At 52.6% G+C, this 914,769-nt stretch carries 854 protein-coding genes, 22 tRNA genes, 8 rRNA genes, 77 pseudogenes, 1 CRISPR repeat array, 12 riboswitches and 2 other annotated features (2 of these 976 only partly in view); of the genes and pseudogenes, 697 read left to right on the plus strand and 264 right to left on the minus strand.

Annotated elements, in window-relative coordinates:
* The 6 genes from QSJ10_RS01255 to tsaD all read left to right on the plus strand — a co-directional run.
* Window positions 1–1,458 (plus strand): 23S ribosomal RNA (locus QSJ10_RS01255) (it extends 1,470 nt beyond the left edge of the window).
* A 247-nt stretch (window positions 1,459–1,705) separates the two neighbouring features.
* A 5S ribosomal RNA gene (gene rrf, locus QSJ10_RS01260) occupies window positions 1,706–1,822 on the plus strand.
* A gap of 225 nt (window positions 1,823–2,047) precedes the next feature.
* Window positions 2,048–2,506 carry a tRNA (adenosine(37)-N6)-threonylcarbamoyltransferase complex ATPase subunit type 1 TsaE gene (gene tsaE, locus QSJ10_RS01265; protein ID WP_033010045.1) on the plus strand — a complete coding sequence of 153 codons (459 nt, stop codon included), beginning with the start codon at window positions 2,048–2,050 and terminating at the stop codon, window positions 2,504–2,506.
* Window positions 2,503–3,243 (plus strand): tRNA (adenosine(37)-N6)-threonylcarbamoyltransferase complex dimerization subunit type 1 TsaB, encoded by a 741-nt coding sequence (gene tsaB / locus QSJ10_RS01270; RefSeq protein WP_033016751.1) that lies wholly within the window; start codon window positions 2,503–2,505, stop codon window positions 3,241–3,243. Before tsaE ends, tsaB begins: the two co-directional genes overlap by 4 nt.
* On the plus strand, window positions 3,203–3,655 hold the full coding sequence (gene rimI, locus QSJ10_RS01275; protein ID WP_033010040.1) for a ribosomal protein S18-alanine N-acetyltransferase: 453 nt from the start codon (window positions 3,203–3,205) through the stop codon (window positions 3,653–3,655). Before tsaB ends, rimI begins: the two co-directional genes overlap by 41 nt.
* Window positions 3,652–4,665 (plus strand): tRNA (adenosine(37)-N6)-threonylcarbamoyltransferase complex transferase subunit TsaD, encoded by a 1,014-nt coding sequence (gene tsaD, locus QSJ10_RS01280; RefSeq protein WP_033016752.1) that lies wholly within the window; start codon window positions 3,652–3,654, stop codon window positions 4,663–4,665. The genes rimI and tsaD overlap by 4 nt, the downstream gene beginning before the upstream one ends.
* A gap of 704 nt (window positions 4,666–5,369) precedes the next feature.
* On the opposite strand, the gene abc-f is transcribed toward tsaD, so the two are convergent.
* Window positions 5,370–7,301: a ribosomal protection-like ABC-F family protein gene (abc-f, locus tag QSJ10_RS01285; protein WP_053532399.1), complete on the minus strand. Its 1,932-nt coding sequence runs from the start codon at window positions 7,299–7,301 to the stop codon at window positions 5,370–5,372.
* A 95-nt stretch (window positions 7,302–7,396) separates the two neighbouring features.
* Here abc-f and moaC point away from each other — a divergent pair, with 95 nt between their 5' ends.
* From moaC to tatC, 4 genes are read left to right on the plus strand one after another with little or no spacing between them, the layout of a single operon-like run.
* Window positions 7,397–7,885, plus strand: coding sequence for a cyclic pyranopterin monophosphate synthase MoaC (moaC, locus tag QSJ10_RS01290; RefSeq protein WP_033016803.1), 489 nt, complete (start codon window positions 7,397–7,399; stop codon window positions 7,883–7,885).
* 15 nt (window positions 7,886–7,900) lie between these two features.
* Window positions 7,901–8,542 (plus strand): redox-sensing transcriptional repressor Rex, encoded by a 642-nt coding sequence (locus QSJ10_RS01295; RefSeq protein ID WP_033016754.1) that lies wholly within the window; start codon window positions 7,901–7,903, stop codon window positions 8,540–8,542.
* A gap of 17 nt (window positions 8,543–8,559) precedes the next feature.
* The gene (gene tatA / locus QSJ10_RS01300; RefSeq protein ID WP_031406010.1) at window positions 8,560–8,712 is read left to right on the plus strand and encodes a twin-arginine translocase TatA/TatE family subunit; all 153 of its coding nucleotides are present in this window, start codon (window positions 8,560–8,562) and stop codon (window positions 8,710–8,712) included.
* Between the two features lie 20 nt (window positions 8,713–8,732).
* Window positions 8,733–9,482, plus strand: a complete 750-nt coding sequence (gene tatC / locus QSJ10_RS01305; RefSeq protein ID WP_033016804.1) for a twin-arginine translocase subunit TatC — start codon at window positions 8,733–8,735, stop codon at window positions 9,480–9,482.
* Between the two features lie 64 nt (window positions 9,483–9,546).
* On the opposite strand, the gene QSJ10_RS01310 is transcribed toward tatC, so the two are convergent.
* Both QSJ10_RS01310 and QSJ10_RS01315 read right to left on the minus strand, forming a co-directional pair.
* Window positions 9,547–9,726 (minus strand): YdiK family protein, encoded by a 180-nt coding sequence (locus QSJ10_RS01310; RefSeq protein ID WP_033010036.1) that lies wholly within the window; start codon window positions 9,724–9,726, stop codon window positions 9,547–9,549.
* The gene (locus tag QSJ10_RS01315) at window positions 9,723–10,457 is read right to left on the minus strand and encodes a CPBP family intramembrane glutamic endopeptidase (RefSeq protein ID WP_053532400.1); all 735 of its coding nucleotides are present in this window, start codon (window positions 10,455–10,457) and stop codon (window positions 9,723–9,725) included. The genes QSJ10_RS01310 and QSJ10_RS01315 overlap by 4 nt, the downstream gene beginning before the upstream one ends.
* A gap of 360 nt (window positions 10,458–10,817) precedes the next feature.
* On the opposite strand from QSJ10_RS01315, the gene groES reads away from it, so the two are divergent.
* Together groES and groL are read left to right on the plus strand one after the other, a co-directional pair.
* Entirely contained in the window at window positions 10,818–11,102 is a 285-nt protein-coding gene (gene groES, locus QSJ10_RS01320; RefSeq protein WP_033010033.1) for a co-chaperone GroES, read from the plus strand.
* Window positions 11,103–11,220: 118 nt separating this feature from the next.
* Window positions 11,221–12,837 (plus strand): chaperonin GroEL, encoded by a 1,617-nt coding sequence (gene groL, locus QSJ10_RS01325; protein ID WP_033016756.1) that lies wholly within the window; start codon window positions 11,221–11,223, stop codon window positions 12,835–12,837.
* Window positions 12,838–13,003: 166 nt separating this feature from the next.
* Here groL and QSJ10_RS01330 read toward each other — a convergent pair whose 3' ends face one another.
* On the minus strand, window positions 13,004–13,339 hold the full coding sequence (locus QSJ10_RS01330; protein WP_230581399.1) for a hypothetical protein: 336 nt from the start codon (window positions 13,337–13,339) through the stop codon (window positions 13,004–13,006).
* A 198-nt stretch (window positions 13,340–13,537) separates the two neighbouring features.
* Here QSJ10_RS01330 and fumC point away from each other — a divergent pair, with 198 nt between their 5' ends.
* A complete protein-coding gene (fumC, locus tag QSJ10_RS01335) occupies window positions 13,538–14,908 on the plus strand; it encodes a class II fumarate hydratase (protein ID WP_033016798.1) in 1,371 nt (456 codons plus the stop codon).
* Window positions 14,909–15,042: 134 nt separating this feature from the next.
* Here fumC and QSJ10_RS01340 read toward each other — a convergent pair whose 3' ends face one another.
* Window positions 15,043–15,780 carry an Nramp family divalent metal transporter gene (locus QSJ10_RS01340; protein ID WP_230847118.1) on the minus strand — a complete coding sequence of 246 codons (738 nt, stop codon included), beginning with the start codon at window positions 15,778–15,780 and terminating at the stop codon, window positions 15,043–15,045.
* A 94-nt stretch (window positions 15,781–15,874) separates the two neighbouring features.
* Between QSJ10_RS01340 and QSJ10_RS01345 the strand changes: the two genes are divergently transcribed.
* The 10 genes from QSJ10_RS01345 (at window position 15,875) to rrf (QSJ10_RS01390) (ending at window position 30,248) form a co-directional block, all read left to right on the plus strand.
* A complete protein-coding gene (locus tag QSJ10_RS01345; protein ID WP_053532401.1) occupies window positions 15,875–16,831 on the plus strand; it encodes an AAA family ATPase in 957 nt (318 codons plus the stop codon).
* A 4-nt stretch (window positions 16,832–16,835) separates the two neighbouring features.
* Window positions 16,836–18,011 (plus strand): DUF58 domain-containing protein, encoded by a 1,176-nt coding sequence (locus QSJ10_RS01350; protein ID WP_053532402.1) that lies wholly within the window; start codon window positions 16,836–16,838, stop codon window positions 18,009–18,011.
* Window positions 18,008–20,170: a DUF4129 domain-containing transglutaminase family protein gene (locus QSJ10_RS01355; RefSeq protein ID WP_053532403.1), complete on the plus strand. Its 2,163-nt coding sequence runs from the start codon at window positions 18,008–18,010 to the stop codon at window positions 20,168–20,170. Before QSJ10_RS01350 ends, QSJ10_RS01355 begins: the two co-directional genes overlap by 4 nt.
* A 467-nt stretch (window positions 20,171–20,637) precedes the next feature.
* Window positions 20,638–20,694: riboswitch (purine riboswitch) on the plus strand.
* 82 nt (window positions 20,695–20,776) lie between these two features.
* Window positions 20,777–22,309 (plus strand): glutamine-hydrolyzing GMP synthase, encoded by a 1,533-nt coding sequence (gene guaA, locus QSJ10_RS01360; RefSeq protein WP_053532828.1) that lies wholly within the window; start codon window positions 20,777–20,779, stop codon window positions 22,307–22,309.
* An 88-nt stretch (window positions 22,310–22,397) separates the two neighbouring features.
* Window positions 22,398–22,499: riboswitch (purine riboswitch) on the plus strand.
* 90 nt (window positions 22,500–22,589) lie between these two features.
* The gene (locus QSJ10_RS01365) at window positions 22,590–23,915 is read left to right on the plus strand and encodes an NCS2 family permease (RefSeq protein WP_033016801.1); all 1,326 of its coding nucleotides are present in this window, start codon (window positions 22,590–22,592) and stop codon (window positions 23,913–23,915) included.
* Between the two features lie 138 nt (window positions 23,916–24,053).
* Window positions 24,054–24,602, plus strand: coding sequence for a GNAT family N-acetyltransferase (locus tag QSJ10_RS01370; RefSeq protein WP_033016802.1), 549 nt, complete (start codon window positions 24,054–24,056; stop codon window positions 24,600–24,602).
* Window positions 24,603–25,099: 497 nt separating this feature from the next.
* Window positions 25,100–26,658 (plus strand): 16S ribosomal RNA (locus tag QSJ10_RS01375).
* Window positions 26,659–26,928: 270 nt separating this feature from the next.
* Entirely contained in the window at window positions 26,929–27,057 is a 129-nt protein-coding gene (locus QSJ10_RS01380) for a hypothetical protein (protein ID WP_268760403.1), read from the plus strand.
* Window positions 27,052–29,979 (plus strand): 23S ribosomal RNA (locus QSJ10_RS01385). Before QSJ10_RS01380 ends, QSJ10_RS01385 begins: the two co-directional genes overlap by 6 nt.
* Window positions 29,980–30,131: 152 nt before the next feature.
* Window positions 30,132–30,248, plus strand: a 5S ribosomal RNA gene (gene rrf, locus QSJ10_RS01390).
* Together the 16S, 23S and 5S rRNA genes form the textbook arrangement of a ribosomal RNA operon.
* 240 nt (window positions 30,249–30,488) lie before the next feature.
* Here rrf (QSJ10_RS01390) and QSJ10_RS01395 read toward each other — a convergent pair.
* Entirely contained in the window at window positions 30,489–30,932 is a 444-nt protein-coding gene (locus tag QSJ10_RS01395) for an Hsp20/alpha crystallin family protein (protein WP_033016686.1), read from the minus strand.
* Between the two features lie 147 nt (window positions 30,933–31,079).
* Window positions 31,080–31,181: riboswitch (purine riboswitch) on the plus strand.
* Window positions 31,182–31,294: 113 nt separating this feature from the next.
* On the opposite strand from QSJ10_RS01395, the gene purE reads away from it, so the two are divergent.
* The 12 genes from purE (at window position 31,295) to purD (ending at window position 44,100) form a co-directional block, all read left to right on the plus strand.
* Window positions 31,295–31,783 carry a 5-(carboxyamino)imidazole ribonucleotide mutase gene (gene purE / locus QSJ10_RS01400; protein WP_033009939.1) on the plus strand — a complete coding sequence of 163 codons (489 nt, stop codon included), beginning with the start codon at window positions 31,295–31,297 and terminating at the stop codon, window positions 31,781–31,783.
* Window positions 31,767–32,924: a 5-(carboxyamino)imidazole ribonucleotide synthase gene (gene purK, locus QSJ10_RS01405; protein ID WP_033016685.1), complete on the plus strand. Its 1,158-nt coding sequence runs from the start codon at window positions 31,767–31,769 to the stop codon at window positions 32,922–32,924. Before purE ends, purK begins: the two co-directional genes overlap by 17 nt.
* On the plus strand, window positions 32,921–34,216 hold the full coding sequence (purB, locus tag QSJ10_RS01410; RefSeq protein WP_033009942.1) for an adenylosuccinate lyase: 1,296 nt from the start codon (window positions 32,921–32,923) through the stop codon (window positions 34,214–34,216). The genes purK and purB overlap by 4 nt, the downstream gene beginning before the upstream one ends.
* Window positions 34,217–34,291: 75 nt before the next feature.
* The gene (gene purC / locus QSJ10_RS01415; RefSeq protein WP_053532546.1) at window positions 34,292–35,020 is read left to right on the plus strand and encodes a phosphoribosylaminoimidazolesuccinocarboxamide synthase; all 729 of its coding nucleotides are present in this window, start codon (window positions 34,292–34,294) and stop codon (window positions 35,018–35,020) included.
* Complete coding sequence (gene purS, locus QSJ10_RS01420) at window positions 35,008–35,262, plus strand: phosphoribosylformylglycinamidine synthase subunit PurS (RefSeq protein WP_049624734.1); 255 nt, start codon at window positions 35,008–35,010, stop codon at window positions 35,260–35,262. Before purC ends, purS begins: the two co-directional genes overlap by 13 nt.
* The gene (gene purQ, locus QSJ10_RS01425; protein WP_049626472.1) at window positions 35,259–35,945 is read left to right on the plus strand and encodes a phosphoribosylformylglycinamidine synthase subunit PurQ; all 687 of its coding nucleotides are present in this window, start codon (window positions 35,259–35,261) and stop codon (window positions 35,943–35,945) included. The genes purS and purQ overlap by 4 nt, the downstream gene beginning before the upstream one ends.
* A complete protein-coding gene (gene purL, locus QSJ10_RS01430) occupies window positions 35,929–38,157 on the plus strand; it encodes a phosphoribosylformylglycinamidine synthase subunit PurL (protein WP_053532547.1) in 2,229 nt (742 codons plus the stop codon). Before purQ ends, purL begins: the two co-directional genes overlap by 17 nt.
* Window positions 38,133–39,545 carry an amidophosphoribosyltransferase gene (gene purF, locus QSJ10_RS01435; protein WP_053532549.1) on the plus strand — a complete coding sequence of 471 codons (1,413 nt, stop codon included), beginning with the start codon at window positions 38,133–38,135 and terminating at the stop codon, window positions 39,543–39,545. The genes purL and purF overlap by 25 nt, the downstream gene beginning before the upstream one ends.
* Window positions 39,546–39,610: 65 nt before the next feature.
* The gene (purM, locus tag QSJ10_RS01440; RefSeq protein WP_033016678.1) at window positions 39,611–40,651 is read left to right on the plus strand and encodes a phosphoribosylformylglycinamidine cyclo-ligase; all 1,041 of its coding nucleotides are present in this window, start codon (window positions 39,611–39,613) and stop codon (window positions 40,649–40,651) included.
* Window positions 40,648–41,280 carry a phosphoribosylglycinamide formyltransferase gene (gene purN, locus QSJ10_RS01445; protein WP_049624731.1) on the plus strand — a complete coding sequence of 211 codons (633 nt, stop codon included), beginning with the start codon at window positions 40,648–40,650 and terminating at the stop codon, window positions 41,278–41,280. The genes purM and purN overlap by 4 nt, the downstream gene beginning before the upstream one ends.
* Window positions 41,243–42,781, plus strand: coding sequence for a bifunctional phosphoribosylaminoimidazolecarboxamide formyltransferase/IMP cyclohydrolase (gene purH / locus QSJ10_RS01450; protein WP_049626469.1), 1,539 nt, complete (start codon window positions 41,243–41,245; stop codon window positions 42,779–42,781). The genes purN and purH overlap by 38 nt, the downstream gene beginning before the upstream one ends.
* A gap of 26 nt (window positions 42,782–42,807) precedes the next feature.
* Window positions 42,808–44,100 carry a phosphoribosylamine--glycine ligase gene (purD, locus tag QSJ10_RS01455; protein WP_053532551.1) on the plus strand — a complete coding sequence of 431 codons (1,293 nt, stop codon included), beginning with the start codon at window positions 42,808–42,810 and terminating at the stop codon, window positions 44,098–44,100.
* Here purD and QSJ10_RS15515 read toward each other — a convergent pair.
* The gene (locus tag QSJ10_RS15515; RefSeq protein ID WP_325048220.1) at window positions 44,054–44,158 is read right to left on the minus strand and encodes an EYxxD motif small membrane protein; all 105 of its coding nucleotides are present in this window, start codon (window positions 44,156–44,158) and stop codon (window positions 44,054–44,056) included. The genes purD and QSJ10_RS15515 overlap by 47 nt on opposite strands.
* 294 nt (window positions 44,159–44,452) lie before the next feature.
* Window positions 44,453–44,698 carry a YgaP family membrane protein gene (locus QSJ10_RS01460; protein ID WP_033009953.1) on the minus strand — a complete coding sequence of 82 codons (246 nt, stop codon included), beginning with the start codon at window positions 44,696–44,698 and terminating at the stop codon, window positions 44,453–44,455.
* A gap of 94 nt (window positions 44,699–44,792) precedes the next feature.
* Here QSJ10_RS01460 and QSJ10_RS01465 point away from each other — a divergent pair, with 94 nt between their 5' ends.
* From QSJ10_RS01465 to QSJ10_RS01500, 8 genes are all read left to right on the plus strand, one after another.
* Window positions 44,793–46,010 carry an adenine deaminase C-terminal domain-containing protein gene (locus QSJ10_RS01465; protein ID WP_053532553.1) on the plus strand — a complete coding sequence of 406 codons (1,218 nt, stop codon included), beginning with the start codon at window positions 44,793–44,795 and terminating at the stop codon, window positions 46,008–46,010.
* A gap of 27 nt (window positions 46,011–46,037) precedes the next feature.
* Window positions 46,038–47,054 carry a DUF3048 domain-containing protein gene (locus tag QSJ10_RS01470; RefSeq protein ID WP_049624729.1) on the plus strand — a complete coding sequence of 339 codons (1,017 nt, stop codon included), beginning with the start codon at window positions 46,038–46,040 and terminating at the stop codon, window positions 47,052–47,054.
* A 102-nt stretch (window positions 47,055–47,156) separates the two neighbouring features.
* On the plus strand, window positions 47,157–47,483 hold the full coding sequence (locus QSJ10_RS01475) for a YerC/YecD family TrpR-related protein (RefSeq protein ID WP_033016672.1): 327 nt from the start codon (window positions 47,157–47,159) through the stop codon (window positions 47,481–47,483).
* A 99-nt stretch (window positions 47,484–47,582) separates the two neighbouring features.
* Entirely contained in the window at window positions 47,583–48,284 is a 702-nt protein-coding gene (gene pcrB, locus QSJ10_RS01480; protein ID WP_033009957.1) for a heptaprenylglyceryl phosphate synthase, read from the plus strand.
* 28 nt (window positions 48,285–48,312) lie between these two features.
* Complete coding sequence (gene pcrA / locus QSJ10_RS01485; protein WP_049624738.1) at window positions 48,313–50,487, plus strand: DNA helicase PcrA; 2,175 nt, start codon at window positions 48,313–48,315, stop codon at window positions 50,485–50,487.
* Between the two features lie 21 nt (window positions 50,488–50,508).
* Window positions 50,509–52,521 (plus strand): NAD-dependent DNA ligase LigA, encoded by a 2,013-nt coding sequence (gene ligA / locus QSJ10_RS01490; RefSeq protein ID WP_053532555.1) that lies wholly within the window; start codon window positions 50,509–50,511, stop codon window positions 52,519–52,521.
* Window positions 52,518–53,741, plus strand: coding sequence for a CamS family sex pheromone protein (locus QSJ10_RS01495; protein WP_053532557.1), 1,224 nt, complete (start codon window positions 52,518–52,520; stop codon window positions 53,739–53,741). The genes ligA and QSJ10_RS01495 overlap by 4 nt, the downstream gene beginning before the upstream one ends.
* A 240-nt stretch (window positions 53,742–53,981) precedes the next feature.
* Entirely contained in the window at window positions 53,982–54,539 is a 558-nt protein-coding gene (locus tag QSJ10_RS01500; protein WP_033016669.1) for an LOG family protein, read from the plus strand.
* A gap of 7 nt (window positions 54,540–54,546) precedes the next feature.
* Here QSJ10_RS01500 and QSJ10_RS01505 read toward each other — a convergent pair.
* The 3 genes and pseudogenes from QSJ10_RS01505 to QSJ10_RS01515 form a co-directional block, all read right to left on the minus strand.
* A pseudogene (locus QSJ10_RS01505) lies at window positions 54,547–54,777 on the minus strand (flavin monoamine oxidase family protein); the annotation flags it as partial.
* A 491-nt stretch (window positions 54,778–55,268) separates the two neighbouring features.
* Window positions 55,269–56,045 (minus strand): VOC family protein, encoded by a 777-nt coding sequence (locus QSJ10_RS01510; RefSeq protein WP_053532832.1) that lies wholly within the window; start codon window positions 56,043–56,045, stop codon window positions 55,269–55,271.
* A gap of 28 nt (window positions 56,046–56,073) precedes the next feature.
* A complete protein-coding gene (locus QSJ10_RS01515) occupies window positions 56,074–56,622 on the minus strand; it encodes a hypothetical protein (protein WP_049624726.1) in 549 nt (182 codons plus the stop codon).
* 621 nt (window positions 56,623–57,243) lie between these two features.
* Here QSJ10_RS01515 and gatC point away from each other — a divergent pair.
* The 8 genes from gatC to ccmA all read left to right on the plus strand — a co-directional run bounded on the left by gatC (window position 57,244) and on the right by ccmA (window position 65,730).
* On the plus strand, window positions 57,244–57,534 hold the full coding sequence (gene gatC / locus QSJ10_RS01520) for an Asp-tRNA(Asn)/Glu-tRNA(Gln) amidotransferase subunit GatC (protein ID WP_014194780.1): 291 nt from the start codon (window positions 57,244–57,246) through the stop codon (window positions 57,532–57,534).
* 12 nt (window positions 57,535–57,546) lie between these two features.
* Window positions 57,547–59,004, plus strand: a complete 1,458-nt coding sequence (gene gatA / locus QSJ10_RS01525) for an Asp-tRNA(Asn)/Glu-tRNA(Gln) amidotransferase subunit GatA (protein ID WP_033016665.1) — start codon at window positions 57,547–57,549, stop codon at window positions 59,002–59,004.
* Window positions 59,005–59,017: 13 nt separating this feature from the next.
* Entirely contained in the window at window positions 59,018–60,448 is a 1,431-nt protein-coding gene (gatB, locus tag QSJ10_RS01530; RefSeq protein WP_053532833.1) for an Asp-tRNA(Asn)/Glu-tRNA(Gln) amidotransferase subunit GatB, read from the plus strand.
* Window positions 60,449–60,622: 174 nt separating this feature from the next.
* The gene (locus QSJ10_RS01535) at window positions 60,623–61,927 is read left to right on the plus strand and encodes a homocysteine synthase (protein ID WP_053532834.1); all 1,305 of its coding nucleotides are present in this window, start codon (window positions 60,623–60,625) and stop codon (window positions 61,925–61,927) included.
* Window positions 61,928–62,760: 833 nt separating this feature from the next.
* Window positions 62,761–63,642, plus strand: coding sequence for an NADH dehydrogenase (locus QSJ10_RS01540; protein ID WP_049624722.1), 882 nt, complete (start codon window positions 62,761–62,763; stop codon window positions 63,640–63,642).
* The gene (locus tag QSJ10_RS01545) at window positions 63,626–64,366 is read left to right on the plus strand and encodes a hypothetical protein (protein WP_013144155.1); all 741 of its coding nucleotides are present in this window, start codon (window positions 63,626–63,628) and stop codon (window positions 64,364–64,366) included. Before QSJ10_RS01540 ends, QSJ10_RS01545 begins: the two co-directional genes overlap by 17 nt.
* Window positions 64,363–65,064 (plus strand): hypothetical protein, encoded by a 702-nt coding sequence (locus tag QSJ10_RS01550; RefSeq protein ID WP_053532835.1) that lies wholly within the window; start codon window positions 64,363–64,365, stop codon window positions 65,062–65,064. Before QSJ10_RS01545 ends, QSJ10_RS01550 begins: the two co-directional genes overlap by 4 nt.
* 12 nt (window positions 65,065–65,076) lie before the next feature.
* The gene (gene ccmA / locus QSJ10_RS01555; RefSeq protein ID WP_053532836.1) at window positions 65,077–65,730 is read left to right on the plus strand and encodes a heme ABC exporter ATP-binding protein CcmA; all 654 of its coding nucleotides are present in this window, start codon (window positions 65,077–65,079) and stop codon (window positions 65,728–65,730) included.
* Window positions 65,731–66,239: 509 nt separating this feature from the next.
* Here the strand turns inward: ccmA and QSJ10_RS01560 are convergent.
* The 3 genes and pseudogenes from QSJ10_RS01560 to QSJ10_RS01570 all read right to left on the minus strand — a co-directional run bounded on the left by QSJ10_RS01560 (window position 66,240) and on the right by QSJ10_RS01570 (window position 69,164).
* Window positions 66,240–67,283, minus strand: a pseudogene (locus QSJ10_RS01560) (IS630-like element ISBs2 family transposase).
* Between the two features lie 168 nt (window positions 67,284–67,451).
* On the minus strand, window positions 67,452–68,081 hold the full coding sequence (locus QSJ10_RS01565) for an ABC transporter permease (protein ID WP_033016655.1): 630 nt from the start codon (window positions 68,079–68,081) through the stop codon (window positions 67,452–67,454).
* Window positions 68,082–68,516: 435 nt separating this feature from the next.
* On the minus strand, window positions 68,517–69,164 hold the full coding sequence (locus QSJ10_RS01570) for a coiled-coil protein (protein ID WP_033016654.1): 648 nt from the start codon (window positions 69,162–69,164) through the stop codon (window positions 68,517–68,519).
* A gap of 145 nt (window positions 69,165–69,309) precedes the next feature.
* Between QSJ10_RS01570 and QSJ10_RS01575 the strand changes: the two genes are divergently transcribed.
* From QSJ10_RS01575 to QSJ10_RS01595, 5 genes and pseudogenes are all read left to right on the plus strand, one after another.
* Entirely contained in the window at window positions 69,310–70,800 is a 1,491-nt protein-coding gene (locus QSJ10_RS01575) for a TIGR02677 family protein (protein ID WP_033016653.1), read from the plus strand.
* Window positions 70,801–70,802: 2 nt separating this feature from the next.
* Window positions 70,803–71,999 carry a TIGR02678 family protein gene (locus QSJ10_RS01580; RefSeq protein WP_049624943.1) on the plus strand — a complete coding sequence of 399 codons (1,197 nt, stop codon included), beginning with the start codon at window positions 70,803–70,805 and terminating at the stop codon, window positions 71,997–71,999.
* Entirely contained in the window at window positions 71,959–76,080 is a 4,122-nt protein-coding gene (locus QSJ10_RS01585) for a TIGR02680 family protein (protein ID WP_033016651.1), read from the plus strand. Before QSJ10_RS01580 ends, QSJ10_RS01585 begins: the two co-directional genes overlap by 41 nt.
* Window positions 76,077–77,297, plus strand: a complete 1,221-nt coding sequence (locus tag QSJ10_RS01590; RefSeq protein ID WP_033016650.1) for a TIGR02679 family protein — start codon at window positions 76,077–76,079, stop codon at window positions 77,295–77,297. The genes QSJ10_RS01585 and QSJ10_RS01590 overlap by 4 nt, the downstream gene beginning before the upstream one ends.
* A gap of 49 nt (window positions 77,298–77,346) precedes the next feature.
* Window positions 77,347–77,730, plus strand: a pseudogene (locus tag QSJ10_RS01595) (RpnC/YadD family protein); the annotation flags it as partial.
* A 215-nt stretch (window positions 77,731–77,945) separates the two neighbouring features.
* Here QSJ10_RS01595 and QSJ10_RS01600 read toward each other — a convergent pair.
* The 3 genes from QSJ10_RS01600 to QSJ10_RS01610 form a co-directional block, all read right to left on the minus strand.
* Entirely contained in the window at window positions 77,946–79,133 is a 1,188-nt protein-coding gene (locus QSJ10_RS01600) for an IS701 family transposase (protein ID WP_289493444.1), read from the minus strand.
* 133 nt (window positions 79,134–79,266) lie between these two features.
* The gene (locus tag QSJ10_RS01605) at window positions 79,267–79,806 is read right to left on the minus strand and encodes an IS630 family transposase (RefSeq protein ID WP_033016649.1); all 540 of its coding nucleotides are present in this window, start codon (window positions 79,804–79,806) and stop codon (window positions 79,267–79,269) included.
* The gene (locus tag QSJ10_RS01610; RefSeq protein WP_289493445.1) at window positions 79,760–80,335 is read right to left on the minus strand and encodes a helix-turn-helix domain-containing protein; all 576 of its coding nucleotides are present in this window, start codon (window positions 80,333–80,335) and stop codon (window positions 79,760–79,762) included. Before QSJ10_RS01610 ends, QSJ10_RS01605 begins: the two co-directional genes overlap by 47 nt.
* A gap of 403 nt (window positions 80,336–80,738) precedes the next feature.
* On the opposite strand from QSJ10_RS01610, the gene cdr reads away from it, so the two are divergent.
* Window positions 80,739–82,427 (plus strand): CoA-disulfide reductase, encoded by a 1,689-nt coding sequence (cdr, locus tag QSJ10_RS01615; RefSeq protein ID WP_061567561.1) that lies wholly within the window; start codon window positions 80,739–80,741, stop codon window positions 82,425–82,427.
* Between the two features lie 202 nt (window positions 82,428–82,629).
* Here cdr and ybaK read toward each other — a convergent pair whose 3' ends face one another.
* From ybaK to cas9, 6 genes are all read right to left on the minus strand, one after another.
* A complete protein-coding gene (gene ybaK, locus QSJ10_RS01620; protein WP_012749287.1) occupies window positions 82,630–83,106 on the minus strand; it encodes a Cys-tRNA(Pro) deacylase in 477 nt (158 codons plus the stop codon).
* Between the two features lie 248 nt (window positions 83,107–83,354).
* The gene (locus QSJ10_RS01625) at window positions 83,355–83,894 is read right to left on the minus strand and encodes an IS630 family transposase (RefSeq protein WP_289493446.1); all 540 of its coding nucleotides are present in this window, start codon (window positions 83,892–83,894) and stop codon (window positions 83,355–83,357) included.
* Window positions 83,848–84,423 (minus strand): helix-turn-helix domain-containing protein, encoded by a 576-nt coding sequence (locus tag QSJ10_RS01630; protein ID WP_289493445.1) that lies wholly within the window; start codon window positions 84,421–84,423, stop codon window positions 83,848–83,850. Before QSJ10_RS01630 ends, QSJ10_RS01625 begins: the two co-directional genes overlap by 47 nt.
* A 126-nt stretch (window positions 84,424–84,549) precedes the next feature.
* A CRISPR array of direct repeats spans window positions 84,550–85,572; the repeat unit is 36 nt; unit sequence GTCATAGTTCCCCTGAGATTATCGCTGTGGTATAAT.
* A 100-nt stretch (window positions 85,573–85,672) separates the two neighbouring features.
* A complete protein-coding gene (gene cas2, locus QSJ10_RS01635) occupies window positions 85,673–85,981 on the minus strand; it encodes a CRISPR-associated endonuclease Cas2 (protein ID WP_033016933.1) in 309 nt (102 codons plus the stop codon).
* Window positions 85,982–85,985: 4 nt separating this feature from the next.
* On the minus strand, window positions 85,986–86,885 hold the full coding sequence (gene cas1, locus QSJ10_RS01640; protein ID WP_053532222.1) for a type II CRISPR-associated endonuclease Cas1: 900 nt from the start codon (window positions 86,883–86,885) through the stop codon (window positions 85,986–85,988).
* A complete protein-coding gene (gene cas9, locus QSJ10_RS01645) occupies window positions 86,815–90,078 on the minus strand; it encodes a type II CRISPR RNA-guided endonuclease Cas9 (protein WP_053532223.1) in 3,264 nt (1,087 codons plus the stop codon). Before cas9 ends, cas1 begins: the two co-directional genes overlap by 71 nt.
* Window positions 90,079–90,388: 310 nt before the next feature.
* Between cas9 and QSJ10_RS01650 the strand changes: the two are divergent.
* Together QSJ10_RS01650 and QSJ10_RS01655 are read left to right on the plus strand one after the other, a co-directional pair.
* Window positions 90,389–90,839: pseudogene (locus QSJ10_RS01650) on the plus strand (RpnC/YadD family protein); the annotation flags it as partial.
* A gap of 515 nt (window positions 90,840–91,354) precedes the next feature.
* Entirely contained in the window at window positions 91,355–92,401 is a 1,047-nt protein-coding gene (locus QSJ10_RS01655) for a DmpA family aminopeptidase (RefSeq protein ID WP_033016948.1), read from the plus strand.
* 60 nt (window positions 92,402–92,461) lie between these two features.
* Here the strand turns inward: QSJ10_RS01655 and QSJ10_RS01660 are convergent, their stop codons facing one another.
* From QSJ10_RS01660 to QSJ10_RS01670, 3 genes are all read right to left on the minus strand, one after another.
* Window positions 92,462–93,694: an MFS transporter gene (locus tag QSJ10_RS01660; RefSeq protein WP_033016937.1), complete on the minus strand. Its 1,233-nt coding sequence runs from the start codon at window positions 93,692–93,694 to the stop codon at window positions 92,462–92,464.
* Window positions 93,695–93,892: 198 nt separating this feature from the next.
* The gene (locus QSJ10_RS01665) at window positions 93,893–94,546 is read right to left on the minus strand and encodes a PspA/IM30 family protein (protein ID WP_053532224.1); all 654 of its coding nucleotides are present in this window, start codon (window positions 94,544–94,546) and stop codon (window positions 93,893–93,895) included.
* Window positions 94,506–95,030, minus strand: coding sequence for a hypothetical protein (locus QSJ10_RS01670; RefSeq protein ID WP_033016940.1), 525 nt, complete (start codon window positions 95,028–95,030; stop codon window positions 94,506–94,508). The genes QSJ10_RS01665 and QSJ10_RS01670 overlap by 41 nt, the downstream gene beginning before the upstream one ends.
* A gap of 179 nt (window positions 95,031–95,209) precedes the next feature.
* On the opposite strand from QSJ10_RS01670, the gene QSJ10_RS01675 reads away from it, so the two are divergent.
* On the plus strand, window positions 95,210–95,557 hold the full coding sequence (locus tag QSJ10_RS01675; RefSeq protein WP_053532225.1) for a hypothetical protein: 348 nt from the start codon (window positions 95,210–95,212) through the stop codon (window positions 95,555–95,557).
* A 198-nt stretch (window positions 95,558–95,755) separates the two neighbouring features.
* Here QSJ10_RS01675 and QSJ10_RS01680 read toward each other — a convergent pair whose 3' ends face one another.
* The 4 genes from QSJ10_RS01680 to QSJ10_RS01695 form a co-directional block, all read right to left on the minus strand.
* Window positions 95,756–98,065: a YhgE/Pip domain-containing protein gene (locus tag QSJ10_RS01680; protein ID WP_053532226.1), complete on the minus strand. Its 2,310-nt coding sequence runs from the start codon at window positions 98,063–98,065 to the stop codon at window positions 95,756–95,758.
* A 75-nt stretch (window positions 98,066–98,140) separates the two neighbouring features.
* Complete coding sequence (locus tag QSJ10_RS01685) at window positions 98,141–98,710, minus strand: TetR/AcrR family transcriptional regulator (protein ID WP_033016946.1); 570 nt, start codon at window positions 98,708–98,710, stop codon at window positions 98,141–98,143.
* A 170-nt stretch (window positions 98,711–98,880) separates the two neighbouring features.
* A complete protein-coding gene (locus tag QSJ10_RS01690) occupies window positions 98,881–100,254 on the minus strand; it encodes a sensor histidine kinase (RefSeq protein WP_033016947.1) in 1,374 nt (457 codons plus the stop codon).
* Window positions 100,244–100,906: a response regulator transcription factor gene (locus QSJ10_RS01695; RefSeq protein WP_033016949.1), complete on the minus strand. Its 663-nt coding sequence runs from the start codon at window positions 100,904–100,906 to the stop codon at window positions 100,244–100,246. The genes QSJ10_RS01690 and QSJ10_RS01695 overlap by 11 nt, the downstream gene beginning before the upstream one ends.
* Window positions 100,907–101,085: 179 nt before the next feature.
* On the opposite strand from QSJ10_RS01695, the gene QSJ10_RS01700 reads away from it, so the two are divergent.
* The 3 genes from QSJ10_RS01700 to QSJ10_RS01710 are packed head-to-tail and all read left to right on the plus strand — an operon-like array spanning window position 101,086 to window position 102,906.
* Window positions 101,086–101,511, plus strand: coding sequence for a PepSY-associated TM helix domain-containing protein (locus QSJ10_RS01700; RefSeq protein WP_014194821.1), 426 nt, complete (start codon window positions 101,086–101,088; stop codon window positions 101,509–101,511).
* 23 nt (window positions 101,512–101,534) lie between these two features.
* Window positions 101,535–101,720: a hypothetical protein gene (locus QSJ10_RS01705; RefSeq protein WP_033016953.1), complete on the plus strand. Its 186-nt coding sequence runs from the start codon at window positions 101,535–101,537 to the stop codon at window positions 101,718–101,720.
* Window positions 101,701–102,906 carry a S1C family serine protease gene (locus QSJ10_RS01710; protein WP_033016954.1) on the plus strand — a complete coding sequence of 402 codons (1,206 nt, stop codon included), beginning with the start codon at window positions 101,701–101,703 and terminating at the stop codon, window positions 102,904–102,906. The genes QSJ10_RS01705 and QSJ10_RS01710 overlap by 20 nt, the downstream gene beginning before the upstream one ends.
* Window positions 102,907–103,542: 636 nt before the next feature.
* Here the strand turns inward: QSJ10_RS01710 and QSJ10_RS01715 are convergent.
* Window positions 103,543–105,261 carry a M56 family metallopeptidase gene (locus QSJ10_RS01715; RefSeq protein WP_033016956.1) on the minus strand — a complete coding sequence of 573 codons (1,719 nt, stop codon included), beginning with the start codon at window positions 105,259–105,261 and terminating at the stop codon, window positions 103,543–103,545.
* 574 nt (window positions 105,262–105,835) lie between these two features.
* Between QSJ10_RS01715 and QSJ10_RS01720 the strand changes: the two genes are divergently transcribed.
* The 4 genes from QSJ10_RS01720 to QSJ10_RS01735 all read left to right on the plus strand — a co-directional run bounded on the left by QSJ10_RS01720 (window position 105,836) and on the right by QSJ10_RS01735 (window position 107,910).
* The gene (locus QSJ10_RS01720) at window positions 105,836–106,366 is read left to right on the plus strand and encodes a helix-turn-helix domain-containing protein (protein WP_289493447.1); all 531 of its coding nucleotides are present in this window, start codon (window positions 105,836–105,838) and stop codon (window positions 106,364–106,366) included.
* Window positions 106,363–106,587 (plus strand): transposase, encoded by a 225-nt coding sequence (locus tag QSJ10_RS01725; protein ID WP_049625057.1) that lies wholly within the window; start codon window positions 106,363–106,365, stop codon window positions 106,585–106,587. The genes QSJ10_RS01720 and QSJ10_RS01725 overlap by 4 nt, the downstream gene beginning before the upstream one ends.
* 352 nt (window positions 106,588–106,939) lie before the next feature.
* Window positions 106,940–107,455, plus strand: a complete 516-nt coding sequence (locus QSJ10_RS01730; RefSeq protein ID WP_235597706.1) for a hypothetical protein — start codon at window positions 106,940–106,942, stop codon at window positions 107,453–107,455.
* A gap of 125 nt (window positions 107,456–107,580) precedes the next feature.
* Window positions 107,581–107,910: an Mpo1-like protein gene (locus QSJ10_RS01735; RefSeq protein WP_033013901.1), complete on the plus strand. Its 330-nt coding sequence runs from the start codon at window positions 107,581–107,583 to the stop codon at window positions 107,908–107,910.
* A 100-nt stretch (window positions 107,911–108,010) separates the two neighbouring features.
* Here the strand turns inward: QSJ10_RS01735 and QSJ10_RS01740 are convergent.
* From QSJ10_RS01740 to QSJ10_RS01750, 3 genes and pseudogenes are all read right to left on the minus strand, one after another.
* Window positions 108,011–108,160: pseudogene (locus QSJ10_RS01740) on the minus strand (Rpn/YhgA-type helix-turn-helix domain-containing protein); the annotation flags it as partial.
* 142 nt (window positions 108,161–108,302) lie between these two features.
* Entirely contained in the window at window positions 108,303–109,439 is a 1,137-nt protein-coding gene (locus QSJ10_RS01745) for an IS110-like element ISGka2 family transposase (RefSeq protein ID WP_064213609.1), read from the minus strand.
* A gap of 480 nt (window positions 109,440–109,919) precedes the next feature.
* Window positions 109,920–110,666: pseudogene (locus QSJ10_RS01750) on the minus strand (Rpn family recombination-promoting nuclease/putative transposase); the annotation flags it as partial.
* Window positions 110,667–110,871: 205 nt separating this feature from the next.
* Here QSJ10_RS01750 and QSJ10_RS01755 point away from each other — a divergent pair.
* The 7 genes and pseudogenes from QSJ10_RS01755 to QSJ10_RS01785 all read left to right on the plus strand — a co-directional run bounded on the left by QSJ10_RS01755 (window position 110,872) and on the right by QSJ10_RS01785 (window position 118,212).
* Window positions 110,872–111,408, plus strand: a complete 537-nt coding sequence (locus QSJ10_RS01755) for an NfeD family membrane protein (RefSeq protein ID WP_033013903.1) — start codon at window positions 110,872–110,874, stop codon at window positions 111,406–111,408.
* A gap of 21 nt (window positions 111,409–111,429) precedes the next feature.
* Window positions 111,430–112,947 carry a flotillin lipid rafts scaffold protein FloT gene (floT, locus tag QSJ10_RS01760; protein WP_033013904.1) on the plus strand — a complete coding sequence of 506 codons (1,518 nt, stop codon included), beginning with the start codon at window positions 111,430–111,432 and terminating at the stop codon, window positions 112,945–112,947.
* Between the two features lie 149 nt (window positions 112,948–113,096).
* The gene (locus QSJ10_RS01765; protein ID WP_033013905.1) at window positions 113,097–114,017 is read left to right on the plus strand and encodes a diacylglycerol kinase; all 921 of its coding nucleotides are present in this window, start codon (window positions 113,097–113,099) and stop codon (window positions 114,015–114,017) included.
* A gap of 76 nt (window positions 114,018–114,093) precedes the next feature.
* A complete protein-coding gene (gene rlmD / locus QSJ10_RS01770) occupies window positions 114,094–115,467 on the plus strand; it encodes a 23S rRNA (uracil(1939)-C(5))-methyltransferase RlmD (RefSeq protein WP_053532768.1) in 1,374 nt (457 codons plus the stop codon).
* 442 nt (window positions 115,468–115,909) lie between these two features.
* Window positions 115,910–116,092: pseudogene (locus tag QSJ10_RS01775) on the plus strand (hypothetical protein); the annotation flags it as partial.
* Window positions 116,093–116,213: 121 nt separating this feature from the next.
* Entirely contained in the window at window positions 116,214–116,378 is a 165-nt protein-coding gene (locus QSJ10_RS01780) for a hypothetical protein (protein ID WP_162839619.1), read from the plus strand.
* Between the two features lie 364 nt (window positions 116,379–116,742).
* Entirely contained in the window at window positions 116,743–118,212 is a 1,470-nt protein-coding gene (locus QSJ10_RS01785; RefSeq protein WP_053532769.1) for an alanine/glycine:cation symporter family protein, read from the plus strand.
* A 155-nt stretch (window positions 118,213–118,367) separates the two neighbouring features.
* On the opposite strand, the pseudogene QSJ10_RS01790 reads toward QSJ10_RS01785, so the two are convergent.
* Window positions 118,368–118,738, minus strand: a pseudogene (locus tag QSJ10_RS01790) (ArsR/SmtB family transcription factor).
* A pseudogene (locus QSJ10_RS01795) lies at window positions 118,701–118,865 on the minus strand (SRPBCC domain-containing protein); the annotation flags it as partial. The pseudogenes QSJ10_RS01790 and QSJ10_RS01795, both read right to left, overlap by 38 nt.
* A gap of 107 nt (window positions 118,866–118,972) precedes the next feature.
* On the opposite strand from QSJ10_RS01795, the gene rlmD (QSJ10_RS01800) reads away from it, so the two are divergent.
* On the plus strand, window positions 118,973–120,361 hold the full coding sequence (gene rlmD / locus QSJ10_RS01800) for a 23S rRNA (uracil(1939)-C(5))-methyltransferase RlmD (protein WP_053532770.1): 1,389 nt from the start codon (window positions 118,973–118,975) through the stop codon (window positions 120,359–120,361).
* A gap of 58 nt (window positions 120,362–120,419) precedes the next feature.
* On the opposite strand, the gene sstT is transcribed toward rlmD (QSJ10_RS01800), so the two are convergent.
* Together sstT and QSJ10_RS01810 are read right to left on the minus strand one after the other, a co-directional pair.
* Window positions 120,420–121,682, minus strand: a complete 1,263-nt coding sequence (sstT, locus tag QSJ10_RS01805) for a serine/threonine transporter SstT (protein ID WP_033013911.1) — start codon at window positions 121,680–121,682, stop codon at window positions 120,420–120,422.
* Between the two features lie 423 nt (window positions 121,683–122,105).
* Entirely contained in the window at window positions 122,106–122,870 is a 765-nt protein-coding gene (locus QSJ10_RS01810; RefSeq protein WP_183084029.1) for a sporulation protein, read from the minus strand.
* Between the two features lie 163 nt (window positions 122,871–123,033).
* Here QSJ10_RS01810 and QSJ10_RS01815 point away from each other — a divergent pair, with 163 nt between their 5' ends.
* Window positions 123,034–123,483, plus strand: a complete 450-nt coding sequence (locus QSJ10_RS01815; protein ID WP_020754997.1) for a (deoxy)nucleoside triphosphate pyrophosphohydrolase — start codon at window positions 123,034–123,036, stop codon at window positions 123,481–123,483.
* A gap of 65 nt (window positions 123,484–123,548) precedes the next feature.
* Here QSJ10_RS01815 and QSJ10_RS01820 read toward each other — a convergent pair whose 3' ends face one another.
* Window positions 123,549–124,727, minus strand: coding sequence for a Gfo/Idh/MocA family protein (locus QSJ10_RS01820; protein ID WP_033013912.1), 1,179 nt, complete (start codon window positions 124,725–124,727; stop codon window positions 123,549–123,551).
* A gap of 292 nt (window positions 124,728–125,019) precedes the next feature.
* Here QSJ10_RS01820 and QSJ10_RS01825 point away from each other — a divergent pair, with 292 nt between their 5' ends.
* The 8 genes from QSJ10_RS01825 to QSJ10_RS01860 all read left to right on the plus strand — a co-directional run bounded on the left by QSJ10_RS01825 (window position 125,020) and on the right by QSJ10_RS01860 (window position 135,503).
* Complete coding sequence (locus tag QSJ10_RS01825; RefSeq protein ID WP_033013913.1) at window positions 125,020–126,063, plus strand: nucleotidyltransferase family protein; 1,044 nt, start codon at window positions 125,020–125,022, stop codon at window positions 126,061–126,063.
* A complete protein-coding gene (locus QSJ10_RS01830) occupies window positions 126,060–127,247 on the plus strand; it encodes a glycosyltransferase family 4 protein (RefSeq protein ID WP_033013914.1) in 1,188 nt (395 codons plus the stop codon). The genes QSJ10_RS01825 and QSJ10_RS01830 overlap by 4 nt, the downstream gene beginning before the upstream one ends.
* Window positions 127,228–128,343, plus strand: a complete 1,116-nt coding sequence (locus QSJ10_RS01835) for a hypothetical protein (protein ID WP_033013915.1) — start codon at window positions 127,228–127,230, stop codon at window positions 128,341–128,343. Before QSJ10_RS01830 ends, QSJ10_RS01835 begins: the two co-directional genes overlap by 20 nt.
* A complete protein-coding gene (locus QSJ10_RS01840; RefSeq protein WP_033013916.1) occupies window positions 128,294–129,703 on the plus strand; it encodes a phosphomannomutase/phosphoglucomutase in 1,410 nt (469 codons plus the stop codon). The genes QSJ10_RS01835 and QSJ10_RS01840 overlap by 50 nt, the downstream gene beginning before the upstream one ends.
* A gap of 404 nt (window positions 129,704–130,107) precedes the next feature.
* A complete protein-coding gene (locus QSJ10_RS01845) occupies window positions 130,108–130,521 on the plus strand; it encodes an RDD family protein (protein ID WP_033013917.1) in 414 nt (137 codons plus the stop codon).
* Window positions 130,522–130,761: 240 nt separating this feature from the next.
* Window positions 130,762–132,015: a methyl-accepting chemotaxis protein gene (locus QSJ10_RS01850; RefSeq protein ID WP_033013918.1), complete on the plus strand. Its 1,254-nt coding sequence runs from the start codon at window positions 130,762–130,764 to the stop codon at window positions 132,013–132,015.
* A gap of 135 nt (window positions 132,016–132,150) precedes the next feature.
* A riboswitch (TPP riboswitch) is annotated at window positions 132,151–132,264 on the plus strand.
* Between the two features lie 154 nt (window positions 132,265–132,418).
* The gene (thiC, locus tag QSJ10_RS01855; RefSeq protein WP_053532771.1) at window positions 132,419–134,119 is read left to right on the plus strand and encodes a phosphomethylpyrimidine synthase ThiC; all 1,701 of its coding nucleotides are present in this window, start codon (window positions 132,419–132,421) and stop codon (window positions 134,117–134,119) included.
* A 166-nt stretch (window positions 134,120–134,285) separates the two neighbouring features.
* Entirely contained in the window at window positions 134,286–135,503 is a 1,218-nt protein-coding gene (locus tag QSJ10_RS01860; RefSeq protein ID WP_033013921.1) for an RNA-guided endonuclease InsQ/TnpB family protein, read from the plus strand.
* Between the two features lie 636 nt (window positions 135,504–136,139).
* On the opposite strand, the gene QSJ10_RS01865 is transcribed toward QSJ10_RS01860, so the two are convergent.
* The 7 genes from QSJ10_RS01865 to QSJ10_RS01895 form a co-directional block, all read right to left on the minus strand.
* Window positions 136,140–136,625, minus strand: coding sequence for a (2Fe-2S)-binding protein (locus QSJ10_RS01865; protein ID WP_033013923.1), 486 nt, complete (start codon window positions 136,623–136,625; stop codon window positions 136,140–136,142).
* A gap of 21 nt (window positions 136,626–136,646) precedes the next feature.
* Complete coding sequence (locus tag QSJ10_RS01870; RefSeq protein WP_053532228.1) at window positions 136,647–137,486, minus strand: FAD binding domain-containing protein; 840 nt, start codon at window positions 137,484–137,486, stop codon at window positions 136,647–136,649.
* Window positions 137,473–139,800, minus strand: a complete 2,328-nt coding sequence (locus QSJ10_RS01875; protein ID WP_033013925.1) for a xanthine dehydrogenase family protein molybdopterin-binding subunit — start codon at window positions 139,798–139,800, stop codon at window positions 137,473–137,475. The genes QSJ10_RS01870 and QSJ10_RS01875 overlap by 14 nt, the downstream gene beginning before the upstream one ends.
* Window positions 139,787–140,425 carry a xanthine dehydrogenase accessory protein PucB gene (gene pucB / locus QSJ10_RS01880; protein WP_033013926.1) on the minus strand — a complete coding sequence of 213 codons (639 nt, stop codon included), beginning with the start codon at window positions 140,423–140,425 and terminating at the stop codon, window positions 139,787–139,789. The genes QSJ10_RS01875 and pucB overlap by 14 nt, the downstream gene beginning before the upstream one ends.
* Window positions 140,422–141,450, minus strand: a complete 1,029-nt coding sequence (locus tag QSJ10_RS01885; RefSeq protein ID WP_033013927.1) for an XdhC family protein — start codon at window positions 141,448–141,450, stop codon at window positions 140,422–140,424. Before QSJ10_RS01885 ends, pucB begins: the two co-directional genes overlap by 4 nt.
* A gap of 209 nt (window positions 141,451–141,659) precedes the next feature.
* Window positions 141,660–141,839, minus strand: coding sequence for a type II toxin-antitoxin system antitoxin (locus tag QSJ10_RS01890; RefSeq protein WP_015373907.1), 180 nt, complete (start codon window positions 141,837–141,839; stop codon window positions 141,660–141,662).
* Window positions 141,840–141,854: 15 nt separating this feature from the next.
* Window positions 141,855–142,700, minus strand: coding sequence for an SPFH domain-containing protein (locus QSJ10_RS01895; RefSeq protein WP_033013928.1), 846 nt, complete (start codon window positions 142,698–142,700; stop codon window positions 141,855–141,857).
* Between the two features lie 260 nt (window positions 142,701–142,960).
* Between QSJ10_RS01895 and hutP the strand changes: the two are divergent.
* From hutP to QSJ10_RS01910, 3 genes and pseudogenes are all read left to right on the plus strand, one after another.
* Window positions 142,961–143,408 (plus strand): annotated as a pseudogene (hutP, locus tag QSJ10_RS01900) (histidine utilization transcription antiterminator HutP).
* 549 nt (window positions 143,409–143,957) lie between these two features.
* Window positions 143,958–144,644, plus strand: coding sequence for a TerC family protein (locus QSJ10_RS01905; protein WP_033013946.1), 687 nt, complete (start codon window positions 143,958–143,960; stop codon window positions 144,642–144,644).
* A gap of 23 nt (window positions 144,645–144,667) precedes the next feature.
* Window positions 144,668–145,600, plus strand: a complete 933-nt coding sequence (locus tag QSJ10_RS01910; RefSeq protein ID WP_053532229.1) for a D-2-hydroxyacid dehydrogenase — start codon at window positions 144,668–144,670, stop codon at window positions 145,598–145,600.
* Between the two features lie 50 nt (window positions 145,601–145,650).
* Here the strand turns inward: QSJ10_RS01910 and QSJ10_RS01915 are convergent, their stop codons facing one another.
* A complete protein-coding gene (locus tag QSJ10_RS01915; protein WP_033013930.1) occupies window positions 145,651–146,373 on the minus strand; it encodes a LutC/YkgG family protein in 723 nt (240 codons plus the stop codon).
* Window positions 146,370–147,773 (minus strand): LutB/LldF family L-lactate oxidation iron-sulfur protein, encoded by a 1,404-nt coding sequence (locus QSJ10_RS01920; protein ID WP_412729474.1) that lies wholly within the window; start codon window positions 147,771–147,773, stop codon window positions 146,370–146,372. The genes QSJ10_RS01915 and QSJ10_RS01920 overlap by 4 nt, the downstream gene beginning before the upstream one ends.
* Between QSJ10_RS01920 and QSJ10_RS01925 the strand changes: the two are divergent.
* Window positions 147,718–148,056 (plus strand): annotated as a pseudogene (locus tag QSJ10_RS01925) ((Fe-S)-binding protein); the annotation flags it as partial. The gene QSJ10_RS01920 and the pseudogene QSJ10_RS01925 overlap by 56 nt on opposite strands.
* Before the next feature lie 113 nt (window positions 148,057–148,169).
* On the opposite strand, the pseudogene QSJ10_RS01930 reads toward QSJ10_RS01925, so the two are convergent.
* The 5 genes and pseudogenes from QSJ10_RS01930 to QSJ10_RS01950 form a co-directional block, all read right to left on the minus strand.
* Window positions 148,170–148,613: pseudogene (locus QSJ10_RS01930) on the minus strand (rod shape-determining protein); the annotation flags it as partial.
* 65 nt (window positions 148,614–148,678) lie between these two features.
* A complete protein-coding gene (locus QSJ10_RS01935) occupies window positions 148,679–149,884 on the minus strand; it encodes an RNA-guided endonuclease InsQ/TnpB family protein (protein WP_053532232.1) in 1,206 nt (401 codons plus the stop codon).
* A pseudogene (locus QSJ10_RS01940) lies at window positions 149,885–150,202 on the minus strand (recombinase family protein); the annotation flags it as partial.
* Window positions 150,191–150,682: pseudogene (locus QSJ10_RS01945) on the minus strand (rod shape-determining protein); the annotation flags it as partial. The pseudogenes QSJ10_RS01945 and QSJ10_RS01940, both read right to left, overlap by 12 nt.
* A gap of 329 nt (window positions 150,683–151,011) precedes the next feature.
* Window positions 151,012–151,464, minus strand: coding sequence for a C40 family peptidase (locus tag QSJ10_RS01950; protein WP_049626124.1), 453 nt, complete (start codon window positions 151,462–151,464; stop codon window positions 151,012–151,014).
* Window positions 151,465–151,881: 417 nt separating this feature from the next.
* Between QSJ10_RS01950 and QSJ10_RS01955 the strand changes: the two are divergent.
* The 4 genes and pseudogenes from QSJ10_RS01955 to QSJ10_RS01970 form a co-directional block, all read left to right on the plus strand.
* Window positions 151,882–152,112: pseudogene (locus QSJ10_RS01955) on the plus strand (EAL domain-containing protein); the annotation flags it as partial.
* Between the two features lies 1 nt (window position 152,113).
* Window positions 152,114–152,485: a DnaJ family domain-containing protein gene (locus QSJ10_RS01960; RefSeq protein ID WP_033013933.1), complete on the plus strand. Its 372-nt coding sequence runs from the start codon at window positions 152,114–152,116 to the stop codon at window positions 152,483–152,485.
* 203 nt (window positions 152,486–152,688) lie between these two features.
* Window positions 152,689–153,258 (plus strand): PX domain-containing protein, encoded by a 570-nt coding sequence (locus QSJ10_RS01965; RefSeq protein WP_033013934.1) that lies wholly within the window; start codon window positions 152,689–152,691, stop codon window positions 153,256–153,258.
* Window positions 153,259–153,409: 151 nt separating this feature from the next.
* Entirely contained in the window at window positions 153,410–154,051 is a 642-nt protein-coding gene (locus tag QSJ10_RS01970) for a precorrin-2 dehydrogenase/sirohydrochlorin ferrochelatase family protein (RefSeq protein ID WP_033013936.1), read from the plus strand.
* 160 nt (window positions 154,052–154,211) lie between these two features.
* Here QSJ10_RS01970 and bshB2 read toward each other — a convergent pair whose 3' ends face one another.
* Window positions 154,212–154,865: a bacillithiol biosynthesis deacetylase BshB2 gene (bshB2, locus tag QSJ10_RS01975; protein ID WP_033013937.1), complete on the minus strand. Its 654-nt coding sequence runs from the start codon at window positions 154,863–154,865 to the stop codon at window positions 154,212–154,214.
* Between the two features lie 13 nt (window positions 154,866–154,878).
* Window positions 154,879–155,226 (minus strand): YojF family protein, encoded by a 348-nt coding sequence (locus QSJ10_RS01980; protein WP_025949074.1) that lies wholly within the window; start codon window positions 155,224–155,226, stop codon window positions 154,879–154,881.
* A 196-nt stretch (window positions 155,227–155,422) separates the two neighbouring features.
* Here QSJ10_RS01980 and QSJ10_RS01985 point away from each other — a divergent pair, with 196 nt between their 5' ends.
* Complete coding sequence (locus tag QSJ10_RS01985) at window positions 155,423–156,208, plus strand: arginase family protein (RefSeq protein WP_033013938.1); 786 nt, start codon at window positions 155,423–155,425, stop codon at window positions 156,206–156,208.
* 83 nt (window positions 156,209–156,291) lie between these two features.
* Here the strand turns inward: QSJ10_RS01985 and QSJ10_RS01990 are convergent, their stop codons facing one another.
* From QSJ10_RS01990 to QSJ10_RS02025, 8 genes are all read right to left on the minus strand, one after another.
* The gene (locus QSJ10_RS01990; protein ID WP_033013948.1) at window positions 156,292–156,576 is read right to left on the minus strand and encodes an acylphosphatase; all 285 of its coding nucleotides are present in this window, start codon (window positions 156,574–156,576) and stop codon (window positions 156,292–156,294) included.
* 70 nt (window positions 156,577–156,646) lie between these two features.
* Entirely contained in the window at window positions 156,647–157,393 is a 747-nt protein-coding gene (locus tag QSJ10_RS01995; RefSeq protein ID WP_033009575.1) for a sirohydrochlorin chelatase, read from the minus strand.
* Window positions 157,394–157,403: 10 nt separating this feature from the next.
* Window positions 157,404–158,180 (minus strand): uroporphyrinogen-III C-methyltransferase, encoded by a 777-nt coding sequence (gene cobA / locus QSJ10_RS02000; RefSeq protein WP_033013949.1) that lies wholly within the window; start codon window positions 158,178–158,180, stop codon window positions 157,404–157,406.
* 152 nt (window positions 158,181–158,332) lie between these two features.
* Window positions 158,333–158,944, minus strand: a complete 612-nt coding sequence (gene cysC, locus QSJ10_RS02005) for an adenylyl-sulfate kinase (protein WP_033009577.1) — start codon at window positions 158,942–158,944, stop codon at window positions 158,333–158,335.
* A 12-nt stretch (window positions 158,945–158,956) separates the two neighbouring features.
* Complete coding sequence (sat, locus tag QSJ10_RS02010) at window positions 158,957–160,117, minus strand: sulfate adenylyltransferase (RefSeq protein ID WP_053532234.1); 1,161 nt, start codon at window positions 160,115–160,117, stop codon at window positions 158,957–158,959.
* Between the two features lie 31 nt (window positions 160,118–160,148).
* Window positions 160,149–161,222 (minus strand): sulfate permease, encoded by a 1,074-nt coding sequence (cysP, locus tag QSJ10_RS02015; protein WP_049624338.1) that lies wholly within the window; start codon window positions 161,220–161,222, stop codon window positions 160,149–160,151.
* A gap of 15 nt (window positions 161,223–161,237) precedes the next feature.
* The gene (locus QSJ10_RS02020; RefSeq protein ID WP_049624339.1) at window positions 161,238–161,945 is read right to left on the minus strand and encodes a phosphoadenylyl-sulfate reductase; all 708 of its coding nucleotides are present in this window, start codon (window positions 161,943–161,945) and stop codon (window positions 161,238–161,240) included.
* Window positions 161,946–162,067: 122 nt separating this feature from the next.
* Window positions 162,068–162,174: riboswitch (SAM riboswitch) on the minus strand.
* A gap of 127 nt (window positions 162,175–162,301) precedes the next feature.
* The gene (locus QSJ10_RS02025; RefSeq protein ID WP_049624340.1) at window positions 162,302–162,526 is read right to left on the minus strand and encodes a DUF1128 domain-containing protein; all 225 of its coding nucleotides are present in this window, start codon (window positions 162,524–162,526) and stop codon (window positions 162,302–162,304) included.
* Between the two features lie 203 nt (window positions 162,527–162,729).
* Between QSJ10_RS02025 and QSJ10_RS02030 the strand changes: the two genes are divergently transcribed.
* Together QSJ10_RS02030 and QSJ10_RS02035 are read left to right on the plus strand one after the other, a co-directional pair.
* The gene (locus tag QSJ10_RS02030) at window positions 162,730–163,218 is read left to right on the plus strand and encodes a low molecular weight protein-tyrosine-phosphatase (RefSeq protein WP_033009583.1); all 489 of its coding nucleotides are present in this window, start codon (window positions 162,730–162,732) and stop codon (window positions 163,216–163,218) included.
* 39 nt (window positions 163,219–163,257) lie between these two features.
* Window positions 163,258–164,079, plus strand: coding sequence for a YihY/virulence factor BrkB family protein (locus tag QSJ10_RS02035; RefSeq protein WP_375153655.1), 822 nt, complete (start codon window positions 163,258–163,260; stop codon window positions 164,077–164,079).
* A gap of 229 nt (window positions 164,080–164,308) precedes the next feature.
* Here QSJ10_RS02035 and QSJ10_RS02040 read toward each other — a convergent pair whose 3' ends face one another.
* Both QSJ10_RS02040 and QSJ10_RS02045 read right to left on the minus strand, forming a co-directional pair.
* Window positions 164,309–164,455: a BH0509 family protein gene (locus tag QSJ10_RS02040; RefSeq protein ID WP_049624342.1), complete on the minus strand. Its 147-nt coding sequence runs from the start codon at window positions 164,453–164,455 to the stop codon at window positions 164,309–164,311.
* Window positions 164,456–164,548: 93 nt separating this feature from the next.
* Complete coding sequence (locus QSJ10_RS02045; protein WP_049624346.1) at window positions 164,549–165,682, minus strand: MFS transporter; 1,134 nt, start codon at window positions 165,680–165,682, stop codon at window positions 164,549–164,551.
* A gap of 151 nt (window positions 165,683–165,833) precedes the next feature.
* On the opposite strand from QSJ10_RS02045, the gene cax reads away from it, so the two are divergent.
* Together cax and QSJ10_RS02055 are read left to right on the plus strand one after the other, a co-directional pair.
* Window positions 165,834–166,886 carry a calcium/proton exchanger gene (cax, locus tag QSJ10_RS02050; RefSeq protein ID WP_033013951.1) on the plus strand — a complete coding sequence of 351 codons (1,053 nt, stop codon included), beginning with the start codon at window positions 165,834–165,836 and terminating at the stop codon, window positions 166,884–166,886.
* A 141-nt stretch (window positions 166,887–167,027) separates the two neighbouring features.
* On the plus strand, window positions 167,028–167,816 hold the full coding sequence (locus tag QSJ10_RS02055) for a YfkD famly protein (protein WP_033013941.1): 789 nt from the start codon (window positions 167,028–167,030) through the stop codon (window positions 167,814–167,816).
* 91 nt (window positions 167,817–167,907) lie between these two features.
* Here QSJ10_RS02055 and yfkAB read toward each other — a convergent pair whose 3' ends face one another.
* A complete protein-coding gene (yfkAB, locus tag QSJ10_RS02060) occupies window positions 167,908–169,032 on the minus strand; it encodes a radical SAM/CxCxxxxC motif protein YfkAB (RefSeq protein WP_033013942.1) in 1,125 nt (374 codons plus the stop codon).
* Between the two features lie 230 nt (window positions 169,033–169,262).
* On the opposite strand from yfkAB, the gene QSJ10_RS02065 reads away from it, so the two are divergent.
* The 11 genes and pseudogenes from QSJ10_RS02065 to QSJ10_RS02115 all read left to right on the plus strand — a co-directional run.
* Complete coding sequence (locus tag QSJ10_RS02065; RefSeq protein ID WP_033013943.1) at window positions 169,263–170,810, plus strand: fumarate hydratase; 1,548 nt, start codon at window positions 169,263–169,265, stop codon at window positions 170,808–170,810.
* 142 nt (window positions 170,811–170,952) lie between these two features.
* Complete coding sequence (gene pdaA / locus QSJ10_RS02070; RefSeq protein WP_049625096.1) at window positions 170,953–171,744, plus strand: delta-lactam-biosynthetic de-N-acetylase; 792 nt, start codon at window positions 170,953–170,955, stop codon at window positions 171,742–171,744.
* 99 nt (window positions 171,745–171,843) lie between these two features.
* On the plus strand, window positions 171,844–172,710 hold the full coding sequence (locus tag QSJ10_RS02075) for a DNA-3-methyladenine glycosylase family protein (RefSeq protein ID WP_053532235.1): 867 nt from the start codon (window positions 171,844–171,846) through the stop codon (window positions 172,708–172,710).
* Window positions 172,707–174,110, plus strand: a complete 1,404-nt coding sequence (gene rlmD / locus QSJ10_RS02080) for a 23S rRNA (uracil(1939)-C(5))-methyltransferase RlmD (protein WP_033016690.1) — start codon at window positions 172,707–172,709, stop codon at window positions 174,108–174,110. The genes QSJ10_RS02075 and rlmD (QSJ10_RS02080) overlap by 4 nt, the downstream gene beginning before the upstream one ends.
* Before the next feature lie 77 nt (window positions 174,111–174,187).
* Window positions 174,188–174,448 (plus strand): annotated as a pseudogene (locus QSJ10_RS02085) (PAS domain-containing protein); the annotation flags it as partial.
* A gap of 221 nt (window positions 174,449–174,669) precedes the next feature.
* Entirely contained in the window at window positions 174,670–174,792 is a 123-nt protein-coding gene (locus tag QSJ10_RS02090; protein ID WP_230581391.1) for a diguanylate cyclase, read from the plus strand.
* Window positions 174,793–175,005: 213 nt separating this feature from the next.
* A complete protein-coding gene (locus QSJ10_RS02095; protein ID WP_049625092.1) occupies window positions 175,006–176,712 on the plus strand; it encodes an ABC-ATPase domain-containing protein in 1,707 nt (568 codons plus the stop codon).
* Window positions 176,713–176,870: 158 nt separating this feature from the next.
* Entirely contained in the window at window positions 176,871–177,239 is a 369-nt protein-coding gene (locus QSJ10_RS02100; RefSeq protein ID WP_033016693.1) for a Na-translocating system protein MpsC family protein, read from the plus strand.
* A 358-nt stretch (window positions 177,240–177,597) separates the two neighbouring features.
* Window positions 177,598–179,100, plus strand: coding sequence for an NADH dehydrogenase subunit 5 (locus QSJ10_RS02105; RefSeq protein ID WP_049625091.1), 1,503 nt, complete (start codon window positions 177,598–177,600; stop codon window positions 179,098–179,100).
* On the plus strand, window positions 179,093–181,717 hold the full coding sequence (locus QSJ10_RS02110; protein ID WP_053532236.1) for a DUF2309 domain-containing protein: 2,625 nt from the start codon (window positions 179,093–179,095) through the stop codon (window positions 181,715–181,717). Before QSJ10_RS02105 ends, QSJ10_RS02110 begins: the two co-directional genes overlap by 8 nt.
* 151 nt (window positions 181,718–181,868) lie before the next feature.
* Window positions 181,869–182,012, plus strand: a pseudogene (locus QSJ10_RS02115) (DUF3870 domain-containing protein); the annotation flags it as partial.
* Between the two features lie 44 nt (window positions 182,013–182,056).
* Here the strand turns inward: QSJ10_RS02115 and QSJ10_RS15520 are convergent.
* Window positions 182,057–182,359 (minus strand): annotated as a pseudogene (locus QSJ10_RS15520) (NTF2-like N-terminal transpeptidase domain-containing protein); the annotation flags it as partial.
* Window positions 182,360–182,451: 92 nt separating this feature from the next.
* On the opposite strand from QSJ10_RS15520, the gene QSJ10_RS02125 reads away from it, so the two are divergent.
* Window positions 182,452–183,282 (plus strand): glycosyltransferase family 8 protein, encoded by an 831-nt coding sequence (locus tag QSJ10_RS02125; protein ID WP_033016696.1) that lies wholly within the window; start codon window positions 182,452–182,454, stop codon window positions 183,280–183,282.
* 53 nt (window positions 183,283–183,335) lie between these two features.
* On the opposite strand, the gene QSJ10_RS02130 is transcribed toward QSJ10_RS02125, so the two are convergent.
* The 4 genes from QSJ10_RS02130 to QSJ10_RS02145 all read right to left on the minus strand — a co-directional run bounded on the left by QSJ10_RS02130 (window position 183,336) and on the right by QSJ10_RS02145 (window position 185,591).
* Entirely contained in the window at window positions 183,336–183,521 is a 186-nt protein-coding gene (locus QSJ10_RS02130) for a YfhD family protein (RefSeq protein WP_033009876.1), read from the minus strand.
* An 89-nt stretch (window positions 183,522–183,610) separates the two neighbouring features.
* Window positions 183,611–183,739, minus strand: coding sequence for a YfhE family protein (locus QSJ10_RS02135; RefSeq protein ID WP_080706560.1), 129 nt, complete (start codon window positions 183,737–183,739; stop codon window positions 183,611–183,613).
* 135 nt (window positions 183,740–183,874) lie between these two features.
* The gene (locus QSJ10_RS02140) at window positions 183,875–184,429 is read right to left on the minus strand and encodes a GNAT family N-acetyltransferase (RefSeq protein ID WP_053532237.1); all 555 of its coding nucleotides are present in this window, start codon (window positions 184,427–184,429) and stop codon (window positions 183,875–183,877) included.
* Between the two features lie 268 nt (window positions 184,430–184,697).
* On the minus strand, window positions 184,698–185,591 hold the full coding sequence (locus QSJ10_RS02145) for a TIGR01777 family oxidoreductase (protein WP_033016699.1): 894 nt from the start codon (window positions 185,589–185,591) through the stop codon (window positions 184,698–184,700).
* 93 nt (window positions 185,592–185,684) lie between these two features.
* Here QSJ10_RS02145 and recX point away from each other — a divergent pair, with 93 nt between their 5' ends.
* Window positions 185,685–186,512 (plus strand): recombination regulator RecX, encoded by an 828-nt coding sequence (gene recX, locus QSJ10_RS02150; RefSeq protein WP_033016700.1) that lies wholly within the window; start codon window positions 185,685–185,687, stop codon window positions 186,510–186,512.
* A gap of 2 nt (window positions 186,513–186,514) precedes the next feature.
* Entirely contained in the window at window positions 186,515–186,853 is a 339-nt protein-coding gene (locus QSJ10_RS02155; protein WP_033009882.1) for a YfhH family protein, read from the plus strand.
* Window positions 186,854–186,933: 80 nt separating this feature from the next.
* Here QSJ10_RS02155 and QSJ10_RS02160 read toward each other — a convergent pair whose 3' ends face one another.
* The 3 genes from QSJ10_RS02160 to QSJ10_RS02170 form a co-directional block, all read right to left on the minus strand.
* Complete coding sequence (locus QSJ10_RS02160) at window positions 186,934–187,095, minus strand: YpzG family protein (protein ID WP_080706561.1); 162 nt, start codon at window positions 187,093–187,095, stop codon at window positions 186,934–186,936.
* 71 nt (window positions 187,096–187,166) lie between these two features.
* Complete coding sequence (locus QSJ10_RS02165) at window positions 187,167–187,328, minus strand: small, acid-soluble spore protein K (RefSeq protein ID WP_033009883.1); 162 nt, start codon at window positions 187,326–187,328, stop codon at window positions 187,167–187,169.
* A 115-nt stretch (window positions 187,329–187,443) separates the two neighbouring features.
* Window positions 187,444–188,424, minus strand: a complete 981-nt coding sequence (locus QSJ10_RS02170; RefSeq protein WP_033016701.1) for a metal-dependent hydrolase — start codon at window positions 188,422–188,424, stop codon at window positions 187,444–187,446.
* Between the two features lie 155 nt (window positions 188,425–188,579).
* Between QSJ10_RS02170 and QSJ10_RS02175 the strand changes: the two are divergent.
* Together QSJ10_RS02175 and mutY are read left to right on the plus strand one after the other, a co-directional pair.
* A pseudogene (locus QSJ10_RS02175) lies at window positions 188,580–188,981 on the plus strand (MFS transporter); the annotation flags it as partial.
* A gap of 146 nt (window positions 188,982–189,127) precedes the next feature.
* A complete protein-coding gene (gene mutY, locus QSJ10_RS02180; RefSeq protein WP_049624104.1) occupies window positions 189,128–190,228 on the plus strand; it encodes an A/G-specific adenine glycosylase in 1,101 nt (366 codons plus the stop codon).
* Here the strand turns inward: mutY and yfhS are convergent.
* Window positions 190,225–190,449 (minus strand): mother cell protein YfhS, encoded by a 225-nt coding sequence (yfhS, locus tag QSJ10_RS02185; RefSeq protein WP_033016704.1) that lies wholly within the window; start codon window positions 190,447–190,449, stop codon window positions 190,225–190,227. The genes mutY and yfhS overlap by 4 nt on opposite strands.
* Before the next feature lie 59 nt (window positions 190,450–190,508).
* Here yfhS and fabL point away from each other — a divergent pair, with 59 nt between their 5' ends.
* The 5 genes and pseudogenes from fabL to QSJ10_RS02210 form a co-directional block, all read left to right on the plus strand.
* Window positions 190,509–191,258 (plus strand): enoyl-[acyl-carrier-protein] reductase FabL, encoded by a 750-nt coding sequence (gene fabL, locus QSJ10_RS02190; protein WP_033016705.1) that lies wholly within the window; start codon window positions 190,509–190,511, stop codon window positions 191,256–191,258.
* A 58-nt stretch (window positions 191,259–191,316) separates the two neighbouring features.
* A complete protein-coding gene (locus QSJ10_RS02195; protein ID WP_033016706.1) occupies window positions 191,317–191,508 on the plus strand; it encodes a gamma-type small acid-soluble spore protein in 192 nt (63 codons plus the stop codon).
* Between the two features lie 236 nt (window positions 191,509–191,744).
* Entirely contained in the window at window positions 191,745–191,948 is a 204-nt protein-coding gene (locus QSJ10_RS02200) for a YgaB family protein (protein WP_230581390.1), read from the plus strand.
* Between the two features lie 128 nt (window positions 191,949–192,076).
* The gene (gene ntdP, locus QSJ10_RS02205) at window positions 192,077–192,610 is read left to right on the plus strand and encodes a nucleoside tri-diphosphate phosphatase (protein WP_033016708.1); all 534 of its coding nucleotides are present in this window, start codon (window positions 192,077–192,079) and stop codon (window positions 192,608–192,610) included.
* A 155-nt stretch (window positions 192,611–192,765) separates the two neighbouring features.
* A pseudogene (locus QSJ10_RS02210) lies at window positions 192,766–192,912 on the plus strand (ABC transporter permease); the annotation flags it as partial.
* Window positions 192,913–192,925: 13 nt separating this feature from the next.
* Here the strand turns inward: QSJ10_RS02210 and QSJ10_RS02215 are convergent.
* From QSJ10_RS02215 to QSJ10_RS02225, 3 genes are all read right to left on the minus strand, one after another.
* Complete coding sequence (locus QSJ10_RS02215; RefSeq protein WP_033016709.1) at window positions 192,926–194,005, minus strand: FUSC family protein; 1,080 nt, start codon at window positions 194,003–194,005, stop codon at window positions 192,926–192,928.
* A gap of 169 nt (window positions 194,006–194,174) precedes the next feature.
* Entirely contained in the window at window positions 194,175–195,170 is a 996-nt protein-coding gene (locus tag QSJ10_RS02220; RefSeq protein WP_050488668.1) for a glutamate synthase, read from the minus strand.
* A gap of 252 nt (window positions 195,171–195,422) precedes the next feature.
* Complete coding sequence (locus QSJ10_RS02225; RefSeq protein WP_033016710.1) at window positions 195,423–196,709, minus strand: glutamate-1-semialdehyde 2,1-aminomutase; 1,287 nt, start codon at window positions 196,707–196,709, stop codon at window positions 195,423–195,425.
* A 173-nt stretch (window positions 196,710–196,882) separates the two neighbouring features.
* Here QSJ10_RS02225 and QSJ10_RS02230 point away from each other — a divergent pair, with 173 nt between their 5' ends.
* The 7 genes from QSJ10_RS02230 (at window position 196,883) to perR (ending at window position 202,461) form a co-directional block, all read left to right on the plus strand.
* Complete coding sequence (locus QSJ10_RS02230; RefSeq protein WP_053532238.1) at window positions 196,883–197,887, plus strand: ABC transporter ATP-binding protein; 1,005 nt, start codon at window positions 196,883–196,885, stop codon at window positions 197,885–197,887.
* Window positions 197,880–198,671 carry an ABC transporter permease gene (locus QSJ10_RS02235; protein WP_053532239.1) on the plus strand — a complete coding sequence of 264 codons (792 nt, stop codon included), beginning with the start codon at window positions 197,880–197,882 and terminating at the stop codon, window positions 198,669–198,671. Before QSJ10_RS02230 ends, QSJ10_RS02235 begins: the two co-directional genes overlap by 8 nt.
* 3 nt (window positions 198,672–198,674) lie before the next feature.
* Window positions 198,675–199,460 carry an ABC transporter permease gene (locus QSJ10_RS02240; protein ID WP_033016713.1) on the plus strand — a complete coding sequence of 262 codons (786 nt, stop codon included), beginning with the start codon at window positions 198,675–198,677 and terminating at the stop codon, window positions 199,458–199,460.
* A 148-nt stretch (window positions 199,461–199,608) separates the two neighbouring features.
* A complete protein-coding gene (locus QSJ10_RS02245; RefSeq protein WP_033016716.1) occupies window positions 199,609–200,562 on the plus strand; it encodes an L-lactate dehydrogenase in 954 nt (317 codons plus the stop codon).
* 164 nt (window positions 200,563–200,726) lie between these two features.
* Window positions 200,727–201,131 carry a potassium channel family protein gene (locus tag QSJ10_RS02250; RefSeq protein WP_033016717.1) on the plus strand — a complete coding sequence of 135 codons (405 nt, stop codon included), beginning with the start codon at window positions 200,727–200,729 and terminating at the stop codon, window positions 201,129–201,131.
* A 65-nt stretch (window positions 201,132–201,196) separates the two neighbouring features.
* Window positions 201,197–201,673, plus strand: a complete 477-nt coding sequence (gene bcp, locus QSJ10_RS02255) for a thioredoxin-dependent thiol peroxidase (RefSeq protein ID WP_033009906.1) — start codon at window positions 201,197–201,199, stop codon at window positions 201,671–201,673.
* 329 nt (window positions 201,674–202,002) lie between these two features.
* Window positions 202,003–202,461: a peroxide-responsive transcriptional repressor PerR gene (perR, locus tag QSJ10_RS02260; RefSeq protein WP_033016718.1), complete on the plus strand. Its 459-nt coding sequence runs from the start codon at window positions 202,003–202,005 to the stop codon at window positions 202,459–202,461.
* A 24-nt stretch (window positions 202,462–202,485) separates the two neighbouring features.
* On the opposite strand, the gene QSJ10_RS02265 is transcribed toward perR, so the two are convergent.
* Window positions 202,486–202,839 carry a YgzB family protein gene (locus QSJ10_RS02265; protein WP_033016719.1) on the minus strand — a complete coding sequence of 118 codons (354 nt, stop codon included), beginning with the start codon at window positions 202,837–202,839 and terminating at the stop codon, window positions 202,486–202,488.
* A gap of 375 nt (window positions 202,840–203,214) precedes the next feature.
* Here QSJ10_RS02265 and QSJ10_RS02270 point away from each other — a divergent pair, with 375 nt between their 5' ends.
* From QSJ10_RS02270 to QSJ10_RS02390, 25 genes are all read left to right on the plus strand, one after another.
* On the plus strand, window positions 203,215–204,078 hold the full coding sequence (locus QSJ10_RS02270) for a nucleotidyltransferase-like protein (RefSeq protein ID WP_033016721.1): 864 nt from the start codon (window positions 203,215–203,217) through the stop codon (window positions 204,076–204,078).
* A 571-nt stretch (window positions 204,079–204,649) separates the two neighbouring features.
* Window positions 204,650–206,208: ribosomal RNA gene (locus tag QSJ10_RS02275) — 16S ribosomal RNA — on the plus strand.
* Window positions 206,209–206,478: 270 nt separating this feature from the next.
* A 23S ribosomal RNA gene (locus QSJ10_RS02280) occupies window positions 206,479–209,406 on the plus strand.
* Between the two features lie 274 nt (window positions 209,407–209,680).
* Window positions 209,681–209,797: ribosomal RNA gene (rrf, locus tag QSJ10_RS02285) — 5S ribosomal RNA — on the plus strand.
* An 8-nt stretch (window positions 209,798–209,805) separates the two neighbouring features.
* Window positions 209,806–209,881 (plus strand) — tRNA-Val (locus QSJ10_RS02290).
* A gap of 27 nt (window positions 209,882–209,908) precedes the next feature.
* Window positions 209,909–209,985, plus strand: a tRNA-Met gene (locus QSJ10_RS02295).
* Between the two features lie 5 nt (window positions 209,986–209,990).
* A tRNA-Asp gene (locus QSJ10_RS02300) sits at window positions 209,991–210,066 on the plus strand.
* Between the two features lie 174 nt (window positions 210,067–210,240).
* Window positions 210,241–210,316 (plus strand) — tRNA-Phe (locus tag QSJ10_RS02305).
* Window positions 210,317–210,524: 208 nt separating this feature from the next.
* Window positions 210,525–210,597, plus strand: a tRNA-Thr gene (locus QSJ10_RS02310).
* A gap of 165 nt (window positions 210,598–210,762) precedes the next feature.
* Window positions 210,763–210,835, plus strand: a tRNA-Lys gene (locus QSJ10_RS02315).
* 7 nt (window positions 210,836–210,842) lie between these two features.
* A tRNA-Gly gene (locus tag QSJ10_RS02320) sits at window positions 210,843–210,917 on the plus strand.
* A 5-nt stretch (window positions 210,918–210,922) separates the two neighbouring features.
* Window positions 210,923–211,008, plus strand: a tRNA-Leu gene (locus QSJ10_RS02325).
* A gap of 3 nt (window positions 211,009–211,011) precedes the next feature.
* Window positions 211,012–211,085 (plus strand) — tRNA-Arg (locus QSJ10_RS02330).
* A gap of 6 nt (window positions 211,086–211,091) precedes the next feature.
* Window positions 211,092–211,165, plus strand: a tRNA-Pro gene (locus QSJ10_RS02335).
* Between the two features lie 8 nt (window positions 211,166–211,173).
* Window positions 211,174–211,246, plus strand: a tRNA-Ala gene (locus tag QSJ10_RS02340).
* Window positions 211,247–211,263: 17 nt separating this feature from the next.
* Window positions 211,264–211,340: transfer RNA gene (locus QSJ10_RS02345), tRNA-Met, on the plus strand.
* Between the two features lie 5 nt (window positions 211,341–211,345).
* Window positions 211,346–211,422, plus strand: a tRNA-Ile gene (locus QSJ10_RS02350).
* Window positions 211,423–211,444: 22 nt separating this feature from the next.
* Window positions 211,445–211,535 (plus strand) — tRNA-Ser (locus QSJ10_RS02355).
* Window positions 211,536–211,743: 208 nt separating this feature from the next.
* A tRNA-Thr gene (locus QSJ10_RS02360) sits at window positions 211,744–211,819 on the plus strand.
* Window positions 211,820–211,826: 7 nt separating this feature from the next.
* Window positions 211,827–211,899: transfer RNA gene (locus QSJ10_RS02365), tRNA-His, on the plus strand.
* 171 nt (window positions 211,900–212,070) lie between these two features.
* Window positions 212,071–212,141 (plus strand) — tRNA-Gly (locus tag QSJ10_RS02370).
* 6 nt (window positions 212,142–212,147) lie between these two features.
* A tRNA-Ile gene (locus tag QSJ10_RS02375) sits at window positions 212,148–212,221 on the plus strand.
* 203 nt (window positions 212,222–212,424) lie between these two features.
* Window positions 212,425–212,499 (plus strand) — tRNA-Asn (locus QSJ10_RS02380).
* 7 nt (window positions 212,500–212,506) lie between these two features.
* Window positions 212,507–212,599 (plus strand) — tRNA-Ser (locus tag QSJ10_RS02385).
* A 4-nt stretch (window positions 212,600–212,603) separates the two neighbouring features.
* Window positions 212,604–212,675, plus strand: a tRNA-Glu gene (locus QSJ10_RS02390).
* Between the two features lie 298 nt (window positions 212,676–212,973).
* Here QSJ10_RS02390 and QSJ10_RS02395 read toward each other — a convergent pair.
* Window positions 212,974–213,639, minus strand: a complete 666-nt coding sequence (locus QSJ10_RS02395) for a B3/B4 domain-containing protein (protein WP_033016385.1) — start codon at window positions 213,637–213,639, stop codon at window positions 212,974–212,976.
* A gap of 52 nt (window positions 213,640–213,691) precedes the next feature.
* Between QSJ10_RS02395 and queG the strand changes: the two genes are divergently transcribed.
* From queG to QSJ10_RS02430, 7 genes are all read left to right on the plus strand, one after another.
* Complete coding sequence (gene queG / locus QSJ10_RS02400) at window positions 213,692–214,834, plus strand: tRNA epoxyqueuosine(34) reductase QueG (protein WP_053532786.1); 1,143 nt, start codon at window positions 213,692–213,694, stop codon at window positions 214,832–214,834.
* Window positions 214,835–214,895: 61 nt separating this feature from the next.
* A complete protein-coding gene (locus QSJ10_RS02405; protein WP_053532788.1) occupies window positions 214,896–215,759 on the plus strand; it encodes an amidase domain-containing protein in 864 nt (287 codons plus the stop codon).
* 20 nt (window positions 215,760–215,779) lie between these two features.
* Window positions 215,780–216,253 (plus strand): tRNA (uridine(34)/cytosine(34)/5-carboxymethylaminomethyluridine(34)-2'-O)-methyltransferase TrmL, encoded by a 474-nt coding sequence (gene trmL, locus QSJ10_RS02410; protein ID WP_011229988.1) that lies wholly within the window; start codon window positions 215,780–215,782, stop codon window positions 216,251–216,253.
* A 326-nt stretch (window positions 216,254–216,579) separates the two neighbouring features.
* On the plus strand, window positions 216,580–218,475 hold the full coding sequence (locus QSJ10_RS02415) for a PrkA family serine protein kinase (protein ID WP_033016388.1): 1,896 nt from the start codon (window positions 216,580–216,582) through the stop codon (window positions 218,473–218,475).
* Between the two features lie 224 nt (window positions 218,476–218,699).
* Window positions 218,700–219,857: a sporulation protein YhbH gene (gene yhbH, locus QSJ10_RS02420; RefSeq protein WP_053532787.1), complete on the plus strand. Its 1,158-nt coding sequence runs from the start codon at window positions 218,700–218,702 to the stop codon at window positions 219,855–219,857.
* A gap of 472 nt (window positions 219,858–220,329) precedes the next feature.
* Window positions 220,330–220,860, plus strand: a complete 531-nt coding sequence (locus QSJ10_RS02425; RefSeq protein WP_287136211.1) for a helix-turn-helix domain-containing protein — start codon at window positions 220,330–220,332, stop codon at window positions 220,858–220,860.
* Window positions 220,857–221,396, plus strand: a complete 540-nt coding sequence (locus QSJ10_RS02430; RefSeq protein WP_287136210.1) for an IS630 family transposase — start codon at window positions 220,857–220,859, stop codon at window positions 221,394–221,396. The genes QSJ10_RS02425 and QSJ10_RS02430 overlap by 4 nt, the downstream gene beginning before the upstream one ends.
* Window positions 221,397–221,428: 32 nt before the next feature.
* Here the strand turns inward: QSJ10_RS02430 and QSJ10_RS02435 are convergent.
* A pseudogene (locus QSJ10_RS02435) lies at window positions 221,429–222,548 on the minus strand (IS4 family transposase); the annotation flags it as partial.
* A 104-nt stretch (window positions 222,549–222,652) separates the two neighbouring features.
* Between QSJ10_RS02435 and QSJ10_RS02440 the strand changes: the two are divergent.
* The 4 genes and pseudogenes from QSJ10_RS02440 to QSJ10_RS02455 form a co-directional block, all read left to right on the plus strand.
* Window positions 222,653–222,913: pseudogene (locus tag QSJ10_RS02440) on the plus strand (cation:dicarboxylate symporter family transporter); the annotation flags it as partial.
* 299 nt (window positions 222,914–223,212) lie between these two features.
* Window positions 223,213–223,827, plus strand: a complete 615-nt coding sequence (gene wrbA / locus QSJ10_RS02445; protein WP_033016569.1) for an NAD(P)H:quinone oxidoreductase — start codon at window positions 223,213–223,215, stop codon at window positions 223,825–223,827.
* Window positions 223,828–224,409: 582 nt separating this feature from the next.
* Entirely contained in the window at window positions 224,410–226,098 is a 1,689-nt protein-coding gene (locus tag QSJ10_RS02450; protein ID WP_061567168.1) for a glycoside hydrolase family 13 protein, read from the plus strand.
* Window positions 226,099–226,474: 376 nt separating this feature from the next.
* A complete protein-coding gene (locus QSJ10_RS02455) occupies window positions 226,475–226,840 on the plus strand; it encodes a hypothetical protein (protein WP_287136209.1) in 366 nt (121 codons plus the stop codon).
* A 50-nt stretch (window positions 226,841–226,890) separates the two neighbouring features.
* Here the strand turns inward: QSJ10_RS02455 and QSJ10_RS02460 are convergent, their stop codons facing one another.
* Complete coding sequence (locus tag QSJ10_RS02460; RefSeq protein ID WP_076611637.1) at window positions 226,891–228,339, minus strand: IS66-like element ISBst12 family transposase; 1,449 nt, start codon at window positions 228,337–228,339, stop codon at window positions 226,891–226,893.
* A 194-nt stretch (window positions 228,340–228,533) separates the two neighbouring features.
* Between QSJ10_RS02460 and QSJ10_RS02465 the strand changes: the two genes are divergently transcribed.
* From QSJ10_RS02465 to QSJ10_RS02480, 4 genes and pseudogenes are all read left to right on the plus strand, one after another.
* Window positions 228,534–228,884 carry an RNase A-like domain-containing protein gene (locus QSJ10_RS02465; protein WP_053532590.1) on the plus strand — a complete coding sequence of 117 codons (351 nt, stop codon included), beginning with the start codon at window positions 228,534–228,536 and terminating at the stop codon, window positions 228,882–228,884.
* A 41-nt stretch (window positions 228,885–228,925) separates the two neighbouring features.
* Window positions 228,926–229,219 carry a contact-dependent growth inhibition system immunity protein gene (locus QSJ10_RS02470; RefSeq protein ID WP_033016570.1) on the plus strand — a complete coding sequence of 98 codons (294 nt, stop codon included), beginning with the start codon at window positions 228,926–228,928 and terminating at the stop codon, window positions 229,217–229,219.
* 175 nt (window positions 229,220–229,394) lie between these two features.
* Window positions 229,395–230,572: pseudogene (locus QSJ10_RS02475) on the plus strand (IS701 family transposase).
* Window positions 230,573–230,735: 163 nt separating this feature from the next.
* A pseudogene (locus QSJ10_RS02480) lies at window positions 230,736–230,882 on the plus strand (sporulation protein YhbH); the annotation flags it as partial.
* A gap of 70 nt (window positions 230,883–230,952) precedes the next feature.
* On the opposite strand, the gene QSJ10_RS02485 reads toward QSJ10_RS02480, so the two are convergent.
* Both QSJ10_RS02485 and QSJ10_RS02490 read right to left on the minus strand, forming a co-directional pair.
* Entirely contained in the window at window positions 230,953–231,645 is a 693-nt protein-coding gene (locus QSJ10_RS02485; RefSeq protein ID WP_033016566.1) for a DUF8580 domain-containing lipoprotein, read from the minus strand.
* A gap of 284 nt (window positions 231,646–231,929) precedes the next feature.
* Window positions 231,930–232,610: a response regulator gene (locus tag QSJ10_RS02490; protein ID WP_053532592.1), complete on the minus strand. Its 681-nt coding sequence runs from the start codon at window positions 232,608–232,610 to the stop codon at window positions 231,930–231,932.
* 35 nt (window positions 232,611–232,645) lie between these two features.
* On the opposite strand from QSJ10_RS02490, the gene QSJ10_RS02495 reads away from it, so the two are divergent.
* From QSJ10_RS02495 to QSJ10_RS02515, 5 genes are all read left to right on the plus strand, one after another.
* The gene (locus QSJ10_RS02495) at window positions 232,646–232,813 is read left to right on the plus strand and encodes a hypothetical protein (protein WP_162489994.1); all 168 of its coding nucleotides are present in this window, start codon (window positions 232,646–232,648) and stop codon (window positions 232,811–232,813) included.
* Between the two features lie 279 nt (window positions 232,814–233,092).
* The gene (locus QSJ10_RS02500; RefSeq protein WP_053532595.1) at window positions 233,093–234,355 is read left to right on the plus strand and encodes a dicarboxylate/amino acid:cation symporter; all 1,263 of its coding nucleotides are present in this window, start codon (window positions 233,093–233,095) and stop codon (window positions 234,353–234,355) included.
* A 282-nt stretch (window positions 234,356–234,637) separates the two neighbouring features.
* Window positions 234,638–235,465, plus strand: coding sequence for an aldo/keto reductase (locus QSJ10_RS02505; protein WP_053532593.1), 828 nt, complete (start codon window positions 234,638–234,640; stop codon window positions 235,463–235,465).
* Between the two features lie 151 nt (window positions 235,466–235,616).
* Entirely contained in the window at window positions 235,617–236,309 is a 693-nt protein-coding gene (locus QSJ10_RS02510; RefSeq protein WP_033013900.1) for a zinc metallopeptidase, read from the plus strand.
* A gap of 111 nt (window positions 236,310–236,420) precedes the next feature.
* Window positions 236,421–237,761 carry a hemolysin family protein gene (locus QSJ10_RS02515; RefSeq protein WP_049625103.1) on the plus strand — a complete coding sequence of 447 codons (1,341 nt, stop codon included), beginning with the start codon at window positions 236,421–236,423 and terminating at the stop codon, window positions 237,759–237,761.
* A gap of 74 nt (window positions 237,762–237,835) precedes the next feature.
* Here QSJ10_RS02515 and QSJ10_RS02520 read toward each other — a convergent pair whose 3' ends face one another.
* Complete coding sequence (locus QSJ10_RS02520; RefSeq protein ID WP_033013887.1) at window positions 237,836–238,735, minus strand: RluA family pseudouridine synthase; 900 nt, start codon at window positions 238,733–238,735, stop codon at window positions 237,836–237,838.
* A gap of 137 nt (window positions 238,736–238,872) precedes the next feature.
* Here QSJ10_RS02520 and QSJ10_RS02525 point away from each other — a divergent pair, with 137 nt between their 5' ends.
* Entirely contained in the window at window positions 238,873–239,271 is a 399-nt protein-coding gene (locus QSJ10_RS02525; protein WP_033013886.1) for a YhcU family protein, read from the plus strand.
* Window positions 239,272–239,306: 35 nt separating this feature from the next.
* On the opposite strand, the gene QSJ10_RS02530 is transcribed toward QSJ10_RS02525, so the two are convergent.
* Together QSJ10_RS02530 and QSJ10_RS02535 are read right to left on the minus strand one after the other, a co-directional pair.
* Entirely contained in the window at window positions 239,307–239,783 is a 477-nt protein-coding gene (locus QSJ10_RS02530) for a thioredoxin family protein (protein WP_033013885.1), read from the minus strand.
* Window positions 239,780–240,217, minus strand: coding sequence for a disulfide oxidoreductase (locus tag QSJ10_RS02535; RefSeq protein ID WP_053532483.1), 438 nt, complete (start codon window positions 240,215–240,217; stop codon window positions 239,780–239,782). The genes QSJ10_RS02530 and QSJ10_RS02535 overlap by 4 nt, the downstream gene beginning before the upstream one ends.
* Window positions 240,218–240,398: 181 nt before the next feature.
* On the opposite strand from QSJ10_RS02535, the gene QSJ10_RS02540 reads away from it, so the two are divergent.
* Together QSJ10_RS02540 and QSJ10_RS02545 are read left to right on the plus strand one after the other, a co-directional pair.
* The gene (locus tag QSJ10_RS02540) at window positions 240,399–240,845 is read left to right on the plus strand and encodes a CBS domain-containing protein (protein WP_011230073.1); all 447 of its coding nucleotides are present in this window, start codon (window positions 240,399–240,401) and stop codon (window positions 240,843–240,845) included.
* Window positions 240,846–240,959: 114 nt separating this feature from the next.
* The gene (locus QSJ10_RS02545; RefSeq protein WP_033013883.1) at window positions 240,960–242,717 is read left to right on the plus strand and encodes a phospho-sugar mutase; all 1,758 of its coding nucleotides are present in this window, start codon (window positions 240,960–240,962) and stop codon (window positions 242,715–242,717) included.
* A gap of 47 nt (window positions 242,718–242,764) precedes the next feature.
* Here QSJ10_RS02545 and QSJ10_RS02550 read toward each other — a convergent pair whose 3' ends face one another.
* Window positions 242,765–243,022, minus strand: a complete 258-nt coding sequence (locus QSJ10_RS02550) for a YhdB family protein (RefSeq protein WP_013146280.1) — start codon at window positions 243,020–243,022, stop codon at window positions 242,765–242,767.
* 180 nt (window positions 243,023–243,202) lie between these two features.
* Between QSJ10_RS02550 and QSJ10_RS02555 the strand changes: the two genes are divergently transcribed.
* Window positions 243,203–243,451 carry a hypothetical protein gene (locus tag QSJ10_RS02555; protein ID WP_053532487.1) on the plus strand — a complete coding sequence of 83 codons (249 nt, stop codon included), beginning with the start codon at window positions 243,203–243,205 and terminating at the stop codon, window positions 243,449–243,451.
* 29 nt (window positions 243,452–243,480) lie between these two features.
* Here QSJ10_RS02555 and QSJ10_RS02560 read toward each other — a convergent pair whose 3' ends face one another.
* A complete protein-coding gene (locus QSJ10_RS02560; protein ID WP_033013898.1) occupies window positions 243,481–244,086 on the minus strand; it encodes a DedA family protein in 606 nt (201 codons plus the stop codon).
* A 161-nt stretch (window positions 244,087–244,247) separates the two neighbouring features.
* Between QSJ10_RS02560 and QSJ10_RS02565 the strand changes: the two genes are divergently transcribed.
* The 8 genes and pseudogenes from QSJ10_RS02565 to QSJ10_RS02595 all read left to right on the plus strand — a co-directional run bounded on the left by QSJ10_RS02565 (window position 244,248) and on the right by QSJ10_RS02595 (window position 250,372).
* Window positions 244,248–245,669 (plus strand): SpoVR family protein, encoded by a 1,422-nt coding sequence (locus tag QSJ10_RS02565; protein ID WP_033013882.1) that lies wholly within the window; start codon window positions 244,248–244,250, stop codon window positions 245,667–245,669.
* Window positions 245,670–245,956: 287 nt separating this feature from the next.
* A complete protein-coding gene (locus tag QSJ10_RS02570; RefSeq protein ID WP_049625100.1) occupies window positions 245,957–247,303 on the plus strand; it encodes a cytochrome ubiquinol oxidase subunit I in 1,347 nt (448 codons plus the stop codon).
* A complete protein-coding gene (locus QSJ10_RS02575) occupies window positions 247,300–248,328 on the plus strand; it encodes a cytochrome d ubiquinol oxidase subunit II (protein ID WP_049625099.1) in 1,029 nt (342 codons plus the stop codon). The genes QSJ10_RS02570 and QSJ10_RS02575 overlap by 4 nt, the downstream gene beginning before the upstream one ends.
* Window positions 248,328–248,429 (plus strand): cytochrome bd oxidase small subunit CydS family protein, encoded by a 102-nt coding sequence (cydS, locus tag QSJ10_RS15620; RefSeq protein ID WP_375153661.1) that lies wholly within the window; start codon window positions 248,328–248,330, stop codon window positions 248,427–248,429. Before QSJ10_RS02575 ends, cydS begins: the two co-directional genes overlap by 1 nt.
* Before the next feature lie 88 nt (window positions 248,430–248,517).
* Window positions 248,518–248,808, plus strand: coding sequence for a hypothetical protein (locus QSJ10_RS02580; RefSeq protein ID WP_033013879.1), 291 nt, complete (start codon window positions 248,518–248,520; stop codon window positions 248,806–248,808).
* Between the two features lie 12 nt (window positions 248,809–248,820).
* Window positions 248,821–249,060: pseudogene (locus QSJ10_RS02585) on the plus strand (DMT family transporter); the annotation flags it as partial.
* Between the two features lie 332 nt (window positions 249,061–249,392).
* Window positions 249,393–249,665, plus strand: a complete 273-nt coding sequence (locus tag QSJ10_RS02590; RefSeq protein ID WP_033013877.1) for a YkvA family protein — start codon at window positions 249,393–249,395, stop codon at window positions 249,663–249,665.
* 14 nt (window positions 249,666–249,679) lie between these two features.
* Window positions 249,680–250,372: a TerC family protein gene (locus QSJ10_RS02595; protein ID WP_033013876.1), complete on the plus strand. Its 693-nt coding sequence runs from the start codon at window positions 249,680–249,682 to the stop codon at window positions 250,370–250,372.
* 39 nt (window positions 250,373–250,411) lie between these two features.
* Here QSJ10_RS02595 and QSJ10_RS02600 read toward each other — a convergent pair whose 3' ends face one another.
* Entirely contained in the window at window positions 250,412–250,861 is a 450-nt protein-coding gene (locus QSJ10_RS02600; protein ID WP_014194961.1) for a hypothetical protein, read from the minus strand.
* A gap of 269 nt (window positions 250,862–251,130) precedes the next feature.
* Between QSJ10_RS02600 and QSJ10_RS02605 the strand changes: the two genes are divergently transcribed.
* From QSJ10_RS02605 to QSJ10_RS02620, 4 genes and pseudogenes are all read left to right on the plus strand, one after another.
* Window positions 251,131–253,206 carry a carbon starvation CstA family protein gene (locus QSJ10_RS02605; RefSeq protein WP_053532485.1) on the plus strand — a complete coding sequence of 692 codons (2,076 nt, stop codon included), beginning with the start codon at window positions 251,131–251,133 and terminating at the stop codon, window positions 253,204–253,206.
* A complete protein-coding gene (locus QSJ10_RS02610; protein WP_015374005.1) occupies window positions 253,199–253,402 on the plus strand; it encodes a YbdD/YjiX family protein in 204 nt (67 codons plus the stop codon). The genes QSJ10_RS02605 and QSJ10_RS02610 overlap by 8 nt, the downstream gene beginning before the upstream one ends.
* Window positions 253,403–253,518: 116 nt before the next feature.
* A pseudogene (locus tag QSJ10_RS02615) lies at window positions 253,519–253,949 on the plus strand (2-dehydropantoate 2-reductase N-terminal domain-containing protein); the annotation flags it as partial.
* 143 nt (window positions 253,950–254,092) lie between these two features.
* Window positions 254,093–254,962, plus strand: a complete 870-nt coding sequence (locus QSJ10_RS02620) for an IS982 family transposase (protein ID WP_287136201.1) — start codon at window positions 254,093–254,095, stop codon at window positions 254,960–254,962.
* A 53-nt stretch (window positions 254,963–255,015) separates the two neighbouring features.
* Here the strand turns inward: QSJ10_RS02620 and QSJ10_RS02625 are convergent, their stop codons facing one another.
* The 7 genes and pseudogenes from QSJ10_RS02625 to QSJ10_RS02655 all read right to left on the minus strand — a co-directional run bounded on the left by QSJ10_RS02625 (window position 255,016) and on the right by QSJ10_RS02655 (window position 262,667).
* Window positions 255,016–255,522 carry a PTS sugar transporter subunit IIA gene (locus QSJ10_RS02625; protein WP_049626649.1) on the minus strand — a complete coding sequence of 169 codons (507 nt, stop codon included), beginning with the start codon at window positions 255,520–255,522 and terminating at the stop codon, window positions 255,016–255,018.
* Between the two features lie 28 nt (window positions 255,523–255,550).
* Window positions 255,551–255,937: a hypothetical protein gene (locus QSJ10_RS02630; RefSeq protein WP_233434080.1), complete on the minus strand. Its 387-nt coding sequence runs from the start codon at window positions 255,935–255,937 to the stop codon at window positions 255,551–255,553.
* 124 nt (window positions 255,938–256,061) lie between these two features.
* The gene (locus tag QSJ10_RS02635) at window positions 256,062–256,844 is read right to left on the minus strand and encodes a MurR/RpiR family transcriptional regulator (protein WP_033013872.1); all 783 of its coding nucleotides are present in this window, start codon (window positions 256,842–256,844) and stop codon (window positions 256,062–256,064) included.
* A 106-nt stretch (window positions 256,845–256,950) separates the two neighbouring features.
* A pseudogene (locus tag QSJ10_RS02640) lies at window positions 256,951–257,599 on the minus strand (transposase).
* A gap of 455 nt (window positions 257,600–258,054) precedes the next feature.
* Window positions 258,055–259,335: an IS110 family RNA-guided transposase gene (locus tag QSJ10_RS02645; RefSeq protein ID WP_033013870.1), complete on the minus strand. Its 1,281-nt coding sequence runs from the start codon at window positions 259,333–259,335 to the stop codon at window positions 258,055–258,057.
* Window positions 259,336–259,572: 237 nt separating this feature from the next.
* Entirely contained in the window at window positions 259,573–260,901 is a 1,329-nt protein-coding gene (glvA, locus tag QSJ10_RS02650) for a maltose-6'-phosphate glucosidase (protein WP_053532421.1), read from the minus strand.
* Window positions 260,902–261,065: 164 nt separating this feature from the next.
* Complete coding sequence (locus tag QSJ10_RS02655) at window positions 261,066–262,667, minus strand: alpha-glucoside-specific PTS transporter subunit IIBC (RefSeq protein ID WP_033013869.1); 1,602 nt, start codon at window positions 262,665–262,667, stop codon at window positions 261,066–261,068.
* Window positions 262,668–262,865: 198 nt separating this feature from the next.
* On the opposite strand from QSJ10_RS02655, the pseudogene QSJ10_RS02660 reads away from it, so the two are divergent.
* The 4 genes and pseudogenes from QSJ10_RS02660 (at window position 262,866) to QSJ10_RS02675 (ending at window position 267,524) form a co-directional block, all read left to right on the plus strand.
* Window positions 262,866–263,727 (plus strand): annotated as a pseudogene (locus tag QSJ10_RS02660) (IS982 family transposase).
* A 125-nt stretch (window positions 263,728–263,852) separates the two neighbouring features.
* Entirely contained in the window at window positions 263,853–265,520 is a 1,668-nt protein-coding gene (locus tag QSJ10_RS02665) for a glycoside hydrolase family 13 protein (RefSeq protein ID WP_053532420.1), read from the plus strand.
* Window positions 265,521–265,562: 42 nt separating this feature from the next.
* Window positions 265,563–266,108, plus strand: a complete 546-nt coding sequence (locus tag QSJ10_RS02670) for a YfiT family bacillithiol transferase (RefSeq protein WP_033013895.1) — start codon at window positions 265,563–265,565, stop codon at window positions 266,106–266,108.
* A gap of 210 nt (window positions 266,109–266,318) precedes the next feature.
* A complete protein-coding gene (locus QSJ10_RS02675) occupies window positions 266,319–267,524 on the plus strand; it encodes an MFS transporter (protein WP_053532419.1) in 1,206 nt (401 codons plus the stop codon).
* Window positions 267,525–267,547: 23 nt separating this feature from the next.
* On the opposite strand, the gene QSJ10_RS02680 is transcribed toward QSJ10_RS02675, so the two are convergent.
* Window positions 267,548–268,732, minus strand: coding sequence for a class I SAM-dependent rRNA methyltransferase (locus QSJ10_RS02680; RefSeq protein ID WP_033013866.1), 1,185 nt, complete (start codon window positions 268,730–268,732; stop codon window positions 267,548–267,550).
* A 144-nt stretch (window positions 268,733–268,876) separates the two neighbouring features.
* Window positions 268,877–268,984, plus strand: a riboswitch (TPP riboswitch).
* A 102-nt stretch (window positions 268,985–269,086) separates the two neighbouring features.
* On the opposite strand from QSJ10_RS02680, the gene tenA reads away from it, so the two are divergent.
* The 10 genes from tenA (at window position 269,087) to QSJ10_RS02730 (ending at window position 278,131) form a co-directional block, all read left to right on the plus strand.
* Window positions 269,087–269,770, plus strand: coding sequence for a thiaminase II (gene tenA, locus QSJ10_RS02685; RefSeq protein WP_033013865.1), 684 nt, complete (start codon window positions 269,087–269,089; stop codon window positions 269,768–269,770).
* 30 nt (window positions 269,771–269,800) lie between these two features.
* Window positions 269,801–270,391 (plus strand): ECF transporter S component, encoded by a 591-nt coding sequence (locus QSJ10_RS02690; protein ID WP_033013864.1) that lies wholly within the window; start codon window positions 269,801–269,803, stop codon window positions 270,389–270,391.
* A 12-nt stretch (window positions 270,392–270,403) separates the two neighbouring features.
* Window positions 270,404–271,858: an ABC transporter ATP-binding protein gene (locus QSJ10_RS02695; protein ID WP_033013863.1), complete on the plus strand. Its 1,455-nt coding sequence runs from the start codon at window positions 270,404–270,406 to the stop codon at window positions 271,856–271,858.
* Window positions 271,855–272,637: an energy-coupling factor transporter transmembrane component T family protein gene (locus QSJ10_RS02700; RefSeq protein WP_033013862.1), complete on the plus strand. Its 783-nt coding sequence runs from the start codon at window positions 271,855–271,857 to the stop codon at window positions 272,635–272,637. Before QSJ10_RS02695 ends, QSJ10_RS02700 begins: the two co-directional genes overlap by 4 nt.
* A 20-nt stretch (window positions 272,638–272,657) precedes the next feature.
* Entirely contained in the window at window positions 272,658–273,281 is a 624-nt protein-coding gene (tenI, locus tag QSJ10_RS02705; protein ID WP_033013861.1) for a thiazole tautomerase TenI, read from the plus strand.
* Complete coding sequence (gene thiO / locus QSJ10_RS02710; protein WP_033013860.1) at window positions 273,265–274,401, plus strand: glycine oxidase ThiO; 1,137 nt, start codon at window positions 273,265–273,267, stop codon at window positions 274,399–274,401. Before tenI ends, thiO begins: the two co-directional genes overlap by 17 nt.
* Window positions 274,398–274,601: a sulfur carrier protein ThiS gene (thiS, locus tag QSJ10_RS02715; RefSeq protein WP_033011052.1), complete on the plus strand. Its 204-nt coding sequence runs from the start codon at window positions 274,398–274,400 to the stop codon at window positions 274,599–274,601. The genes thiO and thiS overlap by 4 nt, the downstream gene beginning before the upstream one ends.
* Before the next feature lies 1 nt (window position 274,602).
* A complete protein-coding gene (locus QSJ10_RS02720; protein WP_033013859.1) occupies window positions 274,603–275,370 on the plus strand; it encodes a thiazole synthase in 768 nt (255 codons plus the stop codon).
* Window positions 275,367–276,392 (plus strand): thiazole biosynthesis adenylyltransferase ThiF, encoded by a 1,026-nt coding sequence (locus QSJ10_RS02725; protein WP_033013858.1) that lies wholly within the window; start codon window positions 275,367–275,369, stop codon window positions 276,390–276,392. Before QSJ10_RS02720 ends, QSJ10_RS02725 begins: the two co-directional genes overlap by 4 nt.
* A 464-nt stretch (window positions 276,393–276,856) precedes the next feature.
* Window positions 276,857–278,131 (plus strand): hemolysin family protein, encoded by a 1,275-nt coding sequence (locus tag QSJ10_RS02730; RefSeq protein ID WP_053532418.1) that lies wholly within the window; start codon window positions 276,857–276,859, stop codon window positions 278,129–278,131.
* 87 nt (window positions 278,132–278,218) lie between these two features.
* On the opposite strand, the gene QSJ10_RS02735 is transcribed toward QSJ10_RS02730, so the two are convergent.
* A complete protein-coding gene (locus QSJ10_RS02735; RefSeq protein ID WP_011230133.1) occupies window positions 278,219–278,431 on the minus strand; it encodes an alpha/beta-type small acid-soluble spore protein in 213 nt (70 codons plus the stop codon).
* 289 nt (window positions 278,432–278,720) lie between these two features.
* On the opposite strand from QSJ10_RS02735, the gene QSJ10_RS02740 reads away from it, so the two are divergent.
* Window positions 278,721–278,963, plus strand: coding sequence for a hypothetical protein (locus tag QSJ10_RS02740; RefSeq protein ID WP_033013856.1), 243 nt, complete (start codon window positions 278,721–278,723; stop codon window positions 278,961–278,963).
* A gap of 54 nt (window positions 278,964–279,017) precedes the next feature.
* On the opposite strand, the gene QSJ10_RS02745 is transcribed toward QSJ10_RS02740, so the two are convergent.
* The 3 genes from QSJ10_RS02745 to QSJ10_RS02755 all read right to left on the minus strand — a co-directional run bounded on the left by QSJ10_RS02745 (window position 279,018) and on the right by QSJ10_RS02755 (window position 281,423).
* Window positions 279,018–280,130 (minus strand): ABC transporter ATP-binding protein, encoded by a 1,113-nt coding sequence (locus QSJ10_RS02745; RefSeq protein ID WP_033013855.1) that lies wholly within the window; start codon window positions 280,128–280,130, stop codon window positions 279,018–279,020.
* Between the two features lie 131 nt (window positions 280,131–280,261).
* Entirely contained in the window at window positions 280,262–281,152 is an 891-nt protein-coding gene (locus QSJ10_RS02750; protein WP_033011061.1) for a PucR family transcriptional regulator, read from the minus strand.
* An 82-nt stretch (window positions 281,153–281,234) separates the two neighbouring features.
* The gene (locus QSJ10_RS02755; RefSeq protein WP_033011064.1) at window positions 281,235–281,423 is read right to left on the minus strand and encodes a hypothetical protein; all 189 of its coding nucleotides are present in this window, start codon (window positions 281,421–281,423) and stop codon (window positions 281,235–281,237) included.
* A gap of 193 nt (window positions 281,424–281,616) precedes the next feature.
* Here QSJ10_RS02755 and QSJ10_RS02760 point away from each other — a divergent pair, with 193 nt between their 5' ends.
* Window positions 281,617–282,018 carry a hypothetical protein gene (locus QSJ10_RS02760; protein WP_033013854.1) on the plus strand — a complete coding sequence of 134 codons (402 nt, stop codon included), beginning with the start codon at window positions 281,617–281,619 and terminating at the stop codon, window positions 282,016–282,018.
* Here the strand turns inward: QSJ10_RS02760 and QSJ10_RS02765 are convergent.
* Genes QSJ10_RS02765 through QSJ10_RS02780 form a run of 4 tightly spaced genes read right to left on the minus strand, consistent with a single transcriptional unit; the run spans window position 281,978 to window position 286,634 of the window.
* Window positions 281,978–283,141 carry a YheC/YheD family endospore coat-associated protein gene (locus QSJ10_RS02765; protein ID WP_033013853.1) on the minus strand — a complete coding sequence of 388 codons (1,164 nt, stop codon included), beginning with the start codon at window positions 283,139–283,141 and terminating at the stop codon, window positions 281,978–281,980. The two genes, QSJ10_RS02760 and QSJ10_RS02765, sit on opposite strands and share 41 nt — an antisense overlap.
* Window positions 283,138–284,487: a YheC/YheD family endospore coat-associated protein gene (locus QSJ10_RS02770; protein ID WP_033013852.1), complete on the minus strand. Its 1,350-nt coding sequence runs from the start codon at window positions 284,485–284,487 to the stop codon at window positions 283,138–283,140. The genes QSJ10_RS02765 and QSJ10_RS02770 overlap by 4 nt, the downstream gene beginning before the upstream one ends.
* Window positions 284,484–285,551, minus strand: coding sequence for a YheC/YheD family endospore coat-associated protein (locus tag QSJ10_RS02775; RefSeq protein WP_053532417.1), 1,068 nt, complete (start codon window positions 285,549–285,551; stop codon window positions 284,484–284,486). Before QSJ10_RS02775 ends, QSJ10_RS02770 begins: the two co-directional genes overlap by 4 nt.
* Before the next feature lie 6 nt (window positions 285,552–285,557).
* Complete coding sequence (locus tag QSJ10_RS02780) at window positions 285,558–286,634, minus strand: YheC/YheD family endospore coat-associated protein (protein ID WP_033013850.1); 1,077 nt, start codon at window positions 286,632–286,634, stop codon at window positions 285,558–285,560.
* A 125-nt stretch (window positions 286,635–286,759) separates the two neighbouring features.
* Here QSJ10_RS02780 and QSJ10_RS02785 point away from each other — a divergent pair, with 125 nt between their 5' ends.
* The 4 genes from QSJ10_RS02785 to QSJ10_RS02800 all read left to right on the plus strand — a co-directional run bounded on the left by QSJ10_RS02785 (window position 286,760) and on the right by QSJ10_RS02800 (window position 291,047).
* Window positions 286,760–287,893, plus strand: coding sequence for a DUF445 domain-containing protein (locus tag QSJ10_RS02785; RefSeq protein WP_033013849.1), 1,134 nt, complete (start codon window positions 286,760–286,762; stop codon window positions 287,891–287,893).
* A 73-nt stretch (window positions 287,894–287,966) separates the two neighbouring features.
* Window positions 287,967–288,326 carry a YlbF/YmcA family competence regulator gene (locus QSJ10_RS02790; protein ID WP_033013848.1) on the plus strand — a complete coding sequence of 120 codons (360 nt, stop codon included), beginning with the start codon at window positions 287,967–287,969 and terminating at the stop codon, window positions 288,324–288,326.
* Between the two features lie 133 nt (window positions 288,327–288,459).
* Window positions 288,460–289,323 (plus strand): Cof-type HAD-IIB family hydrolase, encoded by an 864-nt coding sequence (locus tag QSJ10_RS02795; protein ID WP_033013847.1) that lies wholly within the window; start codon window positions 288,460–288,462, stop codon window positions 289,321–289,323.
* A 218-nt stretch (window positions 289,324–289,541) separates the two neighbouring features.
* Window positions 289,542–291,047, plus strand: coding sequence for a coproporphyrinogen III oxidase (locus tag QSJ10_RS02800; RefSeq protein WP_053532422.1), 1,506 nt, complete (start codon window positions 289,542–289,544; stop codon window positions 291,045–291,047).
* A gap of 37 nt (window positions 291,048–291,084) precedes the next feature.
* Here the strand turns inward: QSJ10_RS02800 and QSJ10_RS02805 are convergent, their stop codons facing one another.
* Window positions 291,085–291,270 carry a YhzD family protein gene (locus tag QSJ10_RS02805; protein WP_015374028.1) on the minus strand — a complete coding sequence of 62 codons (186 nt, stop codon included), beginning with the start codon at window positions 291,268–291,270 and terminating at the stop codon, window positions 291,085–291,087.
* Window positions 291,271–291,419: 149 nt separating this feature from the next.
* Between QSJ10_RS02805 and QSJ10_RS02810 the strand changes: the two genes are divergently transcribed.
* The 7 genes from QSJ10_RS02810 (at window position 291,420) to QSJ10_RS02840 (ending at window position 296,912) form a co-directional block, all read left to right on the plus strand.
* Window positions 291,420–292,319: an ABC transporter ATP-binding protein gene (locus QSJ10_RS02810; protein WP_033011573.1), complete on the plus strand. Its 900-nt coding sequence runs from the start codon at window positions 291,420–291,422 to the stop codon at window positions 292,317–292,319.
* Window positions 292,312–293,541 carry an ABC transporter permease gene (locus QSJ10_RS02815; protein ID WP_053532416.1) on the plus strand — a complete coding sequence of 410 codons (1,230 nt, stop codon included), beginning with the start codon at window positions 292,312–292,314 and terminating at the stop codon, window positions 293,539–293,541. Before QSJ10_RS02810 ends, QSJ10_RS02815 begins: the two co-directional genes overlap by 8 nt.
* Before the next feature lie 117 nt (window positions 293,542–293,658).
* A complete protein-coding gene (gene yhaM / locus QSJ10_RS02820) occupies window positions 293,659–294,636 on the plus strand; it encodes a 3'-5' exoribonuclease YhaM (protein WP_033013845.1) in 978 nt (325 codons plus the stop codon).
* Window positions 294,637–294,663: 27 nt separating this feature from the next.
* Window positions 294,664–294,792: a hypothetical protein gene (locus QSJ10_RS02825; RefSeq protein WP_033013844.1), complete on the plus strand. Its 129-nt coding sequence runs from the start codon at window positions 294,664–294,666 to the stop codon at window positions 294,790–294,792.
* A gap of 107 nt (window positions 294,793–294,899) precedes the next feature.
* The gene (locus tag QSJ10_RS02830) at window positions 294,900–295,088 is read left to right on the plus strand and encodes a sporulation YhaL family protein (protein ID WP_033011581.1); all 189 of its coding nucleotides are present in this window, start codon (window positions 294,900–294,902) and stop codon (window positions 295,086–295,088) included.
* A gap of 123 nt (window positions 295,089–295,211) precedes the next feature.
* Window positions 295,212–296,294, plus strand: a complete 1,083-nt coding sequence (serC, locus tag QSJ10_RS02835; protein ID WP_033013843.1) for a 3-phosphoserine/phosphohydroxythreonine transaminase — start codon at window positions 295,212–295,214, stop codon at window positions 296,292–296,294.
* Window positions 296,295–296,387: 93 nt separating this feature from the next.
* A complete protein-coding gene (locus QSJ10_RS02840; RefSeq protein ID WP_033013842.1) occupies window positions 296,388–296,912 on the plus strand; it encodes a tryptophan transporter in 525 nt (174 codons plus the stop codon).
* A gap of 111 nt (window positions 296,913–297,023) precedes the next feature.
* Here QSJ10_RS02840 and yhzF read toward each other — a convergent pair whose 3' ends face one another.
* Complete coding sequence (yhzF, locus tag QSJ10_RS02845; RefSeq protein WP_487139134.1) at window positions 297,024–297,278, minus strand: membrane protein YhzF; 255 nt, start codon at window positions 297,276–297,278, stop codon at window positions 297,024–297,026.
* A gap of 89 nt (window positions 297,279–297,367) precedes the next feature.
* On the opposite strand from yhzF, the gene QSJ10_RS02850 reads away from it, so the two are divergent.
* Window positions 297,368–297,973, plus strand: coding sequence for an HTH-type transcriptional regulator Hpr (locus QSJ10_RS02850; RefSeq protein WP_196242956.1), 606 nt, complete (start codon window positions 297,368–297,370; stop codon window positions 297,971–297,973).
* On the opposite strand, the gene QSJ10_RS02855 is transcribed toward QSJ10_RS02850, so the two are convergent.
* Window positions 297,966–298,307, minus strand: a complete 342-nt coding sequence (locus QSJ10_RS02855) for a YhaI family protein (RefSeq protein ID WP_033013839.1) — start codon at window positions 298,305–298,307, stop codon at window positions 297,966–297,968. The two genes, QSJ10_RS02850 and QSJ10_RS02855, sit on opposite strands and share 8 nt — an antisense overlap.
* A gap of 194 nt (window positions 298,308–298,501) precedes the next feature.
* Here QSJ10_RS02855 and QSJ10_RS02860 point away from each other — a divergent pair, with 194 nt between their 5' ends.
* The gene (locus tag QSJ10_RS02860; RefSeq protein WP_053532415.1) at window positions 298,502–298,681 is read left to right on the plus strand and encodes a hypothetical protein; all 180 of its coding nucleotides are present in this window, start codon (window positions 298,502–298,504) and stop codon (window positions 298,679–298,681) included.
* A 75-nt stretch (window positions 298,682–298,756) separates the two neighbouring features.
* Here QSJ10_RS02860 and QSJ10_RS02865 read toward each other — a convergent pair whose 3' ends face one another.
* Window positions 298,757–298,846, minus strand: coding sequence for a YjcZ family sporulation protein (locus tag QSJ10_RS02865; protein WP_021322511.1), 90 nt, complete (start codon window positions 298,844–298,846; stop codon window positions 298,757–298,759).
* Between the two features lie 254 nt (window positions 298,847–299,100).
* On the opposite strand from QSJ10_RS02865, the gene QSJ10_RS02870 reads away from it, so the two are divergent.
* Entirely contained in the window at window positions 299,101–299,946 is an 846-nt protein-coding gene (locus tag QSJ10_RS02870) for a peptidylprolyl isomerase (protein ID WP_049625036.1), read from the plus strand.
* A gap of 77 nt (window positions 299,947–300,023) precedes the next feature.
* Here the strand turns inward: QSJ10_RS02870 and QSJ10_RS02875 are convergent, their stop codons facing one another.
* A complete protein-coding gene (locus QSJ10_RS02875) occupies window positions 300,024–300,446 on the minus strand; it encodes an HIT family protein (RefSeq protein WP_033013836.1) in 423 nt (140 codons plus the stop codon).
* 477 nt (window positions 300,447–300,923) lie between these two features.
* Between QSJ10_RS02875 and QSJ10_RS02880 the strand changes: the two genes are divergently transcribed.
* The 7 genes and pseudogenes from QSJ10_RS02880 to QSJ10_RS02910 form a co-directional block, all read left to right on the plus strand.
* Entirely contained in the window at window positions 300,924–301,661 is a 738-nt protein-coding gene (locus tag QSJ10_RS02880) for an ABC transporter ATP-binding protein (protein WP_033013835.1), read from the plus strand.
* Complete coding sequence (locus QSJ10_RS02885) at window positions 301,658–302,872, plus strand: ABC transporter permease (RefSeq protein ID WP_033013834.1); 1,215 nt, start codon at window positions 301,658–301,660, stop codon at window positions 302,870–302,872. Before QSJ10_RS02880 ends, QSJ10_RS02885 begins: the two co-directional genes overlap by 4 nt.
* Before the next feature lie 203 nt (window positions 302,873–303,075).
* Entirely contained in the window at window positions 303,076–304,476 is a 1,401-nt protein-coding gene (locus tag QSJ10_RS02890) for a hypothetical protein (protein ID WP_053532414.1), read from the plus strand.
* A 189-nt stretch (window positions 304,477–304,665) separates the two neighbouring features.
* Entirely contained in the window at window positions 304,666–305,703 is a 1,038-nt protein-coding gene (hemE, locus tag QSJ10_RS02895) for a uroporphyrinogen decarboxylase (protein WP_033013832.1), read from the plus strand.
* Between the two features lie 15 nt (window positions 305,704–305,718).
* Window positions 305,719–306,666, plus strand: coding sequence for a ferrochelatase (gene hemH / locus QSJ10_RS02900; protein ID WP_049625039.1), 948 nt, complete (start codon window positions 305,719–305,721; stop codon window positions 306,664–306,666).
* Window positions 306,659–308,062 carry a protoporphyrinogen oxidase gene (hemY, locus tag QSJ10_RS02905; protein WP_033013830.1) on the plus strand — a complete coding sequence of 468 codons (1,404 nt, stop codon included), beginning with the start codon at window positions 306,659–306,661 and terminating at the stop codon, window positions 308,060–308,062. The genes hemH and hemY overlap by 8 nt, the downstream gene beginning before the upstream one ends.
* Before the next feature lie 226 nt (window positions 308,063–308,288).
* Window positions 308,289–308,423, plus strand: a pseudogene (locus QSJ10_RS02910) (TetR/AcrR family transcriptional regulator); the annotation flags it as partial.
* 143 nt (window positions 308,424–308,566) lie between these two features.
* Here QSJ10_RS02910 and QSJ10_RS02915 read toward each other — a convergent pair.
* Together QSJ10_RS02915 and QSJ10_RS02920 are read right to left on the minus strand one after the other, a co-directional pair.
* The gene (locus tag QSJ10_RS02915; protein WP_064213609.1) at window positions 308,567–309,703 is read right to left on the minus strand and encodes an IS110-like element ISGka2 family transposase; all 1,137 of its coding nucleotides are present in this window, start codon (window positions 309,701–309,703) and stop codon (window positions 308,567–308,569) included.
* A gap of 495 nt (window positions 309,704–310,198) precedes the next feature.
* Window positions 310,199–311,335: an IS110-like element ISGka2 family transposase gene (locus QSJ10_RS02920; protein ID WP_064213609.1), complete on the minus strand. Its 1,137-nt coding sequence runs from the start codon at window positions 311,333–311,335 to the stop codon at window positions 310,199–310,201.
* A gap of 258 nt (window positions 311,336–311,593) precedes the next feature.
* Between QSJ10_RS02920 and QSJ10_RS02925 the strand changes: the two genes are divergently transcribed.
* Window positions 311,594–311,812: a hypothetical protein gene (locus QSJ10_RS02925; protein ID WP_287136163.1), complete on the plus strand. Its 219-nt coding sequence runs from the start codon at window positions 311,594–311,596 to the stop codon at window positions 311,810–311,812.
* Here the strand turns inward: QSJ10_RS02925 and yhfH are convergent.
* Window positions 311,809–311,946 carry a protein YhfH gene (gene yhfH, locus QSJ10_RS02930; RefSeq protein ID WP_080706485.1) on the minus strand — a complete coding sequence of 46 codons (138 nt, stop codon included), beginning with the start codon at window positions 311,944–311,946 and terminating at the stop codon, window positions 311,809–311,811. The genes QSJ10_RS02925 and yhfH overlap by 4 nt on opposite strands.
* A 150-nt stretch (window positions 311,947–312,096) precedes the next feature.
* Here yhfH and QSJ10_RS02935 point away from each other — a divergent pair, with 150 nt between their 5' ends.
* The 3 genes and pseudogenes from QSJ10_RS02935 (at window position 312,097) to QSJ10_RS02945 (ending at window position 315,186) form a co-directional block, all read left to right on the plus strand.
* The gene (locus QSJ10_RS02935) at window positions 312,097–312,831 is read left to right on the plus strand and encodes an MBL fold metallo-hydrolase (protein WP_053532741.1); all 735 of its coding nucleotides are present in this window, start codon (window positions 312,097–312,099) and stop codon (window positions 312,829–312,831) included.
* A 139-nt stretch (window positions 312,832–312,970) separates the two neighbouring features.
* A pseudogene (locus tag QSJ10_RS02940) lies at window positions 312,971–314,369 on the plus strand (fatty acid--CoA ligase family protein); the annotation flags it as partial.
* Window positions 314,370–314,388: 19 nt separating this feature from the next.
* The gene (locus QSJ10_RS02945; RefSeq protein ID WP_033013827.1) at window positions 314,389–315,186 is read left to right on the plus strand and encodes an ABC transporter ATP-binding protein; all 798 of its coding nucleotides are present in this window, start codon (window positions 314,389–314,391) and stop codon (window positions 315,184–315,186) included.
* A 57-nt stretch (window positions 315,187–315,243) separates the two neighbouring features.
* Here the strand turns inward: QSJ10_RS02945 and dat are convergent, their stop codons facing one another.
* Window positions 315,244–316,104: a D-amino-acid transaminase gene (gene dat / locus QSJ10_RS02950; protein ID WP_049625044.1), complete on the minus strand. Its 861-nt coding sequence runs from the start codon at window positions 316,102–316,104 to the stop codon at window positions 315,244–315,246.
* Window positions 316,105–316,283: 179 nt separating this feature from the next.
* Here dat and QSJ10_RS15525 point away from each other — a divergent pair.
* Window positions 316,284–316,448: pseudogene (locus QSJ10_RS15525) on the plus strand (AzlC family ABC transporter permease); the annotation flags it as partial.
* A gap of 171 nt (window positions 316,449–316,619) precedes the next feature.
* Complete coding sequence (locus tag QSJ10_RS15530) at window positions 316,620–316,925, plus strand: AzlD domain-containing protein (protein WP_033011622.1); 306 nt, start codon at window positions 316,620–316,622, stop codon at window positions 316,923–316,925.
* Window positions 316,926–317,037: 112 nt separating this feature from the next.
* Here QSJ10_RS15530 and QSJ10_RS02960 read toward each other — a convergent pair whose 3' ends face one another.
* Window positions 317,038–317,628, minus strand: coding sequence for an SCO family protein (locus QSJ10_RS02960; RefSeq protein WP_033013825.1), 591 nt, complete (start codon window positions 317,626–317,628; stop codon window positions 317,038–317,040).
* A gap of 172 nt (window positions 317,629–317,800) precedes the next feature.
* On the opposite strand from QSJ10_RS02960, the pseudogene QSJ10_RS02965 reads away from it, so the two are divergent.
* The 9 genes and pseudogenes from QSJ10_RS02965 (at window position 317,801) to QSJ10_RS03005 (ending at window position 332,791) form a co-directional block, all read left to right on the plus strand.
* A pseudogene (locus tag QSJ10_RS02965) lies at window positions 317,801–318,638 on the plus strand (hypothetical protein).
* A 103-nt stretch (window positions 318,639–318,741) separates the two neighbouring features.
* Entirely contained in the window at window positions 318,742–318,936 is a 195-nt protein-coding gene (locus QSJ10_RS02970; protein ID WP_033011626.1) for a hypothetical protein, read from the plus strand.
* Between the two features lie 126 nt (window positions 318,937–319,062).
* Window positions 319,063–319,602 (plus strand): competence protein ComK, encoded by a 540-nt coding sequence (locus tag QSJ10_RS02975; RefSeq protein WP_033011628.1) that lies wholly within the window; start codon window positions 319,063–319,065, stop codon window positions 319,600–319,602.
* Window positions 319,603–319,702: 100 nt separating this feature from the next.
* On the plus strand, window positions 319,703–320,326 hold the full coding sequence (locus QSJ10_RS02980) for a TVP38/TMEM64 family protein (RefSeq protein ID WP_033013824.1): 624 nt from the start codon (window positions 319,703–319,705) through the stop codon (window positions 320,324–320,326).
* Between the two features lie 68 nt (window positions 320,327–320,394).
* Window positions 320,395–320,877 carry a signal peptidase I gene (gene lepB / locus QSJ10_RS02985; protein ID WP_230581313.1) on the plus strand — a complete coding sequence of 161 codons (483 nt, stop codon included), beginning with the start codon at window positions 320,395–320,397 and terminating at the stop codon, window positions 320,875–320,877.
* Between the two features lie 137 nt (window positions 320,878–321,014).
* The gene (addB, locus tag QSJ10_RS02990; RefSeq protein WP_287136165.1) at window positions 321,015–324,521 is read left to right on the plus strand and encodes a helicase-exonuclease AddAB subunit AddB; all 3,507 of its coding nucleotides are present in this window, start codon (window positions 321,015–321,017) and stop codon (window positions 324,519–324,521) included.
* Window positions 324,518–328,247: pseudogene (addA, locus tag QSJ10_RS02995) on the plus strand (helicase-exonuclease AddAB subunit AddA). Before addB ends, addA begins: the two are co-directional and overlap by 4 nt.
* Window positions 328,248–328,265: 18 nt before the next feature.
* Entirely contained in the window at window positions 328,266–329,450 is a 1,185-nt protein-coding gene (locus QSJ10_RS03000; protein ID WP_049624231.1) for an exonuclease SbcCD subunit D, read from the plus strand.
* Window positions 329,447–332,791 (plus strand): AAA family ATPase, encoded by a 3,345-nt coding sequence (locus QSJ10_RS03005; protein WP_053532745.1) that lies wholly within the window; start codon window positions 329,447–329,449, stop codon window positions 332,789–332,791. The genes QSJ10_RS03000 and QSJ10_RS03005 overlap by 4 nt, the downstream gene beginning before the upstream one ends.
* Before the next feature lie 116 nt (window positions 332,792–332,907).
* Here the strand turns inward: QSJ10_RS03005 and QSJ10_RS03010 are convergent, their stop codons facing one another.
* The 7 genes from QSJ10_RS03010 to QSJ10_RS03040 form a co-directional block, all read right to left on the minus strand.
* Window positions 332,908–333,129: a spore germination protein gene (locus QSJ10_RS03010; RefSeq protein WP_033011644.1), complete on the minus strand. Its 222-nt coding sequence runs from the start codon at window positions 333,127–333,129 to the stop codon at window positions 332,908–332,910.
* Window positions 333,130–333,484: 355 nt separating this feature from the next.
* Window positions 333,485–333,871: a spore germination protein GerPE gene (locus QSJ10_RS03015; RefSeq protein ID WP_033013818.1), complete on the minus strand. Its 387-nt coding sequence runs from the start codon at window positions 333,869–333,871 to the stop codon at window positions 333,485–333,487.
* Complete coding sequence (locus QSJ10_RS03020; RefSeq protein ID WP_033013817.1) at window positions 333,868–334,059, minus strand: spore germination protein GerPD; 192 nt, start codon at window positions 334,057–334,059, stop codon at window positions 333,868–333,870. Before QSJ10_RS03020 ends, QSJ10_RS03015 begins: the two co-directional genes overlap by 4 nt.
* Entirely contained in the window at window positions 334,056–334,658 is a 603-nt protein-coding gene (locus QSJ10_RS03025) for a spore germination protein GerPC (RefSeq protein WP_033011650.1), read from the minus strand. Before QSJ10_RS03025 ends, QSJ10_RS03020 begins: the two co-directional genes overlap by 4 nt.
* 83 nt (window positions 334,659–334,741) lie before the next feature.
* A complete protein-coding gene (locus QSJ10_RS03030; protein WP_033011652.1) occupies window positions 334,742–334,966 on the minus strand; it encodes a spore germination protein GerPB in 225 nt (74 codons plus the stop codon).
* 15 nt (window positions 334,967–334,981) lie between these two features.
* The gene (locus tag QSJ10_RS03035; RefSeq protein ID WP_033013816.1) at window positions 334,982–335,203 is read right to left on the minus strand and encodes a spore germination protein; all 222 of its coding nucleotides are present in this window, start codon (window positions 335,201–335,203) and stop codon (window positions 334,982–334,984) included.
* Window positions 335,204–335,273: 70 nt separating this feature from the next.
* The gene (locus QSJ10_RS03040) at window positions 335,274–335,498 is read right to left on the minus strand and encodes a spore germination protein (RefSeq protein ID WP_033011656.1); all 225 of its coding nucleotides are present in this window, start codon (window positions 335,496–335,498) and stop codon (window positions 335,274–335,276) included.
* A gap of 144 nt (window positions 335,499–335,642) precedes the next feature.
* On the opposite strand from QSJ10_RS03040, the gene QSJ10_RS03045 reads away from it, so the two are divergent.
* The 3 genes and pseudogenes from QSJ10_RS03045 (at window position 335,643) to QSJ10_RS03055 (ending at window position 338,472) form a co-directional block, all read left to right on the plus strand.
* On the plus strand, window positions 335,643–335,867 hold the full coding sequence (locus tag QSJ10_RS03045) for a spore germination protein (protein WP_033013815.1): 225 nt from the start codon (window positions 335,643–335,645) through the stop codon (window positions 335,865–335,867).
* A gap of 99 nt (window positions 335,868–335,966) precedes the next feature.
* Window positions 335,967–337,168: pseudogene (locus tag QSJ10_RS03050) on the plus strand (AMP-binding protein).
* 137 nt (window positions 337,169–337,305) lie between these two features.
* On the plus strand, window positions 337,306–338,472 hold the full coding sequence (locus QSJ10_RS03055; protein ID WP_033013814.1) for a DUF418 domain-containing protein: 1,167 nt from the start codon (window positions 337,306–337,308) through the stop codon (window positions 338,470–338,472).
* Between the two features lie 10 nt (window positions 338,473–338,482).
* Here the strand turns inward: QSJ10_RS03055 and QSJ10_RS03060 are convergent, their stop codons facing one another.
* A complete protein-coding gene (locus QSJ10_RS03060; protein ID WP_033013892.1) occupies window positions 338,483–338,653 on the minus strand; it encodes an aspartyl-phosphate phosphatase Spo0E family protein in 171 nt (56 codons plus the stop codon).
* Between the two features lie 312 nt (window positions 338,654–338,965).
* Here QSJ10_RS03060 and QSJ10_RS03065 point away from each other — a divergent pair, with 312 nt between their 5' ends.
* The 3 genes and pseudogenes from QSJ10_RS03065 (at window position 338,966) to QSJ10_RS03075 (ending at window position 339,828) form a co-directional block, all read left to right on the plus strand.
* A complete protein-coding gene (locus QSJ10_RS03065) occupies window positions 338,966–339,100 on the plus strand; it encodes a hypothetical protein (RefSeq protein WP_255350133.1) in 135 nt (44 codons plus the stop codon).
* Window positions 339,049–339,330: pseudogene (locus QSJ10_RS03070) on the plus strand (fumarylacetoacetate hydrolase family protein); the annotation flags it as partial. The gene QSJ10_RS03065 and the pseudogene QSJ10_RS03070, both read left to right, overlap by 52 nt.
* A gap of 144 nt (window positions 339,331–339,474) precedes the next feature.
* Complete coding sequence (locus tag QSJ10_RS03075; RefSeq protein WP_025950975.1) at window positions 339,475–339,828, plus strand: YisL family protein; 354 nt, start codon at window positions 339,475–339,477, stop codon at window positions 339,826–339,828.
* 39 nt (window positions 339,829–339,867) lie between these two features.
* On the opposite strand, the gene QSJ10_RS03080 is transcribed toward QSJ10_RS03075, so the two are convergent.
* A complete protein-coding gene (locus QSJ10_RS03080; protein ID WP_033013813.1) occupies window positions 339,868–340,416 on the minus strand; it encodes a DUF2777 domain-containing protein in 549 nt (182 codons plus the stop codon).
* A gap of 243 nt (window positions 340,417–340,659) precedes the next feature.
* On the opposite strand from QSJ10_RS03080, the gene asnB (QSJ10_RS03085) reads away from it, so the two are divergent.
* Entirely contained in the window at window positions 340,660–342,507 is a 1,848-nt protein-coding gene (gene asnB / locus QSJ10_RS03085; RefSeq protein ID WP_033013812.1) for an asparagine synthase (glutamine-hydrolyzing), read from the plus strand.
* 40 nt (window positions 342,508–342,547) lie between these two features.
* Here the strand turns inward: asnB (QSJ10_RS03085) and QSJ10_RS03090 are convergent, their stop codons facing one another.
* Window positions 342,548–343,900, minus strand: coding sequence for an MATE family efflux transporter (locus QSJ10_RS03090; RefSeq protein WP_033013811.1), 1,353 nt, complete (start codon window positions 343,898–343,900; stop codon window positions 342,548–342,550).
* 126 nt (window positions 343,901–344,026) lie between these two features.
* Between QSJ10_RS03090 and QSJ10_RS03095 the strand changes: the two genes are divergently transcribed.
* Window positions 344,027–344,887 (plus strand): helix-turn-helix transcriptional regulator, encoded by an 861-nt coding sequence (locus tag QSJ10_RS03095; protein WP_033013810.1) that lies wholly within the window; start codon window positions 344,027–344,029, stop codon window positions 344,885–344,887.
* 115 nt (window positions 344,888–345,002) lie between these two features.
* Here QSJ10_RS03095 and QSJ10_RS03100 read toward each other — a convergent pair whose 3' ends face one another.
* Complete coding sequence (locus tag QSJ10_RS03100; protein WP_033013809.1) at window positions 345,003–346,769, minus strand: alpha-glycosidase; 1,767 nt, start codon at window positions 346,767–346,769, stop codon at window positions 345,003–345,005.
* A 258-nt stretch (window positions 346,770–347,027) separates the two neighbouring features.
* Between QSJ10_RS03100 and QSJ10_RS03105 the strand changes: the two genes are divergently transcribed.
* From QSJ10_RS03105 to QSJ10_RS03140, 8 genes are all read left to right on the plus strand, one after another.
* The gene (locus tag QSJ10_RS03105; protein ID WP_033013808.1) at window positions 347,028–348,299 is read left to right on the plus strand and encodes a sugar ABC transporter substrate-binding protein; all 1,272 of its coding nucleotides are present in this window, start codon (window positions 347,028–347,030) and stop codon (window positions 348,297–348,299) included.
* A 69-nt stretch (window positions 348,300–348,368) separates the two neighbouring features.
* Window positions 348,369–349,649: a sugar ABC transporter permease gene (locus QSJ10_RS03110; protein WP_033013807.1), complete on the plus strand. Its 1,281-nt coding sequence runs from the start codon at window positions 348,369–348,371 to the stop codon at window positions 349,647–349,649.
* The gene (locus tag QSJ10_RS03115) at window positions 349,649–350,491 is read left to right on the plus strand and encodes a sugar ABC transporter permease (protein ID WP_033013806.1); all 843 of its coding nucleotides are present in this window, start codon (window positions 349,649–349,651) and stop codon (window positions 350,489–350,491) included. The genes QSJ10_RS03110 and QSJ10_RS03115 overlap by 1 nt, the downstream gene beginning before the upstream one ends.
* 72 nt (window positions 350,492–350,563) lie before the next feature.
* Complete coding sequence (locus QSJ10_RS03120) at window positions 350,564–352,099, plus strand: alpha-amylase family glycosyl hydrolase (RefSeq protein ID WP_033013805.1); 1,536 nt, start codon at window positions 350,564–350,566, stop codon at window positions 352,097–352,099.
* Between the two features lie 18 nt (window positions 352,100–352,117).
* Window positions 352,118–353,137 carry a LacI family DNA-binding transcriptional regulator gene (locus QSJ10_RS03125; RefSeq protein WP_053532441.1) on the plus strand — a complete coding sequence of 340 codons (1,020 nt, stop codon included), beginning with the start codon at window positions 352,118–352,120 and terminating at the stop codon, window positions 353,135–353,137.
* Entirely contained in the window at window positions 353,122–354,075 is a 954-nt protein-coding gene (locus tag QSJ10_RS03130) for an efflux RND transporter periplasmic adaptor subunit (protein WP_230847123.1), read from the plus strand. The genes QSJ10_RS03125 and QSJ10_RS03130 overlap by 16 nt, the downstream gene beginning before the upstream one ends.
* On the plus strand, window positions 354,072–354,278 hold the full coding sequence (locus QSJ10_RS03135) for an ATP-binding protein (RefSeq protein ID WP_033013803.1): 207 nt from the start codon (window positions 354,072–354,074) through the stop codon (window positions 354,276–354,278). The genes QSJ10_RS03130 and QSJ10_RS03135 overlap by 4 nt, the downstream gene beginning before the upstream one ends.
* 298 nt (window positions 354,279–354,576) lie before the next feature.
* On the plus strand, window positions 354,577–354,750 hold the full coding sequence (locus tag QSJ10_RS03140; protein WP_147432141.1) for an aromatic acid/H+ symport family MFS transporter: 174 nt from the start codon (window positions 354,577–354,579) through the stop codon (window positions 354,748–354,750).
* A 289-nt stretch (window positions 354,751–355,039) separates the two neighbouring features.
* Here the strand turns inward: QSJ10_RS03140 and QSJ10_RS03145 are convergent, their stop codons facing one another.
* The 6 genes from QSJ10_RS03145 to QSJ10_RS03170 form a co-directional block, all read right to left on the minus strand.
* Window positions 355,040–355,903 carry an SDR family oxidoreductase gene (locus QSJ10_RS03145; RefSeq protein ID WP_033013802.1) on the minus strand — a complete coding sequence of 288 codons (864 nt, stop codon included), beginning with the start codon at window positions 355,901–355,903 and terminating at the stop codon, window positions 355,040–355,042.
* 102 nt (window positions 355,904–356,005) lie between these two features.
* On the minus strand, window positions 356,006–356,398 hold the full coding sequence (locus tag QSJ10_RS03150) for a type II toxin-antitoxin system death-on-curing family toxin (RefSeq protein WP_033013801.1): 393 nt from the start codon (window positions 356,396–356,398) through the stop codon (window positions 356,006–356,008).
* 12 nt (window positions 356,399–356,410) lie between these two features.
* Window positions 356,411–356,683: an AbrB/MazE/SpoVT family DNA-binding domain-containing protein gene (locus QSJ10_RS03155; protein WP_033013800.1), complete on the minus strand. Its 273-nt coding sequence runs from the start codon at window positions 356,681–356,683 to the stop codon at window positions 356,411–356,413.
* A 149-nt stretch (window positions 356,684–356,832) separates the two neighbouring features.
* Complete coding sequence (metH, locus tag QSJ10_RS03160) at window positions 356,833–360,243, minus strand: methionine synthase (protein WP_053532440.1); 3,411 nt, start codon at window positions 360,241–360,243, stop codon at window positions 356,833–356,835.
* On the minus strand, window positions 360,236–362,083 hold the full coding sequence (locus QSJ10_RS03165) for a bifunctional homocysteine S-methyltransferase/methylenetetrahydrofolate reductase (RefSeq protein WP_033013798.1): 1,848 nt from the start codon (window positions 362,081–362,083) through the stop codon (window positions 360,236–360,238). The genes metH and QSJ10_RS03165 overlap by 8 nt, the downstream gene beginning before the upstream one ends.
* 71 nt (window positions 362,084–362,154) lie before the next feature.
* Window positions 362,155–362,257, minus strand: a riboswitch (SAM riboswitch).
* A 132-nt stretch (window positions 362,258–362,389) separates the two neighbouring features.
* Window positions 362,390–362,773, minus strand: a complete 384-nt coding sequence (locus tag QSJ10_RS03170) for a zinc ribbon domain-containing protein (protein WP_033013797.1) — start codon at window positions 362,771–362,773, stop codon at window positions 362,390–362,392.
* Window positions 362,774–363,074: 301 nt separating this feature from the next.
* Here QSJ10_RS03170 and QSJ10_RS03175 point away from each other — a divergent pair, with 301 nt between their 5' ends.
* The 9 genes from QSJ10_RS03175 to QSJ10_RS03215 all read left to right on the plus strand — a co-directional run bounded on the left by QSJ10_RS03175 (window position 363,075) and on the right by QSJ10_RS03215 (window position 370,453).
* A complete protein-coding gene (locus tag QSJ10_RS03175) occupies window positions 363,075–363,245 on the plus strand; it encodes a hypothetical protein (protein WP_015374078.1) in 171 nt (56 codons plus the stop codon).
* Window positions 363,246–363,308: 63 nt separating this feature from the next.
* Window positions 363,309–363,539, plus strand: coding sequence for an uberolysin/carnocyclin family circular bacteriocin (locus QSJ10_RS03180; RefSeq protein ID WP_033013796.1), 231 nt, complete (start codon window positions 363,309–363,311; stop codon window positions 363,537–363,539).
* Window positions 363,540–363,606: 67 nt separating this feature from the next.
* Window positions 363,607–365,226 carry a hypothetical protein gene (locus QSJ10_RS03185; RefSeq protein WP_033013795.1) on the plus strand — a complete coding sequence of 540 codons (1,620 nt, stop codon included), beginning with the start codon at window positions 363,607–363,609 and terminating at the stop codon, window positions 365,224–365,226.
* 13 nt (window positions 365,227–365,239) lie between these two features.
* Window positions 365,240–365,749, plus strand: a complete 510-nt coding sequence (locus tag QSJ10_RS03190) for a stage II sporulation protein M (RefSeq protein WP_011230224.1) — start codon at window positions 365,240–365,242, stop codon at window positions 365,747–365,749.
* A 189-nt stretch (window positions 365,750–365,938) separates the two neighbouring features.
* A complete protein-coding gene (locus QSJ10_RS03195; RefSeq protein WP_033013794.1) occupies window positions 365,939–366,589 on the plus strand; it encodes an ABC transporter ATP-binding protein in 651 nt (216 codons plus the stop codon).
* Window positions 366,590–366,711: 122 nt separating this feature from the next.
* The gene (locus tag QSJ10_RS03200; RefSeq protein WP_033013793.1) at window positions 366,712–367,773 is read left to right on the plus strand and encodes an ABC transporter ATP-binding protein; all 1,062 of its coding nucleotides are present in this window, start codon (window positions 366,712–366,714) and stop codon (window positions 367,771–367,773) included.
* Entirely contained in the window at window positions 367,770–368,579 is an 810-nt protein-coding gene (locus QSJ10_RS03205; RefSeq protein WP_053532439.1) for an ABC transporter permease, read from the plus strand. The genes QSJ10_RS03200 and QSJ10_RS03205 overlap by 4 nt, the downstream gene beginning before the upstream one ends.
* The gene (locus QSJ10_RS03210) at window positions 368,576–369,379 is read left to right on the plus strand and encodes an ABC transporter permease (RefSeq protein ID WP_033013791.1); all 804 of its coding nucleotides are present in this window, start codon (window positions 368,576–368,578) and stop codon (window positions 369,377–369,379) included. The genes QSJ10_RS03205 and QSJ10_RS03210 overlap by 4 nt, the downstream gene beginning before the upstream one ends.
* Window positions 369,380–370,453 carry an ABC transporter substrate-binding protein gene (locus QSJ10_RS03215; RefSeq protein WP_033013790.1) on the plus strand — a complete coding sequence of 358 codons (1,074 nt, stop codon included), beginning with the start codon at window positions 369,380–369,382 and terminating at the stop codon, window positions 370,451–370,453. It abuts the gene before it with no gap.
* 116 nt (window positions 370,454–370,569) lie between these two features.
* On the opposite strand, the gene QSJ10_RS03220 is transcribed toward QSJ10_RS03215, so the two are convergent.
* From QSJ10_RS03220 to QSJ10_RS03245, 6 genes are all read right to left on the minus strand, one after another.
* On the minus strand, window positions 370,570–371,061 hold the full coding sequence (locus tag QSJ10_RS03220; protein ID WP_033013789.1) for a YajQ family cyclic di-GMP-binding protein: 492 nt from the start codon (window positions 371,059–371,061) through the stop codon (window positions 370,570–370,572).
* Between the two features lie 203 nt (window positions 371,062–371,264).
* The gene (locus QSJ10_RS03225) at window positions 371,265–371,396 is read right to left on the minus strand and encodes a DUF3941 domain-containing protein (protein ID WP_008879040.1); all 132 of its coding nucleotides are present in this window, start codon (window positions 371,394–371,396) and stop codon (window positions 371,265–371,267) included.
* Between the two features lie 242 nt (window positions 371,397–371,638).
* Complete coding sequence (locus tag QSJ10_RS03230) at window positions 371,639–372,502, minus strand: DegV family protein (RefSeq protein WP_053532438.1); 864 nt, start codon at window positions 372,500–372,502, stop codon at window positions 371,639–371,641.
* Window positions 372,503–372,678: 176 nt separating this feature from the next.
* The gene (locus tag QSJ10_RS03235) at window positions 372,679–372,879 is read right to left on the minus strand and encodes a DUF3813 domain-containing protein (RefSeq protein WP_053532437.1); all 201 of its coding nucleotides are present in this window, start codon (window positions 372,877–372,879) and stop codon (window positions 372,679–372,681) included.
* A gap of 2 nt (window positions 372,880–372,881) precedes the next feature.
* A complete protein-coding gene (locus tag QSJ10_RS03240; protein WP_162839623.1) occupies window positions 372,882–373,034 on the minus strand; it encodes a hypothetical protein in 153 nt (50 codons plus the stop codon).
* Window positions 373,035–373,249: 215 nt separating this feature from the next.
* Window positions 373,250–374,056: a Cof-type HAD-IIB family hydrolase gene (locus tag QSJ10_RS03245; RefSeq protein WP_049624320.1), complete on the minus strand. Its 807-nt coding sequence runs from the start codon at window positions 374,054–374,056 to the stop codon at window positions 373,250–373,252.
* A gap of 116 nt (window positions 374,057–374,172) precedes the next feature.
* Here QSJ10_RS03245 and QSJ10_RS03250 point away from each other — a divergent pair, with 116 nt between their 5' ends.
* The 4 genes from QSJ10_RS03250 (at window position 374,173) to QSJ10_RS03265 (ending at window position 378,102) form a co-directional block, all read left to right on the plus strand.
* Window positions 374,173–374,940, plus strand: a complete 768-nt coding sequence (locus QSJ10_RS03250; protein ID WP_053532436.1) for an alpha/beta fold hydrolase — start codon at window positions 374,173–374,175, stop codon at window positions 374,938–374,940.
* 200 nt (window positions 374,941–375,140) lie between these two features.
* On the plus strand, window positions 375,141–375,512 hold the full coding sequence (locus QSJ10_RS03255; protein WP_033005425.1) for an ArsR/SmtB family transcription factor: 372 nt from the start codon (window positions 375,141–375,143) through the stop codon (window positions 375,510–375,512).
* Complete coding sequence (locus tag QSJ10_RS03260; RefSeq protein WP_080986189.1) at window positions 375,502–377,628, plus strand: heavy metal translocating P-type ATPase; 2,127 nt, start codon at window positions 375,502–375,504, stop codon at window positions 377,626–377,628. The genes QSJ10_RS03255 and QSJ10_RS03260 overlap by 11 nt, the downstream gene beginning before the upstream one ends.
* Window positions 377,629–377,850: 222 nt before the next feature.
* Window positions 377,851–378,102, plus strand: a complete 252-nt coding sequence (locus QSJ10_RS03265) for a hypothetical protein (RefSeq protein WP_049624322.1) — start codon at window positions 377,851–377,853, stop codon at window positions 378,100–378,102.
* 331 nt (window positions 378,103–378,433) lie between these two features.
* Here QSJ10_RS03265 and QSJ10_RS03275 read toward each other — a convergent pair whose 3' ends face one another.
* From QSJ10_RS03275 to QSJ10_RS03295, 5 genes are all read right to left on the minus strand, one after another.
* Window positions 378,434–378,736 carry a metal-sulfur cluster assembly factor gene (locus QSJ10_RS03275; protein WP_011230255.1) on the minus strand — a complete coding sequence of 101 codons (303 nt, stop codon included), beginning with the start codon at window positions 378,734–378,736 and terminating at the stop codon, window positions 378,434–378,436.
* Between the two features lie 22 nt (window positions 378,737–378,758).
* A complete protein-coding gene (locus QSJ10_RS03280; RefSeq protein WP_049624323.1) occupies window positions 378,759–380,009 on the minus strand; it encodes a membrane protein in 1,251 nt (416 codons plus the stop codon).
* Window positions 380,006–380,215, minus strand: coding sequence for a DUF2249 domain-containing protein (locus QSJ10_RS03285; protein ID WP_013146125.1), 210 nt, complete (start codon window positions 380,213–380,215; stop codon window positions 380,006–380,008). Before QSJ10_RS03285 ends, QSJ10_RS03280 begins: the two co-directional genes overlap by 4 nt.
* 3 nt (window positions 380,216–380,218) lie before the next feature.
* On the minus strand, window positions 380,219–380,452 hold the full coding sequence (locus tag QSJ10_RS03290; RefSeq protein WP_049626636.1) for a DUF2249 domain-containing protein: 234 nt from the start codon (window positions 380,450–380,452) through the stop codon (window positions 380,219–380,221).
* Window positions 380,453–380,688: 236 nt separating this feature from the next.
* Window positions 380,689–381,381, minus strand: coding sequence for a Crp/Fnr family transcriptional regulator (locus QSJ10_RS03295; protein ID WP_011230259.1), 693 nt, complete (start codon window positions 381,379–381,381; stop codon window positions 380,689–380,691).
* 232 nt (window positions 381,382–381,613) lie between these two features.
* Between QSJ10_RS03295 and QSJ10_RS03300 the strand changes: the two genes are divergently transcribed.
* Window positions 381,614–383,977 (plus strand): nitric-oxide reductase large subunit, encoded by a 2,364-nt coding sequence (locus QSJ10_RS03300; RefSeq protein WP_033013780.1) that lies wholly within the window; start codon window positions 381,614–381,616, stop codon window positions 383,975–383,977.
* 321 nt (window positions 383,978–384,298) lie between these two features.
* Here QSJ10_RS03300 and QSJ10_RS03305 read toward each other — a convergent pair whose 3' ends face one another.
* Both QSJ10_RS03305 and QSJ10_RS03310 read right to left on the minus strand, forming a co-directional pair.
* A complete protein-coding gene (locus QSJ10_RS03305) occupies window positions 384,299–384,838 on the minus strand; it encodes a hypothetical protein (protein ID WP_049625122.1) in 540 nt (179 codons plus the stop codon).
* 493 nt (window positions 384,839–385,331) lie between these two features.
* A complete protein-coding gene (locus QSJ10_RS03310) occupies window positions 385,332–385,499 on the minus strand; it encodes a hypothetical protein (RefSeq protein ID WP_011230263.1) in 168 nt (55 codons plus the stop codon).
* A gap of 129 nt (window positions 385,500–385,628) precedes the next feature.
* Between QSJ10_RS03310 and QSJ10_RS03315 the strand changes: the two genes are divergently transcribed.
* The 6 genes and pseudogenes from QSJ10_RS03315 to QSJ10_RS03340 all read left to right on the plus strand — a co-directional run bounded on the left by QSJ10_RS03315 (window position 385,629) and on the right by QSJ10_RS03340 (window position 390,895).
* A complete protein-coding gene (locus QSJ10_RS03315; RefSeq protein ID WP_033013778.1) occupies window positions 385,629–385,862 on the plus strand; it encodes a DUF2249 domain-containing protein in 234 nt (77 codons plus the stop codon).
* A 105-nt stretch (window positions 385,863–385,967) separates the two neighbouring features.
* Window positions 385,968–386,546: a molybdenum cofactor guanylyltransferase gene (locus QSJ10_RS03320; protein WP_033013777.1), complete on the plus strand. Its 579-nt coding sequence runs from the start codon at window positions 385,968–385,970 to the stop codon at window positions 386,544–386,546.
* Window positions 386,547–386,781: 235 nt separating this feature from the next.
* Complete coding sequence (locus tag QSJ10_RS03325; RefSeq protein ID WP_033013776.1) at window positions 386,782–387,900, plus strand: TIGR04053 family radical SAM/SPASM domain-containing protein; 1,119 nt, start codon at window positions 386,782–386,784, stop codon at window positions 387,898–387,900.
* Between the two features lie 208 nt (window positions 387,901–388,108).
* A pseudogene (locus QSJ10_RS03330) lies at window positions 388,109–388,697 on the plus strand (ABC transporter permease subunit); the annotation flags it as partial.
* A 288-nt stretch (window positions 388,698–388,985) separates the two neighbouring features.
* Window positions 388,986–390,161: pseudogene (locus QSJ10_RS03335) on the plus strand (MFS transporter).
* Between the two features lie 296 nt (window positions 390,162–390,457).
* Window positions 390,458–390,895 carry a hypothetical protein gene (locus QSJ10_RS03340; RefSeq protein ID WP_049625535.1) on the plus strand — a complete coding sequence of 146 codons (438 nt, stop codon included), beginning with the start codon at window positions 390,458–390,460 and terminating at the stop codon, window positions 390,893–390,895.
* Between the two features lie 14 nt (window positions 390,896–390,909).
* Here the strand turns inward: QSJ10_RS03340 and QSJ10_RS03345 are convergent, their stop codons facing one another.
* On the minus strand, window positions 390,910–391,608 hold the full coding sequence (locus QSJ10_RS03345; protein ID WP_289493448.1) for a Crp/Fnr family transcriptional regulator: 699 nt from the start codon (window positions 391,606–391,608) through the stop codon (window positions 390,910–390,912).
* A gap of 217 nt (window positions 391,609–391,825) precedes the next feature.
* Between QSJ10_RS03345 and modB (QSJ10_RS03350) the strand changes: the two genes are divergently transcribed.
* Both modB (QSJ10_RS03350) and moaA (QSJ10_RS03355) read left to right on the plus strand, forming a co-directional pair.
* On the plus strand, window positions 391,826–392,488 hold the full coding sequence (modB, locus tag QSJ10_RS03350) for a molybdate ABC transporter permease subunit (RefSeq protein WP_289493449.1): 663 nt from the start codon (window positions 391,826–391,828) through the stop codon (window positions 392,486–392,488).
* Between the two features lie 54 nt (window positions 392,489–392,542).
* Window positions 392,543–393,568, plus strand: coding sequence for a GTP 3',8-cyclase MoaA (gene moaA / locus QSJ10_RS03355; RefSeq protein ID WP_289493450.1), 1,026 nt, complete (start codon window positions 392,543–392,545; stop codon window positions 393,566–393,568).
* Window positions 393,569–393,669: 101 nt separating this feature from the next.
* On the opposite strand, the gene ric (QSJ10_RS03360) is transcribed toward moaA (QSJ10_RS03355), so the two are convergent.
* The gene (gene ric / locus QSJ10_RS03360) at window positions 393,670–394,377 is read right to left on the minus strand and encodes an iron-sulfur cluster repair di-iron protein (RefSeq protein WP_289493451.1); all 708 of its coding nucleotides are present in this window, start codon (window positions 394,375–394,377) and stop codon (window positions 393,670–393,672) included.
* A gap of 200 nt (window positions 394,378–394,577) precedes the next feature.
* Between ric (QSJ10_RS03360) and QSJ10_RS03365 the strand changes: the two genes are divergently transcribed.
* Window positions 394,578–394,814 carry a hypothetical protein gene (locus tag QSJ10_RS03365; protein WP_049626322.1) on the plus strand — a complete coding sequence of 79 codons (237 nt, stop codon included), beginning with the start codon at window positions 394,578–394,580 and terminating at the stop codon, window positions 394,812–394,814.
* Between the two features lie 242 nt (window positions 394,815–395,056).
* On the opposite strand, the pseudogene QSJ10_RS03370 reads toward QSJ10_RS03365, so the two are convergent.
* Both QSJ10_RS03370 and QSJ10_RS03375 read right to left on the minus strand, forming a co-directional pair.
* Window positions 395,057–395,395: pseudogene (locus tag QSJ10_RS03370) on the minus strand (transposase family protein); the annotation flags it as partial.
* 634 nt (window positions 395,396–396,029) lie between these two features.
* Window positions 396,030–397,466 carry a DDE-type integrase/transposase/recombinase gene (locus tag QSJ10_RS03375; RefSeq protein ID WP_053532790.1) on the minus strand — a complete coding sequence of 479 codons (1,437 nt, stop codon included), beginning with the start codon at window positions 397,464–397,466 and terminating at the stop codon, window positions 396,030–396,032.
* Between the two features lie 172 nt (window positions 397,467–397,638).
* Here QSJ10_RS03375 and QSJ10_RS03380 point away from each other — a divergent pair, with 172 nt between their 5' ends.
* From QSJ10_RS03380 to QSJ10_RS03390, 3 genes and pseudogenes are all read left to right on the plus strand, one after another.
* The gene (locus tag QSJ10_RS03380) at window positions 397,639–398,814 is read left to right on the plus strand and encodes an MFS transporter (protein ID WP_033017448.1); all 1,176 of its coding nucleotides are present in this window, start codon (window positions 397,639–397,641) and stop codon (window positions 398,812–398,814) included.
* Window positions 398,815–399,110: 296 nt separating this feature from the next.
* A pseudogene (locus QSJ10_RS03385) lies at window positions 399,111–400,176 on the plus strand (multicopper oxidase domain-containing protein).
* A gap of 339 nt (window positions 400,177–400,515) precedes the next feature.
* Window positions 400,516–401,181: pseudogene (locus QSJ10_RS03390) on the plus strand (transposase); the annotation flags it as partial.
* Between the two features lie 185 nt (window positions 401,182–401,366).
* Here QSJ10_RS03390 and QSJ10_RS03395 read toward each other — a convergent pair.
* Window positions 401,367–401,928, minus strand: a pseudogene (locus tag QSJ10_RS03395) (thiamine pyrophosphate-dependent enzyme); the annotation flags it as partial.
* A 190-nt stretch (window positions 401,929–402,118) separates the two neighbouring features.
* On the opposite strand from QSJ10_RS03395, the gene QSJ10_RS03400 reads away from it, so the two are divergent.
* The 5 genes from QSJ10_RS03400 to narI are packed head-to-tail and all read left to right on the plus strand — an operon-like array spanning window position 402,119 to window position 408,987.
* Complete coding sequence (locus QSJ10_RS03400; protein WP_033014853.1) at window positions 402,119–402,526, plus strand: hemerythrin domain-containing protein; 408 nt, start codon at window positions 402,119–402,121, stop codon at window positions 402,524–402,526.
* A 31-nt stretch (window positions 402,527–402,557) separates the two neighbouring features.
* Window positions 402,558–406,241, plus strand: a complete 3,684-nt coding sequence (locus QSJ10_RS03405; RefSeq protein WP_053532447.1) for a nitrate reductase subunit alpha — start codon at window positions 402,558–402,560, stop codon at window positions 406,239–406,241.
* Window positions 406,231–407,763 (plus strand): nitrate reductase subunit beta, encoded by a 1,533-nt coding sequence (gene narH, locus QSJ10_RS03410; protein WP_080985704.1) that lies wholly within the window; start codon window positions 406,231–406,233, stop codon window positions 407,761–407,763. Before QSJ10_RS03405 ends, narH begins: the two co-directional genes overlap by 11 nt.
* Complete coding sequence (gene narJ / locus QSJ10_RS03415) at window positions 407,738–408,298, plus strand: nitrate reductase molybdenum cofactor assembly chaperone (protein WP_033014856.1); 561 nt, start codon at window positions 407,738–407,740, stop codon at window positions 408,296–408,298. The genes narH and narJ overlap by 26 nt, the downstream gene beginning before the upstream one ends.
* Entirely contained in the window at window positions 408,295–408,987 is a 693-nt protein-coding gene (narI, locus tag QSJ10_RS03420; RefSeq protein ID WP_033014857.1) for a respiratory nitrate reductase subunit gamma, read from the plus strand. Before narJ ends, narI begins: the two co-directional genes overlap by 4 nt.
* Window positions 408,988–409,058: 71 nt before the next feature.
* Here the strand turns inward: narI and QSJ10_RS03425 are convergent, their stop codons facing one another.
* From QSJ10_RS03425 to QSJ10_RS03435, 3 genes and pseudogenes are all read right to left on the minus strand, one after another.
* Entirely contained in the window at window positions 409,059–409,757 is a 699-nt protein-coding gene (locus QSJ10_RS03425) for a Crp/Fnr family transcriptional regulator (protein WP_289493452.1), read from the minus strand.
* Window positions 409,758–410,118: 361 nt separating this feature from the next.
* Window positions 410,119–411,486: an ISLre2-like element ISGsp3 family transposase gene (locus QSJ10_RS03430; protein ID WP_353098802.1), complete on the minus strand. Its 1,368-nt coding sequence runs from the start codon at window positions 411,484–411,486 to the stop codon at window positions 410,119–410,121.
* 642 nt (window positions 411,487–412,128) lie between these two features.
* Window positions 412,129–412,677, minus strand: a pseudogene (locus QSJ10_RS03435) (transposase); the annotation flags it as partial.
* 93 nt (window positions 412,678–412,770) lie between these two features.
* On the opposite strand from QSJ10_RS03435, the gene QSJ10_RS03440 reads away from it, so the two are divergent.
* The 3 genes from QSJ10_RS03440 to QSJ10_RS03450 all read left to right on the plus strand — a co-directional run bounded on the left by QSJ10_RS03440 (window position 412,771) and on the right by QSJ10_RS03450 (window position 414,657).
* Window positions 412,771–413,301 carry a helix-turn-helix domain-containing protein gene (locus QSJ10_RS03440; RefSeq protein ID WP_289493453.1) on the plus strand — a complete coding sequence of 177 codons (531 nt, stop codon included), beginning with the start codon at window positions 412,771–412,773 and terminating at the stop codon, window positions 413,299–413,301.
* 20 nt (window positions 413,302–413,321) lie between these two features.
* A complete protein-coding gene (locus QSJ10_RS03445) occupies window positions 413,322–413,828 on the plus strand; it encodes an IS630 family transposase (RefSeq protein WP_259463377.1) in 507 nt (168 codons plus the stop codon).
* A gap of 412 nt (window positions 413,829–414,240) precedes the next feature.
* Window positions 414,241–414,657: a GRAM domain-containing protein gene (locus QSJ10_RS03450; protein ID WP_033013771.1), complete on the plus strand. Its 417-nt coding sequence runs from the start codon at window positions 414,241–414,243 to the stop codon at window positions 414,655–414,657.
* 550 nt (window positions 414,658–415,207) lie between these two features.
* Here the strand turns inward: QSJ10_RS03450 and QSJ10_RS03455 are convergent.
* The 5 genes from QSJ10_RS03455 to QSJ10_RS03475 are packed head-to-tail and all read right to left on the minus strand — an operon-like array spanning window position 415,208 to window position 418,389.
* Window positions 415,208–415,936 (minus strand): YwiC-like family protein, encoded by a 729-nt coding sequence (locus tag QSJ10_RS03455; RefSeq protein ID WP_033013772.1) that lies wholly within the window; start codon window positions 415,934–415,936, stop codon window positions 415,208–415,210.
* A gap of 5 nt (window positions 415,937–415,941) precedes the next feature.
* Window positions 415,942–416,172, minus strand: coding sequence for a molybdopterin converting factor subunit 1 (moaD, locus tag QSJ10_RS03460; RefSeq protein ID WP_011230277.1), 231 nt, complete (start codon window positions 416,170–416,172; stop codon window positions 415,942–415,944).
* Window positions 416,169–416,636 carry a molybdenum cofactor biosynthesis protein MoaE gene (locus tag QSJ10_RS03465; protein ID WP_033013773.1) on the minus strand — a complete coding sequence of 156 codons (468 nt, stop codon included), beginning with the start codon at window positions 416,634–416,636 and terminating at the stop codon, window positions 416,169–416,171. The genes moaD and QSJ10_RS03465 overlap by 4 nt, the downstream gene beginning before the upstream one ends.
* Window positions 416,633–417,133: a molybdopterin-guanine dinucleotide biosynthesis protein B gene (mobB, locus tag QSJ10_RS03470; RefSeq protein WP_033013774.1), complete on the minus strand. Its 501-nt coding sequence runs from the start codon at window positions 417,131–417,133 to the stop codon at window positions 416,633–416,635. The genes QSJ10_RS03465 and mobB overlap by 4 nt, the downstream gene beginning before the upstream one ends.
* Window positions 417,130–418,389, minus strand: coding sequence for a molybdopterin molybdotransferase MoeA (locus tag QSJ10_RS03475; protein ID WP_049625460.1), 1,260 nt, complete (start codon window positions 418,387–418,389; stop codon window positions 417,130–417,132). Before QSJ10_RS03475 ends, mobB begins: the two co-directional genes overlap by 4 nt.
* Before the next feature lie 412 nt (window positions 418,390–418,801).
* Between QSJ10_RS03475 and ric (QSJ10_RS03480) the strand changes: the two genes are divergently transcribed.
* Window positions 418,802–419,509, plus strand: coding sequence for an iron-sulfur cluster repair di-iron protein (gene ric / locus QSJ10_RS03480; protein ID WP_287136227.1), 708 nt, complete (start codon window positions 418,802–418,804; stop codon window positions 419,507–419,509).
* Window positions 419,510–419,610: 101 nt separating this feature from the next.
* Here ric (QSJ10_RS03480) and moaA (QSJ10_RS03485) read toward each other — a convergent pair whose 3' ends face one another.
* Both moaA (QSJ10_RS03485) and modB (QSJ10_RS03490) read right to left on the minus strand, forming a co-directional pair.
* Window positions 419,611–420,636, minus strand: a complete 1,026-nt coding sequence (gene moaA, locus QSJ10_RS03485; protein ID WP_289493454.1) for a GTP 3',8-cyclase MoaA — start codon at window positions 420,634–420,636, stop codon at window positions 419,611–419,613.
* Between the two features lie 54 nt (window positions 420,637–420,690).
* Entirely contained in the window at window positions 420,691–421,353 is a 663-nt protein-coding gene (gene modB, locus QSJ10_RS03490) for a molybdate ABC transporter permease subunit (RefSeq protein ID WP_287136247.1), read from the minus strand.
* A 210-nt stretch (window positions 421,354–421,563) separates the two neighbouring features.
* Here modB (QSJ10_RS03490) and QSJ10_RS03495 point away from each other — a divergent pair, with 210 nt between their 5' ends.
* From QSJ10_RS03495 to QSJ10_RS03510, 4 genes are all read left to right on the plus strand, one after another.
* Entirely contained in the window at window positions 421,564–422,931 is a 1,368-nt protein-coding gene (locus tag QSJ10_RS03495; protein ID WP_353098802.1) for an ISLre2-like element ISGsp3 family transposase, read from the plus strand.
* A gap of 1,069 nt (window positions 422,932–424,000) precedes the next feature.
* Entirely contained in the window at window positions 424,001–424,477 is a 477-nt protein-coding gene (locus tag QSJ10_RS03500) for a chemotaxis protein CheW (RefSeq protein ID WP_080706586.1), read from the plus strand.
* A 38-nt stretch (window positions 424,478–424,515) separates the two neighbouring features.
* Window positions 424,516–425,775 carry a methyl-accepting chemotaxis protein gene (locus QSJ10_RS03505; protein WP_033017498.1) on the plus strand — a complete coding sequence of 420 codons (1,260 nt, stop codon included), beginning with the start codon at window positions 424,516–424,518 and terminating at the stop codon, window positions 425,773–425,775.
* 330 nt (window positions 425,776–426,105) lie between these two features.
* Window positions 426,106–426,333 carry a hypothetical protein gene (locus QSJ10_RS03510; RefSeq protein WP_155266814.1) on the plus strand — a complete coding sequence of 76 codons (228 nt, stop codon included), beginning with the start codon at window positions 426,106–426,108 and terminating at the stop codon, window positions 426,331–426,333.
* A gap of 246 nt (window positions 426,334–426,579) precedes the next feature.
* On the opposite strand, the pseudogene QSJ10_RS03515 reads toward QSJ10_RS03510, so the two are convergent.
* Window positions 426,580–427,257 (minus strand): annotated as a pseudogene (locus tag QSJ10_RS03515) (IS1634 family transposase); the annotation flags it as partial.
* Between the two features lie 152 nt (window positions 427,258–427,409).
* Between QSJ10_RS03515 and QSJ10_RS03520 the strand changes: the two are divergent.
* The 3 genes from QSJ10_RS03520 to QSJ10_RS03530 all read left to right on the plus strand — a co-directional run bounded on the left by QSJ10_RS03520 (window position 427,410) and on the right by QSJ10_RS03530 (window position 430,154).
* A complete protein-coding gene (locus QSJ10_RS03520) occupies window positions 427,410–427,967 on the plus strand; it encodes a DUF6431 domain-containing protein (RefSeq protein WP_033017092.1) in 558 nt (185 codons plus the stop codon).
* 140 nt (window positions 427,968–428,107) lie between these two features.
* Complete coding sequence (locus QSJ10_RS03525) at window positions 428,108–429,361, plus strand: IS481 family transposase (RefSeq protein WP_289493456.1); 1,254 nt, start codon at window positions 428,108–428,110, stop codon at window positions 429,359–429,361.
* The gene (locus QSJ10_RS03530) at window positions 429,354–430,154 is read left to right on the plus strand and encodes an ExeA family protein (RefSeq protein WP_289492947.1); all 801 of its coding nucleotides are present in this window, start codon (window positions 429,354–429,356) and stop codon (window positions 430,152–430,154) included. The genes QSJ10_RS03525 and QSJ10_RS03530 overlap by 8 nt, the downstream gene beginning before the upstream one ends.
* A 203-nt stretch (window positions 430,155–430,357) precedes the next feature.
* Here QSJ10_RS03530 and QSJ10_RS03535 read toward each other — a convergent pair.
* Window positions 430,358–430,633, minus strand: a pseudogene (locus tag QSJ10_RS03535) (DUF4277 domain-containing protein); the annotation flags it as partial.
* 446 nt (window positions 430,634–431,079) lie between these two features.
* On the opposite strand from QSJ10_RS03535, the gene QSJ10_RS03540 reads away from it, so the two are divergent.
* Window positions 431,080–432,216 (plus strand): IS110-like element ISGka2 family transposase, encoded by a 1,137-nt coding sequence (locus QSJ10_RS03540; protein WP_064213609.1) that lies wholly within the window; start codon window positions 431,080–431,082, stop codon window positions 432,214–432,216.
* A 144-nt stretch (window positions 432,217–432,360) separates the two neighbouring features.
* Here QSJ10_RS03540 and QSJ10_RS03545 read toward each other — a convergent pair.
* A pseudogene (locus tag QSJ10_RS03545) lies at window positions 432,361–433,397 on the minus strand (ISL3 family transposase); the annotation flags it as partial.
* Between the two features lie 150 nt (window positions 433,398–433,547).
* Here QSJ10_RS03545 and QSJ10_RS03550 point away from each other — a divergent pair.
* Window positions 433,548–433,861: pseudogene (locus tag QSJ10_RS03550) on the plus strand (transposase); the annotation flags it as partial.
* 54 nt (window positions 433,862–433,915) lie between these two features.
* Here the strand turns inward: QSJ10_RS03550 and istB (QSJ10_RS03555) are convergent.
* Window positions 433,916–434,671 carry an IS21-like element IS5376 family helper ATPase IstB gene (gene istB / locus QSJ10_RS03555; RefSeq protein ID WP_047817696.1) on the minus strand — a complete coding sequence of 252 codons (756 nt, stop codon included), beginning with the start codon at window positions 434,669–434,671 and terminating at the stop codon, window positions 433,916–433,918.
* Window positions 434,668–435,870, minus strand: a complete 1,203-nt coding sequence (gene istA, locus QSJ10_RS03560; RefSeq protein ID WP_053532453.1) for an IS21-like element IS5376 family transposase — start codon at window positions 435,868–435,870, stop codon at window positions 434,668–434,670. The genes istB (QSJ10_RS03555) and istA (QSJ10_RS03560) overlap by 4 nt, the downstream gene beginning before the upstream one ends.
* A 106-nt stretch (window positions 435,871–435,976) precedes the next feature.
* Here istA (QSJ10_RS03560) and QSJ10_RS03565 point away from each other — a divergent pair.
* Both QSJ10_RS03565 and adhP read left to right on the plus strand, forming a co-directional pair.
* Window positions 435,977–436,813 (plus strand): annotated as a pseudogene (locus QSJ10_RS03565) (IS3 family transposase); the annotation flags it as partial.
* Window positions 436,814–437,217: 404 nt separating this feature from the next.
* Window positions 437,218–438,231 (plus strand): alcohol dehydrogenase AdhP, encoded by a 1,014-nt coding sequence (gene adhP / locus QSJ10_RS03570; protein WP_033015595.1) that lies wholly within the window; start codon window positions 437,218–437,220, stop codon window positions 438,229–438,231.
* 264 nt (window positions 438,232–438,495) lie between these two features.
* On the opposite strand, the gene QSJ10_RS03575 is transcribed toward adhP, so the two are convergent.
* Complete coding sequence (locus QSJ10_RS03575; RefSeq protein WP_053532538.1) at window positions 438,496–439,182, minus strand: Crp/Fnr family transcriptional regulator; 687 nt, start codon at window positions 439,180–439,182, stop codon at window positions 438,496–438,498.
* 324 nt (window positions 439,183–439,506) lie between these two features.
* Between QSJ10_RS03575 and argC the strand changes: the two genes are divergently transcribed.
* From argC to clpB, 9 genes are all read left to right on the plus strand, one after another.
* Window positions 439,507–440,541, plus strand: a complete 1,035-nt coding sequence (gene argC / locus QSJ10_RS03580) for an N-acetyl-gamma-glutamyl-phosphate reductase (RefSeq protein ID WP_033015599.1) — start codon at window positions 439,507–439,509, stop codon at window positions 440,539–440,541.
* A gap of 17 nt (window positions 440,542–440,558) precedes the next feature.
* Complete coding sequence (gene argJ, locus QSJ10_RS03585; protein ID WP_033015602.1) at window positions 440,559–441,791, plus strand: bifunctional ornithine acetyltransferase/N-acetylglutamate synthase; 1,233 nt, start codon at window positions 440,559–440,561, stop codon at window positions 441,789–441,791.
* A 12-nt stretch (window positions 441,792–441,803) separates the two neighbouring features.
* A complete protein-coding gene (argB, locus tag QSJ10_RS03590; RefSeq protein WP_049624661.1) occupies window positions 441,804–442,583 on the plus strand; it encodes an acetylglutamate kinase in 780 nt (259 codons plus the stop codon).
* 3 nt (window positions 442,584–442,586) lie between these two features.
* Window positions 442,587–443,747 (plus strand): acetylornithine transaminase, encoded by a 1,161-nt coding sequence (argD, locus tag QSJ10_RS03595; protein WP_049624660.1) that lies wholly within the window; start codon window positions 442,587–442,589, stop codon window positions 443,745–443,747.
* 88 nt (window positions 443,748–443,835) lie between these two features.
* Entirely contained in the window at window positions 443,836–444,900 is a 1,065-nt protein-coding gene (locus tag QSJ10_RS03600; protein WP_033015608.1) for a carbamoyl phosphate synthase small subunit, read from the plus strand.
* On the plus strand, window positions 444,893–448,021 hold the full coding sequence (carB, locus tag QSJ10_RS03605) for a carbamoyl-phosphate synthase (glutamine-hydrolyzing) large subunit (RefSeq protein ID WP_053532540.1): 3,129 nt from the start codon (window positions 444,893–444,895) through the stop codon (window positions 448,019–448,021). The genes QSJ10_RS03600 and carB (QSJ10_RS03605) overlap by 8 nt, the downstream gene beginning before the upstream one ends.
* Window positions 448,018–448,956, plus strand: coding sequence for an ornithine carbamoyltransferase (gene argF, locus QSJ10_RS03610; protein ID WP_053532542.1), 939 nt, complete (start codon window positions 448,018–448,020; stop codon window positions 448,954–448,956). The genes carB (QSJ10_RS03605) and argF overlap by 4 nt, the downstream gene beginning before the upstream one ends.
* Before the next feature lie 184 nt (window positions 448,957–449,140).
* Window positions 449,141–449,320 carry a YjzC family protein gene (locus QSJ10_RS03615; RefSeq protein WP_011230299.1) on the plus strand — a complete coding sequence of 60 codons (180 nt, stop codon included), beginning with the start codon at window positions 449,141–449,143 and terminating at the stop codon, window positions 449,318–449,320.
* 107 nt (window positions 449,321–449,427) lie between these two features.
* On the plus strand, window positions 449,428–452,016 hold the full coding sequence (gene clpB, locus QSJ10_RS03620; protein ID WP_053532544.1) for an ATP-dependent chaperone ClpB: 2,589 nt from the start codon (window positions 449,428–449,430) through the stop codon (window positions 452,014–452,016).
* A 468-nt stretch (window positions 452,017–452,484) separates the two neighbouring features.
* Here clpB and QSJ10_RS03625 read toward each other — a convergent pair whose 3' ends face one another.
* Window positions 452,485–452,673: a YjzD family protein gene (locus tag QSJ10_RS03625; protein WP_053532171.1), complete on the minus strand. Its 189-nt coding sequence runs from the start codon at window positions 452,671–452,673 to the stop codon at window positions 452,485–452,487.
* Between the two features lie 138 nt (window positions 452,674–452,811).
* On the opposite strand from QSJ10_RS03625, the gene QSJ10_RS03630 reads away from it, so the two are divergent.
* Window positions 452,812–453,552: an alpha/beta fold hydrolase gene (locus tag QSJ10_RS03630; protein ID WP_053532172.1), complete on the plus strand. Its 741-nt coding sequence runs from the start codon at window positions 452,812–452,814 to the stop codon at window positions 453,550–453,552.
* A gap of 165 nt (window positions 453,553–453,717) precedes the next feature.
* Here the strand turns inward: QSJ10_RS03630 and QSJ10_RS03635 are convergent, their stop codons facing one another.
* Window positions 453,718–453,969 (minus strand): hypothetical protein, encoded by a 252-nt coding sequence (locus QSJ10_RS03635; protein ID WP_033015622.1) that lies wholly within the window; start codon window positions 453,967–453,969, stop codon window positions 453,718–453,720.
* A gap of 258 nt (window positions 453,970–454,227) precedes the next feature.
* Between QSJ10_RS03635 and QSJ10_RS03640 the strand changes: the two genes are divergently transcribed.
* The 5 genes from QSJ10_RS03640 (at window position 454,228) to QSJ10_RS03660 (ending at window position 458,559) form a co-directional block, all read left to right on the plus strand.
* Window positions 454,228–455,160 (plus strand): beta-ketoacyl-ACP synthase III, encoded by a 933-nt coding sequence (locus QSJ10_RS03640; protein ID WP_033015623.1) that lies wholly within the window; start codon window positions 454,228–454,230, stop codon window positions 455,158–455,160.
* Window positions 455,161–455,203: 43 nt separating this feature from the next.
* Entirely contained in the window at window positions 455,204–456,442 is a 1,239-nt protein-coding gene (fabF, locus tag QSJ10_RS03645; protein ID WP_033015624.1) for a beta-ketoacyl-ACP synthase II, read from the plus strand.
* Window positions 456,443–456,586: 144 nt separating this feature from the next.
* Window positions 456,587–457,390 (plus strand): DUF2268 domain-containing putative Zn-dependent protease, encoded by an 804-nt coding sequence (locus QSJ10_RS03650; RefSeq protein WP_049624650.1) that lies wholly within the window; start codon window positions 456,587–456,589, stop codon window positions 457,388–457,390.
* Between the two features lie 136 nt (window positions 457,391–457,526).
* Entirely contained in the window at window positions 457,527–457,733 is a 207-nt protein-coding gene (locus QSJ10_RS03655) for a YuzI family membrane protein (RefSeq protein WP_033015628.1), read from the plus strand.
* 85 nt (window positions 457,734–457,818) lie between these two features.
* Window positions 457,819–458,559: a YjbA family protein gene (locus QSJ10_RS03660; protein ID WP_049624649.1), complete on the plus strand. Its 741-nt coding sequence runs from the start codon at window positions 457,819–457,821 to the stop codon at window positions 458,557–458,559.
* Between the two features lie 61 nt (window positions 458,560–458,620).
* Here the strand turns inward: QSJ10_RS03660 and trpS are convergent, their stop codons facing one another.
* Together trpS and QSJ10_RS03670 are read right to left on the minus strand one after the other, a co-directional pair.
* Complete coding sequence (gene trpS, locus QSJ10_RS03665) at window positions 458,621–459,607, minus strand: tryptophan--tRNA ligase (protein WP_033015631.1); 987 nt, start codon at window positions 459,605–459,607, stop codon at window positions 458,621–458,623.
* A gap of 50 nt (window positions 459,608–459,657) precedes the next feature.
* Window positions 459,658–459,891 (minus strand) — a binding site (T-box leader).
* A 50-nt stretch (window positions 459,892–459,941) separates the two neighbouring features.
* On the minus strand, window positions 459,942–460,316 hold the full coding sequence (locus QSJ10_RS03670) for a DUF3899 domain-containing protein (RefSeq protein ID WP_053532173.1): 375 nt from the start codon (window positions 460,314–460,316) through the stop codon (window positions 459,942–459,944).
* Between the two features lie 421 nt (window positions 460,317–460,737).
* On the opposite strand from QSJ10_RS03670, the gene QSJ10_RS03675 reads away from it, so the two are divergent.
* The 5 genes from QSJ10_RS03675 to QSJ10_RS03695 all read left to right on the plus strand — a co-directional run bounded on the left by QSJ10_RS03675 (window position 460,738) and on the right by QSJ10_RS03695 (window position 466,473).
* On the plus strand, window positions 460,738–462,390 hold the full coding sequence (locus QSJ10_RS03675) for a peptide ABC transporter substrate-binding protein (RefSeq protein ID WP_053532174.1): 1,653 nt from the start codon (window positions 460,738–460,740) through the stop codon (window positions 462,388–462,390).
* Between the two features lie 123 nt (window positions 462,391–462,513).
* Window positions 462,514–463,443: an oligopeptide ABC transporter permease gene (opp3b, locus tag QSJ10_RS03680; protein ID WP_011230313.1), complete on the plus strand. Its 930-nt coding sequence runs from the start codon at window positions 462,514–462,516 to the stop codon at window positions 463,441–463,443.
* The gene (gene opp3C / locus QSJ10_RS03685) at window positions 463,440–464,462 is read left to right on the plus strand and encodes an oligopeptide ABC transporter permease (RefSeq protein ID WP_033015639.1); all 1,023 of its coding nucleotides are present in this window, start codon (window positions 463,440–463,442) and stop codon (window positions 464,460–464,462) included. The genes opp3b and opp3C overlap by 4 nt, the downstream gene beginning before the upstream one ends.
* A gap of 21 nt (window positions 464,463–464,483) precedes the next feature.
* Window positions 464,484–465,545 carry an ABC transporter ATP-binding protein gene (locus QSJ10_RS03690; RefSeq protein ID WP_049624938.1) on the plus strand — a complete coding sequence of 354 codons (1,062 nt, stop codon included), beginning with the start codon at window positions 464,484–464,486 and terminating at the stop codon, window positions 465,543–465,545.
* Complete coding sequence (locus tag QSJ10_RS03695) at window positions 465,538–466,473, plus strand: ABC transporter ATP-binding protein (protein WP_033015644.1); 936 nt, start codon at window positions 465,538–465,540, stop codon at window positions 466,471–466,473. Before QSJ10_RS03690 ends, QSJ10_RS03695 begins: the two co-directional genes overlap by 8 nt.
* Before the next feature lie 87 nt (window positions 466,474–466,560).
* Here QSJ10_RS03695 and QSJ10_RS03700 read toward each other — a convergent pair whose 3' ends face one another.
* Window positions 466,561–466,743: a hypothetical protein gene (locus QSJ10_RS03700; RefSeq protein ID WP_011230317.1), complete on the minus strand. Its 183-nt coding sequence runs from the start codon at window positions 466,741–466,743 to the stop codon at window positions 466,561–466,563.
* 302 nt (window positions 466,744–467,045) lie between these two features.
* Here QSJ10_RS03700 and spxA point away from each other — a divergent pair, with 302 nt between their 5' ends.
* Window positions 467,046–467,444, plus strand: coding sequence for a transcriptional regulator SpxA (gene spxA / locus QSJ10_RS03705; protein ID WP_011230318.1), 399 nt, complete (start codon window positions 467,046–467,048; stop codon window positions 467,442–467,444).
* A 50-nt stretch (window positions 467,445–467,494) separates the two neighbouring features.
* On the opposite strand, the gene QSJ10_RS03710 is transcribed toward spxA, so the two are convergent.
* A complete protein-coding gene (locus tag QSJ10_RS03710) occupies window positions 467,495–468,154 on the minus strand; it encodes a TerC family protein (RefSeq protein ID WP_033015645.1) in 660 nt (219 codons plus the stop codon).
* 210 nt (window positions 468,155–468,364) lie between these two features.
* On the opposite strand from QSJ10_RS03710, the gene mecA reads away from it, so the two are divergent.
* The 4 genes from mecA to pepF all read left to right on the plus strand — a co-directional run bounded on the left by mecA (window position 468,365) and on the right by pepF (window position 473,991).
* On the plus strand, window positions 468,365–469,045 hold the full coding sequence (gene mecA / locus QSJ10_RS03715; protein ID WP_033015647.1) for an adaptor protein MecA: 681 nt from the start codon (window positions 468,365–468,367) through the stop codon (window positions 469,043–469,045).
* Between the two features lie 96 nt (window positions 469,046–469,141).
* Complete coding sequence (gene cls / locus QSJ10_RS03720) at window positions 469,142–470,650, plus strand: cardiolipin synthase (protein WP_049626046.1); 1,509 nt, start codon at window positions 469,142–469,144, stop codon at window positions 470,648–470,650.
* A 189-nt stretch (window positions 470,651–470,839) separates the two neighbouring features.
* Window positions 470,840–472,168, plus strand: coding sequence for a competence protein CoiA (locus QSJ10_RS03725; protein WP_033015650.1), 1,329 nt, complete (start codon window positions 470,840–470,842; stop codon window positions 472,166–472,168).
* Window positions 472,168–473,991, plus strand: a complete 1,824-nt coding sequence (pepF, locus tag QSJ10_RS03730) for an oligoendopeptidase F (protein ID WP_033015653.1) — start codon at window positions 472,168–472,170, stop codon at window positions 473,989–473,991. Before QSJ10_RS03725 ends, pepF begins: the two co-directional genes overlap by 1 nt.
* Window positions 473,992–474,004: 13 nt before the next feature.
* Here the strand turns inward: pepF and QSJ10_RS03735 are convergent, their stop codons facing one another.
* The 5 genes from QSJ10_RS03735 to QSJ10_RS03755 all read right to left on the minus strand — a co-directional run bounded on the left by QSJ10_RS03735 (window position 474,005) and on the right by QSJ10_RS03755 (window position 477,241).
* Window positions 474,005–474,202 (minus strand): hypothetical protein, encoded by a 198-nt coding sequence (locus QSJ10_RS03735; protein WP_011230324.1) that lies wholly within the window; start codon window positions 474,200–474,202, stop codon window positions 474,005–474,007.
* Between the two features lie 426 nt (window positions 474,203–474,628).
* Window positions 474,629–475,522 carry a ClpXP adapter protein SpxH gene (gene spxH, locus QSJ10_RS03740; protein ID WP_033015657.1) on the minus strand — a complete coding sequence of 298 codons (894 nt, stop codon included), beginning with the start codon at window positions 475,520–475,522 and terminating at the stop codon, window positions 474,629–474,631.
* Window positions 475,515–475,928, minus strand: a complete 414-nt coding sequence (locus QSJ10_RS03745) for a globin domain-containing protein (RefSeq protein WP_053532175.1) — start codon at window positions 475,926–475,928, stop codon at window positions 475,515–475,517. The genes spxH and QSJ10_RS03745 overlap by 8 nt, the downstream gene beginning before the upstream one ends.
* Window positions 475,929–476,030: 102 nt before the next feature.
* Complete coding sequence (locus QSJ10_RS03750) at window positions 476,031–476,654, minus strand: lytic transglycosylase domain-containing protein (RefSeq protein ID WP_053532176.1); 624 nt, start codon at window positions 476,652–476,654, stop codon at window positions 476,031–476,033.
* Window positions 476,651–477,241, minus strand: coding sequence for a CYTH domain-containing protein (locus QSJ10_RS03755; RefSeq protein ID WP_033015660.1), 591 nt, complete (start codon window positions 477,239–477,241; stop codon window positions 476,651–476,653). Before QSJ10_RS03755 ends, QSJ10_RS03750 begins: the two co-directional genes overlap by 4 nt.
* A 135-nt stretch (window positions 477,242–477,376) precedes the next feature.
* On the opposite strand from QSJ10_RS03755, the gene QSJ10_RS03760 reads away from it, so the two are divergent.
* The 4 genes from QSJ10_RS03760 to QSJ10_RS03775 all read left to right on the plus strand — a co-directional run bounded on the left by QSJ10_RS03760 (window position 477,377) and on the right by QSJ10_RS03775 (window position 480,420).
* Window positions 477,377–477,754 (plus strand): UPF0738 family protein, encoded by a 378-nt coding sequence (locus QSJ10_RS03760; RefSeq protein ID WP_053532177.1) that lies wholly within the window; start codon window positions 477,377–477,379, stop codon window positions 477,752–477,754.
* Between the two features lie 144 nt (window positions 477,755–477,898).
* Window positions 477,899–478,537, plus strand: coding sequence for a GTP diphosphokinase (gene yjbM, locus QSJ10_RS03765; protein WP_033010443.1), 639 nt, complete (start codon window positions 477,899–477,901; stop codon window positions 478,535–478,537).
* Window positions 478,534–479,349, plus strand: a complete 816-nt coding sequence (locus QSJ10_RS03770; RefSeq protein WP_033015662.1) for an NAD kinase — start codon at window positions 478,534–478,536, stop codon at window positions 479,347–479,349. Before yjbM ends, QSJ10_RS03770 begins: the two co-directional genes overlap by 4 nt.
* 156 nt (window positions 479,350–479,505) lie before the next feature.
* Entirely contained in the window at window positions 479,506–480,420 is a 915-nt protein-coding gene (locus tag QSJ10_RS03775) for an RluA family pseudouridine synthase (protein ID WP_033015664.1), read from the plus strand.
* 394 nt (window positions 480,421–480,814) lie between these two features.
* Here the strand turns inward: QSJ10_RS03775 and prpE are convergent, their stop codons facing one another.
* On the minus strand, window positions 480,815–481,552 hold the full coding sequence (gene prpE, locus QSJ10_RS03780) for a bis(5'-nucleosyl)-tetraphosphatase PrpE (protein WP_033015665.1): 738 nt from the start codon (window positions 481,550–481,552) through the stop codon (window positions 480,815–480,817).
* Window positions 481,553–481,759: 207 nt separating this feature from the next.
* A complete protein-coding gene (locus tag QSJ10_RS03785) occupies window positions 481,760–482,935 on the minus strand; it encodes an FtsW/RodA/SpoVE family cell cycle protein (RefSeq protein ID WP_033015667.1) in 1,176 nt (391 codons plus the stop codon).
* Window positions 482,936–483,133: 198 nt separating this feature from the next.
* Between QSJ10_RS03785 and fabI the strand changes: the two genes are divergently transcribed.
* Together fabI and QSJ10_RS03795 are read left to right on the plus strand one after the other, a co-directional pair.
* Window positions 483,134–483,910, plus strand: coding sequence for an enoyl-ACP reductase FabI (fabI, locus tag QSJ10_RS03790; RefSeq protein WP_033015669.1), 777 nt, complete (start codon window positions 483,134–483,136; stop codon window positions 483,908–483,910).
* 119 nt (window positions 483,911–484,029) lie between these two features.
* Window positions 484,030–484,440, plus strand: a complete 411-nt coding sequence (locus QSJ10_RS03795; RefSeq protein WP_049625207.1) for a CotO family spore coat protein — start codon at window positions 484,030–484,032, stop codon at window positions 484,438–484,440.
* Between the two features lie 124 nt (window positions 484,441–484,564).
* Here the strand turns inward: QSJ10_RS03795 and QSJ10_RS03800 are convergent.
* Together QSJ10_RS03800 and QSJ10_RS03805 are read right to left on the minus strand one after the other, a co-directional pair.
* Window positions 484,565–485,321: pseudogene (locus QSJ10_RS03800) on the minus strand (glycosyltransferase); the annotation flags it as partial.
* A gap of 756 nt (window positions 485,322–486,077) precedes the next feature.
* Entirely contained in the window at window positions 486,078–486,380 is a 303-nt protein-coding gene (locus tag QSJ10_RS03805; RefSeq protein WP_033015672.1) for a hypothetical protein, read from the minus strand.
* Between the two features lie 179 nt (window positions 486,381–486,559).
* Here QSJ10_RS03805 and QSJ10_RS03810 point away from each other — a divergent pair, with 179 nt between their 5' ends.
* Entirely contained in the window at window positions 486,560–486,910 is a 351-nt protein-coding gene (locus QSJ10_RS03810; protein ID WP_033015715.1) for a DUF1360 domain-containing protein, read from the plus strand.
* Window positions 486,911–487,383: 473 nt separating this feature from the next.
* Here QSJ10_RS03810 and QSJ10_RS03815 read toward each other — a convergent pair whose 3' ends face one another.
* Together QSJ10_RS03815 and QSJ10_RS03820 are read right to left on the minus strand one after the other, a co-directional pair.
* Window positions 487,384–488,151 (minus strand): tropomyosin, encoded by a 768-nt coding sequence (locus QSJ10_RS03815; protein WP_033015674.1) that lies wholly within the window; start codon window positions 488,149–488,151, stop codon window positions 487,384–487,386.
* A 102-nt stretch (window positions 488,152–488,253) separates the two neighbouring features.
* Window positions 488,254–488,970, minus strand: a complete 717-nt coding sequence (locus QSJ10_RS03820; protein WP_033015676.1) for a BMQ_0737 family morphogenetic spore coat protein — start codon at window positions 488,968–488,970, stop codon at window positions 488,254–488,256.
* 154 nt (window positions 488,971–489,124) lie between these two features.
* On the opposite strand from QSJ10_RS03820, the gene QSJ10_RS03825 reads away from it, so the two are divergent.
* The 11 genes and pseudogenes from QSJ10_RS03825 (at window position 489,125) to QSJ10_RS03875 (ending at window position 494,274) form a co-directional block, all read left to right on the plus strand.
* Window positions 489,125–489,454 carry a spore coat protein regulator protein YlbO gene (locus QSJ10_RS03825; RefSeq protein ID WP_053532179.1) on the plus strand — a complete coding sequence of 110 codons (330 nt, stop codon included), beginning with the start codon at window positions 489,125–489,127 and terminating at the stop codon, window positions 489,452–489,454.
* A gap of 274 nt (window positions 489,455–489,728) precedes the next feature.
* A complete protein-coding gene (locus QSJ10_RS03830; RefSeq protein ID WP_049624147.1) occupies window positions 489,729–489,959 on the plus strand; it encodes a hypothetical protein in 231 nt (76 codons plus the stop codon).
* Window positions 489,960–489,986: 27 nt separating this feature from the next.
* A pseudogene (locus tag QSJ10_RS03835) lies at window positions 489,987–490,189 on the plus strand (holin).
* A gap of 159 nt (window positions 490,190–490,348) precedes the next feature.
* The gene (locus QSJ10_RS03840) at window positions 490,349–490,555 is read left to right on the plus strand and encodes a DUF1657 domain-containing protein (protein WP_033015681.1); all 207 of its coding nucleotides are present in this window, start codon (window positions 490,349–490,351) and stop codon (window positions 490,553–490,555) included.
* 97 nt (window positions 490,556–490,652) lie between these two features.
* Window positions 490,653–491,129 (plus strand): YhcN/YlaJ family sporulation lipoprotein, encoded by a 477-nt coding sequence (locus QSJ10_RS03845; RefSeq protein WP_049624146.1) that lies wholly within the window; start codon window positions 490,653–490,655, stop codon window positions 491,127–491,129.
* Window positions 491,130–491,140: 11 nt separating this feature from the next.
* Window positions 491,141–491,620 carry a stage V sporulation protein AC gene (spoVAC, locus tag QSJ10_RS03850; RefSeq protein ID WP_049624145.1) on the plus strand — a complete coding sequence of 160 codons (480 nt, stop codon included), beginning with the start codon at window positions 491,141–491,143 and terminating at the stop codon, window positions 491,618–491,620.
* A complete protein-coding gene (spoVAD, locus tag QSJ10_RS03855; protein ID WP_049624144.1) occupies window positions 491,620–492,633 on the plus strand; it encodes a stage V sporulation protein AD in 1,014 nt (337 codons plus the stop codon). Before spoVAC ends, spoVAD begins: the two co-directional genes overlap by 1 nt.
* A 1-nt stretch (window position 492,634) precedes the next feature.
* The gene (spoVAE, locus tag QSJ10_RS03860; RefSeq protein ID WP_053532180.1) at window positions 492,635–492,991 is read left to right on the plus strand and encodes a stage V sporulation protein AE; all 357 of its coding nucleotides are present in this window, start codon (window positions 492,635–492,637) and stop codon (window positions 492,989–492,991) included.
* Window positions 492,992–493,003: 12 nt separating this feature from the next.
* On the plus strand, window positions 493,004–493,210 hold the full coding sequence (locus tag QSJ10_RS03865) for a DUF1657 domain-containing protein (RefSeq protein ID WP_011230357.1): 207 nt from the start codon (window positions 493,004–493,006) through the stop codon (window positions 493,208–493,210).
* A 12-nt stretch (window positions 493,211–493,222) separates the two neighbouring features.
* A complete protein-coding gene (locus QSJ10_RS03870; protein ID WP_053532181.1) occupies window positions 493,223–494,083 on the plus strand; it encodes a DUF421 domain-containing protein in 861 nt (286 codons plus the stop codon).
* 20 nt (window positions 494,084–494,103) lie between these two features.
* Window positions 494,104–494,274, plus strand: coding sequence for a hypothetical protein (locus QSJ10_RS03875; protein WP_162839649.1), 171 nt, complete (start codon window positions 494,104–494,106; stop codon window positions 494,272–494,274).
* 139 nt (window positions 494,275–494,413) lie between these two features.
* Here the strand turns inward: QSJ10_RS03875 and QSJ10_RS03880 are convergent, their stop codons facing one another.
* Window positions 494,414–494,734 (minus strand): thioredoxin family protein, encoded by a 321-nt coding sequence (locus QSJ10_RS03880; protein WP_053532182.1) that lies wholly within the window; start codon window positions 494,732–494,734, stop codon window positions 494,414–494,416.
* A gap of 128 nt (window positions 494,735–494,862) precedes the next feature.
* Here QSJ10_RS03880 and QSJ10_RS03885 point away from each other — a divergent pair, with 128 nt between their 5' ends.
* The 3 genes from QSJ10_RS03885 (at window position 494,863) to spoVIF (ending at window position 495,700) form a co-directional block, all read left to right on the plus strand.
* Window positions 494,863–495,099 carry a hypothetical protein gene (locus QSJ10_RS03885; protein ID WP_015374185.1) on the plus strand — a complete coding sequence of 79 codons (237 nt, stop codon included), beginning with the start codon at window positions 494,863–494,865 and terminating at the stop codon, window positions 495,097–495,099.
* Between the two features lie 79 nt (window positions 495,100–495,178).
* Window positions 495,179–495,316: a YjcZ family sporulation protein gene (locus QSJ10_RS03890; RefSeq protein ID WP_080985672.1), complete on the plus strand. Its 138-nt coding sequence runs from the start codon at window positions 495,179–495,181 to the stop codon at window positions 495,314–495,316.
* A gap of 126 nt (window positions 495,317–495,442) precedes the next feature.
* Complete coding sequence (gene spoVIF / locus QSJ10_RS03895; RefSeq protein ID WP_053532183.1) at window positions 495,443–495,700, plus strand: sporulation-specific transcription regulator SpoVIF; 258 nt, start codon at window positions 495,443–495,445, stop codon at window positions 495,698–495,700.
* Window positions 495,701–495,817: 117 nt separating this feature from the next.
* On the opposite strand, the gene QSJ10_RS03900 is transcribed toward spoVIF, so the two are convergent.
* The 3 genes from QSJ10_RS03900 to QSJ10_RS03910 are packed head-to-tail and all read right to left on the minus strand — an operon-like array spanning window position 495,818 to window position 497,540.
* The gene (locus tag QSJ10_RS03900; protein WP_033015695.1) at window positions 495,818–496,252 is read right to left on the minus strand and encodes a GNAT family N-acetyltransferase; all 435 of its coding nucleotides are present in this window, start codon (window positions 496,250–496,252) and stop codon (window positions 495,818–495,820) included.
* Window positions 496,249–496,773 carry a YjcG family protein gene (locus QSJ10_RS03905; protein WP_049624140.1) on the minus strand — a complete coding sequence of 175 codons (525 nt, stop codon included), beginning with the start codon at window positions 496,771–496,773 and terminating at the stop codon, window positions 496,249–496,251. The genes QSJ10_RS03900 and QSJ10_RS03905 overlap by 4 nt, the downstream gene beginning before the upstream one ends.
* A 38-nt stretch (window positions 496,774–496,811) precedes the next feature.
* The gene (locus QSJ10_RS03910) at window positions 496,812–497,540 is read right to left on the minus strand and encodes a GTNG_0744 family esterase (RefSeq protein WP_053532184.1); all 729 of its coding nucleotides are present in this window, start codon (window positions 497,538–497,540) and stop codon (window positions 496,812–496,814) included.
* A 192-nt stretch (window positions 497,541–497,732) separates the two neighbouring features.
* A riboswitch (SAM riboswitch) is annotated at window positions 497,733–497,843 on the plus strand.
* A gap of 199 nt (window positions 497,844–498,042) precedes the next feature.
* On the opposite strand from QSJ10_RS03910, the gene QSJ10_RS03915 reads away from it, so the two are divergent.
* Both QSJ10_RS03915 and metC read left to right on the plus strand, forming a co-directional pair.
* Window positions 498,043–499,146, plus strand: a complete 1,104-nt coding sequence (locus tag QSJ10_RS03915) for a methionine biosynthesis PLP-dependent protein (protein WP_053532185.1) — start codon at window positions 498,043–498,045, stop codon at window positions 499,144–499,146.
* 3 nt (window positions 499,147–499,149) lie between these two features.
* A complete protein-coding gene (gene metC / locus QSJ10_RS03920; RefSeq protein ID WP_053532186.1) occupies window positions 499,150–500,328 on the plus strand; it encodes a cystathionine beta-lyase in 1,179 nt (392 codons plus the stop codon).
* A gap of 38 nt (window positions 500,329–500,366) precedes the next feature.
* On the opposite strand, the pseudogene QSJ10_RS03925 reads toward metC, so the two are convergent.
* Window positions 500,367–501,371, minus strand: a pseudogene (locus QSJ10_RS03925) (HD-GYP domain-containing protein); the annotation flags it as partial.
* A 193-nt stretch (window positions 501,372–501,564) separates the two neighbouring features.
* Between QSJ10_RS03925 and QSJ10_RS03930 the strand changes: the two are divergent.
* Window positions 501,565–501,637: transfer RNA gene (locus tag QSJ10_RS03930), tRNA-Val, on the plus strand.
* A 112-nt stretch (window positions 501,638–501,749) separates the two neighbouring features.
* Here QSJ10_RS03930 and QSJ10_RS03935 read toward each other — a convergent pair.
* Window positions 501,750–502,904, minus strand: a complete 1,155-nt coding sequence (locus QSJ10_RS03935; RefSeq protein ID WP_053532187.1) for a site-specific integrase — start codon at window positions 502,902–502,904, stop codon at window positions 501,750–501,752.
* A 101-nt stretch (window positions 502,905–503,005) separates the two neighbouring features.
* Here QSJ10_RS03935 and istA (QSJ10_RS03940) point away from each other — a divergent pair, with 101 nt between their 5' ends.
* The gene (gene istA, locus QSJ10_RS03940) at window positions 503,006–504,208 is read left to right on the plus strand and encodes an IS21-like element IS5376 family transposase (RefSeq protein ID WP_053532453.1); all 1,203 of its coding nucleotides are present in this window, start codon (window positions 503,006–503,008) and stop codon (window positions 504,206–504,208) included.
* On the plus strand, window positions 504,205–504,960 hold the full coding sequence (gene istB / locus QSJ10_RS03945; protein WP_047817696.1) for an IS21-like element IS5376 family helper ATPase IstB: 756 nt from the start codon (window positions 504,205–504,207) through the stop codon (window positions 504,958–504,960). The genes istA (QSJ10_RS03940) and istB (QSJ10_RS03945) overlap by 4 nt, the downstream gene beginning before the upstream one ends.
* Before the next feature lie 68 nt (window positions 504,961–505,028).
* On the opposite strand, the gene QSJ10_RS03950 is transcribed toward istB (QSJ10_RS03945), so the two are convergent.
* The 3 genes from QSJ10_RS03950 to QSJ10_RS03960 form a co-directional block, all read right to left on the minus strand.
* On the minus strand, window positions 505,029–505,427 hold the full coding sequence (locus QSJ10_RS03950; protein WP_287136252.1) for a hypothetical protein: 399 nt from the start codon (window positions 505,425–505,427) through the stop codon (window positions 505,029–505,031).
* 771 nt (window positions 505,428–506,198) lie between these two features.
* A complete protein-coding gene (locus tag QSJ10_RS03955; protein WP_076611637.1) occupies window positions 506,199–507,647 on the minus strand; it encodes an IS66-like element ISBst12 family transposase in 1,449 nt (482 codons plus the stop codon).
* A 188-nt stretch (window positions 507,648–507,835) separates the two neighbouring features.
* Entirely contained in the window at window positions 507,836–508,714 is an 879-nt protein-coding gene (locus QSJ10_RS03960) for an IS982-like element ISGsp1 family transposase (RefSeq protein ID WP_047818946.1), read from the minus strand.
* 447 nt (window positions 508,715–509,161) lie between these two features.
* On the opposite strand from QSJ10_RS03960, the gene QSJ10_RS03965 reads away from it, so the two are divergent.
* Together QSJ10_RS03965 and QSJ10_RS03970 are read left to right on the plus strand one after the other, a co-directional pair.
* The gene (locus QSJ10_RS03965) at window positions 509,162–509,404 is read left to right on the plus strand and encodes a TIGR04104 family putative zinc finger protein (protein WP_434543313.1); all 243 of its coding nucleotides are present in this window, start codon (window positions 509,162–509,164) and stop codon (window positions 509,402–509,404) included.
* A 288-nt stretch (window positions 509,405–509,692) separates the two neighbouring features.
* A pseudogene (locus QSJ10_RS03970) lies at window positions 509,693–509,928 on the plus strand (transposase); the annotation flags it as partial.
* Between the two features lie 170 nt (window positions 509,929–510,098).
* Here QSJ10_RS03970 and QSJ10_RS03975 read toward each other — a convergent pair.
* The 4 genes from QSJ10_RS03975 to QSJ10_RS03990 all read right to left on the minus strand — a co-directional run bounded on the left by QSJ10_RS03975 (window position 510,099) and on the right by QSJ10_RS03990 (window position 513,281).
* On the minus strand, window positions 510,099–510,440 hold the full coding sequence (locus tag QSJ10_RS03975; RefSeq protein ID WP_108437850.1) for a hypothetical protein: 342 nt from the start codon (window positions 510,438–510,440) through the stop codon (window positions 510,099–510,101).
* Between the two features lie 58 nt (window positions 510,441–510,498).
* Window positions 510,499–510,720, minus strand: coding sequence for a transposase (locus QSJ10_RS15625; protein WP_062678809.1), 222 nt, complete (start codon window positions 510,718–510,720; stop codon window positions 510,499–510,501).
* Window positions 510,721–511,308: 588 nt separating this feature from the next.
* The gene (locus QSJ10_RS03985; RefSeq protein ID WP_011886990.1) at window positions 511,309–512,796 is read right to left on the minus strand and encodes a PH domain-containing protein; all 1,488 of its coding nucleotides are present in this window, start codon (window positions 512,794–512,796) and stop codon (window positions 511,309–511,311) included.
* Window positions 512,793–513,281 (minus strand): PH domain-containing protein, encoded by a 489-nt coding sequence (locus tag QSJ10_RS03990; protein ID WP_287136228.1) that lies wholly within the window; start codon window positions 513,279–513,281, stop codon window positions 512,793–512,795. Before QSJ10_RS03990 ends, QSJ10_RS03985 begins: the two co-directional genes overlap by 4 nt.
* A 377-nt stretch (window positions 513,282–513,658) precedes the next feature.
* Between QSJ10_RS03990 and QSJ10_RS15630 the strand changes: the two are divergent.
* A pseudogene (locus QSJ10_RS15630) lies at window positions 513,659–513,856 on the plus strand (IS1634 family transposase N-terminal domain-related protein); the annotation flags it as partial.
* Window positions 513,857–514,222: 366 nt separating this feature from the next.
* On the opposite strand, the gene QSJ10_RS03995 reads toward QSJ10_RS15630, so the two are convergent.
* Complete coding sequence (locus tag QSJ10_RS03995) at window positions 514,223–514,495, minus strand: DUF3986 family protein (RefSeq protein ID WP_033026638.1); 273 nt, start codon at window positions 514,493–514,495, stop codon at window positions 514,223–514,225.
* 221 nt (window positions 514,496–514,716) lie between these two features.
* On the opposite strand from QSJ10_RS03995, the pseudogene QSJ10_RS04000 reads away from it, so the two are divergent.
* From QSJ10_RS04000 to QSJ10_RS04010, 3 genes and pseudogenes are all read left to right on the plus strand, one after another.
* Window positions 514,717–515,593 (plus strand): annotated as a pseudogene (locus QSJ10_RS04000) (IS982 family transposase).
* A 662-nt stretch (window positions 515,594–516,255) separates the two neighbouring features.
* Window positions 516,256–516,528, plus strand: coding sequence for a hypothetical protein (locus QSJ10_RS04005; RefSeq protein ID WP_015863918.1), 273 nt, complete (start codon window positions 516,256–516,258; stop codon window positions 516,526–516,528).
* A gap of 122 nt (window positions 516,529–516,650) precedes the next feature.
* Window positions 516,651–517,303, plus strand: a pseudogene (locus QSJ10_RS04010) (IS5-like element ISGka1 family transposase); the annotation flags it as partial.
* Here the strand turns inward: QSJ10_RS04010 and QSJ10_RS04015 are convergent.
* Window positions 517,213–517,731, minus strand: coding sequence for a YncE family protein (locus QSJ10_RS04015; RefSeq protein ID WP_230847126.1), 519 nt, complete (start codon window positions 517,729–517,731; stop codon window positions 517,213–517,215). The pseudogene QSJ10_RS04010 and the gene QSJ10_RS04015 sit on opposite strands and share 91 nt — an antisense overlap.
* A gap of 50 nt (window positions 517,732–517,781) precedes the next feature.
* Here QSJ10_RS04015 and QSJ10_RS04020 point away from each other — a divergent pair.
* From QSJ10_RS04020 to copZ, 5 genes and pseudogenes are all read left to right on the plus strand, one after another.
* Window positions 517,782–518,222, plus strand: a pseudogene (locus QSJ10_RS04020) (F510_1955 family glycosylhydrolase); the annotation flags it as partial.
* Between the two features lie 109 nt (window positions 518,223–518,331).
* Window positions 518,332–519,060, plus strand: a complete 729-nt coding sequence (locus tag QSJ10_RS04025) for an urease accessory protein UreH domain-containing protein (RefSeq protein ID WP_021321436.1) — start codon at window positions 518,332–518,334, stop codon at window positions 519,058–519,060.
* A 379-nt stretch (window positions 519,061–519,439) separates the two neighbouring features.
* Entirely contained in the window at window positions 519,440–519,751 is a 312-nt protein-coding gene (locus QSJ10_RS04030) for a metal-sensing transcriptional repressor (protein WP_025948613.1), read from the plus strand.
* A 15-nt stretch (window positions 519,752–519,766) separates the two neighbouring features.
* Complete coding sequence (locus tag QSJ10_RS04035) at window positions 519,767–522,163, plus strand: heavy metal translocating P-type ATPase (RefSeq protein WP_053532457.1); 2,397 nt, start codon at window positions 519,767–519,769, stop codon at window positions 522,161–522,163.
* Window positions 522,164–522,184: 21 nt separating this feature from the next.
* A complete protein-coding gene (copZ, locus tag QSJ10_RS04040) occupies window positions 522,185–522,388 on the plus strand; it encodes a copper chaperone CopZ (RefSeq protein WP_033015735.1) in 204 nt (67 codons plus the stop codon).
* A gap of 195 nt (window positions 522,389–522,583) precedes the next feature.
* Here copZ and QSJ10_RS04045 read toward each other — a convergent pair whose 3' ends face one another.
* The 3 genes from QSJ10_RS04045 to QSJ10_RS04055 all read right to left on the minus strand — a co-directional run bounded on the left by QSJ10_RS04045 (window position 522,584) and on the right by QSJ10_RS04055 (window position 526,930).
* Window positions 522,584–524,161, minus strand: coding sequence for a multicopper oxidase family protein (locus QSJ10_RS04045; RefSeq protein ID WP_053532458.1), 1,578 nt, complete (start codon window positions 524,159–524,161; stop codon window positions 522,584–522,586).
* Between the two features lie 128 nt (window positions 524,162–524,289).
* Window positions 524,290–525,180, minus strand: coding sequence for a C39 family peptidase (locus QSJ10_RS04050; RefSeq protein ID WP_033012833.1), 891 nt, complete (start codon window positions 525,178–525,180; stop codon window positions 524,290–524,292).
* 301 nt (window positions 525,181–525,481) lie between these two features.
* Window positions 525,482–526,930 (minus strand): IS66-like element ISBst12 family transposase, encoded by a 1,449-nt coding sequence (locus QSJ10_RS04055; protein ID WP_076611637.1) that lies wholly within the window; start codon window positions 526,928–526,930, stop codon window positions 525,482–525,484.
* A gap of 158 nt (window positions 526,931–527,088) precedes the next feature.
* Between QSJ10_RS04055 and asnB (QSJ10_RS04060) the strand changes: the two are divergent.
* The 6 genes and pseudogenes from asnB (QSJ10_RS04060) to QSJ10_RS04085 all read left to right on the plus strand — a co-directional run bounded on the left by asnB (QSJ10_RS04060) (window position 527,089) and on the right by QSJ10_RS04085 (window position 533,968).
* Window positions 527,089–528,997, plus strand: a pseudogene (gene asnB, locus QSJ10_RS04060) (asparagine synthase (glutamine-hydrolyzing)).
* Window positions 528,998–529,198: 201 nt separating this feature from the next.
* Window positions 529,199–529,394, plus strand: a riboswitch (cobalamin riboswitch).
* A 130-nt stretch (window positions 529,395–529,524) separates the two neighbouring features.
* A complete protein-coding gene (locus QSJ10_RS04065) occupies window positions 529,525–531,807 on the plus strand; it encodes a ribonucleoside-diphosphate reductase subunit alpha (protein ID WP_196332696.1) in 2,283 nt (760 codons plus the stop codon).
* Window positions 531,808–531,881: 74 nt separating this feature from the next.
* Window positions 531,882–532,921, plus strand: a pseudogene (locus tag QSJ10_RS04070) (ribonucleotide-diphosphate reductase subunit beta).
* A gap of 200 nt (window positions 532,922–533,121) precedes the next feature.
* The gene (locus QSJ10_RS04075) at window positions 533,122–533,274 is read left to right on the plus strand and encodes a hypothetical protein (protein ID WP_023633957.1); all 153 of its coding nucleotides are present in this window, start codon (window positions 533,122–533,124) and stop codon (window positions 533,272–533,274) included.
* 31 nt (window positions 533,275–533,305) lie between these two features.
* Window positions 533,306–533,422 (plus strand): annotated as a pseudogene (locus QSJ10_RS04080) (gamma-glutamylcyclotransferase family protein); the annotation flags it as partial.
* Between the two features lie 60 nt (window positions 533,423–533,482).
* Window positions 533,483–533,968: a gamma-glutamylcyclotransferase family protein gene (locus tag QSJ10_RS04085; RefSeq protein WP_223813623.1), complete on the plus strand. Its 486-nt coding sequence runs from the start codon at window positions 533,483–533,485 to the stop codon at window positions 533,966–533,968.
* 284 nt (window positions 533,969–534,252) lie between these two features.
* Here QSJ10_RS04085 and QSJ10_RS04090 read toward each other — a convergent pair whose 3' ends face one another.
* On the minus strand, window positions 534,253–534,789 hold the full coding sequence (locus tag QSJ10_RS04090) for an HD domain-containing protein (RefSeq protein ID WP_013146000.1): 537 nt from the start codon (window positions 534,787–534,789) through the stop codon (window positions 534,253–534,255).
* A 129-nt stretch (window positions 534,790–534,918) separates the two neighbouring features.
* Window positions 534,919–535,272 (minus strand): 2Fe-2S iron-sulfur cluster-binding protein, encoded by a 354-nt coding sequence (locus tag QSJ10_RS04095; RefSeq protein ID WP_011230415.1) that lies wholly within the window; start codon window positions 535,270–535,272, stop codon window positions 534,919–534,921.
* 136 nt (window positions 535,273–535,408) lie between these two features.
* Here QSJ10_RS04095 and QSJ10_RS04100 point away from each other — a divergent pair, with 136 nt between their 5' ends.
* Complete coding sequence (locus QSJ10_RS04100; RefSeq protein ID WP_033015757.1) at window positions 535,409–535,873, plus strand: hypothetical protein; 465 nt, start codon at window positions 535,409–535,411, stop codon at window positions 535,871–535,873.
* 155 nt (window positions 535,874–536,028) lie between these two features.
* Here QSJ10_RS04100 and QSJ10_RS04105 read toward each other — a convergent pair whose 3' ends face one another.
* Both QSJ10_RS04105 and QSJ10_RS04110 read right to left on the minus strand, forming a co-directional pair.
* Entirely contained in the window at window positions 536,029–536,883 is an 855-nt protein-coding gene (locus QSJ10_RS04105) for a family 1 encapsulin nanocompartment shell protein (RefSeq protein WP_033015758.1), read from the minus strand.
* A 15-nt stretch (window positions 536,884–536,898) separates the two neighbouring features.
* Complete coding sequence (locus QSJ10_RS04110; RefSeq protein ID WP_230581350.1) at window positions 536,899–537,501, minus strand: IMEF encapsulin system ferritin-like cargo protein; 603 nt, start codon at window positions 537,499–537,501, stop codon at window positions 536,899–536,901.
* A gap of 228 nt (window positions 537,502–537,729) precedes the next feature.
* Between QSJ10_RS04110 and QSJ10_RS04115 the strand changes: the two are divergent.
* The 12 genes and pseudogenes from QSJ10_RS04115 to QSJ10_RS04170 form a co-directional block, all read left to right on the plus strand.
* Window positions 537,730–538,046 (plus strand): annotated as a pseudogene (locus QSJ10_RS04115) (zinc ribbon domain-containing protein); the annotation flags it as partial.
* Window positions 538,000–538,266, plus strand: a pseudogene (locus tag QSJ10_RS04120) (MFS transporter); the annotation flags it as partial. The pseudogenes QSJ10_RS04115 and QSJ10_RS04120, both read left to right, overlap by 47 nt.
* Before the next feature lie 39 nt (window positions 538,267–538,305).
* Window positions 538,306–539,289, plus strand: coding sequence for an ornithine cyclodeaminase family protein (locus tag QSJ10_RS04125; RefSeq protein WP_033015762.1), 984 nt, complete (start codon window positions 538,306–538,308; stop codon window positions 539,287–539,289).
* A gap of 251 nt (window positions 539,290–539,540) precedes the next feature.
* Window positions 539,541–540,455, plus strand: a complete 915-nt coding sequence (gene murB / locus QSJ10_RS04130) for a UDP-N-acetylmuramate dehydrogenase (RefSeq protein ID WP_015374224.1) — start codon at window positions 539,541–539,543, stop codon at window positions 540,453–540,455.
* Between the two features lie 94 nt (window positions 540,456–540,549).
* Window positions 540,550–540,660: pseudogene (locus tag QSJ10_RS04135) on the plus strand (diacylglycerol/lipid kinase family protein); the annotation flags it as partial.
* Between the two features lie 26 nt (window positions 540,661–540,686).
* Window positions 540,687–540,923, plus strand: coding sequence for a hypothetical protein (locus tag QSJ10_RS04140; protein ID WP_230847151.1), 237 nt, complete (start codon window positions 540,687–540,689; stop codon window positions 540,921–540,923).
* Between the two features lie 628 nt (window positions 540,924–541,551).
* Entirely contained in the window at window positions 541,552–542,295 is a 744-nt protein-coding gene (locus QSJ10_RS04145; RefSeq protein ID WP_033005157.1) for a threonine/serine exporter family protein, read from the plus strand.
* A 15-nt stretch (window positions 542,296–542,310) separates the two neighbouring features.
* Entirely contained in the window at window positions 542,311–542,736 is a 426-nt protein-coding gene (locus QSJ10_RS04150; protein WP_020754483.1) for a threonine/serine exporter family protein, read from the plus strand.
* Window positions 542,737–542,852: 116 nt separating this feature from the next.
* Window positions 542,853–544,013 (plus strand): M20 peptidase aminoacylase family protein, encoded by a 1,161-nt coding sequence (locus QSJ10_RS04155; RefSeq protein ID WP_033015763.1) that lies wholly within the window; start codon window positions 542,853–542,855, stop codon window positions 544,011–544,013.
* A complete protein-coding gene (locus tag QSJ10_RS04160; protein WP_033015765.1) occupies window positions 543,988–544,827 on the plus strand; it encodes a GNAT family N-acetyltransferase in 840 nt (279 codons plus the stop codon). The genes QSJ10_RS04155 and QSJ10_RS04160 overlap by 26 nt, the downstream gene beginning before the upstream one ends.
* Window positions 544,824–545,951 (plus strand): o-succinylbenzoate synthase, encoded by a 1,128-nt coding sequence (menC, locus tag QSJ10_RS04165; protein WP_033015768.1) that lies wholly within the window; start codon window positions 544,824–544,826, stop codon window positions 545,949–545,951. Before QSJ10_RS04160 ends, menC begins: the two co-directional genes overlap by 4 nt.
* A gap of 25 nt (window positions 545,952–545,976) precedes the next feature.
* On the plus strand, window positions 545,977–546,471 hold the full coding sequence (locus QSJ10_RS04170; protein ID WP_015374232.1) for a GNAT family N-acetyltransferase: 495 nt from the start codon (window positions 545,977–545,979) through the stop codon (window positions 546,469–546,471).
* 167 nt (window positions 546,472–546,638) lie between these two features.
* On the opposite strand, the pseudogene QSJ10_RS04175 reads toward QSJ10_RS04170, so the two are convergent.
* Together QSJ10_RS04175 and QSJ10_RS04180 are read right to left on the minus strand one after the other, a co-directional pair.
* Window positions 546,639–547,115, minus strand: a pseudogene (locus tag QSJ10_RS04175) (solute symporter family protein); the annotation flags it as partial.
* Entirely contained in the window at window positions 547,100–547,390 is a 291-nt protein-coding gene (locus tag QSJ10_RS04180) for a DUF485 domain-containing protein (protein WP_080997624.1), read from the minus strand. The gene QSJ10_RS04180 and the pseudogene QSJ10_RS04175, both read right to left, overlap by 16 nt.
* 349 nt (window positions 547,391–547,739) lie before the next feature.
* Here QSJ10_RS04180 and bcaP point away from each other — a divergent pair, with 349 nt between their 5' ends.
* Window positions 547,740–549,155 carry a branched-chain amino acid transporter BcaP gene (gene bcaP, locus QSJ10_RS04185; protein ID WP_053532250.1) on the plus strand — a complete coding sequence of 472 codons (1,416 nt, stop codon included), beginning with the start codon at window positions 547,740–547,742 and terminating at the stop codon, window positions 549,153–549,155.
* 332 nt (window positions 549,156–549,487) lie between these two features.
* Here the strand turns inward: bcaP and QSJ10_RS04190 are convergent, their stop codons facing one another.
* Window positions 549,488–549,688: an alpha/beta-type small acid-soluble spore protein gene (locus QSJ10_RS04190; protein ID WP_025948410.1), complete on the minus strand. Its 201-nt coding sequence runs from the start codon at window positions 549,686–549,688 to the stop codon at window positions 549,488–549,490.
* 229 nt (window positions 549,689–549,917) lie between these two features.
* Between QSJ10_RS04190 and QSJ10_RS04195 the strand changes: the two genes are divergently transcribed.
* From QSJ10_RS04195 to QSJ10_RS04215, 5 genes are all read left to right on the plus strand, one after another.
* Window positions 549,918–551,162: an MFS transporter gene (locus QSJ10_RS04195; protein ID WP_053532249.1), complete on the plus strand. Its 1,245-nt coding sequence runs from the start codon at window positions 549,918–549,920 to the stop codon at window positions 551,160–551,162.
* A gap of 76 nt (window positions 551,163–551,238) precedes the next feature.
* Window positions 551,239–551,499: a hypothetical protein gene (locus QSJ10_RS04200; protein WP_049624198.1), complete on the plus strand. Its 261-nt coding sequence runs from the start codon at window positions 551,239–551,241 to the stop codon at window positions 551,497–551,499.
* Between the two features lie 248 nt (window positions 551,500–551,747).
* Window positions 551,748–551,903 carry a hypothetical protein gene (locus tag QSJ10_RS04205; protein WP_162839643.1) on the plus strand — a complete coding sequence of 52 codons (156 nt, stop codon included), beginning with the start codon at window positions 551,748–551,750 and terminating at the stop codon, window positions 551,901–551,903.
* Complete coding sequence (gene ykzP / locus QSJ10_RS04210; protein WP_014195259.1) at window positions 551,903–552,067, plus strand: protein YkzP; 165 nt, start codon at window positions 551,903–551,905, stop codon at window positions 552,065–552,067. Before QSJ10_RS04205 ends, ykzP begins: the two co-directional genes overlap by 1 nt.
* Window positions 552,060–552,209: a hypothetical protein gene (locus QSJ10_RS04215; protein ID WP_196332684.1), complete on the plus strand. Its 150-nt coding sequence runs from the start codon at window positions 552,060–552,062 to the stop codon at window positions 552,207–552,209. Before ykzP ends, QSJ10_RS04215 begins: the two co-directional genes overlap by 8 nt.
* A gap of 56 nt (window positions 552,210–552,265) precedes the next feature.
* Here QSJ10_RS04215 and QSJ10_RS04220 read toward each other — a convergent pair whose 3' ends face one another.
* The gene (locus QSJ10_RS04220) at window positions 552,266–554,035 is read right to left on the minus strand and encodes a B12-binding domain-containing radical SAM protein (protein WP_053532248.1); all 1,770 of its coding nucleotides are present in this window, start codon (window positions 554,033–554,035) and stop codon (window positions 552,266–552,268) included.
* Window positions 554,036–554,256: 221 nt separating this feature from the next.
* On the opposite strand from QSJ10_RS04220, the gene QSJ10_RS04225 reads away from it, so the two are divergent.
* Together QSJ10_RS04225 and QSJ10_RS04230 are read left to right on the plus strand one after the other, a co-directional pair.
* Entirely contained in the window at window positions 554,257–556,473 is a 2,217-nt protein-coding gene (locus QSJ10_RS04225) for a PAS domain-containing sensor histidine kinase (protein ID WP_053532251.1), read from the plus strand.
* A complete protein-coding gene (locus QSJ10_RS04230; RefSeq protein WP_033015805.1) occupies window positions 556,463–556,966 on the plus strand; it encodes a methylated-DNA--[protein]-cysteine S-methyltransferase in 504 nt (167 codons plus the stop codon). Before QSJ10_RS04225 ends, QSJ10_RS04230 begins: the two co-directional genes overlap by 11 nt.
* A gap of 74 nt (window positions 556,967–557,040) precedes the next feature.
* Here the strand turns inward: QSJ10_RS04230 and QSJ10_RS04235 are convergent, their stop codons facing one another.
* The 6 genes from QSJ10_RS04235 to QSJ10_RS04260 form a co-directional block, all read right to left on the minus strand.
* The gene (locus QSJ10_RS04235) at window positions 557,041–558,054 is read right to left on the minus strand and encodes an ABC transporter permease (RefSeq protein ID WP_033015807.1); all 1,014 of its coding nucleotides are present in this window, start codon (window positions 558,052–558,054) and stop codon (window positions 557,041–557,043) included.
* Window positions 557,996–559,546 carry a sugar ABC transporter ATP-binding protein gene (locus tag QSJ10_RS04240; protein ID WP_033015808.1) on the minus strand — a complete coding sequence of 517 codons (1,551 nt, stop codon included), beginning with the start codon at window positions 559,544–559,546 and terminating at the stop codon, window positions 557,996–557,998. Before QSJ10_RS04240 ends, QSJ10_RS04235 begins: the two co-directional genes overlap by 59 nt.
* On the minus strand, window positions 559,543–560,706 hold the full coding sequence (locus QSJ10_RS04245) for a sugar ABC transporter substrate-binding protein (RefSeq protein ID WP_053532247.1): 1,164 nt from the start codon (window positions 560,704–560,706) through the stop codon (window positions 559,543–559,545). Before QSJ10_RS04245 ends, QSJ10_RS04240 begins: the two co-directional genes overlap by 4 nt.
* Entirely contained in the window at window positions 560,693–561,760 is a 1,068-nt protein-coding gene (mtnA, locus tag QSJ10_RS04250; protein ID WP_033015812.1) for an S-methyl-5-thioribose-1-phosphate isomerase, read from the minus strand. Before mtnA ends, QSJ10_RS04245 begins: the two co-directional genes overlap by 14 nt.
* Window positions 561,761–561,829: 69 nt before the next feature.
* Window positions 561,830–563,017, minus strand: a complete 1,188-nt coding sequence (gene mtnK / locus QSJ10_RS04255) for an S-methyl-5-thioribose kinase (RefSeq protein ID WP_033015813.1) — start codon at window positions 563,015–563,017, stop codon at window positions 561,830–561,832.
* Between the two features lie 85 nt (window positions 563,018–563,102).
* Window positions 563,103–563,271: riboswitch (SAM riboswitch) on the minus strand.
* Window positions 563,272–563,364: 93 nt separating this feature from the next.
* On the minus strand, window positions 563,365–564,180 hold the full coding sequence (locus QSJ10_RS04260; protein ID WP_033015815.1) for a carbon-nitrogen family hydrolase: 816 nt from the start codon (window positions 564,178–564,180) through the stop codon (window positions 563,365–563,367).
* A 96-nt stretch (window positions 564,181–564,276) separates the two neighbouring features.
* Between QSJ10_RS04260 and QSJ10_RS04265 the strand changes: the two genes are divergently transcribed.
* The 5 genes from QSJ10_RS04265 to QSJ10_RS04285 all read left to right on the plus strand — a co-directional run bounded on the left by QSJ10_RS04265 (window position 564,277) and on the right by QSJ10_RS04285 (window position 568,882).
* Window positions 564,277–565,455: a pyridoxal phosphate-dependent aminotransferase gene (locus QSJ10_RS04265; RefSeq protein WP_289493457.1), complete on the plus strand. Its 1,179-nt coding sequence runs from the start codon at window positions 564,277–564,279 to the stop codon at window positions 565,453–565,455.
* A 139-nt stretch (window positions 565,456–565,594) separates the two neighbouring features.
* Window positions 565,595–565,703: riboswitch (SAM riboswitch) on the plus strand.
* Window positions 565,704–565,780: 77 nt separating this feature from the next.
* Window positions 565,781–567,022: a 2,3-diketo-5-methylthiopentyl-1-phosphate enolase gene (mtnW, locus tag QSJ10_RS04270; RefSeq protein WP_033015834.1), complete on the plus strand. Its 1,242-nt coding sequence runs from the start codon at window positions 565,781–565,783 to the stop codon at window positions 567,020–567,022.
* Complete coding sequence (gene mtnX / locus QSJ10_RS04275) at window positions 567,019–567,681, plus strand: 2-hydroxy-3-keto-5-methylthiopentenyl-1-phosphate phosphatase (protein WP_015374251.1); 663 nt, start codon at window positions 567,019–567,021, stop codon at window positions 567,679–567,681. Before mtnW ends, mtnX begins: the two co-directional genes overlap by 4 nt.
* Complete coding sequence (locus QSJ10_RS04280) at window positions 567,678–568,310, plus strand: methylthioribulose 1-phosphate dehydratase (RefSeq protein ID WP_015374252.1); 633 nt, start codon at window positions 567,678–567,680, stop codon at window positions 568,308–568,310. The genes mtnX and QSJ10_RS04280 overlap by 4 nt, the downstream gene beginning before the upstream one ends.
* Before the next feature lie 29 nt (window positions 568,311–568,339).
* Window positions 568,340–568,882, plus strand: coding sequence for a 1,2-dihydroxy-3-keto-5-methylthiopentene dioxygenase (locus QSJ10_RS04285; protein ID WP_033015827.1), 543 nt, complete (start codon window positions 568,340–568,342; stop codon window positions 568,880–568,882).
* Window positions 568,883–568,970: 88 nt separating this feature from the next.
* Here QSJ10_RS04285 and QSJ10_RS04290 read toward each other — a convergent pair whose 3' ends face one another.
* On the minus strand, window positions 568,971–569,705 hold the full coding sequence (locus QSJ10_RS04290; protein WP_033015828.1) for a ZIP family metal transporter: 735 nt from the start codon (window positions 569,703–569,705) through the stop codon (window positions 568,971–568,973).
* Between the two features lie 216 nt (window positions 569,706–569,921).
* Between QSJ10_RS04290 and QSJ10_RS04295 the strand changes: the two genes are divergently transcribed.
* Together QSJ10_RS04295 and QSJ10_RS04300 are read left to right on the plus strand one after the other, a co-directional pair.
* Window positions 569,922–570,371, plus strand: coding sequence for a MarR family winged helix-turn-helix transcriptional regulator (locus QSJ10_RS04295; protein ID WP_033015830.1), 450 nt, complete (start codon window positions 569,922–569,924; stop codon window positions 570,369–570,371).
* An 89-nt stretch (window positions 570,372–570,460) separates the two neighbouring features.
* Window positions 570,461–571,027, plus strand: a complete 567-nt coding sequence (locus QSJ10_RS04300) for a phosphate propanoyltransferase (protein ID WP_033006192.1) — start codon at window positions 570,461–570,463, stop codon at window positions 571,025–571,027.
* Between the two features lie 61 nt (window positions 571,028–571,088).
* Here the strand turns inward: QSJ10_RS04300 and QSJ10_RS04305 are convergent, their stop codons facing one another.
* From QSJ10_RS04305 to QSJ10_RS04320, 4 genes are all read right to left on the minus strand, one after another.
* The gene (locus QSJ10_RS04305) at window positions 571,089–571,445 is read right to left on the minus strand and encodes a Rossmann-fold NAD(P)-binding domain-containing protein (protein WP_230581353.1); all 357 of its coding nucleotides are present in this window, start codon (window positions 571,443–571,445) and stop codon (window positions 571,089–571,091) included.
* Window positions 571,446–571,496: 51 nt separating this feature from the next.
* Window positions 571,497–571,637: a Rossmann-fold NAD(P)-binding domain-containing protein gene (locus tag QSJ10_RS04310; protein WP_230847097.1), complete on the minus strand. Its 141-nt coding sequence runs from the start codon at window positions 571,635–571,637 to the stop codon at window positions 571,497–571,499.
* Window positions 571,638–571,655: 18 nt separating this feature from the next.
* Window positions 571,656–573,677, minus strand: coding sequence for a S9 family peptidase (locus tag QSJ10_RS04315; RefSeq protein ID WP_053532245.1), 2,022 nt, complete (start codon window positions 573,675–573,677; stop codon window positions 571,656–571,658).
* Window positions 573,678–573,800: 123 nt separating this feature from the next.
* Window positions 573,801–575,225 (minus strand): amino acid permease, encoded by a 1,425-nt coding sequence (locus QSJ10_RS04320; RefSeq protein ID WP_053532244.1) that lies wholly within the window; start codon window positions 575,223–575,225, stop codon window positions 573,801–573,803.
* 75 nt (window positions 575,226–575,300) lie between these two features.
* A riboswitch (Lysine riboswitch) is annotated at window positions 575,301–575,481 on the minus strand.
* Between the two features lie 269 nt (window positions 575,482–575,750).
* Here QSJ10_RS04320 and QSJ10_RS04325 point away from each other — a divergent pair.
* The 5 genes from QSJ10_RS04325 (at window position 575,751) to QSJ10_RS04345 (ending at window position 580,729) form a co-directional block, all read left to right on the plus strand.
* The gene (locus QSJ10_RS04325) at window positions 575,751–577,445 is read left to right on the plus strand and encodes a M3 family oligoendopeptidase (RefSeq protein WP_033015851.1); all 1,695 of its coding nucleotides are present in this window, start codon (window positions 575,751–575,753) and stop codon (window positions 577,443–577,445) included.
* Between the two features lie 220 nt (window positions 577,446–577,665).
* On the plus strand, window positions 577,666–578,184 hold the full coding sequence (locus QSJ10_RS04330) for a GNAT family N-acetyltransferase (RefSeq protein ID WP_033015854.1): 519 nt from the start codon (window positions 577,666–577,668) through the stop codon (window positions 578,182–578,184).
* A gap of 129 nt (window positions 578,185–578,313) precedes the next feature.
* Window positions 578,314–579,042 (plus strand): ABC transporter ATP-binding protein, encoded by a 729-nt coding sequence (locus QSJ10_RS04335; RefSeq protein WP_033015856.1) that lies wholly within the window; start codon window positions 578,314–578,316, stop codon window positions 579,040–579,042.
* Window positions 579,039–580,064 carry an ABC transporter permease gene (locus tag QSJ10_RS04340; protein ID WP_033015858.1) on the plus strand — a complete coding sequence of 342 codons (1,026 nt, stop codon included), beginning with the start codon at window positions 579,039–579,041 and terminating at the stop codon, window positions 580,062–580,064. Before QSJ10_RS04335 ends, QSJ10_RS04340 begins: the two co-directional genes overlap by 4 nt.
* Before the next feature lie 11 nt (window positions 580,065–580,075).
* Window positions 580,076–580,729, plus strand: a complete 654-nt coding sequence (locus QSJ10_RS04345; RefSeq protein WP_033015860.1) for a TetR/AcrR family transcriptional regulator — start codon at window positions 580,076–580,078, stop codon at window positions 580,727–580,729.
* Between the two features lie 27 nt (window positions 580,730–580,756).
* Here QSJ10_RS04345 and hepT read toward each other — a convergent pair whose 3' ends face one another.
* The 3 genes from hepT to QSJ10_RS04360 all read right to left on the minus strand — a co-directional run bounded on the left by hepT (window position 580,757) and on the right by QSJ10_RS04360 (window position 584,000).
* Window positions 580,757–581,176, minus strand: coding sequence for a type VII toxin-antitoxin system HepT family RNase toxin (hepT, locus tag QSJ10_RS04350; RefSeq protein ID WP_014195290.1), 420 nt, complete (start codon window positions 581,174–581,176; stop codon window positions 580,757–580,759).
* Window positions 581,166–581,561 carry a type VII toxin-antitoxin system MntA family adenylyltransferase antitoxin gene (gene mntA, locus QSJ10_RS04355; protein ID WP_031212949.1) on the minus strand — a complete coding sequence of 132 codons (396 nt, stop codon included), beginning with the start codon at window positions 581,559–581,561 and terminating at the stop codon, window positions 581,166–581,168. Before mntA ends, hepT begins: the two co-directional genes overlap by 11 nt.
* 306 nt (window positions 581,562–581,867) lie before the next feature.
* The gene (locus QSJ10_RS04360; RefSeq protein ID WP_033015862.1) at window positions 581,868–584,000 is read right to left on the minus strand and encodes an ATP-dependent Clp protease ATP-binding subunit; all 2,133 of its coding nucleotides are present in this window, start codon (window positions 583,998–584,000) and stop codon (window positions 581,868–581,870) included.
* A gap of 267 nt (window positions 584,001–584,267) precedes the next feature.
* Between QSJ10_RS04360 and QSJ10_RS04365 the strand changes: the two genes are divergently transcribed.
* Complete coding sequence (locus QSJ10_RS04365) at window positions 584,268–585,014, plus strand: FixH family protein (protein WP_033015863.1); 747 nt, start codon at window positions 584,268–584,270, stop codon at window positions 585,012–585,014.
* A 159-nt stretch (window positions 585,015–585,173) separates the two neighbouring features.
* Complete coding sequence (locus QSJ10_RS04370; protein ID WP_049625071.1) at window positions 585,174–586,220, plus strand: YkvI family membrane protein; 1,047 nt, start codon at window positions 585,174–585,176, stop codon at window positions 586,218–586,220.
* Window positions 586,221–586,393: 173 nt separating this feature from the next.
* On the opposite strand, the gene QSJ10_RS04375 is transcribed toward QSJ10_RS04370, so the two are convergent.
* Window positions 586,394–586,597: a hypothetical protein gene (locus QSJ10_RS04375; RefSeq protein ID WP_033015868.1), complete on the minus strand. Its 204-nt coding sequence runs from the start codon at window positions 586,595–586,597 to the stop codon at window positions 586,394–586,396.
* 139 nt (window positions 586,598–586,736) lie between these two features.
* On the opposite strand from QSJ10_RS04375, the gene QSJ10_RS04380 reads away from it, so the two are divergent.
* The 8 genes from QSJ10_RS04380 to QSJ10_RS04415 all read left to right on the plus strand — a co-directional run bounded on the left by QSJ10_RS04380 (window position 586,737) and on the right by QSJ10_RS04415 (window position 593,786).
* Entirely contained in the window at window positions 586,737–588,251 is a 1,515-nt protein-coding gene (locus QSJ10_RS04380; protein ID WP_033015869.1) for a spore germination protein, read from the plus strand.
* Window positions 588,252–588,262: 11 nt separating this feature from the next.
* Entirely contained in the window at window positions 588,263–589,348 is a 1,086-nt protein-coding gene (locus tag QSJ10_RS04385; protein WP_053532243.1) for a Ger(x)C family spore germination protein, read from the plus strand.
* A gap of 26 nt (window positions 589,349–589,374) precedes the next feature.
* Complete coding sequence (locus tag QSJ10_RS04390; RefSeq protein WP_053532242.1) at window positions 589,375–590,487, plus strand: GerAB/ArcD/ProY family transporter; 1,113 nt, start codon at window positions 589,375–589,377, stop codon at window positions 590,485–590,487.
* A 172-nt stretch (window positions 590,488–590,659) separates the two neighbouring features.
* Window positions 590,660–591,331, plus strand: a complete 672-nt coding sequence (queC, locus tag QSJ10_RS04395; protein WP_053532241.1) for a 7-cyano-7-deazaguanine synthase QueC — start codon at window positions 590,660–590,662, stop codon at window positions 591,329–591,331.
* Window positions 591,328–591,765 carry a 6-carboxytetrahydropterin synthase QueD gene (gene queD / locus QSJ10_RS04400; protein ID WP_033015875.1) on the plus strand — a complete coding sequence of 146 codons (438 nt, stop codon included), beginning with the start codon at window positions 591,328–591,330 and terminating at the stop codon, window positions 591,763–591,765. The genes queC and queD overlap by 4 nt, the downstream gene beginning before the upstream one ends.
* On the plus strand, window positions 591,765–592,499 hold the full coding sequence (gene queE, locus QSJ10_RS04405; protein WP_033015876.1) for a 7-carboxy-7-deazaguanine synthase QueE: 735 nt from the start codon (window positions 591,765–591,767) through the stop codon (window positions 592,497–592,499). Before queD ends, queE begins: the two co-directional genes overlap by 1 nt.
* Window positions 592,500–592,551: 52 nt before the next feature.
* Window positions 592,552–593,049 (plus strand): preQ(1) synthase, encoded by a 498-nt coding sequence (gene queF, locus QSJ10_RS04410; RefSeq protein WP_025948364.1) that lies wholly within the window; start codon window positions 592,552–592,554, stop codon window positions 593,047–593,049.
* 53 nt (window positions 593,050–593,102) lie between these two features.
* Window positions 593,103–593,786 (plus strand): NAD(P)H-binding protein, encoded by a 684-nt coding sequence (locus tag QSJ10_RS04415; protein ID WP_033015878.1) that lies wholly within the window; start codon window positions 593,103–593,105, stop codon window positions 593,784–593,786.
* A 32-nt stretch (window positions 593,787–593,818) separates the two neighbouring features.
* Here the strand turns inward: QSJ10_RS04415 and QSJ10_RS04420 are convergent, their stop codons facing one another.
* The 3 genes from QSJ10_RS04420 to ykzS form a co-directional block, all read right to left on the minus strand.
* A complete protein-coding gene (locus QSJ10_RS04420; protein WP_033005507.1) occupies window positions 593,819–593,998 on the minus strand; it encodes a YkvS family protein in 180 nt (59 codons plus the stop codon).
* A 231-nt stretch (window positions 593,999–594,229) separates the two neighbouring features.
* Window positions 594,230–594,814 (minus strand): cell wall hydrolase, encoded by a 585-nt coding sequence (locus QSJ10_RS04425; protein WP_033015879.1) that lies wholly within the window; start codon window positions 594,812–594,814, stop codon window positions 594,230–594,232.
* Window positions 594,815–595,008: 194 nt separating this feature from the next.
* The gene (gene ykzS, locus QSJ10_RS04430) at window positions 595,009–595,203 is read right to left on the minus strand and encodes a protein YkzS (protein WP_033015881.1); all 195 of its coding nucleotides are present in this window, start codon (window positions 595,201–595,203) and stop codon (window positions 595,009–595,011) included.
* Window positions 595,204–595,374: 171 nt separating this feature from the next.
* Between ykzS and QSJ10_RS04435 the strand changes: the two genes are divergently transcribed.
* The 4 genes and pseudogenes from QSJ10_RS04435 to QSJ10_RS04450 all read left to right on the plus strand — a co-directional run.
* Complete coding sequence (locus QSJ10_RS04435; protein WP_053532240.1) at window positions 595,375–596,037, plus strand: hypothetical protein; 663 nt, start codon at window positions 595,375–595,377, stop codon at window positions 596,035–596,037.
* Window positions 596,038–596,290: 253 nt separating this feature from the next.
* Window positions 596,291–596,395: pseudogene (locus QSJ10_RS04440) on the plus strand (SDR family NAD(P)-dependent oxidoreductase); the annotation flags it as partial.
* Window positions 596,396–596,478: 83 nt separating this feature from the next.
* A complete protein-coding gene (locus QSJ10_RS04445) occupies window positions 596,479–596,724 on the plus strand; it encodes a YueH family protein (RefSeq protein WP_033010762.1) in 246 nt (81 codons plus the stop codon).
* A 292-nt stretch (window positions 596,725–597,016) separates the two neighbouring features.
* Window positions 597,017–597,328: pseudogene (locus QSJ10_RS04450) on the plus strand (ATP-binding protein); the annotation flags it as partial.
* Between the two features lie 57 nt (window positions 597,329–597,385).
* On the opposite strand, the gene QSJ10_RS04455 reads toward QSJ10_RS04450, so the two are convergent.
* On the minus strand, window positions 597,386–597,514 hold the full coding sequence (locus QSJ10_RS04455; RefSeq protein WP_255350130.1) for a hypothetical protein: 129 nt from the start codon (window positions 597,512–597,514) through the stop codon (window positions 597,386–597,388).
* 238 nt (window positions 597,515–597,752) lie between these two features.
* On the opposite strand from QSJ10_RS04455, the pseudogene QSJ10_RS15545 reads away from it, so the two are divergent.
* Window positions 597,753–598,943, plus strand: a pseudogene (locus QSJ10_RS15545) (ISL3 family transposase).
* Between the two features lie 266 nt (window positions 598,944–599,209).
* Here QSJ10_RS15545 and QSJ10_RS04470 read toward each other — a convergent pair.
* Window positions 599,210–600,343 carry an IS4-like element IS5377 family transposase gene (locus QSJ10_RS04470; RefSeq protein ID WP_086558357.1) on the minus strand — a complete coding sequence of 378 codons (1,134 nt, stop codon included), beginning with the start codon at window positions 600,341–600,343 and terminating at the stop codon, window positions 599,210–599,212.
* Window positions 600,344–600,548: 205 nt separating this feature from the next.
* Window positions 600,549–601,997, minus strand: coding sequence for an IS66-like element ISBst12 family transposase (locus QSJ10_RS04475; protein WP_076611637.1), 1,449 nt, complete (start codon window positions 601,995–601,997; stop codon window positions 600,549–600,551).
* Window positions 601,998–602,117: 120 nt separating this feature from the next.
* Between QSJ10_RS04475 and QSJ10_RS04480 the strand changes: the two genes are divergently transcribed.
* Both QSJ10_RS04480 and QSJ10_RS04485 read left to right on the plus strand, forming a co-directional pair.
* The gene (locus tag QSJ10_RS04480) at window positions 602,118–603,302 is read left to right on the plus strand and encodes an RNA-guided endonuclease InsQ/TnpB family protein (protein WP_033017188.1); all 1,185 of its coding nucleotides are present in this window, start codon (window positions 602,118–602,120) and stop codon (window positions 603,300–603,302) included.
* Window positions 603,303–603,662: 360 nt separating this feature from the next.
* Window positions 603,663–604,656, plus strand: a protein-coding gene (locus QSJ10_RS04485) for an IS630-like element ISBs2 family transposase (protein ID WP_289493458.1) whose coding sequence is annotated in 2 segments (ribosomal slippage) — window positions 603,663–604,166 and window positions 604,168–604,656 — 993 coding nt in all. Because the reading frame shifts where the segments join, the coding sequence is not laid out codon by codon here.
* A 60-nt stretch (window positions 604,657–604,716) separates the two neighbouring features.
* Here the strand turns inward: QSJ10_RS04485 and QSJ10_RS04490 are convergent.
* Entirely contained in the window at window positions 604,717–605,364 is a 648-nt protein-coding gene (locus QSJ10_RS04490; RefSeq protein WP_033017369.1) for an alpha/beta fold hydrolase, read from the minus strand.
* A 163-nt stretch (window positions 605,365–605,527) separates the two neighbouring features.
* On the opposite strand from QSJ10_RS04490, the gene glcT reads away from it, so the two are divergent.
* The 4 genes from glcT (at window position 605,528) to ptsP (ending at window position 610,758) form a co-directional block, all read left to right on the plus strand.
* Entirely contained in the window at window positions 605,528–606,385 is an 858-nt protein-coding gene (gene glcT, locus QSJ10_RS04495) for a glucose PTS transporter transcription antiterminator GlcT (RefSeq protein WP_033010766.1), read from the plus strand.
* Between the two features lie 232 nt (window positions 606,386–606,617).
* Window positions 606,618–608,642: a glucose-specific PTS transporter subunit IIBC gene (ptsG, locus tag QSJ10_RS04500; RefSeq protein ID WP_033017363.1), complete on the plus strand. Its 2,025-nt coding sequence runs from the start codon at window positions 606,618–606,620 to the stop codon at window positions 608,640–608,642.
* A gap of 113 nt (window positions 608,643–608,755) precedes the next feature.
* Window positions 608,756–609,022, plus strand: coding sequence for a phosphocarrier protein HPr (locus QSJ10_RS04505; protein WP_033017364.1), 267 nt, complete (start codon window positions 608,756–608,758; stop codon window positions 609,020–609,022).
* On the plus strand, window positions 609,022–610,758 hold the full coding sequence (ptsP, locus tag QSJ10_RS04510) for a phosphoenolpyruvate--protein phosphotransferase (protein WP_033017366.1): 1,737 nt from the start codon (window positions 609,022–609,024) through the stop codon (window positions 610,756–610,758). The genes QSJ10_RS04505 and ptsP overlap by 1 nt, the downstream gene beginning before the upstream one ends.
* Before the next feature lie 48 nt (window positions 610,759–610,806).
* On the opposite strand, the pseudogene yyaC reads toward ptsP, so the two are convergent.
* The 4 genes and pseudogenes from yyaC to QSJ10_RS04535 form a co-directional block, all read right to left on the minus strand.
* A pseudogene (gene yyaC / locus QSJ10_RS15550) lies at window positions 610,807–611,333 on the minus strand (spore protease YyaC).
* Window positions 611,334–611,413: 80 nt separating this feature from the next.
* Window positions 611,414–611,605, minus strand: a complete 192-nt coding sequence (locus tag QSJ10_RS04525) for a hypothetical protein (RefSeq protein ID WP_033017367.1) — start codon at window positions 611,603–611,605, stop codon at window positions 611,414–611,416.
* A gap of 1,071 nt (window positions 611,606–612,676) precedes the next feature.
* Window positions 612,677–613,462, minus strand: a complete 786-nt coding sequence (locus QSJ10_RS04530; protein ID WP_033017461.1) for a formate/nitrite transporter family protein — start codon at window positions 613,460–613,462, stop codon at window positions 612,677–612,679.
* 100 nt (window positions 613,463–613,562) lie between these two features.
* Window positions 613,563–614,774: an IS701 family transposase gene (locus QSJ10_RS04535; RefSeq protein WP_289493459.1), complete on the minus strand. Its 1,212-nt coding sequence runs from the start codon at window positions 614,772–614,774 to the stop codon at window positions 613,563–613,565.
* Between the two features lie 752 nt (window positions 614,775–615,526).
* On the opposite strand from QSJ10_RS04535, the gene QSJ10_RS04540 reads away from it, so the two are divergent.
* The 3 genes and pseudogenes from QSJ10_RS04540 to QSJ10_RS04550 all read left to right on the plus strand — a co-directional run bounded on the left by QSJ10_RS04540 (window position 615,527) and on the right by QSJ10_RS04550 (window position 619,203).
* Window positions 615,527–616,747: an IS110 family RNA-guided transposase gene (locus tag QSJ10_RS04540; protein ID WP_289493460.1), complete on the plus strand. Its 1,221-nt coding sequence runs from the start codon at window positions 615,527–615,529 to the stop codon at window positions 616,745–616,747.
* A gap of 246 nt (window positions 616,748–616,993) precedes the next feature.
* Window positions 616,994–618,160, plus strand: a complete 1,167-nt coding sequence (locus QSJ10_RS04545; RefSeq protein WP_055358127.1) for an IS256 family transposase — start codon at window positions 616,994–616,996, stop codon at window positions 618,158–618,160.
* Window positions 618,161–618,326: 166 nt separating this feature from the next.
* Window positions 618,327–619,203: pseudogene (locus tag QSJ10_RS04550) on the plus strand (IS982 family transposase).
* Between the two features lie 115 nt (window positions 619,204–619,318).
* On the opposite strand, the gene QSJ10_RS04555 reads toward QSJ10_RS04550, so the two are convergent.
* The gene (locus QSJ10_RS04555; RefSeq protein WP_014195319.1) at window positions 619,319–619,519 is read right to left on the minus strand and encodes a YbxH family protein; all 201 of its coding nucleotides are present in this window, start codon (window positions 619,517–619,519) and stop codon (window positions 619,319–619,321) included.
* Window positions 619,520–619,670: 151 nt separating this feature from the next.
* Between QSJ10_RS04555 and QSJ10_RS04560 the strand changes: the two genes are divergently transcribed.
* The 11 genes and pseudogenes from QSJ10_RS04560 (at window position 619,671) to QSJ10_RS04610 (ending at window position 632,725) form a co-directional block, all read left to right on the plus strand.
* Window positions 619,671–621,647, plus strand: a complete 1,977-nt coding sequence (locus QSJ10_RS04560) for a methyl-accepting chemotaxis protein (protein WP_064213556.1) — start codon at window positions 619,671–619,673, stop codon at window positions 621,645–621,647.
* 594 nt (window positions 621,648–622,241) lie between these two features.
* Window positions 622,242–625,094, plus strand: coding sequence for a 2-oxoglutarate dehydrogenase E1 component (locus tag QSJ10_RS04565; RefSeq protein ID WP_049625282.1), 2,853 nt, complete (start codon window positions 622,242–622,244; stop codon window positions 625,092–625,094).
* 31 nt (window positions 625,095–625,125) lie between these two features.
* Entirely contained in the window at window positions 625,126–626,394 is a 1,269-nt protein-coding gene (odhB, locus tag QSJ10_RS04570; RefSeq protein WP_049625286.1) for a 2-oxoglutarate dehydrogenase complex dihydrolipoyllysine-residue succinyltransferase, read from the plus strand.
* Window positions 626,395–626,651: 257 nt separating this feature from the next.
* Window positions 626,652–626,873: a hypothetical protein gene (locus tag QSJ10_RS04575; RefSeq protein ID WP_015374317.1), complete on the plus strand. Its 222-nt coding sequence runs from the start codon at window positions 626,652–626,654 to the stop codon at window positions 626,871–626,873.
* 103 nt (window positions 626,874–626,976) lie between these two features.
* Entirely contained in the window at window positions 626,977–627,762 is a 786-nt protein-coding gene (locus tag QSJ10_RS04580; protein WP_015374318.1) for an SDR family oxidoreductase, read from the plus strand.
* A 98-nt stretch (window positions 627,763–627,860) separates the two neighbouring features.
* Entirely contained in the window at window positions 627,861–628,727 is an 867-nt protein-coding gene (locus tag QSJ10_RS04585; RefSeq protein WP_033016253.1) for an NAD(P)-dependent oxidoreductase, read from the plus strand.
* A gap of 175 nt (window positions 628,728–628,902) precedes the next feature.
* Window positions 628,903–630,087, plus strand: a pseudogene (locus tag QSJ10_RS04590) (acyl-CoA dehydrogenase); the annotation flags it as partial.
* A 96-nt stretch (window positions 630,088–630,183) separates the two neighbouring features.
* Complete coding sequence (locus tag QSJ10_RS04595; protein ID WP_434543314.1) at window positions 630,184–630,399, plus strand: AMP-binding enzyme; 216 nt, start codon at window positions 630,184–630,186, stop codon at window positions 630,397–630,399.
* Between the two features lie 92 nt (window positions 630,400–630,491).
* Window positions 630,492–631,076 carry a TetR/AcrR family transcriptional regulator gene (locus QSJ10_RS04600; protein ID WP_033016252.1) on the plus strand — a complete coding sequence of 195 codons (585 nt, stop codon included), beginning with the start codon at window positions 630,492–630,494 and terminating at the stop codon, window positions 631,074–631,076.
* A 98-nt stretch (window positions 631,077–631,174) separates the two neighbouring features.
* On the plus strand, window positions 631,175–632,233 hold the full coding sequence (locus tag QSJ10_RS04605) for a phosphotransferase family protein (protein ID WP_053532148.1): 1,059 nt from the start codon (window positions 631,175–631,177) through the stop codon (window positions 632,231–632,233).
* Window positions 632,234–632,242: 9 nt separating this feature from the next.
* Window positions 632,243–632,725 (plus strand): 2-phosphosulfolactate phosphatase, encoded by a 483-nt coding sequence (locus QSJ10_RS04610; protein WP_080985687.1) that lies wholly within the window; start codon window positions 632,243–632,245, stop codon window positions 632,723–632,725.
* A gap of 236 nt (window positions 632,726–632,961) precedes the next feature.
* Here QSJ10_RS04610 and QSJ10_RS04615 read toward each other — a convergent pair whose 3' ends face one another.
* Together QSJ10_RS04615 and QSJ10_RS04620 are read right to left on the minus strand one after the other, a co-directional pair.
* Window positions 632,962–634,119, minus strand: coding sequence for an aminotransferase A (locus QSJ10_RS04615; protein WP_049624554.1), 1,158 nt, complete (start codon window positions 634,117–634,119; stop codon window positions 632,962–632,964).
* 153 nt (window positions 634,120–634,272) lie between these two features.
* A complete protein-coding gene (locus tag QSJ10_RS04620) occupies window positions 634,273–634,500 on the minus strand; it encodes an IDEAL domain-containing protein (protein ID WP_033016247.1) in 228 nt (75 codons plus the stop codon).
* Window positions 634,501–634,695: 195 nt separating this feature from the next.
* On the opposite strand from QSJ10_RS04620, the pseudogene corA reads away from it, so the two are divergent.
* The 7 genes and pseudogenes from corA to QSJ10_RS04655 all read left to right on the plus strand — a co-directional run bounded on the left by corA (window position 634,696) and on the right by QSJ10_RS04655 (window position 640,850).
* A pseudogene (corA, locus tag QSJ10_RS04625) lies at window positions 634,696–635,689 on the plus strand (magnesium/cobalt transporter CorA).
* Window positions 635,690–635,765: 76 nt separating this feature from the next.
* A complete protein-coding gene (locus tag QSJ10_RS04630) occupies window positions 635,766–636,416 on the plus strand; it encodes a glycoside hydrolase domain-containing protein (RefSeq protein WP_033016244.1) in 651 nt (216 codons plus the stop codon).
* A 134-nt stretch (window positions 636,417–636,550) separates the two neighbouring features.
* A pseudogene (locus QSJ10_RS04635) lies at window positions 636,551–636,670 on the plus strand (transposase); the annotation flags it as partial.
* Window positions 636,671–636,794: 124 nt separating this feature from the next.
* Complete coding sequence (locus tag QSJ10_RS04640) at window positions 636,795–638,216, plus strand: sensor domain-containing diguanylate cyclase (protein WP_230847088.1); 1,422 nt, start codon at window positions 636,795–636,797, stop codon at window positions 638,214–638,216.
* Between the two features lie 8 nt (window positions 638,217–638,224).
* Complete coding sequence (locus QSJ10_RS04645; RefSeq protein ID WP_230847087.1) at window positions 638,225–638,422, plus strand: response regulator transcription factor; 198 nt, start codon at window positions 638,225–638,227, stop codon at window positions 638,420–638,422.
* Window positions 638,419–639,444 carry a HEAT repeat domain-containing protein gene (locus QSJ10_RS04650; protein WP_053532146.1) on the plus strand — a complete coding sequence of 342 codons (1,026 nt, stop codon included), beginning with the start codon at window positions 638,419–638,421 and terminating at the stop codon, window positions 639,442–639,444. Before QSJ10_RS04645 ends, QSJ10_RS04650 begins: the two co-directional genes overlap by 4 nt.
* Window positions 639,441–640,850 carry a glycosyltransferase family 2 protein gene (locus QSJ10_RS04655; RefSeq protein WP_053532145.1) on the plus strand — a complete coding sequence of 470 codons (1,410 nt, stop codon included), beginning with the start codon at window positions 639,441–639,443 and terminating at the stop codon, window positions 640,848–640,850. Before QSJ10_RS04650 ends, QSJ10_RS04655 begins: the two co-directional genes overlap by 4 nt.
* A gap of 304 nt (window positions 640,851–641,154) precedes the next feature.
* On the opposite strand, the gene QSJ10_RS04660 is transcribed toward QSJ10_RS04655, so the two are convergent.
* Together QSJ10_RS04660 and QSJ10_RS04665 are read right to left on the minus strand one after the other, a co-directional pair.
* Window positions 641,155–641,589 carry a YkyB family protein gene (locus tag QSJ10_RS04660; protein ID WP_033016236.1) on the minus strand — a complete coding sequence of 145 codons (435 nt, stop codon included), beginning with the start codon at window positions 641,587–641,589 and terminating at the stop codon, window positions 641,155–641,157.
* Between the two features lie 68 nt (window positions 641,590–641,657).
* On the minus strand, window positions 641,658–642,527 hold the full coding sequence (locus tag QSJ10_RS04665) for a metallophosphoesterase (protein WP_033016235.1): 870 nt from the start codon (window positions 642,525–642,527) through the stop codon (window positions 641,658–641,660).
* Window positions 642,528–642,676: 149 nt separating this feature from the next.
* Here QSJ10_RS04665 and fadH point away from each other — a divergent pair.
* The 9 genes and pseudogenes from fadH (at window position 642,677) to QSJ10_RS04710 (ending at window position 649,137) form a co-directional block, all read left to right on the plus strand.
* Window positions 642,677–643,443: pseudogene (gene fadH, locus QSJ10_RS04670) on the plus strand (2,4-dienoyl-CoA reductase).
* 216 nt (window positions 643,444–643,659) lie between these two features.
* Window positions 643,660–644,876, plus strand: a pseudogene (locus tag QSJ10_RS04675) (EAL domain-containing protein).
* Window positions 644,877–644,924: 48 nt separating this feature from the next.
* The gene (locus QSJ10_RS04680; protein WP_053532144.1) at window positions 644,925–645,158 is read left to right on the plus strand and encodes a hypothetical protein; all 234 of its coding nucleotides are present in this window, start codon (window positions 644,925–644,927) and stop codon (window positions 645,156–645,158) included.
* 116 nt (window positions 645,159–645,274) lie between these two features.
* Window positions 645,275–645,472 (plus strand): antirepressor AbbA, encoded by a 198-nt coding sequence (gene abbA, locus QSJ10_RS04685; protein WP_053532143.1) that lies wholly within the window; start codon window positions 645,275–645,277, stop codon window positions 645,470–645,472.
* A gap of 103 nt (window positions 645,473–645,575) precedes the next feature.
* The gene (gene cbpB / locus QSJ10_RS04690) at window positions 645,576–646,034 is read left to right on the plus strand and encodes a cyclic-di-AMP-binding protein CbpB (RefSeq protein WP_053532142.1); all 459 of its coding nucleotides are present in this window, start codon (window positions 645,576–645,578) and stop codon (window positions 646,032–646,034) included.
* A 72-nt stretch (window positions 646,035–646,106) separates the two neighbouring features.
* The gene (gene dapD / locus QSJ10_RS04695) at window positions 646,107–646,817 is read left to right on the plus strand and encodes a 2,3,4,5-tetrahydropyridine-2,6-dicarboxylate N-acetyltransferase (RefSeq protein ID WP_033016226.1); all 711 of its coding nucleotides are present in this window, start codon (window positions 646,107–646,109) and stop codon (window positions 646,815–646,817) included.
* 57 nt (window positions 646,818–646,874) lie between these two features.
* Complete coding sequence (locus QSJ10_RS04700; protein WP_053532141.1) at window positions 646,875–648,008, plus strand: N-acetyldiaminopimelate deacetylase; 1,134 nt, start codon at window positions 646,875–646,877, stop codon at window positions 648,006–648,008.
* Window positions 648,009–648,062: 54 nt separating this feature from the next.
* Entirely contained in the window at window positions 648,063–648,305 is a 243-nt protein-coding gene (locus tag QSJ10_RS04705) for a YkuS family protein (protein WP_033016221.1), read from the plus strand.
* Window positions 648,306–648,474: 169 nt separating this feature from the next.
* Window positions 648,475–649,137 (plus strand): potassium channel family protein, encoded by a 663-nt coding sequence (locus QSJ10_RS04710; RefSeq protein WP_011230552.1) that lies wholly within the window; start codon window positions 648,475–648,477, stop codon window positions 649,135–649,137.
* Between the two features lie 71 nt (window positions 649,138–649,208).
* On the opposite strand, the gene rnjA is transcribed toward QSJ10_RS04710, so the two are convergent.
* From rnjA to QSJ10_RS04725, 3 genes are all read right to left on the minus strand, one after another.
* Entirely contained in the window at window positions 649,209–650,876 is a 1,668-nt protein-coding gene (gene rnjA, locus QSJ10_RS04715; protein WP_033016220.1) for a ribonuclease J1, read from the minus strand.
* A complete protein-coding gene (locus QSJ10_RS04720; RefSeq protein WP_033008480.1) occupies window positions 650,873–651,088 on the minus strand; it encodes a DNA-dependent RNA polymerase subunit epsilon in 216 nt (71 codons plus the stop codon). The genes rnjA and QSJ10_RS04720 overlap by 4 nt, the downstream gene beginning before the upstream one ends.
* A gap of 147 nt (window positions 651,089–651,235) precedes the next feature.
* Window positions 651,236–651,370, minus strand: a complete 135-nt coding sequence (locus QSJ10_RS04725; RefSeq protein WP_255350129.1) for a hypothetical protein — start codon at window positions 651,368–651,370, stop codon at window positions 651,236–651,238.
* Between the two features lie 183 nt (window positions 651,371–651,553).
* Here QSJ10_RS04725 and QSJ10_RS04730 point away from each other — a divergent pair, with 183 nt between their 5' ends.
* Complete coding sequence (locus QSJ10_RS04730; protein ID WP_033016218.1) at window positions 651,554–652,330, plus strand: Cof-type HAD-IIB family hydrolase; 777 nt, start codon at window positions 651,554–651,556, stop codon at window positions 652,328–652,330.
* Window positions 652,331–652,386: 56 nt separating this feature from the next.
* Here the strand turns inward: QSJ10_RS04730 and def (QSJ10_RS04735) are convergent, their stop codons facing one another.
* Entirely contained in the window at window positions 652,387–652,941 is a 555-nt protein-coding gene (gene def / locus QSJ10_RS04735; protein ID WP_033016217.1) for a peptide deformylase, read from the minus strand.
* 529 nt (window positions 652,942–653,470) lie between these two features.
* On the opposite strand from def (QSJ10_RS04735), the gene pdhA reads away from it, so the two are divergent.
* From pdhA to QSJ10_RS04760, 5 genes are all read left to right on the plus strand, one after another.
* The gene (pdhA, locus tag QSJ10_RS04740; RefSeq protein ID WP_033016215.1) at window positions 653,471–654,580 is read left to right on the plus strand and encodes a pyruvate dehydrogenase (acetyl-transferring) E1 component subunit alpha; all 1,110 of its coding nucleotides are present in this window, start codon (window positions 653,471–653,473) and stop codon (window positions 654,578–654,580) included.
* 3 nt (window positions 654,581–654,583) lie between these two features.
* Window positions 654,584–655,561, plus strand: a complete 978-nt coding sequence (gene pdhB / locus QSJ10_RS04745; protein ID WP_033016213.1) for a pyruvate dehydrogenase complex E1 component subunit beta — start codon at window positions 654,584–654,586, stop codon at window positions 655,559–655,561.
* A 73-nt stretch (window positions 655,562–655,634) separates the two neighbouring features.
* Window positions 655,635–656,921 (plus strand): dihydrolipoamide acetyltransferase family protein, encoded by a 1,287-nt coding sequence (locus QSJ10_RS04750; protein ID WP_033016211.1) that lies wholly within the window; start codon window positions 655,635–655,637, stop codon window positions 656,919–656,921.
* 4 nt (window positions 656,922–656,925) lie between these two features.
* Complete coding sequence (gene lpdA, locus QSJ10_RS04755; RefSeq protein WP_049624544.1) at window positions 656,926–658,338, plus strand: dihydrolipoyl dehydrogenase; 1,413 nt, start codon at window positions 656,926–656,928, stop codon at window positions 658,336–658,338.
* 134 nt (window positions 658,339–658,472) lie between these two features.
* Window positions 658,473–658,715, plus strand: coding sequence for a hypothetical protein (locus tag QSJ10_RS04760; RefSeq protein WP_033016256.1), 243 nt, complete (start codon window positions 658,473–658,475; stop codon window positions 658,713–658,715).
* A 65-nt stretch (window positions 658,716–658,780) separates the two neighbouring features.
* On the opposite strand, the gene QSJ10_RS04765 is transcribed toward QSJ10_RS04760, so the two are convergent.
* Window positions 658,781–659,182, minus strand: coding sequence for a DUF1885 family protein (locus QSJ10_RS04765; protein ID WP_230847086.1), 402 nt, complete (start codon window positions 659,180–659,182; stop codon window positions 658,781–658,783).
* Between the two features lie 180 nt (window positions 659,183–659,362).
* Between QSJ10_RS04765 and QSJ10_RS04770 the strand changes: the two genes are divergently transcribed.
* Complete coding sequence (locus tag QSJ10_RS04770; protein WP_033016209.1) at window positions 659,363–659,491, plus strand: GapA-binding peptide SR1P; 129 nt, start codon at window positions 659,363–659,365, stop codon at window positions 659,489–659,491.
* 111 nt (window positions 659,492–659,602) lie between these two features.
* Here QSJ10_RS04770 and QSJ10_RS04775 read toward each other — a convergent pair whose 3' ends face one another.
* Entirely contained in the window at window positions 659,603–661,075 is a 1,473-nt protein-coding gene (locus QSJ10_RS04775) for an aminotransferase class I/II-fold pyridoxal phosphate-dependent enzyme (protein WP_033016207.1), read from the minus strand.
* Between the two features lie 157 nt (window positions 661,076–661,232).
* Between QSJ10_RS04775 and QSJ10_RS04780 the strand changes: the two are divergent.
* The 4 genes and pseudogenes from QSJ10_RS04780 to QSJ10_RS04795 all read left to right on the plus strand — a co-directional run.
* Window positions 661,233–661,502: pseudogene (locus QSJ10_RS04780) on the plus strand (nitronate monooxygenase); the annotation flags it as partial.
* Between the two features lie 122 nt (window positions 661,503–661,624).
* Complete coding sequence (locus QSJ10_RS04785; RefSeq protein ID WP_033008499.1) at window positions 661,625–661,933, plus strand: UPF0223 family protein; 309 nt, start codon at window positions 661,625–661,627, stop codon at window positions 661,931–661,933.
* Between the two features lie 114 nt (window positions 661,934–662,047).
* Complete coding sequence (locus QSJ10_RS04790; RefSeq protein WP_020959194.1) at window positions 662,048–662,236, plus strand: YkzI domain-containing protein; 189 nt, start codon at window positions 662,048–662,050, stop codon at window positions 662,234–662,236.
* A gap of 100 nt (window positions 662,237–662,336) precedes the next feature.
* A complete protein-coding gene (locus QSJ10_RS04795) occupies window positions 662,337–663,131 on the plus strand; it encodes an inositol monophosphatase family protein (RefSeq protein WP_033016203.1) in 795 nt (264 codons plus the stop codon).
* 72 nt (window positions 663,132–663,203) lie between these two features.
* Here the strand turns inward: QSJ10_RS04795 and QSJ10_RS04800 are convergent, their stop codons facing one another.
* On the minus strand, window positions 663,204–663,377 hold the full coding sequence (locus QSJ10_RS04800; RefSeq protein ID WP_160315647.1) for a DUF5325 family protein: 174 nt from the start codon (window positions 663,375–663,377) through the stop codon (window positions 663,204–663,206).
* 155 nt (window positions 663,378–663,532) lie between these two features.
* Between QSJ10_RS04800 and typA the strand changes: the two genes are divergently transcribed.
* The 3 genes from typA to QSJ10_RS04815 all read left to right on the plus strand — a co-directional run bounded on the left by typA (window position 663,533) and on the right by QSJ10_RS04815 (window position 666,101).
* Window positions 663,533–665,377, plus strand: a complete 1,845-nt coding sequence (typA, locus tag QSJ10_RS04805; RefSeq protein WP_033016200.1) for a translational GTPase TypA — start codon at window positions 663,533–663,535, stop codon at window positions 665,375–665,377.
* A 134-nt stretch (window positions 665,378–665,511) separates the two neighbouring features.
* Window positions 665,512–665,820, plus strand: coding sequence for a YlaH-like family protein (locus QSJ10_RS04810; protein ID WP_033008502.1), 309 nt, complete (start codon window positions 665,512–665,514; stop codon window positions 665,818–665,820).
* Window positions 665,817–666,101, plus strand: a complete 285-nt coding sequence (locus tag QSJ10_RS04815) for a hypothetical protein (RefSeq protein ID WP_033008503.1) — start codon at window positions 665,817–665,819, stop codon at window positions 666,099–666,101. The genes QSJ10_RS04810 and QSJ10_RS04815 overlap by 4 nt, the downstream gene beginning before the upstream one ends.
* Before the next feature lie 57 nt (window positions 666,102–666,158).
* Here QSJ10_RS04815 and QSJ10_RS04820 read toward each other — a convergent pair whose 3' ends face one another.
* Window positions 666,159–666,359, minus strand: a complete 201-nt coding sequence (locus tag QSJ10_RS04820; RefSeq protein ID WP_033016199.1) for a YlaI family protein — start codon at window positions 666,357–666,359, stop codon at window positions 666,159–666,161.
* 215 nt (window positions 666,360–666,574) lie between these two features.
* On the minus strand, window positions 666,575–667,171 hold the full coding sequence (locus QSJ10_RS04825; RefSeq protein WP_033016198.1) for a YhcN/YlaJ family sporulation lipoprotein: 597 nt from the start codon (window positions 667,169–667,171) through the stop codon (window positions 666,575–666,577).
* Between the two features lie 134 nt (window positions 667,172–667,305).
* On the opposite strand from QSJ10_RS04825, the gene QSJ10_RS04830 reads away from it, so the two are divergent.
* A complete protein-coding gene (locus QSJ10_RS04830) occupies window positions 667,306–668,637 on the plus strand; it encodes a PhoH family protein (RefSeq protein ID WP_049624547.1) in 1,332 nt (443 codons plus the stop codon).
* 118 nt (window positions 668,638–668,755) lie between these two features.
* On the opposite strand, the gene QSJ10_RS04835 is transcribed toward QSJ10_RS04830, so the two are convergent.
* Window positions 668,756–669,262, minus strand: a complete 507-nt coding sequence (locus QSJ10_RS04835) for a hypothetical protein (RefSeq protein WP_049624548.1) — start codon at window positions 669,260–669,262, stop codon at window positions 668,756–668,758.
* Window positions 669,263–669,431: 169 nt separating this feature from the next.
* Between QSJ10_RS04835 and QSJ10_RS04840 the strand changes: the two genes are divergently transcribed.
* From QSJ10_RS04840 to pyc, 3 genes are all read left to right on the plus strand, one after another.
* Window positions 669,432–669,719 (plus strand): Fpa/YlaN family protein, encoded by a 288-nt coding sequence (locus tag QSJ10_RS04840; RefSeq protein WP_033008511.1) that lies wholly within the window; start codon window positions 669,432–669,434, stop codon window positions 669,717–669,719.
* 121 nt (window positions 669,720–669,840) lie between these two features.
* The gene (locus tag QSJ10_RS04845) at window positions 669,841–671,052 is read left to right on the plus strand and encodes an FtsW/RodA/SpoVE family cell cycle protein (RefSeq protein ID WP_033016195.1); all 1,212 of its coding nucleotides are present in this window, start codon (window positions 669,841–669,843) and stop codon (window positions 671,050–671,052) included.
* Between the two features lie 59 nt (window positions 671,053–671,111).
* Entirely contained in the window at window positions 671,112–674,555 is a 3,444-nt protein-coding gene (pyc, locus tag QSJ10_RS04850; RefSeq protein WP_053532139.1) for a pyruvate carboxylase, read from the plus strand.
* Between the two features lie 52 nt (window positions 674,556–674,607).
* Here the strand turns inward: pyc and QSJ10_RS04855 are convergent, their stop codons facing one another.
* Window positions 674,608–675,567 carry a COX15/CtaA family protein gene (locus QSJ10_RS04855; RefSeq protein ID WP_033016254.1) on the minus strand — a complete coding sequence of 320 codons (960 nt, stop codon included), beginning with the start codon at window positions 675,565–675,567 and terminating at the stop codon, window positions 674,608–674,610.
* 596 nt (window positions 675,568–676,163) lie between these two features.
* On the opposite strand from QSJ10_RS04855, the gene cyoE reads away from it, so the two are divergent.
* From cyoE to QSJ10_RS04895, 8 genes are all read left to right on the plus strand, one after another.
* A complete protein-coding gene (gene cyoE, locus QSJ10_RS04860) occupies window positions 676,164–677,093 on the plus strand; it encodes a heme o synthase (protein ID WP_033016191.1) in 930 nt (309 codons plus the stop codon).
* Window positions 677,094–677,176: 83 nt separating this feature from the next.
* Window positions 677,177–678,247: a cytochrome c oxidase subunit II gene (gene coxB, locus QSJ10_RS04865; protein WP_033016190.1), complete on the plus strand. Its 1,071-nt coding sequence runs from the start codon at window positions 677,177–677,179 to the stop codon at window positions 678,245–678,247.
* Window positions 678,248–678,269: 22 nt separating this feature from the next.
* A complete protein-coding gene (gene ctaD / locus QSJ10_RS04870; protein WP_033016189.1) occupies window positions 678,270–680,141 on the plus strand; it encodes a cytochrome c oxidase subunit I in 1,872 nt (623 codons plus the stop codon).
* A complete protein-coding gene (ctaE, locus tag QSJ10_RS04875) occupies window positions 680,141–680,761 on the plus strand; it encodes a cytochrome c oxidase subunit III (protein WP_033016188.1) in 621 nt (206 codons plus the stop codon). The genes ctaD and ctaE overlap by 1 nt, the downstream gene beginning before the upstream one ends.
* 4 nt (window positions 680,762–680,765) lie before the next feature.
* A complete protein-coding gene (gene ctaF / locus QSJ10_RS04880; protein ID WP_033016187.1) occupies window positions 680,766–681,098 on the plus strand; it encodes a cytochrome c oxidase subunit IVB in 333 nt (110 codons plus the stop codon).
* A gap of 101 nt (window positions 681,099–681,199) precedes the next feature.
* Window positions 681,200–682,102: a cytochrome c oxidase assembly factor CtaG gene (gene ctaG, locus QSJ10_RS04885; RefSeq protein WP_033016186.1), complete on the plus strand. Its 903-nt coding sequence runs from the start codon at window positions 681,200–681,202 to the stop codon at window positions 682,100–682,102.
* Between the two features lie 49 nt (window positions 682,103–682,151).
* Window positions 682,152–682,607, plus strand: a complete 456-nt coding sequence (locus QSJ10_RS04890; protein ID WP_033010275.1) for a DUF420 domain-containing protein — start codon at window positions 682,152–682,154, stop codon at window positions 682,605–682,607.
* A 76-nt stretch (window positions 682,608–682,683) separates the two neighbouring features.
* Window positions 682,684–682,977, plus strand: a complete 294-nt coding sequence (locus QSJ10_RS04895; RefSeq protein ID WP_033016185.1) for an Asp23/Gls24 family envelope stress response protein — start codon at window positions 682,684–682,686, stop codon at window positions 682,975–682,977.
* 36 nt (window positions 682,978–683,013) lie between these two features.
* Here QSJ10_RS04895 and QSJ10_RS04900 read toward each other — a convergent pair whose 3' ends face one another.
* Window positions 683,014–683,373 (minus strand): YugN family protein, encoded by a 360-nt coding sequence (locus QSJ10_RS04900; RefSeq protein WP_033016183.1) that lies wholly within the window; start codon window positions 683,371–683,373, stop codon window positions 683,014–683,016.
* Between the two features lie 175 nt (window positions 683,374–683,548).
* Between QSJ10_RS04900 and QSJ10_RS04905 the strand changes: the two genes are divergently transcribed.
* The 7 genes from QSJ10_RS04905 (at window position 683,549) to QSJ10_RS04935 (ending at window position 687,109) form a co-directional block, all read left to right on the plus strand.
* The gene (locus QSJ10_RS04905; RefSeq protein WP_033010272.1) at window positions 683,549–683,974 is read left to right on the plus strand and encodes a CBS domain-containing protein; all 426 of its coding nucleotides are present in this window, start codon (window positions 683,549–683,551) and stop codon (window positions 683,972–683,974) included.
* 125 nt (window positions 683,975–684,099) lie between these two features.
* The gene (locus QSJ10_RS04910) at window positions 684,100–685,107 is read left to right on the plus strand and encodes a CAP domain-containing protein (RefSeq protein WP_033016182.1); all 1,008 of its coding nucleotides are present in this window, start codon (window positions 684,100–684,102) and stop codon (window positions 685,105–685,107) included.
* Window positions 685,108–685,188: 81 nt separating this feature from the next.
* Window positions 685,189–685,572: a YlbD family protein gene (locus QSJ10_RS04915; protein ID WP_033010270.1), complete on the plus strand. Its 384-nt coding sequence runs from the start codon at window positions 685,189–685,191 to the stop codon at window positions 685,570–685,572.
* 12 nt (window positions 685,573–685,584) lie between these two features.
* The gene (locus tag QSJ10_RS04920; RefSeq protein WP_033010269.1) at window positions 685,585–685,818 is read left to right on the plus strand and encodes a YlbE-like family protein; all 234 of its coding nucleotides are present in this window, start codon (window positions 685,585–685,587) and stop codon (window positions 685,816–685,818) included.
* Window positions 685,819–685,858: 40 nt separating this feature from the next.
* Entirely contained in the window at window positions 685,859–686,230 is a 372-nt protein-coding gene (locus QSJ10_RS04925) for a hypothetical protein (protein WP_033010268.1), read from the plus strand.
* Window positions 686,231–686,375: 145 nt separating this feature from the next.
* On the plus strand, window positions 686,376–686,822 hold the full coding sequence (locus tag QSJ10_RS04930; protein WP_033010267.1) for a YlbF/YmcA family competence regulator: 447 nt from the start codon (window positions 686,376–686,378) through the stop codon (window positions 686,820–686,822).
* A gap of 17 nt (window positions 686,823–686,839) precedes the next feature.
* A complete protein-coding gene (locus tag QSJ10_RS04935; protein ID WP_033016181.1) occupies window positions 686,840–687,109 on the plus strand; it encodes a YlbG family protein in 270 nt (89 codons plus the stop codon).
* A gap of 37 nt (window positions 687,110–687,146) precedes the next feature.
* Here QSJ10_RS04935 and QSJ10_RS04940 read toward each other — a convergent pair whose 3' ends face one another.
* The gene (locus tag QSJ10_RS04940; protein ID WP_033010264.1) at window positions 687,147–687,536 is read right to left on the minus strand and encodes a DUF7147 family protein; all 390 of its coding nucleotides are present in this window, start codon (window positions 687,534–687,536) and stop codon (window positions 687,147–687,149) included.
* A gap of 358 nt (window positions 687,537–687,894) precedes the next feature.
* Between QSJ10_RS04940 and rsmD the strand changes: the two genes are divergently transcribed.
* Entirely contained in the window at window positions 687,895–688,503 is a 609-nt protein-coding gene (gene rsmD, locus QSJ10_RS04945; protein ID WP_033016180.1) for a 16S rRNA (guanine(966)-N(2))-methyltransferase RsmD, read from the plus strand.
* Complete coding sequence (gene coaD, locus QSJ10_RS04950) at window positions 688,469–688,963, plus strand: pantetheine-phosphate adenylyltransferase (RefSeq protein WP_033010262.1); 495 nt, start codon at window positions 688,469–688,471, stop codon at window positions 688,961–688,963. The genes rsmD and coaD overlap by 35 nt, the downstream gene beginning before the upstream one ends.
* Before the next feature lie 139 nt (window positions 688,964–689,102).
* Here coaD and ylbJ read toward each other — a convergent pair whose 3' ends face one another.
* Window positions 689,103–690,338 (minus strand): sporulation integral membrane protein YlbJ, encoded by a 1,236-nt coding sequence (gene ylbJ, locus QSJ10_RS04955; protein WP_033016179.1) that lies wholly within the window; start codon window positions 690,336–690,338, stop codon window positions 689,103–689,105.
* A gap of 132 nt (window positions 690,339–690,470) precedes the next feature.
* Here ylbJ and QSJ10_RS04960 point away from each other — a divergent pair, with 132 nt between their 5' ends.
* Both QSJ10_RS04960 and QSJ10_RS04965 read left to right on the plus strand, forming a co-directional pair.
* Entirely contained in the window at window positions 690,471–691,259 is a 789-nt protein-coding gene (locus tag QSJ10_RS04960; protein WP_049624348.1) for a patatin-like phospholipase family protein, read from the plus strand.
* Window positions 691,256–692,275, plus strand: a complete 1,020-nt coding sequence (locus QSJ10_RS04965; protein ID WP_033016176.1) for a SepM family pheromone-processing serine protease — start codon at window positions 691,256–691,258, stop codon at window positions 692,273–692,275. Before QSJ10_RS04960 ends, QSJ10_RS04965 begins: the two co-directional genes overlap by 4 nt.
* Here QSJ10_RS04965 and QSJ10_RS04970 read toward each other — a convergent pair.
* Window positions 692,248–693,468: a nucleotidyltransferase gene (locus QSJ10_RS04970; protein ID WP_033016174.1), complete on the minus strand. Its 1,221-nt coding sequence runs from the start codon at window positions 693,466–693,468 to the stop codon at window positions 692,248–692,250. The genes QSJ10_RS04965 and QSJ10_RS04970 overlap by 28 nt on opposite strands.
* Before the next feature lie 327 nt (window positions 693,469–693,795).
* On the opposite strand from QSJ10_RS04970, the gene QSJ10_RS04975 reads away from it, so the two are divergent.
* The 45 genes from QSJ10_RS04975 to pyrE all read left to right on the plus strand — a co-directional run bounded on the left by QSJ10_RS04975 (window position 693,796) and on the right by pyrE (window position 739,507).
* Window positions 693,796–694,344, plus strand: coding sequence for a YceD family protein (locus tag QSJ10_RS04975; protein WP_053532297.1), 549 nt, complete (start codon window positions 693,796–693,798; stop codon window positions 694,342–694,344).
* A 138-nt stretch (window positions 694,345–694,482) separates the two neighbouring features.
* Window positions 694,483–694,656: a 50S ribosomal protein L32 gene (gene rpmF, locus QSJ10_RS04980; RefSeq protein ID WP_011230605.1), complete on the plus strand. Its 174-nt coding sequence runs from the start codon at window positions 694,483–694,485 to the stop codon at window positions 694,654–694,656.
* Window positions 694,657–694,814: 158 nt separating this feature from the next.
* On the plus strand, window positions 694,815–695,570 hold the full coding sequence (locus tag QSJ10_RS04985; RefSeq protein ID WP_053532298.1) for an enoyl-CoA hydratase/isomerase family protein: 756 nt from the start codon (window positions 694,815–694,817) through the stop codon (window positions 695,568–695,570).
* Window positions 695,571–695,640: 70 nt separating this feature from the next.
* On the plus strand, window positions 695,641–696,216 hold the full coding sequence (locus tag QSJ10_RS04990) for an RsfA family transcriptional regulator (protein ID WP_049624349.1): 576 nt from the start codon (window positions 695,641–695,643) through the stop codon (window positions 696,214–696,216).
* 101 nt (window positions 696,217–696,317) lie between these two features.
* Complete coding sequence (locus tag QSJ10_RS04995) at window positions 696,318–697,208, plus strand: 2-dehydropantoate 2-reductase (protein WP_053532299.1); 891 nt, start codon at window positions 696,318–696,320, stop codon at window positions 697,206–697,208.
* The gene (locus QSJ10_RS05000) at window positions 697,201–697,587 is read left to right on the plus strand and encodes a DUF3397 domain-containing protein (RefSeq protein WP_053532300.1); all 387 of its coding nucleotides are present in this window, start codon (window positions 697,201–697,203) and stop codon (window positions 697,585–697,587) included. The genes QSJ10_RS04995 and QSJ10_RS05000 overlap by 8 nt, the downstream gene beginning before the upstream one ends.
* A 73-nt stretch (window positions 697,588–697,660) precedes the next feature.
* Window positions 697,661–699,289, plus strand: a complete 1,629-nt coding sequence (gene bshC / locus QSJ10_RS05005; RefSeq protein ID WP_033016166.1) for a bacillithiol biosynthesis cysteine-adding enzyme BshC — start codon at window positions 697,661–697,663, stop codon at window positions 699,287–699,289.
* A gap of 261 nt (window positions 699,290–699,550) precedes the next feature.
* Entirely contained in the window at window positions 699,551–700,492 is a 942-nt protein-coding gene (rsmH, locus tag QSJ10_RS05010; protein ID WP_033016164.1) for a 16S rRNA (cytosine(1402)-N(4))-methyltransferase RsmH, read from the plus strand.
* Window positions 700,493–700,526: 34 nt separating this feature from the next.
* A complete protein-coding gene (gene ftsL, locus QSJ10_RS05015; protein ID WP_049626392.1) occupies window positions 700,527–700,883 on the plus strand; it encodes a cell division protein FtsL in 357 nt (118 codons plus the stop codon).
* Window positions 700,884–700,889: 6 nt separating this feature from the next.
* Window positions 700,890–703,085, plus strand: coding sequence for a penicillin-binding protein (locus tag QSJ10_RS05020; RefSeq protein WP_053532301.1), 2,196 nt, complete (start codon window positions 700,890–700,892; stop codon window positions 703,083–703,085).
* Window positions 703,086–703,157: 72 nt separating this feature from the next.
* The gene (locus QSJ10_RS05025; protein WP_033016155.1) at window positions 703,158–705,092 is read left to right on the plus strand and encodes a stage V sporulation protein D; all 1,935 of its coding nucleotides are present in this window, start codon (window positions 703,158–703,160) and stop codon (window positions 705,090–705,092) included.
* Window positions 705,093–705,202: 110 nt separating this feature from the next.
* Window positions 705,203–706,672, plus strand: a complete 1,470-nt coding sequence (locus QSJ10_RS05030; RefSeq protein ID WP_033011329.1) for a UDP-N-acetylmuramoyl-L-alanyl-D-glutamate--2,6-diaminopimelate ligase — start codon at window positions 705,203–705,205, stop codon at window positions 706,670–706,672.
* The gene (locus tag QSJ10_RS05035) at window positions 706,669–707,130 is read left to right on the plus strand and encodes a hypothetical protein (protein WP_049626390.1); all 462 of its coding nucleotides are present in this window, start codon (window positions 706,669–706,671) and stop codon (window positions 707,128–707,130) included. Before QSJ10_RS05030 ends, QSJ10_RS05035 begins: the two co-directional genes overlap by 4 nt.
* Window positions 707,115–708,089, plus strand: a complete 975-nt coding sequence (mraY, locus tag QSJ10_RS05040; protein WP_033016152.1) for a phospho-N-acetylmuramoyl-pentapeptide-transferase — start codon at window positions 707,115–707,117, stop codon at window positions 708,087–708,089. The genes QSJ10_RS05035 and mraY overlap by 16 nt, the downstream gene beginning before the upstream one ends.
* Entirely contained in the window at window positions 708,090–709,445 is a 1,356-nt protein-coding gene (gene murD / locus QSJ10_RS05045; protein ID WP_033016151.1) for a UDP-N-acetylmuramoyl-L-alanine--D-glutamate ligase, read from the plus strand.
* A gap of 52 nt (window positions 709,446–709,497) precedes the next feature.
* Window positions 709,498–710,598: a stage V sporulation protein E gene (gene spoVE, locus QSJ10_RS05050; RefSeq protein WP_033016150.1), complete on the plus strand. Its 1,101-nt coding sequence runs from the start codon at window positions 709,498–709,500 to the stop codon at window positions 710,596–710,598.
* A 208-nt stretch (window positions 710,599–710,806) separates the two neighbouring features.
* Window positions 710,807–711,592 (plus strand): cell division protein DivIB, encoded by a 786-nt coding sequence (gene divIB, locus QSJ10_RS05055; RefSeq protein WP_033016149.1) that lies wholly within the window; start codon window positions 710,807–710,809, stop codon window positions 711,590–711,592.
* Complete coding sequence (locus QSJ10_RS05060; protein ID WP_049624354.1) at window positions 711,573–712,277, plus strand: DUF881 domain-containing protein; 705 nt, start codon at window positions 711,573–711,575, stop codon at window positions 712,275–712,277. The genes divIB and QSJ10_RS05060 overlap by 20 nt, the downstream gene beginning before the upstream one ends.
* Before the next feature lie 28 nt (window positions 712,278–712,305).
* Window positions 712,306–713,022: a DUF881 domain-containing protein gene (locus QSJ10_RS05065; protein ID WP_053532302.1), complete on the plus strand. Its 717-nt coding sequence runs from the start codon at window positions 712,306–712,308 to the stop codon at window positions 713,020–713,022.
* A 1-nt stretch (window position 713,023) separates the two neighbouring features.
* Window positions 713,024–713,386, plus strand: coding sequence for a small basic family protein (locus QSJ10_RS05070; protein ID WP_033011310.1), 363 nt, complete (start codon window positions 713,024–713,026; stop codon window positions 713,384–713,386).
* 191 nt (window positions 713,387–713,577) lie between these two features.
* Window positions 713,578–714,846 (plus strand): cell division protein FtsA, encoded by a 1,269-nt coding sequence (gene ftsA, locus QSJ10_RS05075; RefSeq protein ID WP_049624367.1) that lies wholly within the window; start codon window positions 713,578–713,580, stop codon window positions 714,844–714,846.
* 27 nt (window positions 714,847–714,873) lie between these two features.
* Window positions 714,874–716,007: a cell division protein FtsZ gene (gene ftsZ / locus QSJ10_RS05080; RefSeq protein ID WP_033011308.1), complete on the plus strand. Its 1,134-nt coding sequence runs from the start codon at window positions 714,874–714,876 to the stop codon at window positions 716,005–716,007.
* Between the two features lie 211 nt (window positions 716,008–716,218).
* Window positions 716,219–717,130, plus strand: coding sequence for a sigma-E processing peptidase SpoIIGA (gene spoIIGA / locus QSJ10_RS05085; protein WP_033016138.1), 912 nt, complete (start codon window positions 716,219–716,221; stop codon window positions 717,128–717,130).
* A 50-nt stretch (window positions 717,131–717,180) separates the two neighbouring features.
* Window positions 717,181–717,900, plus strand: coding sequence for an RNA polymerase sporulation sigma factor SigE (gene sigE / locus QSJ10_RS05090; protein ID WP_033011303.1), 720 nt, complete (start codon window positions 717,181–717,183; stop codon window positions 717,898–717,900).
* Between the two features lie 120 nt (window positions 717,901–718,020).
* The gene (gene sigG, locus QSJ10_RS05095) at window positions 718,021–718,800 is read left to right on the plus strand and encodes an RNA polymerase sporulation sigma factor SigG (RefSeq protein ID WP_033016141.1); all 780 of its coding nucleotides are present in this window, start codon (window positions 718,021–718,023) and stop codon (window positions 718,798–718,800) included.
* Window positions 718,801–718,895: 95 nt separating this feature from the next.
* Window positions 718,896–719,138: a YlmC/YmxH family sporulation protein gene (locus tag QSJ10_RS05100; RefSeq protein ID WP_033011301.1), complete on the plus strand. Its 243-nt coding sequence runs from the start codon at window positions 718,896–718,898 to the stop codon at window positions 719,136–719,138.
* Window positions 719,139–719,289: 151 nt separating this feature from the next.
* On the plus strand, window positions 719,290–720,114 hold the full coding sequence (gene pgeF, locus QSJ10_RS05105; RefSeq protein ID WP_033016140.1) for a peptidoglycan editing factor PgeF: 825 nt from the start codon (window positions 719,290–719,292) through the stop codon (window positions 720,112–720,114).
* Entirely contained in the window at window positions 720,111–720,785 is a 675-nt protein-coding gene (locus QSJ10_RS05110) for a YggS family pyridoxal phosphate-dependent enzyme (RefSeq protein ID WP_033011299.1), read from the plus strand. The genes pgeF and QSJ10_RS05110 overlap by 4 nt, the downstream gene beginning before the upstream one ends.
* A 12-nt stretch (window positions 720,786–720,797) precedes the next feature.
* On the plus strand, window positions 720,798–721,229 hold the full coding sequence (locus QSJ10_RS05115) for a cell division protein SepF (protein WP_033011296.1): 432 nt from the start codon (window positions 720,798–720,800) through the stop codon (window positions 721,227–721,229).
* Window positions 721,230–721,232: 3 nt separating this feature from the next.
* Complete coding sequence (locus tag QSJ10_RS05120; protein ID WP_033011295.1) at window positions 721,233–721,505, plus strand: YggT family protein; 273 nt, start codon at window positions 721,233–721,235, stop codon at window positions 721,503–721,505.
* Between the two features lie 101 nt (window positions 721,506–721,606).
* Window positions 721,607–722,380, plus strand: coding sequence for a YlmH family RNA-binding protein (locus tag QSJ10_RS05125; RefSeq protein ID WP_053532303.1), 774 nt, complete (start codon window positions 721,607–721,609; stop codon window positions 722,378–722,380).
* A 76-nt stretch (window positions 722,381–722,456) separates the two neighbouring features.
* On the plus strand, window positions 722,457–722,969 hold the full coding sequence (locus QSJ10_RS05130) for a DivIVA domain-containing protein (RefSeq protein ID WP_147432129.1): 513 nt from the start codon (window positions 722,457–722,459) through the stop codon (window positions 722,967–722,969).
* A gap of 97 nt (window positions 722,970–723,066) precedes the next feature.
* Window positions 723,067–723,287, plus strand: a binding site (T-box leader).
* Between the two features lie 52 nt (window positions 723,288–723,339).
* Window positions 723,340–726,114 carry an isoleucine--tRNA ligase gene (gene ileS, locus QSJ10_RS05135; protein WP_033016132.1) on the plus strand — a complete coding sequence of 925 codons (2,775 nt, stop codon included), beginning with the start codon at window positions 723,340–723,342 and terminating at the stop codon, window positions 726,112–726,114.
* A gap of 84 nt (window positions 726,115–726,198) precedes the next feature.
* Window positions 726,199–726,690 (plus strand): signal peptidase II, encoded by a 492-nt coding sequence (gene lspA, locus QSJ10_RS05140; RefSeq protein ID WP_080706535.1) that lies wholly within the window; start codon window positions 726,199–726,201, stop codon window positions 726,688–726,690.
* Entirely contained in the window at window positions 726,691–727,605 is a 915-nt protein-coding gene (locus QSJ10_RS05145) for an RluA family pseudouridine synthase (RefSeq protein ID WP_033016129.1), read from the plus strand. It abuts the gene before it with no gap.
* Between the two features lie 252 nt (window positions 727,606–727,857).
* Window positions 727,858–728,397 (plus strand): bifunctional pyr operon transcriptional regulator/uracil phosphoribosyltransferase PyrR, encoded by a 540-nt coding sequence (gene pyrR, locus QSJ10_RS05150; RefSeq protein ID WP_033016128.1) that lies wholly within the window; start codon window positions 727,858–727,860, stop codon window positions 728,395–728,397.
* Between the two features lie 157 nt (window positions 728,398–728,554).
* Window positions 728,555–729,856, plus strand: a complete 1,302-nt coding sequence (locus tag QSJ10_RS05155; RefSeq protein WP_033016127.1) for a solute carrier family 23 protein — start codon at window positions 728,555–728,557, stop codon at window positions 729,854–729,856.
* A 170-nt stretch (window positions 729,857–730,026) separates the two neighbouring features.
* Entirely contained in the window at window positions 730,027–730,953 is a 927-nt protein-coding gene (locus QSJ10_RS05160; protein WP_033016126.1) for an aspartate carbamoyltransferase catalytic subunit, read from the plus strand.
* Window positions 730,916–732,202: a dihydroorotase gene (pyrC, locus tag QSJ10_RS05165; protein ID WP_033016125.1), complete on the plus strand. Its 1,287-nt coding sequence runs from the start codon at window positions 730,916–730,918 to the stop codon at window positions 732,200–732,202. The genes QSJ10_RS05160 and pyrC overlap by 38 nt, the downstream gene beginning before the upstream one ends.
* Before the next feature lies 1 nt (window position 732,203).
* A complete protein-coding gene (locus tag QSJ10_RS05170; RefSeq protein WP_033016107.1) occupies window positions 732,204–733,298 on the plus strand; it encodes a carbamoyl phosphate synthase small subunit in 1,095 nt (364 codons plus the stop codon).
* The gene (carB, locus tag QSJ10_RS05175) at window positions 733,291–736,488 is read left to right on the plus strand and encodes a carbamoyl-phosphate synthase large subunit (protein ID WP_053532304.1); all 3,198 of its coding nucleotides are present in this window, start codon (window positions 733,291–733,293) and stop codon (window positions 736,486–736,488) included. Before QSJ10_RS05170 ends, carB (QSJ10_RS05175) begins: the two co-directional genes overlap by 8 nt.
* Window positions 736,485–737,258: a dihydroorotate dehydrogenase electron transfer subunit gene (locus tag QSJ10_RS05180; protein WP_049624358.1), complete on the plus strand. Its 774-nt coding sequence runs from the start codon at window positions 736,485–736,487 to the stop codon at window positions 737,256–737,258. The genes carB (QSJ10_RS05175) and QSJ10_RS05180 overlap by 4 nt, the downstream gene beginning before the upstream one ends.
* Window positions 737,255–738,196 carry a dihydroorotate dehydrogenase gene (locus QSJ10_RS05185; RefSeq protein WP_033016100.1) on the plus strand — a complete coding sequence of 314 codons (942 nt, stop codon included), beginning with the start codon at window positions 737,255–737,257 and terminating at the stop codon, window positions 738,194–738,196. Before QSJ10_RS05180 ends, QSJ10_RS05185 begins: the two co-directional genes overlap by 4 nt.
* Window positions 738,168–738,887, plus strand: a complete 720-nt coding sequence (gene pyrF, locus QSJ10_RS05190) for an orotidine-5'-phosphate decarboxylase (RefSeq protein ID WP_033016099.1) — start codon at window positions 738,168–738,170, stop codon at window positions 738,885–738,887. The genes QSJ10_RS05185 and pyrF overlap by 29 nt, the downstream gene beginning before the upstream one ends.
* The gene (gene pyrE, locus QSJ10_RS05195) at window positions 738,884–739,507 is read left to right on the plus strand and encodes an orotate phosphoribosyltransferase (RefSeq protein WP_033016098.1); all 624 of its coding nucleotides are present in this window, start codon (window positions 738,884–738,886) and stop codon (window positions 739,505–739,507) included. Before pyrF ends, pyrE begins: the two co-directional genes overlap by 4 nt.
* Before the next feature lie 413 nt (window positions 739,508–739,920).
* On the opposite strand, the gene QSJ10_RS05200 is transcribed toward pyrE, so the two are convergent.
* The 3 genes from QSJ10_RS05200 to QSJ10_RS05210 all read right to left on the minus strand — a co-directional run bounded on the left by QSJ10_RS05200 (window position 739,921) and on the right by QSJ10_RS05210 (window position 743,767).
* Complete coding sequence (locus QSJ10_RS05200; protein WP_287135549.1) at window positions 739,921–741,138, minus strand: RNA-guided endonuclease InsQ/TnpB family protein; 1,218 nt, start codon at window positions 741,136–741,138, stop codon at window positions 739,921–739,923.
* 80 nt (window positions 741,139–741,218) lie between these two features.
* On the minus strand, window positions 741,219–741,779 hold the full coding sequence (locus QSJ10_RS05205) for a Uma2 family endonuclease (RefSeq protein WP_033016078.1): 561 nt from the start codon (window positions 741,777–741,779) through the stop codon (window positions 741,219–741,221).
* Between the two features lie 248 nt (window positions 741,780–742,027).
* A complete protein-coding gene (locus tag QSJ10_RS05210; protein ID WP_053532423.1) occupies window positions 742,028–743,767 on the minus strand; it encodes an Rqc2 family fibronectin-binding protein in 1,740 nt (579 codons plus the stop codon).
* A gap of 314 nt (window positions 743,768–744,081) precedes the next feature.
* On the opposite strand from QSJ10_RS05210, the gene QSJ10_RS05215 reads away from it, so the two are divergent.
* The 17 genes from QSJ10_RS05215 to spoVM all read left to right on the plus strand — a co-directional run bounded on the left by QSJ10_RS05215 (window position 744,082) and on the right by spoVM (window position 761,624).
* On the plus strand, window positions 744,082–746,754 hold the full coding sequence (locus tag QSJ10_RS05215; RefSeq protein ID WP_033016076.1) for a cation-translocating P-type ATPase: 2,673 nt from the start codon (window positions 744,082–744,084) through the stop codon (window positions 746,752–746,754).
* An 88-nt stretch (window positions 746,755–746,842) separates the two neighbouring features.
* A complete protein-coding gene (locus tag QSJ10_RS05220) occupies window positions 746,843–747,718 on the plus strand; it encodes a YicC/YloC family endoribonuclease (RefSeq protein ID WP_053532424.1) in 876 nt (291 codons plus the stop codon).
* Window positions 747,719–747,774: 56 nt separating this feature from the next.
* The gene (gene remA, locus QSJ10_RS05225) at window positions 747,775–748,038 is read left to right on the plus strand and encodes an extracellular matrix/biofilm regulator RemA (RefSeq protein WP_033016074.1); all 264 of its coding nucleotides are present in this window, start codon (window positions 747,775–747,777) and stop codon (window positions 748,036–748,038) included.
* 11 nt (window positions 748,039–748,049) lie between these two features.
* Window positions 748,050–748,667 (plus strand): guanylate kinase, encoded by a 618-nt coding sequence (gmk, locus tag QSJ10_RS05230; RefSeq protein ID WP_080706534.1) that lies wholly within the window; start codon window positions 748,050–748,052, stop codon window positions 748,665–748,667.
* A 2-nt stretch (window positions 748,668–748,669) separates the two neighbouring features.
* The gene (rpoZ, locus tag QSJ10_RS05235; protein WP_011230668.1) at window positions 748,670–748,870 is read left to right on the plus strand and encodes a DNA-directed RNA polymerase subunit omega; all 201 of its coding nucleotides are present in this window, start codon (window positions 748,670–748,672) and stop codon (window positions 748,868–748,870) included.
* 49 nt (window positions 748,871–748,919) lie between these two features.
* Window positions 748,920–750,125 carry a bifunctional phosphopantothenoylcysteine decarboxylase/phosphopantothenate--cysteine ligase CoaBC gene (coaBC, locus tag QSJ10_RS05240; protein ID WP_053532425.1) on the plus strand — a complete coding sequence of 402 codons (1,206 nt, stop codon included), beginning with the start codon at window positions 748,920–748,922 and terminating at the stop codon, window positions 750,123–750,125.
* A complete protein-coding gene (priA, locus tag QSJ10_RS05245; protein WP_033016071.1) occupies window positions 750,122–752,527 on the plus strand; it encodes a primosomal protein N' in 2,406 nt (801 codons plus the stop codon). Before coaBC ends, priA begins: the two co-directional genes overlap by 4 nt.
* 17 nt (window positions 752,528–752,544) lie before the next feature.
* Window positions 752,545–753,018, plus strand: coding sequence for a peptide deformylase (def, locus tag QSJ10_RS05250; RefSeq protein ID WP_033016092.1), 474 nt, complete (start codon window positions 752,545–752,547; stop codon window positions 753,016–753,018).
* Between the two features lie 6 nt (window positions 753,019–753,024).
* Window positions 753,025–753,984 carry a methionyl-tRNA formyltransferase gene (gene fmt / locus QSJ10_RS05255; RefSeq protein WP_033016091.1) on the plus strand — a complete coding sequence of 320 codons (960 nt, stop codon included), beginning with the start codon at window positions 753,025–753,027 and terminating at the stop codon, window positions 753,982–753,984.
* A complete protein-coding gene (rsmB, locus tag QSJ10_RS05260; protein ID WP_033016065.1) occupies window positions 753,971–755,305 on the plus strand; it encodes a 16S rRNA (cytosine(967)-C(5))-methyltransferase RsmB in 1,335 nt (444 codons plus the stop codon). Before fmt ends, rsmB begins: the two co-directional genes overlap by 14 nt.
* A 5-nt stretch (window positions 755,306–755,310) precedes the next feature.
* Window positions 755,311–756,411, plus strand: coding sequence for a dual-specificity RNA methyltransferase RlmN (gene rlmN / locus QSJ10_RS05265; RefSeq protein WP_033011194.1), 1,101 nt, complete (start codon window positions 755,311–755,313; stop codon window positions 756,409–756,411).
* 5 nt (window positions 756,412–756,416) lie between these two features.
* Entirely contained in the window at window positions 756,417–757,166 is a 750-nt protein-coding gene (locus QSJ10_RS05270; RefSeq protein ID WP_033011190.1) for a Stp1/IreP family PP2C-type Ser/Thr phosphatase, read from the plus strand.
* A 5-nt stretch (window positions 757,167–757,171) separates the two neighbouring features.
* Window positions 757,172–759,148 carry a Stk1 family PASTA domain-containing Ser/Thr kinase gene (gene pknB / locus QSJ10_RS05275; protein ID WP_053532435.1) on the plus strand — a complete coding sequence of 659 codons (1,977 nt, stop codon included), beginning with the start codon at window positions 757,172–757,174 and terminating at the stop codon, window positions 759,146–759,148.
* A gap of 4 nt (window positions 759,149–759,152) precedes the next feature.
* The gene (rsgA, locus tag QSJ10_RS05280; protein ID WP_033016062.1) at window positions 759,153–760,034 is read left to right on the plus strand and encodes a ribosome small subunit-dependent GTPase A; all 882 of its coding nucleotides are present in this window, start codon (window positions 759,153–759,155) and stop codon (window positions 760,032–760,034) included.
* Window positions 760,035–760,037: 3 nt separating this feature from the next.
* Window positions 760,038–760,694: a ribulose-phosphate 3-epimerase gene (rpe, locus tag QSJ10_RS05285; RefSeq protein ID WP_053532426.1), complete on the plus strand. Its 657-nt coding sequence runs from the start codon at window positions 760,038–760,040 to the stop codon at window positions 760,692–760,694.
* 115 nt (window positions 760,695–760,809) lie between these two features.
* Window positions 760,810–761,460, plus strand: a complete 651-nt coding sequence (locus tag QSJ10_RS05290; protein ID WP_033011184.1) for a thiamine diphosphokinase — start codon at window positions 760,810–760,812, stop codon at window positions 761,458–761,460.
* 83 nt (window positions 761,461–761,543) lie between these two features.
* Entirely contained in the window at window positions 761,544–761,624 is an 81-nt protein-coding gene (spoVM, locus tag QSJ10_RS05295; protein WP_033011182.1) for a stage V sporulation protein SpoVM, read from the plus strand.
* 39 nt (window positions 761,625–761,663) lie between these two features.
* Here spoVM and rpmB read toward each other — a convergent pair whose 3' ends face one another.
* Entirely contained in the window at window positions 761,664–761,849 is a 186-nt protein-coding gene (gene rpmB / locus QSJ10_RS05300; RefSeq protein ID WP_033011180.1) for a 50S ribosomal protein L28, read from the minus strand.
* A 226-nt stretch (window positions 761,850–762,075) separates the two neighbouring features.
* Here rpmB and QSJ10_RS05305 point away from each other — a divergent pair, with 226 nt between their 5' ends.
* The 91 genes from QSJ10_RS05305 (at window position 762,076) to QSJ10_RS05755 (ending at window position 847,862) form a co-directional block, all read left to right on the plus strand.
* Window positions 762,076–762,438 carry an Asp23/Gls24 family envelope stress response protein gene (locus QSJ10_RS05305; protein WP_033011178.1) on the plus strand — a complete coding sequence of 121 codons (363 nt, stop codon included), beginning with the start codon at window positions 762,076–762,078 and terminating at the stop codon, window positions 762,436–762,438.
* Window positions 762,439–762,455: 17 nt separating this feature from the next.
* Window positions 762,456–764,126: a DAK2 domain-containing protein gene (locus tag QSJ10_RS05310; protein WP_033016058.1), complete on the plus strand. Its 1,671-nt coding sequence runs from the start codon at window positions 762,456–762,458 to the stop codon at window positions 764,124–764,126.
* Window positions 764,127–764,193: 67 nt separating this feature from the next.
* Entirely contained in the window at window positions 764,194–764,856 is a 663-nt protein-coding gene (gene sdaAB / locus QSJ10_RS05315) for an L-serine ammonia-lyase, iron-sulfur-dependent subunit beta (RefSeq protein ID WP_033011174.1), read from the plus strand.
* A 67-nt stretch (window positions 764,857–764,923) separates the two neighbouring features.
* Window positions 764,924–765,808, plus strand: a complete 885-nt coding sequence (sdaAA, locus tag QSJ10_RS05320) for an L-serine ammonia-lyase, iron-sulfur-dependent, subunit alpha (protein ID WP_033016053.1) — start codon at window positions 764,924–764,926, stop codon at window positions 765,806–765,808.
* Window positions 765,805–767,853 (plus strand): ATP-dependent DNA helicase RecG, encoded by a 2,049-nt coding sequence (gene recG, locus QSJ10_RS05325; RefSeq protein WP_033016052.1) that lies wholly within the window; start codon window positions 765,805–765,807, stop codon window positions 767,851–767,853. Before sdaAA ends, recG begins: the two co-directional genes overlap by 4 nt.
* A gap of 113 nt (window positions 767,854–767,966) precedes the next feature.
* On the plus strand, window positions 767,967–768,563 hold the full coding sequence (gene fapR / locus QSJ10_RS05330; protein ID WP_033011168.1) for a transcription factor FapR: 597 nt from the start codon (window positions 767,967–767,969) through the stop codon (window positions 768,561–768,563).
* On the plus strand, window positions 768,547–769,530 hold the full coding sequence (gene plsX, locus QSJ10_RS05335; protein WP_033016046.1) for a phosphate acyltransferase PlsX: 984 nt from the start codon (window positions 768,547–768,549) through the stop codon (window positions 769,528–769,530). Before fapR ends, plsX begins: the two co-directional genes overlap by 17 nt.
* A 20-nt stretch (window positions 769,531–769,550) precedes the next feature.
* Window positions 769,551–770,492, plus strand: coding sequence for an ACP S-malonyltransferase (fabD, locus tag QSJ10_RS05340; RefSeq protein ID WP_033016045.1), 942 nt, complete (start codon window positions 769,551–769,553; stop codon window positions 770,490–770,492).
* A gap of 7 nt (window positions 770,493–770,499) precedes the next feature.
* Window positions 770,500–771,243 (plus strand): 3-oxoacyl-[acyl-carrier-protein] reductase, encoded by a 744-nt coding sequence (fabG, locus tag QSJ10_RS05345; RefSeq protein ID WP_033011164.1) that lies wholly within the window; start codon window positions 770,500–770,502, stop codon window positions 771,241–771,243.
* Window positions 771,244–771,303: 60 nt separating this feature from the next.
* Window positions 771,304–771,537: an acyl carrier protein gene (gene acpP, locus QSJ10_RS05350; RefSeq protein ID WP_033016040.1), complete on the plus strand. Its 234-nt coding sequence runs from the start codon at window positions 771,304–771,306 to the stop codon at window positions 771,535–771,537.
* 181 nt (window positions 771,538–771,718) lie between these two features.
* Entirely contained in the window at window positions 771,719–772,459 is a 741-nt protein-coding gene (gene rnc / locus QSJ10_RS05355; protein WP_033016039.1) for a ribonuclease III, read from the plus strand.
* A gap of 141 nt (window positions 772,460–772,600) precedes the next feature.
* On the plus strand, window positions 772,601–776,164 hold the full coding sequence (gene smc / locus QSJ10_RS05360; protein ID WP_053532427.1) for a chromosome segregation protein SMC: 3,564 nt from the start codon (window positions 772,601–772,603) through the stop codon (window positions 776,162–776,164).
* A gap of 15 nt (window positions 776,165–776,179) precedes the next feature.
* Window positions 776,180–777,169: a signal recognition particle-docking protein FtsY gene (gene ftsY, locus QSJ10_RS05365; protein ID WP_033011157.1), complete on the plus strand. Its 990-nt coding sequence runs from the start codon at window positions 776,180–776,182 to the stop codon at window positions 777,167–777,169.
* Window positions 777,170–777,377: 208 nt separating this feature from the next.
* Window positions 777,378–777,710 (plus strand): putative DNA-binding protein, encoded by a 333-nt coding sequence (locus QSJ10_RS05370; protein ID WP_033011156.1) that lies wholly within the window; start codon window positions 777,378–777,380, stop codon window positions 777,708–777,710.
* Between the two features lie 18 nt (window positions 777,711–777,728).
* On the plus strand, window positions 777,729–779,069 hold the full coding sequence (gene ffh / locus QSJ10_RS05375; RefSeq protein WP_033011155.1) for a signal recognition particle protein: 1,341 nt from the start codon (window positions 777,729–777,731) through the stop codon (window positions 779,067–779,069).
* 94 nt (window positions 779,070–779,163) lie between these two features.
* Window positions 779,164–779,436 carry a 30S ribosomal protein S16 gene (rpsP, locus tag QSJ10_RS05380; RefSeq protein ID WP_033011154.1) on the plus strand — a complete coding sequence of 91 codons (273 nt, stop codon included), beginning with the start codon at window positions 779,164–779,166 and terminating at the stop codon, window positions 779,434–779,436.
* Between the two features lie 11 nt (window positions 779,437–779,447).
* Window positions 779,448–779,684: a KH domain-containing protein gene (locus QSJ10_RS05385; protein ID WP_033016030.1), complete on the plus strand. Its 237-nt coding sequence runs from the start codon at window positions 779,448–779,450 to the stop codon at window positions 779,682–779,684.
* Between the two features lie 46 nt (window positions 779,685–779,730).
* Window positions 779,731–780,117, plus strand: a complete 387-nt coding sequence (locus QSJ10_RS05390) for a YlqD family protein (protein WP_033011152.1) — start codon at window positions 779,731–779,733, stop codon at window positions 780,115–780,117.
* Between the two features lie 14 nt (window positions 780,118–780,131).
* The gene (gene rimM / locus QSJ10_RS05395; protein ID WP_033011151.1) at window positions 780,132–780,650 is read left to right on the plus strand and encodes a ribosome maturation factor RimM; all 519 of its coding nucleotides are present in this window, start codon (window positions 780,132–780,134) and stop codon (window positions 780,648–780,650) included.
* Entirely contained in the window at window positions 780,650–781,411 is a 762-nt protein-coding gene (gene trmD / locus QSJ10_RS05400) for a tRNA (guanosine(37)-N1)-methyltransferase TrmD (protein WP_162839645.1), read from the plus strand. The genes rimM and trmD overlap by 1 nt, the downstream gene beginning before the upstream one ends.
* A 135-nt stretch (window positions 781,412–781,546) precedes the next feature.
* Window positions 781,547–781,897, plus strand: coding sequence for a 50S ribosomal protein L19 (gene rplS, locus QSJ10_RS05405; protein ID WP_014195437.1), 351 nt, complete (start codon window positions 781,547–781,549; stop codon window positions 781,895–781,897).
* A gap of 119 nt (window positions 781,898–782,016) precedes the next feature.
* Complete coding sequence (gene lepB / locus QSJ10_RS05410) at window positions 782,017–782,568, plus strand: signal peptidase I (protein WP_033016029.1); 552 nt, start codon at window positions 782,017–782,019, stop codon at window positions 782,566–782,568.
* Window positions 782,569–782,580: 12 nt separating this feature from the next.
* Entirely contained in the window at window positions 782,581–783,447 is an 867-nt protein-coding gene (gene ylqF / locus QSJ10_RS05415) for a ribosome biogenesis GTPase YlqF (protein ID WP_033011146.1), read from the plus strand.
* Window positions 783,448–783,523: 76 nt separating this feature from the next.
* Window positions 783,524–784,303 carry a ribonuclease HII gene (rnhB, locus tag QSJ10_RS05420; protein WP_049624363.1) on the plus strand — a complete coding sequence of 260 codons (780 nt, stop codon included), beginning with the start codon at window positions 783,524–783,526 and terminating at the stop codon, window positions 784,301–784,303.
* A 48-nt stretch (window positions 784,304–784,351) separates the two neighbouring features.
* The gene (locus QSJ10_RS05425) at window positions 784,352–785,905 is read left to right on the plus strand and encodes a cytosolic protein (protein ID WP_053532428.1); all 1,554 of its coding nucleotides are present in this window, start codon (window positions 784,352–784,354) and stop codon (window positions 785,903–785,905) included.
* Window positions 785,902–786,192 carry an EscU/YscU/HrcU family type III secretion system export apparatus switch protein gene (locus QSJ10_RS05430; protein ID WP_033016017.1) on the plus strand — a complete coding sequence of 97 codons (291 nt, stop codon included), beginning with the start codon at window positions 785,902–785,904 and terminating at the stop codon, window positions 786,190–786,192. Before QSJ10_RS05425 ends, QSJ10_RS05430 begins: the two co-directional genes overlap by 4 nt.
* A gap of 115 nt (window positions 786,193–786,307) precedes the next feature.
* The gene (sucC, locus tag QSJ10_RS05435; RefSeq protein WP_020278184.1) at window positions 786,308–787,468 is read left to right on the plus strand and encodes an ADP-forming succinate--CoA ligase subunit beta; all 1,161 of its coding nucleotides are present in this window, start codon (window positions 786,308–786,310) and stop codon (window positions 787,466–787,468) included.
* Between the two features lie 17 nt (window positions 787,469–787,485).
* The gene (gene sucD, locus QSJ10_RS05440; RefSeq protein WP_015374401.1) at window positions 787,486–788,388 is read left to right on the plus strand and encodes a succinate--CoA ligase subunit alpha; all 903 of its coding nucleotides are present in this window, start codon (window positions 787,486–787,488) and stop codon (window positions 788,386–788,388) included.
* Window positions 788,389–788,451: 63 nt separating this feature from the next.
* The gene (gene dprA / locus QSJ10_RS05445) at window positions 788,452–789,333 is read left to right on the plus strand and encodes a DNA-processing protein DprA (RefSeq protein ID WP_033016016.1); all 882 of its coding nucleotides are present in this window, start codon (window positions 788,452–788,454) and stop codon (window positions 789,331–789,333) included.
* A gap of 78 nt (window positions 789,334–789,411) precedes the next feature.
* A complete protein-coding gene (topA, locus tag QSJ10_RS05450) occupies window positions 789,412–791,487 on the plus strand; it encodes a type I DNA topoisomerase (protein ID WP_033016014.1) in 2,076 nt (691 codons plus the stop codon).
* Between the two features lie 92 nt (window positions 791,488–791,579).
* On the plus strand, window positions 791,580–792,482 hold the full coding sequence (gene xerC, locus QSJ10_RS05455; RefSeq protein ID WP_033016013.1) for a tyrosine recombinase XerC: 903 nt from the start codon (window positions 791,580–791,582) through the stop codon (window positions 792,480–792,482).
* A gap of 24 nt (window positions 792,483–792,506) precedes the next feature.
* The gene (gene hslV / locus QSJ10_RS05460) at window positions 792,507–793,049 is read left to right on the plus strand and encodes an ATP-dependent protease subunit HslV (RefSeq protein WP_033016012.1); all 543 of its coding nucleotides are present in this window, start codon (window positions 792,507–792,509) and stop codon (window positions 793,047–793,049) included.
* Between the two features lie 17 nt (window positions 793,050–793,066).
* A complete protein-coding gene (hslU, locus tag QSJ10_RS05465; protein ID WP_033008184.1) occupies window positions 793,067–794,461 on the plus strand; it encodes an ATP-dependent protease ATPase subunit HslU in 1,395 nt (464 codons plus the stop codon).
* Window positions 794,462–794,477: 16 nt separating this feature from the next.
* Window positions 794,478–795,257: a GTP-sensing pleiotropic transcriptional regulator CodY gene (codY, locus tag QSJ10_RS05470; RefSeq protein WP_033016011.1), complete on the plus strand. Its 780-nt coding sequence runs from the start codon at window positions 794,478–794,480 to the stop codon at window positions 795,255–795,257.
* A 197-nt stretch (window positions 795,258–795,454) separates the two neighbouring features.
* The gene (flgB, locus tag QSJ10_RS05475) at window positions 795,455–795,844 is read left to right on the plus strand and encodes a flagellar basal body rod protein FlgB (protein ID WP_033016010.1); all 390 of its coding nucleotides are present in this window, start codon (window positions 795,455–795,457) and stop codon (window positions 795,842–795,844) included.
* 3 nt (window positions 795,845–795,847) lie between these two features.
* Window positions 795,848–796,300: a flagellar basal body rod protein FlgC gene (flgC, locus tag QSJ10_RS05480; RefSeq protein WP_049624594.1), complete on the plus strand. Its 453-nt coding sequence runs from the start codon at window positions 795,848–795,850 to the stop codon at window positions 796,298–796,300.
* Window positions 796,301–796,321: 21 nt separating this feature from the next.
* A complete protein-coding gene (fliE, locus tag QSJ10_RS05485; RefSeq protein ID WP_033016005.1) occupies window positions 796,322–796,618 on the plus strand; it encodes a flagellar hook-basal body complex protein FliE in 297 nt (98 codons plus the stop codon).
* Window positions 796,619–796,702: 84 nt separating this feature from the next.
* Complete coding sequence (fliF, locus tag QSJ10_RS05490; RefSeq protein ID WP_064213362.1) at window positions 796,703–798,295, plus strand: flagellar basal-body MS-ring/collar protein FliF; 1,593 nt, start codon at window positions 796,703–796,705, stop codon at window positions 798,293–798,295.
* Window positions 798,296–798,307: 12 nt separating this feature from the next.
* Entirely contained in the window at window positions 798,308–799,327 is a 1,020-nt protein-coding gene (gene fliG / locus QSJ10_RS05495; RefSeq protein ID WP_053532429.1) for a flagellar motor switch protein FliG, read from the plus strand.
* On the plus strand, window positions 799,311–800,090 hold the full coding sequence (fliH, locus tag QSJ10_RS05500) for a flagellar assembly protein FliH (protein ID WP_053532430.1): 780 nt from the start codon (window positions 799,311–799,313) through the stop codon (window positions 800,088–800,090). Before fliG ends, fliH begins: the two co-directional genes overlap by 17 nt.
* A 19-nt stretch (window positions 800,091–800,109) precedes the next feature.
* Window positions 800,110–801,375, plus strand: a complete 1,266-nt coding sequence (gene fliI / locus QSJ10_RS05505) for a flagellar protein export ATPase FliI (RefSeq protein WP_033016001.1) — start codon at window positions 800,110–800,112, stop codon at window positions 801,373–801,375.
* 38 nt (window positions 801,376–801,413) lie between these two features.
* Entirely contained in the window at window positions 801,414–801,860 is a 447-nt protein-coding gene (fliJ, locus tag QSJ10_RS05510; protein WP_033015998.1) for a flagellar export protein FliJ, read from the plus strand.
* Window positions 801,861–802,142 carry a hypothetical protein gene (locus QSJ10_RS05515; protein WP_230581359.1) on the plus strand — a complete coding sequence of 94 codons (282 nt, stop codon included), beginning with the start codon at window positions 801,861–801,863 and terminating at the stop codon, window positions 802,140–802,142.
* Window positions 802,143–802,163: 21 nt separating this feature from the next.
* On the plus strand, window positions 802,164–802,463 hold the full coding sequence (locus tag QSJ10_RS05520; protein ID WP_230581358.1) for a magnesium transporter MgtE N-terminal domain-containing protein: 300 nt from the start codon (window positions 802,164–802,166) through the stop codon (window positions 802,461–802,463).
* On the plus strand, window positions 802,460–803,572 hold the full coding sequence (locus tag QSJ10_RS05525) for a flagellar hook-length control protein FliK (RefSeq protein WP_033015991.1): 1,113 nt from the start codon (window positions 802,460–802,462) through the stop codon (window positions 803,570–803,572). The genes QSJ10_RS05520 and QSJ10_RS05525 overlap by 4 nt, the downstream gene beginning before the upstream one ends.
* 18 nt (window positions 803,573–803,590) lie before the next feature.
* Window positions 803,591–804,019, plus strand: a complete 429-nt coding sequence (gene flgD, locus QSJ10_RS05530; RefSeq protein WP_053532431.1) for a flagellar hook assembly protein FlgD — start codon at window positions 803,591–803,593, stop codon at window positions 804,017–804,019.
* 17 nt (window positions 804,020–804,036) lie between these two features.
* The gene (gene flgG, locus QSJ10_RS05535) at window positions 804,037–804,834 is read left to right on the plus strand and encodes a flagellar basal body rod protein FlgG (RefSeq protein WP_053532432.1); all 798 of its coding nucleotides are present in this window, start codon (window positions 804,037–804,039) and stop codon (window positions 804,832–804,834) included.
* Between the two features lie 50 nt (window positions 804,835–804,884).
* Window positions 804,885–805,109, plus strand: a complete 225-nt coding sequence (locus QSJ10_RS05540; protein ID WP_033016021.1) for a flagellar FlbD family protein — start codon at window positions 804,885–804,887, stop codon at window positions 805,107–805,109.
* A complete protein-coding gene (gene fliL, locus QSJ10_RS05545; protein ID WP_053532433.1) occupies window positions 805,096–805,524 on the plus strand; it encodes a flagellar basal body-associated protein FliL in 429 nt (142 codons plus the stop codon). Before QSJ10_RS05540 ends, fliL begins: the two co-directional genes overlap by 14 nt.
* 27 nt (window positions 805,525–805,551) lie before the next feature.
* Window positions 805,552–806,556, plus strand: a complete 1,005-nt coding sequence (gene fliM, locus QSJ10_RS05550; protein ID WP_053532434.1) for a flagellar motor switch protein FliM — start codon at window positions 805,552–805,554, stop codon at window positions 806,554–806,556.
* Entirely contained in the window at window positions 806,546–807,712 is a 1,167-nt protein-coding gene (gene fliY, locus QSJ10_RS05555) for a flagellar motor switch phosphatase FliY (RefSeq protein WP_287135506.1), read from the plus strand. Before fliM ends, fliY begins: the two co-directional genes overlap by 11 nt.
* Window positions 807,713–807,737: 25 nt before the next feature.
* A complete protein-coding gene (locus QSJ10_RS05560) occupies window positions 807,738–808,097 on the plus strand; it encodes a response regulator (RefSeq protein ID WP_033008120.1) in 360 nt (119 codons plus the stop codon).
* 24 nt (window positions 808,098–808,121) lie between these two features.
* On the plus strand, window positions 808,122–808,778 hold the full coding sequence (gene fliZ / locus QSJ10_RS05565; RefSeq protein WP_033015982.1) for a flagella biosynthesis regulatory protein FliZ: 657 nt from the start codon (window positions 808,122–808,124) through the stop codon (window positions 808,776–808,778).
* On the plus strand, window positions 808,771–809,439 hold the full coding sequence (gene fliP, locus QSJ10_RS05570; RefSeq protein ID WP_033008117.1) for a flagellar type III secretion system pore protein FliP: 669 nt from the start codon (window positions 808,771–808,773) through the stop codon (window positions 809,437–809,439). The genes fliZ and fliP overlap by 8 nt, the downstream gene beginning before the upstream one ends.
* 15 nt (window positions 809,440–809,454) lie before the next feature.
* Entirely contained in the window at window positions 809,455–809,724 is a 270-nt protein-coding gene (fliQ, locus tag QSJ10_RS05575; protein ID WP_033015981.1) for a flagellar biosynthesis protein FliQ, read from the plus strand.
* 6 nt (window positions 809,725–809,730) lie between these two features.
* On the plus strand, window positions 809,731–810,504 hold the full coding sequence (fliR, locus tag QSJ10_RS05580; RefSeq protein WP_053532326.1) for a flagellar biosynthetic protein FliR: 774 nt from the start codon (window positions 809,731–809,733) through the stop codon (window positions 810,502–810,504).
* A gap of 1 nt (window position 810,505) precedes the next feature.
* Entirely contained in the window at window positions 810,506–811,588 is a 1,083-nt protein-coding gene (gene flhB / locus QSJ10_RS05585) for a flagellar biosynthesis protein FlhB (protein ID WP_033015978.1), read from the plus strand.
* Window positions 811,589–811,606: 18 nt separating this feature from the next.
* On the plus strand, window positions 811,607–813,652 hold the full coding sequence (gene flhA / locus QSJ10_RS05590; RefSeq protein WP_033015976.1) for a flagellar biosynthesis protein FlhA: 2,046 nt from the start codon (window positions 811,607–811,609) through the stop codon (window positions 813,650–813,652).
* Complete coding sequence (gene flhF, locus QSJ10_RS05595) at window positions 813,649–814,761, plus strand: flagellar biosynthesis GTPase FlhF (RefSeq protein ID WP_033015974.1); 1,113 nt, start codon at window positions 813,649–813,651, stop codon at window positions 814,759–814,761. Before flhA ends, flhF begins: the two co-directional genes overlap by 4 nt.
* Window positions 814,755–815,627 (plus strand): MinD/ParA family protein, encoded by an 873-nt coding sequence (locus tag QSJ10_RS05600; protein WP_053532327.1) that lies wholly within the window; start codon window positions 814,755–814,757, stop codon window positions 815,625–815,627. Before flhF ends, QSJ10_RS05600 begins: the two co-directional genes overlap by 7 nt.
* Window positions 815,628–815,636: 9 nt before the next feature.
* Entirely contained in the window at window positions 815,637–816,683 is a 1,047-nt protein-coding gene (locus tag QSJ10_RS05605; protein WP_049624606.1) for a protein-glutamate methylesterase/protein-glutamine glutaminase, read from the plus strand.
* A 12-nt stretch (window positions 816,684–816,695) separates the two neighbouring features.
* On the plus strand, window positions 816,696–818,696 hold the full coding sequence (locus QSJ10_RS05610) for a chemotaxis protein CheA (RefSeq protein WP_049624607.1): 2,001 nt from the start codon (window positions 816,696–816,698) through the stop codon (window positions 818,694–818,696).
* A 108-nt stretch (window positions 818,697–818,804) separates the two neighbouring features.
* Entirely contained in the window at window positions 818,805–819,239 is a 435-nt protein-coding gene (locus QSJ10_RS05615; protein WP_053532328.1) for a chemotaxis protein CheW, read from the plus strand.
* 23 nt (window positions 819,240–819,262) lie between these two features.
* Window positions 819,263–819,892: a chemotaxis protein CheC gene (locus QSJ10_RS05620; protein ID WP_033016884.1), complete on the plus strand. Its 630-nt coding sequence runs from the start codon at window positions 819,263–819,265 to the stop codon at window positions 819,890–819,892.
* Window positions 819,892–820,389, plus strand: a complete 498-nt coding sequence (locus QSJ10_RS05625) for a chemotaxis protein CheD (RefSeq protein WP_033016882.1) — start codon at window positions 819,892–819,894, stop codon at window positions 820,387–820,389. The genes QSJ10_RS05620 and QSJ10_RS05625 overlap by 1 nt, the downstream gene beginning before the upstream one ends.
* 40 nt (window positions 820,390–820,429) lie before the next feature.
* Window positions 820,430–821,185: a FliA/WhiG family RNA polymerase sigma factor gene (locus QSJ10_RS05630; protein ID WP_047818146.1), complete on the plus strand. Its 756-nt coding sequence runs from the start codon at window positions 820,430–820,432 to the stop codon at window positions 821,183–821,185.
* A gap of 19 nt (window positions 821,186–821,204) precedes the next feature.
* Window positions 821,205–821,435, plus strand: a complete 231-nt coding sequence (locus tag QSJ10_RS05635) for a hypothetical protein (RefSeq protein WP_033016878.1) — start codon at window positions 821,205–821,207, stop codon at window positions 821,433–821,435.
* Window positions 821,436–821,444: 9 nt separating this feature from the next.
* Window positions 821,445–822,071: a hypothetical protein gene (locus tag QSJ10_RS05640; protein WP_033016877.1), complete on the plus strand. Its 627-nt coding sequence runs from the start codon at window positions 821,445–821,447 to the stop codon at window positions 822,069–822,071.
* 150 nt (window positions 822,072–822,221) lie between these two features.
* Window positions 822,222–822,929, plus strand: coding sequence for a 30S ribosomal protein S2 (gene rpsB / locus QSJ10_RS05645; protein WP_021322279.1), 708 nt, complete (start codon window positions 822,222–822,224; stop codon window positions 822,927–822,929).
* Window positions 822,930–823,087: 158 nt separating this feature from the next.
* Window positions 823,088–823,972, plus strand: a complete 885-nt coding sequence (gene tsf / locus QSJ10_RS05650) for a translation elongation factor Ts (RefSeq protein ID WP_033016875.1) — start codon at window positions 823,088–823,090, stop codon at window positions 823,970–823,972.
* Between the two features lie 68 nt (window positions 823,973–824,040).
* Window positions 824,041–824,763, plus strand: coding sequence for a UMP kinase (pyrH, locus tag QSJ10_RS05655; protein WP_033008098.1), 723 nt, complete (start codon window positions 824,041–824,043; stop codon window positions 824,761–824,763).
* 2 nt (window positions 824,764–824,765) lie between these two features.
* The gene (gene frr / locus QSJ10_RS05660) at window positions 824,766–825,323 is read left to right on the plus strand and encodes a ribosome recycling factor (protein ID WP_033008096.1); all 558 of its coding nucleotides are present in this window, start codon (window positions 824,766–824,768) and stop codon (window positions 825,321–825,323) included.
* 82 nt (window positions 825,324–825,405) lie between these two features.
* Window positions 825,406–826,179: an undecaprenyl pyrophosphate synthase gene (gene uppS / locus QSJ10_RS05665; RefSeq protein ID WP_033016874.1), complete on the plus strand. Its 774-nt coding sequence runs from the start codon at window positions 825,406–825,408 to the stop codon at window positions 826,177–826,179.
* The gene (locus tag QSJ10_RS05670; protein WP_033016872.1) at window positions 826,176–826,970 is read left to right on the plus strand and encodes a phosphatidate cytidylyltransferase; all 795 of its coding nucleotides are present in this window, start codon (window positions 826,176–826,178) and stop codon (window positions 826,968–826,970) included. The genes uppS and QSJ10_RS05670 overlap by 4 nt, the downstream gene beginning before the upstream one ends.
* A 20-nt stretch (window positions 826,971–826,990) precedes the next feature.
* Window positions 826,991–828,139 (plus strand): 1-deoxy-D-xylulose-5-phosphate reductoisomerase, encoded by a 1,149-nt coding sequence (gene dxr, locus QSJ10_RS05675; protein WP_047819265.1) that lies wholly within the window; start codon window positions 826,991–826,993, stop codon window positions 828,137–828,139.
* Window positions 828,140–828,141: 2 nt separating this feature from the next.
* Window positions 828,142–829,407: an RIP metalloprotease RseP gene (gene rseP / locus QSJ10_RS05680; protein ID WP_171697966.1), complete on the plus strand. Its 1,266-nt coding sequence runs from the start codon at window positions 828,142–828,144 to the stop codon at window positions 829,405–829,407.
* 24 nt (window positions 829,408–829,431) lie between these two features.
* Window positions 829,432–831,135, plus strand: coding sequence for a proline--tRNA ligase (locus QSJ10_RS05685; protein WP_053532329.1), 1,704 nt, complete (start codon window positions 829,432–829,434; stop codon window positions 831,133–831,135).
* 105 nt (window positions 831,136–831,240) lie between these two features.
* Window positions 831,241–835,545, plus strand: coding sequence for a PolC-type DNA polymerase III (locus QSJ10_RS05690; protein ID WP_033016851.1), 4,305 nt, complete (start codon window positions 831,241–831,243; stop codon window positions 835,543–835,545).
* A gap of 203 nt (window positions 835,546–835,748) precedes the next feature.
* Window positions 835,749–836,222 (plus strand): ribosome maturation factor RimP, encoded by a 474-nt coding sequence (gene rimP, locus QSJ10_RS05695; protein ID WP_033008087.1) that lies wholly within the window; start codon window positions 835,749–835,751, stop codon window positions 836,220–836,222.
* Between the two features lie 24 nt (window positions 836,223–836,246).
* Entirely contained in the window at window positions 836,247–837,398 is a 1,152-nt protein-coding gene (gene nusA / locus QSJ10_RS05700) for a transcription termination factor NusA (protein ID WP_053532330.1), read from the plus strand.
* Between the two features lie 12 nt (window positions 837,399–837,410).
* Window positions 837,411–837,695: an RNase P modulator RnpM gene (gene rnpM, locus QSJ10_RS05705; protein ID WP_033016843.1), complete on the plus strand. Its 285-nt coding sequence runs from the start codon at window positions 837,411–837,413 to the stop codon at window positions 837,693–837,695.
* The gene (locus QSJ10_RS05710; RefSeq protein ID WP_033008083.1) at window positions 837,692–838,009 is read left to right on the plus strand and encodes a YlxQ family RNA-binding protein; all 318 of its coding nucleotides are present in this window, start codon (window positions 837,692–837,694) and stop codon (window positions 838,007–838,009) included. Before rnpM ends, QSJ10_RS05710 begins: the two co-directional genes overlap by 4 nt.
* Window positions 838,010–838,013: 4 nt before the next feature.
* The gene (gene infB, locus QSJ10_RS05715; RefSeq protein WP_033016841.1) at window positions 838,014–840,239 is read left to right on the plus strand and encodes a translation initiation factor IF-2; all 2,226 of its coding nucleotides are present in this window, start codon (window positions 838,014–838,016) and stop codon (window positions 840,237–840,239) included.
* Window positions 840,236–840,514 carry a DUF503 domain-containing protein gene (locus QSJ10_RS05720; protein ID WP_033008081.1) on the plus strand — a complete coding sequence of 93 codons (279 nt, stop codon included), beginning with the start codon at window positions 840,236–840,238 and terminating at the stop codon, window positions 840,512–840,514. The genes infB and QSJ10_RS05720 overlap by 4 nt, the downstream gene beginning before the upstream one ends.
* 16 nt (window positions 840,515–840,530) lie before the next feature.
* The gene (rbfA, locus tag QSJ10_RS05725; RefSeq protein ID WP_033008079.1) at window positions 840,531–840,917 is read left to right on the plus strand and encodes a 30S ribosome-binding factor RbfA; all 387 of its coding nucleotides are present in this window, start codon (window positions 840,531–840,533) and stop codon (window positions 840,915–840,917) included.
* Window positions 840,918–840,972: 55 nt separating this feature from the next.
* Window positions 840,973–841,881 carry a tRNA pseudouridine(55) synthase TruB gene (truB, locus tag QSJ10_RS05730; protein ID WP_033016838.1) on the plus strand — a complete coding sequence of 303 codons (909 nt, stop codon included), beginning with the start codon at window positions 840,973–840,975 and terminating at the stop codon, window positions 841,879–841,881.
* Between the two features lie 35 nt (window positions 841,882–841,916).
* On the plus strand, window positions 841,917–842,903 hold the full coding sequence (ribF, locus tag QSJ10_RS05735) for a bifunctional riboflavin kinase/FAD synthetase (RefSeq protein ID WP_033016836.1): 987 nt from the start codon (window positions 841,917–841,919) through the stop codon (window positions 842,901–842,903).
* Window positions 842,904–842,990: 87 nt separating this feature from the next.
* A complete protein-coding gene (gene rpsO, locus QSJ10_RS05740) occupies window positions 842,991–843,260 on the plus strand; it encodes a 30S ribosomal protein S15 (RefSeq protein ID WP_033016867.1) in 270 nt (89 codons plus the stop codon).
* Between the two features lie 136 nt (window positions 843,261–843,396).
* The gene (pnp, locus tag QSJ10_RS05745; RefSeq protein WP_289493461.1) at window positions 843,397–845,556 is read left to right on the plus strand and encodes a polyribonucleotide nucleotidyltransferase; all 2,160 of its coding nucleotides are present in this window, start codon (window positions 843,397–843,399) and stop codon (window positions 845,554–845,556) included.
* A gap of 88 nt (window positions 845,557–845,644) precedes the next feature.
* Window positions 845,645–846,628, plus strand: a complete 984-nt coding sequence (locus QSJ10_RS05750) for a polysaccharide deacetylase family protein (protein WP_049624698.1) — start codon at window positions 845,645–845,647, stop codon at window positions 846,626–846,628.
* Complete coding sequence (locus QSJ10_RS05755) at window positions 846,615–847,862, plus strand: M16 family metallopeptidase (protein ID WP_033016833.1); 1,248 nt, start codon at window positions 846,615–846,617, stop codon at window positions 847,860–847,862. Before QSJ10_RS05750 ends, QSJ10_RS05755 begins: the two co-directional genes overlap by 14 nt.
* A 71-nt stretch (window positions 847,863–847,933) precedes the next feature.
* Here QSJ10_RS05755 and QSJ10_RS05760 read toward each other — a convergent pair whose 3' ends face one another.
* Window positions 847,934–848,176 (minus strand): YlmC/YmxH family sporulation protein, encoded by a 243-nt coding sequence (locus tag QSJ10_RS05760; RefSeq protein WP_033008066.1) that lies wholly within the window; start codon window positions 848,174–848,176, stop codon window positions 847,934–847,936.
* A 186-nt stretch (window positions 848,177–848,362) separates the two neighbouring features.
* On the opposite strand from QSJ10_RS05760, the gene dpaA reads away from it, so the two are divergent.
* The 36 genes and pseudogenes from dpaA (at window position 848,363) to QSJ10_RS05940 (ending at window position 891,570) form a co-directional block, all read left to right on the plus strand.
* Entirely contained in the window at window positions 848,363–849,268 is a 906-nt protein-coding gene (dpaA, locus tag QSJ10_RS05765) for a dipicolinic acid synthetase subunit A (RefSeq protein WP_049624699.1), read from the plus strand.
* On the plus strand, window positions 849,265–849,873 hold the full coding sequence (locus QSJ10_RS05770; protein WP_033016831.1) for a dipicolinate synthase subunit B: 609 nt from the start codon (window positions 849,265–849,267) through the stop codon (window positions 849,871–849,873). Before dpaA ends, QSJ10_RS05770 begins: the two co-directional genes overlap by 4 nt.
* A 120-nt stretch (window positions 849,874–849,993) precedes the next feature.
* Window positions 849,994–851,037, plus strand: coding sequence for an aspartate-semialdehyde dehydrogenase (gene asd, locus QSJ10_RS05775; protein WP_033008061.1), 1,044 nt, complete (start codon window positions 849,994–849,996; stop codon window positions 851,035–851,037).
* Between the two features lie 19 nt (window positions 851,038–851,056).
* Entirely contained in the window at window positions 851,057–852,286 is a 1,230-nt protein-coding gene (dapG, locus tag QSJ10_RS05780; RefSeq protein ID WP_053532331.1) for an aspartate kinase, read from the plus strand.
* Window positions 852,287–852,317: 31 nt separating this feature from the next.
* A complete protein-coding gene (dapA, locus tag QSJ10_RS05785; RefSeq protein ID WP_033008058.1) occupies window positions 852,318–853,187 on the plus strand; it encodes a 4-hydroxy-tetrahydrodipicolinate synthase in 870 nt (289 codons plus the stop codon).
* 178 nt (window positions 853,188–853,365) lie between these two features.
* Window positions 853,366–855,036 carry a ribonuclease J gene (locus QSJ10_RS05790; RefSeq protein WP_033016829.1) on the plus strand — a complete coding sequence of 557 codons (1,671 nt, stop codon included), beginning with the start codon at window positions 853,366–853,368 and terminating at the stop codon, window positions 855,034–855,036.
* A gap of 115 nt (window positions 855,037–855,151) precedes the next feature.
* A complete protein-coding gene (locus QSJ10_RS05795; RefSeq protein ID WP_033016828.1) occupies window positions 855,152–855,889 on the plus strand; it encodes a ClpP family protease in 738 nt (245 codons plus the stop codon).
* Window positions 855,886–856,110 (plus strand): YlzJ-like family protein, encoded by a 225-nt coding sequence (locus QSJ10_RS05800; protein WP_033008053.1) that lies wholly within the window; start codon window positions 855,886–855,888, stop codon window positions 856,108–856,110. Before QSJ10_RS05795 ends, QSJ10_RS05800 begins: the two co-directional genes overlap by 4 nt.
* Window positions 856,111–856,217: 107 nt before the next feature.
* Window positions 856,218–858,542 (plus strand): DNA translocase FtsK, encoded by a 2,325-nt coding sequence (locus tag QSJ10_RS05805; RefSeq protein WP_033016827.1) that lies wholly within the window; start codon window positions 856,218–856,220, stop codon window positions 858,540–858,542.
* 320 nt (window positions 858,543–858,862) lie between these two features.
* Window positions 858,863–859,595: pseudogene (locus tag QSJ10_RS05810) on the plus strand (GntR family transcriptional regulator).
* An 84-nt stretch (window positions 859,596–859,679) separates the two neighbouring features.
* A complete protein-coding gene (locus QSJ10_RS05815) occupies window positions 859,680–860,771 on the plus strand; it encodes a BMP family lipoprotein (protein ID WP_033016826.1) in 1,092 nt (363 codons plus the stop codon).
* Window positions 860,772–861,296: 525 nt separating this feature from the next.
* Window positions 861,297–862,823: an ABC transporter ATP-binding protein gene (locus tag QSJ10_RS05820; protein WP_049624702.1), complete on the plus strand. Its 1,527-nt coding sequence runs from the start codon at window positions 861,297–861,299 to the stop codon at window positions 862,821–862,823.
* Entirely contained in the window at window positions 862,823–863,869 is a 1,047-nt protein-coding gene (locus tag QSJ10_RS05825; protein WP_044741264.1) for an ABC transporter permease, read from the plus strand. Before QSJ10_RS05820 ends, QSJ10_RS05825 begins: the two co-directional genes overlap by 1 nt.
* Entirely contained in the window at window positions 863,870–864,829 is a 960-nt protein-coding gene (locus QSJ10_RS05830) for an ABC transporter permease (protein ID WP_049624703.1), read from the plus strand. It abuts the gene before it with no gap.
* A gap of 184 nt (window positions 864,830–865,013) precedes the next feature.
* Window positions 865,014–866,309: an EF-P 5-aminopentanol modification-associated protein YfmF gene (gene yfmF / locus QSJ10_RS05835; protein WP_053532332.1), complete on the plus strand. Its 1,296-nt coding sequence runs from the start codon at window positions 865,014–865,016 to the stop codon at window positions 866,307–866,309.
* The gene (gene yfmH / locus QSJ10_RS05840) at window positions 866,290–867,579 is read left to right on the plus strand and encodes an EF-P 5-aminopentanol modification-associated protein YfmH (protein WP_049624705.1); all 1,290 of its coding nucleotides are present in this window, start codon (window positions 866,290–866,292) and stop codon (window positions 867,577–867,579) included. The genes yfmF and yfmH overlap by 20 nt, the downstream gene beginning before the upstream one ends.
* Window positions 867,580–867,770: 191 nt before the next feature.
* The gene (gene ymfI, locus QSJ10_RS05845; protein WP_053532333.1) at window positions 867,771–868,487 is read left to right on the plus strand and encodes an elongation factor P 5-aminopentanone reductase; all 717 of its coding nucleotides are present in this window, start codon (window positions 867,771–867,773) and stop codon (window positions 868,485–868,487) included.
* Between the two features lie 67 nt (window positions 868,488–868,554).
* On the plus strand, window positions 868,555–868,803 hold the full coding sequence (locus QSJ10_RS05850) for a DUF3243 domain-containing protein (RefSeq protein WP_033016862.1): 249 nt from the start codon (window positions 868,555–868,557) through the stop codon (window positions 868,801–868,803).
* Window positions 868,804–868,931: 128 nt separating this feature from the next.
* A complete protein-coding gene (locus QSJ10_RS05855; protein ID WP_033012189.1) occupies window positions 868,932–869,723 on the plus strand; it encodes a DUF3388 domain-containing protein in 792 nt (263 codons plus the stop codon).
* 26 nt (window positions 869,724–869,749) lie between these two features.
* Window positions 869,750–870,643 carry a helix-turn-helix domain-containing protein gene (locus tag QSJ10_RS05860; protein WP_033016821.1) on the plus strand — a complete coding sequence of 298 codons (894 nt, stop codon included), beginning with the start codon at window positions 869,750–869,752 and terminating at the stop codon, window positions 870,641–870,643.
* Window positions 870,644–870,723: 80 nt separating this feature from the next.
* On the plus strand, window positions 870,724–871,302 hold the full coding sequence (gene pgsA / locus QSJ10_RS05865) for a CDP-diacylglycerol--glycerol-3-phosphate 3-phosphatidyltransferase (RefSeq protein WP_033016861.1): 579 nt from the start codon (window positions 870,724–870,726) through the stop codon (window positions 871,300–871,302).
* 27 nt (window positions 871,303–871,329) lie between these two features.
* Window positions 871,330–872,574 carry a competence/damage-inducible protein A gene (locus QSJ10_RS05870; RefSeq protein WP_053532334.1) on the plus strand — a complete coding sequence of 415 codons (1,245 nt, stop codon included), beginning with the start codon at window positions 871,330–871,332 and terminating at the stop codon, window positions 872,572–872,574.
* A 177-nt stretch (window positions 872,575–872,751) separates the two neighbouring features.
* A pseudogene (locus QSJ10_RS05875) lies at window positions 872,752–873,039 on the plus strand (recombinase RecA); the annotation flags it as partial.
* A 1,355-nt stretch (window positions 873,040–874,394) separates the two neighbouring features.
* Window positions 874,395–875,150: pseudogene (gene recA / locus QSJ10_RS05880) on the plus strand (recombinase RecA); the annotation flags it as partial.
* A 432-nt stretch (window positions 875,151–875,582) separates the two neighbouring features.
* A complete protein-coding gene (rny, locus tag QSJ10_RS05885) occupies window positions 875,583–877,139 on the plus strand; it encodes a ribonuclease Y (RefSeq protein WP_033012175.1) in 1,557 nt (518 codons plus the stop codon).
* Window positions 877,140–877,327: 188 nt separating this feature from the next.
* Complete coding sequence (locus QSJ10_RS05890) at window positions 877,328–878,122, plus strand: TIGR00282 family metallophosphoesterase (RefSeq protein ID WP_033017459.1); 795 nt, start codon at window positions 877,328–877,330, stop codon at window positions 878,120–878,122.
* A gap of 129 nt (window positions 878,123–878,251) precedes the next feature.
* Window positions 878,252–878,512, plus strand: coding sequence for a stage V sporulation protein SpoVS (gene spoVS, locus QSJ10_RS05895; protein WP_003251598.1), 261 nt, complete (start codon window positions 878,252–878,254; stop codon window positions 878,510–878,512).
* A gap of 93 nt (window positions 878,513–878,605) precedes the next feature.
* Entirely contained in the window at window positions 878,606–879,529 is a 924-nt protein-coding gene (locus QSJ10_RS05900) for a dipeptidase (RefSeq protein WP_033017458.1), read from the plus strand.
* A gap of 487 nt (window positions 879,530–880,016) precedes the next feature.
* Window positions 880,017–881,789, plus strand: a complete 1,773-nt coding sequence (locus QSJ10_RS05905) for a 2-oxoacid:acceptor oxidoreductase subunit alpha (RefSeq protein WP_053532780.1) — start codon at window positions 880,017–880,019, stop codon at window positions 881,787–881,789.
* Entirely contained in the window at window positions 881,756–882,622 is an 867-nt protein-coding gene (locus QSJ10_RS05910; protein WP_033017277.1) for a 2-oxoacid:ferredoxin oxidoreductase subunit beta, read from the plus strand. Before QSJ10_RS05905 ends, QSJ10_RS05910 begins: the two co-directional genes overlap by 34 nt.
* 225 nt (window positions 882,623–882,847) lie before the next feature.
* Window positions 882,848–884,419 carry a tRNA (N6-isopentenyl adenosine(37)-C2)-methylthiotransferase MiaB gene (gene miaB / locus QSJ10_RS05915; RefSeq protein WP_033017278.1) on the plus strand — a complete coding sequence of 524 codons (1,572 nt, stop codon included), beginning with the start codon at window positions 882,848–882,850 and terminating at the stop codon, window positions 884,417–884,419.
* A 1-nt stretch (window position 884,420) separates the two neighbouring features.
* The gene (locus QSJ10_RS05920) at window positions 884,421–884,852 is read left to right on the plus strand and encodes a YlbF/YmcA family competence regulator (RefSeq protein ID WP_033012165.1); all 432 of its coding nucleotides are present in this window, start codon (window positions 884,421–884,423) and stop codon (window positions 884,850–884,852) included.
* A 223-nt stretch (window positions 884,853–885,075) separates the two neighbouring features.
* Window positions 885,076–885,624: an outer spore coat protein CotE gene (locus QSJ10_RS05925; protein ID WP_015374452.1), complete on the plus strand. Its 549-nt coding sequence runs from the start codon at window positions 885,076–885,078 to the stop codon at window positions 885,622–885,624.
* A gap of 96 nt (window positions 885,625–885,720) precedes the next feature.
* Window positions 885,721–888,429 (plus strand): DNA mismatch repair protein MutS, encoded by a 2,709-nt coding sequence (gene mutS / locus QSJ10_RS05930; protein ID WP_053532779.1) that lies wholly within the window; start codon window positions 885,721–885,723, stop codon window positions 888,427–888,429.
* A 14-nt stretch (window positions 888,430–888,443) separates the two neighbouring features.
* Entirely contained in the window at window positions 888,444–890,336 is a 1,893-nt protein-coding gene (gene mutL, locus QSJ10_RS05935) for a DNA mismatch repair endonuclease MutL (RefSeq protein WP_033017280.1), read from the plus strand.
* 208 nt (window positions 890,337–890,544) lie between these two features.
* Window positions 890,545–891,570, plus strand: a complete 1,026-nt coding sequence (locus QSJ10_RS05940; RefSeq protein WP_053532778.1) for a C40 family peptidase — start codon at window positions 890,545–890,547, stop codon at window positions 891,568–891,570.
* A 227-nt stretch (window positions 891,571–891,797) separates the two neighbouring features.
* Here the strand turns inward: QSJ10_RS05940 and QSJ10_RS05945 are convergent, their stop codons facing one another.
* Window positions 891,798–893,318 (minus strand): glycine betaine uptake BCCT transporter, encoded by a 1,521-nt coding sequence (locus QSJ10_RS05945; RefSeq protein ID WP_053532777.1) that lies wholly within the window; start codon window positions 893,316–893,318, stop codon window positions 891,798–891,800.
* A gap of 193 nt (window positions 893,319–893,511) precedes the next feature.
* Here QSJ10_RS05945 and QSJ10_RS05950 point away from each other — a divergent pair, with 193 nt between their 5' ends.
* The 7 genes and pseudogenes from QSJ10_RS05950 (at window position 893,512) to QSJ10_RS05980 (ending at window position 900,727) form a co-directional block, all read left to right on the plus strand.
* Window positions 893,512–894,861 (plus strand): MDR family MFS transporter, encoded by a 1,350-nt coding sequence (locus QSJ10_RS05950; protein ID WP_053532776.1) that lies wholly within the window; start codon window positions 893,512–893,514, stop codon window positions 894,859–894,861.
* A 211-nt stretch (window positions 894,862–895,072) separates the two neighbouring features.
* Window positions 895,073–896,767, plus strand: a complete 1,695-nt coding sequence (locus tag QSJ10_RS05955; RefSeq protein WP_053532775.1) for a methyl-accepting chemotaxis protein — start codon at window positions 895,073–895,075, stop codon at window positions 896,765–896,767.
* A 193-nt stretch (window positions 896,768–896,960) separates the two neighbouring features.
* A complete protein-coding gene (gene miaA, locus QSJ10_RS05960; RefSeq protein WP_033017285.1) occupies window positions 896,961–897,908 on the plus strand; it encodes a tRNA (adenosine(37)-N6)-dimethylallyltransferase MiaA in 948 nt (315 codons plus the stop codon).
* 34 nt (window positions 897,909–897,942) lie between these two features.
* Window positions 897,943–898,170, plus strand: a complete 228-nt coding sequence (hfq, locus tag QSJ10_RS05965; protein ID WP_011230812.1) for an RNA chaperone Hfq — start codon at window positions 897,943–897,945, stop codon at window positions 898,168–898,170.
* A gap of 334 nt (window positions 898,171–898,504) precedes the next feature.
* Window positions 898,505–899,437 (plus strand): stage V sporulation protein K, encoded by a 933-nt coding sequence (spoVK, locus tag QSJ10_RS05970; protein WP_049624714.1) that lies wholly within the window; start codon window positions 898,505–898,507, stop codon window positions 899,435–899,437.
* 89 nt (window positions 899,438–899,526) lie between these two features.
* Window positions 899,527–899,703 (plus strand): annotated as a pseudogene (locus tag QSJ10_RS05975) (thiolase family protein); the annotation flags it as partial.
* 178 nt (window positions 899,704–899,881) lie between these two features.
* Window positions 899,882–900,727 (plus strand): DMT family transporter, encoded by an 846-nt coding sequence (locus tag QSJ10_RS05980; protein WP_053532772.1) that lies wholly within the window; start codon window positions 899,882–899,884, stop codon window positions 900,725–900,727.
* A 417-nt stretch (window positions 900,728–901,144) separates the two neighbouring features.
* Here the strand turns inward: QSJ10_RS05980 and QSJ10_RS05985 are convergent, their stop codons facing one another.
* Window positions 901,145–901,762 carry a trimeric intracellular cation channel family protein gene (locus QSJ10_RS05985; protein ID WP_033017292.1) on the minus strand — a complete coding sequence of 206 codons (618 nt, stop codon included), beginning with the start codon at window positions 901,760–901,762 and terminating at the stop codon, window positions 901,145–901,147.
* 160 nt (window positions 901,763–901,922) lie between these two features.
* On the opposite strand from QSJ10_RS05985, the gene hflX reads away from it, so the two are divergent.
* From hflX to glnA, 4 genes are all read left to right on the plus strand, one after another.
* Complete coding sequence (gene hflX / locus QSJ10_RS05990) at window positions 901,923–903,170, plus strand: GTPase HflX (protein WP_053532532.1); 1,248 nt, start codon at window positions 901,923–901,925, stop codon at window positions 903,168–903,170.
* 13 nt (window positions 903,171–903,183) lie between these two features.
* Window positions 903,184–904,455 carry a methionine gamma-lyase family protein gene (locus QSJ10_RS05995; protein ID WP_033017295.1) on the plus strand — a complete coding sequence of 424 codons (1,272 nt, stop codon included), beginning with the start codon at window positions 903,184–903,186 and terminating at the stop codon, window positions 904,453–904,455.
* 76 nt (window positions 904,456–904,531) lie between these two features.
* Window positions 904,532–904,933 carry a MerR family transcriptional regulator gene (locus QSJ10_RS06000; RefSeq protein WP_033017296.1) on the plus strand — a complete coding sequence of 134 codons (402 nt, stop codon included), beginning with the start codon at window positions 904,532–904,534 and terminating at the stop codon, window positions 904,931–904,933.
* A 39-nt stretch (window positions 904,934–904,972) separates the two neighbouring features.
* Window positions 904,973–906,307, plus strand: coding sequence for a type I glutamate--ammonia ligase (gene glnA / locus QSJ10_RS06005; protein ID WP_033017297.1), 1,335 nt, complete (start codon window positions 904,973–904,975; stop codon window positions 906,305–906,307).
* 63 nt (window positions 906,308–906,370) lie between these two features.
* Here glnA and lexA read toward each other — a convergent pair whose 3' ends face one another.
* Window positions 906,371–906,994 (minus strand): transcriptional repressor LexA, encoded by a 624-nt coding sequence (lexA, locus tag QSJ10_RS06010; protein ID WP_011230827.1) that lies wholly within the window; start codon window positions 906,992–906,994, stop codon window positions 906,371–906,373.
* A gap of 151 nt (window positions 906,995–907,145) precedes the next feature.
* On the opposite strand from lexA, the gene yneA reads away from it, so the two are divergent.
* The 8 genes from yneA to QSJ10_RS06050 form a co-directional block, all read left to right on the plus strand.
* Window positions 907,146–907,451 carry a cell division suppressor protein YneA gene (gene yneA, locus QSJ10_RS06015; RefSeq protein ID WP_033017298.1) on the plus strand — a complete coding sequence of 102 codons (306 nt, stop codon included), beginning with the start codon at window positions 907,146–907,148 and terminating at the stop codon, window positions 907,449–907,451.
* A 19-nt stretch (window positions 907,452–907,470) separates the two neighbouring features.
* Window positions 907,471–908,124, plus strand: coding sequence for a YneB family resolvase-like protein (locus tag QSJ10_RS06020; RefSeq protein WP_013145683.1), 654 nt, complete (start codon window positions 907,471–907,473; stop codon window positions 908,122–908,124).
* 129 nt (window positions 908,125–908,253) lie between these two features.
* Window positions 908,254–908,484, plus strand: coding sequence for a DUF896 domain-containing protein (locus tag QSJ10_RS06025; RefSeq protein WP_033017300.1), 231 nt, complete (start codon window positions 908,254–908,256; stop codon window positions 908,482–908,484).
* A gap of 100 nt (window positions 908,485–908,584) precedes the next feature.
* Complete coding sequence (gene tkt / locus QSJ10_RS06030) at window positions 908,585–910,591, plus strand: transketolase (protein ID WP_033017301.1); 2,007 nt, start codon at window positions 908,585–908,587, stop codon at window positions 910,589–910,591.
* A 245-nt stretch (window positions 910,592–910,836) separates the two neighbouring features.
* Window positions 910,837–911,274, plus strand: a complete 438-nt coding sequence (gene sirA, locus QSJ10_RS06035; protein ID WP_033017302.1) for a sporulation inhibitor of replication protein SirA — start codon at window positions 910,837–910,839, stop codon at window positions 911,272–911,274.
* A gap of 89 nt (window positions 911,275–911,363) precedes the next feature.
* Window positions 911,364–911,576, plus strand: coding sequence for a YneF family protein (locus QSJ10_RS06040; RefSeq protein WP_011230833.1), 213 nt, complete (start codon window positions 911,364–911,366; stop codon window positions 911,574–911,576).
* A 124-nt stretch (window positions 911,577–911,700) separates the two neighbouring features.
* A complete protein-coding gene (locus QSJ10_RS06045; RefSeq protein WP_053532530.1) occupies window positions 911,701–913,440 on the plus strand; it encodes an ABC transporter transmembrane domain-containing protein in 1,740 nt (579 codons plus the stop codon).
* Window positions 913,441–913,529: 89 nt separating this feature from the next.
* Window positions 913,530–914,769: the 5' portion of an ABC transporter ATP-binding protein gene (locus QSJ10_RS06050; protein WP_287135373.1), read on the plus strand. 581 nt of this gene lie beyond the right edge of the window; 1,240 of the gene's 1,821 nt are visible here — the first part of the coding sequence; it begins with the start codon at window positions 913,530–913,532; the stop codon falls past the right edge of the window.

The raw sequence follows: 914,769 nt of genomic DNA on the forward strand, positions 1-914,769 counted from the left end.
GGGGACGCAGGAGGATAGGGCGAGCAGGCGGCTGGAAGAGCCTGTCCAAGCCGCAAGGCTGATCCGTAGGCAAATCCGCGGATTGTAAGGCCAAGCGGTGATGGCGACGGAGTCATCCGGAAGTCCCCGATTTCACACTGCCAAGAAAAGCCTCTAGCGAGGGAAGAGGTGCCCGTACCGCAAACCGACACAGGTAGGCGAGGAGAGAATCCTAAGGCGCGCGGGAGAACTCTCGTTAAGGAACTCGGCAAAATGACCCCGTAACTTCGGGAGAAGGGGTGCTCGTTTGGGTGAAGAGCCCGAACGAGCCGCAGTGAAAAGGCCCAAGCGACTGTTTATCAAAAACACAGGTCTCTGCGAAGCCGAAAGGCGACGTATAGGGGCTGACACCTGCCCGGTGCTGGAAGGTTAAGGGGAGCGCTTAGCGGAAGCGAAGGTGCGAACCGAAGCCCCAGTAAACGGCGGCCGTAACTATAACGGTCCTAAGGTAGCGAAATTCCTTGTCGGGTAAGTTCCGACCCGCACGAAAGGTGTAACGACTTGGGCGCTGTCTCAACGAGAGACCCGGTGAAATTATACTACCTGTGAAGATGCAGGTTACCCGCGACAGGACGGAAAGACCCCGTGGAGCTTTACTGCAGCCTGATATGGAATTTTGGTATCGCTTGTACAGGATAGGTGGGAGCCTGGGAAGCCGGAGCGCCAGCTTCGGTGGAGGCGGCGGTGGGATACCACCCTGGCGATATTGAAATTCTAACCCGCACCCCTTAGCGGGGTGGGAGACAGTGTCAGGCGGGCAGTTTGACTGGGGCGGTCGCCTCCCAAAAGGTAACGGAGGCGCCCAAAGGTTCCCTCAGAATGGTTGGAAATCATTCGGAGAGTGCAAAGGCACAAGGGAGCTTGACTGCGAGACGGACAGGTCGAGCAGGGACGAAAGTCGGGCTTAGTGATCCGGTGGTTCCGCATGGAAGGGCCATCGCTCAACGGATAAAAGCTACCCCGGGGATAACAGGCTGATCTCCCCCAAGAGTCCACATCGACGGGGAGGTTTGGCACCTCGATGTCGGCTCATCGCATCCTGGGGCTGTAGTCGGTCCCAAGGGTTGGGCTGTTCGCCCATTAAAGCGGTACGCGAGCTGGGTTCAGAACGTCGTGAGACAGTTCGGTCCCTATCCGTCGCGGGCGCAGGAAATTTGAGAGGAGCTGTCCTTAGTACGAGAGGACCGGGATGGACGCACCGCTGGTGTACCAGTTGTCCCGCCAGGGGCACCGCTGGGTAGCTATGTGCGGACGGGATAAGCGCTGAAAGCATCTAAGCGTGAAGCCCCCCTCAAGATGAGATTTCCCACCGCGTCAGGCGGGTAAGATCCCTCGAAGATGACGAGGTCGATAGGTCCGAGGTGGAAGCGTGGCGACACGTGGAGCTGACGGATACTAATCGATCGAGGGCTTAACCTAACAAGAAAAGTGGAGGCCGCCTGCTTATCGGCGAGGCGCGCTGGAGGGCCTGCGAGCGGGCTAAGCCCGCCGCAGCAGGACCGAAGCGTCGCGAGCCGATGGCGGCCGGAACTAGACATCGAAAAGCGCAGGCGAGCGGTTCGCCCCGGCTTCTTCCGACGGTTATCTAGTTTTGAAGGAATGACTTTCCTTCTTGACAATATTTATTTTTTAAGTATAATAAATGATGTCGAAACTGAATCGCTTGCCTAGTGGTGATAGCGGAGGGGAAACACCCGTTCCCATCCCGAACACGGAAGTTAAGCCCTCCAGCGCCGATGGTAGTTGGGGCCAGCGCCCCTGCAAGAGTAGGTCGCTGCTAGGCAATCTTATTCACCAGGGAGTAGCAACACGCCTAATTCCCTTTTTCTTTTTGTTTTGCGAGTTTGATCTCAGGACTGCCCGGGAGGCTCAATATAGCCTTAGCAGGGCAGTCCTTTTGTTTTGTATGGCTGTTTTTTTGGCGCCGGCAGTGGCAACGTTGCCGTTCCTTATGGTAAAATTTCAAAAGCGGAAGCAAAGATGATAAAATGGAATAAGGTGGAACACCATGAAGCAGTTTGAACTTACCGTGCATTCTCCGGAAGAGACGAAGGCGGTTGCACGCCGGCTCGGAGAACGGCTTCAGCCGGGGATGGTCATCGCGTTAGAGGGAGATTTAGGTGCGGGAAAAACAACGTTTACGAAAGGGATTGCCGAGGGGCTGGGCATTGTACAAAACGTCAACAGCCCGACCTTCACGATTATCAAGCAGTATGATGGGCGGCTGCCGCTTTATCATATGGATGTGTATCGGCTTGAAGACGAATGGGAGGATCTCGGATTTGATGAATATTTTAACGGTGATGGTGTTGCGGTTGTCGAGTGGGCCCATTTGATTGCGGGGCAGCTGCCTGAGGAGCGGCTGACCGTTTCTTTGTTTCGCCATGGCGGCGATGAACGGAGACTTGTCTTTGAGCCGTCAGGGTGGCGCTATGAACAGCTATGCAAGGAGATTTTTGCGTCATGAAAATATTAGGGATTGATACATCGAATATGCCGCTAGGCATTGCTGTGGCGGATGGGGATGTTATTAAAGGGGAATTCATTACGAGTGTCAAAAGAGATCATTCTGTCCGGACGATGCCGGCCATTGAGTCGCTGCTTCGGCAGTGCGGAATGGCGCCCAATGAGCTTGATTTAGTTGTTGTTGCGAAAGGCCCTGGATCTTATACCGGGGTGCGGATCGGTGTCACCATTGCGAAAACGCTCGCTTGGTCGCTCGGCATTCCGATAGCCGGCGTCTCGAGTTTAGAGGTGCTCGCCGCTAATGGCCGGTATTTCCCCGGTTTGCTCGTCCCGCTGTTTGACGCGCGGCGCGGACAAATTTACACCGGGTTGTACCGGTACGAGGACGGCGCGCTCCGATGCCTTGAAGCGGACCGGATTGTGGCGGCGGACGAGTGGGCCGATCATTTACGCAGACGGGGAGAGGATGTATTGTTCATCGGGGCCGATGCGCCGGTATATAGTGAGCTGTTTCGGAGCCGCTTGGGCGGGCGGTTTTTCATGACGCCGCCGTCGTTGACATTGCCGCGGCCAAGTGAGCTCATCATGCTCGGAAAAGAGAAAGAACATGAGAATCCGCATACGTTTGTGCCGAATTACATCCGTCTTGCGGAAGCGGAAGCGAAATGGCTTGCGAAACAAAAAGGGGACGGGGACGATGGGGATCGATGTGCAATTCCGGCCGATGACCATTCATGATATCGATGAGGTCGTGCAAGTCGAACAGGCGTCGTTTACCGCGCCGTGGAGCCGGGAATCTTTTTATAATGAACTGATGTACAATCGTTACGCGAAATATATTGTCATGGTGCACCGCGGACGGATCATCGGGTATGCGGGGATGTGGCTCGTGATTGATGAAGCGCATGTGACGAATGTCGCTGTGCTGCCACAGTTTCGCGGACAAAAACTCGGCGAAGCGCTTATGCGCCGCCTTATGGAAACAGCCAAGCAGCATGGGGCGGCGACGATGACGCTGGAAGTGCGCGTCTCGAACCATGTCGCCCAGTCGTTGTACCGAAAGCTTGGGTTTCGCAATGGCGGCATCCGCAAACGGTATTATCCGGACAATTTTGAAGATGCGCTAGTGATGTGGGTGAAACTGACATGAATGAAAACGTGCATGTACTAGGTATTGAAACGAGCTGCGATGAAACAGCGGCGGCCGTGGTGAAAAACGGAAAAGAGATTTTATCGAATGTTGTGGCGTCGCAAATGGAAAGCCATCGGCGGTTTGGCGGTGTTGTGCCGGAAATTGCCTCGCGCCATCATGTCGAACAAATTACACTCGTCATGGAGGAAGCGATGCGGCAGGCTGGCGTATCGTTTTCCGATCTTGATGCCATTGCGGTGACGGCCGGACCGGGGTTGGTTGGGGCGCTCCTTGTCGGGGTGAACGCCGCAAAGGCGCTCGCGTTTGCCCACGGGTTGCCGCTTGTCGGGGTGCATCATATTGCTGGTCATATTTACGCCAACCAGCTCGTGGCGGAGATGAAATTTCCGCTGTTGGCGCTTGTCGTTTCCGGCGGGCATACGGAGCTTGTTTACATGGAAGGCCACGGGGCGTTTCAAGTCATTGGCGAGACGCGCGACGACGCTGCTGGTGAGGCGTATGACAAGGTGGCGCGGGCTTTAGGCCTTCCGTACCCAGGAGGACCGCACATCGACCGGTTGGCTCATGAGGGCGAGCCCGTGATTGATTTGCCGCGAGCGTGGCTTGAGGAAGGTTCGTATGATTTCAGCTTCAGCGGCTTAAAATCAGCGGTTCTCAATGCGCTCCACAAAGCGAAGCAGCGCGGCGAGGAGATCGATCCGAGACAGATGGCCGCGAGCTTTCAGGCCAGCGTCGTCGATGTGCTGGTGACGAAAACAGTGCAGGCGGCGAAACAGTACAATGTGCGGCAAGTGCTGCTCGCCGGCGGAGTGGCGGCCAACCGCGGGCTTCGGGCTGCACTGCAGGAGAAAATGAAAGAGCTCCCCGATGTGGAGCTTGTCATCCCACCGTTATCGCTATGCACTGATAATGCGGCGATGATTGCCGTTGCGGGAACTGTGTTATATCAACAAGGAAAGCGGGCTGATTTGGCGCTCAACGCCAATCCAAGCTTGCCGCTTGTCTAGAAGGTCGGTGATTTAGTACAAAATACTGCTAGCTCCACTTGTTTCTCAATTAGAGAAAAACTGTGGAATCAGCCTTCTTTTTTGGCGAAATGCCGTTGATTTGCTCGTGACAGCAGTTTGTCACCGGCCTTCTAGGAGGTTGGGGATTTCATAGAGCGGATCGCTTAGGGCAGGTGGTCTGCTCTTTTTTGTTTGGCAAGCGGAACGGCCGTCGGGTGGGGACTTGTTGTGCATATTTTTATCCATAGGTTGTGGACAATGTGGAAAAGTAAAAAAAACATGATAACGGCGAGGAGTGCAATACACAATCATTTTTTCATATGAGGAAAGGGATTGGTTGTGGATAATGTGGAAAAGTCGGTGAATAACTTCTGTTTTGCACAGAAAAGTGTGGATTTCTTTGTGTATAATGTGATTAACACAAAAACGGGGCTGACCTAAAAGGTCGCCTGCCTTCAAGATAGGCGCACGTCTAGTGCGGCAGAAACAGCAAGCATATATATGCAACGAAAGAGGGTGTTCCAATCCTTTGGGGACACCCTCTTGTCAGTCATCGTCCTTCACCTAAGAAGCAGCTTTCATGAACAAGGCAAAAGGCTGCTAAATGAGTTTGGCCTGTGATCGGCCTGGCGCGGTGATGCGCACGAGCAGTGCACATGAAGCCGCTAGATGCCCGTGTTGGCGTTCCCTGGCAGCGGATTGGCTCAAAACGAGGCGTAGAGCTGTTCCCACTCGGCCAATAACGTTTCAAGCTGCTGTTTCCGCTTTTCGTTTTCTTGCGTGAGCTGCTGCACGGTTTCATAATCGCCGTATACAGACGGGTCGCACAGCTGCTGCTCGGTTTCAGCGATTTGTGCTTCCAGTGCGGCGATCTCGGCTTCGATCTCTTCCAGACGGCGCTGCCGTTGGCGCTGTCGTCTTTTTTCCTCTTTTTCTTGCTCGTATGTGGATTTGGCTGTTTCGCCGCTGTCCGGTGATGCGGGCGGGTGGGAGTCCAGGCGCGCCAATTCGCGCATTTCTTCTTTTTTCGCCACGTAATAGTCATAGTCTCCTAAATATTCGACAAGCCCATCGCCCGAGAGTTCAAACAGCTTTGTCGCGATGCGATTAATGAAATAGCGGTCGTGGGAGACGAACAAGATCGTTCCCGGATAGTCGACAAGCGCCTTCTCGAGCATCTCTTTGCTGTCAAGGTCGAGATGGTTGGTCGGTTCATCCAACAAGAGAACGTTGGCTTTTTGCAACATGAGTTTGGCGAGCGCCAGGCGTGCTTTCTCTCCGCCGCTTAAGGCGGAAACCGGTTTTAAGACGTCGTCGCCGGAAAACAAAAAGTTGCCGAGCACGGTGCGAATTTCTTTTTCGGTTTTGTCCGGGTAGGCGTCCCACAACTCGTCGAGCACTCGTTTGTTTGTCGACAGTTCCGCCTGGTTTTGGTCGTAATAGCCGATTTTCACATTTGCACCGTACCGGAGCTTTCCGGATTGGACTGGGAGCTTTCCGGCGATCGTCTTCAACAATGTCGACTTGCCGATGCCGTTTGGTCCGACCAAGGCGACACTCTCCCCCCGTGTGATGCGAAAGCTGATTTGGCGGATGACCGGTGCGCCTTCGCGATAGCCGGCGGTCAATTGCTCTGCGGTGAGCACCTCATGGCCGCTCGGCCGCTCAATCGCAAAAGAAAAAGAAGCTGATTTTTCATCTCCGGCCGGGCGTTCAAGCCGCTCCATTTTTTCGAGCTGCTTTCGCCGGCTTTGCGCCCGTTTCGTTGTCGAGGCGCGGGCGATGTTGCGCCGGATGAAGTCTTCGAGGCGGGCGATTTCCTCCTGTTGCTTTTCGTATCGTTTTAGCTCTTGTTCGTATTGCTCGGCCCGAAGCTCCAAATAGCGGCTATAATTGCCGCTATACCGCTTAAGCGTCGCGTTGGACAGCTCGTACACTTCGGTGACGACTTTGTCCAAAAAGTAGCGGTCATGGGAAACGAGCAGAACGGCGCCGGGGTATGCCTGTAAATATTGCTCGAGCCATGTGAGCGTATCGAGGTCCAAATGGTTCGTCGGCTCGTCTAAAATAAGCAAGTCCGGCTTGGCCAACAGCAGTTTTCCAAGGGCGAGCCTCGTCCGCTGTCCGCCGCTTAGCGAGGAAACGGGCGTTGTTTGGTAATCGTATGACGAAAATTGCAGCCCGTGCAAAACAGAGCGGATGTCGGCTTCATACTGATAGCCCCCTTGTTCTTTGTATTGCTCTTGCAAGTTGTCATACGCTTGAAGCGTTTTTTCGTAGCGGGACGGATCGGCGAGCAGATCCGGGTCGCCAAGCTGGGCGCCGAGCTCTGCCAGCTGCGCTTCGATCGCCCGGAGCGGCGCGAATACGTCCAGCATCTCGTCCCAAATGGAGCGTGACGAGTCGAGCCCGCTGTTTTGCGCCAAATAGCCGATTTTGATATGGCTTGGCTTGATGATTTCACCGCTGTCGGAAGAAAGTTCGCCGGCGATGATCTTCAGCAGCGTCGATTTGCCTGCGCCGTTGCGGCCGACAAGAGCAATGCGGGCGCGGGACTGTATTTCTAGTTTTATATTCGATAAAATAAGGTCAGCGCCAAAATATTTCGTGAGTCCATTCACTTGCAAAATGATCATGTCCGTCACCTCGCGAATAGTTTAACGTAAGTCGCGAAAACGGTCAAAGACAGATAACGAAAAATGGTGTATAGTGATAAATGGAGGAGATTGTCTTGTCATCGTTTACGCATTTCAATGAACAAGGCCGGGCGAAAATGGTCGACATTACGAACAAGGAAGATACGATCAGGATAGCGGTGGCGAGAACGAGCGTCACCGTCAATGAAGAGATTTACGAAAAGATGACGAACAATGCCATTGAGAAAGGTGATGTGCTGGCGGTAGCCCAGGTGGCCGGGGTCATGGCGGCGAAAAAAACGGCCGATCTTATTCCGATGTGCCATCCGCTTATGTTAAAAGGCGTCGATATTGCCTTTGCTTGGGAAAAAGAGGCGGAAGCGTATAAACTTGTGATTACCGTGACGGTCAAAACGAAAGGGAGCACAGGAGTGGAGATGGAAGCGCTGACGGCGGCTTCGGTATGCGCATTGACTGTGTACGACATGTGCAAATCGCTCGATAAAGGAATGACGATCGGTCCAACGTATTTGGTCGAAAAAACGGGCGGGAAGTCCGGCCATTATCGACGGAAAACCGATTAGCTGGGGGATGAAACGATGAGCAACGAACAACCGAAAATCCCGCAGGCGACTGCCAAGCGTCTGCCGTTATACTATCGGTTTTTGAAAAATTTACATGCCTCAGGGAAGCAGCGCGTGTCCTCCGCCGAGCTGAGCGAGGCGGTGAAAGTCGATCCGGCGACAATTCGCCGCGACTTTTCGTATTTTGGCGCGCTTGGCAAAAAGGGATACGGGTATAATGTCAATTATTTGTTGTCGTTTTTCCGCCAGACGCTTGAAGAGGATGAGGTGACCGAAGTCGCCTTGTTTGGCGTCGGCAATTTAGGCACCGCCTTTTTAAACTACAACTTTTCGAAAAATAACAACACGAAAATTGTCATGGCGTTTGATGTCGATGAACGGAAGGTCGGAACGACAGTCGGCGGGGTGCCGGTCTATCATCTCGATGAGCTGGAGGAGCGGCTTCGCGGCGACATTCCGATCGCGATTTTAACCGTGCCGGCCGCCGCGGCTCAAGCGCTGACCGACCGCCTTGTCGCGCAAGGAATTAAAGGCATTTTAAACTTTACTCCGGCGCGGTTGAACGTGCCGAACCATATTCGTGTCCATCATATCGATTTAGCCATTGAGCTGCAGTCGCTCGTCTATTTTTTGAAAAACTATCCATCGCCATCGTAAAAAGGAGAGAACAACACATGAAATATTTGTTGCTCGTTCTTGTCATTTTGTTGCTGTTTGGCACGAAAAAGCTGCCGGAGTTGGGGCGGTCGTTCGGCCAGTCGCTTCGCGAGTTTAAAGACGCCACAAAAGGGCTCGCTGATGACGAAGAAACGAAAACCGACCGATGACAAGGCAGGATGGGGAAACGATGAATGACAAAGAAATGTCCGTGTATGAACACCTCGGAGAGCTGCGGAAACGGCTGATCATCGTGCTTCTCTTTTTCGTTGCGGCGCTTGTAGCCAGCTTCTTTTTTGTCGATGACGTCATTGTGTATTTGCAGCACACTGCGGAAGCGAAACAGCTGACGATGAACGCGTTCCGCCTCACCGATCCGATTAAAGTGTATTTTCAGTTTGCCTTTGTCATCGCCGCTGTACTGACTGCTCCGGTGCTGTTGTATCAAATTTGGGCGTTTGTCAGTCCGGGGCTGTATGAAAAAGAGCGGAAAGCAACGCTCAGCTACATTCCAGCATCGATCATTCTATTTTTAGCCGGGGTTGGTTTTGCGTATTTCGTCTTGTTTCCATTTGTCGTCCGGTTTATGAATCAGCTGGCGGAACGGCTCGGCATTCAACAGATGATCGGCATTAATGAATATTTTCAGTTTTTGCTGCAGCTCGTGCTGCCGTTTGGCATCGTGTTTCAGCTGCCGATTGTTGTCCTGTTTTTCACCCGCTTAGGGCTTATTACGCCGCAGCTTCTTGTTCGCATCCGCAAGTATGCGTATTTGGCGCTGCTTATTTTAGCGGCCGCCATTACGCCGCCGGATGTGTTGTCGCAAGTGATCGTCATGATTCCACTGACGCTTTTGTATGAGGGGAGCATCTGGGTTGCCAAAATCGGCTATCGAAAGGCGCAATTAGCGGCGGAGGAAGGAAGCGGCGATCCATATTGAGGGCAGCATCAAGAGGACGGTTCATACGGCGCCAGGCAAAAACCCTCCCCCAATGGGGAGGGTTTTATTGTCTCGGTGTGAAGAACAAGCGAAAGGCGGTGCCGAAATCAAAAGCGGCCAGCGCCGCCAACGCGATGGTTGAGACGTTCCAAATCGTTTCATGAACGCTTTCGATCGCCAAATACGTAAACAGGAAGCCCAAGATGAAATACGGAACAGAAAACAGCCGCGGATGGCGCGTCATAGCCAAATCCTCCAAATGGCCAGCGGCAGTTCCGCTTGGCGCATCATGTTTTCCAATTCATCAGCCAACAAAATTTGAACGGCAACGACAAACGTGTTCATTGCTACATGGGCGAACATCGGCACGAAAATGCGTCCGGTTTTGGCGTATAAAAAGGCGAACACCATCCCCATGGATGTGTACAAAAGCAAATGCTCCGGCTCCATGTGGGCGAGAGCAAACAGAAGCGAGCTGGCCAGCGCTGCCAACCAAAAGTTGTATTTTTCATAAAGCGAGCCAAAAATGATTTTGCGGAAGATGAGTTCCTCCAAAACCGGGCCGATGACCGACGTGACGACGACGAGCAATGGCGTCAGGAGGATGATGTCGATGATTTGCCTTGTGTTTTCCGAGCCCGGCTCAATGCCCAATAGACGCCATTCGATGTTGGCGGCAACGCTTTGCGCGGCAAGCGCCAAAAAGACGCCCGAGATCGCCCACATCCATGACGAGGCGAGCGGCAGCCGCCGCATTGTCCGTTCATCGCGGTCGCCGCGCAGCAGCCATAAAATGATGGCAAAAGCCAATAAAAAGCTGATGACCGCCCAATAGCCGGAGGCAATTTTCGCTGCTTCGAGACGTGTTTGCGCGCCTTGGCCGACGCCGAGGGAGCGAAGGAGCGGCACACCGACAAAGGAAGACAGCTGCATGGTGATATAGGTGATGATGACATACCAGTAACGGCGCTTCAAATCGTTTTACCCCTTTATTTCAAATATATCCGTATTGTAGCACATGTTCGGCGAAATGATAAGAAAAGCGCGCCGGCCGTGGTTGGCGCGGCCGCCACAAAAAAATTGCCTAGCGTTGTTTATTGATGTTAGAAATGTGCAATAATGAAAATGGATTTTGTGCGCCGATTGATCTGGGGCCTGACAGCTTGTTATCCCATTTTCTCCTTATCTTCGCGCATGAAAGAAAAACAGTTATTTTTTTGTATTTCCTACTTGCAAAACGGAGAAGAGTTCATTAATATTATAAGTGTGTTAGCACTCAATAATGATGAGTGCTAATAAAAACGGCGAAAACTATCGTTAAGGAGGTTGTTTCCCGTGTTGAAGCCATTAGGCGATCGCATTGTCATTGAAGTCGTGGAAACTGAAGAAAAAACGGCTAGTGGCATCGTGCTGCCGGATACGGCGAAAGAAAAGCCGCAAGAAGGCCGCGTTGTCGCTGTCGGTGCAGGCCGCGTGCTTGACAACGGCCAACGCGTTGCGCCGGAAGTTGAAGTCGGCGACCGCATCATTTTCTCGAAATACGCCGGCACGGAAGTAAAATACGACGGAAAAGAATACTTAATTTTGCGCGAAAGCGACGTTTTGGCTGTCATCCGCTAATATATTGCGTTTACCACATAAACATTCCGGAAAACTGACATATCCTTAACTTTATGACACGAATACTTACCTTTTTCACGGCATGCAGTGAAACAAATTCATAAGGAGGTAACGGGGTATGGCAAAGGAAATTAAGTTCAGCGAAGAAGCGCGCCGTGCGATGTTGCGCGGGGTGGACAAACTCGCAGACGCAGTGAAAGTCACATTAGGTCCGAAAGGCCGCAACGTCGTATTGGAGAAAAAATTCGGTTCTCCGCTCATCACGAACGACGGGGTAACGATCGCGAAAGAAATCGAACTCGAAGACCCGTTTGAAAACATGGGCGCGAAACTGGTCGCTGAAGTCGCCAGCAAAACGAACGACATCGCTGGGGACGGGACGACAACGGCTACCGTATTGGCTCAAGCGATGATCCGTGAAGGATTGAAAAACGTGGCAGCTGGCGCCAATCCGATGGGCATCCGCCGTGGGATTGAAAAAGCGGTAGCGGTAGCGGTTGAAGAATTAAAAGCCATCTCCAAACCGATCAAAGGAAAAGAATCGATCGCCCAAGTGGCTGCGATCTCGGCTGCTGACGAAGAAGTCGGCCGATTGATCGCTGAAGCGATGGAACGCGTCGGCAATGACGGCGTCATCACGCTTGAAGAATCGAAAGGCTTCACGACGGAACTCGACGTTGTCGAAGGGATGCAATTCGACCGCGGTTACGTTTCGCCGTACATGATTACAGATACGGAAAAAATGGAAGCTGTTCTCGAAAATCCGTACATCTTGATTACGGACAAAAAAGTATCGAGCATCCAAGAGCTGTTACCGGTTCTTGAGCAAGTCGTGCAACAAGGCCGTCCGCTCCTGATCATTGCGGAAGATGTTGAAGGCGAAGCATTGGCGACGCTTGTTGTCAACAAACTGCGCGGCACGTTCAATGCGGTTGCTGTCAAAGCGCCTGGCTTCGGCGATCGCCGCAAAGCGATGCTCGAAGACATTGCGATTTTGACAGGCGGCGAAGTGATCTCGGAAGAGCTTGGCCGTGAACTGAAATCGACCACGATCGCGTCGCTCGGCCGTGCGTCAAAAGTGGTTGTTACGAAAGAAACGACGACGATCGTCGAAGGCGCTGGCGATTCGGAGCGCATCAAAGCGCGCATCAACCAAATCCGTGCGCAGCTTGAAGAAACGACGTCCGAATTCGACCGCGAAAAACTGCAAGAACGCTTGGCGAAACTCGCTGGCGGCGTAGCGGTCATCAAAGTTGGCGCAGCGACAGAAACGGAATTGAAAGAACGCAAACTGCGCATTGAAGATGCGCTCAACTCGACTCGTGCTGCGGTTGAAGAAGGCATTGTCGCTGGCGGTGGCACGGCGTTGATGAACGTCTACAGCAAAGTTGCGGCCATCGAAGCGGAAGGCGATGAAGCAACGGGTGTGAAAATCGTCTTGCGCGCGATCGAAGAACCGGTTCGTCAAATCGCGCAAAACGCTGGTCTGGAAGGCTCGATCATCGTTGAGCGCCTGAAAAACGAAAAACCGGGCATTGGCTTCAACGCGGCAACAGGTGAATGGGTCGACATGATCGAAGCTGGTATCGTTGACCCGACGAAAGTCACTCGTTCGGCGCTGCAAAACGCTGCCTCTGTCGCCGCCATGGTCTTGACGACAGAAGCGGTCGTTGCCGACAAACCGGAAGAAAACAAAGGCAACAACAACATGCCGGATATGGGTGGCATGATGTAATCTCGCCGCAAAAGCCTTGGAACACTGGGGTTTCCCCGGTGTTCTTTTTCTTTTTGACTATATATGCCTCAGCCAGGTGTTCTTACAGCCGCTGATCGGGTGAAGGGCAGCTGTTGTTTCTCCCTCATATCGCTATTCTATTGCACCTTTTCCTCCGCTGTGCTAGTTATCGCACCTCAATGAAAAACGCATAAATCGCATTCCCTTTTTTCCAAGAGGCGTGAATGGCATAAATGTATGCCTCTTTCTTTTCCGGAAGAGTAATGATTCCGTTTTGCACCGAGCGCCAGTCGGCATCTCCGCCGTTCCATACACCCGCTTCGATCGTCAACGGGCGGTCGTCAAATTGGAGGTGTAATTTTGCCCCAGGGGCAACCGGATGGGGATTCATGTTTTTCACGAGCAGCGGCGGGGCGGCAGCGTCGGCCACGACTCCGCGGCCGCCTGTTGACCATGTATATGTTCCGAGGCGGTGGTCGATTGTCTCTCCGTCGACGGCCAATCGTAAGTCAGGCGGTTGGATGTCGCCCGATTGGCAACCGGACAGCCATACAGCGATGAGGAGCCATAGCCATCTATTTTTTCATGTCGTTTCCCCCTTTCTCAGTTAGACGTTTTGCCTGCTCATTTGTTTCATTGTCGATTGTGATTTTGGGTAAAATTAGAAATGGAAAGGCGATATCCAAAGGAGGAGAATGGAATGAACGTGCGGATTGAACGCGATTCGCTCGGTGAGGTGCAGGTGCCGGCTGATAAGTACTGGGGGGCGCAGACGGAGCGAAGCCGGCAAAACTTTCGCATCGGCAAAGAAACAATGCCGCTTGAACTCATTTATGCCTATGCCGAGCTGAAAAAAGCGGCGGCGATCGTGAACCATCAGGCTGGAAAGCTGAGCGAAGCGAAGCAGCGGGCGATTGTGGCCACGTGCGAGGAAATTTTGGCGGGCCGATGGGATGACCATTTTCCACTCGTCGTCTGGCAGACGGGAAGCGGGACGCAGACGAACATGAACGTCAATGAAGTCGTGGCGAGACGGGCGAGCGAGCTGCTAGGTGACGGGGAGGGGCGCATTCACCCAAACGATGATGTCAACATGTCGCAAAGCTCGAATGATACATTCCCGACGGTGATGCATATCGCGATCTACATGAAAATCCAAACACATCTCCTGCCGGCGCTTGATGGCTTGATCGGAACATTCGCTGCAAAAGAACGCCAATATGAAAAGACGATCAAAATCGGGCGCACCCACTTGCAAGACGCGACGCCGCTTACATTTGGGCAGGAAATTTCCGGCTGGCGGACGATGCTGGAAAAAAGCAAGGCCATGATCACCGAAGCGAGTGAGAAGCTGCTTGATTTGGCGATCGGCGGCACGGCGGTCGGAACCGGAATCAATGCGCCGCCGGGATTTGGCGAACAAGTGGCCGAGCAGCTGAAGGCGCAAACCGTCTATCCATTCCGTTCGGCAACAAACAAATTCCATGCGTTGACCAGCCATGACGAGATTGTTTACGTCCACGGGACATTGAAAGCGCTTGCTTCCGATTTGATGAAAATCGCCAACGACATCCGCTGGCTGGCGAGCGGGCCGCGCTCCGGGCTCGGGGAGATCACGATTCCAGCCAATGAACCGGGGAGCTCGATCATGCCGGGGAAAGTGAATCCGACGCAAAGCGAAGCGATGACGATGGTCGCTGTTCAAGTGTTCGGCAACGACGCCACGATCGGTTTTGCGGCAAGCCAAGGCAACTTCCAATTAAATGTGTTCAAGCCGGTCATCGCTTATAACGCCATTCAGTCCGTGCAGCTGCTCGGCGATGCGATTCGTTCGTTTGATGAGCGGTGCGCCAAAGGGTTGGAGGCGAATGAAGCGAAAATGAAAGAATACGTAGAGCGGTCGCTCATGCTCGTGACGGCGCTGAGCCCGCATATCGGCTATGACCGGGCGGCGGAAATCGCGAAGCTCGCCCATCGCGAAGGGTTGACGCTCAAGGAAGCGGCATTGAAAACCGGGTATGTGACAGCTGAGCAGTACGAAGAATGGGTGAGGCCGGAGAAGATGATTTAGCGGCACAAAACGACGGGTAGATCAGCCGTGAGCGAATAGGCGGGCCAAAAACGCTCATCCCGATTCAAGGGATGAGCGTTTTTCCATTGAGACAGCCTCCTGCCGCCAGCTGGCTGCTTTGCACCGGGCAAATGTTAAGCAAACAGGCGAATGAGTTCATTAATCGACAAGACGGCAAACAGCGCCAGACAAAGAACGAGCAGCGCATTCGAGAGCCAATGGTTGCGCCCTTTTTCTGGAAGCGCTTTTTTCGAATTGAGCAAATAAAGAAGCGTCACAGCCAAAAATGGCATAAACAGCGCGCCGAGCGCCCCGTAGGCGATGATGAGTCCGACCGGCTTGCCGATGAAATGCAAGAGCATCGGCGGGAAGGTGAGCCAAAAGACGTAGAAGCGGAACGCTTTTGACTGGTTGAGCGATTCAGCGCCAACCGGCGTTTTCCGCATGTTGCGAACAAAATCGGCGAACAAATACGAAACGCCGTTCCAAACGCCGATGACCGATGTAAATGACGCCGACCAAAAGCCGAGCAAAAAGAGCCAACGGGCAGCCGGGTGCAGCTCGTTGCCCATGATCGAAGCGAATGACACAAGCCCCTGCTCGCCGCTGATCGTCGTGTCAGTGCCGTACAACAAGGCGGCCCCAAGCACGAGAAGCGACAACGTAAAGATGGCGGTGACAATATAAGCGGCAGCGGAATCATAGCGCATCGGCGATACGTAAGCTCGCCCTTTCCAGCCGTTTTCCTGTAGCCAATATCCGTATGACGCCATGGTGATAGAGCCGCCGACGCCGCCGATCAGCCCCGGGCCGATCATCGTCCACTTCGATTTCCCTTTTTTCTCTTCCCCCTTGTTGCAAATAGGTTCCAAAAGTTCCGTATATTCGATATTATAGTAATAGTATAAACTTCACCTTGTCTACCGCTGAAAGACCCATTCATTACTATAAAAGGAGTTTGATGTCATGGCGATTTACGAGCCGCTGCTCCCCCCTTTTGAAAAGGTGGTCCGCAACATTGAGCAAGTCATTGTCGGAAAACGCGACGTCATCATCCTCAGCTTAACAGCGTTATTGGCCAAAGGCCATGTGCTGCTCGAGGATGTGCCCGGCGTCGGCAAGACGATGTTGGTGCGTGCGCTGGCGAAATCGTTCAACGTGGAGCTGAAGCGCATTCAGTTTACGCCGGATTTGCTGCCGAGCGATGTGATCGGCGTTTCCGTCTACAATCCGAAAACACAGCAATTTGAGTATAAACCCGGACCGATTGTCGCCCACATCGTGCTCGCGGACGAGATCAACCGGACGTCTCCGAAAACGCAATCGGCGCTCCTGGAAGCGATGGAAGAAGGAAGCGTGACTGTTGACGGCGTCACCCGGGCGCTGCCGCAGCCGTTTTTGGTGATGGCGACGCAAAATCCGATTGAATATGAAGGAACGTATCCGCTCCCCGAGGCCCAGCTTGACCGGTTTTTAGTGAAACTGCACATGGGCTATCCGTCTCCCGATGAGGAAATCGAAATGTTAAACCGTCTCGAAAAAGCGGCGCCGCTTTCGGAGATCGGGCCGGTGATGCCGCTTGATGAACTGCTCACTCTGCAGCGAAAGGTGATGGGCGTGCATGTGAGCGACACCGTGAAGCGGTATATCGTCGATCTCATCCAGCAAAGCCGTGTGCACGAAGCGGTCTATTTGGGCGTCAGCCCGCGCGGGGCCATCGCTTTGATGAAGGCGGCGCAGGCGTACGCGTTCATTCATGGCCGCGATTTTGTCATCCCTGATGATGTGCAGCACCTTGCTCCCTACGTGCTGGCTCATCGCCTGCTTATTCGTCCGGAAGCGAAATGGGACAAGCTTGATGCTGAAATGGTCGTCAGTCAGCTTGTTGCCCGTACGCCGGTGCCGGTGCAAGGACGGCGATAAAAGCATGAACGCGAAGCGAATGAAGAAGGGGAGGCGTTGGCTCCCGCTTGTTGGATTGTTGCTGTTGACCGCCATCTTGTTTTCCTATGCCATGTTTCAAGGCGGATTTGTCAGCTGGTTTTTGTTTTACAGCTTTTTGCCGTTTGGACTGCATGCGTTTGCCGTCGCCTTGTATCCGATCAGACGCGTTGCGGTAAGCCGGACGGTGCCGGCGAAGCGCTATCATGCAGGAGAACCGATTCCGGTGACGGTCCGCATGGAGCTGCCTTGGGCGATTCCGCCCGCTGCCCTCACCGTTTCGGGCCAGGAGCCGCGGCATGGAGGGGCGATGGCCGCGTGGCCGTTTCGACGCCGCCTTTCTTGTGCGTGGTCGCTCTCGTTGCCGCGCGGCCGCCATCAGTTGGACATCGTGCGCCTCGAGGCTTCTGACGCCCTCGGCTTTGTGAACAAAGCAGAATCGTTTTCGGCGCCGTGCACGATCATCGTGTATCCCCGCTATTGGCCTTGGCCGGCAGAAATGGTGCGTGAATGGTTCGCCTATGGAAAAGAGGCCCGCCCGCTTGCTTACCGCCGCGATCTGGCGGTGGCGGCCGGCGCCCGCGAGTACGCGCCCGGTGACAAAATGTCGTGGGTGCATTGGAAGGCGTCAGCGCGAAGGCAAGCGTTGATGACAAAAGAGTTCGATGAGCCGCGCAATGACGATTGGATCGTCGTGCTCGACGGCGCCGCATCGCCATGGTTTGAGGAGCTTGTCACGCTGGCGGCGTCCATCGCGAAAGCGTTGATCGATGAAGGAGTCCCAGTCGGCCTGCTCGTGACTGGAAAAGCACGTTCTTATTTAGCGCCGCGGCGAAGCGAGGAGCAGTGGCCGTCGCTCCTTCTCCGTCTGGCGGAAGCGGAGGCGAACGGATCAGCGCCGCTTGCGTCTCAATTGGCGGAGGAGGGGAACTGGAGAACAACGGCCGGTTGCGTGGTCGTGACGTCGAGGTTATCCGCCGAGTTGGCTGCGCAGCTGCGAGTGATGGCGTCAAAACGCTGCATAGTGTTGTATGTGGTCAACCGTGAATGGGGAGAGGACGAGCGGAGGTGGGCGGACGGACTCCGCCATGCGGGGGTGCACGTATCCCACATGCCCCCTCAATCATGGCAAACTGTCCGGCAAGGAGGAGAAGACGGATGAGGCGGTTAGGGACAAGGAAGTTGTCTGCTATGCTGCCCAACGTCCTAGCGGCTTGGCTGCTCACGGAATGGCTTTGGCCGTTGGAAGACGTGACGGATACAGCGCATATTAGAGTGTTTGCGGCCTTTGTCGCCCTTTGCTTCGGGATGTATTGGCTCCGCCTTCCGATCTGGCTGTCCGCTTTGGGGAAAGCGGGATATATATGGTGGTCGCTCGCTTGGCTGTTTTCGTTCCATTCGGCCGCCTCGCTGCCGTATGCCTTATGGCGGGATGGCGCGGCTTGGCTGCAGGAGGGACGCTTGTCCATGCCGAGCGATGCCGTGCGCACCTTTGCCTTTTTTCTGCTGCTATGGGCCATCTCGTTTCTGTTTCATTGGCTGATTGTCCAGAAAAAACGGTGGTTTGTCCCATACGCATTGACAGTTGGGTATATCGCTGTGCTTGATACGTTTTTTCCGTATAGCGGGAACGACGCGATCGTTCGCCTTGTGGCGCTTGGCTTTTTCGCCTTCGTTTGGCTGCATGGCGAGCGGCTGCAGGCAAAAGTGCCGTCTTTTCGCATCGGAACGTGGCGGGCGGCCGCTCTGTTCATTCCGGCTGCTGCTTTGGCGGCTGGGTATGCGGGACCAAAGCTGCCGCCGCAATGGCCGGATCCGGTGGCGTTTATCCGCAGCGATCACGCCCAGCCGGAAGAAACGAACGACGACTCGCCTTCTCCTGGCGTGGCAAAAGTGGGATACGGACAGAATGATTCCCGCCTCGGCGGGCCGTTTATTGCTGATGATACCGTCGTCTTTACGGCGAAAGATCGAGGGCTTCATTACTGGCGGATTGAGACGAAAGATATTTACACCGGCAAGGGATGGGGAGTGTTTCCGAGCGAGCAAGTCCGCTCGTTTGCCAACGGCGAAGAGCTCAAGTATGAATGGTGGAGCGATCAAGTTGAGACAGTGGAGCAAAAGGCGGAGATCGAGCGGCGCAATCAAGGGTTTCATCTCGTTTATCCGCTTGGGTTGCGGCGGGTGGAAGCAGCCGAACCGGTCGTGTACCGCATGGATGTGGCGACAGAGAAAATTTATACGACCGATGACAGGGCGAATGCGTTCCCTGTTGGCAAGTATTCATTGACCTATTGGGAGCCGGATTTTCCGATTGCGGCGTTGCGCGCCGCGCCCCCAGTTCGAGACCCTCTTCTGTTGAAACGATATACGCAGTTGCCAAAGACGCTTCCGCAAAGGGTGCGCGACTTGGCGAAGCAAATCGCCGTCGGAGAACAGACGGCTTACGACAAAGTGAGAGCCATTGAGCAATATTTTCAACTTGGGCAATATACGTACGAAACAAAGGATGTCGCCGTTCCAAAAGAGAACGAAGATTACGTCGATCAATTTTTATTTGAAACAAAACGGGGGTATTGCGACAATTTTTCGACTTCTATGGTCGTGCTCGTGCGTTCGCTCGGCATTCCGGCGCGCTGGGTGAAAGGCTATACGTCCGGAAGGCTTGTCAGCGAGCAAGACGGGGAAAATCTTTACGAAATCCGCAACCATGACGCTCATGCGTGGGTTGAGGTGTATTTTGAAGGCGTCGGCTGGGTGCCGTTTGAGCCAACGCGGGGGTTTGTCAACCCGTATGCGTTTTCACTTTCTCAACAGAATGAGGAGCAACAAGCGCAGCCCTCGCAGCCGGAAACACAGGAACAGCCGCGCGTGCCGCTCGAACAATTGATCAAACGATCATCGCCAGAGCAAGACCGCCATTGGTGGGAGAAGCTGGCCGACAGTTGGTCATGGCAAATGGTGCTGGGCGTGTTCGCGATGCTGGCGGCATTGGGCGGAACGATTTACACGACAAGACGAAAATGGTGGCCGCGCCTTACGCTCCTTCGATTCCGCCGCCGCCAAGTTGACGGCCCGGAATGGCTTGTCCCCGCTTACTTGGCGTTGTTGCGTCAGCTGCATGACTACGGGCTGAGGCGAAAAGAAGATGAAACGTTGCGGCAGTACGCCATTCAAGTGGATCGTTTATTTGAAACCGATGAAATGGAACGTTTGACCAAATCGTATGAACAAGCGGTCTACGGCGCAAACAGCAGCCGGATCGACATCCGTGAGGCGCGCCAATTGTGGGAAAATTTAATAAAAAGGACGATCTCTTGACCGCCTGCCGGCAAGTTGATAGAATGAATTCAAATTTGCATACGGATAGACGAAAGCCCTTCATCCTATTTCGCGCAGGAGACTCCCACTTCAACGACCAAAGGGAGTAAGTGGGAGAGGAATGCGCGTTCCCCCTTTCTTTTGTGTATGATAGAATAAAGGCGTGGAGAAAACCGTTCAATAAAGGCACTCCAATCACGGCTACTCGATGTATGGAGTTGGTTACAGAAAACGTTGTAACCGTAAAACATCGAGCGTAGGTCCGTCTGTTGTGTGTGGAAGCCAAGTACTGCCAACAGACACACCGAGAGAATCGGTAACGATGCAGGCATGACCTGCGTCGTTGGGTAGTCGTCAACCTGCCCCCTGATGCAACCCCAAGTCAAGGAAGGAGGACGAAGTCCGTTTGCACTTCTGGGGAGTTGCAAGCCCCCACTTCAAGCGTTAGCGAAGTGGGGGTAGTTGACATAAGCGCAAGAATATGGCTTGTGCGTCTCTACCGGGCCGCCGTAAACGGCCCGACTATGAAGGCAGAAGACGCTGCTATTCTGCCTTCATCCACGTTTTGGGCAACGGCAGCGTTATTTTTTTGACGGGGTGGAAAACATGAACCAAGAAATGATCGTCGTCTTGGACTTTGGCAGTCAATATAACCAGCTGATTACCCGCCGCATCCGAGAGTTTGGCGTCTACAGCGAACTGCATCCGCACACGATCCGTGCTGAGGAAATTCGTGCGCTGAACGCCAAAGGAATCATTTTCTCGGGCGGTCCAAACAGCGTGTATGATGAACAAGCGTTTACATGCGACCCAGCGATTTTTGAGCTCGGGCTGCCGATTTTAGGGATTTGCTACGGGATGCAGCTGATGGCGCACCACTTAGGCGGCAAAGTGGAAAAGGCGTCGCACCGCGAGTACGGGAAGGCGCTCATTCAAGTGAAACATGACTCCCTGTTGTTCCACGGTTTGCCGGACGAACAAGTCGTCTGGATGAGCCATGGCGATTTGGTTACCGCTCTGCCTGACGGCTTTGTCGTAGATGCCACAAGCCCTTCCTGCCCGATCGCAGCGATGAGCGATGAACGGCGGAAGTGGTATGGAGTGCAGTTTCATCCCGAAGTGCGCCACTCGGTCTACGGCAACGATTTGTTGAAGAAGTTTGTTTTCGATGTATGCGGCTGCCGGGGCGACTGGACGATGGAAAACTTCATCGATGAGCAGGTGCGTCGCATCCGCGAACAAGTGGGCGAAAAAAGAGTGTTGTGCGCCTTAAGCGGCGGGGTTGACTCGTCGGTTGCGGCTGTATTGGTGCACCGCGCTATCGGCGATCAGCTCACCTGCATTTTTGTTGACCACGGCCTTCTTCGCAAAGGCGAAGCGGAAAGCGTCATGAAGACGTTCCGTGAGCAATTCCAGATGAATGTCATCAAAGTCGATGCGAAAGACCGCTTTTTGGCGAAACTAAAAGGGGTCAAAGATCCGGAACAAAAGCGGAAAATCATCGGCAACGAGTTTATTTACGTCTTTGACGATGAGGCGGCGAAGCTTGAAGGCATTGAATTTTTAGTGCAAGGGACGCTCTATACCGACATTATCGAAAGCGGCACGGCGACGGCGCAAACGATCAAATCGCACCATAACGTCGGCGGTTTGCCGGAAGATATGAAATTCGAACTGATCGAACCGCTCAATACGCTGTTTAAAGACGAAGTGCGCGCTCTTGGCACACAATTAGGCATTCCGGACGAAATCGTTTGGCGCCAGCCGTTCCCGGGTCCGGGGCTTGGCATTCGCGTCCTTGGCGAGGTGACGGAAGAAAAATTGGAAATCGTCCGCGAATCGGATGCGATTTTGCGCGAAGAAGTGAAAAAAGCGGGGTTGGACCGCGACATTTGGCAATATTTCACTGTTCTTCCCGACATCCGTAGCGTCGGGGTGATGGGTGATGCCCGCACGTACGATTATACGGTCGCCATCCGCGCCGTAACCTCGATCGATGGGATGACCGCCGATTGGGCCCGCATTCCGTGGGATGTGTTGGAACGCATTTCAACGCGCATCGTCAACGAAGTGCCGCACGTCAACCGCGTCGTCTACGACATTACAAGCAAGCCTCCGGCGACGATTGAGTGGGAATAAAAACGAACAAAAGACGAGCATTTCCAAAGAAATGTTCGTCTTTTTTCTTGACAAGCGACCGACAGGCTGATACAATAGCTGTGGAATCATGAATATTGTCGAATTCCGTCGTATAATCCCGGGAATATGGCTCGGGAGTTTCTACCAAGCTACCGTAAATAGCTTGACTACGAGGGATGTGAAATAGAGAGCCGATGTCCTCTCTCTGTTCGTCATTCCTTCTTAGTCAACGCTTCTGGTAGCTGCAGAAGCGTTTTTATTCTTTATAGGGGGGACAGACGTGAGAAAGTATTTTCAGTTTGATGAGCTCGGCACGAATTATCGGACGGAGATCATCGCCGGGCTGACGACGTTTTTGTCGATGGCGTACATTTTGTTCGTCAACCCATTTACCTTGTCGTTAGGGGCGGTGAAAGATTTTCCTGACGAACTCCGCATTGACCAAGGAGCCGTCTTTGTCGCCACGGCTTTGGCGGCGGCATACGGGTCGATTTTAATGGGAGTGCTGGCCCGCTACCCGATCGCCTTGGCGCCGGGGATGGGGCTGAGCGCTTTCTTCGCCTTCACGGTCGTCTTGCATATGGGCATTCCGTGGCAAACGGCCTTGGCGGGAGTGTTTGTTTCCGGCATCATTTTTACGATTTTATCGCTCACCGGCATTCGAGAAAAAATCATCGATGCCATTCCCATTGAACTGAAATATGCCGTCAGTGCCGGAATTGGGCTGTTCATCACGTTCATCGGCCTGCAAAACGCTGGGATCATTGTGAATAACGACGCCACGCTGGTCGGATTGAGCGATTTGAAAGACGGCAATACGCTGCTCGCCATTTTCGGATTGTTCATCACCGTTGTTTTAATGGTGAAAAAGGTAAACGGCGGGGTCTTTTACGGCATGGTCATTACGGCTGTCGTCGGCATGATCTTCGGTTTAATTGAAGTGCCGAAGCAAATTGTCGGCGCGATTCCGGATATTTCGCCGACGTTCGGCGTCGCGATTGAACACTTGCCGGACATTTTCTCGTGGAAAATGCTTGGCGTCGTTTTGACATTCTTTATCGTTGACTTTTTCGATGCGACTGGCACCCTTCTAGCTGTCGCCAACCAATCCGGGTTGTTGAAAAACAATAAACTGCCGCGCGCCGACAAAGCGTTGCTTGTTGACGCGACAGCGGTGATGGTTGGGGCGGTGTTTGGCACATCGACGACGACATCGTATATCGAATCGTCGGCCGGCGTCGCTGCTGGAGGACGCTCCGGGTTTTCCGCGGTCGTGACGGGGATTTTGTTCTTGCTGGCGCTGTTCTTCTCCCCGCTCCTGAGCGTCATTACCGCACCGGTCACCGCACCAGCGCTCATCATCGTCGGGGTGTTGATGGCTTCGTCGATCGGCAAAATTGACTGGGAAAAGTTCGAAGTCGCCGTGCCGGCGTTCTTCACCTTGATCATGATGCCGCTCTCCTATAGCATTGCCACCGGCATCGCTGTCGGCTTCATCTTTTACCCGATCACGATGCTGTTGAAAGGCCGTGGTAAAGACGTTCATCCGTTGTTGTATGTCCTGTTTGTCGTCTTTATCTGCTACTTCGTCTTTTTGCGGGAATAGAAGAGGAATAAAGGGCTGTTCCTAAGGCGGATTGGCTGCCGTGGGAACAGTCTTTTTTTTGACAAGAGCGTAGCGGGGACGACAGAGTGTGGAAGGTGATGTGCTATAATGGAAGAAATGATGAAAGGGGAATGAACGATGTTTATCCATCGCTTAGAGGAACATTCATGGCTAAAGTTGCTCACAATGGAAGATGCGGAATCGCTTTTTGCGTTAATTGATTCATGCCGCCCACATTTGCGTCAATGGCTCCCATGGGTGGATTCAACCCAAACAGTAGCGGATTCGAAAACGTTTATCTTTCAAGGGTTGCAGAAGTTTGCTGCTGGAAACGGCTTTGAGGCCGGGATTTGGCACCGCGGCCAATTGGCTGGTGTGATCGGAATTCATTATATGGATCGAGCGAATCGAAAAACGAGCATTGGCTATTGGCTTGGCGAATCGTTTCAAGGAATGGGGCTGATGACGAAAGCATGCAAGGCGTGCATCGACTATTTGTTTACAGAGCAAGGGATGAATCGCGTTGAAATCCGCTGTGCAACAGAAAATCACCGGAGCAGAGCGATTCCAGAACGGCTGGGATTTACAAATGAAGGAACGATTCGAGACGCGGAGTGGCTTTACGATCGTTTTGTCGACCATGTTGTGTACGGGATGCTAGCGAGAGAATGGGAGAAATGTGAATAAGGGGGGGATGCGGAAAAATGGCTCTTCCCCCATAAGGGATTGCATGTCTGATTCCATTGTGAACAATGCCATCATGGTAGTGGTAGTGCCGAAAAGCCATGCACATCTTTAAGGGATCTTGACCGACTCCCTTTGCAATAAACATTTGACATATCAAAATGGAGATGCTATATTAATAAAGCCGCTTCGATGCGGCAAAAAAAAACAAAAAAAGAGTGTTGACAAAAAAACGAAAAGATGATACATTATAATAGTCGCTTTTGAGGAAGTAATTCTTCTGGCGATGAAGAGATTGATCGTTCCTTGAAAACTGAACGAAACGAAGCGCGACGAAAAGCGGAGGTCCGCGGGTCGACGCGACGGGCAAATGTTCTTCGCCTGCAAGGGTGCTTGTACCCGGAAGGCGAAGGTTATTTGACCCCGAGCGGCGGCGGACCGAAGCTGGACAATACGAAAAGCGGAGGTCCGCATGGGCCGAAGCAAAAGCCAATCAACTTTCTTTGGAGAGTTTGATCCTGGCTCAGGACGAACGCTGGCGGCGTGCCTAATACATGCAAGTCGAGCGGACCGGATTGGGGCTTGCCTTGATTCGGTCAGCGGCGGACGGGTGAGTAACACGTGGGCAACCTGCCCGCAAGACCGGGATAACTCCGGGAAACCGGAGCTAATACCGGATAACACCGAAGACCGCATGGTCTTCGGTTGAAAGGCGGCCTTTGGGCTGTCACTTGCGGATGGGCCCGCGGCGCATTAGCTAGTTGGTGAGGTAACGGCTCACCAAGGCGACGATGCGTAGCCGGCCTGAGAGGGTGACCGGCCACACTGGGACTGAGACACGGCCCAGACTCCTACGGGAGGCAGCAGTAGGGAATCTTCCGCAATGGGCGAAAGCCTGACGGAGCGACGCCGCGTGAGCGAAGAAGGCCTTCGGGTCGTAAAGCTCTGTTGTGAGGGACGAAGGAGCGCCGTTCGAAGAGGGCGGCGCGGTGACGGTACCTCACGAGAAAGCCCCGGCTAACTACGTGCCAGCAGCCGCGGTAATACGTAGGGGGCGAGCGTTGTCCGGAATTATTGGGCGTAAAGCGCGCGCAGGCGGTCTCTTAAGTCTGATGTGAAAGCCCACGGCTCAACCGTGGAGGGTCATTGGAAACTGGGGGACTTGAGGGCAGGAGAGGAGAGCGGAATTCCACGTGTAGCGGTGAAATGCGTAGAGATGTGGAGGAACACCAGTGGCGAAGGCGGCTCTCTGGCCTGCACCTGACGCTGAGGCGCGAAAGCGTGGGGAGCAAACAGGATTAGATACCCTGGTAGTCCACGCCGTAAACGATGAGTGCTAAGTGTTAGAGGGGTCACACCCTTTAGTGCTGCAGCTAACGCGATAAGCACTCCGCCTGGGGAGTACGGCCGCAAGGCTGAAACTCAAAGGAATTGACGGGGGCCCGCACAAGCGGTGGAGCATGTGGTTTAATTCGAAGCAACGCGAAGAACCTTACCAGGTCTTGACATCCCCTGACAACCCAAGAGATTGGGCGTTCCCCCTTCGGGGGGACAGGGTGACAGGTGGTGCATGGTTGTCGTCAGCTCGTGTCGTGAGATGTTGGGTTAAGTCCCGCAACGAGCGCAACCCTCGCCTCTAGTTGCCAGCATTCGGTTGGGCACTCTAGAGGGACTGCCGGCGACAAGTCGGAGGAAGGTGGGGATGACGTCAAATCATCATGCCCCTTATGACCTGGGCTACACACGTGCTACAATGGGCGGTACAAAGGGCTGCGAACCCGCGAGGGGGAGCGAATCCCAAAAAGCCGCTCTCAGTTCGGATTGCAGGCTGCAACTCGCCTGCATGAAGCCGGAATCGCTAGTAATCGCGGATCAGCATGCCGCGGTGAATACGTTCCCGGGCCTTGTACACACCGCCCGTCACACCACGAGAGCTTGCAACACCCGAAGTCGGTGAGGTAACCCTTACGGGAGCCAGCCGCCGAAGGTGGGGCAAGTGATTGGGGTGAAGTCGTAACAAGGTAGCCGTACCGGAAGGTGCGGCTGGATCACCTCCTTTCTAAGGACGAAAAGCGGAAGCGCCGCGTTCGGCTCTCGAAGCCAAATGTTCTTCACCCGGAGGGGTGCTGGCACCCCGAGGGGGAAGGTTATTTGGCAGAAGAGAGCCAGGCGCTGGAGCTAGACAAGACGAAAAGTGGAGGCCGCAATGGCCAACTGTCGATACACAGCGCTTTCGTTTCGTTCAGTTTTGAGGGAACGAGTCATGTTCTCTCAATGACAAAAATCGTTCCTTGAAAACTAGATAACCGGAAAAGCGGAGGCTCGCGGGTTGCCGCGATGGGCAAATGTTCTTCGCCTGCAAGGGTGCTTGCACCCGGAAGGCGAAGGTTATTTGACCCCGAGCGGCGGCGAGCCGACGCTAGACAATAAGGAAGAAGCCGAGAGCGCTGTAGGTTAAGCTAGAAAGGGCGCACGGTGGATGCCTTGGCACTAGGAGCCGATGAAGGACGGGGCAAACGCCGAAACGCTCCGGGGAGCTGTAAGCAAGCGTTGATCCGGAGATGTCCGAATGGGGGAACCCACTGTCCGTAATGGGGCAGTATCCATGCCTGAATCCATAGGGCATGGAGGGCACACCCGGGGAACTGAAACATCTTAGTACCCGGAGGAGAAGAAAGCAAACGCGATTCCCTGAGTAGCGGCGAGCGAAACGGGAACAGCCCAAACCAAGAGGCGTGCCTCTTGGGGTTGTAGGACCGCTCATTGTGGGAGTGAGAAAGGAACGGGGTAGACGAACCGGTCTGGAACGGCCGGCCAGAGAAGGTGACAGCCCTGTAGTCGAAACTTCGTTCCCTCCCGAGCGGATCCTGAGTACGGCGGGACACGGGAAATCCCGTCGGAAGCAGGGAGGACCATCTCCCAAGGCTAAATACTCCCTAGTGACCGATAGTGCACCAGTACCGTGAGGGAAAGGTGAAAAGCACCCCGGAAGGGGAGTGAAAGAGAACCTGAAACCGTGTGCCTACAAGTAGTCAGAGCGCGTTCATGCGTGATGGCGTGCCTTTTGTAGAATGAACCGGCGAGTGACGATGGCGTGCGAGGTTAAGCCGAAGAGGCGGAGCCGCAGCGAAAGCGAGTCTGAACAGGGCGAAAAGTACGTCGTCGTCGACCCGAAACCAGGTGATCTACCCATGTCCAGGGTGAAGGCCGGGTAACACCGGCTGGAGGCCCGAACCCACGCACGTTGAAAAGTGCGGGGATGAGGTGTGGGTAGGGGTGAAATGCCAATCGAACTTGGAGATAGCTGGTTCTCCCCGAAATAGCTTTAGGGCTAGCCTCGGGATGGAGAGTGTTGGAGGTAGAGCACTGATTGGGCTAGGGGCCCTCATCGGGTTACCGAACCCAGTCAAACTCCGAATGCCAACGACTTATGCCCGGGAGTCAGACTGCGAGTGATAAGATCCGTGGTCGAGAGGGAAACAGCCCAGATCGCCAGCTAAGGCCCCAAAGTGCACGTTCAGTGGAAAAGGATGTGGAGTTGCAAAGACAACCAGGATGTTGGCTTAGAAGCAGCCACCATTTAAAGAGTGCGTAATAGCTCACTGGTCGAGTGACTCTGCGCCGAAAATGTACCGGGGCTAAACGTGCCGCCGAAGCTGCGGGATGACCGTTGGTCATCGGTAGGGGAGCGTTCTAAGGGCGTTGAAGCCAGACCGGAAGGACTGGTGGAGCGCTTAGAAGTGAGAATGCCGGTATGAGTAGCGAAAACAGAGGTGAGAATCCTCTGCGCCGAAAGCCTAAGGGTTCCTGAGGAAGGTTCGTCCGCTCAGGGTTAGTCGGGACCTAAGCCGAGGCCGAAAGGCGTAGGTGATGGACAACAGGTTGAGATTCCTGTACCACCTCCTTCCCGTTTGAGCGATGGGGGGACGCAGGAGGATAGGGCGAGCAGGCGGCTGGAAGAGCCTGTCCAAGCCGCAAGGCTGATCCGTAGGCAAATCCGCGGATTGTAAGGCCAAGCGGTGATGGCGACGGAGTCATCCGGAAGTCCCCGATTTCACACTGCCAAGAAAAGCCTCTAGCGAGGGAAGAGGTGCCCGTACCGCAAACCGACACAGGTAGGCGAGGAGAGAATCCTAAGGCGCGCGGGAGAACTCTCGTTAAGGAACTCGGCAAAATGACCCCGTAACTTCGGGAGAAGGGGTGCTCGTTTGGGTGAAGAGCCCGAACGAGCCGCAGTGAAAAGGCCCAAGCGACTGTTTATCAAAAACACAGGTCTCTGCGAAGCCGAAAGGCGACGTATAGGGGCTGACACCTGCCCGGTGCTGGAAGGTTAAGGGGAGCGCTTAGCGGAAGCGAAGGTGCGAACCGAAGCCCCAGTAAACGGCGGCCGTAACTATAACGGTCCTAAGGTAGCGAAATTCCTTGTCGGGTAAGTTCCGACCCGCACGAAAGGTGTAACGACTTGGGCGCTGTCTCAACGAGAGACCCGGTGAAATTATACTACCTGTGAAGATGCAGGTTACCCGCGACAGGACGGAAAGACCCCGTGGAGCTTTACTGCAGCCTGATATGGAATTTTGGTATCGCTTGTACAGGATAGGTGGGAGCCTGGGAAGCCGGAGCGCCAGCTTCGGTGGAGGCGGCGGTGGGATACCACCCTGGCGATATTGAAATTCTAACCCGCACCCCTGATCGGGGTGGGAGACAGTGTCAGGCGGGCAGTTTGACTGGGGCGGTCGCCTCCCAAAAGGTAACGGAGGCGCCCAAAGGTTCCCTCAGAATGGTTGGAAATCATTCGGAGAGTGCAAAGGCACAAGGGAGCTTGACTGCGAGACGGACAGGTCGAGCAGGGACGAAAGTCGGGCTTAGTGATCCGGTGGTTCCGCATGGAAGGGCCATCGCTCAACGGATAAAAGCTACCCCGGGGATAACAGGCTGATCTCCCCCAAGAGTCCACATCGACGGGGAGGTTTGGCACCTCGATGTCGGCTCATCGCATCCTGGGGCTGTAGTCGGTCCCAAGGGTTGGGCTGTTCGCCCATTAAAGCGGTACGCGAGCTGGGTTCAGAACGTCGTGAGACAGTTCGGTCCCTATCCGTCGCGGGCGCAGGAAATTTGAGAGGAGCTGTCCTTAGTACGAGAGGACCGGGATGGACGCACCGCTGGTGTACCAGTTGTCCCGCCAGGGGCACCGCTGGGTAGCTATGTGCGGACGGGATAAGCGCTGAAAGCATCTAAGCGTGAAGCCCCCCTCAAGATGAGATTTCCCACCGCGTCAGGCGGGTAAGATCCCTCGAAGATGACGAGGTCGATAGGTCCGAGGTGGAAGCGTGGCGACACGTGGAGCTGACGGATACTAATCGATCGAGGGCTTAACCTAGAAAAGCGGCGGCGAGCCGGAGCTAGACAATGAAAAGTGAAAGCGTCCCGGCTTCTTCCCGAAACGGTTATCTAGTTTTGAAGGAATGACTTTCCTTCTTGACAACATTTATTTTTTAAGTATAATAAATGATGTCGAAACTGAATCGCTTGCCTAGTGGTGATAGCGGAGGGGAAACACCCGTTCCCATCCCGAACACGGAAGTTAAGCCCTCCAGCGCCGATGGTAGTTGGGGCCAGCGCCCCTGCAAGAGTAGGTCGCTGCTAGGCAGGCAAAAATGAGGGAGCTGTTTGGTTCTCTCATTTTTTTGCCTATTTCAAATGAGTCATTTTGAATGACGCCATTTTTAATCCTCTCCCCCAAAATGTAAAGCGTGATCATCGTTTCCTAGACCCCCTTTTTCATAAAAGCGACAGGAAACGGAAACTTGCGAAAGGGTGTCCTGCACGCCATGGGACACCCTCTTTTTTTATATGCGGCGGTTGACGGTCTGCTGCCTATTGGGACGATCATTCCCCTTTTTTAATCATAATTTTCTTTTTGGGTTCTTTGGGAATGAGGCGATGCAAGTGAATGAAGAGCAGGCCATGATGGTATGTCGCTTCAATGCGGTCCTCTTTGACCGGGAATGGCAGTGGAACGGTTTTTTCAAACCGGCCTTGGAAAATGCCTTCTTCTACTAATTCAAACCCTTTAAAGTTGAGATTGACTGTCGCCTTCACTTCCAGCGTTTTGTATGATACATACACTTCCGCGTCCTCGATTTTTTTCAGTCCGGGAAGGCTAATGACGATGAGCAGTTCGTTGTCTTTCTTGTATAGGTTCATGCCGGATGATGATTTGTTTGCCGACGGCAGCAACGGCTGAATGCTCCCCCAAAAATCGGTTTGGAAAAACTGCTCCCAATGCTTTGTCCAATCGGAAAACGGTGTGAACGGGTTTTGATCAGCCATGGCGTTTCCCTCCTCTGCTCCTTCATCATATGCCGCCCCGTCTGTTTGGTGATTGATAAAATACGAACATTTCCTTTTTAAAAATATTAAATGTTCGATTTTGTCTTGACACTTTGTTTCAAAACTTGTTAATATAAAAGTAGCTTCATAGTGTATCGCAATGTCCCTCATATAATTTTGGGAATATGGCCCAAAAGTCTCTACCCAATCACCGTAAATGATTGGACTATGAGGGAAAGGATCGGTTTTGGCTTTTTTTTTTCGATCAGCAACTGTCAAAGCCCAGAACGATGCTTTCCCTCGCTTATAAGAGGGAATGTATGTTCTGGGCTTTGTTGTTTTGTATTAAAGGGGTGGAACGTATGAGCCCGATCGTCGGGGTTGTGATGGGAAGCCATTCGGATTGGGAAACGATGCGGCATGCTTGCGCTGTTCTTGAGGAATTGGGGATTCCGTTTGAGAAAAAAGTCGTGTCGGCGCATCGGACGCCGGATGAGATGTTTCGGTATGCAGAAACGGCGGAGGAGAGGGGCATTAAAGTCATTATTGCTGGGGCCGGCGGTGCGGCTCATTTGCCGGGGATGATTGCGGCGAAAACGACGCTGCCGGTGATTGGGGTTCCTGTGCAGTCGAAGGCGTTGAACGGTTTGGATTCATTATTGTCGATCGTGCAAATGCCGGGTGGGGTGCCGGTGGCGACGGTGGCGATCGGCAAGGCGGGGGCGACGAACGCCGGGTTGCTCGCGGTGTCGATCGTTGGACTGTTTGAGCCGCGCTATATGGAGGCGCTCAAAGCGCGGCGGGAAGCGATTCGAAAACAAGTCGTGGAAAGCAGTGATCAGCTTGGCTAAGCGGTGGATTGTTCCCGGACAGACGATCGGCATTATCGGTGGGGGGCAGCTCGGGCGGATGATGGCTTTGGCAGCGCGTGAGATGGGGTTTCGCATCGCCGTGCTGGATCCGACGCCTGATTCCCCGTGCGGGCAAGTAGCCGATGTGGAAATCACCGCGCCGTACCATGATTTGGATGCGATAGCTGAACTGGCGCGCGTGAGCGATGTCATTACGTACGAATTTGAAAATATCGATGCGCAGGCGCTTGAGTGGCTGGAGGCAAACGCCTATGTCCCGCAAGGAAGCCGGCTGCTGGCGGTGACGCAAGACCGGGCGCTGGAGAAAGCGGTGATTGTCGAAGCCGGGTTGCCGGTGGCGCCGTATAGGGAAGTGGACGGATGGGATGAGTTGGAACAGGCCGTTGCCATGACCGGCTTTCCGTGCGTCTTGAAAACGCGGCGCGGCGGTTATGACGGCAAAGGGCAATATGTGCTGCGCGGCGAAGGCGATCTAGCCAAAGCGGCTGATTTGCTTGGACTTGGCCCATGCATTTTGGAAGGCTGGGTGCCGTTTGTGAAAGAAATGTCGGTCATTGTCGCCCGCAACCTCGATGGTGAGACGGCTGTTTTTCCAGTGGCGGAAAATGTTCATGTCGAGAACATTTTGCATCAAACGATCGTTCCGGCCCGAATTCCGGAAAGCGTGCAAGAGCGGGCCATTCGCTACGCGGAAGTGTTGGCCGCATCGTTTTCGCTCGTTGGGACGCTGGCCGTTGAAATGTTTTTGACGGCGGACGGGGATATTTATATTAATGAGTTGGCCCCTAGACCGCACAACTCGGGTCATTATACAATCAATGCATGTGCGACGTCGCAGTTCGCCCAGCACATCCGCGCCGTCTGCAACTGGCCGCTCGGCTCGACGGAGTTGTTAAAGCCGGCTGTGATGGTGAACCTTTTAGGGGAGCACGTCGGACCGGCCATCGGGCAGATCGGGGCGCTCGGCGGCGCAGCCTATCTCCATTTATACGGCAAGCATGAGGCGAAGCCGAAGCGAAAAATGGGCCATGTGACCGTACTGGCGGACGATGTTGAGGAAGCGCTGAGGCGAATCGAGTCGTGGCAAATTTGGCAAGATCGGAGGCTGGAACGAAGATGATTGAACGCTACACGAGACCGGAAATGGGAGCCATTTGGACGGAGGAAAACCGCTTTAAGGCGTGGCTTGAGGTGGAGTTGCTTGCCTGCGAAGCGTGGGCCGAACTTGGCGTCATTCCGAAAGAGGACGTCCGCCGCTTGCGGGAAAACGCGTCGTTTGACATCCGCCGCATTAAGGAAATCGAAGAAGAAACGCGCCATGATGTCGTAGCGTTTACGCGGGCGGTTTCGGAGACCCTCGGCGAGGAACGGAAATGGGTGCATTATGGTCTCACGTCGACCGATGTCGTCGATACGGCGCTCGGCTACTTGTTAAAGCAGGCGAACGCGATTTTGCGGCGCGATTTGGAAAACTTCATTCAAGTATTGAAAGAGAAAGCGCGCGAACATAAATATACGGTCATGATGGGGCGCACGCACGGCGTCCATGCCGAACCGACGACGTTCGGGCTGAAGCTGGCGCTTTGGTATGCCGAAATGCTCCGGAATTTGGAGCGGTTTGAACAAGCAGCCAAGATGGTGGAAGTCGGGAAAATTTCCGGAGCGGTCGGCACGTATGCCAACATTGACCCGTTTGTCGAGCAATATGTGTGCGAGAAGCTCGGACTGACGCCAGCGCCGATTTCGACGCAGACGCTGCAGCGCGACCGCCACGCTTACTATATGGCGACGCTCGCGCTCATCGCGACATCGATTGAAAAGTTCGCCGTTGAGATTCGCGGCCTGCAAAAAAGTGAGGTTCGTGAAGTCGAGGAGTTTTTCGCGAAAGGGCAAAAAGGCTCATCAGCGATGCCGCATAAACGCAATCCGATCGGTTCGGAAAATATGACCGGCATGGCGCGCGTCATTCGCGGGTATATGGTGACGGCGTATGAAAATGTGCCGCTTTGGCATGAGCGCGACATTTCCCATTCGTCGGCTGAGCGCATCATTTTGCCGGATGCGACGATCGCGTTGAACTATATGCTGAATCGGTTCGCGAACATTGTGAAAAACTTGTTGGTCTACCCGGAAAATATGAAGAAAAATATGGAGCGCACGTTCGGGCTCATTTACTCGCAACGCGTGTTGCTCGCTTTGATTGACAAAGGGATGACGCGCGAGGAAGCGTACGATTTGGTGCAGCCGAAAGCGATGGAAGCGTGGGAGCGACAAGTGCCGTTCCGCTCGCTGCTTGAGGCGGATGAGCGGATTACAAGCCGGCTCACCAAAGAGGAACTCGATGATTGCTTTGACTACCGCCATCATTTGAAACACGTCGATACGATTTTTGCCCGCTTAGGATTGGATTGAGCAGAAAACGGCTGGCTTTGGGCCGGCTGTCCGAGCGGAAAATTTTCAATCTTCTGGATAACGGAGGCGTTCATCATGCCGACAAAACAACAGCTGCTGTACGAAGGAAAAGCGAAAAAGATTTACGCGACCGATGCGCCGGGCGTGCTTTGGGTCGAGTACAAAGACAGCGCGACCGCATTTAACGGCGGGAAAAAGGCGACGATCGCCGGCAAGGGGCGGCTCAATAACGAGATTTCCAGCTTGTTGTTTTTGAAGCTGCGCGAAGCCGGCATCGCCAATCATTTTCTTGAAAAGCTGTCGCCGACCGAGCAGCTCGTCCAACAGGTGACGATCATTCCGCTTGAGGTGGTCGTGCGCAATGTTGTAGCGGGCAGCTTAGCGAAACGCATCGGCTTGGCGGAGGGAACGCCGCTTGAGGCGCCGCTTGTCGAGTTTTACTACAAAAACGATGATCTTGGCGACCCGCTGCTCGTGGAAGACCATATTGCGATTTTAAAACTTGCCAGCCGCGAGGAGATTGACCAGTTGAAACGCGAAGCGCTCAAAGTGAACGACGTGCTGGGCGCCCATTTTGTGGAACGAAAGGTGAGATTAATTGATTTTAAGCTGGAGTTCGGCCGCACGGCGGACGGGGCGATTGTTTTAGCCGACGAGATTTCGCCCGATACGTGCCGGCTGTGGGACGCTGACACGAACGAGAAGCTCGATAAAGACGTGTTTCGCCGCGATCTCGGCAGCTTGACGGAGGCGTATGAAGTCATTTTACAACGATTAGGGGGAAAATCGGCATGTACAAGGTAAAAGTATATGTGACGCTGCGCGAAAGTGTGTTGGATCCGCAAGGGACCGCGGTGAAAGGGGCGCTGCACAGCTTGTCATATACGGAAGTGAAAGATGTACGAATCGGGAAGTTCATGGAGCTTGTGATGGAAGAGAGCGGCCGCGACATCAACGAGATCGTTCGCGAGATGTGCGAAAAGCTGCTTGCCAATCCGGTGATTGAAGATTACCGCTATGAAATTGAGGAGGCCGTCGCCCGATGAAGTTTGCCGTCGTTGTATTTCCGGGATCGAATTGCGACGTCGACATGTATCATGCGATCGCCGATGAGCTTGGCGAGGAAGTCGAGTACGTCTGGCATGATGAGGACAACTTGGACCGGTTTGACGCCGTTTTGCTTCCGGGCGGATTTTCGTACGGCGATTACTTGCGTTCCGGAGCGATCGCCCGCTTTTCGAAAGTAATGGCTAGCGTCAAACAGGCGGCTGATGCCGGAAAACCGGTGCTTGGCGTGTGCAACGGGTTTCAAATTTTGCTTGAAGCCGGCTTGCTTCCTGGGGCGATGCGCCGCAATCAAGGGTTGAAGTTCATCTGCCGGCCGGTGCAGCTTGTGGTGGAAAACAATGGGACGATGTTTACATCCGCCTACGAAAAAGGGGAAGTCATTACGATTCCGATCGCCCATGGTGAAGGGAATTATTATTGCGATGAACAGACGCTCGAGCGCTTAGTGGAAAACAAGCAAATCGTGTTCCGCTACCATGGGGAAAACCCGAACGGCAGCCTCATGGATATTGCCGGTATCGTCAATGAGCGGGGCAATGTGCTTGGCATGATGCCGCATCCGGAGCGGGCGGTCGACGCCTTGCTCGGCAGCGCGGACGGGCTGAAACTATTTCGATCGATCGTCAACTATTGGAGGGAGACGCATGTCGTTACTGCTTGAGCCGAGCGCGGCGATGATCAAAGAACAACAATTGTACCGCGAGATGGGATTGACGGATGACGAATTTGCGCGCATTGAGGCGATTTTAGGAAGGCTGCCGAACTACACGGAAACCGGCATTTTTTCGGTAATGTGGTCGGAGCACTGCAGCTATAAAAACTCGAAGCCGGTGCTGAAAAAATTCCCGACCGACGGCCCGCACGTGCTGCAGGGGCCGGGCGAAGGCGCCGGGATCGTCGACATCGGCGACGGGTTGGCGGTGGTGTTTAAAATCGAAAGCCACAATCACCCGTCGGCGATCGAGCCGTATCAAGGGGCGGCGACCGGGGTCGGCGGCATCATCCGCGACGTCTTTTCGATGGGGGCGCGGCCGATCGCGCTGCTCAATTCACTTCGGTTTGGCGAACTGACGTCGCCGCGCGTCAAATATTTGTTCGAGCAGGTCGTCGCCGGCATTGCCGGGTACGGCAACTGCGTCGGCATCCCGACGGTCGGCGGTGAAGTGCAGTTTGATCCGTCGTATGAAGGGAATCCGCTTGTCAACGCCATGTGCGTCGGGATCATCTGCCATGAGGATATTCAGCGCGGCATTGCGACAGGAGTCGGCAACACGGTCATGTACGTCGGGGCGAAAACGGGCCGCGACGGCATCCACGGGGCGACGTTTGCATCGGAAGAGTTGAGCGAACAGTCGGAAGCAAAGCGCCCGGCCGTGCAAGTCGGCGATCCGTTTATGGAAAAACTGCTGCTGGAGGCGTGTTTGGAAGCAGTCAAGTCGGATGCGTTAGTCGGCATTCAAGATATGGGGGCGGCAGGGCTCACGAGTTCATCCGCCGAAATGGCAAGCAAAGGCGGATTTGGCATTGAAATGAATTTGGATCTCGTCCCGCAGCGCGAGACCGGCATGACGCCGTATGAAATGATGCTGTCTGAATCGCAGGAGCGGATGCTGCTTGTCGTCAAGCAAGGGCGGGAAGACGAAATCGCTGCGATTTTTGCCAAATACGGCCTAGAGGCCAAAGCAATCGGCAAAGTGACCGATGACAAAATGCTTCGTCTCTGGTTCCGCGGCGAGGTGGCGGCGGAAATTCCGGTGGACGCGCTGGCGAAAGACGCGCCGGTTTACCATAAGCCGTCGAAAGAGCCGGTTTACTACCGCGAATTTCAAGCGATGCCGCCGTATATTCCGCACATCGAAGACTACAACCAAACATTGCTCGGGCTCCTCGCCCAGCCGACGATTGCGAGCAAAGAATGGGTGTATGACCAGTACGACTATATGGTGCGGACGAATACGGTCGTCGCCCCCGGATCGGACGCGGCCGTCGTGCGCATCCGCGGCACGAACAAGGCGCTTGCGCTCTCCACGGATTGCAATTCGCGCTACTTGTACTTGGATCCGGAAGTGGGCGGGAAAATCGCCGTCGCCGAGGCGGCGCGCAACGTCGTTTGTTCGGGGGCGAAGCCGCTCGCGATTACGGACTGCCTTAACTTTGGCAGCCCGGAAAAGCCGGAGATTTTCTGGCAGCTCGAAAAAGCGGTCGACGGGATGAGCGAGGCGTGCCGGGCGCTCGGGACGCCGGTCGTGAGCGGCAACGTCTCGCTGTACAATGAAACGAACGGTGTGGCCGTCTACCCGACACCGGTCGTCGGCATGGTCGGGCTCATTGAGGACCTTTCGCATATTACCACCCAGCTATTTAAGCAAGTGGGCGACCTCATTTACGTGATCGGCGAGGCGAAGCCGGAGTTTGGCGGCAGCGAGCTGCAAAAATGGCTGGAAGGCCGCATTTTCGGAAAAGCACCGGAGATTGACTTAGAGGTGGAGGCAAGACGCCAGCGCCAGCTGCTGGCGGCGATCCGCGCTGGGGTCGTGGCGTCGGCGCATGATGTGGCGGAAGGTGGGTTGGCGGTCGCGTTGGCGGAGTGCCTGATGGGGGCTTTAGGGCTTGGCGCCAAGGTGACGGTCGGCGGCGACCTCGTCAGTGAACTGTTCGGCGAAACGCAATCGCGCTTTGTTGTTTCAGTGAAAAAAGAACATCAGGAAGCGTTTGAACAGCTCGTGGAAGCGAAGCGAATCGGCGAAGTGACAGACGACGGCATCTTGACAGTGAACGGGGAACAGGGGGAAACGGTCATCCGCCTTTCGGTTGACGAGATGCGAAACGTCTGGAAAGGGGCTATTCCATGCTTGCTGAAATCAAAGGATTGAACGAGGAGTGCGGCATTTTCGGCATTTGGGGGCATGAAGACGCCGCCCGGCTCACATATTACGGGCTTCACAGCCTGCAACACCGTGGGCAGGAAGGGGCCGGCATCGTGGCGGCGCATAACGGGAGCTTATCCGGTCATAAAGGACTGGGGCTGGTGACGGACGTGTTTCAAAGCGGCACGCTCGATGCACTCAAAGGGGCGGCGGCCATCGGTCATGTCCGCTATTCGACGGCGGGCGGGGGCGGCTATGAAAACGTGCAGCCGCTCTTGTTCCGCTCGCAAACCGGATCGATGGCGCTCGCCCATAACGGCAACTTGACGAACGCCATCGAGTTGAAGCTCGCGCTTGAAGGACAAGGAAGCATTTTTCAGACGACATCGGATACGGAAGTGTTCGCCCATCTCATCCGCCGCAGCCAAGCGCCGACGTTTGTCGGGCAAATGAAAGAGGCGCTAAGCCAGATCGAAGGGGCGTTTGCGTTTTTGCTGCTGACGGAAGAAGCGCTCTATGTGGCGCTTGACCCGCACGGCTTCCGGCCGCTGTCGCTCGGCCGGCTCGGCTCGGCGTATGTCGTGGCATCGGAAACGTGCGCGTTCGACGTCATCGGCGCCACATACGAGCGGGAAGTGGCGCCTGGGGAATTGCTCATCATCAGTCATGAAGGGGTGCATTCGGAACGGTTTGCTCCTAGGCAGCCGCGGTCGATTTGCAGCATGGAATACATTTACTTCGCCCGCCCGGACAGCCATGTCGACGGCATCAACGTCCATACGGCCCGCAAAAACTTAGGGAAACGGCTGGCGCTTGAGGCGCCGGCAGAGGCCGACATCGTCACCGGCGTGCCGGACTCGAGCATTTCGGTCGCCATCGGCTATGCGGAAGCGAGCGGCATCCCCTATGAATTAGGGCTCATCAAAAACCGTTACGTCGGCCGGACGTTCATCCAGCCGTCACAAGCGCTTCGTGAGCAAGGCGTGAAAATGAAGCTGTCACCGGTGCGCGGGGTTGTGGCCGGCAAGCGGGTCGTGATGGTCGACGATTCGATCGTGCGCGGGACGACAAGCCGGCGCATCGTCACGATGCTCCGTGAAGCGGGGGCCGTGGAAGTGCATGTGCGCATCAGCGCCCCGCCGATCACCCATCCTTGTTTTTACGGCATTGATACGTCATCAAGGGAAGAATTGATCGCGGCGAAACATTCGGTCGAAGAGATTCGCCGCTTGATCGGTGCGGATTCACTAGCGTTTCTCAGCCAGGAAGGGATGCTTGAGGCGATCGGGCGCCTGGACGTCTCGCCAGAGCGCGGGCAATGTTTGGCATGTTTCACTGGCCAATACCCAACCCGCATCGGCCGGGATGTCCGACCGTGCTTGACGGTGAAATAACATCGCGATGGAGAACGCGATTCGGTGTGAAGTTGGCTGCATGGCGGCCAAAGGGAGGATGGAATGTGGCAAACGCATATAAAGAAGCAGGGGTTGACATTGAGGCGGGTTACCAAGCGGTCGCTCTCATGAAACAGCACGTACAAAAAACGATGCGCCCGGAAGTGCTGGGCGGGATCGGCGGCTTTGGCGGTTTGTTCGATATATCGGCGCTTGGCTATCGCCAGCCGGTGCTTGTCTCCGGCACGGATGGCGTCGGCACGAAGTTGAAAGTGGCGTTTTTGCTTGACCGACATGATACAATCGGCATCGACTGCGTCGCGATGTGTGTCAACGATATTCTTGTCCAAGGAGCGGAACCGCTCTTTTTCCTTGACTATATCGCCTGCGGCAAGGCGGTGCCGGAGAAAATCGCCGCCATCGTCAAAGGGGTGGCCGACGGCTGCGTCGAAGCCGGCTGCGCCTTGATCGGCGGGGAAACGGCGGAAATGCCGGGAATGTATGAGGAAAATGAGTATGATTTGGCAGGGTTTGCGGTCGGCATTGCGGAAAAAGAACGATTGGTGACCGGGCAAACGATTCAAGCGAGCGATGTGCTGATCGGACTGCCTTCAAGCGGTCTCCACAGCAACGGCTACTCGCTCGTGCGCCGCATCGTGTTTGACCAAGCGAAGTTGGACGTTGACCGCATTTACGAGCCGCTTGCGGTTCCGCTCGGCGAGGAGTTATTGAAGCCGACACGCATTTATGCGAAACCGTTGCGTTCTTTGCTGCAGACGTTTACGATCAAAGGGATGGCTCATATTACCGGCGGCGGATTTATCGAAAACATTCCGCGCATGCTGCCTTCCGGGCTGGGTGCGCGCATTGAGCGCGGCTCATGGCCGGGGCTGCCGATTTTTGATTTGTTGCGCCAAAACGGCGGGCTTGAGGAAGAAGAGATGTTTTCCGTCTTTAATATGGGCATCGGCCTTGTGATGGCGGTCAGCCCGGAGGCGGCGGACTCGGTTGTCGATGCGCTGGCCCAGCAAGGGGAGGCCGCATACATTATCGGCGAAGTCGTCGAAGGGGAAGGCGTGTCGTTTGCCGGAGGGAACGGCGCATGAAACGGTTGGCGATCTTTGCGTCCGGGAGCGGCACGAACTTTCAAGCGATCGTCGACGCAGCCAAGCGCGGTGAGGTGCCCGCGGAAGTAGCGCTTTTGGTGTGCGACCGCCCGGGGGCGAAAGTCATTGAACGGGCGGCGCGCGAAAACGTGCCGGCGTTCGTGTTTTCGCCGAAAGAGTATCCATCGAAGGCGGCGTTTGAAAGCGAAATTTTGCGCGAGCTGAAGGAGCGGCGCATCGACTGGATTGCGCTCGCCGGCTATATGCGTTTGATCGGGCCGACGTTGCTTTCCGTCTATGAAGGGAAAATCGTCAACATTCATCCATCGCTGCTGCCGGCGTTTCCGGGCAAAGATGCGATCGGCCAGGCGTACCGGGCGGGCGTTTTGGAAACAGGCGTCACCGTCCATTATGTTGATGAAGGGATGGACACCGGGCCGGTCATCGCCCAGTGCGCCGTCCCGATCGTGCCCGGTGAGCCGATCGAGGTGCTTGAGGCGCGCATCCATCAAGTTGAACATGAGCTGTATCCAGCGGTGTTGCGCATGCTGCTAGGGGAGAAGGAACAACAGGAAGAAAGGATCGAGAATGATGGCAGTGAAACGAGCATTGATCAGCGTGTCCAATAAAGAAGGGATCATTCCGTTTGCAAAGCAATTGGCGGAACTTGGCGTCGACATCATTTCGACCGGCGGGACGAAACGGGCGCTTGAAGAGGCCGGCGTTCCGGTCATTTCGATCTCCGATGTCACCGGGTTTCCGGAAATTTTGGACGGGCGCGTCAAAACGCTGCATCCAGCCATCCATGGCGGCATTTTGGCGGTGCGCAGCGATGAGCGCCACCAAGCGGCGCTTAAAGAGCACGGCATCCGTCCGATCGATTTGGTCGTCGTCAACTTGTACCCGTTCCAGCAAACGATCGCCAAACCGGACGTGACGCTGGCCGAGGCGATTGAAAACATCGATATCGGCGGCCCGACGATGGTGCGGGCGGCGGCGAAAAACTATGCCGATGTCGCGATTGTCGTTGACCCGGCCGACTATCCAATGGTGATCGAAGAGCTGAAAACAACCGGTTCGATCCAAGCAAAGACGCGGCAGCAGCTGGCGGCGAAAGCGTTCCGCCATACGGCGGCGTATGATGCGATGATCGCCGAATATTTGACCGGTCTTGCCGGCGAAGAGTATCCGGAAACGCTCACCGTCACCTACACGAAAAAACAGTCGTTGCGCTATGGCGAAAATCCGCATCAATCGGCGGCGTTTTACGCCAAACCGCTCGGCGCGGCGTTCTCGATTGCCAAAGCGGCACAGCTGCACGGAAAAGAGCTGTCGTACAACAACATCAACGACGCCAATGCGGCCATCAACCTCATTCGCGAATTTCAAGAGCCAGCCGCAGCGGCGATCAAACATATGAACCCGTGCGGCGTCGGGGTCGGTGCCACGCTTCTTGAGGCATTTACGAAAGCGTACGAGGCCGATCCGGTCTCGATTTTCGGCGGCATTGTCGCCGTCAACCGGGAAGTGGACAAAGAAACAGCCGAACGGATGCACGACATCTTTTTGGAAATCGTCATCGCCCCATCGTTCAGCGACGAGGCGCTCGCCATTTTGACGAAAAAGAAAAACATCCGCTTGTTGACGCTTGATTTTGCCGCGCCGGACGTTAAGGAAAAAACGCTCGTTTCCGTCAATGGCGGCTTGCTTGTGCAAGAGGCCGATAAGTATACGCTTGAAGACGCCGAATGGAACATCGTCACGAAACGCGAGCCGACCGAGGCAGAGCGCGAACAGCTTCGATTTGCTTGGAAGGTTGTCAAACATGTGAAATCGAATGCGATTGTACTCGCCAAAAATGGGATGACGGTCGGCGTGGGCGCCGGGCAAATGAATCGAGTCGGCGCGGCCAACATTGCCATTGAACAAGCCGGGGAACAGGCGGTTGGCGCTGTGTTGGCGTCCGATGCGTTCTTCCCGATGGACGACACGGTTGAAGCAGCAGCAAAAGCCGGCATTACCGCGATCATTCAGCCGGGCGGCTCGATTCGCGACGCCGACTCGATTCGCAAAGCGGATGAGTACGGCATGGCCATGGTGTTTACCGGTGTGCGCCATTTCAAACATTAAACGGCGGCAAAAAGGAGAGGAAGACAATGAACGTTCTGGTAGTCGGACGCGGCGGGCGCGAGCATGCCATCGCCTGGAAAGCGGCGCAAAGCCCGCTTGTGGACAAACTGTACGCGGCGCCAGGCAACCCGGGCATCGGGGAAGTGGCGGAGCTCGTCGACATTGATGAGCTCGATATCGACGCGCTTGTGCAGTTTGCCAAGCAACGCGCAATCGATTTGACGATCGTCGGGCCGGAAGCGCCGCTTGCTTCCGGCATTGTTGACCGTTTTATGGCCGAGGGGCTTCGCATTTTCGGCCCAACTCAAGCGGCAGCGCTCATCGAAGGAAGCAAGGCGTTTGCCAAAGAGCTGATGAAGAAATACGGCATCCCAACGGCGGATCATGCGACCTTTGCGTCGTATGAAGAGGCGAAAGCGTACATTGAACAAAAAGGCGCGCCGATCGTCGTGAAAGCGGACGGATTGGCTGCCGGAAAAGGCGTGACCGTCGCCCAAACGGTGGAAGAAGCGCTGGCCGACGCGAAGGCAGCGCTTGTCGATGGCCAGTTTGGCACAGCCGGCTGCCAAGTCGTGATCGAGGAGTATTTGGAAGGCGAAGAATTTTCGTTTATGGCGTTCGTCAACGGCGAGAAAGTGTATCCACTTGCCATCGCCCAAGACCATAAGCGGGCGTATGACGGGGATGAAGGTCCGAACACCGGTGGGATGGGAGCGTATTCGCCAGTGCCGCAAATCTCAGCGGAGACGGTGGAAACAGCGCTGGAAACGATTTTGCGCCCGGCCGCCAAAGCGTTAGTGGCTGAAGGCCGGCCGTTTACCGGCGTGCTGTATGCTGGGCTGATCGAAACGGCAGCCGGGCCGAAAGTGATCGAATTCAACGCCCGTTTTGGCGATCCCGAGGCGCAAGTCGTGCTGCCGCGGCTGAAAACCGATTTGGTTGAAGCGATCCTCGCGGTGATGGAAGGAAAAGAGTTGGCGCTTGAGTGGACGGACGAAGCGGTGCTCGGTGTTGTGCTGGCTGCCAAAGGCTACCCGGGCGCCTATGAGCGCGGAGCGGCCATTCGGGGGGTGGATCGGCTTGATTCCGATGTGCTGCTATTGCATGCCGGGACGAAGCAAGAAGACGGTGCACTGTACACGAACGGCGGCCGCGTTCTTCTGGCAGCAGCGAAAGGGAGTACACTCGTTGAGGCGAAGGAAAAAGTGTATGAACAGTTGACGCGAATCGAAAGCGACGGGCTGTTTTACCGCCGCGACATCGGCCGGCGCGCTATCGAACGCGCCTCCGCCGCATATACACGTATGAAAGAGCGATAATTCCCCCGATTAACGCGGCCAATACGAACGACATATCGGTCATATATTCCAGCAACATGGTCAATCACTCCTTTGGGTGGAAGGTGTCCCGAATCTGGGACACCTTTTTGGCGTGATAATGGAACAATTCGGGCGGGGTCGAAGCCAACTTTCCTGAGAAGTCCGGGCGGCTCAAGACGCAAGTTCCAAGTAAATGGACGACAAGGCCGAAGCCAGTTCCCCGCAAAGTGGATGCCTCCGAACTTGACGAGACGAGGTCGCAGCATCTTCGTCCGCCGGCGCAACACGCGCCAGCACGACAGGAAACAGGTGCCATATGCAACCTTGTTCCAAGTTGACCGCATGATGTTCGTTACGTTGGATTGACAACGGCTTCTTTTTGTTCTTCAAGCAGCTGCTGGCGCTGCATGTTGTCAAACAAGGCCGTCAGCGGGCAAAAACGGGTAATCCCTTCACCGACTTTCATGGCCCCAAGCAAAGCGGCGAACAAGTACGATGTGCACCATGGCCGCCGGGCCAGGCGGGCGGTCGCCCACGCGACGACAGTCAAACCGAGCGTAATGCGAATGAGCGCATTCACAATGCCGATATTTGCCATTGGCTTGCCCCTCCTCATCTTTTTATTGTGAAAATCGCTTTCGTACGTTAAAATGATTATATGGAACGATTAGGAAACAAGGGACGGGGTGTCAATGGGCGAACAACGTTACCGCTGGAAAGGCAGCGAACTGCGTGAACAAGCAGCAGTGATTGAAGGCAAACAATCACCAACGAAAGTATTGGTGAATGCGACGTATTTGCACTCGTATTTTCGTGAATGGGTAAAAGGAAATATATGGATTCATGGCGACCGCATCGTGTATGCCGGAGAGCGTCTTCCCGATCGTGTCGACGAGGCGTGTGAGATCGTCGACTGCCGCGGGTATGTGCTCGTTCCCGGCTACATCGAGCCGCATGTCCATCCATTTCAATTATATAATCCCCGTTCCTTTGCCCGTTATGCAGCGGCGCGCGGGACGACGACGCTAGTGAACGATAACTTGTTTTTCCTTTTGCATCTGAATGATGACGAGGCGCTTTTGTTTTTGCAACAAAAGAATACGCTTCCAACTTCGATGTATTGGTGGTGCCGGTTTGATGGCCAAACGGAGCTGGAGCGCGAGGATGAGCAATTGTCCAACGTACGGATCAAACGATGGCTTGACCAGGAAACGGTCCTCCAAGGCGGCGAGCTGACATCATGGCCGAGACTCGTCAGCGGCGATGACATCGTTTTGTATTGGATGCAAGAGGCGAAACGGCGGCGTCGCAAAATCGAAGGGCATTTTCCGGGAGCGTCGGAAAAAACGCTTGTTAAAATGGCGCTGTTTGGCGCAGATGGCGACCATGAGGCCATGACGGGAAAAGAGGTGCGAACCCGTCTTTGGCACGGTTATACGGTCACGCTCCGCCATTCTTCGATTCGTCCGGACTTGCCGGTGCTGCTTGACCGGAATGGACGCTGGCACGTCAACACGATGCTCAAAGGCTTTTCATCAGCGCTCGGCGGGTTGGCGAGCTCGTACTCGAATACGGGCGATTTGGTTTTAATCGGCAAACATAAGGAAGATATGTTGCTCGCTTTCCGACGGATGAAGGAAATCGGCGGCGGCTTGGTGCTTGCCGAAAATGGCGAAATCGTATTTGAGCTTCCGCTTGGCGGCATGATGTCCGCGCTGGAGATGGAGTCATTGATCGACAAGGAAAAAGAGTTCATCCGTCTGTTGCGGGAGAGGGGATACCGCTTTGAAGACCCTGTGTATTCGTTGCTCTTTTTGCAGTCGACCCATTTGCCGTATGTGCGCATCACCCAGCGCGGCATTTACGATGTCATGCACAAAACGGTACTCTTTCCTTCGATAATGCGGTAAAATAAAAAAGAAAGGGTTGTGTGTCCATTGAAACATTGGCTGTTCGTCATCAGCTGCGCGGCATTGTTGTTAGGGGGCTGCACGACCAAAAGCGAGCCGAAGCAGGCTGAACCAGCCAAACCGGCTCCTCGGCAGGAGCAGCCGTCCAAGCCTCCGGTGGAGGAAAAACAAACGTTCCCGCTGACCGGGCTGCCGGCGAAAGGGAACGTTCATCAACGGGTCGTCGGCGTGATGGTCAACAACCATCCGAAGGCGCGCCCACAGTCGGGATTAAGCAAGGCGGACATCGTGTATGAGGTGCTCGCTGAGGGGGATATCACCCGCTTTTTGGCGCTTTACCAAAGCGAACAGCCGGAACGAGTCGGACCGGTGCGGAGTGCGCGTGATTATTATATTGATTTGAGCGAGGGCTACAATGCCATTTATGTTTGCCATGGATGGAGCCCGGAAGCGAAAGCGCGGCTCGAGCAGGGGGAAACCGATTATTTGAACGGGCTCTTTTATGACGGAACGCTGTTTAAGCGCGTTTCCTTCCGCAAGGCGCCGCACAACTCGTACATTACGTTTGCCAACATTGAAAAAGGGGCGGAACAAAACGGGTATGCTTGGACGGACGATGTCGCTCCGCTGCCGTTTCGCGCGGACAAACCGAGCGGGGAAAAGGCAGGGAAGGTCCACATCGCCTATTCGCACCGCTCGTACGCCCAAGTGGAATACCGCTATGCTCCGGAACGGCATGGGTATTACCGATACAGCGGCGGCGAGCAGACGGTCGATTACGATACGCGCGACCCGGTTGTGGCGCAAAACGTGATGATCATCGCCGCCCGCCATCAAGTGATCGACAGCCATGGGCGGCGCGACGTTGACCTCACGTCCGGCGGCCAAGGCTATTTGCTGCAAAACGGCATCATCCAGCCGATTGAATGGAAAAATGTCGACGGCCGGCTGCTGCCATACCGCGATGGGGCGCCGGTCGGGTTCGTGCCAGGCAAAACGTGGATCAATATCGTTCCGGAACTGGCGATCGTGCAATGGCGGTGACCCGAAAACGGCCGCCGGCGGGTTTTCCAAACCATAAACATAAAGAGGAGAGCGCCAACAGTCCACCAAATCGTTTTTCGCCAAAGCAAGGAGGAGACAAACATGCAAATCGACAAGCTGCGCGGCAGAGAGCTTGATCAACTGTTTAAAGCCATCTTGTCGCTGCGCGATTTGGAAGAGTGTTACCGTTTTTTCGATGATTTATGCACCGTCAACGAAATTCAGGCGCTTGCCCAACGTCTGGAAGTCGCCCGCATGTTGCGGGAAGGGTATACGTACCATAAAATTGAAACGGAAACCGGAGCGAGCACGGCGACCATTTCGCGCGTCAAACGCTGCCTCAACTATGGAAACGATGCCTATGCCATGGCGCTTGACCGCATTAAAGAGGAACAACCGCAAGAAGAGAATGAATCGGTGACAGACTAAGCAGGCAAGGAGATTCCTTCCATTCGCAAAGGAACTCCTTTTCTTTTTGCGGATTTGTTATAATGAAACAATGGAGAACAGAGTGGAAGGGGTATTGTCATGGAAGAGATTCGCGCCTGGCGCCATGTGTTTAAGCTCGACCCGAACAAACCGATCGATGATGAGCGCCTTGAGCGCCTTTGCGAGTCGGGGACGGATGCCGTCATCGTCGGCGGAACGGACGGGGTGACGCTCGATGGTGTGCTCGATTTATTGGCCCGCATCCGCCGTTTTTCGGTGCCATGCGCGCTTGAAGTCACAAATCTTGAGGCCTTGACGCCGGGGTTTGATGCGTATTTCATTCCGATCGTGTTAAACAGCCGCCATGTCGACTGGGTGGTGGGCCGCCATCATGAGGCGGTGAAACAATATGGCGAGATCATGAATTGGGATGAGATTTTTGCCGAGGGGTATTGCATTTTAAATCCGGAATGCAAGGCGGCGAAGCTCACCGAAGCCGACGCCGGCCTGAGCGAAGACGATGTGGTGGCCTACGCTCGCCTCGCTCAACATTTGTACAAGCTGCCGATCTTTTATCTTGAATATAGCGGCATATACGGCGACCCCGCCTTGGTGGAAAAAGTGAAACAGGCGCTCGGCGAGACGCAGCTGTTTTATGGCGGCGGCATCACCGCACCGGAGCAGGCGGCTGAGATGGCGCGCCGGGCGGATACTGTTGTCGTCGGCAACGCCGTTTACGAATCGTTTGAACAGGCGCTGCTGACCGTGGACGCCGTAAAGCGGGCGAATGAGGCGAAATAGAACATATGGTGTATTGGTGGTGAAAACAATGAACTTTTTATCGGAACAGCTGCTCGCCCATTTAAACAAAGAGCAACAAGAAGCCGTCAGGACGACGGAAGGCCCGCTGCTCATTATGGCGGGGGCGGGAAGCGGGAAAACGCGGGTGTTGACGCACCGCATCGCCTATTTGATGGCGGAAAAGCATGTGGCGCCGTGGAACATTTTGGCCATTACGTTTACGAACAAGGCGGCGCGCGAAATGCGGGAACGTGTGCAGTCGCTCTTAGGTGGGGCGGCGGAAGACGTCTGGATTTCGACGTTCCACTCGATGTGCGTCCGCATTTTGCGCCGCGACATTGACCGCATCGGCATCAACCGCAATTTTTCCATCCTTGATCCGACGGACCAGCTTTCAGTCATGAAAACGATTTTAAAAGAAAAAAACATAGACCCGAAAAAATTTGAGCCGCGGACGATTTTAGGCACGATCAGCGCGGCGAAAAACGAGCTGTTGCCTCCGGAGCAATTCGCGAAGCGGGCCTCGACGTATTACGAAAAAGTCGTCAGCGATGTGTATCAAGAATACCAACAGCGCCTGCTTCGCAATCATTCGCTCGATTTTGACGATTTGATCATGACGACGATCCAACTGTTTGACCGCGTGCCGGATGTGCTTCACTATTACCAATATAAGTTTCAGTACATCCATATTGATGAGTACCAGGATACGAACCGCGCTCAATATACGCTGGTCAAAAAGCTGGCGGAACGCTTTCAAAACATTTGCGCCGTCGGCGACGCCGACCAATCGATTTATCGGTGGCGCGGGGCGGACATCCAAAACATTTTGTCGTTCGAGCGCGACTATCCGAACGCAAAAGTCATTTTGCTTGAACAAAACTACCGCTCGACGAAGCGCATTTTGCAAGCGGCGAACGAAGTCATCGAGCATAACGTCAACCGGAAGCCGAAACGGCTTTGGACGGAAAACCCGGAAGGAAAGCCGATTCTTTATTATGAGGCGATGAACGAAGCGGACGAAGCGCAGTTTGTCGCTGGACGCATCCGCGAGGCGGTGGAGCGCGGCGAACGCCGCTACCGTGATTTTGCTGTCTTGTACCGGACGAACGCCCAGTCGCGTGTCATGGAGGAAATGTTGCTGAAAGCGAACATTCCGTATCAAATTGTCGGCGGCTTAAAGTTCTATGACCGGAAAGAAATTAAAGACATTCTCGCCTATTTGCGCGTCATCGCCAATCCGGACGATGATTTAAGCTTGCTTCGCATCATTAACGTGCCAAAACGCGGCATTGGCGCCTCGACGATCGACAAACTCGTCCGCTATGCAGCCGATCATGAGCTGTCCTTGTTTGAGGCGCTCGGCGAGCTAGAGATGATCGGGCTTGGCGCCAAAGCGGCCGGGGCGCTCGCCGCGTTCCGCAGCCAGCTCGAGCAATGGACACAGCTGCAAGAATACGTCTCCGTCACCGAACTCGTCGAAGAAGTGCTCGACAAATCGGGCTACCGCGAGATGCTCAAGGCGGAGCGGACGATTGAAGCACAAAGCCGGCTCGAGAACTTGGATGAGTTTTTGTCGGTGACGAAGCATTTTGAAAATGTGAGCGACGATAAATCGCTCATCGCCTTTTTAACCGACTTGGCGCTCATTTCCGATTTGGACGAGCTGAACGGGACGGAACAGGCCGCTGAAGGAGATGCCGTCATGTTGATGACGTTGCATGCCGCCAAAGGGCTCGAGTTTCCGGTCGTCTTTTTGATCGGCATGGAAGAAGGCATTTTCCCGCACAACCGCTCTCTCGAGGATGACGATGAGATGGAAGAAGAACGGCGGCTGGCGTACGTCGGCATCACCCGCGCGGAGGAAGAACTTGTGCTGACGAGCGCGCAAATGCGGACGCTGTTTGGCAACATCCAAATGAACCCGCCGTCGCGCTTTTTGAATGAAATTCCGGCGCATTTGCTTGAGACAGCCTCGCGCCGCCAAGCGGGCGCCTCCCGCTCGGCCGTTTCGCGCCCGCAGGCAAGCGGCGCCGTGGGATCGTGGAAAGTCGGCGATCGGGCGAATCACCGGAAATGGGGCATCGGCACCGTCGTCAGCGTCCGCGGCGGCGGCGACGACCAAGAGCTCGACATCGCCTTCCCGAGCCCGATCGGCATTAAACGACTGCTTGCCAAATTTGCGCCGATTGAGAAAGTGTAGGAAAGGAGAACAGGTGAACGTATGGACCGCCAACAAGCCGAACGGCGCGCGGCCGAGCTGCGCGAACTGTTGAACCGCTACGGGTACGAATATTATGTGCTTGACCGCCCGTCTGTTCCAGATGCCGAGTATGACCGGTTGATGCAAGAGCTCATCGCCATTGAGGAACAATATCCGGAGCTCAAAACGAGCGATTCGCCGACCCAGCGCATCGGCGGTCCGCCCCTTGAGGCGTTTCGCAAAGTGGCGCATCGCGTTCCGATGATGAGCTTGGCGAACGCGTTTGGCGAAGGAGACTTGCGCGATTTTGACCGCCGCGTCCGTCAGGAAGTCGGGGAAGCGGCGTACGTATGCGAGCTGAAAATCGATGGCCTCGCCGTCTCGGTCCGCTATGAAGACGGCTATTTCGTCCAAGGGGCGACGCGCGGCGACGGGACGACGGGTGAAGACATTACGGAAAATTTGAAAACGATCCGCTCGCTGCCTCTCCGTCTGAAAGAACCGGTGTCGCTTGAAGCGCGCGGCGAGGCGTTTATGCCGAAAGCGTCGTTTTTGCGCTTGAATGAGGAGCGAAAAGCCCGCGGCGAGGAGCTGTTTGCCAACCCGCGCAACGCCGCGGCTGGCTCGCTCCGCCAGCTCGACCCGAAAGTGGCGGCCTCGCGCCAGCTGGATTTGTTTGTATATGGCTTAGCCGACGCCGAGGCGCTCGGCATCGCTTCACACAGCGAAGCGCTTGATTATTTGCAGGCGCTCGGGTTTAAAGTAAACCCAGAGCGACGGCGCTGCGCCAATATCGATGAGGTGATCGCCTTTGTCAGCGAGTGGCACGACAAGCGGCCGCAGCTGCCGTATGAGATTGACGGCATCGTTATTAAGGTGGACTCATTCGCCCAGCAACGGGCGCTTGGCGCGACGGCGAAAAGCCCGCGCTGGGCGATTGCCTACAAGTTCCCAGCCGAGGAAGTGGTGACGACGTTAATCGGCATTGAGGTGAACGTCGGTCGCACGGGTGTCGTCACGCCGACGGCGATTTTAGAGCCGGTGCGCGTCGCCGGCACGACGGTGCAGCGCGCCACCCTTCACAATGAAGATTTTATACGGGAAAAAGACATTCGCATCGGCGATGCGGTCATCATTAAAAAAGCGGGCGACATCATCCCGGAAGTGGTCGGCGTCGTCGTTGACCGGCGCGATGGGGATGAAACGCCGTTTGCGATGCCGACGCACTGCCCGGAATGCGAAAGCGAGCTCGTCCGTCTCGAGGGGGAAGTGGCGCTCCGCTGCTTGAACCCGAACTGCCCGGCCCAGCTGCGCGAGCGGCTCATCCATTTTGCCTCAAGGGCGGCGATGAACATCGAGGGTTTGGGCGAAAAAGTCGTCACCCAGCTGTTTAACGCCGGCCTTGTCCGCGATGTCGCCGATTTGTACTGCCTGACGAAGGAACAGCTTGTCGGGTTGGAACGGATGGGGGAAAAGTCGGCGGCCAACTTGCTTGCGGCGATTGAGGCGTCGAAGCAAAACTCGCTTGAACGGCTGCTGTTTGGCCTTGGCATTCGCTACGTCGGAGCGAAAGCCGCCCAACTTTTGGCTGAGCATTTTGAAACGATGGAGCGGCTCGAACGGGCGACGAAAGAGGAGTTGATGGCCGTCCCCGAAATCGGAGAGAAAATGGCGGATGCGATCACGGCGTTCTTCGCCCAACCCGAAGCAACTGAGCTGCTCCAGGAGCTGCGCGCTTACGGTGTCAATATGGCTTACAAAGGGCCGAAGCGGTCGGCTGAAGCGCCTGCTGACTCTGCCTTCGCCGGCAAAACGGTCGTCTTGACCGGCAAGCTCGCGTCGATGTCGCGCAATGAAGCAAAAGAACAAATTGAGCGGCTTGGCGGGCGCGTCACCGGCAGCGTCAGCCGCAGCACCGACCTTGTCATCGCCGGCGAGGATGCCGGATCGAAGTTGGAGAAAGCCCAGCAGCTTGGCATTGAGATTTGGGACGAACCACGATTTTTGCAAGAGATCAACAGGGGGAAACGATGAAACAAATCTCACTACTGCGCAGTTTCGTTGCTTGTCGTTGGACGAATCGGGCCCGAAAACGGTTGGCCGTTGTCGGGCTCGCTTCGATTTGTTTGTTGTCTGCGTGTGCGCCGAAGTTTGACAAAGGTGAGGAAGTCGTGCAAGACAAAGGAAGCAAAGAGCAAGAAGCGGTCATCCCGAAATACAACATTTCTGATTCGTATTACCGCGTTGTCTTGCCTTTTAAGCCGTCCGGGGCGCGCGGGCGGGTCGTCAACGACGTCAACACCCGGCTTGATGTCGATGAATTTGAAACCGGGCTGATGCGCTTGGCATCTGAGCAATTTTCCCCGGATGAATATTTGTTTCAGGAAGGGCAATATTTGGACAGCGAAACGATCGGGCGCTGGCTCGCCCGCAAGCGGACGGAAAGCCAGCTGAAGGCAGAGAAAATGAAACCGGAAGACAACATCGGCTTAAACCCGCCGATCAGCGACAAAGGAACGAATGAGCAAAAAAACAAACAAAGCCCGATTTACCTGGCCAGCATTTTGGAGCACGACTACTTAGTGAAAGTCGATAACGGCAAGGTGAAGCTTGGTGGCGTCGCCATCGGCCTGGCGTTGAATTCCGTCCACTACTACTCAACCGAGCAAGGGTATCCACGCGAAGTGAAAATCAAAGACGATGTCATCGAACGGGAAGGAAAGCGGATCGCCGCCGAGGTGTTGAAGCGGCTGCGAAATATCAAAGGGCTCGGCAACGTGCCGATCACGATTGCCTTGTACAAACAGGTGCCGCGCTCGTCCGTGATTCCGGGCCACTTTTTCGCGGTCACCCATGTTGACGACGGAAGCGCCACGATCGATGATTGGGAAGCGGTGAACGAGGAATATTATTTATTCCCGTCCGATGAGGCGGAAAAGAACCATCGCGATGACTGGATCAAATTCAATAATTTTAAATCAGACGTTGAAGACTTTTTCCCGAACTACACCGGCATCGTCGGCAGAGGATTGTACGTCAACGACCAGCTTCAGAAGTTAACGATCAACATTACGATGCCGTTTTACGGCAAAGCGGAAGTGATCGGCTTTACCCAATACGTGACCGGCTTGGTGATGGAAAAATTCCCGGACTACATCACCGTTAATGTCTACATCGCCTCAGCCGGCCAGCCGGAAAGCCTCATCGTGCGCCAGGCGAAAGCAGACGAGCCGTTTGTGCATATTTATCAATAAGGTCGGCATCATCGCGTTATTTGGGATACGGCGAACGGAGTGATCCGAACATTTGATTCTCCAAAAATGAAGGAAGCGGAAAGGGCTGCAGCAGCGGCCCTTTTTTGCGCGAAAAGGCCGTCCGAACGATGGTGGAAAGAACAGGGAGAGCATTGTATAATGACGGTAGGAAAATGAGCGCAGCACTCGAAAACGGATGCAAAACGAGCAACAGGTTATGGCAGGAGGCGGGTGTGAGACTTGAAGGCGATTTGCGTGTTTTGCGGATCAAGCAATGGAAACGATGGGAGATATAAGGAAGCGGCGAAAGCGCTCGGAACGTTTTTAGCCCGAAGCGGCATTACGCTCATTTACGGCGGAGGGACACGGGGCTTGATGGGAGAGGTTGCTGAGGCGGCGCTGCGTCATCAAGGGCGCGTGGTTGGGATCATTCCGCAATTTTTGAAGGACCGGGAAGTGGCGCATAATCGGTTGAGCGAATTGTTGGTCGTCGATACAATGCACACCCGCAAAGCGAAAATGTATGAGTTAGCCGACGGGTTTATCGCCCTGCCAGGAGGGTACGGGACGTATGAAGAGCTGTTTGAAGTGCTCTCATGGTCGCGCGTCGGCCTCCACCAAAAACCGATCGGCCTGCTTAACGTGGACGGGTTTTTCGACCCCCTTCTTCATTTGCTTCGGCATACAGTTGACAGCGGATTCGCCGCGCCGGAAGACCTTGAGCTGATTGTCAGCGCCGAAGACGTTCCGACGCTGTATGGACAGATGAACACATTTTGCCGTCGCCGCCACTCTTGACCGTGGACGGGGGAAGCGGCAAGTTGAATTTTTGAATGTATTTCAGCGTCAATGCATGGGTGTGAGGAATGCGCATCGCGCCGGCTTCGAGATACTGGTCGTCGCGAAAGTTGGAGCGGAGCGTGTAGATGCGGCCGCCGACCCGCTCGGATGCTTCTAAGATAGTGACGCGATGACCCGCCTGCTTCAGCAATGACGCCGCGACAAGCCCGGCCATCCCGGCGCCGATGATAACGATATGTTGAGGCGCCGTCGTTCTCTTTAACTTCCCTCCGAAAGAAGTCTCCTACTTCTAAACGTGAAGGTGCGCCAGCACCAGTGAAAGTGGGAGATGAATTTCGGTTGGCGTTAGCCAACGAATAGGATAGAATATGGCTAGAACGGACACCTTCGGAACGAAGGGAAGCGTAAAGGGTTCTTGTGTGTGGCTTACCGTTCAGCGAACACACACAAGTCGCTTGAAGCCCCCACCTCTAAGCGAAGCGTAGGTGGTGGGTAGTTCACGCCGTGGTGAATAATCGAGATCATTGTTTCCACTGAAAGTTTTGGAGAAACATACGGGTGGGACACGGTTGGACTCCCCCTTTGCCATCTATGGTTTGCGATAATCAAGAAGCGGTTACTCCATCTTATTCAGCGGCAAAGGGGAGTATGTGGGAATGCATTCGCCAAGGGCTGGCACGGCGCCTAGCGCGAGGGGGCGCGCAGCATGTGGCAATACAATGGCCGTCAAGAGCCAGATATGATGTACGTGGCGCCCTCGATTTCGATGCGGCGCGGTTTCTGCACGCCCACAAGCCGGCACGAAAACGGGCGCGTCGATGGATGACGGCGGTCAGCCTCATAGAACCGAATCGCAATGCCGCCGACAGCGAGCTCCGCGTATGCTCCCGCTTCATCGCGCTCGACATCGGGTTCGGGCAAGTCAAACAGCCGGCGGTAGCCGTTGACCGTCCGCTGGAGATCGAGGGTGTAGAGGCTAATTGACGACAGCGAAACAGAGCCAATCGGGTGTCTCATGAGCGGCGCCAGCTCGTTCATGCGTACGTCATCACGGTCGCCCCATTGAATGAAAAACGGATAGCGAAACGCGCCGTCTGTGTCGTCTTCGATAAACAGCATCGACCATGTGAGCTGCTTGCCGTCATCGCGCTCGCGGCTGCCGGGGAGCGGACCGACTGGGGCGAATCCTTTGCTTTTGAGCTGCGCCGCCACCGCTTCGATGTCGTTCGTGCGAAAGGCAAACTGGGAGAAGCCGCTTCCTTCTTGGCGGTCGGCGACAAGCTGAGTGATGAGCGGGTTTCCGCACGTTCTCGCCGTCTGTATATCGGCAATGCCGATCCACTCGATGTAGCGCAAATGCTCCACGTAACATAAGGCGTTGTACGTTCCCCATGATGGATGACGGCCGCCGTGGATGGCCACAAGCCCCCATTGTTCAAACGCCATTTTCACTTGCTCGGGCCGTTCGGTCAAGTGGACGAGATGGTCAAACGCGATATGCATGGCAGCGGCCTCCTCTTAGATGAATCGATCAGCGGAACAGCATTTCTTTCAGCTTGTAAATGATTCGTTCGTTGTCGACGGTGCGGTGGGCGATAAAATTCAAGTCCAGCTTGATGTCTTCGATTTGGGCAGCCAATTGTTCGTAACGGGAGTCCATTTTTTGTTCGAGGCGGTCCACCGTTTGTTTCAATGAGGAAAATTCCCGGTGAAGCTGGTGGACGTCAGCGGCGAGAGCTTCCAGTTTGGCGTCTGTTTCGTCTTGGCGGTGGAGGAGAGCAGCCACGATGCCGTTTAATTCCGTTTGCCCAGCGCGAAGCGAATCTTGTTCTTGACGCAGACGCTGTTGTTCCAGGCGGATTTCCTGCTGCTCTTTTCGAATCTCTTGTTGTTCTTTTCGAATCTCTTGTTGTTCTTTTCGGATTTCTTGTTGCTCTTTTCGAATTTCTTCTTGTTCTTGGCGAATGGCGATTTGTTCCCGCTCGAGCCGCTCTTGACCCTCTACGAGCTTTTGCAGCGTGCCATCCATGGCGCTTAGGCGGTCGAGCACTTGGGTGAGCAAAGCGTCACTCATCGTCATGATTCCCCCTTTTTCGTCCGTTACAGTCATTATAGTACATATGTTCGGGATTGTCAATTAAGAAAATTTGAACATCCATGGCGGACAAACTCCTTCACATTCCTTGTTTGTCAAGGATTTATTCCATATCGGTGCAAAAAAATCCTCCCGATTTTTGTCAGGAGGGTTCTCACATGGAAGCGAATACTTTTGGCAATGCGATGAAGATTACGTAATCTGCATATGTCCATGGATGATTTTGATTTGGCAGCGACATGCAATTTCCCTCCTTGTGCTTTCATTTTATCGTATTTCTTTGAATAAAAAAAGGCGTCACGAGCGATTCCTTCCTGTGTCTAAAATAGGAGCGCGTCCTTTTCCTCCCATCAACCGTTTACTCATGCGTGTGCCATCCCATCGTGCGCTGTTCAGGAAAACGAAATATTCCTACATCAAACATCAAATCCCCCCGGTTTCACGCCTGCCTTAGCTATTGGGAGATGTTATAGAACGTATATTCGTTTGCATCGTGAATATATAGATTGATTCTCGCCCAGAACACGTGGCAACGGTTGCTTCATTGGATAAAAGTTTGGTATCATCATGGTATTGTGATAGGTCGAACTCGTTGGAGGTGAAACTATGTCGCGAATTTCCATTGACCAAGTGAAACATGTCGCCGATTTGGCGCGGTTGGCGATTACCGATGAAGAGGCGGAGATGTTTACGAAACAGCTCGATGCGATCATTACGTTTGCCGAGCAGTTGAATGAATTGGATACGGAGAACGTTCCGCCGACTTCGCACGTGCTTGATATGAGAAATGTGATGCGCGAGGATATTCCAGAACCGGGGCTGCCGCGCGAGGAAGTGTTGAAAAACGCGCCGGATCAGCAAGACGGCCAGTTCCGTGTGCCGGCCATTTTAGAGTAAGGAGGGGGATTTATGTCGCTTTTTGACCATTCCGTATCAGAATTACATACGTTGCTGCAGAAAAAAGAAGTGTCGATTTCCGATTTAGTCGACGAATCGTACCGACGCATCGGCGAAGTGGAAGAAAAAGTGCAAGCGTTTTTAACATTAAATGAAGAACAGGCGCGGGCGAAAGCGAAAGAGTTGGATGACCAGCTCGCCAAAGGCGAAGAAACGAACCCGCTGTTCGGCTTGCCGATCGGCATTAAAGACAACATCGTCACAAAAGGATTGCGCACGACATGCGCCAGCAAAATTTTATACAACTTTGACCCGATTTACGACGCGACCGTTATGGAGCGGCTGAACGCTGCGGGCGCCATTACAATCGGGAAGCTGAATATGGACGAGTTCGCCATGGGTTCGTCGACGGAAAACTCTGGCTTTCAGCTGACGCGCAACCCGTGGGACTTAGAGCGCGTTCCGGGCGGCTCGAGCGGCGGTTCGGCGGCGGCGGTGGCGGCAGGGGAAGTGCCGTTTGCGCTCGGCTCGGATACGGGCGGTTCGATCCGCCAGCCGGCGGCGTTTTGCGGGGTTGTTGGTTTGAAGCCGACATACGGCCGCGTCTCGCGCTTCGGGCTTGTCGCGTTTGCGTCGTCGCTGGACCAAATCGGTCCGATTACGCGCACGGTCGAAGACAACGCCTACTTATTGCAGGCGATTGCAGGCGTCGATCCGATGGATTCGACATCGGCAAACGTGCCGGTGCCGAACTATGTGGAGGCGTTGACCGGGGACATCAAAGGATTGAAAATCGCCGTGCCGAATGAATATTTAGGGGAAGGCGTCGACGAAGGCGTGCGCCAGTCGGTGCTGGCGGCACTTGCCGTGCTTGAGAAGCTCGGTGCAACGTGGGAAGAAGTGTCGCTTCCGCATTCGAAATATGCCTTGGCGACGTACTACTTGCTCGCTTCGTCGGAAGCCTCGGCGAACCTCGCCCGCTTTGACGGCGTCCGCTACGGCTACCGGACGGACAACGCGAAAAACTTGATCGATATGTATAAACTCACACGGAGCGAAGGATTCGGGGCGGAGGTCAAGCGCCGCATTATGCTCGGGACGTTCGCGTTAAGCTCGGGCTATTACGATGCGTATTACAAAAAAGCGCAAAAAGTGCGGACGTTGATCAAGCGCGACTTCGAAAACGTATTTGAACGATATGACGTCATCATCGGCCCGACAACGCCGACGCCGGCGTTTAAAATCGGCGAGAAAACGAGTGATCCGCTGACGATGTACGCAAACGACATTTTAACGATTCCGGTCAACCTGGCGGGCGTGCCGGCCATTTCCGTGCCGTGCGGCTTTGTCGACGGCTTGCCGGTCGGCTTGCAAATCATCGGCAAGCACTTTGATGAAAGCACGGTCTATCGCGTCGCCCACGCCTTTGAACAGGCGACTGACTACCATAAGCAAAAACCGGTGTTGTAAGGGGGGTTAGGTGATGAACTTTGAAACGGTCATCGGACTTGAGGTGCACGTCGAGCTGAAAACGAAATCGAAAATTTTCTCCAGCAGCCCGAACGCGTTCGGAGCGCCCCCAAACACGCAAACGAACGTCATTGACTTAGGGTATCCGGGCGTGCTGCCGGTGTTGAACCGGCAGGCGGTCGAGTTTGCGATGAAAGCAGCGATGGCGTTAAACTGCGAAATCGCGACCGAGACGAAATTCGACCGCAAAAACTATTTTTATCCGGACAACCCGAAAGCGTACCAAATTTCGCAATACGACCAGCCGCTTGGCAAAAACGGCTGGATCGAAATCGAAGTGAACGGGAAAAAGAAAAAAATCGGCATCACCCGCATTCACTTGGAAGAGGACGCGGGCAAATTGACGCATACAGGCGACGGCTATTCGCTCGTGGATTTTAACCGCCAAGGGACGCCGCTCATTGAGATCGTCTCGGAGCCAGACATCCGCTCGCCGGAAGAGGCGTACGCCTACTTGGAAAAATTAAAAGCGATCATCCAATACACGGGCGTCTCCGACTGCAAAATGGAAGAAGGATCGCTCCGCTGCGACGCCAACATTTCGCTCCGGCCGATCGGATCGGACCAATTCGGTACGAAAACGGAGTTGAAAAACTTAAACTCGTTCAACTTCGTCCGCATGGGGCTCGAGTACGAAGCGAAGCGGCAGGAGAAAATTTTGCTCTCGGGCGGCGTCATCCGTCAAGAAACGCGGCGCTTTGACGAAGCGACAAAAACGACCATCCTCATGCGCGTCAAAGAAGGATCGGAAGACTACCGCTACTTCCCGGAGCCGGACTTGGTCATGCTTTATATTGACGACGAATGGAAAGAGCGCGTCCGCGCCTCGATTCCGGAGCTGCCGGACGCCCGCCAGAAGCGGTATGTCGAAGAGTGGGGCTTGCCGGAATACGACGCCAAAGTGCTGACATTGACCAAAGAAATGGCCGACTTCTTCGAAGCAACGGTCGCCAACGGCGCTGATCCAAAACTGGCGTCGAACTGGCTCATGGTCGAAGTGTCCGGGTACTTAAACGCCGAACAAAAAGAGCTGCATGACATCGCCTTGACGCCGGAAAGCCTAGCAAGCATGATCAAACTCATCCAAAACGGCACGATTTCGTCGAAAATCGCGAAAAAAGTGTTCAAAGAACTCGTCGAACACGGCGGCGACCCGGAGAAAATCGTCAAAGAAAAAGGGCTCGTGCAAATTTCCGACGAAGGAGCGTTGCGCAAAATTGTGCTCGAAGTGCTTGACGCCAACCCGCAGTCGGTGGAAGACTATAAAAACGGCAAAGACCGCGCGCTCGGTTTCCTTGTCGGCCAAGTGATGAAAGCAACAAAAGGGCAAGCGAATCCGCCGCTTGTCAATAAGCTGTTAATAGAGGAAATTGGAAAACGATAATGAAACAATAGGAGTCCTGCCCACCGGCAGGCTCTGTTTTCAATAAAAATTTTTGCACTATTAAAAAAATACAATTGACAAACGTTGTGATCGAATGATAGATTTTTTATAAAAAAACCAATTGATTTAGTAGGATATGAAATCTCGAAGGGTCAAAGAGGGGGAGAGAAAACGATGAGCCATGAACAAACTTTCCGCCCGGAAACGCTTGCCATCCACGCCGGGCAAAAACCGGATGCGGAAACGGGCGCGCGGGCGGTGCCGATTTACCAAACAAGCTCATATGTGTTCCGCGACAGCGAGCACGCAGCCAATTTATTTGGCTTGAAAGAGGAAGGGTTTATTTATACGCGCATTATGAACCCAACGAACGATGTGCTTGAAAAACGGATCGCGGCGCTTGAAGGCGGCATTGGGGCGCTTGCGCTCTCATCGGGACAGGCGGCGGTGTTTTATTCGATCATCAACATCGCCTCGGCGGGCGATGAAATCGTGTCGTCGTCGTCCATTTACGGCGGCACGTACAACTTGTTCGCTCATACGCTGCGCAAGTTTGGCATTACGGTGAAGTTTGTCGATCCGTCCGATCCGGAAAACTTTGAGCGGGCGATCACCGACAAAACGAAAGCGTTGTTTGCGGAAACGATCGGCAACCCGAAAAACGATGTGCTTGACATTGAAGCGGTCGCCGACATCGCCCATCGCCACGCCATTCCGCTCATTGTCGACAACACGGTGGCCAGTCCATACTTATTGCGGCCGATTGAATTCGGCGCCGACATCGTCGTCCACTCAGCGACGAAGTTTATCGGTGGGCACGGCAATTCGATCGGCGGCGTGATTGTCGACAGCGGCAAGTTTGACTGGAAAGGGAGCGGCAAGTTTCCGGAGTTCACCGAGCCAGACCCAAGCTATCACGGGTTGGTGTATGTGGATGCCGTCGGCGAAGCGGCGTACATCACGAAAGCGCGCATCCAGCTGTTGCGCGACTTAGGGGCAGCGCTGTCGCCGTTTAATGCGTTTTTGTTTTTGCAAGGATTAGAGACGCTTCATTTACGGATGCAGCGTCATAGCGAAAATGCGCTCGCTGTTGCTAAGTTTTTGGAAGAGGAAGAAGCCGTCGAATCGGTCAATTATCCGGGGCTTCCAAGCCATCCGTCACATGAACTCGCGAAAAAGTATTTGCCAAACGGGCAAGGTGCGATCGTCACGTTTGAAATCAAAGGCGGCGTCGAAGCCGGGAAAACATTGATCGACTCGGTCAAGCTGTTCTCCCATTTGGCCAACATCGGCGATTCGAAATCGCTCATCATCCACCCGGCCAGCACAACGCACGAGCAGCTGAGCCCGGACGAACAGCTGTCCGCCGGCGTCACCCCGGGCCTTGTGCGCCTGTCCGTCGGCACGGAAGCGATCGACGACATTTTGGACGACTTGCGTCAAGCCATCCACCAAAGCCAGACGGTGGGGGTGAAGTAGAAGCAACGAAGCGAGAACCATTTGGAAAATAGAAAGAGCGCCCTAATCGACAAACTAGGGCGCTCTTTTTTGATTTGCAGAGCAAAGCTATCTCAGAACACGCCTTCTCTGCACTTGCAAGGGAAAATCAGTACATCAGATTTTCCGGACACGGAGACTCCAGACTATCCTCGCTTGTCAAGTACGTTCCACCTGAATCCGTGATAGAAGTGTACCCGAAATGCCGGGAAACTCTCAATTATGCAGAGGCCTCTACTCTATTTCGAATGTTCACCTATTAGGTGAAGAACCGAGATGTAATATTTGGTTGATTGATCAAATTTTCTTGTGGGGGCGTGCACCCGTCTTGATCACCGATTCAAGGTTACAGTGATGCACCCATTTTGTTTTAATTTTTCGTATTTACTTCTTTTTTTTTGTTATAATATCCCATGGGACCGGTCCTGTATTTTAAGGTTCATCACCAAAAGATGTACTTGACTTTTAAAGACAAACATGATAGCAATGTGGGAGCGATTATAAAGCGAATATGTGGATTCAGCAAGGCTCCACGAAAGTGTCGCCAACCGCGCTGAATGTAACCGATAATGACACGCGTTATTTCACTGTCGACCAAAGCGCTGTTGGCAAAAAAGTTTCATTAGTGGCGGAAAATGCATCCTTCACTTACGTTACAGTTGATATCGCAGGCAAATTTTACCCCGACAATTGATCGATTTTATAGATATGTTCAGTCAACTTGGACAAGAGAGAGGTTTTCTTCGTCAGGGACGGTCTTCTTCAATTTCAATGAAGAAGACCGTCCTTAAACAGAAGAATTAGGAGATGATTGTATGTATATGGAATTGCTTAAACTTCTGAAAAATAAGAACTTTTATATCAGCGCAGCTTGCCTGTTGTTGCTCGTCATTGGCGCTGTCGTGTTGGGGGTGAAAGATTACCGTGAAAATGTGCAGTTGCTTGAACGAATTTACCACGACAATCCAAATGTTTCCGCCTTGGCATCGCCTCACCTTGAATGGGTTGGTCTAGGAGGCTTCCGATTTAACGTACTCTCTTCTTTATATTACTTCCTTTTTCCACTATTGTTGTCCATTCCATTGGTAGATTCGATTGATCGTGAGCGAAAGAGCGGAAATATTCATTATCAATTGACACGGATGGGAAGGGGAGTCTATTTTCGAAGGAAATTTGTGTTTTCCTATATCAGCGCTTTCTTCTTATTCCTTCTTCCTCTTGTGCTGGGAGTTGTGCTGGTGAATCTTTTGACGAACCATTGGGATTATTCGAGCTTTTCCCAGGCTTATCGGCAATTGGTCCATGGCACGTTGCCGTTGCCGGACAATTCATTTGAAGGGGAAAAGAAAAGCCTTTTTTCTCCTTTATTGGAGATCTCCCCTTATTGGTATGTTCTCGCGTATTATGTCATTGGCGGGTTGTTTGCCGGTGGCTACGTTTGTCTCGGTTTAGCCTTTTCTTTATTCTTGAAAAATCGGTATTTGATCACGTTGATGCCACAAATCATTTATATGGTTTGTTGGGCAGCGCTGACCATTACCAACCAATTGGCCTGGGATCCGTTTAATTTTTTAATCCCTTCACAACCAGTGGAAGGATTGTCCTATTGGAAAATCGTCATCGTGTTTATCCTCCAATTGTTGATCGCGGTAGGGGTATTTTCATATGGAGTGAAGAAGAGTGAAGATGTTCTCTAGACAGATTGTTTTTTTTGTTTGGCAAGATTTGCTGTTGCATCGCACCGTTATCCGAATGATTTTGGGCGTCATGGCTCTGTTGATGGTGGTGAGCATCTTGCCGCTAGGAATGGTGGTAGTGGGGAAATGGCACAGCCTTAAAGATTTTATCTTGCTCTATCGGTATGAGTTTTTTCATCTGCCTGTTTTTTTATTTCTTTTAGGTTCAACACTTCAAACGAACGCGTGGGTGATTTTAAGACGATACCGCACCCGGGGACAAATCGGGCTGCATAAAGCGTTGTTGGTCGTCGTTTTGGCGGGGGGCGTGTCCCTTTGGGTTGCTGTAGCAGGAGGATTATGTACAATGTTTGTGAAATTCCTCATCTACCCCCATATGCCAAACGCCCATGCGGCTTTTTTGTACGTGCCGCATAGTGAGGATAAAAGTTCGTTTCTCTATTTTCTTGTTATGTATTTTTTCGTCACCGCTATATACGGATTGCTGTTTATAGCATTCATCGACTTTGGATGGAGTCGCTTTTTTGCCTTCGCTGCCGTCATCATACTGGCTGTATTGGATATGTTCACGGTGCATATGCTCCCTTATTTGTTTTACATAAGTGAACAGGCGGCTCCTGTTTGGACCATCCTCGTTCTCATTGTGGTGCTGCTGCTGTTAGTCTATCTCATTTGCCTTTCGTCAAGCCGAAAAAACTATTATGTTCAGGATGATCTGTTATGAAACCGATGGATTTGGAGTTTACCTTGATCAAAATGGATATCAAAAGAATTGTCATCACCTGCCTCCTGTTCCCGCTGTTGGGCACTTTGATGTGCAGCTGGTCAGAGGCGTTTTCCTCCCAACACCTATCGGAGTTGTTCGCCCGCTTATTCGGAGCGGTGACGACCTCGAATTGGATGTATTGGCTGATGATTTGCTTCGGCTATGTGGTGTTGCTCCAAATCGTTTGGAAAAAGCGGGATCAATATTTTGAACATAAACTGTTCATTTTGTTGAGGGATACGACGTCGTACACGATGGCTAGGCTGCTGGCAGGTGTTCTATTTACATTGGTGTATGTCTTGTCGGTGTTTTTGATCGCTGGCGGCTTCGGTCTCTTTGTGTCGCATATGGCGTTTTCGTTTGACCGTTCGCTCGTGCTCATGTTCGTGGGCATCGCCGTGAATTTGTATTGGCACGCCAGCGTGTGGATGTTGTTGAACGTGTATGCAACCCATCACTTGGCGAATGTTGTCATTCTCGCTTTGTTTTTTGTGGGTGTGAAGATGCCAACGCCTTTTATTCCTTTGTACTACAGCATGGCGGATCTCGTGCGGAGCAGCTCGATGTTCTGGTCGGCGTTGATGGTGGAGCTCTTGTCGATCGTTGTGTTCGGGTATTGGACGATAAAGAGAGTGAAGCATGCGGATTATATCTAGGAGGTTTTCGATATGAAGGCGATCGTCTTATCCAATGTTTCCAAAACAATCAAATCAAGGGAAGTTTTGCGCAATATCAACTTAGAGTTGGAGATAGGCAAGATTTATGGGTTCGTCGGGCCGAACGGATCGGGAAAAACGATGTTATTCCGAGTCATCAGCGGACTTGTGAAGCCGTCCAGCGGCACGGTGGCGGTATTTGGCCAGACGTTGCACCAAGATGTATCCTTTCCGAGCGATATTTCTGTTTTGTTGGAAAAACCAGGTTTCCTTGAACAATACTCAGGATTCGATAATTTGCATTTTTTAGCCATGATTCAAAACAAAATCGGCGAACGTGAGGTAAAAGAGGCGATCGAGCGAGTGGGGTTGAATCCGCATGATAAAAGGCCGGTGAAAGCGTACTCTCTTGGAATGAGACAAAGACTGGCCATCGCACAATGCATCATGGAGAAACCGCAGCTGATGTTGCTCGATGAACCGATGAATGCGTTGGATGAAAAATCGGTGGACCAAGTGTACCAAATTATTCGGGAGGAAAACAAAAGAGGCTGCACCATTTTGTTGACGTCTCACAACAAGGTGGACATTCAGTCATTATGCCATGAAGTATATTCGATGAATGAAGGGGTGATTACGGGTATGACCCATATTACGGCAGAATGACTGTCATGTGTGTAATGTCGAAATTCGCGAGGGGGTGGCCATCTTGAACAACCAACTGTGCGAAGGTGCCGCTTCCGTGTTCATGGGACAATCAAAAGATGGGATTATGGAGTGAACCAAAATAGCTCCCTGCATCCTCCTTAGGTGCAGGGAGCTTCAGTGCAGCTATTCTTTCTTCCTGAAGCCAAATTCGAATTCCCTCATCCCTCTGCTTTCGAACGCGCTGTCATGAAAAGACAAAGATGCTATCTGTTTAGTCGACACCGCCTCTTGTGCACTCCCACTATCATGGGAAGGATTCATTATAGGCAAGTGGGGGGTTCCCGTGTTTTCACATGCACCAAAATAGCCCGATTTGCTGATTTCTTCCTTCAACAGAGAGCATGACATGCTTTGAGAGAGTTCGGTACGATCTTCTCCAAAAGGTACATACCGAAACATTAGAAAAATCTTATGATTTTAATCTATTTTGAATGTGAAAATGTCTCTATATAAGTTGAATTAAAGATTTACAACTGAACACACAAACGATCGATCGTTTGTTCTGGTTTCTGGTTGATTCGCTGAATAAAGGCTTGGACATTCTTTCTATTTCTTGCACACTCGAATAGAACACGTTGTAAATCACGTCTGATTTCAGCCATTTCCATAGCCCTTCAATCAAGTTCAATTGCGGACTGTATGGTGGCAAAAAGACGAGCTCTAACCGATCTTCGTGTTCTTTTAAAAATGGCTGAATGAGTTTGGCATGGTGAATTCGAGCGTTATCTAAAATCATCACTATTTTGCCTGTGGGATAGCGTTCTAACACAAGTTGAAGAAATCGAAGAAATGTTTCCGCGTCATAGCGTTCTTCTTCGATGCAAAACACTTCCCCTGTTTCGTAGTTCAACGTGCCAATCAGCTTCAGCCCTTGATGTTTTCCAAACGTCGGAATGATTCGTTGTTTTCCTTTGACAAACCATGTTTTTTGAATCGCTTGGTAATCACGAATCATCGACTCATCTTGAAAGAGGACATGGGCGATGTTCCCATCTACCAGTTTTTTTTACTTCAGGGAAGGTGATTTCGACGAATTCTTTTTGTTTCTCTTCATCGGCATTGGCTAGTGTATAGGTCGGTTTCGTATAGCTTAGCCCTAACCGATGCAGAATGTCACTTGTTCCGCGAAGCGTGTATGTTGGCCCCCACTTTTGTTGAATGAGTTCAGCGATTATCGCAAGCGTCCAATTATATTTTGCTTCGAATCCCACATCTACGGGGAGCTGATGTTCAATGATCAAAGCCAGCTCTTTTTCCTGCTCAGGGGTCAATCGACGTGGGGCGCCAGGTGAGTATTTCATCTCCAGTCCATCAAGACCGCGCTGGGCGTAGGCATGAATATAGTTATAAATAGTTTTCTTGGATCGACCAATAATCGTTGCGATTTCTCCTTTGGTATATCCCTGCAAATGAAGATAAATCGCTTGGTAGCGTTCATATGCTCGTTTACTTTTTGCTTCTTTCATGGCAGTGGACAACTTTTCGATCTCGTCTTTGTGATTTGGCATCATATTTTCTCTCCGTTCCCCTATTTTCTCTTTTATTTATTCGCCTTGGAACGGGAGAAAACCTTTATTTCAATTTATATATATAAATATTCTCGCCCGCTCCGGGGCGAGTAAGCAGGGGAGAGTGGTGTTCGAATTCTTGTTGGGGTGGCGCCAAAGGGCTGATTACAGCTACAGCCCTTTTGGCGCCACTTTCTTTTCCACTTTGCGCAGCAGCCAGTCAAAGGCAATCGCTAAGATCGCCGCAGGAATGGCCCCGGCTAAAATCAAGTTTTTATCGGCGATGCGCAAGCCGCGGTCGATCAAGTCACCAAGCCCGCCGGCGCCGATAAACGTCGCTAAGGCGGCGACGCCGATCGTCAGCACCGTCGCCGTGCGCACGCCAGCCATAATGACGGGAAGCGAGAGAGGAAGCTCGACCATCCATAAAATTTGCCGCGATGTCATCCCCATCCCTCGGCCAGCGTCCACCAGCGCCGGGTCGACGCCGAGAATCCCAGTGTACGTGTTGCGCAAAATCGGAAGCAAGGCGTACAGCGTCAACGCGATGATCGCCGGCAGTTTGCCGATGCCGAAAATCGGAAGCATAAATCCAAGCAAGGCCAGGCTCGGAATCGTCTGAATGATGGCGGCCACGCCGATGATCGGCTCGGCGAGTTTGCGATACCGCGTCAATACGACGCCAAGCGGCACGGCGATGACGATCGCAATGCCCATGGCGATAGCGGATAAGAGCACATGCTCTTGAAAGGCGATCCAAATATCATTCTTTCGTTCGATCAACGTTTGCAATAATTCCATTGTACCCCTCCTTTTTCGGCTGTTGTCATACAAATAAAGGGGGATGAAAAAAGGCGGCAACAAGACGCGGAGGGGATGAAAAAGCGTCACAAACAAAGGATACCGCAATTTGGGTACAAATGGCAAATTTGGTATCAGCCGATATGTTTGCCTCTCGCCTGCTCTCGCGGTGATGATGGCCCTCTCCTCCTTGATCCTAAAAAATGCTCCGGAATGCTGGCGAATCCTTCAGAATGATCCGAATTCGAGATGTTCGAATAAGCCCGCCGTTTATCCATCAACATGCTGGCTATGCATTCCCCCGCGCCGTTGATCGAAAGGTTGGCAGGCTCCATGGCGAAGACGAACGGATCAACACGTGAACAAAAAAAACGGCAGCCCACGGCTGCCGGGTGAAAAAGGAATCCGTGTGGAACGTTTTTTATGGGGAACGCATTAGGCATGAACAAGGCGATGAAGGGTGCTTTCCGTTTTGAAAACGCGGGCGTTCAAGACGTGCAGTCCCGCTTCATGTTCGGCGAGGGCAGGCAGCACTTTGTCTTCGAGGATGGATGTGATATGGGTGAGGTCGCCTTTCATATGGTGAAGGTCGTGCGCCATCGCCTCGTATTTGGCGGTCAGCACTTTTTGCCCATGGCGGAGCGCTTCAACGATCGCCTTCGTTTCATTCGTGCGCTCATCCAGCAAGTCGATTTGTTGCGCAAGCGTGGTCGTCTGCTCGTTCAGTTGAGCGACTTGATGTTCGACAGTGCCTATGCGTTCGTTGAGTTGGGCGACTTGATGTTCGACAGTGCCCATGCGTTCGTTGAGATGAGCAACTTGGTGCTCAAGGTTGCTTGTCCGCTCATTCAACTGAGTGAACTGCTGCTCAAGGGCGCTTGTTCGTTCGTTAAGCTGTGCGACCTGGCGTTCGAGAACGCTCGTGCGCTCATTCAGCTTGGTCATTTGAGCTTCAAGAGCACCTGTTCGTTCATTGAGCTGGGCCACTTGCCCCTCCAAGGCGCCAACCCGCTGCTCGAGCGACTCGACCGCCGTGCGCGTCGCTTTCACTTCATGCAAAATTTCCCGCAGCAACGCTTCCATTCGTTTCACCTCCTTTTCCCCTCTATTTTACAAAAAACGCGCGCCGATGGCGAGAAAAAATAGGAAAACGGTTTTTGCTAGAAAAAGAGCGGAGAAAATCGTTACAATAAACAGTAGGAAAAAACCGAAGCGAAGGTGGACGGAGATGGATGCCACATGGCTCAAACCCATTGTCGAAACCAAATATTTATCGACCGAAAACGCGCACCGCTACCGTGCGATTTTGCGCTATTTCTATATTCAGCACGAGCGGATGCGCCAATATTTGTTTCCAGAAGAAGTGTACGCTTTTTTAAAGCAGCACGAGGAGTTTGCCGATTACACAGAAGATGACTTGCAGCAAGACCTCGACCAGCTCGTGAAATGGAACAACTTGATCGCCCGTCAAGAGACGTCCCACGTGCGGACGATTGAAGAGTTTAAGAAAAAGCGATTCCGCTACCAATGCAGTCCGTACACGGTGGAGATCGAGCGGATGATCCGCACGCTTGAGCAGCTTGGGGATTCGTTCGGAGGATCGCTTGAGAAAACGCGGTTTGACCGCTTGTATGCTTCCCTTTCCCGCATCGAGGCGATCATCGCCTCCGGGTTTCAGGAACAGAGAGATGAAATGTACCAAGTATGGGAAGAGACGTTCGATTATTTCAAGAAAATCATCCAAAATTCCGCAGACTATATGGCCTATTTACATAGCGAAAACGTGGAAGAGCGGATGACGTCCGAGTCGTTTCTCGTCTATAAAGAGCAGTTTACGGCGTACTTGCGCGATTTTATCGTCGCCTTGCAAAAAACGTCGATGCAGATTGAACAATTGCTTGAAGATCTGCCGGAAGAAGGGGTTCGGCAGTTCATCGGGCATGTCGTCGACTATGAGCGGTCGATCCCGCGCTTTGCCGATGCACCGCCGCCGCGCGCTGTGCAGATTGAAGAAAAATGGGAGACGTGGCGCAGCTTGTGTGAATGGTTTTTAGGCCGCAACGGGCGCGAGAGCGAGCTTTCGTTTTTGCAATACCAGACAAATGAGGCGATTCGCCGTCTGACGCGCGTCGTGCAGCGGCTTGGCGAGCGGCATCATCATTTTCGCAGCCGCAAAGGCGACTACTTGCATTTGGCGCGCTGGTTTTCCCGCCTTGAATCGATTGAAGAGGCGCACTGCCTGTCAGCGGTCGTATTCGGCTGCTTCCATACGAAACATCTCGTCGCTGATGCGGAGGCGACCGACAACATATACCGCGACGTATGGGACGAGCCGCCAGCCGAGTGGGTGACGAAGCCGCGCGTCCGCCATTACGGGGAAAAGAAAAAGCCGCAGGCGATTGAAGACAAAGAACGGGAGAAAGAAGAAGCGCGCCTTCGCTATTTGGAAGAAAAAGAGCGCGAGGAAGCGGCGCTCAGACAGCTTGTGACCGATGGAAAAATCGTGCTGGCTGACCTTCCCGAGGTGACTCCATATGTACGAAAAACGCTGCTCGGTTGGATCGCCAAGGCGATGGGGCGCGAGGGGCAAGCAATGAAGACGGAAAACGGGTGGGTGGTCAAAGTGGTGAACAAAGAGGGGACGATTTGCCTTCGTGCAGAAGATGGGGAACTCGTGATGCCGAACTACGAAATTCATGTGCTTTCGGGAGGTGAGTGAGGATGGAAACGGCGTTTGACGACAAGGCGAAAGAAGCGCTCGCCGCGCTGTTTGAGCAGTTTTGGATCATTCGCGACCAAGAGCCGGATTTGTACCAGCTCGTCCGCGAGCGTGAACATGTGTTGAAACGGTATGTGGAGGAGAAGTTTGGGTATCGACTCATCGTCCACCGCTATTTCGCCAAGCTCGAGAAAATTCCCGCCGATCCCGAGCCGTGGATGGGCATCGAGTCGTTTCAAGAGCCGCTCGATTATGCGCTGTTTTGCTGCTTGATGGCGTATTTGGAAGGCAAGGCGGTGGAGGACAAGTTTTTGCTTTCTGACGTATGCGAAGAAATTCGCGCCATGTACCCGGGGGATCTACCAGTCGATTGGACGAACTACGCGCATCGGCGCGCGCTCATCCGCGTGTTGAAAACGGCGGAACAAATCGGTCTTGTCCGCCGGATGGATGGGGAGATTGAAGCGTTCGCCCAGCATGTGGAGGAAGAAGCGCTGTACGAAGTGCCGGTGCTCGCCCGCTATTTTATGCGTACGCATCCGAAAGATTTGTTGCAATATGAATCGATCGACGAATTGCTCGCCGAGGAGTGGAAAGCCTCGCCGCAAGATTATCGGCGCCATCGCCTGTATCGGAAGCTGTTTTTATCCCCGGCGGTGCATCGGACAGAAGGGGACGAGCAAGATTTTTACTACTTGCGCAACTTCCGCCATCGGCTGCGCGATGACATCGAAGCGCATACGCCGTTTCGGTACGAGTTGTACAAAAACGCCGCCATGTTGATGTTGCCTGAGCGGCAGGCGCCGTACACCGTATTTCCTGATCAGAAAGGAACGTCGGAGATCATCCTTCATTTTGCCGCCTTGGTGCGCGAGCGGCTTGGGGAATATCCACCGGATGAATACGGCCGCATCCGGTTGACGTCTGAACAATTTTCCGCCTGGCTTGCCGATTGCCGCCGCCGTTACGGGGCGGGGTGGGGGAAAACGTACCGCGACATGTCGGCTGCCGAGCTTGTCCGCGAAGTGCTTGCGGCGCTCAACGAATGGCGCATGGCCGATGTGGAGCACGACACCGGAATGATCGTCCTTTACCCCCTCCTCGGGCGGGTGTCGGGACGGTATCCAGATGATTTTGACGCGAAAGAGGGAGGAGAACATGGCGAATCCATGGGTGCTTCATCGTGCGGGGCTGATTAATTTTTGGTATTACGACGAGCAGTATTTTCATTTCGCTGACGGCAAGCTGCTGTTGCGGGGAAGCAACGGGGCGGGCAAGTCGGTGACGATGCAAAGCTTGATCCCGGTGCTTTTAGACGGCAAGAAGACGCCCGATCGCCTCGATCCGTTCGGCTCACGGGCGCGGCGCATGGAAGACTACTTGCTTGGGGAAAAAGACGTCGTCAATCGCGATGAGCGGACGGGGTATTTGTTTTTGGAATACAAACGAAAAGCATCCGACCAATACGTCACAACGGGCATCGGCCTGCGGGCAAAGCGGCAAAAAAGCCTCGACTTTTGGGGGTTTGTCATGTTCGACAACCGCCGCATCGGCTATGACCTTCAGTTGTATAAACAAGAAAAAACAGGTGAAAAAATCCCGCTGACGAAACGCGAGCTCGCCGCATTGCTCGGTGCGGGCGGGACGGTCGTCGAGACGCAAAAAGAGTATATGGAGCTCGTCAATAAGCATGTGTTTCGCTTTGAATCGCTCGAGGCGTTTCAAGAATTGATCGAACTGCTCATTCAACTGCGCAGCCCGAAGCTGTCGAAAGACTTTAAGCCGACGGTGATTTATGAGATTTTGGAAAGCTCGCTGCCTCCGTTGACCGATGACGAGCTCCGCCATTTATCCGAAACGATTGAAAACATGGACCAAGCCAAGCAGCAGCTTGAGCAGCTCGAACGCGACGAACGGGCGTTGAAGCGCCTTTGCGATCAATACCGCCTGTACAACGAATATATGATCGCCGAAAAGGCGGCAGAATACGTAAAAGCGGTCAAGCAGGCCGAACAGCTCGCCGCCGAGCAACAACGCCTTCACGATGAAGAAGAAAAGACGCGAAAGGCGCTTGATGAGCTTGAGGAGTCCATCACCCGCCTCGGCCGCGAAGAAGACGTGCTGCGAGCGCGCGAAATCGACTTGGCTGGCCATGAAGTGTTCCAGCAGGCGGAAAAGTATGAACAGCTGAAAGCCGAACGGCAGCGCCTAGAGGAACGGCGGGAGCGGCACGAGCAGACGATTGCGGAAAAAGAACGACAGGAACGTCAGCACCGCCGCCGCCTCGATGAAGCGGAAGCGCGGCTGGATGACCTTGAGCGGAAGCTTGAAGACGAGCTGGAGCAGCTGCGTATGGATGCCGACGAAGGATCCTTTTCCTTGCATGAAACGAACGAAGACGATTTTCACCGCCATCGCCAAAAGCAACAAGAGTTTTCGTTTGCCGCGTGGAAACAGGAAGCCGACCGCCATATCGAGCAGCTCGAGGAGTTGGCGCGTCTTTGGCGCAGGCATGACGAGGTGAAACGACGCTATGAAGAAGCGAGCAGCGAAGCGGGCGAAAGGCGGCGGGAAATGGACGAATGGCGCCACCAGCAATGGAAATGGGAAGAGCTGTTCGAAGAGGAGAAAGAGCGGTTTGAACAAGCCGTGCTTGCCTGGGTCGAGCAGGGAGGAATCGACGTTTCCGAAACGGACATTCAGGCGTTTTTGCAACAAATGGGCGCCCTCTATGAACAGTATTCGCTCGATGATTTGAAGCGCCCATTCGTGCAAGCGTATTACGATGCCGTCGGCAAGAAAAAGGATGAGAAATGGCGGCTCGAGCATGACATCCGTCTGTTGGAAGAAAAACGGGCAGAGCGCGAGGCCGAACTGCGTCAATGGCGGGAACAACGCGACCCCGAGCCTGAACGGGATGAACAAACCACTGCCGCCCGGTTGGCGTTGGAGGAGAAAGGCATTCCGTTTGTCCCGCTTTATGCCGCGGTCGAATTTGTCGACGATGTGCCTGACGATGTGCGCGAGCGAATCGAATCGGCGCTTTCACACGCGGGGCTGCTTGACGCCCTCATTACTGCTCGCGAGATCGACGTCGCCTGCGACCGTGTGCTCATTCCGAAACCGGTCCATATGGCGCACACGCTTGCTGATTATTTGCGCCCAGATGCCAATGCCCCTGTGTCAATGGAGCGGATTGACGAAGTGCTCCGAAGCATCGTCATCACCGATGCCGACCAAGAAGGCGGCATGACGATCGATGAAACGGGGCGCTATTCGCTCGGCCTTGTCCGCGGCCATGCGCCGCGGAGATCGAAGGCGATGTTCATTGGCCGTGCGGCGCGCGAACGGTGGCGGCTTGAGAACATCGCAGCGCTGGAAGCCGAGATCGCCGCTGTGGGGCAAGAGATCGACCGTCTGCGCGGGGCGCATCAGGCGGTGGAAGCGGCCATCCAAGCGCTCGCCGACTGGTTGGCGTCCTTCCCATCGGACCGCGATGTGCGCACCGCGTTTGACGAAGCGCAAGAAGCGCGCCGCCAAGCCGAAAGCAAAGAACGGGAATGGAAGCGGCAAGAAGAAAAAGCCGCTCTCTTGGCGCGCGAATGGAAACAAATCAAACAACAGCTCCACGACGAGTCGGCCGAGCTCGATTTGGCCTTTACTTTAGACGGTTGTGAACAAGCCCAGCTCGCCATGAAATCGTACGTCCGCCATGTGCACGAACTCGAAGTGCTTTACCGCGAAACGTGCCATACCGAGGCGATGATCGCCCAACAGCGCGAGCGGCTCGCGGCGCTGGAAACGGAGATCGACGAAGCGAAAGGCGAACGAAATCGGCTTCGGGATGAAACCGAGCGGCTCGCCTTGCGAATCGCGGAGATGGAACGGACGCTCGCGCAAATGGGGGCGGATGACATTCGCGCCGAAATCGCCCGCATTCAAGAACGATTGGCGTTTTTGCGCCAAGAAATTCCGCGCCTTGTCAACGAACGGGCGCGGACGGAACAGCGGCTCATGCGCTTAGTCGAAGAGCGGGAAAAAGGGGCGCAGCGGGAAGCGTTCGCCCGCGAGCTCGCCGCGATGTGGGAAAAGTCGTTTGCCCGTGAAGCGGCGCTTGGGCTTGTGGATCTTGATCGTTCCCGATCCCTCCTGGAGCAGGCGAAAGAAGCGAAACAACGGTACGAAGCAGTGTTAAAAGAGACGCGTTCCTCGCTTCTGGCGCGGCTGAACACCGTCTTTTTCCAAGAGTCGTCCAACTTGACCGAATACCGGGCGTCCTTCGAGCCGCTGGAAGAACAAACGAAGCCTGAATGGACCGCCGCTGCCCCAGACGATGAGATGGCCATGAAAGCCGCGGACTGGCGGGAGAAACAAGAACGGCACGTCATTTACCTCGACTACAAAGGCGAGCGCGCCACGCCGTTTGCGGTGCTGGCGGAAGTGGAGCGCGACATCGTCTTGCAGCACGAGTATATGAAAGAACAAGACCGCGAGCTGTATGAGGACGTCATCTTAAAATCAGTCGGCCGCATTTTGCGCAGCCGCATCCAGCGCGCCGAACGGTGGGTGAATGAGATGAACAAGCTGATGGGCGGCCTCGACACATCATCAGGGCTTGTGCTGTCCATTCAATGGAAGCCAAAAACGGCGGAGACGGAAGCGGAGCTCGATACGAAAGAATTGGTGCGCCTGTTGCGGCTTGATCCGCGGCTGCTTAGAGAGGAAGATTTACAGCGAGTGACGAACCATTTCCGCTCGAAAATCGCCCGCGCCCGCGAATTGCTTGAAGAGCGCGGCCAAGGCAGCACGCTCCATCAAATCATTAAAGAAGTGCTCGACTATCGGAAATGGTTTTCCTTCACTTTGTACTATGAAAAAACAAACGAGCCGAAACGCGAGCTGACGAACCACCGCTTTTACCAATTCAGCGGTGGGGAAAAGGCGATGGCGATGTACATTCCCCTTTTCGCCGCGGCGTATTCGCGCTACCAAGAAGCGGGCGATGATGCCCCGTACATCATTTCGCTCGACGAGGCGTTCGCCGGCGTCGATGAAAACAACATCCGCAACCTGTTCGGACTTGTCGAACAGCTCGGCTTTAACTACATCATGAACTCGCAGGCGCTTTGGGGCGACTACGACACCGTGCCCGCGTTGTCCATTTGCGAACTCGTCCGCCCGCGCAATGCGTCGTTTGTGACCGTCATTCATTACCGTTGGAACGGGCGCGTCAAACAGCTCATGGTCGATGACAAAGAATGGGAGATGATCGAAACGTGAGCACGGCCAAGGAGGCGGCTGCCTTTTTCCGATCCGAACCGGGCTTCAAGCGGCTGTTTGCCGAAATGAAACGCAAGTACGAGTCGCTCGGCCGCGTCGGCGGCGCGGTGTCTTTAGAGGTGTTCACCGATGAAGAGCGGGAGGCGGTGGCCGCCTTTTTCGGCAAAGACGTCTCCCGCGTCTCCCTTATCGCGTTTGAAAAACAGCTCGGACAGACGAGGTTTGCGGGCGTTGGGCTTGTCGAGCTGCTTGAACAGTACTTCGGCGCCCCGCTTGTCTCAAACAAAGAACGGCGCCAGGCGGAGGAAGAGGAACGGGATCGTTTTTTTGCGCGTCTGACCGAGGAGCATCATTGGGTTGAGTCGGTCCGCCCTCAGCGCTTCGTCCAAACGGCGTACGAAACCGACCGCCGCAGCCTGGAGGAGGCCATCCGCCTTGTCAGCGCGGCTTTGGGCCGCCTCCCGCTCCCGTCATACATGCGCCTCCCGCTCTTTGCCCAGCAAGTGGCGGGCGACCCGCATGCGTTCGATTTGTCCACGCTACCGGGGAGATTGTTGCTTTCGGCGTTGCAAGCGACCGTGCCCGGGGATTGGGACATGGCATCTGTAGAGAGCGTCAACGAGTTGCTCCAGTCCGTCGGCTTGCTCCGTGAGGATATCCTGAACTTTGTCACATGCGCCAACATTCTTGCTGAAACCAAGGACGGACCGCATCCTGTTTTCTCCGCTGCCTGGGAGGCGAACACAGCGCTGAACATGCCGCTTAGAGATGTGCTGTCGCTTGTCCGCGCCCGCCCTGCCCATGGGGGGACGGTGTACATTGTCGAAAACGCGGGCGTCTTTTCGACGCTGCTTGACACCCGCGCCCCGCTTGTCAGCACGAACGGGCAAATGAACGTGGCGACGATGAAGCTGCTCGATCTTCTCGCCTCTTCAGGCGCCAAGCTGTATTACTCCGGCGACTTCGACCCAGAAGGATTGGCCATGGCAGAGCGGCTGCAGGAGCGGTATGGACAGGCCGTCACCCTTTGGCGCTTTTCCGTCGAGGATTATAGGGCCGCCAACCCTGTCGTCGACCTCACCCCCGAGCGCCTCGCCAAGCTCGCATCCGTAACGTCGACGCCGCTGCAGCCGCTGAAAGAGGAGATGGCGGAAACGAAAAAAGCGGGGTATCAAGAGGCAATTATCGGGAGGCTGACAGAGGATATCAACGGGTAGTCCATCCACGAGCCAGAGAAGGAGCCCGGAGCGATCGGGTCTCCTTCTCCAAAAGGAATTTTTGCGCATGCTCGTCCGTCTCGAATTGGATGAAGCGAAACAGCGGCTGTTGTTCGGTTTTTTCGAGACGTATTTGCGGCGATCTGAAGAGGAGGAAGCAAAACGGCGACACGAGGGGAGCCAAATGGAAACGAAGGAAGCAAAGCGTGTGATGGAGCTCATCGTCTCATACGAACAGCGGGGGATGGAAAAGGGAATCCAACAAGGAATCGAACAGGGGTTAAAGCAAGGGATGAAGCAAGGACGCCAAGAAGGGATCGAGGAAGGGAAGCTCGACGTGGTGAAGAGAATGCTGGCGAAAGGATACGATGTCGACACGATCCACGAACCGACCGGACTGCCGATGGAGAAGATTGAAAGGATGAAGGGGTGAGATGGTCCTTCGCCGTCAAGCCCCACATTGTCGTCGACCTCCAATCGTGCCAAAACCCCGGGGGATCGACGACAATGGTTTTATGCGTTTGTCATAGTTCCCCTGAGATTATCGCTGTGGTATAATCTATATACATGCAACATGAAGAGTTAACTGTAGATGAGCATTTTTCATTACAATAATTTCCATGGTTAGAGAGACAAACAGTGTACCCCTTACGCGATACGGAGCTGTTTTTTGATCACATCAATGGGAATATCTTGCTTTGCAGCGTCATAAATGAACTCGACGACGCTGTGGTCTTTCCGCGACCGAAGAAGCTCCAGCCCGGTGGAGAGGTTTTGTCGGGATTCGGCGATGCTGTACACGCAGGAGAGCAGCACCACCGCCCAATACCGTTTCACCGCCCGAACGTGGTGAACGCGGTATCCATCCAGCTTCAGTTGATCTTTCGCCTGCCGGAAAAAGCATTCGATCGTCCAGCGCTGGGCGTAGTAACGCAAGATGTCTTCGTCCCCGAGCTCCCGGTCGGTGCTCAAGACGCAATGGAGATGTTCCGGTGTCATCGGCTGATCCGCCTTCCAAGCCAGCAGCACCACCGCGTCATCGAGGCCATGGATGGCCCCCTCATAGCGATACACGCGGTAATGCTCCTGACCCACCGTGACGAGGCGGGTGTCTTGGGGCTCGATATAGCGGGCGAACTGCTTGGCTTGGACGGCGATGCCTTTCGGATAAAGAATCCGGTTCGCCTTGAGCATCGCGATGACATGGAATCCCTGTTTCAGACAGGCTTCGATGAGCTTTTTGGACGGATACCACGAATCCATGAGCACATACACCGGCTGAGCCCGCTTCACCTTGAGCGAGGAAAGCATCTCGATCGCCAGGTCGATCTTGCTTTTTCCCGCTTTCTTGTCATACAGGCGGAACGCAAATGGGAACGCCTGCGTGAAGGTGTGCACCATCAGCCAAACGAGCGAATGCCCCCAGACCGATTGATGATCTTTATGCGAGTAGTGCCAGTCGCACCCTTGAATGGCGTGCACAGCCCGTGACGAAGGCTTCGTTTTTTGGCAAATCGTATCATCAATCGAAACAAAAAGGGGTTGATTCTTCCGTTTGGCCAGTCGTTCGACCTGGGAAAGGATCCACTCTTGAAGCTTCCCAAGCAGCCTTTCCTCGTTCCAAGGGCTTTTCGTGAAAAAGTGACGGAGCGTCGTTCGATGATTCGGATGAAAGCTCCAGTAATGAATATCAGTCAATGTTCCCGAGAATCCCTTGGTGGTCAAGGCATCGACAATATGAATGAGATGCTTGATGACCGGTTTGGAAAGCTGCAGCGTCAACCCCAGCGTGAAGAAAAACTTGTGGATTCCTTGGTGATGTGCTAATCTATTCATGAGACATGAACCTCCTTGTGGATAGTTGGTGGTACATCTATTCTAACCAAGGAATCCGGTTCATGTCTCCTTTTTTGTTTAGTTGTCAATTTATGTCAGTGAATTTGCTCATCTACAGGAGTTAACTTCTCAGTCATCCTGCACACCCTAAACGCTGCAGCACTTCCTCCGGACGTTCGTGGATGTAGTTGACAAACCGAGTAATGGCTTGAATGATATCGTTGCGATCCTTGTGAAATACATTGGCAATCACCGTATCTTTCAGCCATTTCCATAAGCGTTCGATCGGGTTCAGCTGTGGCGAATAGGGAGGAAGGTAAATAAAGTGAAAACACTGCCCTTCTTCCCGCAAAAACTCCTTGACCATTTTGGCATGGTGAATGCGGGCGTTATCCAACACCAAAACCATGAGACGGTCTAAATAGCGCTCTTTGAGCATTCTCAAGAAATCCAAGAACGTCGCGGCATTAGCAGCGGTCGTTTGATGAAGCACCGTTTCACCATCATGGACGTTGACCGCGCCAAACCGCGATACGTGGGCATGATGGCCAAACGTCGGCACTTGTTTTTGGCGGCCGACTTCCGACCATGTGGACCGCAAGACATGGTAAGAGCGGATATGGGTTTCATCGATGTACAGAAGAACAGCATCTTCTGTCTCCTTGGTGATCAAGTTTTTTTTTTATCAGATCCATTTGTTTTTCAAATTGTTTTTGCTCATCCAGATTTCCTTTCGCCAGTGTGTACGTCGGTCGTGTCCACGACAGCCCTTTGCGGTGCAGGAGTTTTCGCAGCGCTTCGCGGGAAATGGAAACACCGAATTGCTTTGCGACATAGGATTGCAGGAGTTTGGTGTTCCACGCCGAAGCAACGTCCCAGCCCAGTTCCGCGGGAGTAGTGGTCAACACAAGGTGTTTGATCTCTTCCTGCTGTTCTTCGGTGAGAAACGGCTCCCGCCCGGGGGCGAAATCCCGATGAAGCAAGAGCTCCAGACCGCCTTCGTTGAACAGCGACACATAATGGGAAACGGTTTGTCGGCACACGTTGACCATGGAAGCCGCCTCTTTGCCCAAATAGCCTTCCATGACCAGGCGAACCGCCATCACCCGTTGGCGAAGAAGGGTGTTTTTGATTTTCCGTTCCTGTTTGCGAAGTGTCCGAGGTGTCCATCCGTGATCGTTGGTGATTTTGAGACGTTTCATGCAGAATTCTGCTCCTTTTCCATTCTTTTCCTTAGGAGCAGTATAACCGGAGTGGGAACCACTTATACGAAGGTTAACTTTTCAATGAGCATATATATAGTTGAGCGTTAAGACTCAACTAGCACCACGGGTTGAATATACTCTTCAAGCTCATTACTCCCCTCTCTGAAACAGCCTCTGTGGCCATCTCCATCCCCACCTTCCATAAACATACGTTCGTAATCTTCGGTATTAACTATGAAATAAATGTGAACATCATTGACAAAAGTAATAATCACCTTTAATATACCGTATAGGGTATATTATTAAAGATCATTCAATACGAACAGATAGGATCTTTCATGCTTGCAATAATTAGTCAATAAATGCAACTTCGTAATCTATATAATGGAGGGGAATCTTCATGCGAAAAATTGTAATTGTCGGCGGTGTAGCAGGGGGAGCCACCGCAGCGGCCCGATTGCGCCGGTTAAGCGAAAAATACCAAATTATTATGTTTGAGAGAGGCGAATACATTTCGTTTGCTAACTGCGGCCTGCCGTATTATATCGGCGAAGTCATTACGGATAGAAACAAACTATTAGTCCAAACGGTTGAAGGAATGGCGAAGCGTTTTCGTATTGATGTTCGCAATTTAAGCGAAGTCACAGCGATTCATCGTGACCGTAAAACTGTTACAGTAAAAAATATCCGCACTGGCGAGGAATACGAAGAAACATACGATACATTAATTTTGTCACCTGGCGCAAAGCCGATGATACCGCCAATTCCTGGAATTCATGAAGCCAACGCGTTATTTACGCTTCGTAATCTATCTGATACAGATAAAATAAAAGCGTACGTTGATCACGAAAAACCAAAGAGCGCCGTAGTCATTGGCGGAGGGTTTATCGGTGTCGAGATGGCAGAAAACTTAGTCAAGCGCGGAGTGAACGTAACGCTTGTGGAAATGGCAAATCAAGTGTTGGCACCGATTGACTACGAGATGGCATCGATTGTTCACGCGCATATGCGTGAAAATGGCGTAAATTTGATTTTGGAAGATGGCGTGAAAGCTTTCGAAGACAACGGCCGACGTATTGTTCTAAATAGCGGCCGCACGCTTGAAACCGATATGATTATTTTGGCCATCGGGGTACAGCCAGAAAGTCAATTAGCGAAAAATGCCGGACTTGAACTTGGGGTGCGCGGCACTATCAAAGTCAATGAATATTTGCAAACATCCGATCCGAACATTTACGCCATCGGCGACGCTATCGAAGTAAAAAACTACATTCATGGTTTTGAGACATTTGTCCCTCTTGCATGGCCGGCGAACCGCCAAGGCCGCTTGGTAGCGGATCATATTCATGGGCTCGATGTGAAATACAATGGCACATTAGGAACTGCGATCGTGAAAATTTTCGAATTAACCGTCGCAGCAACAGGAAATAATGAAAAAACCTTGAAACAACTCGGCATCCCATATGAAGTTGTCCATGTTCATCCAATGAACCATGCGGGCTATTATCCAAATGCAACACAAATGACATTGAAACTGATTTTTGACAAAGAAACAGGCAAAATTTATGGTGCGCAAGCCGTTGGAAAAGACGGCGTCGACAAACGTATCGACGTCATCGCAACCGCTATTAAAGGCGGCTTAACGGTTCGTGATTTACCGGATTTAGAGCTTGCCTACGCACCGCCGTTTTCTTCCGCGAAAGATCCAGTGAATATGGCCGGTTACGTTGCTTCGAACATTCTCGATGGAATGGTGGAAACCGTACAATGGCATGAAATTGATGAAATCATCGCAAACGGAGGCACGCTCATTGACGTTCGTACACCAAAAGAAGTCGCACGTGGAACGATTCCTGGTGCTATCAATATTCCGCTTGATGAACTGCGCGAACGTTTAGCGGAACTTCCGAAAGACAAAACCATTTACGTAACATGTCAAGTCGGCTTGCGTGGATATTTAGCAACACGAATTTTGCACGACAACGGTTTCCGCGCGAAAAATTTAGATGGCGGCTATAAATTGTATTCCTCCGTATTTGGTGCAAAACACCAAGTTCAAAATATGCCGCCGAAATTCGTAGAAAAATAATGAACCACTCCCACCTTCATTCCATGAAAAGGTGGGAGTTTCTTATTATCTCCAGCAAAGAAGTTTTGGCATAGAAAAATTCTTGTATAGAACACATATTTGTTTTTATACAAAAAAACCGCTGATCATCTTGCCCTTCCCTTTCGTTTAGAGAAAGGAGGCTTTTCGGGAAAAAAGGGAAACGATCAGTAGTTTTTGGCGTTTATTTTACCACTTCATGAAACGTAGCTTCTGTTATGCTTTGTAAATCTTCCACGCTTAGTTCAATTAACAAACCAATTTTGCCGCCGCTAACGATGATATGCTCAAATTGACAAGCACTGGAATCGATAAAGGTCGGATAATGTTTTATCATCCCTATCGGTGAACACCCTCCACGAATATAGCCAGTCAATTTTTCGATATCTTTCATCGGCGCCAATGCGACATTTTTCTCTCCCGTTATTTGCGCAGCTTTTTTCAAATCGAGTTCCGATTCTACAGGGATGACAAACACATAAACGTTTCCGCTTTTCCCCTGTGTTACTAATGTTTTATATACCAATTGAGGGTCTTTCCCAATTTTTTGAGCAACCGATATGCCGTCAATTCTCCCATCCTGACTGTCGTAGGTAAAGACATTGTAAGGAATCATTTTTTTATCAAGAACACGCATCGCGTTGGTTTTTTCTGTCGCCATTTTTCTTCCCTCCAGTTCGTTTCAACAGTAAATGCTGGATAATCAACACACATGGGAACAAATATGTTTTTTAAACATAATCATCAAAAACAAGTGTTGTATTCCCCTGCAATTATTCTAACTGCCTTGATTTTATTCCTATCGGCGCAAAAAACAACAATCTAGTCACGCCTGAATAGAATGGAAATGTCGATCTCATGGTGTTTCCTTTATCTATACACATGCAACATGAAGAGTTAACTTCTCAGTCATCCTGCACACCCTAAACGCTGCAGCACTTCCTCCGGACGTTCGTGGATGTAGTTGACAAACCGAGTAATGGCTTGAATGATATCGTTGCGATCCTTGTGAAATACATTGGCAATCACCGTATCTTTCAGCCATTTCCATAAGCGTTCGATCGGGTTCAGCTGTGGCGAATAGGGAGGAAGGTAAATAAAGTGAAAACACTGCCCTTCTTCCCGCAAAAACTCCTTGACCATTTTGGCATGGTGAATGCGGGCGTTATCCAACACCAAAACCATGAGACAGTCTAAATAGCGCTCTTTGAGCATTCTCAAGAAATCCAAGAACGTCGCGGCATTGGCAGCGGTCGTTTGATGAAGCACCGTTTCACCATCATGGACGTTGACCGCGCCAAACCGCGATACGTGGGCATGATGGCCAAACGTCGGCACTTGTTTTTGGCGGCCGACTTCCGACCATGTGGACCGCAAGACATGGTAAGAGCGGATATGGGTTTCATCGATGTACAGAAGAACAGCATCTTCTGTCTCCTTGGTGATCAAGTTTTTTTTTTATCAGATCCATTTGTTTTTCAAATTGTTTTTGCTCATCCAGATTTCCTTTCGCCAGTGTGTACGTCGGTCGTGTCCACGACAGCCCTTTGCGGTGCAGGAGTTTTCGCAGCGCTTCGCGGGAAATGGAAACACCGAATTGCTTTGCGACATAGGATTGCAGGAGTTTGGTGTTCCACGCCGAAGCAACGTCCCAGCCCAGTTCCGCGGGAGTAGTGGTCAACACAAGGTGTTTGATCTCTTCCTGCTGTTCTTCGGTGAGAAACGGCTCCCGCCCGGGGGCGAAATCCCGATGAAGCAAGAGCTCCAGACCGCCTTCGTTGAACAGCGACACATAATGGGAAACGGTTTGTCGGCACACGTTGACCATGGAAGCCGCCTCTTTGCCCAAATAGCCTTCCATGACCAGGCGAACCGCCATCACCCGTTGGCGAAGAAGGGTGTTTTTGATTTTCCGTTCCTGTTTGCGAAGTGTCCGAGGTGTCCATCCGTGATCATTGGTGATTTTGAGACGTTTCATGCAGAATTCCGCTCCTTTTCCATGCTTTTCCTTAGGAGCAGTATAACCGGAGTGGGAACCACTTATACGAAGGTTAACTTTTCAATGAGCATATATATAGAAGCCTTTCTGACGGCCTTTTCACGCGTCATAGTTCCCCTGAGATTATCGCTGTGGTATAATTACATGGGCTGAGTATTTTTCGAGCATTGCGTCATAGTTCCCCTGAGATTATCGCTGTGGTATAATAAAAAAAGCACGTAACCAATAAGGATAAAGTCATAGTTCCCCTGAGATTATCGCTGTGGTATAATATATCCGCCTTGCGCAATATCCTGAAAAACGTCATAGTTCCCCTGAGATTATCGCTGTGGTATAATCCGCGTTGGCTCGCAAAATCGCCAACACTGTCATAGTTCCCCTGAGATTATCGCTGTGGTATAATCGCTGGCGGCATTGGAGTTTTTCGAAGATGGTCATAGTTCCCCTGAGATTATCGCTGTGGTATAATTAACTGACGTACATTTCGCCGCATCGGGCGGTCATAGTTCCCCTGAGATTATCGCTGTGGTATAATACAAGAATTTATTCTTATTCCGGGCGTTCGGTCATAGTTCCCCTGAGATTATCGCTGTGGTATAATAGAGGAACGATAGTCAAAACCCTTAACACGGTCATAGTTCCCCTGAGATTATCGCTGTGGTATAATTTCACCGCAAGATGAACGAATATTTAGCAGGTCATAGTTCCCCTGAGATTATCGCTGTGGTATAATCATTCCTTTTCACTGGTGATGCGGAGGCAAGTCATAGTTCCCCTGAGATTATCGCTGTGGTATAATCGAAGGAATGACGGGTGGAGTTCCCTTCGGTCATAGTTCCCCTGAGATTATCGCTGTGGTATAATTGGTATGCGGCTCAACATGGCTATGATGCCGTCATAGTTCCCCTGAGATTATCGCTGTGGTATAATCGCACCGATTGAACAACACGCGCTTTCTCAGTCATAGTTCCCCTGAGATTATCGCTGTGGTATAATTATGACACCTTATTAGGTGCCTGGGTGAAAGTCATAGTTCCCCTGAGATTATCGCTGTGGTATAATCAACGTAAGGAAGTGGAGCTATATAGAGAGGTCATAGTTCCCCTGAGATTATCGCTGTGGTATAATACGTATCCAAAAAAGCCTGCAATCTCAAGGATCGCAGGCTTTTTTGCTTTCAAAAAATGCAAAGGCGCTTATGCAAAAAGAGGAACCATTTCTGTTTTTTTTAAAAAAGCGTCAGCTGGGTGGATGTCACTTTCTTTTCTTGCGCCGTTGGTTCCCCGAGAAGCAGCTGCATTTTTGCGTACTGCTTTTCCGTTACGACCATCGCCCGAATCGATCCTCGAGGGGGCAAGTTGCGTTTTAATCTTGCCAAATGTTTGTCCGTTGCTTCATGTCCGTGGCAGACGCGGCTGTAGACCGAAAATTGCAACATATCGTACCCTTCGTTCAGCAGGAATGTGCGAAATCGCCGGTATTCGCGCTTCTCCCGGTTGGTCACGACGGGAAGATCGAAAAAGACGAGCAACCGCATAAACTTACTCATACACGTGCAGTTGCAACGGGAGAAGTTCCGGCAATTTCAACAACGAAGGGTCTTGGCTTCGGCTTGCCGTGACGAAGCTTTTTATCATTTCTTCCACCGCGTTCACGACGGTCAGTTTTTCTCCATTCACTAGTATGTCCATGTTGGCTAAATTATATAAGTCTGCCCGAATGGATGGAGAAAATTCATCATCCGGTTGAATATGTTGAGCCACGTATAGGTCAACGAGCGGACGCAATACTTCCATAAAGTCGTCGGCGAGATTAAATTTGTTCAACTCGTTATCATGGTAAATTCCTAAGCATGGGAAAAAACCATACCCAACGAGAGAGCGGGCGACGAGTCCCCGCATAATGGCGTATCCGTAATTTAAAGAAGCGTTCACCACGGAGTCGCTTCGTCGGGTAAATTCACTGCCAAATAAATACTGGAAATACTTTTTGGCTCCATACGCTTCACGGTTATTGCTGTCTCCAGAGTCGACGGTTTTGCTGATGCGGTATAGCTCGTCGGCCCCTTCTTTGTTCAGGAACTCCAAACACTTTCCTTGATTGATGAGTTTTTGGATCACGACCCGCTGCCAAATTCGCTTTTTAAAAGGCTTGGAGTAGGCGTACTGCATGTGCAGCACGCCCACTTGGCGGGAATGTTTTTGGAACGGCTGCAGCACCCCATTGGGAAGCCGTTTTTGGTCACAGGTGAATAATGCAATGTTATGTTCGGCCATTTTGCTTAAAGCGGCTACTGTCACGCTGACAGCTTGTTCCTCGATGATAATGGAACAAATATCCTCGAGCGGGATCGAAACTTTTTCTTCCTGTTCAATCACGAGTTGATTGTAACGGACGGATAGTTTTCCCGGGTTTCGAATGAGCAGATGACGCCAACCCAACTCTCTTTTCCCCTCTCACTTTGTAGATGTTGCCGAGCACATCTACTTGATATTTCTCGAATCGTTTGAGGGTTCTTGAACCGACGCCGCGGAGCGAGAAACGGTGGTCATGGCTGATCAACTCTAATCCTCCGTTGGCTGAGTCAATCGTTTTGTAGTAGACAAATACATCCTTAACGTTGATCTCTTCGCCTGCGGCTGTTTTCACTGTTTTTTCCCGCGGAAGCTCAATGCGAATGAGATCATTCGGGTACAGGCTAAATCGGAACGTATAGTCCTCCGTCATTTCCTTCCACTCAGAGTACGGCTTGTTCGGCTCGATGGCTTTGTTTGGCAAAATCCCTTTCATGATGTCCATGGTGTAGACAGGGACACAATAATATTTCCCATCTTTTTCAAATACGTCAACCCGAACGATGTTGCTGTTGTAGGCGACGGTTTTGCCGTCATTGAGCGGGATGACCTGGTTTTTTGTGTCGATGATTTTTACGGTCCGAATGACAGGCCCGGGTTCGCCGTTCTTTTTCGGCTTGTACAAAGGTTCTTGGAATGCCTTTTTCGGGTCATTGTTATGTTCAAGCAGACGCTGGCGGATCGCTTCGTATGTCCTTGGGTCGCTTTCTTTGCCGTACATCGGAAAATGCCCGCTCGCATCCAACTTGATTTCGGACAGTTTCGTTTTGACAACAGTTTGGATTTTCCCGCTCCGTTCATCGATACCGACGTAGCGCCGTAATGTTTCTTGATGAGCCGCCCCTGTAACGCTCCGCTTCGGCATTCGGGATACAAAAACCGGCTGTAGCGATTCGAGTTTCTGATCATCATAATTTCCAAGATTGAGAGCTTTTATACTCTCTTTTGGATGTTTGGATAAACGCGCCCGCAGTTCGTCGGCGAAGTGCGGCCAAGGCTGCGGGAAGTGCGGTTCTGTCTTTTTGGCCAGTTCTTTGTTTTGTTCGCGCCGTTGGTAAAAGGCGGTGACTTTGGCGATATCGCTTGGCGTTGTGCAAGCGACGATCACGGCATCGACGGCATGATGCAAATCCGATTCTTCACGGTTTTTGTTAAACTCCCAGCGGCTTCGTAAATGGGCGGTAACGCGGCCGTTGACCGTATAGACTTTTTGCTTGTCATCACTTTCGGCGAATTTCAGATGTTCGCGAATAAAGTTGGCGAAAAAGCGTGAAATATACCGGGTGTCATTTAAATTTCGATTTTTAAATTCTGTTTCTTCATTTTCATCATAATGGAGTCGGAGCAGCCGATCCCGTTTCTTTTTGGAAAACTGCTTGTTCGTTAACACAAACGTTTCAAACTGTTGCCAGCGTTCGGTTCCGACGCCTAAATATTCGGCAGGAATGCGGTTGCCTTTTTCGCGGTTTTCTCTTGTCAATACCAACACTTTATTGGTATAACTGTCGTCCAAGCTTCGGCTATACGGGATGACGTGATCCACTTCTACATACCCCGGTTCAAGCAGCCGCTCGATTTCGATCGGTTGAAGCGAGTAGGCGCTCCTCCCATTTTGCTCACTCCAAAGTTTGAACTTGACAATGTCATGGCCGGTTGGGTTTAGCGTCAAGCCATACTCCATGAGTTGGCGGATGGCGGTTTCGTTTTTCTTCCGGTTTTCGTCTTGTTCTTTTTTTGTTTTCCGCCGTTCGTCAAACGTTTGTGATAAATCGCGGGCCAACTCGATATGAATGGATACCGGCGAACCGTACTTTTTAATAATAGCATTCACCACTTTCCGCGCCTGTGTCAATGCACGCATGACGACCGGATTGGCGATCGGCGGAATATTTGGTAGCAACATTGTTTTTTGTTTCTTCTTTGGCCCTGTAAATGTGTATCCCGCCCGCTCACAAGCCGAAGAGTAGACTTCTCCTTGTTCCATGTACGGGAGAATGCTGCGAAGCGCCTTTAGCGACAAATGGCCGAATTTGGTGAATGACAAGTTCAATAGTTCCTCAATTAGCTCGTTGTCATATACCTTGTTCGCTAAATTTGGCATCCGTTTTCCGTTTTGTTCATATTCGTTTCGCAAGTAGCTGTGAATGTCAGCATCATCTTTAAACAATGTCAGGGCGTAACCGAATGTATCAAAATCGATTGGGAGAAATGAACTTGACTTCTCTTTTCCATACACTTTATCGACGGCTTTCCGAATTTGATGATAGGCGTCGAGTTCAAGGAATCGGATGTTTTCATTTTGCTTTCGTGATTCGCCTCGATCATACACAATGCCTTTAAAGTAAGTGTCATCAGGCAAATGGAGCAACGTCCGTATATCATGGTAGGTGATTTTGTTTTTTTGGAATGCCTGTTCATACAAAAGGCGTCGTTCCTCATCGGTGAGCCCTCGTGCGCCTGATGGGGAGATGAGCCGCAATTTATTGATGTGCTCCCAGGCGATGAACGATTGGAATGTATAAGTTGCTTTTGGCGCCCGTTTTTCTTTCGGTTCAAAGGCACAAAAGCCGACCTTTTTCTCGATGTCATCTTTGGAAGCGACAGGACGCTGGGAAGCCCAAATGGCGATATATTCATTCTCAAACTCTTCCGTGCAACTCATGTTTCCAAACTCACGCTGTTTGGAGAAAATGAGTCGGATCTCGCGTTCTAAGTCATCGCGGGCGATTGTGTTTGTATAATTTTCTCCTTTATTGCGCTTATGGAGCGCAAACTTTGGATCTTTCACAATCATTTCGCCGACGGTCCGGTAGCTTGAGAGAATGGCCCGGTTTTCTTCGATATGTTTGAGCATCGTGCTGTTTTCTTTGTTGCTGCGCTCGCTTTTGCGGTTGGATTTGAAGCCGCGCCGCTTGGCTAGATGAAGGAGGACGCGAGCCAGCTCGTCGTTGTTTAATTTTCGATCCAATGCCTCAACACGCAGCTGCCAGACGTCGATTTCGTGTTTTTCCTCGAATAGTTTGTCCAGTTCCTCTTTCGTTAAAATTCCTTCGCGAATGACCAGACGGCGAATGCGCTCCAGCCGATGCTTGCGGCGGCGCAATCGACGCCGGGCGGAGCGGGCGAGGCGTCGGGGAAGAGCTAGGGATTCTCCCGTCTGCGGATTTTCGGCTCTGTCAAAAATGCGGACGCCCAAATCTTCGATGCGGGGAATATCCAAGTTCATGACTGCCCAACCTACAGAGGTAATGCCGATATCAAGGCCGATTTTGTATCTCATGTCGATCCCCTCCCGTTAATAGAGATATGTAGTAAAAAAGACCTTAGCGTTTTCCGCCAAGGTCTGAGTTTGCGCAAGGATGGGGAATGCCCGCCAAAAGCGGGCGACAGGCGATCCCCAACGCCGCGGGTCAGTCTGCCTTAGGCAGAAAGCCCTTATCATAGTAACCCTGAGATCATTGCTGTGGTATGATCCTATTACTATAATAATGGGGAATTTTAGAAAACGCAAGCATTTTTTTCAAAAGTTAGATCATTTTGAGTGGAGGGAAACCCACTCGTATGGGTCTGCCCTAGCGCTGCATCCACCAAATAATTCGGTTGCCACCATCTTGCTAAGCAAAATGGGGTATAATGAAGAGGAGAAAGTCGACGTGAAAAAGGAATTTTTGCGCATGCTCATCCGTCTCGAGCTGGATGAAGCGAAACAGCGGCTATTGTTCGGTTTTTTTCGAGACGTATTTGCGGCGATCCGAAGAGGAGGAAGCAAAACGGCGACACGAGGGGAGCCAAATGGAAACGAAGGAAGCAAAGCGTGTGATGGAGCTCATCGTCTCATACGAACAGCGGGGGATGGAAAAGGGAATCCAACAAGGAATCGAACAGGGGTTAAAGCAAGGGATGAAGCAAGGACGCCAAGAAGGGATCGAGGAAGGGAAGCTCGACGTGGTGAAGAGAATGCTGGCGAAAGGATACGATGTCGACACGATCCACGAACTGACCGGACTGCCGATGGAGAAGATTGAAAGGATGAAGGGGTGAGACGGCCCTTCGCCGTCAAGCCCCACATTGTCGTCGACCTCCAATCGTGCCAAAACCCCGGGGGATCGACGACAATGTTCTTTTGCGCCAAAATCCTACAGCCAACACGGCTGAACGATATTGACAGAATATTTGAAACGTGATATTCTGAAAACAGCCAAAAGGGGAAAAGCTTGATTTTATGCGCATTGTGTGGGTTTTTATCGTACCTATGAGGGATTAAAACTTATCCAACTCCCCGTCTTCTACACATATCTGAATCGCGTTTTCACCCGCGCAATTTGGTGATCTTTTCACCTCTTGTGCTGTCTTCGCTGGCAATGTGGAGATGACCCACCATCTTTCCTTGATCCTCGCCACGTGCAAAACTTCTTCTTCGTTCTGTTTTTCTCGCGGTAGCTTTGTTCGATGCGCTATACTTGGATAGAAGGAGCAACATTTGTTTGCTTCCGGATGGGCGTTTGTTTTTGCTTTTTCACGATGGGGGCAAGCAAAGGAAAGAAAGGGGAACGGTTATGCGCTGCAAGCTTCGCGATCTCGGTTTTTCCATCGGCACGCTTCCGACAGGGGAGCGCAATCAAGTCACCGATGTGCCTGGGGTGCGGGTCGGTCATGTGACGATTCGGGAAGATATGAATGAGCGGACAGTGATCCGCACTGGGGTGACGGCGGTGTTGCCGCATGGGGGCAACTGGTTTTTGGAGAAGGTGCCCGCGGCTTGTTTTGTTTTGAACGGTTTTGGGAAAACGGTCGGGTTGGTGCAGGTCGAGGAACTTGGGTTGATCGAGTCGCCGATTATGCTGACCAATACGTTCAGTGTCGGCGCTGTCTGGCAAGGGACGCTTGAGTATATGCTTGCGATGACGCCGGAGATCGGAGATACGACCGGGTCGGTCAACATTGTCGTCGGGGAATGCAATGACAGCTATTTGAATACGGCGCGGGCGCTTTCGGTGACGAAGGAGCATGCGAAAGAGGCGATTGCCGCGGCGCGGGTGGAGATGGAAGAAGGGGCGATCGGCGCGGGGACGGGTATGATGTGCTTCGGCTGGAAAGGGGGCGTTGGCAGCTCGTCGCGGGTCGTGAGTAGGGGATATACGGTCGGGGCGCTGGTCGTGAGCAATTTCGGCCGGCGTGAGGAGTTGCGGTTCGTGCCGTATGTGCCGCCGTCGTTTGATGAACGGGATGTGCCGCCTGGTTCGATTATGATGATCGTCGCGACCGATGCGCCGCTTGATGCGCGGCAGTTGAAGCGGCTGGCGAAGCGGGCGGCGGTGGGGCTCGGGCGGACGGGAAGCTGCGTCCATCACGGGAGCGGCGACATTGTCATTGCGTTTTCCAATGCTTATACCATTCCCCATTTTTCGGATTCTGCTCTTCAACCGTTCCCTCCGCTCGTCCGTGATGACGCGCCGCTCATGAATGAGCTGTTCCAGGCGGCGATTGAGGCGACCGAGGAAGCGATTTGGAATTCGCTTACGATGGCCGAGACGACGGCCGGGCGCAACGGGCGGGTGGGGGAGGCGATTCCGTATTCGCTGCTTCGACGGATGGGAGAATGATCGAAAACGGCCTGAAAGGGATTCCTCTCAGGTCGTTTATTTATGATCTTGGCCGCGCTGTCAGTGGCGGATGTGAAGGCGGTGCGCCCAGGCGGCGATTTTTTCTTTCATGTCTTCACGCCATGCGCGGTCGTGGGTGGTGGATCCGACCAAAGCCCCTGTGGCGATGAGGAGCAGCCCTGACAAGGCGAAAATGGCCGAAATGGATGCGAATCCTGCGATGGCTCCCGCTGCCGTCGGACCAGCGAGGTTGCCGAGAAAGCGGGAGCTGGCTGTGACGCCGAACACGCGGCCTTGGATGCGGCGCGGGCATTGCGCGTTGATCAGCGCTTGAAGGGCAGGCCATACCCCGCCGACGACAAGCCCTTGCAAGAAGCGCCAGACGTACAATTCATAAAGATGGTCCGTCCATACTTGCGGCAAGGCGAACAAGCCGGACAGCACAAGCAGTATCGGTAATGTTTTCTCCTGCCCGATCCGGTCGCCGAGTTTCCCTAAGTACGGTGCGCCGATGATCGTCGCGATGCCGGTGATCGACGAGGCGAGGCCGGATAGAAAGGCGAGATTGCGAGAATGGCCGACGAGCGACTGGACAAAAATCGTCATCATCGAGTTGACGCCAAGAACCGCAATTTGCACGAGAAACGTGGCGATAAATAAGACGATGAGCGGCCGGTGTCTGAATACTTCTTTGAAGCTGGCCTTGTTTTCTTTTGTCTGCGGCACGACGGGATCTTTTTCGAGCCAAAAAATGACCGGTAAGAGCGTCAGTAAAATGCAAAGCCCGGTCACGAGAAACACCGGGCGGAAGCCGAACAGGTCGGATAAGGCGCCGCCGATGAGAGGTCCGATGATGTTGCCGGCGATGCTTCCCGTCTGCAGCGTCCCGAGAGCCTCGCCGCTATGGTCTCTCGGCACAACGCGGGCCAAGTATGAAAACGAGACAGTGATAAATCCAGAGAAAAAGCCGACAAGAAATCGGAGAGCAAGCAGCGCCATCGGTGAGGCGGCGAACGCCATGCATCCGGTGATCAAGCCCATGCCGATCCCCGCGCGGATGAGGTTGGCGCGCTGGCCGTACTTGTCGGCGAACATGCCCCAAATCGGCGCCATGATGGCCGCCGACAAAAACGTCGCCGAAAAGACAAGACCGGTCCAGACGCTCAACGAATGGTGCTCGGTGACGCCCATTTCCCACAACAGCAGCGACAAAAACGGAATGACCATCGTCATTCCCGCCGACACCATGAAATTGCACAGCCAAAGAACGCGGACGCTTCGCTTCCAGTTCATAGGAGGTCATCTCCTATATTATTTCGTTTCTATAATGATTTTACCACGATGGGAAAACAAAGGAAACGATTTTGCTTCCGAACGGGGAAAGCGAGAGTCAGGCCGTGCGACGGTGGGGAGCGGTGTCATTTCCCTGAACAAACACCATCCCCCTTGCCTGCCCGGCAAGGGGGTCATCTATGTCAAAGGGGGAGGAGATTAGGCGTTATTGGCTTGGGCTTCTTTCCACTTGGCTAACTCACGTTCGACTTCTTCATCAAATGGCACAGGGGACAACACGACGTTCGTTCCGAATCGGACAGCGGCTGCCTCGGCTTCTAAGGCGATGACGCGCTCTTCTATGCGGACAAAGCCGCGCAGCGCCTCGTCGGCGGAAAAGGAGGCGAGCGCCGAGTCGATTTGCTTCAACGCTTGCGCGGCGTTAACGCGGGTAGCGAGCTCCAGCTGCTTAGCTGCGAGCTCGTCGTACCGCTCGCGCAGTTGGTTTAGACGGTTGGCGACTTCGGCTGTTTTCGCTTTGATGGCGTCGTATTGTTGTTTGTACGCCTCCAGTTTTTTCTCATACAACAGCTTGTCGCGCAAGGCGAGTTTGGCGACGGCTTCTTCGTTGCGCTCGAGCGCCAGTTTCGCTTGGCGGCTCCGTTTTTCAATCGTCGCCTCCGCTTGGGCGATGAGCGTCTCATAGCGCTGCTCGGCGACCCATTGCTGGGCGAGCGCCTGGCGCCGTCGTTCGAGCTGTTCTTCAAGTTCGCGCAAATATTGTTTCGTCATGGCGACAGGGTCTTCCCAGCGGTCGATTTGTTCGTTCACTTCAGCGAGAACGATCGTCTTCATTCGGCGAAAAATGCCCATTTGTTTGTGCCTCCTTTTGAATCGTTTTTTTCCATTCATCAAGCCAATCGGTGGAAACGAATGGCGCCGCTGGCATCAACACCTCAACAGCAGATGGTTTGCGCGCTTGGCGACGTCCCAAGGCGTACACCGCGGCCAGTGCAAGCAAAAGCAACACCCATTTCGGCAGCAACGCCGCAATTCCGAGCGTGACGAGCACCCAGCCGATCCAGCGCTTCGACCGCGCCGCGGCGAGCCATACGGCCCCGGCAGCGGCAAGCAAAAGAGGGATGAGCCACTTTAGGAACAACATCGGCATCATCCAGCCTCCACGCTGCTCCATGATGAACTCCCGATGGGGATGACCGAATCCGCCCGGCATGCCGTCAAACGGAGCGCCCGGCCGCCCGTGCGCCATCACTTCATGCGGAGTGAGAATGTGAAACAGGCTGACCCCTGCAAGGGCAACAAGGGCGAGCAGAAAAACTGCCCGAGCTTTCTTCAATCTCGTCACCTCCTTTTGTGTGGTGGACTGGCTTACGGTTTGTATTGTAGAAGGGGAAGGAGAAAATTAGGTGAAAAGCGAATGTTTTTTGAAGGGGTTTTGAGCATATCATCCATTAGGGGGGAGCCGCGAGATGAACGGTGATGTTCGCATGACATGACGGGGGAGGAAGGAAAGACGTGGTTCGGTCGTATGGGGTTGATGTGGGCGGCGCTTTGTTGGTGTTGTGGTTTTCCTTTTTGTTTCCGACGTTTTATGTTGGATATTATGCGTACGGCTCGTTTTTGGGGGTTGCCATCGGTTCGTTGATCGTCGGCCTATCGAGAATTCGATGGCATCCGCAGGCGCGGTTCGGCGGTACTCTGATCGGTTCGTTCCCCATCATCGCGGTGTCTGTCCTCATCATCCGCCTGTTTCCCATCGAAATCCGCGATGTCGGAGACTTGGTTATGCAGTATATCAACGCGGTTGTGAATGCGTTGATATATTTGGCATTCTCCACGCCCTCCACCTGTTGCATCGCCTGAAGCAGGGCGACGTTCCGTTTGCGAAAAAACGCTGAAGCGGCTCATAACGCCTGTCTCACCGTTCAAGAATCATTAGTTGAAATGTGAGGAAGAACATGAAAAACTGTTCTCCATCATCGTCCCTTGCATCGGAGAAACATCATGAAAGAATGATAACGATGGCAAGGGTCGATAGAAAAAAACAAGCTTCTGAAGCAATTACGCTTCAGAAGCTTGTTCGATGACTGTTGCAAATTGGCGGCGATGTTGGATAGTCAAATAAACGAGTGTTCCCATCATCATGGCAACAACAAATAGAAGCAGCTTGCTGAGGTTTTCCCACATAAACGAGAAATCACCGCTTGAGATGACCGCTTTCAATCCGAAAATCGAATACGTCATCGGAAGCCATGCGTTAAAGTGTTGCAACGAGTGTGGAATCAGTTCGAGTGGGAATGTTCCCGCGCTTGTTGTCAATTGCAAAATCAGCACGACAATCGCGATAAATCTTCCTGGATCGCCGAACACGGTAACAAGAAATTGAATGACAGATAAAAATGTGATGCTAGTGACAATGCTAAACACGATAAAGAGCGGGACGCTTTTTACGTGTAAATCGAGTCCAACCAGCAACACGACATCCGCCAGCAGTGCTTGCAAAATCCCAACGCCGATCAAGACGCCGAATTTAGCCAAAAACCAATGCAATGGCGAACGTGGAACCCCTGCTGGTTCGCGAAGCGGAAAGACGATGGAAAGCAACAGCGCACCCACAAACAATCCGAGTGACAAGAAGTACGGCGTAAACCCTGTTCCGTAGTTCGGCACTTTATTGATTTCTTCCTTGTGGAGATTCACTGGTTGGGCAAACATGTCGTAGACAGCCTCATTGGCCTTGACATCGCTTGCTTGTTCGGCTCCTTCTTTCAACTTATTCGCCAATTCTTTTGAGCCGTCTGTCAGTTGGTTGACACCATCTTGCAAATGTTTTGTCCCGTTCGTTAATTTCTTCGTTCCATCCGCTACTTGTTGTGAACCGTTTGCCAACCGACGCGTGCCATCTTGAAGCTGATCTGCTCCTTGAGCCAATGTTTGCAGGCCTGAAGAAAGTGTTCCACTGCCATGGGCAAGCTGGCTTGCTCCTTGTGCAGCTTCTTGCATTTTTTCATACATTGTGTTCATGCCGCTGACGAGTTGTTCTTGGCCATTCGCCAGTGCGTCTGCGCCATTGACAAGTTGTTGTTGACCGGCAAGCAGTTTGTCGACTCCGCGATCGAGAGCGATATGCCCTTCGTGCAGCCGTCGGGCTCCTTCGTGCAAAGAAGAGGCTCCAGAGTGCAACGATTGGGCGCTGCTATTTAACTGTGCAATGCCGTTTTCGACTTGTTTGCTTCCGAATGATAATTCCCCAACATTTTCCTTTAGCTGCTTATACACCGCCTTTTGTGTCGGATCGGGGGTTTGAGCAATGAGTGCATCAAGCTGCGCCGCTAACTGTTCAAGCCCGCCTGTTACTTGGGTCGCCCCTGTTTGAACCCGAGCCGCCCCTTGTTGCCATTGCGCAAGCGACGATGCTAGCTTTTCGGCTCCCCCGCTTAATTGTTCCGAACCCTGCAAAAGTTGCGGAATGCGGGCGTCGAGCGCTTGCATCCCCTCATATACGCGTCTTGTCCCTGAAGCAAGATTCGCTGTTCCTTGTTGAGCCTGCTTGGCTCCGGAGAGGAGTTTCTCTTGCCCAGTGGTCATTTGTTTCATCCCGTTGTAAAGCGTTTCGATTCCGGTTTGAACTTGCAATGAGCCACTGGCAGCTTGGTGCAGTCCGTCAGTAAAGCTCACGGATTTTTCCGCGAGTGTCGCTAAATGGTGATATAACGTTTCACTTCCGTCTTGTGCTTTTTTCATGCCATCATACAGTCGGTTTGTTCCGTTTTGTGCTTGGCTGAGTCCGTCATGCAGTCGTGCGGCTCCGTCGCTCGCTTTTGTCAATCCGTCAGCGACGGTTTGAATCGTATCAAACATGCTTTCGGCATATGTTTCTGTTATGGCGTTCGCTACTTCGTTTTTTATTTTTTCAACTGCAGTTTGACCGATTTGTGCCGATAGAAAGTTAAATCCCTCATTCGGTTTGTAAATGAGCTCCAGTTTTTTCGGATGATCGTCTTGCAGCGTTGTCGCATTCCGGGAAAAATCGTCAGGGATTTGAATGAGCATATAATATTTTTGTTCTTTTAACCCTTTTTCCCCTTCATGTTCGGTTACAAAATGCCAGTCAAACTGTTTGTTCTCTTTTAACTTCTCGACGAGATCTTTTCCAAGATGAATCTCCTTTCCGTCGAGCATTGCCCCTTTGTCTTGGTTGACTACAGCGACGGGAAGTTCATCCAAATGATTGTATGGATCCCAAAATGCCCATAGAAACATGCCGCTGTATAGAAGAGGGATGAATAATACAGCTATGACAGGAATCAGTACTTTGCGGTTGGTCAGAATGGCCTTCCATTCTTTCAACCATAATTGAAATGCGTGCATGCCCGAACCTCCTTTGTGTATAATTATGACTGATTCGTCCATTTAGTCATTTTTAGCCCAAAAAGTGAAGGATTATCATGGAGACAATCCTTTCAGCAAATACAGATCAAACAGTTCGGCAATGGTTTGTTGAGACAATGGTTCGTGCTCTTTTTCCCATTCAATGCTTAGTGCGATGTACATTTTAAACATGAAAAATGCCGTCAACTCAGGATCGCAAGGGCGAATTTCCCCTTTTGCCATCGCTTCTTCAATTTTTTCGCGAATATAGGCAATCATTTCGCGATCAAGGCGTTTCATCACCTCTCGTACAGCTGCGGTGCCAATATCGCGAACTTCCTGCAAAAGTTTGATGGTTAATTCATGTTCCTGGCGGAACGTAAAAATACGTTGCAAGGCGCGTTGGACGTTTTCGCTGAACGACAAACGATCATCCATAGCCGCATCCGCTTCATGCTTAATTTCGGATATAACAGAGGAAACGATATGGTCAAGCAGCTCTTCTTTGCTTTTGAAAAATGTATAAATCGTTCCTTTCCCGACATTAGCCATCTTCGCTACTTGATCCATTGTCGTTGCTTTGTAGCCGAACAGCGAAAATGATTTGGTGGCGGCATCAATAATTTGTTGTTTTTTATCCGACATGGGCATTCATCCTTTGTTTTGACTAAATGGACGATTTGGTCATCACGTTTTAAATCATAACATGAATACGTTCGATTCGCAACAGCAATATTTATGTTTCATTTTTCTCACTCGACGGCGCGTTCTGTTGGGGGAAGGAAGCCTTGGCCTTGCTGTTTTGTCCCCCGGATTTAGCAAGGAAGACGAACAAGAAATTCGGTTCCTTCCCCGATTTGACTATGGACGTGGATCGCGCCGCCGTGGGCGTCGACGATCCATTTGGCGATCGACAGCCCGAGGCCGTGGCCGCCTTGTTGGCGCGAGCGCGCTTTGTCGACGCGGTAAAAGCGGTCGAAAATGCGGCCGATGTCTTCCGGCGGGATGCCGATGCCGGTGTCTTTGACGGAAAGGAACACGTGCTTTGGCTCGGTGCGGATCGACAGCGTCACCTCGCCGCCTTCGGGGGTGTATTTGATCGCGTTGTCGAGCAAAATGTACAATAGCTGCGTCAATTTGTCCGGGTCAGCGGTGACGAGCGCTTGCTCGGGAGCGTGAAAATGCATTGTAATCTGTTTTTTCGCCGCCAGTTCCGACATGAGCTGGAACGTGCGCTCGGCGTGCGGGCGGAAATCGAACGTTTGTTTTGAAAGCTCCAGCGCGGCGTGTTTCGCATCCGCGCGGGCGAGCGTCAACAAGTCGTTCATCAGTTTCGTGATTCGCTTCAATTCGTCACGCAGGCGGTCGAGCAGGCGGTGGGCAAAGTCGTTTTTCATCACATCCTCCTCAAGCGCAAGCGCCTCGACGGACGAGAAGACGACGCTGAGCGGCGTCCGCAGCTCATGAGAGGCGTCGGCGACGAACTGGCGCTGCCGCTCGTACGCTTCTTCAATCGGTGCGAGCGCGCGCTTGGACATAAAGAAGCTGAGCGCCACGCCGACGGCAAGAAACAGCACCGATAAGCCGATGAGCACAATGAGCAGCCAATGGAACACGCCGAAAAACGACGTGACGTCCATGCCGATATACAGCATGCCCACGAAATCGCCGTGGATGACGAGCGGACGGGCGGCGGCGAGCACGCGCCAGTCGCGGGCCGCTTCGCGCGCGAGGCCAGGCATATGCTCGGGCAGCGACACGGTCACATATACAGGGGTGCGCTCGCCTGTGTCCATACGGGACAAGACGTTCAAAAAATACGGGCGCAGGCGCGGATGAATTTCATCCCCAGCAAGCAGATCGCCGTTTGGGCCGATTACGTAAAAGAAAAGTTGATCTTCACTAAGCAGGACGACGCTTTCGTCATGAAACAAGTCAAAATCGCTCTGCTTCAGTAAAAACTGCTCGATCGTATTCGCCTCTTGCTCGGCGAGGCGGCTGATGCGCCGCTCTTGGTCAGAGGTAGCAATCCAGTAAAACAAGGCCGCGGCGATCATGACAAACAAGGCGAGAAACAACGTGAAAATGCCGCTGTAGAGCGCTGTCAGCCGCCAATGGGCGCGGCGGAACAAGTCGGCGCTTCCTAGGCGGCGCAGCCAGCCGCGCCATTCCCTCCAGTTATTTTTCAATTTTATACCCCACTCCTCGAACGGTTTGGATGACATCGTCTTTCAACTTTTTGCGCAATAGCTTGATTGTCGCGTCGATCGTTTTCATTGACACATCGGCATCCCACCCCCAAACGCGGTCCAATATCGTTTCGCGCGGCACGACTTGCCCTTGGTTTTGCACGAGCAAATCGAGAAGCTGAAACTCGCGTGGAGTGAGGAAAATCTCTTCATCGCCGCGATGGAGCGTATGGCTTGTCCGGTTTAAGGTGAAGCCGTGAAACGCCACTTTTTCCTCTTGGAGCGGGACGAACGTGCGCCGTGCGAGCGCCTTGAGCCGCGCGACGAGCTCGTCGATTTCAAACGGTTTGACCAAGTAATCGTCCGCTCCCGCCTCAAGCCCGGTGACGCGGTCGTGGACGGCGTCTTTCGCCGTCAGCATCAAAATCGCGCCTGTGTAGCCGTTTTGCCTCAACCGTCGACAAATGTCCACCCCATCGCCGTTTGGAAGCATCCAATCGAGCACGACGACATCGTAAAACTCGGCGAGCGCGTAGTCGTACGCATCTTCCCCTTCCTGCACCCAATCGATATGGTCGATCCCTTTCTTTTTCAATAAGTGAACGATCAGCTCCCCTAGGTGAAGATCGTCCTCGGCCAGCAAAATTTTCATCGCCATTCCTCCCGTTCTGTCTCTCTTCCTTCTTAATCATATCAAATCGTTCGTGAAAAAACGGTGAAAACGCAGCCCATTCGCCGCGCAGAAGGCTGTTCTCTCAAAAAGAATTTTCACCATTTTTTCACCTTCCTTGGCTATCATGATGGACGAAGAGGAAAAGGAGGCAAACGGCGATGAGGAAAATGAGGAATTTGCATCTTTGGATTGGGCTGATCAGTTCGATCTTTTTGCTTGTTGAGGCGGTGACGGGGCTCCTTCTATCCGAGCCGTGGCTGATCGGTCAGGCGGAGCGCGGCGAGATGCACCGCGCCGCGCAGGAAAGAATGAACGCGTTCGGGGCGGGGCAGACGTCGGGAGCGGGGGCATCTACGGCCCCGATGGCACCGCGCGCCGAGGGAGGCGGATCGTCGCTCATGATGTTCGTCCGCCAGCTGCACGAAGGGAGAATCGGTTCGCTTGACATCCGCTGGGCGGTTGATGTCGCGGCGGTGGCGATGATCATTTTGACCGCGACGGGGATTTTCCTGTCGATCCGCACGCTCGCAGCGGGACGGAGGCGGAAGCAGAAGCGGATGACGCCAGCGCCGGAGACAACATAACGTATGCAGGAAGGGATGAAACGATGCATCAGAACAACCGGAAGAAACAGCGACGCTGGTCTTCTCTTTATGCAAGGCCGATCGATGTCGGTGGCATCGTCGTATTTCGCCCGCCATTTCACTGCTTGGCGGCCATTCGCTCGAAGATGCTGCATATTCCATCATGGATCATGAAGGAGGAGAGGACAAATGGACATGATGCCATTTGAACCAACCCCAACGCCAGAACCGAAACGCCGCGGCCGCTTCGTATCGTGGCTCGCCGCTTCCGTCGCAGGGGCGGTGATTGGGAGCGCGGCGACGTGGTATGTGGCGCCGAAATGGATGCATGAAGAAACGAATTCCCAAACGGAAACAGCGGAAACGACCGCAAAAAGCGAGGCGCTGCCGCTGCAGCCGACGGCGAACGTCAACACGAACATGATCGCTGCCATTAATAAAGTGGCCGATGCGGTCGTCGGCGTCGTCAACATTCAAAAACAAGTCGACTTTTTCTCCGAACAAGCGCAAGATACGGAAGCGGGGACGGGGTCGGGCGTCATCTTTAAAAAAGAAGGCAATGCGGCCTACATTGTGACGAACAACCATGTCATTGAAGGGGCAAACAAAGTCGAAGTGGCGCTTCCGAACGGCAAAAAAGTGAAAGCCGACATCGTCGGCGCGGATGCACTCACCGACCTTGCCGTCTTGAAAATCCCCGTTGAAGGGGTGACGAAAGTGGCGAGCTTCGGCGACTCGTCGAAGGTGAAAATCGGCGAGCCTGTCGCGGCAATCGGCAACCCGCTCGGCCTTGATTTGTCGCGGACGGTGACGGAAGGGATCGTCAGCGGCAAGCGGACGATGCCTGTTTCGACCTCAGCGGGCGATTGGGAAATTGACGTCATCCAAACGGACGCCGCGATCAACCCGGGCAACAGCGGTGGGGCGCTCATCAACAGCGCGGGGCAAGTGATCGGCATCAACAGCATGAAAATCGCCGAAACGGGCGTCGAAGGGCTCGGCTTTGCGATCCCGAGCGAAAACGTCAAACCGATCGTCCAACAGCTCATGAAAGACGGGAAAATCAAACGCCCGTACCTTGGCGTCCAGCTTGTCGATGTGGCGGATTTGTCCGATGATGTCCGCACGAATGAATTGAAATTGCCGTCGAACATCACAAGCGGGGCGGCCGTCACGTCCGTCGAACCGTTCTCCCCAGCCGCCGAGGCCGGATTGAAATCGAAAGACGTCATCACGGCGATCAACGGGGAGAAAATCGACAGCGTCAGCGCGTTGCGCAACTATTTGTACACGAAAACAGCGGTCGGTGATCGCATCAAACTGACGATCTATCGCGACGGGTTTGAGACGACCGTATCCGTCACCTTAAAATCGAGAGACAGCAGACAGTCATAAGAAGACATCGCCTCTTTTCCAGCGAATCGGCGGGGAAGGGGCGCTGTTTTTACGTTTGGCATTTCGACCATGTATATCGGCTTGTCCGCTGCTTGTTCATGGAATGCCGCTGTTGGTCTGTTTGTTTCGCTATAGTGAACTACCCACCACCTACGCTTCGCTTAGAGGTGGGGGCTTCAAGCGACTTGTGTGTGTTCGCTGAACGGTAAGCCACACACAAGAACCCTTTACGCTTCCCTTCGTTCCGAAGGTGTCCGTTCTAGCCATATTCTATCTGAATTCGTGCAATTTATGAAAGTTTCTATAACGATAAATGAGCCAACTATCTAATCGATTTACAACTAAAAACATTCATGAGCAAGCCTTGCTCCCCACTCTGGCATGAAAATGACTGATCAAGGCGGCGCATTTTCACGGAAAAGATCCATGGGCAGCACGCTTTGCCCTCCATCCGGGGATGAAAATCACGCGTCAGTTCTGTATTTTGAAAAAGAGACACGAACCGAATTCCTTGGCTAGAATAGGCGTGCCTACTACGAGCCACAAGGACGTTCGTGCCTCATATGTACAACAGCGAAGTCTCACGAAGGGATCTCAGTTGTCCATGGAGATGAGTAAGTTTGCTCACCTACGGTTTCAATTGGGCAACGACTCTCGGAAGCGGCTGCACCACCATAATTTGATTTTCCTGATGCTCCATTCGGTTTCTGTTGTTTGAAGCGCATGAACACGCCAATACATGGGCGGATGGGGCATAAACTGGAATTCCAAAAATCTAAAAAACCAAGAATCTCTTTCTAAGGAAGAGATTTTTTTGTCCTTTTTATTTGCTTCTTGCTCGTTTTTAAAATCAATGTGGTATCCTACAGACTTTTCCAATGCTCGATCTTGATATTCACACAGGATCGTCAAACTGTTAGCCATTTGAGCATTCCCACCGTCCAACAGCGTTGCTCCTAAATGATCTGCCCGGACTTCCATCCACTGTGTGAATAGAGATTGGAAAGCAGGAAGCAGAAAAATCAAGAGCCATAGGCCGAGAAAAACAAAGATTTGATTATGTTCTAGCCAATTTGGAAAGGCTTCATGGATAAGGAAAACACCAGCAAAAACTAACCCAATCAACGCAAATCGCAATAACTGTCCTATCAAGACATCTCGCTTTTTCACATGAATCGCCTCATGAGCCAAAATGCCTTCAATGGCTTCATGGGGAAGTTTCAGCGTTTCTGAAGTTAACGCTACCAATGATCGACCAATATTCGCACCTATCGCAAAACCGTTATATTCGGCCGATTCCGTAACATAAATATCAACATGAGAAAGGCCGGCACGTGAAAAGACTTTCTCGATGATGGGCAGCAAATCGGGATCGTCTATTTTCCTCATATCTAAAGCGATTTTCAATACGCGATCCGAAATCCATAGATTGAATATCCAAAATAGTATAATAACAGCGGTTGTTGCGATCGGCCCGATCCCCAGCAAAGTAAACAGTGTGAGAAGGGCTGCATAAGCTCCCACCCCTTTCACCGTTGCTGCAAAATACCATTTTCCTAAAAGTCGTTTCCAATTTTTCGGATGATAAAAAGGCTTTACTTCGAACTCTTCCATTTTATGTATTTCTCCTTTAAGGAGAAAATCCATCGATTCTAATGGATCAGGGGTGAGATAAACTTTTTCACCGGAAAAAGATAACTTCCACGTTTTCCCCATGCTGGTCGTATAGTCGATATTAGGAGAGAACAAAGAAAAAAGCTGGAATAGTTGCAACACATCCGGCCTTGTCTGAACGCTTACTTCTGAAAGTTCCTTCAATGGATATTTTTTGGTTTCAAACAAAGATACAGCATATAATGCTTCTTCGTGTTCTGCGTAAAAAAGGCGGAGAGAGCGAAGCAGTCCCACTCTTTTTGTCAGCCCAACAAAAAGAGAGATGAAGCTATATAAAAGGATGAACGTAATCGCGGAATTCGGCCCGAAAAGGAAATAAAGAACAGCAATGACGATGAAAAATCCGGAAAATAACAAATCCGCTAATAGGCGCTCTTTATTTTTAGACAAGACTATTTCTCTCGCACCTTGTTCTTTTAGTTGATCGATGATCTCTTTCAATTGGGTTTTGCTTCTTTCCGGTACCGGAGAGCTAAAAAAGCTAAATCCAAATATAAAAAAAATGGGCACCGTTTTTATAAACCCTTGATCTAAGAACACATAGACGATCCATCCGATTCCGAGTATCGCAGTGAGGATATGTACATATAAAGAAGGACACCATTTTTTAAAAAAGTATGCCAAGAAACCGAGAAAAAAGCCGATTGCAGCAGTCCAAATCGATATAGTCACATCTGGCATCTGTTGCTCCCCCTGTCTAGTTGAAAAAGTGCAAGAAAACCCCTAGTCATTATTTATCACTTAAGTAAATCCACTAACACCCATTGGTAACGAAATTCGTCCATTCTACATGTAGGTGGTTGACAATGGCATGTTGTTGAACGTTCATGAACGTTTTTCTCCAATATTGGTTCTTTTTTCAATTGACATTATAGCAGGAACAGGTTCGTTTTGTATATCTTTTTCTTTTTTCACTCCACTGCGCTTGTTGGGGAACATGAATATGACCTACAATATTTTCCTCACATGTAACGGATAACGATCATTCATGTAGGAGAGGAACCGTATGATTAAGAGACCCGTTTTTGTGTGACTCATGTTGTTGTCTTCCGCATGATTCGTGATTTACGCTTACGAAAGCGAGCGGTCAGTGTCCTGGTATGTTCGTTGCATGAATGGATCAGCAGATTGTTGCTGATGTTTTGACCATTCATTGTATATACATGCTCATTGAAAAGTTAACCTTCGCATAAGCGGTGCCCACTCCGGTTATACTGCTCCTAAGGAAAAGCATGGAAAAGGAGCGGAATTCTGCATGAAACGTCTCAAAATCACCAACGATCACGGATGGACACCTCGGACACTTCGCAAACAGGAACGGAAAATCAAAAACACCCTTCTTCGCCAACGGGTGATGGCGGTTCGCCTCGTCATGGAAGGCTATTTGGGCAAAGAGGTGGCCTCCATGGTCAACGTGTGCCGACAAACCGTTTCCCATTATGTGTCGCTGTTCAACGAAGGCGGTCTGGAGCTCTTGCTTCATCGGGATTTCGCCCCCGGGCGGGAGCCGTTTCTCACCGAAGAACAGCAGGAAGAGATCAAACAGCTTGTGTTGACCACTACTCCCGCGGAACTGGGCTGGGACGTTGCTTCGGCGTGGAACACCAAACTCCTGCAATCCTATGTCGCAAAGCAATTCGGTGTTTCCATTTCCCGCGAAGCGCTGCGAAAACTCCTGCACCGCAAAGGGCTGTCGTGGACACGACCGACGTACACACTGGCGAAAGGAAATCTGGATGAGCAAAAACAATTTGAAAAACAAATGGATCTGATAAAAAAAACTTGATCACCAAGGAGACAGAAGATGCTGTTCTTCTGTACATCGATGAAACCCATATCCGCTCTTACCATGTCTTGCGGTCCACATGGTCGGAAGTCGGCCGCCAAAAACAAGTGCCGACGTTCGGCCATCATGCCCACGTATCGCGGTTTGGCGCGGTCAACATCCACGATGGCGAAACGGTGCTTCATCAAACGACTGCCGCGCCAATGCCGCGACGTTCTTGAATTTCTTGAGAATGCTCAAAGAGCGCTATCCAGACCGTCTCATCGTCTTGGTGTTGGATCACGCCCGCATTCAGCTTGTGGAAATGGCTGAAAGACACCGTGATCGCCAATGTGTTTCACAAACATCGAAACGATATCGTCCAGGCCATTGCTCGGTTTGCGGACGACATCCACGAACGTCCGCAGGAAGTGCTGCAACGCTTAGAGTGTGCAGGATGACTGAGAAGTTAACTCTTCATGTTGCATGTATATAGAAGTCCGGAAAGGGGGAAAATTGCTATTTTCGAAGCGGTTCCCTCCTTACATTCTTCAAGTTTTGCGCGCAGGGCCGCATTTCTATGTGTTTGCTGATGTGATGGAACAGGAGCACGGTGTATTGTATGTGTTGGATCAGCGCGGTTCCGTAGTGAAGGAAATTTCGTTGCCTACGTCCTTCGCGCGCTCCATGGCGGTCTTTCACGGCCGCCTTGTCATCGCCACGAAACCTCGCCTCACCATCGTGGATCCGCATTCATGGCGAGTGGCCTATTGGGGCATGGGGCAAGAAGAGACGCAGTTCGATCAGCTTTACGTGAAGGGAGACACGCTGTGGGTGAGCTATGTCCAAAGGGGAAAGTCAGGATGGCTTGCGCTGAATGATCAGTTTAAGGTGATGGAGAAGCATGAGCTGCCGTCGGTATACTGGGAAGCGCGGTTTTACGGCGACTATGTGTATGCATTGTTTGAGCCGCAGGAGGGGAACAAGGCGGACCATGCTGGAGAAATGAACATTTTCCATCTTCGTACAGGCCAACTTGCCGCCAAGTTTACCGTGCCGAAGCAAAAGCACAACTTGCAGACATTTCAGGTGATGGATGAAATACAATAGGAGTAGGGGATAACGATAGGTCCGAGCATGCCGTTATGGATGTTGATTGGATACTGGGCTGTCGGCATCGCCACGTTCATCGCTGGCGTGGCGGCGCGCCGCATCCGTCGAAGGGGGAAAGGGAGATGGAATTCCGCGATTATGAAGAGTTTTGGCCCTTTTATTTGACCCAGCACCGGAAACGAGCGACAAGGCGTTGGCATTTTGTCGGAACGAGCTTCGTGTTTTTGTTTGTGATCATCGCGATCGCGACGAGGAATGCGTGGTGGTTGCTCGGCGCGCCAATCGCCGCCTATGCGCTCGCCTGGTTCAGCCACTTTTTCATCGAAGGAAACAAGCCCGCCACCTTCGGCCATCCGTTTGGGTCGCTTCGGGCCGATTTTCGCATGTACAGGCTCATGCTTACGGGGCAGCTTGGGCGGGAATTGGAGCGGCTGGGGATTTCAGAGGAATAAAGCGAAGAACGATGAAAAGGCCTTCTCCCTGAAGATGTTTCAAAGTTCGAAGGAGTGGGGGCGGCCATTCGAATGATTCAGGGAGAAGGGGTTTGCCTTCTCATGGCTTCAATTGTTCAATCGTTTCTAGCGGCAGTCCGGTCAGTTCATGGATCGTGTCAGCATCAAATCCTTTTGCCAACATTCGTTTCGCAACATCTAGCTTTGCTTTCTCCATTCCTTTCTCTATTCCTTTTTCCATTCCTTTTTCCGTGAAAATCCCCACCACTTGGTGAGTGCGGTATACGCTCCTGATCCGTGAGGGTATACTGAAAATGGCCAAAAAAGGCAATAGGAAAGCAGAGGTGCCCGATTTTAGGCATCTCGTATAACCTGTCTGCCTTTTGGCTAGACTAAATAAGTTGTGGTTGGCGGAACGGCTCTTTGCGGGAGATCATGCAAAAGATGATCACCAACATCCGCCGAGCAATGGCGATGAGGGCTTTTTTCTTCCCGCACCGGGCCGCCAACGACCAAAACTTTCGGGACAAGGGATGCGTCTTGGATCGAGCTGCTGACCATGCCGCCTCGCATAACGCCGATCGGAGATGGGGATTGCCTTTTGTCGTGCGCGTGCTCTTTCGCTTTCCGGCGCTTTCATGGTTGCCGGGGGACAATCCAGTCCATGAAGCCGCCCGTTCCGGCGTTTCAAAGACGCTCATGTCGGTTCCCATCTCGGCTATGATGACGGCGGCGGTTTGTTTTTTCACTCCGGGCATGGTCATCAGCAGGTTCACTTCCTCGCGATACGGCTCGAGCAGGCGGTCGATGTGTTGGTCGACTTCTTCGATGAGCCGCTCCAATTCCTCAACGTGTTTCCACAAGAGGCGAAGGAGACGGAGCTCGTGTTCGGTCAAGGTGCCGAGCAGCGAATCGTACACCGCTTGCTTTTTCTTTTTGAGCCTGCCGCGCAGGCATTCATCCAACTCGTCCTTGTCCACGTATCCCTTCTCGAGCAGCCGGGCGAGGATGTCTTTTCCGGAAACGCCGAAGAGATCGGAGAGGACCGAGCCGAGTTTGACATTGGAAGACTCGAGCACTTTTTGAATCCGGTTTTTCTCCGAAGTCAGCTGTCCGACCCACTTTTTGCGGAGGCGGGTAAAATCCCGCAATTCGCGAATATCCGCTGGGGGGACGAAACTTTTTTCAACGAGTCCATGGCGGAGCAGCTTGGCGATCCACTCGGCGTCCGAGACATCGGTTTTTCTTCCCGGGACATTTTTGATCCGCTGCGGATTGGCCAGTGTCAAGTCGACATAGCCCTCGAGGAAGGCGAAGACCGGTTTCCAATACACGCCGGTGGATTCCATGGCGACATGGGTGACCCCATGTTCTTCGAGCCACTCAAGCAGGTCGCCAAGTCCCTTCGAGAACGTGGAGAAGGTTTGAATGTCCTTTTGAATGTGTCCATCTTCTTCCCATAGCGCGCAGGCGACGATGGTTTCGGCATGAACATCCAATCCTGCGCAGCGAGGATAGATGACATCCATGATGAAAATCCTCCTTTTCGATGATCGAGTGCGCAAACAGTGAATCCACGGGAGAAATGCGGCAGTTTTCCGTTCGTCGTCACCTTTCCTGTGCATCGGGAAAGGGCGGACAATGGGTGGTGCACCCAGTGGATTCAAACACTTTTCCGTACAGGGTCTAAGCCACCATTAAGCATAACGTCCTGTTAAACTGTTTGCGCCTATTCTTCATTATGGGAAGAAAAGGGGGATTTTCATCCCTGGGTGGAGGGCAAACCATTGCCCATGGATCTTTTCCGTGAAAATGCAGGACTGACGCGAGATTTTCATCCCTGGGTGGAGGGCAAAGCGTGCTGCCCATGGATCTTTTCCGTGAAAATGCAGGACTGACGCGAGATTTTCATCCCTGGGTGGAGGGCAAAGCGTGCTGCCCATGGATCTTTTCCGTGAAAATACATGCGCCTTCAGCGGTCATTTTCATGCCCGGGTGGAGAGCAAAAATTGCTCATGGAACTTTTCCATGCCTTTCTGTTCGTATGACACGATGAGTTCCATGACTTTGGCAGCCTCCTTTTCCTCCATGGTCTTCACCTCATCTCGCAGTCGGACTTCTTCTTCCTCCGATAACCGCAAATACGTTTCGAAAAAGCCGAACAACAGACGCTGTCTCGCCTCATCGAGCTCGAGGCGGGTGAGCATGCGCAAAAATTCCTTTTTCACTTCCACCTTCTCCTCTTCATTATACCCCATTTTGCTTAACAGGGCGGCGGCGACCGGGTTGTCATGGCGGATGTATGTGCGCCATGGGAGTTTGGACAATTCCACCGTCAAAAAACGGAAATCGAGAACGGTCAAAAACGGAAACGAAACGGTGAATGAAGATGGTTCATCGCGGATGGCATCATAGCTGAAGATGGCGATCGGAAGAATGCGGCGGCGGTGTTTTTGAAACAAGCGGCTGAAATAAATGAACATTCGCTCTGAAAACGAGGATTGGATGTAGCTTTGATGTTCGATGTGGACGACGATCAGTCCATCTTCTCCTCTCAGCTTCGTCTCGACCAATAAATCGACTCGATGTTTTTCACCCGCGGTGACATCGGTCAGCACTTCTTCTGATAAAAAGGAAAGGTAGTGAAAGTCAATCTGTTCGTGTACGTGAGGAAAGAAGAGGAGAACAAATTCTTCAAAAAAGGTGCTCAACAACTCTTTAAACAGCCGATCGTGGTCAATGCGCGTTTCTGACATGGTCTTCCTCCCGATATGTTTTTAGATTCGCATAGCTTGATTCGCCTTGCACTATGCAAAATCCTGCCGGTCTCCCTGCATTTTTTCTGCTGTTAGAAGAAGGAAATCAGGGAGGATTGTCGAATTTTGATGACATTGGAAAAATGATGAAACCAACGGCTGCCTTCGCCGTATGTATAAGCGAAGGGGAAAGGAGGGAGGGGAGTTGTTCAGCCATTCGCCTGAAGTTGTGTACGGATGGGTGCTTGTCGTCAGTGCGTTGTTGACGGTTTTGTATTTTTTCTTCAGCGATGTGCTTGACGGTTTGTTCGATGTGGCTGATCATCCGCTGTTCAGTCCGCAGTTAGTTTTATCGTTTTTCATTGTTGGCAGCGCGGTCGGATTGCTGGCGGAATGGTACACAGACTGGGCATCGAGCTTGGTTCTGTGGCTTGCCATCGGCGTGGCGCTTGTTGCTGTGTTGCTGTTGCACTTTTTCGTTTTTTTGCCGCTCCGTTCGGCTGAGGCGTCACTTGGGTATACGGACGCCGATTTGGAGGGGGCGCTTGCTAAAGTGATCGTCTCGGTGCCGCCTGACGGGTTGGGCGAAATTCTCATCTCCCGTAAAAGCGGCGCGGTGGCCAAAGCGGCGAAAAGCGCAAATAATGAGGCCATTCCGTCAGGGGAAGAGGTCATCATCGTACAAATGGAAAACGGCGTCGCTGTGGTGGCGAGGCACGATCCGTATCACCTTTCCATCTAAAACAAAGAAAGGGGACTTGTCATGGTTGCGCCATGGTTGATGGTCATTGGTGTCGTCGTCTTGCTTCTTGTCGGCCTTATTGCCATTTTTATCGCCCGCTACCGCACCGTCGGGCCGGACGAGGCGCTCATTGTGACGGGCAGCTACTTAGGAAGCAAAAACGTTCATGTCGATGAATCGGGAAACAAAATCAAAATCGTCCGCGGCGGCGGCACGTTCGTCGTGCCGATTTTCCAACAGGCTGAGCCGCTGAGCCTATTGTCGATCAAGCTTGACGTGCAAACGCCCGAGGTGTACACCGAACAAGGCGTGCCCGTGATGGCGGACGGGGTGGCCATTATTAAAGTCGGCAGCTCAATCGGCGAAATCGCGACCGCGGCCGAGCAGTTTTTAGGGAAAACACGCCAAGATATGGAAAACGAAGCGCGTGAAGTGCTTGAAGGCCATCTTCGCTCCATTCTCGGGTCGATGACGGTTGAAGAAATTTATAAAAACCGCGACAAGTTTTCGCAAGAAGTGCAGCGTGTCGCCTCGCAAGATTTGGCGAAAATGGGGCTTGTCATCGTCTCGTTCACGATCAAAGACGTGCGCGACAAAAACGGTTACCTCGATGCGCTCGGGAAGCCGCGCATCGCCCAAGTGAAGCGCGATGCTGACATCGCCACGGCCGAGGCGGAAAAAGAGACGCGCATCAAGCGGGCTGAAGCAGACAAGGAAGCGCGCAAGGCGGAGCTCGAGCGGCTAACGGAAATCGCGGAGGCGGAGAAAATCAACCAGTTGAAGCTCGCTGAGTTCCGCCGCGAGCAAGACATCGCCAAAGCGCGAGCCGATCAGGCGTATCATTTGGAGGAAGCGAAGGCGAAACAAGAAGTGATGGCCCAACAAATGCAAATCAAAATCATCGAGCGGCAAAAACAAATCGAGCTCGAAGAAAAAGAAATTTTGCGCCGCGAGCGCCAATACGACTCGGAAGTGAAGAAAAAAGCCGATGCCGAGCGCTATGCGATCGAACAAAAAGCGGCGGCGGAAAAGGCGAAGCAAATCGCCGAAGCCGATGCGCAAAAATACCGCGTCGAAACGCTGGCGAAAGCGGAAGCGGAGCGCATCCGTCTCGACGGGCTGGCGAAAGCCGAGGCGGAGAAAGCGAAAGGGGAAGCGGAAGCGGAAATCATCCGACTGAAAGGCCTCGCCGAAGCGGAAGCGAAACAAAAGATCGCCGAAGCGTTCGAGCGCTACGGCCAGGCTGCGGTGCTCGACATGATCATCAAGATGCTTCCGGAGTATGCGAAGCAAGTGGCGAGCCCGCTTGCGAACATCGAGAAGCTGACGATCGTCGACACCGGCTCAGGAGCGGGAGGCGGCGCCAACCGCGTCACGGGCTATGCGACGAACTTAATGGCGAGCTTGCAGGAGACGTTAAAAGCTTCGACGGGCATCGATGTGAAGCAGCTGCTCGAGAGCGTCGCCCAGGGTGGAGCGGCCCATGTCCAGCCGCTCGGTGCGCCAGCATCGTCCCAACAGGCGAAGACAACAGAATGATGCCTATCCTCCCACAGCGCCCTTCGTTTGAACCCGAGGGCGCTGTTTCTCGTCGCCTTGTTCACGACATTCGTCGGAGTTGCGCATCAAGCGTTGTTTCGTTATGATGGGAACGGGTGGAATGGAAAAAAGGAAGTAGGTTGAGAATAATGAAACGAGCTCGAATTATTTATAACCCGACATCGGGTCGCGAGTTGTTTAAGCGCCATTTGCCTGATGTGCTCGTGCGGTTGGAAAAGGCGGGCTATGAAACGTCGTGCCACGCCACCGAAGGGCCGGGGGATGCGACGGAAGCAGCGCGCCAGGCCGTCCTGCGGGAATTTGATCTCGTTGTCGCCGCAGGGGGCGACGGAACGATCAATGAAGTCGTCAACGGCATCGCCGATCAGCCGTATCGGCCGACACTGGGCGTCATTCCTGTCGGGACGACGAACGATTTCGCCCGCGCCATCGGCGTGCCCCGTTCGATTGAAGGGGCGTGCGACGTGATCGCCACGGGCGAGCCCGTCCCGATTGACATCGGCTGTGTGACGAACGAAGACAAAACGCACTATTTCATCAACATCGCGGGCGGCGGGCGCCTGACCGAGCTCACCTACGAAGTGCCGAGCAAGCTGAAAACGATGCTTGGCCAGCTCGCCTATTACTTGAAAGGGATCGAGATGTTGCCGTCCATCAAGGCGACCGAAGCGCAAATTGAGTATGACGGCAAACTGTTCGAAGGCGAGATTATGATGTTTTTAGTTTCGCTCACGAACTCGGTCGGCGGGTTTGAAAAACTGGCGCCCGATTCGTCGCTCAATGACGGCCTGTTCGATTTTATCATCGTCAAGAAAACGAACTTGGCCGAATTCATCCGCCTTGTCACCCTCGCGGCGCGCGGCGAGCACATCAACGACCCGCACGTCATTTACACGAAAGCGAACCGGGTGAAAGTGCACTCGCCGATGCAGCTGAACTTAGACGGCGAATTCGGCGGCATGCTTCCAGGGGAGTTCGTCAATTTGCGCCGCCATATTGACGTATTGATGCCAAAAGAAAAGGCAGAACAAGTGAGAACAGGAAGATAAGCCTGTTCTTTTCTTATGCCTTTCCCCTATAAAGGGCACGCTACATATACAGAGGAACGGCAGAAAGGAGAACGACATGACGAAGCAGCAAGCACCAGTCGCCAAAAACGAGTATTATGACGTCACATTCACCGATTTGACCCACGACGGGCTCGGGGTGGCGAAAGTCGACGGTTTTCCGTTGTTTGTGAAACACGCGCTTCCCGGCGAGCGGGCGAAGGTGAAAGCGATCAAAGTGAAAAAAGGGTATGGGTACGGCCGCCTCGTGGAGCTGTACGAACCAAGCCCCGACCGCGTTGAGCCGCCGTGCCCCGTCTATCGCCAATGCGGCGGCTGCCAGCTGCAACACCTCAGCTACGAAGGCCAGCTGAAAGCGAAGGAAAAGCAGGTGAAAGAAGTGCTCGCCCGCATCGGCAAGCTTGACGGCGTCACCGTCCATCCCGTCATCGGGATGAAGAACCCATGGCGCTACCGCAACAAGGCGCAAGTGCCCGTTGGCGAGCGCGAAGGGGGCTTGGTGGCGGGCTTTTACAAGGAGCGGACGCATGAAATCATCGATATGGACGCCTGCCTCATCCAGCAAGAGGCGAACGATGTCGTCGTCCAGGCCGTGAAGCGCATCGCCGAGCGCTATGGTATTCCCCCATACGACGAAACCACGCACAAGGGCGTTCTTCGCCATATTGTCGCCCGCTACGGCGCGTCAACTGGCGAGGTGATGGTCGTGCTCGTCACCCGCACGGACCATCTGCCCCACGAACAGGACATTGTCCGTGACATCGTCCGCGCCATTCCGGGCGTGAAATCGATCGTGCAAAACGTCAACCCCGAGCGGACGAACGTCATTTTCGGCGCCAAAACGCGGGTGTTATGGGGGAGCGAGTTCATCACCGATCGCATCGGCGACATCCAATTCGCCATCTCGGCCCGCTCGTTTTATCAAGTTAACCCGGAACAGACGAAAGTGCTGTATGACAAAGCGCTCGAATACGCGGAGTTGACCGGGCGGGAGACGGTGATCGACGCCTACTGCGGCATCGGCACGATCTCGCTCTTTTTGGCGCGTAAAGCGAAACACGTCTACGGCGTCGAAATCGTCCCCGAAGCGATCGAAGACGCCAAGCGCAACGCCAAACTCAACGGCATCCAAAACGTCACCTTCGAAGTCGGCGCCGCCGAAGACGTCATCCCGCGTTGGTATCAAGAAGGCATCCGCGCCGACTGCTTGGTCGTTGACCCGCCGCGCAAAGGCTGTGACGCCGCGCTGCTTGAGACGATCATCGCCATGAAACCGCCGCGCGTCGTCTACGTCTCGTGCAACCCGGCGACGCTCGCCCGCGACTTGCGCATCCTAGAAGACGGCGGCTACGAAACGATCGAAGTCCAGCCAGTGGACATGTTTCCGCACACGGCGCATGTGGAGTGTGTGGCGAAAATTCGGTTGAGATAAGACAACGGGCCGGTGGATCCGGCCTTGTTGTTTGCAGTCGAATTGGGCAAACGGCCATGACGACACGAATGACATGATAAAGATTTCATCCGCCTGCAAAACTGGGGGCTGGATGAGATCCATCCTATTGAGAATCCACAACACTTGCAAGTGTTCCTCGAACGGTTATGGTGAACGACTCCCGCTTCATGCAAAGCACAGTCGGAGTTTCTTTGCCCCAAATGTCACCCTCTGTCTTCCTGAGCGTCAACCGGCATAAAACATATTTTTCTTCCCCCTTTTGTACCGAAAACCGTATATAATGGAGATTGGAAATCACAAGGAGGTACATAGAAGCCATGCTCACAGGCGAATTGCGCCATAAAGTCGATAAAATATGGGAAACGTTTTGGACAGGCGGCATTACGAACCCGCTGACGGTCATTGAACAGTTTACGTAGCCAAATTGATCGTCGATTACTTTGTGAAAAACGGAGTCATGGACAAGCGGGTGCTGCAGGAAGAACCGTTTAAAACCGTCGGCAGCATTGTTGAACTCTTTCAAGACAACATGGATGACGCGCGGAAGATTATTCGCATTATCGATGAGATTAACCGAAATTCGGAAGAAATTGCGGGGGCGTGAGCGATGGGCGGCATCAACCGGGAAGAGGTTCTCGCGGGAATGGATCAATCGCTGGTTGTGATGGCACGGATGGAGATGCGCTGTTTTTCCTAGGGGCAGTGCACGATAAGGAGCGCTGAACGTGAGCATTTCGTCTCTCATTTTGCTTTTGTTGGTCATGTCGATCGTGTTGTTCGTGTATGGTGTTGTCCAAAAGAGCAAAGCCGCGAAACGGATCGCCTTTGGCCTCTTCATCGCATCGGTCGGATTGGCCGGTTTTGTCGTGTTTCTCATCGGCTATATGTAACAACAGTCAAAGACGAACACGCTGTTCTGTGTGTTCGGCTTTGCGTTTGCGGCGATTCAGATGGGGATCATTGGGGGAGATGGGGCTCGCGCTCAAGGCCTCAAGGACTGGCATTAGGGGACCGTTCGAGGCGGATTTCTCTGTCTTGCCTCATCTATCATTTTTGGGCTTCAAAGTTATTTTTAAAAAAAGCGAAGAAAGTCGTTCATTTTTCTACACGAGGACAAGCGCAGGAAATATAAAGAAAATGCAGAAAAGAATGATATATAAAAAAATTATTGAAGCAGAAGTGTGTAGTATTTATAATATTATTTGGTTATGTGTTATACAACAAAAGTAATCAGCTGGCATAGGAGGGATTGGATTGATTGAAAAGCTCGTGGAAACGGTGAACGGGTGGCTGTGGAGCCCTTTCTTAATTGCTTTTATTGTCTGTTGTGGTTTGTATTTTAGCATTCGCACCCGCTTCCTGCAAATCCGCCACGTGAAAGAGATGATCCGGCTTGTGACGACGGGGAAGGGCTCTGAGGCCGGGGTGTCTTCTTTCCAGGCGTTGACGATGTCGTTGTCCGGCCGCATTGGCGTTGGGAACGTGGCAGGGACGGCGACGGGGATTGCGTACGGGGGGCCGGGCGCTGTCTTTTGGATGTGGGTCATCACCTTTATCGGAGCGGCGACGGCGTATGTCGAGTCGACGCTGGCGCAAATTTATAAAGAGGAACAAGACGGACAATACCGCGGCGGTCCGGCTTTTTATATTGAAAAGGGCCTTGGCTGGAAATGGTTTGCGGTTGTGATTGCCGGGGCGATCATTCTCTCGATGGCGGTGCTGATGCCGGGAATTCAAGCAAACTCGATTGCCGACAGCTTTTCGAATGCGTTTGGCATTCCGAAATTGGTGACGGGAATTTTCGTGATTGCCCTTCTTGGCTTTACGATTTTTGGCGGAGTGAAGCGGATCGCGAAAACGGCGGAAATTGTCGTGCCGTTTATGGCAGTTGGCTATTTGTTGGTCGCGATTGCCATTATTGCGGCCAATATTGAAAAAGTCCCGGATGTGTTTGGCCTGATTTTCAAAAGCGCGTTTGGCGCTGATCAAGTGTTTGGCGGCATTCTTGGTTCGGCGGTGATGTGGGGGGTCAAACGCGGCCTTTATGCGAATGAAGCGGGGCAAGGGACGGGCGCCCACCCGGCAGCGGCGGCGGAAGTGTCCCACCCGGCGAAGCAGGGGCTTGTGCAGGCGTTTTCGATTTATTTGGACGTGTTCTTGGTCGTGACGGCGACGGCGCTGATGATTTTGTTTACAGGTCAATACAATGTGATCAATGAAAAAACGGGAGAGACGATTGTCGAGCATTTGAAAGGGGTGGAACCGGGCGCAGGGTATACGCAGGCGGCGGTGGACACGCTCTTCCCGGGATTCGGGTCGGCCTTTATTGCGATCGCTCTGTTCTTCTTCGCGTTTACGACGATGTACGCGTATTACTATATTGCCGAGACGAACCTCGCCTATTTGGTGCGCAGTGAAAAGAGGGGAACGGCCTTCTTTGCCTTGAAGCTCGTCTTTTTGGCGGCCACGTTCTATGGAACGGTCAAAACGGCGACGACGGCGTGGGCGATGGGCGACATCGGGCTTGGCATCATGGTGTGGCTCAACTTGATTGCGATCTTGTTGTTGTTTAAACCGGCCTATATGGCCTTGAAAGATTATGAAGAACAGCTGAAGCAAGGGAAAGATCCGGAGTTCAACGCGTCGAAATACGGAATCAAGAACGCGAAATTCTGGGAAAATGGATATAAGAGATGGGAAGAAAAGAAAGAGAAGACATTGTAACAGGTTGATTGGTTGGAGTCGACGGTGTCCCGGATGCAGCGGGACACCCTTTTTTCATCATCATCTATATGGATAAGGAACACTTTCGTTAGACATTCTCTAGGATGGGCATCCTCGAACCATCTTGCCCCCCGTGAATTCATGCGATTTTGCCATTATGATGGCTCCTCATCCGCTTCCACCATACGCTTGAGAGCCGCAAGCCGTTCATCCAATACCCTTCAAAGAAGGAAAGCCACGTTTTCAGTTCGACGAGAGGTTCGGGCTCCAGCCTGTACCTTGTTTCGCGTCCCGTTTTCCGACAGCTGCCCAACCTTGCTTCCGAAAGCACACGAAGATGTTTATTGACAGCTGTGCGGCTGATCGGGAAGGATTTGGCAATCGCGGCAATCGACAATTCGTTGTCCGCGAGCAGCTGCAACATCTGGCGGCGGGTTGGATTGGCGATGGTGTGAAACACATCGTGCTTCGGCGTGGAAACGGTTCGTTTATCCTTCGAGATATGTGGAAAGTTTTTGGTTGACAATGTTCTCCCACCCGTCATCCATAATCTTGCGAACGACTGTGTGAGGCTGCCCAAATTCGGTTGCTTTGTCCGCATCCCATCCGGAATGAATCAAGGTGAATTCCGTTTTTCCGTCTTCCAATGCTTTTCATTCCCAATCTTTTCCCCTGCGCGAAGTTTCTTTGGATTCGTCCACTGATCGTGTACAATACATAAAGGGTGACAACATCGTTCATCTCGGAAGGAGGAAAGCCGTTGACAGACAGCGCAAAACAATCATTCATTACGGACATTCAACAGTTAGATAAAAAAGGAGCCGGGCAAGCGGTCGTTTGGCATGAAGAGGAGGGAAAGAGAAAAAAGCTCAAACTCACTGTTCCGTCCACGCTTCCTGGTGAAAGGGTGCGGGTTTTGATCGATTGGCCGAAACGCCGGAGGGCCCATGCCCGAGTGGAAGAAGTGATCGAGCGGCATCCAGAGCGGCTCGATCCGCCGTGTCCGCACTTTGACCGCTGCGGCGGCTGTGTCTGGCAGCACTGGCGCTATGAGGGACAGCTGCGGCATAAGACCGAACAGGTGAAGGCGCTGCTTGCCCAGCACGGATTTGATCCGGACGTTGTGCGCGAGACGATCGGGATGGAACATCCGTGGCATTACCGCAATAAAATGGAGTTTACGTTCTCTCCTGAGGGCCTGCTTGGACTGCACGAGCAAGGGAATTTCCGGCAAGTGGTTTCGTTGGAGACATGTCTCATTGCCGGCGAGAAGATCGTCAAAGCCGCTATGGAAGTGGCGCGTTGGGCGCGCGATCATCAGCTGCCTGGGTATCACAAAGACACCCATGAAGGGCTGCTTCGCCACGTCATGGTGCGCGAGTCGTTTGCGACAGGAGAGGTGATGGTGGCGCTCTTTGCGACCGAGGCGCCGGAAGGGGAGTTGAAAGAAGCGGAGGCTGATTTGACGGAGCGGATCACGAAGGCGCTCCCGGACGTGAAAAGTTTGCTTTGGCTGGAGAATCGGGCGTGGGCCGACCGCACCCAGGCGGAACGAACGCACGTGCTGGCCGGACGGGATTTCATTTACGATGAATTGTGCGGGTTCCGCTACCGTCTTTGGTTTGATACGTTTTTCCAAACGAACCCGGTGCAGGCGGCCAAATTGGTTGAACTGGCGTTGGAGATGGGCGAGCCCAAGCCCCATGAGAAAATGATCGATCTCTTCTGCGGAGTCGGCACGTTTTCCTTGCCGTTCGCCAAGCGGGTGAAGGCGTTGGCGGGCATTGAAATTGTGGAAACGTCGATCGAGTCGGCGAAACGAAACGCGAAAGACAACGGCGTTGACAATACGTACTTTTTGGCACGGGATGCGCGGCGCGGGATTGATGACGTGTTGGAGCAGTTCGGGCGGCCGGAGCTGCTGCTTTTGGATCCTCCACGTTCTGGCGCAGGCGGAAAAGTGATGCGCAAAATCGGCCGAGCGCAACCGAAGCGGGTGGTGTATGTCTCCTGCAATCCGGAGACGTTTGTGGCTGATATTGCGGAGCTAGCCCCGTTTGGCTATGTGTTGAAAACTGTCCAACCGGTGGACATGTTTCCGCATACGGCGCATGTCGAGTGCTGTGCGTTGCTTGTCAAATCATCATAAATCAGGAAAAGCCCGTTCCCCCAAGTGAGAGGGAAACGGGCTTTATACAAGAAGGGTTTCAGTTGCCACCCGCTCGTTTTGCATGAAATTCAGATTCGATGATGACGGCGGTTTTTTCTTTGCGTCTCTTCGCATATTCCGCTGTTGCGGTGAAAAGAACATCGGAAGAGGAGTTCAGGGCCGTTTCACATGAATCTTGCAACACGCCAATGATAAAACCAACCCCTACTACTTGCATGGCAATATCATTTGGGATGCCAAACAAACTGCATGCCAACGGGATAAGGAGAAGCGAGCCGCCCGCGACGCCGGATGCCCCTGTAGCGGCGATGGTGGAAAGAATGCTAAGAATCAGCGCTGTACCTAGATCGACTTCAATCCCCAATGTGTGAACCGCAGCAAGCGTCAACACGGAAATCGTAACGGCGGCGCCAGCCATATTAATCGTTGCACCGAGAGGGATCGAGACCGAATACGTATCTTTGTTTAATCCGAGTTTTTCAGCCAAATTCATATTCACCGGAATGTTTGCGGCCGAGCTGCGCGTAAAGAAGGCGGTCATTCCGCTTTCCCGAATGCATCTCCACACGAGCGGGTACGGATTTTGGCGAATGTTCACAAAGACAATCAGCGGATTTATGACGAATGCCACGAAAAACATCGTCCCAAGAAGAACGGCCAATAACTTTCCGTATTCGATGAAAGCGGAAAGCCCGTTGGTGACCATCGCGTCAAAAACAAGCCCCATGATTCCGATGGGTGCCAAATTGATGACCCATGTGACAATTTTTGAAATGGCGTCAGAAAAACTGGCGATGACGTTTTTGACCGTCTCCGGCGCAGGTCTTAATGCGATGCCAAGCAGCACCGCCCAAGTCAGGATACCGATATAATTCGCATTGATCAGTGCATGAATAGGGTTATCAACAATATTAAGCAACAATGACTGAAGTACCTCTGTTATGCCGCTAGGGGGAGAGATATCTTTCATCCCTTCAGCTAAAGATAAATGAACCGGAAAGATGAAGCTGGCCACGACGGCGGTAAGACCGGCTAAGAACGTGCTGGCCCCGTATAGGACAAGAATGTGTTGGATATTTGTTTTTTGGCCGCTTTGATGGCGGGAAATGGCGGAGACCACGAGAAAGAACACCAATACGGGTGCGACGGCCTTTAGAGCGCTGACAAACAAGGAACCAAAAATGGACACCCATTTTGTTGATTCCGGGACGGCCATGGCGAGGACAATCCCGATGATGATACCGACAAGGATACGTCTGACAAGGCTAAGCTGATTCCACCTTACAATGAGTTGCTTCATAACGTTCCTCCTGACACTCATGGATGATCAAGAATGAAATTCACCGTACATGCACAAGTGTTTTCCAGTGGTGAACAAACACTATTTTAGCATGAATATTAGTGATTAACGAATAGATTGTTATATTAGAATAGTTTGAATTGTCCAAACGTTGCATTGCCTTTTGCGCTTATGGCAAGGTCGAAAAAGAAGCCAGCCGCGATGGGGCTGACATCGGTTGCAAAGCAAAAAGCTCACTGAATCCTAGCCGTATGAATCAAAATAAACAAAAGGAGTGTGTGGTGCAATTTGAAATTGTAGTAATGTGGTTTTTGCAGAACAGTTGGATCGACTGCAGGGAAGATAGACAAGCTTTTCACTGCATCCGTATAGCACATAGTACAAAAGGGCCGAGTGGCCCCTTCGTTTTTTGCCCCTTTTAGCTCAGCTATACCGGCTAATTGCTTTCGCCAACCATTGCGCCAATGAAGCGACATCGCTCGGCCCATAGGTGAACCGGACAAGCGTTTCGTCCATATCAAGCGCCTCGGAAAGCAATCCAGCAAACCCGCGCGCTTTGCGGTCAATCTCTAAAATGGCTTCAACCCCATGCTCGGAGACAAAGAAAATGGCCTCCAGTTCGTCAAGTCGGCCTTTAAACGGTCCGCTTGCCGGCTTGAATTCAAACTCTTGGATAAACGGCAGCCGCTGTTGCCAATAGCGCGGCGCTTGTTCGCATTGCACATGGCGAAGGCGGAAACCTAATTGGCGGGCCGCCTCGAGAAACGCGGCGACAAGCGGGTGCGGTTCGATGGCGAGATGGTCGCAGTCTTGCGGGTCGAGCGCCATTTTAATGTCAAGGCCGGTTTGCAGCCATACCCGCGAAGAACCGAGCGTGACCGGTACGTCGTACGGCAAGGCGAATTGAAACGGGATCGTTTTCGTTTCGTTCGGCGCGATCGTCAGCGGGCCGCTCACTTTGTAGCGCGCCAGCACGGCTTTTTCTTCAAATTTCTTATCATCGATTTCGCGGATGTACGTTGTGACTAATGCCAAATAAATTTCATCAATGTGCTGTTCGACGCTGCCGCCGCGAATGTCGACAACCCCTTCGACGGTTTCGCCTTGGACATATTGCGCTTTGGCGAGCTTCGTATCAACAGTGGCGGCACCGATGCCGATCGAACTTAACAGTTTTTTGAACAACACGTTCTCCCCCTTGTCAGCGATTTCAGTTGAGAATACGGAGCACCTGGTGAAAAGGTTCTGCTCTTCTTTAAAGTAACATAACGCCTAAAGGGGTTTCACTGTTTTGGAAAGCGAGACGGTTTTTGCTAAAATGGCGTATATGGATGAGAAGGGCGGGTCATGAATGAAACGGGTCATTCATGTTGTCGGGGCAGCCATCTTCAATGAACAGAGGGATGTGTTATGTGCGTTGCGCGCGCCGAACATGTCGCTGCCCAACGTGTGGGAGTTTCCGGGCGGCAAAGTGGAAGAGGGGGAGCGGCCCGAAGACGCTTTAGTTCGGGAAATTCGCGAGGAGCTTGGCTGCACCATTTCGGTCGGTGAGTTGTTGGCTGATGTGTTCCATGAGTATGAACACGCCATCGTGCATTTGCGGACGTATGAAGCCCGCTTAGTCGATGGGGAGCCGCGGGCGCGGGAGCATGCTGAGCTTCGGTGGGTGCCGCTTCAAGCATTGCGCTCTCTTGAGTGGGCGCCGGCGGACATTCCGACTGTTGAGGCGTTGTTGGTTGAGGGGGAAGCGCAGAAGGGCGTTTTGGACGTTCTGATGAGACCGAGATCTATCGACGATTGAGGTGAAGAAAGCCTGGTTGCGGCCGTTTGCCATGTGGCCGCACCAGGCTCTTTTGGTGTCAGCAGTTAGCGGATGTCAAGTGGGTCGTCTGCTTTATCCGTCACGGTGCACGCTTCCGCCAAAGCGAGGTCGGCGGCGGCGTCTTCGGCGGTGACGAGGACGCGCCAGCTCGGGTTCTCGATCAAACGGCAAAAATCAAGAAAGCGCGTTTGAGCGATCGCTTCGTACCACCCGTGGCGGTCCGAGAGCACCACGGTGCGCTCGTATGGGCGGCGCGGAGCGGCTGAAGGTTCCGTGGGCGGCAACAGCCGGTCGGCCGCTTGCTGCAGTTGTTCGATAGCGTCAGCCGACGGCTTTGTCGGGATGGCGTCAAGAAAGGCGTCAATGCAGGCTGCCTCCTCGTCAGTGACGAGGCCGGAGACGGACAGCTGCGTCGGAATCCAGCCGTCAAGCACGATGCGGCCGCGTTTCGTATGAATGTCCCAGTGCGTCGATTCTGAAGCGGCTGGGTCCATCGTAAAGCCGTGGTAATAATGAACGGGGATGCGCCGTCCGTTGCCTTCATGAATCACCGTGGCGCCGACGCGCGGCCGTGTGCCGTCTGTTTCCTGAAGCGCGAATCCGTGGGCGGAAACCGCTTCGCCAAACCAATCGCGGCCGACTTCAAAAAAGTGGACGCCGTGCTCAATGAGAATGCCGCCGCTTCGCCGCTCGTCCCAAAACCAATGGCCTTTGGCGACGCGGTGAGCCGCGTTGTGAAGGCTTGCGTAGTCCACTGGTCCAAGAAGCGCGCGGTGGATGAGTTGCTTGACAGCTTCTGTGAGCGGATGGTAGCGCAAGACGAGATTGACCGCCAACGCCCGGTTCTGGCGGGCGGCGAGCTGGATGTTCGCCCGCAGCGCCTCGGCGGTGAGGCCGCCTGGCTTTTCAAGGAGCACATGTTTTCCTTCCTCAAGCGCCCGCTTGGCAAGCGGGGCGTGCAAATGCGGAGGGGTGGTGAGAATGACGATGTCAACATGCGGGTCAACGATCAATTGTTCAGCTTCGCGGTATTCGCGCACGTCGCCCGCCTGCGGCTGACGGCGGCGATAGGCGTCGATGACGCGCTGGCGCTTTGCGTCCGTTCGGCCAGCGACGGCAGCAAGCTGAAAGGAAGGAAGCGGTGCGAGCGCGCCGGATAAAAATTCAGCGAATGCACCGGCGCCGGCGATGCCGACACGGTAACGGAAAAATGAAGAAATCATGGCGTATTCTCCTCCTCCCTCACATATATATAGCATTAACGATGTTCATTATACCGCAAAGAAAAAGAAGAACGAGAAAATGAAAGTTTTGAAATTGGCAAGCATCAATCATTCCTCATCGACACCATCCGACAATCATTTCGCTTGCGCAACAGAAGGAATATTATGTATATTATTATTAGCAACCATCACAGCCGAGTGCTAGCAATCTATGAATCACTTTCATTTTCTCGTTCATCCATCAAGAATCGTGTCTAGTTTTGTGAAAAAAATCGTATGGAGGGATGACGAAATGAAAGCATTGTTGCTGGCAGGAGGATTAGGTACGCGTCTTCGTCCATTGACCGAAAACATCCCCAAACCGATGGCCCCGATTGCGAATCGGCCATGGCTTGAGCACCTCATCATTCATCTTCGCGACCAAGGAGTCAACGAATTTGTCATCGCTGCCCATCACTGCTCTCACGTGATCCGCCGTTATTTCGGCGACGGAAAACGTTTCAATGTGAACATTACATACGCGCTTGAGCCGTCTCCGCTCGGAACGGCCGGGGCGATTAAAAATGCCGAACGTTTTCTGAATGAACGTTTTCTTGTGTTTAACGCCGACATTGTGCATTTGCCGCAATTGATCCCGCTGCTTGATTTCCATCGTCAACATGGCGGTTTGGCGACCATTGTTTTAACGGAAGTAGACGATCCTTCTTCCTATGGAGTCGTAGAACAAGACGACAGCGGGCGAATTTTGCGCTTTATCGAAAAGCCGCGCCGCGAAGAAGCGCCATCGAACCGGATCAACGCCGGCATGTATATTTTGGAGCCAGAGGTGATGCGCTATATCCCGGCGGAGCGGGAAGTGTCGATTGAACGCGAAACATTCCCGCTGCTGATCGAAAGGAATGTCGGTGTCTATGGCATCGTCAGTGACGGATACTGGCGTGATATGGGGACGCCGGCCCGCTACCGCCAAGTTCACTGGGATGCGTTGCGTCGGGAGTTTCCGATTCCGCTGAAAGGCCGTGAAATCCAGCCAGGGGTATTTGTCGGCGAACATGTCGAGATTGGGTCGGGCGTCTTGTTTGTACCGCCTGTGCTCATCGGCGACCATGTGAAAATCGGACCGCAGGCTGTGATCGGCCCGAATGCGGTCATCGGCGACCGCTGCCAAATTGGCGCCCGCGTCCATTGCGCGCAGACCATCGTTTGGGACCGCTCTGTCATTCGTGACCGCAGCCGTTTGCAAAACAGCATTTTCGGCTATCGGACGGTGACGCCGGCGGGAAAAGTGTTCGAAGATTCGATTATTAATCAGTTCAAGGAGGCGGTGCAAGCATGATTCGAATTGCTTACGTCAGCACGTATCCGCCGCGGCGGTGCGGGCTGGCGACGTTTACGGAACATTTGCGGCAAAGTATTGACGGCGTCCGCGGACCGTCCGATGGCGACCGCATCATCGTGTTGTACAACGAAAGCGACGGCGATGACGCCTATCGCCACAACCCGGCGTATTGGCCGCTCCCGGCGCAAAACCGCGCGGCGTATGCCGAAATGGCGAAACGGGTGAATGAGAGCGACATCGATGTTGTCGTCCTGCAGCATGAATTTGGCATTTTCGGCGGCGAGGCAGGCGAATACATTCTCGATTTCATCGCGGCGCTCGAAAAGCCGCTCGTGACGACGTTCCATACGGTGTTTGCCGAACCGCCGCTGCCGTACCGCCCGATTCAAGAAAAAATCGCGGCGGCAAGCGACGCCATCATCGTCATGAACCGGCAGGCGATCCCGTATTTGGTCAAAGCGTTTGGCTTGCCGGAAGAAAAAATTGTCTACATTCCGCACGGTGCTCCAGGCCCAAGCAGCGAAAATCGCGATTCGCTTCGCCGACGCCTCGGATTCAGCGGCCGCAAAGTGATGTTGACGTTCGGGCTTCTAAGCCGCGGCAAAGGAATCGAGTCGGTGCTCGCCGCATTGCCGGGCGTCGTGCGCAAGGTGCCGGAAGCGCTGTATGTCATCGCCGGACAGACACATCCGGAAGTGAAAAAACGGGAGGGCGAGGCGTACCGCGATGAACTGAAAGCGTTGATTCATCGGCTTGGACTCGACGGCCATGTCCGCATGGAGGACCGGTATTTCAGCGAAGAAGAGCTGATTGATTATTTGACGGCGTGCGATTTGTATGTCACCCCGTACCCGGGCATTCAGCAAATTACAAGCGGCACGCTTGCCTATGCGGTCGGCGTCGGCCGTCCGGTCGTTTCGACGCCGTATGAGCATGCGCGCGATTTGTTGCGGGGCTGCGAGGAGCTACTGTTGCCGTATGGCGATACCGCCCGATGGGAAGAGCGGCTTGGGCAGCTGTTGGCCGATGAGGCGGCGTTAAAACGCTGGGAAGAAACCGTGCGCCAAATTGGGGCGAACACGCATTGGCCGCGCGTCGGCGAACAGCATGTCGCCTTATTTGAGCGCGTGTGCGCCGCAAAACGCGGGGAGGTGAAGGCGGTTGGCTTCGTCAGTCATTAAGTTCGACCATCTCGAGCGCATGACTGACGACACCGGGTTGCTCGAGCATAGCCTCGGCCGCATTCCGCGGCGGCGCGAAGGGTATTCGACCGATGACAACGCCCGCGCCATATGGGCGTGCCTCGAGTGGCTGGCGTTGCTCGACGATCAAGAAACAAAGGAGAGGCTGTATCGTCTGCTTGACCGATATTTGGCCTTTTTGCTTTGGGCGCAAAACGATGACGGGACGTTCCATAACAACTTTTTCTTCGATCGGACGAAAGAGGAAGAGACGCCCTCAGACGACTGCTTCGGGCGGTCGTTTTGGGCGGCGGCGATCGCGTATAGGCAATTGGATGATGCGGCGCGGCGCGAGGCGGCTGCGGACATGTTGAGGCGGGCGCTACCGGCGGCATGGGAGCTTCGCTCGCTGCGCGGCGTCGCCTGGGGGGTGGCCACTTGCGGCGTCTTATTGACAGAAGGACGCCCGCTTGGCATCGATCAAGAGGAAGTGGCAGCTTTGGCTGCACGGCTTGAGCAGCGGCTGCTTGCGGCGTATTGGGAGCATGCTGGCGACGATTGGCATTGGTATGAGCCGGAGTTGACGTACGCCAACGGGGTGCTGCCGTGGGCGCTTTGGACGGCATATCGGCGCGCGCCGCGGGATGAGGTGAAGGAAGTGGCGGAAAAAAGCCTTGCTTTCCTTATTGAAAAAATGAGCGGACCGGGAGGTGTCATCCGTCCGGTCGGCAACCGCGGCTGGTGCAGCCGCCGCTACCGCGCCGATTGGGATCAACAGCCGCTTGATGTGATGAAGCTCGCTTTGGCGGCGCGCGAAGCGTATTGGGCAACGGACGACGAGCGTTATCGCGGCGTCGTCCGCCGCTGCCTCGCTTGGTTTTACGGACAAAACGACGGCAACGCGCCGCTTGCGGACCCAAGCGACGGCAGTTGCTGCGACGGGCTTAGCCCGAACGGTCCGAACCCGAATCGAGGGGCGGAGTCAACATTGTCGTACTTGTTAACAGCAGCAATCGCTCAATCGATTTCGGTGGAGGTGGTTGTCGATGAATACGTCAACAACAAAACCGTTCGCATGGCCGGCACACGTGTTTAAAGAATACGACATCCGCGGACGAGCCGGAGAGGAGCTCGATGAGTCGTTCGCGTATTGGCTCGGACGGGCCTTTGCCGACATGATGCAAAAGGAAGGCGAGAAGAGGGCGGTTGTCGGTCATGACAATCGTCTGTCATCGCCTGGCTTGCATCGGGCGCTCAAAGATGGGCTGCTCGATGGCGGCTGCGATGTCGTCGATATTGGGCTTTCGACGACGCCGATGTTTTACTACAGCTTATACTACACGAACATTCCATGCGGCATGATCATCACCGCCAGCCATAACCCAGGGGATGAGAACGGATTTAAAATCGCCATGGGGAAAACGACAATTTATGGCGAGCGCATCCAAGCGCTGCGGCGGGCGATGGAGCGGCTCAGCCAGGAACAGCCGCGTCCTGAAACAGCGCGGGGGCGCGAGGAAACGCTTGACCTTGCTCCGGCCTATATCAAGATGTTGAAGGAGAAAATTAAGCTCGGTCCGCGCAAGCTGAAGGTCGTCGTCGACTGCGGCAACGGCACCCCATCGATCATTGCGCCACAAGTGCTCAAAGAGTGGGGATGTGATGTCATCCCGCTTTACTGTGAATCCGATCCGACGTTTCCGAATCATCATCCGGACCCGGTCGTGCCGGAGAACTTAACGGACTTGATTGAGATGGTGCGCAAGGAGCAGGCGGATCTTGGCATCGCGTTTGACGGCGACGGCGACCGGATCGGAGTCGTGGATGAAACAGGTGCGATCCGCTGGGGCGACCAACTGATGGTGCTGTTCTGGCGCGAAATTTTGAAGCGCCATCCGGGAGCCGACGCGCCCGTCGAAGTGAAATGTTCGCAAGCGCTCGTTGAGGAAATTGAGCGGCTCGGCGGGAAACCGTTCTTCCATCGCACCGGCCATTCGCACGTCAAAGCGACGTTGCGCCGTCGTCCGGAGATCCCGTTTGCCGGTGAAATGTCTGGTCATTTGTTCTTCAATGATGAGTTTTACGGCTATGACGATGCGCTGTACGCCGCTGGGCGCCTGCTTCGATTACTGTCGCACGATGAGCGCCCGCTGTCCGAGTGGTTTGCCGATGTGCCGCGGTACGCGGCGACGCCGGAGACGCGCGTTGCTTGCCCGGAAGAGAAAAAACCAGCTGCCATTGCCGCGGTGAAAAACCGGTTCGCTGGCCGCTATCCGGTTGTTGACGTCGATGGCGCCCGCATCCAGTTCCCGGAAGGCTGGGGATTGGTGCGGCCGTCGAACACGCAGCCGATTCTTGTGTTACGTGCAGAAGCCAAGACGGAGGCTGCATTGGCGGAGATTAAGCGGCAGCTGGCTGATTGCCTCGCCACCCTTGAATTGCGCATTGACTGGTGACGCCTTTTCTCCGAATGGTCTGCGCTTGTCGCCCTTTGTCCGTTTCAAAAGATTCGTTCCGGCGTGGGTCGTCCGTAGGGATCCCACGCCGGTTTATTTTTGTTGTGAGGGGGCTCATGCTTGATTTCTTGCAAATGGTTTGTCCATAATAGATTAAGGATAAAACCCAACGAAGCGGTGGCGTTGTAAGGTCTTTTAAGAAACTTATTGAAGAGCGGTGTTTCCCCTCAAATCGCCGTCCTTCTTGAGCCCTCCAACGCTCACACCCCAAACAGGCGGGGAAAATTCAAGGGAGGGCCGCCTTGGACGGATGTAGATTTCTTTTTGAAATTTGGCTAAAATAAAGGCAATTCGCTGTCAGGAGCGAATACAATGATAGAAAAGGCAGGAGGAGGGAAAACCATATGGCGGTGACGAACCCGGTGGGGTTTTGGAAGCGGTTGTTGGCTAATATATTGGATGCGATTGTCGTTGGCATTCCGATTTCGATCATCGGCTATTTCATCACGGGCAGTTGGGAAACGAACTGGTTTACGTCATTGGCGAACATCCTTTACGCGTTAATCGTTCCTGCTGTTTGGTACGGATATACGGTCGGCAAGCGGATGCTTGGCATCCGGATTGCGAAAGTGAACGGCGGCAAAGTCGGCATCGGCACAATGTTTTTGCGCTCGTTCGTTGGCGGACTCGTATACTTTATCACGTTCGGCATTGGTCTCATCATTAGTGCGATTATGGTCGCGGCGAGAGAAGACAAACGGTCGATTCACGATTTTATTGCCGGGACGTATGTGACAACGGAAAAACCGGCGGTGTAAAGCGGAAAACAACAGGTGGTGCCCCAATCGAACGGGGCGCCTTTTCTTATTTTCGTCACCGATTATAGGCGATCAAAAGCATGATGTTTTTGAGCGGGTCCTTGTTAGATCAGAAAACTTTGCAACCACCCCTATTCATGATTAGGACTAGGAAGGAAAATGGACGTTCATTCACGAATCTATTTATGTGGTAAAGAAATAAGAAAGGTGTTTGCATCATGGCAAAAGGAGGAGAGCGTTTTGTCATTAGCAAGTTATATCATCCGCACCATGTTCATCGTCATCCCTGGCACAGCGGCGATCGGCCTTGTGATATGCCTGGCCAATGGCATTCGCGGGGCGGCGTTTTGGTGGACGCTTGCTGCCATCATGCTATTCGGGGCGGTGGTCGGCTTGGTTTCATCGACGCTCAACTACCGGCGGTTTGTCGCGCCGATCGCTGTCATCAATGAACATGTAAGCAAAATGACAGAGGGGGACTTGAAGACGCGCATGCCGCTTGATCGCGTGCAGCAGCTGCGGCCGATCGCGGCTGCGTTCAACCGTATGGCCGATGCATGGCAGGAAGTGATGGGCCGCGTGCAGCATCATGCCGAAGAGGTGGCGCAAGTGTCCGGCCAGTTGGCCGCTGTCGCTGAGCAGACGACGAAAGCGACAGAGCAAATTGCGACAACGATGGAAACGCTTGCGGCAAGTGCGGAGGAGCAGGCTGATGCTGTCCGCACCACCGCCGCGTCCGTGCATGATATTTCCCAAACATTGAGCGACGTCGCTTTCCATACGAAAGAAGTGGCGCACCGGGCTGAGAAAACATCGGCGAAAGCAGAGGACGGCAAGCAGTCAATCGGACAAATGTCCGAGCAAATGCAGTTCATTTACGACCACGTTCAAGCGCTTGGCCAGGTCGTTCAAAGGCTCGGGGAGCGCTCGAATGAGATTGGACAAATTACGGAAGCGATCACCGGCATTGCGTCGCAGACGAATTTGTTGGCGCTCAATGCCGCGATCGAAGCGGCGCGCGCCGGCGAGCAAGGGAAAGGGTTTGCGGTTGTCGCGGATGAAGTGCGCAAGCTCGCAGAACAATCCGCGCGCTCCGCGCAACAAATTTCCGAGCTGATCGGCTACATTCAAGAAGAAACGAAGCGGGCGGTTTCGTCTGCCGAACAGGTGATCTCCGAAGTGGCGAAAGGATTGAACGTGGCGGCGGCATGCGGCCAATCATTTGCCCATATTCGCGAGGAGGTCGGCCAAGTGAGCAAACAAATTGGACAAGTATCGTCCGCCATCGAGCAAATGAAGGAGCATGCCCGCCAAGTGAACGACGCACTCCAACAGATGACCAATATTGTCGAACAGTCAGCGTCCGGTGCGGCCAACGTATCGGCAGCGACGCAGGAACAAATGGCTTCCGTCGAGGAAATCGCCTCTTCGTCGACATCGCTCGGTCAGATGGCGGACGAGATGCGGGCAATGCTGAAGAAATTTTCTGTGTGAGTGAGGAAAAGGACGCTTTCTTCGAGAAAGAGGGGCTTTCAAACGACGTGTGGGAGTCAATGTTTGGAATAAAATGGTTTGCATCTTTGCCAATTGCCTGATAAAATAAAAAAAGTCAGTCATCATGGTTATACGCTCATCTGCTAGGGGAGTCCGGGAGCCGGGCTGAGAAAAGAACGCGATGAAGTTCTTTGACCCTTTGAACCTGATCTGGGTCATGCCAGCGTAGGGAAGCAGGCAGCGGGAACAGATGGACGCACAGGCTGTTCATTTGGCCTTTTTGCCTTGATCGGGTTCCGTTCGTTTTGCGGAACCCGTTTTTGCGTAAATATCCCCCGTTTTTGCCTCTCTTTTGCTGGTGCGGCTGCAGGTCTCAACCACCATTTCAAAGGAGGAAAGCCGCATGGAAAACATCCGCTCGTTCATGTCATTTCCAGCCAGCCGCAAGGTGTACATTGAAGGATCGCGCAAGGATGTGCGCGTGCCGATGAGAGAGATCGTGTTGTCGCCGACGAAAACGCCGCAAGGAACGGTGGAAAACGAGCCGGTGCGCGTCTATGACACAACCGGTCCATACACCGATCCTCATTTTGAGCCGGACGTCGAAAAAGGATTGCCGCCTCTTCGCCGCAACTGGATTGTTGAGCGCGGCGATGTCGAAGAAGTGAAGCCATCAGCGACCGCCGGCGTCCGCCCGCTGCCGTTCGTGCGCCGTCCATTGAGGGCAAAGCCCGGAAAAACCGTAACGCAAATGCATTATGCCAAACGGGGGATCATTACGCCAGAGATGGAGTTCGTCGCCATCCGTGAACGAATCGACCCCGAAATCGTTCGCCAGGAAGTAGCGGCCGGACGGGCGATCATTCCGGCGAACATTAATCACCCCGAGAATGAGCCGATGATCATCGGCCGTCGTTTCCATGTGAAAATTAATGCCAATATCGGCAACTCGGCCGTTTCATCCTCGATTGAAGATGAAGTGGAAAAGCTGCTTTGGGCGGTGCGTTGGGGCGCCGATACGGTCATGGATTTGTCGACCGGCAAACACATTCATGAAACACGCGAGTACATCATCCGCAATTCGCCGGTCCCCGTGGGAACGGTGCCGATTTATCAGGCGCTCGAAAAGGTAGGAGGGGTGCCGGAGAAGCTGACATGGGACGTGTACCGCGAGACGCTCATCGAGCAGGCTGAACAAGGAGTCGACTACATGACGATCCACGCCGGTGTGCGGCTTCATTACATTCCGCTCACCGCCAACCGGACGACCGGCATCGTCTCGCGCGGCGGCTCGATCATCGCCCAATGGTGTTTGGCCCACCATGAAGAAAACTTTTTGTATACGCATTTTGAAGAAATCTGCGAGATTTTGAAACAATACGATGTCGCGATCTCCCTTGGCGACGGCTTGCGCCCCGGCTCCATCGCCGATGCGAACGATGAGGCGCAGTTTGCCGAACTGGAAACGCTTGGCGAGCTGACGAAAATCGCCTGGAAGCATGATGTGCAGGTGATGATCGAAGGGCCGGGGCACATTCCGATGCATAAAATTCGCGAAAATGTCGAGCGGGAACAGGACATTTGCCATGGAGCGCCGTTTTATACGTTAGGGCCGCTTGTCACCGACATCGCGCCGGGATACGATCACATCACGTCGGCGATTGGCGCCGCCATCATTGGCGCTTATGGAACGGCGATGCTTTGTTACGTAACGCCGAAAGAGCATTTAGGGCTGCCGAATAAAGAGGACGTACGCGCCGGGGTCGTGGCCTATAAAATCGCCGCCCATGCGGCTGATCTGGCGAAAGGGCATCCGGCCGCCCAGCAACGTGACGATGCGCTCTCGAAAGCGCGCTTTGAGTTTCGCTGGAACGACCAGTTCAACTTGTCGCTTGACCCGGAACGGGCTCGTGAGTACCATGATGAAACATTGCCGGCCGAGGCGGCGAAAACAGCTCATTTTTGTTCGATGTGCGGGCCGAAGTTTTGTTCGATGAACATTTCGCACGAGCTGCAGCGGCAAATCAAAGAGGAAGGGATGAAAGAAAAAGCGCAACAATTTATTCGGCAAGGCTCGTCGCTGTATAGTCAAAAAATAAATTAAATTTAATATATATAAGTTGCAATAAAGATTTTCCGATTGTTCGATTCTGTTTTCCTTCATAACAAGTCATTTTGATAGAATGCAGCGGGCGCTCTACTGGATGTAAAACAAAGTTCCAACTTATATAGAACATTAAAAATTTATAATAAAAAATATTAAAATATAAATGAAGGAGGTGATAAATATTTTAGTAACAAGAGTCGAACAACATCAAATTAATTCCTATCATTACTTATATCATTATTGTAATGATTTATGTTTCAAATCTAAAAATCTTTACAATTATGCTAATTACATTGTTAGGCAAGAGTTTATAAATAACAATGAATGGATTCGTTATAATTCATTAGATAAGATGTTGAAACACGAACAAGTTTATAAAGAATTACCTGCTCAAACATCGCAACAAATATTAAGATTGCTAGATAAGAACTGGAAGTCATTTTTCAAGGCTATAAAGGATTGGATCAAAAACAAAGAAAAATATTTAGGTAAACCAAAATTGCCTAAATATAAAAAGAAAAATGGGCGTAATGTTGTGATTTTCACGAATCAACAATGTAAGATTAAAGATGGATACATTAAATTTCCAAAAACTGATTTAAAACTAAAAACAAAGGTTATTGAAGGATTGCAACAAGTGCGAATTGTACCAAAGGGTAGTATTTACGTAATTGAAGTTGTTTATAAAAAAGAAATTCCAAATATGATTCGTGAAAGTAATCGTGTTGTAGGTATTGATTTAGGATTAAACAACTTTGTAACTATGGTAAATAACATCGGTGAAACACCGATTGTTATTAATGGCAAAGGAGTCAAATCCATAAATCAATACTACAACAAACAAAAAGCGTATTTTCAAAGTATTTTAAAGAAACAAAATGGATTGGATTGGAGTAAAAGACTAGAAAAATTAACATTAAAACGGAACAATAAAATTAAAGACTTCATGCATAAAGCAAGCAGACATGTTGTAGATTGGTGTGTTAAACATAACATTGATACGATTGTTATTGGTAAAAATGATAATTGGAAACAAGAGGTTGATTTAGGGAAACGACTAAATCAAGCGTTCGTTCAAATTCCTTATGATATGTTTATCCATCAATTACAGTACAAAGCGGAAGAGCAAGGGGTTCGTGTCATTGTAACAGAAGAAAGCTACACATCGAAATGTAGTTTTTTAGACATGGAAGAAATCAAAAAGCAAAAACAATACAAGGGGAAGCGCATCAAACGAGGATTATTCCAATCTGAGAAAGGAATACTGATTAACGCAGATGTCAACGGAGCGTACAACATTATTAGGAAAGTATTCCCAAAGGCGTTTGCCGATGGGATAGAGGGTGTGGGGTTACACCCAGTTAAGCTAAACGTGGCTTAACGAAGAATAATGTTTAATGAAGGATTTTAATATTTTTGAATAAATTAAACATTATTCATAACCTGGAAGTTCGATCAACGGAAAAAGCATGAGCTGGAAAGCGCTCAGTGCTGATCGAAGCAGCGGAGGGGGGCGAACGTTCATCGCCCCTCTTGTTTGTTGTGCAAATGGGTGTGGTTTTTTATTATTTTTAAAATATATAATTTTCAAAAAATATATTTACAAATCGTTTCAGATGGATTATGATAATGGCATAAGGTGCAAATTTTGAATCATAGAATGATCATGAGGGGAAAACTGCGCAGTCTATCGCGACGCCTTCGCCGGCGCTTCGCTTCCATAGACAGCGGCCAGTTGCGTCATCGAACCGTGGATGATGCCGGCCGCTTCTTTTTATGGCGAAAGGGCCGGGTTTCAGATGGTTGGATCGCGTTTTTTCAGAAGGCCGGTGAAAAAACGCTGTTTTCCTTGATCGATGGGTGAACGTGTGAAAATAGGGGCTGATGCGACAAGGATTTTCTAATTGAGAAGCGATTCCGGGAAGCTGTTGCCCTAGTAAATCACCGGCCTTTTCGATGAGATGTATACCGCATCAAAAAAGAATATCCCGATTGGGTGCGGGATATCCATTGCTCGTCAAGGATCTGTTGGTTTTGCTTTTTTGGCTTCGAGCACTTCTTTGACCGCCGCTTCAATTTCTTGATAGCTTGTGCAGCGGCAAATATTCGACTCCAGCCATTCTTGAATCGTCGCCTCATCGGCGTTTGGGTGCCGCTCGATGAGCGCGTGGGCGTTCATAATGAACCCAGGAGTGCAATAGCCGCACTGAAAGCCGAAGTGGCGGACGAAGGCGTGCTGAATGGGGGCATCATCAAGCCCTTCGATCGAGGTGATCTCTTTGCCGACCGTTTCGATAGCCAGCATCATGCATGATTTGATCGGCGTGCCGTCGACTAAGACGGTGCAGGCGCCGCAGTCGCCGTTCAAACAGCCTGGCTTGGCCCCGGTCAGCCCCAGCCCATCGCGCAAAACAAACAGCAGCGTTTCGGCTTGGCGAGTGACGATCGATCTTCGTTCTCCATTAACGTGCAGCACAAGCTCCCGCTTTGTCGTTTCCTCCATGTCCGCATGCTCACCTCCTGTTTAGACGGTTTCTCCGTCTCCGAGCTCACGAAGCATATCTTCAAGCAGCTGGGCGACGACAAACAGCCGGTAGTCTGCCGAGCCTTCAATATCGTGCAAAATCGGGCGCGGGAAGGCGTCAACCGCTGCTTGGATTCGTTCACCAACTGGGCGGTTCCGGTCGTTGAGGTGCGCCTCAACGTCAGCCGAGCGAAACGGAAACGGGCAGATGTCGCTTAGGGCAACGCGAACCGTCCCGTCTTTTTTCAGCGCTGCAATCGTCACAAGCGGGTAGCCGACTTCCCCTTGCTTGCGGCGCTTGCGGTGGAAATGGGGCAGGGTGGCGGTGGCACGGTCAACCTTGAACTGGACGACAAATTCACCGCGGCCAAGCTGTAGCTGTTGATGAAACAAGTCAAGGAAGCGGCATTGCCTGATGCCGTATGGTCCGGCGATGATGACATCCGCTTCGGCGACGAATAGCGGTAGTGCGGTCTCACGGTAAAAAATTTGTCCGCAGATGTTGCCGCCGAGCGTAATTTGGTTGCGCGCTGTCCGGTCGGCGACTTCTCGCGCCGCTTTTGTCAATAACGGGAACGGATTTGCTTCTTCGAGCTCGCCGAGGGAGAGCGCCGCTCCGAGCACGAGAGAACCATTGTCGACATCAAGCGACCGACATTCAGGAATCGATTTTATGTCAATGACGGCAGCGGTGCGGACAAGGTTCAACCGAGACAACGTGATGATTTCCGTGCCGCCGTAGTAGAGCGTTCGTTTTCCATCCCGCTCGAGCGCCGCAAACAGCGCTGTCGCTTCGGCGATCGACTGCGGCCGGTAGTAGGCAAAGTCAAACGGAACCATAGGAGTCCCCTTTCTGTGTCCGCCAAATGAGTTCAGGCACAAGCGGCAGTTCATTGAGCGGCACGCCGGCAGCGAGAGACAAGGCGTTTGCCAAGGCGGCGGGCATGCCGATCAAGCCATGTTCGCCGATGCCGCGAGCGCCGTACGGGGCATCGATTTGCGGCGTTTCAACAAACTCAACGATGTACTCTGGATGTTCGCCGAAGCGAATCGGCCGGTATGTGCGCAACTGTGGGTTTAACACGCGCTGTTCGTTGTCAAACAGAAACCCTTCGCGGCTGGAAAAGCTTAGCCCCATGCTCATCGCCCCCATCGCTTGGCCAAGCGCTGCCTTTGGGTTGAGCACTTTGCCGGCATCAATGACCGCATACGCTTTGACAATGCGATACGTGTAGTCGCGGCGGTTGAACTCAATTTCCACTCCCTCGGCGCATACGCCCCATTCCGGTCCCGGTTTGCCGGCGCCGGTCTTTGGATCAAGCGGGGTCAAGTGGCGCAAAATGTAGCGGCCGCGCCCGATCACTTGCCCGCCGATGGCGTTGCCGTTCGGAAACTTGTAGCCATAGGCGATGTCTTTGATCGGAAGAAAGATGGCCGGGTCATCGCGCAAAAAGACGCGCCCGAACCCGACTTCCAAATCGTCCGGCGAGGCCCGCAAGACGCAGGCGGCGATGTCTTTTAACTGACGGATGGCGTCGTCGGCAGCGGCAAGCGCCGCACGTCCGGCCATAAACGTCCCGCGGCTGGCGACTGTTTTCCAATGTTCCGGCGTCGTTTGCGTATCAATATCCATTTTGACATGGACACAATCGACGTCCATCTTCAGCCGTTCAGAAACGATTTGCGCGAGCACCGTTTTCGTTCCGGTTCCGATTTCGACGACGCCGGAGATGACGTTGACACTGCCGTCGGAGTTGAACGTTAAGATGACGCCCGAGCTAGCATCTGTGTCGATCGTCGATGTTTTCCAGCCGCTGCTGATTCCCTTTGCTCTTACCGTATAAGCGTCCACTTCGACGCGCTGCCACTCGTCCCAGCGCATCAGCTCGCGCAACCGGTCGAGGCAGGCTGGCATGTTGCCGACGTTGCTTTTCGTGAGCCGCACTTGCGTCGGGGTCGTATGCCCCGGGCGGATGGCATTTTTGCGCCGCACCTCCCATGGGTCAAGTTGAAGCGTTCGTGCCAATTCATCGATGGCCCGCTCAACGGCAAATGCCTGTTCGCAATGGCCAAAACTGCGAAACGGCGTCGCGTACGGGCGATTCGTATAGACGCACAATGAATCACAAAAGACGTTTTCGACATGGTACGGGCCGGTGCAATCGACGGCTGCGGCGCGGCTGACATCGATCGCCTTGTCGGAATAAGCCCCGCCGTCAAATAGAAATAAGATTTCCATGGCCTTGAACAAGCCCTCTTTTGTCGCGCCGATTTTGACGGTTGCCTCCAAACCGATATGGACGGGTGAAGTGACCATGTCATGCTCGCGGCTGTTCCAGACGCTCACTTTTCGGCCGCCGACCGCTTTGGAGGCAAGGTAGGCAAGCAGCTCAAGCTGGACGGGTGCTTTTCCTCCGTAGGCGCCGCCGACAAGCGGCGTATGGACGATGACTTTGCCGGTTTCTTCGCCAAAATACGTATGAAGCAACTTCTTGATCATAAACGGTGACTGTGAGGAGGCGGAAATATGGATCGTGCCGTCCGGCCAAATTTCTGCCGTGGCGCAGCGTGTTTCCATCGCGATATGATCGGAAGGGGCGAACGATACGCTTGTTTCGACGATGACGTCGCTTTCCGCAAACCCTTGTTCAATGTTGCCTTTTCGGATTTTCGTCCGCTGGGCGACGTTTGTCCCTGGCTCAGGATAAGTGGTTTTGTTTTTTTCATAGCGGTCGAGATGTTCATGCAATAATGGAGCGCCTTCTTTCAACGCCTCACGCGGCGAGCCGACCGCCGGAAGCGGCTCGTAGGCGACGCGGACAAGGCGGGCCGCCTGTTCGGCTTGAACGAGCGTATCGGCGACGACGACGGCGACGACTTCGCCATAGTAGCGCACTTTGTCGAAAGCGATCGGAGGGCGGTCGCGCATGTCTTCACCGGTAAGCGGCAGCCCCTCGCCGGTCACAACAGCATGGACGCCAGGGGCGGCGAGCGCGCGGCGTGCCTCCAGCGAGAGGATGCGCGCGTGGGCGTATGGGCTTGTCACCAAAGAGGCATGAAGCATCCCCTGTTCTTTGAAATCGTTCGTATATTTCGCCCGGCCGGTCACTTTATCCCACGCTTCTTTGCGGATAATGCTTTTACCGACGGCCATGGGGGCGTCCCTCCTTTTCTTCTCGATAGATGGTGGCGCGTTCATAATCGTCTTTTGTGTCGATGTCAATACCGGTTGACGCATCACCTTCGTACAAAAGACCATGCCAGTGGGGATCGCGAAAGAGCGTGCGCCCACCGGCATCGCCGTTCAGCGCCAAGAGAGCGGGAAACATTGGGCTTCCAAAAATAACTGGGGGCATCGGCACACCGGAGCAGGAGAAGGCGGCGTAATCGGGACGATGGCGTCGATAAAGGCCGGCTAGCGCATTGATCGTGTCGGATGTGACGAACGGTTGGTCGGCCAATAAGACAGCAGCGGCGTCCGCTCTTTCCTCCATCGCTCGGCGCAACCCGCAGGCCAGCGAATGAGCCAGGCCGCGGTGACAAGCGGCGCAACGGACAAGGCGGCATTTGTCATGGCCTAGCAGCGCGTCAGGAAGCCAGGCGAGCGCATCGTCTTGAGGGACGACAACGATGACGGGCGCAAGGCAAGAATGAAACGCCGCTTTCAGGCCGGCGGCGCCAAGCGTCCCATCCCCCCATGGCAGGGCGCGTTTATCGGCCCCCATCCGCCTGCTTTGTCCGGCCGCTAAATAAATGGCGGCGATCGTGATGTCCTTCATTGGGCGGCCTCCGCTCCATGCCTGCGCAACACGCTGATCAGCTCGGCGGTGATGCTGATGGCGATTTCATGTGGGCTGCGCGCGCCGATGGACAGCCCAACCGGCGAACGGACAAACGGCGGGGCGGAGCCGGAAGGAAAGAGGCGGTCGGTGCGCCGCCGCGGGCCGAGCACGCCAAGGTAGGCGAGCGGTTTGTCAGCCAGCAGCGAGACGAGTTCGCGGTCGCGTTCAAATTGGTGGGTCATCACGATGACAAAATCGCGTTCATTCAAATGGAGCATTGGCACCGTTTCATGCGGAAAGCCAACCACCCATTCATCAGCGTCGGACACATGGGATGGATGGCAAAACGCTGGGCGCCAATCACTCACGGTAACGGAAAATCCCGCCGCTTTGGCCGCCGCGACGAGCGGCGGGGCGTCCGGACCGGCGCCGAAAATGACGAGGCGCGGCTTTGGCCAAAAGTGCTGAACGTAAAATGTTTCCCCGTCCACTTCGTACAAACCGCTTCGCCCTTGATAAAACGGCGTTTTGTGAAGCCATTCGCGCCATTCCCGATGCGGCGTCCGACGGCAACCGCCGAATTGTTCGCCTGTTTCACTTTGGAAAAACGGCCGCTCGTCTGGATACATGATGCTTCGGACCATCAGTACATGTTCGCCGCGGTCAAGGCAATGCTTGAGCGCCAGCCAATCGAGTTTTGCGTCGCTTGTGACCGGCTCGAGCCAAATGTGGACGAGGCCGTTGCAACCAGCACCCTGCCCCCACGACAAATCGTCCTCGGTCCGCAAATCAAACGAGACAGCAGCTACCTGGCGGTTGGCCAATACGTCACGCGCGTAGGCCGCCACCGCTTCTTCGAGGCATCCGCCGCTCAGCAGCCCGACTGTTTCTCCGTTGGCGCCAATCCACATGCACGTCCCTTCTTTTTGGTAGGCTGAGCCTTCCACACTGATGATGATGGCTAACACACCGTCGCCCGGCGCGGCGGCGATCGCCTCGAGCACAGCATGGGAACTCTCCATGGCTCATCCTCCTTTCGCATTGCGCCAAAGGCGGCTGAGCTGTTGAAAGCGCGGTGGGACGGACGATTCATAAGATTTCGTAATGGTTGTAAGCGGCGGCAGCGGGTGGGCCATCAGGTCGTCCCCCTTTCGAAAAAGGGCTCTGCTATCATTATATTTCGGAAACAAATGCCCATGACTGAAAAAGGAAAGAAGCCAGCCGTCATCGGCTAGCTTCCTTGTTTTGGATCGTTTTTTCCTTTTCCGAGCCGTCCAGCGCGCTTTGCCGCCTCCCGCAGCAAATACTCGATTTGGGCGTTGACGCTGCGAAACTCGTCCTGCGCCCATTGCTCTAGTATGGCGTACAGGTCATAATCAATGCGCAAAGGGAATTGTTTTTTCGCTGCCATCGCACTCCACAACCATCAGTATAGACTGCCGGTATTGATCACCGGCTGGGCGGCGCGCTCGGAGACGATCGCCACCATCAAGTTGTTCACCATTGCGGCTTTTCGTTCATCATCTAACTCTAAAACGTTTTCTTTGTCAAGCTGTTCGATCGCCATGCGCGCCATCGAGACGGCGCCTTCGACGATCTTTTTCCGGGCGGCCAAAATGGCGGCGGCTTGCTGGCGTTGGAGCATGGCGCCCGCGATTTCCGGCGAGTAGGCCAAGTGGGTGAGGCGCGCTTCCATCACGTCAACTCCGGCAATGCGCAGCCGGTCTTGCAATTCTTGGGCAAGCACATCAGAAATGACATCCGCATTGCCGCGCAGCGTGATCTCGTTGTCGTCTTTAAACGTGTCGTATGGATATTTCGTTGCGACATGGCGGATGGCCGCTTCGCTTTGAATCTCAACAAATTGTTCATAATCATCAACGTCAAACACCGCCTTGGCTGAATCGATGACGCGAAAGACGACGACGGCGGCGATTTCAATTGGATTGCCTTGAACATCGTTCACTTTCAGCTTCTTGCTCGTGAAGTTGCGCACGCGCAGCGATACTTTCTTTCGAACGGTGAGCGGCACGGTGAAAAACAGCCCGCTGTCGCGAATCGTGCCAAAGTAGCGGCCGAAAAAAATGATCACTTTTGCTTGATTCGGCTGAACGATCGTGATGCCAGTCGCCAAGAAGGCGGCAAGGGCGAAGCAGAAAACGGCCAATAAGAGCTGCGCTTGAATGAGGCTGACAAAACCAGCCAGAACGAAAAGGGCGACGCATCCGATGCCGATAAATCCATCTATGCGCCATGCTTCTTGTTCTCTCATCCCTATCCCCCTTATAATGTCGATTTGATATTTATATGATATCATATAATCAAAAAAATGGAAAGCTGAAGATGAGAAGGTGGAGTGGTTGATGGCTCGCCGCGAAGCACATGTTTCCCCTAATTTTTCATCCAGAGGCATCAACGGCGATCATTCATCCTGTTACTGTTTTAATGAACTAAAAAATGGAAATCCATCATTGACATCGCTTTCATTGTCATCATACAATAGAAAAAAAGACCAATAGGTGTGTAGAAGCCATGGAACCAAGACAAGCGCGCATCGGCCGGCAGGCGTTGCTGCTGGCGATGCTGGATGAGGGGGAGGAAGGCCCGGTCTTGAGCCAGCTTGAGGCGCTTTCGTGGCGCTATTGCCAAGGGCGGGTCGGGGCGATGGAGCCGCACAAAATCGTCGCGGCGATTGAGACGGCGGCAAAGCGGCATGGAGTGGTGGACGGCGGCTTGTACCGCGAGATGCACGCCTTATACCATGCGATTTTAGAGGCGGTGCATGGCGTGACGAGGGGGGCAGGTAGAGCTGGGAGATTTGTTGAGAACCGCTGGCCTTCGTTTCGCCGTCGTGCGCGGCATGCCGTATAAACAGCCGAACGAAGGGGAATGGATCGCCGTTGAGTTGTACGGGACGATCGGCGCCCCGGTGCGCGGGCTCGAGCACGAGGCGGCGGGGCTTGGAATCAATCATATATAAGCACGCTCCATGCCTAGAGCGATGAGTCATGAGGAGGCGAACACTGCCATATGGCAGGCCGCCTCCTTTTTAATTGGGAAAGGAGCTTGATTGGGAAAACCAGTCAACTACCCCCACTTCGCTCACGCTTGAAGTGGAGGCTTGCAACTCCCCAGAAGTGCAAACGGACTTCATCCTTTTTTTAGAGACGACTTCATGGGCCTTGGACCGTCCATTCACGTCTCTTTAGAAAACGGGAGACGAATGTTGGCTAAGCGCAGCCAAAAAGGTTGGTGAAAGATGACCGATTTCTCCAAACCCACTGCTTTCGGCTGAAAGAGAAGTCCGTTCGAGAAGAGAGTCCGTTTTCTGCGACTTTTCACGAGATGGACTTGTGAAGCTTCTGCTTTCAGTGTCAGTGTAGGCAGCGGGATCATCGCCTATTGTGTATCATCTCATCCGAGATTTTCGGTTGATTTCCAGTGAGGCAGTGGATGGGTTGATAGTTGTCCCCCACTGAAATTTGCAGTATGATGAAGAAGAAAAGCAAAGGGGAGAGGGGGGCTTTTGTTGACTATTTCTGCCGCGGCGCTGTTGGCGTTATGGAAGATTATTGCAATTGATATCATTTTGTCGGGGGATAATGCGGTCGTCATTGCGATGGCGACGCGGCGGCTGCCGAACGACCAGCGGAACAAAGCGATCGTATGGGGAACGGCGGGGGCGGTGCTGCTCCGCATTTTGTTTGCGGCGGTCATCGTCTTTTTGCTCAACATCCCGTTCGTTCACTTTGTGGGCGGTTTGCTGCTTGTCTGGATCGCCTATAAAGTGCTTGTTGAGCGGGAGGAGGAGGTCAAAGTGCAAGCGGCAGACCGGTTGCTGAAAGCCATCATGACGATCATCATCGCCGATGCGGTCATGAGCTTGGACAATGTCGTCGCCGTCGCCGGGGCGGCGGAAGGGCATCTAGGCATGCTAGCGCTTGGGGTCGCCATCAGCATCCCGATCATGATTTTCGGCTCCAAAGCGATCGTCCATGTGATGGAAAAACATCGTTGGATCGCATACGTCGGCTCGGGCATTTTGGCGTGGACGGCCGGAAAGATGATGGCAGGGGATGAAGGGGTATTGCATTGGTTTCACCTTTCTTACGGACCGTTCGTCTACGCGGTGGCCGCTGGCGTGACGATTTTGGTCGTGTCTGCCGGCTACATCACGAATAAAAGAGCCGAGCGTGAAGAAGGGACGTTGATTTGAGCGGTTGGGGGTGGTGTGATGCCATGAACATCCGACGCATTCTCGTGACGGGAAGGCTTTATGCCGAGCTTGCCGCCCTTCTTCCGGACAAGCGGCCCGATAAAGCGTTTCGCTTTGTGGCGGAGGAAGAACTGACGGACGATGATTTCGTCTGGGCGGATGCGTACGTCGGCTTTCGGCCGGCCGGGCCGTTTTCGCTTGCCAACTTGCGCTGGGTGCATTCGCTTGGCGCGGGCGTTGACGCGTTTTTATGGAAGCGGGAATGGAAGAAGGATGTGCTGCTGACGCGGACGGTCGGCTCGCTCGGCGAGCAGATCGCCGAATATTGTCTCAGCTACTTGCTGCGCGACGCCCAATGCCATGACGTTTATGCATGGCATCAAGAGCAGCGGCAGTGGAAGCCGTTCGCTCCGAAGCGGCTTGGCGAACAGCGGGTTGTCATTTATGGCACGGGCGAAATCGGCCGGCGCATCGCGGAAACGCTTCGTTTATTTGGGGTTTCCCCGATCGGCGTCTCGCGAAGCGGCCGAGACACGCCGACGTTTTCGGCTGTTTACCGCCATGAAGAGGCGGGGGAAGCGCTTGCCTGCGCTGATTGGGTGATCGCGGCCCTTCCGCTCACCGAGGAAACGCATCATCTCTTTGACGAGACGTTTTTTGCCTGCCTGCACAATGCAGGCTTTATCAATGTCGGCCGCGGCGCGACGGTCGAGGAGACGGCGCTTGTCGGCGCGCTCGAAAATCGAAACGTCCGCCTCGCGGTGCTTGATGTGTTTGAAGAAGAGCCGCTTCCGCCGCACTCGCCGCTTTGGGTTCATCCGAATGTCATCATCACTCCGCATATCGCGGCGCTCACGTCAGCCGAAGACGCCGCCCAAAGCATTTTAGACACGCTCCGTTGCATCGAAACCGGCGAACCGCTTGCCAATGCGGTCGATGTCAGCCGGCAATATTGAAGGAAAAAAGGTGCCCCATGATATCAAGAAGGGGCACCGTTTCGTTTTGGTCAACGGTCGGTGACGACGATATACGCCGCTTTCATCGGCCCGTGGACGCCGACGACCAAGTTCATTTCAATGTCGGCCGAGTTGCTTGGGCCGGTGATGAAGTTGATGCACGACGGGACGAGCCCGCCTTTTTCGATTTGCTCGTGAATGACCGCCGCCGCTTGCGTCATGCGCGGCACGACCGTGCTTTTCGGGACGATGGCGATATATGTTTTCGGCAAAAAGTGAATGGCCCGCCCTTGTTCATTGCGCGAAAACAACACGACTGTCCCTGATTCCGCGAGCGTAATGTCGCTGAAGACGATGCCGACGTTCGCCTGCTCGGCGGCGTCAATGTTTTGGCGTCCAAGCGCCGGATTCCAAATATGGACGGTCGTTTGTTCCGCGGGCCATTCGTCGCGAAGCAAGGCGGACAGCCCGTACTCGGCAAAGCGCGGGTCATCCGGCACGATGACCGGACCGCCGCCATAGGCGGCCACTTGCCGCCTCAGCGCGCCGGCAAGTTCGGCGCTTGTCGTCTCGATGTAATCGGTATGGATCAATCCGCATTGTTTTTGCAGCACGTTCAGCAAGTCGTCTTGGCTATAGCCGGCAAACACCGTCCATTGCGGTGCATAATCCCATTGCGGCCGAGAGACGCCGGACAGGCGCGGGCTTCTCCCAAGGTGCTCGGCGATGGTTTGCAAAAACGCCTCGCGGTTTTGAATGGTGCCACGCGTCATGATGGATTCCCTCCTTTTTGGCGATTGCGAAACCAATCGCGGAACCGCTCTTTGCTTGGCGCCGGAAATTCGCGGCTTTCCGTCCACGCTTTGAGCGGGCCGGGGCCTTTTGTGATGCGCCCGTCTTCGACAAACGGGGCGAAGGCGCTTGGTGCCAACTTCGTGCCGAACCGGTACAATGACGGTGAGGCGGTCCCGAGACGAAACGCCTTCATCGCCAATTTTTCTGCGGCCGGCGCTTTTCCTTCGCGCTCCACGATGATTTGGCGATGTTTGATAAGCAGCTCATGAAGCGGAATTTTCACCGGGCACGCTTCCGTACAGGCGGCGCAAAGGGAGGACGCGTACGGAAGCTCCTTGTAGTCGTCGTAACCGCCCAACAGCGGCGACAATACCGCGCCGATCGGGCCGGAGTAAATGGAACCGTACGAATGGCCGCCGATATGGCGGTAGACCGGGCAGACGTTGACGCAAGCCGCGCAGCGGATGCACTGCAGCACCGGTTGAAACTCCGTGCCTAAAATTGATGAACGCCCGTTGTCGACGATGACGAGATGGAATTCTTCCGGACCGTCGACGTCGCCTGCATCGCGCGGACCGGTGAGAACGGTGATGTAGCTCGTCAGTTTTTGCCCGACAGAGCTTCGTGTGAGCATGCTCACCAGCACTTCCATCTCCTCAAACGTCGGCACGATCCGCTCCATCCCCATGACGGTAATTTGCGTTTTCGGCAATGCGGTCACCAAATCGGCGTTGCCTTCGTTCGTCACAAGCGTGATCGATCCCGATTCAGCGATGGCGAAATTGCAGCCGGTGATGCCGATGTCAGCCGTCAAATAGTCGCGCCGCAGCATTTCACGGGCGTGGCGCGCAAGCTCAACGGGGTCGGACGATTTCGTATAGCCCAGCTTCCGTTGAAAGACATCGCGGATTTGCTCTTTGTTTTTATGGAGCGCCGGACCGACGATATGCGACGGCGAGTCATGGTCGTCAATCTGCAAAATGTACTCACCGAGGTCGGTTTCGACCACTTGACAGCCGATGGCCTCAAGCACCGGATTTAAGTTGATTTCTTCTGTCACCATTGATTTCGATTTGACGATTTTTTTCGCTTGCTTTTCCAAAGCGACGCGGCGGATGTAGTCGTTCGCCTCTTCGGCTGTTTGGGCGAAAAAGACGTGGCCGCCCCGTTTGGCAACGTTTTCGCTGAGTTGCATTAAATAAAAGTCCAAGTTTTCGAGCGTATGCTTGCGGATTTGTTCAGCAAGCGACCGCCACTCTTCCCAATGGCCGAGCTCTTCGATGACGCCAAGCCGCCGCACATAGCCGCGGTCTTGCATGCCGGCGACCGCCCCGCGCCGTTTGTTGCGGGCGATTGACGACGTCGAGTTCCGCGAGATGAACGATGCTGACCGCTGCTGCGGATCGGCAGGCATTTACAACCTTGTGGAACCGGAGATGTCAATGCAAATTTTAGACCACAAAATGGAAATGGCGAAACAAACGAAAGCGACGACGATCGTCATCGCCAACCCGGGGTGTTTGCTACAAATGAAGCTTGGCATTGAACGGGCCGGGCTGTCAGGAAGCGTCCGCGCCGTCCATATTGTGGATTTGCTGCTTGAGGCCGCCGAGGGAGCACAAGCAACGCAAGGGGAGGAGCGCATTCGGCAGACGTCCTAACACCACAGTGGGCGGCCTCTCCGTGCCAGGAATGCCCATAGCTGGTCTAACAAGAACCCCCGCGATGGCGCGGGGGTTTTGAGTTGATTCAATGATCGGGAGTTGGAAATGAGCTACAGCGCTGCATCGAGGCGCTTTGGCATCGCCTGGAGCGCCTTCCCCGTGCCGATGGCGACCGCTTCAGCTGGATTGGGCGCGACATGCACCGGCACGTGCAGTTCCGTGCTCAGCCATTGCTCGATGCCATGCAGCAAGGCGCCTCCGCCGGTGAGCACGATGCCGCGGTCGATGATGTCGCCGCTCAGTTCGGCCGGGCATTCTTCAAGAACAGCGCGAACGGCTTCGGCAATTTGCCAAAGCGATTCTTTGAGGGCGGTTTGCACTTCGGTTGGGTCCAAGGAAACCGCTTTGAGGAAGCCGGTGACAAAATCGCGGCCATGGATCGTTACCGACTGATCCACGATCGTTCCTGGGGCGCTGCCGATTTCGAGTTTGACGTGCTCGGCTGTCTGTTCCCCGATTAACATGTTGTAGCGCTGGCGGACGTATTGCCTAATGTTATGAGTAATGTTAAAAATGGTAAAAAATATTAAAGAAATATAATAAAAAACATTACTCTTTACTAAGATACGGATATCTTAGATGGCTGTAACACCACAGCCTCTACTCCATAGCTTTTGTTAAAAGCATTTGGAGATACTTTTTTAATTATTTGATAAGCTCCATTCACGTCTGCATTTATTAAAATCCCTTTATTGGATTTAAATAAACCTCTTTTAATTCTTCTGTTTTTATTATAATTTTCTTTGGTTGGAGCTTCTCCGTCTAAAAATGATGTTCCGCTTGTATAAGACTCTTCAGTTACTATTAACTTAATCCCAACTTCTTCACATTTGTATTTTAATTGATTTATAAACATATCATAAGGTACTTGCACAAAATTTTGATTATTTATTGTTCCTAAATTAATATTTTGTTTCCAATTTTTATTATTACCTATTACAATAGTTGAAATATTGTTATTAATACAGTAATTTACAACATATCTACTTGCTTTATGCATGAAGTCTTTAATTTTATTGTTCCGTTTTAATGTTATTTTTTCTAGTCTTTTACTCCAATCCAATCCATTTTGTTTCTTTAAAATACTTTGAAAATACGCTTTTTGTTTGTTATAGTATTGATTTATTGATTTGATACCCTTGCCATTAATAACAATCGGCGTTTCACCGATGTTATTTACAATAGTTGCAAAGTTATTTAATCCTAAATCAATACCTACAACACGATTACCTTCATGAATCATATCTGGAATTTCTTTTTTATAAACAACTTCAATTATGTAAATACTACCCTTTGGTACAATTCGCACTTGTTGCAAACCCTTTATAACTTTTGTCTTTAACTTTAAACTGGTCTTAGGAAATTTAATGTATCCATCTTTAATCTTACATTGTTGATTAGTAAAAATCACAACATTACGCCCATTTTTCTTTTTATATTTAGGCAACTTTGGTTTACCTAAATATTTTTCTTTGTTTTTACTCCAATCCTTTATAGCTTCAAAAAATGACTTCCAATTCTTATCTAGTAATCTTAATATTTGTTGCGATGTTTGAGCAGGTAATTCTTTATAAACTTGTTCGTGTTTCAACATCTTATCTAATGAATTATAACGAATCCATTCATTGTTATTTATAAACTCTTGTCTAACAATGTAATTAGCATAATTGTATAAATTCTTTGATTTGAAACATAAGTCATCACACATCTTCCATAGTGAATGAGTTTGTTTGATTTGATGTTGCTCTACTCTTATGGCAAACAATCATTCCACCTCCTTTTCTATAAGCTCTTGAATTTTCTTTTTCTTTCGAGATGAATACAGTTTCATCGAATAACAATGCAATAAACTTACTATTTCTTCAAATATTTCTTGAGAATCTAATTTTTCACTACCAATTTCAGAAATCACAACGATTTCAGTATTAAATTTTTTAAACAAATATTCAAACAAACCAAACCCAACACGACTTAATCTGTCTTTATAGGTAATAACCACTCTTTCAACTTTTCCATCAATAATATCATCTAACATCTTAAAAAAATCTTTTCGTTTCTCAAAGGAAATTCCACTTGCTACATCAGCTTCCGTTTTGCCGGCCCCTAAATGGACGACGACATTCGCGACCGGCTCGCCGACCGGCAAATCCGCGCCAATGGCGGCTGCGACGGGTTCCTAAATAAAATGAATATGCTTTGCTCCGCAATGTTTGGCGATTTCGTAAAAAGAGCGGCGCTCGACGGAGGTGGCGTGGAATGGGACGCTCATGACGATGTCTGGTTTTTTGAAAGCGAGGCCGAACTGTTTGAAGACTTGCTGCAACAGCGCCTTGGCGCGGTCAAAATCAGCGATCACGCCGTTTCGCAATGGATACGTCACTTCAACATGGGGAGAAGTCTTGCCGATCATTTGTTTTGCCTTTTGGCCGATTGCCATGAGTTTGTCCGCCTGGCGGTTATAGGCGACCGTTGCTGGTTCGTCAAACAGAAGCCCTTTCGTCTGGCTGAACAGCCTGACATTCATCGTCCCTAAATCAACGCCCAGCTGTGAGGAAGCGAACAACGGAAACACCTGCCTTTGTCAAAAATCGATGAACGGACAACTAGTCATCATCTATACCATTCGACAAGAGCCGCGGCTTTATGTCCATATTGTCGAAACGGGAGGGGGCAGCCGTTGCGGCTGGGGATCATAAAAAATTTTTTTGTTTTCATGTATAAAAGACGAAAAGGGAGGAAATAAATAATAGCGTAACGTTTCCAGGTATTCCCCCGATCCCCTATGAATATATATTAGGCCCTCCGGTTTCGGAGGGCCGCTTTTTTGGCATAATAAAAACCCCCTGCCTATTAAGCGCGCTTAATACGACAGAGAGCTTTTGCAATGAACCGCTACAGACGCTTGGCTCCGACATATCTTGTTTTCCAATAGCTGCTGTTTAAGCTGTCGATTTTGACACCGCGGGAAACGGCATGAATAACTTGATTGTTCCCAATATAGATGGCAACGTGGGAGACGCCTTTTGTCTGTTTCGAAGTGTCAAAAAACACCAAATCCCCTGGCTGCAATTTCGATTTATGTACGTATTTTCCTTTTTTATACATTTCTTTGGACGCGCGCGGCAACGTGACGCCGACTTTTTTATGGGTATAGTAAACAAATCCGGAGCAGTCAAATCCTTTTGGCGTTGTGCCGCCATACCGATACGGAGTGCCGACCAGTTTTTTGGCCTCGGCGATCAGCCTCGTCTTGTTGGCGGCTGCGTCAGAACTGGGAGTGCTTACAAAGAAGCAGGAAAAAAGAACGATGAATGCTACAGAAACAAGAGTGAGCCATTTTTTCATTTTCCCGAACCCCCGACAAAATCATTTTCCATTCGACGTTGTTTGATTACAGTATAACAGAGGAAAACAGTCTTTTTTTTTACAGTTGAATTAAATAATGTTACAGTGTGATTACAAATATATATTAAGTTGCAATAAAGATTTTCCGATTGTTCGATTCCGTTTTCCTTCATAACAAGTCATTTTGATAGAATGCAGCGGGCGCTCTACTGGATGTAAAACAAAGTTCCAACTTATATATATTTCGTGGCAGTGCCAGCGACTGACTACAATCGGAACGGCCGCATCGACGGCGAAAAGGAACAAGCGGTTCCACCTGGGACAGTTTACCGCCGCCATTTTCCAGAGATCGAAGAGGCGTTCCACGGCCGGTTTGCGATGGAACAGCATCCGACAACGGATGAATGGGGAAGGAGCATTCAAGGAAAAAAAGATGTCATCTTGCCGGCGATCATCCGCCTCGGGCATAATATAGGTGTCAAAGTGTTGGCCGAAGGGGTCGAAACGGAGACCGAAGCGGCCTATTTGCAAGGAAAACGGTGCGATGAGGCGCAAGGCTACTACTTTTCCCCACCGCTTCCGTATGATGAGTTTGTTCGCTTTTTGAAAGAGCAGCATGCGAGGCGGCGGGCGCAGGAGTTGACGTGAAATGGACGGATTTTGGCGCATCGCCGAGGAGAAAATTCGCGAGGCGATGAAAAACGGCGAGTTTGACAACTTGCCCGGCTTCGGCAAACCGCTTGAGATTGAAGACCTTTCCCGCATTCCAGAGGAGCTGCGGCTCGGGTATTTGTTGCTGAAAAACGCCGGCTATGTGAGGGAAGAAGCGGAGTTGCGCAAAGAGCTTTTGACGCTCGAGGACTTGCTTCGTTGCTGCGAGGATGACGAGAAAAAGCAGGAACTTACGAAAAAATGGACGGAAAAACAGCTTCGTTTTTCCGAACTGATGAAAAAACGGCAACCGGCAAACTCGAAGGCGTTGCGCGACTATGGGCGGCGTATTGAAGAGAAATTTCGCTAAACGTTTTTTTTCAACATGAAGGGGAGGACCTCGTTTTTGTAGGTCTTCCCATTTTTTATGCAAGGATATCCAAAAAACGGGGAAAATAGGGGAGGAGTAAATGGTTGGAAAGGAGGCGGCGCGAAGAAGAGCAAAAGCGGATGATGAATCCCAGCTGTCTAGTCGTGGGTGAATGGTAAGTGAAAGGAAAAGGAGTGAACATCGTGAGAAACGTATGGATTGCCTTTTTTGCTTCACTCATGCTGGCGATGCCGTCATGGGTGGCTGCCGGCAGCTATAAAGGAGAGGCAGCCGATGTGCATCTGCCGGTCGGCCATATGTGGGAGCACGACAGATTGGATGAGCAAAAGTGGATGGAGATGGTTCAAACGTATACGCCTGAACAGGCAGATGAATGGAAAAAAGTGCTCGACGAGCGGAACGCGTTGCGTCAGCAGTTGAACGATGAGAACGTGAAACAGGCCATTAAAGAAAAGTGCAAAAAGATGAAAAAAGAGCGTGAAGCGGCGTTTGACCGGCTCATCGATCAGCTGGCCAATAAAAAAATCACCAAAGAACAGTTTAAACAAGAGCTGAAACAGTTGCATAAAATGAAACGGTGGATGACGAAAGAAGAAAAACAACAGCTTCATCAGCTTCATGAACAAACGAGGCAAGCGATGGAGAACAATGATCAGGAGGCCATGAAAAAACTGCTCCCGCAATGGCTTGAGCATATGAAAAAGAAAAATGAACGGTTGGCGAAATGGCTTCAAGAAGTGAAACAAGGATGATATAATGAAGAAAAAGGCCGTGTTCGATGCACGGCTTCTTTTTTTTACTTTTTGTTGTCAGCCAAGGCAGGCGGTCGGGGAAGATTGCGCCTGTTTGTGCGCAGAAACCGACTCAGTCTGCCTGATGGATGCCGGAATGGGGGGTTGCGCCGTGGGGTATCCGATTGTTCTTCATGTGCGCGGCCGCCGCGCGGTCGTCGTTGGCGGCGGGAAGGTGGCGGCGCGGAAAGTTTACGGTTTGCTTGAAGCAGAAGCGGACGTTGTGGTAATCGCCCCGGAGGCGGTGCCGGACATTGAAGCGCTCGCGGCCAAAGGAGAGATCGTTTGGCGTAAGAAAACGTTCGCTGAAGACGACTTGGCAGGAGCGTTTCTTGTCATTGCGGCGACAAACGACCGGAATGTGAACGAAGCGGTGGCGCAAGCAGCAGCGCCCGGCCAACTCGTAAATGTCGTGGATGACCCGAAACGGTGTGATTTTCATGTTCCCGCTGTCATCCGCCGCGGTCCACTCACCATTGCCGTGTCGACCGGGGGGGCAAGTCCGGCGCTTGCCCGCCGCATCCGCCGCGAGCTTGAGGAGAAGTATGGTGAAGAGTATGAGCCGTATCTTCAATTTTTGCAGAAGGCCCGCGATATCATTTTGCGTGAGGTGGCGGACGATGCCGCACGAAAGCGGCTGTTTCGGGCGCTCGCTGCTGAGTCTTTCCGGCAGCGGGGCCGATGGGATGAAGAGTTGGCCCAGCTATTGGTGAACGAAAAAGAACGAAACGGGGAAAGAGGGAAAGAGCCATGAACATTCCGATGTATATTGTCGATGCGTTCACTGACCGGCCGCTTTTTAGTTGTACAACGGAAGTTGATAGCTGGTTCAGCGGCTCGGCGGGGTTTCGGTGAACGCGGAAACAAGGTGTCCTCATCGGGATGGACACCTTGTTCAAGGCGGGTTAGGCAGGTCAATCATCCCAACGGTACGTCCAAAACCGCTCTGTTTTGAGCCAGGCAAGCGCATCGCCGCGCTTGGAGGCTGCCTGCATCAGCCCTTCGGTTTGCGAACGGTGGGCGCGGATGGCGGCCAGCTTCGTCTCGATCACCGTGCTGACATCGCGGATGACGTCTGGCTGGCCAAGATCTTGTTCACAGTTTTTCGCAAACGCCACACAATGGACGGTCGGTCGTTCTTCTTTCGGCCAGCGCGTCAAGGCGCTGATGACTGCAGCGCCGCATGCATCGTGGTCAGGGTGAACGCTGTAGCCGGGGTAAAACGTGATGACGAGCGACGGGTTTGTTTCTGCCACGATGGCGGCAATCCGGTCAGCGAGTTCGTTTTCATCCTCAAATTCGACCGTTTTGTCGCGATACCCGAGCAGGCGCAAATCGCGAATGCCGAGAACGCGGCACGCTTCTTCCAGCTCCTGCTTGCGGATGAGCGGAAGCGTTTCACGGTTGGCAAACGGGGGCACGCCCATGTTTCGCCCCATTTCCCCAAGGGTCAGGCAGGCGTACGTCACCGGTGTGCCGCTTTGCACATGCTGGGCGATGGTGCCCGAAACGCCAAACGCCTCATCATCCGGGTGGGGAAACACAACAAGTACGTGTCGTTCCTTCATCGCAAGCCCCTCCTTATGCGAACGGCGTGTCGCTCAGCTCAAGAGCGACAGCCAGTTTCCCTTCGTAATCGTGTCCGGCCAACAACAATTGTCCTTCGTTCGTCCATTCCCAATGGGTCAGCCCTTCGGCGTACACCCAGCCGATTTGAAGCTTCAGCCCGACGCGGTACGGCCCCGGGCCGGTGATTTTGCCGCGGGTGAAGCGGATGCGAGCGTTGCGGATGTAAGCGCCGGCGGAAAAGAATCGTTCGTTATGATGAGAGGCGTACGCCCCGTTCGTCGTTTCCAAATGGATGTATACGTCGCGATTGGCGAAGCGATCCAACGCCTCTTGAACAGCGGCGGCGTCAATCGGCTGCACGCGGGGTCCCTCCTTTAGCTGTTTTCTATTATTGTACATGACCAAGGCATAGGAACGGAAATATTTCGTCTTTCATTGTATATAGGAACGGAAATATTTCGTCTTTCATTGTATAATGAAGAACGGACACAGCTTGGACTCATCCGCACCTGAGAGGCGTTGAACAACGATTCAGCGAAAGGAAGGGTGAGGAGAAATGGGGTTTCAAGGCAATGGTGTCACGATGCTCAATTTTGACGGCACTTACCGGCCGCAAAAGCGATTGTTCCGCTTTCCGCACGAATGGATCGATCTGTCGGATGTGCCGGAGACGAATTTGTATTGCAGCGGGGAGGCTCTCGCCGAAATCGAACGGCGGCTGCGCCGTCGGCGGATGCGCGGAGCGGTTTTAATCGGGAACGGCAACTTCCATTATGTAAGCTATTTGCTCATAAAGGAGATGAAAGAGCCGTTTACGCTCGTCTTGTTTGACCATCATACCGATGCCGAAGGGGGGAGCGACCGCCTCATTTCATGCGGCTCGTGGGTCGCTTACGCACTCGGACATCCGCAGCTGCAAAAAGTCATCATTGTTGGTCCGTCATGTTCTCCAAGCCATCTTCGTTTATCTCCAAAGATTACAGTTCTTCCTTTCGATGATCACGATGAATGGCCGACGGCGCTTTTGGACGCTATTCCGACCGGGAGCGTCTATATCAGCATTGATAAAGATGCGCTGCGCCGCGAAGACTCCGTGACGAACTGGGATCAGGGGATGATGCCGCTTTCCCGGCTGCTCGCTTGTTTGCGCCTTCTGCTATTCTATAAAAAAGTGCTCGGCGTGGACATATGCGGGGAGTACCCGCAAGCGGCTGTCGATGTATTCCATCCGTTTTGCCGTGAAGCGCAGCAAAAAAATGAGCGTGCGAATACGGCCATTTTGGAGACGTGTTTTCAATATGCGGCGCCGCATTGCGGCCGGCTTAAGCAGGACGGATGGTGATCCCGCTTTTTCATTGGTGGAAAGAGCGCTTGACGGCAGACGGACAACGTCTGCGCTGGGAATAGATCCAAGCGGTGCAACAGTCAAATGCCGCTTCCGTACACAATGCGGAACTTAGTTTCGTCAGGGCGGACGGGGCGCGGCTCAACGTGCATGCGGGAAACTTTGGCAAACATCGTGCCGGCTTCAATCGTATCCAAAAACAGTTGGAGCGCGCTTTCATGCCCTTGGACTTCCATCTCCACCGTCCCGTCATCGTTGTTTTTCACCCAGCCGGTCAGCTGGCGTTTGAGCGCTTCGTGTTGGACGAAATAGCGAAACCCGACGCCTTGCACGCGCCCTTCGACCATGACATGAACCCGTTTCATCATGATTGAAGCCCTCCTTCGCTGCGGTCGCTTCGCTTCCATCATACCATGAAAAAAGGAGCTTGTCTGCTCAAGCTCCTTTTTTCGCTGCCGACAGCGCCTGCACCTGTTGTTGAATGAGCGTTACAAGCCGCGGATGATACCCTAAGTATGAGCATAAATGCCACTGTTGATCGGAAACAGGCATCGCTTGCAGCTTCCGTTCGACTGTTTTCATTAAAACGCCGGTAAACAGCAAATACGGCACGATAAAGACGCGCCGGTATATGGATGCCTGCGCCCGCTTGAACCCTTCGTCAAGCGTCGGGCGGATGGCGGCGAGAAAACAAACGTCAACGTGCGGCACGCTCGTTTTTTCTTGCAAGCGCCGGGCGATAGCGGCGATGTCGCGCTTCGTATCCGGGTCGCTGCTGCCGCGGCCAATCAGCAGAACCATTGATTCATGGTCAAGCGGCGCCGGCTGCTCGCCGATGCGGTCGATGATGATGTCAATCATTGCATCGTGGACGCCAAACGGCGCTCCGCAGACGATCTCCAAAGACGGATGGCGCTGTTTCGCTGCTTTAAGCGCAGCCGGAATGTCCTGTTTGGCATGTCCGGCGGATAGAAGCAGCAACGGGATGACGATCACACGGGTTGCCCCTTGGGCGGCGCAACGGTCAACGCCGGTCGCAATATCCGGCTCAGCCAGCTCAACGAAGCACAGTTCTTGAATCGGGATGTCGATGGCCGCCTTGCATTGTTCAACGAAGCGGGCTGCTTCTCGGCGCGCAGCCGGAACCCGGCTGCCGTGGCTGACGTACAAAATGGCTTCCATCGCCATTGCCTCACGAGGTGGCGCCAGCGGCTGCCGATGATGACAACAACCGCTCAAACCATTGAATGTTGGCGCGCAGCCGGACGACATCCCCGATGATGACCATGCTTGGATTTTCGATGCGTTCTTTGGCGGCAATAGCGGCGATTGTCGCCAGCGTGCCGGTGACCGTGCGCTGGATGGGGGTCGTTCCCCACTGAATGATCGCCGTCGGCGTATCCGGCGCCTTGCCGTATTTAATCAGCTGACCGCAAATGTATGGCAAATTGTGGACGCCCATGTAAATGGCGATCGTATCAATGCCTTTGGTGAGGCTTTCCCACTTAATGTCTTCGCGGGTTCCGTCGCGGCGATGCCCCGTGACAAAGGCGACGCTGGAGCTGAACTCGCGATGGGTGACAGGAATACCGGCGTAAGCGGCCGCCGCGATGGCCGATGTGACGCCAGGGACGATCTCAAACTCGATCCCGTGCTGAACGAGCGCTTCCGCCTCTTCACCGCCGCGCCCGAACACAAACGGATCGCCGCCTTTTAAACGGACAACTGTTTTTCCTTTTTTTGCATGCAGAACGAGTGAACGGTTGATCGTTTCCTGCTGCATAGCATGGTAGCCGGGCAGCTTGCCGCAAAAAATGAGTTCAGCGTCTGGCTTGGCATATGCCAGCAAGTCCTCATTAATGAGGCGGTCGTACAAAATGACGTCGGCTTGTTGAATGCATTTCAACCCTTTGACGGTAATGAGTTCCGGATCGCCGGGGCCGGCCCCGACCAAATATACTTTCCCCATCGTTGTTTCAGCCCTTTCTGTCGTGATCCCGTCAGCTGCCGGCAGCAGCGCAAACGTTCCGTTGATGTTCATTGTAAACGCCTGGCCGTGGCATGAAAACGACTTTGTAAAATCGTCTCCCACTCTTTTTTCGAGTGGGAGACACGGTATCGTTAATGGGTTTCCGATGCGGGGATGAATCCGCGCTCCCGCAAATACGCGAGCACTTGCTCGACACATTCGTCCACCGAATAACGATGCGTTTCGATGGTCAGCTCCGGCGCTTCCGGCGCTTCATACGGCGAATCGATGCCGGTGAATTCGCGGATTTCCCCGCGGCGCGCTTTTTGATACAGCCCCTTTGGATCGCGCTTCTCGCACTCCTCAATCGGGCAGTTGACATATATCTCAATGAATTCGTCTTCCTCGACTAAGCGGCGAACGAGCGCCCGGTCTTCGGCAAACGGCGAAATGAATGCCGTTAACACGAACTGGCCGCTGTCGACAAACAGTTTGGCGACTTCGCCGATGCGGCGGATGTTTTCTGTCCGATCGGCGGCGGAAAAGCCGAGGTCTTTATTGAGCCCGTGGCGGATATTGTCACCATCGAGAACGTAATTTTGAATGCCAAGCTCAAACAGCCGTCTGGAGACGGCGTTCGCCACCGTCGATTTGCCGGATCCGGACAGGCCGGTGAACCAAAGGACGGCGCTATGATGGCCGTTGCGTTGGCGGCGATCTTCTTTTGTCACCGATGTATGATGCCAAACGATATTCGTGCTCATCTCGCTCCTCCTTTAGCGTGTCGACGGGGTGACCGTTTCGCGTTCTTGCAGCCCTTTGATCAAAACGGCGGCCACTTCCGGACGGCTGAATGTGCTCGGCGGCACTTGGCCGTTACGCAACATTTCACGGACTTTCGTGCCAGAAAGGACAACGTGATATTGTGCGTCGTGCGGGCATGTTTTCGTCGATGCCATGCCTTCGCATTTCGTGCAATAAAAGCTGTGTTCGAAAAAGAGCGGTGTAATGCCAAGCTCTTCGGCTGTAAAGTTCGAGAAGATTTTTTGCGCATCATACGTGCCGTAATAGTTGCCGACGCCCGCATGGTCGCGGCCGACGATGAAGTGCGTGCAGCCGAAGTTTTTCCGCACCATGGCATGGAAAATCGCTTCGCGCGGACCGGCATAGCGCATCGCAGCTTGGAAGACGCCCAAGAAAACGCGGTCTTTCGGATAATAGTTTTCCAGCAGCACTTGATAGCTTTCCATCCGGATGTCGGCCGGAATATCGTCCGCTTTCGTTTCGCCGACGAGCGGGTTTAAAAACAAGCCGTCCACGATTTCAAGCGCGCATTTTTGAATGTATTCATGGGCGCGGTGAACCGGGTTGCGTGTTTGGAAGCCGACGACGGTATTCCAGCCGAGTTCGGCAAATCGTTTCCGCGTTTCGGCCGGATCGAAATAAAACGGAGCAAACTGGCCTTTGTCGGTCCGTTTGACGAGCGTAACCGCTCCGCCGACGTACACATCTGGTTTTTCAAACAGCTTGCGCACGCCCGGGTGAGCGAGTTCATCGGTTTTATAGACGAGCTTGGCTTCTTTCGTTTTATCCGGGCGGTAAATATCGGCGATTTCAATGACGCCGTAGACGTCGCCGCCATAAACGAGTTTCGCTTTGTCGCCGACAGTGAGTTCACTCGCTTTTTCTTCCGTCACCGCCAGCGTGATCGGAATGCTCCAGACAGTGCCATCAGCGAGGCGCATCGTTTCTACGACCGCATCGTAATCGGCTTTCGTTAAAAACCCGGTGAGCGGGCTGTAGGCGCCTGTGCCGATCAGCTCAAGGTCGCTTAGTTCGGCTTTGGACAGCTCGATCGTTTTCGTTGCTTCATCGATTGGGTAATCCGGATTCCAACGGTTGATCAATGTGCCGCCATGCGGAATGCTCAAACTCATGTTCATAACCTCCTAGATTGATAGATGTTCATTAAATGCCGCCGCCATGTTCATGAAGCGAACGCTCTTCTTCGGCGACTGTTTTTTTTAAGCTGATGACGCCAAGCGTCGCCAGGCAGACGCTGAAGATGGCAATCACCGTGTAAACATCGCTGTCAAGCAACAGTTTCACAAGGCTGTACGAAATGACAAGGGAAAATATTGGCGAAACAAACCACACTTTCAACAGTTGCACGACAATCCGCTTTTGCCAAATCGACATCCCGCTTTTCGCCGTGCCGATGCCGATGATCGCCGATGTCGTAATCTGCGTAAGCGGAACAGGCAAACCAAACAGCGACGAAATGATGACGAGCACGGCTCCCGTGCCGGAAATGGCGATTCCTTCAAACGGGGAGAAGTTTGTAATTTTCTTTCCGTTTGTTTCTAACACGCGATGCCCAAGCAACAGGGCGCCGGCAGCGACAAACAAGCCGCCGAAGATAGTTGCCGGCCCGACCGCCATCAGCCCGGCGCCGACGAGCGGCCCGACGGCATTGGCCACATTGTTCATGCCGGCGGAAAACGCCTCGAGAAAGCCCGTGACAACGAGCAAGGCCATGAATGTTTTTTGCCAGCGCCCTTGTTCAAGCTGCGGATATTTTCGCTTGAGCGTCAAAAACCATTTGCCGACAGCCAGCGTAAACGAAAAGGCGACGATCGGGATCACGATCCATACCGACACGATAAACAGCAGCTTATGAAAGTACAACGCCTGATAGGCGATGCCAACGCCGACGACTGATCCAACGGTGATCTCGCTCGTCGAGAGCGGAATGCCCATGATGTTCGCCGCAAAAAGTGAAATGGCCGCCGCCGTTAAAATGATGACGACGATTTTGACGGTGAGGATCGAAGACGGAATAATGCCCGACCCGATCGTTTTCACTACTTCTCCGCCGCCAAGGCTGCCGAGAAACACGCCGATGCCGCAAAGAAGGAGGGCCATCGACTTTTTCGGAATGGCGCCCGACCCGTACGCGACGCCCATCGAGGCGGCCGCGCCGCTCGCCCCGATGTTCATGGCGAAGAAAAAGGACACAATAAAGGCAATGGCAAGGAGCATATCGTTGTTCTCCCCTTATGTGAGATGGAGCCCGCACTCCGTTTTCCCCTGGCCGGCCCAGCGCCCGGAGCGCAAATCGTTCGGATCCGATGCCGGCGCTGTGCAAGGGGCGCAGCCGATGCTCGGGTAGCCCCGGTCATGGAGCACGTTGTACGGAAGACCTTGTTTATATACGTAATTCCAAACGTCTTTCCACGTCCAATGAATGAGCGGGCACACTTTAATGGAGCGGAATTTGTCGTCTTTATTGATGTACTCGACATGGCGCCGCGTCGGCGACTGTTCGCGGCGCAAGCCGGAAATCCAGGCGGTGACGCCGGTCAAGACTTCCCGCAGCGGAATGACTTTGCGCAACTCACAGCATTTGTTCGGATCGCGTTTCCATAGTTCATCGCCGAACTGTGCAGCCTGCTCCTCCAGCGTCAAGTGCGGCTGTTTCATCACGATGCGGAGCGACGGGTATTTTTCCTGTACGTTCGCGATCGTGTCGTACGTCTCTTGGAAATGCATCCCTGTATCCAAAAAGACGATTTCCGCATCCGGCTTGACTTGGAAAATCAAATCAATGAGCACAATCCCTTCAATGCCAAAACTGCACGCATAGACAATGTCATCGCCGTATTCGCGGTACGCCCAAGCAAGGACAGCCAACGCCCCTTTCGTTTCATCATCGGACGGAAAAGACGGTTTTTCGGCCGTTTCCCATTGGTCATATGTGAGCATCGTTTCCCCCTCCTTAAAAAACAAAGAAAATCAACATAATTAGTCGGATATTCATCCGGCAACGGGCAGCCTGGCGATAAAAACGCCCCTTCCATTTCGGAAAGAGCGGAAGAACGAGGGACGCCTTATCTTCCAAAATGGATCCCATTTTGCTGGAATTAGCACCTTGCCAAACGCGGCAGGTTGCCGGAGTTCATCGGGCCAGTCCCTCCCCCGCTCTTGATAAGCGTATGTAATTTATATTGATTAAATTTTAACACAATTGGCGCTAATGTCAATCCTAGTTTTTCGATAGGAATTTTTTTATATACATAGGCAGCTTCGCGATGCTTCCATCCGGTGACGGAAGGAGAGGATTACCGCTTGCGCAGGCTTCCGAGCTCCTCAACAATGGCCTGTATTTCGCTTGAACTGAACGTTTCACGCTTCATGACCATGTCGTAAATGTCTTTCAGTTCGTCATACCATGCCTCGGAAAAATGGGCCGGCTTAATCGCATCAAAATTGAGCACTTTTAATTTTTTCTTCAGTTGTTCAACGATATATTCGACGTTTTCTGCGGACGGTTTCGATAAATCCATGGTTTCGCTCCTTTCGTGGCAGGTTATCATGTATTGTACCACACCGGCGGTGAAAAAGGGGAGAGGCAATATAGTCCGCGCCAGCGTTAGGTGGTAAAATATAGGTGCATGTGCACGAGCTGCTAGAAAGCAGCTATCAAGCGCTTGGATGAAAAGGGAAAACTAATGCCAAGAAAACGGGATGGAAAGGAGTGGCTGCTTCGATGGTCAAAGTGTTGTTTGTTTGCCTCGGCAACATTTGCCGTTCGCCGATGGCGGAAGCGGTATTCCGTCATTTGGTGAACGAACGGGGGCTTGACGGACAGATTGTCGTTGATTCAGCGGGAACGGGCAGCTGGCATGTCGGGGAGCCGCCGCATGAGGGGACAAGGCGGATTTTGAGTGAAAACGACATTGACTATTCCGGCATCCGCGCCCGGCAAGTCGGGCGCCGCGACTTGGAGGAATTTGATTACATCATCGCCATGGACGCCGCCAATTTGAGCGATTTGCGCCGGCTCGCCGGGCCGAATTCGCCGGCGGTGATCGCCCGGCTGCTTGATTTTGTCCCGGATCGGGAAAAAGACGATGTGCCGGATCCGTATTATACCGGGAATTTTGCCGAAGTGTACCGCTTGATTCGCTCCGGCTGCGAGCATTTGCTTGACGCGATCGTCCGCGATCATCGGCTGGCCCCTAGGGAAAGAAAATGATGAAAAAACGGAAAAGGAGGGCGACCCGTGTTGGTGGATATGACGTTCATCCGCGAGTTGGCCCGGCGCTTTACGGAGGATGAAGTTCCGCGGCTGTCGGCGGAATTGGCGTATTACTTTCTGTTGTCGTTGTTCCCGTTTTTATTGTTTTTAATGACGCTGCTGGCTTACTTGCCGATCCCGCACGAAGATGTGCTTATGCTTGTGCGGCAGTATGCGCCGAAAGAAGCGCTTCATCTGATCGAGACGAATGTCCACCGTCTGATGGATGAGCAAAACGGAAAGCTGCTGTCGTTAAGCATTATCGGCGCCATTTGGTCGGCATCGAACGGCATGAGCGCCATTATGCGGGCGTTAAACCGCGCATATGACGTACAAGAGGACCGTCCGTTTTGGGTTGTGCGGGGCCTGTCGATTGTGCTGACGATCGGGATGATCGCGGTCATTATCGTTATGCTTGTATTGCCGGTATTCGGGCGGATGATCGGTTTGTTTTTGTTTTCCACCCTCGGGTTGTCGCAGCCGTTTTTGACGATATGGAACACATTTCGCTGGGTGACGAGCGTGATCATCTTGTTTGTTGTTTTTACCGCCCTTTATTATTTTGCCCCGAACAAACAGCTGCGTTGTGTCAATGTCGTGCGCGGCGCTTTGTTCGCCACCGCCGGCTGGATTGCGATATCATGGGCGTTTGCCTATTATGTCAACCATTTTGCTGACTATACAGCCATGTACGGAAGTCTCGGCGGGATGATTGTGCTGATGATTTGGTTTTATTTATCGGGCATGATTCTCGTGTTAGGAGGGGAAATGAACGCCATTTTCGATTGTGAACGTGAAGGAAGAAAGCGGCTCCGTTGATGTGCATAAATGCTCCGCAAACCGGATAACGTAACGATGCGGGGGATTTTGATACAGGGGGGATTGCGATGACGAAGCACACGAAAAAAGACGGGGGTACGAAGCAAAAAGGGAAAAACAGGCCGAAACATAAAACGAGCGGCAGCGCCAACGGCCAAAACGGCTATCATTAGAAAAGGTGTCCCAATGCGGGACACCTTTTTCGCTGGGGCGGTCAGCGAACGGCGCTTTACTCCACAATTTCTTCATGATGGTAGTAATACCGCTCGTAAATGTACTCGATCTCGGCGTCAGTTATGCAGGCGAGCTCTTCCCGCGACAACCCCCGCACTTTTTCGATAAACTCGATCATGTTTTTCCGTTCTGCTCTGCTCATCATCGCCACTCCTTTTTCTGTTTTAAAACAGTAACTTGTTATCTTGTTTTTATTATATAACAGCAAAAATAAAATGGTCAATTAAAAAAGCGGTCAAGCCGCTTTTTCCTGTTCCTTCCGTCCGGCAAGGCAGACGGCGGGGATGAGAAGAACAGCGGTGACCGTCAGAAAAAAGGCGTTCGTTGCCGCATCGACGGCGCTTCCGGCAAGGGGCGGGCCCACCATGCTGCCGAGGCTGTACAGCATTCCGCACAACAAGTTGCCGGTCGGGAGGAGCGCTTTCGGCAACAAGTCGGTCATATAGGCAATGCCAAGGGAAAAAAGGGAGCCAGTAAACATGCCGGCGGCAAACAGACAGGCAGCGAGCCCGACAGTGGACGCACCGACCGTGAGCACGGCCAAAAAACAGCTGGCGCCGGCCAGCAAGGCAAAACGAATTACCGCCCGCCGCCCGAACCGGTCGCTGAGCGCCCCGAGCGGGAGCTGAAAGACGATGCCGCCTAACGAGAAAAACGGCAAAATGAAGGCGATCTGTTCGGCGCTCATCTGCTTGCGCAAGGCATACAGCGGGAACACGGAATGAAGGGACGCTTCCAAAAAGCCGTAGGCAAGCGGCAGCAAGAGCGCTGGCCATGCATGTTTCCATGCACCGACCCACCGGCCGGCGGCTGAGGAAGAGCGTTCAAACGGCTTCGGTTTTTCTTTTGGCAGCCAAAAGACGGCCACCCATCCGCTGAAACTGAGGAGAGCGGCCAAATAAAACGGCCACGCCTCATTGATCGAGGCGAGCGAAGCGAGAAGCGGGCCGGCTGTAAAACCAAGGCCGAATGCCAAACCATACAGTGACAGACGCCGCCCGCGCTTAGCCGGCAGCGAAAAGTCGGTGATCCATGTCTGCGTCGCGAAATGAAGCATATGGTCGCCGACGCCGATCAAAAAACGGAGAGCCAGCCAAATAAAAAATGAAGAAAAAAGTGGAAAAAGAGTAAGCGAACATATTACAATAGAACCACCAAGGAGAATGATGGGTCGATACCCATACTTCACCAACGGACGCTCCAGAAACGGTGAAATGGCCAGCACGCCGATATATAGAGCAGCAGCATGCACCCCGTTGACGGACGAAGGGACGCCTTGTTCATCAAGCAACATGGCTAACAGCGGAAGCAACATTCCTTGGGATAAGCCAGAGATGGCCACGACCGCAGTTAAAATGGCAAAACGCATCGTCATATCCTCACTTCTTTAAATTGGCCAGTCCGCGAACAAACAGAATCCGTCTTTTCACGGCGGAACGGCTGGCCCGTATTCCATCGTACATACAAGCAACGATCAATGCAACGAAAAAATGTTGATGGGAAAGGTGGAAGAAACACAAATGAACAGGTTGTTTGCCTGGATGGCATGGATCGGCGTGCCGGTGTCAGTAATCGGCGGCTTTCTTCACTGGCCGACCGTCTTGATGTTTGGGCTGTATTGTTTGACGATCATTGCGCTCGCCAGCTATATGGGGCGGGCGACAGAGAGTTTGGCCATCGTCGCCGGACCGCGCATCGGCGGGCTGTTAAACGCCACCTTTGGCAATGCGGTCGAGTTGATCATCTCGATTTTTGCCTTGCAAGCCGGACTCGTGGATGTCGTGCTCGCCTCCTTGACCGGCTCGGTGCTGGGAAATTTGCTGTTGGTTGCCGGGTTATCGTTTTTTGTCGGCGGTTTGAAATATAAACGGCAAGAATTCAATATTTATGACGCCCGCCATAACGCCGGGCTGCTGACGTTTGCCATTTTCGTCGCGTTTGTCATTCCGGAAGTGTTTACAATGCAAATGGACGGCGGCGAACGGCTTGCGTTGAGCGTCGGCATTTCGATTATTATGATTTTGCTTTACATCGCTGCCCTTTACTTCCGGCTTGTCACCCACCGCGGCGTATACCAGCATAAATCGGACGAAGCGGAAGAACATGAGGAGCCGGAATGGGGAAAAGGAAAAGCGACCGCCATTTTGGCACTGGCTACGCTCGCGGTTGCCTACTTGTCAGAGCGGCTCGTCCATACGTTCGAAACCGTGGCGGAGTCGTTTGGCTGGAGCGAGCTGTTTATCGGGATCATCATCGTCGCCATCGTCGGCAATGCGGCGGAGCATGCTTCGGCTGTCATGATGGCATACAAAAATAAAATGAACGTCGCCGTCGAGATCGCCGTCGGCTCGACCTTGCAAATCGCCATGTTCGTCGCGCCGGTGCTTGTGCTCGTTTCGCTTTTGTTTCCGGAAAAAATGCCGCTTGTCTTTTCACTTCCCGAACTCGTCGCGATGGCCGCTTCGGTGCTCTTGATGATCGTATTGTCCAACGATGGCGATACGAACTGGTTTGAAGGGGCGACGCTGCTGGCGGCCTATATCATTATGGGCATTGGTTTTTATTTGCTTTGACGGATTCACCCGGGCGGTTGGCGCTCGGGTTTTTTGGACAGAGGAACGGCGCCGGGACGGAAGAAATTTTCACTGTCACGGATAAACGGTGCGTTTTGACGGAAAATAACAGTGAATATGAGATAGAAAGGAGCGAATGCGATGAAAAAATGGGCGGTTTCGCTGTTTGCGAGCGCACTGCTTCTGTATGCGGCAGCGTTCCCGACATTGGCGGCTTCCGGAAAGCCGGCGCCCGGTGCGGTGATCGATATCTCGAAAGAGAACACATACCCGAATCCAACGCAAGACTTGCCGCATCTAGAGCCAAGCTCGTTTACGAAACAGCTGCTGAAATCAGCCAATGTGAACATTGAGAATCCTGAATTGGTTCATCTCTTTAATGAATCTTCGGCAACGAACGCGCCGTGGGCCATCGGCTACCGGGCGACGATTTATTTAGGCCAATGGCCACTCAACTACCAATCGCTCGAAACATCAACAAATTGGGAGTATCAAAAGGTCAATACGAATTTTCTCGACAACCGCGGCGGCGACACAGCACAAAAACTGTATTACAAACAGGAAATGCAAAAATACGTCCGTGGCGGCTTGACGGTGAAAGTGCCGAATGAAGACGCCGTCAAACGGATGATGTTGAACAAGGCCATGGAAAAAACAAATTTACCGCTCGCTTTCAGCACCGTTGTCGGTCTTGGCACGAAAAAGGATCAGCCGTACAACGTGCCGGCGAAAAAAATGGGCTATTTGTATGCGTATGCTCCGGCTGTGAATGAAAAAGGGAAAGTGACGTACGGGGAAGTGTATATCGTCTTAAAAGGAAACAAAAAGAAAATCGTCGTCAAAAACGTGACGACAAGAGGGGTCGGGGCATGGATTCCGGTGCAAGACCGGCTGTATATGTCCTATGTCGTCAGCGAGCAGCCGCGATAAAAGAGTCGGGCCCAAAAAGCAGGCGCGTTTTGGGCCCGACTCTTTTTTATGCGCATGGCCGATGATGCGCTTGCCTCTGCGGCGTTGCTGTTTATCGGGCGATGCGCGCCGCCCGTTTTGTAAAATCGACGCCGCGGTAATACGTCTGCTTGACGAGCAAATTGGGTCCTAAGCAGCGCGCGGCCGGGCAGCGGCAAAGAAGTTCATTGGCGAGTTTCGAGCGCCGCCATCGGTTATACACATCCGGCAATGAATCGCGGACGATGTTGCCAAGCGGCGGTTCATCGCCGAAATCGGTGACGATGACATCGCCGGTGAAAATGTTGACATTAAGCCGCGAACGGCCGTCAGGGTCGTTGCGGACGGTGACGTTTTTGCTTTCATACAGCCGCTTTAATAGGCGAAGATCGTCTTCATTGTCGCTGCACGGGTAAAATGGCAGCGTGCCAAACAACATCCAGACGTTTTCATCGCGAATGTCAAGCAAATGGTGGATCGCCGCGCGCAGCTCATCGAGACTTAGCGTCTCTAAGGCGCTGGCAAAATCGCTTGGGTACATCGGGTGAATTTCATGGCGCCGGCAGCCCATTTCCTCAACGACTTGGCGATGGATCGTTTCCAAATGGCGGACGGTCCGTTTGTTTAACATCGTTTCCGCCGATACCATCACGCCGGCATTGGCCAGCGCTTTTGCATTGTCAAGCATGCGCTGGAAGTATTTCTCGCGTTGGGCGCGCGTCGGTTTTCGCTCCATCATAGCGAATCCACCGTCGATGAAATCGTCGATTGTCCCCCAGTTGTGGGAGATATGGAGCACATCCAAATACGGAATCACTTTTTCGTAGCGGGACAAGTCAAGCGTCAAATTCGAATTCAGCTGCGTTCGCACCCCGCGCTCATGTGCATAGCGGAGAAGCGGAACGACGTATTGTTCAACCGATTTTAATGACAGCATCGGCTCGCCGCCGGTGATGCTTAATGAGCGTAAATGCGGAATTTCTTCAAGCCGGCGGAGCAACAACTCAAGCGGCAGCGCCTCGGGATCTTTCGCTGTCAACGTATAGCCGACGGCGCAATGTTCACAGCGCATATTGCAAAGCGTCGTTGTCGTAAACTCGACGTTCGTCAGTTCCAACTTTCCATACTCTTCTAGATCAACGTACGCCTCCCACGGATCGTACGCCGGCGTAATGGCCGGCATGGCGAATGAACGCATCGCTTTCTCCTCTCTCTATAAAAAAGTTCCATCCTTCATTATTAGCCGCCTTAGCAGCCCTTGTCAATCGTTTTAGCTGTTTTGCCTCTACCCATTCGTATGATGAGAAAGGAGCCATCATGAGATGGAAAAGAAAGATTTTTTACATAACAGCGAGAAACGGAGTATAATAGAAAAAGATAAGGACAACTGCCTATGCACGATGAGCATGGGAAGGGGCGTTTAGACAAATGGAAAAGTTCCAGCAAAGCATGTACGACTTGATCGTCGAGACGTCGACGAAGCTGCCGAAGGACGTCCGTCGAGCGATCGCTCGGGCGAAAGCGCGCGAAAACGCCGGCACGCGGGCGGCGATGGCATTGGATACAATCGTTGGCAACATTCAAATGGCGGACGAAAACGTATCGCCGATTTGCCAAGATACGGGCTTGCCGACGTTTAAAATCAAAGTGCCGGTCGGCGTCAACCAAATCGAAATGAAAAAAGCGATCCGGGCTGCCATTGTCGAAGCGACGAAAAATGGCAAACTGCGCCCGAACTCGGTCGATTCGCTCACCGGCAAAAACAGCGGCGATAACTTAGGGGAAGGCGTGCCGGTCATTAAATTTGAACAGTGGGAAAACGATTACATTGACGTTCGCCTTATTTTAAAAGGCGGCGGCTGTGAAAACAAAAACATCCAATACAGCCTGCCGTGTGAACTCGAAGGGCTCGGCCGCGCCGGCCGCGATTTGGACGGCATCCGCAAATGCATTTTGCATGCGGTGTATCAGGCGCAAGGGCAAGGGTGCAGCGCCGGCTTCATCGGCGTCGGCATCGGCGGCGACCGCTCATCCGGCTATGAGCTCGCCAAAGAACAGCTGTTCCGTCCGGTTGATGACGTCAACCCGATTGAAGAATTGCGCCAGCTGGAAGAATACATTATGGAAAACGCCAACAAGCTCGGCATCGGCACGATGGGCTTTGGCGGCGAATCGACGCTGCTTGGCTGTAAAATCGGCGTCATGCATCGCATCCCGGCGAGCTTCTTCGTCTCCGTCGCCTACAACTGCTGGGCGTTTCGGCGCATGGGCGTGAAAATCGATCCGGCCACCGGTGAGATCATCGAATGGCTGTACCAAGACGGCGAAGACGTCGATTTTGCAAAAGAGTTGGAAAAAGCGGAATCGGCCGCGGCGCTTGAACAAGGAGAGGCGCGCGTCATCGATCTCGTTCCGCCGCTGTCGGAAGAACAAGTGCGGAAGCTCCGCGTCGGCGACGTCGTCCGCATCAGCGGCGTCATTTACACCGGCCGCGACGCCATTCATAAATATTTGATGGATCACGATGCCCCCGTCGATTTGAACGGGCAAATCATTTACCATTGCGGCCCGGTCATGCTAAAAGACGAAGACGGCCGCTGGCACGCCAAAGCCGCCGGCCCGACGACCAGCATCCGCGAAGAGCCGTATCAAGGCGACATTATGAAAAAATTCGGCGTCCGCGCTGTCATCGGCAAAGGCGGCATGGGCGCAAAGACGCTGCAAGCGTTAAAAGAACACGGCGGCGTGTACTTAAACGCCATCGGCGGCGCGGCCCAATATTATGCGGACTGTATCAAATCAGTCGAAGGCGTGGATCTCATGGAATTTGGCATTCCAGAAGCCATGTGGCATTTGCGTGTTGAAAACTTCACCGCCGTCGTTACGATGGACTCGCACGGCAACAGCTTGCATGAAGACGTTGAAAAGTCATCGCTCGAAAAACTGGCCCAATTCAAAGAACCGGTGTTCAAATAAACGTGAAGAAACGATTGGCAGCGTGACTCCCCAAAAGCATCCGCTTTTGGGGTCTTTTTTTGCAAAAAATGGCGTGCGTAAAGCAGCTGAGGGCGAAAACAATAAAAAAGAGGAAAAGACGGCGGCCAAGGAGGAACCAGGCATGAGATGGCTTATTTCTCTCGTTTTAGCGATTGCGCTTTTTCCCGCTTCTGCGTTTGCCGCAAGCAATCAAGCGATCCATTGGGGATTCAAGCGGAGCGAAAACCACGAGCCCCCGTCGGCGGGAAAAGAGCTCGATGAGCTGCTTGCCAAATATGACGCGTTTTATTTAGGCGATACGAGTGAAAAAACGATTTACTTGACGTTTGACAACGGCTATGAAAACGGCTATACGGTGCAAATTTTGGACATCTTGAAAGAAAAACATGTGCCGGCCGCCTTTTTTGTCACCGGCCATTATTTGCAAACCGCGCCTGATTTAGTGAAACGAATGGCTGCCGAAGGACATATCATCGGCAACCATTCGTGGCACCATCCCGATTTAACGACCGCCAGCGATGAGCGGGTGCGCGAAGAGTTCGAAAAAGTCAAGGAAAAGACAGAAGAGCTGACCGGGCAAAAAGGGATGATGTACCTTCGCCCGCCGCGCGGCATTTTCAGCGAACGGACGTTATCTCTCGCCCGCGAGCTCGGCTATTACCACGTCTTTTGGTCGCTGGCGTTCGTCGACTGGCAAACCGACCGTCAGCGCGGCTGGCAATATGCCTATGACCAAATCATGAAACAAATTCACCCAGGCGCGATTTTGTTGCTGCACTCCGTATCGAAAGACAACGCCGACGCGCTGCCGAAGGTGATCGACGACTTGCGAAAACAAGGGTATACGTTTGCCAGCTTAGATGAATTGATGGCGAAAAAGATGGGACTCCATCCGTGGCTGTTTCGCCCATAAGCGGTTTCGTTTGAAAAATGGCCCCACCCGTGAGCCGTTTGGTTCAGCGGGTGTTTTTCGTTATAATGAGGATACGGACGAAAGAAACAGGTGAATGCGATGTGGACAAAAACAGTGACGGTGCCGGCGCCGTACGATTTCGCCCACGCCCTTGAGCGGCTTTCGCTCGACCCGCTGTTGGCCGTGGATCGGGAACGGCAGCGCATCACCGTGCCGCTCGCCCTCGACGGCTGTTTCGTGCCCGTAACGGTGGAAGGCGTCGGCACAAAAGATGACCCGAGATTTGTCGTTTCAGCTCCTTTTCCCGAGCGGCAAGACGAGGTGATGGAGCGGATTTCGCATCTGTTTCAATGGCGGACGCCGCTCGGGCCCGTTCACGAGCATTTCCGCCGCACTGACCTGGCGCCGCTGTTTGCCGAGTATGAAGGAATGCCGCTTGTGCTCGATTTTGATCTATATTTTTGCCTCATCAAATGTTTGATCCATCAGCAACTTCATCTCAAAGTCGGCTATCGGCTGACGGAGCGGTTTGTGAAAACGTTCGGAACAGAAGTGGATGGCGTTTGGTTTTACCCGCGCCCGGAAGAAGTGGCCGCCCGTTCGTACGAGGATGTGCGCGCCTTGCAGCTGAGCGGGCGGAAAGCGGAATATATCGTCGATGTGTCGCGTCTCATCGCTGACGGAAAGCTGCGGCTTGATGAACTTAAGCAGATGGAAGACGGCGAGGTGATGGAGCGGCTGACGGCCGTGCGCGGCATCGGCCCGTGGACGGTGCAAAACTTCCTCCTCTTCGGCCTTGGCCGTCCAAACGTCTTCCCGCCGGCGGATATCGGCTTGCAGCGGGCGGTTGAAAAACAATTCGGGCTTCCGAAGCGGCCGACCGCAAAAGAGATGGCGGCGCTCGGCGAGCGGTGGAAACCGTACGCCAGCTATGCGGCGCTTTATTTGTGGCGAAGCATTGAATGAGAGGGACCGATATGGCAAAGCAACAAACGAACATCAAAATCAAAAAAGGCGACCAATTTCCTGTGACCATTCAACGGATCGGCATTAACGGCGAAGGGGTCGGCTATTTCCAAAAACAAGTCGTCTTCGTCCCCGGCGCGTTGCCGGGGGAAGAAGTCGTCGTCGAAGCGACGGACATCCATCCAACCTACGCCGAGGCGAAAATCAAGCGCATCCGCAAGCGCTCGCCAAACCGTATCAAGCCGCCATGCCCGCTCTATGACCAGTGCGGCGGCTGCCAGCTCCAGCACTTATCGTACGAAGCGCAGCTTGAAGCCAAACGCGACATCGTCATCCAAGCATTGCGCCGCCACGCCCGCCGCCTCGATGTCGACAAACTTGACATCCGCCCGACGATCGGCATGGCCGACCCGTGGCAATACCGAAACAAAAGCCAATTTCAAGTCGGGATGAAAAGAGGGAAGGTGCTCGCCGGGCTGTACGGTCTCAACTCCCACCGACTCGTCGACCTATCGGAATGCCGCATCCAGCATCCGCAAACGACGCGCGTGACGAACATCGTGAAAACGATTTTGCAAGACTTGCGCATCCCGATTTACAACGAGCGGACGAGAACGGGCGTCGTGCGGACGATCGTCGTCCGTGTCGGCTTCCATACGGGCGACATCCAGCTTGTGCTGGTGACAGCGACAAAAGACATTCCGCGCAAACAGCTGCTCATTGACGAAATTCGCCGCCGCCTTCCGGAAGTGAAATCAATCGTGCAAAACATCAACGGCGAAAAAACGTCGCTCATTTTTGGCAACGAAACCGAAGTGCTCGCCGGCGACGAGTACATTCAAGAAACGCTCGGCGACTTGTCATTTGAACTGTCGGCGCGCGCCTTTTTCCAGCTTAACCCGATCCAAACGGTCAAGCTGTACGACGAAGTGAAAAAAGCGGCCGCTCTCACCGGAACGGAGCGGATCGTTGACGCCTACTGCGGCGTCGGCACGATCGGGCTGTGGCTCGCCCGCGATGCGAAAGAAGTGCGCGGCATGGACACGATCCCCGAAGCGATTGAAGACGCCAAGAAAAACGCGGACAAACAGGGCTTTACGAACACGCACTACGTCGTCGGCAAAGCGGAATACTGGCTGCCCAAATGGGTGAACGAAGGCTGGAAGCCGGACGTCATCATCGTCGACCCGCCCCGCGTCGGCTGCGACCGGGCGCTGCTTGACACGATCCTTGGCGTCCGTCCGAAAACGGTCGTCTACGTCTCGTGCAACCCATCGAGCCTCGCCCGCGACCTCGACGCCTTGGCGGCCCAATACCGCGTCGACTACATCCAGCCGGTCGACATGTTTCCGCACACGGCGCATGTAGAAAGTGTAGCTCGATTAGTATTAAAGTTGTAAACACAAAATAAACTCGTTCCACTGAAAACATAACCGTTCATCACGAGAAAGAAAGTTGAGTATTGGAAGATGTTTGTCATAGCCGAGAATTTTTTAAACATATGTGGAAAACCATCGGGACAGGGAAGATATGGAGGAGAGAGATCAAAAATAAAGCGAAAGATGGGAGTTACTACTGGGTTCAGTCTACCATTGTCCCCTTTTTGGATGAACGAGGAAAGCCGTATCAATACGTGTCGATTCGAACGGATATTACCCGTTTGAAACAGTATGAAGAGCAAATCAAATATATGGCCAACCATGATGATTTGACGGGCCTTCCCAATCGCCGTTTTTTAACATTTTTCGTCTTTGCCGGTCATTGCATCCGACTGTCGAGTGACCGAACAACGCCGATTAAAGACCCATGAACGGGTCTTGTAAAGCGAGTCGTTGTTCGGTCTTCCGTCACGCTAAGGCGTGACGGAGGCAAACCACACGCTTGCCTTCGACAGTCGAAAATGGGCAAACCACTTTTCTGTCAAGGATATGTTAAACTTCTTTGTTGCATCTATATAAATTGCTGAAAGAGACGAAAGAGGAGGAACGACTGCTGGCCGTTTATTTTATTGATTTAGCGCGGTTTAAAAACATTAATGATTCATTTGGGCATTCGGTGGGAGACGAAGTGTTGAAACATTAGAAAGCCATTTGCATCGTGCTATCGAAATCAAATATTAAAGGAAATGGGGTGCAACGGAGGGCAAGGGTATTTTTGGAGGCAACCTGTGTCGGAAACGGAGATTGGATCGTTGTTGCAATGCAATGAGTGAACAGTTCAAAATGGCAATATAGGTCGTCTTGCCATACTCGGGTATGTTGAGGCAACGAATGAAGAGGAAAAGGAGCTGGTTTCATGGAAACGCTCAGACAACGGCTGCGATCCATTGATCAAAAGGGATATAAAGCGTATAAAACGATCGAAGGGACGTATTCGTTTCCATTGTTTACGCTCGCGATTGACCACGTGCAGGGCGATCCGTTTGCTGAGCCGTCCAAGGTCCGCGTGATCATACCGCGGGCGAAAACGGCGTTGGCAGCGGAGTGGATGAATACGAAACCGCGCCGCATCCGCTGTGAAGATGTGCTGGCGCGCCGCATCTATCATGAATTGCGGCAATGGCCGCTGCGGGCGCGTGGATCGGGAAAAAGCGGGCTCGTCTTGATCGATGCCCCGGAGCAGAAGGTGCTCGAGCGGACAGCAGTGCAAGTGACAGACGAGACGGTCACTGTCTGTTTGTCGGTCGGGTTGCCGGCGAACGGGCGTCGCATTTTGGCGAAAGAAGCCGAGGCCATCTTTTTCGAACAAATTCCATCCGTCATCGAGCGGGCGGTGTACGGCCTTCGGGAGGAGGATATTCGTGCGGCAGTCGAGCTTGCCGATCAGCAGCACGCCATTCGCCGCTATTTGCGTGAACACGGATTGGTGGCGTTTGTCGCGAACGGTGCGGTTTTGCCGCGGGAGAGCGGAGTGAGCGACAAGCCGCTGCAACGTGGAGCGGTGCCGTTTCAAAGTCCGCCAGAGCTGGAGATTGCGATCCCCGTTCCGCATCGCGCTGAACCGATCAAAGGCATGGGCATCCGCAAAGGGATTACGCTGATTGTCGGTGGCGGCTACCACGGCAAATCGACGCTGCTGCAGGCGCTAGAGCACGGCGTGTATGATCATGTCGCCGGCGACGGGCGGGAGTTTGTCATCACGGACAGCGGGGCGGTGAAAATTCGCGCCGAAGACGGCCGGAGCGTCGCCAGTGTTGACATTTCCCCGCTCATTGGCACGCTGCCGTATGGAAAAGAGACGAAACAGTTTTCGACGGAAAACGCGAGCGGCAGCACCTCACAGGCCGCGAGCATGATCGAAATGATTGAAGCTGGGGCATCGGCGTTTTTGATTGATGAAGATACGAGCGCGACGAATTTGCTCATCCGAGATGGACGCATGCAGGCGCTCGTGGTGAAAGATGCCGAACCTATCACGCCGTATATCGACAAGGCGCGTCAACTATTTCGCGATTACGGCATTTCGACCGTTCTTGTCGTCGGCGGATTGGGGGATTACTTGGATATCGCGGATTGCGTGATCAAAATGGAGCAGTACGTCCCGTTTGATGTGACGGCAGAGGCAAAACAAATCGCCTTGCAGATGCCGTCGGGACGGAAAGCGGAAGGCGGCGAGTCGTTCGGCTGCATTCATGAGCGCATTCCGCTGCCTGGGAGTTTAAATAGCCAAAAAGGAAAAAAAGAAAAAGCGGTCGCGCGCGGACGGCACGTCATTCAGTACGGGCAAACCGATCTATTGCTTTATGCGCTTGAGCAGCTGGTCGATGACAGCCAAACGCGGGCGATTGTCGCGGCGCTGCTGTATATGGAACGAAAAGGATGGTTCGACGGAAAGAAAACCGTCCGCCAACTGCTCGATGCGATCGAAGAACAATGGGATCGCCAAGGCTTGGGCTCCGTTTCGTTCCGAAAAGGGCATCCGGGTGAACTTGCCCGCCCGCGCCGATTCGAGCTGGCGGCGGCGCTCAATCGGCTGCGGACGCTCCGTTGCCGCCAACGCTGAACCATTGCGGGCGGAAGCGGATTGAACCTGCTTTCGCTTTTCGTTTCCGTTGATTTTGTCTAGCGTCCCCTTTCGATTATCGTTATAATTATGTTTATCAGTTCAATGAAACGGCTGGCAGCGGGGAGGCCGCGGTTTGGCTGAAGGGGGATCGAGGCATGGGCAAATCAAAAGGTTCGATTGAATCGGAAATCAGCAAAGCATTGACAAAATGGGAAAAAGATTTTCTTGGCCGCGGTTCGGTATCGGTGAAAACCGATATTTTGCGCGATATGATCATCGTTTCGTTGCACGGCATCCTGACGCCCGCCGAGTACGCGCTTTGCGAATCAAAAGAAGGAATGTTATCGGTGAAGCGGTCGCGGACGAGTTTAGTGGAGTCTGGAGTCGATGACTTGAAAGAAATGATTTTTGAAATCACCGGCGAGAAGGTGAAGAGCTTCCATACGGATTTAAGCACCCGAACGGGCGAGCGGGTGATCGTCTTTAAGCTGTTCAACGATTTAGAAAAACAGCTGACGGGCTAAATGTTCGCCCGCATCGCCATAAAACGGCGTTCCGGACGAAGAAGGCATTTTTTTATAAAGTTATTGTATAATTGAAACAACTTTTGTATAGTAAGTATAGGATAAACATAAAGGACAGCATGTCGGGAGCCCTTCAAAAAACTTACGCCAGTGTAAGTTCGTTGAAGGGAAACCGACCGGTGTCTGTTGCACAGCGGGAGATCTTCAAACAATCGCCTCACGATTGGTTGAAGGTAAACCGGCTATGGGCAATCTATAGGCAATGGTGCGGCCTTTTTGGTCGCGTTGCCTGATTGACATAGCCGGTTTTTTCTTTTTTCTCCCGAACGAAGACAAAGGACGAGGGGAGGAGAATGTGATGGCAGCACAATGGTTCATATGGGGATGGCTCGCCGCAGTGGCCATCGTTTTCATCAGCGCAGCCGCATGGCTGCATCCGCGCATGCCGGAGCGGTATGTGCATGTGCACGTCTGGCTGTTGCTTCTTCCGGGAGCGGCGGCTGCCGCCGGATGGATCGGCGCCGGCAACGCAGAGGCCGGGCCGTGGCGGTTTGATGCGGTCAGTTGGTTGGTGGCCGTCTATATTTCACTTCTCAGTTGGGTGATTCAACGGTTTGCCGTTCGCTATTTGCATGGCGACCGCGCTTACCGGCGCTATTTTTCCTTGTTGACGTGGACGGTGTCGGCCGCTTCTCTGACATGGGCAAGCGGCGACATGCGCCTCGTTGCCGTCTGCTGGGGGCTTCCATTGATGGGCCTTGTGGCGTTAACGGCATTGAAAAAAGAATGGAGGCCGGCGCAGTTTGTCGCCCGGCAAATGGCGGTCGTGTTCAGCCTGAGTTGGCTGGCCGTCGTCATCGCTGCCGTCTGGCTCGGAACGGCGGCCGGCGAATGGCAGCTTGCTTCTGCGCTGTCGGCGGAGCGCCTTGCCCGCCTAGACGCCTGGGAGAGGGCGGTGATGAACGGACTGCTTATTTTGGCCGCCATTATCCCGGCTGGACAATGGCCGTTCCATCGCTGGCTGATGGAATCGGCGGTGACGCCGACGCCGGTGTCGGCGGTGATGCATGCGGGGCTCGTCAATGCCGGCGGGCTGTTGCTTTGGCGCTTTTCCCCGCTCTTTAGCGGGACGGGGGCGCATATCGCATTGTTTGTGATCTCCTTTTGCTCGATTTTGATTGGTATGGGCATTAGTTTGGTGCAGGCGGACTATAAACGCCAGCTGGTCGCGTCCACGATGGCGCAAATGGGAGTTATGCTTGTGCAATGCGCCCTCGGCGCCTACGGGGCGGCGGTTGTGCATTTGGTGCTGCACGGGCTGTTTAAAGCGACGCTTTTTCTGCAGTCCGGTTCGGTTGTTCCGAGGATCGGCCGGCCGGGATTCCAACGAGGAAGCGGGTCATGGCAGGGAGGTCTTCTCCTTGGCGTGCTGCTTGGGGTGTCTTTTTGGTTCGCTTCCCCGAATGAACCGGCCCGCCTGCTGAGCGCACTTTTGCTTGGGGCCTCGGCGGCGGTCGCTTGGGGACGGCTAGCCGATTTCCGCGAAGGCCGCTGGATGGGCCTGGCGGCGGTGGCTGTGTTGGCGTTTGGTTCGGAAACGGTGCGCCATCAGTTTTTGACGCTGCTCGGCCAGGGGGAAGCGACGGTTTTTGTGCCGCCTGCCGCGTTTGAATGGACAGTAGGCGTCTTGTTTGCGATGGCGGCATTGACCGCTGCCTGGCTGGCAAACCGGCGCACATCGGCGCTTGCCGTTCGGGTGTATATGCATCTCGTTCATCTCGGGGAGCCGCGCCCAGCGGCTATGGAGGCGCATCCCCGTTATTTGGCATCCTATCTGAAGGAGGGAATGGCTCATGAGTAAAAGTGCAATGCCGCTTGAACGGCTAACGGGGGAATCGAAGCCCACCGGCGCAGAAGCCCGCCCGCTTGCTATGCTTGTCAGCGAAGCGGCAAAGGCGGTTGCGCCGCTTTGGCCGATTTCCGCCTTTATCGCCCGCCATCCGTGGATGGGGCTTGAAGAGCAGACGTTTTCCGACGCAGCCGACCGCCTGCAGCAGGCGCATGGAATTGATTTGTATCCGCCGATGGCGGTTTTCCATGCGGCGATGGCAAAAGGGGAGATTGACCTTGTATTCGTCGAGCGGCGGCTGCAGCGTTGGCTTGACAACAAGCCGCTCCCGGTGCGGCGCCAAGAAGCAGAGCGAACGTGCCGCGCCCTCCTTTGGAATGAGACGGTGCCCAACGAGGCGCTTCGTCTGCCGGAACTGGCGGAGCTGGCGCATGCGGCGGCATGGCGTCCGGCGGCTGTTCGGACGGCGGGCGCCGCGTTGCACGGCGTAAGCCAACGCCTTGACCAACAAACCGTCAAATGGTGCAAACTGTTTTATGGTTCGAACACGGCGCCATGGGCGCTTCCACATCGTGAGCTGGGGTTTTACGGAGCATGGCGCCGGCTCATCGCCGCCGACCCGGCGCTCTCGAAAGAGGAACGGAAGCGGCTTGCCGATTGGCCGCACGATGGGGAAGAGGCGCTGCGTCAAGCGTTGATGAAGCTTGGCGTACAGGAGGAAGAGACCGCCGCTTACTTGGAGGCGCATTTGTTGGCGTTGCCCGGCTGGGCTGGCATGGTTGTATGGCAGTCGCGCCGGACGGGCGACGAATTGCGGGGATTGATTGACTATTTGGCGGTCCGTCTGTCGCTTGAATGGACGCTTGTGGCGCCATATTTGCCGCTTGAACGGGAGGATCATGCGGACATCGGCGCTGCTCTTTCACTGTTGGCCGCTTGGCTGCATTGGGGAGGGATGACGCTGGAAGACTGGCGGAACCTGTCCGGCAAAGAGCAGCGCGCCCGGTTGGCGTTTATCGATCGGTTTTGGCGAATTGACCGGTGTCATCTTTGGCTTGAAGCGTGGGAAGATACGTATGAAGCGAAATTGAAAGAAGTGGTATTGGCGCATCAGCCGATGGATGAGACGAAGAAGGCGGCAGCGCAGCTATTGTTTTGCATCGACGTCCGTTCCGAGCCGTTCCGCCGCCATTTGGAAGCGGCCGGACCGTTTGAAACGTATGGCTGCGCCGGCTTTTTCGGCTTGCCGATTCAAACGCGCGCACTTGACAGCGATGACGCTCACCCGTCATGCCCGGCGATCGTCGCGCCGCAGCATGAAATCAACGAAACCGCCGCTTTGGAAGCGGCGCGTCCGTACCGTCGCCGGCGCGATGCATTCCGCTTTGTCGGCCAGACGTTTAAAAAGATCAAACAGCATATGTTGGCCGGCTTATTGCTTCCGGAAATGAGCGGACCATGGCTCGGCCTTCATACCTTCGCCCGCAGCGCCGCGCCGGCTTGGGCTGGCCGGGTCGTCCGCCAGGCGGAAGCGGCAGCCGAACATAAGCCGAAGACGGACTTGTCGCTCCACCGCCATGGAAAGGATGAATCGTCTGGACTGCCGATCGGCTTTACAACCGAGGAACAAGTGCAATACGTGAAGCAGCTGCTCGTCAACATTGGCTTGACGTCTTCGTTCGCTCCGCTTGTGGTTGTTTGCGGCCATGAAAGCGAGACGGCCAACAACCCGTACGCTTCGGCGCTCGATTGCGGGGCGTGCGGTGGTGCGGCCGGGGCGTTCAACGCCCGCGTATTCGCCGCGTTGGCCAACTTGCCGGAAGTGCGCGCTGGACTGGCGGCTGAAGGGATCAACATTCCGGATGAAACGGTGTTTGTCGCTGCGGAACATATTACGACCGTCGATGAAGTCCGCTGGCTTGATATGCCGCCGTTGTCCGCAGCGGCTGAGGCGTCGTTTCGACAGCTGAAGCAGGCGCTTGGCGAAGCGAGCCGCCGTGCGAACGCTGAGCGGATGGCAAAGCTCCCCCATGTCGGACAGACGCCGCGCGATCCGGTGGCGGAAGCGCAACGGCGCGCCATTGATTGGAGCGAGATCCGTCCAGAATGGGGATTGGCCCGGAACGCTGCGTTCTTGATCGGCCGCCGCAAGTTGACAAAAGGAAAGGACTTAGACGGCCGGGTGTTTTTGCATAGCTACGATTGGCGCGAAGATCCGACCGGTGAGGCGCTCGCCGGCATTATCGCCGGGCCGGCGACCGTCGGACAATGGATTAACTTGCAATATTACGCTTCAACAGTCGCACCGCACTACTACGGGAGCGGCGATAAAACGACCCAGACGGTGACCGGCGGCATCGGCGTCATGCAAGGGAACGGGAGCGACTTGTTAGCCGGCTTTCCATGGCAGTCGGTCGCCGCGTCCGATCGCGAACTGTTTCATGCTCCTCTTCGGTTGCTTGTCATCATCGAAGCGCCGTCCTATTATATCGAGCAGCTGCTCGACAGAAATGAAGAGTTTCGTCGCAAAGTGCAAAACGGTTGGCTCCGTCTCGCCTCGATTGACCCAGACAGCGGGGCGTGGGTGAACTGGGAGGCAGACCGTCTTGCATCAAGGCAGAAGCGCTAAAAAGCAACGATTTGCCGCTTGCCGAGTTTGCTTGGCGGGCGGCTTTTTTTTGCTGCCTGCCAAACGAGGCAGGGAAAATAGATGTACGCCGCGAAACAAGATAATAGTTGGTATAACAGCAATAAGAAAGACGAGGAAAGAGGGAAAGCGGATGAAAACGCAGTTTATCGCCGGCCATGCGCGGCTGCCGGCCGGAATGGCGGCCAAAAGCCTTTACGATACGCTGACGATTACGGCGGAAATTGATAAAAAGTACGGGGGGATCGTGGAGGCATCATGCACACTGGCTACTGAATGAACAGGGACTGGGGCAACGGATAAGTGAGACACCTGGATGTCGCCGTAAATTTTTTTATAGCGGTCAACAAATTGCTCTTTGCCGACTGTTTTTTTCGTTTCTTCTGAGAGCATGTCGTACATTTTCGCAAATTGCTGTTTCGTCCAGTAGGAGGTGTACGTTTTTAATGCATCGTGCGGCGATGGCGGTTTGCTGCAGGAGAAAAGTGTGATTGCTAAAAACGAAATGAGAGCCAACACCCAACGAACATTCCCCATATGTTTCCAATCCCCCTTTTTCTGTTCTCTTTCCACTATATCATGGACAGGAAATATGATCCAACGAAAAGGATGATAGGAAAACATTGCTGTCCAAGGCCAAAAGGGGGCAACATTTGCCTGCGTTCAGATATAATGTAGAGAAAGGGGAAACGATGACGCAAAGGAAGTGATGATGCATGTTCCGCATTTTAGTGACGGCAGACGCCAATTATCTTCCACCGCTGAAAGTGCTTATGTATTCGTTATTTTGCAATAACCGGCGCCCGTTTACATTTTATTTGCTTTATTCGCGCATTGCGGAGGAGGAGATCCGGGCGCTTAGTGATTTCGTTCGCAAGCAAGGGCATGAACTGGTGCCAATTTATGTCGACCCGCAGCTGTTTCATGATGCTCCGGTGTTTCGCCACTATACGGTGGAGATGTATTACCGTCTGGCGGCGCATTTGTTTTTGCCGCCCGATGTCGACCGGGTGCTGTACTTGGATCCGGACATTGTCGCCATCAATCCGATCGATGAGCTGTATGAGATGGACTTTGAGGGGAACTGGTTTATCGCCGCCGAGCATACGCATTCGACCAAAGTGGCCAATTTGTTCAACAAACTTCGCTTGAAAACGCCGAACGCGAAAGGTTATTTCAACACGGGCGTCATGATGATGAACATCGCGGCGATGCGCGAACACGTCCGGCTCGCGGACATTTACCAGTTTATCCGCGACAACCGGTTTAAGCTTGTCCTTCCTGACCAAGATGTGCTCAACGGGCTGTATTGGGACAAAATCAAACCGGTCGATAGCTACCGTTACAACTATGATGCCCGTTATTACGATTTTTTGCAGCTGTTGCCCAACCCAAAACATAATTTGGCGTGGATCGAGGAAAACACCGTCTTTATTCATTATTGCGGCAAAGAAAAACCGTGGAAAGACAATTACAAAGGGGAGCTCGGCCTCTTTTACAGGCGATACAGCCAAGTGCTCGAACCGGCGGGGGAGGCGGCGACATAACGGTGCGGTCTGCACAGGAAAGAGGTGTCCCATTGAAAGGACACCTCTTTCCGTTACCGTTTGCGCTCTTGCCGGCGGATGCCAGCAGCGGCCGCGCGCGCTTGCGCCTCGAGGTCTTCATGGTCGGCAAATTCCGCCGAATATTCGACGTCAATGCCGTCAGATTTCAATTGTTTGGGAACCTGCGGCAAAGTTGCCTTGTTTTTGTCGCGCGTCCGTTGTCCGCGAGATCGGCCCATCGTCCATGCCCCCTATAAAGAAGTGTGAATCGTACGATTCATTCATTAGCATGGCATGGACGGCGCCGCCATATAAATAGCAATCATTTCTAATGGCGCGCTTTTTTGGCAGTGTAACCGCCCGCTTGGTCCGCCATTTTAAAATCGCGGGCATAACTTACTTCTTGGGCGCTTGTCAACGTATGCTTCACTTTTTCGCGTTTTCGTTTTTCCTCCATCGCTCGTTCCCTCGCTTTGCATGATATGCCTTTAGTTCCATTTTGGACGAGGCCAGCCGTTTTTATGCATATATAAATAAAAGAGGATGTCCGAACGGACAGCCTCTTTTTCGATCGTCATGCGTCCTTCCGCGCTTACGCTTCTTTTCGTTGTTCCTTTTCCAGCGTAAAGGAGGGATGGCGCATCGTATAAAGCGTGTAGTTGTCTTTTGTAATTTCGTACAAATTGTATACATCCGCGCCGATTTGCTCGAGCAGCGCCCGCCGCGTTTCATTGGCCGGCGTGACGTACGGCAGTTTTTCCGCCGCTTTGATCGAGCGCACATTGACTTTGCGGATGCGCAAAAACACCGTTTCGATGGAAAGCTCATAAAACAGTTCGTGGAAAAACGATTCCTTGGCGCGCTGATTGTAGCCGCGCCCGTGGTACGGTTTGCCAAGCCACGTTCCTAAAAAGCCGGCGCCGTCTTGAATGTCAAAGAGGCTGATCGTGCCGATTGGGTTTCCCCATTCGTCTAAAATCGTGCGCGAAATCAATTCGCCGCGTTCTTCCGCCTCCATGAGCTGTTTTGTCATGAATAAAAACTCTTCGTACGAGCTGGCTTTTTGGCGCACGAAAGGGAAGACGTCCGGATGCACCATCAGCTCGTACAGCGCATGGCAGTCTTGCAGCTCGCGTTTTTTCAACATGGCCAATCCCTCCTTTGGATGCCGAGGGCAGCCTCCCAGCGGGAACCCACCCTCGAAATTTTTTTATAACAACATCGTTAAAAAAATTTCGGGGTGGGAATCGAACCCACTAGAACCAGCGCGAGCGCTGGTGGCGAACCATTTGCCTTCCCCTTATTCCTGTCCGTATGCGGTTATGAACCACAACTGCCCTGAAGTCTTCTTTATCATACACGATTAGATGAAAAAAGGGAATTGCTTTTTTGTTAATTTTTTTGGATATTTTTTGTCAGCCTTGCGGCAAAAACAAATCCGTGAGACAATCTTCTAACGTTGGAAACGAAAAGCGGAACCCAGCTTGCAGCAGCTTTTCCGGAATGACGCGTTGCCCTTCGGCAACAAGCATGCTCATTTCGCCGAGGAGAAGGCGAAGTGCCCAGGCGGGAACCGGAAGCCAGTGCGGGCGGCGAAGCAGGCGGGAGACCGTACGACCGAACTCGTCCATTTGCACTGGATGGGGCGCGGTGAAATTGATCGGGCCGGACAATTCCTCGTGTTCGATGATGTACGAGACTGTGCGCACGACGTCTTCAAGATGAATCCACGATAGCCATTGCCGTCCGCTGCCGATTGGGCCGCCGACAAACAGCCGGTACGGCTTGATCATCATCGGCAAGGCGCCGCCATGTCGGGCAAACACGACGCCAAAGCGAGCGTAGACGGTGCGGATGCCGAGTTGTTCGATGGGGCTCGCTGCTGCTTCCCACGCCTGAACGGTCTTGGCGAGAAAATCGCTGCCGTAATCGGCTGTTTGTTCCGTAAATGTCGCGGAGTCCGAGATGCCGTAAATGCCGACGGCGCTGGCATTGATAAACAACGACGGGGGGCGGGACAGTGAATCGATGTAGCGGCCCATCGCTTCGGTGGATCGAAGGCGGCTGTCAAGGATGATCTCTTTTTGCTTCGCCGTCCAATGTTTTCGATTGAGCGGCTCCCCGGCTAAATTAATGGCGACATCGACAACTTCAGGCTTTCGGTCGTTGTCGAAGGAAAGATAATGAATGCTGCCTTCGGAAGGTTTGGGAGAGCGGGTGAAAATGTAGATCTCATGTCCTTGCTTGGAAAAATGGCGGGCGAGCGCCTGGCCGATCAGCCCGGTTCCGCCATTGATGGCGATGCGCATCTTGATTCCCCTTCCATTGGTTTATTTTATGACTTCGCTTTTGGTGTCAGAAGTTCCTGCTTATGATACCATAAAAGATAAGGGGGACAAACAATGGGAACGATTGCCGACATTGTCGCAACCGAACAAAATGCTGAACGATTTTGGATTGTCGTGCACCGTGACGGCGCACCGTCGTTGAGATTGACAGTTGATCAAGATGTATTGCTTCAATTCCGCTTGAAAAAAGGGCTGGAGATCAGCGACGACCTGCTTCAACATATTGTGTATGCCGATGAGGTGAAAAAGGCGTATCAACAGGCGCTTTACTTTTTGGCGCACCGGATGCGTTCGGAGCATGAGGTCGCTGCACATTTGCGAAAAAAAGGCGCTCCGGATTCGGTGATTGATGAAGTGCTCAAAAAACTTCGCGCTGAGCGGTATGTTGATGACGGGGCGTTTGCGGCCGCCTACGTGCGCACGCAAAAAAAGACGGCGGCGAAAGGGCCGCTTCTCATCCGCGCTGAACTGGAACGGCTCGGTGTTTTGGGCTGCTTGATCGAGCAGAGTTTGGCGGAGTATACGTTGGATGAACAGATGGCCATCGCCCGCTCGCTTTACGAAAAGGCGAAAAAACAGCGCCGGGCTGAATCGGCTCGCGCGTTTTTGGAACGGGTGCGGCAGCAGCTGATGCGCAAAGGGTTTCCGCATGAGGTGATTGCCGCCGTTTTGGCGGATGGCGGCGCTCATACTGAAAAAGAAGAACGGGAGGCGCTCAGTGTTCAGGCGGAGAAAGCGCACCGCCGTTATGCGCACCACCCGCGGCCGCTTTATGAGCAAAAGATGCGCCAAGCCCTTTATCGGAAAGGGTTTTCACTCGACTTGATCGATGAATGGCTGCGCGGGCAAGGCAGCGGTGAAAACCAAAAAGGGGGATCGTGACCATGAGAGAGGACCAAAAACGGTATAGCGAGATGACGAAAGAGGAGTTGCAGCGGGAAATCGCCGTGTTGGCTGAGAAAGCGCGTAAGGCGGAGCAGATGGGCATGGTGAATGAATATGCTGTCTATGAGCGAAAAATGGCCATGGCGAAAGCGTATATGCTTAACCCTGCTGATTTTCCCCCGGGAGAGATTTATGAAATTGAAGGAGCACCTGGGGAATATTTCAAAGTTCGCTATTTAAAAGGAGTGTTTGCCTGGGGCTGGCGGCTGAAAGGAAACGGGGAGGAAGAAGCGTTGCCGATTTCGCTGCTCCGCAAGCCGAATTTGCCCTCCTCATGACAGGCGGGATCAGTTTGCAGCCAGACGGAAAGCGAGTCGAAAGAAAAAAACTTAGGGGGAACAACCCCTAAGTTTTTTCGCTACGACTGCTTGCGCGTCTCCCGCTCTAAAATGATGAGGTCGAGCGTTTGCTGCGTTTCACCGTTCACCTGCGAATGAGCGTGTTTCGGATTGGCCCACGGCTGCTGGAACGGATTCGAGTAAAAGTTGTCATAAAATTTTTTGCGCTGATGGTGACTCATGACCGTTCACCTCGCTGCTGAATGTGCCGGGGAGCAGGCGAATGTGTCCATGCTCCCCGGTTTTTCTCTCTTTAGAAGAAGTCGCTGCGCTTGCCTGAAGCGCGCATCCGCTCTTGTGGGTGAGTGTTGGTCGTCCCGTCAGCCCGCTTGGACGCGTATTCCGCTTTGGCGCGCGGCTCGCCTTCGAGCTTGTTGTTGTTTTGGTTCGGGAAGTTGCGTTCCTTATTTCGCACGGCCCATTCCCCCTTTTGAGGCGAGCTCGTGTTGGATGGCCAACACGTATTCTTATTATGAAACGAAGGGCGGCGCTTATGTGTGCAAATTGTTGGATCAAAACAAGCCGCTCTGTCAGTTTGGCGTCACCTCGAGCTTTTTCCGCAGCCTTCCTTCGCTGAAAATCCAGCCCGTGTATGAGCTGACAATGTTGAGGTTGCGGTCTAGCTGAACGACGGCCACGAATGGATAGTATCCTTTGCTCCGGTAGCGCAAATCAGTAAAGCGCACTTCATAATAGTCGTCGTATTCGTTCATTTCCCAACGGTACACCGGGGAAAACGACAAAAAGGCGGCGACGTTTTCATCGCGCTTGGCGGCGTTGATCACCGGGTGGTCGGGAAGCGGCCGTTTTTGGAAGCGGTCGAGGATGATGAGCTCGCCGTGTTTGACGCGGGCAACGTAAAATTCGTCGCAGGTTGAAATGGCTAAATGCCATTCGCGCGGCCGCCACGTCGGCACAGTAATGATGTCCGTCACTCCTTGTATAGAGGCGTGCACGAGCTGTTTAATGTTGGCTTGTTCGCGGAAGCGGAACACATAATACGCGGCCACGAGCGCATAAACGACGAGAAACGCATAACCGGGGTGGACGTTGAGAAACAGGGCGCCGACGCCGAGCAAATGAAGCGCAAAAATAACTGGGTCAAACGTATGAACGACGCCAAGGGCGATCCATTTTTTTGTGAACGGGCGCAGCGCTTGCGTCCCGTAAGCGTTAAAAATATCGACAAACACGTGAAAGGCAACAGCCACAAACGTCCAAAGCCAAACGCGGAGCCAGTCCGTTTCCGGATAGACGGCGGCCATGATGCCGACGATCAACAGCGGCCAAATGACAACGGCGGGAATCGAATGGGTGATGCCGCGATGATTGCGAATATATTTGGCGTTATTGCGCAACTTTAAAATTGTATCGATATCGGGTGCCTGTGATCCGGCGAGCGTGCCAATCAATACGGCATGGGATAAAAACGGGTCATGGGCAATGGTGGGGTCGAGCGATGCTAAGCTGCCGAGCGCCACTCCCATCAAAACATGTGTGCCTGTATCCAACGTGAAGGCGCCTCCTTTGTCAGCGTCGTTTGTTAGTATATCCCGTCCGGGGTCGGGCCAATAACCGTTCTCTTGTCCAGTTGGGGCAAACAACGGTATGGCTATTGTATCATACGACGCCGACAGCTGGGGAGGGGCGGAATCACTAAAATTCATTGCCGACGCAAGCCGGCAGCGGATGGTGTTTTGGCAAACAAAACAGCGCCCTGCTTTTGCACAGGACGCTGTTGGTTTTGGAAGAAGAGGTTTCAGTTGTCAGCTTTTTAGGTTTGTCGGCTGCGTTCCTTGGCCATTTTGTGGAAAAGCACGGGCCGCGGAAATCCGGGCTATTGGCGGCCGTCTTCTTTGGCCTCGGGGTGACGGGGTCTGGTTTGGCCGTGGCGCTTGGTTCGAAATACTTGCTGTATTTGTTTTACGGGGTGTTGGGAGGAATTGGGCTTGGCGTCGGATACATTGCGCCGGTGTCGACGCTTGTGAAATGGTTCCCGGACCGGCGCAGGTTGGCTACAGGGCTGGCGATTATGGGGTTCGGGTTTGCGGCGGCGATTGCGAGCCCAGCATGAACAAATCGCCTGTGTTTCGGCGGCTAAGGAAAGTTGAGAACGATTTCCTTCCGTTTCCCCTCGGCGTGCGGCAAGCCACGCCGAGGGCTTTTTGGTATAATGGGATGGACAATAGGCATCATGGGGGAAGAATAGTGAAAATCACAACGTGGACTAAGCGGTTTCCGGCGCGCGAGTTTCAGCGCGATTTGCTTGACTGGTTCGCCCGGGAGCGCCGCGACTTGCCATGGCGAAAAGACCGAGACCCATACAAAGTATGGGTGTCGGAAGTGATGCTGCAGCAGACGCGCGTCGAGACGGTGATCCCGTATTTTGAAAAGTTTGTAGAACAGTTTCCGACGCTGGAGGCGCTCGCCGAGGCTGAAGAAGACGAGGTGCTGAAGGCGTGGGAAGGGCTTGGCTACTACTCGCGCGTCCGCCATTTGCACGCGGCGGTCAAGGAAGTAAAGGAACGGTACGGCGGGCAGGTGCCGGACGATCCGGAGCAGTTTTCGAAGCTAAAAGGAGTCGGTCCGTACACAGTCGGGGCGGTGTTGAGCCTTGCCTACGGCGTGCCGGAACCGGCGGTGGACGGCAATGTCATGCGCGTGTTGTCGCGCTTGTTTTTCGTGACGGATGATGTTGCGAAACCATCGACGCGAAAACGGTTTGAACAAATCGTCCGCGAGATTATGGCGTACGAAAACCCGGGAGCGTTTAACGAGGCGCTGATTGAGCTTGGCGCTCTTGTTTGCACGCCGCGCCGCCCATCATGCCTTCTTTGTCCCGTGCAAGCCTACTGTCAAGCGTTCGCCGAAGGGGTGCCGGAAGAGCTACCGGTGAAAACGAAAAAAACAGCGGTCAAACAAGTGGCGCTCGCAGTAGCGGTGCTGGCCGATGATGAAGGACGCATTCTCATCCGCAAGCGCAGCAACACCGGCTTGTTGGCGAATTTATGGGAATTCCCGGGCTGTGAAACAGGCGGGGAAGAAGGGAAAGAGAAGCTCGGACAAATGTTGCATGAGCGGTACGGTTTGCAAATCGAGCTGGCCGAGCCGTTTGCCTCGTTTGATCACGCGTTTTCCCATCTAGTTTGGCGGCTGACGGTGTATCGCGGGCGTCTAGTTGACGGCGGACCGGTGGAAGAGCCGCTCCGGCTCGTGCCAGGCGACGAGCTTGAGTCTTATGTGTTTCCGGTGTCACACCAGCGTATTTGGCGTAAGTACAAAGAACAGGCAGGCGAAGCGCACCGCCTGCATTAGTCAGGCACTGTCATCGTGCCGTTTGTATACGTCGCTTCACGGCGCCCAAGGCCGCCGCGCGCTTCGATTTCTTCGAGAATTTCGCGGTAGATCGTTTGCCCTTCGGCGTTTAAATACGGAGCGATTTGCTGGAATGAATGGTGAAAATGAGCGAGTTCGTCGTCTGTCCATTCCGTTTTCGGGATCATGGACAATTCTGTCATATCGCGGCCAACGTACATAGGCTGCGCCTCCTTCGCGGTGGAATTCGGCTATATTATACGTAAAGGGGCGGAAAAACATGAGTGGAAAAGTAGCGGTCGTGACAGGAAGCAGCCGCGGCATCGGCAAAGCCATTGCGATGCGGCTGGCGCAAGAAGGATATGATATCGTGGTCAATTATGCCCGCAGCAAAACCGCTGCTGAAGAAACGGCTCGTGAAATTGAAGCGCTCGGGAGAAAAGCGCTCGTCGTCAAAGCGAACGTTGGCGATGTCGAGAAAATCCGGGCGATGTTTGCCAAAATTGATGAAACGTTCGGACGGGTCGACGTGCTCGTGAACAACGCTGCCTCCGGCGTGCTGCGCCCGGCGCTGGAACTTGAGGAAACGCATTGGAACTGGACGATGAACATCAACAGCAAAGCGCTTCTCTTTTGCGCCCAAGAAGCGGCGAAACGGATGGAGCGGGTTGGCGGCGGGAAAATTGTGAGTATCAGCTCGCTTGGGTCGATCCGCTATTTGGAAAACTATACGGCGGTCGGCGTCTCGAAAGCCGCTCTGGAAGCGCTGACCCGCTACTTAGCTGTCGAGCTGGCGCCGAAAAACATCGCCGTCAACGCCGTTTCCGGCGGAGCAGTTGATACGGAGGCGTTGAAGCATTTTCCGAACCGCGACGAGCTGCTCGCCGATGCGGCGGCCAACACGCCAGCTGGGCGCCCAGTCAAACCGGACGATCTCGTCAACGCCGTTTTGTTTTTATTATCCGATGCCGCCGAGATGATTCGCGGGCAGACGATTATTGTTGATGGTGGAAGATCTTTGCTTTTGTAGTGTCCACGGATAAGTCCGTCACCTCCGGGGCATAGTAAGGCATGTGGAGGTGAGAACAATGGCCAAACAACCGAACAAAACAGCAGCTGGCACGAACATTCAAGAAGTAAGACAACAAAATGCCCAATCGGCTCAAGCTGCTCAAGCAGGCCAATTCGCAACGGAATTTGCGGCTGAGACGAATGTGCAACAAGTAAAACAACAAAATGCGCAAGCGGAAGCTCGCAAAGCGCAAAATGTCAATCAGTAACCAACGATCATCCATGGCTGACGCCTGGCGGTTGTGACGACGGCGTATGTTGCTACAAGAGCGCAGGCGATAGGCCGAAGATGGAAGGAAAAAGCAGGGGCAGCGCGCCCCTGCTTTTTTTGCGACAAAAACCGCCACTCTTTTGCAAGATTAGCGAAAGGGATTAACGGCTTAAGGAGCGAACTGTTTTGTTAAAGCCAGGAGGCAAAAGGGGAAGGGAGAATGGAGGAAGAATGATGGGGCATGGGTGGATGAATGCCGGGGACGAAGCGCTGTTTTTGCGGCATGAGATGGAGCGTTGCGACCAGCTTGCTCGCGAGTTGGACGAGCTCGAACGCGAAGCGCCGACCTCCGCGCTTCGCGAGGAAGTGCGGCGAATGAAGCAGCAAGTCGAAGACATCCGCCGCGCATTTTTCGGACAGATGGCGTCCAGAGCCTAGACGGAGCGCGCCGCTTGGCCGTTCCGGCCTGGGCAAATCGGCCTGCTTTTCTTTTCATTGCCAAAAGAACACGGTATAATACGGTATAATACAGAAGAAAAGCTCCCGTCGGAAAGTGGGGAAGAATGATGCCGGCATATCCTCGGGAAGGGAAAATCATTCAAATCCATAGCTACAAACATAATGGGATGATTCACCGCATTTGGAACGAAACGATCGTGTTAAAAGGAACGCCATCCTATGTGATCGGCGGCAACGACAAGACGCTCGTCATGGAAGCAGACGGCCGGACGTGGGTGACGCGCGAGCCGGCGATTTGTTTTTTTTATGCTAAGCACTGGTTTAACATTATCGCCATGATCCGCGAGGACGGGGTGTATTATTACTGCAATTTAAGTTCACCGTTTGTTTGGGATGAGGAAGCGCTCAAATACATCGATTACGATTTAGACATTAAAGTGTTTCCGGACATGACGTATATGCTGCTCGATGAGGATGAGTACGAACGGCACCGCCGCGAGATGCACTATCCGGATGTGATTGACCGCATTTTAAAAGACAACGTCCATAAGCTTGTCGGCTGGATTCAAGAGCGAAAAGGGCCGTTTGCGCCCGAGTTTATCGACAAATGGTACGCGATGTTTCAAGCTTACCAAAAATAAATAGCGGCGTGAAAAAAGCCTGTTCGGCATCGCTGGCAGGTTTTTTCTGCTTTTTTTGTCGAAAGAGGCGCGCATGAGGAACTGATGGAAAAGGGAGGAAGCTATTATCATTTGTTGACGATCCAGCAGTTGCAGTAGTAAGCAAAAATATTAAGAAAATGTTGTCTGATGCCAAAGACTTCTTGACCCAAGCACCGTGGACGATGATTTTCCCTGGATTGGCGATCATGCTGACGGTGCTTGGCTTTAACTTAATGGGCGACGGGCTGCGCGACGCGCTTGACCCGCGGATGAAAAATTGAGAGAGGCGGCCTGCTAGGAGCGGCCGCCTGCCGACTTTTCGAGCTGTTTGGCCAATTCGTCATCGTAATGGTAATGGTGAAAACTATCAATTAACTTGTCTAAATGCTCAAGCCGGTCTCCATAATCAATGATGGCGCCGAGTAACGAAAATAGGCGGTAATCGGAAGGTGGCTGCCCGTCGGCGTAAATCATGGAAGCGAGCTGCCCCCGTTCGCGATCGATGCCTTCTGCCCACATGTGATGGGGAAGCGGCTTTGCTTGATGGACAAACTTCAGCAACATTTGCTCGTGATACCCAACCAGGCTGCCAAGGTGCAGGAAGATGGCATGGCGAAACGGGTCGGACAGGCGGCCCAACTCATTCTCAAGGCGGTGGAGCCATTTTAATACGGACAGCGCCCGGTCGGCTGAGGCAATCATTTGCCGGTACAGCACAAGCTTGCGCGACTTTTGGAAGCGTTGGCGTCGAAAATAGGTGCGTTCTTCTTTATACATTAAATACAAGTGCTCCAGTTTCGTCATTTTCTCGTGCAACGTTTCGATCTCGTCCTTTAAGTGATGATGATCGGTCGCCTGCTGTTGACAAAGGCGAATCCATTTCAAAATCGCTTCCGTCTCATCGCGAATTTTTTCGTACAATTTCTTTTCATACTTTGGCGGCAAGAAAATCAAGTTGACAAGAAAGGCGGCGAAAATGCCGAACATAATCGTTAAAAAGCGGATGGCCGCAAATTCGATAAATTGGCGATCCGTGTATTCCATAATGGCAATGACGGTGACAAGCGCCACGGAAATTGTCGACGATTCAAGGCGCATTTTTAGGCAAAGAGCGATCACAACCATGAGCGTCAAGCCGACGACCAGCGGGTCGCGGCCGAGGATAAGAACCGCCGCAATCGCGAACAAGGCGCCGATCACGTTCGCCTGCACTTGTTCGATGAGTGACAAATATGAGCGATAAATGGTTGGCTGCATGGCAAATACAGCGGAAATGCCGGCGAACACCGGTGACGGAAAGTGAAAGAGCGCCGCCAAAAACAAGGCGAGCGCCACCGCGATCCCCGTTTTGAAAATGCGGGCACCGAGCTTCATCTATGGAAACCTCTCCTTTTCCATTTTCGTAGACCATTCAGTACTATACACACTTTTAGATATGAGTGCAAGGAAAAAATATAACGCCCTGCCGAAATCAGCAGAGCGTGAAGGATCAAAAGGCGATCGGAGCATGTGGATCGCGCCGATTGGAGAGGCGGATTGCCATCTATTGGAGGAAATGGTCGCCATTCAGCCATTGGGTTCGCCCCGTTGTGGAACGGATGAGCGCCAGCGGCTGGCCGGGAGCGAGCGGTTCAGCATGGCCGCCCTGCGGACGAGAGGCGATGAATACACGGGAGGAATCATCCGTTTTCCAAAGCGCTCCGGCTGTTCCGGCGACCCATACGGCTTCTTGTTCGAAGCTGGCGGCCAAACATGCCGGCAGCTGTCCGATAGACGGCAAGCTGTGTCGTTTGGCCGCGTCGGGCCAAAAGGCAGCTCCGGCTGCCTCGAGCAGGCTGTAACCGTGGTCGTAAATGAGCGTTTCCACAGCGCCAACAGACATTTCCCCGCAATGGACAAGCATGCCGGCTGAACCGAGCCGCTGATGGCAAAAGAAAGACTCCGCCCCATTGGCATAGGCGAACGAAGCGGCTGAGGCGAAAAACGGATGGGATACATCCGGTTCGCGCAACAAATCAGCCAGTGTATATGCTTGATAGATCACATGAGTGTGGCCGAGCGAAGCAACGCGGACGTGCGGCTCGCGTTCCATAGCGGCCGTCAGTCGAAACAAGCGGTCTGATAACGAAAATACATCGCCTGGCAGCATGGCGATTTGCCAAAACAAGGCGCTTTCATCTGAGGATGGCCGGATGGTTTCGAACAGAAGAATGAAGCCGAACTGTTTGCACAATTGGCGAAGGTGCGCCCGAACCCGCTCAGCGTCAGCGGAAGGCGCAACGTGTATATGGCCGACGGTGAAATAGCTGTTTGTTGCAATTTCCGGATTTTGTCCAGCATTCGCGAGTTTTTCCATCCATAGTTTGCGCGGGATGTCCAGCTGAATCGCAGCGTTTCCTTTTGCGCCCCATTGGGCAAGCGCCTGAAGGACAGTTTGGACATGTTCGTTGGTCGGGATGTTCCGCTTTTCCATTGCCGCCAACAGTATGGCGCCGCGTTGGTTCGCTTCGTTTGCCGAACGATATGTACGTTGCTCCATGTATACTTAGGCGCGGTCGGGAGGGCGCTCTCCCCTCGGCGCCGGTCACCTCCTCCACTGCTTGCTGGATGAAAAATACGAGTCTTAATTTTCAGAATTTAATGTTTATCATATCATGCAGGCAGGTGGAAATCAATGACCCTTTCCTGTTCTCCTGCTTTGTTCACAAAATTGTCAACAAATGCAGTGAAAACAAAACAGCGCCTGCCTGACGCGGGCGCTGTTTGACGAGGGTGACGGAGGCGCAAGCGCTTATAGCTGCCGAAACGCCTTGCCGACCGCCTCGATCGTATAGGCGATGTCGTCTTCTGTATGGGCGAGGGTGATAAACCATGCTTCATATTTCGATGGCGCGAGATTGATCCCTTGTTTGAGCATGAGCTTGAAAAATTTCGCAAACAACTCGCCGTCGCTGCGCTGGGCTTGCTTGTAGTTTTCCACCTTTTCGTCCGTGAAGAAGACGGTGAGCGCGCCTTTTAAGCGGTTGACGGTCACCGGAAGGCCGCATTGGCGAGCATGGGCAAGGATGCCCTCTTCCAGCATGGCTCCCAATCGGTCGAGATGCTCATAGACGCCCTCTTGTTTCAACACCTCAAGGCAGGCGATGCCCGCAAGCATCGATGCCGGGTTGCCGGCCATCGTCCCGGCCTGGTACGCCGGTCCGAGCGGAGCGACTTGTTCCATAATGTTCTGGCGTCCGCCGTACGCCCCAATCGGCAGACCGCCGCCAATAATTTTCCCCATCGCCGTCAAGTCGGGCTCCACACCAAGCAAGTTTTGCGCTCCGCCGTACATAAAGCGGAAGGCGGTGATCACTTCGTCGTAAATGACGAGCGCCCCTTCCTTGTGAGCAATCTCATTGATCGCTTCTAAAAAGCCCGGTTTTGGTAGGACGATGCCGAAGTTGCCGACGATCGGCTCAACCAATACGGCGGCGACTTGTTCGCCCCAAACATTCATCGCTTCACGGAATGAGTCGACATCGTTGTATGGCACGGTAATGACTTCTTGGGCGATGCTTTGCGGCACGCCGGCTGAATCCGGCGTCCCCAACGTCGATGGTCCCGAGCCGGCGGCGACAAGTACAAGGTCCGAATGGCCGTGGTAGCAGCCTTCGAATTTGACGATTTTGCTTCGTCCGGTGTAGGCGCGGGCGACGCGGATTGTCGTCATTACCGCTTCCGTCCCCGAGTTGACAAAGCGGACTTTCTCAAGCGACGGAATCGCCTCTTTCAACATCTTCGCAAATGTAATCTCATGCGGCGTCGGCGTGCCGTACAACACACCGGTCTCGGCGGCGCGGCGGATGGCTTCCGCGATGTGCGGATGGGCGTGCCCGGCGATGATCGGTCCGTAGGCGGCCAAGTAGTCGATGTACTTGTTTCCATCCACATCCCAAAAATACGCCCCTTGCGCCCGCTCCATCACGACTGGGGCACCGCCGCCGACCGCTTTGTATGAGCGGGACGGGCTGTTCACCCCGCCAACGATGTGCTGGAGCGCTTCTTCATACAATTGCTCCGATTTTGTCCATTGCATCGCTTCATCCTCCTGTTCCCGATGACTCCTCTTTATTTTACCATAGCGCGCACACTTGTCTGGAAAAACAAAAAAGGTGAAAATAGCAACGATTTATGTATAATTGCAACATAGGAGAAGGGCGGATGACGTCCTTTTTGATGTTGATGTGATGAAGAGGCAGGAGGAGAACGATGAACGCCATCGAAGTAGAACAATTGCGCAAAGAATTTAAAGTGCACAAAAGCCGCTCTGGCCTCGTCGGAGCGTTTCGCGATTTATGGACGCGCCGTTATGTGACCATCCGGGCGGTGGACGGCATTTCGTTTGCGGTCAGGCAAGGAGAGATCGTCGGCTATATTGGCGAAAACGGCGCCGGCAAGTCAACGACGATCAAAATGTTGACCGGCATTTTAACGCCGACATCCGGGCGCATTGTCGTCAACGGGATGAATCCGCATAAAGAGCGGGAGAAATTTGTGCGGACGATCGGCGTCGTCTTCGGCCAGCGCTCGCAATTATGGTGGGACATTGCCGTGCAAGAATCGTTTCGTCTGTTAAAAAAAGTATACCGCGTCCCCGATGAGCAATATCGCCGTCATATGGGCGAAGTCATCGAGATGCTAGACATCGGTCCGCTCCTTGACAAGCCGGTGCGCAAGCTGTCGCTTGGCCAGCGGATGCGCTGCGAGCTCGCCGCCGCCCTCATTCACAACCCGCCGCTGTTGTTTTTGGACGAGCCGACCATCGGTTTGGATGTGCTGGTGAAACTGAACATCCGCCAGTTTTTAAAGCAATTGAATGAACGGTATGGCACGACGATCCTGCTGACGACGCACGATATGTCAGACATTGAAGCGCTTTGCGAGCGGGTGATTATGCTTGATGAAGGGAAAATCATTTATGACGGTTCGCTCGGGCAGTTGAAAGAAAAATGGGGCCAAGGAAAACGGATTTCGTTTACATTTGTTGAAGAAGCCACCCTCGTTGCCTTGCAGGAGCTGACAACTGGATTGGATGTTAATTGGAAACAAGGTGAACAGCCGAACGTTTGGGTGGCGCACGTTCCATCAGGAGGCGTGCCGGAAGTCGTCAGCCGCGTCGCCGCCCGCTATCCACTGCAAGACATCCACATTCATGAAGTGCCGACGGAGGAGATCATCCGCAATATTTATCAAGAAGGTGCGGCTAATGGGTAAGTATGTCGAGATGATCCGCATCCGCTTTTTAATGATGCTTGCCTACCGGACAAACTATTATACTGGCATTTTGATTTACGCCATTAACATCTCAGCGTATTACTTCCTTTGGTCGGCTATTTATGGCGGCAAATCATCGATGCAAGGGATGTCGCTTGGGCAAATGACGACGTATGTCGCCATTTCCTGGCTGGCGCGGGCGTTTTATTTTAACAACCTTGACCGCGAAATCGCGATGGAAATCCGCGATGGAAAAATAGCGACGGAACTCATCCGTCCGTACAGCTATTTAGGGATGAAAGCGGTTCAAGGGGTTGGCGAAGGGCTGTTCCGATTGTTCTTCCTATCGTTGCCGGGGTTGCTGGTTGTCTCGCTCTTTTTGCCGCTCGAGTTTCCGGAACACGCCAAAACATGGCTGTCTTTCGGCTTGTCGCTTCTATTCAGCTTTATCATCTTTTCGGAGCTGAACTTGCTTGCGGGAGTCGTGACATTTTTTACGTTCCGAAATGAAGGGCTGCTGAGGGCGAAACGGTTTATTATTGATCTATTTTCCGGTCTGATTTTGCCGTTGTCGTTTTACCCGGATTGGGCGCAACAGCTCATGGCGTATATGCCGTTTCAAGCCATCAGCTACATTCCAAGCATGATCATCACAGAAAGTTTTCAAGGAGCTGCTGTCCGTGATGGCCTGCTTCTGCAGGCGGCATGGTGCGTGCTGTTATGGTTTCCGATTGTGCTGTTATGGCGGGTGGCGAAAAAACGGCTCGTTGTGCAAGGGGGGTAGACTTTGTTTTACGTATCGGTTTTTTTTCAATATATGGCCCAGTACATGAAGACAAAATGGCAATACCGCGCGGATTTGCTGATTGAATGGTTGTCCGACTTCATGGCGCAGGCGGTCAACTTGGTGTTCTTGCTCGTCGTGTTTGGCCATACGACGCTGCTTCACGGTTGGTCGCGCGATGAGATGTTGTTTATTTACGGCTTTTTCCTTGTGCCGTACGCCGTATTTGGCGCCTTTTTTAATCTATGGGATTTCAACGAGCGCTACATTGTTCAGGGAGAAATGGATCGCGTGTTGACGCGCCCGGTTCACAGCCTGTTCCAGATCATTTTGGAGCGGATGGAGCTCGAATCGTTGCTTGGCGCTGTGCCCGGGCTGATCATTATGCTGTATGCCGGCAGCCGCTTGTCTCTTTCATTTCATTGGTATGATGTCTTCGTGTTTATTTTGCTTGTGATTGGCGGTGCATTGATTTACGCCGGCATTTTCATTTCACTGGCGACGATCAGTTTTTTTGCCGACGCCCGCACATCCATCATGCCGATGATGTACAACATCAGCAGCTACGGCCGCTATCCGGTCGATATTTATCACCGCGTCATCCGCTATATATTAACGTGGGTGCTGCCGTTTGCCTTTGTCGGCGTTTATCCAGCTTCGTATTTTCTCCATAAGCAGGAATGGTATGGTTATGCGTTTTTGACCCCGGTTGTCGGCATGTTGTTTTTCATCATCGCCGTGATGCTCTGGAGCGCCGGGGTCAGGAGGTACCGCGGGACGGGGAGCTGAGTGCTCCCGTTGTTTGCCGCGGCGTCTGTCATGAAATGGACAAACAATAGTCAAACAATCGCCACAATCGCGCATGCATTGCGGTGCGCCTTTCGCGTAAAATATTTATATGAAAGTGTTCGCATTATATTGAGGGAGGATGAATGCAATGAAAAACAACGGTGGAGCCCGAGTAGTGGTCATCGGCGCCGGGTTTGTCGGCGCCAGTTATGTGTTTGCCTTAATGAATCAAGGGATTGCCGATGAGATCGTGCTCATCGATGCGAATGAAAGCAAGGCCATAGGCGATGCGATGGACTTCAACCATGGGAAAGTATTTGCGCCGAAGCCGGTTGACATTTGGCACGGCGATTACGATGATTGCCGCGATGCCGATTTGGTTGTCATTTGCGCCGGCGCCAACCAAAAACCGGGCGAGACGCGGCTTGATCTTGTGGACAAAAACATTGCCATTTTCCGCTCGATCGTTGAGTCGGTCATGGCATCCGGATTTCAAGGACTGTTTCTCGTCGCCACCAATCCGGTCGACATTTTAACGTACGCGACGTGGAAATTCAGCGGCCTGCCGCATGAGCGGGTGATCGGTTCGGGGACGATTTTAGATACGGCGCGGTTCCGCTTTTTGTTGGGCGAGTATTTCTCTGTCGCTCCGCAAAATGTTCATGCCTATATTATTGGGGAACACGGCGACACTGAACTCCCGGTCTGGAGCCAGGCTTATATCGGCGTCATGCCGATCCGCAAGCTGGTCGAGTCCAAAGGGGAAGAAGCGCAAAAAGATCTCGAGCGCATTTTTGTCAATGTGCGCGATGCCGCCTACCAAATTATTGAGAAAAAAGGAGCGACGTACTACGGGATTGCGATGGGGCTTGCCCGCGTGACGCGCGCCATTTTGCATAACGAAAACGCTATTTTGACCGTATCAGCCTACCTCGATGGCCTATATGGGGAGCGCGACGTCTACATCGGCGTGCCGGCTGTCATTAACCGCAATGGCATCCGCGAGGTGATCGAAATTGAATTGAATGATGACGAAAAAAATCGATTCCATCATAGCGCAGCTACATTAAAAAGCGTGCTAGCCCGTGCTTTTACGCGATGAGGCAACAAACGAAAAGTTGTGCCGACAGTCTTTCTCGTCCAAACAGGGGGATGTATGGCTCTGAGGGCGACACGCTGTTCCGATTGGGAAGGCGGCTTATTCCCGCATAATTGTCCGTTTCACGGTGTATATATGAACTACGGACAATTTGTGGAGGGAAGCGAATGGATTACGCATTCCTCGGAGTGGTGACCGCCGTGTTGCTCGGCAGCATCACTTCGCTTTGGACAGCGAGCGTACAAGCAACGCACCGCCTCTCCCTTGACAGTTTATGGGTGCTCGTTCAATGGTATGGGACGATGCTGCTAGGGTTTGCGATGATTTATATGATTTTGCAAGCCAACGGCCATCATGTATTTACTCCGTCACCAAGCAGTGCAGCAGGAAACCGCCTGTCTATGCTGGAAGACAGTCTATATTTAAGCGGCATGACCCTCCTGTCGGTCGGATACGGAGACGTCACCCCGGTCGGCATCGGGCGGTGGATCGCCATCGCCGAGGCGCTGCTTGGCTACATTATGCCTGCTGTTATCGTCACGCGCACGGTATTTGACTCGGATCGCCGTTGACAGTTGCAATTTTCCTCTGTCTTCGTTACGCTAAAAGAAGACATTAAGGAGACGGAGGGAACGCTATGACGATCGCCATTGGCCAGCCAGCTCCAGATTTCACCTTGCCGGCAAGCAACGGGAAAATGGTTTCGCTCTCAGACTTCCGCGGCCAGTATGTCGTCCTTTATTTTTATCCAAAGGATATGACGCCTGGATGCACGACAGAAGCGTGCGATTTTCGCGACCGTCACGAGCAATTCGCCGGACTGAACGCTGTCATTTTAGGGGTGAGCCCGGATCCGGTTGCACGGCATGAAACGTTTATCGAAAAGTACAAACTGCCGTTTTTGCTTCTTTCCGACGAGCGACATGAAGTGGCAGAAATGTACGGAGTGTGGAAGAAAAAGAAAAACTTCGGCAAAGAGTATATGGGGATCGAACGCTCCACGTTCATTATCGCCCCCGATGGGACGTTGGTTCAAGAATGGCGTGGGGTGAAAGTGAAGGGGCACGTCGATGAGGCGCTCGCGGAAGTCGCCCGATTGGCATCGTCTAGGTGAGTGTCCAATCAATCACAACGTTTTTGCGTACAATGCATAGTAACCTCCTCAAATGAAGGAAATGCGGCGGGTGGAAGTGATTTCCACCCCCTTTTTTTGTTAAAAAGTTGGATGAGCCCATATATTAATGGTATCTATCCTGAAAATACCCGAACTCCAAAATGTGTAAAGTTGTAAAATTCAACATAGAGGTCTTTTCATCCTTCCGATGGTGACGAAATTTTTTTGTCATGGGAGTCTATATTGACAAAAGGCATATACTCCTTGTAGACTAATTACAAATATTATAAAATGATAATTTTTTTTATCTTATACGGAGAGTGAGGTGCATGACGGTGTCTACCAACGAGCAGCTGAAGGAAGCGCTTGACATGTTGAAAAAGACGGGCATACGCATCACGCCGCAGCGTCATGCGATATTAGAGTATTTGATCACCTCGATGTCCCATCCGACAGCGGATGAAATATACAAAGCGCTGGAAGGGAAATTTCCGAATATGAGCGTAGCGACCGTCTACAATAATTTGCGCGTCTTCAAAGAAATCGGGCTTGTCAAAGAGCTGACATATGGCGATTCATCAAGCCGGTTTGACTTCGTCACTTCCAATCATTATCACGTCATCTGTGAAGAGTGCGGCAAAATTGTCGATTTCCACTATCCAGCGCTTGATGAAGTCGAGCAGCTTGCCGCTCACGTCACCGGCTTTAAGGTCGACCATCATCGCATGGAAGTGTACGGAGTCTGCCCTGACTGTCAAAAAAGCGGGGCACCGGCGCATTCGGATTAAAAAGCTGATAGCACAAGGCGGCTATCAGTTTTTTCTTTTTTTGTTGTACTTTTCGTCAAACTCTTTTCCTTCCAGGTCGCGGTCTAACGTCAACGGTTCACGGCAAAACATGCATAAATCGACGCGTCCGAGCATTTTTGTCACTTTGCCGCACGACGGGCAAACGACTTGGACGGCTCTCGTCGAGAGTGTTCCGATCCAAAAATATACAATGCCACTGGCGACAAGAAACAACATCCCAAACAACATAAACAACGTCATGATGACCGGGGACGTACGAAAAAACAGCCCCAGATACATGACAATGACACCGATAAAAATCAAGCTTAAGGCGAAAGTGCGAATTTTGTTGATTTTGCTCGAATATTTGATGCTCATCACAGTCCCTCCTACATAGACCACTATACCATAAAACGGGGTCCCATCGCGAAGAAGAAATCAACAAAATCGACGTTTTAAAGAAAGGAATTCCTCGTTTTTTGTCGAATAACGAATGACGGCAACAAACGACAGTTTCATGGATGCAAGCATTCTGGTCTTTCTGAAATGAAACAGGCGTTGACAGCATTGTTTGAACATCTGCACAAACGCAATGTGATGATTGATGACGGTGGAAGGGAGGAAAAAACGTTGCAGAAAAAACAGCCGGCTCAAAATAGGAACGTATGGTTGTCTGTCAATCGATATGTTGGGATATCTGAGGGATTTGTCCGCCCGGATATCGCGGCCGGCTTTCTGCAACGGATGCGAGGTATGAAAGAATTGCTGCATCCCATCTGTCACGAATGGGCAAACCGCTGCAACACGCACGGAATTTTAATGATTGAAAAAACGGCTTTCCATGCAGCAACAACGGATACGTTTGATGTCGTGCTGCTCGTCATTGTCGACCCGCAAAGCGAGCCTATGCTTCTCAGAAAGTATTCACTAAACGAGAAAAAGGCGGTGCTTTATGCAGTCAGTGAACGGCAGTTAAATGAATGGCTTGTTCTCGGGTCACATCGAAAGGCGGTCGACTGGGTGTTCAACGGAACAGTCGTGTTTGACCGAAACGGCTATGTTCAGCAGTTGCGCCAGCGCCTTGAGCAATTCCCGCCTAAAGAACGGCGATTGAAAATGGGACTCGAGTTTGCCAAACTGATCCGCCATTATACAGATGGCAAGGCGCTGTTTGCCGCCAAGCATTGGCTCGACTCATACAACCATATGGTGCAAGTCCTCCGTCATTTGGCGCGATTGACCGTAATCGAGCACGGACTTTACCCGGAAGTGACCGTATGGAATCAAGTCAAGCGAATGGATGGAAGGATTTATAGACTGTATGAAGAACTCGTTGGAAGTGAAGAACCGCTTCCGAAACGGCTGGAACTTTTGTTGCTGGCCAGTGAATTTTTGATTCATTCTTACGTAGAATCAGGTTCCTCTCATTTATGCGAAGCGCTGAAAGAAAAAAATGGTGCTTGGAGCATTGAGGAAATGACCGGTCATCCGCAGTTTGCGCCTTACTCGGTTGATCTTGTTATCATGCTTGAGTATCTTGTCGAAAGGAAAGTGCTAACCGTCGTGGAAATGCCGACAAAAGGAAATACAATGCTCGAACGGTATTACACGTTGTAAAAAAAGAATTTTGACGGTCCCCTTCTGCTGATCCCCAAAAATGGAAGGGAGCCGGTGAGAGGATGGATGCTATTAGGAATTTCATTGTGTTTATACAAATGTCAGTTGCCAAGATCATTGAAGGAAGGAGGCAACCCGGCCGAAAAAAGCTCTTGACTTCCTTGTCGAACGATGATATATTTTAAATCGCTGTCGCTCCGGGAAAATGTTGCGGAGCGGTATGAATAAAAGGCTGTTGACAACAAACAATAAAAATGCTATGACGTAAGGGTCGCTTTAGGAAGCGGAAAACACATTTGCGTTTGAGGGAGTCCAGAGGAGTTGGATTCCTCGGCGCAAGATTGCAACGAAGTAAGCTCAAGAAGAGGTCTCGTTCCTTGAAAACTGAACGAAACGAAGCGCGACGAAAAGCGGAGGTCCGCGGGTCGACGCGACGGGCAAATGTTCTTCGCCTGCAAGGGTGCTTGTACCCGGAAGGCGAAGGTTATTTGACCCCGAGCGGCGGCGGACCGAAGCTGGACAATACGAAAAGCGGAGGTCCGCATGGGCCGAAGCAAAAGCCAATCAACTTTCTTTGGAGAGTTTGATCCTGGCTCAGGACGAACGCTGGCGGCGTGCCTAATACATGCAAGTCGAGCGGACCGAACGAGGGCTTGCTCTTGTTTGGTCAGCGGCGGACGGGTGAGTAACACGTGGGCAACCTGCCCGCAAGACCGGGATAACTCCGGGAAACCGGAGCTAATACCGGATAACACCGAAGACCGCATGGTCTTCGGTTGAAAGGCGGCCTTTGGGCTGTCACTTGCGGATGGGCCCGCGGCGCATTAGCTAGTTGGTGAGGTAACGGCTCACCAAGGCGACGATGCGTAGCCGGCCTGAGAGGGTGACCGGCCACACTGGGACTGAGACACGGCCCAGACTCCTACGGGAGGCAGCAGTAGGGAATCTTCCGCAATGGGCGAAAGCCTGACGGAGCGACGCCGCGTGAGCGAAGAAGGCCTTCGGGTCGTAAAGCTCTGTTGTGAGGGACGAAGGAGCGCCGTTCGAAGAGGGCGGCGCGGTGACGGTACCTCACGAGAAAGCCCCGGCTAACTACGTGCCAGCAGCCGCGGTAATACGTAGGGGGCGAGCGTTGTCCGGAATTATTGGGCGTAAAGCGCGCGCAGGCGGTCTCTTAAGTCTGATGTGAAAGCCCACGGCTCAACCGTGGAGGGTCATTGGAAACTGGGGGACTTGAGGGCAGGAGAGGAGAGCGGAATTCCACGTGTAGCGGTGAAATGCGTAGAGATGTGGAGGAACACCAGTGGCGAAGGCGGCTCTCTGGCCTGCACCTGACGCTGAGGCGCGAAAGCGTGGGGAGCAAACAGGATTAGATACCCTGGTAGTCCACGCCGTAAACGATGAGTGCTAAGTGTTAGAGGGGTCACACCCTTTAGTGCTGCAGCTAACGCGATAAGCACTCCGCCTGGGGAGTACGGCCGCAAGGCTGAAACTCAAAGGAATTGACGGGGGCCCGCACAAGCGGTGGAGCATGTGGTTTAATTCGAAGCAACGCGAAGAACCTTACCAGGTCTTGACATCCCCTGACAACCCAAGAGATTGGGCGTTCCCCCTTCGGGGGGACAGGGTGACAGGTGGTGCATGGTTGTCGTCAGCTCGTGTCGTGAGATGTTGGGTTAAGTCCCGCAACGAGCGCAACCCTCGCCTCTAGTTGCCAGCATTCGGTTGGGCACTCTAGAGGGACTGCCGGCGACAAGTCGGAGGAAGGTGGGGATGACGTCAAATCATCATGCCCCTTATGACCTGGGCTACACACGTGCTACAATGGGCGGTACAAAGGGCTGCGAACCCGCGAGGGGGAGCGAATCCCAAAAAGCCGCTCTCAGTTCGGATTGCAGGCTGCAACTCGCCTGCATGAAGCCGGAATCGCTAGTAATCGCGGATCAGCATGCCGCGGTGAATACGTTCCCGGGCCTTGTACACACCGCCCGTCACACCACGAGAGCTTGCAACACCCGAAGTCGGTGAGGTAACCCTTACGGGAGCCAGCCGCCGAAGGTGGGGCAAGTGATTGGGGTGAAGTCGTAACAAGGTAGCCGTACCGGAAGGTGCGGCTGGATCACCTCCTTTCTAAGGGGAAAAGCGAAGGCCGCAATGGCCAACTGTCGATACACAGCGCTTCTGTTTCGTTCAGTTTTGAGGGAGCGAGTCATGTTCTCTCAATGACAAAAATCGTTCCTTGAAAACTAGATAACCGGAAAGGCGGAGGCGAGTGTTTCGCCGCGATGGGCAAATGTTCTTCGCCTGCAAGGGTGCTTGCACCCGGAAGGCGAAGGTTATTTGACCCCGAGCGGCGGCGAGCCGACGCTAGACAATAAGGAAGAAGCCGAGAGCGCTGTAGGTTAAGCTAGAAAGGGCGCACGGTGGATGCCTTGGCACTAGGAGCCGATGAAGGACGGGGCAAACGCCGAAACGCTCCGGGGAGCTGTAAGCAAGCGTTGATCCGGAGATGTCCGAATGGGGGAACCCACTGTCCGTAATGGGGCAGTATCCATGCCTGAATCCATAGGGCATGGAGGGCACACCCGGGGAACTGAAACATCTTAGTACCCGGAGGAGAAGAAAGCAAACGCGATTCCCTGAGTAGCGGCGAGCGAAACGGGAACAGCCCAAACCAAGAGGCGTGCCTCTTGGGGTTGTAGGACCGCTCATTGTGGGAGTGAGAAAGGAACGGGGTAGACGAACCGGTCTGGAACGGCCGGCCAGAGAAGGTGACAGCCCTGTAGTCGAAACTTCGTTCCCTCCCGAGCGGATCCTGAGTACGGCGGGACACGGGAAATCCCGTCGGAAGCAGGGAGGACCATCTCCCAAGGCTAAATACTCCCTAGTGACCGATAGTGCACCAGTACCGTGAGGGAAAGGTGAAAAGCACCCCGGAAGGGGAGTGAAAGAGAACCTGAAACCGTGTGCCTACAAGTAGTCAGAGCGCGTTCATGCGTGATGGCGTGCCTTTTGTAGAATGAACCGGCGAGTGACGATGGCGTGCGAGGTTAAGCCGAAGAGGCGGAGCCGCAGCGAAAGCGAGTCTGAACAGGGCGAAAAGTACGTCGTCGTCGACCCGAAACCAGGTGATCTACCCATGTCCAGGGTGAAGGCCGGGTAACACCGGCTGGAGGCCCGAACCCACGCACGTTGAAAAGTGCGGGGATGAGGTGTGGGTAGGGGTGAAATGCCAATCGAACTTGGAGATAGCTGGTTCTCCCCGAAATAGCTTTAGGGCTAGCCTCGGGATGGAGAGTGTTGGAGGTAGAGCACTGATTGGGCTAGGGGCCCTCATCGGGTTACCGAACCCAGTCAAACTCCGAATGCCAACGACTTATGCCCGGGAGTCAGACTGCGAGTGATAAGATCCGTGGTCGAGAGGGAAACAGCCCAGATCGCCAGCTAAGGCCCCAAAGTGCACGTTCAGTGGAAAAGGATGTGGAGTTGCAAAGACAACCAGGATGTTGGCTTAGAAGCAGCCACCATTTAAAGAGTGCGTAATAGCTCACTGGTCGAGTGACTCTGCGCCGAAAATGTACCGGGGCTAAACGTGCCGCCGAAGCTGCGGGATGACCGTTGGTCATCGGTAGGGGAGCGTTCTAAGGGCGTTGAAGCCAGACCGGAAGGACTGGTGGAGCGCTTAGAAGTGAGAATGCCGGTATGAGTAGCGAAAACAGAGGTGAGAATCCTCTGCGCCGAAAGCCTAAGGGTTCCTGAGGAAGGTTCGTCCGCTCAGGGTTAGTCGGGACCTAAGCCGAGGCCGAAAGGCGTAGGTGATGGACAACAGGTTGAGATTCCTGTACCACCTCCTTCCCGTTTGAGCGATGGGGGGACGCAGGAGGATAGGGCGAGCAGGCGGCTGGAAGAGCCTGTCCAAGCCGCAAGGCTGATCCGTAGGCAAATCCGCGGATTGTAAGGCCAAGCGGTGATGGCGACGGAGTCATCCGGAAGTCCCCGATTTCACACTGCCAAGAAAAGCCTCTAGCGAGGGAAGAGGTGCCCGTACCGCAAACCGACACAGGTAGGCGAGGAGAGAATCCTAAGGCGCGCGGGAGAACTCTCGTTAAGGAACTCGGCAAAATGACCCCGTAACTTCGGGAGAAGGGGTGCTCGTTTGGGTGAAGAGCCCGAACGAGCCGCAGTGAAAAGGCCCAAGCGACTGTTTATCAAAAACACAGGTCTCTGCGAAGCCGAAAGGCGACGTATAGGGGCTGACACCTGCCCGGTGCTGGAAGGTTAAGGGGAGCGCTTAGCGGAAGCGAAGGTGCGAACCGAAGCCCCAGTAAACGGCGGCCGTAACTATAACGGTCCTAAGGTAGCGAAATTCCTTGTCGGGTAAGTTCCGACCCGCACGAAAGGTGTAACGACTTGGGCGCTGTCTCAACGAGAGACCCGGTGAAATTATACTACCTGTGAAGATGCAGGTTACCCGCGACAGGACGGAAAGACCCCGTGGAGCTTTACTGCAGCCTGATATGGAATTTTGGTATCGCTTGTACAGGATAGGTGGGAGCCTGGGAAGCCGGAGCGCCAGCTTCGGTGGAGGCGGCGGTGGGATACCACCCTGGCGATATTGAAATTCTAACCCGCACCCCTTAGCGGGGTGGGAGACAGTGTCAGGCGGGCAGTTTGACTGGGGCGGTCGCCTCCCAAAAGGTAACGGAGGCGCCCAAAGGTTCCCTCAGAATGGTTGGAAATCATTCGGAGAGTGCAAAGGCACAAGGGAGCTTGACTGCGAGACGGACAGGTCGAGCAGGGACGAAAGTCGGGCTTAGTGATCCGGTGGTTCCGCATGGAAGGGCCATCGCTCAACGGATAAAAGCTACCCCGGGGATAACAGGCTGATCTCCCCCAAGAGTCCACATCGACGGGGAGGTTTGGCACCTCGATGTCGGCTCATCGCATCCTGGGGCTGTAGTCGGTCCCAAGGGTTGGGCTGTTCGCCCATTAAAGCGGTACGCGAGCTGGGTTCAGAACGTCGTGAGACAGTTCGGTCCCTATCCGTCGCGGGCGCAGGAAATTTGAGAGGAGCTGTCCTTAGTACGAGAGGACCGGGATGGACGCACCGCTGGTGTACCAGTTGTCCCGCCAGGGGCACCGCTGGGTAGCTATGTGCGGACGGGATAAGCGCTGAAAGCATCTAAGCGTGAAGCCCCCCTCAAGATGAGATTTCCCACCGCGTCAGGCGGGTAAGATCCCTCGAAGATGACGAGGTCGATAGGTCCGAGGTGGAAGCGTGGCGACACGTGGAGCTGACGGATACTAATCGATCGAGGGCTTAACCTAACAAGAAAAGTGGAGGCCGCCTGCTTATCGGCGAGGCGCGCTGGAGGGCCTGTGAGCGGACTTAGCCCGCCGCAGCAGGACCGAAGCGTCGCGAGCCGATGGCGGCCGGAACTAGACATCGAAAAGCGCAGGCGAGCGGAGGTGAGCCGGAGCTAGACAATGAAAAGTGAAAGCGTCCCGGCTTCTTCCCGAAACGGTTATCTAGTTTTGAAGGAATGAAAAAAAGTCCTTGACAATAAGCTCAATTCCCTTATAATAATACTTGTCGCCATTGCCTAGTGGTGATAGCGGAGGGGAAACACCCGTTCCCATCCCGAACACGGAAGTTAAGCCCTCCAGCGCCGATGGTAGTTGGGGCCAGCGCCCCTGCAAGAGTAGGTCGCTGCTAGGCAATTTCGTGGAGGATTAGCTCAGCTGGGAGAGCACTTGCCTTACAAGCAAGGGGTCGGCGGTTCGATCCCGTCATCCTCCACCACTTACACCAATTGTGTATTCTTATCGCCGCGGGGTGGAGCAGTCCGGTAGCTCGTCGGGCTCATAACCCGAAGGTCGCAGGTTCAAATCCTGCCCCCGCAACCAAAATTGGTCCCGTAGTGTAGTGGTTAACATGCCTGCCTGTCACGCAGGAGATCGCGGGTTCGAGTCCCGTCGGGACCGCCATTCTTTCAAAATTGTGAAAGATGAAAAATACGGCTCAGCAGCTCATTCGGTAGAGACGAGCATCTGCTTCATCGAATTCGCTTCGAGTTGCCTCAACGCATCGAGCGTCTTTGAATCAGCTGGTAGAGGAAGAGGCACAGAGCAATTCAACGAGCGAGTTAAAAAATAATATATGGCTCGGTAGCTCAGTCGGTAGAGCAAAGGACTGAAAATCCTTGTGTCGGCGGTTCGATTCCGTCCCGAGCCACCATCAAACTATAAATTATGCCGTCTTAGCTCAATTGGTAGAGACGAGCATTCGCATCGTTGAATCTGCTTCGAGTTGTCCCGACGCATCCCACTTCTTTGAATAAGCTTGCAGAGGAAGGGACACCGAGCATTTGATTTCCTCGAATCAGCTTGTAGAGGAAGAGGAACAACCGAGCAGATCATATGATCCAGTAACTCATGTTAAATGTGCCGGCTTAGCTCAATTGGTAGAGCAACTGACTTGTAATCAGTAGGTTGCGGGTTCAAGTCCTGCAGCCGGCATCTTCCATTTTGAAAAAATTCAACTAGCGAAACATGAGCTCAGAAACGAGCGATACATCTTCGAGTTCGCTGCGAGTTGCCCCGACACACTTGACTTCTTCGAATAAGCTTGTAGAGGAAGGGGCGGGTAGAGTGAAATGAAGCTTAGAGTGTTATCTTAACCATGAGCCATTAGCTCAGTAGGTAGAGCATCTGACTTTTAATCAGAGGGTCGGAGGTTCGAGTCCTCCATGGCTCATCGTCTTGCGGAAGTAGTTCAGCGGTAGAACACCACCTTGCCAAGGTGGGGGTCGCGGGTTCGAGCCCCGTCTTCCGCTCCACTTCCGCCGGGGTGGCGGAATTGGCAGACGCACAGGACTTAAAATCCTGGGGTAGGTAACTACCGTGCCGGTTCGAGTCCGGCCCTCGGCACGTGCGCTCGTAGCTCAATTGGATAGAGCATCTGACTACGGATCAGAAGGTTAGGGGTTCGAATCCTCTCGAGCGCGTTTTGTCGGGAAGTAGCTCAGCTTGGTAGAGCACACGGTTCGGGTCCGTGAGGTCGCAGGTTCAAATCCTGTCTTCCCGATTTATCATGGGGCCTTAGCTCAGCTGGGAGAGCGCCTGCTTTGCAAGCAGGAGGTCATCGGTTCGATCCCGATAGGCTCCACCTTTTGACTTAAATTTGGCGGTGTAGCTCAGCTGGCTAGAGCGTACGGTTCATACCCGTGAGGTCGGGGGTTCGATCCCCTCCACCGCCACCATTATCGGACCTTTAGCTCAGCTGGTTAGAGCAGACGGCTCATAACCGTCCGGTCGTAGGTTCGAGTCCTACAAGGTCCACCATTATTATTATTGTTGCTTTTTTGGAGGAGTACCCAAGTGGTTGAAGGGGTCGGTCTTGAAAACCGAGAGGCGCCGCAAGGCGCGCGGGGGTTCGAATCCCTCCTCCTCCGCCATGCACTTTAAAATCGTGCCGTCTTAGCTCAATTGGTAGAGACGAGCATTCGAATCGTTGAATCTGCTTCGAGTTGTCCCGACGCATCCCACTTCTTTGAATAAGCTTGCAGAGGAAGGGACACCGAGCATTTGACTTCCTCGAATCAGCTTGTAGAGGAAGAGGAACAACCGAGCAGATCATATGATCCAGTAACTCATGTTAAATGTGCCGGCTTAGCTCAATTGGTAGAGCAACTGACTTGTAATCAGTAGGTTGCGGGTTCAAGTCCTGCAGCCGGCACCAGAACGAGGCGACTATGGCGAAGTGGTTAACGCACCAGATTGTGGCTCTGGCATGCGTGGGTTCGATTCCCACTAGTCGCCCTTTTCATTATATTCTATATTTGCGGGTGTAGTTTAGTGGTAAAACCTCAGCCACGAGCATCTGCATCATCGAATTAGCTTCGAGTTGCCCCGACGCATCTGGCTTCTATGAATCAGCTGGTAGAGGAAGGGGCATGGAAGCAGCGTGGCGGATGTTAAGCCAAATATTATGCGGGTGTAGTTTAGTGGTAAAACCTCAGCCTTCCAAGCTGATGTCGTGGGTTCGATTCCCATCACCCGCTTTTGATGGGCCTATAGCTCAGCTGGTCAGAGCGCACGCCTGATAAGCGTGAGGTCGGTGGTTCAAGTCCACTTAGGCCCATTATTTTCCATTGAATATTTTTGGGTCATTCGCTATAATAATGGGCGAACAATGCCCCATCGTTCCACAGCAAAATCGGAGCGACGAGCTTCACATCTTCGAATTCGCTGCGAGTTGCCTCGACGCATCTCGCTTCCTTGAATTAGCTGGCAGAGAAAGAGGCAACGAGTACATTTGGAAGATGTGCATAACATATACATCATTCCGCAATAGCTCAGCGGTAGAGCAACCGGCTGTTAACCGGTAGGTCGTAGGTTCGAATCCTACTTGCGGAGCCATTTCTTTGGAGAAGTACCCAAGTGGCTGAAGGGGACGGTTTGCTAAACCGTTAGGTCGCAGTTTTGCGGCGCGCGGGTTCAAATCCCGCCTTCTCCGCCATAATGGCCCGTTGGTCAAGTGGTTAAGACACCGCCCTTTCACGGCGGTAACACGGGTTCGAATCCCGTACGGGTCACTGGTTGCTGGCACCAGAGATTCTGGTGCCCTTTTGTACAATTTCTTTTGTCGATTTTTGCGTTTTTTCTTGCGATGCGTGTGGAAGTCTGTTATAATATCTCTCGTTAGCTTTAAAATTACGTTATGATTGTTGGGGACAACGCAGTGTTTCGTTTCGTTAAAGAACGAGGCATTGCGTTTTTTTATTTACCACCCTAAACCGAGAAGACCCTCATTTCCACGCGTGAGCGTAGGGAGAGAGTTCAGGTAGGAAGGGAGTCCCCCGTTTCCAACGGCAGGAAAGTGGGGGGAGAAGATCAAACGAACAATTGGGCGTCGGCTTCGCCGCCATGAATTTGCACAAACATCGTTTGGATGGCTTGAAGCCGGCGCTTGGCGGTTTCTTCTGGCGTTGATGGGAGAAAGTAAACGATTTGCAAAGCGTTTTTCGTTTCTCTCGTCACGGCGGTCCGCTCCGAATCGACGATCGGACTGCCAAACGGCCCTCGTTCATCTTTGCTGACGAGTTTGTTGGCAAAGTTGACTGTGCGGCCGTTTAACGCGATGTATTCATCTTTTTCCGTGCCGATCGTGAGCGTCACTGTCCCGTTGATGCGGTCTAGATCATAGATGCCGAGCGGAATTTTATAATAGAGTGAAAAAAAGTTGTTTATGTCTGCCGCTGAATGGATAGGCGGAATGAAGCTTTTTTTCTGGATGCGTCGGTACAGGCTTTCACTTGACGGTCGATAGCGGCTTGGGTCCGTTCCGATTTGTTTGAAAGTACGGCGCCATTCGACCATTTCAGGAATGTCGGCAATCGACTTTTCCTGCAGCTCGATGTAAAGAGATTCTTGAAACAGCTCAAGCCGCCCCCTTAACATTTGCGGTGAATCGCTGACCTCGATATGATAATAGCGGATGACGCCGAATTTACCAGAAGGAAGGCGTTGCTTTAGTTGTTCTGATATCACGCATTTCATCTTGATCACCTCGGATTTCATTTTACCATATATGACGAAAGGAGGGAAAACGATGGATGTTATGGCATTAAAGCAGGAAGTCATTGAGTACAGTCGGTCAATCGGCATTGATAAAATCGGATTTGCGAGCGCTGATCCGTTTGTGGAATTAAAGGAACGGCTGCGCCGCCAGCAGGAGCTCGGCTATCAGTCCGGTTTTGAGGAACCAGATATTGAGAAACGGACGAATCCTTCATTGCTTCTTCCGGAAGCAAAATCGATTATTGCCATTGCTCTTGCCTATCCGTCTAAAATGAAAAATGCGCCGCGGGGGACAAAGACGGAACGGCGCGGCGTTTTTTGCCGCGCTTCATGGGGAAAGGACTACCACGATGTGTTGCGGGAACGTTTGCAGCAGCTCGAGGAGTTTTTGCTGGCCAAAGTGCCCCATGCCCGCGTTCGCTCGATGGTGGATACCGGAGAGCTCGCCGATCGGGCGGTGGCGGAACGGGCAGGGATCGGTTGGAGTGGCAAAAACTGCTCTATTATTACACCAGAGTTTGGATCGTATGTGTATTTGGGAGAAATGATTACGAATATTCCATTTCCCCCTGATGAACCGGTTGAAAACCGATGCGGCACGTGCACGAAATGCATTGATGCCTGCCCGACTGGGGCGCTTGTGCAAGGGGGACAACTGAACGCACAGCGGTGCCTTTCCTTTTTAACGCAAACGAAAGGCTTTTTGGCCGACGAGTTTCGAGAGAAAATCGGGAATCGGCTGTATGGCTGCGATACATGCCAGCAAGTCTGCCCGGAAAATAAGGGAAAAGACTTTCATTTGCATCCGGAATTCGAGCCGGATCCGGAAGCGGTAAAGCCGAAACTCATCCCGCTGCTTCAGATGAGCAACCGTGAATTTCAAGAAACATTTGGGGCCATGGCGGGTTCATGGCGTGGGAAAAAGCCGATTCAGCGCAATGCCATTCTGGCGCTTGCCCATTACAAAGACCAAACCGCGGTGCCGCATTTGCTGCGTTTGTTGAAAGAGGATAGCCGTCCCGTCATCCGCGGGACGGCGGCGTGGGCGCTCGGGAAAATCGGGGATCCAAGCGCTAAGCCTTATTTGGAGGCCGCGCGGCAAACGGAGGCGGATGCCGATGTGATCGCTGAGATTGAAAAAGGACTAAAACTGTTGGCTGAGGCAAAGGAATAGGGAAAAAAACGCAGCTTCCCCACATAAGGTAGTAACAAAAACGAAAGTGGTGGAAAGCAGCATGAAAAAACAGTTGCGCGCGTGGTTGGATGAGCGAGCCCGCTCGTTTGTGTCGGAAAGCAATATCCGAAGCGAAGAGGCGGCAAGAAAGCAACAGCTTTGCCAAAAGCGCGGTGCGGAGATCGTCCGTTGCACGATCCGGGGGCAAATTGTCGGCAGGCAGACCATTGAGCGGGAAGCGAAAGTGATGTATATTGCCCACCATCAATTTTTAATTAAGCAAAGGGGTTCACTATATATAGAAGAACAGGTTGAGGAGCGATGCGCCTGTTTTGTTGGCGGTGAGCTTGTTGCTGATGAAACGATCAACCGATTGGGGGGGGATATGGAGGCGCCGCGCGTCGAACGAGAGCAATGGACGGGAGATCGTCTTTCTTACCAGTATGACCGCGCCCGGGCGGTTCGGTATGCGGAAACGTGGTGGAATCGGCATAACCCGGTGTTTCCGTCGTTTCCGGTGGATTGCACGAATTTTGTTTCCCAATGCTTGTATGCGGGCGGGGCACCGATGACGGGCTATCCGAACCGGGCGAGGGGATGGTGGTGTCAAAACGGAAGTTGGAGTTACAGCTGGGCTGTCGCTCATTCCTTTCGTTGGTATTTGAGCGGGTCGCGCATTGGCTTGCAGGCGGTGGAAGTGGCGGAGCCGGAGCAATTGATGGCAGGCGATGTCATCTGTTATGATTTTCAAGGGGACGGACGCTTCGACCACTCAACGATTGTGGTGGCGAAAGATCAGAACGGGATGCCGCTTGTGAACGCCCATACGACAAACAGCCGAATGCGCTATTGGTCGTATGAAGATTCAAGCGCCTATACGCCGAACATTCGCTATAAGTTTTTTCACATCATCGATCGCAAATAAACGTTGCTGAGGTGAAGGAAATGCCGCTTCATGTAGTGCTATACCAGCCAGAAATTCCAGCCAATACTGGAAACATCGCTCGTACGTGCGCAGCAACCGATACGTCGCTCCATTTGATCCGCCCGCTCGGTTTTTCTACGGATGATAAAATGTTAAAGCGCGCCGGGCTTGATTATTGGCCGTATGTCAATATTTCGTATTATGACTCGCTTGACGAACTATTCGCCCGCTTTCCGGAAGGGGAGTTTTATTTCATTACGAAATTCGGGCGCCGGTATTATGATTCGTTTGATTTCAGCGATACAGAAAAACATATTTTCTTTGTGTTCGGACGTGAAACGACCGGACTGCCGAAGGAGCTGCTTGAGGCCAATATGGACCGTTGCCTTCGCATCCCGATGAATGACAAAGTGCGCTCGTTAAACTTGTCGAACACGGCGGCCATTTTAGTGTACGAAGCGTTGCGCCAACAACGGTTTTATGGGTTGTCATAAACAAAAAAAAACGACCTTCGCTCTGGAGGTCGTTTTTTTGGTCTTATTGTCTGACGCCTGGTTTGTCTTCATAGCCAGCGGTGAAAATGGCCGTCAAAAACGCAATGATAACCCCTAGCACAAGCAACGTGCGCATCGTTTGTTCCTCCTTCATAATGAAAGTGGCAGGCGTTTCCCCCTTTATTATAGCGAATATGGCTAAGCATGTGAATGACCGCAGTTGGTTGTTAGGAGACAAAATTTTTTTTGCGGCGAATGATACGGGACATCCTCACATAAATTGTAATAATCTTGCTGTTAGACATCCAAGGGTGAGGAGGTCCTTTATGGATATTTTGCAAAAAATCACCCGGTATCGGGAAGAAGAAGAAAAGTTGAAATGGGAAGGAACGTTTGCCGAGTATTTAAAGATTTTAAAAGAAAAGCCGTGGGTGGCCCAGTCGGCTCATTCGCGTGTTTATAATATGATCAAAGATGCTGGGGTCGAAGAGGTGAATGGGCGGAAACGATATAAGTTTTTTAGCCAGCACCTGTTCGGGCTTGAGGAGGCGCTTGAGCGGCTCGTTGAGGAATATTTCCACCCGGCGGCGAAGCGGCTTGATGTGCGGAAACGGATTTTGCTGCTGATGGGGCCGGTCGGCGGCGGGAAATCGACGTTGGTAACGCTCCTGAAGCGCGGGCTTGAGGAGTACTCCAAAACGGAGCACGGAGCCGTTTATGCGATTAAAGGGTGCCCGATGCATGAAGACCCGCTTCACCTCATTCCTCACCATTTGCGCGACGATTTTTACCGCGAATACGGAATTCGCATCGAAGGCGAGCTGTCGCCGCTCAATATGATGCGGCTTGAGAAAGAGTACGGCGGACGCATTGAAGACGTGCTAGTGGAGCGCATTTTCTTCTCGGAAAACCGCCGCGTCGGCATCGGGACGTTCAGTCCGTCTGATCCAAAATCGCAAGACATCGCCGATTTAACGGGAAGCATCGATTTTTCAACGATCGCGGAATACGGCTCCGAGTCCGACCCGCGCGCGTACCGGTTTGACGGCGAGCTGAACAAAGCCAACCGCGGGATTATGGAATTTCAAGAGATGTTAAAGTGCGATGAAAAATTTCTTTGGCATTTGCTGTCGCTGACGCAAGAAGGCAATTTCAAGGCTGGGCGGTTTGCTTTAATCAGCGCCGACGAATTGATTATCGCTCATACGAACGAAACGGAATATCGGTCGTTCATCGCCAACAAAAAGAACGAGGCGCTCCATTCGCGCATCATCGTCATGCCGATTCCATACAACTTGCGCGTCTCGGAAGAAGAGCGCATTTACGAAAAAATGATCCGCGAAAGCGATGTCGCCGACGTGCATATCGCCCCGCATACATTGCGGATTGCGGCCATGTTTACGATTTTGACTCGGCTGAAAGAGTCGAAGCGGCCGGATGTGGATTTATTGAAGAAAATGCGCTTGTATGATGGCGAAATGATCGAAGGATTCAGCGAGGTCGATGTGGAGGAGCTGAAAAAGGAGCATCCGGACGAGGGGATGAGCGGCATCGACCCACGCTATGTCATCAACCGCATTTCTGCCTGCATCATTCGCAAAGGAGTGCTGTCGATCAATGCGCTTGACGTGCTTCGTTCGTTGAAAGAAGGGTTGGATCAGCATCCGTCGATCACGAAGGAAGACCGCGAGCGGTATTTGAATTTCATTTCGCTCGTGCGCAAGGAGTATGATGAAATCGCAAAACAAGAAGTGCAAAAGGCGTTCGTCTATTCGTATGAAGAGTCAGCGAAAACGTTGATGGATAACTATTTGGACAACGTCGAGGCGTACTGCAACAAGACGAAACTGCGCGATCCGCTTACGGGTGAGGAAATGAATCCGGATGAAAAGCTGATGCGCTCGATTGAGGAACAGATCGGCATTTCGGAAAATGCGAAAAAGGCGTTCCGGGAAGAAATTTTAATCCGCATTTCCGCCTACGCACGCAAAGGGCAAAAGTTTGACTACAATTCGCATGAGCGGTTGCGTGAAGCGATCCAGAAAAAGCTGTTTGCTGATTTAAAGGATATTGTGAAAATCACGACATCGACGAAAACGCCCGATGAACAGCAACTGAAAAAAATTAATGAAGTCGTCGCCCGCCTGATCGATGAATACGGGTACAACTCCACGTCGGCCAATGAATTGCTCCGCTATGTCGGCAGCTTGTTGAACCGCTAGGCATGCCTCGAGCGCCGGGGCATGCTTTTTTGCATCGATAATCGGGCTTGTCCGTCCGTTGTTCGCTTTTCTATTTTCGGCATTCATCTGTCAATTATTTTGAATTTTTGCATAGGATAAAATAAACAACTTGGCATAGTGATGGTCCGTTTTGATGACGCCAACATAAGTATATGCGGGAAAGTGAAAAGTGTGAGAACCATTTTAACAAAGGAGGGGAAAATATGAAAGGGAATTTCGTTGTATCGAAAGAAGACTGGTCCCTCCACCGCAAAGGATATGACGATCAAAAGCGGCATCAAGAAAAGGTAAAGGAAGCGATCAAAAACAATTTGCCGGATTTGATTACGGAAGAAAGCATCATTATGTCCAACGGACGCGATGTAATTAAGATTCCGATTCGCTCGCTGGATGAATGTAAAATTCGCTACAACTATGAGAAAAACAAACATGTCGGCCAAGGAAACGGAGACAGCCAAGTCGGCGATGTCGTGGCCAGAGACGGAAGTGGGGAGGGGCAAGGGCCAGGAAAAGGCCAAGGAGCCGGCGACTTGCCGGGTCAAGATTATTACGAGGCTGAAGTGTCGTTGATGGAAATCGAAGAAGCGCTCTTCAGCCAACTGGAGCTGCCGAACTTGCAGCGGAAAGAACTGGATCAAAATGTCGTTCAACATATCGAATTTAACGACATTCGCCGCACCGGGTTGATGGGGAACATCGATAAAAAGCGGACGATGCTCGCCGCTTTCAAACGCAATGCCATGAGCGGCAAACCAGGCTTTTACCCGATTTACCGCGAAGATTTAAAGTTTAAAACGTGGAATGAAGTCGTCAAGCCGGAATCGAAGGCCGTTGTCTTGGCCATGATGGACACAAGCGGCTCGATGGGCATGTGGGAAAAATACATGGCGCGCAGTTTCTTCTTTTGGATGACGCGTTTTTTGCGCACGAAGTACGAAACAGTCGACATCGCCTTTATCGCCCATCATACGGAAGCGAAAGTTGTCAGCGAGGATGAATTTTTCACGAAAGGGGAAAGCGGCGGGACGATTTGCTCATCCGCCTACCGCAAGGCGCTGGAACTGATCGAAACGAAGTATTCTCCGTCGCGCTACAACATTTATCCGTTCCACTTCTCCGACGGCGACAACTTGACATCGGACAATGCCCGCTGTGTGAAGCTTGTTCAAGAGCTGATGAAAGTGTCGAACATGTTTGGGTATGGAGAAGTCAACCAGTACAACCGCCATTCCACACTCATGTCGGCGTATCGCAATATTAAGGATGAAAAGTTCCGCTATTATATTTTGAAACAAAAATCAGATGTGTTCCACGCGATGAAAACATTTTTCCGGAAAGAAGAAAATAAGGCATTCGTATGAATCTCCTGCAATAGCGCAGGAGATTTTTATTTATTTTACAAAAAGTATAAATTTTACAGAAGCAAAACCCCTATTTTACAGCTTATTTACAAACATCCTCCATGATGAAAGTAATCAAGCTGTCTTGCAAAGCGGGGGGATAGCGGTTTCAACGGGAAGCATTTTTTATGGAAAGAAGCAAAAGCAAGGAGGTGCATCGTGTGACAAATGTGGAGTTTGTTCGTGTTTGCAAGTCCTATGACGGAAAAAATATGTCATTCACGACTTAAATGCTTCCATTGAATCAGGAGAATTTTTTGTGCCGGCGAACGGATTCCGTTGGTTATTGATGAAGCAAATAGCTCATTTTTTGATGTTCATGGCTTCAGGCTTCTATATACATGCTCATTGAAAAGTTAACCTTCGCATAAGCGGTGCCCACTCTGGTTATACTGCTCCTAATGAAAAACATGGAAAAGGAGCGGAATTCTGCATGAAACGCCTCAAAATCACCGACAACCATGGATGGACGCCCCGGAAACTCCGCAAGCAGGAACGGAAGATCAAAAACGCTCATCTCCGCCAACGTGTGATGGCCGTCCGCCTGGTCATGGAAGGCTATTTGGGCAAAGAGGTGGCCTCCATGGTCAACGTGTGCCGACAAACCGTTTCCCATTATGTGTCGCTGTTCAACGAAGGCGGCCTTGAACTCCTGCTTCATCGGGATTTCGCCCCCGGGCGGGAGCCGTTTCTCACCGAAGAACAGCAGGAAAAGATCAAACAGCTTGTATTGACCATCACTCCCGCGGAACTGGGCTGGGACGTTGCTTCGGCGTGGAACACCAAACTCCTGCAATCCTATGTCGCAAAGCAATTCGGTGTTTCCATTTCCCGCGAAGCGCTGCGAAAACTCCTGCACCGCAAAGGGCTGTCGTGGACACGACCGACGTACACACTGGCGAAAGGAAATCCGGATGAGCAAAAGCAATTTGAAAAACAAATGGATCTGATAAAAAAAACTTGATCACCAAGGAGACAGAAGATGCTGTTCTTCTGTACATCGATGAAACCCATATCCGCTCTTACCATGTCTTGCGGTCCACATGGTCGGAAGTCGGCCGCCAAAAACAAGTGCCGACGTTTGGCCATCATGCCCACGTATCGCGGTTTGGCGCGGTCAACGTCCATGATGGTGAAACGGTGCTTCATCAAACGACTGCCGCCAATGCTGCGACGTTCTTGGATTTCTTGAGAATGCTCAAAGAGCGCTATCCAGACCGTCTCATGGTCTTGGTGTTGGATAACGCCCGCATTCACCATGCCAAGATGGTCAAGGAGTTTTTGCGGGAAGAAGGGCAGTGTTTTCACTTTATTTACCTTCCTCCCTATTCGCCACAGCTGAACCCGATTGAACGCTTATGGAAATGGTTGAAAGATATGGTGATTGCCAATGTCTTTCACAAGGATCGCAACGATATCATTCAAGCCATTACTCGGTTTGTCCACTACATCCACGAACGTCCGGAGGAAGTGCTGCAACGCTTAGGGTGTGCAGGATGAGAAGTTAACTCTTTATGTTGCATGTATATAGACATACGCCTTCCATAAATTTGGGCATACTCAAACAAAGCAGCGGCCATCCCGGATTTCCAATCGAGAGGAAGCTGCCCAGAGAAAAAACGGCGAACGAACGAAATGAAGGAAAGAGAGACGTTCGTCTGTTTTTTGGTTTGATCATACAGCCATCGCAACAGCACATATGCGATGAATGCCGCAAACAGTTGGTTGTATACCGCATTTTCCGTCGTGCCAAACAAGGTCGGGACATTCAGATATTGCTTCACCCAACGGAAAAAGACCTCAACAGTCCAACGTTGTTGGTACATGTCGGCAATGGTTTCCGCAGACGCATGGAAGAGGTTCGTCACGACCCGAATGTCGCGGCCATTCGCATCTCGAAAGATCACCACCCGGTGACGCTTGGTGGAGCGGCATTGTTTCGTCCCCAACTGGCACGTGAAGTCGGCTTGAACCGATGAAGATGTGCTGGAAAGGCGTTTCAAGCTTTTTTTCTGATGAAGTTCGATTGTTGTCCTTCATCCGAATGACAAAGAGCTGATGCTGCTCTACAAATCGATCGAGGCGTTCGATTTTGAAATACGCCCGGTCTTCCACGAGCACTTGTTGAGCGTTCGTCAACTGTTCTCCCACCGGGCCATCGTGACGCAGCCCGGTCGTTTCCACCACGTCTGCCGGCAACGAGGATTCCGGCGAATACGCGACGTGCAGCTTCACTCCGGCGCGTTCACCGTGATACGGCGCCCATGGCAGGCGTTTTTTCCCGACCGTGACGGTCGTCGAATCCACCACCCGAAGCGGTTTGGGAAACCGAAGCGAACGGCGGGTTTGGCGGTTGCACTTGGAAATGATCAACGCCAACAAGCGTTTCATGATGTCATAGGGAACTTCTTTCGCTTTCTTGGATACATTTGAATAATGGAATCGCGACAATCCATACAGAGGCCCCACATCGGCTCCGTGGCGAAAGCTTTTCCATTGATGCATGGCGGCCAGCAGGAAGAAGTGAATCAACTCGCGCAACGGAAAGGTTCGAGACGAATCACGATACCCAACCGCTTCGGCAATCAGTTGAATCTCTTCATCCGAAACAAGTTTTTGCATCAAATTCGGGAGTGTGGTATGCTTGTTCATAGAGAGCACCTCCTGGGTTTGTTTGTGTCGCTACTCACATTCTACAGGAAAGGTGCTCTTTTTTCTATACCCTTTGGATTTTATTGGATAATCAACACGCCTGAATGTTAACGTCAAAAGGTGCAGCAGGGGTCACAGGTTCCGGATTTATTACACTTGCGGCGACTTTGGCAGCGTTCCCGATGATTCCAGTAGAAGGAATCGCGTTATTGCTTGGCGTAGACCGCTTTATGTCGGAAGCGCGTGCCATTACAAACTTAATTGGCAATGCTGTAGCGACTGTTGTTGTTTCTAAGATGGAAAATGAATTTCATCCTTCTGAAGAACAACATGCAGATAGAACGAAGATGGTTGTTGCAAAGTAAACTTTAGCAATTCGACATCACCTATGCTTTTCTGCCAGTTCGATGCAACATATGAAGGCAGGCAATTTTTGCCACTTATGGCAGAAAAGCATTTTTTATTTTAAAAATTTGATAATAAATCTAATTTTTTATATCATAAACCTTGAATTCAATATTTATGAATTCAGTGTTTATAACGATCTTGCAAGAATAATGAATGGCATGCAAAAAAATGGAGAAATTACAGTTGGGAAGTCCAGCAAGGCCGTGAAACACTCATTTTTTCCACGAAAAAATTCGTGTAAAGGGGAGAATAGACGATGGAAAATGTAAAATTAGCCATTATTTATTACAGCTCAACAGGTACGAACTATCAATTGGCAAAATGGGCGGAAGAAGCGGCGAAGGAAGCAGGGGCAGAAGTAAAAGTAGTAAAAGTTCCTGAACTCGTTCCAAAAGAAGCAATTGAATCGAATCCAGCGTGGAAAGCTCATGCGGAAGCAACGAAAGATGTCCCAACAGCTACGTTAGCGGACTTAGAATGGGCGGATGCGATTATTTTCAGCGTGCCGACTCGCTTTGGTAATATTCCTTCGCAATTAAAGCAATTTTTAGATACAACCGGCGGATTATGGGCACAAGGAAAGCTTGCCAATAAAGTTGTCAGCGCCATGGCATCTGCAGGAAATGCTCATGGCGGCCAAGAACAAACCATTTTACAACTATATACAACAATGTACCACTGGGGTGCGATCGTAGTAGCGCCTGGATATACGGATCAATCTGCTTTTGCTGCAGGAGGAAATCCATACGGAACGAGTGTGACAGTCGATCAAAACGGAAAAATAGTAGAAAATGCGGAAGCTGCTGTGAAACATCAAGCACGCCGTACCGTCCAAGTTGCGCAATGGATAAAAAATGGAATGCGACAATAAGATGAGGGTTTTTACTCTCATTTTTTTATGCATTATATTTTGCTTTTTTTATGTACGGAAAGATAATAAAATAAAAGTAAGCAAATTCTCGAAAAGGATGATGTATAAAATTTTGTGTAAAGCATTTTACTAGATCAAAAGAAAAAAGGTAGGGTATTCTCTGATTGGACGAAAAACATTCTAAAGAAAGGAGAACCCTACCTATGTCTAAAAGTATATCGAATGTAGACTGGGTAAATCAACTATATAGATGCAACGAAATCGTTTAACATATCCTTGGCGGAAAAGTGGCTCATCCATTTTTGACTGTCGAAGGCAAGCCTATGGCTTGCCTCCGTCACGCTAAGGCGTGACGGAAGACCGAACAACGACTCGCTTAAAGACCCATTCATGGGTCTTTAAGCGGTGTTGTTCGGTCACTCGACATTCGGATGAAATGACCGGTAAAAACGAAAAATGTTAAAGCTTTAAATTGCATCTATATAGTGGCGTGACAAAGGGTGCTATTAAGTAATATTATCTTTCTGAAGTAAAGCAATCTTATTGCCGACTTTATAACAGAATATAAATGGAGTGATAGATATGGAAAAGAAATGGTGGAAAGAAGCGGTTGTGTATCAAATTTATCCGCGCAGTTTTTACGATTCCAACGGGGATGGCATTGGCGATATCCGCGGCATTATCGTGAAACTTGATTATTTAAAAGAACTTGGCGTGGATGTGGTATGGCTATCTCCGGTATATAAATCGCCAAATGATGACAACGGATATGATATAAGCGATTATCGGGAGATTATGGATGAATTTGGTACGATGGAAGATTGGGAAGAAATGCTTGAGGAAATGCACAAACGCGGGATTAAGCTAGTGATGGATTTAGTCGTCAATCATACATCAGATGAGCATCCGTGGTTTATCGAATCAAGAAAGTCAAAGGACAATCCGTATCGCGACTACTATATATGGCGGCCTGGAAAAGATGGAAAGGAACCGAACAATTGGGAGTCAATTTTTAGCGGTTCAGCGTGGGAATATGACGACACGACGGAAGAATATTATTTGCATCTTTTTTCAAAAAAACAACCAGATTTAAACTGGGAAAATCCAAAAGTGCGCCGCGAAGTGTATGACATAATGAAGTTTTGGCTTGATAAAGGCGTCGACGGCTTCCGAATGGATGTCATCAACATGATTTCGAAAGTGCCAGAATTACCGGACGGAAAACCGCAGGAAGGGAAGAAATACGCTTCGGGAAGCAAGTATTTTATGAACGGTCCGCGCGTTCATGAGTTTTTGCAAGAGATGAACCGCGAAGTATTGTCAAAATACGACATTATGACGGTCGGAGAAACGCCGGGAGTCACACCAAAAGAGGGAATTTTATATACCGACCCATCGCGTCATGAGTTGAACATGGTGTTTCAATTCGAGCATGTTGATTTAGGTTCCGGACCTGGAGGAAAATGGGATATTCGTCCATGGTCGTTGGCCGACTTGAAAAAAACGATGACAAAATGGCAAAAAGAGCTAGAAGGAAAAGGATGGAACAGTCTTTACTTAAACAATCATGATCAGCCACGCGCTGTTTCTCGCTTTGGCGATGATGGAAAGTATCGTGTGGAATCGGCGAAAATGCTTGCAACATTTCTCCATATGATGCAAGGAACACCGTATATTTACCAAGGTGAAGAGATCGGAATGACCAATGTGCGCTTCCCGTCGATTGAATACTACCGTGATATTGAAACATTGAACATGTATAAAGAATGTGTGGAAGAATATGGTGAAGATCCGCAAAAAGTGATGGAGAAAATTTATTATAAAGGGCGTGACAACGCGCGCACACCGATGCAGTGGGATGACAGCGAAAACGCAGGATTTACAACTGGGACGCCATGGATTCCAGTAAATCCAAATTATAAGGAAATCAACGTAAAAGAGGCTTTAGCGGATCCAAATTCGGTGTTTCATTATTATAAAAAATTAATTCAACTTCGCAAGCAGCATGACATTATTGTCTATGGAACATATGACTTAATTTTGGAAGACGATCCGTATATTTACGCATACACACGCACATTGGGAAATGAAAAGCTGATTGTTATTACTAATTTTTCTGAAAAAACTCCTGTTTTCCGGCTTCCGGATGATATCACCTACAAAACAAAAGAACTGCTTATCAGCAATTACGATGTTGATGAAACGGAAGAACTGAAAGAAATTCGCCTGCGTCCATGGGAGGCGCGCGTATATAAAATCCGTTTGTCATGAAACATTTGCTTTTTCCGGTGCCAATACTAAACGGTGCAAACATTATTTTCTATCTATATAGATGCAACGAAATCGTTTAACATATCCTTGGCGGAAAAGTGGCTCATCCATTTTTGACTGTCGAAGGCAAGCCTATGGCTTGCCTCCGTCACGCTAAGGCGTGACGGAAGACCGAACAACGACTCGCTTAAAGACCCATTCATGGGTCTTTAAGCGGTGTTGTTCGGTCACTCGACAGTTGGATGAAATGACCGGTCAAAACGAAAAATGTTAAAGCTTTAAATTGCATCTATATAGAACAAATACTCAAACCATATATAACCAGCAGAACACCAATCTCGGGACTTCCCGTATTGATCTAAATAATCGTGAGGATTTGAAAAATGCTACTCTTTCCTCTAATAATGATACTGTAGAAATTTCCTCTACATCGATGCAAATGTTTTTAGTGGCAAAAGCTAATAAATTTGACAAGGGATGGGACTTAGCAAAAGACCTAGTAGATGTAGTAACTGATTTTATTCCTGGAGTAGGAACTGTTAAGGATGCATATAACCTGTATAAGGTTTTGAGTAACCCAAGTTCAACTGTGAAGGATGTGGCAGGAGCCTTACTTGCGTTTGTCCCAGGATTAGGCGATTTTAAAAGTATCGCCAAAGTAACGGATGCTGTAAAAGATGTTTATAAGATTGGTATAAAGAAATTAGATGATGCTGCGTGTAACTATTCACCCCAGTGCTAGTGTATAAAAAAGCCCAGCACAAATAGGGCATTTCGGTCATAGAAAATGCCCTAGGTAGCGGAAAGAACTCGATCGATCGTTTCGCCTGCCAACAGAAGACATAACGAATCCCACACGTTTTTTTCGTGTTTCGTCAGTGTGGAAACGATGCTTCTTGCGATGCAAAACGACTGCGCGAATGTTTCTTCGCGAAATGTACCCGAAATGTTCTCTTTGACTTTAACCATGCGAAGATCGCGTTCGGCTTGGTTGTTGTCAAAGGGAACATGTACTTCACGTAAGAAACGCAGCGCTTCTTCCTTTCGTTTTTGAAGGCGTCGAACAAAAGCGAGTGCTTTTTTCGGAAGAGGCGTCATCGTTTCTAATCGGTGTTGTGCTCTTTCTAGGATGCGATCATACACTCGTTCCCACCGTCTCGCTTCTTCTTCGGAAAGTGCACCGTGATGGGCTTCGACGGCTTGCTTGGCGGCTAACAGAAACGTGGTCATGCGCATCGCCCACGTATGCCCCTGTTCGATGAATCCTTTTAACTCACGCAAATGGTGGGCATGACAAAGGGCATGGGTGGCATGTGTGTATTTCGGATACGTACCGAACGCATCGTGCATCATCGTCCCTTCATATCGGGGAAGAATCCCGATCTCATCGGTCGCTTTTTTTCCACGAGAAGCGTGAGGAGCCAAGTATGTATATCTCGATGTACACGCGACATGCACCCATGCGAGTTTCCCATTGATGCGCAAACTCGTTTCATCGACATGCAGGATGTTGGATTCAAGTAAGGCGTCTTCGATGATGTCCATATTTGATTCCAGCGCTTCGCGTCCTCGTTTCACCATATTGGCAAGGGTTCCTGTACTAATCGAGTGTTGATATAACGCTTCGATTGTATCACTTAAACGCTTGTACGGGATCAATTGGATATGATGTAAATAAACAACGAGCGCCGTGAGCCGTGGACCGTATTGCACATGATTCGTGACATGGGATGGGAATTCGGCTTGTTGCACGCATCGACAATGTGGACACGATTTCACTTCACGTTCATGTTGTGTCACCTCGATCGCCACAGGAGGGACATCAAACACTTGACGGATATCGACTTTGAACGGTTTGACTTCACGCAAAGAAGCTCCACATCCTTGACACGTATGCACACGGTGGACGACACGATGATGTGGATGTTCCACTTGACGGAGCGTCTTCCCCTCATGTCCCTCTTGCCCACCAGGCTTTTTGCCAGACGGCTCGCGGGAGGAACGCTTTTTCTCAAAACGGTCAGAAGATGGGGGCAAATGGCTATTGGAGCTGTTTTTTTTCGTGCGTGCTTCCAGCTCTTGAACACGGTACTTCAGTTGTTCATTTTCTTTGCGTAGCTGTTTGTTTTCGTGACGCAAATGTTCATTTTCTTGAATGAGTTGATGAATGAGCTGTTTTTGTTGTTGAACTTTGCCGATTAAGCTCTCAACTGTAAATACAGCTTGTTGTACCGTCAACATGCGATTCACCTCCTTGTCTATCAATATTCACATCATAGACAAGGAAAGAAGAAAATATTCAGCTCACTTTATGATGTGGCTGAATAGTTACTGCTGCGTTAAGTATTTTTACGAAAAATATAAAATCTATAGATACAAAAAAGCTTGTAGATTTTTCAGAGGGTAGGAAAGTAGGTAGAGCTCAAGGTCATACTTTGGCCAAACATGTTGCACAAACCGATAATGATTTGATAAAGCGTGCAAACGGAAAAGAGAAATCTGATGCTACATCATATACAAATAAGAATACAGCTATTTCTGTCATAGATAAGACTATTAAACAAAATGCAGAGGACATTGCAAATTGGTTGCTAAACACTGATATTGATACAAAGACATTATTATATACCTCTAAAGAGAGTATTGGAAAAGGGGTATATAGGGGAGAAAAGAACGTACATAGAGATATAAGGCAAGCCGTCACTGTTTTGAAGAGGGATCCTAGTGCAAAAGAAGGGTTTATTATCTTAACCTCCTTTCCTGTACTTAAATGGCGAGGCAAATAAATAGTGAAACAAAACAACAAAATGAGAAAGGGTGATTTATGGTGGATAATCTAAAAAAGCCAGAAATGCTCAAATATTTCATGAGTGGGTATTTTAATCAAAGTGTTAGCTGGTCAGATCTTGAAGGATTGGCAACCGATTTTAAAGAGCGAGAACCTAAATCAATGGTAAAACAATTAATAAGCGAATTAAAAATGTTGCAGGATGTTTTACAAAAAGGTGATAAAGAGACGTGGAGAGAAATCGAAAAATATGTACATGAATATAGTATGAGATATTTAGATTTTGAAGATGGTCCAGAATTTATTAATACTGTTTTAAAGGCAATTCAATAATTTAAAATTAACTTTTGGTCTTTTCACATAAACCCGTATTGCTACTTAAACTTTATTACTATAGATGAGCAAATTCACTAACATAAATTTACAACTAAACAAAAGAAGAGACATGAACCCAATTCCTTGGTTAGAATAGATGTGCCACAACTATCCACAAGGAGGTTCATGTCTTATGAATAGATTAGCACATCATCAAGGAATCGACAAGTTCTTCATAACGTTAGGGTTGGCACTTTATTTCTCGAAACCTGTCATGAAGCATCTCGTTCATATCGTGGATGCCATGGTGACGAAAGGTTTTTCGGGAACGTTGACCGATCTTCATCATGGGAGCTTTCATCCGAACCATCGCACGACACTAAGCCATTTTTTCACGAAAAGTCCTTGGGAGGAAGAGACGTTGCTTCGCAAACTCCAGCAGTGGATCCTTCATCGTGTCGAACGCAGCTCGAAACGAGAGAATCAACCCATTTTTGTTTCGATCGATGATACGATTTGCCAAAAAACAAAGCCTTCGTCACAGGCGACGAACGCCATTCAAGGGTGTGATTGGCACTATTCTCACACAGAGAAAAAGTCGATCTGGGGACATTCTCTCGTTTGGCTCATGGTTCATACGATGACCCAAGCGTTCCCTTTTGCCTTTCGCCTCTACGACAAGGGGGCTGGGAAAAGCAAAGGAGAACTAGCCATCGAGATGCTTTCTTCTTTAGATGTACGCCGTTCGGTGTACGTGCTGATGGATTCGTGGTATCCATCGAAAACGCTTGTGGAAGCCTGCCTGAAAAAAGGATTTCATGTCATCGCGGTGCTCAAGACGAATCGCATTCTCTACCCTAAGGGTATCGCTATCCAAGCGAAAGAGTTCGCCGAATACATCGAACCGAAAGACACTCACCTCGTCACGGTGGGAGAAGAGCGTTATCGTATCGCTATGAAGGCTCTCTCAAAGGTCTCGATGATGCCGTGGTGCTCCTCGCTTGGAAAGCTGATCAGCCCATGACATCTGAACATCTTCACTGCGTCTTGAGTACCGACCGAGAGCTAAGCGATGAAGAAATCTTGCGCTACTATGCCGAGCGTTGGTCGATCGAATGTTTTTTCCGTCAGTCGAAAGACCAGCTGAAGCTCGATGGGTACCGTGTTCGTCAAGTTCGGGCGGTGAAACGGTATTGGATCCTAGTGCAACTTGCGTATGTGTACAGCATGTTCGAGTCGAACAGTGATTTTTCGGATGGGCTCGATCTCCTGCGCAAGAGAAAAGGACACAGCCTCGTGGAGTTCATTTACAGCGCAGCAAAACAAAATATTCCCATTGATGCCGTGAAAAAACATCTTCACGTGGCATAGGGGGTACCCCGTTTGTCTTTTCTTCGTATGGTAATTATTGTTACTAAAAATGCTCATCTACAGTTTATTATTAAAGTGCAATGCGGGTTTATCAATCCACAACTAGTCATATGATAATTGATAAATCAACAGTATTTGAAGTGTATAGCATTAATAGTTGTATCAGTACAACCGCCATTCCACACTCATGTCGGCGTATCGCAATATTAAGGATGAAAAGTTCCGCTATTATATTTTGAAGCAAAAATCAGATGTGTTCCATGCGATGAAAACATTTTTCCGCAAAGAAGAGAGCAAGCAGCTCGTTTGACCCTCTGGCAGCTGAAAAAAGGGGGTTTTTCTTTTTGGAAAGGGAGGGCAATCGCCCTCCCTAAAATAAGTTATTGCTTTTGCAGCGTCGCCGCCATGGCGAGCACGGCGCCAAGCACGTCTTCGTTGCGTGGAGCGTGCACGGTCAATAGCATTGGCGCTGGTTGGGCGCTGGCGATGACATGAACGGTGACACCGTCCGCTTGGGCAGTGTACCAAACGGCATCAGCGAACGGCTTAGGCAATCCGTTCGTTTGTTGGCGGGCGGCGTTGGCGTCAACCGCTTGGGCATGTTCTTGCGCTAGTTGCTCGTAGTTTGTTTCCCCCTCCGAAAGCAAGCGGATGCGGGCGAATGCTTCGCCATGAAGCAAGACATCGGCGCCCGGTTCTTCGGCGTCAAGGGTCCATCCTTCCAAAACATAGAGGGAAAAATGCTGATTGTTGCTTGTTTGCAGCGTTGCGGTTTTCGTGACGGTTTGGTTTCCATCTTGGTAGGACAATGAAATGGTCGGTTGTGAAGCAGCGGGTTGTCCTCCTCCTGCCGCTCGTTGCTCTTCTTCGTTCTTTTTCGTTGATGTTTGCTCTTTTGCTTCCTTCGAAGGAGAAGGGTTCTTGGATGACGGCGCATCAGACGATGGTTTTTGATCGGCGGCTGTCTGCTCTTCCTTTGCCGCCTGTGTCGTCTCGTGCTCTTTCGTTCCACAGCCAACCAGCAAGACGAAGGCGACAGCGAGAGAGAACAACAGTTTCCAGTATCGAATCATGTTCATTCCTCCCTACGTTCCATATACCCCCCATTATACCAATTGAAACGGTGGAAACAAACAGACTCGTTTCCCTATTTTTTCTGTTTGTTCGTTTTGGCTTGTTGTTTGGTGTGCAAGGCGACATGCGCCCCGCGCCAAACAGTGGCGACGAGTGGCGCTCCCCCATTTTACGCTTGGGGAAAGAGCGTTTCACCTTCTTTACCATTGGCTGGAGACAGGAAATGTTCCGCGAAAACAAGAAGAGTTGCCCACCCGGTTAATCGTGCGGGCTACCGGGTAGGCTATAGTCGTTTCAACTGATAGCGGTTGACGGGGCGTCCGACGCCGATGTATTGCACATCGAGTATCACTTGTCCCGTTTTCTCAAGGTATTCCAAGTAGCGGCGGGCCGTCACACGGGCGATGCCGACGCCCTCGGCCACTTCCTCGGCGGAAACAGGGAAGCGGTGCTGGCGCAAGTAGGCGACGACTTTTTCCAACGTCACTTCGTTTAATCCCTTCGGAAGTTCAGGGAGCGAGGCGGCAGGTTGTTCAGCCGTTTGCCGTAGTGCATCGAGTTCTGCCTGGGTGAGCGATTCCTTTTCTGCAAGCGACTGGCGGAACGCCCGATAATTTCCCAGCGCCTGTTTGAGCTGTTCAAATTTAAACGGTTTCAAAATGTAATCGAAGGCGCCGTTTTGCAGGACGCGGCGCACTGTTTCAATGTCGCTTGCCGCTGTGATGGCGATGATATCAACTTCATGGCCGCGGGCGCGGATTTGCTTTACTGTTTCAAGGCCGTCCAGCTGCGGCATGTAAATATCAATCATCGCTAAATCGGGACGCAGCTCGTCGATGAGGCGGAGTCCTTCTTCACCGTTTCCGGCAAGGCCGACGATGGTGAAGCCGTCGACTTGTTCAATCATTTGCCGGTTCACTTCCTGGACCATCGGATCGTCTTCAATGAGCAGTACACGGTACATGCTTTTCCTCCTTTGCACGGATGGAGCCTGTTTACATGATGGAGAAAGACACCAGCGCTGTTTCGCTAGGCTTCCTTGCTATGTTACATGTCAAATGTGATCGTAAAGATGGTGCCTTTTCCTTCTTCTTTTGTATGAAAAAAATCGCTGATGATAAACAAGCCGCTCAGCAGCATCGAAAAACTGACGATGACAAAAATTAAAATCGTGATTTTCCAACGGATCGGCAGCCGATTCGTGGCGAGACTCCTCTTTTTTCGAAACAGTCATTATCATTTATTTTAGCATGATTCCCCTGATATGATAAAAGAGAGGATCGTAATAGGCTTCCGCGGGCGGAAGCTTTTTTGTTTTTGAACAGCAAAAAAGGTCAAGACCAAAAAGACCAAAACGACCATTATCACCATAATATTTTGATTTCAACGATTTTTCTTTATGATAATGTTGAAAGTGTTACCAATACATTGAAAGGAGTGGGAGAAATGCGGAGAAAACTGAAAAACTTGACGGTGCAAGTCATTATCGGCATTATTTTAGGGATCATTGTCGGATTTCTATTTCCAGAATTCGGAGCGAAGTTAAAAGTATTGGCAGACGGATTTATTAAGCTGATTAAAATGGTGATCGCCCCGATCATTTTCTTCACCGTCGTCATCGGAATCGGCAATATGGGCGACTTGAAAAAGGTCGGCCGCATCGGCGGCAAGGCGCTCATTTATTTTGAAATTGTCACGACGTTTGCGTTGGCGATCGGGATTGTCGTCGTCAACCTTGTCAAACCAGGGGTTGGGTTTCATACCGATGCCGTAAAAGGCGGCGACATTTCGCAATATACGAAGCAGGCGGAAGAGACGAGCCACGGGTTTGTCGATTTCGTGCTCAGTATTATCCCGGATAACGTCGTCGCCGCGATGGCCAGCGGAGAATTGCTTCCGGTACTCTTCTTCGCCGTCCTGTTTGGCTTGGCGGCAGCAGGGTTAGGGGAGAAAGTCAAACCGGTGCTTTCGTTGTTTGAGCGAATCGCTGAAATTTTCTTTGGCGTCGTCAACATGGTTATGAAGGTGTCGCCGATCGCCGCGTTCGGCGCGATGGCGTACACGATCGGCACGTTCGGCCTCGGATCGCTCGTGTCGCTCGGTAAACTGATGGGTTCTGTTTACATTACGATGGCGCTTTTCATTTTCGTCGTGCTTGGCGGGATTGCCAAGTTTTATGGGTTTAACATCTTTAAGTTTCTCGCTTATATCAAAGAGGAACTGTTGCTTGTTTTGGGCACATCTTCGTCTGAATCAGCGTTGCCGCGGCTGATGGAACGTTTGGAAAAATACGGGTGCTCGAAATCGGTTGTTGGTCTTGTCGTTCCGACAGGGTATTCGTTTAACCTAGACGGCACATCGATTTACTTGTCGATGGCAGCCATTTTCATCGCCCAAGCGTACGGCATTGATTTAACCATTTGGCAAGAGCTGACGTTGCTTGGCGTATTAATGCTCACCTCGAAAGGGGCAGCAGGGGTTACCGGTTCCGGCTTTATTACACTGGCTGCAACGTTGGCAGCATTTCCGATGATTCCGGTCGAAGGCATCGCCTTGTTGCTTGGGGTTGACCGCTTCATGTCGGAAGCGCGGGCGATTACGAACATCATCGGCAATGCTGTAGCGACAGTGGTTGTTTCGAAAATGGAAAACGAGTTTCATCCGAACGAAGCTGAAGTGGAGCGCGCCTCGATGAGCGTGGCCAAATAAGAGTCAGGAGCCGATCTGCAAGTCCAATTGACAGCTTTTCCGTTCGCATGTTTCTGACTGCGTCGGGAAAGGAGCCGCACGCTGCAAATCGCCGAATGGATGAAAGAAGGAATGCAATAACAGCGCGAGGGGAACGTTTCCCCTCGTTTTTGCGTTGATTTTCCCCTAAAGAAAGAACAAGAGGGACGCGGGGAAGTGAGAAAGGAGAGCAAGCATATATTTTGATTTTCTTTCCCTCTTTTCCCATAATGAAACTATAATGACGCTCGAGGAGGAGAGGATATGAACGGCCTGCAAGATTGCGCCACTTTGCATAACGGGGTGAAAATGCCTTGGGTTGGCCTTGGCGTCTACAAAGTAAAGGAGGGCGAGGAAGTAAAAAGCACGGTGCGCACCGCGTTGGAAATTGGCTATCGCCATATTGACACGGCCGCTTTTTACGAAAACGAAGAAGGGGTCGGGCAAGCGATCCGTGAATCCGGCATTCCGCGCGAGCAAGTATTTGTGACGACGAAAGTATGGAACACCGACCAAGGGTATGAGACGACGCTGAAGGCGTTTGATGCAAGCTTGAAAAAGCTTGGGTTTGATTATGTTGACCTGTACTTAGTCCACTGGCCGGTGAAAGGGAAGTATAAAGAGACGTACAAAGCGCTGGAAAAGCTGTATAAAGACGGCTATGTGCGCGCGATTGGCGTCAGCAACTTCCAAATTCACCATTTGCAAGATGTGCTGGCTGACTGCGAAATTAAGCCGATGGTCAACCAAGTCGAGTATCACCCGCGCCTGACGCAAAAAGAGTTGCTTACGTTTTGTCGGGAAAACGGCATCCAGCTTGAGGCATGGTCGCCGCTTATGCGCGGGGAAATTTTAACCGAACCGACAATCGTTGAAATTGGCAAAAAATACGGGAAAACGCCAGCGCAGGTGGTGTTGCGCTGGGGTTTGCAACACGGCGTCGTGACGATCCCGAAGTCGGTGACGCCGGCGCGGATCAAGGAAAACGCTGATATTTTTGATTTCTCGCTGACCGACGAAGAAATGAAACAGATCGACGCGTTGAACTTGAACAAACGGGTCGGTCCTGACCCAGACAATTTCAATTTTTGATGTCCCCATCAGCCAAATAGCGCCTCGATGCAGGTGCTGTTTTTTTTTTTTTGAAACCGGAGCGAGCCGTTTGACGTATGAAAAGGTGAGCAAGTACAATAAATAATAGTATACACATTTGATGAACATTGAAAAAACGGAGGGTGCTGTGATGCTATTCCATCCGATGGATATTTTCATTTTTATCGCCTTCCTGATATCGCTTTGGGCGCAATGGAAGGTATCAAGCAATTTCAATGCCTGGTCTGAAGTTCCAGCCTCATCGGGGTTGACGGGGGCGGAAGTGGCGCGCATGATTTTAGACCGCCACGGGTTGCACCATGTGCCGGTTGAGGTCGTTCCGGGACGATTGTCCGACCATTATGATCCGATTTCCCGCACGGTCCGTTTGTCGGAGCCGGTCTTTTATGGGCGTTCAATCGCTTCCATTTCCGTTGCCGCCCACGAGGTTGGCCATGCCGTTCAACACCAGCAAGGCTACGCGGCGCTCGTCCTTCGCCACCGGATGTTTCCGATTGTGAACTTCGCTTCGAGCGTTGCGCCGTTGTTGTTGCTCGTTGGATTTGTGCTCCATCAATTTTCGCTGATTGGACTCGGCATTTTGTTTTTCTCGCTGGCGGTGGCCTTCCAAATCATTACCTTGCCGGTGGAGTTTAACGCGAGCGCACGGGCGAAGCGGTTTATGCTGGCTGAAGGGTTGATCGCCCCAAATGAAGTGCGAGGTGTAAACAAAGTGCTTGGCGCGGCGGCGCTGACATACGTCGCGGCAACGTTGATCGCCGTATTTGAACTGCTGAAATATGTGCTCATTTTCACCCAAGGGAACAATAATGAGGAATCGTAACATATTGGGCCGCCTAAGGCGGCCCAGCGGCATCATCGTCTATCAGCTGCAATGGAAACTTTTGTGTGCAGGAGGTGTAATCTGGGCGCTTCATCCGCGCTCGGAGACGAATTGGATATAGCCAGTTTGCTGTTGGTGGCGTTTCTCATCGCTTGCACCGCCTTTTTTGTCGCTTCTGAATTTGCGATCGTCAAGGTGCGCAGCTCGCGCATCGATCAGCTTGTCAATGAAGGGAATCGACGGGCGGTCGCGGCGAAAAAAGTGATTTCGAACTTGGATGGCTATTTATCGGCGAACCAGCTCGGCATTACGCTCACCTCGCTTGGCCTTGGCTGGCTCGGGGAGCCGACGGTGGCGCGGATGTTGCTGCCGCTGTTTGAACGCCTCCATTTATCGGAATCCGTCTCCCACTTTTTAGCGTTTATCATTTCGTTTTCGCTCATCACCTTTTTGCATGTCGTCGTCGGTGAATTAGCGCCGAAGACGCTTGCCATTCATAAGGCGGAAGCGATTACGCTGTTTACGGCTCAGCCGCTCATCTGGTTTTACAAAATCATGTATCCGTTCATTTGGACGCTCAACAACTCTGCGCGGCTCGTGACGCGCCTGTTTGGCCTCAGGCCGGTGGCGGAGCATGAAATCGCCCACTCTGAGGAGGAGTTGCGCCTCATTTTATCAGAAAGCTACAAAAGCGGGGAGATCAATCAGTCAGAGTACCGCTATGTCAATAATATTTTTCGTTTTGACGACCGCATAGCGAAGGAAATTATGGTGCCGCGCAAAGAAATTGTGGCGCTCGATATTAACAAAAGCGTCAAGGAAAACTTGGACATCATTCGCGAAGAAAAGTATACGCGCTATCCGGTCATTGACGGCGATAAAGACCATGTGCTTGGACTCATCAACGTGAAAGAGGTGTTTACGGACTTTATTGCCAATCCGTCCAACGAAAAGCAGATGAAAGACTATATCCGCCCGATCATTCAAGTGATTGAATCGATCGCCATTCACGATTTGTTGGTCAAAATGCAAAAAGAACGCATCCATATGGCGATTTTGGTCGATGAATACGGCGGCACGTCTGGACTGGTTACAGTCGAGGACATTTTGGAAGAAATCGTTGGCGAAATCCAAGATGAGTTTGATATTGATGAAACGCCGCTGATTCAAAAAATGGACGATCGATTGATCTTGGAGGGCAAAGTGTTGATCAGCGAAGTGAATGACTTGCTTGGGCTGGACATTGACGATGATGACGTCGATACGATCGGCGGCTGGATTTTAACGAAGCATTATGATATCAAACCAGGCGAGAGTGTAGAAATCGATGGCTACTTGTTTACGGTGAAGGAAATGGATGGCCATCATGTGAAATCGCTGGAAGTGGCAAAAAAAGAGCCGAGCAAAGAGGAGGAGGCGGCAGGCGCCGAAGAGGAGGAGTTGCGTTTGTAAGGCAGACGGGGGCGTCTGCCTTTTCTCGTTTCGGCCGAGAAATCCCCTTCTCCATTGAAGGACGGCGGAGTAGATCAATTGTAAATGCGCGAAAGGTCGGTGGGAAAATCGCTTGTTGGCGCGAGACAAATGACCTCTTCGTTTGTAAACGGATGGCGGAACGTTAGCTTAGCGGCATGAAGCGCATGGCGATGAAACACTGGTTTGCCGCCATAAAGCACATCGCCGACGAGCGGATGGCCGAGATGGGCCAAATGGACGCGGATTTGGTGCGTCCGTCCAGTCTCGAGAGAAAGCTCGACAAGCGATGTTGACGGGAATGTTTTGATGACGCGATAGTGTGTCACCGCTTTTGCCCCCGTCTTCGAGACGCGCCGGCGCGTTGGATGGTGGCGGTCGCGGCCGATTGGCGCGGAAATGGTTCCTGATTCCGGGGACAAACGACCGTGAACAAGGGCGACGTACGTCCGCTTGATGGCACGGTGGGCGAGCATCCGATCGAGCGTCGCACCGGCAAGCGGGTGTTTGGCAAATAAAATCGCTCCCGACGTGTCGCGGTCAAGGCGGTGAATGTGGCGCACTTTTGTTAAAATTGCCTGCGACTGCAAATAAAACGCGACCGCATTGGCGAGCGTGCCGGTTTGCCCCGGTTCGGACGGATGAATGTCGATGCCGGCTTCTTTGTTCAAGACGAGCAGATGGTCGTCCTCCCATAAAATCGAAAGCTCCCGATATTCTGGAACGATGAACGACGGCTCCGGCTCATATGCGTAAAGCTGAAGCCGGTCGCGTTCGTTGAGCACCGTCTTCCAGGGAACAGCCTGGCCGTTCAGTTTGACGCCGTGTTCCATCCGCCAACGGTGGGCGAGCTTTTTCGAGGCGGCCCATACGTCTTTCAGGAGCTGTTCAATCGTCAAACCGCTCCACCAGCTAGGGATGATGCATTCCAGCCAATCGCCTTTTCTTGTCCACAAAGGTTGTCACACTCCCAATTGTTTGTTAGCTGTGGAAACACTTTCTACCCCTATCCTTGCGCGAGATATGGTACACTCATAGTATCGTCTTAGTGATGGAGAACGCAAGCATTGCGGCGAGAAAAGGTGGTAGGACGTTGAAAATGATGTATGCAGCGACTCCGGAACAAGAGCATTACATGCAGTATTTGCTCAACTACTTTTATACCGATGTGTTCCCGTATTACTTCGATGATGAACAAATCCGTCAATTTGAGGAATGGGGCATTCTTTCGCTGGACCACGAACATGTGGCATATAATGGAACAATGAAGGAGGCTTTCCAAATCATTTCGGCGCTGCAGTCGCTCATTACCGTCATCGAATATATGGGGGAACATGGAGAGTGCGACCAATATGAATGGCTGTTTGCCCGCAACCAAAACATTTTGGCTCGTCATGGCATTACCTTTCCATTTCGGGCCAAGCAGTTTATCCATAAGCGGGCGATGCCGTGCAGCATGTATGTTCCCGCTGTGAACCAGTGGGTGATGTAGGGCAAGGGGCTACGTCTTGTAAAAGGCGCAGCTCCTTATTTTTTTGGCATTGGCAGTGAGGCAAACCATCGGCGAAACGTTTTTTCATCATGGTATCCTTCGATGCGTTTTGCCTCTTTGCCGTTTTCATAATGGACAATGGTCGGGGTTGCTTCAATATGGTATATGTCCCAACCGTCTTCAAATTCGAGCAAGTTGAACAATTTTAAGTCGATGCCCAGCTGTTTCGCCAAAGGAACGACGATCGGCGTTGTCCGCTGGCAGTGAGGGCATGTCGGGCTGTAAAAGTAAACGGTCAGCGTCTTGCCGTCAGCCAGCTGCTGTTTCAACTTCGCGGGCAAAATAATGTTGCGGTAGTTCGGGTCGTCAAGTTGGGCGATGGTGGCTGGGTTGAGCTCACTTTTATGGTAAGGATTGTTGCTTGCGGCTTCTTTTTGTTCGTACATCGTAATAAACGAGATCGCAGCGAACAGGACGACAATGATGCCGCCAAATGCGAGCAGTTTTTTCAACGTTCGCTCTCCTTTCTTTGCTGGCGCATGACGGTCCAACTTAACAACATAATGATCATAAAGGCAGTGAACGCCAAAAATGGAATGGTGATAAATCCAAGCCAGTTTATATATTGCCCTGTGCACGGAATGCGGCCGCAGCTGATGGCGTATTCTTGAAGCAGCGGAATTTTTTGCGATCCATAATGATACAGAGAAATACCCCCGCCAATCAATGAAAGTGTGAAGCTATAGCGAGCTGCCGCAGCGTCTTTGCGCACGATGGCGATTCCTAAAATGATGACTTGCGGATACATAAAAATGCGTTGAAACCAGCACAGGTCGCACGGAATGTACCCAAGCACCTCCGAAAAATAAAGGCTTCCGAGGGTGGCGATGAGCGCAGTCGCCCATGCGGCCAAAAGCAAGTGTTCCGCGCGTTTTTCTTGTTCCATCCTTCTCCCCTTCTTCCGTTGCAGACACCGTTGCCCGATCTTACACTGTTCAGCTCCATTATAAGGGATGGAAAACGGCACGTCCATTCATAACTGGCAAAGGGCAGGAAAGAAAACAACATTTTCTATCTATATCGCTCGACAAACGAGCCATACTAATCGGTGAAAGGGGAGGATCACATTGACGAACAACAGCGGAAACAAAGTGCAGGACATTATGACGAAAAACGTCGCAACGATTTCGCCGAACCAAACGGTGCAAGAAGCAGCGCAAATCATGAGCCAAAAAAATATTGGGGCGCTTCCGGTTGTGGAAAACGGGCAAGTCAAAGGGATGATTACGGACCGCGATATTACGTTGCGTGTTTCGTCCCAAGGAAAAGACCCGTCGACCGTCAAAGTAGCGGAGGTCATGACGAATCAAGTCGTCACCGGTACGCCGAATATGAGCGTGCAGGAAGCCGCGAATGTCATGGCCCAACATCAAGTTCGCCGTTTGCCGATCGTGGAAAACAACCAGCTACAAGGCATTGTTGCGCTAGGCGATATTGCGACGAACAGCGCATCAAACGAAGCGGCTGAACAGGCGTTGACGAACATTTCGGAACCGTCGCAGCCGCAAGGGTAATGAGGAAAAAGGATGCCCACATTTTTCCAGGGCATCCTTTTTCTTTTGGCAGGTATATTGTATGATGGGAACGAATATATAAACGGGGAAAATGAAAATCAAGGGGGAACAGCGATGGAGTGGAGACAAAAATACGAACAATGGCTGCGTGAGCCGCAGCTCGATCCGGAATTGAAGCGGTTGTTGGAACAACGCCGCCATGATGAACGATGGCTGGAGGATTGCTTTTACAAAAATCTCGAATTCGGCACCGGCGGCATGCGCGGCGAGATCGGCCCGGGGACGAACCGAATGAACATGTATACGGTGCGAAAAGCGTCGGAAGGATTGGCGCGATACATACAATCGTTTGGCGATGAGGCGAAGCAACGCGGGGTCGTCATTGCCTATGACTCCCGGCATAAGTCGCCGGAATTTGCGATGGAGGCGGCGAAAACGTTGGCTACGAACGGCATTCAAACATACGTGTTTGATGAATTGCGTCCAACGCCGGAACTGTCGTTTGCTGTTCGCTATTTGCGGGCGTTTGCCGGCATTGTCATCACCGCTAGCCATAATCCGCCCGAATATAACGGCTATAAAGTATATGGAGAGGACGGGGGCCAGCTGCCGCCTGCTGTCGCCGACCAAGTGATCCGCTATGTCAATGAAGTCGAAAATGAGCTCGCCATTCATGTGGAAGATGAGAAAACGTTAAGAGAAAAAGGCCTTATTCGCATCATCGGAAGCGAAGTCGATGATGCTTATATCCATGCGGTCAAAACGATTTCCATCCATCCAGAGCTCGCTCGGGAAACGGCGATCAATATCGTGTTTACGCCGCTTCACGGCACGTCAAACAAACCGGTGCGCCGCGCGCTCGCTGAGCTCGGCTACCAAAACGTCTTTGTCGTCAAAGAGCAGGAGTTGCCGGATCCGAATTTCTCGACGGTCGCCTCGCCCAATCCGGAAGAACACGCGGCCTTCGCCATGGCGATGGAGTTGGGCAAGAAAGTGAACGCCGATCTGTTGATCGCCACCGACCCGGATGCCGACCGGCTGGGCGTGGCGGTTAAAAATGACAAGGGAAACTATGTCGTGCTGACCGGCAATCAAACCGGCGGCTTGTTGCTCCACTATTTGCTGTCGCAACGAAAAGCTCAAGGCACTCTGCCGGAAAATGGTGTTGTCTTAAAAACGATCGTGACGTCTGAATTTGGTCGGGCGATCGCCCAATCGTTTGGTCTTGAGACGGTCGATACGTTGACCGGTTTCAAATTCATCGGCGAAAAAATGAAGGAATACGAACAAACAGGGCAATATGCGTTCCAGTTCGGATATGAGGAAAGCTATGGGTATCTGATCGGCGGTTTTGTCCGCGACAAAGATGCCGTGCAGGCGGCTGTCCTCGCGGCGGAAGTGTGCGCGTTTTATAAAAAGCAAGGGCTATCGTTGTATGAGGCGCTCTTGCAATTGTTTGACCAGTACGGCTATTATCGCGAGGGACAACGATCGCTCACGCTGAAAGGCAAAGAAGGAGCAGAGGCGATTGCCGCGATTTTAGCGTCGTTCCGCCAACAGCCGCCGGTGGAGGCCGCGGGGAAAAAGGTGACGGTGATTGAGGATTACAAAACGAAAGAGCGGACGAACACGTTGACCGGCGAAAAAACGGCCATTGATTTGCCGACATCCAATGTGCTCAAGTATATCTTGGAGGATGGCTCGTGGTTTTGTCTGCGTCCATCAGGGACGGAGCCGAAAATGAAGGCGTACTTCGGCGTCAAAGGGACGTCGCTGGAGGACAGCGAAGAAAGACTAGTCCGCTTAACAGAAGCCGTCATGCAGCGCGTAAAGGATGTGCTCAGCACCGTTTCTCCTTCTTATGCGCAATGATCAGCACAATCTGCGGGGAATTGGCATCAGCCAATTCCCCGTTCGTCTTACGAGTAAAACTGCGCGTACTGCTCGACTCCCATTTTTTGTTCGCTCACTTCAAGCGCATGGTCAATATAGCGAAGCAAGGCGTGCAACCGCTCCTGGATGACGGAGTAATCATGTTCAAAATTATAAGCGTGGAGAAACTTTTCGATTTTTTTTGACAAAATATCATCAGGCGTACGCACCATTAAAATAAGCAAATTGTCCCATTCGGAGCGATGCGTGTAATAGAGCGCCTTATCATAGTCGACGGTGTTCAAGCGGCATGCCTCCTTTATCAAGAAGGAGTCATTGTTAGTGTATGACGGCGGGGCGTTTTGTTGCCCTGTAAATGTTGCGACAGAAGGCAAAATATAAATTGTAACCGAAATGAAAACGAAAAAGGAAAAATAAATGTTGCAATTTTGTGACAAGGATAGTATCCTCAAAATAATGGGATGATGAGAATGAACAAACGGCACGAAGGGCAAGAAATCATCAACATGTGCAAATGGATGGCGTCAGTGGGATTGATTGTCGGAGTTGTACTGTTTTTGCTTATTTTTATCGCAAGCGCTTACAACAAAGACTATTTCTTGACGATCATCAGTCTCGGCATTATCGGGACCTCGATGTTTATGTTCGTATTCGGCCTGTTTATGGGTCTGCTGACGGAAACGTACCATCGCGGCCCGCGCGAGAACGTATAGCGCGCATAGAGAATGAAAAACACCGGAGATTACCTCGGTGTTTTTCGCTTTTGCTGGATGTACCAATAGAAGATGGCGAAACCAAGAGCGACCAAAAAGACTGGAAATAAGAATGGACGGTAGGCATGGATGTACTGCTTGACGGCCATCCAGCGGCTTTCAAAATAGGAGCCGATCGTCAAAAAGACAGCGACCCACACCATCGCCCCGCTGTAGGCGAACAAAGCAAACTTTCTCCAACGGTAGGCGTTCATGCCGGCCCAAAAGGCGGCGAGATGCCGAACGCCGGGGATGAAATAGCAAATGAACAATACCGCTGGGCCGAGCTTCGAAAAAAGCGCTTTTGTTTGCTCGAGCCGTTTTTCTGTAAGATGGAGCTTGGGACCGAATTTATGCAAAAACGGTAGCCCGAGCGTAATCCCTAGCATATAGCTGAGCGAGATGCCAATGATGGCTCCAAGCCAGCAGGAAAGAAAAGCGAGCGGATACGAAAACGCCCCCGTTGAAACGCGGTAACCGGCATATGTCAACAGCAGCTCGTCGGGGATCGGCAGCCCAACAATGCCGAGCATCAGCGCAACCATAATGCCGATGTAGCCGAAGTGTTCGATAAGATAATGCAAATAGTGCTGCAAATGACCACCACGCTTTGCCGCGATTTCTTGTATATGACCATTATAAACCAAACGGTCCACAAATGAAAATGGGGCGCTGCGCGTTCATGCCAAACGATGGAACGTATCAAAACACCGTTTCCCTCATACATTGTGATAAGAGGAAAAAGGGGGGGAGATGGATGCGGCAGGACGAGCTGAAAGAGTTGGAACGGGCGATTGCGGAAATTACGGAAATTGCGGAAGGATTTGGCCTTGATTTTTATCCAATGCGTTATGAAATTTGCCCGGCGGACATTCTTTATACGTTTGGTGCCTATGGGATGCCGACGCGATTTTCCCACTGGAGCTTTGGGAAACAGTTTTACAAAATGAAGCTTCATTATGATTTAGGGTTAAGCAAAATTTACGAGCTCATCATCAATTCGGACCCTTGCTACGCGTTTTTGCTCGATACGAATACGATCATCCAAAATAAGCTGATCGTCGCCCATGTGTTGGCCCACAGCGACTTTTTCAAAAACAACGTCCGCTTCAGCAACACGAAGCGCGATATGGTGGAAAGCATGGCGGCGACAGCGGAGCGGATCAAGCATTATGAACATCAATACGGAAAATTGGAAGTGGAAAAATTTTTGGATGCCGTCTTGGCCATTCAGGAGCATATCGATCCCTCGCTCCTGCGGCCGAAGCTGTCATGGACGTGGGAAGATACGGAAGTGTACGAAGAGGAGGAGCCTCCGAAAACATCGACGCCGTACGACGATTTATGGTCGCTTGACGAGCGAGACAAACTGAAAACGCCGCCGCGAAAAAAACGGCGCAAGTTTCCGCCGCAACCGGAAAAAGATGTGCTATTGTTCATTGAAGAATACAGCCGCGAACTGGAGGATTGGCAACGCGACATTTTAACGATGATGCGCGAGGAAATGCTTTATTTTTGGCCGCAGCTGGAGACGAAAATCATGAACGAAGGATGGGCGACGTATTGGCATCAGCGCATTTTGCGCGAGATGGATTTGACGAGCGATGAGGCGATTGAATTTGCGAAACTGAACGCCAACGTCGTGCAACCGTCGCGCACTGGCATCAATCCGTATTATTTAGGACTGAAAATTTTTGAAGACATTGAAGAGCGGTGGAACAACCCGACTGAGGAGATGAAAAAATACGGCGTCAAGCCGGGGTCGGGGAGGGCGAAAATTTTTGAAGTGCGCGAACTCGAATCCGACATTTCGTTTTTGCGCAACTATTTAACGAAAGAGCTCGTTATGCGCGAAGATATGTATTTGTTCCAAAAACAGGGGAAAGAATATAAAATCGTCGACAAAAACTGGGATCATATCCGCGACCAACTCGTCAGCATGCGGGTAAACGGCGGATTCCCGTATATCACGGTCAATGACGGCGATTATATGCGCAACGGAGAGTTGTATTTGAAGCATTGGTATGAAGGAATCGAACTCGATCTGAAGTATTTAGAAAAAGTGCTCCCATACATTTATCAGTTGTGGGGCCGTCCGGTCCATATGGAGACGGTCGTAGAGGAAAAGCCGATATTGTTTACGTATGACGGGAAAACGGTGCATCAGAAATATTTATAACATGAGGGCAGGGATCTCCTGCTTTTTTTGTTTGTCACGATGAATATGTGAAAAAATGACACAAATTATTCAAAATCATGTCGGATAGCGTCCCCGATTTTATGAAATAATATGAAGTGGATAATTTGTGATGATTGTCACAAATTCTTCACCACTGTTTGTTCGCTCGGGGGGGGTGGATATGTGGAAGCGGCATGAAAAAACGCTTGTGTTCGTTAGCTTTGCTGTTGCGACTATTGTCTTGCTTTCCTTGATTGGTCGCTTGTTTTCATAAGGGGGGATGAATCGTGAACGGTTACGATCCGGTGCTGCTTAGCCGTATTTTGACGGGATTGACGCTGACGGTCCACATCATTTATGCCACGATCGGCGTCGGGGTTCCACTGATGATCGCCATTGCCCAGTGGGTTGGGATTCGCAAAAATGATATGCATTACATCTTACTCGCTCGCCGCTGGACGCGCGGTTTTGTCATCACCGTAGCGGTCGGCGTGGTGACAGGAACAGCGATCGGCTTGCAGCTGTCGCTTTTATGGCCGAACTTTATGCAGCTGGCTGGCCAAGTGATCAGCTTGCCGCTGTTCATGGAGACGTTCGCCTTCTTTTTTGAAGCCATTTTCCTCGGCATTTATTTGTATACATGGGATCGGTTCGAAAATCAGAAAAAACATTTGCTTTTGCTTATCCCGGTGGCAATCGGGTCTTCAGCATCAGCCATGTTTATTACGATGGTGAACGCGTTTATGAATACGCCGCAAGGGTTTGAATTTAAAAACGGCGAGCTTGTCAACATCGATCCAATCGCGGCTATGTTCAACCCAGCGATGCCGACGAAAGTCGCCCATGTGCTGGCGACTTCGTATATGACGTCAGCATTCGTGCTTGCTTCGATCGCCGCTTGGCATTTATGGAAAGGCAATCGTCACATTTATCATCGCAAGGCACTTCATTTAATGATGAAAACAGCTTTTATTTTTTCGGTAGCCAGTGTATTGATTGGCGACTTATCGGGCAAATTTTTAGCCGAATACCAGCCAGAAAAGCTGGCGGCCGCTGAATGGCATTTTGAAACGAGCTCCCACGCGCCGCTCGTGTTGTTTGGCATGCTGACAGAGGATGGCGAGGTGAAGTATGCCATTAAAATCCCATATGCGTTAAGCATTTTGGCGCACAACCACCCGGGGGCGGTTGTGACCGGGCTGAACGAATTTCCGGAAGATGAACGCCCACCACTGTACATTCATTACTTATTCGATGTGATGGTCACGATCGGGGTGTTTTTAATGGTTGTCGCAGCCGCGTATTGGCTCGGATCGATTTTCCGCTGGAAGTGGACGGCGAAAAAGTGGTTTTTTGGACTGCTGGTGGCGGGAGGGCCGCTGGCGATGGTTGCGATTGAGGCGGGATGGTACTTAGCGGAAGTCGGGCGGCAGCCGTGGATTTTGCGTGGCTATATGAAAACGGCGGAAGGAGCGACATCGTCGGCGCATGTGGATACGATGCTTGTGTTGTTTTGCCTTTTGTATATGGTGTTAGTAATTGCGAGCGCAATAGTGCTCATCCGTATGTTCCGCCGCAACCCGGTTGAACGGGAGCTGGCAGAGCGGGCCAATAATGGGGAGGTGGCGCCATGACGCTCGAAGTCATTGGCATTTCGGTGTTATGGCTGTTTTTGTTCGGGTACATTATCGTTGGCTCGATTGATTTCGGGGCTGGGTTTTTCAGCGCCTATAGCCATTGGGCAAACAAACAGCATATTTTGCACCGCATCATTCAGCGCTATCTTTCCCCTGTATGGGAAGTGACGAACGTCTTTCTTGTCTTTTTCTTTGTCGGCATTGTCGGCTTTTTTCCGAAAACGGCGTATTATTACGGTTCTATTTTGCTTGTCCCGGCGAGCATCTCCATCATTTTGTTAGCTATTCGCGGCTCGTACTATGCGTTTCATACGTATGGGGGGACGGAACGGAACTGGTATTTAATCGCTTATGGATTGACGGGGTTGTTTATTCCGGCCTCCCTGTCCATCGTGTTGACGATTTCTGAAGGCGGGTTTGTGGAGGTAGGCGCCTCAGGCGTTACGCTGGATTATGGGAAGCTGTTTGCAAGCCCGTTGTCATGGAGCATTGTGCTGCTCAGTGTGACGAGCGTTCTTTACATTTCTGCCGTTTTCTTAACGTACTATGCGGACGAGGCCAAGGATGAACGGGCGCGGGCGCTGTTGCGCCGCTACGCTCTTCTTTGGAGCGGGCCGACGATGTTGTCAGCGCTGCTCATTATTTACCAGCTCCGCTACCATAATCCCGAGCATTACGCCAACCTATGGAATGTGGCGTGGATGCTGGTCATTTCCTTTTTGTGTTTTGTCATTACCGTTTGGCTGCTTTGGCGGCAGCGGCGGTTCGGCTGGGCGTTTATTGCGCTGTTGTTTCAATACGCGTTCGCCTTTTACGCCTATGGCATTTCACATTATCCGTATTTGTTATACCCGTATTTGACGATTTATGACGGGTTTACGAATGAGACGATGGCTATGGCGTTGATCGTCGCGTTTATTGCCGGCCTCCTGTTATTAATTCCGTCACTTTATTTGCTTATGCGCCTCTTTGTGTTTAACAAGGAGTACGTTAAAGGAAAATGGGAAGGGGGAAAAGGATAATGCAAACATTTTTGATCATGTATGCGCCGATGATCATCGTCGCCCTGTCGATCATCGCTGCGTTTTGGGCTGGTTTGAAAGATGTGCACGTAGATAAGTAAACACAATTTCAGCGTCTTGGTAATGCATAGTTTGCCGCCAATCGCCCACACTAGCGGATGACAACGAATAGAGAAAGGATGGGCGAGCATGAAAGAAATATTGGAGCGTGTGAAAGAGCAGCTGGAACAATCGTTTGACGAACCGCGCTCGACGAGTCTTGATGGGGCGATTCATGAGCTTGAACGGTTAAAAGCGAGCGCCAGGGATAAACGGCAAATGATCGAAGATGTCATCCGTGCGGTGACTCACGCGCGCAATGCGCGAATGGAGCTGGCCGAGGCGGGAGATGAATCGGCGACAAACGCTTTCGCTGAGGCCTACCGGGCGCTCGATCAAGCGATTGAATCGTACAGTGGCGTCGATAACGACCCGGTGTAAGACGGATGGGGGCCCCCTTGGCCTTCTGTTGTGACGATTGCGGGGATGGTGGCGAGCTTTTACTTTTTATCACTGGCGATAAAAACGTTGCCGATCGGCACCGCCTATGCGGTGTGGACGGGAATCGGAGCGCTCGGGGCGGCCTTGGTCGGCATGTTGTTTTTAAACGAGCCGGTCAACGCGCTGCGGGTGGCGTTTTTGCTTTGCATTCTTGTCGGAGTCATTGGTTTGAAGTTTACGGCGGGGCAATAAATTGGATTCATTTCTTGCCAAGAAAAAGAGTTGACAACAGGTATAAATATTGAATATCATGAAAATATAAAAACGAATATAGTTTCTTTTGTTAAAGGGGAGTAGCTTTAACAGCAAAGTCGTCAGTTCAGGGCGCATGCCCTCGGCTTTGTTGGCAACGGCGACGTTGTTAGCGAGACCTTTACCGATGTTGGTAAAGGTCTCTTTTACTTATGAAGGCCTTTACCAAGGATGGTAAAGGCCTTCTTTCATGTCATGGAACAAAAGGGGGAAGATAATCGTAAAAGAAGATAGGTTCAGCTTCAAAAAGAACAAAAAGCGGAGGGGATGACATGCGCAAATGGTGGAAACGACTTCGCTTCATCGTCCATGTCCGGCGTTTTCTACCGTTTTTGTTCGAATTTTTCGTTTCTCATGAAGTGCCAATGCGAAAAAAATTGTTTTCTGTCGGTTTGCTGCTTTTGTATATAGCGTTGCCGCTTGACCTCATTCCAGATTGGATTGCGTTGTTTGGTTTGATCGATGATTTGACCGTCTTCCTGTTTATTTTGCAACAAGTCATCAAGATGGCGCCGATTTCGCTAAAGGAAAAATATAACTTGTGAAGGGGGATTGTTCCATGGATGTATTGTCAGCGGAGTTTTGGACGGCGTTGCTGTCGATCATTATTATCGATCTTTTGCTGGCAGGGGATAACGCCATTGTGATTGGATTGGCGGCCCGCAACTTGCCAAAGCATCAGCAAAAAAAGGCCATCATTTGGGGAACGGCCGGCGCCGTTGTTGTTCGGGCGTTAGCAACGATTTTCGTTGTATGGCTTCTTAAAATTCCAGGCCTCTTGCTTGTTGGCGGTCTCTTACTTGTCTGGATCGCTTACAAGCTGCTCGTTGAGGAAAAGGGGCACGATGATATCGAGGCTGGGGGAAGTTTATGGGAAGCGATGCGCACGATTATTATTGCCGATGCGTTGATGGGACTTGACAACGTGTTGGCGGTCGCCGGTGCCGCGCATGGAAATTTTCTCCTTGTTATCCTTGGGCTGCTCATTTCTGTTCCAATCATGGTGTGGGGCAGCACGTTTATTTTAAAATGGATCGAGCGCTTCCCAATCATTATTACGATCGGCGCCGGTGTCCTCGCCTGGACGGCGGCGAAAATGATCGTCGATGAGCCGTTTTTAAAGGCGTATTTTGCCAATCCTGCCGTGAAGTATGGATTTGAGTTGCTTGTTGTTGCCGCTGTCATTGTGGCGGGAACGATAAAAAAACGAAAAAGCGCCAAAGAGACGAAACCGAAAGCCGCCAATGAATAATTGGCGGCTTTTGTGGCTGGGCAATCACCAAGCGGATGGCTATTTCCATTTCAGCAGCAGAAATTGCAGCAGCCATCCAATGGAGAGCCCGGGGATGACAGATAAGATCGGCAGCCAAATCGGTCCAAAAAACACGCCGCCGATCGTCACGTGCGACGAGTACATCAAGCCGACCGTCACAAAGTAGGCGGAGACGACAAACGGCAAAAACGAGTACGGCGTTTGCCCGCCGCCAGCGTCTTTAAACGCATCCCACATGGCAAAAAAGTATAAACATGGATAAAACATCAGCCATCCGATATCGACAATGCGGGCGGCCTCATCCGTACGTCCCAAAAAGCTGAGGCGGATGGCTTCATTGAAATGGGATTGGGTGTTAATCACAAATTCCAACGCAATAAACAAAATTCCTTTTATATACTTTTTGTTCAACAGTTGCCCGAATCCAGGCAAAGCAATGCTCCATAACAATGCTTCGATCGCTTTCACCTTTTCGAACCCTTTACTGAGATAGTATTAGTTGATCGTTGCTTTGTCCGTTGCACCGTCAGATGGACCTGGAGACAATCGATGGGTGTAATTGCATTTTTTACTAAAAAGACTTGTTTTATACTTTTTTGCAATAGGAAGGAAGGAAAACTTTCCTATAGAACCAAACGATATGTTAGCTGAAGATAAAAAATACTTTAAATTTTTCTGAATAATGAATATAATAGTTGTGTAAAGGATTTTGACAAATAAATAAAGGGGGAAGCCGTGTGAAGGGGATAAAATCGATTTTGTTATGGGGCCTGATTTCCGTCCTTGGGGCCGCAGCGTTTGCCATTTTGGCTTTAAGCCGCGGCGAATCGGTCAACGCCATATGGCTGATCGTCGCCGCCGTCTGCACGTATGCGGTCGCTTATCGGTTTTACAGCCGGTTTATCGCCCGCAAAGTGTTTGGTCTTGATGATAACCGGAAAACGCCAGCGGAAGTGTTCAATGACGGGAAGGACTATGTTCCGACGAACAAATGGGTGCTATTTGGCCATCACTTTGCCGCTATTGCGGGTGCGGGACCGCTTGTCGGACCGATTTTGGCCGCGCAGATGGGCTATCTGCCTGGGACGCTTTGGATTGTGATCGGCGTTGTGCTCGGCGGAGCGGTGCAAGACTTTGTCATTTTGTTCGCTTCGATGCGCCGCAACGGGAAGTCGCTCGGCGAAATGATTAAGGAAGAAATGGGTCCGGTGACGGGCTTGATCGCAGCGCTTGGCATTTTGGGCATTATGATTATTTTATTGGCCGTATTGGCGCTCGTTGTTGTGAAATCGCTTATCGGAAGCCCGTGGGGGATGTTTACGATCGCCGCGACGATTCCGATTGCGATTTTGATGGGCATTTACATGCGCTTCATCCGTCCAGGTCGTGTTGCCGAGGCGTCGCTTGGGGGATTTGTGTTGTTGATTTTGTCGATTGTGGCCGGTCAGTACGTCGCAGAGCATCCGACGCTTTCGGCGATGCTTACGCTCAAAGGGGAAACGATCGCGATCTTAATGATCATTTACGGATTTGTCGCTTCGGCGCTGCCGGTATGGCTGCTGCTTGCGCCGCGTGACTATTTGAGCACATTCTTGAAAATCGGCACCATCGTCGGATTGGCGCTTGGCATTTTCGTTGTGATGCCGGATTTGCAAATGCCGGCAGTGACGAAATTTATCGACGGTACAGGACCGGTCTTCGCCGGTAATTTGTTCCCGTTCTTGTTCATCACGATTGCCTGCGGCGCAGTGTCCGGGTTCCACGCGCTCGTTTCATCCGGCACGACGCCGAAGATGATTGAGCTTGAAAGCCATGCGCGGCCGATCGGCTACGGTGCGATGTTGATGGAGTCGTTCGTGGCGGTTATGGCGATGGTGGCGGCTTGCGTCCTGACGCCAGGGGCGTATTTTGCCATCAACAGCCCGGCGGCAGTGATCGGCACGGATGTCGTTCAGGCGGCCAAAGTCGTGTCATCGTGGGGATTTACGATCACCCCTGACATGCTGACGAAGCTGGCGAAGGACGTCGGCGAGCAAAAGGTGTTGTCGCGCACGGGCGGGGCGCCGACGTTGGCGATTGGGATGGCGCACATTTTATCGAGCGCCATCGGCGGCAAGGCGCTCATGGCGTTCTGGTATCACTTTGCCATCCTGTTCGAAGCGCTGTTCATCTTGACGACGATTGACGCTGGCACGCGCGTCGGCCGCTTTATGATCCAAGATATTATGGGGACGTTCTACAAGCCGCTTGGCAAAACGGATTCGCTTGCCTCGAACTTGATCGCCACGACCCTTTGTGTGTTGGCGTGGGGTTACTTCCTGTACCAAGGCGTCGTCGATCCGCTTGGGGGCATCAACACCCTATGGCCGCTGTTTGGCATCGCTAACCAAATGTTGGCGGGCATCGCCTTGTTGTTTGCGACGACCATTCTATTTAAAATGGGCAAAAAGGCTTATGTTTGGGTGACGCTCGTGCCGACGATATGGCTTTTGGTCGTCACGCTGACGGCGGGGTATCAAAAGCTGTTCCATGAAAACGTTAAAATTGGTTTCTTGTCGCATGCGAAAATGTTCCAAGACAGCTTGAGCCAAGGCAAAATTTTGGCGCCGGCCACGAATGAGGCGCAAATGCGGCAAATTATTATGAACGACTACATTGATGCGACATTGTGTGCGATTTTCATGCTCGTTGTGATTGCGATGTTGATCTCGGCGTTGAACATCTGGATCAAAGTGCTGCAAAACAAACATGTGCCGCTCAAAGAAGCGCCGTACGTGCCGCGCGATGGAGAAGGAGCGAAGCATTATGCCTAAATGGCTGCAAACTGTGTTGGCCTATCGCCGGCAGTTTCTTGACTTGCTTGTCGGCGTGCCGAGTTATGAAAAATATGTCGAGCATATGAAAACCCATCATCCGGGTGAGCCGATCAAGTCGCGGAAAGAGTTTTTCTGCGAGGCGCAAGAGGCGCGCTACAATGCCAAGGGCGGCAAAGTGTCGCGTTGCTGCTAGCGGCTGGAAAGGAAGGAGGGGGGGCCCTTCTTCCTTTTTTCAACGTCTGCATCGAAACGCTGTCCATTCCAGCCTAGGCTTGGCTATGAACATGTGGGAAAAGGGGGATACATAACATGCGCGTTCTTGTCGTGGGAGCAGGGGCGGTTGGCGGCTATTTCGGCGGACGCCTGCTCGAAAAAGGCGTCGATGTGACATTTCTCGTCCGTGAGCGGAGAAAGCGGGAGCTTGAGGAACGCGGGCTTGTCATCCGCAGCGTCCACGGCGATGCAGTGCTCGCGCCGAAACTGATCGCGGCCGGTGAACGGACGGAGCCGTTCGATCTTGTTGTGTTTTCAAACAAGGCGTATCATTTGGCGGGCGCCCTCGCTGATGCTAAACCGTACGTCGGTGAGACAACGATGATTTTGCCACTCTTAAACGGCATGGTCCATATGGATGTGTTGCGGGAGTCATTTGGCGATGACAAGGTGTTGGGGGGCTTTGTTTCATCGAAACGACGTTAAACGAAAAAGGGGAAATCGTTCAAACGGCTGTTGTTTTACGGGCGGCAATTGAAAACAACAGCCTAAAAATATTCATCAATCACCCGTGGTGCTAGATAAAATCAGACAAGCATAAAAATAGCCCTTGCCTGGCGGATCTCCTGTAGAATGAAAGCGCGACCTACCATTCGAAAGGAGAATCCCCATGCAAGAGCACTTTCATTTTACTACAGATCGGGCCAAGATTCAAAAGCAATATGCAGCCATTTTCTTTTTTGTTTCTGCTCAACTTTCATGCATTCAGGTGCATCTTCATCGTCGAAATCGCCATTTGGTCAAGCAAGAGGACGCTGTCATCATCGCCATTCATCTTTTAGGAAAGCTGCTCGGTTTTACTTCTGAACGGGCGTGGCATCGCTTTGTTATCGGGAACTTGTTCCCAAAGGGGCAGTTTCTGGAACGTTCCCGGTATCATCGTCGTTGTCGATCTGCGATCAAATGGATTCGCCATGAATTGGCGAAAAGCGGGCAGCACCATGCCTACGCTGTGGTGGATAGCTTGCCAATCGAGTTATGTCATGCCGTGAGAATGGATCGGGTCAAACGGTTTCAAGAGATCGCCAACATCGGGTATTGCGTTTCCAAAAAGCAATGGTACTACGGGTTGAAGCTGCACCTTCAAGTGACCGATCAAGGGCTGCCAATGGGGTATGTGGTGACGGAAGCATCTTGCCACGATCGAATAGCAGCCGAAAGCGTCATGACCCAAATTCCTCATCCCTATAACTTCGGGGACAAAGGGTTTATTAGCAGTGACTTGCAAAAAAGGCTGTACGAAGAATACCAAATGGCGCTTTGGACTCCGTCTCGAAAAAACCAGAAACATCGTGCGTCTGAGACATGGGAGCAGTGGATCCAACAAAAACGCAAAGTGATCGAGACGGTGTTCTCGGTTCTGGTTGACCACTATCGCATCACGGGGATCCGAGCCAATTCGATTATCGGATTTGAAGTGGCACTAGACGGTATATTGTTAGCTTATTCCCTGGTTACACTTGGGCTAGTTGAGCGCTAAAGCTCAACTAGCACCACGGGTATGCTAAAATCTATTTTTGATCGATATAGGGTTCAAATCACTTTTACACTGCATTTCATTATGACATCCCCTCTTGTTACTACGTTATTCTTTGCGATGTATTCTAACTCTCCCGCTTTATCAAGCATATTGGTAATAACAATGGGGGTTACGATTTCTTTATGTTTTTGCTCTAAATAATCGAGGTCTACATTTAGTAAAGGGTCTCCCACTTTCACTGTTTCGCCGGCACTTACCGCAACCTCAAATCCTTTCCCATTTAGCTCTACAGTCTCTAATCCAATATGAATAAGTATTTCTAATCCTTCCTCTGAAACGAGACCAACTGCATGCTTCGTAGGAAAAATTTGCACAACCTTTCCGTTAATAGGGGAAACTACTTTTCCGTTTTTCGGAATAATCGCTAAAACGTCTCCCATCATTTTTTGAGCAAATACAGGGTCAGGAACTTCTTCTAACGGTATTGCTTCCCCATCAAGCGGGGAATGTATTTCCACTACTCTAGTTTCTATTTTTTTGCTAAATAATTTTTTCAGCATATCTCAACAACCCACTTTCTATCCGTTTTTAAAATGTAATTTTCATTAATAAAAATAAACAAACGATAGAGAGAAAAAATACTAATGTACTCCCGAAAAGTCTCACGCATGCTTCTTTATGTTTGAGTTCTAACTTCTTTTCTTTTAATAACATTGGTTGTTCTTTTCTTTGTTGATACAAACCGAATAGGAGAATGATGCTGGCAAAGAGATTTCCAATAAGCAATTGAGATGCAGCTACCATCCACAATGTTACATATGATAACTTGACATGCCTTTTGTTTTCTAAATCATTTACCGCTACTTTTGTTAATACAGCAAAAAAAGGATTTAGCATCGCTATAACAAACATAATGGTGATGATCGGCTCGCGGATTACCGGAGTGAAAAATGTTTGATGCGCATGAAGCGTCACTAAGTACAGGCAAGTGACAAAAATCAATGGCACTGCATAAAAAAAGTAAATGGCTGCTTTAAAAAAACAGCGCTTTTAGCCATTATGGTCTGAGAGTTCCAAGTCAAAAAATTTTTCGATCTCCTCAAGGTTGTTCACCATTTTTTTCTTCATTTTGCAGTTGCTTAAGATAATCGACATAGTGACTAAAAAGCATCTCTCCTATAATAAAAAAAGAAGCAAATGTGTTGAGCTTAGTGTCATCACTTAATTCGTTGCTCGAGCTATTGGCATATAAGTTAAAAGGAGTCATTCTTGCCAGGTGATTATTTTTTAAGTTTGTTACTGAAATAAATGGTATTCCTTTTGCAACCAATGACTGAATTGCCGGAAAAATTGTCGGAGTATCTCCAGAAAAAGAAATAATAATGACTAAATCATTTATAGTCAGGTCTTTAATTACCATTTCCAATTCAGTTTGCGCCTGAATGACATGTAAATATTTTTGTACGGCCAAAAACATTCGTTGTAATTCAAAGGCACAGTCTAATTGCGCCGTACCAGTTCCATAAATAAATATTCTTTGCGCGTGATGGATTAATTTGCAGATTTCAGAAAAATCCTTTTTCTTGATATATTTTAATGTTTCGAGAATATCGTTTCTTAAAATTTCGACTTGGCTTTTATCACTATTGCCTCCTTCTTGTTCCTGCCATTTCAGAAACACACGAAACTCACTATATCCACTAAACCCAAGCTTTTGAGCTAATCTTAAAATGGATGAGCGTGAAACATTGCACTTTTCTGCTAAACTGTTGATTCCTAATTTGTGGCATTCGCTTTTATTGTTTAAAATATACTTTAAAATATGCAAATCGGTCTCATTTAGTTGATTATAATGTTTATTGATCAATTCTTCGATTTTCATTGTTTGATCCTCCTTCCTTTAAAAAAGTCTACTAAATAACTGTACTGTAGTTGAGCAATTTTCATTACAATAATTACCATGTAAAAAGAGACAAACGGAGTACCCCTTATGCCACATGAAGCTGTTTTTTAACGACATCAATGGGAATATCTTGTTTCGCTGCATCGTAAATAAACTCCACGAGGCTATGTCCTTTCTTCTTTCGAAGGAAGTCAAGCCCGGTAGAGAAATCGCTGTTGGATTCGACCATACTGTACACATAAGCGAGTTGCACCAAGATCCAATACCGTTTCACCGCCCGACGTTGACGAACGCGGTACCCATCGAGCTTCAGCTGGTCTTTCGCTTGTCGAAAAAAGCATTCGATCGACCAACGCTGGGCATAGTAGCGCAAGATCTCTTCATCGCTTAGCTCCCGGTCGGTGCTCAAGACGCAGTGAAGATGTTCAGGTGTCATCGGCTGATCGGCTTTCCAAGCCAACAACACAACGGCATCATCGAGACCTTTCAGCGCTCCCTCGTAGCGATACACGCGATAACGCTCTTCTCCCACCGTGACGAGATGGGTGTCTTCCGCGATGGTTGGGATGAAAGCTCTCGTGATGCAGATCGGTCAAGGTTCCCGCAAATCCTTTCGTTGTCAGCGCATCGATAATATGAATGAGATGTTTCATGACCGGCTTAGAGAAATAAAGGGCCAGCCCCAACATTGCGAAAAACTTGTCGATTCCTTGGTGATGTGGTAGTCTATTCATGAGACATGAACCTCCTTGAGAATGGTTTGGTGACACATCTATTCTAATCAAGGAATCGGGTTCATGTCTCCCTCTAGAAATGTTGATGTATCAAGGCTTTTCGGCCCCTCAGGGGTGTCCAAAAAATATTTTTCGACAAAATCCCTTACATCCTTTTTCAGTTTTGTGGATATCTTACAGACCTAGGGTGCGCTTCGCGGTCGCGTCTGGGGATATTTTCCTGCCGTGGGGGGGAAGCATATTCGATGCACCCTTTGGATCTCCGCGTCGCTGATGAGGACGAACCCTCCCACGTCTCCGGGCGTCTTCGCGCCAACATTCCCTCGTTCGGTCTCGTCATCAGGCGGAGGCCGGCCAAGCTCCTTTAGGGACTCAAGGTCGAATGGATGAAATCACGCCAGCTTCTCCGGTGTCATCTCGTTGTCCAACGATTCTTCCGTTCGCAGGGGGAGGCCTTAGGCCGCCCGTTGCACCTGGGACAAGACGTCCTGTTTCATTCGCTCCGCGTCAAACGCTTGTTTCTTCGTACAAATCGCAAACAGCACATTCAACAGCTTCCGGCACAAGGCGACGATGGACTGCTTTCCGGTCAGCGGATTGACGGATCGGGTCGTATAATACTCATGCAGCTCGCGAAACGCCTCGTTATGCCGAATCAGCGGAATCATCGCCCGAAACAGCACCGAGCGCAACCGTTTCCGTCCCCGTTTGGAGATGTGCTTTTGCCCTTTGCGCTGGCCGGAGGAGTTCTCCTTGAGCGTCAGGCCCGCCAACTTCACCAATTGGCGCGGGTCTCGATAATGGGCGAAGCTGCCGATCTCCGCCAGCAGATCGATGATCGTGGCGTCTCCCAACCCGTCGACCGTTTTCAACCATTGGTACTCCATCGTCGTTTGAACCAATGCCTTCAACTCGGCGTCCAGTGCAGCGATCTCCGCCTCCAATTGGCGGTATCGGCGGACGAGCGCGGCGATCTCAAACCGGGCCATCGCTGTCCCTTCCGTCACCCCAATCGAGTCCTTCGCGGTGTTGATCAACGCCTGAATTTTGGCCTTCTGCGGGCATTTCATCCCTTTGCTTTGCCGGTACACCTCGATGAGCTCCTCGGCGGTCCGACCGGCCATATCAGCCGGAAGCGGCGTCCACTCCAACACCGAAAGCGCCGTTTTCCCCAAGTCACGAAACACGGTCCAAAACTCTGGAAAATACCGATCCGTCCAGCGGACGATCGCGTTTTTCACCGCCGTCTGTTCCTTGCGGAGCTTCTCTTTGAGCGTGCTTCCCACGCGCAAATCGGCTTCGATCTCGTGCAGCAGCCGGGGAACGAGGAATCGTCCGTCTTTTGCCAGTCTGGCAATGACCAGGGCGTCTTTGGCGTCGTGTTTCGTCGGCAGGTTGTCATCGAGTTCTTTCGACCGGCACACATGCGCCGGGTTGACCATGACCAACGGGATCCCGTGCTCCTCGAGGAAGTAGGCTAGGTTCAACCAGTAGTGCCCGGTCGGCTCCACCGCGACGATCACCTCTGACTTCCCAAACGCTTGCATCGCCTCCTGAATCGCTTTATACAGCTGCTGAAACCCCTCTTTCGACTGGAAGATCGGGAACGACTTGCGAAGCACGCGCCCCCGGTCATCCACGAAGCAGGCGTAGTGGGTTCGTTTCGCGATATCGATGCCCACGACAAGCGTTTGTTCCGTAACTTGATCAATTTTATAGTTTTGTGTACAATTCATCTGAAGTCCTCCTTGGTATGGTGAGTGATGTGGTTGACACCCCTGCATCATACCAAGAGGGCTTTTTTTGATCAAGTCCCCGGAAAAGCTCCTAACGGGAATGCTCCTTTTTTGTATGGATGTAAATTTATGTTAGTGAATTTGCTCATCTACAGTAAATAACTGTTTCTTTTTAAAGGAAGGAGGAGAACGAAACAAAAAGTACAAAGTGCTGTACTTTTTGTTTCGTATTCTTTTTTAATGTAATTCTGGCCAATATCCTTTATTTGCTTCGATTAAATCATCTAATATTTGTTTTGCTACTTTCGCGCTTGGTACTGTTTTAGATAGTGTGATAGCCTGCCATAATTTTTGGTAAGATTTTGTTATCCATGCTTCGACCACTAACTTTTCCACAGATACTTGTTGTTCCATTAATCCTTTTTGGAATTGCGGGATTTCCCCGATCGATAGCGGTTCAGGACCATTGCTGCCGACAATGCATGGAATTTCCACCATTGCGGTCGGGTCAAAATTAGAAATAGCTCCTTTATTTTCTACAATAAGCAGCATTCTTTCATGAGTGTTGTAAGCAATGGCACGCGCTAAATCAACAATGTATGAAGCATGTTCGTCAATATGAAGAGCGCTTCCTTCTGTTGATTGCTTTTCAATGATTTTTTTGCATTCCGTAAATACAAATTTTTCGCGTCCATCCATTACTTCATTTGCTCTTGTATAATTCGGGTTAGAATTTGCCACTACTTCATCCGGGAATAAATAGTATTTTAAATATGTGTTCGGCAACGTATCTGGGTCTAATGCATATACGTCTCTCGCTTTTAAGAATGTATCTTGCCAGCTAGCATCAACATGCTGATTGTCTCCGCTATCATTGACAACATACCCGTACTTTGCAACATGCTCCTTTAATTTAGGCATTAAATCATTTCCTTCTTTGTCACGAATATCTGTCCACCATCCAAAATGGTTCAGCCCATAATATCTTACCGTCATTTCTTTGCGGGATTTTAAGCCTAAAATCCGTGCCATACGTTCTTCAATCCCGACAGGCATATCACAAATGTTGAGTACTTTCGAATGAGGACGGAGACGGCGCGTCGCTTCAGCTACAATCGCTGCTGGGTTGGAATAATTGAGCATCCATGCATTAGGAGAGTATTTTTCCATATAATCAATTAACTCTAATACTCCTCCGATTGAACGCATACCATATGCAATTCCACCCGGACCGCACGTTTCTTGGCCCACCACACAATATTTCAACGGAATTTTTTCATCTAATTCACGCATAGCGTATTTTCCAACCCGAATGTGGGCCATGACGAAGTCAACGTCGGTAAACGCTTCTTCCGGATCAGTAGTAGCGAGAAATTCAATTTCTGGAGCTTTTTCTCTTAAAATAACTTCACATGCTCCGGCAATGATATCTTGACGTTCTTTATCAATATCGTACAATTTTAACTTACGAATAGGAAATTTGTCTAAGTTATCCAATAACATTAACACAATCCCTGGAGTAAATGTACTTCCCCCACCTGCAATCAAAATGGAAAACTTTTTCATTTTTCTTCCTCCTTTTTTATATTATGATGAGCGCTTTCATTACTGTTATAGCAAATCGAAAATATGGGAACAATGGATTCCAGCCATTCTGGACCTAATCACACTTTCCGTTCTTTTTCACATTAGATAAGAATTTTCCCAGCTTCATCATTATGAGATGATCGTTACGATTCTGTTTTAAATCCCTTTTCTTCCAAAGCTTTCTCAAACTGCTCTCGCACTTGTGGGACCGATAAACCGACGATCACTTGAATTGCCTTGCCATTACGAACGACACCATGAGCTCCCGCAGACTTGAACACACTATCCGGCGCGACTTTTGATTCATCATTCACACTAACGCGAAGACGTGTGGCACAATTGGTAACCGCCTCGATATTTTCAGGACCGCCAAGCGCATCTAAAAATTGTAATGCTTGAACCGTATAGCTGTTGCCACTGCCATTTTGGTTAGCTTGTTTTTTTGCTTTATAATCTGCTTTCGTATATAATTTCATCTCTGATGAATCATCTGCTTCGCGTCCCGGCGTTGCAACATTAAATTTAAGAATCAAATATCGGAAAACAAAGAAGTAAATGATCATAAATATGAACCCGATTGCCCATTGTATTAAATAAGTCGTGCTATGATATTTAAATAATGGAATCCAGTTTGAAGTAGCGATTTCTAACAGTCCCCCGCCCATATTTCCTACAGCGCCGAATGCATACATCACCGCTGCCATTGTGGCTGCTAAAAATGCATGCACTGCAAATAACCAAGGTGCCACAAATAGGAAAGTAAATTCAATTGGTTCTGTAACTCCAGCAATAACAGCCGTTAAAGCGGCAGAGATTAATAGCCCTGCAACCTGTTTTCTTTTTTCTGGCTTTGCAGTAACATACATCGCTAATGCAATACCTGGAATGCCAAAGATTTTAGACATCCCATGCAATGCAAATCCGCCTTGCGGGAACATTTCCTTTAAAGAATGCGCAGATGTTGCGTATTCTGGTAAATGCTCGATCCAATACTTAGCGATTCCTCCTTCAACAACCGCAGGGCCAAAGACAAATGGACCGTAGATGAAGTGATGCAGCCCTGTTGGAATAAGTAAGCGCTCTAAAAATGTATACAACCAAACCCCAAGCACTCCTGAGCTTGCCAAAAATCCTTGTAAAGATGCAATGCCATGTTGTACGATTGGCCAAATATAGGCTGTTATTAAAGCAACTGGAAGCATCACAAGGAACGCAATAATCACCACAAATGATGAACCTTGAAAAATGCCAAGGAAATCTGGAAGCTTCGTATCGAAGAAGCGGTTATGAAGCGCTACAACAATAGAAGATATAACGATCGCTCCAATAATGCTCGTATCTAATGTTTTGATTCCCGCAATCATTGTCAAACCGCTAACTCCGCCAGCTTCCTGGCTGAAATCTACACCAAATTTATCTCCCCAAAGAGTCAATATAGCGTTAATAAAATAGTTGAATGTTAAATAAGTAACAATCGCTTCCATACAAGCTCTCGCATGGGCCTTTTTTGCCAACGCAATCGGAATGCCTATAACAAACAATAACGGCATTTGTCGGAAGACCGTCCATCCACCCTCTTCTACTACCGTCCAAAACTTGTACCACATTCCGTTCGGATCAGCAATGGATCCCATGATATCAGGATTTTTAAACAAGATGGTCAAGCCAACGACTATACCAGCGAACGGAAAAAGCAACACCGGTACAAACATAGCTGCACCAAACCGCTGAATTTTTTGCATCATGCCCACTCACTCCTTCTTCTCAAATTTTTTGATAACGCTTTCCTTTTCTTTATAACATGAACTTTTTTGGCAAACAACAAAACGGAAGTAAGCTGTTCGTTTTCACTTCTCTTGTTATTTTTCCCAAAATTAAAGAAAATTCCCAGAATGAGCAGCTATATATGGAATACTAGAGATATTCTTCATAGTCCACCATAAATTTTAAGAACAGATCGAGCCAAACTTCAAAAACAATATGTATCGATTTTGTGTTTTGTATCAGCTCAACTATCGAGTATCCAGATTCATCTTCAACGTCGAAATCTTCATTTGTTGAAACAGAAGGGCGAGGTCATCATCGCCGTCCATGTCCTTGGAAAGTTGTTAGGCTTCACTTCCGAACGGGCTTGGCATCGGTTTGTGATCGGGAATTTGTTTTCCAAGGACTTGTTCCCTGAACGTTCTCGATACAACCGTCGCTGCCGAGCGCTTGGCTTTGCGATCAAGTGGATGCGGCACCAGCTGGCCAAGCGTGGACAACACCATGCGTATGCGATCGTGGACAGTTTGCCGATCGAGCTGTGTCATTCATCCCGAATGTATCGCGCCAAACGGTTTCGTGGAATTGCGGATATTGGCTATTGTGCTTCGAAAAAGATCGCTTTCTATGGGTTGAAACTTCATCTGCAGGTCACCGACCAAGGGCTTCCGATGGGATATGTCGTCACTGAAGCGTCTTGTCACGATCGGGTGGCCGCTGAAACCGTCATGATGCAAATTCCACATCCATATAACCTAGGTGACAAGGGTATATCAGCCAAACGCTGCAAAAGAAGCTGTACGAAGAGCATCGAGTCGCTTTTTGGACGCCCGTTCGAAAAAATCAGCGAATTCGCCAATCGGACGCATGGAAACAGTGGATGAAACGAAAACGCAAAGTGTTGAAACCGTGTTTTCGATTTTAGTCGATTCGTATCGGATCACCGAGATTCGAGCGAACTCGGTTTCTGGATTTGAAACGGCACAGGATGGTATTTTACTGGCTTACTCCCTTGTTGTTCTTGGGCTAGTTGAGCGTTAAGACTCAACTAGCACCACGGGTTCATCAATCATTTTTTCGCTAGTCTTGAAAAAAGAGAGTTGTATATTTCCGTCATGTAGTGTACAGTGGATAGTGAAAACGTGTGCACAAAGGGGGAGGAAGCCTTGAAAAAAACATGGTGGAAAGAGGGCGTCGCCTATCAAATTTATCCGCGCAGCTTTATGGATGCCAACGGCGACGGCATCGGCGATCTTCGCGGCATCATCGAAAAGCTGGATTATTTGGTGGAGCTTGGAGTCGACATCGTTTGGATTTGTCCAATTTACCGGTCGCCGAACGCCGATAACGGATATGACATCAGCGATTATTATGCCATTATGGATGAGTTTGGAACGATGGATGACTTCGATGAATTGCTTGCCCAAGCCCATCGGCGCGGGTTGAAAGTCATTTTGGATTTGGTCATCAACCATACGAGTGATGAGCATCCGTGGTTTATCGAATCGCGGTCATCGCGCGACAATCCGAAGCGCGACTGGTACATTTGGCGTGACGGCAAAGACGGGCGCGAACCGAACAACTGGGAAAGCATTTTCGGCGGCTCGGCGTGGCAGTATGATGAGCGGACGGGTCAATATTATCTGCATATTTTTGATGTCAAACAGCCCGACTTGAACTGGGAAAACAGTGAGGTGCGCCAGGCGATTTATGAGATGGTCAACTGGTGGCTGGATAAAGGTATCGACGGCTTTCGTATCGACGCGATCTCCCACATTAAGAAAAAGCCGGGTCTTCCCGATTTGCCAAACCCGAAGGGGCTGAAGTATGTACCGTCGTTTGCCGGGCATATGAACCAGCCTGGCATTATGGAATATTTAAGAGAGTTGAAAGAGCGAACGTTTGCGCGATATGACATTATGACGGTCGGCGAGGCGAACGGAGTAACGGTTGATGAGGCCGAACAATGGGTCGGGGAAGAAAACGGCGTGTTCAATATGATTTTTCAGTTTGAGCATCTAGGGCTATGGGAAAGGAGTGCGGATGGTTCCATCGATGTCCGCCGCCTAAAGCGGACGTTGACGAAATGGCAAAAAGGGCTTGAAAACCGCGGGTGGAATGCGTTGTTTTTGGAAAACCACGATTTGCCCCGCTCCGTTTCGACGTGGGGCAATGACCGCGACTATTGGGCGGAAAGCGCCAAGGCGCTCGGCGCGCTCTACTTTTTCATGCAAGGGACGCCGTTCATTTATCAGGGGCAAGAGATCGGGATGACGAACGTGCGGTTCGATGACATCCGTGATTATCGTGATGTGTCCGCTCTTCGCCTGTATGAACTCGAACGGGCGAAGGGGCGGACCCATGAGGAAGTGATGAAGATCATTTGGCAAACCGGGCGCGACAACTCGCGCACCCCGATGCAATGGTCTGATGCCCCAAACGCTGGATTCACGACAGGTACGCCATGGATCAAGGTGAACGAAAACTATCGTACGATCAATGTCGAGGCCGAGCGGCGCGACCCGAACTCGGTATGGTCGTTTTATCGACAAATGATTCAGCTTCGGAAAGCGAATGAGCTGTTTGTTTACGGAACGTACGATCTGCTTTTGGAAAACCACCCATCCATTTACGCGTACACAAGAACGCTCGGACGTGATCGCGCGCTTGTAGTCGTCAACTTGTCGGACCGCCCGTCACTTTACCGCTATGACGGCTTCCGCCTTCAGTCAAGCGATTTGGCGCTCTCGAACTACCCGGTCCGTCCGCATAAAAATGCGACGCGTTTTAAGCTGAAACCGTACGAGGCGCGCGTATACATCTGGAAAGAATAAGAAGGAATTTGCCTTTCTGTGTGGAATGAATACGGAAGGGAGATGATCAACACGGGGACGGTCGATCCGATTCGCTACCCGATCGGAACGTTTCAAGCGCCGCAGCAGTTTGAGGATGGGAAGGTGCAAGAGTGGATTGCTGCCATCCGCGGGCTGCCGAACGACTTAAGGGCCGCTGTTTTCGGCTTAAACGATGAGCAGCTCAACACGCCGTACCGCGACGGCGGCTGGACGGTGGCCCAAGTCGTCCACCATTTGGCCGATGCAAGCATGAACGCGTTTTTGCGCACGAAATGGGGAGTGACGGAAGACGACCCAACGGTGAAGCCGTTTGCGGAAAGCGAATGGGCGAAAACGGCCGATGCTTGCTCGCTGCCCATTGAACCGTCGCTTTTATTGCTTGACGGACTGCATGCACGGTGGACGACGCTGCTCGAGTCGATGACAGAAGCCGATTTTCATCGCCTCATCCAACCGGAAGGAGCGTTGCGGCCGATGCCGCTGTACGTATTGACCGCGCTGTATGCATGGCATGGCAGGCATCATACGGCGCAAATTGTGTCATTGCGGAAACGGAAAGGATGGTAAAAAGCCGCCGATTGGCGGCTTTTTTTACTCGATCGGCCGCACCGCTTGGGGCGGCCGATATATAGGCTCGCTCCGGAGAAAAGCCGCCTTTGCGCGGCTTTTTTCAAAAAACGTGCTGGACAAACATTTTTGTTAAAAGAAAACATACAGTTATGCTATACTGACAAATATTAAGGGACACGAAATATATATCGTACAAGGGGGATCGGTATGAATGCGCAACAAAGGCAAGTTGTTGCGGAACAGAAAGAAAAAATTTGGACGCGCAATTTTATTTTGATTTGCTTGGCCAACTTTTTCATTTTTCTTGGATTTCAAATGACGCTGCCGACACTGCCGCTGTTTGTCGAACACTTAGGCGGCAACGACCAGCTCATCGGCCTTGTCGTCGGGATTTTCACTTTTTCCGCACTTCTCGTCCGTCCGTTTGCCGGCCATGCGCTTGAGACGCGGGGACGGCGGTTTGTCTTTTTGCTTGGGCTGCTCATTTTTGTCGTTTCGGTCGGTTCGTACAGTGTCATCACCAGCATGCTTCTTCTCTTTTTGATGCGCGTCGTCCAAGGAATTGGCTGGGGGTTTTCGACAACCGCTTCCGGAACGGTGGCGACGGACATCATTCCGGCCAGCCGCCGCGGGGAGGGAATGGGTTATTACGGATTGTCAGGAAACATCGCCCTCGCTTTCGGTCCGTCGCTTGGACTTGTGCTTGCCGCTATGATTCCGTTTAGCCATTTGTTTCTGATTTGCGCTCTGCTTGGCGTTGCTTCCGTATTGTTTGCGGCGGCCATCACCTATAAAAAAGTGGAGGGAAGGCCGCGCTATGAGACGAACAAGTGGGACCTTTACGAAAAAACGGCGCTCGTTCCATCCGTGCTTCTCTTCTTTTTAACGGTGACGTTCGGCGGCATTGCTTCGTTTTTGCCGCTATATACGGCGCAAAAAGGGATCGGCGGTTTGCAGCTGTATTTTTTGCTTTATGCGCTCGCCCTGATGGTGACGCGCACGTTCGCCGGCCAGCTGTATGACCGGAAAGGGCATCGGGCTGTCTTTCTCCCAGGTGCGGGGCTCATTTTGCTTGCGATGCTGCTGCTCTCCTGGCTGCCGGGGGAATGGGCGCTGCTTTTGGCGGCAGTATTGTATGGCTTCGGTTTTGGCATGGTGCAGCCAGGGCTGCAGGCGTGGTCGGTTGAGCGGGCCCCTGTTCATCGGAAAGGAATGGCGAATGCAACGTTTTTCTCCTTTTTTGATTTAGGCGTTGGCATCGGGGCGATGGTGTTTGGCCAAATCAGCCACTGGTTCGGCTATCCGAGCATTTATGTAACCGCCGCCGGTTCGGTGCTTGTTTCCATGCTCGTTTACTTGAGCGTGCTGCGCAAAGAACAACCTCTTCATCCGCGGCAAGAAAGAAACGCTTAAGGTTTGTCCTTAAGCGTTTTTCTTTAGCGCCGCGAGTGCACTTCGTAGATGGCAAATTTTAAATAGTCGCCTTCATTGGCGGCAAGCAGTTTCGGGTGGTCATAGCCGGCGCCGTTCCAGTACACTTGGCGGAGCACTTTTTTGGCGTCAAACGCCGCATCGGCGATCATCTCTTGGAACATGTGCGGGCGAACATGGTACGAACAGCTCGACGTGACGAAAAAGCCGCCGTCTTTGACGAGTTTCAACCCGTTCAAATTGATGTCTTTATAGCCGCGCAGCGCTTTTGGCACCGCGTGGGCCGATTTGGCGAACGCCGGCGGGTCGATGATGACGACATCCCACTGTTTGCCGGATCGCACTGCTTCGCGTAAGTAATCGAATGCGTTGGCGACGACAAATTCTACATTTGTGAATCCGTTTAAGGCCGCATTTCGTTTTGCCGTCTCAATTGCATGCTCGGAAATGTCGACGGCGGTGGCGTGCTTCGCTCCGTACAGGCAGGCGTTCAGCATAAATGAGCCGGTATGGGTGAAACAATCAAGCACCGTCGTCTCCGGGCCGATGAGCGGGCGGAGGGCGGCGCGGTTTTGCCGCTGGTCGAAGAAAAAGCCGGTTTTTTGCCCGTTTTCAATGTCGACAATGTATTTCACGCCGTTCTCCTCGATTTCCATCTCCGTCTCCGCTTCCCCGTACCAAAACCCTTTTTCCTGTTTGAGACCCTCAAGCTCCCGCACGGACACATCGTTGCGCAAATAAATGGCCCTTGGAGCGAACACGTCAAGCAAGCCGCGCAAAATCCACTCTTTGTGCACTTCCATCCCGAGCGCCAAAATTTGCACCACAAGCACGTCCTCATATTTATCGACGATGAGCCCCGGCAGAAAATCGGCCTCGCCGTAGACGGCGCGGCATGAACGGACGCCCGGGAGCATCCGTTCGCGATACGCCCAAGCGCGGCGGATGCGCTCAATGAAAAACCGCTCATCGAGCTCGTCATCCGGGTTTTGCGTCAACACCCGGACGATGATTTGCGAGGCTGGATTGATGTAGCCTTTCGCCAACCAGTACCCTTGATGGTTATAGACATCGACAAAATCTCCCGGTGTGATGTCACCCTCGATACGGTCGACTTCGCTCTGAAAAATCCACGGATGGCCTTGTTCGAGCCGTTTTTTTCGTTGCCGCTTCAAGATCACTTTCGCCATCAGTTCCAACTCCCATCCGGTAATCAATCGTTGCGCTTTTATCATAGCGAATTGCGGAGCGCGGCGCAATGACAGCCGAAAAAAAAGGTTGACAACCGATGCGGCCGTGATATGATAAATGTAAAGAAAATTTCATCACAATCAGACATCCACTAGGGGGGCCTGTAAACAGGCTGAGATCAAAGTGTGACTTTGAGACCCTTAGCACCTGATCTGGGTAATGCCAGCGTAGGGAAGTGGAGGAGCTGCAGGCCGGCTTTGGCCGCATTGGAAAATCTGTATGCTCGCGCCGCCTTCTTTACGCGAATCGGTAAAGAAGGCGGCGCTTTTATTTTGGAAAAAGGGGGAATACGAATGTCGTTTGCAAGGCGCGTGCGCCAGGCGGCTGATCCGATCTGGCAGGCGAGTTTCCGTCACCCGTTTGTCAAAGAGCTTGGCGAAGGAACGTTGGATCGCGCAAAATTCCGCTATTATGTCATGCAAGATGCGTACTATTTGCGCCATTTTGCCCGTGTGCAGGCGATCGGGGCGGCGAAATCGCCGGATTTGGCGACGACGGCCCGGCTGGCGCACCATGCCCAAAGCACATGCGAAGCGGAATTGTCGCTTCATGAAACGTTTGCCGGACTGCTTGGCATCACCGAAGAGGAACGGGCTGCGTTCATGCCGGCGCCGACGGCTTACGCGTATACATCGCATATGTACCGGGCGGCGTATGAAGGGCATTTGGGCGATGTCATTGCCGCGATTTTGCCGTGCTATTGGCTGTATTACGAAATCGGTGAGCGGCTGAAAACGTGCCGGCCGAACGATCCGATTTATGAAAAGTGGATCAGTACATACAGCTCCGATTGGTTTCGCTCGCTTGTTGAGGAGCAGATCGACCGGCTTGACGCCATTGCCGCTGCCGTGACTGAGGAAGATCGGCGCCGGATGGAACAGCATTTTTTGATCAGCAGTGACTATGAGTATCAGTTTTGGGAGATGGCGTACCGACTGGAGCGGTGGCCATCGGCCGAACTCATGAAGAGCCGGTGAAACGGCGACAACACGAAAGGAGGAGTTTTCATGGGAACAACATCGAAAGGGTTGAAACTGGCCGATATTTTAACGACGATTGTCATTGCCGTTGTGTTCGGCGTCATTTACAAAGTGTGGGGGCCGTTGTATGAAGTGGTGAAAGTATTCGGGTTTCATGCCGATCAACTGATTTATGGCATGTGGTTTATCGCGTCGTCGCTTGCGTATTTGCTAATCCGCAAACCGGGGGTGGCGCTGCTTGCCGAGATCGCGGCTTCATCGGGCGAGTTGGTGATGGGGTCGCAGTGGGGGCTTGAGGTGTTGATTTATGGGGTTGTACAAGGGCTGTTTGCCGAGCTTGTCTTTGCGGCGTTCCGCTATCGGCGGTTTGACGTGTTTGTCGTGTCGCTCAGCGCCGTCGGCGCGACGGTCGGTTCGCTGATCATGGACTTTTACAAAGGATATATCGAGGCGCTCGCCCCGTGGAACATGGCGCTCTTTTTGCTGGCGCGTTTTGTCGGCGCCGTTCTTATCTCCGGCGTGTTCGCCGTTTCGTTGGCCAAGGCGCTTGAGAAAACCGGGGTGACGCAAATGTGGCGGCCGGTTTCCAAAGAGGACTATGATGCGCTGAACCGGTAAGGGGAATGACCGATGAAGCAAGCCATTGTCATCGAACAGCTGCGCCTGAAGTTTCCAGGGCATAGCGACTTATTGTTCCGCGATTTGTCGCTGTCCGTTGCTGCCGGGGAGAAAGTGCTTCTCCTCGGCCCGTCTGGATGCGGCAAGTCGACGCTTTTGCAAGTGATGGCCGGCATCATTCCCCACTCGATCGACGTGCCGATGAAAGCCGGGCGCCTTGAGCGGCCGGAACGATGGGGATATGTGTTTCAAGATCCGGATACGCAGTTTTGCATGCCGTATGCCGATGAGGAAATCGCGTTTGCCCTCGAAAATCGAAGTGTGCCGCGCCGCGAGATGCCCGCCCGCATCCGCTTGCTGTTGGACCAAGTCGGGTTGGCGATCGAACCGCACACCGACATTCATACGCTTTCCGGCGGGATGAAGCAGCGGTTGGCGCTCGCTTCTGTTCTTGCGCTTGAGCCGGATGTTTTGTTTTTGGATGAGCCGACGGCTTTGCTCGATGAGGAAGGGACGAAAGCCGTATGGCAGGCGGTGCGGGATGTGAGCCGGGACAAAACGGTCGTCATCGTCGAGCATAAAATCAACCATGTTCTTGACTTCGTCGACCGGATTGTGTTGCTTGGCAGCGACGGGTGCATCATCGCCGATGGAGGAGCGAGGGAAGTATTTTCCCGATATAAGGACGTCATGACGGCGGAAGGCATTTGGCACCCGGACGTTTGGGAGGAATGCGGACCGATCGTGCGCCGGGAGGAAAGGCAGGAAGGCGAGGAGCTGATCCGCCTTCACCGTTTCCGCGGCTTTCGCGGCCGGGAGGTGAAAATCAGCGTACCGGAGGCGGTTGTGCGGGCGGGAGAATGGATCGCCGTCACCGGCCGAAACGGCGCGGGCAAAAGCACGCTTTTGCATGGGTTGATGCAACTGATTCGCACCGAAGGCGAATATACATTGTTCGGGGAGGATATCGAGCTCCGGCAGCCGCTTTACCGCCATATCGCGTTCGTGTTTCAAAATCCCGAATTTCAATTTGTCACCCATACTGTGCGCGATGAACTGGCGTATTCGCTGCGGCTTGAGGGGCGATCTGAAGAGGAAATCAATGAGACGGTCACCCGCCTGCTCAGCGCGTTTGGCCTTGACGGAAAGGAAGAAGTGCATCCGTACCAGCTGTCAGTCGGGCAAAAACGGCGGTTGAGCGTGGCTGCTTCGATCGTCGCCGGTCAACGCCTCTTTTTGCTTGATGAGCCGACATTTGGACAGGATGCGAAAAACACGTTTGCGTTGTTGGCGATGTTGGAGTCATACCGAAGGCAAGGGGCGGCGATCATCATGGTCACCCACGACGAACAAATTGTCCGTCGTTTTGCGACGAGACGATGGGTGGTGGAAGACGGAGCGCTTGTTCGCGATGAGCGCCTCGCTGCTGTGGAGACTGTATTGGCTGAAGGAGGAACATGGCGATGAACTGGGACATTCAGCGCCGTGAGACATGGCTTTATGAAGCGAACCCGAGTTTGAAGCTCATTGTGCTCGTCATGCTCTTTTTTGCGGTGTTGTTCATTCATAACCCGAACGTGCTCATCAATTTGTCGCTCGCCCTGTTCGTTTTGTTTTGCTTCGGCACCGGGTATCCAGCAAAGCTGCTTGTTTGGCTGTTTTTGCCGTTTTTCCTGATCTTTGTTTCCACTGCTTCATCGATGATGATGTTTGGCGAAGGGACGACAACGTGGTTTCGCTGGGGGCTCATCCACGTAACAGCGGAAAGCTTTTGGCGCGGCATGCATCTCGGATTTCGCGCCTTGTCGCTCGGGCTGTTAGGCTTGATTTTTTCCTTGACGACTCGGCCGGTGCAGCTGTTTTATTCGCTCATGCAGCAATTGAAGCTGAAACCGAAGTATGCGTACAGTTTTTTGGCGGCGGTCCGCCTGCTGCCGATCATGATTGAGGAGTTTCAAACGGTCCGGTATGCGCTGAGAGTGCGCGGCGTGCCAAACCGCGGCGGCCTTGGCAAAGTGAAGCGTTATGCCATCCCGCTTTTGGCACAAAGCATCCGCCGCGCCCAGCGCATCGCCGTGGCGATGGAGGCGAAACAATTTTCCAACAGCGGCCAGCGTACGTTTTATTATGAAATCAAGTTTGGCAAATGCGATATTTGGTTTGTCGTCTTGACCGTTGCGTTGTTGGTTGCCGCTTATTATGCGGGCGTCCATTACCCGTATATTTCAGTCCATGATGTAAGGTAGGCAGAAAGAAAGGGATTGTGATGGGGGCTCTTCACTTCATTTCCACCGGGCGGCAAACAGCCGACGAATTCGCGGCCATTTGTGCGCGTATCCATCCGTATGCGGATGCCATTCACATTCGCGAGAAAGAAAAAACGGCGCGCGAAGTGGCCGAGTTTGTCACCGCGCTGCTTTACACCGGGGTGCCGCCGCAAAAAATCATCGTCAATGACCGTGTTGACGTCGCGGCCGTCTACGGTGTCGGCGGGGTGCAGATCGCGTCTCACAGCTTGCCGGTGCGTGCCGTCCGCCGTTCGTTTCCGGACTTGACAGTCGGCTGTTCCGTGCACAGCCTGACGGAGGCGAAGCAGGCGGAAGAGGACGGCGCTCACTTTTGCCTGTACGGCCATATGTTTCCGACTGCCAGCAAGCCTGGATTGCCGCCGCGCAGCATCGATTCGTTGCGGGAGATGGCCGCGTCCGTCTGCATCCCGGTTATTGCGATCGGCGGCATTCATGCCGGCAACGCCTGCCGGGTGATGGAGGCCGGTGCCGCGGGAGTGGCGGTGTTATCGGCTGTCTTTTTAGCGCCTGATCCGGTTGTGGAAGCAAGACGTTTGGCGCAAATCGTGAAAGGGGAGAGGAAAAATGGGGGCACATTATGATGTCGTCGTTGTCGGCGGTGGGGTGATCGGGGCGGCGACAGCTTTTGAGCTCGCCAAACGGCGGCACCGCGTGGCGATTTTCGAAAAAGGAACAATGACCGGCGAAGCGTCAAGCGCGGCGGCCGGTATGCTGGGGGCGCAATCGGAGTTCGCCGCGCCGAGTCCGCTCATCCCGCTCGCCCTGCAAAGCCGGGCGCTCGTGCCGGCGCTCGCTGCGGAATTGCGGGAGAGAACCGGTATTGACATCGGACTTGTCGAAAAAGGAATGCTCAAAGTTGCGACGAATGCGGAAGAAGCGGAGGAGTTGCACCACCATTATACATTTTGGAAGGAAATGGGTGAGACAGTTCACTGGCTGGCGACAGAAGAAGCGCTTAAGCTGGAGCCGCGTCTTGCGGGCGAGGCGCTGGCCGGCGCCATGTACATTCCCGGAGACGGGCAAGTGAGCGCCCCGGATTTGGCTGCCGCTCTTGTTTCAGCCGCTGTCTCCGCCGGTGCGCATTTGTATGAGCATACGGAAGTGTTTGACATTCGTTCGGATGTCGGCGGGCATACCGTGGAAACAGCGAGCGGAACTTTCGCCGCTGCCGCTGTCGTGATCGCCTCGGGCGCCTGGGCGGCGCGTCTGGGGGCCGCGCTCGAGCTGCCGCTTTTTGTATTCCCGGTCAAGGGGGAATGCATCATGGTGCGTACGCCAACCCCGCTCGTGCAAATGACGGTGTTTGCGAAAAATGGCTGTTACATCGTGCCGAAGCGCGGCAACCGGCTGCTGATCGGTGCGACGTCCACGCCGGGGACGTACGACCGGCGCGTGTCAATCGCGGGGGTGATGAGCCTGCTTCGCCGTGCCGCCCGTGTGCTTCCAGATGTCGAACAGGCAGAATGGGTGAAGGCATGGAGCGGTATCCGACCGCAAACGAAAGACGGTTTGCCCTATATCGGCGAGCATCCAAAGCGGCGCGGGATATTTGTCGCTGCCGGCCATTACCGGAACGGCATTTTGCTTAGCCCGCTCACCGGCCGGCTGCTTGCCGACCTAGTAGAGCGGAAAGAGCCGGCGTTTGACTTGTCACCGTTTTCATTAACGCGTCACGCGGAAGAAAAGGTGGGGGTTGAATGAATTTAGTCATTAATGGCGAGAACGTTGCCGTGCCGGACGAAGTGAAAACGGTCAGCGATTTGCTCGCCCATTTTCGACTTGATCAAAAGCTGGCCATTGTCGAAGTCAATGTTCGCATTATTCAAAAGCATGAATACGCGGTGACGGCGTTGGCGGACGGCGACCGCGTCGAAATTGTTCATTTTGTAGGAGGCGGTTGAAATGCTGAAAATTGGTCCGTATGAATTCTCTTCGCGGTTGTTGCTCGGGACGGGCAAATATCCGAGCCTTGAGGTGCAAAAAGAAGCGGTGGAAGCATCCGGCGCAGAAATTTTGACCTTTGCCGTCCGGCGAATGAACATTTTTGCGCCGGAGCAGCCGAATTTTTTAGAGCAGCTTGATTTAAGCCGATATAAGCTTCTGCCCAATACCGCCGGGGCAAAAACGGCTGAGGAAGCGGTCCGCATCGCCCGACTGGCCAAAGCATCGGGGCTATGTGATATGATTAAGGTAGAAGTGATCGGCTGCGACAAAACGCTTCTTCCCGACCCGGTTGAGACGTTAAAAGCAGCGGAAATGCTGCTGGAAGAAGGGTTTATCGTCTTGCCGTACACGTCTGATGACGTCGTGCTCGCCAAGCGCTTGCAAGAGCTTGGCTGCCATGCCGTCATGCCGGGGGCATCGCCGATCGGGTCCGGGCAAGGCATCCTTAACCCGCTCAATTTGAGCTTTATCATCGAGCAAGCGACCGTGCCGGTGATCGTCGATGCCGGCATCGGCGGGCCGGCCGATGCGGCGCTGGCGATGGAGCTTGGCGCGGATGGGGTGCTGTTGAATACGGCCGTGTCCGGCGCAGCTGATCCCGTAAAAATGGCAAAAGCGATGAAGCTGGCGGTGGAAGCGGGACGGCTCGGTTATGAAGCCGGGCGCATCCCGAAAAAACGATACGCGTCAGCAAGCAGCCCAACGGAAGGAATGAGTGTTGTTTGAATGAACGGTATTCCCGGCAACAACTATTTGCGCCGATTGGCGAGGAAGGGCAAAAGAAAATACGGGAAAAGCACGTCGTCTTAATCGGCGCCGGAGCGCTCGGCACAGGAAACGCCGAAGCGCTCGTGCGCGCCGGCATTGGCAAACTGACGATCATTGACCGCGATTATGTCGAATGGAGCAACTTGCAGCGCCAACAGCTTTACAGCGAAGTGGATGCGAAAGAGCGGCTGCCGAAGGCGATCGCGGCCAAGCGGCGGCTCGAGCGAATCAACAGCGAGGTCAAGATCGACGCGATAGTCGGTGAGGCTGACGCCGAACAGTTGGAATCATTGGCTGTCGAACAGCGGCCCGACCTATTGATCGATGCGACGGACAACTTCGATGCGCGCATGATCATCAATGATGTTGCCTACAAATATGGCATTCCGTGGATTTACGGCGCCTGCGTCGGCAGCTATGGATTAAGTTACGCGTTTATTCCCGGACGTACCCCATGTTTATATTGCTTGCTTGAAACGGTGCCGCAAGGGGGATTGACATGCGACACGGCCGGCATTATCAGTCCGGCAGTGCAGATGGTCGTCAGTTACCAAGTGGCTGAGGCGTTGAAAGTTTTAGTCGAGGACTGGGCCGCGCTGCGCGGCAAGCTCGTTTCGTTTGATCTTTGGACGAATGAATACGCAGCGATTCGCATTGACGCGGTCAAAAGAGACGACTGTCCGACGTGCGGACATCGTCCATCTTATCCGTTTCTTTCTTATGAACATCAGACGAAGACCGCTGTGCTGTGCGGGCGCGACTCAGTGCAAATTCGACCGTCTTCCCGGCGCCAGTACGATGTAAACGAATTGGCATCTCTTTTTCGCCGCCAAGGGCTCCGGGCCGAAGCGAATCCGTATCTCGTCTCCGTATCGCTCGGCGCCAAGCGGCTTGTCGTATTCGCCGACGGGCGCGCGCTTGTGCACGGCACAAAGGATGTGAACGAGGCGAAAACGATTTATTACCGTTATTTAGGATGAAAACGGGGACCTCTTTTTTTGAGTCCCTGTTTTTTTTCAGTCACAAAACTGTCAAAAAGCCGTCTTGTTTTCCCTGTTTTTCCCGCTATCCATATAGTACGATGAAGGTAAGAAGGCAAAGGGAGGGGAGATGGATGGATGAGTGGTCCGTCACGTTGAACATCGCCTCGTTGGTAGTGCTTGTCTACTTTATTGGCTCCTGCTGGATCGAATCGTAAAACGCGCCGGCGCACCTCGGCGCGTTTTTTGAGGTGGATTTATGGTAATATATAGAAAGTGATTCCACCCACTATAGTCAGCTGGCGAAAAATTTGTTATATTTAAGGTAAGGAACGGAAACGGCTGCCGATAGCCGCGCAGCCTCATTCCGCCCGATGCCGAAAGTTTTGCTTCAGCAGGCATGTTTTGGGAAAGGAATGGATATGAATAACATAGTCATGGTCCGATAGGAGTGTGAAGATTCGTTGGAAGAGTGGCCGTTAAGGTTGTTCGGTTGGTTTTTCCTTTTCTTGCTCGCGAACGCATTGTTTGCATCGGCTGAGGCGGCGTTTTCATCCGCCAGCAAAGCCCGGTTAAAACACTACGCGGAAGAGCATTCAAACAACAAGCGGCTTCAAGCAGTGGTCGGGCATCTTGACCGTGCATTGTTAGCGCTTGCTATGGCCAGCCGTCTAACAGGCATCATCGCGGTGGCGCTATTTATCGAGATCGCTGCTTCTCTGCTTGGGGAGCAGACCGGTTTATTTGTCGCCATTGCGGTCATGACCGTTTTGTCTGTCGTCTTCGGTGAAATTTTGCCAAAATCGATGGCGAAAGAGTACGCGGAGCCGCTCGCCATCCGGTATGCCGGCCTGGCCTATGGGCTGATGAAGCTCATGGTGCCGATTACGGCATTGTTTCAAGCCCTGAAAGAGCGTATGACCCGGCGATTCGCCAACGGGGCTGCCGTGCCGGCCGTCACGGAGGAAGATATTAAGGTGATGGTCGAGCTGAGCGAAGAAGAAGGGGTTATCGACAACAAGGAAAAAGAGCTGATTCAACGTTCGCTCGATTTTGATGAAATTTTAGTCGGAGAAATTTTTACGCCGCGCGCCGATATGGTGGCGGTCGAGATCAACCAGCCGATTGAAGAGATTCGCGATGTATTTTTGGAGGAAAAATATTCCCGAATCCCGGTCTATGAAGGGGATATTGACAACGTAATCGGCATTTTGTCGGAAAGTGACTTTTTCAGCGAACTTGTCCAAAAGCGTGACGTGTGCGTCCGCGAGCTGTTGCGCCAGCCGCTGTTTGTCGTCGAATCGATGAAAGTGTCCGATTTGCTGCCGGAGCTGCAAAAAAGCAAAGTGCATATGGCGATCGTTGTTGACGAGTTCGGCGGCACGGCCGGCTTGATTACGCTTGAGGATATTCTTGAGCAAATCGTCGGCGAAATATGGGATGAGCATGATGAAGCGGTAAAAACCGTGCGTCAAATCGATGAACATAGTTTTGAATTCAGCGCTGAACTGCCGCTTGACGAATTTTGCGAAGTGATGAACATCGACGTGCCGGAAAGTGAATCGCATACGTTGGGTGGCTGGATTTTTGAAATGTTTGAGCGCATTCCGGCGGTCGGCGAAACGTTGCAATACGGCCCGCTGACGTTGACCGTCCGCCAAGTCGACAACCGTCGCATCCGCAAAGTGCTTGTTTCCTTGAGCCAGCAACCGCTCGCCGAGCAGGCGGGGGGCGTCTAGGCGCTTTCGGACCGCATGAATATAGAAGAGCCCCAGGCTGACTGCCTGGGGCTTTTGCCATCTATTATGAAGTTGTCTGTCAACCGGTTATTGAATGTTGCCGAATTGGCCGCCGAGTTGTTGTTGAGCCATCGCTACAAGGCGTTTGGTAATTTCCCCGCCGACCGAACCGTTTGCGCGCGAAGTCGTGTCAGCGCCAAGGTTTACACCAAATTCTTGGGCGATTTCGTACTTCATTTGGTCGATCGCTTGTTGGGCACCAGCGACGAGCAGTTGGTTATTGTTGTTGTTGCGTGCCATAGTTGATCATCTCCCCTTAGAAATTTTGATGGCTGGGTTGGCTGGATTTGCACCAGCGCTGCACGCGAAGAAGCGTGCTGCCAAGCTTGGCTGAACCCAACGGCCCACCTGCTTTTGCGTTCGCCAGCGGAAGTGTTTTGGCATGCGTCCTGTTTCGCTGGCGGTACTCATAGTTTGGAACGTTTTTTGCCCGTTATTCACTGCGATAATATGGTAATTTTTTACGTTTTATCGACGCCGTCATTAGGAAATATGTAAAAGTAAGAGGCATCTTAGAGGAGGAAGCAGCATGAATGTGTGTCCACTTTGCAACGGGCTGCGCCGGGTGACAGTGTATTGCAGCTATTGCCGGCAGCCGATGGAAGACCAAGGGAAAGTGACGGATTATTTCGATGACTACAGTCCGTACATGGATGCGGATGTGATGAAGCTTGCTGACGGTTACCCGCACACATATCGAAACCATGAATGCGTCCATCTGTTCTATTGCCCGCACTGCCGGGAGGAGGAGGTGCGGTTCATTAAAGAATAGGCTCTAGCGATGCGCTAGAGCCGAATAAGTCTATATACAAACAATGGGGGGAGCTTACTTCTCATCCGCCGCCCGGATGCGCCGCTCCGTCTCGACGTCGAAGAAATGCGCTTTGTTCAAGTCAAACGCAAGGTCGATGCGGTGGCCCGGCTTGATTTCCGTGCGGGCGTCAATGCGGGCGACAAACTCCTGGCCGCCGATGTTTGAATAAATCATCGATTCGGCGCCAAGCAGCTCAGCGACTTCAACATGCGCGGTAATTTTTGTCATTGGCGATGCCTCCAAGAAGAGCGGCTCATCATGAATGTCTTCCGGACGGATGCCCAAAATGACTTCCTTGCCGACGTACCCTTGGCTGCGCAGCACTTTCATTTTCCCTTCTGGCACGCCGAATGTCGTCTGGCCGACGACAAACTTGCCGTCTTGCAGCGTTCCTCTAATAAAGTTCATCGCTGGCGAGCCGATAAAGCCGCCGACGAAGATGTTTTCCGGTTTCTCATACACTTCGCGCGGCGTTCCGACTTGCTGGATGACGCCGTCTTTCATGACGACGAGGCGGGTGGCCATCGTCATCGCTTCCGTTTGGTCATGGGTGACGTAAATCGTTGTCGTTTCAAGACGCTGATGGAGTTTGGCGATTTCCGAGCGCATTTGCACGCGTAATTTGGCGTCCAAGTTTGAAAGCGGTTCGTCCATTAAAAACACTTTCGCATCGCGGACGATGGCGCGTCCCAATGCTACGCGCTGCCGCTGTCCGCCGGAGAGCGCCTTCGGTTTGCGGTCCAAATATTGCTCAAGGCCGAGAATGCGAGCTGCTTCACGGACGCGTTTCTCGATTTCCGCTTTCGGGAACTTGCGCAGTTTTAAGCCGAACGCCATGTTATCATAGACGCTCATATGCGGATAAAGGGCGTAGTTTTGGAATACCATGGCAATATCGCGGTCTTTGGGCGGTACATCGTTCACTCGTTTTCCATCGATGTAGAGATCGCCTTTAGAAATTTCCTCCAGGCCTGCAATCATCCGCAATGTTGTCGACTTGCCGCAGCCGGACGGACCGACAAAGACGATGAATTCCTTATCTTGAATATGTAAGTTAAAATCTTTTACAGCCGTGACATTGTTATCGTAAATCTTATACACATGATCCAACACGAGTTCCGCCATCACGAATCCCCCTTTATTGAAATCGTTTTCTCACACTCATATTATATAGATGAATGTGAATATTCGTGAATAGACAAGGTGCACAAAAAAAGTCGCCCGTTTTCGGCAACATGACGGGGAAGCGTCCGCTGCTACGCACGGCGTTGGTGCAAAATAGCCAAATAGGCAGCCGCGGCGCCTTTAAACCGCTTGATGTCAATGCCGGTTTGCTCGGCCCATTTGTCGATCCGATATTGCAAGCTATTGCGGTGCATATATAGTTTTTTCGCCGCCATGGAGACGTTTAAATTGCACTCTAAAAATGTTTCCATGGCGCGCACTTCCTCTTCGCCCAGCCCATCGAGAAACGATAAAATTTGCCCTGTCTTGCCGTCGTCTGCTGCGCTTTCAAGGAGTGGAAGCGGAATGACGTCCTCCCATTCGTACACCGTCTGTTTCGGCCAAAAGCGCCGGGCGGCGGCAAAACATTGCTGCTCGAGAAGGAACGACTCGTACAGCTCCCCGTTCACCGGGCGAACGGGGCCGATCAGCAAATGCATCGTCGCATAAAAATCGGCGGCGAGCGCATCCGCCATTTCGGCCAGCAAGAGCGGCTCGGCCGTCCGTTTTTGTTTGGCCTCAATCAGCAGCCCGCGCTTGTCTTCATTCCAAACGATCAGCACCCGCGAGGCAAATAGGTTGTGGATCGTTTCGGCAAATTCCTGTTTGTTGGCGATCGGGCGATTGACGAGAAAATGAATGAACCGGCAGTATGGGGCAGAGAGCATCGCAGGAGCGTCGGGGCGGCCGGTGGCCATCCATTGTTTCCACGCCCGTTCTTCTTCGCTTTCCGGCTCCCGCCGGCGGTTGGCTGGGGTCAATAACAGCGCCAACAGCTGCCGCTCTCGTTCCGTCAACCGCTCTTTGGCGATGCCCACCTCATCGCCCCCGGCGGTGTAAAACCATTCGTACGCCTCGGGATCGGCCGGTTGACCGTTGATGATAATGTCCCCTTTATAAAGTGATTCGAGCTCTTTTAACATCACGGCGCCCCCTTTTCTACCTTTTTTCATTCATTATAACAGAAAGGCCGATTTTCCTGGTGGACAGGAAAATCGGCTCCGTTTACTCGCCGGCGTCGTATGGCGGTTCTTCTTTGACCAGGTCGCGCGCTTCTTCGATGTTGACCTCATCACCGCGGCCGTGCACGACGCCGCCAGCCATCCCTTCATTAATCATGCGGTCAATATCCATGTAATATTCATCGCGCCCCTCATATAAGGCGTCTTGGCGCCCCGCTTCGTTCCGCTCCATGGTTTCGCTCCTTCCTCATCGTTTTTTCCTAGTTTGTCCGAAACAGGCATAGACTATCCGCTTCGCTCATATGGATGAAAGAGGACTGGCAAGAAGGAGGGTGTAAGGGATTTTGTCGAAAAATATTTTTTGGACATCCCTGAGGAGCCGAAAAGCCTTGATAAATCAACATTTCTAGAGGGAGGGAAATAGGGTGGTTGCTGTGATCAAACAATTGCTGGAAACGACCGCTGCGGCTGAAGAAAAAGCTCGTCAGTTGGCAGCGCTTGAAGAAGACGGGCAAACATGGGAAACGTATTTCGCCGAGGTTCAGCGACAACGTCAACTTTGGCAGTATGTTCACCATTTGATGACCGGTGCAGGCTGGGGTGAGAGAAAGAAACAGCAAGAAGCGGCCAGCACTGGCCGCTTCGAGTTGCTGCAAGCGCTGACCGCCGATGAGTGGAAAAAAGCGAAGCTGTGCCGACAAGTAAGTCAGCGTTTAAGCGGAGCCGTCCGGCAGGCGGCAGACGGTGTGCTGCAGCAGGCACTTCGTTATAGCAAAGAATTTTTTGCTATGGCGCAAGATGAGCTAGTTCGGCAAACAGTCGATTGAGCCGCTGAAGCCGACGTGCTTCAATATCCGGCTCGTCAAAAGCCATCGGTTTGGCGTTTATTTCATAAATGTAAAGCTCCTGCTGTTTTCCGACGCCGATGTCGGCAGAAAATTCGCCGACAAGGCCGAACTGCTCGTTGAGGCGTTCGCCGCTCCAGGCGATGAGGCGCTCGAGCGCCTGTTCATCAATGCGGCTTTGAATTTCCGAATACGGAAGGATCGTTCCGCCGTGAAATACATGGGTTGTCAACGACCGAGGGCCGGCGAGGCGGACGCCGACGCCGGTGATCGTATGGCGATGGCGCTGCCAGTGGGCGAGCACGCGCAAATCGTAACGGCGCCCGTTCCATGTGTCCGTACAGGCGGCTGCTTGAACAATATAACGATGGGATTGGACAAGCGGCTCTAGCTCGTCGAGCGACCTTACCCGTTTTTGGCCGCGGGGGGATTCGCATATGGCTCCCGCCCCAGGCGAGGCGGTGAGACGGAGCAATCCGCTCCCCCTTGCCCCGTCGTCTCGTTTCAAGTAAATACAGCCGTATTGATGGAGCCAAGAGTGAATATCAGCCAACGAACGGACCGGCGCCGTTGGCAGCAGGTGAGGCCAAAGACGGCGGTCCGTCTGCAGCGCGCGGCAAACGTCCGATTTGCGGAAAAAAGAGCGGTTGACGAGCGGGATGCCATGGGAGGCAAGCCGGGCGGCTGCTGTTTGAAACGGCTCACTTTGTTCTTCTTCCCGGCTTTTGACTCGGTTGTAGACGACGTCCGGCAACGGAGTGGACGATTCGACAAACCGTTCGAGCGCCGGGGCGAATACATAACCGGAGACCATATTCTCGCCAATGCCGGCCGCGGTGCTGACGATGGCGATGCCGCCATCAGCATGAAGCGAGCGGATGACGGTCTCCACCCATGGTTTCCTTCCGCCAAGCAAAGCCGAAATGGATGATTCGCTCACCAATATGCCGACAAGCGGCCCGACCCGCCCGTTTTGCTCGTTGACCGCAAAGGTAAGATCGGGGAGGGAGGCGGCGGCAAGCTCGCCGCGGCCGAATCGATAGAAGCCGTCCGGCCGCCTGCTCACCCATTCATTGGCGTCGCGCCGGTAACCGATCGTGATCATAGTCCAAACGCCTCTGGATCGATGATGGCCGTTTTGCTTAGATGGACCGCATAGGCAAGCGGCAGCAGCGCCGTCCGCTCATCAGCCTCCTTGAGGCCCGGGTGTTTAAAGATGGAGCGCCCCGGTTTGGAATTGGCTTCAAACATCCAAATGTTTCCCTGCTCATCTACCCCAAAATCAAAACCGATTTCGCCAATTAACGTGTCTGATGTTTCATCGAGGCAACGGCTAAGTGTCAAGGCGGCGTCGCGGAGGCGGGCGAGCACCGTTTCGCGCTTGGCGGTGTTTGGAAAAATTTCTTCCAATGTTTTGACCATGCCGCCGCTGTTCATATGGGTCGTAATGCTTCGCCGCCCGGCTATTTTGGCGGCGACGGCGCTTACTTGCCATTGGCCGTTTTCATTTTTGTTCGTATGGACGCGGAAATCTGTCGGCCGTCCGTTGATGGTGATGAGCGGGACGGCTTGCTGAATGACGTAACGATGAAGCGGGGCGTGGGTGAGCAAATGATGCCATAGCGCCATGGCGGTCGGAAACAGCGTTGTTTTCGTTTCGCCGTGTTCGTCACGAAAGCGGCATTCGTATGCATCCTTTTTTTTCACCAAATGGTAAATGCCGCGCCCGAGGCTGCCATCAGCCGGTTTCACATACGCTCCCGTATACCGGTTGAGAAACTGTTCGATCGTCTGCCGCGTGACATAGGCGGAGGTTTCCGGCAAATATGGCCGTGCGTCGCGATGGACGGCAAGCCGGCGGTACACCTCCCATTTATTGAAAAAGCGTCCGTTGAACACTGGAATGCCATAGGCGGTCTGCAGCGTTTTCGTCACGGTTTGGAACATGTCGTCATTTTCAATGCGCCGGTTCGGCAGGCGGTTGTAAATCACCGTCGGCAACGGAACCGTATGCCGTTCCCAACCGCGTTCCGTGTAAAAATAGCCGTTGACCGTTCCATGCTCCCAGTCGATATGAGGAAGGCCAAACAAGAAGGCGAACCCGCCGACTTGTTTTTCTTGCGCTAACAGTTTGGCGAAGAAAAAACTGCGCCCTCCGACCGGACGATGGGGCGACTTGGTAAATCCAGCAGTGAAAACGCCGACGAGCGGTCCGATATGGACGGCTTCGTCAGTCAAAAACACGTGCACCTTAGCGGCAAACGGGATCAACAGACGCTGGGCGACATCGCCGGCGACGATGATGCTGTCGGACGGTCCGGAAGATGAGATGATCGTGCATGGAGCGAGGAAGCTGCCAAAGGCAACGGCTGTTCGTCCGTCCGCTTTCAGTGAGGAGGGAAGGATAACTGTATTGGACTCGTTGTCATCAATGACCAATGGATAGATCATCGGTTGGCCACCTCGCTCGCCAAAAACCGGCAATACTGAAGCGGCGCTTCGTAAATATCGTTTTGCTGCTCTGGCGGAAGAAGGCTGATGATTTTCCTTCCCGGCTTGGAATTGACGTCCAAAATCCAAACCGCTCCGTTGTCAGCAACGCCGAGATCCAGACCGATTTCAAACAGCGGACCGAGTTCATTGTCCATATAAGCCGGCAACGTACGGATGATCGTGTCAATGCCATCCAGCACTAAGATGCGTTTCGAAGAAGGAAGGTGGTCGAACCAGTCAGCGAACGGGCTCATGTCTGCACCAGCACGGAGATTGGCCACCCACGTTCCAGGGCGTCCGATGCGCACAGCCCGCACCCGTTCAACCCAGCGTCCGGTTTCATCTTTTTGCAGCAAAAAACGAAGGTCGAACGGTTCTCTTGCCTCGGTGGAGAGGGAGAGAAGCGGTTGAAGCGCATAGCCGTCCCGGCGCTGCAAGGAAGCGACGAATTGTTCAAGTTCGTTTCGGCGGGTGATCACGGCCCGCTCTTGGCCGCACCCGTCTTGAACGGACAATGTCTTCCCTTTCTTCTGGATAATATAAATGCCGCGTCCGCCAGAGCCGTGCACCGGTTTGGCGACGATGGCTTGTTCATGGCGAAGGAGATCAAGCACGTGATCGGCGCGCTCAAGACGGACGGTCGGCGGCACATATGCCGACAACAGCGGATGGGCGGAAAGCGTCTCATAGACGATCCACTTGCCGGGCAGGCCATAGCCTAAAAACGTGACATCCGGGCGTTGCTTCAGCCAATGCATAATCGGTTTCGCTTTTTTGGAACGGTCGTCGTGGCCGTAAAAGCAACGGTCGTACAAAAACGGCGGAATGGGAAAGACGGCATCGGTCCATTCTCCACTTTTGTCATCAAAGACGACACCGCGGACATTTTCCGTTCGCGGGTCGATCGCTAGCGGCGAAAAACGGTATATGGAAATGCCATACTGATTGGCGCGGCGGGCTACTTCGGTGCAGTACGCGCTTTCCTGTTGCTCATCAAGGGTGACAAAACCGAGTGAAATCAATGTCGTTCACTCCTTTTCTTCCATCAATGTCAGGCAATAATCAATCACGGCTTTCGCGGATGGGCGCACCGTTTGTTGAGAAAACGTCATTTCCGCCTGTTTGGACGGTTTTGTATTCACTTCGATGATCCATGGCCGTCCATGGACGTCAATGGCCAGATCGACGCCAAACTCTCCATACAGTCCTTCCGCTTCCGAGGCGAGAACGGCGGCGGATTCCAGTGCGATTTCTTTCAGAAGCTGTTTCTGCTGGAACACGTCCGCTCTCGTATACCACTTCCGCAAGACATCATTGACTGCCATCAGTACTCCGCCGCGGGCAAGGTTCGCGACAAACTGCTCGGGAGGGGCCGCGCGGGCGACCGCTGACGTGACGCGCCAATCGTTATGGCGGATGCGATGGCAAAGAAGGCGAAAATCGACAGGGCGGCCGTCAATCGTTTGAAGTTCAAGGCCTTGCTGGATGATCATCGGCGTCCGGATTTGTGGCTGCAAGGCAGAAACGGCCGCGGCAACCGAGCGGTATAGCGCCGATGACGAAGAGGTGGAACGGCGGAGACAAATTCCTTCATCGGTGCATTCAATGCGGAAAATCCCCCGCCCTTGGCTTCCGTGCACAGGCTTGAGAAAGACGGACGGGAAGGCGGCGAGAAACGCCTCGAGTGAGTCTTGGCCGTCCCACAGCGCCGTTTTCGGCAAGTACGGATGCAAGTACTCATGCCGCTCCAAATAACGGTGCACCTCCCATTTATGCAAAAAGCGGCGGTTGAACATCGCCCCGTCTTCCTCGTCAAGCCGGGCGAGCAGCTGCTGAAAGGCAGGCGCATATTCAGACTTGCGGGAGTGAAGGCGGTTGTAGACGACGTTCGCCCGCGGCACGCCCCCCTTGATCCATTCGCTGCCGGTTAACCGATATCCGGTGTGCTGCAAATAGAGTGACGGCGATGTGACATAAACAAAAAGGTTGTGCGTTTCTCCATATTTTACTAGTTCCTCACAAAAAAGGTGGATGGAGCCAAAAGAGGCCCGTTCCCGGTCTTCCTTTATTTCAGTCAATACGGCAACGGTTCGTTGGTTGCTCATCGCAGTCCCTCATTTGCGCATTTGTCAGGCAAGTTCTATAATGAACAATTAGGCAAACGTTTATATCGTATCGTATGATGAGAGCCGCTGTTTGGTGACAGCGGCGCGGATGAAAGGGGAAGGCGATGGGGACGTTCATTTATTTGTCGTTTATGGTGGCGGTTGGAGCGCTTATCGGCGGGGTGACGAATTTGATCGCCATTGTCATGTTGTTCCGCCCGCACGAGCCGATGTACTTGTTTGGGAAACGGCTGCCGTTTACGCCCGGCTTGATTCCAAAACGGAGGCGGGAACTGGCGGAACAGCTTGGGAAAACGGTTGTCGAGCATTTGGTGACGCCGGAAGGGCTCCGGCGCAAGCTCAACGATTCAGCCTTCATGGCGGGGGTGGTCGAGGAAGGACGGAAGTGGCTGAAACGGTGGCTGGCGCGCCGGGAGACGCCGGCGCAGTTGCTTGAGCGCCTCGGCATTCGTTCTCCGGATGAGCGTCTTGAGGCGTTGGCGGCCGGACAAGCCGCGCAGGCGTATGAGCGATGGAGCCAAACGTGGCGCACGCGGCCGATTTGCGATATACTGCCGCTTGAGTTGAAAGAAACGATGGAAGCGCGCATCGAGCAGCTGGCCGGTTACTTGGCCGACCGGGCGCTCGAGTATTTCAGCAGCGCGGAAGGAAAACAACAGCTTTCCGGCATGATCCAACGCTTTTTTCAAGAGCGGGGAATGGTCGGGGGCGTGCTGCAAATGCTGCTTGGCAATGTCAATTTAGTGGATAAAGTGCAGCCGGAAATCGGCAAATTTTTGCGCCATGCCGGCACAAGGGCGGCGATCGCCCGCCTCCTTTGGACAGAATGGAACAAATGGATCGACTATCCGCTGGCAACGGTGGAGGAGATGGTCGGACGAAGACGCATGAGCGAGGCGGTGCAGGCCGCAGCCCGCGGCCTCGTCCGGGGAAGCGGCTGGCTGCACCGCCCGCTCGCCGATCTTCTTGCGCCATATGAACAGGACGTACTCGACCGGTTCGTTCCGCAGGCGGTTGCCGCTGCTGTCCGCCTGCTCGGCGATCAGATGGAGTCGGTTGTGGCGCAGCTTGGATTGGCAGATGTCGTTCGTGATCAAGTCGAATCGTTTTCGCTCCGAAGGCTGGAGGCGATCATTTTGGCCATCGCCCGACGCGAGCTGAAGATGATCACCTATTTAGGCGCTGTGCTTGGCGCAATAATCGGCGCCGTCCAGGGCATGATCGGCCTATGGTTGTAGCAGCGAGTCATATGACCGCCGACTGGCGCATACGCTAGAACGTAAACGATATTGAAGTGGGAGGCTTCTTCTTATGTCCGAATCTCTTCGTGCGCTCGCAAGACAGCTTGAACAGGCGATCTGGGCGAGCGAGCCGTTTCAGCAGCTGAAACAGGCGTACGATCATGTCCGACACGACGACACCGCCTATCGGCTATTTGCTAACTTCCGTGACATTCAGCTTCGGCTACACGAAAAACAAATGCGTGGAGCCGCTATTTTGCCGGATGAAATTGAACAGGCGCAAAAGGCGATGGCGCTTGCCCAGCAAAATGAGAAACTGGCCCGTCTGATGGCGCTCGAGCAGCAAATGAGCATGACGATCGCGGAAGTGCAACAAATCGCCATGAAGCCGCTTGAAGAGCTGCATCGTTCATTTATGGAAGGAAGGTAGGAAAAACACCCGGTCGGGTGTTCTTTTTTTGTCCGTTTCGTCATAGTCATAAAAATGATAAGGAATGCAAAGCCGCCCCCAGCTTGCTGGCGGCGGCAAGAGAGGTTGAGACGGACAAAAGGGGGAGACAGCCGTGTATAAGCTGTTGGCACTCAACATTGACGGAACGATTTTAAAAAACAACGGCCGCCTGCCGCGCGAAACAAAAGAGGCGGTCGACTATGTGAAGAAAAAAGGAGTTTATGTTACGTTAATCACGAGCCGCAATTTGCTTTCCGCCCGCAAAGTGGCGAAAGCGCTGCGGCTTGATGGGATGCTCATTGCATTCCAAGGAGCGATGATTGCCAGAACGCTTGATGATAGGCTGTTTGACGCCGTGATCCCTGAGGAGCGGACGTTTAATATCGTGCAAATTTTGGAAAATTTCAACTGTAACATCCGCCTCATGCATGAGCGGTATTCGCTCGGCAATCGGAAGAAAGTGAAGAAAAACCTTGTCGTGCAAACGGTTCTCTCCTCAAGCGACCCGTTTTTCTATCCGACTCAATTTGTCGATTCACTTGGCGATGTGCTGCTCGACGAACCGATCGCTGTGCCGAAAATTGATGTATATTTTGCTACAGACGAACAGAGGGATGCAGCGGCCGCTTTATTGACGAAATCGATTCCGTCCATTGATATGATTATGCAGCCAAACGGAAAAATGGAAATTGTCCCGCAAGGAGTGTCTAAACTAGCGGGGTTGCGCCGGCTGGCTCAACATATCGGCGTGTCGTTGAAAGAAACGGTTGTCATTGGCGACGGCCTTGACGATTTGCCGGCGATTGAAGCGGCTGGGCTCGGCGTCGCCATGGGGAACGCGCCGCTTGAGGTGAAGCGGGCGGCCGACTGGGTGACGCGTTCGAACGAACAGCTCGGCGTCGCCTACATGGTGAAAGAACATTTCCGCAAGCAGCAGCGAATCGAGTTTTTGCAAAAACTCAAAACGAAACAGTAAGAGGCTTGAGCGGGGAGCGAACCGTGAGCGGACAACTGGCGCTTGCCGTTTTCACGAAAATCATAAAAATGAGGCCGGAGCGAATGTCCGGCTTTTTTTTTTAATCTAGTTGGCCGGGAGAGAGTCATTTCCATAAAGTCGGCGGCAAAGGTGCATTCTTCCGCTTGACGAAGGAAACAGCCGTTCAGTACACTGAAAGAAGTTTGAAAGAAAAGGTGATGAACGTGCGGATCGAAATTCAAGGACTGCCGCATCCGGAACGGTTTCAGCGCCCGCTTGAGGTGATGACCGAGCTGTTCTTCGAAGCGCCGGAGCTGTTGCTCGTGCCGCTTCCCGAGGCCGATATGGCCGTTATGTTTTCCGTCAAGAAAGACGGGGGCATCGCTGTTTCGGGGACGCTGCTTGACAAGACGTCGGGGCGCGTGGAGGAAGTAAGTCATGAATACAGCACGCCGGCGGATGCTGACGGGAAAACGTACGAAAAACAGCTGAAAAACGCCGTTTTGCATGTCTATTTGACGTTGCTTGAGCGTTCTACCGGCCTCATTCAGCCGTGGGGCGTGCTGACCGGCGTCCGCCCGGTCAAGCTGCTTCATCAGCTTTTGCGCTCAGGCCTTTCGAAAGAAGAGGCGCATCGGAAGCTGGCCGAGGAGTACTTGGTGACTAAGGAGAAAATCGAACTAATGCAGGCGATCGTGGATCGCCAGCTCACGGTCGTGCCGGATTTATACGATTTGGCTCATGAAGTGAGCATTTATATCGGTATTCCGTTTTGCCCGACGAAATGCGCGTATTGCACATTTCCAGCGTACGCCATCAACGGCCGCCAAGGGTCGGTCGACGCCTTTTTGGCCGGCCTTCATTACGAAATGGAAGCAGTCGGCCGCTTTTTGCGCGAGCGCGGCATTCGCATTACGACGATCTACTACGGCGGCGGGACGCCGACGAGCATTACGGCCGACGAAATGGACCGGTTATACGCTCATATGTATGACGTATTTCCAGACGTCGACCGCGTCCGCGAAATCACGGTCGAAGCCGGGCGTCCGGATACGATTACGCCGGAGAAGATTGACGTATTGAAAAAATGGAAGATCGACCGAATCAGCATCAATCCACAGTCGTACATTCAAGAGACGTTAAAAGCGATTGGCCGCCATCATACCGTTGAAGAAACGATTGAGAAGTTCCACTTGGCGCGGCAGATGGGGATGAACAACATCAATATGGACTTAATCATTGGACTGCCGGGCGAGGGTCTGGCGGAATTTACGCATACGCTCGCCGAGACGGAGCGGCTCATGCCGGAATCGCTCACCATCCACACGCTGTCATTTAAACGGGCGTCGGAAATGACGAAAAACAAACAAAAGTACAAAGTCGCCAGCCGCGAGGAAGTGCAGGCGATGATGAAGGCGGCCCAGGAGTGGACAAAGGAGCACGGTTATGTCCCATATTACTTGTACCGACAAAAAAACATTCTCGGCAACTTGGAAAACGTCGGCTACGCCTTGCCGGGGCACGAGAGCCTATACAACATTATGATCATGGAAGAACAGCAGTCGATCATCGGCCTTGGCTGCGGGGCGTCAAGCAAATTCGTCGATCCGAAAACGCGGAACATCACCCGCCAGGCGAATCCAAAAGAGCCGAAAGTGTACAACGAACATTTCGCCGAATATACGGAAGAGAAAATCAATATATTAAAGGGAATATTTGGATAAATAACAACACCCCGGGAACAACCCCGGGGTATTTTGATTAGCGGTGAAATAAAATGAGCTTGCCGCTGGCATTGACGCAACGGTGTGTTTTGTCCCAACAGCCGCGCTCACGCAATTTTTGCTCGCCGATTTTTTTCGCTTCTTCATCATTGGCGGCTTCAAACGTTTCATCAAGCAATTTTTCCCCGTCGCGCTCAAACGCGGTCAACGTATACGTCGGCATGTCACCATCTCCTTTCGCTGAATCATCATTCATTTCTCTTTCATTTAGAGGTTGGATCGGCAAATTCCTGCTTTTATCTGAAACTTTTTTTTAGATGGCACGTTTTAATAGTGTGAGTGGAAAATTTGTTTTGTGTTGGGGGAATGTGGATGAGTTTGGAGATCATTGAGGTGACGAAACGGTTTGGCCAGACGACGGCCGTCGACCATTTGACGTTGACGGTTCCAGAAGGGGAGATGTTCGGGCTGCTTGGGGCGAATGGAGCGGGAAAAACGACGACCTTTCGCATGATTTTAGGCCTTCTGCTCCCGACGGAAGGGGTGATCCGTTGGCAAGGCGAACCGATTGATGACTCGAAAAGCCATCTGATCGGCTATTTGCCGGAAGAGCGCGGGTTGTACCCGAAGCTGAACGTGCAAGAGCAGCTTTTGTATTTAGGGCGGTTGCGCGGAATGAAAAAGACGGATCTTCTTCCGGAAATCGACCGCTGGCTTGAGCGCTTCCATATCCGCGATTACGCCAACAAGCGGGTGGAGGAGCTGTCGAAAGGCAACCAGCAAAAAATCCAGTTTATCGCTGCTGTGCTTCATCGACCGAAGCTATTAATCTTGGATGAGCCATTCAGCGGCCTTGATCCGGTGAACGTGGAACTGTTGAAAGAAGCGGTGCTTGATTTAAAACGGAACGGCACAACCATCGTCTTCTCTAGCCATCGGATGGAGCATGTCGAAGAGCTGTGCGAACATGTCTGCATTTTGCGCCGCGGCCGCGCGGTGGTGGCGGGAGCGCTGCGTGAACTGAAACGTTCGTTTGGCAAGCAAATTCTTATCATTCAAGGAGACGGACCGTTTGAACAATTGGCGCGGTTTCCTGGTGTTTTGCAGTGGAAGCGGACGGCGGAAGGGGTGCGGCTGCAAATCGCCAATGAGGAGACGGCGCAAGCGATACTCGGTCATATAGCAGGAAAATTCGCGGTTCGTCTGTTTGCCTTGGAGGAACCGTCTCTGAATGATATCTTTATTGAAAAAGTAGGTGCGGCGTATGAATAAGTTTTTCCTTGTGGCGGTACATACGTATCAGACGAAGCTGAAGGCGAAAGCATTTTTGGTGACCACTGCCATCACTTGCCTGTTGATCATCGGGGTGGCCAACATTCAGCCGATCATTGAGTTTTTCACCGGTGATGAAAAGCCTCATGTCGCGGTCATTGACCGCACGGGATCTTTGTACGGTCCGCTTGCGAAGCAGGCAAACCATAATCAAATCGCGTTGACGAAAATTACGGATATGGAAAACGAAGCGAAAGAAGCGGTCAAAGAAGGCAAATGGGACGGATTGCTCGTCTTGTCGATGGATGCGGAAGGATTGCCGGAAGCGGTGTATTATGCCAATACGATTGTGGACAATCAGACGCCTGAGGAACTGGAACGAGCGCTAAGCCAGCTGAAAACAGCGCTTTCAGCCGCTAAGCTCGGCCTGACGGATGAACAAATGGCAGAGCTTTCCAAACCGGTTCCGTTCCAAAAGGTGGCATTGGAAAAAAACGCGAAGACGGAAGAGGAGTTGAACCAAGCGCGCTCTCTCGTTTATGTCCTTCTGTTCGCGATGTATATGTTTGTTTTGATGTATGGAGGAATGATTGCGACGGAGGTGGCGACGGAAAAATCGTCGCGCGTGATGGAAATTTTAGTGTCAAGCGTCCCGCCGGTCCAACAGCTGTTTGGCAAAATCATCGGCGTTGCTCTTGTGAGCTTGACGCAATTTTTCGTTTTTTTCGCCGTCGCTTTCGCCGCGTTAAAAACGAGCGGACAGGAAGTGTGGCGTTTCCTCGGATTGGATCACCTGCCGGCCTCGATCTTTGTGTATGCACTCGTTTTTTTCTTGCTCGGTTACCTCTTGTACGCGGTGCTGTTTGCCGTGCTCGGTTCGCTCGTCAGCCGGGTCGAAGATGTACAGCCGGCGATTACGCCGGTCATGATGTTGGTTGTCGCTGCCTTTATGATCGCGATGTTTGGCTTGAATGCGCCAGAGTCGGCGTTCGTGACCGGCGCCTCGTTTGTTCCCTTTTTCGCTCCGATGCTCATGTTTTTGCGCATCGGCCTCGTTTCCGTGCCGGGGTGGGAAGTGGCGCTTTGCCTTGTGCTTTTAGCGGCGACGATTGCCTTGCTCATTTATTTTGGCGCCAAAGTGTACCGAGGCGGCGTGCTGATGTATGGACGAATGAACATTTTCAAGGATATAAAACAGGCCATCCAGCTGACAAAAAAATAAACAGTGGACGGGCCGTTTGGGCTAATGTTCCCTTGCCGTTTCGGCAAGGCTTTCTTTTTGCCCTTTGCCCGTTATGATATACTAGAAAATACGTACAGAGAAACGGAGGAGAACGAAGTGGCGAAAGGCATCATCCATTATGAGGTTGGGGAACAAGTTGATCTCTTTTTGCTCATCAAATCCGCAACGAAAGGCATCGCCAGCAATGGCAAGCCGTTCTTAACGTTGATTTTGCAAGATAAAAGCGGCGACATTGAAGCGAAACTGTGGGATGTCTCGCCAGATGATGAAGAGCGGTATGTGCCGGAGTGCATCGTCAAAGTGGCGGGAGACATCCATAACTACCGTGGCAAATTGCAGTTGCGCATCCGTTCGATCCGTCCTGCTCATCCGGGCGATGCGGTGCGCATCGATGACTTTTTGGAGACGGCTCCGCTCGGGCGCGAGGAAATGAAGGCGAAAGTCATGGAATACATATTTGCGATGGAAAATCCAAACATCCAGCGCATTACCCGCTATTTGTTGAAAAAATACGAAAAGGCGTTTTTTGAGTACCCAGCGGCGACGAAAAACCATCATGAATTCATCTCCGGACTGGCGTACCACGTCGTGTCGATGCTCGAGCTCGCCAAGGCGCTCGTCCATCTCTATCCGTCGCTCAATAAAGATTTGCTTTATGCCGGCGTCATTTTGCATGACCTTGGCAAAGTGATGGAATTATCTGGTCCGGTATCGACGGTGTATACGCTGGAAGGAAATTTGCTCGGACACATTTCGATCATGGTGAGCGAGATCAGCAAGGCGGCGGAACAGCTCGGCATTCAAGGTGAGGAAGTCGTCATTTTGCAGCATCTTGTGCTCGCGCATCATGGCAAGGCGGAATGGGGCAGCCCGAAGCCGCCGCTTGTCAAAGAAGCCGAGGTGCTTCATTACATTGACAATTTGGATGCGAAAATTACGATGATCGACCGTGCGCTTGAGAAAGTAAAACCAGGTGAATTCACCGAACGCGTCTTTGCCCTTGACAATCGCTCGTTTTACAAGCCGGTGTTTTTATCTGTTTCAAAGCCAAAAAATGCGGGTAGTAAAGAGTAGGGGGGCGGATCAAGGGAGGGATGGATCATGATCGAACCGATCATTGAAATCGTCCCGACATCCCAGCACGAACAGGCGAAAGAAACGTTGAGCGAACTGCGCCGACAGTGGAAGAAAACGAAGAAGAAAACAAAGAAGAAGCGAAACGAAGCATAAGCGTTGTCCCGAGGAAAGAGGCGGTGTCCCCGCCTCTTTCTTCATGCATACAGCTGGCCGTTCACGCGTATAGTGTAGTAAGACAAGCGTACAAGGAGGGGATGGCGATGTTCAGTTTGCCATGGTGGATTTATTTGGTCGTGGCCGGCATTATTTTCAGCGGCTACATGACTGTAAAAACAGCGGCGCGCGAGCGGGAAATCGACGAGGCGTTTATAGAAAAAGAAGGCGAAATTTATATGGAGCGCATCCGTCAAGAACGGGAGCGGCGGAAGCAAGCGAAGTCCTTGCAATAGCCAAGGGCTTTCTTTTTTTGATTTTTGAAAACGATTTTTTCAAAAAATTCTCTTTCTTTTTTTTTGAATCGTGTTAGGATAGTAATATCAACGGACTACCAGGAGGCAAAGTGAGGGATAACAATGAAACGCGCGTACAACTTCAACGCTGGCCCGTCCGCGCTTCCGCTTCCGGTGCTTGAGCGGGCGCAAAAAGAGCTGCTTAATTTTCAAAACACCGGCATGTCGGTGATGGAATTAAGCCACCGAAGCAAGGAATACGAGGCGGTGCACAATGCGGCGAAAGAGCGGCTCAAGCGACTTCTAAATGTGCCGGACGGGTATGACGTTTTATTTTTGCAAGGCGGGGCGAGCTTGCAGTTTTCGATGGTACCGATGAACCTCCTCACGGAAGGGAAAATCGGCTGTTATGTGCTGACCGGGGCGTGGTCGGAGAAAGCGCTGAAAGAAGCGCAAAAAATCGGTTTGACAACGGTTGTCGCGTCGAGCAAAGAAGCGAACTACACGTATATTCCGCCGCTCGATGATGTGAAATGGCCGAAAAACGCCGCCTATGTCCATATTACGTCCAACAACACGATCTTCGGCACTCAATGGAAGGAATTTCCGGACACGCCGGTTGACCTGGTCGCGGATATGTCGAGCGATATTTTAAGCCGTCCGTTCGATGTCAGTCAATTTGCCCTCATTTACGCCGGGGCGCAGAAAAATCTCGGCCCGTCAGGAGTCACGGTTGTCATTCTCCGCAACGATTTGCTGGAGCGCATTCCGGACGGGCTGCCGACGATGCTTGATTACCGAACGCACCAGAAGAGCAATTCGCTGTACAACACGCCGCCGACGTTTGCGATTTACATGCTGTCGCTCGTGCTCGAATGGGTCGAAGAGCAAGGCGGTGTGGCGGCGATGGAAGAGCGCAACCAGCAAAAGGCGGCCATGCTGTATGAGGCGATTGATGAAAGCGGCGGCTTTTACAAACCGCACGCCGAAAAGGGGAGCCGTTCGCTCATGAACGTCACCTTTACGCTTCCAAATGAGGAGCTGACGAAAACATTCCTCGCCGAGGCGAAAGAACGCGGGTTTGTCGGGCTCGGCGGGCACCGATCGGTCGGCGGCTGCCGGGCGTCGATTTACAATGCGGTGCCGCTTGAGGCGTGCGAAGCGCTCGCATCGTTTATGAACGATTTTCGCCGCCGCTTTGCCTGAAACTTTCTTCTTCACTTTTGTATTGCAAAGTGATATAATAATAGAAAATTCTCGAGCATGAGAATAGATGAGAATAGATGAGGAGAGATGAGCATGAATGCCAGAACATTAGTATTGATGGCGCTGTTAGTCGGAATCGGAGCCGTGTTGCACGCCGCCATTCCGGGGTTGTTTTTCGGAATGAAGCCGGATATGATGCTGGCGATGATGGTGTTGGCGATTTTGCTGTTTCCAAATGTCAAGGCAGCCGGTCTTGTCGGCGTCGCCACCGGGTTGATTTCCGCCATGACAACGACATTTCCGGGCGGGCAGCTTCCGAATATGATCGACAAAATCATCACGGCCTTCGTCGTCTTTGCCCTGATCTTTGCGGTGAAAAAGTACAGCCAGACAGTGGCCGGGGCGGCGGTGCTGGCGGCTGTCGGCACCGTCATTTCCGGGTCGGTGTTTTTAACCGCGGCGCTCCTTATTGTTGGGTTGCCGGGTGGAACGACCTTTTCTGCGCTGTTTGTCACGATTGTGCTGCCAACCGCGGCGTTAAATGCGGTGGCCATGGCCATTATCTATCCGATTGCGGCGTCCATCTTCCGGCGGATGAACGTCACAGCACACGTGTAAACGGCAAAAACCCGATCATGACTGGTCGGGTTTTTTGCTATCAAACAGGCGGAACGATGCTGGTTTGCAGCTCCTTCCCTGCCTTTATTTATTTGAAAATTCAAACAAACGCTAAGCGTAGCTGAGAAGCCAGGCGGCAAACAGACAAAGCGATGCTATTCCAATATAGCGCAAAGCTTGCTCTTTGAGCAGCGCCTTTGGCGGGTACGCCCGCGCTTTCCATAAAGAAAAGAAAGTGTTTATAAAAAGACAGAAAAATACGAATCCGATTGCGGTAAGCATCCATTGTATATACATCATTGCGTTTTCCCTCCTGTATGCGGCAGTCTCCTTAGGCTTATTACTATGAATATGCAAAAAAATCATAAAAATAAATATTTTTGTCTTTATTCTTTTTTGTTTTATTGATATAATAGGAAATAAAAAATACGGTGAGGGAAAGAGTGGGTGGAACGATGAAGGGGACAGAACAGCATTATTCCGTTAAAGAGGCAATGCTATTTAGCCAACGGATCGCCCAGCTGAGCAAGGCGCTATGGAAATCGATTGAAAAAGACTGGCAGCAATGGATCAAGCCATTCGATTTGAACATTAATGAGCATCATATTTTATGGATTGCTTACCATTTTAAAGGAGTATCGATCTCAGAAATTTCCAAATTTGGTGTGATGCACGTTTCGACAGCTTTTAACTTTTCGAAAAAACTGGAAGAAAAAGGGTTTCTTTCATTTTCCAAAAGGCAAGACGACAAGCGCAATACGTACATTGAGTTGACCGAAAAAGGCGAAGAAGTGTTGATGAAGCTGATGGAGACGTATGACCCGACGAAAAATGCCGTTTTTAATGGGGTGTTGCCGTTGCGCGAGTTGTACGGAAAGTTTCCGGAAATTTTAGAAATGATGTGCATAGTCCGCAATATTTATGGCGATGATTTTATGGAAATTTTTGAGCGGGCGTTTGAGAACATTAAGGAAGACTTTGTCGAGCAAGACGGCAAGCTCGTCAGGCGGACGGCGAAAGCGACAGAGCAGGAGAAAGAGCTGGCCAGCCAGGCTAATTGACGGTTTGAATGAGCATTTTCAGCTCGGTCATCAGCGGCACAAACAGTTGTTGGGCCAACATGGCGTCAACCGTTTGTTCGAGCGGAAGGTTCGGATGGAGCATCCCGGCAAACTGCACGAGCAGAGGGGTGAAAATCGTCAACCCTTCCGCTTTTTGCCGCTCATATTGCTCGGCGAGCTCTTGGCAAAACGATAGGAATGCGTCGACTTCTTCTTTGGTCAAATCAGCGCGGATCACAAGGGAGTAAAACGGTTTTTTTGTTTCATCGACCATTTCCAGCAACAATGACTGGTGAAATTCGAGCTTGGCCACTCGCTTTTCCAACGACTCCATACACCGTGCTCCTTTGGCTGGCATAAAGTGCAACCGTGTTTACGTATATTTTACCGGATTTGTGCGCATTCACCAATAGGGAAAATCGCTTCACCGTATTTTTCGAGAGAAAAAAGATTGATTTCCGGCGGCGGACGAGGTAAAGTTAAAGCCATGGACGGTGTTTGGTGAAGATGAGAAGGAGGGGAAGAGTTTTGGTGCTTTACTTTATCCCTCTGGCAGTGGCGGTTTTATTTTTTCTGAATCAGCTCACTCACTCGTTTTGTGCGCAGCGAGACATCCCGGAGGAGCAGCAGCCGGCGGTTTTCCGGACGATCAACGTACTGATTACGATTTTATTGATTTCTTCTTATTTTGAAGTGTTGTTTACATAACGAGGAGCCGGTGCGGCCGATCGGGAAAGAGGAAGCAAGAGGGTGCTCCCGGTTTCGGGGGACACCCTCTTTTGTTTAGTAGATGACGCAGGCGCAGCCGACAATGATTAGCAAAATAAACAGCACAACAATCAACGCAAAGCCTCCGGAATAAGGTGCGCTCATCGTAACACCCCCTTTCGTAAGAAGAAGCCTGTCGAGCGCTTCATCCTCATCATATGTATGACAAGCGTGCATGTTATGGGCGGATGACTAAAGCGGAAAGAGGTTTTTTTTTCATTGAAAATATGGTATAGTTATTGTCGTGGCTGAAGAGGCGAGCATGTTGTTTCTTGGGCGCGCTTGGGCGCCATTCGATCTGCGCCGCTTGAAATCGTGGGAACATTCAATCGAAAAAAGATGTAGGAGTTGTGAAGCGAATGAAAAAATGGATGATGGCCACTGCCGTCGTTTCGTTCATGGCTTTGTCGGCCTGCAGCAACGACGGTTTGGAAGCGATTGTGGAAACGAAAAACGGCAATATTACGAAAGATGAATTTTATAATGAGATGAAAGAGCGCGTCGGCAAATCCGTCCTTCGTGATTTGATTGACGAAAAAGTGTTGAGCAAAAAATACAAGGTAACCGATGAAGAGATCGACCGCGAAATCGAACGAATCAAGGAAGCGTATGGAACGCAATATGATTTGGCCGTGCAGCAGAACGGAGAAAAAGTGATCCGCGAAATGGTCAAGCTCGATTTGCTGCGGACGAAAGCGGCCGTTGAAGACATAAAAGTGACGGAGAAAGAGCTGAAGGAGTATTATGACAACTACAAGCCGAAAATTCGTGCCAGCCATATTTTGGTCAAAGATGAAAAAACAGCAAAAGAAGTAAAGGCGAAGCTTGATAAAGGCGAGGATTTCGCCAAGTTGGCCAAAGAATACTCCCAAGATCCAGGCTCGGCGTCCAACGGCGGCGATTTAGGCTGGTTTGGCCCAGGGAAAATGGTCAAGGAGTTTGAAGAAGCCGCCTATAAGCTGAAAGTCGGCGAAGTGAGCGATCCGGTGAAAACGGATTACGGCTACCATATCATTAAAGTGACGGACAAAGAAAAGAAAAAGTCGTTCAACGAAATGAAAGACGAAATTGCGTTTGAAGTCAAACGGAACAAGCTTGATCCTGCGACGATGCAGTCAAAAGTGGACAAATTGGTGAAAGATGCCGGTGTTGAGATCAAAGACAAAGATTTGCAAGATGTGATCGAGCAGCAAGGAAAACAGTAAAAAAACGGAAGCAGAACATCCCTGCTTCCGTTTTTTTATTTGTGGGCTTGACCTTTCTGCTGTTCAACAACGGGGGATCAGCCGAGCTGCTCGCGAATGGCGGCCGCGATCGCCTGCAGGTCAGCAGGCGTATAGTCGCTTGCATGCGACTTCCAGACCGCGCCAAACCCATCCCCTTTGCCGTAGCGTGGAATGAGGTGAAGATGGTAATGGAACACCGTCTGCCCCGCTTGCTCGCCATTGTTGTTCAATAAGTTGAGCCCGACGGGGGAAAACGCTTTATTCAGCGCGTTGGCGATTACCGGCACGGCGCGAAACAGACGGCCGGCTGCCTCCGGCGTAAGCGTAAAAACGTTTTCTGTATGTACTTTTGGGATGACAAGCGTATGCCCTTTCGTTACTTGGCTGATGTCCAAAAAGGCAAGCACATGCTCGTCTTCGTACACTTTCGCCGCCGGCAACTCACCGTTGACGATTTTGCAAAAAATGCAATCACTCATAGGAACGGTCACCCTTTCCTTTCGTTTTCTTCATTTTACCATAAAAAAACCGGGATGTAATCCCGCATGCGGTTACATCCCGGCTGGTGAAAAGGGGAGAGGATGATTCAATCAAATGTGCGTTTGATGAACACCCCATTTGCGACAAAGTCGTTTAGGCGTGAGCGCTTCCTTTGTTCAACGCGACCATCCCCTTTGGACAGGTTCGTTGCTTCTCAGCAACAGACAGATGGCCCTTGTTCATGAACGGTTTACAACGTCTTGCGGCTCACAACGGTGTCTTTGACGAACACCCCATTTCAGATGGATCGTTCATCAGCCTTTGCTTGGTGAATCCCCATCCCCTCTTCGCTATTTATCATGCCCGCAGAGGCAGTGTTTATGCAGGGAGGGGCAACAAACTTTTTTGGTAAAAACCGCTTCTCTTTGGTACAATGGGGGCAAAAGCCATTTCGCGGTGGAAGGGGTTAGCGGACGATGGCGCTTTTGCAAGTGGATCATATATCCGGAGGGTATACAGCGCAAAACGTGCTTGAGGATGTGACATTTTCGGTTGAGCGCGGCGAAATAGTGGCCTTGATTGGCTTGAACGGGGCCGGGAAAAGCACGACAATCAAACATATTATCGGTTTGATGGAGCCGCGCCGCGGGACGGTTTCGATCAACGGCTATACGCTCGCGGCCGAGCCGGAGGCGTACCGGAAGCAGTTTGCCTTTATTCCGGAAACGCCGGTGTTGTATGAAGAACTGACATTGGAAGAACACTTGCGTCTAGCGGCGATGGCGTACGGGTTGAGCGAGGCGGAATACGAACGCCGCCTTCCTCCCTTGCTTCGCGAGTTCCGCCTCGAGCGGCGTCTTTCTTCGTTTCCGGCCCATTTTTCCAAAGGGATGAAACAAAAAGTGATGATCGTTTGCGCCTTTTTGCTTGAACCGCCTCTTTATATGATCGACGAGCCGTTTCTTGGCCTTGATCCGCTTGCGATTCATGCGCTGCTCGAGCGGATGAATGAACAAAAGGCGAAGGGAGCCGGCATTTTGTTATCAACCCATATTTTAGCAACGGCCGAGCGGTATTGCGACTCGTTTGTCATTTTGCACCAAGGGCGCGTGAAAGCGAAAGGAACACTTGATGACATCCGCCGCCAGTCCGGGTTGAAACATGCGACGCTTGATGAGGTGTACATTGAATTAACAAAGGATGATGCGCCATGATGGACGCCGGCAAGCTTTGGCAGGAGCGCTTTCGAGCGGAGGGGAGGCGAAGGCTCCGGTACTTGCGTTACATGTTCAATGACCATTTGCTTGTCGGCCTGTTCATCGTGTTGGGCTGGGCGGCGGTCGTGTATAAACGCTCGATCGAACAGCTCCCCCCCTCATTTCCGTACCCAGCCATCGCTGCGGCGGTGTTTGGTTGGGCGGCGGCGTCAGGCTCGGTGCGCACCTTGTTTCGTGAAGCGGATATGGTGTTTTTGCTGCCGGCCGAGCGCCGGCTGCGTCCATATATTCGCCGGGCGTTTGTTTTCTCTGCAGTGTGGCACTCCTACGGCCTATGTTTGCTTCTTTTGGCGGCCGGACCGCTCCATGTCCGGTTTTCGCCGGTGCCGTGGCCGCTCTTTTTGCTCGGCATCGTCTGTTTAAAACTATGGAATTTATGGGCGAGTTGGAAGGGGAATTACATCGCTGAACCGTCGTTTCATCGTTGGAGCGCGCTTGTCCGCTTGGGCGCATCGGCGCTTGTCGTGTACTTTTGGTTGGCGGCGGCGCCGTGGCCGTTTTTCGGAACGGTCGCTGCGTTGATGGCCGCTCTTTCCGTCTGCTTATGGCGGTGGACAGAAGGGGAAACATGGAAGTGGGAGCGGCTCATCGCCGAAGAGCAGCGCGCAGCCCGATTGTTTTACCGGGTGGCCAACTTGTTCACGGACGTTCCGGAATGGCGGGAGACGGCGAAGCGGCGGCGTTGGCTCGACCCGTTGCTGGCCTTTATTCCGTACGGGCCGCGGCACGTCTTTTTCCATTTGTATGCACGCACGTTTTTGCGCGCCGGCGAGTACGCAGGGCTGTATGTGCGGCTAACCGCCATCGGATGCGTCGTGCTCGCGGCGGCCGACCATGAATACATGCGGGCGGCCACGGTGCTTTTGGTGTTGTATGCGACCGCTGTTCAATTGGCGGCGCTTCCTCATCGCCACCGTTATTCGCTATGGACGCGGCTGTACCCGCTGCCGCGGACGGAATCGCCCGCCGCTGCCATGCGGCTGTTCGCCATCTTGCTCATCGCGCAAAATACGTTGTTTCACCTTGTATTGGCTGCTGTCTCCCCCTGTTTTCTTTGGCTTGCCACTTGGGTGGGCGGAAACGCGTGGGGGATCTGGGCGGCCGGGCGCTATGGACGCCCGCGCCGGAGGGCCAACGCCGGCTATTAGCGCTTTTCGAGCCAAGGCCGGCGTCTTTCTTTTTTGAAAGGGGCGACGGAAAGCCCTTAACGTGCTGTTTCTGCTTGATGCTCTCCCAGCGCAGCGCTTCTTTTTTGTTTCACACCTTCTTTCCCGCTTCATATGCTGTAGTACACCAGCCCAGGCGCATGTCCGGCGGGCCGGGCTGGAAGTTGGGGGAAAGGGGATTGTGTATGGGTGTAGAGCTTGTGGCGCTGCACTGGATTTACTTGCTGTTTATCATGCTCATCATTGGGTTTATGGTTGCCCGCAAAGATACATCGCTCGTTTGCATTGCTGGGATCTTTTTGTTGGCGGCGGTCGCTACCCATTCACTGAGCGCGGCAGTCAGCGGGGTGTTTAACAGTTTTATTTACGCCATTACCGAATTGCTGCCGCCGATTTTGGTCATCTCAATCATTGTGTCGATGAGCAAAGTGTTGTCGGCGACCGGCATCAATGATGTCATGGTATCACCGTTTGTCCGCTTGATCCGCACGCCGGCTTGGGCGTATTGGACGATCGGGATTTTGATGATGGTCATCTCCTGGTTTTTCTGGCCGTCTCCAGCCGTTGCCTTAATGGGGGCGGTGCTGTTGCCGGCAGCGGTCCGGGTGGGCTTGCCGGCGTTAGGAGCGGCGATGGCGATGAACTTGTTTGGGCATGGCATCGCGCTTTCTGGCGATTTCATCATTCAAGGGGCGCCGAAACTGACCGCCGATGCAGCCGGCCTGCCGGTTGGCGACGTCATCGCTGCTAGTGTGCCGCTCGTGTTTGTCATGGGGGCGGTCACGACCGTCACCGCGTTTTATTTGCTGCGCCGCGACATGAAGCAAGGACGTTTGGCGGTCGGCGATGCAGAAATCGCTGCTGCCACGGATTCGGCGCTCGAAAAAACGGAAGGACTGCTCGCCGAGACGGCGAAAAAATGGCTGGCGCTGTTGATTCCGGTGTTGTTTGCCCTTGACGTCATCGCGATGTTTTATTTGCGCTTGCAAGGCGGCGAGGCGACAGCCTTAGTCGGCGGAACCGCGATTTTTATTTTGATCCTCATTTCCGTTTTAGCCCACCGGCAAGAGAGCTTTGCTGAAGTGACCAATTACCTTATTGAAGGATTTCAGTTCGGATTTAAAGTGTTCGGTCCTATCATTCCGATTGCCGCCTTTTTCTATCTTGGCGATGCCGGATTTGTAAAAATTATCGGCGACTACTTGCCGCAGGCGTCACAGGGCATTGTCAACGATTTAGGGGTCGCCTTGGCTCATGCAGTGCCGATGAACAACGAAATCGGGGCAGTGACGCTCACGATTGTCGGGGCGATTACCGGTCTTGACGGCTCCGGGTTTTCCGGCATCTCGCTCGCTGGTTCGGTCGCCCATTTGTTTGCGCTCGCCATTGGCGGCGGGGCGGCCACGTTAACGGCGCTCGGCCAGATCGCTGCCATTTGGGTCGGCGGCGGCACGCTTGTTCCGTGGGCGCTCATCCCGGCCGCGGCCATTTGCGGCGTCGATCCGTTTGAGTTGGCGCGGCGCAACTTGATTCCGGTAGCGGTCGGTCTGGCGGTCACAACCGTTGTCGCCATGTTTCTGATCTGACGAAAAAAGCTGTCCTGTGCGGCCAGGGCAGCTTTTTTGGTATAATGGTCATAGGCTGAAAATCGGTCGATTTTTTGACAGTTTGTTTCCTTCTCTATACATAGAGCGGGGAAACCTGTATAGTGAAAAATAGATAAGCAAAAAATCGGAAACGGACAGCTCGATTGGGGAAAAGAAAGGCGGATGGAGATGACAAGACGGATCAACGATACATTTTTGCGCGCCTGCCGCGGCGAGAAAACGGATTATGTGCCGGTCTGGTACATGCGGCAAGCCGGCCGGTCGCAGCCGGAGTACCGGGCGCTGAAAGAAAAATACTCGCTGTTTGAGATTACGCATGAACCGGAGCTGTGCGCCTATGTCACGAGGCTTCCGGTCGAACAATACGGCGTTGATGCCGCGATTTTATATAAAGACATTATGACGCCGCTGCCGGCGATTGGCGTTGATGTTGAGATTCAGGGCGGCATCGGGCCGGTGATCGCCAATCCGATTCGCTCGCTTCAAGACGTCGAACGGCTCGGGGAGATCGATCCGGAACATGATGTGCCATACGTGCTGGAGACGATCCGGTTGCTTGTCAACGAGCAGCTTGACGTGCCGCTCATCGGGTTTGCTGGTGCGCCGTTTACGTTGGCGAGCTACATGATTGAAGGCGGACCATCAAAAAATTACCATAAAACAAAAGCGTTTATGTATGCGGAACCGAAGGCATGGTTTGCCTTAATGGACAAACTCGCCGAGATGACGATCCGCTACGTGCGGTCGCAAATTCAGGCCGGGGCGAGCGCGGTGCAGATTTTTGATTCTTGGGTCGGAGCGGTGAATGCGGACGATTACCGGGCGTTTATTAAGCCGGCGATGGCGCGCATTTTTGCCGCTTTGCGCGAGGAAGGCGTGCCGCTCATTATGTTTGGCGTCGGGGCGGGCCATTTGGTGCGCGAGTGGAACGATTTGCCGCTTGATGTCATCGGCCTTGATTGGCGGCTGTCAATTCGGGAGGCGCGCCGCCAAGGCATTGTGAAAGCCATCCAAGGCAACTTGGATCCGGCGGTGTTGCTCGCTCCATGGAATGTGATCGAAGAGCGGGTGAAACGCATTTTGGACGAGGGGATGGAGCAGCCGGGCTATATTTTTAACCTGGGACATGGCATTTTCCCTGATGTGCAGCCGGCGACTTTGAAGCGGCTGACGGCTTTTATCCATGAGTATACTTCAGCAAAGTAAACGAGGTGCAACACAATGAAGAACATTGTCGGACTGCTTGTGATGGCGTACGGCACGCCGTACAAGGAAGACGATATTGAACGGTATTATACGCATATCCGCCACGGGAGGAAGCCGCCGCAAGAACAAATCGAGGATTTAAAAGCGCGCTACCGGGCGATCGGCGGCCTGTCGCCGCTTGCGAAAATTACGGAAGAGCAGGCGAAACGGCTCGAGGAGCGGCTGAACGAAGTGCAAGATGAAGTCGAGTTTCGCATGTATTTAGGGCTCAAACATATTGAGCCGTTCATTGAGGATGCCGTCGAGCGCATGCATGATGACGGCATCAAAGAAACGGTTGGGATCGTCCTAGCCCCTCATTATTCCACATTCAGCATCCGCTCGTACAACGAGCGGGCGAAAGCGGCGGCGGAAAAGCTTGGCGGCCCGGTTATTTATACGATTGACCAGTGGTATGACGAGCCGAAGTTTTTGCAATATTGGTCCGAACGAGTGAGAGCCATTTTTGATGCCATGCCGGAACAAGAGCGGGAACGGGCGGTGTTGATCGTCTCGGCCCATAGTTTGCCGGAAAAAATCATTCAAGCGGGCGACCCGTATCCAGAACAGCTCCAAGACACAGCCGAACGTATTGCCAAACAAGCCGGCGTCTCGCATTACGCCGTCGGTTGGCAAAGCGCCGGCAGCACGCCGGAGCCATGGCTTGGCCCGGACGTGCAAGATTTGACGCGCCAGCTCCATGAAGAGCACGGCTATACGTCGTTCGTTTATGCGCCGGTCGGTTTTGTCGCCGACCATTTGGAAGTGTTGTATGACAACGATATTGAATGCAAGCAAGTAACCGAAGAAATTGGCGCCCGCTATTACCGGCCGGAGATGCCGAATACCGATCCGCTGTTTATTGATGCATTGGCGACGGTCGTGTTAAAGCGGCTCGCAAAAGAAGGCGGTAAGCATGAGTGAAGGAAAACGGACGGTTGTGATTATCGGCGGCGGCATTACGGGTCTCGCGGCCGCCTACTACTTGCAAAAAGCGGCTAAAGAACAGCAACTGCCAGTGACGTGTAAACTTGTCGAGGCGACGCACCGGCTCGGCGGAAAAGTGCAGACGGTCGTTCGTGACGGTTTTGTCATTGAACGGGGGCCGGACTCGTTTTTGGCGCGGAAAACGAGCGCATTCCGCCTTGTGAAAGAAGTCGGGCTCGAACGGGAAATCGTTCATAATGCGAACGGAAAGTCGTACATTTTGGTCAATGGCAAGCTGCACCCGATTCCAGGCGGAGCGGTGATGGGCATCCCGACGCGCATCGCCCCGTTTGTGGCGACCGGGTTGTTTTCGCCGGCCGGCAAGCTGCGGGCGGCGCTCGACTTCGTGCTGCCGCCGGTGAAAACAGCCGGTGATATGCCGCTTGGCCGCTTTTTTCGCCGCCGTTTAGGCGATGAAGTGGTGGACAATTTGATCGAACCGCTGCTGTCTGGCATTTACGCCGGCGACATCGACGAAATGAGCTTAATGGCAACGTTCCCGCAGTTTTTTCAGCTGGAACAAAAATACGGCAGCCTCGTTCGCGGTGCGAAACGGACGACGCCAAAGGAACAGAAGGAGCGAAAAGGGGCATTTCAGACGTTAAAAACCGGCTTGCAGTCGCTCGTCGAAGAGTTGGAAAAGCGGCTTGAGCCAGGCAGCGTCGTCAAAGGGGCGCGCGTCGAGCGGATCATCCGCGTCGGTTCAGCGTATCAGCTGCGGTTCAGCAATGGTGAAACGTGGGAGGCGGACAGCGTCATTGTTGCGGTGCCGCACCATGTCGTGCCGGATATGTTCGCTGATTATCCGTTTTTTGCCCCGTTTCGGTCCGTGCCGCTGACGTCGGTGGCAACGGTCGCGCTTGCTTTTCCAGAGGAAGCGATCCGTCAAGATATTGACGGCACTGGGTTTGTTGTCTCGCGCCGCAGCGATTACACGCTGACGGCGTGCACGTGGACGCACAAAAAATGGCCGTACACGGCTCCGCCCGGCAAAGCGCTGCTGCGCGGCTATGTCGGACGCCCGGGCGATGAGGAGATCGTCGATCAACCGGATGACGAGATTGTCCGCGTTGTGTTGGATGATTTAAGTAAAGTGATGAAAATTGACGGCCGGCCGGAGTTTGCCGTCATCTCCCGGTGGAAGCGGGCGATGCCGCAATATACAGTCGGGCATCGCGAGCGGCTGGCGAAAATTAAGCAACAGATGGCGGCTGAGTTGCCGGGAGTGTTTTTGGCCGGTAGCTCGTATGAAGGGCTCGGGCTGCCGGATTGCATCGACCAAGGAGAGAAGGCGGTCGGTGATGTGCTTGACTACTTGCGCCAAACGGAATAACACCAGCCGGTCGGGATGTACAGCCGCGCCCATTAGCGGGCCGCCTTGTACCGTTAGGCGGCCCGTGTATTCCGTTGTCCGGCCGCGCTGTTCCCTAGAACAAGGGGTGCCGCCGTTTCGGGAAGCTGAGCGGCGTTTTTAAGGGCTTTACGGGAAAACGGCCGCATAGTATAATGGATACGAATTGACTGAATCGTTCATTTAGTCAAATTAAAGGATGAGGCCAATGGCAAGCGACCGTAAACGGCAAATTATCGAGGCGGCAACTCAATCGTTTGCGGCATTCGGCTACAAGGCGACGACGATGGAACAAATCGCCAAGCTCGCCAATGTCGGCAAGGGAACGATTTATACGTTTTTTCCGTGAAAATCCCCACCACTTGGTGAGTGCGGTATACGCTCCTGATCCGTGAGGGTATACTGAAAATGGCCAAAAAAGGCAATAGGAAAGCAGAGGTGCCCGATTTTAGGCATCTCGTATAACCTGTCTGCCTTTTGGCTAGACTAAATAAGTTGTGGTTGGCGGAACGGCTCTTTGCGGGAGATCATGCAAAAGATGATCACCAACATCCGCCGAGCAATGGCGATGAGGGCTTTTTTCTTCCCGCACCGGGCCGCCAACGACCAAAACTTTCGGGACAAGGGATGCGTCTTGGATCGAGCTGCTGACCATGCCGCCTCGCATAACGCCGATCGGAGATGGGGATTGCCTTTTGTCGTGCGCGTGCTCTTTCGCTTTCCGGCGCTTTCATGGTTGCCGGGGGACAATCCAGTCCATGAAGCCGCCCGTTCCGGCGTTTCAAAGACGCTCATGTCGGTTCCCATCTCGGCGATGATGACGGCGGCGGTTTGTTTTTTCACTCCGGGCATGGTCATCAGCAGGTTCACTTCCTCGCGATACGGCTCGAGCAGGCGGTCGATGTGTTGGTCGACTTCTTCGATGAGCCGCTCCAATTCCTCAACGTGTTTCCACAAGAGGCGAAGGAGACGGAGCTCGTGTTCGGTCAAGGTGCCGAGCAGCGAATCGTACACCGCTTGCTTTTTCTTTTTGAGCCTTCCGCGCAGGCATTCATCCAACTCGTCCTTGTCCACGTATCCCTTCTCCAGCAGCCGGGCGAGGATGTCTTTTCCGGAAACGCCGAAGAGATCGGAGAGGACCGAGCCGAGTTTGACATTGGAAGACTCGAGCACTTTTTGAATCCGGTTTTTCTCCGAAGTCAGCTGTCCGACCCACTTTTTGCGGAGGCGGGTAAAATCCCGCAATTCGCGAATATCCGCTGGGGGGACGAAACTTTTTTCAACGAGTCCATGGCGGAGCAGCTTGGCGATCCACTCGGCGTCAGAGACATCGGTTTTTCTTCCCGGGACATTTTTGATCCGCTGCGGATTGGCCAGTGTCAAGTCGACATAGCCCTCGAGGAAGGCGAAGACCGGTTTCCAATACACGCCGGTGGATTCCATGGCGACATGGGTGACGCCATGTTCTTCGAGCCACTCAAGCAGGTCGCCAAGTCCCTTCGAGAACGTGGAGAAGGTTTGAATGTCCTTTTGAATGTGTCCATCTTCTTCCCATAGCGCGCAGGCGACGATGGTTTCGGCATGAACATCCAATCCTGCGCAGCGAGGATAGATGACATCCATGATGAAAATCCTCCTTTTCGATGATCGAGTGCGCAAACAGTGAATCCACGGGAGACATGCGGCAGTTTTCCGTTCGTCGTCACCTTTCCTCTATCACAGGAAAGGGCGGACAATGGGTGGTGCACCCAGTGGATTCAAACACTTTTCCGTACAGGGTCTAAGCCACCATTAAGCATAACGTCCTGTTAAACTGTTTGCGCCTATTCTTCATTATGGGAAGAAAAGGGGGATTTTCATCCCTGGGTGGAGGGCAAACCATTGCCCATGGATCTTTTCCGTGAAAATAATGAATCCATGAGCGGTTATTTTCATGCTTGGGTGGCGAGTAAAAGCTTACTCATGGATGTTTTTTCCGTGAAAATCCCCACCACTTGGTGAGTGCGGTATACGCTCCTGATCCGTGAGGGTATACTGAAAATGGCCAAAAAAGGCAATAGGAAAGCAGAGGTGCCCGATTTTAGGCATCTCGTATAACCTGTCTGCCTTTTGGCTAGACTAAATAAGTTGTGGTTGGCGGAACGGCTCTTTGCGGGAGATCATGCAAAAGATGATCACCAACATCCGCCGAGCAATGGCGATGAGGGCTTTTTTCTTCCCGCACCGGGCCGCCAACGACCAAAACTTTCGGGACAAGGGATGCGTCTTGGATCGAGCTGCTGACCATGCCGCCTCGCATAACGCCGATCGGAGATGGGGATTGCCTTTTGTCGTGCGCGTGCTCTTTCGCTTTCCGGCGCTTTCATGGTTGCCGGGGGACAATCCAGTCCATGAAGCCGCCCGTTCCGGCGTTTCAAAGACGCTCATGTCGGTTCCCATCTCGGCGATGATGACGGCGGCGGTTTGTTTTTTCACTCCGGGCATGGTCATCAGCAGGTTCACTTCCTCGCGATACGGCTCGAGCAGGCGGTCGATGTGTTGGTCGACTTCTTCGATGAGCCGCTCCAATTCCTCAACGTGTTTCCACAAGAGGCGAAGGAGACGGAGCTCGTGTTCGGTCAAGGTGCCGAGCAGCGAATCGTACACCGCTTGCTTTTTCTTTTTGAGCCTTCCGCGCAGGCATTCATCCAACTCGTCCTTGTCCACGTATCCCTTCTCCAGCAGCCGGGCGAGGATGTCTTTTCCGGAAACGCCGAAGAGATCGGAGAGGACCGAGCCGAGTTTGACATTGGAAGACTCGAGCACTTTTTGAATCCGGTTTTTCTCCGAAGTCAGCTGTCCGACCCACTTTTTGCGGAGGCGGGTAAAATCCCGCAATTCGCGAATATCCGCTGGGGGGACGAAACTTTTTTCAACGAGTCCATGGCGGAGCAGCTTGGCGATCCACTCGGCGTCAGAGACATCGGTTTTTCTTCCCGGGACATTTTTGATCCGCTGCGGATTGGCCAGTGTCAAGTCGACATAGCCCTCGAGGAAGGCGAAGACCGGTTTCCAATACACGCCGGTGGATTCCATGGCGACATGGGTGACGCCATGTTCTTCGAGCCACTCAAGCAGGTCGCCAAGTCCCTTCGAGAACGTGGAGAAGGTTTGAATGTCCTTTTGAATGTGTCCATCTTCTTCCCATAGCGCGCAGGCGACGATGGTTTCGGCATGAACATCCAATCCTGCGCAGCGAGGATAGATGACATCCATGATGAAAATCCTCCTTTTCGATGATCGAGTGCGCAAACAGTGAATCCACGGGAGACATGCGGCAGTTTTCCGTTCGTCGTCACCTTTCCTCTATCACAGGAAAGGGCGGACAATGGGTGGTGCACCCAGTGGATTCAAACACTTTTCCGTACAGGGTCTAAGCCACCATTAAGCATAACGTCCTGTTAAACTGTTTGCGCCTATTCTTCATTATGGGAAGAAAAGGGGGATTTTCATCCCTGGGTGGAGGGCAAACCATTGCCCATGGATCTTTTCCGTGAAAATAATGAATCCATGAGCGGTTATTTTCATGCTTGGGTGGCGAGTAAAAGCTTACTCATGGATGTTTTTTGTGTAAAAAAAAAACGCCCCCACACGGGGGGCATTAAAGCAAAAAAGGCAGGTTGCATCGGGGAACAGCCTATTGCCGGCGGGGCAGCCGGCATCGTGACGCAAGGGCAGCGTCCGCTCACCTAGTGGCGGTAAGCGGTGCCAAGGCAGTCAGAGCATGTGTTGCCGTAGCACTCGTGCTGCTCGTCGATCGTTTTGCCGCATTGCGAGCACTTTTTCGGTGCTGTGTTTTTGAAAAATTCTAACACTTTCATCAACATTGTGATCCCCTCCGTTGTCTTGGTGATTTTATTGTATTATAACACAGATAAAAATGTCAATAGGTGTTTTAAAACAACATCAACAAAGATGAAAAAAAGGCAGCCGTCGTGTATGATGAAGACAAAATGGGTGGAAGGAGAGGAAAGGGAATGAAAGTGACAGTCATCGGCTATTGGGGAGGGTTTCCCGCCGCCAATGAAGCGACATCCGCTTATTTGTTTGAGCATGACGGGTTTCGCATGCTTGTCGACTGCGGAAGCGGGGCGCTCGCCAAGCTGCAAAACTACACGGCTGTAGAAAACTTGGATGCGGTTGTCGTCTCCCACTATCACTATGATCATATCGCCGATATCGGCCCGCTCCAATATGCGCGCCTCATTCATAAAAATGTAGGGGCGGATTTGCCGGTGCTGCCGATTTACGGCCACCAAGAAGATGAGGCGGCCTTCGCCCGCCTGACGCATAGCGGCATTACGGAAGGGATTCCTTATGATCCGGCCAAGGTGCTTGCGGTCGGTCCGTTTTCGCTTTCATTTTTGAAAACAGTCCATCCGGTTCCGTGTTATGCGATGCGCATCACTGCCGGCGGCAACACGGTCGTGTACACGGCTGATTCGAGCTACATGCCGGAATTTACACCGTTTGCAAAAGGAGCTGACTTGCTCATTTGCGAGTGCAATTTTTACGCTGGACAAAACGCTTCGCCGGCCGGCCATATGACGAGCGAGGAAGCGGCGGCCATCGCCGAGGGGGCGGGCGTTGGTGAACTATGGTTGACGCACTTGCCGCACATTGGCAGGCACGAACAGCTCGTTGAAGAAGCGGAGCGGACGTTCCGCGGCGTTATTCGCCTCGCCCGCACCGGCTTAGTGTGGGCACAGTAGCGAAAAGCAGCGAAAAAAAAACGGCGAGGGAAGCGCTTTTGCTCGTCCTTCGCCGTTATTTTTTTATAATAAATTATAGTTCGAATTTTTTTACTTGAAAAATGAATGGTCATTCATTCATTTTTAAGGGGGAGATTGGATGAACTTAACGACGCGGTTGGCGCAAATCGCTAAACAACTACCGGACAAAGAAGCGTACGTGTTTATGGGGGAACGATGCACGTATCAACAATTGGACGCCGCGGTGTCTCGGTTTGCCGACGGATTGGCGCAGCTTGGCATTCGCCGGGGGGATCACATCGCCTTATTGCTTGGCAATTTGCCGCAATTTGTCATCGGCCTGTACGGGGCGCTGCGGCTCGGAGCGACCGTCATCCCGATCAATCCGATTTATACGCCGGAAGAAATTGGGTATATTTTGCTTAATGGCGACGTCAAAGCGGTAATCGGGCTCGATTTGCTCGCTCCGCTCTTTGCCGGGGCGAAGCAGCGCCTGCCTTTGCTGAAGCAGGCCATCGTTTGTGAAACGCCGCAAGGAAAGGAAAAAGGGATTACGCTGTCCGATGAAATAAAATCGTTTGCAGAAGTGTTGGCTGCCGGCGATTCGTCGTTTGCAGGACCGGAGCTTGATGACGATGATGTCGCCGTCATTTTGTATACATCCGGAACAACCGGCAAGCCGAAAGGGGAGATGCTCACGCATAAAAACTTGTACAGCAACGCCCAGGATACGGCTGACTATTTAGGAATCGATGAACATGACCGCGTGATTGCCGCGCTGCCGATGTTCCATGTCTTTTGTCTGACCGTGGCGCTCAAAATGCTCCGCTTATGAACGGGGGAACGGTGCTTATTATGCCGAAATTCAGCCCGGCCGCCATGTTTGCCCTGGCCCGAAAGGAAAAGGCGACGATTTTTGCCGGTGTGCCGACGATGTACAACTTCCTTTATCAATATGAAGGAGGAACGGTCGCTGATTTGCAGACGCTTCGCCTCTGCATCTCGGGAGGAGCGTCGATGCCGGTCTCCTTGCTTGAAAATTTTGAGAAAAAGTTCAACGTCATCATTTCAGAAGGATATGGGCTTTCGGAAGCGTCTCCTGTCACTTGCTTTAATCCTCTCGATCGGCCGCGCAAGCCCGGTTCGATCGGGACAAGCATTAAAAATGTTGAGAACAAGGTCGTCAATGAATATGGTGAAGAAGTGCCTGTCGGCGAAGTCGGTGAACTTGTTGTGCGCGGCCCGAACGTCATGAAAGGGTACTACAAAATGCCGGAAGAAACGGCGGCTGCCTTGCGCGATGGCTGGCTGCACACCGGCGATTTGGCGCGATGGATGAGGAGGGCTATTTCTACATCGTCGACCGGAAAAAAGAGATGATCATCGTCGGCGGCTACAATGTATATCCGCGTGAGGTCGAGGAAGTGCTGTACAGTCATCCAGGCGTCGTCGAAGCCGCTGTGATCGGCGTGCCGGATCCGGATTACGGCGAGGCGGTGCTGGCGTTTGTACAGAGGAAAAAACGGAAAGCAGCACAGCTTGAGAGGGGAGAGACGGTTGCTGGAGCTAAAACGAATTACAAAAGTATTTAACGAAGGAACTGCTGATGAAAAAGTCGCCTTGCGGGGGATTGATTTAACGCTGGCCCCCGGCGATTTTGTCACGGTCATCGGCAGCAACGGCGCCGGAAAGTCGACGTTGATGAATATCATTTCCGGCCGGCTGTCCCCTGATACGGGTGAAGTGTGGATCAACGGCCGCAACGTCACGGCGCTCAAAGAACATGCCCGCGCCCGCTACATCGGCCGCGTGTTTCAAGATCCGATGGCCGGCACCGCCCCCCATATGACGATCGAGGAAAATTTGGCGCTCGCTTACAACCGAACAAGACGGCGCACGCTGCGTCTTGGTGTAACAAGAGAAAAGCGAAAGTGGTTTCGGGAAACGCTGCAAACGCTCCATTTAGGGCTCGAAGACCGGCTCGCCGCTAAAGTCGGCCTTCTCTCCGGCGGGGAGCGGCAGGCGCTTTCACTGTTGATGGCCACATTCACAAAGCCGGATGTGCTTTTGCTTGATGAACATACCGCCGCCCTCGACCCGGCGCGGGCCGAGCTTGTCACCGAATTGACGAAGGAAATTGTCAGACAGCATCAGTTGACGACGCTGATGGTCACGCACAATATGGAGCAGGCGATTCGCCTTGGCAACCGGCTCATCATGATGGATGGCGGGCAAATTATTTTCACGGCCGCGGGAGAGGAAAAAGAAAAATTGACAGTCGAGCGGCTGTTGGAAGAGTTTCAGCGCATCCGCGGCAGCCGGTTTGCGAGCGACCGCGCTGTACTCGGTTCATAAAACGAAACGAGGTGCCCCAACGTTGCGGGCGCCTCATTTTCGGTGCAATGGAACGGGTCAAGCGGTTGGAAGCGGCTTGGTCGCCTTTTGATAGGCGGCTTGCAGCGCTTTCGTCACGTCCCCCGGTTCGCCGTTTCCGATCAATGTTTCTTCTACTTGGACGATCGGAGTGATCGCCGAGGTGGTGCTCGTCAAAAACAATTCATCGGCTTCGGCGAGACTGCTGACGGAAAACGCCTTTTCGATGAACGGAATGCCAAGTTCAGCGCAAAATTCCTTCACTTTGGTGCGGACGATGCCGTTTAAAATCCGCTCCGTCGCTGGGTGAGTATAGACGGTTTTGTGTTTGACAAGGAAAATGTTCGATGAACTTCCCTCGGTCACGACGCCGTCGCGGTGGAGAATCGCTTCAAACGCTCCGCGCTCGACGGCTTCTTGTTTTGCAAGTACGTTCGGCAGCAAGTTCAAGCTTTTAATGCAGCAGTACTCCCAGCGGACGTCTTTGGTCAAAATCGCGCGCACGCCGCGCGCCATTTCCTCCGTTTTTCGCGCCATCGGCTGAATGTAGGCGTACAAATTCGGCCGGTTTTCGGCCGGAAATGCATGGCTGCGCGGGAAGCTCCCTCGCGTCACTTGCAAATACAAAATGGCATCTTCTCGCACATCGTTCATGCGGCGCAGCTGCTCGAGCCGCTCAGCCAACTCTTCATGGCTGAACGGAACGGCGAGGCGAATGGCCGCCGCCGAGCGGTATAGGCGGTCTAGATGTTCATGGAGCCAGATGTACGTGCCGCTGTATAGACGAACGACTTCGTAGACGCCGTCGCCAAACTGCAAGCCGCGTTCTTCCATCGGATAGGCAACTTGTTCGGAACGAAGGAGGCCGCGTTCGGTCAAAACATATGCTTTTACGGTCATGGACGTGCACTCCTTTTCTTGTGACAAATCGATCGTCAATCAATTTGATTATATCATAGAGGAAAAAAAACTGTGATGGATTTTCGGGTTACGAAACATCGTTCTTTTTTGCATAATGGAGCTATTAATCTAGCAAGACGGGGGGATGATCAGTGGAAACGACATGGGAAGCTAGCAAGATGGCGCCGTTTCGCCAAGGAGTGCAAGCGGGGGTGGCGATCGCCATTGGCTATACGCCGATTGCGCTCGCTTTTGGACTACTCGCCAAGACGACCGGGCTGATGCTTGGCGAAACGGTGCTGATGAGCCTTGTTGTCTTTGCTGGCGCTTCGCAATATATTGCCCTCAGTTTGATTGCCGCCGGCACCGGGGCGTTGGAAATCGTGTTGACGACGTTTATTTTAATTCTATCGGCACGTTTGTTCTTCACTTGTCGAAAGGATGGTCGATCGTGTTGGCTACGTTGCTGTCGGCTGTCATCGTTCAATGGCTGGCGAAAGAAGGAGGAAACGGCGATGAATAGCACGATCGTCTGGATGATCATCGGCATGGGAGTCGTGACGTACTTGCCCCGCCTGCTGCCGTTTGTGCTGCTCGGCCGCATCCAGCTGCCGCCGTTTTGGCAAGGGGTGCTGAAAAACGTGCCGTATGCAGTGCTTGGGGCGCTCATTATTCCTGACGTTTTTTTCATCCAAGATGATGTTGTGTTCGGAGCCATTGGTTTTGCGGCGGCTGTCATCGCGGCTTGGTTCGGGGCCAATGTCATGGTCGTCGTTCTTGCCGCGGTTGCGGTCCTCAGTCTGTATTCGCTCGTCGTTTGAATGATGCTGTCTTTGGCAAGGGGGCAAAAGGCGCTGGATTTCCCTGGAACACACATCATCCAGCACAAACAGGTGTCCCGAGTGATCGGGACACCTGTTTGTTGCGGCGATATTACGGCAACTCATTCATAATGGTTTCATATACGTCATCGACGTGAAACCGCGAAGTCCCCATCCCGACCTGCTCAATGACGCGGCCATCGCGGTCAAGCAAGTACGCGAGCGCTGTATGCACAATCATCCCGTTGCCCGGGTCTCGGTATTGAAAATCGAAGGCGTCGGCTGTTTTTTTTGTTTCGTCCTCGCTGCCGCGCAAAAATACCCAGCCTTGCCCGTCGCCGGTTACGCCAAACGTGCGGGCATATGTTTGCAGCTTTTCTTTCGTGTCGCGGGCCGGATCAATCGTGATGGTGATAAATTCGACATCCCGCCCAAATACACCGGCGCTTTCCAGCCGGTCGCGCAGTTTCGCCATTTGCATTGTCGTATTCGGACAAATATCTGGACAGTTTGTATAAATAAACTCAACGAGCCGCACTTTCGGCGGCAAGTCGCCGAACGCATACGGACGCCCCCAGGCAGTTTCCATTGTGACATCATGGGGAAGGCGCGCGGTAGATGGCTTATAAACGGTAAAGTAAAAGATGCCGGCGCCGATTCCGAACAGTACGAGGCACGCTGCTATCGTATACCACTTTCTCATTCCCATCACTCCTCTATTCATGATCATACCAAAAGTACGGATAGGAAAACGGTGTTGTTTACGAACAGTTTGTGTCTATTTTCCTAATTCAAAAAAGCTTGCATTTTTTTGTTATATAATAAAACCGTAAATAAAAATGATGTATTATAACAAAGAGATGGGGGAAGGAAAAATGGCGTCATTTGCTGAACGTGTCCGACAATTAGAGGAAAGCTGGAAAAATGAAGAGCGCTGGAAAGGGATCGTCCGCCCGTACAGCGCCGAAGATGTCATTAAACTGCGCGGCTCGATCGATATTGAGCATACGCTCGCTCGGCGCGGCGCAGAAAAACTATGGAAACTGCTCCATACCGAAGACTATGTCCACGCGCTTGGTGTGTTGACGGGGAATCAGGCCGTGCAACAAGTGAAAGCCGGGTTGAAAGCCATTTATTTAAGTGGATGGCAGGTGGCAGCCGACGCCAACCTCGCCGGGCAAATGTATCCGGACCAAAGCTTGTATCCGTCCAACAGTGTTCCGCACGTCGTCAAACGCATTAATCAGGCGTTGCAGCGCGCTGATCAAATTCAATATTTGGAAGGTAGTGGAGACATCGACTACTTTGTTCCGATCGTGGCTGATGCCGGGGCGGGGCAAGCTGCTGGCCTATAACTGCTCACCGTCGTTCAACTGGAAGAAAAAATTGGACGATGAAACGATCGCCAAATTCCAGCAAGAGCTCGGCAAAATGGGGTACAAGTTCCAGTTCGTTACTCTGGCTGGATTCCACGCGCTCAACTACAGCATGTTTGAACTGGCGCGCGGCTACAAAGAACGCGGCATGGCTGCATACGCCGAACTGCAGCAAGCAGAATTTGCCGCTGAAAAATATGGCTACACTGCAACGCGCCATCAACGCGAAGTCGGCACCGGCTATTTTGATGAAGTCGCCCAAGTCATCTCCGGCGGTCAAGCATCCACCGTCGCCTTGAAAGGATCGACGGAAGAGGAGCAGTTTACGACCGCTTGACGGCGGCTATTGCCGTATATCGACGGAAGCCCGGTTTGACCGGGCTTTTTTGCGTATAAAAGGAAAAAGCTGGCGCACTCTATAGACGGAGGGAGGCGATGAAATGGAAAAGAAAAAAGATAGTCTGCCGGAGCTAATCCCTGCCGAATTCCGCGTCAGCACCGATCTCCATTTTGAACAATCGTGGATGAACGAGGAAACGTATGCAGGCGATTCGGTCGGCGAACATACGGCGCTCGAGCAAGCGAACGAGTATTTAGCAATGAAAGAAATCGGCCAGACGTTTGAAAACTCCTGACAATGCCCATGACGATCGTCATGGGATTTTTTGCGCAAAAAAACGCTGGCTTTTTTAAAAATATAGAAAAATATAACTATTGGTGGTATGATAGGAGTGGTGAGTTCGTTGAGAGGAGATGAGACGATGAAAGTAAATGAATTTATCATCCTAAACCATTTCGTCGTGAGCCGTTATACGATGGCGATTCTCCCTTATTTGTTGAACAATGACCTGTATGCAAAGGTCGTCGAGGAAGATGGCGAGTACATTGTCAAACAAACGCCCCTCGACATTATTAGACATAGCTGCGATTATTATGGCTGCAGCTTTCAAGGCAGAAAAGAGGGAACAAAGGCCGTGATCGGCATCACCCACAAAGCGCCGATCGCCATTGAACCGTCCAACGAAATTTACTTCTTTCCCACCGCTTCCCCGAAAGATTCCTGCTGTGTTTGGCTGTCGCATATGCATGTCTATCGGTATGAGCCTGCGAAATATGAGCGGACGGTTGTATACTTCCGCAACGGGAAAAGCGTTGTCCTCGATGTGTCCTGCAAATCTTTCATCAACCAATTGCACCGAACAGCCCAGCTGCGGACGAAACTGTCGGAGCGAATGGAGGCGAGAGAGCGCAAACTGCAATACATATATCGCATGCAGCAAGAAAAGCATGTGACGGAATAACCGCCATGATAAAAAATGGGTTTTCACAAGCAAAAGTTCAAATTGCGCGGCCGAGCGTGTAAAATAAAAATATAAACGGCATTTGAATGGAGAAAGAACGATGAATATGGAAAATTTGAAACAATGGCTCACGCTCGACCACGTGCTTTCCTTACTCGACCATTACCGTTCCTTCGGCATATTTCCCGGCATTGCGGCGACGCTGCTCGAGTCGTTTTTTCCGATTTTGCCGATGGTTGTGTTTGTGATGGCGAACGCAGCGGCATTCGGGTTGTGGAAAGGGTTTTTCATTTCTTGGATTGGCGCTTCGCTCGGCTCGCTCATCGTCTTTTGGCTGACGCGGAAGATCGGCCAGCAGCGTTTCTTTCATTTTGTCCGCCGCCATCCAAAAGTGCGCCAGTTTATGCACTGGATTGAACGGCACGGATTCGGGCCGCTGTTTTTGCTGTATTGCTTTCCTTTCACCCCGTCGGCGCTTGTCAATATCGTTGCCGGTCTGTCACGCATCAGCCGCCAGCAGTTTGTATTAGCGGTCTTGCTTGGAAAGATGATCATGATTTTTACGATCAGCTTTATCGGGTATGACTTGGTGGCGCTTGTCCGCCAGCCGTTGCGTACGGCGGCGATCGCTGTTGTTGTGCTGCTGCTTTGGTATGCGGGAAAACGAGTAGAGGCAAGATTTTCGTTGACGGAAAAACAACGCAGCGAGGAGGACAGGGAGTGACCAAACGGAAACAAGGAAAGAAGCGGGGACGCCGCTGGCCATGGCTCGCCGCTGTCGGGTTTGTCGCCATGCTCCGTTTTTTCGTTTTCAGCAATTATATGGTGGAAGGAAAGTCAATGATGCCGACGCTGCAAAGCGGCAATTTGCTGATCGTCAATAAGATCCGTTATGAAATTGCCCCGATTCATCGGTTTGATGTCGTCGTGTTTCACGCCAATCAAAAGGAAGATTACGTGAAACGGGTCATCGGGCTGCCGGGGGATCGGATCGAGTACAAAAACGATGTGCTGTATATTAACGGTCGACAGGTCGATGAACCGTATTTGCGGCCGTATAAGCAGCAACTCCTTAGCGGGAAGCTGACAGGCGGTTTTACCCTTGAAGAGGTGACGGGAGAAAAGCGGGTGCCGGCCGGCTGCATTTTTGTCCTTGGCGACAATCGGCTCAGCAGTTGGGACAGCCGCCATTTCGGCTTCGTCAAAATCAGCCAAGTGGTCGGCAAGGTAGACCTCCGCTATTGGCCGTTTCGGGAGATTGCTTTCCATTTTTGAGAAAATGGCGCATCGAGGTGCGGCGACGGTTTTGCCTAAGGGAGCGGTTGCTTTCAAGGAAGGCAGTTTTTCTTTACCAAATACGAACATATGTGCTAAAATAGAAAAGATAAAGGAAACGAATGGTGGTGATCGCCGTGTCGCTTCGCTTTTTGCTTGGACGATCGGGAAGCGGGAAGACGGCTATGTGTCTTGCGGAAATCCGCCGCAAGCTGCAGGAAGATCCGAGAGGAAAGACGATTGTTTACCTCGTTCCGGAGCAGATGACGTTTCAATGTGAATACGCCTTAATCCATACCGAGGGAGCAGGAGGAATGATCCGCGCCCAAGTGTTCAGCTTCCCCCGCCTCGCCTGGCGCGTCTTGCAGGAGACGGGAGGCATGAACCGCTACCACGTCCACGATGTCGGCGTGCAAATGATGATTCGCAAAATTATTGAACAGCGGAAACAGGAGCTTAAACTGTTTGGCCGCGCGGCGGACAAAAGCGGTTTTGTCGAGCAGCTGCATGAGATGATCGCCGAATGCAAGCGGTATTGCTTAACGCCGGACGAGCTTCGCCGCCGTGTCGAGGAGCTGGAAAGCGGGCCGAGCCGGCCGGGACGGCGCCTGCTGGCCGATAAGCTCAGCGATGTCGCGCTCGTTTATGCAGAGCTCGAGCGGAGCTTAAGCGGCCATTACCTCGATTCGGAAGATTATTTGCGCCTGCTCGCCGAACAAATCCCCCGCTCCTGCTATTTGCGTGATGCCGATGTTTATATCGACGGATTCCATCATTTTGCCCCGCAAGAATACATAGTGATTGAGCAGCTTCTTCGTCATTGCCGGCGGGTCACCGTTTGCCTGACGGTCGACCGTCCGTATGATGGTGAGATGCCGGACGAGCTCGACTTGTTTTATCTGCCGGCGCAGACGTACCGCCAGTTGCGCGAGCTTGCCTTGGCCAACGATGTTTTGCTTGAAGAGCCGGTCGTGCTCGCGGAAAACCGACGTCATCAAAGCGGGGCGCTCGCCCATCTCGAGGCGCAGTTTCATCGCCGCCCGCTGCCGCCTTACGAAGCGGAAGACGGTGCGGTCTGCCTTTATGAGGCGGCCAACCGCCGCGCAGAACTGGAAGCGGTCGCCCGGGAAATCATCCGCCTTGTCCGCGACGAAGGGGCGCGCTATCGCGACATCGCACTCGTCATCCGCCAAACGGAGGCGTACCGCGACCTTGTGAAGACGGTGTTTTTTGATTTTGGCATCCCGTATTTTATGGATGAAAAAGAGCCGATGCACCATCATCCGCTCATTGAACTTGTGCGCGCTGCTTTGGAAACAATTTCCACAAACTGGCGGTATGAGGCGGTGTTTCGCGCTGTGAAGACGGATTTGCTCTTTCCGTTGGACGGTGACTTGGTCATGTGGCGCGAGGCAGCCGACAAACTCGAAAACTATGTTCTTGCTTATGGGGTGAAGGGGGACAAATGGACGAGCGGCGAGCGCTGGCCGTATCGGCGCTACCGGGCGCTTGACGGGTTGAATGTGCCGCAGACGGATGAAGAACGGCAATTTGAGGACAAGTTGAACGAATGGCGGGAGACGCTGGCCGCCCCGCTCCGCCGCCTTGAGCGCCGTTTGCGCCGGGCTAAGGACGGGCGCGGGTATTGCACGGCGCTATATCTCTTGTTAGAAGAATTGCAGATTCCGAAAAAGCTGGAACAAATGAGCGCGCAGGCGGAAGCGGAAGGCCGCCTCGTGGAAGCGCGCCAGCATGAGCAGGTGTGGAACGCGGTCATCGATTTGCTTGACCAATACGTTGAAATGCTCGGAGCGGAACCGTTGTCGTTAGCCGAATTTGCTAAAATTATCGAGGCCGGGCTTGACCGGCTTGAGTTCTCCCTTGTGCCGCCGGCCATCGATCAAGTGATCGTCGCCCAGCTCGACCGTTCGCGCCTCATCGGCGTGAAGTATGCGTTTGTCATTGGCGCCAACGATGGCGTCATTCCGGCCAGGGCGAAAGAGGATGGGCTTATGGCGGAAATCGAACGGGAGCAGCTGCGCGAACTCGGTGTGGCGCTTGCGCCGGGGAGCCGGGAACAGCTGTTTTACGACCCGTTTTTTATCTACCTGGCGCTTGCCTGTCCAAGCGAACGGCTGTATGTTACATACCCGCTGGCCGATGGCGAAGGGAAAGCGCTCATGCCATCGCCGCTGATTAAACAATTGTCGGAGCTGTTCCCGAAGGTGAAGGTGCGCTTGTGCGGCAACGATCCGTTCGATGCCCCGGAAGAGAAGGCGGAGGCGTTTGTGACAGCGCCGCAGGCGACACAAACGTATTTGGTCAGCCAGCTGCGCGCATGGAAGCGAAACTATGGCATCGATCCGCTTTGGTGGGATGTGTACAACGTGTTCATCGCCCGCCCGGAATGGAACGAGAGGGTGCAAAAGGCGGTGTCGGCGCTGTTTTATACAAACAAAGCCGCGCCGTTGAAAAAACAATGGAGCCGGCGGTTGTACGGAAAAAAAATTCAGGCGAGCGTCTCGCGCATGGAGCAGTTTCAAAAATGCCCGTACGCCCATTTTATTTCACACGGGCTGCGCTTGAAGGAGCGAAGCATTTTCCGCCTCGAGGCGCCGGATGTCGGCCAGTTGTTCCATGCGGCCATTAAACAAATCGCCGACCGGCTGCGCGAACAGCACGTTGATTGGGGCGAACTGTCCCAACCGGATTGCGAGCGTCTGTCGGATGAAGCGGTCGAACGGCTTGCCCCCCTCATTCAACAGCAAGTGCTGTCCAGTTCGTCTCGCTATGAATATATGAAACGGAAATTAAAACACGTTGTCGCCCGCACGACCCACGTGTTGAGCGAGCATGCGCGGGCGAGCGGCTTTGTTCCGATCGGGCTCGAGCTGGCGTTTGGACCGGGCAGCGACTTGCCGCCGCTTCGCTTTCAACTACGCGACGGGACGGTTATGGAGCTTGTCGGGCGAATCGACCGCGTTGACAAGGCAGAAAGCAGCGAAGGAGTATTTCTTCGCATCATCGATTACAAATCGAGCGCCAAAACGCTTGATTTGACGGAAGTGTATTACGGTTTGGCGTTGCAAATGCTTACCTATTTGGACATTGTGCTCACGTATGCTGAGCAACTTGTCAAACAGCCGGCGCTGCCGGCCGGGGTGCTCTATTTCCATGTCCATAATCCGATTGTGAAGGCGAAGCAGTGGCTTGACGATGAAGCGGAGATGGCGAAACAACTTCTTGAGCCGTTTCGGATGCGCGGTCTGCTGCTTGCCGATGTGGAGGCAATCCGGCTGATGGACAGTCAATTGGAAAAAGGGCAGCGGTCGCTGATTGTGCCGGTTAGGCTGACGAGCAGCGGAGCGATTCATTCTCAGTCTTCGGTCGCGAGCGCTTCTGATTTTGATGCGCTTCGCCAGCACGTCCGCCGTCTGTTTGCCGATATTGGCGGACAAATCGCTGACGGCATTGTATCGATTGCCCCGTACAAGCTGAAAAGCAAAACAGCGTGCGACTTTTGCGCCTTTAAGTCCATATGCCAATTTGACGAGGCGCTGTCCGGCAACGAATTCCGAAAGCTTGCCCCACAGACGGGGGAAGACGTGATGAAGAATATAACGAAAGGGAGGGGAGAGTCTTGAGCGTTGCGTTTCGCCCGAAGCCGGCCGGAAGCCGGTGGACGGATGAACAGTGGAAAGCCATCGTGGCCGGCGGCCGGGACGTTCTCGTCGCTGCGGCGGCCGGGTCTGGAAAAACGGCCGTTCTTGTTGAGCGAATCATCCAAAAAGTAACGGCGGAAGACGGGGCGACCGATATTGACCGCCTTCTTGTCGTCACGTTTACGAACGCTGCGGCGGCTGAGATGAAAGCAAGGATCGGCGAGGCGCTCGAGCGCGAACTCGCCAAGCGGCCGCATTCGCTCCATTTGCGGCGCCAGCTCAGCCTGCTCAACCGCGCCTCGATTTCGACGCTCCATTCGTTTTGCTTAGATGTCATCCGCAAATATTATTATTTGCTCGATCTGGATCCGTCGTTTCGCATCGCTGATGAGACAGAAATCGAACTGCTGAAAGAGGACGTCCTTGAGGAGCTGCTTGAGGAGGAATATGGAAAGGCGGATAACGAGCGCTTTTTTGCCGTCATTGATGCTTACACCGGAGACCGGAGCGATGCCGAGCTGCAAGACATGATTTTCGCGTTGCATGACTTCTCCCGCTCCCACCCCGCGCCCGATGAATGGCTGAAAGGCCTTGTATCCATGTATGAGGTCGATGAACAGACGCCGCCCGAGTCGCTTTTGCCATCGCGCTATATCAACCAACATGCGGCGATGGAGCTGGCAGCGGCCAAACGGCTCATCGAAAGGGCGTTGCGTCTTGCGCAGGAACCGGGCGGGCCGCGGCCGTATGAGAAACGGCTGCGCGAGGATGCCGCCGTTGTCGCTGAACTTGAAAGATGGCGGTCGCAATCGTGGGAAGGACTGTATCGTGCTTTGCAGTCGCTGGCGTTCGGCCGGCTTCCGGGCTGTCGCGGCGATGGCTATGATAAGTGGCTCGTCGATGAGGCGAAATCGCTTCGCGACCAGGCGAAGAAGAAACTGGAAGCGCTGCGCGACAACATATTTTCGCTGCCCCCGTCTGTCTGGATCCGCCATATGCGGGAGATGAAGCCGGCGGTTGAGACGATCGTTGCGCTTGTCCGCCGTTTTTCCGATAGGTTTCAAGCCGTGAAACGTGAAAAAGGGATCGTCGACTTTTCTGATTTGGAACATTATTGTCTGCATGTTTTGCGGCAGCGCGACCCGAAAACGGGCGAATGGCAGCCATCGGCGGCCGCTTTGGAGTACCAAGCGCAGTTTGATGAAGTGCTTGTCGATGAGTATCAAGATACGAACCTTGTGCAAGAAGCGATTTTGCAGCTCGTCAAAAAAGGAAGCGAGCGGACTGGCAACTTATTTATGGTCGGCGATGTCAAGCAGTCGATTTATCGTTTTCGCCTCGCCGAGCCGATGCTGTTTTTGGACAAATACAAACGGTTTGCCGCTGATGGGGCCGCAGGGGGAATGAGAATTGATTTGGCGTGCAATTTCCGCAGCCGCGCCGAGGTGCTGGACGGCACGAACTTCCTTTTTGCACAAATCATGGGGGAAACCGTTGGGGAGATGGCGTACGATGAAGCAGCCCAGCTTAAGTATGGCGCCGATTATCCGGATGGGGCGGATACTGTTCCGGAAGTGATGATCATCAACCGGCAGCGCGCGGCGGAAGAAGAGGACGAAGAGGCAGCGGAGCTTGAGGGCTCCGAGCTGGAGGCGCGCCTAATGGCCGAGAAAATCAAAGAAATCGTGTCGCGGCCATTTTATGTGCATGACCGCTCAAGCGGGCAACCGCGGCGTGCCATGTACCGAGACATCGTTGTGCTCGTCCGTTCGATGACGAACGCCCCGCAAATGATCGAGCAGCTGCAGGCGCACGGCATTCCGGCGGCTGCCGATTTATCGTCCGGCTACTTTCAGGCGACGGAAGTTTCGGTGATGCTGTCGCTTCTGAAAGTCATTGACAACCCGCACCAAGACATTCCGCTCGCCGCTGTGCTCCGTTCGCCGCTGTTTCGCTTTGATGAAAACGAGCTGGCCATGATCCGCCTCGCTGATCCAAAAGGAACGTTTTATGAGGCGCTTCAGTTGTTCCGGCAAAAGCCGGCGGAAACGGATGAGGAGGAGGCAGCCAAGAAAAAAGCGGCCGCGTTTTTGGAGCAGCTCGGGCGCTGGCGAACGATGGCCCGCCGCCGCTCGTTGGCCGACCTCATCTGGCAGCTGTATCGCGATACACAATTTTACGATTTTGTCGGCGCGCTGCCGGGTGGAAAGCAACGGCAGGCCAATTTGCGCGCCTTGTATGATCGCGCTCGCCAATACGAATCGACGGCCTTTCGCGGGCTGTTCCGCTTTCTCCGCTTTATTGAGCGGCTGCAGGAGCGCGGCGATGATTTAGGAGCAGCCCGGCCGCTTGGTGAGCAGGAAGATGTCGTGCGGGTGATGACGATCCATAGCAGCAAAGGGCTCGAGTTTCCGGTCGTCTTTCTGGCCGGACTCGCCCGCCCGTTTTATACGCGGGATTTGCATCATCCGTACTTGCTGGATAAAGAGCTCGGCTTTGGCGCCCGTTTTGTCCACCCACAGCTGCGCATCAGCTATCCAACGCTGCCATTGCTGGCGATCCAAGTGAAAAAGCGGCTCGAGCTGCTCGCCGAGGAAATGCGCATTTTGTACGTTGCGCTGACAAGAGCGAAAGAGAAGCTTTATTTGATCGCCGCGGTCAACGATGCCGATAAGGAGATCGAAAAATGGAAAGGCGTTGCGGGAGAACGCGAATGGCTGCTTCCCGACGATGTGCGGGCATCGGCCCGTTCCTATTTAGACTGGATCGGCCGGGCGCTCATTCGCCACCGCGACGGGCGCATTTTAGCGGGAGAGAAGGCGCCGGATGAAATCGCCTCCCATCCGTCCGTATGGCGTATTGCCATTGTGCCCGCGGCCGAGCTGCGCAGCGGCGAGGCGGCTGCCGGCCAGGCGGACGAGAGCATGCTCGCTGCGCTTGAACATGGCCGCCCTGTTCCGGCTGGCGGCGGCTGGAAAGAGGAAGCAGAGCGGCGTTTGTTATGGCGGTATCGCTATGAAAAAGGGACGATTGTGCGCGCCAAACAGTCGGTGTCGGAGCTGAAAGAGCAACGGGTGCTGTTTGGCGAGCTGGCGAGTGAATGGCCGCTGCGCCAAGGAACAGCGCCGATTTTCTCGCGGCCGCGCTTTATGCAGGAAAAAAACGTTGACGCCGGCGGAAAAAGGAACCGCGCTTCATATCGTCATGCGCCATCTCGACTTGCGTGCGCCGGTCAGTGAAGCGTCCATCCGTGAGCAAATGGGTCGGCTCATCGAAAAAGAGCTGTTGTCGGCCGAGCAAGCCGAAGCGGTCGATGCGGCCGCGATCGCCGCCTTTTTCGCTACGGATATCGGCCGCCGCCTTTGCGCCGCCCGCGAGGTGCACCGGGAAGTGCCATTCAGTCTAGGGCTTCCGGCTTCCCATCTTTACGGGCATGACGGGATGGAAGACGACCGCCGGGTGCTTGTCCAAGGGGTGATTGACTGTGTGTTTGCGGATGAGCGCGGTTATGTGATGATCGACTATAAAACGGATGAGGTGACCGGCCGTTTTGCCGGCCAGAAAGAGGAGGCCGCCCGCTTTTTGCTCGGCCGCTACGGAACGCAAATGCGCCTGTATCGGCAAGCGATTGAGCAAATTTGGCGCGTGCCGGTAGCGGAGTGCTATTTGTATTCGTTTGACGGCCAATACATTATCGCGGTGGAATGACGCGGAGGGGGAAAGACGATGCGCATTTTGCATACGGCAGACTGGCATCTCGGGCGGACGCTTGAAGGCCGAAGCCGGTTGGCGGAGCAAGAGGCGTTTATCGACGAACTTGTCGAGATTGTAGCAAAAGAACAAATCGATGTCGTCTTGATGGCTGGCGATGTGTTCGATTCCGTCAATCCGCCGGCGGCGGCGGAGCAGCTGTTTTACGAGAGTTTGGCCCGACTGTCCGATAAAGGCCGGCGTCCGGTTGCGGTCATCAGCGGCAACCATGACCATCCGGACCGCATCAGCGCCGCCCGGCCGCTGCTTTCCGACTACAACATTTTCCTTTTTGGCCGCCCACAGGCGGAAGTTTGCCGAATTGACGTTCCGTCGTGCGGCGAGGCGATGATGCTTGCGCCGTTGGCGTACCCGTCTGAATCGCGGCTCGCTGAGCTATTGTCATCCGACCATAAGGAAACCGCGCTTCGCGATCGGTACGACGACCGCATCCGGGCGTTGTTCGCTGCGATGGCCGCCTCATTTGCCGATGAAACTGTCAATGTTGCGATGAGCCATCTATACGTGGCTGGCGGCCATACGTCCGATTCCGAGCGGCCGATTGAGGTGGGCGGCGCCTATACGGTGGCGGCTGCCAGTTTGCCCGGGGCGGCGCAATACGTGGCGCTCGGTCATTTGCACCGCCCGCAGGACGTCAGACGGGCGGAGACGGCGGCGCGCTACGCCGGTTCACCGCTTGCTTACAGCTTTTCCGAAGCTGGGCACACCAAGTCGGTGACGGTTGTCGACGTCCATCCGGGCGGAAAGGCCAACGTGACGGAGATTCCGCTTGTTTCCGGCAAACCGCTTGTCCGTTGGAAGGCGACGGACGGACTTGCCCAAGTGTATCGTTGGTGCGAGGAAGGAAGAGACCGGTCGTGCTGGATCGATTTAGAGGTCCATGTAAACGAGCCGTTGACAATGGAAGAGATTCAACGGCTGCGCAAGCTTCATCAAGGGTTTATCCATATCCGCCCGGTGTTTCCGGAACGGGAGCGGGAGGCGGCGGCTGAAACAGACCGCAAACCGCTTTCCCTTGTGGAAATGTTCCGGCGTTTTTACGAACGTCAAACCGGCGGACAAACACCGGATGAAGAGCTCGTGCGCCTTTTTTTGGAATTGGCGGCCGATGAGAAGGAAGGGGAAGGAGAAGAGGAATGAAGCCAATTTCCTTGACGATCGCCGGGCTTCATAGCTTTCGTGAAAAACAAACGATCGATTTTACGGCCCTTTGCGACGGCGGCGTATTCGGCATTTTTGGACCGACCGGAAGCGGCAAATCGACGATTTTGGATGCCATCACGCTCGCGCTGTTCGGAAGTGTCGGACGGGCGGCCAATCGGACACAAGCGATCATCAACCACGCTGAAAAGGAACTGTTCGTTTCCTTTACGTTCGAATTGGAAAATGCCGCTGGGGCAAAACGGTACACGGTGGAACGCAGTTTGAAAAGGGCGGATGAATGGCGGACGCGGAGCGCCGTCTGCCGGTTGATCGAACATCAGGCCGAGACGGTCGTGCTCGCGGACAAGCTCTCTGATGTAGACAAGGCGGTCGTACAGCTGCTTGGTTTGACTATGGAAGATTTTACCCGCGCTGTCGTTTTGCCGCAAGGGAAGTTTGCCGAGTTTTTATCCCTCAAAGGGGCGGAGCGCCGGCAAATGCTGCAGCGCCTGTTCCATCTTGAACGATACGGTGACGAGTTGAATAAAAAGTTAAAAGAGCGGCTCGCCGCCGCGGAGCAGGAATGGCAAAAAATCGAAGCGGAAAAAGCGGGACTCGGCGATGCTTCGAAAGCGGCGCTTGAGCAGGCAGAAGCCGAAGAGCGGGAGCTTGCGGCGCTGTTTGCCAAGCGCAAAAAAGAGCTTGAGAAAATCGAGGCAGACGTCGAACGGGCGAGGCAGCTTCGGGCGTGGCAGCAGGAAAAAGAAGCGGTTGAAGCGGAATTATCGGCATTGCGCCGGCGGGAGCCCGAAGTGCGGGCGCTTGAAGCGAAAAAAGGGCGGGCCGAGCAGGCGGAGCGCATTTGGCCGTACTGGGAGCAGTACGAACAGATGCGCCTCCTGCAGGCCGCGGCGCTGCAGCGGCAGGAGGCGGCGTTGCGACAGTTAGAGGCGGCCCAAGCCCACTATGAGGATGCCGTGCGCCGCTATGAGCAGGCGCGGCAGGAAAAAGCGCGGCGCGAGCCAGAGCTGTTGGCGCAAATGGAGCGGCTGCGGCAGGCGGAGCAGCTCGAACGGCAAATGGAAACACTCAAGGCGGAGCTCGCCGCCCTCCATGAGGAGTGGAACCGCTTGGCGGACCGGGAAAAAGCGGTGCAGCGTCAGTTCGAGGAAGCGGAGGCCTGGTACGCGCGCGGCTTGGCGCGCCAACAGGAGCTGAAAGAAGAGTTGCAGCGGCATGCCGCTGCGCTCGCTGACAAAGACGAAATAGAGCGCGCCTGCGAAGAGAAGCGGCGCATTGAGCAAACGGTGTCCGCTCTCGCCCGCGTCGATGTGCAGCTCCAGCAAAAGGAAGCTGCCTGGCGCCAAGCCGAACGAGAGCGGGCTGAGCGGGAGCGCCGCGCCGCCGCTGCCGGCGCCCGCCTTCATCAACTGTTTCAGCTTGTTGAACAAACGCACCATTCCGTCTGCAGCCGGCAACAAGATATCGAAAAGCGGTTGCATGTTTTGCGGCGACAGATCGAGGCGGAGCAGCAACGGATCGAAGAGGCGCAGACGGCCGAACTGGCAGCGGTTCTGGCTGAGCGGCTCCGTCCCGGTGAACCGTGCCCGGTGTGCGGCTCGCGTGAGCACCCGCATCCGTCCGCCAGGCCGCAGACGGTAGCCTCTGGTCGGTTGTCTGAGCTCGAGCAAGAGCGGCAGCGTTGCGAACAAGATTTGCAGACACTGTTCTCATTCAAGGCGCAGCTTGAGCAGCTTGCCGCGCTGGCGGCCAGCCACGGGACACCCCCTGTTCAGGCGGCTGTCCGCCCGGCAGGCGAAACCGTCGATATGGCCGTTGAAGTCCGGGCGCTCGGGCAGGATGTCATTGAACGAAAGGAAGCGGTTTACCGGGCGTTGTCGCAGTGGAATGAGGCGGAAGCGGCGCGGCGTGAAGCGGAAAACGCCTGCCGATGGGCGGCAGCGGATATCGAAGCGCTGCAAGCGGAGAAACAGCGCCTTGAAGAGGAGAAACAGCAGCTTGAACGGCAGTGGCGCGAGGCGCATCCTTCCTTTTCACTGGAAACGATCGCGGTGGTTTACGAGCAGCTGCGCGAACAAGAGAAAATGTGGCGTGATGTACAAAAACGGCTTGAAGACAGCGTTCCATTTTTAGAAGAAAAACAAAGAGCAAAAGAACAGGCGGCTGAGGAGCGTCGCCGGCTTGAGGCGGAGCGGGTGCGCCTCGAATCGCTTATGAGCGCCAAACAGGAGCTGTGGAAAGAATATGAGCGGCAACGGCGCGAGAAGGCCGGACCTGGCCCGGCAGGTGTGCAGCTTCGGGAAGCGGAAGCCGAATGGCGCCGGCTGCAAAACGGCGAACAGCAGGCGTACGATGAATGGCAGCGCGCTCAACAGCAATACCAGGCGACAGAAAGTGAGGCGAAGGCAGCGAAGCAGGCGTGCGAGGAAGCGGCCCGCCGCGAGGAAGAAGCGCTCGCTCGCTGGCGCCGCGCCTTGGCCGGCACTGTGTTCGCTGATGCTGAAGAAGTGCGAATGTCGAGGGCGGCAAAAGCGCAATGTGATGAATGGGACGAAGCCATCCGCCTTTACTGGCGCCAGGTAGAGCAGGCTGAGCACCGACGCGCCCAGCTGGCGGCTGTCATCGGCGAAGAAGCGGTGAGCGCTGAACAATGGGAGATGATGCAGCAAGTATACAACGAGTTGAAAGCGCACACTGAGATGATGACCGAGCAGCTTGGCGCGGTGCGCGGAAAAGTGGCGGAGCTGAGAAAAAAACATGTCCGTTTTGTTGAATTGGAGGCGAGGCAGGCAACTCTCGGCCGCCAAATTGAGCGGTACAAACAGCTGCAAACGTTGCTTCGCGGCAATAGTTTTGTCGAATTTATGGCGGAAGAGCAACTCGAACAGGTGACCATCATGGCGTCTGAGCGGCTGCAGCAGTTGACGCGCCATCGCTATGCGCTTGAGCTCGATTCGCAAGGCGGGTTTTTGATTCGCGATGATGCCAACGGGGGGGTGCGGCGGCCGGTGTCGACGCTGTCCGGCGGGGAAACGTTTTTGACATCGCTGTCGTTGGCGCTGGCGCTGTCGGCGCAAATTCAGTTGCGCGGTGAATATCCGCTCCGGTTTTTCTTTTTGGACGAGGGGTTTGGCACATTGGATGCCGAGCTGCTCGATACGGTCGTTTCTGCTTTGGAAAAGTTGCATACGCAGCAGCTGGCTGTCGGCGTCATCAGCCATGTCCAAGAGATTCGCAACCGGCTGCCGCGCCGTCTCATTGTCGAGCCGGCGGAGCCGTCCGGCCCCGGCACACGCGTCCGGCTTGAATGGATGTAACCCGTCTGTCGGGAGCAGTGCTTGGCGGATGCGTTGCCAGCGGCCGCTGCGCCGGCTGGTTAGTCCGGCCCACTGGATTGAAGGAACGGGGGATAGGGGGCGGTCCTTGCCCCCATTTAGTTGTTGGCGGCCACGTTTTGGTCAGATACATCGGGATCAAACGCATTTGTAAAGCTGATTGCGTTGTTTGTCATGATAAAGTCGCCGGTGTTGAACCCGCCGGATCCAGCCTGCGTTTTCGTGGCGACTTTTGGTGCGATATACAAGCAGTCGCCCATTTGCACGACCGCGCCGCTGCCGACGCTGTTGATTTTGATCGGACCGACGAATGAAGGCATTACAGCTCTTCCTTTCTATATAGACTCCCATGACAAAAAAATTTCGTCACCATCGGAAGGATGAAAAGACCTCTATGTTGAATTTTACAACTTTACACATTTTGAAGTTCGGGTATTTTCAGGATAGATGCAATTTGAAGATTTACCATTTGCAACTTTTACCGAGTATTTGATCGACTGTCGGGCGACCGAACAACGCCACTTCCAGACCCATTATATAGGTCTGTGAAGCAGGCGGTTGTTCGGTCCTCCGTCACGCCAAGGCGTGACGGAGAAGCCTGTGGCTTTCCCTCGACAGTCGAAAAGGGGCAAACCGTTTTTCCGTCAGGGGACATGTTAAACTTCCTCGTTGCCTCTATATATCTGCTGCTGACGGCATCGGGCCGGCCAGCTGGCGGATATGTTTGATGCGCGCTTCGCCTTCAGCGATGGAGGTTGAGCCGATGTGGACAACGGCCGAAGAGGAGATCCCTAGCACGCGGATCGACCGGACGGAAATGACCGGGGATTCGTGGAGCGTCTGTTGTGATGCAACCGGCGGCGGGGAAGACCAGCGTGGAATCGGCTTGGTAAAAATCGGGAATGTTTGTTCCCCTTCTGGCTCGAAAAACAGCTCGTATTGCCGCTGCACGGCTAAAGCGCGTGTGCGGGCGGAAATCCGTTCAGAGTCGCCGATTTGCAGCACAGAGCTAATAATCAACGTTTCGGCATGGAGCGCCTGAACGATCGATGTCCGTTTCACGATGCCCCACCCCGAGCCGGCACGAGCGGGACGAACGGGCCGATGATAAGTGATTCGGGCGGTGTGTCAAACGCTGATGACAAGTGAATCGCATCAGCATCGCCGATTAAAAACAGCGAGGCGCTGGCGACGGCTGTCAAGCGGATGTCCCCGACATGCACATCGCGGTTAATGACGGTATAATTCACGTTGATTCCTCCCCTGAAGGCAAGTGTTTCAAAAACGCGTCGAGCGATTGTTCAATATCCGCTTTCACTTTTTGGAAGATCTCGTTTTCGACCGTTTCATCGCGATCGCCCGCGGGAACATAGCCTTGGTTTGCTTTCTCTTGCAAATAAAAGCGGATGCGTTCATCCGTCTGTCGGGCGATATCTTGCAAAATAAACTGCCGGTACGTATCATCAAGGCGGCGGTTGTATTGCTGCTCAAGCCGCTTCAATGTTTCTGCCGCCTCACTGTTTAAGTAGGCGGCTACTTTTTCCTGAATCGGGCGCATCAACACCGGCTCCGGCTTTGGGACGACGGTTTTCACCGGTTCGACAGCGAAATCTTCGATGGTGCCGCCGGCCCCCGGTGGGGCGATGCCGATATTGAGCGTTCCTTCGAGCGTTTCCACTTTCAGCTGGTCAAATTTGTATTCAATCCGCTCGATCGTAGTGCGCGGCTGCGATTCCAGCTCCCGCAGCCGGGCTTCGAGAACGGAAAGACGTCGTTCGAGCGTCCGTACTTTGTTTGTCTGCCATAATAAATAGCGGCGCAGTTGGACGAAATAGTCGTATATACTCATGGTGCACCATCATCCTCTCTACATTCCCCTCTTACTTCAATATATGGACGGCCTGTCGTCCTCATCACTTTTTTTCTCTGCATTTAGCGGGTGGCCGAATGGAGAGGAACGAGAGGAGCGGACGGCTGGGCGGCGGTGCCAAGCGGCACGGTCGCTTGCGAAGCCGGGCCAGTGAAACCGCCGGTGTTGGCAAGCGTTGACAATGCTTGGATGCTGCCGGCGCTGCCGATTTGCAAAACGGATGAGTTGGTGACGGAGCCAATCCGCAATTGATGGATGCAAATGCTTTGGCTGATGTAAACATTCAACCTCCTTCTCCTCCTTCATACGTTCCCGATGACATTTTCATCGGCGACATCGGCGTCATTCGTATTCGTATTGCTGTAATAGTTATAGATATGAAGCCCGTCGCCGGTGTTAAACGAACCGGCGCCAGCGAACGTTTTCGTCACGCTTTGCGGGGAAATCGCAAACACGTCGCCGATATGGAACACGCTGCTGCTTCCGATGCTGTTCAGTTTCACGATTCCGACAAAAGCCGGCATGGGGCATGCTCCTTTCCCAGCTTCGCAGTTGCTGCTATAGTGTATGGGCGCAAGCCGGCTGACGTTCGCCCTAATTGTTCGCGGCGTTGTTCGCGTCTATCATATCCGGATCGCCGGTGTTGGTAAAGCTGACAAATGTGTTCGTTTGCAGGAAATCACCGTTGTTGCTTCCCCCAGAGCCGGTGTGCGATTTGGACGTACTCTTTGGGGCGATTTGCAAAACATCGCCAAAATTGACCGTGCCATCTCCGCTCACATGAGTGATTTTAATCGGTCCGCTGATAAACGAAGGCACTCGCGCCCCCTCCTTTTGTTCCCATTGTTATAGCATATTGTATGAAAAAAACACGTAACTGGTTCAACGAGGGGCGGATGTCCAATCGGCAGTTAAGTTGTCAGCATATGCTAATGAGAAGGAATGGAAAGGAAGGGACAACCGATGCCAGCGATCGTCATCGGCGGGATTAAAGTGACGAGTGTAGGCGGCAACGGCACGGTGAACATGGGCGACGTGCTGCAAATCGCTCCCAAAAGCACCTCAAAGACGAATTCAGGCGCCGGCGGCGGCAATACGGGCGACTTTTTGCAGACGAATACGTTTTGCAGCGTCACCAATACAGTGGACCCGGATGTGTTCGACGCTGGAGCGAAAGGGAACAATTAGACGGCCGAATGACCAAAAAGACCGTCTTTTTCTTTTGTCCATCTTCATCTATAATATAATTATGAATTTTCTAAAATATAAGCTTGGGGGGATGGGAGAATGAACGTACCGCTTGTTCTGACCCATTTTTTAGACCGCGCTGTCGCTTTGTACGGGGACAAGCCGGCGATGATTTGTTCCGGACGGACGGTGACATACAGGCAGCTTGGCGAACGAGTGTCGAGGCTTGCCAACGGGCTGCGGGGGCTTGGCGTTCGCAAAGGCGACCGCGTGGCGTACTTGGCGCCCAACACGCTCGAGATGCTCGAAGGGTTTTACGGCGTGTTTGAAGTGGGAGGGGTGATGGTGCCGCTGAATACGCGGCTGAAACCGGATGATTACGTTTTTATTTTGAATCATAGCGAAACGAAAGTGTTGTTTGTGGATCAGGAGCTGTACGGGCTGATTGCATCAGTCAAAAACAAGCTTGAAACGGTCGAGGAGATCATTGTCCACCATAAAACAGAGGCGGTGATTGATGAAATCGCTTACGATGAATGGCTCGCCGCCCAGTCGTCAGCGCCGGTTCCGCACCGCCGCCGGCGTTTATCGCACGCGTTGAGGAAAAGCTCGGCTGGGAGTTTATCCAGGTGTACGGCATGACCGAATCATCTCCGCTCAGCACGATTTCGCTCATTCGTCCGCAGCTTGACGGACTGCCTGTGGAGCAAAAGCAGCGGATCAAGGCAAAAGCCGGCTATCCGATGATCGGCTGTGAAGTGAAGGTGGTGAATGACAACGGCGAGGAAGTGCCGGTGGACGGCCGAACGATTGGAGAAGTGATCGTCCGCAGCCATGGCGTCATGAAAGGATATTGGAAAAACGAAGAAGCAACCGTCGCAACGATCCGTGACGGGTGGCTGCATACCGGCGATATGGCGACCGTCGATGAATACGGGCATATTGATATCGTCGACCGGAAAAAGGATATTATTATTAGCGGAGGAGAAAATGTTTCGTCGATTGAAGTCGAAGGGGCGCTTTATGAACATCCTGCTGTGCTCGAGGTAGCGGTCATTGCCGCACCGCACGAAAAATGGGGCGAAACGCCGCGTGCGTTTGTCGTCGTCCGACCAGGGTACAATGTGACAGAGGAAGAGCTGATTGCCTTCTCACGGGAAAAACTAGCCCATTTCAAAGCCATTACGGGTGTTACGTTTGTTGATGAGCTGCCGAAAACAGCCTCCGGAAAAATTCAGAAAGTACACTTGCGCCGCCAATATTGGGATGCAATCGGAAAATCGGGTCGCTATGTCAACTGATGATACAGGCATGTGTCTTCAGACGGACAGAGGAGAGCGCGCCGAATGAAATGAATAAGGATACGGGCGTGCCGGAAAGGCGGTAAGGCGCCGCCGATTGCGCAGACGACTAGGTAGTAGAAAGAAGGGAGAAAGCGATGATCAGATCGACCGAGCGAATCGCCGCGGCGGATGTGTTGCGTGGATTCGCCTTGCTTGGCATTTTGCTTGTCAACATGCGTTATGTTTCCTCGCCAGCGTTATACAACGAAAGCGTCAAGGGCGGTGCTTTTGACCGAGTTTTGGACGCGGTCGTCGACGTATTGTTTGAAGCGAGCGCCTATCCGTTGTTTGCGTTTTTATTCGGGTTCGGGGCGATGACCATGTTTCGCCGGATCAGCAGCCGCGGAAAGCGGCCGATTCCGATTCTGTTGCGCCGCTTCTTTCTTTTGCTTGGGATCGGCATTGCTCATGCGTTTGGCCTTTGGTTTGGCGATATTTTAATCCCCTACGCCCTCGTCGGGTTCATCATGCTTTTCTTTTTCGCCGCCCCGCCTCGTTGGTGGCGGACGGCGGCTGTTGCCGTCTTTTTTCTTTTTCACGGCCTCATGGCGCTGTTGTTAACGCTCAATGTATTGACCGGAGAAATGGAGACAGCCGGCGGCCACGAGACCGCGGCGGCCGCGGCGGTTCGCCATTATCGAAACGGAACGTTTCGTGACGTGTTTTGGCAACGGTGGAACGACTGGATGTATATCAACGACGATGGAGGGCTTTTGCTTACGGTGTTGACCGTGCTGCCGTTTTGTTTGCTTGGCGGCTATGCCGCCGACCAACGTTCGCTTGAAGCCGATCGTCACTCGCCTGCGAAGCTGCGCCGCCTGATGAGGTGGGCGCTATGTTTTGGTTTAGCACTGAAAACCATTCCGTATTGGGCTGGGGTCAACAACTTGACCATGTACATCCAAGACAGCTTTGGAGGCGCAGCATTGGCGGTGTTCTACGCGGCGGCCGCCGTGTTCGTCTGCGGGAAACGAAGTTGGCAGCGCGCTTGGCGGTGGTGGCAAGACGTTGGCAAAATGTCGCTCACTCATTATCTCGCGCAATCGCTCGTTTGCACGTCGCTGTTTTATGGTTATGGGCTTGGGTGGTACGGACGCACAAGCGCATGGCAGGAGATGTTGATTGCGTTTGCTTTGTATGCGACTCAAGTGTGGATAAGCCGCTTTTGGTTTGCGCGTTTTCATTATGGTCCGGTTGAGTGGATGTGGAGGTGGGGGACATACGGAACGCGGCCGCCGTTTCGCCGCCGGCCGGGGCAATAAAAACCCCCGCTTACTGAACGGACGGGGAAGGCGATTCCAACATTCTCGTGTGCTGCAAATATTGGTTGATCAATTGGTCAAGCTCTTGGCTGCATTCGATCGTCTCTTTGGCCGTGAACCCATACGTGAGCGCCAATTCAATCATTTGTTGTCGTTTTTCTTCAATTTGCAACAGAACCATTTCCTTCACCATCAATTGTTTGAAATGTTGGTTAAGACATGCCGCGTCGATGCAAGACGTTTGTTGCATGACGAAAGTCGCAATCGACGCCCTAGTGGAAACTAAACATTATTATACATATCCCGACGAAAAGAGGAAGCGATTCGGGAAAATAAGTGATAAATTTACTAATTTAGACAAAATTCTACAAAAACAGGACTTTTTCGCCTCGATGGCGAATATCATCCTCAACGCGCCAAAATGACGAAGACGGGTGGAAGAGAAGAGTTTACGAAGCGTCCGCTACATAACAAAGAAAGGGAGAGAGGCACGATGAAACTGATCACCGCACTTTTCGATGGAGAAACGTTTGTTGGAGCCGTGCCGCAAGGAGACGACCGGGCGGTTCATTTGCGCCGCGCCGTTTTGTCCCGAATCCTAATGACTTGCGCATTGAAACGCGGGTGAACGGGGAAGTGCGCCAGCGCGCGAGCACGAAACAGTTGATTTTTTCCATTGAATCGATCATCGAGACGATCTCCAAAGGCATTACGCTTGAGCCGGGCGACATCATTGCGACAGGAACGCCGGCTGGAGTCGGCAAAGGGATGAACCCGCCGCGTTTTTTGCAGACGGGTGATGTCATTGAGGTGACGGTGGAAGGCATCGGCATGTTGCGCAACAAAGTGGGAGAGTAAACGGCGAAAGTGAGGAAGCCCCCATTGATGCTCAAAAGGCGTCCTCTTGAAAGAAAGGGCGTCTTTCGTTTTCGTGAAGTTTGTCAACCGTCCGCCCGCCGTGCTATGATGGGAAGGAACAAGGAATGGTTGGAGGGATGGATGTTGACGCATGCCCATATTACGAGCTGGCTCATCACGATTGTTTTGTTTTTCCTTGCGGTGTCGATGGAGCGGCAAGGGGCGGGCAAAGCCAAGATCGTGCAAATGGTGTTGCGGCTGTTTTACATTCTCACGATCGCGACGGGGGGGCTTTTGCTGCATAGCATTGCTTCGATATCCGCGCTTTATTGGCTAAAAGCGCTTGCCGGGCTGTGGGTGATCGGAGCGATGGAAATGGTTTTAGCAGCTGTAAAAAAAGGAAAAAGCGCGGCGGCAGGATGGACGCAATGGGTCATTGCCCTTGTGGTGACGCTGTTCCTTGGCCTGCTGCTGCCGCTTGGTTTTGACTTATTCTAAAGCGAAGCGGCAGCCTTCTATTGGTTGCCGCTTTTGTCCTCAGCCTATTTGGGCGCAAATCGCCCGTTCGCCGCTGTTGAATGTTATTTCAAATCGGTCGGCCGGCATCGGCCCGCGTTCATAGTAATGATGGACGCTGGCGATTTGCTCTGTATTGTCATAGATCATAAAATTGACGCCGGATGATTTGGCAAACAATAAGCCGTTGTAGCAGTACAGGCAGTCGTAAAGCGAAAACCCAAGATGGTTCAGCCATTGGACGTATTGAAAAAAGGACGGATTGGGAAGCGAGGCAAGCCATTGCCGGTACGCGTATGTCAGCTGTTTGCGGAAGCGGATGCGGTCGCCGTCAGTGAGGGGGAAGATGCCGAGGTCGGTCGCGATCGTGCCGTTTTCCTGCCACCGTCCGGACAGCCAATGCCCATAGCGGAACAGTTTAATCCCTTGCTGGGCCATCTCCTCGACTAACACCGCTTCCTCTGCTTCCTCATCAAAAAACACCCATTCATTGTTGACAAACTCCGCTGTTCCTTGCACGTAAGCCCGCGGCTGTTCAGCAATGCACTGCAGGCGCTCTTCAATATTCAATGTCTCTCATCCTCCTTGTACTTCTCTTTTTTTCCACCTTTTCGTCCGTTTATTCACGTTATTGTTGACATCGGACAATTCATCGAAATGACCAGTGGTGCATAAAATGGAATCATGCCGACGTGGAGAACCATCATGAATCAAAGGAGCGATCGCTGGAAACGATCGTGAAAAAAGAACGGACGAAATGATGGAAACGGGTGAGAACTTGCCATCTTTGATAAAAAGAAAGGATTGGTTTGTATGTGTGGCATTACTGGCTGTGTCCATTTCGGGCGCAATTTGCGCCGCGAGCGGACGGTCATTGACAGCATGACAGAGACGCTCGCCAAACGTGGACCGGATGATACAAATACGTGGCTGGACACTCATGTCGCCTTCGGTCATAAACGGCTTGTCGTCGTGGATCCGGCTGGCGGCAAACAACCGATGGTCCGGCAAAAAAACGGACATCGTTATACGATCGTCTATAACGGCGAGCTGTATAATACGGAAGACATCCGGAAGGAGCTGTTGCATAAAGGTTACCGGTTTGACGGCCACTCCGATACGGAAGTGCTGCTCGCCGCTTATATCGAATGGAAAGAACAATGTGTTGACTGGCTCAACGGCATTTTTGCCTTCGCCGTTTGGGATGGGGAGCGCGAGCTGTTATTTATGGCGCGCGACCGTCTCGGAGTAAAACCTTTGTTTTATCGAGAAGATGGCGGGGGGCTGCTGTTCGGCTCGGAAGTGAAAGCCATTTTGGCCCATCCCGATGTAAAGGCAGAAGTCAATTATGAAGGACTCGCCGAAGTGTTCGGCCTCGGACCGTCGCGCACACCGGGGCACGGGGTGTTTGACGGCATTCGAGAGCTGCGCCCGGCACATGCGCTCACGTTCTCTCGCAACGGGCTTCGCATTTGGCGGTATTGGAATGTCGAAAGCGACGTCCATCGCGATTCATTCGAGGAAACGGTCGAAAAGCTGCGCTTTCTATTGACGGATGCGGTCACGCGCCAACTCATTTCCGATGTGCCGGTCTGCACCTTCCTTTCTGGCGGGGTCGATTCGAGCGCCATTACGGCGATTGCCGCCAATGCCTTTGCGACAGCTGGAAAAGGGCCGCTGCACACCTACTCGATCGATTATGAAGGAAACGACCAGTATTTCAAAGCCAACGATTTTCAACCAAACACGGATGCGCCATTTATCGAACAGGTGTCAAACAAATTTCAAACGGTTCATCATCGCTGTGTGATCACGCAAGAAGAACTGTTCCGCCATTTGCATGAAGCCGTCATCGTCCGCGACGTTCCAGGCATGGCCGATGTCGATTCTTCGCTTCTTTGGTTTTGCAAACAAATTCGCAACCGGTTTGTCGTCAGCTTATCAGGGGAGTGCGCCGATGAAATTTTCGGCGGCTATCCATGGTTTCATCGGCCGGACGATTTGTCTCGGAAAGGATTTCCGTGGATGCGTTCGGTCGACGCGCGCATGGGTCTATTAAAAGATGAGTGGCGACAAAAGCTTCGCCTTGACGACTATGTGCAAATGCGTTATGAACAAACGCTTGCTGAAGTGCCGCGTCTCGAGGGGGAAAGCGCCGAGGAGGCGAAGCGGCGTGAGCTGTTTTACTTAAATATGATTTGGTTTATGACGACACTGCTTGACCGGAAAGACCGGATGAGCATGGGAGCAAGCTTGGAAGTGCGCGTGCCGTTCGCTGACCATCGCATTGTCGAATACGTTTGGAACATTCCGTGGGATATGAAAATGTATGGAGGACGAGAAAAAGGCCTTTTGCGAAAAGCGCTCGAGGGATTGCTTCCCGAAGAGGTGCTCTACCGGAAAAAAAGCCCCTATCCGAAAACGCACCATCCTCTATATACGAAACTTGTCAAGCAATGGCTTGAGCAGTTGCTCCATGACCGCTCTTCGGTTTTGCACGAGTTTTTCGACCGGGAAAAATTGTTGGCGCTCATTGAAACAGAAGGGAAGTCGTTCCAAGTGCCGTGGTTTGGGCAGCTCATGACCGGTCCGCAGCTGCTCGCTTACCTTGGCCAAGTGCACGTTTGGTTTGATCATTACGGCATTCGCATTAAAGAATAAGAGCTGCGCCTACGCGCAGCTCTTATTCGATTTGGCGGCGCTACGCCATTTTTGCTTGTGGTACCATCGTTTTTTTCATCCAGACGCGCGACCGCCAGCGCCAAAGCATCAACAGTCCGCGAAGCCATTCGTCGGCGATGAACGACAGCCAAATGCCGACGAGGCCAAATCCGAGGGCGATGCCAAATACGTAAGCAATGGTCACGCCGACGCCCCACATCGACAAAATGCCCATATAGACAGGGAATTGCACATCGCCAGCGGCACGAAGCGAGCTGATAATCACTAAATTAAATGAGCGCCCCGGTTCAAGGATAATCGTTAACAGCAACAGTTTGCGGCCAAGAACAATCATTGAGCGGTCATCGGTAAAGAGCGACAGCAACGGTTCGGCAAACCAATAGGCGGCTGCGGCCAGCAACACTGAGATGGCGATGGCGCTGTACAAACTTTTCAAGCAGCGGGCGTAGGCTTCCTCGTATCGCCCGGCCCCGACGAAGTGGCCGACGAGAATTTGCGTTCCTTGGCTGACGGCGATGCCGAATAAAAACACAAACATCATAATGTTTTGCGTGTATACACGGACGGTCAATGCCTCAGCGCCAAGCCATGTAATGAAATACGTAATGACCATTTGCGCCGTATTGTACGAAAGATGTTCCCCGGCTGCCGGAACACCGATTTTCAGCAGTGAGCGCAAATAGTGAAACGGAAGGCGGCGAAACGCCCTTGGTGCGAGCGAAATGTTTGTTCGTTTGCGCAACAAAGCAAGAAGTGCGAGAAAGGCCATGCCACGGCTGGCGGCGGTCGATATAGCAGCCCCTTGGATGCCGAGGGCGGGCAGGCCAAACAAGCCAAAAATGAGGACCGCGTTGCTGATGACGTGCAAAACGTTCATGCCAACCGCTACATACATCGTGTCACGGGTGAAGCCATAGCTTTTCAAAATGGCGCCGACCGTCATCATCAGCGCTTGGATGAACAAAAATCCACCGACAATCGCCAAATAATGGGTTCCTTCATCGAGCAGCTCGGCGGGCAAATCCATCATTCGCAAAATCGGCTCGCTGAATGCGGCGAGAATGGCGCTTAACAACAATCCGAACAACAAATTGGCCACGAGGGATACAAGCGATACGTCAACGGCTTCTTGCTCTCGGTGGGCGCCTAAATATTGAGCAACAAGCACTGCTGTCGCTAAAGCGACGAAGTTGAACAGTACGATCGTTAACGCGATGATTTGGTTCGCCACCCCGACGGCAGCAACCGCGTGATCTGAATACTGGCTGAGCATCAGTGTATCGGCGTTGCCCATCACCATATAGAGCAGCGTTTCAATAAAAATTGGCCACGTCAAGGAAAACAGTGACCGCGTTTTGGCCTCATGGCGCATGTTGAGACAACTCCTTTTTCTTATTCCGACTTGAACGATATATTCAGTTTAGCTAGTTTGTTGCATAATGGAAAGAGAAAGAAGCGATTTTGCTTGCACATTTCCGACAAAAGAGGGGAGAGGCCGATGGATACGGTTACATTTTCCATGCCGCCGCTGCCGGTGTTCATCAAAGGGGCGGAAAGTGTATTTCTGGAAGGAAAGAAGCATTTCCGCCGCACATTTTCCGTCTTTGATTTGCTTTACGTGAAACGAGGCTGTTTGTATATGACAGAAAACGGGCGCGAGTTTGCGATTGGCAGTGGACACTATTTGTTGTTGATTCCAGGAAGGGAACATTACGGACACCGCCCATGCGAAGAACGGACGGAGCTGGTTTGGCTTCATTTTTTGCTGCCAGACTTTGCGGTTGTTTCCGATTGGGGTGTCAGCCGGCAGATCGTGATCGAAAAGGAGGCGACATACACCGAGCCGATCCAATACCGGCTCTCCATCCGTCAATATGGCGAAGTCAAGCAGCGCGAGCGGGTGGAACAGCTGCTAAGTCAAATCGTGGAACAAAACATTCGGCGGGATATCGATCAGCCACTCCGGCAGCTGCTGTTGTTCATCGAATTCCTTTGGCACTTGCAAAAACAAGAGCTTTCCGTGCCGAGTGCGTCTGAACAGATCAGCGCCGCGGTGGTTGCGTATATCGAGAAACATTTCAGCGAGACGATTACACTGGACATGCTCGCACAGGAGCTCCGATTCCACCCGGACTACATCACACGCTGCATGCAAAAAACGATGGGCATGGGATTTAGCCGCTACTTGGCGCATTATCGGTTGTCAAAGGCAAAGCAATGGTTGGCGGAGACGAACGAGACGATTGAGGCGATCGCCAAGCGGGTTGGCATTGACGATGGCGCCTACTTTTCGCGCCTGTTTAAAAAGGTGGAAGGAATCACGCCGACCGAATATCGGCGCATGGCGCGGCGTAATTGACCTTCTTCTATGCCGGTGGTATAGATGGGGACGGTCAGCAAAAGATCAAACCGGTGCAGCTTGTCCTCTGCACCGGCAACCGATATGTTTGTCCGTAACCGCCCGCTCAGTCGCCTTACCAGCTTTCGACCGCGTAAAGCACAAACCCGTACGGCGGCAAGGAGACGCAAAGTGTTTCCGCCTCTGCAGCGAATCGCTCCCCTGTCAGAAGGTTGACCAGCCATTTTCCACGCGCATCGATCGGCATGGGAATTTCTGCTGCCTCGTTGCTCCGGTTGATGATGATCATGACCGTTTCATTGCCATCCGTTTTTTTATAAACAAGATGGTTCGCTTCATCATCGGCGGCGAGAAAAGCGACATCGCCGCGTCGAAGCGCCCGATATTGCTTGCGAAGAGCGATCAGTTGCTTGACATGTTCATACAGTTCTTTGTTTTGCTTCTCTGGATCCCACACCATACATTTCCGGCACTCCGGATCGTTTCCGCCCGTCATGCCGATCTCATCGCCATAGTAAATGCACGGCGAACCGGTGAACGTCAGCTGGAACAAAAACAACAACTTCGCTTTGCGGACGTCGCCGCCGCAAACCGTAAGCAGCCTTGGTGTATCATGGCTGCCAAGCAAGTTGAATGCCGCTTCGTTCACCTGTTTCGGATACGAATGAAGCAACCGGACCATGATATCGGCAAACTGGCGGGCGCTGATTTCCTCTTTCGCGAAAAAGCGAAGCGCTCCGTCCGTGAACGGGTAGTTCATGACGGCGTCAAATTGGTCGCCGCGCAGCCACGGCATGGCGTCATGCCAAATCTCGCCGAGAATGTACACATCGGGCTTTAGCGCCTTCACTGCCTGCCGGAATTCGCGCCAAAATTGATGATCGATTTCGTTTGCCACATCGAGCCGCCAGCCGTCAATATCAAACTCGCGAATCCAGTATGTCGCGACATCAAGCAAGTAGCGCTTCACTTCCGGATGAGCGGTGTTGAGTTTCGGCATGTGCGGCACGAACGCAAATGTGTCGTAGTTCGGGCGCGGCTCGGTTTGGAGCGGAAACTCGCGAATATGGAACCAATCTTTATACCGAGAGGCTGCGCCGTTTTTCAACACATCTTGAAACGGGGCAAACTCATAGCCGCAATGGTTGAAGACTGCATCGAGCATGACGCGGATCCCTTTTTCATGGCAGCGCTTGACAAGTGTTTTCAACGTCTCTTTGTCCCCAAAGTGCGGGTCGATTTCAAAATAATCAGCGGTGTCGTATTTATGGTTCGACGGCGCGCGGAAAATCGGCGTCAAGTAAAGGCCGGTGATGCCAAGGTCAGCCAAGTAATCGAGATGGTCGATAATTCCTTGCAAATCCCCCCCAAAAAAACTTGTCGGCGTTGGGTCTTCGCTTCCCCACGGCCGCGCTCCTTCCGGACTGATGGCCGGGTTGCCGTTGGCGAACCGCTCAGGGAAAATTTGATACCATACGGTGTCTTTTACCCAGCCCGGCGCTTGGAACAGGTCGACACGATGAAGAAAGGGGAAGCAAAAGTAGTAAGCGATGTCGTCGCTCGGAGCTTCATGGTAAAATCCTTTTTCCGTATAGACCAGTTGTTCGCCCCCAGCTCGAAGCACAAACCCATAGCGCAGCCGCCGATATGGCGGTCTGACCTCGGCGAACCAATAGTCAAATCGTTCGTCGCTTCCCGTTTTCTGCATCGGCATCGTTTGAAACTGCCAGGCGCCGTCTTGCCACTCGTACGGGTCGCCGTGCAACAGCTCCACCCGATCAACATCATCTTTTTTTGTCTGAAGCCGAAGATGAAGCGTTTCGCCATCATAGGCATAGGCGAAGTTGTCAGTCGGGCGGTGGTGAATGGCTTCTTTTTGCATCATCGTTCCCCTCTTGAATCCAATTTGGGTGAAAGCAATCGTTTGCATGATAGACTTCCGTTAAACAAAGCGTACACCAATGTAAAAAAAAGTCAAAATTTCATAAAAAATAAGCTTGTAAAATGAAAAATAGACGATATAATAGAAGTTGAAAGGTGCAATCGTTTTCATTGGAGTGATTGCGATTTTAATGCTAATGCGCAAACGGTTTCGCTACGGTTGCACTGAAAAAGAGTGGATCAAAAGAGGAGGGAGAGCATGAAGAAAACATTGTCTTTGTTTCTCATGGCTGTGCTGCTCGTGGGCGTGCTCGCTGCCTGCGGACCGAAACGGGATGTTCAACAGCCGAAAGAAAGTCAAGGAACGACCGAAAAGGCGGAAAAACCAGACAAACTAGTCGTTTGGGTGAACGACGACGAAAAGCAGAAACAAGCATTAAAAGATATTTTCCAAAAGTACACAGAAAAAACCGGAATCAAAATCGAGATGGTTGCGGTCAGCATGCTCAATCAAACGAAAAAACTAGCGCTCGACGGACCGGCTGGCAAAGGGCCGGATGTGTTCTACCAGCCGCATGACCGCATCGGCGACATTGTGCTGCAAGGATTGGCCGATCCAGTCGACCTTGGCGATGCGAAAGGCGAGTACAGTCCGACAGCCATCAAGGCGGTCACCTATGACGGAAAGACGTATGGCGTGCCGATGGTCGTTGAAACATACGGCGTGTTCTACAATAAAAATTTAGTGCCGGAAGCGCCGAAAACGCTGGATGACTTGATGAAGATCGCCAAGGAAAAAACGAATGCGGCCAAAGACCAATACGGCTTTTTAATGGAAGCGACGAATTTCTATTTCGTTTATCCGTTCTTCGCCGGATACGGCGGCTATGTGTTTAAAAATGAAAACGGCAAATACGACATAAGCGACATTGGGCTCGCGAATGATGGAGCCGTCAAAGGAGCCGAGCTCGTCCAATCGTGGTTTAAAAACGGCTACATTCCGAAAGAAATCACCGGCGATATTATGAACGGGCTGTTTACGAAAGGAAATGTGGCGGTTGCCATCACCGGACCATGGAACATCGCGTCGTATAAAGAAGCGTTGGGCGACAAATTAGCGACCGCACCGTTGCCGGTCTTAGACAACGGCGAGCATCCGAAATCGTTCGTCGGCGTGAAAACATGGATGTTATCAGCCTATTCGAAAAACAAAGAATGGGCGGTCGACTTCATGAAGTTTGTCACGAACGAAGAAAATTCGCTTCATTACTATGAAATGGCGGGCGAAATGCCGGCGAACGAAAAAGCGTTGACGAATGAGAAAATTACGAACGACCCGCTGATCGCCGGTTTTGCGGAGCAAATCCAATACGGCGAGCCGATGCCGAACGTGCCGGAAATGTCGCAAGTGTGGGAGCCGATGAGCAATGCGTTGCAATTTATCGCGAAAGGCGAAAACCCGAAAGCGGTGCTCGGTGAGGCAGTGAAAACGATTCAAGATAAAATCGCTGCCAGCGGCGCTGGAAAATAACGAGTGATGTCGCGGTGGATAGGATCAGCCCTATCCACTATTCTTATCCATATGATAGGGGGGATTGGAATGCCGGAAGCAAACGTCCGCCATCGGCCGGCGGTGGCGATGGCGCTGTCTTTGTTGTTTGCCGGCCTTGGGCAGTTGTACAACCGCCGGTATGTCAAAGGCATCTTGTTCATCATCATTGAAGCTTCGTTTTTGCTGACGTTTTATAACTTTTTGAACATCGGGCTGTGGGGACTCGTCACGCTTGGCGAAATTCCGATGGTTGATCATTCGATTTTTCTCTTGATTCAAGGATTGGTTTCGGTCATCATCATCGTGTTTGCGGCCGCCCTGCATATTGCGAACATCATTGATGCGCGCAACGACGCCCGCCGCCGGCAAAGGGGCGAACCGTTTCCGTCGCTGTGGGAATCGTGCCGCAACGCTTGGGATAAAGGATTTCCGTACATCTTTGTCACGCCCGGGCTTGTGATGCTGTTGTTTATCGTCGTGCTGCCGCTGTTGTTTATGGTGTCGCTCGCATTTACCGACTACAACTTGTACCACTCGCCGCCACGGCATTTGCTGAATTGGGTTGGATTGGAAAACTTCAAAAACTTAGTGTCGATTCCGATTTGGAAAAGCACGTTTTTTAGCGTTCTCGCCTGGACGATCGTTTGGACCGTGGTGGCGACAACGGCGCAAATCGCCCTTGGCCTGTTTTTGGCGCTCCTTGTCAACGACCCGCGCATCAAGTTCAAGCGGTTCATCCGCACGGTGTTGATTTTGCCGTGGGCCGTGCCAGCATTTGTCACGATTTTGGTGTTTGCGGCGATGTTCAACGACAAATTCGGAGCCATCAACCGCGAAGTGTTGAGTTTGTTTGGGGTGTCGATCCCGTGGATGACCGATCCGTTTTGGACGAAAGTGGCGCTTATTTTGATTCAAACGTGGCTTGGCTTCCCGTTCGTCTTTGCGTTGTTTACCGGCGTTTTGCAAAGCATTTCCCGCGACTGGTACGAAGCGGCCGACATCGACGGAGCGACGCGCTGGCAAAAGTTCAAATCGATCACGCTGCCGCACGTCTTGTATGCGACGGCGCCGCTGTTGATTATGCAATACGCCGGCAATTTCAACAACTTTAACATCATCTATTTGTTCAACCACGGGGGGCCTGCGGTGCGCGGGCAAAACGCCGGTGGAACGGACATTCTCATTTCATGGGTGTACGATTTGACGTTCACGACGAACAACTACAACATGGCGGCGGCGATCTCGCTCATCATCGGCTTGATCGTCAGCGGGTTTGCCATTTACCAGTTCCGGCGCACCCGTTCCTTTAAAGAGGAGGGGAACATTTGATGAACCGCAAATGGAAATCGCGCGTGGAAGTAGCGCTTATTTATTTGTTTATCGCCTTCATGTTTGTCGTCATCGCCTATCCGCTCCTTTGGACGATCAGCATGTCGCTCAATCCAGGAACGAGCCTGTATTCGGCGTCGCTCATCCCGGAGAAGTGGTCGTTTGAGCACTATAAGTGGTTGTTTACCAGTCCGAACAGCGATTATTTGCTTTGGTATAAAAACAGCTTGTTTGTTGCGACGGCCAATGCGGCGTTGTCCGTCTTGTTTACGGCGCTCATCGCCTATGCGTTTTCGCGCTACCAATTCGTCGGGCGGAAAACGGGGCTGTATTTGTTTTTAGTGTTGCAAATGTTTCCGTCGCTCATGGCGATGGTCGCGATCTATATTTTGCTCAATATGCTCAATTTGCTCGATTCGCTTTGGGGACTCATTCTCATTTACGTCGGCGGGCAAATTCCGTTTAACGCGTGGCTGGTCAAAGGCTACTTTGACACGATCCCGCGCGAGCTGGATGAGGCGGCGCGCATCGACGGCGCCGGGCATTTCGGCGTCTTTTTCCGCATTATGCTGCCCTTAGCCAAGCCGATTTTGGCCGTTGTCGCGTTGTTCAACTTTATGGCGCCGTTCACCGACTTTTTGCTGCCGTCGATCGTGTTGCGCGACCCGGACAAATTTACGCTGGCGGTCGGGCTGTTTAACTTCATCAGCGACCGGTTTGCGAACAACTTCACCCGCTTTGCCGCCGGCTCGATTTTGATTGCCGCGCCGATCGCCGTCGTCTTTTTGTTCCTGCAGCGGTATTTGATTTCCGGCTTAACGGCCGGTGGCACAAAAGGGTAAGAACCGCTGTCATAGAATAGTGGGCTTACCCGTTTCCGAATGAGCAAATGAATCGGGAAGGGAGGAATGGAAATGGGGAACCGGCTCTTTATGCTGCTCGTCCTTCCGTTCCTTCTTTTTTATGCCTGGCCGGTGCAGGCGGCGGAGAAAGAAGAACGGACGTGGCAAGATGAAGCGATTTATTTCATTATGGTCGACCGGTTTAACAATATGGATCCGACGAATGACAAGGGCGTCAATGTCAACGATCCGAAAGGGTATTTCGGCGGCGACTTGAAAGGGGTGACGGCGAAACTCGATTACATCAAGGAGATGGGATTTACGGCCATTTGGCTGACGCCGATTTTCGAAAACATGCCGGGCGGATACCACGGGTATTGGATCAAAGATTTTTATCGCGTCGATCCGCATTTCGGCACGCTGGATGATTTGAAGACGCTTGTCAAAGAAGCGCACAAGCGCCATATGAAAGTCATCTTGGACTTTGTCGCCAACCATGTCGGCTACGACCATCCATGGCTTCGCGACCCGGCGAAAAAAGATTGGTTCCATCCGAAAAAAGAGATTTTCGACTGGAATGATCAAACACAACTAGAAAACGGATGGGTGTATGGGCTGCCGGATTTAGCGCAGGAAAATCCAGAAGTCAAGAAATATTTAATCGATGCGGCCAAATGGTGGATCAAAGAAACGGACATTGACGGCTATCGCCTCGATACGGTGCGCCATGTGCCAAAATCATTTTGGCAGGAGTTTGCCAAAGAAGTGAAATCGGTGAAACAAGACTTTTTCCTTCTTGGCGAAGTGTGGAGCGACGATCCGCGCTATATTGCCGAGTACGGCCAATACGGCATCGACGGTTTTGTCGATTATCCGCTGTATGGCGCGGTGAAGCAGTCGCTTGCTAGGCGCGATGCATCGCTCCGGCCGTTGTATGACGTCTGGGAATACAACAAAACGTTTTACGACCGCCCGTACTTGCTCGGGACGTTTTTGGACAATCACGATAACGTGCGGTTTACGAAACTTTCGATTGACAACCGCAACAATCCGATTTCACGCATCAAGCTGGCGATGACGTATTTGTTCACCGCCCCCGGCATCCCGATCATGTATTACGGAACGGAAATCGCCATGAACGGCGGCGAAGACCCGGACAACCGCCGCTTGATGGATTTCCGCGCCGATCCGGAGATCATTGATTACTTGAAAAAAATCGGCCCGCTCCGCCAACAGCTGCCGTCTTTGCGGCGCGGCGATTTTACGCTCCTGTATGAAAAAGACGGCATGGCGGTGTGGAAACGGCAATATAAAGATGAAACAACGGTTATCGCCATCAACAACACGGGCAAAACGCAGCACGTTCACCTAACGAACGACCAGCTGCCAAAAAACAAGGAACTGCGCGGCTTTTTATTGGACGATCTCGTCCGCGGCGATGGCGACGGATACGATCTTGTGCTCGACCGCGAAACGGCGGAAGTGTACAAACTGCGGGAAAAAACAGGGATCAACGTTTCGTTTATCGCCGCCATCGTATCGGTTTGCGTGTTGTTTCTTTTGTTTTTGTATTTGGTGAAAAAACGGGCGAAGCGGATGCCGGAATAGAGGGAAAGGAGGGACCTTATGACCGTTACGATTAAAGATGTGGCGAAACGAGCGAACGTTGCGCCGTCAACCGTCTCGCGCGTCATCGCCGACAGCCCGCGCATCAGCGAGAAGACGAAACAGCGGGTGCGCGAAGCGATGAAAGAGCTCGGCTATCACCCGAACTTTATTGCTCGCAGCCTCGCGAGCCAAATGACGCAAGTGATCGGCATCGTCATGCCGAGCTCCGCCGACCAAGCGCTGCAAAACCCGTTTTTCCCGGAAGTCATCCGCGGCATCAGCAAAGCCGCCCATGAAAAGCGATATGCTTTGCAAATGTCGATCGGAGAGAAAGAGAACGACATTTACGAGCGAGTCGTGGAGATGCTGCAAGGACGGCGCGTCGACGGCGTTATTTTGCTTTACTCACGGCAAAACGATAAGCTCATGAAGTACTTGTTAAAGCATGGCTTTCCGTTCGTCGTCATCGGCAAACCGAACCAAAAAGCGGAACAAGTGACCCATGTCGACAACGACAACGTCCAGGCGGGGAAAGATGCGGCAAACTGGTTGATCGCTCGCGGGCACGAACGCATCGCGTTTGTCGGCGGCGATCCGCAATATTTGGTGACCGTCGACCGCCAAACCGGCTACGCCGAGGCCTTGCAGGAGGCGGGGCTTCCGTACCGGCCGGAATACGTAGTCCATGCAGAATTTTTGCAGGAAGGCGGCCAAGAGGCGATGAAGGAGCTTCTTTCGTTGCCTGAGCCGCCGACCGGGCTTGTCGTCGTCGATGATCTCATGGCGCTCGGCATCTTGAAAACGCTTGATGAAATGGGGCTTGGCGTCCCGGAAGATGTTTCGATCGTCAGCTTCAACAACACGCTGCTCGCCGAAATGTCGCGTCCGCCGCTCACGTCGGTTGACATCGGCATTTTTCAGCTCGGCTACGAAGCGGCGAAAAGTTTAATGGAGAAAATCACCAACCCGAATGAACCGATCAAACGCATCATCATCCCGCACCGGCTCGTGGAACGAGGGTCGTGTGCACAGCGTTAGAAAGAAGCGGTGTTGGCAAAGAGACGTCCGTCGTATTGGCGGGCGTTTTTTTGTTTTCGAGCATGTTGGAAGTGAAAGTGAGTGGATCGGGAACGGTTGAGTCCGTAACGAGCACGGACATTCAAGCTGACGGTAGCAAAGAAGTGGATGAAGTGCTCGTTTCCGAAGGGGAAACCGTGACGAAGGGGGGAGACCTCATTACATTTACTGATGGCAGCGATCCGATTGAAGCGCCAGCAGCTGGAACGATCACCTCGCTCGACGTGGAAGAAGGAGACCGCGTCAATGACGGACAAGTCGTCGCCCATCTCACCAATTACAGCGATTTGCAAGTAAAAGTGCAAGTGGATGAGCTTGATATTCCAAAAGTGAAGGTCGGACAAACTGCTGCGATTAAGATCAACGCTTTTCCTGAGGCGACATATACCGGAAAGGTCACCTCCATCGCCAAAGAAGGGACGGTTTCGAACGGTGTGTCGACTTTCGATGTGACGGTGCACATCGATAAACCGACGAATGTGAAAATCGTCATGACAGCGGAAGTAAGCATTTTAGTCGAAAAGAAAGATAATGAGTTGTATGTTCCGATCGAAGCGGTTCACACGATGAATGACGAAAAGTTCGTGCTTGTCGTCCAACAGTCGGCGGACGGGAGCAGCACGGCTGTGCGCCAAACGGTGAAAACCGGCATTAGCAATGAAGACAACATTGAAATTACCGATGGATTGAGCGAAGGGCAAATCGTGCAGCTGCCGAGCGTTTCCACTTCCTCCAGTACGAATAATCCAGGGCGGCAAGAAAGAATGATGTGCTCACCTTGGCGCGTTCAGACTCGAATCAGTTGGAAATGCAAAAAGAAGCGTTTCGGCTGGATGAATTGGTCCGCGACATTGGCGAACAGTACAGCGAGATCGCTTCGTACCAGCAGAAAACGATGAGCGTCGAAGCGCAAATCCCTATTGAGTGGGTGGGCGACCGTGAACGCATCCATCAATTGATCGTCATTTTGCTTGACAATGCCTTGAAATATACGACGGAAGATGGGAGAAAAGCGACGCTCATATCGCCGGACATAAACAGAGACGAAACGAAGCGAAGCCGGAGTACATCCTCAATGTCGAAGTCGGACATTATGAGGTGAAGGCGGTGAAACAAGCGGCACAGTCAGCGTCGGCTGAAGATTGAAAAAGGGAAATGAAAAAGAGCTCCTCTTTTCGCTCATGGCATTGGCGTTGAGAGGAGCTGAATGCGGTTATGGTTTTATGTTGCTTGGAATGCTGGGTGTTCCGTACGTATGGAATGTTTCCGCATTGCGGTAGCTGGTGTTTGTACAATGGGGACGCAAAGTTTGTTGAATACATTTGTCTCGCAATATTATCCCGCCCCATGTCCGCTCTACGGGCGTTGGATTGGCCAATGGCGTCGGTCTCTTAGGAGGAATGGTTGGCCCGACGCTTGGCGGGGCGCTGCTAGGAATGAAAGCCCCCATTTTCATGTGCTTTGTTGCTTTTGCGCTGCCAGGCGTTATCGCTTCTTTGGCTGTTCTTTGCGTGCGCAAGAAAAAACGAGACATAGCGGTTGCTGGGCAAGAGGCGGAAACGCTCTTCACATGAGATGGTGAATAGAAAACATGCAGTGGCATTCCCCGAACTATTGACTGCTTAAAACAGAGGGGGAAGCCGCGGAGGCATTTTTAGGTTCAACGATCTACCTTTAGTGAACCTTTAACGTGAAAAAAATCCACCCCATTCCGGGGCGGACTGAGAGAAGAGGGGCACCTTGCAAAGAAGTGGAGGAACATCGTAGCTTTATCGTATCGGTTTTTTTACAATGATTCTATATTTTTGTAAGAAAAGATAACGAAGTTTTGTCAAAAAGGATTGACCGCAGCGGCTGAGATGGTCAGCCGCTGACGAATTTTCCGCCATCGACGTGCAGCATTTGCCCGGTCATGTACGACGACTCATCGCTCGCCAAAAAGACGTAGCACGGGGCGACTTCGCTCGGCTGGCCGGGCCGTTTCATCGGCGTGTTGGCGCCGAATGTGGCGACTTGCTCGCTTTTGAACGTCGACGGGATGAGCGGCGTCCAAATCGGGCCTGGGGCGACGCCATTGACGCGGATGCCTTGCCCAACGAGCGCTTTGGCGAGCGACCGGGTGAAGGCGACGATCGCGCCTTTTGTCGCCGAGTAGTCGATGAGCTGCTCATTTCCTTCGTAGGCGGTGATCGAAGCGGTGTTAATAATCGCGCTTCCGCTTTTTAAGTGTGGGAGCGCCGCTTTCGTTAGGAAAAAGCAGCCGAATACGTTCGTGCGAAACGTTTTTTCCAGCTGCGCGGCAGTGATGTTGAGAAAATTCGGCTGCGGGTGCTGCTCGGCGGCGTTGTTGACGACGATGTCAAGCTTGCCGAACGCTTCGATCGTCTGTTTCACCGCCTCTTTGCAAAACGCTTCATCGCCAATGTCTCCCGCAATGGCCAGACACCGTCTTCCTTCCTGCTCGACGAGCCGTTTCGTTTCGTCGGCATCTTCATGTTCGTTGAGATAGATGATCGCCACATCGGCTCCTTCCTTGGCAAAATGGACCGCGACCGCCCGGCCGATGCCGCTGTCGCCGCCGCTGATGATGGCGGTTTTGTTTTTGAGCTTGCCGCTTCCTTTATAGGTGTCTTTGATGGTGACCGGCTGCGGGTTCATCTCCGTTTGCAGGCCGGGCTGGCGCGTCTGGTGCTGCGGGGGCAGCGTCGTTTGTTGCTTTGTGACCATGTTTGTTCCTCCTTAGCATGTATTGTCATCGTTAGTATGGGACGGAGGAGGGGAATTATGTGTGAAGAGGGGATGGACCACGAACAATGAATAAGCCGTTGGTCATCTTTTTTTCGCCCACGTTTCAATCCACATTGCGATTTCCTCAATCGATGGTTTATCGGTCACGACTTTCACGGTATATTCTTCTGCTTCTTTTTCCGGAGCGGCGAGGAGATAACCGTTTAGCCAAAGAAACTGTTTCATGGCGGCAAAGCCTGTTCGTTTATTGGCATTGTGAAACGGATGGTTTTGGCAGAGGCTGGCGTATAACGCTGCCGCCTTCAGCCAAAGGGTTGGATAAGCGTCCTGTCCGAAAGCGCTTTGTTTCGGGCGGTTGACCGCGCTGTTCAACAGCTCTGGAAATTTTACGCCTTTTTGTTCCTCTGGAGTGTATTTTTCGATCAACAAGGCATTGAGGAAGATGATCTCTTTTTCGGTCAAAAAACGAGTCATATCTGTTTTCGCCTACTTTTTTGCCAAATTTCGGAGGGTGTTGTCGTAATTCGCAAATAAGTCTTTGAGACCATCGACAAAATCTTGGCCGAAGTCGTCTAGGATGCTGTAGTCGATGGGTGAGTATTTGCTGATGACCACTTTTCCATCTGCTTCGAGGCGAAATTGAATTTCATCTCCTTGTTTTGCCTTCAAATGGTCCAACACTTCCTGGGGAAGAGTGATTCCTAGACTGTTCCCTACTTTCGTTATTTTTCGTTCCATTGGTTTCACCACCGTACTCATATCGATTCTCCTTCCATACTATTTTATTCATGGTTATAACAAGTTATAACAATTATAATAAAAAAAGATAGTTGAGTCCATCGTTCGATGATCGGTTTGTCAGAAAAATTAGGAAAACGAGCCGGCCTATTCGCCAGCTCGTTTCCTGCTTATAACACATTGAAATACCGCGCTTCCGGATGGGCGAAGACGATCGCCGAAACCGATGCTTCGGGTTCCATCATATAGCCGTCGGTGAGGCGGATGCCGATGTCTTCTGGATGAAGCAGACGGAACAGTTTCTCCTGGTCTTCCAAGTTCGGACAGGCCGGGTAGCCGAACGAGTAGCGCTGGCCCTGGTATTTGGCGGCGAAGCGCTCTTCCATCGTGAAATCCGGGTCGTCCGGGAAGCCCCAGCGGTCGCGCATAATTTGATGGATTCGTTCGGCGAACCCTTCGGCAATCTCGAGCGCCAACGCTTGGATGGCATGGCTTTTCAAAAATTCGCCTTCTTCCTTCCAGCGCTGGGCGAGTTCGCGGACGCCATGCCCGGCCGTGACGGCGAACAAGCCGACGTAATCCATTTCGCCGCTTTCTTTCGATTTCAAATAATCGGCGAGGCAAAGATACGGCGCCCGCGGTTGGCGCGGGAAGTCGAACGTCTCGAGCACGGTTTTGCGATCAACCGGATCGTAAACGTAGACGCGGTTGCCGTCGCTTTGTGCAGGGAAGAAGCGGTAGACGCCGGCGGGCTGAATCCAGCCGCGTTCTTTCGCTTCGGCAACGAGTTCGTCGACGACCGCTTTTAACGCCAACGCTTTTTCGTCTTTCTCTTCAAGCAGCCGCTTCACTTTTCCTTTCAAGCCGAGGTGGTGGCCGAGCACCATTTGCCAGTTGACGTACGGCAACACATGGTCAAGCGGCACGTTTCGCAGCACGTGGCGCTCGAGATCGGCCGGGATGTAGACGGGAACGTCGGTCGAGACGTTCGATTTGACCGTTGCGGCAACGGCTGTTGGCCGCGTCGGCTCGCTTTCGGCCGTTTCTTTTTTCTTGTAGTCAATCTCGCCCTGCTGGATTTGGTTGGCAAGGGCAAGCCCGTCCATGGCGTCTTTCGCGTACAGGACGACGCCGTCGTATTCGGGTGCGATTTTGTTTTCGGTAAATTTGCGCGTCAAGGCGGCGCCGCCGACTAAAATGGGCGTTGAGATGCCGGCTTGCCGCAAATCTTGGGCGGTGACGACCATCTGTTGGGCCGATTTGACAAGCAAGCCCGACAACCCGATGATGTCGGGCTGATGTTCGCGCACCGCTTCAATGAGTTGCTGCGGAGCGACTTTAATGCCGAGGTCGATCACCTCGTAGCCGTTGTTGCTTAAAATGATGTCGACCAAGTTTTTGCCGATATCATGCACATCGCCTTTGACGGTGGCGAGAATGACTTTTCCTTTTGTGCTTCCTTCTTTCTTTTCCATATACGGCTCTAAAAAGGCGACCGCTGCTTTCATCACTTCCGCGCTTTGCAATACTTCAGCGACGATGAGCTGGTTGTTGTTGAACAGCCGCCCGACTTCATCCATGCCGGCCATAAGCGGACCGTTGATGATCGAAAGCGGATCGGAGTAGGTCTCAAGCGCCTTCTCTAAATCGGGAATGAGCCCGTCTTTCGACCCTTCAATGACGTAGCGGGCGAGCCGCTCTTCAAGGCTCAAGTTCTCCTCAGCCGGCTTGGCGGCGGTGATTTTGCTTCGGTAAAATTCGATAAAGGTGTTTAATGTTTCATCGCTCGTGTCAAACAAAAGCGCTTCGGCCATCCGCACTTCCTCTTCCGGAATCGAGGCGAACCGCTCAAGCTTCTCAGTGTTGACGATCGCATAATCGAGCCCAGCTTGCGTGCAACGGTACAAAAAGACGGAGTTGAGCACCTCGCGCCCGGCCGGCGGCAAGCCGAACGAGACGTTGCTGATGCCGAGCATCGTCAAGCAATGAGGCAGCCGCTCTTTAATGAGGCGGATGCCTTTGATCGTTTCATTCGCCGCGCCGATGTATTGCTCATCACCGGTGCCGACCGGGAAGACGAGCGGATCGAAAATGATGTCGCGCGCCGGCACCCCGTAGCGGTTAACGAGCAAGTCATACGAACGCAAGGCAATTTCCAGCTTCCGTTCGGCGGTGACCGCCATCCCTTGTTCATCGATCGTGCCGACGACGACAGCGGCGCCGTATTTGTGCAAGAGAGGAACGACTTTCGCAAACCGCTCCTCGCCGTCTTCCAAGTTGATCGAATTGATGATCGCTTTCCCTTGCGAGTAGGTGAGGGCGCGTTCAATGACGCGCTCGTCGGTCGAATCGATGACAAGCGGCACTTTCACTTTTTTCACGACTTCGCGGACGAACTGTTCCATGTCATGGAGTTCGTCGCGGTCTGGGTCGGCGAGGCAAATGTCGATGACATGGGCGCCGTTTTTCACTTGGGCGCGGGCGATTTCCGCCGCTTCTTCGTATTTCCCTTCGGCGATGAGGCGTTTGAATTTGCGCGAGCCGATCACGTTTGTCCGCTCGCCGACAAAGAGCGGGCGCATCGTTTCATCATAGATGAGCGCCTCGATGCCGGAAACGGCGTGGACATCAAACGAAGACGGGATCGCCCGCGGCGGGAGATCACGCACCGCTTCGGCAATGGCGCGGATATGATCCGGCGTCGTACCGCAACACCCGCCGACGATGTTGATCCATCCCTTTTCGGCAAAGCGGCGGATTTTCTCTGCCAACATCTCCGGCGTTTCATGGTAGCGGCCTTCCTCATCCGGCAGACCGGCGTTCGGGTAGCAGCTGACCGCCGTGTCAGCGAGCGAGGCGAGCGTGCGCAAATGGTCGGTCATAAACTCGGGGCCTGTCGCGCAGTTTAAGCCGACGGCGATCGGCTTCATATGGCGCACCGAGATGAAAAACGCATCGATCGCCTGCCCGGCGAGTGTCGTGCCCATCGGTTCGATCGTGCCGGAAATCATGAGCGGCACGCGGCGACCGACCGCTTCAAACGCCTTCGAAATGCCGAGAAAACCGGCTTTGACATTCAGCGTATCTTGGCACGTCTCGAGTAGGAGAAGGTCGACGCCTCCTAAGAGCAGTCCGCGCGCTTGTTCTTCGTAGGCGGCGACGAGTTCTTCAAACGTTGCGCCGCCTGTCACCGACAACGTTTTCGTCGTCGGCCCCATCGAACCGGCGACAAAGCGCGGCCAGTCCGGGGTGGAGAACGACTCAGCCGTTTGTTTGGCGAGTTTGGCCGCTTCGATGTTCAGCTCAAGCGCCAAATGACCGAGGCCATATTCGTCAAGCACGATGCGTGTCGCTCCGAACGTGTTCGTTTCAATGATATCAGCACCGGCTTCTAGGTACGCTTCATGAATGCGGCGGATGATATGCGGGGCGGTGAGGGTCAAATATTCGTTGCACCCTTCATACGCCTCGCCGCCAAAGTCGGCGGCCGATAGGTTGGCTCTTTGGATCATCGTGCCCATGGCGCCATCGATGACAAGAATTTTTCTTTGCAGCTGCTGTTCTAAGGTGACGTTAGCCATGAACAACCTTCCTTTCTTTGGCGGCCGCTTCTTTTTCGTGAATGTAGCGGACGAGCTCGACTGTCATGTCATAGCGCAAGAACGGCGTGATCAAATAAATGCCGTTAAACAAATCAAACGCAGCGTCAATGAGCGATTTGGCGATAGCGATGCCTTCCTTGGCTGCTTGCACCGGGTCGCTGCCGCAGGCGGCCATGCGGGCGCGAATCTCGTCAGAGAGCGTAATGCCCGGCACTTCATGATGCAAAAAGTCGGCGTTGCGCGCGCTCACAAGCGGCATAATGCCGATGTAAATCGGCGTGTCAAGATGCTTGGTTGCTTCGTACACTTCAACGATTTTCTCTTCCGAGTAAATCGGCTGGGTCAAGAAATAGTGGGCGCCGCATTGAATTTTTTTCTCCATTCGCTCAACTGCTTTATCCAAATGGCGGACGTTCGGGTTGAACGCAGCGCCGATCGAGAAGTTCGTTTTTTGCCCAAGCGGTTTGCCCGAGTACGACAGCCCTTCGTTAAACTGGCGGATCAAGCGGATCAAATCGAACGATGATAAATCATACACCGACGTTGCTCCTGGGAAGTCGCCGATTTTCGACGGGTCGCCGGTAATGGCGAGCACGTCGGTGATGCCGAGCGTATGCAAGCCCATCAAATGCGACTGTAAGCCGATCAAATTGCGATCGCGGCATGTAATATGCACAAGCGGGCGGATGCCGAGTTGCTCCTTGATGATCGTGGCGACAGCGGCGTTGCTGATGCGCGGCGTGGCGAGCGAGTTGTCGGCCAACGTCAGCGCATCGATGCCGGCGTCATGGAGCGCTTTCGCCCCAGCAAGAAACTTGTCAATGCCGAGTTGCTTCGGCGGATCTAGCTCCACAATGACCGAGCGGTACGTGCGGGCGAGCTCGGGAAGCGGAGTCGGCGCGGGCCGATCGGCTTGCACCGATACAGATGCCGTGCGCCGCTTCACCGTTTTTTCCGTCACCGGCGTCCGGTCGGCGAGCGCCTTTGCCATTGCCTCAATATGTTTCGGCGTCGTGCCGCAGCACCCGCCGATCAAGCGCACCCCTTGGTCGCGGAACGCTTTGGCTGTTTCCTCGAAATATTCAGCGTTCGTCTCATAGACAAGCCGGCCATCGCGGTAATCCGGGAGGCTCGCATTCGGATACGCCGACAAAAACGCCTGCTTTGGCAGCGGCACTTCCTCGAGCGACCGAAGCATATGATATGGACCGAGACGACAGTTCAGTCCGACGACATCGGCCCCGAGCGCCTCCAGGCGGATAAGGGCGTCCGCGAGCGGCGTGCCATCTTGCAAGACGCCGACTTCATGGAGCGAGACGTGAGCGATAATCGGCAAGTCGGTCTCTTTGCGGGCGATGGCAAGCACCGTCTCCAACTCTTCCAAATCGTAATACGTCTCGAGCAGCACGCCGTCGACTCCTTCAGCCAGCAGGACAAACAGCTGCTCGCGAAACGTCCGTTTCACTTCTTCAAGCGTGACGACGCTTTTGTTTAACGTGCGCAGCCCCCCGATCGTTCCGAGCACGTATGCCCGCCCGTTCGCCGCTTGCCTGGCGAGCCGCACCGCCGCGCGGTTGATGGCCGGCACCTCATCTTCAAGGCCGTAGCGGGCGAGTTTCACATAGTTGGCGCCGTATGTATTCGTCTGAATGACGTCGGCGCCCGCGGCGATATACGCTTCATGAATATGGACGATTTCATCTGGATTGGATAAATTCAATTCTTCAAAACAACGGTCAATGCCGTGCGAATATAAAAGCGTTCCCATCGCCCCGTCGGCGATGAGAATGCGCTCTTTCAACTCATCCAGCAATCCCACGTTCGATTCCCCCGTTTCTCCGTAGTAAAAGAAAAAAGCCTTCTATAAGAAGAAGACTTTTCATTCGCTTCTTCTTATCTTCCAGGCTTCCGCCTGTCTGGATTTAGCACCTTGGCCGCGGGCCAGGTTGCTGAGGGTTCACCGGGCCAGTCCCTCCCCCTCTCTTGATAAGAATGCCGGTATGCAATTGTGCGGTGACGTTTTGATGATTACTATATAATTTAATGTATTTTTCGAAATTATTCAATACGGTGAAGAAGGAAATTTCAAAAGTTAAAGAGATTCAGATAAAAAGAGCGGCTCGCGTCAAGGGCTCGGCGCTTTCCCGCATCGGGGGCAAAACTGAAAATCACGCTGCACATGTTCTCCGCAGTATGGGCAATACTTGTTTGTTTTCTCTTTGCCTCCAAATCGGACGTTCAGTGGGTCGGGCTCTTCCTCGCTGACGACAATGTCCAATAAGGACATGCGTTGTTTTCCCGTCGCATTTTTGTAATGGTAAATTGCTTGAAATACACCGATGGCGATGACGACAAGGCCGAAAAACGGAAAAAAGCGGGCGGCGGGAAACGGCGAGTCCGCGGTGATGGAGAAGGTCATCACCATCCAAAAGATGCCGAACAACACAGCGGCGATGCTGCCGAACAGCCCTTGCATCGACGGGACGCGGCCGGGTTTGATGCTTTTCAAGTGGATTCCTTCTCCATTCGTTTCATGTTGGTTGGGATTATTATACCATATGATGATGTAGGAAACATGGGATGACGTAATAAAAAAGAAGCATTGTATCTCCTCCCTTACCTTGTACTAATCTCTTAAAAGCATCTCTGTTTCATGTCAATAGCACGAAATATGTCGAAATATGTAAAAAAAAGATAAAATTATCGAACGATTTCTCTTTTTTTTTTTTTAGAGTCAAGGTGTATAATTAAAATGGATGATATTAACAAGGAATTTACTAGAAACCGCATCGCAGACAGGAGTGAAGTGGGTGAAACAATGGTCGTGGCCGTATTTTATTCTGATTAGCCTGCCGCTTGTTGTGTTGATTGGAGTTGCTTTTCGCCTAAAAGCGGCCAGCATGCCCATCAAAATAGGATTTATTGTATTGGTGCTGCTTTACGGCGGGGTTTATTCTCGTTTAGTGCGAAGGATGAGATAGACACAGAATGTTTTTGAAAAAAGTTTTGATCGATTATCATTTACTGGAAGGAGATGATAGGTTATGAGTTTGCTGGCGCTTGTTGCCGGGACGCTCGGCGTGTCACAGTCAATCGCGACGACGGTTGTTTCGATTGTGTTGACCGGCTCCACTCTCATTTCTATTATTCTTGGGATCACCGCTATTTTGTCAGGTGGAGTCGACGTCATTTTGGAAATTGGGTGGTCAGCTTTTGTCGCGACGGTGAAAAAAATAGTGGCGGAACGAGGAAAAGCAGCAGCGATTGCATGGTAAAAGGCAAAACGGCAGGGGAAAAACTCCCTGCCGTTCCTAATGAGTAAATCAATGTGGGGGAAGAGAAATGAAACTCGTATGGCTGTTATATCAACAACGACAACGAAGCAGTTTGGCGCCGTTGCAGAGAAAATCGCCTTTTTCCCCGAAGATGACCATGTTCTTGGTGGAAGCGGCGAAATGGCTTGTTTCATCGGCTGTGGTTGTAGCCTTTTGCGCTCGATCCTCGACGCTGTTTCGCCCTTCTATGGTTATGGGAGCTCTTTTTTTCATGTCTGTCAGTCCTTTCATAGGAGTTTTGCTTGAGTCCAAAGAGGCATTGCAACGTCAATACCATTATCATTATGTGCGTCTGTCTGGAGTGCGGGATGACGAGGTGTGGCAGCGATTGCTCAAAATCCACTATGCTGTGTCTCTTCTGCGGCTATTGCCGATTTGGTTGCCTCCTTCCATTGGGTTGATGATGATGTTCGGGATCACAGGCGCATCATTCGTATGGTTTGGACATACGATGTTGTTGCTTCTTTATGTGACATCGCATATAGTGCGTGGCTCAACTTTTAGAGCGATAGGCGCATTTTCTGCCTTTTTCTTTCGAATGGCATCATTCGCGATTGGTTATGTCGTGCTTGCGGCGATTGTGCCGTTGCTGCAATTGTCCCGCCAAGCGGTTCGAATGTATGGGTTGTCGCTCTCTTACCTTGTGTATATGGATGGTTATGTTGCTCATTGGCAACAGCTGTTTTATGAACGCATGACAAGTTGGAGGGAAGGGTGGTTATTTTCAAGTGCAACTTTATCATTCATCGGTGCTGGATTCGCTCTGTTGGCTTTGATTTGCTTTTCTTTCACTCGTGCGTCTCATTCTGACAAGACAGCGTACATGCTATATTCATGGCATCAACGTGTCATAGAGTCGTTAAAAATTCGCAGCACGAATAATGCAATTTTATATAAAGATCTTTGTCTGTTAACACGCCAAGCCCGTGAGTTGACGAAACCGCCTTGGTCGCTATTTTTGCCAGGGGAATGGTTTTTGGTCGCAGGAGCGAATTTGGCGCTGTTGCCGATTGTTCATAACGGGTCGATCATTTTGTTTTTGTTTATGTTTGAAATGTATATCGTCATGACAGGGACGTTGCGGGCCATTACCGACGTCTTTCGCGACATTTTTCAGTTTGAAAGCGAGATGGAGCGTCTCACTGTGTTTCGTCTTCTTTCTCCACCTCCTCTTGTACCGTTAATCGAAGCGAAATGGACGCTGCTTGAGCGATTAGGCGTCTACCCATGCATGACGGCAGTAGGATTGCTACTTCTCGAATACATAGGATTATTGGGGATGCGTGGAGGGCTTTGGGCAGCAATGGGAGCTGTGGTGATGATGCCCGTCTATTCGCTTGTTGTCAAGCGGATTTTGCGCACCGATTATGAAGTATTCTGCCTTGTTTTAGCCAGCGGTGAGCAGGCGGCATTGACATCTCCGCGTGATTATGCGGGGTATATGGTGATTGCGGCCGGAAATCATTCGTTTCATCGCTTGTTGATTTACATAACCGTTTTTTCATCACTTCTTTCTGCCTTTTTTATGCTTTTGAAAGGTTGGAGTTGGGCATGTTACAGCGTTTTGTTTGTCTTGATGCTGTACCTTGTATTATGGAATAGTTCTCAATATGCTCGGCGCACTTGAGGAGGCATTTGCGGTGATCAGACGAGCGATTCACACTCATTTGCCGTATATGTTATTGTCGTTAGGTGTGTACATTGTATGTTTTGCTTTTGGAGCAGTGATTTTTTCACAAAAGCTTACGATTCATCCGACTTCCATGGCGTTTTGGACCACTTTAGGCCACAACTTGATGGTTGGAGCCATTTTGATGGTTGGCGGATGGCTGACGCTAGGAATGGCCAATACCCTTTATCTCGGTTACAACGCAGCAATGCTAGGCGTGATCGTGAGAGGAGTCGCCACAGGATATGGCATGCAGCCGTTGATGACCGGTGTCTTTCCTCACGCGATTCCTGAAATCATCGGCCATATCTTGTTTTGTACATTAGGGTACGAGACATGGCGGTTTCTTCAAATCGTCAAAAAAAGAGCAAGAGGAGAAGAAGAAACGCTCTATATACGGGATATCCTCTTTTTACTAGTGCTGGCGGTCGCGCTGCTCATCATCTCAGCATGGTTGGAATCAACGGTGTCTCATGTATAAAAATAGACGGGTCTAAAAAGCAGGAGGCTCTTCACCACAACATGTACTTGACAAGCAATACAGCTTCCTGCACAAAGATTTGAAAAAATCACGGATTTGTTGATTTTCCCTTACAAGCGTAAATAGAGTTCAGAAAAAATCAAGTACAACTTTTGGTGAAGAGCCAAGCAGGAAAAGGGGAAGAAATAGATGGAACCGTTATTTTCATTGCAAAACTTGACGTATCGCTATGATGGGGGAGCCACGATTTTTCAGCAGTTCTCATTTTCCATTTTTTCAGGGGAGACCGTGCTTCTCACCGGCCCCAATGGAGTGGGGAAAACGACTCTTTTGCATATTATTTCGGGATTGCTCGATAAAGGAGAGCTGCATTATCAAGCCTTTTATAAAGGCAATCCGATTCAGCTTCCCGACATGCGCGCTCATTTGTCTTATGTGACATCCGAGACTGTCATGTTTTCAAAATTGACGGGTTATGAAAATATCGAATGTTTCCGGCTTTTATGGAAGCTGGATCAACAGTACGTCCGCAAAGCGAACGAATTATGCAGTCTGCTTGGAATGGAGGAGATGCTCCCGCTCCCGGTGGATCAGTATTCATTAGGAACAAAACAAAAACTGCATATTGCGATTGCTTTAGCCCGCCCGGTCAAATTGTATTTGATGGATGAACCGTTCAATTCCCTTGATAGGCTAAGTCGCGATCGGTTGGCGGAGTGGATTCAAGGCGACCGTCAACATGCTTATCTCATTGCTTCTCACGTTCATCAAGAGCGCTTCCCTGGCTCCCGCATAATCTCGCTTACACGTCCAAACAATGAAGACAAAATAGAAAAATGACGGCGGGATCTTCAGGAAAAATTCAGTTTTCATACGTGTGATCAAGGATTTTTCCGTTGCACTTTCCACTCTCCTATGTTCTAATTAGGAATAGTGAACATCAAGAAGACGGAGGGCTGGAAGTGAACGGGGAAGAGATCATCCGCTTCGAGCGAGTGACGAAGGAATACGACGGAACGGTCGTATTGGATGACGTCAGTTTTGCGATGGAGCGCGGGAAGTTTTATACGCTGCTTGGCCCGTCAGGGTGCGGGAAGACGACGATTTTGCGGCTGATTGCCGGGTTTATCGAACCGACGGAAGGAACGATTTATTTCCACGGGAAGCCGATTCAAAACGTCCCGCCGAACAAGCGGCAAGTCAACACTGTTTTTCAAGACTATGCATTGTTCCCTCATCTCGATGTGTTTGAAAACGTTGCGTTTGGTTTGCGCGTGAAAAAGATGAAAGAAACCGACATTCGCGAGAAAGTGAGGGAATCGCTTCGGTTTGTCAACTTAGACGGCTATGAGCGCCGCCGCATTCAAGAAATGTCCGGCGGTCAGCGCCAGCGCGTCGCGATTGCGCGGGCGATTGTGAATGAGCCAGAAGTTTTGCTCTTGGATGAGCCGCTATCGGCCTTGGATTTGAAGCTGCGCACGGAAATGCAGTACGAACTTCGTGAATTGCAGCGCCGCTTAGGGATTACGTTCATTTTTGTCACGCATGATCAAGAAGAAGCGTTGGCGATGTCCGATTACATTTTTGTTCTAAATAAAGGAAAAATTCAGCAGTTTGGGACGCCGAAAGACATTTACGACGAGCCTGTCAATCGATTCGTCGCCGATTTCATTGGCGAATCGAACATTTTGTCAGGGCGCATGATCGATGATTTCCTCGTCGAATTTGCCGGCAAACAGTTTGCGTGTGTTGACCGCGGCTTCGCGCCAAACGAACCGGTCGATGTCGTCATCCGCCCGGAAGATTTGGAGCTCGCGGCGCCGGAAGACGGGCAGATCGTCATCCGCGTCGATTCGCTCTTATTCCGCGGTGTCCATTATGAAATTTGCGGCTATGACGAAAACGGCAACGAATGGCTTGTTCATTCGACGAAAAAGGCCGAAGTCGGGGAAACGGTCGGCCTTCGTTTTGAACCGGAAGCGATTCACGTCATGCGACTCGAAAAGGAGGATGAGGACGCATGACGGAACGGGCGTGGCGGAACTGGTATTTAATCCCTTATGGCATTTGGCTTGTGCTGTTTGTCGTGGCCCCGATTGTCTTTTTGGTGTATGAATCGTTTTTGGATCTTGACGGCCATTGGACGTTGTCCAACTACAAATCCGTGTGGACGCCCATTTATTTGAAAATGATGGCGTATTCGTTTTGGTATGCGTTTTTAATCACGCTTGTGTCGCTGCTCATCGGCTATCCGACCGCCTATTGGCTGACGAAGACGCGGCACAAGCAGCTATGGCTGTTGTTGCTTATTTTGCCGATGTGGGTGAATTTGCTGCTGAAGGTGTATGCGTTTTTAGGGCTGTTCGGCACGTACGGGCTGACCAACGCTTTGTTGAAAGCGCTGGGCGTTGGGCCGCGGCAGCTGTTGTTCACCGATTTCAGTTTTGTCTTTGTGTCGGTGTACATTTTTATTCCGTTTATGGTGCTGCCGATTTTCAACGCGCTGGAGGAGCTGCCGCCATCGCTTGTCGATGCCGCCCGCGATTTGGGCGCTTCGGCTTGGACGACGTTCCGCCGCGTCGTCTTCCCGCTCACGCTTGGCGGGGTGAAGGCCGGCTGCCAGGCGGTGTTTATCCCGGCGTTGTCGCTGTTTATGATTACGCGCCTCATTGCGGGCAACCGCGTCATTACGCTCGGCACGGCCATTGAGCAGCATTTTCTTGTCACCCAAAACTGGGGGATGGGGGCGACGATCGCGGTTGTGTTAATGATCGCGATGGCGGTCATCGTCGTCCTGACAGGAAGCGGAAGAAAAGAGGGAAGCCGATGAAACGGACGCATTGGTGGGGACGTGTGTACCTGTTAGCCGTGTTTGCTGTGATGTATACGCCGATTGTGTATTTGATGTATTATTCGTTCAACAGCGGCGGGACGATGCACGATTTTCAATCGTTCACGTTTAAATGGTACCGCGACGTGCTGTCCGACGACCGCTTGCTCATCATCGTTTTGAATACAATCGTCATTGCGCTGTTGTCGGCGGCGGTTGCGACGATACTTGGGGTCATCGGGGCGCTCGCCGTTTACTATGTCAAGCGGCAACGGACGAAAAACGCTCTTCTCGCCCTCAACAACGTGCTGATCGTCAGCCCCGATGTCATCATCGGCGCTTCGTTTTTGCTGCTGTTTACAATCGCTGGCATCAAGCTCGGCTTTACGTCCGTGCTGTTGTCTCACATTGCTTTTAGCGTGCCGATTGTCGTGTTAATGGTGCTGCCGAAACTCGAGGAAATGAGCCCGACGCTGATTGATGCGGCTAGAGATTTAGGAGCCAGTCATTGGCAAGTGCTGTCCGGTGTGGTGCTGCCGTTTTTGGCTCCGAGCATATGGGCGGGCTTTTTCATGGCGCTTACGTATTCGCTCGATGACTTTGCCGTGACCTTTTTTGTCACGGGAAATGGGTTCTCGACGCTGTCCGTGGAAATTTATTCGCGGGCGCGCCAAGGCATTTCCTTGTCAATCAACGCATTGTCGACGCTTCTGTTTTTATTTACCATGCTGCTCGTCATCGGCTATTACGTGCTCAGCCGAAAAGGCGGCCGCTTGTACGGGATAGGGGGGCGAAAGTAGGTGAGACGGCTTGTCCAAGGATTTGCGGCTGTGTTCATCGCCGCGTTCGTCCTGATGTTTGTCACTCATCGGCTGAACGAAGCGGAAGGGTACGGCGGAGGCAAAACGGTGACGGTCTACAACTGGGGCGATTACATTGACCCCGCGCTCATTCGCGAATTTGAAAAAGAGACAGGGTGGAAAGTGATTTACCAAACGTTTGATTCCAATGAGGCGATGATGGCGAAAATCGCCCAAGGCGGGGCAACGTTTGACGTCGCCGTTCCATCCGATTACGCCATCAGCAAAATGATCGAAGAAAAGCTGCTTCTGCCGCTTGATCACCGAAAGCTTCCCAATTTGCAATATATCGAGCCGCGGTTTCTCAACTTGCCGTTTGATCCGCACAACCGGTATTCCGTGCCGTATTTTTGGGGGACGGTCGGCATCGTCTACAACCGCGAAATGCTTGGCGGCAAGACCATCACAAGCTGGAACGACTTATGGGATCCGAACTTGCGCAATCAAATTTTGCTTGTCGACGGAGCGCGCGAAGTAATGGGCATGGCGTTAAACAGCCTCGGCTATTCCCTCAATGACACGAACAAAGCCCATTTGCAAGAAGCAAAGCGGAAACTCGATCGACTCATGCCGAATGTGAAGGCGATTGTCGGCGATGAGATCAAGCTGCTTCTCGCGAATGAAGAAGCGGCCATCGGCGTCGTCTGGTCGGGTGATGCGGCGGAAATCATCGCCGAAAACGACAAGCTCGACTATGTCGTGCCGAAAGAAGGATCCAACCTATGGTTTGACAACATGGTCATTCCGAAAACAGCGAAAAACATCGAAGGAGCGCACGCGTTTATCAATTTTATGCTCGACCCGAAACACGCGGCGCAAAACGCCGAGTATGTCGGCTATTCGACGCCGAACAAAAAGGCGCTTCGCTATTTGCCAAAAGACATCGCGGGCGATCGCCGCTTCTACCCCGATTTGGATTCAGCAGGGCATCTCGAAGTGTACGAAAACTTAGGAAAACACATGCTCGCCTACTACAACGAACTGTTTTTGCAGTTTAAGATGCAGCAAAAGTAACCATATATACGACAAAAAGTCTGTCCAGCGCGACACCATATTTCCAGCATAATAATCGTGAGGTAAATAGTTTTATACTAAATACAAAAAAGCGGATGGAGGCTTGCCTCATCCGCTTATCGATAATTCACAAACTGCACCTCAATCGGCAAATCCGCTTCGCGAATGGCGGCGATCACCTTTTGCAAGTCGTCTTTGCTTTTGCCGCTGACGCGAATTTGGTCATCTTGCACTTGGCTTTTCACTTTCAAGCCGGTGTTCTTGATGATCGTGGTGATTTTTTTCGCGTTTTCTTTGTCGATCCCTTGGACGAGCTTGGCGCGCTGGCGCACTGTGCCGCCTGATGCCGGCTCGATTTTGCCGTATTGGATGTTTTTCGTCGCCACCCCGCGCTTAATGAGCTTGCCGATGAGCACATCTTTCAGCTGCTCAAGCTTAAACTCGTCGTCGGAGATGAGAACGAGCTCGTCTTTCTCGAGCGAAATATCGCTTTTGCTTCCTTTGAAGTCGTAGCGCGTTTTGATTTCTTTCATGGCGATGTTAATCGCGTTCGCCACTTCCGACAAATCGACTTTGGATACGATATCGAACGAACTTTCTTTTGACATACGTGACCTCCCGGGCGTGTGATGTACTTTCATTATAGAAAAAGGTGGGAGGAAAGACAACAATGATCAAAGGGGCAAGAAGGTTAGTTTCGTCCTTTAGCCGGAAGAGGCCGGCATGTAGCGCTATGTTGAAAGCGGGGACTTGATGCAGGGGAAACAATGTGAAAAAGGCGGTGTTTTCGGCCGCCTTTTTGTCATTTTGCTCACAAATGATCCGTCTTCTTCGAATATGCGAACTTCCCGGCTTCGCGGTTTTTTTCGCGCATCATGTTTTTCTCATGGCGCTTCGCTTGGTTGTCGCGCGCTTTTTTGTCATTGTCGCTCGTGTTTGGCATCGGTAGCCCTCCCTTGTTTCGATCGTCCATCATTAGTATGCGGCAAATGGAAATGAACTATATGGAAATAGGGGAAGGTAGTTTGTGGAAAGATAAATGGAGAATTTTTCTTAACAAATTTTCTCGGATGGCCGGATGCGGTCCAAAACGTACTACTACTACAACCTTCTTGATCAACTTCGGTAATGAGGACAGGCGCCTGTGTTGTGCAGGCGCCCGTGTTTCGTCCGGCGGGAAAGGCGTCAGATCTCAATATATTTGTTCAGAAAAAAGAGGGCAATCGTCCCCGGTCCGGCGTGTGCGCCGATGACGCTGCCGATGTCGGAGAGGAAAAAGCGCGTGCAGCCGTGCGTTTCTTCGATCATTTGTTTCAGCTCCAAGGCGGTTTCTTCGTCATCGGCATGGCTGATGCCGATCGTTTGCTTTTGCAGGTCATCGCCGCGCTCTCCCATCAACTCGACCATGCGTTTCAACACTTTTTTCCGCCCGCGCAGTTTTTCAAGCGGAATAAGCGCCCCGTCCTCGACGTGGAGAAGCGGCTTGATGTTGAGCAAGCCCCCAAAGGCCGCGGCGGTTTTGCTGATGCGTCCGCCGCGCGCCAAGTAATCCAAGTTGTCAACGGTGAAAATGTGTTCCATATGGCGGCAATACGCCTCGATCGTTTCACAAAGCAAGTTGTACGGTGTGTTTTGTTTCGCCAGCTCGACTGCCTTCATGACGGCGAGCCCTTGGCCAAGAGAGGCGCATTTCGAGTCGATGATTGTCAGGCGAAATTCCGGATATTCATCAAGCAGCTCGCTGCGCACGGCCATCGCCGTTTGGTATGTACCGGATAATTTCGATGAAAAGGCGATGTAAAGGCATGGCCGGTTTTCTTTGGCGTATGGCAAAAACAGTTCCTTCATCGCCAGCGGGCTTGGCTGCGCGGTTCTCACGACATCTCCGCCGCGCATGGCGTCATATACTTGCTTCGGCTCGATCGTGATGCCGTCTTCGTAATCTTGGCCGTTCCAATGAACGACAAGCGGCAAAAAGGCGATTTGATGCTCGCGAATGTACGATTGAGGCAAATCCGCGCCGCTGTCGGTGATGATTTGAATGGACATCTTTCGTCCTCCTCTTTTCTCCTTTCGTGTTCCCCACGGCTCTATCAGATGAATGAACCGTTTCCGCAGGTGAACGGCGATTCATGTTTCTATGTTCAGTGTAGCGGTTTTCAGCTCAGAATACAACGGAAAATCGGGGACGAGAGAAAAAAACAGCTGCGGGAAGCCCGCAGCTGTTATTGAGTGAGCTCATCAAGCTCAGCTTGAAATTGACGCAACTGCGCTTTTTCTGCCGTGTTGGAATGCGCGTACACGGATGACAAGGCGTTTTTGGCGATGGCAACAGCGCGCTCGACGCTCATGTCGATCTCGCCGCTTTTGGCTTGTTTCGCCTGTGCGACTGCTTTGCGCGCCTCTTGAAACAGACGGTTGCCCATCGTTATGCCCCTCCAAGCGACGTTTCCACCGCTTTTTCCGCTTTGCGTGCTTCCGCCTCGGCGTACGTCAGGTGATAAGGGATTCGCTTGTCATGCCGTTCAACCGCATCGACGCCTTGCTGGACGAAACGCTTCGATTTGTTTCGTTTGCCCATGACCGATTCCCCCTTTAAAAAGTTGAAGACGCGCGTTGCGTCACGTATAGTGTAACCGCCGCCAGGGAACAGTAGTAAGGAAATTCGTTACAAACCGCCGTTCGTCGCTCTGAAAGCGGAAATCTGCTTGACACGACAGGAAAAAATCAATGCAAAAGCGGAAAGAAGTGGTTGGGAGGCGCGAGAAGCCTCCCGTAGCAAGGGGGGCGGCAGGGCTACAGGCCTAGAAGATCTTGTAAATACAAGCCGATACCGTCTTCTTCGTTGCTTTTCGTCACATCGTCAGCGACCGTTTTCAATGACTCGATAGCGTTGCCCATGGCGACGCCCAGCCCGGCCCAATCGATCATTTCGAGGTCGTTGTCTTCATCGCCAAAAGCAATGACGCGCTCCCTTGGGATGCCGAAATAGTCGGCGACTTGTTTTAAGCCTGCAGCCTTATGGACGCCATGGCGGATGATTTCAATGACATGCCACGGTTCGCTCCAGCGCCGTTGGTGGATGACGTTGGCGTACACATTCGCTAAGTGTGATTGAATCCGCTCGATATGATCATCGTCCGTGTACACGAGCACGCTCGTCGGATCTTTGCCGAGCGAGCGGCGCAAATCACCGATTTCCACGGTCGGGTTGCCAAGGCGGACGATGTCAAGCAAGACGTCGTCGTGTTGATGAAAATAAACATTGTCTAACACTTCGGCCATCATATTCTTGATTCCATAGGATTCGCTGATTTCAACAATGTCTTTGACGATCGCAAGCGGCAGCGGGTAATGGTGCATGCCCCACGACGGCTGGCGCGGATGGTGGACAAACGCGCCGTTGAAATTGACGATCGGCGTTGCAAGGCCAAGTTCTTCGTAGTACATGGAGCTTGCCCGGTACGGGCGGCCGGTGGCGATGACAACAAAATGGCCGACGTTGATGGCGCGGCGGATGACGTCTTTGGTAAATGGGGAAATCGTTTTATCCTCTTTGAGCAACGTTCCATCCAAATCCAACGCGATTAAATACGGCTTCATGTCCGACTCCTTTGCCCTCGTTATTCTTTACACTACATAGTGTAACTCTTTTCCAAAATCGCTGTCCATATGGTAAACTATATAGCGATGGAAAAAGAAAAGGGGTTTGTGCAACCATGGTGATCATTGAACAGGAACAGTTGGCCGGCGTGCCGGTTCTTCACGTTGTCAAGTCGGAAAAGCGGGACGAACGGCTGCCGCTGATTTTCTTTATCCACGGCTTTACGAGCGCCAAAGAACATAATTTGCATTTCGGCTACTTGCTCGCCGAGGCGGGCTACCGCGCTGTGCTTCCCGACGCGCTGTTTCACGGTGAACGGGACGAAGGCTTGAGCGAACGGAAATTGCAGCTGTCGTTTTGGGACATTGTTGTGCGCACGATCACCGAAATCGAGGAGATGAAAAACGACCTTGTAAGCCGCGGATTGGCGGATCCCGAACGGATTGGGCTCGCTGGGACATCGATGGGCGGAATCGTCACGTTCGGCGCGCTCGCCGTCTATCCGTGGGTGAGGGCGGCGGTGGCGCTCATGGGCTGCCCGAACTACAGCGCCTTTTTTGATGAGATGATTGAAGAAGGAAAGCGGCGCCAAATCGACATTCCGCTGCCGCCGACGCTGCTTGCGCTCGAAAAAGAAAAGCTCGCCCGCTACGATTTATCCAAGCAGCCGGAAAAACTCGCCGGGCGGCCGCTGTTCATCTGGCACGGGAAAGCCGACCAAGTCGTCCCGTATGCTTATACATATGAGTTTTACAAGCAAATTAAACCACTTTATGAAGGAAACGAAGACCGGCTGCAATTCATCGCCGACCCGCACGCCGGCCATAAAGTGACGCGTGAAGCGTTTTTGGAGACGGTGCGCTGGTTTCGCAAGCATGTGTAAGCAAAATCGGCAATGAGGAAACGAACATGTTTGTGGTCAGCTAAAGCGTGCTTCACAAGAGGAAATCCGCCTTTTAAACAAAAAAGGCGGATTTTTCGTTTGAAAACATTTTTTATTCAAATGAATATTTGAATATAAGGGGGAGATATGCTATTCTATATTCAAATGAATATTTGAATATTGGCAAGGAGCGAGAAGGAATGCACCGTCATGATGTGTGCGACGTTTACTGTTATGACGACGAGAAGGTCGAGCGGGTTCAGCGGCGGCTTCGCGATGAACCAATTGCCGAGATTGTCCCTTTTTTTAAGGCGCTTGCCGATGAAAACCGGGCGAAGATCGTGTATGCGCTTTGCGGTGAAGAGGAGTTGTGCGTCTGTGACCTAGCGAACGTCATTGGTGCGACGGTGGCGACGGCATCACATCATTTGCGCATTTTGTATAAGCAAGGAATTGTGAAATATCGAAAAGAGGGGAAACTCGCCTTTTACTCGCTGGATGACGACCATATTCGCGAGCTGCTGCTTGTCGCGCTCGCCCATCGGAAAGAGGGGGATGGCCGTGGGGAATGAACAAACATTAGATCGGCTCGAGGCCAAAACATACCGCGTGCAAGGACTGACGTGCACAAACTGCGCAGCTAAGTTTGAACAAAACGTGAAATCCTTGCCCGGCGTGAAAGAGGCGAAAGTGAATTTCGGCGCCGCCAAGCTCACCGTTTGGGGCGAGGCGACGATTGATGAACTTGAGCAGGCAGGAGCGTTTGAACAGTTGACCATTCGTGAAGAACGAGAGCGCACCGTCCGGCCGGAACCGTTTTGGAGGAAGAAAGAGAACAGGAACGTCCTTGTCTCTGCTGTATTGCTTCTGATTGGCATTGCGGCCGATGCGGCGGACAAGGGGATGCTGGCGATTGCGATGTATTTGGCGGCGATCGTGATCGGAGGCTACTCCCTGTTCTGGACGGGGCTCCGGAATCTGTCCCGCTGGCAGTTTGATATGAAAACATTAATGACGATCGCCATTCTCGGTGCAACGGCGATCGGGGAATGGCAGGAAGGGGCGGTTGTTGTCATTTTGTTCGCCATCAGTGAAGCGCTTGAGCGCTATTCGATGGAGAACGCGCGGCGGTCGATCGCATCATTGATGGAGATGGCACCTGCGGAGGCGACCATCCGGCGCGGCACGGAGGAAATGACCGTTCCGGTCGAAGACGTTCGCGTCGGGGATGTCATGATCGTCAAACCAGGGGGAAAAATCGCTTTGGACGGCATTGTCATAAGCGGCGCCTCCACAGTGAATGAAGCGGCGATCACCGGTGAAAGTCTGCCGGTGGAAAAAGCAGTGGGGGATGCAGTGTTTGCCGGGACGCTGAATGGAGAAGGATTCCTCGAAGTTGAAGTAACAAAGCGGGCGGATGAGACGACATTGGCGAAAATGATTGATCTTGTGGAAGAGGCGCAAGCGGAGCGGGCGCCGTCGCAAGCGTTCGTCGACCGGTTTGCTCGCTATTATACGCCGTTTATTATCGTGACCGCGCTTCTGATCGCCATCGTTCCGCCGCTCGTGATGGGCGGGGAGTGGCTTGATTGGATTTACCGCGGTCTTGCCGTTCTTGTCATCGGCTGCCCGTGCGCGCTCGTCATCTCCACCCCGGTGGCGATTGTCACCGCCATCGGAAACGCGGCTCGGCGCGGCGTGCTCATCAAAGGCGGCGTGCATCTCGAACAAATCGGCCGGCTGCGTGCCGTTGCCTTTGATAAAACCGGGACGTTGACGAAAGGGAAACCAGCCGTGACCGATGTCGTCGTGTATGAAGGAACACGTGAGCAGCTGTTGGCCATCGCCGCCGCCATCGAAAAACGGTCGCAGCACCCTTTGGCTTCTGCCATCGTCCGCAAAGCGGAAGAAGAGGGAGCACCGTTTCTTGATGTGGCCGTCGAAGAGTTTCAATCGCTCACCGGCCAAGGAGTGAAGGCGGTGATTGCGGGGAACACGTACTATATCGGCAGCCCCGCTTTGTTTACCAGTTGGATCGGGAAGTTGCCCGATGAAGCGGAAAAGCAAATCTCTGCCTTTCGGGACGAAGGAAAAACCGTGATGGCCGTCGGCACGGCCGATCGGCTGTTGGGGCTTGTCGCCGCGGCCGATCAACTGCGGCCGTCCGCCCCGGAAACGGTTGCCGCGCTGCGGCGCCTTGGGGTGGCGGAAGTGGTGATGGTGACGGGCGATCACGAGCAAACCGCACAGGCCATCGGCCGTCAAGCGGGCGTATCCGATATTCGCGCCGAGCTCCTTCCGGAACAGAAGCTGGCGGCGATCCGCGAGCTGAAAGAACGTTGCGGCATGACCGCCATGGTCGGCGACGGGGTGAATGACGCCCCTGCCTTGGCCGCGGCCGATATTGGTGTGGCGATGGGCGGGGCGGGGACGGATGCCGCCTTGGAAACAGCCGATGTTGTGCTCATGGCCGACGATTTGCGCCAGCTGCCGTACACCGTCCACCTTGGGCGCCGAACGCTTGCCGTCATCCGGCAAAACATCGCCGTCGCCTTAGGGCTTAAAGTGCTGGCACTCGTGGCCGCCGTCCCGGGCTGGCTCACCCTTTGGCTCGCGGTGTTCGCCGATATGGGCGCGACGCTGCTAGTGACACTCAACAGCATGCGCCTATTGCGGGTGAAGGAATGAGACGGGGCTGCGGGCAGCGAGATACATCGTCCAACTTAGAAGAAGTGCATTTGTCCTCTCTCATGAAATGCGTGGAAAATATGGGTGCTTTCTGACGATGAGAGACGGTATAATGAAGAGGAAAACATCACAGCTGATTAGGTTGAATGTTTGGGGATAGCGGCTGTTGGATGGAACCATCGTTTTGGTCTGTTCATGAAAATCGTGGGGAAGAGGGGCGTCATGAAGGGATCTCGAAAAGAAGAGAGGCATGAAACGCAACGGACAGAAGAGATTCAACGGATGGATGACCGGGTGTTTTCGCCGGTCGAAGAGTTGGATCGGATTGCCGCGGGAGGGGCGATGAAGCGGGAAGCCCTCGATTGGCGAGGATTTCCCCGGTGGATTCGATATGTCGGATACATCGCCTTCGCCTTTTTTGTCATCGTTCCTTTGATGGCATGGTTGTGGAACGTGTATATAGATACGAGCTGAAAATGGAAACGAGCCGCCAGTTCGATTGGATGAAGAGCATATTGATTCGTTTCATACCAAGAAAACAATCGATTCATTCCCTAGAGGCAAAGGGCGCAACGCATCCAACCGTTGTTTCAGCTCGTCGATTTTAGCAAACATCGCTCTCACCTCTTGGCATATGATTCGCGGCCTCGATTCGTTTTTCCTTTAAATAGCCAAGCGATGGTTCTTGTTTTTCTATATGATACAAAAATAAAGGGCGGGGAGTGTTCAGCAGTTGCAGAACAATGAAACAACCGCCCGCCCAACACGGGCGAACGGCGAAAAGGGGATGGAAAAGTGGAGTGTTTCAAGAAAAATGCCCAAGCTGCCGGAGCGCTTCTTCGCTCATTCGCTCCGGCGTCCATGGCGGGTTCCATGTCACTTGGACGCGCACGTCACGGATGCCGTCAATGTGCTCAAGCGCCCGTTTGACGCCGCCGGCGATCGAGTCGTGAAGCGGGCAGCCGGGGGTCGTGAGCGTCATCAGGACATTGATATGCCCATCTTCGATTTTTAAGTCATAAATCAACCCTAAATCGACGACGTTAATGCCGAGCTCCGGATCAAGGACCGTTTTCAGCTGTTGAATGGCAAGTTCGCGGACATCCATCGTTCTTTTCCTCCTCATTCGCTTATTTTCGGAAGACCGTTAAAATCGTTCCGGCAAAGGCAACGCTTAATCCAGCCAACAGTACTTGAGTGATGGCGAACAGCGGCACGCTCGCGACAGCAAGCGCAACGGCCGCCAGCGCGAGGGCGAAAAGCCATAGGCGGCATTGGACGGTGACGGCTCGTTCATTCATCATTTGTTTTAACGTCGGCACGTTTTGTTGGCCGACTTTTTCGCTGTAGCGATGCGTCCACCATAAAAACGGCACGATTTTGAACAAATAGCCGACGATGCTGAAGAGAATCCAGCCGACAATGAATAGATAAACAATGATGCCAAGCAGCCGTCCGCTGCCGACGACGATGGCGACAAAGGCGGCAACGTGCAGCACAAGGCCGATGACGATGGCCGAAAGCGAAAAGCGGAACGGGCGGTCAAGCGTTTTTTTCATCCGCTTTTGCAAAATGGCGCGGATATGCCAGGCGAAAACAAGGAATCCGCTCATGAGCAAGGCTGCACCGGCTGCAAGCCATGCGTGGCTTCGCAAGAATAAGCTGGCGAACGCCACCGCAATCCCGCTGATGTACAGCGCATAGACGTAACGCGCCGGCCGCAGCGAAAAGCCGTGGGCGAGCGAGAACATCGGTACCATTTTGTACGAAAAGCCTATGATGAGAAGTGTGAACCAGCCGCACAGCCCGAACAGCACATGCAAGCCGAACACCGTTTCATGACTGTTGGCGCCTGTGGCGGCGAAAAAGTGAAAGGCAAGCAGCCCTCCAGCGGCGCCCGTCAGCAGCAAAAACAACAAGGAAGTCGCGACAAACAGCGTCATGATCGTTTTGTTTTTTTGTTGTTTTAATGTCATCGCCATTTGCCAGACAAACAGCACGATGCCGAACAGCAGAAGCAAGCCAGGGAGAAACGCTTGGTTTGGCGTAAACGCTAAACTGGCGGCAAAGGTGACGATGCCGAGAGCGGTGATCGCAAACTGCCAAAAACCGAGCCGCTCGCTCCAAATCGGCGTCAAAAAGGCGACCGGAACGAGCTGGTACATCGCCCCCATGGCCGTCATCAATGCAAAGCCAAGCAACGCCAGGTGGGCCGCCGCCCATACGAACGGCAGCCGGAACGCGCCGCTGCTAAGTGAGGGAATCGCTCCAAGCAACATAAGCTGCGATGCGGCGAACGCCAACACGGCGAACATGATAAACGAGAACGGAAGACGGACGTCTGTTTCCGTCCCCGTGCGAGTAGGAAACACGTTGCTCATCCTTTCGTAATGCGGATTTCAAAGCTGCCGTCTTCGCGTGCGACCGTCTCGTGCCGGTAGCCGAGCTCGTCAAGCTGTTCGTACAAAAACATCGGGCGGCGGTCGTTAATGATCGTCAGCGTCTCCCCAGGATTCAGCTTCGCGAGGGCAGCGAGCGTCCGCATCATCGGCTGCGGCGGCTCGAGTCCGCGGTTATCGAGGATCATCGGTCATCCCCCCTGCTTCACAAACGTTACTTTCCAATGTTTTTTTTCGATTTGTTCGGCCTCGTACGTAAACCCTTTCGCTTTCATAATCGGAAACAGCGGCAGCGGCTTGAATGGAGCGTGCAAAATGAACGTATCGCCCGGCTGCAGCGGTTTGATGGCGTTCATAATTTTTTCAAACGGCTCACGTTTCTGCCGCAAATCTTCGCGCACATCGAGTTCAATCGTCACACCCATGCGCTTTCCTCCTTTTTGACTATCATGATAATTATTTTCACTGTGGAATGTTGTGATATAGCTCACATCTTTCGGCCGAAACATGACATATTCCACTTTGGAAAAAAGGTTTCGTTTTCGTTTGAAAGGGCGGAATAGCATGTTCCAGAAAGATGGGCTTGCCGAAATGTTTGAAAGGAAACCCCATCAGCTCCATTGCGCATCCCGACCGGTACCGGACGATGGGGAAAAAGGAGTTAGAAAAAGATTTCTTGTTCGAGCCCTTCGCGGTCAATCAAATAAAAGCCGTGTTCGTCGACGTCAATCAGCCCTTTCCGTTTCAGCTGGCTCAACGTCCGGCTGACCGTTTCCCGGGCGGTGCCGATCATGTTGGCCAGCTCGCGGTTCGTCACATGGGCGGTGAGACGGTGCCACTTCCCTTGTTTGACGGCGTTCGTGCGCGTCAGCCGCAACAAAAGCAGCACGATTTGTTCGTACGTATTATGGAGCACTTGCGCCTCAAGCCGGTTTTGCAAGTCGACGATTTTTTCGCCCATGACGCGGAACAGTTTTATGCAAAGTTCAGGGCTCGCCATCAGCACTTGTTCGAAATCGTGGATCGGGATCGCGATCAATGTCGCTTCCTCGACCACTTCGGCGTGGGCCGGATAGGTGCCTTTTAAGAAAAAGCCGGCATGCGGAAACATTTCTCCCGTCTGCAAAATCGAAACGATTTGTTCTTTCCCGCTGAAGTCCGTTTTATAAATTTTTACCGTGCCGGAATGAATGAAATAGACACGTTCTAACGGGTCGCCTTGCATAAAGACAAACGTCCGCGGCTTGTAAACGCGCACGTGGGAAATGGCAACCAGCGAATCAAGCTCGTAATCGGACAGTTCACGAAACAACGGAACAGCTTTTAAGCGGTCTTTCATCCAATGGTTCGCCATGGCGTTCTCTCCTTTGGAAATGTGACAAAAGTGTGGCGGCTGTCAACAGAGCATCGATGCTTTTCTCTTTTTGAACATCCGCGCCGTTTGGCCTTTTTTGCCTTCATTGTATACATTCTTACGCCATAAAGCTGTGATATAAATCATAACGGACATTTGCCCCAGCTCACAAACCGGCCTCGATTCAGCACGCTACAATGGGGGCGAACAAACGAGAAGGAGGTTGTCTCATATGGAAGTTCATCGATCCGTTCGCCCCAACATGCGGCCGGGGCGGCAAACGACCAACAGTTTTCTCAAATCGATTCTCATTTTCACCATTTTAATCAGCTTCACTGTCCTGCTTGTCGGCGGATATTGGATTTTTAAAGAAATGGCGCCGAGGCCGAAGGAAGTTCGCAGTGAAGACGGCCAAGTGTTGATGACGAAAGAAACGATCATCGGCGGGCAGGCCGTCTTCCAAAAATACGGGCTGATGGATTACGGAACCGTGCTTGGGCATGGGTCGTATATGGGGCCGGACTATACGGCAGAAGCGTTGAAAATTTATACGGAAGGCATGCAAGATTACAAAGCAAAAGAGCGGTATCACAAACCGTTTGCCGATTTAACCGCCGATGAGAAAACGATCATCCGCGAACAAGTCATCAAGGAAATGCGAAAAAATCGCTACAACCCGGTTACGGATGTTCTCGTCCTGACAGATGCGCAAGTATACGGGTTGGAAAAAGTGCGCGACTATTACCGCGACGTGTTCACCAATGGCGACGGTTGGGGATTGAAAAAAGGATTGATCAAAGAAAGCGACATGCCAAAATCAGGCCGTGCTTGGGTCGCGGACGGCGACCAAATCAAGCAAATTGCCGACTTTTTCTTCTGGACCGCTTGGCTGTCAAGCACGCCAAGACTTGGCGACCACATCACTTATACGAACAACTGGCCGTACTATGAGGACGCCGGCAATACGATGTCATTTTCCGCGGTATGGTGGAGCGGCGCGAGCGTCACGATTTTGATTTTGTTCATCGGGATCATTTTGTATGTGTTCCACCGCTATCAGTTAAGCATGCAAGAAGCGTATGCAGAAGGGAAGTTTCCGGTCATCGACTTGCGGCGGCAGCCGCTTACTCCGTCGCAAGTGAAAGCGGGCAAATATTTCGTTGTCGTCGCCGCGCTCTTTTTCGTGCAAGCGATGTTCGGGGCGTTGCTCGCCCACTACTATACGGAACCGGACAGCTTCTTCGGCATCAAATGGATCCATGACCTATTGCCGTTTAACATCGCCAAAGGGTATCACTTGCAGCTGGCGATTTTCTGGATTGCCACCGCTTGGCTTGGCATGGGGATTTTCATCGCGCCACTTGTCGGCGGGCAAGAGCCGAAAAAGCAAGGGTTGCTTGTTGATTTGCTCTTCTGGGCGCTTGTCGTCCTTGTCGCCGGCAGCATGATCGGCCAATGGCTAGGCGTCAACGGCTACTTAGGGAACGAATGGTTTCTGTTTGGCCATCAAGGATGGGAATACATTGAGCTCGGCCGCGTTTGGCAAATCATTTTAGTCGTGGGCATGCTGCTTTGGCTGTTCATCGTCTTTCGCGGCATCAAACGAGGGCTGAAGCAAGAAAGCGACAAAGGCGGTCTCATCCACTTGCTGTTTTACTCAGCCATCGCCGTTCCATTCTTTTACATCTTCGCGTTCTTTATCGAGCCGGATACGAACTTTACGATGGCTGACTTTTGGCGCTGGTGGATCATCCACTTATGGGTCGAAGGCATTTTCGAAGTGTTCGCCGTTGTTGTCATCGGGTTTTTGCTCGTACAAATGAGATTGGTGACGAAAAAATCGACGGTCCGGGCTCTCTATTTCCAATTTACGATTTTACTAGGCAGCGGTGTCATCGGCATCGGCCACCACTATTACTACAACGGTTCACCGGAAATTTGGATCGCTCTTGGCGCGGTGTTCTCGGCGCTCGAGGTCATTCCGCTTACGCTCCTTATTTTAGAAGCGTATGAACAATATAAAATGATGCGCGACGGCGGGGTCAACTTCCCGTATAAGGCCACATTCTGGTTTTTGATCTCCACAGCGATCTGGAACTTGGTCGGCGCAGGGGTGCTCGGCTTTCTGATCAACTTGCCGGCGGTCAGCTACTTTGAACACGGGCAATTCTTAACGCCGGCTCACGGCCACGGAGCGATGATGGGCGTGTATGGCATGTTTGCGATCGCCGTGCTTCTTTACTCGCTGCGCAACATCGTCAAACCGGAAGCATGGAACGACAAATGGCTGAAATTCTCTTGCTGGATGCTGAACATCGGCCTGGCTGGCATGGTTCTCATCACGCTTCTCCCGGTTGGGGTGCTGCAAATCAAAGAAGCGTTTGAACACGGCTATTGGGCGTCCCGTTCGCCTTCGTTCTTGCAACAAGACGTCGTACAAAACTTGCTGCTTGTCCGCTTTGTTCCGGATACGATCTTTTTGATCGGCGTCGTTGCGTTGCTTGTTTTCGCCATCAAGGTGCTGTTCCATTTGCGCAAGCCAACGCACGGCGAAGGGGAAGAGCTGCCGGTGGCGAATTTGGCGGAGGAAGAATAACCAAAACGGGGCTGACCCAAAACGCGAATGCGTTTTGGAATTAGCCCCTTTTTTACACCAAAATATCGTTCGTTTTCTGGCAGAATAGAGTTACCATAACCACTATCACTGGAAAAGGAGCGATTCGTTTATGAAACATCATCATAATTTTTGAAGAGTGTACCATGAATCATCTCACGTTGCCAGGCGATATCATTCCACTGGATCATATGGCTCATGTAGTTTACGAAATGGTCGAACGCATTCCGATGGAGATGTTTCTACCTTTACTATAAAGGTGGCCGCACCTCAGAAAGGCAAGGAGAGATGCTTCCTCCTTGCTCATGTTGTCTTTATAAGACGAATGCTGGAAATTGCCGCTTTGTGTTCAATCGAACGCCTAGAAAGAAGATCTAAAATCCGTTCGTGCTTTTCCATGTTTTGTTCTATTTTCTTAACGATTTCATTTGTTTCAAGCACTGCTTGTTGGAGGAAAACAAATTCTTGCTTTGTGACCATATTGGCTTTGACATGATCTAATTCTTTCATTAGGTTGTTCTTTACGTCCTCAAGCTCCTGCTTGGTGGCCATGTTGGTTTTAATGTCTTCAAGCTCTTGCTTGGTGGCCATGTTGGCTTTAATGTCTTCGATCTTTTTTGTGAAACTATGCTTCACTTCTTCGAGTTCTTGTTTAGTGGCCATGTTGGTTCTAATATCTTCGAACTCTTTTGTGAAACGATTCCTCACTTCTTCAAGTTCTCGTTTCGTTGCCATGTTGGCTTTAATATCCTCAAGCTCTGTTGTGAAGTTTTGCTTCACTTCTTCGAGCTCCTGTTTCGTTGCCATGTTTGTTTTGATATCGCTTACTTCATGTTCGATCATTTGGAGCTTGTCCAAAATTTGGTTCAATATCTCTTCCGAGGAAAATCCTCCCTTCTAATAAGATATATAGCAGCCCTGGAAAAGCGAGTGATGATGAATCGCTCCTTTCTTTTGAGGACTGGGGAAACGAACGTGTAGAGTAAGTAGTTGAGGAAAGGGATGGGATTGTAGCGCAGAACAAATGAGGACAATCGTTCCCCATTCATATTATAAATGATTCGTAGAAATTTGAAAATAACGTTTTGTGTCATTGTCGCTTTGTATCCGTCCAGGAAAAGGAGTGCGTTTTAGCCCGTACGGTCATGTTAATCCCGGCAGCGACATTGTTTTTAAGAAAATCGAACTTCCTTTCTTTAATAATAGGGAGAAACAAGGGATTTAATCGGAATCGTTCATGATCAATGTACGATTTAAAAAAGAAAGAGCTGGCTCCAAAAGTCCACTTGTTAGTGGATTTTTGGGTCAGCCCCCTTTCATTTGTGAACGTTTTCAATCACTTGTGGCATTTGTCCGGCGTGGTGTGTTCGGTTTCCTTTTGCTTGTCATGGCATGGAAAGCAGTACAACGTCTCTGTTTCTCGGCTGACGACGCCGTTTAAAAACCCATGCAGACAATGGATCGGCTTGCCGCATTGCGCGCAAAAGCCAACAAGCTCTTCCAACCGCCATTTCTCCTTTCATGGGGATTGAACATGTTCACCTTCGGGCTGTGACGCTCGTCACTACCCCCCAAGGTTCAAGCGGTTATGATAAAGTATATAATTCATTATACTACAAAGGAGGCCAATGTTATGAACCAATTTGCTGCCAAAATCCACGCCCCGGACTATCCGCCGCGCGATCGCCATCCGGCAATTTTTCGGCTGTTTGACAATTTGAAGCCGGGGGAAGTGATGGAGCTGACGAATGACCATGACCCGCGTCCGCTGCAATACCAATTCATGATGGAGCGTCCGGATCAGTTTACATGGGAGTACTTAGAGGAAGGGCCGGACGTATGGCGGGTGGCCATCGGCAAAAAATAAATCATCCGCTCCATAGGGATTTCCGTCGACAGGCGGAAATCTTTTTTTTTCGCCGGTTCGTATGGTACGGTAGGGACAGATGATGTTCGGAAAGAGGGGATAGAGATGAAACGAGCCATTGCCGGAGCGGTGCTCGCCGGCGGCCAGTCGCGCCGGTTCGGGCGGCCGAAGGCGTTTGCGCTGCACGAAGGCGCCCCGTTTTTCACTTGGTCGGTCGCGGCGCTCGATCCGATCGCGGATGAATTGTATATCGTCAGCCACCCGTCGCTTGTCGATGAATTCCGCCGCCAAACGGATATCCCGGTGCTGCTCGATGTCGAGCGCTGCCGCGGCTGTGGGCCGCTGGCCGGCCTTTACACCGTTATGGAACAGAGCCGAGCGGATTGGGTGTTCGTCTTGCCGTGCGACATGCCGTACATGCGGCGGGAAGTGACAGAGCGGCTTGCTTCCTATATTGATCCGATGTTTGACGCCATCGTCCCGCTCCATGGCGTCCGTCCCGAACCATTGGTCGCCTTATACCACCGACGGCTTCGCTCCGTGATCGCCGAGCTGCTTGATGCCGGCGAACGGCGGATGATCTCGCTTATTGACCGCGCCCGCGTCCGCTATGTTGACGCCCAACAGCTTGCCGCGGATGAAACCGTATGGCGCAATGTCAATACGGAGGGAGAGTACCGGTGAAGGGGGAATTGTGGCCGAAGCAGACATAGCATATACTTTTTTTCAATCAGAAGAGCCATCCTTGCTTTACTTTTTGGGCGTATGTCGGGTCAATATATTATACCGCCTGTTCAGATGGCTGTCATCTTCGCCCATGGTACGATCGCCCTCTGTTGTGGCTTTGCTGTGGATGTGATCGATATCACATAACGCGCCTGAATGTTGCGGTACAATGGAGGCCAAGGAGGGGGCCGCAATGCGCGATTTTAATGAAAATCCGTTTATTGTGATTTGGGAATTGACGAGAGCTTGTCAACTCAAGTGCCTTCATTGCCGCGCCGAAGCGCAATACCATCGCGATCCGCGCGAGTTGACGTTTGAGGAAGGGAAAAAACTGATCGATGAGATTTACGCGATGGATCAGCCGATGCTCGTCTTTACGGGCGGCGATCCGCTCATGCGTCCGGATGTGTACGATTTAGCGAAATATGCGATCGATAAAGGGCTGCGCGTGTCAATGACGCCAAGCGCGACGCCGAACGTGACGAAAGAGGCGATCCGCAAAGCAAAAGAGGTCGGCCTGTCGCGCTGGGCATTTAGCCTTGACGGGCCGAACGCCGAGATTCACGACCATTTCCGCGGCGTGAGCGGCTCGTTTGATTTGACGATCCGTGCGATTCAATACTTGCATGAGCTCGACATTCCCGTGCAAATCAACACCGTCATTTCGCGATACAACGTTCATGTGCTTGATGAAATGGCGGAATTGGTTGAGAAGATGAAATGCGTCCTTTGGAGCGTCTTTTTCCTTGTGCCGACAGGCAGGGGGAAGGAGGAGGACATGATTTCCCCCATCGAGCATGAGCGGGTGTTCCGCTGGTTGTATGAAACGAGCAAGCGCGTTCCGTTTGACATTAAAACGACAGCCGGCCAGCATTACCGCCGCGTTGTGCTGCAGGCGAAAATGCGCGAAGGAAAAGCGACAAAAGGCGGCATCCGTTACGAAGATGTGTTGAACCAAGGGTTGACCGGACAAGTCGACGGGCTCGGCCGCGCGCCGAAAGGAGTAAACGACGGCAACGGTTTCGTCTTTATTTCCCATATTGGCGACGTCTATCCGAGCGGGCTGCTGCCGGTCAAAGCCGGGAACGTCCGGGAAACGCCGCTGGCGGACATTTACCGACACTCGCCGATTTTCCAAGACTTGCGCAATCCGGACAAATATAAAGGAAAATGCGGCGTCTGCGAGTTCCGATATGTGTGCGGCGGCTCTCGTTCACGCGCTTACGCTGTAACGGGCGACTATTTGGAAAGCGAGCCGTATTGTGTTTACATTCCAAAGGCGCTGCGGACAAAAGAGCGAAGCCAACGGTAAGAAGGCGGTGAAAAACAGCCGCTTAAAATGACGGCGCTACGGCGTTCGTGAGATGGTTGCCCGGGCGCATGCGGCGGATGTTGGATGTGTGTTCAAAACATACGGGGGAGGAGCAGGCGCCCTTCCCCGTTTTTGTTGAAAGATCATTCGTGGTTCAACTCGACTATAAAGGTCTCGGGCCCGGTCGGCGCCGCGCTTCCTCCTTTTGGTGTTTGTCGCTGCGCTGTTGTTGAATGCTGTTTTGTTTCTTTCGCTCGGCCTGCTCGTGATGGCGTTGGGCATTTTGGTCTTGGTGATTCCGCCTACTTTCGAAGAGTTTGCCCGCATGGTCTGCTTTTTGTTGTTATGTCTTGTGTATATCGCCTTTTGGCTGAATCTCGGCATTTTGTTTTCCGTCGTCTTCCGCCAGGCGGCGACATCCGCGTTGTCGTCGATGGCCGTTTGGCTGTTTTTCAATCTTTTCTACTCGATGATCGTGGAAGTGTTTGCGAAATCGTTTTTGCAGTTTGATGCCATTACGTCCGTCGAGCAGGCGGTCGGCCGTCAAGAGTTGGTGCTTGGTCTCATGAGATTGTCGCCGAGCTACTTGTTCAATGAATCAACAACTGCCTTTTTCGCCGGACGTCCGAACGCTAGGGATCGTCACGGTGGAGCAAACGGCCGGCGCTGTTGCGCCCCCCTTGCCATTCTCGCAAAGTTTGCTGCTCATTTGGCCGCAGGTGACCGCGCTCATTGCCGCCACTCTCATCTGCTTTGCGATCGCGTATTGGTTGTTTATGAGGCAGGAGATACGGGCGGAGTGGGTGAGAAAACAAGTTGTTTCCGTAGACGGGGCGGAAGAGATGTGTGCGCCCAACAGCGTTTCTTATCGTTCGGATGTGAAAAACGTTCTGCCAAATCGTGTCCGTTCCTTTTGGGGACGGGCTTTTTCTTTTTTTGGATGTGACAAAACCGTGACAACGCTTGTGGCAAAATGGTGACAACAGGCAAGAATGTGATAAGCCTCACAAATCTGTTTCCTTTTCCTGTGTATGATGGAAGTACAAACAGCGTCACAAATTTTGAAAGTTTGGGAGGGGCTTTTCATGAATAAACAAAAGGCGCTGCTGCCGATTACGACGTTCGCCATGTTGTTTTCATTCGTCGTGTGGGCCGTGTTTTCGCCGCTTGCGAGTACGTTTCAGCAAATGTACGGGCTGACATCGACGTAAAAAAGCATTTTGGTCGCCATTCCGGTGCTGCTTGGCTCGATCATGCGTGTGCCGCTTGGCATTTGGACGGACCAGATCGGCGGGCGCAGGCTGTTTTCGCTGCTGCTCTTGTTTCTTGTCATTCCGCTTGTTGGCGCAGGGTTTGCAGATTCGTATGCGATGCTTCTGTTTTGGGCGTTTTTCATCGGCATGGCCGGAACGTCGTTCGCCATTTCGATGACGTTCGTTTCCCGCTTGACTCCGCCGGAAAAGCAAGGGACGGCGCTTGGGATTAACTCGATAGGCAACATCGGCACGGCGGTTGCTTCGTTTTCCGTTCCATCGATTGCCGCAGCGTTTGGTGTGCCTTGGGCTTTTTGGGGGATGATCATTCCGGTTGTCGTCATGCTCGTTCTCGTTTGGTTTTTCACACCGGATATGCCGAAACCGAAACAACAAAAAACGGTGCGTGAATCGCTGTCGGTATTGAAATATAAACATACGTGGACGTTGTCGCTCTTTTACTTTGTTACGGGCGGGGCGTTTGTCGCTTTCGGCATTTACTTGCCGGCGCTGCTCGTTGACTTGTATGGGTTAACGCCAGTGGATGCTGGGATGCGCGCGGCTGGGTTTACTGTACTCGCTACGCTCGCACGGCCAGTCGGCGGCTATCTTGGCGATAAAATCGGAGCTGAACAGGTGTTGACGTTCGTCTACGCTGGAATGACAATCGGCGCGTTGGTGATCGCGTTTGGAATGGAAAATATTTGGGTGATGACAGCGGCTTGTTTGTTTATGGCCGTGATGTCTGGGCTGGGCAACGGTGCGGTGTTCAAACTCGTGCCGCAGCTGTTCCCAGCCGAAACGGGCGCCGTCACCGGCCTTGTCGGTGCCTGGGGCGGACTTGGCGGCTTTTTTCCGCCGATTGTCATGGGGATCCTGAAAGATGCAACAGGTTCGTACGTGCTCGGTTTTCTGCTCCTTAGCTTGTTTGCCCTTATTTGCTTCTTGCTGAACCGGCTCGTATTTGGCAAAAAAGCCGGCGAACCGACGAAGCGATACGCATCGTAAAATCCGATTCCAGATCCAAAGAGGCCAAAAGCATATGCTTTTGGCCTCTTTTTGGTTTGCGGAGGTACAAGCTCAACGAAAGGATGGAAAATGGCGATCCGCAAAGAGGAAGGTCGTTCTCCGTTAGTGAATAGGGCTACATTCGTTACGGTTGCTACATTGCGAATATTTATTGCTCATTATTTCACGAACTTTTCAAACATGGCCGCTCCTTGGTGATACAAATCACTAGGGGAAAAGGCAGAAATGGCGTACGCTGAAGGTGTAAATCAAATCAACTGAAGGGGGGGAAAACAGTGAAACGAAATGTGTCTACGTTGTTGTCAGTTGCGTTGGTTGCATCGCGTTTGGCCGCATGCAGCAACGGGGGAGGAGGAGAGGCAAAGGCGGAAAATAAAAACGGAACAGCGGCAACTACGCAACAGTCTGCTGCGAACATGTTAGCGGCGCATAAAGGATTGAACCAAGCACCGGTGCCGTTGAAAATGGAGCGGATCGGTCTGCATGACGTCCGCGTTGAAATGACGGCGCAAATCACTGACATTGAAATTGACAAAGGGAAAACGTATTATACGGCGGTGAAAAGAAAAAGAAGTGATTCGCATCACAATCGAAAAAAAGAGAGCGTCCGGCAGGCCGCGAACAACGGTCGGTCGGGCGTTCTTCTAATCAGCGCGCCAAAATGGCTTGGTCGTTGCTGTGTATCGAAGGGGAACGATCAGACAGACCCCTAACTACGGTGCACCGCTCACTCAATGCAACAAATATCCGCCGGACAGTCTTCGCATTGAATTTCCGTTTTCAAATAGTTTAAATCATGAACCGTAATTTTCCCCCGCTTCATCGAGATAATCCCTTCCTGTTTTAACGCATTGAGCATCCGGTTGACGCTTTCGCGCGTCGTGCCGCAAAAGTTGGCCAAGTCTTGGTTTTTTAACGTTACGTCAATGAAGATGCTTCCATCTTCAAGCGGGACGCCATAACTGTTGCATAAACGAATGAGTGTTGAATAGAGCGCCCCTTTTTTGCCGTGCATGATAAGATCGCGAAACTTCATCTGCGTCCGCCGGACATGCTTGCTGATCCAGCGCATATATTCAAGGGTAAGGGGCGGATTGATCAGCAGCTGCTGTTCCAGTTCCTCTTTGTTTATGACTGCCGCTTCGCCTGGCTCTATTACCTTGGCCGTCAACAAGTAGCGTGCATCGTTCGTAAACAGCGTCAGCTCGCCGACGATTTCCCCGCTTCCGCAAATGCGGAAGCACATTTCTTTTCCGTTCGGGCAAATTTTGCTCACTTGCACTTTGCCGGAAAGAATCAAGTACAGCTCATTGGCCGGCATCCCTTCTTGGAACAAAAAGGAGTGCTTGCGAAGTGGAATCACTTTTTTCGACGATTGCAACAAAGAACGTAAATGGGGAAAATATCCATTCACTGCAGCTTCCATCGATAGCCCCTCCATTCATTCAGCTATTTCTATTGTAAAAATCATCACATCGGGAGAGAGTGAAAAAAATCACCGGTTACTGTTTTTTGTGCGAGGCGTCACAATTTTTTCTAAATTGGTTTTTCCTTTTTCTATGTTACAATGTGAGTAGCATCACAGCATTCTACTGTTTGTTTTCGTATGGTAAAAGGGAGATGGAACAGAGAGAGGCTCGTCGATGGAAGAGTTTTGGTCACCGGTATGGTTATCGATAAACGTATCGCTTCTTGCCGGCGTGATCGTCGCAATCCTTGGAACAGCGGCGGCGAGGTGGATGGCGCGCCGCCGGTTTCGTGGAAAGACGATCGTGGAGACGGTGTTTATGTTGCCGCTCGTGCTGCCGCCGTCGGTTGTCGGTTTTTTGCTTGTTGTGCTGTTTGGGCGGCATAGCCCGATCGGAAAGTTGATGGAAACGTGGTTTCACACAACGGTGCTGTTTACACCCGGCGCGGCGGTGATGGCGGCGGTTGTTGTGTCGTTTCCGCTCATGTACCAGGCGGCCAAAGCGGGTCTGGAAGCCGTTGATCCAACCGTTGAAGGAGCGGCGCGCATCGATGGGGCGAATGAGCGCCAAGTGTTTTGGCATATTTCGCTGCCGCTGGCCAGAAACGCCTTGTTGTCCGGGGCGGTGCTGTCGTTTGCCCGCAGCCTGGGGGAGTTTGGCTCGACGCTCATGTTTGCCGGGAATATTCCGGGAAAAACGCAAACGATCCCCACCGCTGTCTATATGGCGATGGAGTCGGGGCGGATGGAGTTGGCGTGGGCATGGGTGGCGGTCACGATTGGATTGTCATTTAGTTTATTGTCCTGTGCGGCGAAACTAGGCCGTTGGCAGCGATAAGGAGCAGGCCGTTGGAACATCACGCGGCCCATGAAAGGGAAAGGAGGGAGCGACATGGAAGAGCGCGACCGGGTGAAGATCACCGACCGCCTCGCCCGCCCGCTTCGCGATTTGCGGTTGTCGGTCATCGATCAATGCAATTTTCGCTGCGTCTATTGCATGCCTGCGGAAGTGTTCGGGCCGAATTTTCGCTTTTTGGCGGAAGACCAGCTGTTAACCGTTGACGAAATGGCGCTTTTAGTGGAATGTTTTGTCGAGCTTGGCGTTGAAAAAATCCGCCTGACCGGCGGCGAGCCGTTGCTTCGGCGCGACCTCGATGCGCTCATTGAGCGGCTGTCCGCGCTCCCTGGCCTGCGCGATATTGGATTGACGACCAACGGCGTTCATTTGGTGAAATGGGCGCAGCGGTTGAAAGAAGCCGGGTTGAAGCGCGTCAACGTCAGTTTGGATGCGTTGGATGATGACATTTTCCGAAAAATGAACGGCATTGGCGTCGGCGCCGCCCCGGTGTTGAAAGGCATCGAAGCCGCCCTGGCGGCGGGGCTCGGCGTGAAAGTGAACATGGTCGTCAAAAAAGGATGGAACGACTCGCAAATCGTGCCGATGGCGGCCTACTTTAAAGACTTGGGCATTCCGCTCCGCTTGATTGAATTTATGGATGTCGGCACAACGAACGGCTGGGATTATTCCCATGTCGTGACGAAAAAAGAGATGTATGAACAAATCAACTCCATGCACCCTCTTGAACCGGTTGAAAAAGCGTACTTCGGCGAAGTGGCGAGCCGCTATCGCTACGTCGGCACGGAGGTGGAAGTCGGCTTTATCGCCTCAGTGACGGAAACGTTTTGCCAAAGCTGCACGAGGGCGCGCATTTCCGCCGATGGCAAGCTGTACACGTGTTTGTTTGCTTCTGAGGGAGTGTCGTTGAAAGACAAACTGCGCGCCGGCGCGGGGAAAGAAGAGCTGAAGGCGTTGATCGCCGCCATTTGGAGCGAGCGGACAGACCGCTATTCGGAAGAACGGACGGCAGAGACAGCGAAACAGCGCCCGAAAATTGAAATGTCGTATATTGGGGGATAACAAAGAAACGGGGCTGCTCTTTTCGTCAAAGAAGCAGCCCTGCTTTTTATCGCTCGATGCGCCTGCCTTTACCTTAGAAATAGGGGAATGGATTCGTCTGCTTATGCCTTCACCGCCGCCAACACGCGCGGGAAGAGGATGTTGTTTTCCAAATGGATGTGGGTAAACAAATCGTCTTCGAGCACCGCGAGTCGGTTGTAGACGAGCCGGTACGTGCCGCACGCGTCTTCCGGCGGGGTGAAGTCGTTTGTGATTTCACGAATTTCTTTCATCAAATCGCCGGCTGCGTCATGTTCATTGACCAGTTCGCGAATGGCCCGCTCGACCGCCTCCTGGTTTTCCGGCGACGGGTTGTCGGCAAATTGCAAAATGAGCGGGAATGCGCCCGTTTCCTCTTTAATGAGATGTTGCTCAAGCTCCGTTTTTAACTCATGAAACAATTTATGCACGCGGGACAGATGCGGATGGTGCATGCCGTGCACGCGCAATACTTTCGTGACATACGGGCTGAGCTGCGGCAGCTCCTCGTTCAAATAGCGGTGGTGCGTGTTGATGATATGATCGACCAAATCGGCTAGCGGCGCTTCGCTCCAGTTTCCGGCCGGTTTGTTTTGCGCCTCCGCATAAAGGGTGTTCAGCTCGCGAAGGAGCGCTTCGCCATCGAGTCCGAGCTCTTCGATCGCTTCTTTTAACGGGCGCTGTCCGCCGCAGCAAAAATCAATGCGCCGCGCTTTAAACAAATCCGCTGCTTTCGGAAATTGAGTGACAATATCGCCGATCAACGATTGTTCGGTAAACCGCTGTTCCATTTCGGGTCCCTCCATCACCAAATCGTTACAGCTTCAGCATACCTTGTTTTCCATGTCAACGTTGTGATACATCTCACACAAGCAAAAAAAGCGGACAACAAGGGAATGTGATCAACATCACAACGTTGTCTCTCTTCTTTCCTGTACAATAAAAGAGACGAAATCAGCTGATCGATCGAGTCGAAAATCGGGCTCAAGACGTGCTAAACTATATTCAAGAACAATGCCGCTATGCGGATGAAGTGATGCAAGAGCTCGAACAGTCCGCTGCTTTGTTTGGCGAAACGCGGGAGATGATTTTGCGGCATATTGCCGATGCGAGCGTCGTTGATGAAAAGTTGGCAGAAGGCATAAAACAGCTGCCAATGGCAACAATGTTGAAAGAACGATATGGTTGCCGCCAGCCGTATGATCGGGTAGCGTCAAAAGTTTTATGAAAACTCCACATCCGCCATCCCATGGAGCATCGTAAGGTATCCTTGGAGCCGGATTCGCCCTTGACCAACACCCGCCAAAGGTGTGAAAGGGACGTCAAGGGCGACGGGGACAAAAAAGAGGGCATAGGAAAGCCGCTCTTGCCCTTACCGAATTTTACCTTTGACGAGGTTCGGTTGGTCAAGGGTTCTCTTCGCCGAATCCGGCTGTTCTTCTGATCCATGGGCTCCGGCGGACAAAAAAGTTAGGCTGCCTCTTGTTGGAGGAAATCTTGAGCCATGGCGATCAGCTTCGTCCACCGGGCCGGCATATGGGGCAGATCGGCGAGCTCCGGGATGACGACAGGAACCCGGCCTTCGAGTGCACCGTGCGGGCGCAGGAAGTGGAAATACGCCACAAACAGCGTGACAAAGGACACCGAGCCTTCTTCCGCGCCAAATCCGTGAGTCGGCCGATAGTTTTTAAATGTCCGGTTGAATCGCTCGATGATTTGTTTGAGCGCGCGGAACTCTTCGGACACCGGATCCTCATTGGTCAGTCCGATCACTTGGCGGACGTCAAACGGAATCCCGTGCTGGGCTTCGTAGTCGGCTAAAAGCTGCCGGTAGTCGAGTGTTTCTGGGACAACGATGATGGGAAGGTCATCGACTTGAAGTTTTCGGTACGGTTTTCGAACTGGTTCGTCCATGTCTTTGCGGCTTAAGGATTTTCCTAATAAGGCACCAATTAAATAGACAATGATTTGATGTTGGGACTTGATTATTTCGAGCAAATAGGCTAATAAATAATTGAGGTGACAAGCTTGTCACTCCTTTGTTTTGGGTGTTGGGTGTGGGGTTACCTCAATGATGGCCGAAAACAACGGGGGTGGCAAACTTTTTTTCTTCCAACGGTTGAAACTCAGGAGAAAACCGTGAGTGTGGAGGATAAACTTTTGACAATACCTTGAAAGTGGTAGCGTCAAAAGTTCTATGAAAACTCCACACAGATCATCCCATTGAGCATCGTGGGGCATTCGGAGGGCCGGATTCGCCCTTGACCAACACCCGCCAAAGGTGCGGAAGAGTCATCAAGGGCGACGGGGACAAAAAGAAGGCAATAAGAAAGCCGCCCTTGCCATAACCGAATTTTACCTTTGGCGGTGTTCGGTTGGTCAAGGGTTCGCTTCGCCGAATCCGGCAGGAGTTCTGTTCAACGGGCTCCGGCGGACAAAAAAGTCAGGCCGCCTCTTGTTGGAGAAACGCTTGTGCCATGGCGATGAGCTTCGTCCACCGGGCCGGCATATGCGGAAGGTCCGCCAGTTCCGGGATGACGACCGGGATCCGGCCTTCGAGTGCGCTATGTGGGCGCAGGAAGTTGAAATACGCCACAAACAGCATCACAAAGGACACCGAGCCTTCTTCCGCACCAAACCCATGGGTCGGGCGGTAGTTGCCTTTAAAGGTCCGGTTGAATCGCTCGATGATCTGTTTGAGAGGGCGAAACTCTTCCGAGACCGGATCTTCGTTGGTTAGGCCGATCACCTGGCGGACGTCAAACGAAATCCCGTGCTGGGCGAAGAAGTGTTGCGTCAGCCGGTAAATCGGGTTGCCATCCACGACAAACGACAAGTCGTCTGGGAGGGACGGCAGCTTCCTGAGGACATCATCGATGGCCTGGATGGCCGAGAGCGTGTCTCGGTTGGGCGAGACGCGATACGACAGCACGATCTTTTTGACGGCATCGAACATAAAGAACAGGTAATGCCAGCGCCCTTTGACGCGAATATACGTCTCGTCCCCGCAAAACGAACCGGACAGCTCATATGGGAACCGGTCGACAAAGGGCTTGATCCAAAGCGCGGCGCTGTTGGCGTAGTTGAGCACCGTCTGATGGGAGATCGAGACGCCATGGATGTCCTTCATGGCGGCGGCGGTCTCCCTCGAGGACATCCCAAAGTTGACGTAGTACGTCAACACGAGCCCCAACACGTGCGGCGACGCAGCCAGCCGGGACAAATCGACCTTCGGCTTGATGGGCGACGAGGAAGCCAACGGGAGAAAGTCAAACAAGAACTCTCGAAACAAATACCGCACCTTGAAGGCTTGAGGATCCTGTTGAAACTGTTGGCGCTCCTTCTTGGTCATCCGGCGAAGGTCGGCCTGGTAAAACGGGCAATCGTTGTTCTTGCACTTATAGATGTGGTATTCTTTGCGTTCCTTGATTTTTTCCAGCGTCTTTTTGCAGTGCGGGCAGCGAAAGACCGCTTGCTTGGTAAACCGATTTCGGTGGTTGAACCGGCACTGGCACACTTTGCATTGGTATTGCCCGTTTCCGCCGTTATTGGCGTACAGGTAAGAAGAGGGAGCCTGGCAGCGAGGGCAGGTCAACGAATCCGGAACACGGTGTTTCGCCTTCGCGCGGCGCTGGATGGGCCGCAAAGGACGTTCGTGCTGGGCTTCGTAGTCCGCCAACAGCTTCCGGTAATCAAAGGTTTCCGGCACATCGATGATCGGAAGGTCATCGACCTGAAGTTTTCGGTACGGTTTTTGGACGAGTTCGTCCAAGTCCTTACGATTCAGGGATTTTCCCACGATCACACCCATCAAATACACAATGATTTGATATTGGGCCTTGATGATTTGAAGCAAATAGGCTAATAATTGAGGTAACAAGCTTGTCACTCCTTCTTTGTTTGGGCTGTTGAGTGTGTGGTTACCTCAATGATGGCCGAAAACAACGGGGGTGGCAAACTTTTTTTCTTCCAACGGTTGAAACTCAGGAGAAAACCGTGAGTGTGGAGGATAAACTTTTGACAATACCTTGAAAGTTTGGGAGGGGCTTTTCATGAATAAACAAAAGGCGCTGCTGCCGATTACGACGTTCGCCATGTTGTTTTCATTCGCCGTGTGGGCCGTGTTTTCGCCGCTTGCGAGTACGTTTCAGCAAATGTACGGTCTGACATCGACGCAAAAAAGCATTTTGGTCGCCATTCCGGTGCTGCTTGGCTCGATCATGCGTGTGCCGCTTGGCATTTGGACGGACCGGATCGGCGGGCGCAGGCTGTTTTCGCTGCTGCTCTTGTTTCTTGTCATTCCGCTTGTTGGCGCAGGGTTTGCAGATTCGTATGCGATGCTTCTGTTTTGGGCGTTTTTCATCGGCATGGCCGGAACGTCGTTCGCCATTTCGGTGACGTTCGTTTCCCGCTTGACTCCGCCGGAAAAGCAAGGGACGGCGCTTGGGATTAACGCGATGGGCAACATCGGCACGGCGGTTGCTTCGTTTTCCGTTCCATCGATTGCCGCAGCGTTTGGTGTGCCTTGGGCTTTTTGGGGGATGATCATTCCGGTTGTCGTCATGCTCGTTCTCGTTTGGTTTTTCACACCGGATATGCCGAAACCGAAACAACAAAAAACGGTGCGTGAATCGCTGTCGGTATTGAAATATAAACATACGTGGACGTTGTCGCTCTTTTACTTTGTTACGTTCGGGGCGTTTGTCGCTTTCGGCATTTACTTGCCGTCGCTGCTCGTTGACTTGTATGGGTTGACGCCAGTGGATGCTGGGATGCGCGCGGCTGGGTTTACTGTACTCGCTACGCTCGCACGGCCAGTCGGCGGCTATCTTGGCGATAAAATCGGAGCTGAAAGGGTGTTGACGTTCGTCTACGCTGGAATGACAATCGGCGCGTTGGTGATCGCGTTTGGAATGGAAAATATTTGGGTGATGACAGCGGCTTGTTTGTTTATGGCCGTGATGTCTGGGCTGGGCAACGGTGCGGTGTTCAAACTCGTGCCGCAGCTGTTCCCAGCCGAAACGGGCGCCGTCACCGGCCTTGTCGGTGCCTGGGGCGGACTTGGCGGCTTTTTTCCGCCGATTGTCATGGGGATCCTGAAAGATGCAACAGGTTCGTACGTGCTCGGTTTTCTGCTCCTTAGCTTGTTTGCCCTTATTTGCTTCTTGCTGAACCGGCTCGTATTTGGCAAAAAAGCCGGCGAACCGACGAAGCGATACGCATCGTAAAATCCGATTCCAGATCCAAAGAGGCCAAAAGCATATGCTTTTGGCCTCTTTTTGGTTTGCGGAGGTACAAGCTCAACGAAAGGATGGAAAATGGCGATCCGCAAAGAGGAAGGTCGTTCTCCGTTAGTGAATAGGGCTACATTCGTTACGGTTGCTACATTGCGAATATTTATTGCTCATTATTTCACGAACTTTTCAAACATGGCCGCTCCTTGGTGATACAAATCACTAGAGGAAAAGGCAGAAATGGCGTACGCTGAAGGTGTAAATCAAATCAACTGAAGGGGGGGAAAACAGTGAAACGAAATGTGTCTACGTTGTTGTCAGTTGCGTTGGTTGCATCGCGTTTGGCCGCATGCAGCAACGGGGGAGGAGGAGAGGCAAAGGCGGAAAATAAAAACGGAACAGCGGCAACTACGCAACAGTCTGCTGCGAACATGTTAGCGGCGCATAAAGGATTGAACCAAGCACCGGTGCCGTTAAAAATGGAGCGGGTCGGTCTGCATGACGTCCGCGTTGAAATGACGGCGCAAATCACCGACATTGAAATTGACAAAGGGAAAATTTACAAAGCATGGACATTTAACGGTCAAGCTCCCGGACCGCTCGTCGTTGTCAATGAAGGGGATACGATCCATTTTACGTTGAAAAATATGGACCCGGTCGTCCCGCACAGCATGGATTTTCACGCCGTTCACGCTTCACCGTCAAAAGATTTTATTGATGTGATGCCGAACAAATCGGGAACGTTCACCTATCCGGCAAATAAACCAGGTGTGTTTATGTACCATTGCGGTACGAAGCCAGTCTTGCAGCATATCGCCAACGGCATGCACGGCGTGATCATTGTCAAGCCGAAAAACGGCTATCCGACCGACAAGGAAGGTCGACCGCGAATATGTGCTGATCCAAAACGAGTGGTACAAATATAACGATATGAATGATTTCCAAAACGGGGTGCCAAGCTACGTCGTTTTCTCGACGAAAGCGCTGAGGCCTGGTGATCCAAACACAAACGGGGACACGTTTACGCTGAAAGAAAAACCGTTGCTCGCGAAAGTAGGAGAAAAAATCCGCTTGTATGTCAACAACGTCGGTCCGAACGAAGTAAGCTCGTTCCACGTTGTCGGCACGGTCTTCGATGATGTGTATCTTGATGGCAACCCGAGCAACCATTTGCAAGGAATGCAGACAGTGATGCTTCCGGCGAGCGGCGGTGCCGTTGTCGAATTTACCGTCACCCGTCCAAGAACATATCCAATCGTTACGCACCAGTTCAATAACGCACAAAAAGGAGCCGTCGCCATGCTGAAGGTGACCGAAACCGGCGAAGACGACGGCTCAGAAACAAGCGGACATTAATCCATCCCGTTCCCCCAAACGGGATGGATGCCGCCCAAAGCCTTATACTTCTTAAATTATAGAGACTCCCATGACAAAAAAATTTCGTCACCATCGGAAGGATGAAAACAACCTTCTGTCGAATGGTCTCCTTGCAGCTGGGGTCATGAGGTCGTTGTATCTATGGTACGTAAAAGTCCGATATATAGACGGACCCCAGTAGTATGGTGCACTACGGAATGTCGCTCCCTTGAGGGAGGCACGCAGGATAGAATGCTTGAACAAAGGCTACTGCACCAGCTGTTTTTGAGAACGAAGCAGGGAGGAAGACCGATGCGCGTCTTGTATGAACGCTGTTGCGCCCAGCTCGCCAAAGGGCGGCTGAAACAAAAAACGGAAGAGCTCCGGCGCGCATTGAAAGGAGTGATAGGGCCGCATCAACGCATGATGCTGGCCGAGCAATGGCGTCATGTGGAGTATTTAGATGAAGCGATTGCCCGGTTGGATCGAGAAATCGAGGAACGAACGAGCCCTTTTCATGAAGCGCTGGAGCTCATCGATACGATCCCGGGAGTGGGGCGGCAAAGCGCGGAACAAATTGTAGCGGAAATCGGGACGGACATGAGCCGGTTCCCTACCGCCGCGCACTTGGCCTCATGGGCCGGAATGGCTCCCGGGAATCATGAGAGTGCAGGGAAACGGTTGTCAGGTCGAACGAGGAAAGGGAACAAGAAGCTGAGGTCGTGCCTCGTGGAATGCGCCCGTGCCGCCGCCCGAACGAAGAACACGTACCTATCGGCCAAGTATCATCGGATCGCCAAACGAAGAGGAGCGAATCGAGCGAGTGTCGCGGTCGGGAGAACGATTTTAGAAATGATCTATTATATCTTAACTCGAAAGGAACCGTATAGAGAGTTGGGAGCCGACTACTGGGATCGGCAGCGAGAAGCGCGCATCGTGCGTCAAACGGTGAAACGATTAGAGGGGTTAGGGTACGAAGTGAAACTAGAAAAAACGAGTGCATAGCACTTATTAACCATATATATACTGAAATACCTTCCTTTGGAATCCGATTCCGAAGGCTAGGTGGGCTCCGTTTTTTGTCTTAAATGGTGTTTTCAGGATAGATTGAGAGAAAACGAAGTGATGCACATCACTTTCCATCAAAAAAGCGTCCGCGGTTGTTTGTTGGCGGGCGCTTTTTGCATTAGTCAACGGGTCAAAACGGCTTGATTGTTGCTTTGCCCGGAGGGGGGAACGATTCGGATAGACGTTTTCTTCCTCGGCAATACTGAAATCAAGCAAGACTGGCCCATCATGTTTTAACGCTTTTTTTATGATATCTTCCGCTTCCTCTTCTGAATCGATCGCATATCCTATGGCTCCGTATGCTTCGGCAAGCTTAGCAAAATGGGGGGATGTAATCTTCACTGCTGAATAACGCTTTTGGTAAAACAGTTCCTGCCATTGACGCACCATTCCTAAGTAGCCATTATTCAAAACGGCGATTTTAATTGGAAGTTTGTAGGTGACGGCGGTCATTATCTCTTGTACATTCATTTGAAAGCTGCCATCCCCGCTGATGTAAATCACCGTCTTGCCTGGCGAGGCGACAGCAGCGCCAATGGCTGCCGGAAGGCCATACCCCATCGTTCCGAGTCCGCCTGACGTTAAAAATGTGCGCAGTTTTGTGAATGTATAGTGATGGGCTGTCCATATTTGGTGTTGCCCGACATCGGTGACGACAATGGCCTCTTCTTTCGTCAAATGGGAAGATCAACCATTTTTCCACTTCCTTTTTAATTTTCTTACATTTTAAACAACGGATGTGATCACTGTATGTGAATATCGTCACATTAAAGTATAAGGAACATCTTTTTCCGTTTTTGCATAATCGATTAGGTGTTTGGAAAATATAGTTTAGTGAGAGAAATCGGTGCAAATAAGGAAGTGAGATGATGAAATGAGTGGGCCGTCACTACGGAAATTGGAAGCGCACCGTTCTATTCATCATGGCGCCTTTGTCGAAGCGAAGCGCCTGACAGAGTTGTTGGAAACATTGTATGCCGATGGGCGTTGTGGGCATGCCGCTGAAGTGGCGGATGCCCTTGTCGAGCACTGGGAAACACGGATCATCGCCCATGCGGAAGCAGAAGAAGAAGGCTTTTACCGCGAGAAGGCAAAGGAGAGAGGGGAGCTGTCCGAAGTGATTGCTCAGCTCAAGCGCGACCATGACATGATGAGAACGTTGATTGCTGAAATTAGGAAGCGACTTCCAGAACAGATCGACCGCGAGGTGTTGACCCGCTTTCACACGCTGCTTCATATCAACCGCATCCATAGCACGGATGAAGAGGCGCTGCTTTTTTAATTGAAAGGAGAGAAAGGAGTGGCAAAACGGAATGAACGAAAAACCTGCTCCGCTTTTGCGCAAATTGAAATACTTTGGCCGGTCGGAAAAAATCGCTAGCCACGCCGAGTTGTCGCCATACGGACGGGACGCAGAGAAAACATACCGCCGCCGCTGGCAGCATGATAAAGTGGTTCGTACAACCCATGGAGTCAATTGCACAGGCTCGTGCAGTTGGAAAGTGCATGTGAAAGACGGCATTATTGCATGGGAAACGCAGCAAACCGACTACCCGACAACAGGCCCTGATATGCCGGAGTATGAGCCGCGCGGCTGTCCGAGGGGAGCGAGTTTTTCCTGGTATACATACAGCCCGCTTCGCGTTCGCTATCCGTATGTGCGCGGGGCGCTGTTGAGGCTTTGGAAAGAAGCGCTGCAACAAGAAGGAGACCCTGTGGCTGCGTGGAAGTCGATTGTCGAGGACCCGGAAAAAGCGAAACGGTACAAACGCGCCCGTGGAAAAGGAGGATTCGTACGGGCGAAATGGGATGACGTTTATACGATGATCGCCGCTTCCCTTATTTATACGATTCAAAAATACGGGCCGGATCGCATTTTCGGCTTCTCGCCGATTCCGGCGATGTCGATGGTCAGTTATGCGGCAGGAGCCCGTTTTTTGAATTTAATTGGCGGGGCGCTGCTCAGCTTTTATGACTGGTATGCTGATTTGCCGCCGGCTTCCCCGCAAATATGGGGGGAACAGACGGACGTCCCGGAAAGTTCAGACTGGTTTAACTCGAGCTACATGATTGTCTGGGGATCGAACTTGCCGCAAACGCGCACCCCGGATGCCCATTTTTACGTTGAGGGGCGCTACCGGGGGACAAAAGTCGTTGCTATTAGCCCTGACTATGCCGAATTTGTGAAGTTTGCCGACAACTGGCTGCCGGTGCAGCCGGGGATGGACGGAGCGCTGGCGATGGCGATGACTCATGTGATTTTGAAAGAGTTTTATGTGAATCAATCCGTTGATTATTTTACTGACTATGTCAAAAAGTACACCGATTTGCCGTTTTTAGTCATGCTGAATAAACAAGGGGATCGTTATGTAGCCGGCCGCTTTTTGCGGGCGTGCGACCTTGGCATGCCACTTCAGTATGCGGAATGGAAAACGATCGTTTGGGATGAGCAATCACAGACGTTTGCTGTTCCTAATGGGACGATTGGCCATCGTTGGGAGAACAACGGGAACTGGAATTTGCAACTAAACGATATAGACAATAAACGAATGGGAATTCAGCCGGCTTTAACGTTCCTTGGCCAGCAAGACGATACCGTCATCGTGCAGTTTCCACACTTTGAAGCAGGAAACAAAACAGTGCTCGAACGAGGGGTGCCGGTCAAAGCGATCGAGCAAAACGGAGAGACGGTGTACGTCACGACGGTATTTGACTTGTTGCTTGCCAAAATGGGTGTCAACCGCGGGCTGCCTGGTGATTATCCGTCCGACTACGATGACATGAAGCCATATACGCCGGCATGGCAGGAGGCGATCACTGGCATTGATCGAAAGACGGCGGCGCAAATTGCCCGTGAGTTTGCTCAAAACGCTCTTGATTCCAAAGGACGTTCCATGATCATCATGGGATCGGGCATTAACCATTGGTATCATTCCGATACCATCTACCGGGCAATTTTAAATCTTGTCCTGTTAACCGGATCGCAAGGAGTCAATGGGGGCGGATGGGCGCATTATGTCGGTCAAGAAAAAGTGCGCCCGCTTGAGGGCTGGCAGACGATTGCCATGGCCCGCGACTGGGGAGGGCCGCCGCGGCTGCAAAACGGGACGTCGTTTTTCTATTTTGTCACCGAACAGTGGAAATATGAAGATCAAAGCATGGATGAACACGTCTCCCCGCTCGTTGACAAGCCGCGCTACCAACATGGCGGCGATTACAATTATTTGGCCGCCCGGCTAGGCTGGCTCCCATTTTATCCGCAGTTTAACGCCAACACCATTGCGCTAGTGGAACAGGCGAACGCAAAGACGAACGAGGAAACGGTTCAGTATGTCGTTCAGCAAATCAAAAAAGGAAACATCAAATTTGCCATTGAAAACCCGTCCGATCCGATTAATTTTCCGCGCGTGATGTTTGTCTGGCGCGCAAACCTGATCGGCAGCTCAGCCAAAGGGCACGAATACTTTTTAAAACATTTGCTCGGAACCCATCATGCGAATCTCAGCGAACAAAACGATGACTTGAAAACGAGAGAGATCGTTTGGGATGAGAGCGCACCGGAAGGCAAACTAGATTTAATGGTCAATATCGATTTCCGTATGGCCGGAACCGGACTGTATTCGGACATCGTTCTTCCGGCGGCGACATGGTATGAGAAGTATGATGTCAGCAGTACGGATATGCACCCGTTTGTCCATCCGTTCAATCCCGCCATTGCCCCACCGTGGGAAGCAAAATCAGATTGGGACTTTTTTAAAGGATTAGCCAAAACATTTTCTGAGCTGGCTGCCCGCTATTTTTCCAAACCGGTGTCAGATGTTGTCGCTACCCCGCTGTTGCATGATACGCGCGATGAGATCGCGCAGCCGTTTGGCGTCGTCAACGATTGGAAGGATGGGGCGGCAGAGCCGGTTCCGGGAGTGAATTTTCCGCGCTTGCATATTGTAGAGCGGGACTATAAAGAAGTGTACAACAAGTTTGTGGCGCTTGGCCCAATCGTCTGTGAACAAATTGGAGCGAAAGGGCTCAGTTGGGATGCCAAGGAAGAATACAAATGGCTGCTTGATACGCTCGGCTCTTCGGCGCTGGAAGGTCCGTATAAAGACTGCCCGAGTTTGTTGACAGACCGGGATGCTGCCGAAGCTATTTTGGCGCTTTCAAGTACAACGAACGGTTCCTTAGCGCTCAAGGCATGGGGAGAAATGGAGAAAAAGACGATGCAGCCGTTAAAAGATTTAGTCATTGAGCGGGCTGAGGAACATATTACCTTTCAGGCGATCACTGCCCAACCGCGGCAAGTGTTGACCACTCCTGTCTTTAGCGGAAGCGAAACCGGAAACCGTCGCTACTCCCCGTTTACGACGAACGTTGAGCGGCTCATTCCATGGCGGACGTTGACCGGAAGGCAACATTTTTATTTGGATCATGAGCTCATGTTTGAGTTTGGCGAAGAGTTGCCGACGTTTAAAGCACCGCTGCAGAAGCTCGCTTTTTACGGCCATGACCGGCGCCCGAACGTAGGTGGCAAAGAACTTACCCTCCGTTACTTGACGCCACACTTTAAATGGTCGTACCACAGCACATATGGGGATACCGTCCCGATGTTGACAATGTTTCGCGGCGGTCCTCACGTATGGCTGAATAAAGATGACGCTGCTGAAGCCGGCATCGCTGACAACGACTGGATGGAAATGTATAACCGCAACGGGGTGGTCGTCGCCCGGGCGGTCGTCAGCCATCGCCTGCCGCGCGGGGTCGCGTTTATGTACCATGTGCAGGAACGCCATATTAACGTGCCCGGCTCGCCAATTAGCAAACTGCGCGGTGGCACATTTAACAGCCCGACCCGCATCCATGTCAAACCGACGCAAATGATCGGCGGTTATGCGCAATTAAGCTACGGCTTTAATTATTATGGGCCGACAGGAAACCAGCGCGATGAACAAGTCGTGATCCGTAAACTAGAAAAAGGAGAGGTGGACTGGCTTGAGAGTTAGAGCGCAGTTCGGCATGGTCATGAACTTGGATAAGTGCATTGGCTGCCATACGTGCAGTATTACATGCAACAACACATGGACGAATCGTCCCGGGGCGGAGTATATGTGGTGGAACAACGTGGAAACGAAACCGGGCATTGGCTACCCGAAAGAATGGGAAAACCAAGACTTGCACAAAGGCGGCTGGGTGCTTAAAGACGGGAAGCTTGAGCTGCGCGCCGGCGGCCGGGTGAACAAACTGTTAAACATTTTTTATAACCCCGATATGACAGTGATCGACGACTACTATGAGCCGTGGACATATGACTATGAACAGCTGATCAACCGTCCGGAAGGGGAGCATCAGCCTGTCGCCCGGCCAAAATCGCAGCTGACCGGCGAATATATGGACATTACATGGGGACCGAACTGGGAGGACGATTTGGCCGGGGTTTACGAAACAGGGACGCGCGATCCGAACATCAAAGGGATCGAAGAGAAGGTGAAATTTGAATTCGAACAAACGTTTATGATGTATTTGCCGCGCATTTGCGAGCATTGTTTAAACCCGCCTTGCGTCTCGTCCTGTCCGTCAGGGGCGATTTATAAGCGGGATGAGGACGGCATTGTGCTCGTCGACCATGACGCGTGCCGGAGCTGGCGTTTTTGCGTGACCGGCTGCCCGTATAAGAAGGTGTATTTTAACTGGAAAACGCATAAAGCGGAGAAATGCACGTTTTGTTTTCCGCGCATCGAAGCGGGGATGCCGACGGTTTGTTCAGAAACGTGCGTCGGCCGGCTGCGCTATATCGGCATTGTGTTTTACGATTTGGACCAAGTGGAGGCAGCCGCCTCGGTGCAAGATGAAAAAGAACTGTACCACGCCCATTTGCGCATCTTTTTAAATCCGTACGATCCGGAAGTCATCGAGGCGGCGCGTGCGGCCGGATATACGGACGACTGGATCGAAGCGGCGCAGCGCTCGCCTGTCTATAAACTCGCTGTTGAGCAGCAAATTGCGCTCCCACTTCACCCGGAATATCGCACGCTGCCAATGGTTTGGTACATTCCACCGTTAAGCCCGATCATGGGGGCGTTTGACGGCGGACTGGACGATATTAACCCGCATGTCGTCTTTCCGGCGATTGACCAAATGCGCATTCCGATTGAGTATTTGGCTCATTTGTTGGCCGCTGGTGACACTAATGTCATCCGCACAGTGTTGAAAAAAATGGTGGCTATGCGCAGCTACATGAGGGCGGTAAACTTAGGAAAAGAACCAGACCGGAGTATTCTCGAGAAAGTGGGAATGGATGAACATACGGTCAAGGAAATGTATAAGCTCTCGGCTGTCGCGAAATATTCCGACCGGTATGTCATTCCGTCTTCCCATCGGGAGAAGGCCGGCAATGCGTTTTACGGTCAAGGGACAGCCGGCTATGCGTTTATGGAGTCTTGTTCTGGCTGCTCTCAATATGATGCAGACAGTTTTCACCAATTTTATTGGGGGGATGAGGATGGAAGAACATCAGAAACTGTTTAAACTCGCTTCCATTTTGTTGCAGTATCCGGAACGAGAATGGCTCGAAGACGAGCAGCTGTTTTATGAAATTTCTAAGCTCGCCAGCCATGCGGTCCGCAAACGCTTTTTACAGTTTCTCGACTACGCAAAAACAAAAACGATCGACGAGCTGTGTGAGCTCTATGTGACAACCTTTGATTTGAGCGATCGAACGACGATGTATCTCACGTATTACTTGTTTGGCGACCAAAAGGAGCGCGGCCAAGCGTTGTTAAAACTAAAAGAGGCATTTCGGAGCGCTGGTTTGGAACTCGAAGGAGATGAGCTGCCAGATTACTTGCCGCTTATGCTCGAGTTTGCCGCTGTCGCTCCGGCCAACGACGCAAAAAACGTCCTTCTCGCCCACCACAAAGCCATCAAGGGGTTGGCGGACAGGCTGCAGGAGGTTAACCACCCGTATTTCTTTGTTTTGGACGGCTGTCTTGCAGGCATGGGCGCATTTCTGGAAGAAACAAATGGGGCGGATATTCCAATGAGAGCGGAGGAGGCCACATGACGTTGCTTGACCAGTTCCTTTGGGTGATCTATCCGTATATTATGTTGACATTATTTGTTGCCGGCCATATTTACCGTTACAATACTGATCAGTTTGGCTGGTCGGCGAAGTCAAGCGAGTTTCTTGAGAAACGGCGGTTGCGTTGGGGAAGCGTTCTGTTTCATTGGGGCATTCTCTTCGTGTTTCTTGGCCATGTTGCCGGCATTTTAGTTCCAAAGGCATTTTATGAATCAATCGGGATTACAGAGGAGATGTACCATTTTGGGGCGGTCTGGTTTGGCGGCGCTGCCGGGATTGCGACCGTGATCGGGGTAGTCTTGCTTTTATGGCGGCGGTTGAGCGTTCGCCGTCTTCTCCGCCATAGCAGCAAAAGCGATCTTGTTGTATTGCTGCTATTAACGATAGTCATTTTGACAGGGTTTACAAATACGGTTGGATATACAGCGACCGGTGGGACGTTTGACTATCGGGATACGATCGGCCCTTGGTTTCGCGGTATTTTAACGTTTCGGCCGCTGCCGCAGCTCGTCAGCGATGCGCCGATTGGATTTCAAATTCATATTCTCTCTGCCTTGCTGTTATTTGGCATTTGGCCGTTCACCCGTCTCGTGCATGTATGGAGCGTCCCGCTGACGTATTTAAACCGGCATTACGTCGTCTATCGCCGGATGCGGGCGAAAAAAATTTAGTGAAAGAGCGGGGCTGTCCGCAAAGGGCTAGTTGGCAACCCTTGTAGGGCAGCCCGCTAAGTTTGTCTAGTTCAATCAATGCAGCAAATATCCGCCGGACAGTCTTCGCATTGAATTTCCGTTTTCAAATAGTTTAAATCATGAACCGTAATTTTCCCCCGCTTCATCGAGATAATCCCTTCCTGTTTTAACGCATTGAGCATCCGGTTGACGCTTTCGCGCGTTGTGCCGCAAAAGTTGGCCAAGTCTTGGTTTTTTAACGTTACGTCAATGAAGATACTTCCATCTTCAAGCGGGACGCCATAACTGTTGCATAAACGAATGAGTGTTGAATAGAGCGCCCCTTTTTTGCCGTGCATGATAAGATCGCGAAACTTCGTCTGCGTCCGCCGGACATGCTTGCTGATCCAGCGCATATATTCAAGGGTAAGGGGCGGATTGATCAGCAGCTGCTGTTCCAGTTCCTCTTTGTTTATGACTGCCGCTTCGCCTGGCTCTATTACCTTGGCCGTCAACAAGTAGCGTGCATCGTTCGTAAACAGCGTCAGCTCGCCGACGATTTCCCCGCTTCCGCAAATGCGGAAGCACATTTCTTTTCCGTTCGGGCAAATTTTGCTCACTTGCACTTTGCCGGAAAGAATCAAGTACAGCTCATTGGCCGGCATCCCTTCTTGGAACAAAAAGGAGTGCTTGCGAAGTGGAATCACTTTTTTCGACGATTGCAACAAAGAACGTAAATGGGGAAAATATCCATTCACTGCAGCTTCCATCGATAGCCCCTCCATTCATTCAGCTATTTCTATTGTAAAAATCATCACAGCGGGAGAGAGTGAAAAAAATCACCGGTTACTGTTTTTTTGTGCGAGGCGTCACAATTTTTTTCTAAATTGGTTTTTCCTTTTTCTATGTTACAATGTGAGTAGCATCACAGCATTCTACTGTTTGTTTTCGTATGGTAAAAGGGAGACGGAACAGAGAGAGAGTCAGTCAAGACTTTGTGGAGAACATTTTTTCTGTTCACTACGGGTGTTGTCAATCACTAGTTATAGAACCATTTTCAGGAATTGATATCGTAAGCGCTTTCGGACTCTCATCCCTCATCTTGAAGTGATGATATTGTATTCCATTTTTTTACACCCAACCAAAATCCCGAAGCGCCGACAACGCTTGATGGATCGGCGTCCCGGATGACCGCTGCAGACACGGTAGATTCTGACGCACCACATCTGCCCACAACCGTCCTGCCTTCCGTTTGGCCTGTTCAACCCGCTTGGACTTCGTCGAGGCCGAGGCTGCCGTTCGGGTCTCTTCTTCCTCCACCAACTGCCCATTTCTCCGCCAAATGCCGTCGATTCGGGCTGCCATCGCCCTCAGAAACGCCCGAAGCCCTTGGTCTTTCCAGCTGCGGCGGGATTTCACCCGATGCGCAAACCGGCTCATCACGCTCTCGGCGTGGCCCATCGGACGCATGCCGGTCGTCTCCACCCCTTGCTCCGACAGCCACTCCCGATCGTCCCGGATGCATCCCGGCATCGACTCGATCCGGCGGATCATGGCAGCCATCTGCTTCTCTTTCGCTTCGTCCTCCAACGTGCCGACCGCGCTGTTCAGCTCGACCAAAAGTCCTTCTTCGTCTTGTTTCGCCAGCTTCCTCCGCACCTCCCGCCAACGCGGATGGCCGGACAGACACTGACGCAGCTCCCGCGCCACATGAAATCGATCCAGCTGAAAGCACGCCCGCTTCCCAAAATACTCCCGGCAGGCCGTGATCCACGACGCCGCGTCGCCGTTGATGATCAAAAGGTCCCGGCACGGATCATAGGCATATTCGTTCATCAGCCACTCTTCAAACCGTTCCCACACGTCTCCCGCCCCTTCATGGAGGTAGTGGCGCCGGTTCACGAGCTCGAGCTGCGAACCGTTTCGTTTCCATCCCTCGTGAACCGCCAGGATTTTCTCTTCTTTCGCCCGTTTCCCTTTCCCCTGGCGGGAAATAAACAGTCCATCCGCCTCCACAAACAGCACCCGGCCGTGCCGTTGGGAAACAGGGCGGTGCAGCGAGACAGGGGCCTCCAGCACCAGTTGGCGAATCGCCTCGTGGCTTAGGACCGCATACCCCACGATCGACTCCAACGTACGGGCCGCTTTGCGGTAGGAAGAGCACTCTACGGCCAACTCGACCGCCGTTTCCTCGAGGCAAGGGCTGATCGACTGCGCTCCATCAAAGCCCAGTTCGGCATCCAGCAAGAAGGTATACGCCCCCGCCTGCCGATCATAGTAGTAGTTCCGTCGGAACGTCACTTCTCCAAACAGCGTTTGGATCGTGGTCGGCCGTTTGTCTTTCAGCTGATACCGGCGCTTGTCCCGCGCTTCCGCCAGTTGTTGATCAATCTCCTCCAAAAGGGTCGCCAACAAGACAGCGAACACCTTTTGAAGAGTTCTGACTAATTGTTCCTCCAGCTCTTTTAATAAAGGCCATTCTGTGGTAAGATGTTTCATGGACTCTCTCCCTCTTGTTTTATGGATGTTGGTCATCACCATCATAGCAGGGAGAGAGTCCTTTTTGCATGACATTTGCTTTTTTCTACCGCGCTTCGCTTGGTGGCCCCGACGAGCGTCGTGAACAAAAGTTCGCAACCCTCGTCGGGGATCATTTCGGAATGTCACCCACAAATATTTTACTCACACTCAGAAGTTCAATCAAGTATACTTTCCAATGTTGCTATTTCCATACCACTAATTTGCCCCTTCTTTTAGCGGATCTCGCTGACTGGCAACGGTCTTCCTAATAGATATCCTTGTCCTATATAGATGCAACGAAATCGTTTAACATATCCTTGACGGAAAAGTGGCTCATCCATTTTTGACTGTCGAAGGCAAGCCACACGCTTGCCTTCGTCACGCCTTAGCGTGACGGAAGACCGAACAACGACTCGCTTCACAGACCCATTCATGGGTCTTTAAGCGGCGTTGTTCGGTCACTCGACAGTCGGATGCAATGACCGGCAAAGACGAAAAATGTTAAAGCTTTAAATTGCATCTATCCTGAAAACACCATTTAAGACAAAAAACGGGGCCCACCTAGCCTTCGGAATCGGATTCCAAAGGAAGGTATTTCAGTATATATATGGTTAATAAGTGCTATGCACTCGTTTTTTCTAGTTTCACTTCGTACCCTAACCCCTCTAATCGTTTCACCGTTTGACGCACGATGCTCGCTTCTCGCTGCCGATCCCAGTAGTCGGCTCCCAACTCTCTATACGGTTCCTTTCGAGTTAAGATGTAATAGATCATTTCTAAAATCGTTCTCCCGACCGCGACACTCGCTCGATTTGCTCCTCTTCGTTTGGCGATCCGATGATACTTGGCCGATAGGTACGTGTTCTTCGTTCGGGCGGCGGCACGGGCGCATTCCACGAGGCACGACCTTAGCTTCTTGTTCCCTTTCCTCGTTCGACCTGACAACCGTTTCCCTGCACTCTCATGATTCCCGGGAGCCATTCCGGCCCATGAGGCCAAGTGCGCGGCGGTAGGGAACCGGCTCATGTCCGTCCCGATTTCCGCTACAATTTGTTCCGCGCTTTGCCGCCCCACTCCCGGGATCGTATCGATGAGCTCCAGCGCTTCATGAAAAGGGCTCGTTCGTTCCTCGATTTCTCGATCCAACCGAGCAATCGCTTCATCTATATACATGCTCATTGAAAAGTTAACCTTCGCATAAGCGGTGCCCACTCTGGTTATACTGCTCCTAAGGAAAAGCATGGGAAAGGATCGGAATTCTGCATGAAACGTCTCAACATCACCGACAACCATGGATGGACGCCCCGGAAACTCCGCAAGCAGGAACGGAAGATCAAAAACGCTCATCTCCGCCAACGTGTGATGGCCGTCCGCCTGGTCATGGAAGGCTATTTGGGCAAAGACGTGGCCTCCATGGTCAACGTGTGCCGCCAAACCGTTTCCCATTATGTGTCGCTGTTTAACGAAGGGGGCCTGGAACTCCTGCTTCATCGGGATTTTGCCCCTGGGCGGGAGCCGTTTCTCACCGAAGAACAGCAGGAAGAGATCAAACACCTTGTGTTGACCACGACACCCGCGGAGCTGGGCTGGGGCATCGCTTCGGCGTGGAATACGAAGATCCTTCAATCCTATGTACACCACCATTATGGCATCTCCATGTCCCGCGAAGCCTTGCGAAAACTCTTGCATCGAAAAGGGCTTTCGTGGACCCGGCCGACTTACACGTTGGCGAAAGGAGATCCGGATCGGCAAAAACACTTCGAAAAACAAATGGATCTAATAAAAAAAACTTAATCGATCCAGATTCCGTCCTGTTGTACATCGATGAAACGCATATCCGACCGTATCATGTGTTGCGTACGACATGGTCAGAGGTTGGCCGTCAAAAGCAAGTGCCAACGTTCGGCCATCATGCTCACGTATCGCTGTTTGACGCCGTTAACGTCCATGATGGCGAAACAGTTCTTTATCAAGCAGGAGCGGCCAATGCGACAACGTTTTTGGATTTCCTGCGGGTTCTCAAAGAGCGTTACCCGGATCGTCTCATCGTCTTGGTGCTGGATAACGCCCGAATTCATCATGCCAAAATGGTGAGAGAGTTTTTGCGGGAAGAAGGACGGAGTTTTCACTTCATTTACCTTCTTCCGTATTCTCCGCAACTGAACCCGATCGAACGCTTGTGGAAATGGCTGAAAGACACTGTCATTGCCAATGTGTTTCACAAAGATCAAAACGATATCGCCCAAGCCATTGCCCGGTTTGTGGACTACATCCATGAACGCCCGAAGGAAGTGCTACAACGCCTAGGGTGTGCAGTGTAATCCAGAAGTTAACTTTTCAAGGTGCATCTATATAGAACGGTTTCGTTTGCGTGTATTTCTGGAGTGTACAGGGAACACTACAAGCAGTCAGGCTGCCTAAGCGCTCTCTTCTTCCGCTATCGGTATGATAGTTGGTAGAATGGAACCCGTCAAGGAAAGCACTTGACTGTTTCCATTCTACCAACTTCGTGGTCTTTATGCGGAAGAAGGATCCTGACTGATGAACCTATTTCATCCAGCTAACATGTCTCTAGGATTGAGTAGAAATCACAGAAAATGGTGAAGACCCATTTATGATTTTTTTAACACATTATATTTAAAAATAATACCAAAATTGGATACGTATATTAGTAGTTAATGCTATAATTATATTATGTAGAATAAATAATAATACGAGAGAGGTATCAGTAAGATGATCACAAAAGAACAAGGGTTACAAGCAATTCAAGAGTACCTAACAGAAAACGAGATAGTTGAACACACAGCTATTGCGCATTATAAATACGAGAATAGTCTTGCTGGTCTAGCTGGTATAGGTTCCACTTATGGTGTTCCAGTTCAAGGAATTCTTGTATCGACTAATTCGAGATTACTATTCTACGGAGAAGTAATAAAATCTATACCCGTTTTTGTTGACATTAAATATACAGATATCAATCGTATAGAAGAAAAGAAAATGAATTATGGTTTATTGAAGTCTATCCCTGCAATTATTGTTTCTCATAAAGAGACAGAAACATTTACAACCCAGGGAAATCCCGACGAATTTTCTAAGCTAAAATCCTTCTTTGAATTAGTCAAAAAGAAAGTAGCTTCTCAGCAAAACTGAAGTGTTTATTGTCAACAAAAATGTACAGTTTGACAATTAAGCGTATGTATCTATTCTACATAATTATAAATTTGTCTTGACAATCATAATAAACTAGCTTACGTACAAAACCACATCGCTTGCTCTTTTAAGTAAAATCTTAACAGGTTCCGTGTCAAGTAACGTGATATATGCGTTAATATTCATTCAAACACTCCTCTATTCTATCACAAAAAATAAGTAAAACCATCTGTGTCCACAGATGGTTTTACTTACTAAAACGGATAAATTATTATCTGTTAGTTGCATTGTTTTAGAAATTTAAACAGAGTAAACTATACCCGTGGTGCTAGTTGAGCGCTAAAGCTCAACTAGCACCACGGGTTTCCCTTCTTTCTTTATTTGAGAACGAGTATAGAAGAAAGAGGTAGGCTTTTGAAACGACCCTTTGCAAAACCGTTACAAGGAATTCACGCCCATTTCACATCATGCTTGTGCCATAAAAAAGCAATCCCGCCTAACCAAACGAAAAACCCCAAACGGTCATGGATGCCTCCCGTTTGGGGTTCGTTCAAGAGTAGAGCACGATCATCGCGATGAAAAAGTACGCCGCGTTGGCGATTTCCAGCATGCCGAGTTTCATGATCGGCAGCGACTTGCCGTATAAGTAGACGGCGCGAATGACGCTCGGGGCGTAGGCCAAAACGGCGAACGACTCGCCGATGGCGATGAGGCCGACGATCAACAAAGCGTGGTAGCCCCATGACAGCCATTTGTACCGTTCATTTTTCTTTTCCCGAATCATCGTCTTGACGTAAAACGTGCTGCCGATGAAAAAGAGGAAGGAAAACGCGGCCAATTCGAACGCCTCCACCGTCAATTCCCCGCGTCCTGCGTAAAAGGCGGCGAGGCCGCCGATGCAAAACGCCGCGATGGCCGCCGCGTCGTTCCAAAAGGCGCGCTCATTCTTTTTCTTGCTGTAGTAGGTGTTTACTAGGAAAAACGGCATCATGGCGAGCCCGAAGTAGAAAAGCGCCGGCTGCTGCCAAAGGGAAACGGCCAAGGCCGGTGCGGCGATGGCGCCATAGCGGGCGGCGGCGGGCACGTACGGGTCGTTCCGCTTCGTTTTCACCGCCATCAAAAGCGGATACGTCGCCAAATAGAGCGCGACCCAAGCGACAAAGAGCGGCGCGTGAATCCACGAGAGTCCGCCCGCGTACGCCCCGAGCCAAAACGGGATGATGAGCATCGCCCAGGCGCCGTGCTGTTTTGGCATCACCCATTTGCTTTTGTTCGCCATTGGTCTCATCCTCCGCTTACCGGTGGAATAAAGGCGACCGTGTCGCCGGCATGAAGCGGCGACTCGTCGCGGGCGTACTCCTCATTGACCGCAGTCATGACGCGCCCGAGCGAGACGCCGTAGCGCTCTTCCACTTCGTCTTTCAGTTGTTTCACCGTTTCCGGAACGTGCGGCCACATCACTTCCCGCTCACCGATTTGTTCGCCTAAATGCGCGAAAAATAAAAGGCGGATCATTCCTCACTCACCTCCGGCTTTCCGGACGGATACGCCGTCGTTTCAAGCTGGTCGCCCACCCAGGCGCTTCCGTCCTCCCATTGCTCTTTTTTCCAAATCGGCACGATTTGTTTGATCCGCTCAATGGCGTAGCGGTTCGCCTCATACGCTTCGGCGCGGTGCGGCGAAGAAACGGCGATGACGACAGCGATGTCGCCGATCTTAAGCCGCCCGATCCGGTGGGTGATCGCCGTTTTCGCCCCCGGCCATTTTTCGGCGATTTCCGCCCCGATTTGCGCGAGCATTTTCTCCGCCATCGACACGTACGCCTCATATTGCAAAAAGAGCGTCCGCTTGCCGTTCGTCCATTCGCGCACCGTGCCGGCAAAGACAGCGACCGCCCCCGCTTCCGGACGCATCACTTTTTTCATCACATCTTCGACCGAAATCGGCCGGTCGGTAATGGCAAACAACGGTTCGGTCATGTTCGTGTTCTCACCTCGTTCATGAGCCATGGAATATATTCATCATCATCGGCCAGCGAAAACACCGGATGCACTAGCGGCCCTTCGAGTGGCTCCCAGGCGATGACGGCGCGGATGTCGGCGAGGTGCTGGAGCGACGCCCAATCTTTCGCGGAGCGCACAAGCACGACTTTTGGATACCGATCTTGTTTGTAGCCTTCAACCAACACGAGATCGAGCCGAAGCGGCGCATAAAGCGCCAACACATCATCCAACCGCCATAGCGGACGGCGGAGATGTAGCTGCAACAGCCCGTCCCCTTCCACCGCCGTTGCCACCGCCCCGGCCCGCTCATGGCGGACGGAATCGACACCTTCCGGCCGCGCGGGCTCGCCGCCATGGCCGTGATGCTTCACCGTCCCGACGCGCCATCCTTCCCGGACCGCGGCCGCCACCCATTTTTCCATCAACGTCGTCTTGCCGCTATGTTTATAGCCGACGACTTGCCAGACGTTCATTCGCTTGACCCCTCATCGTCATCCAAAAGCCACACGTCGACCTCATCGCCAACCGCAAACCCTCTCGTTCCGCCCGGCAGCACCATCAAGGCGTTCGCAAAGGCAAGCGAGGTGACGATGTTCGACTTGTCCATGCCGACCGGCTTCACGACAAGCCGACCGTCAACCGCCTCGACCCGGCTGCGCACGAAGCGGGTGAACGGGTTCGGCTTTGGAAACTCGGCGCCAAGGGTGGCTTTCGCTTTTTTCAAATACGGCTTGGCCGAAAACAGCCGCGTGCGCACGACCGGGCGGACGAACAGCTCATACCCGACGTAGCACGCCGACGGGTTTCCGGATAGACCGAACAGCAGCTTGCCATCAATCTCGGCGACGGTCGTCACGCTCCCCGGGCGCATGGCGATTTTGTTAAACAACACGTTCGCTCCGAGCCGCTTGTAAATGGCGGGCAAATAATCGAAATCCCCGACCGAGACGCCGCCGGTCGTAATGAGCATGTCCACTTGATCGAGCGCCTGGCGCACAGCGTGAAAACACGCATCGAGGTCGTCGGCGAGCTGGCCAAAATAAATCGGCTCGGCGCCGCTTTTGAACACCTGCGCCTCGATCATGTAGGCGTTGCTGTTGCGAATTTTTCCCGGCACAAGCGGTTCCGAGACGTCAAGCAGTTCGCTGCCGGTCGCAAAAATGCCGATGCGCGGCCGTTTTGCCACTTTCACCTCCGCATAGCCGAACGTCGCCAAGAGCGCCGCCACCCCGGGATTGATGCGCGTCCCTTTTTCGATGAGCGGCTGCCCTTTTTTCGCGTCTTCCCCTTGAAACGAAATATTGTCGCCAGGGCGGAACGGGCGTTTAATGGCCATATACGTTTTTCCATCCCGCTCGTACTGTTTGGCGAGCTCCAACATGACGACCGCATCGCACCCTTGGGGAATTTGCGCTCCGGTCATCAAGCGCACCGCTTGAAACGGACCGACGGGCTGTTTCGCCACTTGTCCGGCGCCGATCGTTTCAATGACTTCAAACTCGACCGGATGGTCAAGTCCCGCTCCTTCCGAGTCGGCGGCGCGAATGGCAAATCCGTCATACGGCGAGCGGTCAAACGGCGGCACGTCATGGTCGGCGCGCAAATCTTCGGCCAAATAGCGGCCGTACGACTGGCGAAGCGGCACCGTCTCCTCTTCTCCTCTCCCAGCGTAACGCATCACCCGGGCGATGGCTTCCGCGACAGGAATCGGGGTTCGTCTTTCGACCAACGGTGTTCTCCCCTTTCTTTCCCTCATTCACTTCACTAAGCCCATTTTATCGTTTTATCACAATGATTTCCAATCTTGCAGCTGCTTAATGGTTTGGGCCAATTTTTCATCAACGACGCTGGCATCATCAATATGCTGCAAAATCATCTTTTTCTTCCTCCCAGCGGCTTGCCTTGGCCAGCAGCCACATGCTGACTCCCCCTCTTTTTTCGGCAGTTCACATCTTCTATGCAGCGCATTCACAATTTATATCGTCCATTTTATTGTACAGGAAAGAAGGGAGCCACTGTTGTGATGTTCATCACATTTCCTTGTTGTCTACTTTTTTCGTTTGTGTGAGATGTGTCACAACGTTGACGTCCAAAACAAGGTATGCTGAAGCTGTAACGATTTGGTGATGGAGGGATCCGAAATGGAACAGCGGTTTACCGAACAATCGTTGATCGGCGATATTGTCACTCAATTTCCGAAAGCAGCGGATTTGTTTAAAGCGCGGCGCATTGATTTTTGCTGCGGCGGACAGCGCCCGTTAAAAGAAGCGATCGAAGAGCTCGGACTCGATGGCGAAGCGCTCCTTCGCGAGCTGAACACCCTTTATGCGGAGGCACAAAACAAGCCGACCGGAAACTGGAGCGAAGCGCCGCTAGCCGATTTGGTCGATCATATCATCAACACGCACCACCGCTATTTGAACGAGGAACTGCCGCAGCTCAGTCCGTATGTCACGAAAGTATTGCGCGTGCACGGTATGCACCATCCGCATCTTTCCCACGTGCATAAACGGTTTCATGAGTTAAAAACAGAACTCGAGCAACATCTCATTAAAGAGGAAACGGGCGCATTCCCGCTCATTTTGCAATTTGCCGACAACCCGTCGCCGGAAAACCAGGAGGCGGTCGAGCGGGCCATTCGCGAACTGGTCAATGAACATGACGCAGCCGGCGATTTGATGAAAGAAATTCGTGACATCACAAACGACTTCACCCCGCCGGAAGATGCGTGCGGCACGTACCGGCTCGTCTACAACCGACTCGCGGCGCTCGAAGACGATTTGTTTACCCACATCCATTTGGAAAACAACATCCTCTTCCCGCGCGTGTTGGCGGCGGTGAAGGCATAAGCAGACGAATCCATTCCCCTATTTCTAAGGTAAAGGCAGGCGCATCGAGCGATAAAAAGCAGGGCTGCTTCTTTGACGAAAAGAGCAGCCCCGTTTCTTTGTTATCCCCCAATATACGACATTTCAATTTTCGGGCGCTGTTTCGCCGTCTCTACCGTCCGTTCTTCCGAATAGCGGTCTGTCCGCTCGCTCCAAATGGCGGCGATCAGCGCCTTCAGCTCTTCTTTCCCCGCGCCGGCGCGCAGTTTGTCTTTCAACGACACTCCCTCAGAAGCAAACAAACACGTGTACAGCTTGCCATCGGCGGAAATGCGCGCCCTCGTGCAGCTTTGGCAAAACGTTTCCGTCACTGAGGCGATAAAGCCGACTTCCACCTCCGTGCCGACGTAGCGATAGCGGCTCGCCACTTCGCCGAAGTACGCTTTTTCAACCGGTTCAAGAGGGTGCATGGAGTTGATTTGTTCATACATCTCTTTTTTCGTCACGACATGGGAATAATCCCAGCCGTTCGTTGTGCCGACATCCATAAATTCAATCAAGCGGAGCGGAATGCCCAAGTCTTTAAAGTAGGCCGCCATCGGCACGATTTGCGAGTCGTTCCACCCTTTTTTGACGACCATGTTCACTTTCACGCCGAGCCCCGCCGCCAGGGCGGCTTCGATGCCTTTCAACACCGGGGCGGCGCCGACGCCAATGCCGTTCATGTTGCGGAAAATGTCATCATCCAACGCATCCAAGCTGACGTTGACGCGCTTCAACCCGGCTTCTTTCAACCGCTGCGCCCATTTCACCAAATGAACGCCGTTGGTCGTCAATCCAATATCGCGCAGGCCAGGGAGCGCGGACAGCCGCTCAATGAGCGCATCGAGGTCGCGCCGAAGCAACGGCTCGCCGCCGGTCAGGCGGATTTTTTCAACGCCAAGCTCGACAAAACATTCCACTAAAAGCGCCATTTCGTCAACGGTTAACAGCTGGTCTTCCGCCAAAAAGCGAAAATTCGGCCCGAACACTTCCGCAGGCATGCAATAGACGCAGCGAAAATTGCATTGGTCGATGACCGACAACCGCAAATCGCGAAGCGGGCGGGCGAGGCGGTCGGTGATCTTCACCCGGTCGCGCTCTTCCATGTCGCTCCCTCCTTTCCCTTTCATGGGCCGCGTGATGTTCCAACGGCCTGCTCCTTATCGCTGCCAACGGCCTAGTTTCGCCGCACAGGACAATAAACTAAATGACAATCCAATCGTGACCGCCACCCATGCCCACGCCAACTCCATCCGCCCCGACTCCATCGCCATATAGACAGCGGTGGGGATCGTTTGCGTTTTTCCCGGAATATTCCCGGCAAACATGAGCGTCGCGCCAAACTCCCCCAGGCTGCGGGCAAACGACAGCACCGACCCGGACAACAAGGCGTTTCTGGCCAGCGGCAGCGAAATATGCCAAAACACTTGGCGCTCATTCGCCCCATCGATGCGCGCCGCTCCTTCAACGGTTGGATCAACGGCTTCCAGACCCGCTTTGGCCGCCTGGTACATGAGCGGAAACGACACAACAACCGCCGCCATCACCGCCGCGCCGGGTGTAAACAGCACCGGTGTATGAAACCACGTTTCCATCAACTTTCCGATCGGGCTATGCCGCCCAAACAGCACAACAAGCAAAAAACCGACAACCGACGGCGGCAGCACGAGCGGCAACATAAACACCGTCTCCACGATCGTCTTCCCACGAAACCGGCGGCGCGCCATCCACCTCGCCGCCGCTGTTCCAAGGATTGCGACGATCACACCGGCAAGAAGCGATACGTTTATCGATAACCATACCGGTGACCAAAACTCTTCCATCGACGAGCCTCTCTCTGTTCGTGTGAGTAAAATATTTGTGGGTGACATTCAGGAATGATTCCCCGACGAGGGTTGCGAACTTTTGTTCGCGACGCTCGTCGGGGCCACCAAGCGAAGCGCGGTAGAAAAAAGCAAATGTCATGCAAAAAGGACTCTCTCCCTGCTATGATGGTGATGACCAACATCCATAAAACAAGAGGGAGAGAGTCCATGAAACATCTTACCACAGAATGGCCTTTATTAAAAGAGCTGGAGGAACAATTAGTCAGAACTCTTCAAAAGGTGTTCGCTGTCTTGTTGGCGACCCTTTTGGAGGAGATTGATCAACAACTGGCGGAAGCGCGGGACAAGCGCCGGTATCAGCTGAAAGACAAACGGCCGACCACGATCCAAACGCTGTTTGGAGAAGTGACGTTCCGACGGAACTACTACTATGATCGGCAGGCGGGGGCGTATACCTTCTTGCTGGATGCCGAACTGGGCTTTGATGGAGCGCAGTCGATCAGCCCTTGCCTCGAGGAAACGGCGGTCGAGTTGGCCGTAGAGTGCTCTTCCTACCGCAAAGCGGCCCGTACGTTGGAGTCGATCGTGGGGTATGCGGTCCTAAGCCACGAGGCGATTCGCCAACTGGTGCTGGAGGCCCCTGTCTCGCTGCACCGCCCTGTTTCCCAACGGCACGGCCGGGTGCTGTTTGTGGAGGCGGATGGACTGTTTATTTCCCGCCAGGGGAAAGGGAAACGGGCGAAAGAAGAGAAAATCCTGGCGGTTCACGAGGGATGGAAACGAAACGGTTCGCAGCTCGAGCTCGTGAACCGGCGCCACTACCTCCATGAAGGGGCGGGAGACGTGTGGGAACGGTTTGAAGAGTGGCTGATGAACGAATATGCCTATGATCCGTGCCGGGACCTTTTGATCATCAACGGCGACGCGGCGTCGTGGATCACGGCCTGCCGGGAGTATTTTGGGAAGCGGGCGTGCTTTCAGCTGGATCGATTTCATGTGGCGCGGGAGCTGCGTCAGTGTCTGTCCGGCCATCCGCGTTGGCGGGAGGTGCGGAGGAAGCTGGCGAAACAAGACGAAGAAGGACTTTTGGTCGAGCTGAACAGCGCGGTCGGCACGTTGGAGGACGAAGCGAAAGAGAAGCAGATGGCTGCCATGATCCGCCGGATCGAGTCGATGCCGGGATGCATCCGGGACGATCGGGAGTGGCTGTCGGAGCAAGGGGTGGAGACGACCGGCATGCGTCCGATGGGCCACGCCGAGAGCGTGATGAGCCGGTTTGCGCATCGGGTGAAATCCCGCCGCAGCTGGAAAGACCAAGGGCTTCGGGCGTTTCTGAGGGCGATGGCAGCCCGAATCGACGGCATTTGGCGGAGAAATGGGCAGTTGGTGGAGGAAGAAGAGACCCGAACGGCAGCCTCGGCCTCGACGAAGTCCAAGCGGGTTGAACAGGCCAAACGGAAGGCAGGACGGTTGTGGGCAGATGTGGTGCGTCAGAATCTACCGTGTCTGCAGCGGTCATCCGGGACGCCGATCCATCAAGCGTTGTCGGCGCTTCGGGATTTTGGTTGGGTGTAAAAAAATGGAATATCGTATCATCGCCTCAAGATGAGGGATGAGAGTCCGAAAGCGCTTACGATATGAATTCCTGAAAATGGTTCGCTAACTAGTGATTGACAACGCTCGTAGTGAACCGAAAAAATGTTCTCCACAAAGTCTTGACTGACTCACTTCTGATGGTACAGTCACTAATACACTGGTTTTATGTAAGAAAATTAAGAAAAAAAGTTGCTTGAACGTATTGAAATTAAGCCGTAAGTTAAATTTTTCTGTTAGAAAAAGATTTTTTGTGCCTCCATTTTGTTTTCTATGATTGAAGAGTTTCCTTTTAAAGAAAAAAGCGAAGCAGATTGCTGAACTGATCTTTAGCATACAAAAAGATACAGAAAATACTGTTCAAATGATGGAACAGGCTACACAAAACGTAAAGAGTGGAATCTCGATATCTCACAAGAAACAGTCCAGAAATTCAATATAATTTTGGAAAGTACAAGAATGCTTCCGTACAATTGGAAGGCATCTCTGCAACAGTGCAACAGATTTCGGCAGGGATTCAAGAATTGAGTTCAACTGTTAATGAATTATCGGCTGTTGCGAAATAAAACACGGCAACATCCGAGAAAATTGCTGTTTCTACCGAGGAACAACTTGCTTCCAATGTAAGAGAATAAATCTTTAAGAGAAAACTTGAGGAAAATAAATTACATCATGAATTTTGTATAAAGATGTTTGGGAACATTATAACCTAGTGTTAGTTTTATTGTTTAATTAATCTATTATTTTTATAAACTAGAAGCAAAAGGGGATTAAATAGTAATATAAAACTGAGAAAAAGATAATAATTAGTAATTATATAGATGCAATTTGAAGATTTACCATTTGCAGCTTTTATCGACTGTCAGGCGACCGAACAACGCCTTGGCGTGACGGGGCAAGCCTATGGCTTGCCTTCGACAGTCGAAAATGGACAAACCGCTTTTCCGTCAAGGATATGTTAAACTTCTTCATTGCATCTATCCTGAAAATACCCGAACTCCAAAATGTGTAAAGTTGTAAAATTCAACATAGAGGTCTTTTCATCCTTCCGATGGTGACGAAATTTTTTTGTCATGGGAGTCTATATAATGAATACTTTGGAATCAATATTCATCAGATTCGTTCTATTGGAATATTACAAAATATTACAAAAATACCAAAAACTATTTCTTGTGTCAAAGGAATTACAAATCTTCGAGGAAATGTGATTCCAGTAGTTGACCTTCGAGAACGTTTATCGATGGAATCCACCTCCTATACTGATCAAACTCGATTAGTAGTCGTAACAATTAATGACACAGATGTAGGTTTAATTGTTGATGCAGCTAATGAAGTACTTGATATTCAAGAGGAGCAAATTCAGCCTACTCCGACGGTTAATGGCAATAGCATTGAGTTCTTAGCAGGAATAGCCAATTTAGAAAATCGTATTTTGATTCTACTAGATATAGAGAAATTATTAAGCAGTGATGTTGTTATTCAGTTATATAAATGCACCTTGAAAAGGAAGAGTATGTCGAGAAAATAGACACATATCTTAAAAGTTAGAAAGGATGGAAGGATTAAATGAAATTAAAAATGTCATATTCAAGTTGGGTTATTTTGCTTACGCTGATCGGTTCTGAAATGATTTCATATGTTTTGAATTACTTTCTTAAAGACAATACGATGGTTTCTTTAGCTACATCATCTGTGGTGTTAATTCTTGTGTCTTTTGGAATTCTCCATTATTTTTTAGTAAAACCGATTTCCCAGCTAACTGAACGCGCACAAGCTATTATAGATGGTGATGTCAGTCGAACGGTTCAAGTCGAAGCGAAAGGCGATCTTGAAGTACTGGCTAGAACAATAAATAATATGACTGAAAGCTTACGAAATCTCATTATAAAGCTTCAAAACGACTCAAATGAATTAGCTAATTTTTCTAATTCATTATCTGAATCTGTACATCTATCTATGAAAGCAACAGAAGAATTATCTGCAGCCGTTCAGCAGAGTTCCGCAAGTGTTCAAGAGCAAAGTGCTAATATTGAAGAAATTCAAGCAGCGATTGAAGAGATAAACGCTGCTATTGAGGAAATCAATGCTTCCGCGCAACAAGCGAATTCTGATACGGAAGCATCCTTAAAAACTTCACAAGAAGGTGTTGACGCAGTTGAGCATGTTGTTCAACGACTAACATTGGTTGCGTCCGCCTCCGAAAAATTAAAAAATACGATTTCAAGACTCAGTGACGAATCTAACGAAATTGAACAACTTGTGAGTGTAATTACGAATATTAGTGACCAAACCAATTTACTTGCATTAAATGCAGCGATTGAAGCCGCCCGTGCTGGCGAGCATGGAAAAGGCTTTACCGTTGTAGCCGAAGAAGTTAGAAAACTAGCTGAAGGAAGTGCAAAAGCTGCAAAAAATATTATTGAAATTGTTAGTCGAAATAAGAAAAGTACAGATGAAGCCGTATTTGAAATCGATAAAGTTATAGATGAAGTGATAGAGAGTAAAAATTTGGCTGATAAAGCAAAATCAGCCCTCTCCGTCATCATGTCTGTGACAGAAGAAATTAACGCCAATACTACAAATATTGCAGGTGCTGTGGATCAGCAAGCTTCAGCAATAGAGCAATTAAATCAAGCTATTGATTCCATCGCAAGTGCTGCTCAACAAATTTCGGCTGGAACACAAGAGTTAAATGCGACTGTTGAAGAGCAAGTACAAACTGCCCGAAATTTAGACGCATCATCAAGCGTACTCCAAGAAATGGCTAGAAATTTAGAAGAAGTTACAAAAGGATATGTTGTTACGAGTGATGCTGAAAACAAATAGATCGTAAAATAGCCCTTTGCTTGGAGCCCTCGTCAAATGAAAGTGGACAAACCCGATATTTTGAGGAAGAGGGTTCCACGTGAGGGCACTTTCATTTTACGTGAGATTGAGCTGAAATTCAAAAATAATCGTTAATTTGTGTTAAGATATAGGGTATCTCTGAAAAGGATACGGAATTAGATAAGGGACTGGTTTCTTCCAACAGGATACGGAATATCAGTATCCTGTTGGAAAGGGAGAAATCCCCATACCCGTCAAGTTAGCGGTATAAAATTTTTTAGGATGATACGCATGTTCGAAAAATCAATCAAAGGATGAAGAGAAAACCAAATGCTGGGCATGCCAAATAGCCCTCAAGAAGAGGGTTATTTGGTATTTATATCCATAACCCACACTACCATATCCCCAATTTCTTTAAAAGATCCGATACCGTTTCCTCTCCTTTCCTTCGGTCTTTTCTCGCGTGTTTCCTTAACAGAGACAGGAGAGATGGAAAGGCGGTTTCCATCGCTTGGGGATGCAAAAGAAACCGATGCCAATACGATTGGAGGATATTAAGCGCTTTCCATTCACTGATCTCGGTTCCCTCCCGTTGATGCCAATACCTTCGTGCTTGGAACAGAAGAGTCTGCATGACTAAAATGGCAATCAATGTCCCATATAAGTGGCATTCGACTCACATTTCGCACCCTAACAAGGTCAAAACAAAGGATTTTTTATTTAGTTTTTCAGAATAACTTTTTGACCAACACAACGAGCGATGGCAATCCCTTTTTTTACCATCGATGGTCGTTCCGTATCACGTTACACGTAGATGCTCTCATCCATGCCCAATCCCTGCAGAATCCTTCGCTGATCAGGGGTAAGGGAGCGATCCAGTGAGCGTTGGATGCGCCCATCCGGCAGCTTGAACAGGACGACGTTCACATATTGAAACAGCTGAAAAATCGCCTGTCCCGTCGGCCGGGTCAGTTTGCGGCCTCCAGGACCCTTCAACGGGTGTTCTGGAGTAATAAACTGACGCACTCGGCGCTGAAAAACGCGGTAAAAGGCGTTGGCCGCTTTGGTTTGCGCCAGGGTCTCTTTCGTCATCGCGGTGGAATCGGCCACGTAAATCCATTCGTCTTCGATTTTGGCCTGCTTCAGCTGTTCATGGACACGAGACAGCGCCTCGGGATTCCATGTTTTATCGGGCAGGTTGCCATCGTGCACATCGCCGTAAAACGGGATGCCGTCCTCGTTACCGACCAGTCCGAAACCGATCTGTTTTTGCCAACGATGATGGCGGTTGTAGCCATGTGTGATTTGTAAGGCCTCTAACGAGGCCGATTCATACGCGCCGTAAACGGTCTTGTCCGTCGTATCGGCGTGGAAGGCTCGGAGGGAAAGGCCTTCTTTTCGATAAATATGAATCAAGCAAGTGCTGATGACGTTGTGAATGCCAGCCTCATACAGGCAATCGAGATGACGGGCCAACGCATCTGTAAATTATCACTTTATTTCGGAACAAAAGAGACATTTTTTTGCACATTCCTTCAGAAAGCCCTCTCCCCTTTTCTGAAAGAATGTGCTAAATTTTTTGTGAATTATTTCGGAAGAGAAAATCCATCGGTTCATAGGAGGGGGAGGAGGACGTGATTCAATTTCATGACTTTGGCATTGACGTCCAAACGTATGCAGAGCGTGGAAAAGAAAACGACTTCCCTCTTCTGAAAAAGTGTCCGCATTGCCGGGCCAAGCGCCCGTTGCACCGCCACGGTTACGATGAGCGAAACGCATTGACCCCACATGGTGATGATCGCATTTGGATTGTCCGGTATCGCTGTCGGGAATGCTTGAAGACGGTGAGTGTGCTGCCTTCCTTTCTCCTCCCGTATTTTCAGTATACGTTGTCCGCCATATGGCAAGTCGTGAAAGAGCAGTTGGGATTGACCGAGGGGACGAACCGGGCTCCGTTTCTCCCGACAAAGGACGGCATCATCTTTTATGTCCGACGGTTCTGCCGAAACCTATCAAGCCTTCACAGCTTTTTTGCGAGGCGGTGGAGGATCATAGGCCCTATCGTGAAAAAAGAAAAGGAACGGGCTTCCTGGTGGATCCGGACGTTGGAGAAACACGGTCTTGATTCGGTCATCAGAGACATGTGGAAGGACGGATTCCGACACCCTTTTGCGAATCAAATGGGATCCTGATTTTACATACATATCCTAAATTGGAAATAGTTGAGGTTCCCACAACCCTTTCCTATCGACGGAGAAAAAGCGATCCGGTACGATAAGGGCAGACGGACCGGAACGGTCCTGATTCCAAGTGAGACAAGGAGGAGATTCGAATGGATGAGTCGATGAGACACGACATTGCCCTGTTTCGGTACGGGCTAATCGCTCCGTTGGTGAATGGGCAGGTGGAACCGAAGACGTATCTGAAAGAGGTGAGCGAGCGAGTGCACCATGTTCCCCACCAGGGCGACAAACGAATCGCAGCCAAGACGATCCTCGATTGGTGCACCCGATACAAAAAAGGGGGCTTTGACGCCTTAAAGCCGAAGCGCCGTTCGGACCGCGGCCACTCAAGGCGTCTGTCGCCCGATGATGAGGATCATATTTTAGCCCTAAGAAAAGAACATCCCACCATGCCCGTGACGGTGTTCTACGAACACCTGATCGAGCAGGGGGAAATCCCAGAAAATCATACCTCTTACTTTACTATATACCGATTGTTGAAAAAACACAACCTGGTGGGAAAAGAAATCTTGCCGATGCCGGAGCGAAAGCGTTTTGCGTATGACCAGATCAATGAGCTATGGCAAGGGGACTTATCCCATGGACCCACGATTCGCGTCCATGGGAAAGCCCAGAAAACGTTTTTGATCGCGTATATCGATGACTGCTCGCGGTTAGTGCCATATGCCCAATTTTTCCCTTCGGAGAAGTTTGACGGGCTGCGGATCGTCACGAAGGAAGCGGTGCTTCGTTGCGGGAAGCCGAAGCGCATTTACTCGGACAACGGGAAAATTTATCGGTCCGAGGTGCTACAGTATGCGTGCGCCGAGATGGGGATTACGCTCATCCACACCCAGCCGTATGATCCGCAAAGCAAAGGGAAAATCGAACGGTTCTTCCGCACCGTACAGACACGGTTTTATCCACTGTTGGAGCTGAATCCGCCGAAATCGCTTGACGAGTTGAACGAGCGTTTTTGGAAGTGGCTTGAAGAGGAGTATCATCGAAAACCGCACGCCTCACTGGACGGAAAAACGCCGCATGAGGTGTTTCAATCGCAAGTGCATCTCGTGTCGTTCATCGAAGATGGCGATTGGCTGGATGCGATTTTTCTGAAACGGGAGCACCGCAAGGTGAAAGCCGATGGCACGATCACCCTGAATAAACAGCTATACGAAGTGCCGCCTCGGTTCATTGGGCAATCGATTGAGCTCCGCTATGACGAACGAGGCGTCTATGTGTACGAAGATGGCAAACGGGTGGCGGAGGCCGTTCGGGTGCGTTTGGAGGACAACGCCTATGTAAAACGCCATCGGTCCCCTTTTGCGGCGATTCCGGCGAAGGAGGGAGAACACGGTGTATAAATCGTTTTACTCCCTTTCGCGGGAGCCGTTTGCGAAAGAAACAGACCCGTCCGAGGCGTATCAAGGGGCGTCATTTCAGGAAGCGTTGCGGGCGCTGGAGTACGTGAAACGAACCCGGGGGATCGGGCTGTTGATCGGAGAGCCGGGGGCGGGCAAGACGTTCGCCCTTCGGGCGCTGAAAGAGTCATTGAATCCATCATTGTATCATGTCGTCTACTTTCCGTTATCCACCGGAGGCGTGATGGATTTTTACCGTGGACTGGCCTTGGGATTAGGAGAGGAACCGAAGTATCGCAAGGTAGATCTCTTCCGCCAAATCCAGCAGGCGATCGAGCGATTGTATCATGAACGACGGATCACGCCGGTGTTCATTTTGGACGAGATGCATTTGGCCAAGGATGCCTTTTTACAAGACATCGCCATCTTGTTCAACTTTGAGATGGATTCGACCAACCCATTTGTCTTGATGTTGGCCGGGCTGCCCCATTTACAGGGGAAGCTGCGGCTCAATCAGCACCGCCCTCTCGACCAGCGGATCATCATGCGATACCGGATGGGGCCGCTGGAGAAGGAAGAGGTGGCGGGCTACATCGAACATCGGATGAAACAGGCCGGGGCGAAGCATCCGATCTTCACCCCATCGGCGTTAGAGGCGATTGCCCTGCAGTCGCGGGGATGGCCTCGGGTGATCAACACGTTGGCCACGACGTGCCTGTTATACGGGTATCAGCTGAAAAAGGACGCCATTGACGAAGAAGTGGTGCGCATGGCCGCAGAGGAAATGGGGTATTAGCACGAAAGGGGCCGAATCGGCCTCTTTTGTGCTTTCTCTTTTCCATAGGTCCATCAGGCGCGCTGGAAATCTTCATCTGAAAGAGCGTGCAAACGTTCCGAAAGAATGTGCAAAATCCGGAACAATCCGCAAAAATTTTGCACATTATTTCCGAATCCGCCTGAAATAATTTGAAAAAGGGATTCTGAAATAATGTGCTAGTTTACAGCATCGTCGTTCAACCAGGAAGGATGGAGATCGGGACGGATGAGTTTCTCACAATCGACCTCCTGAGCCCAATGTTCCAAGTGAACAAGGGCTTGCCGGCCGTCAAACACATTGTAGAGGATGGCCTGAACGGCATCGCTGACTCGCGTTTGGCACTGCGGATCGACGGGCACGAGATGGTCAATCAATTGAGGCAGACCCAGTTTCTTGAATAGGGCACTTATTATATTCAAATAAGAATTGCGATAGACCTTTTTGACTTGAACGTTCATAAGAGAAAAACTCCTTTACGTTCCTTGTGTGTCAAGGATTCATTCGACATCGGAACGAAAAAATCCTCCCGATTTTCGTCGAGAGGGTGCGAAATGTGAGTTATAACGACTCCCGGGTTCTAAATTTTTAATCTCTAATATTTTAGGCTTCCACCACTGAATTCCAGATGGAAAAGATCCATGGGCAATGGTTTGCCCTCCACCCAGGGATGAAAATCCCCCTTTTCTTCCCATAATGAAGAATAGGCGCAAACAGTTTAACAGGACGTTATGCTTAATGGTGGCTTAGACCCTGTACGGAAAAGTGTTTGAATCCACTGGGTGCACCACCCATTGTCCGCCCTTTCCCGATGCACAGGAAAGGTGACGACGAACGGAAAACTGCCGCATTTCTCCCGTGGATTCACTGTTTGCGCACTCGATCATCGAAAAGGAGGATTTTCATCATGGATGTCATCTATCCTCGCTGCGCAGGATTGGATGTTCATGCCGAAACCATCGTCGCCTGCGCGCTATGGGAAGAAGATGGACACATTCAAAAGGACATTCAAACCTTCTCCACGTTCTCGAAGGGACTTGGCGACCTGCTTGAGTGGCTCGAAGAACATGGGGTCACCCATGTCGCCATGGAATCCACCGGCGTGTATTGGAAACCGGTCTTCGCCTTCCTCGAGGGCTATGTCGACTTGACACTGGCCAATCCGCAGCGGATCAAAAATGTCCCGGGAAGAAAAACCGATGTCTCGGACGCCGAGTGGATCGCCAAGCTGCTCCGCCATGGACTCGTTGAAAAAAGTTTCGTCCCCCCAGCGGATATTCGCGAATTGCGGGATTTTACCCGCCTCCGCAAAAAGTGGGTCGGACAGCTGACTTCGGAGAAAAACCGGATTCAAAAAGTGCTCGAGTCTTCCAATGTCAAACTCGGCTCGGTCCTCTCCGATCTCTTCGGCGTTTCCGGAAAAGACATCCTCGCCCGGCTGCTCGAGAAGGGATACGTGGACAAGGACGAGTTGGATGAATGCCTGCGCGGCAGGCTCAAAAAGAAAAAGCAAGCGGTGTACGATTCGCTGCTCGGCACCTTGACCGAACACGAGCTCCGTCTCCTTCGCCTCTTGTGGAAACACGTTGAGGAATTGGAGCGGCTCATCGAAGAAGTCGACCAACACATCGACCGCCTGCTCGAGCCGTATCGCGAGGAAGTGAACCTGCTGATGACCATGCCCGGAGTGAAAAAACAAACCGCCGCCGTCATCATAGCCGAGATGGGAACCGACATGAGCGTCTTTGAAACGCCGGAACGGGCGGCTTCATGGACTGGATTGTCCCCCGGCAACCATGAAAGCGCCGGAAAGCGAAAGAGCACGCGCACGACAAAAGGCAATCCCCATCTCCGATCGGCGTTATGCGAGGCGGCATGGTCAGCAGCTCGATCCAAGACGCATCCCTTGTCCCGAAAGTTTTGGTCGTTGGCGGCCCGGTGCGGGAAGAAAAAAGCCCTCATCGCCATTGCTCGGCGGATGTTGGTGATCATCTTTTGCATGATCTCCCGCAAAGAGCCGTTCCGCCAACCACAACTTATTTAGTCTAGCCAAAAGGCAGACAGGTTATACGAGATGCCTAAAATCGGGCACCTCTGCTTTCCTATTGCCTTTTTTGGCCATTTTCAGTATACCCTCACGGATCAGGAGCGTATACCGCACTCACCAAGTGGTGGGGATTTTCACGGAAAAGTAGGAAAGAATCGGCTCCTTCCACCTTTCAAGCGTGTTGGCTGCTTCCTGAAAAGAAGCAAAAGGGCTCTGTTTAGCTAACTGAATCCATTCTTCCAAGCGTTCCTTTGCTTCGTTATATCCATCGGTTCGGTAAAAATCCCGAAACAACTCTTTCAGATAATAAGCAATGGAGAGTACCGGATACTCCTCCAAGATATCGTCTAATCGAAACCGTTGGTCCTTACGAAGCTTTTCACAGCCTTTTAAGAGAAGATATCGAGCCTTTTTCAATGGAGAAAATTCCTTTCTTGCTTGATCCAAGGCTTGTGTCACTTTTTGAACCACATGGTACTTATCGATGACAATCGAAGCAGATGGAAACAGGGCGCGAACCGCCTTATGATAAGGTTCCCACATGTCAAGAATCACCGTTTGGACCATTTCTTTCGACAGGATATTTTGGCTCAACAAGTTGATGGCGGAGTCACATTGGCGATCGGCATGCATTCCCATGACCGATCCGGCTTTGGCATCCATCAATACGGTTTCATACTGATGTCCCTTTTTTACCGCGATTTCATCTAAGCTAAGCACCATTCTTTCTTGAGAAGATGCTTCTATCGCTGTTTGACGCTCTTTTGCTTTTTTCGATGCGATGGAGTAATAAATGCGTTCCAATGTTGTATATGGAATACGGTGCTTTCGGCTAACCTCTTGAATGGTGGAGCCTTCGCAAAGTTCATACAAGTGCTCACAAAATCGACTAGTGTAATGTTGATTGGGTTCAATCGATTCCAAAGAGGGGGAAAACACTTGGGAACAATTCCGGCACCGATAGCGCTTTACCTTGACGAACAAGTACACCGGCTGATGGAAAATCGCCAAATCCCGTACTTTTCTTGTCCGTTTGTCGTGGACAGAGGAAGTGGCAAATCCACAATGAGGGCAGCGCTCCTGGGTCTCTGTTTTCTCTACATGAATCGCATAACCATAGGAATGAAGTTCTTGTTTATCACTTTCAATTCTGGCAATCCTAGTGATATAGAAAGCACTTACGAGACCTCCCTAATGTTTATTTCACCGCTAACATTATTGCCAGGATCTCGTCAGTGCTTTCTCTTTTTTGTCACTAAATCACAAAATTTGGTGATGAACCAGTTTTTGAATATTTGACTAAAATGCTAATGAAAGGATGTGTCCTTATGGGTAACCAAAATATTGGTATAAAATTCAATGAAGACTTCAAAAAAATGGTGGTAGATCTTTACGGTACTGGAAGGAAAGTTAAGGACTTAAGCAGCGAATATGGCGTATCTGAAGTAACGATTTACAAATGGATCAAAAGATATTCTCCAGTAAAATTGGAAGATGGAACTTCTGTGGCGGCTGATGATATAACCAAGTTACAAAAGCAGATCCGCCGTCTCCAAGAAGAAAACGAAATTTTAAAAAAGGCTATGGCCATATTCGCGAGAAAGTAAGTACCACTGAGATAACTACCTTTATTGAATGTCAAGGCCGATTATTTTTTCCCCAAAATCGCCGGTTTAAAATTCCCCAGAAGGACCTTTCATTGATCCTTCTGTTTTTCTTCTTGGAGCCTCTTTTCCCGTAATCGATAGCTTTCCCCCTTTAGGTTGAAAATGATGGAATGATGCAGTAATCGATCTAACATCGCTGTCGCCAAAACCGAGTCTCCCACGATTTCTCCCCATTCCCCAAAGCTTTTGTTGGAGGTGAGGATAATCGGGGCATGCTCGTACCGCCGGGCGATCACTTGAAATAAGTAATGAGCGCTGTTCGGGTCCAGTTTTAGATACCCCATTTCATCAATAATGAGAACGGTTGGCTTCACAAAGACACGAAGCTTTTTCTCCAACTTTCCTTCCTGGTCGGCTCTTCTTAACTGATTGACCAAATCGTGAGCGGTAATAAAATACGTTTTATATCCTCTTGCGATCGCCTCCATTCCAATCGAAATTGCCAGATGTGTCTTCCCAATACCCGGTGGACCGAGAAAGAGGATATTTTCTTTCCGGTCAATAAAGGACAACGTAAGCAGTTCTCGAATCCGGCGCTCATCCACCGAAGGCTGCGCGGTAAAATCAAACGTATCGATCGTCTTGCGATACGGCAGTTTGGACAGCTTGATGAGCGTTTGGATCGATCGTGCCTGTTTTTCGACGATTTCTGCCTCTAATAAGCGGAATAAAAACTCTGAATATGATATATTATGAGTAGAGGCGTATTCTGCCATGGCGGACCATCGTTCCGCCATGACAGGCAAATGGAGTCGGTGGCAATACTCGTGTATTCGTTCTTTCATGAGCTTTCCCCTCGCAGGAATGCGTCATAAACGGACAATGGACGAGTATCCACTTCCACCGAAACAGGCGAAATGGTGGCGGCCATTTCCGTTTGTTTCTTTTTTATTTTTTCGGCGAATGAAATCACTTTTTTCTGTTGGTCCACGTGAGAAATCTCCTCCCCTCGAAAGTACAATCGAATATCTCCATTTAATCGCTCCTTCACCAGAATTTCTTTGCCCGCATACTCCGCCGATAAGAGCCATTGTTCCCCTTTGTAGGAGAAACTGCCATCCCAATGCACCTTCCGATAGGAAAGATAGCTCGTATCGTAATCTTTCAACGGAAGAGGCTTGAGTGACTCCTCGGCCCAACGCTCTTGCGGAGAAATACCGGTAGTGGCGTTTGGCTTCCGATTCGCCACTTGATCGAGCCAACGATGGAGAAGGAAATTTAATTCCTCGATGCTTTCAAACGCTGTCCCCACATAGAAGTGATCCATGATATACTGAATGGCTCGTTCGACTTTTCCCTTTGTCTGGGCCCGGTAAGGCCGGCATACTTTTGGAATAAATCCATAGTAACTCGCAAATTCGGAAAATCGTTGATTCCATTTCACCACTCCTTGTTCTCGCCCGTCTGTAACGGTCTTCATATTGTCAAATAACACCTTCTTCGGAACCCCGCCAAAGTACTTGAAGCTCTGAATCAGGCATTCCATTAAGTGTTCCTGATCCTGGCTGGTCGTAAATACCGCGTATTTCATCCGCGAATAGCCTAACGTGGCCACAAATAGCGATAACTTGACTTTTTTCCCTTCGATCACGACCTCCCCAACTTCTTTCCAATCGACTTGCATTTGTTCGCCAGGAAGCGTTTCATAACGAACGGTGTATTTCTTTTTCGCCGTCTCTCGGAAAGGTTTCATATAGTCTTTTAAAATCGTCTTTCCTCCCGTATAGCCCTGTTGTCGAATTTCAAAAAACAACTTTTCGCTATTAAACACCCCATCTTCTAACATTCGTTTTTGAAGATACGGCTTAAATGGATCTAACTTGCTTTTTCTTTGTTTTCGCTTGGATTTGGAAGGAGGATTGGGGGAGTGAATATATTTTCGGACGGTTTTCCGATCGATCCCCAATTCCCTCGCAATATCGGAAATACTCATTCCCCTTTCATACATCTCTTTGATCATAAAAAATTCCCCTCTCGTAATCATGAACCATAGCTCCTCTCGTTGACACTATGGTTCTATTGTAAGTGGGGAATTTTATTCCGGCTATATTGGGGATTTTATCATCGGCTTTAACATGGAAAAACATTCAGATCAATATCCAACCAAAACTCTATGCGATGTATTAGGAATACCTAGAAGTACGTATTATAAATCTCTACAACATGTCGAGTCTAATCGTAACCGGGAAAACAAGGAATTAACCAAAAAAATCATCGAAATCCATACAGAAAGTAAACAGCGCTATGGTGCTCCCAAAATCCATTTCAGCCTTCAAAAAGAAGGATACTCGGTAAGCTTAAAAAGAGTCCAACGCTTAATGAAAGAAGCTGGAATCAAGTCTATTGTATTGAAAAAATACCACCCATATTCGAGTAAGCAACAAGTAGTAGAACGTGAAAATCTATTGGAACAAAATTTTTCGACAAAGTCTATCAACGAAAAATGGATGGCGGATATTACTTATATCCACACTCTTAGAGACGGTTGGTGCTATTTAGCTTCTGTATTGGATTTGCATTCTAAAAAGGTGGTTGGTTACTCCTTCTCACGGACCATAACAACAGATTTAGTGATAAAAGCGTTAGAGAATGCGTACGAAACTCAAGCTCCAGAAGAAGGGCTTATTCTCCATACTGATCTAGGTTCTCAATATACAAGCGAAGAGTTTGCGAAATTCGTTCAATCAAAAGGCATGAAGCAGTCATTCAGTCGTAAAGGTTGCCCATATGATAATGCCTGCATTGAATCCTTTCATGCCATTTTGAAAAAAGAAGAAATCCACCATGTCAAATACTTAGATTTTCAGGAAGCCAAATGGGCTTTATTTCAATACATCGAAGGCTGGTACAACCGGAAAAGAATTCATGGCAGCATTGGTTATAAAACCCCGCAAGAGATAGAAGACAACATTCATCGTACAGCCTAATCACTGTATTAAGATTGTGCACCCGCTTTACATGGAGTGGCGGGCATGATAGCCTTGTTTGGCGATGCTGATGTTGTAACATCTGGCTTCTCGGCAGTAGAATCATGCCCGCAGAGGCTCCATGTCAAGCGTCATCGCTCCCCACTCTTAAAGGGGCAGGAACTTAGTAAAAAATTAACTTTTTTGTGTCCAAAAATTTGACGTAAATCCATTTACACTATATGACTAGAACAGAAACTTTATATGATGTCAACTTCCGAACCAAATTTTTAACTTTTTATCCAAAAATATTTTTCATTTTTTTGAACATTTTATTTGTGATATTTTTCACAAGTTAAATGTATGCTACACTACATATGTACAGATCAAAAAGTCCCTTTTTGCCTAGAAGGAGGATTATAATCATGAAAGCTGCAGTTGTGGAACAATTTAAAAAGCCGTTACAAGTGAAAGAAGTGGAAAAACCTAAGATCTCATACGGGGAAGTATTAGTGCGCATCAAAGCGTGTGGGGTATGCCATACAGACTTGCATGCCGCACATGGCGACTGGCCTGTAAAGCCTAAACTACCTCTCATTCCTGGCCATGAAGGCGTCGGTGTAATTGAAGAAGTAGGTCCTGGGGTAACACATTTAAAAGTTGGAGATCGCGTAGGTATCCCTTGGCTTTATTCGGCGTGCGGTCATTGTGACTATTGCTTAAGCGGACAAGAAACATTATGCGAACGTCAACAAAACGCTGGCTATTCCGTCGATGGTGGTTATGCTGAATATTGCCGTGCTGCAGCCGATTATGTCGTAAAAATTCCTGATAACTTATCGTTTGAAGAAGCCGCTCCAATCTTTTGCGCTGGTGTAACAACATATAAAGCGCTCAAAGTAACAGGCGCAAAACCAGGTGAATGGGTAGCCATTTACGGTATCGGCGGGCTTGGACATGTCGCAGTCCAATACGCAAAGGCGATGGGGTTAAACGTCGTTGCTGTCGATTTAGGTGATGAAAAACTTGAGCTTGCTAAACAACTTGGTGCAGATCTTGTCGTCAATCCGAAACATGATGATGCAGCACAATGGATAAAAGAAAAAGTGGGCGGTGTGCATGCGACTGTCGTCACAGCTGTTTCAAAAGCCGCGTTCGAATCAGCCTACAAATCCATTCGTCGCGGTGGTGCTTGCGTACTCGTCGGATTACCGCCGGAAGAAATACCTATTCCAATTTTCGATACAGTATTAAATGGAGTAAAAATTATTGGTTCTATCGTTGGTACGCGCAAAGACTTACAAGAGGCACTTCAATTTGCAGCAGAAGGAAAAGTAAAAACAATTGTCGAAGTGCAACCGCTTGAAAACATTAACGACGTATTCGATCGTATGTTAAAAGGGCAAATTAACGGCCGCGTCGTGTTAAAAGTAGATTAAAAAGTAGATTAAAAAGAAGGCGTCTGAGGGCGCCTTCTTATTTTACTTCAACGGAAAATACTTGATGATCATGAAGCTCTTCCTTATTTACGTCCCACAAAACGTCCGATACGGTCGATCAGACGGCTCAGGAGGTATAGCATATTACCCGTGGTGCTAGATAAACTCAAACAAGCATAAAAATAGCCCTTGCATGAGGATCCCCTTAAAATGAAAGTGCAACCAACCATTAAAAAGGAGCTCCTTTTTTTCCGCACCCGCCCGTCAGTCAATGCTGCACAGCTCGGGCGGGCAGCCTTCGCAGGCGATTTCGTCACGCAAATATTGCAAGTTGTGGACGCGAATTTTTCCTTTTTGCACGGAGATGACGCCTTTTTTCCGCAAATCGCCGAGCATGCGGTTGACGACTTCACGGGAGGTGCCGCAAAAGTTGGCGAGCTCTTGGTTCGTCAGCGGCACGTCGATCAAAATGCCGTCTTCTTTCATGACGCCGTAGCTGTTGCACAAACGGATGAGCGTTGAATAGAGCGCTCCTTTTTTGCCGTGTAAAATCAAGTCGCGGAATTTCGTCTGCGTTTTGCGGAAATGGAGGCTCATCCATTTCATCAACTCGATCGCCAGCGTCGGATTGTTGGCAAGTTCTTGTTCGAGCGTCTCGCGCTTAATGGCGGAAACGACGCCGTCTTCCAGCACTTTCGCCGTCAGCATGTAGCGGGCGCCAGGGCAAAACAGTGTCAGCTCGCCGATCAAATCGCCCTCGCTGCAAATGCGCAGCGCGAGCTCCTGTCCGTCCATGTCGATTTTGCTGATTTGGATTTTCCCCGATTGGATATAGTAAATATCGTCTGCTTTTTCCCCTTCTTGAAACAAGTACGTTCCCTTCTCAAGGCGAAGATCGCGCCCAAGCGGTGTAAGCCACTTCTGCCATTCACGAGATTCCATCTCGTTCATCCGATCACAACCTTACGTAAAATGTATCGCTATATAAAAGTGTACAGGAAAAAAGAGGGAAGTCAATATAAGGATAGTGGAAAGATTAAAAAACTTGTTGAACATCGGTGGAATCGTTTGTGAAAGTCTTTGCATCCCAAGAACATGAGGGCGATGGAGTCAAGGATGCACCTTGGCTGCCGGGACAAATCGGTATTCGTTTCCCATAGACGGAGGGAGGGGCAAGAAAAAAATCCTTGAAAATTATTAAATATACATTTGATTTTATTTTTATACAGTATTATAATGAGAACTACATGAGGCATACGGGTGAGGGGGAACATGATGAACGTAGCCATTATCGGGGCGACGGGGTACAGCGGCGCGGAGTTGTTCCGCTTGCTATACGGGCATCCGCATGTGAGCCGTTGCGACGTGTTCTCGTCGTCGCAGGACGGGGTTCATGTATCGGAAAGTTTCCCGCACGTCGGTTCGGTCGATGGTGCGGTGTTGCATAAACTTGAAATCGAGGCGCTTTCCCGTTACGATGCGGTCTTTTTCGCCACGCCGCCCGGGGTGTCCGGGGAGTGGGCGCCGGCGCTCGTGGATCGGGGAGTGAAAGTGATCGATTTATCGGGCGCTTTCCGTTTGAAAGACGGAGCGGTGTACGAACAATGGTACGGGCGGCAGACGGCGCCGGCGGAATATTTGCAAAAGGCGGTGTACGGGCTGACCGAGTGGAATCGGGAGGCGGTGCGCGAGGCCGTGCTCCTATCCAACCCGGGCTGTTATCCGACGGCGACGCTGCTTGGCCTGGCGCCGCTTGTCAAAGAAGGATTGATTCAGGAAGATTCGATCATCGTTGACGCCAAGTCCGGCGTATCGGGCGCGGGGCGGAAAGCAGGGCTTGGGACGCATTTTTCCGAAGTGAACGAAAACGTGAAAATTTATAAAGTGAACGTCCATCAGCACATTCCGGAAATTGAGCAAACGCTGCAAACGTGGAATGAAGCGATGGAGCCAATTACGTTCAGCACCCATTTGATTCCGATGACACGGGGTATTATGGCGACGATCTATGCGAAGGCGAAACAATCGATTTCGCCAAACGATTTGGTAGATTTATATAAAACAAGTTATGAAGGTTCGTCGTTTGTCCGTGTTCGCAAGGTCGGGCAATTTCCAGCGACGAAAGAAGTGTACGGATCAAATTATTGCGATATCGGCCTCGCCTACGATGAGCGGACGGGACGGGTGACGGTCGTGTCGGTGATCGACAACTTGATGAAAGGCGCTGCCGGGCAGGCGGTGCAAAACTTCAACTTGATGATGGGTTGGGATGAGGCGGAGGGCCTCCGATCCTTGCCGATCTATCCGTGAGGGAAGGGGAACGAACAATGACAGCAACGAAACAAACGGCGCAAGTAACGGCGGTCGTCGATGGAACAGTGGTTACGCCGAAAGGATTTCAAGCGGCCGGGGTGAGTGCCGGGCTGCGCTATTCGAAAAACGATTTAGGGGTTATTCTATGCGACGTGCCCGCTTCGGCGGCGGCGGTGTATACGCAAAGCCATTTTCAGGCGGCGCCGCTCAAAGTGACGCAGGCGAGCCTCGCTGTAGAACAAAAATTGCAGGCGGTCATCGTCAACAGTGCATGCGCGAACGCCTGCACCGGTGCGCAAGGGCTCAAGGACGCCTATGAAATGCGCGAGTTGTGCGCGAAACAGTTTGGCCTGGCGCTGCACCATGTGGCCGTTGCTTCAACGGGCGTGATCGGGGAATATTTGCCGATGGAAAAAATTCGCGCCGGCATCAAACAGCTTGTTCCAGGGGTGACGATGGCGGATGCGGAGGCGTTTCAAACGGCGATTTTAACGACCGATACGGTGATGAAGCGCGCTTGTTACCAAACAACGATCGACGGGAAAACGGTCACCGTCGGCGGAGCGGCGAAAGGATCGGGGATGATCCATCCGAACATGGCGACGATGCTCGCATTCATCACGACGGATGCCAATGTTTCGTCGCCGGTGCTGCACGCGGCGCTGCGGTCGATTACGGACGTTTCGTTTAACCAAATTACGGTCGACGGCGATACGTCGACAAATGATATGGTCGTCGTGATGGCAAGCGGTCTTGCTGGAAATGATAAGTTGACGCCGGATCATCCGGACTGGGAACACTTTTACGAGGCGCTGCGGAAAACGTGCGAAGATTTGGCGAAGCAAATCGCCAAAGACGGCGAGGGGGCGACGAAGCTCATTGAAGTGCGCGTGCGCGGCGCGAAAACGGATGAGGAAGCGAAAAAAATCGCCAAGCAAATCGTTGGCTCCAACTTAGTGAAAACGGCCGTTTACGGCGCGGACGCCAACTGGGGGCGGATCATCGGCGCGATCGGCTATTCGGATGCCGAAGTGAACCCGGACAACGTCGATGTCGCCATCGGGACGATGGTGATGCTGAAAGGAAGCGAGCCGCAGCCGTTCTCGGAAGAAGAAGCGGCGGCGTATTTGCAACAAGAGACGGTCGTCATTGAGGTCGATTTGCATATAGGCGATGGTGTCGGCGTTGCGTGGGGCTGCGATTTGACATACGATTATGTGAAAATTAACGCCAGCTATCGGACGTAAGGAGAGAAAACGATGGGGAAAACGGTCGTCATCAAATGCGGCGGCAGCGTGCTTGATGAGTTGTCTCCCGCCTTTTTTGCCAGCGTGAACGCAATGCGAAAACAAGGGATGGAGGTCGTCATCGTCCACGGCGGCGGGCCGGAAATCGGACACATGTTAAAAAAATTGTCCGTGCCGAGCGAGTTTGTCAACGGCTTGCGGAAGACGACGAAAGACGTGCTCGCGGTTGTGGAAATGGTGCTCTCCGGCAAAGTGAACAAACAGCTTGTCGCGATGCTCAGGCAGCACGGTTTGCCCGCGGTCGGTGTTTCCGGCGTGGACGGGGGACTGCTTGAAGCAGAACCGATCGACTTGGCCAAACTCGGCTATGTCGGCCGTGTGAAAACCGTTCGTTCCCAGCTGTTGCGCACGCTGCTTGCGGCGGGCTACATCCCGGTCATTTCCCCGCTTGGCATCGACCAAAACGGGCAAACGTACAACATTAACGCTGACACGGCGGCTGGGGCGGTCGCAGCGGCCATCGGCGCCAGCCAGCTCGCGTTTGTGACGAACGTACCCGGCATTTTGCGAGACGGTGCGCTCGTGGCTGAGGCGACGGTGGAAATGATTGAACGACTGATCGAAGACGGCGTCATCACGGGTGGGATGATTCCGAAAGTGAAAGCGGCGCTCTCCGCCCTGTCCGATGCGCTGCCGGAAGTGATGATCGTCAGTGGCAAAACAACGTTTTATCAGAACGGAACATGGTATGGGACAACGATTCGGAAAGAAAACGAAGTGGGGGTCTACTAAATAATGAGCGCGCTGTTTCCAACTTACAACCGTTGGAATATCGCCGTCCAGTCGGCCGAAGGGACGGTGGTGACCGATGTGAACGGAAAACAATATCTCGACTTTGTTTCCGGCATTGCCGTCTGCAATCTCGGCCATCGCCATCCGCATGTCCAAACGGGCATTGAACAACAGCTGAATCAATATTGGCACGTCTCGAACTTGTTTACGATCCCGATTCAAGAAGAGGTCGCCTCCTTGCTTGTCGCCCACAGCGCCGGCGATTATGTTTTTTTCTGCAACAGCGGGGCGGAAGCGAACGAGGCGGCGCTGAAGCTGGCGCGCAAACATACCGGGAGACATAAAGTCATTACGTTCCGCCAGTCGTTTCACGGCCGCACGTTCGCGACGATGACGGCGACCGGGCAGGAGAAAGTGTATAGCGGTTTTGGTCCGCTGCTTCCGGAATTCATTCACTTGCCGCTGAATGATGTCGACGCGCTCAAGCAGGCGATGAGCGAAGAAGTGGCGGCAGTCATGCTTGAAGTCGTCCAAGGGGAAGGCGGCGTCCGCCCGGTTGACCCGGCGTTTTTGCAGACAGCGTCGGAGCTGTGTCAACAGCACGGGGCGCTTTTGATCATCGATGAGGTGCAAACTGGCATCGGCCGGACTGGGAAGCCGTTTGCGTACCAGCACTTTGATGTGGAGCCGGACATCATCACCGCAGCGAAAGGGCTTGGCAGCGGCATTCCGGTTGGGGCGATGATCGGCAAAGCGTTTTTGAAAGAATCGTTTGGACCTGGGGTGCACGGGTCGACGTTTGGCGGCAACCCGATCGCGATGGCCGCCGCCAAGGCGACGTTAGAAGTGGTGTTTGATCCGGCGTTTTTGCAAGATGTGCAGGAGAAAGGCCGCTATTTGCTTGCACGCCTCCATGACGCGCTCGCTTCGCTTGACATCGTCAAGGACGTGCGCGGACTCGGGCTGCTGGTCGGAATCGAGTGCCAAACGGACGTCGCACCGCTGTTGCCATTGATTCACGAAAACGGCTTGCTCGTCCTTTCGGCGGGGCCGAACGTGATCCGCCTGTTGCCGCCGCTTGTCGTGACGAAAGCGGAAATCGATGAAGCGGTGGACATTTTGACAAACGTGTTGAACAACGCCAACGCCTCAGCCGTCTTGTAAACGGACGGCCGACGGCTTAATTTTTATTCTTGTTCATGCATAAAAATTCCCGAACGGTTATAAAAACTCAAACGATGAGGTGGCGCCAATGAAAGCGTATTTGCATGTGGCGAGCGGAAAAACGTTCAGCGGGGAGCTCGCCGCTCCGCTTGAAGAAAAGGTGAGCGGGGAGATCGTTTTTTTCACCGGCATGACCGGGTATCAAGAAGTGTTGACCGACCCGTCGTATAAAAACCAAATCATCGTTTTTACGTACCCGCTCATCGGCAATTACGGCATCAACGAAAACGATTTTGAAAGCAAGCGGCCGCACGTCGAAGCGGTCGTCGTCTACGAAGCGAGCCGAGAAGGGTTTCATTACGGGGCGAAATACAGTCTGGCGGAATACTTGCAGCATTGGAACATTCCGCTTCTCACGCACGTGGACACGCGCGCCCTTGTGAAAGAAATCCGCACCGCTGGAACGATGATGGCGGAATTAAGTTTGTCGCCGATTTCAGCCGTTGGAGGCGTGGAAGCAGTATTTCCCGTGCGCGCGGTGTCAACGAGAACGATCGAAACATACGGCGAAGGCGGCCCGCATTTGGTGCTCGTCGATTTCGGCTATAAAAAATCGATTTTGCAGTCGCTTCTTGCGCGCGGTTGCCGGGTGACGGTTGTGCCGCATGATACGGCGCCGGAAGCGATTGACGCGCTGAAACCGGACGGGCTTGTCCTCTCGAACGGCCCAGGCGATCCGAAACAGTTACGCCATCAGCTTCCCGCTATCCGTCAGCTGATCGACCGGTATCCGACGCTTGCGATTTGCCTTGGCCATCAGCTCGTTGCCTTGGCGTACGGGGCGGATACGGAAAAACTCCGTTTCGGGCATCGCGGCGCCAATCAACCGGTGTGGGACGCGGTGAAACAAAACGTGATGATGACATCGCAAAACCATAGTTATGTCGTCAAAGAAGGCAGTTTGGTGGGCAAACCGTTTGACATTCGTTTCATCAACGTCAACGACGGTTCGGTCGAGGGCATCGTCCATCGCCATAAACCGATTTTGTCCGTGCAATACCATCCGGAGGCGCATCCCGGGCCGCACGATACCGGCTATATTTTCGACGAATTTTTGCAAACCGTGTTCAAGGGAGAGAACGTCTATGCCTAAAGATTCTTCGCTTCAATCGATTCTCCTGATCGGGTCGGGGCCGATCGTCATCGGCCAGGCTGCTGAGTTTGATTATTCCGGCACACAGGCGTGCATCGCCTTAAAGGAAGAAGGATACCGCGTTATTTTAGTGAACAACAATCCGGCGACGATCATGACCGATGATGTCCATGCCGATGCCGTGTATTTTGAACCGCTCACCGTTGAGGCGGTCGAAGCGATTATTGCCAAAGAACGCCCGGACGGGCTGCTCGCCACATTCGGGGGCCAGACAGGGCTCAACTTGGCGTTTCAGCTGCATGAAGCCGGCGTGCTTGAAAAGTATGGGGTGAGACTGCTCGGAACACCGATTGAAGCGATTAAGCGCGGGGAGGACCGCGAAGCGTTCCGCGCGTTGATGCACGAGCTTGGCGAACCGGTGCCGGAAAGCGAAATTGTTACAAGCGTCGAGGAAGCGGTCGCGTTCGCCGAACAAATCGGTTTTCCGATCATTATTCGTCCTGCATATACGCTCGGCGGGACGGGCGGCGGCATTGCCGAAAACATGGAGCAGTTTCTCGCGCTCGTGGAAAAAGGATTGAACGAAAGCCCGATTCATCAATGTTTGATCGAACGGAGCGTCGCCGGATTTAAGGAAATTGAATATGAAGTGATGCGCGACCAATCGAATACGTGCATTACCGTTTGCAATATGGAAAACGTCGATCCAGTCGGCATCCACACGGGCGATTCGATCGTCGTCGCACCGTCGCAGACGTTGACCGATGAGGAGTACCAAATGCTCCGTTCGTCGGCGGTGAAGATCATTTCCGCATTAGGGATCATCGGCGGCTGCAACATTCAGTTCGCCCTTGACCCGAACAGCAAACAATATTACTTAATCGAAGTCAACCCGCGCGTCAGCCGCTCGTCAGCGCTCGCCTCGAAAGCGACCGGCTACCCAATCGCCCGCATTGCGGCGAAGCTGGCGGTCGGCTATACGCTCGCGGAACTCGTCAATCCGGTGACGAAAACGACGTACGCCAGCTTTGAACCGGCCTTGGATTATGTCGTCGTCAAGTTTCCGCGCTTGCCGTTTGACAAGTTTCCGCACGCGGATCGGAAGCTCGGCACGCAAATGAAGGCGACCGGGGAAGTGATGGCGATCGACCGTAACATGGAGCGGGCGTTTCAAAAAGCGGTGCAGTCGCTCGAAGGCAAAAACAACGGACTGTTGTTGCCGGAGCTTTCGGTGAAAACGAATGATGAGCTGAAACAGCTGCTTGTCGACAAAGACGACCGCCGCTTTTTCGCGATTTTGGAACTGCTCCGCCGCGGGGTGGCGGTTGAAGCCATTCACAAATGGACGAAAATCGACCGCTTTTTCCTTTGCTCGTTCGAGCGGCTTGTCGCCCTTGAAAAACAGGCAGCGGCTGCAACGTTGGATACGATTGAGGAGCAAACGTTCCGTTTCTTGAAAGAAAAAGGATGTAGCGACGCCTTTTTAGCTGAAACGTGGGGCGTGACGGAGCTTGACGTGCGCAACAAGCGGAAGGAACTTGGCATCGTGCCGTCATACAAAATGGTCGACACGTGCGCGGCCGAATTTCATTCAGAAACGGATTATTACTACTCGACTTATTTCGGCGAAGACGAGCGAAAACAACCGAGCGGCAAAGAGAAAGTGCTGATCATTGGAGCCGGACCGATCCGCATCGGCCAAGGCATTGAGTTTGACTACAGCTCCGTTCATAGCGTGTTCGCCTTGCAAAAAGAGGGCTATGAAACGGTGATGATCAACAACAATCCGGAAACGGTGAGCACCGACTTTGCCGTCGCCGACCGTCTGTACTTTGAACCGCTGACGCTTGAGAGCGTCCTCGATGTTATCGAAGCGGAACAAATCAAGCATGTCATCGTTCAATTTGGCGGTCAGACGGCGATCAATTTGGTCAAAGGACTCGAAGAAGCAGGTGTGCCGCTGCTTGGCGTCACGTACGATATGATTGACCAGCTCGAGGACCGCGATCGTTTTTACCAGTTGCTTGAGGAACTTGACATCCCGCACGTACCGGGCTTGGTGGCGAACAATGCCGAGGAGCTCGCCGCCAAAGCGGCTGAGATCGGCTACCCGGTGCTGCTTCGTCCGTCGTATGTCATCGGAGGCTGCGGCATGTTTATCGTCCATAGCGAGGCGCAGCTCGCTGCTTTGATCGAGCAAGGCGAGTTGACCTATCCGATTTTGATTGATGCGTATTTGGACGGGAAAGAGGCAGAAGCGGACATCGTGACGGATGGAACAGACATCGTGCTGCCGGTCATCATTGAACACGTCGAAAAAGCCGGCGTCCACTCCGGTGACAGCTATGCTTGGCTGCCGGCGCAGACGCTCACAGGTGAAGAAAAAGCGAAAATCATCGACTATGCGGGCCGGATTGCGAAAAAACTCGGCTTTAAAGGAATTATGAACATTCAATATGTCATTGCGGACGGCAATGTATATGTTCTGGAAGTGAACCCGCGCGCGAGCCGGACGGTGCCGATCGTCAGCAAAACGACCGGCGTGCCATTGGCGCAAATTGCGACAAAGTTATTGCTTGGGAAATCACTCGTCGACATCGTTGACGAAAAAGCTCGCGGATTGGCGGTCATGCCGTACGCCGTGTTAAAGTATCCGGTCTTTTCGACCCATAAGCTGCCGGGGGTTGACCCGATGGTTGGACCGGAGATGAAATCGACCGGTGAAGGCATCAGCATCGCCGCAACGAAGGAGGAAGCGGCGTATAAAGCGTTTTATCCGTATTTGCAAAAGAAAGCGAACGCGAACGAGGTCTACGTCATCGGCAACATCGACGCCGAGCTGGAGGCAGAGATGACGGCGAAACAGCTGACCATCGTCGCTGATGTCCCGTTTTCCGATTGGGTGAAGCGCGACACGGCGCTTGCAGTGATCGACTTGGGCAAAGAGGAAGGCGAAGCGAACAAACGAATGACTGCGTTGTCCCGACAATTGCTCGTCTTCACGGAACGTGAGACATTGAAGCTCTTCTTGCAGGCGCTCGATGTCGATCATCTTGATGTGCAGCCGATCCATGGCTGGTTGGAAAAGAAAAAACAGGCAGAACAGGCGGTGATCGCATGAATGCAGTGATGTCATTAAAAGGGAGAGATTTTTTAACGCTTCTTGATTTCTCGACAGAAGAAATTTTGGACTTGCTGGCGTTAGCAGCTGATTTAAAAGCGAAACAAAAAGCCGGTGTATCGTATACGCCGCTTTCCGGGAAAACAATGGCGATGATTTTTGAAAAGCCGTCAACGCGCACGCGCGTGTCGTTTGAAGTCGGCATGATTCAGCTTGGCGGCCAGGCGATGTATTTAAACGGAAACCATTTGCAGCTTGGCCGCGGCGAAACGATCGCCGATACGGCCCGCGTCTTGTCGCAATACGTCGATGTCATTATGATTCGCACATTTGCCCATCAAAAAGTCGAGGAGTTGGCCGAATATGCGTCCGTTCCGGTCATCAACGGCCTGACGGACGACGATCATCCGTGCCAGGCGTTGGCGGATTTGCTGACGATTTATGAAGTGAAGAAAACGTTCCAAGGCGTCAAGCTCGCCTATGTCGGCGACGGGAACAACGTCGCCAACGCCTTGCTTGTGGCCGCGGCGAAAGTCGGCATGGATGTCGCCATCGCCTGTCCACCGGGCTATGAGCCAAAGAAAGAATATGTCGAGGCTGCGTGCCGGGTCGGTGAACAGACAGGCGCCGCCGTCACGGTGACGCACGACCCGCTTGTGGCGGTGGCGGGGGCGGATGCGATTTATACGGATGTCTGGACGAGCATGGGCCAAGAAAGCGAAAGTTCTGAGCGGCTGCAAGTGTTTCAGCCGTATCAAGTCAACGAAGAGCTCGTCAAAGCGGCAAAACCGGATTATCTCTTTTTGCATTGTCTGCCGGCCCACCGCGGCGAAGAAGTGACGGCCGGCGTCATGGACGGTCCGAACTCGGTCGTCTTTGAGCAGGCCGGCAACCGGCTTCATGCGCAAAAAGCGATTTTGTTGTCCGTTTTATAGCAAAGGGGGAATTCCCGTTTCGGGAGTTCCTTTTTCACTTTGAAAAGGATTTCGAGGGGAGAGCTCCTTTTCGTTGTGAACAGCTTGGCGTTCCGTTTGCGATCCTCCATCATTTTCCTTCTTATGAACAGCGATGAAACCGGGCATGATAACAAATGCAATCGAAGCAAGGGGGATGAAACAAATGGGCCAACCGCGCCATTTCAAACCAGGCGATAAAGCGCCGAACAACGGCGTGTATATTGAAATCGGCGAAACGGGAGACAATGTAAAGCACCCGAAAAAGCTGAAACTGAAAGCCGGCGATACGTTTCCAGAAACGTCGAACCATAACCGGCATTGGACGTATTTGCGCAAACCGTGAAGCAGAACAAAAGCCATTCCAAGTATGGAGTGGCTTTTCATTTGCCGTGCGCTTTGCGATCCGCTATAATGATTTATGGTCAAAGAAGGTCAAATGGAGGGGACGGCATGGACGTAAGCCGTTTGACAGAAAAACTGCAAGAGGCGCTCATGGCGGCGCAGTCGCTCGCCAAAGAGCGGCATCATCAACAGCTTGATGTTGAACATCTTCTGCTGGCGCTCCTCGAGCAAGAAGATGGCTTGGCGCCGCGGCTGTTTGCCCTTTGCGGCGCCGACCGCGCTCAGGCGATCCGCTGGCTGCAAGACCGGATTCGCCAAAAGCCGGAAGTGCACGGAGCGGGAGAGGGACAGATGTACGTTGCGCCTGCCTTGGCGCGGCTGCTTGAGGGGGCGGAAAACGAAGCGAAACGAATGCAAGATGAGTACATATCGGTCGAACATGTGCTGCTCGCGCTGTCTCATGGCGCCGAGTCGGTTGCCCAGCAACTGGCATCGTTTGGCTTGACAGAGCAAGCACTGGTAGAAGCCGTGAGAAAGGTAAGGGGGAATCAGCGCGTGACGAGTCCACATCCGGAAGCAACCTATGAAGCGTTGACCAAATACGGGCGCGATCTTGTCGCCGAAGCGAAGGCGGGAAAAATCGACCCGGTCATCGGCCGCGACAGCGAAATTCGCCGCGTCATCCGCATTTTGTCGCGGAAGACGAAAAACAACCCGGTGCTGATCGGTGAGCCGGGCGTTGGGAAGACCGCTATTGTCGAGGGGCTCGCCCAGCGCATCGTGCGCAAAGACGTCCCGGACGGGTTGAAAGACAAAACGATTTTCGCTCTTGACATGAGCGCGCTCGTCGCCGGAGCGAAGTTTCGCGGTGAGTTTGAAGAGCGGCTGAGGGCTGTATTGAACGAAATTAAAAAAAGCGAGGGCCGCATCATCTTGTTTATCGACGAGCTGCACACGATCGTCGGCGCCGGCCGGGCCGAAGGGGCGATCGACGCCGGCAATATGTTAAAGCCAATGCTTGCTCGCGGCGAGTTGCGCTGCATCGGGGCGACGACGCTTGATGAGTACCGGCAATACATCGAAAAAGACCCGGCGCTCGAGCGCCGCTTCCAACAAGTGCTTGTCCAAGAGCCGAGTGTCGAGGACACGATTTCGATTTTGCGCGGATTGAAAGAACGGTATGAAGTGCACCATGGAGTGAAAATTCACGACCGGGCGCTCGTCGCGGCCGCCGTTTTGTCCGACCGTTACATCTCTGACCGCTTTTTGCCTGACAAAGCGATCGATTTGGTCGATGAAGCGTGCGCGACGATCCGGACGGAAATGGAATCGATGCCGTCGGAGTTGGACGAAGTGATGCGCCGCGTCATGCAGCTGGAAATTGAAGAGGCGGCCTTAAGCAAAGAAACGGATGAAGCGAGCCGCGATCGGCTTGCGGCATTGCAAAAAGAACTTGCCGATTTGCGTGAAAAGGCGAACGCCATGAAAGCGCAATGGCAAAAAGAAAAAGAGGCGCTTGACCGCGTCCGCCGTTTGCGCGAGGCGCTCGAGCGGGCAAAACGCGAACTGGAAGAGGCGGAAAACGAGTATGATTTAAACAAGGCGGCGGAGCTTCGCCATGGCCGCATTCCGCAGTTGGAAAAGCAACTCAAACAGCTCGAGCAAGAAATCAGTGAGCAAAGTGAAGGGAAATTGCTGCGCGAGGAAGTGACGGAAGAAGAGATTGCCGAAATCGTGTCACGCTGGACTGGCATTCCGCTCACCCGCCTCGTCGAGGGAGAGAGGGAAAAGCTGCTTCGCCTTCATGAATTGCTGCATAGACGGGTCATCGGTCAAGACGAAGCGGTCGAGCTTGTCGCCGACGCCATCTTGCGGGCGCGGGCCGGCATGAAAGACCCGAACCGCCCGATCGGATCGTTTTTGTTCCTCGGACCGACCGGCGTCGGCAAAACGGAACTGGCCAAAGCGCTCGCCGAGGCGCTGTTTGACAGTGAGGAGCAGCTCATCCGTCTTGACATGTCCGAGTATATGGAAAAACACGCCGTCTCCCGCTTGATCGGAGCGCCGCCCGGCTATGTCGGCTATGAGGAAGGCGGCCAGCTGACCGAGGCGGTGCGGCGCAAGCCGTATTCCGTTCTGTTGTTCGATGAAATCGAAAAAGCTCATCCGGACGTGTTCAACATCCTGTTGCAGCTGCTGGATGACGGACGGCTCACCGATTCGCAAGGGCGGACGGTCGACTTTAAAAACACGGTCGTCATTATGACATCGAACATCGGATCGCCGCTGTTGTTGGAAAACAAACAGGGCGACATCGATGAAGAAACGCGCAAACAAGTGTTTGACCAACTGCGCGCCCATTTCCGCCCAGAATTTTTAAACCGGATCGACGATATCGTCTTGTTTAAGCCATTGTCGATGAATGAAGTGAAAGGCATCGTCGAAAAGTTCGCCCGCGAGCTGTCGGCCCGTTTGGCCGATCGGCATATCGAACTCGTGCTGACCGAAGCGGCGAAGCAATACATCGCCGAAGCGGGCTTCGACCCAGTATACGGCGCCCGTCCGCTCAAACGGTTTATGCAAAAGCAAATCGAAACGCCGCTTGCGAAAGAGCTGATCGCTGGGCGGGTGAAAGATTACAGCACCGTCACGGTCGATGTTGACAACGGGCAGATCGCCATTCGTCCGTCGGCGTAAACGAGCTGAAGGGGGCGCCGACGACGCGGAGAGACGTGCTTCTTGTCTGCCGGGGTTGGTCGCATTATTTGAGCATGGGCGGAAAACACAAGCCCAGATCAATATGGATGGAATGCTCCTCCACTTACACCTATATAGATGCAACGAAAAAGTTTAACATATCCTTGATGGAAAAGTCGCTTGTCCATTTTTCGACTGTCGAAGGCAAGCCACAGGCTTGCCTCCGTCACGTCAAGGAGTGACGGAAGACCGAACAACCACCCGCTTCACAGATCCATACATGGGTCTGAAAGCGACGTTGTTCGGTCGCCCGACAGTCGATCAAATGCTCGGTAAAAGCTACAAATGTTAAAGCTTCAAATTGCATCTATTATATAGGTGTTGAAGTGGGAGGATTCTCGGTTAAAGATGACAAAAAACAACGCCTTGGGACTTTCACCCCAAGGCGTTGTCTTATGAAGCGAATGATCAATGATGGTGATCCCCGGCCGGCTCGTCCGGAATCAAGGCTGCAATTACGAAGACTAAGATCGTCACGATCACGCCAAGCAAGGCGCCGGTTGCGAAATCATAGCCGGTCCCTTGCATCGAGCCCATGACGTACGTTGCCATTTGCACGAGCAAAAACGTCCAAAAAAACGTCCAAAACAAGCGCATCTTTGTTCCTCCCGTCTTCTCGTCATTCCTTTTCTTTTCTTATCTTATCACAATTTGTCGCGTAGGCATATACCCGGACGTTTTTTTTGGCCGCGCATATCGTATACTGTACCATTATGCATTGCCAAACAAGGGTGAATGGAAACGATGGCAGGACAACGGCGGTTTTTTCAACTCGATGAGCAAGGGTGCATCGTTCACGTGCCGGAGCGCCCAAATGGGTTTGCCCTTTTTTTAATGGGCGACGGCGACCATTTTGTGAACGAACAGACGAGTTTTTGGCTCGAGCATCCGGGGCGGCGCCAATGGCTGGAAGATTGGTTGGAACGTGGGTATACGGTCTTTTCGTCCCATTTGTACGGCTGGCATTGGGGGAGTCCGAAAGCGGTCCGGCTGGCGCGCCAGCTCATTTACTCGGTGTTGAAAAGCGAAATTGTGAACCAGCGCATCTATATCGTTGCCGAAGGAATGGGCGCGCTCGTTGCTTTGCAACTGCTTGGCGCCATGCCAAGTCAAATCCGCGCCGTCGCCATGATCAACCCTTGCCTTGACGTACGCGCCCAGCTTGACTATGAACAGGAACATCCATTCGTGTACCGGCGGATGGTGAGGGAAATCGCGACTGCCTATGGCTTGAAAGAAGAGGAGGTGCCCGAGGCTGTTCCGTCCCTCTTTCTCAGTCCTCATGACGTTCCGGTGACGATTTGGCAGCTGGCCGGAGTGAGCTCGTATCCATCCGCCTTGCATAGCCGTAAATATGAACAATGGATGAAAACGACAAACAACCGGGTGCGCGTCGTTTACGAGCTGCCGGAGAAACGGCGCCAACTGGCTCGGCAAATCGGGCAATTTTTCTGCCAATACAATGAACTCCCGTAAACGACAAGGGCAGGAGCTGACTCAAAAGCTCCTTTTTGATGAAATTTCACCCAAGTATTGAAAAGACCACCTCTGACCCCCGTGGTTGTACCGGGTTTTCAAGGTGGTCTATTTTTCCATGTTGCCTCAGATAGGGGTATTACCGCTTTTTTGGATCAGCCCCTGCTATTTTTTCAATAAGTCGACGAGCGAGGTGATCTTTTTCACGAGCGGTTTTAATTGTTGCAATGAGTCGGCTAGCGTATTGACGTTTTCAAACAGCTTCATGAAATCGATGTTCGGCAGTAAAGGCGGTTCTGCCTCGCTCCCTTGATCTTCGCGCTCGCCGGTTGTGCGAGAAGGAAAAGATCCGAACATTAGGCGGGAAAAATGGTCTTGCCGTTCGCGATGTTGTTCTTGTGCTTCGCCGTTGGCCATGGGCGATCCTCCCTTTCATGCGATGGTCGCTCGTATTTGTATTGTATGGCAGAAAGGAAAAAGCGGTTTGGACAAATGCCTTAGGGGAACGGAAAACGCTGGTTCAACTTTCGTTTTTTATTGCGCATCCACGCTCTTTCGGCTAAAATTAGTACCAAGTAATAATAATTGATAATGTAGACTGATTGTACATTCAAGTTTGGTTGTCAGCGTGAGCGTTTTTTTGCCATTTTGGGAAAGAAAGAGGAGATGAATGATATGGGAGCAGGAATTATCGGGGTCGGCCGCTATGTGCCGGAAAAAGTGTTGACCAACTTTGATTTGGAAAAAATGATGGATACATCGGATGAATGGATCCGGACGCGCACCGGGATCGAGGAGCGCCGCATCGCTCCGGATGACATCGATACGTCCCATATGGCGTATTTTGCCGCAGAAAGGGCGCTTCAAGACGCTGGCATTGAGGCGAAGGATATTGATCTCATTTTAGTTGCCACCGTCACCCCGGACCGTCCGTTTCCGTCGGTCGCTTGCATGCTGCAAGAGCGGCTTGGCGCCGTCAACGCCGCTGCGCTTGATATTAGCGCTGCCTGCGCGGGGTTTATGTACGGGATGGTCACGGCCGCCCAATTTATTGACACAGGCACCTACAAGTATATATTAGTAGTGGGGGCAGACAAACTATCGAAAATCACCGATTGGACCGACCGCAACACGGCGGTGCTGTTCGGCGATGGCGCCGGAGCGGTCGTCATGGGTCCGGTGTCGCCCGGGCGCGGGATTTTATCTTTTGAGTTGGGAGCTGACGGAACAGGAGGAAAACATTTATACAAAGACGAATATATCGTCATGAACGGCCGTGAAGTATTCAAGTTCGCCGTCCGGCAAATGGGAGAATCAAGCGTGCGTGTGCTTGAAAAAGCCGGGCTCACGAAAGACGATGTCGACTTTCTCATTCCTCATCAAGCGAACATTCGCATCGTCGAAGCGGCCAGACAGCGGCTCGAGCTGCCGGAAGAGAAAATATCGACGACGATCCGCCGATATGGCAACACGTCGGCCGCATCTATTCCGATTTCGCTTGTAGAAGAGCTGGAAGCGGGTAAAATCAGTGACGATGATCTCATCATTATGGTCGGATTCGGCGGCGGGCTGACGTGGGGCGCGATTGCCTTGCGCTGGGGCCGTTAACGGCACGGATATTATCGAAATAAAAAAAGGAGAGACGGAAACGATGGAAAAAAGACGAGTCGTCGTGACAGGCATAGGCGCCGTCACCCCGCTTGGGAATGACGCAGAAACGACGTGGAAAAACATCATCGCCGGCCAGTCCGGCATCGACATTGTCACCCGCGTCAATCCGGACGACTTTCCGGCAAAAGTGGCGGCGGAAGTGAAAGACTTCGATCCGTCGCTGTTTATCGACCGCCGCGAGGCGCGGAAGATGGACCGATTTACCCAATTCGCCGTCGCTGCGGCGCTTATGGCGGTCAAAGATGCCAATCTCAACATTCATGAAAGCAACGCTGAACGGGTCGGTGTTTGGATTGGTTCTGGCATCGGCGGTATGGAGACGTTTGAACAGCAGTTTGAGATTTTCCAGCAGCGCGGTTATCGCCGAGTGAGCCCGTTTTTCGTGCCAATGATGATCCCGGATATGGCCGCTGGGCAAGTATCGATCATCCTTGGAGCGAAAGGGATCAATTCGTGCACGGTGACCGCTTGCGCGACCGGGGCGAACTCGATCGGTGATGCGTTTAAAGTCATTCAGCGCGGCGACGCCGATGTCATGATCACCGGCGGGACGGAAGCGCCGATTACGAAAATGTCGTTCGCCGGTTTTTGCGCCAATACGGCTCTCTCAACCAATCCAGATCCAAAAACGGCGAGCCGCCCATTTGACAAAAACCGCGACGGTTTCGTCATGGGTGAGGGAGCAGGAATCGTTGTTTTGGAGGAATTGGAGCACGCGCTGCGCCGCGGCGCGAAGATTTACGCCGAAATTGTCGGTTACGGCGCGACCGCCGATGCGTACCATATCACCGCGCCGGCGCCGGGCGGCGAAGGCGGCGTGCGGGCGATGCGCCAGGCGCTTCAAGACGCCGGCTTGAAGCCGGAGGACATTGATTACATCAACGCCCACGGCACGAGCACCGAGTACAATGATAAGTATGAGACGGAGGCGATCAAAGAAGTATTCGGCGATCATGCCTATAAGCTCGCCGTCAGCTCGACGAAGTCGATGACTGGGCATTTGCTCGGGGCGACCGGCGCGGTGGAAGCGATTTTCTCCGTGCTGGCGATCCGCGACGGCATCATTCCGCCGACGATCAACTACGAAACACCGGATCCGGAATGCGACCTCGACTATGTGCCGAATGAAGCGCGCAAGCAAGACGTGCGTGTGGTCTTAAGCAACTCATTTGGATTTGGCGGCCATAATGCGACATTGATTTTTAAAAAATATGTGTAATGGATGAAAAGGAGAGCCTTGGTTGAGCAGAGCTGAAAACGCGTGACTAACGGCGGGTTCGGTTCAGCGTCAGGCTCTCTTTTTTGTTTTGTTTCACCGTCTTTTCCCTGCCGACATAACGTAAGAGAAAAGGAGGGAAAAGCGATGGGATTGCTTCCAACCGATCGATGGCTGGAAGAGGATGAGGGGGACCCGCTCCTGTTGTGCGGGAGGTTGAGTTCGTTTTTTAAAGGAGCGTCGGCGCGTGAGATTTACAGCTATTTACGGCTGTATGGCATGTACCGAAGCACTCGACAGGCCGAGCGGCTTTTGCCGGAGATGAAAGAGCGCCGTCTTTGGGAACGTCTTGGCCGTTTGTATGAACGGCAACGGGGGATATGGAAGGGGCCAGACGTTCCGGTATGTTTGCTGCCGGCCGATGACGAAAACTGGAAGCTTGTGCGCGAATTCCAAGGAAAAGGCGGGGTGGCGTTTGCTGATAAATTGTTTTTCTTCTTGCTGCCGGATCATGGCGACGAGGAGATCGCCGCGTTGGTGGCGCATGAATACAACCATGTATGCCGTCTCAAGCAGTTGCCGAACGAAGGCGAAGATGCGACGTTGCTGGATGCCGTCGTGATGGAAGGATTGGCGGAGCATGCCGTCACCGAGACAGTCGGCGTCAAGCAGTGTGCGGGATGGACGAAGTATTACACCGATCGGGAGATGGAACGGTTTTGGCGGCGTTATATTGTCCCGAACCAACATTTGCCCGTTTCGCATCCGCATACTTCCCGCATTTTGTACGGGCTTGGATGGCATCCGAAAATGGGGGGCTATGCCGTTGGGTATGCCATCATCCGTCGTTGCCTAGAAAGAGGCTATTCGCTCGCCCAATTGATGAAGATGGAAGCGAAAGACATCGCGGAGTTGGCGGGCTTTTCAGGCAAACAGCAAGGAGCGTCTTAGCTCGAAACCGCATGGCGGACGCCGCTGTCCGGTTATCACAAGAATCTTAGGGGCATCGGGCGCAAACAGGCATGTTGTCCATGGCGCCGACATATATGTAGAACAAGGACGTGGACAAGAAGGAAGGGAAAGCCCGGTGGTCCGCCTGTTTTTTTATTTGGTCGGTTTCGGTTTTTCAGTCGTCGGCGGCATGATGGTGATCGCCTATTTGAACATCATCACTCCAGAGCGTGGTTTTTACGAATACTTATCTTATATTTCGACAAGGGTGGAATGTTATTTATTCCCTATTGGCCTTCTTTTGATGTGGGGGAGCTTGACGTTTCCAAGCCGCAGCCCCTAGAGGGGAAAAGAGGACGAAATGGAATAAAATTCCCACCCTCTGCCTATACTGATGGACAAACACGTCTGGAAGTGAGGGGTCTCGCATGCTTTATCTGCACGACATTTGGGTCAACTGGTTTGAAGGAGAAGAGAACGGATACAACGTCTGTCATTTCCATGAATGGCGCAAGGACGATCAAATCGAGCTGCTCGACCAAGTGCCGCTGTTAAAAGTATCCCCGGCCCTGTTTCATTACATTGAAAACAGCTTGTCCGATCTTCCAAAACCGCTGCTAGACGATGTACATCAGAAGGCGTATGTCCGCAAAAACCATGAACGCATTCAGCTGGACTATTGTTTCGTTGTCACGGACGGCGCCGGCGTTTTGGCTGTCGATACAATCGGTTATCAAATCCCGATTCGCAAAAGCCGTCTCATTCCGCGTCAGGAACAACTCGTCTACGAAGTGGCGGCCGAAGCGGAGGAACGGGACTATCCGCTGCCGAGGTATGAAAAAGAATACCACATTTTATCGCCGGCTCCGGAACTGATGTGCGGACTCACGCGCAAAGAGCGGCAGTTGAAACAGCTGTTGTTTATGGCGCTTGACCAGCTTTATTCGACAAAAAATACTGCCCAGATGCGCTATTGGTATACGGAATGGGCGCCGGAAAAATACGCCGCTATTCAAAAAATGTCTTTTGATGAAGCGTGGGAACAATTGTATAACGAGACGAAATACGGGTGGTCCGAACGGCATGAGCAGCTGTGCGAAAACTTGATCAAAGGGCAGCCATTTTTCGAAAAACTGTGGGAAATGGAGCAAGAACCAAAAGTCAATTAAAAAACGGGCCAAGGCGATAGGCGCCTGCCCGTTTTTGTATGGCTTCGCTGGATGCGGCTATTTACCGCCGCCGCCCGAGCCCCATGGCTTGCTCCATTTTGCGCACCATTTCCGATGCAACCCGATTTGCTTTTTCCGCCCCTTCATCCAACACGCGGTCAAGCTCCTCGCTTTCCATCCAATGGTGATACCGCTCTTGAATCGGTCGAAGCGTTTCGATGACGACTTGAGCGAGGTCTGCTTTGAAGACGCCGTATCCTTTTCCTTCGTATTGCCGCTCCAACTCCTCGATCGATTGACCGGATAGGGTCGAATAAATATTGAGCAAGTTCGAAATGCCTGGCTTCGCTTCTTTGTCGTAGCGAATCGTTCCTTCCGAGTCGGTGACCGCGCTTTTGATCTTCTTCTCGATCGTTTTCGCATCGTCAAGCAGTGTGATGTACGCTTTCGGGTTGGGGTCGGATTTGCTCATTTTTTTCGTCGGGTCGACAAGCGACATGATGCGGGCGCCGACTTTCGGAATGCGCGCCTCAGGGATCGTAAACAGCTCGCCATACCGTTTGTTGAAGCGCTCGGCCAGATCCCGCGTCAATTCGATATGCTGCTTTTGGTCTTCGCCGACCGGGACGATGTCGGTGTTATAAAGCAAAATGTCAGCGGCCATCAGCGGCGGGTACGTGAGCAGCCCGGCGCTGACCGCCTCTTTGCCGGCCGATTTTTCTTTAAATTGCGTCATCCGCTCAAGTTCGCCGATATAAACGATGCACTGCAGCATCCAAGCGGCTTGAGCGTGCGCCGGCACTTCTGACTGGATGAACAACGTCGCTTGCGTCGGGTCGATGCCGACGGCCAAATACAAAGCGGCGAGGCGGCGGATGTTTTGCCGCAGTTCGTGTGGGTCTTGCCAAACGGTAATGGCGTGTTGGTCAACGATGCAAAAATAGCAGTTGTATTCATGCTGCAGCTCGACAAACTGCCGCAGCGCCCCAATATAGTTGCCAATGGTGATGACGCCGCTTGGCTGAATGCCGGAAAAAATGGTTTTCATCGATCTTCACTCCCTCAAGCCAAAAATAAAAAAGGCCCTGCCAGCCCTCTGATAGGGACGGTAGGACCGCGGTGCCACCCTATTTATTGCGTCAAGAAGCGCAATCGCTCAGCCCATGCTTTGCGCATGGCCCCCTGTAACGCGGGGAACGTCCTCGCCTACTGCGTCGCCGGTTCGGCGGGAAGCTCGAAAGCCCATTCCATATGGCTAGCCGCTTGTTCGCACCTTCCACAAGCTCTCTGAAGGCATCGCCAATATGTACTCTTCTTTCTCATCGCTCGGTTGATCCTAGATTTGCCTTATATTATACGGAAAACATTCAGCTGTTGCAACCTTATTGCACGGCATATCCGGCGGCAATCATCGCGAAAAACAGAAGCAGACCAGAAAAGAGAAGCGGATACGTGATGGCGAAACGCCGCGGACCGAGCAGCTCATCCGATTCATGTTCTGCTGCCGCTTCCTCAAGATACCGCTCCACCCTCGCGCTGCTTCTGCGCAATCGGCGAAACCCGTATGCGAATCCGTTGAAAAACCCGCGTTCATAAACAAACAAAAGCCCGCCGAGCGACAGAGGCAAAAGGGAGAGCAAAAACGAAACGTTAATAAAGGCCACCGTACTCCATGCTCCTTGCCCTATTACGATGAGTGCGCTTGCCGCCAGCATCGCAACGACGAGCCATCCAGTCCGCACAACCGTTTGTTTCATATCGTCTGTTCCCGCCTTTCCCTTCTCACTGCTTATTTTATCATAAATCATGTGGGCGGGAAGATTGTCAAAATTATTAACAAAATTATATCAAAAAATATAGAATAACCTGGAAGTTCAGGATAGATTTGCTTCGAAGCTGAAAGGAAGGGCAAAAAAATCATATTGTAATCGTTTTCTTTTTTCTGTAGGCAGAAATTTTTTGTTTACAATGGTGGCAAAAGTCGTTACAATGCAGGTGTAAATGCAATCCGATCCTCTCCCGTTTGTAAGTAGTTTGAATTTTTTTATTTTAAGGAAATAAAAAATCCTTTTCAAATATACTATCACAGGATATAATAAGCGATGTAAGTACAATCTTCTGAAATCAAACGGTTCAGAAGATTTGTAATACACTACATAAACCTAAGGGGGGTTTTTAGTGAAGAAGCGATTTTCTTTCTTCCTCGTCCTGCTTCTCGCGCTGTCAACGTTCCTCGCGGCTTGCGGCGGGGGCAAGGACAACGACAACGCCCAAGGCGGCCAGGGCGGCGAAAAGCCGGCGGAGAAAAAGGAGCAGGTGCTGAACTTGCTTGATTCCTCAGAAATTCCGACGCTTGATTCGGCGATGGCCACCGACCAAGTATCGTTTATCGTGCTGAACAACGTCATGGAAGGTCTGTACCGTTTAGGCAAAGACAACAAACCGGTGCCAGGGATCGCGGAAAGCTATGAAGTGAGCCAAGACGGCAAAACGTATACGTTCAAGCTTCGCCAAGATGCGAAGTGGTCGAACGGCGATCCGGTGACGGCGCACGATTTCGAATTCGCCTGGAAGCGCGTGCTTGATCCGAAGACGAAATCGGAATATGCGTACATTATGTACGACATTAAAAACGCGGAAGAAGCCAACACAGGCAAGGTGCCGCTTGACCAAGTCGGCGTCAAAGCCCTTGATGACTACACCCTTAAAGTCGAGCTGAAAAACCCGGCTCCGTATTTCGTCGGCTTGACGGCGTTTGGCACGTTCATGCCGCAAAACGAAAAATTTGTGAAAGCGCAAGGCGACAAATACGGTCTCGAAGCTAATACGACGCTTTACAATGGCCCATTCGTGTTGAGCGAGTGGAAGCATGAACAAGGTTGGGTATATACGAAAAACCCGAACTACTGGGACAAAGACAACGTCAAGCTGGAAAAAGTCAATGTGAAAGTCGTGAAAGACACGGCGACAGCCGTCAACTTGTATGAAACAAAACAAACGGACCGCGTCGGCTTGACGGCGGAGTTCGTGGATAAGTACAAAAACGACAAAAACTTCCATACGAAATTGGATCCGTCGATCTTCTGGCTGCGCATGAACACGAAAAAAGAACCGTTGAACAACGTCAACGCCCGCAAAGCGATTGCGATGGCCATCGACACGCAAGCGATGGTCGATACGCTCTTGAACAACGGTTCGATTCCGGCGAAGTTCACCGTTCCGAAAGACTTCGTCACCGGTCCGGATGGCAAAGACTTCCGCGATGTGAATGGCGATTTGGTCAATTACAATCCGGATGAAGCGAAAAAATTGTGGGAGCAAGCGAAAAAAGAGCTGGGCAAAGACAAATTTACGCTTGAATTGCTGAACTTTGACACCGACAACGCGAAGAAAATCGGCGAGTATGTGAAAGCGCAGCTTGAACAAAACTTGCCGGGCTTGACGATCAACATTAAGCAACAACCGTTTGCACAAAAACTGAAGCTCGAAAGCAACATGCAATATGATTTGTCGTTCTCCGGCTGGGGTCCGGACTATCAAGACCCAATGACGTTCCTGCAGCTTTGGACGTCGACAAGCCCGCACAACCAAACAGGCTGGTCGAATGCTGAGTACGACAAGCTGATCAAAGACGCGCAAACGACGCTTGCCAACGATCAGCAAGCTCGTTGGGATGCGATGCTGAAAGCAGAAAAAATCGTCTTTGAAGGAATGCCGATCGCTCCGCTGTACCAACGCGGCGCTGCCTATTTGCAACGCGAGTATGTCAAAGACTTCGTCACGCATACATTCGGCGCCGACTACAGCTTGAAATGGGCGTATGTCGAGTAATCCGTTGTTCTCTTGAAAATGCGGAGGAGAGTATATGCCTAGGCATATACTCTCCTTTTGCCTGTCAAGGCGAAAAATGTCGAAAAACAACGAAGATTATAGAAAAGCAGAGGAGGTGCGGTCATGGCGCGGTATACGCTTCAGCGGTTCGTTTATATGATCATCACGTTGTTTATCATTGCGACGTTGACGTTCTTTTTAATGAAGCTGTTGCCTGGTTCGCCGCTTCAGAACCAAGAGAAATTAACGCCGGAACAGAAGGCGCTTATTTTAAAAGAGTACGGATTGGATAAGCCCGTGCCGGTTCAATACATTCAATATTTAGGGAATTTGCTGAAAGGAGACTTGGGGGTATCGTTCCAATATGACAACCGCCCCGTGACAGAGCTCATCAGCGATCGAATCGGCCCGTCGGCCCAGCTCGGGTTTCAGGCGATTGTGTTTGGGACGATCGTCGGGTTGATTCTCGGAATTGTCGCGGCGATTCGACATAATCATTGGGAAGATTACACTGCTACGGTCATTGCGGTGTTGGGCGCCTCGATTCCGTCGTTTGTGTTAGGGGGGTTTTTGCAATATTTTATCGCTGTGAAACTGCAATGGCTTCCGGTCGCTTTTTGGGAAGGCTTCAAATATACGATTCTCCCGACATTGGCGCTGTCTGTCGGGGTCATCGCTAGCATCGCCCGTTTTATGCGCACAGAAATGCTGGAAGTGTTAAGCTCTGACTACATTTTGACGGCTCGGGCGAAAGGGATCAGCCAGGCGGGGGTTATCATCAAGCACGCCATCCGCAACTCGCTTATCCCCGTCATTACCATTTTAGGACCGATGACCGTCAATTTAATGACGGGAACGCTTGTCATTGAGAAACTGTTTGCTGTCCCTGGTCTTGGGGAACAGTTTGTCCGTTCGATTGAACTGAACGATTACCCGGTTATTATGGGAACGACGTTGTTTTATTCCGCCTTGTTGATTTTGGCAGTATTCATCGTTGATGTGTTGTACGGGGTTGTCGACCCACGCATCCGGTTAGCGGGAGGGAAAAAATGATGGCGAAACAACAATACGAACAACTGTCACCGGAATGGTTTCAGCCCGCCCCGCCGAACGTTGGTGAGCAGGAAAAAATCAATCGTCCAAGCTTGACGTTTTGGCAGGATGCTTGGCTTCGCCTTCGGGAAAACAAGGCAGCGATCGTCGGGCTCGTGATGATTATCATCTTGGCGCTCATGGCGATCATCGCCCCGATGGCGAGCGACCGGACGTATAAAGATCAAAACTTGCGGCATGCGAAACTTCCACCGAAAATCCCGGTGCTTGAACATATTCATTGGCTTCCGTTTGACGGCCGGGATGCGAACGGCGTTGATGTGTATAAACAGCGCGGCGTGAAAGAGTACTATTGGTTTGGCACGGATGACTTAGGACGCGACTTGTGGGTGAGGACGTGGTATGGCACGCGTATCTCCCTTTACATTGGTTTGCTGGCGGCGTTGATCGACTTATTGATCGGGATTGCGTACGGCGGCATTTCCGGCTACTATGGCGGCCGCGTCGACAATGTGATGCAGCGGATCATCGAAATTTTAAACGGCATCCCGTATTTAATTATGGTCATTTTGTTCATTTTGATTTTTGAGCCTGGAATCATTTCCATCACGCTGGCGATGGTCATTACCGGTTGGACGACGATGGCGCGGATCGTGCGCGGACAAGTGTTGAAATTAAAGAACATGGAATACGTGCTGGCGGCAAGGACGCTCGGAGCGCCGACATCACGGATTATTTTCAAACATTTGATCCCGAACGTCATCGGCCCGATCATTATTACGACGATGTTCACGATTCCATCGGCCATCTTCACTGAGGCGTTTTTGAGCTTTATCGGCCTTGGCATCCGTCCGCCGGAAGCGTCGCTTGGCTCGCTTGTCAATGACGGATACAAATCGATCCAAACATATCCGCATTTAATGATTATTCCGGCCGTTGTCATCAGCTTGCTCATTTTAAGCTTCAACTTGGTGGCAGACGGAATTCGCGATGCACTCGACCCGAAAATGCGCAAATAACCGACGGAAGGGGTGAAACCGATGGAGAAAATTTTGCAGGTGAACGATTTGCATATTTCCTTTGACATCCACGCCGGTGAAGTGCAGGCGGTTCGCGGCGTCACGTTCGACTTGTATAAGGGAGAAACGCTGGCGATCGTCGGCGAGTCAGGGTCTGGGAAATCAGTGACTTCAAAAGCGTTGATGCGCCTGTTGCCGACGCCGCCGAGCCGAATCAAGCAAGGGGAAATTTTATTTGAAGGAAAAGACTTGACCAAGCTGTCGGAGAAAGACATGCAATCGATCCGCGGGGCGAAAATTTCAATGATTTTCCAAGATCCGATGACGTCGCTCAACCCGACGATGACGATCGGAAAGCAAATTATGGAAGCAATTTTAAAACATCAAAAGCTGTCGAAAGAGGAAGCGCGCAAACGGGCGATTGAACTATTGCAGCTGGTCGGCATTAAAAACGCCGAGCTGCGCATGAAGCAATACCCGCACCAATTTTCCGGCGGAATGCGCCAGCGTGTTGTCATCGCCATCGCCTTGGCGTGCAATCCGAAAATTTTGATCGCTGATGAACCGACGACCGCGCTGGATGTGACGATTCAGGCGCAAATTTTGGAGTTGATGAAAGACATTCAGAAAAAGCTCGGCATGTCGATTATTTTCATCACCCATGATTTAGGGGTTGTCGCCAACATGGCCGACCGAGTGGCGGTGATGTATGCCGGGAAAATCGTGGAGATCGGCACGGTGGATGAAATTTTTTACAATCCGAAACATCCGTACACCTGGGGATTGCTCGCCTCGATGCCGAGCCTTGATCATAAAGATACGGAGCTGTATTCGATCCCGGGCTCGCCGCCGGATTTGTTAAATCCGCCAAAAGGCGATGCGTTTGCGCCGCGCAATCCGTATGCGCTCAAAATCGACTATGAGCTCGAGCCGCCGATGTTCCAAGTGTCTGATACGCACTATGCGGCGACATGGCTGTTGCATGAAAAGGCACCGAAAGTGGAACCGCCGGCGATCGTGCGCGAACGGATGAAACGGTTTGCTGACATCGTCGCCCGGAAAGGAGGGAAGCCGCGTGGCTAAGCAAAAGCTGCTTGAAGTGAAAAACTTAAAACAATACTTCCCGGCCGGCCGCGGCGAGGTGGTGAAAGCGGTCGACGGCGTCACGTTTGACATTTATAAAGGAGAAACGTTCGGCCTTGTCGGCGAGTCGGGCTGCGGCAAGTCGACAACGGGGCGGACGATCATTCGGCTGTATGAGGCGACAGACGGAGAAGTACTGTTTAACGGCGTTAACGTACACGGCAAAAAATCAAAAAAAGAGCTGAAAGAGTTAAACCGAAAAATGCAAATGATTTTCCAAGATCCGTATGCGTCGTTGAATCCGCGGATGACGGTCGCCGACATTATCGCTGAGGGTATTGACATCCACGGATTGGCGAAAACGAAAGAGGAGCGGATGCAGCGCGTCTATGAGCTGCTTGAGACGGTCGGGTTGAACCGCGAGCATGCGAGCCGCTATCCGCATGAGTTTTCCGGCGGGCAACGCCAGCGGATCGGCATCGCCCGGGCGCTCGCCGTCGAACCGGAATTCATCATCGCCGATGAGCCGATCTCGGCGCTGGACGTTTCCATTCAGGCGCAAGTCGTCAACTTGCTGAAGCGCCTGCAGCGTGAAAAAGGGTTGACGTACTTGTTTATTGCCCATGACTTGTCGATGGTCAAATACATCAGCGACCGGATCGGCGTGATGTATTTCGGGAAAATGGTCGAGCTCGCTGAATCGGAAGAGCTGTACCGCAATCCGATCCACCCATACACGAAGGCGCTCTTGTCGGCCATTCCGCTTCCTGATCCGGAAACGGAGCGGACGCGCAAGCGGATCGTTTACGATCCGGCGCAACATGGCTACAAAGATGGAGAGGAACTTGAATTCCGCGAAATTACGCCTGGCCATTTTGTGCTTTGTTCGGAGGAAGAGTATAAGCGGTATCGGGCGATGTATGCCTAGCCGAATCGAAAAAAGCGCCGCTCTTTCACCGCTGCATGATGCGAACGGTGAAAGAGCGGCGCCCACCTATGCGCCTGTTTTGGTGCGTTATTTTTTTCCCCCGACGACTTTCCATCCTTGTTGGATGCGGCGGGAGGCCTCGACATGCTTTCCACTTTTGTTTCGGCCGAACATCCGCTCTCCGATCGTGTTGCTGATGTTCCCCATCAATGCGGTGAGGACGACGATCAATGCCGAAGCAATGGCAAAGTCGATGAAATAGCCGGCCATCGGTTCTTCCTCCCTTTTCCTTTTCTACTTTGATTGTAGAGGATTTGCCTTCACTTTGGAAGAGGAAAGAAAGAAAATTGCATTTATCATCGAAAAACTATATCTTTCTTGGCCGATGTATTGTATAATATATTATGTTAAAGTCATTTCAATTTGCAAACGATTGGCAAAGCGGCTGATCGCTAGACTGGCGTCCAGGCCGTGTCGCTATGCTGTCAGACGTCAAACCGTCATAGCGGTGCACGTCTGTCGTCTGACGGACGAGGGAAGCAAGGGATTCCTTGTCAAAAGGAGTGATCGAAGTGGTCAAGCTATACACATCACCGAGCTGCACGTCATGCCGGAAGGCGAAGGCGTGGCTCGAGAAGCACAATATTCCTTATGTAGAACGCAATATTTTCTCTGAACCGCTCACGGTTGAAGAGATTAAAGAAATTTTGCGGATGACGGAAACGGGAACGGACGAAATCATTTCGACCCGTTCGAAAGTGTTCCAAAAGTTGAACATTAACTTGGAAGCTTTGCCGCTGCAAGATTTGTACGAGCTGATTCAGAAAAACCCAGGCATTTTGCGCCGGCCGATCATCATTGATGAAAAGCGGCTGCAAGTCGGTTATAACGAAGATGAAATCCGCCGCTTTCTGCCGCGCAAAGTGCGGGCGTATCAGCTTCGTGAAGCGCAGCGGCTGGTGAACGGGTAATAAAAAAACTTCTACATGGTCTGCCATGTAGAAGTTTTTTATCATTTGCTTTATGTGGCGCGCGACCGGCGGTGGGCCGCCAAGCCGAGCAAAACGGCAAGAATGGCCGTTAAGACCGGAAACAACGCCTCCCAGCGCGGGTCGTAAAACGGACGTAGCCGCTCTTCGGCAGTGATCATGTTTCCGGCTGTGTATGCCAAAAGGGCGCCGCCGGCATAAATCAGAAACGAAAACCGTTCCATGGCATAAAGGATGATTTTGCTGCCTAAAATGATGATAGGAACAGAAAAAAGAAAGCCAAAGATGACAAGCCCCATATGGCCTTGGGATGCTCCGGCGATGGCGATGACGTTGTCCATGCCCATAACGACATCGGCGGTGACGATCGTCTGGACGGCTTTCCAAAGCGACGGTTCGGCTTTAATGGCGGCATGTTTTTCGTCTTTTTGCCCCATGAGCTTCAAGGCGATCCAAAACAGGAGGAGGCCGCCAGCTAGCTGCAGAAACGGGATGGTCAACAGCCATACGACCGCTGCGGTCAGCAAAATGCGGACGGCGATCGCCAGCGCCGTGCCGAGGACAATGGCGATGTTCCGCTTTTGTTCCGGCAAGTTGCGGCTCGCTAACGCAATGACAACCGCATTGTCCCCGCCAAGAATGACATCAATGCCGATAATCAGCAAGATAGAAACGATGTATTCATCCACCATAGGCGTCCCTCATTCCGTTCGTGTTCATCATCATTATAGTAGGGCATGGCCGGTTTCATAACCAATTTTTTAAAATGCGTTTTTTTATTTTCCTTCTTTCGCTTTTTATCATAAAATAAAAGTACAAGATCATAAGTTTTGATTTAAATAGTTTCAGGGGCACAATCCCTTCCTTTTTTACTTCTCTGTTTTAGAAGGGAGAGTTGAGAAATGGAAATCGAACGCATCAATGAACATACGGTGAAGTTCTACATTTCCTATGTTGATATAGAGGAGCGCGGCTTTGACCGCGAGGAAATTTGGTACAATCGGGAACGAAGCGAAGAATTATTTTGGGAAATGATGGATGAAGTTCACGGGGAAAGCGATTTTTCGCTCGATGGCCCGCTTTGGATCCAAGTGCAGGCGCTCGAAAAAGGTCTTGAAGTCGTCGTGACGAAAGCGCAGTTGTCCAAAGACGGAAGCAAGCTCGAGCTGCCGCTTCCAGAAGAGAAATGGCGCGAGTTTTCGTTGTCAGCTGGTGAAAAGGTGGAATCGCTGTTCGGCCACCATTTCCACTTTGGTCAAAACGGGGACGCCGAGGAGAGAGAAGAGCAAGATGTCCTTCAATTCATCCTTTCGTTCAAGGATATCGAGGATGTCATTTCCTTGGCCCATCGCGCTGACTTCTCTCGGTTGTCGAATCGCCTGTTCCAATTTGAAGGCCGCTATTACTTGTTCGTGGAGTTTGACGAGCGCTACACCGAGCAGGAAGTGGACAATATGCTCAGCCTTCTGTTGGAATACGGAAGAGATTCCCAGCTGACGATTTATCGACTTGAAGAATACGGGACTGAAATTATGGGCGACAATGCACTTGAAACGATCAAAACGTATTTTCCAGCCTTATAATGTTTCCATTCCGCCGATTTCGCCGCCAGAAATCGGCGTTTTCTACGTTAGCGGAAGAAAAACGGCCATCATGAAGAGCCGGGTGGAGGGGTTTTGTTGCGAAACACATCTAGAGTGGCGATTCTCGTCGTCATTGTCGGCGCGTTGCTGGCATTGACGAACGGGTTTTGGGAAGGGAAGCTGCTTGGTCTTTTCAGCGTATTGATGTCTTGTTCCGTCATCTTTATTGCGCTGGTCATTTCTCTTGAGAATCGAAAGCCGGCGCACACGATCGCTTGGCTGGCGGTGCTGGGGAGCTTTCCGATTGTCGGCTTTTTGTTTTATTTATTGTTCGGACGCAACTATTGGCAACAACGGCGCTATAAAAAGAAAGCCGATTTTGATGAGGCGGTGCTGCTCAAGTTTCAAGAGCCGTCGCCGATTGCCGTCGAACGGCTGCCGATGGCGCCCCATCAGCGTCCGCTTTTGCGCCTTGCTTATCGCATCGGCCAGCATCCGGTTTCGCTTGCTTCGCAGACGGCGGTGTTGACGAACGGAGAGGAGACATTTTCTTCTATTTTTGCTGAACTGGAAAAAGCGGAACACCATATTCATTTAGAATATTATATTGTCCGTCATGATGAAATCGGCCAACAGTTGAAGCGCGTCTTGATGGAAAAAGCGCGTCAAGGTGTGCGCGTCCGTTTTTTGTATGATGCTGTCGGCAGCTGGAAGCTGTCGAACGATTATATCGAAGAGCTGCGCGCTGCCGGGGTTGAGATGATCCCGTTTTCGCCGGTGCGCCTGCCGTTTTTAAGCAACCAAATCAACTTCCGCAACCACCGGAAAATCATCGTCATTGACGGGAGTGTTGGCTTTGTCGGCGGGCTGAATATTGGCGACGAGTATTTAGGAAAAAACGAGTATTTCGGATTTTGGCGCGACACGCATTTGTTGATCCGGGGCGAAGCAGTCCGGACGTTGCAGCTTATTTTTTTGCAAGATTGGTATTATATGACGGGAGAGCGGCTGCTGACGCCGGACTACTTGTCGCCGCCTCGCATTGTAGAAGAAGGGCAAGGCGGCGTCCAGCTCATCGCCGGCGGTCCGGATCAAAAGTGGGAGGTCATTAAGCAGCTGTATTTTGCTATGATCACAGCAGCGAAACGGTCGATTTGGGTGGCTTCGCCGTATTTTGTGCCGGATGAAGACATTTTGACGGCGCTGAAAGTGGCAGCGCTAAGCGGCATTGATGTGCGGTTGCTTGCGCCGAAGCGGCCGGACAAAAAAATCGTTTTTTACGCTTCGCGCTCGTATTTTCCCGAGCTGCTCGAGGCAGGGGTAAAAATTTATGAGTATGAACGCGGGTTTTTGCACAGCAAAGTCATCGTCGTCGATGGCGAGCTCGCCTCGATCGGCACGGCGAACATGGATATGCGCAGTTTCCATTTAAACTTTGAAGTGAACGCCTTTTTGTATTATACCGACAGCATTCATAAACTCGTCCGCGACTTTTTGGAAGATTTTCGCCACGCTTCCATGATCGACTACGAACAGTTTCAACAGCGCCCGTTCCGGGTGCGTATCGCTGAATCGGTCTCCCGGCTGTTGTCGCCTCTGTTGTAACCAACCGCTTGTAAACGCCAGTCCGCCGAATCGGCGGACTTTTTTCGACGCAGTTTGGCTTTGGGCAGGAAAACCGGCGATGGTCAACGAATAAAAGGGAAGAACCGAACGGTGAAGGGGGGGCAGCAGAGAACAATTCCAGCTGTTCCCGCTCACGGACAACTATTTTTTACTGGAAAGGAAGTGATCATGTTGTTTGTCGCTCTCGCCGCTGATGGTAGGACGGTTTCGCTTGCCGGGGCGGAAAGATGGGAACGAGAGGGGCTGATGCGCCTGAAACGACAGGAACCGTTTTTTTGTCCCGCGTGCCGTCAAGAAGTGGTGCTCCGGTCGGGCCGCTACCGTTTGCCGCATTTCGCCCATCGAAAAGGGGCGGCCTGCCCGGTCGAGCACGAACCGGAGTCGGAGCGTCACTTAACTGGGAAGCGAGACTTATTCGCGTGGCTCATTCGCCAAGGCATGGAGGCGAAGCTCGAGCCGTATTTGCCCGCCATCAAGCAGCGTCCTGACGTATTGTTCCGCCATGGCCCACACCTTTATGCCCTCGAATACCAATGTTCCACGATCGATGAATCGCTGTTTCGCGAACGCAATGACGGCTACCGTCTCCTTGGCATCCGCCCGTTGTGGGTGTTAGGAGCCCATCATTTGCGGCGTTCGCCAAAATATTCGGGGGAAGTGCAACTCTCCCGGTTTCAATGGTTGTTTGCCCATCGCGCTCCACATTCAGTCGTTCCACATATATGGTACTACAGTCCAGAGACGAAACGCTTCATCCGTCTTTTTCGCCCGTTGCCGCTATCGGTGCAGCGAACATTGGCCGTGGTCGATTCAATTCCGCTTTCGTCGTTTTCGTTCCCCGATTGGATGGCCCCCTGCCCGCTGCCGCTTCCATCCGAGTTTTGGGAGCGATGGCTCGAACGAAAAAAACAATGGCGGCGGACGTTTCCGCTTTATCCGAACCAAACCGTGCGCCGCATTTGTGCTGATTTTTACCAGGCGGGCATCGTTCCGTCACTGTTTCCGACCGAAGCAGGCTGGCCAGTGCCGCGGGGGTATTTATGGGAGACGGCGCCGTTCATTTGGCAAACGTATGTCCTTTTGTTTCTTCTTGGAAAGACCGGACGGCCGGCAACGGCAGTATCTTTATTTCAGTGGCTCGATGACAAAATCCGCACCGGCCGCCTTGTTCCGCGCCGGCTGCCGCTTGTCGGCCGGGATACGTATCGTGAGGCCGTCGGCGAGTATTTGCATTGGTTGAGCCTGCTCGGCTATCTCCGCCGCGAAGAGGGCGACCAGCTTCATTTGGTGAAGCCGCTGTCGTTTCCGTCGACCGTCGATCAGATGATTCATCAAGATGCTGCGCTTCTTGAGCAAATTCACCAAACGTCGGCGCTTAGCTGCTATTGGTCAACACTTGAGTTCGGGAGAGTGGAAAAAATGAGCAGAAAACAGGAAAAGATGAACGGAATGGTGAATAATAATTCGTGTATCGATTATTTGGATAAGGAGGAATGATGACGGTGGAGGAAAAGAAAGCGAAAAAGTCGCTGCCGCTGCGAAGCGAGATTCCCGTGGAAGAAACGTGGCGGCTTGAGGACATTTTTCCTACCGATGACGCCTGGGAAGAAGAATTCAAACAAGTGAAGGCACTGATTCCAAAGCTTGGCGAATACAAAGGGCGGCTTGGCGAATCGCCGGAAGTGCTGTATGAAGCATTGCAATACCAAGATGACGTATCGATGCGCCTCGGCAAGCTGTATACATACGCCCATATGCGCTATGATCAAGATACGACTAACTCGTTTTACCAAGGGCTCGACGCCCGGGCGAAAAGCTTGTACAGCGAAGCATCGAGCGCGATGGCGTTTATCGTGCCGGAAATTTTGGCGATCGATGAAGCGGTGCTGCGCTCGTTTTTGGAACAATACGAGCCGCTTCGCTTGTATGCGCACGCGTTAGACGAAATTACGCGCCAGCGCCCGCACGTGCTGTCGGCGGAAGAGGAGGCGATCTTGGCGCAGGCGGCCGAGGTGATGCAGGCGACATCCGACACGTTCAGCGCGTTGAACAACGCTGATTTGACGTTTCCGACGATCATCGATGAAAACGGTGAGGAAGTCGAAGTCACGCACGGCCGGTTCATTCGCTTTTTAGAAAGCACGGACCGCCGTGTCCGCCGCGATGCGTTCCATGCGGTGTACCATACGTACGAAAAGTTTCAAAACACGTTTGCCAGCACGCTTGCCGGAACGGTGAAAAAACATAACTTTTTTGCCCGCGTCCGCCGTTATGAATCGGCGCGCCAAGCGGCGCTCGATGCCAACAACATCCCGGAGAGCGTGTACGACAACTTGATTGCCACGGTTCATGAACATTTGCCGCTTTTGCATCGCTATGTGCGGCTGCGCAAACAAGTGTTGGGGCTTGACGAGCTCCATATGTATGACTTGTACACGCCGCTTGTGCAAGATGTGAAAATGGACGTGACGTACGAGGAAGCGAAGCAATATATGCTTGACGGGCTGGCGCCGCTCGGCGAGGAGTATGTAGCGATCGTCAAAGAAGGGCTTGACAACCGTTGGGTCGATGTGCGCGAGAACAAAGGGAAGCGGAGCGGTGCGTATTCGTCGGGAGCGTATGGCACCCATCCGTACATTTTGCTCAATTGGCAGGACAACGTTCACAACTTGTTTACGCTCGTCCATGAGTTTGGCCACTCGGTCCATAGCTACTATACGCGCAAAACGCAGCCGTATCCGTACGCCCATTATTCGATTTTCGTCGCTGAAGTGGCGTCAACGTGCAATGAAGCGCTCTTGAACGATCACTTGCTGAAAACGATTGATGATGAGAAGAAACGGTTGTACTTGTTGAACCATTATCTTGAGGGATTCCGCGGCACTGTCTTTCGGCAGACGATGTTTGCGGAATTCGAGCATCTGATCCACCTGAAGGCGCAACAGGGCGAAGCGTTAACGGCTGAGACGCTCACCTCGCTTTATTATGATTTAAACAAAAAGTATTTTGGCGATGAGATTGTGGTCGACCAAGAAATCGGCTTGGAATGGTCGCGCATTCCGCATTTTTATTACAACTATTATGTGTACCAATATGCGACCGGCTTCAGCGCGGCAACAGCGCTCAGCAAACAAATCTTAGAGGAAGGCGAACCGGCGGTGAAACGGTACATTGACTTTTTAAAAGCCGGCAGCTCGGACTACCCAATCGAAGTGCTGAAAAAAGCCGGCGTTGATATGACGAGCGCCGAGCCGATCCGCCAAGCGTGCCAAGTGTTTGCGGAGAAGCTTGATGAGATGGAGCAGCTGCTTGAGAAATGAAACGAATGCGGCGCTACAGCCGCATTCGTTTGGACGGAAATCCACGAAACTGATGGCGGCGGTTCCATGTTGCCGCCAATCCAAGCAAGGAGAGAAACAAAAGCGGCATGGTCGCCCAAAGCGGAAGGAGCTGCATGAGGCCCAACAAGTTCAGAATAAAGGCGGCAGTGGATGCCGCCGCCCAAAGGGATAAGACGATGCGCTGCTTCATGGCGATGGCCCCCTCTTCCCATTTGCTTTAGTTGATGGCTCTTCACCACAACATGTACTTGACAAGCAATACGGTTTCCTGCACAAAGATGTGCAAAAATCACTGATTTGTTGATTTTCCCTCACAAGCGTAAATAGGGTATGTTCAGAAAAAAACAAGTACAACTTTTGGTGAAGAGCCTAGTTGATTATATGCTGTTTGTCTGCCTGATCATGACGCAGGCGAATTATGACAATAATGTGAACAAACGAGCAAACGGGTTGACAATTTGATCGGCCGTTTGTTAAGATATAGATATGAACGGAAGACAAAACCTAAACCTGATACCCCTTTGTTTGACCGTGAACAATTTCTCCCATCCCCTTTGTTGTCTTGGCAACAAGAAAAAGCCCGGCTTCGGCCGGGCCTTTTCTTGTCGGTCGCACGCTACAGGCGGGCTTTTTCGATATAGCGCCAAAACGTTCCATGCTTGACAGGCACCCGCTCGACCTTTTGTTTCAGCTGCAGCTTTTTCATTTCCGTTTCCGCTTCTTGGATGGTCCAATTGTACACAACGGCAACTTCTTTCGTGGCGACGGACTTAAAATGGCTTAAAAATGATTCCAGTGGAGGGGGAGGAGACGGCTTGGGATGGAAGCCAAGCATTTCGGCGATCAGTTCGACGTAAATGTCATACGGATAGCATCCGGAAATTTTAATGCCTTCATCTTCAATGTTTTCATTAAATAAGACAAGCGTCGGTATTTCGTCGACATCCATTTCCGACGTGATTTTCAAATCACATTGGAACGCTTTTACCGCTCCCGGAGAGTGCATGTCGCGCAGAAATTCATCGACGTCAAGACCAGCTTCGGCGGCGCATTCGGCGAGCACCGACAAATCAGAGACATTTTGTTTTTCGAGAAAGAGCTGTTCTTGCAGCTTGCGTAAAAAGCGGAGGCCGGCCCGCTTTCCTTGCATTTCCGCCGCTTTAATGGCGAGCGATGGGGCGAACGGGCTTGAAATCCGATTTTCGAGCCAAACGCTGCCGTCGCATGACATGCCGGTGCGGCAAGCCGCCCATTCCCATGCTTTGGCCATTGCCTCCGGCTTTGTTCCTTTGTGCGCGCCCCATGTCGCCCATGTTCCGCTCAATATGTGCCTTAAGGTAAAAAAACGGCCGTATTCGATCGTCAGTTTTTTGATGACTGGTTCAAGCCCCCAGCATTCCGGGCATAAAGGATCGATAAACAAATACAGCTCGAGCGGTTTGTTCGTGTTGCCTAGCGGCTGGGAAGGGTAGCAAGTTGATGTCGTCTTCCCAGCAAACTTCTCACTCAAGGGTATGCTCCTTTCTGTCCAGATGATCTGGGGTATTGACCATATGATGGGCGGTGAGTACGAGCCGGTGATAAAACTGTTCGCGCGCCGGCCCGGACAAGCCGATTTCGTCCATGGCTGCCCGCATGCAGGCAAGCCATGCTTCCGCCCGCTTCGGCGTGATTTCAAAGCGGAGATGGCGCGCCCTCAGCATGGGGTGTCCATGCTCTGCCGTGTAAAGAGGGGGGCCGCCTAAATATTGTGTTAAAAACTGTTTTTGCTTGCGGGCGGTTTCCGTCAAATCGTCAGGGAAAATGGGCCGCAAGTCCGGATGAGCGGCCACGCGACGGTAAAATGCTTCGACAAGTTTCGCAACCTTCTCCTCTCCGCCGATCGCCTCATAAAGAGTTTGCCATTGTTCACCCATCGCGGATGCTCCTTTTGTTTGAAAATCATTCGTTGTCGTTTGATTGCTATTTTATCAACAGCACGCATGGATCTCAAACAAAGTGACTCGAGCGCCGCTCGTTTATGTGCGGTAGCTTTTCAACACGCGTTCGACATACGCCCGCGTTTCGGCAAATGGCGGCACGCCCCCATGGCGATCGACGTGCCCGGGCCCGGCGTTGTAGGCGGCTAAGGCGAGAGTGATATTCCCGTTGTACCGGTCAAGGAGCTGGCGCAAATATTTTACGCCGCCGTCGATGTTTTGCGCCGGATCAAGCGGGTTGTGGACGCCGAGCATTTTTGCCGTGCTTGGCATGAGCTGCATGAGTCCAAGCGCTCCAGCCGGGCTTTTCGCATCGGGACGGAAATTTGACTCATGGCGAATGACGGCGCGGATGAGCTGCGGGTCAACGTCGTATTTTTCCGCTGCCGCCGCGATGAAAGCATCGATGGAAGAAGATGAGTTGGTTGCAGCACCCGCTTCATGTTCGAGCGGGGCGCTGCGATGGCCGGCGGGCGCCGGGGGCTGACCGCTTAGGGCAGCTTGAGGCGCCTCGGCAGAAGATTCCTCACCGCGGCTGAGAGATTCGGCAAGCAAGCTTGAAAACAAGGATGGCACCGGCGATGGCAACAGGCTGGAGCGTCCGGGTGAGAACGCATTGAGTGCCTGCCATTCGATGAGCAGCTTTAATGGCGAAACGGTCATCGTCTTTCCTCCATTTCTTTCATGCGGGCGTAAAAGCGGGCGATTTTGTTTGGCGCCGGTCGGCGCGGGATGCCGAGCGCCTCAAGCAGGCGCAAAAACCGCTTTTCACCCGCTTCCACGTGATCCACTTCATACTCAAGTTCGTAATCTTCGCTTTGCAAGTAGAAGTTGCGGTCAAGGAAAAGCGTACCGCCTTCGTACGGCCATTGGGCGCGTTCGGTGACAAGAGAGCCGAAATGGCGCACGTTGGATGGATCAATGCCCAGTTCCGCAAGCAAGGCCGCGATCGTTCCGTGCAGCGGCACGCCCGTGAGCAGCGCCTCCGCTTCGGAAGGGGTGAGCGGCACGTGCGTCTCGAGAAGCGCCCCATCCGCCCGCGTTTGTTTCAGCGTCAGCGTAAACCGCCCTTCTTTCGCCCGGATGCGCAGCGCTGCCGCCCGTTCTTTTAAGGCGAATGACGGAGTGTCAAAGTAATGGTTTTCCTGGCGGAAGAAAGCGTCATCATCCAACCGGAAGGCGGCGCGGACGGCCGCAAATTCCGCTGCCGTTAACAAGTTTTTTAATTCGATTTCGATTTCTTGATGCATCGTGAATCCCCTTCAGACAGGATAGTCGTCTCCTTCTATTATCAGCTGTTTTTCGGCGAATATCAATTATTTCGCCCGCATAGGCTGAATATGGTAAAATAAAGGGCGGATGGTTGGTGTGGAAGGAGAGAAAGCATGAACAAAAAATGGATCGTCGAGCGGGCGGAGCGGGAAGGCGGCCGGCTTTGGCTGTATGTCAATGATGCTTCGGTTCCGCTTGCCCGCGTAACGCCGAAACGCCATATGCTTGTCGATTCGGATGCGTTGGCGTTTGCGTACATTTTGGAAACCGATGATCGCTTTCTATATGTCATGATTCCGAAGCCGTGGTGGCCTGAGCTAAAGGCGGCGCTTGACGCCAAGGAGCCGGTCTGGCTTCGATGTGGAGAGAGGACGCTTGAGCTTGAACAGTTTCACGATGAACTGTCTTATTTGCTTGAAAATATTCGCGGCAACGCCAACTATGGCGAGGCGCTTGAACGAGCAGTACAAGAGATGTTTTTTACCGGATGAGCCGTCCGGTTGCCTGCCTTTGGGCGTGAGGGGAGGCGGAGCGCGCCAAAGGCCGCTTACCGTCAAAGCGGCGCTGGGAAGGTGCGGATGCTTTCTCTTGGCCCAGGCTGTCAGGAAATTGAAAATAGATAGGCAGGTGGTACGATGGTAAACCATTGGGATTTGTTTTTAGCCCCGTATAAGCAGGCAGTCGAAGAGCTGAAAGTAAAGTTGCGAGGCATTCGCGCCCAGTTTGAGATGATTGAAGCGCACTCGCCGATTGAGTTTGTCACCGGACGCGTGAAGCCGGTTGCCAGCATTTTAGACAAGGCGCAAAAGAAAAACATCCCGCTCGACCGCCTCGAGGAAGAGATGCAAGATATTGCAGGACTGCGCATCATGTGCCAGTTTGTCGACGATATTAAAACGGTCGTCGAGCTGCTGCGCCAGCGCAACGATTTTACAATCGTCGAGGAGCGCGACTATGTCACGCAAAAGAAAGAAAGCGGCTATCGTTCATACCACCTCGTCATTCGGTATCCGGTGCAGACGATCCGCGGCGAGAAAAATATTTTGGCGGAAATTCAAATCCGCACGCTGGCGATGAACTTTTGGGCGACGATCGAACACTCTCTGAACTACAAATACAGCGGCCGCTTTCCGGAAGATATTAAAGCCCGGCTGCAGCGCGCGGCGGAGGCTGCCTACCGCCTCGATGAGGAAATGTCGAAAATCCGCGTTGAAATTCAAGAAGCGCAGGCCGCCTTTTCACGAAAACAAGAAGCAAAAGGGGAAGGACAATGAAACGAACTGATGCGCCGCTGGCCTTCGCCATTACGTCAAAAGGGGATGATGTGTCGAACGCCCTCGCGCAGAAGATGAAGACGTATTTGCTTGATTTTGATTTGCGCTATGATGAGGAAGCGCCGGATTTGGTCATTTCCGTCGGCGGGGATGGAACGCTGTTGTACGCGTTCCATCGCTATTGCCATCGGTTGGACAAGACGGCGTTTGTCGGCGTCCATACCGGCCATCTCGGCTTTTATGCCGATTGGGTGCCGGAAGAAATCGAAAAGCTCGTGATTGCCATCGCCAAAACACCGTATCAAGTGGTGGAGTACCCGCTGCTTGAGGTGACGATTCGTTACATTAACGGTGGGCGCGAGGCGAAGTATTTAGCGCTCAACGAATGCACGGTGAAATGTGTGAGTGGGACGCTCGTCATGGATGTTGAAATTCGCGGTGATTTGTTTGAGCGGTTCCGCGGCGACGGGTTGTGCATTTCGACGCCGACCGGCAGCACGGCTTACAATAAAGCGCTCGGCGGCGCGATTTTGCATCCTTCGCTTGAGGCGATTCAAGTGACCGAGATGGCGTCGATCAACAACCGTGTGTTTCGGACAATCGGTTCGCCGCTCGTGCTGCCGGCGCACCATACGTGTTTACTCAAGCCGGTCAACCACGTCGATTTTCAAATTACGATCGACCATTTGTCACTGTTGCATAAAGAAGTGAAGTCGATTCAATGCCGGGTGGCCGATGAAAAGGTGCGTTTCGCCCGCTTTCGGCCGTTTCCGTTTTGGCGGCGGGTGCGCGACTCGTTTATCGCCGACTGAGGGAAAACCCGCCTCCTTGGTTAGGCAACGCTTCCCGTTTGCGGCGAGGTGATGGTCTTTTGGCGCGGATGCCGATTCCGTTTTAGCGGCGCCAAAGGAAAGTGGATGGAACACGATGAGCAAGACGGAGATTTTTGATCAGAAAGGTGACGAACATTGCCGCCGTTTACCATGACCTTTTCCATCGATGAACAGCACGACGGAAAGCTGCTGCGCCAGTTTTTGCAAGAGAACGGCATTTCGCGGACGGCGCTTACCGATATTAAATTCCATGGCGGGGCGCTGTTGATTGACGGTCGGCCCGTCACCGTCCGCCATGTGCTGCGCGCCGGTGAGACGCTGTCGGTTGTGTTTCCGCCGGAGCGGACGAGCGATTGGATGGATCCGGAAGAGATGCCGCTTCATATCGTGTACGAAGATGATTACATCCTTGTCGTTGACAAACCGGCCGGGTTGGCCACGATCCCGTCGCGCCATCATCCGGGCGGAACGCTTGCCAACGGCCTGCTGCACCATTACCGAAGGCAGCGGCTCGATTCAACCGTCCATATTGTGACAAGATTGGACCGCGACACGTCCGGGCTTGTGCTCGTTGCCAAGCACCGCCACGTTCACCATTTGTTGTCCACACTCCAGCAAAAAGGGAAGGTGGCGCGCACATATGAGGCCATTTGCCACGGTGTCATGGTTGATGACGAAGGGACGATTGATGCGCCGATCGGCCGCCGGGGAGACAGCATCATCGCCCGCGAAGTGCGGGAGGACGGCAAGCCGGCGGTCACTCATTTCCGGGTGCTCGAGCGGCTTCACGGCTATACGCACGTGTCGCTGCAGCTTGAAACCGGACGTACGCACCAAATCCGCGTCCATTTGGCTTATGTTGGCCATCCGCTCGCTGGGGATGACCTCTATGGCGGGAGTCGGGAGATGATCGACCGCCAGGCGCTCCATAGCCGTCAGCTCTCGTTTTTCCATCCGTTTGCGCGCCGCTGGTTGACATTTGCCGCTCCGCTTCCCGGGGACATGGCGCATCTCATTGAAACGGTGCGCTCGTCAACTACCCCCACTTAGCTAACGCTTGAAGTGGGGGCTTGCAACTCCCCAGAAGTACAAGCGGACTTCGTCCTCCTTCCTTGACTTGGGGTTGCATCAGGGCAGGTTGACAACTACCCAACGACGCAGGTCATGCCTGCATCGTTACCGATTCTCTCGGTGTGTCTGTTGGCAGTACTTGGCTTCCACACACAACAGACGGATCTACGCTCGATGTTTTACGGTTACAACGTTTCCTGTAACCAACTCCATACATCGAGTAGCCGTTATTGGAGTGCCTTTATTAAACGGTTTTCTCCACGCCTTTATTCTATCATACACAAAAGAAAAGGGGAACGCGCATTCCTCTCCCACTTACTCCCTTTGGTCGTTGAAGTGGGAGTCTCCTGCGCGAAATAGGATGAAGCGCCGGTTACGGGAACGAACGGAATTTTTCCGGAACGTATGGCATCGATGACGGAACCGAGACGGTCTCCATTTCCGGGTAGCGCAATGCAGTGAGCGCACCGCCGAACACACAGCCGGTGTCAATGTTGACGGTTCGTCCGACAAACCGCGGAGTTTTGACAGGCGTATGGCCATACACAACCCATGCGCTGCCGTGATACCGTTTCGCCCAGTCGCGGCGCACCGGCGTCCCGTCCGGGTTCGTTTCGCCGGTGATGTCTCCGTATAGGACGAACGTCTTGACTTTTTGATCCGTCCGCCCGATATAATCATGGCGAATGCCGGCGTGGGCGATGACAAGGCGCCCCTCATCCAAAACGGCGTACAGGGGCGCCTGCTCATACAGGCGGATAAATTTGCGGCGGACCATCTCCTGTTCGCTCGGGGGCAAGGCGCGATATTCCGCGACGGTCGTCTCAAGACCATGGGCGATTTGCACGTTGCGCCCTAAAAAGAAGCGGTACAGCTTATTGCAATGGTTGCCCGGCACGTAGTAAGCCAGCTTTCGCTCGACAAGGGCGGAGACGATCTCGATCATGTTCAGCGATTCAGGACCGCGGTCGGTCAAATCGCCGACGAAGCCGAGCTTTCGTCCGTCGGGATGAATCGGCACCCCTTCGTCCCAATGGTAGCCGAGTGTTTCCGTCAATGCGGCGAATTCACGGAAGCAGCCATGAATGTCGCCGATGATGTCCACTTGCATCGAATGTGCTCCTTTCTCGCTATAATGGTTGTACTACCAGTATGTCCGTTCAGTCAGGAAAAGAAAAGATGAGGCGGTTTTGCCCGCCTCATCGCGGCTTTTGCGGAGGCAACGCCCAAACGGCGGAGCCCGCGGCCAGGAAACAAAGAAGTGGAGTTGAGCTTGATGGCGACAAAAAAACGCCGCCTGCGGACACAGCAAGCGGCTTTATTCATCGCTCGCGAACATAAATTTCCGCGTTCGCGAATGAACGTTTAAGACGAGGCCGATCGCCAGCATATAAGTCGCCAGCGAGCTTCCTCCATAGCTGATGAACGGAAGCGGCAACCCCGTGATCGGCAAAAGTCCAATCGTCATGCCAATGTTTTGGAACACTTGGAACGTAATCATGCCCGCGACGCCGGCACATAAATAGCTGCCGTATAAATCGTTGCTCTCCAAGGCAATATGGATCATGCGATAAATGAGCAGGAAAAAGAGAGACACGACGATGCTTGAGCCGACAAATCCGAACTGTTCGGCAATAACCCCGAAAATAAAGTCGGTATGCGCTTCAGGCAAGTACACTTGTAAATTGCCGAGCCCCTTCCCGTACAGCTCCCCCGAGCCGATGGCCATCAACGAACGGATGAGCTGAAACCCTTGGTCGGTCGAATATTCATACGGTGCGAGCCATCCGTAAAACCGGTTTAATTGGTAATCTTCTTCAATGATATATTTATGAAAAAAGTCCGGAAAATAAAAGTATATGAATACAATGGATGCCACGGCCGCCACTCCGGAAAAGACGATGCCGAAAATGATGCGCCAGCGGATGCCGGAAACGAGCACCAAGGTGGCGGTGATGGCCGTAAATACCATCGACATGCCCATGTCCGGCTGCTTGGCCAACAAGATGAGCGGCGGCAACACGGTGAGGGCGATTTTGCCGAGCAGCTTGAAATCATCGCGGATCATGGGTTCAGGGTATTTTTCCCGATGGTTGACGATGATGCGACTTAGGACGATGATCATAAAAATTTTCATCAGCTCGGATGGCTGAAAGTTGCCTCCAGGTAGATGATACCAACTCGTCGCCCCCTTAATGGTTACTGATCCTGGGACGTTCAATTCCAGCCCAAGCAACAGCAACATCCCGAATCCATACAAATACCAAGCGATTTGAAACAGCCGATCATAGTCAATGATCATCGTCAAGGCGATCACGACAGCGCCGATGGCGTACCATTGCAGCTGCTTGGAAGCGAAGTTGACGTTCTGCAGCTTCTCGGGAAGCATCGGCTCCGCGCTGTGAATGGCGATGGCGCTCACCACGGCCATTAAGAATAAAAGAAATAATAAGTGATAATCAAGCTTCGATTGGGAAAAACGGTCATGATCCATGGAACGATCCTCTCCATTCAAATGTACCATATACCATATTAGCGAATTGAGTCGGTTTTGCAAAGTGGGAAAAACCGCCGGCAGCATGAAGGAGTCAAAAGGCAAAAAGAAAGCGCTCATTTACATTGTTTGCCGCATCGCCTATAATAGAATTAACACCTGGTGCTAAGAATAAATGATAATTGGGAGGATGAATGAATGGTCTTATCATTGGAAGGACGTACATATGTCGTGATGGGGGTGGCGAACAAACGAAGCATCGCCTGGGGCATTGCTCGTTCGCTTCATGCTGCCGGCGCTCGGTTGGTGTTTACGTATGCCGGCGAGCGGTTTGAAAAAGAGGTGCGGGCGCTGGTCGATACGCTTGGGGATGAACGCTCCCTTCTGCTGCCGTGCGATGTGGCAAAAGACGAAGACATTGTTCAATGTTTCGCGCAAATCAAAGAACAAGTCGGCGTCATCCACGGCGTCGCTCATTGCATCGCCTATGCCAATAAAGAAGACTTGAGCGGTGAGTATATGAATGTCAGCCGCGAAGGCTTTTTGCTCGCCCATAACATCAGTGCGTATTCGCTCACCGCGGTGGCTCGTGAAGCGAAAGAGCTGATGACGGAAGGCGGCAGCATCGTCACCCTTACGTACTTAGGCGGCGAGCGCGTCGTGCAAAACTACAACATTATGGGTGTGGCGAAAGCGTCGCTTGATGCGAGCGTGAAATATTTGGCGAACGATTTGGGCAAATACGGCATCCGCGTCAATGCCATTTCCGCTGGACCGATTCGCACACTGTCGGCCAAAGGGGTGAGCGATTTCAACTCGATTTTAAAGCAAATCGAAGAACGCGCTCCGCTCCGCCGGACGACGACGCAGGAAGAAGTCGGCGATGTGGCGCTGTTTTTGTTCAGCGACTTGTCGCGCGGCATCACCGGGGAAATTATTCACGTCGACTCGGGATACCACATTTTAGGATATTAAAAACGTGCGAGCAGCCGTTCCTGTTGATGGAGCGGCTGTTTTTTGCTTGACTTGGGCAATTATTGAGATCATGGGCATACATATATAAGGTAAGGCAAGCATGGAAAAGGGGGATCGACGTGCGGAAACAAAACGTTGTGGAGACGGAGCCATTGCTTTACATTGTGCAGCCAAAAGCGATGCGGGCGGCGGCGCATATGCAAGAAACGTTTATGTGGACTAGCCGAACGCAACAGGAAGAGGAAGGAAATTCCAACGATGAACGAGACGGCGAGGAGGAACCGACTGAATTTTTTGCCAAAAAAGAATTCCAGGCGATGGCGCTCGACGAACGGCTGGCCTTTTTGGCGGAGCTGCCCGGCCATTTGCCGCCGCTTAAATGTCAGTTTGTCACGCAGGAGCAAAGCTATGAAGGTGTGCTGAAGCAATGCACAGCGGATGAATTGGTGATCGCTGACGAGCGAGGGAACGAAACCGTTATCGGCCGCGCCGCACTTGTTTCCGTAACGATGATCGGATTTGTGCCATAACGGTTTCCCTTTCCCGCGTCGAAGCACAGCGTTGCCCGGATGCGGTGCATCGTCGGGAAAGGGATGGCCATAGTTCATGCCGCCCCCTCACTGTTGCAGGAGACATTCCCGTTTGGCTTGCGGTTTATTTTTTGAGGCTTGCCGCTTTTCTTGCTGACGATGGTCCATTTGCGCCCGGAAGGCTTGCAATTACAAAAGGCTTGTCATCATGTTTTGCTTGAGCCCGTTTGCGGTTCAAATGCGTTTTTGTCGCCGAGCCTGGCATCTGTCGGTTGCCGCTTGCAATAGTAAAAGGTTTCGAATGGCGGCCGGTTTGCACGTTCTGGGGGGGCAGGAGCGCCTTTTGCGCTTTCGGTTTGTGACGCCATCGCCTCTTTTTGTTTGGCGCTCTGTTGATCGTCTGCCAGTGAGGCGGCACGTTTTTTCTTCCGTTTTTCGTTTTTCACATTCGCTTTTTCTGTTTTGGGAGGCATTGTCCGCGCCGCTGTATTCTTTTTCGACCGTTCCGTTTCTTTTGGGTCCGTTTGAGGCGACACCGGTTGTCCGAATGCCTCTTCTGTTTGCAGTTCTGTTGTGAGAGCAGCTGTTGATTCGAATTCTTTGGCTTGCTCCCACACTTCCAATAACTCCGAAGCGACCCGCTCCCAATGATACAGCGAAACAGCCAGCTCGCGTCCTTTTTCGCCCATTCTTTTCATCAAAGATGTATTGGATAATATTTGGGCGATCTTGTCGGCGAAATCGCTTGGGTTCTCTGGGTTTTCCACGATCAGGCCATTTTCATTCGCCAAAATGACTTCTGGATTGCCGCCTCTGGCTGTCGTGACGATCGGAAGGCCTGCCGCCATGGCTTCGTAATGGACGCGCGCCAACGGCGGTTGGCTGCCTGTCGCCTGCTTTCGCGTCCCTTGGCCGATGATTTCGCTGTAAAACATATGCGGAAACATAGCATCGGCTAAGTAGACGCTTTGATACGAAGCATAGAGCGGACAAATGGAGAAATAGATTTCAAATAATGACCGAATTCTTTTGGACACGTTGTTTCCCGGTGTGCATCCAGTATGTCGGTCGGTTCGGGGAAGGACGGCGAATGGGGAGGGATCCAATCGTCGAATAGGCTGTGTTTGTGAAAACGGGCCAACCATTCAATCCGTTGCTGGAATGAGGGCTTGCTTCCGCTTGAGGAAACGTACTCCATCAAGTAGTAATAGTGTTTTTTCGTTGAACGTAAGGTTGCTTTGTTTTTGTCCGGATCATTTTTGGGACGTGAAATCCAGTTTCATACAGTTTGGAATGAAGCAAAATCGGGAAAGGTGTTTTATCCTCATTCAGCCGTTTTAGTACGCACCTCTCACCCGTTTTTTTGTTTTGCAGAAGCCATACTTTTTCCTTTTTTAGCTCGCCGGCGATATCCACCTCGGTTTCCGACAGGCCGTAGCTGTGCAACACTTCAAACAACAGGCGGGATCGTTTTGAGGCCACGATCAGTTCCTCCTAGCGCCAATGGTCGGTTAATAAGAGTGTATGTAAAGGGAAACGAGTTGGTATAGACAGGTGCACTAGGCCATGGCGAAAAGGGGCGGCAAAAAATAAGGCCGACCGGGCTCTTTGGCTCTGGCCGGCAAGGCTTTTCTTGATTATTCTTCCTCGTCCTCGAGCTGTTTTTGTGAATCGGAACGCATGGAAGCGGGGAGATTGATCGAGGTGATGGAGGCCGCATTGATGGCCAGCGTGCGCCCTCCCTCTTCATAAAAGCGGTCAACAAGCAGCGAAACAGTGTTGGTTCGCGGTTTAAAACCGAGAAAAACTGCATTGTAGTATGTTTCCTTGACCGTGTGCACGTTCACTTCTGTGTTGGGCGGGAGCGCCGTCAGCTGGTCGTACAGGGCGCGGGAAAGGCGGGGGCGGGTCGGCCGCCGCTCAAAAAAGACACGGTACATTGTGTCGCCTCCTTTCTTGTCTCTTGTATTAAAAACCTATACTCCATCATATGATTGGCATAGGAGAGCGTTTGGGTAAACGTCCGCACCGGAGCAGGTTCGCCTGCTGCCGGGCCGAGGAGGCGGAAAAAGTGCACGCCTCCTTTTGCGGCCGCAGCGAGCGGAAAGGGGAGAGGAACGTGGATGACCCGTTTTCCTTTATTCTTCTTTGTTTAGCCAGCTTTCGTCTGACGAGGCTCATCGTATACGATACGATCACCGCCTGGCTTCGCCGGCCTTTCCATGAATGGGTGGAGGAGGAGCTTCCGGACGGAAGAAAAGAAGTATTTCTCATTTTGAAGGGCAGCGGATTGCGGCGCTGGATCGGCGAACTGCTAAGTTGCTACTGGTGCACCGGGATATGGTGTGCAGCGTTTTGTTATATTGGGGTTGTTGCTTGGCCGGCCGTTTTCCAGCCACTGATCGTGCTGCTCGCAGTCGCCGGCGGGGCGGCGCTGATTGAAACGGTTGTCAGCAAGTGGCTCTCGTAAGGGGAGAGATGCTATATAGATGCAACAAAGAAGTTTAACATATCCTTGACAGAAAAGTGGTTTGCCCATTTTCGACTGTCGAAGGCAAGCGTGCGGCTTGCCTCCGTCACGCCTTAGCGTGACGGAAGACCGAACAACGACTCGCTTCACAGACCCATTCATGGGTCTTTAAGCGGCGTTGTTCGGTCACTCGACAGTCGGATGCAATGACCGGCAAAGACGAAAAATGTTAAAGCTTTAAATTGCATCTATATAGCTTGCGTCATCCGGACCGGCTGTAGCGGAAAGCTGCCGCCTGGATGGCTGGCCGACGGCTTCCGCCGGTGGGAGATTGTGTTTCGGTTGGTCTTGGACACTTGAAGCATCATGCCCCCGCTGCTGCTGTCAAGCAAAGATCGTTGCTGCCGACAAGACGAGGCCGGCTGAAGCCGGCCGGGAAAAGCAGCCGCTCCATTGGATGGGGCGGGCTCCGTTTACCATTGGACGGCGATGCGGTTGGCCGCGGCGGCTCCTTTGGGCAGTTCAGCGCCATATACGAAGCCGTCGACTGTCAGGGAGCGGACGTTGCCGGACGGTCGAACCGCAATCTCAAACTGGGAAAAGCGCCGTTCTTCACCTGGTTCAATGGGGACGCCATGGAGCGGGGCAATCCAATATTCGCCGTTTTGCCGCACTTTTTCCCGCCAGTTTTCTTGGATGAACGTCCAACCTTCGGCGCCGCTGTCAGCCAGCCCCTCCTGTGCGGCGCGCCCGCTTTGGGGGAGCGCAATTTTTCCGCTCAGCACCGCTGCTTTCGGCGGCGAGATGCGGAGGCAGACGACCGGATGGTGAAGCGGCGCGGTTCCGCTGTTGCGGATGATGAAGTCGCCAATCACGACAATTTCTTCTTCATCAAGGTGCGTCGGGATCATAACCGAGTAATGAAACAGCGCCAGCACGGAAGCGGCTGGATCGGCGCCGGTGGTTTGTTGCGGTCCGGAGACGCGATGCTCTGCCTCTTCGAGCGCGATTTCATACAACAAAAGCTGGCGCTCCAAGGCCGCGATCTTTTTCTTGTACATTTCGGCGTTGACTGTTTCGGCTTCACGCAATTTTTCTTTTAGATAGGCGCTGCGCATTTTTTCTTTTTCCAGTTCGGCCTCAAGCTGCTTGATCTGTTGCCTGCACGAGGCGGCTTCAGACCGGTAGTGAATAATTTGTTGCTGCAGGCGGAGGTGCCGGTCATCATTCGCATTTTTCACTCGTTTTCCACTCCTTCCATTTTTATCTTATGTATACGCGGAAGGCAAGTGCCATATAAAAAAGGCTGTTGTTGAGAACAACAGCCTAAGTGGTGCGGGACGTTACATTGCTGGGAATACGTCCGGGCATTGTGGCGGGAATTTGGTTGTCGGGCACAGCGTAGCTTCGGCAAGTTCTTCGCGCGGTTGGCAGAAGCAGGCTTCAACTTCGATTTTGACGTCAGCTTCCACTTGGACTTCAAGGCATAAGGTGATGGAAACGTCGAGTTGAGTGAAGTTGTCCGTGCAAACTAAGCTTGTATCGCATTCAAAGAAGGAAATATGGCAATTGAGCTGCGTGCCTTCCGGAGCGCATAAGATGAATGTTTGCGCCGTGGCAAACGGAATCGGCGCCGATTGGCAAATCACCGTGCCGGTCGGGCTGACAATTTGCACAACGACGTGTCCTTTGACGAGCGCTTTGACTTTTTGCAATGTCACGGTCTCCCCGGAAGGAAGGGTGACGTTGACGGGCTGCCGGCCGTTTGGCTGCATGATTTCTTGGCAAATCAGCGCATCCTGGTCAACAACCGGATCGATTGGATTTCCGGCAGCGTCTGTCAAGAAACAACGAATGGCAAAGTTTTGCGGGTCCATGTTTTGCGCTGCCAAAAAGTCGCAAATCGTCCCGTCTCCCGGACAAGTGTCCGATGGGAAAATCGTTTCCAAATCATCGCCGCTGAAGCTTTTTAATGGCACGTCGATTTGCCGCGTCACCCAGTCATAAATTTTGCGTGTTCTGATGCATACCCTTTCCGTATCGCGATGGTAATGGCCCATTTTCTCGTTCCTCCTATCGTTCATTTGTTCCCCAACGCCTAATGGTTTGGGACTACTGTATACTATGAATGATATAGGTAAATGTGTTGGGACAGATGCGGATTTTTTATCGGCAGGCGTCTGCCGGACGATGAAATAAAGGGGGAGATGACGAATGAGAGAACAACGGGGAGCGGCGAAGGCAGGAACAAAAGGGATAGATGAACGGCGGCTGGCTGAGCGGATTGCTGAGCTGGAGCGCCGGCTCGAAGAAGCAGAGGCAGAAAATGTAGTGTTAAGGGAACTGGCTTACCAAAGCAATCAACGTTATGAGCAAATAAAGCAGCTGATGAAACAAAACGACGAACTTCGCCGCCAGCTGCAGCAGCTGCAAGGAGAGACGGGAGGAGTACGTGACGAAGAACGGCCGGACAGCTGGTTTTTCCGTACGCTGCGCCAAGAAAACGCGATTGTGCCCCACCCGGACGAGCACAAGGAAAAATGAGGCGCACCCTTGGCCGATAGGGCCATACAATAGCAGTAGCCATACATTTTTTTTCATCTGGAGGGATGAGGCCATGACGAAACCAATCTCGCCCAAACCGACGGCTTGGGCGCTCACCTCAACAACCCAGCCAGTGCGGCGCCCGAGAGGCTGCGGCTGCGGCCGGCCGCCGGTCGTAAAGAAATAGCACAAATCCGTGAGAAGCGCCTATACTCCGCTTCCTCTCCTTGCATAGTCTAACAGTGCAACTAGGCGAAAGGAAGGGGGGAAGGGCATGTCGGATCGGAAAAAAGCGAAAGTGATTCATGTCGATAAATTGATCATTCATGCCGATGACATCGTCATTATGCCGCGCGGCCGCATCCGCGATCCATGGTTGTTCCCGCACCGCGATGATACGGAAATGGAAGCCGTTGAAGATGCGCGGGACCGGGATAAGGAAGAACATGGTGAAGGAGGCTATGATCGAAACGAAGGAGAACAGAGACCGTTCTCGTGGATCTAGCCATAAAGCAAATGGGGGACGCCAACGGTGGAGCGTTTTAAAAATTACGGGCTTTGGCTGGCAATCGGATCGTTTGCCGTGATTGCGCTTGAGACATTCGGCGTCGACATTGATCTTGGCAAATATGAACAACTGTACCATGCCTTCTTAAGCATTTTGGTGATGGCCGGTATTTTAAACAACCGTCGCTCGGCCGCGGTTATTCCGATAAAGTTGATGACAAGTCGTAACCCGCATGGGCGCCTGCAGAAGGCGCCCTTTTTGTGCCCGGAAAGGCTGGAAAGGCGACAGAACGTTTTGCAGAAAATGACAATTATAATTTGGCGGCGAAAAAACCATTCTAAACATTGTCACCACCAATCTTACACCATATAAGGAGGACATGAATCATGACGGTTGCAACACAAGTGAAACAAACATTGGCGGGGTTAAAATCGGCTCAAGCGAGCTTCGAAACGTTTGCTTTGCAAACCGAAAACCAAGCCGCGAAACAGCTTTACCAACAAGCTGCCCAACAAACGCAGGCGGTCGTTGATTTGGTGAACTCGCGCATGCAAGAAATTCAAAACGAAGAGCCACAATATAAACAACAATAACCTTCGCTGAAGCGAATGGGATGGTTCAGGCGGAAAGGTTGGCACAGCACGCCAACCTTTCCCGACTTGGCGGAAATACATAAAAACGAATGGGTTGATGAAGATGAAAAAATGGTGGTTGGCGGCCGTCGTTGCGATGATCGCGGTCGGCGGCTGCGCCAAAGAAGAAACGGAACAAAAACAATCGCTGCAAGGGGCAAACCTACTGAGAACCCAAACGTCCGGGACGGCGAAACATGCGGAGCTGAACCAAGGTCCGGCCGAGCGGGCGGCCAGCTATTTGCGCGGGCGCGACGATGTTCGGGACGTGGTGGCGGTCAACAGCGTGGATCGGTTGCTCATTGCTTATCAAATTCCCCATATGAAGCGGTGGAGTCGAAAACAAATTGAGAAAGACATTGACCAAAAACTGCGCGACCTGTTTCCTGGCTATGATGTTGTTTCCTCGAGCGATTTGAAAATTTTTTGGAAGACGAAGGAATTAAAAGCCAACATGGACAATCGACGCTGGGATGAACGAAAAGTCAATCGGGAAATCAAGCGCATTGAAAAGCTAAGCAAAGAGCAAACATAAGAGGTGTCATTATGGCGAATGAAAAACGGAAAAAGCTGACCCCGGTTCAGCAGGAATATCATTTATTCGAAAAAGAGCGGGAAACGAAGCGTCCTATTGTTCGAAACTGTGTTTGCGCGTTTCTCGTTGGCGGAATCATTTGCACGATCGGGCAGGCGATCTCTTATTTCTATATGTACTTCTTTGATTTCACCGAGCAAACGGCAGGCAATCCGACGGTGGCGACGATGGTCTTTTTGTCGATGATTTTAACTGGGTTTGGCGTTTATGACCGGATCGCCCAATTCGCTGGGGCGGGAAGCGCCGTGCCGGTGACAGGGTTTGGCAACGCCGTCATCTCGGCGGCGATTGAGCACCGGACGGAAGGATTTGTGTTAGGCGTCGGATCGAACATGTTCAAGCTCGCCGGATCGGTCATCTTGTTCGGTACGTTTTCCGCCTTTGTTATCGCTCTTGTCAAAACGATTGCGACCCAGTGGGGGGGATTGTAATGCTGAAAGGGCACCGCACATGGGTGTTTGCGAACAAGCCGGCAATCATCGCAACAGCGGCGGTCGGCGGGCCGTTTGAGGCGAACGGCCGCCTCGCGGAAGACTTTGATCTTCTTCACGAAGATTTATGGCTCGGAGAGGAGTCGTACGAGAAGGCGCACCGCGTGCTCATGGAAGAAGCAGCGTTTCAGGCGATGGAAAAGGCCGGATTAGAGAAGGAAAACGTACAGTTTCTCATCGCCGGCGATTTGATCAACCAGATGACGCCGACAAGTTTTGCCGCTCGAACGCTCGGCATGCCGTACCTTGGCATTTTTGGCGCCTGCTCAACCTCCATGGAAGGGCTTGCGCTCAGCGCTTTTATTACCAACTATGGCGGGGCAGACTATATCTTAACCGGTGCGTCAAGCCATAACACCGCTGTCGAAAAGCAGTTCCGCTATCCAACCGAATACGGCGGGCAAAAGCCGCCGACAGCGCAGTGGACGGTAACGGGAGCTGGCGTGGCGATCGTCAGCCCGAAAGGGGACGGGCCGCGCGTGACGGCAGCGACGATCGGCCGCGTTGTGGATATGGGGCTTGCCGACCCGTTCAACATGGGTGGAGCGATGGCGCCGGCGGCGGTCGATACGATTGAGGCGCATTTGCGCGACATGCAAATCGATGCATCGTATTACGATTTGATCGTCACCGGCGATCTAGGGCGAATCGGACGCCAAGTCTCCCTTGACTTGCTGCGTCAGCACGGCATTGACATCGATGAAGAGCGCTACCAAGATTGCGGACTTCTCATTTACCGTGACGGACAGCCGGTTTTATCCGGAGCGAGCGGGGCGGCTTGTTCCGCTGTCGTCGTTTACGGGCATCTCATCAAACGGATGCGCCGCGGCGAACTGAAGCGCATTTTGGCGGTGGCGACAGGGGCGCTGTTATCGCCATTGTCGTTTCAGCAAAACGAAACGATCCCGTGCATTGCCCATGCGGTGGCGATCGAGTACGGAGGTGAGGCGTAGCGTGTTGGCCATGTTTTTTTGGGCGTTTGTCGTCGGCGGGCTGATTTGCGTGATCGGGCAAATTTTGATGGATGTGTTTAAACTGACACCTGCGCATACGTTGACGATTCTCGTCGTCGTCGGGGCGATTTTGGATGGATTCGGTTTGTATGAGCCGCTCATTAATTTTGCCGGCGCCGGGGCGACGATTCCGATTACGAGCTTTGGAAACGCGCTCGTTCACGGCGCGATGCAAGAGGCGGAAAAACACGGCATTATCGGCGTATTGACCGGCATGTTTGAAGTGACGAGCGCCGGCATCTCCGCGGCGATCGTCTTTGGGTTTATCGGGGCGCTCTTGTTCCGCCCGAAAGGATAGGAGGGATCTTCCATGACCGTTGCTTCGCAGGTGAAACAAACGTTGGCGAGCTTAAAAGGCATTCACGCTGGGCTGCAACAGCTGGCGCTCACTTCCCAGGATGAAACGGCGCAGCGGACGTTTCATGAAGCGATGCTTGCGACAGAGGAGATCATCGCGGACATCAAAGACCGGATCGGCCGGCTCGAGTTCGAGGAGCCGCAATATCACGGAAAGTAAGGAGCATGATCGATGCCTATATGGTTAGAAACCGCCATTCGTTCGATTTGCATTTTAATCGGGTTGTTTGTGATCACCCGCATTCTCGGCAAAAAGCAATTATCAAAATTGTCGTTTTTTGAATACATCGTCGGCATTACCGTCGGCGATATTGCTGGAACGATGTCGGTCGATTTAGGAATTTCGTTGCAAGAAGGCATCACCAGCATTTTGATTTGGTCGCTGTTTCCAGTGGCTGTCGCTCGTCTCTCGCTGCGCAACAAGAAATTTCGCGATTTTGTCGAGGGCAATTCCACGGTTTTTATTAAAAACGGCAAAATTTTAGAGGAAAACTTGAAACGGGAGAAATATACGGTTGACGAGCTGCTCGAACAGCTGCGCAAAAAAGATGTGTTCCGCGTCGCCGACGTCGAGTTTGCGGTGCTTGAGCCAAACGGCGACTTGAACGTGTTGCTGAAGCGGGAAAAGCAGCCGCTCACCGTCGGAGATGTGTTCCCAAACCCACCGCGGGAAAAAGAGCCGCAAACGGTCATTATGGACGGCATGATTTTGGATGAGCCACTCGCTACGATGGGGCTTGGCCGCGGCTGGCTGAAGGAACAGCTTGACAAACAAGGAGTGGCGATTGAAAATGTGTTTCACGCCCAAGTCGATTCATACGGACAGCTGACGATCGATTTGTACGATGATAAGATCCAAATTGCCGAGCCGCAGGAGAAAAAGCTGCTCTTGGCCGCGATGAAAAAAATGCAGGCTGATCTGGAGCTGTATGCGTTGCAGACGAATTCCGAAGAGGCGAAGACGCTGTATGAACGAAACGCCGCAAAAATGGCAGAGCTTGTGCAAAAAGTCGAACCGCTCTTGCGAAACTGATGACACAGGAGTAAAAGACGATGGATGACAAACGGATAAAAACGACGGATGAGGAAATTCAAGTCCAATTGAAACCAAACGACCGCTCCGAGCGGACGCGGACGACCGATGAGGAAATTTCGATTGAATTCATGTTTGACAGCCCGCAGCTGATGCGCCAGCCGAAAGACTACGACGAAATTGAATATTAACGGCTTCCGTTTCCACAATCAGCGATCCATAAGGAGCTGTCTGTTCATTCGCATGGCTGTCCGAGAAGGAAAGCTTCCTTCTCGGACAGCCTCTTTTTGTTGCCCTTCTTCTCTGGCGAGGCAAGGATGCCGCCCCGTCTTACTCCGGCAGGGACTGCAAAAAGGCGCGCACTTCTTCCGGCGTTTTCGCATCAGCGCTATGCAGATGGGCGATTTTTTCCCCGTTTCGGAACACAAGAAGACTTGGAATGCCAAGCACTTGGTACTTCTCACCAATATCTGGAAACTGGTCTCGGTCGATTTCGAACCAGTCGTACTGCCCGTAATCGCGGATGATGTCATCGATGAACATGTTCAGGCGCACGCAGTCTGGACACCAAGTTGTGTAAAACTTCATAATCGCTGGCTTATCGCCGGAAATGGCCGCCTCGAATTGCTCAACTGTTTCAATTTGTCTCACATTCGTTCCCTCCCTTTCATGTTGCCGTTCATCTTTACTTTACCATATGGCAAGGCAAAAAAAGAACGGGGACGCCTTCACCTCGGGCAGTCGTTTTTGCATACAACAGTAAGAAAGGAGGGGAAAGTGTGAGCAAAGAGTTGGAAAAAGCGCTCGAAAATTGGGTTGCGTCGCGCAAAGAAGGGCATGAAACGTTCATCCGCCTGTTTGAACAATGGGGAAAGGACTTTAACAAACAGCTGCAAGAAATCGAAAAATTGAACAATGGATTTTTAAAAAGTGTACAAGGCAACTTGGACTACATCGAGCAATGGTTTGCGAAGAAGGAGCGGGAATTTGCCGAGCTGTTCCGCCGATTTGGATGACAAAATGGCCTTTGCGCCCATACGCTCCGCTAAGCCGGTGAATACGATACAGTAAACGGAGAAGGAGGTGAACATTATGATGGGCTTCTGCGGTTATGGTTATCCTTACGGCTACGGCTATGGCGGTGGCTATGGCGGTGGCTATGGCGGTGGCTTTGTGCTGATTGTCGTGTTGTTCATTTTGTTGATTATTGTCGGCGCGGCATTTGTCGCCTAACGGAAAAAGCGAATGGGATACGGGCCGTTTCGGCGCCACGGAGCGGCTCGTATTTTTCTTTCCCTAATTTGATGCACGCCGAGGCGGGAGCATCATACGATATAGCAGGGAGAAGGAGGCGGAACGATGGATCAGCAATTTTTTAAAAACATCGAACAGAAAACAGGTGTCAATATGAAAGACGTTTTTGAGCTCGCCAACTCGCTGCAAAACGCCAATTTCAGCGATGAAAAAACGGTGCGCCAAGTGGTGAAGCGGGTGGCGCAAATTGCCAACCGGAAAGTGCCAAAAGAACTTGAGGACCGAATCGTCAAGGCGATCGTCCATAACGGCAAACAAATTGATTTGAACACGATCGCCAATATGTTGAACAACAAAAAGTAAGCAAAAGGGAGCTTGCGTGCGCACAGCTCCCTTTTGCTCTGCTTGGCTCAGGAGAGCGAAACGATGTTCGATGATCCCAAGCCTTGGATCAGTGTAGACGAGGCTGTTCTATGGCCATCATTCGAGTGATTTCACCATCGTGACATGTGGGATGCCGGCGTCCATAAAGACGCCGGAGACGGTCGTATAGCCGAGCTTTTGGTAAAACGGTTCTGCGTGCGTCTGGGCGTTCAGTTTCGCCGTTTTCGCCCCTTTTGTTTTCGCAAGCTGCTCCAACGCCTCCATCACCATCCGGCCGACGCCGCGGCCGCGGTAAGCCGGCAAAACGCAGATGCGCTCCGCTTTGCCAACCCCTTCATCGACCAGGCGAAACCGGCCGGCTGCGACTGCTTGTTCGCCATCGTATAGGACGAGATGGAACGATTCATGTTCAAATGCATCGATTTCTTCTTCTTCCGGCACGTTTTGCTCTTCGATGAATACAATCCGACGGACGCGCAACGCGTCTTCATACAACGCGCGGTCTTCCGTTGTTCCAATGGCGACGTTCATTCTCCCGTTTCCTTTCCTCCAACGATAAAGGTTTCATAGACAGTCCATGATCCGTTCTCGAGCTGGTAAAGAAGGTGGAACCGGTCGACCGTCTCTTCAAAATGGACGTTTTGCAGCCGCAGTTGGCTGTAGACGTCAGCGTATTCCGCATTCGGCAAATCGCGGCCAATTGTAATGTGCGGCACGAACACGAATTCCGGCTCCCCGGCAAACAAGCCGCTGTGCAGCTGCTCGTGCAACCGTTCCAGCACTTCGTTTGGCTCGACTTTCAAATAAATGATGTGGCTTGTCGGGTAAAACGAGCTGAATTTCGTCACTTTGATCGGAATTGGCTCCGTTTCCGCTGCGATGCGGCGCAGCTCTTTCGTCATTTCTTTGATTTGCTCCTCATCCGCCTCAAACGGGTATTTTAATGTAATGTGCGGCGGGATGAGGGCGTAATGGCTGTCGTACCGCTTCCGGTACGAGTTGGCGAAGTCTTGAATCCGCTTTGGCGGAAAAATGACAATGACGTACTTCATTCCGCTTTCCCTCCTTCAGATGGTTCGTTTGCCGTTATTTACAGCGACAAAATGGCCGATACCGCCCGGGGCACATCCGGCTGCCAATACGTCCATGCATGCCCGCCGGCAAATTCATGGTACGTGTAGGGAAACCGCTTTTCGATCAATAAGTCCCGTGCGGCCCGGTTCGGGGTGATAAAATCGCGTACATGGCCGTCCGTCGTTTTGACCGCCGTTTCTTCTGCGCCGACGGAATGGTAAAGGGAAAGAAGCGACGGGGCGCGGAACGCGCGGATGCGTTCGAGCACCGAGTCGTCAATGTAAGGAGACTGCATGGCGATTTTTCCAAATGTATGCGGATACAACAGACCGGCTAGAAGCGACACGGTTCCTCCCAGCGAATCGCCAATCAGCGCTCGTCCTTTGCCCATTTGATATGTCGGCAGCTCGCGATCCAAAAACGGCGCGAGCTCATGGGCCAAAAAGCGGATATAGGCTTCGTTTTTTCGACCGGCCGGGTGGTATTTCTCGTAGCGGTCGCTGACGTTCCGGTCCGGGATGCCGACAACGATCGTTCGGTCGATCGTTCCTTCGTCCATGAGTGTCTCGATCACGGTTTTGATTTTTCCGTACATAAAATAATCCTTGCCGTCTTGCGCGATTAATAAAGAATATTTATGCAACGGAGAAAAATCGCTTGGCAAGTAGACAAGCAACCCGATTTCTTCTTGCAGCTCCCTGCTGTAAAGCGTATAATCGCGCATCGTTCCTGTTGCTGTCGCCATGATCATCCTCCATGAAAGCGCAAGTTCACTTGTTATTGTAACATATTTAGGCAAAAAGATGTTAACGAAGGGCTCGAATTTTTCGTGAACTTGCCGAACATTGGCGCCGGCAAAAAAATGACTTGCAAAAATGGCCGGAATGCGTTACATTTTTTAATAAATTAACAATTAACAAAATTAAATACGCAGCGGTTCTTATCAAGAGAAGCGGAGGGAACTGGCCCAATGAAGCTTCAGCAACCAGCCGCCCGACGGCCAGGTGCTAAATCCAGCGAATTGAGCATTCAATTCGGCAGATAAGAAGAAGCATGACCATGTTCGTATGGAAAAGTCTTCTTCTTAGAAGACTTTTTTTATTTACTCAAGCGGCCGCTCCCTCAACCGAGAGGCGTCGAGGATCAAGGCCCTCGGCTGCTGCTTGACCAACAGCGGCGCTTCGTTGGGCGTTAAGTGGTTGGCCGTTGATCCATGATGGAATTTTCAACAGAAGGAGAGAGATGAGGTGGATAAACTAGAAACGTTGTTAGCGCAAATTGGCAACCGGAGCGAAACGGTGACGGGGACGGTCAACCCGCCAGTTTATTTTTCCACCGCCTACCGTCATGCCGGCATCGGGGAGTCGACCGGGTTTGACTATATCCGCACCGGCAACCCGACGCGCAAAATCGTCGAAGAAGCGATCGCGAGACTGGAAGGCGGCGACCAAGGCTATGCGTTCAGCTCCGGCATGGCCGCCATTCAGACAGTGCTCGCCTTGTTTGAGAGCGGAGACGAGTTTCTCGTATCGGCCGACCTTTACGGCGGGACGTACCGCCTGTTTGAGCGCGGCTGGCGCAAGTACGGTCTCGGCTTTCATTACGTCGATTTTGCCGATCTTGATGCTGTGGAAGAAAAAATCACGGAAAAAACGAAAGCCATCTTTTTGGAAACGCCGACGAACCCATTGATGCAGGAGGCGGATATTTCGGCGGTCGCCAAGCTCGCCAAACGGCATGGGCTTTTGTTGATTGTTGACAACACGTTTTATACACCGGTGATTCAACGCCCGATCGAACAAGGCGCCGATATTGTCATCCACAGCGCCACGAAATATTTAGGCGGCCATAACGACGTGTTGGCTGGCCTTGTCGTCGCCAAGGGCGAGGAGCTCTGTCAACGCCTGACCGAGTATCAGAACGCCATCGGCGCGGTGTTGTCGCCGTTTGATTCGTGGCTGTTGATTCGCGGGATGAAAACGCTGGCGCTAAGGATGCGCCAGCATGAAGAAAACGCCAAGCGCATCAGCGCCTTTTTGCGCGAACATGAAGATGTCACTGATGTGCTGTATCCGGGGAGAGGCGGGATGCTGTCGTTCCGGATTGCCGATGAAAAGTGGGTGAACGGGTTTTTAAAAAGCTTGCGCCTCATTACATTCGCGGAAAGCCTGGGCGGAGTCGAAAGCTTTATTACGTACCCAGCGACGCAGACGCATGCGGACATTCCTGAGGAAATCCGCATCCAAAACGGTATTTGCAACCGACTGCTCCGCTTCTCGGTCGGCATCGAACATGCGGATGATTTAATCGCCGACTTGGCGCAAGCGTTCAAACACATGAAAGAGGTGTAAGCGATGGAACGGGAATGGTCGTTTTCAACGAAACTTCTCCATAATGAATGGAAAGTCGATCGCCACACGGGAGCGGTGAGCGTGCCGATCCAGCACGCCTCCACGTTCCATCAGTTCGATTTCGACACGTTCGGCAAATACGACTACAGCCGCTCCGGCAACCCGACGCGCGAGGCGCTCGAGGAAACGATTGCGGCGTTAGAAGGCGGCGTGCGCGGATTCGCCTTCGCTTCTGGCATGGCGGCCATTTCGACGGCGTTTTTGCTCTTGTCCCGAGGCGACCACGTCCTCGTGACCGAAGACGTCTACGGCGGCACGTACCGGATGATCACGGAAGTGTTGACCCGCTTTGGCATCGAGCATACGTTTGTCGATATGACGGATTTAAACACAGTAGCGGAAAACATTCGTCCGAACACGAAAGTCATTTATATGGAAACGCCGTCCAATCCGCTGTTAAAAGTGACCGACATTCAAGGCGTCGTCAAGCTGGCGAAAGCGCACGGCTGTTTGACGTTCTTGGATAATACGTTCATGACGCCGGCGTTGCAGCGGCCGCTTGACCTTGGCGTCGATATTGTCCTTCACAGCGCCACGAAATTTTTAGCCGGCCATAGCGACGTCGTCGCCGGGCTGGCGGTCGTGAAAGACGAGGAATTGGGAAAAGAATTGTACAAACTGCAAAACGCGTTTGGCGCCGTCCTTGGCGTCCAAGATGCGTGGCTTGTGCTGCGGGGATTAAAAACGCTCCACGTTCGGCTGAAGCAGTCGTCCGAATCCGCCCTGGCCATCGCTGAGTATTTGGCGCGCCATCCGAAAGTGGAAGATGTGTATTATCCAGGGCTTTCGCACCACCCAGGCCATGACATCCAGCGCCATCAGGCGGCCGGGTTTGGCGCTGTGCTGTCGTTCCGTTTAGCCGATGAAGAAGCGGCTCGGACGTTCGTCCGAAACGTCCGCTTGCCGGTGTTTGCTGTCAGCCTTGGGGCGGTCGAGTCAATTTTATCGCACCCAGCGAAAATGTCGCATGCGGCGATGCCAAAAGAAGAGAGGCTCCGGCGCGGCATTACCGACGGCTTGTTGCGGCTGAGCGTCGGGCTTGAGGATGTCAACGATTTGATCGCCGATTTTGAGCAGGCGTTGTCGTTTGTTCAGGAGCGGCCGTCAGTTTCAACGCCATAGCCATCAGCCCGCCAAGCCTTCACAGCTCGGCGGGCGGGTCAAGATGCCGCTGAGGTTGACAACAGCCGCTCCTCTTTTAAGTGTTTCAAAAAGAGATCGACGAGTTCGCCGTCCCACTGGGTTCCCTTTCCTTTTCTCAAGATGTCTGCCGCTTGACGAATATCCATCCCTTTACGGTACGGACGATCCGAAGTCATGGCGTCAAATGCATCGGCCACGGCGATGATTTTGCCAAACAACGGAATGTCATCGCCTGCCAACCCATCTGGATATCCCTTTCCATCTATGCGTTCGTGATGGGAGCGGATGCCGGCTAACAGCGGCTCAATCGGTTCGATTGGCCTAATCTCGCGCAAAATGGCTTCTCCAAGGGCGGGGTGTTTTTTGATCCGGGCAAATTCATCATCGCTTAGCTTTCCCACTTTAAGCAAAATGGCATCGGGAACGCCGATCTTTCCGATGTCATGCAGTAGAGCGGAACGATACAAGGCATCAAGCTGTTCATTCGGAAGGGAAAGCTTTTCCCCAATCGCGAGTGCGTAACGGGCCACGCGCAGCGAGTGCCCAGCTGTATAAGGATCGCGGGCGTCAAGCGCCGCTGTCAGGACAGTGATGAAACGGTTGAGCAGTTCTTTGTTCGTTCGGTCGCGTCGATGCACAGCGTCGATCATATGATTAAATCCGCGAAGCAAATCGGCAAATTCATCGGTATACACATTGTGGGCGACGGGTTTATACGTTTCGTTTTCTGCCCGTTTCATATGACTTAACAGCACACTGACCGGCTCATGGATCTCATCGACCAACAAGCGAGTCAAGAAAACGGAAAACGCGATCGAAAACAGCAAAATCACGGCTGCCCAGGGCCAATACGACCAATGGGATGCACTCGGTCCGGCGAGCGACCATTTGATTTCCATCGCTAAGCTGAACAATAAAACAGGAAATGTGCTGCTGAACAAGACCGTCAGCTGCAATTTGGTTTTGAGCGGCACCGGAAGCGGCGTGCGTTTTTCATCAATTCCCCCAGCCTTTGCAAGCAAATTCTCGTTTGATAGAACAATCAGAATGTAGAAAAAATACGATGTCGAACCGTTCCAACACGGATTATTCCTTTGGGAGGAAGTCACCTTTCCTTTTTTCATCATGAACAGCGATTTTTTTAAAAAAGTTGTTGACAAACAACTTGCCCGTTTATATAATTAAAAATGTGTTCGATAGCGGACAATAAAATATGATTCCGTAGCTCAGCTGGGAGAGCGCCACCTTGACAGGGTGGAGGTCGCTGGTTCGAGCCCAGTCGGAATCACTAAAGTGAGAGGCTTGAAATCCTTGCGTATCAAGGGTTTCAAGCTTTTTCGTTTTATTAGCAATTGTGCTAAAATCTCCGGGATTTAAAAATTTGCACAAAACTTGCACCTTTAGTCAACTAAAGGGTTCTGACTTTGTTTTAAGAGGGCATTTTCAAATTTCTCTGCCGCTTGCTCTTGTAAATCATCGCTGACATGTGAGTATAAATCTAAAGTTATACCAACGCGAGAATGTCCCAACCGTTCGCTAACCACTTTTGGATTTTCGCCTTGCTGCATTAAGATGGTTGCATGTGTATGCCACAAATCATGGAAGCTTATACGTGGTACACTTGCTTCTTCGATCAAGCGATAAAATTGGCGTAACAAGTTTCGTGGATCGAGAGGTTTTCCGTCGTCAGTGCAGACAATTAAATTGTTATCTTGGTATTGAGTACCCAATTTCTCCTTTTGAAATTCTTGTTTTTGTTTATGTTTCTTTAGTACATTTACAACATGTTGAGAAATTGAAATTTGTCTTTTCGATTTTTTTGTTTTAGGCTCTTTAAAAATTAATCCTTTGCCTGAGACAAAGCATAAGCTGCGCTTGATGCGGATTTTCTTATTCTCAAAATCCACGTCATCCCATTTTAGCCCTAAAACTTCTCCACGTCGCATTCCTGTGAAAATCGCAAGAAGGTAAGGGATCTCCATAGAGCTATCTTTAATCAGATTCAGAAATCGATTTACCTCATCCACTGTCCATGTAATTTTTTCTTCACTTTTCACTTTGGGTGGTTTAGCATTTTTTACAGGATTCACTTTAACCAACGACCATCTTACAGCTTGATCAAATGCTTGATTGAGCAAATTATGCATTTGTCGGATATATGCACCTGAATACCCGCTGTCTAACTTGTCTACATAAAAACTGTCAATATCAAATGTTGTAATTTCATTAATTTTTTTATGTTGGAAATATTTCATAATATGATTTCTGATTACATATTCCCTGCTTTTTGCGGTAGTTATTTCTACTGTTCTTTTATAAGAGGTGTTAAACCACCGCTCCATGAACATCGAAAAATCTTCTGTACTTTCTTTAAAATAACTTCCATCATCGACTTGGTTTTTAATTTTAAGAAGTTCTTTCTTCGCTTCAGTCTTTGTACGAAACGGTCCGAAACTTGCTTGCTTTCTCTTACCGGTAACTGGATCTTTCCCTACATCAATTCGAAAATAAAATCCTTTTTTCTTTTCTTTAATTAACTTGTCAAAGTTCATCATTACACCCCATGTTAAAGCCGATGATAAAATCCCCAATATAGCCGGAATAAAATTCCCCACTTACAATAGAACCATAGTGTCAACGAGAGGAGCTATGGTTCATGATTACGAGAGGGGAATTTTTTATGATCAAAGAGATGTATGAAAGGGGAATGAGTATTTCCGATATTGCGAGGGAATTGGGGATCGATCGGAAAACCGTCCGAAAATATATTCACTCCCCCAATCCTCCTTCCAAATCCAAGCGAAAACAAAGAAAAAGCAAGTTAGATCCATTTAAGCCGTATCTTCAAAAACGAATGTTAGAAGATGGGGTGTTTAATAGCGAAAAGTTGTTTTTTGAAATTCGACAACAGGGCTATACGGGAGGAAAGACGATTTTAAAAGACTATATGAAACCTTTCCGAGAGACGGCGAAAAAGAAATACACCGTTCGTTATGAAACGCTTCCTGGCGAACAAATGCAAGTCGATTGGAAAGAAGTTGGGGAGGTCGTGATCGAAGGGAAAAAAGTCAAGTTATCGCTATTTGTGGCCACGTTAGGCTATTCGCGGATGAAATACGCGGTATTTACGACCAGCCAGGATCAGGAACACTTAATGGAATGCCTGATTCAGAGCTTCAAGTACTTTGGCGGGGTTCCGAAGAAGGTGTTATTTGACAATATGAAGACCGTTACAGACGGGCGAGAACAAGGAGTGGTGAAATGGAATCAACGATTTTCCGAATTTGCGAGTTACTATGGATTTATTCCAAAAGTATGCCGGCCTTACCGGGCCCAGACAAAGGGAAAAGTCGAACGAGCCATTCAGTATATCATGGATCACTTCTATGTGGGGACAGCGTTTGAAAGCATCGAGGAATTAAATTTCCTTCTCCATCGTTGGCTCGATCAAGTGGCGAATCGGAAGCCAAACGCCACTACCGGTATTTCTCCGCAAGAGCGTTGGGCCGAGGAGTCACTCAAGCCTCTTCCGTTGAAAGATTACGATACGAGCTATCTTTCCTATCGGAAGGTGCATTGGGATGGCAGTTTCTCCTACAAAGGGGAACAATGGCTCTTATCGGCGGAGTATGCGGGCAAAGAAATTCTGGTGAAGGAGCGATTAAATGGAGATATTCGATTGTACTTTCGAGGGGAGGAGATTTCTCACGTGGACCAACAGAAAAAAGTGATTTCATTCGCCGAAAAAATAAAAAAGAAACAAACGGAAATGGCCGCCACCATTTCGCCTGTTTCGGTGGAAGTGGATACTCGTCCATTGTCCGTTTATGACGCATTCCTGCGAGGGGAAAGCTCATGAAAGAACGAATACACGAGTATTGCCACCGACTCCATTTGCCTGTCATGGCGGAACGATGGTCCGCCATGGCAGAATACGCCTCTACTCATAATATATCATATTCAGAGTTTTTATTCCGCTTATTAGAGGCAGAAATCGTCGAAAAACAGGCACGATCGATCCAAACGCTCATCAAGCTGTCCAAACTGCCGTATCGCAAGACGATCGATACGTTTGATTTTACCGCGCAGCCTTCGGTGGATGAGCGCCGGATTCGAGAACTGCTTACGTTGTCCTTTATTGACCGGAAAGAAAATATCCTCTTTCTCGGTCCACCGGGTATTGGGAAGACACATCTGGCAATTTCGATTGGAATGGAGGCGATCGCAAGAGGATATAAAACGTATTTTATTACCGCTCACGATTTGGTCAATCAGTTAAGAAGAGCCGACCAGGAAGGAAAGTTGGAGAAAAAGCTTCGTGTCTTTGTGAAGCCAACCGTTCTCATTATTGATGAAATGGGGTATCTAAAACTGGACCCGAACAGCGCTCATTACTTATTTCAAGTGATCGCCCGGCGGTACGAGCATGCCCCGATTATCCTCACCTCCAACAAAAGCTTTGGGGAATGGGGAGAAATCGTGGGAGACTCGGTTTTGGCGACAGCGATGTTAGATCGATTACTGCATCATTCCATCATTTTCAACCTAAAGGGGGAAAGCTATCGATTACGGGAAAAGAGGCTCCAAGAAGAAAAACAGAAGGATCAATGAAAGGTCCTTCTGGGGAATTTTAAACCGGCGATTTTGGGGAAAAAATAATCGGCCTTGACAATTCCCTCCTATTCTAAATATTTAATGGAAGGCAATGGTTCCACCTTACTTGCATAGTAAAAATTCAACACACTAAAGAAGTCTATTGATTTACCTGTTTTTAAATCGACGATTAAAATGTGATCGCCATAGTTAAAATCGTCAGCTTCCAGTCTGCGTGGTGTTTCCTTGCCTAAAGTATCAACAAACGAACTATAGTAGTACGGGTCTGGACCAGATTGATATTGTGATTCGTGGTATGTGAAAAGCGTACCTACATCCAGATATACCATAATTGCAAAATCAGAACTTGCATAACTAGAAGAGTAGGTAATCGGCTCTGAAACAGCAGATATCTTTATATCCGATAGGGAATGCGTTCTTTGCGAATATCCCCCGTTGTATGAGAAATAATATTTTTTTCCCAATCAAGCTGTTCATTATTTCCACTTAAATTCAACACACATTGACCGTTTGTATACACGGAATCATCGCTATATTTTGCAACGAATTTTGTGAAATCTAGCGAAATAAATAGGGCTTCATTAAAATTAGCAGGATTGGAGGCATTCAGTTGAAGTTTGTATGTATCCCCAAAGTCCCTTGTGAAAATACACCTAAAGCATAATCACCTGCTGGAAGATTACTTAACACCATTAATTCTCCCGGTGAACTATAGATGTTAGTGGGATATGCTAATTCATTTTCAAAATCTCCAACATAAAGTTGCAATATAATCAGCGTTTTCTGATAAAATCTGGATACTAACGTTTTTAGGACTAAAGAAAAATAAGTCATTTGGTTCATCTTCTGTTAAATAATCCTCAGTATTTAATATTAAACCACCTACATTATATTGGGATTGAATTTTTGGTATAACGTTTCCAATTTTTGTTTGTTTTTATTTCAGTTTGTGCTTTATCAGTATTTACCGATAGTGATTCATCCGTAAAACCCATACTTTCTTGTAGTTCAATAATTGAATTCATGTTTGGATTTGATACAAGTAATTCATTCGCATAGCTTTTCTGTACTCCAATGGCCGACAAAGTGAAAATTAAAACAAAATTAATGTCTTACCTGGTTTTCCAAAAAATGAATTCATTTCATACTTTACCCCCTAAAGGTAACTATTCACCCCAGTGCTAGTGTATAAAAAAGCCCAGCACAAATAGGGCATTTCGGTCATAGAAAATGCCCTAGGTAGCGGAAAGAACTCGATCGATCGTTTCGCCTGCCAACAGAAGACATAACGAATCCCACACGTTTTTTTCGTGTTTCGTCAGTGTGGAAACGATGCTTCTTGCGATGCAAAACGACTGCGCGAATGTTTCTTCGCGAAATGTACCCGAAATGTTCTCTTTGACTTTAACCATGCGAAGATCGCGTTCGGCTTGGTTGTTGTCAAAGGGAACATGTACTTCACGTAAGAAACGCAGCGCTTCTTCCTTTCGTTTTTGAAGGCGTCGAACAAAAGCGAGTGCTTTTTTCGGAAGAGGCGTCATCGTTTCTAATCGGTGTTGTGCTCTTTCTAGGATGCGATCATACACTCGTTCCCACCGTCTCGCTTCTTCTTCGGAAAGTGCACCGTGATGGGCTTCGACGGCTTGCTTGGCGGCTAACAGAAACGTGGTCATGCGCATCGCCCACGTATGCCCCTGTTCGATGAATCCTTTTAACTCACGCAAATGGTGGGCATGACAAAGGGCATGGGTGGCATGTGTGTATTTCGGATACGTACCGAACGCATCGTGCATCATCGTCCCTTCATATCGGGGAAGAATCCCGATCTCATCGGTCGCTTTTTTTCCACGAGAAGCGTGAGGAGCCAAGTATGTATATCTCGATGTACACGCGACATGCACCCATGCGAGTTTCCCATTGATGCGCAAACTCGTTTCATCGACATGCAGGATGTTGGATTCAAGTAAGGCGTCTTCGATGATGTCCATATTTGATTCCAGCGCTTCGCGTCCTCGTTTCACCATATTGGCAAGGGTTCCTGTACTAATCGAGTGTTGATATAACGCTTCGATTGTATCACTTAAACGCTTGTACGGGATCAATTGGATATGATGTAAATAAACAACGAGCGCCGTGAGCCGTGGACCGTATTGCACATGATTCGTGACATGGGATGGGAATTCGGCTTGTTGCACGCATCGACAATGTGGACACGATTTCACTTCACGTTCATGTTGTGTCACCTCGATCGCCACAGGAGGGACATCAAACACTTGACGGATATCGACTTTGAACGGTTTGACTTCACGCAAAGAAGCTCCACATCCTTGACACGTATGCACACGGTGGACGACACGATGATGTGGATGTTCCACTTGACGGAGCGTCTTCCCCTCATGTCCCTCTTGCCCACCAGGCTTTTTGCCAGACGGCTCGCGGGAGGAACGCTTTTTCTCAAAACGGTCAGAAGATGGGGGCAAATGGCTATTGGAGCTGTTTTTTTTCGTGCGTGCTTCCAGCTCTTGAACACGGTACTTCAGTTGTTCATTTTCTTTGCGTAGCTGTTTGTTTTCGTGACGCAAATGTTCATTTTCTTGAATGAGTTGATGAATGAGCTGTTTTTGTTGTTGAACTTTGCCGATTAAGCTCTCAACTGTAAATACAGCTTGTTGTACCGTCAACATGCGATTCACCTCCTTGTCTATCAATATTCACATCATAGACAAGGAAAGAAGAAAATATTCAGCTCACTTTATGATGTGGCTGAATAGTTACCCCTAAAGTAGTATTTGTTATTATTATCGGTTTTTTAAATAAATAATTTGATAATTATAAGGAATAATTTGAATATACCCGTGGTGCTAGTTGAGCGTCAGCGCTCAACTAGCCCTAGTGTGACCAGGGAATACGCCAACAAGATGCCATCGAGTGCCACTTCAAACCCGGTAATGGAATTCGCTCGAATGTCGGTGATCCGGTATTGGTCTACGAGAATCGAAAACACCGTCTCGATGACTTTGCGTTTTTTCCTGATCCATTCTTCCCATGCCTTGGATGGGCCGTGCTTTTGATTGTGTCGAGACGGTGTCCAGAACGCGGCTTGGTGTTCTTCGTACAGCTTTTCTCGAAGAGCGTGGCTGATGTACCCTTTGTCCCCAAAGTTGTAGGGATGAGGGATTTGAGTCATCACCGTTTCAGCGGCTTTGACGTCGTGGCAGGACGCTTCCGTCACGACATAGCCCATGGCCAGCCCTTGATTGGTCACTTGAAGATGCAGCTTGAAACCGTAGTACCATTGCTTTTTGGAAGCACAATACCCCATATCCGCGATCCCTCGAAATCGCTTGACGCGCTGCATTCTTGCGGGATGGCACAACGGAAGAGGCAAGCTGTCGACGACCGCATAAGCATGGTGTTGGCCACGTTTCGCCAGCTCATGACGGATCCATTTGATGGCGAAACCAAGCGCTCGGCAGCGGCGGTTGTATCGGGAGCGTTCAAGAAACGAGCCGTTTGTGAACAAATTTCCCGTGACAAAACGATGCCAGGCTCGTTCGGAAGAAAAGCCCAGCAGCTTCCCCAAAAGGTGAACCGCCATGACCACTTCGTCTTCTTGCTTGACCAAGTGACGGTTGCGGCGATGAAGATACATTTGAATCAACGACAGTTGGGCAGAAACAAAACAGAAAATAGCGGCATATTGTTTTTGAAGTTTGGCTGGATCTGTAGTAAAATGAAAGTGCTCTTGCATGGGGGATCTCTCCTTTCGAATGTTGGGTGACACTTTCATTCTACTGGAGATCCGCCAGCAAGGGCTATTTTTATGCTTGATCAAGTTTATCTAGCACCACGGGTTTGAATATATTTTTATTGGCTCTTCGGTTTATGTGGTAGAAATATATTTATAATTGTTTTTAAGCAAAACTTATTTCACTAATGGACAGTTTAATTAAAGAAGGAAAAAAGTAATGGAACATGGGATTATTAACAAAAGTGGTATTTATGAATATATATGTAAAAATCTTTTGTGAGAGGTATATGGAGTAAAGAAACAGAAATTTTAATATGAATCTTTAAGAAGGTCAACTTTTGCCATTTCCTAATGTGTCATGGCTGAGAGCGAGAGGAGGGATGGAATATGCCTTCATGTGTAAATTGTAACCGTAAACTTTCGTGGACAGAGGTATTTAAGCAGACGATGCTTGTCAAGAGAGACCCGTTGCGATGTCCAAATTGCAAGCAACAACTATTTTTTACCGCTAAATCGAAAAAGAAATTGTTTCTCGTAGCGGCAACCGTGCCTATCTTGTTAGTGCTTTTAACTTCATTCCAGATTCCAACGACAATCTCTGTTATCACATTAATTGTTTATGCTCTCTTAGTCGTATTGATCGTACCATTTCTTGTCGAGATAACAAACAAAGAAGAGGCTCTGTTCTGAATACAGTAGCCTATTCTTCATGTTCCTAAATCAACAAACAATAATATATTTTATTTTATTTTATTTTTTCATCATTTTTGATATTTTCGGAATAAATGGTCAAGATTAATGAAAAGGTGGCAGCTAAGATAATAATAATAGAAGTTATATCAACATCATTATTAATGACCTGATAAACACCATATCCCATTAATAGAATAGGACTAAAGTAATTAAGAAATTTAGTTTTCATTGATATTATTCCTTCCTATTAATTTCTTCAAAAAATATTTGTTTCCATTTTAGGATGAAGAAATCAAAAATTTCCTCTAAATCGAACAGGCGGAAACATCGAATATGAGAAATGACTATTATCAACGAAATCTAGATACGCAATATGACCGGATTGAAGGTCTTTTTTGGTCCCAAGAAATCGAAATGGGGAATTTTAAACGCAGTTGTTTGCTCCTTGCCAACGTCACACCGGCTGGCTGGAGAAAGCGATCATCAAGATGTATCAAAGTGGCATGAGTACACGTGAGATTGAATTCCAAATAATGCAAAATTCCACAAAAATGTTATAGAAATTGCTCATCTAGGTGGCTTAGTTGTAGAACACTTGGTTATTGAAAAAAACAATAAAAATTACTAAATGAACGCCCTTTTCCAGTTTTTCTTGATTATAATCCGTAAGCTTTATATCCTAAAATTTGATTTAAGTTTCGATTAATCGTTGTACAACAGGTGATTTTTGATGCCCATTTGGATCTAGTATTCCTAATTCACCAGCTCTTTTCAATGCTTGAATAAGGAGTTCACTGTTTCCGTTGCTGCGAAGTTGACGTTCTTCTTCCGCTGACATGTGTATCACATTATCTGGATTAATGGGTTCCGTTGCATTTTCCATCATATTTCTGAAACCTTTACCATCTAAAATAACAACATTATTTTTTTCTTCTAATACATGTCCTTTATATCCATAAAGAGATCGAAGCATCCAAAGTTGACGATTAGAATTAAAATTTGCCATCTGTTCTTGGTTTAATCCACTCAACATTATTCTCACTTCCTTTCCATTTTATTATATCGACTTCATTATGCAAATTTTTATAATTTTAATTCAAAAATTCAATATTTTCGCTCAGCCGTTCCACTCCATTGGTCGTGCGCAGGCGTCGCCGGTAACGATCCGGATAGTCTAGGACAGCCGTAGCGTCTTCAAACTCTTCTTCGAGGATTTGATTCAGAATTTGTTCGAGTAGCTTAGTCAATCCTTGATCTTTCGGCAATAACCCGTGCAAAAGTTCATCATTTACAGGAATATGATATTGGGCCATCGTTGCATACCTCCTTATGTTTGGGGTTCACTGTTTATTTGACCAAAGAGGAAGCAACGTGGCTCTTTTGTTTATTCCCTTTTTACACAATTATACGGACTTAACTTAGGAACCCACATACTACACACCGAAGAAAAATCTGCACAAAACTTGCACAAAATCTGCACAAGAGGCACTTTAACATAATTAATTTATTTAATTTTTATTAACTCTCTTAAACAAAAAACCTTGAAATATCGCGTATTTTCAAGACATATTTAATTTTATTTATCCCATATTTACATAGTTGAATTTCCCCTTCTATTTTGACAGGGTGGAGGTCGCTGGTTCGAGCCCAGTCGGAATCACTAAAGTGGGAAGCTTGAAATCCTTGCATATATCAAGGATTTCAAGCTTTTCGTTTTTTATAGCATTTACTCAAATGACGGTCGTGCCATTTTGGTACCGAAGCATTTTTCGTTTGATTTTGATAGCAGGGCATCGATCTGATTGGATGCTTCCTTTTCAATTAAGATATAAATGGTTAACTATCATGATGTTTTTGAAAAAAATAAAGCAGCATCATTTCATATGCTGCTGGTAGGTGATTTATTTGCTATTCACTTCAACGTAAGAAGGAATCGGACAAGCCTCTTGCTTTAAAGAACTGTACTGTGAATGTGGATCAATCTCCACATCTTTTGTGCGCGCTTCAAACCAAGAGGTGATCAACGGCTGTAGAGAAGAATCGATATCTAATAACGTTGTTACGTGAACCGGGTGTGCACGATTGGTCAGTTTTACACTCATGACACCAAACATTCGCTGTAGCAAAGAACGCTCAAATTGCAATTCAAGCAACTTTGCGCGTTTCGTTACGAGTGTTTCTACTGTAAAGGCACCTGAGCGAAGCTGCACATGTGTATCTTCTAACCGAAACGCTGTATGACGGTATTCTCGAATGCGGTTGATATAAGTAAACACCAACACAATCGCACCAAGAATAAAGAAAAGTGGTTTCCAAAATCCAATGGCAGCAACGAGGCTTGCAAAAATAGGCGGCCGAAGCCAAATCAACTTTTTTGCTTTAGGGGATGCATAATGTGTCATACTACGCAGTTGAAATTCTGGCAGCATGATGGCTATTAATTCATGTGCTTTTTCCGTCGGTAAGTACGGGAAAAATTCATTAAGGTTTTGGTCCTCACTCGGCAAAATTTCCCCTGCTGAAATCAGCTTAATGGTTGTCACACCGAGCAACTTTTGATAGCCGTTTTGTTTGTAAATGACCGCTTGTACTTTGTCTTTACGAATGGAAAAGCTTTGTTTAGAAAGCCAGCCTTTTTGTACATAAATGCGTTCATTGTCCATTGAAATGGTATATTGATAGTAGCTATTAAACGTTTTAAAGACGCCGATACCGACAGCTGCGAATACGGCAAGTAAGACGAGCAAGATGAGCAGCCATCCTGAAAGATGAGACATCACCGTATCTACATTAATGTATTTCTCTGGATGTACATCTGACCATATATTTAAGCCAATAGGAATGATGGCTAAAAAACTGAAAGACAAAAGGGACGCTTTCAAAATATCACGAATGGTAGTAGTAAAAAGAACTTGACGTTCAGATCCATGGATGGCTTCCCCAACCTGTTTCTCTTGATTCCCATTTCGTAAAACATAATCCTCTATCTTGATGCAATCTGCTTTGCTTACAAATTTCAATGTCACATCGCTAGTCGCTTCACCTGTTTCCATTGTGATCGATTGTACGCCAAATAATCGTTGCAAAACATTTGCCTGCGTTTGCACATTCTCAAATTTTTCGCGCGGTATAAATTGCTCTGATTTAGAAAATAGGCCCTTATGTATATGAATACCATCTTCAGCAAATACCACTTTAGTAAATAATGTCTCATAGATACGAAACAGGAAACTGAATCCGAAAACCGCAATCGCACCCCATTGCACAATATTCATGAACATAGAGTTACTACCTGCATTTAGGAATAAAATGAACAGTATAAACAGATTGTTTTTGATAAGGTCTAGCATGTCATAGAATAGTTTTAGCTTGGAATAGCGAAACGTCATCTTTCATCAAGCTCCTTTAAACGGGCAAGCTTCGAAATATCATCGCGGAGCTTTATGGCAACTTCTTCCTTAATATGTGGAATGGTAACGCCGCCTTGCATCGTTTTAATTTCAATGGAGCGGACACCATATTTTCGCATAATGATGCCTTGAATCAATTCAATGGATTGTATTTTTGTCATCGGCACTACAACTTCCACTTTTGTCCAAACCCCGCTTTTAATGTATAAAAAATCATCCGTTAGCCCGTATCGAAACGTTTTATAGTATATCGGTGAGCTTACAAAATACGTCCACGGAATACCAATGATAGTAATGATAAACAGGGCGATCCAAACATACCGTAGCCAGTTCCACCAGTTAAAATAATCTGTGGAAAAATAAAGTCCAGTTATAACGACAAGGGAAATGAGTGATGTAATCAGTTCATTTAAATTGCGCACCTTCATCGCTTTAGGTGAGATTTGTTGATACTGTACTTCCATACGGTTCTCTCCTTTAAGTTGGAAAATTATCCATGCAATTTCACTTACGGTAAGTGATAAAAAAAGTTTCGTTTGAATAAGCTGTGATTGAAATTTTTGTAAAACAGCTATTTCGAAAAGTGAGAGATCTTTGAAGGAAATGTTTTGGGCTATGAGATACATTTTTGCTCTTCGCATAGCCCACAGGATATGAGTTATGAGATGAAAAACCCGAGTTCGACAGTTTTGAGGCCATTTTAGGCAAATGAAAATGGCCAAAATGCTGTTATATCAAAGATTTCGCGATGCGGATCCTAGAAAAAAACACTGAATTTCATAGGCACACGAATTCATAATTTATCCTTTAAAAAAAGCCTAATATCGCTTATAATATAGGCATGTACATACGACGAGTGACACGCAAAAACAAAGACGGAACGACTGTGACGGATCCCCATCTTGCTCATAATGAATGGGATCCAAAGGCCAAATAGGCGAAAGCGAAGGTGATGGATTCGTTCGGTCGCGAAGATGAAGTGGATCGCGCCGTCTTGGAGCGTCTGGCCAAAAGCATTTCGCGATTCCTTTCCCCTGACTCATGAATCGTGGCCGAAAGTAAGAGACGAATGCGAGTGTCTCATGCTTGGACATTTTTCTTCAAAAAACGGCGACCTTTATCAACGAACAGAACTGACGGCCAAACAAGCGCTATTCCTTGCGGCTCTAGGGCTGGAACCTCCTCCAAAGATTCTAGGCATCCACCCTCGCGCCTAGATACACGCCCGAAGTGTGCCCAAATGCCTCCGATCCCTTTTGTATCAAGGGGCGAGAGGCATTTTGTTTGCCTAGTGACTGTCGAACTCGGGTATACGATTAGAATTGAAAAATGCCCCAAGTGTTTTTCATCACTTGGGGCATGGATTGAAGTTACGTTAGCAAATTCGTTCCTTATTTCTTATATTTTATATTATATTATTTGCTTTTAACCATTCTTCAAATAGCTTACTTCCGACTTCATAAGATAAATCATCTGCATCAACAGTAAAAATCTTGTAACCATATTTTTCATGGAAATCATACTTATCTAATATTTTTTTAACTAATGTAGTATCTTGTTCATTATCTAAAAAAACTACCCATTTATTTTCATTCTGAATTTTATATGCGACTGCTTCTAAATCAACATTGTTCTCATAATATCCTAAATGAAGATGCTGATTTGGATCAAATTTCACGTTTATTCACTCCCTATAATTGATTTGATTACCATATGAAGTGATGTTTTTTCATATTAGGAGCTACATGATAATGTAGATAAGGTCCTTTTCCGTCAATATAATGATAATCTAATCTAAAACCCGTGGTGCTAGATAAACTCAAACAAGCATAAAAATAGCCCTTGCATGAGGATCTCCTTAAAATGAAAGTGCAACCAAACATTGAAAGGAGAATCCCTATGCAAGAGCACTTTCATTTTACTACAGATCAAGCAAAGATTCAAAAGCAATATGCCGCCATTTTCTTTTTTGTCTCTGCCCAACTGTCATCGATTCAGATGTACCTACAGCGTCGCAACCGCCATTTGGTCAAGCAAGAGGACGCTGTCATCATCGCCATTCATCTTTTAGGAAAGCTGCTCGGTTTTACTTCTGAACGGGCGTGGCATCGTTTTGTCACGGGAAATTTGTTCACAAACGGCTCGTTTCTTGAACGCTCCCGATACAACCGCCGTTGCCGGGCGCTTGGCTTCACCATCAAATGGATCGCCGTCGTGAGCAAAACGCGGCCAACATCATACCTATGCCGTCGTGGACAGCTTGCCGCTCCCATTGTGCCATACGGCAAGAATGCATCGCGTCAAACGGTTTCAAGAGATCGCCGACATCGGGTATTGCGCTTCCAAAAAGCAATGGTACTACGGGTTGAAGCTGCACCTTCAAGTGACCGATCAAGGGCTGCCAATGGGGTATGTGGTGACGGAAGCATCTTGCCACGATCGAATCGCAGCCGAAAGCGTGATGACCCAAATTCCCCACCCGTATAACTTCGGGGACAAAGGATTCATTAGCCGTGACTTGCAAAAAAGGCTGTACGAAGAATACCAAATGGCGCTTTGGACTCCGTCTCGAAAAAACCAGAAACATCGTGCGTCTGAGACATGGGAGCAGTGGATCCAACAAAAACGCAAAGTGATCGAGACGGTGTTCTCGGTTCTGGTTGACCACTATCGCATCACGGGGATCCGAGCCAATTCGATTATCGGATTTGAAGTGGCACTAGACGGTATATTGTTAGCTTATTCCCTGGTTACACTTGGGCTAGTTGAGCGCTAAAGCTCAACTAGCACCACGGGTAAATAAATGTTTCTATGGAGTACAGCTATTCATTACTTAGCACTACATTTCATTTCTAGTGGAAAGGATGGTTAGCAATGTCTACATGGAATAGAATTGAATCAGGAATTAAACAAGGATTAAAGGATGTAGCGGCTTCGTATGGAATTGATTGGAGTGGTGCTGCTAATACTGCTATATACATGCAACGAAAAAGTTTAACATATCATTGACGGAAAAGTCGCTTATCCACTTTTCGACTGGCGGTGACCGAACAATCACCCGCTTCGCAGCCCCATACATGGTTCCGGAAGCGGCATTGTTCGCTCGCCCGACAGTCGATCCAATCGCTCTGTAAAAACTACAAATGTTAAAGATTCAAATTGCACCTATATAGTAAGGTAGGTCCGGCTGTTGGGGGAGGGATTAAGGGAGCTAAAAATGCACGAGCAGAAGTAGAAATGCGTATTTCTAAAGCAGAAACACGATTAGAAGTTGGAAGGATCGAAAAAGCAGCAACACAAATGGTAGCCAAAGGAGCAGCTAAAGGAGCGATTAAAGCGATAGGAATATGGGGATTCATACCTGACATAGCCATATTTGCGAATGGTTTTAGAAAAGGGTACTCAACTGCGGGCAACTAGCAACTAGGAGGGCTTATAGTGGGAGCTTACGAAATAAACGGAATTTTCCTCGTGGTCTTTATCTATTTTCTACTGTTTCGCATCATCAAGACGAAAGACACCGATTATGTTTATGCAATCATCCCTACATTACTGGGATTTATGCTTGTTTATACACCTATTTCTGACTTTATCGAACCTTATATAGCTACCTTAGTAATTGTGGTTGTGGCTATATTATGTTTTGCCATTTTCATTAGATTACAGGTCAAAGAAATTAAAGGTAAATTGCGAAGTAGAAAGGATACGTAAGAACTATTGGGTACCGTCAAGAATTTTGTGTAATGCAAGATGGATAGAAGGCCGGTGAAAAAGTACACCCTGAGGCAGGGATTTAGGGGGCTTATGTCGAAAAAGGAAGAAAAATCGTTGGAATGGAGCGTGAGCGGATCATGAAAGCCCCCAAAAACCCTTCGACTCAGCCTCGTCTGTTTCAAGTCATCGACATGGAAGAACTCGTTCCTCCACATCATATCTTGCGCCAAATCAACAAAGCGGTTGACTTTTCCGTCATTCACGATTGGGTGGCTCCCCTGTACACGGAAAAAACGGGTCGCCCGGCGGCGGATCCGGAACGGCTGCTTCGCCTAATGCTGCTCTCGTATTTGTTCGACCACTCTGAGCGGGAGTTGTATGAGATCCTCCCCATGCATGCCGGATACTTGTGGTTTTGCGGTCTCGACTTTGAATCCGTGCTCCATCCGGATCCTCATCACCCCACACTGCCGGATCGAACGACGCTCGTCAAAACACGGAACGCTGGCGCCAACATGGAATCTTTGACCGGCTGATGACCTATGTGGTGGATCAATGCATCGCGGCGGGGTTGGTCTCGCCGGATGTCCATGCGGCGGCTGACGGCACCCAAGTGCGGGCGAATGCCTCGATCCACAGCTTGCGGGAGGTCAAGCTCGCTCCGGTGGAGACGTTGGAAGACTATCTGGCCCGCACTGCCCGGGAAGATGAACAGACCGAGGCCCGGGATCCGGATGACGACCCACCCTCTCCGTCTCCAAAATCAGGGGAATTTTCAGTAAACACGATATGGGCGGGATGGTGTCCCACTTCCACTTTTTTGATTAATTCATTCGTTTCCGTATCATAAAACAACGCCATTCCTTTCATATCCATCGACTGGTCATGCCCGTGTTGCATGGCCGGAACTAACGTAGCGCCGAGAATAGCTCCGTCGGGAGAAACTTGGACGTTATGGACCGCGCCGTCGACTTTGATCGTTCCGACCACTTTGTTTGTTCTCGCATCAATTTTTGAAATGCTTCCGCCCTCGTTGGCAGTAAAGTAGAATTTGTTCGTTTCTTGTGTTTGTTCAAGGGCGGCTGGCTGCCCATTTTTCTCTGGTTCGGTTTTGTCTTGAGGGGAATTGGCTGCGCACCCCCCGAGAACAAACGCCAACATCGCCAATAACGATAACCATACAATCGCGGTTTTGCGCATGAGCGGTTTTCTCCTTTTGCTTTAGAATTTAGGTTGAGTCTACCGACATGAATGACGGCAAAACGTGGTCGCCAAGTCAATTGAATGGCCTGCCGCAAACGGCAGCGAGAACGATTGTGGCTCACCCAACGGATGAAAATATGGTCGGGATTAGTACAGCCGAGGGAGTTTTCATTTCGAGAGATAACGGGAATACGTTTGAACGGTTTACGAGAAAAATTGATACGACGACATTTATGTTTCAAGAAAAGTCGGTTGTATTTGCAGCTGTAGAGAATGATCAGTCTATACTCATCAAACAATCATTAGACACAAAACACGAAGAAGTTCTTGCTGTTCCGCCATTGGATGAAAAAGATCATATCATGTATATAACTTCTAATCCAGCAAACGACAAAGAAATTGTGATCGTTACAATGAACGGGGATATTTTTATGACAAAAAATAACGGTGAAAGCTGGACAAAACTAGCATCAGAAGGGGAAATATAGGGACATGCGGGCGCATGTCTTTTTGTTTGCCTAAAAATATATCGCTCCATAATTTTTGCAAAATTCACTGCTACAATATAAGTAACGGATGGAGAGGGTGAGAAGAAGAGTGTATTCATTCCTAAGCCAAATCAGCAACCTGCTGAGCCAGCCGTTTCTGAATATGGCCAACAGCACAACAGCGCTTCCTGTTTTGTCAGCGTTTCTTCTTGGCATCGTCGGAGCGATGGCTCCGTGCCAGCTGACTAGCAACTTAGGAGCAATCACGTTGTACAGCAACCAATCTCTGCAAAAGGGGATCGCTTGGAAAGAACTGCTTTTATTTATTTTCGGAAAGGTCATCGCTTTTTCCGGGTTAGGCTTGATCGTCTGGTTGATGGGGAAGGAGATTCAAAGTACACTGACACTATACTTTCCATGGTTAAGAAAGCTGATTGGCCCGATTCTTGTTCTCGTAGGCTTGTATTTGTTAGGGCTTTTTAAAATGTATTGGAATGTCACTTTGTTCAGAGTGCCGAAGGGATGGGCAAAAGGAAAAATCGGTTCGTTTTTCATGGGATTTGGCTTTTCGTTGGCTTTTTGTCCAACGATGTTTGTTCTATTTTTTGTTACTCTAATGCCTCTCGTATACTCAACGTCTTATGGAGTGTTGTTGCCGAGCGTCTTTGCCGTCGGAACTTCTGTACCGGTTATTTTCTTCATCCTCATCCTTTGGTACTTAGGATTGAGCGGTGCTGTCATGAAAAAAGGAAGACGGGTAGGGAAGCTCATTCAGCAAACCGCTGGAATTGTGATGGTATTGCTTGGCGTGTTCGATACCATCACTTATTGGTTTTAAAGAAGATGATGCAGTAACAATGTTTGGAAGAACGTTTCAAGATGGTTAGGGTGATGTAGTTATAGTTGTATTTTTTTCGTCGCAACGAAGAATCCTTTCTAATACCGATAGAAATATGAATTTTGGGGGAATGGATATTGCAATTCGGCAATATAGTCGTTCAGGGCGAAAATCTTTTGCTGATCAGCGGCTTATTGATCAGTTATGTCATGTTTTATTATGGTATTAAAGTATTAAAATTGTGAATTTTTTGTGGAAATCAGTTTTTTCCTGCACAGGTATTGATTACGGTTTTGTGGTGAACATGATTTGTAGAGGGGATCTCTGTTGCGTTTTATACCCATTACCGGTATAATGTAATTAAAAGAGGTGATGTTTGATGAACCATTATGAAGATCATAATATGGATAAAAAAATGGTTCCACGAACGGAACAGGAAATCGAAAGCATTATCAAGCGCTTGAAGCGCATTGAAGGACAAGTGCGCGGTGTGCAAAAAATGGTGGAGGACAATCGTTATTGTATTGATATTTTAGTGCAAATTTCAGCGATCAGAGCGGCGTTGAACCAAGTCGGGCTGCAGCTGCTTGAACGCCACGTGAGCCATTGCGTGGCGAAAGCGATCCGTGAAGGGAGCGGAGACGAATCGATTCGCGAATTGATGGATGTGATGAAACAATTTTCGAAGTAAGGGAGGGAAAGGGAAATGGGAGAGCCGAAAACCGTGACGCTGAAGGTGACGGGCATGACATGCGCCGCGTGCGCCAATCGGATTGAGAAAGTATTAAATAAGATGGACGGCGTCAAAGCCCATGTCAATTTGGCCACGGAAAAAGCCACGATTCAATACGATCCATCAAAACAAACGATCGCCGATATCGAAACGAAAATTGAGAATTTGGGGTATGGCGTTGCGACGGAAAAAGTGACGCTTGATATTGAAGGAATGACATGTGCGGCCTGTGCGACGCGGATTGAAAAAGGGTTAAATCGGATGGAAGGTGTGACAAGCGCTGCTGTCAACTTGGCGACAAACAGCGCGGTGGTCGAATACAAGGAGGGTGTTGCATCTGTCGAAGAAATTTTAGAAAAAATCAAAAAGCTTGGGTACAAGGGGCAGATTCGAAACGAAGAACAAGACGATGCTGGCCGGAAAGAAGAGCGGCTTAAACAAAAACAACGGCAACTCGCTATTTCTATCATCTTATCGTTGCCGCTGCTCTATACGATGTTTGCCCATATGCCGTTTGATATGGGCTTGCCGATGCCGCAGCTCTTGATGAATCCGTGGTTTCAGCTTCTTTTCGCTACACCGGTTCAGTTCTACATCGGCGGTCCTTTCTATGTCGGGGCGTACCGGGCGTTACGAAATAAGAGCGCGAACATGGACGTCCTAGTGGCGCTTGGAACATCGGCCGCGTACGTTTACAGCTTGTACGAAGCTTTTCGGACGCTTGGGAATCCTGACTATATGCCGAGACTGTATTTTGAAACAAGCGCCGTCTTGATTACGCTTGTGCTTGTCGGCAAATACTTTGAGGCTCTTGCGAAAGGGAGAACAACAGAAGCGATCTCGAAGCTAGTCAGCCTTCAGGCAAAGGAAGCGACTGTCATCCGTAATGGGGAAGAAATAAAAGTTCCGCTCGAGGAAGTGGTGATCGGCGATACGATCGTTGTCAAGCCAGGAGAAAAAATCCCGGTGGACGGTACGGTCATCGCCGGGGCATCTTCCGTAGATGAATCGATGATTACCGGTGAATCGATCCCGGTTGATAAAAAGGAAGGCGACTATGTGATCGGGGCGACGATGAATACGAATGGCGTACTGACCATTCGTGCCGAAAAAGTCGGAAAAGATACCGCGCTGGCCAATATCATTAAAATCGTTGAAGAGGCGCAAGGGTCGAAAGCCCCGATTCAGCGGATGGCGGATACCATTTCCGGCATTTTCGTACCGATTGTTGTCGGAATTGCGGTTGTTTCCTTTCTAATCTGGTACTTCTTCGTTGCGCCGGGTGATTTGGCCAAAGCTCTTGAGGTGGCCATCGCTGTTCTTGTCATCGCGTGCCCTTGTGCGCTCGGTTTGGCCACACCGACATCGATTATGGTCGGTACAGGAAAAGGGGCAGAACAAGGAATTCTCTTTAAAGGAGGTGAGTACCTAGAGGGAACGCATCAAATCAATGCCGTATTACTCGATAAAACAGGAACCGTGACAAAAGGAAAACCGGAAGTCACCGATGTGCTAGCCTTCCGCGAGGACATGCTCGATTATGCGGTTTCCGCAGAGAGCGCTTCGGAGCATCCGCTGGCTCATGCGATTGTGGAATACGGGAAGAAACAAGCGATTTCGCTGAAGCCATTGGAGCACTTCTCCGCCATTACCGGCCACGGAATTGAAGCGGTCATTGACGGAAAAAGCATCCTTATTGGGACGCGAAAATTGATGAAGGAACGCTCTGTAGCGATTTCTGTGCATGAAGATAAAATGGTAGAGCTTGAAAAACAAGGGAAAACAGTGATGCTCGTTGCCATCGATGGACAGCTTGCCGGCATCATTGCTGTCGCGGATACGGTAAAAGAAAGCTCCAAAGAAGCAATTCAAACATTAAAACAAATGGGCATCGATGTCTATATGGCAACAGGGGACAATCAACGGACAGCGGAAGCGATCGCCAATGAAGTCGGCATTGAGCATGTGTACGCCGAGGTGCTCCCGGAAGACAAAGCGAACACCGTCGAGGAATTGCAAAAGCAAGGAAAACGTGTGGCGATGGTCGGTGATGGAATTAATGACGCTCCAGCTCTGGCCAAAGCGGATATTGGGATGGCGATTGGCACGGGAGCTGATGTCGCCATCGAGACCGCGGACGTGACCTTGGTCGGCGGCGATTTGCGCCATATCCCGAAAGCCATTGAGTTGAGCCGCAAAACGATGAAAAACATTCGGCAAAATCTGTTCTGGGCGTTGTTTTATAATACGATTGGCATTCCGGTCGCCGCTTTCGGATTATTGGAGCCATGGATCGCGGGAGCGGCGATGGCATTCAGCTCTGTATCGGTTGTGACAAACGCGCTTCGTTTGAAACGCGTGAAACTATAAACATTCAAGGAGGAATGGACGATGACCATTACATTACAAGTACAAGGAATGACATGCGGACATTGCAAAGCAGCGGTGACCAATGCCCTTCAAGCGTTGGATGGCGTCGGCCGTGTAGAAGTGCATTTGCAAGAAGGAACTGTCGATGTGGAGTATGATGAAACAAAGGTCAGCGTAGAAAAACTGAAAGAAGCGATTGAAGAGCAAGGATATGATGTGAAATAACATACGGAAGGTGCCCCGAAGTGATGACGGGGCACTTTTTTATCTAGAACGTAGCGGGTCTCGGCTGGGGAAAGTTTTTTCTCTTCTTGAAGAATATCGAGAAAGCGAGATGTTATAATGAAAGTAACAAGCGCGGAAAAAAAGAGGGACTGACCCAAAACGCATTTGTGTTTTGGGTCAGCCCCTTCAGCTTTTTTATTCACCTTTATTCGTTGTGTCATTCGGATCTGGGGTATAGTCCGATTTGTAATCGGTATATTTTACTTGTGTGACCATTCCGGCTGAAGCATGGTGCAAGTCATGGCAATGGAACATCCAATTTCCCGGATTATCCGCTTTAAACGCGACGACATATTCTTCACCAGGGTTTACATTTAAGGAATCCTTTATCAATGGAGAGCCTGTGACCGGCTTGCCGTTTTTGCTTAACACTTGGAAGAAATGGCCGTGTAAATGCATCGGATGTACATCCGTAGGTGAATTGTTCACGATTTTTACTTTTACGAAATCTCCTGTCTTCACATGAATAGGCGCTGTGTCAGGATACGTTTTCCCATTAATCGTGAAAATCATGCCATTTTTGCCCATGGCCGTTCCTAAATCCATTGTATACTCTACATCATATTTTTGGTCTAACGTAAATGGACCTGTCTCATATTTTCCGTATTTTGTAATATCTACCACAGGGAGATTTTCTTTTGCGTTCGCTTTGTCCGTATTGTTTGCTTGTCCTTCGTATTGAATTTTCACTTTCATGCCATCGGTACCTTTCATATTTCCGTGACATTCTAGTAACCATTCACCCGGGTTATTGGCGATAAACTCAATGTCGTAGCGCTCACCCGGAGCAATACTTAAAAGTTCATCTTTGATTGGTTGCGGATCTTTTAACGGCTGCCCGTCAGTTGCGACAATTTTAAACTCATGACCATGCAGGTGAAGTTTGTGGGCCATGTATCCTGCGTTTACAAGGCGAAGCCGCACCTTTTCGCCTTTCTTCACTTTTAAAGGTTTGACAGCGGAACCGCTTTTCCCGTTAATCGTGAAAATATCATACATATTCATATCATGGCCCATGCTGCTCATATCCATTTGTTGATTATCAGAGCTATTTCCATTATTCATATTACTATGATCCATTCCACTCATATCCATATTTCCTTCATCCGGATTGCTCATCCATTCATCTAACACAAGTGTATAATCTCGATCTACTTTTTCTTCATTTTTCGGTTCTACGATTAATGTACCGTATAATCCCTTGTCCACTTGCTCGGCGCTTTTTTGATGGGAATGATAAAAATACGTTCCCGGCACGGTTGCTGTAAATTCATACGTAAACGTTTCACCCGGTTTAATGGCGTCCATCGTGACACCCGGTACTCCATCTTGGTTATTTGGAACAGGGTAGCCGTGCCAGTGAATCGTGATCGGTTCTGGCAATTCATTTTTTAAAACAATTTTCACATTATCCCCTTGCTTTACGCGGATTTGCGCACCGGGTACCGATCCATTGTACGTGTAGACCGGGAGTTTGACTTGATCGTTGATTTGTAATAACGCTTCCTTCGCAGTAAGGTGAATTTCTTTCCCGGATAATACTTCTGTATTGGTTGCCAAAGGTAATTGCTGCTTGCTCGTTTCAGCGGAAGTATTTTCTTTTTCCATATTCATGCCGGACATGTCGTGTCCCTGCATGGAAGATGGATTTGAGCAAGCTGCGCCAATCGCTGCTACTCCTGCGAAAATGGCGCCAAGCAGCCATTTTTTCATGTCGTTTTCCCTCCTTAAGCTTGTAGTGGGAGATGCAATGATATGATAAAAAATAGATGTGCAAAATGTATGGAGAAAATCGTTCAACTGAAATGTAAAAAAGGCAAGCGATTCGGATTCACCGATGTCTAACGGTGGTAGGTAATCGCCTGCCGTCCCATTTGAACCCAAGCGTCGATAAAGTCTTGTTTCGGCGCTTTTTGGTTTTTGACAGCGGTCAATGGATCATTGAAATAAATGTACTGCTCATCGTATCCCGTAATGAGCACCGCGTGTTCCCGGTACGTGATTTTGATCGGGCCTTGCGGGGTTTGCCATTCCCGAAAGGCAGAGGGAGGAAGAGGACGAAAGGTGGTGTTGGTGATCACCCAAACCGGTGTGCCTTTGGCCAAGTATGTATAGATGTTCTCAAACGATTGCCCTGTTAAGTCGATGATTTGGTTAGGCAAGTACCGCTCAGCCAACTGCTTGATCGGCTTATGGTACACGCCGTATCCAGGCTTCGATAACGTATACATATCGCCGACAAACCCTTCATTTGGGTGGCCGTAAAACACTTGGCCATTTCGCACTTGATACGGAGTAGGATTTTTCTTGATTTGTTTCGCCAACGTCATCTTATCGACGCGAATGCCGGCATGATTCAAGAGCATGGCCAAGCTGGTTACTTCGCATCCCCTCGGCAGTTCCGGAAGCTGAGACAAAAGGGGGGCGTCAATCAGGACGGATGTCCTTAGCGCTTGTTTCTTTGAAGAGGCAACTGATCGATTCGCCTCCTTTGCTTGATTGCTGGGGGACGGATTGGTTTCTCTGCTGTTTCTGTTCTGTATGAAGGCTTTGATGGCATCGCCTGTCTGGGCCGAACTTGCATAATAGGATAATGAGGCGGCCAATAGCAAGAAACAGGACATATACAATCCGAGCGACAGTTGATCCATCCTCCCGTTTAGAGGTCTTCTCAAGAGAACAAAACAAAGGGAAACGATGAGAAAAGTCAAAAAAAGGATAAACGCTAACAAGCCATTCTCAACTCCTTTATAACACGTGTGTGTTTTTATCGTAACAGATCGATGTGCAAAAATGGTGAAATTCACACTTTCTCCATATTTTATCGTTAATATTATGAGAAACTGAAAATCTTGCAAGCAGTTTTCCTGAAAAAATGGAAACAGATTGTTTTTGAAACTTGATGTTGTGTACGATAGAATGAAAGTGTCTTTGTATAAATCATTTTAGTTTTAAACAAAGTAACTATTCACCCCAGTGCTAGTGTATAAAAAAGCCCAGCACAAATAGGGCATTTCGGTCATAGAAAATGCCCTAGGTAGCGGAAAGAACTCGATCGATCGTTTCGCCTGCCAACAGAAGACATAACGAATCCCACACGTTTTTTTCGTGTTTCGTCAGTGTGGAAACGATGCTTCTTGCGATGCAAAACGACTGCGCGAATGTTTCTTCGCGAAATGTACCCGAAATGTTCTCTTTGACTTTAACCATGCGAAGATCGCGTTCGGCTTGGTTGTTGTCAAAGGGAACATGTACTTCACGTAAGAAACGCAGCGCTTCTTCCTTTCGTTTTTGAAGGCGTCGAACAAAAGCGAGTGCTTTTTTCGGAAGAGGCGTCATCGTTTCTAATCGGTGTTGTGCTCTTTCTAGGATGCGATCATACACTCGTTCCCACCGTCTCGCTTCTTCTTCGGAAAGTGCACCGTGATGGGCTTCGACGGCTTGCTTGGCGGCTAACAGAAACGTGGTCATGCGCATCGCCCACGTATGCCCCTGTTCGATGAATCCTTTTAACTCACGCAAATGGTGGGCATGACAAAGGGCATGGGTGGCATGTGTGTATTTCGGATACGTACCGAACGCATCGTGCATCATCGTCCCTTCATATCGGGGAAGAATCCCGATCTCATCGGTCGCTTTTTTTCCACGAGAAGCGTGAGGAGCCAAGTATGTATATCTCGATGTACACGCGACATGCACCCATGCGAGTTTCCCATTGATGCGCAAACTCGTTTCATCGACATGCAGGATGTTGGATTCAAGTAAGGCGTCTTCGATGATGTCCATATTTGATTCCAGCGCTTCGCGTCCTCGTTTCACCATATTGGCAAGGGTTCCTGTACTAATCGAGTGTTGATATAACGCTTCGATTGTATCACTTAAACGCTTGTACGGGATCAATTGGATATGATGTAAATAAACAACGAGCGCCGTGAGCCGTGGACCGTATTGCACATGATTCGTGACATGGGATGGGAATTCGGCTTGTTGCACGCATCGACAATGTGGACACGATTTCACTTCACGTTCATGTTGTGTCACCTCGATCGCCACAGGAGGGACATCAAACACTTGACGGATATCGACTTTGAACGGTTTGACTTCACGCAAAGAAGCTCCACATCCTTGACACGTATGCACACGGTGGACGACACGATGATGTGGATGTTCCACTTGACGGAGCGTCTTCCCCTCATGTCCCTCTTGCCCACCAGGCTTTTTGCCAGACGGCTCGCGGGAGGAACGCTTTTTCTCAAAACGGTCAGAAGATGGGGGCAAATGGCTATTGGAGCTGTTTTTTTTCGTGCGTGCTTCCAGCTCTTGAACACGGTACTTCAGTTGTTCATTTTCTTTGCGTAGCTGTTTGTTTTCGTGACGCAAATGTTCATTTTCTTGAATGAGTTGATGAATGAGCTGTTTTTGTTGTTGAACTTTGCCGATTAAGCTCTCAACTGTAAATACAGCTTGTTGTACCGTCAACATGCGATTCACCTCCTTGTCTATCAATATTCACATCATAGACAAGGAAAGAAGAAAATATTCAGCTCACTTTATGATGTGGCTGAATAGTTACTAAACAAAAAGGTTTTTGGTGTTGTTTTTGGATTCTTCTTAGCAAAGTGGGGGGGACAATCATCGCCATGTGCGGTTTTATTGGCTGTATTCATGATCGCCCAAGAGCGATTGAGCAAACATGGAAAACAACGTTGGTGGAGATGAACCGCCTGATTACCCATCGCGGCCCCGACGATGAGGGGTATTTTTTTGATGACTACGTGAGTTTTGGTTTTCGGCGTTTGAGCATCATCGATCTGGAGGCGGGACATCAGCCGCTGTCTTATGAAAACGATCGATATTGGATCATTTTTAACGGGGAAATTTACAACTATCTTGAATTGCGGGAAGAGCTGGCGGCGAAAGGATATTCGTTTGCGACGCATTCGGATACCGAGGTGATTGTCGCCCTTTACAGCGCCGAAAAAGAAAAAGCGGTCGAAAAGCTGCGCGGGATGTTTGCGTTTGTCATTTGGGACAAGCAAGAGAAAACGGTGTTTGCGGCGCGCGATCCGTTCGGCATTAAGCCGTTTTTTTTATGCGGAGCAAGGAGACCGCACGTTTTTCGCTTCGGAAAAGAAAAGCATCTTGCTGGCCCTCGGACAGGAATCGCCAAACGGTGATTCCCTGCAGCATTATTTAACATTCCAATATGTCCCTGAGCCGCTGACGATGTCGGCCGGCATTTACAAGCTGGAGCCGGGGCATTATCTCAAGAAAAAAGTCGGAAAACCGCTCACCATTCATCGTTATTGGAAGGCATCCTTCGAGCCCATTCGCCAATCGGAAGAGGAGCTTGTAAAGAAAATCCGCGATGCGCTGTTTGATTCGGTCAACGTCCATATGCGCAGCGATGTGCCGGTCGGTGCGTTTTTGTCGGGAGGCATTGATTCATCGTTCATCGTCGCCATCGCGAAACAATTCCATCCGCACCTGAAGACATTTTCCGTCGGGTTTGAGCGGGAAGGGTTCAGTGAAATCGATGTCGCAAAAGAAACCGCAGAGAAGCTTGGGGTAGACAACATTAGCTATGTCATCTCACCGCAGGAGTATATGGAAGAGCTGCCGAAAATTATGTGGCATATGGACGATCCGCTTGCCGATCCTGCGGCGGTGCCGCTTTATTTTGTCGCTCGTGAGGCGAGAAAGCATGTCACGGTTGTGCTTTCCGGCGAGGGGGCGGACGAGCTGTTCGGCGGTTACAACATTTACCGCGAACCAGAGTCGTTGCGGCTGTTTGCGCGCATGCCAAACATCGTAAAAGCGGTGTTGCGGGTGATCGCGAAGATGCTTCCGGACGGGATGAAAGGAAAAAGCTTTTTGGAGCGCGGAACGACGCCGCTTGAAGAACGGTATGTCGGCAATGCGAAAATCTATAGCGAAAAGGAAAAAGCGGCGTTGCTCAAAACGTACCGAGGAGGGTGCGAATATACGGCGGTGACGGCTCCGTTTTACCGCGAAACGCTTCATGACCCACCCGTCAACCGGATGCAGTATATTGATCTTCATACATGGCTAAGGGGCGATATTTTAGTCAAAGCGGACAAAATGACGATGGCCCATTCGCTTGAGCTGCGCGTTCCCTTTTTAGACAAAAAGGTATTTGAGGTTGCTAGGCAAATCGCCCCTGACATGAAAACCGCCAACGGCACAACGAAATATATTTTACGTAAAGCCGCCGAAGGCATCGTACCGGATCATGTGTTAAACCGGAAAAAATTAGGGTTTCCCGTGCCGATTCGCCACTGGCTGAAAAACGAAATGTATGACTGGGCGAGACAGCTCATCAACGAAAGCGAAACTGATCATCTGTTCCATAAGGACGTGCTCTATCGGCTGCTGGATGAACATGCCCGCCACAAGGCGGATCATAGCCGCAAGCTGTGGACGGTCTTGGCGTTTATGGTTTGGCATCAAGTCTATGTGGAAAAGAAGTACGATTTTGCTCCATCCGTACAAAACGAGAAGCGGCCAGCGTCTGTTTTGGAGGCGTAGCAGGGAAACGACAGGGCGTTCTAAGGGCGACACCTAGAACGCCTTTTTCGATGGTGCGGACAGTTTCCTTGCCTTTGGCGAAGCGAAAGAGAAAATTTGCTTTCTCCCGCTCTTGCAATTTTCCCAGTTTTGGTATATGCTTGTTCCATCAGGATGCTAAACTACTATATATTGGTTTTGAGGTCTTTTTTTACAACTACATATTGTTCTGCTAAGCAACGGTGTCCATCAGGACTTAATAGGGAATCCGGTGCGAATCCGGAACTGCCCCCGCAACTGTATGTGCGGACGAAATGGGATGGCCACTGGCGGCAAGAGCCATTCGGCGCGCCGCTGGGAAGGCCCCAAAGTAGGACGATGCACGAGTCAGGAGACCTGCCTTGCTTGGAACGTTTCATGTTCTTCGGGGTGTGAGAAGATGAAACGATAGGGGAAAAGAACAAGGAGTTCGTCTGCCTTTTTTCGTCTGTCGTTTCATCCGCTCGCCTGCCCGAGCGGATTTTTTTATGGAAGGAGAGAAGAAACGAATGACCACATTGACGAAAACGATCATCCTCGATGATCAAGGGAAGTCGGTTTCGTTTTCACGTGAAGAGTTTGTGTCGCTGATTGGGCAAGCCGCGGCTGGATTCGGCCGTCTGTCGCTTGATGAATACGTCGAGCGTGTTTGGCAGCTTCTTAGCCGAAAGGAGTCCGTCACGGTAGAACAGCTGCACCAAACGGCTATTTTGGAAGGACTTTCTTACATTGATGAAGAGGAGCCGGACTGGACGTTTGTGTGCGCCCGGCTGTATTTGCGGCAATTGTACCGCGAGGCGGCACGGCAGCGCGGGTACGAGGAACGCGAGCGGTATGGCGATTTCTACTCGCTGCTTGTTGCGCTGACGGAACAAGGGGTGTACAGTCCGTTCTTGCTTGAACGTTATACGAAAGAAGAAGTCGACGCCATCGGTGCATTTCTTGATCCGGAGAAGGACAAGCTGTTTACGTACATTGGGCTGCGCACGCTCGCGGACCGGTATTTGGCCCGCGATTATGAGCGGCGGTTGTATGAATTGCCGCAGGAGCGGTTTTTGGTCATTGCCATGACGCTCATGGCGAATGAACCGCAAAAGCGGCGCCTTGCGCTCGTGAAGGAAGCGTATTGGGCGTTAAGCAACTTATACATGACCGTGGCGACGCCGACGCTTGCCAACGCTGGGAAGTCGTACGGCCAGCTCTCAAGCTGCTTTGTCGATACGGTCGATGACAGCTTGCAAGGAATTTATGACAGCAACACCGACATCGCCAATTTGTCGAAATCGGGCGGCGGCATCGGCGTCTATTTAGGCAAAATCCGGTCGCGCGGCAGCGACATCAAAGGATTCAAAGGGGTCTCCTCCGGCGTCATCCCGTGGATGAAGCAGTTGAACAATACAGCGGTGAGCGTCGATCAGTTGGGACAGCGAAAAGGAGCCATTTCCGTCTATTTGGATGTATGGCATAAAGACATTTTTGCGTTTCTCGATGCGCGGCTCAACAACGGCGACGAACGGCTGCGGACGCATGATTTGTTCACCGGCGTGTGCATCCCTGATTTGTTCATGGAGCAAGTCGAACAGCGCGGCGACTGGTACTTGTTTGATCCGCATGAAGTGCGGAAGGTGATGGGGTTTAGCTTGGAAGATTTTTATGATGAGGAAAAAGGGCGCGGGAGTTTCCGCGAGAAATATTGGCAATGCGTCAACGAACCAAGGCTGTCGAAAGAAAAAGTGCCGGCGATCGACGTGATGAAAAGCATTATGCGCAGCCAGCTCGAGTCGGGGACGCCGTTTATGTTTTACCGCGATGAAGTGAACCGGCAAAACCCGAACCGCCATCTCGGGATGATCTACTGCAGCAACCTTTGCACGGAAATCGCGCAAAACCAAAGCCCGACAGTGACGAAGCGGCAATATGTGAAAGACGGGACGATCATCATTGAGAAAATCCCAGGCGATTTTGTCGTCTGCAACTTATCGTCGATCAACTTGGCGCGGGCGGTGACCGACGGCGTTTTGGCGCGGCTGATCCCGATTCAAATGCGGATGCTCGATAATGTCATTGATTTAAACAATATCCCTGTGCTGCAAGCCGGCCTGACGAACGAAAAATACCGCGCTGTCGGGCTTGGAACCTTTGGCTGGCATCATTTGTTGGCGTTAAAAGGCATTCGCTGGGAGTCGGACGAAGCGGTCCGCTATGCCGACGAGCTGTATGAAACGATCGCGTATTTGGCGATTCAAGCGAGCATGGAGCTCGCCAAAGAGAAAGGGAGCTACCCGGCGTTTCCGGGGTCGGACTGGCAGACAGGCGCTTATTTTGAGCGGCGCGGCTACGAAAGCCACGGTGAATTGGATTGGGATCGGCTGAAGCAAGACGTGGCCCGCTATGGGATGCGAAACGGCTATGTGATGGCGGTGGCGCCGAACGCCTCGACGTCGATCATCGCCGGCAGTACAGCGAGCATTGACCCGATTTTCTTAAAAGTGTACGCCGAGGAAAAGAAAGATTATAAGATTCCCGTTACGGTGCCGGATTTAAACGAACAGACGACATGGTATTACAAATCGGCGTACCATATCGACCAGCGCTGGAGCATCAAGCAAAACGCCGCCCGCCAGCGCCATGTCGACCAAGCCATCTCCTTTAACTTCTACGTCGTGAACACGATTAAGGCAAAAGAGCTGCTCGATTTGCATTTGACGGCGTGGAAATCGGGGCTGAAAACGACGTATTACGTGCGTTCGACATCGGGGACGATCGACGAGTGCGATTCTTGCGCGAGCTGACGGTCTTCCCCCAGACGTTGCCGATTCCGGGGAAAGATTCACGCCGAAGCTTAGCTGAAAGGGAGGAATGGATCATGACAATCAGCTTAGTCAAACGGCCGATTATGGATCCAGAGGCGCCGAACCGTTCGACGGGCATTATCAACGGCCGCTGCTCGAATGTGTTGAACTGGGACGATATCGCCTACCCATGGGCGTATGCGAAATATAAGCGAATGCTCGCCAACTTTTGGACGCCGTTTGAAATCAATATGGCCCAAGATGTGAAGCAGTTTCCGCAGCTGACCGCCCGCGAGCAGGATGCGTTTTTGAAAATCATTGGACTCTTGGCGCTGCTTGACAGCATCCAAACCGACTACGCCGGACGTGTCGCTGATTACATTACGGACCCGAGCATCAATGCGCTCATGATCATGCTCGCCCAGCAGGAAGTCATTCACAACCATTCCTATTCGTACGTGCTCTCGAGCCTTGTGCCGAAAGCAAAGCAGATGAAGTATTCGACTTTTGGCGAAACGAACCGACGCTACGCAAGCGGAACGATTTTGTGACGAACGGCTACAAGGCGTTTGCCGAAGAGCCGAACGTGGAGAACTTGCTGCGGTCGATCGTCTTTGACGTTATTTTAGAAGGATTGTTTTTCTACTCGGGGTTCGCCTTTTTCTACAACCTCGCGCGCCAGCAAAAAATGGTGGCGACGAGCACGATGATCAATTACATCAACCGTGACGAGCACATTCATGTTGATTTGTTTACAAAAATTTTCAAGGAAGTGTTGAACGAATACCCAGAGTATCGGACGCCGGAGCTTGCCGATTTCGTCCGGAACACGTTTATGAAAGCGGCAGAGCTGGAAATCGAATGGGCTCGGGAAATCATTGGGAATGACATCGATGGCATCGACTTGGCTGATTTGGAAGCGTACATTAAGTTTTACGCCAACGTCCGCGCCCACCAGCTCGGATTTGACCGCCCGTTTGACGGCTACCGGACGAACCCGCTCCGCTGGATTAAAGCGTATGAAGAAGTTGACCTTGGCAAATCAGACTTCTTCGAGCAAAAACCACGCCAGTATACGAAAGTACAAGTCGATAATGGGTTTGATGAGCTGTAAGGAAACCCGCGTTGGGGCATCGTCCAACGCGGTTTTTTGCCGGAAAACATGATTAACGGAGGGATTCTCGCTGCATTATACAATGGGGAAGAGAAAAGGAAAAGAGATGTTGCGGTTTGTTGTCGGACGGTAGGCTTGGGCGCCTTACCTTGGTATAATGAGAAAAAACTTGCTTTTGAATGCGAAAGGGGACGGGAGAAGTGGGGAAAAAACAGGAAATCGAACGGCTGCGCGAGCAATTGAATCAGTGGCTCGTGGAAGAGGAGCACGACAATGACGAGGTATGGCTGAAGAGGGGGGGAAGCGATTTTTCAACGTTTCGCTCAGCTGGGTTCAAGCGCCATCGCCTATAACCAGCTTGGCGACCCGGAAACGTCGCTTGCCATACTTGACCAGCTTGAAGGGTATCACGGCCCGGGACAGCCTAACCATTATGAACGGATCACCGTGACCGCCATAGATGCTGATGGCGAGAAGTACACGTGTTACACGTACGTGTACCCATCAGAACGAAAAGAGTGGCTTGAGCAACACGCCAAACAAGTTTTTGGAGGTGATTGGATGGTGTTTCTCCATTCCAAAGATGAAGTGATGTACTTTGCCTATGGCTCTTGCATGAGCGAACGCGATTTTCGCTGCACTGTCCCGCATTTTGAGGTGATGGGCCGAGCGGTGCTTGACGATCACCGGTTGGCGTTCACCCGGTATTCCCGCGGTCGGCAAGGAGGGGTCGCAGATATCGTCCCTTCTCCGGGCGACCGGGTCGAAGGCGTGCTGTACAAAATTCCGGCGCGCTATGTGACGGAACTTGATTGGCGCGAGGGCGTCCCAGCCGGCGTGTACCGTCGTGAATACGTCGATGTGCAGTGTAAGGGACAGCTTGTTTCCGCCCTCACGTACGTTGTCGTCGAGAAACAGTTGGATGAAATCGCGCCAAGCGAATCGTACGCTTCGATTATTCTTGATGAAGGGGCATCTCTTTTAAGCACGCATTACACCGAGCGGGTGCGGCGTCATATTGAACATTTACGGAGAAGAGAGCGGTAAGTGCAGGAAAACGGTGCGTTGCGGCGGTGCTCCAAGGCTTGCCGTTTTTTTTTTGGGAAGAACGGCGGCGGGCGTTTTGGCGGGACAGATGGTGCCAAGTAGTCTTAAAGCGTGAGTGGACGATGAGGATATAAGAGGGCATTCGATGGTGTGTATCGTTCTGTGTCGCTGGCGCGCGAGCAGCCCACCTGATGAAAGGGTGAGCTGTTTCCGTTCAGAGCATACATTGTTCGTGGCGATGTTTCGCGTCTGTTCAAGGGGAATGGCGACATCAAGGCAAGCGGTCAAACAATATCCCCGAGTCGCTCTTTTCCGTGCTGACGGCTGACGAGTTCGTCGAGCTGGCGGATTTTTTTCCACGCTAAGTCGTCGCTGATCGTTCGATAATGGTGGCGGCCGCCGGGCTCCTCGTCGGCTTCGTCGGCCCATTTGACGATGGCTTGAAGCGGCGTTCGTTTCCATTCTCCTTCTGGAAGGTAGGAATCGGTATGAAGCAAAATCGCCAGGGCAATTTCCTTAGCGTTTTGCGGATGTTCGCCAAGGCGGATCAGCAGCTTATGGGCGCGCTCGGCCCCTTTGATGGCATGGATGTCGTTTTGCCGGTATTGTTCGTAGTCCCAACGGCCGTTTTTGTACCATGTGTAATGGCCGATATCATGAAGCAGTGCCGCTTTTGTCGCCAAGTCGACGTTCACTCCGTGGCGGAGGGCAAGGTGGTAGGCATGGTACGCCGCGGTGATGGCGTGGGCGAGGCCGGATCGTTTTAAATATTTTTGCGCAATCGGATGGGCAAAGACGTCGGTTAAGGTGACCGTTCTCATAGGCATCCCCTCCGTTTTTTGTATTTCTCACCATCATACCATGGCGTAAAGAGTCAGGCAATGAGAGAAAGTAGGTGGGAGCGGTTGCATGGGAAAAAATAAGCCGATCGTGCTAAAATAGCGCTCGGCTTATTGGATTTGTGCTTGGCAGGCAAGCCGTTTGGCTGGTTGATCCGTTTTTTCGCGCTCGCGCCGCGTTTTCGGAGCGAGAAGGTGAGCGCCGGCCAGAACGGTGACCATGCAACGGCCACACGTTCCTTTTTTGCATTTGTGATCGAGCAGAACACCTTGTCCTAGGGCGGCGTCAAGAAGCGAAACGCCGGGGGCTGGCTGCACGGTGAACGTTTTCCCTTTTTGTTCGATTTGAATGACAGACGGCCGCACGGCGGACGGCCCATCGGGCTTAGGCGGCGCGGCAGAAATGGAGCGCTCCGATGGCCGGACGGCAGGCTTCAGTGAGCCGACCGTGAATGTTTTACCCATTTTTTTACACATCTCCTTTAAATTACATGGTTAGTTTGAAAATGAATCTCATTTACATCCGAATGAATGATTGGTATCATAATAGTAAAAGGAATTGCGAAAACGCCATCTTGGCTAGGGACAAGGGGGAGACACCATGGGCATTCCGATGAACGGACTGCGCGATATGAAAGCGATTTTGGCCAACGAGCGAAAAGTCGGCGGCGCCATCGAAGCTGCATTTCTCCGTCTCCGCTCCGGCGAAGAATACCGAAACGCCTGTATCGTTCATATCGATCAGCTGGGCGCTCAATATTACTCTGTCGGCTTTGTGACCGAGCAAGGAGATCGGATGGTTGTCAACGTCCACGACATTAGCGTCATTTCCGCGCCCGAACATAAAAAAATCCGTGAGCTGAACAACGTCGCTTATAAACGGGAAGCCATCCACAACAAGCGGCGCTATTTAAAACGGCTGTTCGATATTTATCAAGGCAGCTATACCGTCCATTTTTGGCAGGAAGCGAAAATGATTATCGATGACATCGGTGTTGAGGCGCTCAGTCCGGAATTGTCGCTGCTCGTTTCGAACGTTCAAGACCAAGCAGCCCGCACGGCTTGATGGCCAACTAGCAAGACGCCCAGCGGTTTGTAAATCCGCTGGGCGTTTCGATTGTTGCAAGCAGCGGATGTGGCTATTGAATCGCCTTCGGACGCTTTGGCCCATGTCTAGCCAGCCTCCCGCTAATGTGTCCCCTCTTTCCCTGAAAAGAGAAATTACGAGGCTCCGGCTGGATCTTCAAGCGTACAGATGGCGCTCGGCCGTTTAATGCGCGGCACAACCGATTCATAGACACGGAACAAGTAGTTCATGTTTTCCGTATCTAAAAACGAGGTTTGCACGTCGACAGCGACAGCAAGATCGATGTTTTGTCGGCCGGCATCGATAACGACGCCGCGTTTGCCTTTAATGACTGGCGTTTGGTAAATGCCGGCGGTCATCAGCTCGCGGATGTGCTCAATTTCAAGCACGTGCGTTCCTTCATGGATGCGGTGGATCAACGCATACAACTCCGGTGACAGGACGAGTGCGTATGGGCCGGTATGGCCGAGCTGAAGCAGCTTGTTGCGCGCTTCAACGACGTCGGCGAAGGCGTTGCCCGATTTCATCCAGTCGCTGCGAATGTGGGCGATTTTTCCTTCCACGTTCATAATGCCCGGTACATCAAATTCAGCCGAACCGTTGAAAATCAAATCGTCCTCGAGCAGCGCGCACTGCTGGGCGGCGTTGGCAGCGGCGGAAAAGTCGATCGGGCTGCCAAGCTGTTTTGCCTGCTCAATGTCGCGCCAGTACAAAATAAAGTCTTTATACAAAAGCGGGATCGTTAAATGCACGCGGCGCGCCGGCTCGGAAAGGCTCAGCTCTTTGCCGTGGAAGCTCATGTCCCCCTGTTCCGGGTTCATATAAATATCGTTGGCGACCGACTGGACACCTTCGCCGAGCGGACCGTACAAATCGATAAACCTACGTCCGACGAGCTGGCGGCGCGCCGTTTCAATGACCAGTTCCTCAAGCTCGCTCCATTGGCTTGCTGTGAGCGGGGCTTCTGGATACAGCTTCGTTTTATCCATGTTTCCTCTCCTTTCTTATCCGTGTTTTAAGCTGCCGACTGTCAGTTGCCGTCTCGTTCCGATCGATGGGCGGACAGGTGCTGGGTCGGAAGGAGGGACAGCGTACTGAGCCAGTTTCAAATGGTCTTTTTGATGCTCTTTTTCGTCCGTCGGCACTGAAGCGTCGAAAGACAATGGCGCATCGAGCGCACGGTTGAGCGTTTCGAGAGCGGCTTTCATCTGTTGGTAGTCCGCCGCGGTCATGTCGCGCAGCGCCGCAATCGCCGGTTCATGTTCCGTCCCTTTATAATGAAACAACGACAAATCGAGATGCTCCAAAAAGTTGTGCAAGCCGAATTTTTCTAGGCTGATGTCTTGCAACAGGCGCAGAAAGTCGCCGTTTTCCCGCGATAAGAACGCTTCGTCCGCCAATGCCTCCTCCAACTTTGGAAGCAGGGCGGCCAAACGGTCAAATCGGTGCTCCTCTTCTTCGTAAATATGATGCCAATACAGCCGTTCATGATCATCAACCGCCTGTTCAATTGTCGGCTCTAAAATCGCTTGAAACTGGCCGAGCGCCTCTTTCGACCGGCCGAGAATGACGCTGACCTCTGCTAATGCGTCGTGTGCGTCGTGCAATGGACTCCCTCCCATGAAATGGTTGTTACCATTTTTTCCATATGTATATGATTGTAAAACTCTTTGCTCTCGTCCGCATTACAGATCAGCGAGCGAGAAAGCCCACTCCTTGAGGGGGGGATGAAAGCGAGCCGTTTTCTTCATAATTGAATGATGATGAAAAAAAACGATATCATGTAATCGTTGCAAGGAGAAAGAAATGGTACTTGGCTGTTGCGGTCACATTTGAAGTGGAACCGCGACACGAAACGCTTCCGATGCCAAAGGTGTGGATACACTCTCCACGCCGACTTGAATGGCGCCATCAACATCGCCAAAGCGATTTCGGGCTTTGCCGTCGAACCTAGCGCACTGGTCACAGGTGCGCCGCCCATTGGGGTACATCCTAACCCGATGGGACGGGGTGATGATACATCCCGAAGCTTTTGCGTTGTCCGAACCAGAAATGGATGAGGACGCAAACGACCCAAGAATCCCACGCCTTTAGGCGTGCGGAGTGTCAACGCTGTGCTTGGTACAATGTTTTCAGAAATTTTCCCATCTAACGTCCGATATACGGGTATTTCGCTTGGCTACCAAATCGGCGCCGCACTAGCGGGAGGAACGGCACCGCTCATCGCTACGGCATTGCTGGCGGCGTATGGGAACTCTTATGTGCCGGTGGCCTTATATATTGTATTAGTCTCGCTTATTTCGCTGGCCGCTGTCTGGTCTGTGCGCGACCGCAAACATGAAGAACTTGATGAGCAAGACGGAATCGCGTAACGCGGTTCCGTTTTTTCAGCGTATTGAAGGAGGGGGATTATGCTTATTTTGTCAGAACAAGAAATTCAACGCATGTATACGATGAAGGATGCCATTTCCGATGTAAAAGAAATGTTGCGACAAAAACAAGCAGGGAAAGTGATCACCCCTGATCGCACGGTGCTTCCATTTCCGAATCATGATGCTTCGATTTTGTATATGCCATCCGCTGAGGAGGGGGCAGCAGTGGTGAAGGTGGTCAGCATTTTCCCCCATAACCCTGCAGCAGGAAGATCGACCACCCAGGGGATCATGGTGCTTACGGATGCGAAAACGGGGGAACATCGGATGGTTTGTAATGCCACGTATTTGACGAGACTGCGCACGGGGGCGTTATCCGCCATTGCAGCTGATTATTTGGCGACACAGGCGGCGTCGCGGCTAGCGGTGATCGGAACAGGGGCGATGGCCAAAGAACAAGTGGTTGGCATATTGGCAGTGAGAGCGATTGAACGTATATTTCTGTACAACCGAACGAGGAAAAAAGCAGAAGACTTGGCGGCGGGACTGCATCAACTGGTTCGGGAATGGACAGGGAAGGTATATGTGGTGGATGAGGCGGACGAAGCCGTTCGCCAGGCCGACATCGTGGTATGCAGCACGCGCTCGGAACAGCCGGTGTTTTCCAGTCAAATGTTGCGGCCAGGCATGCACATTAGCGCCATTGGCTCGTACTTGCCACATATGCGCGAGTTGGATGTGGAGACTATTGTCCAAGCGGACCGCATTGTCGTCGATACACTTGAGGGCGTCAGGCATGAGGCAGGAGAACTCATTCAGGCGGCTGAAAGTGGAAGATGGTCTTTTTCTCAAATTGATGCCGAAATCGGGGAACTCGTCACCGGAGAGAAAGCTGGGCGGCAACACGATCAGGAAATCACCTTATTTAAATCGGTCGGAGCGGCTTTCTATGATTTGGCTGTGGCGATTGGCGTCTATCAAAAAGCGAAGGAGCTCGGAGTAGGACAAGAAATAGAATTATAGGGGATGGGAATGAGGATATGCTGCTTTGTTTCTGCCATTTTGGCGAGAAACAGGAATCCATTTTCCGGACGGTTGCCCGTCCGGTTTTTTGTTCTTTTCCATCCGACGTCACCTTTTGGCCCAGTCCCGAATAAAACAGAATAAGGAACATTGCCCACTTGATATGCGGCGCGATTCCGGCGATAATGGAAACGATGTGGAATGAATGCCGCCAAGCGGCATGGAATGAGAGAAGAAGGTGAGACAGAACGATGAAACGTGCGGAACATATTTATCAAAGACTCGTAGAGATTTGTGGGGAAAGAAACGTCCTGCGCGATGAGCCGATGAAAAACCATACATTAGTGCGGATCGGCGGCAAGGCTGATTTTCTCGTCTGGCCGGAAACGTACGAGCAAGTCATCGAGGTGTTGCGGCTGAAAGAGGAGTACGGCCTGCCGTTTACCCTTCTCGGCAACGGTTCGAACGTCATCATCCGCGACGGCGGGCTGCGCGGCATTGTCATGCAGCTGAAGCATCTCAACCGCATTTGGCGTGAAGGAAACAACGTGATCGCCCAAAGCGGGGCGGATATTAAAGCGGTGTCGCGGTTCGCGCTCGAACAACACCTCACCGGGTTGGAGTTCGCCTGCGGCATTCCGGGGTCGGTCGGCGGGGCGATTATGATGAACGCCGGAGCGTACGGCGGGGAAGTGAAAGATGTGCTTGACCATGTCAAGGTGGCGACGCTCGCCGGCGAGTTGAAAACATTGACAAACGAGGAACTGGAGCTCGGTTATCGAACAAGCATCATCAGCCGGACGCATGATATTGTGCTTGAAGTCGTCTTTTCCCTGCAGCCGGGCGACTATGCACAAATCAAGGCGAAAATGGATGATTTAACATTTCAGCGCGAATCGAAACAGCCGCTTGAGTATCCGTCGGTCGGCAGCGTGTTTAAGCGGCCGCCGGGCTATTTTGCCGGCAAGCTCATCCAAGACAGCGGCCTTCAGGGAAAAGGATTCGGCGGTGCGGAAGTGTCGACGAAACACGCCGGATTCATCATTAACAAAAACAATGCGACGGCTGCCGATTACATCGCGACGATCGACATGGTGCGCAAAACCGTAAAGGAGAAGTTCGGAGTTGATTTAGAGCTGGAAGTGAAAATTATCGGTGAGGAATGATGACTGATCCGAATCCGGTTTGCGGGTTCGGATTTTTCTTATTTCGCCGAGAGGAAAAATGAAACAAACCGCCAATAGGTAAGAAAAGGGATTATCCGTGCCCGACGGCGCGTTTGCCAACAGCGTCGGCTGCGGTTTTGACGCCCATATCGCCCGCATGGCCAACCGTTCGGCATGGAAAGGGCGGTTCAATCGTGTTGGGCTCCGCGCTTGGTCATGAAAAGACGGTTTTTGGAACGTGATGTCTTTTCACTTTTTCAATGGATCACTGTTGGTTTTGCTTTGCGCGATGGGCTGTTGGCGGCGATTAAGGTGTACTTGATCGTTCGCTACGACGTCGAAGCGTTTGACCGTGCGATTGTCATTCGCGAAGGCATTGGTTGGGGGATCACGATTCTCTGTATGTTGGGGTTTGTCCGTATTTCGAAAATCATCTCGGAGCGGGAGAACCGCCATCATTCGACGTGAGCGTAAAGGAGAGAAGCGGTCGAAAGCAAAACGGGCAACTGAAGAAACAGGGAAAAGGGAGCGGCGTTGCACATGGCCAAACGCCAAGAGGGTGTCCCAAAAGGATCAGGACACCCCCTTTCGTCTCTCTATATACGGCATTGACCGCTTCTTCCGCACTATATTTCGTGTCTATCTTGAAGTCAGACAGCCTTTTGGGTCAGCCCCTTTCTCATCATGAACCTCCCCCACTTATCGAAGTGGGGGTTTCCTGTTTCCCCTTCGGAGGTGGATGCATGATAGGCTGGTTGGCAGCCTATCTGCAGGCAACACCTGGCACCCGTCCCGTTGGGAGCCACAGGCAACATGAGTATCCATGATACTCAAGGGCGGGAACTCGCCATCTACGACTTCATACCTAAGCAATCCGTCGATACGTAAACGGTTTGACCGTAAATTCCAATGGGCGGATTTCACCATAATATACTTTGGCAAATAAATTCATTGCCCCATGGATATCACGGTGTCGTTTGTACCCGCATTGACATGTATATGTTTGGTGGGAGTTTGTTTTTGCGATGAGCGCCCGGCAGGGGAAAACGGGATGGCCAATGCCATGCCGGGCGAAAACGAAAGGAGCAAACCGGTTATGACGGAGCGGGTGGATGATATTGTTGAGGTTTGTTTATTAGCGGGAAAATTGATGCTTGAAAGCGGTGGGGAGACGTACCGGGTGGAAGATACAATGACGCGCATCGCTGCTTCGTTTGGCATGCCGCGCTCCCATGGTTATGTCACACCAACGGCCATTATTTTTTCTGTTGAAGGGACAGACTCAACCAGATTGATCCGCATTTCCGAGCGTTCGACTGATTTAGCGAAAGTGGCGGTCGTGAACGATATTTCCCGGCGCATCAGCCGCGGTGAATTGACGCTTGAAAAGGCGCGAAAGGAGCTCGAGGATATCGGGCGCGCCCCGATGGGTTACCCTCTTTGGCAGCAAACCGCCGCCGCAGCGTTAGCGAGTGCTTGTTTTGCGTCATTGATTGGAGGGATGGTTCACTTTTTCCCATCGCTTTTTTCCGGAGGGGTGGCATTTTGGTGTTTTGAGATGGTGCATCGGTTTGTGAAAATCCGGTTTTTCGCGGAATTTTTTGCTTCTTTTGTCGCCGGGGGGCTCGTATTGTTAATGGTGCAGGCCGGATTTGGCGGGGACGTCGGGAACATGATCATCGGCTCGGTGTTGCCGCTCGTGCCGGGGCTGGCGATTACCAATGCGGTGCGCGATTTAATGGCCGGCCATTTGATCGCCGGTTTGTCGCGCGGTGCTGAGGCGTTTTTGACGGCGTTTGCGATCGGCACTGGCATCGCCTTTGTTTTATCTATTCGATGATAGGGAGCACAGGTCATGATTGTTATGCAGTTGCTGCTTAGCTTTGTGGCGTCAACGTTGTTTGGCATGATTTTTAATGTTCCGCCACGGCTGTTGCCGCATAGCGGATTTGTCGGGATGAGCGGATGGGCGGCCTATACGTTTGCTGTACGTTCGAGCGTAGACAGTGTGATTGCGACGTTTATAGCCGCGTTTTTCGTCGCCTTTTTAAGCAATGCGTTTGCTCGGCGCTATCGGGCGCCGGCAACCATTTTTATTGTTCCTGGCATTCTCCCGCTCGTTCCAGGTGGGACGGCATTTGAAGCGATGCGTCATGTCGTCATGAACGACTACAATGCAGCGATTCCGTTGGCGGCAAAAGCGTTCATGATTTCCGGGGCGATTGCGATGGGGCTCATTTTTTCTGAGGTCGTCAACCAGCTGGTAAAGCGCCGCCCGTAATGGCACGTGTCTGTTTTTTCCAATCATTTGCCTATCGTTGTATTTGTTTGTCTGAATATTATAATGAATATAACGATGTTTTTTCTATCGATTTTGAAACAGTGGGGGAGAGCGGAATGAAAGACATTATCGAGCAGATGAAAGCGGAGCTATGGGAGGTTTTCGATCACCTTCACCGCCATCCAGAAATCAGCTGGGAAGAGTGGCAAACGACTGAATTTCTCCGCCGAGAGTTGGAGCGCGAAGGATATCGGGTGCGGACGTTTGCCGATTGCCCGGGTGTGGTGGCGGAAATCGGCGCCGGGCCGTTTACGGTTGGGGTGCGCAGCGATATGGATGCGCTTTGGCAAGAAGTGAACGGCGTTTGGCAGCCGAACCATGCGTGCGGGCATGATGCCCACATGACGATCGTGCTCGGGGTGGCGAAGCTGCTTCGCCGCATCGGCTATGAGCCGCCGGGGACGCTCCGGTTTTTGTTCCAGCCGGCCGAGGAGAAAGGAACAGGGGCGTTAAAGCTGATCGAAAAAGGAGCGGTCGACGGCGTGTCGTTTTTATACGGCGTTCACCTGCGGCCGATTCAAGAAGTGAAAGGCGGATATGCGGCGCCGGCGATCATCCATGGGGCGGCGCAATGCATCGAAGGGCGGATCCGCGGTGTGGCGGCGCACGCGGCGCGGCCGCATTTAGGCGTCAATGTCATTGAAGTCGGCAGCGCCATTGTGCAAGAGCTCGGCAAAATTCATATTGATCCGCAAGTGCCGGCGTCGATCAAAATGACGAAGTTTCACGCCGGTGAAAAAGATGCGAACACGATCCCGGGCTACGCGGAATTCGCCCTTGATTTGCGGGCGCAAACGAACGAGGCGATGGAGCGGCTCGTTGAAGGGCTACGTCATGTGATCAACGGGGTCGCTGCCATTTATGGGGCGGAGATTGAACTAGTGGAACGGACGCGCATCGTCGCCGCTCATCCTGATCCAGATGCGGTGCGGCTGATGGAGGAGGCGATTATCGCGGCCTTGGGGACGGAAAAATGCGTTCCGCCGGTTGTGACATCGGGAGGAGAGGATTTCCATTTTTATTCCTTTCAAAAACCGGAGCTGAAGACAACGATGCTCGGGTTAGGCTGTGACTTGCGTCCGGGGCTCCATCACCCGAACATGACGTTCCGGCGCGATGATTTGCTTTCCGGTGTGGAAATTTTGGCGCGAACGGTCATCAATACGTTTGCGCTGCAGGGGGAGAACGAGCGTGTCTCTGTCACTGCAAATCCTTGAGACGATCGAACAGTTGAAAGAGATGGCCAAGCTTGAGGAGGAGATTTGGAAAACAGCGCCGGTTCCGCTCCATCAAACGTTGACGGCGGCAAAAAACGGCGGCATTGTGATCGGCGCGTATATGGACGGGAAACTCGTCGGCTTTGTGTATAGCTTCCCTGGGTTTCGAAACGGGGAAGTGTATCTTTGTTCCCATATGATGGGGATTGATGCTTCCTTTCGCGACCGAGGAATCGGCTACCGTCTGAAAAGGAAGCAGGCGGAAGAAGCGCGGCGGCGCGGCTACCGAGTCATCCGCTGGACGTATGATCCGCTGCAAAGTCGCAACGGCTATTTGAACTTGGCGAAGCTTGGGGCTGTTGGCGTCGAGTATGTGGAAAACTGCTACGGCGAAATGAATGACGCGTTGAACGGTCAACTGCCGTCTGACCGCTTCATCGTCGAATGGCGGCTTGATGAGCGTCCGACCGGGGAGCGGAGCTTGGCTAAAGCTGATCTTCTCAAGGCCAGAAGTCTGACGGTGCTCGAGGCAGGGCAAAGGGCTGACGGCCTATTGCAGCCGGTGCCGAGAGACATCGATGAAACAGCGGCGCCGTTGTTGTTGACAGCCATCCCGCTTGACTTTCCGCAGCTGAAAGAGCGGGATTTCGCGCTGGCGCTTGAGTGGCGGCTGGCGACGCGCGCCTTGTTTCAGCGGCTGCTTGTGGAAGGATGGATTGCCGCCGGCGCTTGGCGCTGCCTGGAGGAAGGGGTGCTTTATTACATATGGAAGCGGCGGAGTGAACGATGGCAGCAGAAAGGGGAAGAAGAATGACGATCAACATCGAGTACGTCATATTGCGCCATTTACAAATGGAGTTGAAGGCGCCGTTTACGACGAGCTTCGGCACGTTTCAAAGGAAAGAGTTGATTTTAGTGGAAGTTGTCGATCGCGACGGCGTTTCCGGCTGGGGCGAATCGGTCGCATTTTCCGCCCCGTGGTACAGCGAGGAAACGGTGAAAACGAACTGGCATATGCTCGAAGATTTCCTTGTGCCGCTTGCGTTGGCTGAGCCGATTCACCACCCGGAGGAGCTGTCAAAGCGCTTTTCTGCCATCCGCCAAAACAACATGGCGAAAGCGGCGCTTGAGGGGGCGGTATGGGATTTGTACGCCAAGCGGCTCGGCGTTCCGCTTTCTCAAGCTCTCGGAGGAGCGAAAAAGGACATTGAAGTCGGCGTCAGCATCGGCATCCAGCCGACGGTTGCCGATCTGCTTCAGGTGATTGAGCGGTATGTGGCGCAAGGGTACCGGCGGATCAAGGTGAAAATCAAGCCAAGCTGGGATGTGGACGTCATTCGTGAGGTGCGGCGCGTGTTTCCTGACGTGCCGCTTATGGCCGATGCCAATTCGGCGTATACGCTTGTCGATGCGGATCGGCTGAAAGCGCTCGATGAATTCGGGTTGCTGATGATCGAGCAGCCGCTCGCCGCTGACGATCTTGTCGATCACGCTCGGCTGCAGCCGCTTCTTCAGACGCCGATTTGCCTTGATGAAAGCATTCGTTCCTATGACGATGCGCGCAAGGCGCTTGACCTTGGCAGCTGTCGCATCATCAACATCAAAATCGGGCGCGTTGGCGGGCTTGGCGAGGCGAAGCGCATCCACGATCTTTGCGCTGAGCGCGGTGCGCCGGTCTGGTGCGGGGGGATGCTGGAAGCAGGCGTCGGGCGCGCCCACAACATCGCGATCACGACGTTGGAAAACTTCACCCTTCCCGGCGACACCGCCGCGTCGTCGCATTATTGGGAGCGGGATATCATCACGCCGGAAGTTGAGGTGCACGGCGGCTTGATCCGCGTGCCGGACGCTCCCGGCATCGGCTATGACGTCGACCGCCGCCAAGTGGAGCGGTATACGCAGTTTGCGAAGGTGTTTCACCGTACGGCGACGGCATAAAGGATGATAAAGGGAGAAAGAAAAAATGATGATTAGACCGATTGAAGTTCGCGATGCGGAACATTTCTTGGAGTTGTGCAAAAAAATTGATGAATCTGGTTTTATGTTATTTGAGCCTGGCGAACGGCAAACAACGGTTGAGCAACAAAGTAAATCGATTGAAAGAATGTTGTCTGAGCCGAATAAAATGATCTTTGTTGCTGAAACGGAAAACAAGCTTGTCGGGTTCCTTGCTGTCATAGGAGGCGATGTAAAACGAAATCGACATTCTGCCAATGTTGTTTTGGGAGTTCTTGAAGACTATCAAGGACAGGGCATTGCCACGAAACTATTCAACAAAGCGTTTGAGTGGGCAAAGGAAGTTGGAATTTTGAGATTAGGACTTACGGTCATGAAAGGGAACGATAAGGCGTTCAACTTATATAGGAAGATGGGGTTCGTATTAGAAGGCGAGAGAGTTCAATCGTTAAGAGTGAATGGGGAATTTGTAAATGAATATTACCTATACAAACTGTTATAATGCTAATTGGGGCTGGCCCAAACGCAAGCACGTTTTGGGCCAGCCCCTTCTTTGCTGTGTTACACGCGTCCTATCCCAGTATTTGCTTTGACGACAATTTCCGTATATTTCTTTTCATCCGATTTTTTCGACGAGACGAGCGTGCCAACGATCGCACCGATAAAGCCGAGCGGAATCGAGATGATGCCCGGGTTGGCGGCGACGATTTTGTCATAGCCGACAAACGCGGCGGCGCCAAAGCCTAAAAAGATCGTCATGACGTAGAAAAGCCCAATGATCCATGTTGCATAAACGACCGATTTGCGCGCAGTCGGGGCGTCTTTGACCGTAAAGAAGCGGATTAAAATGTGCGGCAGCCCGGCCGTCCCCAACGCGAGCGCCAAGTTGAGTGAAATCGTATCGAGCGGGTCTTTAAACTTGTTGCCCGGGTTTAAAAACGCTTCGCCAAGCGGTGTCGCGGTTTTGACTTCATGGAACATTTTGGCGATGCTGAAATCGAATTTAGCAAAGACGATGATGGAAATGATAAACGTACCGACCATCAGCAAGACGGCTTTGACGATTTGCACCCAGCTCGTTGCCGTCATGCCGCCGAAGACGACGTACACCGTCATCAAAACGCCGACAATCAAGACGGAATAAATGGCTCGACGATGGCATCAAATTGTGCTGCGCGTTTCGAATAAAGGATGCATAAGTCCCATGTCATGATAAATTGCGCAAAGGCAAACAGCCACGCCCAGCTGACCGGTCCGATTGCTAGTGCGTTGAGCGCTTTCGAATACGACGTCAACACCGGAAGGGCGAAGTAAAAGACGAAGAAAAAGACGGTGGCTGGGATGATGAAGCGCTTCTTCGCCTGAATGAGCCCGCGGAATGAAGCGGATTGGGCAATGGTTTCATAGTTCGCTCCCTTGATTGACCCATGATTCCTTTTTCACTGCCATCGTGATCCCTCCTTATTTGTATTAAAGCGTTTTCAAAATGAGTAATGGAATGTTCTTCCGCAAGCGGCGGATGTGAATCCCCCTTTCTTGACACAAATTTGTCACACATTCATTATACATTTATCTGAAAAAATTTGTAAATTGATTCTTTTGTTATTTTTAAAAACTATTTTTTTGCTTTGCCGCACAAAACGGAAAAAGTTTTTTGTTGTTTTTCTTATTTTCGCACTTTACAAAAAAACAAGGATCATGTAGAATGACAACTGTATTCGACAATAAAATTCAACAATTTTCTACAAAAAACGGCAAGGGGAGACATCTATGAATTTGTTTCGTAAAAAACCGATTCAGTTGCTTATGAAAGAATCGGGGGCAAAAGGAGCTTCGCTGCGAAAAGAGTTAGGCGCATTTGATTTGACGATGCTCGGCATCGGCGCCATTATCGGGACAGGCATTTTCGTCCTGACTGGGGTGGCGGCGGCGGAACATGCTGGTCCGGCTCTCGTTCTTTCGTTCGTTTTGTCTGGGTTGGCGTGCGTGTTTGCGGCGCTTTGCTACGCCGAGTTCGCCTCGACGGTGCCAGTGGCGGGGAGTGCTTACACTTACAGCTATGCCACGTTTGGTGAGCTCATCGCTTGGATTTTAGGCTGGGATTTGATTTTGGAATATGGGGTTGCTTCGTCGGCGGTTGCCGTCGGTTGGTCCGGTTATTTCCAAGGGTTGCTTGCCGGTTTTGGCATCGAACTCCCGAAAGCATTGACGAGCGCATATGATCCGGAGAAAGGGACGTTCATCGATTTGCCAGCGATTTTAATTATTCTGTTCATTACGTTTTTATTGAATTTAGGGGCGAAAAAATCGGCCCGTTTCAATACGATTGTCGTTTTTATTAAAGTGGCTGTCATCTTGCTTTTTTTGGCGGTCGGTGTTTGGTATGTCAAACCGGAAAACTGGACGCCGTTTATGCCGTATGGCTTCTCTGGGGTGGCAGCCGGCGCGGCGACGGTGTTTTTCGCTTACATCGGCTTTGATGCGGTGTCGACGGCGGCAGAAGAAGTGCGCAATCCGCAGCGCGATATGCCGATTGGCATCATCGTCTCGTTGCTTGTGTGCACATTGTTGTATATTGTGGTTTCGCTCGTATTGACAGGCATCATTCCGTACGAGCAGCTCAACGTGAAAAACCCAGTGGCGTTTGCGTTAAACTATATCCACCAAGACTGGGTGGCAGGCTTTATTTCGCTCGGGGCGATCGCCGGCATTACGACCGTGCTCCTTGTGATGATGTATGGGCAGACGCGTCTCTTCTACGCCATCAGCCGCGACGGTTTGTTGCCGAAAGTGTTTGCCCGCATCAGCCCGACGCGCCAAGTGCCGTATGTCAATACGTGGCTGACGGGAGCGGCTGTAGCGGTATTTGCCGGCATCATTCCGCTCAACAAATTGGCGGAACTGACGAACATCGGCACGCTCTTTGCCTTTATCACCGTCTCGATCGGAGTGTTGGTGCTGCGTAAAACACAGCCGGACTTAAAGCGGGCATTCCGCGTTCCGTTTGTCCCAGTCATCCCGATTTTGGCCGTGTTGTTCTGCGGCTACCTCGCTCTTCAGCTTCCGGCGATGACATGGATCGGTTTTGTCTCGTGGCTGCTGATCGGTTTAGTGATTTACTTTATCTACGGCCGCAAGCATAGTGAGCTGAATAAAATGGCACGGACGGAAGAAAATGCCGGATGAACGGCCAAACAATGAAAAAGGGGCTGACCCAAATGGGGAAACAGCCCCTTTTTCCATTATGTCAAATTTTTCGGCAACACCGCGTTTCACTCTTTTTTCATGCGGAAAAACCCCGATTCAAATAAAGAAAGTTCCCCTTCAGGCAGGGAAATTCCCCCTAAAAAAGGGAGTCATGGAAGCGCCCGTCCATCGCGGTTGGGGGGCATTATGCAACCAAAAAGACAGCAGATGACGACCGCAACAACAAGAAAGATCGCCGCCAAGCTGACGTCCACCGCCATTTGAAAGCGATGGATGCCAAAATGAAAAAAGCCGAGTGATTCCGCTCGGCTTTATTCCGTTTTTCGGCCTGCCAATTCGCTTTGTGCTTGAGCAATGAGCCGTTTCGTCATTTCTCCGCCGACGGAGCCGTTGGCGCGCGAAACCGTGCCAGCCCCGAGCTGTACGCCAAACTCTTGGGCGATTTCGTACTTAATTTGTTCCAACGCTTGTTCGATGCCTGGAACAAGCAGTTTGTTGCTTGAACGAGCCATATGAAATTCCTCCTTGATGGTTTTTTGATGAGGTATGATTAGTATGGACGATCGAACAAAGAGATATGGTTGGGAATTACAGGATGAATTTTCTATTAAAAACATCCATGAGTAAGCTTTTACTCGCCACCCAAGCATGAAAATAACCGCTCATGGATTCATTATTTTCACAGAAAAACGCACATCATATAAGTGGAAATATCGACTTCATAAGAAAGGGACCGAAGCGATGAAATGGACGGTGCAGCTGTCAAAAGCGGCAGGGAGGCAGGCTGGTCGGGGGTGGGCGGTCGCTGCGCTTGCCTCGATTCCGCTTGTCATGACGCTGGGCAATTCGATGCTCATCCCGGTGCTGCCGGCGATGGAACGGCATCTCGACATCACGCCGCTGCAGTCGAGCCTGCTGATCACGATGTATTCCGTTGTGGCGATTTTGTTCATTCCGCTGGCCGGATATATAAGCGACCGCATCGGGAGAAAAATGGTCATCGTTCCAAGCCTGTTGCTGGCGGCGGTGGGAGGGGGGCTGGCGGGATGGGCTGCTTGGCGGGTGAGCGACCCGTACGGCTGGATGATCGCCGGGCGCATGTTGCAAGGGCTGGGGGCGGCCGGGGCGTTTCCGATCGTTTTGCCGCTTGTCGGGGATTTGTTTCCGGATGAGGAGGAGGCAAGCCGCTGTTTAGGGACGGTTGAAACGGCGAACACGTTCGGCAAAGTGCTAAGCCCGATTCTCGGGGCGATGCTGGCTGGCATCATTTGGTTTTTTCCGTTTTTTTCGTTCCCTGTCTTTTGCCTGCTATCGGCAGCAATGATGGTTTGGTTCATCCAGGTGCCGGCGCGTCGGGAGCGGCCGTTGCCGTTTCGGGATTTTATTGCGGTGGTGGCGGAGATTTTCCGCCGCGAAGGGCGTTGGCTGATCGGGGTGTTTGTCATCGGCGGTTTGTTGATGCTTGTGTTGTTTGCGTTTTTATTTTTCCTTTCAAGCCGTCTTGAAGATGTGTATGGCATTGATGGAATGAGGAAAGGATGGGTGCTCGCCATCCCGCTCGGGGCGCTCTGCCTCGCTTCATTTGCGGCCGGGAAAGCGATTGGCGACCGGAAACAGCGGATGAAATGGGGCGCTGCGGCCGGCTCCGTTCTATTGGCGGCTGCGTTGGCCCTCGTTCCCCTTCATTCATCCCTTTCCGTTTGGCTGGCGTTGTTCTCGGTAGCCGGCATCGGCATCGGCGCTGCGCTGCCGTGTTTAGATGCGCTTATCACGGAAGGAATTGAGAAAAGCGAGCGCGGGACGGTGACATCGTTTTACAGTTCGCTTCGTTTTATCGGCGTGGCTGCCGGACCGCCGTTGGCAGCCTGGCTGATGAAAGGCGGCGCCGGTCCGCTTTTGTTCTTGCTCAGCGGGCTGGCGTTGCTTGGCGGAGCTCTTGTCGTTTGGCTGATCCGTCCGGAAGGAGAGAAAGGAGGAAGAGGATGAGAGCCGTCACATACCAAGGCATAACTTTGGCTATTCTGAAACGTTTGGCGGCTACCCGGGCGGGCAAGCTGAATATTTGCGCGTGCTTTCGCGCAACATTACGCTGAAAATGGGGCAGGCGCCGGTCATTCATTACATTCCGACGCTGTACGAATGGATCGTCGAAGGAAAATTCGACCCGACTGATATCATCACGAACCGTCTTCCTCTTGACGAGGCGCAATATGCATACGAGATTTTCGATGAAAAAAAGACGGCTTCAGTGAACTACCCACCACCTACGCTTCGCTTAGAGGTGGGGGCTTCAAGCGACTTGTGTGTGTTCGCTGAACGGTAAGCCACACACAAGAACCCTTTACGCTTCCCTTCGTTCCGAAGGTGTCCGTTCTAGCCATATTCTATCCTATTCGTTGGCTAACGCCAACCGAAATTCATCTCCCACTTTCACTGGTGCTGGCGCACCTTCACGTTTAGAAGTAGGAGACTTCTTTCGGAGGGAAGTTAAAGTGGTACTCAAACCATAGCGGCGCATAAAGTTGGCGCAGCGGAGACACGATAAGAAAAAATGCGGGAAGGAGGATCGATGTGACTGACATTGCATTCCCGGTTGCCCGCCTGCAAGAGGGGACGCTTCGCCAGCTCCAGCAACTCGAACAGCGGCTGCGTGAAGAAACAGGAGAAGAAATTGTGCTTGTCGCTTATGAGCGGAAAACGGTTGATGAGGAGGAGACGAAACGATGATGAAGCGAAAAGTGAAATTTGACGCAGCAAAAAACAACAATAAAACGCCAACGGAAAGCTTGCCGGATACCGAATTTGCGGCACAATATGCCGGCGAGGAGGACATGATCCGCGGCGCGAACCGCAATTCGAAAAAAGGGCGGCAAGGAGGCGGGGATGGGTAAAGAGCATAAGAAGCGGCCCGCTCGAACGAATGAAGAAATGGCGTTTGAATGGGGCGATTTCGCTGCCCACGAGCCGCTTTGGATCATGGAGGAACAAAAACGGGCGAAAGAAAATGAAAAGGAACGAAAAAAGCAGGGATAACGCTCCCTGCTTTTTCACGTGGTGCACAAAAAAGCCGTGCCTCCGGCGTTTGGCCGTTAGGCGGATGCCGAAGCGGACAAGGCGGACAGCGGCGCGGAAAACAGCGTTGCGCCGGTTCCGGACGGATCAAAATAGGCGACGATGACGGTTGGTGCAAACGAGAGCTGCTTCGCGGCGATATAGCGGCCGACATCAACCGGCACGATTTCCACGACCGTATGTTTAAACAGCTCCTTTTCCCCGATCCCGAGGGCGGCAAAGTCCTCCCCAAGCACCTCGGGGCGCTCAAGCAGCGCACGGTAGACGGCCGTGCGCGCCGTTTTGTCCGTTTTCTCATTCCACCACGGCTTGCGTGGTTTGTATTTTTGGTTGCGCAAATAGTCGTATTTCATAAGCGACTCGGCGACCGGCAGCGCGTCCGGGACGGCTGTGCGCAAAAATTCATGCAGGCGGCGGAACAAGTCTTCCAGTTGGTGGCCGATGCGCGCCCAGCCGCGCTCATCCCAATACGTGCCAAACTGCTGGAAAAAGTCAAACGGCGACGGGAACACATCGGTCACCAAGTACTCGATCGTTTCGTCCATTCGATGGGCGTTCCAATATTTTTCAAGCACGTCTTCCACTTGCTTGATGCGGATGACGTCATCAAACGACAAGACGTTGTTGGCGAGCACTTCATACGGCGCATGATCCATATAGACGTAGCCGTATTCATGGGCGCGCAGGCGCAACCCAGTGCCGCGCAGCAGCTTCAAAAACCCAAGCTGCAATTCTTCCGGGCGGAGGGCGAATACGTCGTTAAACGTCTTTCGGAACGAGTTGTAGTCTTCTTCGGGAAGACCGGCGATCAAATCCAAATGTTGGGCGATTTTCCCGCCCTCTTTAATCATCGTTACCGTTCGCGAAAGTTTGGCGAAGTTTTGTTTGCGCATAATGAGCCGATTCACTTCGTCGTTCGTCGACTGGACGCCGATTTCAAAGCGGAACAGGCCGGGCGGCGCTTCGCGGTTTAAAAACTCGATCACCTCGGGACGCATGATGTCGGCGGTAATTTCAAATTGAAATACTGTTCCGGGCACATGTTCATCAATTAAAAAGCGAAACATGTCCATCGCATAGCTGCGGCTGATGTTGAACGTCCGGTCGACGAACTTGATCGTCCGCGCCCCGTGCCGCATTAAGTAGCGCAAGTCGTCTTTGATTTTTTCGCGGTCAAAGTAGCGGACGCCGACTTCGATCGAGGACAGGCAAAATTGGCAGCTGAACGGGCAGCCGCGGCTCGTTTCAACATACACGACCCGGTTCGGAAGATGGGGAATGTCTTCCAGAAAGCGAAACGGCGACGGCATGTCGGCAAGGCGAATTTTGTTTCGCTGTGGGTTGATGACAATGCGGCCCCCGTCGCGAAACGCGAGCCCGGCGACATCACGGACGTCTCCATGGCCGTCTAAAGCGAAAAGCAGCTGTTTAAACGTTTCCTCTCCTTCGCCGACGACGATAAAGTCAAACTCCGGCACCCGCTCCATCCATTCACGCACATCGTACGACACTTCCGGTCCACCGGCGACGATGACCATATTCGGCGCTGCTTTTTTCAACAGCTTGACGACTTTGATCGTTTCTTCAATGTTCCAAATGTAGCAGCTGAAGCCGATGACATCCGGACGGCGTTGGTACAAATCAGTCACAATGTTCAGCACCGGGTCTTTGATCGTATACTCAACAAGCTTGACGTCAAATTCGGGCTGAGCGTACGCTTTTAAATAGCGGATGGCGAGGTTCATATGAATGTATTTGGCGTTCAATGTCGTGCAGACAATATTCATAGAAGCAAAACCCCTTTGATTAGCGTACTAACCTCTCATTATAACGCAGTTTAACCAAACGAAAAAGAAGAGAAACTTGTCGAACGGTGAAAAAAGAATTCGCAAAATCTTCATGAGCGAAGGGAGGAGTAAATTTTTCTACATCGAATATATATTTCGTTGAACGGTTTGAATAGACAAGGAGCCTTGATACATCAACATTTCTAGAGGGAGAGATGGATATGGCCCAAAGCCTTTCTCCTCGGGAAGAACAAAATGCGACGCCGGATGTGCGGCTGCTTGAAGAGGAAAATCGTCGCCTAAAGGAGCGGCTCAACAGTTATTCCGTCATTTTCGAGCGATCGCTCGACGCCATTGTCATTTTAAATAAAAACGGCGAGTTTGTCGATGTGAACGAAGCGGCGTGCAAGCTGTTTGAGATGGATAAGTTTGACTTGATCGGCCGTTCACTTTTCTCGTTTTTGGAGCTCGTGCCGCTGGATATTTTGCTGTTTCAGCAGTCGATGCTGCAAAAGTTCGGCTCGTTCAGCGACGAGCTGCTCATTAAGCTGCCGGACGGCAAGGTGAAGCATATCGAATTTTCGATAAAAAAAGACGTGTTTCATGAATTTGACCTCGTGATGATGCGCGACGTTTCGGCTCATAAGGCGCTTGAGCGCGAACGAATCATTCATGAGTTTTTGTTTCGCGACGTATTCAACCGCGCCGTCGACGGCATCGTCATTTTCGATGAATTTGGGCGTTTTATCGATGTCAATCCGGCGTTTTCGATGAGCTTGAACTTGGAAAAAGGAAAACTGCTCAATTTGTCGTTTCAGCAGTTCGTCGCCTGCGAATGCGTCAATGAGTTCGCACAGCTGCTCGCGGAAGTGAAAGAAAAGGGAACGGCCAAAGGCGAGTTGTCGCTTGTCCGCCCGGACGGAACGGTGAAAATGTTTGAACTGACGGTGACGTCGAACGTCTACAGCGGCTTTTACATGGCCATTATGCGCGACGTGACCGATCGGAAAAATATGGAAATCAAACTACAAAAAAGCGAAGAGCGGTTTCGGGCCATTTTCGAGCAGGCGCATGAGGCGATTCTCATTTGGGATGATTTTGGCTACATATTGAACGCCAATCCGGCCGCGAGCCGAACGTTTGAGCTGCCTTTGAATTTGCTTGTGCGCCGCAATTTGCTCGATTTTGTGGAATATGTGGATGAAAAGGTGAAGCGGATTTTCAGCGAGTTCCGCCAAAAAGGGGAAATTCGCGATGAGCTGACGTTCCATATGCCAAACGGCGAACAGAAACAGCTTGAGTTTACGATGAAAAAAGGGGCGATTAACGGCTACCATTTGACAATTTTCCGCAACGTGAGCGAGCGGCGGAAAATCGAGCGCGAACTGCGGGAAAGCGAACAAAAATTCCGCAGTATTTTCGATCACTCGATGGACGGCATTTTGCTTTGGGATGAGCAGCATCGCATCATTGACGCCAATCCAATCGCCTGTGGCATTTTTTCTGCTGAAAAGGAGGCGCTTCTTGGCCGGAAAGTCGGCGAACTTCTTCCGGACCGGGCGCGCCGCCAGTTGAACAAGCTGATGGCTGAGTGTCAGCGCGCTGGCGAGGCGAGCGGCGAAGTCGAGTTTTCCGATGAGACAAAGGAGCGAATCATCGAGTTTTCGTTGAAAAAAGAAGTCATTTCCGGCGTTGGAATGATGACGTTTCGCGATATGACCGAGCGGAAGGAGATGGAGCTGCAGCTGCGCAAATCGGATACGCTCAATGTCGTCGGCGAGCTCGCTGCCGGCATCGCCCACGAAATCCGCAACCCGATGACGGCGTTAAAAGGGTTCATCCAGTTGCTGCAAGGAAGCATTGACGGCGATTATTCGATGTATTTTAATGTCATTATGTCGGAATTGGAGCGGATCGAATCGATCATCACCGAGTTTCTCGTTTTGGCCAAACCGCAGGCGGTGCAATACAAGCAAAACGACATTTGCAAAATCATGCAGGATACGATCGATTTGATCAGCGCCCAGGCGATAATGAATAACGTGCAAATCATTGCCGATTTCGACCGCGGGCTGCCGCCGGTGTATTGCGAGCTGAATCAGCTGAAGCAGGTGTTTATCAACATTTTGAAAAACGCCATTGAAGTGATGCCCAAAGGCGGGGACATCACGGTGCGGATCGCCCGCATGGGCAAAAATGTTCGCATTTCCATCACTGACCAAGGCGTCGGCATTCCGAAAGATAAAATCAAAAAACTCGGCGAGCCGTTTTATACGACGAAAGAGCGCGGCACCGGACTCGGCTTGATGGTCAGCTATAAGATCATTGAAGAACATCAAGGGAAAATTGACGTGGAAAGCGAAGTCGGGGTCGGCACGACGTTCCATATTACGTTGCCGATTGAGCGGACAGAGAGGGAAGACGACGATGGCGATTGAATATGCCGTATACCGGTCGGAGCTGCTTGGCGATCTATACATCGCTTCCGACGGCGAAGCGATCATGAAAGTTGAACTGTTTCCGGAAGAATGGCGCGCGTTTGCGGGCGGGCATCCGGTTGTCCAAAGCCGGTCGCCGTTGCTTGAACGCGCGCTTCGACAGTTGGATGAGTACTTTCACGGCCGCCGCCGGACGTTTGATTTGCCGCTGAAATGGAAAGGGACGCCCTTCCAAGAAGAAGTGTGGGCGGCGCTTTGCCGCATCCCATACGGCGAGACGGCGACATACGCTGACATCGCTGCGCAAATCGGCCGCCCGAAGGCGGTTCGCGCCGTCGGCCAGGCGAACCGGGCGAATGAGCTCGCCATCATCGTCCCGTGCCATCGCATTGTCGGCAAAAACGGCGCCCTCGTCGGCTACGCCGGAAGCCGGACCGATGTAAAAGCAAAGCTGCTGGAGCTGGAGCGGCGCTATCAATCGCGCTTCAGCTGATCGGCGGGTGTGTATGCCTCCCAAAATGACGCCCGCCCCCATGACGCGAATCCATGGGGGCAGGGAATGGGACATTATTTTTTTTGCCAATGCGACAAGGCGAGGGCGCCGACTAAAATGGCGCCTTTTATAATGTCTTGAGCGTAATACGGGACGTTTGCCATCGTCAAGCCGTTCAACAACACGCCCATCAAAATCGAACCGAACAGGGTGCCGATGACGTTCGGCTTGCCGGCGCCGAAGACAGAAAAGCCGATGTAGGCGGCGGCGACGCCGTCCATCAAAAACGAAGCGCCGGCCGACACTTGCCCGGTGCCGATGCGCGAGGCGAGCACGATGCCCCCCAAGGCGGCGAAAAAGCCGCTGATGACGTACGCATACGTCCGGTAACGGTTGACTGGGATGCCAGAGAGCCGTGCTGCTTCCCGGTTTTCACCCGTTAAATAAAAGAGACGGCCAGGTTTGGTGTATGTTAAAAACAAGTGGGCGGCCATGACGACAACGAGCATGAGCAAGACCGAAAACGGCACGCCAAACAGCTCCCCTTGGCCGATAAATAAAAAGGAAGGAATAAATTTGCCCGGCGCCGTGCCGCCATCAGGCAGCGGCATGTCGTTATAAATCGAAAATCCTTTTGTATACGTAAGCTGCACGCCGTTGATCGCGTACATCGTCGCCAACGTGGCGAGCAAATCGGGCAGTTTGAATTTGACGATCAACAACGAATTAAGCAACCCGACGGCGACGCCGAGCAACAGCGGCACGAGCAAGGTGACGAAAATTTCTTGGCGATGCAAGACAAGCGCCGCCGCACTGGCAATCGTCGCCAAGCTCACTGTCGAACCGACCGACAAATCGAGGCCGTCGACGATGAGCGAAAATGTAATGCCAATGGCCACCAAGGTGACGATGGAAATGGAACGCAAAATGTCGCTGAAGTTTTCATAGGTAAAAAACCGGTCTTGTGTCAGGCCAAAATAGGCGATTACAGCCAAAATGGCAAGCAGTGTGCCATGTTTATACAAAAATTCAAGAATGAACGGCGCCGCTTTTTTCGACGGCGCTGTGGAAACGGCTGGCTGGCTCATCGATCTCACCTCCGCTGCAATAGTACACAAGCTGTTCATAGGTTAGTTCTGCGGCCGGCAGGCGGGTGAGCAGCCGGCCGTCAGCCATGATGTAGATGGTGTCGCACACCTCAAGAAGCTCGTGAAATTCACTCGAAAAATATAGTACTGTTTTTCCTTCATCGGCGAGAGCACGGATGATGGAAAACACCTCTTGTTTGGCGTGGACATCGATTCCTTTCGTAGGCTCGTCGAATAGAAAAACACGCGCGTTTGTGTTCAGCCATTTGCCGATGACGACTTTCTGCTGGTTGCCGCCGCTTAAGTGGCGGACAGCGGTCGAAGGCAACGGCGGATGGATGCCGAGCGAGCGGACAAGTTCGTCGGCGGCGTCCGTTTCCTTCCTTCGGCTGATCCATTGCCAGCGCGACAGCCGGGAAAGGAGGCGGACGGTGATGTTGGTTTTCACTGACTCGGGCAAGAACAGCCCTTGTTTGCGCCGTTCTTCCGGGATGAGGCAAAGGCCGGCGTCGATGGCTTCATAAGGCGATGAGAACACATAGCGTCTGCCATCAATTTCCCACTCGCCGGATGTGTTCCGGTGGGCGATGAGGCTTTCGGCAAGCTCCGTCTTGCCGGCGCCGACCAAGCCGGCGATGCCGACGATTTCGCCGCGGTGGGCGTATAGGTCGACTGTTGTCCCGGTTTTGTCGATCAAAATTCCGCGGGCGGCAAACGCGATGTCGCTTCCATGCGCGCGCGTTTGTTTCATGGCGGCGGCTCGCCTTGTTCCGGTCATATGAAGGACGATGTCTTCAAGCGGCAAACCGCGGGCGGAACCATGGTAGACGACGCGGCCGTCGCGCAAAATCGTCAACCGGTCGGCGATTTCCTGCACTTCTTTCAGTTTATGAGAGATGTAAATAAAGCCGACGCCTTGCTGTTTCAGTTCCGTGATGATGGCAAACAGCCGCTTCGTTTCGGCTTCGCTCAAGGCGGCGGTCGGTTCGTCCAAAATGATGTAGCGCGCATTCGATGACAACACTTTGGCGAGCACGATCAGCTGTTTTTCATGGAGCGAGCAGTCGCGCACGAGCTTTGCCGGCGAAATGGCAAGGCCGACGCGGCGAAGCAGAGCAGCGGCCCGTTCTTTTTCCCGGCGCAGCGAGCGGATCGGCTGTTTCTTCACATCAGCGAGCTCATCAGCCGCCAAGTTTTCGTAAACGGGCAATCCTGGGAAAAGCGCCGTGTCGACCTCTTGGACGACGAAGCCGATGCCGGCTCGTTTCGCGTCAAGCGGCGACGAAAAGGTGCAGTTGACGCCATCGATCGTGATCGTGCCGGCGTCGGGAGGAATGGCGCCGGCCAAAATGTTCATGAGCGTGCTTTTGCCGGCGCCGTTCATGCCCAAAAGGGCGTGGACTTCGCCTGGACGGACGGAAAAGTCCACGCCGTCAAGCACGCGCACCGCGCCAAACGATTTTTCAATGCCTCGCATTGACAGCCTGTTCATTTTTTGTTCACCTGAGCTTCCAACGTTTTCATCCATGGCGAGATGGCGACGTTCGATTGCTCCCAGCCCGGGATGTATTGCGAAAGCTCGTTCATCGATACTTGCTTATCGGGCAAGTCGGTCCGTTTTACTAAATGCGGCTCGAGCGAGTAAATGTTCGGCGTTTTCTCGCCAGCGATTTTTTGATAGGCGAACCGCACCTGAACGCGGCCGACTTCCGCCGGATCCGTCGCTGTTGTCGCCACCCACGGACTGTTCGGTTTTTGGATCATTTGCAAGTCTTCGTCACTCAAATCGATGCTGTATACTTTGATTTCCGTACGCCCGGCTTGCTCGATGGCGCGCGTCGCTCCTTTGGCGAACTCGTCCCAAGTTGCGAAGACGGCGTCAATGTCGCCTTTGTTCGGATATTTTTTCAAAATGGCCTCCATTTGCGTTTGCGTGTCCAAAGCCGTGTTGGCGCTCGCCGTACCGAACTTGGCGACTTCTTTTATGTTCGGATAGCGTTTTTTGAACGCCTCATAAATGACGTGGCGCCGCTCCATTGGAGTAAAACCGCCGACCCAAATCGTGACGATGTTGCCCTCTCCATTTAAATCTTCGGCGAGTGTTTTTAACGTTTTCCAGGCGAGGCTGTAGTCGTCTTGGTCGATGACGGTGACGCCGGGAATGTTCAAATCGTTGTCAAAGGCGACGACCGGGATGCCTTTTTCAACCGCTTTTTTCACCGGGCCTTCGAGTGCATCAGCGCGGCCGTGATCAAGCAGAATGGCATCAACGTTTTGCGTGATGGCCGTTTCTACGTATGAGGCCATTTTCGTCAAGTCGTTGTCGGCGTTGTAAATTTGCACTTCGCCGCCGAACTTTTGCACTTGTTCTTTGACACCGGCGATGTATTGCGACGAGAACGTGCCGATGGACATTTGCATAATGGCGGCGATCTTCACCGGTTTTTTCAGCTTCTCCGGGATGGCCGCCTGTTCGCTGCTCGATGCGGTTTGGCTGTTGGATGAGACGGTGTCGCCTTGGATGGCCGTTTGCTTCGTTTCGTTGGCCGGCTTAGAGCTCACGGCGTCTTGCTCGTTCGTGCAGCCGGCCAAGACGGAGAACACGGCAAAGAAAAGAAGAGAAAGGAACGATAAGGCCTTAAATCGTTTCATGCTGCTCCTCCTTTGCAAATAACGCTGGCAGTGCCGCGCTGTAGCTGCCGCGGACGATGCCTTTTTCGGTAATGATCGCGGTAATCAGTTCGTTTGGCGTCACGTCAAACGCCGGGTTATACACGTTGACGCCTTCCGGGGCGACGCGCACGCCGGCCAGATGCGTCACTTCATCCGGATGGCGCTCTTCAATCGGGATGTCTGCCCCTGTCTTTGTCGCCAAATCGATGGTGGACAACGGTGCGGCGACGTAAAACGGAATGCCAAACGATTTGGCGAGCAAGGCGAGGCCGAACGTGCCGATTTTGTTCGCCGTATCGCCGTTTTGTGCGATCCGGTCGGCTCCGACGATAATGGCGCGAATCCCTTTCGCTTTGATCGTTTGCGCCGCCATGTTGTCCGTAATAAGCGTGACGTCGACGCCTGCTTGCATCAGCTCCCAGGCGGTCAGACGCGCTCCTTGCAAAACGGGGCGCGTCTCAAGGGCGTACACGGATAACTCGATCCCTTTCTCTTTCGCCAAATAAAACGGGGCGAGCGCCGTGCCGTAGCGGGCGGTGGCGATCGAGCCGGCGTTGCAAATCGTCATCACCCGCTCGCCTGGGCGAAAAAGCGATAACGCATGTTCGCCGATGCGGCGGCAGACATCTTCGTCCTCGATTTGGATGCGTATTGCCTCGTGAATAAGCACCGTTTTCGCTTCGTTGACTGAGGCGGCGTCTTTGGCGGCGGCAGTGAGCCGGTCAAGCGCCCAAACCAAATTGACGGCCGTCGGGCGGGCGCTTGCCAAATAATCGCGGTCTTGCTTTAGGCGGCTATGGAACTCGTGGACCGTTTCCGCTTTATAATGCGAGGCGGCGAGCGCCAGACCATAAGCGGCGGTGATGCCGATCGCCGGCGCTCCGCGCACTTTCAGCGAGGCGATCGCATCGTACACGTCTTCAAGCGTATGCAGGTCGATATATTCTGTTGCCAATGGCAATTTTTGTTGGTTTAAAATCGTGATATGCGTCTCGCGCCACTCGACAGAGCGCGGGATGGCAAAGGTGTCCATCGTCGTCTTCCTTTCTTTTCACATTTTCCGTTGATCCGGGCCGGCACTGGGCCGGTCGTCGCCGTGTTACTATTCGGTTTCTGCAAACACTCGGCGGAAGCCGTCCGTTCCGGTCAGCTCGTTGCGCTCGACAATTAGGCGGCGGCCGAGGCGGAGCGCGTGTCGTTTGGCGGCAAGGCGGGCTTCTTTCTGCTCGATGCCGTCAAGGTCGGCCACATGGGCGAGGCCGATCGTCCGGCGGATGACTTCGCAGCCGGCAAAGCCGACAGCATCGATGAACGCATGCCGGAGCACTTCGTCAAGCAAGCCCGGTGTTGCGGCGTACGTCTCGATGCTTTTGGTGCGCCAAAGCTCCGAGAATATGGACGCAAAGACGTCCCAGGTCCGGTCGATGTGATCAAAGAGCGGTTGGCGCTCAACGTCAGGGCGGGACAACGCATTTAACAGCAAGTTGGCGAAAAACTGTCCAAGGTCAAAGCCGATCGGGCCGTAAAAAGCGAATTCCGGGTCGATTACTTTCGTTTCGTCGGTGCTTGCGAAAATGCTGCCGGTATGCAAATCGCCATGCAGAAGCACATCGGCTTCGGTTAAAAACTTGCGCTTCAACTTCGCCGCTTCCAAACGGAGGCGGTCGTCATTCCAAAGCGTTTCGACGTCCGGCCGCAGCTCGTCTTCGAAGTTGTTCGTGTCATGGTCGAAAAATGGATCGGTGAAGACGAGATCTTCGGTGATTTTGCACAGCTCCGGATTGACGAAGCTTTGCGCCAATTTCTTTTTCTCTTGCTGGTTCATGCCGAAATCGGATGTGTAAAACGCTGTTTTGGCGATAAATTCGCCGATATGCCGGGACAAAAGCGGAAATGTTTTCCCTTCGATCAACCCTTTGCGGGCGATTTGCAGACGGGACAAGTCTTCCATCACGGTAATGGCAAGCGATTCGTCAGAATAGTAGACGTTCGGCACGTATTGCGGTACATAGCTGGCAAACGTGCGCAACGCGTTGCTTTCAATAACCGCGCGCTTTAACGTGAGCGGCCAGCTTTCGCCGACGACTTTCGCGTACGGGAGCGCCTGTTTGATGATGACGCCTTGCTTCGTTTCCTGATCGACGATATGAAAGACTAAGTTTAAGTTTCCGTCGCCGATTTCGCGGCACACAAGCGGCGCCCCGTCTCGGAATAGGCCGAGGCGGACGGCGAGGGCGGTCGCTTTTTGTTCGGTGAGCGGTTCGTAAACAGTGGATTGGACAATCGTCATTTTCACGTTCCCCCTTTAGGTTTTGGCAAATGAAAAAGCCTCTTTCGCATACGGAAAGAGGCTTGAAGATGCATCGTCTTCGCGCCTCTTATCTTTCAGAAAGACATCGGTCTTTCTGTTGGACTTAGCACCGTGCCCTGCGGAAGCGGTTCGCTTCCGGCGCCGCCTTTGGCGTGCGCCCTATCTCACGATAGCATTACGGTCGGTTGCTGGGCTTCATTGGGCCAATTCCCTCAGCCAACTCTTGATAAGAGTACCGATCTAGCTATTAAGTTTTTGCAATTTTCACGATGTTAACAATCGTTTGGTTGCTTGATTCGAATGATACAGGTTGGGCTGGCGGATTGTCAATACGTTTTGAAAAATTTTTTTGCCGCCTCTTCATAATCGTGCGGCCGGCGGTCGGCAAACACCGGGATGCGTGCGCGGACGTCCGCAACGAGCGAGGGATCGATGTCGGCCGAGAGAATGCCCGGCTTCTCGTCCGCCTCGGCGATAATTTCGCCCCACGGGTCGATGATGAGCGAATGGCCGGCGAACACGTTGTTCGGGTCTCGTCCGGCCCGATTGCAAGCGACGACATAGCATTGGTTTTCAATCGCCCGCGCCATCAGGAGCGTCCGCCAATGGTGAAGGCGGGGAAGCGGCCATTCGGCGACGACAAACAGCACTTCCGCTCCGGCCAACGCATGGGCGCGAATCCACTCCGGAAATCGGATGTCATAGCAAATGACCCCAGCGCACGGCAGCCCGTCAAGCGAGAACAAGCCTGGCTCGTTTCCCGGCTGCAAATACAAATGTTCATCCATCAATTGGAACAGGTGAAGCTTGCTGTATTCGCCGACGATTTGGCCATGGCGGTTGGCCACGATCATCGTGTTTGTCACGCCGGCGGCTGTTTTTTTGGCGACCGAACCGGCGACGAAATGGACGCCGTACGTTTGCGCCAATCGGGAAGCGAGCGCCTTCGCCCGTTCGGCGCCTTCGTCGGCAATTTCATCCAGGCGCGTCAAATCGTAGCCGGTCGTCCATAACTCTGGCAGCACGATGATGTCAGCGCCGTCTTTGGCAGCGGATTCCACGGCCTGTTCGGCTTGCTGTTCGTTTTTTGCTGGATCGCCAAATGCAATGTCAAGCTGCAGGCAGGCGATGCGGATCGTCATGAGCGTTCACCTCGGAAAAAATTTTCTTTACATTTTGCTTTTAACGATATATGATGTTGCACTAGAATTTCAAGAATGTTTGAGAAGGTGTGGACGATGACGATCGAATTTCCCTTTTCCGAACTGCTTGAACAGCTGCCGAAGCAGTTTTTCGCCTCGCTCGTGGCGAAAGTCGGTGCGAAGATCAAGGCGGGTTATGATGTGATCAACTTAGGGCAGGGCAATCCGGATCAGCCGACGCCAAAGCATATCGTCGAGGCGATGCAGCGGGCGGCGGCCAATCCGAAATACCATAAATATTCGCCGTTTCAAGGCTACTCGTTTTTGAAAAAAGCCGTAGCGGCGTTTTACGCGCGCGAGTACGGGGTGACGATCGACCCGGCCCGCGAGGTCGCCATCTTGTTCGGCGGCAAAGCCGGGCTTGTCGAGCTGCCGCTTTGCCTCGTCAACCCGGGCGATGTCGTGCTCGTCCCGGACCCGGGTTATCCGGACTATTGGTCGGGAATCGCGCTCGCCCGCGCGCGGATGGAAATGATGCCGCTTGTCGCGGAGAATGAGTTTCTGCCGGATTATTCGGCCATTCCCAGGGCGGCGGCCGACCGGGCGAAACTGATGTTTTTAAACTATCCGAACAACCCGACCGGCGCGACGGCGACGAAGGAGTTTTTTGCTGAAACGGTGGCATTTGCGGAAAAGTACGGCATAGCCGTTGTGCATGATTTTGCCTATGGCGCGGTCGGCTTTGACGGCCAAAAGCCGGTCAGCTTTCTAGAAGTGGACGGGGCGAAAGACATTGGCGTTGAAATCTACACGTTCTCGAAAACGTACAATATGGCCGGCTGGCGCGTGGCGTTCGCTGTCGGCAATGAGCGGATCATCCGTGCCATTGAGTTGTTGCAAGATCATTTGTACGTCAGCTTGTTCGGCGCCGTCCAAGAAGCGGCGGCAGCTGCGCTCCTCGGCCCGCAAGACTGCGTCGCGGAGCTCGTTGCCTTGTACGAGGCGCGCCGCAATACGTTTATTCATGCTTTGCGCGCGACGATCGGATGGGAAGCGCCGGCGCCGTCTGGATCATTTTTCGCCTGGCTTCCGTTGCCAAAAGGCGCATCATCCGCCGAATTTGCCGATCTGTTGCTTGAGCGGGCGCACGTCGCCGTCGCCCCAGGCATCGGTTTTGGAAAACACGGCGAAGGGTATGTGCGCGTTGGATTGTTGACCGATGAAGCGCGGCTTCGCGAAGCGGCGGAGCGGATCGGCCGGCTCGGATTGTTTTGAAAAAAAGAGCGGCAATGAACCGTTGACGGGACAACGTTGACCAGGCTATTTTAAAAAAATAATTGACAACGGCGGCAAAGGCTGTCATAATTCAAAGTAAATTTGCCAATCGTTTGACAAGTGCATAAACGAGCAGGCTTTCTTATCAAGAGCAGGCGGAGGGACGAGCCCAATGAAGCCCGGCAACCGGCTTGGCGCACGCTAAGCACGGTGCTAATTCTTGCAGCGGAAACGCTGGGAGATAAGAAGAGCGCCATGAATGAATGACGCCTCTTCTTAGGAAGGGGCTTTTTTATTTCGCCATATATTGAAAGAGGGATGGACGATGAGTGCAGTCATTGCGACGTATTTGCTTCATGATGAACACGATATTCGCCAAAAAGCGGAAGGAATCGCGCTCGGCTTGACAGTCGGCACATGGACCGACTTGCCGCAGCTAGAGCAAGACCAGCTTCGCAAGCATAAAGGGGAAGTCGTTGCGATCGAAGAGCTTGGCGAGAGCGAGCGGGTAAACGCCTATTTCGGCAAGCGGTTGAAGCGGGCAATCGTCAAAATCGCTTACCCGACCGTCAACTTCAGCGCCGATTTGCCAGCATTGTTGGTGACGACGTTCGGCAAGCTGTCGCTTGACGGGGAAGTGCGGTTGCTTGATTTGGAATTTCCGGAAGAATGGAAGCGGCAGTTTCCGGGGCCGCGCTTTGGCATCGCCGGCATTCGCGAAAAGGTCGGAGTGTACGACCGCCCGCTGTTGATGAGCATTTTCAAGGGCATCGTTGGCCGCGATTTGGCGTATTTGACATCAGAGTTGAAAAAGCAAGCGCTTGGCGGCGTTGACTTGGTCAAAGATGACGAAATTTTGTTTGACAGCGATCGTCTGCCATTTGCGAAGCGCATTACAGAAGGCAAAGCGGCGCTCGAAGAGGTGTACGAACAAACAGGCAAGCGGACGCTGTATGCCGTCAACTTGACCGGCAAAACGTTTGAACTGAAAGAAAAAGCGAAACGGGCGGCTGAGCTTGGCGCCGATGTGCTGTTGTTCAACGTGTTCGCCTATGGATTGGACGTCCTACAAGGGTTGCGGGAAGATGAAGAGATTTCCGTTCCGATCATGGCCCACCCGGCGTTCAGCGGCGCGATCACGCCGTCGGAGTTTTACGGCGTCGCCCCGTCGCTCTTGCTTGGAAAGCTTTTGCGGCTTGCCGGCGCCGACTTTGTTCTGTTCCCGTCGCCGTACGGCAGCGTCGCCTTGGAGCGCGAGCAGGCGCTTGGCATCGCCCGGGCGCTGACCGATGAACAAGAGCCGTTTGCCCGGGCGTTTCCAGTGCCATCGGCCGGCATCCATCCGGGCTTGGTGCCGCTCCTTGTCCGCGATTTTGGCCTTGACAGCGTCGTCAACGCCGGCGGCGGCATCCACGGCCACCCGGACGGGGCGATCGGCGGCGGAAAGGCGTTTCGCGCCGCCATCGACGCAGCGCTGGTCGGCCGTCCGCTTCGTGAAGCGGCGAAAGACAACGAGGCGCTGCAAAAGGCGATCGACCGCTGGGGCGCTATTGAGGTGGAAGCATGACGAAACAACTCGTTCTTTTTTGCGATTTTGACGGCACGATCACGGAAAACGACAACATCATCGCGATTATGAAACAGTTCGCCCCGCCGGAGTGGGAGGCACTAAAGGACGACATTCTCGCCCAGCGCATCTCCGTTCAGGAAGGCGTCGGAAAAATGTTTTCGCTTCTTCCGTCAGCGCTGAAAGGGGAGATTGTTGACTTTTTGCTTAGCACCGCCCGCTTGCGCGAAGGGTTCCGCGAGTTTGTCGCATGGACAAAAGAGCAAAGCATCCCGCTCTATATCGTGAGCGGCGGCATCGACTTTTTCGTCTATCCGCTGCTTGAAGGGCTCATTGAACCGGAGCGGATTTTTTGCAACGGCTCCGATTTCAGCGGTGAGACGATCCGCATCACATGGCCGCATGCATGTGACAGCCGGTGCCAAAACGGCTGCGGCTGCTGCAAGCCGTCGCTATTGCGCAGGCTTGCCCGCCCGGACGGGTATCACGTCGTCATCGGCGATTCGATCACCGACTTGGCGGTGGCCAGGCAAGCCGACTATGTGCTGGCGCGCGATTTTCTGCTTGAAAAATGTCAAGAGCTTGACCTGCCGCACGCGCCATTTGCGACGTTTTTTGACGTGATGGATGCGTTGCAGCGAATGGAGGTGATCGTATGAGCATCGTCGTGAAAAAGTGGAACGAGCTTGCGGAAGTGAAAGCCGAGCTCGCCGCCCGCGATTGGTTTTTCGCAACAAGCGGCAATTTGTCGATCAAAGTGACGGACGACCCGTTGACGTTTTTGGTGACAGCGAGCGGCAAGGATAAGCGGAAGCAAACGGATGAGGACTTCTTGCTCGTTGACGCTGCTGGCCGACCAGCGGAGAAAACACATTTAAAGCCATCAGCGGAGACGCTGCTGCATGTGGAAATTTACAACCGCACAAACGCCGGTTGCGTCTTGCACGTTCATACCGTGGACAACAATTTGATTTCTGAACTGTATGCGTCAAACGGGGAAGCAGTCTTTTCCGGCCAGGAAATCATCAAGGCGTTTGGCATTTGGGAAGAAAACGCCGCAGTGCGCATCCCGATCATTAACAATGACGCCGACATCCCGACGCTGGCTCGGGAGTTTGCGAACCATGTTCATGGCGACGCCGGCGCCGTGTTGATCCACAACCACGGCATTACCGTCTGGGGACGAACGGCGTTTGAAGCGAAAAAACATTTGGAAGCGTGGGAGTTTTTGTTCAGCTGGCAGGTGAAGCGGCTGCTTTTGCAACGGGCCGGCCTGCCGGTTGGTTAATATACATCTTTTAGAAGGGGGATTTTGACATGGCCGTCATCAAAGTGAGAAAAACAGGTGAAGTGATTACAGGAGAGGAGAATGTGCGCGCCTTTTTAAACAGCCAAGGCGTCCTGTACGAGCATTGGGACATTGCCAAACTGCCGGAGCATTTGCGCGACAAATACGTGCTCACCGATGAAGAGAAAAATGAAATTTTGGCGGCGTTCAAAGATGAAATTGAAGACTTGGCGGCGCGCCGCGGCTACAAAACATGGGATATCGTCGCTCTGTCCGATGCGACGCCGAACTTGGATGAACTGCTGAAAAAATTTGAACAAGTGCACATCCATACGGAAGACGAAGTGCGCGCCATTACGGCCGGCCATGGCATTTTCATTATCAAAGGCGACAAAGAGACCGGCTATTTTGACGTCGAGCTGGAAGCCGGCGATGTCATTTCCGTGCCGGAAGGGAATCCGCACTACTTTACGCTCATGGACGACCGCCAAGTCGTAGCCGTCCGCCTGTTCATCAACCCGTCCGGTTGGGTCGCCCATCCGTATGAAGAGAAAGAAGAGGCTGTCCAATAATGAGAACACCCCGTTGCCAGGCAAGGCAGCGGGGTGTTTCGTTCTGTATGGAGAGGAGCGCTTGCCTCGATGACGGAAGGAGAGACCGCTAAAACGATTCGGTTAACAAAATCATAAACAAAATGCCGATAATAAAGGCGTACGTCGAGATCCGTTCGTTGCCGTCGCCATGGCTTTCGGGAATGAGCTCTTTGTAAATGATGAACAGCATCGCCCCGGCGGCAAACGCTAACCCGTATGGAACGAGGCCGCGGAAGAGAGAGGTTAAATAAAAGCCGAGCAAAGACGTCACAATTTCGACCGCGCCGGTTAACGTGGCAATGACAAACGCTTTAAAGCGGCCAATCTGCTGATTGACTAAAAACAAGGCGACCAAAAATCCTTCCGGCGCGTTTTGCAAGCCGATGGCCAATGCGATCAAATTGCCGATTTGCGAAGCGCCGTCTGAGGCGTAGCTCACCCCGACTGACAGCCCTTCGGGGAGATTGTGCATCGCAATGGCGGCGATGATGAGCATCGCCTTTTCGTCGAATTGCAAGCCGCTTTTCGTATGCTCCAAGTCGATATGGGGGACGGTCATCTCAAGCAACGTTAACACGAGCACCCCCGCCGCCAATCCGATGGCGAGCGCCTCAAAACCGCCGGACCGCAGGGTCTCGGGAATAAGACTTGTCATCGAGGCCGCCATCATAATGCCGGCTGAAAACGCGAGGAGTACATCGCGCCAGCGGTGGGTGAGCGATTTGGCCATAAACAAAATCGGCACAGCGCCAAGTCCGGTCGATAAGGCGGACAGCACACTGCCGGTCAATACCCCGTTCATCCAATTCCCCCTTCATCAGCCTTTATTTTTTCATATACGCTGTTTCCACAAATGTGACAATCGCCCAAGCGCTGCCCTATAACAAAATTATCATAGCGAAAGGAACGGCCGCTGGCGAGAAAAATGGACCAGCGCCTGGCAAAAACGGTTGCCTGCCTGTTTGCTGTTCAAGTATAATGCAAGTAAGAAATGGTTAAATGCAAAGGGTTGGATGGCATGGAACAAAAAAAGCAAGAACTCGAGCAATCGCTAAAGTTGTTTATCGTATTGTCGCGGGCTTACCGCGCCGTAAGCGACCAAGTGAACAAATCAATCCACTCATTCGGGGTCAATCCGACCGAATTTGCCGTGTTAGAATTGTTATACCATAAAGGGGATCAGCCGCTCCAGCAAATTGGCGAAAAAATTTTGCTGGCGAGCGGGAGCATCACCTACGTCATTGACAAACTGGAAAACAAAGGATTGATCGTCCGCCGCGCCTGCGAAAAGGACCGGCGCGTCACGTACGCGTCCATTACAGAAGAGGGGCGGCGGTTTATTGAGCGCGTATTTCCCGAGCATGCGGAAAAAATTCACGAAACGGTTTCGGCGCTGACGGCGGCAGAAAAAGAGCAGGCGATTGCGCTGCTGAAAAAATTAGGATATGGGGCAAAAACAAGGGGCTGACGCGAGGTCGGCCTCTTTAATTTTGCCGGAAATGGATACGTTATATAAAGAACATACCATAGCCAGCAAAAAAGGAGAGATCACCATTGATGGTTCCAGTAGGGGTATCGAATCGCCACATTCATTTATCAAAAGAACACATGGCGGCGCTGTTTGGCGAAGGCGCCGAGCTGACGGTGCTCAAGCCGTTGTCGCAGCCTGGCCAGTTCGCCGCCAAGGAAACGGTGACGGTCGAAGGGCCGAAAGGGAAAATTGAAAACGTCCGCGTCCTCGGACCGGTCCGTTCGCTCACCCAGCTTGAAATTTCGAAAACCGACAGCTTCAAGCTCGGCGTCGCGCCCCCGGTCCGCTTATCCGGCGATATTGACGGAACGCCGGGCATTACGATTCACGGGCCGAAGGGGACGGTGACCGTCGACAAAGGGGTGATCATTGCCAAGCGTCACATTCATATGACGCCGAAAGATGCCGAGACGTTTGGCGTCCGCGATAAACAAGTTGTGAAAGTGAAAACGCAAGGGGAGCGGGCGCTCATTTTTGACGAAGTGATCGTCCGCGTCAGCGAAGATTTTGCGTTAGATATGCACATTGACACCGATGAAGCGAACGCGGCCGGCTTGAAAACGGGCGATTATGTCGAACTGCTTCCATCGTGAAACCATCCGCGCCAAAGGCGGACAAAGCACCCTCTCGGTACAAACGAGAGGGCGCTTCCCATTAATGCGGCCGCTTCTTCTCTGATGCTAGTGTGCCGACAAGATGAAACGGCGCATCACGCTGAATGGCGTCAATGACGCCGCTGCTGATTTCTTGATGGGTGAGCCAACGCGTGCTGTGCTCTTCGATCACGAAGCCAAGCTGAATTTGCCGGTACAGGCAAGCGGAAGACAAATGGAGTTCCCGCTTTGCCTCGGCCGGATGGGCCCGGCTGCCGGGCACGTGGAACAGACGCCAAGGACCGGGATGTCTGCTATTTTCCCGGATGATGGTCGGAAACGCCTGTTTCCCGTCGCTGTGCACCCATGCGACAACAAGGTCGAAGGCTCTGTTTTCATTGATTGTTTGGTGAATCAAGGAACATAGTACATCATGATCGCGATAATCGACCAAAAGCGGGGTAATGGCCTAAAGATGTGCGGCGCGGGCGATGAGCCGTTCCATCCGTTCCCTGTTCCGGGCGACGATGGATATATGGTACCCTTCTCGCACGAGCCAAAGCGACACGTCGGTTAACATGCCTGTCCCACCGATGACGAGTGCGTACATGGTGGTTCTCCTTTCGGATTAATGCGATGCTCCTTTCAAATAGCGGTCAAACCAATCGACGATATGGCGAAGACGCTCAAGCCGAAGAGCAGGGTTGCCGGTGCGCGACAAATCGTGGTTGGCGTCCGGAAAGCGGACGAGCTTTGTTTCCCGCCCGAGCTGCTTTAAGGCGACAAACAGCTGTTCGGCCTGCTCAATTGGGCAGCGGTAATCGCGTTCGCTGTGCAAAATCAAAAGCGGTGTGCGCATGTGTTTGACGTATTTGAGCGGCGAATGATGCCAAAGCCGCTCAGCGTCTTCCCAAACGTCGCAGCCGACTTCCCATTTCGTGAAAAAGTAGCCGATGTCGCTCACGCCAGAGAAGCTGAGCCAGTTGGAAATCGAACGTTGAGTGACAGCCGCTTTGAATCGGTCGGTATGCCCAACGATCCAGTTCGTCATAAATCCGCCGTAGCTGCCGCCGGTGACGCCAAGCCGTTCTTTGTCAATAAAGTCGAACTTGCTGATGGCGGCGTCGACGCCAGCCATAATGTCTTCATAATCCATGCCGCCATAGTCGCCGCGCACCGCATTGACAAACGACTGGCCGTATCCGTGGCTGCCGCGCGGGTTCGTAAACAGCACGGCATAACCGGATGAAGCGAGCAGCTGCAATTCATGGAAAAACGTAAATCCATACATCGCATGCGGCCCACCGTGAATTTCGACGACAAGCGGCGCCTTTTCCCCTTCGTCAAGCTCAGGCGGTTTCATGATCCAGCCTTGAATCTCCAAACCGTCCGCCGATCGATACGTAAACGGTTCGGCATCGGCGAACACCACTTCGTTTTCGAGCGCTTCATTGGCACGCGTAAGCCGCGTTTTCGTTCCATCGGCAAGCGAGACCGCATATAAATCGCCAACGGACGTAGGCGAGCTGATGGCGGCGATGGCTTGCTGTTCACTTGGGTGGATGGCTAAACCGTATAAATGGAAGTTGCCTTCGATCACCGGAACGATCGGGCCGGCGAGCGAGACGAAATACAAGTTGACGCGTCCGCGCTCCGAGGCGGTGACATACAGGCCGCTTCCGTCGCTCGCCCAAATTGGTCCCGGCCCTTTCGCATCAGCGTGTGTGTCGCCGACCATGGCATCGCCGAGATGGACATCCCAATCGGCGGTCAACACCCGCTTCGTTCCACGCTCCGGCTCAAAGACGTAAAGCCGGTGAAGCGTAGCCCCGAGATAAGCAAGATCATGGCCGATGGCGGCGAGCTTCGTTCCGTCCGGCGACCAGGCGAGCGAAGCGAATGTGCCGCATCCGTTCGTCAAGTTCGTTTCCGCTTTCGATTCGAGATCAAGCAAAACAATGTCGCGCGTAAAGGTTGTGTCCGGATCCTCGTTTCGGTTGGCGACAAAGGCGAGCGTCCGTCCGTTTGGCGAAATCGCAAACGAACCGATTTCCTCCTCGCGGCCCGTCAACGCTTCGCTTTTTCCTGACAGCACATCGATGCGCGTGAGCACCGCCCGTTTGCCGTCAAGAAAACCCGACGCGTCTGATTTGTAATACAGCCGCTCGACCACGCGCGGTTTCAGGTCGGCTCGCTTCACTTCTACCTTTTCCGGTTCTTCGCGGTCTTCAATCGTTTCATCATCGCCAAGCGTCGTTAGGGTGATGAGAAACGTCCCGTCCGGCGACCAAACGTAATCGCGCACACCGTTTTTGAAAAACGTCAGTTGGCGAGCCTCACCGCCATTGGCGGGCAAAAGCCAAAGCTGTGTGCGTCCGGAGCGGTCAGATAAAAAGGCGATTATTTCACCTCTTGGGGAAAAACGCGGCTTCATGTCGCGCCAGCGGCCGAACGTCCATTGACGGACGGAGCCGTCTGCCGCCCATATCCATAAATGGGAGCGGTATTGTTTTTCCTCATCAATCGATTTTTCCACAAACACGGCGCGCGTCCCGTCCGGCGCGTAGTGCGGGTCGCGCACCGAGCGGAGGCGAAGCAAATCTTCCGCCGTTATGCCGCGGCGTTTTGTCGGTTGTTCGTTGTTGTTCATCAGTTGGCCCCCTCTTTCTTTTAAGTAAAATGGAACTACATTGTATATTTCGTCTTCCGAAAGACAAGATCCTGCCTAAAACAGAAAAAACGAACGCCCCCATAATGGACGTTCGCTTTTTGGCTATGCCGATAATTTTTGTTTTTCTTTCGCCTGCTGTGCCGCTTTTTTTACTTGCGGATAGAAGATTAGGCCGCTAGCGAGCAGGACAACACCGAGTAGGAAGGTTTTGATGTCTGCCGTGCCAGCGATAACGACCCAGATCGAATACACCGTCGCTAAGGCCGCAATGATTCCGTCAACCATCCGCTCGCGCGCCTCCATGTACGTTTCGCCGGTGAGCGTGAGTTTCAACTGAAAGACGGAAGAGATCAAATACGGGATGAGGTAGGCGAGCGTAGCGATGTAAATGACAAAATCGAACGCTGCCGCCATCGAATGGGAAATGGTCGAGAAAATGAACAGCTGGGCTAATGCATTCGATAGCGTCAACGAGAAGCTTGGCACGTTTTTCTTGTTTTCTCTCAAAAAGGCCGGCAGAAACAGCCCTTGTTTCGCCGCCTGGTACGGCACCTCAGCGCTCAGCAAGATCCAGCCGAGCGTCGAGCCGAGCAGGCTAATGAGCCCAAGACCAGCCAACACGTAGCCGCCCGCCGGTCCGACGATGGCAATGATGGCATCAACGAGCGGTTTTTCCGATTGAATCAGTTCGCGTTGCGGCAAGACGCCCATCACCAAAAAGCTGATGCCGATGTAAATGGCTAAGGCGATGAGCAGGCCGGCGATCGTCGCCCGTTTTACGTCCGCTTGTTTGCGCGCGCGGGAAGCGAACACCATCGCCGATTCAACGCCGACAAACGCCCAGAGTGTCGATAACGCGGCGTTGTTGATTTGTCCAAGCAAACCGATCGGCTGTCCGTCTCCGTCATAACGCGGGGCATCAAGCGGGCCGATGACCGCTTTGTCAAAGGCAAACAAGGCGATGACGATAAATAGGAAAAAGCCAAGCACTTTGGCCGCGGTGGCGACAAAATTCAGCTTGCCAGCGCCTTCTACACCGCGCAAAATGATGATATGCATCCCCCAAAGAAGCGCCGTGCAGACGAGAAAGGTAAGCAAATTCCCAAGCTTTAGCGTAAACGAGCCCATCGTGAGAACGGTTTTGTCGCTCGTTAATACAGGGAAAAATGTCGACAAGTAGCTCGCAAACGTCGTGATGATGGCGACGTTGCCGGCAAAGTTGCCGACCCAGTAGCCCCACGATGACATAAATCCCGATAAAATCGAGAGATTGGAGCCTTTCGGAAACAGCTCCTTCGCGTAAATTTGCGGTCCGCCGCCTAAGTCGGGCTTGCGGATTGCCAAGTTGCCGAAAACAAGCGCCGTCATGAGAACGCCGGCTCCGGTCAGCAGCCAGGCGAGCATCACGCCGATGGGGCTCGAAGCCTCCGCCAACGAGCGCGGCAGCATGAAAATGCCGGAACCAACCATATTGCCCACGACAAGCGCGGTTAACACCCAAATGCCAAGTTTTCGTTGCTGATCCAAGGTCAAAACGCTCCTTTCAAAAAAAAAAGAAAGCACCCGCGCCTCTTCAGCGGGTGCATGATTCGCATCCAACTGAATGGCGATAGCGCTCCATCGCCCAAGGGCGATGGCAGTCCTGCGCCTGTTCGGACGCAGGCCCAGCTTGCGCCGCCGGAGCGCGCCGCAAACTTCGGCGGTGAACCCTTTCCCGCTGCATCATCGACCGCTCCGAGCCTCGACAGCGCTACTTTTGTTCACCGCAACCTCTATCCCATTGAAGTGGAGAGGGGGTATATCGTTGTCGACATTATATTACTCAATTCAACAAAAAACGTCAATTCAATTCAACAAAAAACGTCAATATGTTTTTGGAAAATGTATATGATGCAAAGGTTGCGAAATATGAGTGAAATGATTAGTATAATTTGTGGTGATGAACCCAGAGAATGGGAAATCGAGAAGGATTTTGAGGATTCATGGCGAATAAACAGTAGATCGGCTGAGTGATGAAAAAATATAAAAATGAAAGGAAAGAAGGGACAGAGCATGAAGTTTTCCGAATTTCGTTACGAGCGGCCGGACATCGCTCAATTGCAAGCATCGTTTCAAGAAGCGCTTGATTCGTTCCGCCGCGCCGGGAGCGCCGCCTTGCAACACGAGGCGATGAAGCGGATCAATGAGCTGCGCCGCCGCTACAGCACGATGGCGAACCTTTGCCATATTCGCCATACGATCGATACAAACGATGAGTTCTATAAGAAAGAACAAGACTTTTTCGATGAAACGGAGCCGATCGTCAAGGGGCTTGTCAACGATTATTACCGCGCGCTTGTTTCCTCGCCGTTCCGCGCTGAATTGGAACAAGTATGGGGGAAACAGCTGTTTGCGTTGGCGGAAACGCAACTGAAAACATACGCGCCGGCGATTGTAGAGGACTTGCAAAAAGAAAACAAGCTGGCCAGCGAATATACGAAGCTCATCGCATCGGCGAAAATCATGTTTGAAGGAGAGGAGCGGACGCTCGCCCAGCTGCAGCCGTTTGTCGAGTCGCCGGACCGCACGATGCGCCAACGGGCGAGCGAAGCGCGGTTTTCGTTTTTCACGGACCACGAAAAAGAGCTCGATGAGCTGTATGATGAGCTCGTCCACGTCCGCACAGCGATCGCCCGGAAGCTTGGGTTCAAAAACTTTGTTGAGCTCGGCTATGCCCGTTTAGGCCGGACCGATTACAATGCCGATATGGTCGCAGGCTACCGCCGGCAAGTGAAAACGCACATCGTCCCACTCGCAGCAAAGCTGCGCGAGCGCCAGCGGCAGCGGATTCAGGTCGACCGGCTTACATATTATGATGAGCCGTTCATGTTTCCGAGCGGCAACCCGGCGCCAAAAGGGGACGCCGCTTGGATTGTTGACAACGGCCGGCGCATGTATGAAGAGCTGTCGCCGGAAACCGGCGAGTTTTTCCGCTATATGGTCGAACACGAATTGATGGACCTCGTCGCCAAAAAAGGGAAGGCGGGCGGCGGCTATTGCACGTATATCGATGATTACAAGGCGCCGTTTATTTTCTCGAACTTTACCGGCACATCCGGCGACATTGACGTATTGACCCATGAAGCCGGACATGCGTTCCAAGTGTATGAAAGCCGTCATTACGACATTCCGGAATACAACTGGCCGACGCTTGAGGCGTGTGAAATCCATTCGATGAGCATGGAATTTTTCACATGGCCGTGGATGGAGCTCTTTTTCGGCGAAGACGCCGACAAATACCGGTTCGCCCATTTGAGCGACGCACTTTTGTTTTTGCCGTACGGCGTTGCGGTCGATGAATTTCAGCACGCTGTCTACGAGAACCCGGATATGACGCCGGCTGAGCGGAAGAGTGTCTGGCGCAACATCGAAAAAGCGTATTTGCCGACAAGAGACTACGCCGGCCATGACTACCTTGAGCGCGGCGGGTTTTGGCAGCGGCAAGGGCATATTTACACCGATCCGTTTTATTACATCGATTACACCCTTGCGCAAGTGTGCGCGTTCCAGTTTTGGAAGCGGGCGCAGGAAGACCGGGAATCAGCCTGGCGCGACTATGTGGCGCTTTGCCGATTGGGCGGCAGCCGGCCGTTTACTGAGCTCGTCAAAAGCGCCAACCTAAAGTCGCCGTTTGCTGACGGGGCGGTCGCTTCGGTCGTCGGCCATATCGAGCGGTGGTTGGACAGCGTCGATGACAAAGCCTTGTAAAAAGAAGCAAAGAAGGCGGGCGGGAACAGCACCGCCCTGCTTTTCTTTATCATCTCGCGCCGAGAAGACCCCCACTTCCACGTGTTGGGCGGGGATGGCTTGGTTGACAGCCTGCTGTGGGGCGGGTGTTTCCAACAATCTCTCACCTCAAAGCTCAAGCGTAGGTGGGAGAGCGTTCAATTTGAAAACTTCTATCAAACTGGGGAAAAGGGGGAAAACGATGATCCGTAAAGCCACATGGGTCGACGCACTGGCCATCGCTTCGGTCCACGTCGAAAGTTGGAAGACGACGTACAGCGGCATCGTGCCGGACGCGTACTTGGAGACGTTGGCAGTGGGAGAAAAACAAACGTTATGGGAGAAGGTGCTCCGCCAATCGGACCATTCCGTGTTTGTCGCCGAGGAAAACGGACGCGTCGTTGGATTCGTCTCCGGCGGACCAAATCGGGCAGCCGACGGTCTGATAGCGAAGTATGACGGGGAGCTGTATGCGATTTATTTGCTTAAAGAGGTGCAAGGAAAAGGGCTCGGCCGGCAGCTCGTGCAAGCGCTCGTCGGCGATTTGACGCAAAAAGGCATTCATTCGCTGGTCGTCTGGGTGCTTGCCGACAATCCGTCACGCGGTTTTTACGAACGGCTTGGCGGTGAAAAACTGGCCGAGGAAAGGGTGGAAATCGGTGGAAAAGCATTATGGGAGTGGTGCTACGGCTGGCAAGACATGCAAACGATGAACGAGTAGAGGGGCTGCCGACAGTTCGGCAGCTCAAAAAATTTGTTTTGTGAGTGATTACTCACTTTACAAAAAGGTTTATCTTTTTTATACTATATATGAGTGATTACTCACTACTATGCAAAAGGGAGAAAAGCAATGACCGCCAATCCATGTATTCAAGTCGAGCGTGTCTCCAAGCGGTTTGGAAAAAAAGTAGTCATCGACGATGTGTCGTTGGAAGTCCAGACGGGGGAAATATTCGGCCTGCTCGGCCCGTCGGGGGCGGGCAAGACGACGTTGGTGCGCATGATCGCCGGCATTGATGCGGCGAGCGAAGGGACGATTCGCGTGCTCGGCGTGAATATGCCCAATCTTGGCGCCATGAAGCGGATCGGCTTTATGGCCCAGTCGGATGCCCTGTACGGAGAATTGACTGCGCTGGAGAACATGCAATTTTTTGCTTCCATCTACGGGTTGCGAGGGAAAAAACAAAAGGAGCGGATCGATGACATGTTGGCGCTTGTCAACTTAACGAATGATCGAAAAAAGCTGGTGCACCAATATTCAGGAGGGATGAAGCGTCGGTTGTCGCTGGCGATCGCCTTGCTTCATGAACCGGACGTGCTTATTTTGGATGAGCCGACGGTCGGCATCGATCCGGTGCTGCGCCAATCGATTTGGGCGGAGCTTGAGCGGATTCGCCAGCGCGGCACAACCATTGTCGTCACGACCCATGTGATGGATGAAGCGGAAAAGTGCGGGCGGCTTGGCATGATTCGCGAAGGCCGTCTGATCGCCGTCGGCCGCCCGGATGAATTGAAACAGGAAGCAGGCGCGGAAACGATTGAGCAAGCGTTTTTGACGTTTGGAGGTGTCCGTCGATGAGAGTGTTGGCCATTGTCGTCCGCATCATCCGCCAGTTTTTCCGCGACAAGCGCACGCTGGCGCTCATGATTGTCGCGCCGATGTTCGTCTTGTTGTTAATGGATTTGGTGTTTAATGGCGAAGAATACAAACCAGCCATTGCCGTCAGCGAACACGTGCCTGAGGTGGTTGTTGACAAGTTGAAAGAAGCAGGAGCGAACGTGAAAGAGCTGTCAGCAAAACAAGCGCGAAAGCAGCTGGACGATCAAGACATTGACGCGTGGCTTGACATGAGCGGAAGCGCTCCGCACCTTACGCTGGAAGGAAGCGACCCGACGGCCAATCAGGCGGTGATGGTCGCGGTGCAAAAGGCGTTTCAGTCCATGGCGCCCAAGCCCCCGTTTCAGCTGAAAACAACGTATTGGCACGGATCAAGCGACATGGCGTCATTTGATTATTTCGGCCCCGTGCTGATCGGCTTTTTCGTCTTCTTTTTTGTCTTTTTGATTGCTGGAGTGTCATTTTTGCGCGAGCGGACGAACGGGACGCTCGAGCGGCTGATGGCGACGCCGCTCAGGCGCTGGGAAATGGTCGCCGGCTACATGATCGGGTTCGGATTGTTTACGACGATTCAGGCAAGCTTAATTTCATGGTTTGCCATTGATGTGCTCGACATGATGATGGAAGGTTCGTTCGGGTATGTGCTGCTCATTACGTTTTTGTTGGCGATGACGGCGCTTGCGCTTGGGATGCTGCTGTCGGCGTTCGCCAACAACGAGCTGCAAATGGTGCAGTTTATCCCGCTTGTCGTCGTGCCGCAAGTGTTTTTCTCGGGTTTGTTCAATCTCGACACGATGGAACAATGGCTTCGTTCCTTAAGCGTCATCATGCCGCTCACCTACGGGGCGGATGCGCTGCGCGATATTATGGTGCGCGGAGAAGGTTTTAGCGCCATCGCCGTGGATGTGTACGTGCTGCTTGGCTTTACGATGCTGTTTATGCTATTAAATGTAGTAGCATTGAAAAAATACCGCAAGCTGTAAGGAGTAGAGTCATGAGCGAGCATTCATGGATTCAGGAATTGCTGCAAATCGGCGGCAAGGAAGGGCAGTTCAGTGAAAAGCAGCTGAAAATTTTGGAAGCCGCAGTGGAAATGTTTGCCGAAAAAGGCTATGCGGCGACTTCCACGAGTGAAATCGCCAAAAAGGCCGGGGTGGCGGAAGGGACGATCTTCCGCCATTATAAGACGAAAAAAGATTTATTGCTGGCCATCGTCACGCCGACGTTGTTTCATTCCGTCGCCCCGTTTTTGGCGAAAGAATTCGTCCGCGAAGTGTTTGACAACGAATATGAGACGTACGAACAGTTTTTGCGCGCGGTGCTCGCCAACCGCTACACCTTTGTGAAAACGTATTTGCCGGCGATTCGCGTGCTTTGGCAGGAGGTTGCCTTTCATTCCGAGATTAAACAGTGCTTTCAACGCGTGTTTACCGAGCACGTGTATCCAAAATTCGCCCGCATTGTCCGCCATTTTCAAGAAAAAGGTGAGTTGGCCGAGCTGCCGGTCGATTCGGTCATCCGCTTGACGATCACATCGCTCGCCGGCTTTTTGGCCGCCCGCTTTCTCCTTTTGCCTGACCACAACTGGGACGATGAGGCGGAAATGGAACGGACGATTCACGTGTTGATGAACGGTCTGCGGCGCTAACCGGCCGGCTTCCGCGTGGGAGCCGGCCTAGCTGTTTTTCTTAGCATAATCGAGGATGGCTTTCGTAAATTGTTTGAAATCATCAAGATGGTGTTCGACGATGGCTTGCAAGATGCCAAGGTTCAGTTGTTGATAGTCGTGAACGGCGATGTTGCGGAATCCGACCATCGCCTTCATCTTTTTGCTTATGGAAGGGGAGATGACCCCATGTTCTTCGAGGAGAGCGAATGCATCGCGGCTATGCTGCGGCAATCCGAATTTCTGCTCGGCCACAATATGCATGGCCAAATCGATGCATGCCTCGCACGCCCGCTGTAAATTCAGAACGATCGAATCTTGTTTTGTGTAATTTTGTAAATTTTTTGGATCGCCGTTATATTCTTCACGAATTCGTTTCAGGCAGCGTTCGATCACGCTGATCTTGTTTAAAATGACATCACTTTTCATATATGCTCCCGCTTTCCGTAATTTGTTTTAACACCGGTGCTCTCTCTTCGTTTAGTTTCACATACATTTTCAATGTTTTCATTTCGAACTCAGCCCGTTTCCGCTCGTCGCGGCAATCAATGGCTTTTCCCGTCGAGACGACTTGCGCTTGAAACACCGTGCTGGCTTGGCGCAAATCGACAAGATCGACATCTCGCCCTAACTTGTCAGCCAAATGCCCCGCGAGCCGAAACAGCTCATACGGATCATGCGGTTCGCCGTCGCTGACAAAGGCGATATCGACATCACTGTCCGGGCGCATCGCCCCACGGGCGGCTGAACCGAACAGGTAGATGACGAACGGGTGAAGAGCCGGGCGGAGCGTCTGAATGATGATCGTCTCCATTTCGTTTGGCAATCGCGATGCCCCCTTGCGTTTTTCTTCATTATAGCAAAATCTTAATAGCAAAATCTTATTGTTCTTGGCGAAAAGATGGAAAAAGAAAAAGGGATGGCGATGATGCGCCAATCCCTCTGAGCGAAAGAAGCAGGGGATGATTGATTCATTTCCTCCTTACATACAAACTTCGGGGCGGCTCTTTTTGCTGCTCTTCCCTAAAACACTTCCTCACCCCGAAAACGGGATGGGGCGATGTTCGAGTCATTCGGGTGATGGATGATATAGGTGTGCGCGTTGGGCGTTAAGCTACAATTAGGCGATTTCCGCCACAATGGCATTGTCCTTGACATCGATACGGATCGCACGCACCGATTGATCCGCGTCAAGCAGGCAGTCGGCGATGTTGTCTTCGACATGCTCTTGGATGACGCGGCGGAGCGGGCGGGCGCCGAAGGCCGGATGGTAGCCAAGTTCGGCCAGTTTTTCTTTCGCCGCTTCGGTCACTTCGAGTTCGATGCCTTGTTCGCGCATCGCTGCTTTGACATCAGCGAGCATTAAGTCGACGATCTCAAGCAAGTGTGCTTTTTCGAGCGGCTTGAACTCGATGATGGCGTCGAAGCGGTTCAAAAATTCCGGCTTGAAGTAGGCGCTCAAAGAGTCAAGGACGCTTGTTTGCCCGTTGCCCTCTTTTTCAAAGCCGACGGTGATTTTTTTGTCGGTCACCCCAGCGTTGCTTGTCGCGATGATGACCGTGTCTTTGAAGCTGACGGTGCGGCCTTGGCTGTCGGTTAAGCGGCCGTCTTCCAAAATTTGCAAGAAGATGTGCTGTACATCCGGGTGCGCCTTTTCAATCTCGTCAAGCAAGATGATGCTGTACGGGTTGCGGCGCACTTTTTCCGTCAGCTGGCCGGCTTCTTCAAAGCCGACATAGCCCGGCGGCGAACCGATCAGCTTCGAGACGGAATGTTTCTCCATGTATTCGCTCATATCGAGGCGAATCATGGCGTCTTTTGTGCCAAACAGCTCTTCAGCGAGCGTTTTGGCGAGCTCCGTTTTCCCGACGCCGGTCGGGCCGACGAACAAGAACGAACCGATCGGGCGGTGTTTCGCTTTCAAGCCGGCGCGGCTGCGGCGAATGGCTTTGGCGACTTTTTTCACCGCTTCCGCTTGGCCGATCACTTTTTTCGCCAAGTGTTCTTCAAGATGTTTCATTTTTTCTTTTTCATCGGCTTGCAGCTTGCCGACCGGGATGCCGGTTTTCTCGGCGATGATTTGTTCGATGTCGGCGGCATCGACGACAGGGCGTTCTTGGTTGACGCCTTGCTCGAGTTGTTTTTCGAGCTTCAGCTCTTCATCGCGCAGTTTCGCCGCCAATTCGTAGTTTTCTTCTTTCGCCGCTTGTTCTTTTTCTTTCGCGATTTGCATCAACCGCTCTTGCAGTTGTTTTTCATCGGTCGGACCGAGGCGCAAGTTCGCTTTCGAGCCGGCCTCGTCAAGCAAGTCGATCGCCTTGTCCGGGAGGAAGCGGTCTTGAATGTAGCGGTGCGACAGTTTCACGCACGCTTCGATCGCTTCATCCGTATAGCGGACATGGTGGAATTGTTCGTATTTCGGCTGGATGCCTTTTAAGATGACGATCGCTTCCTCAACGGTCGGCTCGTGGACGATGACCGGTTGGAAGCGGCGCTCAAGAGCCGCGTCTTTTTCAATTTGCCGGTATTCTTTGAGCGTCGTCGCCCCAACGACTTGCAGTTCCCCGCGGGCGAGCGCCGGTTTTAAAATATTGCCGGCGTCCATCGAGCCTTCAGCGGCGCCAGCGCCGACGAGCAGGTGGATTTCGTCAATGAACAAGATGATGTTTTTCCGCTCTTGCAATTCGGCGATGAGCCGTTTCATCCGCTCTTCAAATTGACCGCGGATGCCGGTGTTGGCGACAAGCGACGCCACATCAAGCAAGTACACGTCTTTGTTCAATAGTTTTTCCGGCACTTGCCCTTCGGCGATTTTCAGCGCGAGCCCTTCAACGATGGCTGTTTTCCCGACACCCGGCTCCCCGATCAACACCGGGTTGTTTTTGTTGCGGCGGTTTAAAATTTCGATCACGCGGGCGATTTCTTTGTCGCGGCCGATGACCGGATCGATCAAGCCCGCTTTGGCCATTTGCGTCAAGTTGCGGCCGAATTGATCCAAAAATCCACCGCCATGGCTTTGCGGGCGTTTCGCCATCGTTTTCGGCGCGCTCATTCCGGCGTTGGCGGCTGTGAACGGGCTAGTAAAGAAGTCATCAAAGGAAAACGGCGAAAAGCCGAAGTTCATTGGAATGGACAGTTGTTGTTTTTGCTTTTCATAGCATTCATGGCACAGGTGAAGTTGTTGTTTTTCCCCGTTCCATTGCAAGTTGACAAACACTGTTGCTTCACGTTGTTGGCATGCTTGGCAGCGCATGAGGCATACCCCCTTTTCTCTTATTCGGGATTTGACTTTGACTTTCTTTGACCTTCCGACTTTATTATACTTTGACCTTTTTTGACTTTCAAGTGTTTTGTACAAAAAAATTGTGATAACGATGAAATGTTTTTGAAAAAATGGTGAATACTAATGTAGTTGCGGCAAAACTATGATAGAGTGAAAAACAGAAAAAGAGGCGGAAAAGACTCCGTCTTTGGTGCTCATGATGATCATGAATTTGAAGGAAAAAGGAGAAAGGTGAAGATGAGAAGACAGGTTGGTTTCGCGTTTGCTGTTGTACTTTTGGGGATGATGATCATGGTTGCTTGTACAAATCACAACAAGAAAGCCGAGACGCCGGCCGTGCTTGACGTGAAAATCGATGCGCCGGATCATATCGATTTGAACAAGCCGACCAAGCTCGCCTGCGTCGTGACGTACGGCGGTGAAAAAGTGGACGATGCGAGCGAAGTCAAGTTTGAAGTATGGAAACACGGAAGCAGCGAGCGGGAAATGCTTGAAGCGAAGCATGACGGCGATGGCCGCTACTCGGTGGAAAAAACGTTTACCCAAGCGGGAACATATTCGGTCGTCGCCCATGTGACGGCGCGCGATATGCATAACATGCCGAAAAAAGATATTGTCGCCGGCAACCCGGAACAGGCGGCGACGGCCGACGGTGCGAGCGAAAATTCCCAAGGCAGTGCTGAAGAACACCATCATGGCACCGTCGCCATTTCGCTGTCGTCCCGTTCGTTCGAAGCCGGAAAACCGGCGGCGTTGACCGTCCGCCTCTCCAAAGATGGGAGGCCGTTGACAGGTGCGACCGTTCGTTTTGAGATTTGGCAGGCGGACAATAAGCATGAATTTGTCGATGCAAAGGAAAAAGGAAACGGCGAGTACGAAGCCATGGCCATGTTTGCCAACAAAGGAACGTATTCGGTGAAAGTGCACGTCGAAGGAAGCGGCGGGCTGCACGAACATCAAGTCGAACACGTGACAGTTCATTGATGGAAACGCGATTTCACATCGCATGCCATATTAATGAAGAGAGTTTGCGGTGTGTGAGAAGGCATCTTGTCTCGGATGCCTTCTTTTTTCGTTCTGTCGTCTTTCTTGTCCATGCCGGACATATACATATATATGGAAAAGCAACGGACAAGGAGGGAGATGGAGGATTTGGGCAAGAGACACGATTGGTCGGAGGCGTGGCAAATCGCTGCTGTTTACGTTGGAACGGTGATTGGGGCAGGATTTGCGACCGGAAGAGAGATTATGGAATTTTTCACTCGTTATGGGACGGCTGGAACGGTTGGCATCATCATCAGCGGTTGTTTGTTTATATGGGGGGGCGCGCGGCTCATGGTGATGGCGCGCCGCATTGGAGCCGCGTCCTATGATGAATTGAATCGCTATTTGTTCGGAAGAATGTTGAGTCCGTTTGTGACGCTTGTGATGACGGCGATGATCGCGGGGGTGACGGCGGTGATGATCGCCGGGGCGGGTGCCGTGTTTGAAGAGCAGATCGGCTGGCCGAGACAGGCGGGCGTCACACTGACGCTCGGTTTGGCGCTTCTTGTCATGTTGTTTGACCGCAAAGGGCTGTTTGGCGTCAACGTGTTCGTCGTGCCGATGATGATGATCTTGAGCGTTGCCGTATGGATCAAAATGATGATGGCTGGAGACTTATGCCGGCCGGATATAGCGGCATCGGATTATTCACTGAAGGCAATGTTGTCCCCGTTTTCGTATGCGGCGTTTAACTTGGCGATGGCGCAAGCGGTGTTGGTGCCCGTTGCCCGCGAAGCGGCCAGTGAGCGGGCGGTGAGGCGCGGAGCGATGTTGGGTGGGGGGATCCTAACAGGGTTGTTGCTTCTCAACCATATTGTGTTGCTGTCGTTTCCGCAAAAGGATGGTTACGATATTCCGATGGCCGAAGTAGTTCGTGCGTTTTTTGCCATGCTATATTGGTTGTATGTCGTCGTCATTTACGGAGAAATTTTTACCTCGGTCATCGGCGGCTTGTTTGGGCTTGCCCGTCAAGCGCGCATTTGGGTGCCGATCAGTGGAAAAGGGATCGGCGTGCTGCTCGTGTTGGTGTTTGTCGCGGTCAGCCCGTTTCGCTATGGGGAGTTGTTGTCGTTTCTTTATCCGCTGTTTGGCTACATGAGCCTGATGTTATTGTGGCTCCTTTGGCGCCGCAAGCTGCCGCGTTAGCAAACAGGCCCTTTCGCTTTCCCTGCCTCTTCTGTTCTGGTGCGGGGGTGAAAGGGCTTATTGTTTTTCCGTACACCGCCCACCCAATAGGCATTCCCTCGCTTTCATTGCATTTCGCAAAACGGGGGCTTTTTTCGAGATGGTCCTCCCGCATGCGGATGTTGAAAGCATGATTACGAGCGAAAACGGGCGATCATCGCTTCCAAATTGCGGGCTGCGTCGGCCAGGGCGTCAGCTTCTCCCGCCAGTTCATGAAGAGCGAGTGTTTGCCGCTCGAGCCCCGCCTCCGTCTCTTGCACCATATCGGAAAAGTCGGCCGTTTCTGTCATTTTTTTCAACGCTCGTTTCGACCGACGCTGTTTCGTCAGTTCGCTCATAGACGATTCTCTTTTTTTATTTATCTATTTTCAATAATATATAGAATATTTTGTCTAATCAATAAGATGAAAGGGGGATGCATAAAAATATCGATCGATTGGAAGACTATGCCGTAAACGGAAAGGCGAGGGGATGTTCGTGGGTTTATTCTCATTTTGGAAAAAAAAGAAAAAACGCCCCCCTCAGCGGCCCATTTCGCAGCTTTGGGAAACGCTGCGGCAATCGAGCGATTTTGTCGAAGTGTCGTTTGTTGTGGGAGGCAAGGAGCTGTCGATTTATTATTTTGATTCACTCGTCGATCCGCAAGTGCTGCAAGAGCGGATTCTTTGCCATTTGCAAAACGACATTCCAAACCATCCGACGGTCCGCTTGGAAGACTTGCAGCAAATCGTGCCGATTCTGCGCATTGAAGTGAGCGAAGACACGGCGCTGATTGAAGAGAAGGTGCTGAAAGGGTTTGTCGCGGTCACCTTCCGCGAGCAACCGAACAAAGCGGCGCTCATGGGCGCCGCCGCCGAAAATTTAGGGCTTCGGGAAAACAATGATTCGGAAAACGAATTCAGCGTCGTTGGGCCCAAAGTCGGATTTGTGGAAAATGTCGGCGTCAACTTGCATCTCATCCGCCGGCAAGTGGTGACGCCGAATCTTGTCTTTCGGGAAATGTCGATTGGTTCGGTGTCGAAAACGAAAGTGGTCATCGCCTACATCGATGGCGTCGCCAATCCGGAAGTCGTTCAAACGGTGACGCAGCGGCTTGAGTCCATTCATTTTGACGTCGTGTTTGACAACGCCATTTTGGATCAGCTGCTCGCGGACAATTCACGGACGCCGTTTCCTCTTTTTATCTCGACCGAGCGGATCGACCGGACCATCTATGCGCTTGTGTCGGGTCAGGTGGCCATTTTTTGCGACGGCTCCCCGTATGCCGTGATTGGCCCCGCCGCTCTTTTCGATTTTTTTACGTCGCCGGAAGACTATTATTTGCCATGGGTGCTCGGCACGTTTTTGCGGCTCATTCGGTTTTTCGGCGTTGCGTTCTCGGTGTTAGCGTCGCCGATTTATGTGGCGGTGCTGACGTATCATTATGAAATGATTCCCGAAGACTTGCTCGGTCCGATCATTTATTCCCGCTCGAACGTGCCGTTTCCGCCGATGCTCGAGGTGCTGTTTTTGGAAATTACGATCGAGCTGTTGCGCGAGGCCGGGGCGCGGCTGCCGACGAAAGTCGCACAAACGCTCGGGATTGTCGGCGGGATTGTCATCGGGCAAGCAACCGTTGATGCCGGGCTGACGAGTACGTTTTTGTTGATTGTCGTCGCGTTGGCGGCGCTCGCTTCGTTTACAACGCCGATTTTCAAAATGTCCAACACGATCCGGTTCATTCGGTTTCCGTTTATTTTGTTTGCTGCATGTTGGGGCGGGATCGGCATTATCTTTGCCGTCTGCGGGCTGCTCATTCATTTAGGGCGGCTGCAGTCGTTTGGCTATCCGTATTTGCTGCCGTTTTATCCATTTCGTGTGCGCAGCTTCCGCGATACATTCGTTCGTTCGCCATACAGTGAAACGGCGGAGCGGCCGATGTTTCTTCGTCCGCGGTCGCGGTTTCGTTACGATCCGAATGCGGCGAAGCAAAAACGCGATATTGATGAGTAAGGGGGATCGTGATGAGGCGTGGGCTTCTATGGCTCGGTGCGCTGCTGTTGCTTGGCGGCTGCGCCAGTTCGCGGCCGATTGATGAAATTCAAATTATCCAACAGATGGGGTATGATTTCGAGAACGGCCGCTACACGGGCACCGCGGTGTACCCGACGTTCAAGCAAGGGCCGATGACAAAGCCGAATATGCTGACGACGACGTCGCCGACGGTCTACGACTTGATTCCGCGCCTGTCATCGAAATCCGCGCTGTCGGTTGAGGAAGGGCAGCTGCGCTTGATTTTGTTCGGCAAGGAGTTTGCCAGGCGGGGGGTGACGCAATTTACGCACAGCCTCGCGCGCAACAACAAAGTTGGCAGTCATTTGCTGCTTGGCGTGGCGGAAGAAAGCGCGAAGGAGCTGCTGAAAATCGAGGTGAACAAGACGCTGAGCGATACGTTGTATTTGCCGAATCTGGTGGAGCAGAATGAGCAGTCGATGAACTTGCCGAAAACGAATTTGCACTTGTTTTTGTATCGCTATTTTTCCCCAGGAAGCGATCCGTTTTTGCCGTATTTTGAGAAAAAAGGAGATTTCGCCAAGCTTGAAGGGGTCGCGTTGTTTCGCGACGACCGATACGTGGGGCATGTGAGTTTGCGTGATTCGTTTTTAATGAAAATTTTGCTTGGAGAAACGAAAAACGGCGTCTACCAGCTGAAGGTTGGGAATCGCGGGAAACAGGGCGAGGATCGGGTGATGCTGCAAAACTTATGGGCGAAGCCGAAATATGAATGGAAGCGTGATGGAGGCCGCCATGTGCTTGATGTGTTCGTCCATATCCATGCGTCGGTGAGGGATTACCCGTCATGGCTCGATCAGCCGGGTCAAGATTTGTTTGCTGATGTGAAGAAAAAAATGCAAAACGAATTGGAGCATAATATGCGTCGGTTATTCCGTTATTTTCAGAAAAAACGGATTGACCCGCTCGGCATCGGCGATTTTGTTCGCAGTGTGACAAGACATTGGGATTCCGACGCGTTTTACCGTGAATACCCGGAACTAGACATCCGCCCGCACGTCACGGTGGATATCGTCCATACCGGCATTGGCGAATAAGACGGGGAACATGAGGAGGGATTAGGATGAAGCAGGCCATTCAGGAACGGTTTCTCATCTCCCCGTTTCTTGTGTTTTTTGTCATTCATGCTACGCAAGTTGGGGTCGGGGCACTCAATTTTCAGCGTCCACTGATGAAAGAGGCGGGGCAGGATGCCTGGATGGCAGTCTTAATGGCCGGGCTGTCGGCGCACGTGTTGATTTGGCTCATGTATCGGCTGCTGTCGCATTTGCCATCAGGCGGAGACCTCGTGTCGCTTCATGAACAGTACTTCGGGCGGTGGATCGGCGGGGTGCTGAGCCTTGGACTTCTTTTTTACTACGCGTTGGCGGCGTTTATGGTGCTTCAATCATACATTGAAGTCATTAAAGTATGGGTGTTCCCGTTGATGGGGGCGTGGCAGTTCAGCCTTATGTTTTTGCTGATGACGTATTATGTCGTCTCCGGCGGGTTTCGCGTCGTTGTCGGCTTATGCGTTTGGGGGGTGGTGATTCCGCTGTTGACGATTTTTCCGATGGTTTTCTTTCCGCTTGAGTATGCTCAATACCGGAATTTATTGCCGGTGTTCGACCATTCGTTTGGGCAATTGGCAAAAGCATCGAAAGAGATGGTGCTGCAATATTTAGGGTTTGAAATGCTGCTGATGTATTACCCGTTTTTAAAACAGGCTCCGTCCTCGCAAAAGTGGGCGCATGCGGCCAACGCATTTACGATGTTCATTTATTTTGTTTTGATCCTTATCTCCATCGTGTTTTATAACAAAGAGCAAATTCAGCATATTACATGGCCGACGCTGACGATGGCCAAAATTCCGGAAGTGCCGTTTATCGAGCGGATGGAGTATATTGTCATCTCGATTTATGTGCTTGTTGTGTTCCCGATCATCGCGGTCTCTATTTGGGCGGTGACGCGCGTGATCAAACAGCTGTTTGCTGTTCAGCAGCGCCGTTCGCTTCCGGTGCTGCTCGCTTGCTTGTTTGTCGGGGGAATGTTTTTTCAGGAGAAGATACATATTGAGCAGTTGACGGAATGGACAGCGAAGGCGGGATTTTATCTTGTCGTGGTGTATGTTCCGCTCCTGTATGTGTACGTATGGGTGGCGGAAAAAGTGAAAAAGGCGCTACAACAAAAGCCATAAGTATGGTATAGTAAAGAAGAAAAACAGAAGAATCGCAATTCCGTACGCTTGTACGGGAGAGGTTTCTAGCAAAACCCTCTATAAAAAACTAGGGGCGGCTGTATCCTAGGGGTATGGCCTTTTTTGTTTTGGAAACCTCTTCTTCTGCTGATTCAGAAGGAGGTTGATTGTGATGAAGATGAAGGAAGAAAAGGCGGTTGTCGTCTTCAGCGGCGGCCAAGACAGCACGACGTGTTTGGTTTGGGCGAAAGAGCAGTTTGGGGAAGTGGAAGCGGTGACGTTTGACTATGGGCAGCGTCATCGCCGCGAAATTGAAGTCGCTCAGGCAATTGCCGCTGAGCTTGGCGTTCGCCATACGGTGCTCGATATGTCGCTGCTTGGGCAATTGGCGCCGAACGCCTTGACGCGTGATGATATCGCCATCGAACAAAAGGAAGGCGGGCTGCCGACGACGTTTGTGGACGGGCGCAATTTGTTGTTTTTATCATTCGCCGCGGTGTTTGCCAAACAACGGGGCGCGCGCCATCTCGTCACCGGAGTGTGCGAAACAGATTTCAGCGGCTATCCGGACTGCCGCGATGTGTTTATCAAATCATTGAACGTCACGCTGAATTTAGCGATGGATTACGAATTTGTCATTCATACGCCGCTCATGTGGCTGACGAAAGCGGAGACGTGGAAGCTCGCGGATGAGCTCGGGGCGCTCGAGTTCATTCGCACGAAGACGCTGACGTGCTATAACGGCATCATCGCCGACGGCTGCGGCGAATGTCCAGCATGCGTGCTGCGCAAGCGCGGATTGGATGACTATTTGCGGGAAAAAGCGGGGGTGGAAGCACAATGATGCATCAGCTCTATCCTCAAGTTTGGCACGATTACCGGTATGAGTTGAACAAAGATATGCACATCGCCGCCGCCCATTTCATCCCGCACGAAGCAGCCGGAAGCTGCGCAAACGTGCACGGCCACACGTACATCGTCAATGTGACGGTCGCCGGCGATGAGCTTGATGAGAGCGGTTTTTTAGTCAACTTTCAAACGTTAAAACAGCTCGTTCATCGCAAGCTGGACCATACGCTGCTCAACGACCATAGCGATTGGTTTGACGGTCATGACCCGAATCGGTTTCCGACGTCGGAAGTGGTGGCGCGCACGATTTATGAAACGATTCAGCGCTATTTGGATACGCTGCCGCACAAGCCGAAATGTTTGCAAGTGTTTGTCCGCGAAACGTCGACAAGTTATGTCGTCTACCGGCCGAAAGCGGGGGACCGGTAATGGCGCGCACGATTCCGGTGTTGGAGATTTTTGGTCCGACCATCCAAGGAGAGGGAATGGTGATCGGCCAAAAGACGATGTTCGTCCGCACAGCCGGCTGCGATTATCGCTGCCGCTGGTGCGATTCGGCGTTTACGTGGGACGGATCAGCGAAAGACGAGATCGAGCAGTTGACGGCAGACGACATTTGGCGGCGGCTTGAAGCCATGGGCGGCCGCCGCTTCCGCCACGTGACGATTTCAGGCGGCAACCCGCTTCTCATTGCCGCTCTTGGAGAGCTTGTCGCCCTTCTTCACGAAAAAGGGGTGCGCGTTGCGGTTGAAACGCAAGGGAGCCGCTGGCAAGACTGGCTGCTCGATGTAGACGATGTCACCATTTCCCCAAAACCGCCAAGTTCGGGGATGGACACCGACTGGTCGGCGCTCGATCAAATCATGGAACGGCTGCAGGCTGACCAAAGCCGGGTGCGGCGCATCAGCTTGAAAGTCGTCGTCTTTGATGACACCGATTTGGCGTATGCGAAAGAGGTGCACTGCCGCTACCCAGGTGTTCCGTTTTATTTGCAGACAGGAAACGCCGATGTGGCCGATTCAGATGTGGATGCACTCCGCGCGAAGCTTCTCCATCGGTTGGAATGGCTGGTGGAACGAGCCGCCGATTCGGAGGAGCTGGCCGACGTCCACATCCTGCCGCAGCTGCACACGCTTCTTTGGGGAAACAAGCGCGGCGTGTAAAGCGGGGTGCGGCGATTCGCCCGGCAATGAATAATGAGGGAGGAATGAAGGAATGGCAGGAAGAAAAGAGGAAGAATTGAAAGACTTGACGCTGCTTGGCCATCAAGGGACAACGTATTCGTTTACGTACAACCCCAATCTGCTTGAAGTGTTTGACAACAAACATCCTGACCGGGATTATTTCGTGAAGTTCAATTGTCCGGAGTTCACCTCGCTATGTCCCAAAACCGGCCAGCCGGACTTCGCGACGATTTACATCAGCTACATCCCGGACAAAAAATGCGTCGAAAGCAAATCGTTGAAGCTGTATTTGTTCAGCTTCCGCAATCATGGCGACTTTCACGAAGACTGCGTCAACATCATTATGAACGATTTGATTAAAGTCATGGAACCGCGCTATATCGAAGTGTGGGGCAAATTCACCCCGCGCGGCGGCATTTCCATCGATCCGTACTGCAACTGGGGGCGCCCGGGGACGAAATACGAAAAAATGGCGGAATATCGGCTGCTCAACCACGACTTGTATCCAGAAAAAGTCGACAACCGCTAGAGATGAAAAAAGAGGTAGTTTTTTCGCGCCAACTCCTATATAATGGACAATGAATGTTTGCCTTGGAGGTTTTGGCGTTGGAGCGAAGAACAGCTCTTTTGCTTGGGGCGAGCGGCTTGGTCGGCGGGGAACTGCTCAAGTTGCTGCTTGAGTCGGATTTGTACCGGCAAGTGACCATTTTTGTCCGCACCCCGCTGCCGATTAAACATGAAAAACTGCAGCAAGTCGTCGTCGATTTTGCGCGGCTTGAATCGTATGAGCGGCATTTTTATGTCGATGATGTGTTTTGCTGCCTCGGAACGACGCGGAAAAAGGCGAAAACGAAGCAGCAGTTCATTCAAGTTGACTATGAATATACGCTGCGCGCGGCGGCGTTGGCGGAAAAGTGCCGCGTGAAAAGCTTTTTGACCGTCTCTTCGGTTGGCGCCAACCCGTGTTCGCCGTTTTTTTACCAGCGCGTCAAAGGAGAGGTGGAAGAGGCGTTGCAGCGGCTTTCCATCCCATCGCTTCATATTTTCCGTCCATCGTTGCTCGTCGGCAAGCGTCGGGAGTTCCGCCTTGGCGAGATGCTCGCCGGGTGGCTGTTATGCCGGCTGCCGTTTTTGTTCGTCGGCAAATGGAAAAAATATAAGCCGGTTGACGCCCATCAGCTTGCATTGGCGATGTTTTACCGGGCGGCGTCCGCAGCGAACGGCGTCCACATCTATGAATGTGATGAACTCGCCTGCATTTCGTAAACAAAAAAGAGGCTCTTGACGGCCTCTTTTTTCTATTCAATAATCTTATAATTTTTATGGTTGACCACCGTCCGCTCTTGCAAATCAAGCTCGCGGTAGTTTTTCATATATGTCAAATCGACGATGACCGAGTTTTCGTTCACTTTTTCCACGATGCCGCGCAATCCATTTTTAAATTCAATAATGTCCCCGACTTTTGCTTTTTTCACCATTCTATCATTCCCCTTTTTAAACCGAATATAGTCGTCGGCGGCTAAAACGGGCGTGATCGGCCGAAAAGGCGGCCGGCTGGTGCGCCCTGGCCGTTGTGCCCGCTCTTTATAAAAAGGAGCAGGCGCTTTTTTACTAGTTTGCCTTATTTTTATGCACAAGTAAAGGGGTTTCTTTCCTAAAATCTGATATTTAAAAAAAAAAAGGGGGCGAAGCCGTCCCCTTGTTTTCGTCTACTTGGCAAACACATGGTTGCCGATGACGACCGTCACCGGACGGGAGCGCAGCCATTTGCTTTTCGCCGTTTTCGGATTGTAGAAATAGAGCGAGCCGTTTCCTAAACCGCGAAAAGCAAGTGCTTCTTCAACGGCGCGATATGATTCACGGTCAGCGGGTTCATTGATCGTTCCGTTTGCGACCGGCGTGAATGCATAACGGCCGCCAGAGCGCTCATAAATAACAGCGCGGATCGTATCCGGAAAATCCGGATGGTCGACGCGGTTGAGTACGACCGTTGCCACGGCTACTTTCCCGGCGTACGGCTCCCCTTTCGCCTCGGCATGGACGAGGCGAGCGAGCAAGTCTTTTTCCGCCGCTGTAATGCCTGCGTTCGGGATGATCAGTTTTTCGCCAGGATACAGCCGATCGTCTTTTCTATTTTTTTGCATCAGCTGTTTGAGCGGCACGCCGTATTGCTTCGCGATTTTCCAAAGCGTGTCGCCGCGCTTGACAGTGTGGATGGTTGCCGCATCGGCATGGCCGGCACAGAAAAACATTCCGCACAACACCGCCATCACCCATGCTTTTCCTTTTTTCATCCTGATCCCTCCTCTCGTAAACTCGCTACTAGAGTAACAAGGATGGGAAGATGATTCATTATCGAAATAATGGAAAAAGTGCGCGAAGCATTGAAATGACTAGTTTCATAGGAGGAATGGAAATTTCTCCGCAAGCCAAAACATCCGGCTTTCGGGGCGGAAAGCCGGATGTGAAGCCGCAAAGACGGGAACGTTCAGCTGCGCGGAACATCTGTATAGTGATAAATAATGTGACCGCCGCGCTGGGCGATGCCGCGAAATCGTTTAAAATCGGGCTGTTTGACAAGCACGGCGCGAAAAACAGGGAAGTCTTCTTTTTTCACCAGCAGTTCGGAGATGATTCCGTTGCGCAAATCATGGATTTGTTTGGCCGCCAACGTTTCATCCATCTGATTCCCTCCCAACGTCCATGTGAGGTTGCTGCTGTTATTTATCATAGCGCAACCGGCGTTTAGGATAAATACCTATATTTTGGCCGGGCAAACACCCTTTGCTTGTGCCGACATACAATATGGATGGGTACGCGCCCCGACAACTATGAGCGAGAAAGGGAGAGGACAATGAATCATTGGGACCCTCATATGAATGATCCGTTTCTGAACGCCTCAAACCAAGGCGATAAGGCCGAGCGAATGGACAATAATGCACCGCCCGTGGCGCCGCTGCCGACCGCACCAGCGGCAATGCCGACAGCGTATTATTCGCCGGTGACTCCTTATGGCTACTGGTGTCCGCCGGCTGTGCCGATGGCTCCTTTGGTCAGTCCGGCCCACCTTGACAGTCCGGACGAATTTGACAGCCCGGACAGCTCTGATATGATGCCCCCGGCGCCGCCGCTGGGCTTGGGAGCAGTGCCGAATGTGGCTCCGACCTTCGCCTGGCCGGTAGGAGGGGAAGAAAATGCACCGCCGCTGCCCGATGACGGTGGCGTTGCTCCATACGATATGGCAGCTCCGTATGAAGGGGGGGGAGCTCCTGTTGCCGGTATGACGCCCGGCGTCGTTCCTAGTGCGATGCCGATCATGGGTGTCACGCTCGGTGTTGCCCCTAGCATCGCCCCCGGCGCTGTTCCGTATCCTCCGATGTACTATCCGCCGGCTGCGCCGCTGCCATACGCCCCGGCGGCACCGTACGGTTATCCTGCTGCACCGCTGCCGCCGTATTACGGTGGGGTAGCTCCATATGCGCCCGGCCTTCCGGCGCCGTACGGCCCATATCGGTAAACCGTCAAAAAGACCGCTTCCACGCGGTCTTTTTTTATGTTCCACGGGGGACGGGCCCAGCATAGAGGCTCACCGGCTTGCCAGACGGCCGCTTCCCGTACAGGCGCCAGCATCAACCGCATTGTTCCAAACGCTCCCTTATGGCGGCATATATGTGTTCCCATTGCTGTCAATGGTATAATAAGGAACGTAGTTTTTCCCTCAAGAGAGGGAGGAAAAGACGAGGTTGGAGAAAAGAAAGGAGAAGAGGCAAATGGGCATGGAGCGGAAAACAGTGATTGTCACCGGCGGAGCGAACGGCATCGGCAAGGCGGTCTCCGCGATGTTTGCCAAACAAGGTGCGAATGTGGCCATCGTGGATCGGGATGTCAAAAAAGGGGAGGCGTTTGCTAAAATAAATGAATATGGAGAACGGCTTTGCAGCAAAGGTGGGAGGCAATGATGAAAATCCGCAAAACGCCGATCATGGACGGGCAAGCCCCGGTCAACGTATATATTTATGAAAACCGGAAAGAGGAATACATCGTTCTAGCCATTCCGGCGCTTGAATGGTCGTTTTCGTTTTCCTATGGGGAAGAGGCCGGAGCGGTAACCGAGCGGCTCGAGGCGTCGCTGCAAAAGCGGCTTGACCATGAACGTGCTGCCGCGTTGACCGCTCAGTTGCTTGCATGGGCGCGAGAAATGTAACTGGGCGGCCGCTTGTGACTTTGCATGTTAGGAGCTCGATGGTGAAGTGTTTAACTTCCCTCCGAAAGAAGTCTCCTACTTCTAAACGTGAAGGTGCGCCAGCACCAGTGAAAGTGGGAGATGAATTTCGGTTGGCGTTAGCCAACGAATAAGATAGAATATGGCTAGAACGGACACCTTCGGAACGAAGGGAAGCGTAAAGGGTTCTTGTGTGTGGCTTACCGTTCAGCGAACACACACAAGTCGCTTGAAGCCCCCACCTCTAAGCGAAGCGTAGGTGGTGGGTAGTTCACACGTAATGAAAAACGCCATTGAAGCAATGCCTCGCGGCGGGAGTTTATACGTCCGCGTTTCCGAAGCGGGAGGAACGGTTTATTTGGATATTGCCGACACAGGCATTGGCATTTCCAAAGAGCGCCTGCAAAAAATCGGCGAACCGTTTTTTACGTTGAAAGAAAAAGGGATGGGGCTCGGGATGACAACAAGCATGAAAATTATCCAGGAACATAAAGGGACAATGCAGATCGAGAGCGAAGTCGGAAAAGGGACGATTGTCCATTTGACGCTGCCGTCCGGCTATGCGGCCGACGCCGCAAGCGGCTGACAAAAGAGGCTGCTCCGACCAAACGTGTCCGCGCCCAAGGCGCGGACACGTTCTTGGTTATGAGCGGTTTTTTTTCGCTTGCTTGGCGGTGTCAACGCTGTCTTTGGCCATTTCCGCCTCTGTTTTCGAGACGGTCGGGTTGGCCACTTCTTGGCTTACTTTGTTTTGTCTCCCTTTTTTCGACATGCTTCCCCCTCTTTTCTTCCCATCGGTCACCGCCGGCCGTACATGCGCAAAATGCCATTTAACAACCCATACGCCGCAAGTCCCCCGCCTCTAAGCGAAGCGTAGGCGGGGGATACGCGGCGTCTTTTTTTACTGGTTCATCACCAAATTTTGTGATTTAGTGACAAAAAAGAGAAAGCACTGACGAGATCCTGGCCATAATGTTAGCGGTGAAATAAACATTAGGGAGGTCTCGTAAGTGCTTTCTATATCACTAGGATTGCCAGAATTTAAAGTGATTAAACACGAACTTCTTTCCTATGGTTATGCGATTCATGTAGAGAAAACAGAGACACAGGAACGTTGCCCTCATTGTGGGTTTGCCACTTCCTCTGTCCACGACAGACGGACAAGAAAAGTACGGGATTTGGCGATTTTCCATCAACCGGTGTACTTGTTCGTAAAGGTAAAGCGCTATCGGTGTTGGAATTGTTCCCAAGTGTTTTCTGCCTCTTTGGAATCGATTCCACCCAATCAACACTACACCAATCGATTTTGTGAGTACTTGTATGAACTTTGCGAAGGCTCCACCATTCAAGAAGTCAGCCGAAAGCACCGTATCCCATATACGACATTGGAACGCATTTATTACTCCATCGCATCGAAAAAAGCAAAAGAGCGCTAAGCAGCGATGGAGGCCTCTTCTCCAAAAGGGATGGTGCTTAGCTTAGATGAAATCGCGGTAAAAAAGGGACATCAGTATGAAACTGTATTGATGGATGCCAGAGCCGGATCGGTCATGGGAATGCATGCCGATCGCCAATGTAACTCCGCCGTTAACTTGTTGAGCCAAAATGGACTGTCGAAAGAAATGGTCCAAACGGTGATTCTTGACATGTGGGAACCTTATCATAAGGCGGTTCGCGCCCTGTTTCCATCTGCTTCGATTGTCATCGATAAGTACCATGTGGTTCAAAAAGTGACACAAGCCTTGGATCAAGCAAGAAAGGAATTTTCTCCATTGAAAAAGGCTCGATATCTTCTCTTAAAAGGCTGTGAAAAGCTTCGTAAGGACCAACGGCTTCGATTAGACGATATCTTGGAGGAGTATCCGGTACTTTCCATTGCTTATTATCTGAAAGAGTTGTTTCGGGATTTTTACCGAACCGATGGATATAACGAAGCAAAGGAACGCTTAGAAGAATGGATTGGGTTAGCCAAACAGAGCCCTTTTGCTTCTTTTCAGGAAGCAGCCAACACGCTTGAAAGGTGGAAGGAGCCTATTCTTTCCTACTTTTTGTGCCCATATACGAATGCCCGAATCTAGGGGACGAATCACAAGATCAAAAACATCAAACGCCGGGCATATGGCTATCGAAATCTAGAACGGTTTCGTTTGCGTGTATTTCTGGAGTGTACAGGGAACACTACAGGTAGTCAGGCTGCCTAAGCGCTCCCTTCTTCCGCTATCGGTATGATAGTTGGTAGAATGGAACCCGTCAAGGAAAGCACTTGACTGTTTCCATTCTACCAACTTCGTGGTCTGTATGCGGAAGAAGGATCCTGACTGATGAACCTATTTCATCCAGCTAACATGTTTCTGGGATTGAGTGAAAATCACAGAAAATGGTGAAGACCCTTTTTACTTTTGATCAAAAAAAAGTAAAAAAATGGGAGAATCGATGAAAAAAGAATATAGATTTTCACGAGTGTTGATTATCCAAAATTATACATACGCCTTCCATAAATTTGGGCATACTCAAACAAAGCAGCGGCCATCCCGGATTTCCAATCGAGAGGAAGCTGCCCAGAGAAAAAACGGCGAACGAACGAAATGAAGGAAAGAGAGACGTTCGTCTGTTTTTTGGTTTGATCATACAGCCATCGCAGCAACACATACGCGATGAACGCCGCAAACAGTTGGTTGTATACCGCATTTTCCGTCGTGCCAAACAAGGTCGGGACATTCAGATATTGCTTCACCCAACGGAAAAAGACCTCAACAGCCCAACGTTGTTGGTACATGTCGGCAATGGTTTCCGCAGACGCATGGAAGAGGTTCGTCACGACCCGAATGTCGCGGCCATTCGCATCTCGAAAGATCACCACCCGGTGACGCTTGGTGGAGCGGCATTGTTTCGTTCCCAACTGGCACGTGAAGTCGGTTTGAACCGATGAGGATGTGCTGGAAAGGCGGTTCAAGCTTTTTTTCTGATGAAGTTCGATGTTGTCCTTCATCCGAATGACAAAGAGCTGATGCTGCTCCACAAATCGATCGAGGCGTTCGATTTTGAAATACGCCCGGTCTTCCACGAGCACTTGTTGAGCGTTCGTCAACTGTTCTCCCACTGGGCCATCGTGACGCAGTCCGGTCGTTTCCACCACGTCTGCCGGCAACGAGAATTCCGGCGAATACGCGACGTGCAGCTTCACTCCGGCGCGTTCGCCGTGATACGGCGCCCATGGGAGGCGGTTTTTCCCGACCGTGACGGTCGTCGAATCCACCACCCGAAGCGGTTTGGGAAACCGAAGCGAACGGCGGGTTTGGCGGTTGCACTTGGAAATGATCAACGCCAACAAGCGTTTCATGATGTCATAGGGAACTTCTTTCGCTTTCTTGGATACTGTGGAATAATGGAATCGCGGCAATCCATACAGAGGCCCCACATCGGCTCCGTGGCGAAAGCTTTTCCATTGATGCATGGCGGCCAGCAGGAAGAAGTGAATCAACTCGCGCAACGTAAAGGTTCGAGACGAATCACGATACCCAACCGCTTCGGCAATCAGTTGAATCTCTTCATCCGAAACAAGTTTTTGCATCAAATTCGGGAGTGTGGTATGCTTGTTCATAGAGAGCACCTCCTGGGTTTGTTTGTGTTGCTACTCACATTCTACAGGAAAGGTGCTCTTTTTTCTATACCCTTTGGATTTTATTGGATAATCAACACGCCTGATAGATTTTCGATTATTCATATTTTATATGTAACTATTCACCCCAGTGCTAGTGTATAAAAAAGCCCAGCACAAATAGGGCATTTCGGTCATAGAAAATGCCCTAGGTAGCGGAAAGAACTCGATCGATCGTTTCGCCTGCCAACAGAAGACATAACGAATCCCACACGTTTTTTTCGTGTTTCGTCAGTGTGGAAACGATGCTTCTTGCGATGCAAAACGACTGCGCGAATGTTTCTTCGCGAAATGTACCCGAAATGTTCTCTTTGACTTTAACCATGCGAAGATCGCGTTCGGCTTGGTTGTTGTCAAAGGGAACATGTACTTCACGTAAGAAACGCAGCGCTTCTTCCTTTCGTTTTTGAAGGCGTCGAACAAAAGCGAGTGCTTTTTTCGGAAGAGGCGTCATCGTTTCTAATCGGTGTTGTGCTCTTTCTAGGATGCGATCATACACTCGTTCCCACCGTCTCGCTTCTTCTTCGGAAAGTGCACCGTGATGGGCTTCGACGGCTTGCTTGGCGGCTAACAGAAACGTGGTCATGCGCATCGCCCACGTATGCCCCTGTTCGATGAATCCTTTTAACTCACGCAAATGGTGGGCATGACAAAGGGCATGGGTGGCATGTGTGTATTTCGGATACGTACCGAACGCATCGTGCATCATCGTCCCTTCATATCGGGGAAGAATCCCGATCTCATCGGTCGCTTTTTTTCCACGAGAAGCGTGAGGAGCCAAGTATGTATATCTCGATGTACACGCGACATGCACCCATGCGAGTTTCCCATTGATGCGCAAACTCGTTTCATCGACATGCAGGATGTTGGATTCAAGTAAGGCGTCTTCGATGATGTCCATATTTGATTCCAGCGCTTCGCGTCCTCGTTTCACCATATTGGCAAGGGTTCCTGTACTAATCGAGTGTTGATATAACGCTTCGATTGTATCACTTAAACGCTTGTACGGGATCAATTGGATATGATGTAAATAAACAACGAGCGCCGTGAGCCGTGGACCGTATTGCACATGATTCGTGACATGGGATGGGAATTCGGCTTGTTGCACGCATCGACAATGTGGACACGATTTCACTTCACGTTCATGTTGTGTCACCTCGATCGCCACAGGAGGGACATCAAACACTTGACGGATATCGACTTTGAACGGTTTGACTTCACGCAAAGAAGCTCCACATCCTTGACACGTATGCACACGGTGGACGACACGATGATGTGGATGTTCCACTTGACGGAGCGTCTTCCCCTCATGTCCCTCTTGCCCACCAGGCTTTTTGCCAGACGGCTCGCGGGAGGAACGCTTTTTCTCAAAACGGTCAGAAGATGGGGGCAAATGGCTATTGGAGCTGTTTTTTTTCGTGCGTGCTTCCAGCTCTTGAACACGGTACTTCAGTTGTTCATTTTCTTTGCGTAGCTGTTTGTTTTCGTGACGCAAATGTTCATTTTCTTGAATGAGTTGATGAATGAGCTGTTTTTGTTGTTGAACTTTGCCGATTAAGCTCTCAACTGTAAATACAGCTTGTTGTACCGTCAACATGCGATTCACCTCCTTGTCTATCAATATTCACATCATAGACAAGGAAAGAAGAAAATATTCAGCTCACTTTATGATGTGGCTGAATAGTTACTTTTATATTATAAGTAAGGAGGTGAAAGGATGTATCGAACGGTCAAAATACCTTTTCAAACATCAAAAAAAGATATCGATCGATTATTCGAATGCAACCGAATATCGGCTCAAATTTGGAATGACTGTTTAGTCATTGCCAAAAACTATGCATTAAAGAATAATGGAAAATGGATCAACCAAACCGAACTTCAAAAACAAACGAAGGGCAAATACCCGATCCATAGCCAAAGCATTCAAGCCGTATGCCATAAATATTTGAACGCCAGAGACAGCGCCAAAAAAGCCAAACAAAAAGGGCTAGATAACAAATATCCGTACAAACAGAAAAAATATTTCAACACGAAATGGGCAAATAACGGATTTATCATTCACCCAAATGGGACCATTGAACTGAAAATGGGTCGCTGGGAAAGAAAAAACCAACCTCCTATTGTAGTGAAAATCGATAAAGAACAAATTCCAAACGGCACTGTCAAAGAAATCGAACTCATTTTTGATGCGAAACATTGGAAACTCATGCTTTGCCTCAGTTATGAAAACGGTGAACAACCAACTACTAAAAAAGAAGGAACTATCGCTGCCGGTGATCCTGGCGAAATTCACGCCATTAGTGCCGTCAGCGAAAACGGAAGCAGCATCATCATCACCGGTAGGAAAATAAGAAGCATTCATCGCCTTCGAAATAAAAAAATAGCAGAACTGCAAAAAAAGATGTCCAAATGTAAAAAAGGTTCGCGTAAATGGAAAAAATATAACCGCGCGAAGCAATATATTTTATCGAAAAGCGAAGCGCAATTAAAAGACTGCTTGCATAAAACGACCAAACAATTGGTCGATTGGTGTTTGGAACAAAACGTCAAACATTTCATGATAGGCGATGTCGAAGGCGTCCAGCGCAACAAAAAGAAAAAGCGATCCAAATTGGTGAACCAAAAATTATCGAACTGGTGTTTTGGCAAACTCTACGACTATTTGAAATACAAACTAGAAGCTAAAGGCATCACTTTTGAAAAAGTGGATGAATCGTATACCACGCAAACATGTCCTGTTTGCGGGAAGAAGAAAAAACCTTCTTCTAGAAATTTTATTTGTGCTTGTGGTTATTCTCAGCATCGGGATGTCCATTCGGCATGCAATATTCTTACAAAACACTTATATGGAGAATTCCGACCGATGAAAATAACGAACCACAAGTATCTACGGATCGCGTAAGCGAGAAGTAGTAGATGGTGAGTTCCCACCCTTCATGCTTTGGCATGATGTTGCTTGCTATTTCTTTCTGTTGTGTTTCCGTGCTTGGTCACGAGATACACGGGAAACCCGGTGTATCGTGAAACACCTGGAAAGAAAAAGGCAAGAAACCCCCACTTCAACGCCTACAGGCGTAAGTGGGGGAGGTTCATCTCCTCGCTATGTTTGGTCGGAATTTGATGGCGGGCCTGGTCGATCAACACAACACCAGCATGCGGCACATAGCGGCGAAATATGGTGATATATATAAATTGAAATAAAGGTTTTCTCCCGTTCCACGGCGAATAAATAAAAGAGAAAATAGGGGAACGGAGAGAAAATATGATGCCAAATCACAAAGACGAGATCGAAAAGTTGTCCACTGCCATGAAAGAAGCAAAAAGTAAACGAGCATATGAACGCTACCAAGCGATTTATCTTCATTTGCAGGGATATACCAAAGGAGAAATCGCAACGATTATTGGTCGATCCAAGAAAACTATTTATAACTATATTCATGCCTACGCCCAGCGCGGTCTTGATGGACTGGAGATGAAATACTCACCTGGCGCCCCACGTCGATTGACCCCTGAGCAGGAAAAAGAGCTGGCTTTGATCATTGAACATCAGCTCCCCGTAGATGTGGGATTCGAAGCAAAATATAATTGGACGCTTGCGATAATCGCTGAACTCATTCAACAAAAGTGGGGGCCAACATACACGCTTCGCGGAACAAGTGACATTCTGCATCGGTTAGGGCTAAGCTATACGAAACCGACCTATACACTAGCCAATGCCGATGAAGAGAAACAAAAAGAATTCGTCGAAATCACCTTCCCTGAAGTAAAAAAAACTGGTAGATGGGAACATCGCCCATGTCCTCTTTCAAGATGAGTCGATGATTCGTGATTACCAAGCGATTCAAAAAACATGGTTTGTCAAAGGAAAACAACGAATCATTCCGACGTTTGGAAAACATCAAGGGCTGAAGCTGATTGGCACGTTGAACTACGAAACAGGGGAAGTGTTTTGCATCGAAGAAGAACGCTATGACGCGGAAACATTTCTTCGATTTCTTCAACTTGTGTTAGAACGCTATCCCACAGGCAAAATAGTGATGATTTTAGATAACGCTCGAATTCACCATGCCAAACTCATTCAGCCATTTTTAAAAGAACACGAAGATCGGTTAGAGCTCGTCTTTTTGCCACCATACAGTCCGCAATTGAACTTGATTGAAGGGCTATGGAAATGGCTGAAATCAGACGTGATTTACAACGTGTTCTATTCGAGTGTGCAAGAAATTAGAAAGAATGTCCAAGCCTTTATTCAGTGAATCAACCAGAAACCAGAACAAACGATCGATCGTTTGTGTGTTCAGTTGTAAATCTTTAATTCAACTTATATAGAAATGAATGTAACGGTCGCGCGCTCCGTAAATGAGCGACACCGGCAGGCGCAGGGAGGAGAGCTGCTCCGTGCAGCGGTAGACGAGCCCAGCCCGATACGCGGCCTCTAAATCCCGCTTGTTGGCCATCTGGGCGTATCGCCTCAACAGCCGCCGCTCGCGCTGGTTTGTTCCGTGCCCGAGGGCGAGTGCCAAGGAGAGCAGTGGGATGGCTCTGAGTTTGGCGGCGGAAATGCCAAGCCAAAACTCACCCCACAGCAGCGGGGTACACACTTCAGGAAATCCGCCAATCAAAATAAGTTGCTTTACATGCTGTGGATAGCGAAGGGCGAAATCAAGTGCGACCGACCCGCCGCTGGAGTAGCCGCAAATGATCGCGCGCCCGATGCCGAGGGAGCGAAGCAACACCGAGACGTCATCGGCGAGCAGCGGCACCGTAATCGGTCCATCCGACGGACTGCTTCGCCCGTTGCCGCGCATGTCGTATAAAATGAGGCGAAAATCGCGGGCGAGCGGCTTTTGGCGGCAAAAAACGACATGCCCCATCCCAGGGGGATGGATGAACAATAGCGGTGTTCCGTTCCCTTTTTCTTCATAATAGAGACGGACGCGGCTGTTGATGGAAATGTATGGCATGCGAATCCCCCCTTCACGGCATCGCCCTCTATAGTATGGAAAGAAGAACAGCCTCCCATCCAAAAAACCTCCATCTTTTTTTCATTGAGAAGGACGGCTTTCCGATTTATAATTAGTCACGTGGATGAACGGCGGACAGGCGGAACGGAAAGGAGGGGGCCCGATGGAGCAGTCGTTCCGTGTGGAAAAGGCGCTCAATAACAACGTTTTAATCGCTTTCCACTCCCAGTATGGTGAAGTCGTCCTGCTTGGCAAGGGGATCGGCTTCGGCAAAAAAAAGGGGGATGAAATTGCGGAAAGTGCCGTGGAAAAATGTTTCGTCCTCAAAAACGAACGCGAACAAGAGCAATACAAAAAGCTGCTTCCGGAATTGAGCGAAGAATTCATCGCCCTCATGAGCGAGGTGGTTCAACATATTCAGCAACGCGTGGGCGCACCGCTCGACGAGCACATCCATGTGGCGCTGACGGACCATATCGCCTTTACATTAAAGCGGCTTGAGCAAGGATTGGACGTCAAAAACCCGTTTTTGGCTGAGACGAAAAGCTTGTATCCGTTGGAATATGAAATTGCCCATGAAGTGGCCCGCACGATTGAACAAAAGCTCGGAGTATCCCTGCCTGAAGGGGAGACAGGCTTTATTGCTCTTCATATTCATAGCGCGATTTCGAAACAAAGCGTGTCGGAAGCGAATCGATATTCCCAGCTCATTGCTGACCTTGTCAAGATCGTCGAGCAACAGCTTGGCGTTGACATCGACCGCGAGAGCGTTCATTATTTGCGTTTCGTCCGCCATTTGCGCTATGCGATTGAGCGGATGAAAAAAGGTGAAAAAGTCGAAGAACCAAAAAATTTGTCGAAAATCTTGAAGGAAGCGTATCCATTGTGCTATAATCTAGCATGGAAGTTGGTTAAGGTCATGCAGCAAACGCTTCATCTGCCGGCAGACGATGCCGAGGCGGTCTATTTGACGTTGCATTTGCAACGGCTGGCGGAGAAAAAGAACAATACAACCGCATAGGTTGTCTCGCTTTACGTGTTACTGACTCGATCAGGCATGAGTAAAGAGGGCAAATAAGGCGGCAACAGTTGCGAATGTATGTGCGCTGTTGTAAGCGTTCTTTTTGCCTTTCTTTAGTCATGCCTTTTTTATTGCGCCGATGCCCCTCGGAAGCGTCCGCCCCATTTTCGATACATGAATCGGCTGTTTGCTGCAAAACTTAAGATAAAGAAATCTAAAGGAGGTTATGAAGATGAAGCGAGCGTTTGGCACGCTGCAAAAAGTCGGGAAAGCGCTCATGTTGCCGGTGGCGATTTTGCCGGCGGCCGGGATTTTGCTGGCGTTTGGCAATGCGTTGAAAAACCCGGCGCTCACGGATAAAATTCCCGCATTAAAAGCCGATTGGATCGTGCTCGTCTCCAACGTGATGGAGCAAGCGGGCGGCATCGTCTTCTCCAACTTGTCGCTCTTGTTTGCGGTCGGCGTAGCGATCGGCCTTGCCGGCGGGGACGGAGTCGCAGGCTTGGCGGCGATCATCGGCTACTTGATTATGAACGTGACGATGAGCGTCATCTTAGGTGTAACGGCCGATATGGTCCGCGCTGACCCGTCGTATGCCAACATTCTCGGCATCCCGACGCTGCAAACCGGCGTTTTTGGCGGGATTATCGTCGGGATTTTGGCCGCGTACATGTACAACAAATACTTCAATATCGAACTGCCTCAATATCTCGGCTTTTTTGCCGGCAAGCGGTTCGTGCCGATCGTGACGGCGGCGTCTGCGGTCGTGCTCGGCATTATCATGACATTCATCTGGCCGCCGATTCAGCACGGGCTCAATGCGTTTTCGCACAATATGATCGAGGCGAACAAAACGTTGGCCGCCTTTATTTTCGGCGTCATCGAACGGGCGTTGATTCCGTTTGGCTTGCATCACATTTTCTATGCACCGTTTTGGTTTGAATTTGGCGAATACGTCAATAAAGCCGGGCAAGTGGTCCGTGGCGACCAAAAAATCTTTTTCGAGCAGCTGAAAGACGGCGTGGAACTGACGGCCGGCACGTTCATGACCGGGAAGTTTCCGTTTATGATGTTCGGCCTTCCGGCAGCGGCGCTTGCGATTTACCATGAAGCGCGGCCGGAAAACAAAAAAGTTGTGGCCGGCATCATGGGGTCGGCCGCGTTGACATCGTTTTTGACCGGGATTACCGAACCGATCGAATTTTCGTTCTTGTTTGTCGCCCCGGCGCTGTTTGCCATTCACTGCGTCTTTGCCGGCTTGTCGTTTATGATCATGCACTTGTTGAACGTCAAAATCGGGATGACGTTCTCCGGCGGGGTCATTGACTTCTTGCTGTTTGGCGTTCTGCCACACCGGACGGCATGGTGGCTTGTCATTCCGGTCGGCTTGGTGTTGGCCGTGATTTATTATTTCGGATTCCGCTTTGCGATCCGCAAATGGGATTTGGCGACGCCAGGCCGGGAAAAAACGGTCGAGGAAGCACCGAAAGCCGAGGCGGCCGCTGATGGCGACCTACCGTATAAAGTGCTCGCTGCTCTTGGCGGAAAGGAAAACATCGAACATTTGGACGCCTGCATTACACGTTTGCGCGTGTCGGTCCATGACATTAGCCAAGTCGATAAAGACCGCCTGAAGGCGCTTGGCGCTGCCGGGGTGCTGGAAGTCGGCAACAACGTGCAAGCGATTTTCGGTCCGAAATCGGATATGTTAAAAGGGCAAATTCAAGACATCATGCAAGGAAAAGCGCCGGCCCGTGCGGCGGAAGAAGAAAAGCCGAAAACAGCGGCTTCGGAAGCCGCGGAGTCTGAAACGATCGCTTCGCCGATGTCCGGAGAAATCGTTCCGCTCGCTGAAGTGCCGGATCAAGTGTTTTCGCAAAAAATGATGGGCGATGGGTTCGCAGTCATGCCGACGGACGGCACGGTCGTCTCTCCGGTTGATGGGAAGATCATCAACGTCTTTCCGACGAAGCACGCCATTGGCATTCAGTCGGCCGGCGGGCATGAAATGTTGATCCACGTCGGCATCGATACGGTGAAGCTGAACGGCCAAGGGTTTGAAGCGCTTGTGAAGGAAGGCGACGAAGTGAAAAAAGGACAGCCGATTTTACGCGTCGACCTTGATTATGTCAAACAGAACGCCCCATCGATCGTCACACCGGTGATTTTCACGAATCTCCAAGCCGGCGAAACGGTTCACGTCAACAAGCAAGGCTCAGTTGCTCGAGGAGAAGACGCTGTTGTGACGATCCGCTAAGCTGCTTATTCGCCGCGGGGCGGGGACAAGCATTTTCCGTTGCCATCCCGCCCCTGCATTTGATATGATGGCAAAGGAAAAATTAAAAATTGAAAAAAAGGGGAATGATGAACATGGCAGAAAAAACGTTTAAAGTCGTTTCGGATTCCGGCATCCACGCTCGTCCGGCGACGATTTTGGTGCAAACGGCGAGCAAATTCAACAGCGAAATCCAGCTTGAGTACAACGGCAAAACAGTGAACTTAAAATCGATCATGGGCGTCATGTCGTTAGGCATTCCGAAAGGGGCAACGATCAAAATCACGGCAGAAGGGGACGATGCGGCGGAAGCAATGGCGGCGTTAACGGATACGTTGGCGAAAGAAGGTCTTGCAGAATAATGGGAAACGCAATCCGCGAAAAAACGATCCATGGGATTGCTGCATCGAGCGGTATTGCCATCGCGAAGGCATACCGCTTAGAAACCCCTGATTTGGCAGCCGAAAAACGGGCTGTTGCCGATGTTGAAGCGGAAGTAGCGCGGTTTGAGGCGGCGGTGGCGAAAGCGAAAGAAGAGCTGGAAGCCATCAAGCAGCATGCCTTGGAAAAGCTTGGCGAAGATAAAGCTGCCATTTTTGCCGCTCACTTGCTTGTGCTTGACGACCCAGAATTGTTGAACCCGATTAAAGAAAAAATCCAAACGGAGCGCGTCAATGCCGAGTACGCTCTCGATGAAACCGCCTCGTTTTTCATCTCGATGTTCGAGGCGATGGACAATGAATATATGAAAGAACGGGCCGCCGACATCCGCGATGTGACAAAGCGCGTCCTCGCCCATCTGCTTGGCGTCACAATCTCGAACCCGAGCCTCATTTCTGAGGAAGTCGTTATTATCGCGGAAGACTTGACGCCATCCGATACGGCGCAGCTGAACCGCCAATATGTGAAAGGATTTGCCACCGACATCGGCGGGCGGACGTCGCATTCAGCAATTATGGCCCGTTCGCTCGAAATCCCTGCCGTCGTCGGCACGAAGACGGTGACGGCGGAAGTAAAAAACGGCGACATCGTCATTGTCGATGGGCTCGACGGCCAAGTAATCATCAATCCATCGCCGGAGTTGCTCGCCCAATATGAACAAAAACGGGCCCGCTACGAGGCGCAAAAGGCAGAATGGGCGAAACTCGTTCACGAGGCGACCGTGACGGCTGACGGCATTCATGTCGAGCTGGCTGCCAACATCGGCACGCCAGACGATGTGAAAGGAGCGTTGGCGAACGGAGCGGAAGGAATCGGATTGTATCGCACAGAATTTCTATACATGGGACGCTCGGAACTGCCGACGGAAGACGAACAGTTTGTGGCTTACAAAACGGTGCTGGAACAAATGAATGGCAAGCCGGTCGTTGTGCGGACGCTTGACATTGGCGGCGACAAAGAGCTGCCGTATTTGCAGCTGCCGAAAGAAATGAATCCGTTCTTAGGGTTCCGGGCGATCCGCCTTTGCCTTGAGATGCAAGACATGTTTCGGACGCAACTGCGCGCCTTGTTGCGGGCGAGTGTGTACGGCAATTTGAAAATCATGTTCCCGATGATTGCGACGCTCGATGAATTCCGCCAAGCGAAAGCCATTTTGCTTGAAGAAAAAGAGGCGCTCCTCCGCCAAGGGGTTGCCGTTGCGGATGGAATTGAAGTCGGCATGATGGTGGAAATCCCGGCAGCTGCCGTCATGGCGGACCAGTTTGCGAAAGAAGTCGATTTCTTCAGCATTGGAACGAACGACCTGATCCAATATACGATGGCGGCCGATCGGATGAATGAGCGGGTTGCGTATTTGTACCAGCCGTACAACCCGGCGATTTTGCGGCTCATCAGCCACGTGATCGATGCCGCCCATCGCGAAGGAAAATGGGTCGGGATGTGCGGGGAAATGGCCGGCGACCCGATCGCGATTCCGATTTTGCTTGCCCTTGGCCTTGATGAGTTCAGCATGAGCGCCACCTCGATTTTGCCGGCGCGCGCTCAGTTGAAACAATTGGCGAAAGAAGAGGCGGCTCGCATCAAAGAGACGGTGTTGTCGCTCGGCACGGCTGAGGAAGTCGTGTCGTTTGTCAAACGAACATTTTCACTTGCCTGAATGAAAGCGTGGCGACGTTTACGTTCGCCGCGCTTTTTTCGTTTTGCGTTATGCCACCAGCGGCGTCGACGATTCATAGCCATACCGCTGCCGGACCGTAAGCGAAAGGCCGATAGCGATGTGCAAATTCGTATACGGAAGCGCGCTTACATCGGCCGTGTCCTCCATCATGACTCCCATGACGCTGATGTCTCCGACCGGTGGCAGTGATTTGCCGAGCGCCGTGCCAGGGGAAAGGGCGCCAGGGCGGATGGCGATCGTATGGACAAACGGCTGCGGGCCGACGATGCTGTCGATTACCACCACATACGCTCCGCGCTCGTGTTGCAGCCGCTCGGAAACACGACGGATGTTCGTTGCATCGACAGGCTTTCTAAGTTACCGATGACGGTCAAATGATCCGGATAAGCGTTTTCCAGCAGCGTGCCGACGAACGACCCTAAGCTGTCGCCGTTAATGCGGTTGCTGCCGATGCAAACGACGGTCAAACGGGAAATGTGCGCTGGCAGCAGGGAAAACAATTCATTGCGAATAAGCAAAGGAGCAAGCGGATCACTATACAAAATCGATTTCATCGGCCGCGATTCCTTTCCGTCGGTCGTTCTCCTTTTCTTAGTTCGCGGCCGATGCGGGTGATTCCTTTTTTTCGTTTCTGTCAATTGTGTCCTTGTTTTTGCTTGAACGGATTGCGCCATTCCATTAACACGGCATGGTTGAGCGATTCTTCGTCTTCTAAACTTTCTTGCTGCACGCGGATGAGATCAGCAAAGTCGTCTGTCGTATAGTTGCGGATGACCGCTTCGCGCGGGGTGTTGCCGTCAAAGACGTATAAATGTTTATCGTACATGCTGATCCCCCTTTCGTTCGTTTTACCCTCATCATAACCGAAACCTAGAAAAAGCGCCAAGAAAGGTCCATGGACAAGTTTGCCCTCGACCCGGGGATGAAAATCACCGCTTGCCGACGGGATTTTCACGGAAAGCGGGTAGCTTGGTGTTCAAATAAAACGATCGTTTACAGCCTTTCGCTAAGTGATCAAGATCACCATCGCAAGCAACCACTGGCAATCTTCGTTTAGGACTCTTTCTCCATTTCACATACAAATTGGTTTACTCGCAAAAGCTTCCGAAGAAAATGAAAAATCATGTCGAACTTTGTCTGTCGAAAATGATGGATGGCAGGGAGGAGGAAACAGAGAATACCATTTTGGAGACAAACTTTTATAAAAAGATGGTCGATGGAGAATACGCCACGTTCCATTACAATGGATATTCGATTTCCTATTCTATTTTAGAGGCGGCAGGCAATGACGTACAACCGATAAAAGCGAAGGATGTTACCGCCGTCTATCCTGAAAACACCATTTAAGACAAAAAAACGGAACCCGCCTAGCCTTCGGAATTTGATTCCAAAGGAGCGACATTCCGTAGTGAACCAGACTACTGGGGTCCGTCTATATATCGGACTTTTACGTACCATAGATACAACGACCTCATGACCCCAGCTGCAAGGAGACCATTCGACAGAAGGTTGTTTTCATCCTTCCGATGGTGACGAAATTTTTTTGTCATGGGAGTCTATATAGTAATGATTCGTTAATCACATTTCAGAAATAAGTTTCATAAATATAAGTTCGATTAGACTAAATTATTGGTTAATGCAAAAAATTTTTTAGTAAAACATTGATTAAATAGTTTCATTGTAATATAATCTCTAATTGTAAAAAATTGGCTCTTCACCACAAAGTGTACTTGACAAAGAAAGACGATTATGATAGAGAAAATCAAAACAGCATTTTTCCTTTTTATACCACACGTCTCTTTGAGCAACATTGCTATCACGTTTGTCTTTAAAAGTCAAGTACATCTTTTGGTGATGAATCTAATATTTTCTTTTTATGAAACAAATATCCAATGGGTTATTTGTCTGAAACGTGAACTTCGTTTTGCGATGTCAAATACGTATACAATGCTCCCATAAATAAGGCGCCACCGACAATATTGCCTAGTGTAACAGGAATAATGTTATGTATTACTCCTGCTAGGTCGATCGCCGCTGGATGAGGGAGGGCTAATGCAAGGGAAAACAGGCCTAAATTGGCAATGGAGTGTTCGTATCCAGAGGCAAAAAAGATAAAAACAATAAGAATCATCGAAAAAACTTTTGCCATATCCTCTTTCATTTGCATTGGAATAAAAATCGCTAAACAAACAAGCCAGTTACAGAGAATTCCTTTAAAAAAGAGCTGCATCGTTGTTGCGTGTATTTTTTTCTCCGCCACAAGAAATAATAAGTGATCTTGTGAAATATGATCAAAAACGCCGGATTGCGAAATAAGAAAAGCAAAAAACACAGCTCCTAATAAATTGCCGGTATAACATGCAAGCCAATTTCGCAACATATCTTTGATTGTCGTTTCTTTTTGCAAGGTGCTGATTGTAAAATACATCGTATTGCCAGTAAATAGTTCTGCCTCACCATACATAATTAATACTAAGGCGATTCCGAAAAAAATACCGCTTACTAAATACGTAGCAGGAGAATTCGCTTCACGGAAAAATTCCCCTACACGAAAACAAAGAACAAGCGCAAATCCGATGTACACCCCTGCCAAAGCAGCCCGCATCATATATTGAACAAGAGAGCGATCTAGAATGGCGCGTTTTTTTAAAGCTAACTCTTTACATTTTTGAACTGCTTCCATCTCTCCGACACTTCTCTTTCATTTACTTTGTGATTTTTTTCACATTATTTACGATATATAACTGTAGATGAGCATTTTTCATTACAATAATTCCCATGCCTTAAGAGACAAACAGGGTACCCCTTACGCGATACGGAGCTGTTTTTTTGATCACATCAATGGGAATTCCTTGCTTCGCAGCGTCATAAATGAACTCAACGACGCTGTGGCCTTTCCGCGACCGAAGAAGCTCCAGCCCGGTGGAGAGGTTTTGTCGGGATTCGGCGATGCTGTACACGCAGGAGAGCAGCACCACCGCCCAATACCGTTTCACCGCCCGAACGTGGTGAACGCGGTATCCATCCAGCTTCAGTTGATCTTTCGCCTGCCGGAAAAAGCATTCGATCGTCCAGCGCTGGGCGTAGTAACGCAAGATGTCTTCGTCCCCGAGCTCCCGGTCGGTGCTCAAGACGCAATGGAGATGTTCCGGTGTCATCGGCTGATCCGCCTTCCAAGCCAGCAGCACCACCGCGTCATCGAGGCCATGGATGGCCCCCTCATAGCGATACACGCGGTAATGCTCCTGACCCACCGTGACGAGGCGGGTGTCTTGGGGCTCGATATAGCGGGCGAACTGCTTGGCTTGGACGGCGATGCCTTTCGGATAAAGAATCCGGTTCGCCTTGAGCATCGCGATGACATGGAATCCCTGTTTCAGACAGGCTTCGATGAGCTTTTTGGACGGATACCACGAATCCATGAGCACATACACCGGCTGAGCCCGCTTCACCTTGAGCGAGGAAAGCATCTCGATCGCCAGGTCGATCTTGCTTTTTCCCGCTTTCTTGTCATACAGGCGGAACGCAAATGGGAACGCCTGCGTGAAGGTGTGCACCATCAGCCAAACGAGCGAATGCCCCCAGACCGATTGATGATCTTTATGCGAGTAGTGCCAGTCGCACCCTTGAATGGCGTGCACAGCCCGTGACGAAGGCTTCGTTTTTTGGCAAATCGTATCATCAATCGAAACAAAAAGGGGTTGATTCTTCCGTTTGGCCAGTCGTTCGACCTGGGAAAGGATCCACTCTTGAAGCTTCCCAAGCAGCCTTTCCTCGTTCCAAGGGCTTTTCGTGAAAAAGTGACGGAGCGTCGTTCGATGATTCGGATGAAAGCTCCAGTAATGAATATCAGTCAATGTTCCCGAGAATCCCTTGGTGGTCAAGGCATCGACAATATGAATGAGATGCTTGATGACCGGTTTGGAAAGCTGCAGCGTCAACCCCAGCGTGAAGAAAAACTTGTGGATTCCTTGGTGATGTGCTAATCTATTCATGAGACATGAACCTCCTTGTGTGAATGGGTTTTGAACACATCTATTTTACCCAAGGAGTCCGGTTCATGTCTCCTTTTTTGTTTAGTTGTCAATTTATGTCAGTGAATTTGCTCATCTACAGTATATAACATACGCCTTTCCCATCTATTTTTCAACATATCGATGAAAAAGTTAAAATAAATGTCAACATTTTTATTTGTAACCGTTTACTAAAAAAATCACCGTTGCAATTTCAGAAATAGTTGTTCTAATATAAGTCAAATAACGGAACAACTGAAAAACATAATAACAAACAACCGTCAATAACATCGTTTGACGCATTTCTTTCGCCTGCACATGTTTAAAGACGAGGATTTTTTGCTCCCCGCGCTAAAGAAACCTCTATTTCTTTTTCCGGTTCATGCGGCAACAAATCCTCAGCGAATGGTTCCGATGGGGCATCATGGTTTCTTTCACTCATTCGATTTTATATTTTTCAGTCCGCTTGTAAAATTTTTTATATAGACTCCCATGACAAAAAAATTTCGTCACCATCGGGAGGATGAAAACAACCTTCTGTCGAATGGTCTCCTTGCAGCTGGGGTCATGAGGTCGTTGTATCTATGGTACGTAAAAGTCCGATATATAGACGGACCCCAGTAGTCTGGTGCACCACGGAATGTCGCTCCCTTGAGGGAAGCACGCAGGATAGAATGCTTGAACAAAGACTGCTGCACTAGCTGTTTTTGAGAACGAAGCAGGGAGGAAGACCGATGCGCGTCTTGTATGAACGCTGTTGCGAATTGGACGTGCATAAGCAATCGATTACGGCTTGCGCCCTTACCCCTGAAGGAAAAGAGATTCGCACGTTTGGTACGCTGACCGACGATCTCGAGGAGTTGGTGGATTGGCTGAAAGAAAAAAAGGTGACGCACGTTGCCATGGAGTCGACGGGCGTATATTGGAAGCCAGTGTATAATCTCCTCGAAGCAGAGCCGATCGAAGTGCTTGTCGTCAATGCCCAACACATCAAAGCGGTTCCCGGGCGAAAGACCGATGTCAAAGATGCCGAATGGATCGCGGACTTGCTTCGCCATGGATTGCTAAAAGGGAGTTACATCCCTCATCGAGCTCAGCGGGAGCTCCGGGAACTGGTCCGTTATCGGCGCAGTTTGATCGAGGAACGGGCACGGGAGCTCAACCGCATCCAAAAAGTGCTGGAAGGAGCCAATATCAAGCTTTCTTCGGTCGTATCCGACATCAACGGGATGTCGGCCCGGCTCATCATTCGCGCCCTTATCGAAGGAAAAGACGATCCGGCGGCCCTCGCCCAGCTCGCCAAAGGGCGGCTGAAACAAAAAACGGAAGAGCTCCGGCGCGCGTTGAAAGGAGTGATGGGGCCGCATCAACGCATGATGCTGGCCGAGCAATGGCGTCATGTGGAGTATTTAGATGAAGCGATTGCCCGGTTGGATCGAGAAATCGAGGAACGAACGAGCCCTTTTCATGAAGCGCTGGAGCTCATCGATACGATCCCGGGAGTGGGGCGGCAAAGCGCGGAACAAATTGTAGCGGAAATCGGGACGGACATGAGCCGGTTCCCTACCGCCGCGCACTTGGCCTCATGGGCCGGAATGGCTCCCGGGAATCATGAGAGTGCAGGGAAACGGTTGTCAGGTCGAACGAGGAAAGGGAACAAGAAGCTGAGGTCGTGCCTCGTGGAATGCGCCCGTGCCGCCGCCCGAACGAAGAACACGTACCTATCGGCCAAGTATCATCGGATCGCCAAACGAAGAGGAGCGAATCGAGCGAGTGTCGCGGTCGGGAGAACGATTTTAGAAATGATCTATTACATCTTAACTCGAAAGGAACCGTATAGAGAGTTGGGAGCCGACTACTGGGATCGGCAGCGAGAAGCGAGCATCGTGCGTCAAACGGTGAAACGATTAGAGGGGTTAGGGTACGAAGTGAAACTGGAAAAAACGAGTGCATAGCACTTATTAACCATATATATACTGAAATACCTTCCTTTGGAATCCGATTCCGAAGGCTAGGTGGGCTCCGTTTTTTGTCTTAAATGGTGTTTTCAGGATAGATATGTACATTGAAACGAAATTCTTAAACTCAGTTCAAACGATGATGTATAAAATTTTGTGTAAAGCATTTTGCTAGAACAAAAGAAAAAAGGTAGGGTATTCTCTGATTGGACCAAAAATCTTAGAGAAAGGAGAACCCTACCTATGTCTAAAAGTATACCGAATGTAGACTGGGCAAATCAACTGGAAAATGCCATTCGTCAGTTTGTAAAAGAAAAATTAGAACTGATTATGCGGGAAGAAATCAAACATTTCCTTGAAATCGAACAGGCTGGAACGCCGAATATGAGAAACGGCTACTATCAGCGAAATCTAGATACGCAATATGGCCGGATTGAGGGTCTTTTGGTTCCAAGAGACCGAAACGGGGAATTTCAAACGCAGTTGTTTGCCCCTTACCAACGGCACACCGGCTGGCTTGAGGAAGCCATCATCAGGATGTATCAAAGTGGCATGAGTACGCGTGAAATTGGCAAGTTTATTGAACGAATTTTAGGCAATGCCTATTCTCCTGCAACGATCAGCCGTATTACCGATGTAGTGAAGGAAGACATCGAGAAATGGCACACTCGTCCACTGCACAAGCGTTATTCCGTCTTATATTTGGATGGTTTATACGTAAAACTTCGTCGCAAAACCGTGGAGAAAGAAGTCATTTATGTGGTGTTAGGGGTGAACGAAGAAGGATATCGCGAAATTCTTGATTTCTTTGTGGGAGGACAAGAAAGCGCCTATGTATGGCAGGAAATTCTTCAACACCTCTACCAAAGAGGCGTCAAGGAAGTGCTTCTTGGCGTCTTCGATGGCCTTCCGGGGCTGGAGGAAGCCTTTAAGTCGGTGTATCCGAAAGCCGATGTGCAGCGCTGTGTCGTGCACAAAGTCCGCAACACCCTCAGCCGTGTTCGGAAAAAAGACCAATTCGAAGTGGCCGAGGATCTCAAGCTGATTTATCGCGCGCCGAATAAGGAGATGGCGTTACAAATGTTTCAACAGTTTGAGTCGAAATGGTCCAGCAAATATCCAAGAGAAGTTCAATCTTGGGCCAATGAGTTGGATGTCCTCCTTACATTTATGGATTATCCAAGCAGTATTCGAAGTGTGATTTACACGACGAATGTCATCGAACGAACGATCAAAGAGATTCGGAAACGTCTAAAGCCGATGAACAGTTTGAGCAGTTTAGAAGCCGCGGAAAAAGTCGTGTATTTAACCATTCAAGATTTTAATGAGAAATGGGCAGGGCGAAAGTTAAGAGGATTTGCCGAAGCGCAGGAAGCCCTCGAGCGAATGTTTGAAGAACGTTATCATTAACCAAATGCTGTAAATAAACAAAATAGGGGGATTCTCCCTTTCCACACAGGAGACTGAATATTCAGTCTCCTGTGTGGAGAAAATCAGTCCCCTATCAATTCAAATCCATTTCAGAGAAACCCTACCCCATTTACATTACACAAAATTCTTGACGGTACCGATCCCTATGCAAGAGCACTTTCATTTTACTACAGATCAAGCAAAGATTCAAAAGCAATATGCCGCCATTTTCGTTTTTGTTTCTGCTCAACTTTCATGCATTCAGGTGCATCTTCATCGTCGAAATCGCCATTTGGTCAAGCAAGAGGACGCTGTCATCATCGCCATTCATCTTTTAGGAAAGCTGCTCGGTTTTACTTCTAAACGGGCGTGGCATCGTTTTGTCACGGGAAATTTGTTCACAAACGGCTCGTTTCTCGAACGTTCCCGGTATAACCGCCGCTGCCGGGCGCTTGGCTTCGCTATCAAATGGATCGCCGTCGTGAGCAAAACGCGGCCAACATCATGCCTATGCCGTCGTGGACAGCTTGCCGCTCCCATTGTGCCATACGGCAAGAATGCATCGCGTCAAACGGTTTCAAGAGATCGCCGACATCGGGTATTGCGCTTCCAAAAAGCAATGGTACTACGGGTTGAAGCTGCACCTTCAAGTGACCGATCAAGGGCTGCCAATGGGGTATGTGGTGACGGAAGCATCTTGCCACGATCGAATCGCAGCCGAAAGCGTGATGACCCAAATTCCCCACCCGTATAACTTCGGGGACAAAGGATTCATTAGCCGTGACTTGCAAAAAAGGCTGTACGAAGAATACCAAATGGCGCTTTGGACTCCGTCTCGAAAAAACCAGAAACATCGTGCGTCTGAGACATGGGAGCAGTGGATCCAACAAAAACGCAAAGTGATCGAGACGGTGTTCTCGGTTCTGGTTGACCACTATCGCATCACGGGGATCCGAGCCAATTCGATTATCGGATTTGAAGTGGCACTAGACGGTATATTGTTAGCTTATTCCCTGGTTACACTTGGGCTAGTTGAGCGCTAAAGCTCAACTAGCACCACGGGTGTATAAATGTTTATCGTACATGCTGATCCCCCTTGCTTTTTTACCCTCATCATAACGGAAAACGTGAAAAAATGGCAAGAAAAGCCTCCGACAACTAACAGCGGCCGGAGGTTTTTTGCTCGACATACTCGCTCACAAGCGCTTCAATTTGCTGTTCATCGGGCTTTTCGCCGCAAAATGCAAACTCAATTTCCTCAATCAATTCACCGTCGCGATAAACGTGCAGCGCCCCTTTTTGCAGCAAGACGCTGTATTCGATCTCAAATATATAGCCCTCATGTTCAATCGCGCCCATTGTGGTTCACCTGCCTACGTTTAATGTCCCACAGGCGCGGCTCTCTATGTATGAATAAGAAGCTCATCCTATAGACGCAGGACGATTGTCCTTTTATAATTATAATGGACGTGGTTCGACAAAAAGAGGAAACAGAGGGGAGAAATAGAGAGTGTTCCGGACATTGCGCAGCAAATTGATCGTCTTGATGGCTTTATTGTTAGTGATTTCATTGGCAGCAACACAACTCGTTGGGGTTGTGCAAATGCGGAAGATGGTGGATGCTGACGTGAAACAGCGGGCGCAGACGGCGCTTGACGGACTGCTCGGCGATATTCGCGACAGTTTTCAAAGTGAGGAGAATAGCTTAGTGCAATTCAGTGAATCGCCGTTGGCTTTGCAAATGGTTCAAGATGAAAAAATGTGGCTGCAGCTTGAGAAACAGTTCCGCACGTTTTTGCGCCTGCATGAGAATGTGCAATTCATCTATATTGGCACCGAGCAGAAGAAAATGTATATATCGCCGATGACAGAGCTCCCGGACGGATACGATCCGACGAGCCGCCCGTGGTATAAAGCGGCGATGAAGCGGCCGGATGAAGTGGTGTGGACCGAACCGTACGTCGATGCGATTACCGGCAAGCACGTTGTGACGTTGGCCAAAGCGGTGAGCGAAAACGGCCGCATTGCTGCGGTCATCGGCATCGATATGACGCTCGATGCGGTGACAAGAATCGTCAATGCGAGCGACGTCGGCTATAACGGCTATCCGGTGCTGTTTGACGCGAAGGGGACGGCGGTCGTCCACCCACAATACAAGGGGAAAAACATGGCGAAAAACGCGACGGTCCGCTACATGCTCGAGCATGAAAAAGGAATGCACGAATATGAGCAAGACGGCGAACGGCGGGTGATTTACTTCACTACGATTCCAGAGCTTGGCTGGAAAGTCGGCGCTGTCTATAGAGAAAGCAATTTATCCGCGATGAGCCGCTCGCTCGGAGCAACCATGCTTGTCATTACGGTGATTGCGTTTATCGTCGCTTTGGTCGTCGTTTATTTCTTAGCGCGCTCAATCACCAAGCCGATTGTGGCGCTGCAAGAGCAAGTCGAAAAGGCGGCGGGCGGCGACTTGACGGTGCACGCGCGCATCACTGCCAAAGATGAGATTGGCCGCCTCGCCCGCCATTTTAACGAGATGATCGATCATATGCGCGCGCTGATCGGCGAAGTGAACCGATCGGTCAACGAGCTGGCCGCCTCGGCTGATCATTTAAGCGCCGTCTCAGAGGAAACGATGGCGACAAGCGAACAAGTGGCCAAAGCGATCAGCGAAATCGCCAAAGGAACGACCGATCAAGCAGGAAGCCTTGATACGATCAATGAGCGGACAACAGCGCTGTCGCAGCAAATCGAAGCGGTTGCGAATGCGACGGCTGGCATGGAGTCGCTGTCCGATGAAACGAAAACCGCGAGCTACGACGGCTTGGAGCATTTAAACATTTTGCAGAAAAAATCGGAGGAAGCGAAAAATGAACTCGAGTCTGTAGAAAATGTCATTAGCGACCTTGTGAAAAAGATGGATGAAATTGACGGTGTCATTCAAACGATCACGGCCATTTCCGGACAGACGAATTTGCTGGCGTTAAACGCCAGCATCGAGGCGGCGCGGGCTGGCGAGCATGGGAAAGGGTTTGCCGTTGTCGCTGATGAAGTGCGCAAGCTGGCCGAACAATCCGCGAAAGCGACGGAGATGATCCGCGCGACGATCGCCGCCATCCAGCAGCAAGCCGGGCTGGTGATGGAGGCGGTCCGCCGCTCCAAGCAGGCGTACAACGAACAGCGGGAAGCGGTGCACACGACCGGCGATTCATTTGTCAAAATCACTGGCATGATGGAGCAAGTGGCTGATGCGCTTGCTGGGATTATGGAGGAAGCAAAGCGGATGAACGCGAGCAAAGACGATGTCGTCGGAGCGATGCAAAACATCGCCGCCATCGCCCAACAAGCAGCGGCAGCGGCGGAAGAAGTGGCTGCTTCGGCTGATGATCAGTTGCAGGCGCTTTCGACGGTGACCGAATCGGCGGAGGCGTTAAGCGAAATGAGCCGGCAGTTGAAACAACTGGTTGAGAAGTTTAAGATTTCATAAAAAATAGAAGGTGTCCTAGCGGCAACGGGGCGCCTTTTTTATCATCTCTAGCCGAGAAGGCTCCCATTTCCGCGTGCGTAAGTGGGGGATGAAGCATCAAGGATGTTCCCTAACGCCGCCCAAAAAAAGAAGGATTTCGCTTGCTGTCTTCGTAAGACAACGGAACCGTGGGACACACGAGGATGGCTTGGCTGGCAAGCCTGTCGTGGAGCGGTTGTTCCAAAGAATCTCCCACCGCTAAACGTTTGCGCAGGCAAGAGGCGTTCAATCATTTTCGAATAGGAGACTTTCACTTTCGCTTTGTACAGGGTGCAGTCCAAAATAAGCGGGAGATGAATGTCGGTCGGCGTTTACTTAAAATCATGAATGTCCCGCCGTCGTGCAGTCACGATCTTTTTTTTGTATTCATACAATAGTGAAATTTTTTCAGCTTCTTCGTCGATTTTAGTGGGCGATAGTGCTAAAATAAACATTGAAAACGTTTATACTTTTATTTTGCTGTACGTTTGGGGATGCTGGCAGCGAAATGAGGACTTTCATGCATAGCTGTTTCCAGCCCGAACGATGCGAAAACAAGGTGGAGGTTTTTTCAAGATGGCAAAACAGACGAACTACGCTCAACCGTGGAGCCAGTTTTACGGGCCGAACCTCGGTTATGTCATCGACATGTATGAACAGTACCTCGATGACCCTAACAGCATCGACCTGGAACTGAAACAATTGTTCGAACAGTGGGGGGCGCCGGTTTTGGAAGAACCGGTTTCTTCTGCGGATGACGAGGCGGCCAAAACGCATCAAACGTTCCGGCTGCCGGAGACGCCGACGATTTTCAGCAAGCTTGTCGCTGCCGTCAAGCTGGCGGACAGCATTCGCCATTACGGCCATCTGGCTGCTGATACGAATCCGCTTGTCAAAAAGGAGAAAGAGCTGCGCCGCTTGGAGCTTGACGAATACGATTTAACGGAAGAGGATTTAAAGCGCATTCCGGTCGCGTTTCTTTGTCCCCACGCTCCGGCGCATGTCAAAAACGGCTGGGACGCCATCTTGCATTTGCGCAAAATTTACACGGACAAAATCGCGTTTGAATTCTCGCAAGTACATAATCTAGAAGAAAGGAACTGGCTCATCCAGCAAATTGAGTCCGGAGCGTACTATCCGAGCCTGGCGAACAAAGAGCGGGTTGCTTTGTTGCGCCGCCTGACGGAAGTGGAAGGGTTTGAAAAGTTCATCCACCGGACGTATGTCGGGCAAAAACGGTTTTCGATCGAAGGGCTTGATTCCATGGTGCCGCTTTTGGATGAGCTCGTCCGCCAAGCGATCGAACATGAAATCGACGCCGTCAACATCGGCATGGCGCACCGCGGCCGGCTGAATGTGCTTGCCCATGTGCTCGGCAAGCCGTACGAAATGATTTTCGCCGAGTTTCAGCATGCAGAGAGCAAAAACTTTATTCCATCTGAAGGAGCGGTGGCCATCACCTACGGATGGACGGGCGACGTGAAATACCATTTGGGGGCGGCGCGCCGCCTTCGCAATAAAAGCGTGCATACGATGCGGATTACGCTCGCTAACAACCCAAGCCATCTCGAAGTGGTCAATCCGGTTGTGCTTGGCTACACGCGCGCCGCGCAAGAAGATCGGACAAAACCAGGCGTGCCGGTGCAAAATACTGATGCGTCGTTTGCCATCTTGATTCACGGCGATGCCGCGTTCCCGGGACAAGGGATCGTCGCGGAAACGCTCAACTTAAGCCAGCTGCGCGGCTATACGACCGGCGGGACGATCCATATCATCGCCAACAACATGATTGGCTTTACGACGGAGAGTTACGATTCACGCTCGACGACGTATGCTTCCGATATGGCGAAAGGGTTTGAGGTGCCGATTGTGCACGTCAATGCCGACGACCCGGAGGCTTGTTTGGCGGCCGCATGCTTGGCGTTTGCCTACCGCCAGCGGTTTAAAAAAGACTTTGTCATTGACCTAATCGGTTACCGCCGTTTCGGTCATAATGAAATGGATGAGCCGATGGCGACGAACCCGACGATGTACGCGATCATCAACCAACATCCGACCGTACGCCGGCTGTATGCGCAAAAATTGATGGAAAAAGGGATCATCACCGAGCGGGAAGTCGACGAAATGGAGCAAGAGGTGGCGGAACGGCTGAAAATCGCCTACGAGCGGGTGCCGAAAAACGAAGACGAGCTTGATTTCATCATGGATCCGCCCAAACCGGTCGTCGATCGGCTGCCGGAAGTGAAAACAAGCGTGGCGAAAGACGTGCTCCATCGGGTGAACGAAGAATTGTTGCAGTTTCCGGACGGATTCAACGTCTTTAACAAGCTTGAGCGCATTTTAAAACGGCGAAGCGGCGTGTTTGCGCAAAACGGCAAAGTCGATTGGGCGCACGCGGAAATTTTGGCGTTCGCCACGATTTTGCAAGACGGCGTGCCGATCCGCTTGACCGGGCAAGATTCGCAGCGCGGCACGTTTGCGCAGCGCCATTTGGTGCTCCATGACGTGAAAACCGGTAAAGAGTATGTGCCGCTTCACCACATCAGCGGCGCCAAAGCGTCGTTTGTCGTGTACAACAGCCCGCTGACGGAAGCCGCCGTGCTCGGCTATGAATACGGATACAACGTTTACGCGCCGGAGACGCTCGTGCTTTGGGAAGCGCAATTTGGCGACTTCGCCAACATGGCGCAAGTGATGTTTGATCAATTCATTTCATCCGGCCGGGCGAAATGGGGGCAAAAATCCGGGCTTGTCATGCTCTTGCCGCACGGCTACGAAGGGCAAGGCCCTGAACATTCAAGCGGCCGCGTCGAGCGCTTTTTGCAGCTGGCGGCGGAAAACAACTGGACGGTTGCCAACTTATCGACGGCCGCGCAATATTTCCATATTTTGCGGCGGCAGGCGGCGCTGTTGACAAGAGAAGAAGTGCGTCCGCTCATCATTATGACGCCAAAAAGCTTGCTCCGCCATCCGCTGGCGGCGTCGGATGCGGAAGCGTTCGTTGACGGCGCGTTCTCGCCGGTGCTCGAACAGCCGGGATTGGGCGCTGACGCTGGCAAAGTGGAACGCATCGTGTTTGGCACCGGAAAATTGATGATCGATTTGGCGGAACAAATCGGCAAAATGGAAGGTCTTGACTGGCTGCATATCGTGCGCATTGAAGAGCTGTATCCGTTCCCGGAAGAAGCGGTGAGAGACATCATCGCCCGCTATCCGAACGTCAAAGAGCTCGTCTGGGTGCAAGAAGAACCGAAAAACATGGGGGCATGGCTGTATATGGAACCGCGCCTGCGGGCGTTGGCTCCAGAGGGTGTCGATGTCAGCTACATTGGGCGGCGCCGGCGGGCCAGCCCGGCGGAAGGCGATCCGGTCGTCCACCGAAAAGAGCAAGAGCGCATCATCCGCTGTGCATTGACGAAGCATGAATGATGACTACGGAACATTTGAGGAGGGCATCAATGTGGCCGAGATCAAAGTCCCAGAGTTAGCAGAATCCATCACGGAGGGAACGATCGCCCAATGGCTGAAAAAACCGGGCGACTACGTGGAAAAAGGAGAATCGATTTGCGAGCTTGAAACGGATAAAGTGAACGTGGAAATTATGGCGGAAGAGTCAGGTGTTTTGCAACAGCTGCTTGCCAATAAAGGCGATACGGTTGCGGTCGGTCAAGCGATCGCCATTATCGGAGAAGGAACGGCGTCGGCACCGCCTGCACCAGAGAAGGCGCTGCAGCTGGCCGAGGAACCAAAACCGGCTGTGCCGGTCGACCGTGCTGAGCAGCCAGCGCCGCAGCCGGTTGCGGTTGCCCAAGCGCCAGGCCAACGACCGATTGCTTCGCCGGCTGCTCGGAAAATGGCACGTGAAAAAGGGATCGACTTGACGCAAGTGCCGACCGTTGATCCGCTTGGACGCGTGCGCAAACAAGACGTCGCCTCGTTTGCCGCCCAGCCGGCCGCCGCTCCGCAGCCGGCTCCGCAAGCCGCGCCGACGTCGACGCCGGCCGCCGTTCCAACCGCTGAGGCCGGCAAGCCGGTCATCCGCGAAAAAATGTCGCGCCGTCGGCAAACGATCGCCAAACGGCTGCTGGAAGTGACGCAAACGACCGCGATGTTGACGACATTTAACGAAATTGACATGTCGGCGGTCATCGATTTGCGCAAGCGGAAAAAAGATAAATTTTTCGAAGAGCATGACGTCCGCCTTGGCTTTATGTCGTTTTTCGTCAAAGCGGCTGTCGCGGCGCTGAAAAAATATCCGTACGTCAACGCGGAGATCCAAGGCGATGAGATTTTGCTGAAAAAATATTACGATATCGGCGTTGCCGTATCGACGGATGAAGGGCTTGTCGTTCCGGTTGTGCGCGACTGCGACCGGAAAAACTTCGCCGAAATTGAGCGCGACATTGCCGAATTGGCGGCGAAAGCACGCAGCAATAAGTTGTCGCTTGCGGATTTGCAAGGCGGCACGTTTACGATCACAAACGGCGGCGTCTTCGGCTCGCTTCTGTCGACTCCGCTTCTCAACGGCCCGCAAGTCGGCATTTTAGGGATGCATTCGATCAAACTGCGCCCGGTCGCCATCGACGAAGAGCGGATCGAAAACCGGCCGATGATGTATGTTGCTTTGTCGTACGACCATCGCATTATCGATGGCAAAGAGGCCGTCGGGTTCTTGAAAACGGTGAAAGACTTGATCGAAAATCCGGAAGACTTATTGTTGGAAAGCTAACCAAGGCAGGAACAGGGGATGTCCCAAAAGGATCGGGACACCCTCTTTCGTTTCTATATATACACCGACCGCTTCTTCCGCACTATATTTTGTGTCTATACTGAAGACAGATAGCCTTTTGGGTCAGCCCCTTTTTTGGAAAAGAACAAAAAGAAAAGTGCAGTCACCTGTTTTTGAAGGAAAGCGCGATTCGGAACCGAAAAGGCATGATTGCGCGATGCGGTGGTACACTACAAGCAAAAAGGAGGGAACCATTGATGCCGGAACGCGGACGAAACGACCATCCACATTCCTTTCACCGTGACGGCGCCCGCGAAAGCATCATCAACGATGCAACTGCCGACGGCGCCAAGGCAATCGGTGTACGGATTGACGCCGATCCGATGCGGGCGGCCAACCCTGACCCGTTTCACGTCGACTCCCTTGCTGTCGAGGAAGGAATGAAGCGATTTCGCTCTCTCATGGAAGGAAAAAAGTGATTCGCCCAGCGGATCGCTTTTTTCGTGAACGAAAAAAGAAGGAAAACGGCGAACAAACGCGAATATTGTTTACTTAATATGACTATTTTTCGGGGGGATGGCAATGGAGTACGGATTAGCCGGAAAAACGGCATTGGTCGCCGCCTCAAGCCAAGGGCTCGGCAAAGCGGTCGCCCGGGCGCTTGTGCTCGAAGGAGCAAACGTGATGATCACGAGCCGGAACGAAGAAAAGCTGCAGGAAGCAGCCGAGGAGTTGAATGGGCTGCATAAGGGACGCGTCGCCTACACGCGTGCAGATGTGACGAAGGCGGAAGACATCCGCCAGCTGGTCGCCAAAACGGTCGAAACGTTTGGGACGATCGATTTGCTCGTCAACAACGCCGGCGGCCCTCCGGCGGGAACGTTTGAAACGGTGAGCGACGAAGACTGGCAATATGCGTTTGAGCTCAATTTATTGAGCTACATTCGGCTGATTCGTGAAGCGCTGCCATATTTAAAGAAAAACGGCGGCAAAATTGTCAACATCGCTTCGTCATCGATCAAAGAACCGATTCCGGGCTTGATTTTGTCGAACACGTTTCGCACCGGGATTGTCGGGCTGACGAAAACGTTGGCGACGGAATTCGCGCGGGACAACATTTTGATCAACACCGTCGCTCCCGGGCGGATTGCGACAGAACGCGTCGCCTTTTTAGATAAGGTGAACGCCGAAAAGCTTGGCATTACAAAAGAGGAAATGGAAGCGCGCATGAAAAGCGCCATTCCACTCGGCCGCTACGGGACGCCGGAAGAATTTGCGAACGTCGTCGTCTTTCTATTGTCTGAAGCGAACTCGTACGTCACCGGACAAGCGTTGATCGTCGACGGCGGCATGGTCAAAGCGATTTAACGATTTTCGAAAGAAGCCTCCGCTGCTAAGCGAAGCGCAGGTGGTGACCAGATCGCTGGGCGCTTGCGGCCAAACGGACAAGAAGGGAGAGGACAGCGTTGAAAACGATCGGGTTTATCGGCCTTGGCGTCATGGGGAAAAGCATGGCGCGCCACTTGCTGAAGGCGGGCTATCCGCTTCTAGCTTATACACGCACAAAAGAAAAGGCGGAAGACTTGCTTCAGGAAGGAGCAGTTTGGAAGGAAACGGTTGCTGATTTGGCGCGGGAGGCGGATGTCGTCATGACGATGGTTGGCGATCCTCATGATGTCGAGCAAGTGTATTTCGGCGAGGGCGGCATTTTGGAGAATGCGCGGCCGGGAACATATGTCATCGATATGACGACGTCAACGCCGACGCTCGCGCAATCGATTTACGAGGCGGCCAAGCAAAAGGGCATCCATGCTTTGGACGCCCCGGTGTCCGGCGGCGACATCGGCGCGCGCGAAGGAACGTTGACGATTATGGTCGGCGGTGATGAGGACGTCTTTTTGGCGTGCAAGCCGATTCTCGAGCGGCTTGGCACGAACATCGTGCGGCAAGGAGGAGCTGGAGCCGGCCAGCATACGAAAATGTGCAACCAAATTGCCATCGCCACCAATATGATCGGCGTTTGCGAGGCCATGGCGTATGCGAAGCGGGCTGGTCTTGATCCATTCAAAGTGTTGGAAAGCATCGCCAAAGGGGCAGCCGGCAGCTGGTCGCTGAGCAACTTGGCGCCGCGCATGTTGTCAGGAGATTTTGCTCCGGGGTTTTACGTCAAGCATTTCATTAAAGATATGAAAATTGCGCTTGAGGAAGCCGAGCGGATGAACTTGCCGCTGCCAGGCCTGGCGCTCGCCAAACAACTGTACGAAGAGTTGGCGCAAGCCGGTGAGGAAAACAGCGGCACGCAAGCGCTATACAAGCGGTATGTTAAGGCGTAATCGGGGCGGTTGTTCGCCCCTTTTTTATCTTCTCTGTCTTCTCAGCGAAGCAGGGGAGATGGGAAGCGCAAATCCGGATGTATTTATCGAAAAATATTGAATATTACCTCTGGTAGAGATATAGTAAAAATAGAAACAACATACCGACCGGTTAGTATAAAAGGGAGGGGAGCATATGGACTTTTCTTATTCACCAAAAGTGAAAGAGTTGATCAAAAAATTAAGCGCTTTCATGTAGGATTACATTTATCCGAACGAGAGGGTGTATGAGGAGCAGCTGAACGCACAAGAGTCGAGATGGTCGGGCGTGCCGCCGATCATCGAAGAATGAAAGGAAAAGGCGAAAAAAGAAGGGCTTTGGAATTTATTTTTGCCAGACAGCGAATACGGCGCGGGATTAACGAATGTGGAGTACGCGCCGCTTTGCGAAATAATGGGCCGCTCGCTCATCTCCCCGGAAGTGTTCAACTGCAATGCGCCCGATACGGGCAATATGGAAGTGCTCGTCCGCTATGGCACAGAGGAGCAAAAGAAAAAGTGGCTTATCCCGCTCTTGAACGGAGAAATCCGCTCGTGCTTTTCGATGACGGAGCCGGATGTCGCGTCGAGCGATGCGACGAACATTCGCGCTTCCATCGTCCGCGACGGGGACGAATACGTCATCAACGGGCGGAAATGGTGGTCGTCCGGTGCCGGCGACCCGCGCTGCAAAGTCGCCATCGTGATGGGAAAAACGAACCCCGATGCGCCAAAACATGAGCAGCAGTCGATGATCATCGTTCCGCTTGATACGCCGGGGGTGAAAATCGAACGGATGCTGCCGGTGTTCGGCTTTAACCATGCGCCGCACGGGCATGCGGAGATTACGTATGACAACGTGCGAGTGCCGAAAGAGAACATCATTTGGGGAGAAGGGAAAGGGTTTGCCATCGCCCAAGGGCGGCTTGGTCCGGGACGGATCCACCATTGCATGCGCTTGATTGGAGCGGCGGAGCGGGCGCTTGAGCTTATGTGCCGGCGCGTGCAGTCGCGGGTGGCGTTCGGCAAGCGGCTTGCGGACCATGGCGTCATTCGCGATTGGATGGCTCAGTCGCGCATTGAGATCGAGCAGGCGCGCTTGCTGACGCTAAAGGCGGCGTACATGATGGATACGGTCGGCAACAAAGCGGCGCGCAAAGAAATTGCCATGATTAAAGTTGTCGCTCCGAATGTCGCCTTAAAAGTGATCGACCGCGCCATTCAGGCGTTCGGCGCCGCCGGGGTGAGCAACGATTTTCCGCTTGCTGCCATGTGGGCGAACTCGCGCACGCTCCGTCTGGCCGATGGGCCGGATGAGGTGCATAAAGAGCAAGTTGCCAAAGATCTGATCATCGCCGGCGGCTATAACATTTATCCGCGTGAAATCGAAGAAGTGCTGTACGAACATCCAGCGGTGAAAGAGGCGGCGGCAGTTGGTGTGCCTGATCCATACCGAGGTGAAACGGTGAAGGCGATCATCGTCCTGAAAGAGGGGATGCAAGCAAGTGAGGAAGAGATCATCGCCCATTGCCGAAAAAACTTAACGGCGTACAAAGTGCCGCGCATTGTCGAGTTCCGTGCCGAACTGCCGAAGACGAACGTCGGGAAAATTTTGCGCCGCGCCTTGCGTGAAGAGGCGTCCCGCCCGCAATAACAGAGGGCTTTCGGACAAGTCCAAAGCAGGCTTGGCCGTTTTATGGTACAATAGCTGGAAGCGACTACATTTTAGGCAAGAGGTGTAAAAACATGAAGGAGAAAATTATGGCTGCCAGCATTGAGCTGTTTGAACAAAATGGGTTCAGCGAAACATCGATCCAAGACATCGTTGACGCCCTCGGGGTGACAAAAGGGACGTTTTATTACTATTTTACAAGCAAAGAAGAACTGTTGATGGATATTCACCTTCGCTACATTGAAAGGCTGCTTGACGAAGAGGAGCGCATTATAAGCGATAAACGGCGCTCGGTGCGGGAAAAGCTGTATGATATTATCTTCATGCTCATTCATAATGTCGAACGGCAAGGAAGGGAAGCTCGCATTTTTTTTCGTGAAATGAAGCATTTGAATGAGGAGCATTTACAGAAAGTAAAAGAAAAGCGCGATTTGTTCCGCTATCGGCTGCAGTCGTTGATTGAGGAAGGAATGAAAAGCGGTGAACTGCGCTGCGATTTGTCGCCATCGATCGCCACGCTTACCGTTCTTGGGGCGGCCAATTGGAGCTACCAATGGTTTCGTCCGGACGTAGAGCTGACCGATGCCGAGGTGGCGAAGCAGATGGTGGAGATCCTGCTTGATGGCATGAGCGCGCCGTCTGTCTCGAAAGCCGAGTGAAAAGAGAGACAAACAAGTTTGATCCGAGGTGTGTCGATGGATGCTGTTCGTGCGGCGGCAATGGCGCGTTTGAATTGTTGACCAAGGGGGAGAGGGAGATGACAGCGATTATTCTAGTGCGCAAGGGGGAAGAACTGCCGGCAGGGAAGCTGGCCAAGTTTTTGCGCACGGTGCTGCCGGACATGCCGGATAGGGAGCTCGAGATCCAGCAATTTTCCGCCGGCCGGTCGAATTTGACGTATTTGCTCCGCTGTGGGGAGTGGGAGGCGGTGCTGCGCCGGCCGCTGTTTGGCCCGGTGCCGCCGAAAGCGCATGATATGAAGCGGGAGAGCACGTGGCTTTCTGAAATCCATCCGCTGTTCCCGCTCGCCCCGAAACCATTCTATTTTTGTGAAGACGAATCGGTGATCGGCAGTCCGTTTTTCGTCATGGAGCGGCGCCATGGTGTTGTGTTTGACAGTGATTTTCCAGATGACATTCATCCGACGGAAGACGTCTGCCGCGGCATTTCCGAGACGATGGTCGAAACGCTTGTACAAATTCATCAAATTGACTATACGAAAACACGGCTCGTGCAGATGGTGAAGCCGGATGGATTTATGGAACGGCAAGTGCACGGATGGATCCAGCGCTATGAGCGGGCCAAGACGGATGATATTCCGGAAGCCGAGGCGCTGATGAAGTGGCTCGCTTCTCATATTCCACCGCAGCGCGAAGCAACCGTAATCCATTACGATTTTAAGCTGAATAACGCTTTGTTTGCCAAAGACGACATCACCAAAATGGTTGGGCTGTTTGATTGGGAGATGTCGACGGTCGGGGATCCGCTTGCCGATTTGGCGGTGGCCATGAGTTATTGGATTGAGGAAGACGATCCTCCACTCATTAAAAGTGGGTTTGGCCGCGCGCCGGTCACCGTCCGTCCCGGTTTTTATACGCGCGAACAGTTTATTGAGGCATATGACAAAAAAAGTAGACGTGATGTGTCCGATATACACGTTTATTTAACGTTTGCCTACTTTAAATTAGCGGTCATTTGCCAGCAAATTTATTACCGCTACCGCCGCGGCCAGACGAACGATGAGCGGTTTCGCCATTTTGGCCAGTTTGTCGAAGCGCTCATTGAGCATGCATGGCAGCTGGCGACAGGACGGTGAGGCGGCGTGATGACAAAAGTGCATGTCGTGCTGCGCAAAGAAGACATTGATGAGATGGCGCTTGCTGATCGAAAGGTGGCTGTCGTGTTCGATGTTTTGCTTGCCACCTCGTCGATTACAGCAGTTCTCGCTGCCGGCGCTCGTTCGGTGATCCCGGTGCGCGATGCCGAGGAGGCCAAGGAGATCGCGCTTCGCTTGCCAGAGGGCAGCTGTGAGCTCGTCGGCGAATACGAAGGGCGGACGATCGTCGGCTTTCATCCGCCCGCGCCGCTGTTTTTGCAGACGGTATGCCCGGAGAAAACGGTCGTTTTGTCGACGACAAACGAAAAGCGGGCGTTGTACGAACAAAGTTTGCGGGAATTGCTCGCGTGGGTGCAGGAAGGAAGCCTGAAGCTGATGATCGGCGGCGTCTACCCGCTTGAGCAGGCTTCTGAAGTGCATCGGCTGTTGCAGGGGCGGAAAACGCATGGCAAGCTATTGCTTGTGCCATAAGTAAAGAAGAAGGGGCTGACCCAAAAGGCTGTCTGCTTTCAGGGTAGACACAAAATATAGTGCGGAAGAATCGGTCAGTGCGTATATATAGAGACGAAAGAGGGTGTCCCGATCCTTTTGGGCCCCCCTTTTCTTGTATATTCCCCTAAAGCCAATGGTGAACAAAAGTCGAAAGAAAAGCAGCCTTTTTCTTATGGGGGCATGGCGGTCTAAGCCAATATGATTTTTGAAAACCATTACGGTCTGCGGCGCTTCGTTTGGATATACCGCTCGAGCCGGTCGAGCCCTTCTTTGAGCACATCGAGCGAATAAGCGTACGACAGGCGGACATGGCCTTCACCGTATTCGGAAAAGGCGCTGCCGGGAACGAGGGCGACGCCGGCGTTTTCGACGACATCGAGGGCAAAATCAAACGAAGACATGCCAAAGGCGGCGATTGACGGAAACAAGTAAAAGGCTCCATCCGGCTTCTCAACCGGCAACCCCATGGCGGTGAGACGATGATAGGCATACTCAAGCCGTTCGGCGTAAGCGGCGCGCATCGCCTCGGCGTCGTGTTTGCCGGCGGTCAGCGCCTCCACCGCTGCTTTTTGGCTGATCGATGACGTGCACGAGACGCTGTATTGGTGCACTTTCACCATTTGTTCAACGGCGAACGCTGGAGCGAAGACAAACCCGATGCGCCAACCGGTCATGGAGTGCGATTTGCTTAAACCGTTGATGACGATCGTCTGCTCCGGCAGCCACTCGGCGATCGAGTGATGGCGGCCGCGATAGACGAGCTCGCTGTAAATTTCATCGGAAACGATCCAAATCGGCCGTCCTTTCAAAAGGGAAGCGATGTTCTCAAGTTCTTCGGCTGACAGCGCCGTCCCGGTTGGATTGGATGGGTATGGAAGAACGAGGCAGCGCGTCTTTTCCGTCAAATAAGGCGCAATGAGCTCAGCCGACAGACGGAAACCGTTTGGCCTTGTGTCGATGTATACCGGTTTCGCCCCGCACAGGCGAATGAGTGGTTCATAGCCGGGATAGACTGGTGCGGGAAGAAGCACTTCTGTCCCTTCTTCTAAAATGGTGCGAAACGTAATATCAAGCGCCTGGCTGGCGCCGACGGTGGCGATGACTTCATCCGGCGTGTAGCGAAGGCCGTACTTGTCAGCGACGAATTGGCAAGCCGCCTGGCGCAGTTCCAGCAGGCCGGCGTTCACTGTATACGTCGTGAAATCGGCGGCGATCGCCTCCTGAGCGGCTGCTTTGACATGATCGGGTGTTGGGAAATCAGGCTGGCCGATCGTCAAGGAAACAAGTCCCGGCCGGTCGGCGACAAGGTTGAAAAATTGGCGGATGCCTGATAACTGAATGGCTTGAACACGTGGTTGAATGAGGTGTTTCACGGTTGTCCACCTTTCTTTTTTGTTTCTATTGTACCATTGGCGAGGAAAACGAAAAAACAAAAACGAGCCCCTTTCTGTCCGGATTGTTCCCACAAACGGAAATGGGGCTCACTTGGTCATCGACGATTCACTTTCCAACTTCGTTCGCTCCTTTTACGCGCCGTATTTTTTCAACAGGTCGTTATATTGGGTGGAAAGCTTGAAAAACAACGGCTTGTTGCCGGCCGCGAGCGCTTCATCAATTTGTTCCATCAGTTTTTTTCTTTGAAACTGGAAGATCGCTTCTTTCAGCACTTGTTCGGCCATCGGCCCGTAGCTGCTTTTTTCTTCCGGCTGGTTGAACAAAACGGCGCCTTCATTCGGGTATTGTTTTTCGTACATGATTCAGTCCCTCCCATATGGGAACGAAACAGTTCCCTTTCTTATATTATCGTCGTTTTTGATGCTAATGTAAAGAAAATTTAGATAAATATTTTTTGTCAATTTTTTCTCTACATGATTTTTATACCCGTTTTTTGTTGGGACTTAACAGTTTTTCGGTTATGATAAGAGGAGAACAAGGCAAAGGTGATGGCAATGATTCGCACGTGTGTCGTGACAAAAGAATTTGAGATTTTGTATGATGTTGACGTAACGCTTGTCAACAGCCCGGACGTCTCATGGTATTGGGTTGACTTTCATGAGCCGACGGATGAGGAATCGGCGCTGCTCGCCTCCTTTTTCCGTTTTCACCCACTGGCGATTGAAGACTGTCTCGAATATGTGCAGCGGCCGAAGCTCGATTTTTATGACCGCTACTTGTTTGTTGTGCTTCATGCCATTGCCGGGATGACGCTGGAGGCTGAGGAAGTCGATTTGTTTGTCGGGCAAAATTTCATCGTTTCGTTTCATAAGTCGGCCATTCACGCGGTCGATGAGGTGTGGGAGCGATTGAAGCATGAAGAAGATGTTCAGCAGGGGCCGTTTCACGTCATGTACCGGCTGATCGACAAGCTTGTGGATGATTATTTTCCACCGCTTTACCATATTGAAGACGTGCTGAACGATTTAGAGGAGAATACGAACAATGAACCGATTCACGACATTATTGAAAAAGTGTTTGACATCCGCGGCGATTTATCGAAGCTGCGCCGAACGATCGTGCCGATGCCGCGACTTGTTGTACCGCATCATCCATTCCGACCGGCTGCAGCGCATGAAAGAACGGCAGCTGTACTTTCATGACATTTATGATCATTTGCTGAAGCTGTCGGAAATGATTGAGACAAACCGAGAAATTACCGCGGATATCCGTGACAGCTATTTATCGCTCAACTCGAATCGAATGAACAATATTATGATGACATTTACAGCCATTACGACCATTTTCATGCCGCTCTCCTTTATTGCCGGCATTTATGGGATGAACTTTGATTATATGCCTGAATTGCACTGGAAGTACGGATACTTTGTTGTATTGGCTGCCATGGCGGTGATCGGCATGACGATGTTCGTCTGGTTTAAGCGCAACGGCTGGTTTCAGTTGTTGAAAGGCGACTGGGCGAAGGAGGAGCGGGAGCGCCGCCAGTAGCCGTATAAAACGGGCTGTTCCCCTCATATATATAATTACATAATGACGGCAGCGTAAGCGCGAAGGAGGGGAACCGATGGCAAGAGGAGTGTGGGGCGTCGACTCGGCGCAAGCCGTAACGGATCAGCTGTTTCAATGCGTGCGGACGGAGCTTGGCTATCCGAAATTTTGGGGCCGTTATTTGTCGGAAGTGCCGAACGTGTCCGAAGGGTTGACACGCGACGAGATCGCCCGCATCCGCAGCTATGGCGTGAAGGTGCTGCCGATTTATAACGCCTTCCGCGAAGCGGTCGGCTATGCGAACGGTCAGGTGGCGGCGCGCAACGCGGTGTTCCATGCGCGGCGGCTCGGCATTCCGAAAAATAAACTGCTGTTTGCCAATATCGAAGACTTTTTCGCTGTGGATGCCGCTTGGATCGCTGCTTGGGTGGAAACGCTCTATCCGACCGGATACCGGCCGGGGCTGTACGCGGACCCGACGAAAGGGGATTTCGCCGTTGCCTATTGCGAGGCGGTCAGCCGGAACAACCAAGTGGCGGTGCAGGCGGTCATTTGGAGCGCCGCACCAAGGCCGGGAACGACGAAAGAGCAGAAAGCGCCGCGCTATCAGCCGGCTGCCCCGCCTTGCAGCGCGAATGTCTGGGTGTGGCAGTACGGGCGTGATGCAGAAGTCTGCCCGATTGACACGAATTTAGCTGACCGACGCCTATTGGACTTTTTGTATTGAACAAAGCCGTTGCAAAAAGGCAGCGGCTTTTTTATGCGGCTGGGAAATTGTTGGCTGTTGCGCGTCTTTTCTTTTAATTTTTTTGCGGCTCTTCACCACAAGTTGTACTTGAGATTTTAAGATAGGTATGCATAGGGAAAATAGAGGGGACAAATAACAAGATCAAGCTGATGAAACGGCGGGGATACGGATACAGAAATATCCAGCGTTTTGCATGGCGGGTCCGTCTAGAAACAGCTAACATACTTTCATGACAGGTGCAAGTACAACTTTTGGTGATGAACCTTTTTTGCTTGGATCGATTATATTAGTAATAGAAAAAAAGGAGGATGTCAGTCGGTTGGGGAAAACGGAACGATGATCGAAAGGAGAGGGAATATGGATCGATCTGTCGCCTCACTGTTGGACCGCATCCATGAACAATACGAACGATGGAGGACGGGATCGCCGCTTGACGGTGTGGAATTGGCCCGATTTTTCAATGCTGTCGGCCGGACGGCGGCGGTGATTGGCCTTAGCGACATCGCTGCTGAAGCAGAGCGGCTCATTCACCGGTTGAACGGCCAAACGGAACGGCAATGGACAGCGGAGGAGGCGCTGATGGAGATGGTTCCTCTCCTTCGCTGCTTCTATGAAGCCGGGGAAGCGGCTTCTGCCACCATTCCCTCTTCGCACCGCCAAGGGCCGAAAGCAGCTATTCTCCTCTGTGGAAATGATCCCCTGTTTTTTGCTTACGTCCGCGGCGCCCTGCAAACCGTGCCATGGCGTTTCACGACGATTCCCTCCCTTGAGCAGGCGGCCGCGTCGATGTTTCGTCTCAGCCCGGATTGCATCATCGTCAGCGTGAAGGAGGGAGAGTGGGAGAATCCGGACTTGACGGTTTTGCTTGAGCGCGCCGGACAGCGCCCCTATCTTCCTGTTGTCATTGTGAGGAGAGACGAGGGCAAAGAGGGGCGGTTGAAAGGTTATGAGCTTGGCGCGGATGATGTCATCACCACCCCAGCGGCAGATGAGCTGTTCGTTCGCGTTCGCCGGCTCATTGAAAAAAAACGAAAAATCGATGACCTTGTGCTCATTGACGAATTGACAGGTATGTATAACCGGAAGTATTTGCCGCGGGTATACGCCCGCCTTCGGAGCGACCTCGAGCGTTACGGAGCGCCAAGCTGTTTGGCGTTGCTTGATTTGGACCATTTCAAACAAGTCAATGACCGTTTCGGCCACCTTGCAGGCGATGCGGTATTGCAAAAGCTGGCTGCCTTTTTGCGCCAACATACACGTGGAGTGGATACCGTCGTTCGCTTTGGGGGCGAAGAGTTTGTCGTTTGGCTGGCCAAAACGTCCAAAAGCGAGGCTCGTGCAGTGCTTGAGCGGCTGCAACGCCAGTTCGCCGCCGAAAAAATCGCGGCGGATGGCGCACTTCTATCATGTACGTTTTCCGCCGGCCTGGTTGAGTGTGATGAACCGGATCGGCCGCTTGACTATTGGCTGCGTCTGGCCGACAAGGCGCTGTATGCGGCGAAACGAGGCGGTGGCAATCGGATCAAAGAGGCGGCGCGTGAGAAAAGCGGTTCTTCGGATGAGGCCCCAAGCCAAGCATCAACGGATCGGCGGCGATGGGCGATTGCCATCGTAGACGACGATGAACTCGTGCGGATGATGATTGCTGATCTTGTCCGCAAGCTCGTCAATGAGCAGGGGAGGAAAGCGGACATTTACGAGTTTGGCACGGCCTTTCGTTTCTCGAATCTCCGTTTTATCAAAGCGGGCGGCAATCTGTCGTCATTTTGGATCGGGTGATGCCAAAAATGGGCGGCCTTGAGGTGTTGAACCGCCTCCGTCAAGAGCGAAAGCCATACAAGGTGATGATGCTGACGTCGCGCCAAGATGAGCGGGATATTGCCCATGCGCTGAACCGAGGAGCGGACGAATATGTGACAAAGCCGTTTAAATGGCTTGAGCTTGAGGCGCGGCTGCGCCGGTTGTTGAAGGAGTTGGAGGAGTGATGGCGCTGTTGGTCGTCTTCACGGCAGCAATCGCTTTGTTTGCGGTGTTGATCGTTTTGTTCCTCTATCTCGTGGTGCGCAAATGGCGGGAAAACCGGCGCCAAGCCCGGCTGCGAGTTTATAAGGAACGGCATCGGCTTTGGTTGCTTCGGTATCTGCTTGGCGAGGAGGAACAGATGCTTTTGCCGGCTTCCCCTCTTGAGCGTGAAGCGATGATGGAGCTTCTTGACCATTTTGCTTCACTCTTGAACGGAGAGCAAGTGCAGGAGCGAATTCGAACATTGGCGGAGATGCATTTCCAAGGATGGCTGCATCGAAGGCTGTCAAGCCGTCATTGGAGCGAGCGGATGAACGCGCTGTTTTTGATCGAGGATTTGCAGGTGAAGGCGATGCTGCCGGAGATGGAGCGGCTGTATCGCTCCAAACGGGTGACGAAAGGTGAGGCGGCGAAACTATTGGCCATTTTCGCCCAATTTGATTACAGCCCAGTGATTGCATATGTGCTCGAACCGAAATATAAGTTAACGGAGTTTTCCTATCGGGTCATTTTTGGCCATATGAGCGAGCGGCTTCTTCGACAGGTGGAACAGCGATTTGATGAACTGACGCGGGCGGGGAAGTGCGTGTTCGTGGATATGATCGGCATCCGCCGGCGCGAGGAGCGGTCGTTTTTGCTGGAGCTGTTGGCATCCGATGAGTCGGAACTTCGCGTTCGCGCGCTCAAGGCGATGGCGGAAATCGGCATGCCGCTTGAAGCGGAGAGGCTCAAGCAGCATTTGTGCTCCTCCCATTGGCAAGAGCGGCTGATGGCTGCCCGTCTGGCGGGAAAATGCCGCGAAGAGCGGCTTCTTCCGTTGCTGTATGAGCGGCTTAGCGACCGTTCATTTGTTGTTCGTTCCGAAGCCGCCGCGGCCATCGCGCGTCTGCCGGGAGGCCGAACGGCGTTGCGCGCCGCGGCGCGCACAGCATCGGATCGTTATGCTCGTGATATGGCGAGGCAGTGGCTTGGAGGAGGAGAATGATAGTGGAAGCGTGGCGTTCGTTTCTTTGGGTCGCAGGACATATTGTACTGATTTACATGGTCATCGTTCTTCTTTTTTATGCCTTTTTGCTTGTTGTCTCGTTCATCCATTTGCGCCGCATTCATCGTCTTGATGACTGGGAGCCGTATGAAGAGCTGCTCGATGCGAGCTATGCCAAACCGGTGTCCATTCTTGTTCCCGCTTATAATGAGGAAGCGGGCATCGTCGGCTCGGTGCGGTCGCTGCTGGCTATTGAATATCCTGAGTACGAGGTCATTGTCATTAACGATGGATCGACTGACAAAACGCTTGAACGGCTGATTGAGCATTTTCATTTGCAGCTGGTCTATCGCGTCATTCGCCACCAGCTGGACGCAAAGGAAATTAAGGCGGTTTATCAGTCGCTTAATTATCCCCATTTGTTTGTGCTGGATAAAGAAAACGGTGGGAAAGCGGATGCGTTGAACGCGGGAATCAACGCTTCTCGCTATCCATACATTTGCACGATTGACGGCGATTCGGTTTTGGAGCGGCGCGCGTTTTTGAAAGTGATGAAACCAATGCTTGAGTCCGACGGGGAGATCATCGCTTCTGGAGGAAGCGTCCACATCGCCAATGGCTGCCGGATTGAACGCGGTGAAATCGTCAAGGTCGGTTTGTCGCGGCGGCCGCTCGTCATTATGCAAACGATTGAATATTTGCGTGCGTTTTTGCTCGGCCGTCTCGGCTTAAGCCGCCATAACTTGCTGCTCATCGTTTCTGGGGCATTCGGCGTTTTTTTCAAGCCGTGGGTGATCGAAGCAGGCGGGTATGCGGATACGGCCGGCGAGGATATGGAACTTGTCGTGCGTCTGCACCGGCTGGCGCGTGAAAAAAACGAGGAGAAAAAAATCATCTATATCCCCGACCCGGTTTGCTGGACGGAAGCACCGGAAACGTATGGCGATTTGCGGAGGCAGCGGCGACGCTGGCATCGCGGGCTTTTGGAAAGCTTATGGATGCATCGATCGATGCTGTTCAATCCAAAATATGGCTCAATCGGCCTTCTTTCGCTGCCGTATTTTTGGTTCATTGAGCTTCTTGGTCCGATCGTTGAATTGATGGGCTATATTGTCGTTGTTTTCTCCTTATTTCTCGGAAACTTGTACGTCGAATTCGCTCTTTTGTTGCTGACGGTTTCGGTTTTGTACGGTTCGCTGTTATCAGCAGTAGCCGTCTTGCTTGAAGAGTGGACTGAGCGGAAGTTCCCGAGCATCTCTGATTTGGTGAAGCTGTTTTTCTTCGCGTTGACCGAGACGTTTTGGTACCGTCCGCTTACCGCTTGGTGGCGGTGCGAAGGGGTGATCGATGCCATTCGTCGAAAAAAACAATGGGGAAGCATAAAGAGGAAAGGGGTCTCAGCGTAGCCGACAGAACAGCGGCTGGCTTATTTGTTTTAGAAGGCCGGTGATTGAACAGGAAAGGCGGCCCAATCATGTTTCTCCTCAAATGGAGAAGCCTTACGGATATTGTTCTCCTCTTCATTCGAGAATCATCAATTTAGGGAAAATGGTTGCTTTTCACCGCCTCTTAGTGCAGCGAAAACGAGAGGGGACTTTCATTGCAAGACAGGGTGGGCGAAAAAGCAGGTTGAAGCAAAAGAGACATCGATGCCCCTGTTGCCGACCCGGCGCTAAGATGTGCCCACTGTTGAAAAAAACCGGCGTCCGCTTAATAGCGGTCGCCGAGCCGTTTAAATACGGGTCTTGTCAGCCGTTTCGGCTTTTGTTCCGGTTTTTCCTTCAGTCCGGTGTAGGCGATGAGAAGGGCTTTTGCCTCTGACAGCGGCATCCGAGCTGGAGGGTTGCGGTATGAATCGTTGAGAGAGCCAAGGTGCGGAAGGACGGCGAAATCTTGTTTTGTCGGTGGGATGTGGAAGTAGTAGTCGCCGACGGCGACAAGCACGTCGGATTGCTGTTGGCTGTATCTCGGATTGCGGGAAAAATGGAGGCCCACTTTTTTCGCCTTGCCCTCCTCAAGCAACTTCTCGATCGCTTTTTTCTTCAGAAGATAAAGAAACGAAGGGTTCAATGCTGTTTTGGCATGGCGGTTGACGGTAAAAATCGCTTTGGCAATATTGTCGACCGTCAATTGCACCGGTTTCATCGGCATGTCTCCTTTTTTCTTTCTATTATAACATAGGAAGCGGTGTTGTTGCCCGTTTTGTCCTACTTCTATCCGGGGGTAAGCGAAAAAACGGTCAACTCCGGCGGAGCGAAGAAGCGAAGCGGCACCCTTGTTGTGCCAAGGCCGCGGTTGACGTACAACAAGAGTCCGCCGACGTGGTAAAACCCTTCATAATACCGCTCAGACAACGGCGGCGTGATGAGCGGTCCGATAAACGGCAACTGAATTTGCCCACCATGGCTATGGCCGGACAGCTGCACGTGAATCGGGAGGCGGGATGTTTCCAAGGCGCCGTCCGGTTCATGGACGAGGGCGATCGTATATGTCGCCCGAGGAATGCCGTTCGTCATTTTCGACCAGTCCGGGCGTCCGAGCATCATATCGTCGCTGCCAGCGATGGCGATCGCGTGTTGGCCGCGGCGGATAAGCGCATGCTCGTTGACGAGGACGCGAAACCCAGCCCGCTCCATCAACCGGCGGTAAATGTCTGTTCCGTAACCGCCATGATCATGGTTGCCGTAGACGCTGAATTTTCCAAGCGGGGCCCGAAGGCGGGCGAGCGCTTCGGCGACCGCTTCTGTGTGCGGGTATCGGTTCGCCTCATGGAGCAGATCGCCGGTGAAGACGATCAAATCCGGCTCTAGCTTGTTAATTTGATCGATCACCTGGTCAAAGCGCTTTAATCCATAGTAATGACCGAGATGAAGGTCGCTGAATTGCAGCATCGTTGCGCCGGCAAACGACTTCGGGATGAGCGGGTGCGACAATGTATGGCGCGTTACAGACACGCAGGCCGGCTCGATCCAGCGGGCATAGCTGTACGCGGCCGTTGTGGCCAATGCGGCGGCTAGGCCGGTGCGCGCCAGCTTTTTTAAAAACGTGCGTCGGCTCATTTTTGCTGTCTCAATATGGTGCATCGTTCCGTCTGTCCTTTCATAAGCAGAATTATTATAACAAAAAACGGAAGATGAGGACAAGTAGAGAAAAAATAATGTTCGAATATTCAACCTTTTTATGATATGATGAAAAATGAATGAATCATCAGTCATGTTAGGGGGGAGAGAAAATGAATGGAAAAGTTGTGATCATGACAGGCGGATCAAGCGGCATGGGCAAATATATGGCCAAGCGTTTTGTTTCCGAAGGGGCGAACGTTGTCATTACCGGAAGGAGAGCCGATGTGCTGGAAGAGGCAAAGCGAGAAATTGCTGCGCCTGATGGGGGGCGCGTGCTCACCGTGCCGATGGATGTGCGCAATCCGGATCAAGTCGCCGAGATGGTGGGACGGGCCGATTCGGAGTTTGGCCGCATCGATGCTTTGGTGAACAATGCGGCCGGCAACTTTATTTGCCCGGCGGAAAAGTTGTCGATCAACGGCTGGAACAGCGTCATTAACATTGTGTTAAACGGCACGTTCTACTGCAGCCGGGAAGTCGGCAACTATTGGATTCAGCGCGGCCTGAAAGGAAATATCCTCAACATTATTGCGACGTACGCCTGGCACGCTGGAGCCGGGGTCATTCATTCAGCGAGCGCCAAGGCTGGAGTGCTGGCAATGACGCGCACGCTTGCTGTGGAATGGGGAAAAAGTACGGCTTCCGCGTCAATGCGATCGCTCCCGGGCCGATTGAGCGGATCGGCGGGGCGGAGCGGCTTTGGGAATCAGAGGAAGCAGAGCGGATGACGTTGGAAAGCGTGCCGCTCGGGCGGCTCGGGACGCCGGAAGAAATCGCGGCGGTCGCTTCGTTTTTGTTTTCAGATGAAGCCACTTACATTAACGGCGCTTGCATCACAGTTGACGGCGGCCAATGGCTGAACCGGCGGCCGTTTTAATCAAATTTGCCATAAAGCAAGATGGTCCTCACCCAAAAGGGATTGCAGACGGTATTTCTTCATTTATCGCGGGCAACCGGCTCATTGCACGCAACGGCCTTTGTCACAAGTGGATTCCCTGCTGTTAGGGGAGCCGCTTTTTTTACGAGTCAGGAACGATTGGGCAATTATGCTATAATAAAGGCAAAGATGGTCGATGGGGATGAGGTGAACACGATGGATGCATTAGACGTGGTGGCCAACTTGCCGCAAGTGATTCCGCACTATCAACCGATTTTCAGCGCCGATGAGCATGGGGTCGTCGGCTATGAAGTGCTCGGTCGGTTTCAAACGGAAACAGGGCCGGTCAGCCTTGGGCCGTTTTTTCACGATGAAACCATTCCAGAAGAATTTCGCATCGAAGTGGATGATGTAATCACGAAAAAAGCGCTCGATTATTTTTTGGCGCTTGCGGATCAGACGCCGCTCATTTTTTTAACCGCGACGCCAATTTGTTGATGCTCGATCGCGGCGAGTCGTTTTTGCAGCTGCTTCTTGCCTATGAGGCGAAAGGACTGGCGCTTGGCCGCATCGTATTAGAAATTAACGAGCAACATTTTAAAGGGGATGTTGATCAGCTCAACCATTTATTTACATACATCCGTACGTACGGTGTGAAAGTGGCGGTCGACAACATCGCTGAACATAGCATCAACTTGGAGCGGATCGGGGTGTTGTCGCCTGACATTTTAAAAATCGATTTGCATGAATTGCGAAAAGCGTCCGTTCATCAGGCATACCAAGGAATCGTCCATTCCATCTCGCTGTTGGCCCGCAAAATCGGGGCGACGCTTTTGTACGAAGATATTGAAACATCCTTTCAACTTCAGTACGCTTGGCGGCATGGCGGCCGCTACTACCAAGGGTATTATTTGGCGAAGCCCGGACCGGAAGCCGTGCCGCGCGATTTGTTGAAAGACTTGCTGCGCCAGGAATGCCATCGCTTCATCCAGCAAGAAAAGAAAAAACTTGAAACGCTGTACCATATTTCTGAACAGTTTCAGCAGCGAATCACGGCGTTGCTTGGCAAATACAAAAAAGCAGGCAATTTCAACGAACTCATTTCATCGCTGGCGGCCGAGCTCGATGACGTTTGTTTCCGCATTTACGTTTGCGATGAGGACGGCTTCCAGCAGTCGGGCAACATGTTCAAGCGCGGCGGCCGCTGGGAGCTCGAACACGAATATTACATGAAAAACTGGAGCTGGCGGCCATATTTTTTGGAAAACATCATTCGCATGCGCTCGCGTCGGCGGGGGATTTTATCGGATTTGTACACAGACATTGAAACCGGGGAGACGATCCGGACGTATTCGTATCCGATCGATGAGCGCCACTATTTGTTTATCGACTTGTCCTACAGCTATTTGTTTGAACATGACGCCCATTATTGACCGTATAAAATCGCCGCGTTGCGGCAAAGTAAGCATGAGGTGAAACTTATGGCACAGCTCACTTTTGTGTTATCTGCCCTCTCTGTACTGATCGCAGTCATCGGCTTCGTCTATACAGTCCGCCTCGGCCGCCAGCAGCGCTGGCAAGGAGAGCTTGACGGACCAGTTCCGAAAACGGTGCAAGAGCATGCGTATATGCGCAACCCGATGCTGCTCGCTTACGTATTGGCTACTTTGCTCGTTATTTTTGCGATCGGTTATTTGGCGCTGCGCTATTATTGAAAAGGCCATCCGTCTGGACGGCCTTTTTGATTGTCCGGAAATGGCGCTTTTTTTCGCGACTTTTTCCCGCCGCCGATGAATATATATGAAGCGGAAAGGGCAAAGGGGGAATGAAGATGGGGAAGCGGCTGCCGCTTCAGCTGTCGGGCGAGGAAGTGACACTGTTGCTCGAGGTGATGTTTAGCCAGCAGTACGCGCTGGAACTCGTCCGTTCTGAGCTGGAGGATATTGAAAACGGAGATAAAGAGGCCGATGAACAGAGATACCGGCAGCTGCTGCGTTTGTATGACCGGCTGCTGACCGAGGAAGGATAAAAACAAAGCTGATGCTATCGCTTGTAAGGAAGCGATAGTCTTTTTTATGGTATCATACAGGTGGAGAGGAGAAGATGCATACAGAGAAAGGCGGAACGGATGTATGAGCTTATTTGCAAATGAGGAATGGGCGAACATGACTGTCAAGTCATTTTTGATTCCAGCTGACAAAGTAGCGCACGTTCAAGTGGGCAATTATTTGGATCATGCGTTGCTCGTCCTGACGAAAACCGGCTACTCGGCGATTCCGGTGCTTGATACGTCGTACAAGCTGCATGGGCTGATTGGCATGACGATGATTATGGATGCGATTTTAGGGGTGGAGCGCATCGAGTTTGAACGGATCGAGACGATGAAGGTCGAAGAAGTGATGAACCGAAACATTCCGCTCCTGCGGCTTGACGACCGGCTTTGGAAAGCGGTAGGGCTCATCGTTAACCATCCGTTTGTGTGCGTTGAGAACGAGGATGGCTATTTTGAAGGGATTTTTACCCGCCGCGAAATATTGAAGCAATTGAATAAACAGCTGAGGCGGTCGAATCAGGGCCGAAAACTTTTATGAATTGATGCTTGTCACCAACATCTTTGTTTTGCTAAAGTAAAAAAGAATACAGCATGAAGGAGGAAATCGCCGATGAAGATGATGGACGCCAATGAGATCATTTCGTTTATTCAAAACAGCAAAAAATCGACACCGGTTAAAGTATACATAAAAGGGGAACTCGAAGGCATCGATTTCGGCCCGAGCGCGAAACCGTTCATCACCGGAAACACCGGGGTCGTGTTTGGCGAATGGCAAGACATTCAAGCCACAATCGCGGCGAATCAAGACAAAATCGAGGACTACGTCGTCGAGAACGACCGTCGCAACTCGGCCATTCCGCTGTTGGACTTAAAAGGAATCAAGGCGCGCATCGAGCCGGGCGCCATTATCCGCGACCATGTGGAAATCGGCGACAACGCCGTGATCATGATGGGAGCGGTCATCAACATCGGTGCGGTTGTCGGTGAAGGAACGATGATCGACATGAATGCGGTGCTCGGCGGCCGGGCGACGGTCGGAAAAAACTGCCATATTGGCGCCGGAGCGGTGTTGGCCGGAGTCATTGAGCCGCCATCGGCGAAGCCGGTGATCGTTGAAGACGATGTCCTTGTCGGTGCGAATGCTGTCATTTTGGAAGGCGTCACCGTCGGCAAAGGGGCGGTCGTCGCCGCCGGGGCGGTCGTCGTCGAGGATGTGCCGCCGTATACCGTTGTCGCCGGCGTGCCGGCGCGCGTTATTAAGCAAATCGACGAACAAACGAGAGCGAAAACGGAAATTAAACAAGAGCTTCGCCAGTTATAATGACGGGAAAAAAGCTGTCCGCTCACGGGGCAGCTTTTTTCCAATGGAGGAGAGAGGATGGAAGCGATCAGCCCATTTGTCGCCATTCGACGCGACTTGCATAAAATTCCCGAGCTCGGGTTTCAAGAGTTTAAAACACAGCAATATTTGCTTCACTATATTCGGTCGCTGCCGCAAGAGCGGCTTCAAGTCCGGACATGGAAAACCGGGATTTTTGTCAAAGTCAACGGAACATCGCCGCAAAAAACGATTGGCTACCGCGCCGATATAGACGGGCTGCCGATCCGCGAGGAGACCGGTTTGCCGTACCGCTCTGAACATGAAGGGTGCATGCATGCGTGCGGCCACGATGTGCATATGAGCATCGCTCTTGGCGTGCTCACCCATTTCGCACATCATCCGATTCAAGATGACTTGCTGTTTATTTTCCAGCCGGCCGAGGAAGGGCCGGGCGGGGCGAAGCCGATGATGGAAAGCGACATCATGCAGGAATGGAGGCCGGATATGATCGTCGCCTTGCATATCGCCCCGGAATATCCGGTCGGCACTATCGCGACGAAAGAAGGACTGTTGTTTGCCAATACATCGGAGCTGTTTATCGATTTAAAAGGAAAAGGCGGACATGCAGCCTCTCCCCATTTGGCGAACGATATGGTCGTCGCTGCCTGCACGCTCGTCGTTCAGCTGCAGTCGATCGTCGCCCGCAACGTTGATCCGCTCGACAGCGCCGTCATTACGATCGGGAAAATTGCCGGGGGGACAGTGCAAAACGTCATCGCCGAACATGCCCGGCTCGAGGGAACGATCCGGACGCTGTCGCCTGCGGCTATGGAAGCTGTCAAGCGGCGGATTGAGGCGATTGTGCGCGGAATCGAAGTGGCCTACGAATGCGAGGCGGCGATCGATTACGGCGCCATGTACTACCAAGTGTACAACGATCCGGCGCTGACAGCGGAATTTATGCGGTTTGCCGAAGCGCATCCCGGTATGAACGTCATTCGCTGCAAAGAGGCGATGACCGGTGAAGATTTTGGCTATATGCTGGCGGAAATCCCGGGATTGATGTTTTGGCTCGGCGTGGATTCGCCCCATGGGTTGCACCATGCAAAGCTCACCCCAAATGAAGAGGCCATTGACCGGGCGATCGCCTTTTTAATTGATTATTTTTCATGGAAAGGGAACGCCGAATGAAGTATAGTTCCACCTCCATCAAGACACATTATGTATATGAGGAGGTGGAGTGTGATGGCGAAAATCGGTGTTGAGCAATCGCTGACCGACGTGCAGGAGGCATTGAGAGAAAGAGGGTATGAGGTTGTTCCGCTTGGCGGGGAACAAGATGCCCGGGGCTGCGACTGCTGCGTCATTACCGGCCTGGACGCCAATATCGTCGGCATTCACAACATCGTCACGTCCGGTCCGGTCATTGAAGCGAGCGGGCTTACCGCAGAAGAGATTTGCCAAAAAGTCGAAGAAAAACTTCGCTGATGACGAACGTTCGGGCTGTGTGCGCTGGCAGCCCGCTTTTGGGTGAAATGGCAAAATCGCATAGCGTAAAGGAATGGTGGAAAAGGAACGAAGAACGTTTTCGTTTCTTTTTCTTTTTTTGCTAAAATAAGGGGAGAAACAATGCTTGATCAACGATGGAGGAGTGTCAATGAAAAAGAAACAGTTTGCCGTCATCGGCCTCGGGCGCTTTGGCGGCAGCATCTGCCGGACGCTGAGCGAACAAGGGATGGAAGTATTGGCCATCGATATTGATGAAGACCGGGTAAACGAATTTGCGTCGATCGCTTCACACGCCGTCGTCGGCGACACGACCGATGAAAACGTGCTGAAAAGTTTAGGCATCCGCAACTTCGACCATGTCATTGTCGCGATCGGCGACAACATCCAGGCGAGCATTTTGACGACCCTGATTTTAAAAGAGCTCGGCGTCAACCATATTACGGTCAAGGCAACGAACGATTACCATGAGAAAGTGCTGAAAAAAATCGGCGCTGACCAAATCGTGCATCCAGAACGGGACATGGGCGAGCGGATCGCCCACAACTTGATTTCCAACAACGTCCTAGATTATCTGGAGCTGTCGGACAAATACAGCATTGTCGAAATCGTGGCAAGCGAGCGGCTTGACGGCCATTCGCTTTTGGAGCTTGACATCCGCGCCCGCTATGGCATCAACATCGTCGCCATCAAGCGTGGAACAAGCGTCATCGTCTCCCCGCTCGCCTCGGAAATCATCCGCAAAGGCGACGTGTTGGTCGTCATCGGCGCTGACAGCGACATTGACCGGTTTGAGGAAAAAGTGGTCGGTTGACGGCTGGCAGGCGGCCTGTGCATGATGATGACGGAAAAAGGGCATCCTTTTGCAAGGACGCCCTTTTTTCTTTAGATTTCCATGATGATCGGCAAAATCATTGGCCGCCGTTTCGTCCGCTCGTACAAGAACGGAGCGAGCGTTTCCGTAATTTCGTTTTTGATCTCCGACCATTGGTTCGTTTTCCGTTCCAGCACTTTTTCGAGATGCTTGGAGATCAACACTTGCGCTTCGCTGATTAAGTCACCTGACTCACGCATATAGACGAAGCCGCGAGAAATAATGTCCGGGCCGGCGGCGATTTTGAATTCTTTCATGTTGATGCTGACGACAACGATGACGAGTCCTTCCTCTGACAAAATGCGGCGGTCGCGCAAGACGATGTTGCCGATGTCGCCGACGCCGCTACCGTCAATATAAACGGAGCCGGACGGAATTTTGCCGACGATGCGCGCCTCGTGTTCACTGATGCCGAGCACCTCGCCATTGTCCATAATAAAGCAGTTTTCCTCCGGCACGCCGCAGTCAATGGCGAGCTTGGCGTGCATTTTTTGCATCCGGTATTCGCCGTGGATCGGCATGAAATATTTTGGCTTCATGAGCCGGATCATCAGTTTTTGCTCTTCTTGCCCGCCGTGGCCGGACGTATGGATGTCGTTAAGCGGGCCGTGGATCACTTCCGCACCGGCTCTGCACAGCATGTTGATCGTCCGGTTGACGCTCACGGTGTTGCCCGGAATTGGCGATGAGGAGAAAACAACCGTGTCGCCTGGGATGATTTGAATTTGCCGGTGCGTGCCGTTGGCGATGCGCGACAACGCCGCCATCGGCTCGCCTTGGCTGCCGGTGCACAAAATCGTCACCCGATTGGCCGGCAGGCGGTTGATTTCGTTAGCGTCAACAAACGTGCCTTTTGGGCATTTGATGTAACCGAGTTCTTGGCCGATTTCAATCGCCGCTTCCATGCTACGGCCGAAGACAGCGATTTTCCGGTTGTTGGCGACCGCCGCTTCGGTCACTTGTTGAAGCCGATGGATGTTGGACGCAAACGTTGCAAAAATAATCCGGCCGTTCACTTTGCGGAAAATGTCGTGGATGCTCTCGCCGACGCGCCGCTCGGACATCGTGAAATGCGGAATTTCACTGTTCGTGCTGTCCGAGAGCAAGCAAAGCACGCCTTCCTTCCCTATTTCTGCCATTTTTGTCAAATTTGCCGGTTCGCCGACCGGTGTAAAGTCGAATTTAAAGTCTCCTGTGTGGACGATTTGGCCAACCGGCGTTTTAACGACGATGCCGTAGCTGTCCGGAATGCTGTGCGTCGTCCGGAAAAAAGTGACCGCTGTTTTTTGGAAGCGAATGACATCCTCTTCGCGAATTTCAATGAGTTTTGCCTGACGCAGCAACCCGTGCTCTTCGAGTTTATTGCGGATGAGCCCGAGCGCCAGCTTGCCGCCGTAAATCGGGATGTTCACCTGCCGGAGCAAATACGGAATGCCGCCGATATGGTCTTCATGCCCATGGGTAATGAACAGCCCTTTCACTTTTTCCGCGTGCTTGACTAAATACGAATAGTCCGGGATGACGTAGTCGATGCCGAGCAATTCGTCTTCTGGAAACTTGATGCCCGCGTCAATCACAATAATTTCGTCTTGAAATTGTACGCCATATGTATTTTTCCCGATTTCACCCAGTCCGCCGAGGGCAAACACACCGACTTGCTGATCCGTTAATAGTTTCATGATGAGATCTCCAATACTTGAAAATTAGCGCTTTTCTTTTCGTACTCCAAATGCGCCCCCTCTAACGGCTGAATATACTCGATATTGATCGGACGGTTTTGCAACTTTTGGCGTACTTCCCGCTCTGATTCTGCTTCAATGTAGAGCGTTTTCGTTTTTTCTCTCACGGGCACCTCTTCCGCGTTGTCTTGGTAAAACACTTTGAAAATCATGACCGAATCTCTCCTTATCGTACAATGATTGCTTTTCCATTATATAAAAATGCAACCCCGTTTTCATGTTTTTTGTCGTTCAAAAGCAAAAAAACAGGCGGGAGGTGTGCCGACGGTACGTATCATCTTTGACGGATTTTGGCCGTTTCATTCGCCAAAGTGGGAAAGAAGCCCTTCCGTCCGAAGGGCTGTTGTTGGAACAGTTAGGCGATCAATTTTTTCCGGAGCAAATCTTTCCACTGTTGAAGCAGCTTTTTTTTCAGCTTTTTCAACATTTTTCATCACTCCTTACTTTTTATTGTACTCAATTTGCGACGAAAGTAAATGTTTCTATTATATATGTTATGTAGGTAGAGGCTTGTTTTTCATGGGGAAAAATGGAACGAACCGTGTATTTCGGTTGACATTCCAATTGTTTTTCAGTACGGTAAACAGTGAATACATTTTCGGCAAGGAGAAGATAACGTGGGCAGAAAAATCGTGTTTTTCGACATTGACGGCACGTTGCTTGATGAACAAAAACAGCTGCCGCCATCAACCGTTGAGGCGGTCCGCCAGCTAAAACAGGCCGGCGTCTATGTCGCCATCGCCACCGGCCGGGCGCCGTTTATGTTTGCGGATGTACGCCGCCAGCTTGGGATCGACTCGTTCGTCAGCTTCAACGGGCAATACGTCGTTTTTGAAGGAACTGTCCTGCATAAGCGTCCGCTCCGCCGCGAGAAAGTGCGGACGTTGGCTGAGGACGCCCACCGCAACGGTCATCCGCTCGTCTTTATGGACGCGGAGGAAATGAGGGCGAGCGTCGGCGACCATCCGCACATCCATGTCAGCATGGGAAGCTTGAAGTTTTCCCACCCGCCTGTCGATCCCCTTTATTACGAAAACAATGACATTTACCAAGCGCTGCTGTTTTGCCGCGCCGCAGAAGAAGAACCGTACGTGCGCAATTATCCAGAATTCCGTTTTGTCCGTTGGCACGATGTGTCGACCGATGTGCTGCCGGCAGGGGGATCGAAAGCGGAGGGGATCCGCCTGATGATTGAGAAGCTCGGGATTGACAAAGGCGATGTGTATGCGTTCGGCGATGGGCTGAACGACATTGAAATGTTGTCGTTCGTCGGAACAGGAGTGGCGATGGGAAATGCCCATGAGGAAGTGAAACGGGTCGCCGATTTTGTAACGAAACCGGTCAGTGAAGAAGGCATATGGCACGGATTGAAACAATTGCAATTGATTCCATAAACAGCTGCCCCGCCGCTCATTCGGCGGGGCAGCTGTTTGGCATGGCCGGCCACGGTTCAGCGCCCGATCGGGATCGCCCCGTCTGGCACTTGGAACGGGTCGGCCGGATTGATGCGGTCATAAAACATAATGCCGTTTAAATGGTCGATTTCATGCTGGAAGACGATGGCCGGCAATCCTTTGAGGCGCAAGGTGACTTCCTCGCCGTCGAGCGTCGTGCCGGTGACCGTGATGCGGGCATAGCGCAGTACGTATCCGGGCACATCACGGTCGACCGACAGGCAGCCTTCCCCCGTCGTCAAATAACATTGCTGCACAGAGTGGCTGACGATTTTCGGATTGAACAAGGCATAGCTGTACAGCGTTCCGTTTTCATCAGTGACATGAACGGCAATCATCCGTTTGGAGACGTTGATTTGCGGAGCGGCGAGGCCGATGCCGGGCCGCAGGCCGTATTTGGCCGCCAGTTCCGGATCTTGGCTCATTTTCACATAGTCAAGCAAGCTTTGCAAAATGCGTTTGTCTTCCTCTGAAGGCGGCAGCGGAACGGGCTCAGCCACTTTCCGCAGCGTCGGATGCCCTTCTTTAATGATATCTTTCATGGTGATCATTCGCCTTTTCACTCCTGTCTCTCGCATCGCGGTCTACAGTGTTAGTCTAACAAAAATGCCTGTGCGCCGTAAATGAAAATGCGGCCGTCTGGAGATATTATCGGCGTATAAGGAATAAATTGAAAAAGAAACTTAAGAAAGCGCTGTCAATAACATGAACGGACATTGCGTTTTGCATTTCCCGAAAAATATAATACAGAATTAATACAGTGTTGTTTCGATGTGGTATAACAGATGGTTTCAGGAATGTTCCTGATTCCAAATACAACCAGGAGACAAAAGGGAAAGCAACGGAAAATCAAAGTCGTTGACGGCGTGAAAAATAAAGTGTAAACTAAAACTTGAGAACAGACGCTGTGTTAATGAGGATATAAAAAATAGTAATACAGATGTCGGCGCCGTTTTCGGTTTCCGTTGCGCCAAGCGGCGGCTGCTTTTTATTTCTTCTTTACTTTTGGGTACATTAATAGTATATGGATGAAGACAGCCTGATTTCCAAATTTCTTGATGAAAGGCAGAGGTGAACAAGATGGGTGTAAAGACCTTCCAATTCCCATTTGCGGAGCAGCTCGAGAAAGTGGCCGAGCAGTTCCCGACATTTCAAATTTTGAATGAGGAAGGAGAAGTCGTCAATGAAGAGGCGATGCCGGAGCTGAGCGATGAGCAGCTGAAAGAGCTGATGCGTCGCATGGTGTATACGCGCATTCTTGACCAGCGCTCCATTTCGTTGAACCGCCAAGGGAGACTCGGGTTTTATGCGCCGACCGCCGGGCAGGAAGCGAGCCAAATTGCCAGCCATTTTGCATTGGAAAAAGAAGATTTTATTTTGCCGGGATACCGCGACGTTCCGCAAATCATTTGGCATGGGCTTCCGCTGTATCAGGCGTTTTTGTTCTCGCGCGGCCATTTCCATGGTAACCAAATTCCAGAAGGCGTAAACGTCCTGCCGCCGCAAATCATTATCGGCGCCCAATACATCCAAGCAGCTGGTGTGGCGCTCGGCTTGAAAATGCGGGGCAAAAAAGCAGTGGCGATTACATATACGGGCGACGGCGGCACGTCGCAAGGCGATTTCTACGAAGGGATCAACTTTGCGGGGGCGTTTAAGGCGCCGGCCATCTTTGTCGTGCAAAACAACCGCTTTGCCATCTCGACGCCGGTCGAAAAGCAAACCGTTGCCAAAACATTGGCGCAAAAAGCAGTCGCCGCCGGCATTCCGGGCATTCAAGTTGACGGCATGGACCCGCTTGCGGTCTACGCAGCGGTCAAAGCTGCTCGCGAGCGCGCCATTAACGGCGAAGGGCCGACGCTCATTGAAACGCTCTGCTTCCGCTATGGCCCGCATACGATGTCCGGTGACGATCCAACGCGCTATCGTTCGAAAGAGTTGGAAAACGAATGGGCGAAGAAAGACCCACTCGTGCGTTTCCGCAAGTTTTTAGAGGCGAAAGGCTTGTGGAGCGAAGAAGAAGAAAACAACGTTATTGAACAGGCAAAAGAAGAGATTAAAGAAGCGATCAAGAAAGCGGACGAAACGCCGAAGCAAAAAGTAACCGACTTGATCAGCATCATGTTTGAAGAGCTGCCGTTCAATTTGAAGGAGCAGTATGAAATTTACAAAGAGAAGGAGTCGAAGTAAGCCATGGCGCAAATGACAATGGTTCAGGCGATCACCGATGCGCTGCGTATCGAGTTGAAAAATGATCCGAACGTGCTCATTTTCGGGGAAGACGTTGGGGTCAACGGCGGCGTATTCCGGGCGACGGAAGGGCTGCAGGCCGAATTTGGCGAAGATCGCGTTTTTGACACGCCGCTCGCCGAATCAGGAATCGGCGGCTTGGCGATCGGTTTGGCGCTGCAAGGGTTTCGCCCGGTGCCGGAAATCCAGTTTTTCGGCTTCGTGTATGAAGTGATGGATTCGATTTGCGGGCAAATGGCGCGAATCCGCTATCGTACGGGCGGACGCTACCATATGCCGATTACGATCCGTTCTCCGTTTGGCGGCGGCGTCCATACGCCGGAGTTGCACTCAGACAGCTTGGAAGGGCTTGTCGCCCAACAGCCAGGCTTGAAGGTTGTCATTCCGTCGACGCCGTATGATGCGAAAGGGCTGCTCATCTCGGCGATTCGCGACAACGACCCGGTCATTTTCCTTGAACATTTGAAGCTGTACCGTTCGTTCCGTCAGGAAGTGCCGGAAGGGGAATACACGATTCCGATCGGCAAGGCGGACATTAAGCGGGAAGGAAAAGACATCACGATCATCGCGTACGGCGCCATGGTGCATGAATCGTTAAAAGCGGCGGCAGAATTAGAGAAGGAAGGCATTTCTGCCGAAGTCGTCGACTTGCGTACCGTGCAGCCGCTCGATATTGAAACGATCATCGGTTCGGTCGAAAAAACGGGCCGCGCCATTGTCGTTCAAGAAGCGCAACGGCAGGCTGGCATCGCCGCCAACGTCGTGGCGGAGATTAACGAACGCGCCATCTTAAGCCTTGAGGCGCCGGTGTTGCGCGTGGCCGCTCCGGACACGGTCTATCCGTTTGCTCAGGCGGAATCGGTATGGCTGCCAAACTTTAAAGATGTAATCGAAACGGCGAAAAAAGTGATGAACTTCTAACAGCGGACAAATTCGGGGGAGCGGAACGCCTTCCCCCGCCCATTTTCGGCAAACGATAGGAGGTAGACAGACAGTGGCTTTTGAATTTAAGCTGCCGGACATTGGCGAAGGCATCCACGAAGGTGAAATTGTCAAATGGTTTGTGAAACCGGGCGATGAAGTGAACGAAGACGATGTATTGTGCGAAGTGCAAAATGACAAGGCGGTTGTCGAAATTCCCTCCCCGGTCAAAGGGAAAGTGCTTGAAATCCTCGTCCCGGAGGGAACAGTGGCAACGGTCGGGCAAACGCTCATCACGCTCGATGCGCCGGGTTATGAAAACATGACGTTTAAAGGACAAGAGCAAGAAGAAGCGAAAAAAGAGGAAAAAACGGAAACGGTGTCGAAAGAGGAAAAGGTTGACGCTGTCGCTCCCAATGCACCGGCAGCTGAAGCGGAGGCTGGCCCGAACCGCCGCGTCATCGCCATGCCGTCCGTGCGCAAGTATGCGCGCGAAAAAGGCGTCGATATTCGGCTTGTCCAAGGAACGGGCAAAAACGGCCGCGTCCTGAAAGAAGATATTGACGCTTTCCTTGCCGGCGGCGCAAAACCGGCACCGGCCGCAGCGGAGGAAAAAGCGGCGCCGGCCGCAGCGAAACCGGCGACGACAGAAGGCGAATTCCCGGAAACGCGCGAGAAAATGAGCGGCATCCGTCGGGCGATTGCCAAAGCGATGGTGCATTCCAAACATACCGCTCCGCACGTGACGCTGATGGACGAAGCCGATGTGACGAAGCTTGTTGCTCACCGAAAAAAATTCAAGGCTATTGCCGCGGAAAAAGGCATCAAGCTGACGTTTTTGCCGTACGTCGTCAAAGCGCTCGTTTCCGCGCTGCGTGAATACCCAGTGTTGAATACGTCCATTGATGATGAGACGGAAGAAATCATCCAGAAGCATTATTACAATATCGGCATCGCCGCTGATACGGACCGCGGCTTGCTTGTGCCGGTCATTAAACATGCCGATCGCAAGCCGATTTTCGCCTTGGCGCAAGAAATCAATGAGCTCGCCGAGAAAGCGCGCGACGGCAAACTGACGCCGGGAGAAATGAAAGGCGCTTCATGCACGATTACAAACATCGGTTCGGCTGGCGGGCAATGGTTTACCCCGGTCATCAACCATCCGGAAGTGGCGATTCTTGGCATCGGCCGCATTGCGGAAAAGCCGATCGTCCGTGACGGTGAAATTGTCGCTGCCCCGATGCTGGCGCTCTCGCTCAGCTTTGACCACCGGATGATCGACGGGGCGACAGCGCAAAAAGCGCTCAACCATATCAAACGGCTGTTGAGTGACCCGGAATTATTACTAATGGAGGCGTAAAACGATGGTAGTTGGCGATTTTGCAATTGAAACGGAAACGCTTGTCGTCGGCGCCGGTCCTGGCGGGTATGTCGCCGCCATCCGCGCCGCGCAGCTCGGACAAAAAGTGACGATTGTGGAAAAGGGCAATTTAGGCGGCGTCTGCTTAAATGTTGGCTGCATCCCGTCAAAGGCGCTGATCTCCGCAAGCCATCGCTATGAGCAGGCGAAGCATTCCGAAGAAATGGGCATTAAGGCGGAGAACGTCACCATCGATTTTGCCAAAGTGCAAGAATGGAAAGCAAGCGTCGTGAAAAAATTAACGGGCGGCGTCGAAGGGCTGTTAAAAGGAAACAAAGTAGAGATCGTCAAAGGGGAAGCGTATTTTGTCGACGCCAATACGGTGCGTGTCGTCAACGGCGACAGCGCGCAGACGTATACGTTCAAAAACGCGATTATCGCCACCGGCTCGCGCCCGATTGAGCTGCCGAACTTCAAGTTTTCCAACCGCATTCTTGACTCGACGGGAGCTCTCAACCTTGGGGAAGTGCCGAAATCGCTCGTGGTCATCGGCGGCGGCTATATTGGCATCGAACTCGGTACGGCTTACGCCAACTTTGGGACGAAAGTGACCATTTTAGAAGGAGCCGGCGAAATTTTGTCCGGTTTTGAGAAGCAAATGGCTGCCATCATCAAGAAGCGCCTGAAGAAAAAAGGCGTTGAAGTCGTGACGAACGCATTGGCGAAAGGGGCCGAAGAACGCGAAGACGGCGTCACGGTCACGTATGAGGCGAATGGTGAAACGAAAACGATTGACGCCGACTATGTGTTGGTGACGGTCGGCCGCCGACCGAATACAGATGAACTTGGTCTTGAACAAATCGGCATCAAAATGACGAACCGCGGCTTGATTGAAGTGGACCAACAATGCCGGACAAGCGTGCCGAACATTTTTGCGATCGGCGACATCGTTCCAGGCCCGGCGCTTGCTCATAAAGCGTCGTATGAAGGGAAAGTGGCGGCGGAAGCCATCGCCGGCCATCCGTCGGTAGTGGATTACATCGCCATTCCGGCTGTGGTCTTCTCCGATCCGGAATGCGCGTCGGTCGGCTATTTTGAGCAGCAGGCGAAAGACGAGGGCATTGACGTCATTGCCGCGAAATTCCCGTTTGCTGCCAACGGCCGCGCCTTGGCGCTGAACGATACGGACGGCTTCTTGAAGCTCGTTGTCCGCAAAGAGGACGGCGTCGTCATTGGTGCGCAAATCATCGGTCCAAATGCTTCTGACATGATCGCCGAGCTTGGGCTCGCCATTGAAGCCGGCATGACGGCAGAAGACATCGCTTTGACGATCCATGCCCATCCGACGCTTGGCGAAATCGCCATGGAAGCGGCGGAAGTGGCGCTTGGCACACCGATTCATATCATTACGAAGTAACTGTGAAACGACCGGGCTTGGCCCGGTCGTTTTTCTTATCATGCGGGAATGGCGCATTTCTTGTCCTGTTTTTCATACTATTTTCCGCTTTCGTTTCATATCGTTATGGTAAAGAAAAGCGGGAGATGGAAATGATGAAAGCGTATGTCGCCTTTTTGCTGCAAATGATGATTTGGAGCAGTTTTTCCTTGATCGAGTGGCTGTCGGGGCGGGACCGGCCGTTTTTCCGCGGCTTGATGTTGTGCGTCTTCATGTACATAGCGTTTTTACTGGCGCGCCAGCTCGGCTTGGCGACGCGCAAAGCGCTCCTTACAACAGCTGCCACGGCGGCGGTGTATTTTACCGGCCAGCATTTCATATGGCAATCTATTCCATGATCTGCCCCTTGGGTGCGGAAGCGGCGCGGTTCGGCGAACAAAAAACAGCGGTCCCATGCCGCTGTTTACACGCGGCCGAACGACATCGTCCGGCCGCTGAATAAACGCAGTTCGCCGCCAAGCGTTTTGGTCATCCATTTGCTGAATTCGTTTGCTTTTCTTTTGTCCCCGTGCGTTGCTCTCGGCGCCAATGCCAGCTCAATCCATGTTTCTTCTCCGGCTGTCCGCACGGCAATGGCCATCCCTTTGTATAAGCGGCCGTCGCCTTGCAAATAAAGAACGTGGTCGCGTTCATGCACCGTGTATGAAAAGGCTGCCTGCTCGTACGCCCATCCAAGCTGCTCCCCCGTTTTGCGCAGCGCGGCTCGGTAACGTTCGAGCAACTGTTTGATTTCCTCGATGCTGATCGATTTCCCCCCCCCGGCAGCTTTAGGCTTGCATTCAACGCCCTTCTCTCCTTTCGCCATCTTTTTGTCTCTCTCGTCTTCATTGTACCATGTTTTTTCGGACTGCGGTGAAAAAGTTTGGTGTCATAAAAGAGCCGTCATAATCCGAAATGTGACATACAAATTGAGATTTACAATCTAAATATGATATATTATTATAAAACCAACAACAACATTTATCATCATAAAGGGGTTTTGGGGATGGGCACGATCGTATGCCAAACGTGTGAAGCTACAATTGCGTATTTTGAAGATGAAAAAGTGACAACGCTTTACGGGAAATGCGATTGCTGCGGTCATGACCGCGAGGACGGAGAAGAAAAAGAATAAGGCGGGCAAACAAACGGGGGAAGGAACGGATAGGCGCGCATGTGGGGCAAAGCACATGCGCGCCGTTGATTTTGGCCCAAAAAAACAAGCCGGGAAAACCGACTTGTGCATTCAACGAATCGGCTTATATTCTTTGATGACGCGCAACGTCTGCAGCGTATCGTCCTCAGGGCCTTGCACCGGCAGGCCGGCGGCCAAGTTTGTCTCGATATACTTCAAATTTTCCTCCGTAATGATTTCACCGGGAATAAAAATCGGGATGCCTGGCGGATACACCATCACAAATTCCGCGATGATCCGTCCGGCTGACTCGTGAAACGGCACGACTTCTGTTTCTGCATAAAAGGCGTCGCGCGGCGTCAAGGCTAAGGCCGGGATATCCGGAAGCAGCACTTTCGGTTTGACTCCTTTTTCCGCCTGATGGCTGAACTCGTCCGACAGGCGGCGGAGGGCCGAAACGAGCAGCCCGGCTTCCCGCTCGCTGTCGCCTGGCGTGATGATGCACAAAATGTTATACAAATCCGAAAGCTCCACTTCGATGTTATACGTTTCGCGGAGCCATTGTTCGACATCATGGCCGGTCAAGCCGAGCTCCTTGACAGAGATAATCAGCTTCGTTGGATCGTAGTCGTACGTCGCTTCCGTGCCTAAAATTTCTTCACCGACGCAGTACAAATATGGAATTTCGTTGATTTGCCGCCGTGTCCATTCCGCGAGGCGGATCGCCTTGTCAATGAGCTCCCGCCCTTTCGTCGCCAGCTGTTTGCGGGCGACATCGAGCGAAGCGAGCAACAAATACGACGTCGACGTCGTCGTCAACATGCTTAAGATCGCTTGCACGTGCTTCGCGGAGACGAGCCCTTCGCGCACATTTAAAATCGAGCTTTGCGTCAGCGATCCGCCGAGCTTATGGACGCTTGTCGCCGCCATATCGGCCCCGGCTTGCATCGCGGAGAGCGGCAAGTCCTCATGAAAATGAATGTGCACTCCGTGCGCTTCGTCGACAAGCACCGGAACGTTGTACGAGTGGGCGATCTCGACGATTTTTTTCAAATCGCCGGCAATGCCAAAATACGTCGGGTTGATGACGAGCACCCCTTTGGCATCCGGGTGTTGGTGGAGCGCTTTTTCCACTGCCTGTGGCGTAATGCCGTGGGAAATACCGAGCTCCTTGTCAATTTCTGGATGGATGAAAATCGGCGTCGCCCCAGAAAAGACGATTGCAGACATGACCGATTTATGGACGTTGCGCGGCACAATAATTTTATCGCCCGGTCCGGCGACCGACATGACCATCGTCATGATCGCCCCGCTCGTCCCTTGCACTGAGAAAAACGTGTAATCGGCGCCGAACGCTTCGGCGGCGAGCTCCTGTGCACGTTTGATCATCCCTTTCGGATGATGCAAATCGTCGAGCGGACTGATGTTGATTAAATCGATCGCCAAGGCGTTTTCTCCGATGAAGGAGCGAAACTCCGGATCCATGCCGGCCCCTTTTTTATGGCCGGGGATGTGAAATTGAACCGGATTTTTTTTCATATGCTCCAACAGTCCGGTAAACAATGGTGTTTCGAGTTGTGACAATGGTTCCCCACACCTCTTTACCTTAAAAATAAAACAAATGCATTATAGCATTTATTTGTTCGTTTGCAAAGAAGAAAAGAATGTTGCACCAAAAAAGGAGAATGGCGATCAAAACAAGAAGTAAAAGAAGGATAACATCAAAAAGGGGAATGAATTGATGGAATGGAACACGAGAGTGACCGAGTTGCTCGGCATTACATATCCAATCATTCAAGGGGGATTAGCCTATCTGGCGTACGCCGACTTGGCCGCCGCCGTCTCCAACGCCGGCGGGCTCGGCCAAATTACGGCGATGTCGCTTGAAAGCCCGGAGCGCTTGCGCGAGGAAATCCGCAAAGTGAAAGAAAAGACGGACCGGCCGTTTGGAGTTAATTTTGCCATCGGCCAGCACGGCCGCCCGTTCGATCATATGCTTGAGGCTCGCTTGGGCCGGACAGGCGATTGGGCTCATTCACGACATTCCGTCGGTCGCTGAACTGTTTGCCCGCATGATCGGCGAGGCGGAACAAATTCGGCGCCGTTGGGCAAACTAACAGCGGAGGTGAAACAATGGGCTATTCGTACCCGTTTTCGTATGATTGGTCGACGCAAGAAATCATCGATGTCATTAAATTTTTTACGGCGGTCGAAACGGCGTATGAGCGGGGGATGAAACGCGAAGAATTAATGGAGATATACCGCCGTTTCAAAGAGATCGTCCCGTCCAAAAGCGAGGAAAACCGGTTGTACGCCGAGTTTGAAAAGGAAAGCGGCTATTCATCGTACGCGGTCATCAAGCAGGTGAAAGAGGCAAAAAACGGCGACTGGATTCACATCGGGCCAAGCGGGCGAAACGCGGTAGGTAAACGCACAAATTAGTTGCATACACCCCTTTTTCCACATAATATTAAAATATAAAACAAAACGAAGCAGTACATTCCGTGAGGGGCGCCGGAAGTTTAGCTGATGATCGAGAAAGGGGTGCGGACGAAGATGAAAAAAACCGCCAATTCGCTGAAACGGCCAGACGGAGACAAACGCATGGCGGTGTTGCGGCTCGAACTTGATTATGAATTGGCGACGCTGTATGAAGCCATGATGGAAAACGATGAAGAAAAGAAAAGAGAATGCAAACGGCGGCTTGAAAAGCTGCGCCAAGAACTGATGCGCCTTCAAGTATGACCATTTTTAAGGCGAACCATCTTTGCGGTTCGTTTTTTTCTTGAGCGGTGCCCACCCCTTTCCGGCTGCTGCGTACATAATAAAAGCGGGAGGAATAGACATGGAAGGAAAATGGGAAGAGATCGACCAGTATGCCCGGCAATGGATTGCAGAAGCGGGACAGCGCATCCGCGCCTCGTTTGCGGAGCCGCTGACTGTGGAAACGAAGGAAAACCGCAACGACTTGGTGACGAACGTCGACCGCGGCATTGAGCAGTTTTTCGCCGAGCACATCCGCCGCCAATTTCCCGGCCATCGCCTGTTGGGCGAAGAAGGGTTCGGCGATGAGCTGGCCGCATTGGACGGCGTTGTATGGGTCATTGACCCGATTGACGGAACGATGAACTTTGTCCATCAGCGGCGCCACTTTGCCGTGTCGGTCGGCATTTTCGAAGATGGCGTCGGCCAGCTTGGCTATGTGTATGACGTTGTCTTTGACGAGCTGTATACCGCGCAAAAAGGGAAGGGGCTGTTTTTGAACGGCGAGCCGCTCGGCCGCTTGCAGCCGGCACCGGTGGCGGAATCGATCATCGCCATTAATGGCACATGGCTCATGGAAAATAAACGTCTCGACCATCGTCCACTCGTGAGGCTGGCCAAAGATGCGCGCGGCACGCGTTCGTACGGGTCGGCGGCGCTCGAGCTCGCCTATGTCGCAGCCGGCCGCTTGGACGCCTACATTTCGCCGCGCCTGTCGCCGTGGGATTTTGCCGGCGGGATGATTTTAATTGAAGAGGCGGGCGGAATCATGACGAACCTCGACGGAAAGCCGATCGATCTGCTCAACCGCAGCTCTGTGCTTGCCGCCAAGCCGGGCGTGCATGAGGAAATTTTGTATCGCTACCTTCGGGGCTGACGAGAAGGAGGCTGCGGCAAGAAAAGGGGCTGATCCAAAATGCGAGTGCGTTTTCGGATCAGTCCCGTTTTTTTATTCGCGCATCCGCTTTTTGCGAACGAACCCGGCGCCCATAATGGTGATAAACGTGAGCGTCGAGACGGCGATGCCGGTTGCGCTTTGCCTAGCGATGAAAACGCCGATCGCCATGACGGCGGCGACAGCGAGGATGGCGAGTAGCAGCGGCACAGGTTCGATGCGTTTCATCCGCTTGACTCCTTTCTCGGAAAATGAGGCGTCTTTTTCTAGTGTACCGGAAAATACGGCTCTTCACCAAACGTTATGTTGCATCTATATATGCTTGATTTTCTATGTTTTGTGATATAATAGACGAGCAGCTTGTCTAACAGGAGTGACCAACATTGACCAAGAAACGAATGGATCTTCGCAATATTGCGATTATCGCCCACGTCGACCATGGAAAAACGACGCTCGTCGACCAACTGCTCCGGCAGTCGGGAACATTCCGCGAAAACGAACAAGTCGAGGAGCGGGCGCTTGATCGCAACGATTTGGAGCGTGAGCGCGGCATTACGATTTTAGCCAAAAATACTGCTGTGTTGTATAAAGGGACGCGCATCAACATTTTGGATACACCGGGGCACGCCGATTTCGGCGGGGAAGTGGAGCGGATCATGCGCCTTGTTGACGGCGTCTTGCTTGTCGTCGATGCGTACGAAGGCTGTATGCCGCAAACGCGGTTTGTGCTCAAAAAAGCGCTTGAGCAGCAGCTTGTGCCGATTGTCGTCGTCAACAAAATCGACCGCGAGTTTGCCCGTCCGGCGGAAGTCGTCGATGAAGTGATCGACTTGTTTATTGAACTCGGCGCTTCGGAGGAGCAGCTTGAGTTTCCGGTCGTGTACACATCGGCGCTGCGCGGAACATCAAGCCTTGACCCGGACCGGCAAGGCGGGGACATGACCGCCTTGTTTGAGACGATCATCGAGCATATTCCGGCGCCGGCGGACAATCGCGATGAACCGTTGCAATTCCAGGTGGCCCTGCTCGATTATAACGAATACGTGGGCCGCATCGGCATCGGGCGCATTTTCCGCGGCACGATGAAAACCGGCCAGCAAGTCGCCTTATTGAAGCGCGACGGCACCGTGAGACAGTTCCGCGTCACAAAGTTGTTCGGCTTTATTGGCTTAAAGCGGATCGAGATTGAAGAAGCCCACGCCGGCGACATCGTGGCTGTTGCGGGAATGGAAGACATTAACGTCGGCGAGACCGTTTGTCCGCCGGACCGCCAGGAACCGTTGCCGCCGCTTCATATTGATGAGCCGACGCTGAAAATGACCTTTCTTGTCAACAACAGCCCGTTTGCCGGGCGCGAAGGCAAATATGTGACGGCACGGAAGTTGGAAGAGCGGCTGCTCACCCAGCTTGAGACCGATGTCAGCCTGCGCGTCGAGCCGACCGATTCGCCGGATGCATGGATCGTTTCCGGACGCGGCGAGCTTCATTTAGCCATTCTAATTGAAAGCATGCGCCGAGAAGGGTATGAACTGCAAGTATCGAAGCCGGAAGTCATTGTCAAAGAGATCGATGGCGTTTTGTGCGAACCGATTGAACGAGTCGTGATCGACGTTCCGGAAGAGTATACCGGCGCCGTTATGGAATCGCTTGGCAGCCGCAAAGGCGAACTCGCCGATATGGTGCATGGAGACAACGGACAAGTGCGTCTCGTCTTTCTTGTGCCGTCGCGCGGGTTGATCGGCTATCGAAGCGAATTTATGTCGCTGACGCGTGGGTATGGCATTTTAAACCATTCATTTGACCATTACGCTCCCATGCAGCCTGGCGCGATCGGAGGCCGCCGCCAAGGGGTGCTCGTCTCGATGGAAACCGGCAAGGCGACAGCGTACAGCATTATGCAGCTTGAGGACCGCGGCACGATTTTTGTCGAGCCGGGCACAGAAGTGTACGAAGGAATGATCGTCGGCGAGCACAACCGGGAAAACGACCTTGTCGTCAACATTTGCCGCGAGAAGCATGTTACGAATGTGCGCTCATCGACGAAAGAGCAGACGGTGACGATGAAAAAGCCGCGCCTGCTGACGTTGGAAGAGGCGCTTGAGTATTTGAACGACGATGAATATTGCGAAGTGACGCCGGTTTCCATTCGTTTGCGCAAAAAAATCTTAAGCAAAAGCGAGCGCGAAAAAGCGGAGAAGAGAAAGAAAGCGGCGCAACAGGCAAAATAGAAGCGGCATGCCTTTGGCTAACCGGGAAAGCCCTGGATGCGCCGGCGTGTGCATGCTTCTGCCGCGCGGCGCTTGAGAGGAAACAAAACAAGGCTGCGTTTTGGCGGGCATTCGGGTGGACGGGAGGGAACAATATGAACGTGCTGGAACGGCTGACGTTTTTCGCCTCTCTTTATGACGTTGACGGCAATCCCGAGCGCGGCATGTGGCTGCTGTACGCCACGGTTTTGCTGCTGGCGGCGCTTGTTTACCGTCTCGGTTTTGCCCGCCGGCTGCCGCTGTTGAAAAGCGCCGTCATTTACGTCTTGCTGGCGCTCGGCTGCACAGTGTTAACGTTTTTCGCTGTTTTTTTGCCTGTGGCGGAAGGATTGGCGGTCGCCGCGCTCGTATTGCTCATTTATAAAATCCGCCTCAGGCAGGCGAAAGAGGGAGAAAAGCCATGAAATCGGTGCAAGACGCTCTTTACAACTGGCTGACAATCGAAATTGTCGCCGCCGCCCGCCCGCACGATGAGGCGGCGCGCGACACGGCGTCGTTTTTTCTGGCTATCTTGGAAAACAACTTCGGCGTGACGGCGGTGAAGGCCGCCAAAGACGAAGCGAGCGGGCGGTACGTTGTTGAATATAGGTGCGGCGGGGAAACAAAGACGGCTCATTTCCCTGTGGAGCTGGCGGAAGCGATATGGCGGCAGATCGAAGCCGAGCCTGAGAAGTACGGATCATAAAGAAAAAGAAGCAAAACCGGCACTGGAAAGCGGCCGCTTCTCAGTGCCGGTTTTTGGTTACCAATCCTCATCGGTGCGGTTGCCGCGATAGAAGCGGAATTTTCCTGTCGCCAGCCGCATCCGTGTTTTTTCCGCAATGCGGTCATGACATTGACGGCACATGTACGTATGGATCGGACGGTTGCGAAGCCGTTTGGCGAGCGGCGATTCATCGTCGATCGTGTCAATTTGTTCGCAAAGCACGCATTTGATTCTCATGGTTCACCTCAACAACTATATCAATGCACGTTGAAGCTTTAACGTTTTTTATTTTTCGACTGGCGGGCGGCCGAACAACACCGCCTTCTAGACAAATTGATTTGTCCGGAAGGCGGCTCGTTGTTCGGTTCTCTGTCACGCTAAAGCTTCTCCGGCTGTCATTAAGATCGAAAATGCCCCTCCCGATCCATTATACCACAGCGCAGCAGAATCGTTTAGCGGTTTAAGTGGTGGTTGGACTGCTTTTCTTGATGTTCGTTCAACTGCCGTTCCTCTTGGTTGTTCAACTGCCCGTCGTTTTCTTCGGTCGGATTTGGCGTCGTTTCAAACAGGTCGCTTGGCACTTCCGGCATCACCCGTCCAACGATGTCGGCGATTTCGTTCATGAATGCCTGCACAGGCCGCCCCTCATCAATTTGCCGGCCGATGTTGCGCACGCGCGTGTAAAGGTCCGGATCGGCGATAATAATTGCGTTGGCGCCGTACGGGTCTTTTTGTAGCGCTTCTGCAACGGAATATTTGATCGTGCCGACGCGTGAGGCGTCGACATTGGCGCCGACGTCAATGCCGACGATGGCGTACTTGCCCACAACGATCGCGGTAGCATCGTGAACGTTCGGCACACGGTTCGCGATCTCCGCAATCCGGCGGGCGATCTCCTGGCCCGATTTATTTTCTACCTGCTCATCAACCGTATTTCTGACGCGCACAAGCGAACGGTCCCCATCGTTTGCTTCATTGCTGTTTCCAACATTGCATCCGCCTAAAAGAAGAAGGGAGAAGGCGGCCAGCCATCCGAGTGTTTTCTTCATCTTTGTCCACCTCTGCTTTTTTGACTTTATTTTGCAAAAATCCTTCTATCTTTATACATTTTTTCATATGCTATACCACAGCCATTCCCATCCGGTATACAAGGCGGAAAACGGACGCTAGGGGGAAGCGGAATTTGGGAAAGAAAATCTATGTGCTTGATACAAACGTCCTCTTGCAAGACCCGTATTCAATTTTTTCGTTCGAGGACAACGAGGTCGTCATTCCGGCTGTCGTCCTGGAGGAAGTGGATTCGAAAAAGCGGTATATGGATGAGGTCGGGAGAAACGCCCGCCAGGTGTCGAAGCTGATCGACCGCCTGCGCGAGAACGGCAAGCTGCACGAGAAAATTCCGCTTGAAAACGGAGGGGTGCTGCGCATTGAACTGAACCACCGTTCATTCCATCAGCTTCAGGAAATTTTTGTCGAAAAAACGAACGACAACCGCATTTTGGCGGTGGCGAAAAACTTATCGCTTGAGGAACAAGCGAAAGAGGACGGACGTTCGGTCATTTTGGTGAGCAAAGATGCGCTCGTGCGCGTGAAAGCGGATGCCATCGGGCTGCAGGCCGAAGACTTCTTAAGCGACCGCGTCGTTGACATCGACCATATTTACACCGGGTTTTTGGAACTGTACATAGGGAGAGATCACCTGCAACGGTTTTATGATAAAGGGGAGCTCGTGTTGGCCGATATCGCTGATCACCCGTTTTACCCGAATCAGTTTATTATTATGAAAGACGCATTCGGCAGTTCCGCTTCGGCGATTGGCATCGTCGACCAAAACGGCAAAAAGGTGAAGAAGCTGATTTTTCATCATGAGCATATATGGGGCATTCGCCCGCGCAACGTGCAGCAAACGATGGCGTTTGAGCTGCTTATGCGCGACGATATTCCGCTCGTGACGTTAATCGGCAAGGCTGGAACCGGGAAAACGCTGCTCGCGCTTGCTGCCGGGCTCATGCAGACTGAAGACTTGCGCACGTACAAAAAGCTGCTTGTCGCGCGCCCGATCGTGCCGATGGGGAAAGACCTCGGCTTTTTGCCCGGGGAAAAGGAAGAAAAGCTGCGCCCGTGGATGCAGCCGATTTTTGACAACCTTGAGTATTTGTTCAACACGAAAAAGCCGGGGGAATTGGACGCCATTTTAGCCGGCATGAGCTCGATTGAAGTCGAGGCGCTCACCTACATTCGCGGCCGCAGCCTGCCGGAGCAGTTCATCATTATTGATGAGGCGCAAAACTTGACAAAGCATGAAGTGAAGACGATTTTGACGCGTGTCGGCGAAAAAAGCAAAATCATTTTAATGGGCGATCCGGAACAGATCGACCATCCATATTTGGATGAATACAACAACGGCTTGACGTATGTGGTCGAGAAATTCAAAGACCAAAAAATCGCCGGTCATATCCGCCTTGTCAAAGGAGAGCGTTCCGAGCTCGCCCAGCTCGCTGCCGACTTGCTTTAGCCCTCGTCTTCCAACCGGCCGCTTGGGAGGCTGCCAATCCTGCGTCACGCGAACGAACAGGAATGGCGGCCCCTCACGGCCGACCGAAAACCGGACGTCCTCTTGACGGAGCGTCTGGTCAGCGGACGATGAGCTGGCGCACATGGGTAATCGGCGCTTCGCGGTTCGAGCCGTCGCCGAAATAAATGTGCACCGGACCGTCATCGCGCAGCGGCTTTCCGTTTTTAGAAAAAGCAAAAATCAAATCGTGTGCTTTGTCGAGCGGGATCACCGTTTCCCCGCTTTCCGTCACGACGACAAGTTCAGAAGCGTCTTCGTGCGGTTCAGCGTTTTGCAAAAACGGAGCAAACGGCATGCCGAACGAACCGGTGATGATTTTCTCCTTCAAAAAACGCCGCTCGGTTTTCAATGTGGGCGGAAAGACGGCCCCCTCCTGAATTTCCCGGTCCCAAAACACCGACCGCTTTTTGATTTCTTCTTCCTCTTGCCCTGCCCCGGCTTGATCCGGTTTCGGATGCGAAAAATACGTGTCCAAATCGACTTTTCGGTCATCGAAAATCCAGACGCCAGGGTCGAGCGTAATCGTAAAGTTGACCTTTCCCGTCAGCATGATAATATCGCTCATCAAGACACCCTCTCCTCTGCATGTTGCCGCTGTTTTTAGTTTAGTATAATAATAAATAAAGCGTTTGTCATGTTCCAAGCCGGATTGATGTCAATGGTTTCAACTTGCAAAATGGCTTGTTTCACGTTAAGATTTAAAGAAGGATAGGGGAGAGAACGGAGGGATCGATGTGACGGACGAATCGATGGGCTATCGCGAAAAGGCGTACGCGCTGCTGCAAGCCGATGCGGAAAAAATTATTCAGCTCATCCGCGTGCAAATGGATCATTTGACGATGCCGCAATGTCCGCTCTATGAGGAAGTGTTGGACACGCAAATGTTCGGCTTGTCGCGGGAAATCGACTTTGCGGTGCGCCTCGGGCTTGTGGAGGCCAAAGACGGAAAGGCGCTCCTTGACCGGCTTGAGCGCGAGCTTTCCGCGTTGCATGAAGCAGTGACAAAAAAGCGCGTACGATAACGATACATGGCAACTCAAACGATTGGCCTGCCGTCGTTTGAGTTTTTCTGTTTTTGGGCAGGAAATCGGCGCGCTGCTGCGAATGATTTATGTACATACGTGCAAACAGGGAAGAGGGACGATGGATCGACAATTATGGAAGAAAGTGTTGAAATGTTACGATTATCCGCTCATGGCCGCGGTCATTATGCTGTCGTTGTTCGGCCTGATTATGGTGTACAGCGCGAGCATGGTGACGGCCGTCATCCGTTTTGAGGTGCCGAGCGACTATTTTTATGAGCGGCAAAAGCATTGGCTCATCGCCGCGCTCGCTGCCTTTGCCATGATGGCTATTATTCCGTATAAAGTGTGGCGAAAAGAACGATTCGTGAAATTCGTTTTCTTCGCTTCCCCGCTGATGCTGATCGCGGTTGCGTTCCTTGGCCATACGGCCAACAATGCGACAAGCTGGTTTCGCGTTGGGGCGCTTTCCATCCAGCCGGCGGAGCTGGCCAAGCTCGGCCTGATTTTGTACTTGTCGGCGGCGTTTGCCAACAAGCGGAAACGGCTGGCTGAGCCGGTGAAAAGCAATTTATTCCCCATTTACTATACGCTGTTTATTTGTGCGTTGATCGCCATTCAGCCGGACTTCGGCACGGCGTTTATCGTTTTTGTTATCGCGGTGTGCATCATTCTTTCGTCTGGACTGCGCCTTACGTTGCTTTTCAAGCAGCTGCTCTTTTTCGCTTTGATCGCCGTGATGCTGTCGCCGCTTTGGCTTCCGTTCATGGGCAAAAAGATTTTTTCGAGAGAACGGTTGTCGCGCCTTTACAGTTTTTTGGATCCGTTTCAATATGCGGATACGGACGGCTATCAGCTCGTCAATTCGTATTTGGCGATCGGGATCGGCGGGCTGAAAGGGCTTGGGCTCGGAAAAGGCATCCAAAAGTACGGCTATTTGCCGGAGTCGCACACCGACTTTATTATGGCCGTCATTGCCGAAGAGCTCGGTTTGTTCGGCGTCATGTTCACGCTTGGGCTATTGGCGTTTATCGTGCTGCGCGGATTGTGGATCGCCCGCCGCTCGACTGATGCGTTCGGCAGCTTGCTCGCCATCGGCATTTCCGTCATGATCGGCTTCCAGACGTTTATTAACGTCGGCGGAGTCGTCGGGCTCATTCCCATCACCGGGGTGCCGCTGCCGCTCGTCAGCTACGGGGGGACATCGCTCGTCCTGATAATGGCCTCGCTCGGCTTACTGGTGAACATTTCGATGTTTACGAAGTATGAACAGCGATACAAAAAAAGCGAAAAACAAGCCGTGAACGCGTCAAAAAAAGGTCTGACTTTCTAGAAAGTGTATTTACAAAACGGCAAAACTTTTATAGTTTAATTTAGAAAGGAGGAGAGACGATGAGGACAAGACGAATTCACAAAGTACTTGTAGCCAACCGCGGGGAGATCGCCATTCGCGTCTTCCGCGCCTGCACGGAGCTCGGCATCCGCACTGTAGCCATTTACTCGAAGGAAGATGTCGGTTCGTACCACCGCTATAAGGCGGATGAAGCGTATTTGGTCGGCGAAGGGAAAAAGCCGATTGAAGCGTATTTGGACATCGAGGGCATCATCGAAATCGCCAAAGCTCACGACGTTGATGCCATCCATCCGGGGTATGGGTTTTTGTCGGAAAATATCCAATTTGCGAAACGGTGCCGCGAGGAAGGGATTATTTTCATCGGCCCAAACGAGGATCACCTCGACATGTTTGGCGACAAGGTAAAAGCGCGCCATGCGGCCATGAAAGTGGGCATTCCGGTCATCCCGGGCAGCGACGGACCGGTCGGCGGCCTTGAGGATGTCGTCCGCTTTGCCGAAACGCACGGATATCCGTTCATCATCAAGGCGGCGCTGGGCGGCGGCGGACGCGGCATGCGCATCGTCCGTTCCAAGTCTGAAGTGAAAGAAGCGTTTGAACGCGCCAAATCAGAGGCGAAGGCGGCATTTGGCAGCGATGACGTCTATGTCGAAAAGCTAATCGAAAAGCCAAAGCACATTGAAGTGCAAATTTTGGGCGACCATGAAGGAAACATTGTCCATCTTTACGAACGTGACTGCTCGGTGCAGCGCCGCCACCAAAAAGTCGTTGAGGTTGCGCCGAGCGTCTCGCTGTCGGACGAGCTGCGCCAGCGCATTTGTGAAGCGGCGGTTAAACTGATGAAAAGCGTCGGCTACGTCAACGCCGGTACGGTTGAGTTCCTTGTCTCAGGCGATGAATTTTATTTCATTGAGGTCAATCCGCGCATCCAAGTCGAGCATACGATCACCGAAATGATCACGGGGATTGACATCGTCCAGTCGCAAATTTTAATCGCCGACGGCTTTTCACTCCACAGCCCGGAAGTCGGCATTCCAAAGCAGGAAGACATCCGCATTAACGGCTATGCGATTCAGTCGCGGGTGACGACTGAGGACCCGCTCAACAACTTTATGCCGGATACGGGAAAAATTATGGCGTACCGCTCAGGCGGCGGTTTTGGCGTGCGCTTGGACGCCGGCAATGCCTTCCAAGGAGCGGTTATTACGCCGTATTACGATTCGCTGCTCGTGAAAGTGTCGACATGGGCGTTGACGTTTGAGCAGGCGGCCAGAAAAATGCTGCGCAACTTGCGCGAATTCCGCATTCGCGGCATTAAAACGAACATCCCGTTTTTGGAAAATGTCGTGCAGCATCCGAAGTTTTTGTCAGGGGAATATGATACATCGTTCATTGACACAACGCCGGAATTGTTTGTGTTTCCGCGTCGGAAAGACCGCGGGACGAAAATGCTCACCTACATCGGCACGGTGACGGTCAACGGCTTCCCTGGAATCGGCAAAAAGAAAAAGCCGGTGTTTGACAAGCCGCGCGTGCCGAAATTGAGCGAAACCGAACCGATCCCGGCCGGAACGAAGCAAATGTTGGACGAACGCGGCGCCGAGGGGCTCATTCGCTGGATTCAAGAACAGCCGCGCGTCCTGCTCACTGATACGACGTTCCGCGACGCCCATCAGTCGCTGTTGGCGACGCGCGTGCGCACGATCGACATGCTGCGCATCGCCGAACCGACGGCGCGCTTGCTGCCGAATTTGTTCTCGCTTGAGATGTGGGGCGGAGCGACGTTTGATGTGGCGTACCGCTTTTTGAAAGAAGATCCGTGGGATCGGCTGCTCAAGCTGCGCGAGCGCATCCCGAACGTGCTGTTCCAAATGCTGCTTCGTTCGGCCAACGCCGTGGGGTATAAAAACTATCCCGACAACGTCATCCGCGAGTTCGTCGACAAATCAGCGCAAGCCGGCATCGATGTCTTCCGCATTTTTGACAGCTTAAACTGGGTGAAAGGAATGACGGTGGCGATCGATGCCGTCCGGCAAAGTGGTAAAATCGCCGAGGCCGCCATTTGCTACACCGGCGACATTTTGGACCCGAGCCGGCCGAAGTACAACTTGGACTATTACAAGTCGCTCGCCAAAGAGCTCGAGCAAGCCGGAGCGCACATTTTGGGCATTAAAGATATGGCAGGGCTTTTGAAGCCGCAGGCGGCGTACGTACTCATTTCCGCGCTTAAGGAAACGGTCGATATTCCGATCCATTTGCATACGCACGATACGAGCGGCAACGGCATTTACACGTACGCCAAAGCGATTGAAGCGGGTGTGGACATTGTTGATGTCGCCGTCAGCTCGATGGCCGGCTTGACGTCGCAGCCGAGCGCTAATACGCTCTACTATGCGTTGGAAGGAACGGAGCGGGCGCCGGAAGTTGACATTTATGGCTTGGAGCAGTTGGCCCGCTATTGGGAAGATGTGCGCAAGTTTTATCAGGAGTTTGAAAGCGGCATGAACGCCCCGCATACGGAAGTATACATGCACGAGATGCCGGGCGGCCAATACAGCAATTTGCAGCAGCAAGCGAAAGCGGTCGGCCTCGGCGACCGCTGGGATGAAGTGAAAGAAATGTACCGCCGTGTGAACGACTTGTTCGGCGATATCGTCAAAGTGACGCCATCATCGAAAGTCGTCGGCGACATGGCGCTGTATATGGTGCAAAACAACTTGACCGAACAAGACATTTTTGAGCGCGGCGAAACGCTCAACTTCCCGGATTCGGTCGTCGAGTTTTTCGAAGGCTATTTAGGACAGCCGCACGGCGGATTTCCGAAAGAGCTGCAGCGCATCATTTTGAAAGGGCGCGAACCGATCACCGTCCGCCCGGGTGAGCTGCTTGAGCCGGTTGACTTCGAGCAAATCAAGCGGGAGCTGCATGACAAGCTCGGCCGCGAAGTGACCGACTTTGACGCCATTGCCTATGCGCTTTATCCGAAAGTGTTTTTAGAATATGCCGACACGGTCGAAAAATACGGCGATATTTCCGTGCTCGATACACCGACGTTCCTGTACGGCATGCGCCTCGGCGAGGAAATTGAAGTGGAGATTGAACGCGGCAAAACGCTCATCGTCAAGCTCGTGTCGATCGGCCAACCGCAGGCCGATGGCACGCGCGTCGTCTACTTCGAGCTGAACGGCCAGCCGCGCGAAGTCATCATCCGCGATGAGAGCATCAAAGCGGCCGTTGCTGAGCGCATCAAGGCCGACCGGACGAATCCGAACCATATTGCGGCGACGATGCCGGGTACGGTTGTGAAAGTGCTTGTCGAAAAAGGGGAGAAAGTGGATAAAGGCGACCATTTGATGGTCACGGAAGCGATGAAAATGGAAACGACGGTGCAGGCGCCGTTTGCTGGCATTGTCAAAGACATTTACGTCAAAAGCGGCGATGCCATTCAGGCGGGCGACTTGCTGATTGAGCTATCCAAATAATGAAAAAGGGATGTCCGCGTTTTTGTGGGCATCCCTTTTTCTCTGCAGCGGATTACCGCCATTTCAGCACGGTTGGCGCTGTTTCCTCGGGCGGGTGAGCCATCGTTTTTCCCGGCGCACGGCGGGTGCGCAGCGCCAAGAGCAGCAAGTAGCTGAGCACGCCGAACAGGCAGGAGATAAAAAACGCGTGCGCCAGAGCCACGTATAAGTTCAACTGAGTGAACACAACGAGCGCCCCAGTTGTCATCTGGGCGAGGACGAGAAAAAGAGCAATGATCCATCCATAGTAGATAACCGGTTGGCTTCGGTAATGACGGATGGCGTGCAGCGCCGCGATGGCGATCCAGATGACGATCAGCCCCGCCGCCAGCCGATGGCCCATTTGCACCCATTCGTGAAACTGCACCGGGAAAGGACGCGTTTTCGCGCACAGCGGCCAGCTTGGACAGGCGAGGCTGGCGTTCGTATGGCGGACGAGCGCCCCGGTATAGACGACAATGTACGAGTAAATAATGATCCCGTAAATATGAACGCGCATCGGCCTGTCAAGCGTAAGCGAGACGGCGGAAAACGTTTTGTCCGCTTCAAAAATGAGCAGCGTCAACAGCAGCACAGCGGCAAATGAGATGAGCGAAATGCCGAAATGCAGGGCCAACACAAAATCGGACTGCCCCCAGACGACCGCGGCGGCGCCGATTAATCCTTGCAGGACGAGAAAAACGAATGAGACGACTGCCAAAAACTTTGTCTCCCGCATATGGCCGATGACCCGCCATGCCCAAACGGAAAGAATGAGCACCATGATGCCGGCAAGCCCGGAGACAAGGCGATGGCTCAGCTCAATGACCAGTTCAGGCGTAATGTCATCCGGCACCCACTGGCCGTTGCACAGCGGCCATGATCGGCCGCACCCCATGCCGGAGCCGGTTTTCGTCACGAGCGCTCCGCCGATCAGCACAAACAGCATGACCACGGTTGTCGCGGCCGCAAACCATTTTAATGAACGTTGCAAAATCTTCACCTTCTTGTATTGAGGAATTATGATTTTGTCCATATTTAGTAAAAAGTGGTGCAGTTGATAACGGCCAACGATGTTCCAAACCAAATCTATTTTACACGATGACCACCGGAAACACAAAATGACGTGGTAAGATGTTTCATGGACTCTCTCCCTCCTGTTTTATGGATGTTGGTCATCACCATCATAGCAGGGAGAGAGTCCTTTTTGCATGACATTTGCTTTTTTCTACCGCGCTTCGCTTGGTGGCCCCGACGAGCGTCGCGAACAAAAGTTCGCAACCCTCGTCGGGGATCATTTCGGAATGTCACCCACAAATATTTTACTCACACTTTGCATATTGAATAAGTCGATTAAGTTTACTAGAAATATTAATGGGATAGGCAAACGGGCCGGTTTCGCCTAACGGATTCAAAAATTTGACACAAATTATTCAAAAAAAGTTCACATGATGAGAAAAAAATGTGATTTAATATATAGAGAAATAAACCTGCCTAGTTCTTTTGTTTTTTTGTTTTCGTATTTCGGGCATTGGAGCCAAGATCACGGCGTCTGCCCGCCGGGCGGCGCAATGAGGAGGAACAGGAGACATGGCCGAATTGAAAGCGGTGCACCAGGATGCGGCCGATGCCGGTCATCGCTCGCATGTGAGCGTCAAGACAGTTTGGAGAGAGTTATCGTCTGTTGTGAAAATCGGAATCGTCAATTCGAATTTGATTACGACGTTCGCCGGGATGTGGCTGGCGTTTTATTTTACTGGGGAACACTTTTTGGAGAACCTGCATCTTGTTTTTTTCACGCTGTTTGGGGCAGCGCTTGTCATCGCAGGTTCATGCGCCATTAACAACTACATTGACCGCGACATCGATCAATATATGGAGCGGACGAAAGTGCGGCCGACGGTAACTGGAACGATGGAGCCGCGGCGCGTACTTTGGCTCGGAGTTGCCCTGGTCGCCGTCGGCACGATGAGCTTGCTCATAACAACGGTTACGGCAGCGGTGGTCGGGCTCATTGGCATGGTGACGTACGTCTTTTTCTATACGCTTTGGACGAAGCGCCATTATACGCTCAACACTGTCGTCGGCAGCATTTCCGGCGCCGTGCCGCCGGTGATCGGCTGGACCGCGGTTGACCCAAGTTTCCATGTCGTCCCGCTTGTTCTCTTTTTGATCATGTTTTTATGGCAGCCGCCGCATTTTTTGGCGTTGGCGATGAAGAGGTGCGAGGAGTACCGGGCTGCCGGCATTCCGATGCTGCCGGTCGTTCACGGCTTCGCCATGACAAAACGGCAAATCATCGTCTGGGTGGCCTGTTTGCTGCCGCTGCCGTTTTATTTGTTCTCGCTCGGCGCGCCGTTTTTAACGGTCGCGACGCTGCTGAACATCGGCTGGCTGTTTTTGGGGCTGTGGGGCTTGAAAATGAAAGATGACTTAAAGTGGGCGAAATGGATGTTCGTCTATTCGCTCAACTATTTGACAATTCTATTCGTGGCGATGGTGATCGCCACCTTATGGTAAACGTTTGAAATTCTTTCATCTCTTTCATCATGAAAGAATTTGTATATATTTCTACATCAAAGAAAGAGGGGTTTGATTAGGCTATGAACAAAGGGCTGCGTAACTGGCGCTTACTTTCTTTGTTTGGAATGATGGCGCTGTTGCTCGCCGGCTGCGGCAAGCCGTTTTTGTCGACGCTCCAGCCTGCCGGCGAAGTAGCGGACATGCAGTACTCGCTCATGTTGCTGAGCACGTCGATCATGGTGCTCGTCATTGTCGTTGTAGCGATTATTTTCGTCTATGTTGTCATCCGCTTCCGGCGGCGCAAGGGGGAAGAAAACAAAATTCCGAAGCAAGTGGAAGGAAGCCATAAACTAGAAATTATTTGGACTGTCATTCCAATCATCCTCTTGCTGATTTTGGCGGTGCCGACGGTATCGGCGACGTTTAAGCTGGCGGATGTCAAGCCGATGAATGACAAGAACCGTGATAAAGACACGGTTGTGGTCAACGTGCGCGCCAACTTGTATTGGTGGGAGTTTGAGTACCCGGATTACGGCATTATTACGAGCCAAGATTTAGTCGTGCCGACGAATGAAAAAGTGTATTTCAACTTGGTCGCGTCGGATGTCAAACACTCGTTCTGGATTCCGGCGGTCGGTGGAAAAATGGATACAAATACGGACAACAAAAACCAGTTCTGGCTTGTCTTTGACCAAGAAGCGACAGATAAAGCCGGCGGCGTCTTTTACGGCAAATGTGCGGAGCTTTGCGGGCCGTCGCATGCCTTGATGGATTTCAAAGTGCGTCCGTTGCCGCGCACGGAGTTTGATGCTTGGGTCGAAAAAATGCAAAATGCAAAAAAACCGGTTGTGACGGATCCGGTTGCCAAACAAGGCGAGGCGATTTTCAACAAAAGCTGTATCGGCTGCCATGCCGTGTCGCCGGTAGACAAGCGTCCGGAACAGGCACGCACAGCGCCGAACTTGGCGAACTTTGGCGATCGCGAACGAATTGCCGGCATTTTAGAACACAATGAAGAAAACTTGAAAAGATGGCTGCGTGATCCCGAAAGCATAAAGCCTGGAAACAAAATGACAGGTACATATGGCGAACTGACAGAAGAGCAGATTGATGCGTTGACGAAATATTTAATGAGCTTAAAAGTGGAATAAGGTATAAAAGGGAGGTTTCACTGTGAGTACGATCACTCGCAAAAAGGGTGTCGGCGCCGTTTTATGGGATTACTTGACAACAGTCGATCATAAAAAAATCGCCCATCTGTATCTAATCGCCGGAGGATTTTTCTTCCTGCTTGGCGGTCTTGAGGCGCTGTTCATCCGCATTCAGCTCGCGAAGCCGAACAACGATTTCCTTGTCGGCGGCTTGTATAACCAAGTGCTGACGATGCATGGAACGACGATGATTTTCTTGGCTGCGATGCCGCTTGTTTTCGCCTTTATGAACGCAGTCGTGCCGCTGCAGATCGGCGCGCGCGACGTTGCGTTCCCGTTCTTGAACGCGCTCGGATTTTGGCTCTTTTTCTTCGGCGGCCTGTTTTTAAACTGTTCGTGGTTTTTAGGAGGCGCGCCGGACGCCGGTTGGACGTCGTACGCATCGCTAGCGCTCGATTCGAAAGCGCACCACGGTGTCGACTTTTACACGCTCGGATTGCAAATTTCCGGTATTGGAACGTTGATAGGCGGGATTAACTTCCTTGTCACGATCATCAACATGCGCGCTCCGGGCATGACGTTTATGCGCATGCCGATGTTCACATGGGCGACGTTTGTAACGTCGGCGCTTATCTTGTTTGCATTCCCGCCGCTGACGGTTGCTTTGATTTTCATGATGATGGACCGGTTGTTTGGCGGCAACTTCTTTAACCCCGCTGCCGGTGGTAATACGATTATCTGGGAGCACTTATTCTGGGTGTTTGGACATCCGGAAGTTTACATTCTTGTTTTGCCGGCATTCGGTATTTTCTCGGAAATTTTCGCGACGTTCTCGCGCAAACGCCTATTCGGTTATTCGTCAATGGTGTTTGCGACCGTGCTCATCGCGTTCTTAGGCTTCATGGTGTGGGCGCACCATATGTTCACCGTCGGGATGGGACCGATTGCGAACGCCATCTTTTCTGTCGCAACGATGACGATTGCGGTGCCGACCGGGGTGAAAATTTTTAACTGGCTGTTTACGATGTGGGGCGGAAGCATCAAATTTACGACGCCAATGCATTATGCGGTGGCGTTTATTCCGTCGTTCGTCATGGGCGGGGTGACCGGGGTCATGTTGGCGTCGGCGGCGGCGGATTATCAATACCATGACAGCTATTTTGTTGTTGCGCACTTCCATTACGTCATTGTCGGTGGGGTTGTGTTCGCTTTGCTTGCCGGCACGCATTATTGGTGGCCGAAAATGTTTGGCCGCATGCTGAATGAAACGCTCGGCAAAATGACGTTCTGGCTGTTCTTTATCGGTTTCCATTTGACATTCTTTATCCAGCACTTCCTCGGCTTGATGGGGATGCCGCGCCGCGTCTTTACGTATTTGCCGAACCAAGGATGGGAAACCGGCAACTTGATCAGCACGGTTGGGGCATTCTTTATGGCAGCCGCGACGGTTATTTTACTTATTAACATTGTGATTACGACGGTAAAAGGCGAAAAAGCGGCGGGGGATGCATGGGGCGACGGCCGCACGCTCGAATGGGCGATCGCTTCGCCGCCGCCGGTGTACAACTTCGCTCAAACGCCGCTCGTCCGCGGGCTTGATGCTTTCTGGCTCGAAAAAATGGAAGGCAAAAAAGAATTGACGCCGGCTGAACCGCTTGGTGACATTCATATGCCCAATTCGTCGTTCTTGCCGTTTGTCATTTCGTTTGGACTGTTTGTTGCAGCATTCGGCTTTACGTACCATAATGACGCCGGATGGGGCTTGCCGGTCGGCATTCTCGGCCTGCTGATCACACTCGGTTCGATGTTGCTGCGTTCGGTGATCGATGACCATGGCTTCCATATCCATAAAGAAGAAGTGCTTGAGCTTGAGAAGAAGGGGGCGAACGCCTGATGCATGCGGAAGAAAAACTGACAGCCGAGACGTTTCCGGCGGCGCCGGAACGCGCCACCCTTGAAGGGAAAAACAAGTTTCTCGGTTTTTGGCTGTTTTTAGGCGGAGAGACGGTGCTGTTCGCCTCTCTCTTTGCCACCTATTTGGCGCTCAAAGACAAAACGAACGGCGGCCCTTCGGCAGAGGAGCTGTTCCAAATGCCGATCGTATTTATGGCGACCATGCTGCTGCTAACCAGCAGCTTGACGAGCGTGTATGCCATTTATCATATGAAAAACTTTGATTTTAAAAAGATGCAGCTCTGGTTTGGCATTACCGTTTTGCTTGGCGCCGGCTTTTTGGGCTTGGAAATTTACGAGTTCAATGAATATGTGCATGAAGGCCATAAGTTTACGACGAGCGCCTTCGCGTCCGCCTTTTACACGCTCGTCGGCACGCACGGCGCCCACGTTGCGTTTGGATTGCTTTGGATTTTAACATTGATGATTCGCAATGCCAAGCGCGGGTTAAACTTATATAATGCCCCGAAGTTTTACGTCGCGAGCCTTTATTGGCACTTTATCGACGTCGTCTGGGTGTTCATTTTTACCGTCGTATATTTAATGGGAATGGTGGGGTGAACGTATGGCGAACCAAACGAACTCCGGAAATGAACGCGTCGATTTGGCATACCGTCGCCGCAAAAATGCGGAAGAGATGCGCCATCAACTGATTGCATTCGTTTTGATGATTTTGTTGACGCTCATTGCCTTCGCCGCCGTTGGTTACGAAGAGTTTTCCCATTGGTTTGTCGTTCCGTTTATTTTGTTGCTTGCCGCTGTGCAAGTGGCGTTCCAGCTTTATTATTTCATGCATATGAGCCATAAAGGCCACGAATTCCCGGCGATGTTTATTTACGGCGGTGTGGCGGTTATGCTTCTACTTGTTTGGGCGTTTACAACAGTTATTTGGTGGTAAGAAAAGGGGGAATCGGTTTTGCGCCGGTTTCCCCTTTTTCAATAGCCTTGGCGCGGCGTCGTGTAGTATAATGGGAAAGGACAAATCAGGAGGGGATTCGTATGTTTCAATCGCTGCAAATGTTTGGCCCCGTCGCCCTTTGGAGTCCGTTTTTTTTGCTTGTGTTAGCGGCGGTTGCGTTGCTGTACATTGGGATCACCGGGCCATGGCGGCAGCGCTTTGGCCTTGATGATCCGGTTCCGGGCAAACAGAAGGCGTACTTTTTGGTCGGCATCGCGCTCCTTTACGTATGCAAAGGTTCGCCGCTTGATCTGCTCGGCCATTTATCGTTTACTGCTCATATGGTGCAAATGGCGGTGCTGTATTTGATCGTGCCGCAATGTTTCATTTTAGGCATTCCGGCGCCGCTGTATGAGCGCCTCTTCCGTTTCGCCGCGGTGCGCCGCCCGTTTCAGCTGCTGACGAAGCCGGTCATCGCTCTACTGCTGTTTAACGGCTTGTTTTCGCTTTACCATGTGCCGATGATTTTTGACACCGTTAAAATGAATATGATTTTGCACGCTGTCGTCACTACGGTCATTTTTGTCGCCGCGTTTTGCATGTGGTGGCCGCTTGTCAACAAGCTGCCTGATTGGCAAACGTTGTCGGGATTGAAAAAAATGGGCTACATTTTCGCCAATGGTATGCTGTTGACGCCGGCTTGCGCGCTGATCATTTTTACGGACACGCCGCTTTATGCGACGTACACCGACCCGAAGGCATGGATGGCTTCTTTGGCGCTTTGCGTGCCGCAAGGGACTTTGGCGTCGCTTGATTTGACAGGCCCGCAAATGTTCTTGTCGATGTCGCCGTTTCATGACCAACAGCTCGGCGGGGTATTGATGAAAATTATTCAAGAAATCGTATACGGGATCATGCTGTTCGTTGTTTTCAGCGAATGGTATCGGAAAGAGCGGGAAAAAGAACCGAACATGGGTATGGAGCCGCGGCCGACGAAATTGTAAACCGGTGTTGGCTGCAAGGGGATGAGTTGAAAGGAAAGGGAGAGAACGGATGGCGATTTTACCGACGATCAGCACAAGTTGCATCGTGATCAGCGCTTTGCTTGTTGCTTACGGCTGGTATTTGATCAGCCGCAAACGGACGGAAGCGCATAAAAAGGTGATGTTGGCCGCCGCCGTCTTTGCGCTGTTGTTTTTTATCATTTACATGTCGCGGACGTTGTTTATTGGCAATACGAGCTTCGGCGGACCGGAGAATGTCAAAGTCTATTATACGGTGTTTCTTATTTTCCATATCATGTTGGCGACAGTGGGAGCCGTATTTGGCCTTGTGACGATCTGGACGGGGCTGAAAGACAGCCGCTCCCGCCATCGCCGGCTTGGGCCGGTGACGAGCATTATTTGGTTCGGCAGCGCTTCGACGGGGGTCATCGTGTATTTGCTTCTTTACGTCCTGTACCCGGGTGGGCAGACGACCTCGCTGATTAAAGCAGTGCTCGGATTTTAGAGGCAAGTGGCATCGGCCGGCCGGATCGCATAACATAACAAAAATAGCTCATACGCTGCGGGGGGGGGGGAGTGCGGTGAAGACGTTCCGGCATCGGAAGCGGAGCGCCGTAGAAGCGACGCTGTTGACGATTGTCATGATGTGTGTGCGGGAATGGGAAGACGTTGTAATGGACGATTGCGAAATATTTGTAGCTGTTTCACAAGAGGACCGCTGCCGCATCAGCGTGAAGCTATCCGTCCGGTATGGGGCGTCGGTACTCGCGGTTTGCCGGCAGCTGCAGCAGCAAATTGCTGAGGAGATCGCCGCGATGACGCCATACAGCGCCGAGTCGGTCGATGTGACGGTCAAACGGCTTGTCGCGACGTAAAAACGCATGAGAAAAGAGCTCTCATGCGTTTTTTCTTTACTCTTTCGTCTTTTCAATTTCGCGTTTGACTTGCTCCAATACTTTTTGGCATTGGCCGACAAGGGAAGATGGAAAATGCTCATCTTCGCCATATTCAACGCCATGCGGATAGTAATGTTTCCCTAAAATCGGTGTGAGCAGTTTAATGAGTGCATAGCGCGAGTCGACATCCCCTTCGATCGCGTACCCTTGAACACGCAAATAGTATGTTCCCTCTTTAATCACGTATTTCCGGTCGTATGTGACCCGTTCGTAATCCCACTGCGCCGCGCGTACAAAACCGTGGCGCGCCATGATGTCATCAAGGAGGGACAGTTCAACCGTTTGATTTTCAAGACCGCTATTGTCAAATTTCATGTTTCTTCCTCCTAACAACGCAGGTATGTAAAGCGCCAAAAAGGAAATCGTCCCCTCATTTATAATAGTACGAAAACGGTTTGCATTTCAACGAATTGTTTGCCATTGTTTCTGTTTTGCTTGCATTTTTTCTCGCTGCCGGATGCACAATAAAAGCAGAAAGGAGAGACGGACAATGCAAACGGTTCGGGACATCATGTCGACGGATGTACAATATTGCACCCCGCTTGACAACATGTATGAAGTGGCTGTAAAAATGCGTGAATTTAATGTTGGCGCCATTCCGATCGTCGATCAAGGCCGCCTCGTCGGAATGATTACGGACCGCGATTTAGTCGTGCGCGGCATCGCGGAAAAACATCCGGGTTCAACGGCGGTGACCGAAGTGATGAGCCGCGAGCTGGTGACGGTGTCGCCGGACGATTCCGTGCAAAAAGCGGCGGACATCATGGCGCGCCATCAAATTCGCCGTCTCCCGGTCGTTGAAGGCGGCCGTTTAGTCGGCATCGTTGCCCTCGGCGACTTGGCGACGAACCGTTATTCGGATGAGAGCGCCGGCCGTGCGCTTAGCGAGATTTCTGAACAACATCGCGTCCATTGACTGAATACGGACAGACATTGTTTCTTGAAGGGAAGGGCGGTCTTTTTGGACGCCCCTTTTTTTTGCCTGTGAAAAACGGCTATAATGGCAATAAGGAGATTGTTGCAGAAAGCGGGAGTTGCCGTGTGAAATGGTTTTTTCTTTTTTTGTTCTTATTGATCGGGTTTTACTATTTTGTGCCGAGTCCGCCGCCGCAAAGCCCTCCGGAGCAGCCCAAAACAAATGGATACACGCTGAAAGAACCGAAAGCAACCGCCGGCGTCGCTGTGTTGATCGGCCGGCCGGCGCAAGAGGCGGAAAAGCAGTTCGGCGCGCCGGATCGAATTGATCCGTCAGCTTATGGCTACGATTGGTGGGTGTACAGCCGCCGCCCTGAATCGTATTTCCAAATCGGGGTGCTTGGCGGCAAAATCGTCACGGCTTTAGTCGGCGGGGAAAAGGTGAACGTCGAGCCGTTTGCGATTGGCCAGCGTCTGCAGACGATTTTCCAAACGATGCCCGTCCTGTCCAACATTAAGATTACACTAAACAGCGGGACGTACCGGTTTGAGCTGTCGGAACAAGATTATTCCTCAAGACCGGTCGTTAAAGTGGGAGAGGCGTATGCCCAGCTGTACATCGACCGGTTTACCGGCCGTGTGGCCGCTGTTCGCCTCATGGACGCAGAAACGTTTGTGAAACTGCGGCCGTATGAGCTTGTGTACCGCGGCCGCCTGCCCGCGGCTACCCCGTTGTCAGAGAAAGAACAGCGGCAGGTCGATGCGGCCAATGCGAAGCAAATTTTTGACTGGACGAACTTGATCCGCCGCCGTCATGAGCTCCCCCCCCTTGTCTGGGACAGCAAAGCCGCCATGGCTGCCGCCAAGCATAGCCAGGATATGCATGACCACCAGTTCTTCTCTCATGAATCGCCGCAATACGGCGATTTATCCAAACGGCTTGGCGCCTTGGGCGTTTCATTTCAGCTCGCTGGGGAAAATATTGCCGCTCATCAAGTAGATGGCGTCGAGGCGACGGTTGGGTGGCTGAACAGCCAAAAGCACCGGGAAATTATGCTGAATGCGGAATTTACCCACCTTGGCGTCGGCGTTTATGCCGATTATTATACGCAAAATTTCCTGACGCCGCTATGAAAATTTGGGCGCACCTTTGCCTGCTGGGAGCGATATGATATGGCAGATAGGCATGAGTGGATGAAAGGGATGAAAACGGTTATGGCCAAGCCTCTGCATCCTTCCGTTGAACAGTTCAAACAGTTTGTCAAAAAACACCCGAAACTCATTCAAGAGGTGCGCAGCGGCAAAAAGACGTGGAAGCAAGTGTATGAGGACTGGTACTTGTTCGGAGAGGATGACGACATATGGGAACCGTACCGAGACGCAGGCGGCAAGGAGAAAAGAGAGGAAAAGGGAGCAAGCAAATGGCTTGATAAGCTCGCGGCGATGCTTGGACAGCTTGACGCGGCAGAAGTGCAAAAACACTTGGCAAGCGTCCAACAGGCCCTCGCTGCGATCCAGGGCATTCTGTCTGAATTTCAAGGAGCCAGTCCGCAACGGCCCAACAAAGAGGAGCATCCGTTTTCGTTTCGCCAAGACTAAAGGGTGGTAGCAATGAGAAGAGATGTATGGCAATATGTGCAGGCAAACCCGATGTTGCGCGCGTTTGTTCGTGAACAGCCGCGCTGGTACCGGCTGCTCGCTCGCCGTCCGCACGAGCTGTCGGCGCTCCAGTTGGCCGCCTTGCGCCATTACGGGCAGACGATCCCCGATAAAGTAGAAAAAATTTCCCAATCGTTGCAGATGGCCTCTCTCATGTGGCAAATGTTTAAAGCGCTGCGCGACTAATTTGGCGGCAAACGGCAAAGACTAGCTCTGAAAGGGAGTGATGCCTTTGCCGAAATGGCTTGTATGGTTCGGGTGTGTGGTGCTGTTATGGGCGTATGCCGGCGGACGGCCGGAGACGGCAGCGGCCGCTGTTCATGCGCCGACAGCGAATCACCCATGGCATGTCAAATATGAAGTGAAAGGGCATGACGTGCTCGTGGAATGTTTGGCCGCGCAATTTCCGTTTCGCAAAGGAGAGGGGGGCGGCCATATCAACGTGTATCTCAATGGACAGAAAATGACGGAAGTGTATACGGCCGCCTTTATCGTGCGCGGCCTGCCAAGCGGAAAGCATATGATCCGCCTTGAGCTCGTCTATAACGATGGAAAGATGACCGGCATGATGCATGAATTTGAAGTGACGATCCCGTAAAGCTCGACAGGAGACAAGGCTATCCGGCAGAGTCTCTTTCTGCCTTCGGATAGTCTTTTTTTGCGCTCTTCTTTTCCTTCATGATCTCCTCCCTTTCCATTTTCCTTTTATTCATGGTATGATGAAAGATGGAGGTGCTATATTTGTGAGGATCGCTACTCTCGAGCGCATCGAGATTTTGGATAAAGCAGAATCGTTGGCGAAAATGGTTGTCGAGTCGGAGGTGGCGGATGAATACCGCCGCGCGTTTCGGCGGCTCAAACAAGACCGCCGCGCTCAGCAGCTGATCGCCCGTTTCGTCAAGCTGAAAGAGCGGTATGAGGAGGTGCAGCGCTTCGGCAAATACCATCCCGATTACCGCAACGTGATGAAAGAAGTGCGTGAGGCGAAACGGGAGCTTGATTTGCATGAGACGGTGGCCGCCTTTAAAGAGTCGGAAAAAGCGCTGCAACAGCTGCTTGATGACATTAGCGTGTTGATCGGCAAGGCTGTCTCGGAACATGTCAAAGTGCCGACCGGGAACCCGTACTTCCTGTCAGCCGGCTGTTCCGGCGGCTGCAGATCCGGCGGAGGCTGCGGCTGCCGAGCATAGAAAAAGGGGAAAGGACTATGTTTCCAAAACGGCAAGGGATTATCGTTTGGCTTCATTCATTGAAATACGGGAAGCAGCTGCGCAAATTCGGCAACATTCACTATATTTCAAAGCGGCTGAAATATGCCGTTCTGTACTGCGACATGGAGCAAGTCGACCATGTGATGAAAAAACTGGCGGCGCTCCCGTTCGTCAAACTCGTTGAGCCGTCGTATCGTCCGTTTTTAAAGCTGGAGTTTGAATCGAAAGGGGAGAAAGAGAAAGACTCCCCGTATCCGCTTGGATGAAAGAAAAGAGCGGGCCTTAGCCCTGCTCTTTTTTTGGCTATTGGAGCGGCGGGATGAAGCGGTTCATTCGCATAATGCCGATTAAGTGCTGATAATATAAGTCGAGTTCCGCGAACATCGTTGACGGCTTGACGTCGAGATGGATGACGCCAAAGCCAAGCTCTTTCGCGGTTTCCGCAAACAAATCGTACCGTTTGTTCGGTTTGACGGAGGGATCGGGAACACCTTCACGGCAAATGTAAAGCGGTTGAAAGTCGCCCGGGTCGGTTGGGTGGAGCACAACAACCAAGGAGACGACCGCCTGGCCTTTTTTCACCGTATGGAAAGCAAAAAAGCCGGATAAACGGTGGCGGTTGGCGCGCGCCAGCTCCATCAGCTCATATATATCGGAATAGCCTTCGCCAAGTTCGATAAAACGCTGGATCATGTACGGTCCTCCTTGCGATCATCGTCCATTCATAACTTTACCGGCCCATTGCAGAAATTGCAATCAAAAAAAAACCTTGCGGACAAACGATCCGCAAGGCCCTTTCCAATTCCTTGCCTCCGCGCGGGGCGGAACAGGGAACGGAAAGAAAAAGAAAAGGGAGAGGAGAAACCGGAGGAAGAACTTATGGGGAAACGTAAGTCTTCTCCGTCATTGGCAACAACGCCATCTACGGTGTTGCCATTACTCATTATGGACGGTTTTCTGATTTCTATACACGCGGCTATGAAAAATTCTCAAGTTTGACTATAATAAACATGATAAGACGACCATGAAAACAACGAATTAGGTGAACGCAATGAGAGTCATTTCCGGAACATGCAAAGGTCGGCATCTGCAAGCGGTTCCAGGATTGTCGACGCGGCCGACGACCGACAAGGTGAAAGAAGCGGTTTTTAATATGATCGGCCCGTATTTCGCCGGCGGCATCGGCCTCGATTTGTTCGCCGGAAGCGGCGGCTTGGGCATCGAAGCGCTTAGCCGCGGGCTTGAGCGCGTCATTTTCGTCGATCATGACGGAAAGGCCGTGCAGACGGTCCGAAAAAACGTTGCCGCCTGTGGACTTGAGCGCCGGGCGGAAATTTACCGCAACGACGCCGAGCGGGCGTTGAGGGCGGTGGCGAAGCGAGGCCTGCGCTTTTCCGTCATCTTTCTCGATCCTCCGTACAAGGAGAAAAAGTGGCCGGCGCTGTTATCGTTTATCGACAATCACGATTTGTTGGAGGACGATGGCGTTGTCGTTGCCGAACATTTGGCTGAGGTCGAGCTGCCGGAAGAAGTCGGCCGCTTGAAGCAGTGGAAGCGGGAAACATACGGCATCACCGGCGTCACTATTTACCGCCGGACTGACGAACAGAAAGGGGACGAACGCGATGGCGAGCATTGCCGTTTGCCCGGGGAGCTTTGATCCGGTGACATACGGGCATTTGGATATTATCAAACGGGGGGCAAAAGTATTTGACAAAGTTTATGTGGCGGTGTTAAACAATTCCTCGAAAAAGCCGCTGTTTACGGTTGAGGAGCGGATGGAGCTGCTGCGCGAGGTGACGCGGACGCTAGAAAACGTGCATGTCGAATCGTTTCACGGCCTGCTTGTTGACTATGCCCGCAGCAAAAACGCCAACGCCATTTTGCGCGGTTTGCGCGCGGTGTCTGACTTCGAGTATGAAATGCAAATTACATCGATGAACCGCGTCTTGGACGAGAACATTGAAACGTTTTTTATGATGACGAACAGCCAGTATGCGTTTTTGAGTTCAAGCATCGTCAAGGAGGTCGCTAAATATAACGGCGACATCTCCGAACTTGTGCCGCCGGTTGTCGAGGCGGCCCTGAAGCGGAAATTCGCCTCGATGGCCGCCGATTGACGGCTAGGAAAAGGCTGTTCTGTCCAAGGGCGGAACCGATCCGCCGATCCCTTATTTTGCCGGCGGAGAAGCGGGATGCAAAAGCATCGAGAGCCGCCCCGGCGGCCGGATGGCGCCGCGGGGCCGGCAGCGCGGGCAGTCACAAGCGTCCGCGCGTTTTGTTGCTTGCGTTGGCGGCGAGCCATATATAAAGGCACAGAAACAGCATCGTGGCCAGTGGCCCATAGTGCTGCAGCCATTGCCATCTTTCGTGCCAGACGCTCTCTGCGGCGGCGTGCCAAAACACCGGAATATTGCCGGTTTCGTTGCCTGCCGCCCGAAGGTACAACGGCTCCCAAAGCAAATATGTAAATGAAGCCGCAAAAACTCCATGCAGAAAACGGGCGATGAAAAACGGTTGAAAGCGGATGTTGGCCTCAGCGAGAATGCTGGCCACTTGCGCTTGAACGGAAAAGCCACCGAAAGCCAAGACGAAGCTGACGGCCACCGCCTTTTCCAGCAGCTCGGCTTCATCTGTCTGGCTGATCATTTGGCTGCCGAGCGTAATTTCAAACAACCCGGAAAAAATCGGAATATCAAGCTGCTCCGGAAGCTGGACGAGCCGGAGCAGCTGGCGCAGCAAGGGGGCGAGCTGCTCGGTCAAGTGCATCATATACAACAATTGGTTGACGACGGAAAAGAGAATAATAAAGCCGCCGATCATCAACAACGTTTGAACGGAAGAGTGGACGGCATCGCCGAGCAGCTTGCCAAGCGGCTGTTCATTCTTCAGCCGCGTTTTGTGGAGCGTGCGCAGCGCATACGGGAGCGAAAACGAGCGCGGCCGCCGCTTCGGCTGCCCCCGTTCTTTCCGGATGCCGTGAAAGCGCATCACTAGTCCGACGGCAATGTTCCCTAAATAATGGGAGACGGCCAGCAACAAACCAAGCTGCGGATTGTTAAAAAACCCAGCTGAAACAGCCCCAAATATAAATAGCGGGTTGGAAGAATTGGTGAACGAAGAGAGCCGCTCGGCCTCGATGGTCGACAGTTGTTTTTCTTGATACAGGCGGGCGGTCAGCTTCGCCCCCGACGGGTAGCCGGATGCCATCCCCATCGCCCAGGCAAACCCGCCGACGCCTGGGACGCGAAAAAGCGGGCGCATCAGCGGCTCCAGCAAGACGCCGAGAAAGCTAACGACGCCAAAGCTGATGAGCAGCTCCGAGACAATGAAAAACGGCAGGAGCGACGGGAACACGACTTCCCACCACATATTTAACCCGCGAATGGATGCTTGGAGCGACTGTTTTGGATAACAAATGAGCGAAAAGGCGAATAACGTCACAGCGGAAGCGAGCAGCGCCGTTTTTAGTTTCGCTCTCCAGTTTCGCTTCAATGTTCTCCCCCCTTTTTTTGCCGTGCGGCCTTGCGCGGTACAACCTCATATAACCTAATATACGAGCATAGGGGGGCGGTTTAGACCATAAAATGAAAGCGAGGGAGCGCCGTAGCAAAGGGGGGGAGAATCGTGCCGCCGAAGATCGGATTGGCGCTCGGGTCAGGGGGCGCGCGCGGATTTGCTCACCTCGGCGTATTGAAAGTGCTACAGGAGGAAGGAATCCCTATTTCTTATTTGGCGGGCAGCAGCATCGGCGCGCTTGTGGCTGTCCTTTATGCGAGCGGCCACGGCCTCAGCCGCCTTTATCGGCTCGCCAAGTCGTTCCGGCGCAACGATTTTCTCGATTGGACGGTGCCGAAAATGGGGCTGATCGCCGGTGAGCGCATCACCGAATTCATTCGTTTGTTGACGAAAGGGAGGCGGATTGAAGAGCTTTCTCCGCCGGTGGCGGTCATCGCCGCTGATTTGCAGACGGGGGAAAAAGTCGTGTTTCGGCAAGGGGATGCGGCCCAAGCTGTGCGGGCGAGCATCTCGATCCCCGGCATTTTTGTGCCCGCGGCGGTGGACGGGCGGCTGCTTGTTGATGGCGGTGTCGTGGACCGCGTGCCGGTATCGGTCGTTCGGGCGATGGGGGCCGATCTTGTCATCGCGGTCGATGTCGTCCCGTTGAACAAAGAGGCGGAAATTGCCTCGCTTGTGGATGTCATTTGGAAGAGCCTTGATATTTTGCAAGCCGAGCTCGTCGCCCATCGGGAACTCGCCTCGGACGTGATGATCCGGCCGCGCGTAGAGCAATACAGCTCGCGGGCGTTCACCCATATCGAAGACATTATTGCCCGCGGCGAAGAGGAAGCGCGGAAACAAGCCGGGGCGATCCGCCAAGCGATTGAACAGTGGAAGGAGCCAAAGCACCAATGAAGAAACGAACGTATATAGCGGCGTTTTTCTTTGGCGCCGTCCTTGCCGTTTTGCTTATTTTTATGAAATTGCCGTATTACGTGACGATGCCGGGAAGCGCGCAAAAGTTAACGCCGCTTGTTCATGTCGAGCACGGCGACCGCGATGCGGGGGCGTTCATGTTGACGACGGTCCGCATGGGGCGGGCGAACGTCATCGCGTACTTGCTCGCCCATATCCGCCCGTTTTATGAGCTGCATCCGGTTGAAGAGATTAAACAGGAAGGGGAAAGCGACAAAGAATATACGATGCGTCAGCTAGAACTGATGGAACAGTCAAAGGAAGCGGCGATTGTCGTCGCTTACCGGCACGCTGGGAAGCCGGTTTCATATGAGCCGAAAGGTGTGTATGTGATGAACGTTCTCCCTGACATGCCGGCGGAGGGACGCTTGCAGGCCGGCGACCGCCTCGCCGCGCTCGACGGCCGGCCGTTGACAACGTCGGAGCAAATCATCGACTACATTCGGAAGAAAAAAGAGGGAGACCGCGTCCGCATCGCGTTTGTCCGCGAGGGGGAGCGGCGGGAGGTCGAGCTCCGGCTGAAGCCGTTCCCGCACCATCCAAACCAAATCGGCCTTGGGGTGACGCTCATGACCGATTATGACGTCCGCACCGACCCGCCGGTTGACGTTGACTCGGAACAGATCGGCGGTCCGTCGGCGGGGCTGATGTTTTCGCTTGAAATTTACAATCAGCTCGTTGAAGAAGATATGACGAAAGGCCATAACATTGCCGGCACCGGAACGATCGACATTCATGGACAAGTCGGCCCGATCGGCGGTGTTTCACAAAAAGTCGTGGCCGCTGACCGCGCAGGGGCGGAAGTGTTTTTCGCTCCGAATGAACATGGCTCCCCGTCATCGAACTACCGGGAGGCGGTGCAGACCGCGAAAAAAATCGGGACGAACATGAAAATCGTCCCGGTCGATACGTTTGAAGATGCGATCCGTTATTTGCGCTCCATGCCGGAAGCGTAAATGGGGATCGTTGCGTATTCTTCTTTGAGCGCGGCGCTGTACAGCGGCTCAGGAAGGGCGGCTGCATAGACGGCGGCCGCCCTTTTTTCTTGCTCGTAAAGCGGATCGCCGTTCAATTTAGCCGCTTTCGTAATCAGCGGCAGCGCCAGCTCTTTTTTCACCCGCTGCAAGTAGCGGCGGCCGGTTTCGCTCATGCCGAGCAGCCTGATGTATGTAGGATCGGATGTCTTCGTTTGTTCTTCCTTTGTGAAGTTGGTCAGCACGTGCGCGCACATTCGCTGCAGCCTTGTCCACGTGTACCGTTTCGTTTTGACGGCGGCGATGAAAGAAGCGAACGTTTCGGCAACGGTAATTTTTTCCTTCAACCGGTGCTCCACGCCTTCCTCGATTCCGGCCGTGCGGCGCAGTTCCTCCTTGGTTGCCGTCAGCAGCCGATACTTCAAGAGCGGAAAATACGCTTCCCAATCATGCCAGCGCCCATACGTTTGCCGGTATTGGCGCAGCTGCTCGAGCGTCGTTGGAGGGACGTATGGCGCAATCGACGCAAGCTGCCCAGTTTGTCGCAGCGTCTTTCGCACGCTTGTGGCGCTGGCGATCGATGGATGGGAAAACGACTCGTCATGATAGCCAGCGGCGAGGCGGGGAATCGTGCGCGGCATGATGGAGAGCTTGTGCCGCCAAATGGCTTTCACGTAGGCTAATCCGAGCACGTTGTTTGGCTGCGCCAAATCAAGCGGGACGGAGCGGAGCTGATCCCACGCCTTGGCATTCGCTTTCGGAAAGCTTTGCCCACGCTGAAGTTCGGCGCGGACGAGGGCGTCAAACTCCTCTTTTTGCGCAAACAACGTCTTCGCGGCGGCTAAAAAAGCAGCAATGTCGCCGGATTCGCTCCCAAAGCAAAGCTCTTCGCAGCCGAGGGCATCGAGCAGCCGCACCGCTCCATCGGCAAATCGCTCCGCCGCCTGAACGGCGAAGGCATATGGCAGTTCAATGACGAGATCGACGCCGGCTGCCAGCGCCATTTTGGCCCGCGCCCATTTTGAAACAATGGCCGGCTCGCCGCGTTGCAGAAAATTTCCGCTCATGACGGCGACGAGGCAGTCCGCTCCTGTCTTTTCACGCGTCTCTTGCAAGTGATATCGATGGCCGTTATGAAATGGATTGTACTCGACGATCACGCCAACAGCTTTCATGGCCGCTTCCCCCCATGGAACGGACGTGGCTCGGCGCTGAAACGATGGCTCGTCATAAGCGCACCTCCTGTCTCTCATCTAGTATGGAACATGCGGCGGTAAAGATCAACCTAGGAAGGGCGTCGTGATGTTGTCGTCCGGTTTTGGCGGAACGCGTCGAGCCGCCGGAGGCATATGTGCATGCAAGTAACAGAATTTAGAAATAATGGAAGTATGCCTTTCCTGTTGCCTCTTCTTTTTTCAGGCGTCCGGATGGTTGTAAAGAAAAAACATTGACAAAAATAGAAACGGAACGTATAATTTTATTCGTTGCCTTGAGGTGATTGTATGAAATGGACGGTTCAACAGCTTCACCGTTTTCAGCACAAGGAAATGGCGATTGACGAGACGGTTGACGTGTCTGATTTGAAACAAATCGACACGTTGATCCGTGATATTTCGCTTGTCCGCGTTCAAGGGAAAGCGGACGTCGGTTCGACAAAGTTTACATTTCATTTGACGCTGTCAGGAACGATGGTATTGCCGTGTTCGCGGACGCTCGTCGACGTGACACACCCGTTTTCCATCAAGACGACGGAAACGTTTTTTGTTGATGGCGGCGACGTCGCTGAAACGGATGAAGACACCCATATCGTAACTGGAAACACGGTTGATTTAAACCCAATTATTCGCGAGCTCATCCTGCTTGAAATCCCGTTGCAGCTCATCGCCGACAACCCGGGGGCTGACGGGGCGCCGCAACACGGGGAAGGATGGGACGTTCTCACGGAAGAACAATGGGAAAAAACGCTGGAAGAGCGGGCGGCGAACAAGGTCGACCCTCGTCTGGCAGGATTGGCTAAGTTTTTTGATGGAACGAAAGGAACTGATGGCTGACCGGCGTTGCCGGCCGATGGCGCCGACCAGAACGCGCACCGTCCGGCAGCTGCCTTGCCTGCCGGCGGACTGCCTTGAACAAGCGGCTGCCCGTCGGCAGCGATACGCTGAATGTGCCGGACAAGGAGGTGGAAAACGATGGCAGTACCTTTTAGAAGAACATCGAAAACGAGAAAACGACTGCGCCGTACACACTTTAAACTGCAAGTGCCGGGCATGGTGCAATGCCCGAACTGCGGCGAATGGAAATTGGCGCACCGCGTCTGCAAAGCATGCGGTACGTACAAAGGAAGAGATGTCGTCAACAAATAATGGCCGACATCAAGCGACAGGCTGTCCGAAAAGCGGGCAGCCTTTTTTATTGGCAGTGAACAATCGACAACGTACGTCCACGCGTTTGTTTTTTTCGCTGCTGGCAGGAAAAAAGGGGGGACGATGACCAATTGTCATAAAATAAAGGAGGAGTGCTGATGGAAGCGATGATGGAGCAGCGTGACGGCGTCGCCTTGTTTACGATTTGCCGTCCCGAAAAACGGAATGCAGTCAATTTTGTAGTGATGGAGGCGCTTGAGGGAGCGCTGAGCGAGGCGGAAGCGGATGAGCGGGTCAAAATATTTGCCATCACGGGCGCTGGTGATGAGGCTTTTTGCTCGGGCGGCGATTTACACGAGTTCGGGCCTTTGCGCGGCGCTGAGGCGAAACAGATGCTGACGCGCATGGGGGAGGTGCTCTACCGGCTGCTGACGTTTCCGAAACCGACGGCCGCGCTCGTCAATGGCGCCGCGATGGGAGGGGGCTGCGAGCTGGCGACGGCCTGCGATTTCCGTTTTGTCAAAGAAGGAAGCCGAATCGGGTTCATTCAAGGGCGGCTCGGCATCACAACCGGCTGGGGCGGCGCCTCGATGCTGTTCGGCAAACTGCCGTACGCGCGGGCCCTCGATCTATTGCTGCGCGCTGAACCGATGACAGCGGAAGATATGGAAGCGTGCGGGTGGGCTGATGCGGTCTTGGCGGCTGACCACTGGCGCGAGCAATGGCAGGCGCGGCTCACCCTTTATGCCGCGCGGTCGCTCGCTGTTTTAGAAGCCTATAAGGCGGCAGCGGGCGAAAAATGGCGAACAGTTTGGTTTCGTGAGCAATTTTTCGCTGAAATCGACCGTTGCGCCGCACTATGGGGGTCGGTTGAACATGAACAGGCGTTGCATCCTTTTTTTCGCAAGCAGTAATTTTTTCCTTCTACTGTTTCTATTAGCCGCATACATATAATGACAAAGCGGCGATGAGGAGGGAAGGGAGATGACCGGAGTACGCCAGGACGCTTGGACGAAAGAGGAAGATGAACTGTTGGCCAACGTTGTGCTTCAATATATTCGCGAGGGCGGCACCCAGCTAGAAGCGTTTGCTGAGGTGGGGCGGCGCTTGTCGCGGACAGCGGCAGCGTGCGGGTTCCGCTGGAATTCGTACGTTCGCAAGCAGTATAAAGAGGAAATTGAACAGGCAAAGCAAGAACGGAAAACGCGAAAAAAAGAGGCGGCATCGGTAAAAGAAGGAGGGGGACAAACGGAGATGGAAGCGGCAGCAGAGAGCAAACTGTCATGGACGGAAGTGCTCGCTTTTTTGCAAGCGGAAGGACAAAAAGCGCGCGACGCCCGGCGGACAGCGGATGAAAATCGGGCGTTAAAAAACGATATGGAGCAGCTGCAACAAATGGTGACAAAGTTGCAAATGGAAAAGGAAGCGTTGCAAAAGCAGCTGGTGGCCGTCCAAGAGGAGTATAAAACGTTGCTCGCCATTATGGAGCGGGCGCGGAAAATAGTGGCGGGCGCCGAAAAACAAACGGAGCCGGCGGCTGAGGGCGCCGGGGAAGGATAAAAGCTGGCCTTTGGGCCGGCTTTTTTTTTTTTCTTAACGGATGACGGGGACATTTGCTAAAATAAGGCTAACGCAATTTGGCAGGAAGGCGGGGGAGACATGTGAACATTGGCATTGTCGGCGGCGGGGCGGTCGGCCTGCTTCTTGCCGCTTATCTCGGGCGGCGCCATAAGGTCACGGTGTATACAAGGCGCTTGTCTCAGGCGAGGCAGCTTGCTGAATGCGGTGTCGCCCTGAAAAAAGAAGGAAAAACAACGGAGACTGCCGTTCAAGCAAGGCCGTTTGCCGGGACGGAACTCGTTGAGCCGCTTGTGTTTGTGACGGTTAAACAATATGATGTGGCGGATGTCTGCTCCCAGCGTGATTCGTTCCGCCGCGTCGGCACGATTGTTTTTTTGCAAAACGGGATGAGCCATCTCGAACAGCTGTCTGTTTTTGCTGACAAAAACATCGTCGTCGGCGTTGTGGAGCACGGCGCGTTCAAGCTTGACGATCGGACGGTTGCGCACACAGGCGCCGGCAAACTGACGCTTGCCCCCTTCTATGGGTCGCCTGCTGCGGCCGCCGGGCTGGCTGGAGATCGAGAGTTTCCCATTGAATGGGCGGACGATTGGGAGCGCATTCTTGTCGACAAACTTGTCGTCAATGCGGTCATCAACCCGTTGACGGCGCTGTTGCAAGTGAAAAACGGCGAGCTTCTTGAGGTGGCGCCGTATCGGGACATGATGGCGCAGCTGTTTGATGAAGTGCGGCGGGTGTTGCCGCTTCGTGACGCCGGACGGGCGTGGGAGCGGGTCGTTCATATATGCCGGAACACGGCGGACAACTATTCGTCGATGTATATGGATGTGGCAAACGGGCGTCGGACGGAAATTGACGCCATTTTAGGCTATGTGCTGAAGCAAGGGGAAGCGCGCGGCGTTGCGTTGCCGCTCGTCCGCTTTGTGTATTGCGCGCTGAAAGGGAAGGAAGGGGGGAGCCGCGATGAGTGACTGGCTCGCGCCGGTGTTGGCGACATTCGTCACACTGCCGCTGCTGCTGTTTTGGCTCGTCTATGCGGCCATGCGCCTGTTTGGCGGGCGGAAACGGGCGGCGTTTTACGCGGCGGTCAACGCGGCGACCGCATTTTTCATCGCCGCCGTCTATTTTTTGCTTGCCGTGCTGTTCGGAAAGTCATATTTTGTCCATCTTCTTCTCTTTTTGCTCGGATTGCACGCCGCCATCGCACTCGGCTACTGGCGGAAAAAGGCGGATTTTCACCTGGCGGCGGTGTTTCGTCTATTTTGGCGGGCCAGTTTTCTCATTTTTGCGTCCCTTTACGCCGGCCTGCTCGTCTATGGCATGATGGCGCGCATCGCTGCCGTCCTTTGAGCAATCATTTTTTTCTCTTGGCGCCGAACGTGCTATACTCATGAAAGAATACATAAGAAAGGGAGTTTTCGCCATGGAGGTTCACGAAATTCCGCTGCCGGCGGCGACAAAGCTGGCGGCCGATTACATAACCGGCGCGTTTCCGGCTGAGAAAGGGTTTGACTACGTTTGGGCTGATGATCAGGCGTTTCGCCGCCGGTTGTCTCATTTGCAAAAACGGACATACGACCGGAGCGGGCTTGCCGATTATTTAGACGCCTATCACCGTCGGTTCTCGGCAAGCAGGGCGACGATGCACAATATCGACAAGCTGCGGCAGGAGAACAGCGTCGTTGTTGTCGGCGGACAGCAAGCCGGGCTGTTGACCGGTCCGCTTTATACGATCTATAAAATCATCACTATCATCCAGCTCGCCAAAGAACAGGAACGGAAGCTTGGCGTGCCGGTCGTGCCGCTGTTTTGGATCGCCGGCGAGGATCATGACATCGCGGAAATCGACCATGTGTATGTGGTAGAGGGCGGCGAAGTGAGGAAAGCGCTATATCCGCACAAGCGGAAGGAAAGGCGGATGGCAGCCGACGTCCCGCTTGATCATGAGCTTGCCGGCGCGTGGATCGAACGTGTCGTGAAAACGTACGGGGAGACGGACGCGACGAACGAACTGCTTTCCTTTCTCAAGACATGTTTGGATGAGGCGCGCACGTTTGTCGACTTTTTTGCGGCGATTGTCTTGCGCCTGTTTGCTGCTGACGGATTGGTTGTCTTGAATGCCGGCGATGCGGCGGTGCGCCTTCTTGAGCGCCGTTTTTTCGCCGCGCTCATTGACCGCCATCGCAGCGTGACATCGGCCGTGTTGGCGCAGCAAGAGGCGCTGCGCGCGCTCGGGTATGCGCCGCTCATTGAGATAGCGCCCAACGCGGCCAACTTGTTTTATTACAACGGCCATGAGCGCCTGCTTTTGCACTATGACGAAGAGCGCGGCGCGTTCCGCGACAAGGCCGGGCATATCGTCTTTGCGAAACAGCAGCTGCTTGAGCTTGCCGAGACGAAGCCGCACTGTTTAAGCAACAATGTTGTCACTCGTCCGCTTATGCAAGAGTATTTGCTGCCGACGCTCGCTTTTGTCGCCGGCCCGGGAGAAATCGCCTATTGGGCGGAGTTGAAGGAGGCGTTTTCGCTGTTCGGATTCGAAATGCCGCCGCTGGCGCCGCGCCTGCAGGCGACGATCGTCGGCCGTTCGCTGCAAACCGATCTCGCTGATCTCGGTCTCGAAGCCGCCGACGTATTGGCCGGGCGGCTCGAAGCGGCCAAGGAGCGATGGCGGAAGGAGACGGCTGAAGTTCCGCTTGCCAAGGCGTTTGCGAAAGCGAAAGCCGACATCGAGGCGGCGCATCAGCCGCTGCGCGCGCTTGGCATGGAGATTGACCGCGGATTGGAAGGATTGGTGGCGAAAAATGCCGCCATCATTGAGTCACAAATCGAGTTTCTTCAGCAAACGTTGGAGCGGGCGCTTTTGCGCAAACATGAGATGACATGGCGCAAGTTTTGGCGCGTCGAAACGGCGCTGCGGCCGAACGGAGCGCCTCAGGAACGGGTTTGGAACGTGTTTTACTACGTGAATCGTTACGGATTTGATTTTGTAAAAAAACTTTCGCTGATCGACGCCCCTGGAAACGGAATGCATAAAATTGTATATATATAAAGCTTTTTCAAAGAAAAAGTCGAAAAGAAAAATCCTGTTTCGAGCAGGATTTTTTTTTTGTGGAATGAAATAGTAACAAAACAATCGCTATGGGTTTGGAAATAAAAGTAAAAGGAGGTTGGAACTAATGGCTCCATCTGGGGATGTCCGACAAAAATAAACAAAAAGGGACGTTTTTTTTACAAAAAAAGCTAAAATTTTGTCCGTCTTTGCGATATAATTAAGGAAGCAGCGTTTGGAAGCAGCAAAGGTGGTGGACATGTGTTTGAACATACAACGGTGCTGTTAAAAGAAGCGGTTGACGGACTGAACATCCGCCCGGACGGCGTCTATGTCGATTGTACGTTGGGCGGCGGCGGCCATAGCGACTATTTGCTTTCCCGCCTCTCAAAGCGCGGAAAGCTGTTTGCCTTCGATCAAGACGAAACCGCCATTTCGTATGCGCGTGAACGGCTCGCCCGTTATGGCCAGCAAGTGCAGTTTGTGCACCGCAACTTCCGGTTTTTGCAAGAGGAGCTTTCCGCCCGCGGCGTCGCTGCCGTCGACGGCGTGCTGTTTGATTTGGGCGTTTCATCGCCGCAGCTCGATGAGCCGGAGCGCGGCTTCAGCTACCAGCACGACGCGCCGCTTGACATGAGGATGGACCGCAAGCAACAGCTGACGGCGGCGGAGATCGTCAACCGTTGGCCATATGAGGAGCTTGTGCGCATTTTTTTTCGGTACGGCGAAGAAAAATTTTCAAAGCAAGTAGCGCGCAAAATCGAGGAGGTGCGGCGCGAGAAGCCGATTGAAACGACCGGGGAGCTCGTTGAGGTCATTAAGGAGGCGATTCCAGCGCCGGCGCGCCGCAGCGGCGGACATCCGGCCAAACGCATTTTCCAGGCGCTCCGCATCGCAGTCAACGATGAGCTCGAGGCGTTTCGCGAAGCGCTTGAGCAGGCGATTGACTTGTTGGCGCCGGGAGGACGGGTGAGCGTCATTACGTTTCATTCGCTCGAAGACCGCATTTGCAAGGAGACGTTTAAAAAAGCAAGCGAGAACCCGCCATTGCCTCCAGGGCTTCCAGTTCTCCCCAATGACTACCGTCCTGTGTTGAAAATTATTACAAAAAAACCGGTCGTTCCTTCTGCTGAAGAGGTGGAACGGAACCGCCGCGCCCGTTCAGCCAAACTCCGCATTGCTGAAAAACTACCGCGCGGCTGAGAAAATAGGTGAGGAGAAACAGGAGGGAAACGCTGTGAACCATTTGGCAGTCAAAGTAGCACGCGAACAAAAGCATCCGGCCGCGCCGCCGAGCCAGAAGCCGCAGCGAAAACGGCGCCTTCGGCTGACGCTGGCTGAGAAGCTGTTGATCGTTTCGTTTTTGCTGTTTGTCTTTTACGCGGCGGTCCATACCGTCTCAACCCAAGTGCAAATTTATGAGCTTAATAAAGATGTCCAAAAGTTGGAATCGGCCATTGATGAACAAAAGAAAGAAAATAATGACTTGTACGTCGAAGTGCAGCGGCTGAGCTCGTACGAGCGTATTTTGCAAAAGGCGAAAGAGCTCGGTTTGTCGCTCAACGAAAACCACGTCAAAGTCGTACAGGACTGATGGGTGATGGAGGCAAAAAAGCATCGCAACACCCATCGCGGGGCGTTTATTTTGTTTTGCGTGTTCAGCTTTGCCTTTTTTCTTTTGTTTGCCCGCTTTGTGCAAGTGCAGTGGACGGGAAAAGCGGAAGGCGAAGCGCTGGCGGAGATCGCGCAGCAGCAGCATAAGCAGACGCGCACGATTGAAGCGAAACGCGGGACGATTTTTGACCGCAACGGCGTCATTTTAGCCCAAGACGTGCCGTCGTATACAGTCGCCGCCATTGTGGACCCGGATGATCCGCGCCGTGTCGCCGATCCAGAGGAAACAGCGGAAAAGCTCGCTCCGCTGCTTGGCATGGACGTCGAGCAAATGGAGCGCATTTTGACCAAAAAGGCGAAACAAGTCGAATTCGGCTCCTATGGCCGCAATATCAGCTTCGAGCTGAAGCGGAAAATTGAAGCGCTCCATTTGCCGGGCATCATCTTTACCCGCGACACTGCCCGGTTTTACCCGAATGGCATGTTCGCCTCGCACGTTATCGGCTACGCGCAAAAAAATGCGAAAAACGAAATGGTCGGCAAAATGGGAGTAGAAAAATCGCTTGACCGTTATTTGCGCGACAAAGACGGCTATGTGTCGTTTGCCAGCGATGCGAAGGGGTTCCGTCTGCCGGAGGCGAGAGAGCGCACGATTGCAAAGCCGGACAACGGCGCGAACGTGTATTTAACGATTGACGCGAAAATCCAGACGTTTTTGGAAGACGCCATGAACGGCGTAGAAAAGCAGTACAAGCCGAAAAAGATCATCGCCATCGTGGCTGATCCGAAAACAGGAAAAATTTTAGCGATGGCGACTCGCCCGAGTTTTGACCCGAACAAACGCGATATTGCGAACTTTTTAAATGACGCTATTTCCTACCCGTATGAGCCGGGGTCGACGATGAAGGTGTTTACGCTTGCTGCCGCCATTAATGAAGGAGTGTACAACGGCAATGAAACGTACCGTTCCGGCTCATACAAAGTCGGGCCGAACACCATCCGCGACCATAACGATGTCGGTTGGGGGACGATTACGTTCAATGAAGGGGTGCAGCGCTCTTCGAACGTCGCTTTTTCCATTTTGGTGAAAGAAAAGCTCGGGGAAGACCGGTTTTTGCAGTATTTGCATCGTTTCCATTTCGATCAGAAAACGGGCATTGATTTGCCGAATGAGGCGACAGGGCAAATTCGTTACCGTTATCCGATCGAACGGATTACGACCGGGTTCGGGCAAGGGACGTCAGTGACCCCGATTCAGCAAATCCAGGCGGCGACAGCGATCGCCAACGACGGAAAAATGATGAAGCCGTACGTCATTGAAAAGGTGGTCGATCCAGACAGCGGCAAAGTCGTTCTCGACCACGAGCCGACTGTCGTCGGTGAACCGATTACGGCTGAAACGGCGCGGAAGGTGAGGGAAATTTTGGAAACGGTTGTCACCTCAGAGCACGGCACCGGCCGCCCGTACCAAATTGACGGCTACCGCGTCGCCGGCAAAACGGGGACGGCGCAAATTCCATCCGCTTCCGGCGGCTATTTGACCGGACGGGAAAATTATATTTTCTCGTTTTTAGGCATGGCGCCGGCGGATGATCCGCGCCTTCTCATGTATGTAGCTGTTCAGCAGCCGCGGTTGGATGTGACGGAAACCGGAGCGGCGCCTGTTTCGCAAATTTTTACAACGGTGATGAAAAGCAGCCTGCAATATTTGCATATTGAACCGAGCAAAGAAAAATCGGTGGAAACGAAACTAGCGGCGCAACGCGCGCTCGATTCGCTGGTCGGCGAGGCAGCCGTCACGGCGGCGGAGCAGTTGAAGAAAAACGGCTATGTGCCGGTCGTCATCGGCACCGGCCGGTACGTTGAGCGGCAGCTTCCGCGCGGCGGAGATCGTCTTCTTCCCGGCGAGCGGGTCGTGTTGAAAACGGATGGAGCGGCGACGATGCCGGACTTGCGCGGGTTTTCGCTGCGGGACGCCATGAAAGTGGCTCATATACTCGGCCTGCGGCCAAGCACGAAAGGAACCGGCTATGTCGTCAGCCAAAACATCCGCCCGGGAGCGCGAGTGCGGCAAGGGGATTATTTGATCGTCGAACTGGCTCCGCCGCGCCAGTGGGAAGAAATGGCGGCAAAGAAAGAACAAGAGGCGGCTGAACGGAAAGAGGCCGGGCCTCACGAGTGATTTTTTGCCGTTCTATAACGGAGCGTACAAGCATATAGTGGAACGAGCCCATCATGAAGGAGGTTCCGCCATATGCGCGTATCGTACGTGACCGTGCGCAAACGGTTGACGATCGTCTTTTTGATCGGCGTTTTGGTTTTTGCCATTATCGATCTCCGTCTCGGCTATGTCCAATTTTGGCTCGGCGATCTATTAGCGGAACGGGCGAAAGGGCTGTGGGGTCGGAACATCCCATTTGAGCCGAAGCGCGGCGAAATTTTGGACCGCAACGGCGTCCCGCTGGCGACGAATATGAGCGCGCCGACGGTGTATGTCATCCCGCGGCAAGTGAAAAATCCGGCGGAAGCGGCAGAAAAGCTGGCGGCGGTTTTGGGCGCTTCGGTCGAATCCGTTTATAAACAAATGACAAAAAACACCTCGATCGTCCGCTTGAAAGAAGGGCGGAAAATTTCCGACGAGAAAGCGGCGGACGTGCGCGCGCTCGATTTGGACGGGGTGTACATTGCTGAAGACACGAAGCGCTACTATCCGTTTGGCAGCTACTTATCGCATGTGCTTGGCTTTACTGGCATTGACAACCAAGGGCTCACAGGGCTTGAACTGTATTATGACAAAGAACTGAGCGGAGAACGCGGTTCGGTGCAGTTTTACTCCGATGCAAAAGGGCGGCGCATGCCCGATATGGCGGATGACTATACGCCGCCGACCGACGGCTTGAACTTGGTGCTCACGATTGACTCACGCATTCAGACGATCATAGAGCGGGAGCTCGATATTGCTGAGGCGAAATACAATCCAGACGGCATCATCGCCATTGCCATGAACCCGAATACGGGGGAAATTTTGGCGATGGCGAGCCGGCCGACGTTTGACCCGGCCGATTACCGCAACGTCCCTCCGGAAATTTACAACCGCAATTTGCCGATTTGGAGCACGTATGAACCGGGGTCGACATTTAAAATCATTACGTTGGCTGCAGCGCTTGAGGAGCATAAAGTCAACCTCCTTAAAGACCACTTCTCTGATCCGGGCTACGCTAAAGTGGCCGGCGCTACGCTCCGCTGCTGGAAAAAGGGCGGCCATGGGGAGCAAACGTTTTTGGAAGTCGTACAAAACTCGTGCAACCCGGGATTTGTCGATTTGGGGGAGCGGCTCGGAAAGGAAACGCTGTTTCGTTATATTAAGAAGTTTGGCTTCGGTGAGAAAACCGGCATTGACCTGCAAGGGGAAGGGACTGGCATTTTGTTTGACTTAAAGCGGGTCGGGCCGGTCGAATTGGCGACGACTGCGTTCGGCCAAGGGGTGTCGGTGACGCCGATCCAGCAAGTCGCCGCCGTATCGGCCGCGATCAACGGCGGCACTCTATACACCCCGTACATCGCCAAAGAATGGATCGACCCGGAAACAGGGGAAGTCGTACGCCGCAATACACCAAAGGCGAAACGGCGCGTCATTTCCGAGGAAACGTCGAAACAAGTCCGCTATGCGCTTGAGAGCGTTGTCGCCCAAGGCACAGGGAAAAAGGCGTATGTCGAAGGCTACCGCGTCGGCGGGAAAACCGGAACGGCGCAAAAAGCGCAAGGCGGCCGCTATTTGCAAAACAACCATATCGTGTCGTTCATCGGTTTTGCGCCGGCGGACGACCCGCAGCTCGTCGTGTACGTCGCTGTTGACAATCCGAAAGGCACGGTCCAATTCGGCGGCACGGTTGCGGCGCCGATCGTTGGCAAGGTCATAGAAGACAGCCTGCGGGTGATGGGTGTGAAGCCGCGCAAAGACCAACTTGAGAAGGAACGGGGATGGGATGAGCCGAGAGTCATTGAGGTGCCGAATTTGATCGGAATGACAAAAAAAGATTTGCAAGAACAGTTTTTTGACTTAAAATTAGATGTTAGTGGCGAGGGCGATGTCATTGTCGAACAATCGCCGGAGCCCGGGGTGAAAGTAAAAGAAGGCTCGACGATTCGCATTTATTTGGCGAAACGCGAAGCGGCAGAGGAGCGGTAAACGATCTTGCAAGGGGCGGCCGATGCGATGACTCATCGGGTTGGTTGCGCCCCTTTTTCCGCTGTCCGCTCATAGGGCGAGCTATTTATAAGCGAAAGGGATGACTAAGGATGAAATTGCAAACGTTGCTGTCGCGCTTGCCCGGTTTTTGGGTGCATCGCGGGGGCAATCCGGATATTGTCGCGCTCGAAATGGATTCGCGCCATGTCACGCCCGGTTCGCTGTTTTTTTGCCTTAAAGGATTTACGGTGGACGGGCATGACTTTGCGGAACAAGCGGTGGCGCGCGGAGCAGCGGCGGTCGTGGCTGAGCGCCCGCTCGCGGTGGACGCGCCGCTTGTCCTTGTGCCGGACAGCCGGCGGGCGATGGCGATTTTGGCTGATGCGTTTTACGGGCACCCGACCCATCGACTTCATTTAATTGGCGTGACGGGCACAAACGGAAAAACGACGACGACTCATATCATTGACCAGATCGCGAGAAAGGCCGGCAAAAAAACGGGGCTGATCGGCACGGTCGGGATCAAAATCGGCGCCCGTTCTTACCCGGCGGCGAATACGACGCCGGAGTCGCTCGTCTTGCAACGCACGTTTAAACAGATGATCGACGAGGGCGTGGAGTTTGCGGCCATGGAAGTGTCGTCGCATGCCCTTCACCAAGGACGGGTGCATGGCTGCGATTACGATGTGGCCGTGTTTACGAACTTGACGCAAGATCATCTTGACTATCACGGAACGATGGACGAGTATCGGAACGCCAAAGGGCTGTTGTTTGCCCAGCTCGGCAACCGCTACGACGAGCGGCGGCCGAAATTTGCCGTTTTGAATCATGATGATCCTGTTTCGCAATATTATAAACATATGACAGCAGCACCAATCATCACTTACGGTATTCGCACGAAGAGCGATGTGATGGCGGAAGAGATTGCCATGACCCCGTCCGGCATGGCCTTTCGGCTGTGCACGCCGCACGGATCGGCAGTGGTGGAAACGAAGCTCGTCGGCTTGTTCAACGTCTATAACATGCTTGCGGCGGCCGCTGCCTGCCTTGCCTCCGGGTTTTCGCTTGAAACGATTGCGGCGGCTTTAAGGGATGTCGAGCCGGTGTCCGGGCGGTTTGAAACGGTCGATGAAGGGCAAAATTTTACTATCATTGTAGATTATGCCCATACGCCGGACAGTTTGGAAAACGCGCTGAAAACGGTGCGCCAATTTGCGAAGCGGAACGTCTATGTCGTCATTGGCTGCGGCGGCGACCGCGACCGGACGAAGCGGCCGCTTATGGCGCAGGTGGCGGTGCGCCACGCGGATGTCGCCGTGTTCACCTCCGACAATCCGCGCTCGGAAGACCCGCAGCAAATTTTGCGGGATATGGAAGCGGGGGTAAGTGATCAAGATGGAAGGTACGTGACGATTCCTGACCGGGAAGAGGCGATCCGCTACGCCATCCGGCAGGCGCAAGAAGGAGATGTTGTGTTGATTGCCGGTAAGGGGCATGAAACGTACCAAATCATCGGCGGCAATGTGATTGAGTTTGACGATCGCGCTGTCGCCCGAGCGGCGGTGAGGGAGAGAACATGACGATGGTTACGTACGGAATGGTGCAGAAAATTGCGAACGAAGCGAGCGGCATTGTGGACGAAACGATTCGTTTTCACGCGGTGTTTGTCAATCCGGCCGAACAGGTGAAAAAAGGGCTGTTCGTGCCGCTTGAAGATGCGGCGGAAACGCTGAAAACGGCCATCGAGCACGGGGCGATCGCTTCGTTTTGGCCGATCGGAGAGCCATTGCCGCGCTACATTCCTAATCAGTTTCCGCTCTTTTTCGTCCCGTCGCCGCTTGCGGCGGCCGCCGCGCTGCTTGAGCGGTATTTGCGGGAAGGCGGCCGGGGAACGGAATTTTCGTTTTCGTTCCCGGAAGAAGGCGGGGAGTATGTCCCTGCTGATGAAGCAATCCCCCTCCGGCTCGCCGAGTTGCAGAAACGGTGGCTGGACGCGCGGCAGGCAAAAGGATGTGACGATTCATGCCAGAACAAATAATTGTCATTGCGATGGCTGTTTCCTTTTTGGTCACCGTCATTTTGTCGCCGCTGTTCATCCCGTTTTTGCGGCGGTTAAAATTTGGGCAAAGCATTCGCGAGGAAGGGCCGAAGTCGCATCAAAAAAAATCGGGCACCCCGACAATGGGCGGCATTATGATTTTGCTTTCGATCGTGGCGACAACGTTATGGATGACATCGAGATTGTCCGTCCTGTCGGTGGAAACATATTTATTGCTGCTTGTTACGGTTGGCTACGGGGTGCTCGGCTTTTTGGACGATATGATCAAAGTGGTGATGAAGCGGAACCTGGGGTTGACGAGCCGGCAAAAATTTATCGGCCAGCTCATCATTGCCGTTGTTTTCTTTTTTGTCTACCGGCAAAGCGGCTTTTCGACGGAAGTACATATCCCCGGGACCGGCTGGTCGTTTGACCTTGGCTGGGCTTATGGGGTGCTGCTTTTGCTCATGCTTGTCGGCGGCTCCAACGCTGTCAACTTGACCGACGGGCTCGATGGGCTTTTGGCCGGCACGGCGGCGATCGCCTTTGGCGCGTATGCCGTGTTGGCTTGGAATCAAGGTCAGTACGATGTGGCGGTGTTTTGCGTCGCCGTTGTCGGCGCTGTGCTCGGCTTTTTAGTGTTTAATGCCCATCCGGCAAAAGTATTTATGGGGGATACCGGATCGCTCGCGCTTGGCGGGGCGATCGCTGCGGTCGCTGTCTTAACGAAACTCGAGCTGCTGCTGATCATTATTGGTGGCGTCTTTGTCATTGAAACGCTGTCTGTCATCATTCAAGTCGCCTCGTTCAAAACGACCGGCAGGCGCGTTTTCCGCATGAGCCCGCTCCATCATCATTATGAGCTCGTCGGTTGGTCGGAATGGCGCGTTGTCGTGACGTTTTGGGCCGTCGGCCTGTTGTTTGCCATGCTAGGAATTTATATCGAGGTGTGGATGTAATTGAAACCGACTCTTTTCTATCAACATCGTCGTGTGCTTGTGATTGGATTGGCGAAAAGCGGGGCGGCAGCGGCCCGCCTGCTCGTTGAATTAGGGGCGGAAGTCGTCGCCAACGATCAAAAACCGTTGGCGGAAAACGCGGAGGCGAAGCAGCTTGAAGAGCTCGGCGTCCGCGTTGTTTGCGGCGGCCATCCGCTCGAACTGCTCGATGAGCCGTTTGACCTCGTCGTGAAAAATCCGGGCATCCCGTATACGAATCCGTTAGTGAAAAAAGCGCTTGAAAAAGGGCTTCCGGTCGTGACCGAGGTGGAGCTGGCTTATCACATTTCCGAAGCGTCGTTTATCGGCATTACCGGATCGAACGGGAAAACGACGACAACGACATTGATTTATGAAATGTTAAAGGCGGATGGCCAAGACCCGTTGCTTGCCGGCAATATCGGCTTAGTCGCCTGCGAGGTGGCCAAGGAAGCGAAGCCGGGCCAATGGCTCGTCACCGAACTGTCTTCGTTCCAGCTTGCCGGCATTGATCAATTCCGTCCTACGATCGCCGTCTTGCTTAACATTTTTGATGCCCATTTGGACTACCATGGCACAAGAGAAGCATACGCGGCGGCGAAGGCGAATATTTTCCGCAACCAAACAGAACAAGATTATGCGGTCGTCAACGCGGATGACCAGACCGTGATGGACATCGCCGCCTCGATTCGATCGCAAAAGGTGCTGTTTTCGGCGACGAAGCCGCTCGGTGAAGGGGCGTACGTCGACAATGGCGCCGTTTGCTGGAACGGAGAGCCGATCATCAAGACAGCAGACATTGTCCTCCCCGGCCAGCACAACGTGGAAAACATTTTGGCCGCGGTGGCGGCTGCCAAGCTGGCCGGCGCCAGCAACGAGGCGATCGTTCAAGTGTTGACGACGTTTGCCGGCGTAAAACATCGGCTTCAATATGTAGCCGAAGTCGACGGCCGGCGGTTTTACAACGACTCGAAGGCGACGAATATTTTGGCAACGCAAAAGGCGCTTTCGGCGTTTGCCGGTGAACCGGTGATTTTGCTGGCCGGCGGGCTTGACCGCGGCAATGAGTTTGACAAGCTTCTTCCGTACTTGCGGCAGGTGAAAGCGGCGGTATTGTTCGGGCAAACGGCGGAGAAAATCGGGCGCATCGCCCGGGAGGCGGGAATAGAAACGATCGAATATGTCGATAATGTGGAAAAAGCTGTCCCGGTTGCCTTCCGGCTTTCCGAGCCGGGCGATGTTATTTTGCTCTCTCCGGCCTGCGCCAGCTGGGATCAATACAAAACTTTCGAGGAGAGAGGGGACATTTTTATCGACGCCGTGCATAAGTTGAAATAGAGGGAAAGGGACAGCCCTTTCCTTCTAGTTTACAAAATAGAGGTGTTGGGCATTGCCGCGGAAAAGGTCTGCGCCGGATTTTTTGTTGATTCTTTTAACGTTTTCGCTCTTGGCCATCGGGCTTATTATGGTGTACAGCGCGAGCGCCATTTGGGCGGAATACAAGTTTCACGATTCGTTTTTCTTTGTCAAGCGCCAGCTGTTCTTTGCCATCGTCGGCATTATCGCCATGTTTTTTGTGATGAACATCGATTATTGGACGTGGCGCGACTGGTCGAAAGTGTTGCTCATCGTTTGTTTCGGGCTGCTTGTACTCGTGTTGATCCCAGGCGTCGGCATGGTGCGCAATGGATCGCGCAGCTGGATCGGCGTCGGGGCGTTTTCCATCCAGCCGTCCGAATTTATGAAGCTGGCGATGATCGCGTTTTTGGCCAAATATTTATCCGAAAACCAAAAGAAGATTACATCGTTTAAACAAGGATTGCTGCCGGCGCTGGCGCTCGTGTTTGCGGCGTTCGGCATGATTATGCTGCAGCCGGACTTAGGGACGGGCACCGTGATGGTCGGCACATGTGTGGCGATGATTTTTGTCGCCGGCGCCCGCCTCAGCCATTTTGTGGGCCTTGGGGTGTTGGGGCTTGCCGGGTTTGCCGCCCTCGTTTTATCGGCGCCGTATCGAATCAAGCGGATTACATCGTTTTTGAATCCGTGGGAAGACCCGTTGGGGAGCGGATTTCAAATCATCCAGTCGCTGTACGCCATCGGTCCGGGCGGGCTGTTTGGCCTGGGGCTCGGGCAAAGCCGGCAAAAGTTTTTTTATTTGCCGGAGCCGCAAACTGATTTTATTTTCGCCATTTTGGCCGAGGAGCTCGGTTTTATTGGCGGATCGCTCGTCCTTCTTTTATTCAGCCTTCTTCTTTGGCGCGGCGTGCGCATCGCCCTTGGCGCCCCCGATTTGTACGGCAGCTTTTTGGCGCTTGGCATCATTTCGATGATTGCCATCCAAGTGATGATCAACATCGGCGTTGTCACCGGGCTGATGCCCGTCACCGGCATTACTCTCCCGTTTTTGAGCTACGGCGGATCGTCGTTGACATTGATGCTGATGGCGATCGGCGTGCTGCTCAATATTAGCAGACACGCCCGCTATTAGGCAGGCGGCGGCGTCCGCTGTTTTTGTTTGTTCGGGCGGCTTGCCGTCAAACAGTGCCGGCAAATGTTATAAAAAACGGTCTCTCTCGCGATCTATTTGTGATATAATGAAAACAAGTGCAAAGAACAAGAAAACGGCAGCGGATGCCGTTTGTTTTTATTCGAGCGCAGCCATGGAGCTGCCCGCGGGCAGGAAAGCGGGGAAGGCAATGGAAAAGGGAAAGGTTGTTGTTCTTGAAGACCGCGTCCCAAAACTGAAAGAGCGTCGCCGCCAAAAAGCGAACCGTCGGCTGATTTTGTATTTGTCCTTCTTTTTTCTGTTTATTTTGTGCGTTCTTTACTTCCAATCGCCGTTAAGCGCCGTCAGGCATGTGGAGGTGAGCGGAAACCGCCATTTGCCGGCGGAGCGCATCATCAGCTTGAGCGGCATTACGAAGCGGACAAGCTTTTGGAAAGTGAACGAACAAAGTGTGGCAACGAGGATCGCCCGCCATCCGGAAATTAAAGAGGCAACCGTGGAAAAGAGGCTGCCGAACACGATTGTCATCCGCGTCCACGAATGGCGGCGGATCGCTTATGTCTACGACCGGCAAACATTTTTCCCGCTGCTTGAGAACGGACGGCTGTTAAAACAGGAAGCGGTGAAAACAGCCCCGAGCGATGCGCCTGTGCTCGTCGGTTGGAAAAACGGCGACGCCATCGCCGAGATGACTGGACAGCTGGCGGAACTGCCGGCGCCGGTGCTTGGCGCCATGTCGGAAATTCACTACAAGCCGAACAGTGAGTATGAAGACCGCGTCATCGTCTACATGAACGACGGGTATGAGGTAAGTGCGACGATTCATCGTTTTGCGGACAAGCTGTCGCATTATCCGGCGATTGTCGCCGAGCTTGACCGAAATGTCAAAGGGGTCATTCACCTCGAAGTCGGCAGCTACTTTGTCCCGTACGAGCCGCCGAAAAAGGAGGACGACGATGAGACAACAAGCCCATAGCCGCATCCTCCTTACTTTTATTTGCTTTTTATTCGGCGCCATGCTCGGGTTTTCCTACCAACATGCCAAAAACGATCCATCCCGCCGCGAATGGAGCGACAGCGGGTGGAAAAGGGAATACGAGTTTCGCTCGGCGCTGATCGCTTTGCAAAAGGAAAACCGGTCGTTAAAGCAACAGCTTGTCGAAAAGCAAGACGAACTGGCCGCTTGGGAAAAAAAACTGGCCGACCGGCAGACGAACGAAGCCGGGCTGGCGAAAGAGGCAGAACAGCTGCGCATGTATGTTGGAAAGGCGAGGGTGAAAGGAAAGGGTGTAGCAGTCACGCTTTCCGACTCCTCTTACATCCCCTCTGAAGCGAGTGCTACTGATTATATCGTTCACGAACAGCACGTATGGAAAATCGTTCACGAGCTGCTTATTTCCGGCGCCGAAGCGGTCGCCATTAACGGGCAGCGCATTTCCCATCGCTCCTACATTGTGTGCAACGGTCCGGTCATTGAGGTTGACGGGACGCAACATGCCGCTCCGTTTGTCATTTCGGCGATCGGCGACCCAGATGTGCTGTCGTCTGCGCTCGTCCTGCCAGGCGGCGTCGTCGACGAGCTTGTTCAAGACCATATCGATGTAAAAGTGGAAAAGCAAGAGGCGATTACGCTCGATCCGGTATTCGCGCCCAGACCGTAAAACGGGCAGGAAGGAGCGGTGAAGCGCATTGGAGCGAAAAAGACAGCTGTATTTTGCCGGGATTGCCGGCGTGTTCGGATTGATGCTGGCCGTCGGGATGCGGACGACGCTGCCTTCGGAAGAGCGCGATACGCGCGACATTTGGGAGCTGCGCGCCGATTTGACAAAGGAGCAGAAGCTTGAACAGCAGCTGCTTGAGGAGCTGGAACGCTACGAGGCGAAATTGCGCCATTACCGGCGCGAGGAGCAGGAAGACGGTGAGGCGGCGCTCGAGGAGACGGTCGCCGAGCTTAGGGAAGAAGCCGGACTGACCGAGGTGAAAGGGCGCAGCGTGGTGCTGACGATCGCGCCGTTTGCGGCTGGCGGCTACGTCGGTCCGGTCGCCCAAACGGTGTCGCCGGAGCTGCTGCAGCGGTTGGTAAATGAATTGAACAAATATGGAGCAAAGGAAATCGCCATTAGCGGCGAGCGGCTGACGAACCAGACGGCGATTCGCGATGTCAACGGGGTGACGAAAGTCGGTCGCCGGCCGCTTCAGCTGCCGGTTGAGGTGAAGGCGATCGCGGACGATGCGGACAAGCTGTATAGCGGTTTGACGGTTTCGCCGATTCGGGATGATTTCATCGTCGAAAACTTGGAGCTTTCGATTTCCAAGCCGAAACCGATGATCGCCATTCCGCCGTCAACCGAGCGGCTGGAGGTAAAATACATGGAGACGACGAGCGCCGGCAAGGAGGAGAAATAGCATGTGGCTTCCGCTTCTCGGATTGTTGCTCGGGTTTGCCGTCGGCGTCCTGGCCGGCTGGGAAGTTCCCGATCAGTATTCCAGTTATTTGTCGATTGCCATTTTGGCCGCCTTTGATACATTAATAGGGGGATGGCGCGCCCATTTACAAGGAACGTACGACGAAACAGTATTTATAACCGGGTTTTTTTTCAATATCATCCTTGCCACAACTTTGACTTTTCTTGGGGTGCATCTTGGTGTAGACTTGTATTTGGCGGCCGTCTTCGCGTTTGGCGTCCGCCTGTTTCAAAACATTGCCATCATCCGTCGCCTTTGGCTTGCCGAATGGGCGGAGCGGCGGGAAAATCGCGAAAAAAGTTAAGCGGAAGAGAGGAAAGTGTCTTCCTGTGTTGAATTATATGGAGTAAAACAAAATGCGATGTTCTTGCGAAAATCGCGAGCTGGATATAGACGAAGAGATGGACAGGGAAATTTCAGCCGAAAAAGGAGGTGTCGCTGCTTACTGAAACGTCGGCTGACATCGGCGCGTTTTTAGTAGGCAGATGCCAAAAGATGAGCAGCAATGAGATCGTCGTTAGCCTGGATGTCGGAACATCGAGCGTCAAAGTCATCATCGGGGAAATGTTGGGCAGCTCGATTAACATTATCGGAATCGGCAATGTGAAATCAGAAGGGCTCAAAAAAGGCGCGATTGTTGATATAGATAAAACGGTGCAATCGATCAAGCGCGCGGTCGAACAAGCGGAACGGATGGTCGGCCTTTCGATCCGCCGCGTGATTGTCGGGGTGGCGGGAAGCCATATTCAGCTGCATGACTGCCATGGCATCGTTGCAGTTGCCAGCGAAAACCGCGAAATCAGCGATGAAGACGTTGCCCGCGTCATCGATGCGGCGCAAGTCGTTTCCATCCCGCCGGACCGGGAAATTATCAGCGTCGTTCCGCGCCAGTTTATCGTCGACGGCTTAGACGGCATCCACGACCCACGCGGCATGATCGGCGTCCGCTTGGAGATGGAAGGGACGATGGTGACCGGAGCGAAGACGATTTTACATAATCTCCTTCGCTGTGTGGAACGTGCCGGTTTGGAAATCAGCGACATTTGCCTCCAGCCGTTAGCGGCCGGTTTGCTGGCATTATCCGACGATGAGCGGCACTTGGGCGCCGCGCTCGTCGATCTGGGCGGCGGTTCGACAACGGTCGCTGTCTTTGAGCAAGGGGCGTTGCAAGCTGTCTCTTCACTGCCGGTCGGCGGGGAGCATATTACAAAAGATTTGGCCATCGGGCTGCGGACAACAACGGAGGATGCGGAAAAAATCAAATTGAAGCACGGGTATGCGTTTTACGACTACGCTTCGGACGAAGAAGTGTTCAGCGTGCCGGTCATAGGCAGCGATCAACACCAGCAGTTCAGCCAGCTTGAGATCGCCGATATTATTGAGGCGAGGATGGAGGAAATTTTGCAAATGGTTCAACATGAAGTGCGCCGGCTTGGCTTTCGCGACCTTCCGGGCGGCTATGTGCTGACCGGCGGCGTGGCGAATATGCCGGGAGTGTTGGAGTTGGCTCACGTCGTCCTAGGGACGAGCGTCCGTGTTGCCATGCCGGATTACATCGGCGTGCGCGACCCGCAATACACGATCGGCGTCGGCCTGCTCAAGTTCGCCTACCGGCAGGCGCAGCTGCAAGGGAAAACCGTCCCGGCGGCGGCCGCGGCGGAGCCGGCCGAGCGCCCGGCGCCAAAACAACCATCGAAACCGAAAAAGAAAGAAGACCATTTCGGGAAGAAGGTCAAGAAATTTTTCGGTTCTTTCTTTGAATAGAGATTGAAATTTTAGGAGGATTTGGCCATGTTGGAGTTTGAGACAACAGTCGATCAGTTGGCAACGATCAAGGTGATTGGGGTCGGGGGCGGCGGCAACAACGCCGTCAATCGGATGATTGAACACGGAGTGCAAGGCGTTGAATTTATTGCCGTCAATACCGATGCACAGGCGCTCAATTTGTCGAAGGCGCCGACGAAACTGCAAATCGGGGCGAAGCTGACACGCGGCTTGGGTGCGGGAGCGAACCCAGAAGTTGGAAAAAAAGCAGCTGAGGAGAGCAAAGAGCAAATTGAAGAAGCGCTTCGCGGCGCCGATATGGTGTTTGTCACCGCTGGCATGGGCGGCGGCACGGGAACTGGGGCGGCGCCCGTCATCGCCCAAATCGCCCGCGAATTAGGAGCGCTCACGGTCGGTGTCGTCACGCGCCCGTTTACGTTTGAAGGGCGGAAGCGGGCGACGCAGGCCGCAAGCGGCATCGCCGCCATGAAAGAGGCGGTCGATACGCTCATCGTCATTCCGAACGACCGGTTGCTTGAGATTGTTGACAAAAATACGCCGATGCTTGAGGCGTTCCGCGAAGCGGACAATGTGCTGCGCCAAGGGGTGCAAGGCATTTCCGATTTGATCGCTGTGCCGGGGTTGATCAACCTTGACTTCGCCGATGTGAAAACGATCATGTCCAACAAAGGCTCGGCGCTGATGGGCATCGGGATTGCCAGCGGCGAAAACCGAGCGGCGGAGGCAGCCAAAAAAGCCATTTCCAGCCCGCTGTTGGAGACGTCGATCGACGGGGCGCAAGGCGTGCTCATGAACATCACCGGCGGCATGAACTTAAGTTTGTACGAAGTGCAGGAGGCCGCCGACATCGTCGCTTCGGCGGCCGATCAAGAAGTGAATATGATTTTCGGCTCGGTCATCAACGAAGACTTAAAAGACGAAATTGTCGTCACTGTCATCGCGACCGGGTTTAACGAAAACGTTGCTTCGCAGCCGCGGCCGCCGCGCGCCGGCATCGGGACGGCGCCGAAAGTGACGCCGGCGCCGAAGCGGGAAAAGCGCGAAGAACCGGCGCAAGATTATGCGGCGCTCCGGTCCGGGCAGGCGGAAGACCCGCTCGATATTCCGGCGTTCTTGCGTAACCGCAACCGTCGCCGTTGAGGAGCTATCGGGCATGAACAAGCCGTGTTCATGCCTTCTTTTTTTGCCCTCGCCCCGCGCTTCAAAGGGCGGTTTTCCTCGTTCGCACGTTTCCCCTCGCTTTGACAAAACATTCTGTTTTTCACCACCACCAATTGACAGACTTTCCAACGGGATATGCTATATACTTGTTTCAGACAAAAGCCGATGGGGCGGGGGAGGGGCTTGCCGGTTGGTTGTGTATCTTGATGTCATTTGGCTTTTGAACGTCTGTTTTGATGCAATGCTTCTTTGGCTGACAGCGCTCATGCTTAAGCGCCCGATCGTCTGGTGGCGGCTGTTGGCCGGAGCGTTGATCGGGTCGCTGCTTGTGGTGCTGCTGTTCACCCCGTTGTCCGCCATCGCCCAGCACCCGCTTGCCAAAATGGCCGCCTCGATCTTGATTGTGCTCTCCGCTTTTGGCTTTAAGCGGCCGCGCTATATGATCGAGAACATGCTGGCGTTTTACTTTGCCACGTTCGCTGTCGGGGGCGGCATGCTGGCGGTTCATTATTTTTTCGCCGAGCAACTGTCCGTGCAGAACGGATTATTGATGATGCATCCCCCCGGGGCGGGCGACCCGGTAAGCTGGCTGTTTGTCCTCGTCGGGTTTCCGGTGTTGTGGCTTTTTTCCCGCCGCCGTGTGGAACAGATTCGCGAGAAAAAATTGCGCTTCGAACATATTGTAGATGTCATTGCTGTTTGGGAAGGCCGGCCCCTTGCCCTAAGAGGGCTCATCGACAGCGGCAACCAGCTGTTTGACCCAGTGTCCAAAACGCCGGTGATGATCGTGGACCGGGAAAAAGCGAAGGACGTGCTGCCCGAAGAGCTGATGGCCTATATGGCAGCCATGACGGTTGACGACCCGCCCGAACAGTGGGCCCATCGTCTTCGTCTCATTCCATACCGCGCAGTGGGCAGCGGCCCGCAAATGATGATGGCGGTAAAACTAGACCGCATCGCGCTGTCATACGAAAACGAGTGGCTTGAGGTGAAACATGGGCTTATGGCCTTAAGTGCAGACCCGCTTTCAGCCGACGGAGAATACGATTGCATCATCCACCCGAAAATGGTGCAGGCGGGAAGAAAGCTGACCGCTTCATAGGTCGTTACTATATCATACTCGCGTTTTATCCGTTTAGAAGGGGGATTTTGATGAAAAGATGGAAACTTCGGTTCATGTATTGGCTGTATAAGCTGCTGGCCAAACTTGGGTTGAAGGCCGACGAAATTTACTATATCGGCGGCAGCGAGGCGCTTCCGCCGCCGTTGACGAAAGAAGAGGAAGAGCAGTTGATCGAACGGCTGGCCACCGGTGATGAGACGGCGCGGTCGCTGCTCATTGAACGCAATTTGCGGCTTGTCGTCTACATTGCGCGCAAGTTTGAAAACACCGGCATTCACATCGAAGATTTGATCAGCATTGGAACGATCGGCTTAATCAAAGCGGTCAATACGTTTAACCCGGAGAAAAAAATCAAGCTGGCGACTTATGCATCACGCTGCATTGAAAACGAAATTTTAATGTATTTGCGCCGCAACAATAAAGTGCGGGCGGAAGTGTCGTTTGACGAACCGCTCAATATCGATTGGGACGGCAATGAGCTGCTGCTGTCCGACGTGCTGGGAACGGAAGACGACGTCATTACAAAGGATTTGGAGGCGGACGTCGACCGGCGGCTGCTGCTAAACGCCTTGCACCAGCTGAGCGACCGTGAAAAGCAGATTATGGAATTGCGCTTTGGTTTGTCAGGAGGGGAGGAAAAAACGCAAAAAGATGTCGCTGACTTGCTCGGCATTTCGCAATCGTACATATCGCGGCTCGAGAAGCGGATCATTAAACGGTTGCGCAAAGAGTTCAACAAAATGATGTAGCAAGCGGCGGGAGTGGACGCTCCGCCGCTTTTTTTCGCTCGGACAGGCTGTGCATATTTTTCCCTCCTAGGGAGATACTGAAAACTGACGACTTAGCATCTCCTGATGGGAGGGAACAACTTGACGAGGAACAAAGTCGAAATTTGCGGTGTAGACACTTCAAAGCTTCCCGTCCTCAACAACGAGGAAATGCGGGAGCTGTTTCGCCGGATGCATGAAGGGGATTTAGAAGCAAGGGAAAAATTGGTAAACGGAAACTTACGCCTCGTGTTAAGCGTCATTCAACGCTTTAACAACCGCGGCGAGTTTGTTGATGATTTATTTCAAGTTGGCTGCATCGGACTCATGAAATCGATTGATAATTTTGACCTTAACCAAAATGTGAAATTTTCCACTTATGCGGTGCCGATGATCATTGGCGAAATCCGCCGTTACTTGCGCGATAACAATCCAATTCGCGTCTCGCGCTCGCTGCGCGACATCGCTTACAAAGCGCTGCAAGTGCGGGAACGGCTCATGAGCGAGACGGCGAAAGAGCCGTCGACGAAAGATATTGCGCGGGAACTCGGCGTCGCCCACGAGGAAGTGGTGTTTGCCCTTGATGCCATTCAAGACCCTGTTTCCTTATTTGAACCGATATACAACGACGGCGGCGATCCGATTTATGTGATGGACCAGCTTAGCGACGAGCGCAACCGCGACATCCAATGGATCGAAGAAATCGCTTTAAAAGAAGGGCTGCGGCGGTTGAATGAGCGAGAGAAAATGATTATCCGCAAACGGTTTTTCCAAGGAAAGACGCAAATGGAAGTCGCCGAGGAAATCGGCATTTCCCAGGCGCAAGTGTCCAGGCTTGAAAAGGCAGCGATCCGGCAAATGAATAAAAACATCCAAGTGTGAACGGCTGCTCGGGCAGCCTTTTTTCTTTGGCACATAACCGGTTGGGCGGTGCATATAGATGAAAAAAGAGGAGAGGAAAGGCGGGGGACTGAACCGTGATGAGAATTTCTGAGTTTCAAACGAAAGATGTCGTCAATGTGGCCAACGGGAAGAAGCTTGGCAACATCGGGGATATTGACATCGATTTAGATACAGGCAAAATCCGTTCGCTCATTATTTTAGGCTCCGGAAAGATGCTCGGGTTGTTCGGGCGTGAAGAAGCGGTCGTCATTCCGTGGCAAAACATCGTCAAAATCGGAGCGGATGTCATTTTAGTCCGCCTGCATGATGCCGACTGAGCGGCCCGCGCAATGAGCGGCATATTGAGTGGCGGGATTGCACCAATGTTTCGACAAAATCGCAAATAAAGGTTATCACAAACGAACAAACTATGATAAAATAGGAAAAAAAGTGATAAAAACCTACAAAAACAGCGTGAGGTTGACGCGAATGCCGGACATTTTTCAACAAGAAGCTCAAGGATGGCTCCGCTGCGGGGCGCCCCCGTTTGCCGGAGCAGTCGCCGGGTTGACAACGAAACAAGGCGGAGAAAGCGAAGGGCCGTTCGCCTCGCTGAATATGGGGCTGCATGTCGGCGACGATCGCATGCATGTCGTCAACAACCGCCGCCGTCTGGCTGAATGGCTTTCTGTTCCGCTCGATCATTGGGTGTGCTGTGAGCAAGTGCACGGCGCCGTGATTCGGAAAGTGACGAAAGGCGATCGGGGGAGCGGGGCGCACGACTTCGCTGCAGCGGTCCGGGGGGCTGACGGGCTGTATACGGATAAGGCGGGGGTATTGCTCGCACTTTGTTTTGCCGATTGTGTGCCTGTCTATTTTATCGCGCCATCGGCGGGCCTAGTCGGCCTTGCCCACGCCGGCTGGCGGGGGACGGCGGGCGGCATTGTCCAAAACATGGTGCGGCTTTGGCAGGAGCGCGAACACATTGCCCCGTCCGACATCTATGCCGCGATTGGACCGGCCATTGGCCCATGCTGTTACACGGTTGATGACCGGGTGATCGATGGCCTGCGTCCGACTCTTCCTGCGGGCGGCCCGTTGCCGTGGCGCGAAACAAGCCAAGGGCAGTATGCGCTTGATTTAAAAGAGGCCAACCGGCTGCAGCTTGCGGCCGCCGGGATTCCAGACTGCCATATTTATGTGTCGGAACGCTGTACAAGCTGTGAGGAGACGTTGTTTTTTTCCCACCGCCGCGACCGTGGGACGACAGGGCGGATGTTGGCGTTTATCGGCCGAAGGGAGGAAACAGCATGACCGTACGCGACAACTTGGCAGCCGTTCGCCAGCGCATCGAGGCGGCTTGCGCCCGCGTCGGCCGCAATCCGGCCGACGTACGCATCGTTGCTGTCACGAAATATATTGATGCCGAAAGGGCGCTTCATGTGCTTGACGCCGGCATTGCCGACCTCGGCGAAAACCGTGCCGGCCAGCTACTTGAAAAGTATGAACGGATCGGGGACCGGGCGGTGTGGCATTTTATCGGGACGCTTCAGTCGCGCAAGGTGAAGGACATTATCGATAAAGTCGATTACATCCATTCGCTTGATCGCCTGTCGCTGGCGAAAGAAATTGAAAAGCGGGCGGTGCGGCCGGTGAAATGTTTTGTGCAAGTGAATGTATCGGGAGAAGCGACGAAGCACGGCCTCTCTCCTGACGAGACCGTCCCGTTCATCGATCAGCTCCGTTCGTTTTCGCACCTTGAGGTCGTCGGATTGATGACGATGGCCCCGCATACGGATGACGAGGCGGTATTGCGCGCCTGCTTCCGGCAATTGCGGGTCTTGAAAGAGCGCGTTCAGGCGCTCCGCTGGCCGCATGCGCCGTGCACGGAGCTGTCGATGGGCATGTCGAACGATTACGAGATCGCCATTGAGGAAGGGGCGACGTTTGTGCGCATCGGCAGCGCGCTTGTCGGATCATTGTAGGAGGTGAACTTGATGGGGTTGATGAAAAAATTTCGCGATTATTTTTTAGAAGAAGATTACGAAGACTATGAAGAAGAATACGAAGCGCCGCAGCCGGAAGAGGAGGCGCCGCTGCTGAAGGCGGCAAACAAGGCGAACGTCGTCAGCTTGCAAAGCGTGCAAAAATCGGCGAAAGTCGTGCTCGCTGAGCCGCGGGTGTATGCGGAGGCGCAGGAAATCGCCGATCATTTAAAAAGCCGGCGGGCGGTCATCGTCAATTTGCAGCGCATCCAGCATGAGCAGGCGAAGCGGATCGTCGACTTTTTAAGCGGCACGGTGTACGCCATTGGCGGCGACATTCAGCAAGTTGGCACGAAAATCTTTTTGTGCACCCCGGACAACGTCGACGTCAGCGGCGCGATTTCGCTTGACGGCGAGGATGACAGACCGATAAAGAGGTGGTAGTCGTTGGATTATGTGCTTACGTTTTTAACGACCTTGATTCAAGTATATTCGTACGCTTTGATCATTTACATTTTGATGTCTTGGTTTCCGAATGCGCGCGAAACGCGGTTCGGACAAATGCTTGCCGCCATTTGCGAGCCGTATTTGGAACCGTTTCGGCGTGTCATTCCGCCGCTTGGCATCATTGACATCTCTCCGATCATCGCCTTTATTGTCCTTGAATTTGCGACAAGAGGGCTGTATGCGTTGTTTGACATCCTCGAAGCGCAGTTTTAGCAGCCGGACGGAACGCGCGTCGTTTGGCCCGGCGCAGGCGGGCGGAATAGCGGGAGGAATCCGTTCCGGGTTCCTTTCTTTATGAGGCAAGGTGAATGGGAATGGAGCTGTATCAGCACTTCCGCAAAGAGGAACATCAATTCATCGATCATGTAATAGAATGGAAGGAAATGGTAGAACGTCAGTACGCTCCGAAGCTGACCGATTTTCTTGATCCGCGCGAGCAGCAAATCGTGCAAAGCATCGTCGGCAGCGACGGAGACGTGCGCGTGTCCTTTTTCGGCGGCGCTTTGTTTGTCGAGCGGAAGCGGGCGCTTTTGTATCCGCCGTATTTCGAACCGAATGAGGAGGATTATGACATCGCCTTGTTCGCTGTCCGCTATCCAGGCAAATTCGTTTTCCTTGAACACCGCGACGTCTTAGGAGCGCTCATGTCGCTCGGCTTGCGGCGGGGCAAGTTCGGCGACATTCTCGTCCAAGGAGGAGAGATCCAATTTTTTGCCGCCGCCGAGGTGGCCGATTACATTCGCCTCCATGTCGGGACGATCGGCAAAGCGCCGGTTTCGCTTGAGCTGTTGCCGCTGTCAGCTGCCATGCCGCTTGCCGAAACGTGGGAGGAAGGAACGGTCACGGTGTCTTCTCTAAGGCTCGATGCGGTGCTTGCCCAGGCGTTCCGCCTCGCGCGCGAGAAAGCGAAGACGCTCATTGAAAGCGGGCTCGTCAAAGTGAACTGGAAGGTGGTGGACAAGCCCGAATTTGTATGCGGGCCGGGCGATGTCCTGTCGGCGCGCGGGTTTGGTCGCTGCAAGCTGTTTTCCGTCGAGGGGATGACGAAAAAAGAACGCTGGCGCATCCGGCTGGGCCGTCAAAAATAATCGAATCGCAGCAGGAAATGGGCTGATCGTGTCGAATGAAGGAAGAAAAGGAATGATGGAGACGGAGGTGGCCATTGTGCCGTTAACGCCATTGGATATTCACAATAAGGAATTCAGCCGCGGATTTCGCGGGTATGACGAAGATGAAGTGAATGAGTTTTTGGATCAAATTATTAAAGATTACGAAATGCTCATCCGTGAAAAAAAGCAGCTGGAGGAAAAAGTGGCCGAACTGACGGAAAAATTGAATTACTTTTCCAACATTGAAGAAACGTTAAATAAGTCGATTCTTGTGGCTCAGGAAGCAGCGGAAGAAGTGAAGCGCAACGCACAAAAAGAGGCGAAGCTGATCATTAAAGAAGCGGAGAAAAACGCGGAGCGCATCATCGGCGACGCGTTGGCCAAATCGCGGAAAATCGCGTTGGAAGTCGAAGAACTCAAGCGGCAGTCGAAAGTGTTCCGCGCTCGCTTCCGCATGCTCGTTGAGGCGCAGCTCGATATGATCAACAGCCGTGACTGGGACGAGTTGATGGAATACGAGACGCCTGATCTCGAAGAAGAGGTGAAAGAGCCGTTGTCTCAGCCTTGACGAACCGAGGCCATGTCGGGTATAATCATTGGCAAAAATCACTGCACCAGCCGCCGTGGGAGGCGGTTGGCTTTTTTCAGGATGAATAGCGAAATAGTCATCGACGATGAAAGGGATAGTAGCTCTTGAACGACCGGTCGCAGCGAGCTGGGGATGGTGGAAGCCTGGCATCGGCGCAAGAGTGAACATCACCCTGGAGTTCCATGCCGAACATCCAGTAGGCCATGGCGCGTCATTCCCGTTACGAATGAAAAGTGGGCTGTGCGTCGTTTGCATGGCCAAGAAGGGTGGTACCGCGAGACCGTTCTCGTCCCTTGCCGGGGGAGAACGGTTTTTTATTTGGAATCTAGCGTTCGAAGGAGGAGCAAGGATGGATTACAAAGAGACGCTGCTTATGCCGCAAACCGAGTTCCCGATGCGCGGCAACTTGCCGAAGCGGGAGCCGGAGATGCAAAAAAAATGGGAGGAAATGGACATTTACCGGAAAGTGCAGGAGCGGACGAAAGGGCGTCCGTTGTTCGTGCTGCATGACGGCCCGCCGTATGCCAACGGGGATATTCATATGGGCCATGCGCTGAACAAAATTTTAAAAGACATCATCGTCCGCTACAAATCGATGAGCGGCTATTGCGCGCCGTACGTGCCGGGCTGGGATACGCACGGCTTGCCGATCGAAACGGCGCTCGCGAAGCAAGGCGTCGACCGCAAATCGATGAGCGTCGCCGAGTTTCGCAAGTTGTGCGAGCAATACGCGTACGAGCAAATCGACAACCAGCGCCGGCAGTTTAAGCGGCTCGGCGTGCGCGGCGACTGGGACAACCCGTACATTACGCTCAAGCCGGAGTACGAAGCCCAGCAAATTAAAGTGTTCGGCGAAATGGCGAAAAAAGGGCTCATTTACAAAGGGTTGAAGCCGGTCTATTGGTCCCCGTCAAGCGAATCGGCGCTCGCTGAAGCGGAAATCGAATATAAAGACAAGCGTTCGCCGTCGATTTATGTCGCCTTCCCGGTGAAAGACGGCAAAGGCGTGCTTGAGGGCGATGAGCGAATCGTCATTTGGACGACGACGCCGTGGACGATTCCGGCGAACTTGGCGATCGCGGTTCATCCGGATTTGGATTACCATGTTGTCGATGTCAGCGGAAAACGGTATGTCGTCGCCGCCGCCTTGGCGGAATCGGTGGCGAAAGAAATCGGTTGGGACGCATGGTCGGTCGTCAAAACGGTCAAAGGAAACGAGCTTGAATACGTCGTGGCGAGACATCCGTTTTATGAGCGCGACTCGCTTGTCGTCTGCGGCGAACACGTCACGACCGACGCCGGCACGGGCTGCGTCCATACGGCGCCGGGCCACGGGGAAGACGACTTTCTCGTCGGGCAAAAATACGGGCTTCCCGTTCTTTGCCCGGTCGACGAGCGCGGCTATATGACGAGCGAAGCGCCGGGGTTTGAAGGAATGTTTTACGAAGACGCCAACAAGGCGATTACACAGAAGCTTGAGGAAGCCGGCGCTTTGCTGAAGCTTGGGTTTATCACCCACTCGTATCCGCACGACTGGCGGACGAAGCAGCCAACGATTTTCCGGGCGACAACGCAATGGTTTGCGTCGATCGATAAAATCCGCAGCGAGCTGCTTCAAGCGATTAAGGAAACGAAATGGATTCCGGAGTGGGGGGAAATCCGCATCCACAACATGGTGCGCGACCGCGGCGACTGGTGCATTTCCCGCCAACGCGCCTGGGGGGTGCCGATTCCGGTCTTTTACGGCGAAAACGGTGAACCGATCATCACCGATGAGACGATTGAGCATGTGTCGAACTTGTTCCGCCAATACGGGTCGAACGTCTGGTTTGAACGCGAGGCGAAAGACTTGCTGCCGGAAGGATTCACTCATCCGTCAAGCCCGAACGGCATCTTTACGAAAGAAACGGACATTATGGACGTCTGGTTTGACTCCGGTTCGTCGCACCAAGCCGTGTTGGTCGAACGCGATGATCTCGCGCGCCCGGCTGATCTGTACTTGGAAGGGTCCGACCAATATCGCGGCTGGTTCAACTCATCGCTGTCCACCGCCGTTGCCGTCACCGGCAAAGCGCCGTACAAAGGCGTGTTGAGCCACGGCTTTGTCTTGGACGGCGAAGGGCGGAAAATGAGCAAGTCGCTCGGCAACGTCGTCGTGCCGGCGAAAGTAATGGAACAGTTCGGCGCTGATATTTTGCGCCTTTGGGTCGCGTCGGTCGACTACCAAGCGGACGTGCGCATCTCCGACCATATTTTAAAACAAGTGTCGGAAGTGTACCGAAAAATCCGCAACACGTTCCGCTTTATGCTCGGCAACTTATTCGATTTTGACCCGAGCGAAAACGCCGTGCCGGTCGGGGAGCTGGGCGAAGTCGACCGCTACATGTTAGCGAAATTAAATAAACTCATCGCTAAAGTGAAAAAGGCGTATGACAGCTATGATTTTGCTGCTGTTTATCATGAGATGAACCATTTCTGCACCGTCGAGCTGAGCGCGTTTTACTTGGATATGGCGAAAGACATTTTGTACATCGAAGCGGCCGACTCGCGCGCCCGCCGCGCCGTGCAGACCGTATTGTATGAAACGGTCGTCGCATTGGCGAAGCTCATCGCGCCGATTTTGCCGCACACGGCCGATGAAGTGTGGGAGCATATCCCGAATCGAAGAGAAAACGTCGAAAGCATCCAGCTCACCGATATGCCAGAGCCGATCGCAATCGACGGCGAAGAAGCGCTGCTTTCGAAATGGGATGCGTTTATGAATGTGCGCGATGATATATTAAAAGCGCTCGAGAACGCGCGCAACGAAAAAGTGATCGGCAAATCGCTGACCGCGAGCGTCACCGTCTACCCGAAAGACGAGGCGCGGAAGCTGTTGGCGTCGCTTAATGCCGACTTGCGCCAGCTTCTCATCGTTTCCGCGTTTTCCGTTGCCGATGAGCCGTATGACGCCGCGCCGGCCGAAGCCGAGCGGCTCGACCACGTGGCCGTCCTCGTCCGCCCGGCGGAAGGCGAGACGTGCGAGCGGTGCTGGACGGTGACTCCAGCTGTCGGACAAGATCCATCCCACCCGACGCTTTGCCCGCGCTGCGCACATATCGTGAATGAACATTATTCAGCGTAACGAAAAGCGGCAGGCTGCCCCAAGGTAGCCTTGCCGCTTCATTTGTTTACCATGGCGAATTATGCTACAATGCAAAAAGGATGAATGAGAAGGACAGGGGGATTTGGCACGGTGGCATACTATTGGCTCGCGGCGGCGGTCATCATCCTCGATCAATGGACGAAATGGCTTGTCGTCCGCTATATGCGGCTTGGGGAAAGCATCCCGATCATCGACAACGTGCTCTACATTACGTCGCACCGCAATCGCGGCGCGGCGTGGGGCATACTAGAAGGGCAGTTTTGGCTCTTTTATTTAATTACGGTGATCGTCGTGGCGGCGATCGTGATTTACATCCGCCGCCTGAAGCCTTCCGAGCGCCTGGCCGGCGTGGGGCTTGGGCTGATGCTCGGCGGGGCGATCGGCAATTTTATCGACCGCGTATTCCGGAAAGAAGTGGTCGACTTTATTCATACGTACATCGGCACGTACAGCTTTCCGGTGTTCAATATCGCCGACTCGGCGCTGACCGTCGGCGTCATCTTGCTGTTTGTCCATATGTTTTTTTTCGCGACACCAGAGAAAGGGAATGAGTAGATGGACACGATCACGTTTCACATCGAAGACGAATATGACGGCGAGCGGATCGATAAAGTGATCGCGGCGCTAAATGACGAATGGTCGCGTTCGCAAGTGCAGCAATGGATCAAAAGCGGGCTTGTGACCGTCAATGGCGAGACGGTCAAGGCGAACTACAAATGCGAGGCAGGCGACGCGGTCGCCGTTTCACCGCCGGAGCCGGAGCCGCTCGAGGTCGAGCCGGAGCCGATTCCGCTTGACATTTATTATGAGGATGAGGATGTCCTTGTCGTCAACAAACCGCGCGGCATGGTCGTCCACCCGGCGCCCGGGCATATGCGCGGCACGCTGGTGAATGCGCTTCTCGCCCATTGCCGCGACTTGTCCGGGATCAACGGCGTGCTTCGCCCCGGCATCGTCCATCGCATTGACAAAGACACATCAGGACTATTGATGGTGGCGAAAAACGACGCCGCCCACCGCTCGCTCGTCGAGCAGCTGGTGAACAAAACGGTGACGCGCCGCTACAAGGCCATCGTCCACGGCGTCATTCCGCACGATTATGGCACGATCGATGCCCCGATCGGCCGCGACAAGCGCGATCGAAAGAAAATGGCCGTCACCGAAGAAAACGGGAAGGAAGCGGTCACCCATTTCCGCGTGCTCGAGCGGTTTCGCCATTATACGTATGTGGAGTGCCAGCTGGAAACGGGGCGGACGCACCAAATTCGCGTCCATATGAAATACATCGGCTACCCGCTCGCTGGCGACCCGCAATACGGGCCGAAAAAAACGCTCGCCATCGACGGCCAGGCGCTGCACGCCGGGGTGCTCGGCTTCCGTCATCCGAGAAGCGGCGAGTATTTGGAATTCGAAGCGCCACTGCCGCCGGAGTTTGCCGAGCTGCTTGACTGGCTGCGAAAAAACGATTGACAAACGAACACGCCCCCTTTACAATGAAAACAGGTGAACAGGAACCTTTAAGTTCAGTCCTGTGAGGCTGAAAAGGGGTCGGAATGACAAAGAAGGGCGATGTATGCCCATCTTGTTTGGCGATAAGCGCGCCATCCCCCGCTTCACAGGCGGGGGATTTTTTATGAAAACAGGCGGGAACGGCCTGGTTGGCGCGCCGCCTGCGGAAACACGCTGGCCGCGGCGTGCATGCGCTGTTAGGAGGTGGACGGAATGCAAAAGGCGGTCGTGATGGACGAACAGGCGATTCGCCGCGCTTTGACGCGCATCGCCCACGAAATCATCGAACGAAACAAAGGCATTGACGGCTGCGTGCTTGTCGGAATTAAAACGCGCGGCATTTACTTGGCGCGCCGCTTGGCGGAGCGGATCGAGCAAATTGAAGGGGCGTCCGTTCCCGTCGGTGAGCTTGACATCACCTTGTACCGCGACGATTTGACCGTGAAGACGGACGACCATGAACCGCTTGTGAAAGGAACGAATGTGCCGTTTCCGGTGAGCGAGCGGAATGTCATTTTAGTCGATGATGTGCTGTTTACCGGCCGGACGGTGCGGGCGGCGATGGATGCGGTCATGGATTTGGGCCGCCCGTCGCGCATCCAGCTCGCCGTGCTTGTCGACCGCGGCCACAGGGAACTGCCGATCCGCGCTGATTTCGTCGGCAAAAACGTGCCGACCTCCCGTTCGGAGCTGATTGTCGTCGAGCTTTCCGAAGTGGACGGCGTTGACCAAGTGTCGATTCATGAGAAATAAAACAGCTCCCTTTTAAGCGCAGTCCCGTGAGGCTGCAAAAGGGGCGGAATCGTTTCGGGCGTTTCTGCACCCTCTTTGCGCCTTCATGGGCAAAGAGGGTGTTTTTGTGCACACTAAAAAACGAACTTCGCTCATTTGGCGAAAGGAGAGGCGAAAGATGAACAAACCGGTGTTGGATATTCAAGACCGCCCGACTGTGGGGCAATGGGTGACGTTAAGCTTGCAGCATTTGTTCGCCATGTTTGGGGCGACGATTTTAGTGCCGTACTTAGTCGGGTTGGATCCGTCGATCGCCTTGCTGACAAGCGGGCTTGGAACATTGGCGTTTTTGCTCATTACGAAATGGCAGGTGCCGGCGTATCTTGGCTCCTCGTTCGCCTACATCGCGCCGATCATCGCGGCGAAAACGGCCGGCGGCCCGGGAGCGGCGATGATTGGCAGCTTCCTCGCCGGATTGGTGTACGGGGTTGTCGCCCTCATCATTAAAAAAGCCGGCTACCGCTGGGTGATGAAGCTGCTGCCGCCGGTTGTCGTCGGTCCGGTCATCATCGTCATCGGTCTCGGCTTAGCCGGCACGGCGGTCGGGATGGCGATGAACGGCCCGGACGGCAAATACAGCCTGCTTCATTTCTCGGTGGCGCTTGTGACGCTCGCGGCCACGATCGTCTGCTCGGTGCTTGCGCGCGGCATGTTGAGCTTGATTCCGGTGCTTGTCGGCATCGTTGTCGGCTACGTTTACGCCCTCGCTGTCGGACTGGTTGACTTGTCGAAAGTGGCGGCGGCGAAATGGTTCGAATGGCCGGATTTCTTGATTCCGTTTGCCGATTATCCGGTGCGCATCACTGCCGAGATCGTCATGCTCATGGTGCCGGTGGCGATCGTCACCTTGTCCGAGCATATCGGCCACCAGCTTGTGTTAAGCAAAGTCGTCGGCCGCGACCTCATTCAAAAACCGGGGCTGCACCGCTCGATTTTAGGGGACGGAACGGCGACGATGATCTCCGCCTTGCTTGGCGGTCCGCCGAAAACGACGTACGGGGAAAACATCGGTGTGCTGGCGATCACCCGCGTCTACAGTGTCTACGTGCTGGCCGGCGCGGCGGTCATCGCGATCGCTTTCGGCTTCGTCGGCAAAATCACGGCGCTGATCAGCTCGATTCCGACGCCGGTCATGGGCGGTGTGTCGATCTTGCTGTTTGGCATCATCGCCTCGTCCGGACTGCGCATGTTGATCGACAGCCGCGTCGATTTCGGCCAGACGCGCAATTTAGTCATCGCCTCGGTCATCTTGGTCATCGGCATCGGCGGAGCGGTGCTGAAAATCAGCGACAGCTTCCAAATCACCGGGATGGCGCTCTCGGCCATTGTCGGCGTCCTGCTCAACTTAGTGCTGCCGGGGCGTCCGCAAGAAGCGGAAAACTTATTTGAAGCTGAAAACGATAGCGGCGATGTTGCCTAAATCGAATACAAAACACCTTTTAATTAAGTCCCGTGAGGCTTAAAAAGGTGTGAAAACAGGCGCATCCAGGGCCGGAGTGCACCTTCTCCGGTTCTGCCATGCGCCGATCGTCACACCTTGCCCAGCCGGCAAGGTGTTTTTTTGCAAAAAAAAGAAAGGGAGAGAGGCCAATGACCCATCTTTTTACATTGAGCGAACTGCCGCTTTCCGACATCACCCGGCTGCTTGATGAAGCGGAAGCGTTCCGCCGCGGCCGCGCTTGGCGCCCGGCCGCGCCGATGTACGTCGCCAACTTGTTTTTCGAACCGAGCACGCGCACGAAATGCAGCTTCGAGATGGCGGAACGGAAGCTTGGGCTTCATGTCATTCCATTTGACCCGGAACGCTCGAGCGTGCAAAAAGGGGAGACGCTGTACGATACCGTACGGACGCTTGAGGCGATCGGCGTCGATGCGGTTGTCATCCGCCATCACGAAGATGCGTATTTCGAAGCGCTCCGCCATGCGGTCGGCATTCCGATCATCAACGCCGGTGACGGCTGCGGGCACCATCCGACCCAGTCGCTCTTGGATTTATTGACGATCCGCCAAGAGTTTGGCGCCTTCACTGGCTTGACGGTGGCGATCATCGGCGACATCCGTCATAGCCGCGTCGCCCGCTCCAATGCGGAAGTGTTGACACGATTGGGCGCGAACGTCCTGTTTTCCGGACCGGCGGAGTGGAAAGATGAAACGAATCCGTACGGGACGTATGTCGAAGTCGACGAGGCCATCGCCCGCGCCGATGTCGTAATGCTGTTACGCATCCAACATGAACGCCATGCGGAAACGATGGGGCTGACAAAAGAAGAGTACCATGCGCGGTACGGGCTGACGCTTGAGCGGGCGCGGCGGATGAAATCGGGCGCCATCATCTTGCACCCGGCGCCGGTCAACCGCGGGGTCGAAATCGCCAGCGAACTTGTCGAAGCGAAGGCATCGCGCATTTTTAAACAAATGGAAAACGGCGTCTACGTCCGGATGGCTGTCTTAAAACGGGCAATGGAAGGGAGAATGGAGCATGGACGTATGGCTGAAAAATGGCATGTCGTTCAATGAAGATGGGAAATTGGTGCGGACACATCTCAAAATGGAACACGGAACCATTGCGGCGATCCTGTATGAACAGCCGCTCGAAGCGGATGGGGAGGACGTGATCGACGTCGGCGGCCGTCTCATCGCTCCCGGCTTGATTGACTTGCACGTTCATTTGCGCGAACCAGGCGGCGAGGCGAAAGAAACGATTGAAACGGGCACGCTCGCCGCGGCGAAAGGCGGTTTTACGACGGTTGCCGCCATGCCGAACACAAATCCGGTGCCGGACCGGAAAGAGCAGATGGAATGGCTGCAAGCCCGCATCCGCGAAACGGCGCGCGTCAACGTGCTTCCGTACGCGGCGATCACGATTGGGCAAAAAGGGGAGGAGCTGACCGATTTTGCGGCGCTAAAAGAAGCAGGGGCGTTCGCCTTTACCGATGACGGCGTCGGCGTCCAGTCGGCCGGGATGATGTTTGAAGCGATGAAACAGGCGGCGGCGCTCGATATAGCGATCGTTGCCCATTGCGAGGACGACACGCTGACAAACGGCGGAGCGGTGCATGACGGCGAGTTCGCCCGCCGGCATGGGCTCGCCGGCATTCCATCCGTCTGCGAGGCGGTGCACATCGCCCGCGACGTCTTGCTTGCCGAGGCAGCCGGATGCCATTATCACGTCTGCCATATCAGCACGAAAGAGTCGGTGCGCGCCGTCCGCGACGCGAAGCGGGCGGGCATCCGCGTCACGGCCGAAGTGACGCCGCACCATTTGCTCTTGTGCGAGGAAGACATTCCAGGGTTGGATGCAAACTACAAAATGAACCCGCCACTGCGCAGCCGCGCGGACCGCGAGGCGCTCATTGAGGGCCTGCTCGATGGCACGATCGATTTTATCGCTACGGATCATGCGCCGCATACAGCAGCGGAAAAAGCGAAAGGCATCGAGGCGGCGCCGTTTGGCATCGTCGGGCTCGAGACGGCGTTTCCGCTCTTATATACCCATTTCGTCAAAACAGGCGTGTTTACATTAAAGCAGCTTGTCGACTGGCTGACGATCAAGCCGGCGCAATGTTTTGGCCTTAAGGCCGGACGGCTTGCCGTCGGGGCGCCGGCGGACATTGCGGTCATCGATTTGGAAACGGAAGAAGCGATTGATCTCGAGACGTTTGCCTCAAAAGGGAAAAATACGCCGTTTGCCGGCTGGAAATGCCAAGGCTGGCCGGTGATGACGTTTGTCGGCGGAACACTCGTATGGAAGAAAGGAAGAGAATGACATGAAACGGCAGCTCATTTTGGAAGACGGTTCGTTTTTTGTCGGCGAAGCGTTTGGCAGCACGAAAGAGACGACCGGCGAAGTCGTCTTTAACACCGGCATGACCGGGTATCAAGAAATTTTGACCGACCCGTCGTATTGCGGGCAAATTGTGACGATGACGTATCCATTGATCGGCAACTACGGCATCAACCGCGACGACTTTGAAGCGATCCGCCCGTACGTGCACGGATTCATCGTCAAAGAAGCGTGCCTCATGCCGTCCAACTGGCGCGGCGAACTGACGCTGGATGAGTATTTAAAAGAAAAAGACATTCCGGGACTCGCGGGCATTGACACGCGCAAACTGACACGGGTCATCCGCCAGCACGGAACGCTGAAAGGAATGATTTGCGGGCTGGATGTCCATCCGGCGGAAGCAGCAGCCAAGCTGCGGGCGATGGAGTGGCCGCGCGACCAAGTGCGGCGCGTCTCAACAAAAAGCGCCTACCCAAGCCCGGGGCGCGGCGAGCGCGTCGTCTTGATCGACTTTGGGATGAAGCACGGCATTTTGCGCGAACTGAACAAGCGAAACTGCGATGTCATCGTGTTGCCGTACAATGCGACGGCGGAAGACGTATTGAGCTGGCATCCGGATGGGGTCATGCTTTCCAATGGACCGGGCGACCCGAAAGACGTGCCGGAAGCGATCGAGATGATCCGCGGGATCTTGGGCAAAGCGCCGCTCTTTGGCATCTGCCTCGGCCATCAGCTGTTCGCCTTGGCATGCGGGGCGAATACGGAGAAGATGAAATTCGGCCATCGCGGCTCGAACCATCCGGTCAAAGACTTGCGCACCGACAAAGTCGCCATCACGGCGCAAAACCATGGTTATACGGTCACGCATGAATCGCTTGCCGGCACGCGTCTTGAAGTGACGCATGTCGCCTTAAACGACGGCACGGTCGAAGGGCTCCGCCATCTCGATTTCCCGGCGTTTACGGTGCAATACCATCCGGAAGCGTCGCCGGGGCCGGAAGATGCGAATTCGCTGTTTGACGAGTTTTTGGCGCTCATCCGCCAGTTCAACAAGAAAGGAGAAGTCATCCATGCCTAAACGCCGCGACATTGAAACGATTTTAGTCATCGGCTCGGGGCCGATCGTCATCGGCCAGGCGGCCGAGTTCGACTACGCAGGGACGCAAGCGTGCTTAGCCCTAAAAGAAGAAGGATACAAAGTCATTCTGGTGAACTCAAACCCGGCGACGATCATGACCGATACGGAAATCGCCGATAAAGTCTATATGGAGCCGCTGACGCTCGATTTTGTCGCCCGCATCATCCGCAAAGAGCGGCCGGACGCGATTTTGCCGACGCTCGGCGGCCAAACGGGCCTTAACTTGGCGGTGGAACTGGCCAAAGCCGGGGTGCTCGAGGAGTGCGGCGTCGAAATTCTCGGCACGAAGCTTGAAGCAATCGAAAAAGCGGAAGACCGCGAACAGTTCCGCGCCCTCATGAACGAGCTTGGCGAGCCGGTGCCGGAAAGCGCGATTATTCACAGCTTGGAGGAAGCGTACGCCTTTGTCGAACAAATCGGCTATCCGGTCATCGTCCGTCCGGCGTTCACGCTCGGCGGCACGGGCGGGGGCATTTGCACGAACGAAGAAGAGCTTGTCGAGATTGTGTCAACTGGCTTGAAGATGAGCCCGGTGCATCAATGCTTGCTCGAGCGGAGCATCGCCGGCTACAAGGAAATCGAATACGAAGTGATGCGCGACGCCAACGAAAACGCGATCGTCGTCTGCAACATGGAAAACATCGATCCGGTCGGCATTCATACGGGTGATTCGATCGTCGTCGCCCCGAGCCAGACGTTAAGCGACCGCGAGTATCAGCTGCTCCGCAACGCGTCGCTTAAGATCATCCGCGCGCTTGGCATCGAAGGCGGCTGCAACGTCCAGCTGGCGCTTGACCCGGACAGCTTCCGCTATTACGTCATTGAAGTGAACCCGCGCGTCAGCCGCTCGTCGGCGTTGGCGTCCAAAGCAACGGGGTATCCGATCGCGAAACTGGCGGCGAAAATCGCCGTCGGGTTGACGCTTGATGAAATGATCAACCCGGTCACCGGGAAAACGTACGCCTGCTTCGAGCCGGCGCTCGATTATGTCGTCACGAAAATTCCGCGCTTTCCGTTTGACAAATTTGAATCGGCGAACCGCCGCCTTGGCACGCAAATGAAAGCGACCGGCGAAGTGATGGCGATCGGCCGGACGTTTGAAGAATCGCTGTTAAAAGCGGTTCGTTCGCTCGAGATCGGGGTGCATCATCTGGAATTGAACGAGGCGAAAACGGCCGCCGACGACGTGATGGAAAAACGGATCCGCAAGGCGGGCGATGAACGGCTCTTTTACATCGCCGAGGCGCTCCGCCGCGGGGTGACAGTGGAGACGCTGCATGAATGGAGCCAAATTGACCGCTTTTTCCTGCATAAGATTCAAAACATTATTGAGATGGAAACGGTCTTGAAAAACCACCCGGACGACCTTGACGTGTTAAAAAAAGCGAAGGGGCTCGGCTTCTCCGATGCGGCGATAGCGGCATTATGGAACAAAACGGAGCGCGACGTTTACGCGCTGCGCCGCCAGGAAGGCATCGTGCCGGTGTACAAAATGGTCGATACGTGCGCGGCCGAGTTCACGTCGGAAACGCCGTACTACTACAGCACGTACGAGGAAGAAAATGAATCGATCGTGACGGAAAAACCGAGTGTCATCGTGCTTGGTTCCGGCCCGATCCGCATCGGCCAAGGGATTGAGTTTGACTACGCGACCGTCCATTGCGTCTTTGCGATCAAACAAGCCGGCTACGAGGCGATCATCATCAACAACAACCCGGAAACGGTCTCGACCGATTTCAGCACATCGGACAAACTGTATTTCGAACCGTTGACGGCTGAAGATGTGATGCATGTCATCGACCTCGAACAGCCGGTCGGCGTCATCGTCCAATTTGGCGGTCAGACGGCCATCAACTTGGCGGCGGAACTCGAAGCGCGCGGCGTCCGCTTGCTTGGGACGACGCTTGAAGATTTGGACCGTGCCGAAGACCGCGACAAATTTGAACAGGCGCTCTCAGAGCTTGGCATTCCGAAACCGGCCGGCAAAACGGCTGTTTCGGTCGAAGAAGCGGTTGCCATCGCCGAAGAAATCGGCTATCCGGTGCTCGTCCGCCCATCGTACGTGCTCGGCGGCCGGGCGATGGAAATTGTCTACAACCGCGAAGAGCTGCTTCATTACATGGAACATGCCGTGCGCGTCAATCTGCAGCACCCGGTGCTCGTTGACCGGTACATCACCGGCAAGGAAGTCGAAGTCGACGCCATCGCCGACGGCGAGACGGTCGTCATTCCGGGGATCATGGAACATATCGAACGGGCCGGCGTCCATTCCGGCGACTCGATCGCCGTCTATCCGCCGCAAACGTTAAGCGATGACGTCATCGCAAAAATTACCGACTATACGGTGAAACTGGCGCGCGGGCTGCATATTGTCGGGCTGTTGAACATCCAGTTCGTCGTCGCAGGCAGCGACGTCTACGTCTTGGAAGTGAACCCGCGCTCAAGCCGCACGGTGCCGTTTTTAAGCAAAATCACCGGCGTGCCGATGGCGAATCTCGCCACGAAAGCCATTTTAGGGGCGAAGCTCGCCGACATGGGTTATGAGACGGGCGTCTGCCCGGTGCGCCCCGGCGTGTACGTGAAAGTGCCGGTGTTCTCGTTTGCGAAATTGCGCAACGTCGACATTTCGCTCGGCCCGGAAATGAAATCGACCGGCGAAGTGATCGGCAAAGACGTGACGTTTGAAAAAGCGCTCTATAAGGGGCTCGTCGCCTCCGGCATCCAGATCCAGCCGCATGGGGCGGTGTTGTTGACGGTGGCCGACAAAGACAAAGAAGAAGCCGTCGAGCTGGCGCGCCGCTTTGCCGACATCGGCTACCAGCTGTTGGCGACGAACGGCACGGCGGAAACGTTGAAAGCGGCCGGCATTCCGGTGACGGTCGTCAATAAAATCCACTCGGCGTCACCGAACATTTTGGATGTCATCCGCCAAGGGAAGGCGCAAGTCGTCATCAACACGCTGACGAAAGGGAAGCAGCCGGAAAGCGACGGCTTCCGCATCCGCCGCGAAGCGGTCGAAAACGGCATCCCGTGCTTGACGTCGCTCGATACGGCCCGGGCGATGCTGCAAGTGCTCGAATCGATGACGTTTTCAACGACAGCGATGACGGAAGGGCTGGTGCGCTCATGATCGGCCGCGAACGAATGACGGTCGCAAGCCAGCGGCGGATCGCCGAGCGGACGTATGAATTGACGCTTGCTGGTCGCCTCGTGCAACAGATGAAACAGCCGGGCCAGTTCGTCCATGTGAAGGTAGCGGCAACGGCCGATCCGCTTTTGCGCCGCCCGCTCAGCCTTTGCCATATCGATCGGGAGCGCGGACAGTGCACGATCATCTACCGCCAGGAAGGAAAAGGCACCGCGCTGTTGGCGCAAAAACAGCCGGGCGATGCGGTCGATGTGCTCGGCCCGCTCGGCAACGGCTTTCCGCTCGAGGCCGCGCCGGCGGGCGGCCGCGCGCTGCTGGTCGGCGGCGGCATCGGCGTCCCGCCGCTCTATGAACTGGCGAAACAGCTCACAAAGCGCGGCGTCAAAGTGGTGAGCGTGCTCGGGTTTCAAACGAAAGCGGCGGTCTTTTACGAAGAGGAATTTGCCGCGTTCGGCGAGACGCATGTCGCGACCGATGACGGCTCGCACGGAACGGCCGGGCGCGTCACCGATGTGATCGAAGCGCGTTCGCTTGAGTTTGACGTCTTGTACGCCTGCGGTCCGAAGCCGATGCTTCGGGCGCTTGCGGAACGGTTTCCGAACCGGCCGGTGTACGTGTCGCTCGAGGAGCGGATGGGCTGCGGCGTCGGGGCGTGTTTCGCCTGCGTCTGCCATGTGCCAGGGAGCGAGACGGCGTATAAAAAAGTATGCAGCGACGGCCCGGTGTTTCGGGCCGGGGAGGTGGTGCTATGAACCGGCTTGCGGTCGAACTGCCGGGTCTTTCGCTCAAAAACCCGATCATGCCGGCGTCCGGCTGTTTTGGATTTGGCCGCGAGTACGCCCGGTTTTACGATTTAAGCGTGTTAGGCGCCATTATGATCAAGGCGACGACAAAAGAGCCGCGCTTTGGCAACCCGACACCAAGGGTGGCAGAAACGCCGGGCGGGATGTTAAACGCCATCGGCCTGCAAAACCCCGGCCTTGACAAAGTGCTCGAAGAAGAACTGCCGTGGCTTGAACAGTTTGACGTACCGATCATCGCCAATATCGCTGGCTCGACGGTGGAAGAGTACGTCGAGGTAGCCGAAGCGATTTCCAAAGCGCCCAATGTCCATGCGTTAGAGCTCAACATTTCCTGCCCAAACGTGAAAAAAGGCGGGATTGCGTTCGGCACCGTGCCGGACGTGGCCGCGGAACTGACGCGGCTTGTCAAAGAAGTGTCCGCCGTGCCGGTTTACGTGAAGCTGTCTCCGAACGTCACCGACATCGTCGCGATGGCGAAAGCCATTGAACAAGCGGGCGCCGATGGCTTGACGATGATCAACACGCTCGTTGGCATGCGCATCGACGTGAAAACAGGCCGGCCCGTTTTGGCCAACGGCACCGGCGGCTTATCTGGCCCGGCGGTCAAGCCAATCGCCATTCGCATGATTTATGAAGTGAGCCAAGCGGTGTCGATTCCGATCATCGGCATGGGCGGTGTGCAAACGGCGGAAGACGTGCTCGAGTTTTTCTACGCCGGCGCGAGCGCGGTTGCGGTCGGCACAGCCAACTTCGTCGATCCGTTCGTCTGCCCGACGATCATCAACGACCTGCCGGCGCTGTTGGACGACCTCGGGATCGGCCACATTTCCGAATGCATAGGAAGGAGCTGGAAGACCGGTGCACACGCCGTTCATTGTCGCGCTTGATTTCCCATCAAAACAAGAGGTGGAGCGGTTTTTGCGGCCGTTTGCCGGAACGCCGCTGTTCGTCAAAGTCGGCATGGAGCTGTACTATCAGGAAGGTCCAGCCATCGTCGCGTTTCTCAAAGAACAAGGACATGCCGTCTTTTTAGACTTAAAACTGCACGACATCCCAAATACGGTGAAACAGGCGATGAAAGGGCTCGCCCGTGTCGGCGCCGATTTGGTGAACGTCCACGCCGCCGGCGGCCGGCGCATGATGGAAGCGGCGATCGAGGGGCTTGACGCCGGCACGCCAAGCGGCGCCGCCCGACCGCGCTGCATCGCCGTCACCCAACTGACAAGCACGGACGAGCGAATGCTTCATGAGGAGCTGTGGATTTCCCGCCCGCTTGTGGAAACAGTCGCCCATTACGCCGCCTTGGCGAACGAAAGCGGCCTTGACGGCGTCGTCTGCTCGGCGAACGAAGCGCCGCTCATCAAAGAACGGTGCGGCGCCTCGTTCCTCGCCGTCACCCCGGGCATCCGCTTTGCCGATGAGGCAGCGCACGACCAAGTGCGCGTCGTCACCCCAAGGAAAGCGCGTGCGCTTGGTTCTGACTACATCGTCATCGGCCGCAGCCTCACCCGCGCCGCCGATCCGCTCGGGGCGTATGCCCGCCTGCAACACGAATGGAACGGAGGAGAGAGAGAATGAAACACGACATCGCCGCCAAACTGCTTCAAATCGGGGCCGTCGCCCTGCAGCCGAACGAGCCGTTTACATGGTCTTCGGGCTTGAAATCGCCGATTTATTGCGACAACCGCCTGACGCTCGCTTACCCCGACGTGCGCCGCACGATCGCCGACGGCCTCGCCGAACTCATCCGCACCCATTTCCCTAAAGCGGACCTCATCGCCGGCACCGCAACCGCCGGCATCCCGCACGCCGCCTGGGTGAGCGAGCGGCTTGAGCTGCCGATGTGCTACGTCCGCAGCCAGGCGAAAGCGCACGGCAAAGGAAAACAAATTGAAGGCCAAGCCGAACCGGGCCAGCGCGTGGTCGTTATCGAAGACTTGATCTCGACGGGCGGCAGCTCGCTTGCGGCCGTCCGCGCCTTGAAAGAGGCGGGCTGCGAGGTGCTGGGCGTCGCCGCCATTTTCACATACGGGCTCGAAAAAGCGAAACAGGCGTTTGCCGAAGAGAATTTGCCTGCCTACACGCTTACGGACTACAACACCCTCATCGAAACGGCCGTTCGCCTTGGCGCCGTCAGCGAACACGATCTGGCGACATTGCGAAAATGGCGGGAGAATCCGGAGGAGTGGGGGAAATAAAATCAACGCAAGCGAAAAGGGGCTGACGCAAAAGCCCCTTTTTGATGAAAGTTCACCGAAGTACTAGGATTCTTTCTCCATTTTGACGACAAATCTTTTACTCATGCAAGCTTCTACAAGAAAATGGAAAAACATGTCGAACTTTGTCTGTTCCGAATGGCCGTAAAATTCAGTGTATCTTTAATGAAGCAGCCAATCACAGGTTTCTTCCACCTACACCCCAGCTGTAAATAGCAGCTTTGAAGGAACCACAGCGAATTGGAGTGGAACAATGATTTATCGGATCGCTTCAAACAGCTGTTGTTAGCAAACGGCACTTCCGTCAACTATGAATATGACGCGAATGACAAGGTTACGAATAATGTTTAATTTATTCAATTATATTAAAATCTTTTATTAAACATTATTCTTTGTTAAGCTACATTTAGCTTAACAGGGTGTAACCCTACACCCTCTACCCCATTGGCGAACGCCTTTGGGAATACTTTTCTCATGATGTTGTATGCTCCATTGACATCTGCGTTAATTAAAATACCTTTATTGGATTTAAATAAACCTCTCTTAATTCCTCTGTTCTTATCATAATTTTCTTTGATTGGAGCTTCGCCATCTAAAAACGATGTTCCACTTGTATATGATTCTTCTGTTAACACAACCTTAATTCCAACTTCTTCACATTTGTATTGTAATTGTTCAATAAACATATCATAAGGAATTTGAACGAACGCTTGATTTAATCGTTTCCCTAAATCAACCTCTTGTTTCCAATTATCATTTTTACCAATAACAATCGTATCAATATTATGCTTAACACACCAATCTACAACATATCTACTTGCTTTATGCATGAAGTCTTTAATTTTATTGTTTCGTTTTAATGTTAATTTTTCTAGTCTTTTACTCCAATTCAATCCATTTTGTTTCTTTAAAATACTTTGAAAATACGCTTTTTGTTTGTTGTAGTATTGATTTATGGATTTGACTCCTTTGCCATTAATAACAATCGGTGTTTCACCGATGTTATTTACCATAGTTACAAAGTTGTTTAATCCTAAATCAATACCTACAACACGATTACTTTCACGAATCATATTTGGAATTTCTTTTTTATAAACAACTTCAATTACGTAAATACTACCCTTTGGTACAATTCGCACTTGTTGCAATCCTTCAATAACCTTTGTTTTTAGTTTTAAATCAGTTTTTGGAAATTTAATATATCCATCTTTAATTTTGCATTGTTGATTAGTAAAAATCACCACATTACGCCCATTTTTCTTTTTATATTTAGGCAACTTTGGTTTACCCAAATATTTTTCTTTGTTTTTACTCCAATCCTTTATAGCCTTGAAAAATGACTTCCAGTTCTTATCTAGCAATCTTAATATTTGTTGCGATGTTTGAGCAGGTAATTCTTTATAAACTTGTTTATGTTTCAACATCTTATCTAATGAATTATAACGAATCCATTCATTGTTATTTATAAACTCTTGTCTAACAATGTAATTAGCATAATTGTAAAGATTTTTAGATTTGAAACATAAATCATTACAATAATGATATAAGTAATGATAGGAATTAATTTGATGTTGTTCAACTCTTGTTACTAAAATATTTATCGCCTCCTTCATTTATATTTTAATATTTTTTTATTATAAATTTTTAATATTCTATATTAGATTTAATTTATTTTTTGACTATACGGATATTTTTATTGAAAAAATAATCGCCTCGCCTCGAGAGAACAATCGGTAAATAGAAAAGAGATGATGGTTTCATTTTCCCCAAACGCTTCTCTTTTTTTAAAAAATCCATCTTCTAACCCAAATACTTCAATCGTTTTATACAAAGGGTCAACAATCCAATATTCTTTTACACCAAATTGTTCGTATAGTTTAAATTTTTCATTTCGATCTTTTAATGCTGTAGACGGAGAAAGAACCTCGACAATGAGTGTTGGTGCGCCTAAACAGCCGTTTGGTGTTAAGTTGTTTCGATTGCAAATGACAGAAATATCGGGTTGAACGACATGTTTTGCATATGTGTAGTCATCGTTTTCGGAGAGACGAACATCAAAAGGAGCAATGGCAACGTAGCAATCTTTATTTTGAAAGTACGAACGAAATGCGAACGATAGTTCCATAACGGTAAACTGATGCTCCCACGTTGGTGAAGGGCTCATGTTGTAAGCTTTTCCATCAATAAGCTCCCAACGCCCATCCCATTGAATATAATCGGCATACGTATACAGTTTGGATGGTTCTGGATTCATCGGATCTCCCTCGCTTTTTTCATTATTATACCATATCCAAAACGGCAACGATGATTGAAGATAACAAATTGCATTCGCGATGGCGGCTTGTGGTTGACTCGACAAGTTTGCAAAGCGGGCTGTCCGTAAGGCCAATGCAGCTGGTCTTACAGACAGCCCGCTGTCTTTTATGCGGCGCTAGACCGTTTCGGTTTGCGGGAGTTCGCGCGGATCGCCCGATGCCGTGTTGGGCGGCCATTGGGGCGCGTTTACGATGGTTTCGCCGCTTGTTCTTTTTGCCTCTGTTTCATGGTGCGGACGAGTTCTTCATCCGGTGTGACGTAGAGCGTTTGCTCGTTTTCGTAAATGACAAATCCCGGCTTGGCGCCGCTCGGTTTTTTTACATAGCGGATGCGCGTGTAGTCGACAGGCACGGAGCCGGAATGGCGCGCTTTGCTGAAGTAGGCGGCAAGATTCGCCGCTTCCAAGAGCGTCTCGTCAGACGGCTGCTTGTTCCGGATGACGACGTGCGAGCCGGGAATGTTTTTCACATGCAGCCAAACATCGTCCTTATGGGCCAGCTTTGTTGTGAGATAATCGTTTTGTTTGTTGTTTTTGCCAACGAGTATTTCCGTGCCGTCGCTTGCGACGTAGCGGTCAAGCTCGGGTGCGGTTGGTTTGCGCTTTTTTGCTCCTTTGGCCGCGCGCGGGCGCAAATAGCCTTGTTCAATGAGCTCGTCGCGGATTTCCTCGACATCTTTCGGCGAGGCGGTTTCAAGCTGGCTTAAAATCGTGTCGCAATAGGCGATGTCTTCTTTCGTCCGCTCGATTTGTTCTTGAACGACGGCGAACGAGTTTTTCGCTTTTTGGTATTTTTGAAAGTACTGTTGCGCGTTCTCGGACGGCGATTTTTGCGGGTCGAGCGGAATGGTGATGGTGCCTCCGTTTTCGTCGTAGTAGTTTGCGACCTCGATTTCCGTCATGCCGCGCTTTATGGCGTACAAATGGGCGGTGAGCAGTTCGCCGTACAGTCGATAAACGTCGGCTTTCTTTGCTTCTTCGAGCGTCTGTTCGAGCTTTAGGAGCTTTTTCTCGTTTTTCGCCTTTTCGTTCGCCATGAGACGCTCGATGTCATGAGCTTGCTGCTTGACGCGGTCGCGCTCGGCCTTGCCGAAATAAAAGCGGTCCAATAGCTCGCTTGCACTCGCAAACGGTTGGCCTTCGATTTTTAAGTGCTTAAGCGGCAAAACGTAAAACCATTCTTTTTCCACGTTCGTGTACATCATCGGGGCAAAGCGGCGGCCGCGCACGTCATCGATGAGCGAAAGAAAGCTTTTTGGCAGCGTCGTCCGGTTGGCGAGTCCAGCGCGGAACACCGCCTCATTGGCAAATAGCGGCGAAATGCCGCTGAAGGCGGAAACAAGCTGATGGGCGAGCTTGCCGGCGTGAAAGTCGATTTTTTTCAGCACCATTTCTTCCGTCGCCTCAAGCAGGTTCAGCTTGCCGTGCGTCGGTGGGGCGACGTACGGATGCCCGGGAAGCACCGTCCGGTAGCGGTTGACCGACGGCGGCAAATGTTTCAAGCTGTCGATGATCGTGTTGGTCGATGCATCAACGAGGATGATGTTGCTATGGCGGCCCATCACTTCGATGATGAGCCGCTTCGTCTGCAGATCGCCGAGTTCATCGCGGCCTTTTGCATCGATGATGATGATGCGGTCGAAATCGGCTTGGCGGACCGACTCGATGATGCTTCCTTCCAACTGTTTGCGCAGCCGCATGCAAAACATCGGCGGCTCGGATGGGTTGTTGTACGTTTCGTTTGTCAAATGGACGCGCGCGTACGTCGGATGCGCCGACAGCATCACTTTATGGTTATGGCCCCGGGCGCGCACAAGCAGCACGATCTCATACGCCGACGGCTGGTGGATTTTCGTGATCCGCCCGCCCGCAAGCGCCTCTTCGAGTTCACCGACAATGGCGTACGTAAACACTCCGTCAAAGGACATGGAAAACACCTTTCTATTTCGTTTGTTTGCTATTTCGATCTTACCATACGACCCGCCGTTTTGAACATTTCTTTGAATATTACCTGAAGACGGACGAAGATGCCCGACGAACATGTTGCATAAAATGGGGAGGCCCGCTTTTTTGACACGATTTTTTCCCTTATGGGGGAGATGGCGTGGCAAAGGGCCCCACGACTCCTTATGTTTGTGTCGCTAAACATCATGGCGGGGACTATCATTTTTTGGGACATGTATGAATAAGCATAGAGAAGAGGGAACAGCGTGCGAAAAAATGGAAGGACGGAGGGAGACAGATGCAATGGCATACGCTCGCGGCAAGCGATGTCGCGCACGAGACGAAGACGAATGTCAAAACCGGGCTTACGGCGGCGGAGGCGGAAAAACGGCTGCGGCAGTTCGGGTACAACGAGCTGGCGGAAGGGAAGAAGGAGTCGGCCATCGTTGTCTTTTTTCGCCAGTTTCAAGATTTTATGGTGCTTGTGTTGCTTTTGGCGACGGTGATTTCCGCATTTTTAGGCGAGTATGCGGATGCGGTGGCGATTGTCGTCATCGTGATCATGAACGCCATTCTCGGGTTTATCCAGGAGCGGCGGGCGGAAAAGTCGCTTGCCGCCTTAAAACGGTTGTCCGCTCCGCAAGCGGTTGTGTTGCGCGGCGGGGAGTGGGTGAAAGTCCCCACGCGCGAGCTTGTTGTCGGCGATGTGGTGAGACTTGCAAGCGGCGACCGGGTCGGGGCCGACATCCGCTTGATTGAGGCGGCCGGCCTGGAAATCGAGGAGTCGGCGCTGACGGGCGAATCAGTGCCGGTGGCCAAATCCGCCGCCCCGCTTCATACGAAACAGGCGTCGCTCGGCGATTTGCACAATATGGCGTTTATGGGGACGCTCGTGACAAGAGGGAATGGGGTCGGGATTGTCATCGCCACTGGGATGAAAACAGCGATGGGACAAATCGCAACGATGCTCGAAGAGGCGGATGCGGGGGCAACCCCGCTCCAGCGCCGGCTCGAGCAGCTTGGGAAAATTTTGCTTGTCGTCGCATTGGCGCTGACGGCAGCGGTCGTGGCCGTAGGTGTCATTCAAGGGCACGACCTGTATGAAATGTTTTTGGCTGGTGTGTCGCTCGCGGTCGCCGCCATTCCGGAGGGGTTGCCGGCCATTGTGACGGTCGTCTTGGCGCTTGGCGTGCAGCGGATGATCAAACGAAACGCCATCGTCCGCAAGCTTCCGGCGGTGGAAACGCTCGGCTGCGCTTCGGTCATTTGTTCCGACAAAACGGGGACGATGACGGAAAACATGATGACCGTCACGCAAGTATGGGCAGGCGGGCGGACATTTGCGGTAAGCGGCGTTGGTCTTGAAACGGATGGCGAGTTTTCTGAACGCGGCCGGACGGTTGATCCGAACCGCGTTCCCGAGCTCGCTCGCCTGTTGACAATGGGGGTGCTTTGCAATAGTTCGGAGTTGAAAGAGGAAAACGGCCGGCGTTACGTCGACGGCGATCCGACGGAAGGAGCGCTGCTGGTCGCGGCGGCCAAAGCTGGATTGGCGAAAGGAATGCTTTTGCGTGAGTACACGATCGAACAGGAGTTTCCGTTTGATTCCGAGCGGAAAATGATGACGGTCATCATTCGCGACCGGAACGGGCGGCGGTTCGTTGTGACGAAAGGGGCGCCCGATGTGCTGCTTGAGCGGGCGGACCGCCTGGAATGGAATGGGCGCGAGCAGGCGCTGACCCCGGCGTGGAAAGAGACGATTGAGAAGGCGATTCGCCAGATGGCGTCTTCCGCCTTGCGCACGATTGCCATTGCGTATCGGCCGCTTGCGGAAACGGAACGGATCGGATCGGAGAAGGAGGCGGAGACGAAGCTTCGGTTTCTCGGCGTCGCCGGCATGATCGATCCGCCGCGGCCGGAGGTGAAGCAGGCGGTGGCGCGATGCAAAGAGGCGGGGATGAAAACGGTGATGATCACCGGGGATCATGTGTTGACCGCAACGGCCATCGCCAAACAGCTTGGCGTGCTCCCGCCCGGCGGAAAAGTGATGGACGGGGCGACGTTATCGCGCCTGTCGGTCGACGAGCTCGAACGCGAGGTCGATAATATTTACGTGTTTGCCCGCGTCTCCCCGGAGCATAAGCTGAAAATTGTCAACGCCTTTAAGCGCCGCGGTCATATTGTCGCCATGACCGGCGACGGGGTGAACGACGCGCCGGCGTTGAAAGCGGCGGATATCGGCGTCGCGATGGGCCGGTCGGGGACGGAAGTGGCGAAAGAGGCGGCGTCGCTCGTGCTGCTTGATGACAACTTTGCGACGATTGAGGCCGCGATTGAAGAAGGGCGCAACATTTACGAAAACATCCGCAAGTTTATCCGCTACTTGCTCGCCTCGAACGTTGGGGAAATTCTCGTCATGTTGTTTGCGATGCTGCTTGCCTTGCCGCTGCCGCTCGTGCCGATTCAAATTTTATGGGTCAATCTTGTCACCGACGGTTTGCCAGCCATGGCGCTCGGGCTCGACCAACCAGAAGAAAACGTGATGAAGCGGCCGCCGCGCCGTCCCGATGAAGGGGTGTTCGCCCGCGGGCTCGGCTGGAAAATCGTAAGCCGCGGCTTTTTGATCGGCGTTGTTACGCTGGCTGCGTTTCTGACCGCCTATGAACGGAGCGGCGAGGATCTCGTTTACGCCCAGACAGCGGCGTTTGCGACGCTTGTGTTGGCCCAATTGATCCATGTGTTCGACTGCCGCTGCGATCGTTCGGTTTTTGACCGCAGTCCGTTCGGCAACATGTATCTCGTTGCAGCGGTGATCGTGTCGCTGCTGTTGCTGCTGGTCGTGATCTACTACCCGCCGCTGGCTGCCGTGTTCCATACGAAGCCGCTTGCGGCCGTCGATTGGCTGCTCATCATCGGTTTGTCCGCCTTGCCGACCTTTTTGTTTGCCGGCTCGCTTTTTACGAGAAAATAAAAGGATGGATATGTTATAATAAAAAAGGTGATAGAGGAGCGCTCTATGACCTTTTCTTTTTCATCAACGACGCAACGGATGTGATGGCATGGTTTACAGCATGACTGGTTTTGGCGCGAGCACGAAAAAAACGGATCGCTTGACGGTGGCGGTGGAAATGAAATCGGTCAACCACCGGTTTTGTGAAATTTCCATTCGCCTCCCTAGACAATGGCTCGTGTTTGAGGATAAAATAAAAAAAGCAATTTCACCGTACGTGCGGCGCGGAAAAGTGGAAGTGTTCGTCACGATCGCCGGAGAAGGGCTTGTGAAACGGAGCGTACATATCGATTGGGATTTGCTTGGCCAGTATTGGGCCGGAGTGCAGGAAGCCGCAAAGCGATTTGCCATTGACGGCAGCGTGACGGCGGCCGAGTTGCTTCGGCTTGATGGGGCCGTCGAAGTGGTGGAAGAGGAAGGAGCGAACGAGCAGGTCGAGCCGCTGCTTTTGGCCGCTGTCGATGAAGCGGCAAAGGAACTTGTGGCCATGCGCCGGCACGAAGGGGAGGCGCTGGCCGCGGATTTGCGCGCCCGTCTTCATGAAGTCGAAGCCGGGGTGGAAGTCATTGAGCAGCGGGCGCCGCTTGTAGTCGAGCAATACCGCGAGCGGCTTGCGCGCCGCCTGCGCGAATGGGCGCCTTCTCCGGTTGATGAAGCGCGGCTGCTCACAGAAGTGGCGGTGTTTGCGGAAAAGGCGGACATTCACGAGGAATTGAAACGCATCCGCAGCCATTTGGCGCAAATGACGGACGTCCTTGAGGCGGACGAACCGATCGGGAGGAAGCTTGACTTTTTGGTGCAAGAGCTGAACCGCGAAGTGAACACGATCGGCGCCAAGGCGAACGACAGCTTGATCGCCGCGCAAGTCGTTGAGATGAAAAGCGTGCTTGAGAAAATGCGCGAGCAGGTGCAAAATGTGGAATAACTGTTTAAAACGACTTATTGGCGGCAACAATATCGGATATGGCAGGTGGGCGTGTCATGATGATGAAATTTATCAATATCGGGTACGGAAACATGGTGTCAGCCGCCCGCATCATTACGATTGTCAGCCCTGATTCGGCGCCGATTAAACGGATCATCCAAGATGCGCGCGAAAGCGGCAAGCTCGTTGACGCGACGCACGGCCGAAGAACGCGCGCGGTCATCATCACCGACAGCGATCACGTCATTTTATCGTCCGTACAGCCGGAAACGGTGGCGAACCGCTTGTACGGAAGCGATGATTTCTCCGAGGAAGGGTAGGGTTTTCAACGTTGAAAAGCGAACGTGGATTGTTAATCGTCATGTCAGGGCCGTCCGGCGTTGGCAAAGGGACGGTGCGCAAAGCGCTGTTTTCGCGTCCTGACATCAAGCTTCATTATTCAGTGTCCGTCACAACACGCAAGCCGCGCGAAGGCGAAGTGGAAGGCGTCGACTATTTCTTTCGGACGCGCGAGCAGTTTGAACAAATGATTCGGGAAAACAAGCTGCTCGAATGGGCCGAGTATGTCGGCAACTATTATGGGACGCCGATTGATTATGTGGAAAAAACGCTCGCCGAAGGGAAAGACGTGTTTTTGGAAATCGAAGTGCAAGGAGCGATGAAAGTGCGGCGGGCGTTTCCAGAGGCGCTCTTCATTTTCTTGGCCCCGCCAAGTCTCACGGAGCTTGAAAAGCGGATCATCGGACGCGGCACCGAGTCGAAAGAGCTGATTGAAAATCGGCTGCGGGCGGCGAAAGAGGAGCTTGAAATGATGGATGCGTACGACTATGTCGTGGAAAATGATGAAGTCGAGCTCGCCTGCGAGCGGATCAAGGCGATTGTCACGGCTGAGCATTGCCGGCGCGAACGCGTCGCCGAGCGATATAAACGGATGTTGGGGGTGGAATGACGATGCTGTATCCTTCCATCGATTTGCTGATGCAAAAAGTGGACTCCAAGTATAAGCTTGTCACGGTGGTGGCCAAACGGGCACGCGAGTTGCAGGACGGTGCGGAGCTGATGGTGAAAAAGCCGGTGTCGAAAAAATTTGTCGGCCAGGCGCTCGAGGAAATTGCCGGTGACAAGGTCGAATTAGTGGAAGAGGAAAAATAACAACCTAGCTTTAGGTTGTTATTTTTTTCAATGTCGGGGGGTGGCCAACATGATCAAGGGAAAACATATTTTGCTTTGTGTGACCGGGGGGGTGGCGGCGTACAAGGCGGCGGTGCTCACCAGCCAGCTCGTCCAGCGCGGCGCTGAAGTAAAAGTGATCATGACAGAAGGGGCGTGCCAGTTCATTACACCGCTCACGTTTCAAGCATTGTCGCGCCAGGAAGTGTATGTCGATATATTTGCCGAAAACAACCCGGCCGTCATCGCCCATATCGATTTGGCGGACTGGGCGGATCTCGTCCTCGTTGCGCCGGCGACGGCCAATACGATGGCGAAGCTGGCCGCCGGCATCGCCGATAATATGGTGACGACGACGATTTTGGCGACGAAAGCGCCCGTCTGGATCGCTCCGGCGATGAACGTTCATATGTACGAGCATCCGGCCGTTCGGGCGAACATGGAGCGGCTCTGTGAGTTCGGCTACCGGTTCATCGAACCGTCGGAAGGCTACTTGGCGTGCGGCTACATCGGCAAAGGGCGTCTCGAGGAACCGGAGAACATCATTGCCCATATCGAGCGGTTTTTTGCCGGCGATCCGCCGCTGTTTCGCGGGAAGCGCATTCTTGTCACCGCCGGGCCGACGCGGGAGAAGCTCGACCCAGTCCGCTATTTCTCTAACTATTCGAGCGGAAAAATGGGCTACGCCATCGCCGAAGCGGCGGCCCGCTTCGGCGCTTCGGTGACGCTCGTCTCCGGACCGACGGCGCTCCCATCGCCCGATGGCGTCGAGACGGTGGCGGTTGAATCGGCGGAAGAAATGTATGAAGCGGTTTTGTCTCGCTTTGCGGAAACGGACATCGTGATCAAAGCGGCGGCGGTCGCCGATTATCGGCCGAAATATGTCGCAGCTTCCAAAATTAAAAAGCAACCGGGCGGTTATGTCGTCGAGATGGAGCGGACGGTCGATATTTTGAAGGCGCTTGGCGAGCGGAAAACGGGGCAGATTTTGGTTGGATTTGCCGCTGAGACGGACAACCTTGAGCAGTATGCGTTAAAAAAACTGGAAGAAAAGCGGCTCGATATGGTCGTCGCCAACAATGTCACCGAAGAAGGCGCAGGGTTTGCCGGCGATACGAACATCGTCACCATCTTCCGCCGCGACGGCGTCGTTCGGCCGCTGCCGCTCATGACAAAACGCGAGGCGGCCGAGGAAATTTTAAAAGAAATACACGCCTATATCGAGGGGATTCGATGAAAGTCGCCTCCGTGATTGTCGATGTTCCGTCCCGGCAGACGGACCGCCCGTTCGATTATGCGATCCCGGAGCGCTGGCAAGGCGTCATCCAGCCGGGCATGCGGGTGACGGTGCCGTTTGGGGCGCGGCGTTTGCAAGGGTTTGTCGTCGAGGTGAAAGACCATTCCGACATCAAGCAGCTGAAACCGATTGAGCATGTGCTTGATGTCGTGCCGGTGTTAAACGAAGAGCTGCTGGATCTTGGCCGCTATTTAACGGAAACGACGCTCTGTTTCGCCATCTCGGCGTACCAGGCGATGCTGCCGGCGGCGATGCGGGCGAAATATGAAAAAACGCTCCGCTTGACGGATGAACGAAATCGGGAAGCATTGCCGGACGACCTAAAGCCGCTGTTTGTCCATCAAATGGAAGTGGCTTGGAAAGACATTGAAGCCGCCAGCTTATGGCGGGCGGCGCAAAAAGCGGTACAGCAAGGTGTGCTTGAAGCCGTTTACGAAGTGAAAGAAAAAGCAGGCAAGAAAACGGTGAAGCATGCGCGTTTGGCCGTTCCGGACAAACAGGCAAACGACGCGCTGGCGGCGCTGCCTTCAAGGCAAAAGGACGTGCTTTCGTTTTTGCTTGAAAAAGGGGAAGCGGTGCCGGTTGCCGAGCTGCAAGCGGCGCTTGGCGTTTCCTCAGCGCCGCTGAAAGCGCTCGTCGACAAAGGATTGGTGGTGCTGAACGATGTCGAGGTGTACCGCGACCCGTACGAACATCGCACGTTTCAGCCGAGTGAGCCGCCGGCGCTCACTCCGGCACAAGAAGCGGCGTTGGCGAAAATCGCCGCTTCGGTGCGCGCCGGAGAGCACCGCACGTTTTTGCTTTACGGCGTCACCGGGAGCGGGAAGACGGAAGTGTACATGCAGGCGATCGACGAAGTGCTGCGCCAAGGGAAAGAGGCGATTGTCCTTGTCCCGGAAATTTCACTGACGCCGCAAATGGTCGAGCGGTTTAAGGGGCGGTTCGGTCCGAAGGTGGCAGTGCTCCACAGCGGGCTGTCCATCGGGGAAAAATACGACGAATGGCGGAAAATTCACCGGAAAGAAGTGCAGCTTGTCGTCGGTGCGCGCTCAGCCGTGTTTGCCCCGTTTGAAAACTTAGGGATGATCATCATCGACGAAGAACATGAGACGAGCTATAAGCAAGAAGAAATGCCGCGCTACCACGCGCGCGATGTCGCCATTTACCGCGCCCGCCGCCACAGCTGCCCGGTCGTGCTTGGCAGCGCCACCCCCTCGCTTGAGACGTTCGCCCGCGCCGCCAAAGGGGTGTACGAGCTGCTTGAGCTGCCGGAGCGCGTCAGCCGCCAAGGTTTGCCGTCGGTCCATGTCGTCGATATGCGCGAGGAACTGCGCAGCGGCAACCGCTCCATGTTTTCACGCCGGCTGCTTGACGGGTTGCGACAGCGGCTCGAACGCGGCGAGCAGGCGGTGCTGTTTTTAAACCGGCGCGGCTATTCAACGTTTGTCATGTGCCGCGGCTGCGGCTACGTCATCCGTTGTCCGCATTGCGACATCTCGCTTACGTACCATCGCGCCGGCGAGCGGATGAAATGCCATTATTGCGGGCATGAAGAGCCGCTTGCCCCCCGCTGTCCGTCGTGCGGAAGCGAACACATCCGCTTTTTTGGCACTGGCACGCAAAAAGTGGAAGAAGAACTGACGAGGTTGCTGCCGAAAGCGCGCGTCATCCGCATGGATGTCGACACGACCGGACGCAAAGGGGCGCATGAAGAGCTGCTTTCCCGTTTTGCCGCCAAGGAAGCCGATATTTTGCTCGGCACGCAAATGATTGCCAAAGGGCTCGATTTTCCAAACGTCACGCTCGTCGGCGTGCTGGCGGCTGACACGATGCTGCATTTGCCCGATTTCCGCGCCGCGGAAAAAACGTTTCAGCTGCTGACACAAGTGAGCGGGCGCGCCGGACGGCATGAGCTGCCGGGTGAAGTCGTCATTCAGACGTACACGCCCGACCATTACAGCATCGAGCTTGCCGCCCGCCATGACTATCGCGCCTTTTATCGGCAGGAGATGATGCTGCGCAAAGCGCACGGTTATCCGCCGTACTACTACTTGACGCTCATCACGGTCGCCCACCAGGAAGCGCCGGCTGCCGCCAAGACGGCGGAAAAAATCGCCGCCTACATGCGCAAACAGCTGTCAAACGAGGCGGTCGTTCTCGGTCCGGTCGCCTCGCCGATCGCCCGCCTTCACGATAGATATCGTTACCAGTGCATGATAAAATACAAACGGGAACCGAATGTAACGGCGGCGCTCAAAGCGGTCATCGACCGCTACCAAGCCGATGCCGCCCATGGCGGAGCGGCCATCACCGTCGATACGAACCCGTATATGATGATGTGAAAATGGAGGAAATGACGTTGCCAATATTGCCGATTGTCACATATCCCGCCCCGATTTTGGAGCAGCCGTGCGCCCCGGTGACAACGTTTGACCGCGAGCTTGCCCGGCTGCTTGACGACATGTACGATACGATGCTTGCCGCTGACGGGGTCGGCTTGGCCGCCCCGCAAGTCGGCATCGCCAAGCAGATCGCCGTCATTGACGTCGGCGATGAACACGGCCGGATTGAGCTCATCAACCCAGTTATCCTCGAGGCGCGCGGCGAAGAGGTCGATGTGGAAGGCTGTTTGAGCTTTCCCGGCCTGTTTGGCGAAGTGCCGCGCGCGAAATTTGTGAACGTGCGGGCGCAAAACCGGCGCGGCCGTTCGTTTACGCTTTCGGCCGCCGGTTTTTTGGCGCGCGCGTTGCAGCATGAAATCGACCATTTGCACGGTGTGCTGTTTACATCAAAAGTGATCCGTTACTGTGATCTTGAGGAATTGGAAGGATAGATGCCGATGACGAACATTGTGTTTATGGGGACTCCTGATTTTGCCGTGCCGATTTTGCGGCAGCTTCTTGACGACGGCTATCATGTTTCGGCGGTTGTCACCCAGCCGGATAAGCCAAAAGGGCGGAAGCGCCAGCTCGTGCCACCCCCGGTGAAAGTGGAAGCGGAGCGCCACGGCATCCCGGTGCTGCAGCCGACAAAAATTCGTGAGCCGGAGCAATACGAACAAGTGTTGGCGTTTGCGCCTGATTTGATTGTGACGGCGGCGTTCGGGCAAATTTTGCCGAAAGCGCTGCTGGAAGCGCCGAAATACGGCTGCATCAATGTCCATGCCTCGCTTCTGCCCGAGCTGCGCGGCGGGGCGCCGATCCATTATGCCATCTGGCAAGGAAAAACGAAAACGGGCGTCACGATCATGTATATGGTCGAGAAGCTGGATGCCGGCGATATGTTGGCGCAAGTCGAGGTGCCGATTGCTGAAACGGACACGGTCGGCACGCTCCATGATAAATTGAGCGCCGCCGGGGCTAAACTATTATCAGAAACGCTTCCACTTTTATTGGAAGGAAACATTGCGCCCGTTCCGCAAGATGAGGAGAAAGCGACGTATGCGCCGAACATTCGCCGCGAGCAGGAGCGGATCGACTGGACGCAGCCTGGTGAAGCCATTTACAACCATATTCGCGCCTTCCATCCGTGGCCGGTTGCGTATACGACACACAGCGGGAACGTTTGGAAAGTTTGGTGGGGAGAAAAAGTGCCGACACCAGAAGCGGCGCCGCCGGGCACGATTGTGGCGCTCGAGGAAAACGGCATTGTAGTGGCCACCGGCAATGAGACAGCCATTCGCATCACCGAATTGCAGCCGGCCGGCAAAAAGCGGATGGCCGCCGGCGAGTTTTTGCGCGGCGCCGGCAGCCGTCTTTCGGTCGGCATGAAGCTAGGAGAGGATCATGAACGTACGTGAACTTGCGTTGGAGACATTGTTGGCAATTGAACAACAAGGAGCCTACAGCCATCTGGAGCTCAATGAAGCGATTCGCAAAGGCCGGCTTGACGGGCGCGATGCGGCGTTGCTGACGGAGATCGTCTACGGCACGGTGCAGCGGCGTGATACGCTTGACTACTATTTAGCTCCGTTTTTGCGAAAGGCGCGCCGGCTGGAGCCGTGGGTGCGCATGCTGCTCCGGTTGACGCTGTACCAAATGGTGTATTTGGACCGCGTCCCGGATCACGCCGCCATTTTTGAAGCGGTCGAGATCGCCAAGCGGCGCGGCCATCGCGGCATCGCCTCGCTTGTCAACGGCGTTTTGCGCACGATCGGCCGTGAGGGTCTGCCTTCGCTTGAGGCGATTCACGACTCCGGAAAACGGCTCGCCGTCGCCACCAGCCATCCGGAATGGCTTGTCCGGCGCTGGATCGGCCAATACGGTTTTGAGGAAACGGCGCGCATGTGCGAGACGAATTTGCGCCCGCCGCAGTCAACAGCCCGCGTCAACCGGCTGCGGGCGACGGTGGAGGAAGCGCTTGACCGGCTGCGTGCTGAAGGCATGGCAGCTGCTCCCGGCCATCTCGCGCCGGAGGCTGTCCGCGCGGAAAAAGGAAATTTGGCGCATACGCAAGCGTTTCGCGCCGGTTTGCTGACGATCCAAGATGAAAGCTCGATGCTTGTCGCCCGGGCGCTTGATCCGGCTCCCGGCGAGCGGGTGCTTGACTGCTGCGCGGCGCCCGGGGGGAAGACGACCCATATCGCCGAGCGGATGGGCGGCCGCGGTGAAGTGGTCGCCGTCGATGTTCATGAGCATAAAGTGAAGCTCATTGAGCAGCAGGCGCAAAGGCTTGGGTTTCGCTGCATCACCCCCCTCGCCCTTGACAGCCGCCGGCTCGGCGAGCGGTTTGCCCCTGAGTCGTTTGACCGCATTTTGGTCGATGCGCCGTGCACCGGATTCGGCGTCATTCGCCGCAAGCCGGAGATCAAATACACGAAAGGGAAAGACGACGTCGCCTCGCTCGTTGCGGTGCAGCAAGCCATTTTGCGGGCGGCCGCGCCGCTGTTGAAAAAAGGGGGCGTGCTTGTTTACAGCACGTGCACCATCGAGCGCGAAGAGAATGAAGACGCGATCGCCCGTTTTTTGGCCGACCATCCGGATTTTGCCCTTGACGACCGTCTCGCCGAGCGGATGCCAGAGCCGGTGCGGCCGCGCGTGCGAAGCGGAATGCTGCAGCTGTTGCCGCATTATTTTGATTCCGACGGGTTTTTTATCGCATTACTACGAAAGAAGGTGTAAATGGAGTGGAAATCGTCCAGACCGCTGTCCGCCGGGCCTCCAGCGGCGGGCAGCCGCCATCGTTGCCGTCTGTTTATTCGCTCACGCTTGACGAGTGGAAAGAATGGCTTGCTGCTCAAGGCGAAAAGCCGTTTCGCGCCACACAAATTTACGAATGGCTGTATGAAAAGCGCGTCACCGATTTTGCCGAGATGACGAACTTGCCGAAACGGCTGCGCGAACAGCTCGCGGCGTCGTTTTCGATCACGACGCTCAAAACGATTGTCAAGCAAACGTCCAAAGATGGGACGATCAAGTTTTTGTTTGAGCTCCATGACGGCTATTCGATCGAGACCGTGCTCATGCGCCATAACTACGGCAATTCGGTGTGCGTGACGACCCAAGTCGGCTGCCGCATCGGTTGCACGTTTTGCGCCTCGACGCTCGGTGGGCTGAAGCGTCATTTGGAAGCGGGCGAAATCGTCGCTCAAGTTGTACACGTGCAAAAGGCGCTCGATGAGACCAATGAGCGCGTCAGCAGCATCGTCGTGATGGGCATTGGCGAGCCGTTTGACAATTACGATGCGCTCATCAAATTTTTGCGCATCGTCAACCATCCGAAAGGGTTGAACATCGGCGCCCGCCATATCACCGTGTCAACGAGCGGGATTATTCCGAAAATCTATCAATTTGCTGACGAAGGCATGCAAATCAATTTCGCCATTTCGCTGCATGCACCGACGAACGAGCTACGGACGAAGCTGATGCCGATTAATAAGGCGTATCCGCTGCCGAAGCTCATGGAGGCGGTCCGATACTACATTGAAAAAACTGGACGGCGCGTGACGTTCGAGTACGGATTGTTCGGCGGAGTGAATGACCAACTTGAGCATGCCGAGCAGCTGGCCGAGCTGCTTAAAGGGCTGAAATGCCATGTAAATTTGATTCCGGTCAACTATGTGCCGGAGCGAAATTATGTGCGCACGCCGCGCAACCAAATTTTTGCCTTTGAACGGGCGCTGAAAAAACATGGAATCAACGTCACCATTCGCCGCGAACACGGACACGACATCGATGCCGCCTGCGGACAGCTTCGCGCGAAGGAGCGGAAAGAAGAGACGAGGTGAATCGGATGCGAGCCGTTTTCCGAACTGATATCGGCCAAATTCGCGAGCATAACGAAGACAACGGCGGTGTATTTGTCAACGAAAGCGGCCAATATTTCGCGGTTGTCGCCGATGGAATGGGCGGTCACCGCGCCGGCGATGTGGCGAGCGCGATGGCGGTGGCGCACTTGCAAGAGCAATGGGAGCAAGCGCCGTGCGTTTCCTCGCCGGCTGAGGCGGAGCAGTGGCTGAAAGTGCAGATCGCAGCCGCCAATGAGCGGCTGTTTCGCTACGCCCTCTCCCATCCGGAATGCCAAGGGATGGGAACGACGGTCGTCGGCGCCATTTGCGCTGGGCCGTTTGCCACCATCGCGCATATCGGCGACAGCCGCTGCTACTTATTGAACCAAAACGGAATTCAACAGTTGACCGATGACCATTCTCTTGTCAATGAGCTGGTCAAAAGCGGGCAAATTTCCAAAGAGGACGCCGAACACCATCCACGCAAAAACGTGCTTTTGCGGGCGCTTGGCACCGAACCGGCCGTGAAGGTCGATATCAAAACCGTTTCCATCGATGACGGCGATATGCTCCTGCTATGCTCGGACGGATTGTCAAATAAAGTGCCCGAGGCAGACATCGTGCAAATTTTGACCGGTGCCGGCGCGCTTGAAGAAAAAGCGCAGGCGCTCATCGAATTGGCGAACGGGCGGGGCGGAGAAGACAACATTTCGCTTGCAGTCGTTGATTTTTCAGTGGAACGTGAAGGTGGGTGATCGGCGTGCTTATCGGAAAGCGATTGAACGACCGCTACAAAATCATCAGCCTGATCGGCGGCGGCGGCATGGCGAATGTCTATTTGGCCCGCGACATCATTTTGGAGCGCGATGTCGCCGTGAAAGTGCTCCGCCTTGATTTTGCCAACGACGACCGGTTTATTAAACGGTTCCGCCGCGAAGCGCAGGCGGCGACGAGCTTAAATCATGAGCATATTGTGCCGATTTACGACGTCGGCGAGGAAGAAGGCCTTTATTATATCGTGATGGAGTATGTGCGCGGTTCGACGCTGAAACAGTACATTCAGCAGCATGCCCCGCTTCCGGTCGAGCGGGCGCTTTGCATCATGGACCAACTGACGTCGGCCATCGCCCATGCCCATGAGAACGGTATTATCCACCGCGACATTAAACCGCAAAACATTTTGCTTGATGAGCACGGCAACGTGAAAGTGACCGACTTCGGCATCGCGGTGGCGATGAGCGGAACGACGATTACACAGACGAACTCGGTGCTCGGTTCGGTTCATTATTTGTCGCCGGAGCAGGCGCGCGGCGGCATTGCCACTGAAAAGTCGGACATTTATTCGCTTGGCATCGTCATGTTTGAGCTTGTCACCGGCCGGCTGCCGTTTTCCGGCGAATCGGCCGTTTCGATCGTGCTGAAGCATTTGCAGGCGGAAACGCCGTCGCCCAAGGCGTGGAATCCCGACATTCCGCAAAGCGTCGAAAATATTATTTTAAAAGCGACGGCGAAAGACCCGTTTTACCGCTATGAATCGGCGCGCGCCATGAACGAGGACATCCGGACGGCGCTGGACCCGAGGCGGCGCAACGAGGCCAAATTCACGATCCCGGATGACGGCGATGAAGCGACGAAGGCCATCCCGATCATAAAACATCCGGAAAGCGCCGCGCTTGAGCCGGAGACGCTTGTCTATGAGGAAAAGGCGAACGAGCCGGCCAAAGCGGATGACGAGCCAAAGGCGAAGCCGAAACGGAAGCGGGTCTGGATCGCCTGGCTTGCCGCCGTCATCCTATTGCTTGGAGCGGCCGGCGTGAGCGCGCTCACATGGATTCCGGACGTGTTCTTTCCAAAGGAAGTGACGGTGCCGGATGTCGTCAATAAAGACTATGACGAAGCTGTTGAACAGTTGTCGGCGCTCGGCTTGGAAATCAAAGACACGATCGATGTCGAAGATGATGCAATAGAAGAAGGAAAAGTCGTGCGCACCGACCCGGAAGCCGGAATGACGGTGAAGCAAGGGGCCGGCATTGTCATCTATAAGAGCGCCGGCAAAAAGAAAATCGAGTTTCCAAGCTTTATCGGCGACGATATTTCGGCCGCCGAGGAGGAGCTGCGCGCGGAAGGGTTCACTCGCATTACGCGCAACGGCCGCCATAGCGATAAGCCGGAAGGGACGATTTTGGATCAATATCCGTACGCCGGCGATGAAGTCGTGCCGAGCGAAACGGAAGTGATGTTCACGGTCAGCCTCGGTCCGGAAACCGTAACGCTCAAAGACTTGAGCGGCTATACGGAAAAAAGTGTGCGCGACTACGGCGAAGACCAAGGGCTGCGCATTGAAGTGAAGTACGAGTATTCCGATGAAGTGCCGAAAGGGCTTGTCATCTCGCAAACTCCGGCAGCCAATGAGCAGGTGGAAAAAGGCAAGACTGTTACGGTCGTCATTTCCCGCGGCCCGGAGCCGAAGCCATCCAAAACGGTCATCAAAGAAATCGTCATCCCATACGAGCCGGCGGAAAACGGACAGGTGGTGGAAGCCCAGCTTTACATTCAAGATGCGAACCATAACATGACAACGCCATATAAAACGTACCGGCTGACAGGGCCGGCCACGGAGATCGTAGAGTTTGAAATTCCATACGGGGAGACGGCGTATTATCGCGTTATTGTCAACAATGTTGTCAAAGACGAAGGATCGATTCCATATCCAGAACACGGCGGAAAAAAGGAGTGAGGCTATGGCAGAAGGGCAAATCATCAAAGCGTTGAGCGGATTTTATTACGTGCTCTCGGAAGGGAATGTGTTTCAGTGCCGCGGGCGCGGTGTGTTTCGCAAGCAAAAAGTGACGCCGCTTGTCGGCGACCGCGTCGTCTTTACGGCGACAAGTGAGACGGAAGGCTACATTTTGGACATTCGCGAGCGGCAAAATGAACTGGTGCGGCCGCCGATCGCCAACGTCGAGCAGGCGATTTTAGTTTTTTCTGCCGTAAGCCCGGACTTTAGCGCCAAGCTGTTGGACCGCTTTCTCGTCTTAATCGAATCGAAGGAAATTGCGCCGATTATCGTCATTAGCAAAATGGATTTGCTCGATGGCGAGGCGAAAGACGCGATCGCCCGTTATGCAGGTGATTACCGGCGCATTGGCTATGAGGTGATTGAGACGTCGACCGTGACAAAAGACGGCCTCGATAAGCTGGCGGCGCACCTGCGCGGCCGCGTCTCGGTCGTTGCCGGACAGTCCGGCGTCGGCAAGTCATCGCTGTTAAATGCGCTTCGCCCGGATTTGCGGCTGAAAACCGGCGATATTTCCACCCATTTAGGGCGCGGCAAACATACGACCCGCCACGTCGAGCTGCTGGAGGTGGCCGGCGGGCTCGTCGCCGACACACCGGGGTTTAGCGCCCTCGAGTTCGACGATATTGAACTTGACGAGCTGCCGCGCTATTTTCCGGAATTCCGGGAATACGGAGAAGGGTGCAAGTTCCGCGGCTGCCTTCATGTGGCCGAACCGAAATGTGCGGTCCGCGAGGCGGCTGAGGCTGGGGACATTCCGCCGTACCGCTACGACCATTATTTAAGTTTTGTTGCGGAAATGAAAGAACGAAAGCCGAGGTATTGAACGATGATTCGAATTGCGCCATCGATTTTGTCAGCTGATTTTTCCCGTTTGGCCGAGGAAATCCGTTCGGTGGAAGAAGGCGGAGCCGATTGGCTTCATGTCGATGTCATGGACGGACGGTTCGTGCCGAATATCACGATCGGGCCGCCGGTCGTTGCCGCCATTCGCCCGGTGACGAAGCTGCCGCTTGACGTTCATTTAATGATCGCCGACCCTGACCGATACATTCCGGCGTTCGCCAAAGCCGGGGCGGACATCATCTCCGTCCACGCCGAGGCGTGCGTGCATTTGCACCGGACGATTCACTTTATTAAAGAGCAAGGTGTCAAGGCCGGGGTCGTGTTGAATCCGCATACGCCGGTTGAGACAATCCGCCATGTCATCGCCGATGTCGATCTTGTCCTATTGATGACAGTCAACCCGGGGTTTGGCGGGCAGGCGTTCATTCCGTCCGTCGTGCCGAAAATTCGCGAAGTCGCCCGTTTGGCCGGCGAACAAAACAAGGCGCTGGACATCGAAGTGGACGGCGGCGTCAACGCGAAAACAGCGCCGCTTTGCGCCGAAGCCGGGGCGAATGTGCTCGTCGCCGGGTCGGCCATTTACAATGAGGCGGACCGGGCGGCGGCCATTCGCGCTTTGCGAGAAGCGTGCGCCAAGTAGAGAACGGGCTCCTGCATCCGGCAGCCGCTGCAACGGTAGGCGGTGAGCGCCGGAAAAGCCAGGCAAGGCGAAACAAGGCTTTTTCTTATTGAAAAAGGCGAAGGGGGGAAGGGGAATGGTGATCCATATTGTCGGCGGCGGCCCGCGTGAGCTTCTCCCTAGCTTGCGCCGCTATGACGGCGCGGATGTGCATTGGGTCGGCGTCGACCGCGGCACAACGGCGCTGCTTGAAGCCGGCCTCCAGCCGGTGCGGGCGTTTGGCGATTTCGATTCCGTGCCGGCTGAAGAAGTGGCCAAGCTTCAGCAAATGCTTCCGGATTTGGAAATATGGCCGGCAGAAAAAGACAAAACAGATATGGAGATCGCCCTTGATTGGGCGGTGGAACAGGACGCCTGCCACATCCGTCTGTTTGGCGCCACCGGCGGACGGCTTGACCATCTGTTTGGCAATGTCGAGCTGTTGCTGAAATACGCCGGCCGGCCGATTGAAATCGTCGACCGGCAAAATGTGTTGACCGTCCATCTGCCCGGCGTGCATACGATCACACGCGACGATCGATACCGCTATGTGTCTTACATCCCGATTTCTGAAACGGTGGCGGGGCTCACGCTTATTGGATTTAAATATCCATTGGCCGACTGTCATATTTCCCGCGGTTCCACACTATGTATTAGTAACGAACTTATCCAATCTTCCGGTACTTTTTCGTTTTCGGAAGGCATATTAATGATGATAAGGAGCAGCGATTTTGCCGGCTGCCCGTAGTTGCGATTGGTCAGCAACGGAATATACTGGATAAGGAAATGGCGGGAAGTGCGTGATATGACGGGTGTGAGGAGGGAATCGGGATGAAGTTTTATACGATCAAGCTGCCGAAATTTTTAGGCGGAATTGTGCGGGCGGTGTTGAACGCGTTTAAAAAAGGGTAAGAAAAAAGCACCATTTTTGGTGCTTTTTTTGTTGAACGGTTAGACGCGTTTTACTTTTCCGGATTTCAGGGCGCGCGCCGAAACCCAAACGCGTTTCGGTTTGCCGTCGACTAAAATGCGCACTTTTTGCAAGTTGGCTTTCCACGTGCGGCGGCTGGCGTTCATGGCGTGCGAACGTGTGTTGCCGAACGATTTTTTCTTGCCGGTAATGAAGCATTTCGCCATCGTTTTTCCCTCCTTGCTTTTACATCCCTCTAAAAACACTATTATAATTTATCATACAACGGAAGGGATTGCAATAGACGCGCTCTTTCTCTTTCAAGAAAATGTCCTTGACATATATTTCAGTTTTCGGCTAAATAATACTAGTGGGCGGCCGAGCGCTTTGAAAACAGAAAACGTTATAGTACAATGGGGGTAGCTGTGCGAGATACGCAAAGGGGGAACGAACATGTCAATTGAATGGCAAACAAAATATGGGCGCATTGAAATTGCCAATGAGGTCATTGCCATGATTGCCGGGGGAGCGGCCGTCGATTGCTACGGCATTGTCGGAATGGCGTCGAAAAATCAAATTCGCGACGGGCTGTCGGAAATTTTGCGCCGTGAGAACTTTTCCAAAGGAGTTATCGTCCGCGAGGAAAACGGCGAAGTACATATCGACATGTACATCATCGTCAGTTACGGGACGAAAATTTCCGAAGTCGCCCACAATGTGCAGTCGAAAGTGAAATATACACTCGATCAGACGCTTGGATTGGCGGTTCAGTCCATCAACATTTACGTCCAAGGGGTTCGGGTGGTGAATCCGTAGTAAGGGGGAATCAGCCGGTGGCAATGAGGACGCTTGACGGAAGACGGTTTGCCGATATGGTGCAGCAAGGAGCCGCGCATTTGGCGAACAACGCCAAGGCGGTCGATGCGCTGAACGTCTTTCCGGTTCCAGATGGCGATACAGGAACAAACATGAACTTGTCGATGACGTCCGGAGCGAAAGAGGTGAAGGCGCATGTCTCCGACCATATCGGCAACGTCGCCGCGGCGCTGGCGAAAGGATTGTTGATGGGGGCGCGCGGCAATTCCGGCGTTATTTTGTCGCAGTTGTTCCGCGGGTTTGCCAAAGCGGTGGAAGGCAAACCGCAAGTGGACGGCTTCGAATTTGCCGCCGCCCTGCAAGCGGGGGTCGATACGGCCTATAAGGCGGTGATGAAGCCGGTCGAAGGAACGATCCTCACCGTAGCGAGAGAGGCGGCGCGAAAGGCAATTGAAACAGCGAAAAAAGATCGCGATGTCGTATCGGTGATGGAAGCGGCGCTTGCGGAGGCGAAAGCCGCGCTCAAGCGCACGCCGGAGCTGCTGCCGGTCTTAAAGGAAGTCGGGGTTGTCGACAGCGGCGGCCAAGGGCTTGTGTACGTGTACGAAGGATTCCTTGCCGCTTTGAAAGGAGAAGCTGTCAGCACCGCTCCCGCCGAAGTGCCGATGGAAGAGCTTGTAAAGATGGCTCATCATCAAAGCGCGCAAAGCCATATTCATACCGACGAAATTGAGTTTGGCTACTGTACGGAATTCATGGTTCGGTTTGAGAAGGACAAACTGGCCCAGCATCCGTTTTCCGAAGAAGTGTTTCGCCGCGACTTGAGCCGATTTGGCGATTCTTTGCTTGTCGTCGCCGACGACGAGCTTGTCAAAGTGCACATCCATTCGGAAACGCCGGGCGAGGTGTTGACCTACGGCCAGCGCTACGGAAGTCTCATCAACATTAAAATTGAAAACATGCGCGAACAGCATGCCAACATCGTCGGCAAAGAGGCGGAACGGCCGCTGCAAGCCGGCGCGGAAGAAGCGAAGCCGTACGGCATCGTTGCCGTCGCGATGGGCGCCGGCGTGGCCGAATTGTTTCAAAGCATCGGCGCGCACGCGGTCATTGAAGGCGGACAGACGATGAACCCAAGCACCGAAGAAATCGCGGAGGCCATTCGCCGCGTCAACGCGGAGACGGTGTTCGTGCTGCCGAACAACAAAAATGTCGTGATGGCGGCCAAACAAGCGGCCGAGCTTTCCGAGCGGCAGGTGATCGTCATCCCATCGAAAACCGTTCCGCAAGGCATGGCGGCGCTCTTGGCGTTCAATCCAGCGCAGTCAGCCGAGCAAAACGAGCGGGCGATGACGGCGGCGCTTTCGCGGGTGAAAACGGGGCAAGTGACGTTTTCCGTGCGCGATACAACAATCGATGGCGTCGAAATCGAAAAAGGCGACTACATGGGGCTGTTCGATGACCGCATCGTCGTCGCCGATAAGGACAAGTTGGCCGTGACGAAGCGGCTGCTTGATGCGCTCATTGACGAGGAAAGTGAAATTGTCACCATTTTGTACGGCGAGGATGCGACCGAAGTGGAAGTGGAAACTGTTGTCGCCTATCTGGAAACGGAATATGATGGAGTGGAAGTCGAAGTGCACAACGGCCGGCAACCGCTCTATCCGTTTATCATTTCCGTCGAATAATATTATGTTAAAATAATAGAAGGGAGCATTCCCTTCTATTTTTTATGCGAACGGAGGAAAGGCACCGATGAAATATAAAAGCGTCTTTGACATCATCGGCCCGGTGATGGTCGGACCGTCAAGCTCGCATACCGCCGGGGCGGCGCGCATCGGCCTCGTCGCGCGCAAGCTGTTTGGAAGACAGCCTGAATGGGCGCACATCTCGTTTTACGGCTCGTTTGCCGAAACGTACCGGGGGCATGGGACCGATGTGGCCATCGTCGCCGGGCTGCTTGGATTTGATACGTTTGATGAGCGCATCCCGGACGCTCTGGCGATCGCTCAGGCTGCGGGAATGGACGTCTCGTTTTCCGCCGAAGAGGCGATTCCGCATCACCCGAACACGGCGCGTGTGCGCATTGGCGACGGAAAAGGGGAGCTTGAGCTTGTCGGCGTGTCCATTGGCGGAGGGAAAATTGAAATCATCGAGTTAAACGGGTTCGAGTTAAAGTTGTCGGGCCATCACCCAGCGCTATTAATCATGCATAACGACCGTTACGGGACGATCGGGGCGGTGGCCAGCGCGCTGGCGAAGCATGCCATTAATATCGGCCATATGGAAGTATCGCGCAAGGAAAAAGGGAAGGAAGCGCTGATGACGATCGAAGTCGATCAACCGTTGACCGACGAGCTTTTGCAAGAGTTGGAGCAGCTGCCTAACATTATTCAAGTAACCAAACTCGTTGATTAAATCGAAAACGGTTCCATGTTTTGCGAAGACAGCCATGATGACGGACAGGAAGGATGGGGAAAAGAGAATGTTTCGCAATGTTGCCGAGCTTGTTGCATTGGCGGAAAAAGAGCAAATCAAAATCGCTGAGGTGATGATCCGCCAAGAAGTCGGAGTGAGCGGGCGCAGCCGGGAGGAGATTATGGCGCAAATGGAGCGCCACCTCGAAGTGATGGAGCGGGCTGTTGAAAGAGGGCTGCAAGGAGTCGTTTCCCGCTCGGGGCTGACAGGCGGCGATGCGGTGCGGGTGCAGCGCTATATCGAGCAGGGCCGCTTTTTGTCCGGGGAAACGATTTTGGATGCCGTCAGCAAAGCCATGGCGACAAATGAAGTGAACGCGGCCATGGGCGTCATTTGTGCAACGCCGACAGCGGGCTCAGCCGGCGTTGTCCCCGGGACGCTGTTTGCCGTGAAAGAGCGGTTGAATCCGACGAGAAAAGAAATGGTCGAATTTTTGTTCACCGCTGGGGCGTTCGGCTATGTCGTTGCCAACAATGCTTCCATCTCAGGGGCGGCCGGCGGCTGTCAAGCCGAAGTCGGTTCGGCAGCCGGCATGGCGGCTGCGGCGCTCGTTGAGCTGGCCGGCGGAACGCCTGCTCAAGCAGCCGAAGCGATGGCGATCGCCTTAAAAAATATGCTAGGATTAGTATGTGATCCTGTCGCTGGCTTGGTCGAAGTGCCGTGCGTCAAACGGAATGCGATGGGGGCGGCCAACGCCATGATCGCTGCTGATATGGCGCTGGCCGGTGTAAAAAGCCGCATTCCGTGTGATGAAGTGATCGAGGCGATGTACCGCATCGGCGCGGCCATGCCGGTGGCGCTGAAAGAAACTGCGCAAGGGGGGTTGGCCGCGACGCCGACCGGCCGCGCCATCGCGGCCCGCATTTTCGGCGCTTCTGCGGCATCGAAGTGAACGAAACGATGCAACAGCCGGTGACGGCGGTCAAAGGCATCGGTGAAGAAACGGCTGCGGCGCTCGCCGACATCGGCATCACAACCGTCGGCGACCTGCTCATGTATGCGCCGTACCGGTATGACGATTACGAACAAAAAGATCTAGCCGCCGCCCGCCATGAAGAAAAAGTGACAGTGGAAGGGAAGGTGCACAGCGCCCCGCTTGTAACGTATTACGGAAAAAAAAAGTCGCGCCTTTCCTTTCGCCTGCTTTCCGGCCGCTATTTAATCACGGTTGTCTGCTTCAACCGCCCGTATTTGAAAGAAAAACTCGCCTTCAATGAAACGGTGACCGTAATCGGCAAATGGGACCGGCACCGGCAGGCGATCAACGCCTATGAGCTTCGTTTCGGGGCCGCCCCGGAGACGGCCGGCATTGAACCGGTCTATTCGGTGCGCAGCCCGCTGACGGTCAAAACGATGCGCCGGCTCATGAAGGCGGCGTTCGCCCAGTTTGGCGCGCACATTCCCGATCCGCTGCCGCCCGCTTTGCGCCGCGCCTACCGTCTTGTCGACAAGCAGGAGGCGGTTCGCGCCCTTCATTTTCCGCGCTCGCGTGAAGAGTTGCACCAGGCGCGACGCCGGCTCGTCTATGAAGAGTTTTTGCTGTACCAGCTGAAAATGCAGGCGTTTCGGCGAATTGTGCGCGACGGGCAGCACGGCGTCGCCCATTCGTTTTCCGAAGAGCGGCTGGCGGCGTTTCTTTCCGCTTTGCCGTTTTCATTAACGAACGCCCAGCGGCGCGTCATCAAGGAGATTTTGGCCGATATGCGGGCGCCAAGGCAAATGAACCGTCTTTTGCAAGGCGATGTCGGCTCCGGCAAGACGGTCGTGGCCGCCGTGGCGCTGTATGCGGCGGTATTGTCCGGCTTTCAAGGAGCGCTGATGGTGCCGACGGAAATTTTGGCTGAGCAGCATGCCCGCTCGCTCGCCGACCTGTTTGCCGGCACAGATGTCACGCTGGCGCTGTTGACAAGCTCCGTGAAAGGGAAGAGGCGCAAAGAGCTGCTTGCGGAATTGGAGGAAGGGGCGATCGACATCGTCATTGGGACGCATGCGTTGATTCAAGAAGGTGTACAGTTTCGCCGGCTCGGCCTCGCCATTACTGATGAGCAGCACCGGTTTGGCGTCGAGCAGCGTCGCATTTTGCGCGAAAAGGGGCATGCCCCGGACGTGCTGATGATGACGGCGACGCCGATTCCGCGCACGCTGGCGATCACGGCGTTCGGCGATATGGACGTATCAGTGCTCGACGAAATGCCGGCCGGGCGGAAGAAAGTGGAAACGTATTGGGTCAAGCATCATCAATTCGCGCGTGTGCTCGATTTTATCGAAAAAGAGCTTCGTCGGGGGCATCAGGCGTACGTCATTTGTCCGCTTATTGAAGAGTCGGAAAAATTGGATGTGCAAAATGCCATTGATGTTCATAGTCAGCTCGTCCACTACTACCGCGGGAAATATGAGATCGGCCTCATGCACGGCCGGCTGTCGGCCGATGAAAAAGAAGCGGTGATGCGAGCGTTCAGTGAAAACCGCATTCATGTGCTCGTTTCGACAACGGTCGTGGAAGTCGGGGTGAATGTGCCGAACGCCACCGTGATGGTCATCTATGACGCCGAACGGTTTGGACTTGCCCAGCTTCATCAGCTGCGCGGCCGGGTCGGGCGGGGGGACGCCCAGTCATACTGCATTTTAATTGCCGACCCGAAATCGGAAGTCGGCAAAGAACGGATGCGCATCATGACGGAGACGACGGACGGGTTTGTGCTGGCGGAAAAGGATTTGGAGCTGCGTGGTCCAGGCGATTTTTTCGGCACGAAACAAAGCGGGCTTCCGGAGTTTCAATTTGGCGATCCGGTGCATGATTACCGCATCTTGGAAGTCGCGCGCCGCGATGCCGCCAAACTCGTGTCGACGACGGCGTTTTGGAGTGATGAAGCGTACGCGGGGCTGCGCGCCGAACTTGAGGCGTCCGGCGTGCTCGATGGAGAAAAGCTAGATTAATAGGCAGGCGGCAAAATGTGACCGCTTTTCACTTTTTCTGCTTGCATTCCGTTTTTTGATATTATATATTACTTTTAGTACCTAGTCATAAAACCGGACGGTGTAACGAATCGATGAGAAAAAGCAAACGCGAACGGCAACGGCTGCTGCAGGAGACGATCCGGGAAAATCCGTTTATTACCGACGAAGAGCTGGCAGAAAAGTTCTCAGTCAGCGTGCAGACGATCCGCCTCGACCGGCTTGAACTGTCGATTCCGGAGCTGCGCGAGCGCATTAAACATGTCGCCCGCCAGTCGTTCGCGGATAAAGTGCGGGCGCTGCCGCTTGAGGAAGTGATCGGCGATATTATCGACATTGAGCCGGATGAGAGCGCCATTTCCATTTTCGATGTGAAAGAAGATCATGTGTTCCGGCGCACCCGCATCGCCCGCGGCCATCATTTGTTCGCCCAGGCGAATTCGCTCGCCGTTGCCGTAATCCATGACGAATTGGCGCTGACGGCGAAAGCGACGATCCGCTTTGTTCGTCAAGTCAAGGAAGGCGAACGGGTGGTGGCGAAGGCGAAGGTGACCGGCAAAACGGCGAACGGGCGCACGATTGTCGACGTAAACAGCTACGTCGGCCAAGAGCTCGTGTTTTCCGGAACGTTCGAGATGTATCGTTCAAACATAGAGAAAAAGGATGGCGACAGCAATGAACATCGCGATTGATGCCATGGGAGGCGACCATGCTCCACGCGAAATCGTCCTTGGGGCGGCTCGAGCCGCCGCGCATTTTCCCGACATTCATATTACGCTTATCGGCGACGAAGCGAAAATCCGTCCGCATGTGCCGGACGGAGGGCGCCTGTCGATCCTCCATGCCGATGAGGTGATTGAAGCGACCGATGAGCCGGTGCGGGCTGTGCGGCGCAAAAAAAACTCGTCGTTGGTGCGCATGGCGGAAGAAGTGAAAGAAGGACGCGCTGACGCGTGCATATCGGCCGGCAATACTGGTGCGTTGATGGCGGCTGGGCTGTTTGTCGTTGGGCGGATTGCCGGCATCGACCGGCCAGCGCTCGCGCCGACATTGCCTACGCTAGACGGGCGGGGGTTTGTCTTTTTGGATGTCGGCGCCAATGTCGACGCCCGCCCGGAGCATTTGCAGCAATATGCGATTATGGGGCACGTGTATGCCCAACAAGTGCGGGGCATCGCCAAGCCGCGCATCGGCCTGCTCAACGTCGGCACCGAAGATCAAAAAGGGAATGAAACCGTGAAGCGGGCGTTCTCCTTGCTGAAAGAAACGAACCTTCATTTCATTGGCAATGTGGAGGCGCGCGATTTGCTCAATGGCGTGGCCGATGTCGTTGTCGCTGATGGGTTTGCCGGCAATGTCGCCTTAAAAACGATCGAGGGAACGGCGATGGCGCTTTTTTCGTTGCTCAAGCAGACGCTGACAAGCGGCGCGGTCGCAAAACTCGCCGCCGCTGTCCTCAAGCCGAAGCTCGCCGGACTGAAAAAGATGATGGACTACTCCGAATACGGCGGGGCGGCGTTGTTCGGCTTGAACGCTCCGGTCATTAAAGCGCACGGCTCATCCGATGCGAACGCTATTTTCCATGCCGTCCGCCAAGCGCGCGAGATAGTGGCCCATGATGTCATTGGCACGATCAAAGCGGAGCTCGAGCGGGCATAATGGATAAAGGAGGAAGCAAAATGGGTAAAATCGCCTTTTTATTTCCGGGACAAGGGTCGCAAACGGTCGGCATGGCCAAGGACGCCGCCGACCGCGACGCCCGCGCCCGTGCGGTGATTGAGGCGGCTGACGAGCGGCTCGGATTTCCGCTTTCTTCGCTCATGTTCAACGGGCCGCAAGCTGAGCTGACGCTGACGTACAACGCCCAGCCGGCGCTTTTGACCGCTAGCATCGCCTTGCTTCAGCTCGTAGACGGAGAAGGCTTGAAGGCCGATTACGTCGCCGGCCATAGTTTGGGTGAATACACGGCGCTCGTGGCCGCCGGCGCCATGTCGTTTGCCGACGCTGTCTATGCGGTGCGCCGCCGCGGCGAGCTGATGGATGAAGCGGTGCCGGCCGGCGAAGGGACGATGGCTGCCGTATTAGGGATGGAGGCAGAGGCGCTCGAAGCGGTGACGAACGAAATTGCCGCCCAAGGCCATCCGGTTGAGCCGGCCAATTTCAACTGCCCGGGGCAAATCGTCATCTCCGGTTCGAAAGCGGGAGTGGAAAAGGCGGGGCAGTTGGCGAAAGAGCGCGGCGCGAAACGCGTCATTTCGCTGGAAGTGAGCGGACCGTTCCATTCGTCGCTCATGAAGCCGGCGGCGGAAAAACTGCAGGCTGTTCTTGACAGCCTGGCCATTGAAGATGCTGCTGTTCCCGTCATCGCCAACGTAACGGCTGAGCCGGTGACGAAGAAAGAGGACATTGCCCGTCTTCTTATTGAACAGCTCTATTCGCCGGTGCGCTGGGAACAGTCGGTGCGCACGCTGTTGGCGCTTGGGGTCGACACGTTTGTCGAAATCGGACCGGGGAAAGTGTTGTCCGGTCTCGTGAAAAAAATCGACCGCAACGCCCGTGTTTATGCGGTAAACGATCTCGCTTCCTTGGAAACGACCATTGCGGCGCTGAAAGGAGAATAACAAAACAATGCTTGAAGGAAAAATCGCCCTCGTTACCGGGGCGTCGCGCGGCATCGGCCGGGCGGTTGCCTTGGAGCTCGCCCGTCAAGGGGCGAACGTCGTTGTCAACTATGCCGGCAGCGAGGCAAAAGCGAATGAAGTCGTTGAGATGATCCGCTCGCTCGGCCGCGAAGCGATCGCCGTCCAGGCGGACGTCGCCCGGGCGGAGGAGGTGGAGCGCTTGGTGAAAACAGCGCTCGACCAGTTCGGCCGCCTCGACATTTTGGTGAACAACGCCGGCATTACGCGCGACAATTTGCTCATGCGGATGAAAGAAGAAGAATGGGATGCGGTGATTAATACGAACTTAAAAGGGGTATTTCTTTGTACGAAGGCTGTGACACGGCCGATGATGAAGCAGCGCGGCGGCCGGATCATCAACATCGCCTCCGTCGTCGGGGTCATCGGCAACCCTGGGCAGGCGAACTACGTGGCGGCCAAAGCCGGCGTCATCGGATTGACGAAGACGGCCGCGCGCGAACTCGCCAGCCGGAACATCACCGTCAACGCCGTCGCACCGGGATTCATTACAACCGATATGACCGAAGCACTCAGCGAGGAATTGAAGGGGGAAATGTTAAAACAAATTCCGCTCGCCCGTTTCGGCGAGCCGGATGACGTCGCCCGCGTTGTGGCGTTTCTCGCGTCCGACGCCGCCGGCTACATGACCGGCCAGACGCTTCACGTTGATGGCGGCATGGTCATGCCGTAACAAAAGGCGGCTAGTATTTTCCCTGAGAATCGACTATAATCATGAAGGGAGGTGAACAGAATGGCAGACGTATTGGAACGTGTCACGAAAATCATCGTCGACCGGCTCGGGGTTGACGAATCGCAAGTGACGCTCGAGGCGAAGTTCAAAGACGATTTGGGTGCTGACTCGCTCGACATCGTCGAATTGGTCATGGAGCTCGAAGACGAATTCAACATGGAAATTTCCGACGAAGAAGCGGAAAAAATTGTCACAGTCGGAGATGCTGTGAACTACATAAAAAGCCATCTGTAATCCCGCTTTTTTGCAAAGTCCCGTTGCTCCGAACGGGGCTTTCTCTGCTTTTTAAGAGGCACACGGGACCTAGCCGCGGAAAAAAGGCGCCTTTGCCACTCGCGTAGCGGGATGGTGAACGGATATAATAAAGGATAGTATACGGCCAGTTTTGTCTGGAACGAAGTCGGAGGGCATTTTTATGTCAAAACAAAAAGACAAAGAACGCATCCACGAAAAAAGGCGGGCGAAGTTTCAAGAACTGCAAAGGAAAATCGGGATCACCTTCCAAAATGAAAAGCTGTTGATGCAAGCGTTCACCCATTCATCGTATGTGAATGAGCATCGGCGGCGGCTTCACGAGGATAATGAACGGCTCGAGTTTTTGGGCGACGCCGTGCTGGAGCTGACCGTTTCCCAATATTTGTTTCAAAAATTCCCACATATGAGCGAAGGGCAGTTGACAAAGCTGCGGGCGGCCATTGTCTGCGAGCCGTCGCTTGTGAAATTTGCCAACTCCCTGTCGTTTGGCGAACTCGTTTTGCTTGGCAAAGGCGAGGAGCTGACCGGCGGACGGACGCGCCCGGCGCTTTTGGCTGACGTGTTTGAAGCGTTTATCGGCGCCCTTTATTTGGATCAAGGAATGGAGGCGGTCCTCCATTTTTTAGGGCAAACGATCTTTCCAAAAATAGATGAAGGTGCTTTTTCTCATGTGATGGATTTTAAAAGCCAGCTGCAGGAACTCGTGCAGCGCGACGGCAGCGGGACGCTTGAATACACCATTTTGGAAGAAAAAGGACCGGCCCACAACAAAGAGTTCGTCGCCCGCGTGGCGTTAAACGGCCAAGAGCTCGGCATCGGTGTCGGCCGCTCCAAAAAGGAAGCCGAGCAGCATGCGGCACAAATGGCGCTTGAGACGCTGCGGGCTGCCGAGCGGCCATAGAAAGGCTGGCGCTTTTACGTCAGTCTTTTTGTATGAACATTTTTTCTCGACGCACTGTGGTGGTATATTGAAAACAGCAGCCTGTCCCGGTCCGCTCCGGCGGGCCGAGATCAAAGCGGAAAGATGGTGAAGCATCGTATCATGTTCCTGAAACGGTTAGATGTGATCGGCTTCAAATCATTCGCCGACCGCGTATCGATTGATTTTGTCCCCGGTGTCACGGCGGTTGTCGGCCCGAACGGAAGCGGCAAAAGCAACATTACCGACGCGATCCGCTGGGTGCTCGGCGAGCAGTCGGCGAAATCGCTGCGCGGGGCAAAAATGGAAGACGTCATTTTCGCCGGCAGCGACTCGCGCAAGCCGCTGAATGTCGCCGAAGTGACGATCACGCTCGACAACGAAGATGGCTTTTTGCCGCTTGAGTATCAAGAGGTGAGCATCACCCGGCGCGTTTACCGCTCCGGGGAAAGCGAGTTTTTCATCAACCGCCAGCCGTGCCGCTTAAAAGATATTGTCGATTTGTTTCTGGACTCCGGGCTTGGCAAGGAGGCGTTTTCGATCATCGGCCAAGGCCGGGTCGAAGAAATTTTAAGCAGCAAGCCGGAAGAGCGGCGTACGATTTTTGAAGAAGCGGCCGGTGTCTTGAAATACAAGCTGCGCAAAAAAAAGGCGGAAACAAAACTTGCGGAAACACAAGACAACTTGCATCGCGTCAACGACATTTTGCATGAGCTCGAACAGCAGCTTGAACCGCTTCGGATGCAGGCGTCAATCGCCAAAGAGTATTTGGAAAAACGCGAGGAGCTCGAGCGGTTTGAAGTGGCGCTTATGGTGCACGACATCGAGGAGCTGCACCGGCAATGGAGCGGACTGAAGGAAGCGCTTGATCGGCACCAGCAAGAGGAAGGAGCGCTGGCGGCGGCGTTGCACAAAATGGAAGCCCATATCGAACAGCTGCGCGACCAAATGGCGGCCATTGACGAGTCGATCGACGGCCTGCAGCAAGTGCTGCTGTTGGCAAGCGAGGAGCTTGAAAAACTCGAAGGCCGGAAGGAAGTGTTAAAAGAGAGGAAAAAAAATGCAGAAAAGCGGAAAGAGCAGCTTGAGGAGACTGCCGCCGCTTTAACGGCGAAACAGCGCCGTCTGGCCGAACGGCTCCGTGCAGAGCGGGCTGAGCTCGCCCGGCTTGAGGCCGCTGCCGCGGCGCTGGAGAAAGAGCTGAAAGAGAAACAAATGTCGCTTTCCGAGTATGAGGTTGATCTTGAGGAGGAGATCGAGCGGCGAAAGGGCGATTATATCGACCTTGTCCACGAACAAGCGGCGTTGAAAAACGAGCGCACGCATGTGGAGCAGGCGATCGGCAAGCTGCAGGCCAAGCGGGCGGCGCTCGACGAAGCGAACCGCCACCATCTTGCTGAACGCGAGCAGATAGAACGAAAACTGGCGGCTTCGCGTGCTGAGCAGTCCCGCCTTGAACAAGCCATCGCTGAGACGAGCGGGAAGCTGGCTCATATGACGGCCGCACTTGCGGCACAAAAGGCGGAGCTCGAACGGAATGAGTCGCTTTTGCAGCAGGCGCGTCAATACCGGCAGCAAACAAAAGCGCGCAAGCAATGGCTGGAAGAGATGCAACACGATTATGCCGGCTTTTTCCAAGGGGTGAAGGAAGTATTAAAAGCGCGCGACCGGCTTCCCGGTATTCATGGTGCAATCGTTGAGCTGATCCGCGTGCCGGACCGCTACGAAACGGCGCTCGAAACGGCGCTCGGCGGCGCGATGCAGCACATCGTCGTCGACAGCGAAGCGGCGGCGCGGCAAGCCATCCACTATTTGAAAACGAACGGCCATGGGCGGGCGACGTTTTTGCCGCTTGATGTCATTCAAGCGCGCGCCCTGTCGGAGCGGGAGCGGGCGATGATCAGCGGCCATCCGGCGTTTGTCGGCATCGCAAGCGAGCTGGTCGAGTACGATCGCGCCCACCAGGCGGCGATCGCCCATTTGCTTGGCCACGTCATCGTCACGGCGGACTTAAAAGGAGCCAATGAACTCGCCAAACTCCTTCAGTACCGCTATCGGCTCGTCACCCTTGACGGCGATGTCGTCAGTCCGGGCGGCGCGATGACCGGCGGCGGGGCGGCGAAAAAGACGGCTTCGCTGTTGGGCCGAGCCCGCGAGCTCGAGGCGATGGCTGCCAAATTGCGTGAAATGGATGAAACGATCGCCCGGCTCGAGCGCGATATCGCAGGGAAAGAGCGAGAGCGGGCGGAGCGGGAACGGGAGGCGGCTGCGCTGCAAGAGAAGATGGCGGCGCTGCAGCAGTCGTTGCAGGCGCAAAAAGACGAACAACGTGAACTCGACTGGCAAAAAAAGCGGATCGACGAGCGGCTCGCGCTGTACGATGAAGAAAAAGCGAACGATGAGCGTGAAGCGGCGGAACTCAACCGCCGTCTCGTCGCCGTTGACAGACAGCTTGAGCAGCTTGCCGGAAAGCTGCAAGCGATTGACGACGACATCAGCCGGCTGCAGGCGCAAAAACAGACGGAGCAAACGACAAAAGAAGCGCTGCAAGCCGCGATCACAGAACAAAAAGTCGCTTTGGCCGAGACGAAAGAACGGGTGAAACACGCGCGGCGGACAGTGGAGGAGCTTGAAACGGAATTGGCTGAAACGGCCCGCGAGCTCGAAGCAGCCGAACGGGAGCGCGCCGCCCTTGCCGCCGAAATGAACGCGCCGTCCTGGAACGAGGACAAACTGGAGCAACAGCGGCAGCAAAAGCTAGAAGACAAGCAAAAAACGATTGAACTCATCGCCAGCCGCCGCGAACAGCGGCTTGACTGCCAAGGGCGGCTTGAGCATTTGGAGCGGGAATGGAAAGAAGCGAAGCGCCAGCATAAACAGCTTGTCGATGTGGTCAAAGACGAAGAAGTGAAGTTGAACCGGCTGGACGTTGAGCTTGATAACTTGCTCACCCGGCTTGGCGAAGAGTATGGAATGTCGTTTGAGGCGGCCCGTTTGGCCTATCCGCTTGAAATCGGGGCCGAAGAGGCGCGCAAGCGAGTGAAGCTGATCAAGCGCGCCATCGATGAGCTCGGCACCGTCAATTTAGGAGCGATCGATGAATATGAGCGCGTTTCCGAACGGCACCGTTTTTTGAGCGAGCAAAAAGCCGATTTGGAAGAGGCGAAAGCGACGCTCCATCAAGTGATCGACGAAATGGACGAGGAAATGAAAAAACGGTTTTTTTCAACGTTCGAACAAATCCGCGCTCATTTCGGCGAGGTGTTCCGCGAGCTGTTCGGCGGCGGGCGCGCCGATTTGCGCCTGACTGACCCGAACGACTTGCTTGAAACCGGGGTGGAGATCGTCGCCCAGCCGCCGGGGAAAAAGCTGCAGCACTTAAGCCTGCTTTCAGGCGGTGAGCGGGCGTTGACGGCGATCGCCCTTTTGTTCTCGATTTTAAAAGTGCGCCCAGTGCCGTTTTGCGTCCTCGATGAAGTCGAGGCGGCGCTTGATGAAGCGAACGTGCAGCGCTACGCCCAATATTTGAAGCGGTTCAGCCGCGATACGCAATTTATCGTCATCACCCACCGGAAAGGGACGATGGAAGAGGCGGACGTGCTGTATGGCGTCACGATGCAAGAATCGGGCGTCTCGAAGCTCGTTTCCGTCCGTTTGGAAGACTCCAAGCAACTCGTGTCGTCATAGAAAGGAGGAGCCTCGATGGGCTTTTTTCAAAAGTTGAAAGAAAAGTGGACAAAACAGGCGGATGCCGTCACGGAAAAGTTTAAGGAAGGGCTGTCGAAAACGCGCGATTCACTCGCCGGGAAAGTGAACGACTTGATCGCCCGCTACCGGAAAGTCGATGAGGAATTTTTCGAAGAGCTGGAGGAAATTTTAATCGCCGCTGACGTCGGCGTGGCGACCGTCATGGAACTGGTCGATGAGCTGAAAATGGAAGTGAAGCGCCGCAACATTCAAGATTCGGCGCAAATGCGCGACGTGATCGCGGAAAAACTGATTGACATTTACCGCGCCGGCGCCGATGACAACGAGCTTTCCGCCTTGAATATGCAAGAAGGAGGGCTGACGGTCATATTGTTCGTCGGCGTCAACGGCGTTGGCAAGACGACGACGATCGGAAAACTGGCGCATAAGCTGAAATCGGAAGGGAAATCGGTGCTCTTGGCCGCAGGCGACACGTTCCGCGCCGGAGCGATTGAGCAGTTGGAAGTATGGGGCGAACGCGTTGGGGTCGATGTCATTAAGCAGGCGGCCGGCTCCGACCCGGCGGCCGTTATGTACGACGCCATTCAGGCGGCAAAAGCACGCAGCGTTGACGTGTTGTTGTGTGACACAGCCGGGCGGCTGCAAAACAAAGTGAACTTAATGAAAGAGCTTGAAAAAGTGAAGCGCGTCATCAGCCGCGAAATCCCGGGCGCTCCGCATGAAGTGCTGCTTGTGCTTGATGCGACGACCGGGCAAAATGCGATGAGTCAGGCGAAGCTGTTTAAAGAAGCGACCGATGTGACCGGCATCGTGTTGACAAAGCTCGACGGAACGGCAAAAGGCGGCATCGTGCTCGCCATTCGCAACGAGCTGGCCATCCCGGTGAAATTCGTCGGCCTCGGCGAAAAGATGGACGATTTGCAGCCGTTTGATGCAGAAAAATATGTATACGGACTGTTTGCCGGTTTGTTCGATGAACAATAACGGCTAGTTGGCCAGTTGCATGCCGTTTAGCGGCTCGTACGGCATCGGCGCGGCCTGCATCCGTGTTTTCCCGCCAGGCTGGCGGCCAACCGCGCCCCAGCCTTGCTTTTATGGGGGGAAAAATCGTCCTCATCTTGACAAGAGCCGGAAAACAAAGTACACTCACTTGTAAAGGGAATTTACTTAACAACGGGGGAGGGAGCGTTCGGTGCTCGAAAAAACGATGCGCATGAACTATTTGTATGATTTTTATCACGCGCTGTTGACGCCGAAACAGCGCAATTACATGGCGCTGTACTACTTGGACGACTACTCCCTCGGGGAAATTGCTGAACAATATGAGGTGAGCCGCCAGGCGGTGTACGATAACATCCGGCGCACAGAAGCGATGCTTGAGCAGTATGAAGAGAAGCTCGGGCTGCTGCAAAAATATGAACAGCGGCGGCAGGCCATCGAGCGGCTGAAAGACTACATCAGCCGGCATTACGGCGCTGACGCCGAATTGGCGGCGCTTGTCCGCGAGCTGGATGAACTTGATTAAAAAAAGGGGGTGGCCGCCATGGCGTTTGAAGGATTGTCCGAACGTTTGCAGCAGGTGATGAACCGCATCCGCGGCAAAGGGAAAGTCACCGAAGCGGATGTCAAAGAGATGATGCGCGAAGTGCGTCTCGCTTTGCTCGAGGCTGACGTCAACTTTAAAGTCGTCAAAGATTTCATCAAACGGGTGAGCGAACGGGCCGTCGGGCAGGAAGTGATGAAAAGCTTGACGCCGGGCCAGCAGGTGATTAAAGTGGTCAAAGAGGAGCTGACGGCGTTAATGGGCGGCGAACAGAGCAAAATCGCGGTCGCCAAAAAGCCGCCGACGGTCGTCATGATGGTTGGCCTGCAAGGGGCTGGGAAGACGACAACGACTGGGAAGCTCGCCAACTTGCTGCGCAAGCGCCATAACCGGAAGCCGCTGCTGGTCGCTGCTGACGTCTACCGCCCGGCGGCGATCAAGCAGCTGGAGACGCTCGGCAAACAGCTGAACGTTCCTGTCTTTTCGCTCGGCGAGGACGCCAATCCAGTCGAGATCGCGAAACAGGCGCTCGAGCGGGCGAAAGAAGAGCATTACGACTATGTGCTGATCGACACGGCCGGCCGCCTTCACATTGATGAGGCGCTCATGGATGAACTGAAGCAAATGAAAGAGGCGGTCAAGCCGGACGAAATTTTCCTCGTTGTCGACGCCATGACCGGTCAAGACGCCGTCAATGTCGCGCAAAGCTTCCATGAACAGCTCGGCATCACCGGCGTTATTTTGACGAAGCTCGATGGCGACACGCGCGGCGGGGCGGCGCTGTCGATTCGCGCCGTGACGGGAGCGCCGATCAAGTTCGCCGGGATGGGCGAAAAACTGGATGCGCTCGAGCCGTTTCATCCGGAGCGGATGGCGTCCCGCATTTTAGGGATGGGCGATGTCTTGACGCTCATTGAAAAAGCGCAGGCCGCCGTTGATGAGGAGAAGGCGAAAGAGCTCGAACAAAAAATGCGCACGGCCACCTTCACGCTTGACGACTTTTTGGAGCAGCTCGGCCAAGTGCGCAAGCTCGGGCCGCTTGACGAACTGATTAAAATGCTGCCGGGAGCCAATAAAATCAAAGGGCTTTCCAACATTCAAGTCGATGAAAAGCAAATCGCCCGCGTCGAAGCGATCATCCGCTCGATGACGAAAGAGGAGAAAATGCATCCGGAAATCATCAACGCTAGCCGCAAAAGGCGAATCGCCAAAGGGAGCGGCACGACCGTGCAAGACGTCAACCGGCTGCTCAAGCAATTTGATGACATGAAAAAAATGATGAAAATGATGACGAATATGCCCAAAGGGAAGAAAAAAGGATTTCGCTTCCCATTTATGTAAATGATGTTCTGTTAAGCGAAAAACCTTTACAAACGGAAAAAGAATTGTTAATATACTATCTTGTGTGAACACTATACGGAGGTGCGTACAAACTATGGCAGTAAAAATTCGTTTAAAACGCATGGGCGCAAAGAAAAAACCGTTTTACCGCATTGTTGTGGCGGATTCCCGCTCGCCGCGCGACGGCCGCTTCATTGAAACGATCGGCACATACAATCCGGTTGCGGAGCCAGCCGAAATCAAAATCGATGAAGAGCTGGCGCTCAAATGGCTGCAAAACGGTGCCAAACCGTCCGACACGGTGCGCAGCTTGCTGTCGAAACAAGGCATTTTAGAGAAGTTCCATAACTTGAAATACGGCAAATAAGCGGGATGCACATGAAACCGCTCATTGAAACGATCGTCAAGGCGCTTGTCGATCATCCGGAGGCGGTGGCGGTCGAAACCCGTGAGGAAGAGACGGCCGTCATCTATGAACTGTCGATGCACGATGACGATATCGGCAAAGTGATCGGCAAACAAGGACGGACGATCCATGCGATCCGCACGGTCGTCTATGCCGCCGCCGCTGGATCGCCCAAGCGGGTGATTGTGCACGTGAAAGAAAAAGGGTGAGGATGTTCCTCTCCCTTTTTTGATATCGCCGTAAAGGGGGATGGGGATGAAGCTCATTCAAACGGTCGAAGTGCGGCAAGTTGTCACCGAGCGGAGCAAACAAGAGCTTGCGGCGGCATTTGCGGCGCGCAAGCAGCAGTTGGAGCGCGAGTGCGGCCAGCTTCGCTTCGAGCAAAAGCGGATGGAGAAAAGCGGGAAATACCCGGCTAGTCTTGTAAAGCAATATTTTGCCAAAGAAATCGACGACCGGATGGAGAAAATCAAGCTGCTTGAGTTTCAGCTTGAACAGTTACATATGCTACCGTTAGGAAGTGAATTGAAAGAGCGGGAAGTCGAGGCGCTCATTGAGGTGAACGTCGGCGACCGCTGGGAAGAGGTGACGAAAACGCGCGCCATTATCGTTGAAGACGGCGTCGTGAAAGAGATTCGCTAAGGAGGGAGCAAAGAATGGAACGATGGTTTAACGTCGGCAAAATCGTCAATACGCACGGCATTCGCGGCGAAGTGCGCGTCATTTCCCGCACCGATTTTCCGGAAGAGCGATACAAAAAAGGAAACAAGCTGTACATTTTCCGCGAACGCGACAGCGAGCCGATCGAAGTGACGGTGAAAAGCCATCGCGTCCATAAATCGTTCGACTTGCTGTCGTTTGAAGGCTATGACAGCATCAACGATGTCGAACCGTTTAAAGGAGCGATGCTGAAAGTGCCGGAAAGCCAGCTCGGTGAACTCGCGGAAGGCGAGTATTATTTCCATGAAATCATCGGCTGTACCGTCGTAACGGAAGAAGGAGAAACGATCGGCACGGTCAGGGAAATTTTAACGCCGGGGGCGAACGACGTCTGGGTCGTCCGGCGCGGCGACGGCACCGATGCGCTCATTCCGTACATCGACGAAGTCGTTCTTCGCGTCGATCCGGCGCAAAAAACGATCATCATCCGACCGATGGAAGGGCTGCTTGAATGATGCGGATCGATATTTTGACGCTGTTTCCCGACATGTTTTCCGGCGTATTGAATGAGTCGATTTTAAAGAAGGCGCAAGAAAAAGGGGCGGTGGACATCCGGCTTGTTGACTTCCGCGAATTTGCCGACAACAAGCATAAGACGGTTGATGATTACCCGTACGGTGGCGGCGCCGGCATGGTGCTGAAGCCGCAGCCGATCTTCGACGCGGTGGAACATGTGACAGCCGGCTCGCCTGGCGCGCGCATTATTTTGCTTTGCCCGCAAGGCGAGCGCTACACGCAAAAAAAGGCAGAAGAGCTCGCCCAAGAAGAGCATTTGGTGCTTATTTGCGGCCATTACGAAGGATATGATGAGCGCATCCGCCAATATTTGGCGACCGATGAAATTTCGATCGGCGATTACATTTTAACAGGCGGGGAGCTCGGCGCCATGGTCATCGTCGACAGCGTCGTCCGCCTGCTGCCCGGCGTGCTCGGCAACGAAGCGTCGCCGGTTGACGACTCGTTCAGTTCCGGCCTGCTGGAGTATCCGCAATACACAAGGCCAGCCGACTTTCGCGGCATGAAAGTGCCGGACATTTTGCTTTCCGGGAACCACCAGCTCATTGCTGAATGGCGCGAGAAGGAGTCGCTCCGGCGCACGTTTTTGCGCCGCCCGGATTTGCTCGCCGGCTATCCGCTCACCGAGAAACAAAAGCAATGGCTGAAAGAGTGGGAACATGAACGCGAAACGGAAAACAGCGGCTCTCAATGCGAATAACTATTGCTTGTGCCCGGCGTTTATGCTATCATATCTTTTGTGTGACTGAAGCAGTCCGCTTAAGGACGGAAAACGATGTTCCGCTGCAATGATCAAACGCATTGGCATGAACATCTGTGGAAGGAGTGGAAAATGATGCATCATTTAATCCAAGAGATCACGAAAGAACAATTGCGGACCGACTTGCCGGATTTCCGCCCGGGCGACACGGTGCGCGTCCACGTGAAAGTTGTGGAAGGCAACCGCGAACGCATCCAAGTGTTTGAAGGTGTCGTCATCAAACGGCGCGGAGCGGGCATCAGCGAAACGTTCACCGTCCGCAAAGTGTCCTATGGCGTCGGCGTTGAGCGCACATTCCCGGTGCATACGCCGAAAATCGCAAAATTGGAAGTCATCCGCCGCGGGAAAGTTCGCCGTGCGAAATTGTACTACTTGCGTGAACTTCGCGGCAAAGCGGCGCGCATTAAAGAAAAAACGGCCCAATAACGGGCAACGGTGGATCACAGCGGAAAAGGAGCTTGCTTTCAAGCTCCTTTTTTCACTACCGCCAATGATGATTACGGTAGTGATCCACGACTGCAAACTTTGATTTAGGTGGGTGGACAATGGAACAGAAAAAAAGCGAATGGCGCGAATGGCTGAAAGCCATTGTTGTTGCGGTGCTGTTGGCCGGGGGCATCCGCTACTTTATTTTTGCCCCGATTATCGTCGACGGCATTTCGATGATGCCGACGTTACATAATCACGAGCGGATGATTGTCAATAAGTTGGCCTACAAAATCGGCATGCCTCATCGTTTCGATATTATTGTGTTTCATGCCGAGGAAGGGAGAGACTATATTAAACGGGTGATCGGCTTGCCGGGCGACCGGATCGAGTACAAAAATGATACCTTGTACGTAAACGGCAAACCGTATAAAGAGCCGTATTTGGACGAACGTAAAAAGCAGGTTGCCGACGGGCCGCTGACCGAGCCGTTTACACTTGAGGAATTGACCGGGCGGAGCACGGTGCCGGAAGGGCATTTGTTCGTCATGGGCGACAATCGCCGATTCAGCAAAGACAGCCGCCATATCGGCTTCATTCCGATGTCAAAAGTCGTTGGCAAGGCGAATCTTGTGTATTGGCCGCTTTCTGACGCCCGGATTGTGAAATAAACGAGGCAGGTGATGCCAATGACAGTGATTCAATGGTTTCCCGGCCATATGGCAAAAGCGAAGAGGGAAGTGCAAGAAAAATTAAAGTTGATCGACGTAGCGTTTGAGCTGCTTGACGCCCGTTTGCCGATGTCATCGCGCAACCCGATGATCGATGACATTCTCGGACAAAAGCCGCGCCTCATTTTGCTCAATAAGGCGGATATGGCCGATGAGGCCGTGACTGAGCAATGGATCCGCTATTTCCGCGGCCAAGGCCGAACAGCCATCGCCATCGATGCGCAAAGCGGGACGGGGGTCAGGCAAATCGCTTTCATTGCCAAAGAAATGGTAAAAGAGAAATTTGAGAAAATGCGGGCGAAGGGCATTAAAAATCCACGCCCCGTGCGGGCGCTCATTGTCGGCATCCCGAATGTCGGCAAATCGACGCTCATCAACCGGCTCGCCGGCCGCCATATCGCCAAAACCGGCGATAAGCCGGGGGTGACGAAAGCGCAGCAATGGATCAAAGTCGGCAAAGAAATGGAGCTGCTTGATACGCCAGGGATTTTATGGCCAAAGTTCGAGGATGAAGACGTCGGCTTCAAGCTCGCGGTCACCGGAGCGATCAAAGATGAAATTTTGAACTTGCAAGACGTCGCTGCCTATGCGCTCCGCTTTTTGTCAGTCCATTATCCGGAACGGCTGTCGGAGCGCTACCGCCTTGACAGCATCCCCGATGACATCGTCGCCTTATTTGACGCCATCGGCCGGCGGCGCGGCTGCCTGACAGCGGGCGGCGGCATTGACTATGACAAGGTCGCTGACATTGTCTTATACGACATTCGCACCGAAAAATTAGGACGGTTGAGTTTTGAAACGCCCGCTTCCTGGACGTAATGGCGTCCGGCGGGCGTTTTTTGCTTCGCAGCCGGCTGAACATGGCCGATAGTATAAGTAGAAAAGGGAGAGAAACATGAAGGAGTACACGGTAAAAGAAATCGAAGCGCTGCTTCCGGAGCTTGGCGGCGAGGATGACCCGCGCTGGGAGATGCTGCGGCGCGATGAACGGAAAAGCGTGCAGGCGCTGCTTGCCCGTTTTGTGAAACAAAAAGAGCGGGAAAAAGTGATGCGGCGGCGTTGGGAGGAGTTGATGCGCTATGAGCGTGAACTGTACGCCGCCGGCATCGAACGAATCGCCGGCATTGACGAGGCCGGGCGCGGGCCGCTTGCTGGCCCGGTCGTCGCGGCGGCGGTCATTTTGCCGCCTGACGCCTACTTGCCAGGGCTTGACGATTCGAAACGGCTGACAGCAGCCAAGCGCGAGGCGTTGTTTGCGCAAATCGAGGCGTGTGCGGTTGCGGTCGGCATCGGCATTGTCAGTGCGGCGGAAATTGATGAGCGGAATATTTACGAGGCGACGAAACAGGCGATGGCAAAGGCGGTCAGCGCGCTGTCGCCGCCGCCTGACTACTTGCTCGTTGATGCGATGGCGGTGCCGTGCGCGCTGCCGCAGCGGCGTCTGATGAAAGGCGATGCCAACAGCGCTTCGATCGCCGCGGCTTCCATTATGGCCAAAGTGACGCGCGACCGGCTGATGAAAGAGCTCGACCGCCGCTATCCGCAGTACGGGTTTGCCCGCCATATGGGTTACGGGACGCCGGAGCATCTCGAGGCGATCCGCCGTTACGGCATAACGCCGGAGCACCGCCGCTCGTTCGCGCCGGTAAAGGAAGCGGCGGGCGTTGAAAATTAGCCGGCCCCACGGCTGGGATGCGGGCCGGGACGAAAGGGGGAAAGCAAAATGGTGGAGCGGATGGAACGAACCGTTCCTGTAGCCGCCGTCCGTGATGCGGCGTCAAGCGGACAGTTTCGGCCGGGGCAGGCGGTTGTCGGCCGAATCGAGCGGGTGGAAGAGGCGGAGACGGGGGAGCGGACAGCGCTTGTCCGCACCGGCGGCCGCCTCGTGCGCGCCCGCCTCGAGGCGCCGCTTGCCGCCGGGCGCACGTACTTGTTTGAAATCAAGGAAAGCGGCAGCAACGTTTACTGGAAAGCGGTCGCGCTTTCCGAACCGGAGCAGGCGGTTCCCCGTGAAGATGTCGTCCACCGATGGCAGCAGGCGTGGAAGCTGCCCGAGGCCGCGCTCCCGGTGCTTCGCCAAGCGCTGAAGGCAGGCGCGGCCGTAACGAAAGAAGAAGCGGCGGAACTGGCTGCAGCGGTGCGAAAAACCGGCCGGCCGGCCGACGCGGAGGAGGTGCTTGCTTATTTGTTCCATCGCCGCCTCCCGCCGTCTCCCGCCGTATTTCGCGCACTGTGGGCGGCGCGGACCGGAGAGCCGCTCGCAGTGCAGCTTGAAAGGCTAAAAGCGGTGTTCACTGAACGTTCTTCAGGCCCGATGGCGCCGGTGTTCAAGCAGGCGGCTGACCGTCTTCTTTCGCCGCCGCTGTTCGCCTATGAGGCAGCGGTGCGCCTGTTGTTGACAGCGGAAGAAGGAGCGGAGGGGCCGGCTCATGCGCTTCTTTTCCGCCTCGGGCTTGTTCCGCTACCGGCAGGACGGATGGCCGCCATTCAGAACGCCATGCAGCAGCGGCAGTTTGCTGAAGTCGGGAAGCTGCTCGGCCTGACGGACGAGGAAGCGTTTTTCGCGCGCTTTGCCGCTGTCGATGCCGCCTGCAAAAGCGGTGCGCTGTCAGAGGCGGAAGCGAAGCTGTGGACGTCTGTCCGCACGGCCGGCGACCCGGCGCTGTCGCTGTTTCATTGGTTGAGGCGGATCGCTGGCCGCCTCGGGCTTGAGGATGAGGCGATGCTCGCCGAAGCGTTGAAAACAAGAGGCGCGCCGCCGATGGCTCCTTCGTTGAGACGGCTGCTTCTTCATCTGCTCGGCGGAGCGGGAAGCAAAGAGGCAGAAGCCGCGGCGGAAGCGTTTCTTGACCGCCTTGACGGAATGGCCGTCATCGCCGGAAGCGATGGGCCTGTCGGGCACATTTGGATTTCTTTTCCTTTGCCGCTGGGCGGGCGCAACCACGATTTTTCGGTTTATTGGCAAGGGCGGCGGAAGGATGGAGGGGCGCTTGATCCCGATTATAGCCGCATCGTTTGCAGCGTCACGCTCGAACAACTGGGCGGGATTTTGATCGATATGCGTGTGCAGCGGCGGATCGTCCACATTTCCCTTTTTCACGATGATCCGAGGCTGCCGGAGCTCGTTCATCGCTTTGCCCCGCTGGTGAAAGAGCGTCTTCAGGCGCACGGTTATCTGCTGTCGGGCATTGATGTGAAAGCGGCCGAAGCTAGTCCCCCGGCCCCTTCCGTGCTGCCGTTTGCCGGCAGCAGCAGCGAGGTGGATTGGCGCGTATGAGCGAGGAGCGGAAAAAAGCGGTCGCCCTGTCCTATGACGCGGCGGTTCACGAAGCGCCTGTCGTGAAAGCGAAGGGAGCGGGAACGGCGGCGGAAGCGATCATCGCTGCCGCCCAACAGCATGGCGTGCCGATTCGAAAGGATCCGTCGCTCGTTGAACTTCTCAGCAAAGTGGAAATCGATAACACGATTCCGGAAGTGCTGTATGCGGTTGTGGCGGAGTTGTTTGCGTTCCTTTATCAGCTGGATCAGGCGGCGAAACAGGAAACGGAGGGAGAAAAGGGATGATTTTTCAACCTCCTAATTTCTCAATTTTGCGACGAAACGGTGGACAAGCGGGAAATGTTAGGTATAAAATGAAAGCGCTAAGACTTTTTCAGTTTCATACATAGGAGGTTGGCGCATGAACATTCATGAATACCAAGCAAAAGAAATTTTGCGAAGCTATGGCGTAAGCGTGCCGAACGGCCGCGTCGCGTTCACGGTTGATGAAGCAGTGGAAGCCGCCAAAGCGCTCGGCACGCCGGTATGCGTTGTCAAGGCGCAAATTCATGCCGGCGGGCGCGGCAAAGCGGGCGGGGTGAAAGTGGCGAAAAGCTTAGAGGAAGTCCGTACATACGCCAGCGAACTGCTCGGCAAAGTGCTCGTCACCCACCAAACCGGCCCGGAAGGAAAAGAAGTGAAACGGCTGTTGATTGAAGAAGGGTGCGACATCCAAAAAGAATACTATATCGGCCTTGTCGTCGACCGCGCCACCTCGCGCGTCGTGTTGATGGGCTCGGAAGAAGGCGGCACGGAAATCGAAGAAGTCGCGGCGAAAACGCCGGAGAAAATTTTCAAAGAGTACATTGACCCGGCCGTCGGGCTGCAGGCGTTCCAAGCGCGCCGCTTGGCGTTCAACATCAACATTCCGAAGCATCTCGTCAACCAAGCGGTCAAATTTATGATGGGCTTGTACCAAGTGTTTGTCGACAAAGACTGCTCGATCGCCGAAATCAACCCGCTTGTCGTCACCGGCGACGGCAAGGTGATGGCGCTTGACGCGAAGCTGAACTTTGATTCGAACGCGTTGTACCGCCACCCGGACGTGCTCGAATACCGAGATTTGGACGAAGAAGATCCGAAAGAGGTTGAAGCATCGAAATACGACTTGAACTACATCGCCCTTGACGGCAACATCGGCTGCATGGTCAACGGCGCCGGCTTGGCGATGGCGACGATGGACATCATCAAATATTACGGCGGCGAGCCGGCCAACTTCCTCGATGTCGGCGGCGGCGCCAGCGAGGAAAAAGTGACGGAAGCGTTCAAAATCATTTTGTCGGACCCAAACGTGAAAGGCATTTTCGTCAACATTTTCGGCGGCATTATGAAATGCGACGTCATCGCGAGCGGCATCGTCGCAGCGACGAAGCAAGTCGGCCTCACGCTTCCGCTTGTCGTCCGTCTTGAGGGTACGAACGTCGAGCTCGGGAAAAAGATTTTAGAAGAATCGGGCTTGAACATTACGGCGGCGGAATCGATGGCGGACGGCGCGCAAAAAATCGTCGAGCTAGTACGTTAAGAAAGCGAGGGAGACACGTGAGTGTTTTTGTCAATAAAGATACGAAAGTGATCGTACAAGGGATTACCGGTTCGCAAGGGCTGTTTCATACAAAACAGATGATTGAATACGGCACGAACATTGTCGGTGGCGTTACGCCGGGCAAAGGCGGCACGGAAGTCGAAGGCGTGCCGGTGTTTGACACCGTTTCCGAAGCGGTCGAAAAAACAGGCGCGAACGCCTCGGTCATTTACGTTCCGCCGGCGTTTGCTGCAGACGCTATTATGGAAGCGGTCGACGCCGGGCTTGATCTTGTCGTCTGCATCACCGAAGGCATTCCGGTGCTCGATATGGTGAAAGTGAAGCGGTACATGGAAGGGAAAAAGACTCGCCTCATCGGCCCGAACTGCCCGGGCGTCATTACGCCGGAAGAGTGCAAAATCGGCATTATGCCGGGCTACATCCATAAAAAAGGGCACGTCGGCATCGTCTCGCGCTCCGGCACGCTGACGTATGAAGCGGTTCACCAATTGACGCAAGCCGGCATCGGCCAATCGACGGCGGTCGGCATTGGCGGCGACCCGGTCAACGGCACGAATTTCATCGATGTGCTGAAGGCGTTTAACGAAGACGAGGAGACGTACGCGGTCATTATGATCGGCGAAATCGGCGGCACGGCGGAAGAAGAAGCGGCCGAATGGGTGAAAGCGAACATGACGAAGCCGGTCGTCGGCTTTATCGGCGGGCAAACGGCGCCTCCGGGCAAACGGATGGGCCATGCCGGCGCTATCATTTCCGGCGGCAAAGGCACGGCGGCGGAAAAAATCAAGAAAATGACCGAATGCGGCATCAAAGTAGCGGAAACGCCGGCCGTCATCGGCGAAACGCTCATTTCGGTCTTGAAAGAGCGCGGTTTATACGAAAAATGCAAAACGCATTAACATGGGGCTCCGCACGTTGCCGTGCGGGGCGCTGTTTGCCATTGACGCAGAAAGGAGAATGGTATGTACGATACAGTTCGCGACCGGCTCATTCATCTTCACCATTGCCGCGGAGCCGGCTGGAAGACGATCCGCTCTCTGCTTGACGCGGACCCGACGCTTGCCGCTCCATTTTTCATGTCCCCTCAATCCCTTCGCCCGCTCGTTCCGCTTACTTCTCAACAATTCGCTGCTTTTTTCCGCGACCTGCATTCCATTGATCTTCACCGGCTCATCAAAACGTATCAAGCTCGCCGCATTCACGTCATAACCGTGTTCGATGATCACTATCCGCCGCTGTTAAAGCATATTTACGCGCCGCCATGGGTGCTGTATGCAAAAGGGAACGCCGGCTTGCTTCAACAAACAAAGTTGATCAGCATCGTCGGCACGCGGCGCCCGACCAAAGACGGGCTCGAAGCGCTTGACAAGCTTGTTCCGCCCCTTTCGGCCGCCGGATGGACGATCGTCAGCGGGCTGGCTGCCGGCATCGACATTCATGCCCATCGGCTTGCTGTCAAGTACGGCGGAACGACGATCGCCGTCATCGCCGGCGGGCTGGATCATGTTTACCCGAAAGCGCACTGGCCCTTCGCCCGCTATTTGATGAATGAACAGCTTGTCATCGCCGAACATCCGCCGGCAACGAAGCCGCAGGCATGGCACTTTCCGGCGCGCAACCGCATCATCAGCGGACTGTCGCTCGGCACGCTCGTCGTGCAAGCGAAACGGAAAAGCGGTTCGCTCATCACCGCCGCGTATGCGCTCGAGCAAGGGCGGGAAGTGTTTGCCGTCCCCGGTCCGATCGGGGCGGCCGAGGCAGCCGGGCCGAATACGCTTATTCAGCACGGGGCAAAACTAGTGCAGGAAGCGGAAGACATCATCGTCGAATTCCCGTACGTATAATGATCATGTTTGACAAATGCGGCAATAATCATTAATAATAATGAAGATTTCAATTTACTTCCTAGGGGTGGAAGATGGATGTCAGACTACTTGGTTATCGTCGAATCGCCAACGAAAGCGAAGACGATCGAGCGGTACTTAGGAAAAAAATATACGGTCAAAGCTTCGATGGGACACGTTCGCGATTTGCCAAAAAGCCAGATGGGCGTTGATATAGACCGCGGCTACGCATTGAAATATATTACGATTCGCGGCAAAGGCCAGGTGATTAAGGAGCTGAAAATGGCGGCCAAAAAGGCGAAAAAAGTGTTTCTTGCCGCCGACCCGGATCGGGAAGGGGAAGCGATCGCCTGGCATTTGGCCCACATGCTCGATTTAGACATTCACTCAGACTGCCGCGTCGTTTTTCATGAAATTACAAAGGATGCCATTCAACAGTCGTTCCAGCAGCCGCGCTCCATCAACATGAATCTTGTCGACGCCCAACAGGCGCGGCGCGTGCTCGACCGCCTCGTCGGCTACAACATCAGCCCGCTCTTATGGAAAAAAGTCAAAAAAGGGTTGAGCGCCGGCCGCGTCCAATCGGTTGCGCTCCGTCTGATCATCGACCGGGAAAAAGAAATCCGCCAGTTTCAGCCGGAAGAATATTGGACGATTCAAGCGACGTTTCAAAAAGGGGATGAGGCGTTTGCGGCTTCGTTTTACGGGATGGACGGCGAAAAGCGGGAATTAAAAACGGAAGCGGACGTCAAAGCGGTGCTCGCCCGCTTGAGCGGGCCCGCGTTTACGGTGAAAACGGTGACAAAGCGGGAGCGAAAACGCAGCCCGGTGCCCCCATTTACCACATCGTCACTGCAGCAGGAGGCGGCGCGTAAGCTGAATTTCCGCACGAAAAAGACGATGATGATCGCCCAGCAGCTGTACGAAGGGATCGACCTCGGCAGCGAAGGAACGGTCGGGCTCATTACGTACATGCGCACCGATTCGACACGCATCGCCGAAACGGCGCAGCAAGAGGCGGCAGCGTACATTGAGGCCAAATTCGGCGCGGCGTACGTCAGTCAGGAGAAGCGGAAAGAAAAGAACAGCGCGAACGCCCAAGACGCCCACGAGGCGATTCGCCCGACCTCGGCGTTTCGCGATCCGGAGAACGTGAAGCCATATTTGACGCGCGACCAGTTTCGGTTGTATAAACTCATTTGGGAACGGTTTATCGCCAGCCAGATGGCGGCGGCGGTGCTCGACACAATGAGCGTCGAGCTGGAAAACAACGGCGTCGTGTTCCGCGCGAGCGGCTCGACGGTGAAGTTTCCGGGGTTTATGAAAGTGTATATTGAAGGGACGGACGATCAAGCGGAAGAGCAAGACCGGCTTCTTCCGGACTTGACGGAAGGGGAGACGGTCAAGAGCGAGGCGGTCGACCCGAAGCAGCACTTTACCCAGCCGCCGCCGCGCTATACGGAAGCGCGCCTTGTCAAAACGTTGGAGGAGCTCGGCATCGGCCGCCCATCGACCTACGCCCCGACGCTCGATACGATCCAAAAACGCAACTACGTCGTGTTGGAAAACAAACGGTTCGTCCCGACGGAGCTCGGGGAAATCGTTGTCGAGCTGATGCTAGAGTTTTTCCCGGAAATCATCGATGTCGAGTTTACGGCGAAAATGGAAAAAGAGCTGGATGGAATTGAAGAGGGAAAAGTGGAATGGATCAAAGTCGTCGATGAGTTTTACCGCGAGTTCGAGAAAAGGTTGAAAGTGGCGGAAAAAGAAATGCGCGAAGTGGAGATTAAAGACGAGCCGGCCGGGATCGACTGCGACATATGCGGCAGCCCGATGGTGTACAAAATGGGCCGCTTCGGCAAGTTTATCGCCTGCTCCAATTTTCCCGAATGCCGCCATACGAAGCCGATCGTCAAACAAATCGGCGTCAAATGCCCGAAGTGCCATGAAGGAGAGATTGTCGAGCGCAACACGAAGAAAAAGCGGATCTTTTACGGTTGCAGCCGCTTTCCGGAGTGCGATTTTGTCTCCTGGGATAAACCGCTTGCCCGCCCATGCCCGAAATGCGGCGGCCTGCTTGTCGAGAAAAAGTTAAAAAAAGGCGTGCAAGTGCAGTGCACGGCCTGCGATTATGAAGAACAGCCGGAAACATAACGGAGTGTTGAACACAATTCAGAATTTTAGAAGAAATAGTTGCGCTGCAACCAATCATATGGTACGATGTAGAGGCATTGCGGGGTGAGGCGATGAAAAATGCGACATTTGCGTTACAATTGTTCATGGAATATTTACAAATCGAGAAAAATTATTCACAATATACTATTGCGTGCTACCGGCGCGATATTGAGCAGTTTTTCCAGTTCATGAACGAAGAAGGGATCAATGAGCTTGACCAAGTCGCCTACAGCGACGTCCGCTTATATTTGACGAAACTGTATGGCCAGCATTTGGCCAGCCGTTCGGTCGCCCGTAAAATTTCCAGTTTGCGCAGCTTTTACAAATTTTTGATGCGCGAAGGGCGGGCGGCCGAAAATCCGTTTGCGCTTGCGACACTGCCGAAGAAAGAGCAAAAAATTCCTAATTTTTTATACCCGAAAGAATTAGAAGCGTTGTTTCTTGTCAATGATGAAAATACGGCCCTCGGCCAGCGCAATACGGCGCTGCTTGAGTTGTTGTACGCGACTGGTGCTCGGGTTAGTGAATGTTGTCACATACAGCTGTCTGATGTCGATTTTGTGGCGGAAACTGTGCTCATTCACGGCAAAGGAAACAAGCAGCGCTACGTTCCGTTTGGCCGTCCGGCCCGCGAAGCGCTTGAACGGTATATTCATGGGGGCCGACGCGAGCTGACCAGAAAGCTGCGGGCGGACCACCGCTATTTATTTGTCAACGCCCGAGGCAATCCGCTCACGCCTCGGGGAGTGCGCCATATTTTGGATCGGATTGTCGAAGCTGCTGCGCTGACGCAAAACATCAGCCCGCATGTGCTTCGGCATACGTTTGCGACTCATTTGCTCAACGAAGGGGCCGATCTCCGTTCGGTGCAGGAACTGCTCGGCCATGCGCATTTGTCATCGACGCAAGTGTATACACATGTAACGAAAGACCGGTTGCGACATATTTATTTGCAGGCGCATCCGCGGGCATAGCCCGCATGTAAGGAGGGGAAAGCGATGGAACGCTTTCATGCAACGACGATTTTTGCCATCCGCCATAACAGCGCAGCGGCGATGGCTGGCGACGGCCAAGTGACGTTCGGCAACGCCGTCGTGATGAAGCATACAGCGAAAAAAGTGCGGCGCCTGTTTCAAGGCAAAGTGCTAGCCGGCTTTGCCGGCTCAGTGGCGGACGCGTTTACGCTGTTTGAAATGTTTGAAGGCAAGCTGGAACAGGTCAACGGCAACTTGCCGCGCGCGGCCGTCGAGCTGGCGAAAGAGTGGCGGAGCGATAAAGTGTTGCGCCGCCTTGAGGCGATGTTGATTGTCATGGATAAGGAACATTTGCTGCTGATTTCCGGCACAGGGGAAGTGATTGAACCGGATGACGGCATGCTCGCCATCGGCTCGGGCGGTCAGTATGCGTTGGCTGCTGGGCGTGCGTTGAAGAAGTACGCCGGCGGCTCGATGACCGCCAAGGAGATTGCGAAGGCGGCGCTGGAGATCGCCGCTGACATTTGCGTTTATACGAACAGCCATATTATTGTCGAAGAGCTGTAAAAAGGAGGAGGCCGATGATGGCGGAATCGTTGACTCCACGGCAAATTGTTGAGAAGCTCGACCAGTTTATCGTCGGACAAAAAGAGGCGAAAAAGGCGGTGGCGATCGCGCTTCGCAACCGGTACCGCCGCAGTTTGCTCGATGAAAAACTGCGCGATGAAGTAATGCCGAAAAACATTTTAATGATCGGCCCGACCGGGGTCGGGAAGACGGAGATCGCCCGCCGTCTCGCGAAGCTCGTCGGCGCGCCGTTTATCAAGGTTGAGGCGACGAAATTTACGGAAGTCGGTTATGTCGGGCGCGACGTCGAATCGATGGTGCGCGATTTGGTGGAAACGTCAGTTCGGATCGTGAAAGAACGAAAAATGAATGAGGTGAAAGACCGAGCTGAACAACAGGCGAACAAGCGGCTCGTTGAACTGCTCGTTCCGGGCAAACAAAAGCAAACGATCAAAAATCCGCTCGAGCTGTTGTTTGGCGGCCAAGGGAATCCGTCGGACAACAGCTACGGCCATGAGGATGAACAAATCGAGCAAAAACGGCGTCAAGTGGCCTGGCAGCTGGCAAACGGCCAGCTCGAAAACGAGATGGTCACGATTGAAATTGAGGAGCAGACGCCAATGCTCTTTGACTTTTTGCAAGGGACGGGCATTGAGCAGATGGGCGTGAATATGCAAGACGCGCTCAGCAGCCTGATGCCGCGGCGACGCAAAAAGCGGCGCCTGAAAGTGAGTGAAGCGCGCAAGGTGCTCATCAATGAAGAAGCGCAAAAACTGATCGACATGGATGAAGTGACGCAAGAGGCGGTCCGCCTCGCCGAACAGTCGGGCATCATCTTTATCGATGAAATTGATAAAATTGCCCGCAGCGGGGCGGTGTCCGGCTCGGCCGACGTCTCGCGCGAAGGGGTGCAGCGCGACATCTTGCCGATCGTCGAAGGATCGACGGTCATGACGAAATACGGACCGGTCAAAACGGACCATATTTTGTTCATCGCCGCCGGCGCGTTTCATATGGCGAAGCCGTCCGACTTGATCCCTGAGCTGCAAGGTCGGTTTCCGATCCGCGTCGAGTTGGCGAAACTTTCGGTTGACGATTTCGTAAGTATATTGGTCGAGCCGAATAATGCGCTCATTAAACAATATCAGGCACTTTTGGCAACAGAAGGTATAAGTCTTGAATTTTCTGACGATGCTATTCGTAAGATTGCCGAAGTGGCCTTCGAAGTCAACCAGACGACTGACAACATCGGCGCGCGCCGGCTACATACGATTTTGGAAAAACTGCTTGAGGATTTGCTGTTTGAAGCGCCCGATATCGGGCTCGACAAAGTCGTCATCACGCCGCAATACGTTGAGCAAAAACTCGGCAGCATCGTCAAAAACAAAGATTTGAGCGAATTTATTTTATGAGGAGGAGATGGACTCGATGAACTTGCTAGAGAAAACACGAAAAATCAACGCCATGCTGCAGAAGGCAGCTGGGCGGCCGGTCAATTTCAAAGAGATGGCGGAAACGCTTTGCGATGTCATTGAAGCGAACGTGTTCGTCGTCAGCCGCCGCGGCAAACTGCTTGGCTTCGCCATTAAACAGTCGATTGAAAACGAACGGATGAAACGGATGCTTGAGGAGCGCCAGTTTCCGGAAGAATACACGAAAAAATTGTTCAACATTACGGAAACGTCCCCTAATATCGATATTAATAGCGAATATACGGCGTTTCCAGTGGAAAATCGTGACTTGTTCAAAACCGGTTTGACGACGATCGTTCCGATCAACGGCGGAGGCGAACGGCTCGGCACGCTTATTTTGTCGCGCCTTGATCGTGAGTTTGATAACGATGACCTGATTTTGGCCGAGTATGGCGCAACGGTCGTCGGCATGGAAATTTTGCGTGAAAAAGCGGAAGAAATCGAAGAGGAAGCGCGCAGCAAGGCGGTCGTGCAAATGGCGATCAGCTCGCTTTCTTACAGCGAACTTGAGGCGATTGAACATATTTTTGAAGAGCTTGACGGAACGGAAGGGCTGCTTGTCGCCAGCAAAATCGCCGACCGCGTCGGCATCACCCGTTCGGTGATCGTCAACGCCCTGCGCAAGCTTGAAAGCGCCGGCGTCATCGAATCGCGTTCGCTCGGCATGAAAGGAACGTACATTAAAGTATTGAATGACAAGTTTTTAAGCGAACTGGAAAAATTGAAATCAAGCTGAACGGCATAGCTGCCTAAGCCCGCTGGGTATTTTGGCCCGGCGGGTTTTTTGTTGTTGACAAACATCTTTGGCATCGTTTTTCTGTCATGGCATCTTCGAAAAATAGTACCAAGTTCCGTCTATACATTAGGTTTTCTTTCCTGTAAAATGAAAATTAGCAGAAACTGTCGAAAAATAGGAGAAAAGAGGGGATTCCATTGGCGCTCTTTTCAGCGACGATCGGTTGGCTTGAACAAGGGCTTCGCTACGCTGCGCTTCGCCAACAGGCGATCGCCGACAACATCGCCAACGCCGATACGCCGGGCTATAAGGCGAAAGATGTGCGCTTTCAGGCGGAGCTTGACCGGGCGCTTGCCCTTGAGGCCAAACGGACGGATCCGCGCCATTTTCCGTTTCGAAACGAACAGAATGGAAAAATTGTCGTGACGACCAATGCCAGCATCAGTTACAATCATAATGGAAACAGTGTCGATATCGACCAAGAAATGTCGAAATTGGCAGGAAACCAAATTTATTATAACGCTCTGATTGAGCGGTTAAACGGCAAATTCAATACGCTAAAGACGGTGATCAAAGGAGGAAAATAGGCTGTGTCCGTGTTTCAAAGCTTAAACATTTCGGCGTCGGCGCTCACCGCTCAGCGGCTGCGCATGGACGTGATTTCTTCCAACATCGCCAACGCTGATACGACGCGGGCCCGCTTCGTCAATGGCGAATGGGAGCCGTACCGACGCAAAATGGTCATCATCGAACCGCAGAGCGGGGCGTTTTCGGGCTATTTGCAGGCCGCCCTCGGACGTGCTGAAGCTGTCGGCAACGGCGTTCGGGTGCACGAAATTGCTGACGATCCGGCTCCGTTTAAACTCGTCTACGACCCGGACCATCCGGATGCGGGCGCAGATGGCTACGTTCGCCTGCCAAACGTCGAACCGCTCAAAGAAATGGTCGATTTGATCGGTGCGACGCGCTCGTATGAGGCGAATGTCACCGCGCTGAACGCTTCAAAAGGGATGCTCATGAAGGCGCTTGAAATCGGGAAATAAGCCGAAGAGGAGGAATGACAAATGGTTGATGGAGTGAGCCGCATCGGGCTGGCGCCGGCGGCCGCCGCTTCAAGCCCGGTGAAGCCGGCAGCGGTGCAAAAGCAGTTCGCCTCCTTTTTCAAAGAAGCGCTCAACAATGTCAATAACGCACAAATCGAGGCAGATGCGCTGACAGAAAAGCTTGTCCGTGGGGAAAACGTCCAATTGCATGATGTGATGATCGCGTCGCAAAAGGCAAGCATCGCGCTGCAACTGACGATCGAAATCCGTAACAAAGCGGTTGAGGCGTACCAGGAAATGATGCGCATGCCGTTGTAGACAGCAAGGGACGATACATACAGAGCCCGCCATGGCCGAACGGTGGCCGCGGCGGCTGTATGGCTGGATGATCGGGGGAATCGTATGAGCAACAAGTGGAAAGAGTGGTGGGGCCGGGCCCGTTTGTTTTGGCAAGAGCGGACGAAAAAACAGAAATGGCTTGCCGCCGGAGGCGCGGCTACGGTCCTTTTGATCCTTGGCCTCGGTATTTTTTTCGCCTTCAGGACGGAAATGGTGCCTCTATACAGCGATTTGACGCCGCAAGAAGCCGGACAAATCAAGGCGACGCTGGATCAGCGCGGTGTTCCCGCCGAAGTGACGGATGGCGGCACGACAATTAAAGTGCCGAAAGAGCAAGTGGATGCGCTGAAAGTCGAGCTGGCCGCCGAGGGCATTCCGAACAGCGGGGTTATTGATTATTCGTTTTTCGGCCAAAACGCGAGCTTCGGCATGACCGACAACGAGTTTAATATGGTGAAACTGAAGGCGATGCAAACGGAGCTCGCCAACTTAATCAAAACGATCGACGGCGTCGAGGACGCGAAAGTGATGATTAATCTTCCGCAGCCGAGCGTATTCGTTTCCGATGAAAAGGGGGAAGCCTCGGCTTCGATCGTGCTGAAGACGAAGCCGGGCTATGAATTCAGCGACGAGCAAATTCGGGCTTTGTATCATCTCGTCGCCAAAAGTGTTCCCCACCTCTCTACAGATAATATCGTCATTATGAACCAGTTTTTTGAGTATTTCGATTTGAAAAATGAAAACAAAAATTCGACAGCGGCGGCATTCACTGAGCAGCAACAGATCAAACGACAAATCGAACGCGACATTCAACGGCAAGTCCAGCGAATGCTCGGCACGATGATGGGGCAGGACAAAGTCGTTGTCTCGGTGACGGCCGACATCGACTTTACACAGGAAAAGCGAGAGGAGCAGTTGGTCGCTCCGGTGGACGAAAAGAACAATGAAGGCATTGCCGTCAGCGTCCAGCGCATTAAAGAGACGTACTCGGGAAGCGGTGCGCCGCCGGGCGGCACGGCCGGAACGGGGACGAATGAAGTGCCGGGCTACCAAGGAGCAAACGGCGGAACGAACGGAAACTATGAGCGGACCGAAGAAACGATCAACAATGAGGTCAACAAAATTAAAAAACAAATCGTAGAAAGCCCGTATAAAATTCGCGATCTAGGCATTCAAGTGATGGTCGAGCCGCCAAATCCGGATGATCCGAATTCATTGCCGACGGAAACGGTCAATGACATTCAAAAACTATTAGGGACGATTGTCCGGACGTCGATTGACAAAGAAGAAGCGCAGGCGCTGACCGACCAGGATGTCAATAGCCGCGTCGTCGTCTCGGTGCAAAAGCTCAACGGCAAACCGGCATTCACCGAACCGGCGCCGGTTCAGCCGGCGTGGCGGTGGTACGCGGCCGGCGGAGGCGCGCTATTGCTCATTGCCCTACTGCTCTTCTTCTGGCTGCGCCGCCGCCGTGAAGATGAAGAAGAAGAAGAGGAGGAGGAGCTCGCATTCGCCCCGCCGCTTCCGGTCGAGCCGGATTTGCCGGAGCCGCCGGAGACGGAGGCGGTGCTGCGCCGTCGGCAGCTGGAGCGGTTGGCGAAAGAAAAACCGGATGAGTTTGCCAAACTATTGAAAACATGGCTATCGGAAGAGTAGGAGGAGCGGCGTATGGCAAAACGCGATCGGAAAGGCGGGCTGACGGGCAGGCAAAAGGCAGCCATTTTGCTCATTTCCCTCGGCCCGGACGTATCGGCCTCCATCTATAAACATTTATCCGAAGAAGACATTGAAAAGCTGACGCTCGAAATTTCCAACGTCCGCCAAGTGGCGGCCGAGCAAAAAGAGGAAGTGCTTGAGGAATTCCGGCAGCTCGCTTTGGCGCAGGATTACATCGCCCAAGGCGGCATCGCCTACGCGAAAGAAGTGTTGGAAAAAGCGCTCGGCCCGGACAAGGCGATGAACATTATCAACCGTCTGACATCAGCGCTTATGGTGCGGCCGTTTGATTTCGCCCGCAAAGCCGACCCGATGCAGCTGTTAAACTTTATTCAGCATGAGCATCCGCAAACGATCGCTCTCATTCTTTCGTATTTAGACCCGGCGCAGGCGGGGCAGATTTTATCAGCGCTGCCGCAAGAGATGCAGGCCGATGTGGCCAGGCGCATCGCGCTTATGGACAGCACGTCGCCGGAGATCATTAGCGAAGTCGAGCAAATTTTGGAGCGGCGGCTGTCGGCGACAGTGATGCAAGATTACACGCAAACCGGCGGCATTGAGGCGGTCGTCGAAGTGCTGAACCAAGTCGACCGAAGCACGGAGCGGACGATTTTAGAGGCTTTGGAAATTCAAGACCCCGAGCTTGCGGAAGAAATTAAAAAGCGGATGTTTGTGTTTGAAGACATCGTTACGCTCGACAATCGCGCCATTCAACGCGTCATCCGCGAAGTGGATAACAATGACCTTATGCTGGCGCTTAAGGTGGCGAGTGATGAAGTGAAAGAAATTGTCTTCCGCAACATGTCAACAAGAATGGCCGAGACGTTCAAAGAAGAAATGGAATATATGGGCCCGGTCCGGCTGCGTGATGTGGAAGAAGCGCAATCGCGCATTGTCGCCATTATCCGCCGTCTCGAGGAAGCCGGGGAAATCGTCATCGCCCGCGGGGGAGGAGATGATATTATTGTCTAGCGTCATTAAAGCGCCGGCATTGGCCGGGCGCGCCGGCAAAAAGACGATCGCTGTGCAGCGCTGCATTTTCGATGTTCCGCCTTCGAACGAGGATCGGCAAAAGGAAATCGAGGCGATTTCCGCCGCCAAAGAAGAGGCGGCCGCGCTTCGCCGCCAAGCCGAGCAATATTGCGAGACGGTGCGCGAACAGCTGGCCCGTGAACGGGAGCAATGGGAGCACGAGAAAGACCGGCTTAGGCAGGAAGCGCGCGCCCAAGGGTACGAAGACGGCTACGCCGCCGGGCGCGAGGCGGCGCTTCGCGAACACCGCGAATGGATCGACCAAGCCCGCCGCTTGGCGGAGCGGATGAATCACGAATTTTATGCGAAGGTCGAGGCGGCGGATGAGATGATGCTCGAAGTGGCGCTGAAAGCGGCGGAACGCATCATCGGCGCCACGCTCGAGCGAGACCGGAGCGCGTTTTTGCCGCTTGTGCGCCAAGTGCTGCAGGAAGTGCGGCGACAAACGGAAGTGTCCGTTTACGTGCATCCGGGTTGTTATGAGACGGTAGCCGAACAGCAAGAATTGTTGAAATCGCTATTTCCGCACCGTGTCGATTTGTTCATCTATCCGGATGAGGCGTTGCCGGAATACGGTTGTCTCGTGGAAACGCCGTTCGGCCGCATCGATGCCAGCGTAGACATGCAACTTGAACGGCTGCGCGAAGCGCTCTACAGACGGCTGAAGGAGGGAATGTCCTCTGAACTGGCAGGCGCTTCTTGAGGACATCGCCACCGTCGATTTGTACAAACGATTCGGCAAAGTATCGCGCGTCGTTGGGCTCATGACCGAATCGAAAGGTCCGGGCAGCTCGATCGGCGACCTTTGCTACATTCATGAAACGAGTGGCCGGAAAATTCCGGCGGAAGTCGTCGGCTTTCACGAGCACCACGTCTTGCTCATGCCGTTTTCCGCCATGACGCATATCGCCCCCGGCTGTTTGGTGGAAGCGACCGGCAAGCCGCTCGAAGTGTATGTGGGCGATGCGCTCATCGGCATGGTTCTTGATCCGCTCGGCCAACCGTTGGACGGTGCCCCACTGCCGCCCGGGCTGAAGCCTGTGTCGGTCGACCGCGATCCGCCCAATCCGCTCACCCGGCCGCCGATCGCCGAGCCGATTGAAGTCGGCGTGCGCGTCATCGACAGTCTGCTGGCGGTCGGGAAAGGGCAACGGGTCGGCATTTTTGCTGGTTCCGGCGTCGGCAAGAGCACGCTCATGGGAATGATCGCCCGCCGCACATCGGCTGACGTGAACGTTATCGCCTTAATCGGCGAGCGGGGGCGCGAAGTGCGCGAATTTTTAGAGCGCGATCTTGGGCCGGAAGGATTGGCCCGTTCCGTCGTCGTTGTCGCCACCTCGGACCAACCGGCGCTCATGCGTGTCAAAGGGGCGTACACCGCGACAGCGATCGCCGAATATTTCCGCGACCAAGGGGCGGATGTCATGCTGATGATGGATTCGGTCACCCGCGTCGCGATGGCGCAGCGGGAGATCGGGTTGGCTGTCGGCGAGCCGCCGACTACAAAGGGCTATACCCCGTCGGTATTCGCCTTGCTCCCGAAGCTGCTCGAGCGGGCCGGGACGAGCGACTCAGGCACCATTACCGCGTTTTATACGGTGCTCGTTGACGGCGACGATATGAACGAGCCGATTGCCGATGCGGTGCGCGGCATTTTGGACGGCCATTTTGTGTTGGAACGCCAGCTCGCGAATAAAGGCCAGTACCCGGCCATTAACGTGCTGAAAAGCGTCAGCCGCGTCATGCCTCATATTATCAGCGCTGAGCACCGCGAAGCAGCGAACCGTTTCCGCCGTCTCCTTTCCACTTATATCGATTCGGAGGATTTGATTCAAATAGGGGCGTACAAGCGGGGGGCATCGCGAGAAATTGATGAGGCGATTGAACGTTATCCGCAAATGATGGCGTTTTGCCGCCAAGAAATAGAGGAAAAGGCGACGCGCGCCGAAAGCATTGATGCCCTTTTCCGTCTCATTTCGCCGCCATGACGGGGGCACAGCGTTAAGAGGGGGAAGGGTGATCCACAATGATGTCGACATTTCGGCTGCAAAAACTATGGACGATGAAGGAAAAAGAAAAGCAAGCAGCGCTGGCTGAATACGAAGAAGCGGTGCACAAGTTTGAGCAGGCGGCCGAGGCGCTGTACAAGTTGCTCAAGGAAAAAGAACGATGCGAGGCGGAAAGGGACAGGCGGCTGCAAGATGGCCTCGCTGTCGGGGCCATTCGCCATACGCTGCAGTATCTCGCCAGTTTGCAACAAACCATTGATCACTATCAGCTCATCGTCATGCGGGCGCGCGAGCAAATGCAGTGCCGGCACCAGCGCCTCATTGAGCTCAATATTGAAGTGAAAAAGTATGAGAAAATGCAGGAGCGCGTGCGGCGGTGGACAGAGCAGCGCGAAAAAGAGGCCGAAAGCCGTTTGCTCGATGAAATAGCCGTTCAGCGCTTTGTGCGGCAAGGAGAGTTATAGATGGCGGGCAGCAAACTTCAGCAGGAAGAAACGGCAAGCCGGTGGCAATGGATGTTGTTCGTCGTTGTCGTCCCGAGCCTCTTTGCGGCTTTCTTCCTCTTGCTGATTGCAAAGGCGGCCGGCATTGATGCGGTGAAGGCGAAACAATGGGTGGACAGCGTGCCATTCGTCGCCGAATGGTTTGATTGGAAGAAGAAAGAAAAGACGCTGGCCAACACGATCGAGACGCAACAGCAGACGATCAAGCGGCAAAACCAAACGATCGCCAAGCAAAAAAAGTAAATTGAGCAGCTAAAAAGCGAATTGGCGGCAAAAGACGAGGAAATTGCCCGGCTGTCGACGCAGCAACAGCTGCCGACCCAGCAGGAAAAAGGCGGCGGACAAGCGTCTGCGGTGGATGTCATCAGCATGTACGACGCCATGTCAGACAAGCAGGCCGCGGCTATTTTAGCCAAGCTGCCGGAGGATGAAGCGCTTGAGGTGCTGAGCCGGCTCGATAGCGACAAAGCCGCGGCTATTTTAGAACAAATGCCGGCCGAGCAGGCGGCGAACTTGCTTTCGTCATTGCATAAATGGGCAGGGAGAGAGGAGGGGGCTGAATGAAAGTGATGATCGCAGCAGTTGCACCGCAGCCAACGGGCGTGGAGCTGACAGCGAGAAAAGAGACAGCGGCTTCCAGCGCATTTGCGGCATTATTGGCGCAAAAGCAAACCGGGAAGCTGCCGGTTGAGGAGGGGATTGAACGGTCATCCCAGCCGGAAGGAAAGAAGCCGCGAATAACAGACGAATGGACAGAGCCGTTATGGCTGGCCGCTTCAGCTATGCACGTTGGCGCTGCCAACGTTTTAAACGCCCCTCCGGCGGCTGCATACAATGATGGTGAAGCCTTGGCGGCTGATGGGGAAAGCGGAAGAGTTAACCAAGAAGGGGCTGGTGCAAAAGCGCTGGCAGCCGTTCCGTCTTTTTGGCTACAGACGGATGAAAATAGCGGGTTGGACAAAGCTGCTTGGCTGGAACAACAGGCCAAAGAAATGAACGGGCGTTTCGATGGCGAACACCAGCCGCCTTTCTCACAAATTTTGCCGCGAACCGAGGGAGCTAGAAAGGAAATGGCGGTGCATTCCAACGGTGAAAGCAGCTGGCTGGCGCCGCGAGTTTTATCTTCGATGTACGGGCCAGCCTCTTTACGGCAGCAGGAGGACGCTCGCCAGCTGCATAGTGTGCTCGTTTCGACAAACCTTGCCTCTTTGATTCCATTCGTCCCTGGCGGCCATGAGGCGGGGACGGTGGAAGCAGGGAAGGAAAGTTCGTTTGTCGAGCAAGTAGCCCGTGCATGGCAATTCGGCCGATGGGTGAAGCTGCCAAACGGCGTTATGCAGCTTGTTATTCGCCTTCATCCGGAACATCTTGGAACGGTGACGGTGAAAATGGCGCAAGAAGGCGGAAAATTGACCGCCCGGCTGCTTGTGGCGACCGATGCGGCGGAAGAGTTGATCCGCAACCACTTGCCGCAGCTTGCTCAGCAGCTTGATGCGAGTTCCATCACGGTCGAAAAATGGACCGTTTGGTCGGATTATGACAGCTCCGCGATGCCGCCGTATTCCGGGAATCGCCAAGGAGGGCAGCAGCAGGGCGAATCGCGGCAAAAACAAAAGCGGGAGCCATCATCTTCCTTCCCGTTAGCGCTAGACGGGATCGAAGCTGACGCATAAGGGGGAAAAAGAACGAGGATGACAACGAATGTGATTGATGGAAGCTTATGGATGGCAAACGCGGTTCAGCCGGAACGGAAAACGGGTAATCAAATTTTAGGAAAAGACGACTTTCTCAAAATTTTGCTCGCCCAGCTCGAAAACCAAGATCCGCTCAATCCGATGGAAGATAAAGACTTTATCGCGCAAATGGCGAGCTTCTCCTCGCTTGAGCAAATGATGAACATCGCCAATTTGATGCAGCAATGGATGCAAGCGTCAAGCCGCGATGCGCTTTTGCGCTATAGCGAATGGATCGGCAAAACGGTGCACTGGCAAGAAGGCGATGCAACGATGAGCGCGGTTGTCAAATCGGTGACGCAAAAAGACGGGAACATTGTTCTCGGGCTCGATAACGGATCGACGATTGCCGCTGACGCGGTGATGACAGTCGAACAACACGAATAAGAGGGGAGAGGGATCGAATGCTTCGTTCGATGTATTCCGGCATTGGCGCCATGCGCAATTTCCAAACAAAACTTGACGTTATCGGCAACAATATCGCCAACGTCAATACGTACGGGTTTAAAAAAGGACGAACGATCTTTAAAGATTTAATGAGCCAAACGATTTCCGGAGCGGGAGGGCCGAACGCTGGCCGCGGCGGCACGAATCCGAAGCAAGTTGGGCTTGGCTCGCAGTTGGCTGCCATCGACACCGTCCATACGCAAGGAAGCTTGCAAACGACCGGCCGCGTGCTTGATTTGGCCATTTCCGGCGACGGGTTTTTCGTCGTCGGCGACGCTTCCGGCAACAATCGCATGTATACGAGAGCCGGGAATTTTTATCTCGATTCGCAAGGCTATATTGTCAATGCCGATGGCCAATATTTGCTCGGTGTTGGAAATAGCCGCCTTCAAATTCCGACACATGCGAAAAGCTTGAGCATCGGGGCGGACGGCAAAGTGACCATTGTGGATGCTTCTGGGAATTTACAGCTGATAGGCACGATTCAGCTGGCCAAATTTGCAAACAATGACGGATTAGAAAAAGCCGGCAACAACTTGTTCCGCGAAACGACCAACTCCGGCGCGCCAACGACAGGGGCGCCGGGAGCGAACGGAACAGGAACCATCGTCTCCGGCGCGCTTGAGATGTCCAACGTCGACCTTGCTGAGGAGTTTACGGAAATGATCGTCGCCCAGCGCGGTTTTCAGGCAAACACGCGCATCATTACGACATCGGATGAAATTTTGCAAGAACTTGTCAACTTGAAAAAGTAGAATAGGAGGTAGGGCGTCAGCTGTTGTTGGACGCTGATGCCCGCTTGCCGATGATTCCGCTGACGAAGCTCAACGGCAAACGGTTTGTGCTCAATGCGTTGTACATCGAACAAATCGAGGCATTTCCCGACACGACCGTGACGCTGACGAACGGAAAAAAATTCGTCGTGCGCGAGACGGTCGAACAAGTCGCGGCGTTGGCGAGCGAATTTTACCGGCAAATTGGCGCGTTTCGCTTGCCGGAAGCAGGAGGATTGAACCGTGAAAGGGAATAAAGTACTCAAAACGATGGTCATCGTGCTAGCGGTCATTGCCTTGTCCGGCACGGCGGCGCTTGTTGCCGTTATGAACCTGACCGGCAAAGAAAAACAGGAGGCGCCAAGCGCCGATGAACTGGCGGACAGTTCGATCGACATTCCGGAAATGACAACGAATTTGGCGGACGGCCGTTATATTAAAATCTCCTTTAAAATTCAAACCGACAGCGACAAAGGAAAAGAAGAAGTGGAGAAGCGTGATTTCCAGATTAAGGATGCAATCATCGAACAGCTCTCGGAAATGAAAGCGGCCGACTTTAAAGGAAAAGAAGGAATGGCGGCGTTGAAAGAGCAGCTGAAACAACAGATTAATGCGTTAATGCAGGAAGGGAAAGTGGAGAACGTCTACATTACCTCCTTTATCCTCCAGTAGCCTGCCATCCGAAGGGGGGAAGGTGACATGACAGCCGGCGAAGTACTATCGCAAAGTGAAATTGATGCGCTGCTTGCCGCGCTTTCGGCCGGAGAAATGAATGCGGAAGAACTGAAAAAAGAAGAAGAAGGGCGGCGCGTCAAAACGTATGATTTCCGGCGGGCGCTTCGGTTTTCCAAAGACCAGATCCGCAGCTTGACGCGCATTCATGAAAACTTCGCCCGCCTGTTGACCACGTTTTTTTCCGCCCAGCTGCGCACGTATGTGCAAATCTCGGTCGCGTCGGCCGACCAGATTCCGTACGAAGAGTTCGTCCGCTCGATTCCAAAAATGACGATCATTAACGTCTTTGAAGTGCCGCCGCTCGACGGGCATGTGCTGCTGGAAATCAATCCGAATATCGCTTATGCCATGCTCGATCGGGTGATGGGCGGCCGCGGCGCCGGCATGGACAAAGTGGAGCACCTCACGGAAATTGAGACACGCATCATGTCCAACTTGTTCGACAAGGCGTTTGCCTATTGGCGCGATGCGTGGGAGTCGGTGGCGGAAATGGATCCGCTGTTTGTCGACTTTGAGGTCAACCCGCAGTTTTTGCGCATGATCGCGCCGAACGATACGGTCGTTGTCATTTCGCTCAACACGCAAATCGGCGAGGCGCGTGGCATGATGAACGTTTGCATTCCGCACGTCGTTTTGGAGCCGATTATGCCGCGGCTGTCGGTGCAGTACTGGATGCAGGCGCAAAAAAAAGAGCGTTCCCCCGAGGAAGCGGGACAAATTGAGCAAGGCATCCGCGCGGCTCAACTGCCGATTGTCGCCGAACTTGGCACAGCGGCTGTTACCGTCGGCGAATTTTTGCAGCTCGAGGTCGGAGATGTCATCCAGCTCGGGCAGTCGATCCATGATCCGCTTGTCATCAAAATCGGCCATATTCCGAAATTTATCGGCCAACCGGGGAAACGGAACAAAAAGCTGGCGGTGCAAATTTTAGCGATGATCGAGGGGGACGAAGCAGGACATGATGAATGACGGGATGTTGTCGCAAGATGAAATCGATGCTCTGTTGCACGGAATGGACAGCCGTGACCGCGCACCGGCGCTTCACGATATTTTCACCCCGCTCGAGCAGGACGCTCTAGGGGAGATTGGCAATATTTCCTTTGGCAGCTCAGCGACGGCGCTGTCCATGTTATTGAACCAAAAAGTCGAGATTACGACACCGAACGTCTCGGTGATCGAGCGGACGCGCGTCGCGGATGAGTTCCCGCGGCCGTATGTCGCCGTTCAAGTCAATTACACGGAAGGGTTTCTCGGGACCAACTTGCTGGTCATTGAGCAGCGGGACGCCGCCATTATCGCCGATTTGATGCTTGGCGGCGACGGAACGGCGCCCGACAGCGCGCTTGGGGAAATTCAGCTGAGCGCCGTGCAGGAAGCCATGAACCAAATGATGGGGTCAGCGGCGACGTCGATGTCGACTGTTTTTGGCAAGCGGGTCGACATTTCCCCGCCGACGATCCATCTTCTTGATTTGAGCGAAGGAAAAGGTCTGGAATATTTGCCGGATGAAGACTTTTTGATTAAAGTGTCGTTCCGGCTGAAAATCGGCACGTTAATTGATTCGAACATCATGCAGCTGCTGCCCGTTGATTTTGCCAAAGAACTGGTCACCTATTTGCTTGGTGCGGCGGCAGGGGGGGAGGAAAACCGGCCTGAGCTGCCGGCCGGGGCGCCGCTGTCCGTGGAGCCGGAGCCGCAGCCCGCCTACGCCTATGCGGAGGCCGGCGCCCCTTCTTCTCCGGCGGCGAACCGTTTCCCGGAGGCGCCGGCTGAGCGCCTGGATGAAGGCAAAAGCGCAGCCGGGCGGCATATTCAAGCAGCTGATTTTGCTGAGTTTGACGCCCCACCGCTTGCCGCAGCGGAGGCGCGCAATTTGGAGCTACTGTTTGATGTGCCGCTGCAAGTGACGGTTGAACTGGGACGGACGAAACGCTCGGTGCAAGAGATTTTGCAATTGTCCACCGGGTCGATCATCGAACTTGATAAGCTGGCCGGCGAGCCGGTCGACGTTTTTGTCAACAATAAGCTGATCGCCAAAGGCGAGGTGGTCGTGATCGATGAAAACTTCGGCGTGCGCATCACCGACATTGTCAGCCAAAGCGATCGGTTAAAACGGCTAAAATAATGTGCATGGCAGGAGGTAGGGAGATATGGCAAGAGTGCTTGTTGTCGACGATGCTGCGTTTATGCGGATGATGATTAAAGACATTTTGACGAAGAATGGGCATGAGGTCGTCGCTGAAGCGGCGGACGGGAGACAGGCGGTCGAAAAATACAAGGAGACGCGCCCTGACATTGTGACGATGGATATTACGATGCCGGAGATGGATGGGATTACGGCGCTTAAAGAAATAAAAAAAATCGATAGCAACGCCAAAGTGATCATGTGTTCGGCGATGGGGCAGCAGGCGATGGTCATTGACGCCATTCAAGCCGGGGCGAAAGATTTCGTTGTCAAGCCGTTCCAGGCGGACCGCGTCATTGAAGCGATTAACAAAACGATCGGCTAGGCGATTAGAGGTGAGGGGATGTTGATGGCCATACGGCGATGGGCAGCGGGATTGCTGGCGGCAGCCATCTTGTTTGGGGCGCCGCCGGCGTCGGCTGTCCAAAGCCCGACGGTCGCCGATTGCCTGCAGCATCCGGATGCGTGCGGGCCGTCAACGCCGGAAGGGCAACAGACAAAACCGACAGCGAATCAATCGGCTGATGCGGTGTCTGCTTCCGATGTGCTCCGGCTCATCGGAGCGACCGCCTTTGTCCTCGTTCTTCTTTACGCTCTGTTAAAATGGCTTTCCCGCCGCCATTCACCTGCTTTCGGGTCAAAGGGTCTCATTGAGAATCTCGGTGGAACGAGCGTCGGGGCAAACCGCTCTGTTCAGCTCATCAAAGTCGGCAACCGGCTACTCGTCATCGGCGTTGGCGATTCGATCCAGCTGCTGCGGGAAATCAGCAATGAAGACGAAATAAACGAACTGCTGGCGCAGCATAATGAGCGGCTCGAACGGATGGCCAGCTTCCACCCGTTTGGGTCCCGCCTTCGTGAATATTGGACAGCGAAAGCGAAACGGGGAAGCGATCCGGCTCCGTCCTTTTCCTCACTGTTTGCCGAGGAAATGAGCCGAATGGCCGACAGGCGGAATGAGTGGCTGAAGCGGTTGAAAGAGAAAGGAACGGCTGGCGATGAATGACTTTGTCCATATGTTTAACTCGATGGCGCCCGAGCATGTCTCGACATCGGTGAAACTGCTTTTGCTTCTTACCATTTTGTCGGTTGCTCCCGGCATTTTGATCATGATGACGTGTTTTACGCGCATCGTCATCGTTTTGTCGTTCGTGCGCACGTCGCTTGGCACGCAGCAAATGCCGCCCAACCAAGTGTTGATCGGGCTGGCGCTGTTTTTGACGTTTTTCATCATGGCGCCAACATGGAAAGAGATTCACGATCAGGCGCTTGAGCCGCTGTTTGCCGAAAAAATTGATTTGGATGAGGCGTACGAACGCGCCGCTGTTCCGCTCAAGCAGTTTATGAGCCAACATACGAGACAGCAAGATTTGGCCTTGTTTTTATCATACAGCGGCGCCGGGCAGCCGAAAACGGTCAACGACATTCCGCTTACCGCGCTCGTCCCGGCGTTTGCGATCAGCGAGCTGAAAACCGCGTTTCAAATGGGCTTTATGATTTTCATCCCGTTTTTGGTCATCGATATGATCGTTGCCAGCGTCTTGATGTCGATGGGAATGATGATGCTGCCGCCGGTGATGATTTCGCTGCCGTTTAAAATTTTGCTATTTGTTCTTGTCGACGGCTGGCATTTGGTCGTCAAATCGTTGTTGCAAAGCTTTCAATAAAGATGGGTGGCGTTTATGAGTGCCGATTTTATCATCCGCCTTGCCGAACAAGGCGTCTACATCGTGTTGATCGTTTGCGGCCCGTTGCTGCTGCTGTCGCTTGTTGTCGGGCTCGTTGTCAGCATTTTTCAGGCTGCGACCCAAATTCAAGAGCAGACGCTCGCGTTTGTCCCGAAAATCGTTGCTGTCCTGCTCGGGCTCGTCTTGTTCGGGCCGTGGATGCTCTCGAAAATGGTGTCGTACGTCCATGACATTTTCGCGAATTTGGCTTCATTTATAGGCTGATCTATGATGGAACAACTATGGACGTATTTTCCCGCGTTTTTGCTCATCTTCGCCCGCACCGCTTCGTTTTTTGCGGCCATGCCGCTCTTTTCGTACCGGACGGTGCCGGCTTCGTACAAGATTGGAATGGCGTTTTTTTTCAGCTGGCTTATGTTTTTGGCAGGGCCGAAGCCGTCGCTTCCATTGGATGATGTGTATGTATTGCTCGTCGTCAAAGAGGCGCTCGTCGGGCTGACGCTCGGCTTGATCGCGGCCATCGTCATGGCGGCTGTGCAAGTCGCCGGCGGCTTGATCGATTTTCAAATCGGGTTTGCCATCGCCAACGTCATCGATCCGCAAACCGGGGTGCAAAGCCCGTTGCTCGGGCAGTATCTTCACTCGCTGGCGCTTTTGCTGCTGCTTATGCTTGACGGGCATCATTTGCTGCTTGACGGCTTGTTTTACAGCTATCACTGGCTGCCGCTTGACCGGTGGCCGCACATTGCCGACGGGCGGGCGGCTGAGTATGCGGTGCGCACGTTCGCGGCGATGTTTGCCGCCGCTGTGCAAATGGCTGCCCCGCTTGTCGGATCGCTCTTTTTGGTCGATGTGGCGCTCGGCCTCATCGCCCGCGCCGTGCCGCAAATGAATATTTTTGCTGTCGGGTTTTCGCTCAAGACAGCGGCTGCGTTTTTCATGTTGTTTGCGGCGATCGGGGGAATGTTGACCGCGGCGCGCGAACTGTTTCAACTTATGTTTGTATCGCTGCGCGAGTTTATGCAGCTGTTGGGAGGCGCGTAACGTGGGCGAACGGCGGCTTGATTTGCAGTTTTTCGCCGGGGAAAAGACGGAAAAGGCGACGCCGCGCAAACGGCAAGAAGTGCGGGAAAAAGGCCAGGTCGCCAAAAGCAGCGATGCGGTGGCCGCCATCGTATTGCTCGCGCTGTTTCTCGTTTTGTCGCTGGCGGGAGCGTATGAGCGGGACGGGCTGCTGCGCATGCTCGCGCGTGCGCTTTCCGATTATGCCGCCGCTCCGCTGACGATTGATTCGCTTCATGCCATCTTTCTCGACTGGCTTCGCCATGCGGCGCTTCTGTTAGCTCCATTTTTTGCTGCCGCCGTATTAGCGGCTGGGCTGGCCAACTTTTTGCAAGTCGGTGTCTTGTTTACCGCAGAGCCGCTCAAAATCGACGGAAACCGCCTCAACCCGGTGCAAGGAATAAAACGGCTTTTTTCGCTGCGCGCCATTGTCGAGCTGTTAAAATCTGTGTTAAAAGCTGGAATCATCGGTGCGGTCGTGTTTATGCTCTTGCTCGTGGGATGGGACGAGCTCACGGCGCTTGCGGCCAGGCCGCCGGCCGCCATGCTTGCCATTGTCGGCGCGCTGACGGTGAAAATGGGGCTGTATGCTGCGGCCGCGCTCTTGTTTTTGGCGTTGTTTGACTATTTGTACCAGCGGTTTGAGTTTGAACGAAACATCCGCATGTCGAAGCAAGACATTAAAGATGAGTTCAAAAAGACGGAAGGCGACCCGCTCATTAAATCGCGCATTAAGCAAAGACAGCGGGAGATGGCGATGAGGCGGATGATGCAGGAGGTGCCGAATGCCGATGTTGTCATCACCAATCCCACCCATTATGCGGTAGCGCTGAAGTATGAAGATGGAAAAATGGAGGCGCCGGTTGTCGTGGCGAAAGGGGCTGACTATGTGGCGTTGAAAATAAAGGAAATTGCCAAGGCGAACGGCGTCGTGACGGTTGAAAATCGTCCGTTGGCGCAGGCGCTTTACCGGCAGACGGACGTCGGCGACATGATTCCAGAGACGTTTTTTAAGGCAGTGGCGGAAATTTTGGCGTACGTCTACCGGCTCAAACGAAAAGGGTAACAGCAAGGGGAGAAAACCATGCAAGCGCAGTTCAAAGATTTATCCGTGTTAATTATGGTTGTGCTCATCGTCGCCATGCTCGTCATTCCATTGCCGACATGGCTGCTGAGCGTTTTGATCATCATCAACATTTCCCTCGCCTTGCTCGTTTTGCTGACGGCGATGAACACGAAAGAGCCGCTTCAGTTTTCCGTTTTTCCGTCATTGCTGTTAGTGCTGACGTTGTTCCGGCTCGGGTTGAATGTCTCGACAACCCGTTCGATCTTAAGCAAGGGGGAAGCGGGCGGCGTCGTTGAGACGTTTGGGACGTTCGTCGTCGGCGGCGATGTCGTCGTCGGGTTTGTCGTGTTTTTGATTTTGGTCATTATTCAGTTCATTGTGATCACAAAAGGGGCGGAGCGTGTCTCGGAAGTGGCGGCCCGCTTTACGCTCGATGCGATGCCGGGCAAACAGATGAGCATTGACGCTGATTTGAACGCCGGCATGATCTCGGAGCAGGAAGCGCGCGAGCGGCGGGAAAAAATCGCCCAAGAGGCCGATTTTTACGGTGCGATGGACGGAGCGAGCAAATTTGTAAAAGGCGACGCCATCGCCGGCATTATTATCGTGATCATCAATATGCTGTTTGGCATGGTGATCGGCGTTGTTGAGCAAGGAATGGACATGGCGGAGGCGGCGAAGCACTATACGTTGTTGACGGTCGGCGACGGAATCGTCAGCCAGATTCCGGCGCTGTTGATTTCGACCGCGACCGGCATCATCGTCACGCGTGCGGCGTCTGACAGCAATTTAAGCGGCGACATTATGCGTCAGTTATTTGCGTTTCCGAAAATGTTGTACGTCACGGCGGGAACGATTTTCCTGCTCGGCTTGTTTACCCCGATCAACGATGCGTTGACAATGTCGATCGCCGGGCTGCTGGCATTTGGCGGCTATCGATTTGTCGAGCAGCAAAAACAGGGGGAAGCGGCTGCCGTCCAGCCGGATGAAGAAATAGCGGCGGCTGACGAATTAAAAAGTCCGGAGAGCGTGATTCAACTATTGCATGTCGACCCGATCGAGTTCGAGTTCGGTTACGCGCTTATTCCGCTTGCGGATGCCGCCCAAGGCGGCGACCTGCTTGACCGGATCGTTATGATCCGCCGTCAGCTCGCGCTTGAGCTCGGCATCGTCGTTCCGGTTGTGCGCATCCGCGACAACATCCAGCTTCAGCCGAACGAATACCGAGTGAAAATTAAAGGCGAAGAGGTGGCGCGCGGCGAGCTGCTGCTTGACCATTATTTGGCGATGAGCCCCGGGATTGATGACGGATCGGTCGAAGGGATTGACACGGTTGAACCGGCGTTTGGCCTGCCGGCGAAGTGGATCTCCGAGGCGGCCAAAGACCGCGCGGAAATGCTCGGCTATACGGTGGTCGATCCGCCGTCGGTCGTTTCGACGCATTTGACGGAAGTGCTCAAGGCCCACGCCCATGAACTGCTTGGGCGCCAAGAAACGAAACAGTTGATCGATCATTTGAAAGAGTCGCACCCCGTGCTGGTTGAGGATGTCACACCGAATCCGCTGCCGGTCGGGGATGTCCAAAAAGTGCTTGCCAAGCTGCTGAAAGAGAACGTGTCGATCCGCAATTTGCCGCTTATCTTTGAGGCGCTTGCCGACTTTGCCCGCCTGACCGCCGACACCGACTTGTTGACGGAATACGTCCGCCAGGCGCTGGCGCGGCAAATCACGAAGCAGTACGCCGTGCCGGGCGAACCGCTGCGTGTCATTACGCTTTCGGGCAAGGCGGAAAAAACGATTGCCGATGCGGTGCAGCAAACGGAGCACGGACGCTATTTGGCGCTTGATCCGGCGCGGGCGCAGGCGCTTGTCGAGGCGGTGGCGGCGGCGCTCGACCGCCACCCGTTCGCCGGCCAAACGCCGATCTTGCTCTGTTCTCCGGCGGTGCGCATGTATGTCCGGCAGCTGACGGAGCGCCATTTTCCGTCAATCCCGGTGCTGTCGTACAACGAGCTCGAAGCTGACGTCGAAGTTCAAAGCGTGGGGATGGTGGAAATCGAATGAAAGTGAAAAAATTTGTCGCCCCGTCGATGAACGAAGCGATGAAAATGGTCCGAGCCGAGCTCGGCCGCGATGCCGTCATTTTGCACTCGAAGGAGATTCAAACGGGCGGACTGTTCGGCTTGTTTGCCAAAAAGAAGATTGAGGTGTTGGCCGGCATCGATCCCGATCCACTGCCGCGCCGCGCGTCAGAGGCGAAGGCCCCCGCTTCTTCACGGCCGGCGGGGCGGGAGGAAGCGGACGGTTTGTTGGCCGCCGAGCTTCGGGAAGTGAAAGCGCTCGTCCGTCAAATGGCCGGCCGGACGTCGTCGCTGTTGTACCCGCCGCCGCTTATGGATGCGGAGCGGCGGCTGCTGCAGCAAGGCCTCGCCGATGGCTACATCCGCCAAGTGATGGACCGCCTGCTTGAGCGATGGTATGCGGACAAAAAAGAGAGATCCGCTGCTGCAGTTGCCGGCTGGGCGAAAGAAGCGGTGCGCGATCTTCTTTCGCCGCTCCCGTTCGCTGAAACGGCAGGAACGAAAAAATATCGCCTGCTGCTTGGCCCGACCGGAGTTGGAAAAACGACGACGCTTGCCAAAATGGCGGGGCGCGCGGTGCTTGAACATGAAAAAAAAGTCGGATTTATCACGACCGATACGTACCGGATCGCCGCGATCGACCAGTTGAAGACATATGCGCACATTTTGCAGGCTCCGCTCGAGGTGTGCTACAACGCCGATGACTTTCGGGCGGCTAAGCAGCGCCTGGCCGATTGCGACGTTGTGTTCATTGATACGGCCGGCCGCAATTTCCGCAACCCGCACTATGTTGCCGAGCTCCAGCAAACGATCGAGTTTGACAGCGAGACGGAAACGTTTCTCGTGTTCGCCGCCACCGGAAAATACAATGATATGAAAGCCATTTATGATCGCTTTTCCGTCCTCCCGATTGACCGGCTGATCGTGACGAAGCTTGATGAGACCGATACGTACGGCGCGGTCGTCAATTTTCTGCTCGAGAGCCGGGTTGGCGTTGCCTATTTAACGAATGGGCAAAACGTGCCGGACGATATGGTGGAAGCGTCAGCCGACCGGTTTGTCCATCTGTTGTTTGGAGCGGATCGATGGTGAGAGACCAGGCGGAACGGCTTCGCCGCGCGTTAAGCCGTCCACGGCGTCCGGCTTCGCCGCGGACGATCGCGGTGGCGAGCGGAAAAGGCGGAGTCGGCAAATCGAACCTTTCGCTCAATCTTTCCGTATCGCTCTCTGAACTCGGGTTTCGCGTCCTGTTGCTCGATATGGACGTCGGCATGGGCAATATCGACATTTTGCTCGGTCAATCGTCGCCGCTTACATTGGCGGATTGGTTTTCCACTCGGCTGCCCCTTTCGGACATCGTCAAAAGCGGGCCGGGGCAACTATCATATATCGCCGGGGGGACGGGCGTTGCGCAATGGCGGACGTTGGATATGGCGGGCATCGACTATTTTTTGGCTGAACTGCAGGCCCTTGCCTCGCGCTATGATTATCTCATTTTTGATATGGGGGCGGGGGCATCGGAAGAGCGTCTTTATTTTTTAAAGTCGGTCGACGATGTGTTCATCGTCACGACGCCGGAACCGACTGCGGTGACGGACGCCTATGCCATGATGAAATACATGCATGCCGCCGGCAGCGAAGCGCCGTTTTCGATCATTGTCAACCGCACGAGCTGCGGGCAAGAAGGGTATGGCGTCTTTCAGCGGCTGAAAGATGCGGCGGCGCGCTTTTTAAACAAACCGATTGCCCTGCTCGGCATTGTGCCGGAAGACCGGGTTGTCGCCCGCGCGGTCGTCAGCCAGATGCCGTTTGTCCTGCTTGACCCGAAGGCGAAGGCGAGCCAGGCTGTCCGCCAAATGGCTTGGCGCTATGCGATGGGCAGAGAGGGCGAGCCGGCGCCGCCGGGTCAAATCCCCCGCTTTTTTGCGATGCTGCGCCAATTTTTGCTAGAAAGGTAGAGACGGAACATGAAGACGATCAAGGTGCTTGTCGTCGATGACTCGGCGTTTATGCGCAAATGGATCAGCGACTTTTTGTCCGAGCACCCACGCCTCGAAGTCGTCGGGACGGCTCGCAATGGCCAAGAGGCGCTCGACAAAATCGCCCTCTTGCGCCCGGATGTCGTCACGCTTGATGTCGAAATGCCGGTTATGAATGGGCTCGAAACGTTGCGGCGCATCATGCACAAGCAGCCGCTGCCGGTCGTCATGGTGTCGAGCACGACGAGGGAAGGGGCGGAAAACACGATCACCGCCATGCAATACGGGGCGGTGGATTTTGTCGCCAAGCCGTCTGGCACGATTTCGCTTGATTTATACAAAGTAAAAGATGAGCTGATCCGCAAAGTGCTGCACGCAAGCGAGGCGAATGTAAGGGCGCTCGCCGCCCACCGCCCGGCGCTTGCCGCCCGGCGCCCGCCGGCCCAAACGGCGCACAGCCAAAAAACGGTCGTCGCCATCGGCACGTCGACAGGCGGTCCGCGCGCCTTGGAAACGGTGTTGGCGCAGCTGACTCCTGATTTTGCCGCTCCGGTCGTCATCGTTCAGCATATGCCGAAAGGGTTTACGAAATCGCTTGCCGACCGGCTCAACGCACTGGCGGCGATCACGATCAAAGAGGCGGAAGACGGGGAACTGTTGCGAAATGGCACCGCCTATATCGCCCCGGGCGGCGTCCATCTCATCGTTCGCGAAGAAGGCGGCGCACTTAAAGCCCGTTTCGACGAATCGCCGCCGCGCGCCGGCCATCGTCCGGCTGTTGACGTGTTGTTCGAGTCGCTCGCTGCCATTCGCCGCTGTCGGAAAATCGCGGTGATCATGACCGGGATGGGAAGCGACGGAACAGCGGGGGTGAAAAAGCTGAAGGAAAGCGGGAACACAAAAGCGATCGCGGAAGCGCGCGAGACAGCCGTTATCTTTGGGATGCCAAGAGCGGCGATCGAGGCTGGCGTCGTTGATGTCATCGTTCCGCTTGACAGCATCGCCGCTGCCATCGTCCAATTGATCGGGGAGTGAGGGGGAAACGGCATGGACATGAGCCAATATTTGGATTTATTTATTGATGAAAGCAAAGAGCATTTGCAGGCGATCAACGAGCGGCTGTTGGAACTTGAAAAAACTCCGGAGGACATGTCTGTGGTGAATGATATTTTCCGTTCGGCCCATACGTTGAAAGGCATGTCCGCCACGATGGGGTTTGAAGATTTAGCCAATTTGACGCACCAAATGGAAAACGTGCTCGATGGCATCCGCAATCGGCGGCTTTCTGTTACCCCGGAATTGCTTGACGTCATTTTTGAGGCCGTCGACCATTTGGAGGCGATGATCAGTTCCATCGCTGCAGGCGGCGACGGAACGCGCGATGTAAGGAGAACAGTCGAACAGCTGAAACGAATCGAGCAAGGGGAGATGCCGAACAAGCAGGCAGCAAGAGAAGAACCGCCCCTTGAACATGCGTATGGGGAATTTGAATACTATGTGCTCGAGCAGGCGAAGGAGCAGGGATTTTCCGTCTACGAAATCCGCGTTCGGCTTCGCGATGATTGCTTGTTGAAAGCAGCGCGCGTCTATATGGTGTTTGAACAGCTGAATGAAGTCGGAGAAATTGTGAAAGCAATGCCGCCGGTCGAGATGCTGGAGGAAGAACAGTTTGACCGGGAGTTTCTCGTTACGGTCGTATCCAAAGCGCCAGCCGATGAGTTGCAAAAGCGGCTGATGGGCATTTCGGAAATTGATGACGTCAAGGTGTCTATGCTATCGAGCAATGAACCGTCGGCAGAAAGCGAGAAAGCGTCTGCGCCCCAACAACCGGCCGCTATGGAGCAGGCGGAGGCCGTTCAGGCCGAAGCGGAGGCGCCGGAAAAACAAACAGCGAAACAGGCGACGAAAACGATCCGCGTCAATATTGAACGGCTCGATATGCTGATGAACTTATTTGAAGAGCTTGTCGTCGACCGCGGGCGGCTTGAGCAAATTTCCCGCGAGCTGAACCATGCCGAATTGACGGAAACGGTCGAGCGGATGTCTCGCATCTCGAGTGATTTGCAGACGATCATTTTAAATATGCGCATGGTGCCGGTGGAAACGGTGTTTAACCGCTTTCCGCGCATGGTGCGCCAGCTCGCCCGCGAGCTCGGCAAAAAAGTGCGTCTTGATGTGATCGGGGCGGAAACGGAGCTTGACCGGACGGTCATTGATGAAATCGGCGATCCGCTTGTCCATTTGCTCCGCAATGCGCTTGATCATGGCATTGAAGCGCCGGACGTCCGGGCGGCGCGCGGAAAGCCGGAGGAAGGGACGATCCAATTGCGCGCCTACCATAGCGGCAACCATGTCTTTATTGAAATCGAGGATGATGGCGCCGGTATTTCTAGGGAAAAAGTGCTGAAAAAGGCGATCAGCCGCGGCATCGTTTCGCCCGAGGAGGCTGAGCATTTAACCGATGAGCAAGTGTATGAGCTTATTTTTGCTCCCGGGTTTTCCACTGCCGATCATATTTCCGACATTTCCGGGCGCGGCGTCGGCTTAGATGTCGTCAAAAGCACCATCGAGTCGCTCGGCGGCACGGTGGCCGTCGATTCCCGTCCTGGCCAAGGGTCGCTGTTTTCCATTCAGCTGCCGCTCACGTTGTCGATCATTTCGGTGCTGCTTGTGCAAATTGCGGCGGAAACGTATGCCATCCCGCTGTCATCGATTATGGAGACGGCGCTCATTAGGAAAGAAGACGTGTTCTATGTCCATAACCAGCCGGTCATCGATTTCCGCGGCAAAGTTGTGCCGCTCGTCCGGCTGAAGGACGTGTTCGCTGTGCCGGGCGCGTCGGATGACAGCGAGACGGTGCCGGCTGTCATCGTGCGAAAAGGGGAAAAGCTGGCGGCGTTGGCGGTCGACTCGTTTATCGGCCAGCAAGAAGTCGTGTTGAAGTCGCTCGGCAACTATTTATCTTCTGTTTTCGCCATTTCAGGGGCGACGATTTTGGGAGACGGCCGGGTGGCGCTCATTATTGACTGCAACGCGCTTGTCAAATAGAAAGCCGACTGTATGCCGGCGGAGCTGGAAAAAGGCCGCGGGCGGACGCGGCCTTTTCGTTAGCGGCGCCGGGCGAGGAAGCTGAACAGAAAAAGGGGGAAGCGACCGATGAGCATGAGCGTGCAGACGGATTGGAAAGTGATTGCATTTCGCCTGCAAGAGGAAGAATATGCCTTGCCGGTGCAATACGTTCGTTCCATTGAAAAAATACAGCCGATTACGCGCGTGCCGGGAACGGCTCCTTATGTCAAAGGAGTCATCAACTTGCGCGGGGTCGTCACGCCGATTATCGATTTGCGCGAGCGGTTCGGGTTTGCGCCCGAACCATACTGGGAGCAGACGCGGATGATTATCGCCGCCTTTGGGGATATCGAAGTCGGGTTGATCGTCGATGCGGCCAACGATGTTCTCGATATTCCGGCAGCGAGCATTGATCCGCCCGAGGCGATCGGCGCCATAGGGGCTGCTTACATTTGCGGAGTGGCGAAAGTCGAGAAGCGTCTCCTCATTTTGCTCGATTTGGCAAGTGTCTTAAGTGAATAAAACGGAGAGAGGGGCGTTTGCGGTTGGACGACATTCGCAACTTAACAGGGACACACATTGATATTTTGCGCGAAATGGGCAACATCGGGGCCGGCAACGCGGCGACCGCTTTGTCCATGCTGCTCAACAAAAAAATCGAAATGGCTGTGCCGCGCGTCCAAATTGCGACATTTGCCGAGATGATGGAGCTGATCGGCGGTCCGGAGCAAGTGGTGGCATGCGTCTATTTGCGCGTCGAAGGCGAAGCGCCGGGAAACATGTTTTTCGTGCTGCCGCCGGACCAGGCCGAGAAGTTTGTCCGCCGAATGACGGGCGATGGCTCGTTTTCGTTCCAAGGCGAAGCCCATGAGCTCGGGCGGTCGGCGCTGCAGGAACTTGGCAACATTTTGGCCGGCTCATACTTGTCGGCGCTCGCCGATTTCACCCGGTTAAACTTGCATCCGTCCGTGCCGGCGCTGGCGATCGATATGATCGGAGCGGTGCTGTCGTTTGGCTTGCTTGAGCTGTCGCGCGTCGGCGATTGCGCCATTTTGATCGATACAGCTATTTACGATGACCGGCGGCCAAATGAGAGCATTAACGGCCATTTCTTCCTTCTTCCTGACCCAGAATCATTTTCCATTATTTTTCGAGCGTTAGGTGTGGAGGGGTGATGAAGACGGCAGAAGCAGTGAAGGTTGGCATTGCCGAAATGGAAGTTGTCGTGGCGCCGAACGTCATCCGCACATGCGGGCTCGGGTCGTGCGTGGGCGTCGTCATTTATGACAGCGGAAAAGCGGTTGCCGGTATGGCGCACGTGATGCTGCCGCATTCATCGATGGCGCGCGGGGGAGTTGTCAATGCCGCCAAATACGCTGATACAGCGGTGGAAGCGCTTTGTAAGCTCGTCTTGGCCGCCGGAGGACGGAAGGGCATGCTCAAAGCGAAGTTGGCCGGAGGGGCGCAAATGTTCTCGTTTTCCGCAGCTGGCGGGGACATGATGCGCATCGGCGCCCGCAACGTTGAGGAAGTGAAAAGGCAGCTTGAACGGCTTCATATCCCGATTGTGGCCGAAGATGTCGGGGGCCATAGCGGCCGCACAATCGAGTTTAACCCGCAGACGGGCGTGCTGGCCATCCGCACGGCGTGCCAGGACATAAAAGAAATATGATGGAACGATATGTGGTTTCCGCGAGGCGAGGGGGAGAATGATGGGGAGCGCGCTAAAAGGTGAAGAACGGAAATATTGGGACGACTGGGTCAACGGCCGCGACCGCCGCGCGGCTGAAGAGCTCGTGCAGCGCTATATGCCGCTTGTTTCCTACCATGTGCAGCGGCTTTCGGCGACGCTGCCGAGTTCTGTGCCAAAGGATGAGTTGATCAGTCTTGGGCTCCTCGGGTTGTACGATGCGATTGAAAAGTTTGACCCATCGCGCGATTTGAAATTCGATACGTATGCATCGTTCCGCATCCGCGGCGCGATATTGGACGGTTTGCGCAAAGAAGACTGGCTGCCGCGCAGTGTGCGCGACAAGGCGAAAAAAATCGAGGAAGCGGCCGAACGGCTGGAGCAGCAGTATATGCGATCGGTGACAGCGAAGGAAATTGCGGCTGAACTTGGCATGACGGAAGCGGAAGTGCAGGCGGCGGCCAGCGACACGTTTTGGTCGCTTTGGTTGCCGCTTGGACAAGGAGCGGCTGAAGACGAAGATGAGCCGCTGGCGATTCGGGACGACCGCGCCCTGCTCCCGGAAGAGGAAGCCATTAAGCGGGAAATGATCGACCAGTTGGCGGAAGGCATTCGACGGTTGAATGAAAAAGAGCAGCTCGTCATCAGTTTGTTTTACAAAGAAGAGCTGACGTTTACGGAAATCGGAAGTCTTTTGCAGCTGTCGACATCAAGAATTTCGCAAATTCATGCCAAAGCGCTGTGGAAATTGCGCCGCTTTTTAAGCGGGGATTCATGAGGCGAAAGGAAGCGGGAAGATGGACATCCAATTGCCGATGCTGCAAAGCGTCATGCCGAAGGCGCCTGAAGCCGCGTCCAAGCACGCCTTGGCGCAGCAGCACCCTCATGTTGTGCAGGCGCAGCGGGCAGCCGCGGAGGAAAAACGAGCGGAGCAGGCGCGCCGCCAAGTGACGGGAAAACGGGCGGGAGACGCGCTCCGTTTTGGGAGTCATCCTTATAAAGGAAAAACAATCGACATCAAAGGATAGTGAACAACGATGGAGGCATTTTGGCTGACTGTCAGCTTGTTGCTGCACGCGTTTTCGTTTTGGTTGATCATCCTGCTTTACACGCGCTTGTCGCGGCTAAGCGAAGAGGAAGCAAGAGCCAAGAGGCGGGCTGAGGAGCTTGAGGAGGCGATGGCGGCCCATCTCGTGGCATGGAAAGAGGAAAATGAGCGCTTTTTGGCCGAGTTGGATGCGCTGCTTAGCGCGAAACCGGCCGCCGCGGCGGACAAGCGGACGCCGGCTCCCGTCAAGAGCCGCCTGCCTCAGCAGTCAGAGCCCAGCAATGAGAAAGAGAGCAGGCTGGTAAACGGAGCGGGCAGCGAAAACAGGCCGGGTCGGAAACAAACTGCATCGGAGCGGCCGGAGCTGGGGCGAAGCGGCCGGGTTGAACAAACGGACGCCATGGACGCGCTGTCGGACTATTTTCCCGATGTTGACGCCATCGAAGATGTAGTCGACTTTTCGCCGCCATCCGCCCATGCCGCCGCCATCGCCCGCCGTCTCGAAGCCGAAGGGATGACGGTCGAAGAAATCGCGAAGAAGCTCGGAAAAGGAAAAACAGAAGTCGAACTGCTGCTCAAATTTGGCCGAAAAAACGGCCGAATGGGCGAACAATAGCTTGATTTCCTGCCGGCGGTTATGATATATTTTTACATGGTGTGAATACACACGCCTGATGATTTCAGCAACGGTGCTGGCAACGCCAGTCTTGCTGAAAGATGAGGCAGGCGGAGGCACAAAAACCACAAGGAAACAGGAGGAGCATGCATGTCAGTCATTTCAATGAAGCAATTGCTTGAAGCTGGCGTCCATTTCGGACATCAGACGCGCCGTTGGAACCCGAAAATGAAAAAATACATTTTCACGGAGCGCAACGGCATTTATATTATCGACTTGCAAAAAACGGTGAAAAAAGTCGAGGAAGCATACAACTTCGTCCGCGAACTGGCGGCGAACGGCGGCAAAATTTTGTTCGTCGGCACGAAAAAACAAGCGCAAGAATCCGTGAAAGAAGAAGCCGAACGCTGCGGCATGTTTTATGTCAACCAACGCTGGCTTGGCGGCACGCTGACAAACTTTGCAACGATCCAAAAGCGGATCAAGCGGTTGCGCGAAATTGAAAAAATGGAAGAAGATGGCGTATTTGACGTTCTTCCGAAAAAAGAAGTCATCGGTTTGAAAAAAGAAAAAGAGCGGCTTGAGAAATTTTTAGGCGGCATTAAAGACATGAAAGAACTGCCGGATGCGCTGTTTGTCATCGACCCGCGCAAAGAACGGATTGCAGTGGCGGAAGCGCGCAAGTTGAACATCCCGATCATCGGCATTGTCGACACGAACTGCGATCCGGATGAGATCGACTACGTCATTCCGGCGAACGACGACGCCATCCGCGCCGTCAAACTGTTGACGTCGAAAATCGCCGATGCGGTGCTTGAGGCGAAACAAGGCGAAGAAGCCGCTGTGGCAGCAGAGTAAGGCAAGGTGGAGGAAAGGTGATAAGAGGGGAAAGCCTTTTATCACCTTTTTTTAGACAAAAGTCAGCAACTTTTGGCTATACTAACGAATAAGGGCAAAATGGGCATCCGTTGCCGGCATCGATACATATATGCGATCAAAAGAAGGAGGATTTATTCATGGCAATTACAGCACAAATGGTCAAAGAGCTGCGCGAAAAAACGGGCGCAGGCATGATGGACTGCAAAAAAGCGCTCACCGAAACAAACGGCGACATGGAAAAGGCGATCGACTGGCTGCGTGAAAAAGGGATCGCCAAAGCGGCGAAAAAAGCGGACCGCATCGCGGCGGAAGGAATGACGTACGTCGCTGCTGAAGGCAACACAGCCGTCATTTTGGAAGTGAACTCGGAAACGGACTTCGTCGCCAAAAACGAGTCGTTCCAAACGCTCGTCAAAGAGCTGGCCGCCCACTTGCTGAAACAAAAACCAGCTTCGCTTGACGAGGCGCTCGGGCAAACGATGGACAACGGCGCGACCGTCCAAGACTACATCAACGAAGCGATCGCCAAAATCGGCGAAAAAATTACGCTCCGCCGCTTTGCCGTCGTCAACAAAGCGGACGGTGAAACGTTTGGCGCGTACTTGCACATGGGCGGGCGCATCAGCGTATTAACGTTATTAGCCGGCAACGCCAGCGAAGAGGTCGCCAAAGACGTGGCCATGCATATCGCCGCGCTCCATCCGAAATATGTTTCGCGCGAGGATGTGCCGGAGGAAGAACTTAACCGCGAACGCGAAGTATTGAAACAGCAGGCGTTAAACGAAGGCAAGCCGGAAAATATTGTCGAGAAAATGGTTGAGGGCCGTTTGAAAAAGTTTTACGAAGACATCTGCCTGCTTGAGCAAGCGTTCGTCAAAAATCCAGATGTCACAGTGCGCCAATATGTGGAATCGAACGGGGCGACCGTTAAACAGTTCATCCGCTATGAAGTCGGTGAAGGGCTTGAAAAGCGCCAAGACAATTTCGCTGAAGAAGTCATGAGCCAAGTCAGAAAGCAGTGATGGACCGCAACAGGGAACACGCGCGTGTTCCCTGTTTTTCAAAGCGATTTGCATCATGGAGGTCGGACATGGAACAGCCAAAATATCGACGTGTCGTATTAAAATTAAGCGGGGAAGCGCTCGCCGGAAAGCAAGGGTTTGGCATTCAGCCGGCGGTGATCCAGTCGATCGCCAGACAAGTGAAAGAAGTGGCTGAGCTTGGCGTGGAAATCGCCATCGTGGTCGGCGGCGGCAACATTTGGCGCGGAAAAACGGGAAGCGAAATGGGGATGGACCGGGCGACAGCCGATTATATGGGGATGTTGGCGACGGTGATGAACTCGCTTGCCCTGCAGGACAGCCTCGAGCAGCTCGGCGTCGAGACGCGGGTGCAGACGTCGATTGAAATGCGGCAAGTCGCCGAGCCATACATCCGCCGGCGGGCGATCCGCCATCTTGAGAAAAAGCGGGTCGTCATTTTTGCTGCCGGCACGGGCAACCCGTATTTTTCGACCGATACGACGGCGGCCTTGCGGGCGGCGGAAATTGAAGCGGACGTCATTTTAATGGCGAAAAACAACGTCGACGGCGTCTACAGCGCCGATCCGAACGTTGACGCCAACGCTGTTAAGTACGACGAGCTGTCGTACTTGGACGTCATCAAGCAAGGGCTTGGCGTCATGGATTCGACTGCTTCATCGCTTTGCATGGACAACAACATTCCGCTTATCGTCTTTTCAATCATGGAAGAAGGCAACATTAAACGCGCTGTCTTAGGCGAAAACATCGGAACGATCGTAAGGGGGAAATAACGATGGCAAAGCAAGTGATTCAACAGGCGAAAGAAAAAATGGATAAGGCCGTGCAAGCATTCACCCGCGAGCTGGCAAGCATTCGCGCCGGACGGGCGAACGCCGGGCTGCTCGAAAAAGTGACGGTTGATTATTACGGCGTCCAAACGCCGATCAACCAGCTTGCTTCGATCAGCGTGCCGGAAGCGCGCCTGCTCGTCATCCAGCCGTACGACAAATCGGTCATCAAAGAGATGGAAAAAGCGATTTTAGCATCGGATTTAGGGTTGACGCCATCAAACGACGGATCGGTCATCCGCCTTGTCATTCCGCCGTTGACGGAAGAGCGGCGCCGTGAGCTGGCCAAGCTTGTCAAAAAATATTCGGAAGATGCGAAAGTCGCGGTTCGCAACATCCGCCGCGACGCGAACGACGAGCTGAAAAAGCTCGAGAAAAACGGCGAAATTACGGAAGACGAACTTCGCAGCTACACTGATGATGTGCAAAAACTGACCGATGACCATATCGCCAAAATCGACGCCATCACAAAAGAGAAAGAGAAAGAAGTTATGGAAGTATAGGCAAAACGATGCAAACCCTCTATGTTGATGGAGGGTTTTTTTGCTATAATGGAAAGGCAAAACACGATCCCGGAGGACTCGTATGTTTAATAAAATCCGAAAAGCGAAGCGGGAAGATGCCCCGCTGACAAAAGAGGATGTGCTTGGCCATCCGATTCCGAACCATGTTGCCATCATTATGGATGGGAACGGGAGATGGGCAAAAAAACGGGCGCTGCCGAGGGTGGCCGGCCATTACGAAGGCATGCAAGTCGTGCGCAAAATCACCCGTTTTGCCAATGAGCTTGGGATCGAAATTTTATCGCTTTACGCGTTTTCGACGGAAAACTGGAAACGGCCGAAAACGGAAGTCGACTATTTAATGAAGCTGCCGGAACAGTTTTTGACGACGTTTCTTCCCGAGCTCGTCGCCGAAAATGTCAAAGTCCAAGTGATCGGTCATACGGAGGCGTTGCCCGATCATACGCGCCGGGCAGTTGAGCAAGCGATTCACGAAACGAGCGGCAACACCGGCTTAATTTTAAACTTTGCGCTCAATTACGGAAGCCGGGCGGAGATTGCCGCCGCTGTAAAGCGGATCGCTGAGGATGTCGAGCGCGGGGTGCTCGCGCCGGACGATATTACGGAGCCGCTCATTTCCTCATACTTGATGACGAACGGCCTGAAAGATCCGGACTTGCTCATTCGCACAAGCGGAGAGATCCGCCTGAGCAATTTCATGCTTTGGCAATTGGCGTATACGGAACTTTGGTTTACGGATGTCTTATGGCCGGATTTTACGGAGCAACATTTTCTAGAGGCGATCGCTGCCTACCAGCGCCGCGACCGCCGGTTTGGAGGAGTGTCAGCGCGATGAAGCAGCGAATCATCACCGGAGTCATAGCGGCGGCGCTCTTTTTGCCGATTGTTATTTTTGGCGGATTTCCGTTTATAATAGTAACATATATATTGGCCACGGTCGGACTGTTTGAGCTGCTGCGGATGAAAGGGATGTCCCCGTTGTCTTTCGCTGGGGCCGCCGGGTTTGCCGCCCTTTGGCTCCTGCTTGTTCCCGCTCTTTACGACCAAGAATGGCTGGCGTCCGGGACGACAAAGTTCGGTGTGCTGGCCGCGCTCGCTTTTTTGCTGCTTGTCGGCACCGTCGTGACAAAAAATGCGCTGACGTTTGATGAGGCAGCATTTGTCGTGCTGGCGGTTTTGTATGTTGGCGTCGGGTTTTTCTGCTTCGCCGCGATCCGCTTGGCCGGCTTGGCGTACTTCGTCTACGCGCTGTTTGTCATTTGGGCGACCGACATCGGAGCGTATTTTCTCGGCCGCGCGTTCGGCCGGCGCAAGCTATGGCCGGAAATCAGCCCGAATAAGACAGTCGAAGGCGCCATTGGCGGCGTCGTCTGCGCTGTTGTCATCGCGGCCGTTTACGAATGGGCAGTCGGCCCGTTCGGCAGCCTTGGCGCAGCTGTGGGGATTGCGCTTTTGCTTTCGATGTTCGGCCAGCTTGGCGACTTGGTCGAGTCCGCTTTCAAACGCCATTACGGCGTGAAGGATTCGGGGGCGATTTTGCCGGGGCATGGCGGCATTTTGGACCGGTTCGACAGTCTGCTGTTTGTGCTGCCGCTCTTATACATATTCATCGAAGCAGTACGATAAGCGGATGAGGAGTGAAAATGTTGAAATATATTAGTATATTAGGGGCGAGCGGATCGATCGGCCAGCAAACGCTCGATGTCATGCGCGCTCATCCGGACAAGTTTCGTCTGGCGGCGGCATCGGTTGGGAAAAATGTGGAAGCGGCAAGAAAGCTGATTGCTGAGTTTTCCCCTGTTCTTGTCGCTGTCACCGACCGAGACGCTTACGAAGTGCTTCGCTGCGAGTACAGCGGGCGGACTGCAGTCGTGTACGGAGAGGAAGGGTTGGTGGAGGCGGCTATTTGCCCGCAGGCGGACGTCGTTGTCACCGCCGTCGTCGGCAGCGTCGGCCTCGTGCCGACATTAAAAGCGATTGAAGCCGGGAAGACGATCGCTCTCGCCAATAAAGAGACGCTTGTCGTTGCCGGGCATCTTGTCACGGCGGCAGCCAAGCGGCGCGGTGTGCCGCTGTTGCCGGTTGACAGCGAGCATTCCGCCATTTTTCAATGCTTGCAAGGGGAAAAGCGTGAACACGTGGAGAAGCTGATTCTGACCGCGTCGGGCGGGAGCTTTCGCGATCGGACGCGCGAAGAGCTCGCTCATGTGACGGTCGAAGAAGCGCTTCGCCATCCGAATTGGTCGATGGGGGCGAAAATTACGATTGATTCCGCCACAATGATGAACAAAGGGTTTGAAGTCATTGAAGCGCATTGGCTGTTTGGGCTGCCGTATGAGCGGATCGAGGTCGTGCTGCACCGAGAAAGCGTCATCCATTCGCTCGTCGAGTTTCGCGACACGAGCATCTTAGCCCAGTTGGGCACGCCGGATATGCGCATCCCGATTCAATACGCGCTCGCCTATCCGGAGCGGCTGCCGCTTGCGGCGGCCAAGCCGCTCGATTTGGCTGCGCTTGGGGCGCTCCATTTCGCCCCGGTCGATTTTGACCGTTACCGCTGCCTCCGCTTTGCCTATGAAGCTGGAAAACGCGGCGGCTCGCTGCCGACGGTGTTGAATGCCGCCAATGAGGAAGCGGTGGCGGCGTTTTTAGCCGGACGCATTCCGTTTTTGGCCATCGAGGAGTGGATCGAGCGCGCTCTTGAGCGCCATCAGCCGGTGGACGATCCGCAGCTTGAAGAGATTCGCGAAATTGACGCGGATGTGCGCGCTTATGTCCGCTCACTATTAGCATAAAGGTGGTTGAAACGTTGGAATCGATTATTTCGTTTATTGTTGTCTTCGGCGCTCTCGTCTTTTTTCACGAGCTCGGGCATTTGCTGCTGGCCAAACGGGCCGGCATTTTGTGCCGCGAGTTTGCCATCGGGTTCGGACCGAAAGTGTTTTCGTTTAAGAAAAGCGAAACGGTGTATACGATCCGGCTTTTGCCGCTTGGCGGTTTCGTCCGCATGGCCGGCGAAGACCCGGAAACGATCGAGCTGAAGCGCGGGCAAGTCGTCGGTCTTTTGCTTGACAGTGAAGGACGGGTGGAAAAAATCGTCCTCAACCATAAGGACGATTATCCGAACATTCGGGTCGTTGAGGTGGAAGACGCTGATTTGGAGCATGGCATGTATGTCACCGGCTATGCCGACGGCGAGCGGCTGGAGCGGTTTGCGGTGAAAGAACCGGCGTTTTTTGTCGTCGACCGCCAAGAAATTCAAATCGCCCCGTACCACCGCCAATTTGCGGCAAAAACGCTCGGGCAGCGGACGATGACGATTTTGGCCGGCCCGCTCGCCAACTTTCTATTGGCCGTCCTCGTCTTTATCATCATCGGCCTTTTGCAAGGCTACCCGGTCGATAAGCCGGTCATCGGCGAGCTGACGCCGGATGGAGCGGCGCGCGCGGCGGGGTTGAAGCAAGGGGATGAGGTCATCGCCATCAACGGCGAACGGATGGAAACGTGGACGGAAATCGTCAACACGATTCGCGCTCATCCAGAGGAGCCGCTGGAGTTTCAAATTGAGCGGAACGGGAAAGACATGAGCGTGACCGTCACCCCGGAAGCGAAAACGATTCAAGGGGAGACGATCGGCTTAATCGGCGTCTATCAGCCGATGGAAAAATCGGTGTTCGGCTCCGTAAAGCAAGGGCTGGTCGAGACGTATTACTGGACGAGGGAAATTGCAACAGGGCTCGTTCAATTGATCACCGGCCAGTTTCAGCTTGACATGCTGTCAGGCCCGGTCGGCATCGCTGTATCGACTGGCAAGGTGGCGGAGTCCGGGATCTACTACTTGATGAAATGGGGAGCGATTTTAAGCATCAACCTCGGGATTGTCAACTTGTTGCCATTGCCGGCGCTAGACGGCGGGCGGCTCCTCTTTTTCGCCATTGAAGCCGTGCGCGGCAAGCCGGTCGACCGGCAAAAAGAAGGAATGGTCCATTTTATCGGTTTCGCCTTGCTTATGTTGCTGATGCTTGTCGTCACATGGAACGACATTCAAAAATTTTTCCTATAAAGAGAGAGAATGAGGTGGCTGTGAATGAGACAAAGTCAAGCGTTTATTCCGACATTGCGCGAAGTGCCGGCGGACGCGGAAGTGAAAAGCCATCAGCTGCTGCTGCGGGCCGGCTTCATCCGCCAGAGCGCGAGCGGAGTCTACACGTTTTTGCCGCTCGGGCAACGCGTGCTGCAAAAGATTGAAGCGATCATCCGTGAGGAGATGAACCGCATCGGCGGCATGGAACTGCTGATGCCGGCGCTGCAGCCGGCCGAGCTTTGGCAGCAGTCCGGCCGTTGGTATTCGTACGGACCGGAGTTGATGCGCTTAAAAGACCGGCACGAGCGCGATTTCGCCCTTGGGCCGACGCATGAGGAAATGATCACGGCGATCGTCCGCGATGAAGTGAAAACGTACAAGCGGCTGCCGCTTGTGTTGTACCAAATCCAAACGAAATTCCGCGATGAAAAGCGCCCGCGCTTCGGACTGCTGCGCGGCCGTGAATTCATGATGAAAGACGCCTATTCGTTCCATACGTCAAAAGAAAGTTTGGATGAAACGTACAACGACATGTATAACGCCTATTCGAACATTTTCCGCCGCTGCGGCTTAAACTTCCGTGCCGTCATCGCGGATTCGGGGGCGATCGGCGGCAAAGATACGCACGAGTTCATGGTGCTCTCGGACATTGGCGAAGATACGATCGCCTATTCCGACGCGTCCGACTATGCCGCCAACATTGAAATGGCGCCGGTTGTGACCACGTACGAGAAAAGTAGCGAGCCGCCGGCTGAATTGAAAAAAGTGGCGACGCCGGGGCAAAAAACGATTGATGAAGTCGCTTCCTACTTACAAGTTTCGCCGGAGCGCTGCATCAAGTCGCTTTTGTTCAATGTCGATGGCCGGTACGTGCTTGTTCTTGTCCGCGGCGACCACGAGGCGAACGAGGTGAAAGTGAAAAATGTGCTCGACGCCACCGTCGTGGAGCTGGCGACGCCGGAAGAAACAGAACGGGTGATGGGGGCGCCGGTCGGCTCGCTCGGTCCGATCGGTGTCAGCGAAGCGGTCATGGTGATCGCGGACCATGCTGTTGCTGCCATCGTCAACGGTGTTTGCGGCGCGAATGAGGAAGGCTACCATTACATCGGCGTCAACCCGGACCGCGATTTTGCCGTCAGTCAATACGCCGACTTGCGCTTTGTCCAAGAGGGCGACCCGTCTCCGGACGGCAAAGGGACGATCCGCTTCGCTCGCGGCATTGAAGTCGGGCACGTGTTCAAGCTTGGCACGAAATACAGTGAGGCAATGAACGCCGTGTACTTGGATGAAAACGGCCAAACGAAGACGATGATCATGGGCTGCTACGGCATCGGCGTCTCCAGGCTGGTGGCGGCGATTGCCGAGCAGTTTGCCGATGAAAACGGGCTCGTCTGGCCGGCTTCGGTGGCGCCGTTTCATATCCATTTGCTGACAGCGAACGCGAAAAGCGACGAGCAGCGAGCGTTGGCGGAGGAATGGTACGAAAAATTGGGACAGGCAGGATTTGAAGTGTTATATGATGACCGCCCGGAGCGGGCCGGAGTCAAGTTTGCCGACAGCGATTTGATCGGCATTCCGGTTCGCGTCACCGTCGGCAAGCGGGTGGGCGAAGGCATCGTCGAAGTGAAAGTGCGAAAAACAGGCGAGACGTTTGACGTGCCGGTGGGCGAATTGACCGATACGGTGCGCCGCCTCTTGCAAGGGTGAACGAACGGCGCCGGCGAAAAAGAACGAGTTTCTTTTCCGTCGGCGCTTTTTGGCGTTTGTATGGTATGATTAGAAAGAGAAACGATTTCGTTGAGAGGGGAAATCATGGCCACGAAAGAACAAAAAGAGCGGTTTTTCGTTTTGCTTGAGCAACTGAAGATGACGTCGGATGAATGGATGCCGTATTTCCGTGATGCGTTCATTCGCAAAGTCGTGATTGATAAAGAAGAAAAAAGCTGGCATTTCTATTTTCAGTTCGCCAACGTGCTGCCGGCCGAGGTGTACAAATCGTTTACGGACCGCTTGGCGGCTGCTTTCCGCCATATCGCTGCCATCCGGTATACGATTGATGTCGAATCGCCGCGCGTAACGGAAGACGATGTGCGGGCGTACTGGCCGCTTTGCCTCGCCGAGCTGCAAGAAGGCGTCTCGCCGCTTGTCGATTTGCTGAGCCGGCAGACGCCGGCGGTGAAAGGGAACAAGCTCGTTGTCACCGCCCGCCACGAGGCGGAGGCGCTGGCTGTCAAACGGCGGTTTGCGCAAAAAATCGCCGCGATTTACGCGTCGTTCGGTTTTCCGCCGTTTCAGCTGGAAGTCGACGTGCAACCGGCTGAGCAGGAAATGGAGCAGTTTTTGGCGCAAAAGCAGCAAGAAGATGAAGAGCGGGCGTTGGCGGTGCTGACCGATATGGCAAAAGAAGAGGAAAAGGCAGCAGCGGCTTCTCCATCCGGCCCGCTCGTCATCGGCTACCCGATCCGCGACGAGGAGCCAGTGCGTCCGCTTGAGACGATCGTTGAGGAAGAACGGCGCGTTGTGGTGCAAGGGTATGTGTTTGACGCTGAGGTGAGCGAGCTCAAAAGCGGCCGCACGCTGTTGACCATGAAAATCACCGATTACACGAACTCGATTTTAGTCAAAATGTTCTCGCGCGACAAAGAGGACGCCGAGCTCATGAGCGGCGTCAAAAAAGGCATGTGGGTGAAAGTGCGCGGCAGCGTGCAAAACGACACATTCGTCCGCGATTTGGTCATCATCGCCAACGATTTGAACGAAATCGCTGCAAACGAACGGCAAGATACAGCGCCCGAAGGGGAAAAGAGGGTCGAGCTCCATTTGCATACCCCGATGAGCCAAATGGACGCGGTTACCTCGGTGACAAAACTCATCGAACAAGCGAAAAAATGGGGTCATCCGGCGATCGCCGTCACCGACCATGCCGTTGTTCAGTCGTTTCCGGAGGCCTACAGCGCGGCGAAAAAACACGGCATGAAGGTCATTTACGGCCTTGAGGCGTACATCGTCGACGATGGCGTGCCGATCGCCTACAATGAAACGCACCGCCGTCTTTCGGAGGAGACATACGTCGTCTTTGACGTTGAAACGACCGGGCTGTCGGCTGTGTACAATACGATCATTGAGCTGGCGGCCGTCAAAATCAAAGACGGCGAGATCATCGACCGGTTTATGTCCTTTGCCAATCCGGGACATCCGCTGTCCGTGACGACGATGGAATTGACCGGAATCACGGACGAAATGGTGAAAGACGCTCCGCAGCCGGATGAGGTGCTGGCCCGTTTTGTTGACTGGATTGGCGATGCGACGCTTGTGGCCCATAACGCCAGCTTTGACATCGGGTTTTTAAACGCAGGCCTCGCCCGCATGGGACGCGGCAAGCTCACCAATCCGGTCATTGACACGCTTGAACTCGCCCGCTTTTTGTATCCGGATTTGAAAAACCACCGGCTGAACACGCTTTGCAAAAAGTTCGACATTGAACTGACCCAGCACCACCGCGCCATCTACGACGCGGAGGCAACCGGGCATTTGCTTATGCGGCTATTGAAGGAAGCGGAAGAGCGCAGCATACTGTTTCATGACGAATTAAACAGCCGCACGCACAGCGATGCGTCGTACCGCCTGGCGCGCCCGTTCCATGCGACGCTGTTGGCGCAAAACGACATCGGGCTGAAAAACTTGTTCAAGCTCGTCTCGCTGTCGCACATCGATTATTTTCACCGCGTGCCGCGCATCCCGCGCTCCGTGCTGGTCAAGCATCGTGAAGGGCTGCTCGTTGGCTCGGGCTGCGACAAAGGCGAGCTGTTTGACAACTTGATCCAAAAGGCGCCGGAGGAAGTCGAAGACATCGCCCGCTTTTACGATTTTCTTGAGGTGCATCCGCCCGAGGTGTACAAGCCGCTCATTGAAATGGATTACGTCAAAGATGAAGAGATGATCCAAAACATCATCCGCAGCATCGTCGCCCTTGGCGAAAAGCTCAACATTCCGGTCGTCGCCACCGGCAACGTCCATTATTTAAATCCGGAGGACAAAATTTACCGGAAAATTTTAATCCATTCGCAAGGCGGGGCGAACCCGCTCAACCGGCATGAGCTGCCGGATGTGTATTTCCGCACGACGAACGAAATGCTGGATTGCTTCTCGTTTTTAGGGCCGGAAAAAGCGAAAGAAATCGTCGTCGACAACACACAAAAAATCGCTTCGTTAATCGGTGAAGTGAAGCCGATCAAGGATGAGCTGTACACGCCGCGCATCGAAGGGGCGGACGAGGAAATCAAGGAAATGAGCTACCGGCGGGCGAAAGAAATTTACGGAGACCCGCTGCCGAAACTTGTTGAGGAGCGGCTTGAAAAAGAGCTGAAGAGCATTATCGGCCACGGATTTGCCGTCATTTACTTAATTTCGCATAAGCTCGTCAAAAAGTCGCTCGATGACGGCTACCTTGTCGGGTCGCGCGGCTCGGTCGGCTCATCGTTTGTCGCGACGATGACGGAAATTACCGAGGTGAACCCGCTGCCGCCGCATTACGTCTGCCCGAACTGCAAACATTCCGAGTTTTTTAATGACGGTTCGGTCGGGTCGGGCTTTGACTTGCCGGATCAAAACTGCCCGCAATGCGGGACGAAATACAAAAAAGACGGGCATGACATCCCGTTTGAGACGTTCCTTGGCTTTAAAGGCGACAAAGTGCCGGATATCGATTTGAACTTCTCCGGCGAGTACCAGCCGCGCGCCCACAACTATACGAAAGTGCTGTTTGGCGAAGACAACGTCTACCGCGCCGGAACGATCGGCACGGTCGCCGACAAAACGGCGTACGGGTTTGTGAAAGGCTATGCGAGCGACCATAACTTAGAGCTGCGCGGCGCGGAAATCGACCGTCTGGCGGCCGGCTGCACCGGAGTGAAGCGGACGACTGGGCAGCACCCTGGAGGCATTATCGTCGTTCCCGATTATATGGAAATTTACGACTTTACGCCGATCCAATATCCAGCCGATGATACGTCATCGGAATGGCGGACGACCCATTTTGACTTCCACTCGATTCATGACAATTTATTGAAGCTCGATATTCTTGGGCACGACGATCCGACGGTCATCCGCATGCTGCAAGATTTAAGCGGCATCGATCCGAAAACGATCCCGACCGACGACCCGGACGTGATGGGCATTTTCAGCAGCACCGAGCCGCTTGGCGTTACGCCGGAGCAAATTATGTGCAACGTCGGCACGATCGGCATCCCGGAATTCGGCACGCGCTTTGTCCGGCAAATGCTCGAAGAAACGAAGCCGAAAACATTTTCCGAGCTCGTGCAAATTTCCGGTTTGTCGCACGGCACCGATGTATGGCTTGGCAACGCGCAAGAACTCATTCAAAATGGCACGTGCACGCTTTCTGAGGTGATCGGCTGCCGCGACGACATTATGGTCTATCTCATTTACCGCGGGCTTGAGCCGTCGCTGGCGTTTAAAATTATGGAATCGGTGCGCAAAGGGAAAGGATTGACGCCGGAATTTGAGGCGGAGATGCGCAAGCATAACGTGCCGGAATGGTACATCGACTCGTGCAAAAAAATCAAATACATGTTCCCGAAAGCGCACGCGGCGGCCTACGTGTTGATGGCGGTGCGCATCGCCTACTTTAAGGTGCACCATCCGCTTTTGTATTACGCGTCGTACTTTACGGTGCGGGCGGAGGACTTTGACCTTGATGCCATGATCAAAGGATCAGCCGCCATTCGCAAGCGGATTGAGGAAATCAACGCCAAAGGCATTCAGGCGACGGCGAAAGAGAAAAGCTTGCTCACGGTGCTGGAAGTGGCGCTGGAAATGTGCGAGCGCGGCTTTTCCTTTAAAAATATCGACTTGTACCGCTCGCAGGCGACCGAATTTGTCATTGACGGCAACTCGCTTATTCCGCCGTTTAACGCCATCCCGGGGCTCGGGACGAACGTGGCGCAAAACATTGTGCGCGCCCGCGAAGAAGGGGAGTTTTTGTCAAAAGAAGATTTGCAGCAGCGCGGCAAAGTGTCGAAAACGCTGCTTGAGTATCTCGAAAGCCGCGGCTGCCTCGACTCGCTTCCGGATCATAACCAGCTGTCCTTGTTCTGACGGACGGTTTTTCGTTGCAATATATTTCCCAATGTGTTATAGTTTTAGTGGAATTGGCAAAGATAATGGCAAACAAAGAGTGGGGAAACCCACTCTTTCGTCTTGAATGAGCATCGGTCTTTCCGTCTTTCGTTCATTCCCGCCTTGTGCAGGGGATTTTCTCATTATGCAGCATGCAGCCTTGCCCAGTAAGGAGGAACACGATGAGCAAAAAAGTGACAGAAACGGTTGAACAGCTTGTCGCGCCGATTTTGGACGAAATGGGGCTCGAGCTGGTGGACATCGAGTATGTGAAAGAAGGAAAAAACTGGTTTTTGCGCGTCTTTATTGATTCAGACACCGGCGTGGACATTGAACAGTGCGGCGTCGTCAGTGAAAGGCTAAGCGAAAAGCTCGACGAGGTCGACCCGATTCCGCACAACTATTTTTTAGAAGTGTCATCGCCGGGAGCGGAGCGGCCGTTAAAAAATGAAAAAGATTTTGTAAGAGCAATTGGGAAAAATGTATATATCAAAACATACGAGCCGATTGCAGGAGAAAAGCAGTTTGAAGGGGAATTGACCGCTTTTGACGGGACGACCGTGACGCTGTCGGTCAAAGACCGCGGGCGGCAAAAAACGGTCGCCATTCCGTATGAAAAAGTGGCGAGCGCTAGATTAGCCGTCATTTTCTCTTAATGATAAAAGGGGGATTTTCGTTTCATGAACACGCAGTTGCTTGAGGCGTTAGCCGATCTGATGCGGGAAAAAGGCATCAGCAAAGAAGTGATTATGGAAGCCATTGAAGCGGCGCTCGTTTCCGCGTACAAGCGCAATTTCGGCCAAGCGCAAAACGTGCGCGTCGATTTAAATATGGAAACAGGGACGATCCGCGTGCTCGCCCGCAAAGACGTCGTCGAAGAGGTGACCGATCCGCGTCTTGAAATTTCGCTTGAGGAGGCGCAGCGGATCAATCCGAACTATCAAATCGGCGATGTCGTCGAATTGGAAGTGACGCCGCGCGATTTCGGGCGCATCGCTGCGCAAACAGCGAAACAAGTCGTGACCCAGCGCGTGCGTGAAGCGGAGCGGAGCATCATCTACGCCGAATTTGTCGACCGCGAAGAGGACATTATGACCGGCATCGTCCAGCGCATTGACCCGCGTTTTGTCTATGTCAGCCTCGGCAAGGCGGAGGCGCTTTTGCCGGCGAACGAACAAATGCCGAATGAAACGTACAAACCGCACGATCGGCTGAAAGTGTACATTACGAAAGTGGAAAAGACGACAAAAGGGCCGCAAATTTTCGTCTCCCGCACTCATCCGGGCTTGCTGAAGCGGCTGTTTGAGCTTGAGGTGCCGGAAATTTACGACGGGACGGTTGAAATCAAGTCGATCGCCCGCGAAGCCGGCGATCGTTCCAAAATTTCCGTCCATTCCGACAATCCGGAAGTCGATCCGGTTGGCGCCTGCGTCGGGCCAAAAGGGCAGCGCGTCCAGGCGATCGTCGACGAGCTGAACGGGGAAAAAATTGATATCGTCCGCTGGTCGGCCGACCCGGTGGAGTTTGTCGCCAATGCGTTAAGCCCAGCGAAAGTGCTGCGCGTCATCGTCAATGAAGAGCAAAGGGCGACGACCGTCATCGTTCCGGACTACCAGCTGTCGCTCGCTATCGGCAAACGCGGGCAAAATGCCCGTCTGGCGGCAAAATTGACCGGCTGGAAAATCGATATTAAAAGCGAGTCCGAGGCGCGGGACATGGGCATTGATCCGTATGCGCCATCCACTTCGCTTGATTTCAACGGCGCGGCGGCCGATAATGGAAATAGTGATGAGAACGTCCAATCATTCGATGCATCGGCGGAAATCGAGTGAGGGGGAATAGAAATGGCAGCGCAAAAGAAAATTCCGTTGCGCAAATGCGTCGTCACTGGAGAGATGAAGCCAAAGCGGGAAATGGTGCGCATCGTCCGCTCCAAAGAAGGAGAGGTGTCGATCGACCCGACCGGCAAAAAAGCGGGGCGGGGCGCGTATATTACCCTTGACCCGGATTGCATTTTACAGGCGAAAAAGAAAAACATTTTGGCCCGCCATTTAAAAGCCGACATCGCCGACTCGCTCTATGACGAGCTGCTTGCTTTGGCGAAAAAGGAGAAACAGGCAGGACAATGAAACAGAACCGCTGGGCATCGCTGTTAGGGTTGGCGCAGCGGGCCGGAAAAGTCGTTTCCGGAGAGGGACTTGTCGTCAAGGAAGTGCAACGGGGCAGGGCGCGGCTCGTGTTGCTTTCGGAAGATGCGTCGGCCAACACGGAAAAAAAAGTGACGGATAAATGTGCGTTTTATGGCGTCCCGCTTTGCAAAGTGCCGGACCGGTATGTGCTGGGCGGCGCGATCGGCAAAGACGCCCGCGTCGTCGTCGCCGTCACCGACGAAGGGTTCGCGCGCCAATTGCAAACGATGCTCGACCGATCTTTATGGGGGTGACTGTATGTCAAAAATGCGTGTGTACGAATATGCGAAAAAACAGAACGTGCCAAGCAAGGACGTTATTCATAAATTGAAAGAAATGAACATTGAAGTAAACAATCATATGGCCATGCTCGAGGCCGATGTCGTCGAAAAGCTTGACCATCAATACCGCCCAAAGGCCGAAAAGAAAACCGAAACCAAAAATGAAAAGAAAGCGGAAAAGAAAACCGACAAGCCGAAGCGGCCGATGCCGGCGAAGACGGCCGATTTCTCGGATGAGGAAATTTTTGACGATGTAAAAGAAGCGGCCAAGCCGGCCAAGAAAAAAGGGGCGGCGAAAGGGAAAGAAACAAAACGAACGGAGGCGCAGCAGCAAGAAAAGAAAGCGTTCCAAGCGGCGAAGAAGAAAGGAAAAGGGCCGGCGAAAGGGAAAAAACAAGCGGCTCCGGCCGCGAAGCAGGTGCCGCAGCCGGCGAAAAAAGAAAAAGAGCTGCCGAAGAAAATTACGTTCGAGGGTTCGCTCACCGTGGCCGAGCTGGCGAAAAAATTGGGCCGCGAGCCGTCGGAAATTATTAAAAAGCTGTTTATGCTTGGCGTGATGGCGACGATCAACCAAGACTTGGACAAAGATGCGATCGAGCTCATCTGCTCCGACTACGGCGTTGAAGTGGAAGAAAAGGTGACCATTGACGAAACGAACTTTGAAGCGATTGAAATTGCCGATGCTCCGGAAGACCTGGTTGAACGGCCGCCGGTTGTCACGATCATGGGGCACGTCGACCATGGGAAAACGACGCTTCTTGATGCGATCCGCCATTCGAAAGTGACTGAGCAAGAAGCGGGCGGCATTACGCAGCACATCGGCGCTTACCAAGTCACCGTCAATGACAAAAAAATTACGTTCCTCGATACACCAGGCCATGAAGCGTTTACGACGATGCGGGCGCGCGGCGCGCAAGTGACCGATATCGTCATCCTTGTCGTCGCAGCCGATGACGGGGTCATGCCGCAGACGGTTGAGGCGATCAACCATGCCAAGGCGGCAAACGTGCCGATCATCGTCGCCATTAACAAAATGGATAAACCGGAAGCGAACCCGGACCGCGTCATGCAAGAGTTGATGGAGTACAACCTCGTTCCGGAAGAATGGGGCGGCGATACGATTTTCTGCAAGCTGTCAGCGAAAACGAAAGAGGGCCTCGATCATCTGTTGGAAATGATTTTGCTTGTCAGCGAGATGGAAGAATTAAAAGCCAATCCGAACCGGCGCGCGGTCGGAACGGTCATTGAAGCGAAGCTCGACAAAGGGCGCGGCCCGGTGGCGACGCTGCTCGTTCAAGCCGGCACGCTCAAAGTCGGCGATCCGATCGTCGTCGGCACGACGTACGGGCGTGTGCGGGCGATGGTCAATGACAGCGGGCGGCGCGTCAAGGAAGCGGGGCCGTCGATGCCGGTGGAAATTACCGGGCTGCACGACGTGCCGCAAGCCGGCGACCGTTTCATGGTGTTTGAGGATGAGAAAAAGGCGCGGCAAATCGGGGAAGCGCGGGCGCAGCGGCAGCTGCAGGAGCAGCGGAGCGTGAAAACGCGCGTCAGCCTCGACGATTTGTTCGAACAAATCAAGCAAGGCGAAATGAAAGAGCTGAACTTGATCGTCAAAGCCGATGTTCAAGGATCGGTTGAGGCGCTGGTTGCCGCCTTGCAAAAAATCGATGTCGAAGGCGTGCGGGTGAAAATCATCCATGCGGCGGTCGGCGCCATCACCGAATCGGATATTTCACTGGCGACGGCATCGAACGCTATCGTCATTGGCTTTAACGTCCGCCCGGATGCGAATGCGAAGCGCGCCGCTGAATCGGAAAAAGTCGACATCCGCCTCCATCGCATCATTTACAACGTCATTGAGGAAATTGAAGCGGCGATGAAAGGGATGCTCGACCCGGAATACGAAGAGAAAGTCATCGGCCAAGCGGAAGTGCGGCAAACGTTCAAAGTGTCCAAAGTTGGCACGATCGCCGGCTGCTATGTCACCGACGGCAAAATCACCCGCGACAGCAAAGTGCGCCTCATCCGCCAAGGCATCGTCGTGTACGAAGGCGAAATCGATTCGCTCAAACGGTATAAAGACGATGTGCGCGAAGTGGCGCAAGGATATGAGTGCGGCTTGACGATCAAAAACTTCAATGACATTAAAGAAGGGGACGTTATTGAAGCGTACGTCATGCAGGAAGTGGCTCGGGCATGATCGGCTTTGCCGCATGCGAATGTCTCATTTATAACGCCCGCTCGCTGAAGGACAAACGGGCCGTCCTGCAGCGGGTGCTGACAAGGATTCGGCAAAAGTACAACGTCTCTGTGGCTGAACTCGATTATCAAGACGCATGGCAGCGGGCGAAAATCGGCCTTGTCGCCATCGCGTCGAGCCGAATGGCGGCTGAGCGGGAACTCGAGCGGGCCTTGGCCTTGATCGATTCGTTCCCCGAGTTGGAGCGGGCGTCCACATCATTTGAGTGGTTGTAAATCGAGGTGATGGATGATGAACATACGAGCAACTCGCGTTGGCGAGCAAATGAAAAAAGAGTTGAGCGACATTATCGGCCGCAAGCTGAAAGACCCGCGCATCGGTTTCGTCACCGTCACCGATGTGCGCGTCACCGGCGATTTGCAGCAAGCGAAAGTGTACATTAGCGTCTTAGGCGATGACGAGCAGCGGGAGAACACGCTGAAAGCACTGGAAAAGGCGAAAGGATTCATCCGTTCGGAAATCGGGCAGCGCATTCGCCTGCGCAAAACGCCGGAAATTTTGTTTGAGATCGATGAAACGATGGAATACGGCAGCCGCATTGAGCGGCTGATCCGCGAAATTTCCGACGGCGACCGCCGCCGGCCGGAAGAGGCGGAGGATGGTCCAAACAATGGATAGACGAACCGTCTATCCATTTCCGTTGCGCGAGTATAGACAGGGAAAGGGTGCGCCGATGGACGGGGTATTGCTGCTCAACAAACCAAAAGGAATAACGTCGCACGACTGTGTGGCAAAGGTGCGCCGCCTGCTTGGGGTAAAAAAAGTCGGCCATACCGGCACGCTCGATCCAAACGTGTCCGGCGTCCTGCCGCTTTGCCTTGGCAAAGCGACGCGCATTGCGGAATTTCTTACCGGAGCGACGAAAACGTACGAAGGGGAAGTGACGCTCGGTGCAGCGACGACGACCGAAGACGCCGACGGTGACGTCGTTGCCGTCCGGCCGGTCGAGCGGCCGATTGCGCGGGTGGAAATCGAAGCCGTTTTCCGCCGCCTTATCGGGGAAATCGAGCAAACGCCGCCCATGTATTCGGCGGTGAAAGTCGGCGGCAAAAAGCTGTATGAATATGCGCGCGCCGGCATCGAGGTGGAGCGCCCGACGCGGCGCGTGACGATTTACGAGCTCGAGCTGCTCGATGATCGCGAGCTGTTTGCCGGGGAGACGGTGTCATTTCGCTTCCGCGTCACATGCAGCAAAGGCACGTATGTCCGCACGCTCGCAGTGACGGTCGGCGAGCAGCTCGGCTATCCGGCTCATATGTCCGATCTCATCCGCACAGCGTCCGGCCCGTTTCGGCTTGAAGATTGTGTGACGCTTGAAGAAGTCGAGCGCCGGGCGGCCGACGGAACGGCCGCCGCCTTGCTCATTCCGATCGAGCAAGCGCTTTTTCATTTGCCGAAATATGAAATCAATGATAAAGTAGCAGAGAAAGTAAAAAACGGGGCGCTGCTCCGGCTTCCCGCCTTTTTGCATGCGCTTGACGGGCCGGTCGTGCTCGTGACGCCCGAGCGGGAGGCGCTGGCCCTGTATGTAAAGCATCCGGCGCGCCCGGGCTTGATGAAACCGCTCAAAGTGTTTCGTTGACGCCGGGCGAAGCGCGGAAAAAAGTAAGGTGGGTTATGGACATGGAAACGATATTTCTTTCGCATCCGCATCGCTTTGAGCGCCAGGCGCTTCCCCCGACGGTGATGGCGCTCGGCTATTTTGACGGCATTCACCTTGGCCACCAAAAAGTGATCCGGACGGCGGTCGAGATTGCGAATGAACGCGGATACGAAAGCGCGGTGATGACGTTTCATCCTCATCCGTCCGTCGTGCTTGGCAAACAACCTGAGCTTCGTCTCATTACCCCGCTTAACAAAAAAGAGCAGTTGGTTGCGGCGCTTGGCGTGAATCGACTGTATATCGTCGAATTTACACCGGCGTTCGCCAACCTGCCGCCGGAGCAGTTTGCCGATCAATATTTGGATGGGCTTCATGTCAAGCACGTCGTCGCCGGTTTTGATTTCACTTATGGCCGGTTCGGAAAAGGGACGATGGAGACGATGCCGCTTCATGCGCGTGGCCGCTTTGGGCAAACCGTTGTTCCAAAGCTGGCCGTCGACGGGGAAAAGGTGAGTTCGACAAGGGTGCGGAAGCTCATTGAAGAAGGGGCGGTCGATCAGCTCCCCCGCCTCCTCGGCCGTTTTTATGACATCGAAGGGACGGTTGTCGCCGGGGAGCAGCGCGGGCGGACGATCGGGTTCCCGACGGCCAACATTGCGTTAAATGGCGACTACCTATTGCCGGCGGTCGGCGTTTACGCCGTCAAAGCGACCGTTGGCGGCCGGACGTACGAAGGGGTGGCGAACATCGGCTACAAACCGACGTTCCATGCGGCGCGCGAAGGGTTGCCGAGCGTGGAAGTGCATTTGTTTGCGTTCGCGCGCGACATTTACGGGGAAACGGTGACGGTTGAGTGGCACCGCCGCCTGCGGAGCGAGCGCAAGTTTGCCGGCGTCGCCGAGCTGGCGGCGCAAATTGCCCGCGACAAGGAAGAAGCAAAACAGTATTTCCGGCGTTTGGACGAAAAGACTTGCATTTTGCCGGAAAAAGAGGTATTCTAATCAGTGTATGCGAACCGTTGCTTGGCCAGGCGACTCACCGACGCCCGCTCGGCAACCGGGGATCGAAGACTAGGGAGGTGAACCATGATGGCATTGACGCAAGAGCGCAAACGCGAAATCATCGAACAATTCAAAGTCCATGAGAACGACACCGGTTCTCCGGAAGTGCAAATTGCGATTTTGACAGAGCAAATCAACAATTTGAATGAGCATTTGCGCGTCCATAAAAAAGACCATCATTCTCGGCGCGGCCTGCTGAAAATGGTCGGGAAACGCCGCCGGCTGTTGGCCTACTTGCGCAATAAAGATGTGGCGCGCTACCGTGAAATAGTTGAGAAACTTGGATTACGTCGATAAAAAAGCGGGAGCATTCCCGCTTTTTTGCTAGTTTATAGGCGCCGTTTGCGCGGCGATGATACAATAGCGCCAATTCGTCTATACTAATCATCAGCAGATCCCTTATTTTTGTACATAGAGAGGAGTACTCGTCTGTATGGAACAAGAGAAACGCGTGTTTTCCATCGATGTGGCTGGACGCCCGCTCGTCATTGAAACCGGCGAACTGGCAAAACAGGCGAACGGGGCGGCGCTCGTCCGCTACGGCGATACGGTGGTGCTGAGCACGGCCACCGCATCGCGGGAAGCGAAAAATGTGGACTTTTTCCCGCTGACGGTCAACTACGAGGAGCGGCTGTGCGCGGTCGGGAAAATTCCGGGCGGGTTTATTAAACGGGAAGGCCGCCCAAGCGAGAAAGCGATTTTGGCGAGCCGGCTCATCGACCGGCCGATCCGCCCGTTGTTTGCCGAAGGATTCCGCAACGAAGTGCAAGTCGTATCGATGGTCATGAGCGTCGACCAAGACTGCTCCCCGGAAGTGGCGGCGTTGATCGGTGCGTCTACGGCGTTGACGATTTCCGACATTCCGTTTGAAGGACCGATCGCCGGTGTCATCGTCGGCCGCGTCGATGGCCAGTTTGTCATCAATCCGACGGTCGAGCAGATGGAAAAAAGCGATCTGCATCTTGTCGTCGCTGGGACGAAAGATGCCATCAACATGGTCGAAGCCGGCGCGGATGAAGTGCCGGAAGAAGTGATGCTCGAAGCGATCATGTTCGGCCACGAAGAAGTCAAGCGGCTCATTGCTTTCCAAGAGGAAATTGCCGCCCAGGTCGGCAAAGAAAAAATGGAAGTCGTCTTGTATGAACCCGATCCTGAGTTGGAGGCGGAAATCCGCCAACTTGCGGAAGCAGATATTAAGCGGGCGGTGCAAGTGCCGGAAAAACTGGCGCGCGATGCTGCCATCGAGGATGTAAAAGCGGGCGTCATCGCCAAGTACGAAGCGGAAGAGGCGGATGAAGAGAAGCTGAAGCAAGTGCAGGAAATTTTGCACAAGCTTGTGAAAGAAGAAGTGCGCCGTTTGATTACAGTTGAGAAAATCCGTCCGGACGGGCGCAAAGTCGATGAAATCCGCCCGCTGTCGTCGGCGGTCGGCGTCTTGCCGCGCACGCACGGGTCGGGCTTGTTTACGCGCGGCCAAACGCAAGTGTTGAGCGTTTGTACGCTCGGGGCGCTCGGCGATGTACAAATTTTGGACGGGCTTGATTTGGAAGAATCGAAACGGTTCATGCATCATTACAACTTCCCGCCGTTTTCCGTCGGCGAAACCGGGCCGATGCGCGGGCCGGGGCGGCGCGAAATCGGACACGGCGCGCTTGGGGAGCGGGCGTTGGAGCCGGTCGTGCCGTCGGAGCGCGAGTTTCCGTACACGATCCGCCTCGTTTCGGAAGTGCTCGAGTCAAACGGATCGACATCGCAGGCGAGCATTTGCGCGAGCACACTGGCGATGATGGATGCCGGGGTGCCGATTAAAGCGCCGGTCGCCGGCATTGCCATGGGGCTGGTGAAACAAGACGATCATTACACAATTTTGACCGACATTCAAGGCATTGAAGACCATCTCGGCGATATGGACTTCAAAGTCGCCGGCACGAGAAAAGGCGTCACCGCCCTGCAAATGGACATTAAAATTAAAGGGCTGACGCGCGACATTTTGGAAGAGGCGCTCATGCAGGCGCGCAAAGGGCGCTTGGAAATTTTGGACCATATGATGCAAACGCTCAGCGAGCCGCGCAAAGAGCTGTCCAAATATGCGCCGAAAATTTTGATCATGCACATCAATCCGGATAAAATCCGCGAGGTCATTGGGCCGAGCGGCAAACAAATCAATAAAATCATCGATGAAACCGGCGTGAAAATCGATATCGAGCAAGACGGCACGATTTTCATCTCCTCTGTCGATGAAGCGGCCAACCAAAAAGCAAAGCAAATCATCGAAGACATCGTCCGCGAAGTCGAAGTGGGGGAAGTGTATTTGGGCAAGGTGAAACGGATCGAAAAATTCGGCGCGTTCGTCGAGCTGTTCAACGGCAAGGACGGGCTCGTCCACATTTCCGAGCTGGCCGAGGAGCGGGTCGGCAAAGTGGAAGACGTCGTGTCGATCGGCGATGAAATTTTGGTGAAGGTGACCGAAATCGATAAACAAGGGCGCGTCAACTTGTCGCGCAAAGCGGTGTTGCGCGAGCAGCGCGGCATTGCCGAGCCGCCGCGGGAAAAACGCGGAAGACGGCCGGAGCGCCAACGCATGAAGCCTTAGGAATTTGTTTCTTAAGGCTCTTTTGCTATGTTCTAACTTGTCTCCCGTAGACATATGGTTGTAGTAGTGAAAAAGGAGGGGGACAAGGGTGAACAACGGCTATGCCCGATACATGGCGCTAGCGGTCATGTTTCTCATCGCTTGGATGGCGGTTCAGTGGCCTCCGGTCGGCGGCTACATCGAGAGCTGGCGCCCGGTGGAAATGACCGCCATGAAAGAACGCGACAAACTGTACGAGACGATTGTCAAGCAGGCGAAGCAATACGAAATTCCCGCCCAGGATGCGGTCATTGATAAAGTGTGGAAGGCGACGCCGGGGTACAACGGGCTCGCTGTCGATATTGACGCCTCTTATGAAAACATGAAGAAAACGGGAACGTTCGATGAACGAAAACTCGTGTTCCGCCAAGTGCCGCCGCGCGTTCATTTGGATGACTTGCCGCCGGCGCCGATCTATCGCGGCCACCCCGACAAACCGATGGTCTCGCTGCTCATCAACGTGGCCTGGGGGGAAGAATACATCCCCGATATGCTTGAGACGTTGAAAAAACACGGGGTGAAGGCGACGTTCTTTTTGGAAGGGCGATGGGTAAAAAACCATCCGGAGATGGCAAAAATGATAGCAGATGCCGGCCATGAAATCGGCAACCATTCCTACAGCCATCCGGATATGAAAACGCTCAGCAGCGAAGCGGTCCGCCGCGAACTGGAAAAGACGAATGAAGTCATTGAAGCGGCGACGTCGGTCAAATGCAAATGGTTTGCCCCGCCGAGCGGCAGCTACCGTGATGACGTCGTCAACATCGCCGCCGAGCTCGGCATGAAGACGATCATGTGGAGCGTTGATACAATTGATTGGCAAAAACCGTCGCCATCTGCTATAGTGAAACGGGTAACATCAAAAATCCATCCCGGCGCCATGATTTTGATGCATCCGACGATGCCGACGGCGGCCGCACTCGATGAGCTGATCGCCTCGATCAAGCGGAAAGGCTATGCCATCGGCAGCCTGACAGCCTTATTCGACGAGAAAAGACTGGCCAAAAAACAGGAGGAACATGGAGTTGATTAACAAGTACACGTGCAAAAACGGCGTGCGAATCGTGCTGGAGCAAATTCCGACTGTAAGGTCGGTGGCCATCGGCGTATGGATCGGCACAGGTTCGCGCAATGAGACGGAACAAAACAACGGCATTTCCCACTTTTTAGAGCACATGTTTTTTAAAGGGACGGCAACGCGCACGGCCCGGGATATCGCCGAAGCGTTTGACAGCATCGGCGGGCAAGTGAACGCCTTTACGTCGAAAGAGTATACGTGCTATTACGCCAAAGTGTTGGACGAACATGCACCGCTCGCGTTGGAAATGCTTGCCGATATGTTTTTTCACTCGACGTTCGTTGAGGATGAGCTGCAAAAAGAGCGGAACGTGGTGCTTGAGGAAATCAAAATGTACGAAGACACGCCGGATGACATCGTCCACGATTTGCTCGGCAAGGCATGCTATGCGGGTCATCCGCTCGGCTACCCGATTTTAGGAACGGAAGAGACGTTGCGCACGTTTACGGGGGACACGTTGCGCCAATATATGGCCGACTACTATACTCCGGATCGCGTTGTCGTTTCCGTTGCCGGCAATGTCGATGAGCGGTTTATCACTGAAGTCGAACGTTATTTCGGCTCGTTCACTGCGTCCCGCAAGCCCGCTCCGTCAGGGACGCCGACGTTTGTGCCGCAAAAGCTCGCGCGCAAAAAAGACACGGAGCAGGCGCACGTATGCATCGGGTTCAACGGCCTGCCGGTCGGCCACCCGGATGCGTATCCGCTTCTGATCCTCAACAATATTTTAGGCGGCAGCATGAGCAGCCGGCTGTTTCAAGAAGTGCGCGAACAGCGCGGATTGGCGTATTCGGTGTTCTCGTACCATTCCGCCTACCAAGACAGCGGCTTGCTCGCCATTTACGCCGGCACGGGGAGCAGCCAGCTTGACGTTTTGTTTGAAACGATCCAACGGACGCTGCGCCAGTTGAAAGAAGACGGTATTACGGAAAAAGAGCTGCATAACAGCAAAGAACAGATGAAAGGAAGCTTGATGCTTGGGCTTGAAAGCACGAACAGCCGCATGAGCCGCAACGGCAAAAACGAACTTCTTCTCGGCCGCCATCGGTCGCTTGACGAGATTATCGAGGAAATTGAAAGCGTCACGGTGGAAAAAGTGAATGAGCTGGCGCGCACCGTTTTTACCGATGATTACGCGCTCGCCTTAATCAGCCCGGATGGCGTGCTGCCGCGCCCGCTTCGATCGTAGCCGCCTGTCGGGCATAAAAAAAGCTAACGACCCGTTGTGAGGTTGTTAGCTTTTTTCGTTTGGCGCGCCCGTCATTCTTGTTCCGGAGCGTCGATCATCACCATATCGGCGCCGATTTTGCGAATATACTTCCACGGCACGCGAATTTCCTGCCCGTCTTTGCGAAACCCGAACCATTTTCCAGTCGGGATGAGCAACGCTTCGATTTGCCCTGTTTGCTCGTTGATTTCCAAATCCGTTTGCCCAAGCACCCCAAGCCGCTCCGCCCGCCGCACATCGACGATTTCTTTGCCGCTTAATTCACTCAGCCTCACGCTGATTCCCCCTTCCCCCTTCCCCCTTCCCTCTTCCCTACTTCTATTGTAAGAAACGGGCGGGCAAAAAATGCCGCCCGCCAATGGCCTATTTTTCCGCCAAGAGCATTCACCTATATTTTTCTTCCAACATAAGATGGGAAAAGAAATGGAGCAGTTTGCCAGTAAAGAAGGTGACGAGGACATATGATGCTGACAGGAATGCATGTCGCCATCATCGGCGGTGATGCGCGGCAACTTGAAGTGATTCGCAAGCTTGTTGAACTGGACGCCAAATTGTCGCTTGTCGGCTTTGACCAGCTCGCCCACCATTTTACCGGGGCGACGAAGATGTCGATCGAGGAGGTCGATTTTGCCGACCTGGATGCGATCATTTTGCCGGTTCACGGCACGACATTGGATGGCAAGGTCAACAGCGTGTTTTCCCACGAACCGATTCCGTTCACGGAAGAGATGGTGCAAAAAACAGCCAAGCGGTGCACCGTTTATTCCGGCATCAGCAACTCGTATTTAGACGAACTGATGAAAAAGACCGGGCGCAAATACATCCAGCTGTTTGAGCGCGATGATGTCGCCATTTACAACTCGATCCCAACCGCTGAAGGAACGGTGATGATGGTGATCCAGCACACCGATTTTACGATTCACGGTTCCCGCATCGCCGTTTTAGGATTGGGGCGCGTCGGCATGACCGTCGCCCGGACATTTGCCGCTTTGGGGGCAAAAGTGAAAGTCGGGGCGCGCCGGTCGGAACATTTGGCCCGCATTACGGAAATGGGGCTTGAACCGTTTCATTTAAATGATTTGGAAAAAGAAGTGCGCGATATCGACGTTTGTGTTAACACCGTCCCCCATTTGATTGTAACGGCGAGCGTCATCGCGAAAATGCCGGCCCATACGCTGATCATCGATTTGGCGTCAAAGCCGGGCGGCACCGATTTTCGCTATGCTGAAAAGCGCGGAGTGAAAGCCATCTTGGCGCCTGGGCTGCCGGGGGTCGTCGCGCCGAAAACGGCCGGACAAATTATCGCCAACGTCTTGGCGCAGCTTTTGTATCAAGATTTACAGAAACGGAAGGAGAATAAACAATGAGCGAAAAAAGCCTGAAGGGGAAGCGGATCGGCTTCGGCCTGACTGGATCGCACTGCACGTATGACGCTGTGTTCCCGGAAATTGAAAAACTCGTGAATGAAGGGGCGGAGGTGCTGCCAATCGTCACGTATACGGTGAAGACGACGAACACCCGGTTTGGCGAAGGGGAAGAGTGGGTGAAAAAACTCGAGCAATTGACCGGGAACGAGGTGATTGACACGATCGTCAAGGCTGAACCGCTCGGGCCGAAAATCCCGCTCGACTGCATGGTCATCGCGCCGCTGACCGGCAACTCGATGAGCAAGCTGGCAAACGCCATGACCGATTCACCGGTGTTGATGGCCGCCAAGGCGACGATGCGCAACCACCGCCCGGTCGTGCTCGGCATTTCCACGAATGACGCCCTCGGCCTAAACGGCGTCAATTTGATGCGGCTGATGGCGGCGAAAAACATTTACTTCATCCCGTTTGGCCAAGATGCTCCGCACGCCAAACCGAACTCGATGGTGGCGCGCATGACGCTCCTGCATGACACTGTGCTTGCCGCCTTGGAAGGAAAGCAGCTGCAGCCAGTTGTGATCGAACGGTTCCGTTACAACGACTAACGGAGGGTGTGGAAAATCGACACCGGACAGAAAAATTTTCTCTCGTCCGCAGCGGAATGTGATAAAATAAAGACTATGAATTCATCTCTTTAGAGTGACGATGTGGAAGGAGAATGGCTGATGGCTGAAAAACAATACCATGTCGCTGTCGTCGGAGCCACGGGGGCAGTCGGACAACAAATGGTGCGGACGCTTGAAGACCGGAACTTCCCGGTCGGAACATTAACGTTGTTATCGTCAGAACGCTCGGCTGGCAAAAAAATGCGCTTCCGCGGCAGAGAGATTGAAGTGCAGGCCGCCGCGCCCGAGCGCTTTGATGGGGTTGATATCGCCTTATTCAGCGCTGGCGGCGCAGTGTCGAAAGCATTGGCGCCGGAGGCGGTTCGGCGCGGGGCGATTGTCATCGACAACACGAGCGCATTCCGGATGGAGGAAAACGTGCCGCTTGTCGTCCCGGAAGTGAACGAAAGCGATTTGACATGGCATAACGGCATCATCGCCAATCCGAACTGCTCGACGATTCAAATGGTCGTGGCGCTTGAGCCGATTCGGAAGGCGTTCGGCTTATCCCGCGTCATCGTTTCCACGTACCAGGCCGTCTCGGGAGCAGGGGCGCAGGCGATTGAAGAGCTGTACGAGCAGACGAAAGCGGTGCTTGACAATAAGCCGTTCGAGGCAACCATTTTGCCGGTCAAATCGGACCGGAAGCATTACCCAATCGCGTTTAACGCCATTCCGCAAATCGATAAGTTTCAAGATAACGGGTTTACGTTCGAAGAGATGAAAATGATCAACGAAACGAAAAAAATCATGCATATGCCCGAGCTGAGCGTCGCGGCGACGTGCGTACGCATTCCGGTGGCGAGCGGGCATTCGGAGTCGGTGTATATCGAGATCGAGCAAGACGGCGTCACGGCTGCCGATTTGCAAGCGGTGCTGCGCGAGGCGCCGGGCGTCGTTCTCCAAGACGATCCGAGCGAACAGCTGTATCCGATGCCGGCCAACTGCGTCGGCCAATACGACGTCTTTGTCGGCCGCATCCGCCGCGATTTGGACAACAGCCGCGCCTTTCATTTATGGATTGTTGCCGACAACTTGCTAAAAGGGGCTGCTTCAAATTCCGTGCAAATTGCCGAAAGTTTGCTGAAGCTCGGGCTCATTTAACGAGCATCGGGGGGTTATCATGAAAATCATTGTTCAAAAGTTCGGCGGCACGTCCGTCCGCGACGAACGCGGGCGAAACTTGGCGCGCCGCCATATTGAAAACGCGCTTGAAGATGGGTACAAAGTCGTCGTCGTTGTATCAGCGATGGGCCGCCAAGGCGATCCGTATGCGACCGACACGCTTCTTGGCTTGATCGGCGGAGCCCGTCACCATGTGACGAAGCGCGAGCAAGATATGCTTATGGCGTGCGGGGAAATCATTTCGAGCGTCGTGTTCAGCAACTTGCTGAACGAACACGGCATCAAGGCGACGGCGTTTACCGGCGCGCAAGCCGGATTTCGCACGACCAGTGATCATACGAACGCCAAAATTGTTGAAATGCGCTGCGAACGGTTGCTTGAAGCGCTTCGGGAATACGACGTCGTCGTCGTCGCCGGCTTTCAAGGCATGGCGGAAAACGGAGACATCACAACGCTCGGGCGCGGCGGGAGCGATACATCGGCCGCGGCGCTCGGCGCGGCGCTAAACGCCGAGTGGGTTGACATTTTTACCGATGTCGATGGCGTGATGACGGCCGACCCGCGTATTGTCGAAAATGCTCGGCCGTTGGAAGTTGTCACCTATACGGAAATTTGCAATATGGCGTACCAAGGGGCGAAAGTGATCCATCCGCGCGCGGTGGAAATCGCCATGCAGGCGAAAGTACCGCTGCGCATCCGTTCAACGTATTCCGATGGGCCAGGGACGCTCGTTACGTCATCGGTGCGCGGTCAAAGAGGAAGCGATGTGAAAGAGCGTCTCGTCACGGGCATTACGTACGTCGCCAATGTGACGCAAATGAAAGTGTTGGCAAAAGAAGGGCATTATGAACTGCAGTCGGATGTATTTCAGGCGATGGCTCACGAAGGAATCAGCGTCGACTTTATCAACATTTCACCGTACGGCGTCGTCTATACGGTGAGCGGAGATATGACGGAAAAAGCGATAGCCGCTTTGCGCCGCATTGGCTATGATCCGGTTGTGACGCCCCGCTGCGCCAAAGTGTCGGTCGTTGGCGCCGGCATTGCCGGTGTGCCAGGAGTAACGGCCAAAATCGTCACCGCTCTATCGGAGCAAGGCATTCAAATTTTGCAATCGGCAGACAGCCATACGACCATTTGGGTATTAGTCAAACAAGACGATATGGAAAAGGCCGTCAATGCCTTGCACGACGCCTTTTGCTTGTCCGAGGCCAAACAGGACGAATGATCAACCGATTTGAAAATGAGGAGTGAAAACCGTGGTTCAGTTCGGGAATGTCGTCACTGCGATGGTCACTCCCTTTGACCGAAAAGGAAACTTAGATTTAGCGAAAACGACAGAACTCGTCAACTATTTGCTTGACAACGGCACGGATGCGCTTGTTGTCGCAGGCACGACCGGCGAATCGCCGACGTTGACGACGGAAGAGAAAGTCGCACTGTTCCGCCATGTCGTTTCCGTCGTCAATGGCCGCGTGCCGGTTATTGCTGGGACGGGAACGAACAATACGCGCGCCTCGATCGAGCTGACGAAACGGGCGGAAGAAGCAGGCGTCGACGCTGTCATGCTTGTGGCGCCATATTACAACAAACCGAATCAAGAAGGGCTGTATCAGCATTTTAAAGCGATCGCTGAGAGCACGCCGCTGCCGGTCATGTTGTACAACGTGCCGGGGCGCACGTCGGTCAACCTCGCTCCTGAGACCGTCATTCGGCTGGCAGCGATTCCGAATATTGTCGCGGTCAAAGAAGCCGGCGGCAATTTAGAAGCGATGGCGGAAATCATTGAACGCACGCCGGACGATTTTCAACTGTATAGCGGCGATGACAGCTTGACGCTGCCGGTGTTGGCGATCGGCGGCGCCGGCGTGGTTTCTGTTGCATCGCACATCATCGGCAACGAAATGCAACAAATGATTCGTGCATTCCAGGCCGGCGACCATCAAGCCGCCGCCGCGTTGCACCGGAAATGGCTGCCGCTCATGAAAGGGCTGTTCGCTGCGCCGAGCCCGGTGCCGGTGAAAACCGCCCTGCAGTTGCGCGGCTTGGATGTCGGCTCGGTGCGCCTTCCGCTCGTTCCGCTCACCGAGCAGGAGCGAAACGAGCTCAGCCGTCTGCTTGATGCTTGATGGCCATATTCGTGCAGCAAATGACCCCAGCGTCGGTTCGGACGTTGGGGCTTTTTTGTCGAGACGGTGAAATGCGCCGGCTCGTTCATGAACCATCTTGTGTTTTTTGGCATCAATTCGTTATAATAAAGGCAAGTGACTTTGAGCGGGTTAGCATCACAATTGGGAGGACGCAGCCTTGAAATCCAAAATAAAGCCAGTAGAGAAAATACGCATTTTTGCCCTTGGGGGAGTCGGGGAAATCGGCAAAAACATGTATGTCGTCGAATTGGACGAGGACATTTTCGTCCTCGATGCCGGGGTGATGTTCCCGGAAGATGAGATGTTTGGCATTGACAAAGTCATCCCGGACATTGCCTACTTAATTGAACGGCAGCACCGCATTCAGGCGATTTTTCTCACTCACGGGCATGAGGAGCATATGGGAGCGATCGCCTACGTGCTCAAGCAGCTGTCTGTGCCAGTCTACGGGACGAAGCTGACGCTCGGGTTGGCGGAAGCGATTTTAAAAGAGCAAGGCATTGCAAACGCCAAACTGAATGAAATTCATCCTGACGCTGAACTGCTGTTTGACAAAGCAAAAGTGACGTTTTTCCGCACGATCCACAGCATCCCCGATTCCATCGGCATCAGCCTGCATACATCGCAAGGGGCGATCGTGTACACGAGCGATTTTAAATTTGACCAGACGCCGTATGGCAATAATCGCGCCGACTTGGGGAAAATGGCGCAAATCGGCGAACAAGGGGTGCTTTGTCTTTTGTCGGACAGCACGAATGCCGAGCGTCCGGGCTACAGCGGCTCTGATACAGCCGTCGCCCATGAGATTGCAGATGTGATCGGCCACGCGAAAGGGCGCGTGTTTGTCGCCTGCTATGCTTCGAACATTACGCGCATCCAACAAGTGCTTTACGCCGCCAAGCAGTACGGGCGCAAGGTGGCGGTGATCGGCAAAACGCTGCATAAAATTATGGACATCGCCGTCCGCCTCGGTTATTTGCATCTGCCGGATAAGGTGACGATTTCTGCCTACGACTTGGACCGCTATGGGGATGATGAACTCGTCATTTTGACGACCGGGGGTCATGGCGAGCCGATGAGCGCGCTTTGGCGCATGGCGCGGCAGGCGAACAAGCAGGTGAACATTAAAGAAGGAGACACCGTCATCGTCGCTGCTTCTGTCATGCCGGGGTATGAGCTTGGGTTTTCGAAAACGATCGACGCCCTATACCGGGCTGGGGCGAACGTCATTTACCACAATCGGCAAGTGCACGTGTCCGGGCACGGCTGCCAAGAAGAGCTTAAGCTCATGCTTAATTTGATGAAGCCGAAATATTTCATCCCGGTGCATGGGGAGTACCGAATGCAAAAGGCGCACGCCCGGTTGGCGAAGGCGGTCGGCATCTCGGAAGAGCGGACGTTTTTGCTTGACAAAGGTGAAGTGGTCGAATTTCGCGGCGGAGCCGCCCGCCCTGGCGGTAAAGTGCCGTACGGCAACATTTTAATCGATGGCCTCGGCATCGGCGACGTCGGCAACATTGTGTTGCGCGACAGGCGTTTGTTGTCGCAGGACGGCATTTTGATCGCCGTGGTGACACTAAACAAAGAAGCGAAAACGATTGCTGCTGGACCGGAAATCATATCGCGCGGATTCGTTTATATGCGCGAGGCGGAGACGCTGTTGGAAGAGGCTGAGCAAATGGTGTCGGAGATCATTAAGCGCTGTCTGGAATCATACATGCTGGAATGGTCATCGTTAAAGGCGAACATTCGCGAGGCGCTAAGCCAGTTTTTGTTTGAGAAAACGAAGCGAAAGCCGATGATTTTGCCGATTATTATGGAGGTATAACGCAATCATGCTCAAAGTCCAAGGGAAATGCTGGAAACGATGAACCGTTGCCGGCATTTTTCTTTTTCTTTTCGGCCATACTAAACGTATGACCGATAGAAAGGAGAAGGAATCGATGGACAAGGAGCGTTACCTTCAGGAAGAGACGGAAGAAAAACCGGAAACGAAAACGGAAGAGGCCACTGCTACCATCACCCAGCTTGGGCAGACGAATGTCCCGCAAATGGAACCGGATACGAACATTCATTGTCTGACGATTGTCGGCCAAATTGAAGGTCATATTCAGCTGCCGCCGCAAAACAAGGCGACAAAATACGAACATGTGATCCCACAAATCGTCGCCATTGAGCAAAATCCGAAAATCGAAGGGCTGCTCGTCATTTTAAATACGGTCGGCGGTGATGTGGAGGCCGGGCTTGCGATTGCGGAAATGCTCGCTTCGCTGTCAAAACCGACCGTTTCCATCGTGCTTGGCGGCGGCCATTCGATCGGCGTGCCGATCGCCGTTTCGTGCAACTATTCGTTCATCACTGAGACGGCGACGATGACGATTCATCCGATCCGTTTGACGGGGCTTGTCATTGGCGTTCCGCAGACGTTTGAGTATTTGGATAAAATGCAGGAACGCGTCGTCCGCTTCGTAACGAAGCATTCCAACATTAGCGAGGAGAAGTTTAAAGAGCTCATGTTTTCCAAAGGCAATTTGACGCGCGACATCGGCACGAACGTCGTCGGTCCCGATGCGGTCCGGTACGGCTTGATCGATGAAGTGGGCGGTGTCTCACAGGCCATGGCGAAGCTGCGCCAGCTGATCGAAGCGAAAAAAGGCGGCGAAGGGAAGATGATCCAATGATTTTGTACACGATCATGCCGGAACATTTGGTGTTCCCGGTCGATGCGGCCGCGTATGAAAAGCAAAAGCTAGTGCATTACGAAGGCATCCCGTTGCTCGTCCAAATGACCGATACGGGCGAATATGAAATCGTGCAAAACTTAAGCACCAACCCCTATCATTTTTTAAACGCCAAGTATGCGCCAGGGGTGCGGTTTCCGGTTTCTGTCGCAACATCGTAATGAATTGTCAAGTTGTTCATGATATAATAATAGACAAACAGAAAAAAGCAGCCATTGTTGGCTGCTTTTTCCGGCTTGCCAATTCATTCATGTTGGAGTGAGCGATCATGGCGAAACGAAAGCGACAAAAAAAAGGAAAAACGCCAAAGAAACAGTCATGGACGGAGACAATTCGCTTTGAATTGATCGGTCTCGGGCTGCTGGCTGTTGCCGTTGTGGCGATGGCTCGCCTCGGGCTTGTCGGGGAAACATTCGTGCTTGTCGGCCGCTTTTTTTTCGGCGAATGGTACATGCTGTTAATAGGGGGAGTGTTCATTTTATCGCTCATCCTCATTTGGAAACAATCGTGGCCGTCATGGGCGAGCCGTCCGTTTGTCGGCGTGTCAGTCATCACAGCGGCGCTTTTGCTGCTAAGTCACGAGAAGTTATTTGAGCTCATGTCGCGGCGCGGTGAGCTTGATCCGAGCGTCATCCGGACGACGTGGGCGATGTTTTGGAACGAGGCGGGCGGAAAGGAGTCCCATGCCGACCTAGGCGGCGGAATGGCTGGCGCTCTGTTGTTTGCCGCCAGCTATCAGCTGTTTGATTCGCTCGGGACAAAATGGATTTGTTTTCTGCTGTTTGTAGTCGGCTTTGTCGTATTGACCGGGAAATCGCTGCGCGAAACGATCGGACAGATAGTTGTTGGGGCGGCCGCGCTTGTGCGGAAGGAATGGCTGGCGTTCGTCGCCGATGTGAAACAATGGCTCGCGGGGAGAAAACGGCGAGCGAGTGTAGAACGAGGCCGGCGTTCACGGCGGACGGCCGCCTATCCGGCCGAGGAATCGGCAGAAGCCGGGGCTGCTGAGGCGGACGACGAATTGCTTTCGCCGCCGCCGATCATATCCGATTTTGCCGCCGTCCGGGCGGCCGCCGAGCCGGAAGAAGAGAAACAGCTGCCTGTGGAAGATGACGACAGCGAAGGGGGGGCATCCCCGCCGTTGGCGTTTTCCGAGCATGAAAATGCCAATTACGATTTGCCGCCGCTTGAACTTCTCCGTCCGCCAAAGCCGGCTGGGCAGTCGACCGACCATGCGAATATTTATGCCAATGCGCGCAAGCTGGAAAAAACGTTCCAAAGCTTTGGCGTTAAAGCGAAAGTGACGCAGGTGCACCTTGGCCCGGCGGTGACAAAATATGAAGTGTACCCGGACGTCGGGGTGAAAGTAAGCAAAATCGTCAGCTTAAGCGACGACTTGGCGCTCGCCTTGGCGGCGAAAGACATCCGCATTGAAGCGCCCATCCCCGGCAAGTCCGCAATCGGCATCGAAGTGCCGAACGAGGAGATCGCCACCGTCTCGCTGCGCGAAGTGCTGGAGGCGGTCGAGCACACAAGGTCCGAATCCAAGCTGTTGATCCCGCTCGGGCGCGACATTTCCGGGGAAGTCGTTGCCGCCGAGTTGAACAAAATGCCGCATTTGTTGATCGCCGGCGCTACCGGGAGCGGGAAAAGCGTCTGTATCAACGGCATTATCGTCAGCCTGCTCATGCGCACCAAGCCCCATGAAGTGAAGTTGATGATGATTGACCCGAAAATGGTCGAGCTAAGCGTCTACAATGGCATTCCGCATCTGTTGACGCCGGTCGTCACCGATGCGAAAAAAGCGGCTCAAGCGCTGAAAAAAGTCGTCCAAGAAATGGAACGGCGCTACGAGCTATTTTCCCATACCGGCACGCGCAACATTGAAGGGTATAACGAGCATATCCGTCAGCAGAACGAAGCCGCGCTGGAGCAGCAGCCGCTTTTGCCATATATCGTCGTCATCATTGACGAACTGGCTGACTTGATGATGGTCGCTTCGTCAGATGTGGAAGAGGCGATCACTCGGTTGGCGCAAATGGCGCGCGCGGCCGGCATTCACTTGATCATCGCCACTCAACGCCCGTCGGTTGACGTTATCACGGGCGTCATTAAGGCCAACATTCCGTCACGCATCGCGTTCAGCGTCTCATCGCAAATTGACTCACGCACCATTCTCGATGTGGGCGGGGCGGAAAAACTTCTCGGCCGCGGCGACATGCTGTTTTTGCCCATGGGCGCGTCCAAACCGGTGCGCGTGCAAGGCGCATTTGTGTCCGATCAAGAAGTGGAAGACGTCGTCCAATTTGTCATCGGCCAGCAGCAGGCCCAATATTACGAGGAGATGATCGTACCGGAAGAGGAGGCGAACGCATCGGCCTTCGAAGACGACTTGTATGAAGAGGCCGTCCGCCTTGTTGTGGAAATGCAAAGCGCTTCTGTGTCGATGCTGCAGCGCCGCTTCCGCATTGGCTACAACCGCGCCGCCCGGCTGATCGACGCCATGGAGGAGCGAGGCGTCGTCGGTCCGTACGAAGGGAGCAAACCGCGCGCGGTTCTTTGGTCGAAAGAAGATTTGAAAAAGACGTCGTAGCACTCGGCGGAAAATGGGCCTCAGAGCATTTTGTCAGAAAAGCGCTGGCGTCACGAGTTTTTTCCATTGAACATGGGCTGAAATCAACAGTCTTTTGCGCTGCATCGCAAGCCCTGATCGCTAAGCAGGCAGGTCGATGCCACCTGCCTGCCAATCGTATGCCACATTGGAATCGCTTTCATAAACATATCTTTTTTTTCGACAAAATTTGATAACCCTATTTATTTGGCCAGTAAAAAATGATATAGTAGTCTCAAAAAGGTTATATGTCTAATGTCAGAGGTCTGACTCTTACAGGAGATCATGTGGAGGACGTTGTCATGTCAATCAAATCAGACAACCGCCATCTGTACTTGCAAGTCATCGACCGTTTGAAACACGATATTGAAACTGGCGTGTACAAAGAAAAGCAAAAGCTGCCGTCTGAGTTTGAGCTTGCCAAACAGCTTGGCGTCAGCCGGGCGACATTGAGGGAAGCGCTCAGGGTGCTGGAAGAAGAAAACATTATCATCCGCCGCCACGGCGTCGGAACGTTTGTCAACGCCCGGCCGCTGTTTACGTCCGGCATCGAGCAGCTCTCAATCGTCACGGACATGATCCGCCAAGCCGGACGAAAACCGGGAACGATTTTTTTTGTCTTCTTCCATCCTGCTGCCGACAGAAGACGATATGCGCCGTTTTCAATGCCGCCCGGACGACGAGATTTTGTTGATCGAGCGGGTGCGCACCGCCGACGGGGAGCCGGTCGTCTATTGCCTCGATAAAATTTTGTGCAAGTATTTGCCAAAAGGCATTTCGTACGAACACGAATCGTTGTTTGAAAACTTGCACAACCAAACGCATCGCGACATCGCCTATGCAGTTGCGCGCATCGAGCCGCTCGGCTACCATGAAAAAGTGTCGCCGATTTTGCAATGCGACCCGGAAACGGCGCTGCTTGTGCTCAAGCAAATGCATTTCGATAAAAACGACGAGCCGATTTTTTATTCCGTCAACTACTTCCGCTCCGACAAGTTCAGCTTCCATGTCATGCGGAAGCGGTTCAGCTTTTAAGGGGGTGAAAATGGGTACATAGAAAGAGAGCGGAAGCTTTATACTAATTAAAGAACAAATTTTCAAGCCAGGGGGGCAGTGAATGTGAAAAAGCGAATCGGATTGGTGTTGTCCGTCCTGTTTGCCGCCGGCACGCTGCTTAGCGCCTGCGGACAAGCCGGCAACAATGCGGGAGGCGGCAATCAGAAAGATACGTTCAGTGTCGCCATGGTCACCGACGTCGGCGGCATTGACGACAAATCGTTCAACCAGTCGGCTTGGGAAGGGCTGCAAAAGTTCGGCAAAGACAACGGGTTAGAAAAAGGCCGCGGCGGCTACGACTACTTGCAGTCATCGAGCGACGCTGACTATGCCACGAACTTAAACAAGCTCGTGCGCAGCGACTTTGACTTGATTTTCGGCATCGGGTATTTGATGGGCGACGCGGTGAAAGAAGTCGCGAAGCAAAACCCGAAAAAACATTTCGCCATCGTCGACACGGTTGTTGATGAGCCCAATGTCGCCAGCATCACGTTCAAGGAGCATGAAGGCTCGTTCCTTGTCGGCGTTGTTGCCGGTTTGATGACGAAAACGAATAAAATCGGCTTTGTCGGTGGGATGGAGATTCCGTTGATCGAAAAATTCGAAAGCGGATTCCGCGCCGGCGTGAAAGCGGTCAATCCGAAGGCGACTGTGGAAGTGCAATACGCCGGGGCGTTCGACCAAGCGGATAAAGGGAAAGCGATCGCCTCGAGCATGTACGCGTCTGGCATCGACATCATCTACCATGCAGCTGGAGCGACTGGGAACGGCGTCTTCTCGGAAGCGAAAGATTTGAAGAAGAAAGATCCGAACCGCGAAATTTGGGTCATCGGTGTTGACAAAGACCAAGCGCCGGAGGGAGAAGTGAAAGTCGGCGGCAAAACGTACAACGTAACGCTCACTTCGATGGTGAAACGCGTCGACGTCGCTGTCTATGACACGGCGAAACGGGCGAAAGAGGGTGACTTCCCGGGCGGCAAAACGATTGAGTACGGGTTGCCGGAAAATGGGGTTGGCATTGCCCCGACGCAAGGCAACATTCCGGAGAACGTGTTAAAAACCGTTGACGAATGGAAGCAAAAAATCATCAAAGGCGAAGTGAAAGTTCCGACAAACCGGAAAGAGTACGAGCAATTCGCTGCGACGATCAAGTGACGAACAACGGCGAAGAAGGCTAGCGCGAGCCGCTAGCCTTCTTCAAAATCGTCAACTCCCCCCACTTCGCTAACGCTTGAAGTGGGGGCCTGCCACTCCCCAGAAGTGCAAACGGACCTCGTCCTCCTTCCTTGACTTGGGGTTGCATCAGGGGGCAGGTTGACCGCTGCCCAACGACGCAGGTCATGCCTGCATCGTTGCCGATTCTCTCGGTGTGTCTGTTGGCAGTACTTGGCTTCCACACACAACAGACAGACCTGCGCTCGATGTTTGACGGCTACAACGTTTCCTGCAGCCAACCCCATACATCGAGCAGCCGTGATTGGAGTGCCTTTATTGAACGGTTTTCTCCACGTCTTTATTCGATCATACACAAAAGAAAGGGGGAACGCGCATTCCTCTCCCACTTACTCCCTTTGGTCGTTGAAGTGGGAGTCTCCTGCGCGAAATAGGATGAAGGGCGGCCGTTTCGCTGTCGCCTTTCATTTTGTGATTTTGACCTTGCTTGAGTAAGGAGTGAATCGCTTGGAATACGTGATTGAAATGCTCAATATCCGCAAAGTGTTTGGCACGTTTGTCGCCAATGACAACATTACGCTGCAAGTGAAAAAAGGGGAGATACACGCTCTGCTTGGCGAAAACGGGGCCGGCAAATCGACGCTCATGAACGTGCTGTTCGGTTTATACCAGCCGGACGGCGGCGAAATCCGTGTGAAAGGAAAGCCGGTGCGCATCACCGACCCGAACGTCGCCAACGATCTTGGCATCGGCATGGTGCATCAGCACTTTATGCTCGTCGATACGTTCACGGTGACGGAAAACATCATCTTAGGCAGCGAACCGACGCGGGTCGGAACGATCGATATGAAGCGGGCGGAGCGGGAAGTGCGCGAATTGTCGGAACGATATGGACTCGCGGTCGATCCGACAGCGAAGATCGCCGACATTTCCGTCGGCATGCAGCAGCGCGTGGAAATTTTAAAGACGCTTTACCGCGGCGCCGATATTTTGATTTTTGACGAACCGACAGCGGTGTTGACGCCGCAGGAAATCCGCGAGCTCATCCAAATTATGCGCACGCTCGTCCGCGAAGGAAAATCCATCATTTTAATTACACACAAACTTAAAGAAATTATGGAAGTGTGCGACCGCGTCACCGTCATCCGCCGCGGCAAAGGAATTGCGACGCTCAATGTGGCGGAGACGAATCCGAACGAACTGGCGGCGCTCATGGTCGGCCGCGAGGTGCAGTTTACGACCGCTAAGAAACCGGCTGAGCCGGGAAAACCGGTGTTGGAAATTAAAGACTTAGTCGTCAAGGACGCGCGCGGGATCAAAGCGGTCAACGGTTTGAACTTGACGGTGCACGCCGGCGAGATCGTCGGCATTGCTGGAGTTGACGGCAACGGCCAGACCGAGCTCATTGAAGCCATAACCGGGTTGATCAAAGCTGAATCAGGGACAATCCGCCTCAACGGCCGAGACATTACGAATTTGCCGCCGCGCAAAATCATCGAAGCCGGCGTCGGCCATATTCCGCAAGATCGGCATAAGCACGGGCTTGTCCTTGACTTTCCGATCGGCGAAAACATGGTGCTGCAAACCTACTATCAGCCGCCGTACTCGAAACGGGGTCTGTTGAATTTTCAAGCCATTTACGAAAAAGCGCGCCAGCTCATCCGCGAATTTGACGTGCGCACGCCGGATGAATATACGAAGGCGCGGGCGCTGTCGGGCGGAAACCAGCAAAAAGCGATCATTGGCCGCGAAGTTGACCGCGACCCGGATTTGTTGATCGCCGCCCAGCCGACAAGGGGGCTTGACGTCGGCGCGATCGAGTTTATCCATAAGCGGCTCATCGAACAGCGCGACCGCGGCAAAGCGGTGCTGCTCGTCTCATTTGAGCTCGATGAAGTCATGAACGTCAGCGACCGGATCGCCGTTATTTATGAGGGGAAAATTGTCGCCATCGTCGATCCGAAAGAGACGACGGAACAAGAGCTCGGGCTGCTGATGGCTGGAAGTAAACGGAAGGAAGCAGGTGTGTCGTGATGAAGTCAAACCGTCTCCAGCAATTGTTGATTCCTGTATTGGCCGTCTTGCTCGGCATGGCTGCCGGATCCATCGTCATGCTCGTGAGCGGCTACAACCCGATCGCTGGGTTTTACGCTCTCGTGTACGGGGCATTTGGCGATACGTACTATATCGGCGAAACGATCCGCCAGACGACGCCGTACATTTTAACCGGGTTGGCGGTGGCGTTTGCTTTTCGCACCGGCTTGTTTAACATCGGGGTCGAAGGGCAGCTGATCGTCGGCTGGCTGGCGGCCGTCTGGGTCGGCGTGTCGTTCGACTTGCCGAAAATCATCCATTTGCCGCTCGCCATTTTGGCGGCCGCCCTCGCCGGAGCGCTTTGGGGGCTGATCCCAGGCGTGCTAAAGGCGTATTTAAAAGTGCATGAAGTCATTATTACGATTATGATGAACTATATTGCTTTGCATGTAACGAACGCCATCATCCGTTCCGTTTTGTCCGATGAGGGATTTAAATCAAAGCCGGTGAAAGAAAGCGCATCGCTTCACTCCGACTTTTTTGATGCCATTACGTATCATTCCACCATGCATTACGGCATTTTCATCGCTGTCGCCGCCGCATTTGTCATGTGGTTTTTGCTTGAGCGGACGACGAAAGGGTTTGAGCTGCGGGCGGTCGGGTTCAACCAGCATGCCTCCCAGTATGCCGGCATGAACGTGCGCGCCAACATCATTTTAGCGATGGTCATCTCCGGCGCTTTTGCCGGCGTCGCCGGGGCGATGGAGGGGCTTGGCACATTTGGAAACATCTCGACGAAAGCCGGCTTTACCGGCCTCGGGTTTGACGGCATCGCCGTCGCCCTGATCGGCGGCAACAACGCGTTTGGCATTTTGCTCTCCGCCTTGTTGTTTGGCGCCTTAAAAGTCGGGGCGTTGGAAATGCCATCAAGCGCCGGCGTGCCGACCGAACTCGTCGATATTATTATCGCGCTCATCATTTTCTTTGTGGCATCGAGCTATATGATTCGCTGGCTGTTATCTCGCTGGCAAAAGGGGGCGGAGTAAGTGAGCATGTATGACGTGTTGCAGACGATTATCCCGACAGCGATTTTCTTTGCGGCTCCCCTCATTTTCACGGCGCTTGGCGGTGTGTTCAGCGAACGGTCCGGCGTCGTCAACATCGGGCTTGAAGGATTGATGACCATCGGCGCGTTTGTCGGCATCGTCTTTAATTTGACGTTTGCCGATCGGTTTGGCGAATGGACGCCGTGGCTTGCCTTATTGGCTGCCATGGTGGTCGGCGCTGTATTTTCCCTGCTGCACGCTGTCGCGTCGGTTACCTTTCGCGCCGACCAAGTCGTCAGCGGGGTGGCGATCAACTTTTTGGCGCTTGGCCTGTCGCTGTTTTTAGTCAAAAAAATGTACGGCAAAGGCCAGACCGACCAAATTCAAGTCGGGTTTGACAAAATCGATGTGCCGGTGTTGAGCGACATCCCGGTCATCGGCCCGCTGTTATTCTCCAATGCGTATGTGACGTCGTACATCGCCATTTTGTTGGCGTTTGTCTCTTGGTATGTGATTTATAAAACGCCGTTTGGCCTGCGGCTGCGTGCGGTCGGCGAACATCCGATGGCGGCGGATACGATGGGGATTCATGTCGCCAAAATGCGCTACATCGCCGTCATGATCAGCGGGGCGCTCGGCGGTTTGGGCGGTGCGGTATACGCGACGATCATTTCCCGCGATTTTAGCCATGCGACGATTTCTGGGCACGGATTTATGGCGCTCGCCGCCATGATTTTTGGCAAATGGCATCCGATCGGCGCGATGGGAGCGGCGCTCTTTTTCGGACTGGCGCAAAGCTTAAGCATTGTCGGGCAAACCATTCCGTTTTTGAAAAACGTTCCGACGGTTTACTTGCTCATCGCCCCGTACGTGCTCACCATTTTGGCGCTCGCCGGCTTCATCGGGCGGGCGGAGGCGCCGAAAGCGGCCGGCACGCCATATATCAAAGGGAAACGGTAGAACTTGCAGCTGTCCGGCGCAACCGGACAGCTGTTTTTCATTCCCATGATGGCAATGTTTCCAAGCGCATCGGACGAACTAGGCGGATTTGTTTGCATTTGTCGCTTGGCAACAGGTATATTGTTGATAAGACATCTCACAATAAGCATGCCGCCCATTTTGCGACAGAAAAGGAGGAGTTGGATTGGTCGACGAAAAAGTCACAGCGGTCGGACCGGTTCGCGTCCATACGATTTCGACCGATAAGTACAAAACGAACACGATCGTTTGGAAAATGAAGGCCCCTCTTGCTAAAGAAACGGTCACGCTGCGCGCGCTTTTGCCATACGTCTTGCAAAGCGGCACGGCCGACTATCCGAGCGTTAAGGCGCTGCGCACCTATTTGGATGAACTGTACGGGGCGACGCTGAACGTCGATTTAACGAAAAAAGGCGAACATCATATCATGACGATTCGTATCGATGTCGCCAATGAACGATTTTTGCCGGAGCAAACACCGTTGCTTTCGAAAGCGCTTCAGCTCTTGGCCGATCTTCTGTTCCGCCCGGCTCTTGATGGCGGGCGGTTTGTCACCGACATTGTCGAGCAGGAAAAGCGGGCACTCCGTCAACGCATTCAGGCGGTGTATGATGACAAAATGCGCTATGCGAACATGCGCCTTGTAGAAGAAATGTGCAAAGGCGAACCGTACGCGCTCTCGCCTAATGGCGAGCTCGAGGATGTCGACGCCATTACAGCGGAAAGACTGCACCGCTATTATGAGCGGGCGTTGGCTGAAGATGAGCTTGACCTGTATGTCATCGGCGATATCGACGAAGAAGAGGTGCTCAACACCGTCCGTCAGCGCTTTTTGCTGTCCGACCGCGCAGAGCCGGCGCGTACGCCCCAAGCTCAGGCAAAAGCGCGTGGGGAAGTGAAGGAAGTGATCGAACGGCAAGACGTCAAGCAAGGGAAATTGAACATCGGCTACCGAACGAATGTCACATACGAGGATGACGATTACTACGCCTTGCAAATGTTTAACGGCATTTTTGGCGGTTTTTCCCATTCGAAGCTGTTCATCAACGTCCGCGAGAAGGCAAGCCTTGCCTATTATGCCGCCTCAAGGCTTGAGAGCCATAAAGGGCTTTTGATGGTCATGTCCGGCATTGAACCGGCCAACTATGAGAAGGCGCGCCGCATCATCGATGAGCAAATGCAGGCGATGAAAAACGGCGATTTCACAGATGAAGAAATGGCGCAGACGAAAGCGGTCATCCGCAACCAGCTGCTTGAGACGCTCGATACGCCGCGCGGGCTTGTCGAGGTGTTGTACCATAACGTCGTCTCAACGCGAAAGCGCCCGATCGATGAATGGATGGCCGGCACCGATCAAGTGACACGCGAGGATGTGGTGCGCGTCGCTGACAAGGTGGAGTTGGATACGGTGTACTTTTTGACCGGAATGGAGGCGACGGAAGATGGAAAAACGGGTGTATGAGACGCTGCGCGAAGAGCTGTTTTATGAAAAAATGGACAACGGTCTTGACGTGTACATTTTGCCGAAAAAGGGATTCAACAAAACGTACGCCGTGTTTACGACGAATTACGGTTCGGTGGACAACCAGTTTGTCCCGCTCGGTAAAACGGAGATGAAGCGCGTTCCGGACGGCATCGCCCATTTTTTGGAGCATAAGCTGTTTGAAAAAGAAGACGGCGACGTGTTTCAGCAATTCAGCAAACAAGGCGCCTCGGCGAACGCCTTTACGACGTTCACCCGCACCGCCTATTTGTTCTCAAGCACCGACAATGTCGAGAAAAACTTGGAAACGTTGATCGATTTTGTGCAAAGCCCGTACTTTTCCGACAAGACAGTGGAAAAAGAAAAAGGGATCATCGGCCAGGAAATCCGGATGTACGACGACAACCCAGACTGGCGCGTCTATTTCGGCGCCATCGAAAGCATGTATCACAACCATCCGGTCAAAATCGACATCGCCGGCACAGTTGAATCGATCGCCCAAATTACGAAAGAGTTGCTGTATGAGTGCTACGAAACGTTTTACCACCCGAGCAACATGCTTTTGTTTGTCGTCGGCCCGGTCGATGAACAAAAAATCATGCAGCAAATCCGCGACAACCAGGCGAAAAAGTCGTTCCCGCAAGCCCCGGAAGTGAAGCGGTTTGCGTATGAAGAACCGAGCGCAGTAGCGGAAAAGAAAAAAGTGATTCCGATGCATGTGCAGACGAACAAGTGCTTTGTCGGCATCAAAGCACCGTCCGTTCCTGAAGCCGGCGAACAAAAACTTCGGCATGAGCTTGCCTTCCACGTCGCATTAGACTATTTGTTTGGAAAAAGCTCGCCGCATTATGAACGGCTGTACCGCGAAGGATTGATCGATGATACGTTTATGTACGATTATACAGAAGAGCGCGGGTTCGGCTTCGCGTTGATCGGCGGCGATACAAGGGACGCTGAACGGCTCGCTTCGGAAATTCAAACGGTGCTGCTGTCGTTTGCCGCGGAGACTATAAAAAAGGAAGAATTTGAGCGGGTGAAAAAGAAAAAAATCGGCGCTTTTTTGCGCGCGCTCAACTCGCCGGAGTATATCGCCAACCAGTTTACGCGCTACGCGTTTTACGGCGCGAGCTTGTTTGACATTTTGCCGGCGTTGTCATCGTTGACGCTTGACGACGTTGCAGCCATTGCCGATGTGTGTTTCCGCGATTCGCAAATCGCCGTTTGCGAGGTTGTGCCAAAAGGGCAATGACAGGGGCTGACCGAAAGAGCGGTAATGCCCCTATCTGGGGCAGCATGGAAAACTAGACCACCCTGAAACCCCTGGTAAAACCAACGATTTCAGAGGTGGTCTCTTTCCCATGTTTTTCAGTTTCATTTCATCAAAAAGGGGCTTTTGCGTCAGCCCCTTTTTTGCGTCCAACAGAAGGAGGAGAACGTTCGATGCGCTATGCGTTAATTACCGGAGCGTCAAGCGCGATCGGGCAAAGCATCGCCCGCGAGCTCGCGCAAGGCGGCTATGGACTTTTTCTTCATTACTACCGGCGCCGCGCGCCCATTGAGGCGCTGCAAGCCGAACTAACCGGCGTGCACACCGTGCCGGTGGAAGCGGATTTGTCGATGCCGGGCGGGGTCGACCAACTGCTTTCCCACCTCGACCGCCCGATCGATGCCATCATTTATAACAGCGGGGCCACGTATTACGGGTTGCTTACCGACATGAATGACGAGCTGATCGAACGGATGGTGCGCCTCCATGTGACAAGCCCGGCGCAGCTTGTGAAAAAACTGCTGCCGCCGATGATTTCGAAAAAGCGCGGCCAAATTGTGTTCATTTCTTCGATTTGGGGGTTGTGCGGCGCCTCATGCGAAGCGGTGTATTCGATGACCAAGGGCGGGCAAAACGCGTTCGCCAAGGCGCTGGCGAAAGAGCTCGCCCCGAGCGGCATCCGCGTCAACGCCGTCGCGCCGGGAGCGATCGCCACAGATATGCTCCGGCCGTTCAGCGAAGAAGAATTGGCGGCGCTCGCCGATGAAATTCCGGCCGGCCGGCTCGGGACCCCTGAGGAAGTGGCGAAAACAGTGGCGTTTTTGTTGTCGGACGCCGCTTCTTACATCACCGGTCAAATCATCTCTGTCAACGGCGGCTGGTATTGTTGAGCGTATATTTTTTTCGCCCGCAGGCAAACTACCCTTGAAACGTTCATCAAGGAGGGAGGGAATGAACATGTCGGTACTGGATAACTTTGAACAATGGAAAGACTTTTTATCGGAACGTCTGCAGCAAGCGCAGCAACAAGGTTTGACCCAGCAAGTGATCTCGGATGTCGCCTATCAAATCGGGGACTATTTGGCGAAACACGTCGACCCGAGAAACCCGGAAGAACGGGTGCTCGCCGACCTTTGGAGCGTTGCGGATGAAAAAGAACAGCATGCCCTTGCCAACATGATGGTGAAACTTGTCCAACAAAAATAACACCCGGTAAAGAGAGGGGCTCCCTCTCTTTTTTCTTTCCTCTTTTCGGTTGCTTTTCCGTTCGCGGTTATAGTAGTATGAACTTAGCATAAGGCGTTCGTGCGGACAGCGGCAAGGGAGGAGACGGGATGGGCAAGCAGGAGTGGTATTTGGAGTATGAGATTCATGTCAACCGTCCAGGGTTGCTCGGCGATGTCGCCTCGTTGCTCGGCATGTTGTCGATCAACATCGTGACGATCAATGGCGTCCGGGATTCGCGCCGCGGCATGTTGCTTCTTTGCGACAGCAGCGAACAAATCGAGCGGCTGGCGACAATTTTGCGGACGATGGACAACATTACGGTGACGAAACTCCGCCAGCCGAAGCTGCTTGATCGTTTGGCCGTCCGCCATGGCCGCTACATTCAGCGCGATGCCGACGACAAAAAGACGTTTCGCTTCGTTCGCGACGAGCTTGGGCTGTTGGTCGATTTTATGGCAGAAATTTTTAAAGAAAAAGGGCATAAGCTCATCGGCATTCGCGGGATGCCGCGCGTCGGCAAGACGGAGTCGATCGTTGCTGCGAGCGTATGCGCCAATAAGCGGTGGCTGTTTGTATCATCGACGCTGATCAAGCAGACCGTCCGCACGCAGCTGATGGAAGACGAATATAGCGAGGACAACATTTTCATTGTCGACGGCATCGTTTCGACGCGCCGCGGCAATGAGCAGCACTGGCAGCTCATCCGTGAGCTGATGCGCCTCGAGGCGACGAAGGTCGTGGAACATCCGGACATGTTTGTCCGCCATACGGAATATACGCTTGATGATTTTGACTATATTATTGAGCTGCGCCATGAACCGGATGAAGACATTTCCTACGATGCGATTGAACGCCCGTCCTTGCTGGGCGGAGACGGATTTTCCGAATTTGGATTTTAATTTTAACAAGTGGAAGGTGTTGGCTGTTGACGGAACTGGGAAAACGTTTGCGGGAAGCGCGGGAGGAAAAAAACATCAGCTTGGACGAGCTGCAAGAGATGACGAAGATTCAGAAGCGGTATTTGATCGGCATTGAAGAAGGGAATTACGCCATTATGCCGGGCAATTTTTATGTGCGCGCCTTCATTAGACAATACGCCGAGGCGGTCGGCCTCGATCCGGATGAGCTGTTTGAACAATATAAGCAGGACATTCCGCAATCGTACCAAGATGATCTTCCGCAGCCGCTGTCGCGCGTGAAAACGCGCCAACAGCTTTCTGCCGAAGGGACGAAATGGCTCGACTGGCTGCCGAAAGCCTTGATCGCGGCGGCCGTCGTCGGGGCGGCCGTTCTTGTTTGGGTGCTGCTCCAGCGCGGCACGGCAAACGAGCCCCCGGCGAAAACGAGCCCGGAGACGGCGGAAGTGGAAAAGCCGAAACAGTCGCCGCTTGAACAGGCGAAACAAAAGCAGTCGGCGAAGGAAACGGACGAGAAGGCAACGAATGAAAACGGACAGCAAAATGAACAGCCAGCGCCGACTGGCGAAGAAGAACAGCCGGCTGCGGCGATGAATGTGACGGAAAAGCGCGGCAACACGGCGACGATTGAAGTCGCCAGCTCCGGCTCGTTTTCCATCGAGCTTTCATCCAAAGGAACGTCATGGGTCGAAGTATACAATACGAAAGGCCATACGTTTTACCGCGGCAACTTGACAAGCGGGCAGACGAAAACGTTCGATCTGTCGGCCGAAAGCGAAGTATGGGTGAAAATCGGGCGCACGCTCGATGTTGAGATGAAGGTGAACGGCCAACCGTTTGCCTACCCGTTTGCCCCGAAAGAGGAAGTATACCAAAAGCTGCATTTCGTGTTGAAGAAATGATGGAACAGGGCGCTTTTCCGCAGGAAGGCGCCTGCTTTTCGCACGGACTGAACTATGTTGAATGAGCGGAGGTATTTGTGGTGAACTTGCCGAATAAAATTACGGTAGCGCGCATTATGCTCATCCCGTTTTTCTTGATCGTGATGCTCGTTCCGTTCGGGTGGGGAAGCATCCAAATCGGCGGGACAGAGCTTCCGGTTGCCCATCTTGCCGGTGCGCTCATTTTCATCATCGCCTCAGCCACGGACTGGATCGATGGCTACTATGCCCGCAAATACGGGTTGGTGACGAATTTAGGAAAATTTTTAGATCCGCTTGCCGATAAACTGCTTGTGTCAGCAGCGCTTATCGTGCTCGTTGAACTCGGCGCCGCTCCGGCTTGGATGGTGATCGTCATCATCAGCCGCGAATTTGCCGTTACCGGCCTGCGGCTCGTGCTCGCCGGGGAAGGGGAAGTCGTCGCTGCCAACATGCTTGGCAAAATCAAGACATGGACGCAAATTGTCGCCATTTCCGCTTTATTGTTGCATAACTTCCCATTCTCGCTCATTTCGTTTCCGTTCGCTGAATTGGCGCTGTGGGTGGCGGTCATTTTTACGATTTGGTCTGGCTGGGATTATTTTGCGAAAAACAGACATGCGTTTTCCCATTCGAAATAGCCGGCCACAAAGGGGGAGAAAAGTCTGTTGAACGCGGAGATCATTGCCGTTGGCTCCGAACTGCTGCTCGGGCAAATTGCCAATACAAACGCCCAGTTTTTGTCGCAGCAGCTCGTCGCCTTGGGCATTAACGTCTATTTCCATACGGTTGTCGGCGACAATGCCAGCCGCCTCGAACAGGCGGTGAAAATTGCGCAAACGCGGGCGGACTTGGTCATTTTTACCGGAGGACTCGGCCCGACGAAAGATGACCTGACGAAAGAAACGATCGCCCGCCTGCTCGGCCGCCGGCTCGTGATCGACGAGGAAGCGCTCCGAGCGATTGAGGTGTATTTTGCCCGCACAAACCGGCCGATGACAGAAAACAATAAAAAGCAGGCGCTCGTCTTGGAAGGATCGACGGTGCTGAAAAACGAGCACGGCATGGCGCCAGGGATGGCGCTTGTGGCAGACGGCATTACGTACATGCTGCTGCCCGGGCCGCCGAAAGAAATGCGGCCGATGTTCAAAAAATACGGAAACGCCTTTTTGCGCCGTACGTTTTCGCTTTCCGAGCGCATCGAGTCGCGCGTCCTCCGCTTTTTCGGCATCGGCGAGTCGGCGCTCGAGACGGCGATCGCCGACTTGATCGACGCCCAGTCGAACCCGACGATCGCGCCGCTGGCCGGCGACGGTGAAGTGACGCTTCGTCTGACAGCGAAGCATCAGGATGAGGCGGAGGCGAAGCGGCTTCTTGACGAAGTGGAATCGGCCATTTTGGCGCGTGTCGGCCGCCACTGCTACGGATATAACGATGAAACGTTGTTTACAAAGACGCTCGAGCGGTTAAAAGAAAGAGGATGGACGATCGCGTCGGCCGAAAGTTTGACCGGCGGCCTTTTCCTCGAACAGCTCACCGCCCTCCCCGGCGCGTCGCAAGTCGTGCAGGGCGGTGTCGTCTGCTACACAAACGGCGTCAAAGAACAGGTGCTTGGCATACCGCGCCCGCTGCTTGAGGCAGAAGGGGCGGTGAGCGAGCCGTGCGCCCGTTTGCTTGCTGAAAACGTCCGCGCGATGTGCGATGCGGATATCGGCATCAGCTTCACCGGCGTCGCCGGACCCGATCCGCTTGAGGGCCACCCGCCCGGCACCGTGTATGTCGGCATCGCCGTCCGCGGGCGCGATGCGACTGTCCACCGTCTGATGCTGTCCGGCACGCGTGATGCCATTCGCATCCGCACCGCCAAATACGGCTGTTTTTTTCTGCTTGAGATGCTCGCGGCCGACTGCTGATCGGCCTCCCCCTTCCTTCTCCATTCTCCACCGCACATCGTTTTTTCCACCGCATGAGTATGGCGATTGTTGCTAGTTTCTCCACTGAAAAAACGAATGGACGTTCGTTTTTTGCTTGGCAATGGCCGCAAAACGCGGTATAGTATAAGTAGTCCTAGAATAAGGAGGAGTAGGTTAGTGAACCAAGATCGTCAAGCTGCATTGGAGCAGGCATTAAAACAAATTGAACGACAGTTTGGCAAGGGGGCCATCATGAAACTCGGCGAGCAAGTCGACCGCAAAGTGTCGGTCGTGCCGAGCGGTTCGCTGGCGCTCGACATCGCGTTAGGAGTCGGCGGCTATCCGCGCGGGCGGATTGTGGAAATTTACGGCCCGGAATCGTCCGGGAAAACGACCGTTGCCCTTCACGCGATCGCTGAAGTGCAAAAGCGGGGCGGGCAAGCAGCTTTCATCGACGCAGAGCACGGTGCGACCTGTTGCTGACTGAAGTATGGCGGAAACGCCGTGCGAAAAGTCAGCGGGACTGAGCATGAGTAGGTCCTAACTGCATCACCGAGAGCTCGGTGAAAATCCGAGACGGGAATGAAGGTTGGCATTCCCGCCCTAATACCCCGACGTGCGGTCATGGTGCGCAACATGACTGTACGAAGCTCGGAGAGGACGGCGAAAAGCAGACCTGAGAAGCGGTTAGCGAAGTAGCCGGGGGTCCATAAAGCTCCTATGGCTAGAGAACGCATAGCGTTGGAACGAACCACCGGAAGTACGGCTCGTAAGGCGTGGGGCGCCGAAAAAAGAAGGCGCTCACCTCCTAAGTGAGGTTCAGCCCTGGATGAGGTATTCGTGTTTGCCGAGTCTGGATTGATCCCGTAGAGGATCTTTGCCTTGAGCCCTCCAACCATGGGTAGAAAGGCGGCTGACGGGTCAGAGGTGGAGCCTAAGGGAGCATGCAAGGATAGGTGATGCGGTACAGGTGAACCACCCCAGCGGATGCCAAGGGATGCGCATCCCGATGCCGCTAAGCAGGAGGAAATGACTGCTGAAGGGGTGGGGCAGCAGCCCGTAGTAGTGATGAAGCAGGGTAAATCCTGCGGAGCGAAGGGGCATAGTCGAGTACCCTAGGTTACTAACCCAGACAATGATTAGGAAGCCGTGAGGAAATCCGTAAGGGTTTCGGTGAGCAAAACTGACTAAAAACGTGTATGGTACAAATCCGCTAGAAAGGATTTGATACTATCAACCAAACGTTTCAAGAACTAATCATTCCTAGGTCGGAGCAGGAATTCCGCGACCTACAAGACAAGATGTACGCCATTACACAATAAGTAAACTCGAGGAATACAGAAAGTGCGTACACTATATAGATGCAACGAAGAAGTTTAACATATCCTTGACGGAAAAGCGGTTTGTCCATTTTCGACTGTCGAAGGCAAGCCCTAGACTTCTCCGTCACGCCAAGGCGTGACGGAAGACCGAACAACCACCTGCTTCACAGACCCATATATGGGTCTGTGAAGCGGCGTTGTTCGGTCGCCTGACAGTCGATAAAAGCTGCAAATGGGAAATCTTCAAATTGCATCTATCCTGAAAATACCCGAACTCCAAAATGTGTAAAGTTGTAAAATTCAACATAGAGGTCTTTTCATCCTTCCGATGGTGACGAAATTTTTTTGTCATGGGAGTCTATATAGTAAAGTCTAGAGCGGATTAGTAACCGGGGTACTCGATGGAACGCCGTGTGCGGGGAAACTCGCACGCACGGTGTGAAGCGGGGGAAAATAGCCCCTCCGGGTAATGCCGAGGGTGACTATTACCTATCGCTATCGCTCGACCCCATCTATGCACAAAAATTAGGGGTCAATATCGATGAATTGCTGCTTTCCCAGCCTGACACGGGCGAGCAGGCGCTCGAAATCGCGGAAGCGCTCGTGCGAAGCGGCGCGGTCGATATTATCGTCATCGACTCGGTGGCGGCGCTCGTGCCGAAAGCGGAAATTGAAGGGGAGATGGGGGACGCTCACGTCGGCCTGCAAGCGCGGCTTATGTCCCAGGCGCTTCGCAAGCTGTCCGGCGCCATTAACAAGTCAAAAACGATCGCCATCTTCATCAACCAAATTCGCGAAAAAGTCGGCGTCATGTTTGGCAACCCGGAAACGACGCCGGGCGGGCGGGCGCTCAAGTTTTACGCTTCCGTCCGCCTAGAGGTTCGTCGCGCCGAGCAAATCAAGCAAGGCAATGATATGGTCGGCAACAAGACGAAAATCAAAGTCGTCAAAAACAAAGTCGCGCCGCCGTTTAAAACGGCTGACGTCGACATTATGTACGGCGAGGGCATTTCCCGCGAAGGGGAAATCATCGATATGGCGTCTGAACTTGACATTGTGCAAAAAAGCGGCTCATGGTATTCGTACAAAGACGAACGGCTCGGCCAAGGTCGGGAGAATGCAAAACAATTTTTGAAAGAAAACCCGCATATCGCCGAAGAAATCGCCCGCGCCATCCGCAAACATTACGGCATCGATGATGGCGAAGCAGGCGGCGAACCGATGCAAGACGAATTTGGGCTGCTTGAGGAATAACAGACGGAAGGCGTCCTGGCATGACTGGGGCGCCTTTTTCCTAGCTGCCGAAACGGAACGGCCATTCACGTCCCTTTGCAGGATATGCCGGAGGACGCCCGACTAACTTGCAGGCGGTTCTGTTTCTTTTCGCATTTTGCCAAAAAGAAGAGGAAGAGCAGAACGCTCTGTGTGCCGCGGCTTAAGAAGGGCTCCTGTGTAATATCTTGACAATTCCTACCGCCGCCTTTACAATGAACATGTATATTTATCCATGTACACGGCAGGGTCGCGTGACCGCCCGCAGCGGCGTACTGCTTGGATGCGGGGGCGCGTGGAAATGGCCAGGCAAACGACCAAGCCAATGGGTTGAAAACGGGAATGTCCATCTGCGTCGGACGATGGCGCGAAGAAGGCGCAAGGGAAAACGAAATAGCAAGAGGAGGTGAAACGATGGGTTCGATCATCATCTCCGCTTTGCTTGCCTTAGTCATTGGTGCCGTTGTTGGCTTTTTTGTTCGCAAATCGATTGCCGAAGCGAAAATCGGCGGCGCGAAAGCAGCTGCCGAGCAGCTGATTGAAGAGGCGAGACGCGAGGCGGACGCCTTGAAAAAAGAGGCGCTTCTCGAAGCGAAAGACGAGATTCATAAATTGCGGACGGAAGCGGAGCGCGACATCCGCGACCGGAGAAGCGAGCTCCAAAAACAAGAAAACCGCTTGATGCAAAAGGAGGAAAACCTCGATCGCAAAGATGAAGCGCTCAACAAACGCGAGGCGCTGCTTGAAGCGAAGGAAGAAGCGTTAAACGAAAGACAACAGCATATTGAACAAATGGAAAGCAAAGTGGAAGCGCTCGTGAAGCAGCAACAAACCGAACTCGAACGCATTTCCGGCCTGACGCGTGACGATGCGCGCCAGCTCATTTTGGAACGCGTTGAAAAAGAACTGTCCCATGAGATTGCCATGATGATCAAAGAGGCGGAAACGCGGGCGAAAGAGGAAGCGGACAAGCGGGCGAAAGCGATTTTGTCGCTGGCCATCCAGCGCTGTGCCGCCGACCATGTCGCCGAAACGACGGTGTCCGTCGTCAACTTGCCAAACGATGAAATGAAAGGGCGGATCATCGGGCGCGAAGGGCGGAACATTCGCACGCTTGAGACGCTGACTGGCATCGATTTAATTATCGATGATACGCCGGAAGCGGTGATTTTGTCCGGATTTGATCCGATTCGCCGCGAAACGGCGCGCATCGCGTTAGACAAGCTTGTGCAAGACGGACGCATCCACCCGGCGCGCATTGAAGAAATGGTGGAAAAGGCGCGCCGCGAAGTCGATGAGCACATTCGCGAAGTCGGTGAGCAGACGACGTTTGAAGTCGGCGTCCATGGCTTGCATCCGGATTTGATCAAAATTTTAGGGCGGCTGAAGTTCCGGACGAGCTACGGACAAAACGTCTTGAAACATTCGGTGGAAGTGGCGTTTTTAGCCGGACTGATGGCGGCCGAACTCGGAGAAGACGAAATGTTGGCGCGCCGGGCCGGCTTGCTTCATGATATCGGCAAGGCGATCGACCATGAGGTTGAAGGCAGCCACGTGGAGATCGGCGTCGAGCTGGCGACGAAGTACAAAGAACATCCCGTCGTCATCAACAGCATCGCCTCCCACCATGGCGACACCGAGCCGACATCGGTCATCGCGGTGCTTGTGGCGGCGGCGGATGCGCTCTCCGCAGCGCGGCCGGGAGCGCGTAGCGAGACGCTGGAAAACTATATTCGCCGCTTAGAGAAACTGGAGGAAATCGCGGAATCGTACGAAGGCGTGGAAAAATCGTACGCCATCCAGGCCGGCCGCGAAGTGCGCATCATGGTCAAGCCGGATATGATCGACGATTTGGAAGCGCACCGGTTGGCGCGTGACATCCGCAAACGGATTGAAGAAGAGCTCGACTACCCGGGCCATATTAAAGTGACCGTCATCCGTGAAACGCGCGCGGTCGAATATGCGAAATAAAGTGGCATCCTATTGCCACTTTATTTTTCTTTGAAAATAATGAATCCATGAGCGGTTATTTTCATGCTTGGGTGGCGAGTAAAAGCTTACTCATGGATGTTTTTTGTGCGTAAAATGAGAAAGTACAATGGATCCGCGCCACCTTTGAAGCGAAGCGCCATATTTTTTTGATTAGAAAGGGATCGATCATGAGAATCTTATTTATCGGCGATGTCGTCGGTTCGCCGGGGCAAAAAATGGTCGAGCATTATTTGCCGAAATTAAAAGAAAAACACCGTCCCGATATCGTCATCATCAACGGTGAAAACGCCGCCGGCGGGAAAGGGATCACCGAGCCGATTTACCGGGCGTTTTTGGCCCAAGGAGCCCATGTTGTGACATTAGGCAACCATGCGTGGGACAAGCGTGATATTTTTGAATTCATCGATCAGGCGAAGGCGCTCATCCGCCCGGCGAACTATCCGCCCGGCACACCGGGAAAAGGCATCGTCTACGTGCCGACCGAGCAAGGGGAGGCGGCGGTCATCAACTTGCAAGGGCGGACGTTTTTGCCGGCGATTGACTGTCCGTTTCAAAAAGCGGATGAATTGATTGCCGCTGCCTCGACGCGCACGTCGGTCATCATTGTTGATTTTCACGCTGAGGCGACAAGCGAAAAACAGGCGATGGGCTGGCACTTGGATGGGCGCGTGTCGGCCGTCATCGGCACGCATACGCACGTTCAGACGGCGGACAATCGCATTTTGCCGAAGGGTACGGCGTACATTACCGATGTCGGCATGACCGGCCCGTATGACGGCATTTTAGGGGTTGACCGCGACGCGGTGCTGCGCAAATTTTTAACCGGACTGCCGGTCCGGTTCGGCGTCAAGGAAGGACGAAGCCAGCTGAACGCGGTGCTTGTCGATGTTGATGGAAAAAGCGGGCGTGCGCTTGGCATTGAACGGTTGATCATTAATGACGACCACCCATATTTTGAATAATCGTTTCTTTAAAAAATTTTAAAAACAAGCTTCTCCTCAGCAGGAATAGTTGTCGAAACAGTGAATATAGTTACAGTGAAGACATTTTACCGTAATCTATTTTTCAAGGGGACGAGGGAGGAGCTAGAAATGGAAATATTAAAAGTTTCAGCAAAGTCGAATCCGAACTCTGTAGCCGGTGCACTTGCCGGGGTGCTGCGCGAGCGCGGCGCGGCGGAAATTCAGGCGATCGGTGCAGGTGCATTGAACCAAGCCGTTAAGGCAGTAGCGATCGCACGAGGGTTTGTGGCACCAAGCGGCATGGACTTGATTTGCATTCCGGCGTTTACCGATATTATTATTGACGGAGAAGAGCGGACCGCCATTAAATTAATCGTCGAACCTCGTTAACTCGATGATGAGTCAATGGTAAAATATAACCTGTTGGCGCCTTCGCTGTAGAAGGCAGGCAGGTTATTTTTGCTTTTTTAAGGGGGAAAACGAATGATTTTCGATGTCCACTGTGATGCGCTCATGAAGCTATGGCAAGACCGGTCGTTGTCGTTTCACGATGGGGCACCGCTTCATGTCACCTTTTCTGGCATGGCGGAAGCGGGAATAAAAGTGCAATGTTTTGCCATTTACGTGCCGGAAACCGTGCCGGAAGAAGCCCGGTTCACAGCGGCATTGGAGATGGTGGACATTTTCTTTGCCCGCATCGTCGAGGCGTTCCCGTCCGTCAAGTTTGTGCGGACGAAGCAGGATATCGCCGCACTGAAAGAAGGGGAAATTGGCGCGATGTTGACGCTCGAAGGATGCGACGCCATCGGTGCCAACCTTGTCAAGTTAAAGACGCTTCTTCGCCTCGGCGTCGCTTCTGTCGGCCTGACGTGGAACTTTCCAAACGCCGTCGCCGACGGGGCGTGGGAGAAGCGCGGCGCCGGCTTGACCGCGTTTGGCCGGCAAGTCGTCGAGCTGCTCAATGAAACAAAGCGGTGGGTCGATGTGTCCCATTTGTCGGAAAGAGCGTTTTGGGATGTGATCGAAACAGCCTGTTTTCCGATCGCTTCTCATTCGAACGCCCATCGCCTCTGCCCGCATCCGCGCAATCTGACGGACGAGCAGCTGAAAGCGCTGATTGAAAAAGACGGGATGATTGGCATCAATTTTGTCCCGTACTTTTTAACGAAGGACAAACGGAGAGCAACGATCGCCGATGTGCTTCGCCATCTTGACCATGTATGTGCGCTCGGAGGGGAAAACAACGTCGGGTTCGGCTCCGACTTTGACGGCATTACGGAAACGGTTTCCGGCCTTGAAACGGTGAAGCAATACGACCAGCTCGTCAATGAGTTGTACAAGCATTACTCCGCCGAACAAGCATCCCGCTTTTTATTCGGCAACTTCTACGCCCATTTACCGGAGTGACGAATATCACGGAGTATCGGATCTGCGTATCCTAAAATATTATAGATGCAATTTGAAGATTTACCATTTGCAGCTTTTATCGACTGTCAGGCGACCGAACAACGCCGATTCACAGACCCATATATGGGTCTGTGAAGCAGGTGGTTGTTCGGTCTTCCGTCACGCCTTGGCGTGACGGGGCAAGCCTATGGCTTGCCTTCGACAGTCGAAAATGGACAAACCGCTTTTCCGTCAAGGATATGTTAAACTTCTTCGTTGCATCTATCCTGAAAATACCCGAACTCCAAAATGTGTAAAGTTGTAAAATTCAACATAGAGGTCTTTTCATCCTTCCGATGGTGACGAAATTTTTTTGTCATGGGAGTCTATATAGAAGACAGGGCATCCGCGGTGCCGGCTGAAAAAGGCGTTCAAAATGATAGTTTCCTTGTCAGAAAAGTGGTACAATAGTAGCGAAAGGCTGGAGTGAATATGAAGGGGTGTAAGCATGATCGAACAGCTGTCATGGAAGGTGGGCGGCCAGCAAGGGGAAGGAATTGAAAGTACAGGAGAAATTTTTTCCACAGCGCTGAACCGCCTCGGATATTACTTATATGGATACCGTCATTTTTCTTCACGCATCAAAGGGGGTCATACGAACAACAAAATCCGCGTCAGCACGAAGCCGGTGCGGGCGGTCGCAGACGATTTGGACATCTTGGTGGCGTTCGACCAAGAGACGATTGACTTCAACTTTCACGAGCTGCACAGCGGCGGCATCGTCATGGCGGACGCCAAGTTCAATCCGGTCATTCCGGAGCGGGAAGGGGTCGTCCTTTATGCCGTTCCGTTTACTGATATCGCCACAAGCCTTGGTAACTCGCTCATGAAAAACATGGTTGCCATCGGCGCGACGAGTGCAGTGCTCGGATTGGATCCGGCCGTGTTCGAAAGCGTTGTCGCCGACACGTTTGGCCGCAAAGGGGCGCAAGTCGTCGAGAAAAACATGGAAGCGATCCGCGCCGGAGCCGAATATATGAAAGAGCTGTTGGGCGGGCGCGTCGAACCTATGAAACTGGCAAAAGCGGACGGCAAACAGCGGATGTTCATGATCGGCAACGACGCGATCGCCTTGGGCGCCTTGGCCGGCGGGGCGCGCTTTATGGCGGCGTATCCGATCACCCCCGCCTCGGAAATTATGGAGTATTTAATTAAAAAGCTTCCGGATCTCGGCGGCACGGTCATCCAAACAGAAGACGAAATCGCCGCCTGCACGATGGCGATCGGCGCCAACTACGCCGGCGCCCGGGCGTTCACCGCTTCCGCTGGTCCGGGTCTGTCGCTCATGGCTGAAGCGATCGGCTTAGCCGGAATGACAGAAACGCCGCTTGTTGTGGTTGACACGCAGCGCGGCGGCCCGAGCACCGGCTTGCCGACGAAGCAAGAACAATCGGACTTGCTTGCGATGATTTACGGCACGCACGGGGAAATCCCGAAAATCGTCATGGCGCCAAGCACGGTTGAAGAAGCGTTTTATGACATGGCAGAAGCGTTCAACTTGGCTGAAGAATATCAGTGTCCGGTCATTTTCTTGTCGGATTTGCAGCTGTCGCTCGGCAAACAAACGGTCGAGCCGCTCGATTACGACCGGATCGAGATTCGCCGCGGCAAACTCGTCAGCGAGGAATTGCCGCCGCTTCCGGGCAAAGACAACTTCAAACGATATGAGGTGACGCCGGACGGCATTTCGCCGCGGGTGCTGCCGGGAACGAAACACGGCATCCACCACGTCACCGGGGTCGAGCATGCCGAAACGGGCCGCCCGTCGGAAACGGCAGCGAACCGCCGGACGCAAATGGAAAAGCGGCTGCGCAAACTCGAGCACATCCACTTCCCGACGCCGGTGCACAAACAACTCCGCCACGAAGAACCGGATTTGCTCCTTGTTGGCTTTTTATCGACGCGCGGAGCGATTGAGGAAGCGATCGAACGCCTCGAGCAGGACGGTGTTAAAGTCAACCATGCGCACATCCGCCTGCTTCATCCGTTCCCGGTTGACGACGTGCGGCCGCTTGTCGAAAAAGCGAAGCGGGTCGTCGTCGTTGAGCAAAAAGCGACCGGGCAATTGGCAAGCTTGTTGAAAATGCATGTCGGGCATGCGGACAAAATCGCCAGCGTCTTGAAATTTGACGGCAATCCGTTTTTGCCGGGCAATGTCTATACTAAATGCAAGGAGTTGTTAGCACAATGGCCACCTTTAAAGATTTCCGCAATGATGTGAAGCCAAACTGGTGTCCGGGCTGCGGCGACTTTTCCGTTCAGGCCGCCATTCAGCGCGCCGCTGCCAACCTCGGTTTGGAGCCGCACGAACTCGCGGTCATTTCCGGGATCGGCTGCTCCGGCCGCATTTCCGGCTACATTCATTCCTATGGGTTTCACGGCACGCACGGCCGCGCCTTGCCGCTCGCCCAAGGGGTGAAAATGGCGAACCGCAACTTGACGGTCATCGCCGCCGGCGGCGACGGTGATGGGTTTGCGATCGGCATGGGGCATACGGTTCATGCCATTCGCCGCAACATTGACATCACGTATATCGTCATGGACAACCAAATTTACGGGCTGACAAAAGGCCAAACATCGCCTCGCAGCGCCACCGGGTTTCAAACGAAAAGTACGCCGCAAGGGTCGATCGAGCCGGCGTTGTCGCCGCTTGAAATCGCGTTAAGCGCCGGAGCGACGTTTGTGGCGCAAAGCTTTTCAAGCGACCTAAAAGAGTTGACAAGCTTAATTGAAGAAGGCATCAAACATAAAGGATTTTCCCTCATTAACGTCTTCAGCCCGTGCGTCACGTACAATAAAGTCAACACGTACGAATGGTTTAAAGAGCGGCTGGTGAAAGTGAGCGACATTGAAGGGTACGACCCGTCCGACCGGGCGATGGCGATGCAGACGGTGATGAAATACGACGGGCTTGTCACCGGGCTCATTTACCAAAATAAAGAGCAAAAATCATACCAAGAACTCGTCCCGGGCTACCGTGATACACCGCTTACTGAAGCCGATTTGAAATTGAGCAAAGAAAAGTTTGCCGAGCTTGTAGCAGAGTTTATGTAACATATAGAAAGATTGGAAGTGATTCACACTCGATGGGGGGCTTGCCTCATCGGGCGTTTTTTGTTATCATAGCGTGTTCCGGACATCCGGAATAAATCCCATTGTGTTTCATGACGGTTGACGCTATACTATGGTAGTGTGTGATGGAAGAAATTTGCGAGGAAGGCGGGCGGCCAACAAAGCGCCTGCGATCTACATTATTACGAATGAGGAAAGGAGATTGCGATGAACGAAAAACAACGGTTGGAACAAACAGCGCAAATTGAGACGGCAAGCCATCCAGCGGACAGAAAATCCGCCTTGGACCGGCTGAAGGAAAAAACGACGAAAGACTACGAGAAATATTTCACGAAAGTGTTTTTGCCGCCGAATTTGAAAGAAGCGAAAAAGCGCGGCAAAGAGGAAATTCAATATGTAAAAGACTTTGCGATTCCGGACGAGTTCCGCGGCATGGGGCGCGGGCGGAAGTTTTACATCCGCACATACGGCTGCCAGATGAACGAACATGATACGGAAGTGATGGCCGGCATTTTCATGGCGCTCGGCTATGAGCCGACCGACCGTCCGGAAGAGGCAAACGTCATTTTGCTCAACACGTGCGCGATCCGTGAAAACGCGGAAAACAAAGTGTTCGGCGAGCTCGGCTACTTAAAGCCGCTCAAAACGACCAATCCGGACTTGCTTCTTGGCGTGTGCGGCTGTATGTCGCAAGAAGAAGCGGTCGTTAATAAAATTTTAAAGCAATACCAATATGTTGATATGATTTTCGGCACGCACAACATCCATCGACTTCCTTACATTTTGCATGAAGCATATATGTCAAAAGAAATGGTTGTCGAGGTGTGGTCGAAAGAAGGCGACGTTGTCGAAAACTTGCCGAAAGCGCGAAAAGGCCGCATTAAAGCATGGGTCAATATTATGTACGGCTGTGACAAGTTTTGCACGTATTGCATCGTTCCGTATACGCGCGGCAAGGAGCGAAGCCGCCGTCCGGAAGACATCATCCAAGAAGTGCGCCAGCTCGCCGCCCAAGGCTATAAAGAAATCACGCTGCTTGGGCAAAACGTCAACGCTTACGGGAAAGACTTCACCGACATCCAGTACGGCCTTGGCGATTTAATGGATGAGCTGCGCAAAATTGACATTGCCCGCATCCGCTTCACAACGAGCCATCCGCGCGACTTTGACGACCGGCTCATCGAAGTGCTCGCCAAACGCGGCAACTTGGTTGAGCATATCCATCTGCCGGTGCAATCGGGCAGCACAGAAATTTTAAAAATGATGGGCCGCAAATATACGCGCGAGGAGTACTTGGAGCTCGTCCGCAAAATTAAAGCCGCCATTCCGGACGTCGCGTTGACGACGGACATCATCGTCGGCTTCCCGAACGAGACGGACGAGCAGTTTGAAGAAACGCTGTCGCTTTACCGCGAAGTGGAGTTTGATTCAGCGTATACGTTCATTTACTCGCCGCGCGAAGGCACGCCGGCGGCGAACATGAAGGACAACGTGCCGATGGAAGTGAAAAAAGAGCGGCTCAAGCGGCTCAACGACCTTGTTCAAGAAATCGCGGCCAAGAAAATGAAGCAATACGAAGGCCAAGTCGTCGAAGTGCTCGTCGAAGGCGAAAGCAAAACGAACCCGGACGTGCTGGCCGGCTACACACGCAAAAACAAGCTCGTCCACTTCGTCGGCCCCAAATCGCTCATTGGCCAATTGGTCAACGTGCGCATTACAGAAGCGAAAACGTGGACGCTGACGGGCGAATTCGTGAATGAAGCGATCGAGGTGAACTGATATGGCGAAATATACGCGGGATGAAGTGCTGGCGCAGGCGAAGCAGTTGGCGAAAATGATCGCCGAAACCGAGGAAGTCGACTTTTTCAAACGAGCGGAGGAAAAAATCCACCAAAATGAAAAAGTGCGCACATTGATCAACGAACTAAAATCGCTGCAAAAACAAGCCGTCAACTTGCAACACTACGGCAAACATGAGGCGCTCAAGCAGGTCGAGGCCAAAATTGACGCCATTTACGAGCAGCTCGAACAAATTCCGATCGTGGGCGAGTTCCAGCAGTCGCAAGCTGAGGTGAACGACCTGCTTCAGCTCGTCGCCTCGACGATTTCGAATACGGTGACCGATGAAATTCTCGCTTCGACGGGCGGCGATGTGCTGCGCGGCGAAACAGGTGCTGCCCTTCGCTACAACAAGCACGGCGGCTGCCATTAATGGCATGCGGCTCAAAAGCGTCCTTCGGGGCGCTTTTTTTCTTATGGGCGCGCTCTCCCTTCCCCCAAACCGCGGGCGGCTGCCTGGCGGCAAAAAAGAAGGCACATCGAACGGAGCAGGCGCATACAATGAACTATACGGAATAATGATTCATTTGCTGTGCACATTAGCGGAGATGGCGCATAGGATGAAATGAAGATTCATTTGAGGAGGGTTCCGTTCGATGTCTGAATACAGAGAAATTATTACGAAAGCCGTTGTTGGCAAAGGCCGCAAGTTTACACAATCGACCCATACGGTGACGGCGCCGAACCGCCCGTCAAGCATTCTTGGCTGCTGGATCATCAACCACCGTTATGAAGCGAAAAAATGCGATAAAACGGTCGAAATTCACGGCCATTATGACATCAACGTCTGGTATTCGTACAACCACAATACAAAAACCGAAGTCGTCACCGAAACGGTGTCGTATACGGACGTCGTCAAATTAAAATATCGCGACAAAGATCATTTAATCAGCGATGACACCGATGTCATTGTCCGCGTCATCCAGCAGCCGAACTGCCTCGAATGCACGATTTCGCCAAACGGCAATAAAATCGTTGTCGATGTTGAGCGGGAGTTTGTCGCCGAAGTGATCGGCGAAACGAAGGTGTGCGTTGCCATCAATCCGGAAGGATGCGGCAAGGACGACGATTTTTGCGACGAGGATGACCTTGATGAAGAATTAGAAGATTTAAGCCCAGATTTGCTGCTTGGCGAAGAAGAATAAAACTAGGAAATTTCTTTCCTAGTTTTTTCTTTTGCCGCTTGTTATAATAGTAGCGCAATCAACGAGCCTTCGGGCCGAAAAGGTTGGGGAGAAGCGATGCCATCGTACACACCGATGATCCAGCAATATTTGCACATTAAAGCGCAATATCCGGACGCGTTTTTATTTTTCCGGCTTGGCGATTTTTACGAACTGTTTTTTGACGACGCCATCAAGGCGGCGCAAGAGCTGGAAATTACATTAACAAGCCGCGACGGCGGCGATGAACGGGTGCCGATGTGCGGGGTGCCGTACCATTCGGCGCAAGGATATATTGAACAGTTAATCGAAAAGGGATATAAAGTCGCCATTTGCGAACAAGTCGAAGACCCGAAAACGGCCAAAGGCGTCGTTCGCCGCGAAGTGGTGCAGCTCATCACCCCAGGGACGCTCATGGAAGGCAAAGGGCTCACCGAGAAGGAAAACCACTACTTGGCGGCGCTCACGCCGTTTGCTGATGGTACATACGGATTGGCTTACGCCGATTTGTCGACCGGCGAGATTCGGCTCACGCTTCTTTCTTCGTGGGAGGAAACGGCAAACGAATTGCACGCCGTTGGAGCGCGGGAGATCATCGTTGCCACAGACAGCGGCGAAGAGTGGGTGCGCGAGCTGAAAGAGCGGTACGGGGCGGCGGTCTCTTATGAGGACGACACATCGCTATGCGACGAATGGAACGGCGTCATCGGCCATGTGGTGCAAGAAAAGCTGCGGCAGGCCGCAGCCCGTTTGCTTCATTACCTCGTCCGCACGCAAAAGCGGCGGCTCGATCATTTGCAGCCGGCTGAGTTGTATCAAGTTGACCACTATATGAAAATGGACCGACATTCCAAGCTGCATTTGGAATTGGTCGAAACGGTGCGGTCAAAAGGAAGGAAAGGCTCGTTGTTATGGCTTTTGGATGAAACGGTGACAGCGATGGGCGGGCGGCTCTTAAAACAATGGCTGGACCGGCCGCTCATTGATCGGCGCGAAATCGAACGGCGCCTCGATTTTGTGGAAACGTTGAAAACGAGCTATTTTGAACGGCAGGAGCTGCGCGACAGGCTGCGCGGCGTTTACGACATTGAGCGCCTTGTCGGCCGAGTCTCCTACGGCAACGCCAATGCCCGCGATCTCGTGCAGCTGAAAAAGTCGCTTCTTCAAGTGCCGGCGCTCCGTCAGACGGTCGGCGCGCTGCCGCTCGCTGAAGCGGACAAGCTGTGCGAGCGCCTTGACCCGTGCGAAGAGCTCGTCGATTTGCTCGAGCGCTCGATTCAAGAACAGCCGCCGCTTTCCGTCAAAGAAGGGAACCTCATCAAAGACGGGTATGACAAGCAGCTCGATCGCTACCGCGATGCGAGCCGCAACGGCAAAGCGTGGATCGCTGAACTTGAGGCGAAAGAGCGGGAAGCGACCGGCATCAAATCGCTCAAAGTCGGCTACAACCGAGTGTTTGGCTACTATATTGAAGTGACAAAGCCCAATCTCCCCCTTGTTCCGGAAGGACGTTACGAGCGGAAGCAGACGCTCGCCAACGCCGAGCGGTTTATCACCCCGGAGTTGAAGGAAAAAGAGGCGCTCATTTTGGAGGCGGAAGAAAAAAGCATCGAACTCGAATATGAACTGTTTGTCGCCATTCGCGAGCAGGTGAAGCAATACATCCCGCGCCTGCAGACGTTGGCGAAAGCCATTGCCGAGCTTGATGTGCTTCAATCATTCGCAACGATCAGCGACGAGTATCGCTACGTGCGTCCGCAGTTTTCCACGGAGCGCGTCTTGGTGATTCAAGGCGGCCGCCACCCGGTTGTCGAAAAAGTGCTCGGCGCGCAAATGTACGTGCCGAATGACTGCTACATGAACCGCGAGCGGGAAATGCTGCTCATCACTGGACCGAACATGGCTGGAAAAAGCACGTACATGCGGCAAGTGGCGCTCACCGCCGTCATGGCGCAAATCGGCTGTTTCGTTCCCGCCGAGCGGGCGGTGCTGCCCATTTTTGACCAAGTGTTCACCCGCATCGGCGCTGCTGACGACCTGTCGGCAGGACAAAGCACGTTTATGGTCGAAATGTTGGAGGCGTGCCACGCCATCGATCATGCGACACAAAACAGCCTCATTTTGTTTGATGAAATCGGGCGCGGCACATCGACGTACGACGGCATGGCGCTCGCCCAGGCGATCATTGAGTACATTCACGACCATATCGGCGCGAAAACACTATTTAGCACCCACTACCATGAACTCACCGCCTTGGAGCGTTCGCTCCCGCGGCTTTCGAACGTCCATGCCCGCGCCATCGAGGAAAACGGCAAAGTCGTCTTTTTGCATCAAATCGCCGACGGGCCGGCCGACAAGAGCTACGGCATTCACGTTGCCGAACTGGCCGGGCTGCCGGCTTCGCTCATTGAACGCGCGCGGGCCATTTTAGCGGAACTGGAGAAAGCGGCGGGAAAACAGGAAGCCGCCGCAGGCAGGATGGACGATGGCGCTTTGGCGGAAGCGGGTTTGGCTTTTCAGGGGAACGAAGCGTTAGACGTCGGCAGCAAGGTTGAGCGCGAGAAGGCCTCCCGTCCGTCAGCCGGCGCGGCGCGGGATGGCGTTTTGGCGGAAGCGGCGTTTGAGCAGCTGAGCATGTTTCCTGACCTTGCCCCGGCGCCTGTGGAGCCGCCGCTTTCAAGCAAAGAGAAAAAGGCGCTCGCGGCGCTGAAAGAGATCAATTTGCTCGAGATGACGCCGCTTGAGGCGCTCAACAAACTGTATGAACTGCAAAAGCTCCTCAAGTAAAGGAGGGAGGCCCGATGGGACGCATCCGCAAGCTCGATGACCTGCTGGCAAACAAAATCGCCGCCGGCGAGGTCGTCGAGCGGCCGGCTTCGGTCGTCAAGGAGTTGGTGGAAAACGCCATTGATGCCCATAGTACGGTCATCAACATCGAGCTTGAAGAGGCGGGAATGGCGAAAATCCGCGTCATCGACAACGGCGATGGCATGGAGGAAGACGACTGCTTGCTCGCTTTTGAACGTCATGCGACAAGCAAAATTCACAACGAGCACGATTTGTTCCGCATCCGCACGCTCGGGTTCCGCGGTGAGGCGCTGCCGAGCATCGCTTCTGTATCCGAAGTGGAGCTGACGACCGGCACGGGCAGCGGACCGGGAACGAAGCTTGTGCTTCAAGGCGGCGCACTCGTCTCCCGCGAGCGGGCGGCGGGGCGCAAAGGGACGGATATTACCGTATCGAACTTGTTTTTCAACACCCCAGCGCGCTTGAAATATATGAAAACGATCCACACCGAGCTCGGCCATGCGGCTGACGTCGTCAACCGGCTGGCGCTCGCCCATCCGGACGTATCATTTCGCCTCCGCCACCAGGGCAAAACATTGCTTGCCACCAATGGCAGCGGCGATGTCCGGCACGTGCTCGCCGCTATTTACGGCGCCGAGACGGCGAGACAAATGATCCCCATCGAAGCGGAATCGCTCGATTTTACCGTTCGCGGCTACATTTCGCCGCCGGACGTGACGCGCGCCTCGCGCAACTACATCTCGCTTGTTGTCAATGGCCGCTATGTGCGCAGCGTGCCGCTCATAAAAGCGATTGAAGCCGGCTACCATACGCTCTTGCCGATCGGCCGCTATCCGATTGTGTTTTTATCCATTGAAATGGATCCGGTGCTTGTCGATGTCAACGTCCATCCGGCAAAGCTCGAAGTCCGCTTTAGCAAGGAAGCAGAGCTGAATGAGCTCGTCACAGACGCCATCCGCCAGGCATTTCGCGAGCGGACGCTCATTCCGTCCGTATCTGCCGACAGCAAGATGGCAAAACCAAAGGCGGAGCAGGCGGCTTGGACGTTCACTCATCGCGTCCGCGAGCCGTCTGTCTTATCGAGCGACATCGGCGGCGGGGAAGATGCGACCGCCCCTTTTGCGCCGCTAACCGGTGACGCACCGGCTGAGCGGCCATCCGCGGCTGTGCGGACGGATGAATGGGGAATACCGGACGAACATGGGCCCGCTTTCGAGCGAAAGCAGGAGGAAGAGGTGGGAGAAGAACGGCGTGCCCTCCGCTTGCCGACAGATGGGCAAGCGGAAGATAAAGCGGCGGCCGATCGCCTGCCGCCGCTTTATCCGATTGGACAATTGCATGGGACGTACATTTTGGCGGAGAACGAACATGGGCTGTATATGATCGATCAGCATGCGGCTCAAGAGCGGATCAACTATGAATATTTCCGGAAAAAACTCGGCGAAGCCACGAAGGAAGTGCAGGAGCTGCTCGTTCCGTTGATGTTTGAATATCCAGCCGACGAGTACGAGCGGATCGCCGCCTGCCGCAATGAGCTGGCGCGCTGCGGCGTGTTTCTTGAGCCGTTTGGGCCGCGGGCGTTTCTCGTTCGCTCCCATCCGACGTGGTTTCCGAAAGGGAGAGAAAGGGAAATCATCGAGGAAATGATCGAACAAGTGTTGGCGGCCAAAACGGTCGACATCAAGCAATTGCGCGAACAAGCGGCGATCTTAATGAGCTGCAAGCGCGCCATTAAAGCAAACCAACATTTGCGCCAGGATGAACTGTTCGCTTTGCTTGAGGCGCTGCGGCAGACGACGGACCCATTTACTTGTCCCCACGGCCGGCCGATCATCGTTCATTTTTCGACATATGAAATTGAAAAACTATTTAAACGGGTGATGTAGCCTGCGCCCCCTTTGTGCGACAAAGGGGGCGCTTTTTGTAATCGTTTTGTAATCTACTTTTATTCTTTCTGTTACAGACGGATTGCTTTGATTTTACTATAATGGCTCATGTGTAGGAATACGTGGTGAATTTTGTAGAGTGATAGCGAATTTTGTATAAACATGGATACATAAAGATGGATACATCGACGTCATAGGGGGATGCAGCATGAAAAAAACGGTTATATTGACAAGCACGTTGATCGGTTCCTTGTTGGCCGGCCACGCGGCATCGGCGGCGAGCTATACGGTGCAAAAAGGCGATACGCTTTGGAAGATTGCCCGGCAATCCGGCACGACGGTCGCAGCGTTAAAGCAAGAAAACGATTTGTCTTCGGATTTGATTTTTCCCGGACAAGTATTGCGCGTCAATGAACCAAATAAATCAAACGAATCTTCTTCGAATACATATACGGTCGAGCCTGGTGATACGCTAAGCGGAATCGCCCGCAAGTTTAGCACGACTATGGATGCGCTGCTCAAGCTCAATCCAAGCATTACGAACCCAGACTTCATTCGCGCCGGGCAGAAGTTGCAAGTAGCAGGGGGACAGGAACGTTCCAATACATACAATGTGCAGCCGGCAGCCGTGCCGACAAGCGGCCGGTATATCGTGCAGGCGGGGGATACGCTGCTTGGGATTGCGAACAAGTTTCAAACGACGGTCGACCGTCTATTGGCACTGAATCCACAAATTACAAACCCGAACATTATTCGCATTGGCCAAGCCATTAAAGTGGCGGGCGGAACGACTGATGTCCGGGAGGCCAAGCAGCAGGTGTCGGCCGCCAACTCGGCTGCCACTGAGTCGTCCGCATCGCTTGCCGACCGAATCATCGATATTGCGGAAAAATATTTAGGGGCGCGCTATTTGTATGGAGCAAGCCCGTCGCGCACCGATGTGTTTGACTGCTCATCGTTTACGATGCGCGTTTTTGGCGAAGCCGGCATTTCGCTGCCGCGCACATCCATCGCTCAGGCGCAAGCGGGAAGAACGGTGTCGTTTGGCCAGTTGCAAAAAGGCGATCTCGTCTTTTTTGATACCGATTCGAACGGCACAATCAACCACGTCGGCATTTATGCTGGCAACGGGCAAATGATCAACGCCACCGTTTCGCTCGGTGTCACGTATTCGTCGCTCACGTCCTCATATTGGAAAACGCGGTTTGTAAAAGCGGTCCGGGTGCTTAACTAACGGGATGCGTATGGACGTCGGCTTAAACATAACCGAATGCGGCGGAAGGCTGCTCGCATAAAGCACATTTGTGGCTTTGGCGGGCAGCCTTTTTTTATGCATCCCGTGCAAAGATGTTGCTTCAGCTGCTGATCGTCACAACCAAGGGAATCATAAGGCCTGTCAATCATTTCGTACATCCTATAATAAGAAAAGGTGTCCCGTTGCTTGAGGGACACCTTTGGTCATTATTGGATGGGTTTTTTCGCTTTTCGCGTCACTTCCTCCTGAAATGAACGGATAAGGGACAGAACGATCAAAATCATGATGATCGCAAGCGGGAATGCAGCGATGATCGAAGCGGTTTGCAACGCTTGCAGACCGCCAGTCCACAGCAAGATCGCCGCAGCTGCCGATTGAATGATGCCCCAGACGAACTTGACCGAATTTGGCGGGTTTAAACTGCCCTTAGTGGTTTGCATGCCGAGCACAAACGTTGCTGAGTCTGCCGATGTGACGAAAAATGTGCAAATGAGCAAAATGGCAATTCCCGAGAGCAATGGAGCGAATGGGAAATGTTCGAATGTAAAAAACAGAGCTATTTCTACTCCTTTTTCATTCATTACCTCGCCAATGCCGGCATGTTGGAACTGCTCCAAATAAAGAGCTGAGCCGCCAAACACGGAAAACCAAAGGGCGCTGAAAATCGTTGGAACCGCCAAGACACCGATCATAAATTCACGGATCGTGCGCCCACGGGAAATGCGAGCAATAAACGTCCCCACAAACGGCGCCCATGCGATCCACCACGCCCAATAAAAAATGGTCCACACTTTCGGCCAATCATTTTGCTCGAACGGGTTGAGCCGGAAACTCATCGAGGGAAGATTTTGTAAGTACGTCCCGATCGTCGACGTGAACACATCCAAAATAAAATTCGTTGGACCGGCAAACAGCATGAACAACATAAGCAACAATGCGAGCGCAATATTGATGTTGCTCATCCATTTTATGCCTTTGTTTAGGCCGGTTTGCGCCGAGAGCATAAACAGAGCCGTGACAACCACAATGATGAGCAGTTGTGTTGAAATAGAGTTTGAAATATTTGGGAACAACTGATGCAATCCCCCACTGATTTGAATGGCTCCCAGCCCTAGCGAGGTGGCGACGCCAAAAATGGTTGCGTATACGGCTAGCGTATCAATGGCTACACCGAGACCGCCTTCTGTCCGCGCTCCTAGCAACGGGCGCAGCGTGCGGCTGATGACCCCGGCTTCTCGCTTGCGAAACTGGAAGTAAGCGAGCGCCAAGGCAAGGACGCCGTAGATCGCCCATGGATGCAGCCCCCAATGGAAAAACGAGTAGCGCATGGCCAGACGGGCCGCTTCCGCCGTTGCCTCTTCTCCTGTTGGCGGCGTGTAATAGTGGGACACCGGTTCGGCCACTCCCCAAAACACTAACCCGATTCCCATTCCGGCGCTAAACAGCATGGCAAACCACGTCATATAGCTGTATTCCGGTTCTTCCCCGTCGCGGCCGAGGCAGATATTTCCGTAACGGGAAAAAATAAGAAACAAAGAAAACGCCAAAAACAACGAAGCGCTGAGCAAATAAAACCAGCCGAATTTATCGATCAGAAACGAGTGCACCGCGTTGCTGACCGCCTTTAAATTGTAGCGTGGCAGCAAAGACTCCGGAACGACTCCCCAAATAATAAACACAATGGCGATCACAATGGAAATAGAAAAGACGCTTGTTGTTTTTTTCATCTCATTCCTCCTTATTTGTACAATAATCTCATGAGGATCGTGTTAGCGGTTTTGGGGCTTTGCACTTTTAGGGTAACAAAATTCGACAATGAATACAAACGATCCAAATTTTTGACGCATATCATTTTGTGCCATGATTTTTTATCGTGTAAAATAAAATACTTGTAGTTTACCAAAAAAGGAGGTTATTTGTATGAGCAGCCGCCTGTCGGTCATGGTCAGCATCGTGCTGGCGATGCTCGTCGCGTCCATGGATACGACCATCATGAACACGACAATGCCGATCATCGCCAAAGAGCTTGGAGGGTTTTCTTTGTACGCCTGGGCGTTTGCGTCATACATGATTACAACGACCGTCCTGTCGCCGATTGCCGGCCGTCTGTCCGACCTGTTTGGCCGCAAAAACGTATTCAGCTTTGGCATCATTTTATTTTTGATTGGCTCGCTTCTTTGCGGTTTGTCGCAAAATATGGTGCAACTCGTCCTGTTCCGCGCCGTACAAGGGGTCGGCGCCGGGTTTATGATGCCGTTTCCGGCCATTATCGCCGGTGATTTGTTTCCGGTGGAAAAGCGCGGAAAGATCCAGGCGTTTTTTACCGCCATGTGGGGCATTTCCGCCGTCTTGGCGCCGCTTTTAGGCTCGCTGTTTGTCGAATACGCGACATGGCGCTGGATTTTTTATGTCAACATTCCCATCTGCTTGCTCTCGCTTGTGACGTTGTTTCCATATAAAGAAGTATATGAACCGAAGCGGGCGGCGGTTGATTATATGGGCGCGGTGCTGTTTGCGGCGGCGATCAGCTTGCTTTTGCTCGTCACCGTCGTTGCGCGGGGGCAATGGTGGTACGGGGCGGCCGGCGCGCTCTTACTTGTTGCGTTTTACTTTTTCGAAAAACGGCAGCCGTCTCCGCTCGTGCCGCTTTCACTTGTTCATCACCGCACGCTCAAATGGATGAACATTAACGGCTTTGTCAGCTGCGTCGCGCTGTTTGGCACGTCAAGCTACATTCCGCTCTTTTTGCAAAATGTTGCTCATTTATCGGTATTTATCAGCGGCGTTGCCTTGCTTGGCTCGTCCGTTGGCTGGATGATCGCCGCCGTGCCGGCCGGGAAATGGATTTTGCGCTATGGCTACCGTCCGCTTCTCATCATCGGCAATGTGCTGCTGGTTGCGTCCGGCCTGCTTCTGGCGCTGCTGAACGAAAGTCACGGATTTTGGTATGTTTTTTTCGTCATGTTTGTCCAAGGGCTGTCATTCGGGTTGACGTCGACCGTTGGGGTCATTGGCTCGCAGCAGCTTGCCGACGCTCATGAAAAAGGAATCGCGACATCCTTTTTTATGTTTTGCCGCAATATCGGCACGGCGATCGGCGTGACCGTCATGGGAGCGTTTTTGACGAAGGCGCCGACGTTTATGACCGGCATCCATCATTTGTTTTTATTCGGCCTCATTGGCAGCATCGCCGCGCTTGTCACCTCGCTTTTCATTCATGATGAAGCCGAAGCCGGCCGAAACACGTGGCAGCCGGAAGGAACGGCGTAAGGCGGGGAAGCGGCATGGGTGCGGCCTGTTTGCTCTTTGCGAGTTGACGGTGAAAGAGGAGGCTCATTGAGAAAATCCAGTTGATTTTCTCAATGAAGCAGGCCTTTTCATCAAAGATGGCAAAAGAGCCAAAAAAACCCTAAACATTGTCTGTGATCATCCGATAATGTAGATAGAACAACATACTGATTCACAGAAGGAGGATTTGCCAATGAACATGAAAATGACCGTGCGCAGAAAACTGCTGGCTGGGTTTGGCCTTGTCTGCGTATTGATTGTATGGCTAGTCGGCTTTTCTTATTACGAAATTTCCAAACTGAACGGTACATATACTGTCATTGACAAACGGGTGCCGAAGCTCGTCAACGTCAAGGAGCTGGAGGTGCTCATCCACCGCCAAGTCGGCAGCATGCGCGGCTATTTGTTGACTGGCGATGAGACGTTAAGGAAAAACTTTGAAAAAGCGCATGAGGAGTACAAGAAAATAAGCGAAAAGCTTGCGGCGAAGCTGACGCGGGAAGAAACGAAACAGCAGCTTGCCGAGCTCGATTTGCTTGAACAGCAGTTTTACGAACTTGGGCAAAAAACGTTCGACTTAAAAGCGCAAAACAAACCGGAGCAGTACATCGCCCTTGTGACCACAACAGGGCGCGACTTAACAACCCAATTTGATGAAAAGGTGAATCAATTGGTCGCTCTCCAGGAGCAGGAAATGAAGAAAGCTAATGATGATGCGAGCGCATCGGCGGCTGCGGTCAAGCGGCTGATCATCATCGTCGGCTTGTTGACGGTGGCGGCTGGAGCGACCGTCAGCTATTACATCAGCCGCTCGCTTTCCCGCCCGCTATTGGTGCTGTCGGATGCGGCTGGTCGGATCGCTGCCGGCGATTTGACCAAGACGAAAACCGGCGTCCGCAACCGGGACGAAATCGGCGAGCTGGCCGCTTCGTTTGAACAAATGGCCCAAAATTTGCGCGAAGTGCTAAAGGAAGTGGCGCAAAACGCCGAGCAAGTCGCCGCTTCGTCGGAGGAGCTGGCAGCGAGCGCCGAACAGACGAGCAAGGCGACCGAGCAAATCGCCATGACGATTCAGGGCGTTGCTTCCGGCATGGACAAGCAAATGCGAAGCGTGGAAGAAACGTCCGCCGCGGTCGATTCGATGTCTGAGAGAATCGAGCAAATTTCCGGACGGGCGCAAAGCGTGTCCGCCATCGCTAGTGAGGCGTCGAGACAAGCGGCTGAGGGCGGGCAAACGATCGAGGCGGGCGTCGCGCAAATGAACAAAGTGAACGATACGGTCGAGCGGCTGGCTGACCTCATTAAAGGGCTTGGCCACCGTTCCGAGCAAATCGGCTCCATCATCGAAGCAATCCGCAGCATCGCGGCGCAGACGAATTTGCTTGCGTTAAATGCCGCGATTGAGGCGGCGCGCGCCGGCGAGCACGGGCGCGGCTTTGCCGTCGTTGCTGACGAAGTGCGGAAGCTCGCCGAGCAATCGGCCCAATCGGCCCAGCAAATCGCGGAATTGATCGATGCCATTCAAGAAGAAACGGTCCATGCCGTCCAATCGATGGAGTCGGTCGTCAACGAAGTGACGGCCGGAACGAACGTCATTCGCGCCTCGGGAGAAATGTTCGCCCGCATTCGCGCCGCCGTGGACGAAGTTGCGGCGCAAATCCGCGACGTATCCACCGCGGTCAGCGACATGGTCTCTTCTTCGGAGCAAATGGTGCGCTCCGTCCGGCTTGTCGCTGACGTGGCCGAGTCGACATCGGCCGGTGCGCAGGAGGTGTCGGCGGCGACCGAGGAACAGCTGGCCTCGATGGAGGAAATTTCAGCTTCGGCCGCGTCGCTCTCGAAAATGGCGGACGATTTGCAGGCGATTGTCAACAAGTTTTCATTATGATGAGCGCCTTTTATGGCGTTCATTTTTTTTCATATGGTTATGGCGAAAGGGAAGAAAGGCGATTTTTCGCGCTGTCATGTATAAAACGATTTGTGGATGGAGAAAACGTATGAAAGAAATGGTTCCATGCACAGCTGTTTTTATGTATAATGATGGTTGACACAAGTCCCACAACAGAAAGCAGTGACGCGCTATGGCTGAGAAAGTCGCCGTCATCGTCGGGCCGACGGCGGTCGGCAAAACGAAGCTCGGCATCGCGTTGGCGAAAAAGCTGGGCGGAGAGGTCATCAGCGGCGATTCGATGCAAATTTATAAAGGGATGGACATTGGCACGGCGAAAGTGAAGCCCGATGAGATGGAAGGAATCCCGCATCATTTGCTGGACATCAAAGAGCCGTGCGAACCGTTTTCCGTCGTCGAATTTCAGCGGCTTTGCCGTGCGCTCATCACCGAGATTTCGGCGCGCGGCCGGCTGCCGATCATCGTCGGCGGCACCGGGCTGTACATTCAGGCAGCCCTTTACGATTACCAATTTTCCGCCGCCCCTTCCGACGAAGCGTACCGCCGGGCGCTCAAACAGCTGGCGGCCGAGCAAGGAGCCGAAGCGCTTCACCGGCGGCTTGAGGCGGTTGATCCAATAAGTGCGGCCCGCATTCATCCGCACAACATCCGCCGCGTCATCCGCGCCTTAGAAGTGTATCACTCGACCGGAAAGCCGTTCAGCGAGTGGCAGCAAGGGCAGTCAAAGCGGCTTTTGTATGAGGCGGCCATCGTTGGCTTGACGGCGGAGCGGGAGGCGCTTTACCGCCGCATCAACGAGCGGGTCGATGAGATGATCGCCGCAGGGTTGATCGAAGAGGCGAGGGCGCTTTATGACCGCGGCCTGCGCGACTGCCAGGCGGTGCAAGCCATCGGCTACAAGGAGCTGTACGACTATTTTGACGGCCGCGTTTCCCTTGATGAAGCGATTGAGCTGCTGAAACAAAATTCGCGCCGCTATGCGAAACGGCAGCTCACTTGGTTTCGCAACCAAATGCCGGTGAAATGGTTTGACATGACCGACGCTGGGCAGTTCGCCGCCAAGGTGGAGGAAATTTCTCGCTATGTAGCAGGAAAGCTTCAACTTGAAGCGAATATATAATTATATCCTTAGAGAGAAAAGAGGAGGACGTTTGATGAAAAATACGATCAATATTCAAGACCAGTTTTTAAACCAGCTGCGCAAAGAGGGCATTCAAGTGACCGTCTTCTTATTGAACGGCTTCCAACTGCGCGGATACATTAAAGGGTTTGACAACTTCACCGTACTTTTGGAAGTGCAAGGAAAACAACAGCTCATTTACAAGCACGCCATTTCGACGTTTGCGCCGGAGCGGAACATCCATTTTGAAACCGAACAGTAAGACCGACGGTACATGCGCCGCCGAAAAAAGGCGCCTTCCTTCGCGGAGGGCGCCTTTTGCCATTTCCCGTTTTCCTTCCGCGCCCGCTATTTGATCGACAAGCTCCTGCGTCACCCGAAGGGAAGTGAGGGACGAGGTGAATTCAGATGCGTAAACCGCCGCTTTTGTGAATAACATATACAAACTTTTTCCGCTATAGCCGACCCGCTGTTCGTTTGGGCGATTGTCACGGATCGGCGGCGGCGTACGTATACTAGTAACGAAAAGGCAAGGCGTCAAAAGCCAAGTCGGAACGGGTGCGTATGGAAGAAAATGGTAAGCGAGGTGACGCCCCTTGTCAGAATTGACGATGAACAAGGCGAAAGGGCAAATCAACATCGTGTTGAACTCCAAAACGGTAAACCATTTAGTGAAAGAAGAGAGAAACGACTGGCTCGATGGCGAAGAGCATCAGGCGCTCCGCAATATTCAAAAGGAGCTTGATCAGCTGATCGGCCTTGATCATGTCAAAAAAATCATCAAGGAAATTTACGCCTGGCTGTACATCAACCGGCTGCGCAAGGAGAACGGCTTAAAGGCCAACCGCCAGGCGCTCCATATGATTTTCAAAGGCAATCCCGGCACCGGCAAAACGACGGTGGCTCGCTTGCTCGGCAAGCTGTTTTTTGAGATGAACGTGCTGTCCAAAGGGCATTTCATCGAGGCGGAGCGGGCCGATTTGGTCGGAGAGTACATCGGGCATACGGCGAGCAAAACGCGCGATTTGATCAAAAAAGCGCGCGGCGGCATTTTGTTTATCGATGAGGCGTATTCGCTCGCCCGCGGCGGGGAAAAAGACTTTGGCAAGGAAGCGATCGATACGCTTGTGAAAGGAATGGAAGACTATTGCGACGATTTGGTTGTCATTTTAGCCGGTTATCCGAAAGAAATGGACTATTTTTTATCGTTGAACCCAGGGTTGCCGTCGCGCTTTCCGCTGACGATCGAGTTTCCGGACTATACCGTCGAAGAGCTCGTGCAAATCGCCAAACAAATGCTGCGTGAGCGCGAATACGACATGACGCCGGAAGCGGAGCGGAAACTGTACATTCATCTCGAAGGGACGCTGGAAGCGACCGGCCGCCTCAAGTTCAGCAACGGCCGCTATGTGCGCAACTTAATCGAAAAAGCGATCCGCAAGCAGGCGGTCCGTCTTCTGCACGAAGGGCGCTATGACAAAAAAGAGCTGATGACGATCCGTGACCGCGATTTAGTGATTCATGCTTGAACGCTCTCCCACCTACGCTCACGCGTGGAAGTGGGGGTCTTCTCGGCGCGAGATGATAAAAAAGCCAAGGAGGCTCCTCTTTCTTTTTCTTGTCGAAAGAAAGAGGTCTTCCTTTCTTTTTTGTGCCGCAAAAAAGAGGATACAACATCGGCCGGCTCGCGGCGCTCGAAGCTGGCTTTCCGGTCGAAGTGCCGGCCGTGCAAATCAACCGGATGTGCGGCTCGGGGCAGCAGGCGATTCATTTCGCCGCCCAGGAAATCCGCGCGATGAGCTGGTTTCGTTTTGGCAACCGGATTTGACGGTTCCGCTCGCCCCTGTGTTTCCTCCGGAAGAAAGCGACGTCTAGCTGATCGAGCACCGTCTTGTTTGGCTGTTAGTTCTGAAAATAACGGCTTTGCTTTTGGAGTCAGCAGCAGAAAGAAGAACGCAAAGGGGATCGATGCCATGAAACAACCTGTTCTTGCTTCCTTGTATTTATCGCTTGCTGCCAGCATTTGGGGCGGGATGTACGTCGTGAGCAAATACGTGTTGGACTACATTCCGCCGTTTACGCTTGTCTGGCTGCGCTACGCCGTCGCCTTGATTGTGCTTGGTGCCATCGCCGCGGCGAAACGGGAGCGCCCGCCAAAGAGCGGGCGCGACTGGGGGATGGTCATCGCAATCGGAATCATCGGCTATGTCGTTTCCATTTCGTTGCAGTTTGTCGGCACAAAATGGTCGAACGCCCATACCGCTTCCCTCATCACCGCCTCGACCCCGGCGTTTGTCGTTTTGTTTGCCCGCTGGCTGCTTGGCGAGACGCTCACATGGCGGAAAATGGCTGCGCTGCTACTGGCGACAGCGGGTGTCATCGTCATCGTCGGCTTAGGAGGCGGAGAAGAATCAACGTTTCTTGGCAACATTTGCTTAGTCGGCGCGGCGGTCACTTGGGCGCTGTTGTCGGTGCTCGTGAAAATCGCTTCGGCCCGCTTGTCCGTGTTTTCGATCACCACGTATGCCATTTTTGTGGCACTCATTGGCATGACGCCGATGATGCTAGCCGAAGGGCCGGGGCTTGCTGCGAGCCATTGGAGTGTTCCCGTCGCCCTTGGGGTGTTGTATCTTGGCGTTATATCGACAGCAGGGGCATTTTTTCTTTGGAACAAAGGGATGGAAATGATTGACGCCGGCGTCGGCTCGCTCTTTGGCCGGCTGTTTTTACAAGAGCAACTCGATGTCTCGTTTTGGCTCGGCGGGGCGCTCATTGCTGCCGGCGTGGCCGTGGCGGTGCGAAGCGAGCAAAGCGCGTAAAGGAAAGCGTCAGCAAACTATATATAGACTCCCATGACAAAAAAATTTCGTCACCATCGGAAGGATGAAAAGACCTCTATGTTGAATTTTACAACTTTACACATTTTGGAGTTCGGGTATTTTCAGGATAGATGCAACAAAGAAGTTTAACATATCCTTGACAGAAAAGTGGTTTGCCCATTTTCGACTGTCGAAGGCAAGTGTGTGGCTTGCCTCCGTCACGCCTTAGCGTGACGGAAGACCGAACAACGACTTGCTTCACAGACCCATTCATGGGTCTTTAAGCGGCGTTGTTCGGTCACTCGACAGTCGGATGCAATGACCGGCAAAGACGAAAAATGTTAAAGCTTTAAATTGCATCTATTATCAAAGCGAGGAGCCGTCTCTCTTTTCGTACGAATCAATTTTGCCGTTTTATCATGGCTCGCCCGCTGTTTCCCCAACCGCCCGGCGCGGCAGCTTCCAACCGTATGTGTAGGACAAAATGCGCAAAGCGGCGACGGCGATAAACAGCATATACAGCTCTACGGGCGAATCCGTCCATTTCAACCCGACGGCAAGGCCGGCCAAAATCGCCCAGGCGGCGTAAATCTCCGCATGCAGCACGAGCGGCTTCCGTCCGGCGAGCACATCGCGGATGATGCCGCCGCCGCTTCCGGTCAACACCGCGGCGACGATGACCGCGCTTAACGGATGACCCATGTTGACGGCATACAGCGCTCCTTGAATGGCGAACGCGGACAGCCCAAGGGCGTCAAAAAAGTTGCCCCACCGCTTCCACGGCGGCAGCATTTGCTTTGGGAACAAATACACAACTGTCATGGCCGCCAAAGCGACAAGAAAGAGCGGCTCTTGTTCCCATAACGCCGACACGGGAACCCCGATCAGCAAATTGCGCACCGCCCCGCCGCCAAAAGCGGTGACAATCCCTAAAATGTACACCCCAAGCAAATCGTACTCCTCTTCCATCGCGACGATCGCCCCGCTAATGGCAAAGGCGATCGTGCCGATGATGCTCAATACTTCCCACGTCATTCGTGCTGTTCCTTTCCGTGCAGTGTTCTTGTATCATTGTAGGGGCAAAAGCGGCGGAAAATCAATCATTTTTTTGGAACGAACTAGCAGACCGACGGTGGGATTTGGTATCATGAACGTAGAGAACATGTTCGCCGCGAGGGAAAGGAAGGGGGATGCCATGAGCCGTGAACAAGCGATCCTTGTCGGCTGCCAGCTCGCTGGTGTCGATGATGAACGGTTTCGCTATTCGATGGAGGAGCTCGCTTCGCTCGTTGCGACGGCGAACGGCGAGGTTGTGGCAGAGGTGACGCAAAAACGTGAAGCGCCGCACCCGGCGACGTATATCGGCAAAGGGAAAACGGAAGAGCTCGCCGCCCTTGTCAAGGAGCTCGAACCGGATTTTGTCGTTTTCAACAGCGAGCTTTCCCCAAGCCAGGCGCGCAATTTGACAAACCTGCTTGGCGAGGTGAAAGTGATTGACCGGACGCAGCTGATTTTAGACATTTTTGCCCAGCGCGCCCGCTCAAAAGAAGGAAAGCTGCAAGTCGAGCTCGCCCAGCTCGAATATATGCTGCCGCGCCTTAGCGGCCAAGGGGAGATGCTGTCTCGCTTGGGCGGCGGCATTGGCACGCGCGGCCCGGGGGAGACGAAGCTCGAGACCGACCGCCGCCATATTCGCCGCCGCATTGATGACATTAAGGCGGAACTGCGGCGCGTCGCCAAGCACCGTGGGCGCTACCGCGAGCGCCGGCAAAAAAACCAAGCGTTTCAAGTGGCGCTCGTCGGCTATACAAACGCCGGCAAATCAACGATTTTCAATCGGCTGACCGCCGCCGATTCGTTGGAAGAAAACTTGTTGTTTGCCACGCTCGATCCGTTGACGCGCAAATGTGTCTTGCCATGCGGCTACACGGTGCTTGTCACCGATACGGTCGGGTTCATTCAAGACTTGCCGACGACACTTGTCGCCGCGTTCCGCTCGACGCTCGAGGAAGTGACGGAAGCCGATCTATTGCTTCACGTCGTCGATTCGTCTCATCCGGATTACGTTGCGCACGAGCGAACGGTGTCGCGGCTGCTCGCTGAATTAGGGGCTTCTTCCATTCCGATGGTCACGGTGTACAATAAAAGCGATCAAAAAGCGTCGGAATTCATTCCGACAACGACTGCTTCCATCATGATCAGCGCGCTTTCCGCCGCCGACATTGACCGGCTCCACTATTTTCTTGAAGAGGCGGTGAAACAGCAAATGGCCCGTTACGACGTGTCGATCCCAAGCGGTGAAGGAAAATTGCTCGCTCGGTTAAAATCGGACACCATTTTGCACGAATGGCATTATAATGAACAGGGAGGCACGTACGACTGCCAAGGGTACGTGCTGCCGACGCACCCCTTGTATGGGGAGCTGCAATCATTCCAACGGTAGAAAGGGTTCATCTATGTTTTGGACACAATGGAGACACGGAGAAACCATCGCTCTTCTCATCGAGGAAATCGAAGCACAAATCGCGCCGATTCACCGCCGCATCGATGAACTGGTCGACGTCAACCAATACCGCGTGCTTGAGAGCTTCCGTCGCCATCAAGTGAGCGACGCCCACTTCATTCCGTCAACCGGTTATGGATATGACGATGCGGGCCGCGATACGCTCGATCGCATTTTCGCTGATGTGTTTGGAGCGGAAGAGGGGCTTGTGCGCCCGCAAATCATTTCCGGCACGCACGCGATTGCGATCGCGCTGTTTGGCGTGTTGCGCCCGGGCGATGAATTGCTTTACATCACGGGCGCTCCGTACGATACGCTTGAGGAAATCGTCGGCGTCCGCGGCCGCGGCGTCGGCTCGCTGAAAGAGTTTGGCATTCGTTATCGCAGTGTGCCGCTCACAGCGGAAGGGATGGTCGATTTTCCGGCCGTTCGCGAAGCGATCCATGAGCGGACGAAAATGATCGGCATTCAACGTTCGCGCGGCTATGCGGACCGGCCGTCGTTTACTGTCGAAGAGATCGGCGACATGATTGCATTCGTCAAGTCGATCAAACCGGATGTCGTCGTGTTTGTCGACAATTGCTACGGAGAATTCGTCGAGGAGAAAGAGCCATGCCATGTCGGCGCCGATTTGATGGCCGGCTCGCTCATTAAAAACCCGGGAGGGGGCTTGGCGAAAACGGGCGGCTACATTGTCGGCAAGCGGGAATATGTGGAGGCGTGCGCCTATCGGATGACCTCGCCGGGCATTGGAGCGGAAGTCGGTCCGTCGCTTTACAGCTTGCCGGATATGTATCAAGGCTTTTTCCTTGCGCCGCACACCGTGGGTCAGGCGCTCAAGGGGGCGGTTTTTACGGCGGCGATGCTCGAGCGGATCGGACTAAAAACCTCGCCATCGTGGAAGGCGAAGCGCACGGATTTGGTTCAGTCCGTCCGTTTTGACGATCCGGAACAAATGGTGGCGTTTTGCCAAGCGATTCAGGCTTCCTCCCCGGTCAACGCTCATTTCACTCCGTATCCGAGCGACATGCCCGGCTATGAAGACAAAGTGATCATGGCCGCCGGCACGTTCGTGCAGGGCGCGAGCATCGAGCTGACGGCAGACGGGCCGCTGCGGCCCCCATATGTCGCCTACGTGCAAGGCGGGCTGACGTATTCACACGTCAAAATCGCCATTTGTTCAGCCGTCCACCGTCTGCTTGAGCAACAGCTCATTTGTTTGTGAGAAAATATGACGCATCATTGACTGTTTTCTTGACATTATGGTAAAATGAAGGTATCAAAAGCGAGGAGGAATTGGCATGAGCAGTCATATTCGTCGTTCCATGCCATTGTTTCCGATTGGGATTGTGATGCAGCTGACCGACTTGTCGGCTCGGCAAATCCGCTATTATGAAGAGCACGGTCTCGTTTCGCCAGCGCGCACTGAAGGCAACCGGAGGCTGTTTTCGCTCAATGACATTGACCGCTTGCTGGAAATTAAAGATTTGATCGACCAAGGCGTCAACTTGGCGGGCATTAAACAAATTTTTGCCGCGCGGGAGGAAGGACGCCACCAGCAGGCGGAGAAAGTCGAAAAAGTAGGAAAACCGAAGCTGTCGGACGAAGAACTGCGCGAAATTTTGCGGAATGAATTGCTGCAGGCCGGGCGGTTCCAGCGCGCGTCGCTTCGCCAAGGAGATCTCGCTCGCTTCTTTCATTAATGACGGAACATGATTTCCGAGCCGGGGAGGAGTTTGGACATGGCAAAATATACGCGTGACGACATTTTACACATCGTCAAAGAGGAAAATGTCAAGTACATCCGCCTGCAATTCACCGATATTTTGGGGACGATCAAAAACGTCGAAATCCCGATCAGCCAACTTGAGAAAGCGCTCAATAATAAAATGATGTTTGACGGGTCTTCGATCGAGGGGTTTGTCCGCATCGAAGAATCGGACATGTATTTGTATCCGGATTTGGACACGTTTGTCATCTTCCCGTGGACATCGGAAAAAGGAAAAGTCGCCCGCTTTATTTGCGACATTTACAATGCGGACGGCACGCCGTTTGAAGGCTGCCCGCGCTACAATTTAAAGCGCGTGTTGAAAGAGATGGAAGCGCTCGGCTTTACGGCGTTCAACTTGGGAGCGGAACCGGAGTTTTTCCTCTTTAAGCTCGATGAAAATGGCCGTCCGACGATGGAACTGAACGACCGCGGCGGCTACTTCGACTTGGCGCCGACCGATCTTGGGGAAAACTGCCGGCGCGATATCGTGCTTGAGCTTGAGGAGATGGGCTTTGAAATTGAAGCGTCGCACCATGAAGTTGCCCCGGGCCAGCATGAGATCGATTTCAAATACGCTGATGCCGTAAAAGCGTGCGACGACATTCAAACGTTTAAACTCGTTGTCAAAACGATCGCCCGCAAACATGGGCTGCATGCGACGTTTATGCCGAAGCCGATTTTTGGGATTAACGGTTCGGGAATGCACTGCAACTTGTCGCTGTTTCGCAACAACGAAAACGCCTTTTTTGATCCGAACGGCGATTTGCAGTTGAGCGATACGGCCCGGCAGTTTATTGCCGGCGTGTTGAAGCATGCGCCGAACTTTACAGCTGTCACCAACCCGACGGTCAACTCGTACAAGCGGCTTGTTCCGGGGTACGAGGCGCCATGTTATGTCGCCTGGTCGGCGCGCAACCGCAGCCCGCTCATCCGCATTCCGGCTTCGCGCGGCATGAGCACGCGCATTGAAGTGCGCAGCGTCGATCCGGCGGCGAACCCGTACTTGGCGATGGCCGTGCTGTTGGCGGCCGGGCTTGACGGCATTCGCAACAAGCTCACTCCTCCGGCGCCGGTTGACCGAAACATTTACGTCATGACGAAAGAAGAGCGGCTTGAAGAAGGCATTGTCGATTTGCCGGCCACGCTGCATGAAGCGTTGGAAAACTTGAAGTCCGATGAAGTGATGATTCACGCGCTCGGCAAACATTTATTCGAGCATTTCGTCGAAGCGAAAGAAATTGAGTGGGATATGTATCGGACAACGGTTCATCAATGGGAATTGGACCAATATATGGAACTCTACTGATTCATAAAAAAGCTGCCCCGTTTTTTTCAGGGCAGCTTTTTTATGGGCGCAGGCCGGCACGAGTCAGTCGAACAGGCGATAGACGCCGATCACTTTGCCGAGAATCGTGCAGTCGCGGACGATGATCGGCTCAAGATGGGCGTTTTCCGGCTGCAGGCGGATGTGGTCTTTTTCCTTGAAAAACCGCTTCACCGTCGCCTCGTTGTCTTCCGTCATGGCGACGACGATGTCGCCGTTGTTGGCCGATGACTGCTGGCGGACGATGACGTAGTCGCCGTCGAGAATGCCGGCTTCGATCATGCTGTCGCCCATCACTTCAAGCATAAACAACTGCTCCTCGCCAGCGGCGAGCCGCTTCGGCAGCGGAAAGTAGCCTTCGATGTTTTCCACCGCTGTAATCGGTTGACCGGCCGTCACCTTGCCGATGATCGGCACCGAGATGATCTCCTCTTTTTCTCTCTCCTTGGCCATATCGTTGTCCAAAATTTCAATGGCGCGCGGCTTTGTCGGGTCGCGGCGGATGTACCCTTTGCTTTCTAGGCGCGCGAGATGCCCGTGGACCGTCGAACTTGACGCCAGTCCAACCGCTTCCCCAATTTCCCGCACCGACGGAGGATAGCCTTTTGTTTTTACTTCCTGTTTAATAAACTCTAAAATTTGCTGTTGTCGTTTTGACAGTTTCGTCATTGTTTCACACCTTTCGCCACATCATTTGCCTTCATTATACCATGCGGAAGACGAAAAAACAAACATAGGTTCGAGTTTTTTATTGACACAAACAAATGTTCTTGACTATAATGAAGGAAAGCGAACAAACATTCTAGAAAGGGTGGGGAGAATGGAGAAAACGTTGCTGCACTATGTTTTGTTTTCATTTTTGTTTTCGCTCGTGTTGGCAGGGTTCGTTTACGCCAGCAGCCCGGTCGATAAAAAAGAATACGTGACGATCACGGTCGCTCCCGGCGATACGCTTTGGGGGCTGGCAAAACAGTACGAACAGGAACACCATATGCCGCCTGATGAGTTCATCCGCTGGGTCGTCGATGTCAACCATTTGCCGAGCCCGCGTCTTGCCACCGGTGAACAAATTGTCATTCCTGTGTTAAAATCAAAGCAGGGCGGCTCGGTGGCCGTCAATCAGTGATGGAAAGAAGGGAGTGGCCATGAGGGCGGTCATTTACTGCCGAGTCAGCACGGACAAAGCGGAACAGGAAACGTCACTCGCGAGGCAACGAGATGAGCTCGAGCAGCTGGCGGCCGAGTGTGGATTTGAAGTCGTGAAAGTGATCGCCGAGCAGGCGAGCGGTTATGAAGCCGACCGCGACGGCGTGTTGGAGCTGCTTTCGCTTTGCGAGGAAGGCGAGGTCGATGTGCTGCTCATTCAAGATGAAACGCGGCTTGGGCGCGGCCATGCGCGCATGGCGGTGCTGCATTGCTTGAAAAAGCAAGGGGTGAAAATATACAGCGCCAGCCACCGCGGGGAGATGCCGCTGTCGGAGGCCGATGAGATGGTGTTATCCATCATCGCGATTGTCGAGGAGTACCAAAGAAAAATACATAACGCCAAAATTAAGCGTGGCATGCAGCGAGCCATCGCCAGCGGATACCGACCGGAGCGGAACCTAAGGCGCCGGGGCGAAAACGCCGGGCGCGATCGAATCGATCTGCCGGTTGAGGAGATCGTCCGCTTGCGCGAGCGTGGACTGACGTTTGCCGATATCGCCGCGACGATGCGAAGCTTCGGCTACGAGGCGTCCAAGGCGACCGTCCATCGGCGTTACCAGGAATATATGGACGAGCAACAAAGGCGGCGTTGATCGTGTACTGCGCCTGACCCTAAAGCGGCGAGCGGGCAAAGGAAGCCAAGATGCCATCCTTGCCATCTTCCCGGTTGATCAGATAAGATAAAACAGAGTGAGAATATGGCAGATAGGAGAAGATGATCAATGCTTGCCAAACATAAATTAGCCCGCATCAATGAACTGGCGAAAAAAGCGAAAACGGCCTGCTTGTCGGCCGAAGAGGCCCTCGAGCAAGCGAAGCTGCGCCGTGAGTACATTCAAGCGTTCCGCAAGGCGATGACCGATATGCTCCATACAGTGACCGTCATTGACCCGAACGGCAACGACGTGACGCCGAAAAAATTAAAGGAAAGCCAGCGGCGGCGCTTCCATTAAACGGTCGAAAGAGGGGTGGACCGGAAAATAACGTTGTACAAGCCGATCGATTTTCTATATGATAGTAAATGACACCATGTTAATGAAAGGGAGGAAGACGATGGCGCATTCAATCGAGGAGTTGGCGATTACGACGATTCGAACGCTGTCGATTGACGCGATCGAAAAAGCGAAATCCGGGCACCCGGGCATGCCGATGGGCGCGGCGCCGATGGCGTACACGCTTTGGACAAAATTTATGAATCATAACCCGGCGAATCCAAACTGGTTCAACCGCGACCGGTTTGTCTTGTCAGCCGGGCACGGGTCGATGCTGCTTTACAGCTTATTGCATTTAAGCGGCTACGATGTCACGATGGATGACTTGAAGCAGTTCCGCCAATGGGGAAGCAAAACGCCGGGCCATCCGGAATACGGCCATACGCCGGGCGTGGAAGCGACGACCGGCCCACTCGGCCAAGGGATTGCGATGGCGGTCGGCATGGCCATGGCGGAACGGCATTTGGCTGCTACATACAACCGCGACGGGTTTGAGATTATCAATCATTATACGTACGCCATTTGCGGCGACGGCGATTTGATGGAAGGAGTGGCGAGCGAAGCGGCGTCACTCGCCGGCCACTTGAAGCTCGGCCGTCTGATCGTCCTGTATGACTCGAACGACATTTCGCTGGACGGGGAGCTCAACCTGTCGTTCTCGGAAAACGTCGCCCAACGTTTCCAAGCGTACGGCTGGCAATATTTGCGCGTTGAGGACGGCAACAATATTGAAGAAATCTCCAAAGCGCTCGAGGAGGCGCGGGCGGACCTTGACCGGCCGACGCTCATTGAAGTAAAAACGACGATTGGCTACGGCTCGCCAAATAAAGCGGGCACGTCCGGCGTCCACGGCGCTCCGCTCGGCGCCCAAGAGGCGAAGCTGACGAAGGAAGCGTACCGCTGGACGTTTGCTGAAGATTTTTATGTACCGGAAGAAGTATATGCCCATTTCCGAGAAACGGTGCAAGAGGCCGGTGCGAAAAAAGAAGCGGAATGGAACGAACAGTTCGCCGCGTACGAACGGGCGCATCCGGAGCTGGCCGCCGAGCTGAAGCGGGCGATTGAAGGGAAGCTTCCGGATGGCTGGGAGGCGGCGCTGCCGGTGTATGAAGCGGGCAAAAGCCTGGCGACCCGCTCATCGTCCGGGGAAGTGATCAACGCCATCGCCAAAGCGGTGCCGCAATTGTTTGGCGGTTCGGCGGACTTGGCAAGCTCGAATAAAACGCTCATCAAAGGCGGCGGCAACTTCTTGCCGGACAGCTACGAAGGGCGCAACATTTGGTTTGGCGTGCGCGAGTTTGCCATGGGGGCGGCGCTGAACGGCATGGCGCTTCACGGCGGGTTGAAAGTGTTCGGCGGCACGTTCTTCGTGTTCTCTGACTATTTGCGCCCGGCGATCCGCTTGGCGGCGCTGATGGGCTTGCCGGTCATCTACGTCTTGACGCACGACAGCATCGCCGTCGGCGAAGACGGCCCGACGCACGAGCCGATCGAACATCTCGCTTCGCTTCGGGCGATGCCGAACTTGTCGGTCATCCGTCCGGCTGACGCAAACGAAACGGCGGCAGCATGGCGGCTGGCGCTCGAATCGACGGACAAGCCGACTGCGCTCGTCTTGACGCGTCAAGATGTGCCGACGTTGGCGGCAACAGCTGAGTTGGCGTATGAAGGCGTGAAAAAAGGTGCGTACGTCGTTTCACCGGCGAAAAACGGCGCTCCGGAGGCGCTGTTGTTGGCGACTGGCTCGGAAGTCGGTCTGGCCGTCAAAGCGCAAGAAGCGCTTGCCGCTGAGGGCATCCATGTCTCCGTCATCAGCATGCCATCGTGGGACCGCTTCGAAGCGCAGCCAAAATCGTACCGCGATGAAGTGCTTCCGCCGGCCGTGACGAAGCGGCTCGCCATTGAAATGGGCGCGTCGCTCGGTTGGGAGCGCTACGTCGGCGCCGAGGGCGACATTTTGGCCATCGACCGATTCGGTGCTTCCGCTCCAGGAGAGAAAATCATGGCCGAGTATGGCTTTACGGTTGACAACGTCGTCCGCCGCACAAAAGCGCTGCTCGGCAAGTAACCGGAAAAGCTGCCCTTGCGTTGTTGCAGGGGCAGCTTATTTTTGTGAAAGATGGCTGCGCTTTGGTCAAGTATTTTCGGGGTTGAATCGAGGACAAAGGCTTGTTTGTTGGCGTGTTTGCGGCCGCATGGCCATCGCAAACAAAAATCGACAATGTTAGTGAAAAAACTCGCCGTTAATAGACATATTTTTCCTCTCTCATTTTCTATAATAGAAAATAGATGAACAGAAATGGGGGATGGGGCATGGTCCGCTATTGGATTTATTTGTTGAATGACGATGTGGCGTCGCATTACCGCCATCGGGCAGAAAAAATTGTCGAACTGCTTCGTGAGCATCAATACGCGAAAGCGCCGCTGAAGGCGATTTGCCGCAAGCAAGTCGAATTTATCACCGAACGGCTGTCATTTTCGCGCCTGGAACTTGGCTTAAAGCAATATTTTGCCGGCCGCGTCGACAAAAATTTGGAGCGTAATATGTTTGTTTTGCAAAACGACGCCGGCAAGGAAGCGTTGCTTGTCGTGCAAAAGCGCCGCTTGCTTCTTGTCGCTGACAGCGCGCCGCTTGCCGCGGACATCGGGCGGGCGCTCGCTCGGCTTTCGCCGACGTTTTTGGCGGTCGACGCCGATTTTGTCGATTACTACTGGCTGTCTGCGCCTCGGCAAGGAAGAAAATTTGCGTAATGAAAAGATTTTTGTCGCGAAATATTGTCTAATGACGCATCGTTTAGTACACTGTTAGGGAGACAACAAGAAGGAGGAAAATCGCTGTTATGTGGGGTACGATTCTCGTTGGCGTGCTGGCGCTCATCGCCGGGGTGGCGATCGGATTTTTCGTCGCCCGCAAAACGATGATCAATTATTTGAAGAAAAACCCGCCGATCAATGAACAAATGATTCGCATGATGATGATGCAAATGGGCATGACTCCGTCGCAGAAGAAAATCAACCAGATGATGAAAATGATGAACAATCAACTGAAATAAGCGAAACGGACACTCGATCGAGAGTGTCTTTTTATTTTGCCAAAATGTTCTTTCAAAATTTTTCTAGTTTTGTTACAATAATATGGCGATTGTTCGTCAGCCAAATGAAAGGAGGGCGGGCCTTATGCGCGTGTTTCGCGATTTGTTTTGGTTTTTCCGCCAAGAAAAGAAGGCGTATATCACCGGTATTTTCGTGCTTGTCATCGTGGCGTTTTTGGAGACAGTCCCGCCGAAAGTGATCGGCTTGTTGGTCGATCATATGAAAAACGGCACGATGACAAAAGAAGTGCTCATCCGCTGGATCGCCGTCCTCGCCGCCGTTGCGGCGGCGCTTTACGGGCTCCGCTACGCTTGGCGCATTTTCATTTTCGGTTCGGCGGTCAAGCTTGCCCGCCAGCTGCGCAACGAGCTGTATCAGCATTTTACGAACATGTCGCCGTCGTTTTACCAGCGGAAGCGGATCGGCGATTTAATGGCCCATGCAACCAACGATTTGCAAGCGATTCAGCAGACGGCCGGAAGCGGCATTTTGACGCTTGTTGACTCGGTGACGCTTGGCGGGGTTGTGTTGGCAACGATGGCGTTTTCGATCAGCTGGAAGCTGACGCTCATCAGCCTATTGCCGATGCCCGTGATGGCGGCGGCGACGAGCCGCTATGGGACGATGCTCCATCGTCGTTTTTTAACGGCGCAAGCGGCGTTTTCGTCGCTGAACGACAAGGTGCAGGAAAGCGTCAACGGCATCCACGTCATCAAGGCGTTCGGCTATGAGGAACACGATGTCGAGGCGTTTCGCCGTCAATCGGAAGACGTCGTGGCGAAAAACGTTGCCGTCGCCAAAATTGACGCCTTGTTTGATCCGACGATCGGGCTGCTTGTTGGGCTGTCATTTTTTCTCGCTGTGGTGTTTGGCAGCCAAATGGTTTTGGCGGGCGAATTGACGATCGGCGAGCTTGTGTCGTTTACGACCTACCTTGGCCTGCTTATTTGGCCGATGTTGGCGTTCGGCTGGATGTTTAACATTGTTGAGCGAGGGCGTGCTTCGTACGACCGGGTGCGGGCGCTGTTGGCTGAACAAGATGAAATCAACGAACGTCCGGATGCCCTTCACATCTCTCCGCAAGGCGACATTGAGTATGATGTTCGTCAATTTGCCTATCCGGGGGAGGCGAAGCCGGCGCTTCGGGGCATTCGTTTTCAGCTCAAGCGTGGGGCGACGCTTGGCGTCGTCGGCAAAACGGGGGCGGGAAAAACGACGTTGCTTCGCCTGCTGCTGCGCGAGTTTGACGGCTATGACGGCGAGATTCGCTTCGGCGGCCGCGACATCCGCGATTATACGCTTTTCGCGCTCCGTTCGGCGATCGGCTACGTGCCGCAAGACCATTTCTTGTTTTCTGCCTCCATCCGCGACAACATCGCCTTTGCCAAGCCGGAAGCCGGAGAGGACGAGGTCGTACGGGCGGCGCGGCTGGCCGACATTCATGATGACATTTTGCAGTTTCCCGACGGGTATGAGACGGTCATCGGAGAGCGCGGCATTTCCCTATCCGGTGGGCAAAAACAGCGGCTGTCCATCGCCCGGGCGCTTCTCATTGACCCGGAAGTGCTCATTTTTGATGACGCGTTGTCGGCCGTGGATGCGAAGACCGAGGCGCGGATTTTAGCGGCGCTCAAACAGGAGCGGCGCGGAAAAACGACGATCATCGCCGCTCATCGTTTAAGCGCGGTTGAGCATGCCGATTGGATTCTCGTCTTTGACGGGGGGCGAATTGTGCAGGCCGGAACGCACGAGCAGCTGATGGCAGAAGACGGCTGGTATCGTGACATGCATCGACGCCAGCAGCTTGAGGCGCTTGCGGAGTAACAACAGGTCTGAACGTTCGAGCTCTCGCCAAAAACGAGCGGAGCGAAAAGCCTGAAAATACAAGTTGTTTGTAAGATAGGGGGAAGTGGATGAACGACCGATGGTTGACAACAAAAGAGCAGCGGCGCGTCTTATGGCGGCTGCTCGCTTATATGGGAAGATACAAAAAAGAAACGGCGCTTGCGTTTGCGCTTCTTCTGTTGGCAACGGCCGGGGAGCTTTCCGGCCCGTATTTGGTGAAAGTGTTCATTGATGACTATTTGGTGCCGGGCCGCCTCGCTTTTGGACCGGTGGCGGCGCTGGCCGCCGCCTATCTCGGCGTGCTCGTCTTGAAAACGATCATTTCCTACTTCCAGCTTGTCGAGTTTCAGCGGCTCGCTTTGTACGTCATTCAAGCGCTGCGGATGGATGTGTTTGCGAAAGTGCACCGGCTCGGGATGAGCTATTTTGACCGGACGCCGGGCGGAAGCATCGTTTCGCGGGTGACGAACGATACAGAAGCGATCAAGGACATGTTCATCAGCGTCCTAGCGGCCTTTGTGCAAAACGGCTTGTTTGTCATCGGCGTGTTTGTCGCTATGTTTTCGCTTGATGCTAAGCTTGCGTTGTTTTGCCTGTTCATCCTCCCGGCGATCGCGTTCATCATGCACACATACCGCCGCTACAGCTCAGTGTTTTATCAAGAGATGCGCGAACGGCTGAGCGAACTGAACGCCAAATTGAACGAATCGCTGCAAGGAATGGCCGTCATTCAAGCGTTCCGCCAGCAGCGCCGTTTATATCAAGAGTTTGCCGCCGTCAATGAAGCGCATTACAAGGCGGGGATGAAAAACATCCACCTTGATGGACTGCTGCTTCGACCGGCGATCGATGTGGTGTATATGTTGTCGATCATGGTCGTGCTCAGCTTTTTTGGCATCACGGCGCTTGATGGCCCAGTTGAGATCGGCGTGCTGTATGCGTTTGTCAACTATTTGGAGCGCTTTTTCGAACCGGTGACGCAAATGATGGCGCGCCTGTCTCTTTACCAGCAGGCGATCGTTTCCGCCTCTCGCGTGTTTGCCCTTCTTGATCATCAAGAAGAGGCGCCGGCCAATCCAAATCGGTCGCCGCATGTGATCGAGCGCGGGGAAATCGAATTTCGGGATGTCAGCTTTTCCTACGACGGCAAACGAGATGTGCTGAAACGGCTGTCGTTTGTCATCCGTCCAGGTCAGACGGTCGCGTTTGTCGGCCATACCGGCAGCGGCAAAAGTTCGATCATCAACTTGCTCATGCGCTTTTATGAGTTTGACCGCGGCGATATTTTGCTTGACGGCCGGTCGATCC

It is taken from the genome of Geobacillus stearothermophilus ATCC 12980 (assembly GCF_030369615.1).
GTDB lineage: Bacteria > Bacillota > Bacilli > Bacillales > Anoxybacillaceae > Geobacillus > Geobacillus stearothermophilus.

Coding starts and splice junctions, on each gene's coding strand:
- tsaE (WP_033010045.1), top strand. CDS start 2,048: ATGAAGCAGTTTGAACTTACCGTGCATTCTCCGGAAGAGACGAAGGCG.
- tsaB (WP_033016751.1), top strand. CDS start 2,503: ATGAAAATATTAGGGATTGATACATCGAATATGCCGCTAGGCATTGCT.
- rimI (WP_033010040.1), top strand. CDS start 3,203: ATGGGGATCGATGTGCAATTCCGGCCGATGACCATTCATGATATCGAT.
- tsaD (WP_033016752.1), top strand. CDS start 3,652: ATGAATGAAAACGTGCATGTACTAGGTATTGAAACGAGCTGCGATGAA.
- abc-f (WP_053532399.1), bottom strand. CDS start 7,301: ATGATCATTTTGCAAGTGAATGGACTCACGAAATATTTTGGCGCTGAC.
- QSJ10_RS01295 (WP_033016754.1), top strand. CDS start 7,901: ATGAGCAACGAACAACCGAAAATCCCGCAGGCGACTGCCAAGCGTCTG.
- tatA (WP_031406010.1), top strand. CDS start 8,560: ATGAAATATTTGTTGCTCGTTCTTGTCATTTTGTTGCTGTTTGGCACG.
- tatC (WP_033016804.1), top strand. CDS start 8,733: ATGAATGACAAAGAAATGTCCGTGTATGAACACCTCGGAGAGCTGCGG.
- QSJ10_RS01310 (WP_033010036.1), bottom strand. CDS start 9,726: ATGACGCGCCATCCGCGGCTGTTTTCTGTTCCGTATTTCATCTTGGGC.
- groL (WP_033016756.1), top strand. CDS start 11,221: ATGGCAAAGGAAATTAAGTTCAGCGAAGAAGCGCGCCGTGCGATGTTG.
- fumC (WP_033016798.1), top strand. CDS start 13,538: ATGAACGTGCGGATTGAACGCGATTCGCTCGGTGAGGTGCAGGTGCCG.
- QSJ10_RS01345 (WP_053532401.1), top strand. CDS start 15,875: ATGGCGATTTACGAGCCGCTGCTCCCCCCTTTTGAAAAGGTGGTCCGC.
- QSJ10_RS01350 (WP_053532402.1), top strand. CDS start 16,836: ATGAACGCGAAGCGAATGAAGAAGGGGAGGCGTTGGCTCCCGCTTGTT.
- QSJ10_RS01355 (WP_053532403.1), top strand. CDS start 18,008: ATGAGGCGGTTAGGGACAAGGAAGTTGTCTGCTATGCTGCCCAACGTC.
- guaA (WP_053532828.1), top strand. CDS start 20,777: ATGAACCAAGAAATGATCGTCGTCTTGGACTTTGGCAGTCAATATAAC.
- QSJ10_RS01370 (WP_033016802.1), top strand. CDS start 24,054: ATGTTTATCCATCGCTTAGAGGAACATTCATGGCTAAAGTTGCTCACA.
- QSJ10_RS01395 (WP_033016686.1), bottom strand. CDS start 30,932: ATGGCTGATCAAAACCCGTTCACACCGTTTTCCGATTGGACAAAGCAT.
- purE (WP_033009939.1), top strand. CDS start 31,295: ATGAGCCCGATCGTCGGGGTTGTGATGGGAAGCCATTCGGATTGGGAA.
- purB (WP_033009942.1), top strand. CDS start 32,921: ATGATTGAACGCTACACGAGACCGGAAATGGGAGCCATTTGGACGGAG.
- purC (WP_053532546.1), top strand. CDS start 34,292: ATGCCGACAAAACAACAGCTGCTGTACGAAGGAAAAGCGAAAAAGATT.
- purS (WP_049624734.1), top strand. CDS start 35,008: ATGTACAAGGTAAAAGTATATGTGACGCTGCGCGAAAGTGTGTTGGAT.
- purQ (WP_049626472.1), top strand. CDS start 35,259: ATGAAGTTTGCCGTCGTTGTATTTCCGGGATCGAATTGCGACGTCGAC.
- purL (WP_053532547.1), top strand. CDS start 35,929: ATGTCGTTACTGCTTGAGCCGAGCGCGGCGATGATCAAAGAACAACAA.
- purF (WP_053532549.1), top strand. CDS start 38,133: ATGCTTGCTGAAATCAAAGGATTGAACGAGGAGTGCGGCATTTTCGGC.
- purN (WP_049624731.1), top strand. CDS start 40,648: ATGAAACGGTTGGCGATCTTTGCGTCCGGGAGCGGCACGAACTTTCAA.
- purH (WP_049626469.1), top strand. CDS start 41,243: ATGGCAGTGAAACGAGCATTGATCAGCGTGTCCAATAAAGAAGGGATC.
- purD (WP_053532551.1), top strand. CDS start 42,808: ATGAACGTTCTGGTAGTCGGACGCGGCGGGCGCGAGCATGCCATCGCC.
- QSJ10_RS15515 (WP_325048220.1), bottom strand. CDS start 44,158: ATGTTGCTGGAATATATGACCGATATGTCGTTCGTATTGGCCGCGTTA.
- QSJ10_RS01460 (WP_033009953.1), bottom strand. CDS start 44,698: ATGGCAAATATCGGCATTGTGAATGCGCTCATTCGCATTACGCTCGGT.
- QSJ10_RS01465 (WP_053532553.1), top strand. CDS start 44,793: ATGGGCGAACAACGTTACCGCTGGAAAGGCAGCGAACTGCGTGAACAA.
- QSJ10_RS01475 (WP_033016672.1), top strand. CDS start 47,157: ATGCAAATCGACAAGCTGCGCGGCAGAGAGCTTGATCAACTGTTTAAA.
- pcrB (WP_033009957.1), top strand. CDS start 47,583: ATGGAAGAGATTCGCGCCTGGCGCCATGTGTTTAAGCTCGACCCGAAC.
- pcrA (WP_049624738.1), top strand. CDS start 48,313: ATGAACTTTTTATCGGAACAGCTGCTCGCCCATTTAAACAAAGAGCAA.
- ligA (WP_053532555.1), top strand. CDS start 50,509: ATGGACCGCCAACAAGCCGAACGGCGCGCGGCCGAGCTGCGCGAACTG.
- QSJ10_RS01495 (WP_053532557.1), top strand. CDS start 52,518: ATGAAACAAATCTCACTACTGCGCAGTTTCGTTGCTTGTCGTTGGACG.
- QSJ10_RS01510 (WP_053532832.1), bottom strand. CDS start 56,045: ATGCATATCGCGTTTGACCATCTCGTCCACTTGACCGAACGGCCCGAG.
- QSJ10_RS01515 (WP_049624726.1), bottom strand. CDS start 56,622: ATGACGATGAGTGACGCTTTGCTCACCCAAGTGCTCGACCGCCTAAGC.
- gatC (WP_014194780.1), top strand. CDS start 57,244: ATGTCGCGAATTTCCATTGACCAAGTGAAACATGTCGCCGATTTGGCG.
- gatA (WP_033016665.1), top strand. CDS start 57,547: ATGTCGCTTTTTGACCATTCCGTATCAGAATTACATACGTTGCTGCAG.
- gatB (WP_053532833.1), top strand. CDS start 59,018: ATGAACTTTGAAACGGTCATCGGACTTGAGGTGCACGTCGAGCTGAAA.
- QSJ10_RS01535 (WP_053532834.1), top strand. CDS start 60,623: ATGAGCCATGAACAAACTTTCCGCCCGGAAACGCTTGCCATCCACGCC.
- QSJ10_RS01540 (WP_049624722.1), top strand. CDS start 62,761: ATGTATATGGAATTGCTTAAACTTCTGAAAAATAAGAACTTTTATATC.
- QSJ10_RS01550 (WP_053532835.1), top strand. CDS start 64,363: ATGAAACCGATGGATTTGGAGTTTACCTTGATCAAAATGGATATCAAA.
- ccmA (WP_053532836.1), top strand. CDS start 65,077: ATGAAGGCGATCGTCTTATCCAATGTTTCCAAAACAATCAAATCAAGG.
- QSJ10_RS01565 (WP_033016655.1), bottom strand. CDS start 68,081: ATGGAATTATTGCAAACGTTGATCGAACGAAAGAATGATATTTGGATC.
- QSJ10_RS01570 (WP_033016654.1), bottom strand. CDS start 69,164: ATGGAAGCGTTGCTGCGGGAAATTTTGCATGAAGTGAAAGCGACGCGC.
- QSJ10_RS01575 (WP_033016653.1), top strand. CDS start 69,310: ATGGATGCCACATGGCTCAAACCCATTGTCGAAACCAAATATTTATCG.
- QSJ10_RS01580 (WP_049624943.1), top strand. CDS start 70,803: ATGGAAACGGCGTTTGACGACAAGGCGAAAGAAGCGCTCGCCGCGCTG.
- QSJ10_RS01585 (WP_033016651.1), top strand. CDS start 71,959: ATGGCGAATCCATGGGTGCTTCATCGTGCGGGGCTGATTAATTTTTGG.
- QSJ10_RS01600 (WP_289493444.1), bottom strand. CDS start 79,133: ATGAATAGATTAGCACATCACCAAGGAATCCACAAGTTTTTCTTCACG.
- QSJ10_RS01610 (WP_289493445.1), bottom strand. CDS start 80,335: ATGAAACGTCTCAAAATCACCAACGATCACGGATGGACACCTCGGACA.
- cdr (WP_061567561.1), top strand. CDS start 80,739: ATGCGAAAAATTGTAATTGTCGGCGGTGTAGCAGGGGGAGCCACCGCA.
- ybaK (WP_012749287.1), bottom strand. CDS start 83,106: ATGGCGACAGAAAAAACCAACGCGATGCGTGTTCTTGATAAAAAAATG.
- QSJ10_RS01630 (WP_289493445.1), bottom strand. CDS start 84,423: ATGAAACGTCTCAAAATCACCAATGATCACGGATGGACACCTCGGACA.
- cas2 (WP_033016933.1), bottom strand. CDS start 85,981: ATGCGGTTGCTCGTCTTTTTCGATCTTCCCGTCGTGACCAACCGGGAG.
- cas9 (WP_053532223.1), bottom strand. CDS start 90,078: ATGAGATACAAAATCGGCCTTGATATCGGCATTACCTCTGTAGGTTGG.
- QSJ10_RS01655 (WP_033016948.1), top strand. CDS start 91,355: ATGCGCTGCAAGCTTCGCGATCTCGGTTTTTCCATCGGCACGCTTCCG.
- QSJ10_RS01660 (WP_033016937.1), bottom strand. CDS start 93,694: ATGAACTGGAAGCGAAGCGTCCGCGTTCTTTGGCTGTGCAATTTCATG.
- QSJ10_RS01665 (WP_053532224.1), bottom strand. CDS start 94,546: ATGGGCATTTTTCGCCGAATGAAGACGATCGTTCTCGCTGAAGTGAAC.
- QSJ10_RS01680 (WP_053532226.1), bottom strand. CDS start 98,065: ATGCACGCATTTCAATTATGGTTGAAAGAATGGAAGGCCATTCTGACC.
- QSJ10_RS01685 (WP_033016946.1), bottom strand. CDS start 98,710: ATGTCGGATAAAAAACAACAAATTATTGATGCCGCCACCAAATCATTT.
- QSJ10_RS01695 (WP_033016949.1), bottom strand. CDS start 100,906: ATGAAAATTTTGCTGGCCGAGGACGATCTTCACCTAGGGGAGCTGATC.
- QSJ10_RS01700 (WP_014194821.1), top strand. CDS start 101,086: ATGAGGAAAATGAGGAATTTGCATCTTTGGATTGGGCTGATCAGTTCG.
- QSJ10_RS01705 (WP_033016953.1), top strand. CDS start 101,535: ATGCATCAGAACAACCGGAAGAAACAGCGACGCTGGTCTTCTCTTTAT.
- QSJ10_RS01710 (WP_033016954.1), top strand. CDS start 101,701: ATGGACATGATGCCATTTGAACCAACCCCAACGCCAGAACCGAAACGC.
- QSJ10_RS01715 (WP_033016956.1), bottom strand. CDS start 105,261: ATGCCAGATGTGACTATATCGATTTGGACTGCTGCAATCGGCTTTTTT.
- QSJ10_RS01720 (WP_289493447.1), top strand. CDS start 105,836: ATGAAACGTCTCAAAATCACCAACGATCACGGATGGACACCTCGGACA.
- QSJ10_RS01735 (WP_033013901.1), top strand. CDS start 107,581: ATGGAATTCCGCGATTATGAAGAGTTTTGGCCCTTTTATTTGACCCAG.
- QSJ10_RS01745 (WP_064213609.1), bottom strand. CDS start 109,439: ATGGATGTCATCTATCCTCGCTGCGCAGGATTGGATGTTCATGCCGAA.
- floT (WP_033013904.1), top strand. CDS start 111,430: ATGGTTGCGCCATGGTTGATGGTCATTGGTGTCGTCGTCTTGCTTCTT.
- QSJ10_RS01765 (WP_033013905.1), top strand. CDS start 113,097: ATGAAACGAGCTCGAATTATTTATAACCCGACATCGGGTCGCGAGTTG.
- rlmD (WP_053532768.1), top strand. CDS start 114,094: ATGACGAAGCAGCAAGCACCAGTCGCCAAAAACGAGTATTATGACGTC.
- sstT (WP_033013911.1), bottom strand. CDS start 121,682: ATGAAGCAACTCATTGTAAGGTGGAATCAGCTTAGCCTTGTCAGACGT.
- QSJ10_RS01815 (WP_020754997.1), top strand. CDS start 123,034: ATGAAACGGGTCATTCATGTTGTCGGGGCAGCCATCTTCAATGAACAG.
- QSJ10_RS01820 (WP_033013912.1), bottom strand. CDS start 124,727: ATGATTTCTTCATTTTTCCGTTACCGTGTCGGCATCGCCGGCGCCGGT.
- QSJ10_RS01825 (WP_033013913.1), top strand. CDS start 125,020: ATGAAAGCATTGTTGCTGGCAGGAGGATTAGGTACGCGTCTTCGTCCA.
- QSJ10_RS01830 (WP_033013914.1), top strand. CDS start 126,060: ATGATTCGAATTGCTTACGTCAGCACGTATCCGCCGCGGCGGTGCGGG.
- QSJ10_RS01840 (WP_033013916.1), top strand. CDS start 128,294: ATGAATACGTCAACAACAAAACCGTTCGCATGGCCGGCACACGTGTTT.
- QSJ10_RS01845 (WP_033013917.1), top strand. CDS start 130,108: ATGGCGGTGACGAACCCGGTGGGGTTTTGGAAGCGGTTGTTGGCTAAT.
- thiC (WP_053532771.1), top strand. CDS start 132,419: ATGGAAAACATCCGCTCGTTCATGTCATTTCCAGCCAGCCGCAAGGTG.
- QSJ10_RS01860 (WP_033013921.1), top strand. CDS start 134,286: ATGAAGGAGGTGATAAATATTTTAGTAACAAGAGTCGAACAACATCAA.
- QSJ10_RS01865 (WP_033013923.1), bottom strand. CDS start 136,625: ATGGAGGAAACGACAAAGCGGGAGCTTGTGCTGCACGTTAATGGAGAA.
- QSJ10_RS01870 (WP_053532228.1), bottom strand. CDS start 137,486: ATGGTTCCGTTTGACTTTGCCTACTACCGGCCGCAGTCGATCGCCGAA.
- QSJ10_RS01875 (WP_033013925.1), bottom strand. CDS start 139,800: ATGGCCGTCGGTAAAAGCATTATCCGCAAAGAAGCGTGGGATAAAGTG.
- pucB (WP_033013926.1), bottom strand. CDS start 140,425: ATGAAGGACATCACGATCGCCGCCATTTATTTAGCGGCCGGACAAAGC.
- QSJ10_RS01885 (WP_033013927.1), bottom strand. CDS start 141,450: ATGGAGAGTTCCCATGCTGTGCTCGAGGCGATCGCCGCCGCGCCGGGC.
- QSJ10_RS01890 (WP_015373907.1), bottom strand. CDS start 141,839: ATGGCAGCGAAAAAACAATTCCCTTTGCGCATTGATTATGACCTGTAC.
- QSJ10_RS01895 (WP_033013928.1), bottom strand. CDS start 142,700: ATGAGAGAACAAGAAGCATGGCGCATAGATGGATTTATCGGCATCGGA.
- QSJ10_RS01910 (WP_053532229.1), top strand. CDS start 144,668: ATGAACATCCGACGCATTCTCGTGACGGGAAGGCTTTATGCCGAGCTT.
- QSJ10_RS01915 (WP_033013930.1), bottom strand. CDS start 146,373: ATGACGCGTGGCACCATTCAAAACCGCGAGGCGTTTTTGCAAACCATC.
- QSJ10_RS01950 (WP_049626124.1), bottom strand. CDS start 151,464: ATGAAAAAATGGCTCACTCTTGTTTCTGTAGCATTCATCGTTCTTTTT.
- QSJ10_RS01960 (WP_033013933.1), top strand. CDS start 152,114: ATGGACGGATTTTGGCGCATCGCCGAGGAGAAAATTCGCGAGGCGATG.
- bshB2 (WP_033013937.1), bottom strand. CDS start 154,865: ATGAAGGAACGACACGTACTTGTTGTGTTTCCCCACCCGGATGATGAG.
- QSJ10_RS01985 (WP_033013938.1), top strand. CDS start 155,423: ATGGGGTTTCAAGGCAATGGTGTCACGATGCTCAATTTTGACGGCACT.
- QSJ10_RS01990 (WP_033013948.1), bottom strand. CDS start 156,576: ATGAAACGGGTTCATGTCATGGTCGAAGGGCGCGTGCAAGGCGTCGGG.
- QSJ10_RS01995 (WP_033009575.1), bottom strand. CDS start 157,393: ATGGAAGCCATTTTGTACGTCAGCCACGGCAGCCGGGTTCCGGCTGCG.
- cobA (WP_033013949.1), bottom strand. CDS start 158,180: ATGGGGAAAGTATATTTGGTCGGGGCCGGCCCCGGCGATCCGGAACTC.
- cysC (WP_033009577.1), bottom strand. CDS start 158,944: ATGAGCACGAATATCGTTTGGCATCATACATCGGTGACAAAAGAAGAT.
- sat (WP_053532234.1), bottom strand. CDS start 160,117: ATGAGTTTGAGCATTCCGCATGGCGGCACATTGATCAACCGTTGGAAT.
- cysP (WP_049624338.1), bottom strand. CDS start 161,222: ATGCTCCTTGCCATTGCCTTTATTGTGTCCTTTTTCTTCGCCATGAAC.
- QSJ10_RS02020 (WP_049624339.1), bottom strand. CDS start 161,945: ATGCTCACATATGACCAATGGGAAACGGCCGAAAAACCGTCTTTTCCG.
- QSJ10_RS02025 (WP_049624340.1), bottom strand. CDS start 162,526: ATGGATTTATCGAAACCGTCCGCAGAAAACGTCGAATATATCGTTGAA.
- QSJ10_RS02030 (WP_033009583.1), top strand. CDS start 162,730: ATGGTCAAAGTGTTGTTTGTTTGCCTCGGCAACATTTGCCGTTCGCCG.
- QSJ10_RS02035 (WP_375153655.1), top strand. CDS start 163,258: ATGACGTTCATCCGCGAGTTGGCCCGGCGCTTTACGGAGGATGAAGTT.
- QSJ10_RS02040 (WP_049624342.1), bottom strand. CDS start 164,455: ATGAGCAGAGCAGAACGGAAAAACATGATCGAGTTTATCGAAAAAGTG.
- QSJ10_RS02045 (WP_049624346.1), bottom strand. CDS start 165,682: ATGCGTTTTGCCATTTTAACTGCGGTCGTGGCCATCTCTGGCTTATCC.
- cax (WP_033013951.1), top strand. CDS start 165,834: ATGAACAGGTTGTTTGCCTGGATGGCATGGATCGGCGTGCCGGTGTCA.
- QSJ10_RS02055 (WP_033013941.1), top strand. CDS start 167,028: ATGAAAAAATGGGCGGTTTCGCTGTTTGCGAGCGCACTGCTTCTGTAT.
- yfkAB (WP_033013942.1), bottom strand. CDS start 169,032: ATGCGTTCATTCGCCATGCCGGCCATTACGCCGGCGTACGATCCGTGG.
- QSJ10_RS02065 (WP_033013943.1), top strand. CDS start 169,263: ATGGAAAAGTTCCAGCAAAGCATGTACGACTTGATCGTCGAGACGTCG.
- pdaA (WP_049625096.1), top strand. CDS start 170,953: ATGAGATGGCTTATTTCTCTCGTTTTAGCGATTGCGCTTTTTCCCGCT.
- QSJ10_RS02075 (WP_053532235.1), top strand. CDS start 171,844: ATGTGGACAAAAACAGTGACGGTGCCGGCGCCGTACGATTTCGCCCAC.
- rlmD (WP_033016690.1), top strand. CDS start 172,707: ATGAGAGGGACCGATATGGCAAAGCAACAAACGAACATCAAAATCAAA.
- QSJ10_RS02095 (WP_049625092.1), top strand. CDS start 175,006: ATGGAAACGCTCAGACAACGGCTGCGATCCATTGATCAAAAGGGATAT.
- QSJ10_RS02100 (WP_033016693.1), top strand. CDS start 176,871: ATGGGCAAATCAAAAGGTTCGATTGAATCGGAAATCAGCAAAGCATTG.
- QSJ10_RS02105 (WP_049625091.1), top strand. CDS start 177,598: ATGGCAGCACAATGGTTCATATGGGGATGGCTCGCCGCAGTGGCCATC.
- QSJ10_RS02110 (WP_053532236.1), top strand. CDS start 179,093: ATGAGTAAAAGTGCAATGCCGCTTGAACGGCTAACGGGGGAATCGAAG.
- QSJ10_RS02125 (WP_033016696.1), top strand. CDS start 182,452: ATGTTCCGCATTTTAGTGACGGCAGACGCCAATTATCTTCCACCGCTG.
- QSJ10_RS02130 (WP_033009876.1), bottom strand. CDS start 183,521: ATGGGCCGATCTCGCGGACAACGGACGCGCGACAAAAACAAGGCAACT.
- QSJ10_RS02135 (WP_080706560.1), bottom strand. CDS start 183,739: ATGGAGGAAAAACGAAAACGCGAAAAAGTGAAGCATACGTTGACAAGC.
- QSJ10_RS02140 (WP_053532237.1), bottom strand. CDS start 184,429: ATGTTGAAAAAACGCGAGCTGCAAGACTGCCATGCGCTGTACGAGCTG.
- QSJ10_RS02145 (WP_033016699.1), bottom strand. CDS start 185,591: ATGCGCATCGCCATCAATGGCGGAACCGGGCTGATCGGCCAGGCGCTC.
- recX (WP_033016700.1), top strand. CDS start 185,685: ATGGGAACGATTGCCGACATTGTCGCAACCGAACAAAATGCTGAACGA.
- QSJ10_RS02155 (WP_033009882.1), top strand. CDS start 186,515: ATGAGAGAGGACCAAAAACGGTATAGCGAGATGACGAAAGAGGAGTTG.
- QSJ10_RS02160 (WP_080706561.1), bottom strand. CDS start 187,095: ATGAGTCACCATCAGCGCAAAAAATTTTATGACAACTTTTACTCGAAT.
- yfhS (WP_033016704.1), bottom strand. CDS start 190,449: ATGTACGTTGGCCGCGATATGACAGAATTGTCCATGATCCCGAAAACG.
- fabL (WP_033016705.1), top strand. CDS start 190,509: ATGAGTGGAAAAGTAGCGGTCGTGACAGGAAGCAGCCGCGGCATCGGC.
- QSJ10_RS02195 (WP_033016706.1), top strand. CDS start 191,317: ATGGCCAAACAACCGAACAAAACAGCAGCTGGCACGAACATTCAAGAA.
- QSJ10_RS02200 (WP_230581390.1), top strand. CDS start 191,745: ATGGGGCATGGGTGGATGAATGCCGGGGACGAAGCGCTGTTTTTGCGG.
- ntdP (WP_033016708.1), top strand. CDS start 192,077: ATGCCGGCATATCCTCGGGAAGGGAAAATCATTCAAATCCATAGCTAC.
- QSJ10_RS02215 (WP_033016709.1), bottom strand. CDS start 194,005: ATGAAGCTCGGTGCCCGCATTTTCAAAACGGGGATCGCGGTGGCGCTC.
- QSJ10_RS02220 (WP_050488668.1), bottom strand. CDS start 195,170: ATGGAGCAACGTACATATCGTTCGGCAAACGAAGCGAACCAACGCGGC.
- QSJ10_RS02225 (WP_033016710.1), bottom strand. CDS start 196,709: ATGCAATGGACAAAATCGGAGCAATTGTATGAAGAAGCGCTCCAGCAC.
- QSJ10_RS02230 (WP_053532238.1), top strand. CDS start 196,883: ATGAACGCCATCGAAGTAGAACAATTGCGCAAAGAATTTAAAGTGCAC.
- QSJ10_RS02235 (WP_053532239.1), top strand. CDS start 197,880: ATGGGTAAGTATGTCGAGATGATCCGCATCCGCTTTTTAATGATGCTT.
- QSJ10_RS02245 (WP_033016716.1), top strand. CDS start 199,609: ATGAAAAACAACGGTGGAGCCCGAGTAGTGGTCATCGGCGCCGGGTTT.
- QSJ10_RS02250 (WP_033016717.1), top strand. CDS start 200,727: ATGGATTACGCATTCCTCGGAGTGGTGACCGCCGTGTTGCTCGGCAGC.
- bcp (WP_033009906.1), top strand. CDS start 201,197: ATGACGATCGCCATTGGCCAGCCAGCTCCAGATTTCACCTTGCCGGCA.
- perR (WP_033016718.1), top strand. CDS start 202,003: ATGACGGTGTCTACCAACGAGCAGCTGAAGGAAGCGCTTGACATGTTG.
- QSJ10_RS02265 (WP_033016719.1), bottom strand. CDS start 202,839: ATGAGCATCAAATATTCGAGCAAAATCAACAAAATTCGCACTTTCGCC.
- QSJ10_RS02270 (WP_033016721.1), top strand. CDS start 203,215: ATGAAAGAATTGCTGCATCCCATCTGTCACGAATGGGCAAACCGCTGC.
- QSJ10_RS02395 (WP_033016385.1), bottom strand. CDS start 213,639: ATGAAATGCGTGATATCAGAACAACTAAAGCAACGCCTTCCTTCTGGT.
- queG (WP_053532786.1), top strand. CDS start 213,692: ATGGATGTTATGGCATTAAAGCAGGAAGTCATTGAGTACAGTCGGTCA.
- QSJ10_RS02405 (WP_053532788.1), top strand. CDS start 214,896: ATGAAAAAACAGTTGCGCGCGTGGTTGGATGAGCGAGCCCGCTCGTTT.
- trmL (WP_011229988.1), top strand. CDS start 215,780: ATGCCGCTTCATGTAGTGCTATACCAGCCAGAAATTCCAGCCAATACT.
- QSJ10_RS02415 (WP_033016388.1), top strand. CDS start 216,580: ATGGATATTTTGCAAAAAATCACCCGGTATCGGGAAGAAGAAGAAAAG.
- yhbH (WP_053532787.1), top strand. CDS start 218,700: ATGAAAGGGAATTTCGTTGTATCGAAAGAAGACTGGTCCCTCCACCGC.
- QSJ10_RS02425 (WP_287136211.1), top strand. CDS start 220,330: ATGAAACGCCTCAAAATCACCGACAACCATGGATGGACGCCCCGGAAA.
- wrbA (WP_033016569.1), top strand. CDS start 223,213: ATGGAAAATGTAAAATTAGCCATTATTTATTACAGCTCAACAGGTACG.
- QSJ10_RS02450 (WP_061567168.1), top strand. CDS start 224,410: ATGGAAAAGAAATGGTGGAAAGAAGCGGTTGTGTATCAAATTTATCCG.
- QSJ10_RS02460 (WP_076611637.1), bottom strand. CDS start 228,339: ATGTTGACGGTACAACAAGCTGTATTTACAGTTGAGAGCTTAATCGGC.
- QSJ10_RS02485 (WP_033016566.1), bottom strand. CDS start 231,645: ATGATTCGATACTGGAAACTGTTGTTCTCTCTCGCTGTCGCCTTCGTC.
- QSJ10_RS02490 (WP_053532592.1), bottom strand. CDS start 232,610: ATGTACCGTGTACTGCTCATTGAAGACGATCCGATGGTCCAGGAAGTG.
- QSJ10_RS02495 (WP_162489994.1), top strand. CDS start 232,646: ATGATGGAGAAAGACACCAGCGCTGTTTCGCTAGGCTTCCTTGCTATG.
- QSJ10_RS02500 (WP_053532595.1), top strand. CDS start 233,093: ATGCGGAGAAAACTGAAAAACTTGACGGTGCAAGTCATTATCGGCATT.
- QSJ10_RS02505 (WP_053532593.1), top strand. CDS start 234,638: ATGAACGGCCTGCAAGATTGCGCCACTTTGCATAACGGGGTGAAAATG.
- QSJ10_RS02510 (WP_033013900.1), top strand. CDS start 235,617: ATGCTATTCCATCCGATGGATATTTTCATTTTTATCGCCTTCCTGATA.
- QSJ10_RS02535 (WP_053532483.1), bottom strand. CDS start 240,217: ATGGAACAAGAAAAACGCGCGGAACACTTGCTTTTGGCCGCATGGGCG.
- QSJ10_RS02545 (WP_033013883.1), top strand. CDS start 240,960: ATGGAGTGGAGACAAAAATACGAACAATGGCTGCGTGAGCCGCAGCTC.
- QSJ10_RS02555 (WP_053532487.1), top strand. CDS start 243,203: ATGAGAATGAACAAACGGCACGAAGGGCAAGAAATCATCAACATGTGC.
- QSJ10_RS02565 (WP_033013882.1), top strand. CDS start 244,248: ATGCGGCAGGACGAGCTGAAAGAGTTGGAACGGGCGATTGCGGAAATT.
- QSJ10_RS02575 (WP_049625099.1), top strand. CDS start 247,300: ATGACGCTCGAAGTCATTGGCATTTCGGTGTTATGGCTGTTTTTGTTC.
- cydS (WP_375153661.1), top strand. CDS start 248,328: ATGCAAACATTTTTGATCATGTATGCGCCGATGATCATCGTCGCCCTG.
- QSJ10_RS02580 (WP_033013879.1), top strand. CDS start 248,518: ATGAAAGAAATATTGGAGCGTGTGAAAGAGCAGCTGGAACAATCGTTT.
- QSJ10_RS02590 (WP_033013877.1), top strand. CDS start 249,393: ATGCGCAAATGGTGGAAACGACTTCGCTTCATCGTCCATGTCCGGCGT.
- QSJ10_RS02595 (WP_033013876.1), top strand. CDS start 249,680: ATGGATGTATTGTCAGCGGAGTTTTGGACGGCGTTGCTGTCGATCATT.
- QSJ10_RS02610 (WP_015374005.1), top strand. CDS start 253,199: ATGCCTAAATGGCTGCAAACTGTGTTGGCCTATCGCCGGCAGTTTCTT.
- QSJ10_RS02620 (WP_287136201.1), top strand. CDS start 254,093: ATGCAAGAGCACTTTCATTTTACTACAGATCGGGCCAAGATTCAAAAG.
- QSJ10_RS02625 (WP_049626649.1), bottom strand. CDS start 255,522: ATGCTGAAAAAATTATTTAGCAAAAAAATAGAAACTAGAGTAGTGGAA.
- QSJ10_RS02635 (WP_033013872.1), bottom strand. CDS start 256,844: ATGAAAATCGAAGAATTGATCAATAAACATTATAATCAACTAAATGAG.
- QSJ10_RS02645 (WP_033013870.1), bottom strand. CDS start 259,335: ATGAATTGTACACAAAACTATAAAATTGATCAAGTTACGGAACAAACG.
- glvA (WP_053532421.1), bottom strand. CDS start 260,901: ATGAAAAAGTTTTCCATTTTGATTGCAGGTGGGGGAAGTACATTTACT.
- QSJ10_RS02655 (WP_033013869.1), bottom strand. CDS start 262,667: ATGATGCAAAAAATTCAGCGGTTTGGTGCAGCTATGTTTGTACCGGTG.
- QSJ10_RS02670 (WP_033013895.1), top strand. CDS start 265,563: ATGATCAACACGGGGACGGTCGATCCGATTCGCTACCCGATCGGAACG.
- QSJ10_RS02675 (WP_053532419.1), top strand. CDS start 266,319: ATGAATGCGCAACAAAGGCAAGTTGTTGCGGAACAGAAAGAAAAAATT.
- QSJ10_RS02680 (WP_033013866.1), bottom strand. CDS start 268,732: ATGGCGAAAGTGATCTTGAAGCGGCAACGAAAAAAACGGCTCGAACAA.
- tenA (WP_033013865.1), top strand. CDS start 269,087: ATGTCGTTTGCAAGGCGCGTGCGCCAGGCGGCTGATCCGATCTGGCAG.
- QSJ10_RS02690 (WP_033013864.1), top strand. CDS start 269,801: ATGGGAACAACATCGAAAGGGTTGAAACTGGCCGATATTTTAACGACG.
- QSJ10_RS02695 (WP_033013863.1), top strand. CDS start 270,404: ATGAAGCAAGCCATTGTCATCGAACAGCTGCGCCTGAAGTTTCCAGGG.
- QSJ10_RS02700 (WP_033013862.1), top strand. CDS start 271,855: ATGAACTGGGACATTCAGCGCCGTGAGACATGGCTTTATGAAGCGAAC.
- tenI (WP_033013861.1), top strand. CDS start 272,658: ATGGGGGCTCTTCACTTCATTTCCACCGGGCGGCAAACAGCCGACGAA.
- thiO (WP_033013860.1), top strand. CDS start 273,265: ATGGGGGCACATTATGATGTCGTCGTTGTCGGCGGTGGGGTGATCGGG.
- thiS (WP_033011052.1), top strand. CDS start 274,398: ATGAATTTAGTCATTAATGGCGAGAACGTTGCCGTGCCGGACGAAGTG.
- QSJ10_RS02720 (WP_033013859.1), top strand. CDS start 274,603: ATGCTGAAAATTGGTCCGTATGAATTCTCTTCGCGGTTGTTGCTCGGG.
- QSJ10_RS02735 (WP_011230133.1), bottom strand. CDS start 278,431: ATGGCACGCAACAACAACAATAACCAACTGCTCGTCGCTGGTGCCCAA.
- QSJ10_RS02740 (WP_033013856.1), top strand. CDS start 278,721: ATGAATGTGTGTCCACTTTGCAACGGGCTGCGCCGGGTGACAGTGTAT.
- QSJ10_RS02745 (WP_033013855.1), bottom strand. CDS start 280,130: ATGGCGGAACTCGTGTTGGATCATGTGTATAAGATTTACGATAACAAT.
- QSJ10_RS02750 (WP_033011061.1), bottom strand. CDS start 281,152: ATGTTAAAAGAGCTCGAATCACTTTATAAAGGGGACATTATCATCAAC.
- QSJ10_RS02755 (WP_033011064.1), bottom strand. CDS start 281,423: ATGGAGCGGAACGAAGCGGGGCGCCAAGACGCCTTATATGAGGGGCGC.
- QSJ10_RS02765 (WP_033013853.1), bottom strand. CDS start 283,141: ATGATCACGATCGGTTACCGGCGCGACGCCAATGAATGGGTGAGCAGG.
- QSJ10_RS02770 (WP_033013852.1), bottom strand. CDS start 284,487: ATGATCTATCCATTGGTCATTGATGACAACGAGTCCAATACAGTTATC.
- QSJ10_RS02780 (WP_033013850.1), bottom strand. CDS start 286,634: ATGAGCAACCAACGAACCGTTGCCGTATTGACTGAAATAAAGGAAGAC.
- QSJ10_RS02785 (WP_033013849.1), top strand. CDS start 286,760: ATGGGGACGTTCATTTATTTGTCGTTTATGGTGGCGGTTGGAGCGCTT.
- QSJ10_RS02790 (WP_033013848.1), top strand. CDS start 287,967: ATGTCCGAATCTCTTCGTGCGCTCGCAAGACAGCTTGAACAGGCGATC.
- QSJ10_RS02800 (WP_053532422.1), top strand. CDS start 289,542: ATGAACGTGCGGATCGAAATTCAAGGACTGCCGCATCCGGAACGGTTT.
- QSJ10_RS02805 (WP_015374028.1), bottom strand. CDS start 291,270: ATGCCGACGTATACGTTGACCGCGTTTGAGCGCGACGGGGAAAAATTG.
- QSJ10_RS02810 (WP_033011573.1), top strand. CDS start 291,420: ATGAGTTTGGAGATCATTGAGGTGACGAAACGGTTTGGCCAGACGACG.
- QSJ10_RS02815 (WP_053532416.1), top strand. CDS start 292,312: ATGAATAAGTTTTTCCTTGTGGCGGTACATACGTATCAGACGAAGCTG.
- QSJ10_RS02825 (WP_033013844.1), top strand. CDS start 294,664: ATGATCGAACCGATCATTGAAATCGTCCCGACATCCCAGCACGAACAG.
- QSJ10_RS02830 (WP_033011581.1), top strand. CDS start 294,900: ATGTTCAGTTTGCCATGGTGGATTTATTTGGTCGTGGCCGGCATTATT.
- serC (WP_033013843.1), top strand. CDS start 295,212: ATGAAACGCGCGTACAACTTCAACGCTGGCCCGTCCGCGCTTCCGCTT.
- QSJ10_RS02840 (WP_033013842.1), top strand. CDS start 296,388: ATGAATGCCAGAACATTAGTATTGATGGCGCTGTTAGTCGGAATCGGA.
- yhzF (WP_487139134.1), bottom strand. CDS start 297,278: ATGATTTTTTTGCATATTCATAGTAATAAGCCTAAGGAGACTGCCGCA.
- QSJ10_RS02850 (WP_196242956.1), top strand. CDS start 297,368: ATGAAGGGGACAGAACAGCATTATTCCGTTAAAGAGGCAATGCTATTT.
- QSJ10_RS02855 (WP_033013839.1), bottom strand. CDS start 298,307: ATGGAGTCGTTGGAAAAGCGAGTGGCCAAGCTCGAATTTCACCAGTCA.
- QSJ10_RS02865 (WP_021322511.1), bottom strand. CDS start 298,846: ATGAGCGCACCTTATTCCGGAGGCTTTGCGTTGATTGTTGTGCTGTTT.
- QSJ10_RS02870 (WP_049625036.1), top strand. CDS start 299,101: ATGAAAAAATGGATGATGGCCACTGCCGTCGTTTCGTTCATGGCTTTG.
- QSJ10_RS02875 (WP_033013836.1), bottom strand. CDS start 300,446: ATGAGTGATTGCATTTTTTGCAAAATCGTCAACGGTGAGTTGCCGGCG.
- QSJ10_RS02880 (WP_033013835.1), top strand. CDS start 300,924: ATGGCGCTTTTGCAAGTGGATCATATATCCGGAGGGTATACAGCGCAA.
- QSJ10_RS02885 (WP_033013834.1), top strand. CDS start 301,658: ATGATGGACGCCGGCAAGCTTTGGCAGGAGCGCTTTCGAGCGGAGGGG.
- QSJ10_RS02890 (WP_053532414.1), top strand. CDS start 303,076: ATGGGTGTAGAGCTTGTGGCGCTGCACTGGATTTACTTGCTGTTTATC.
- hemE (WP_033013832.1), top strand. CDS start 304,666: ATGACAAGACGGATCAACGATACATTTTTGCGCGCCTGCCGCGGCGAG.
- hemH (WP_049625039.1), top strand. CDS start 305,719: ATGAAGAACATTGTCGGACTGCTTGTGATGGCGTACGGCACGCCGTAC.
- hemY (WP_033013830.1), top strand. CDS start 306,659: ATGAGTGAAGGAAAACGGACGGTTGTGATTATCGGCGGCGGCATTACG.
- QSJ10_RS02915 (WP_064213609.1), bottom strand. CDS start 309,703: ATGGATGTCATCTATCCTCGCTGCGCAGGATTGGATGTTCATGCCGAA.
- QSJ10_RS02920 (WP_064213609.1), bottom strand. CDS start 311,335: ATGGATGTCATCTATCCTCGCTGCGCAGGATTGGATGTTCATGCCGAA.
- yhfH (WP_080706485.1), bottom strand. CDS start 311,946: ATGTTGATGAAAGTGTTAGAATTTTTCAAAAACACAGCACCGAAAAAG.
- QSJ10_RS02935 (WP_053532741.1), top strand. CDS start 312,097: ATGAAAGTGACAGTCATCGGCTATTGGGGAGGGTTTCCCGCCGCCAAT.
- dat (WP_049625044.1), bottom strand. CDS start 316,104: ATGACCGTAAAAGCATATGTTTTGACCGAACGCGGCCTCCTTCGTTCC.
- QSJ10_RS15530 (WP_033011622.1), top strand. CDS start 316,620: ATGAATAGCACGATCGTCTGGATGATCATCGGCATGGGAGTCGTGACG.
- QSJ10_RS02960 (WP_033013825.1), bottom strand. CDS start 317,628: ATGAGAAAGTGGTATACGATAGCAGCGTGCCTCGTACTGTTCGGAATC.
- QSJ10_RS02970 (WP_033011626.1), top strand. CDS start 318,742: ATGGAAAAGAAAAAAGATAGTCTGCCGGAGCTAATCCCTGCCGAATTC.
- QSJ10_RS02975 (WP_033011628.1), top strand. CDS start 319,063: ATGAAAGTAAATGAATTTATCATCCTAAACCATTTCGTCGTGAGCCGT.
- QSJ10_RS02980 (WP_033013824.1), top strand. CDS start 319,703: ATGAATATGGAAAATTTGAAACAATGGCTCACGCTCGACCACGTGCTT.
- lepB (WP_230581313.1), top strand. CDS start 320,395: ATGCTCCGTTTTTTCGTTTTCAGCAATTATATGGTGGAAGGAAAGTCA.
- QSJ10_RS03000 (WP_049624231.1), top strand. CDS start 328,266: ATGCGCATTTTGCATACGGCAGACTGGCATCTCGGGCGGACGCTTGAA.
- QSJ10_RS03005 (WP_053532745.1), top strand. CDS start 329,447: ATGAAGCCAATTTCCTTGACGATCGCCGGGCTTCATAGCTTTCGTGAA.
- QSJ10_RS03010 (WP_033011644.1), bottom strand. CDS start 333,129: ATGCCTTCATTCGTCGGTCCGATCAAAATCAACAGCGTCGGCAGCGGC.
- QSJ10_RS03025 (WP_033011650.1), bottom strand. CDS start 334,658: ATGAGTATATACGACTATTTCGTCCAACTGCGCCGCTATTTATTATGG.
- QSJ10_RS03035 (WP_033013816.1), bottom strand. CDS start 335,203: ATGCCGGCTTTTGTCGGAATCGTGAAACTGAACAGCATCGGAAGCAGC.
- QSJ10_RS03045 (WP_033013815.1), top strand. CDS start 335,643: ATGCCAGCGATCGTCATCGGCGGGATTAAAGTGACGAGTGTAGGCGGC.
- QSJ10_RS03055 (WP_033013814.1), top strand. CDS start 337,306: ATGATCAGATCGACCGAGCGAATCGCCGCGGCGGATGTGTTGCGTGGA.
- QSJ10_RS03060 (WP_033013892.1), bottom strand. CDS start 338,653: ATGGTTCTGTTGCAAATTGAAGAAAAACGACAACAAATGATTGAATTG.
- QSJ10_RS03065 (WP_255350133.1), top strand. CDS start 338,966: ATGAAACTGATCACCGCACTTTTCGATGGAGAAACGTTTGTTGGAGCC.
- asnB (WP_033013812.1), top strand. CDS start 340,660: ATGTGTGGCATTACTGGCTGTGTCCATTTCGGGCGCAATTTGCGCCGC.
- QSJ10_RS03090 (WP_033013811.1), bottom strand. CDS start 343,900: ATGCGCCATGAGGCCAAAACGCGGTCACTGTTTTCCTTGACGTGGCCA.
- QSJ10_RS03095 (WP_033013810.1), top strand. CDS start 344,027: ATGGATACGGTTACATTTTCCATGCCGCCGCTGCCGGTGTTCATCAAA.
- QSJ10_RS03100 (WP_033013809.1), bottom strand. CDS start 346,769: ATGCAAAAAGAAGCCATTCACCACCGCCCGACTGACAACTTCGCCTAT.
- QSJ10_RS03105 (WP_033013808.1), top strand. CDS start 347,028: ATGAAGAAAACATTGTCTTTGTTTCTCATGGCTGTGCTGCTCGTGGGC.
- QSJ10_RS03110 (WP_033013807.1), top strand. CDS start 348,369: ATGCCGGAAGCAAACGTCCGCCATCGGCCGGCGGTGGCGATGGCGCTG.
- QSJ10_RS03115 (WP_033013806.1), top strand. CDS start 349,649: ATGAACCGCAAATGGAAATCGCGCGTGGAAGTAGCGCTTATTTATTTG.
- QSJ10_RS03120 (WP_033013805.1), top strand. CDS start 350,564: ATGGGGAACCGGCTCTTTATGCTGCTCGTCCTTCCGTTCCTTCTTTTT.
- QSJ10_RS03125 (WP_053532441.1), top strand. CDS start 352,118: ATGACCGTTACGATTAAAGATGTGGCGAAACGAGCGAACGTTGCGCCG.
- QSJ10_RS03135 (WP_033013803.1), top strand. CDS start 354,072: ATGAGCGTCGAAGCGCAAATCCCTATTGAGTGGGTGGGCGACCGTGAA.
- QSJ10_RS03140 (WP_147432141.1), top strand. CDS start 354,577: ATGGTTGGCCCGACGCTTGGCGGGGCGCTGCTAGGAATGAAAGCCCCC.
- QSJ10_RS03145 (WP_033013802.1), bottom strand. CDS start 355,903: ATGGTCACAAAGCAACAAACGACGCTGCCCCCGCAGCACCAGACGCGC.
- QSJ10_RS03150 (WP_033013801.1), bottom strand. CDS start 356,398: ATGACTCGTTTTTTGACCGAAAAAGAGATCATCTTCCTCAATGCCTTG.
- QSJ10_RS03155 (WP_033013800.1), bottom strand. CDS start 356,683: ATGAGTACGGTGGTGAAACCAATGGAACGAAAAATAACGAAAGTAGGG.
- metH (WP_053532440.1), bottom strand. CDS start 360,243: ATGGCTAACGTCACCTTAGAACAGCAGCTGCAAAGAAAAATTCTTGTC.
- QSJ10_RS03180 (WP_033013796.1), top strand. CDS start 363,309: ATGAGTTTGCTGGCGCTTGTTGCCGGGACGCTCGGCGTGTCACAGTCA.
- QSJ10_RS03185 (WP_033013795.1), top strand. CDS start 363,607: ATGAAACTCGTATGGCTGTTATATCAACAACGACAACGAAGCAGTTTG.
- QSJ10_RS03195 (WP_033013794.1), top strand. CDS start 365,939: ATGGAACCGTTATTTTCATTGCAAAACTTGACGTATCGCTATGATGGG.
- QSJ10_RS03205 (WP_053532439.1), top strand. CDS start 367,770: ATGACGGAACGGGCGTGGCGGAACTGGTATTTAATCCCTTATGGCATT.
- QSJ10_RS03210 (WP_033013791.1), top strand. CDS start 368,576: ATGAAACGGACGCATTGGTGGGGACGTGTGTACCTGTTAGCCGTGTTT.
- QSJ10_RS03220 (WP_033013789.1), bottom strand. CDS start 371,061: ATGTCAAAAGAAAGTTCGTTCGATATCGTATCCAAAGTCGATTTGTCG.
- QSJ10_RS03225 (WP_008879040.1), bottom strand. CDS start 371,396: ATGCCAAACACGAGCGACAATGACAAAAAAGCGCGCGACAACCAAGCG.
- QSJ10_RS03230 (WP_053532438.1), bottom strand. CDS start 372,502: ATGTCCATTCAAATCATCACCGACAGCGGCGCGGATTTGCCTCAATCG.
- QSJ10_RS03235 (WP_053532437.1), bottom strand. CDS start 372,879: ATGGGCAACCGTCTGTTTCAAGAGGCGCGCAAAGCAGTCGCACAGGCG.
- QSJ10_RS03240 (WP_162839623.1), bottom strand. CDS start 373,034: ATGGGCAAACGAAACAAATCGAAGCGTTTCGTCCAGCAAGGCGTCGAT.
- QSJ10_RS03245 (WP_049624320.1), bottom strand. CDS start 374,056: ATGAAGCCGTATTTAATCGCGTTGGATTTGGATGGAACGTTGCTCAAA.
- QSJ10_RS03250 (WP_053532436.1), top strand. CDS start 374,173: ATGGTGATCATTGAACAGGAACAGTTGGCCGGCGTGCCGGTTCTTCAC.
- QSJ10_RS03255 (WP_033005425.1), top strand. CDS start 375,141: ATGCACCGTCATGATGTGTGCGACGTTTACTGTTATGACGACGAGAAG.
- QSJ10_RS03265 (WP_049624322.1), top strand. CDS start 377,851: ATGAAGGGATCTCGAAAAGAAGAGAGGCATGAAACGCAACGGACAGAA.
- QSJ10_RS03275 (WP_011230255.1), bottom strand. CDS start 378,736: ATGGATGTCCGCGAACTTGCCATTCAACAGCTGAAAACGGTCCTTGAT.
- QSJ10_RS03280 (WP_049624323.1), bottom strand. CDS start 380,009: ATGAGCAACGTGTTTCCTACTCGCACGGGGACGGAAACAGACGTCCGT.
- QSJ10_RS03285 (WP_013146125.1), bottom strand. CDS start 380,215: ATGATCCTCGATAACCGCGGACTCGAGCCGCCGCAGCCGATGATGCGG.
- QSJ10_RS03290 (WP_049626636.1), bottom strand. CDS start 380,452: ATGGGTGTGACGATTGAACTCGATGTGCGCGAAGATTTGCGGCAGAAA.
- QSJ10_RS03295 (WP_011230259.1), bottom strand. CDS start 381,381: ATGGCGAACCATTGGATGAAAGACCGCTTAAAAGCTGTTCCGTTGTTT.
- QSJ10_RS03300 (WP_033013780.1), top strand. CDS start 381,614: ATGGAAGTTCATCGATCCGTTCGCCCCAACATGCGGCCGGGGCGGCAA.
- QSJ10_RS03305 (WP_049625122.1), bottom strand. CDS start 384,838: ATGATCGAACATGAAGTAAGCGATATCAAAACAAACATGGCAACGAAA.
- QSJ10_RS03315 (WP_033013778.1), top strand. CDS start 385,629: ATGAACCAATTTGCTGCCAAAATCCACGCCCCGGACTATCCGCCGCGC.
- QSJ10_RS03320 (WP_033013777.1), top strand. CDS start 385,968: ATGAAACGAGCCATTGCCGGAGCGGTGCTCGCCGGCGGCCAGTCGCGC.
- QSJ10_RS03325 (WP_033013776.1), top strand. CDS start 386,782: ATGCGCGATTTTAATGAAAATCCGTTTATTGTGATTTGGGAATTGACG.
- QSJ10_RS03345 (WP_289493448.1), bottom strand. CDS start 391,608: ATGGAAGCTGCAGTGAATGGATATTTTCCCCATTTACGTTCTTTGTTG.
- modB (WP_289493449.1), top strand. CDS start 391,826: ATGGAAGAGTTTTGGTCACCGGTATGGTTATCGATAAACGTATCGCTT.
- moaA (WP_289493450.1), top strand. CDS start 392,543: ATGGAAGAGCGCGACCGGGTGAAGATCACCGACCGCCTCGCCCGCCCG.
- ric (WP_289493451.1), bottom strand. CDS start 394,377: ATGGAACAGCGGTTTACCGAACAATCGTTGATCGGCGATATTGTCACT.
- QSJ10_RS03380 (WP_033017448.1), top strand. CDS start 397,639: ATGAATAAACAAAAGGCGCTGCTGCCGATTACGACGTTCGCCATGTTG.
- QSJ10_RS03400 (WP_033014853.1), top strand. CDS start 402,119: ATGAGTGGGCCGTCACTACGGAAATTGGAAGCGCACCGTTCTATTCAT.
- QSJ10_RS03405 (WP_053532447.1), top strand. CDS start 402,558: ATGAACGAAAAACCTGCTCCGCTTTTGCGCAAATTGAAATACTTTGGC.
- narJ (WP_033014856.1), top strand. CDS start 407,738: ATGGAAGAACATCAGAAACTGTTTAAACTCGCTTCCATTTTGTTGCAG.
- narI (WP_033014857.1), top strand. CDS start 408,295: ATGACGTTGCTTGACCAGTTCCTTTGGGTGATCTATCCGTATATTATG.
- QSJ10_RS03425 (WP_289493452.1), bottom strand. CDS start 409,757: ATGGAAGCTGCAGTGAATGGATATTTTCCCCATTTACGTTCTTTGTTG.
- QSJ10_RS03430 (WP_353098802.1), bottom strand. CDS start 411,486: ATGAAACATCTTACCACAGAATGGCCTTTATTAAAAGAGCTGGAGGAA.
- QSJ10_RS03440 (WP_289493453.1), top strand. CDS start 412,771: ATGAAACGTCTCAACATCACCGACAACCATGGATGGACGCCCCGGAAA.
- QSJ10_RS03450 (WP_033013771.1), top strand. CDS start 414,241: ATGATCACAAAAGAACAAGGGTTACAAGCAATTCAAGAGTACCTAACA.
- QSJ10_RS03455 (WP_033013772.1), bottom strand. CDS start 415,936: ATGGCGAACAAAAGCAAATGGGTGATGCCAAAACAGCACGGCGCCTGG.
- moaD (WP_011230277.1), bottom strand. CDS start 416,172: ATGATCCGCCTTTTATTTTTCGCGCATTTAGGCGAACAAATCGGTGAG.
- QSJ10_RS03465 (WP_033013773.1), bottom strand. CDS start 416,636: ATGACCGAACCGTTGTTTGCCATTACCGACCGGCCGATTTCGGTCGAA.
- mobB (WP_033013774.1), bottom strand. CDS start 417,133: ATGAACGTCTGGCAAGTCGTCGGCTATAAACATAGCGGCAAGACGACG.
- ric (WP_287136227.1), top strand. CDS start 418,802: ATGGAACAGCGGTTTACCGAACAATCGTTGATCGGCGATATTGTCACT.
- moaA (WP_289493454.1), bottom strand. CDS start 420,636: ATGGAAGAGCGCGACCGGGTGAAGATCACCGACCGCCTCGCCCGCCCG.
- modB (WP_287136247.1), bottom strand. CDS start 421,353: ATGGAAGAGTTTTGGTCACCGGTATGGTTATCGATAAACGTATCGCTT.
- QSJ10_RS03495 (WP_353098802.1), top strand. CDS start 421,564: ATGAAACATCTTACCACAGAATGGCCTTTATTAAAAGAGCTGGAGGAA.
- QSJ10_RS03500 (WP_080706586.1), top strand. CDS start 424,001: ATGGTGACGAAATTTTTTTGTCATGGGAGTCTATATAATGAATACTTT.
- QSJ10_RS03505 (WP_033017498.1), top strand. CDS start 424,516: ATGAAATTAAAAATGTCATATTCAAGTTGGGTTATTTTGCTTACGCTG.
- QSJ10_RS03510 (WP_155266814.1), top strand. CDS start 426,106: ATGCTGGGCATGCCAAATAGCCCTCAAGAAGAGGGTTATTTGGTATTT.
- QSJ10_RS03525 (WP_289493456.1), top strand. CDS start 428,108: ATGGATGAGTCGATGAGACACGACATTGCCCTGTTTCGGTACGGGCTA.
- QSJ10_RS03540 (WP_064213609.1), top strand. CDS start 431,080: ATGGATGTCATCTATCCTCGCTGCGCAGGATTGGATGTTCATGCCGAA.
- istB (WP_047817696.1), bottom strand. CDS start 434,671: ATGAAAGAACGAATACACGAGTATTGCCACCGACTCCATTTGCCTGTC.
- istA (WP_053532453.1), bottom strand. CDS start 435,870: ATGATTACGAGAGGGGAATTTTTTATGATCAAAGAGATGTATGAAAGG.
- adhP (WP_033015595.1), top strand. CDS start 437,218: ATGAAAGCTGCAGTTGTGGAACAATTTAAAAAGCCGTTACAAGTGAAA.
- QSJ10_RS03575 (WP_053532538.1), bottom strand. CDS start 439,182: ATGAACGAGATGGAATCTCGTGAATGGCAGAAGTGGCTTACACCGCTT.
- argC (WP_033015599.1), top strand. CDS start 439,507: ATGAACGTAGCCATTATCGGGGCGACGGGGTACAGCGGCGCGGAGTTG.
- argJ (WP_033015602.1), top strand. CDS start 440,559: ATGACAGCAACGAAACAAACGGCGCAAGTAACGGCGGTCGTCGATGGA.
- argB (WP_049624661.1), top strand. CDS start 441,804: ATGGGGAAAACGGTCGTCATCAAATGCGGCGGCAGCGTGCTTGATGAG.
- argD (WP_049624660.1), top strand. CDS start 442,587: ATGAGCGCGCTGTTTCCAACTTACAACCGTTGGAATATCGCCGTCCAG.
- QSJ10_RS03600 (WP_033015608.1), top strand. CDS start 443,836: ATGAAAGCGTATTTGCATGTGGCGAGCGGAAAAACGTTCAGCGGGGAG.
- carB (WP_053532540.1), top strand. CDS start 444,893: ATGCCTAAAGATTCTTCGCTTCAATCGATTCTCCTGATCGGGTCGGGG.
- argF (WP_053532542.1), top strand. CDS start 448,018: ATGAATGCAGTGATGTCATTAAAAGGGAGAGATTTTTTAACGCTTCTT.
- QSJ10_RS03615 (WP_011230299.1), top strand. CDS start 449,141: ATGGGCCAACCGCGCCATTTCAAACCAGGCGATAAAGCGCCGAACAAC.
- clpB (WP_053532544.1), top strand. CDS start 449,428: ATGGACGTAAGCCGTTTGACAGAAAAACTGCAAGAGGCGCTCATGGCG.
- QSJ10_RS03625 (WP_053532171.1), bottom strand. CDS start 452,673: ATGCGCTTGTTTTGGACGTTTTTTTGGACGTTTTTGCTCGTGCAAATG.
- QSJ10_RS03630 (WP_053532172.1), top strand. CDS start 452,812: ATGGAAACGATGGCAGGACAACGGCGGTTTTTTCAACTCGATGAGCAA.
- QSJ10_RS03635 (WP_033015622.1), bottom strand. CDS start 453,969: ATGGCCAACGGCGAAGCACAAGAACAACATCGCGAACGGCAAGACCAT.
- QSJ10_RS03640 (WP_033015623.1), top strand. CDS start 454,228: ATGGGAGCAGGAATTATCGGGGTCGGCCGCTATGTGCCGGAAAAAGTG.
- fabF (WP_033015624.1), top strand. CDS start 455,204: ATGGAAAAAAGACGAGTCGTCGTGACAGGCATAGGCGCCGTCACCCCG.
- QSJ10_RS03650 (WP_049624650.1), top strand. CDS start 456,587: ATGGGATTGCTTCCAACCGATCGATGGCTGGAAGAGGATGAGGGGGAC.
- QSJ10_RS03660 (WP_049624649.1), top strand. CDS start 457,819: ATGCTTTATCTGCACGACATTTGGGTCAACTGGTTTGAAGGAGAAGAG.
- trpS (WP_033015631.1), bottom strand. CDS start 459,607: ATGAAAACCATTTTTTCCGGCATTCAGCCAAGCGGCGTCATCACCATT.
- QSJ10_RS03670 (WP_053532173.1), bottom strand. CDS start 460,316: ATGAAACAAACGGTTGTGCGGACTGGATGGCTCGTCGTTGCGATGCTG.
- opp3b (WP_011230313.1), top strand. CDS start 462,514: ATGGCGCGGTATACGCTTCAGCGGTTCGTTTATATGATCATCACGTTG.
- opp3C (WP_033015639.1), top strand. CDS start 463,440: ATGATGGCGAAACAACAATACGAACAACTGTCACCGGAATGGTTTCAG.
- QSJ10_RS03690 (WP_049624938.1), top strand. CDS start 464,484: ATGGAGAAAATTTTGCAGGTGAACGATTTGCATATTTCCTTTGACATC.
- QSJ10_RS03700 (WP_011230317.1), bottom strand. CDS start 466,743: ATGGCCGGCTATTTCATCGACTTTGCCATTGCTTCGGCATTGATCGTC.
- QSJ10_RS03710 (WP_033015645.1), bottom strand. CDS start 468,154: ATGGTGGATGAATACATCGTTTCTATCTTGCTGATTATCGGCATTGAT.
- mecA (WP_033015647.1), top strand. CDS start 468,365: ATGGAAATCGAACGCATCAATGAACATACGGTGAAGTTCTACATTTCC.
- QSJ10_RS03725 (WP_033015650.1), top strand. CDS start 470,840: ATGTTGTTTGTCGCTCTCGCCGCTGATGGTAGGACGGTTTCGCTTGCC.
- pepF (WP_033015653.1), top strand. CDS start 472,168: ATGACGGTGGAGGAAAAGAAAGCGAAAAAGTCGCTGCCGCTGCGAAGC.
- QSJ10_RS03735 (WP_011230324.1), bottom strand. CDS start 474,202: ATGAAGCAGCGCATCGTCTTATCCCTTTGGGCGGCGGCATCCACTGCC.
- QSJ10_RS03745 (WP_053532175.1), bottom strand. CDS start 475,928: ATGGGTGAACAATGGCAAACTCTTTATGAGGCGATCGGCGGAGAGGAG.
- QSJ10_RS03750 (WP_053532176.1), bottom strand. CDS start 476,654: ATGACCGTTTCGCCATTAAAGCTGCTCATCGAATGGCAGGCACTCAAT.
- QSJ10_RS03755 (WP_033015660.1), bottom strand. CDS start 477,241: ATGCATCAAGAAATCGAAATCGAATTAAAAAACTTGTTAACGGCAGCG.
- QSJ10_RS03760 (WP_053532177.1), top strand. CDS start 477,377: ATGAACAAAAAATGGATCGTCGAGCGGGCGGAGCGGGAAGGCGGCCGG.
- yjbM (WP_033010443.1), top strand. CDS start 477,899: ATGGTAAACCATTGGGATTTGTTTTTAGCCCCGTATAAGCAGGCAGTC.
- QSJ10_RS03770 (WP_033015662.1), top strand. CDS start 478,534: ATGAAACGAACTGATGCGCCGCTGGCCTTCGCCATTACGTCAAAAGGG.
- prpE (WP_033015665.1), bottom strand. CDS start 481,552: ATGCAAGTGGACATCATCGGCGACATTCATGGCTGCTTCCGTGAATTC.
- QSJ10_RS03785 (WP_033015667.1), bottom strand. CDS start 482,935: ATGGATCATGACCGTTTTTCCCAATCGAAGCTTGATTATCACTTATTA.
- fabI (WP_033015669.1), top strand. CDS start 483,134: ATGGTCTTATCATTGGAAGGACGTACATATGTCGTGATGGGGGTGGCG.
- QSJ10_RS03805 (WP_033015672.1), bottom strand. CDS start 486,380: ATGTACCGTGTCTTTTTTGAGCGGCGGCCGACCCGCCCCCGCCTTTCC.
- QSJ10_RS03820 (WP_033015676.1), bottom strand. CDS start 488,970: ATGGGCCATTACCATCGCGATACGGAAAGGGTATGCATCAGAACACGC.
- QSJ10_RS03825 (WP_053532179.1), top strand. CDS start 489,125: ATGAGAGAACAACGGGGAGCGGCGAAGGCAGGAACAAAAGGGATAGAT.
- QSJ10_RS03830 (WP_049624147.1), top strand. CDS start 489,729: ATGTCGGATCGGAAAAAAGCGAAAGTGATTCATGTCGATAAATTGATC.
- QSJ10_RS03840 (WP_033015681.1), top strand. CDS start 490,349: ATGACGGTTGCAACACAAGTGAAACAAACATTGGCGGGGTTAAAATCG.
- QSJ10_RS03845 (WP_049624146.1), top strand. CDS start 490,653: ATGAAGATGAAAAAATGGTGGTTGGCGGCCGTCGTTGCGATGATCGCG.
- spoVAC (WP_049624145.1), top strand. CDS start 491,141: ATGGCGAATGAAAAACGGAAAAAGCTGACCCCGGTTCAGCAGGAATAT.
- spoVAD (WP_049624144.1), top strand. CDS start 491,620: ATGCTGAAAGGGCACCGCACATGGGTGTTTGCGAACAAGCCGGCAATC.
- QSJ10_RS03865 (WP_011230357.1), top strand. CDS start 493,004: ATGACCGTTGCTTCGCAGGTGAAACAAACGTTGGCGAGCTTAAAAGGC.
- QSJ10_RS03870 (WP_053532181.1), top strand. CDS start 493,223: ATGCCTATATGGTTAGAAACCGCCATTCGTTCGATTTGCATTTTAATC.
- QSJ10_RS03875 (WP_162839649.1), top strand. CDS start 494,104: ATGGATGACAAACGGATAAAAACGACGGATGAGGAAATTCAAGTCCAA.
- QSJ10_RS03890 (WP_080985672.1), top strand. CDS start 495,179: ATGGGCTTCTGCGGTTATGGTTATCCTTACGGCTACGGCTATGGCGGT.
- spoVIF (WP_053532183.1), top strand. CDS start 495,443: ATGGATCAGCAATTTTTTAAAAACATCGAACAGAAAACAGGTGTCAAT.
- QSJ10_RS03900 (WP_033015695.1), bottom strand. CDS start 496,252: ATGAACGTCGCCATTGGAACAACGGAAGACCGCGCGTTGTATGAAGAC.
- QSJ10_RS03905 (WP_049624140.1), bottom strand. CDS start 496,773: ATGAAGTACGTCATTGTCATTTTTCCGCCAAAGCGGATTCAAGACTTC.
- QSJ10_RS03910 (WP_053532184.1), bottom strand. CDS start 497,540: ATGGCGACAGCAACAGGAACGATGCGCGATTATACGCTTTACAGCAGG.
- metC (WP_053532186.1), top strand. CDS start 499,150: ATGGAACGGGAATGGTCGTTTTCAACGAAACTTCTCCATAATGAATGG.
- QSJ10_RS03935 (WP_053532187.1), bottom strand. CDS start 502,904: ATGATGAACTTTGACAAGTTAATTAAAGAAAAGAAAAAAGGATTTTAT.
- istA (WP_053532453.1), top strand. CDS start 503,006: ATGATTACGAGAGGGGAATTTTTTATGATCAAAGAGATGTATGAAAGG.
- istB (WP_047817696.1), top strand. CDS start 504,205: ATGAAAGAACGAATACACGAGTATTGCCACCGACTCCATTTGCCTGTC.
- QSJ10_RS03955 (WP_076611637.1), bottom strand. CDS start 507,647: ATGTTGACGGTACAACAAGCTGTATTTACAGTTGAGAGCTTAATCGGC.
- QSJ10_RS03960 (WP_047818946.1), bottom strand. CDS start 508,714: ATGCAAGAGCACTTTCATTTTACTACAGATCCAGCCAAACTTCAAAAA.
- QSJ10_RS03965 (WP_434543313.1), top strand. CDS start 509,162: ATGCTTGTCAAGAGAGACCCGTTGCGATGTCCAAATTGCAAGCAACAA.
- QSJ10_RS03975 (WP_108437850.1), bottom strand. CDS start 510,440: ATGTTGAGTGGATTAAACCAAGAACAGATGGCAAATTTTAATTCTAAT.
- QSJ10_RS15625 (WP_062678809.1), bottom strand. CDS start 510,720: ATGGCCCAATATCATATTCCTGTAAATGATGAACTTTTGCACGGGTTA.
- QSJ10_RS03985 (WP_011886990.1), bottom strand. CDS start 512,796: ATGACGTTTCGCTATTCCAAGCTAAAACTATTCTATGACATGCTAGAC.
- QSJ10_RS03990 (WP_287136228.1), bottom strand. CDS start 513,281: ATGGAAGTACAGTATCAACAAATCTCACCTAAAGCGATGAAGGTGCGC.
- QSJ10_RS04015 (WP_230847126.1), bottom strand. CDS start 517,731: ATGCGCAAAACCGCGATTGTATGGTTATCGTTATTGGCGATGTTGGCG.
- QSJ10_RS04030 (WP_025948613.1), top strand. CDS start 519,440: ATGAACCATTATGAAGATCATAATATGGATAAAAAAATGGTTCCACGA.
- QSJ10_RS04035 (WP_053532457.1), top strand. CDS start 519,767: ATGGGAGAGCCGAAAACCGTGACGCTGAAGGTGACGGGCATGACATGC.
- copZ (WP_033015735.1), top strand. CDS start 522,185: ATGACCATTACATTACAAGTACAAGGAATGACATGCGGACATTGCAAA.
- QSJ10_RS04045 (WP_053532458.1), bottom strand. CDS start 524,161: ATGAAAAAATGGCTGCTTGGCGCCATTTTCGCAGGAGTAGCAGCGATT.
- QSJ10_RS04055 (WP_076611637.1), bottom strand. CDS start 526,930: ATGTTGACGGTACAACAAGCTGTATTTACAGTTGAGAGCTTAATCGGC.
- QSJ10_RS04065 (WP_196332696.1), top strand. CDS start 529,525: ATGACCACATTGACGAAAACGATCATCCTCGATGATCAAGGGAAGTCG.
- QSJ10_RS04085 (WP_223813623.1), top strand. CDS start 533,483: ATGGTGTTTCTCCATTCCAAAGATGAAGTGATGTACTTTGCCTATGGC.
- QSJ10_RS04090 (WP_013146000.1), bottom strand. CDS start 534,789: ATGAGAACGGTCACCTTAACCGACGTCTTTGCCCATCCGATTGCGCAA.
- QSJ10_RS04095 (WP_011230415.1), bottom strand. CDS start 535,272: ATGGGTAAAACATTCACGGTCGGCTCACTGAAGCCTGCCGTCCGGCCA.
- QSJ10_RS04100 (WP_033015757.1), top strand. CDS start 535,409: ATGGGCATTCCGATGAACGGACTGCGCGATATGAAAGCGATTTTGGCC.
- QSJ10_RS04105 (WP_033015758.1), bottom strand. CDS start 536,883: ATGGATAAAACGAAGCTGTATCCAGAAGCCCCGCTCACAGCAAGCCAA.
- QSJ10_RS04125 (WP_033015762.1), top strand. CDS start 538,306: ATGCTTATTTTGTCAGAACAAGAAATTCAACGCATGTATACGATGAAG.
- murB (WP_015374224.1), top strand. CDS start 539,541: ATGAAACGTGCGGAACATATTTATCAAAGACTCGTAGAGATTTGTGGG.
- QSJ10_RS04145 (WP_033005157.1), top strand. CDS start 541,552: ATGACGGAGCGGGTGGATGATATTGTTGAGGTTTGTTTATTAGCGGGA.
- QSJ10_RS04150 (WP_020754483.1), top strand. CDS start 542,311: ATGATTGTTATGCAGTTGCTGCTTAGCTTTGTGGCGTCAACGTTGTTT.
- QSJ10_RS04155 (WP_033015763.1), top strand. CDS start 542,853: ATGAAAGACATTATCGAGCAGATGAAAGCGGAGCTATGGGAGGTTTTC.
- menC (WP_033015768.1), top strand. CDS start 544,824: ATGACGATCAACATCGAGTACGTCATATTGCGCCATTTACAAATGGAG.
- QSJ10_RS04170 (WP_015374232.1), top strand. CDS start 545,977: ATGATGATTAGACCGATTGAAGTTCGCGATGCGGAACATTTCTTGGAG.
- bcaP (WP_053532250.1), top strand. CDS start 547,740: ATGAATTTGTTTCGTAAAAAACCGATTCAGTTGCTTATGAAAGAATCG.
- QSJ10_RS04190 (WP_025948410.1), bottom strand. CDS start 549,688: ATGGCTCGTTCAAGCAACAAACTGCTTGTTCCAGGCATCGAACAAGCG.
- QSJ10_RS04195 (WP_053532249.1), top strand. CDS start 549,918: ATGAAATGGACGGTGCAGCTGTCAAAAGCGGCAGGGAGGCAGGCTGGT.
- ykzP (WP_014195259.1), top strand. CDS start 551,903: ATGAAGCGAAAAGTGAAATTTGACGCAGCAAAAAACAACAATAAAACG.
- QSJ10_RS04215 (WP_196332684.1), top strand. CDS start 552,060: ATGGGTAAAGAGCATAAGAAGCGGCCCGCTCGAACGAATGAAGAAATG.
- QSJ10_RS04220 (WP_053532248.1), bottom strand. CDS start 554,035: ATGAATATTGTCTGCACGACATTGAACGCCAAATACATTCATATGAAC.
- QSJ10_RS04225 (WP_053532251.1), top strand. CDS start 554,257: ATGGCCCAAAGCCTTTCTCCTCGGGAAGAACAAAATGCGACGCCGGAT.
- QSJ10_RS04230 (WP_033015805.1), top strand. CDS start 556,463: ATGGCGATTGAATATGCCGTATACCGGTCGGAGCTGCTTGGCGATCTA.
- QSJ10_RS04235 (WP_033015807.1), bottom strand. CDS start 558,054: ATGAGCCAGCCAGCCGTTTCCACAGCGCCGTCGAAAAAAGCGGCGCCG.
- QSJ10_RS04240 (WP_033015808.1), bottom strand. CDS start 559,546: ATGAACAGGCTGTCAATGCGAGGCATTGAAAAATCGTTTGGCGCGGTG.
- QSJ10_RS04245 (WP_053532247.1), bottom strand. CDS start 560,706: ATGAAACGATTTAAGGCCTTATCGTTCCTTTCTCTTCTTTTCTTTGCC.
- mtnA (WP_033015812.1), bottom strand. CDS start 561,760: ATGGACACCTTTGCCATCCCGCGCTCTGTCGAGTGGCGCGAGACGCAT.
- mtnK (WP_033015813.1), bottom strand. CDS start 563,017: ATGACGATTGTCCAATCCACTGTTTACGAACCGCTCACCGAACAAAAA.
- QSJ10_RS04260 (WP_033015815.1), bottom strand. CDS start 564,180: ATGACGATCCGCATCGCCTGCCTGCAGCTTGACATTGCATTTGGCGAT.
- QSJ10_RS04265 (WP_289493457.1), top strand. CDS start 564,277: ATGACGATCGAATTTCCCTTTTCCGAACTGCTTGAACAGCTGCCGAAG.
- mtnW (WP_033015834.1), top strand. CDS start 565,781: ATGAGTGCAGTCATTGCGACGTATTTGCTTCATGATGAACACGATATT.
- mtnX (WP_015374251.1), top strand. CDS start 567,019: ATGACGAAACAACTCGTTCTTTTTTGCGATTTTGACGGCACGATCACG.
- QSJ10_RS04280 (WP_015374252.1), top strand. CDS start 567,678: ATGAGCATCGTCGTGAAAAAGTGGAACGAGCTTGCGGAAGTGAAAGCC.
- QSJ10_RS04285 (WP_033015827.1), top strand. CDS start 568,340: ATGGCCGTCATCAAAGTGAGAAAAACAGGTGAAGTGATTACAGGAGAG.
- QSJ10_RS04290 (WP_033015828.1), bottom strand. CDS start 569,705: ATGAACGGGGTATTGACCGGCAGTGTGCTGTCCGCCTTATCGACCGGA.
- QSJ10_RS04295 (WP_033015830.1), top strand. CDS start 569,922: ATGGAACAAAAAAAGCAAGAACTCGAGCAATCGCTAAAGTTGTTTATC.
- QSJ10_RS04300 (WP_033006192.1), top strand. CDS start 570,461: ATGGTTCCAGTAGGGGTATCGAATCGCCACATTCATTTATCAAAAGAA.
- QSJ10_RS04310 (WP_230847097.1), bottom strand. CDS start 571,637: ATGTACGCACTCGTCATCGGTGGGACAGGCATGTTAACCGACGTGTCG.
- QSJ10_RS04315 (WP_053532245.1), bottom strand. CDS start 573,677: ATGAACAACAACGAACAACCGACAAAACGCCGCGGCATAACGGCGGAA.
- QSJ10_RS04325 (WP_033015851.1), top strand. CDS start 575,751: ATGAAGTTTTCCGAATTTCGTTACGAGCGGCCGGACATCGCTCAATTG.
- QSJ10_RS04330 (WP_033015854.1), top strand. CDS start 577,666: ATGATCCGTAAAGCCACATGGGTCGACGCACTGGCCATCGCTTCGGTC.
- QSJ10_RS04335 (WP_033015856.1), top strand. CDS start 578,314: ATGACCGCCAATCCATGTATTCAAGTCGAGCGTGTCTCCAAGCGGTTT.
- QSJ10_RS04340 (WP_033015858.1), top strand. CDS start 579,039: ATGAGAGTGTTGGCCATTGTCGTCCGCATCATCCGCCAGTTTTTCCGC.
- QSJ10_RS04345 (WP_033015860.1), top strand. CDS start 580,076: ATGAGCGAGCATTCATGGATTCAGGAATTGCTGCAAATCGGCGGCAAG.
- hepT (WP_014195290.1), bottom strand. CDS start 581,176: ATGAAAAGTGATGTCATTTTAAACAAGATCAGCGTGATCGAACGCTGC.
- mntA (WP_031212949.1), bottom strand. CDS start 581,561: ATGGAGACGATCATCATTCAGACGCTCCGCCCGGCTCTTCACCCGTTC.
- QSJ10_RS04360 (WP_033015862.1), bottom strand. CDS start 584,000: ATGCGCTGCCAAGCATGCCAACAACGTGAAGCAACAGTGTTTGTCAAC.
- QSJ10_RS04365 (WP_033015863.1), top strand. CDS start 584,268: ATGAGAAGACAGGTTGGTTTCGCGTTTGCTGTTGTACTTTTGGGGATG.
- QSJ10_RS04370 (WP_049625071.1), top strand. CDS start 585,174: ATGGAGGATTTGGGCAAGAGACACGATTGGTCGGAGGCGTGGCAAATC.
- QSJ10_RS04375 (WP_033015868.1), bottom strand. CDS start 586,597: ATGAGCGAACTGACGAAACAGCGTCGGTCGAAACGAGCGTTGAAAAAA.
- QSJ10_RS04385 (WP_053532243.1), top strand. CDS start 588,263: ATGAGGCGTGGGCTTCTATGGCTCGGTGCGCTGCTGTTGCTTGGCGGC.
- QSJ10_RS04390 (WP_053532242.1), top strand. CDS start 589,375: ATGAAGCAGGCCATTCAGGAACGGTTTCTCATCTCCCCGTTTCTTGTG.
- queC (WP_053532241.1), top strand. CDS start 590,660: ATGAAGATGAAGGAAGAAAAGGCGGTTGTCGTCTTCAGCGGCGGCCAA.
- queD (WP_033015875.1), top strand. CDS start 591,328: ATGATGCATCAGCTCTATCCTCAAGTTTGGCACGATTACCGGTATGAG.
- queE (WP_033015876.1), top strand. CDS start 591,765: ATGGCGCGCACGATTCCGGTGTTGGAGATTTTTGGTCCGACCATCCAA.
- queF (WP_025948364.1), top strand. CDS start 592,552: ATGGCAGGAAGAAAAGAGGAAGAATTGAAAGACTTGACGCTGCTTGGC.
- QSJ10_RS04415 (WP_033015878.1), top strand. CDS start 593,103: ATGTTTGCCTTGGAGGTTTTGGCGTTGGAGCGAAGAACAGCTCTTTTG.
- QSJ10_RS04420 (WP_033005507.1), bottom strand. CDS start 593,998: ATGGTGAAAAAAGCAAAAGTCGGGGACATTATTGAATTTAAAAATGGA.
- QSJ10_RS04425 (WP_033015879.1), bottom strand. CDS start 594,814: ATGAAAAAAGGAAAAGCATGGGTGATGGCGGTGTTGTGCGGAATGTTT.
- ykzS (WP_033015881.1), bottom strand. CDS start 595,203: ATGGATGAAACGTTGGCGGCCAAACAAATCCATGATTTGCGCAACGGA.
- QSJ10_RS04435 (WP_053532240.1), top strand. CDS start 595,375: ATGAATCATTGGGACCCTCATATGAATGATCCGTTTCTGAACGCCTCA.
- QSJ10_RS04445 (WP_033010762.1), top strand. CDS start 596,479: ATGAAAATCCGCAAAACGCCGATCATGGACGGGCAAGCCCCGGTCAAC.
- QSJ10_RS04455 (WP_255350130.1), bottom strand. CDS start 597,514: ATGTCGAAAAAAGGGAGACAAAACAAAGTAAGCCAAGAAGTGGCCAAC.
- QSJ10_RS04470 (WP_086558357.1), bottom strand. CDS start 600,343: ATGAACAAGCATACCACACTCCCGAATTTGATGCAAAAACTTGTTTCG.
- QSJ10_RS04475 (WP_076611637.1), bottom strand. CDS start 601,997: ATGTTGACGGTACAACAAGCTGTATTTACAGTTGAGAGCTTAATCGGC.
- QSJ10_RS04480 (WP_033017188.1), top strand. CDS start 602,118: ATGTATCGAACGGTCAAAATACCTTTTCAAACATCAAAAAAAGATATC.
- QSJ10_RS04490 (WP_033017369.1), bottom strand. CDS start 605,364: ATGCCATACATTTCCATCAACAGCCGCGTCCGTCTCTATTATGAAGAA.
- glcT (WP_033010766.1), top strand. CDS start 605,528: ATGGAGCAGTCGTTCCGTGTGGAAAAGGCGCTCAATAACAACGTTTTA.
- ptsG (WP_033017363.1), top strand. CDS start 606,618: ATGAAGCGAGCGTTTGGCACGCTGCAAAAAGTCGGGAAAGCGCTCATG.
- QSJ10_RS04505 (WP_033017364.1), top strand. CDS start 608,756: ATGGCAGAAAAAACGTTTAAAGTCGTTTCGGATTCCGGCATCCACGCT.
- ptsP (WP_033017366.1), top strand. CDS start 609,022: ATGGGAAACGCAATCCGCGAAAAAACGATCCATGGGATTGCTGCATCG.
- QSJ10_RS04525 (WP_033017367.1), bottom strand. CDS start 611,605: ATGTACGATAAACATTTATACGTCTTTGACGGCAACACCCCGCGCGAA.
- QSJ10_RS04530 (WP_033017461.1), bottom strand. CDS start 613,462: ATGGAAGCAGTTCAAAAATGTAAAGAGTTAGCTTTAAAAAAACGCGCC.
- QSJ10_RS04535 (WP_289493459.1), bottom strand. CDS start 614,774: ATGAATAGATTAGCACATCACCAAGGAATCCACAAGTTTTTCTTCACG.
- QSJ10_RS04540 (WP_289493460.1), top strand. CDS start 615,527: ATGCGCGTCTTGTATGAACGCTGTTGCGAATTGGACGTGCATAAGCAA.
- QSJ10_RS04545 (WP_055358127.1), top strand. CDS start 616,994: ATGTCTAAAAGTATACCGAATGTAGACTGGGCAAATCAACTGGAAAAT.
- QSJ10_RS04555 (WP_014195319.1), bottom strand. CDS start 619,519: ATGGGCGCGATTGAACATGAGGGCTATATATTTGAGATCGAATACAGC.
- QSJ10_RS04565 (WP_049625282.1), top strand. CDS start 622,242: ATGGCAAAACAGACGAACTACGCTCAACCGTGGAGCCAGTTTTACGGG.
- QSJ10_RS04575 (WP_015374317.1), top strand. CDS start 626,652: ATGCCGGAACGCGGACGAAACGACCATCCACATTCCTTTCACCGTGAC.
- QSJ10_RS04580 (WP_015374318.1), top strand. CDS start 626,977: ATGGAGTACGGATTAGCCGGAAAAACGGCATTGGTCGCCGCCTCAAGC.
- QSJ10_RS04600 (WP_033016252.1), top strand. CDS start 630,492: ATGAAGGAGAAAATTATGGCTGCCAGCATTGAGCTGTTTGAACAAAAT.
- QSJ10_RS04605 (WP_053532148.1), top strand. CDS start 631,175: ATGACAGCGATTATTCTAGTGCGCAAGGGGGAAGAACTGCCGGCAGGG.
- QSJ10_RS04610 (WP_080985687.1), top strand. CDS start 632,243: ATGACAAAAGTGCATGTCGTGCTGCGCAAAGAAGACATTGATGAGATG.
- QSJ10_RS04620 (WP_033016247.1), bottom strand. CDS start 634,500: ATGTACGAAAAACAATACCCGAATGAAGGCGCCGTTTTGTTCAACCAG.
- QSJ10_RS04630 (WP_033016244.1), top strand. CDS start 635,766: ATGGCAAGAGGAGTGTGGGGCGTCGACTCGGCGCAAGCCGTAACGGAT.
- QSJ10_RS04640 (WP_230847088.1), top strand. CDS start 636,795: ATGGATCGATCTGTCGCCTCACTGTTGGACCGCATCCATGAACAATAC.
- QSJ10_RS04645 (WP_230847087.1), top strand. CDS start 638,225: ATGGGCGGCCTTGAGGTGTTGAACCGCCTCCGTCAAGAGCGAAAGCCA.
- QSJ10_RS04655 (WP_053532145.1), top strand. CDS start 639,441: ATGATAGTGGAAGCGTGGCGTTCGTTTCTTTGGGTCGCAGGACATATT.
- QSJ10_RS04660 (WP_033016236.1), bottom strand. CDS start 641,589: ATGAAACCGGTGCAATTGACGGTCGACAATATTGCCAAAGCGATTTTT.
- QSJ10_RS04665 (WP_033016235.1), bottom strand. CDS start 642,527: ATGCACCATATTGAGACAGCAAAAATGAGCCGACGCACGTTTTTAAAA.
- QSJ10_RS04680 (WP_053532144.1), top strand. CDS start 644,925: ATGGCACAGCTCACTTTTGTGTTATCTGCCCTCTCTGTACTGATCGCA.
- abbA (WP_053532143.1), top strand. CDS start 645,275: ATGGGGAAGCGGCTGCCGCTTCAGCTGTCGGGCGAGGAAGTGACACTG.
- cbpB (WP_053532142.1), top strand. CDS start 645,576: ATGAGCTTATTTGCAAATGAGGAATGGGCGAACATGACTGTCAAGTCA.
- dapD (WP_033016226.1), top strand. CDS start 646,107: ATGAAGATGATGGACGCCAATGAGATCATTTCGTTTATTCAAAACAGC.
- QSJ10_RS04700 (WP_053532141.1), top strand. CDS start 646,875: ATGGAAGCGATCAGCCCATTTGTCGCCATTCGACGCGACTTGCATAAA.
- QSJ10_RS04705 (WP_033016221.1), top strand. CDS start 648,063: ATGGCGAAAATCGGTGTTGAGCAATCGCTGACCGACGTGCAGGAGGCA.
- QSJ10_RS04710 (WP_011230552.1), top strand. CDS start 648,475: ATGAAAAAGAAACAGTTTGCCGTCATCGGCCTCGGGCGCTTTGGCGGC.
- rnjA (WP_033016220.1), bottom strand. CDS start 650,876: ATGAAACTATTAACGGATCAGCAAGTCGGTGTGTTTGCCCTCGGCGGA.
- QSJ10_RS04720 (WP_033008480.1), bottom strand. CDS start 651,088: ATGATTTTCAAAGTGTTTTACCAAGACAACGCGGAAGAGGTGCCCGTG.
- QSJ10_RS04725 (WP_255350129.1), bottom strand. CDS start 651,370: ATGAAAAATGTTGAAAAAGCTGAAAAAAAAGCTGCTTCAACAGTGGAA.
- def (WP_033016217.1), bottom strand. CDS start 652,941: ATGATCACCATGAAAGATATCATTAAAGAAGGGCATCCGACGCTGCGG.
- pdhA (WP_033016215.1), top strand. CDS start 653,471: ATGGGTGTAAAGACCTTCCAATTCCCATTTGCGGAGCAGCTCGAGAAA.
- pdhB (WP_033016213.1), top strand. CDS start 654,584: ATGGCGCAAATGACAATGGTTCAGGCGATCACCGATGCGCTGCGTATC.
- lpdA (WP_049624544.1), top strand. CDS start 656,926: ATGGTAGTTGGCGATTTTGCAATTGAAACGGAAACGCTTGTCGTCGGC.
- QSJ10_RS04760 (WP_033016256.1), top strand. CDS start 658,473: ATGAAAGCGTATGTCGCCTTTTTGCTGCAAATGATGATTTGGAGCAGT.
- QSJ10_RS04765 (WP_230847086.1), bottom strand. CDS start 659,182: ATGGCGAAAGGAGAGAAGGGCGTTGAATGCAAGCCTAAAGCTGCCGGG.
- QSJ10_RS04770 (WP_033016209.1), top strand. CDS start 659,363: ATGGGCACGATCGTATGCCAAACGTGTGAAGCTACAATTGCGTATTTT.
- QSJ10_RS04785 (WP_033008499.1), top strand. CDS start 661,625: ATGGGCTATTCGTACCCGTTTTCGTATGATTGGTCGACGCAAGAAATC.
- QSJ10_RS04790 (WP_020959194.1), top strand. CDS start 662,048: ATGAAAAAAACCGCCAATTCGCTGAAACGGCCAGACGGAGACAAACGC.
- QSJ10_RS04795 (WP_033016203.1), top strand. CDS start 662,337: ATGGAAGGAAAATGGGAAGAGATCGACCAGTATGCCCGGCAATGGATT.
- QSJ10_RS04800 (WP_160315647.1), bottom strand. CDS start 663,377: ATGAAACGCATCGAACCTGTGCCGCTGCTACTCGCCATCCTCGCTGTC.
- QSJ10_RS04810 (WP_033008502.1), top strand. CDS start 665,512: ATGAACGTGCTGGAACGGCTGACGTTTTTCGCCTCTCTTTATGACGTT.
- QSJ10_RS04815 (WP_033008503.1), top strand. CDS start 665,817: ATGAAATCGGTGCAAGACGCTCTTTACAACTGGCTGACAATCGAAATT.
- QSJ10_RS04820 (WP_033016199.1), bottom strand. CDS start 666,359: ATGAGAATCAAATGCGTGCTTTGCGAACAAATTGACACGATCGACGAT.
- QSJ10_RS04825 (WP_033016198.1), bottom strand. CDS start 667,171: ATGAAGAAAACACTCGGATGGCTGGCCGCCTTCTCCCTTCTTCTTTTA.
- QSJ10_RS04835 (WP_049624548.1), bottom strand. CDS start 669,262: ATGAGCGATATTATCATGCTGACGGGAAAGGTCAACTTTACGATTACG.
- QSJ10_RS04845 (WP_033016195.1), top strand. CDS start 669,841: ATGGATCGACAATTATGGAAGAAAGTGTTGAAATGTTACGATTATCCG.
- pyc (WP_053532139.1), top strand. CDS start 671,112: ATGAGGACAAGACGAATTCACAAAGTACTTGTAGCCAACCGCGGGGAG.
- cyoE (WP_033016191.1), top strand. CDS start 676,164: ATGGCCGAATTGAAAGCGGTGCACCAGGATGCGGCCGATGCCGGTCAT.
- coxB (WP_033016190.1), top strand. CDS start 677,177: ATGAACAAAGGGCTGCGTAACTGGCGCTTACTTTCTTTGTTTGGAATG.
- ctaE (WP_033016188.1), top strand. CDS start 680,141: ATGCATGCGGAAGAAAAACTGACAGCCGAGACGTTTCCGGCGGCGCCG.
- ctaF (WP_033016187.1), top strand. CDS start 680,766: ATGGCGAACCAAACGAACTCCGGAAATGAACGCGTCGATTTGGCATAC.
- ctaG (WP_033016186.1), top strand. CDS start 681,200: ATGTTTCAATCGCTGCAAATGTTTGGCCCCGTCGCCCTTTGGAGTCCG.
- QSJ10_RS04890 (WP_033010275.1), top strand. CDS start 682,152: ATGGCGATTTTACCGACGATCAGCACAAGTTGCATCGTGATCAGCGCT.
- QSJ10_RS04900 (WP_033016183.1), bottom strand. CDS start 683,373: ATGAAATTTGACAATAGCGGTCTTGAAAATCAAACGGTTGAACTGTCC.
- QSJ10_RS04905 (WP_033010272.1), top strand. CDS start 683,549: ATGCAAACGGTTCGGGACATCATGTCGACGGATGTACAATATTGCACC.
- QSJ10_RS04915 (WP_033010270.1), top strand. CDS start 685,189: ATGGCCAAGCCTCTGCATCCTTCCGTTGAACAGTTCAAACAGTTTGTC.
- QSJ10_RS04920 (WP_033010269.1), top strand. CDS start 685,585: ATGAGAAGAGATGTATGGCAATATGTGCAGGCAAACCCGATGTTGCGC.
- QSJ10_RS04925 (WP_033010268.1), top strand. CDS start 685,859: ATGCCTTTGCCGAAATGGCTTGTATGGTTCGGGTGTGTGGTGCTGTTA.
- QSJ10_RS04935 (WP_033016181.1), top strand. CDS start 686,840: ATGTTTCCAAAACGGCAAGGGATTATCGTTTGGCTTCATTCATTGAAA.
- QSJ10_RS04940 (WP_033010264.1), bottom strand. CDS start 687,536: ATGATCCAGCGTTTTATCGAACTTGGCGAAGGCTATTCCGATATATAT.
- rsmD (WP_033016180.1), top strand. CDS start 687,895: ATGAGAGTCATTTCCGGAACATGCAAAGGTCGGCATCTGCAAGCGGTT.
- coaD (WP_033010262.1), top strand. CDS start 688,469: ATGGCGAGCATTGCCGTTTGCCCGGGGAGCTTTGATCCGGTGACATAC.
- QSJ10_RS04965 (WP_033016176.1), top strand. CDS start 691,256: ATGAAGAAACGAACGTATATAGCGGCGTTTTTCTTTGGCGCCGTCCTT.
- QSJ10_RS04970 (WP_033016174.1), bottom strand. CDS start 693,468: ATGAAAGCTGTTGGCGTGATCGTCGAGTACAATCCATTTCATAACGGC.
- QSJ10_RS04975 (WP_053532297.1), top strand. CDS start 693,796: ATGAAATGGACGGTTCAACAGCTTCACCGTTTTCAGCACAAGGAAATG.
- rpmF (WP_011230605.1), top strand. CDS start 694,483: ATGGCAGTACCTTTTAGAAGAACATCGAAAACGAGAAAACGACTGCGC.
- QSJ10_RS04985 (WP_053532298.1), top strand. CDS start 694,815: ATGGAAGCGATGATGGAGCAGCGTGACGGCGTCGCCTTGTTTACGATT.
- QSJ10_RS04990 (WP_049624349.1), top strand. CDS start 695,641: ATGACCGGAGTACGCCAGGACGCTTGGACGAAAGAGGAAGATGAACTG.
- QSJ10_RS05000 (WP_053532300.1), top strand. CDS start 697,201: ATGAGTGACTGGCTCGCGCCGGTGTTGGCGACATTCGTCACACTGCCG.
- bshC (WP_033016166.1), top strand. CDS start 697,661: ATGGAGGTTCACGAAATTCCGCTGCCGGCGGCGACAAAGCTGGCGGCC.
- QSJ10_RS05020 (WP_053532301.1), top strand. CDS start 700,890: ATGGAGGCAAAAAAGCATCGCAACACCCATCGCGGGGCGTTTATTTTG.
- QSJ10_RS05025 (WP_033016155.1), top strand. CDS start 703,158: ATGCGCGTATCGTACGTGACCGTGCGCAAACGGTTGACGATCGTCTTT.
- QSJ10_RS05030 (WP_033011329.1), top strand. CDS start 705,203: ATGAAATTGCAAACGTTGCTGTCGCGCTTGCCCGGTTTTTGGGTGCAT.
- QSJ10_RS05035 (WP_049626390.1), top strand. CDS start 706,669: ATGACGATGGTTACGTACGGAATGGTGCAGAAAATTGCGAACGAAGCG.
- mraY (WP_033016152.1), top strand. CDS start 707,115: ATGCCAGAACAAATAATTGTCATTGCGATGGCTGTTTCCTTTTTGGTC.
- divIB (WP_033016149.1), top strand. CDS start 710,807: ATGGAAAAGGGAAAGGTTGTTGTTCTTGAAGACCGCGTCCCAAAACTG.
- QSJ10_RS05060 (WP_049624354.1), top strand. CDS start 711,573: ATGAGACAACAAGCCCATAGCCGCATCCTCCTTACTTTTATTTGCTTT.
- QSJ10_RS05070 (WP_033011310.1), top strand. CDS start 713,024: ATGTGGCTTCCGCTTCTCGGATTGTTGCTCGGGTTTGCCGTCGGCGTC.
- ftsA (WP_049624367.1), top strand. CDS start 713,578: ATGAGCAGCAATGAGATCGTCGTTAGCCTGGATGTCGGAACATCGAGC.
- ftsZ (WP_033011308.1), top strand. CDS start 714,874: ATGTTGGAGTTTGAGACAACAGTCGATCAGTTGGCAACGATCAAGGTG.
- sigE (WP_033011303.1), top strand. CDS start 717,181: ATGAAAAGATGGAAACTTCGGTTCATGTATTGGCTGTATAAGCTGCTG.
- pgeF (WP_033016140.1), top strand. CDS start 719,290: ATGCCGGACATTTTTCAACAAGAAGCTCAAGGATGGCTCCGCTGCGGG.
- QSJ10_RS05110 (WP_033011299.1), top strand. CDS start 720,111: ATGACCGTACGCGACAACTTGGCAGCCGTTCGCCAGCGCATCGAGGCG.
- QSJ10_RS05115 (WP_033011296.1), top strand. CDS start 720,798: ATGGGGTTGATGAAAAAATTTCGCGATTATTTTTTAGAAGAAGATTAC.
- QSJ10_RS05125 (WP_053532303.1), top strand. CDS start 721,607: ATGGAGCTGTATCAGCACTTCCGCAAAGAGGAACATCAATTCATCGAT.
- ileS (WP_033016132.1), top strand. CDS start 723,340: ATGGATTACAAAGAGACGCTGCTTATGCCGCAAACCGAGTTCCCGATG.
- lspA (WP_080706535.1), top strand. CDS start 726,199: ATGAGAAGGACAGGGGGATTTGGCACGGTGGCATACTATTGGCTCGCG.
- QSJ10_RS05145 (WP_033016129.1), top strand. CDS start 726,691: ATGGACACGATCACGTTTCACATCGAAGACGAATATGACGGCGAGCGG.
- pyrR (WP_033016128.1), top strand. CDS start 727,858: ATGCAAAAGGCGGTCGTGATGGACGAACAGGCGATTCGCCGCGCTTTG.
- QSJ10_RS05155 (WP_033016127.1), top strand. CDS start 728,555: ATGAACAAACCGGTGTTGGATATTCAAGACCGCCCGACTGTGGGGCAA.
- QSJ10_RS05160 (WP_033016126.1), top strand. CDS start 730,027: ATGACCCATCTTTTTACATTGAGCGAACTGCCGCTTTCCGACATCACC.
- pyrC (WP_033016125.1), top strand. CDS start 730,916: ATGGACGTATGGCTGAAAAATGGCATGTCGTTCAATGAAGATGGGAAA.
- QSJ10_RS05170 (WP_033016107.1), top strand. CDS start 732,204: ATGAAACGGCAGCTCATTTTGGAAGACGGTTCGTTTTTTGTCGGCGAA.
- carB (WP_053532304.1), top strand. CDS start 733,291: ATGCCTAAACGCCGCGACATTGAAACGATTTTAGTCATCGGCTCGGGG.
- QSJ10_RS05180 (WP_049624358.1), top strand. CDS start 736,485: ATGATCGGCCGCGAACGAATGACGGTCGCAAGCCAGCGGCGGATCGCC.
- QSJ10_RS05185 (WP_033016100.1), top strand. CDS start 737,255: ATGAACCGGCTTGCGGTCGAACTGCCGGGTCTTTCGCTCAAAAACCCG.
- pyrE (WP_033016098.1), top strand. CDS start 738,884: ATGAAACACGACATCGCCGCCAAACTGCTTCAAATCGGGGCCGTCGCC.
- QSJ10_RS05200 (WP_287135549.1), bottom strand. CDS start 741,138: ATGAAGGAGGCGATAAATATTTTAGTAACAAGAGTTGAACAACATCAA.
- QSJ10_RS05205 (WP_033016078.1), bottom strand. CDS start 741,779: ATGAATCCAGAACCATCCAAACTGTATACGTATGCCGATTATATTCAA.
- QSJ10_RS05210 (WP_053532423.1), bottom strand. CDS start 743,767: ATGTCCTTTGACGGAGTGTTTACGTACGCCATTGTCGGTGAACTCGAA.
- QSJ10_RS05215 (WP_033016076.1), top strand. CDS start 744,082: ATGCAATGGCATACGCTCGCGGCAAGCGATGTCGCGCACGAGACGAAG.
- QSJ10_RS05220 (WP_053532424.1), top strand. CDS start 746,843: ATGGTTTACAGCATGACTGGTTTTGGCGCGAGCACGAAAAAAACGGAT.
- remA (WP_033016074.1), top strand. CDS start 747,775: ATGATGATGAAATTTATCAATATCGGGTACGGAAACATGGTGTCAGCC.
- rpoZ (WP_011230668.1), top strand. CDS start 748,670: ATGCTGTATCCTTCCATCGATTTGCTGATGCAAAAAGTGGACTCCAAG.
- coaBC (WP_053532425.1), top strand. CDS start 748,920: ATGATCAAGGGAAAACATATTTTGCTTTGTGTGACCGGGGGGGTGGCG.
- priA (WP_033016071.1), top strand. CDS start 750,122: ATGAAAGTCGCCTCCGTGATTGTCGATGTTCCGTCCCGGCAGACGGAC.
- fmt (WP_033016091.1), top strand. CDS start 753,025: ATGACGAACATTGTGTTTATGGGGACTCCTGATTTTGCCGTGCCGATT.
- rsmB (WP_033016065.1), top strand. CDS start 753,971: ATGAACGTACGTGAACTTGCGTTGGAGACATTGTTGGCAATTGAACAA.
- QSJ10_RS05270 (WP_033011190.1), top strand. CDS start 756,417: ATGCGAGCCGTTTTCCGAACTGATATCGGCCAAATTCGCGAGCATAAC.
- rsgA (WP_033016062.1), top strand. CDS start 759,153: ATGGCAGAAGGGCAAATCATCAAAGCGTTGAGCGGATTTTATTACGTG.
- rpe (WP_053532426.1), top strand. CDS start 760,038: ATGATTCGAATTGCGCCATCGATTTTGTCAGCTGATTTTTCCCGTTTG.
- QSJ10_RS05290 (WP_033011184.1), top strand. CDS start 760,810: ATGGTGATCCATATTGTCGGCGGCGGCCCGCGTGAGCTTCTCCCTAGC.
- spoVM (WP_033011182.1), top strand. CDS start 761,544: ATGAAGTTTTATACGATCAAGCTGCCGAAATTTTTAGGCGGAATTGTG.
- rpmB (WP_033011180.1), bottom strand. CDS start 761,849: ATGGCGAAATGCTTCATTACCGGCAAGAAAAAATCGTTCGGCAACACA.
- QSJ10_RS05305 (WP_033011178.1), top strand. CDS start 762,076: ATGTCAATTGAATGGCAAACAAAATATGGGCGCATTGAAATTGCCAAT.
- sdaAB (WP_033011174.1), top strand. CDS start 764,194: ATGAAATATAAAAGCGTCTTTGACATCATCGGCCCGGTGATGGTCGGA.
- sdaAA (WP_033016053.1), top strand. CDS start 764,924: ATGTTTCGCAATGTTGCCGAGCTTGTTGCATTGGCGGAAAAAGAGCAA.
- fapR (WP_033011168.1), top strand. CDS start 767,967: ATGAGAAAAAGCAAACGCGAACGGCAACGGCTGCTGCAGGAGACGATC.
- plsX (WP_033016046.1), top strand. CDS start 768,547: ATGAACATCGCGATTGATGCCATGGGAGGCGACCATGCTCCACGCGAA.
- fabD (WP_033016045.1), top strand. CDS start 769,551: ATGGGTAAAATCGCCTTTTTATTTCCGGGACAAGGGTCGCAAACGGTC.
- fabG (WP_033011164.1), top strand. CDS start 770,500: ATGCTTGAAGGAAAAATCGCCCTCGTTACCGGGGCGTCGCGCGGCATC.
- acpP (WP_033016040.1), top strand. CDS start 771,304: ATGGCAGACGTATTGGAACGTGTCACGAAAATCATCGTCGACCGGCTC.
- rnc (WP_033016039.1), top strand. CDS start 771,719: ATGTCAAAACAAAAAGACAAAGAACGCATCCACGAAAAAAGGCGGGCG.
- smc (WP_053532427.1), top strand. CDS start 772,601: ATGTTCCTGAAACGGTTAGATGTGATCGGCTTCAAATCATTCGCCGAC.
- ftsY (WP_033011157.1), top strand. CDS start 776,180: ATGGGCTTTTTTCAAAAGTTGAAAGAAAAGTGGACAAAACAGGCGGAT.
- ffh (WP_033011155.1), top strand. CDS start 777,729: ATGGCGTTTGAAGGATTGTCCGAACGTTTGCAGCAGGTGATGAACCGC.
- rpsP (WP_033011154.1), top strand. CDS start 779,164: ATGGCAGTAAAAATTCGTTTAAAACGCATGGGCGCAAAGAAAAAACCG.
- QSJ10_RS05385 (WP_033016030.1), top strand. CDS start 779,448: ATGAAACCGCTCATTGAAACGATCGTCAAGGCGCTTGTCGATCATCCG.
- QSJ10_RS05390 (WP_033011152.1), top strand. CDS start 779,731: ATGAAGCTCATTCAAACGGTCGAAGTGCGGCAAGTTGTCACCGAGCGG.
- rimM (WP_033011151.1), top strand. CDS start 780,132: ATGGAACGATGGTTTAACGTCGGCAAAATCGTCAATACGCACGGCATT.
- trmD (WP_162839645.1), top strand. CDS start 780,650: ATGCGGATCGATATTTTGACGCTGTTTCCCGACATGTTTTCCGGCGTA.
- rplS (WP_014195437.1), top strand. CDS start 781,547: ATGCATCATTTAATCCAAGAGATCACGAAAGAACAATTGCGGACCGAC.
- lepB (WP_033016029.1), top strand. CDS start 782,017: ATGGAACAGAAAAAAAGCGAATGGCGCGAATGGCTGAAAGCCATTGTT.
- ylqF (WP_033011146.1), top strand. CDS start 782,581: ATGCCAATGACAGTGATTCAATGGTTTCCCGGCCATATGGCAAAAGCG.
- rnhB (WP_049624363.1), top strand. CDS start 783,524: ATGAAGGAGTACACGGTAAAAGAAATCGAAGCGCTGCTTCCGGAGCTT.
- QSJ10_RS05425 (WP_053532428.1), top strand. CDS start 784,352: ATGGTGGAGCGGATGGAACGAACCGTTCCTGTAGCCGCCGTCCGTGAT.
- QSJ10_RS05430 (WP_033016017.1), top strand. CDS start 785,902: ATGAGCGAGGAGCGGAAAAAAGCGGTCGCCCTGTCCTATGACGCGGCG.
- sucC (WP_020278184.1), top strand. CDS start 786,308: ATGAACATTCATGAATACCAAGCAAAAGAAATTTTGCGAAGCTATGGC.
- dprA (WP_033016016.1), top strand. CDS start 788,452: ATGTACGATACAGTTCGCGACCGGCTCATTCATCTTCACCATTGCCGC.
- topA (WP_033016014.1), top strand. CDS start 789,412: ATGTCAGACTACTTGGTTATCGTCGAATCGCCAACGAAAGCGAAGACG.
- xerC (WP_033016013.1), top strand. CDS start 791,580: ATGAAAAATGCGACATTTGCGTTACAATTGTTCATGGAATATTTACAA.
- hslV (WP_033016012.1), top strand. CDS start 792,507: ATGGAACGCTTTCATGCAACGACGATTTTTGCCATCCGCCATAACAGC.
- hslU (WP_033008184.1), top strand. CDS start 793,067: ATGGCGGAATCGTTGACTCCACGGCAAATTGTTGAGAAGCTCGACCAG.
- codY (WP_033016011.1), top strand. CDS start 794,478: ATGAACTTGCTAGAGAAAACACGAAAAATCAACGCCATGCTGCAGAAG.
- fliE (WP_033016005.1), top strand. CDS start 796,322: ATGGTTGATGGAGTGAGCCGCATCGGGCTGGCGCCGGCGGCCGCCGCT.
- fliF (WP_064213362.1), top strand. CDS start 796,703: ATGAGCAACAAGTGGAAAGAGTGGTGGGGCCGGGCCCGTTTGTTTTGG.
- fliG (WP_053532429.1), top strand. CDS start 798,308: ATGGCAAAACGCGATCGGAAAGGCGGGCTGACGGGCAGGCAAAAGGCA.
- fliH (WP_053532430.1), top strand. CDS start 799,311: ATGATATTATTGTCTAGCGTCATTAAAGCGCCGGCATTGGCCGGGCGC.
- fliJ (WP_033015998.1), top strand. CDS start 801,414: ATGATGTCGACATTTCGGCTGCAAAAACTATGGACGATGAAGGAAAAA.
- QSJ10_RS05515 (WP_230581359.1), top strand. CDS start 801,861: ATGGCGGGCAGCAAACTTCAGCAGGAAGAAACGGCAAGCCGGTGGCAA.
- QSJ10_RS05525 (WP_033015991.1), top strand. CDS start 802,460: ATGAAAGTGATGATCGCAGCAGTTGCACCGCAGCCAACGGGCGTGGAG.
- flgD (WP_053532431.1), top strand. CDS start 803,591: ATGACAACGAATGTGATTGATGGAAGCTTATGGATGGCAAACGCGGTT.
- flgG (WP_053532432.1), top strand. CDS start 804,037: ATGCTTCGTTCGATGTATTCCGGCATTGGCGCCATGCGCAATTTCCAA.
- QSJ10_RS05540 (WP_033016021.1), top strand. CDS start 804,885: ATGATTCCGCTGACGAAGCTCAACGGCAAACGGTTTGTGCTCAATGCG.
- fliM (WP_053532434.1), top strand. CDS start 805,552: ATGACAGCCGGCGAAGTACTATCGCAAAGTGAAATTGATGCGCTGCTT.
- fliY (WP_287135506.1), top strand. CDS start 806,546: ATGATGAATGACGGGATGTTGTCGCAAGATGAAATCGATGCTCTGTTG.
- QSJ10_RS05560 (WP_033008120.1), top strand. CDS start 807,738: ATGGCAAGAGTGCTTGTTGTCGACGATGCTGCGTTTATGCGGATGATG.
- fliZ (WP_033015982.1), top strand. CDS start 808,122: ATGGCCATACGGCGATGGGCAGCGGGATTGCTGGCGGCAGCCATCTTG.
- fliP (WP_033008117.1), top strand. CDS start 808,771: ATGAATGACTTTGTCCATATGTTTAACTCGATGGCGCCCGAGCATGTC.
- fliQ (WP_033015981.1), top strand. CDS start 809,455: ATGAGTGCCGATTTTATCATCCGCCTTGCCGAACAAGGCGTCTACATC.
- fliR (WP_053532326.1), top strand. CDS start 809,731: ATGGAACAACTATGGACGTATTTTCCCGCGTTTTTGCTCATCTTCGCC.
- flhA (WP_033015976.1), top strand. CDS start 811,607: ATGCAAGCGCAGTTCAAAGATTTATCCGTGTTAATTATGGTTGTGCTC.
- flhF (WP_033015974.1), top strand. CDS start 813,649: ATGAAAGTGAAAAAATTTGTCGCCCCGTCGATGAACGAAGCGATGAAA.
- QSJ10_RS05600 (WP_053532327.1), top strand. CDS start 814,755: ATGGTGAGAGACCAGGCGGAACGGCTTCGCCGCGCGTTAAGCCGTCCA.
- QSJ10_RS05605 (WP_049624606.1), top strand. CDS start 815,637: ATGAAGACGATCAAGGTGCTTGTCGTCGATGACTCGGCGTTTATGCGC.
- QSJ10_RS05610 (WP_049624607.1), top strand. CDS start 816,696: ATGGACATGAGCCAATATTTGGATTTATTTATTGATGAAAGCAAAGAG.
- QSJ10_RS05615 (WP_053532328.1), top strand. CDS start 818,805: ATGAGCATGAGCGTGCAGACGGATTGGAAAGTGATTGCATTTCGCCTG.
- QSJ10_RS05625 (WP_033016882.1), top strand. CDS start 819,892: ATGAAGACGGCAGAAGCAGTGAAGGTTGGCATTGCCGAAATGGAAGTT.
- QSJ10_RS05630 (WP_047818146.1), top strand. CDS start 820,430: ATGGGGAGCGCGCTAAAAGGTGAAGAACGGAAATATTGGGACGACTGG.
- QSJ10_RS05635 (WP_033016878.1), top strand. CDS start 821,205: ATGGACATCCAATTGCCGATGCTGCAAAGCGTCATGCCGAAGGCGCCT.
- QSJ10_RS05640 (WP_033016877.1), top strand. CDS start 821,445: ATGGAGGCATTTTGGCTGACTGTCAGCTTGTTGCTGCACGCGTTTTCG.
- rpsB (WP_021322279.1), top strand. CDS start 822,222: ATGTCAGTCATTTCAATGAAGCAATTGCTTGAAGCTGGCGTCCATTTC.
- tsf (WP_033016875.1), top strand. CDS start 823,088: ATGGCAATTACAGCACAAATGGTCAAAGAGCTGCGCGAAAAAACGGGC.
- pyrH (WP_033008098.1), top strand. CDS start 824,041: ATGGAACAGCCAAAATATCGACGTGTCGTATTAAAATTAAGCGGGGAA.
- frr (WP_033008096.1), top strand. CDS start 824,766: ATGGCAAAGCAAGTGATTCAACAGGCGAAAGAAAAAATGGATAAGGCC.
- uppS (WP_033016874.1), top strand. CDS start 825,406: ATGTTTAATAAAATCCGAAAAGCGAAGCGGGAAGATGCCCCGCTGACA.
- QSJ10_RS05670 (WP_033016872.1), top strand. CDS start 826,176: ATGAAGCAGCGAATCATCACCGGAGTCATAGCGGCGGCGCTCTTTTTG.
- QSJ10_RS05685 (WP_053532329.1), top strand. CDS start 829,432: ATGAGACAAAGTCAAGCGTTTATTCCGACATTGCGCGAAGTGCCGGCG.
- QSJ10_RS05690 (WP_033016851.1), top strand. CDS start 831,241: ATGGCCACGAAAGAACAAAAAGAGCGGTTTTTCGTTTTGCTTGAGCAA.
- rimP (WP_033008087.1), top strand. CDS start 835,749: ATGAGCAAAAAAGTGACAGAAACGGTTGAACAGCTTGTCGCGCCGATT.
- nusA (WP_053532330.1), top strand. CDS start 836,247: ATGAACACGCAGTTGCTTGAGGCGTTAGCCGATCTGATGCGGGAAAAA.
- rnpM (WP_033016843.1), top strand. CDS start 837,411: ATGGCAGCGCAAAAGAAAATTCCGTTGCGCAAATGCGTCGTCACTGGA.
- QSJ10_RS05710 (WP_033008083.1), top strand. CDS start 837,692: ATGAAACAGAACCGCTGGGCATCGCTGTTAGGGTTGGCGCAGCGGGCC.
- infB (WP_033016841.1), top strand. CDS start 838,014: ATGTCAAAAATGCGTGTGTACGAATATGCGAAAAAACAGAACGTGCCA.
- QSJ10_RS05720 (WP_033008081.1), top strand. CDS start 840,236: ATGATCGGCTTTGCCGCATGCGAATGTCTCATTTATAACGCCCGCTCG.
- rbfA (WP_033008079.1), top strand. CDS start 840,531: ATGAACATACGAGCAACTCGCGTTGGCGAGCAAATGAAAAAAGAGTTG.
- truB (WP_033016838.1), top strand. CDS start 840,973: ATGGACGGGGTATTGCTGCTCAACAAACCAAAAGGAATAACGTCGCAC.
- ribF (WP_033016836.1), top strand. CDS start 841,917: ATGGACATGGAAACGATATTTCTTTCGCATCCGCATCGCTTTGAGCGC.
- rpsO (WP_033016867.1), top strand. CDS start 842,991: ATGGCATTGACGCAAGAGCGCAAACGCGAAATCATCGAACAATTCAAA.
- pnp (WP_289493461.1), top strand. CDS start 843,397: ATGGAACAAGAGAAACGCGTGTTTTCCATCGATGTGGCTGGACGCCCG.
- QSJ10_RS05755 (WP_033016833.1), top strand. CDS start 846,615: ATGGAGTTGATTAACAAGTACACGTGCAAAAACGGCGTGCGAATCGTG.
- dpaA (WP_049624699.1), top strand. CDS start 848,363: ATGATGCTGACAGGAATGCATGTCGCCATCATCGGCGGTGATGCGCGG.
- QSJ10_RS05770 (WP_033016831.1), top strand. CDS start 849,265: ATGAGCGAAAAAAGCCTGAAGGGGAAGCGGATCGGCTTCGGCCTGACT.
- asd (WP_033008061.1), top strand. CDS start 849,994: ATGGCTGAAAAACAATACCATGTCGCTGTCGTCGGAGCCACGGGGGCA.
- dapG (WP_053532331.1), top strand. CDS start 851,057: ATGAAAATCATTGTTCAAAAGTTCGGCGGCACGTCCGTCCGCGACGAA.
- QSJ10_RS05795 (WP_033016828.1), top strand. CDS start 855,152: ATGGACAAGGAGCGTTACCTTCAGGAAGAGACGGAAGAAAAACCGGAA.
- QSJ10_RS05800 (WP_033008053.1), top strand. CDS start 855,886: ATGATTTTGTACACGATCATGCCGGAACATTTGGTGTTCCCGGTCGAT.
- QSJ10_RS05805 (WP_033016827.1), top strand. CDS start 856,218: ATGGCGAAACGAAAGCGACAAAAAAAAGGAAAAACGCCAAAGAAACAG.
- QSJ10_RS05825 (WP_044741264.1), top strand. CDS start 862,823: ATGAAGTCAAACCGTCTCCAGCAATTGTTGATTCCTGTATTGGCCGTC.
- yfmH (WP_049624705.1), top strand. CDS start 866,290: ATGGAAAAACGGGTGTATGAGACGCTGCGCGAAGAGCTGTTTTATGAA.
- ymfI (WP_053532333.1), top strand. CDS start 867,771: ATGCGCTATGCGTTAATTACCGGAGCGTCAAGCGCGATCGGGCAAAGC.
- QSJ10_RS05850 (WP_033016862.1), top strand. CDS start 868,555: ATGTCGGTACTGGATAACTTTGAACAATGGAAAGACTTTTTATCGGAA.
- QSJ10_RS05855 (WP_033012189.1), top strand. CDS start 868,932: ATGGGCAAGCAGGAGTGGTATTTGGAGTATGAGATTCATGTCAACCGT.
- rny (WP_033012175.1), top strand. CDS start 875,583: ATGGGTTCGATCATCATCTCCGCTTTGCTTGCCTTAGTCATTGGTGCC.
- QSJ10_RS05890 (WP_033017459.1), top strand. CDS start 877,328: ATGAGAATCTTATTTATCGGCGATGTCGTCGGTTCGCCGGGGCAAAAA.
- spoVS (WP_003251598.1), top strand. CDS start 878,252: ATGGAAATATTAAAAGTTTCAGCAAAGTCGAATCCGAACTCTGTAGCC.
- QSJ10_RS05900 (WP_033017458.1), top strand. CDS start 878,606: ATGATTTTCGATGTCCACTGTGATGCGCTCATGAAGCTATGGCAAGAC.
- QSJ10_RS05905 (WP_053532780.1), top strand. CDS start 880,017: ATGATCGAACAGCTGTCATGGAAGGTGGGCGGCCAGCAAGGGGAAGGA.
- QSJ10_RS05910 (WP_033017277.1), top strand. CDS start 881,756: ATGGCCACCTTTAAAGATTTCCGCAATGATGTGAAGCCAAACTGGTGT.
- miaB (WP_033017278.1), top strand. CDS start 882,848: ATGAACGAAAAACAACGGTTGGAACAAACAGCGCAAATTGAGACGGCA.
- QSJ10_RS05920 (WP_033012165.1), top strand. CDS start 884,421: ATGGCGAAATATACGCGGGATGAAGTGCTGGCGCAGGCGAAGCAGTTG.
- QSJ10_RS05925 (WP_015374452.1), top strand. CDS start 885,076: ATGTCTGAATACAGAGAAATTATTACGAAAGCCGTTGTTGGCAAAGGC.
- mutS (WP_053532779.1), top strand. CDS start 885,721: ATGCCATCGTACACACCGATGATCCAGCAATATTTGCACATTAAAGCG.
- mutL (WP_033017280.1), top strand. CDS start 888,444: ATGGGACGCATCCGCAAGCTCGATGACCTGCTGGCAAACAAAATCGCC.
- QSJ10_RS05940 (WP_053532778.1), top strand. CDS start 890,545: ATGAAAAAAACGGTTATATTGACAAGCACGTTGATCGGTTCCTTGTTG.
- QSJ10_RS05945 (WP_053532777.1), bottom strand. CDS start 893,318: ATGAAAAAAACAACAAGCGTCTTTTCTATTTCCATTGTGATCGCCATT.
- QSJ10_RS05950 (WP_053532776.1), top strand. CDS start 893,512: ATGAGCAGCCGCCTGTCGGTCATGGTCAGCATCGTGCTGGCGATGCTC.
- QSJ10_RS05955 (WP_053532775.1), top strand. CDS start 895,073: ATGAACATGAAAATGACCGTGCGCAGAAAACTGCTGGCTGGGTTTGGC.
- miaA (WP_033017285.1), top strand. CDS start 896,961: ATGGCTGAGAAAGTCGCCGTCATCGTCGGGCCGACGGCGGTCGGCAAA.
- hfq (WP_011230812.1), top strand. CDS start 897,943: ATGAAAAATACGATCAATATTCAAGACCAGTTTTTAAACCAGCTGCGC.
- QSJ10_RS05980 (WP_053532772.1), top strand. CDS start 899,882: ATGAAACAACCTGTTCTTGCTTCCTTGTATTTATCGCTTGCTGCCAGC.
- QSJ10_RS05985 (WP_033017292.1), bottom strand. CDS start 901,762: ATGACGTGGGAAGTATTGAGCATCATCGGCACGATCGCCTTTGCCATT.
- hflX (WP_053532532.1), top strand. CDS start 901,923: ATGAGCCGTGAACAAGCGATCCTTGTCGGCTGCCAGCTCGCTGGTGTC.
- QSJ10_RS05995 (WP_033017295.1), top strand. CDS start 903,184: ATGTTTTGGACACAATGGAGACACGGAGAAACCATCGCTCTTCTCATC.
- QSJ10_RS06000 (WP_033017296.1), top strand. CDS start 904,532: ATGAGCAGTCATATTCGTCGTTCCATGCCATTGTTTCCGATTGGGATT.
- glnA (WP_033017297.1), top strand. CDS start 904,973: ATGGCAAAATATACGCGTGACGACATTTTACACATCGTCAAAGAGGAA.
- lexA (WP_011230827.1), bottom strand. CDS start 906,994: ATGACGAAACTGTCAAAACGACAACAGCAAATTTTAGAGTTTATTAAA.
- yneA (WP_033017298.1), top strand. CDS start 907,146: ATGGAGAAAACGTTGCTGCACTATGTTTTGTTTTCATTTTTGTTTTCG.
- QSJ10_RS06020 (WP_013145683.1), top strand. CDS start 907,471: ATGAGGGCGGTCATTTACTGCCGAGTCAGCACGGACAAAGCGGAACAG.
- QSJ10_RS06025 (WP_033017300.1), top strand. CDS start 908,254: ATGCTTGCCAAACATAAATTAGCCCGCATCAATGAACTGGCGAAAAAA.
- tkt (WP_033017301.1), top strand. CDS start 908,585: ATGGCGCATTCAATCGAGGAGTTGGCGATTACGACGATTCGAACGCTG.
- sirA (WP_033017302.1), top strand. CDS start 910,837: ATGGTCCGCTATTGGATTTATTTGTTGAATGACGATGTGGCGTCGCAT.
- QSJ10_RS06040 (WP_011230833.1), top strand. CDS start 911,364: ATGTGGGGTACGATTCTCGTTGGCGTGCTGGCGCTCATCGCCGGGGTG.
- QSJ10_RS06045 (WP_053532530.1), top strand. CDS start 911,701: ATGCGCGTGTTTCGCGATTTGTTTTGGTTTTTCCGCCAAGAAAAGAAG.